The organism is Bacillus sp. FSL R9-9834 (genome assembly GCF_038006905.1).
GTDB classification, from domain to species: domain Bacteria; phylum Bacillota; class Bacilli; order Bacillales; family Bacillaceae_G; genus Bacillus_A; species Bacillus_A pacificus.
In genome coordinates, this window is record NZ_JBBOWD010000001.1 from 3226444 (window position 1) to 4149189 (window position 922746).

Here is a 922746-nt window from a genome sequence, read left to right on the forward strand (position 1 = left end):
TACCCTAACTGACGTTTAAATGCTTTACTAGCGAAAAAGTAAGAGATAATCATTATACCTATGCACCAAGTGAGCGCAATCCAAATATCGTTACCAACAGTTCCTTCATATAATAGAGCACGAATCGCATTCACAATTGAAGTGACAGGCTGGTTTTCAGCAAATGCACGAACAATTTTTGGCATCGTTTCGGTAGGTACGAAGGCCGAACTAATAAATGGAAGAAAAACGAGTGGGTACGAATATGCTGTCGCCCCTTCCATAGACTTCGCTTTCAGCCCTGGAATGATAGCTAGCCATGTGAGCGATAACGTAAACATTCCTAGTATCCCAGCTACTGCAAGCCAATCTAGCATATTCGCACTGGAACGAAAGCCCATTAAGAGTGCAACAAGAATAACCACCACGATAGTAAGTACATTAGCAACAAGAGAGGTTAATACGTGAGCCCACAATATCGATGAGCGCTTAATAGACATCGTAATGAAACGTGCCATTAGCCCACTCTTTACATCCGTAAATAGTCGCACGGAAGTGTAAGCTACACCGGATGCGATAGCCATTAGCAAAATTCCCGGCAATAAATAATTTACGTAGTTTTCCGTTCCTGTTTGTATTGCGCCACCAAACACGTAGACAAATAATAGCATCATCATAATCGGTGTAATCGCTACTGTAATAATTGTATCCGGACTACGCATAATATTACGCATTAAGCGCCCTAGTAATACCCCTGTTTTGCTTTTCATTTACATCTCCCCCTTTTTACCGATAATCGCAAGGAAAATTTCTTCCAATGTCGGCTGCTTCTCGATATACTCCACTTTTGCTGGCGGGAACATCTCTTTCAGTTCAGTAAGAGTACCTGTCGTAATAATTTTTCCGCCATGTAAAATAGCGATACGGTCAGCTAATTGTTCTGCTTCCTCTAAATACTGGGTTGTTAGTAAGATGGTTGTTCCTCCACCAGCAAGCTCTTTGACAGTATCCCACACTTCAATCCGTGCTTCCGGATCAAGCCCTGTCGTCGGTTCGTCAAGAAAAATAACTGCTGGCGCCCCAATCAAACTCATTGCGATATCAAGCCGGCGCTTCATCCCACCTGAATACTGATCTGCCCTCTGATTAGCTGCACCAGTCAAGCTAAATCTCTCAAGCAAATTGTCAGCGACTTGTGCAGGATTGGAAACTCCGCGTAACTTAGCAACCATTATCAAGTTTTCTCTCCCAGTGAGCATACCGTCTAAGGCTGCGAACTGCCCTGTCAAACTAATACTTTGACGAACATGATCTGGTTGGCGCTTAATATCAAATCCGCAAATACTTCCTTCACCGCCATCTTGTTTCAGTAGCGTCGAAAGGATGTTGACTATTGTCGTCTTTCCCGCTCCATTTGAGCCTAGCAGCGCGAAAATTTCTCCACGCTGCACCTCAAAATCCACTCCCTTTAAGACTTCTTTATCTCTAAAAGCTTTTTTTAACCCTTTTACAGAAATCGCTGCATTACTCATACTTTTTCCCCCTTATAAAATTAAATTACCTGCACCCTCTATTTAGTACCACTGATAATCTGTATTACTTAGTAGCGGTTTAAAAATATAACTGAATAGCGATGGCGTTAGTTCACATTTATGACCAGCTAATCAGTCGGTATTACTTGTTGCATTTATTTTTTTCTCAATTTCTTCATAATACTTTCATTCAAATCTTCACGATACTTAGAAACATATGTTTTAGCGTTTGCCACTAGTTCGTCAGCAAAGGATGCCACGTCTTCCCCAGTAATGTCTAGCACTTGTCTGCCTTCCGCTGCACCGGCTTCAAACAAATCGATTAATTCATACTGTATGTGCAGCATATCCATCCCGTTACCGGCTGAAAAATTCCACATGTAGTTTTGAATTTTCTTAAACACAAACTGATAGTCCTCTGGCAATGCTGCAACACGTGCCATCATCATTTTGTACTCTTTTTTATCACCAATTAATTTTTTGAACATTTCCAACATCTTATTTTCCTCCTTTTTTATAAAGCAGACAAGAAACTCTCCAAATATGAGCCGGAACATTTTATATTATGAAGCTAGTTTGACTTCAAGACGTTAATTTTTGACGATACAAAATCCCATTTTTTCCAAAACAATTCAAGTTCCTGACGTCCAGCTTCATTTAATGAATAAAACTTACGAGGTGGTCCCATATCTGATGGTTTCTTTTCAATATTCACAAGCTTTTTCTTCTCTAATCGTACGAGGATGGTATAGACCGTTCCTTCCACGACTTCAGTAAACCCAAGATCATTCAGGTGGCGAGTAATCTCATAACCATACGTTTCACGGCGGCTAATGATTTCCAGCACACACCCTTCCAGTGAACCTTTCAGCATTTCAGTTAAATTTTCCATGTTCTGATCCTCCTTTACCCCCTATTCTGTCTGACTTATATTCAGTATTACAGAGTACTAAGGCGAATTTTTTACTGAGTAGCTTTTTTGAATTCATACTATTCAGTATCACTTATTACATCTACATTGTATGACTAAGTAGCGATAGATGTCAACTAATTTTCAAATTTTTTCTAAAATCCGCAATTACCTATTGTCTACTGAAAATATTTTGAGAAACAACACTACTCAGTATTGCTTATTACAAGTATATTGTATGACTAGGTAGCGATGAATGTCAACTCGATTTTTATATTTTTTCTAAAATCAACTATTTCAGAATGCGTATAAATATTAATTCCTTTTCCTTCCGTTTGCTTTAATAGTTCTTCTAACGCAAATAAATTATGGCCTGTAACTACAATAGCTTTACCTTCTACATGGTTTTGTGTAATTTGAACAGGCTCTGGCACACCAAAATGATTCGTATGTGCCTCATCTAGCAACTCCATTACTCGTAAAGCCGATTTCCCAACTTTCATAGCCATATCAATATGTTCTTGTTTGTTAAAGTTAGAATTGGTTAATGTCATATACAGTGCTTCTTGCGTCGTAGCATCTACAAATGCATCCGTATATCCTAGCTGAGCAGCATGCGTACGATAAGCAGCAATTCCTTTTAATCCAAACAAAATCGTATCTTGCAAACTTGCAATTGTTTCATTTTTACCGCAAACACCTATTACTTTACATCCGCCTGTTGGCGTTTGTTCACATTGATAACAAAACATTATCATCCCACCCTCTCCCAATGATTACTTACAAACTAAGGATAATACCCATTGAGAAAAAAGGATGTGATATCAATCACAATAATATATAAGAATTTGTGACAGTTCCCATTGTTAACATAATATTATTACTGTACCCTAATATTCATACTCGCACATAATTTATTTGCATCATATGTAGGTGCACTTTTAAGGAATACAAATATCGTATCCATCTAACATTTCACAATTTTTTCCTTACTGATGGTACAATTATAGTTATGGAGGGACAATATGATGGTATATATGATGTTTTATTATGGGATACTGTTTCTTATACTCGGTATTGCAGTATTTCTGTTTATTATGGCTGGGTCACGAAAAATTAGAAATAAAAATCTTTCATTCGTATTGATCGCTTTAGGGATAAATATACTTGTAAGCCCAATGGCACTTTTTATAGGGGGGATGGCAACAGATTCTCCATATAGTACTGCACTTGATTTTTGGAAAGGATTTTTCTTTATTCAAGGAATACCTCTTTTCTTACTACTTATAGCTTTCGTTTGTTGGCTTATTCGCCCGCCAAAAGTAATAGTTCAAACGAGTATTGAAAAAGACCTTGAACAAAATAGTAAAAGTACTAAGAAAAAAAGAACACGAGGTCGTCCAATTACTGCCTTACGTATTGTAATTCCAATTATTTTAGTAGTAGGCTGTTTGTCTTACATTTTGTATTTACAAGACATTACACTTAAAAAAAGTCATTCTCCAAATAATAAAAATACGATTAAAGTAGTGAAAATAGATTCAGACTCTTCTCATGGTTCCTCTCCCGTCAGAATTAAATACGGCTTATGGGAACATTTTGACATAAGTATTGCAAATGAGGGAGAACGTCTCGATTCCTCAAACGTTTTCGTAGATTGGAAAAACGATTATGAAGCAACGATAACACTACGAGGAAAAGAATCCGTACCTGAAGTTGTGGAATTTAATGTATCAAATAAATCCAATGGTCCTGTTTTTAAGAAGGTACAAAAAGTGGTCAGTTCCTTTACCTTTCAAAAAAGTGAATCTCCAAATTTAATAAATATTATCGAGCTTAGAGAAACAATAAAATCAAAAGGACCAAGTCCTAGTTCAACTGTAAGAATCTATTATGGGAAAAGAGGTAGCATTTTAGAAAAATATAAAGAGGTCACTCTTAAGGAAATGTATACGACAGACAACTTCAATATCAATTGGAGAAACGATGAACAAGTACAAGTAGAAGTAATAGAGGAAAATGTAGTAACAGCTACCATCGTGATTGATTTGTCAAAATGAATTTATTTTTCACATGTTATAACTGTGTTCTATCCGGCACACGAGAGATACATAGCATTTATAAATGAATAGATTTACAGACATGGTGAACCGCCCCTTTCTTTACAATACATTTACATTATCTTAACATTGTTTACATTATTTATATGATATATTTATATAGAATCTACTTAATAAATTTCATGTACATTGTTATCTTTATAATCTCTGATTTAATTGATAAGAGATTATGTTATATTTTTATACCAGGGGTGAATGAGGATGACTGAAACTTTAAAAACGCTTATAATGCTTGATGCTACTTACGTTGTTATCGCAATTATGACGGTACTGGTATTTGTATACTTGGAATTAAAATCTCAGTAACGTATGCGGACTTCGCATTTAAATATAGTTAGAAGAAAGCGAGGAGAAAATTGTTTCTCCTCGCTTTTTTTATTTCAACAAATCCAATGTATGTAGAAGTAAATCTCTATCCCCTACTCCCCCATGACCAGGCACTACTGAATTGATGTTTCCATATCGCTTCAGCACATTCTCAATCGATATAGGCCATTCATTTACATAGGCATCTGCAACGTTTCCTAAATCTTTCGAGGACGCAGATTTAACTAAACAGCCTCCAGCTAAAATGTTATATTGCGGTAACCACACGACGATATTATCTTCTGTATGTCCTTTCCCTGGATAAAATGTTTCTACTTTCATATTTCCAAACTTTAAATTCGTAATGGTTTGTAAGTCTCCAAGCGGTTCTTCATATCCACCTTTCTTTGCTAGTTCCGCAGTTAGTACTGTACTATGCGCTTTAATGCCTCTTTCTTTCAATGTTTTCATTCCACCAATTCGATCAGCGTGTGCATGTGTAATAATGACATCTGTTACGCGCTTCTGAAATTTCTTTTCTACCATTTCTATTAGTTCCTTCGTTAATTTGTCATCCCAAGAAGAATCAACAAGTACTAACCCCTTTGAAGTAGTAAGAACTAAACCGTTCGAAGGAACTGCTTCTCCGTTAAAATAACCTAACTCCGTATGAACCCATACATTTTTGTTTAACTGAGAAATCGAAATAGTTCCTGCCTCATTTTTTATTACTTTTTGCTCTAGCTTTTGTTCCGCTTTCACAGAAGAAATTGTACTAACAAATTGAGTTGTTCCTAGTAAACTAACACATACCCCTACTTTTAATAATGTATTCTTTTTCATTTTCTCCACCCTTTCTTTCAAACGAAATAGTTATTACCTATAATAGACAATTTATCTCAAATGTTTGTTCCATCTTTTCTTACATATTTTTCATACCATTAATAAAAAGCGCACAAAATTTTGTGCGCTTTTTAACTTCCCTTTTACCATTCACGTTTTTTATTTATCATCATTTTTTCCTCAAACGCCTTCTCTAAATCAATTTCTAACTTGTTTGCTAAATCACATACATTCCAAATTACATCAAACATTTCTAAACCGATTTCTCTTTTTGCATCTTGTATTTTATCGCGCTTCAATATAACTTCCGCTAATTCCCCTAATTCTGCCATTGCATACATTGTACGCTCTTCAATTGTTGTATCTTGAAATCCTTTTTCTTCACTGAAATTTGATACATATCTCTGGAATTCCACAATATTCATACTTAATCCCCCTTCATGATACATACTCCATTTTCTATTACACTTATATTTTGTTAAATTATAACATTCATACTATAATTGATTTATAGCCCTTTAACGGAGGTGTTCTCAATGACTCTCTTCGCTTCCCCATCATTATTCATACTAGCAATCATTTCATTTGCACTAGCTTATTTCATCGGAGTAAAACAATACACTTGGCTCTTATCAGGATTCAATGAACGCCGCGTGCTTGATAAAGTGAAGTTATCAAAAATAGTTGGTCTTTATAATTTAACTGCTGGTGTTATCGCCACAATTGGTAGCGTCTTCCTTACCCCTAATGTAAAAATCGCATTTCCTATCATTATAATTGGCCACGTTATAATCGCTGCTTATGTAAATACACGCATGGTCCAATAAAAAAGACCATCCAAACGGATGATTTTTTTTATAATTTATCAACATATTGCTTCGCTTCTAGTAAAGAAAACCCAAAAGCCTCTCTTACTCTCTTAACTGCTGTAACTGTTTTTCCTTCTTCCATAAGTTGACGCAACTCTTTATTAATTTCAGGTTCTCTATCTATAATTCCCATTTCTTTCGAAATTAGCTGTAGTCTATCTTCCATCCTCTTTAAACACGCATCCGTTTTCTTTTCGATTTTATTTAATTTTTCAACGATATAAATAAACCCAAAGATCGCTATCGGTATGATCATCCAAAATTCCATGACTATCCCTCCTTATTAGCTTTCATTTGTTTTATTTCACTAGCTTATGTAAATTTTACCACAATAAGAATTTAATGTATAATAGTATTATACAACATCGTTGATAAACCTTTTATTTTAGGGGGACACTTTATGAAAAGATTTTTTAAGACGTTACTACAATTTGTAGTTCTTTCACTTGCACTACATTTATTATTTGATATCGTTGGCTGGCTTGTTTTCAATGCGCCAATTAAAAATAAACAAATCATTATTTCCTTACTAACAACTTCATGGCTTATGTACATGTACCGCGATAAATTTTTTAAAACATTCACTTCGAATTAACGAAAAAACTTCATCGATAACAGATGAAGTTTTTTCTTTTTCTCCCCATTTACTACTGTATAATAGAACTAACATTCTGTCTTTTTAAGAAAGGAGTCACTATGAACTTAAAAAGTAACAATATATACGAGAAAATGAAACAATATTCCGTTGCAGGTTTAAGCCTTGCCGTTATACGTGATGGTAAACTAGATGAAACAACTGTATTCGGAACACTTGAAACTGGAACAAATAAAACTGTCACTACGAATTCTATATTCAATTCTTGCTCAATTAGTAAATTCATCACTACAATGCTCGTACTAACGTTATTAGAACAAGAAATTGTGCATTTAGATGAAGACGTAAATGATAGACTCACATCTTGGAATATTCCTACCAATCTATTTACCTCACAGAAAAAAGTCACGTTGCGAAATTTATTAAGTCACCAATCTGGAATCATTGATCCTCCTAATAGCTTTGAACATTATACACTAGCTCAAGGGCAACCAAGCATGTCTAAACTCCTTGCCGGTAAAACATCCTATTGCTCCGTACCGATAGAAATAACTTATAAACCGGAAAGTGAATTTCACTACTCTGATGCAAACTTTTGTATTATCGAACTACTACTTGAAGATATAACTGGAAAATCATTTAACCTTTTACTAGAAGAATATATATTTCAACCACTGCAAATGAAGAATAGTACCATCTTCTCTCCTGAAGACATAGATAAAACCGATGCTTTTGCTTGCGGGCATAATAAAGATGGCACCGTTACAAATGAGAAGTATCCATTCTATCCATTCGCAGCTGCTTCAGGTATTTGGACAACACCAACTGACTTATCAACTTTATTAATTGAAATCATTCATTCCTTACAAGGAAAGGGTAAACTAAAACTTTCTCAAAAAACAGTTCAAGATATGATTTCTCCTCAAGGTTGCTCAAAATGGACTGGACTAGGTGTTTTTCTAGATGATTCTAACGAAGACTTACAAATGTATTCACTTGGATGGGGCGTTGGATTTCAATGTATGATGGTAAGCTACCCATACCGAGGGAATGGCGCTATTATAATGACGAACGCTGACTTAGGTGTTCATCAAACGGAAGGGATTATTGGCGATGTTTTAAAAACGTTATCCTTATAATGAAAAGAAAGAAGCTGTTCCTTTCAGCTTCTTTCTTATATAACATTTTTCGCAACAATTTTTATATGTTCTGGTGCAATAATCTCCGTTATACTTTCTTGGAAATCTTCCTGCAACATTTCTTCAATATGTTCTAGCTGCACTTCAACATGTGTGCATTCTAAATTATGTATATTTAAAAGTGCATAATGATCTTTTTTCTTTATTACTAAATATTGATTTTCCTCTGTTACAAGTACAGAACCTAATCGTACTCCTAGTAGGCGTTGATCATCAAACTTCACAACCATCCCCCCTTACTTTATATGTAATAAAATAACATTTTATGTAATCCGTTCTTTATAAACTATATCACAATTTATTAAAATATAAATATCATTTTGCTTTTTACTAAAAAACCCTTATTCTTTTATATATTTCGATACAAAAAACTTTCTCAACATAAAATTAGAATTTTCAGTTTTTATTCTTTTGAAAATCTATTATAATAAAGTTAATAAATGTTTGACCTCTCCTAATTCATGTACATATGGATGATCAGTAGTCGCTGCTACTGATCTATTTTTTTGATTTCAGAAAGTAAATACGCCGCATCCTTTCCTACACCACAAATAAGTGCAGAACCTCTTTGAGACTGCCATGGCAAGCCGATATAATACAATCCTCCTACTGGACTTATCCCCTTTACATGATTGGGAAGTCCATTCTCATTCACTGCCTTTTCAATTTCAATCCATTTATAATTCTGAATAAAGCCTGTTGACCATATAATACTTTCTGCACTATATGTTTCACCGTTCTGAAACATAATGTTATTTTTTGATGCACTTACTACTTTTTCCTGTAGTTGTATTGCTCCATTACGAATAAGTTCCTTACCTTCAAATCCAAAAATAGGATCTTTTCTCTTCTGAAACCATTTCCCCCTCTTGGTACTAACTTCAGCATACAATAAACCCAATTTTTCTAACCAATTAAAAATACTTTTTCTAAAAAAATGTAACGGTAAAAACGTTAAAGGATGACTGATAGACATCATAACTTCATGAGTTTTTGCAAGTTCTACTGCAATTTGCATTCCTGAATTCCCGCCACCTACTACGAGTACTTTCCCCTTAGGAATTTGTGGTGGTGATTTATATTGTGATGAATGTATTTGAAAAACATGTGATGATAGATTTGCTGAAACTGAGGGAATAAACGGTTGCTGAAAACCACCTGTTGCGATAATAACTTTTTTCGATTGTAAAACTTCTGTCGGAGTGTGCAATTCAAATATTTCTTCCTCCTTCCTTATTTTTAAAACTTCCGTTTGCAATTGTACCGGTAGTTGAAAATACTGTGCATATTCTTCTAAATACATTGCAATTTCATTTTTATGTGGAAATCCATTCCTTTCTCCTTTTAATATCATCCCTGGTAAACTACTATATTCCCTCGGTGTGAAGAGCTGTAAAGAATCATATCTATTCCTCCATGAATCACCAATTCGGTTTCCTGCCTCGAGTAGTAAAAAATTATATCCTTCTTGCTTCAAATAGTATCCCATTGTTAATCCAGCTTGACCCGCCCCAATAATAATTAGGTCTTTCATTCTAACCCCTCCTCTTTTTAAACATATGAATACTTGTTCACGTATTCATATGTTTCCATAATCATAACATTTAATTTTTATATGATTCAATATGTACTCAAAATAAAAAAGAGCAGCTTACCATAAAGTAAACTCCCCTTCATTCTATCTTCCCAGTCTTTAGCGCCTGTGCCCAATCATACCTTTCCTGTTGAACAGCCAATCCAGCTGCTTCTTCCCAATTATAAGAAACTGAAATTTGTTCAATTATCCATTCTCCCGAAACTTTTTCTATCACTACATATTTTGCATGCGGAGTTCCTGATTCCATTTTATGCACAATGGGTAATTCATCTTTGTACGCTGGAAGTCCTACACTCCCTGGATTTATTATGATTTTTCCATTTGCTAAATAAACAACTCTAGGAATATGTGTATGACCACATACTATTATTTTTTGTTCTATATTTTGGAGTTGATCCATTATATTTTTTTCACTCTTTAATACTGCACCATTCTCGTCCATCTCTTCTAGTAAATACACCTCATCTGAAGTTGGCGTACCATGACAAAATAAAATATCGTCTACAATATATTGTGAAGGATGTTGTTGTAACCAATCTATATGATTTTCTGTTAATTGATTTTGGACAAAAGTTAGTGTAGCAGACTGCCCTTGTATAGGTTCCCAAAGCATGCGATCACAGTTACCCTTAATATGTATCATCTCGTTCTTCATCAATATTTCAATTGTCCCTAAAGGATCTAACGGCCCATACAGACTATCCCCTAAGTTTATTATCATTTCAGCCTTGCGATGTTTAATATCTTCTAATACTGCTTTTAATGCATGACTGTTCCCGTGAACATCTGAAATTATAGCTATTTTCATCTAAATCCCCACTTTACTATATTATTTATAAACATCTGCCGCCAATTCTCTCAAAACATCCACATTCACTACTTCAAAGCATCCATCGTTCTTTTTTATAATCTCTTTATCACAAAAAATATTTAATGTGCGCAATAAATGCCGATAACTCGTTCCTAACAATTCCACTGTTTCCGTTAAATTCCCACTAAATACAATTCGATTCCCATGCTGCACCGCTCGTTCTCCGGCTGCTAACATGTAACTCGCAAGTCTATTTTCAAGCGGATACAATAAATTAATTGTACTATTTTTTGAAAGTCGATTTAACTTATGTGCTAACGATCCACAAATACATCGTAAAAATTTCGCATCATGAAATAGTTGATTTCTCACTTTTCCTAAAGGCAAACCAACACAATATGAATCTGCCATTACTTGTACGTTTGAAGCCGTCTTTTGAGAATGAATTAACTCCACATCTCCTAACAGCTGCAAACTATCATAAAAGCATAATAATACAGATTTCCCGTTACTTAATGTATTAAACGCTTTTGCTTTTCCTTCAACGAAGAAAAACAAATAATCTATCTCTTCATTTTCTCTACAAATAAACTCATTCTTTTTAAAAAATATAAGCTCCATATATGGTTTCATATCATTAGTAAAAAATGAATCAATGTTATTTTGTTTCATATACTCTGCTAATTTAATTGAATTACATATTTTCTTCATAGTCCCCCACCTTTACGACTCATCCCCATTGTAATCAAAATTTTCTTCCTCCACTATGACATATGTCATAGTAATACACAATTTCAGCATGATACAGTCATTACAAATATGAAATACAAAGGGGATATTACATTGTATAACTTTCTTTCTGTCTTTATTGGTGTGCTCATCGCCGTTATGCTTCCATTGAATGGGATTTTATCTGAGTTAATTGGCAAGTATACAGCAAGTGTTGTCATTCACTTTGTCGGTTTAATTGCAGTTATTTTCGTTTTAATCATAAACAAACATAAAATCCATTTTGATAAAAGTATTCCGCTTTTTTTATATAGCGCTGGAGCGATTGGAGTATTCACTGTTCTTTTTAACAATATAAGCTTCTCGGTCCTTGGTGCCTCTATTACGATCGCATTAAGTTTACTCGGTCAATCCATTGCTTCCATCGTTATTGATCATTTCGGTTTATTAGGAATGAAAGTTGCTAAATTTGAAAAGAAAAAACTAATTGGATTATGTTTCATCTCTTCTGGAATTATAATCATGACAATTTATTAATGGGGGCAAGAAAATGTTATATATTACGATCGCTATTTTAGCTGGTGTTTCTATCGTTGTTGCTAGAATTATTAACGCGAATTTAGCAAAGAAAATTGGGAATTGGGAAGGCACGTTTTTTAATTATATTACTGGCTTATTTTTCTCTATGTTATTTTTAATTTTCAGTTCAGATTCAATGTATATTCCAATGCATACGTTACAATCCATACCTATCGCTGTATATTTAGGGGGATTAGTAGGCGTTATCGTTATTTCATTATCGAACTATATCACTCCTAAAATATCAGCATTTTATTTAACGTTACTCATCTTTATCGGACAGTTATTTGCAGGGACTATCATTGATTTCTTCCTGACAAATGAACTCTCAACTGGAAAGATTATCGGCGGTGTTTTCGTATTAATTGGGCTTACTTACAATTTACTCGTTGATCGCCCTCTTAAAACTGTTAAGAATAGCCACGTTCAACTATAATACTTTACGCTTACCTATCATATATTAATAGAAAAGCTCTTCATACGAAGTAATAGAGAGGAGAATATTCTATTAAGAAAATTATTTTACTGATTTGTAGCACATTGATTATTTGTGGAATCGTATGGTTTATAAACTCTGGAAAATCTATTCAAGATCTCTATACAGCAAATAAGCCCAAGAAAAAAGCTACTATTATTTCCACTCAAAGGGATCCAAATGAGCCCCCTGTCTTTTTAGGAAAACAGGAAATAAAAGATATACATGTCGAATCCATTAAAACAAAAAAGGATCTCTTCCTCACAAAAACAGATGAATTAAAAACGTTTATTAATAGTATGGATACCGCAAAAAAAGGAAAATTAACATTAGATGAAGAAGGATCAGATTTAATAGATTGTGATATGTGGATTACTTTCGAAGATGGAACTTATAAAAAATATTTCATATGGGTAGTTGATCATCACAATAACGAAGTGATGATTGCTCAGCAAGATACTCCTGATGATGTAAACCTAACGTACTATCAATTAAATGAAGATAGTTCCAAAAAAGTTTATAACTTATTTAAAAAAATTATTTAAACGAAAAAGTCATGAGCACGTGAGCTCATGACTTTTTGCACTATACATATTCAGGAAACACTTTACAATCCTTTTCCTGTTCTATATCATGTCCAAAGAAAATAATTGGTTTCTCTTTTGTCACAACTTCTTTTAAACGTTTAATTGAAGATAAAGCTAATTCCGAATCAAATCCCGCAAACGGCACTTCATCTTCAAAATTCTCTTTCGTATAAGATGCATCAATCGTTAATAATACAGGACCGTTTTTTTCCGTCTCAATTAATAATGACTGATGTCCTGGAGAATGTCCTGGTGTATACAATAACCGAACACCAGGTACCACTTCATAATCACCTTCAATAATTTTGTAGTTTAAATTTGGCAGTATACACTCTTTCAAATATTCCTCTCTATACTGTGCCGCCTCATATTCAGCACGTTGTATAATGATTGGCGTATTCAAAAAAGCACCATTTCCTCCTGCATGATCAAAATGCAAGTGCGAACTAATAATATATAGGAGATCATCTGGCTCATACCCTGCACGTTTTAAAATAGTTACAATTCTATCTTCTTCAGTCATTTTCGGTAAAATCTGTCCTTCTGCAAATGTACCGTTAAAAAGCCCTTCATTATTAACTGCACTTTCTGGCATACCTGTGTCTACTAAAATAGGACCTTCTTCCGTCTCCAAAAGATAACACCAAACCGGCAAGTTTAATAGTTTTCCCGGTGTTAACGCACTGTTAACAGACGAATGATCCAACATACAACGACCTGCTGGGATGAAATAAAGTTTCTTTACTGTCATTATGTATCCACCTTTACATTTAGTTTTAGATAAAGTAACACAGTTAAAAATTCTTCTTTTTAGAAATAAACTCCTTCCACACTTTCATACCAGCATAAATAAAAAAGAGTGTACTTTTTTACATAATGACACTCCACCTACTATAATAAAAGAGTAAATGACTCTTACTTTAATGGAGGGAATATAAATGAAAGCAATTGGTTTACATGAATACTTACCTATTGAAGAAGAAAACAGTTTAATTGATCTAGAAGTTGAAAAACCTGTTGCCACAGGAAGAGATATACTCGTTAAAATTAACGCTATTTCCGTTAACCCAGTTGATACAAAAGTTCGCTCTCCGAAAGATAAAAAAGAAGATGTAGCGAAAATACTTGGCTGGGATGCTAGTGGTGTTGTCGTGCAAACTGGCGAAAGTTGTACGTTATTTAAAGAAGGCGATGAAGTGTTTTACGCTGGAAGCATTACGAGACAAGGTACATATAGTGAATACCACCTCGTTGATGAAAGAATCGTTGGTAAAAAACCTAAAACGTTAAGTGATGCTGAATCTGCAGCACTTCCGTTAACAGCTATTACAGCTTGGGAAGGTTTATTCGAACGTTTAGGTATTGATTATAATAAGAAAGATACGAACTCCTTTAAAAACATTTTAATTATAGGCGGTGCTGGTGGTGTAGGTTCAATTGCCATTCAACTTGCGAAATGGGCCGGACTAAATGTTATCACAACTGCATCCCGCAATGAAACGATACACTGGGTTGAAAAATTCGGTGCCGATTATATCATTAACCATCACCAACCTTTACAAGAACAAATATTAGAGTTTGGGCTAAAAGATGTAGATTATATTTTCTGCCTAAACAATACAGATCAACATTGGCAAGCAATATGTGACCTCATTAAACCGCAAGGAAAAATTTGCTCTATCGTAGAAAATGAGCACCCTCTTGAGATGGGCATTTTAAAAAGTAAAAGTGCTACACTCGTTTGGGAATTTATGTTCACAAAAGCGATGTATGAAACTGGAGACATGATTACGCAGCACGAACTATTAAATAAAGTAAGCGAACTACTAGATGAAGGCATTTTACAGACTACTTTAAATGAAACATTTACACCAATTAACGCTGAAAATGTAAAAAAAGCACATGCACTGCTTGAAAGCGGCAGTACAATTGGGAAGATCGTTTTAGAAAAGTTTTAATAACAAAAAGTCCGATTTCCAAATGAGAAATCGGACTTTTTTACTATCTTTATTTACTTGAAATCTCTTGATCATTTTGAACATCTAACGGAGGTCGTTTCCCTATTCCGAAAGCATAGAAACTAATTGTAACGATAGCTAAGAAAATGATACCTACAATTAATGAAATGCGCGTATCATCGTTAAACCACATTCCGATTAATACCATAATTAAAAAGGCAATTGTTAAATAGTTTGTAACAGGAGCAAATGGCATTTTGAAAGGATGATCTTTCATCTCTGCCCCTTTTTCTTTTCTAAAATTAATTTGACTAATTAGAATGACAAACCATGGTACCATACCAGGAAGTACACTCGCACTATATACATATACGAATAAATTTTTCGGTGCGATATAACTTAATACAACACCAATCGCTAAACCGATAATTACGCCAACTGTACCGAATAAAGGTACACCATTTCCAGAAAGTTTCGTGAAATATTTTGGTGCTTGTCCATTTACACCTAACGTATATAGCATACGACCCGCACTATAAATACCACTATTACAACCAGACATTGCCGCTGTAATAACTACGAAATTAATAAGTCCAGCTGCTGCCGTAATACCAACCTTCGCAAAAGTTGCTACGAACGGACTACCAATTGTACTTAATTGATCCCACGGATACACAGTTACAATAACGAAAATAGCACCGATGTAAAAAATTAAAATACGCCAAATTGTACTTTGAATCGCTCTTGTAAGTGTCTTCTTCGGATCCTTCGCTTCACCAGCAGTAATACCGATTAATTCTACACCTTGATATGCTCCAACTACAAGTGATAAAGCAAAGAAGAATCCTGAGAAACCACCTGTAAAGAAACCGCCATTTGACCAAAGATTTGATATACCAATCGCTTCTCCGCCGTTACCAATTCCAAAGAAAATAAGTCCAAATCCCGCAATAATCATTAATAGAATCGTAACAATTTTAATCATCGCAAACCAAAATTCAAATTCACCAAATGACTTAACAGAAATTAAGTTAGCTGCGCCAAGAATAACCATTGCAATTACACCTGGTATCCAAGCTGGTAAATCTGGGAACCAATATTGCATATACGCTCCAACCGCGATAATCTCTGACATCCCAACGATAACCCACTGGAACCAGTTACTCCACGCTGTCATATAACCAGCTAACGGGTGAATATACTTATGACCGAACGTTGCAAATGACCCTGTACTTGGCTCCATATACAACATTTCTCCCATTGCACGCATGATGAAGAAGATAAAAATACCTGCAATTGCATAAGCAAGCATAACCGACGGACCTGTCCATTTAATCGTGCTGGCTGACCCCATAAACAAACCAACACCAATTGTTCCGCCTAAAGCAATCATTTGAATATGCCGTGCTTCTAAACCTCTTTTCAATTCTTTGTTTGCCACTTCACTTCCCCCTCTTAGATGATTCATAGCCGCATTTTAAAACAAGATGCTTTCCCCTAATTCTTTTCGGCCTTGAAAATGATGAAGCAAACGTCATTTTACACTAGCTTTAAAGCTATCCTAAAATCGTTTTTATTGCTTCTTATAAAATTCTCAAAACCTTTCATCTTCCAATATTCTATAAATCTTAAAATTACTTACCTTATATTAATTCATTAATCTGAAAAATTCAATTATTTTTTCAATAAATTAATATGCATGATTACGTTTGAATTTCAACTGAATTAACAATAAAATACATCTATTCAATATGATTCCGGTATAAATATTATTACAGTATAAATAACCGAGGAGAGCATTTTCCCTCGGTTTCACATCTCATGTACTTCAATCATTATAGTTGATAACGTAATTTCCCACGCATCCGATTCATATACCAACCAGAAATTTAATATATTAATAAACTACTAACTTCTTTAATCTAATTTTGAGGCAGGAATCTTACTACCTCAAAACAGCGGGATAAAATATAAAAGAGTCTCATTTTTAATGAGACTCTTTTACCATTACATATTTAAATCGTTTTTGAAGTTTGTTTACCTAAAATAAACACTTTAGTAAAGACCATCATGATAACGACTATAGCCAGAAAATAAAGTGGCATCACGAGTAACGAGCCCGTATGCAGCTGACTCATCCCCAAAATTGTCATCGTTACAATTACATAGTACCCTAAGCTAAATAAAGCTCCGGCTGTACCAATAACATCTTGAAAATCTACTAATGCTAAACTTAAACAGTTAGGTAGCGCTACTCCGATTCCTAATAGCAATATAAACATCGCTATTAAAAATACAACCATATATATTACATTCGGATTTGATCCCACAAACGTAATAACAGATAAAAGGATAGCTCCTCCTGTCATTATGAGACAACCGAAATATATAATTTTCTCTGGTTTATAAGTAGCAAGTAAACGTTTTGAAACTTTCGCTCCAATAATAGAAGCAGACGCAACAACAATCCCTAAAAATCCATACATACTAGGCGATAACTGAAAGTATTCAATAAAGATAAACGGCGCTTCTGCATAGTAGCTAAATAAAACACCATTCGCTCCTCCAATTAATAACCCGTATGTTACTACTTTCGGATTTGTAATTAACCTCTTCAAGACTGAAAACACATTTATTTTATTCGTCACTGAGCCCGTTTTTGTTTCCGGAAGAGAAACAAACGTATACAGAAAAATACCGACACTCATAACTACTAAACTTAAAAATACGATTTTAAATCCAAACATTTGATCAAGAAAGCCACCAATTAACGGTCCTATCGCTGGTGTAAAAGCAATAACTGCCGAAATTTGAGCAAACATAACGTGGCGCTTATGCCCTTCTACACTTTCACGTAGAATCGTTTGTGTCACAACTGATCCTGCACTTGCTCCAAACGCTTGAATAAAACGACTTACTAATAAAACTTCAATGGAATTTGCAATAAAGCATAAGAAACTCCCAACGCCATATACGACAATTCCAAGTAACATTGCCGGGCGACGGCCAATTATATCTGATAACCATCCAATAAAAAATACACCTAAAGCAAATCCAGCAAAATACACACTAAGCGTTAACTGTACCTCATTATTACTTACATGTAACGCCTTTGAAATGTCCGGTAAAGACGGTGTGTAAATCGTTTCACTAATTTGCGGAAATGCGACAAGAATAATCATTAACAACAGTGATGGTACTGAGACTTTTTTCATTTTTCATACCCTCCTATAACTTTGAAAATCTCAGAAATAAAAAGACTTTCTTTAGCTACGGAACAGGAGGGGCCATTATAGAAATTCGATCATAAAACAACAAAGAAAACACCTCAATTACGTATGTTAATACTTATAGGAGGGTAATATTAACATCAATTTTTAAATATACTTTTTCAATTATATTACATATTGTATTTCTTTTTCTAGTGCTCAGCCTCGGAATATTTGTTAGAAGGATACCTTGATACCAACACCTTTTTATGGAATAATTAGGAATAGTTTGAATTGATAGATTGAATTATTAATTGAAGGTTCTTTTTCTCTTTCTAAATCTTTTATAACTACTTTAATCATTCTAGTAACTGTATCCATTCCTCTATTAATTTCTTTAGAAGAAAAGTATGCAGATGAAGAGTAATTCTTGCACCCATAGTGTGGAATTAGATGTCTATTCTTTTTTAACGGTATTACTAAAAAAATAACACAGGCATTGAATCGAAAATTACATAGAAATGAGGAACTACAATTGAGCATTGAACAACAATTATATGATGCAGTGAAACGTTTAATTGACCAAAGATATCCACATGGTTGGGGCGGAGCTGCAGCAATCCGTGTAGAAGATGGATCCATTTATACAAGTGTAGCACCTGACGTTATAAACGCTTCAACAGAACTTTGTATGGAAACAGGTGCAATTTTAGAAGCGCATAAATTTCAAAAGAAAGTTACACATTCTATTTGTCTTGCAAGAGAAAATGAGCATTCTGAATTAAAAGTATTATCACCTTGTGGTGTATGCCAAGAACGTTTATTTTACTGGGGGCCAGAAGTACTATGCGCCATTACAAATTCTAAACAGGATATCATTTTTAAGCCGTTAAAAGAATTGCAGCCCTACCATTGGAGCGAAGCATATTATGATGAATTCACAAAAGAATGGAGTTCGAGATAAAGATTATTCACTAAAAAAGCACCGTCACAAATGACGATGCTTTTTCTATGTAAGAGCTACTAGAAGATACCCTTCTAGCCTACTCCCATTTATAAGTCCAAAATTGTTCAAGTTGCAGCCATTTTAATGTTGCTGCATCTTTGTTTTTGATTTTCGCGTGTGTCTCTTCAAGCATCGCTTCTGTTTGCGAACGGTGCGCACCTAGTGCAGCTAATTTATGCTCGAATACTTCACTAATATTGTTTACAACATCTGGCTCACCGAGTACAGCTTCACGATTTTTCGTAATCGCAACCGCATGAATAACTGGACGTTCTTCTTTTGACATACGTGATACGGCGCGAACAACAGCGCGGCCAAATGCATCATGATCTGGATGTACGCCGTGCTCTGGATAAAATGTAATAATTCGAGATGGATTTACTTCTTGAATGATTGCTTCAATTTTGTCTGCAACGAAATCAACATCTTCAAATTCTAACGTTTTATCATGGAAACCAAGCATTCTTAAATCTTTGATTCCCATCGCTTCACATGCATCTTTTAATTCTTTTTCACGTATATTTGGAATCGTTTCACGGTTAGCAAACACGTTTTTCCCCATGTTACGTCCCATTTGTCCTAGCGTACCGCACGCATACGTTACAGGTACTCCTTGATCTGTTAATAAGCGAATTGTTCCTCCCGCCGCAAATGCTTCGTCATCTGGATGCGGAAATACAACAAGTACATGTCTCTCCATAAGTTTCCCTCCTTCTTACTTAAATGGCGTTAAGCTTAACTCAAGTGCAACTGCTAAGCGACCTTGATTATCGTGCCCTGCAAGTAATAAACGCTCTTTATCGTCTACTTCCCAGTGCGTAATACCTTCTGCATATACCCAGCCATGATCCATCTTTAGACCAACTCGGTATGGGTTTGTTCCAGTAATCTTTCCGCGCTCAAAGCGAATAATTGCATTTCGAATGAATGCACCAACCGTCATCATCTTTTCATTAAAGTGTGACGCATACGCTCCGTTCGTTGTTTCTAAATGAATATATACATCTTTATTTACAAAACGTTCAATTTCATTTTGAATAAGAGAACTATCTTTTACTATTTCCATCGGAATTCACCTCTTTAAACCATTTTACGCAAAAATAATGTAAATTGCTATCTCTATATTAGAGGACAACGCCCACTTTTCCTAATAATTTGCACTGTGTTTCTTTATTTTTTTATATCATATGTAAAATCATCATTTTTTCCTTCACTTTGTTAAATAGTTTTCTTTCTTTTTTGAATTTGCTACAATATATTTTATCCCGTATGAATACAGCGAGATACATTTTGACAATTAAATACATACTTTAAAGAAGGTGACATGATTGGAACAATCAGCACATGAAGTAGCAAATTGGCAATATTATTTTGCAATTGCCGTATTTTTAGTCACGTACGGATTTATTATTTCTGAGAAATTGAATCGTGCTGTAATCGCACTATTCGGTGCTGCTATTATGATTATTTTTGGAGTTGTTGAATTACATACTGCTTTCACATCTCATATTCAATGGGAAACGATTACCCTTTTAATTGGGATGATGATTCTCGTACATATTACGAGTCAATCAGGCGTATTTGAATTTGTGGCCATTAAAGCGGCAAAAGCAGCCGGCGGAAAACCAATCCGTATTTTATTATTGCTATCCTTATTAACTGCTGTCGGATCAGCATTTTTGGACAACGTAACAACCGTCTTATTAATCGTACCTGTTACGCTATCCATTACACGTATTTTAAAAGTTAATCCTGTTCCTTATTTGATTTCAGAAGTATTATTTTCAAATATAGGCGGAACAGCAACATTAATCGGTGATCCACCTAATATTATGATCGGATCAGCAAATAAGCATTTAGACTTCAATGCCTTTTTACTTAACTTAGCTCCTATCGTAATTATTATTTCTATCGTGACACTTGGCATTATTTACTTCATGTATCGTAACAAACTAAAGACAACACCTGAGCAAATCGAAAAATTAATGGCATTAAATGAAAAAGATTATATTAAAGATCAAAGCCTCCTTTTAAAATCCATTTCGATTTTAGGACTAACTATTTTAGGCTTTGTACTTCATTCGATTATTCATGTAGATGCTGCAGTTATCGCGATGACAGGTGCTACACTTCTTATGTTAATCGGTGTGAAAGAACATGATATTGAAGATGTATTTGCCCACGTTGAATGGGTAACCATTTTCTTCTTCGCCGGACTATTCGTTCTCGTTGGTGGTTTAATTGATATCGGACTTATTTCTTCACTCGCAAAAGAAGTAATTGACGTCACAAATGGCGATATCGGTTTCGCCGCTGTACTTATTTTATGGGTATCAGGTATCGCCTCTGCAACAATTGACAATATCCCATTTGTCGCAACGATGATACCACTTATTCAAGACTTAGCTACAGGACTCGGACTATCTGTTGATTCTCCGCAAATCGAAGTACTATGGTGGGCACTATCACTTGGGGCCTGCTTAGGAGGAAACGGAACGTTAATCGGAGCATCAGCAAACGTAGTCGTTGCTGGTATTGCAAAACGTGAAGGACATGCTTTCTCTTATATGGACTTCTTAAAAATTGGTTTGCCGTTAACAATCATTGCATTACTATTATCACATGCTTATATATATTTACGTTATTTAATGTAAAAGTTGTATTGCATGAAATTATATCGACGATTCGACAGAGAATATCGACTTACCGACAAATAACAACAACGAAAAAGGTATGCAGCGCTAAACTGCATACCTTTTTTCGTTCACCAAAATATACCGATAATTACTAATCCACCTAAAATCATACCACCAATTTGTCCAACGATTGTTGGTGATAGTTGAACACCTTTCCTCACTTCAACAACCGGTCTTTCGTGCCTTAGTTGCTGCACTTCGCTTTGAAGTTGATGTACACTTCCGTGTAATTCTTTAATTAGTTCCTTCAATTCAGCGACCTCTTCATTTACTGGTTTTGCTTTTTCTAAATTCATTTTGCATGACTCCTTATAAAGTGAAACTTTAATAAGTGGGGGGCATCCCCCACTTATTATTAGTTGAACCAATCGGACGTTTACGGACAGTTAACGCGGGATAAGTTCAATCAGTATATTGTAAAAATTCGCCAATTATCGTTATATCTCCTGCATTTTACACATATAAGAATGCATTTTTAATCTTGCAGCTCTATCCATTCATCCCGCAGTACCCCCATAATGATACGATCAAAACATTTCCCATCTCTTTGCACTGCTTCTCTCATACAGCCTTCCATCTGAAAACCCATCTTTTTATACAACTCAATAGCAGCTTTGTTATAAGAAATAACATCAAGACCAACGCGGTGTAAATTCAATTCATAGAAAGCATATTTTAAGATAAGATAAATCGCTTCTCTTCCATATCCCTTTCCTCTATCATTTGCATCTCCTATACCAATTGCTAATAACCCCGTTCTGTTATTCCACTCTATGCCATGAATTGCAACAAAACCAATTAAACGATCATCTTGAACTGTCCTCAACATGAAAGATACACTATTCGATCTCCGTCCCTTTAATAACCCATCACTTGCTATTTCTTGTAACGATTGTGGAAATGCTACATCTGTATCGACATTTCTTAAATACTCACTATCCTCTTGCCACATAGCCATTACTTCAGCATCTGCTTCTCTCATAGCTGTTAATTTAATCGTTTTATTTTGAAAAAGATTCATCGTCATTTCAAACTCCCCCTTTTTAATAACGGGGATAATTATTAGCCTATCTATCCCCTTGTTCCATAAACTGTTTCATAGACGGGATACTTACAATAAGCGCTGACATTGGCACATCTCCTCTACGTTAAATTAAATTCATTGTATAATTTTTCATTTATTCTAACAATAAAAAAAGACCCTCTAAATTTAGAGGATCTTCCTAACGACGAATCGATATTATTTCGTAAACATTTTTTCCGCTTCATCCATTGCCATTTTGTTTCCTAAAGCAGAATAATCAAGCCATGGTTGGTCATTGATAATGTATACGTGCTTGCCTTTAACAGCTTTTAAATCTTTCCAAATTGGTGTTTCTTGAAGTTGTTTAAATGCTGCTTTTGCTTTATCATCTCTATTTACAACAACAAATATAGCATCTGCATCAAAGTCAGGTAATACTTCTTGTGAAATGACTTCGAAAGGGCGGTTTCCATCAATTTTCTCTACACCATTTGCAGGTTGTAATCCTAAGTCTTGGAATAAAATTGGTCCCATCGGTCTTTTCGTACTAAATACACGTAATTCTTTTGCAGTAACGCGAATTGCCATTGCTTTTTCGTTATTACCCAGCTCTTTATCTATTAAACCTTTTACTCGTTTTGATTGTTCTTCGTAATCTTGAATATATGTATTCGCTTCTTTCTCACGGTTTACAAGTTTACCAACTTGTTTTAAATGGTCTCTCCACGTACCTTCATCTAAATTGAAAGTATGCGTTTTTGCAATTTTTTCGTATTTCGCTACATCTTTACCCGCATATTTTTCATCCACATAAATGTCAGTAGGTTTTAATTGAAGTAACGCTTCCATATTCGGATCAGTTACAACACCAAGTTTCTTCGTATCTTTCAGTTGTTCTTTTGCATGTGGTAAGAAATCTTTTAAATCTCCACCAATTACAGAACCTACTGGTGTAATTCCTAATGCAAGTAAATTATTTGTTAAGTGAATAGACATAGAAGCAATTTTTGGATCATTACTTTTTTCCGTTTTTTCCGTTTTTTTCGTTGTCTCTTCATTAGCTTTCGTTTGACCACATGCTGCTAATACTAAAATACACATGATGCTAAATAAAATAGTAAGTTTCTTTTTCATATGTTCTCCTCTTTGAAGTATTTATTTTGTTTTTGTAAGTAAATAAAGAAAATACGGTGCTCCTAATGCGGCCACTACTACACCAGCCGGAATAGCGTTTGGCTCAAATATAGAACGGCCTATCGTATCTGCTAGCACTAAAATAATCATTCCAATAATACCAGCTAAAGGAAGAAAGTGTTGATAGGTAGTACCTACTAACTTCCTTGCGATATGCGGAGCAACTAAACCGATAAAACCAATTCCTCCTGCCATCGATACACTTGCGCAAGATAATCCAACCGCTGTAGCTAAAAGTAATAACCGTTCTTTTTGAACAGAAACACCAAGTCCTGCTGCTACACTATCACCTAGTGACAATGCATTTAACGTTTTAGATTTTAGCCACGCATAAGGGGTTAGTATGAATATCCAAGGTAATAATGCAAAGACATGAATCCAATCCCTTCCCCACACGTTACCAACTAGCCATCTAGAAGCGAATGTATATGTCTCATCATTTAACTTAAGGGAGAAAAATAACGAAATTGCACTAAAGCCAGCTGAAACAGCAATACCAACGAGAATAAGTCTAATAGGAAGTAAACCTTTTGACCGATCACTCGCAAGTAAAATAATAAGAAATGCAGCTAATACTCCTCCGCCAAATGTAAATAACGGTATTAAAATCGATGCATTCTCATTAATAGAATGAAAGAAAGTAACGAATATAATTAGCCCGAAAGATGCACCGGAATGCAGTCCAAGAATACCAGGATCGGCCAACGCATTCCTTGATAACCCTTGCAAAATCGCACCGGAAATTCCAAGGCCAATACCAGCTAACATTGTGATTATAATTCTTGGCATACGATAATCGTATAGCACGGTTGCGCTCTCAAAATCACCATGACCGAAAAGCGTTTGAATTACTTTGAGCGGTGCAATGCTAAGTGTCCCCGTATTTAAACTAAGCAAAATAGCAGCGAGACCAATACAACCAAATATTGTAGTTACAGTAACGGCTCTCTTTTTATCCGTGTTTAAAATCTTCTTCACTTACAACTCCCTCCCAACTTTACGTGCTATATAGAGGAAGAACGGAACTCCAACAAGAGCCACCATAATTCCTATTGCAAGTTCTTTAGGAGGATTTACTGTTCTTGCCCCTAAGTCAGCTAAAACTAATAACATAGCTCCTAATAACGCCGACATAGGAATAATAAGTCGATAATTCACACCAACTAATTTTCTAGCAATATGCGGAATAACAAGTCCTACAAATCCGATAGAACCAACTGCTGAAACAGATACACCTGCAAGAATGACTACTATAATCATCCCTAGTATTCTCGTTCGGTTCGTTTTTACTCCTAAATTCGTAGCGACGTCATCCCCCATTGATATGAGTGAAATAGACCGCCCTATCACTGTTGCAAAAAGAATTGTTATGAGAATAATAGGAACTAAAAATTTCAAGTGTTCCCACTTAACACCTGCAACACCACCAGCGTACCAAAACGCTAAATCTTGACTTAAGTCATAATAAATCGCGACACCTGAACTTAACGAATGTAAAAGCGCAGCCATAACTGCCCCAGCGATCGTTAACCTCATCGGTGTTAATCCGCCTGATGTTGCTGATCCGATAATAAAAATGAGCACTGTACTTAAGACCGCTCCAATAAAGGAGACAATCATTAAATAGGAATACGGCATATGCGAGAAAAAGGCAAAACTAAGTGCTACTACAAACATCGCACCTGCATTTATGCCAAGCACACCTGCATCCGCTAAAGGATTTCGTGTTACTCCCTGCATAACAGCTCCAGCCACTGCAAAAGCCGCTCCTACAACTGCTGCACCAATTACCCTTGGAAGTCTTAATTCATAAATAATTTGGTGCTGCGTTAATTTCGGATTATAATCAAAAACCGCTGTCCATACGGTTTGCAAATGGATATCCTTTGCACCAAATGCAACAGCTAAAAATATAGAGCCGATTAAAGATAAAATTGTTAAGCTCATGAAACATATGAACTTAATATGTAGCCAGCGATTATTGCCAGCATATACAGCAGGCTTATGTAACATGTTTCATTTCATCCTTTATATTCAGTTGTTTTTTATAATTATTTTTTATTTGTAATTATTATTGATAATAATTATCATTTTCATTTAGATATTATATCGCCACTTTTTTTAAATAGCAAACTATTTTTTTACTTTGTTAAATATTAAAATACTTATTACGATTTCTATCCAAAACTTACAAATACATGCAAAATAGACTACTGGAATATTTTTTAAATTGTAGTATACTTAATCATTATTTTGAGTTTTCTAACAAAAAAATCGAAGGTGACACAATGTTCTATTTAAAACAACTACTATACTTCACTTACGAGCAAGCATTATCTTGCTTATTCCCAGTTGTTATTTTCTTAACACTAGCCCTATCAAAAATCATTTCTATCCCAGGATTCTACCGCTACGATTTCATACTCATCGTATGTCTTCTTATGCAGTGGATTATGTATAAGACTGGCCTTGAGACGAAAGACGAATTAAAAGTAATTACTGTCTTCCACCTCATCGGCCTTTTACTAGAAATATATAAAGTTCATTTCGGTTCATGGAGTTATCCGGAAGAGGCATATTCAAAGGTTTTTGGAGTTCCACTTTACAGCGGCTTTATGTATGCAAGTGTTGCAAGTTACATATGCCAAGCGTGGAGAAGATTGCATTTACAAATGTATCTCTGGCCGAGGGCTATTTTTGCCGTACCGCTAGGAGCAATGATTTACTTTAATTTTTTCACACATCATTTTCTATATGACTTTAGGTGGGTATTAACTTTACTATTATTCATTGTTTTCTTTCGGACATTTGTGGAATTTTCATTACGAGGCGTTACATATAAAATGCCACTCGTTCTCTCCTTTTTTCTTATCGGATTCTTTATTTGGATTGCCGAAAACATCGCAACATTTTTCGGAGCATGGCAATATCCAAATCAACGAGAAGTATGGAATCTCGTTCACTTAAGCAAAATTAGCTCATGGTTTTTACTCGTTGTTATTAGCATTATGATTGTTACACAACTTAAATATTTGAAGGCGTCGAAAAGATAACGCTGATTATGTAAAAACAGATAGCCCATCACTCATTAGAGAGTAATGGGCTTTTTTATTAATATTTTTTAAACCGTTCGTTATAAATTCATCATAATTTACAAGAGCATAAGCATTTGCACATTATGAACTACTACTAGCAGAAGAGGTTGCTGCAGATGAAGCGGCAATCGTTGCCATCATAGCTGCCTGTTGCGCTTGGATGAGGACTTCTATCATAGTTTGTAAACCTGTGTTGGTAGCTTTACTTTCCTCACCTTTCTGACTTACGAACAGTTGAATAGCAATAAGAATATTCGTATCTGTATGCCAACGGAATAATTTCTCTCCCTGCAATTTTTCAATCAACGCTTTAATAGAATGAATCTCTTTTTCTCCATCCTCTAGTAACGCTAATAGCCCGATTGCTGGGTAATGCATCTGTTTCACTTTTACCTTTTCTTGCTTTAACAAATTCCATATGTTTGTGCATGTTGCAACTAATATTTCTTCACGGACATCCTTCTTTAATGAAAGAATATGACTTAAAAATTGAAGATCATTCCCTTTACGTAAGCCAGCTTTCGCTAGTTTCTGATAAAGACGCTCCACTCGATCCATAAGTGTTTCTACATGCTCTGATTGTCCCGCTAATAAAACCGCGAGCGGATAATCATTTGTACCTGTTAGAAAAAGATGATCCTCTTTCATACGTTTATATACTTGCATCGAACGCTGAATGTGCGTGCCATGATGTTCATTATCTTCTGTTAAAAGCACAGCCGCTGCAAGATAAGTAAATATACTCCGGCTAAAACCACCAGCGACCAATTGTTCATATAAATCTAAAAACTTCCGAAAAGCTTTCTTGTAATCTGTAAAGTGAATATCTAATGTTGCGGCCACTACAAAACGATGATAAGACTTTAAGTATGAAAACATTCCTACCTCATTCTTAATATAACTACTAATTTCTAAAAAACGTTTGAGATCAAGCAATTTATCACTACTTGCATACATAGCAGCAATCATCATTCCTGTTCGAGAATCACTCGTTTTCCATTTTAGTTCTCCCTTTATCTGTGCATATGTATGTGTGTATTGCTCCAACTTTTGTTCTAATGTAATCATAGTATTCACCCCTATTTCTAGTTCTTCTCTATTATTATACGTATATTCCATATTTAGGAATACTATAATTAATAATCCATCATAAAAATAATAATTTTTTTATCCTTATATATTGTTTTTTTCGCCCTTCTTCATCAGCATCACGATGATAATCCCTAATCCTTCAAGAAGTTATACAAAAAAGGTAGATAATAATTTATCTACCTTTTTTGTATATATTATTTAACATTACACCTGTATTGCTTGTTATATGCAATTAAGACTAAAGAGCTTTAATAATACGTTCCATCGCCTTCATTTGCCCAATATGATCCGCTTCATGATAAAGCATCATGCCGTAAAGCTCCCCTACCGTTTCCAATCCTAGGAATGGCTCTGGCAGTTTATTCTCAAATGCTTCTGCTGGAATTTCGTTAATACGCTTTGCTTGTTCTTTTAATTGAGCCGTTAACACTTCTAACGTTGGTCCTTCTGTTTTCCATTTAGACGGTCTTGATCCGTATCCAAACATACCTGGATATTCCGTTGGTAATTGTTTGAATTCTTTTCCAAACATAAAAACTTCTGCTGCCGTTAAAACGTGACCGATATGCCAGCGGATTGTATTATTAAAACCATTCGGCTGCGTATCCGCAGTTTTATCGTCTAGCGTCTCCATAAATTTAAACAATTCCCCACGCGTTATTTCAAATTGTTTTAAACCAACTAATCTATTCATCTTATCGTTCTCCCTCTTGATGCACAATTTATTATGAACTAAGAATGTTCAACTTATTAAAGTTTCACCTTGTATAATCTATCAGAAACAATTAATAAATACACCTAATATGCTTAATAAAAAGGTTCACCCCTCGTAAATATAGAATTACTTACTGCACAAATATTTTAGTAAACAAAAAAGGAGTGTTAATTTCATGTTACATGTTTTAAAACAGCAATATCACCTTATTAGCTCTACAAGAGAAACTTTATTTTCGTTTTTGGAAGAAATCCCGCTAGAAAAATTACATAGCACTGTTCCCAATTTCGGAAACGGTAGTATTATAAAGACCCATATTCATGTAGCTGATTGCTACCGATACTGGCTTGGATCATTCGCATTTAAGCAAAAGCGAGCAGATTTTTCATTTGCTAGTGATGATGAAATTGAGCATGCAGATGTAGAGAAAGTCCGTGCTAGATTTAAGTTAGTAGATGAGACTGTACAACGGTTTTTAGAGGAATACAACGACCGTTGGCTCGAAAATATAGCAAATGAAGTAAAATGGCAAAAAGAGCCTTGGAGCATAACTCCGCTATGGCTTTTAACTCATACGGAGACGCATGAGTTTCACCATAAAGGACAAATTGTATCTATGGCTCGTCACCTTGGGTACACCCCTCCTAATACAGATCTTAATCTTAATTAATTCAATCGTTCAAACAAATGAATTACTATAACTATCGTTAGCAGTGTTTATATATATGGAAAGGCCCTTCATTCTTTTTGATGTTGTTTATAGTTTTGCAATTTTTTTGCGGCACAAACTTGTAATATATTTTAATTATGTTTGTGTCGTGTTCTTACTAACTAGTTTCATATCCATAAAAAATATATTAATATGTTTCCTTCTATAATTTCAGTTACCTAATCAATAAGAGGTTCTTTCTTTTTATTATGAATGTATACAAAACAAACACGAAAATTCCGAAAATAAAAGTTGAAAACGCTGGTAACACTTTATCATTTGGCACGTACACACTCCAAAAAGAATTAAGAAGCGCATGAAAAATTAGACACATAAAAATACTTTTAGTTGCGTTATAAATTGTAGTTAATAAGAACGATATGGCAATTGTCGTAATTATAAAAGCTATAAAATCCCTTTGAGTTTGATTCGTGCCCGGAATAAACCATAACGGCCAGTGCCAAATAGCCCATATAAAGCTCACAATAATCGTACTAAAAAATGCCGAAAATCTTTTCTGAAGGGCAGGCTGTAAGAATCCTCTCCATCCGATTTCTTCAAGACCACCACCAACGATCATTATTGGAAAACTAAGCAATGCCACGTATAATGGTTTTTGCATCGTTGCTCCACCAAATATCGTTGGAAGATAACAGCTTATAAAGGCTAGAATAATGATTAGAATATACCATGCAAAGTGATGTTTAGGATTTACAATATTTTTAATGAACCTTCTAAACTCCTCTTGTGATCCATATTTTTTCTTTAAACTAATCGCAATGATTGCCGGCATGATCCCACCGAAAACAAATAATATCATCGCAAGCGGTGTACCCAATGTCGTAATGTTTAATTTTATTAAGTTAATTAATAACCCCCAAAGTGTCCATGTACCTATAAAAGTACAAATTACATATCGTTTAATATCATTACTCATCTACTTGCCTCCTTTGCTTTAATTACAGCATAAATTTGGATAAAAGAAAATATTTAATGTTAAATTATCCCAAAAACTCCAAAGGATCATCCATACTAAATCAGGCTTTTATGAGTGAGCCCACTTCTACCTACCTACTTTGTTTCATTCGCAATTCGAATGTGGAATCTTACTATCCGTTAAGGGGGGATAAATAAAAAGAAAGGGCTTGTTTTGAAAAGCGATCAAAACATGCGCTTTTAAAGTGACGATAAAATAATTTAATTTTTGTTGAACTACGATGCAGTTTAGTGATACATGCTTATTTTTCAGCTTAAAATATCTATTAAAAACTCGTTAATACATTTTGTTGTGTATAAAACTTTTATCATTTGTTTTAGGTATACCATACCATCATAAAATACATGTAATATCAAATTAATAATCATATTTTTCAAACAATACACAAAATAAAACTCCCAAGAAGTTTTTATATAATTACTAACCTTAAGGAGAAAATTATAATGAGATTAGAGAGTGAAAGAATTTATTTAAGACCTCTTTGTCAGCTAGATGCACCCATTATATTAGAAAGTACAATGGATGATGAAATAAGATATATGACTGGAACCAAGTCTACTTTTTCATTGGAGCAAATTAAAACACATATAAATCACATAAATAATGATTCAAGTCGCTATGATTTCGCTATTTGTTTAAAAAGCACTAACGAAATGATTGGAGAGTTGTCGATTTTAGATATCGAAGAGGAGAACAAAAGAGCAGTATTCAGAATATCAATGCTTTCCATAGCATTAACAGGACAAGGTTATGGAACTGAAGCTATTAAAATCGTTTTAAGATTTGTTTTTGAACAACTATCATTAAATCGGTTACAGTTAGAAGTATTTAGCCATAATTTACGCGGAGTTAAAGCTTATGAAAAAGTTGGTTTTGTAAAAGAAGGAACCTTACGTCAATCTTTATTTTATAACGATACATACTCAGATGAAATTATTATGGCCATACTTAAAAGCGATTATATAGAGAAACCTTTGTAAAGAAATATACTTAATCTATTAGGGGTCACCATACATGCCCATCAACTTAAGAATTTTCACTACCCCTAAGTACAAAAAAATGTTATTCTTTCTAAACACTCTAAGAAAAAACACCTATAAATAAAATTTAATTAATTGGTATATACGTCTTGAAACCCTTACTTATGGTTCCATTGTATCCATTTTTAGTGAAGAATTTATGTGCTTTTATTCTAGTTGCACTACTTAATAAGATAATTCTTGTGGATCCCCTTGTAATTGATATCTCTTCTACATGTTTCAATAGCTTTTCCCCTATCCCATTACCTCGAAAATCTTCATTTACAATCACATACTCTAAAACAGTATATGGTCTAAATTGATATCCAGGATCAAGGCAAAACGTCATAAATATACTTCCTTTGACGTTACCACTTTCCTCATAGACAAACAAAAAATTATTAGAATCATCCCTTATCTGCTCAATTCTTTCTGGTAAAACTTTAATATTTTTGCTATGTGGTGCTAATTTTTTATATAGATTTTCAATTATATTACTGTCCTTTGGTTCAGCTTCACGAATCATATAATTACCTACCTTTTGCATTTAATATATCGATGACTTAAATTGTTTTAACATTCCGATTAAATTATATATTAAAACAAGAATTTTTTGGTATAATTTAGGTGAGGAGAGGATGAAAATGAAAAGAATTGGAATAATTGCAGCTTGGCAACCTGAACTGAATTATTTACACGAAGAATACCCGAGTAGAAAAGTTCGTAAAATTGCCGCATGGGAATTCCATTATCATAGTATTAACAATTTAGAGATTATATCTGTTATAAGTGGTGTTGGAAAAACAAACTGTTCTAGTTGTACACAATTACTTATATCAGAGTTTCGTCCTGATGAAATATATATGACAGGAATTTGTGGAAGTTTGTCAGATAGCATAAAGGGTGGCGAAATTGTCATTGCAAGACAAATGCTCCAACATGACGTTACGAATGCTGGAAAAGGCGATGATGTGTGGGACCTGTATACTGGTAGAACATCGATTATTGATGGCGATAATTCTATATTTAGTGATTTTCTTAATTTTGCTATCAATACTAGTGAACATAAAATCAACAACGGGATGTTTATATCGGGAGATCAGCGTATTAGAGAAGATGTTTTGAGATCATCATTAAGTAGTACTCATAATGCTATTGCTGTTGACCAAGAGATAGCATCTTTTTCATACGTTTCTTATGTTAATAAAATACCATTCCTATGTGTGAAGTCTGTATCCGACCAAGCAGATAATAAAACTATTGAAGACCAAAAAAGGTTTAAGCTTTTGGCATGTGAAAATTCATGTAAATTATTAATTGAATTTCTATTGAGATAGAATTTAATAAGATGATTGTTTGTTCAACTAACTGGTGCGTTATTTGTGAGAAATGTTTCTAACTAAAATTGAGAATGGTGAGCTTCTCTTGGAACTGAGGGATTACTTTTATAAAAAGTCTAAGTTGTCCAAGAAATCTTTTATAGAGAGACTGCCACTTCGCTATCAAGCTAACAAAAAATATCCCAAAGTGGAAAAATACGCTATCATTTTTGTAGAAATATACAGAAGGGATGGCGTTTTTTTATGAGTCTATCAATTCAAGATGAACTACAACCATTTGCGGAAGAATTACAACGATATGTTACTCCTATATTTTTAGAAAAACTTGCTAGAGAACTCGGATTTATAAAGCGAAAACGTAAGTTTTCTGGATCAGACTTAGCTGCTATTTGTATCTGGATTAGTCAACGGGTGGCAAGTGATCCATTAGTCCGATTATGTAGTAGGCTTCATGCAGCTACCGGTACTTTACTTAGCCCTGAGGGTTTAAATAAACGTTTAAATGCTAAAGCAGTTTTGTTGTTACAACATATTTTTTCTTTACTATTACAAAAAAAAGTATGTGAACAAACGAAAATTTCTAACCATCTCTTCTCTTATTTCAAACGAATTCGTATTCTAGATGCCACCGTATTTCAAGTGCCGAGTGCTTTAGAGAATGTATATCCAGGATCTGGAGGAAGTGCCCAAACAGCTGGAATCAAAATTCAATTAGAATATGATCTGCATAGCGGGGAATTTCTTAACTTTCAAGTTGGGCCAGGGAAAAATAATGATAAAACATTTGGTACGGAGTGCTTAGATACCTTACGACCAGGGGATTTATGTATTCGTGATTTGGGTTATTTTTCATTGGAAGACTTAGATCAAATGGATCAACGAGGTACATACTATATTTCTCGTTTAAAACTAAATACAAATGTATATATGAAAAATTCAAACCCAGAATACTTTAAAAATGGTGCAATTAAGAAACAATCGGAATACATACACATCGATATGAAACAGATTTTGAAACAACTACAACCCGGAGAAACATTTGAATTAAAACATGCTTATATTGGTGATAGGAAACAACTGTTTGCGCGCGTTATTTTTAATCGATTAACAGAAAAACAACTTCAAAAACGACGAGAAAGGATCGCAGAAAAAGAAAAATCCAAAAATAGAACGTACTCAGAGAAAAGTAAAATTGTAGCTGGATTAAACGTGTACGTGACGAATATAGCTTGGGAATGGGTTCCGATGGAACAGGTACATGAATTATATACTTTACGTTGGCAAATAGAGATTATCTTTAAAACGTGGAAATCACTTTTCAAAATAGACCATTATCGTCATGTAAAACAGGAACGATTAGAGTGCCAATTATATGGAAAGCTAATCGCTATCTTCCTGTGCTCCTCTACTATGTTCAAAATGCGTCAACTTCTTTTGAAAAAGAAGAAAAGAGAATTAAGTGAATATAAAGCGATTGGAATAATTCAAGATCACTTACACCTGTTGTATCAAGCTATACGACAAAGCACCATAGAAATGACAAAGATTCTAATTCGCCTATTCCACCTCTTAGAGAAGAATGGACGGAAATCTCATAGATATGAGAAAAAGACAGTCTTTGATATTATGAGTGTTGTCTATGAGTATAGTGAACTTGGAAAACAAAAGAAAATTGCATAATCAAAAAAGTGAAACCCGTTAGGGTTTATTTGGTATGTGCATTTTTAAGTATATACTTCTATTTTGAGAATGTTTTAATCCGGCTGAATGAAAGATCAGTTTTTTTCACTCTTAAGTTGATGGGCATGTATGGTGACCCCTATTAAACAATTTTAAAGAACCTTACCACAATAAAATGTAGTAAGGCTCTTTCTTTTTTATATCAAATAACAGCTCTTAACACATTTATAATCGTATTAATACCAAATCGTCTCAGCATAATTATATGCATCACTATTTGGTATAGCATGTTTCCCCTGCGCTTGCGCTTTTCTTGGATCTAAATCATATACCATTGGCGTATAACATGATGTTTGCCCTTTATTCACAACACCATTTCCTCCAGCACTCCCGCAAGTATATGCCTTTCCATCGGTTTTTCTGACGATCCTTGCATCAGCTTCGTTATTATAAACTGCCAGGCGGGTTACAGTAACTTTTGCCCACGCTGTTTTACACGTCGTGCTAAATTTTAATTCCACATATGAATTAGAATCAATCCACTTCTTTTCTTTCGTTACTGCTGATTGATCACAGCTATTGTAGTAAGGGCTTTTTCCATCATATGAATGGTCTTCTGCAAATGCTTTATCATTACTCGTCGTACTAAACATACTAGTTACAACGAGCAATGCCAGACAAAGACATGCGCTTACCTTTTTAAAAAGCTTCATAGAATTCCACTCCTTTATTAATAACGTCCAGTTTTCCCGTAGCCATTATTAATCGTCACCGCTTCAGCATCAGCTGTATAACCAAAATCAGCAGTTAAATCAAATACCATTCCTGTATAGGTGCTCGTTTGACCCGTTTTAATTGCTCCATTACCACTATTAGAGTCTACTGATTTTTGGAATACACCATTTTTATATTTATTAATAACAGCGTAAGCATATACTCCTCCAGAAACAGAAGGTGCTGGTTGATCTAAAACAAGCTTAGACCATGCCGCATGACATTTATTACTGTAACGTAAATAGACTGTTCCTACTTTTTTACTACCTTCGTACACTGCTGTAGACTTTGCATTAAATCCATCTGCATCACACGTTGTACTTCCTCCGTATACTTTCGTTGTTGCTGGATTTTTCCCGTCATAGTAACTACTTAAATCGGTAGCTGCAAATGTACTTTCTTGAAAACTAAATAATACCCCTACACTCACTACACTTAACGCACATACTTTCATTAGCTTTTTAAACATTTTCAATTTCCTCCCTCAAAATAAGTACGTATAATTAAGACAATCTATCCCCTATGTACGCCCCTCCTTTCATGCTTCCTAGAGCATCTTACAGAAACGAATAAATGTTGTAAATTCCCTTATGATTATTGGAATATACGAAGAAATTTACGTATCCGTCTAAGAAAAAAAGTTGAGAAATACACATTTTATAACATCCTTTATTTAAAACATAAAAGAACCGATACTCGTTTCATGCAAGCATCGGTTCTTAATACAAAATTGCCATTTTTACTATTATATAAAATAAATATTTCTCCACTTAATCCGTTGTAAAAAACTCCCTCGTTACATCAATAAATTGCTGTAGTGGCGCTGTCATCCATTTATCTTTATGCCAAGCAATTTGCGTGTAAATCGATGAAATTGCATTTTCTACATGTAACTCTTTTATCGTCCCCTCTCGTATATCTTTTTCTACTACTATCGCGGGTAAAATAGCTATTCCTAAATCTGCAATAACACATTGTTTAATCGCCTCGACACTAACGAACTCAATTTTATTTGCTGGATACACATCTTCTATGCGAAATAGCTCTTCAAATAAAGTTCGATACGAGCAACCGAGTTCTGTTAGCAACAGTGTCTCACTTTCTAAATCTTTTGTAGAAACGGAAGTTTGCCCGAGTAAATGATGCCCTGAAGCAGCTACTACTTTTAATTCTTCTTTCATCAGCGGCTCCACATGTAAAGCATCTTCTGTTTTACATTCGTCCAAAATAAATGCAAGATCGACTTTTCCCTCCATCAATTGTTCCTTCGCATCTTTATTGGAATGTGCTGGTTTAAATATAAGCTTTATTTGAGGAAATTGTGCTTTAAACCTCTTTAATATAGATGGTAGCCTATATGTACATTGACTCTCTTGCGCACCGATTATTAACGTACCTGCTATTTCCTCATCATCTTTCACAGCCATTTTCGCTTCGTTACTGAGTACAATCATCTTGTCGGCATATAATTGAAACTTTTTGCCTGCTTCAGTTAAAAAAAGACGTTTTCCTAATCTTTCAAATAACGGCGTACCTAACTCAGCTTCTAACGTTTTAATTTGCGCCGTTACGCTCGATTGAGCAAAGTTTAATTTCTTCGCAGTTTGCGTAAAATTCAAAGTGTCTGCCGCTACTTTAAATGTAATCAATTGTTTTATCTCCATTTATCATCCCTCTTTTCAATCGATATTTCCGATTGATTTCATCGAAATAATCCTCTTTGTCTATTGATATTTGTATTGTATGATAAAGAGCATCGACAAACAATACAAATGGAGGTATTCCATATGAAGGCACTTTGTTTCGAACAATTTGGAAGTCCCGATGTACTACAATATAAGGAAATACATGACCCAATCATACAACCAAATGAAATTCTTATCCGTACGAAAGCAATCGGTTTAAATTTCGCTGATATTTATAGACGCCGCGGCGATTATCATCTCGCTGGTAACCCGCCTTATATATTAGGTTATGAAGGCGCTGGTATTGTTGAAAAAGTAGGAGCTAATGTTACTACTATCAGCCCTGGAGACCGTATTGCATTTGCTGATGTTCCATTTGCAAATGCAGAACTAGTTGCCGTCCCATCAGAAAAAGTAATCCCACTACCAGATTCTATTTCTTTTGAAACAGCCGCTTCTGTCTTATTACAAGGATTAACAGCACATTATTTAACGAAAGATAGCTATCAAATAAAACAAAGTGATATAGCTCTAGTACATGCTGCGGCTGGCGGCGTTGGTCAACTTCTTATTCAAATGATAAAACTACTGGGCGGAAAAGTAATCGGCCTCACGTCATCAAACGAAAAAGCAAAGATAGCCACGTTAGCTGGTGCTGATCATGTATTTTTATATACGGAAGCATGGCCTGCGAAAGTACTTGAAACAACAAACGGTGCTGGAGTAAATGTTGTATATGAATCAGTAGGTTCTACATTAGAGGAAAGTTTTAGCGCTACTAAAACTGGTGGTACCGTCGTATTTTACGGAATGGCCGGCGGTAATCCTGCGCCCGTTGATCCACGTATGCTTATGGATACTTCGAAAACTTTAACTGGCGGAGACCTTTGGAACGTGCTTACATCTTATGAAGAGAGAAAAGAACGCTCCTCTCAATTATTCGAATGGATTATGGCCGAAAAAGTAAAAATCGCAATTCCTACTACATTTTCTTTACAAGACGGTGCCCGTGCCCATGAATTATTAGAGAGCAGAAAAAGTACAGGGAAGATTTTATTAATCCCTTAATCGTTACCACTTAAAAAAGGAAGCTAGATTCGATTTTATCAAGACCTAAATTGAAACAATTAATACATGAAAGGACATAACATATGTTATGTCCTTTCTTCTTCAAATAACGGGCACGTGTAAATTTAAAATAAATTTTGTACTCATTTGTAAATAAAACTACGTACTAATTTATGCTAAAAACGAGAATTCACTCCTATAACGACAGTAGCGTCTAGTTCCTCATCTCTAACCAATTTCGGAGTAAGCCCAGCATCAGCAAAAATTTCAAAGGTCTGAGTTGCCTGCATTTCACTCGTCTCTATTAAAAGATGACCTCCCGGTGCTAGCCAGAGAAACGCTTCTTTTGCTACTCTTCGCTGAATGTGAAGTCCATCCTCTCCCCCGTCAAGCGCTATCTTTGGTTCATGTAGGCGAGCTTCCTGTGGGAGCAGCTTTATTGCCTTGGTAGGAACATATGGTACGTTTGCAACTAAGATATTCACACGACCTTTAAGTGAATGAGGCAAGGCATTATACAAGTCACCTTCAAAAACATGTCCACCGAAATTTGTTACGTTGCGGCTTGCACATCGTACTGCGACAGGGTCAATATCAACAGAATACAATTCAACTCGTCCTAAAGCTTCCACCAGAGCTACACCCACAGCCCCTGACCCGCAACATAGATCAACGACGATATCATCAAAACATGACAGAGCTTTTGCCTGGTGAACAAGAAACTCTGTACGTTGACGAGGCACGAAAACACCTCGGTCCACTTCTATCCGCAATCCACAGAATGCTGCGTATCCAACAACATATTCAAGTGGTAAACCACTGGCTCGCATTTCCACCATTTTCTTTAGGTCCTCTGGTGTTTGTGCCTCTGACATAAGTAACTGGGCCTCATCTTCTGCAAAAACACACCCCGCGCTCTGAAGCTTGTTAATGATACATTTTTCCGTTTTATTTTCCAAAAAGAAATTAAATTCTCTCCCTATTTATCTCACCACTTTTTCTTATTTATAACCTTGTATTCGTTAAAAATTGAAGATATCCTTTTCAGCAAAATGACCTTATTCAAAAAGCTACACCCTTAAAATACCCCAACCTAATTTTATAAATAGAAATAAGAAAAGGAAGCTAGATTTTAATCTGTACCCTTTGTAAAGGACATTTTAAAAAAAGTTAGGCGGCATCAAGAAGATGGTTTCTGTATTCGACAGGAGTCATCTTCTTTAAATTCCACTGATATCTGTGCTGATTATAGTATTTCATATAGTCTTTAATTTCTTGTTTTAACTGTGTGAAAGATGTACAAGTTTTGATGTGTGCTTCATCTTTAAAGTGCCCGAAAAAAGATTCTTGTGGGGCATTATCCCAACAGTTTCCTCGCCTTGACATAGATTGTCCCAGCTTTAATTTTTTGACTAATTTTTGATAGGTAGGACTTGTGTAATGAGCACCTTGATCAGAATGAATATAGGCATCTTGCGTTAATCGTACCTTCTTATTCTTCTTTAGTTTGTGCAGCGTCGTCGTTGCGATATCTAAGGTAAGTCGTTCTGAAACATGATACGCCAAAACTTCATTCGTAGACCCGTCTAGAATAGTAGATAAATATCCTTTTTGATTCTTACCATAAAACAGGTATGTGATATCTGTAAGAAGTACCTTTCCCGGTACACCTTGCCTAAATTCGCGTTTTAATCGATTGGGTACCACGAAGTGTTCTTTCGTCGCTTTCAACATTTTTTTATAGGGATTTTCTCTACGAATAGGACAGATTATCCCATATTTTTTCATGATTCTACGGATGCGTTTCAAATTGTAGACAACTTGAAATTGACCCGCCAATGTCATTTTGATCTGACGAGCCCCCTTTTTTCGGTTTTTAAATCGAAATGCCTTTAATATAATCTCTTTCACTATTTCATCTTGATGTATTCTTTTCTCTCGCCGACTTTGAGAAATGGCTAAAAAATAATTATAGTATCCAGAACGTGAAACGCCTGCGACCTGACACAAATATCTCACCATATTTTTCAGGCGGTATTTTTCAATGATAGAACGAATTAATAGGTACTTTTGACTAGCGTGTAACGTTATTTCTTTCCCATCCTCCCTTCCATAAATTTGATCTTTTTTAACAGTTCATTTTCAGCTTTTAATAAGTTTCGTTCCGCTTCCAAACGTGCATATTTCTCCTCTAATGTAAGTTCTCTTTCTGACTTTCTTCCTGAGTTTTCCTTACGTGTGTCTCTTAAGCCCCATACACCGTTTTGCTTATAGGACGTACGCCATCTATTTCCTGATGACACAATACGTTGTAGACCGATGATATCTATATCAAAACCACATTCTTCAAAAATAATACGAGGTGGTTTACCCTGTTCATTTTCCTTAATAAAAATACGCTTGAATTCATCGGTATAGGTAATTCCTTTTTGGCTTACCGATTTTACGTATCGATTTTTTGATAATATTTGAATTTCCTTTTCTGTAAGCAATTTTTTCGTCATTTTGAAATTTCTCCGATTCTCATTTTTCTCTCATTATACAAGAAATACCCTATAGAATAGACTTTTTTTAAGTGTCTATTCTATAGGGTACAGTTTATTTCTCTATCTTCCTTTTCTTATTTTTATCCCGCTTTAATGGGCAGTAAGACCCCCACTGATTAAAGTTTCACTTTATATTTCCACACTTTCTGTCCCTTTTGCAACATAACTCATATCTCCAACCGACTCGACTGTGTATGTTCCATCTTGATATACAATCTTCGTTACACTAGCATTTTCCACTCCAAGTTTTGTTTTACTACTGTCTAACATTTCTATTAAGGTAGTAATCAACAACCCATGAACAACAACTAAAACGTTACCGCCACCATCTTTAGCAGCTTCTTCACTAATTTTATCTATCTCTGCTTTTATACGAGTAGAAAATAATTCCCAATCTTCCGCCTGTTTCGTAGGGTCTGCTGCTCTAATAAGATTAATTACTTCTTGAATAGAAAACTTCATAAGTTCTTCTGGTGATGCAACGCCCGCAGCTTTTCCAACCACATCCCACATATTTTCAAGCTTTTCACCTTCAAAAATACCGAAATTTAATTCTCGTAAATTTTTCCTTTGCTCAAGTTTCAATTTTGATTGCTCACTATATTTTAATACTAAATTAGCAGTTTCAATCGCTCGGCCGCTATCACTACTATACGCATTCATAAAATGAACATCTTTTAATCCCATTCCTAAATTCGTGGCAACTTCCACACCTTTTTCTACTAACGGAGAGTCTGCCCAACCTTGCGCGCGATGGTTCGTATTTAATATTGTTTTACCATGTCTTGTAACATATAACGTAACTACATTCTCATTGCTATTTGTTTCTCGCTTCTTCATTCAATTCTCTCCCTTTACATTTCTATATCAATTTTATCATCTTAATTATTCATTGAGCAAAATATACGTAAGTGCATTTGTTTAATAAAAAAGCTATCTTTCTGTATATCCCTACAAAAAGATAGCATCTTTTATGATTACATTTTTTTAAACAATACTCCTACTCAGCAAATGCACTCGAATATTGCACAACTCCTTCTATACCTTGCAGAGCGTTCTCACTTAGCTCAACCGCCATAAACGCTTCATCTGGCACTTCAAATGGTGCTTTTATATTCCACTCACTTGCTTTCTTAAAACCAAATTTCGGATAGTACTCTGAATGTCCTAATACTACAACTGATCCGTATCCAAGTTCTTTCGCTTTTTCTAACGCAGCTACTATAAGCTTTCCACCAATTCCTTTTTTCTGATAGCCCCTGGCAACTGATACTGGTGCAAGCGCTAATGAATCTACAGAAGCTCCATCTTGTTCTATCGTAATTTTAGATAACATAATATGCCCGACTATTTCTTCGTCTACCGCAACGATAGATAATTCAGGAATAAACGCGTCACATTCTCTAATACGCTTTACAAGTTCATGTTCCTTTTTATCACTAAATTCTTCATTCAAAAATGCTTGTTGTACAACTTCTTCCGTTTTTCTATAATCAGTTTGTTGTTCTTGTCTAATCGTTACCATTTTAATTTATCCTCTATTCTTCCTTATTTCTTTTTGGATTTTACGAAGCGCTTTTTTCGATCCACGCTCAATGTCGTGCTGCATTTTTCTTTCTTTATAATCGACAAATAGTGTATTTAAATCGTATCCCTCTGGGTATAATTCTTTTGCCGCTACTTCTAAATTAATGCGTTTTACATTTACTTCAACAAATTCGCCGTTATAATATACAACAACATTATAGAAATTATCTATTTCCTTATAGATAATACCAAAATCATCATAATCTAATAAATTTACACGATCACCGATTTTGTACTCGTAGTGATTTTCTCTTTTTTCTTGCACGAATTTCGGTTTTCTAATTTTACTTTCATTCACTTTTTCTAATGCATATTCTTTATTTCCCATGTACTCTTTCGCTCTTTTCAGTACATGTTCTCTTACGTTCATTTTATTTGCAATCCAAAGCGCATTACTTTCACCTGATTTACCGATCACTAATTTATAAAGCGGTTCTAGTGTCTCACTATTAAATTGCATTGCTGCGTTCATGAAATCATCATGCATTTCTGAGAAGCGTTTAATTTCACCGTAATGCGTACTCGCAACTGTAATACATCCAGCAAGATAAAACTCCTCTAAAATAGAAATTGCAAGTGCTGCTCCTTCATTCGGTTCAGTCCCGCTTCCTATTTCATCAAATAGTAGCAACGTATTATTATTTGACATCCTCATAATCTCAGATAAATTTTTCATATGTGATGAAAATGTACTTAATGCATTTTCGATACTTTGATTATCACCAATATCTACAAATACATTTTCAAAAATAGCAATTTCTGTTTCTTTATCCCCTGCAATATGAAGACCTGACATTGTCGCTAATGTTAACAATCCAATCGTTTTTAACACAATTGTCTTCCCGCCCGCATTCGGCCCTGTAATAATTAAACTACGATAGTTTTGACCGATTTCAAAGTTTAATGGTACTACTTTTCCACTTAAAAGCGGATGCTTACAATTTACTAAATGAACGTAGCCATGATCATTTAACTTCGGCTCTATTCCATCAATCGATTTACTAAACTTCGCTTTCGCAAACACCATATCATACTGACTAATCAATTCCATATTAATTTTTATATGATAAATATTTTCTACTACCATTCCTGATAAAGTCGCTAAAATTTGATATTCTTCCATCGCTTCTTCTGCTTTCAAACTTGCGAGTTCCACATTTAACTTTGTAACCGTATGCGGTTCTATAAATACAGTAGAACCTTTAGCGGAGGCTTCAACTATACTTCCCGCAACTTGATTTTTATAAGAAGATTTAATCGGAATCGTGTACCTATCGTCCTTTTTACTAATAAAGAATTCTTGAATATACTTCTTATTTGCACTACTATTTAAAAACTTCGTTAAACGTTCTTTTATTTTCCCATCTACCGAATCAATGTTATTTCGAATTCGTTTTAACTCTTTACTAGCGGCAGAATCAATACTATTACCTTTTATTGAAAAATTAATTTCCTCTTCAATACTTTTAAATTCAGTCATTGAATTTGCATAAGAAGCTAATACTGGCGCAAAAAATTCTTTATCTAACATAAACTTTTTAATCTTTCTACATCCACGTAAAAAGTCTGAAACACTTACTAATTCTTCTGGATCTAAAATCATCCCTTTTTCTAATTTTTGAATTGTACTAGCAATATTTGAAATACCGAAAAAAGGCACATGCCCTTCTGCATCTAATATAGCTCGTGCTTCCGTCGTTTCATTCAATCGATTCCTTACTACTTTTATACTTGCACTCGGCTCTAATTTATTTATTAATTCTTTTCCTAATCCACTTACACAATAAGATTTCACTATATCCTTTAATTCGTTATATTGTAACTTTTCAAAAGTCATCGTATTCATTTTGTTTCTCCTCACTATGATTGATTTCTATCATAAATGAAGATACCTACTCATTAGATTCCAATAAGCTCTACATGATTCAATTACCATTTTTAAACATTAAAAATATACACAAAAAAGCTGCGGGGATACCGCAGCTTTTACATTTACAAGGCATGAGTAATAACATATGGGGAAATAAACCATAAAAAACGGATGGCAATCCCCTTATTACACGCTTTATAAAGTATTGTAGGTATCTTCATAGGTATCGAAATAAATCCATGACAAAATTAGGGGTATGGTATACATAAAAATCCCCTGTTCTTATCCGATTTATTTCATTCAATTTTTCCTATTTAGTACCTACCGCACTCACAAAAAGCACCTCTCATTATTTTATATTATGGTCATTGAAATCTAATTTACTGAAATCATCATACTATATGTATAGCAAGAAGTAAAGGTGTCATACTTTAGTCGTACGCACATATGCAGATGTTTCCTCTTGCAATATTAGATACAATATATATAAATCGTTTAACGGAGGGATTTCCATGACAGACTTTCAAAAACAATTTTTCGCACGATTACATATAGAAAAAAAAGACAAAGTTTCATTTGAAGATTTACCTAACATTATGTACGCAATGGCACAAACTGTCCCTTTTGAAAACTTAAATATACTCGAAAACAACTTTACAGAAATATCAACAGAAAATCTAAAAGAAAAAATTTTAGTAAACAACCGCGGCGGTCTTTGTTATGAACTCAATCCTACTATGTATTACTTCCTTAAAGACGCTGGATTTGATGTTCATCTCGTTTCAGGAACAGTGTATAACGCTGCAAACTCCATATGGGCTGTTGATTCTGGCCATATCGCAACCGTTTTAAAATATCATAATGAGCTTTATCTAATTGAAGTTGGATTCGGATCATACTTACCTCTTGCACCTGTTCCTTTCTCAGGTGAAGTCATTCACTCCATTACAGGAGATTATCGTATTCGTAAAGAAATGACCGAAAAAGGAAACTACATGTTAGAGATGCGTAAAAACAATGAGTTTTTGGATCAATCTTCTACTGATGATTGGACGTTAGGCTATGCATTTTATATAGAAGAAGTGGATGAAGAAAAAGCAAATGCAGCACAAAAAATTATCGTTGAACATGAGGACTCACCATTTAACAAAGTACCTCTCATTGTAAAACTAACTGAAGATGGGCATGCATCTTTAACAAAGGATAGTCTCACAATAGCGAAAAACGGTAAAAAAATGAAAGAAAAAATTACAGATGTGCAATATAAAAATCTTTTACATGCAAAATTCGGAATTACATTATAATTTTTTAAGCCTTGCCATTTTAGCAAGGCTTTTCAATTTTCAGCAGGGATTTTTTGCAATTTGTTGTATTTCATAGTTATATAGGAATATAACTACATATTTAGAAAGGAAATGATTATGACAGAACTTAAAGATCGACTACAAGTAGCGGATAAAGAAAAATGGGATTTAACGGATATTTACGATACCATTGAAGATTTGGAAAGCGATTTTCATAAAATTGAAATATTAACGAAAGAATTACACGAGTTTAATGGAAATATTCACGATGGCAATAGTTTATTAGCCTATTTAACAAAGAGTGAAGAAATTTCTAGCATAATAACTTTAATGTTCGCTTATGCACGATTACAATCTGATCTTGATACACGCGATACTGACGCTCAATCTCTTGTCGATAAAGTAACACAATTACAAGTGAAAGTAAGTGCGGCTAAATCTTTCTTTTCCCCATTCTTACTTAGCATAGATGAAAACACATTACAATCTTACATAGAAGAAGCAGAGGGCTTACAATATTATAAAGAAGACTTATTTGAATTATATCGTTATAAAAAACACGTATTGAATAAAGACCAAGAAGAGATTTTATCACAAATGGGCGAAGCGCTCTCCTCTCCGCAACATACATATGGCATGTTAAATAATGCAGATATACTATTTGGTGAAGTGACTACTAATGATGGAGAAAAAGTTACTTTAACAAGAGGAATGTATGCAAAGTTAATAGAAGATGAGAACCGTGAAAAACGTAAAGAAGCCTACAAAGCTTATTACAAACCATACGTTCAATTAAAGAATTCTATCGCTTCTACTTTATCTGCAGCTATTAAAAATAATGTTACTGTTTCTAAGCTAAGAAACTATCCATCAGCTTTAGAAAAATCATTATTTGGCGATATGGTTCCGAAAGAAGTATATGAAAACCTAATTGATACAACGAAAAAAAACATTCATTCTTTACATACTTATAATAAACTTCGAAAAGAAAAATTAAATGTAGATGAACTACGCCAGTATGATTTAAGTGTTGATTTAGTATCTGGTGTAAAACAGGACATTCCATACGATAGAGCGTTTGACATCATGATTGAATCACTAGCCCCTTTAGGTGAAGAATATATTGAAACATTAAAGAGCTTTAAAGATAAACGTTATATCGATGTGAGAGAAACACCAGGAAAACGTTCCGGTGCTTATAACTTTGGTGTATACGGCGTTCATCCATTCATTCTTTTAAATCATCACGATGATTTAAATAGCCTTTTCACTCTTACTCATGAATGCGGGCACGGTATGCATACGCACTATTCACACGGATACCAACCAAGAATTTCTGCACACTATACTATTTTCGTCGCAGAAGTCGCTTCTACAGTAAATGAAGTGCTATTAATTCATCATTTATTAAAAGAAGCAAAAGATGCTGATGTACGTAACCATTTAGTAAATCACTTCATCGACAAATTTAAAGGCACTTTCTTTACACAAATCATGTTCGCTGAGTTTGAAAAAATCACACATGAAATGGCACAGCAAGGTAAACCATTAAATGCCCAAACCTTTAGCGAGGTTTACGAAAACTTGTTTAGAGAATATAATGGCGACTCCCTCGTATTTGACGAAGAAGTAAAATACGGATGGGCTAGAATACCGCATTTCTATCGTCCATTTTACGTGTACAAATATGCAACTGGATTCGCTTCTGCAATCCAAATTGCCGATAAGTTATTGAGCGGCGATCCAAATGCTCAAAAACATTATATTGAATTCCTTAAAGGCGGAAGTTCAGACTACCCATTAAACTTATTGAAAAAAGCTGGTGTTGATTTAACTACGCCAGAACCGATTGAAAGTGCATTAAATCGTTTTAGTGAACTTGTTGAAGAGTTTTCAGCATTATAAAACGCATGCAGAGTATATGCTCTGCATGCTTTCTCATTTGAATCACTTTATCCTCATGCTATTTTCGTAACTAAAAAACAAATTTGTGTCACATACTCTTCTACTAAACAATCACATTCAGACCCCTTTATATAAACTTCATATGGATGACCATCTATTGTATAACCGTTCTTTTCCACCCACTCTTCTAATGCCATATAAGCATAACCTATATAGTCATAACTACCATAATGCAAAGTAGTAACAATTTGATGTTGATGTATCTTTTTTATTTCGCATCCTTGCAATTCATTTTTATCGTCACCATCCATAATCGGAATTCGGAATTCAATATCACTGTGACCCGGCATAAACTCTTCATCATAAAAAACGGTAGAAGGAGAGCCTACTATTTGCAAATTATTTTTTTGTACTTCTTCATATAAGTCATAAAAATAATCATCCATATGATCTATATCTATTTGCAATCTTTGAGCAATTACTGTTATTTCATTTCTCATCCCAATTAATATATCGTAACTTCTATGACGAGCAATATTTAAAGCCGTATTCATATTTACCATCTCATTCATTTCAGAAATAACTTGTAAATTTTGTTTCACCTCATGAGACAACTCGATAATTTGCGCCTGCATATGGTGAATAAATGACTCTTGATCTGATGACTGCAGTATTACTTTAATTTTCGGCAAAGGAAACTTGTACTCCCTCAGCTTTTTAATTTTCAGTGCTATCTCTAGCTGCCCTTGCTCATAAAATCTATATCCATTTACCAGATTTACATATGCCGGTTTCAATATTTCCTCTTTATCATAATGCCTTAGCATCCGTGTACTCATTTTACAAATCCGAGAAAATTCAGTAATTGTATACATATACATACCCCTTGAATACATTTTCTTTTGTAAACTTTATTATTAAAACCAATCTAAAAACTTTCTAATTGAAGAACTTTCATTCTGATTGTTCAACCTTTTCATTTTTGAAGGTAACAAATGACTCGGACAATACCACGTTAAACAATTCATTGCGCCTCCCATGGTCGATATTTCTCCTACATGAATTTGAATAACTTGTTTCTCTGTATGTTGTTGAATATATCGTAAAACTTCTCTATCTTTGGCAAGCCCAAACTTAGGGACGTAAAGAGCATCACATGTTTCCAACATATTTATATATAATCCTTTTGCCGACGCTATTTCTTGATCATATTGCCCTTTCTCTGTATATGAGGAAGGAACAACTATAAATTCAGCTTCTGGCATTTGCTCTTGAATAATCTCTTGAACATGATATCTAAATTCATGATCCCCTAAAAAATCACTAATAAACATCGTATGTTCATCAATAAATTTAACCATTCCGTCTGCGTGTGCCAGTACATCTCCTTCTTCAGCAGGAATAATAATAACCCGGCTTACATCTAAATCCCACTCTAATTGCTCAATAATTTCCTCTTCTGTCCAATCATCATTATCATCAAATATGCGTTCTGTTACTATAATGGTATCTTTTTTATTCCAAATCAGATTACCACCATCTAATATTAACGGGGACTTCACATATTCAAAGTCATTCTTTTTCAACCATTTATTAAACTGTTGATCTAAATATCTCCCTTGATCACCTGGCAAATAATTTGGTCGATATTTAAATTTAACAAGATGATTCGTTACAACTGGTGCTACATCTCTTAGCCAAATATCATCATACTCAAAAAAGCTTGTATAAAAGTCTTGTTCTTCAACAGATAAAGAAATAAATTGATCTGTAGCTCCCTTTTTTTTATTTAAATTTTCATTAAAATAAATAATTTCTTCATAAAACGGTTCATAATATTCATTTGATTCATCTGATTCATCTGGTATCGCAGTAAAAATAATTCCCTTTTGTTTTTGTTCCATTTTCTTTCCCTCGCTTTTTTATAGTAATTAAGTAGCCCACTCTTCCTCAACATTTCTTGGGTGGATATAGTACGGTGAAATATTATATATACAAAACCTTAGTTAAGCGAAAGATCGACTATTGACAGGATTTTAAAATACAATATTAAGAATTCATATGAAAGTATGAAATTTAATAATAGAATCATAATCCCTATCATTATGAAGCTAGTTAAGATTATCTCTTTCAATACCGTTACTCCCTTTTTGCAAAAAATAAAACATGACAAAATAGGCAAAGATAATATTCCACCTATTTTGTCTATATAGCAGCATAACGAAATTCCAATCTATTACTTCAATGCAATCGGTTGTTGTTGTGTCACACAATGAATCATACCGCCATTTTTATAAAGCTCTCTCACATCAATACCGACTACTTTACGATCTGGATATAATTTCTGAATCGTATCGTTTGCGATTTTATCATTCGGATCATTATAATTAGGCACCAACACTACTGTATTTCCAATATAATAATTGATATATGACCCCTTATAATCGAGAGTTTTTCCATTTTCTAATACAACCTTTTCTTTACTAAGCGGTAAGTATTCATACTTATATTTTTTTCCTAAAGCATTTTTTGCATCTAACAATGTATCCATATCTTTATTAGATAAACCCCATTCGGCTAGGTCATCTTCTTTCATCGTTACAATGGTAGATTTATTATGGAATTTAGCAAACCCATCAATATGAAAATCAGTAATATCTAAATTAGGCACTCCGTCTAACCAAATAAAGTTTGTCACACCCAGGTCACTTATATATTTTTCAATTTCCTTTTCTGATAAATTAGGATTTCTATTTTTGTTCGTTACCGCACTTCGAGTTAATAAAGCAGTCCCATTGCTGTCTAATTCAATTGCGCCGCCTTCAAGGACAAATTCCCCCCAATCAATTCTTTCAATTCCTGCTTGTTTACTTACATTTTCACGTATACGAGCATCATTTTTGTACGGCGTTTTCTTTCCCCACCCATTAAATGCCGGGTCTAATATTTTCAAATTTTTATTATTGTCATAAACAAAGATTGGTCCACTATCTCGTGCCCATACATCATCAGTAGGAGCGATAAAGAAATCAATTTTATCCATATTCAGTCCTTTATCTATTAAAAGTTTATTGATTCGCTCTTTCTCCTCCTCATCGTATGCAACAATGTGGACTTTTTCCCCCTCAGTTAAAGCACTTGCCATCTTAATCCAAATCGGTTCAACTTCCTGCTTATACTCTTCACCATATGTGTATTCATGAGGCCATTGCAGCCATGTACCTTCATGTTTATCTTTTTCATCTGGCATCGTATATTTTCCGACGGTTTTCTGTATCTCTACTTTTTCTCCCTCTTTCCCCTTAGCATTTTCATTGTTCCCCTCAAAAGAGCATCCACTAACAATCGCTGTAGAGAGTGTAGCTATTAAACAAAACTTTATTGCTTTTTTCATTTTTCTAACCTCCTGTTTGTTACTTCAATAATGTAAAGCTTCACATAGTGTGAAGCTCAAGCTTTTTTACCGATGTAAAATTTACCAATTATTTTTCCACATAAATTCATTACGTATAGATGAACTTCACACATCAACTTTCCTATATTTAACATCCATATCATTTAACTTTCTATACAAAGTTATTCTAATATTCCCCTTTCCTCATTACTTCTTCAGCAAACTTAACATCTCCAAACAAAAAAATCGGTATTGATAATTACATATCAATACCGATTTTCAAATTATTATTTTCCTTCTATTAAATCATTCGCCATTTTCCTAAACTCTTGATTAAATGCATCATTCATACCATTTTGAACGTTAGAGAATAATATGACAAACGTTTTTTTATCCCAGTTAAAATTATTAAAAGTATTCCACCCCGCTAATACGCCGTGGTTATGATAATAATCTGGATACGTATAGAAACTAAATCCATATCTTCTTGCAGGTGATGCCGTAAACATATCTAATACACTTTGTTTAGATAACAGCTTTCCATCCATTATTGCCTCATCTAATCTTTTCATATCTTCAACAGTTGTATACATTTCACCACACCCATACAACCAGTTCATTTTTAAGCGGGGTGCAGCTATTAATTCATTATCTTTTCTCGTATAACCTTCTGCTAAAAAAATATCTTCTGGGAGAGTCGCCCCCATTCCAGATTCATGCATGCCAGCAGAAGTAAAAATATTTTCTTTGACGTATTCAGCGAGCGGTTTATTCGTAATTTTTTCTACAATATATGCAAGCACCATGTAATTATAGTCTGTATATTTCCAGCCTGTCCCTGCAGGAAACTGCAATTTTTGCGCTCCAATCCACGTTACTAACTTTAAACGTGACCCTGCATCCACCCTACCTTGTCCTTGATCTGGCAAGCCAGATGTGTGTGTTAATAGATTTCGTAACGTAATGTTTTTATCTGCTGGAAACGATGGAATATACTTATTTACATTGTCTTCAATGTTTAATTTCCCTTTTTCTTTTAGCTGCATAATAGATATTGCAACGACCGTTTTCGTAATAGAACCAATACGATATTTCGTTCTTGGCGTTGTTACTACTTTATCTTTCACATTTGCATACCCATAACCTTTTCGTAAAATCACATGATCTTTACTAGCTACAAGAACGCTCCCATTAAATCCTTTATCTTTTAAATATTGATCTAGTTTTCCAGCTACAGCTTCATAGCGTTTTTTCTCAGTTGCATCAACTTCTTGCATATCGTCCTTTTGCTTACTATTTAAATTAGAAAATGCCTTTATATCATATTTCTTACCTTTATTTGCATGTATTAGTGCAACGACACTCCCACAAAAAATAGCAAAAACAAAGAAAACGATTAACCATTTCTTTAGCATAATAGGAACCCTCTTTTATATAGTTTCACTTAACGTACATCCATTCTGTTCTATATCTTTTTATTTTCAAATATTTTATAATACTACCTATTATTCACCTAAATGAACTAGATTCCTTTTTCTCATATTCAGTTTTTAGCTACTCTCTATTGTATTTCTTTCTTGCAAAATTTCCACCTTACAATCGGATGCACCCTACTATAATTTCAACATCTTATGTAACATTTGTTACACATGATAAGAAACGGAGTTGTTACGATGAAAAATACTGACAAACGCAATCGCTTAAATGATAGGATGTTTCATTACAGGGTAACAAAAAATAACATAGTTTTAATTGAATATTACATAAAATAGATTATCGTATTAAAAGGAAATGACGCTGACAAATTTTTATACAAAATAAATCATGCACATAATGATACAGAAAAACAACTCATTATGGCTAAAGTAACAGGCAATTTCGAAAGAGGAAATGAGCATAACTGAAAACGAATCTCATTTACATTTTAATTATACAACATATAAAAAAGAAATGTCGCTCATTCGGCATTTCTTTAGACTTTCTTCATAAAAAATTTACATTGCTAACTTTCTTTTATTTTTTTGGTTTTTCTATATAAACTAACTGCTGAGATACATAGTAATACTACTATACACAACCACGCATACGTATACCCTTTCTTATCTACAATATAACCAAACAAAATAGGTGCAACAATAATAGCAATTTGATTGAATGTAAGTGCCAAACTAACTGTTATCCCAACAGAATCTTCCCTCGCCAACTCAGCAACTTCGGCTATAAAAAGACTAAACCATCCAATTGAAAAGAATCCTAACAATGCACTTACACCATACAATACTCCACTCGTTATTGTATGTATACTTATTACTAACAATAGAACCAAACCGATAGAAGCACAGACAGTTATAAATAAAGGTATGCGCCGATTTCCCTTATAAAACACATCACTAATAGCTGCTAATACAACACGGCCAATCATTCCAGAAAAGAACATAACTGAAAATACTGTTCCGGCTACAATAGATGTAATTGATTGTTCCCTTACTAAAAATTTCATGAAGTGTCCAACTAACACCATTTGTAAAGAAATCATGCAAATACCCGCCATATAAATTGGATACAACGCTTTTTTACATATCACTACTTTTAGCTTTGTCCAAAAGGAAATTTTAATATGTCCTTTCCTCGCTTCCTCCTTAACATATGGCTCTTTATAAAACATAAAAAATAATAGCCCTCCAATAATACAAATGCATGCAATACTATTTATCGCGTAAGTCACATTATATTGTATTGTAAGAAACGGGATTAGTACTCCCGCTAACGCGCCACCAATCGGTATACCAGCTTGCCTTATTCCCATCGCTAGCCCACGATTTTCTTTTGGGAACCATTTTAAAATCACTTTACTTCCTCCTGGCTGAGAAACACTATAAAACATTCCTATTAATAAAAGTACAAATAATAACCCATTAAATCCACTTACTATATTAGTTAGTAAAAGCGAACTCCCTAGAAAAAATGAACTGATAGAAATTAATATTTTTTCATTATATTGATCAAGTAGCCGACCGACAAAAAGCATACAAAATAACGGTCCAATATTTACAACACTTACTAACAATCCACTCTCCGTATTCGTAAGCGCATATTCTTCTTTCCAAAATAAAGCGAAAACCCCGACACCATACGTTATAAGTGTCGCTGTTGTTTGAGCAATCGTCGCAACAATTAACATAACCCATTTATAAGTACGATTCACCCTTTCTTCAATCAACATAATAATCCCTCCCCCCTTCCATTGTATGAAAGTTCTGATATCATATAAAATAAAGATTCATCATATAATCCATCAAAAAAATTGATACCTTTTCGGAGGGATGATACGTGGACATAAAAGATTTAACTGTATTTTACGAGGTCGCGAAGGAAAATAATATTTCTCACGCAGCGAAAAATTTGAACTACGTGCAATCAGGCGTAACAATGCGTATGAAACAACTAGAAAATGAATTAGGCGTGCCTTTATTTTACCGTAACGGAAAAGGTGTAACTTTAACTTCTAACGGTGAGATTTTATTAACGTACGCCAAACAAATTATCCACTTAATGGATCAATCTATAAAAGCGGTTCAAAGTAATGGAACTGATCCTAAAGGCACTTTGACAATCGGATGTACAGAATCTACAACTGCGGTAAGGCTTCCCTCTATATTAACGGCCTACTATGAGAGGTACCCAGAAGTCGAATTGATTTTGAAAACAAATACGACTGAACAACTAATTAAGCTTGTATTAGAGCGAAAACTAGACGGAGCGTTTATAGCTGGCTCTACTCAGCATACTGAACTCCATACAACTGTATTTCATGAAGAAGAATTGGTTCTCATTAGTAAAAAACCTTTGTCCTCTCTTACAGACATAGAAGATATGAATTTACTTGCTTTTAGTCACGGGTGCTATTATAGAAGTTTATTAGAAGACTGGCTTCAAGAAGAAGACATCTCACCTAAACGAGTTTTAGAATTCGGGACAATCGAAGCTATACTTGCATGTGTAAAATCAAGTATGGGCGTAGCGATTATGATGAAATCAATTTTAAAGGGGCATGAACATGACGTATCATTCAATCCTTTACCCAATAGCTTCAAAAAAGTTCCTACTACTTTCATTACTAGAAACGATATATTTCGCTCAGCTGCATTACAAAAATTTATGGAGATGACTCACAATGCATGAAAAGAAAATACGTGGTATGAAACGAAAAACAAACACTATGATTAAGCGCATTGAGGAACATACAAAAACGTTCCCTTCTACTTTCTATAACGATGAATATTGGTATATGCCTTTACCAGTTTCTCAAGCTTTTATCGAGTCTCATAAAACACCTAGAAAAGTAAAACGATTATGTATACAAACCTTAATAGATCGAGTAAATCATTTAATAAAAATAAAACCAAGTGATACACATACATATCGAGTTGTTACTATAATTTCTATAGAAAATTTATGGAGATCGCAAATTATCGTATTTAAAAACGATGACTACTTTCAAATTTTTTTCAATAGAAATAATGAATTTCAAACATGGATCCCTCTTTCAATTGAAATTAATTTTTGGGAAACTTGGGGAATTTCAATTTGCCCTACTGCCCAAATGTTGCACTTTCAAGAAGTCATTTATGATGAAGATGCAATCGATAAAAAAGAGATTTGGTTTATTGGAGAGTTATCTTAAAAGGGGTACTTTCAAATGAAAAGCTTCCCTTTTTTCACTTAATAAAATCGCTATATAATAAATTTATTATTTACTATATCGGAGGTTTTCAAATGGTAATACCTAAATATCCTGATGTCCCTACTCTTACGAAAAAACAAATCGATCAAATTACAGAAATCGTTTTTCTAAAAGAAATAACAACACAAAAATGTGATGCTATTTTCGTTTTCGGCGGTTCTCATCCCGGCAATTGGCAAGCTCCTCTAGAAGCTTACCGACAAGGTTTAGGAAATCAAATTATTGTTACAGGTGGTACTAGTTTGCATGGCATGAAACATCCGAGCTGGAATTACGGGGATTTGTCAGATGCAGAAGTAATTGTAAATAAATTAATTGAACATGGCGTACCAAAAGATGCTATCATGTTCGAGAAAAACTCCCTCCATTCTATCGCTAATGTAATAGAAGCGAAAAAGATTTTTGATTTTACAAAGATTAATCGCCTACTATTTGTTTGCAAAAGCTTAGGCGCTGGTCGGCAATACAGAGTATTAAAAAAACATTTACCTAAAACTATTACTTGTATCCCATATACATTTGATACAAGTTTCGATGGTGAGTTTATAATTAATAGATATAATTGGATGGAAAATGAGAAAAGCCGCTCTATGATTTTTGGAGAATACTTGAGAAATATTTGCTACGGTAGAAAAGGCGGCATTGAGCCACCTGAAAATGAGGTTGAAGGTTTAGAAGAATATGTATCCTACTACTATAATCTAGCATAATAGAAAAAGGTATACCAAAACGTCGGTATACCTTTTCTCCTATTTATTTTTCTTTTAACACACTATGTAATCGATCAGGATAATTTGTAAACATTCCTGTAGCACCCCATTTCATTAACAATCTCATATCTGGTTTCTCATTAATTGTATAAGGATGAATTAGCAGTCCATTATTTCTAGCCATTTTCATATATGACTCATCAATAATTAGTTCTCCGTTATCATTACGTAAGTTTGGTCCAATACCAACTGCATACTTTTTAATTTCTTGAAAATCTTCATTTGTTACACGTTTCGGTTCATGTGTAATACCAGACCATTCAACAATTTCATTGTTTTCATTTGGATAATACCAAAGTAGTTGAACTAACGGAATGTTTTTATTCATACTATGAATCTTTGTTAAACTATCTTTACTAAATGATTGAATCATAACACGACTAGAAGACATGTTTTGACCTACTAAATTATATTTATGTAACAACGCTAACAATTTCTCTTCCATTCCTGGATACACATCTGGTGATTTTGTTTCAATGTAATACTTCATGCTTCTTCCGTACTTTTGGAAAATTTCTTCAAGAGTCGGAACCTTTTGACCAACGTACTCTTGCTTAGCCTTTTCTGGATAAGCTTTATTGAACCAAGATCCTGCATCTAAGCTTTTTATTTCACTTAACGTTTTATCTCGTACTTCACCTGTTCCATTTGTAGTGCGATCAACTGCTGTATCATGCATTGCAATCAACTGGCCGTCCTTAGTTAACTGAATATCTAATTCCAAATAATCCGCTTTCATTTTTTTCACAAGATCATAAGAAGCAAAAGTATGCTCAGGTGCATGTCCACTTGCTCCGCGATGTGCAATATTTAAAAACTTATTCGTATTCCATTCATGCTTCCCTTCTGCTTTCGCATGAACAGCTCCCCCAGCAAAGATACTTCCCGTCATAAAGAAGATAACTAACACGCTAATAATTTTTCTCATCCTTCTAATCCTTCCTACGCTGCAAATTTCAACAAGTTAATGAGATTTACACGAAATAGAAGATATACTTTCATCATTTTTATAAGTTTATATTAAAATTCCAATCTTACAAATATAATTCCCCTATGTTATTACTATACTATTTATTTTCCATATCCCCCCTATTCACATGTAACTTCCTATTGATTACAGTTCATCAATAAAAAAAGCCATAAATTATTTAAAGGACACTTCTGTATCCCTAAATAAATTTATGGCTTATCTCACATATCTCCGGCCTCGATTAACTTGTCGAAATTAATCATACCAAACCTATTAATATTTGTGAATATTATTTAAATAGATATTTTCTATACTAAAGCAAACGGCGGCATTAACTGCGGACCCTTTCCCATACGTGCCAACACCCAATCATCGTAATACCACATTTCCGTTTGACGACGACTCATCATATAATCCCAGCGTACTTCACGCTCAAATTCGATGATTTGTCCGTCGCCTCCAATTGTCACCCAGTTAAAACTCCCATTATCATGCATCATTTTCACCCATAAAACAGGAAAAGTAACAATTTCTCCTTCACCTTTATACTGTCTCGTTTGTTTTTCTATACGAATTAAAGTTAAACCACTTGCATATTGTTGATCAACCTTTTCCATTACATCCATTGCTATTTGTTCAGCATCATCTTTACGAGGCAGTTTATTTGAGTATACCGGCATCATATTCGTATAACTTAACAAATACTTATCATTTTGAGTAGTAATGGTTGTAATATGAGCACCGCCATAATGTAACAACTCTTCTGCCTGATAGCGCTTGATGGAAACTTGTACACCGTCACGTAATTCTTCATGCTCCCGTACTAACTTTACATACTTCGGAAGTGGTAATAACATTGACACTTCTTTACTACAATTTTGAAAAGTATTATATTGATTCGCCATTTAACATCTCTCCCTTATATATAATTCTTCTGGAACATGTGTAAGAAATTCCGTTAGCTCCCCGGCATAATATACATATAATTCATGCATCGCCCTCGTACACGCTGTGTAAAATAAACTGCGTTCAGACTCCCTATAATAACTTTCATGAGAAGCATCAAATATAATAACAGCGTCAAATTCTATCCCTTTCGCCAAATAAGCAGGAATAACAACAACGCCTTTCTCATAAGTTGTATTCTCTTTTTTCATAAGATGGACGCGTAATGTATTCCCTATTAAATCCATCACTTTCATACATTCTTCATTTGTTTTACAAATAACTGCAATCGTTTTATGTCCTTTTTCTTCTAACTCTTTCACCTTAAAAATCATATTTTCTACATGCTCTCGTTCATCACTTACTTTTATATAAACGGGCTTCTTACCATCCCTGTTAAAAGCTTCAATATCATTTCCATTTGGAATCATACACTTTGTAAATTCAATGATTGGTTTTGTCGATCGATAACTACGGTTAAGCTTGACTGTTTCTACTTTACAATCTGCAAATAATGCGGAGATAAAATTGTTCTCTCTATTGTAATCATGAGAGAAAATATTTTGATTAAGATCACCAAGTAATGTCCATTTCGCCTTCGGAAATAGTCGTTTTAGAAATGCTAATTGAAAGGATGTATAATCCTGGACTTCATCGATAAATACAAATTTCACAAGATGATTCGTTTTAAAACCTTCAAGTAATTCTTTTAAAAACAAATACGGCGTAACATCTTCATTTGCTAACTGTTTATCCTTCAAACGCTTCACTGTCTGCTTACATATATCTTCCCAGCAATCTGGTACGAAAATATCTTTCTGCTTACTTTCAAATAACTGCTCAAAAATTGCAGGATGATTTACAAAAGCAAATTTTTTCACCTTTCTACGTAGCGAACGAAAATGTTTCTTCACTACATATTTCGTTAATAACTCATGTTCTTTCTCATAATAATCAAATTGATTATCTTTCTCTATTTTTTCATATATGCGATTGTAATCTTCTTTATTTAAATACTGAACTTCTCGTTCCACCCAATCTTTTTTCGCTTCTATCTTTTCAAAATCATTTAACTTCCGAAGAACCCATTCCATTGTAAGTTGCATTCGATTCGGTATAGCAATAGACATGCCTAGATTATAAAAATAATCACATATGGATTTTGCTTTTATAAGCACTTCACCTTTACATGTAACATCATGAAAGTGTAAACCTTTTTCCCCTAGACTTTTCGCGTATTTCTCAAGTAGTCCCATAAATTCAACCGAGGATTTATATTGAATTCCCTTCACTCTAGTTTCATACGTACTTTCATGCTTCTTCGTTAATACGTATTCTAACTGCGCAAATGAATCTTCTACAGTAAAGCTTTTTCCAATCACATGTTCCACATACGCTTGAAAAGTCGTTTGTTGCATATTCTCTTCCCCAAGCTCTGGCAAAACGTTTGCAATATAACTATTGAACAACTCATTCGGAGAAAACAGTAACATTTGATCCGCATGAACCGTGCCGCGGTAATGATACAATAAATAAGCAACGCGCTGCAGTGCCGCTGAAGTTTTCCCGCTCCCAGCAGTTCCTTGCACAATTAACACATCACTTTTATCATTTCGAATAATTTGATTTTGTTCTCTTTGTATTGTCGTTACAATGTTTTTCATTTGTTCACTTGCATTTCGTCCCAGTGCTTCTTGTAATAATTCATCACCTATCGTCACACCTGTATCAAACATACTTTGAATCGTTCCGTTTCGAATCATGTATTGACGTTTTAAAAGCAAATCACCTGAAATCGTACCTATTGGCGCTTTATACTGTGCCCTGCCTAAAGTGTAATCATAATAAAGACTCGAAATAGGTGCCCGCCAATCATATACTAAAAACTCATCATTTTCTTTATCATAAAAAGAGCCGATACCGATATACATTTCATCGGCATCCGCTTCATCATCTTCTTTAAAATCAATCCGGCCAAAATACGGCGTTTCTTTTATTTTCGTTAAAAGGTTATATTCATTTTTCGTATGACGATGTGTATGTTCTCTTTCAGCGAGAAGCTCTGCCTCTTGCCTAATACTCGCCGCCGTTTCAACCGCTTCTTTAATATTATCTATATTTACTTTTACATCTTCCCAAAAGTTTTTTCTAATACTAACAATTTCAGACTTCACCGATCCAACTCGGCCATCAAGCTCTTTCAGTTCTTCATCTACTTTTTCAATGACTATATTTACACGTTTTTTCTCTTTTTTATAATGATTCATATAATCTCCCCTTCTCATACTGTTTGAAAGCCTTATATGATACGTAACTTTTTACTTTCGAAAAATGCCACAGGCAACAATTTCCCATGACTTTTGGAACTCTTCGTTTATCCTCTCTTCTTTCCATCTCTCAGAAAAGGCAGGATGATAAAACACTGAAAGTAACCGAAATAGCGTATGCGCTAAAAACAAACTATCTTGTTTTTCAATCTCATTGCGCTCTATCCCGCGATTTATCACATTCTCCAGTTGTCCAACTAATCTTTCTTCATGCTTTTGAATTACCTTATTCTTTTGCTGCACTAATGAACTATTCAATGTAAACAACTCTTCGTTTTCCAGCAACTCTTTCTTTTTAAGCTGAAATAAACGAAAGAACCACTCTTGTAAAATGCTTTCCGTCTCTCCATCTTTTCCTGCAATTTTCTCAAGCTGATCCGAGTATTTGAACAGCCACCTTTCTAAAATAGCATCGCGCAGCGTGGCCTTACTCCGAAAATAAGAATATAAAGCTGCATGACTAACATCAAGTGACTTCGCAATACTAACAAGTGTCGTTCTGCTCCATCCATATGTCATTAACTCTTTTTCCGCTGCATCTAAAACAACATTTTTCGTTAACGCCTTATCTGTCATTTTTCTCACCGTCCATTTTATTTACATAACAATATCATTCCAAAAACAACTTACATTTTTTATTTTTTGTAAGCTAAGTGCAAAAAAATACTATTTCAATTAGGTTATAAGATTAACACATCCTCTTTCAACTTACAATATTTTTATTTTGTAAGTTGAAAGCATAATAGAAGAATTGCCTTATATAAGACAATTCTTCCTCGTTACTTAAAAATTACATAATAAATGATTCATTACTTCATTAAGTACTGCATCTGGATTTGCTACCTCTTTTTCCAAACGCCATCCTATAAAACCATCTGGTCTAATTAATACAGCTCCGCCATTCTCTATCCCATATAATTTACTAAAAATATCTTCTTGAGCAATAAAGTCTCCACTTCCCCCTACTCGATACAGTTTAATATTTATTCCTAATTTAGATGAAACATCAAATACAGCTTCAGCCCAAGAGCTATTGTCTACTCCAGTAAGTAATACAAAATTGTTACCAAATAAGTCTAATATAGAAGCTTCTTTCCCTTTATACATCCCCCAAAAGTGCGGTGCTCGTGTTCCAGGTCTTCCGTTCAACTCTACGCTATCCATTCTATGTGGAATGACTGAGTCATCTATAATCGCCTCTGAACAATACTGATATCCAACTGTAACAGCTAAACCGTCCATATTATTCAAACTGCCTTCCTCTCTATTCGCAGCACGAAACAGTAAACTACTCGCATAATCTGTCGTTAATTTTGCAACAGGATATCTCTCTTCATGATATGTTTCTAACAATTTTGGTTTTGCCTTGCCTTTTATAACAGCCGCTAATTTCCAAGCTAAATTGTGCGCATCTTGTATTCCTGTATTGGAACCAAACCCTCCAGTTGGCGGCATAATATGTGCAGAATCGCCAACTAAAAAAACGCGATTATCTTGAAATTTTGTAGCAGTACTTTCAGTCGCTTCCCACGGTAAAACACTTACTATTTCTGACTCAACATTTGTACTTCCAATTGCGGTTTGAATAATTTGTTTACAACGTTCTATAGTGAAATCCTCTGGTCTCTCTCCTTTTAATGGATCATAGGATACATGGTAAATCCATCTTTTTTCGTTATCGACTGGAATGAGCGCACCAAGAACTTCCGGATGAAGTACCATAGTAAAACCAAATGCATCTCCTTGTATAAACTCACTTAAATCCGCTTCAAAATAAATATTCATATAATAACCGCCAATGGTTCCACGACCCTCAGTTGTAATCCCTAATTCCTTACGTATTTTACTTTTTGCTCCATCTGCTGCAATTACATAATCACAATGAATAATACTTTCTTCTTCCGTTTCGCGATTCCGAATCGTTGCGATTACCCCTTGCTCATTTTGTTCATAAGAAACTAATTCATGATAAAAAGATAATTCTCCGCCTAATGTTCTCGCTTCTTGTAACATCATCTTTTCCAAAGTAATTTGATAACAAGCAGTTTGTTTTGATGGACTAATCTCTTCTATTTTCTGAAGTAACTTTTCATCATTTTCATACTGATTCGCCCTCATTTGTGCTAATTCTTCCTGATTCGCCTCAGCTATTGTATGAACCGCTATTCTTCCTCGGCAATTTTCTAACGCTTTACCCGCTGATCTAATTCTTTGTTCTAAACCTAATTCTCGAAATAACTCCATCGTACGAAAAGTAATTCCACCCGCTTTTGGATGAATTGCAGTAGACGGATGCCTTTCAATAAGTAAGTACTTAATGTTATGTTTTGCAAGGAATAACGCAGATGCTAATCCTGATAATCCCCCTCCAACAATTAAAACTGGTACATCATTCGATTTCATATATTTATCCTCCACATCATTGTTCTGAGCTCAGTGACATAAATATAATCAAAAAAACAACAAAAATATAGACTTATATTTCATTTTAAAGTATCATATAGATAGATTACGCCCCAAATTACTTTTACTCTTTCATATATCTATAATCCGCTTGTATTATGTATGTATGAAAGAGTAAAACGAAACAACTCACTTTAAAATAATCAAAACATGATAAGCGGTCGTAACCCTAAAAATTATACAGGGTTACGACCGCTTATCATGTTTTGTTCAATGGCTTAACTATCCTCATCTAGAAACAACGTATTATTAAATCATTTTCTATTTTAAAACTTTATCCATTCCAATATGTAATTCTTTTCTACCCCCTTTATCATTTTCAACATAAAAAATTCATTCGTCTCGATTTTCTTTCCCAATATTGCAGTTCATACAACAATCATGTAGCATTACGGTATCGAAATAATGGTCCATCATTTTAAACCTTTCGACTAATTTTTGGAGGTAAAGTGATTGAAATGAATAAACAAGAACAATTAAATGTTATAAAAAAAGATTTTATTGATTCTCAAAAAGTATTATTGGCAATTGGCGATGAAACACGTCAAGCTATTTTGTTAGTTCTCATGGAAACGGAATGTCAAACCGGATTACGTGTAGGAGAAATTACGAAACAAACACACCTTTCTCGGCCAGCGGTATCACATCACCTAAGGATTTTACGAGAAGCCGGTATTATTTTAATGCGTAAAGAAGGTACAAAAAACTTTTATTATATTGATATACGTACAAAATTAAGTTTATTAAAAAATCTTGTATTAGACATTGAAAAGCTATTGCACAACTTTTATCCCACTTTAACGGGCAGTAAGACCCCCACCTCAAAATTCAGCGAAAGCAAATAATTTAGATAGGGGATCAACTGCCCATAAAGGTCCGATTGGTGAGGGCTGATAATCAGTGGGGGATGAAGCCCCCCACAGTTTCATTTAATTGAAATTTGGAGGTATAAGAAATGAAAGCGATGATAATTGATAAATACGGAAAAGTCCCAATGCATATGACAGAGGTACCTACTCCTGAAATAAATGAGTATGAAGTGCTCGCAGAAATTCATGCAGCTAGCATTAACCCAATTGATTTTAAAATACGCGATGGAAAAGTAAAAATGTTACTGAAATATGAAATGCCGCTAATCCTTGGGAATGACTTTTCCGGTGTCATTACGAAGGTTGGATCAAAAGTAACTCGTTTTAAAGTCGGTGATGAAATATATGCTCGTCCAAGAAAAAATAAGATTGGTACTTTCGCGGAATATATAGCCATTCATGAAGATGATATAGCCTTAAAGCCGAAAAATTTAAGTTTTGAGGAAGCTGCGTCAATTCCACTCGTTGGCTTAACATCCTATCAAGCATTACATGACATTATGCACTTACAAAAAGGTCAAAAGATTTTAATTCACGCTGGATCTGGTGGTGTTGGTACTTTCGCAATTCAGTTAGCAAAAATAATGGGTGCTACTGTTACAACGACTGCTAGTGAAGCTGGTGCGAATTTAGTCAAGTCTCTTGGTGCAGATGAAATTATTAATTACAAAACAGAAAAATTTGAAGAAATACTAACAAATTATGATGCAGTATTTGATACAATTGGCGGTACAACACTTGAAAAATCATTCAACATTATAAAAAGCGGTGGCAACATTGTTTCCGTTTCAGGTACGCCGAATGCTCGATTCGGTAAAGAATTCGGTTCAGGATTTTTCAAAACACTCTTATTTTCATTAGCAAGCAAAAAACTTACTGCACTTGAAAAGAAGCATAATGCTCAATATTCATTTTTATTTATGAAGCCAAGCGGAGATCAACTACGTACTATTGCAAACTATATTGAAGCCGGAAAAATCAAACCGGTAATCGATCGAGTTTTTTCATTTGAAGATGCTCAAAAAGCAATGGAATATTCAGAGGCTGGCAGAGCAAAAGGAAAAATAATCGTAAAAATTAAGTAATAATAAAAACTCCATTTTTTAAAATGGAGTTTTTATATTTGCTGTTAAATAGACATAGTGCAGTGAAGTCCTTACAATAGATTGCAAGGGGAAATATCATATTATACTTTTAGCTAATTTTACAAAGAATACATACGTACACATACATAATAAAAAAATAAACAAGGAGGAGATACAATGACTAAAAATAATGAAGCAGGTTGGAATTTAGACAATAGTTATGCTACTTTACCACATTCATTTTATACAGAAATCCCCCCTACTCCCGTAAGTTCACCGGAGTTAGTTAAGCTAAACCATTCACTTGCGATATCTCTTGGCTTTAATCCGGAAGAACTGAAGAAAGAAACCGAAATTGCGATTTTCGCCGGTAATGCACTACCAGAAGGAGCTCATCCATTAGCTCAAGCGTATGCTGGTCATCAATTTGGACATTTTAATATGTTAGGCGACGGTCGTGCTCTTTTAATTGGTGAACAAATTACTCCTTCAGGTAAACGTTTTGACATTCAGCTGAAAGGTTCTGGCCCTACTCCTTATTCACGCCGTGGTGATGGTCGTGCTGCACTCGGTCCGATGCTACGTGAATATATTATTAGCGAAGCAATGTATGCACTTGATATCCCAACTACCCGCAGTTTAGCAGTTGTCACAACAGGTGAGCCAACCTATCGTGAAACAAAGTTACCTGGAGCTATTTTAACTAGAGTTGCAAGCAGCCATATACGCGTCGGCACATTTCAATATGCTGCAGCTCGCGGCTCAATCGAAGATCTTCAATCGCTAGCTGACTATACAATAAAAAGACATTACCCAGAAATTGAAGATCATGAAAACCAATATACTGCATTGCTACAAGAAGTCATAAAGAAACAAGCCAGCCTCATCGCTAAATGGCAACTTGTTGGATTTATTCACGGCGTAATGAATACTGACAATATAACGATTAGCGGTGAAACGATTGATTACGGCCCTTGTGCATTTATGGACAATTACGACCAAGGAACCATATTTAGCTCTATTGATACACAAGGTCGCTACGCATATGGAAATCAGCCATATATGGCCGCATGGGATCTCGCGCGACTAGCTGAATCTTTAATACCAATTCTGCACAAAGATGAAGAAAAAGCATTAAAAATTGCTCAAGATGAAATTTCAAAATTTAGTGTACAGTATGAAAAACAGTGGTTCATTGGAATGAAAAAGAAATTAGGACTATTTCGCAACGAAGAACAAGATCATTCACTTATTGAGCAACTTTTAAAAATGATGGAGAAATATAAAGCGGATTACACAAATACATTCCGTTCATTAACTCTTAATACGTTAGAAAATACCCCTCTATTCGATAGTTCTGAATTTAAAGAATGGTACAAACTGTGGCAATCTCGATTAGAAAGACAAGAAGAATTGAAAGAAAATGCCTACGAAATGATGAAAAATAATAACCCATCAATCATCCCTAGGAACCACCGTGTAGAAGAAGCATTAGAAGCAGCTGTCACAAATGGCGACTATAGCGTAATGGAAAAACTTCTTGAAGCTCTAGCAAATCCTTATGCGTATGCTACAGAGCAAGAAGAATACTGCGTTCCACCTGCGCCTACGAATCGTCCTTATCGAACTTTTTGTGGGACTTGATTGTTTAATATGTAAAAAGGTGTATTCATACAAATTGTGTGAACACACCTTTTTATATCCTCACCTCTCAACTAGAACTTTAAAATACCCCTCCCCGATTTCCTTTCTTTACTCCAAACCAAAATTAATACTATTCCAATCGGCTTACTGAAAAGCTTATTAAACAAATATTGAGAAATAAAAATCGTATTTCTAAATATTGTTATTTTTGATACTATATTTTATAAGAATATTCAAAAAGTGAGGGGATTTCATGAACGTTCAACTACAAGGTAATGAACAAGTTACAAAATTATTTAATGACTGGTATTTAGCTATGCTAAAACAAGATGTGTCCCAGGCGACAAACTTAAAGCATGAAATTGAAGAAAAGCAACTAAACATTACAGAAGATGAAAACTTAGCATTATACTATTCTCTACTAGATTTTCGTTTCAAAGTTTTAACTGATGGTTTAAGTATTACAAAAGACAGTTTCAATAAAATAGATTCTTACGCGATTTCACCTAATCACCAACTTTCTTACTACTATCATTTATTTAAAGCAATTCATGCTACTTTAACAACAAATTATAATTTAGCAGGTGAACATTATGAACATGCTGAAAAGCTATTAGTTAATGTTTCAGATAAACTAGAGGAAGCAGAATATAATTACCGATTCGCTATCTTTAATCAACATTTTTATAAACCGATTGATGCAATTCAGCAAGCAACAAAAGCCAGAAATATTTTCATGACTGAAAATGGGTTTGAGATCAAGTTAGCACTTTGCGACAATATAATAGGTTCCTCATGTGTATTTTTAAAGCAATATGAACAAGCAGAGGAAAAATTCAATTCTGCTCTTTCAATTTTACAAAAACTAAACGAAAAGGATTTAGTTTTAAGCGTTCGCAATAATCTAGGTTGGCTCTATGCAAGTCAAAACCTGTCTTCTCTAGCGATTCGACATTTATCAGAGGTAACAACCAAAGTGCCTACACACTTTAAAGCACTCTTTTTACAAGCCAGAGAGCATTATAAACTTGGTGAAATAAACATTGCTGAAGAACTTATTAAAAAAGGATTGGAAGTTTGTACAGAACTAAGCAATGTTGAATATATACTTCATTTTAAAATTTTACATTCCCTTAACAATAATGAGACAACTGAAGATTTAGAAAATATTATTCTTGAAGGAATTACGTATTTCGACAAAGAATCTTTATATAACTACACTCAAGAATATTCAGAGAAATTAGCAACTAAATTTTATGATGAAAATAATCATGTGAAAGCGAGTGAGTATTTTCATAAAGCGTTACAAGCAAAAGAAAAAACGTTTGAGAAAGGAGCTCTAAAATGATTAAAAAAATTTGTTCTGTCGTTCTAGGACTGTCTGTTATCGGTATTATTTCTATTGGCATAAATAGTTCTTTTACATATCAAGCAAGTCACGCCGATCTCCCTGCACCACAAAGACCTGACCTTGTTCAATCCGTTGACGCAAGTAAAGACTATAACCCAACAACAACTGAAAAGACACTTTAAAAAACGAAAGACCTTCAATTTAGAAGGTCTTTCGTTTTTTAAAGCGCTTATTTAGTTAATGTATTCGAATATTTTTTCATATCCAAATGGTAGTACCAATGACACTATACAGCCTATCATTATTGAAGCACTAGATAAAAGGATAAATTTCCGAAATGATATATCATTCCTCTTGTACCCAGTAAAAGAAGCTTTTATTATAACAAAAACTGTCATCATTATGATAATAGCTGAAAAAGCAGCTACTAAAAACACTTCCATTTTGTTTCCTCCTACAAAACATCCTAACTTTAATTTTACCATTAAATGAGAATAACATAAATAAACTCTTTATTCATACAAGTTTTTCCATATACCTCCGACGGGATTCGAACCCGCACTCCTTTCGTAAGCATAGGCTAAGGGGAACACGCTTCCCTACGGAATTTCACCGACAGGAATTCCACCTGTCTCAGCTTATTTGCTTTTCGGTGCTTCTGAAACCTTCGCCTTGCGACCCGGTGCGACATGTTTTCCGGCGCTCTTCCCTTCTAGAGCTACGGAGGCATTTTTCTTGCAAGTAAAATATATTTCTACAAAATCGGTAAATCACCTTTATTTTCCCAAACTCATTTTGTTTCTTTCATCAATTCCGCAATCCCCTTACTCCCCTCACTACCAACTTTCTCAAGTTTCTCCACAACTAATGCTCTTCTTTCCACAGAATGATTTTGACTTAACTTCGCTTTTCCTTCTATTTTACTAATCTTAATTTTAAAACCAACTATCCCCTTACTTAATCCCACCATATAATTTGGATCTACATCATCAAGTGAGTAGGCACTCTGTGGATCTTCATATGTATGTACTAAATCTTGAAGAGAATTTATTAATTCCTGTTCATCTTCAACAATTTCTAATTCACCATATACATGCACTGCAACGTAATTCCATGTTGGTACTGCATTGTTTGTTTCATACCATGACGGAGAGATGTAACTATGTGGTCCTTGAAATATAGCTAGTACTTGCTGAGTCCCAATATCTTTCCACTGTTCATTCGGCCGTGCGAAATGACCATGTAACGTGAGTGTTTCCCTATTTAACAACAATGGCAAATGTGTTGCATATGGTTCCCCGTTATGTTGAGAAAATAATGTCGCAAAGCTATTTTGTTCCATTATTTCATACTTCACCTCTTCATCTTGTATTGCAAAATATTTTGGTATGTACATAAGCTCCCTCTTTTCCGATCTTTTATTTCTCATTATATTTAAATCTCGTAGCATTCAACAGGGCCAGTTTATATTTGTTTTATAATGGCAGCGTTCTATTTCAAAAGAATAGGCAGCATGTATTCCATGCCGCCTTAGTTTATTTCTTCTAATATATTTGTAATAAATTCCGTCTTACCTTCACTATAGCCCGTTCTACTTTTTGACTCTCTTGCTAACTCTTCCTTTAGACGTCCATATTCAACAGCAACATCGTCATGTTCACGAAGGTAATCCCGAAACGCTATATGTTTTCTTAACTCTTCACTATTTTTATCACAAACATATAGATGATGTTCCATCCAAACTGTACTTTCTTCACTCCACGGAACGAAAGCGTCCTTTCTGCCGAACGCCTCTCTCCCTTTGTAGCTCCATTTTGCCTGATGATAGTATCCTATCGCTTCAAGCTTAGTTACTACTTTAGGAAAAAACCCATAATCTTCTATTACAATATCAATATCTAATACTGGTTTTGCTGCAAGTCCTTTAATAGATGTACTCCCAACATGTTCAATGGATAAAATGCTGTCTTCCATTACACCGTTAATGAGAGTTTGTAGCTTATTAAATTCACTTTCCCATTTGATGTTATATTCTTCGATAGTAATTCTTTGTTTCAATGTATCCCTCTCCTCAAAAGCAACTATAACCTCTGAATATGAGTATCCTTAAAATCTGTCTCATATTTCAATCCATATCCAAACATTCGATCCATTCCAATATGTGCTGTCCATATTAAACCAATCATTATAACCGTAGCTACCTTAAAATAGACTCCTATGATAGCTATTACTATCGATATAATATATGTGTGACATATATTATAAATCTTAGCACCTACATGATTATTTATACCATACGCTAACATTGATAAATCCGGAGCTAAAAGGAACAAAAAAAATATTATCCAACTAAATTCATATACTGAATACGCATAAATCGCAGCTATGAAAACAACTAGCCCTTCAAAATGTACAATGCGTTTTTGCATTCTTTATCATTCCTATTTTTCTATATTTACCGATAAAGTTTCATCACTGAAAGTATCCTTTGCATTTTTTGACCAGATGGTTGCTAAAATCGGTCCTGCAATGTTATGCCATACTGCTGCTAATACACTTGGAAGCGCAGCTGCTGGTCCAAAATGTGCTGTTGCTAGCGCAACACCTAAACCTGAATTTTGCATTCCTACTTCTATTGAAATAGCTCTTCTTGTCCCTTCGTCTAGTCTAAGTATGAATGCTGTTATATATCCGAGTAAAAAACCGAAAGCATTATGGAGCATAACGGCAATAAAGATAAGAAGGCCTGAAGAAGTAATACTACTTACATTTGCTGAAACTACCGCTGAAACAATAATGATAATTGCTAAAACTGATATGAAAGGGATAACGGTCATTCCTTTCGTAACAGTTTTAGGGAAAAACTTCTTCACTACTAATCCTAAAATAATCGGTATGATAATGACTTGTACGATAGAAAGAAACATAGACATAGGATTAACCGGCATCCATTGTCCTGCAAGCAATAGTAAAATAAGAGGTGTAGCAATTGGTGCTAGTAACGTTGATAATGATGTCATTGCAATAGACAACGCTAAGTTCCCTTTTGCTAAATAAACCATAACATTTGATGCAGTGCCACCCGGTACTGAACCGAGTAACACTAATCCAGCTGCTAATTCGGCTGGCAGATTCATAACGTAGGCTAGTACGTATGCGACAAGTGGCATAATAATAAACTGAGCACATACACCGATAATAACTGGCAATGGTTTTGTAGCAATGATTTTAAAATCAACAGCCTTTAACGTTAATCCCATCCCAAACATAACAACCCCAAGTAAAATCGTTATGTAACTAGTTAACCCTAGAAATGGAGCAGGAATAAAATACGCAATAGCTGCAATACAAATAACCCAAAATGCAAAATACTTTCCAGCTATATTACTTATCGCTTCTAGTACTTTCACCCAATCAGCCCCTATCCTTTAACTGAACAACTTTATTCGGATTCAAAATATTTTGCGGGTCAAGAGCTTTCTTTATTTTCTCCATTACGAGTAATGCCGCCCCATGTTCTTCTTCTTGATACTTCCGCTTTCCGATTCCAACGCCATGTTCTCCCGTACACGTTCCCCCTCGTTTAAGAGCATATAAAACGACACTTTCATTTATTTCGTCTGCCTTTTCCACTTCTTCTTTATCGTTAGGATCAACCATTAAAAGCACATGGAAATTCCCATCTCCTACATGACCAAGAATACCACCAACAAGACCAACCTTATCTAATGTCTCTCTCGCATGTTGAATTGCCCCAGCCAATTCTGAAATTGGTACACATACGTCTGTACTCATAAGCTTTTTACCAGGATAGCTATGGACGTAAGCGTATGCTAGATTATGCCGCGCATCCCATAATTTATTTCTCGCTGCCGTTTCCGTTTCAAAAGCAACTTCTTTACATTTATGATCAAAAACAATTTCTTTCGTAAACTCAATATCTTGCTTTAGCCCTGCTTCATTACCATGAAACTCTAAAAACAGCGTAGGCTCTTCTCTGTAACTTGTTTCACTATAATGATTGACTTGTTTCATAGATAGTTCATCAACGAGTTCAATTCTCGCAATCGGAATACCCGCTTGTAATATGTTAATAACAGCTTCTACTGCATCATTTATAGTTGGAAACGATGCTCTCGCGGCCATAACATGTTCTGGTATACCGTATATTTTTAGTGTTAATTCCGTAAAACATCCAAGCGTACCTTCTGATCCTACGAAAACACCATTTAAATGGTAACCTGATGACGACTTCGCAGCTAAATTCCCAGTATGTATTACTTCCCCATCAGCAAGAACGACTTCTAAATCACGAACTTGATCACGCATAACGCCATATTTCACGGCTGTCGTTCCACTCGCATTTGTAGCGGCCATTCCACCTAACGTTGCATCTGCCCCTGGATCTACGCTAAAAAACAAACCGTATTTCTTTAATTCTTTATTAAGCTGAGAGCGAGTCACTCCCGGCTGTACTTTTACTAGAAAATCTTTCTCTCTTATTTCGAGTATTTTATTCATAAGCGAAAAGTCCATTGTAATTCCTTTTTCATACGGAATAACATGTCCCTCTAAACTAGAACCTACCCCAAAAGGAACGACAGGTTTTTTATGCTCACTCGCTACTTTCATTAATCTACTAACCTCTTCAGTCGTTTTCGGAAAAACTACTACATCAGGTAAACTACTAGTATGATAAGATTCATCTTTACTATGTAACTCTCTTACTGTCGTATTTACAACTACTCGATCTTCGGGAAGCACATCCTTTAATTCATTTACTAAACGCTCTACTGTTATTTCCATCGTACACTCTCCTACTCTCTATAAATTTGAATTACAAAATATGTTAAGTGTTTTATACATAATAATCCGAAAAATTAAATAATTCAAGTTTTACATAAATGAAATTCGTTTCCTACTATCCAATAAACAAAAAGAACTTGCAATTAATTGAATATAGATTAAATAGTATAATAAAACCAGACCTTATATTTAGAGTTTTTGAGTTTGATTATATATAATCAAACTTTTTGTTTGTATGGGGTAGCACAAATAAAACGCGAATTTCGTACGCTAAGGATATCCAATATAAAAAATCCCAATCTCTCAGTGATATACATAAGAAATTGGGATTTAATTATTTAACAATTGCACTCAACTGTTAAATAATATCTATTTTTTCATACGCTTTACAAACCTATAACCTGTTATCTCGTAACCAAGGAATTTATATAGTTCGTGTGCCTTTATCCTCTGTTCACTTTTTCCACTTAGAAGATAAATAAAATTAGAACCCCTTTTCAAAGACCATTCTTCCACATATTTAATCAATGCTTTCGCAATACCTTGACCACGATATTCTTTCTTTGTAACTAGCGATGTTATTTGAATCTTTTCATCATTGTTTGTGTACGTTGTATGAATTGTTATTCCTATCATCCCTACTAAGTTATTATCATTTATTGCAACAAAGGTGTAGTAATTTGGATTGGATTCGATACGTTGCATTCTTACTTTCATTTCATCTAATGAACTGGGATAACCTAAATCTGGCATTAAATCTGTAAATTGTTTGATGTCATCAGAATTATATTTTCTTATCTCCACTAAGGAACCCCCCATATTTTTTCTCTAATTATATCATCTTTAATATTACAATATTTGTCTTAACGTACAGAATCCGCGTTATGTTGGTGTACCCCATGCCCATCACCTTAAGAATTTAGAACTTCCCCAAAAAATTATGAGTTTTTTGTTACAAGTTATCACAAAATTTTCGTTTTTTTGGTAGTTTTATTTTCTTAGCTTGATTGCGATGAGCGGCACCCCATAAAGGCCCCTAATACATAATTGATGTTCTGCCATTTGTAGAAAACAATTCACTTATACCATTTTAACAAGAAGAAATATCTCGTCCATGTTGTAATATTGGCTTACGTTAAGCTTGTGAAAAAAACATATTCATGTATAATACAATTGATGTATGATACATTAGTTGTAGGAGGGGGACCTTTTTGAAAAGAGAAGATGCCTTAAAACTAAGAACAGATATTAAGAAAATGATTATAATAACTGGGGTTTTTGAATCTCAAAATTTGCCCAATGGACCATTTGAAAAGCCTTTACCAACTTCTCAAATGATGGCGTTAGAAGAACTAGAGGTGGAAAAATTAACAGTTTGGCAACTATCCAATAAACTTAGATTAGAGACTTCAACTGTAAGTAGATTGGTAGATAAGTTAGTAAAAAAGGGGCTTATTTATCGTGAAGTAAATGAAAAAAATAGAAGAGAACTTTTTCTGCACCTCACAGAAAAAGGTCACATAACTGTTAATTGCTTAAGAGAGCAATCCATTACATTTTATCAAAGTATTCTCAATAATTTATCAGAGTCAGAACAAAAAATAGTTGTGGATGGTTTTGAATTATTTATTGATTCTATTTCTAAGTCTTTTGATTAGAATGAGGTAAATCATAACATTTGGAGGATAAAATGAGTTTGCATTTTGAACGTCCTATTATTGAATTAAAAGAGAAATTTGATGAATTAAAGAAAATTATGAAAGAAAATAATGTAGATTTATCGTCAGAAATTCATGAATTAGAAAAACGTTTAAATAAAATGCAAGATAAAATTTATTCTAATATTACACCTTTTCAACGAGTTCAAATTGCAAGGCTACGTAACCGACCCACGACATTGGACTATATACCTTTATTGTTTACAAACTTTCTCGAACTTCATGGTGATCGATTATATGGTGATGATAAAGCAATGATAGGTGGTATTGCAAAATTTAAAGGAATGCCCGTTACGGTTATTGGTCATCAAAGAGGTAGAAATACAAAGGAAAGTATAGAAAGAAATTTTGGAATGGCACATCCAGAAGGTTATAGAAAAGCGCTAAGACTTATGAAACAAGCTGATAAATTTAATCGCCCTATTATTACATTTATTGATACAATAGGCGCCTATCCAGGGATAGGGTCTGAAGAACGTGGAATTTCTGAAGCGATAGCTCGAAATCTATTTGAAATGACTACACTTAAAGTGCCAATTGTTTGTATTGTAATTGGAGAGGCATCAAGTGGTGGGGCTCTTGGCATTAGTGTCGGTAACCATATCCATATGTTAGAGTATTCATGGTACTCGGTAATTTCGCCAGAAGGAGCAGCATCTATCCTATGGAAGGACGCTAAGTATGCTCCAGAAGCTGCTGAACATATGAAAATTTCAGCAAAAGATTTAAAACATTTAGGAATTATTGATGAAATCATTCCCGAAATTAAAGGTGGTGCACAAAATGATATAAAATCACAGGCAAAAATGATTGAATCTGTAATCGAATCATCTCTAAAAAAATTGATACTATTATCCTCGGAAGAGCTTATACAACAGCGATATGAAAAGTATAGACAAATAGAGAATTATAAATGAAAGTATTTAAAGTCCATATTACATTTCGGAGGATTCTCGCGAAAAAAATTCTAAATATTTTGTAAGTAACCTCTTAAACCGGGATATGCTGACACTATTACTCTACAAAAGATGTGTGATCGGTATGGAAAAGGAAAATTTGTTCAAATGGAAGCATTATCACATACCCATCAACTTAAGAAATTGATTGTTCCCCAAAACGAAAAAATGAGCTAAATTCTCATAAATAACTGTAAAAAGGTGAAAATTTCGGTATGGGGGTATCTCAAAACTTAGGTTGATGGCAATGTGGCGTGACCCCTGTATGTAAAAATACATCCATTAAATAAATCTTTTTTGAGATAATGGATGTATTTTTTTATTTTTCATTTACCTACATTTTGATTATTATATTACATATAATACCGTAGATATTTAAATGTAACTACAATAAAAAAGGCACTACATCATTAAAATGTAATACCTTTTTAGTAGTTTGCTTATAAATATTTTACCCTAGATAACAATTATGGCAAGTTCTTTTCTATAAAGTGAAACTTTAATCAGTAGGGGTTTCATCCCCCACTGATTATTAGTTGAACCAATCGGGCTTTTACGAGCAGTCCGACCCCTACCTAACTTCTTTGCTTTCGTTGAAATATGAGATGGGGGTCTTACTGCCCGTTAATGCGGGATAAAACTATATTTTAAACGACTTCTTTATTAACAACATAAACCAAATTAAAGTAACTGCCATCAACGAATGAGAAAAACCAACAATATAAGTTAATCCTTTAAAGTCCGCTCCATTTAACTGAAGAAGCCCTCTTGCTGCTAGCGAACCTAACATTAAAATTAATGCGATATTATGTACAACAAACCACTTATTAAAACTTTTCGCTTCATGAAACGCGAATACTTTTGCTAATCCTAAAGTAATTAAAAAGAAGAAAAAGCCGAGTACAAGTGTATGTGTATGTAAAAGGTTTAACAAAGTAGATCCTACAATCCCTTTATACTTTCCATACTCCCTAGCGAAAATTCCTGATAATAAACCGATAATCAAATACGTAAACGATGCATTATATAATTTTTTCATTATGTACCTCCTTGAGTAGAATGTGTAGTGTGTCATATTTAGTAATAATGATAGTTATATAGTAAAAACTCCTAGTCACCTAGGAGTCATTGTATAAGCATCTCACTCTTTACAATCAATTCTAATTATAAAATATCCCTTTATACAAAACAAACGAACTTTATGTGAACAATCAGGACTCTATTAAAATATGTTGCGATTTTGTATTACACAATCCATACTAATGATTATAAATGTTAAAGGTGGTGCAGTAGCTTGATAGTTCTTGAAACGGAACGACTCGTTCTTCGCTGGTTTCATATAAAAGACGCTCCATTTATTCTTAAATTAGTAAACGATCCTGCATGGATTCAGTATATCGGTGATAAAAGGATTAAAAACTTAGAAGATGCAAAAAAATACATCTTAAACGGGCCCATCGATATGTATAATAAAATGGGCTTTGGCCTTTACTTAGTAGAACGAAAAAAAGATCTCACTTCAATTGGTATGTGCGGTCTTATTAAAAGAGATTCATTAGAAGATGTTGATATTGGCTTTGCCTTTTTAGAAGAATTCCGTTCAAAAGGATATGGCTACGAGTCAGCTTCTGCTGTAATAGAATACGGTGTACAGAACCTAGGTCTGAAACGAATTGTAGCAATTACTACTATAAATAACATCCATTCAGGAAAGCTTTTAGAAAAAGTAGGATTGCAGTTCGAAGAGATAATTTCAGACTCAGGAGAAGATTTAAAATTATTCGGGTATAACGCGTAAAAAAGATTTTGAAAGAAAAACCCTTGATTTGTCTACGCTAAGCAGAAAATCAAGGGCTTCATGTATGTTCTAAAGGGGCGTAATGATCGAATAGAATGGGAACTGTTAATATCGAATTTATATTGACCTAAGAAAAATTTATATGCTCCCAACCTAAAGGTGGAATATGGGCAAGTAAAGACTCCTGATGTTTTCCTACTTCCATCATATGCTCAATCGCTCGGGATAAATATACGGTATTCCAAATGCTAATTGCATTTATAATAAAATTTACTGCACTGGCACGCTGTAATTGGTCTTGCAGTGCACGCTCTCGAAGTTCACCATGTTTTCCAAAGAAAATAGCTCTTGCTAAGGCATTCATTGCTTCTCCTTTATTTAATCCCTTTTGAATGCGCCGGCGTAACGTTTCACTAGAAATATAGTCTAAAATAAATAAAGTTTTTTCAACTCGTCCCATTTCTCTTATCGCTTTTGCAAGACTATTCTGCCTAGAATACGAACCAATCTTCCCCATAATAAGAGACGCAGACGCTGTTCCTTCCCGAACGGAATGTGCTAACCTTAACACATCATCGTAATTCTCTTGAATGATTTTTTTATGAATCCTTCCGCGTAACAATTTCTCCATATCAGGATATTGTTCAGGCTTTTCAAATGTGTAGAGTTTCGAGTCCAAAATATCTCTTAATCTTGGGGCAAAGCGATACCCTAGCAAATGAGTAAAACCGAATACTTGATCTATGCTGTATCAGTATAATGCTCTTCAATATGTAAATCTGTTTCGTGATGTAGTAAACCATCAATGACATGAACGGCATCCCTAGCATTCGTATTAATCACTTTTGTATAAAAGCTAGAGAATTGATCACTCACAAAGCGATAAAGTGAAACTTTACCTGTTCCGTGATGTGGATTTTCGTCTGCATGTAAAGATGAAACCCAAATTTGCATGCACATCCCATCTGAAGACGAAGTGGTACCATCTCCCCAATAAGAAGCTAATTCTAGTTGGTGCTGGTAATTTACTAATGTTGCTTGTGCCTTATTCATTGAATCTTCACCACTCGTTTTTTATCGGACTTCTTTTTACTGTACTTTTATTTTCTTTATGAGTTATTAGAAAAATAATTGTCTATATAAGTCTTTATTTTTTCAAATTCCTTTTCCATAAATAAGATTGCTGGTACTTCAATTATTGGAAGATTATTTTCATTATCAAAAGGTGGACACGGTTTGGGAACTACCAAATAGTCAACTGAGTTTTTATCCCTAATATAATTAATCGAAACATCATAATACTTAGAAAAATATTCCTTCAAATCATCCTGATTCCTTAAAAATGGTAGAGAAAATATTGAACCATAATTTATACCAGCGTCGACAATTAATACAAAGCATATTTTTTTCATGATACACCCTCCTCGTATAATAAGTTTTAAGTTAATAACTGTTCCTTGAAAATTAAATAGTTTTTATCTTCAAGAGCTACATCAAAAAAATGATGTATGGGTAAAATTTAGTCTTGGATATCAGGGGATCCCACAGATAATGGAAGTACAGCGATGAATCCATCGGGAATATGCTTACTCCTCCTGTAGTTCGAACACGTTAAAAGACTGTGACCCAGACCAAAATGCACTGCATACGCACAAGCTGTATCGGTTTCCTTCACTTACCTCTCTAGTGGTGGGAGGGCAGCTTAGGTGAAGGCAATCATTGAATACTCATACGCGAGGTTGTGGCTATGTTTTGGACTCTAGGGAGATCCCACAGTATCCAAGCTCATTCCAAATACTATTCAAAGAAAGGAGCTCCTTTCTTTGAGATTATTCGTAGCTATTGATGTAAGCTCTGAAAAACTTGATGTATGTTTTCTTGACAGTCATGACACTTGTTTTCGTAATCCGAAATTAGCTTTAGCTTCTAGAAGAAACTATATGGCTAGCTCATATCCTATCGGTATCTTGAGTGTTGATTTTACATGGAACGACTTTACTTAGGCGAAAAAGCTAAACTTTTTTACGGATCTAATCGGCTTTATATTTGAGAGATATTGTCTTATCGTGTTTTTCATGACATTTAGTTGGTGGCCCCGTGGTGTAATTAGAAAAAGGTAACACTGATAAAAACAGGTTTCCTTTTTCTTTATATTCAATTAAATTATATCATTATTTTACATAAATTTACAGACTTTGTTTTTTTATTTTATTGGTAAACTTATGCTTAGCGTATAATTTACGCGTTTCGTCGGCAGGACCCCTTATATGGAATCTTGTACAATACCGTATTGAAATTAAATATGCCCAAATGGACTGCACATATGGTAGCTACGATACTTTCCCTTGGTAGTACCTATCAAGCTTTTGTAAATTTTATTTAATTTTTTGTATAACACGCAACAAAAAGGTCGCCACTCACGGCGACCTTTTTACTATTTCACTTCTACCGTATAATTCCCTGTTCCCCCGCTATACTGATACACATGTAAGTAATACTTTCCTGGATACGTGTAGTAACTTCCTACTAACTTATTCCCTTCTTGCTGTGCATACGTAACATAATTATTTAAATCTGCTTCCGAATAAAGAACCCAGTTCATTCCGATATTATTTTCATTCGTTACGTTAATTTGAAGGTTTTTAGCAGTATCCACATTAATTTCAAAGAAATCACTCGTATCGCCATTTCCTAAACTAGCACGTAAAATTTGATTTAGCTGCAGTTTATTTGCTGTTTGAAATGAGTTATTCGGCTCTTTTTCCACACTGTTATCTTCTTTCTTTTGAACCGTTACATTCGTTGTAGCAGTATTCGTTAATCCTTTGTCATCTGTTACTGTTAATTTCGCTGTATATGTTCCTTCTTTTGTATACACGTGAGTCGGATTTTGCTCATTACTTACTGCTCCATCACCAAACTCCCATTTATACGAAGTAATTTTCCCATCTTCATCTTTTGATCCATCGCTTTTAAACGAAATTGCTTCATTTACCTTTCCGCTATATGGACCATTTATAACCGCAACTGGCGCTTTATTCACAGCACCTTCTTCTGTATTAATACCATGGAATACAACATCATACTCAAATTGTCCTGCTGCATTCACACGATAGTTTACGAAGTATGCTGTTACTGTTTTATAGCCTGTCCATTCTTTCGCACTTAAACGTTTTAACGTATCATTCACGTTTTGTGTAATTGTCTTCCAGTCTTCATATTCTCCTTTTGCAGTAGTACCTGTGTATGTTCCTTGTAGTGTAAATGTATGAAAGAACTGTGATTTATTTTTCTTAACTGATACATTATTTAATTTTGCTTCTGCTGTAATTTCTGCCGCAATATCTGAAACTGGTTTCGGTGCGTGAGTTGCTAAATAATCATCTGATACTAACGGAACATTATATTTCTCACGGTTATCTACTAACATTTGCATATAATCTTGATATTCTTTATTTAAATTCGCATCTTTACTTAAAGCAGAGCGGTATGCATCATATGCTGTTACATCATTTTTCCTAATAAGATCATGAATTTTGTCAAACATATCATATCTCTTATTGTACATGTACGATTGTAAAGCGAAGGAATAATTATAGAAATCCCACGTTCCATATTTTGCGTTTAACGTTCTCTCTGCTGTATAACGTTCTGCTGGATTTGAAGATATTCCTCCTATAATGCTCTTTCTCGGTACAACATTATCTGTTCTCGTTGCCCCTGCAAAAAACTCCGCATTCCCTTCTTCAAACCAAGATAATCTCTCATTCTCATACATCTTCCCTTGTCCCCAAAGTCCTGGCACTTCATATCTACCTTGTAAGTAATGTGTGAACTCATGTCGGAACAATTCTTCTAAACTATAAATACTTTCTTCTGGCGTACGTTCATACGTAAAGAACGTACCTGTTCCTTCTATATAAAGACCGCCGTTATTCGTTTCATATCCGTATAATTGACGGTTAAATTGATATTCAGCTGGGCTATTATAAATAACCATTGTTAATACATCATCAGGATTGCCTTTTTCTAACGGCTGGTCACTTTCAACCGTACGATGGAATTGTGCCTTCACTTCTTTTGCCGCCCAATATAGACGTTTTACTTTTTCTTCTGTCACCTTATCTCCAGCTTTTAACACAATTGCTCCATCATCGAACGTATACGTTTTCGGTAAATATTTTTTCTTACCATCTTCTCTTATTTGATCTAGATCAACCACTTTACCATTCGCATCTTTCCCGCCATAATTCGTCGCAATTTGCTCAGCAGCTACGAAATATTGCTCTCCTAAATACGGATACATTTTCATTGCGTCCGTTACAACTTGCAACCCTTTCGTTCCTGTACTATGGAACGTACCAAGTCTACCTGTATAATAAATACCATTATTAATTAACCAACCATTTTTCGCTGTCACCGTTCCAATTAAGGCAAAACGACTTAATTCATTAATATAGCTATCAATTTTTTGATACCACATTGTATCTTTCGGTGCTTTTCTTGTATCGTATAAATACGATTGAATATCGTAATCAACACCTTGCATAATATCGTAAATCGCATTTCCAGCTGATAGATTGTCTACCAATGTAGAAAAATTATCGTTATATTGTTTAAAAATCTTTGCAGCTGATGTTATCGTTTCCACATCACTCGAAGCATTTCCTATTAATTTTCCGTATGATGAGACAACTCTATTTTGTTCTAACGTACCGAGTTTGAAATTCGGGTTATTCGCAATCGTTTTTAATGCAGGTAAGCATTTATCATGATAGCTTCGATCATTTAGTTTACTTAATTCTGTATGATAAAATCCTAAATAAAACCCTGAGCGTAATACCTCTACTAAAGTCTCAATCCCTTTTGAATCATCCTTCGTATAAGCTTGTCCTTGCTGCTTCAATTTATCAATAATTGCCTGCATTCTACTATCATTTTGATAGAATGCAAGACTATCCTTATTAAACTGAAATAGCCCAGTAATTTGCTCCCAATCAATTGTTACAAGTAAATCCACTAACTGCTGATTGCTCAATTGATTTAATTCAGCAATTGTATACGTTTTCGCTGCGGTTAATTGTTTACTTTTCTTTTTTACTTCTGGTGGTCTTTGCGATAAATCAGCAAGCTGTAGCCTTTTCTTAAAAGACTTGCTTTCAAGCACTTTTGATGAATGAGCTAATTCTTGCACTGGTAATTGTACACCAACTGGCTCCATTTTGAGAACGTTCCGATAAGAAACTTGCTCTCCCTTTGTACTTTCCGCCAATGCGCCCCCTTGAAAACTCCCTAACATGAAACTAGCAAAACTTACCCCTATTAACACTTTTTTTGAATAGCCTTTCATGCTCTCCCCTACCTTACATTTTTTAGTGTCCCTCACCATTATTTTACTATTTTTACTTTTTATACTGTATTGAGAAAAAATAAGGTAACGTTCACACATGTATCCACGCCGTGTAAAATTAACACTTGACTTTATGTGCATTTTATATCAAAAAAGATAGATGATAGCGAAATTCCCGCTACATCTATCCTCGTTTTCAGCGCTATGATTTTAACTTTATAAATGTTACTTCCGGTAATGTTTGCATATACTGAATAAACTCATTCTTTTCTTCTGACGATATATTTTTCAGCTGCATCCCTACCTTATAAACTATTTCTGTACCTTGCTGTGAAGTTTCCACTTCATATGAAAGTATTGGAATGCCTTTCATATGAAGTGTTTCTAATATTTGTTGTACTGCTTCACGTTTATTTATACACATTTGCACCATTATATTTTGCGGAAATAAAAATTGCACCTTAAAAATACGACTTACAATCTCTAAACCAATTAAAACAAGAATCGTCGCTCCAATTCCTACTACATACATACCAGCACCAATTGCTAATCCAATTCCTGCTGTAGCCCATAAACCAGCTGCTGTCGTTAATCCTTTCACCGCCTGCTTTTGAATAATAATTGTACCTGCACCTAAAAAACCTACTCCACTAACAACTTGCGCTGCAATACGACTCGGATCTAGTGCCATATGATCTTCATTCATAATATCTGAAAAAGCATATTTCGAAACGACCATTATTAAAGCACTTCCTACCGCTACTAGGAAATGTGTTTTTAAGCCCGCTTCTTTTGATCGAATTTCCCTTTCAATACCGATTATTGCTCCTAACAAACCAGCAACACCGATTCGTATAATGAAATCAATATTTACACTCACGAGCCCTTCCCCCTTTCATTCATTATAGATAGATAAAATAAAAATTATCACACACATCCATGTATCGATATGAAGGAATTTTACTAAAATACACTTAATACCTAGGCCATTTTATGTTAATATTTTAAATATTAACATAAAATAAATAACTTCTAATTTTAAACATCCACTCATTTTCTTGAAAAAACAAAGGTGGATAACATGAAATGAGGTTGAGAAAATTAAGAAAACGTTTTCATTTCATGTCGTGATTTTTTTATACATACTACATAAATAAAGGAGCTTACTCACAATGAACGTCTCTTTGCTTACACCTACTATCGATTTACAAGAAGAATACTTAGATTTTTATAACGAATGGAAAGATAGCGGTGAAACGATGATTCCGTGGGTTATTACAAAGGACCCTTCTAACTTCCCAGCTATGGTGCAAGAACTACACGATGCGCATAACGGAATAAACATTCCCCAATCTTGGGTACCAGACTCTACGTATTGGCTCGTTACAGATCATAATAGAATTGTAGGAGCTGTTAATATACGTCATAGTTTAACCGAACATTTATTTAACGCTGGCGGTCATATCGGTTATGGTATTCGCCCTTCTGAAAGAAGAAAAGGTTATGCTACGAAGTTATTAGAATTATCCCTAGAAAAAACTAAGAAATTAAACATCACGAGAGCACTTGTCGTTTGCGATGCAGTAAATACTGCTTCAGAAAAAACAATTTTACATAACGGCGGGGTTCGTGATGATGATTTCATTGAGGAAGATGGGAATGTAGTAAGAAGATTTTGGATTGAGCTATGAAGAAGTCCTCCAATGAAAATAACCTTGTTATAGAGAAGTATAGTAGAAGTAATGAGCTACAAGTAAAACAACTTATTGATTTATACAATGAAGAATCGTACGTATTTCACTTATTACGAGATAATAAAACAAAATGTGCGTATGTTGCCTACTATAAAAAAGATGTAGTAGGCATCTTTTTCACCTGGGGCAGTAACTTCCATCCATACTGCACATACTTTCGAATATATACGAATCCTTTCTATGCAGAGCTACACATTGAAGAATTTTTATTAAACGAGATTCAAAAGCGAGAAAACTTTAAACTCCCATTACAAACCTCTATATGGGAAACATCAGCTCATTTAAAAACGTTTTTTGAAGAACATAATTTTACGGAAATTCGAAGAACATATATGCCGATATTAGACTTACAAAAAATAGTTTCTATCGATATAGTCCCTAATTCAAATTATCATGGACAAACTTTATCGAACATCGTATCAAATAATAATTTATTAGAAAAACTAGCCTACTTAGTAAAAGAAAATTATGAGCAAACCCACCTAGCAAATCCCGTTGCCTCATTCCCACTACAAACTTGGCAAGAGATGATTTTAGCTGATGACGTACTACTAGATGGGAGCTTTCTCATTATAGATGAAGAGCATCAAATTATGGCATACTCTTTCCTCCATACATCAGAAAAGGATAATACGGTAGAACTAGGATGGTGTGGGACTCACACTATAGACGATATATCTTTACTGAAATTGCTCGTTTTCAAACAAGCTATGTATGCAAGTAAACACGGTTATTCCTTCATTCAAGGTGAATTCGATTCCACAAGTATATATGCAATGGAGATATTAAAATCCGTTCCTTTCAATCCTTGTGCTACCTGGATTACGTATCAAAAAGAAATCGGAAGGTAATTATACACCTTCCGACTTCTTTTATGCTGTTTCTATTTCAAACTGTACTGTAATACCACTCGGATCGACTACAGTAAATCCATTTGTAATTTCGTGTATTTCATGCTGTTTTTCTATTAATCTTTCTTTCACTTCATCTAACGCTTCTTTATGCGGTAATACAATCGTATATACCTTAAGTCCAGTTGCATGTGCTGGTGAATGCGGGTTATTTACTCCGTTCCACGTATTTGCGCCTATATGGTGATGATATCCTCCTGCAGAAATGAATAAGCAGTCATCTTCACGTTGCTGCACTTCAAAACCTACTGTATCTACATAAAAGTCATGTGACTCTTCTACATTAGCTATTCGTAAATGTACATGTCCAACGACAGTATTAGCAGGTAATCCATCGAACTCATAATCAACAAGCGTTGCTAGTTCTTTTAAATCCAGCGGGGTACTTCCTCCTGGCCCTTCTCCCCATTGATCGCGCGGACGATCCGCATAAATTTCAATACCATTTCCCTCTAAGTCTTGTAAATAAAACGCTTCGCTATACGTATGATCACTCGCGCTATTAAACCTTGAAATTGGTAAAATTTCATTTGAATATGTATAACGTCCCTCTTGCTCAGCCGGACTATCAATTACATTCTTATTACGAATCACACCAAATAATGCCGACGCAAAAGCCTCACGAGTCGGAACCAAAAAGGCTACATGATATATACCAGTCGTACGCGGCTCTTGCAGTACCCCGTCCTCTAACTTTTCAAGAACAAGTAATGTATTCTTTCCACCTTTTCCAGATAAATATGCTTTATTCCCCTCTTGCTTAATTACTTCTAAGCCTACAACATGCTCATAAAAGGCAATTTGACGTTCTAAATCTATCACCTTAAATTCAACATGACCAATACGTGTTTTCGGATGAATTTGTACCATGAATAACTTCCTCTCCAACTCTCTTTTATTTTTATATAAGTTGATGGACAATAGCCACATTCAACGAACATAACTTAATTTTGTTTTTTCGTAGCATCAACTTTCAGCCATTTTTTTGATATTTCGCTTAATGTGCCATCTTGTTCTAATTCTTTTAACGATTTATTTATATCTTCTAACTTTTCGCTCTTTTTCGCAAATGGAAATGCAATCTCTCCCCATTTAAGTGGACCAAATCCTACTTTCACATTATCTAAGTCCGCTTTTTTAATTGTTGTTTCTACTTGCACTTTATCATTATAGTAAGCATCTACACGGCCAAGTCCTACTTCGTTCAATTCTGCTGTTGGATCCTCTGAGAACGTTTTAATTGTAAAAGCATTATTTTTATTTAAAGCTTTTAATTCTTGTTCCCCAGCTGTACCAAGCCCCACACCTACAGTCTTTCCTTTTAGATCTTCTAACGATTTAATTGTATTATTATCTTTCTTCACCGCGAAAACAGATCCTGAATAAACATATGGAATTGAAAAGTCATATTTCTTTTTTCTTTCCGGAGAAACCGATAATTCATTTGCAATTGTATCAATACGACCCGAGTCTAATAAACCGAATAATCCTTCAAAATCAGAAACGTTCCATTCAACTTTATATCCAGCTTTTTTAGCAGCCGCTTCAATAATTTCAGCATCAAAGCCTTTTACTTTCTCACCCTCTTTAAAAATAAATGGACTACGACCTGCAGACGTCCCAACTTTCACTACTTTTTCATCTGTTTTTTTGCTCGCTGTATCTGAACCACAAGCAGATAAAAGCCCAACCGATACTGTTAATGCCAATGTTAGTAATAATGATGATTTCCTCATAATTTTTCCTCCTAAATAACGAAATGATTGCCTTCTTCTGAAGCATTCAATTGTCGTAAAAACTTTTTCGTACGCTCATTTTGTGGATTCCGAAAAATTTCTTCTGGCGTTCCCTGCTCTACAATAATGCCTTCAGCCATAAATATAATACGGTCCGCTACTTCTTTTGCGAAATTCATTTCATGTGTGACAATAACCATCGTTATATACTGCCTTGCCAAATCCTTAATGACTTGCAATACCTCGTTCACTAATTCTGGATCAAGTGCAGAAGTCGGTTCATCAAACAATAATACAGCGGGATTTAAAGCCATTGCCCTAGCAATACCTATTCTTTGTTGTTGCCCACCTGATAACATCGTTGGGTAGAAATTTTCTTTTTCAGCTAAACCTACTTGTTTTAATATTTCTCTTGCTATTCTTTTTGCTTCTTCTTCACTTTTTTTCTGTACAACTGTTAATGGCGTTGTAATATTTTGCAATGCTGTTTTATTTTTAAATAAATTATAGTTTTGAAAAACCATTGCTGTTTTTTGGCGTAATTTTATTATTTCCTTTTTATAAAGCTTCTTCACATGAATCTCTAAATCTTCAATTCTAATACTTCCACCCTCTGGTTGTTCTAATAAATTTAAACATCTTAATAGTGTCGATTTACCTGAACCAGAAGGTCCAATAATGACTACTACCTCCCCTTTACCGACAGTAAGTGAGATTCCTTTTAGTACTTCATTACTCTTATAAGATTTATACAAATCACTTATCTCAATCACACATATCACCTCATCCTTGTTACAAATACGGTGCATCAAGTTTCTTTTCTAACTTTTTCTGTCCCCAGCTAATTACGATTGTAATAATCCAATATACAATCGCTACCGCTAAGTAACTTTCCATATAACGATACGATTGTGCCGCTAACATTTTCGCTTGCGCTAAAATTTCAGCCACCCCAAGTGCAAAAGATAACGAAGATTCTTTTAACAATCCAACAAAATTATTTCCAAGTGACGGTACTGCAACCCGAATAGCTTGCGGAAAGATAATCTGTCGCATAGCTTGCGCCTTTGTCATTCCAACTGATAAACAAGCATCCATTTGTCCCGATTCGACAGCATTTAATGAACCTCGAATAATTTCTGACAAATACGCTGCATTATTTAAACTGAGACCAATTAAAGTCGCTTGCATCGCTGTAAGTACTGTAAAGGTTGGGAATATTTGCGGCAATCCGAAATACAACACGAACAATTGAACTAATAAAGGTGTTCCTCTAAAGAAAGATATATATACTCTTGCAATAGAATATAGAAATTTCGTTTTGTTTTTCGTTATGATCGCCAAACCTATCCCTATAACAAAAGAAATAATCATTGAAACTACAGTAATTCCTAAAGTTATGTATACATACTTAAATAATTGCGGAAAACTTTCTAAAAAATACGTTACATCAAACTTCACTCTATCCCCCCTCTCTAAATAAAAAACTCTTCTTACACATATAAGAAGAGTTGAATGTTAATCCATTTCCCCTCATCTTCCAAACGCTTCATACGTTTGCTGGACTTAGCACAGTACTTTTATAGCCTGTTGCTGAGATTTCATCGGGCCAGTCCCTCCATCTCTCTTGATAAGAAAACTAATAAATTTTTCCATTTATTTAGTTGTTATTATGAAGAATACAATTAATAACTAATAATGTCAATAGGAAAACTAAGAATTAAATTCGATAAAGTGAAACTTTAATCAGTGGGGTCTTACTGCCCATTAAAGCCGGATAAATTCCCAAACATCTTGTTCCTCACATTCACCTAGTCTTGAAATGTATCACTAATACTGGATAAACTACACAGAAAAAGCCATTATTTCTATTGTTAGTAGAAATAATGGCTTTTTCTAGATTATGATTCTTATCGCATTTTATGTACTTCAGCAACTAACTTTCCGCCCTGAATACCCATATAAAGCTTCACAGGTGCATCATTCGTGTTTTCAAACACTAAGTCTAAGTATGGATATGCAATTGTAGCATCTCTTCCTTGTGGAACGTAACCTACCGTTTTAGAATGTGTTGTTCTCTCTACCATTTTCAAACCAGCTTGATCTGCTGCATTGTATAATGTTGATGATGTTTGACAAACACCACCGCCATATCCATCTACTAATTTACCATCTACAATTTCTTTTCCTAATTGATATCCTTTATCTGGCGTTGTATCACCAATTAATGCATTGAAAGAGAAACGGTCTCCTTTTGCTAATACAACTCCATTTATGCTCGCTGCTGACAAACGAATATTTTCAATACGGCCACCTGTTGAGCCACCTAAATTCGTTTCATATCTACCAATTACCGTACCACTTCCTTGCGCATCACTTAATGTTGCAGTAGGCTTCTTCTCAACAATAGGTAATTGATAGGAAGAATCCCACATACCTACGTTTAATAATTTATCTACTAATTCTTTTTCCATTAATTCATAAGAAGGTTTCCCTTCTTGCCAACTTCCATCAGATCCTAGACGTGAAGGGACCATCTTTTTGTCAACATTTTTTCCAACTTCCCTAGCAACCTTCTCAACTGATTTTTTAAATTTCGCTTCATCTTCAAAATAACCTAGACTCGACAAATCTAGCTTTTTCACTTCCGTACCTGTACGACCATCTACTAAACTAATAGAATCCTGTACTTCTGCTTTAGCCTCTACCGTGTGGCCACCAATATCACTTACTAATGCAACATCACTTACTTTTGTACCACAGCCACTCACTACAGCTACACATAAAACCCCAACTAATATACCCTTTACTTTACGGAACAATATACTCTCCCCTTTTCCCCAATACTACTTTTATGTATTATTTCATTTTTATGTATGTTTTGTTACAATCATTTTACAATATATTTATAAATTGTTACAAGTTATTTTTTACTCTATATAAATTACTCTTTTCTTTTCCAAATGTCTATACATATTTACATAAAAGTTTGAGTTTGATAGAATTGTAACCTTTACGTAACCTCTCCCTATTATCCAGTATATACCATAAAACGAACGAAATACAAATGTAAAACTCCATATTCGTATTTATAAAAAAACATCCTGTGAACATAAATAGGTATTTGCCGTGCCACACTCCGCTTTTACACATACATTATGGTGAATTAACCTATTTTAAAGAAATGGAGGATGTTTTTATGTACCCCTACAATCCATACGATCCATATAACCAAACTGGTTATCAACCTCAATATGATTTACAAGCACAATACCAACAATATATAGATCCAGTAGAACAAGTTAATCCATATGATCAAACTCGACAATTCCAACTTCCAATCTCTTTTCCTGGTGCTGGAAACCGTCAATTAGAAAGACGAGTAAATGAGCTTGAACAAAGAGTACGTCAATTAGAAAACACGGTTGAGCGTCATACACGTAGATTAAACCGCTTAAACCAACGTTTACGTACAGTAGAAAACAGACTGAACATTCCATTTTCAGCATTAGAAGACGGATTTTAATTTCGAAAATAAAAAATATATGAAGGAAGGGGGGCTTCCCCTTCCTTATATAAATTGACGAAAGTTTTTTCCATCTCTATACTGATAAGAGTTAATGAAATGAAACAAGGTGATAAATATGGATTTTGAAATAAATTATCTTTCCTTTTATGTTGTACAAGTAGAAGGAAAAGGTGAAGCTGTTGATAAACGCTACAAACATTTTCAAACATTAGACGCTGAAGAGTATGAAGATAGCTCCTTAAAAGAATTTTTGAATGGAGAATTATTAAAAATTTCAAAGCGAAAAGTAGAACGTCATGCGAAAACAGAACAAGCTCCGACAAAGATTGGTCGCTTTATTGTAGAAGAAGGGCACGAACTTGATTCAAACCCTCATTACAACTTATTTAATCGCATCCGCTTTGCAGAAACGAAGGAAAACTTCAAAGATATGAGCGAACCTCTCGTTTATACATATCTTGATACAAGTGCTGTGCGCGGTGGTGTATTTTTAATTGCGCAAGCAAAACTACGCAAATACTTTGATGATCCATTCGTCTTCGTTATGAAATGTGACTTCGAGCCAAAAGTCGCTTCTATTTCCGATGAATCCACACTAATTCGTAACGTTGAAATGGCCATTACAACAAAAAATATGAAATCTATCCAATATCCGTACATGCCCGAAGAAGGTATGGTCGAAGTGGGCGAGCTAAAGATTCACCAAGCATCACACGCCCGTTACTTTGAAGACTTCTTAAAATTCGTCGAGTACGAACGCTCTATGCCTGAAATTATGAAAACACAAGTAATGGACATGGTATATGACCAAATTGAAGATGTATTTGAAGAAGGTACGGAAGAACGCGAACAATTCGACCAAGCAATGGAAGTATGGGCTGCCAGTCCGAAACGCGAAATTATGGAACAATTTTCAACCGAAGAAGTAATGGAGGCTACCGCTCAAATCGTCGAGCACGCGCCTGAAGTGGAATTAAAGCTAAAAGCAGACCATATCTCTGTAAAGGCCCTGCTTGCTGATTTCGGGGATCAAATACATATCGCAAAGGTAAATGACCGATACGTATTAATGATTGAGGCTGATACACTTACATTTGAGAAAGGTTTCTCTCCAATTGAGTTTCTGAAGCCAGACGAGTTGCAAGACGTAATTGAGCGGATTGAGAATAAGCAGCAGTATTCTTATGATCCGAACGGGATTGAATAAATTCTTCCATTTAACTGTTTTTACTGGACGCTTTTAATAAGCGCTCTTTTATTTGGGACATAGTTTTCATTTATATTAAAAACCGATTCCACTAAGAATCGGTTTTTCTGCTTTATAACAAAATATGTTTAAAAATAATTTTGATTCAGGATGACATTTGTTGCAGAATCAAGTCCATCCCTTTCTGATTATACAAACGTATTTCCATTAGAAATATTGGCTTCAATATTCCTAATAGACCAAATCCTTCTATAAGTTTTTGGTGTTTTTCCTTTTAGTCACTATGTATGTTCTCAAAATTAAAGTTTCATTTCACTACCTCAAACTTATTGTACTCGTAAAAAGATAACTGAAAACGATATTCCGGATGCTCTCTCACCCAATCGTAAGCTTCTTCTAAAATTTCCATTTTGTTTTGCAAGTCATTAAGTTCACTACATTCGTTCCTTTTCTGTTTGCACAGAGGACAAAATCCATTCACTATTTCAATACTCGTCGCCCTAATCGTTTTACTTTCTAAATTAACTACTAAACGAAGAAGAAAAGAATGCTCTTCTTTTGTAGTCACCGTCATTTCAGCAATCCCATCCTCATTCCAAAAGATTCCGTTTAATTCCATCTGTACGTTGACGTCTTTAATATCTAAGTCTATCACTATCACACCTCCCTTGTATAAAGCTCATCTTTTACTCTTCGATTTTAATCTTTAATACACCACGCTTTAAAGATATATTAAGCTTTTTCCAATTCTTCTTCTTTGCTATGAAAGGAAGTGTAATTACCGCTAATAGCGTGGTAAATATTATCCCAAAAACTAAAACTGTTACAATGTTAAAGATTGCTTCCATTCAACTTTACCCTCTTTCATTTCTATAGGCTCTAATTTTATGAATATATTAAAAAATTTCTTACCACACCTTAAATTTCAAAGTAGCACAGCAAATCAATTCCTATTTATATGAATACTTTATTCATCCATCAATACAATGACAGTAAATTTATGTAGCTAGAAATAGAGAAGAATGTCATTTAACCTCTGCATTCTTCTCCATCTCAGCCAAATACCTAATCTGCCTTTCCGCTTTTCTAACCGCCGTACGAAAATGTTTTTTCAGAAGTTCTATTGTAGGTTCACTTATATAATATCTTTCCGTTATACTTTCCCACGTGTCACTACTTTCAAATGTACTCCAAACGAAAGGACGCTCTGTATTTTTTCTCATTTCTTTAAATACCCATTTTCGCATCTTTTTTTTCGCTTTTTCTGTTAGTTTTCCGTTCTCTACAAGTTCAAGCTCTCCATGTCTTTTGTAACGTTTATAAATATCTCTCTCGCTATATACTTTAAGAAGTATTTTGGCTGTATTCTCAGCATCCGCTAAAGCACGGTGCTGCTTTCCTTCCCATGTTAAACCAAGTTGTTCTACTGCAGATTGTAAACTTGGTGTATGCTCAAATAAGTCTTCATACGCTTGGAAAACAAATTTTTGCAAATCCATTCTTCTTTCTTTGTCCATACGTGGGCATTCTACACTATGTAACGTACAATCATGAGATAGAAACCGATAATCTTCTTTTCCCCATGTAACAAATATAGAATCTTCTCCGATAAACTGAATAAATTTCTCTATAATTTGCGGAAATTTCTCTACACCCATTAAATCTTTCTTTGTAATTCCCGTTAATTTTGTCGTATGGCGAGTAAGCCTAGCACCCGGTTTTACTAATTCCGAAAATTCTCCAATTACCTTCATTGTACTCGCTTCTATTTTTACAGCCCCGATATCAACTATCTCTGACGGGTCGTCTGATTTATACGGCCTAAAATTTCTCTCTATATCAAACACAATAAAATGTGTAGTGTTTTTCAATTTTTTTACCTCTTTCTAAGTTCCTTTTCACACACATACTTTATTTTCAGTATTTATTTATTCATACACTTTATGCATGTAATACCTTGTCTAAAAAACAAATTCAATCTCATTACTATATGTACATAGGGGGTTATTCAGTAAAAACGCAAAAAAAAAGAAGGGCAAGCCCTTCTTTTTTCCACAATTACTTCTTGTTAACGTTAGTAGCTTGAGGTCCACGGTTACCTTGTTCTACTTCGAAAGTAACTTCTTGACCTTCTTCTAAAGTTTTGAAGCCTTCGCCTTGGATAGCTGAGAAATGTACGAATACGTCTTCTCCGCCTTCAACTTCGATGAATCCGAAACCTTTTTCTGAGTTAAACCATTTTACTTTACCGTTTTGCATGAAAAAAATCCTCCTACAATGTACCTATATGTACATATTCATTTTCAACCACTTTACAAAAATAAGTCAGACATTAAAAAAACTGCAACTCTGAGGAGATTTAACATTGCTATCCTCCTCGGAAGTTACAGCTCATTTAAATCTCTATATTATTAAAAGTAAAATGGTTTAAATATAATATATCATATCAATATAATAAAAGCAAAGTTTTTTTTACTATACAACTTTTTTCTTCCATTGCATTGCTTTTGATTCACCTGATCCAGCTACAACATAGCCTTCTTTTTCGTTCACGATGCGCCAACCATGCCCTTTAACTGAGTCACATACTGTAACAATTCCTTCTTCTAGAAGTACACGACAAACGGTACTAATCCCCGCCTTATTTTGCGTTGACGTTGTATATAGCACATGTTGATCTACACTTAAGTCTAAATAGCTACTTGCTTTTTGCTCACTTTGACATGTGTGCCAATATGTTTTTTCACTCTCTATACTTTCATCTATTTTACAAAAAGAAATATTACCGCTAATCCCCTTGCACGACCCACTGGCTGCTACTAAATAAGAATTGTGTAAAGTCAACGCTGAAATCATCTGATTCATTACGATTTTAATCCTCTTTAATTTACGTGTCTCCAAATTAAAGAGCCAAACACCACCATATTTAGTATGTATTTTCGTACCAATAAATAAGTAATGTTTATATAAAAACAACGATCGAATAGATGGTGCCCCGCCACCATACTCAAGAAATGGATGAATGGTTTCCCATGTCGAACCAAAATCATTCGAATGATACAACGTTTTATCTCCATGAGCAATGACAGTTCCTTCTATATTACTACACACATTCCAACTCGTTGCCTTTGTTGGAAAACGTTGAACCGTCCAATTCTCCCCACCATTCATACTACGAATAAAAATTCCTTCGTCACCTACACCATACACTACATTATCTTCGCTATGTAAATCCCTAATTCGTTTTTGAAAACCATGTAAAATTTGTTTCCATTCTCCGTCTTGTTCAATAAATAAACCATTATATGTAGTAGCTAACATAAGCTTTCCATCTCTTAACTTTGTAATAGCGGTCGCACTTAACATTGTCTCCACGTTGACACTCCCATTCTTAGAACTTCTCAGCAAATGCAATTGCAAAATTACTGCATTTTTCAACATCCTCTTCATCTTCTGGAGCTAGTTCGATTTTCAACCCTTCTTGTACAAGCTCTGCACCGCGCTCTACAAGTCTTTCTTCAAATATCGTTACCGCTTCACAAAATAGTTCATACGCCGTATCACCTGATCCGAATACCGCTGCTTTCTTCCCTGATAAATCTATATTTTCTAAGTCATCATGGAAATCTTCCGCTTCAAATGGCAATTCCCCATCTCCCCACGTATAAGACCCTAAAATGATTCCATCATAAGCTAATAACTCTTCAGCATCCATGCCTTCCATTTCTTGCAATACTACTTCATGATCAAAGGCATCTAAACTAACTTTAATTAAATCAGCAATACTCTCTGTATTTCCTGACATACTCGCATAAGCTATTAAAATTTTCGCCACTTCGGCATCCCCCTCTTACAATAAATGATTCTCATTCTCATTATATTAATAATGAGAATCAATTTCAATTATATTTTTTTATTTTTATTTATTCCATATAAAAAAGCACAGATGACTATACAATCATCTGTGCTTTTTATTACTTTTTAAAAATACCAAACGGCTTTCCAACTGGTAAAACAACTTTTCCAAAGTGTGTGTTTAACACTGCTGCTGCTGAACCATAGAAAGATAATAATGAAATAAGAAGTTCAGAATATGCTGCTAAATTATGCATTGCATGCGGCATAACACCTAAAGTACTTAATGAAAGACCAATAAATAAGAAATCAATAAGAACGAAAATCATAAATAATACTTTATGTGTTTCCATTGCACCAATTGTCATAAAGATTGTGAAAATCAAATATCCGATAAAGGCTACACCAAGCTGTTTTGAATCTGCAGCTTGTGCTAATTTTTCGCCGAATACTCCAAGTTGAATTAACCAAGTCATTCCAACGCCTAGCCAAAATAGACCGTACGCACCGAATGCTGTTGTACCGAATGTATTGTTATGCTTTGCATCATGAATGCACGCAAAGATTTGTGCAAATCCTCCTAAAAAGATTGCCCACGGTAATACGAGTGAAACGCCATCTGTTAAGCCTAACTTTTGAGATGATGCTACAAGTGTTACCATCGCTAATCCAAATAGACCGATTCCAGATGGATCTGCTGTTGTCATTTTCACATGATGTGTAGTTGTTTGATTGCTCATATAAACCTCCTGATTATAAACATACTCGAATACAATACTTAAATCAGAAGGCTATGTCAATGGTTTTTTTTGTATGTTGTCAGACTTTACTTTTTATAATGATTGAATATACTTCCGACCACTTCATACGGTTTTATATTCACTTTTTCCAACTCATATATCGGCAACCATAACGGAATATAAATCCCTCTATCTTTCATTTCGAATTCTTCAGCTTTACCACTTCCAAAAACTCCACCTATAATATCGGCATTAAAATAATACTCCGTACTCTTATACTCCACCTTTGCAATTAAATGCTCCACTTTTATATGTACCCCTAATTCTTCAAAAATTTCTCGCCTTGTTGCTTCTTCAGGTGTTTCTCCTTCTTCGATTCCTCCGCCTGGAAAAACATAGTACGTTTCATCTTCTCGAATACGTTTTATAAGAGCTATTTTTCCTTTCTGCACAATGATAGCCGCGCCGCGATTTCTTATCATTTTATTACCTCAATACCAATCGCAACTGTTCCCCACTTTTGTTCTTGTTCTTTCGTATATATTTTGTATGTACTTTCTAACATTTCCTCTAAACTATCATTTTCACAATCCAATAATTTTTTATCAATTTGTTCGTACATTGCTTGAAAGTTTTCGTATCGTTTTATCTCCGTTACTTTTACAGCCATCGTTGCTGCTGTCGTAAGGTTCGTAAATATAATATGATCGCCTTGTTTTATGAGTTGACGTTTTTTATCGTATAAGCGCACTTCATACACTTTTTTCCCTGATTGAATTGACTGAAAAGGTTTATTATATAATCCCATCTCATACCTCATACATTCCACTCCCATTTATTCATTTTACTTATTAACACTGGTCACCTTACTACACCTTGCATATAATATTCCACGCTTATTTCTTGATTGAGAAAGAAGGTTGAAGAATCATGTTATATTTAAATCAAAAACCTGAATATAGTAAGTATGATATCGGTGATTATACTTATAGTAAAGTAGGTCCAACTATTTTTTCTTGGAATGATGAAACGAAATTAAAAATAGGTAAGTTTTGTTCATTAGGAGAAGACGTTGTTTTCATACTTGGCGGAGAACATCGCGCGGACTGGATAACGACTTATCCATTTAACGCTCTTTTCAGCGAAGGAGCCCATATTACTGGTCACCCCTCTTCAAAAGGTGATATCGTAATCGGCAATGATGTATGGATTGGTTATCAATCCTGCATTTTATCTGGTGTTACAATTGGTAACGGTGCCATTATTGGTGCCAAAAGTGTTGTTACAAAAGACGTCCCTCCATATGCAATTGTGGCTGGTAATCCAGCAAAATTTATTCGATATCGTTTCCCGCAAGAAACAATTGACAAACTAGAGAATCTTGCATGGTGGGATTGGGACATTTCTGTTATAAAAAGAGCGATTCCATTACTACTCTCCGACAAAACCGATGAATTTTTCACCTCGCCCGAAAAAGAATCTACATGATTCATGCAGAAAGAGCATCCTTCTCTTACAGGATGCTCTTTCTGCATTTATTTTTTCTTTATTTGCAAGTGATCACACGGAGAACATTGAAAAGGAATTTTCCCTAAACAATTAAGATTCGTTTCACAAATTTGTTCTATCGTTGGAACGAACGGAATGACGACTATATTACTTTCTACTATTTGTGTAACAGGTGGCAATACTGTACCTACTTGATGTTCGAAACGAATACTCGCTTGATTAATATAATTTCCTGAACCACTTGGTGCGCTCTGCACTACTACTTGGAACGAAACGGTTCGCGCTTGACCAGGATTTAAACTTCCTATAAGAAATCCTGATACTGGGTTTACATTTGGCACTGACGTATTATCAACCGCTACAGTTCCAAGGACAAATTGAACACTACTATCTAACATATCTTGAAAACGAATATTTTGTATTGCTGTATCCCCCGTATTTGTAATAACTGTCGTAAACGTAATAACATCTCCAATCGTTGCTGCCTGTAAATCTGCTGTTTTTACGACTGTCGTTGAGACATTTTGAGAAATAAACGGGATAACAACTGTATTGCTATCACCTTCAACTACTACTGGCGGCTCATTCGGGTTTACAATTGCAAGCCCATTTGCTATAGCAGTATTTGTAACTAAATTATTTATTTGTCCTCCTGTTATTACAACTTGGAAATTAATAATTGCCGCATCATTTGGCTGAAAATCACCTAACGGGATACCAGTATTCGGATTGGCAAATGGGAGAGGTACATCATTTACCGTTACCGTGCCATTTATAAATAACGTATTCGGATCAATGATATCTGTTAAAATAATATTCGTCACAGGAACTGTACTGTCATTTATAACGGCGATTCCATAAGTGATAACATCTCCTACCATCGCTACTTCAAAGTTTGCTCCTTTTGCAACAAATAAGATTGCAGTATTTACCGTTACTATAACTGTATTGCTCGTATCCATCACTGTAACTGGCGGCTCTCCTGGTACTAAAATATATTCTGCCAACGCCCCTGCAACGTTCACTACTGTACCACCATCTGGAAAACTTGTAATCGTAGCTTTATATGTTACAAGTGCGGTCTCACCAACTGGAATATCTTGTATCGTAAATCCGAGCTGCGGATTTAACCCCGGTTGTGAAACTCCATTTATCGTTACACTATTTGCGACGAAATCGGCTTCTGGAGATAGCACATCTATAAATTGAACATTCATTGCATCAGCAGTACCAGTATTTAATATACGAACCGTATACGTTACCGTTTCTCCTACTCCAACAACTGAATGATCTACTTCTTTTAGCATATCTAAGCTGCCTCTATTTACTGGCGTAACCGTCGTATTACTTGAATTCGTAATTGTAAACGGAGGTTCTCCTGGAATCAATTCGAAATCACCCGTTACTCTCGCTGTATTCATAATGCTACTAGAAGGTGGAACCGCGATTACATTTACTTCAAATGTAATTAATACACTATCTCCTACTGCAAGATTCGGTAATGAAAAGCCTACAAATGGATCTAAGCCTACTTGCGGAATTCCATTTATTTGTACACTTCCAGGAACGAATTCTAAACTAGGTGATGGGACGTCAACAAACTGAACATTCGTCGCTGTTACCGTTCCCGTATTTGTAACTTGCACACTATACGTTAACGTATCTCCTACTCGCGTTGCTTGTTTATTTACTGTTTTTATTACATTGAAGCGCCCTCTATTCACCCTCGTTATTGTCGTATTACTTGGCTGATTTACTATAACTGGTGGCTCTCCTGGCACTAAAGTAAAGCTTCCTGTTATATTTGCAACGTTCGTAATTGTTCCTGATGACGGGATGTTTGTAACTGTCGCTTGAAACGTCACGATAACCGTTTCACCAACTGGTATATCTCCAACTCCAAATCCAGTAATCGGATTTAAGTTTGGTTGCGGGGCTCCATTTATCGTTACACTATTTGCTACAAATGACGCACCTGTTGAAATGGTATCAATAAACTGAACATTGTTAGCTGTTACTGTTCCTGTATTCGTTATTTGTACTGTATACGTCAATATATCTCCCACTAGAGTAGCGACTCTATTTACTTGTTTAATAGCATTAAAGCGTCCTCTATTTACAGTTGTGAGTGTTGTATTACTTGGCTGATTTACTATAACTGGTGGTTCTCCTGGTACTAATATAAAGCTTCCAGTAACATTTGCCGTATTGGCAATTGTTCCGTTTGACGGAACGCTAACAACTGTTACTTGGAATGTGACTTCTACACTTTCACCTGGATTTATATCTGGAAGCGTGAACCCATTATTCGGATTGAACCCAGGTTGTAACACACCGTTTATCGTTACACTGTTCGGTATGAATGTTATAGAGGAAGGTAATACATCACTATATTGAACATTCGTTGCTATCACGGTTCCCGTATTTTGAACTACTGTTGTATATGTGATTGTATCGCCTACCGCAACAACCGGCTGACTTACTGATTTTAATACATTTAAACCAGGCTCATTGATTTCTGTTAATGTCGTATTACTCGTCGTTGTTTCCGTAATAGGCGGCTCTGTTTCACTTACTGCAAATGTAGCTGTAACGTCTACAAAGTTAACAACTGTCCCACCTTCTGGTATGATTTTTACCTTCTCTTGATATGTGACACGTACAAAATCACCTACAGGTATATTTGGAACTGTAAAACCACTAAAAGGATCTAATCCTGGTGCCGGTACCCCATTTATGCTCACACTTCCTGGTACAAATTCTACACCCGCGGAAGTAGTATCGATAAATTGAACATTCGTCGCTGCCACTGTTCCAAAATTAAAGATAAATACATTATAAGTTAATATTTCTCCTACAGTTGCTACTTCTTTATCTACTAGTTTCAATGGAAAGATAAACGCTATATTAATTGTCGTAACGACTAAATTCGTTAATATCGTTTCCGTAATCGGTGGTTCTTGCGGATTTGGTTGTGAAGTAAATGTAACATCTGCATCATTTAATATGACTTCATTATCTGGAATTTCCGTAATCGTCACTTGGAACGTCACAGTAATATTTGCACCTGCATTTAATAACGGAGTAACTGTAAAGCCTACTTCTGGATTTAATCCAGGTTGCTGTATTCCACCTATCGTTACACTGTTCTCAACAAACGTCGTCCCTTCTGGAATGACATCCTGGAAGAGTACGTCTGTAACAGGGATAATTCCTACATTCGTTATTAACACTGTATACGTTAATACATCTCCAACAGCTCCGGCGGCAACATTTACTGTTTTTGTTGCTGTCACTTCGCCAGGAGGAGGTAATGGTATTGTAACTACCGTTGTATTACTTGAATTCGTTGTTGTTACAGGTGGTTGTAAAGGATTTAATAAGAAAGTGGCTGTAGCAGATGCTGTATTTAATACTGCTCCGCGTGTAGACGGTGCAATTACCGTAGCTTGGAACGTTACTGTCAACGATGTTCCAGACACAATATTAGGAAGCGTGAAACCTATATTCGGATCGAATCCAGGTTGAGGCGTTCCATTTATCGTTACACTATTTGCTACAAATGTCGTTTCTGGAGCAATTGGATCAATGAAAGAAACATTTGTTGCTGTTACTGTACCGTTATTTCGAATGACAACAGAATATGTGTAAGTTTCTCCAAGTGCTGCTTGTTGTACAGATGCAGATTTTTGTATATTTAATTGTGCTGTGTTTACTTGCGTCACTACAAAATTACTATTTGTAATAGTCGTTATTGGAGGGTTTGCTGGATTTATAAGAAAACTTGCAGTAACGTTCGATTGGTTTCGAACATTTCCACCGCTCGGAATACTCTTCACTGTAACTTGAAACGTAATCGTGGCCGTTTGTCCGACCGGAATATTTGGTACTGAGAATCCTGCCATAGGATCCGCGCCTTGCTGAACGACTCCGTTGATTGTTACACTATTTACTACAAACGCAGTACCGGAGGGAATTTGATCTTGAAAAATAATATTCGTCGCAGGAACAGTTCCTGTATTTTGAATAAGAATCGTATACGTTAACGTATCCCCTACTCCTGCTTGTGGTGTATTTACACTCTTCATTATATTAAGTGATCCTACATTCACTCGCGTCACAACAATATTACTAATCGTTACAATTGTAATTGGTGGCTGGAGAGGACTTACTTGGAAATCAGCAGTTACATTCGCATTATTCGGAAGAACTCTATTTGATGGTACACTTGTGATTGTCACTTGGAAAGTAACTGTTACCATCCCTCCTACCGGAATATTAGCAAGTGGAAATCCAGTTGTCGGGTTTAAACCTGGTTGAGGTGTTCCATTTATTGTTACACTGTTTGCTACAAACGTTGTTCCAGAAGGAATCGGATCAAGGAATGATACATTTGTCGCTGCTACTGTTCCACTATTTTGTATACGAACTGTATACGTTAACGTATCTCCTACACCGGCTTCAGTAGCACTTACACTTTTCATTACATTTAATCCTGAAGAATTCACGACCGTCATAACAGTATTACTTGGTACTGTTACAGTAATTGGTGGCTCTGTTGGATTCAGAAGGAAATCTCCAGTGACATTCGCATTATTTACAACATTATTTCCTTGGGGAATTTCATCAATTAATACTTCAAACGTAACAATTACATTCGCCCCAGTAGGCAAATCATTTAACGGGAATCCAAGTTCTGGATCTGCACCTTCTTGTAAAATACCATTAACCAATACACTGTTTTCAATAAATAATGTTCCTTGTGGAATTGAATCTTGGAAAAACACATTTGTAGCTGGTACACTACCTGCATTTATGATTTCAATTGTATATACTAAAACGTCCCCTACAGTTGCAACAGCAGTATTCACTGATTTCACAACTTCAAAGTTCCCTGATTGTACTGTTGTATTCACAATGTTACTTGGAACATTGATTGTTACGGGTGGTTCACTCGGATTCACTTGAAAACTTGCTGTTACATTCGCCTGATTTAAAATATCTTCATTTTCTGGATCCTGTACAATTAATACATCAAATGTAACTACGACTGTTTGAGCCGCAGGAATATTAGGAAGAGAAAATCCTGTATTCGGATTCAATCCACTTTGTGGTACTCCATTAATTGTTACAGAATTTGCAACAAATGAAACAGCAGAAGAAATAGGGTCTTGGAAAAATACATTTGTTAACAGAACGTTTCCTGTATTTTGGACGGCAATTGTGTATGTTAAAGTATCCCCTACCGCCGCTTGTGTTGTATTCACTTCTTTTATTACATTTAAACCGCCTGTATTAATTTGTGTTACCACTGTATTCGTCATTCTATTAATTGTAACTGGCGGCTGATTCGGATTAACAACAAAATTAGCAGATACACTCCCCCGATTCGCAATCGTACCTCCCGATGGTGTAGATGTAACTCGAACTTGAAATGTAACAGTCCTACTTCCGCCAGGAGATATATTAGCTACTGTAAACCCAGTCGCTGGATTTGCCCCAGGTTGTGAAACCCCGTCCACAGTCACACTATTTGCGATAAAAGTCGTTCCAACTGGAATCGGATCTTGAAAAATAACATTTGTCGCAAGTACATTTCCGATATTCTCAATAGTAATAGTGTACGTAAGAACGTCATTCACTGTCGCAAAAGCTCTATCTACTGTTTTTCTCGTTCTTATATCAGCTATATTAATAGTAGTCACTACAGTATTACTTGTCGCTTGCCCTGAAACTGGTTGTTGACCAGGCACTGGGGTAAAGGTAAATGTTGCACTCGCACGGTTCGGAATTGGATTGACAAGAGGATTAGATGTTACTCGAACTTGAAAGCGCACTACAGTCGTTTGTGAAGCATTAATACTTCCTAGATTAATACTACTTGCTGGATTCGCTCCTGGACGCGCTACTCCATTCACTGTAACACTATTTGGAACAAATGTTGTTCCAGCCGGGATGCTATCAACAAAAATCACATTGTTTGCAGCAACATTTCCATTATTTGTGACATTAACTGTGTACGTTAATACATCATTAAGTGTCGCAGTCTGTAGATCTACAGATTTTTGCATACTTATAGTTGCTTGGTTCACTGTCGTTTGTACAGTATTTGAAGAAGACATACTAGTAATAAGTGGACTACCGACGAAAGGACGGAATTGATACGATACCATTGCACGATTTAAAATAGGATTTGGATTCGGGAATGATGTTATTCGAACTTGAAATGTAACGATTCTTTGAGCATTATTTGGTATCGTTCCTAAATTAATTCCACTAGTTGGATTTGCACTTGGTTGTGTTACTCCACCTACCGTTACACTACCATCTATAAATGTTGTGCCGTTCGGAATACTATCTTGTAATACAACGTTGTCCGCACTTCCTGTTCCTGTATTCGGAACTGTAATCGTATAAGTGAGAATATCCCCTATACCTGCAACTGCTTTATCAACAGATTTGGCAGGATTTATAATCGGCCCCGTCGCATCAATTCGAACACCAAAACCAGCCGCAGCATAACCATCACCATTTGTAACGAACCGAACGGTTGCTGACGTTTGATTATTTACTAATGATGATGAAGCATCTACGTTTGTAATATCCCATCCTTGTCTTCGAACAGCCAAAGCTACCCCTAACGGCTGGTTTAAATCTCCAAATGTACCGCTCGTATCTAAATTTCCGCTGTCATTACAAATTTGAGACTGGAAGAAATTATTTGCAGGGTTTCTCGGCCCGAATAATGCAACTGTAGCATTTGGGTTTGGTCCAAAGCGAAGTTGATCTCCAGAAATGTTGGAATCTCCCTCTTGTGCAGTTACAAGTACCCTTCCTGTTACAGCTCCTGTAGCTGGCGTAGCAAATCCTGAAATAGTAGCATCAACTGGTGGTGATGAAGCATCAATAATTTCTTGACCTGCATATACTGACAAATTTCGAAGTGGTAAACTTGCATTTTGATACACAACCTCAAGCGTCCATCCCGCTGAACGGCTAATTGTTGGGTCAGCTGAAGTTCTTGCAGCTGGCACAGCACCCGTTGTATACGTGCCTGCCCCACCTGCACTAACAAGATTCGTTACATTGGCAGAGCGAGCATAATAAAACTGGTTTCCTACTGAACCTTGCTGCGCAGTAGCAGGATCTGGCGTAACAGAAAACGTTCCTGCTGGCGTTGTAAATGTAATGTTATCATTTAAAAATGGTAAAACATCTTCCGTATCAGTCCGGAAAGTACCAGCCCAAACTAATTCTGCATATAACACACTGCTTCCCGCTGGAAGATTTAAAATTGCACTTGAAGAATTCAATTGCCACTCATCTGTTGTCCCTGCTGGGAATCCTGGTACTTGCAGCGCTGTATTTACTGTCGTAAACACAGCAAGTGTACCAAAAATATTACCTGGTGCAGGTGATGTAGGGCTAAGTCCCAGCGTATTCCCAGTAAACGTGACGGCACCAGGTACTGTTGTCGTAAAACGATTTATAAAAGGCACACAATCATCTCATTTCAATTATAGTAAAAAGTGCTCTATACTATAAAATGTAGACAAACTATACAATGTACGTTGTCCAACAAAATTCCGCACATATGAGAGGAGTTTATAAAACTATGCGCTACGTTATCATAACAGGAACTTCACAAGGTTTAGGTGAGGCTATTGCCACACAATTGTTAGAAAAAAATACAACTGTCATCTCTATTTCTAGAAGAGAAAATAAAGAGCTTACGAAACTCGCAGAACAATATAATAGCAATTGTGTTTTCCACTCCTTAGATCTTCAAGATGTACATAATTTAGAAACGAACTTTAACAAAATCATTTCATCTATTCAAGAAGACAGTGTATCTTCTATTCATTTAATTAATAATGCGGGTACGGTTGCCCCTATGAAACCAATTGAAAAAGCAGAAAGTGAACTGCTCATTACGAACGTTCACATTAATTTACTTGCGCCAATGATCCTCACCTCCACTTTCATGAAACATACGAAAGAATGGAAAGTAGATAAACGTGTTATAAACATTTCATCTGGTGCAGGAAAAAATCCTTACTTCGGATGGGGCGCTTATTGTACAACGAAAGCTGGCGTAAATATGTTTACACAGTGCGTAGCAACCGAAGAAGCAGAAAAAGAATATCCAGTAAAAATCGTGGCTTTTGCACCTGGTGTTGTTGATACAAATATGCAAGCACAAATTCGGGAAACAAATAAAGAAGACTTCACAAACTTAGACCGCTTCATTACATTAAAAGAAGAAGGAAAGCTATTATCACCCGAATATGTTGCGAAAGCTATTCGGAATTTATTAGAAACCGAAGACTTCCCTCAAGGCGAGGTTATTAGAATTGACGAATAACAAAAAGGCGTGCTATTTTAGCACGCCTTTTTGTTCTACTTCTCTAAAAATATGAGTACAGACTCCGCAATTTGCTCATAACCGATTTCTTGATAAATTTTATTCGATGTCGGATTCGCTAGATCAGTATATAACGTAGTCGTCTTGTACCCTTCATCTAACATACGTTGACTAAGTGCCGCTACACAATTAGATGCGTATCCCTTTTTCCTTGCTTCTTTAGGTGTATATACGAAATTAACTGTTATATTATTTTTAGTTGGACGTGTTTTTGCTGCTACAGAAACAAGTTTCCCGTCTACTTCTAGACCAAATAAACGATGATTAGTAATTAATGTATGTGCCGTTTGTTTTGCTTCTTCTTTCGTAGTAGGAAGATTCACATCTTCACAAAATTGATATATCCACTCTTCTATTAATGTTAGTTCATCACTACTTACTTCTCGAAAAAACCCATCCTCGCTCGGTTTCTTCTTCACTTCTTTCAACTCATATACCCCTTGCTCCATTACAACATTCGTTTTCTTATTTTCTAACACCGCAATCTCTTCTGCTAAGTGCTGTACAACTTTCTTATCACCAATTAATCCAGGAATATCCGGATATATTTTCGTTAACTCTTTTGCAAGCTCCTTGATAGCTACTCCCGAAATTTCAGAAGTTGCAACAATAATTTGTTTCTTCTCTTCTGTTTGAAGAAATACAACTGCAATTTCTTCTCCTTGTTTCGCTATCCCCATAAATATCGGTTGGTGGACCATTTGTAATACGCCTAATATGAGATTATTTTCCTGTTCATTCTTTTCTAGAAATGGTGTAACCTCTTCTTTAAAATTAACAATCTCTTCATATACATGCAATTGAATCATCGACAATCTCTTCTCTCTATTTATAGTTTTATTAAGGTATTGGCGCTTAATTCACTAAATTCCTCTTTTACGATTCAATAATATTTGAAGCTAACGTATTCAAATCATTTTCAGCTTGTAAAATTCTCTGTTTTTCCTTTTCAAATACCTCTTCTTCTTGTCGAAATGACTCTTTTCGATTGTTAATCATGCGCTCCATTTCTTTTTTACTCGGCCCACCGTATACATTTCTTTTTTGTATAAAAGCTTCTGGCGATATAATTTCTTTCCACTCTTTTTCTAATAAAGTTATATTAAATTTTTCTTGTAAGTACATATTCACATCTTTCAAATGTAATTCATGAAGCTCCTTTTTCTGCTCCAATAACATATTTGCAATAGCACTCGCTGCATGATGCGCATGCCGAAATGGAATGTCATAGTTTTTTGTTAAAGCATCTGCGAAATCAGTTATCGTAATTGCATGTTTATAGGAACGATTTTTCAACGTTTCTTCCTCTACTTTCATCGTTCGAATAACTGCATTCATAATAGAAAAAACACGAATAGCCTTTTCAATCCCTTTATATAAATACGGCTGCAAGTCATCCTCTGTATCCACAATATCACCAAATGGTGTATTATGAATCATTTGAAATACTGTAAATGCTTCTCCTAAAGCACTACTCGTAATTGCACGGGCGTGTTCAATAGAAACTGGATTTCGCTTTTGCGGCATAATACTACTAATTTGCACATATGGCTTCGCCACAGTAATACCATCATATTCTTTCGTCGCTAATAGTAAGAAGTCATGGATCCATCTGCTCGTATTCGTCATCATTACCATAAGTAAAGAGCTAACTTCTAATAAATAATCCGCTCCAGCAACAGCATCATATGAGTTCTCAATTACATTTGTAAACCCAAGTAAATCGGCAACTCGCTCTCGTTTAATTTGGAAACTTGTTGTAGAAAGCGCAGCGGCTCCCATTGGCGACTGATTTAAAAGTTTGTACGTTTTTTTCATGCGTTCTAAATCTCTCTGCATCGTATCATAAATCGCTAACGTATAATGACCAAATGTCGTTGGCTGTGCTGGTTGTGTATGTGTATAAGCTGGCATAATCGTTTCCTTATGATCAGAAGCAAGTTGCAGCATACTTTCCTGCAATAACAAATGATGTTCCATTAATCGTAATACATACCGTCTTAAACTCATGCGATACATCGTTACACCCATATCATTTCTACTTCTACCAATATGCATATTACTTACAAAATCGCTTTTTGCTTCTTGAGAAATTAAATGTTCCACTAAAAAAAAGAGATCTTCATGCTGCTCTGTATAGAGCAATTGCTCTTCTGGCATTCCCTCGACCTTTTTTAATGCGTGTAATATAACTTTACCTTCTTCCTTTTTCATTAAATTTTCTTCCATCAGCATTGTAATATGCGCTTTATGCACTTGAAACATATCTTTCAATAAGTAATTTCGTTGAAAATTAAATACATGTTGTAATACACAATTCACATATGTTTTCCCAGGGAAATCAGCGCCTTCACTCTTTATAAACTCTTCTTTATTTTGTTTCATCACCTTTTCCCCTTTCACCTAAGTATTACTACCCATCATACCCAGATATAGCAAAAAAGTGCTTGTATATAAAAATAAACTCGGCGCCTCTGCACCGAGTTTACTTAATAAAAGTCGCATCATACTTATCACTTTGCAACACTTGGAAATGTAAGTTTGCTAAATGTTTCCGTATTTCTGCACTGTCGTCCTCATTTAAATTATTTGCTAAGAACACTATTTCTGTACAGTTCCCGCGTTTATCCATTGCATAAACTGCCTTTGTAACTGTCCATGGTGTATAACCATTTTTTTGGCCTGCATGTCTAAATGTTTTACGATATTTCTTAGCGCTCATATCTGTTTCAACGATATTCGCCCATACTTTTTCTTCAGCTTCTGTTAGGCCACCTTTATGATTTGCCTTTTGAAGCAGTACCATATAATCGTTTGCAGAAGCAGCTGGCAATCGATCTGACCAAATTTTATCGTAACGTTCCTCTAAATAAAGAGGAATTTCCTTCTGTAATAATGGCCCCTTCTTTTTTAAGCGTTCATGAATAATCATTGCATATTCACGATATTGCTCTTGAGACATTTCTTTTAACTTCTTCTCTATTTTATATTTCGGAACATGTAATTCTTTATGCAAATATCCTGGAATGTATAAAGATGAAACGATTGGAAATAGCGGCTGATGTGCTGGAAGCGATAAACTTTGTAAATTCCGATTAATATTATCTAATCCTAACACTTCCATTAAATATTCAGCATTCGCATTCGAACTAAACTTAACCATTCCTTTTGCCACTTCTTCTAAAGAAACCGCTCCTTCAGTTATCTTGCCTGTCTTCTCCAAATATCTTTGCCATCTATCTTGTGCACCACCATCTGTATTCGGTACATAATACCGATTCACGTCATTAATGGAAACAAAACTAGACGAATCAATTTTCCCTTCCGTAACTTGTTTCGTATATTCAAGCGCCACAATTAATTTCATTGTACTAGCAACTGGCAATACAACGTTAGGATTGACAGAATAAACAACTTTATCATTTCTCTTTACTAGAAGCGCACTATTTTTTTCATCTTTATGTTCTTCAATAAAGGATGCAATATACTGTGCATCATCATTATTTGAACTCCACACTTTTTTCACTAAAAAGTTACCCGATATTAGCAAAACGAAAATACCCACAATCACTGCGCATACTATAGTTTTTTTCAAATAAAATTCCTCTCTTATTGTGTAACTCTTCTCTATCTATCTCTTACAAACAAAATAATGGAGATGATTATTTTAGTAATCATCTCCATTATTTTAACTTGTATTCTCCCATTATGTCTACGTCATAATTTTAACGAAATCTTCGAGGAATTTTTTATAATGTAACGACCAACCAATTCGCACCCAATTCTTTAATGCTTTTGAGTCAGGTTGAGGCCGGAAATCAGCAATACTCTCTCCTTTTGCAATTCCAACTGTATCTACATCGACTCGGCGATATACATAATCCAAAAGGGACGGATTTGCCGCTACCATCATTGTAACGACATCATGTACTGGACTACCTGTTATTTTCGGGTTTAACTTTTTATATGCTTTATAATAATACGTAAATATCGGCTCGATCAACTTATTGAAACTCGTTTTAGAGTGTTTTGTAATATATTTTACCATTTCCGGCGTAATAATAGCTTCAGATGTAACGTTAAGTGGCACTAATGTCACATTCTTAGCATTTTGCATAACTAATTGTGACGCAATGGGATCACCATGAAAATTCGCCTCTGCGACTGGTGTCACATTTCCAGGCATTAAAAAAGCACCACCCATTATATAATATTCTTTCACAAACTTCATCATCGGCTTTTCTAAAATAAACGCTGTCGCTAGTGTCGTTGACCTACCTGCATCAACTATAATTAATTCTCCTTTATACTTTTCAAGAATATCAAAAAAAGAACAAAAAGGTTTTATATTTGGTGAAAAAGTTTTTGGAGGTTTAATTGGTCCTAAACCGTCTGCCCCATGAATTTCTGGATAATACGTTGTAACATCTCCGGATAAAGGGATTTTTGCACCATTAATAACAGGTATATCCTCTCGCCCTGCCATTTGCAATAAATATGCTGCATTACTCGTTGCCTTTTCCTGCGTTACATTTCCATATCCCGTTACAACACCAACAATATCAATATCAGGATGCATAATTCCATACATGATGGCTAAAGAGTCATCAATTCCCGGGTCTCCCAAAAATAACACTTTTTTCATCGACCTCAACTCCATCCCCTCAATTGTTATTAATTTATGAATAGTCATTGATATACAGAATAAAAAAGAACAAATTCATACGAAAAAACGCAGTCCTATAAGGACTACGTTTTTCATATAACCTATGCTGTTTTTTTCACAGCACTCATACTTCCAATGATGTAAGCGATAAACGCTAAGCAAATCGGGAAGACAACCGTATGTATACCGAACGGATTTGGGTAGAAAAGATGGATACACATATATGACCCTACTCCAACTACAATAGACGCAAGCGCTCCTGTTGCATTCCCTTTTCTCCAATATAACCCTAATACGATCGGCCAAATGAATGCTGCTTCTAATCCACCGAAAGAAAATAAATTTAACCATATTAAAAAATCTGGTGGTTTAATTGCTGCTGCATAAACGAGCAGCCCTACGATAGCAGTAATCCATAAACTTCCTTTTCTAATCGTACTATCTGCTGCATCTTTATTTATGTAATTCACGTATATATCTTTAATGATTGATGAACTTACAAGTAGCAATAACGAGTTTACTGTAGACATAATGGCTGCCATTGGTGCAGCTAAGAAAACCCCAGCTAGCCACGGTGGCAACACTTCCATCGCGAGTAGCGGCATTACTTTATCTGGTACTGTTATACCTGGAAGTACGACTCGTGCGAACACACCCGTTAAATGCATACCAATCATAATGGTACCCACAACAATCGTCCCAATTATTAACGCTTGATGCATCGCTTTTGAATTTTTATAAGACATGGCACGCACACTAATTTGCGGTAAACCAACAACGCCAATTCCAATTAAAATCCAAAATGATGTCACATATGATTTCGTTAAGCTTCCATCCGCTCCGAATGGTGTAATTAAATTCGGATTGATTTGAACAAGTTCCTGCATAATCTTTTCAATTCCACCACCGGCAACGACAGTAGCGATTAAAATGATTGTCGTCCCAACTAACATAATGATACCTAATAACGTATCTGATAAAGCAACTGCACGAAATCCACCAATTAATACGTACACAAGTACAGAAAAAGTAAATAAAAATAGTGCTGTTGTATAAGAAAGACCCGTTAGCGACTCAATTAATCGGCCACCGCCGACCCACTGAGCTACTGTTGCTGAAAATAAAAAGATAATAATACATAACGCAGAAAGTATGACAACTGCTTTATTATTATATCTTCCCTTTAAATAATCGATAAGAGTAATAGCTTCCATCTTCCTAGCAATAATGGCAAACTTTTTACCGATAACTGTTAAAACGATATACCCTGTTACAACTTGAATCGCAGATAACAATACCCATCCAAGCCCCATATTGTATGCTATACCAGGGCCACCAATAAAGCTACTAGCACTACCGTACGTAGCAATCATTGTCATTGCTAATAATAAACCACCGAGCTCACGCCCACCTAAAAAATATTCTTGCAAAAACTTATTATGGGCAGTCGCTTGTACACGTCTTGAAGCATATACACCAATTAAAAATACAACGATAAACGAAATTATCATTGGAATGATTACATACCAATTCATCTATTATTCCTCACTTTTTTCTTCCTCATCGAGTGAAATATCTTGAAATACAAAACGAACAACTAAACTAAGTAAAATAACCATAACGATAAAACCAACGATACAGCTATAAAAAAACCATGCTGGAAAACCAAATACATATGTATATTCACTTGGATTTTTACTACCAAGCCCATAAGCAAATCCGTACCATATTATAAAATTGATAATAGCAAGTCCAAGACCAATTAACGCTTCTCTATGGGCGATTCGAAAGCGTGGATCATCATGATAATTCTTCATTTTTCTCCCTCCTCTCACGATGTATTATTGTACCATTGTTCTTCTAGTTTTTCCTACTAGAAAGCAAAAACAAGCAGGATTTTTTATAATCATATAGAAGACTTTCTTACATTACATATTTTTTACAATTGTAACACAAATGAAATTTGAATTTTCAGTATTTGTTAATTATGATTTTAATTAGAGGCTTTCCATCTAGTTTCCACATCCTTGATTTCGGAATAAACGCCGTCTCGTACTGCGTTTACATTATATTTTCAAGGGGGTTATACAATGAGTCAACTAGCTGTAAATCTTCATGAAAAGGTAGAAAAGTTTCTTCAAGGTACAAAAAAGTTATATGTGAATGGATCCTTTATTGAAAGCGCTTCCGGTAAAACATTTAACACACCTAACCCAGCAACTGGCGAAACACTTGCCGTCGTTTCTGAAGCTGGTCGCGAAGATATTCATAAAGCTGTCGTTGCAGCTCGCATGGCTTTTGACGAAGGTCCTTGGTCTCGCATGAGCCCTGCTGAGCGAAGCCGGCTTATGTACAAGTTAGCTGATTTAATGGAAGAACATAAAGAAGAGCTTGCACAGCTTGAAACGCTAGATAACGGAAAGCCAATCCGTGAAACAATGGCAGCAGACATACCACTTGCAATTGAGCATATGCGCTATTATGCTGGCTGGGCGACGAAAATCGTTGGTCAAACAATCCCTGTTTCCGGTGATTACTTTAACTATACACGCCATGAAGCTGTTGGTGTCGTTGGTCAAATTATCCCTTGGAACTTCCCGCTTCTTATGGCAATGTGGAAAATGGGAGCAGCGCTTGCTACAGGATGTACAATCGTTTTAAAACCTGCAGAACAAACTCCACTATCTGCCTTATACTTAGCTGAATTAATTGAAGAAGCTGGATTCCCGAAAGGTGTTATTAATATCGTTCCTGGATTCGGTGAATCAGCTGGACAAGCTCTTGTTAATCATCCACTCGTTGATAAAATTGCATTTACTGGTTCTACTCCAGTCGGTAAGCAAATTATGCGCCAAGCATCTGAAACATTAAAGCGCGTTACACTTGAGTTAGGCGGTAAATCACCAAATATCATCCTGCCAGATGCTGATTTATCTCGCGCGATTCCTGGTGCACTTTCTGGTGTTATGTTTAACCAAGGACAAGTATGCTCTGCTGGATCACGTTTATTTGTTCCGAAGAAAATGTATGATAATGTCATGGCTGACCTTGTTCTTTACTCTAAAAAATTAAATCAAGGTGCTGGCTTAAGTCCAGAAACTACAATCGGTCCTCTCGTTTCTGAAGAACAACAAAAACGTGTAATGGGCTACATTGAAAAAGGAATTGAAGAAGGTGCTGAAGTACTATGCGGAGGAAGTAATCCATTCGATCAAGGATACTTCGTTTCCCCTACTGTATTCGCTGACGTTAATGATGAGATGACGATTGCAAAAGAAGAAATTTTCGGTCCAGTTATTTCTGCAATACCATTTAACGATATTGATGAAGTAATTGAACGTGCAAATAAATCACAATTCGGCTTAGCAGCTGGTGTGTGGACAGAAAATGTTAAAACAGCACACTACGTTGCAAGTAAAGTACGTGCTGGTACAGTATGGGTAAACTGTTATAACGTCTTTGATGCAGCATCTCCATTTGGAGGATTTAAACAATCCGGTCTTGGTCGTGAAATGGGATCTTATGCATTAAATAACTATACAGAAGTGAAGAGCGTTTGGCTTAACTTAAATTAAGGAGAAAGAACCTGACCTATCCGGTCAGGTTCTTTTCATTATGTATTCCTTTAAACTTGCAATCCTCCGCTCACATTTAATACTTCTCCTGTAATATAGGATGCGTATTCTGATGCTAAAAAGGCTGCTGCGTTCGCAATATCTTCTGGTGTTCCAATTCTACCAACTGGAATCGCACCAACCATCTTTTCTTTCACTTTATCTGGTATCGTTTTTGTCATATCTGTATCCATAAACCCTGGACAAATCGCATTACACGTAATACCGAAACTTCCAACTTCTTTCGCTGCCGTTTTCGTTAAACCTACAACGCCTGCCTTCGTAGCCGCATAATTTGCTTGACCTATGTTTCCTTCCCTACTAATTGAAGATATATTAATAATGCGTCCATACCCTTGTTGTCTCATGTAAAGAAGCGCTGGTTGCATACAATAAAAAACACCGGTTAAGTTCACTTGTAACACTTGTTCCCAAGCAGACTTCTCCATTTTATGTAACATTGCATCTCTTGTAATCCCAGCGTTATTCACCAAAATATGTAATGTACCGAATTTTTGAACCGCATATTCAATTAACGACTTCGCTTCATTTTGATTACTCACATCACATCGATATGAGCACACTTCATATCCTTCGTCCGATAACTCACGTGTCGTTTTTTGTAGCTTCTCTTCATTTACATCGCTAATTAATACTTTCGCCCCTAGTTTTGCATACACCCTTGCAATCTCTCTTCCAATTCCCTGTGCAGCTCCTGTTACAACAGCTGTTTTCCCATTTAAAAACTCCATTCCTATCCCCCATTTCTATTACTTATACTGTATATTTCGGCTTTTTACTTTCCAATTCCTCTTTGTATAAAAAAGTCTATTTGTGTCAAACTAACTTTGCAACGTCGCATAGAGTGCAAGGAGATTGTGTCGAATGAACAAAAAAAATTTCAAACAAAACAAAGCTACTGATGGCATTGATGTAGAGTTCTCTCGTGAACTTGCTGACCACAATGACTTAGAAGCAAATGCACGTGCAAATGCCGCTGATGCACGTCAAAAACGCCAGTCAACTGAAAAATAAGGAAAACACAACCTTATTCTTTTCAACAGGGACCTACTACCCAACAAAATAAACCGAGAGGTATCTCTCGGTTTATTTTCTATATTTTTTTATATAATGTGCCAAAGTAAGTAGTGGATATATATGGGCATAGCTATGGTAACGAATATAAAACCCACCTGGTAAACCTGTTCCAGTAGGATATTTTTCATTCACATAAGGATTCGCAAGCAAATATGAAATACCTTTTCGAATAATTGGCGTTTCTGTATCATAGTAAGAAATGAGAGCATCTAGCGCCCATGCCGTTTGGGATGGTGTACTAAATGGTAAAGTAACGAACCTTTTCTCCACACTACTGTGGCATGATTCTCCCCATCCACCGTCTTTATGCTGTATATGTTCAAGCCATAAAGCTGCACGTTTTAATGATGGATTGCTAGATGGAATTCCGAGTGACCGTAAACCTGTCATCACCGCCCACGTACCATATATATAACAAATCCCCCATTTCCCATACCATGATCCATTTTTCTCTTGTACATTCATTAACCAATTTATCGCTCTTTGTTTTTGTTTCTCTGGCAATTCATTTTGTGCATATGTTCCGAAAAGCTCTAACACTCTTCCTGTAATATCTGGTGTAGAAGGATCCGTAATCATGTCGCTTGCATTTTCGATTGGTAAATTTGCTAATAAATTGCTCGTCACACCTTGTTCAAATGCTCCCCAGCCACCATCATTATTTTGTAATCCTTTAACCCAAGTGACTCCTTTCTTCCAGGCATAATCTATATTTTCATTCCCTCTATTTTTTGCCAATGCTCTTAGCACAGCTGTTGTATCATCAACATCAGGGATTGTCGTATTCACATCCGAAAAACCCCAACCGCCTGGAGCAAGCGCCGGTGCATGTACGCTCCAATCAGCTTTTTTTGTATGCTGTTTTTTTAATAAATATGCTGTTGCATTTTGAAGCATTTTATTATCTTTCGGAACGTGGGCCTCTTGTAACGCATAGCTGAGTAAAGCTGTATCCCATACAGTTGAAGGAGAGTTTTGCAAATGATTACCGCTTTCCATCTTCCATATATAAGATGTTATCCCGGTTATAGCATTTTGAATTATTGATGATTGAAGAGAATGCCCTAACGCAAGTAAAGCATAAATCATATAAAACGAGGCAGTTGCGTAACTATATAACGTTCCATTTTCATCAATACGCTCTTTCATAAATCGTTCGACTTCCTCATACCCTTTATGATGTAACGAGAGTGGATACGAGATAATTTGTTTTACATCACTTACTAACGTTTGAAACAACGGAGACCGCTCCTCCCGAAACCATTCTCCGCCCCCGCCTGCAATGTGATTTAAATTTGGTAATAACTTTTTCCCTACTCGAAACCTTTTATTTAAACAGAGCATCATCGGAATTAAATGGATACGTGCTGAGCTACTCAATTCAAATATACTGAGGGGAGAATCATTCTGTAGAAACATGATTGGTGTTGGCAAATGAAAGAGTGAAGGATATTCATATTCTCCATGAACCGCTAATAAAAACTTCGTCATAAAATGAGCACGCGCTACCCCGCCACGTTCCTTAATAAACATTTCAGCTCGCTTCATATTCGCATCTTCTTTTGTATATTTTTTTGAAGCCAGTAAGGCAGCATAAGATTGAATTGTAGCAGATAAATTACCACCTACTTCATCTTCATACAATTTCCATGTTCCTTCATTTGTTTGAAGTGATGCTAATCTTTTTACAAACGGTTCTATCTCTTTATCTCTACCTAATAATTTTAACAAAAAAATCATATGGCAATCTGTTAACGGAGCTCCTTCAAAACAAAATCGCCACGTACCATCTTGCCATTGCATCGATTGAAGTGCAGTTGCTCTTCTCGCTATTTCTTCATGCGCTTTTTCATATAATAACAAGTTACTCACCCACCCTTTTGAAATCCGTATAACGATATTCAAGAAAGTAGCTGAATATGTATGAATACAAAGAAAAGCAGAACATATAAAATGTTCTGCTCATAAACAATATCCTACTCCGACAATAATCCCTAATAAAGCACCAACTACTACTTCATACGGTGTATGCCCGACAAGTTCATTTAACTTCTTATATTCTGTTTGTCTACCGTGAAAAAACTCATTCAATATTTTCGCTTGTTTACTTACCGCAAGCCTTACTCCTGAAGCATCATACATAACTATAATGGCAAAAATAGCAGCAATTGCAAATAAAGTACTTTCCACACCTTCTACAACGCCAACACCTGTCGCCAGTGCTGTAACAGTTGAAGCATGAGAACTTGGCATCCCACCTGAAGCGAAAAACTTTGCAAAATCAAATTCACCCGTTTTGACTAATTTAAAGACTACTTTCGTTAATTGTGCTAAAAACCATGAAATTACAGCGGCCATAAGCGGATCATTATGTAAAATTGTTTCCACGTTCTCAGCTCCCTACTAGCTATAATGGAAATCCTTTATAGTAACAGTATAAAGAAAAATGCGTAGAAAATACTACGCATTATGATACTTTTGCTGATTTATTTTTTATAAATTTCGGTTGTTTCTGCACCAAGAACTTTGTTTTCGCTACCGAGAATACAAATAATGCAACCCATATACAGAAAAATGCAATCATATGAGTAGATGTGAAATGTTCACCAAATACGAATACACCTAAAATCAAACTAATTGTTGGTGCAATATATTGTAAAAACCCTACCATATAAAGCGGAATAAGTTGGGCTCCTTTTGCAAAATAAAAAAGTGGCAATGCTGTAACAATGCCCGCCCCTATTAATAGTAATGTCGATAACATTGAAATCGAGCCAAATGAGCCGAAACCATGTACTCCTGTCATTACTAGATAAATAATCGCAAACGGCGTCACTAACATCGTTTCCATCGTAAGTCCAATTGTCGCATCATAGTTTAACAATTTTTTCGTTAATCCATATAATCCAAATGAAAGGGCAAGTGATAAAGAAACCCACGGGATAGCCCCGAAACGTACTGTTAAAATGATAACCCCTACCCCAGCCAAACCAACTGCAACGTATTGCCAAAAGTTTAACTTTTCCTTTAAAACCACTGTACCAAGTAAAATACTAATAAGTGGATTAATATAATAGCCAAGACTTGCTTCAATAACATGATTATGATTAACGGCCCATATGTAAACAAACCAGTTTCCGCTAATCAAGACAGAAGCTATTGTTAATGACATTAATAATTTAGGTCGTTTAAAAAGATTCACGAACTCCCCAATAAACTGACGAAATCTCTTCGTAACACCTAATACGATTAACATAAACACGAACGCCCAAACGATGCGGTGTGCTAATATTTCATCTGCTGGAACTTCCTCAACCCATTTCCAATAGATTGGTAGTATTCCCCACATCGTATACGCACCAGCCGCATATATAATCCCTTTTTTTTGCTCTGCTGTTTGACTCCCCATCTTCCTTTTTCTCCTCTTCTCATTTTTTCTCCATTATACGTTCCCACGTGCTCACTTTACCAATAATCAATCTGCATTTCTTTCGACATTTCTCATACAACGAATAATAAACATACCGTTATTACAACAAGTAACGGTATGCCGAAAACAAATTTCTTTTTATGAGTTTTATGATGAAACATATACATACCAATCCAAGCTCCAACTGCTCCCCCAGCTGCTGCTGATAAAAACAACGTACTTTCTGGCGTTCTCCACTGTTTCTTCTTCGCTTTTCGTTTATCAAGCCCCATAAGGCTAAAAGCTATAACGTTAATCATAATAAAATAAATCCATTTCATCGCTTTCTCTCCCTATGAAAAATTCGCTTAATGGTAACATGAAAAAACGATGGAAACAACTGAAGAACACTTTTTATTAATTTGTTACCTTCATATTTACATAGCCAATCAAAAGACTAATTATAGCTATTAAATAGAAAGATGTTATGGGCAAGATCCTTATATTTCATTCCCTTCACCCACTACCATAGCATCGAAAAAACTTCTCTCAATCACTTTTTCATCAAAGTGAAGAACTACAATTAGCCCTACATATAAAGAAACGAAATTTAAAAACCATTCCCCATTATCATCCTTATTAGCTAAACATTTAAATATCTCTTGAAATTGCATACGCTCGTCTATAGCAACAACCGGTCGCACACCAAAATATTTCAATACGAAATGTAAATCAAGCTGCACGGATAAGGATAAAATATATTTTAATAACTCCGTATAATGAGCAACATTTTTTTGACTATATAACTTCACGAGCTTTTGATGTAAATGAGTAATCGATAATTCTTCATCAGCCATTTTTGTTGCTTCTATCGTTTCAATCATCTTCTTCATATTCATTACATTTACCCCTCCTGTTACAAAACAAAAGCCAAAGCGTATTTATTTTATAATCAGCAATAATTGAGTATTTCTCGTCTCTCTTTCTTCTTCACTAACTAAGTCATACTTTTTTAGAAGATGAAAGACATCATTTAACATTTCTTGTGAGTGATTACCTTGTAAAAAATTTTTTAACCCTTTAAAAATCTCTTCAGATAAAAAACTCTTTTGACTTTCAAGTTTATTCCTTACATCTTCAATAGAATGATCGATATTACACGCCATAAAAAATTCCTCCTCTATCCTTTATAAATAATATCTTCTGCTAACGATGTAAACACTTCTCCAACAAGGGAATCTTCATCATATACAGATGAACCGCTGTTTTCTTCACGTTTTGCAAAAGGTACTTGTGCGATTACTTCTGTTTGCAATTGTTCTGCTAACATTTCCCCGCCGCCTTTTCCGAACAGATAATTTTTCGATCCATCTTGTTCTTCATAATAAGCCATGTTTTCCACAATACCTAAAATCTCGTGTTTCGTATGTTTTGCCATTACGCCTACTCTAGATGCTACGAATGAAGCTACATTATGTGGTGTTGTAACAATAATTTCTTTCGCCTGCGGAATCATTGCTGCAACATCAATGGCAACATCTCCTGTACCAGGTGGTAAATCAAGCAGTAAATAATCTAATTCTCCCCAGTGCGTATTCGCAAGGAAATTTTGAATCCATTTATTTAACATCGGTCCGCGCCACATAACCGGATTATTTCCTTCTGTAAAAAATCCCATCGACATGATTTTAACACCGTGACTAATAACTGGAATTGCTGTTTGATCAATCATCGTTGGTTTTTGATTCGTTTCCATCATAGCTGGAATGCTAAAACCATATATATCTGCATCTAATATCCCCACTTTTTTGCCCATACGAGCTAAAGCCGTTGCAAGATTAATTGTTACAGTTGATTTTCCGACTCCACCTTTTCCGCTCGTTACAGTAATAAATCGTACTCCTGAATCAGGACGAAGCATGCTCGGCATACCAGTTTCTGTTCTACTATTTTTCTTTAACTTTTCTGTTAGCGTAGCTCGTTCTTCTTGTGTCATAGAACCAAACGTCAAATCTACTTTAGATGCACCAATTGCCTGCAGAGACTCTTCTACATCTTGTTGAATTTTTGCTTTTAACGGACAACCTTGAATCGTTAGCACTACTTCAAGTTTAACCTCTGTTCCATTCATTTGTATATTTCTAACCATGTTTAACTCTACAATACTTTTGTGTAATTCTGGATCCTCTACATGTTTTAACGCATTCATTATTTGTTCTTGAGTAAGCATAGAACTCATCCCTTCTCGTATTCGAATTTATATATAGCATCTTCTTATCGTTTCAAGAAACGCTTATTATCCACCACTAACAGGCGGGATGAATGCGACAATATCTCCAGCTCGTATCATCTCTTCATTCGTTACAAACTCTTCATTAACAGCCACCATCACTCTATCAAGCGATTGTAAACTATAGTTTGCTTTGAGCCATTCTTTTAATTGCTGCACTGTCATTTCTTGTTTTTCTGAAATTACGAATCGATCTAATCCGACTTCCTCACGCAAATTTGCAAACAGTAAAATTGTAATCATTTTCTCATTCTTCCTTCTTCGGTTTTCCTGCTGGATATGGTGTATTTTCAAGTTGATCGCCAATCCACATCGTCCCATCTTCCCAAAATTCTTTTTTCCATATTGGGACGATTCGCTTTATACGTTCAATTGCGTATTCATTCGCTTCATAAGCTACTTTACGATGCGGTGATGAAACTGCAATGACTACCGCAATATCCATTATTTCTAGCCGGCCTACTCGGTGAGTAATTGCTACTTTTGCATCCGGCCATCTTTCACTAATTTCTTCACCAATTCTCATAAGTTGCTTTACTGCCATTGGTTTATATGCTTCATACTCTAAATGTAGCGTTCGTTTTCCTTTTGTTAATTCTCTCACTGTACCAATAAAAGTTGTAATCGCACCTGCGTCTCTTCTTGCAACCTTATTTGTTACTTCTTCAACTACAATCGGTATATCTACAATTTCAAATAGCACTTGTCCCATTAGAATCACCTCTCACTTTATAAAATGTCCAAGGCCATTCACTACCTTCGTTATCTTCCAACAAGAGAACATCTACGAACATATCTTTTTTATACCCTCTCGTACCACCTGGAAGTACAATAAATATATTTGTCTCTGCTAGAGAAGAAACTGAGCTAGATTTATCAAACCCTGACGGATAAGCGATTAACTGCCCTTCGTTATATGTTAGTTTTCCTCGTACAAATCTTGTAAATGGATTTGGCTTTAGAAAGTCTTCTCCTAATAACGCTTTTTCTCTTTTTACATGTGCTTTTTCACTAAACATATACGTCCGAATACAAGGTCTTACAAATAATTCAAACCCTACGTAACAAGCAGATGGATTTCCTGATAATCCAAATAATAACTTGCCATTTAATTGCGCTACAGTCGTAACACTTCCTGGCCTCATTGCAACTTTATTGAAAAGAACTGATGCACCTAATTTTTCATATATAGCTGGCAAATAATCGTAATCCCCTACTGATACACCACCTGTTGTAATGAGCATATCTACTTGGCTTAATGCTTCTTTTACAGCCGTAAAACACGTATAAAAATCATCGCTAAACTTCCCAAAATATTTTACTCTTCCGCCTGCTCTTCGGATTTGAGACAATATCATATACGTATTACTATTTCGGATTTTCCCTGGCTGTAATGAATCGTTTACATCCAGTAATTCACTGCCAGTCGCTAATAGTCCAACTACAGGCTTTCTCGCAACTGGCACCTCGCTATACCCGAACGTAGCAAGAAGAGCTGAAATACCTGGATTAATGTATGTTCCTTTCTTTGCAAGAACCGTTCCTTTACGAGCATCTTCACCTTGAAAAGAAATATTATCGCCCGTTTTGAATGACCGTTTCAATTCCATATACTTACTGCCAGCCTCCTCATATTGACGAGTCAGCTCTAGCATAACAACTGCATCACATCCACTCGGAATTTGCGCTCCTGTCATAATTCGAACTGCTTGAAACGGACCTACTTTCTCATCGAATAGCGATCCTGCACCAATTTCACCCACTACTTCAAATACAATTGGCGTTTCATAACTTGCTAAATCCGTATCTTTTGCTCTAATAGCAAACCCGTCATACGGTGAACGATTAAATGACGGCACATCATGGTCAGCTACTAAATCCTCTGCTAATATACGTCCGTAAGCTAATTCAATAGGTAGTAGCTCCTTTAAGCCGTTATGAGCAAATCCCATCACTTTACGAACAGCCTCTTCAACTGTGATTGGTACTCTTCTTTCCATTGTTGACAACCCTTTCTATTAGCCGAATACACGATAATATAGTTGTTTCGCTTTCGAAATATCATTTGTGCCATGAATAAAAATACGACCATCCCGAAAAACAACGATGCGGTACTCATCTAATTGGCAAGATAGTAAATACGGATTCCGATCTACTTCCCCCACTTTTTTTAATACTTTTTCTATATCATCAAAATTGTATTTTCTATTGTCTACTCGTCTAATTTGAACTGTATTTCTTCCGCATAAAGCAGCTACCTTCGTTTGATTTTCGTATAATAAATAAGGATAAATGCGATTCAAACCGCATGAAGAGCAATTGTCTGTCTTGATTTTCCCTAGTTTTATAAAATGGTTTTGATTACTCCATATATCAAATATGAAAAATGTTTTTCTAATTGCTGCAAAATCTTCTACTAAAATTTTGAGTGCTTCCGCCACTTGATATGCTGCGACGATTTGTACAGTCGGGCTAATAATTCCAGCTGTATCACACGTCACACCTGTAACTGGAACGTTCTTCAGCACACAATGTAAACACGGTGTCTCTTGCGGAATAATTGTACAACTCATACCGTACGAGCCAACGCAAGAACCATATACCCACGGGATATTATGTTTTTGTGATAAGTCATTTATTATAAATCGGATATCAAAATTATCTGTTGCATCAATGATTACATCGACATTTTCTAATAGCCCTTCTAAGTTTTCTACACACGCATCCATTACGAAAGCATGTATTTGTACTTCCGAATTAAGTTTTTCTAGCCGATTTTTAGCAGCGATTGCTTTTGGCAATTTCTCTCTTGCATCTTGTTCAGAGTACAATTGTTGCCTTTGTAAATTACTCCATTCAACGTAATCACGATCTATGATCGTCAACTTGCCAATACCTGCACGTACGAAACTTTCGGCACTTGCACTTCCTAATGCGCCTACTCCTACAATTAACACATGTTTATTTCGAATTTTTTCTTGCCCTCTATTCCCAATTGGTTTAAACAAATGTTGTCGTGAATACCGCTCAGCCATTACATACCCTTCCTCTCACGAACTCTATTTCATATTAGAATGTTGTTTTTGATAACAAGCAAAGTACGCAAATCCAACAAAACCAGCTCCGCCAATTACATTTCCGATAAAGACAGGAACAAAATTTTTAGCAAGATCCATCCATGTGAGATGACCTGCAAAAATAACTGCTGAGATGACAAACATATTTGCTACCACTTGCTGAAATCCAATCACTACAAATGCCATAATGGGAATCCAAATTCCGATTATTTTTCCGACAAAATCACTCGTCCCATAAGCGAGCCAAAGCGCCAAACAAACGAGCCAATTACACCCAATTGCTAAAATTAAAGTTCTTCCAAAAGATTCATGTAACTTGCCTTCTGCTATCGCTACCGTTTTATTTAAATAATCTCCCTCTGTTAATCCGCCAAGATGACCGAAACAATACGCTACGAAAATAGCTCCTACAAAATTCATAAAAGTAATCCAAATCCAGTTATTTAGCACACTAACCAATGTAATTTTCTTTGCATATAGCGCCATAGACAGTGACATCATATTTCCGGTAATTAATTCTCCTCCCGCTAATACAACGAGCATGAGTCCAACAGGAAAAACCGCTCCTCCTAAAATATTTACTAAACTCCCCCAGCGCTCAGGCAAATTACCTAAAACGCGAATGTTAAGTAAAAAACCTAGCGAAATAAACGCTCCTCCTAAAAAACCGAGAATAAGCATTGCTGGCAAGGTCTGACTTACTTTTTGAACACCGGCCTCAATGACAAGCTCAGCAATTTGTTCCGGTTTATGAAATGCCATTACTAATTCCTCCATTTTCTCCAAATAAAAAAGCAGCTTCAAAAAACCTCCTCAACATAAAGGTTTTTGAATGCTGCTTAATTTCTCTGCACATCTTTTACAGAGAGATCAACCATCACTTTTACTATAAAATAGAAAATCTACAACCGTTGCACATCTTCCATTTTGTATATACTTCATCATATTGTCACTTATATATATCAACCACCAATATGTGACATTTCAATTTTAGGTGCTCTTTTTTTACTTGTATGACTTAAGCGTTCATCTGAATAACGATCTTCTCGTTTGTTCCATATATCGCGTACGACATCTGTTATTTCCTCGTCAGTGTATTCTGATCGAAGCAGTTCTCTCAAATCATTTCCTTTAGAAGCGAACAAACAAGTATATAATTTTCCTTCTGCAGAAATACGAGCTCTCGTACATGAGGAGCAGAAGGAGTCTGTTACTGATGAAATAATACCTATTTCTTCATCACTTCCAATATAACGATAGCGAGTCGCAACCTCTCCTACATAATTCGCTTCTATTCGTTCTAATGGCATAACTTGATGAATCGTATCTACTATTTCTTGTTTAGAGACAACCTCTTTTAAATCCCAACCGTTATAATTTCCAACGTCCATATACTCAATAAAACGAATAATATGTTTATTTTCCTTAAAGTATTGCGCCATCTGCAAGATATCCTGTTCGTTTTTCCCCTTTTGAACGACCATGTTTATTTTAATTTTCATACCGACTTCAGCTGCAGCTTGTATTCCTTCCAGAACCCTTTGTACTTTGCTTCTATTACCATTCAAATAGAAAAACCGCTCTTCTTCTAAGGAATCTAAACTAACTGTCACACGTGATAAACCCGCCTTATATAAATCAGGAGCAAACTTTTTAAGTAACGATCCATTAGTTGTTAAACCGATATCCTCCACACCATCTATTTTATTCAGGCGCTCAATAAGCTGCGGAAGACCTCTTCGAAGTAACGGTTCTCCGCCTGTAATCCGTAATTTTCTAACACCTAAAGAAACGAAAATACGCGTTATCCTTTCAATTTCATCAAAAGATAAAATTTTATCATTAGACAAAAACGAGTAATCAGGACCAAATATTTCTTCTGGCATACAATATCGACAGCGAAAATTACAGCGATCAGTAACTGAAATACGTAAATCCTTTAACGGACGTTGTAGTTTGTCTAATGTGACAGATTTCATATTTATTGCCTCGCTTTTACTTATTTTATATTTAAAACACGCTCCGGATGCGTATATACATTTAAGGATTCATTCCGAATAAATCCTATCGTAGTAATACCTAATTCTTCAGCTAGCTGTAAAGCCAACTCAGTTGGAGCTGATTTTGACAGTATAATTTCACAACCAATTTTTGCAACTTTCAATAATATTTCCGAAGAAATACGACCGCTAAAAACAATGATTTTATCTCTTATAGAAATATTATTTTTTAAACAATAACCGTAAATTTTATCTAACGCATTATGCCTTCCGATATCCATTCGACTTAAAATAATACCATTCACATTGCACAAAGATGCATTATGAACGCCCCCTGTATGACGAAATGTCTCCGCAGATTGCTGCATTTCTTTCATTAATCGAAAACAGTCTTCTGCAGTAACCTGTACATGGACGCCATTCATTTTCTTTGCGCTTAGTGCATCATTTGCAAAAACAAATCCTTGTCTACTCATACCACAGCATGAAGTAATATACCGTTTATTTTGCATTTGTTCGTAATACGGATTTACTTTTGCCGTCGTGACATGTACAAATCCTTCTTTCTCTTGTACCCATATGTCATCAATATCTTCATACTTCCGAATGATTCCCTCAGATGCTAAGAAGCCTATTACCATATCTTCTATATATTCTGGAGTACTAACCATTGTAACAAACTCCTGTCCGTTCATTTTAATCGTGACTGGAAACTCTGTTACAATGCTGTCCTCTATATGTTTAAACGCCCCTTGTTCATAACGAAAGATTTCTCTTTCTACCTGTATCGGTTTCACGATCAGTATCCTTCTCTCACGTTATATTTTTATCAAAAACAAATACCGAAACTGCAATATCTTCTTCTACTTTCATATCTGAAAACAAATTCACTAATTTCGCTCCAACAAGTTCCTCCAAATGTTCACGGGAATTTGCAGCATACACTTCTTGAATCATTTTCGTTCTAGCCATATGAACCATTTCCGCACCGTCCATCGTACTTGAAATGAATTTTTCAGTAGGTGTTAAGTTTCCGTAAAGAGTCGCAATCGCCATATTTTCAGCGAAAACAGTATGAATTCGTTCTGGCCCTTTTCCGAAAAGTTCCTTTCGAAGTTTTCGAATCATATCATTAAATTCATGTACTTTTTTTGACATACCACTATACCTCCCAAAAGCCTCATTTTACTTTATTATATATTTTACCAAAATGAGCCTTCCGCCCAAACTATTTCGTACAAACATTTGGGCGAAAAGATTCACTTCGTGAAGGTTACTCGTCTTTTAACCCTTTACCCATACCTTTTAAGAAATGAAGCCCAAATCCGATAGCACGGTTAATGTCTGGATCTTTCAATACTTTCATAAGATCGAATACCCCTACTTTTTTATTACTCTCTAGATGTTCATTACCTTCTTCTAGCCCTACTAATAAGCTACCTATAAGCTTTTTCGTAAGTTCCGGATCAAGTTCTGTTAAAGCACCTGCAGCCCCCATCATATTATTAATTAAATTTGTAACAGGCTCACGAGTCACTTGGCCAAGAACAATTTTTGCGATTGGTTCTTTCGCCTTTAGCATAGAATTAGCTGCTTCTAACATGCCAATATCATTCAATTCCCCTACTATGTTAAACATTTGATTTAGAGCGTCTTCATTATTAGCTAGAAGCTCTTTTAAATCATCTAATTTTTTCTGTTTTATTTCTTCCTCAGTTAATTCTTGTTTTTGAATCATTTTTATAGGTGCAGCCATATTTTTCTCCTCCTACTTATCCGTTAAATGCACATACCCTGGACGTGCCCACTTACGATGTACCTCAATACCAGATTGAGGATGACGTTTTTTATTACGCGGATTCGCTTTTGGCATCGGATTTTCACCCTCAATTTCCAGCACTTCCATACGCACTTTCGTCTGTTTATAAGCAGGTGTGTTCGTACGCGTATCAACGGCAGGACCTGTTAAGAAATTAATTGCTGTTTCATTATCTGTAGAGTTCATCGGTAAATATAACTCATTCGCTTTTACACGATTTGTTACAAGTGCACGTAATTTTAACGCTCCAAACGGAGAGACAAGACGGACTAATGAACCAGTTTTTACTCCACGTTCTTTTGCAAGTGCTGGAGAAACTTCAACGAAAACGCCAGGCACTTTCGTTTGAATACCTGTTGATTTATTTGTCATATTCCCTTCATGGAAGTGCTCAAGCATACGACCATTGTTAATATGAAGGTCGAACTCAGCTGGGAATTCAGCTGGGCGCACCCAGTCAGCAATCGCAAAACGAGCTTTTTTATCTGGGAAGTTAAATCCATCTTGGAAAAGCAATGGTGTATTCGTGCCGTCAAAACTTCCCCAATGGAAACTATTCCATCCTTCCAGTACTTCATAGTTTGCTTGTGAGAATAGTGGTGATAAACTTGCCATTTCAGCAAAGATTTCACTTGGATGGCTATAATTCCAGTTTGCACCTAATTTATTCGCAACTTCCTGCACGATCCACCAGTCTGGCTTCGCATCTCCAAGCGTAGGAAGAACTTGATATAGTCTTTGAACACGACGCTCTGTATTTGTGAAAGTACCTTCTTTTTCAAGAGATGGCGCTGCTGGTAATACAACATCTGCATATTGAGCCGTTTTAGATAAGAAAACATCTTGCACAACGAAGAAATCAAGGCTTGATAATACTTCATGTACATGATTCGCATTAGAGTCTACAAGAGCCATGTCTTCTCCGACAAGATACATAGCTTTCATTTTCCCTTCGTCAATCGCGTGAAGCATTTCAATATTATTCAGACCTGGTTCACTATTAATTTTCACTCCGTAAGCCATTTCAAATTTCGCACGTTCCATATCGTTCGTAACGTGCTGATATCCAGGAAGCCATCCTGGTAAAGTACCCATATCACAAGCACCTTGTACGTTATTATGACCTCGAAGCGGATATGCACCAGCGCCTGGACGACGATAATTACCTGTTGCAAGTAGTAAGTTTGAAATCGCAGCGGAAGTATCAGATCCACCTGTATTTTGCGTTACCCCCATTCCCCAAAGGATACATGTACCATCTGCATCACGAATCATTTCAGCCATTTGAATCAGTGTTTCTTTTGAAATACCAGTCATTTCTTCTGCATATTCAAGTGTATATGCTGTAAGGCTCTCTTTGAAATCTTCAAAGAAATTTACATTCTCATCAATAAATCGTTGATCGTGCCAGCCTTGATCAATCATATATTTCGTAACAGCCATTAACCATACTTGATCTGTTCCTTGTTTTGGACTAATAAAGACATCTGAACGCTCTGCCATTTCTGTTTTACGAAGATCAGCCACAATTAATTTTTGTCCGTGTAATTTATGTGCACGTTTAATACGTGTAGCTAAAACAGGATGACCTTCTGTCGGATTACAACCTACAATAATAACAAGACCAGATTGTGCAATATCTTTAATCGTTCCAGCATCTCCGCCCATACCAATTGTCCGGAATAATCCGTCTGTCGCTGGTGATTGACAATAACGTGAGCAGTTATCAATATTATTCGTTTCAAATACTTGTCGAGCTAATTTTTGAATCACATAATTGTCTTCATTCGTAATTTTAGATGAAGAAATAAAACCGATAGCATCTTTTCCGTACTCTTCTTTAATCGCTCCTAATTTACTTGCAACTACATTCAATGCTTCTTCCCATGTAGATTCAACAAACGTTCCATTTTTACGAATTAAAGGTTTCGTAATTCGTTCTTTAGAATTTACGAAGTCCCAACCAAATTTTCCTTTTACACAAGTAGAAATTGCGTTAACTGGCGCATCAGAAGAAGGTTGTACTTTAAGAATTTTACGTCCTTTCGTCCACACTTCAAATGAACACCCTACACCACAAAATGTACATACTGTTTTCGTTTTCTTCGTGCGAGTATCACGCATGGCCGCTTCCACTTCTGATACCGCAAAAATACCGCTATATCCAGGCTCAACTTCTTTAATTAAATCTACCATTGGTTCAAGAATATCTGGTTTTAATCCCGTCATAAATCCAGCTTCACCAAGCATCGTTTTTTCCATTAAAGCGTTACAAGGGCAAATCGTTACACATTGACCACAGCTCACGCATGAAGAATCATTAATATTTACTCCTTCATCCCAAATCACTCGTGGTCGCTCCGCTTCCCAGTCTATCGATAACGTTTCATTTACTTGTAAGTTTTGACACACCTCAACGCATTGACCACATGCAATACATTGATTCGGGTCATAGCGATAAAACGGATGCGTCATATCAACTTCACTTACATCTACTTTCGGTTCATAAGGATATTTTTGATGTTCGATTTCCATTAATTCTGCTGTATTATGCAGTTTACAGTTCCCATTGTTGTTGTCACATACTGTACAGTATAATAAATGATTTTCTAATAACCGATCCATCGCCTCTGTTTGTGCTTCTTTCGCACGAGTAGAGTTACGTTCAATGTTCATACCTTCTGTCGCTACTGTCGAACAAGAGCGCATTAACTTTCCGTCAACTTCTACAATACAAGTGTCACATGTTTGAATAGGATCTACTTCTGGCACGTAACAAATTTGCGGATGTTCAATCCCGTTCTCATTTATAACACCCAATATCGTTGAACCGGGCTCCGCTGTATACTTTTTTCCGTCAATTGTAATATGAACCATGTTGTTATTCACGGTCTTTCCCCCTTTTTGAGAATAAAAAAACTCCACCACGAAAATATACGCACCACATTTCGGCACGTTATTATCATGGTGGAGTAGTTTATTAGCACATCTTGCTAAAATACCAATCCATTTATTCATAAATAAAACGATAGATTCATAACAGGTCATATCACGATTCCATCTTTAACACTATAATTATAGCGTTAAAGTTAAAAATATACAATATAAAATTTAAACTACGCATATGTGAGCTTGGAACTATCCATAATAACCCATATAAAGTGAAACTTTAATCAACCCTCACCAATCGGGATAAAACATAACAAGGAGTAAGCAAACAAATGGGGTCTTTTAATAAATGGATTCGTGGTGAAAAATCTTTTTCTACCCAAGAGCAAGCTGATCACACATTAAATAAATTTATCTCTTCTTCCCTTTCCCTTAATTTAAAGCACTTGTCCAAACTGTTTAGCGGTATTCCAGAATTAATAACACGCACTTTTCCATTAAAAAACGGACAGGAAGCTGCACTTATATATATGGAAGGACTTGTAGACAAAACTGTTATTAACGTAAACATCCTTCGTCCTCTCTTGTTTAAAGAGTGGAATGAAGACGATTTTTGGGAAGCCTCTGTTTCTATCGGAAATATTAAAAAAGTTCAACAGTGGACAGACATTGAACAATCTCTTTTACACGGCAAAAGTATTTTATTTATAAACGGGCAATTATCCGCTTTAGAGCTTGATACGCAAGCGGCACCAAAAAGGAGCATTGAAGAGCCTACAACAGAGAGCTCCATAAAAAGCTCACACGAAGGATTTAATGAAGTAGCGAGCGACAGCCTTGCACTTATTCGTCGATATATTCCAAATCGCGAATTGAAAGTAAAGGAATTCACTGTTGGTGAACGAGCTACTTCAAAAGTTTTTTTGCTGTACTTAGCAGACATTGCAAACGAAGATGTTGTACAAGAGATGGCCTGCCGCATCGAATCAATCAAAGTAGATGCCATTCTTACTACCGGAGAATTAGAAGGATTTGTTGAAGATAATTCCTATACTCTCTTTCCGCAATTATCAATAACTGAACGCCCTGACACAACAGCACATCATATTCTGGATGGGCGAATTGCTGTTGTTGTAGATCGTTCACCAGGCGTATTAATAGGACCAATGACTTTTTCAGCTTTTTTTCAGACGATAGATGATTACAGCTTCAGACCAATGATTCCATCTTTTATACGATTACTTCGTTTCACTGGATTATTTATTGCAATTTTTGCTCCTGCTCTTTATATTGCTATGATTTCCTTTCATTATGAAGTGATTCCCCTTAAATTATTGTTAACGATTGGAGAATCTCGAGCTAAAATTCCTTTTCCTCCTATATTAGAAGCACTTTTGATGGAATTAGTACTTGAAATGCTCCGCGAAGCTGCAGTTCGGCTTCCTGGACCCGTTGGACAAACCATTGGTGTCGTAGGAGGAATTGTTATTGGACAAGCTGCAGTTCAAGCAGGAATAGTAAGTAATGTTATGGTTATCGTCGTATCTATTACTGCAGTTGCTTCTTTCATCATCCCTAATCTAGAAATGTCTGCAGGAATTCGCCTTCTTCGATTCCCAATGATGATAATTGCCTCTTTATTTGGTGTCATTGGTATTATGGTTGGGATGGCAATCATTATTATTCATATACTTTCTATGGAATCTCTCGGTGTTCCTTATGGTAGTCCTTTTTCTCCGTTATTTGCTTCGGATTTAAAAGATATTCTTATACGTTTACCATGGAAAATAATGAAGAAGCGCCCGCTATCCCTTAACTTAAAACAAGAGAATCGACAACGCGATATAGAAGGAACGGAGGAAGAGAAGTGACAAAGCATGCAAAGAGGGAGATTAGTTTATTTCAATACATTTTAACGATTAGTGGTGTTCAAGTAGGATTCGGTGTCCTTACACTTCCTCGCGAAGTTGCACAAGGGGCGAATACAGATGGATGGATTTCTATCATTATTGGATGCGCTATTACTACTTTAGTCAGTCTGTCTATTGTAAAAATCATGGAAAAGCATCCTGGATATACTTTACTCGATGTGCTAACTCGTTATCTTGGGAAGTGGCTAGGAAGAGCAGGAATGATTTTTTGGATTTTATATGCTGTCCTTGCAGCTATTTCCTTAATTTTTTCCCTCTTATACGTTATTCACATTTGGATTTTACCTAGAACTCCAATGTTTTTAATTATGATTTTACTATCTATTCCCATGCTTATGCTCGCATGTAAAGGCGTTCTTATTATAAGTCGCTATGCTGTTTTCACTGTGTTTTTCACACTGTGGATGCCTTTACTATTGTTTATCCCTCTTAAAGATGGGCATTGGATATACCTTCTCCCTCTTCTTAAAGAGGGCTGGATACCAGTTTTAAACACCGTAAAATCAACTATTATTGCATTTCTTGGATTTGAGTTTGCATTTGTCCTTTATCCGTATTTGAATAACAAATCCTCTGCTAAAAAAGGGATTGTTATCGCAAATTTAATTACACTATTTCTTTATCTTCAAGTCACGTTCGTTTCTTTCGTTTATTTTAGTCCAGATGGTATAACAAAGTTTTTATGGCCCACCCTTTCTCTTGTTACACCATTTCACTTTTCGTTTCTTGAACGGTTTGAAATTATCTTTTTATCTTTTTATCTCTTCATTATTTTTGATTCTTGCATTCCTTACATATTTACTGCTTCAGATGGAATCAATCAATTACTTAACAAAAAAGGGAGTTCCTTACCTATTTGGTTTTTATTATTCGGGTGTATTGTTGTCTTATTCTTTTATATCCCTTCCTCTTACCAAATAAATGCGTTGCGAGACTTTTGGGGAACTGCCAGTTATTTTATCGCTTTTCTATTCCCAGTCGTATTTCTCTTATACATGACACTTTATCAGCATTGGAAAAGGAGAAGAGTTTAAATGAGGCGCTTTATTCATTTCACTATACTTTACTTTCTCATAACCTTTTTAACAGGCTGTGGAGATCGACTCGACTTAGAAAAACAATCGATTTCATTAATTTACGGCTTTGACGCAAAAGCAAAAGGAAAATTAATTGTGTACCACGTAAATCCTATTTTTAATGAAGATGTAGAAAAAAAGTACGAAACACATGAAGCGAAAGTACGTACACCTCGAGAAGCAAAAGCAACGTTTAATAGTTCAAGTGGCGGTTTAGTATCTACAGAAAAGTTACAGCTCATTTTATTTAGCACAAATTTTTTAAAACAAGAAGGGGCTATGCCTTACCTTGATGTTTGGTATCGTGATCCTAAAAACACTGGAAACATGCGTATGGTTGCAGTAGACGGTCCAATTTCTTCAGTTATATATAATAACTTTAAAGACAAGCCTGCCCTTCCCGAGTATTTAACAGATTTAATTAATACGAACAAACTGTACAATCGGACCGTTTTTACAACATTCCATGAATTTCACAGGCAAACGTTTAATAAAGGTATAACACCTGCTATTTCAGAAATAAAAAAAGGTAAAAAAGATGTTATCGTTACCGGTTCCGCGCTATTAACTTCTCGCGGAATTTATAAAATGTCATTAAATCGTTATGAAAGCGCCCTTCTTCTTTTGTTACAAAAGAAAGCGAATACACCGGTTTCGCTTACATTGAAAATCCCTTCTACTTCAGTTGAAAGTAATAGTGATTTAAAAGATACCGATGGCGGCGATTTCGTAACAATAAATGTTCTTAGCATGAATCGTGATATCCATACAGACTATAGCGATAACCGCTTCAAATTTAATGTTAAAATGAATTTAAAAATCGCTGTATCTGAACTTACATTCAATATGGATATAGACAAAGATAGAAAGAAATTAACTTCTCTTATTACAAAACAACTAAACAAAGATTTAAACGATTTAATCCACAACATTCAAAAACAGCAGCTTGATCCATTCGGATTTGGTGATTATGCGAGAGCGTTTCAATATGAAAAATGGAAAAGAGTTGAAGACGATTGGCCGAGTGCCTTTTCAAAAGCTAACGTAAAAGTAGCACCTACTATTAAAATTTTAGAAAATGGGATTATTAAATAGCAAAAACACGCTACTTGTTCTTATACGTTTAAAGAACAAGTAGCGTGTTATCATCTTTATTTTGAAGCTTCTTATACAGTTACACTTCTGTTTCTGGTTCTTCGTTTTCCACTTCTTCCAATCTTTGCTGCTCTGCAAGCTCAGCTGAAATCATTCCATAATAAATTTCTGGATACAATCCGAATATTTGATATACACTTCCTAAAAACGGCATCGGAATCCCTCTTTTCTAAAGTTGTATTGCCACTTTTAAGGATTCCCTTTTCATTCATTATACATTCGTTTTTGGCGTTTCTTCTTCATCATGAACGCTTAATAAATTTTGCCACTTTTTATAAGGAGCACTATTTGGATCTACATATCCTTTCGCGTACGAACGATCCCACAATTGTTTAATAAACATTTCTTTCTCTTTCTTGGCAACCATATCGGCACCTGTACCGTAATAGTTTTGGAAATATAACTCAATTTCATCAAGGAACAGTCTTAATAATTCATCAGAAGTTTCTTCTAACGTTGGATCATATTTCGCTTCACGGTCATACATTAAAATCATATCTAAAATATTATGGACATGCTCTTTACGTAGCCATCTAATATCTTGAGCACCTAATACAAATGGATGCGTATATAAATGTCCACCTTGTATCATCGCCTTTTCTTGTTCTTCTTCAAATCTGGACAAAATGTTTTCATAAATAAATGGATTATGAAGCAATGCTCTGTGTAATTTATAACTTTCACTTGAAATATTTTTACCCATCGACTGAATTAAGAAGCTACGTCCAACACCGTTATATTGATACACGAACTGACCATCAACAGCAACTAAACTTATCCAGCGATACATATACGCGTATAGAAGAGCTCGATTACATTTATCATAATCTAACTTCGTTTGCGTTGCATTTAAGTCTGGCATGAATGCTGGTAAGTGCCAATACTTATCTAAATGCGGTGTTAAACTAGATTTTTTACTATTCAACTTGTTTACACGGCGATAGTACGACTGAAAATAATCACCTTTATCATTCATAAATCCATTTGCAATATGTCCAGACGAAAGCTTAGGAAAGTCTTGTAGTGATAAACCGTAATGTGCACGATAACAAATGACTTCAAATGGCGAGAAAGCTTCATTTACTGTATCTTTTTCTTTAAACATTTCTTGCATTAATTCCTCTTGCAGTTCTTTCTTTAAAGATGGATGTATGCCCCAATATTGTAATTCCCTATGATGAGAAACTTTCGGCACGAATGGACTTGCTAAATGGAACAAGTCTTCAATTTTTTCACGAACATATTCATCACGATCACGATTCTTATAATCTGCCTCTTTTCGTAATGCCTCAACGATATTCAGCTCTAATTTATCGCGATAGCGTATTTGTAATTCGTCATAGCAATAGCTTAGTATGTGCTCACGATAAAAGTCTTCTACCTTTTTCGATTGAATCTCTTCTGTTTTCGCATCCCGGCAATATTCCCCGTATAAGCTCATATAAATTTCTGCTGATATATCTTTCGGTAATACACCTAAATTTAAATGTTGTTGCATATCTTGCCATATCTTTTCTTGTAACTTCTCTTCCGCTAATACGTATACATTCGTTGGGTTTGTTTTCCCTTCAAATTCTTTGCTTCGTTTTTGAATTTCGAACAATAAATTTTCACGTGTTTCATGTAAATTATCAAAAAACCTTTCCCAATATTGAATCATTTTATTAACCGCTTGATATAGCGATTGATAAACGAGTTCTAATAGCATTTCTTTACGGTATTCGTTTAATTTGTGTACGTACTGCGTTACAATATCTTCAAATTCCTTTTTAAATAAACGCTGCTGGTTATTAATCATTTTTCCGAACCAACCTTGTTGTTGCGCAATTTCTACTCGGCGTACAGCTGTTACCGTTCCATCAATGTTACTCACATTAAATTTCTTATCGTAGTTTTGAATTAAATTACGCTTTTGTTCATTATTTTCATGTAGTCGATTCATTTTTTCCACTAACTGCTTTCGAATTTCATACAACATAAAACGAGCTGCTACTGGATGAACTGGATCTGTTTTCTTTAAAAACCATGTATTTAATTGATATGACTGGCCTTCAGAACCACTCGGTGAAAAACGGTCTGATTCAATCATGTCATATAAAAGTGTCGTTACATGTTCATGTACACGGCTCGGAATCGCATACGCATATAAACGAACCGCATGATCGACCCTTGCTACTTCACCTTTCATTTGTTCCATCATTTTCAGTTTCGCAGCCGAAATTTTACACTCATGCTGCAGACGATTTAATTCCTCGTCTTTTTGTACCGTACGCTGTACATAGCTTTCTACAGCTTCTAAAAACAGTTTAGATTTCGCAACACCAACCTTACCGCCTTCTGCTCCTTCACGCGTTTCATTGTACATTTGTCTATAGAAAATATGAGCCTGCTCTGGACGAGTAGCAAGATGTTCTAAATCTTCTAAATAACTTTTCCCGCGCTCTGGCTTTTCACGCTGCATACCACGTTTTACATCTTGGTCATATCTATGCTTCTTCTCTTGAAACAATTGATCTAAATGAAGCCACGATTCATCTAAACCTTGCACGGCCCATTTTAAAGCACAATATTTTAACACATGCTCATATGGATAAATAATCTTTGCCGTTCCTGCTCCGCAATATCGTCCTTTCCCACTTGATTCTGCTAATTGCTGAATTTGATTATCTTCCTGTGCAAAATGATTTGCGGACATCGGACTAAATAACTGTAAATAAATCGTATTTGCCATTTGCTCCATATAATCTGATAAATTGTGCAGATGGTGTCCATGTAAATTTTCGTAATCATATAAGAAACAATAATTGTACGGTAAATGATGTTGTTTAATTGTATGATTCGTTCTTCCGTCCTCATCTACTTGATCCGGTCGATACTCTAATTCAATCGTAACCCCGCCGCGTTTTGATAACTCTCCAGTAGAACCGAGCGTAATGGCATGTAATTCTTTTAACGAGGCATAGCCATTTGCTTGCACCGTTTCAAACTCTTTCGCACTAACCGTTCTCGTCTTCACTAACACATCCGGCATTAGAAATGCACCGCGTATTAAAATGTTGTGATGCTGCAGTTTTTTCCGAAGCATTTCACGTAAATATAATGCAATTTGTAGAAACATTCCTGAACCTGTTCCGCCCGCTAGTGATGTTACGATAATGACACGCACTCCATATTCTGTTTGATCGCTCGTAACTGGAAAAATCTTCTCAATTTCTTGCCAAAAGGACGTGAGTTTATCTTCTTTCATCGCAGCACGTAACGCTAAACGGGAAATAACGCGTAACTGTCCTGCCCCTTCTGTCAGTGGTTTATCAAGTATAGTCGGGTCCATCGGAAACCATTCTGGAATCGTTGGATCTCCTGCAATATACTCCCTAGGCGTTTTGCTCGAACTCGTTTGCGTCTTAAACTTTCGAATATGATCAAATTTACTCAATGTATTCACATCTGTATCAAATACGTGCATTGCTACCTTTTTTCGACGCTCCTCAGGCAGTCTTTCATATATTTGATGTGTCACAGTACTACCGATTCCACCTAAACCAATTAATATCGTTGGAACTTGTAACGTCATGTGAACCACCTTCCTATTCTTGCTTGTTTGAAAAGAGGAGGGAAAGATAACATTCTCCTCTTCTCCCCACCTACTATTCACACTCGTATTTGTAAATCTCCTTACCATATCCTCTATCAATTACTAAAAGTTCATTTGGATATAGTGTCTTATGTTCCATTCCAACCTCATCCTCTGTTATAAACATCCCATCAATAATCATTCCTACTACTTGTGACTCTTTCGCTACAAATATCGATTTTGATCCTTTCTTCGCTATAAACGTAACGGATTGCACAGTCTTTCTTTCTGCCCTAAACGGAATACCAAAATAATGCTTCCACCATTTATTTTTCAGTAATTCTGGCTCAGATTGATATAACCAATCTTTCGCTACCTCTTGATCCCATTCGTAATACAATAGTGCTTTACGGTGAAATCTCGGACGGACAATCCATCCTAAAACGATTATTCCTACTATTAACAGTAATAAAGTGATAGGAATAACAAACTTAAAAATAAGCGCATACTTTTCATAAAACGGTGCATCTTGAATGTGGAGTTTTATGTTTTTCTTTACTTCTTGTAACTTTGAATCCTGCACTACGATGGTAGCTTCTACGGTGCCGGTATCTGTAAAATTGAACGTGTCGGAGTAATGAGGTCGAGGATAAATATAAATTTGATTACCATGTTGTTTTATTTCATAGTTGATGGATTGTTTAGATGTGACACCAGTAGATTTTAATAGTTTTTTTACAGCCTCTTCTGTCATCGGCTTATCATCTAACTGTGGTTGTATAATAAATGGTTTACTACTCTCTAAATTCGTTACTTTTTCTTCATAATCTTTCGTGACAGTTCGAAGAGATAATTCAGGCTTTTTCGTTGTTTCGATTTTAAATTCTTTCGTCTGTCTGTAAAATCCTTTTATGTTCATATGAACTTTCCCGCGTACTAATCCTTTAGTAAGCTTCGTTTCGTAATAAAATACATGTCTTTTATCGTCCCACTTCATCGCATATTGCTTTCCGCCTATTTCTACTTCTGCCTGAAAGTAAGAAGACTGAACTGGCAACTCAGTAGGTTTTGCTTCAATAACAGCTGTCACACCTTCATACATTTCCTCAACATTTTTTCTATCCTTATCCTCTTTGTCATAAGTAGAAACAGTATAATTAAGCGCCGGTTCGACTAGTACTTGTAACCCTTCTTTCTCAATATCTCGATCCACTTCTATCGTATACGTTCCTGGTTTAATAACTTCTTCATTTTCCGTACTGATATGAACTATATTTCCGAACAATTTCGCTTCACCTGGTGCATGTATGGAAAAAGAAGATTGTAATTGTAATGGTTTAGAAATTTGTGTGACCTGATAATTAGACAAAGAAGGCGATTGTCGCACAAGCGTCATACGTTTTAACGGAAATGGTGTTGTAATCTCTACTTTCTTTCCTACCACTTTCGTTTTCACAATCGATTCAACAGAGGAGAACGGATCACGATTTGCAACTAATGCCGCCACTTGATTGACGCTTTTTACAATACCATCCTCTCCACTAGATGGCATCGTAACTCCATTTATCTCTTTTTTCCATATTTCTTTAAACGTATTTAGTTGTGCCTTTTCTTGCTGTCCTAAATCCTCTTCCATCGTAATTAAAATTGGATGTAACGATATCTTTTTTGCATCCATTTCTTTCTTAAACTGTGCTAACTTTTGTGTAATTTGTTCTTTTCCGCCAATCTTATCTTTCTCTAAATCATTAAATGCCCCGTCAGTTAAGACAATAAGCCAAAATTCACGTTTCCCATCTATATCTGCTTCCTTTTTTATAGATTGCATCGCCGTTTCTACTGCGCTAAACGGAGTATTTAAATACGTTTTCCACGCTCCAATTCCCTCAATTTCCGTTTGTCTCTTATCCTTCGTTAACGAAATGTTTAATGGATCATTCGGCTTGCTCATTGGAACGTAAGAAAATGTATCTTTTTCATCTAATAGCGCAACTAAACTTTGCAAAGCATAATTGGCATATTTCCAGCGATCGTTATTTCTCATGCTGCCCGAATCATCATATACAAGTGAAACGACCCTTTCCTTTGCCTCCTCTCCTTTTGCAAAAGTCCAAAAAGGATGTAACCATATAAATAGAAACAACATGAATGTGGCACAAATTCGAATTTTCATGATGAGGCTTCGCCACCTTTGTAGACAAATTCCTATGTTTAAATTTATGAGAGGATACAAGATATATGACTTGTATTTTAGGACAACGAACACAGCATAACTTTATTATGTAAACAGTTATAAAAGCTGAATATGATTCCTTCTAGCGTTTTCTATCCGATACTATAAGTAAAAAAGCCTGTTTAAGCTCTACACTTAAAACAGACTTTTCCTACTTTTTATTTTAAAAACACATAACAAAAAGTTTGATTTATTGCTTCACATACACTTCAACAATCGGATTATCTTTATGATCCGCATGCAAGCGTATATTCTCCTCACTTGTACTATATATGCTAGCTAATAACATAATTGTTAACACGTTAGGAGTTTTTGCATCACTCCCATATTTCCTTTCCAGTGCTTCCTTATATTCAAAATCCAAATCCCCTTGCACATATGTATACACTTCAAAACCGTCTTCTAAATTGCAAACTACTGTATCAATAATATCTACCCCTACTTGTTTCTTTATTTCCTCTCGCAATGCTTCAATAAACTCTTCCCATGATACTTCGTATGTCTGAAACTGATCTGTAGATTTCATGCCTTTTCCTCCTTATATATCCTCTTCCTATATTTCCCCTTTCCTATAACAATTATGATAGATAGGGCATTCGTACAAGCCGCACTTGTCCCCTTTACATATCGTATTACTGTAATGCGGAAGGAGAAGAAACATGCATAGACAAAAATGTTATGATACGTGCCGACGTTATTTCGGTAAAGTTGTTCGAATTGAAGACATTGATGGTCGTATTCATTTAGGTAAAATAATCGATGTGACAAAAGATTCCGTATGGATTGAGCCCATGCAACAGCATTCATCTTTTGATACAGGATTCGGATACTATGACGCATATGCAAACGGTGGCTGTGACCTTTGCGGTGGCCTTAGTAGATGTGACAGCTGTGGATTCGGTTGCGGCGGTGGATTCAGTGGTTGCGGTTGTGGTGGTCGAGGTTGTGGTAATTGTGATGGCGGCGGTTGTGGCTGGGGCGGCGGTTGCGGCTGGGGTGTTGAACTCGGATTTGGTTTTATCTTCGGAATTACATTAGCTGCATTATTTTTCATTTAATATAAGTAAAGAGTTGACTATTTTTAGCCAACTCTTTTTCTTCATTTTTCACATATAAAAATACGATGCCCTAAAATGTGTTGGTACATAAGCCTTATATTTTCATGTTGCACCCATGCCTCATATAACTCATTCGGAATAAATTGTGATACATTCCATTCCGGCTCTTCTATATAAGCAGTGATTGTTTCTGCAATTGTACCACCGCCAGCAATAGTAACCCGCTTAAAATTTGCTTTCTGAAATAATTGTACCCACTCACTCTCAGTTAATAGCTCTTTCATCCCGTATAATTGAGCGATTTTCTCTTCCTCACCCTTATCAATATGCCTATCAATAATCATTTCAATGACAACAAGCTTACCGTCTTTCTGTAGTACACGATAGCACTCCGAAATAACCCTTTCTTTCTCTGTAAAAGCAAGTATCGATTCTCCGAGTACCAATTCAAATGAGTTATTCAAACACGGTAAATTCTCTACATTTTCTTCAATTAATTGTATATCTAATCCTTCAAACGACCATCTATCTTTCGCCTTTTGAATCATAATTTCATTCTTTTCCACCGCTGTTACTTTATATCCAAAATTTTTTGCCATATATGCTGCGGTTTTTCCCGTGCCGCAACCTATCTCTAGGACATTCGCTCCCTGTCTAAGGGGCAGTTGTGCTAGCAATTGTTTTGTTAACGTAAAACCACCTGGATGAGCACTCCCTATTCCGTAATAAGCTAAGAAATCGATGTATGTGTTTCGTTTCATGGGATTCTCCCTTTTTCATTTTATATATTCAAGGAAGAAATAAAAGTGCATAGAAAAAGCATTTTCAAGTGCTCTAATACCGCAACTTGAAAATGCTCTTATCTTTTTTATTTCTCTTCTACATACGCCCATTTGAAACTATATTCCGGACTAATATTATGTTTCACGATTCCCTTTATATTTGGTTTCATTACATATGATCTAGCATTTTGATATAATGGTACAAGCGCTACATCGTCTTCAAGTAATATTTTTTCAGCCTTCCCTAACTCTGTCCAACGTTTTTTTGCATCAGCCATCCATTCTGTCTTACTTTTATTAATAATGTCATCATATTTTGAATTTGAGTAGCTCATCTGGTTTTGCGAATTTTTTGTTTCAAACATATCAAGATATGTCATTGGATCCGCATAATCTGGATTCCAGCCACCATATGAAAAATCATAATCTTGGTCTGATTCTAATTTTAGTTTTTGCTTAAATGGTTGCAGTTTAATATTTACTGTCACGCCTTTTAGGTTTTTTTCAACTTGATCTTTTACATACTCCCCAACTTTTTTCGCATTACCAGTATCATAATTTAATAACTCTATCGTCACTTGATCTTTTCCTAGTTCTTTTTTCGCTTCTTCCCAGGCTGCCGCTGCCTTTTTGGAGTCTTGTTTTAAACCATTCTTGAACGTTTCTGCAAAATCTTTACCGTCTGGTCCACTCGCTAAACCTTTTGGTACTAAGTAATCCACTGGTTTTGAACCATCATTTAAAATAACATTCGTTAAAGCTTTCTTATCAATAGATAATGCAATTGCTTCACGTAGTTTTTTGCTCTTTAATGGTGTATCTTGCCCACCACGTTTTTGATTTAAACGTAAGTAAAACGTACTTGTTTCCGAATATGCGCCAAACTCTTCTTTATTATTTCTATACTTATCAACAAATTCACCTGATAGAAGCGCGAAGTCAATTGCACCTGTATCATATAAATTCACTCGAGTAGCCCCTTCTTTTACTACACTATAGTTAATTTCATCTAATTTTACAGTCTTTTTGTCCCAATACTGATCATTTTTCTTTAATTTCCAGCCTTGCTCATGTTTCCAATCAGTAAGCACAAATGGACCATTATAAAGCGTTGTATCAGACTCTAAACCAAATTTATTTCCTTTTTCCTTTACAAACTTTTCATTTAATGGATAGTATGAAGCAAATGCCATTAAATTCAAGAAATATGGTACAGGTCTTTCTAGTTCTACTTCAAGCGTATAATCATCTACCGCTTTTACACCTAATGTCGAAACTTCTGCTTTTCCTTGATTTATCGCTTCTGCATTTTTAAGATAGTATGCAATAAATGCATACTCAGCAGCTGTTTTTGGATCTACTAGACGTTGCCATGCAAATACGAAATCTTTCGCTGTTACAGGATCACCGTTTGACCATTTTGCATCTTTCCGTAATTTAAATGTATATTTTTTACCATCCTCGCTTTTTGTGCTAGATTCCGCTACAGCTGGGATTGGCTTATTATCTTTATCAAGGCGATATAAACCTTCCATTGTATTCCCTAAAATTTGTGAACCAAGTGTATCTGTATTTTTGGAAGTATCCATCGTCGGAATTTCATTCGTTTCTGTACGATTTAACACTTGCTTTGCCGCATATTTAATATCAGATTTCTTCTCTTCCCCACCATTATTAGACGTTGTAGTCGTTTTTTTCTCCCCACCAGAAGATCCAGAACATGCTGTTAAAGCCATACTCATCGCTAAAACTGGCGCTACAACCGACGTAAACTTTTTCATCTTTTTCTTCATTTTTGTACCCTCCCCAATTTATATGTACGAAACTAACTTTGAGAGATTTTTCTATGAACTTAGTTATTAATACCTTTTCACTAATTAACATCCTGTTAATTATCCTCATTTTTGAAGTTTCACTTATTTTATTTTTATAGTAACTAAGTATTTTACTATTACTACTATACGAATTCTCCCCCATCTACTATATGTCAGTACCACTTTTCTTATTCTTCTCTATTTAATTTAATAGAAAAAGAGCGTGTTAAAGGTAATTATCTTTTAACACGCTCCTTTTTATTATTTCCCTTCCGTTACATAAGCCCACTTAAAGCTATACTCTGGACTAATGTTATGTTTCACAATGCCTTTTACATTCGGTTTCATTACATATGCTCTACCTGTTTGATATAAAGGTACCATTCCTGCATCTTCTTCAAGTAATAATTTTTCTGCTTTCCCTAACGTTTCCCAACGCTTCTTCGCATCAGACATTAATTCATTCCCTGCTTTTTTCACCATTTCATCATATTTTGGATTCGAATAACTCATTTGGTTATATGGGCTCTTCGATTCGAACATATCAATAAATGTCATTGGATCCGCATAGTCCGGACTCCAACCAGCAAATGAAATTTCATAATCTTGTGCCGATTCTAATTTTAGTTTTTGTTTGAACGGCTGAATTTTCGTATTAACCGTTACACCTTTTAAGTTTTTCTCAATTTGATCTTTAAAGTAGTCAGCAATTTTTTTCGCTGTTCCATCATCATAGCTTAGTAATTCAATTGTAACTTGATCTTTACCAAGCTCTTTTTTCGCTTCTTCCCAAGCTGCTGCACCTTTTTTCGGGTTATATTTCAGACCATTTTTAAATGTATCTTGGTAATCTTTACCATCAGGTCCTGTCGCAAGCCCTTTTGGAACCAATTGATCTGTTGCTTTTGAACCGTTATTTAAAATAACGTTTGCTAAACCTTTTTTATCAATTGATAATGCGATTGCTTCCCGTAGTTTTTTACTCTTTAACGGTGTGTCTTGTCCATTACGTTTTTGATTTAAACGTAAGAAGAATGTACTTGCTTCTGAGTACTCACCATACTCTTCTTTGTTCGATTTATATTTATCAACAAATTCTCCTGATAATAGTGTGAAATCAATTGATCCTGTATCATATAAGTTTACTTTCGTCGCAACTTCTTTTACTACACTATAGTTAATTTCTTCTAATTTCACAGTCTTCTTATCCCAATACTTATCATTTTTCTTTAGCTGCCATCCTTGTTCATGTTTCCATGAAGCCATAACGAACGGTCCGTTATACAACGTTGTATCTGCTTCTAAACCGAATTTATCTCCTTTTTCTTTTACGAACTTTTCATTTAAAGGATAGTACGATGGGAATGCCATTAAATTCAAGAAATACGGCACCGGTTTTTCTAATTCTACTTCTAGCGTATAATCATCTACCGCTTTTGCCCCTAAATCTGTTAGTGGCTTTTCACCTTTATTAATTGCCTCTGCGTTTTTAATATAGTAAGCAATAAATGCGTATTCTGACGCTGTATTTTTATCCAGTAAGCGCTGCCATGCAAATACAAAATCTTTCGCTGTTACTGGATCACCATTTGACCATTTTGCATCTTTCCGTAATTTAAATGTATATTTTTTGCCATCCTCGCTCTTCGTACTAGATTCCGCTGCAGCTGGGATTGGCTTATTATCTTTATCAAGACGATATAATCCTTCCATTGTATTCCCTAAAATTTGTGACCCTAACGTATCAGTAGATTTAGACGTATCCATCGTCGGAATTTCTTGATTCTCTGTACGATTTAACACTTGTTTCGCTGCGTATTTAATTTCAGATTTTTTCTCTTCCCCACCACCACTAGACGTCGTAGTTGTTTTCTTCTCCCCACCAGATCCAGAACACGCTGTCAACGCCATACTCATCGCTAAAACTGGCGCTACAACCGCCGTGAACTTTTTCATCTTTTTCTTCATTTTTATACCCTCCCCAATTATATGTACGAAACTCATTTTGAGAGATTTTCTAATAATTAGTTATCAGAAAATTCTTATTAATTAATATTCTACTAATTTTTCTGGTTTTGTAAAGTTATTTTTAAAATATTCTAAAAATTATTTTTTTTAATAGTAAAAGACATTTTTCACAGTTGTTACTATACAAATTATCTATATCTATCGGTTCATTTACATTTAATCTCATAATAAAAGAGCATTCCAAAAGTCAATAGTCTACTTTTGGAATGCCCTATCATTTTATCTTTCTATTGTGAACAATGAGATTCACACTACAAAATAAGCTAAGAAACTTATATTTATAGTATCACTGTTTAAAATTATTTCCCATCAGTGATATATGTCCATTTGAAGCTATACTCCGGACTAATGTTATGGTGAACGATGCCCTTCACATTTTGTTTTTGAACGTATGCATCACCACGTTGGTATAAAGGCACAATTGCTACATCTTTCTCAAGAAGTAATTTCTCAGCTTTCCCTAGCTCTTCCCAACGTTTCTTCGCGTCACCCATTAATTCTCCACCAGCTTTTTTGATCATATCATCATACTTCGGATCAGAGAAACTCATTTGGTTATGAGAATGCTTAGACTCAAACATATCTAAGAATGTCATTGGATCCGCATAATCTGGATTCCAACCGCCATATGAAATATCATAATCTTGCTCTGTTTCTAATTTCAGTTTTTGCTTGAACGGTTGAAGTTTAATATTGACTGTTACACCTTTTAAATTCTTCTCGATTTGATCTTTAACATATTCTCCAACTTTTTTCGCATTACCAGTGTCATAGTTTAATAACTCAATTGTAACTTGGTCTTTTCCAAGCTCTTTTTTCGCTTCTTCCCATGCAGCTGCTGCTTTTTTCGCATCTGGTTTAATACCATTTTTAAATGTTTCTTGGAAGTCTTTACCGTCTGGTCCAGTTGCTAATCCTTTTGGTACTAAGAAGTCCGCAGGTTTAGATCCATCATTTAAAATAACATTTGCTAAATTCTTTTTATCGATTGAAAGCGCGATTGCTTCACGTAACTTTTGACTCTTTAATGGTGTATCTTGTCCGCCACGTTTTTGGTTCATACGAATAAAGTAAGTACTTACTTGTGAATAAGTCCCAAACTCTTCCTTATTATTTCTATATTTATCAACGAATTCTCCTGATAGAAGTGCAAAATCAATTGCATTTGTATCATATAAATTTACTCTTGTAGCTACTTCTTTTACTACACTATAGTTAATTTCATCTAGTTTTACAGTCTTTTTATCCCAATATTGATCGTTTTTCTTCAGTTTCCAGCCTTGTTCATGTTTCCAATCAGTAAGTACGAATGGTCCGTTATATACTGTTGTATCAGACTCTAAACCGTATTTATCCCCTTTTTCTTTTACGAATTTCTCATTTAACGGATAGTACGATGGGAATGCTACTAAGTTTAAGAAGTATGGTACTGCTTGTTCTAATTCAACTTCTAAAGTAAGGTCGTCTACTGCCTTTACTCCTAGTTCCGTTACAGGTTTTTCCCCTTTATTAACCGCTTCTGCATTTTTAATTGGGAATGCGATAAATGCATACTCAGCAGCTGTTTTTGGATCTAATAGACGTTGCCATGCAAATACGAAATCTTTCGCTGTTACAGGATCACCATTTGACCATTTTGCATCTTTACGTAATTTGAATGTATATTTTTTACCATCCTCACTCTTCGTGCTTGATTCTGCCGCAGCTGGGATTGGTTTGTTATCTTTATCTAATCGATATAAACCTTCCATCGTGTTCCCTAAAATTTGAGAACCTAATGTATCTGTATTTTTAGAAGTATCCATTGTTGGAATCTCATTTGTTTCAGTACGATTTAGTACTTGTTTCGCCGCTAATTTTTCTTCTGATTTGCTATCTCCGCCTGAGCTAGAATTTGTGCTTGTCTTCTTATCTCCACCTGATGTAGAACATGCTGTTAATGCCATACTCATTGCTAAAACTGGTGCTACAACTGCTGTTAGTTTTTTCATTTTTTTCTTTTTCACTTTCTGTACCCTCCCTAATTCTAAACGCTCTCATTTAAGAGTTTTCTGATAATTCTGTTTTTCTTTATATATTTATCAGAAGATTCTTATTAACTATTATTCTACTAATTTTTTGAGTTTTGTAAAGTGTTATTATTGAAAATTTTTAAAAAATTATTTTATTACAGTAATATTCATAAAAATTCCATAATCTTTCGAAACACTATATCTTATTGAATCTTATGTATTGATTTAATAGTCTTTATACCCTTCCACTATAAAACACCTGTAAATTATTGTTAATAAATAATGTATATCGTAACAAACCTCTTTTCTACAAAAATAAAAAAGTCAGCTTTGCTGACTTTTTTATCCGACCATTTTCTCTTTTTTCATTTCCTCTATTACTCTCGTATACTTCTCTTCATCAAATTCATTTTCACTTTTTGCAACAACTACAGTCGCAATACCGTTACCAATTAAATTGACGATAGCACGTGCTTCTGACATGAAACGATCTACACCAAGTAATAGCGCTAACCCTTCTAATGGAATAACATTCATCGCAGATAAAGTAGACGCTAGTACAATAAAGCCTCCACCTGTTACTGCGGCTGCTCCTTTAGATGTAACTAACAAAATAGCTATTATCGTTAATTGTTGACCTAGTGAAAGATCGACGTGAAAGACTTGTGCTAAAAATATAGTAGCCATCGATAAATAAATTGTCGTTCCATCTAAATTAAAAGAGTATCCCGTCGGAATGACTAAACCTACTACCGGCTTCGAACATCCGAAGTCTTCCATCTTTGTCATCATTCGCGGTAATACTGATTCTGATGATGATGTCCCAAGAACAATGAGTAATTCTTCTTTAATGTGAGCTAAATATTTCCACAAACTAAATTTGTACAGTTTACAAATAAAATTTAAAACAATAAAAACAAATAATGCCATTGTCGCATATACACAAATCATTAATTTACCAAGTGGAATAAGTGTACTTAAACCATATTTGCCAATTGTAAACGCCATCCCGCCGAATGCTCCAATCGGTGCTAATTTCATTACAATTGATAAAATGTTAAAAAATACTTTCAAAAAAATCGATTACCGGTTGTCCATTTTTCCCTAACATCGTTAACCCAGCACCGAATAAAATGGAGAAGAACAGCACTTGTAAAATATCACCTTTTGCAAATGCTTCAAACATGTTAGACGGTACAATATGTAAAAAGAAATCCACCCACTTCATTTCTTGCCCGCTTTGTACATATTGCGAAACATCTCCGCCCTTTAGCTTTGAGGGATCTAATCCATCTCCGGGACGTACAACATTCGCTATGATGATACCAATAATTAAAGCCGCAGTTGTAACAATTTCAAAATATAATAATGCCTTACCACCAACACGACCTACCTTTTTCATACTTCCCATGCTTGCAATACCAAGCACAATTGTTAAAAAGATAATCGGTGCAATAACCATTTTAATCATATTGATGAACGTTTCACCAATTGGCTTCATCTCTTGTCCAACACTCGGCCAAATAGCTCCTACTGCAATACCACAAATAATGGCCACAATAACTTGAAATGTTAAATTCTTTACGATTCTCATTTTTGATACTCCCCTGCTTCTTTCATTTCTCCCATACTTTTTCAATAATTGCTAATGATATATTCTATGTAATAGCCCCCCTGTTATGTAACTTAAACTACAATTTTATGTTACACTATTATCTTAAATTTGAAAATAGTATATAACATTAACGAATATAGTACATACTATTAAACGTAATAAAAAAGCAGACATTACATCTGCTTTAATTTTCCTCAATCTGTTTTTCACTTAATCCTAAATGTGTTCTAAGCGTATTACTCAAACTCTGCAAATCTTTTTTATTAGGATTATAATAATATACACGTTGCCCATTTGGACCATTAGGTAAGTATAAATCATCACCTGCTAATTGAATTTTTTCAATCGAACAATTTAAACCGTATTTATAAAAAGATAAAATATCATCCATTGCTAAATTTGTTTTAAAATCACCATCAACCGCCTCGACTATTTTTTCTAGCTTCGTAATTGATCCTACACTTTTTAATTTACTTAAAATCGCCTCAATAACAAGTTGTTGGCGCTGTCCTCTCATTGCATCACTATCAATATGGCGAGTTCTTGCTAAGGCAAGTGCTTCTTCCCCTGTTAATTTTTGTAGTCCTTTTTTCAAATGGATCGCGTCAGGTTCATCTTTACTATTTTGCTCCGTAAATTCAACTGGGACATCTACTTCAATCCCATCTAATCCATCAACAATTTTAGTAAATGAATTAAAATTAAACTTTACAAAATAATCAACAGGCACTTGTAATAACTTTTCTACCGCTTCCACTGAAGCTTGCGGCCCTCCATCTTTACCATTTTTAACGAAACCACTTCCATATGCATGCGTTATTTTATCTTTTTTCTTTTCAACCGGAACATATGTGTATGTATCACGTGGTATACTCGTTAATTTCACAGTCTTATCATCTTTATTAAAAGTAGCTAACAGTAGTGCATCTGTATGAAATGCACCATTATACTCCTTTTGTCGTTCTTGATTTTCATCAATTCCCATAATTAAAAGTGAAACATTATTCGTAATCGGTTTTACAGTTTCCTCACGTAAATTTGATTTTTCACCACGTGCTAAATTAACATTTGATTTTTGTACGAGATTAGAAGTTTTCATATATACGTAAGTACCATATCCAAATCCGCAAAATAGTAATATTGCTAACAATACACTTATTATCGTTGTCTTTTTATATTTTCGTTTATTTTTCTGTTCTCTTGAAGAAGAGGTATTCTCCATATCATTTCCTCCGTTTTCTATTCATCTAATATATTTTTCAATTTTTCATACTTAGAGCTATCCTTTTGAAATGCATTCTCTTTCAACCCTTTGTTTATTTGTATCCATTCAGTCGTAATCGAATATTGAATCATACCTTCGTGGAAACTAAGGAACTTTAGCATAATCCCCGTATTTTTCTCTACAACCATTTCAAATTTCCCTCTTAAATCTTCAGATGTACTTACAGGCATTTCTATATTTATTGTCCCTTCTATTTTGTAGCAATCCAGTCCAAGATACTTCGTTTCTTTATAATTCCAATCTTTATATCGAATTAATAGATCAGCAAATTCGGATTGAATACTATACTTCGCGAATCCTATATATTCATCATCATACCTTTTTTTCTCACCTGATTTTCTCAATAACCTTTCCGTAGGATTTAATTTTAATAGTTCATAGTTTCTTTCTTTCGGGCTCCATTTTGTTTCTTTGTACGTATACTTCTCGTCATCAAACTCTTTTTTCTTGCCCTCGTTATATATAATGGTTCGTTTTTTCACTAGTTTATCTTCTTTCGAAGAGATACCTCTTTGTTGCTCCGTATCAATCGCATATTTGTATGTTGTAGCAATTCTTGACGAACTAGAATATTCCTCAAATTGTCCTGAAATATTATTAAAATGATCAATGGAATCTAGCATCTTTTCATGAATCTTTTCTTTATCCGGATAATTTGCATTCGCCTTTATTTCCTCTTCATTTTCGTAATCAGAAAATGCCTTTTTCTTTACATATTCAAACACTCCGCCGTTTTGAGCAAAAATTTGATCAGAAAACTCCGACATAGACACAATTGAAAGTGCTAGAACCGCAGCACTTATAGCCATCATATAAACTCTGTAACCTTTCTTTTTTACCGGGAGATTATGTAGTGTACAATTGATCTTTTCATTTAACTCTGGTGGCACTATAACACTCTCTTCTTTTATTCTCTTTTTTAATTTCTCATCAAATATTTTTTCATTATCCATCCTTTGCACCCCCTATTCCATCTTTAATCGTTTCTGTAGTTGTTCCCTCGCACGTGCCAATCTCGATTTCACTGTTCCTTTTGGTACTTCTAAAAGCTTCGCTATACTCTCTTGATTCATATCTTCATAATAATAAAGCACCGTAACAGCTCTTAACTCTTCATGTAACGATTGAATCGCATTACACAAATCTATATCTTCATACTGATCGCACGCACTCATATTGTAATCATTCTCTTCTGTCACAATTATCTTTTTATACGTTCTAATAATGTTATTACATTCATTCATTAAAATTCGAATCAACCAAGTTTGAAAAAACTCTTCTTTCTTTAATTTTTTTATATTTTCATAGGCTTTTAAAATTGTTGTTTGTATCGCATCCTCTATATTTGTCTCATCACGTAACATAGCCTTTGCAATACGATACATCTTTACTTTTTCTGTATGTATAAGCCTCATAAATGCTTCATGATCACCTTTTTTCGCTAAAGAAACATCGGTTTCTTCTTTTACAATCATTTTATATAAAGGGATTACTTTCACAATTGCTCCTCCTGTTTCATCCTCACTTCAAATTTAACTTTACATGTATTAGACGGATAAGCCTAGAAAAAGGTTCATTTTTTTGAATATTTTCATAAAAAAAGGTAAACATTTTTCATGTTTACCTTTACTTAGATGTAATTCTAAGGAAATACCCATCTGGATCCACAATTTTAAATCCTCTCATCTCCCATGGATAAGTTTGAATTTCTTCTTGTATTGTGCACCGATTCTCTTTACAACGTTCATATACTTCTTCAATCCGATTGACAACAATAATTAGTTCAAAGCCATTCCCCTTCATCTCTTTTCGATTGTAAAAATAGTGATTTTCATTCAATCTTGAATCACTAACTAGTAATAAAGAAAACTGGTCGAAATTAAAACGTGCTGCATGCATATTTCGTTTATACAACTTTAAACCAATTACTTCTTCATAGAACAATAATGACTTTTCTATATCATTTACATATAGCTGCACCCGGAATAAATGATCCACTAGTTTCCTCCTCATCAAAAAAAGTCCACTCATATAGTGGACTTTCTACTCTATAACGGTAAATCCCTCTTTCTAAACACCACAATTGCTGCTATAAAAATACAAAGTGCTCCCGCAGTTAAACCTATACTTACCGGCCATATATTATACGTTCCCTCAGCAATTTCTTTTGGACGAAACAATGTAAATAATGATAGGTTTTTCATCCATTCTAACTTATCACTTAACTTCCCTACCATATCCAGCACGAAAAATAAGATCGTTAAACTTGCTGAATAACTTAATGCCTTTCTTTCGTCATTACATATACAAGAAAAGAAAAATGAATAAGCACTAACGACTAAAAATATGAGCCCTCCTACTATATTTATCTTCAAGAATAATTCTTTATTTAAGTTATTATCTTGTAAAAACCATTCCGCACCTACTATGCCCGCTACATACGTAACAACTACAATGATCGATAGTCCCAATATGAGAACAGCGGCTTGCGTGATTGCAATTCGTATTCTAGATACAGGCGTTGCCAGCAAGTATGCCATTGCTCCTTTATCTACATGCCGTGCAATTAAATGTGTTGCAACTGTTACACAAAAAATCGTTAAAATAATAATAAACAATAGACTATAATATTCGCCAGCTAAAAAATCCATTACGTTTTGAATCGGACTTTCCATACCAACGATTTTTTTCATACTATCAGGCATAGCACTTATTAATTCATTTAAACCTTTCGCTGATACCATTGAAGGAAATATCCAAATTAACAACCATAAATATAGAGCTGCACCAGTTGCGTAACTCAAAATACTTTTTTGCGTCTCTTTCAAACTAGCTAAAAACAATTGCTTATTCATGCTTTACCCCTTCTTTCTTATCGTAATAATGCATAAATAAATGTTCTAAATCCATCGCTCTCGTTTGAAGCGCTGTTACATTATAGTTTGAAAGTGTTTGTAAAACAATTTGATAGTTTCCTTGTACAATAATCGATGCCTCTCTACCTTTTACCGCTTCAAATTGTAAATTACATTGCGTAAGAGATTTAATCTCTTCCTCTGATGATACGGTTACATCTATCACTTGTCGTCTCATACTTTGTAAATCATGAATATTTTCAACCGTTACAAGGCGCCCATCTTTAATAATCGCTACTCGGTCACATGTACGCTCAATTTCAGTGAAAATATGTGAAGACATAAGAATTGTTTTTCCTCTTTGCTTTTCCTCTACTATTAAATCTATAAACACTTGCTGCATAAGTGGATCAAGTCCTGATGTCGGTTCATCTAAAATTAACACCTCTGGATCATGCATAAATGCAGCGACAATCCCTACTTTTTGCTTCATTCCTTTAGACATTTTTCGAATTGGTGTTTTCACATCAAATTGAAGACGTTCTATTAATTCATCTCGTCTTTTCGTATCCTTTAGCCCACGCATTCCTTGCATTAACTTCAAAAACTCTAATCCGTTCATTCCTTCAATAAAAGAGATTTCTCCTGGTAGATAGCCAACTTCTCTTTGAATTTTCGCTGCTTCATTCCAACAATCCAATCCAAAAATTGTCGCTTTACCATCTGTCGGTTTTATAAACCCCATTAAATTACGAATTGTTGTGGATTTCCCAGCACCATTTGGTCCTAAGTAACCGAATACTTCCCCTTCTTTCACTTCAAATGTGATATGAAACAAACCTTTTCCATTTGAAAATTTTTTTGTGACATTTTGAACTGAAATCATAATTCCACCTCATTTTTTGAAATATTTAATATATGATATTTCAAAATTATTGTACTCCTCATCTTTCATATTCGCAACAACTTTTTGAAATATTTATATGTCTATATTTCAAATATTATTGTTTTTCATTATTTTTTCTTGTATATTTTAATTGAGGTGATTGCATTGAACGGCTTTGAAAAAGTGAAAGAAAAGAAAAAACGTGCTATTAAAGAGGCAGCCTTCTTATTATTTTCAGAACGCGGATTTAATGAAGTGAAAATAGAACATATTGCAAAAGAAGCAAACGTTTCTCAAGTAACCATTTATAATCATTTCGGAAGTAAAGATGCGTTATTTCGAGAGCTTATACAAGAATTTATTATATCTGAATTTCAATATTATAAAGATCTTGCAGCGGAAAAATTACCTTTTCATGATATGATGCAAAAAATGATTGTAAGAAAAATGAATACTGGTGGGTTATTTCAGCCGGATATGTTACTACAAATGATGCAAAGAGATGAAGAGCTCCGAAAGTTTATTTATAGTTATCAAAACGAAAAAATTTTGCCTTGGTATTTAGAAATATTAGAACAAGCACAGCAAAAAAATGAAATTAATCCCCACCTTACTAAAGAAATGATGTTACTTTACATTCAAATGTTTACTAAATTAGGGGATGATTTCGGAGCACAACTTCTTGAAAGAGATCGTGAAAAACATATACAAGATATCGTTACGATGTTCTTTTATGGACTGTCCGTCCCAGAAAAATAATTGTATCTAAAGAACAAATAAAATCAACAAAAAGCCCTTTGATATTTAAATCTCAAGGGCTTTTTCATGTCAAATAAATGGCTAAAACTAACTTTACCTTAAAGAAGTGAAATGCTGCTTTATAGATAACACCTTATTATAGATTAACTCTTTTAGCATAACAGGCTGAATTGAGATAATCGTTTCACCGAAATTCAGAAAATAGTTCGAGATAAAATCAACTTCTTGTTTATTGAAATAGCCTGTTATAATATAATGTTCATTTTCTTTTTGTATCCTCATGGAAGGATAATTCTCTTTATCAAAAATGTCTTTTCCTCTTTGATTAACAATGACAATAAAATCAATTGCATCAGGTTTTCTGTGAAAAGTAGCAAGATAATTTAATAATTCCTCAAGATTTTTTGGCTTCGTATTACTTGTTTCCACAATAGAAAGAATTTTATCACATCTAATTATTTGAACATTATTTGTCTCAAAATTAAAGATTTTAGCATACCACTGGCCAAATTTAGATTCTATTCGAATAAATTGTGCAATCAAGGCTTTCTCCACATCTTTTTTTAAATATGTTAAATGATAAACTCGCTCAGCAAAAATCCCCTGCAAAATTTCTTTTAAGAACGGACTAAAATTACTATGATTTGTTACTTCAAAAGAAAGCGTTCGTTCCATAATTGCAATATTTTTACGCACATTATCAGGTAAGACATGTTTAAATTTATTTTCAAGCGCAATACTTTCTATATTGAATGGTTTTGTCTTGTATCCATTTAATGTAAGAATTGAAAAATATAATGCATACATTTCATCCACACTAAAATAAATTGGTGACAACACACTATTTTCTATAATTTTATAACTTCCATTTCTGCCTAGTTCAGAATATATTGGTACACCTATTTCTTCTAATGATTGAATATCTCGCAACGCGGTACTTTTAGAAATATCATATCTAACCATTAAATCTTTTAAATTAAAATATCTTTTATTATTTAAGAAAATAAGCATATCATTTATTCGTTCCGTTTTTTTCATATTTCCCTCCTCGAAAGGTGTCATGTATTGAAACCTTTTTAGTCTATATTATAATTATTAACTAATAAAGGAGTTATAAATTTATGACATTAGAAATAGCTATTTTTCTTTCAATGAATGGGCAAGCAAAGGAGGCAATTCATTTTTATATACGTAATTTAGAAGCCAAAAAGTTAATGGTTGTTACGTATGAAGAACTGGCGAAAAGAGATAGTTCTTTCAAAATTACAAGTGAAAATAAAGATCATATTGCTCACTCTGTTTTACAAATTGGGAATACAAAGCTAATGATAGCAGAAGATACAATGAATCCTAACGAAGGTTATAACATTGGAAATAACATGTCACTTTGCATTCAAAGCGCTAATTTAGAAGAAATACAAAGATTTTATAATAATTTAATTGCCGATAAAGATGTGAAGGTAATCTCTCCACTAGAAAAAAATATATTTAGTGAAGCATATGGTATTATTGAAGATCCTTACGGCATCCAAATCCAGTTAATGTATGATAAACGATTAAACTAAATAATTTGCCATATTCCTAATAAAAAAGACACGAAATTCGTGTCTTTTTATTTTACAGTGATAACTCTACCCGTTTCACTACTTTCAACCGCTAATTGAATCAGCTTAATTACTTCTAAACCTTCTTGCGCTGTTACAGGTAATTTCTCACCACTTATAATACTATCTCTTACACCTTTATAGTACATGTCATAACAGCCGACTTCTGTTGGAATACGTACTGACTCTTCTTCTGTTTCTAGAGTAGCAAAATTCTCTTCAATGTCTACTCCATAACCGTTATCGCCTGGCTTCATTCCATTTTTTAATTGTTCTTCCTGTGAATCCATACCGTATTTCACCATAGAACCTTTATCTCCATGCATTGTAAAGTGTGGACCTGCCTTTTTCACATAACTGCTACCACGTAAAATGACACGTTTAACTCCGTAGTGAAGTACTATGTGGAAATAATCATCCACCTCTGCACCTGGTCGCTGCTTCATTACATCTGCACTTATCGCATTTGGTTTCCCAAATAATGATAATGCTTGGTCAATTAAATGCGATCCTAAATCATATAATATTCCTGATCCTGGTAAGTTCTTTTCTCTCCAGCGATCACGTACATGTGGACGGAAGCGATCAAAATGCGCCTCATATGCGTATACATTTCCTATTCTATCCTCTTCTAATAATTTCTTTATCGTTAAGAAATCATTATCAAAACGGCGATTATGATATACACTTAATACCACATTATGTTTCTTTGCTAATGAAATAAGCTCTTCTCCTTCTTCAATTGAAACAACAAATGGTTTCTCTACAACAACATGCTTACCGTTTAATATTGCTTCTTTTACATATGGAAAATGAGTTGTATTTGGTGAAGTAATAACGACTAAGTCAATATCAGCTCGCTTCACCAATTCATCAATTGTACTCACGACGTTAGCATTCGGTAATGTTTCTTTTACTACCTCTTCTTTTGAAGATAATATGGCACGAATATCGTATTCTTCTATCGTTTGTAATAATGGGATATGAAATGTTGTACTAGAAAATCCAAATCCTACAATCCCTACACCTATTTTTTTCATGTTGCCCCTCCATTTATCCCGCTATTTGTGGGCAGTAAGACCCCACTGATTAAAGTCTCACTTCATGAGAACGATTTCATTCAGTTATTATAACAAGATTATTATTATTTACATAATAAATTGCCTAGAAAAAAGCATCTTGCCATTATTCATGGCAAGATGCTTTTTTTATTCCGGGCGTTTTTTCGTCCACGTTTCAATAACTTCACCAGTATCATTAACATCTAGTACTAAACTACCGTTACTATACCTGTCCTTATTTCGATACGCTTTCGGATCAATTTCTTCTACGATATGTTTCTCTGTCTTCATGTAAACTAGTTCATCGTCTCTAACGATTTCAATACCGACAATGCGGTATGGATTACGTTTTAACTCTTTGAAAATAACAAGACCTCGCTTCGCCCTCGTTGATTTCTCAATTTCTGATGCTTTTAGGCGTTTTACAGCACCACGCTGCGTTACGAGAATAAGTTGATCTTTGTCACCATTTAATGGCTTACCAGCAGCAACATAGTCATCTTCTTTTAAATTAATTGCTTTCACACCAGCGGCTCTTACACCGACTGGACTTACTTCATCTTCATGGAAAATAAGTGCATATGCACCGTGTGTAGCAAGAACGATATCACTCGTTCCATCTGTCGCAAATATATCAACAACTTCATCATCTTTTTTCAAGTTTACAGCAACGAACGCTCTTGAGTAACGCTGTACTTTATATTGGTTTAATTCTGTCTTCTTAATCATACCATTCTTTGTTACAAATACGATAAATCGCTTTTCTTCCTCAAAGTTCGGTACGACAGTTGCCCAAATAATGGTTTCATCCCGGTCGAGTGAAACGATATTAGCAACGTGCTGACCTAAATCTTTCCAACGAATATCTGGCATTTCGTATACTGGCAAATATATATAGTTTCCTTTATTCGTAAATAAGAGGACTGTCTCTGTCGTATTCGTATCGAATCGTTCAAGTAAGATGTCACCCTCTTTCATACCGAAGTCTTTGCCGTTTGAGGCATTATGTGAGCGCCATCCAGTACGTTTCACATATCCTTCTTTCGTTACAGTAACGATGACATCTTCTTGTGGGATCATCACTTCTACATCGATTTTAATTTCCTCGATTTGATCTTCAATAATCGCGCGTCGATCATCACTATATGTTTTCTTAACTCTCTTTAAATCTGTTTTAATTACTTGAAGTAATCTTTTTTCACTTTGTAAAATTGCCTGTAGCTCAATAATTTTCTTATTAAGCTCATCTGCCTCTTGTTGTAGTGCTGTAATATCTGTATTCGTTAAACGATATAATTGCAAGGATACAATTGCTTCCGCTTGCGCTTCTGTAAATCCAAATTTCGCACTTAAATTATCTTTTGCATTACGCTTATCTTTTGAAGCTCGAATCGTTTCAATAACTTGGTCTAAAATCGATAATGCTTTCTTTAAACCTTCTACAATATGTTGACGATTTTCTGCTTTTCTTAATTCATATTGTGAACGTCTCGTAACAACTTCTTTTTGATGCCCAATATATGCATCTAAAATTTTCGGTAATGTCATAAGCGTTGGACGACGATTATTAATCGCTACCATATTAAAGTTATATGGTATTTGCAAATCTGTATTTTTATATAAATAATTTAAAATACCTTCAGAATTTGCTTCTTTTTTTAATTCTACGACAATACGAAGACCTGTACGATCTGTCTCATCACGCACTTCAGCAATGCCATCTAATTTTTTATCTAGACGTAACTCATCCATTTTCTTAACAAGGTTTGCTTTATTTACTTCGTATGGAATTTCAGTAATTACGATTTGCTGTTTCCCACCACGAACCGTTTCAACTTCTGCTTTCCCGCGAATAATAATTTTACCTTTACCTGTTTCATACGCCTTTTTAATACCGTCAATCCCTTGAATAATACCACCTGTTGGGAAATCAGGTCCTTTCATAACTGTTAATAAATCATCAACAGTACTATTCGGTTTATCAATACGCATCATTGTAGCGTCAATAACTTCTCCAAGATGATGCGGAGGAATTTCTGTTGCATAACCAGCGGAAATCCCTGTAGATCCATTCACTAATAAGTTCGGGAACGCTGCTGGTAAAACAACCGGTTCTTCACTCGTATCATCAAAATTGGATACGAATTCTACTGTTTCTTTATCAAGATCACGTAATAACTCAGATGCAATTGGTGATAATCGGGCTTCCGTATAACGCATTGCTGCTGCTGGATCCCCGTCAACACTACCGTTATTACCATGCATCTCAACTAAAACATTACGTACTTTCCAAGTTTGGCTTAAACGTACCATCGCCTCATATACAGAGGAATCGCCATGCGGATGATAATTACCAATAACGTTACCGACTGTTTTAGCTGACTTACGGAATGCTTTATCGTGCACGTTTCCTTCTACATACATAGAATATAAAATACGTCTTTGTACCGGCTTTAAACCGTCACGCGCATCTGGAAGTGCGCGATCTTGAATAATATATTTACTATAACGTGCAAAGCGATCACCTAACACGTCTTCAAGCGGGAGGTCATGAAACTTCTCTGCTTGCATGTTATTCCACCTCCGTCTCCATAATCATTTCATTTTCTAAAATATTTCCTTCTTCTTGCATACCAAACTGTACATTGCGCTCAATCCATTTACGACGCGGTTCTACTTTATCACCCATTAATGTTGTAACGCGGCGCTCTGCCCTCGCTGCATCATCAATTTTCACGCGAATTAATGTACGCGTTTCAGGATTCATCGTTGTTTCCCATAATTGATCCGCATTCATTTCGCCAAGTCCTTTATAACGCTGTAACATGTAACCTTTTCCAACTTTTTTCGTTACTTCATCTAATTCATCATCTGACCATGCGTATTCAATTACTTCACTTTTTCCTTTTCCTTTACTTACTTTGTATAAAGGAGGAAGTGCGATAAACACTTTACCAGCTTCGATAAGTGGTTTCATATATCTGTAGAAGAATGTTAATAACAATACTTGAATATGCGCCCCGTCTGTATCAGCATCGGTCATAATGACAACTTTATCGTAGTTAATATCTTCCACATCGAATTCATTGCCTACACCGCCGCCAATTGCATAAATGATTGTATTAATCTCTTCATTTTTAAAGATATCAGCAAGCTTTGCTTTTTCTGTATTAATTACTTTACCACGTAATGGTAATACCGCTTGGAAACGTCGATCTCGTCCTTGTTTCGCAGAACCACCGGCAGAGTCACCCTCTACTAGGTACAGTTCATTTTTCTGCGGATTACGTGATTGTGCGGGTGTTAATTTACCACTTAATGTACCTTCTGATTTCTTTTTCTTTTTACCAGTACGCGCTTCTTCTCTCGCTTTACGAGCGGCTTCACGTGCTTGTGCTGCTTTAATTGCTTTTCTCACAAGAAGTGTAGCTACGTCCGGGTTTTCTTCTAAAAAGTAAGCTAAATGCTCTGATACAATGGCATCAATTGAAGAACGAGCTTCACTTGTACCTAGTTTCCCCTTCGTTTGTCCTTCAAACTGAAGTACTTCTTCTGGTACACGTACAGAAACAATAGCCGCTACACCTTCACGAATATCTGTACCTTCTAAGTTTTTATCTTTTTCTTTTAATAGCGAAACTTTACGAGCATACTCATTAAACACACGCGTCATTGCTGTCTTAAATCCAGCTTCATGTGTTCCACCATCTTTTGTACGTACGTTATTTACAAACGATAGAATATTTTCTGAGTAGCCATCGTTAAATTGAAATGCTAGCTCTGCCTCAATTCCATTTTGTTCACCAGAGAAATATACAACTGGATGAATCGAATCTTTCTCTTCGTTTAAGTATGAAACGAAAGCTTCAATTCCTGTTTCATAATGAAACACATCTTCTAAATCATTTCGTTCATCTTTTATTGAGATTTTCATCCCTTTTAATAAAAATGCAGATTCGCGTAATCTTTCACATAAAGTTTCATAGTTATAATTTGTTGTACTGAAAATTGTTGTATCTGGTTTAAAATGCATTGTCGTACCAGATTCTTTCGTCTTTCCGATTTTTTCAAGCGTCGTTACAGGAACACCACCATTTTCAAAGCGTTGTTCATAAATATTTCCGTCACGCTTAATCGTTACGACTAACCATTCTGATAAGGCGTTTACAACTGATGCCCCAACACCGTGTAAACCACCGCTTGTTTTATAGCCACCTTGACCAAACTTACCGCCTGCATGAAGTACAGTTAAAATAACTTCAGGTGTCGGTTTCCCAAGTTTATGCATTCCCGTAGGCATTCCTCGCCCTTTATCAATAACGCTAATACTATTATCTTTATGTATTACGACAGAAATTTCGTCGCCAAATCCCGCTAACGCTTCATCAACGGAGTTATCTACTATTTCGTATACTAAATGATGCAATCCACGGCTGTCCGTGCTCCCGATATACATACCCGGGCGTTTTCGAACGGCTTCAAGTCCTTCTAACACTTGAATCGCATCTTCATTATATTGGAACTGATGCTTCGCCAAACTCCTTGCCCCTTTCCTAATCCAAAATCAGAACATATGTTTCTATTATAGAATAACGCCTCGACTATAGTTTTGGCAAGTTATCTTATCTCTTTTATATACCATTTTCAATAGAAAAATCCTTGTTTTTTCACAAGGATTCCTCTAGGCTACTATTTCAGAAAAATAATCGTTTGTCAACGAGAAATGGATATGTATGCCAAGATTACATATTCCAAACCTTTATTATGATCCAAATGATCAAGATCCAAAACGGGATTACAAGTAACAATCCCCAAAAACAGCCTTTAAAAAATCTCATGATGAACACCTCGTTCATCGGCCCTACTTATCTATAATAAGGGCTGAAGCAATCTTTCTAACTTTACAATCTATACTATTTTGTCATTGCATGTTCTACTTTTATGCAACGATCCATTATTACAGTATAGTCTTTTTCTTTTAAAAGTTGATATGTATCTTCATCTTGTACTCCTAATTGTGCCCAAAAAACATCTGCATCAATCTCCACAAATTCTTTTGCAACATCCATTAAAAATTCTGAACGGCGGAATACATTTACAATGTCAACATGTTCCTTAATATCTTTTAGTGAAGCAACTGCCTTTTCTCCAAGCACTTCATCTACTGTTGGGTTTACTGGAATAATGCGATACCCAGCATCTTGCATTGCTTTTGACACCATATACGATGTACGTTCTGGCTTATCTGATAATCCAACAACCGCAATTGTTTTGCTTTTCTTTAATACTTCACCAATTTCCGTACGAGTTGGGTTTTCAATCATCATAATTAATCCCTCCTATTCCTTTAGTATAGCCGATAAAGAAAGTCTCTTTCAATATGAAAGAGACTTTCTTTTATTCCGATTATTGATTCTTTGTAGCTGAGTTATCTGCTAAAGTAGCTGTTTTCGTCATTTTTTGACCGTTACGATAGAATGTAACTTCCACTTTCTCGCCTACTTTTTTCTTTTCATATAAATATTTACGGAATTGAAGAGCATTCTCTACTTTTTGATTATCTAATGCTACTACAATATCATATTGCTCTAAACCAGCTTTTTCGGCCGGTGATATTGGGTAAATTTTACCTAATACAACGCCGTTTGTTACGTCTTTCGGTACTTTCAATTGATTTACTGCATAAGCTTGCACATCTTCTAATGAAACAACACCTACTCCAAGGGCTGGACGTTTCACTACTCCGTCTTTTTCAAGTGATTCAATAACTGGCTTTGCGATATTAATTGGAATAGCAAATCCAATTCCTTCAACTTCTTGTTGTGCAATTTTACTTGAATTAATCCCAATTATTTCACCGTTTTGGTTAAATAACGCACCACCACTATTACCTGGATTGATCGCTGCATCTGTTTGAATAACTTGTGCTTGCCAATCTGGACGTTTGTCCCCATCAATATCAACTGGAATTTCACGTTCTTTACTACTGATTATACCTTCCGTTACACTTCCATCAAACCCTAGTGGGTTACCGATCGCAATTGCTTTTTCACCCGCACGGATTTTACTTGAATCACCTAAAGTGGCAACTTTATTTACATTAGATCCATCAATTTCTACAACCGCTAAATCTAACCAAGGGTCTTTCCCTACAAGCTTTGCATCTACTTTTTTACCATCACTTAGTTTTACAGCAAGTTTATTTGCTCCATCTACTACGTGGTTGTTTGTTACAATATATGCTTTATTTCCTGCTTTTTTATAAATCACACCTGACCCTGAACCGGCTTGTTGTTCTTGACCTGTCGGTTGCATTGCAAATGGATCAATGCTTTGTTGCATATTAATAACACCTACAACAACATCTTTCGCGCCTTCAATCATCCCAGGTAAATCAGTCTCATTTTTTGCTTTATTGACAACAGGAACTACAGTACCTTCTACTTTCGAATCTGAACTAAATGATGATACCGCCGCTCCATTATTTTGAGCCCATGGCATATATGGTGCTGCAAAACTAATTGAAACAGCCCCAACTACAGCTCCGACTAAACCTGTGAAAAAATAGCCTTTTTTACTGCCCGATTTTCTCACTTCTCTCGTTTCACTATGCTCTTCATTTAAATTTGGTCCGTCGTAATATCCCATGTTTACTTCCCCTCTCTGGTGAATTCGTATTTTCAGTATAGTCACGTTTTGTGTCCTTCTTGTGAACTCATCGTGAAATCCAATTAAAAAAATACGCTTATTTAACATTGTAGACAAAAAAAGCATTTTTTGTACATTCTACCTGCAAAAGAGGATATAAAATTGTTATTTTCCTAGAGTGAAGCGCACAATACGTTCCGCGTTATTCTTCAAATTTATAACCAACACGAATAACAGTACCGATATGCTTCGCTTTATCTCCTAGCTTATTTCGTAGTTTTTTAATATGAGTATCAACCGTTCGGTCATCACCGTAATAGTCATATCCCCATAACTGATCTAATAAATGTTGACGTGACAACACAATTCCTTTGTTCTCCATTAAATAAACGAGAAGTTCAAATTCTTTATGTGTTAATATAATTTCTTCTCCATCTACTAAAACGGTTCTAGATAGACGATTCACTTCTATTCCAGCTAAAGACATAGCATTTTCTTCAGCTACTCCCACCACGCCATCCGCACGCTTCAATAAAGTCTTTGCTCGAGCTACTAACACTTTCGGGCTGAAAGGTTTCGTTACATACTCATCTGCACCTAATTCAAATCCTAGTAATGTATCATCCTCATCTGAACGTGCTGTGAGCATAATAATTGGCACTGCTGATTCTTTTCGAATTCGTCTACAAACAGACCATCCATCTATTTCTGGTAACATAATATCTAACATAATTAAATCGATTTCATGCTCTGCAAATAATTCTAGCGCTTTTTTTCCGTCTTCTGCTTCGATTACTTCAAAACCTTCATTACGAAAATAATCGCTAACAATTTCACGTAATCTTCTTTCATCTTCGACAAGTAATACTGTTTTATTCATATAATCTATCCCGCCTTTTTACTCTTTCAATCGAATAATACGTTGATTGGAGCTTCCGCGAAATGGAAGTGTTAAATCTTTTTTCTCGATTTCAAATCTTCCATCGACTAAAACATCCCCATAATGTAACAACTCTATCATATCATTATTTTGAGAACTCTGTATCTCTTCTAACGTATAACCTGTATACATCCATAAATTTTTTTTCAAATCTTTCACTGCTCTTGCTACTTGTTTCACTTCAGCAGCTTGAAAAAATGGATCTCCACCTGAAAATGTTACATCAGTTAATGGATTACTTGCAATCTCTTTCACAATTTCTTCTACTGTCATTTCAGTTCCATTACAAATATTCCACGATTTCGGATTATGGCAGCCGAAACAACGATGCGGACAGCCCGCAAAAAACACGACTGTCCGCAACCCTTCTCCATCTACTACACTATCATGAATGATGTTCATCACTTTCATTTATGCTTCACCCGATCCATCTCTTCACTACGTTTCGCACTATTCCACTTCGACATATCTCCTACAAGATAACCTGTTATACGGCGAATTCTTTCTATGTTAGCCTCATCTTCATTTCCGCAGCTCGGACATTCATTTCCAATAACTCCGTGATAACTACAGCACTTACAACGGTCAACAGGGTGATTAATTGAACCGTATCCAACGCCATTCTCTGCCATAGCTTGTACAATTTGTTTTAATGCCTTTTTGTTATGCATTGCTGCTCCATCTAGTTCAATATACGTAATATGTCCCCCGTTACATAGAGCGTGGAACGGGCCTTCTAAACGAATTTTATTTATCGCCTGAATGTTATAATAAACTGGAATATGGAATGAATTCGTATAATAATTATGGTTCGTTATACCGCTAATCACGCCAAATTCTTCTCTATCTTTTTTCACAAACTTCCCTGATAATCCTTCTGCTGGAGTTGCAATGACTGAGAAATTCAGTTCATGTTCTTCTGTCGCTTTATCCATTCTATCTCTCATAAAGGAAATAATTTCATATCCGAGTTTCCATGATTCTTCATCTTCTCCGTGATGCTTGCCTGTTAAAGCTACTAAACACTCCGCAAGACCGATAAAACCAAGACTTAACGTCCCTTGCTTTAAAATCGATGCTACAGAATCTTCAGGCTGTAACTTTTCTCCACCGCGCCATACACCTTGTGAATATAAAAATCGAAAATCTCTTGCTCGTTTCGTACATTGATACTCAAATCTCTCTAATAATTGCTGGATTCCTACATCTAAGTAATAATTTAACGCTTCAAAAAACGCTTCTTTTGAACCACTAATTAACGCTAATTTCACTAAATTAATAGATGTAAATGATAAATTCCCTCTTCCAATCGCCGTTTCTTCTCCATGTATGTTCGACATAACACGAGTACGACATCCCATGTAACATACTTCACTTTCCGGTCTTCCATCATAATGCACAGCATTAAATGGCGCATCTAAAAATGAAAAGTTAGGGAATAATCGTTCAGCCGTTGTCTCTAACGCTAATTCAAATAAATCATAGTTCGTATCGCTCTCTTCAAAATTCACACCCTTTTTCATTTTAAAAATTTGAATAGGAAAAATTGGTGTTTCCCCTTTACCAAGACCAGCTTGTGTCGCTTTTAAAAGTTGTTTAATTAAAAGTCTTCCTTCTTTCGATGTATCTGTTCCATAATTAATAGAAATAAACGGTACTTGCCCTCCGCCCCTACTATGCATACTATTTGAATTATGAATGAAAGCCTCACAAGCCTGATACGTATCATTTTCTGTTTCTTTCCACGCAAATTCTTCTATTTGTTCTTTCGTAAGCGGATATGAATGTAATCGTTTCTTATGTCTCTCTACTGTTTTTCTCACATATGGAGCTAAATCAACATCAAAGAGTGCAAACGATTGACCACCGTGCTGCATATTTTGATTCGCTTGAAAAATAATAGATGAAAGAGCTAATGCACTTTTAATGTCTTGCGGTTGTCTCATATGTCCATGTCCGGTATGAAAACCGTTCGCAAGCATTTGCGCTAACGGAATTTGCGAACAAGTTGTCGTTCCAGTCGCATAAAAATCTAAATCATGCGGATATAATATATTTTCATTTATCGCTTTTTTCACTGAATCTGACAATAAATTTTCAACAGCGTAATATTTCGCACTCTCAGATGCGAACGTTCCCATTACTCCCATCGGAGAGCGGCCGTCTACATTTGCATTTTCTTGCATTAAATCTTGTTCATTGCCGTGGACTATTGTCTCAAATATTCTCATTAATTCTTCTCCACGTGTATTTTTTTGTAACATTTATAACCCTCCACCAATATGTTGTTGTCTTTTGATTAAAATGTTACTACATATAGTCTTAGTGTTTCTGTGAGAAATGTAACATTCCTGTGAAATTTTTTGCACGAAATAATGAATTTTTCATTTACAAAAAAGAAATGTGCTCTTTACAAATGTATGGTACAATATACGGGAAAAACTCTTTTTACCCTTTATCAACACATTTGAATAAAGGAGACTGAACTTATGGTTACTACATATCTTTTATTTATCGTTGCCTACTTACTTGGCTCGATTCCATTTGCACTAGTCGTTGGAAAGATTGGTTATGGAATTGACATTCGTGAGCACGGAAGCGGTAATTTAGGCGGAACCAATACATTCCGCACACTAGGGAAAAAAGCAGGTTTTATCGTTACAATTGCTGACATTTTAAAAGGTACATTAGCAACGAGTCTACCGATTATTTTCGCGTTAGACATTCATCCACTATGGTTCGGATTAGCAGCTGTTCTTGGACATGTGTATCCGATTTTCGCGAAATTCCGTGGCGGTAAAGCAGTTGCAACTTCTGCTGGCGTGCTATTATGCTACTCACCAGTTGTTTTTGCAATTTTAGCTGTTGTCTTTTTCAGCCTTTTATTTACAACAAGATACGTATCACTTTCTTCTATGGTAACAGCTGTCGTTGCCGTTATCGCATCAATTGTTAGCGGGGATAAAATCTTCATTATTGCGATGTGTTTATTAGCAGGTATGGTTATTTATAAACACCGTGCAAATATTGGACGAATTATAAATAAAACTGAACCGAAAGCAAACTTTTCAAAAAAGCAAAAATAAGATCGTAACCCACATAACGCAAAAAGAAAACGTGAAGCATATTAATAGCGTCTTTTTGCGTTATTTTTTATACTAAAGAAAAAGCAACATAATTTGGAGGAACTATACATGAATCTTTCCGTAACAAAAGAAGCAGCACAATGGTATAAAAACGAATTAAACTTACAATCGGGTGAAACACTGCGCCTTTTCGTACAATATGGCGGTTGTAGTACTGTGCAAAAAGGACTTTCTTTAGGTATTCGTAAAGATGATCCTGCACATCCTGCTGTTCAAATTCAAGAAGAAGGTATTAACTTCTTTATTGAAAGCGATGATGAATGGTTCTTCGATGGACATAATTTATCTGTTACATTTAACGACGGTGATGATTTCCCGCAATTTAATTATGAAAAATAAAAAAACGTGGCTTCCGCCACGCTTTTTTATTTTTTCTTAATTTCCTCATATTTCGCATACCACTCTGGATAGAACTTTTTAAATGATACGGGCCTGAACCCTTCTTTTTTCGCACAAATATTTGTCGTACTTGCCGTAATACAAAGTTCACCTTCACCATTATATATTTCATATCCATATACAACGCGAAGCGGGCTCACTGTATCAACCCACGTTTTTACAATTGCTTTTTCCCCGTAACGCATTGCTTTACGATAAGAAATTTGCAAATCTAACACAGGAGAAATAATTCCTTCTTTCTCCATTTCAACATATGAAAACCCTAAATCTTGTATAAGTTTCGTGCGACCTAATTCAAGCCACACTAAATAGTTTGAATGGTAAACAACACCCATTTGATCTGTTTCCGCATAACGGATTTCAACTTCATGTTCTGCTACAAACATATATATTCGCCTTCTTTCACTTCTGCTACCTTGCATACATTTAATCATAATACAGCGGAATCAAAAATAAAATAAAAACAGTGAATCTTTTACCGAAAGGAGCAAGCATATGATTCAAATTGTAGCGGTGATAGCGTATATAGCTTGGCATCAAAATATGGATCAACACCTGACGAGATAGTAAAAGACAATGGATTAAATCCAGCTGAAACACTCGTTGTTGGTCAGGCTCTGATCGTGAATACGAAAGGGAATAATTATTATGTACAGCCTGGCGATAGCCTATATCGAATCTCTCAAACATATAACGTTCCTCTCGCTAGTTTAGCTAAAGTGAATAACTTATCTTTAAAATCCATTCTCCACGTTGGACAGCAATTATATATACCGAAAGGGACGAAACGTGCAGTAGAATCCATCGCTTATTTACAACCTTCCACTATACCTATTAAAGAAAGTTTAGTTAATGCTACACGTGCTATTAATCCATTTTTAACATACTTAGCTTACTTCAGCTTCGAGGCAAAAAGAGATGGTACGTTAAAAGAACCAACTGAAACAGCTAAAATCGCTAATATTGCAACGCAAGGTAATACCATCCCTATGCTCGTTATTACGAACATCGAAAACGGAAATTTCAGTGCCGATCTAACATCCGTTATTTTACGGGACGCAACAATCCAAAACAAATTTATTACAAATATTTTGCAAACTGCTGAGAAGTACGGTATGCGAGATATTCATTTCGATTTTGAGAGTGTTGCACCCGAAGATCGCGAAGCGTATAATCGTTTTTTACGAAATGTGAAAACACGCTTACCTAACGGATACACATTAAGTACAACGCTTGTACCGAAAACAAGTTCCAATCAAAAGGGAAAATTTTTCGAAGCTCACGATTATAAAGCACAAGGACAAATTGTTGATTTCGTCGTCATTATGACATATGACTGGGGATGGCAGGGCGGACCACCGATGGCAATCTCTCCTATCGGCCCTGTAAAAGAAGTACTTCAATACGCAAAATCTCAAATGCCTCCTCAAAAAATTATGATGGGGCAAAATTTATACGGATTCGATTGGAAACTTCCGTTCAAACAAGGAAACCCACCAGCAAAAGCAGTTAGCTCTGTTGCAGCTGTTGCACTCGCTCGTAAATACAATGTTCCTATCCGCTATGATTTCACAGCTCAAGCTCCACATTTCAATTACTTTGACGAAAACGGTGTACAACACGAAGTTTGGTTTGAAGATGCGAGATCTATTCAAAGTAAATTCAATTTAATGAAAGAACAAGGCATTGGCGGTATTAGTTATTGGAAGATTGGCTTGCCATTTCCACAAAATTGGCGTTTACTCGTTGAAAACTTTACAATTACGAAAAAGGGCTGACAAAAGTCAGCCCTTTTTGTACATTCTGTTAAGATTCATCTTTGATTTCACTTTTTAATGAGTCAATACTTTCTAAACGTCTTTGATTTTTTGCTTCAATAGCAGAACGGTCTTTTTCATTAGAAAGCTCCGCTGTTTCTTTTGCTTCATTAAAGTTATCAATTGTATTTTGCACCATTTCTTGTAACTTTTCAGCGTTATCACTTCGATTATCTGGATTTGGCATGTACTTTCCTCCTAATATTGTATATACACACCAGCTTAAATTACCTATCTTCCCTCAAATTTATACATAAAAAAGGAGAATACAATATTCTCCTTTTCTTTAACCGTTATCAACAATCGGTTGTTTGCCCGTTTGGTCTTGCATTTGCTTTCCTTTATTGCCACCAGCTTTTTTTGATTGTGTTCCAATATGATTCGGTGCAAAGTCTTTTGAATTCTTTTTCGGATTACCCATTACTATCGCCTCCTTAACAGTAGTATCGTACTAGTGTTAAGAATTATTCAGCTTGCTTAAAAAGTTTCATTTCATAACGTTTTTCAATACGCTCTTCAATGCGATCGATTGCATCGCGATCGCTTAATAATTGTTGTTTATTTTCTTTCACAAGCTCGTCAAACGATTTACGGCGACTTCTTCTCATGCTGTTCACCCTCTCTCCTTCGCTTTCTTATTACATAGTATGAGCAAAGGAAAAACTATTTAATCAGATTTGCAAGAAAATTTTATGTTTTAGTACTCCTAAAAAAACTCCGTGTACAGTAAAATGTACACGGAGTTTATTACACCATAATATTCAAATATTCTTTTAGTTTTTCATCTGCATTCATTTCACTTTGTTTATAATCATGCAGCGCTTGCAATACAAAATCATACTGTTCTAAAATATAACTTTCTAATTTCAGGACGTCCTCTAAGCTATTAAGCATAATTCTCGTGTTACCAACTTCACTTTTTAACGCCGGTTCACAGGCTAAACTCGTACATATTTCTTTCACATCATCTTCTAATATGTCTGTTAATACGTATTTCTTTCGCCCTTTTACCTTTAATCTCATAACTGGATAAAAAGCTTTTATATCTAAATAGCTTCCTACATTCATGCAACGAATCCATTCAATATCACGTTTATTTCGTACAAGTATCTCTTTTACCGCTTCATATACTGCTGTTTCATCAAGTACTTCTGTATTCGATTTCCTTTTCGCCTCTTCTTCAATAAAGGCACATTTTTGATAAACTGCTGCACAAGTAATACAATCATCAAATGCATTATGAGAACTTAAACGAATTCCAAGCATTCGCTTTAACGTTTCAAGTTTATGATTAGGCGCGTGCTTCATATATTTCTTTGCTAGAAACACAGTATCAATCACTTTATTTTGTGGTTCCGGTAAACCAAGCATATTCACATTACTTTTCAAAAAGCGCATATCAAAAGATGCATTATGAGCGACAATTACATTTGTATGTAAAAATGCTAAAAATAAAGGTAACACTTCTTCAATCGTCGGTGCATCCGAAACACGATAATTTGTAATACCTGTTAAACTCGTTATTCGGTCCGGAATTGGACGCTCCGGATTCACATAGGAAACAAATTGATCTACTAGTTCATGATTACGATATTTCACTGCTGCCACTTGAATGATCTTATCATTATAAGGATTAAATCCTGTTGTTTCAAAGTCAATTACAACATAATCTAACGGTAAGGATATATTCCCCACTCCAAATACACTCCTTTATCTTTCAACGTTTATATTTCTTTTATCATACCATGCAGTTATCACTACGTGAAAAAGAAAAGGCAGAAATGATTATATTTCATCTCTACCTTTTCACTGTTATTTTAATTTGGCAATCCGTTTCTCCATCTCTTTTTGCGTCATCGGCCCAATAAACTTATCTTGAATGACACCTTTTGTATCTATAAAATACGAAGTTGGGATCGTAATGACTTTATACGCTGTTGTTACATCAATGTTCTTATCCAATAAAATAGGAAAAGTAATTCCTTTTTCCTTAGCAAAATTACTTACCTTTTCTATCCCCCCGCCTTTTTCTGAAGGCGTATAATTTATTGCTAAAATTTCTACATTTTCTTTATGTTCTTTATAGAAAGCCTCCATATCTGGCATTTCTTGCTGGCAAGGCCCACACCACGTTGCCCAAAAGTTTAAAATCGCTTTCTTTCCTTTTAAATCTGATAACTTTACATTCGTTCCATCTAACTTCGTTAATTCAAAGTCTGGCGCACTCTTCCCTATTTCAATACCATTACTTGCAATCATTTCTTTCATAGCAGCTTCACTTTTTGTTTGCTCCCCTTGCACTACCTGATCGTTTTTACCAAACTGTTCATAAGCTGCATATCCCGCTAAACAAAGTAACACTACAATAATCGTAAGCTTCCTCCACATTTTATATCACCCTAACGTATTTATCTTCTTATAACTTAATCACTCAAATACTATATACCTTATTTTAGCTTATACGGACAAGCTTGGAAATATTCACAGTCTAAATAATTAGAATATTCTTATTTAAAGTGCATTTTTTTCCTTTTTATCATATAATTAGAAAAATAAATGCAGTGTTGTTTATTTTCTTATGGACCTATTCACCTTTTTACTTTCGTAGTTATATAAACTTCAACAAAAGGGGGATTTTTTATGAATTCATTCGAAAAAATAACATTATATATTCTTAGTTTTCTTTTATACCCAATCGGTATTATTACATGGATCATTTCACTCTTTAGTAACGATCTTGAAAAAAAGAAAGTAGGGCGTATTTGTCTCTACGTTTCTCTAGTCTCATTCGTCCTTTTCTTAATTCTTGGAATTGCCACTTTCCTTATGACTGCTACTTTTAACGTTGATCTAAATCACTCCGAATCTATCCAGTATCAACTAAATGACGGTGAATAAAGATTAGAGCATTGCTCTTATCTTTATTCACATCTCTTAAAAAATGAATGACTATTTATTAATTTTTCAGGACTTCCACATGCTACAATACTTCCTTCTTTCATGATGACAACGCGATCTGCTAGTATTACTTTCTCTACATCATGCGTAGCCACAATTCTCGTGACCTCGCCTCCCAGCCCTTCTATCATATTCCAAACAATTTCTTGATTGCTCGGATCTAATCCGGCAGTCGGTTCATCTAAAATAATAAGATTTGGATTTGAAACAATTGCTCGCAGTAATGCAAGACGTTTCCTTTCTCCTCCCGAAAACTCTTCACCACTTTTATGTAATACAGTTTGAATCCCTTCAGGCAAGTCCCTAATAATTGATGTTCCATTTACAAGTTCAATATTTTTTTCTAACTGGTGTTCTATATACTCTTCACCGAAATACATATTCTCTTTTACTGTCGTCCGAAAAAAACGTGGTTCTTGCCACACTGTAGTCAATCGAGCCTCATTTCCATAATAAGCAACGCTACCGTTAGATGGTTTATACAAGCCTGCCATTAATTTTAAAAGCGTTGTTTTTCCTGCACCACTTTCTCCTACAATCATAATGAGTTCACCAGGTTTAATTTGCAAATCAATATTATAAATTCTGCATTTCTCTTCATCATTCTCCTGAAATGAAACATTTGTTAATGTCATCCCCATCGCTCTTTCTACATTACTATTTGCCACTCGTTTATCTAAAAAGGAAAAAACTCTATTTGCCGAAGCAATTGCAACTTGTGTCATCATTAATAAATCGCCCACATAACGGACAGGGAAAAAGAGCATTTCAATTGTCGCTAACACTGCAACAAGTGAACCAACTTCTATTTCCCCCTTCATTATTTTTTGCACACCTACAATGAGAACAACGATATATGCTCCTGTTTCCATCACCGTTCCAACTACCCCAATGCAATGTTGCATCATCGTCTTCTTTACTTCTGTTTTATAAGATTGTGCTGTTACTCTCTTAAATAAGCGAATGGCCCATTTTTCTTTTTGTAAACTACGCAAATCTTGTACTCCTTTTACAAACTGTGACACCATCTCTACAACAGTTGACTGATTGTTTTGAGCAATACTTGCAATATTTCTTACCTTTTTCCCCATCAATATCGGAACCGTTGCACTTAAAAATAAAAACGGAGTTACCCACAATATAAACTGTATATCTATATGTTGTAGTGCTATGAACGCACCTATAAATTGTGCAATGGCATGTATATATTCTATTAATATAGAACCATATAATCTGACCCAGTTTGGAATATCAGACACAACTAACGTTTCTAACTCTCCTTGTTTGATTTTCTCACTCTCTTCAAATGGTAATAAGAAAAAATGGCGCAATACATCTATACGCTTCTTTTGCAATATTCGTTGACTTGCTTTTGAGCTTACATAATCAAATGAAAGATTGTTCACCCACATCAACAAGCGGCTAACTGTAAACAAAGTAATGTAAAAATACGCTCCCTTCAGCTCTCGTTGAATTAGGTTATCTACAATTAGTCCCATGAATAGCGGACGGGATAGATTTAAAATAGCTGCAAAAATCCCACTGCATACTGCTGCTATTACTAATATTTTTTCTTTCTGTAACGGTAACAAAATTCTTTTATATTCTTTCATAATATCCCCTCCATTTTTTATAGTAAAAAGAAAGGGATGAAACCAAATGGTTTCATCCCTTTCCATAAAGTGAAACTTTAATCAGTGGGGGTTTTCTTCATCCCCCACTGATTATCAGCCCTCACCAATCGGACTTTAATGGGCAGCCCGCCCCCCCACCTAACTTCTTTGCTTGCGCTGCATTTTGAGGTGGGGGTCTTACTGCCCATTAAAGTTGGATAAAATAAGGAAGCTAACAGTTGTTAGCTTCCTTATCATTCATTTCAATTGTTTAGTTCGACACTTTAGACTCTTCGATTTTCTCACGAAGAACCATTTGCAGAATACCACCGTGACGGTAGTAGTCAATTTCTACTTCACTATCGAAACGAGCTACTACTTCAAATTGTTTTTCGTTGCCATCTGCATCAGTTGCAACTACTTTTACAAGATCGCGTGGTTTAACTGTTTTGTCGATTTGAATTTCAAATGACTCGTTACCAACAAGACCTAATGTTTCAGCGCTTTCACCATCTTTAAATTGAAGCGGTAATACGCCCATTAACACTAAGTTACTGCGGTGAATACGCTCGAAGCTTTCTGCGATTACTGCTTTAATACCTAATAAGTTTGTACCTTTTGCAGCCCAGTCACGAGAACTTCCCATACCGTAATCTTTACCTGCAACAACTAGAAGGCCTGTGCCGTCTTCTTTATATTTCATAGCAGCATCATAGATTGATGTTACTTCACCAGTTGGCCAGTATGTTGTATATCCGCCTTCTGTGCCTGGTGCAATTTGGTTTTTAATACGGATGTTCGCGAATGTACCACGCATCATCACTTCATGGTTACCACGACGAGAACCGTAAGAGTTAAAGTCAACTGGTTGTACGCCGTTTTCTAATAAGTAGCGTCCAGCTGGTGTATGCTTACCGATTGAACCTGCTGGTGAAATATGGTCTGTCGTTACAGAGTCACCAAATTTACCAACTACGCGTAAGCCTGATAACGTTTCAACTTCACCTGGCTCTTTAGATAAACCTTCAAAGAATGGTGGATTTTGAATGTATGTTGAATCATTATCCCAAGTATATAAAGCTTCATTTGAAGTTTGGATTTCATTCCAACGCTCATTGCTATTAAATACTTGTGCATATTCTTTTTTGAATAGTTCAGATGTAACAACGCTTTGAACTACATCTTCAATTTCTTTAGCTGATGGCCAAATATCGTTGAAGTAAACAGCATTGCCATTTGCATCTTTACCGATTTCATCATTTTTCAGGTCAATATCAACAGTACCTGCAAGTGCATATGCCACAACAAGTGGTGGTGATGCTAAGTAGTTCGCTTTTACAAGTGGATGAATACGACCTTCAAAGTTACGGTTACCAGATAAAACAGATGTTACTAATAAGTCGTTTGCTGCGATTGCTTCTTCTAATTCTGGCGCTAATGGACCAGAGTTACCGATACAAGTCGTACAGCCGTAACCAACTGTTTGGAAACCTAATTGATCTAAATATGTTGTTAAACCAGACTTATCTAAGTACTCTGTAACAACTTTAGATCCTGGTGCTAATGATGTTTTTACGTATTCAGGTACTTTAAGTCCTTTTTCAATTGCTTTCTTCGCAACTAGACCTGCTCCAATTAATACGTACGGGTTTGATGTATTTGTACAGCTTGTAATTGCAGCGATTGCAATTGCACCTGTTTTCATCGTTACTTCTTTATCTTCTAATGTAACCTTCACCTCTTTATCGAACTCTTGCTCATTAAATCCAAGTCCTTGTGTTCCAACTGGTGCTACAACAGCTTTGTGGAACGCATCTTTCATATCTGAAAGTGGAATTAAATCTTGTGGGCGTTTCGGTCCAGAAAGGTTAGATTCAATTGTATTTAAATCAATTTCAACAAGATCAGTGTAAATTGGATCTTTGCTGTCTGCTGTATAGAATAAACCGTTTGCTTTACAGTATTCTTCAACAACTCGAATTTGCTCTTCATCTCTACCTGTTAAACGTAAGTATTCTAATGAAATATCATCGATTGGGAAGAATCCACAAGTTGCGCCGTATTCTGGTGCCATGTTTGAAATTGTTGCACGGTCAGCTAAAGGCATGCTCTTTAGTCCATTACCGAAGAACTCAACGAATTTACCAACTACACCTTTTTGACGTAATACTTGCGTTACTTTTAATGCAACGTCAGTTGCTGTAGTACCACTTGGAAGTGTACCAGTTAATTTCACACCGATTACTTCAGGTACTGGGAAGTATGAAGGCTGTCCAAGCATTCCTGCTTCTGCTTCAATACCACCAACGCCCCATCCAAGAACACCGATACCGTTAATCATTGTTGTATGTGAGTCTGTTCCAACTAATGAATCTGGATATGCAACTAAGTCACCTTCCGCATTTTTCACAGCATGAACAACTGGTGCTAAATATTCAAGGTTTACTTGGTGTACAATACCTGTAGCTGGTGGAACTGCACGATAGTTATCAAATGATTTTTGTGCCCAGCTTAAAAATTTATAACGTTCTTCATTACGTTTAAACTCTAAGTCCATGTTGAATGCAAGCGCGTCTGCCGTACCCGCTCTATCAACCTGTACAGAGTGATCAATTACAAGGTCTACAGTAATTTCTGGATTAATTTTATCAGGATCCCCACCCATGTCTGCCATTGCTTTACGAAGCGAAGCCAAATCAACAACAGCTGGAACACCAGTGAAATCTTGTAAAATTACACGAGATGGTTTAAATGGAACATCGATATCTTGCACATCTTTCGTTCCCCATTTCGCTAAATTTGTAACATGCTCTTCTGTAATTACACGTCCGTCTACTTGACGAAGTACTGATTCAAGTAAAACTTTCACGGAATATGGTAATTGAGATACGTTGCCAACCCCTGCGTTTTCAAGCGCTTTCAAATCATAATAATGATACGTTTTTCCATCTACTTCAAAAGTTGCGCGTGATTGAAATGGATTATGTTTGACCATTATGTTTCCCCCCTGTTAAACGTGACTAAGTTGTCTGAATATAAAATGTAGACAAACTTTTCAATACCTTACGATAATATCTTATTACAACTTTCTAAATAAGTAAATAATAAGAAACTTATAGATTATCATAAGTTTTCTTTATGTTTCTAAATTTGAATAGTGTTCATGCTCCTTATGAATACTATTACCATAAAGTAAAGTGCTCTATTAGCGCTTTACTTACAGTTCATACATACTATGAACTGCTCATCATTCAACTTACAAAAAAAGTTATAGAGGTGAAATAAAATGGGTAAAAGAAAAGCAAATCATACTATTTCAGGAATGAATGCGGCATCTGCACAAGGACAAGGTGCTGGTTATAACGAAGAGTTTGCAAATGAAAACTTAACTGCTGCAGAACGACAAAATAATAAGAAACGCAAAAAGAACCAGTAACGAAAAATCCCAAAAGGAACATTCACCTTTTGGGATTTTTTCTAATGTCTATAACGTAACAATTCCGAAACCTTTACAAATCGATAGCCTTGCTTTTGAAGCTCCGGTAAAATTTTTGCTAGCGCTGCTACTGTTTGACTACGATCATTTCCTCCATCATGTAACAATACAATATCTCCGCTTTTAGCATTTTTCACTACATGATTTACAATGGATTCAACACCTGGATTTGCCCAATCACGTGGGTCTTGGTGCCATGACCATAGTACAGTTTGATACCCAGCTTCTTTCGCTGTTTTAAATACAGCATCGTTAATATATCCACCAGGTGGACGGAATAACAAAGGTTCTTTTACCCATTTTTCAAAATATTTCTTTCCATCTAAAATATCTTTTTTTAATTTTTCATCTGATGAACTATTCGCATATAAATGATTCATCGTATGATTTCCAATTTCATGTCCCTCTTTCAACACTTGTTTTACTAAATATGGATTGCGCTGCACTCGAAATCCGATCATAAAAAATGTCGCTTCCGCTTTATATTGACGTAATAAATGTAAAACTTGTGTTGTATAAGTTGGATCTGGTCCATCATCAAATGTAATGGCAATAATCTTTTCATTATTAGGTACTTCCCACGTTACATAGCCAGTTGGTTCTAGCTCTTTTCTGAGCAACATTTTCGCTTCCACTTTTTCCACTTGAAATATATGTACTGCGCATAGTAAAGAAAAAATTACTAAAAAAACTTTCTGTTTTAGCATAATATTCATTAAAGTAAGAGATTGTCGAACACCAACAATCTCATTTACTTTTCTAATTGATCTACATTTCGCATAATGTTTTGGAGATTACTTTCATATTGCTCAAGTTGTGGACGTTGTGTTTCTGAAGCTACCTCTAGTGCATTTTGAATTTGTTCATATGCTTCCTGAACCTCTTGGCGTAATTCTTTTAAATCATGACCGTAGTTTGGATCATTTTTCACAATGTTGTTAAATGCATTTTCTGCTTGTGTAACGCCTTGCTGCGCTGCTTGAAAAGCTTGTTGCTTATCTTTATGATATGGCATTATACAATCCCCTTTCCATAATAGTTAGTCCCACTTATCTTTACCCTTTTTTCTAAAAACATTCTCGTATAAATTTGCAAACTTCTCTCATTCTAAAAAGAAAGAGGAGGTGTCACAGACAATGAGCAAAAACAATCGTGAAGCGAAAGAAAAAAAAGGACAACCCGAACCATTAAGCGGATCTCATAAAGTAAAAAACCGTAACCATTCACGCCAAAAACATCATGCACATCATGATATGTAAAACACAAAATGCACACTAGCTACCTTTTCCACATACAATGTTTATATTTTTCCATTTATTCTTCACCCCTACTTCATTCATGCATAACATAGTATGAATTGAGATTTTACGGAGGGTGTCTTACATGGGCAAGAAAAAGAAGGATTGTCTTTTTCATGTTGATGGTTTCGAAGAATGGATGGATCAGTTTTGTTCTGATTCTTGTAGCAACTTTAGTTTCCCAAATCAAATTCATATTGACCTTTGTGAAACGGAACAAGAATACATTTTGGAAACAGATGTACCAAATGTAAAAGAACAAAATGTAGTCATTAAAAAGATGAAGACAGGCCTAAACATTTGCATACTTCATAAAAATATTTCTTTGCAGAGAATCATTCCTTTACCCGATAATATTATTTATAAAAAGATGCTAGCCTGCTTAGAGAATGGATATTTAGCCATTCATATTTCCAAAAATGAAGTTGCTCATAAACATGAGGAAAAAGTTCTTTTTCAAATTGAGAATTAAAATAAAGTAAAACTTTAACCAACAGGAGTTTTACTGCCCGTTAATAGCGGGATGAATACAAAAATAAGCCCCAGTCGTCTACTGGGGCTTATTTTATTTCGCATGTACTTCCATATTAGAATTTCCATCATATCTTTTTTTCAATAAACTTTTCGTAACTAACAGCACTGGAAACGCTACAGTTGAAAATATAGCTAGCGCTGAAAATACTACAAACCCATTTTGGTACCCGTAATAATCGAGAAGTACGCCCCCAAACCACGGACCAATTACTGCTCCAATTCCCGAAAAGCCCATCGCCCCGAAGTATGTTCCTTTTAGATGCGCGACAGCAATATCATCAATAAATACATCCGTCATTGAAAACATTAAGACTTCTCCAATTGTAAAAATAATTGTGCAAATGGCAGCACCTAGCGTAGATTCTATTATTCCAAATCCAAACAATCCTCCGCTCACAAATAAAGTTCCAACCATAATGGATACTAACGGTGTATACTTTTTACATATTTGAATAACAGGGTATTGAATTACGACTACAACAATCGCATTTAAAGCTAACATATATGAAAATAATTTCACTCCATCCTGGAATATATGTGCATTTGCAAAATATTGAGATACCGTCGTCGTCAAATGTGAAAAACCACAATTACTCAAAATAATACCGACTAAAGCAACTAAAAATACTATATCTTTTCGCAATATACGCATTGCATTTAGCATTGTAACAGGTTTTTCTGTACTCACTTTCTTTTTTTCCATTGGATACTTCTTAAATTGGAACGCTAGTATAGCTGTATATAGAATATATACCCCAGCTGCTACTAAAAAAGGAATTGTTGATTTTGCACTTCCAATCTGTAGTCCAACAATTGGTCCAATTGCAACTCCAACATTTATTGCACCATATCGCAAGTTATAGACGAGTAACCGATACTCAGGCTTTGTTAAATCTGATAATAATGCTCTTGATGTTGGCTCAAAAAACGACCTACATAATCCATTTAAAGCGTTTAATAAAAAGAAACTTAAAACATGATCTGCAAGTGAAAAACCTATAAACACAAACATCCAAACAATCATGGACCAGAGCATAATCATTTTCCGGCCAAATCGATCTGATAAATTCCCTCCGATAAAACTAGCAAAAACACCAACAAGTGCACTCGTTCCAATAATAGCACCAGTCATTCCAGCTGATACACCTTTAATAGTCGTTAAATAAATCGCTAAAAAAGGGATACTCATTGACGTGGCGAACCTCGCAAATAAAGTCCCTATTATAATTGTCATTCCTAACGGATGAATATTTTGTAACTTCCCCTTCATCTTAAAAACCTACTCTCCCTGTTATCACATAAAAAAAGAAAGCAAAGTGGTCATCTCCCTGTCAAGTAGACAGTCATAAAAAGAGTATTATGCCACGGCCTTTTCCCGATATTCTATCGGGGAAAGGCCGTGAAGTTTTTCTTGGAACCTTTCTGTATTATAGAATTGAATGTATTCTTGAATTGTTTGATAAGCCATTTCATACGTTTTTGGACGCACTAAATACAACTTCTCTGTTTTTAAATGTGAGAAGAATGATTCAATACATGCATTATCAAAACAGTTTCCACGTCTAGAATGACTACCGATAAATCCTAATCTTTCTAACTGCTTTGCGTAAGACTTTGATGTATATTGAAACCCTTGATCTGAATGTAAAAGTGGCTTAGTAGATAAAGATTTCCCCTCTAGTTGTTGTAATGTAGTTAAAACCAAATTTAAATCATTTCTTCGAGACAACTTCCAAGCAACGATTTCATTGTTATATAGATCTAACACAGCTGACAAATACGCGAACTGATCTCCAATTCGTACATAAGTAATATCCGTCACATACTTTTGATTTTGTTTGTCCGCTTGAAATTCTCGATTCAAATGATTGTTAAATATCACCGATGTTTTTCTTCCGTAAAATGGACGTTTTTTCCGGATAATAGATTGAATGCCTAACTCCCTCATGAGACGACGAACACGTTTATGATTCATTACCATTCCTTCTCGAGCTAAAGCACGGGTCATACGTTTATATCCATAATAAGGGTGCTGACGATGAATAGATAAAATATGTTCTTTATGCCACATATCCCTTTTTTGATGTAAACGATGCACGTTATGATATTTTCGCCATTTATAGTATCCAGCCTTAGACACTTCTGCAATTTGAAATAACCATTTGAGTGGGTATGTTTGGCGTAGTGAATCGATAAGAGAAAATCGTTCTTTCTTTAAGACCATTCCTTCCCGTGTAGATTTGGATTGCGCTTTTTTAAATATTCAACCTGCGCCTTCAAATATGCATTTTCTTCTTCAAGACTATTAAAATTCTTACGATTCCAAGCACCACGTTGATCATCAAATGACTGCCCTTGTTGAGAGCGTTTTACCCATTCTATAATTTGTGCATCGCTCTTTATACCAAGGTGTTCACGAATTTCCCGTAATGATTTTCCTTCTTCTATTCGAAGACGAACTGCTTCTCGCTTTAGTTCTTCTGTATATTTTTGAAATGATTGTCCCTTTCTTGCCATAAAAAAATCCCCTCCAGATAAAACAGTATTGAGTCCATCATACCAGATGGACTCTTTTTTTACTGTCTACCTAAAGGGGATAATACCAAAGGATCTGCTCTCTTTTCCCTTTTTATACTTGAGTTGTTGATACCCGAGCTGTTCTCGTTATATCCATATCTATGCCATATGTAAACTGTAATTCTTTACAAACATCTTTAATTAAAATTGCGACATTATATTTCTCATTAAATTGTAAAACGATGTTTTCTACTTCTTCATATGTATACTTATATTCTCCTGTAATAACACTTTTTAGATCAAAGCATTCATTTATACAAAGTTGCACAAGCAGCTGGTCATATTTCTCGATTACATCTTCTTTCTTCCACAGTACCTCTTTTACATATAACCGATCAAACTTCACACTTTCTCGATTACAATCCGTTAAAATCCGGGTCATTTCATTTAATTCTCGATACAATTCAGAAATATTTTTGCTTAAACTAAGCAGTTTATCTACGCCGTTTTCATATAACATATTCATTCCACCCCCGCATTTTCTTTTTCTTATTATAGCAAGAAAATTCTAAAAAAAGTTTCTTTCTTCTGAAATATTAGGAAACTAATTTCGATTGCTTTACAATGAAACTAGTGAACACGAAAGGGGAAAGAAAATTGGAGCAAAAATTATATTACACTGACGCTTATAAACAAGACTTTACTACAAAAATTATAAAACAAAATTATGATAAAGACGGTAACTTATACGTTGTTTTAAACGAAACGGCATTTTATCCGACAGGTGGCGGGCAGCCCCATGACACTGGAACTTTAAATGGTATTGCTGTACTCGATGTTGAAGAAGTCGATGAAGAAATCCGCCACTTCATTACAGAACAATTACATACAGAAGAAGTAGAAGGTAAAATTAATTGGGAGCGTCGTTTTGATCATATGCAGCAACATGCGGCTCAACACATTTTATCTGCTGCTTTTTGGGATCATTTTAACATACCTACGATTGGGTTCCATCTTGGTAGAGAAATAGTAACAATTGATTTAGAAACAGAAAATCTGCATACAGAAACAGTTGAAAAAGCAGTACAAATTGCAAACAATATAGTTTTTGAAAACCATCCAATCCGTATAGAGTGGATGAACTTAGAAGCAGCAAAAACGTTACCCCTTCGTAAAGAACCGACTATGATTGAAAATATACGCGTTGTTATGATCGAAAACTTTGATTATAACGGCTGTGGCGGAACACACCCGAAACGTACTGGTGAAGTAGGTCCTATTCAAGTTCTTAGCTGGGAACGCAATAAAGGTGGCATACGACTAACGTTTATCGCTGGCTGGCGCACACTAAAACTTGTGGGGCAACAGCAACAAATTATGAAGGATGTTTCCAAACAATTAAACAGTAGCGAAAGTGATATTCCAGCAAAAGTAGCACAACTGCTTACTTCTCAAAAAGAAAACGAAAAAACAATACAAACAATGACTGAAAAATTATTATATGCAGAGGCAAACGAACTACTTCAACACCCTACCGAAATACATGCTGGCATACTTATTTCTAAAATGTTTACAAATCGTTCTATGCAAGAAGTCTCAAAGCTTTCTGCTATTATTACAGAACAACAAGAGCACGCCATTACATACTTTGTCATTGAAAATGATGACAAACTACAATGCATCCTTGCTTGCGGAAAAACAGTCACGCTCGATATGAATGCTCTGTTAAAAAAGGCACTTCCTACAATCGAAGGAAAAGGCGGCGGAAATAAAAAGAGTGCGCGCGGCGGCGGAAAAGCGGTTATGACTGGGGATGAGTTTTTAAATCAACTTGTTTCTTCTTTACAGTCAGCAGTGTAAAACATGTTTATGAAGGATAGCTAACGGCTATCCTTCAACTATATTTACAGGCCTACATTTTGTTTCAAGCCTTGATAACTCCCTGCATTTGCAAACCCTTCATTTACCAATTTTATAAAAGTTTCCGAAAAACCATAATGACTTAATTCGTTAATCGGTACCATTTGCACATCATGAATTGGATTATGATCAAACTCATTAGAAGGTAGCGTAATTTCTCCCTCAATCCTTTCAAGCAGAAACGTAATATGTAATAAAGATGGCCTAACATCTGGTTTATCACAAACATAGAGTAGCTTCTTAATTTTAACTTCTAACCCTGTTTCTTCTCTCATTCCTCGAATCATCGCTACTTCTAACGTTTCACTATTCTCTACCCTTCCCCCAGGTAAAGACCAATTTCGATTAGCCACTTTTTGCTTTACTAGCAATACCTTTTCATCTTCAATTAAAATTCCGGTTACACGAACTTGCATTACATTTTCCATATGTAATCTCCTCTTCCCGTTATATTTACAAATTAATCCTTCCACAAAAAGAACGTATGTTTTATAATTAAAGAAAATTATGGAAGAAAGAAGTTGTTACATTCATGCGTCCACCTTTAACAAAGTTTATATCACTTGAAGATTTCCAAAACTATTATTGGTTAAAAGCAGAACTCCAAACATTTTGTCGTGAGCATGGTTTGCCAGCTAGTGGCTCTAAGATTGAAATAACCGAGCGTATCTCCCATTATTTACATACTGGTAAAATATTAAAAAACAACTCTGTTCAAAAGGTGAGTAAAGCTTCCCTCTCTTATAAAGACCTTTCTCTTCAAACAATTATTACTAACAATCACCGCTGTAGCGAAGATGTTCGTGCTTTTTTCAAAGAAAAAATTGGAGCAAACTTCCGCTTTACAGTAGCTCTTCAAAAGTTTTTTAAAGAGAATGTTGGCAAAACATATGAAGACGCGATAACGTTTTGGTATGAAGAGAACGAACGAAAAAAAGATCCTACTTATAAAACAACTATCAGCCCGCAGTTTGAATACAATCGCTTTACTCGCGACTTTTTCGAAGATCCAAATAACAAAGGGAAATCAAAAGCTGATGCTATCGCTGCTTGGAATGAAATAAAAGCAAAGCCTGGTAGCAACGCTTATATTCCTCAAAGAGTAGAAAACTAGTAGCACTACTATCAAGGCCTAAATCTAAAAAACTTTAAAAGATAATTAAATATTGAATAGAAATTAGTTGTTATTCAAGTATGTAATCACCGATATTAAGCATTTATCTCTTAGTTTGAATTTATATTTGCATAAATAGGCAATTGAGAAATAGATCCCAATTGCCTATTCAATTATTTAACTATCTCTTTTTCTTTCAGGAATAAAACTAGAAAGGAAAATGGCAACAACTAATGCCAGACTGAAGTTTTCAGTAGTATCAACCTCTAAACCATTTTTCCATTGATATATAAAGGATATCAATAATAAAAGTATTGCAATTCCACCCGTATATCTTACTACTTTTCGCTTAGTTCCCGTTTCGTTGCTTTTCATATGTATCCCTCTTTCTTATTTATTAAGTAAAGTATGCTGCATTGTATCTTCAGTGCCATCAATTTTTTTGTTCATCTCATTTGCATTTGCTTAAATACTGTCTTTTTCATCCATTCTTTTTGTGATGTATGTTTCCGCTATGAGTGTTTATAAACATGATATGGCAATACTTCACGTTCATTTGAAAGGATTTTAAAATATTGATTATAACCTTTACTCTAATTCAAATGATAATTTATATTGTCTATCATATTTGTAGATCATTTTTTCTCTTGCATCAGAATAACTCCCTCCTTGCTGTTTGAGTTTCTGTACTTAAAATATACATGTTCATTTATGTTAATAACAATTAGTAAAATTCCATTAAAATTTTAGCGAATTATCAATTGTTTTAAACTTGATATTTTACCTTTTTGGAAATTTCAGAAGGATTTACTCCCCTAACTAGATATTTGACGAAAGTAATGTACTTGAATGGGAGCGTTATAAACATAGTAGTTTTACTAGTGTTAATTCCCTATTAGATCAATACATAAAAAAACCCACTTAAGCGTAGCTTAAGTGGGGAGTTGACTAGATATTTTCAAGTACTTTGCTGACATTTTATAAGCGCGATTATCATAAAAATAGTTTCCTAGTTCAGTAGCGAGTTCACGAACTAGAGGGTATTGCTTTTTTTCTAGACCCCTTTCAATAGCTTTTTGCATATTTTTCTCATATCCATGATTATCGCCCCTTAATTTGGATATTTTCCCCTTCAGTCCATATATTTCAACATATGCGTGTGGCATATCAGAAATTGATAACATTTCTAATGCATCATCCATCAGTTTATTAACAATTTTCCAGTCTTTAGATTCTATATAAATTTCTATTAAGTTTCTTACTGCGTATATTTTTTGAGCTTGATCTGGATAGAGATTGCTAGTCTGTAAACTTTTTTCATAGTATTTAATAGAATTGGTGTAATCTTTTAATCCTTGATATATTTTCCCATAATTATATGCAATCAAAGGTAAATACATGGGATTAGCACTAACCTCTGCTTTAATTTCTGCTTGTTTTAAAGATTCAAGAGCTTTCTCGGGTAGATTATCTTTTTGATATTGTAGTGCAATGATTATAAGAATGTTTATTACTTGATTTTCTACATTTAATTTTTCATACAATCTGTAGGCTTTTTTAGCATACAAACGACTAATCGTTTGATCTTTATAAAGACTTTGATTTGTTAGACTTAGATTATAATATATATCAGCGTGTAGCCTAGTTTCATCTAGACCAAGTAAACTCTCTGTCTGTATATAAATTTCATTTGCAGTCATATAGTCTTGTTTATTAGAAAAATAATAACCTCGAGCCATTAAATAATATATAAAGTCTTGAGTATACAGGGAGGCTACTTGATTTGGAAGTACTTGCGAAGCCTCATTTACAATCGTTGCTACATGTAATAAGTTATTATTTCGAGAATGGTAGTATATTAGAACACCATAGGCCTTTAATAATAAGAGAATAGAGTCTGTATCGCGAACATATAACTCTAAAGATGATAAGTCTTTAGAGTTTATAACATTATCATTTTTATACCTATTACATATTTCAAGAATCTTAGCTTCAATATCCTCATAATCTGCACCTACAAGAAAGTTGTAATCAATATCTAGATTTTTAGCGATTTTTTTTAAAACAGAATTTGAAGGTTTAATTTGTCCATTTTCAATTCTACTTAAATAAGTTATAGAACATACCCCTGATACTACTTCCCCTTGCGTGAATTCTTTATGTATACGTATTTGTCGAATCCGTTCACCAATGTTCATATTCCCATTCCTTTCTTCAAATAAACTGGTTTGATTATTTTAGAGCAATATAATAAGAATAACGCCTATATTATCTAGCATAATATGTGTATAGTTTTATGTTCAGAGAGAGAAATGTTATTAATACTTATCTGGATGCATATGAAATTTTTATGCTCAATTTACTAATATCAGCTTTTCCATCTCCCACCCATATTACAGATTTTCCGAATAGGAAAGCCCACTACGGTGCGATAGTACCCCCTTTAGGGGTGGGATGATAGTGAGGTCAAATGCGATGTACAGATAAAATACCGAAAGTATGTTCTGTACATCAAGTATTTGAAATGGTATAATTTTCATAACAGACAAGTAAAAGTCTCTAAAACAATCTTGTTCTCTGAAAACAGAATACATATGAGGTTGGAGTAACAAATTCTTCTGCTCCGTAAAATGTATTGAGTCGTCAAGTACAAGACGCTAAAACACATTTGAGAACTCACAATCTGACTCGTTTGGTAATAGAACGAGTGCCGTATCTGCTAGATGCACTGGATACGGAGTGGTGATGGCACACCGCAATCTTGCACGTCAGCGATACTAGAAATAGACGTCGCCTTTGGTAGCAAGAATCCCACTGACGTTAGTCAGCTTGCGGCTTTAGCCGTGGGAGTGTCAATACATTATACCAATAATCTGAGGATCAAGCTTACAAATTCAACCTCAGGTAACCCCAAAATATAGAATAATATTTGTTTGTTTTATAGTTACTAAGAGCGGATATTAACTCATATATTGAACTAATTATCCCCTATTAATCATAGTACAGTTAATACCTCGCTAATCTTCTACTTTCTCAAATAATAAAGCAAGCCCTATCCCGCCCCCTATTCCTAACGTCGTAATTCCATACTTCATATGCTCTCTTTGCGCTTGATAAAACAAACGTGTTACAAGCATAGCTCCAGATGCACCGTACGGATGACCGAGCGCAATTGCACCACCATTTACATTTAATTTCTCGTACGGAATTTGTAACGTCTTTGCACAAGCTACAACTTTTGAAGCAAATGCTTCATTTATTTCAAAATAATCGATATCCTCTACTTTCATATTCATTTCGTTTAGTAATTTGTTCACCGCAAATATTGGACCAGTCCCCGGAAGGTTGGGATCTACTCCAACTACAGCACTACAAACGAAACGAAGAACAGGCTTGTATCCTAATTTTCGAGCTTGCCGCTCTTCCATTACAAGAACTGCACATGCCCCATCATTTACACCACATGAATTCCCTGCCGTTACTGTACCATTTTGTAAAAATGCAGGTTTTGTTCTTTTAATCATTCGTTCATAATTCATTTCTAGCTTTATAGATTCATCTAATAATCCATTAAAAGACATTATTTCATCATGTATATATCCTTTTTCTAATGCTTGCAGTGTTCGTTTGTAACTGAGGCAAGCATACTCGTCTTGCATTTCTCTCGTGATATTATAACGTTCTGCAACATATTCAGCCGCTACTCCCATATCAGGATCACCTATTGTTTCTGGTGAAAATCGTGCTCTATTTTGAAAAGGTGATGTACTTGTACTCTCTACTCCTCCTGCAATATAACAATTACCTGCCCCGCCTTGAATGAAATAACATGCGGTGCGAATCGCTTCCAATCCGGCACCACATTGCCGATCAATTGTTACTCCCGGAATATGATAACCTAGTCCTGCTTCTAAAGCAGATAATCTTGCAATATTCCCTCCTGGTCCCACAACATTCCCTAATATAACATCGTCTATTTCTCTCTCAATCCCTTTACTTAAAAACGTAAGGAGTGGTGCTGCTAATTGCTGAACTTCATAATCTTTTAACATCCCATTCTCCTTGCCAATGGGTGTTCTTTTCGCCTCTACAATAACTGCCCTATTCATATATTTTCTCCCGTTTTTCAATCATACTTTTTGCTACCATACGAGCAATCTTTCCACTATTTGTATAAGGTATTTCATCTACAAAATGCCATTCTTTCGGTATTTTAAACGAGGATAATCGTTGTAAGCAAAAACTCTTTAATTGTTGCCTCGTAGCACTTCCTTTGACGATGGCGACAGGCTTTTCACCCCAATAACTATCATTCACACCAACTATAACTATTTCATCTACAGCTGGATGTTCATGTAATACACTTTCTATTTCTTCTGGAAAAATATTAATTCCTCCAAATAAAATCATATTCTTTTCTCTACCTACAATATATATAAAGCCTTCTTCATCTTCATAGCCTACATCTCGCACTGTCATCCAGCCATCTGCATTCAATTCTGGAACTACAATCCCATTTAATATGTAACCCATAAAAAACTGATCACTTTTCACATAAACAGTTCCTACCTCACCTTTCTGTACTTCTTCACCTGCTCCATTACATATTCGAACTTGCACATTGTGACAAGATTTCCCTACTGAATTTGGCCTTCTTTCACTCTCTTCATCAACTAATGCTGTTACAAAACTTAGTTCCGATGCACCGTAAAATTCATATTTTTGCGCATAAGGAAATATACTCTTTATTTTTTCTTTCGCCTCAGCTTCCCATTTCGCTCCTGACGAAATAATTTTCAATGTATTTTCTATTACTCTCTTTTCTTTATATAAAGATTCTAGCATTGTCGGAACTGTATACATGACCGAATTTTTTTCCGTTTCTAACTTATCCAACACTTGATTTGGAATAAACTTTCTCATAATATGCACCGTTTGTCCTATATATAATGCACTTATTGCCCCGTATAAAAAAAGAGAATGAACGAGCGTTCCAGCTATTAAAATAGAATCTTCTTCTTTCATATGAAAATCATGTATATTGCAATCGAAACTATGAACCCACGATTGTTGTTCACGTAAAAATGCTTTTGCTTTTCCAGTTGATCCTGATGTGAATCCGATGTAAAAAGGAGCATTTTGTACATTTTTTACGGACTGATATGTAGGAAGATAGTGCTCTATCATTCTTTTCCACTCATCAATTTCTATTACTCTTCCTTCTTCACCGGGTAGATCATTTACCTTATATCGCTCTGTCACAATCACATCCGGATCACTGATTGCAATCCTTTCTTTAAGCTCATGCTGTTTCCACCTTATATCGAATGGCACACAAACCCATCCGGCCATAGCAGCACCAGCAAATAGTTGTAAAAACTCGATACGATTTTCTAATACAATTGCTATCGTTTTATTCTTTGACTTTTTTTCATCCAACCAGCTTGCTACTTTACACACTGACTCAAACCACTCTTTATATGTTAAAACTCGATCATTTTCCTTTATTGCTATTTTATTCGGTTGTAAGGAAGCATGCTTTTTATATTCTTTTGTAATCCCCATATGAGACGTCCTTTCTCTTAAAAATAATAAAAAGAAACACGCAATGAACGTGTTTCTTCTCTTTTTTATCCCGCATTTGTATATTTCCCACTCTTTAAAGCAGGCGTAATAATATGTTTCAATGAACGGTGTAATTTTGTTACAAGAACTGCTGCAATAATTATTTTTATACAATCCCCTGGTAAGAACACAGCACTTACTTTCATCGTCTGCCATATAGAAATATCCATTACGAAAGCTTGTACAATAATACCCAATACATAAACTACGAAAATACCACCAATTATATTAATGCATAATACTTTTATTATAGAAACTTCACGTAAACGCTCAATTAAATAACCAATGACAAACGCTCCAACAATATAACCAAGTAAATATCCTGCACTTGGCCCAACAAATACACCAAAGCCACCACGTCCACCAGCAAGTAATGGTGCTCCAACTCCTACAATAAGTAAGAAAACAAGTTGACTTAATGCACCAAGACGTGATCCTAACAGTCCACCAGCAAGCATAACACCAAGTGATTGTAATGTAATTGGAACTGGTGTAATAGAAAGAGCAATTGGAGGAATTAATCCTAACACTCCCATAATAGAACTAAATAAAGCGACGAAAACTAAGTTTTTTGTATTCATATTTGCTTCTCCCATTTGTAAACTGAAAATAATTTTCGGATAACATATTATAGAAGTTATATTATATTTCTATCTAGAATTTGTCAACTTATTTTCATAATAGGTTTACAAATATGAATTCCATTATTCCCCTTTACGCAAATGCTCAAGTTCTTTCCGAAGCGCTTGTTTTAAAAACTTCCCAACAGATGTTTTCGGTATTTCTTCCATAAATACAATCTCGTCTGGCAACCACCACTTTGCAAACTGCGGTTTTAAAAACGCATATATTTCTTCTTTTGTTACTGTACTATTTTTCTTTTGAACAACGCAGGCAACTGGTCGCTCTTGCCACTGCGGATGAGGAACGGCAACGACAGCTGCTTCAAATATAGCATCATGTGCCATTAAAGCATTTTCAAGGTCCACTGAGGAAATCCATTCTCCCCCACTTTTAATAACATCTTTCGTACGGTCAACAATTTTCACGCAACCTTCCTCATCGACTGTGACAACATCTCCTGTATATAACCATCCATCACGAAAACCTTCGACAGTACGCTCATCGTTATAATAGCTTTCAGCGATCCATGGTGCTCGTAAACAAAGTTCTCCCATCTCTGTACCATCCCACTTCACTTCACCATTTGTACCGACTACTTTCATCTCTACACCAGGTACAAGATACCCTTGTTTTGATCGAATTTCTAATTGCTCTTCATACGATAATTCTGTTTCATAACTTTTTAAACGCGCAAGTGTTACGAGTGGGCTCGTTTCCGTCATACCATATGCATGGATGAAAGGAACATTATGTTTCTGTTCAAATGCTTTAATAACACTTTTCGGTGCAGCTGCACCACCACATAGTATTCTCGTCATACTAGATAAATCGTAACTATTATTTTCTAACTCTTGTAATACACCGAGCCAAATTGTCGGCACACCAGCAGCTAACGTCACTTTTTCAGATTGGATCATTTCTAATAAAATTTTTGGTGTAAACATCGGTCCTGGAAGAACTTGTTTTGATCCAAACCACGTAGCAGCGAAAGGAAGTCCCCAAGCATTCACATGGAACATCGGTACAATCGCCATTGCTGCATCACTTTCCGATAAAGCAGCTGTATCCGCTAAACCAAGTGCCATACAATGCAATACAGTACTACGATGCGTATATACAACACCTTTTGGATTTCCTGTAGTCGCCGACGTATAACACATACCAGCAGGTGTGTTTTCATCAATATCTTTTACAAATTGGAAATTTGGATCGCCTTCTTCTAATAGCTTTTCATAATGATATACAGGTTCTAGCGTAGTATTTGGAAGTTCATCTTTATCAGTCATAATAATGTAAGCTTGTACAGCTGATAGTTGTGATTGAATATTTTCAACGAGCGGTACGAGATCTTCATCTATAAGTAGAATGCGATCTTCTGCGTGCTGAATAATATATAAAATATGTTGAGGAGATAAACGAATATTAATTGTGTGCAAAACAGAAGCAATACCTGGAATAGCAAAATACGCTTCCACATGTCGATGATGATTCCACGCTAACGTTCCTATACGCTCGCCTTCCTTAATTCCTAACTTTTTTAACGCACTGGAAAGCCTTCTCGTCCTTTCACCTAACTGCTTATACGTTAACGTCGTAATTGTATCATGTGTCCGTGAAACAATTTCTTTCTTTGAAAACAATTTTTCTGCTCTTTCCATCATAGAACTAATTGTTAGCGGTACATTCATCATCATATTGGTTATATCCCCCTTTAAAGCGTTTTCATTTTTCGTTTATTATAACAGACTCTCGTAAATAATTACGACATTTTTCTGTATTTTCTGAATTATTCCTTTGGAAATAATTCAGAAAATACTAAGAGAAAATATACTAAAATTCCTTCTTACGATATATAAATACCGAAATAACAAAAGAAAAGATATATATGATAACGCCAAATATTGTATATAGAATTGAAACGTATACAGATAAATTTAAATTTGATATTGGAAATTGTCCTATTAAATAGCCAATTACACTTTGTAATCCAAAATAAATAACAAGTCCCCCACATGCGCCTCCAATTGTAATAGCATCAGATTTTTCTGCTCCAAAAATATAGAGGAGTGGATAGGCTATTGCTCCGGCATTAAGGATGATGAACGTCCCTAAAGAAACACTCTTAAATATATCATCATCAATTGGCGTATCTGAAACTGAAGCATGTACGTAAAATATGCTATACGATAATAAAGTACCAATAATTACAACTATAAAATAGAAAAGGTAGTGACTTTGCACAATGTTATTTCTAGTAACCGGTAAAGTAAGTACATATTTTTCATAACCCGACTTACTCTCATACTTAATAACTTCAAGTGCAGGAATTGCAGCAAATAAGATAATGAATGTAGCAATTAAACGGTACATTGAAGCATTACCAAAATAAAAAACAAATCCCGATCCTAATATCGCTATTCCCATGAACGTAAAGAAAGTTCGATACACTAGATAATAGTTTGTCAATAATAAACCTTTCATTTATTTTTCACTCCTTGTTAATAAAACACTTATTTCTTCTATCGAAATAGTTCTATGAGCAATCCCATTTGGTAGTTTATGCACATCTGATACAAGTACATTGAAATAAGAACCATTATTCCTTTTCACCACAACTATATCTTTGTTGATTAAAGTTAGTTGTTCCTCATCAACACCTACAATGGCATAATTGTCTAAAACCTTATCCTTTTCTTCATTCAATAAAATTTCTCCATCTTTTATCACAATAAGGTGACTAGCTATTTTTTCTACATCACTCATAATATGTGAAGAAAGTAATATACCACCATTACTTTTATTCACAAAACTTTTTAATTCCTCTAACACCTGCTCCCTAGATGAAGGATCAAGACCTCCCGTCGCTTCATCTAGAATTAATAATTTGGCATTATGTGATAATGCAACAGCTATAGATAGTTTCATCGACATTCCACGGGAAAACCTACCTACTTTTTCATAAGTAGGTAAAGAGAAAGAATGAACTAATCGGTAAAAATTTTCTCTATCCCAAGAGTCAAACATCTTTTCAAAAACCTTATTTATTTGTTTTATTGTAAGATGAGCCGGGAGATTCATAGCATCAAATACGACTCCAATCTTCCCCTTATTCTTGGCATCTTTATTTATATTTTCTTTACCAAATATTTTGACTGTACCACTATCTTTAGAAATTAATTGTAGTACTGTTTTAAAAGTTGTTGATTTCCCTGCCCCATTGTCACCAATGAATCCAACAATTGATCCAGACGGCACATTGAAAGAAACATCTCTTAAAACAACTTTGTTTCCAAATGATTTACTTAAATTTTCAATTTCTAGAAGATTTGACATCATTACACTCCTATCTTAACTTTTCATAAAAGTATGTTTTCTCCTATTAAAAATTATCCACTTTTTCTCTCACTTTCTTTTTCAGTTTAAAAATAAGACGATTACTATATTCTTTATTTTCTACTAAAATTCGATACACCTCTAATACTCCTAACACACGAACAAAAAGATAGACTCCAATTGCAATAAGTACAACACAGTAAGGGTAATACTGCACTAATTCTCCTGAAGTGATATGCTTTTTCTCAAACAAAAACGGTATTGCGCCTGCGGCTATAAAACAAAATCCAATGATCATTACTGCCGCATACTTTTTCTTAATAATCGCATATCTTTTTGTCAATTCTTTTAGAAAGTTTTGATCAAATAATAGTTCTTCTTTTTTCAATACATTGTATCGACTCTCTTCTATCGTTGCAGGTACCATCATTGCTCCAATTCCAAGAACAGCAATAATAATGACAAGGAATGTCGACATTGTTGCATTTTCTTTAAATAATAAATACGGTATTGTAGATAAAATGAGCAAACTAAATCCTAACGCAATATATTTAGAAATTTTTTGTCCATACACTACATACCCTTCTGCCATTTCCTGACTTACGTAATATCCATCTACATTTTCATTACTTTGCTCAGCAGTTTCCTTTAATAAATAATCCAATGATACTTCAAATACATTTCCAATCATTATTAACTTTTCAGTTTCAGGAAAACCTTGACCGTTTTCCCATTTACTAACCGCTTGCCTTGTTGTGTTTAATTTCTCGGCTAATGCTTCTTGAGAAAGACCTTTTTCTTTTCTTAATTTAAAAAGCTTCTCACCAAATCCCATATGTGTGTCCCCCTTTGTTTTCTTACCTAAATTGTATGTAAACATTGCACTTATCTCTATCTTCCTATGGTTGCACTTTGTCAACTTACGGTTGCGATTGTGTTATATAGCGGTTTTATATACGATTTAACTATTTTTCTTCTAAGATTGTGGCGTTAATAAATCACCCTCTCCTAATAACTAATTATAACAATTAAAGGTAATTATTGTTATAAAAAATAAAAACTCCCTTATTCATTTAAAGGAGTTTTTAATATGAAATATTTCATTTATCCATATATCTTTCTCGAGATATACAATATCTTTTCGTGCCACGATACTTACCTTTAATGAACATATCCTTTTGAATCGTGCACTCGTACTCCATATTCAAACGTTTCATTAATTTTTCAGATGCTTCATTTTCTGAATCACATCCCGCTTCAATACTATTAAGATGCAACTCATGAAAACCATAGTAGAAAAAAGCTAACACAGCCTCGGTAGCTAATCCTCTTCCCCAATATTTTCGAGATAAGGCGTATGCAATTTCTGCTGTATGTGCGGTCAAATCATATTTTATAAATCCACACGTTCCTATAAGTTTTTGCTTCTCTTTTAACACGATTCCAAGAGGCGCTACTTGTCCTTTATTATATTGACTCACAATTTCTTCTACATAGTTATATGTGTCACATAACGATTGATGAGCATCCCATACAGTATAAGTTGTCATCTCTTTATCTGCAGCATACTCATATATATGTAAACTATCACTCATATTAATTTCCCTTAATATAAGACGTTTCGTATACAATGTTGGATATGACCACTTCTCAATAATCATAACGGCTTCTGCTTAAACTTTTCATAATGTCGTACTTTTAATAAAAGGACATTCCCGCAATCTGTACAAATATAAGCATCTACTGGTGAAGATGTGAACATCGTCTCCTTTTTCCGTATTTGTGCATAACCGACAAACTCACCTTCTCCTATATTTTGAGAACCACAATTAGAGCATGTCTGCACGTCTTTCTGTTTCATGAGAGCACCACCTTTAATCTGTTTCTACTCCCTTCGACAGTTCACTTCCATTTCCCTTCCAAAAAACCTCTTATTCTCTTACATTTCAACAGGAATCTCAGAACAAACATCGTATATGTACTATGAAATATATTTATTGACGGAGGAACTTTATGAGTACGATTATGACGTTTAATACAGCTCAAGAAATTGAAAACGCAGAAATACATATGCTCTCTTCTAGATTAACGCTATTACAAGCAATAAACGGAAATCCAATGCAAGTACAAATGAAAAAGTTCGGTAGTGCCACTGCTTTTTCATCAAAAGTAATTGCTGGTCCGGCTTTTAATACGGTAAAAGGTATTACATTTACAAATACAGATGAGTTGGATGAAATTATCTCTTATTATCAATCACTACAAATCCCTTGTCGTTTTGAAATTACACCCGCTCAAGGTACAGCTGAACTATTTCATTACTTATCTGAAAAAGGTTTTTATCAATCTAGCTTCCATACCGCTTTATATAGTATACCGAGAGAAAACCCATCCCTCCTTCCTTCTAACATTTCAGTACGCCAACTAAAAGAAAATGAATTTCATATTTTTGCAGATATATATGTACGTGGTTTTAACATGCCACCCTTTACAAAAGATGGCGTGCGCCAAAATAACGAAATTCTTTACGATAAACCAGGATGGTATTTTTTCATAGCCGAAGTTCAAAATACTCCTGCAGGCATTGGTGTTCTGTACATAAATAATGGGATTGCTTCATTAGCTGCTTCTGCTACTTTGCCAGAATTTCAGCGTAAAGGCTGTCATACTGCCTTAATTCAAAAACGACTTGAGACAGCTATTGAATCCAATTGTCATTTAATAGTCGGACAAGCAAAATTCGGTAGCGGCAGTCAAAATAATATGGAACGTGCTCATATGAAAATCGCTTATACGAAATCAATATGGACTGCAAAAGACATATAATTAACATTCCTTCTCCTTGCATTACAATTTTATACATTCTATGACAATTCTTTTTCTATACCATTAATCATTTGAATATTCAAACTGTATTTGTTAAGCTATTACTAGATACATCATTCAACTTGCAATATGAAAAGAGAACTCTAATCAAACTACAAGGAGGAGAAATGTATGACTAAACATGATCATGGTTTAAAAGAAAAAGTAGAAGGTGCTATTGATAAAGTAAAAGGCGAAGTAAAAGAAGTTGTCGGGAAAGTAACTGACAATAAAAAATTACAAGCTGAAGGAAAATGGGATAAAGTAAAAGGCACTGCTAAAGATACGGTTGGCAATGTGAAAGAAAAAGTACATGAATATAAAGAGCATAAAAATGAGAAATAAAAAAGAGCCCAATGGCTCTTTTTTATTTCCCTTCATTCTTCTCTAACACATACAAATCTTCTTCAATATTAGATAATTTCTCTGTTACAAGCTTTCTAGCATCTCCAATTGCTTGATTGTATGCAAATGGTCCTACTAATTTAATCATTTCTTCTATTAAACGCTCTGCTTGGAAGCGTCCAATTTCATCTAAATCTTCTTCAACGAAAAATTGCTGAATTTGTGCTACTAGCTCTTCTTTTTTATCATTTGGTATTTTTATATTCATCATCATTTGTTACTCCTCTATATTTATGATAGTACGTTTCTTAACTCTACCATAGAAAAACGCTTTCCAGGACAAGTTTTTGTAACTCCTTCTAGCTCTCTATGACCGAGTATATTTTCTTTCTCTATAGCAAACTGCTTCATAAATATTTTACATAAAGAATATACTGCATTCATTTGTGCAGGGGTTGGATCATATTTATCAAAATTACCTGTCATACATATTCCAATTGTATCCCTATTATTATCTTTCGCATGTGCTCCAATATGTAAACCTCGTCCTTCAACTATGGTTCCATCTTCTTCAATAAAATAATTGTAACCAATCCCGCTCCATCCTCTTACTTTTTGATGAAACTCATGTGTTTGATATACATCCCATCCATCTTCGGATGTATGGTGGATAATCAGTTTATTCACTTTTTCTAAAGGAACTAATTCATCTTGAAAGGTTAAATTAACACATTTAATTTCCATTTGAACATCCTCCCTTAAAAATCAATCATCATCATTGTTTTATCATCTGGTCTTATTCTCTTTTCTCCTTCTAGCTTTTCGATAATTGCTACATATTCACTTATACTATTCTTTCTTATATATGCAACAGCTTGTTCGAGCGACCAATCTGGGTGGAATAATCCGTCTGAACAAATAAAAATGCCGCTCACTTCATCTATATGTAATTCACCATGCTGTAAATAATGTATCGCTTCTTTCATTCCGTTTGCAACGGAATACCCGCCCTGCATATTTGCAAGATAACGATTATATTTTAACTGTTCTCGCACATCTTGAAAAACATGTTCTTCTAGTACAGATAACCCTTGTTTACGATCTTCTTCTCTCTTCTTTTTTGCTCGTTTGCTAATTCCTTCAACTGTGTCTTTCGTTAATACTTGTATTGTTCCATTTCGAAGTATTGCGACAATCATACAGTCCCCTAACTGTGCGTATTCAATTTTCTCTCCACCTATTTGAACTGCCGCAATACATGTGCACCACAAATGCTCTTTTTTTCTCGTATCTACCCTATATTCTAACATTTTTCTTTGCAATGCTTCATTTGCTTTTGCAACTGCAACTGGTAAACTATGATTTTCACGTAATGAAGCAAAATAACTTGCAAATAAATGCGAAGCGATGTATGCTCCATTATGTCCCTGTTCATCACGAAACGGGACGAGAGGTGTTGCACCGTCACATACACCATACATCTTATTTTCTTCATTACAAAAATAAGAATCCTCACATTCTTGCTTCAACGGGCTTTTCTGTTGATATGTTTTTATCTTCACAACTGTATCCCCTTTCAAATGATAAAATACTCAAATTCTTTTGATTAATCAAATTTACCGAAATAAACTGTTTTTACCCAAAACTTTCAATATCATATATAATCTTGAAATAATATGAATTTTTTAGTGAAGGACGGGAAAGAGATGGTCAGATTTCTTGGTGTTATTATTGGTTCTATTATTATTGCGATTGCCTTTAATCTTTTCCTTATCCCCCACAAAATTTTAAGTAGTGGAATTGGCGGAATTGCTATTATTTTAGGGATTGTAACTCCTGTAAACACAGGTATTATTAACTTTGTATTAAACTTACCTATCCTTATTTTAGGATACATAGGCCTTGGAAAAAAAGTAATTTTTAACACGATTGTCTCTGTTATTGTATTATCTGTTGCATTATACTACGTTCCAGTAAAAGTCGTAGCAACAGATCCACTTTTATCTTCCATCTTTGGTGGTGTCATTGCCGGAGCTGGTATCGGTCTTGTTTTTAACTGTAATGGATCAACTGGTGGATTTGATATTATCGGTATGTTGTTGTCTCGCAAAAGAGACATTAAACTTGGTGGATTCCTTATTATTTTAAATGCAGTCGTTGTTATTATTGCAGGATTCTTCTTCACTTGGGATGTTGCCCTTACAAGCTTACTTTCCATTTATGTAACTGGTAAAGTTATCGATGCTATTCATACGAAACATCGCAAGGTTACACTTATGATTGTAACAAATGAAGCGGAAAAAATGAAAAAACAACTTCTTTCAACTGTTGTACGTGGCATTACATTACTTGATGGCGAAGGTGCTTATTCTAGCGAAAAGAAACGTGTACTTATGACCGTTGTTTCTCGAGAAGAATTAGCAAGTATGAAATTAACAATTTCTGAAATTGACCCTCATGCATTCGTTAACATTACCGAAACGGTTGAAGTATTAGGATTGTTTAGAAAAGGTTAAAAAACTAGGTGGATTTCCACCTAGTTTTTATTTTCCATAAATTCAATTCGATTTCCGAACGGATCTGATACGTAAAATCTAATTACATCTGGACGTGCATGGTCATCTATTACTTCCATACCTTGCTTTATTAACTCTTGTTTAAATTCATCAATTTTTAAAACATAAAAAGCTGGATGCGCCTTTTTTGTTGGATTGAAGTTTTGCTCAACTCCGATATGAATCTCTTGATTTCCACCCTTAAACCAACATCCACCACGTTTCTTTAATTCCTCTGGCTTCGGGATTTCCTCCATACCTATTTTTTCACCATAAAATTCTCGTGCTTCTTCTTCACACCTGCTAAACACCCTACAGGCGCAGCTACTTGTACATGATCGATCCCTTGAATATAATTTTTCATTTTCTCTCCCCCTCCTCTATCCTAATATTATAAGGAAAACCTACTCCTGTAACTTACAAAAGGTTTATAAAACAATATAAGCTCCCCTTATTACTACCCTACATTCACTTTGCGAAAAATAAAGAAAACAAAATTTATTCTATAACTTCCATTTTTTATAGAAATACACATTACATCTATATTATAGTTATGAATAGACAAATCTTTTTAGATGCTATTTGTACGGAGGAACTATTATGAGTCGTAAAAAATATTCATCAACTCAAAGAAAACGTCATCCGAACATTTCTAGACGTTTACACAACCATATACAAGATTGTTCATTAACAGAAATGTACGCATCTCTGTTCGAACACAACCCTGATGGTATTATTTCATTAAATTTAGAGGGAATTATTATACACACTAATCCTTCTGCCGAAAGAATACTAGGTTACACTTCTTCAGAGTTAGAGCGGAAAAGCATTACCTCGATTTTAGAAGCTCATATTTCTGAGCAAGTATTACAAAATATAAAGAATACGGAAGCGGATAATCAACAAGAGTATATTTTATCTATTTATCATAAAGATGGATTCTTATTAGATGTCGTGACAAAACTAGTTCCTATTTTTGTCCAAAATCGTCTAACTGGCGTATATGCCATTATGAAGCCTCTTGAAAAATCAGAAAGAATTGAGAAAAAGCTTAAAGAAAGTGAGAAGAGGTTACGTACATTAGTAAACTCCATGCCTGCGTTTGTTATATTTAAAGATCATGAAGGGCGCTGGCTTGAGGCAAATGACTACGCACTTTCTTGCTTCAATTTCCATCATGTACCTTACCACGGAAAAAAAGATAGTGAACTCATTCAATATAATGAAGCGTACCGAGAAGCTTTTTTACATTGTGAAGAAGTCGATGAATTAGCATGGCAACAAAGACAAATTCTTCATGGTGAAGAATTTATTATTCATAGAGATGATTTCGACCTAATCTTAAGTATATCGAAAGTTCCTCTCTATCACCCTGACGGCTCCCGTAAAGGTCTTATCGTAATGGGAAGAGATATTACTGAGCTAAAGGAAACGGAAAAGTTATTACGAAAATCTGAAAAGCTCGCAGTAGTCGGACAACTGACAGCTGGAATCGCTCATGAAATTCGAAATCCACTCACTTCTCTAAAAGGTTTTCTAACATTGCTACTCCCTGAAATAAATGAGGAGCAGAAGTGGTATATCGATGTTATGTTAAGTGAAATTTCACAGATGGAATCTATCACGAGTCAATTTATGGCGATGTCTAAACCACAAGTATTAGCAATCCAAACTTGTAACATACAAACTTTAATTGAAGAGGTAGTTACATTTATTTTACCAACCGCAATTATGCATAGCGTTCATATCATTATGGATCATTTTGATTACGTATATGACATTCAATGTGACGGTAACCAATTAAAACAAGTTTTTATAAATATATTAAAAAATGCGATTGAAGCAATGCCAAATGGCGGAAATATTTTCATCCAAACAAAACCATTAGAGGGGAATTTCATCTTAATACGGATTATCGATGAAGGTTGCGGTATCCCAGAAGATCGCATCTCCCGTTTAGGCGAACCGTTTTATAGTTTAAAAGAAAAAGGCACAGGGCTAGGATTAATGATGTGTTACAAAATAATTGAAGAACATCATGGTAAATTACACATTTCAAGTGAATTAAATAAAGGTACGGTCGTCGATATTCACCTACCACTTTCTTCACCCCACCTTGCAATCCAGTCTTAAATAATAAAAGAAGCATCTGCTAACGATTAGCAGATGCTTCTTTTATTATTTATACTTATAGAACTGTTTTTCCATACCATTCTTTTGCTTTTTCTACTTCACCCATCGTTAATTGATGTCCTCTATTTTCCCAATGCATTGTTACATTAGCGTTTGCATTTTCTAATAGTAGCTTCAATTCCTCTGACTCAGAAGATGAACAAATTGGATCATTTGTCCCAGCAGCAATAAACACGGATTTCCCAGCTAAATTAGGCAATTGTGTTCCTCTTCTAGGCACCATTGGGTGATGAAGCACAGCACCTTTTAACGCATTTTCGTAATGGAATAATAAGCTTGCCGCAATGTTTGCTCCATTTGAATACCCGATAGCTACAATGTTATTTCTATCAAATTCATATGCTTTTGCAGCTTCATCTAAAAAATCATTTAATTCCTTCGTACGGAAAATCAAATCTTCTTCATCAAAAATGCCTTCTGCCAATCTACGGAAGAAACGTGGCATGCCATTTTCTAATACATTTCCTCTAACACTTAATACAGATGCTTCCGGATCAACTATTTCTGCAAGTGGTAATAAATCTAATTCGTTTCCTCCTGTACCATGAAGTAATAACAACACTGGTTTTGACGTATCTTTTCCTTTTTGAAAAACATGTTTCATCATAATCCTTTTCCCCTTTCAATCACTTTAATCTAAATGTCTCACTTCAAACGGCAAAAGCGTTTGTTCAATCTGTTTTCTATGCTGTTCATATTGTTCCGGTAATTTTAATTCCTCACCCATCGTCTCCAACGATTCATCATGAGCGAAACCAGGAGGATCTGTTGCAATTTCAAATAAAATTTCACCGTGTTCTCTAAAATAAATTGCGTTAAAATAATTACGATCTTGTACAGGAGTTACGTGGTATCCAAAACGGGACACATGCTCTTTCCAGTCTAACTGATCAGCATCGTCACTCGCTCTCCAAGCAATATGATGCACTGTACCAACGCCCATTTGGCCACGACCGATTGTTGATAACCTCAAGTCGATAATATTTCCAATCTTAGCAGAAGAACGGAATCGAACGAATTCACCTTCTTCTCCAATTTTCTCAAGACCCATAATATGTTCTAACAGTTCAGCAGTTTTTTGAGGCTGTGCCGATAATAGAACCGCACCACCAAATCCTTTAATTGCTACTTCTGGCGTAACTTCTCCAAAAGTCCAATTATTTGATTCACCCTCTTCTCTTTCTACTAATTCTATATGCAAACCATGCGGATCATCAAATTCTAAATACTGCTCTCCAAATCGAGTCATTTTTGTATACGAAACATCGAATTTTTCTAATCGATTTTCCCAAAACTCCATTGCACCTTTTGGTACAACATAAGAAGTGATACCTACTTGACCGTCACCAATAACTCCTTGACGAGCACCTGCCCATGGGAAAAACGTAATAATTGTTCCAGGCTTTCCTCCTTCATTACCAAAATAAAGATGGTACGTACCCGGATCATCAAAATTTACTGTTTGTTTCACTAAACGTAAACCTAATACACCAGCATAAAAATCTACATTTTCTTGTGGATGTCCTACAATTGCTGTAATGTGATGTATCCCCATTGTTTTCTTTTCCATTTCGTCCACTCCTTTTTAATTCATTATAAAAATTGCTTTACATTAAAATTCATTATTCATTTTGTCCATACTAGAAAGTAAAATCCGTCATGATAATTTTATCTCGAATTCGAGATATTAATTGTAAAATTACACATTAACGTTTAACTTATCGAAATTATCTCGATTTCAAGATAGTTTCCAAAAAACATTTACTCACTTTAATACCATAATCAGTGGGGGTTTTACTGCCCATTAAAGTGGGATAAAACGTGATTTAGAATATCATTTACCTCAAACTTAACACTTATTATAAGTTACTTACTTTTCTTTGTCAACAAGTTACTTATTTCATTTAAAATGAAAAGGGAGTAAACGCTATTCACCGTTTACTCCCTTTTCAAATCATTTCGTTTCTTCTTCCAGCACTGCTTCCATCTCATTAAATTCACGATGAATTGCTTTAACTGGTTCTTTCGTTACTAAACTTACAACAATCACAGCTAATAAGCTACAGAAGAATCCAGGTACCATTTCATACATAGTCGCTTTTAAACTTGGAATTTGTACCCAAGTAATTACAACTACTGCACCAACAATCATCCCAGCAAGAACGCCCCATTTGTTCGTTCTTTTCCAATATAAACTTAATAAAATGGCAGGTCCGAATGCTGAACCAAATCCTGCCCAAGCATAACCGACGAGTGTTAAAATTGTATCACTTGGATGATACGCTAAAACAACTGCGATCATAGCTACTACTAAAACTGACAGTCTACCGATAAATACAAGTTCTTTATCACTTGCATTACGACGGAAAAATGTTTTATAGAAATCTTCCGTTACTGCACTTGAAATAACAAGTAATTGCGAGGAAATACTACTCATTATAGAAGCTAATATAGCTGACAATAAAAACCCGGTAATGTACGGATGGAATAAAATGTTTGAGAATGTTACAAAGACCATTTCTGGGTCTTGTAATGTCCCATTATTTTTAGCATAGTAGGCGATACCAACCAAGCCAGTAAGCATTGCACCTATAATGGAAATCGCCATCCAACCGATACCGATTCTACGAGAAGTTTTCAAATCTTTAATAGAGGTAATTGCCATAAAGCGGACAATAATATGTGGTTGACCAAAATACCCAAGACCCCATGCTAAAAAGGAAATAATACCAAGAATTGTGGTCCCTTTAAACATATCTAAATGCGATGCATCAACTTGCTTAATCGTATTGTATGTCTCTGTTACACCACCGACATCTGTAAAAGCAACAATTGGTACTAATACGAGAGCAATAAACATAATACAACCTTGCACAAAGTCGGTCCAACTTACTGCTAAAAAACCACCGAATAGTGTATAAGCAACTACGACACCGACAGTTACAAATAAACCAATTTTATAATCAAGGTTGAAAGAATTTTCAAACAAACGTCCACCTGATACTAAACCAGCCGACGCATAAAATGTGAAAAATACTAAAATGACGATAGCGGAGACAAAACGAAGTATTTTCGTACGATCTTTAAATCGATTCTCTAAAAAGTCTGGAATCGTAATTGAATCATTAGCCACTTCTGTATACGTTCGCAAACGCGGGGCAAGAATTAAATAGTTTGCATAAGCACCTATTAATAAACCTATCGCAATCCACACACTTGATAACCCTGTCGCATACATCGCACCAGGTAATCCCATTAGCATCCAACCACTCATGTCAGAAGCACCAGCCGATAAAGCTGTAACCGCTGGACCAAGTCCCCTTCCGCCTAACATATAATCTGATAAATCGGATGTCTTCTTATAAGACCAATAACCGATATACAACATACCTGCCATATAAATAGCAAGCGAAACCATAATCTCAATCTTCACCAAATCTCTCCCTTAGTTACATAAGCCATTCAAAATTTCGAAAAATGACTTTTTCTATTTTCTTGTTTTCGCTTATGGTTCCCTACCTTAACAAACATTTTTTGTTCTTTCAAGTGAACAGGTGTTTTTTACTACATATGAAAACCTTCATAAACGCCTTTATCCCAGTGGATTACCCGGGTTTCAAAAGAAATCAAAGTAAAAATATTCAGAAAATAAAACAGTGTATTTTTTCACATCTTATTTTTATTTTTCATCCGAAAAATTTTAAAAGAAAAAAGCCATACGAATGTATGACTTTCAGCTTATTGGCATCGCAAATTTTTCTTTCTCTATCTATACACCCAATATGCCAAAGTACTATATAATAAACCGCAGAAGTGTAGGAAAGAATACCGATTTACTTTGGATCTAAACCTTGTCAACTACCTCCACTGAGATAAAGCCTTTCAGTGGGGGCTTGAGTTCGAACGCTAGGTCTTTTCGTCTATCGCTAGACAGTTTGACGCTCTAGCATTCATGCTACCCCACAGTAACACCCCAAGTATGTTTTTGGTTGGTACTGACAACGAACGATTGTTTTCCCACTTGCACCACCCTTTCGAAAAAGAGCAGTTCTCCCTTGTGGAAGAGGCGAAAATCCGGCGTTTTCTACAAGCCCCCGACAAAGTCGCGTACACATGGATAGTTGACGCATCGACTAAGCTGTGCGCAAAGCAACAGCCTTACGTTTTTTGTACTTCTAATAGGATCGGCGTTTTCACTTTCAGATTGTCATCCAATTCTACAACTTTTGATTTTTTCAATATATTCAGCGCACTATTAATATCAGCGTGGATACATGTTCCTGTTTTACTTTGGTACAGACCACGCGTGATTCGTTTGCCACTAAAGCGATAGTGCGTTCTATCATCCTTAGACCAAACTGGAGCCGGATCTTCGTCTAGGAAACTGGCCTTTGAAGTATAGCTTTCTTCTTGTTTGAAAAATCGTATACCTTCTTTTACACACTTATTCTCAATTGCTGCAATCAGTTTATGAAATGGGATCTGGACAAATGTTTGATTATTCTTTTCCCCCATATGAGATTCTTGTTCCCAATCCATGTTATACCCTACAACAATCGTATCTATATCGAATTCTTTCACTTTTTTGAACAACAGGCCTACCGCTTGTGAAATGTAACCATTTATTTGTCGTTCTCGTTTATGCCAAAGTGCATCCATTTTATTCGTTACAACGCGTTTTGAAAGTCCATTCTCCATATTTTTCTGTTGTAGATTACGTATCGTTTTGTTGAAGTATTGATTTATAGATTTTAATTTTTTTCCATCGATTAAAAATGTATCACCTGTATTGGTTACACAACTTAATAATCTATCGACACCTAAATCGCAACTCAAAGCGTTACTAGTAGTCGTAGGTGGTTGCATAGTTTCTCTTTTCTTTTGTTTACGTAATACTTTCACTTCTTTCTTTCTAGCCATTGTTTTTACCACCTTTCTTAGAGGACTCATTAAAACTTTTTTAACAAATCCATATTGGGAACGAAATGAAACAACCTGCGATCATGTTCTTCATCGTAATTCCTTTTGGATCAAGTAGCGGAATGATAATCATTATCTAATTTCGTTGTCTTACAATCTATTCCCTCCTTATCTACGCAGACTATATCGTAAGACAAAAAAACAAACATTTGCACTGGAAAAATACTTTTAGGTTTGATTTGTTATAGGAAACAATTCCGAAAGAGGCACCACCCGTCCCACCTCATCTTTAAATAAAATATGCTCTCTCGTTAAATGACGTGGACTCTTTACTCCCGCTGCTGCTGCAAGTGAGAACAAACTATATCTCATACTTATTATATAATTCATGACTCGCCACTTCTTCTCATACGGATCTAGTGCTTTTTGATAGTGCGGATTCGTCGTGGCAACACCAGATGGACATTGGCCAGAATTACATTGCAGCGCCATAATACAACCGCTTGCCATCATAAAACCACGTGCCGAGTTTACAGCATCTGCACCAATCGCTAAAGCAATTGCCACTTTATCTGGTGTAATTAATTTCCCCGAGGCAAACACTTTGAATTTATCACGAACACCATAATGATTCGCTGTATCAATACATGTCAGTAACGCTGGAATAAGCGGCATCCCCATACTATCTGCCATCGATTTATATGTTGCTCCTGATCCACCTTCTGAACCGTCAATTGTAATAAAATCCGGATAGATATTTAACTCTTTCATCGTTTTAAATAAATCTTCCAACGGCTCCTGCTGTCCAATTACAATTTTCATACCGATTGGTTTCCCGCCCGTTTCTTGCAAACGCTGAATAAAATAAAGTGTATCTGCTGCATTGTTCAAAAATGAAAATCGATTCGGAGAATTAATCGTCTCTCCTACTCGTACATTCCGAACAGAAGCAATTTTCTCATTTACTTTTTGCCCCTCTAAATGACCACCACGTATTTTCGCACCTTGCCCAAATTTCAATTCAAATGCTTTAATATTACTTTCTTTCACTTTCTCCATAAATTTCTCCATTGAAAAATTCCCGTCCTCATCACGGTATCCAAATAGCCCTGGACCAATTTGCGCCACGATATTCGCCCCTGTATGTAAATGTTCTGGAATAACGCCACCTTCACCAGTATTAATCCACGATCCGCCTGCCATTTTCGCTCCAAAGCCGCTCGCTAAAATATAATTTTCACCAATCGCACCGTAAGAAGTTGCTGATGCCCCAAACATGCCATACAGTTTCCATGGATATTTACGATTTTCGCCGACGATAATTGCATCGTCTTCTTCGTATAACCAAAGATTCGTTGTATCCGCTGTCAATTTTTCTCTCCGTGAAAATAATCCTTCTTTATGAATCACATACTTTTTCCCTTCACGTTCTTGCGTTACGTTCACACTTAATTCTTCTGTTAATACCGGAAACAACGTATTAGCAATATAATAACCAGATGCTTCAAAATCTCGTTTCGACCCAAAACCAAGTATTTCAGAGCGATACTTCGCTAAAAACATAACACTTTGAAAATCGTAACGTGAAAAAGGTTTTCCATCTGTATCGTGATCAAACCAATATTGTCGGAATTCCGGCCCTATCTTTTCCAGTAAGTAACGCATTCTTCCTAAGTATGGATGTAATTTTAAAATAGAATGATGCGTCCGTTTTTTTATAAAAAATGTGATAATAAAAAAGACGATTAAAATCAACATTAATAATAGTAATATACTAATAATAACGAGTAGCGTTTCACTCATCTCGCTTCCCCCTATGAAATTCCATAATAAAAGGAGAACACTCCATGTGTTCTCCTTTTATCTTTATTCAAATTAATGTAGCAAGATGCTCTTTCGCGTCATATTCAACTAAACTTTCAGCATGTTTAATTCGATGAACAAAATTTGGATTAGCAATTAACGGTCTTCCGAATGCAGCTATGTCAATTGTTCCTTCTTGCAGTGCTTCTTCTGCCTCTTTCGGATTTAAATTACCAACCCCAACAATCGTACCATCCCAATATTTTCTTACTAATTGATGAAAATTCTTTCCGTCAGCAATCACTTGCGTATAATTCATCGTTGAAGGGTGAATCATCGTTAATCCAACTTCTTTAAACATATTTACGAATGTTTCAATCGCCAGCTCAGGGTTTTCCCACATATAAGTAGGATTATCCCCTTTAAAAGCAGAGAAACGAAGAAGTGTTTTATCAGCTCCAACTGCTTCTATTACAGCCTCTGTTACTTCTTTCATAAACGTTAACCTTTGCTTTAAGTCACCGCCATATTTATCAGTACGCTTATTAGCAAACTCATAAGTAAATTGATCAATTAAATATCCGTGTGCACCGTGAATTTCTACCCCATCAAATCCAGCTTCGATCGCGTTTTTCGCAGCTTGTGCGTATTGACTGATAACTTCTTGTATTTCTTCTAACGTCATTGCTTCTGGTGTATCAAATGGTTTACGAAAACGCGGAACATTCCCTTCTGCAGCGATTGCAGAAGGCGCTTGCGGCATTTGCCCACCAATTATTTCGTGATGACTCATACGTCCAACATGCCATATTTGAGCAATAATCGTTCCGCCTTCTTTATGTACTGCCTCTGTAACAGGTTTCCAAGAATCGATTTGTTCTTGCGTATAAATCCCTGGTACTCCTGGATTCCCTTTCGCTCTCGGACTAATGACAATTCCTTCTGTAATAATTAATCCAACTCCGTCAGCAGCACGTTTTCTGTAGTATTCCGCTACATCAGCACCAACTACTCCAGTTTCATTATCTGCAAAGCATCTTGTCATTGGCGCCATTGCTATGCGATTACGAAGAGACCAAGCTCCGACTTGAATCTGATCAAACAACTTCGTTTCTTCAATATTTTCAAAAGATCCCCAAGCGTTTACATTTGTTCCTTCATAAATACTTGCCGCTTTCTTGTTCGAACTTGTCATGTTTTTTCCCCCTAAAAAAATTCTTACTACAATCGCATCATACTTACTTTTAGATAGTAACGTCAATTTATACGCTCTTACCTAGTAATATTCGTATATAGAAAAACCTCTCTAATAAAATAGAGAGGTTTCTCCTTATATACGAATCTCTTTCCTGATCGTCTCCCTCGCCAAAAGAAAACTCATAATCACTTGCGCAGCTACTCGGCTCGTCATATCTCTGAAATCAAGAGTTGGATCAATTTCTACAATATCCATCCCTTGAACGAGAGGTTCTTTGCCAAGAAATTCAATCGCATCCAGTAAAGTCGCGCTATCCATTCCCCCAGGACCAATCGCTGGACAACCTGGCGCAAATGCTTGATCTAGTACATCCATATCAAGAGAAATATAAATAGAAGTCACGCCTTGCTTTCTTAATACTTCGATACTTTCCGTCATAATATCTTTTATTTCTCGCTCTCGTACATCTTTCATTGTATACACTGTCACGCCATGTTCTTTTGCATATTCATGGTACGCTCGTGCATTTGAAAAATTACGAATACCGATTTGAACGAGTTGTTTTCCTGTAATAACACCATTTTCTAGTAAACTACGGAACGGTGTACCATTTGACGGACCACCATCTTCTAAGTTGCGCAAATCATGATGGGCATCAAATTGAATAATACCGACCTTCCCTTTACTATTTGCAAATCCTGTTATACTCGGAAAACTAATCGAATGATCCCCACCAAGAACGATTGGTATCATGTTCGGATTTACTTTCGTTACATGACCAACTGTTTTCGCAATTCGGTTATGACTTTCTTTTATATCCGTCACATGCATCGTAATATCTCCGCAATCATATAAGACACTTTCTTTCATATCATGTTCTTCTGTAATTGCGTACGTGCTATATGCATCTAACATCGCACGAATTGTTTTTGGAGCAAAACTTGCTCCTGAATGACTAATAGATGGTTTAGAAAGGGGTGCTCCAATTAAGGCCGCACCGAATATTTCCACGCCTTCCTCCCAATCTTTAATCATTTCACTCCATTTTGTCACTTCACGATCGATAAACTTGGCATTTTTCTTTAAATAGTGGCCGTGCTCCATGATTGTTCACCTCTTGTATATGCGATATTACCATTCTTCCATACTGTATTTACATGACTTACGCCGTAATGATACGGTACGTAAGCATAATTGTAAGCATCCCATAGCACTAGATCTGCCTTGCGACCTACTCTAATTTTCCCAGCTACATCGCCACGATTAATTGCGTAAGAAGAGTTAACTGTTACCGCATTCCAAACTTCTTCTGGTGTCATTTTCAACTTCAGCATTGCGATGCTCATAATAAGCTGAATGTTTTCCGTTGGACAGCTGCCCGGGTTAAAGTCTGTAGCTAACGCAACTGCAACACCTTCATCAATCATTTTTCGGCCGCGTGCAAAGCTTTCTTTATTTAAATAGAAAGTTGTTCCTGGTAATAAAGTCGCTACTGTATTAGAGTTTGCAAGCATTTCAATTCCTTTATCAGAAGCACCAACTAAATGGTCCGCTGATGCTGCACCAATTTCAGCCGCTGCTTCCGCACCACCAAGAGGGTCAATTTCATCCGCATGAATTTTCACATCAAATCCAAGCTCTTTCGCTTTTAATAAAAACTCTTTTGACTCTTCAACAGAGAACACACCTGTTTCACAGAAAATATCAACGAATTCCGCTAATTGCTTCTCTTTCATTTCTGGTAATAAATCTAACATCCATTGTAAAAATTCTTTCGATCTACCTTTATACTCTTTTGGAACTGCATGAGCACCTAAAAATGTGGAAACTAAATCAATTGGATGCTCTTTTTGTAATTGTGCCGTTGCCTCTAATTGCTTCCATTCCGTCTCATCATCTAATCCGTAACCACTCTTCGCTTCTACAGTTGTAACTCCGAAAGATAGCATACGGTCTAAATGGAATTTCGCCTTTTGAACAAGCTCTTCTTTCGACGATTGTTTCGTTGCATTTACAGTTGAAAGAATACCTCCGCCTTGTTCTAAAATTTCTAAGTATGGAACTCCTTGTAATTTTAGCGCGATTTCATTTTCACGAGATCCACCAAATACAAGGTGGGTATGCGGATCAACAAGACCAGGAGAAACCATTTTCCCGCCACAATCAATAACTTCTTTTGCCTGAAGTCCTTTTGCTTCTTCTGCTGTCCCAACGAAAGTGATTACACCATTTTCAATTCCAACCGCACCGTTTTCGATAACAGGAAGCGTGTTCATCGCTTCCCGTCTTAACAAGCCATCTTCTTGATCCATTGTTAGTAATTGACCGATATTTATTAGTAAAGTGTCCAGCATGTTTTTCTCCTCCTTATTTCATCATTGGAATGTTAACGCCTTTTTCTTTCGCAGTTTCCACAGCTAAGTCATACCCTGCATCCACGTGACGAACAACACCCATACCAGGGTCAGAAGTTAATACGCGCTCAATACGTTTTGCTGCTGCTTCTGTTCCATCTGCAACGATAACCATTCCAGCGTGAAGTGAATAACCCATACCAACGCCGCCACCGTGGTGAACAGATACCCAGCTTGCACCGTTTACACTGTTAATTAATGCATTCAAAATTGGCCAGTCAGCTACTGCATCACTACCATCTTTCATCGCTTCTGTTTCACGGTTTGGAGATGCTACTGATCCGCAATCTAAATGGTCACGACCGATAACGATTGGTGCTGATAATTCACCATTTGCAACCATTTCATTAATAATGCGACCAAATTTCGCGCGCTCACCGTAACCAAGCCAACAAATACGTGACGGAAGACCTTGGAACTCAACTTGCTGACGAGCCATACGGATCCAGTTACATAAATGCTCATTATCAGCAAACTCACGTAAAATTACTTCGTCTGTTTTATAAATATCTTCTGGGTCACCAGAAAGTGCTACCCAGCGGAATGGTCCTTTTCCTTCGCAGAATAATGGACGGATAAATGCTGGAACGAATCCTGGGAAATCGAATGCATTTTTCAAACCTTCATCAAAAGCAACTTGGCGAATGTTATTTCCGTAATCAAATGTAATTGCGCCTTTTGCTTGCATAGCAAGCATGGCTTCTACATGTTTTGTCATGCTTTCTTTTGATAATTGTACGTAGCGCTCCGGATCTTCTTCACGAAGTTTTGCTGCTTCTTCTAACGTGTAACCTACTGGAATATAACCGTTTAATGGATCATGAGCAGATGTTTGATCTGTAACTAAATCTGGCGTAATATTACGCTTCACTAGCTCTGGTAAAATCTCTGCCGCATTTCCTAATAAACCAATAGAAATCGGTTCTTTCTTCTCTTTATACTCGTTCGCAACCGTTAATGCTTCTTCTAATGATTCTGTATACATATCACAGTATCTCTTTTCAATACGACGATCAATGCTGCGCTTATCAACATCAATAGCGATAACAACACCGCCATTCATCGTTACAGCAAGAGGTTGTGCACCGCCCATACCACCTAAACCAGCAGTAAGTGTTAATGTACCTTTTAATGAACCACCGAAATGTTGACGTGCCGCTTCACCAAACGTTTCATATGTTCCTTGTAAAATACCTTGTGTTCCAATGTAAATCCAGCTACCTGCTGTCATTTGTCCATACATCATAAGACCTTTTTTCTCTAGTTCACGGAAGTGATTCCAGTTCGCCCACTTCGGTACTAAGTTTGAGTTCGCTAAAAGAACGCGAGGTGCATCTTCATGTGATTTAAAGATTGCAACTGGTTTTCCTGATTGAACAAGTAATGTTTCATCGCTTTCTAACGTTTTTAATGAATCTACAATTGCATTGTAGCTTTCCCAGTTACGAGCTGCACGGCCGATTCCACCATATACAACTAATTCTTCTGGCTTTTCAGCAACTTCCGGATCTAAATTGTTCATTAACATACGAAGTGCAGCTTCTTGCACCCACCCTTTCGTTTGTAACTCCGTACCTCTTGGCGCGCGAATTGTTTGTTTAACTTTTTCCATTTCAATCTCTCCCTTTTCTCATTTTATAGTGCTGCGTTTACATCTAATCTTTCTTTGATCGAATAATTCGTTTTTAACCAATGCGCAATATTTTCAATATCCGTTGAGAATATACGGTCATTTGTAATAGAAGGCACTTGCTGACGACCTTGATGATAGAAACTTTTCGTCACTGTACTCATGTTTTCAATACCTCGATATTCTGCAGCTTGCATCGCACAAATCATCTCAATTGAAAGAACACGTCTTACGTTTTGAATAATTTGATGTGCATGGCGTGAAGCGATTGTTCCCATACTTACGTGATCTTCTTGGTTAGCTGATGACGGGATTGAATCAACACTCGCCGGATGTGCTAACGTTTTATTTTCAGAAACTAGTGACGCTGCAGCATATTGCATAATCATTGCACCAGACTGAAGTCCTGGTTCTGGACTTAAAAATGGTGGTAAATCGTTTAATTGCGGATTCACTAAACGCTCAATACGACGCTCTGAAATATTTGCAAGTTCTGCCATTCCTACTTTTAAGAAGTCCATCGCAAATGCAATTGGTTGACCGTGGAAATTACCACCTGAAATTACTTTTTCCCCGCCATCAAAGATTAGCGGATTATCCGTTGCTGCATTCATTTCAATTTCTAATTTTTCTTTCACATAATTTAAAACTTGCCAAGAAGCACCGTGTACTTGCGGAATACAACGAAGTGAATATGCATCCTGCACACGTAGTTCTCCTTGTTTTGTTGTTAATTTACTGTCATGAAGGATGTCACGAATTCTGCTCGCTACTTCCACTTGCTCTTTATAACCACGTGCTTTATGAACATTTTCATCAAATGCATCAATAATGCCTTGTAAACCTTCAATTGTCATAGATGCAATTAATTCAGCTTGATAAGCCGTTGCTTCTGCTTCTATATAAGAAAGAACTCCTTGCGCTGTCATCGCCTGCGTGCCATTAATTAACGCTAGACCTTCTTTCGCTTCAAGTTCAATTGGCTCAAGACCTTCTTCTGTAAGAGCGACCATTGCATGAACGCGTTTTCCTTTATAGAACACTTCACCTTCACCTAATAATACGAGCGCAAGATGAGATAAAGGTGCTAAATCGCCACTCGCACCAAGTGAGCCTTGTTGTGGAACAACTGGGTGAATTTTACGATTTACAAACTCAAGAAGCATATTTACAACGAGCGGTCTAACACCAGATACTCCTTTAAGCATCGTGTTTGCTCGTAAAATTAACATACCGCGTGATACTTCTTCAGGGAATGGCTCGCCTATCCCACATGCATGTGACTGAATTAAATTATGTTGAAGTGCCTTTACATCATCTTTTTGAATTAGCACATCACTAAACTTTCCAAATCCAGTTGTAATACCGTAAACGACTTTTCCGTCCTCTACAATTTTCTCAACTACTTCGCGGCACTCCGCCACCTTTTGCATACTAGTTGGACAAGCTGTTACATCTTCTCCTTCAAGTAACAACCTCTTCATTTCTTCAATTGTCAATGTGTGTCCTGTTAACGTAATCATTGTTTTTCCTCCTTAAAAAGGCAAAAGGGGACCTTATCTTTTTAAGACAGACTTCTGTCCTAAAAAAGTAAGGCCCCCTTCTAACTAATAGACTATGGGCAAATCATATGTGATTAATTCCTAAACCAATCGCCTCATGCTCAGATCCTTTTACAGGTGCACCAATCGTTCCATATAATGCAACAGCAACCCATTCGCCCTCTTTTTTTCCGTCGTATGGTGTACCGCGCACAATCGCAAAGCGAAGTCCTACTGTACGAAGAACGTCTGCTAACTGAATTTGACCTCTCGTCACTCCGTACAAAGCTTCCATAATTGCGTGATAAAGTGCATGTGTTTCTCTGTAAACGTCTGTTTCAATAACTTGGTTGCTCTTAGCCGCTGTTTCCATTGCTGCAACAACCTTTTGCGAATTCATCGAACCCACTTTCCCCGTACAATACTTCCAACCTTTTGGGATAGATAATACAGGGCTTTCATTCTCATCCGCAAGTGCCAACAGCATGGCCATACGACCAATTCGATGTGTTCCTTGAAGAAGCATGTGACTCTCTCATTTCTTTTAATTATTTGAATATTTCTTAATTTAAGAATATATGAAAACGGTTAAATCGTCAATAGTTTAAACTCACATTCAAACAATTTTTTCATCTCCTCCATTTGTGTACACAAATGATTTACACAAATTTTTCAGGCGTGTTATAGTCTCACTAACCGATACAAAGGGGAGAGATTTCAGTGACAAAGCGAAAAGATATTCATTTTCGAATTGAAGAAAAATTACTTGAAAGGTTTGAAGCTGCACTCCATTACGAAGGCTTAAAGAAAACCGACGTATTAACGCACGCAATTCAGCAATTTTGCACGAAGGTGGAATGCGAAAAGATGAATGATGTAAAACGCCAATACAACGTAAGCAACCATTTACAAACTCGTATCGATACGCATAAACATTATGAAGAAAAACATGTGAATTTAGATAAAGTCGTCATGGATCATTTACAACTTCAAGGAGACGAGAAAATATTAGAGGTTGGATGCGCTAACGGAAAATTTCTTTCCTTTTTGCAAGCGAATGGCCATAAAGGTCAATTAACAGGTTTTGATCAATCAGAAGCCATGCTCTCTGAAGCCACTAAAACGAATAATTTAATTGAATGGAGACTAGGTGACGCTGAAAAACTTCCTTTTGAAGCCAATTGCTACGACTGGATCGTCGCAAGACATATGTTATATCACATGAAAGATGTTGAAAAAACCATCCAAGGGTTCCATAAAGTAATACGTCCTGGCGGCTCACTTTTAGCTACAACAAATTCTGACGTTACATTACCTCGTATAGTTGAAATGTGTAACCGCATGTTAGACGCATTTGATTTACCGAAAACAACATCTTCAGTCACGCCATTTTGTTTGGAAAATGGTAAAGAGATATTACAGTCTGTTTTTCCAACTGTTGAAGAAGCAGTTATTCATAATGCTCTCGTTTTTCATCATGCTACTCCAATTGTAAACTATATTTCTAGCATGTTTCCGTCGCTAAATATACCTGATAATACACATCTTCACGCCGAAATGAAGGAATGGCTAAAAGAAGAAGTAAAAAATGAATTGTTACTTCATAACGGTATATGGCGCGATCCGAAAACGTTAGCCATTTATCGATGTCAAAAAGAAAAAAGCTAGCATTCGCTAGCTTTTACATATTTTTAAGTAAAAGCTCCTCCATCATCACATTCCCCTTACCGCTGTAAAAATTTATATTATGTTCGTTTGTTACCCCAAAATAAGAGGCAATCGCTATTCCAAATGGCACAAATGCATGCCCCTGTGCTGTAATAATATTTGAATGTTGCACAACTTCTTCATACACAAAATTTTCTACTGGAAAACAATCTAATTTTCTATAATCCATAGTTACTGTATACGAGTTTTCTTTGAATAAGCCTGCTTTTGCTAGCGCATACGGTCCAGCACAAATAGCAGCTACTAATTTTTCTTGTTCGTGAAATTGACGGATGACTGCAAAGAGTCCTGCCGCATCCTTCATATGTATCGCATCTCCGCCTGGAATAATAATTCCCTCATATTTTTCTACACGTACTTCTCTTAATTCTATATGTGGTTGCACTTGCAAACCCGTTTCACTTATAATCAATTCTTTTGTTAAACCTGCTGTAATGATTTCATATTTGTTTTTCAGCAATGCCGTTGCTACTGTTATTTCAAACTCCGCAAATGTTGGGTATACAAATAAAAGTATTTTTTTCATAGCCCTCTCTCCTTTAACCAATCCATAAAATATACCTCTAATTTTTCTGCTGTTAATCTATTCGTGTCCACATAAGTTACAGGAAATTGTTTATACCAGTCTTTTTCAGTTTCTACTAATTTAAATTGCTCCTCAAATGTACTTCGCTTTCTTGTTCTATCGTTATTTTTTCTATCATATACATTCTTTTTCGTCACATCTAAATAAAAAATATCATCTGAACGGCATTCTCTTAATTTATATAATTCATCTTTCAATTCAGTTTCTATATCCCATTCTTTCCCTATAATCATTGGATAAAAAAGTGTATAAAATTCAATATCTTCAGGTCCACGATCAAAAATAACGACTGAACCCTTCGCATTTTGAAACTCCTTTATTTTAGCTTCTATAAACATTTTTTGATTTACTATAAACCCTTCTTTTGAATTCATATCCAAATTTAATTGTTTTCGCTTTTCTACAATTGGATAAGGATTTTCATATATAACTGAAAGCCCGTATCGTTCTAATCTTTTAGCCAATGTCGTTTTTCCACTTGCCATCGGTCCTTGGAGTGAAATTACATATACCATTCCTCTCATTCCCTTGCACTTTAGTACATTCATAACATACAGAATTTTTAAAACCATCAACAAAATATATATCATCTTGTTTCTTATTCTTATGTAACTTATAATAAAAAATAGAGATTATGACGGACGCATCAATAATGTAAGCTTGGAAATCCAAGCTTACATTATTTTTTGCTTTCCCTTTTCTAATAAAAAGAGTATACTAGTTTAGAACGTATGTTCTTAATGATTACATACAGTAAGGAGATAAGACAATGGTATACGATACAAAAGCAATTTCTTGGAATGAGTCTTTAAAACAACTTCAACGCCGCTATACAAACAAACAAGTTGACCGAAAAGAATTTGAGGATATTGAACTGATGGAATTCTTCCGCGATAACGACTACATTTCTTTACCTACACATATAAGTGGCCTATCAACAGCACGTTTTACTTCTTACTCTATTTTCACAACTGAAGATAAAGATCGTAAAGTTGGCACATTAATCATTGAATATGTAGAAGATGATAATAATAATTTATGTGTGGAACAACTATACTTTGTTTAAATGATAACGCTTGGTCAAAATGACCAAGCGTTCTTGCTTTCTATGAATCTCACTGTTTATAATATGAATAATAGAAAACCGCAATCATTAAGGGGGGATATATTTGCTCGAAGGATGGTTCAGTTGGTTTATTGTGCTATGGACTGTTATTTTATTAGGGCTTATGTCTATCGGTGGATATTTTATGTTCAGAAAATTCCTGAAACGACTACCAAAAGAAGATGGTATGTCCATTTTAGATTGGGAAGAGCACTATATTAATAAAACTAGGCATTTGTGGGATGACGAACAAAAACAATTGTTAGAAGAGCTCGTAAGTCCTGTTCCAGAATTATTTCGCGATGTTGCTAAATCAAAAATTGCTGGCAAAATCGGAGAGCTTGCATTACAAGAAAAAGCCTCTCAAATTACACAAGATTTAATTATTAAAGGGTATATTATCGCTACACCGAAACGTGATCATAAATTTTTAGTAAAAAAACTACAAGAAAAAGAAATTGATTATTCTCATTATGAATCTTTACTGACAAAATCCTCCTCATAAAAGAAAGATTGCTAGCTTATAGCAATCTTTTTAACTTACAGTTACAGATTTTTCGGCTGTTAATCTAGCTTCTGCCAAATCTATTTGTAATCCAACCGCACTTGTATAAATCGTATCCCCTGTACCTGTAATATTTACTTGTGTAGATGTCGTATTTGGTGCAATAGAACCTGTTGCATTTACATTTGTAATATCAAATTCAGCTCTTGCATTTGCATTTGTAGTTGTTCCTGAAAAATTCCGATCCGCAAAACTACCAATTGTATTTAAATTTCCGTTAATATCATTCACTTGCCCTCTAAAAAAATTCCCTGATGGATTATTCGGTCCCGTTAATGTCACAGAATTCAACTGAAAATTATCACCCGTAAAGTTCGGATCACCATTTACTGCCATTACAAAGGCTCGCGCTGTCACTGTTCCTGTAGCTGGCGTAAAAAATCCTGAAATGGTTTGTGGTGTACCTGATAATAAAAAACCTGGAAATAAGCTTACATTTCTCATTGGATAGGAGGAATCACGATAAACTACAATTAAAGACCATCCAGCACCATAACCAACTGGCTGACGCGTAGGTAATCTCGTTACACTATATCTTCCTGCCGCTCGATTCGGTAAACCTTGCAGTAAAGATGTGACGTCTGCTGCTCGGTTATAAACATTGGCTATAAAAGGGAGATTTGTCCCTTCTGATGACCATGCTGAATTAATTGTCACTTGTGTACTCGTTCCATCAGGCGTAACTAAATTTGGAGGATTCGCATCAACAACAGCAGTTGTAACAGCCGTATCCAATCCACCTGACCAAACAAGTAACGCAAAATCTACAACCGCCGTAGCTGGAACGATAGTAGTTGATGGATTTAATTCAGCCCATGAGCCATCTAATGTCCAATCATTTGTTGTACCTCCAAATGTATTCGGATCCGTCGATGAAGGAACTCCTCCAAAAGTAGAATCTGTATTTAATGTTATAAGTGCATTGTAAGCAAAGTTTGTATTTGCAGTACCGCGCATTCCCATCGTATTACCCGTATGCATCATAAATAAGTTATCATTTTTACCGTAAGCTTGAACGAAAGCCAAAAGAATTCCTCCCTATTAATTTACGAGAATTTTTCTATCAATTTAACTTACAGTTACTGATTTTGTAGCAGTTAGACGTGCCTCTCCTAACTCTATTTGCAAACCTACAGCACCAGCATAAAGATAGTCAAATGTATTTGGGATATTCACTGTCGTAGAAGTTGATCCAGCTGTTAATACACCGTTCGCTGGGACATTCGTCACATCAAATTCAGCACGCCGATTCGTTGCAGCAGTTCCAATCGGCATATTTCTATCTGCAAAACTACCGATTGTATTTAAATTCCCTAAATAATTATTGACTTGCGAGGCAAAAAAGTTAGGATTTCTATTATTAGGCCCCGAAAGTGCTCTACCATTTAAAACAAATGTGTCCCCAGTCGCATCTGTATCACCGTTAATCGCCATTGTAAATACACGAGCATTAACCGGTGCTACAGTTGGAGTAATGAAATTTGAAATCGTCGCCGTCTCACCCAATGTAGAAATGAGTAAACCAGTATATAAACTAACATTCCTAACAGGATATGAATTATCACGATATACAACAACTAATGCCCACCCTACCCCTGTTCCTTGCAAAGGTGGATTTGCTGTTGGAACACGTTCTACAAAATAATCACCTACAGCACGATTAGGAAGTCCTTGAAGAATACTCGTCACATTAGCTGCACGTGTATAAATCGTACCTTGAAATGTCCCACTCGACCTTGTTTCTCCCCACGCAGGCGTACTTGTAATAGTGTGAGTCACATCATCCGGAGTTCTGAATGTTGGAGTATTCGCATTTACTACCTCTTCTGTAACAGTACCTCCCAATGTTCCTTGCCAAACTAACATCGCAAAATCTACAGTTGCTGTTGCTGGTACGTCTGTTAGTGAAGGATTTAACCTTGCCCATGAACCATTTAATGTCCAATCATTCGTCGTTCCTGCAAAGGTATCCGCATCTGTGGAAGACGGCACCCCAGCAAAACTCAAATTTGTATTTGTGGAAATTAATGCGTTATATTGATATGCAGTAGCTGTCGTAATACCGCGCATCCCTAACGTATTTCCTGTATGCACCATAAAAAGCGAATCTGTTTTTGTATATGTTTGTACAAAGGCCAACAACCTCACTTCCTTTCTATTAAAAGTAATATTTTCTCGCTATTTCATTTAATGCGAGCAAAACGAAAAAGTTCCATTTATATACGTACGAGCTAATTTAGGCAAAAAAAAAGCCTTTGCCTATTCCTATTCATTTATATTTGAATAGGATGCAATGACGAGCTCATTTTTCATATTTTTTTACAAATAGAACCAGCTTTCAATTTTAAATGGATACTATTTGTAAATGTCTAACTATTGATCGGATTTAAATTCATTTAGAAAGGACGAATCTAATGGCAATAGCAACAATAGGAAGTCGTTTAACCTATACAATCGTTGTCCAAAATACCGGAACACTACCTGCACAAAACGTTACATTTACAGACCCTATACCTGCTGGCACCACTTTCGTTCCAAACAGTGTAACTGTTAATGGTACTCCAACAGCCGGCAATCCTTCAACTGGAATTCCTATTAATAATATTCCGGCTGGTGGCTCTGTTACAATTACTTTCCAAGTAGATGTAACAAGTATTCCTACCCCACCTGTCGCCAGTAACGTAGCATCATTTGGATACGAATTTCAACCTGCACCTAACGCACCCACTATCACACGTACAACAACAAGCAATATAGTTAATACAGATATTTTCACAGCTAATGTCGCATTAACAAAAGCAGTAGATAAAACAATTGCTACTATCGGTGATACGATTACGTATACAATTACGGCCACAAATCAAGCCCCATTAGCTGCTAATAATGTTATCATTACAGACACACCTCCTGCCGGCACATCGTTCGTACCGGGTAGCGTTACAGTTAATGGTACTTCTACTACAGATAATCCTGCTACTGGAATAAATGTAGGAACGATTGCTGCAAACGGGAATGCTACAATTACGTTTCAAGTTCGAGTTAATACTCTCCCTACACCTAACCCTATTCCAAATAGTGCAACTTCAAGTTTTCAATATAATCCACCAAACCAACCACCAATTAACAGAAACTCTACAAGTAATATAGTTGAAACACAAATTAATGCTACTATCATTAATCCAACTAAAAGTGCAAACCAACAAATTGTAAATATTGGTGACATCATTACGTATACGATTACCATTCCAAATAACGGTAATATTTCAGCGACAAACGTTTCTATCACAGACCCTATCCCTACTGGCACTACTTTTATTCCCAACAGTGTTACAGTTAATGGAACGGCACAATCTGGCGTAACTCCAACAAATATTCCGCTAGGTACAATTCCTGCTGGCCAAACTACAACTGTCACATTTCAAGTCCAAGTCACTTCCCTTCCAGCTAACGGAACGATTACCAACGAAGCAAATGTAACATTTACGTCGCAACCGAATCCGGCTGAACCCCCAACAACCACTACGATAACACCACCTCCAACAACTACTTCTGTACGAACTGCAATTGTAAATCCAACAAAAACCGCTAGTCCACAAATTGCTGATATCGGTGATATTATTACGTATACGATTACTGTACCAAATACAGGAAACATCGCTGCAACGAACGTTATTGTAACTGATCCAATTCCAAGTAGCACTACATTTATTCCGAATAGCGTCACAATTAACGGTACTTCACAACCTGGCGTAAATCCTTCTGGTGGTATACAAATTGGTACAATCGCAGCTGGTAATACTGTCACTGTCACTTTCCAAGTTCAAGTTACCTCTCTCCCAGAGAATGGCCTAATCCGAAATATCGGAACCACAACATTTACGTATCAACCAGATCCTACAAAACCAGCTATTACAACAACAAACCCTACACCACCTACTACTACTCCTGTTAACACCGCTATTACAAACCCTGTTAAAACGGCGGATAAAACTACTGTTGATATTGGTGATGTTATTACGTATACGATTACTTTCACTAATGATGGTACGATCCCTGCTACAAATGTAGTTTTTACTGATACCATTCCTACTGGTACAACATTCATTCCGAATAGCGTAATCTTAAATAATGTACCGGTTCCAAATTCAAATCCCGCACTAGGAATCCCGGTTGGAACAATTAATCCCGGTGAAACCAAAACACTATCTTTCCAAGTTCTTGTTACACAAATTCCAGCTGGCGGTGTTATTACAAACGAAGCTTCAACGACATATACGTACCAGCCAGATCCAACAAGACCGCCGGTTACCACAACCGAACCGACAGCACCTACTACAGTCTCTGTTAATACCGCTACAGTTAACCCTACAAAATCTGCTAATCGTACTTTCGCTGATATTGGTGATGTTATTACGTATACAATTAGTTTACAAAATAACGGCACTGTTCCCTCAACAAATATTGTACTAACAGATCCAATTCCAAACGGTACAACATTTATTCCAAATAGCGTCACGATTGATGGTGTCTCACAACCTAACAGTAATCCTGAAAACGGTATATCAATCGGTACTTTAAATCCAAATCAAGCAAAAACAATTACATTCCAAGTTCAAGTTACAAGTGTCCCGCCAAATGGAATTATAGAAAACCAAGGCAGTGTATCATTTAATTATATTGTTAATCCAAATGAGCCTCCTGTTACAACAACTACCCCAACTCCTAAAACTGAAACTCAAGTTGGGACCGTTATTACAGCGCCTACAAAATCTGCCGACAAACAAGTTGCTGATTTAGGAGATACGATTACCTACACGGTCACATTTACAAATAACGGGACCGTTCCGGCTACAAATGTAGTCGTTACAGACCCTACACCTAACGGGACTATTTTCGTTCCAAATAGTGTTACAATCGATGGCATTACAACGCCAGGAGCAGCCCCATCACTTGGTATACCACTTGGTACCATTTCTGTCGGAGAAACGAAAACAATCACGTATCAAGTTGTCGTTACAAACTTACCACCTGATGGAATAATTAGAAACCAAGCATCCTTCACTTACCAATATCAACCGAACCCAAGTGAGCCTCCTGTTACAACAACTACTACCACTCCAAGTGTAAACATTCCAATTAATAATCCTAATCCAACGACTACAAAATCTGCTGATCGACAAGTTGCTGATATAGGGGATACGATTACTTTTACTGTAACATTCCAAAATAGAGGGACCGTCCCCTCTACAAATGTTATTATAAAAGATGCACTTCCATCTGGTGTTTCTTTCGTTCCAGGTAGCGTTGTCGTAAATGGCACATCACAACTTGGAGAAAACCCTGAAATTGGTATACCCGTCGGCACTGTAAATCCCGGTCAAAGTATTACAGTTACGTTCCAAGGTGTAGTAAATAGTATCCCGCCCGGAGGAGTTATTAGAAATCAAGCAAATATTACATTCACATACGAGCCAAATCCAAATGAACCTCCCGTTACGACAACTATTACAACTCCTGAAACAGAAACAGCAGTTAATACCGCTACACTAAATCCACAAAAAACAGCAGATCGCTCCTTCGTTGCATTAAATGATGTCATTACCTATACTCTCTCATTTCAAAACACCGGTACTGTTCCTGCTACGAATATAACAGTAATAGATTCTATCCCTGCCGGTACTGTATTTATTCCAGATAGTGTTACGATTAATGGGATTCCTCAAGCAGGAACAAATCCATCATCAGGAATTTCACTTGGAACTTTAGCGCCATCCGAACGCGCAACGATTACTTTCCAAGTACGAGTAATAAACATCCCTGCTAGCGGCGAAATCCGAAATCAAGGTAGTGCAACATTTAATTATCAACCGGATCCAAATTTACCTCCAGTCACAAAAACAGAAACAACTCCTGAAACAACGACTCCTATCCAAACTGTAGTCATAAGTCCAACAAAAACAGCAAACCTTACGTTTGCAGAAATTGACGATATTGTAACTTATACTGTCACATTTACAAACCAAGGAACTATACCTGCTACTGGTGTAACAATTACAGATTCTTTGCCACCGGGTACAACTTTTATTACGAATAGTGTTACTGTAAACAATGTCGCTCAACCCGGCGTAAGTCCAGTCACAGGAATTCCTGTTGGAACAGTTAATCCCGGCGAGACAGTTACTGTTACATTCCAGATTCAAATAAACGCTATTCCTCCTAATGGAAAAATAGAAAATACAGCAAGTGTTACCTACACTTCTCAGCCTAATCCAAGCGAACCTCCTATTACAACAACAGAAACGACTCCTACCGTAACTTTACCTGTTCGTACCGCTAACCCGAACCCGCAAAAAACAGTGGATCGTGAGTTTGCAAGTATTGGTGATACGCTCACTTATACAATTACCCTTCAAAATACCGGTAATATACCTGCAACTGATGTCATTATTACAGATTCTGTCCCTACTGGAACTACATTTATCCTTGGTAGCATTACGATTAATGGCATTCCACAACCTAATTTGACCCCTGAAACAGGAATCCCAGTTGGCACATTAAACCCTAGACAAATAGTGACTGTTACTTTAGAAGTACAAATAACAACTTTACCACCAAATGGCATTATCTCAAATGAAGCAAATGTCACTTACACATCTCAACCAGATCCGACACTCCCGCCTATTACAACAACCACACCGACTCCAATCGCAGAAACAATTGTACAAAATGCAGAATTAGAGTCAACAAAAACAGTAGATTTACCAATCGCTAACATTGGCGATGCACTCACTTATACAATCACCCTTGAAAACACTGGAAATATTCCTATGACAAATGTATCTGTCATTGATCAACCACCAGTAGGCACACAATTTATTGTAGATTCTGTTACAGTAAATGGCCTTTCACAACCAGGTGTTGATCCAAGCATTGGGATACTCATTGGTACAATACAACCAAATCAAATAATAACCATTACGTTCCAAGTAACGATTACGAATATACCTCCTAACGGGGTTGTTACAAATGTTGGTTCAGTCAACTTTACCTCTCAGCCTAATCCAAATGAACCTCCTATTACAGAAACAGAAGAAACACCACCAGTTAATACTGAAATCATTAACACCATTATTAATCCAGCAAAAACAGCTGATCGTAACAATGTTGATATAGGTGATATTATTACGTACACTGTTACATTCCAAAATTTACAAACAGTACAACTGACAGACATCGTCTTTACAGACCCAATCCCAACAGGAGCTACTTTCATTCCAAATAGCGTTACAATTAACGGCACTCCAACTAGTAATGTAGATCCAGCTCTTGGCATACCTCTTGGCACATTAAACCCTAGTGAATCGATCATTGTAACTTTCCAAGTTCGTGTTGTTTCAATACCCCCAAACGGAATTCTTATAAATGAAGCTACTATCACCTACACATTCCAGCCTAATCCTGGAGAACCCCCAGTAACAGTAACTACACCGACTCCACCTACTACTACAAATGTCAATACCGCAACAACGAACCCTACAAAATCCGCTGATAAAGCATTTGCTTTATTAGGTGACACAATCACCTATACAATCTCCTTACAAAATACAGGAACTGTCCCTGCAACAAATGTACTTGTAACCGATCCTATTCCAGCTGGTACTACTTTCATTCCGAATAGCGTTACGATAAACGGCATTCCACAACCAGGTATCGTTCCTAGTTCCGGAATTCTTATCGGTACATTAGAACCTAACACTTCAGCCGTCGTAACTTTCCAAGTTCAAGTAACTTCGATACCACCGACAGGTTTTATTGAAAATGAAGGGATCGTTTCATTCCAATATCAGCCAGACCCTACTAGACCACCTGTATCTGTTACTACACCTACACCTACTACAAAGACGCAAGTAAGTGAAGTTACTATTAATCCTAACAAACAAGCTAACCCTCAAGTTATTAATCTCGGTGATACTGTCACATATACAATTACGTTCCAAAATGTCGGGAATATTAATGCGACAGATGTTATTATTACAGACCCTACTCCATCTGGTACTACTTTCATTCCGAACAGCGTTACGATTAATGGCGTCACGCAACCCGGAACAAATCCAAATAATGGTGTAAACGTTGGGACTGTAACTCCAGGACAAATTGTTACATTAACTTATCAAGTTACTGTAACTGAACTCCCACCAGACGGTATTATTAAAAACACTGCAACTGTCACTTACACATTCCAGCCAAACCCTAGCGAACCCCCTATTACTATTACAGATCCTACTCCAACTGTTGAAGTAGCCGTTATTACACCTACACCTAACCCAAATAAACTAGCAGACAAACAAATTGTAGATATAAATGAAATCATAACGTATACTGTAACCTTCCAAAATCGCGGATCAGTCCCTGCAACTTCCGTTATCATTACTGATCCGTTAGCAAATGGGTTAACGTTTCTTCCAGGTACTGTTGTAATAAATGGCATTCCAGATCTTGGAGCAAATCCTGTTGTAGGTATACCTGTTGGAACAGTCAATCCAAACGATACAATTACTGTTCAATTCCAAGCAAGAGTCACAAGTGTACCACCTGGTGGTATTATTCGAAATCAAGCAACTGTTACTTTCACATATGAACCAGGTCCTGGTGAACCTCCTATTACAATTACAGACCCTACTCCAATTAACACAACGAATGTAAATACAGCTATATTAAATCCGAAAAAAACAGCCACGCCGGAAACAGTTACTTTAGGTGATATCATTAATTGTCGATAGGTAAGTCTTTGAGGTTATCTCCAACTTTTCCCCCGATCCGCACGGTACGTGCCACTTTCACGGCATACCGCGGTCCACCTATATTGTAGTTTTCTTTTCATCTAATAATGATAAGCTCTAAGCAAACAACGCTAGTTGTTCATGTTCCATATCCACTTCATTTTGTGATTACATACAGATTTCCTCATTTTTGACTAATTTCCGCAATTTATTAAGTTTGCCTAACTGTTCCTCGTTGAGTTTTAATTTATTGAGGAATTGGTTTATGGTTTCTATATTGGTCGCGTGTATTAGTGTATGGACACTTGGCTTGATGATGGTAAGATTTTTGTAGCTGTCATCCCTTGTTTCACTCCATAATCGCTTATGGTGACAGTGGATGTCCCAAGGCGAGAGTTTCTCACCTGTTACACTGCATCTTCCTTTTTGTGCAATATAAAGAGAAATTCGATTATCATTGTATTCTATGGTTGCCCGTTCATTTATAACTGGGTTTTCTCTTAACCATTTCAGTTCCGCTTCGGTTATTTCTGCCAAGTTTTTGTGTATAAGGGCTCGTCCTTCTGCGGTGTATCTGTTAATAGATTGCTTTTTCATCATCGGTTTTTTGTGTTGAATATAGGAGATTGGTAAAATAGGACATTTCATGAGAAATCTCATCGCTTTTGACTTTAGGTATGGTTTAATACCTCTGTCTTTCCCTTTATATTTCCCTATATTCGTGTATCCGTTTGTGTTGCTTTTTCCTCTAATTTTTGACTTTGGGAATCTGTTATACATCATGTGACCAAGACTATGGTTCATTTTACTGAAATCCAGGGAAGCATGCGTTGCTATTTTATAATAGTTGTGCTTACCAATGACCATGCTGTTGTATATACTGATTCTCTTAATTGTTTCATTAGAGTTTGGGGTTCTCTGTATCCTTTTCACTTGTTTTGCTAAATCTTGTTTTGTTTTTTCCAGTGCTTTTGGAGAGATGTGTGTTACTGCAATGTATCGTGTGTTACCGTTCTTCTTACCTTTCTTTACAGCCTTAAGAGTGAAACCTAAGAATTCACTCTGTTGCTTTTTCAGATTGGTTACTTTAGACTTTTCGGTTGAGATAGGCAGTTTTAGACGTTCTTCTAACCACATTTGAGTTGCTTCGAAAATTTTCTCCGCATTCCTACGTGTATTTGTAAAGATTTTAAAATCATCTGCGTATCTTACGATATACATTGGTTTCATCTTGGATGTTTTGGATAGACAATATGTTACAGTGTCATTACTCCAAATCCCATCTTTCAATCTCGGCTTTACCTTCTTGGCTTTGAAAGTTTCCCATTGATTACTAATCCACCAGTCAAATTCGTTAAGGTTAACATTGGCGAGTAGTGGACTAAGGATACCACCTTGCGGGGTACCTTTGGTCGGAAATATCGTTTTGCCGTTAGGCAGTTGCACTGGCGCTTTCAATATTTTCCGGATAATGACTAGTAGTTGTTTGTCACGAATACCCAGTGTCCATAGTTGGCGCATGAGTTTGACGTGACTTACTTCGTCAAAGAATCCCTGAATGTCTATATCCACCACATATGTAAGGTTTTGCTGATTTACCCGTTTTGTTGCGTCTGCTATAGCATTTTCAGCACTTCTGTTTGGGCGAAATCCATGACTTCGGTTACAGAAGTGTGCTTCACAGATAGGCTCCATTACTTGTAAGATGCATTGTTGGATAATCCTATCCCACATACTTGGTATTCCCAGAGGTCTGGTTTTCCCATTGGGTTTCGGTATTTCCTTGCGCCTTACTTTCTGCGGTTGGTAGTTTTGAAAGCGTCTTTTTACTTCGTTCAAGAAATAGCTTTGTTCCATTCTCTCAATATCCTTAATGTTTACATTGTCACAAGCTGCTGTTTTACTCCCTTTGTTTCCTTTAATATTACGAAACGCGAGGAGTATATTTTCATCTGATATAATGATAGGCATTAAATTTTTAAAAGAATTTTTCTTTGTTGCCTTCTGGTATAAGTTATCTAAGAAAGTTTGGATACCGTAGTATTCGTTGTGTCTTAGTTTCTTATTCTTTGGCGTGGACTTAGTTCTATCATTCATGGTCTATCACCTACTCTCATATTGATTTGGTGACCTTTTGAGTCTTACCAGAATCCATGCAAGATTAGATGAAATTTCAGTTCCTACAAATAGGCTTGTGGCTGTTCCTCCAATTCCATTACAGAATCTTCAACGGTCGTGCCACTACTCTCACCACTATTAAGAATACTTCCCTCGGTTACCCGTTTCGTATTCAACTATATCCGCCGATAGAGTCATAGACCCAACGTTAGTGGCTTTCGACGTTCCGTTCAGACTATCGTTGTTTTAAAGATCTTTCAATCTCCGATTTAGGTGCTTGCTTTACCCCGTGTCTAGCTCCGTTGCCTGTAACAACGTTAGGATTGGTCACTATGCGATGTTTCCAATCCATTAGACAAGTCTTATTTTCAGACTCCGAATCATTTCTGACCCGTAAACCTATCGAGGTGTACATTCGCAAGTTCGTCAGTGTTTACACATTCTCACCTTGTCGGTTGACAGCATACGGTACTTAGTTAGTTCCAGCCGGTTTATTATTCCTGCTGGCTTTCGGTTATCCATATAGACACTACGAACCGTAACCGCATGTTTTACCCTGCTTCCAACATCTCACTCTGCCGAGTGTATGCAGTTGGGAATCTCACTGGGAGAGTTTCGGGGCGTTACTCCTTCATTCCTCTCACTCGCCTGAACAGTTATCCTACTCTTTATTGTTTTCGATGTTTCTACAATTAAGAATAGTCCTCGTTGTCGCCTATGCTCCCGCATTACTTACTCGAGAACGTCTCGCACCGTATACGATTTCTCTCCAAAATACAGGTACCATTCCTGCTAATCATATACTTGTAACTGATACAATTCCTATCGGTACTTCGTTCATCCAAAATAGTGTAACAATTAACAACGTGCCGCAACCAACTGCAAATCCATCAGCAGGCATCCCAATTTCAACACTTGCTCCTTCTGAATCCGCAACGATTTCTTTCCGTGTCCTAGTTACTTCAATTCCACCAAGCGGAGAAATTCAAAACCAAGGTAACGTTTCCTTCCAGTACCAACCCGATCCTACTAAACCACCTGTATCCGTTACTACGCCTACACCTACTACAATTACTCCTGTAAACGTTGGGACTATTAATCCGATAAAAACCGCTGATAAATCCATCGTTTCAGTAGGTGATACGATTACATTTACTATCACATTCCAAAATGAAGGTACGATTCCTGTCACTGACATTTCTGTTACAGACTCACTTCCTGTCGGCACATCATTCGTTCCAAATAGTGTCACAATTAATAACATTCCCGTTCCAAACGCAAATCCATCCACAGGCATTCCAGTCGGAACTCTTAATCCAACAGCATCCGTAACTATTTCATTCCAAGTACAGGTTATTACACTTCCAGCTAATAGAATGATTACAAATATCGCATCCATTACGTATACTTCTCAACCCGACCCGACTAGACCACCTATCACAACAACGACTACAACACCACCAATTACGATAGAAGTAAACCCTAATGAGCCAAACACATTTATTAAGACCGCAAATGTAAATAGCGCCCATCTCGGTGATTTCATCACATATACACTTACCTTTACTAACAATGGCACCATCCCAGTAAATAACGTACTCATTACCGACCCACTTCCTCCTGAAGTTACTTTCTATCCAAATTCAGTAACTGTAAATGGAGTAGCACGTCCTGGAACTAACCCAACTATCGGTATTCTTATCAATACTGTTAATCCAAGTGAATCCGTTGTTGTTCGTTTTATCGTTCAAGTAACAGCAGAGCCACGAAATGGTCTCATTCGAAATACCGCCCGCATTCGCTATACACTCAGACCAGATCCTACTAAACCACCGATTTCCGTTGATGAAACTTCAGAGCCAAACATTATTCCGTTTATCGGTCCGTTCGTCTCACCAAATTTAAATTGTTTCTTTAATGGGGAACGTTTTATCCGGCGCGGTTGGAATAGAAGATGTTAGCAATATAAAATAAAAAGACAGCGCCTTTGACGCTGTCTTTTTATTTTATACATATACAGTTTTTAAGTTAATTTCATATCTTTTTCATTATAAAAACCATCTTCTTTTTCCATTTCCTTCTGTAATTTCGTAAAGGAACGGTACATTGCAATTCTCCATGACACAATCATCGCAAATGCCAGTAAGAAGAACATACCACTAAGTTGTCCTAAATCAAGAGATTGGCTTAAGTATGTTTTAAATACAATCCGCACGACAAGTAATCCAATTAATATAAAAACAAATGCTTTGGAACGCTTCAAATAAATCTCTTGTCCTCTAATCTCAAATTTAGATGTTTTAATAAGAAAAATAGAGAAAAACAAACCGACGCCAATTGCTTCTAACATTTCTGCTGGAGTTAATCGAAATTCAGGAAAAACATACATCAACGCTCCCGTACTCATAAAAAATGGTGGAAGTATAATTTTTTTCAATGTTGCAGGTTTCTTAGCTGCTTTTAAACGAATAAACATCGCACCAACAGCCATACAAACAGCAACGATACTGGATAAAACAACTATGTTCATATTTTCTCATCCTTTTTTGTGGCTATATGCAAAATATACTTTCATTATATGCTTTTCCGTTAGTATTTCCAACATTTTCACAGAATAATACTAAAAACCCGTAAAACCACCAAATAAACTTGAGAAATATACGATAATTTTTGTCATCCAGTTAAAATATAAGAAGATACCCATGATAATCATAATGTATCCCCCGATTTTCATGAACTTCATACTGTTTCTTTTAATCCAAGACATTTTCGTAATAAAGAATGATAGTACAAAGAACGGGATAGCAAATCCAAGTATGTATGCGATCATATAAATCATTGCTGATTCTGGATTTGTTGCTGCTAATCCAATAACCGATACTAAAATAGGTCCTGTACAAGGTGTCCATCCTGCCGCAAATGCCAATCCAATTAGAACAGATCCAAAATAACCACTCGGACGATTCTTAAATGTAAATTTACGGTCTTGCATTAAAAACTTCGGCTTAAATACACCGACAATAATGAAACCGAACACGATGATAAATATACCACCTAACTGTCTAATTAAATCTTTATAATTCGTAAAAATGCCCCCGATAAAGCTTGTACCAAATCCAATTGCAATAAATATAATTGAAAATCCAAGTAAGAAAAACGCTGTATGTATCATACTTCTTTTGCGAAGCATTGCATTTTCTTCTTTCAACTCAGAAACCGACATACCTGTTATGTACGATAAAAATGCCGGATAAAGCGGTAAGCAACATGGGGAAATAAATGATAAAAACCCAGCACCAAACGCTAAAAAAATACTAATATCTTGCATTATTCCACTCCTCTCCTTACATATTGTAGCAAAAACATATAAAAATACTATGAACAATTCGTGAAATCACTTTTCCAACGTGATAATAAGAAAAACTACCCTTTCACACTTTTTCTAAAAAAACGTTTTCATTTCCTTCTATTTATATAGAAAAATCTCAATTACACTACAAAACCTCTCTAATGTTATTAACATAACAAAGGTAATATAGTTTCTCAAATGATTAGCATGTTATTCGTACGTTTATATACATATTGATTAAAAAATATTTTTTTCAAATGCTGTCTTTATACAATACAAACTTGATTTTACAATACTTCTATTATTACTAATTTCAAGATTATGCATAAATATCATACTTTTATTATTATTCTATAAAATGTCACACTTTTCTTTTATTTGACCCTTCATTTTTAATTTTGTATACTTCCCTCTAGTTATATATGTCCGTTACGGAACTATTTCATATAGATAGGAGGACTATTTCATGCTTCGTTATTCTCTTTTAGTTTTATTAGGAGCGTGTAGTTATGGGATTTTAGCTATTTTCGTTAAACTTGCATATGCAGAAGGATTTTCACTTGGAGAGGTAATTGGCAGCCAATATTTGTTCGGTTGGATTATTTTGCTTGCTATTACACTTCTATTTTCTAGACATCGTGTTCCATTAAAACAAGCTTTAATTTTATTCGTTGCAGGTACATCTGCAAGTTTCACTGGAATTTTTTATTATGCTTCATTAAAAACTGTACCAGCATCTATCGCCATTATACTTTTATTCCAATTCGTTTGGGTCGGAATTATTATTGAAGCAGTCGCAACAAAAACTTTACCTTCACGAGAAAAAGTTATTTCTGTTATTTTCTTACTTGCAGGTACATTTTTATCAAGTGGTTTACTAGAAAAATCAGCAGGTGATTTCGATACGACTGGAATTATATTAGGCCTATTATCTGCTGTTACATTTGCAACATACATTTTCGTGAGCGGAAAAGTTGCTGTTGAAGTACCTTCATTACCACGCGGTGTTCTTTTAATGGCTGGTGCTTTAACTTTAGTAATGATCGTATTCCCTCCAACATTTATTTTTAACGGTGCAATTTCTGAAGGACTTTGGAAATACGGTTTAGGTTTAGGAACATTCAGTATCGTCATTCCTTCTATCGCCTTTACAATTGGTATTCCAAAGATTGGTTCTGGCTTAGCGACTATTCTTGGCGCTGCGGAACTACCAGTTACAACAATTATGTCTGTATTCGTTTTAAAAGAAGCTGTACTATCTTCACAATGGTTCGGTGTATCACTTATTTTAATCGGGATTGCAATCCCGCAAATTGCCTATGCAATGCGTGGACGTTATCGTAAACATCATACACACAAAAAGTTGGCAGCATAAACGAGAGAGGATTTTCATTTGAGAATCCTCTCTTTTATTATTGTATACTTATAGTAAATACTTTATTTAAGAAAGAGGGCATTATAAGTGGCATCAAATCTAGAACAGTTAACTGATCAACTTATTTCTATTCGTAGAAATTTACATGAGAATCCAGAATTATCCTACGAAGAATTCGAAACGACGAAAGCTATAAAGAATTGGTTAGAAGAAAAAAACATTACAATTATCAATTCTAGTTTAGAAACGGGCGTTATTGCTGAAATTTCGGGGAATAGTAACGGACCGCTTATAGCAATCCGTGCTGATATTGATGCCCTTCCTATTCAGGAAGAAACAAATTTATCCTACGCTTCAAAAATCCATGGAAAAATGCACGCTTGTGGGCATGATTTTCATACAGCTGCTATTATAGGTGCCGCTTATTTATTAAAAGAAAGAGAACCTTCCCTAAATGGAACTGTTCGCTTTATATTCCAGCCGGCTGAAGAGAGTAGTAATGGCGCTTGCAAAGTTATTGAAGCTGGGCATTTACATGGCGTACAAGCTATTTTCGGTATGCATAACAAACCTGATTTACCAGTAGGTACAATCGGTATTAAAGATGGTCCACTTATGGCCGGAGTTGATCGATTTGAAATTGAAATTCACGGAGTTGGTACACATGCAGCTGTACCAGATGCTGGGGTAGATCCAATTGTCGCATCCTCTCAAATTGTGATGGCACTACAAACTATTGTAAGCCGAAATATAAGTTCATCTCATAATGCAGTTGTTAGCGTCACAAACATCCATTCAGGAAATACGTGGAACGTTATTCCTGAAAAAGCAATATTAGAAGGTACTGTTCGTACTTTCCAAGCTGAAACACGCGAAAAAATTCCAGCCTTAATGGAACGTATCATTAAGGGCGTTTCTGATGCACTAGGTGTAAAAACAGAATTCCATTTTCATTCAGGTCCTCCTGCCGTCCATAATGATGAAAGTCTTACTCATTTATGTACACAAACTGCACAGGAAATGTCACTAGACGTGATTACCCCTACCCCTTCCATGGCTGGCGAAGATTTCTCTTTTTATCAACAACACATACCAGGATCATTCGTCTTTATGGGAACGAGTGGTACACATGAATGGCACCATCCCTCGTTCACTATCGATGAACAAGCATTGCCTATCAGCGCAAAATTTTTCGCTTTATTAGCCGAAAAAGCGCTTAAACAATTAACATAAAGAAAAGCCGTTAAGAGTGTGCTTAACGGCTTTTCTTTTAAGTTAAATCTCGTTTTAAAAATACAGTATAAGAAACCCCTAAAAATACGAATAAATAAAGTAGTAGCATACATGATGCAAACGGGAACGTTACTCCATCAATAAAGCTTCCATTCTTTGCAATACTATATAAATCTGTGTTTGCTGGCAATAAATATTTCGCCCAATCATATCTAGTTGCTGCTAGTAATGCGATGTTTCCTGATAAAGCGAGAAATAGTGAAATACCAATCGCGCCTCCGCTAGATCTTGTTAGCACAGAAATCATAAATGCAAACGCTGCATACACAATCGTTGGCAACCACGATAAAATATAATACTTACTAGCCTCTACAAAAATATTTTGTTTTATAATATTTCCATCTTGGAAAATAAATTCGCTCCATGCAGGCTGCTGGAATTTATAAATAACAAGCCCACATAAAATGGAAAAAATCATATTAAATATAAACAATAACGCTGCAAATATGACAATTGCTAAAAACTTAGCTGTCAAAATTTTAAAGCGACTCGCTGGTCGTATCGTTAAAAATTTATATGTTCCCCAGCTATATTCATTCGCAAAAATTGTACTTGCATACACGAGGATAAACGGAAGTAATATTGGAAATACGATAAAGCCTGTATCTCTCATGAAAGAAAGTGGAGAACTACTTGCCGGTGCTGTATCTGTATCTAAATGCTTCATCTTAAGCTGATATTCCTTTACAAGCTCATCCCCAGATCGTTCCGCTAAAATTGCTTCTTTTTCCATGCCTAGCTTTTTCTCAATTTCTACAGTTCGTTCTGTATAATCAGCTTTCCATCCTTTTGTTTCCGGCTCCAGATACTTTACAGTAACCCATCCTAATCCGATTATTAATACTGCAATAACTGCAAATGGAATAATCGTTCGCTTTCGCTTAAATATTTTATACAATTCGTTATACACTAAATTAAACAATATCTTTTCCCCCTGTTAATTCTAAAAATTGCTCTTCTAACGTTTTTCTTTCTTCATATACACGATACACTTGAATGTTTTTCTCAAGCAATGTACGAATAACATTTGGGATTTCTTCATCTTTTACATGAATAAGTAAATCATTACCTTTTATTAAAACATCTTGGTCTAACATTTCTGCCGCTTTATTCGCATCATCTACGCGTATACGGATTGTCTCCATCTCTTCACTTTGATTATGCTGAATATTTTGCGTCGCGACATATTCTCCGTGCTGAATAATGATAACTCTATCACACATTAATTCAACTTCTGAAAGTAAGTGACTAGATACAAGAACAGCTTTTCCTTGTTCATGTGCAATTTTCTTTATGTACATTCTCATTTCATGTATTCCACTAGGATCTAATCCATTCGTTGGTTCGTCTAATATTAATACATCTGGATCATGAATAAGCGCTTGAGCAATTCCTAAACGTTGTCTCATGCCGAGTGAATATGCTTTTACTTTGCGGTCAATTACTTGTCCCATTCCTAACAATTTCACTACTTCATCGATACGTTCTTCTGTCACGTTCCCATTCATTCGTCCGAAATATGTTAAATTTTCATAGCCACTCAAGAAAGGATAAAATTCCGGTGTCTCAATTACTGCTCCAATTTTCGAAGCAGTACTTTCAAATTGTTGTTTTACAGATTGACCATCAATCCAAACTTCGCCCTCTGTCATACGAATCATGCCGACCATCATTCTCATTAAAGTCGTTTTTCCAGCGCCATTTGGTCCGAGCAAACCAACTACTTCACCCTTTTTAACTTCAAAACTAATATTTTCTACAAGTGTCTTTGAACCGATTCGCTTCGTTAACCGCTCGACCTTTACAATTGATTGTTCATTTGTCATTCTATACAACCTTTCCTTCCCATTCTTTGTCAGGTCTTTACACTGTAACATGATTATTTTTCTGTGTAAAATAGAAAAAGGCATGATTCCTCATGCCTTTTCCTTGAAATGAAACGAACTTTTATCTTGTAAACTTTGAACAAATCGAAAACATTGCACCATCGATAATAGAAGGATAACGATCATAATTATACTAACGACTACGATTGCATATATTGTAATCGGTGCACTATCTATCCCTTGTATTCCTGCTATTTTCATACAGATAATCGTAAACAATTTTAAAAATAACATCCCATTAACTAACCCAAACACAAACGCTACTCCATAAATAAATAATTGCTCCTGACATAATAAACATAGTACATCATTTCTCTTCCCATTCTCTGCTACATAAGATTTAATTTCTTCTTTCCTCACTTGCAGAAGAGAATACGTCATTTTATATGTAATAAACATACATATGAAAATGACTACGATAAACAACGTGTAAAAACACATTTGAAATAAAAGTGTAGTCCCTAATTCCCCAACAACTACTTCATTAAATTGTAGCGATATCATAAAAAACAAAATCATAGTACTCATAGCAATCCACATAAATTGCTTCATCCTTTTGGCAGCAAATGTTCTTATATTTTTTCTCGCTAACCGACATAAAGACATAAAATTCTTCCCCTACCTTATTACATACGCATTCTATACTACTAGTGTATAAAAATATGACATTTTAAACATCGCACTACAATCGGAATTTCCTCTAAGTCTTTAGTCCTAGAACACAAAAACGAACATGTTTATCTCTTTAGTATAGAACTAAAAAAAGAACACTAAAGCGGAAAGGCAATACTATTGCCTTTCCGCTTTAGTGTTTAACGAGGTGTACTTTTTAATAACTTAATTAATCTCATCCTCAACTTCTATTCTTTTCTTCTCTCTTGCAATTTTTAAAAACTCTAAAAGCTCTGGATTGCTATTCATTTTTTTGTAAGCTACTGACATTTCTGCAACAAAATTAGAATCATATAGTTCTTTATATACAACTTCTGTTTTATATAATTTATTTGCCGATACGGGTATGACTGTAATTCCAATCCCTGCTGCTACAAGTCCCATAACTGTTTGATATTCCGTCGCTTCTTGTACGATACGCGGACTAAACCCGACGTCGCGGCAAAGTGATAAAATTGTATCGTATAACGCTGGCCATACTGGTCTCGTAATAAATACAAACGGTTCATCTCGTAAATCTTCTATATGTATTTCATCTTTCTCTGCAAGTGGATGAGCCTTCGGTAAACATAAAGTACACGATAGTTTTTGTATCGGCTCTAATTCTAATAATTGTGTTGGGATTGGTGGACGCAAAAATCCAATATCAATACGATTATCATGAAGTGCATGCACTTGATCTGGAGTAGATAATTCATGTAATGCAACAGACACCCTCGGAAATTTCTTTCTATACTCCCTTACGATAGATGGTAAAATATCATATATCGCCGCACCTACAAAACCAATTGAAAGTGAGCCCACTTCTCCCCTTTGGGCACTTTGTGCAATCTCTACCGCTTTTTCAATTTGTTCGAACGCTTTTTTTACTTCTTTCAAAAACATTTCTCCAGCTTCTGTTAATTCAACCTTTCTCTTCGTTCTTGAAAATAACATAACTCCCATTTCTTTTTCTAATTGCTGAATTTGTTGACTAAGCGGTGGTTGTGTCATTTGTAAACGAGCAGCCGCCCGTCCAAAGTGTAACTCCTCTGCCACTACAACAAAATATTGCAAATGCCGTAATTCCATTTTGGACACCCTTTTCCATTTCAATTAATACGTCTAATATATTAATAACATATAATTTATATATTAGACAAATTTTTTGAATGAACGTATAGTAGAATTTGTTAATTCTTTTTTACAATTTTTATGTAAAAAAAGAAAGAGGTGGTTACTGTATGAAATGGTGGAAATTAAGCGGACAAATTTTACTATTATTTTGTTTCGCTTGGACAGGTGAATGGATTGCAAAACAGGCACACCTCCCAGTTCCAGGAAGTATTATCGGTATTTTTTTATTGTTAATTTCATTAAAATTTAACCTAGTGAAAAAAGAGTGGATACAGGACGGTGCAGACTTTTTATTAAAAGAACTTATTTTATTTTTCATTCCTTCTGCAGTCGCTGTCATACGCTACAAAGATACACTATCACAATATGGAATCGATCTCATCTTAATTATTATGATTAGTACACTTTGTGTCACTCTCGTTACAGGACTCTTAACAGAATTGCTACTAAAGCGGAAAGGATCCGTGCAATGATCGGTTTTCTTTGTTTACTATTAACACTATTCACATATTGGATATCGAAGAAAATGTATAAACGCTGGAATTGGAGCTTACTTTCTCCTCTTCTCGTCTGTCCTATTATTTTAATCGCTTTATTACTCGGACTAGACACATCTTATGAAACGTATGAAACTGGAGGCCAATGGTTAACAGAATTATTAAAACCTGCAACAGTTGCTTTTGCATGGCCAATCTATAAATACTTTGATTTACTCAAGAAACATGGAATGGCTATTTTACTTAATGTCATTGTCGGTTCGTTTCTATCAGTTATTACTTCAGCACTACTAGCAAATTATTTTCAAATTGATTCATCGTTAGAACATAGTTTAGCACCTCATATTGTAACGACACCAATTGCAATGGCCATTTCAGAAATGATTGGTGGTATGTCACAATTAACAGCAGTATTTGTTGTTTTAACTGCGTTAACAGGAGCATTGCTCGGACCTTCTCTCATTCGTATATGCCGTATTAAAACAGCAATTGCAAAAGGTATTATGTTAGGAACGAGCGCAAATGGAACCGGCACATCAAAAGCATTCGAAATCGGTCCTGTAGAGGGAACGATCGCAAGTTTATCTATGCTTTTAACTGCAGGAGCTAGTTTAGTTATCGTTCCGCTTTTCTTATCGTGGATACATTGAAAAAGCAAGTGTTTACACACTCGCTTTTTTATTTATGTATTTGTTTAAAATCTCATAATCCTCCGGGAAAGATAGCGTTAATTCCTTCATTTCATCTATCCCCTTCCAAGCAATTTCATGTATTAACTCATCAGGATCTTGGATTTTCATACTACCGCCTATTCTTTTTACGATATAATAATGAACGTATACAGGAACCCCATATGTAATCGCTTCTTTTTCGTATATTTTACTTACAACTTCCACATTGTAGCCTGTTTCTTCCCAAACCTCTCGGATACAACATTCCTCTAATGTTTCTCCTTTTTCAAGTCCTCCACTTGGGACGGACCACCTTTTTTCTTCACCCTTTTGTCCTTGTAATACCATTAAAACTTCATTTCTTTCATTTACACATACTGCTGCACAGCCTATCCATCTTTCCATATACATCCCTCCCCTACTACTATTCGGTTCCTTTTTCCTTTTCTCCTTGAAAAAAGAGGAAAAAAGGAAAACGATGACGAAAATTTACATCAACTTCATAGGCAGTTCCTTCTTAGAAATTAAAAACGGAAGGATGAAAGCATGATTTCTAAATATGTTGTAGAATGTGTCTTTTGCGAAGAAAATCGAAAACCTCGCCAGGCTATCGTCACAGTTCCAGCTACTACTCAGCTACTAGCTATTGAAAAAGTGCGTGCAGAATGTAAACGTCGTTTCGGAAAAGCTTTATTATTACAAACTGAAATTAAAGAAGAAATAGTTTTTGAACAAAAAGAAAGCTGACCATAAATTGGTCAGCTTTCATATCCGATCATATTTTCACATGAAGATTAGGGGCATCCTCTTTAAGGATCGGGATTTTCCCATTATGTACGTTCCATAATGGTCATCGAACAATATATTTCTATACAATTAAATATTGAATAGAATAGGGCAAAACTTGTTCGCATTTTTAGAAAAGGGATAGGGATATAATTCAAGTAGTACTTCGAATACTCGAACTTTACACTCATTATATTAAAGCAAATCCTTTTATATGGGAAATATGAATTACTTACATAATTCATTCGTAAAACATATTAGTTTGCTATATTATTTTTATTCCATGAATAACATGCATCCAGCTAGAACTGGTGTCATAATCATTGAAAACTTCAAAAGCATACTTGGTGCATAATTTGTAAACTTCGCCCCAATATACGCTCCTAACATCGTCCCAATTAATACTTGCAATAATAATATATGATCTAGGTAGCCTTCTGAACTATATCCTAGCCCACCTCCAATCGCAATTGGCAATATAACCAGCATTGTTGTTCCTACAGATTGCTGGATCGTTAATCCTAATAGAAACATTAATCCAAGTTGAATAAATGGTGCAGAACCTATCCCGAATGAACCAGCCATCATTCCAGTGACTAATCCAAGACATATACATTTCATTATGTTCTCTTTCGAAAAATCTTTAATCTCTGCTAAAAGTAACTCTTCCCTATTTTGAAACTTAATTAATTTAATAAACATAAAAATTGCAGATAAAAATAACATCCCAGCTGTAAACCAATGAAGAAGATGTCCTGGTATAAGTGAACCAATTTTTGAACCGATATAAGAACCAAGCGCTCCACATCCCCCAACAATCCCGCCTATAGTAAGTACTACATTTCCTTCACGATAATGACTTATAACCCCAGATAATGTCGTAAATGCCATAGCAGTTAAAGACGTTGCAAGTGCAACGTGAATAGGAATATGGAATACTAAAGTGAGTATTGCGATAATAAACCCGGCTCCCCCAGCTCCAACAAACCCTAATAAAATCCCCATTACTAACATCGTTATAATAATTGCCACATACTCTCCCTCCAGTAAGGCAATTATCCACCATATTCTTTCTTCTACACAAATAAAAAGCATCCATCTAGGATACTTTTTATTTCAATACTATGTACTTAATCTTGATTAATCAAAATAACCGCGGGGCCAGCGACTACTACTCCAGCTACTTCGATTTTTTCAAATTCCTTTACTGTAATAGATATAACGCCTTCTCTTTCCATCAATTCTTTACTCAGGACATCAGTCGGTATAGCTTTCACCGTCTTACCTCCTTTTCATTTATACAATATGCCAAAAACAACTTAACGCATCTATATATATGCATCACCTCCGCTTTCATTCCTTATTCCCTTCAAAACCCTTCTCTCCCTTCCATAACGTATTGAAAAATAAAAAAGCACTCGCAATCGCGAATGCTTTTTCATTATTTACTTTCTATTACTTTTAACATTCTATTAATAAACATACAAAATACCCCTTAATATAACACTCAGAAAGCCCACCTCTTTTTAATTCATTATATAATTCATTCGATTAATGGTTTCTCGAAGTTTTTCCAACTCTTGACCTGTATATATTACTTTCCCCGTTAAGAATTCATTTCTGAAGAACGATACAATTTGCTCTCTATCTTTTAATCTCGGCGTTTTTTCTTCAGAAAGATCTAGCACTTCTTTCCCATTCTCATTATAAAAATATACAATCGGATTTATGTTTTCCTTTACAATATCAACTTGCATTTCTTTCAAACAATTGTATAGAATATGAGATAGTTTCTTCGCTCTATATACTGGGTTCCCTTCATTTTTCACTTGTATCGTTAATGAATCTTCACCTGTAATATATTCAAACGTCTCTTCTTTCTCTATCTCTTGTTGATACTTGCCAATTTCATCAATCATAAATGAATATGTACTAGCATTTTCTTTCGTTAAGCCATGAATTAATTTCCCTGTCCATTCTTTCGTTTCAAGTACATACATACCCGTTTTACTTAAAACAAGATGATGAATTCGGAAATCATTTCTTCCATGCTGATTCCTCATAAAAACATTCGGCATTATATGAAATTCATTATCTAGTATTATGCCTTGCTCTACGAAGCCACGCTTCATATATTGTAATGTTTCGTGTGTACTCACTTCGGCTCCATTTTTCGTATACTCTCGCAAATCTGCAATTAACTTTTGAAACATATGTATTTCGTTACTATGTTTTTCTTGCATTTCACTGCGTTCTTTACTATGTTGCACAGCTAATTGATTTTTCATCATACGCATATTTTCAAGTTCTCTCGCTGCACTTATTTGTAAATCATTGTATTTTTTCTGTTCCATATTTTTTAATGTATTTTGCTGCTCTTTATGTTCTGTAACCGTAGCTGCAATTTCATTTTCGTACGTTTCAATTGCTTGTTTCTTTTCAAATTCCGCTTGCTGGCTCTCTGATTCTAGCTGTTTATTTTTATAAAACAGCACGAATACTGCAGCTAATAATAATAAAATTACACCTATTAGCACATAATCCATATTTTTTCTCCTTTATTTCATTTTCAATTATTTTTTATAAATATATCTATTATAGTATACTATGATTTCGATATAAACCTTGTAAAAGCTGTATATTTTTAATAAAAGGCACCTCTGAAGAGATACCTTTTATTTCCACTCTATTGTACACCATACTGAATATAACTTGAATCGTAGTATACCCATTGATTTGTCCCTAAGCAAAGCCATCCATCTTGCTTACTCCATACTCGATACGATTCACCATGATGTAACTGTCTTATAACATTTCCATTTAATGATGGAGCATCACGTAGATTTACATTATCACCAGTAATAGTCGCCACATAATGTTTATACTGAATATAACTCGAATCATTATATACCCACTGATTTGTCCCTAAACAAAGCCAACCACCCTGTTCTCCCCAAACTTCATATGCTTCGCCACGATTCAATTGGCGAATTACACTAGACTGTATAGATGGTCCACTTCTCAAATTCACATTATCTCCATTAATTATAGCAACTCCGTACACTGGAGTTGCATTATTAAGCGGGGAAACATTACCTCCACCACTTGCTCCATTCCCTTGTAAAGCTTCTAATGAAACTGCAGCTGATACATCACAATTTCCTACGCCTGAGATTTGTCCAGAATCTGTGTACTGCCACGCTGTCCACTCTGTCCATCCACCAGCATCAGCAGGCGGTGTACTCGAGTATCTAGCAATCCAAAGCGGAATATCACTTAATCCGCTAATTCCGAACTCATTAATATACCAAACTCCTGTATATAACATTACATCTTTTCCAGTAGCCTGTTTCACATAATTTATGAAGCTTCTTGCCCAATTCGATATAGCGCTACCAGTTAAATTACTGTTGCTCGGATCTGTTGGTGATTCTAAATCCAGAACTGGCATTAAGTCTGTATGGTTACTTTGTAATATACTCACAAAATATTTTGCCTCTGAAATTGCATCATTTTGTTCTGGGCGTGCAAAATGGTATGCACCGATTAATACATTCGCATTCCGTGCTGCTTGTACATTCTTAGTAAAAGTAGGATCAATGTAATTTACACCTTCTGTCGCTTTTGCATACGCCGCTGAAATACCGGATCCCTTCACTGCATTCCAATCAATATTCCCTTCCCAATGAGACACATCAATAAACGTAATATTTGAACTAGATCTATCTTGCATATAAAAGCTCCTATCAATTTTTTCATTTCGTATACATACAATATGTACAACTTTATTAAAGGGTGACGACGTTTATACTATAGACATAAAGAGCAAACATATTTTATAACCAAAGTAAAAAAGCCTTGTAATTACAAGGCCTTTTGTAAACTTCCTTTATTTTGTAGTAAATACATATTATAATACAATCCTTGTTCACTCAGTAATTCTTGATGCGTCCCTCTTTCTACTATCTCTCCATCGTGCATAACAAAAATTTGATCTGCATCTTGTATGGTAGATAATCTGTGCGCAATCGCTATCGTAGTCCGTCCTTTTCGCATTTGCTGTAACGCTGTTTGGATTGCATCTTCCGTTTCTGTATCAATATTTGCTGTTGCTTCATCTAATACTAACACTTTCGGATTCGTTGCTATCGTTCTAGCGAAAGCAATTAATTGTCGTTGACCACTAGAAAATGCAGCTCCTCTTTCTACTACTTCCGTTTCATACTGCTCTGGTAATTTTTCAATAAACGTATTCGCTTGCACAAATTGTGCCGCTTCTTTTACTTCTTCATCCGTAATTTCTTCATTATACATACGAATATTTTGTTTTACATTTCCCGCAAATAAAAATGCATCTTGCAATACAAGTCCTATTTTCTTTCTAATTTCTTGTTCTTCAAATTTCTCTAACTCTACACCATCTATTACAATATTTCCGGAATTAATATTATAGAATCTCAGTAATAAATTCATAATAGTACTCTTTCCGCTGCCAGTGTGCCCAACGAAAGCAACCGTTTGCCCTTGTTTCACGTGAAAAGATACATTTTTTAAAACATCACGTTTTCCATCGTACGAAAAAGTAACATTTTTAAATTCAATATCTCCATTAATAACTTGAGTATTTCCATCCCCTTTTTGAACTGGCGCTAAATCTTTCTCATCCATTAAATGAAATACACGTGATGATGAAACCAGTGCCTGTTGGAAAAATGATAATTTCATCATCATCTCATTTACAGGCTGGAAAAAACGATGTATATAGTTAACAAACGCATATAAAACGCCTACTTCAACAGGACTCTTCAAAGCATCAATTCCAAATAAACCAAGTACTAACGCAATAGCTACAATATGAACTAAATCAGTTGCTGGACGTAAAAGCAATGCATCTAACTTTAATGTACGTCGCCCTGCACTATAATGTTTATTATTCACTTCTTCAAATTCTTTTCTCATGCGCTTTTCTTGTCTGAACACTTGAACAATATTCATCCCTTGAATGGACTCGTTTAACTTTGCATTTAACACACTTAATTGATTACGGACTTCTAAATAAAAAGCTGCACTTTTCCGGCGATATAGCACCATAATCGCAAACATGATCGGAATTAATACGAGAGAAAATAGCGCTAATTTTACATTTAATAAAAACATCGCTACTAAAATCCCTACTAAAAATACGATATTTTTAACAAATGTTGATAATACACTGACATAAAAATCTTTAATTGCTTCTGTATCATTCGTTATGCGCGATACGAGCGTACCAATCGGCGTACGATCAAAGAAACTTAATGACAACTTTTGAACATGCTCATATACTTCAACACGCATATCTTGAACAATTTTAAAAGCAATATTTTGAAAATATAACAAGTCTAAATAAGTAAATAATACTTTTAATAAGTGAGCAACAATATACACTACAAATAAAGTAACAAGTGCTGATTGATCAAAGTTACGTGGTACTAAGTGTTCATCAAGAAATTGTTTAATTAAAAAAGGACCCATCATTTCTGTTACAGTTGCACCAACTAGAAATAAAAATGCTAATGCTAACAGTCCTTTATATGGCCTCATATAAGACAGTAATCTTCTTAAATCGCTCTGTTTTTTCCCAGCCATCATACGCCTCCTTTCTCGACTAATGCTTCTAACTGCTGGCTTTCATACATTTCTTTATACCAACCATGTTCTTTCATTAGTTGTTCATGTGTACCTCGTTGTACAATTCTACCTTCATCCACAACAAGAATAAGATTGGCATGCTGAATTGCACTTAAACGATGGGCAGTAATAATTGTCGTTTTCCCAGCTCTTTCCCTCTTTAAAGCATTTAAAATTGTTTCTTCTGTTTTTGCATCTACTGCTGATAAACAATCATCTAAAATTAAAATTTCAGCATTCGTTAATAAAGCACGCGCAATAGAAATCCTCTGTTTTTGACCTCCAGATAACGAAACGCCTCTTTCTCCTACTACTGTTTCATATCCTTCTGAAAATTGGAGAATATCATTATGAATACAAGCAATCTCTGCGGCCCGAGTAATTTCATTATATGTAGCATCCGCCTTTCCAAAGGCAATATTCTCCCCAATACTTGCTGAAAATAAAAAATGATCTTGCGGCACGTATGAAATGGCAGAACGGACACCGTAAAGTGTTACATCGCGAATATCCCGCTCCCCAACTTTTAACTCACCATTAAAATGATCATACTCACGTATTAAACATTTTAATAAAGTCGTTTTCCCTGCACCTGTACGTCCTACAATCCCTAACGTTTCCCCCTTCTTCAAATCAAAGTGAATATCCGTTAAATGTAACAGTTCATTTTTCTTATACGAAAACGAATCGACCGCAAATGAAATATCACCGCTCGCTATTGTATGCACAGCATTTTCTCTATTTACTACATCTGATTTTTGTGAGAGGATTTTTTCTACACGGTCATACGAAGCACGCCCACGCTCCATAATATTAAACAGCCATCCAAACGCTAACATCGGCCAAACGAGAGTACCTAAATATGTCGTAAATGTAACGAGATCACCTACTGTTAATTCACCTCTCACAACTAATACTGACCCGTAACATACTGCAATTAAAAAAGAAAAACCTACGATAAGAGCGATTGTTGGATCAAATAACGAATCAATACGTGCAACTAACATATTTTTATGTACGACATCTTCTGATTTTTTTCGGAACGCTTGTAAATCTTCTTTTTCTTGTCCAAGCGATCGAATTACCTTCATCCCACTCATACTCTCTTGCACTTTATCATTGATTTCCGAAAACGATTGCTGTGCTTTATGAAACCTTTTATGTAATAAAGTGCCGTAATAATTTGTCGATATTGCTACAATCGGCATTGGAATTAAGCTTAACAATGTTAACTTCCAACTAATTGTAAAACCCATCGCTACGAGTACACACCCTCCAACAGCTAATGAATCAACAAGTGTTAAAACACCCGCCCCAGCAGTTTGCTGAATTGCTTGAATATCATTGGTCGCGTGCGCCATTAAATCACCTGTGCGATTTGACTGATAGAAAGATGGACTCATCTTTGTAAAATGTTCATACAAATTTTTCCGTAATTGGCGAGCTAACTTTAATGAAGACCCAAAAATCATAATGCGCCACACGTAACGTAATATGTACATCGTAATACCTACGAGTACTAAGAGTACAACCCATTTTAGTAACTTATCAGTCGTTAATGTTCCATCGTTAATTTCATCTACAACAATCCCAATCACTTTTGGTGCTACAAGTTCTAAAAGTGCGACGCCAAATAATAAAATAATTCCGGTTATGTACGCTCGTTTTTCTTGTTTAAAAAACCACGCTAAATTCATAAATACTTTCATATTTTTCCTCCTCCCTTAAAATGAGCGATGTTTTCAGTTTACCAAAAATACAGAATTTTTAAAAGTTTTAAACTCTGTCTATATCAAAAAGAAAAGACACTCTTAGCGAGTGTCTTTTAGCGCTTATTTCATTTGTTGCTTGTTCATCGCGCTCATCATTTGATTGATTTTCTTTTGGGAAGGTTTTTGTCCCATTTGCATCATCATCATTTTTAACATTTGTTCGTTAATTGGTGGATTTTTTTGTAAGTAATTCATCATGTATTTGCGGGCAATGAAAAATCCTAACGCCACGCCTGCTACTAGTGCTACTACGCCCACTAGAATACCTAACCAAATTGGCATATATTTTCCTCCTTCATGTTGTCTACCTTACAGTGTACTAAAACCTTTTCAATAAGACAAGATACAATTCGACATTTTTTACACATATGTTCGTACTTGTTTTAGAGGATTCAGCCATCCGTACTTTGTATTTTCATAATCCATAGCTAAAAATGTTAATTCACACTTCCGAAGCACCTCAAAGAAAGTCGTTTCCATAGAAACATTTCCAGAGGTATTCATGCGAATATAGTGTGGTTTCACCATTATTTCGCCATATTCTGCCCCTGTATAAAGTGTATGTGTATGATGTGTTCGATCATATTTACCAAGAACGCGCAAAGCTTGTTCTAATTTATGATGAATTTTCATTACTTGTAATGGCATCGTTATATACATCATTTGTTTATATAGCACTTTTTTCTCCGAAAGGGACCCAGATTCTGAAAATCGAGCAAATAAATCAAAAAACAAATATTCACGACCAAAGTAAGCTTTCGCAATATCCTCTTGAATTAAATACAATTCATACGTTTTCATCTTTCGCCTCCCAATCTGGACAACCTTTTCTCTTCATTATATAGAAGAAATTTTGCAATGATTGTCTGACTGCGGAGAGAGAAAAAACTTTTTCTGTCGAAAAAACTCATTTACATAGAAAAACCTCTCCATGCCGGAGAGATTTTTCTAAAATCATTAAAGCATTTCTTTTACTTTACGAACAACGTTCTCTACAGTAAATCCATACTCTTCCATAATCTTCTCACCAGGAGCAGAAGCACCGAATGTATCGATACCTAACACATCTCCTTCAAGACCTACGTAACGGTGCCATCCGAATGTAGCACCCATTTCGATTGCGAAACGTTTTGTTACTGCTTTTGGTAATACAGATTCTTTGTACTCAGCAGTTTGAGCTTCAAAGCGATCCATAGATGGCATGCTGACAACAGATGCGTCAACACCGTCTACTGCTAATGCTTTTTGAGCCTCAACAGCAAGACTTACTTCTGATCCAGTTGCAAGTAAGATTACATCAGCTGTTTCTTTCTTGCTTGCAGAAACTACATATGCACCTTTTGCTACTTTTTCATACGTATCGTCTTTTGCACCTTCTAATGTTGGAAGATCTTGACGAGTTAATACTAAAGCAGTTGGTTTGTTTGTAGATTCTAGAGCTAATCTCCAAGCCGCAACAGACTCGTTACCGTCAGCTGGACGAATAACAGATACATTTGGCATTGCACGTAGCGCCGCTAATTGCTCGATTGGTTCATGTGTTGGACCATCTTCACCAACAGCGATACTGTCGTGTGTGAATACATACGTTACTGGCAATTGCATTAATGCTGCAAGACGAATTGCTGGACGTAAGTAGTCAGAGAATACGAAGAACGTACCACCGTAAGTTTTTAAACCACCATGTAGTGCAATACCGTTCATTGCTGCACCCATTGCGAACTCACGTACACCGTACCAAATGTTCTTACCGCTGTAATCATCTCTTGTAAAGTCTTTTTCGTTATTCATGTATGTTTTGTTAGAACCAGCAAGGTCAGCTGATCCACCGAAGAATGATGGTACAGATTCTGCAATTGCATTAATTACAGCACCAGAAGAATTACGAGTTGCTGCTTTTGATCCTAATTCATAAGTTGGTAAGTTTTGCTCCCAACCTTCTGGAAGTTGACCGTTCATTGCTGCTTGGAATTCGTTTGCTAATTCTGGGTATGCTTGTGCATATTCACCTAGCATAGTGTTCCACTCTGCTTGCGCAGTTTCACCAACATCTTGTACTGTTTTACGGAAGTTGTCGTATACTTCTTCTGCTACGTGGAAGTCTTGCTCAGCAGTCCAAGCATATGCTTCTTTCGTTAATTTTGTTTCTTCTACACCTAGTGGAGAACCATGTGAAGCTGATTTTCCTGATTTGTTTGGAGAACCGAAACCAATTGTCGTTCTTACTTCAATTAGCGTTGGGCGTTTTTCGTCAGCTTTCGCTTCTTCGATTGCTTTTGCGATAGCTTCAATATCGTTTCCATCCTCAACACGGATTACTTGCCATCCGTATGCTTTGTAACGATCTTCTACACTTTCAGAGAATGAACGATTTAAATCGCCATCTAATGAAATATCGTTTGAATCGTAAAGCACAACAAGGCGACCTAATTGTAAATGAGCAGCTAATGAAGATGCTTCAGCAGAAACGCCTTCCATTAAATCTCCATCACCACAAATAGCGTATGTATAATGATCTACTACATTATACGCATCACGGTTATATTTAGCAGCTAAATGTCTTTCAGCCATTGCCATACCTACAGCAGTTGAAATACCTTGTCCAAGTGGACCAGTAGTTGCATCTACACCAGGTGTATGACCGTACTCAGGATGTCCTGGAGTTTTGCTTCCCCATTGACGGAAGTTCTTTAAGTCATCCATTGTTACATCATAACCAGATAGGTGAAGTAGGCTGTATAATAACATTGAACCATGACCTGCTGATAATACGAAACGATCACGGTTAAACCACGTTGGGTTATTTGGATTGTGTTTCATAAATTGAGTCCATAATGTATAAGCCATTGGTGCTGCACCCATTGGCATTCCTGGGTGACCAGAGTTTGCTTTTTCAATCGCATCGATGGATAATGTGCGAATCGTGTTGATAGAAAGTTGTTCGATTGAATGTGACATGCTATTCTTCCCTTCGCTTATATTAGTAAACGTTTTATACATTTATATGATAGCTTCCCACGCAAGATTATACAACATGTATCGACAAATATGTTGATGTTTTTTTGATTTTTTATAAAAAAATCAATGTTTCCGGGAATGTATGGGCATTCAATATGACATACTTTTTCATTATTTTTATTTTAAAAAGAAAGAGAATTATCTGTATATTTATACATATATACAAAACCCTTCTATACTAACTTTTTTAGCCCACCTTTAAAAATACAAAAAAGCATCTAAATTCGATGCTTTTCAAATCAGTTAAACAATCCGTTTCCGAATCGAACTTGAAATAAAATCAATGATAATAACCATTAAAATGATGCCTAATAAAATAATTCCTACACGAGACCAATTGCGTGAACTCAGCGCAAAAATTAGAGGTGTGCCAATTCCCCCTGCTCCAATAACACCTAAAATGGCAGCGGATCGCACATTAATTTCGAACCTGTATAACGTATAGGATAGAAAATCTGGTAATACTTGTGGCAATACTGCATACCAAAGTATTTGAAATCGATTCGCACCTGTTGCTATTAACGCTTCCTTCGGTCCTTTATCTATATTTTCAATTCCTTCTGAATATAATTTTCCTAACATTCCAATAGAGTGTAACCCTAAAGCTAGAACGCCGGCAAAAGAACCTGGTCCAACAGCTTTTATAAATAAAAGAGCCATAACTAATTCAGGAAATGTACGGACAAAACTAAGTACAAATTTCCCAGTTCCCGAAGTTAATTTTCCACTACTCATATTCGTCGCCGCCCAAAAAGCGAATGGAACAGATAAAAAGGCAGAAATAAATGTACCTAATATCGCAATTGCCAACGTATCAATTAAACCATGTAATAAATCTTCACCATCTGACAAAGATACATACGACCAATCTGGATTCAATACACCTGTCATAATTGCTTTTGTAATTTCTCCCGCCGTATCTTTGATTCCCTCTAGCGGTACTCCCGAAAAAGCCCATACATAAACAAATGTAAGTGCTATGAAAATAATCCAGCGATACATACTCGGTTTCTTCGGTTTTGGTACGATTAACGTCGTTTTACTCATTATAATTTCTCCCGCAACAATGTACTTACATAATCAATTAACAATACAACAACAAGGGTATAAATAATAATAGATGCAGTTTGTTCATATTGTAAAAATCCAAGTGTACGATCATAATATAATCCGATACCGCCAGCTCCTACTAAACCTAAAACAGCTGCTGCACGTACGTTTACCTCAAATGTATAAAGAACATAGGAGACAAAATGCGCTTTCACTTGCGGAATTACCCCATAAACAATCCATTGCACCTTATTTGCTCCTACTGCTGTCATTGCTTCTAATGGACCTGGATCAATCGATTCAATTGACTCATACAACAATTTCGCCACGAGCCCAATTGAGAAAAACGTAAGAGCTAAAATACCTGGAAGTGGTCCTATTCCAAAAATAGCTACGAAAATTGCCGCTAATAATAAATCTGGTACCGTTCGGATAAAATTTAAAATCAATCGAGCGGGACTGTACAAAAATGCACTCGTAAACACATTACTTGCCGCAAATAGTGCCAGTGGAATAGCTAATATCGCTCCTAAAGTCGTCCCGATAATCGCCATACGTATTGTATCTAACATTGCTGTTGTAATAACTTGAAAATAACTCCAATCTGGCGGCACCATCTCTTTTAACAAATCCATCATATTAGGAAAACCAACTACTAGTTTTGAAAATGATGCGTCGACCTGCATACTACTTCCCCACAACAGTAAAATGACTAGGATTAACGTTAACATATGTTTTAACTTACTCGGCGGCTTCGGTATCGATTTCGAATATATCGTCACGTCATTCATTTAACTGCCACCTCTAACAATTCGCTTTTCTGCGCTACGTCACCATAAATTTCAGCAAATTTTTCATCCGTTGCCTCTTCTACTAGGCCATCAAAAACAATTTCACCTGCATGTAATCCAATAATGCGTGTCGCATATTGCCTAGCTAAATCAATAGAATGTAAGTTTACAATTGTTGTAATTCCAAAATCTTCATTAATTTTTTTCAAATCATCTAATACTTGCTTTGTTGTTAGTGGATCTAACGACGCAACAGGTTCATCTGCTAATATGATTTTTGCTTCTTGCGCCAACGCTCTAGCAATGGACACACGTTGTTGTTGTCCTCCTGATAATTCATCAGCCCGCGCATATGCTTTTTCTAAAATATTTACCCTTTTTAACGATTGAAAGGCAAGGTCCAAATCTTCTTTCGGAAATAGGCCTAACGTTGTACGTAATGTCGAATGATACCCGACACGGCCAGCTAATACGTTCTTTAATACCGTTGATCGCTTTACAAGATTAAAACTTTGAAAAATCATACCAATATCCCGGCGCATGCGGCGTAATCCTTTTCCTTTTGCAGCAGTAATTGACTCACCTTCAATCATGATTTCGCCTTCTGTAATCTCATGAAGACGATTTACTGATCTTAAAAGTGTAGACTTTCCAGCTCCGGACAGCCCTACCATTACAACAAACTCCCCTTTTTGAATTTTCAAGTTTATATGATTCAATCCTTTTGTACCATTTGGATACACTTTGGAAACATTTCGAAACTCTATCACACATCTTACCTACCTTCTATGAATTCAAAACGGCAAACTAACTGAAAACATACCTTTCCAGTTAGCTTCCATTTCCATATGTATTATTGCGTTTTTACTTTCTTCCCATATTCACGAACGATATCAAATTTACTATCATCAGATTTAACATATCCTTCATGTGAATATACTTCTTTAATGATTTTGTGACCTTCCTCATTCTTTCCAATTTCAATGAAAGCATCCTGTAATTTCTTGCTCCACTCTTCATCTAAATCCGAACGTACCGAAATCGTATCGTTTGGAATTTTCTCCGTAAATTTCACTATTTTCGTTTGATCGAATATATTCGGATAATCTTTTTTTACAATATTACGAGCATCTTGGAATACAACAGCTGCGTCTACATCACCATTTAAAAGAGCAATAAGCGACTGATCGTGACCTTTTAATGTAACAGGTTTCACATCTTTTAACGGATCAACGCCCTCTTTTAATAGTACAGCCGCAGGCCACACATACCCCGCTGATGACGTTACATCTTGATAACCAATTTTTTTACCTTTTAAATCTTTTACACTATTAATATTTGAATCTTTCTTAACAACAAATTCAGACTTATAGAAGTCTACTAAATCCTTTGTAGGAGCTCCCGTTTCATCATCTACTCCAAAACGTTGTGCTTGTAAAATTACGTTTGCAGCCTTTTTCTCATGTGCTAGCACATACGCTGTTGGAGGTAAAAAACCTACATCTACTTGCTTAGATGCCATCGCTTCTACAATTGTATTGTAATTCGTCGAAATACTAACTTTTACTGGAATATTTAACTTATCACTTAATAGCTTCTCAAGTGGTTTTGCCTTCGCCTCTAACGTATCTGCATTTTGAGAAGGAACAAATTGAACATTTAAAGTCTTCGGTACATACCCTTTTTTCGTATCTTCATTTTTACTTGCGCTTGATTCCTTCGTTCCACAGCCACTTAATAAACCCGCTGCTAATACAACTGTTGTACTCATTGCAAAAACTTTTTTCAACATATTAATGCCTCCATTTTTGTTGTTATAAAATAACCTTCCGTAAACATGAAGAAATATATCACACAATTTCACGAATAATTGTTTATTTACAGAATCTTTACACATTCTATACACTCACATTAAAATTCTCTTCCTATATTTGATATGCTTAATTGGTAGATAACAATAGAAAAGGTGAATGATATTGAATCAAAATCAAATTGTAACTTTAAACATCTTATTAACAAGTGATATACATGGTACCGTTTATCCAATTCACTATCAAGATAACTCCAAAGCTGAAATTGGTTTAGCTAAAATTTCTACTCTTATAAAAAAAGAACGTTCCGAAAATAGAAACGTCCTATTAATTGATAATGGTGACTTCATACAAGGAACACCCTTTACTTATCATTACGCTACATATGAAAAAGATAAGAAAAACCCAATGTCATTAATAGCAAACTATTTACGTTATGACGCTGCAGTGATTGGGAATCATGAATTTAATTATGGACTGGACGTATTAAATCATGCTATTTCTACTGCCAACTTCCCGTATTTATCAGCAAATATTTTAGATAAAAACAGCAAAGAATCTTATTTCGGAAAACCATATATAATAAAACAGATTGAATCAAATATAAAAATTGCTATTTTAGGGATGACAACGCATTACATTCCAAATTGGGAACAACCCCATCACATTAAAGACTTACAATTTGAAGATGCGTTAGAAACAACAAAAAATTGGGTTTCTTACATTCGCGAACACGAGAAACCAGATTTACTGGTCGTAGCGTATCATGGGGGATTTGAACGCGATTTACAAACTGGAGAACCGACTGAAGTTTTAACAGGTGAAAACCAAGGGTATGCAATGTGTCATGAAATTGAAGGCATAGATATTTTATTAACAGGCCATCAGCACCGAAAAATTGCTCAAACAGTGGGTAATGATGTAACAATTTTACAGACTGGATGTAATGGACATTCAGTTGGAAAAGTAACTATAACATTTGAAAAAATGAAACAAGAGTGGGTAAAAAAAGAGAGTTATTCAGAACTATTGGCTGTGCAAGAAATCGAGGCAGATCCAAATGTTCTTTACTTGGTAGCCGATTATGAAGAGAAAACACAAAAATGGCTTGATCAACCTATTGGAATCATCCACGGTGACATGCAAATTTCAGATGCTATGCAAACTCGTTTGAAAGACCATCCTTTTATTGAATTCATAAATAAAATACAGATGGATATTGCTAATGTTTCCATTTCTTGTACAAGCCTATTCCATAATACATCTCCAGGTTTCCCGGAACATGTAACAATGCGTGACATCGTTTCTAATTATATTTATCCAAATACATTAAAAGTAATTAGAATAATTGGCTCAGATATAAAAGATGCTCTCGAACTCTCTGCTTCTTATTTCACATTAAAAGAAGATGGATCTATCATCGTAAACCCTACCTTTATAGAACCAAAGCCGCAACACTATAATTACGATATGTGGGAAGGAATTTCGTACGTATTAAACATTTCAAAACCAATTGGCGCAAGAGTAGAATCTTTACAACATAAAGGCACTCCTCTTAATATGAACGAAGAATATGACGTCGTTATGAATAATTATCGCGCAAGCGGCGGAGGGAACTTCTTTATGTTTCAAAATAAGCCCGTAATAAAAGACATCCCAACAAATATGTCTGAACTTATCGCTAACTATATATTGAAACATAAAAAGATAGAAGCAACCGTTAATAACAACTGGGAAGTTATTAAATAAATAAAAAAGATGGGCTTCGCCCATCTTTTAGTTTAATTTTGCATTATCTTGCTTTTTTAAAGCTTTTAATTTCGCCGGTGTAACATCAGTACCTTGTTCGTTAACAACTTTAATTCCTTTTAGTTCGTTTAACATATTTTGACGAAATCCTTTTAAATATTGTTCACGTAGCGATTGACGCTCACGTTGTTCTTCTTCAGTTAAACCTTCAGCTTTTGCTTTTTTCGCTAAGAAGTTAATGCGTTCAACGAGTTCGTGACTAAGCATCTCGAATCCCCCTTCTACTCAAAACTGATTATTATCATACAATAGTTACTCTTCTTTATCAAGCAATTGCTTTGTATACTCTACATATCTACGATGTACCGTCGCTTTTGAAACATTATGACCAAAGCCACGTAGTGTTGCTGCAATTTCTTCGAAAGTAAGTTCACTCTTACGCAAACGTACAATTTCCTCAATTGGCACTTCTTTCTTCTCTCGTCCTACACTTAAATGACGATTCTTTAAATTATTTTCTGGACGATAGCCTTTTTCTACTGCTCGTTGCATACCACGTTTAATTTTTAAATTATGAATCTTTCTTTGATACTCTTCAACAATACCAATAATATCTAATACCATTGAATCAGAATCCGACAATTGCAATTCACCATTATGTGTATGCGTATATACTTTTATTCCTTCTTTATGTAAACAGTGCATTAACGCAATCTTTGCATTCCCCCTACCAAGGCGCGTTTCATCTTGTATAAGTAGCACATCAATTTGTTCGTCTCGAATTGTATCTAGCACTTCTAATATGCCGTCACGTTCAATTGTATAGCCACTAGCCTGTTCCTCAATCACCTTAGTAACATTCATTTGATAGCGCTCCGCTAAATGCAATAATTCATCTTTTTGACGTAATAATGATGTTTCTTGTGCTTCTTTTGTTGTACTCACACGCGCATAAATAATTGCATTCATTATGAACCCCTCTTTCTCACTATAATTTCCCTTTAGTGTAACATAAATTCGCCTTTTGTTCGAACTTATGTTTGTAGAATGTTTTTTCACATGTTATACTTATTAATAAGAAAAATGAAAGAAAACGAGGTGTTAGAAAACATGGAAAAGTTAACGAAACGCCAGCAAGACATTCTCGACTTTATTAAGCTAAAAGTACAAGAAAAAGGATATCCACCTTCCGTACGTGAAATTGGTCAAGCAGTCGGCCTCGCTTCTAGTTCTACAGTGCACGGACATTTATCAAGATTAGAAGAAAAAGGATACATTCGACGCGATCCAACAAAACCACGCGCAATTGAAATTTTAGGTGAAGACCGAATGGATACAGAAACACAATCTGTTATTCAAGTTCCAATTGTCGGGAAAGTTACTGCTGGATTACCAATTACAGCAGTCGAAAGCGTTGAGGAACACTTCCCTCTTCCAGCTAGCATTGTCGCAGGAGCAGATCAAGTGTTTATGTTACGTATTTCTGGAGATAGTATGATTGAAGCTGGTATTTTCGATGGAGATTTAGTTGTTGTTCGCCAACAACAGTCTGCATATAATGGTGAAATTGTAGTCGCTTTAACAGAAGATAATGAAGCAACTGTTAAACGTTTCTATAAAGAAAAAGACCATTTCCGTCTACAACCGGAAAACTCTTCATTAGAACCTATCATTTTAAAGCAAGTGTCCGTTATCGGTAAAGTAATTGGCGTATATCGTGATTTACATTAAGAATATAAAAGAAGATAATTACCTTATTTATATACGGTAATTATCTTCTTTTTTGTATTTTGATAGATTTTCATACATTCTATTTCTTATGAACGCGTTTCAATCGTCACATCGCCCGCAGCTGTTTTACCGCTAATCTTTTTACTCCCATTACCAATCGTTACGTCTTTATTTTCTTCATTAAAAATTGTTACATCCCCGGCAGCACTTTGCCCAGTAATTACCGCATCTTTTGGTTTTTCCGATAAAGTAATATTTATATCTCCTGCAGTTGAACTTGCTTCTAGATTGTACTTAGAATCATGCTCTAGAATATTTATTTCCCCACTGGTCGTTTTTGCAGTCACTTTCCCTATTACTTTTTTAAAGTTTACTTCACCAGCTTTTGTAGATCCCTCCACATTCTTAGCCGTTACATGTTTCAAATCCACTTCTCCAGTAAGTGTTCTAGCACTTACACGGTCACTTTTCACATCACTTATTTCAATTTGTCCAGCAGATGAATTTACTTTTACATCTTGGTAAGAGCGTTCAGGCACAAGGAGAGTCAATGTAGACGTTTGAAACCTAAAATCGTAAAAAGAAAAATCAAATGAAGCATCTTTTTCTCTTTCCCCAATGATTTTTAATGTGTCACCATCTTCAGTAATACGAATCTCTTGTTTACGCGCATCTCCTGATTGCTTTACATAAAAAGAAGCGTCAGGAGATTTTCGGACAACAATATCCCCGACATCTAACTTAACTTCTATATTTTTTAGTGTTTCGTTTTTAATTTTATCTTCTTTGTTTCCTTCTTCTGCAGCTTGCACTGCTTTTTCATATGTTTGTGAAATCCCAATTACTCCAATAATGATACAAGCGATTGCTACTAACAAGATTTTTTTCATCATCTACTCCCCTTTTATCATTTTGAAGTTCCATATTACATAACGTACGCAAAGCTTTTTAAACCACTTCGTACTATAATAAGCGATTATACATAACAACAAACCTACTCCAACAAAAGTTATACTAACGAATAAATCTAACCATATAAAAGTACCCATAAATACTTTTCCAATTACGAAAAATGGCGTCACTACACTAGCAATCCCACCGACCCAAAAAGAAAATATAAAAGCAATAATTGCAACTAACGGGCCTAACACAATAACGAAATTAAACAAACTAAGTCCAATCGCCGCCATGACAGCTCTTGTCACATTTGAAGTTGATGGATCTTTTTTCATTTCATCGAAACGATACATCGCAAGCAATTCTTTTGCAATTACTTTCGGAGAGCCAAGCCCCTTTATTATTTCCGATTCAGTTTTTCCCTCTTCTATCCCAAACTGAAAATGCTCTTCATAATCAAATAAAATATCTTTTCTCTCTTCGTCCGGTAACTTTCTAAGGTGACTTGATAATTCCTTAAGAAACTGTTCTTTACTCATCCCATTCCACCCCTTCAATAATTTCTTGTACACCTTTCGCAAAATCACGCCACTCTGTTACTAACAAATTCAGTTGCGTTTCCCCTTGCTCAGTTAGTTGATAATATTTGCGAGGTGGTCCTTCCGTAGATTCTTTTAAATACGTTTGAAAATATCCTTCCTTCGTTAAACGGCGTAATAAAGGATATACTGACCCTTCCGATATTAAAAATTTATTTGAGATTTGCTGAACAAGTTCATAACCGTAACAATCCTTACGTTTCACAAGTGCCAGTACACACAGTTCTAACACACCTTTTTTAAACTGAACGTTCAAGTGCAATCCCCCTTTCTCATTTCAGTACTGTTCAATACACGGTACCTTCCTTATCCATAATATACCACTTAGTACTATTTATTGCAAGGTACTATATTTTTAAACACCCGAACTTTAGTATTAAACATATTCAATACCGAACACAACATATCATACAATTTTTTAAACCCATAGATATTACGCATGTTACTTTTACTTATCCACCCTTTTGGAACACAAAGTAATTCGAATTTCACCACGTTACATTAAAGATATGGAATAGAAATTCAAATACCGTCATATTTTTTCAGGCATCTATTCAATTCATTTCAACTAACACCTATATTATCGACAAATAAAAAAGCCCTGATACCGTAGTATCAGAGCTTCCTCACCTCTTAGTATAGAGACATATATTGATCGCGTTCCCATTGGTGAACTTGCGTACGGAATATATCCCACTCAATTTCTTTCGCTTCGATGAAGTGCTCAAGTAAGTGATCTCCTAATGCCTTACTAATTACTTCGTTAGATTGTAATGTAACTAGAGCTTGTGCTAATGTTGCTGGTAAATCAACGATACCTGCTTCTTCGCGCTCTTCTTTTGTCATTACGTAGATGTTACGATCTACTGCAGCTGGTGGAGTTAATTTGTTTTTAATTCCATCAAGACCTGCTGCTAATAATGTTGCCATTACTAAATATGGGTTTGCAGCTGGGTCAACACTACGTACTTCTACGCGTGTGCTAATACCACGAGATGCAGGGATACGTACTAATGGACTACGGTTTTGTGCAGACCATGCTACGTAACAAGGAGCTTCGTATCCAGGTACTAAACGCTTGTAAGAGTTTACAGTTGGGTTTGCTACCGCTGTAAATGCTGGTGCGTGTTTTAAAATACCTGCGATGAAGTGACGAGCGTCATCACTTAATTGTAAGTCACCGTTTTGATCATAGAATACGTTCTCACCATTTTTGAATAGTGATAAGTTACAGTGCATACCTGAACCGTTCACACCGTATAATGGTTTTGGCATAAATGTTGCGTGTAAACCGTGTTTACGAGCAATTGTTTTTACAACAAGTTTGAATGTTTGAATGTCATCACATGAACGAATTGCATTTGCATATTTGAAGTCAATTTCGTGTTGCCCTGGAGCAACCTCATGGTGAGACGCTTCAATTTCAAAGCCCATTTCTTCAAGTTCAAGAACGATATCACGACGACAGTTTTCCCCTAGATCCATCGGCGCAAGGTCGAAGTATCCACCGTTATCGTTTAATTCTAATGTCGGATTTCCTTTTTCATCTACTTTGAATAGGAAGAATTCTGGCTCTGGTCCAAGATTGAAATCTGAGAATCCTAAAGCTTCCATTTCTTTTAATACACGCTTTAAATTGTTACGTGGATCCCCTTCAAATGGAGTGCCATCTGCATTGTAAATATCACAGATTAATCGAGCTACTTTACCTTTTTCAGCTGTCCAAGGGAAAATCACCCAAGTATCTAAGTCTGGATATAAGTACATATCAGATTCTTCAATACGTACGAAACCTTCAATAGAAGATCCATCAAACATCATTTTGTTATCAAGAGCTTTTGTTAATTGGCTCACTGGAATTTCTACGTTTTTAATTACTCCTAAAAGGTCCGTAAATTGTAAACGGATATACTTTACATTCTCTTCTTTCGCCAAACGGAAAATATCTTCTTTTGTGTACCTAGCCATTATAAATTCCTCCTTAGTCCCTCTAAACACCTTCAGAATCAGTTCTCTTTAGTGAAAAAATCTTGAAATATCACCTTGTCGCAATGAAGTTCGATTAAATCTACCTGTATGTTGTAGTTCATCTCGAAGTATTTTGCGAAGCTCAGTTTTTGAAATTTCTTTCGTTTCTTCTTTTACTTTCACTGCTTCTGTTTGATTTTCTTTCATTAGTAACACTTGTTTAATACCAGCCATATTCAAGCCTTGATCTAATAAATCTTTAATCTCTAACAACTTATCTACATCGTTAAATGAGAATAATCTACGATTCCCCTTTGTACGGGTTGGAGAAACAAGATTATGCTCTTCATAGTAGCGAATTTGACGTGCAGATAATTGTGTTAAATCCATAACAATACCAATAGGAAACAGCGGGGCAGAACGTCTATCTTCTTTCATCGTTTCAGTTCCTCCTTCGCCTTAACTGCTTCTCATTTTATACCATGTTATGTTTAGTGTCAATAGATGTTAGCTTTTCTTACATGATTTTTTTAAAATTTTTTTCATTCTTTTTTCTAATGAAATAAATCATTACTTTCACGCAAAAAAAGCTGTCGAAATCGACAGCTTCCCTTTAAGAAATTGTTAATAATTCTTTTTCAATTAATGCATCAATTGCAGAACAAATCGCAATCTTCACATGCGAATAAGTTAGCCCACCTTGTACGTAAGCAACATAAGGCGGACGAATTGGACCATCAGCTGACAATTCAATACTTGCACCTTGAATAAACGTTCCCGCAGCCATAATTACATCATCTTCATACCCCGGCATATAATTGGCATATGGAGTGAAGTGAGAGTTAATCGGAGATGCATATTGAATTGCTTGGCAGAATGCAATCATGCGATCTTTGTCATCAAATTGAACAGATTGAATTAAATCCGTTCTTGGTGCATTCCACGCTGGTGATGTATTCATTCCTAACTTTTCTAAAAATGCAGCTGTAAAAATCGCACCTTTTAGCGCTTGTCCTGCTACATGCGGCGCTAAGAAGAAACCTTGATACATTTCTTGCAGACTGTATAAAGATGCCCCTGCTTCCGCACCGATTCCTGGAGATGTTAAACGATATGCACACGCTTCAACATACTGTTCTTTACCAACAATGTAACCACCAGTTTTAACAATTCCCCCACCCGGGTTTTTAATAAGCGAACCTGCCATTAAATCTGCACCAACATGACATGGCTCTTGCTCTTCAATAAACTCGCCATAACAGTTATCTACAAACACGACAACATCCGGTTTAATTTCCTTAACAAACGCTATCATCTCTTTAATTTGAGAAATAGTAAACGACGGACGAGTAGCATAACCTTTTGAACGTTGAATTCCAATCATCTTCGTATTACTATGAATGGCAGCTGCAACAGCTCTAAAATCAACTAGCCCCTCTTCAGTAAGCGGAACTGCATTATAACCAATATTATATTCTTTGAATGATCCTACACCTTTTCCACGTACACCAACAATTTCTTCTAACGTATCATACGGCTTACCCGTGATGTACAATAACTCATCTCCTGGACGTAAAATACCGAATAGCGCTGTTGAAATTGCGTGAGTACCTGAAATGATTTGCGGACGAACAAGACCAGCTTCCGCTCCAAATACATCTGCATACACTTTTTCTAACGTATCACGACCAATATCATCATAACCATAACCTGTCGTCGGAATAAAATGTGAATCACTAATTTTATGTTTACGGAAACTTTCTAACACACGAAACTGATTACTTTCAATTACTTCATCCGCACGTTTATGTACTTCTGTAATTTGACTCTCTACTTCTTTTACGATTGGAGCAATTTTTTCTCCATTTTTCAAACGATCAAACATTTTTATTTTCTCCTTCTTCCACTAAAAATCTCTTTAATTGTACATTAAGCGATGAATGAGCAAAAATATACCCCGCGCAATCATATACAAATTTCTCTTCCAAAAACTCCATTTTCGTTAATAGCGTCTCTGTCTTTAATAGAGTTAATAACTTACCTTCACTCGGAGGAATTTTCACTTGATAACAATTCATTTCTTCCTTCATTTTCGTTTCTATCGCTTCTTTTATATGTAATAGATCATTTTCTTCAAAAGCACTAGTCATTAAGAAGTCACTTTTCGGAAACGGAATAAAGTTTTGATGTAATTCATCTTTTTTATTATATAACGTAATAATAGGAATATGATTGATTTCGAGTTCTGACAATAATTGTTTTACTGTTTTCTCATGCCCTACATAATTCGGATCTGCAGAATCCACAACATGTAAAATAACATCCGCTTCACCAGCTTCTTCTAATGTCGAGCGGAATGCAGCAATTAATGATGTAGGTAAATCTTGTATAAAACCAACCGTATCAGTTAGTAATACTGTATAACCAGAAGGTAACGGCATCTTCCTTGTTGTCGGGTCTAGCGTTGCAAACAACAAGTTCTCTTCAAATGTATCAGCTTCCGTTAATCTATTAAACAACGTAGATTTCCCCGCATTTGTATATCCTATTAACGAAACTTGAAATACTTTATTATCTTTTCTTCTCTCACGATATCTTTTTCGATGTTCCACAACAACTGCAAGTTGTTTCTTTATTTCATCAATCCGTGATCGAATATGACGACGATCCGTCTCAAGTTTCGTTTCACCTGGCCCTCTCGTTCCAATACCACCACCAAGACGTGATAAAGACAACCCTTGCCCCATAAGACGCGGCATTGTATATTGCAACTGAGCTAATTCTACTTGAAGCTTCCCTTCTCTCGACTTCGCACGTTGCGCAAAAATATCTAATATAAGTTGCGTTCGATCAATTACCCTCGCATCTAATACTGAGGATAAATTCCGAATTTGACTCGGTGTTAATTCGTTATTAAATACGATAACATCCGGTTCTAATTCTTCAGTTAACATTGTAAGCTCTTCTAATTTACCTTTACCTATATAAGTCGCTGGATGAAACTTCGGTCGTTTTTGCGTTGTAGACACTAACAATTCTGCTCGTGCAGTTTTCGCTAATGATGCAAGTTCTTTCATGGAATGCATAAATTTTTCATCATCATCTTGCGGCAATTGACAGCCCACTAATATGACTTTCTCTTTTTCTTCCATCAAATATGTTCACTCATCCTTTTCGAAATTTAAACCTTCTAATATAATAGCAGAGGAAGCACATTTCATCTAGTTAGCGGGGGAGAAAATTCATGGCATGGGAGATTTTTAGCATCATAGGCACAATTGCTTTCGCATTAAGCGGGGCTATTGTTGCAATGGAAGAGGATTATGATATTTTCGGGGTGTATATTTTAGGAATGGCAACCGCATTTGGGGGAGGTGCCCTTCGTAATTTATTAATCGGTTATCCGATTGTCGCGTTTTGGCAACAAGACATGTTATTCCAAATCGCACTTTTATCAATGACGATTATTTTTCTTTTTCCAAATAAATTAATTAGACACTGGAAAAAGTGGGAAAACATCACTGATGCTATCGGCTTATCAGCATTTGCCGTACAAGGGGCATTATACGCTCAAAAATTAAATTTACCAATTAGTGCTACAATCGTAGCAGCCGTTTTAACTGGCATTGGAGGCGGTATTATCCGCGATCTTTTAGCCCGTAGAAAACCTCTCGTTCTTCGAGCTGATGTATATGCTTTTTGGACGATTCTGGCAGGTTTCTTAATTGGCGCTCAAATTATTGTTAGCGATTGGGCTCTATACACCTTATTCATTTTAATTGTTTGCTTCCGCATGGTTTCTATTCATTACAAATGGCATTTACCGCATAGACGCATCGACACAAACGAACGTTCAATGCATAAATAGCAATCCAACCTCTTTACAAATCGTAAAGGGGTTTTTCTTTTCTAATGAGTTTTTCTTTACAGAATGTTTATACTAATCCTCAAAGCGAGGTGAATACAAATGACAAACCATGTGAATAAAGGGGCTCAAAAAAGCTCAGTAGGTCAAATTGGACACGACCCTAATTCCGCACACGAAAAAAGTGCTAAAATGGAACGATTCCATAAATCTTATCAAGAAAAAGCAAAAAAATAATAGAAGCACTTATACAGAAAAACAGACGCACAGCTTACGTACTGTGCGTCTCCTCTTCAAGCATCAAATCACTGCTTGATATTCCAATCAAATCATATTTATCATATGCATCCTCTTGTAACAACCGCATAGCTTGTGTACGAATCGATTTTTCAACAATATTCCGGACATATCGTCCATTACTAAAGGATGTAATTTGCGATGAGTACTTTACAGCATGTAAATGATCTCTAAATTTCCATTCAGCCTCTTTCGATAACTGATATTCACGTTCTTCATACATCCTCTTCCCTATTTCTAACAACTGATTTACTGAGTAGTCCGCAAACTCAATTATAAATGGAAAACGAGATTGCAGTCCTGGATTCAATGAAAGAAAGTGATTCATCTCTCTTGAATATCCAGCTAAAATCAATACAAAACCGTGTTGTTTATCTTCCATATGTTTTACGAGCGTATCAATTGCTTCTTTTCCAAAATCTTTTTCTCCCCCTCGGGCTAATGAATACGCCTCATCAATAAACAAAATTCCTCCCATTGCTTTTTTTATTAAATCTCTTGTTTTTTGAGCTGTATGACCGATGTACTCTCCTACAAGATCCGCACGTTCAGCTTCAACTAAGTGCCCTTTCGATAGAATATTCATCTCAAATAATAATTTCCCTATCATTCTAGCAACAGTTGTCTTCCCTGTACCTGGATTCCCTTTAAATAACATATGAAGTACTTGTTTCTCAGACTTCAATCCTATTTCTTGTCTTTTTTTATTCACATATATCCAAGCATATATTTCTTTTATTATCTTTTTTATATCATCCATCCCAACGAGTTTTCCCATCTCTTCTTCAATTCTTTGCAGCATCTCATGTTTCGTAGTAGTTTCATTTGAAATTACTGTTTTATTTTCTGCAGCCGGTAAAGAAATTTTCTTTCGATGATTTAACACAATGTTAATTTGATTATTATTTTTCTTTCGCATCGATTGTTCCATACAATCACCTCATTTTATCCACTCACCAAATATTATTATTCTTGTCTCCTTTGCAAATGACTATTTTCAGAAAAGTTTGCTATAATAAAAGAAATAATGAAGGTGGTGGGACTATGGAGACAACGGAATTCCATGATACAATACAAGCCTTTTCTATTTTTTTATTGAATAAAGGCCGAAAACCTTCAACCATTAAACGTTATGTTTATGACATTGAAGATTTCGGACATTGGTTAGAAAAAAACAAAAAGCTCCCTTCCAGTAATATATGGGCTACACTTTGTACAAAAGACTACGAAGATTACTTTTCCGACTTAAAAAAGAATCGACATTACTCAGAGAAAACGATGCACCGTGTATTCATTGTATTAAATCGAATGCATCACTTTCTAAATATTCCTAACCCATTAAAGAACATGGAAATTTCTATTCAACCAGACCGCACACTCCGCAATGAAGATTTCATTTCATCTGATGAAGAAAAAAGATTAAAACATATAGTCACTTCATTAGAAGGACTTTCAGAAAAACAACGTCCTGTACGCCCTTTATTGATGGATCGTAATATCGCTATTTTAAATTTATTAATTGACTATGGATTATCCTTACAGGAACTTACAGCATTAACTATGCATCACGTCCACTTTGAAACTAACACGTTATCTATACCTGCAACCGCAGGAGTAGAAAGAACAATTACTTTAACTAGCGAAGACAAAAAACAACTATATACTTATTACAAAAGCATCCCTGAACCCGTTCGTCCAAAATATCATAGTAATGATCCATTATTTGTCGCATTCGATTTTAATCGCGGAACATACAGATGGGTATACGAAAATGATGCACCAAAGGGATTAACAGAAATCGCTATCCAAAAAATGATTCGCCTTGAAGTATCCAGAGCTAATTTACGCAAAGGAATCTCAGGACAACACTTTCGTAACACCTATATTTTAAACTTAATAAAAAAAGAAACTCCGGAGTCAGAAATTATAAAGCTAGCTGGCTTCAAGTCAAAGATTTCACTAAAACGATATTATCAATACGCAGAAAATAGAAAAAACGCCTTATCATAAGGCGTTTTTTCTATTTTTTCTTCAAACAAACGATTTTACTATGACCATTTAACTAATTTTTGCATCTACTATGATGAGTTTCGTTCATATCCTCATGAGAAAGGAGAGATTTAATGTCTCATTATAACGACAGTCAGAACAAATTCTCCAAACCATGCTTTCCAAGTAGCGCTGGACGAATTCCAAATACTCCATCAATCCCAGTTACTAAAGCACAACTTAGAACATTCCGCGCAATCATTATCGATTTAACAAAAATAATCCCAAAACTTTTCGCAAATCCATCTCCCCAAAATATTGAAGATCTAATTGATACATTGAACCTACTAAGTAAATTTATTTGTTCACTAGATGCTACTTCCTCCCTGAAAGCACAAGGGTTAGCTATTATTAAAAACTTAATAACTATATTAAAAAATCCAACTTTCGTAGCAAGCGCTGTATTTATCGAGCTTCAAAATCTAATTAATTATTTACTATCCATTACAAAACTATTCCGAATTGACCCTTGCACACTTCAAGAGCTTCTTAAATTAATCGCAGCATTACAAACCGCTCTAGTTAATTCTGCTTCATTCATTCAAGGACCTACTGGACCTACTGGGCCAGCAGGGGCTACCGGTGCTACTGGACCTCAAGGACCTCGGGGTAATACAGGCGCTACTGGCGCTACCGGATCTCAAGGACCAGCGGGGGCTACCGGTGCTACTGGACCTCAGGGGCCTCAAGGTAATACAGGCGCTACTGGCGCTACCGGATCTCAAGGACCAGCGGGGGCTACCGGTGCTACTGGACCTCAAGGGCCTCAAGGTAATACAGGCGCTACTGGCGCTACCGGATCTCAAGGACCGGCGGGCGCTACTGGTGCTACTGGGCCTCAAGGTGTTCAAGGTAACACGGGCGCTACTGGCGCTACTGGACCTCAAGGTATTCAAGGTAACACGGGCGCTACCGGTGCTACTGGACCTCAAGGTGTTCAAGGGAACACGGGCGCTACCGGACCTCAGGGGCCTCAAGGGAACACGGGCGCTACTGGTGCCACTGGTATAGGAGTTACCGGACCTACTGGACCTTCTGGTGGGCCTACTGGACCTACTGGGCCTCAAGGTAACACGGGCGCTACCGGCGCTACTGGACCTCAAGGTGCTCAAGGACCAGCGGGCGCTACTGGCGCTACTGGACCTCAAGGCGTTCAAGGACCAGCGGGCGCTACCGGTGCCACTGGACCTCAAGGCGTTCAAGGTAACACGGGTGCTACTGGACCTCAGGGTGCTCAAGGTAACACGGGTGCTACTGGTGCTACGGGACCTCAAGGTGCTCAAGGACCAGCGGGCGCTACCGGTGCTACGGGACCTCAAGGTGCTCAAGGACCAGCGGGCGCTACCGGCGCTACTGGACCTCAAGGTGCTCAAGGACCAGCAGGGGCTACTGGCGCTACTGGACCTCAAGGCGTTCAAGGTAACACGGGCGCTACTGGTGCCACTGGACCTCAAGGTGTTCAAGGTAACACAGGTAACACAGGTGCTACTGGTGCCACTGGACCTCAAGGCGTTCAAGGTAACACGGGTGCTGGTGCTACTGGACCTCAAGGTGCTCAAGGTAACACGGGTGCTACTGGTGCTACGGGACCTCAAGGTGCTCAAGGACCAGCGGGCGCTACCGGTGCTACGGGACCTCAAGGTGCTCAAGGACCAGCGACCTCAAGGCGCTACCGGCGCTACTGGACCTCAAGGTGCTCAAGGACCAGCAGGGGCTACTGGCGCTACTGGACCTCAAGGCGTTCAAGGTAACACGGGCGCTACTGGTGCCACTGGACCTCAAGGTATTCAAGGACCGGCGGGCGCTACTGGTGCCACTGGACCTCAAGGTATTCAAGGTAACACGGGTGCTACTGGTGCTACTGGACCTCAAGGTGCTGCTACCGGTGCTGGACCTCAAGGTGCTCAAGGACCAGCGGGCGCTAGACCTCAGGGTGCTCAAGGTAACACGGGTGCTACTGGTGGACCTCAAGGTGCTCAAGGACCAGCAGGTGCTACTGGTGTGCTCAGGGTGCTCAAGGACCAGCAGGTGCTACTGGTGCCACTGGACCTCAAGGTATTCAAGGACCGGCGGGCGCTACTGGTGCTACTGGACCTCAAGGTGTTCAAGGACCAGCAGGTGCTACTGGTGCTACTGGACCTCAGGGTGCTCAAGGACCAGCAGGGGCTACTGGTGCTACTGGACCTCAGGGTGCTCAAGGACCAGCAGGTGCTACTGGACCTCAAGGTGCTCAAGGACCAGCAGGGGCTACTGGCGCTACTGGACCTCAAGGTGCTCAAGGACCAGCAGGTGCTACTGGTGCTACTGGACCTCAGGGTGCTCAAGGACCAGCAGGTGCTACCGGTGCTACTGGACCTCAGGGTGCTCAAGGACCAGCAGGTGCTACTGGTGCCACTGGACCTCAAGGTATTCAAGGACCGGCGGGCGCTACTGGTGCCACTGGACCTCAAGGTGTTCAAGGACCAGCAGGTGCTACTGGTGCTCTGGACCTCAGGGTGCTCAAGGACCAGCAGGTGCTACTGGTGCTACTGGACCTCAGGGTGCTCAAGGACCAGCAGGTGCTACTGGTGCTACTGGACCTCAAGGTGCTCAAGGACCAGCAGGTGCTACTGGTGCTACTGGACCTCAAGGTGCTCAAGGACCAGCAGGTGCTACTGGTGCTACTGGACCTCAGGGTGCTCAAGGACCAGCAGGTGCTACTGGTGCTACTGGACCTCAAGGTGCTCAAGGACCAGCAGGTGCTACTGGTGCTACTGGACCTCAGGGTGCTCAAGGACCAGCAGGTGCTACTGGACCTCAAGGTATTCAAGGACCAGCAGGTGCTACTGGTGCCACTGGACCTCAAGGTATTCAAGGACCGGCGGGCGCTACTGGTGCCACTGGACCTCAAGGTATTCAAGGGCCAACGGGCGCTACTGGTATAGGAGTTACCGGACCTACTGGACCTTCTGGTGGGCCTCCTGGACCTACTGGACCTCAGGGACCTCAAGGTAATACAGGTGCTACTGGACCTCAAGGTATTCAAGGGCCAGCAGGTGCTACTGGGGCCACTGGACCTCAAGGTGCTCAAGGACCGGCGGGTGCTACTGGTGCTACTGGACCTCAAGGTGTTCAAGGGCCAACGGGCGCTACTGGTATAGGAGTTACAGGACCTACTGGGCCTACTGGACCTAGCTTCCCTATAGCAACAATTGTTGTAACAAACAACATTCAACAAACAGTACTACAATTTAATAACTTTATCTTCAGTACTGCAATTAACGTAAATAATATTATCTTTAATGGCACAGACACAGTTACAGTTATCAACGGCGGTATTTATGTAATTAGCGTATCCATCTCTACAACTGCACCAGGATGTGCGCCACTCGGAGTAGGAATTTCAATAAATGGAGCAGTTGCAACTGACAACTTCTCTTCAAATTTAATAGGCGACTCACTTTCATTTACTACAATCGAAACATTAGCTGCAGGAGCAAACATTTCTGTCCAATCTACTCTTAACGAGATTACGATCCCTGCAACAGGAAACACTAACATTCGTCTAACTGTATTTAGAATCGCTTAAATTTCACTATTTATTGTTTATGGCAAATAAAAAAAGAGCGAGAAACTCGCTCTTTTTTTGTTATGTACAATAATTTATTACTACTCTAATTCAATTGAAACATTTTTTTGTGGTACGAATGTAGAAATTGCATGTTTATAAATAAGCTGTTGCTTACCTTCTGTTTCCAGTAGGACTGTAAAATTATCAAATCCTTTAATTAACCCACGAAGCTGGAAACCATTTAATAAGTACAGCGTAACAAACGTATTCTCTTTACGGAGTTGATTTAAAAACTGATCTTGAATATTGATTGATTGCTTCATGTCGAATCCTCCTCTTTTTCTCTACTTACTATTATTCGACTTTAGTTGTAGCTTTCCTTCTATGTATCGTAAAATTTCTGACGTTTTTTCACCGTCTGTAACATCAAACCATGTGACATCCATCTTATTACGGAACCACGTTAATTGACGTTTTGCATAACGACGTGAATTCGTCTTTAATTGTGATACCGCTTCTTCTAAAGAGACACGATCCTCAAAATAATCATATATCTCTTTATACCCAATCGCTTGAATAGATTGACAATCTCGTATCCCTCGATTATACAACCCTTCTACTTCTTCTAATAAACCTTGGTCCATCATTATATCAACTCGTAAGTTAATGCGATCGTATAGCATTTCACGATCCATTGTCAAGCCAATTAAGGAAACATCGTATAATAACTCGTTTTCTTGTTTTTCAAGTTGATCACTCATTTTTTCACCCGTCGTGTGGAAAATTTCTAACGCCCTAATGACACGGCGTACATTATTTGCATGAATACGCTCAGCGCTTTCTGGGTCTACTTCCTGTAATTTCTTATGTACATATTCCACACCACGTTCTAATGCTAACTTTTCCATTTGTTCTCGGTATATAACATCACCAGCATCATCCGTAAACTGATAATCGAATAAAACAGATTGTATATACAGACCAGTTCCACCAACGATAATCGGCAATTTACCACGCTCTGTAATCTCGCGAATATGCTTACGAACACGTTCTTGAAATTCGGCAACCGAAAATGATTCTTCCGGATTTTTTATATCAACCATATAATGTGGAATTCCGTCCATCTCTTCTTTCGTCACCTTTGCGGTTCCAATATCCATCGTACGATAAATCTGCATGGAATCTCCACTTATAATTTCACCATTTAACGCTTTGGCAAGATCAATACTTAACTTCGTCTTCCCAACAGCAGTTGGTCCAATGATGACAGCAACTTTTTCACGTTGCACTTCTCCCATATCATTCAACTCTCTTTATGTAATGTACTCCATCTATTGATTATATCCAATCTTACCAATTTTAACGGCATGATTGCAAGTTCTTTCATTACGGTACATGAAATTATAAATAAAAAAGAACATAGTTTGTCCAATTCCGCATATACATGATTAAAAATACCTTCGAGAGGATGAGTTAACTATGAAACAATCCACTATCAATTTTTCATCTTTGACAAAAGACCTCATTTTAGCTACTGCTACAAAAGAACACAATTGTTCACAAGAAGAATTATACTTTGCCTTAAATTGTTTACTACGTTCTTTTCATTCTGCTCTCCAAGAAACAACATTACATCTAGAAAATAAAGATACAGAGTATATACAAAACCAATTTTGCAGTGCATATAAAATTATTACAGGTAAAACTATTTACCCTTTTCAATAATCCATAAAAGGCGGTTGCTTACATACTTTCAAGCAACCGCCTTTTATATTAATACATATACACTACTCTATCACTTTCACTTTTACAGATTTGCGCCCCCAGCTATTCGCACTACCATCTGAGCCAACTAAAACATCAATACGATTTCCTTTAATCGCCCCACCAGTATCTCCAGCAATCGCTTCTCCATATCCTTCTACCCATACTTTTGATCCAAGTGGAATTACTTTAGGATCAACAGCAATTACTTTCATATTTGGATTCGCTGTTAAATCATGCCCCATTGCAGTTAATACACGACCACCATACGAACCATTCTCACTCGGATCTGCTGTATATGCTGTCGCTTCTACCGTTATTTCACGTCCACCAGCCGGTGCACTTGTTTCATTAGATTTCGCAACTTGTTTCGTAGTTGACTGCTGTTTTGCCACAGGTTTACTTGATTCTACATTCTTAACAGATTCTTTACCCTTAACTACTTTATTACTTTTAACCGGCGTATTTACTCTTTCCGGCGCTTCTTCTTTCGTTGCAACTTCTTTCTTTTCAATCACTGGTGCCGTTCCTGTTAAAAATGGCACATGAACATATCCTGTTTTTCCATTATAGTCAAATTGCAACCATTCATTTTGAACTTGATTTGTCGTTTCAATTACATCATTTTTATTCAGTTTACCAAGAATTTCTGAGTCAGTATTCGCTCCAGCGCGAACATTTAACACACCCGCCGTCACATAATATGTACTTTTTGTAAATTCAGCACTTACAAACGCTTCTTGACCATTTAATTTAATTTTTGTCCATCCGTTTTCTGTATTTACAACATCTAATTTATTTCCACTTAACATTTTACCTACAAGCTTAGACTCTACAGTTGGGTTTTCTCTAACATTTAATACGTCTGTTGTTACAATCGTTTCTGCTTTCGCAGAACCTGCAAAAATCCCAAGACCAAAAACTGCCGCCGTTGCTATACCTAATAATCTTTTCATGAATAGCCTCCATTTGCTTTGTTTTCGTATTTTTATTATAGCAACAGATTTTTAGTATTTTTCGAAATCACACAATTACAAACCATTCGTAATATGCGATTAATGAGTTGTAACATAAATTTCCATATTAATGAATCCCATTTCTAATAGAATCTTCAATAGTTTTCATATACTTTCCACATACAAGCACCAGAATTTTTTTCCAGAAAAAATTACAGTATTACTTTTTTGTTACAAAAAAATCATATTTCATTACATCTTTTACCAAAATTCATCATTCTCCAATTATTAACCTCCTTTTTTGTAATAAAAAGGAGCAGCTAATAAAAGCTACTCCCTTTACACGTATTATTTAACTTTCTTTTTCCAAATTCCCATCATAAGAGCAGAAACAACTGCCCCTATCAATATCGAGAAAATATATAACACTGGTTTATTGACTAAAGCGATAACAAACAATCCACCATGCGGTGCTGGTAATGTAATTTGGAATAACATTGATAATGCACCTGCAATACTTGAACCGACAACACAACTGACAATTACCCGAACCGGATCTGCTGCTGCAAATGGAATCGCACCTTCTGTAATAAACGATGCCCCCATAATATAATTTGTTAAACCAGACTTACGTTCCGCTTCTGTAAACTTCGATTTAAAGAAGGTAGTTGCTAACGCAATTGCAAGCGGTGGCACCATACCACCGGCCATAACCGCTGAATGCACCCCAAAGTTCTTCGCTTCTATCGCAGCAATACCAAACGTAAATGCTGCTTTATTAATTGGACCACCCATATCAATTGCCATCATCGCACCTAAAATAAGACCTAGTAATATAGCATTTGTACCGTTCAAACCATTTAACCATCCTGTTAACATTTCATTCAATGCTACTACAGGCGGAATTACTACTTTTTGCATAACAACTCCTGTAATCAATAATCCAAAGACTGGATATAACAAAACAGGCTTAATTCCTTCTAACTGTACTGGTAACCCTGAAAATAATTTTTTCAATCCTAAAACAACATATCCGGCTAAGAAACCAGCAATTAATCCACCTAAAAATCCAGCATTCGCATGTGCCGCTAAAAATCCTCCGACAACACCAGGCATAAAACCAGGACGATCAGCAATAGAACTAGCAATAAATCCTGCTAAAATTGGTACAAGGAATAGAAATGCCCCTGTTCCCCCTCCTCCAATAGACATGAACAATTCAGCTAAAGGACCTTCTGCTTTTATACCACCAAACGAAAACGCTAGCGCAATTAAAATCCCGCCACCAACAACGAATGGAAGCATATTACTTACGCCGTTCATTAAATGCTTATAAATTCCTAATCCTTTTTCTTTCTCCGTATTTTCTACCTTTCCATCCTCTTTTACACCTTTAAAGATTGGTGCATCTTGTTTTACAGCCCGATTAAGAAGCGTCTCCGTTTTTCTAATCCCATCAGCGACTGGCACTTGAATAACATGTTTCCCAGCAAAACGGTTCATTTCTACTTGTTTATCTGCCGCAACAATTATAGCCGTTGCGCGTTCAATATCCTCTTTCGTTAAACCGTTTTTTATACCTGTTGATCCGTTCGTTTCAACTTTAATTGCAATTCCTAGCTCTTCTGCTTTTGCTTTCAAGCTATCTGCAGCCATATATGTGTGAGCGATTCCAGTCGGGCAAGCTGTAACAGCTAATACGTACGGTTCATTCCCTTCTGGTTTTGCAACTTCAACCTCTTCTTCTTTTTCATTTTCTTTTTCATCAAATAAACGAAGAAGTTCTTCTTCATCCTTCGCTTCTAACAATTGCTTACGAAACCCTTCATCCATTAATAGTGTAGATAGGCGTGATAACGTTTCTAAATGCGTATTATTCGCCCCTTCACTCGCAGCAATCATAAAGAATAAATGCGCTGGTTGTCCGTCAAGCGATTCATAGTTGATACCGCTTACACTTCTACCAAAACAAATCGCTGGTTGCTTAACAGCTTTTGTTTTCGCATGAGGTATAGCAATCCCTTCACCAATGCCGGTTGTACTTTGTGACTCCCGCTTTAAAATAGCTTCTTTAAATTCAGCTTTGCTATTTAAACGATTTGCCCCGTTTAATTTCTCAACTAACTCATCTATGACAGCTTCTTTATTTGAAGCTGTCAAATTCATAATAACTGTATCCCTTTTTAATAGTTCTGTAATTTTCATATGTTGCTTCCCCCTATCGCTTAGTTACAATTACTTGCGACAATAATTCTTCTACTTTTTCCTTTTCACATAAATCGGCTGAAAATGCTGTTGCACTCCCTGTTGCAACGCCATATTGAAATGCCTTTTCAATATCTTTTGTCTGTTCATATCTTCCTACAAATCCCGCAACGAGAGAATCTCCAGCCCCAACCGAATTAATTACAACACCTTTTGGAATAGTTGCTTCATATATACCTTCTGCCGTAAATAATAAAGCCCCATCTCCGGCCATTGATACGATAACATGCTCTACACCTTGTTCAACTAATTTTCTTCCATATGGTAAAACATCTTCTACTGTGGAAATCTCTACTCCGAATAACTCACCAAGTTCATGATGATTAGGCTTTATTAAAAATGGTTTATTTTTAACTACATGCTGCAAGGCACTACCACTTGCATCTACTACTACACGAATGCCTTTTTCAGCTCCGAACGCTGCGATTGATGCATAAAAAGTAGTTGGGATAGACGCTGGTACACTTCCAGCTAGTACAACACAATCTCCCTGCTCCATACTTTCAATTTGTTTCATTAATTGTTCAAATTGTTCCTTAGTCACACTAGGACCTTGTCCATTTAATTCTGTCTCTTCTCGTCCTTTTATTTTCACGTTAATTCGAGTATCTTCACTTACTTGGATGAAGTTTGTTATTACACCTTCTGTCTGTAATACATCTTTAATAAATCGACCGGTAAATCCACCAGTAAATCCAAGCGCTACATTTTCAACACCTAAACGATGAAGAACGCGAGAAACATTAATTCCTTTTCCTCCAGGAAACTTCATATCTTTCTCCGCTCGATTTACTGCGCCTAAATCTAAGGAATTAACTTGTACTACATAATCAATAGATGGATTTAAAGTTACTGTATAGATCATTGTTTATCAGCCTCAATTACATTGGTTTGTCTTTTATATTTTTCTAAATCAATTTCTAAATGGTTTGTAATAATATTTGCCTCTTCCACATTGGCAATTTTCGCAAACGCAACTTCCGAAAACTTACTTTCATCTATTAAGAAATATCCTTCATTTGCTAATGTTAATGCCATTTGCTTTAAAAGTGCCTCTTCTGGATCTGGTGTTGTAAAACCAAGCTGTTCATGTACACCATTCGCTCCTAAAAAACATTTATCAAAACGATACTTCTGCATACTTTCCTGCGCCATTGCACCGATTAAAGCTTTCGTCCTACTCTTCATCATTCCGCCTAGTAAATATGCACGAATATTATTTTCAACTAAAGCTTCAATATGCATAAGTCCATTCGTAACAACGGTAACATCTTTATTTATTAAAAATGGAATCATTTCAAATGTTGTACTTCCTGCATCTAAATAAATACAATCACCTTGTTCCACAACGTTAGCCGCATACTTCGCAATTTGTTGTTTTATTTGAATGTTTTTGGATGATTTTTCAACCATCGTTGGCTCCTGTCCTTTTCCCGTTAAAACAGCCGCACCACCATGAACTCTTTTTAATAACCTTTGCTTTTCCAATTGTGCTAAGTCACGACGAATTGTTGATTCAGAGCTTTCTGTTCTTTCCACTAATTGTTGTAATTTAACAACCTTCTGCTCTTTTACAAGTTGCAATATCATTTGATGACGTTCAGGAGTTAACATTTCATTCACCTCTTCTTTGATTACAGTATAATGAAAACGATCACAAAAATCAACCACAAACATTCACAAATAATCAAAATCAGTCACAAACAGTTATAAACAACAAAAAAGAAACCCATTGGATTGTTATATCAAATGGGTTCCTTTACTCGCTTCACTTATAGGGAAGCTTTATATATGCTTAAAACATCGTCTTTATTTAATTTTTTAAAGTTACCAAATTCGCCATAAGCCATCGCTTTATCCGCCATTACATCAATTTCATTTTCTCCAATAGCATAATCAGATAACGTTACTGGTGCCTCAATTGAAGTCCAAAATTGACGTAACGCCTCAATTCCTTCTAACGCAATTTCTCGATCAGTCTTTCCATCTGTTTCTACATCGAATACACGAATAGCGAATTGTTTAAAACGACTTACATTTTCATCTACAACATGCTTCATCCAGTTCGGGAATAAAATCGCAAGGCCACCTCCGTGTGGTATATCATGAACCGCAGAAACTGCGTGCTCAATATTGTGTGTTGCCCAGTCTCCTTTTACTCCCATCGCTAAAATACCGTTTAGCGCCATAGTACCGCAGTATAAAATAGTTTCTCTATGCTCATAACTTTCTAAATCACTTAAAAGCTTAGGGGCAGTTTCAATTACTGTTTTTAAAACAGACTCACAATAACGATCTTGTAATTCTGTATTTGTTCCGTGGTGGAAATATTGCTCTAATACGTGCGACATAATATCTACCATACCGTAAATTGTTTGATCCCTCGGTACAGACGCAGTATGAACGGGATCTAAAATTGAAAATTGCGGGAAAGTAACTGGACTACCCCAGCCATATTTTTCATTCGTTTCCCAGTTTGTAATGACAGAACCAGCATTCATTTCAGATCCTGTTGCTGCAAGCGTAAGTACAGTACCAAATGGTAATGCCTCACTAGCAAAAGCTTTTTTCGTTACAATATCCCACACATCTCCATCGTACTTACTACCAGCAGCAATTGCCTTCGTACAGTCAATTACACTTCCTCCACCAACTGCTAAAATAAATTCAACACCGTTATCTTTACAAATTTGAATTCCTTTCTTTACAGTTGATACACGTGGATTCGGTTCAACGCCTGTCAATTCAAACACTTCTGCATTTATATCTTTTAAAATAGAAATTACATTATCATAAATACCGTTTCTTTTAATACTACCTCCCCCGTATACGAGAAGAACTTTTTTACCAAACTGTGGAATTTCAGTTTTCAACTGTTCTAATTGCCCTTTACCGAAAATAAGTTTCGTTGGATTACGAAATACAAAATTTTGCATATCCCTTTACCATCCCTTCTATATGAAAAGTAACTATACTTTTGTATACCATATTTTTTTCATTTCACAAAAATATTTGCCTAACAAAAAAATCCCAGCCTATAGGCTGAGATTTTTTATTGATAATAAGGTGAGATCATTAAGTAAACAATAACACCAGATAAACTTACATATAACCAAATCGGCATCGTCCAACGTACAATTTTACGATGACGTGTTAATTGATTTGTAAAACCAAATACAAGTGCAAACAATGCAAGTGGTACAATAATTGCTGCCAGGATAATATGTGTAATTAAAATGATGAAATACACATATTTAATAAACCCTTCTCCGCCAAAATGTGTTGCCGGCGCTAAGTAATGATACGATAAATAAGAAACACAAAATAGCAACGTCGTCGTAAATGCTGCCAGGATGAAACCACGGTGCATTTTCACATTCTTCTTAATAATAGAGTATAGCGCTGCTAATAAGAATACGAACGTAAAGCTATTAAAAATTGCGTTTAACATTGGTAAAATCGTTACATCAAAATGTACTTCTCCTTCATAGCCAACAGGTCCAAAGAACAAAAATAAAATAATCGCATTTACAATTACAGAAAGCGTTATCACAATAGGAGCATAGCTTTTCTGATTTGTTGATTGATCCACCAAAATGGTCACTCCCTCTTCCTTCAAATATGTATACGTAACCTCACTATTTTAACATACTATTCACAGTGTAAATGTGACAATAGTTTGACACAGCAAGACAAAACAAAGAAAAAAACCCTTCTTAATAAAACTTCTTAAGAAGGATTTTATCGCTTTATTATTCAAATAGCAATGCGATTAGTTTTTGTTAAAAAATGTATCGCTATATGCTTGAAAAATTTCAGACACTTGATATCCCATTAAAGAAATTGCTGTTAATGAAAAGAAACCAATCATAAGAAATCGAAACCACATATAAATCTCCTCCTTGTATTTAGCTTAAAAAACATTCGCTATATTACAAGTTGAGTGGCACTCTTCATCGTCACTTTCCTTTTTCTTTACAATTGCTGTAATAAATCGAATCATAAAGAAAAATACAAAAGGAAATTGTTCGTAATTTACCTTGGCATAGTTCAGCAACGGCTCGCGTTGCATATCGAACGGGGATGAGAAGGAATAGAACATACCTTGCTCTTCCATATATACAATTACAATTTTCATACAAAATACGATTCCTAGAAACGAAACAATATCTTGCCATTCTGTCGTATATAACAGGTTATACAGCTCTAATACGTAATCTTCCATCGTCATCCCCCCTTCCTTTTTTACCATTCTGCTCGCCTTCGTATAAAAAGTCAAGAAAAAAGTTTATATTCACTATGACAATAGTAATTACTCATTTCTATGATTATATATGATTCTTTTATAGCAATGATTGGGTGTAACTCTCTTCGAAAACAAGAAATTAGAATCGAACAGATTCCTCATTCTTACTTGTAGTATTCGATACTGTACTATTTTTATTTCTATTAAAAATAAAATAAGAAAGTATTATAAGAACAGTAACAAGCATCGTCAAAAGTGCTTGTGAACGTAAAGATTCAATTGCAAGCATCGCAACTAAAACTGCTATAATAGCGGCAATTGTAACATACGTTACATACGGGAAAAACCACATTTTCACTTTCAAATTTTGTTGTTCTACTTTCCCCATTTTTTTACGGATCTTTAAATGCGAAACAGCTATAACGAGATAAACGAGCAACGCAATCCCGCCAGATGCATTCACTAAAAATAAAAAGACTTTATCTGGAGATATATAACTAAAAACAACTCCAATATAAGCGAAGAACGTTCCGAATAAAACTGCCCGAACTGGAACACCACTATTGTTCAATTTCAAAAACGCCTTTGGAGCATCTCCTCTTTCTGCCATCGAAAAAAGCATTCTTGAGTTCGTATATAAACCAGAATTTAAACAAGAAAGTACAGCTGTTAAAACGATAAAATTCATAATTTGTGCTGCCGCTGGTATCCCTATATGTTCCAGTACCGCTACAAACGGACTTTTTAGTATGTTCGCTGAATTCCATGGAAGAAGTGTAACAACTACAGCAATCGATCCAATGAAAAATACGAGAATACGCCAAATTACACTATTTGTTGCTGTTTTTACTGCTTTTACAGGTTCAGCAGATTCTCCAGCAGCTACTGCAACAATCTCAGATCCCATAAATGAAAATATAACGACAGTAATTCCAAGTAGCACCGAACTTATACCGTTTGGCATAAATCCTCCTTGTCCTACTAAATTCGAAGTCCCAGGTGCTTCCGTTCCTGGTACAAATCCTAAAATAACAGCTAGTCCAAGACAAAGGAACAAAACGATACTTATTACTTTAATAAAAGAAAACCAATATTCAAACTCTCCAAATGATTTCACCGAAAAAACATTCGTCAATGTTAATAAAATCGTTAATATTAGGCTTAATAACCAAAGTGGGATTTCTGGAATCCAGTATTGAATAATACCAGCACCTGCTGTGGCTTCTATTGCAATAACAATTACCCAGAAAAACCAATATAGCCACCCAATTGTATAACCGGCCCATGGACCAATTGCTTCTCTTGCATATGTTGCAAATGACCCACTTGTCGGGTTAATAGCTGCCATTTCTCCAAGCATTCTCATAACGAAAATAACTAGAAGTCCTGCTAATGCATATGAAATGATAGAACCTGGTCCGGCTGAATGTACAACCGCCCCACTTCCAACAAACAAACCAGCTCCTATTACGCCACCAATTGAAATCATTGTAATATGGCGTATTTTGAGGTCTTTCTTAAGATTTTTTTCCAACTCTTGTACATCCCCTTCCAAACGTAATTTTGAAATTTGCCCTGCATTAACGGTCAGTAAGACCCCCACCTCAAAATTCAGGGGAAGCAAAGAAGTTAGGTGGGAATCTACTCCCCGTAAATGCCCGATTGGTTCAACTTTATGTAAGAGTATTATGTGAAAAACCTTGGCCTACACTTTAAAATATATCAAAATATTCTGAATTTAACAATTGTAATGCAAGCTCCTATAAAAATTATTTCATTAAGTTTAACAATTTCCCATATACAATTGTTGAGAAAATTATAGTTACCTTACAAAAGAATGAATTTTCAGATATTATTAAATAAACAAGATTATACATCTAGACAACTTTTTGTATAGGAGTGTTGATATGTTAAACAAGTTCAAATTCATTTGTTGTACGTTAGTAATTTTTTTACTGTTACCACTATCCCCCTTTCAAGCACAAGCAGCAAACAATTTAGGATCAAAACTACTCGTTGGATACTGGCATAACTTTGATAACGGTACTGGCATTATTAAATTAAGAGACGTTTCACCAAAATGGGATGTAATCAATGTATCTTTTGGGGAAACTGGTGGTGATCGTTCTACTGTTGAATTTTCTCCTGTGTATGGTACAGATGCAGAATTCAAATCAGATATTTCTTATTTAAAAAGTAAAGGAAAGAAAGTAGTTCTTTCAATAGGTGGACAAAATGGGGTCGTTTTACTTCCTGACAATGCTGCTAAGCAACGTTTCATTAATTCCATACAATCTCTAATCGATAAATACGGTTTTGATGGAATAGATATTGACCTTGAATCAGGTATTTACTTAAACGGTAATGACACTAATTTCAAAAACCCAACTACTCCTCAAATCGTAAATCTTATTTCGGCTATTCGAACAATCTCAGATCATTACGGTCCCGACTTTCTATTAAGCATGGCTCCTGAAACAGCTTATGTTCAAGGCGGTTATAGCGCATACGGAAGCATCTGGGGCGCATATTTACCGATTATTTACGGAGTGAAAGATAAACTAACATACATTCACGTTCAACACTACAACGCTGGCAGTGGCATTGGAATGGACGGTAATAACTACAATCAAGGTACTGCAGACTACGAGGTCGCTATGGCAGATATGCTCTTACATGGTTTTCCTGTAGGTGGTAATGCAAATAACATGTTCCCAGCTCTTCGTTCGGATCAAGTCATGATTGGACTTCCTGCAGCACCAGCGGCCGCTCCAAGTGGTGGGTATATTTCTCCAACTGAAATGAAAAAAGCTTTAGATTATATCATTAAGGGAATTCCTTTCGGAGGAAAATATAAACTTTCAAATGAGAGTGGCTATCCTGCATTCCGCGGCCTAATGTCTTGGTCTATTAATTGGGATGCAAAAAACAACTTTGAATTCTCTAATAACTATAGAACATATTTTGATGCGATTTCCTTGCAAAAATAATAAAAAACAACAATAGGTTTTATATGACCTATTGTTGTTTTTTATTTACCATCAATTAACATCGCTCGTTCATCAAAATCAAATTAAGAATGATGATGTGGAATTGAATACATTAGTTACTATTTTGCTTCAATACAAATACTGAAAGTTCAGGTACACTCAAAAATCTAACAGGCATTCGAGTTGTCCCAATCCCACGATTTACGTATAAATGTAATGGCTTATTCCTTCCTTCTAATTCATACATACCTTCAACATGACTCTCAGCTAGTTTTGTCGTAATGAATGGACCGATAAAAGGGATTTGAACTTGTCCTCCGTGACTATGGCCTGACATTTGAAAATCAACTGGGTAACGTACTATTTTGTCTACAACATCCGGCTCATGTACTAATAACATATTGAAATCTTGTTGCCTTACATGTTTTAAAGTCGAGTCTATTTGCGGCTTACCTAATAAAAAATCATCCAAACCTGATATTGTAATATATTTGCCGTTTTCCGCTTTAATTTTCTGCACTTCATTGACTAACACAGCGAAACCAGCTTCCTCCATATATTTTTTATAAAATAAACTACCTCCGCCGCCCCTATCATGATTCCCAAACACTGCATATTTCCCTAAGGGCGCATGTATTTTTTGTAAAATCCCTTTCGCTTCTTCTCTTTCGGCTTTGTACGATCCAAACTTATCTATTAAATCCCCTGTGAAAACTACTACATCTGGACTTAATGCATTCATCTTCTCCACCAAATTTTCTAATTGTTTCAGTGTGAATTCTGGTCCTAAATGTACATCTGAGAACTGTAATATTTTTTTATTATGAAACTCTTTAGGAATTGTAGAAGCTTCTATTTCATTCCACGTAACTGTTACTAGTTTTCGTTCTATTTCTGTCGCATAGAAATACAAACTTATAGAAATCATTACTACACTTACGAAACTGATTATAGATATCTTGACGATTGATTTTTTTTGTTCTTCTTTTACGTGATACGTATTCATGTTCTCACCTCTAGAAGTACTTTAAAACCTTATTGTTACATTCATGTGACAACACGAACAATGTTAGTTATATTCAATTCCAGCCCTGCTCACTTTGACAAATTTATACAGAAGTCATAACATATTTTTTATAATACATAGATTCTTAAAAATGTTCCATTTATTCTTTTATCATTTTATTAAGGAGAGATTATTCATGTCTGTATTTACACCAGAAGAAATCACGGAACTTGCTGCTAATTCCGGAAGAAAAAAAGCTCATTTATCATTACTCCTTATGCTAATTCTCGGTTTTTTTGGCGGTGCTTTCATAGCATTAGGGTATTTACTCGATATTCATGTTATTGGAACAATGCCAAAAGCTTGGGGATCATTTACTAGTTTTCTAGGTGCCGCTGTATTCCCTATCGGTCTTATACTCGTTATTCTTGCAGGCGGTGAGTTAGTAACTGGCAATATGATGACCGTTTCAATGGCGTGGCTTCATAAAAAAATCGACTTATTTCACTTCATTCGAAATTTAGTTATTGTTACGTTTAGCAACTTCATAGGTGCTGTATTCGTTGCTTATTTTTTCGGTCATGTCGTCGGATTAACAGAGGGAGCTTTTTTAGCAAAAACAGTTTCTATTGCGCAAGCTAAACTACAAGATACACCACTACAAGCCTTCATTTCTGCCATCGGATGTAATTGGCTCGTTTGTTTAGCTGTTTGGCTTAGTATGGGAAGTAAAGAATTTATCGGAAAGATTATCGGCATTTGGTTCCCAGTTATGACTTTTGTTGCAATTGGATTTCAACACGTTGTAGCCAATATGTTTGTCATCCCAGCTGCAATTTTTGCTGGTCATTTAACATGGATTGAATATTTTCCAAACTTCATTTTTGTTTTCTTCGGAAACTTAGTGGGAGGTATGTTATTTGTGGCATTACCTTATTTCATATCTTATAATAAGAAACTACCTTCCAATAAAGAGCAAACCGAATTAAAGAAAAAATCTGTATCCGCTTAAATGAACCGTCTATATAGACGTATCTAAAAAATATTACAAATTCCATTTTTTTTACGAATATATGTGCGTACACTTGTTCTCGAATGTTTTATACGTTATAATAACAACTTAAATAGCATTATTTACATATGAGGTGAAAAACATGAACAAAACAGAATTAATTAAAAACGTAGCACAAAATGCTGAGATTTCTCAAAAAGAAGCTACTGTAGTTGTACAAACTGTAGTAGAATCAATCACTAACACTCTAGCTGCTGGTGAAAAAGTACAACTTATCGGATTCGGTACATTCGAAGTTCGCGAAAGAGCTGCTCGTACAGGCCGTAACCCACAAACTGGTGAAGAAATGCAAATCGCAGCTTCTAAAGTACCTGCTTTCAAAGCTGGTAAAGAACTAAAAGAAGCTGTAAAATAATGAAAAATAGCCTTCTCGTTTACGAGAGGGCTATTTTTTTCATTACATAATTAATAAAAATCTGACCATTATGCTGTTTCTTTTGTTCCTTTATGCACATAAAGCCTTTATTTTAACTTCACTCTTTGCAATCGTAATGCATTTAATACGACCGATACAGAACTAAATGCCATCGCTGCTCCTGCAACCCAAGGCGCTAAGAAGCCAAGCGCTGCAATCGGGATTCCTAAGCCATTATAAGCTAGTGCCCAGAATAAGTTTTGCTTAATATTTCTTATCGTCATCTTACTCATAAAGATTGCATCAGCAATACTATTTAAATCACCACGGATTAACGTAATATCTGCCGCTTCCATCGCTACATCCGTTCCTGTTCCAATCGCCATACCGATATCCGCCGTTGCAAGTGCTGGAGCATCATTTATTCCATCTCCAACCATTGCTACTTTTTTACCTTGCGCTTGAAGTTGTTTCACTTCTTCTGCTTTTCCTTCTGGTAATACTTCTGCAATTACGTGATCAATACCTACTTGCTTAGCGATTGCCTGAGCAGTTTGTGTATTATCTCCTGTAATCATAACAACGTCTAGACCCATTTTCTTAAGTCTTGCGATAGCTGCTTTTGACGTATCTTTTACAGTATCTGCAACGGCAACTATACCAGCATATTCTTTATTGATCGCAATAAGCATTGCTGTTTTTCCTTCTCGTTCTAACTCTTCCATTGATTTAGAAACTTCTTCAATATCAATATTGAATTTCTTCATTAATCGGCGTGTACCAATTAATAATTGTTTTCCTTCTACGACTGATTCAATACCAAATCCAGGAATCGCTTCAAATGTTTCTGAACTTGGAATATCAATTTTCTTTTCTTTAATTCCATCTACAATCGCTTCTGCAAGTGGGTGTTCAGAATTTTTTTCTGCCGCACCTACTAAACGTAGTATTTCTTCTTCATGGAATCCATCTGCTACAATTACATCTGTTAACACAGGCTTCCCGTTTGTCACAGTACCTGTTTTATCTAGAATAACTGTATCTAATCGATGCGTTGCTTCTAAATGCTCTCCGCCTTTAAATAAAATACCATACTCAGCTGATCTTCCTGATCCAGCCATAATAGATGTAGGCGTTGCAAGACCTAATGCACATGGGCAAGCGATAACAAGTACTGCTATCATTTTCTCAAGTGCTCCGCCAAAATCACCTGGTGTAACAAAGATCATCCACACTGCAAATGTAATAATCGCGATTCCAACTACAACTGGTACAAAAATACCAGAAATTTGATCAGCTACCCTTTGAATAGGAGCTTTTGAACCTTGTGCCTCTTCTACTACTTTAATAATTTGAGCTAATGCAGTATCTCTTCCTACCTTAGTTGCTTTCACTTTTAAAAATCCATTTTTATTCATTGTAGAACCGATTACTACATCCCCAATTGTTTTATCAACTGGAATACTTTCACCTGTTAACATCGATTCATCTATTGCTGACTTTCCTTCTACAATCTCACCATCTACTGGAATTTTTTCACCAGGCTTTACATAAACGATATCACCAGCTACTACTTCTTCGATTAAAATTTTCATTTCTGTTCCATCTCGCACAACTGTAGCTGTCTTTGCCTGTAAACCCATCAACTTTTTAATTGCCTCTGATGAACGTCCCTTTGCTTTTGCTTCAAATAATTTACCTAAAATAATTAGTGTAATAAGTACCGCGCTCGTTTCAAAATATAAATCTGTCATATGCTCCGAAGAACCGATAGATTGAATGCTTAAATATACACTATAGAAATAGGCAGCCGACGTTCCAAGTGCCACAAGAACATCCATGTTAGCACTTTTATTACGTAACGCTTTATAAGCTCCAACATAAAACTGTCCACCAATGATAAATTGAACTGGCGTTGCAAGAGCCATCTGCACCCAAGGGTTCATAAGCATATCAGGTAAATAAATAAACGATGTAAATGAGAAGTGACTTACCATTGCCCACAGTAACGGGAATGATAAAATAAACGAAACGATAAACTTCTTCTTTTGTCGCTCAATTTCTTGTAAGCGATGATCAGTTGATCCATCTTGCTCATCTGATTTCAATTCCAATTTATATCCTAATTTCGTAATTGCACTCTTCATTTCATTTACATTAATTTCATCAGGATTAAAATCTACTGTAGCCGATTCCAAAGCGAAATTTACTGTCGCTTCGTTCACGCCTTCTAACTTATTTAAACGCTTTTCTACTCTATTCGCACATGCTGCGCATGTCATTCCTGAAACAGTAAATTCAGCTTTATCACTTACAATTCCATATCCTAACGATTCAACTTTTTCCTTAAATTGTTGCGGATTTGTTTTTTGGGGATCATACATTATTTTTGTTTTTTCAAGTGCAAAATTTACATTTGCATCATGAACACCTTCTACTTTTTTTAGGCCTTTTTCAATTCTATTTGCACATGCGGCACATGTCATTCCTGATATTTGAAGATTGGCCTCTTTTTGTTCATTCATGTCTCTCACCTCTATATACCCTTATGAGGTATAATTATTAGCAAAATAAATCGTACTTTATAGAAAGTACGATTTATTTCCATATCTAAAAATAATTATTGAACATCGTATCCTTGATCTTCAATTACAGCAATGATATCTTTTAATGTTACAACTGACGAGTTGATAGTAACTTCAACAGTTCCTTCTGCTAATTGAACTTTTACTTGATCAACGCCATCTAGTTCTTTCACACTACTTTCAATAGCATTTACACAATGTCCACAAGACATACCTTCAACTTGTAATGTTAACTGTTCCATTTAAAATCCTCCTCTTGTTTCTTTATTGTTTGTTAATCACAATTACATATTACCATACCCCCCTAAGGTAATCAATAGTTTTGTATCATGATTTTTCAATTATTTTCTAAAAGTTTATTTTACATACACTTTTTCACATCAATACCCCGAAACCTTATATGAAAGTAAACAAAAAACAAGCCAGTTACGTACTAGCTTGTTTTTACGCTTTTGAAAAACGTTCAAATACTGTCATTAATTCTTCAATTGCTTCGTCACCATTACCATCTTTAATTGCACCTGAAACACAATGACTTGTATGGTTTTTTAATACACCCATTCCTACTTTTTTCATTGCTGCATTAATCGCTGAAATTTGCACTAAAATATCCACGCAATACCGATCATTTTCAATCATATTTTGAATACCCCGAACTTGCCCTTCAATTCTCTTCAATCTATTTATAATTTGCTCTTTTTCTTTTTCTGATCTATGTGTTACTGCTTCATGCTCTTTATGCCCCATATTATCACCTTCTTAAAGTTTCTCTTCATCCAATAAAACAATTACTTTTACGAGTATACCAATTATAGCATTAAATATCTATGCATGATACCCCATATGAGTATATTTCCACTTTATGATTATTTTTAATACATTGTTAGCTTCTCAGTCTCAATTTTCATTATACCCTTTCCTTTTTTCAAAAAACAATAATAAGCGGAGATTTTCCATCCCCGCTTATTATTCATTCCCAAATATAAAAGTCTCAATCTTCACACATGTAAATTGAGACTTTTTCTTCCTATATATAATTATTGCTGATCACATACTTTTGTATCATTCACTACTGAAGTTCCTTCAACGGTTACCGTATGAAAACAGTCATTTACACGAACTGTCACAACGTTATCTTGCCGATCAATGATATGATATTCATTAAAATTTTTATTCAGAGCACTGCGAATTTGTTCTCCTTCATAAATTGGAATGCCATGTGATAAAACCCAAATAAGCCCAGCGATAGCAAGAATAGTTTTCATACGATCTACCTCCTTGAGAATATAGTGAACTTTTCATCCGTGCTTTTTCAGCTCTACGAATCATAATTGGAATGAACCAAGCCTTTTCGGAAATAAGTTCATTTCGTCTATTTTATGTTTATGCTAATTGTGAACGAATTGTGACAACTTTTTGTCTCTTTAGACGAAAAGTTGAAACAAAACTTTCAAAAAGGACAATTCTACTTACGCAAACAAAAGGCTATGGAGAATTTCCCCATAGCCTTTTGTTTATATTTTATTAGACGATTACTTTATTAACTAACCTAAAAATGTGGATTCACTCAAATCACTAACCTTTTAATCGCTGGATACATGACTAACAAACCTCAATCCTTTACTTAAAGAAGTCGGCACAACAGATGCGTGATTCTCCCCTTCAGCTTCATAAAACGTAAATCTAAACTGATCGTGTTTCACTTGGAAAAGGCGCTCTGATAATTCCTTTGCCCCTACAACCATATGCTCTCGTTCTAGTGAACCCACTGTAAGAAATACTCCTGTTTTAACCTTTGCATTGTTTAATTCACTTATAAGATTCTCTTCTTTTTCAAGCACAGATTGGTTATTCCACCAAATCGACGGGCTACTTATAAAATAATTTTGAAAAGCATTTAGATTTGTAAAGAATATATGTAAAGCAAATAGACCACCTAAAGAATGCCCAAATAGTGTTTGCTTTCCTTTATCAATTTCAAAATTCTTTTCAATTTGCGGCTTTAATTCTTCTTCAATAAAAGTGAAAAAATGATGTGCTCCTCCTGTTTTAGGCCACGGTTTACCGTCTGGCTTTAATGGTGCATCATTTGAAATTACGCTAGGCGTAAAATCATAGCATCTTTCTTCACCTGAAAATGCCCCTTCAATTGGATAACCAATACCTACTATAATGGCTGGTGAAACACCTGTTTTTTCTGCTCTAACTGATTGTATTTTAACAGCTTCATGGAATGTTTGAAAAAAGGCATTGCCGTCTAATACGTATATAACAGGATACCCTGACTCGGGTGCTGGCTGCCTCGGCTTTGAAATATAAATTTGATATTCGTTACCTTCTAATTTTGAATACATGTTCCACTGTTCTGTATTAGATGTTTTAATCTGCTGTTTTTCAATAGTAGTATTCACCCTATATCCCCCCTTTTAACTTGTTACATATATTTCTACTTTTTCTTCTTGAGATACAACGCTATCATAACCGAAGCAAACAGGAGCCCCGTTATACGGATCGATCATGACACGCGCATCAATATGAAATACTTCTTTTAATACTTCATTTGTAATAATCTCTTCTGGACTACCAGTTGTAACAATTTCTCCTTCCTTCATTGCAATAATTTCATCTGAAAACCTTGCTGCATGGTTAATATCATGTAGTACCATAACAACCGTACAATTATGTTCTTTATTTAACTTCTCCACAATTTGTAATACATCTAATTGATGAGACATATCAAGGTATGTAGTTGGCTCATCTAATAACAACACTTCTGTCTCTTGTGCTAATGCCATCGCTAGCCATACCTTTTGCCGTTGACCACCAGATAGATTTGCTATTTGTCTTGTTCGAAATGCAGAAGTTTTCGTTATATCTAATGCCCAGTCAATCATCTCTTTATCTTTTGAAGTTAACTTATTTACATTATTTCGATGTGGATAACGTCCATAAGAAATTAATTCTTCTACTTTAAGCTCTCCTGGCGCAATTGGAGTTTGCGGGAGTAAAGCTAACTGCTTCGCAATTTCTTTCGTTGGAATTGTATTTAGATCTTGCCCTTGCAAATATACTTTACCGCTCTTTTGCTTTAAAATTCTTCCCATTGTTTTTAACAATGTTGATTTACCGCACCCGTTTGGCCCTATAATTGTCGTTACTTTTCCTTCTTGTATTTCCACATTTAAATCGCGAAACACTGTAAGCTTTTCATAACTCGTTTCTAAATTTTTTGCACTTAAAATACTCACTTTTATTCCTCCTCTTACGCTTTCGCCTTATAAAGTAAATATAAGAAATACGGTACACCGACAATAGAAATAACGATTCCAACTGGTAACTCTACAGGTGTGAAAACTGTTTTTGCAATAAAGTCTGAAGCAATTACAAGAAACATTCCGATTACTCCGCACGTAGGAATGATATGCTTATGCTGAATACCGACAAGTCTTTTCGCTATATGCGGTGCCATTAATCCAATAAAACCAATACTCCCTGAAACAGCAACACATGCGCTCACAAGTCCGATACTACTTAATAGTAAAATTGATTTCTCTCTTTCTAGCGAAACACCTAAACTTGTAATACTCGTTTCTTCCAACTGAAATAAATCTAATAAATAAGCTTTCTTTTGTATGAGAGGAATTAATATGATAAGCCACGGCAACATGGCAATAATGTACTTCCAGTTTGCACTATATATACTTCCAGACACCCATACTGCAGCCATTTCAAAATCAGTTGACTTCATTTTGAGTGATAAATACATTGAAAATGCCCCAAATCCTGATCCAATTGCAATCCCTGTTAATAAAAGTCGCTGCGAATCTAACTTACCGTTTTTCCAAGAAAACAGATAAATGATGATAGCTGCACCTAATCCACCTACTAAACCAAACATTGGCATCATCATAATAGAAACCCAGTCTGTGCTTTTTAATTGTCCTTGGAAGAAAAACATAAAAATGACGATTGCTGTTCCTGCTCCGGCATTAACCCCTAAAATACCTGGGTCTGCCAATCCATTTCTCGTAATCCCTTGAATAACAGCACCTGCAACACCGAGACCTAATCCTACTAATCCAGCAATTATGATGCGCGGGAGACGGAACTCAAAAATAACTAAATCATGGTCTGGTACTGGATCTATTCTAAAGAGTGTTTTAAATACATCTGTAATCGTAATATCAAACGTACCATTCGTTAAACTAATATAAATAGCACATAGTATTAAAAATATAAGTATCCCCATCGTCATTCCGAAACGTTGATTTGAGCTTTTAAGCATGTCTCTCTCCTCCTCTTGTCCGGATTAAATACAGGAAGAAAGGAATTCCAATTAAAGATGTTACGACTCCAATCGGCGTTTCAAATGGATAATTTACAAATCTACTTAAAACGTCACATAACGCTAGAAAAACGCCGCCAATAACGCCTGCACATGGTAAAATCCACTTATAATCTACTCCAATTATAAAGCGAGTAATGTGCGGAATAATTAAACCTACAAAACCTACTTTCCCCACTAAAGCAACTGCTGTTCCTGTTAAAAAGATTACTGATAAAATAGCCATTGCTTTAACTAGTTTTGTACGCTGCCCTAGGTTAATAGAAACTTCTTCTCCTAAAGAAAGAATCGTAATAGATTTTGATATTAACAGTGCTAAAACTATTCCAATTACCCCAAAAGGTATTGTGATTTTAATTATATTAGGATCAACTTGATCTAACTTTGCATTAAACCAAAAACTAACATTTTGAGAAATTTGGAAATATGAAGCCATCGCGGCCGATACACTACTTAAAAATGTTCCAATAACCGTTCCGATAATTGCCAACCTAACTGGCGATAAGCCATTTTGAAGGAGTGAACCAAAACCAAATACGATACCGGCTCCTAATGCAGAACCAATCATTGAACATACAACCATACCAATCGATGACATTCCTGGAAGAAAAATCATACAAAGTGTAATAACAAAAGCTGCCCCATCCGTCACACCCATAATAGAAGGGGATGCAAGATAGTTTCTTGTCATCCCCTGCATAAGTGCTCCTGATATGGCTAGAAATGCTCCAACTAAAAGAGCTGCAACTACCCTTGGTAAACGTGAAGTAATAATGATATTATGATTTACATCACTTGAATCAAAATGAAATAACGCGTTCCACACCGTTTCAGCATCAATACTTTTCGCCCCATACAAAATAGAAAGTATAACTGTAAATAAGATGAGTATGGGTGCTATACATAATATGGTTACTGGTACTGCATTTGTTTTCTGCATATCATTCAACGCACCTTACTTAAAATATTATTTAGATAAATTTTTCACTGCTTCTTTTAAGAATGCTGTTTTACTCCAAGCAGTACCACCTTGTGCCATTGGATCCACAACGTTTACAAATACTTTCTTTTCTTTCGCAGCATTCATACTTTGCCAAATTGGATTACTTTCAATTTCTTCTAGCACTTTCGGGTTTTTATTTTCAGTTGTTTCATATTGTAAGAAAATATAATCCGGGTTAAGTTCAGCAAGTTTTTCAAATGAAATCTTCTCTTGTGCTTTTACAGTTTTTAATTGTTCTGGAGCAGTTAGCCCAAGATCTTTATAAATTACAGGGTTGAAGTATACTCCTTCTGGATATAGGAATAATTCGTTTGCCCTTAGTCTAATAACAAGTACTTTTTTGTCTTTTAACTTATCTCCTAGTTTTGCTTTTGCTTTTTCAGCGTCCGCATTGTAATCTTTAATAATTTTTTCCGCTTTATCTTTTTTGCCAGTTAATTCTCCCATTAACTTTAAGTTATCTTCCCAATTTGTTGAAACATGTGATACCGGGAATGTAGGAGCTACTTTCGTAAATTTTTCAGCTGTTTCTGCTGGGAATTTCGTACTTGATGTAATAACATCTGGCTTTAATTGAAGTAATGTTTCGAAATTTGGTTCCATTTTCTCACCAACAGATTTTGCACCCTCTAAATCTTTCTCAAGATACTTCGGTAATTTACCACCAACAGTAATTGCACCTACTGGCTTAATACCAAGTACCGCCGCATCTTCCATTGACTCTAAACTAGCTGTCGCAATTTTATCTACTTTTGCTGGCACTGTATATTCTTTACCTAAATATGTAATTTTTCGTTTTTCGTCTTTTTTCGTCTCACTAGCCTTTGTCTGTTGTGTTTTTTCTCCTGAAGTTTTATCTGCACTATTACATGCTACTAGCCCTACGCTTAAAACTGTAACCATCCCTAATGTAAATAACTTCTTATTCATCTTTATACATCTCCTCTCGAATTTTCAAAACTATATTCTCAATAAAATTTAACTATATGAAACTTGTCTTACATATATTTCATTAGATTAATAATTCTATCCAGAACTCATTCGCGTTCACTTCCCCTAAGCTATAATTCTTTTATACCTCATCCATTGATAATTATTTTCATTGATAATGATTATCGTTACTAAGTATATATTTAATACGCAATTATTTCAAGAAAGATTTGAAAAATTTTAACAAAATGAATAAAAAAGAAGTATCCGCCTAATGTTAGGGGGATACTTCTTTTTTTAGAAATTTATATGTAATTCAACTGGGCCATGGTCTGATTCCATTACTTCACTATTAATTTTCGCCTCTGTTATTTTGTCTTTCATTCTTTCGGAAACAACAAAATAATCTAAACGCCATCCAATATTTTCACCTTTGTAATCTTGCTCTTACATTTGTGAATACATACATACGCACTTTATTCAGGTTATACTAATTTCAGAGGTGATGTTCTTTGTACAATGAAGGAGTTACGTTAACAAATGAGCATTGGCAAGCGATTATTCATAATGATTCTTCCTATGATAGCAAGTTCTTTTATGCTGTGAAATCAACCGGAATCTTTTGCAGGCCATCATGCAAATCAAGAATACCGAATAAAAACAATGTACGAATTTTTCATCATGCAGAGCAAGCGTTAAGTGAAAATTTTCGCCCGTGCAAACGTTGTAAACCAAATGGGCTCACTTTACCTAATGAAGAGTGGGTAGAACAAATTAAAAAGTATATCGAAAAACACTTTGATGAATTATTAACTCTCGACATACTTGCGGAAATGTGCCATGGTAGCTCATTTCATTTACAACGCACTTTCAAAAAAACGACAGGAATAAGTCCTATAGAATATATACAACAGTTCAGAATTGTTAAAGCGGCAGAACAACTATTACAAACAAATCAATCCATTAAAGAAATTAGTAATGCTGTTGGGATAGAAAACCCAGAATATTTCGCAACTTTATTCAAAAAGAAAACAGGATTTACGCCTACTGCATATCGAAAAAAGAATGAAATGAAAGAGGGTTACAATAATGAATTCCTACAAAAATGATTATATATATTGGACGCTACTTACACATGAAAATTGGCAATTTCATATTGCTGCAACTGAAAATGGACTATGTTTCATTGGATCACAAGATGAGACCTTTGAAGAATTAAATATATGGGCTAGAAAAAAGCTTCCCCAACATATATTGATCCATAGTCCAGATTACTTACAAGTATATACAAAAGAAATTATCGAGTATTTAGAAAACAAGCGAGAAACTTTTGCATTTCCTATCGATGCTTACGGAACTGAATTTCAATTATCTGTTTGGAATACAGTACGTGAAATTCCTTATGGGAAAACATATTCTTACACAGAAATTGCCGAAAGAATTCAAAAATCTAAAGCGGTGCGTGCCGTTGCTACTGCTATTGCAGCTAACCCACTTCTTATTACGATTCCTTGCCATCGTGTTATTGGAAAGAATGGGAAACTAACTGGCTTTAGAGGGGGATTAAAAATGAAGAAAGAATTGCTTACATTAGAAAAGTCGCAGGTAGAATTCTTATGACAGCAGAATATAGTAACGCATTAACTTTAGCAGTGCCAACAGAATTTAGTTTCCAAGAAAATTTACGCTATCTATCACGTTCTAACAATGAATGTATATTTCACATTGAAGACAACAAAATTTATAAAGTTATCTCTGTTCACGATGTAAATCCTTTAGTTGCAATTAGTATGAATACAGATGGGCATATTCAAATACGTTTTTTAGAAGAATTATATACATCTGAAGAATCGATACACGAAGCTGTAGCTAACTATGTGAAGGATTGGTTTGATTTAACTACTGATTTAGCTCCCTTTTATACATTGGCTAAACATGATGTACTCCTTCAAAGACCAATTGAACAATATTATGGACTTCGTACTTTAGGTATTCCAGACTTATTTGAAGCACTTTCCTGGGGAATTATCGGTCAGCAAATTAACCTCACATATGCTTATACGCTAAAAAGAAGATTAGTCGAACACTTTGGAAATTATGTAGAATGGAACGATAGAAAACATTGGATATTCCCTTCTCCTGAAACGATTGCCAATTTACATGTAGAGGATCTCAAAAACTTAAAAATGACGACTAGAAAATGTGAATATTTAATCGGTATTGCAAAGCTTATTACAGAAGGAAAACTATCAAAAGAATCTTTACTGCAAATACAAGATGTGAAACAAGCTGAAAAACAATTAACCGCTATACATGGTATAGGACCGTGGACTGCCAACTATGTTTTAATGCGCTGTTTACGCTTTCCTTCTGCCTTTCCAATTGACGATGTTGGCTTGCACAATGCAATTAAATATATAACAGGTTCCGAAAGTAAACCGACTAAACAGGAAATAAAAGATTTTGCGGCAAATTGGATGAACTGGGAGTCTTACGCAACTTTTTATTTGTGGCGAGTATTATACTAAAAAACCAAGTAGCACATCTGCACTACTTGGTTCTTTTTTAAGCTTGTTCTTCAAATCGTCTTGCAATCTCTACAATAACTTGAACAGCTTTTTCCATAACATCTACCGAAACATACTCGAATTTACCGTGATAGTTTTCACCACCTGTGAAAATATTCGGCGTTGGTAATCCCATATATGATAACTGTGATCCATCTGTCCCGCCGCGAATCGGATGAATGTTTGGTTCAATATTTAAACTTTTCATTGCCTCATATGCAATATCAACAATTTCTCTCACTGGTTCAATCTTTTCAAGCATGTTATAGTATTGATCATTCATTTCTAAAACGACTGCATCTTGTCCATACTTCTCTTGCATTTGCTTCACAATATTTTCAACGTTATGTTTACGCGCTTCAAAATTTTCACGATCAAAATCTCGAATAATATAATACGCTTTACTTTGCTCAACATCACCATTTAAAGAAAGTAAATGATAGAATCCTTCATAGCCCTCAGTATATTCCGGCGCCTCTTCTACTGGTAAATACCCATTAAACTCCATAGCAAGTTTAGTTGCGTTACGCATTTTATTTTTCGCTGTTCCAGGATGTGTATTCGTTCCGTTAAACGTTAACTTAGCACCTGCAGCATTAAAGCTTTCATATTCTAAACCACCTAATGGACCTCCATCCATCGTATAAGCGAATGATGCACCAAACGCTTCTACATCAAAATGTGCTGGGCCACGGCCAATTTCTTCATCCGGCGTAAATGCAACTCTTATTTTTCCATGCTTAATTTGTGGATTATGTACTAAATAGTTCATTGCAACCATAATTTCTGTCAAACCAGCTTTATCATCTGCTCCAAGAAGTGTCGTACCATCCGTTGTAATAATCGTATGACCTTTATAAGATGGTAACTCTGGGAATTGCTCTGGTGTTAACACAACATTTAGCTCTTCATTTAACGTAATTGCCTTCCCGTCAAAGTTTTCATGAATTTGTGGTTTTACATTTTTCCCTGTAAAATCTGTCGCCGTATCTAAATGTGCTAAAAAGCCAATTACAGGAACATCCTTATCCGTATTAGCAGGAAGTGTTGCCATTACATAACCGTTATCATCCATCGTCACTTCTGTTAACCCAATTTCTTTTAGCTCTTCCACTAATAACTTACCAAATTCAATTTGTCCAGGTGTTGTTGGCACTGTATGACTTTCTTCATTTGATTGCGTATCAATTTTTACATATCTCGTAAATCTTTCAATAAGTTCTTGTTTCAAACTCGTTCACTCCCTTTTATATTTCTTTCTCTATTATAATCCTTGAGACGAAATATTTTAACTTTTTTGACTGTGAATACATATATTTCATTTGCATTTTAGCTATTTTAAATACCAGCTGAAAAGTCGTAATATTTGTACATTAGAACTCTTACATGTAATATACATAATTATACAATATGGGAGGTTTTAAAAATGAGGCTAACTCTCTTTCGCTATTTTCTTTTTTTCTTAGGATTAATTTTTTTCGGCCTTGGAAATGCTCTTGCAGTAAAAGTTAAATTTCTCGGTTTACATCCTTGGGAAGTTTTAAACATGGCTCTCTACCAAAGGTTTGGATGGACTATTGGTACGTGGAGTGTCGTATGTGGATTATGTCTCGTTCTCATTTCTTTACTAGTAGATCGAAAATACATAAATGTAGGAACATTTTTAAATGCACTACTTATCGGTCCGATTATGGACTTTTTCTTACAATCAAATATTCTTCCAAACGCTAGTGATTATTTATGGTTAAACTTACTCATTTTATTTTCTGGCATTGCCATTACAGGTATCGGGGGAGGTATGTATGTTGCGGCTGGAATCGGCGCTGGACCTCGTGATGGATTCATGCTTACTATTTCCGACAAAACCGGTCTATCTATTAGCCGTGCTAGAATCATAGTAGAATGCGTTGTACTAGTTATTGGATTTATGCTCGGTGGCCCTGTTTTTGTCGTAACTTTTCTATACACTTTTATTCAAAGTCCAATCTTCCAGCAATCATTTAAAATGTTTCAAACACTCCTACATACTTTACAAAACAAAAACAAAGAGCAAATTAATGAAAATTTATAAAACACAACTTAATACAAATAAATTCACCCTATTTACGGCTCTCACCGCAAATAGGGTGTTTCTTTTTCATCTCACAATTTAAGAATATATGCTACTCATTCACAATAAAAGTATATACATCATTATAAATACAACCATTCACCCTAATAACATACTTCCCTGGTTTACTAAAACGAATTGTGTATTTGTTTAGCTGAATTGCTTCTTTATCTCCAGAAAGAACATCAATGCTTCTGCCACTTAATACATATAATTCATTTAGATTCATCGATACATCAATTGCATTGAAATTCTCCTCTTTCACTTGCTGTACTTCCGCAGCGCTTACACTTGGTTCTAAAAACAGTAGTCCACTTAATCCAATCGTCCCCGCTAAAGCAACTCCCGCAAACTTTTTAATTTGTTTCATTACAATGACCTCCTTATAGATTTTGCGTAAAGGTGATGTCTCCCCTTACACCACAAAGCCTATATGTAATGAAATAAAAAGTAAACGAGGACAGTAAGACAAAATTCTACATCTTTTTCTCCTATTGAATATAAATCCAACGTTTGGAGTTTTGTCACATTTAAAATTGTTTACTTAAACCAACTTTCAATTATATTATTCAGAAACTGAATAATTACTTATTGATTTAACATTCTAAAAATAGTTGATAAAAATACTTTCTATTCAAATAAGAAGATTTTGCTATAAAAGTAACTTTTACAATAAAGCCCATACAACCAATTTTATTCTGCTTTCCATAATCTCTCTACATTCATTAATTGTTCTTCTTTAAACTCCATCTTATATATATCTGGTTTTGACGTATTCATTAAAAATTCGAAACCATATTGCTTATCAAAATAATTCATCATGAGTGTCATGACAAGTCCATGTGTACCAATTATAATTTTTTGTCCTTGAAAATCCATTAAGATTTCTTTTAATACTTTCACTACCCTTCTTTGGCAATCCGCATATGACTCTCCTTCCGTTCGTGCAAAGTCCGGATTAGAGAACATCTTCTTTACAAGTGGATACACTTCTTTATCTGCTATAACTTGATCTCCACTGGAAAACATACACTCCTTAAGATTTTCATATATTAATATTTCTTTTTCATAGAAATCGGCTGTTTTTTCTATCGTTAATACCGCTCTCTTATACGGACTTGAAATGAAAGTATCGATTCCCTCTGTTTTTAATATCTCTGTTACTCTATGAGCGTCTAAACTTCCCTTTTCAGTTAATCCACGTGTTCTTTCACCCTCTTCTAATTTTGGTGATTCACCGTGCCTAACCATATAAATATATGTATTCATACTTCCTCCTCGAAAATATTAATTCATTCATATTTTATAAACTTTGCTGATTTGTCCGTTTAATCCATTCTCCTACTAAACTCTCGAACAATTCAGGTTGTTCAATTTGTAAATTATGCCCTGCCATATCTAACACCGCTAATGTCGCTCTTGGATAATCATCAATAATTTCTATAATATCTTGATAACCTACGGATATATCTTGTCTTCCAGCTAGTAAAAGAACAGGTTTCTCATATTTCATATGACGAAAATTCATAGTAAGAGAGTAATTTTTTTGCAACCTTTCAATAAACTCATAATTAGCAATATCTAGTCCCGGCTTAATCTCCTCTTTAAATCTCGTATATGTATATTCATTCGCGACCACTGCTAACTCGCAAAATTCTTCTCTATCAGTTGAAGTAAGCTTATTTAAAAACTCCTTATCTTGTACAATTACCTGTTTATTCGGGCGGATCCTTTTTTCTTGCTCCGCTACAACAACAGGACATACTAATAGTAATCCATTAACTCTTTCAAACAGCTTTGTGAGTATACCTCGAGCTAAATATCCGCCATAGGACTCCCCTACTAATAAAAAGTTTTTCGTTGGAATAATTTTTTCAATACATGCAATTAACAGTTCTAACATATGATCTGAACTATTTATCCAATCTGGAGCATTCGATTTCCCCATGCCAGGTAAATCAATATATATTCTTTGGTAACCTTTATATTTTTCGAATACTGATTCCATGCACCTCTGCATTAACCTATGATCAGGTGCACAGCCATGTATAATAATGGCAGGTTTTCCTTCGCCAATGATTTCATAATATATTTCTGCATCCTTAATCCGGCATATCATAAAAAAGTCCCCCTAGTGTTCTATTCATCTTTACAGGCACCCCTCTCACCCCCATAGGAATACACGTTCTTATTTTATAACTTTTCAGAATATAATTTCAAATTTTGTTTTTCAGATTCCAAATAAAAAAAGCCTTCCATGAGTGTATCTCCTCAAAAGAAAGCTCTCTTACGTATTTCCTCCTACTTGAACTTCAAGCATAATTACACATTATTCTTCTAATTTCATCAACACAATTCTCCAGCCATCTGGATCCTCTATCGTTATCCCCTTATCTTTCCAATATGGGTTCTCTGGTTCGACTTCATCATATCCCAATGCATGCAACCTTTTACTCACCTTTTTCATTTCACTATCTTCATGCATATAAAATACGAGTAAATTATCTTTTGTCGGAGCTGGACATGGGCTCCCATCTATATGTCTTGTAAATTCTAAATGATACTCTTCACCTGGGAGTCCAAACATGACCCCATCATAGCCTTCATGATTATAGAATTCACCTATACGTTTTAAGCCCAATCCTTTTTCATAGAATTCTATCACCTTTTCAAACTGATCAGTTGGACGTGCTATTCGAAACTTCACCCAATTCTTCATACTTTTCCTCCCATACTAAATGTTTTATATACGCTTACGTACTATTGTATATACGTAACATCTTTTTGAAATCCCTCATTCGTATGAGAATAGATGCATACAAAAGTTTAGTTTATACTTTATAACAAAAACATTTTCCATAAAGTGAAACTTTAATCAGTGAGGGGATTTTCTTCATCCCCCACTGATTATCAGCCCTCACCAATCGGACTTTTATGGGCAGCCCGACCCCCACCTAACTTCTTTGCTTTCGCTGAATTTTGAGGTGGGAGTCTTACTGCCCATTAAAATGGGATAAAATAGAAAGTAATATTTATGCAATTTTGCATATTTACTTGCAAAGCACTAAAAAACATTACAATTTTAAAAATGATTTAATATACAGCTTCCATTCAATTTTCATCAAACTATTTTGTGATATTTTCCCAATTACAAATTCATTACATTCTTCGTTACTTTACTCAGAAGCATGATTTTTCCTAATAAATCTGATACAATTTGCAAGTAATATTCTTACGTATGGATATTATGAATACAGTGTATACTTTAAGAAGGTGATTCTATTGCAGTTAAATAAAAATTTACAATTACGTATATTAACAATAACCACACTTTGCTATTCCAGCTATTGTCTTACATATTTCTTTTTGTTCCCTGTGCATTTTTCTGATTTCAATGTACGCTTCTCTTCTCTCATCGTTGAAGGCATCGCATTCATATCATTAATTTACTCTCTATATTCCAAAAAAGTTTGTACTGATTTCTTTTGGTTATGTATTACTTTCGCAATGGGCAGTTTTTTATTAGGAAAAATAATATATACGTTTCAACATGAATTTTTCCAATTCCCAGTACATCACTTTACTTTTTCAGATATATTTTACATGCTATTTCTATTCTTCTTCCTTATCGCTTTTTGCTATAAGATTTTAAAGGAATGTAATAAGTGGGAAAAAGCTTTCTTTATTTGCGATATATGTATAGTACTCGCTTCCATACTCACATTAGAATGGTATTTATTTAATCAACCAGATTTAAGTATTTTCTCTCTACCAATAGGGGAAATTTTCCTTTCATTTTTATATCCAATTGCAGACCTACTCTTTTTACTACTAGGTGCTAGTCTCATTTTTCGCCCAACTGCTTTTAAGTCGAAATGGAAAATATATATTTTTATTTTTGTATTAATAAGTTCTGCAGCTTTTAATTATATTTATTTTTATTTAAATACTCATTTATCGCATGACACTGTAGCATTATTACGACTTTTATATAGAATACCACTATTACTTGTTGCAATAGCTGCTTCTATTCCAAACGGTCTTACGAATAATACAAGCTATTTCATTGTAAACCCTATACTAGGAAAAAAAGTTTTAGTCGCGTTTCCATATCTTGCTGTTACATTTCTAATTGGCTTTACCCTTAAAGAACAAACATCTTCTTCCATTCTTATTACGGGAAACTGTATCACTTTTGTTTTCGTACTCATTCGCCATTCTATTGGAGGTATGCAAAACAAGAGTTTAACAGAACGTTTGCAACTCTTTAATGCACAATTAGAAGAAAAAGTTGCTGTACGAACTTCTGACTTAGTTCAAAAATCAGAAGCTTTATCTCAGAAACAACAAAAATTCGAATCATTATATGAATATCATCCCGATCCTATTTTTACTATTGATTTAAATGGCATTTTCTTAAATGCGAACAAAGCAGGAGGTATGCTACTTGGAGTCTCTACAAGTGAATTGCTTGGCAAGCCTTGTCTTTCTATTATCTTAAGCGAAGATAAACACAAATTATCATCCGCATTAGAAAAAGTAAAAGAGCAGGAGCCTACTTCTTTACAACTACGTTCTCAATACAATAATGGCTTTACTTATTTTTTATACGTTACCATCGTCCCTATCATGGTAGATGGACAAATTTTAGGAAGCTATATTATGGTAAAGGATATTACTGTATTCAAAAAACAACAAGAAGAAATAAAATATTTAGCATTCCATGATACTGTAACGAAAATTGGGAACCGTGCCTTTTTCCATAAGAAATTAAAAAGAATTATAAAAAATGCTAAAACGACAGAAAGCGAGTTTGCATTATTATATTTGGACTTAGATCGCTTTAAAGCAATTAACGATACACTTGGACATTCGGCAGGGGATTACATATTAGAAGAAGTAGCGAAGCGATTCCAATCCTGTCTTCCATCACATACTCATCTGTCAAGAATCGGTGGTGATGAGTTTACAGTCTTAATTGAAAACTATACTGATGAAGATTCTTTATTCGAGTTATGCAACCAGTTATTTGAATGCATGGAAAAATCGTTTGTCATACATGAACATACATTAAGTTTATCACTAAGTATTGGCATCGCTATTTATCCATATTCCGGAATCGATACCGCTACACTTCTGAAAAACGCTAATGTTGCAATGTATGATGCGAAAGCAAAAGAACTTAATTCTGTCTCTATTTATGATGACGTAATTGCAAACAAAATTGAAAGACGATTACGATTAGAAAAAGATTTACCAAATGCAATTCAAAATGAAGAATTGTTCCTTTTATATCAACCTCAAGTTGATAGCGAATCTAACGACATTATCGGTGCTGAAGCTTTAATCAGGTGGAATCATCCTGAATTAGGTATTATTTCTCCATACGAGTTTATTCCGATTGCAGAAGAAACACTACAAATCATTCCAATAGGAAAATGGACATTACAACAAGCATGTCAACAAATGAAACGTTGGCATACACTCGGATATTCTCATTTAAAAATAGGCGTAAATTTATCTGCTAAAGAATTTGAACAAGAAGATTTTGTAAAGTCTATTTCTGCTACATTAACAAATACAGGTTTACCAGCAAGTTCTCTTGATCTTGAATTAACAGAACGAATTGCAATGATGGATGAGCGAGAAACATTAATAAAACTGCGTACACTAAAGAGTTTAGGCGTTCACATTTCAATTGACGACTTTGGTACAGGTTATTCTTCGCTAGCTTATTTACCTTTATATCCAATCGATACGTTAAAAATCCCGAGAGAATTTATTACAATGTCTGAAACATGTGACGATGGAATGGAAATTATTAAAACGATCATCACATTAGCAAATACATTAGGAATGTCAGTTATCGCTGAAGGTGTAGAAACGAAAGAACACGTGCGTTTCCTTCAAAAAAATAATTGTCAATTTATTCAAGGTTACTACTACAGCAAGCCTATTCATGCTGATTCATTTTCTACTCTTCTCAAAAAAGGTGTTCATTCTCTGTAACGTAAATACATACAAGAAAAGGAAAGAAGAGACGGACTCATCTTTCCTTTTTTGTACTTTGCAACTTTTCATTTCCTTCACATATCATTTATGTAAGTAGTTACTAATATATTTATGATAACAGACTTGAATAGGAGGGAATTACATGCACCACGACAATCCAAATCATAAACTTTCCAAAAACATTCCTCTATCCCTCTTCTCAATAAAAAACGAGCTAAAACAAAAATGCATCAACGTAAATAACTTCCTTGCTCCCCTTTCGAACGAAGAAAAAGTATTCATACATACAATTAAAGAAAGAACAAAATTATTGAATCAAAATAATGTTACAAGAACTCGTGCTTACTATCAATTTTACAAAAGATATCCTGAAATACATTGGGCATTACTTGGGCATATGGTATCGCGGAACGGCGGTTGGAATATGACCGATTTAAAGGGGGATTTATATACGAAATTGTTATCTGATAACGATCAATTTACTTTCTTTTCTTTTTTAGAACGGGGTAATTGGCTTATCTTTCAAGATGTGTATCCACAATTTTTATTATATGAACAGAGTGTTAAAAAAAACAAAAATCTTTTTCATCTCCTCCCTCACCTCAATGTGTCAACATTTATGGAAACGATGTGGAACTTTTTTTGGAAAACTGGAAACAAACAAATATTAACGATTGCGACTATTATTAATGAACAAAACTACTTAGAAAAAAGAGTGATTCAAAATAAATACTTCAAAAAAAATGTACTAAATAGTATTGGATTTAAACTTTTTGATTTCTTTCAATTTAATCATATTCTCTTCCCTTTCTCTGAAGAAAATACTGTACAAAAAACAATATTAATTGGTGATACAATGAAACATTTCACTTCCTTACACGAACGAATTTTGCTCGGAAAACGATTATATACATTATTGTTTCATGATGAACACGTTTTAGCTCGTATACTACAATGGGCTGACACTCATCCACATACTGGATCACGAAAAGATTATTGGCCACATTTATTTTCAAGTGTGAATGAATCCTTTTCAAGAGAGTTTTATAAACGAAGAATAAAGAAATGCCAATTAAAAAGTGATGCCCACCGTATATATAGCCCTGCACTTATGTATGTATGGAAAAATATGAAACATGAAGAAACAGAACATGAAGATTGGTTTAACAACTGGCAAGTCATACATTATTTAACCGATAAGGAGGAAAGGATACATGGACAAATTACAGAAGACTACTGTAAAACACTCGAAAAAATTGAGTTGGCAATTCTTGCAAAGAAAAACGTCCTCCTTCGAGAAGAAGAATAACCTTTTCGCATTAGTTATTACAATCTTATTCTCTTCTATTATCGGAACTTGCTTAGATGCTTTCTTTGTTGCGAAACAAATGTATTCCTTTCCGGTTAGACCTTTCTCATCCATATTTTCAATTAACATTGGCTTTACTTTATTTGTACTACCGATTTTAACAACGATTTTCATACAAATTTCAAAAACATTATCTACAGTTTCTAGAATTCTATTTATTATTTCAATAGGTATTTGTGCTAGCATTTTTGAACAGATTTCTGAAAGATTCGGTTTCTTTATTCATAGTTTGGATTGGAATCATACATATTCTTTATTTGGCTATATGATTTTCTTTTCTTTTATCTGGAAAGTATATTATTTCATAATTAATAAAAAAGAGTACTAAAAGGCTAGCAAACCTTTTCGTACTCTTTTTTATTATGTTTCATATATTTATTACGCATATAATTCGGATAACTCAATTATTTTATTAACAATACTTTGTTCATCTATTTTTAAACATGTGGATGCATGACCCAATAATACTTCATGACTCCCAACACAAATGCTTTCCTTAGCGTGTAGAAACATTGATAAATCGTTCGAATCATTACCAAACACTACGAATTCTCTCTCTTTTATACCCAATCGTTGTAACCCTACCCATTTATCAATATTCTCAGGGCTTATATCCACAATCCCTTCATTATCATGTTCATAAATACGTATAGGAAGTTCTGTTAACATATTCATAATATATTCTTTTTGAACATGGTCAGGAAATAATACCACCTTCACTACTTCCTTAATTTCATCAATATGTACATTATTAGCCAATTGATTAGGATCTATGTTTTTGTAGATAGGATGATTCTCGCTTCCTGTATAAGAATAATTCCAATGACTATCTATCAAATATGAAAGGCTATGTTTCTTTATTATTGAATGTATAGCACTTACCGTTCCTGGATCAAAAGTTATAACTTCAATAGTCTCCTTTCCCTTTGCAATAAATGCCCCATTCCCACCAATCATTGAATAATGATGCATATGATTTGGTAGCACCGGTAATAAGTCCCTAATCGGTCTAGCTGATGCAAATATAACCTCATGCCCTTTACTTTGACATACGTCTAGCGCGTGAATTATCCCTTTCGTTACTGCGTTCCCTTTAAAACAAATAGTACCATCAATATCAAAAATAAATTTCATATACATCACTCCTTTCTTTTTAATGTATATGAATTATTTTATAATAGAAAGGACAGATGTCCCAAAAGGAGAAACATTATGCAAAATATTGTAGATAATACCTTATTATTAAGCTACTTAAATAACGAGTACATAAAAAAACTATTCCAACAATTCAATCATCCATTTAAGATCCTTAGATATGAAGCGAAAGAAACTGTACTACACGAAGGCGAAATGATTGATGGCCTATATATTCAAATGTCAGGTCGTACAAAAATAACTTCAAGTGTAATTACAGGTAAAGCATTATTACTAAGATTTTGTTCTGCCGTTTCTATCATGGGAGATATTGAATTAATTCAGTCCGTAAACATACAATCTCATGTAACCTCCGAACAACAGACGGATTTTCTTTTTATTGATAAAAATTATGTAACAAGTTACTTATTACAAGATGTAATCTTCCTTCAAGAACTCATTCATCACGTCACTTATAAACTACAAACCTGCACAACAGCTTCACGTATCAATTTACTAGCTTCTGTGGAAACACGCTTTGCTAGTTATTTATGTACAGCCCGAAATCCATCTAATTTATTTGGGCGCGAAATTCATACTAAAGATCATCATGAAATCGCCTCATTAATCGGGACAACTACCCGTCATCTTAATCGAGTCATTGAAAAACTAATAGCTAACAATATCATGCATAAAAATAATAAACAAATTGTTGTTGACGATTGGAAAGCTATTGATACCCTTTCAAATGGACTACGATATGAATAAAAATTTAATAATTATATAACCCGCTTTAATAAAGAGACCGTTTTTATAACGATCTCTTTTTAAGCATAATCTTCAGTTATTGCTAATGATGTAGGATTTTGAAGGCGTTTTGAACGCAAACGATAGGCAACGATTTTCTTTTTATATTGCTTTATTACATCAACATGTTCCTCATGACTATACAGAGAAAATCGAACCTCTTTATTCCCTTTCTTCGTGTTAATAACGATTGGTGTTCCTTCCCCGTGCGGCGGAAAATAATGTTTATCTAAAAATAGAGCTTCGTTAAATTCATGAATAACTTGTAGTTTCGTTTCCCCCTCTATATTTTTTCCGTCTATCAATATAGTGGTATTCTCTTCCTCAAGTTTTTGATGCAATTCAAATCTACTAATAATTGATTCTACAACAGAAGTCGGCATACTAGAAACTAGTACTTTAATCGCACCAAAAATAAATAATGTAACTATAAACCATGTTGTCATTTTCATCATCTCCATTACATTTTAAAATATAAATTTCGTTCCATACGGTATAATTATACTAATAAGTATTCCGGTTACAATCATCGTCACCGAACCGATCGTCGCTTCTTTCTCGCCTTCCTTCACAAGACGACTTACCCCGATAATATGTGATGAGCAGCCCATTCCCACTCCTTTTCCAATTGTACTCGTTATACGGAAAAACTTAAGTACTGTTGGTCCAATAATAGCACCTGTGATTCCTGCAACAACTACAAAACTAGAAGTCATAGACCAACTAAGCTAAATATATATATCACGCATACTTGAAGTAAAAGTGTCACGTACTTCATTTCTTCTCCTCTTTTCACTATCTCACATCCATGTTATGAAATCTCATTTAACGTATCAGCAAACCGTGCAATTCCAAGTTGAATTTGTTCTATATTCACTCTCCCAAAAGTAAAACGAATATATTCACTTTTAGTACCTAAAACACTTCCCGGAACAAACGCTACACCATTTCGTATAGATTCGCCTAATAAATGATATTCATCAAACGTTCCTTGCACTTTGCACCATAAATGTATTCCACCCTCTGGAACAAAAAATTCAACCTGATCCCCTAATATTTCTTTAAGCTTTCTAATTAACGCATCTCTTCTTTCTTTCAATTGTCCACGAAGCATTGTAATATGTGCATGAAAATCTTCTGATTCTAAAAATTGATTTGCCACCCACTGTGTAAATACACTATGGCCAAAATCAACTTGCTGCTTCGCATCCGCTAAACGCTCTATTACACGCGTAGGGCCAATTACCCAGCCAATACGTAATCCTGATGCAACAATTTTTGATAGTGAACTTATATAAAGAACATTCCCGTTTTGATCCATTGATTTTAATGTTGGATTCACTTCACCATTAAATGAAGTTAAACTATACGGATCATCTTCTACAATCGGTATGCCAAATTCAGAAGACAGTTCTAAAATCTTTTTACGTCTTGCCAATGAAAGCACGGTTCCAGTTGGATTTTGATAATCCGGATTTAAAAATACCATACGAATACGATGCTTTTTATGCAAATCAATTAAGTCATCTGGATTCATTCCATGCTGATCAACAGGTAAATGGAATATTTTTAAGCCAGCTGATTTAAATATCGGCAGTGAAAAACAATACGAAGGGTCCTCAATTGCAATCGCATCACCAGGTTTTAATAAGCATTGAACGATAAGATTAAGTGCCTGTTGTGCTCCAGATGTAATAAGGATAGAATTCGAATCTGCTTCAATTTGTTTATATTGCTGAACATGTGCTGCAATTGTTTTTCTCAACATTTCATTTCCAAGTGGATGGTCATAACCGAGGTTTTCCATAAATGTTTTCTCCGACAAAATCGTTCGGAATCTATCACTCGGAATTAATTCTGGTGACAATTCACCACTCGCTAAATTAATTAAGTCGTTTTTTTGTGTTTCCGTTCGAATTTGTTGAACGAGTGGTACATTAGGTAAGAATGACCCATCCTCGACGTACCTACCCCAGTTTGGTATTCGTTTATGCGAAACACCCCATATATCTGTATTCACCCGCGTTCCGCTTCCTTTTTGCCGTTCTACTACTCCAAGTGATTTTAATTCTTCATATGCAGCTACTATCGTACTCCTATTCACTTGTAATTCTTTTGCTAACATACGCTCAGAAGGTAACTTACTGTCAGAAGGAAACTCACCTGAAGAAATACCCCTTTCAATATAACCCGCTATTTGTTTATATACAGGCGTCTTATCTGCACGATTTGGTTTCCATTCCATATAGTTGCCTCCTTTCAAAACGAACTATCCTCAATTTATTACTAACAGTATTCACCGTAAAAATAGTATTAATTAGTCACATTTTCTCATCCAAAAATGGATATATTAAAATAGCTCCGTCTCTAATTACTCGATAGCTTCTGAAATTCCAGCTTCATGCTCTCGTTGCAGTTCGGTTACAAACTATCAAATTATTACCGCATACCATGTTACCCCTAGCAGTAGAACAAAAAGAAGGACAATATAGATGGCAGATAAATTTTTCACATTTCTCTTTGTGGACTTGCCGTAATTCTCCTCTACATTTCGTGCAACTAGCACGGTCCCAAACAGTGATACAATTACAATAATAACGACTAGTGAAATCGCAAAGCTCATTGTATTTTCACCTCTCTAAGGCCAGTCTATTTTTATTAAGAACTTCCTCTTTAAAACGTTGATAACATACTACCTTTCTTCTCTTATCATAATAGATGTTTGCAAAAAACGGACCAACCACTTTTATATTTTTTTGCTCATCCACTTTAAAAATAAAAAGCAACTGAACACTTATGATCAGTTGCTTTTTCCCAGGATTATTTATGCCAATTTTCATTTGAAATTAATTCGATTTAAAAGTTTAGTCTTTTCATAATGAAACATCGATTGAGATAACTCGAAAATTGTTCCATTTACAAGGTACACTGTATTTTCAATAAGAAGCGACGTATTTTATCGCTTCTTATCCTCATCATCTTTATTCTTTTATAAGTGACTTATTCGCTCTTATAACTTCTTGATACAGCAGTGGTGACCACTTTTCATTTATATAGTCTTGAATAATCCAGCCTACTCTTGTAGGGTTCTTTTGTTTTATATAGTTTGCAATTTCAGGATTTATATAAGAGCCATAGTAATATGGACTATTCCATGCTGTACCACCAGAAGACAAGCTTGTAAAATTAATATATAGATGATTTAAATCCTCGCTATCGTTCATCGTTTCATTTATCGTATCTTTAATAGATTTTACTTTCTCATCATAACTCACTTTATATTTATCTTGTACTGTTACATGTACATTTTGATTTACAGTTGTGGTAAACGTCTCATTATCTGGCCAATAGAAATTATTATATCCTCCAGATTCATTACTACCACCATATCTTTTTAGTAGTACAATTTTCCCACGAGCATCTCCCAATTTTATATTTCCTTCTGTTTTTAAAAAGATAGGATCCACAAAATAACTTTTTTCAAACGTATTACTAAAGGAACTTTCTGCTCCTTTCATATCCTCATACTCTTTTTTTAAAGACATAATAATCGTTTCGCTTGGGTTATCTTTTAAAAATTGTTTCGCTTCGTTTATGAATTCATGCAGTGTTACATAAAGATACAATGGCCCATGATGAAGGACTATCGTATTATCATCTGTTAAACGTCCTCTTATATCAAAAATACGAGCTCCATGATCCATTTGGTAACGAAAATCATATTCTTGCGTCATTCCCCATACTTGCTTTATTGGATTTTGTAATTTGAACGTCCCGCTATCATGTGTTCCTGGAATTGAAATTCGTGCTAATGGGATATTATCAGGTATAGGTTGCATCCACTTTGACCAATTTTCAAACTCATTAACAGAGCTTGTTGCAACTACTTGCTCATCATGTAAAGCAAATACAAATGTGATAAATATCGTACTACATATAAATAATTTCAAAATAAATTTCTTACTGCTCATTATCATTCCTCCTTTTTCTGTTTTATATCAAACTTATTGAATATAATATAATCTGGTGAGTAAAAAATAAATAACATTTCATAAATATGAAATATTACATAGAAGTAAAGTTAAAAAATCATTCACATATCCTAAATTAGAAAAATTTAAAGGAACTTCAATGTATTTTAATATGCAATATTTCATATTCGGACTCTACACTAAATAAATAAGAAACTTATAATGATTATTTATTTTATATGTGCTAATATACTTACATTAAAATATTATATGTAGACATTTTAAGCTACATTACTTAACCGTTTTACCTTATTTTTCCTAGGAGGATTTACAATGAAATTATTAAAAATAAAACATATAATCCCTTTATCTGCAGCTGCAATTACATTCGTATGTAGTCACAGTACAGCTGAAGCTTCTACCATTCATACAGTAAAAAAGAATGATACACTTTGGGGCATTAGTAAACAATACGGCGTTTCAATACAATCCATTAAACAGGCTAATAATAAAGGAAACGATCAAACTTTCATTGGCGAACAGTTACATATCCCGGGTTCCGTCAACTCAAATGAAATCACTGTTCGCCAAAACGCCAAGCCTGCGAACATTTCTGGACAAATTATTTATCAGGTACAACCGGGAGATTCATTAGAAACGATAGCAAAGCGTTACAATGTTACCGTTCAATCTATAAAACAAATGAACAACACAATCGAAAACAAGCTTTATACAGGACAACATTTAAAAATCAACTCAAGTATTTCAGAAAAAGAAAAAGACTTAATGGCACGCTTAGTTACCGCTGAAGCAGGTGGCGAATCATATAAAGGAAAAGTAGCAGTAGCTAAAGTTATACTAAACCGTGTAAACGCAAAAGGTTTTCCAAATACAATAACAGGCGTTATTTATGAACCTATTAAATACGGATATGCATTTACTCCTGTTACAGATGGAAGAATTAATCAGCCTGCAAGCGCAGAAGCAAAAATGGCTGTAGAAGAGGCTATCTCCACAAATGGAATACATTCTGATTGGCTTTATTTCTATAACCCGAAAACATCAACAGACAAGTGGATTACGACACGTCAAACAGTAGCAGTAATTGGTAACCACGTCTTCGCTAAATAACATTTAAAATCATTAACAGACCTCTTCACTTAAAAGGTCTGTTTTTTTGTATGTAAGAATTTATTTATCATGTGATATAGTGGTCTTTGAAAACTAATTCTTCTTGTAAATAAAGACACTTGTATTTACTTCATCACTCTAAGAAATTAAAAAAGCATCAAGTTCAAAAACTCCCCTTTATTAATAAAATTTATTTCTTACCTTCATAAAATTGTTATACACTAGAAAAATAAAAAACAAACTATTCGTTAGCAGGTGAAAGAATATGTATGATGTTACAATTATCGGCGCTGGAGTAAGTAGCATTTTTATGGCTTATTCACTAGTTAAAAGTAACAAAAAAGTTTTAATTGTGGATAAAACTCAATAATCATTTTGAAACGAGTATACATGGCCTATTTTTAGTTGGGGATTGTTCAGGCGTCACTCATTCATTATCTCAAGCTGCTGCAAGTGGGTTATATGTTGGAAAATATTTATCTCACATTTAATTCCCTTCATTCAGATTGCAATTAAATATTTTAACTTCCATAGTAATAGCTTACTATTTCCCCACAAAAAATCAGGGTTTTATGAGATACATATTTAACATAGCCATTGACATTCAATTCTCACAAATTGAATGTCAACAGTTTTAAAATCCTCTATTCATTTCCATTTTCATTTGTTCGATATTTTGTAACATCATCATAGTGTTTAATATGTTAGGATGTCTATAAGTATTTTTTACTACAACTATGACTTTTTCTGCTCTGTTCTAAGAAATAGATTTACGCTTTAAATTTCCTCATTGTACGTATGTGAATACTTTATATTATTACCTTTAGAAACCATTAGCTAAATGGTTCAGTATACTATAATAGTTATAAAAATATAATATATAACACAAGTTAAATAAATTACCAAAAGAAGGAGTAAAAATGAAAAATAAAATCAATTTACAAATGCAAAATATAAGCTTTGTTTTAATAATTGCTTTAGCAGTATGGTTAAAAACATATCTTATTACAAGATTCAGTTTTGATTTAAAAATTGAATCTTCTACACAAGAGCTTATTTTGTTTATTAGCCCGCTCGCTGCATCATTAGCTTTTGTCGGATTAGCATTATTTGCAACCGGTGAAAAAAGAAATTATATCGCGCTATGTATCAACTTCGTATTAACAATCGTACTCGTTGGAAATGTAATGTTCTATGATTTTTATAGCGATTTCGTTACGTTACCAGTACTTGGACAAACATCAAACTTCGGCCAATTAGGCGGCAGTATTATAGAAATATTGAACTACAAAATTATACTCGCATTCGTAGACATTATTTTCTTCTTTATTTTATTGAAGAAAAAATCAATAGTCTTCCAAACAGGACGTGTAACTCATCCGGCACGCTTGTTATATTTTCTTTTAACGATTGGTGTATTTTTTGCTAATCTACATCTTGCAGAAAAAGAGCGACCTGAACTATTAACAAGATCATTTGACCGAGTTATGCTTGTTAAAAATTTAGGACTATACACGCATCAAGTTTATGATTTAACACTGCAAGTAAAAGCAGGATCACAAAAGGCACTTGCTGATAGTAGCAAATTACAAGAAACTGAAAACTACGTGAAGGCAAACCAAAGTGAGCCGAACCCTAATATGTTTGGTGTAGCGAAAGGAAAAAACGTAATTGTTGTCACTCTTGAATCCCTGCAAACCTTTTTAATAGGAGCAACAGTTAACGGACAAGAAGTTACACCATTTTTGAATGAATTCATAAATGAAAGCTATTACTTTGATAACTTTTTCCACCAAACTGGGCAAGGAAAAACATCCGATTCTGAATTTCTAATCGATACGTCGTTATATCCATTAAATCGAGGAGCTGTATTCTTCACACATGGTAATAATGATTATACTGCGACTCCAGAAATTCTACGTCAGCAAGGTTATTTCACTTCTGTATTCCATGCGAATAACGCCACATTTTGGAATCGTAACATCATGTACTCTGCTCTCGGTTATGATCGTTACTATAATGAACTTGATTACAAAATTACGCCCAAAACAAATTTAAATTGGGGCTTAAAAGATATCGAATACTTTGATCAATCAGTAGATATATTAAAAACTGTTGATCAACCATTTTACGCTCGTTTTCTTACTTTAACGAACCATTATCCATTTACGTATGATGAAGATACACAATTCATTGAACCATATAACTCTGGTAATGGCGTATTTGATCGTTATATTGTAACAGCACGTTACTTAGACGAATCAATAAAAAAATTTATTGAGCGTTTAAAAGCCGAGGGAATGTATGATGATTCTATTATTGTTTTATATGGTGATCATTATGGCATTTCTGAAAAACATAATCGCGCGATGGCACAGTTTTTAGAAAAAGATCAAATAACAGAATTTGATACTTTAAATTTACAACGCACACCTTTATATATTCATATCCCTGGACAAACAGAAGGTCGAACGATTTCAAAGCCTACGGGACAAATCGATATGAAACCTACTATTCTCAATTTATTAGGAATTGATACTACAAACGATATTCGTTTTGGCCATGATATGTTTTCGGATGAATATGCCGGTTTTGTTGTTTTACGTGATGGTAGCTTCATTACAGACAAGTATGCATACAAAAACAATACTTTCTATGACCGCATAACAGGTGAAATTGTAGACTTACCAAAAGAAGAAGCAGAAGCACTCATTAAACGTGCACAAAATGAATTACGAATGTCTGACAAAATTATTGAAGGCGATTTATTACGTTTCTCAGAAAGTAATAAAATTAAAACTGGTGAAGTACAAACTAAAATTAAAGAGACTGAAAAATAATCTTAATATGAAAAGGGAGCAACTCGTTATAGTTGCTCCCTTTTATTCTCCTATAATACATGATGCAGTTTCATATATTTCATTTTTATTCTACGCTTGTCTCTAAACTTACATCTGTATAAGCATGATCATCACCTATATGTAAAATCACTTCACATTGACGTAATCTCAATTCAAAGAGCATGATGGAATCATGATAAACTTCAGGGTTTGATTTCATTTTATGTAACATCTCTTGTTTTTCTTGTATTTCTAATTGTATATTCTCTACAGCTTGTTTCAAGGAGTTAAATGGATTCCTAAAGAATATATGAATATCTCGCTCTTGTGTGTTTTCGAATAGCTCAAATTGCAAGAAAAATTTCTTCATAATAGAATCAGTTACCTCGGTATAATCTTCATTTTCTACATACTGTTTGTATTTGTTATATAGCATAGTTTTGTTTTTCGGAAGAACTCCAAATAATTTACCGGCACTTTTCAATAAAAATTGTGCTGGCGTAAATCGACGTAAAATATTTACTTCATCCATTTGTATTCTAGTCGTCATTCTGTCAGTATCTCTGCGCCAGTCATCAAGCACTTTAAAGTCACATTCTAACTGTATTCGATTTTCTCCAAATAAAGAATTAAGTCCTTCACTAAGTTCTTCTAAGTACGATTGACTTTGAAGGAGCTCATTATGAGAAGTGGCAATCCAATTTTGCATAGAAAGAGCAAGATTAGGTAATACAGTTTGTTCTAAATATTTATGCACTCTTTCGTTCATTGCTTTATTTAGTTCTGTATCCATGTGACCGAAATCACTGTCTTCACTCATTAAATCAGAACAACTCTGTAATATCTTCGGTATATTTTCAGTAAGATCGTTCGTAATTTCCATTTTCATTGTACGATATGACTGTGTAATGAAATGAATTTTTTCCCTCTCAAATGCAGTAAGGTTATTCATGCTACCGTTTAGTTTCACTAGCATATCTTCATTCCAATTAATAGCATCCACTAGATTATTTTCTTTCTCAACTCGTTTATCCAAAAGATATGTAATTGTTTTTCGAATGAAAAATAATAGCTTTTCAGTACGTTCTGCATCGATATTTTTATGATTAAAGTTAAAATGAATAAACTCTGTTAATTCATTCAATTGTTGATTACTTGTATATAACGAAGAGTAAGGGAAAATCCTCGCATGCGGGAAATATGTGTTTATTCTCGTTGCCGTATCATGTAGTACTCTTTTTACTTCTGCTTCACTATAAATGTTATCGATTTTATTTAATAAGAAATGCACTTGTAAATTTGGTGTATGCTCTTGAATGTTTAATAGAATATCACGCTCTTTATCAGTAAAAGGTGAATCTGCATTCAATACAAACAATAATTCATCTACAGAATTTAGATATTCAAATACCTCATCCCTAGTGTCGTTATTCCTATTAAAGCCGGGTGTAACTACAAATGTAAGTTTATTTTCACTTAAAAATCTGCATGGTAATTTAAATTCGACACATGCTCTATCTCTATATGTTTGATGGTGCTGAGACATCATATTATGGTAATCAGAGATATCTTCCGTTGTTGTAATTGCAGCGTCTGTTATGGCGTTAATTTCTGTATGAGCATCATTTTTTAAAACTACTACATTTGAAATTGATTTTTCTACTATATTTTCTCCTAATATAGAGTTAATAAATGTAGTTTTTCCGTTCCCTGAAGTTCCCGTTACTAAAATACGATTTGTTCTTAAATCCGCAAGTTCGTCAACTAACCATCTAAATCGGTGACCTATTTCTATATTTTGCTTTTGTGCCCACTGTGTAATAGATTCAAAAAGATGTAGACTGTACTCTAAAGCATTCACATGATTCATAGAATATGACAGTAGGTTTTCCGCATGTTTTATATTTGATGAATCTATTTGGGTAGGAAAAATTTCATCCCATGCCAATACAGCTGCTGATGGAAATACAGCATACGATGGATTAACTACTTTCAACCAATTTGTTAAAAGATTGGGAATGATATCGTGTAATTGTCTAAGCGTATATTTCCCTTGAATTAATGCAAAGTATGTTTCTTCGTAAAGAGAAGAAATTTTGTCCCATATATCGGAAGACTCTATTTCAATATGTAAGAAAAATTCATTTATTGTGTTAAGCCACAATAAGTAATTTTGTTCATTTTTATAACTGTTCCAAAGTGATGAAACCATTTGCGTAAATTGTACTTGATCTACATTATTTAATGTAACTAATGCATCATAAAAATAATCTGGTGAAATATGTTTAGTAAATCCTTTATCGATATATCCTTTTAACACCTCAAACCACGGATAAAATTCTGTTCGAATCAACTCATTCACAGCAAGCTCTACTGCACTATCAAAATCTTGTTGTTCCTCATAAAAGGAACGGGCAATTTTTGTAACATTCGGATAGTCTGGATTTAAAGAAACTGCTTCTTTAATAACAGCGAAAGCTGAATCAAAATTATTTTGCTCTATGTAAAGAGAAAGTAATTGTAATCTAATTTCAGTCATCAATATTTTATTATCAGTAGTAATGGAAGTGTATACATTTTCAGCAATTGATAATTGATTCAGTTCGAAATACGCATCCGCAATATTTTTTTGTGCCCACGGTGCTAATTCATTACTAACCTTCTCCCATTTAAAAATAGCTGCTTCAAAATCTTGATGGCGATAATAAAATTCACCTTGTGCAAAACGAATATAAGATCCATCAGAAACCTCATTTTTTTCTTCGTTTACATAAGCTTCTCCAAGTACGTCAAGAGGTGATTTTGTTACATTCTCCATTAGAAATGTTTCATAATACATCTTTTTTATTAATTGTTTTTCTATTCTCATCTTTTCCCCCACTATATCTTGAAAATACATTTTTAAGATATGTCAACACTTTATTTATGTATGCTTTTTATCTTAACAAAGAATATCTTTTGGAAAATTTCATTTTCCTTTCATTTTTCAAGTTAGATTGAATTTTTATGAGAAAAGTTTCAGTTTTTTTTCAATTCCCTTTCAGTTATGAAACAGCATTAAATGTTCCTAATAACATAATAACACTATAATATTCCGCATTATATTATCAGGAAAAACCTATATGAATCATATTATAAAAACAATTTATAACGAATATATATGCAAAATTCACTTCACCTAACATAAAAGAGTTCATCACATAGTGCTTGTTAGATAGACATATATACTAAGTCTCTTCAGAATTTCACATACACCATGATAATTTAAACAACAACAACAATAGCGAGCAGCTATTCATACAATATCTTTCTCGAATTGTTTTCCTTTAGAACACTTCAGTAGTTACGTAATTAAATTCCATTAACCTATATAAATAACTAGTCCAAAAAAAATCTATATGCATATCATGTTATAGTAAAGAATTCAGGAAATCCTAAAAGGAGGCTTTTTCATGTTTGAAGATAAATCTAAAATCAACTACCCATATGAATTTACAGAAACTACAACAATCCCTCTAAAGAATCCTATCAATAAAAATTTCAAAAACGGCTCTGGTACACATACTTTCCCAATTAAAAAACACTATAAGGAACAGGTGCTATATACGGAAAAAATTAATAATAATAAAAACAAATAACCTTATAGACCCTTATAGCAATGAATCAAATAATAACCTATATTAGGCCTTGTATAGTTAATAAATCTTTCTTATACAACTCATGTACTTTTAAAAAGTGCTGATATACAGCGCTTTTTTATACATAGATAATGGAAGAACAAAAAAGGTATGGATATTTTCCGCACCTTTTTTGTCCTTTACTATTTATAAATAAAGCCTACCAGCAAAATTTTACTTGTTGAAGTCATCGGAGAAAGGAGTAGATTTATGATGAATCACAAAGTTAAAGAAGCACCCATGAATTATATAGGCCATTATTGTTCTATTATATATATTTAAAAATTTACTAAACGTTGTTTCAAAGCAACTTAGTTTTCATAAAATATTTTTTGTTTCCGTTGGAACGGATAGGCTTTAATCTCATCTGTATCTAAATTTTCATGAAATAAATGAATGGCTATAATTTGTCTACAATCGTAAGTATGATAATAATATGTTCCGGACTCCATACACATTACACTTGTATATATGGTATTATCTAGTGCACCTTCTTCTGTTATTACTCCACCTTTAGGAACCTCGCAATTTGATAAGATATGAAAAAGAGCTGATACTCCCTCTTCTTCACTATCTATACCTTGAATGTTTTGTTTGCCATATGCTGCCCGCACAAATCTTGATGGTGGAGTGAAATCCCCTGGAAGTCCCATTGAGCCCGATCCCTGACCAAAAGCACTTAATGGTAAATTACTCCACTCTGTTGGCGCGAATGGCTGCGATTTAAGACCTATGTATTGTCTTAAATTTTGCAAATGCCAATTAAACTCCGGACTATTCGTCATCACTCCTAGTGGGTTGTCATACATTTTTAATCCTTCATTTGTCGGCTCCAGTACAGTACAATCTCCCCATTTATCTGCCAAAATCCAATGTAGTGGTGGCGTAAGTCCTAAATCCGGTAACGGTATGTCCAAAAAGGTAAGGCTATCTACAGATTTCTTTAACTCTTTGACAGAATTGAATTGTGTCAGACTCCAAGTCACAAAATCAAATGGAGCTAAATTCGTTTTGTTGTCATCTATGCTTTGACTATAAGTAGCGAATCCTGGAAAATAGAGTGTTGCACATGTCATACCTGCTTCATTTACTCCGTCCGCCATAATGATCCTTCCTTGATGATTAATTCCCATTCCGACCGCAGCATGTTTCGTATTAATGATTTCACCAGTTATATTATTCCACTGGTAATGCCGAGGAATGATTATTACTTCTTGATTCATATCTAATGTGAAGTCCATCGTTCTTGCAAAAAGATGCTGATCGTTTTTTGTCTGTAATGTCAAACTAGTACACATAGATAACACCCCATTTTATGATTTTATCTATACTTTACATAATTCTGATAAATCTGTAAAATAAAAACCTCTTTCCTTACAAACAAATTGAGAACGCACATATAAAGTATACATACGTTGAGGTTATCTCTAGTTTATAAATTTTTAAAATATAGTTGCAAAAGAATTATATGAAAAAGGAGCGAATTGTTACTATCGCTCCTTTTTATTTCTTTCTATATTTTATTAAAATAACCAGAGACCATTTTCTCTATGAACAGTATCCCTACATAACCCTCTTAAACATCTTTTCCAATTCATAAGTAGAATGATGCACAAGAATTGGTCTGCCGTGCGGGCATGTGTATGGGTTTGTTGTTGTACGAAGTTCTTCCAGTAAAGCAAATATTTGATCGTTCGTTAAATATTGATTTGCTTTAATTGAAGCTTTACAGCTCATCATGATGGCTGCTTCTTCACGTAGTTTTTTTATATCAACTTTTTTTAGTTTAACGACTTGTTCCATCATTTCATCGATAATTTCTGTTTCTTGTCCTTTCGGGAACCACGTTGGATGTGAGCGGACGATAAAGGATTGATGACCGAATTGCTCCAAAAATAGTCCAACTTTTTTTAGTTCTTCTAGTTGCTCTTCAACACGTAAAAATTCGGTAAGAGATAAATCGATACGGTATGGTACGAGTAGTTCTTGTACTTCTTGTGCTACTCGTCCTACTTTATCACGGTAGTATTCATAATTAATACGTTCCTGCGCGGCATGCTGGTCAATCATATATAAGCCTTTATCATTTTGAGCGAAAATATATGTTCCATGCATTTGTCCAATTGGATAAAGTGGCGGCAAATCATTACCGTTCATTTCAATCTCTTCTATTTCCTGAACTTCTTCTTCTAATTCCTCTAATTCAAAGTCTTCATCGTTACTGTCCCATGATTTCTCTTCTCGAATCGGTTCTTCCATTATCGGTTTAGTAGATGGTTGCCAACTTTGCTCTTCTCTTACGAGCGACTGTGGTGGTTGCCATTCTTGCTTCGGCGGTTGCCACAGTTGTGCTGGCTGCTTCACTGCCAGCGGTTCTTCTTGTTTTTCATCCATGCCTGTCGGTAAAATAATTTCCGGCATAGATGGCTCCTTCGGCTTCGCATGCTCAAACTTGAACTGTTCTTGCACACTTTCATCTTTTTCTTTTTTCTTCGTTGTCACACCCGCATCTGGAATGAGCTGTATTTTTTTGAATGCTGCTTGCAATGTTTCTTCGATAAGCTTTAGCAATTCTTGTTCTTTACTAAAACGAACTTCTAATTTCGCAGGATGTACGTTAACGTCAACTAGCATTGGATCCATTTCAATCGATAAGAAGCCGATTGGATATCGTCCGACTGGCAATAATGTATGGTATCCTTGCTGAATAGCTTTCATTAATACGAAATTTCGAACGTAACGACCATTTACAATCGTTGACATATAATTTCGAGATGCTCTCGTTACTTCTGGTAATGTTACATAGCCTTTAATTGTGAAATCTAAAGATTCCGCTTCAATTGGAACAAGCTTCTTTGCAACTTGAATGCTATAAATCGATGCAAGTACTTGTCTTACATCACCATTTCCTGATGTATGAAGCAATTTCTTTTCATTATGAAATAGCTTTAACGATACTTCTGGGTGTGACATTGCAATACGATATACGATATCTGTAATATTCCCAAGCTCTGTATGAATAGTTTTCATATATTTAAGACGCGCTGGTGTATTAAAGAATAAGTTTTGTACTGTAATATCTGTTCCTTTTCGGCTCGCTGTTTTCTCCTGCTTTATAATGTCTCCACCTTTAATAATAAGGTGCGTACCAGGTGCATCACCTGTGCTAGTGATTAATTCTAATTCACTAACTGAGGCAATACTCGGCAATGCCTCACCTCGGAAACCGAGTGTTCTTATGCGAAACAGATCGTTTTCATCTTTAATTTTGCTCGTCGCATGTCGTTCAAAAGCGACAATACAATCTTCTTCTGCAATACCATCACCGTTATCAATGATACGAATTTTCGATAACCCAGCTTCTTCTAAGTGGATTTCAATAGATGTACTATTCGCATCGATAGAATTTTCCACAAGTTCTTTTACAACTGAGGCCGGACGCTCTACTACTTCCCCTGCCGCAATTAAGTTTGAGAGTTGGTCATCGAGTTTGCGAATTTTCCCCATCTACTTACTCATCCTTTCTTTAACTTTTTCTGTAAGCGATACAGTTCATTCATCGCTTCTAAAGGTGTCATATCAAGTAAATCAATTTTTTTAATTTGCGCAAGTACTGCCGTTTCTTTTGTATCTAGAACTGGCTTGTCTTGTTTTTTCGGGGACTGTTCTCCACCAAAGAATGATAGTTGTGATTCTTCTTCATTCTCTACCTTTGTTTCTTCTATTTCTACTGGCGCTTCTTTTACAACTACAGGTTCTGGAATTACTTCTTGCTCTTGCATTTTCACTTCTACACGCTTTGGAATAATAATTTCTTCTTGTCCTTCTAATTGCGCTAACACTTCTTTCGCACGAGCAATTAAGCTATCTGGAAGCTCCGCAAGTTGCGCAACGTGAATTCCGTAACTTTTATCTGCTGCCCCGTCTTGAATTTTATGAAGGAATACTACTTTTCCGTTCTCTTCAATAGCTGAAACGTGTACATTCTTCAGTTGATCCAAACTTTCTTCTAGCACTGTCAATTCATGATAATGTGTAGAGAATAACGTTTTTGCACCAATTTGGTCGTGAATATGTTCAATGATCGCTTGTGCAAGTGCCATACCATCATACGTAGATGTACCGCGTCCAATTTCATCAAATAAAATTAAACTTCTTTCTGATGCGTTTGCAATTGCATTTTTCGCTTCTAACATTTCGACCATAAATGTACTTTGACCTGAAATTAAATCATCTGCTGCGCCAATTCTCGTAAAGATTTGGTCAAATACAGGTAATACTGCTTCTGTTGCTGGTACGAAACAACCGATTTGCGACATAACCGTTACAAGTGCTAATTGTCTCATATACGTACTTTTACCAGACATGTTCGGTCCTGTAATTAAAAATACATCCATATTCTCTGGCATAATACAATCATTCGGTACATACAATTTCCCGTTCAATACTTTTTCTACGACAGGATGACGACCATCTTTAATGAAAATTTCGCGCTTCGTTGTTAGTACAGGTTTTACAAACTGTTCCTCTTCACTCACTGTCGCAAAACTTTGCAGTACGTCTAATTCACTAATCACTTTCGCTAAATGCTGTAATTTCGGAATAAATACTTTTACTTCTTCACGAAGCGCTGTAAATAAATCGTATTCTAGTTGTACAATTTTTTCTTCAGCTTCTAAAATTAATGTTTCTTTTTCTTTTAGTTCATCTGTAATGAAACGTTCCGCATTAGCAAGCGTTTGTTTACGCTCATAACGGCCTTCTGGTAATGCTCCAAGGTTCGCTTTCGTTACTTCAATGTAGTAACCGAAAATACGGTTGTATCCGATTTTTAACGATTTAATTCCTGTAATATCACGCTCTCGTTTTTCAAGCTCAGCAATCCACGTTTTTCCGTTTTTACTCACGTAACGATATTGATCAAGCTTGTCATTATAACCATCTTTAATAATATCTCCATCTTTAATAGAAAGCGGTGGATTTTCTTGAATACTTCTTCCTAGTAATTCTGTTAAGCTCTCGCATGGATCTGCACCTTGAATTAATCTCGCTGCATACGCGTTATCTAACAAACTAATCGCTTCTAAAATAGCTGGTACTTGCAGTAAAGATCGTCTTAACTGTAATAAGTCCCTTGCATTTACATTACCGAATGCCACTTTCCCTGCTAAACGTTCTAAATCATATACTTCTTTTAACTTTTCTTTTAAATCTTCACGCAAGAAGTAATCATTTACAAACGTTTCAACCATTTCTAAACGCTCTTCAATTCGTTCTTTCTGTATAAGTGGACGTTCCATCCACTGTTTTAACATACGACCACCCATAGCAGTCTTCGTCTTATCTAATAGCCATAATAATGATCCTGTTTTTTCTTTCGTTCGAAGTGTTTCTGTCAGCTCTAAATTTCGCTTTGAATGCACATCAATCTTCATAAATTGATTCGTATAATAAATTTCCACAGGCTGCAAATGATCTAATGAACGTTTTTGCGTTCTTATTACATAGTTAAATAAGCGCCCAACTGCTTTAATTAACTTTGCTTGTGAAACATTTTTCACAAGATGTTCTAGCCCTTCAGGAATTGCCGTTGCATCTTCATATGAAATCGTCATTTTTAACGTTTCAGTTAACTTGTTTAGTTCATCTTTAGAAAAGGAAGAATCTACAACAATTTCTTTCGAACCAGTTGCATACACTTCTAATAAAATATCTTCTACTGAACCAGTCAATAACGTTACTGTATTTTGCCCAGTCGTTAAATCGTTACAAGCTAACGCATATGATCCATCTTCAAAATGTGTTAATGCGGCTAAAAAGTTATTTTCTTTCTCATCAATCGTACGCCCTTCCATCATCGTTCCTGGCGTAATTAATTGTACGACTTCACGGCGCACTACACCTTTAGCTGTTTTTGGGTCTTCTACTTGCTCACAAACCGCTACTTTATATCCTTTTTCAACAAGTTGTTCAATATAGTTTTTAGCCGCATGATACGGTACACCGCACATCGGTATACGTTCACTACTACCACCGTCTCGGCTCGTTAATGTAATTTCAAGTTCGTGGGCTGCTTTAACCGCATCCTCAAAGAACATTTCATAAAAATCACCTAAGCGGAAAAATAAAAAGGCATCTTGATAGTCTGCCTTAACTTTTAAATATTGCTGTATCATAGGCGTATATTGCGTCATACTTATCCTCCATAATTCTTACATAATAATCTATATTCATATATGTCACATTTCACGGACACTCTTATCTCCTAATTCAGGAGTCTTTCTTCATTATAGCACATTTCATTAGCAATCATGTTCATCTAAGCACCACTTATGTAAAGTAAAAAGCTAGGAAGAACTTCTCCCTAGCTTTCTATTACTCTTCTTCTGCATCAACGATAAAGTTCGGATCTAACTCTTCAAACTCATCATCTTCAATTTGGAAAGCATCATCTGATTCTACACAACCTTCAGGGTTTACACTTACACAAATTTTCGTTTCGCCAACTACTTCTGTTACAAATTCACGTTCTACCGTTACAACAATTTTATTACCATTTGGTGATACAAGAGCTTCTAAACAATTTGGTGGCTGAATGACACGAGCAATAATTTCTAAATCATCACCAGAAAAGTTTTTATCACGATATCCAATGCTTACTTCATCTGTGTAGTTTACACGTTCTGTTACAACTTCTGTCTTTGTATTGCCATCGAATGAATACCAAGTGTTCACATCGTAGAAACCTTCAATTTCCACATGTTTTCCATTCTTTCTTGCTTCGTACGAGTGGTTAATTACCCAGCACCCTAAAATACTTGTTGGCTCATTATTCGATTCACATGTATGCGTTGACTTTGTATACTTACGTCCTTTTCCAACCACTGCTTTTGTAATAATCTCTCTAAATTCGGACATTCGTAACCCTCCTCAATCACTATTCACTTAATCATATGCGTGACAATAGCGGAATGTGTCATTCTTTTTTTGAGAAGAACTTACGTTTAATTCACTAAAAAAAGAGATGTCAATTCGACATCTCTTTAACAACCACAATTTCCTTTTTTACTTTCTACCGCTGCGCCCGTTTCACCCTTCAATACATCGCCATTAGTTGAAATTAATATTTCATCTGTTACGTTGTTAGAAATCGTACTTGCAACTAGCTGTAGTAAGTCATTTACATATGTTTGTGAAGATTTAAATTCTTGTACAACTGGGATACTATCTAACTTATCTTGCAGGGCATCAATTTCAGCTTCTACTTTTTTCAAAGCTTCCCATTTCCCGTAATGTTGCAAGTTTACTGCTTGTTTTTGCAGTGCTTTAATTTCATCAATTGCGCGCTTCACATTTTCATTTTTATGAATTTGCGCCTCTGCTTTCTTAAAGAAATCAACTTCTTCTGTTTCAGAAATCATTTTTGCTAATTCTTTCGCTTGCTCAACAATTTCATCTTTCGAATATACTTTCATCTATTATTCCACCTCAATCGGCTCTTCAACTAATTCTCCGTTAAGAGACCAAGTTTTTGCATCCGTTACTTTTACTTTCACAAGCTGACCAATTAAAGACTTTGGAGCAACGAAATTTACAAGTTTATTCGTACGAGTATAACCTGCAAGTACTTCTGGATTATTTTTACTTTCCCCATCAACTAACACTTCTACAATTTGACCTTTATAACGATTATTCTTTTCAATTGCCAATTTATTTACTAATGCATTTAAGCGTTGCAGACGTTCTTTCTTTACTTCCATCGGTACATTGTCTTTCATTTTTGCAGCTGGTGTACCTTCACGCGGAGAATAAATAAAGGTAAAGGCAGTATCAAACCCTACTTCACGATATAACGACATCGTTTCTTCAAATTGCTCATCTGTTTCATTCGGGAAACCGACGATAATATCAGTTGTTAATACCGCATTTGGAATTGCTTCTTTAATTTTTCTTACAAGCTCTAAATAATGCTCACGTGAATATTTACGCGCCATAATTTTTAACATTTCTGTGCTTCCAGATTGAACTGGTAAGTGAATATGTTCTACTAAGTTGCCACCTTTTCCAAGCACTTCAATTAAGTGATCATCGAAATCGCGTGGATGGCTCGTTGTAAAACGAATACGGGCAATATCAACTTTACGGAGTTCGTCCATTAAATCGCCAAGACCGTATTCTATATCTTCAAAGTCTTTACCATATGCATTTACGTTCTGTCCAAGTAACGTAATTTCTTTATAACCATTCGCAGCTAAATGACGAATCTCTTGGATAATGTCTTCTGGACGTCTGCTTCGCTCTTTTCCGCGTGTATACGGTACGATACAATATGTACAGAACTTATCACAGCCATACATAATATTTACCCAAGCTTTAATATCACCACGACGTACTTTCGGAAGATTTTCAATTACGTCTCCTTCTTTGGACCAAACTTCAACTACCGTCTCCTTCGAGAACATTGCATCTTTTAGAATGTACGGTAATCTATGAATATTATGCGTTCCAAACACCATATCTACATGCTGATTTTTTTGCATAATTTTATTTACAACTGATTCCTCTTGGGACATACAACCACATACACCAATTAAAAGATCCGGATTTCTTCGTTTTAGTGCCTTTAAATGCCCTAGTTCACCGAACACTTTATTTTCAGCATTTTCACGAATAGCACAAGTATTTAATAATACTACATCTGCTTCTTCAGTTGAAAAGGTTGGTTCATATCCAAGTGCAGTGAAAATACCTGCCATTACTTCTGTATCATGCTCATTCATTTGACAACCATATGTACGAATATAGAACTTTCTTCCTGTACCGAAATTGCGAAACTCTTCAGGTAAGCCAAAATCCCGTTCAATTTTAACTTCTTCTTTCCCTCGTTTTTTCGCCTCTTTTAAGGAAGGTGGTTGGTATACACTTTCAAAGTATTTACTATAATCTTTCTCTTCTTTTTTCTTAGAGGAATTTGCTTGTTGACTTGCTAATCGTTGTTGCTCGTTCATCGGTAATCTCCTTTCACCCTTAACTATACACACTTTATAGTCCATTTTAATGCACTTAGACCCACCTCAAAAATGGTTAGATAGCTTAAGAGATAACTTGTCCTTTGAAACTTGAGTAACCAATCTAATCATCTATAAGAATGAAGTCTTCCCCACACAAATAGACATTCCCTTTTTATATTTCTTTTTGTCCTACTAAAAAGCATATTGCTTTATCCCTATAAACATTACCATAGTATGAAGCGTTTCGCCAATTTTAACAAAAAATTGGCGCTGTCTTATCTTACATTTTATTAGCAATGAACTTGCCATTTCCATACAACGATTTACATATTATTGTACCATTCTGAATTTTCTAAGTAAATAAGACTACCTTATTTTCACTCATAAAAAAAGGTTGCCAAATGGCAACCTCCTCTTCTTATATTACATAAATTCAGCAACAAGTTCATCAAACATTTTCTGATCCATATTTAAATCAGATTGCACTAAAGGCTTCTCACTATATCCTTTTACTAGTTCTTGGTATGAAGGTTGCGCTGTATTTTGATAAATTAAACCAGTTACCAATCCATTATTTTCCATTAATGTTTGCATAGCCATCATGCGATTAGACGGATCATATCCCTCTACTGTACTTAGTTTTGTTAAATTCTCTTTAAACCAATCGTAAGTATTTACTTTATTGTAAGTAACACATGGGCTAAACACGTTAATTAATGAAAATCCTTTATGATTAATACCAGCTTCAATAATTTGTGTTAATTCTTTTAAATCACTTGAAAAGCTTTGCGCCACAAATGTCGCACCAGCTGTTAAAGCCATTTCCATAACATTTAGTGACGGTTCGATTGAACCTTGTGGTGTACTTTTCGTTTTGAATCCAGCTTCACTACGTGGTGAAGTTTGCCCTTTTGTTAATCCGTAAATTTGGTTATCCATTACGATGTACGTAATATCAATGTTACGACGAATAGAATGGATCGTATGTCCCATACCAATCGCAAATCCATCACCGTCACCACCTGATGCGATAACTGTTAAATCACGGTTTGCCATTTTCACACCTTGCGCAATTGGAAGGGCACGACCATGAATACTATGCACACCATATGAATTAATATATCCTGAAATACGACCTGAACAGCCGATACCAGAAATAACAGCAAGTTCATCTGGATTTAGGCCAACGTTAGCTGCCGCACGTTGAATTGCAGCTTGCACTGAGAAGTCTCCGCAACCTGGGCACCAGTTTGGTTTTACACTGTTACGAAAGTCCTTAAATGTTGCCATTTAATACAACCCCTTTTTTGCATTCGTTGTAAATCTCTTTCGGTAAGAATGGGTTTCCATCATATTTTAAAAGACTAGAAATTTTCTCACCGTTACCAAGATTCATTTTCATAATGTTAGCAAGTTGACCTGTTGCATTGTTTTCTACCACTACAACACGCTTCGCATTTTTCACAAGTGGATCGATTTCAGCTGTTGGGAACGGATGAATTAAACGCACATGAGCATGGTTTACTTTCATACCCTCTTGTTCTAAGCGCTCCATTGCTTCTTCGATCGCACCACGAGTTGAGTTAAATCCAACAAGCAATACGTCTGCTTCTTCATGCTTAACATTTTTATAAACAGGGGTATTAAACTTCAAGTTCTCCATTTTACGGAAACGTTTGTCCATTTGATCTTTACGGTTTATAGCTGATTCAGATGGTTTACCCGTTTCATCATGTTCTACACCTGTAACATGGTGAACACCATTTTTCATACCAGGTAAAACACGTGGTGAAACGCCATCTTCTGTTACTTCATAACGCTTGAAGTATGCTTTATTTTCACGTTCTGGTAATTCCGCTTCTAAATCAAGCTTACCGCGACGAATTTCCACTTTATCTAACTTAAGTGGTTCTACTGTCTGTTTCCCTAAAGAAAGCTGTAAATCTGTTAAGAAAATAACAGGTACTTGATATTCTTCAGATAAGTTAAACGCTTCTACAATATCATAGAAAGCTTCTTCCACTGTACTTGGCGCCATTACGATTTTTGGAATTTCACCGTGCGTACCGTAAATCATTGCCATTAAATCAGACTGCTCTTGTTTCGTTGGTAATCCTGTACTTGGGCCACCGCGTTGTGTATCAACAATTACTAATGGCGTTTCTGTAATACCTGCTAAACCGATTGCTTCCATCATTAAGGATAGACCTGGACCAGCAGATGCAGTTAATGTACGAACACCAGCATAGTTTGCACCGATTGCCATTGTACAAGCTGCGATTTCATCCTCAGTTTGGATTACTGTTCCGCCGACTTTTGGCAATTTTTTAATTAAGTATTCCATAATTTCTGATGCAGGTGTAATTGGATATGCAGACATAAAGCGAGCACCACCAGCTACTGCACCAAATGCAATTGCATCGTTCCCAATCATAAACATGCGTTTCTGACCATCAGCTTTTTCAAGCTGCATCATGTTTACTTTTTCACCTAGTAACTCTTTCATATATTGAGAGCCGCGCTTAATTGCGTCCATGTTCTTTTGAACGACTTGCTCTCCTTTACGACCAAAGATCTCTTCAACAACATCTAAATAAGCTGTTTCATCTAATCCTAATACCGCACTTGATGCTCCAACAGCAACCATGTTTTTCATTAATGATGTGCCTAATTCTGAAGCAATATCTGTAAACGGTATCACATATAGATTTACATCTGTATTGTCAGGTATTGTCGGATTAAATTTCGCATCTGCAACTACAATCCCACCTGGACGTAATTCGTGGAAGTTAAAATCAATTGTTTCTTGATCAAAAGCAATTAAAATATCTAAATCATCTGAGATCGCGCGTACTTCTGTTGTACTTACACGAATTTTATTATTTGTATGGCCGCCTTTTATACGTGATGAGAAGTGGCGGTAACCGTATAGGTAATATCCTAATCGGTTTAATGCAATACAGAAGATTTCTCCTGTACTTTCAATTCCTTCACCTTGTTGGCCTCCAACTTTCCATGAAAGTTGACTAATCATCTCCTACACCCCTTTTGGCTGCATTCATTGTAGTGTATTTTTTTACAGTAATAGTTTAGCATTTTTTATGCAAATAAACTACAATGGACGCAAATTATGCCTCTTCTGATTTCCCTGAATCTTTAGTATAAAGCTATTTTGTTTTTCATTCTAGTATTAGGTCTTAAAAAAAGCAATAATATCAAATGAATTAATTCTAATTTTTCTGGATTTTTAAAACAAAAATTTTAAAAGCTTATACGTTCAACAAAATTATCATATAAAAATCGCTCTACAGTAGATGCAGCATAGTGTTTACAAAGCTCGTTAATTACATTTTCATAATCTCCATACGCTGATACATCTACAACCGTTTCTAATATCCCATCAAAATCCGAACCAAATCCTATATTGTTCTCTCCCCCCAACGAACAAATATATTCGATATGTCTTATTATATCTGTTATATTCGCTTGTTTTTCACTTGTTAGGAACTGTGGTACAAAAGTAACACCAATCACGCTATTTCGCTTTATAAGAACTTTAAGTTGTTCATCATTTAAATTACGTGGATGCTGACAAAGTTTCCTACAATTTGAGTGGGAGGCAATTGGATTTCTTGCAATTTCAATCACATCCCAAAAACTCCTTTCATTCAAATGAGAAACATCAGTCCATACATGTAATGTATTAAATTCTTGTACAACATGTTTACCAAAAGTCGTTAAACCCGCCCCACGCGTCTCTAGCGCACCATCAGCTAATAAATTGGCATAATTCCATGTTAGTCCAAAAGAACGTACTCCTAGGCGATAAAACAACCGTAATTTCATTTCATCTTTTCCAAGTGCTTCGCATCCTTCTAGTGTTAATATTGCTCCAATCTCGTCCTGTTTTAACATGTTCATATCATCTTTTGTCCGAATAAACTTTACACCCGGTAGTGATAAAATTTCATTATAAAAAATATCTACCATTTGTAATGCCACTTCAAATCTTTTTTCATACGCCACTGTTTCTGGAACATATATAGCAAAACATTGTATACTTCCTTTTCTTCTCTTTAACTGTTCAAACGTAATATGTAATTGCGAATCATGTTTAAAATCCTTTTTCCCCTTCGCATTCCATAACTGAAAGAGTACATCACAATGGGCATCAAATATTTTCATTTCCATTCCTCCATTATAAAAACAACCTGTTTGCATACCGCAAACAGGTTGTTTAAACTTAACGAGGTTCTACAATTAATTTTATTGCTGTACGCTCTTCCCCATCAATCATAATATCCGTAAACGCTGGGATACAAATCAGGTCCAAACCACTAGGCGCTACAAATCCTCTTGCAATTGCTACTGCCTTTACCGCTTGGTTCAATGCACCTGCACCAATGGCTTGAATTTCTGCTGTTCCGCGTTCGCGAATAACACCTGCAAGTGCACCAGCTACAGAATTAGGGACCGACGTTGCTTTAACTTTTAATATTTCCATTCCGCGTTTCCTCCTCGTTTCTATAAAAAGTATTAGCAATTATTTCACTTTAACTTATATTCACGAGGAATGACACGTATTCCTGCTAAATTTCTGTAATTTTTCTAAAAAATTAAAAAATAATAACTTATCTAAATTTTAATGGAAATTACTCAAAAAATGGCTGATCATCATTAATTAAGATACGCTCAATTTTCTTAGCTTTTCCTGTATTAGGATCCACATCAATTAGCACTGCACTTAATTGTGTTCTACCATTTGTCACTTCAAATCGTACTGGTAAGTTTGTTAAAAACTTCTTCAATACTGCTTCTCGGTCCATACCTAAAATTCCATCGTACGGCCCTGTCATACCAACATCTGTGATATATGCCGTTCCGCTTGGTAAAATGCGATTATCTGCTGTAGGAACATGCGTATGTGTACCTACTACCGCTGTAGCACGACCATCTACATACCAACCTAACGCTTGTTTTTCGCTTGTAGTTTCCGCATGGAAATCAACAAAAATAATATTCGTACGTTTTTTCGCAATGTTAATTAATTCATCCACTTTACGGAATGGACAATCAATTGGAGGAAGGAACGTACGTCCTTGTAAGTTAATAACTGCAACTTCTGTTCCATTACAGTTCACAAAAATAAGCCCTTTTCCTGGAGTTCCTTCTGGGAAGTTAGCTGGTCTCGCAAGATATTTTGCATCATCAATAAATTCAAATACTTCACGGTTATCCCAAGCGTGATTTCCAAGTGTAACCGCTTGTGCTCCGCATTCTAAAAAGTTTCGATATATTTTTTCCGTAATTCCACGTCCACCTGCTGCATTTTCTCCATTAATAATGGTTACTGTAGGTGTATATTTCTTCTTTAATGCCGGTACGTATTGTTGAATCATACCTCTACCAGGAGATCCTACTACATCCCCAACAAATAATATTCTCATATGTCTTACCCTTCCTATGTACTACATTTTTTATTACTATAGCTTCAAGTAATTATCTTACAATATATTTATTATAAGTTTGTTTCACTTGTATGCTAGGTATAACTAATTTCCTTTATTTTAACCAATTCCAACACAAAAAAATAAAGTGGTGTTTCACCACTTTATTTTGCGTATTCCACTGCACGTGTTTCACGAATAACAGTTACTTTAATATGCCCTGGGTAATCCAGTTCATTTTCAATGCGTTTTCGAATATCACGAGCTAAACGATGAGCTTCTAAATCATCAATTGTATCTGGTTTTACCAGAATACGAACTTCTCGTCCTGCTTGAATTGCGAAAGATTTTTCTACGCCTTCATAAGACTCTGAAATCTCTTCTAACTTTTCAAGACGACGAATATAGTTCTCAAGTGTTTCACTACGAGCTCCAGGTCTTGCAGCTGATAATGCATCTGCTGCTGCAACTAAAACTGCAATGATAGAAGTTGGTTCTGTGTCTCCGTGGTGAGATGCAATACTGTTTATAACTACAGGATGCTCTTTATATTTCGTTGCGAGTTCAACACCAATTTCAACGTGGCTACCTTCTACTTCATGGTCAATCGCTTTACCGATATCATGTAATAGACCAGCACGTCTTGCTAGTTTTTCATCCTCACCAAGCTCTGCTGCCATAAGTCCAGTTAAATATGCCACTTCCATAGAGTGTTTTAAGACGTTTTGCCCGTAACTTGTACGGTATTTTAAACGACCTAAAATCTTAATTAAATCTGGATGTAATCCGTGAACACCCACTTCAAATGTTGTTTGCTCTCCGACTTCGCGAATATACTCGTCCACTTCACGTCTTGATTTTTCGACCATCTCTTCAATACGCGCTGGGTGAATACGTCCGTCCTGTACTAGTTTATCAAGAGCGATACGAGCTGTTTCACGACGAATTGGGTCGAATCCAGATAGGATAACCGCTTCTGGTGTATCATCGATAATTAGGTCAATACCTGTTAACGTTTCTAACGTACGAATATTTCGACCTTCACGTCCGATAATACGTCCCTTCATTTCGTCATTTGGAAGATTTACAACCGAAACGGTTGTTTCAGCAACATGATCAGCTGCACATCTCTGCATTGCAAGAGATAAAATCTCTTTTGCTTTTTTATCCGCTTCTTCTTTCGCACGAACTTCACTTTCTTTTACCATTACGGCAATTTCATGAGAAACTTCACTTTCTACTTTACCAAGAATAATTGCTTTCGCTTGTTCGCGTGTCAGATTGGAAATGCGCTCTAATTCTGTTTGTTGCTTTTGAACTAACTCTCCCACTTTGCTTTCCAACTCTTCAATCTGTTGTTGTCTCGCTACAAGAGAATCCTCTTTCTTTTCTAACTGTTGCTCGCGTTTATCGAGCGTTTCGTCTTTACGATCAAGGTTCTCTTCTTTTTGCATTAAACGATTTTCTTGTTTTTGTAATTCGCTTCTACGGTCACGAATTTCTAATTCAGCTTCTGTACGAAGTGTATGAATTTCATCCTTTGCTTCTAAAAGCGCTTCTTTCTTAAGTGCTTCAGCCTCACGATTCGCTTCGTCTAGAATACGTTTCGCTTCATTGGCTGCACCATTAATCTTCGCTTCAGCAATAGACTTTCGAACAAAAAAGCCAACAACTGCACCGACTGTTGCAAGCAAAATGGAGATGAGTATCCAAACTGTACTACTCATGATTTCACCTCCCCTTGCTATGAATGAAAAAAGACTGTCGGCATGTACATTGAATACCAACATACAGCAAAGACCGTCGTCCCGCTTTTTTAAGGGACTTTCTTCATTTCACAATTAAAATGTCATATTATTATTTCGGCAAGATTTAAGTCTTACTCCGAATATTACTTCTCTTCTTGAGAAGAGTGTTTCGTATATAAGAAAAAATATACATTCTCATTGTATCTATCGCAATTTTCATTGTCAAGCGTTGTCTACTTTTACTTTCTTTACCTTCAGCTCTAATTTATATAGGAATTTAAAAAGCAGAGAGCATATTATCCTGGAAAACCTTAGTAAATTCCAGTTTATTCATGTAAAACACGCATATATCCCTCTGTACACATAATGTTTTAGATGGATTAAATATTTTATCTCCAACAATATACAACGCTTTCATAATGATACAAAAATAAAAGACACGAAGCCGTGTCTTTTATCCCACTTTAATCAAGAAGACTTGGATCTTCCATATCTTCAGCACCTGAATCTTCGCTAATTCCGTGATGCTCACGAATAAAGAAGGCAATTTCTTCTCTTAAATCCGTATTTTCTTTTAAGAACTGCTTCGAATTTTCACGACCTTGTCCTAAGCGTTCTTCATTATAAGAGTACCAAGCACCACTCTTTTGAACGATATCAAGTTCAGAAGCCATATCTAAGATTTCACCTTCTCTTGAAATACCTTCTCCGTACATAATATCAACTTCCGCAACACGGAATGGTGGTGCCACTTTATTTTTAACTACTTTTACTTTTGTTTTATTACCAACAATGTCGTTACCTTGTTTTAATTGCTCCGCACGACGTACTTCAAGACGAACAGTTGAATAGAATTTCAACGCACGACCACCTGGAGTTGTTTCTGGCACTATCTATAGATTTTCCATCTCTATAGTCCGGACTATCTCTTCATCTCTTTACAGAGAGCCTTGCACTTCCAGCAGTAGCCTATCATCTGCCGTACCCTACTCAGTTAACTAAAAGTCCTTTTCGGTAGTCTCTACACCTTCCCCATATCACTATGGAGCTTGGCACGGTATTACCCTAAATAATGGTGGGCTTCACCGTTAGCAACTATATGAATAGTTACACCCTTAGGCAATAAGGTTCACAAGGTTTTTTAACATGCTATCACTAGCAAGGGAAACCCATGGTAAACTCCTTAATCTTTACGATTAAGCAACTTGTAGTTGATTTCCGAACATAACCCCAACTTTTTCACGAATTTGGTTAATAAAGATTGCGATTGTTTTTGATTTATTGATTGCACCTGAAAGTTTACGAAGTGCTTGAGACATTAGACGAGCTTGTAAACCTACGTGTGAGTCACCCATGTCTCCTTCAATCTCAGCTTTTGGTACAAGAGCTGCTACAGAGTCAATTACGATAATATCAACCGCACCACTTCGTACAAGTGCCTCTGCGATTTCTAAACCTTGCTCCCCTGTATCAGGTTGTGATAATAGTAATTCATCGATGTTAACACCTAATTTTTGTGCATATACAGGATCCATTGCATGCTCAGCATCGATGAACGCCGCTTGTCCACCTTGGCGCTGTACTTCTGCAATTGCATGTAATGAAACTGTTGTTTTACCTGAACTTTCAGGTCCGTAAATTTCGATAATACGGCCACGTGGGTATCCGCCTACTCCTAGTGCCACATCTAGTGCTAAAGAACCACTAGAAACCGTAGAAACTTTACGCTCTGCTTGTTCTCCTAATTTCATAATTGAACCTTTACCGAATTGCTTCTCTATTTGTTTTAACGCCATATCTAACGCTGCTTGACGATCACTCATTCAAAATTCCTCCTTAACTGAATTGCTAATCTTATTATACCTATTTTCAATTCAATTTGCCAACAAAAATCGAACATTTATTCGATTTTTTTATTTTCCATTAAATATAACCGCATTTAACCATTAAAAAAAGCTAAAAGAGACTTATATCTCTTCTAGCTTTTTATACAAATGATAAAATCCATATTTTGCTGAGCGTTCCCTAATTTGTTGACGACTTCCGCTTAAATTTAGAGGAAAGACTACAGTTGGTTCATCTTTAATCGCCAATCCAACAAATACAGTTCCCGGCTCTTTATGTTCTGAAGCATCTGGTCCTGCTACCCCAGTGAAACTAATTCCGATATCCGCTTTTAATAATTCTTTAACATTTTCAGCAAGATAACGAGCACATTCTTTACTAACTGCACCGTCAGTAGACAACACTTCCTCAGGTACATGTAATACATGTTGCTTCACATCATTATGATAACAAATGACACCGCCTTTAAATACGGAAGATACACCAGCACTTTCTGTTACTTGATTACCGAAGAGACCACCTGTTAAACTTTCCGCACACGCTAAAGTTAATCCTTTTTTCTTCAATAACTCTATCGCCTTATAATGCAGAAACTCTTGGTCATACCCGTAGAAAAACTCTCCTACTCTTTCTAAAATCAAATCTTCCACATGCTGAATGAGTTTCTCTGCTTCATCAACATTTTGATGTTTAGCAGTTAAACGTAATGTCACTTCTCCATCATTGGCAAGCGGGGCAATTGTCGGATTCGTTTGTCCATCAATTAAATCTTGAACTTTCACCTCTAATTGAGATTCTCCAATTCCGAAGAAGCGAAGCACGCGAGAATAAATGTTTTCTCCTGTTGTAAAGTTACGTAAAAAAGGCTCTACATAACTTACATACATTGGCTTCATCTCTTTCGGTGGTCCTGGTAATAAAATATAAACTTTTCCGTTCTTATTTAACCCCATACCAGGTGCCATACCGTGATCATTTGCAAATACATTTGCCCCATTCAAAACGAGTGCCTGCTTTTTATTATTTTCAGTGAACTCACGACCTGTACGCTTAAAATAATCGCTTATTAATGCTAATGCATTTTCGTCATATACAAGCTCTTCCCCTAAGCTAGACGCAATTGTTTCCTTCGTCAAATCATCTTTTGTCGGGCCTAATCCACCTGTAAAAATAAGCATGTCCGCACGCTCTTCTGCAACTTCAATCGCCTGCTGTAATCGTTTGTTATTATCTCCAACTACAGTATGGTAGTACACATTAATGCCAATTGAAGCTAACTTTTCAGATAAAAACTGGGCGTTTGTATTTGCAATTTGTCCAAGTAATAATTCTGTTCCAACCGCAATAATTTCAGCGTTCATCCCAATTCCCCCCATAAACTTCTATTTTGAGTTTACAAAAGCAGCTCTATTTTTCCAGAAATAATCCCATCCTGAAATAACAGTAAAAATTAATGCAATCCATATAAAAATATCAGCAACTGGAATATGGATTAAATTTAAAGGCACATCGTGTAATAAATATGCCGCAATCGCGATGATTTGTGTCCACGTCTTAATTTTCCCTAGTTGATTTGCCGCAACTACTTCCCCTGTTCCAGCAAGTACAAGACGTAAACCAGTTACCGCAAACTCACGGCTTATAATGACAATAACGATCCAAGCAGGTACGTATTGCATCTCAACTAACGTGATAAGTGCCGCTGAAACAAGTAATTTATCAGCTAACGGGTCAAGGAACTTCCCTAAATTCGTTACAAGATTATACTTTCTTGCGTAATGTCCATCAATCCAATCTGTAGCCGAAGCAACAATAAAGATAAGCGCTCCTACTAAATGTTGAATTGGTAAATTAACATCACCAATTGTGTATGAACCCCAATCAAAGGGCGCTAACATAATTACCATAAAAATTGGAATTAAGCAGATTCTAGATATTGTAATTTTATTTGGTAAATTCACAGCTATTCCTCCATCATATCAAAAACATTTGTTCATTGAAAAAAGTCATCGAAGCGATGACTGTTATTGTGCAGGTTGCTCTATCCCTAGATTTTTAATCAAGAATTTTTGATGATAATTCTCTTCTGGATTCAACGGGAATGTAACGACTTGGCCATTTAATTTAAATTCAACATTCGGTGCACTTCCTATATTAAGGTTTACCACTTTCGCTGTTGATAAATCATATTTTTGAGTTTGACCTTCCTCTATTGTTCCACTAAAGATATCATTTCCTGCCTCATTTTTAATACCTACATAACTTGCGCCTTTTGTTGTAATTTCTAGTTCTAACGTTTTATTATTATGAATTTCCAAAGTGGATTCCTTACCAGTTGTCCCAATTACTTTGATTTCTTGTTGTCCCGTTTGTTGCGCTGGTTGTTCTTCTTTCTTTGGCTCTTCTTTTTTCGGTTCTTCTTTTTTCGGCTCTTCCGCTTTCACTTCATCTTTTTTCGTATCTAACGGAGAGTTTTCCGCTTTTTTAACTTCAATTTTCTCGCTTTGAGCATTCGGAACTTTCTCATCATCTTTTCCAGTCAACGCTTGGAAAACAAACCAAATTACTACTCCAATTGCAATAACTAACAGCGCAACTAAGATTTTTGGCATATGATCTGCAATTGGCCATGATGAAGACTTTTGCATTGTTTCTTGCGTTTTTTGTCCAGTTGATACTTGTGGAACGTCACGTTTTTCAGATTGCGGTATCGTACTCTGATATTCCACAAGCAGTTCTTCTCCATTTAATCCAACCGCATCTGCGTATTGTTTAATGAATGCACGCGCATAAAAAGCTCCTGGCAATACATCATAATTGCCTTCCTCAATCGCTACTAAATGGCGTTTTTGAATTTTTGTAATCTCATGCAGCTGATCAATAGACAAGCCTTTCGTTCCTCTTGCTTCTTTCAGCTTTTGTCCTAATTCTGTCACTACTAACACCTCAATATTTCTTTAAAAGTCAAACATAGAGAAATTATTTTGCGTACCTTGCTCAATTTCATCTACTAAATTATATTGAATCTCTTCATCATAATCGTTACGCAACTCGATAATATAATCAAAATCATCCAATGTGTATTCTGACTGACTCACAAATACGTCAGGATGTTCCACAACTTTCGTTGCAGGCAATCTCATAATTTCACGAACAAGCTGCCAATGCCTTTCGTTAGCACGCTTTGTTGACACGATTCCATCTAAGATGAAAATATTGTCGTCGCTATACTCATCTTCAATCAATTGACTACGAACAGTTTGCTTAATAAGAGTAGACGATACAAATAACCATCTTTTATTTGCACAAACACTTGCGGCAACAATGGATTCTGTTTTTCCAACACGAGGCATTCCTCGTATACCAATTAGCTTATGGCCTTCTTTTTTCATTATTTCAGCCATAAAGTCTACAAGTAACCCTAATTCATCACGCACAAACCGAAATGTCTTCTTATCATCTGCATCTCGTTGTATGTACCTACCATGTCTAACCGCTAGCTTATCTCTTAGCTTTGGCGGACGATATTTCGTTACCGTTATGTTATCCATCGTATTTAAAATTGATTCAAGTCTAGAGATTTGCTCTTGATTATCACACATAAGGAGTAATCCACGCCTTGCATTATCTACACCATTAATTGTGACAATATTAATGCCGAGCATACCGATTAACGAAGAAACGTCACCAAGCAAGCCAGGTCGGTTTTTATGTATTTCATATTCAAAATACCATTCAATCATCCAAGATCACTCCCCTTGCTTACTTTACACCTACGTACTATATTATATGATTTCACCTTAATAGGGAAGCTAAATGTATAATCTATCCCTTTCAATTATTATACAAAAAAAATAGAGAGGAGAATCTCCTCTCTATTTTTTACTTATGTTGTACAAACTTTACCATTAAGTTTGCGATTGTATGTTGCTCTTGTTCGTCAGCAACTTTCCAAAGCTCAGCTAATAGTTTCTCTTGATCGTTGCGTGCTTCTACTTCATTCGCTAAATAGTCACCAACACGAAATGCCATATCTGATACAGCACCACCATCAAGACCTTTTCCTTGCGCTTGCTCTAAACGTTCTCCTAAAAAGCTCTTCCATTGATCAAAATTATCTAAAACTGACATGTGTAAGCACCTCACTACTTAGTAATAGAATCATGCTTAATTTGTACAGTTTTTCATTTTTTATGTAAGAAATTTTTAACAATGCCAACCGCCGTTCACTCCGATAATTTGTCCCGTTATATAAGATGCACCTGGAGATACAAGAAACGACACTGTTTTTGCTACTTCTTCTGGCAATCCCAGCCTACCTAACGGAATCTCTTCTGCAATTTCATTCTTATCCTCTTCTGAAAATACGTTTAACATTTCCGTTTCAATTGCACCTGGCGCCACCGCGTTCACCCTTATTCCACTTAATGAAACTTCTTTTGCTAAAGCTTTCACATATGAATTTTGCGCACCTTTTACCATCGAGTAAAGCACTTCACATGATGCACCAATTTGTCCCCATATAGATGATACAAGTACAATATTACCGCTTCTCCGCTGAATCATTGAAGGCAGTGCCATTGATAATAATTTATAGATACTCTTCACTTGAAGTTCTACCATATCATTCAATTCATCGTTCGTTACATCTGTTACGAGTCCAAATATACTCTTCCCAGCTGCATATACGATAACATCAAGAGGATGTTCAATTTGTTTCCACAATTGCTCTGCCCCATCAGTAGAAGCTAAATTCGCTTGAACAGGAATTACTTCATCCCATTCTTTCTGCAACTCATTCACTTTCTCTTCACTGTTATTATAATGAACATATACTGTATATCCATCTTGAATTAATTGTTTCGAAATAGCAGAGCCAATCCCTCCGCTTCCTCCAGTTACTAATGCATACTTTTTCATACTATTCCTCTCTTATCTCAAAAAAATCTTTTCCCCACAAATAAATAATACCCTCATCTTACAATTTATCAATGATAAGATGAGGGTATTATTGTGAAACCTTTTATTTTTTCGGTAATACTTGACAAACGCTCATTTTTTCTTCTGATAATAATAATTTTGCTACTTCTTGTAAATCTTGAACCGTTAAACTTTCTAATACAGTCAATGCATCAAACAAACTCGATTCATTAAACGCATATCGTGTAAATTGATTTGCAATATATTCTGGTGAATTCAAGGAGCGTAAAAAGCCACCTATTTTCTTTTTCTTTACTCGTTCTAATGCCGCCTCATCTAATTGATCATAATTTGTATTTAATAAAATACCTTTCAAACGCTCTTCCAGCTCATCAGGTTGCTTCGTATCGCCGCCAACCATTGCAAAACCGAAGTTATTCTCTTCCGTATAATCATACGAGAACGAATCATCAATAAGCCCTTCATTATATAAAGATTCGTAATGAACAGAACTTTTCCCAAATAAATAATCTAAAAGTAGCGTAAGCGCAATTTCTTGTTTTAAAAGGGCTTCCCCTTTTTCTTTTAAGTTTGTCGCTTTAATACCAACTAAACATTTCGGTGTTTGTACAGGCATTGAAATAATTTTCTTCTTTTCATTTACCTCATCTGGTTCTTCTTCGAATGAACGGATTATTTCTGGTTGATTTTTATAATCTTTTTTCGCTTGATTTTCACGTATCAAATCCATCGTTTTCTCTGGATCAATTGCCCCTACAACAAACATTAACATATTGCTTGGATGATAAAACGTTTCATAACATTCATATAGTAGGTCTTTCGTAATTTTACTAATAGACTCGATCGTACCCGCAATATCAATTTTAATCGGGTGCTTTACAAACAAGCTATCAATTAACCCAAAATATAAGCGCCAATCTGGATTATCTTGATACATTTGAATTTCTTGCCCAATGATACCCTTCTCTTTTTCAACTGTTTTTTCAGAAAAGTAAGGCTCTTGTACGAAATTTAACAATGTATTTAAATTTTGTTCTACATTTGATGTACATGAAAAAAGGTAAGCTGTTCTTGTGAATGATGTGAAAGCATTTGCCGATGCCCCTTGTTTACTAAACAATTGGAAGGCATCGTGATCTTCTTTTTCAAATAGTTTATGCTCAAGAAAATGAGCAATCCCATCAGGCACACGAATCATCTCTTCTTTACCTAGTGGTACGAACGTATTATCCACAGAACCATATTTTGTCGTAAACGTTGCAAATGTTTTATTAAATCCTTGCTTCGGTAAAATATATACATCTAATCCATTAGGAAGTTTTTCATAATAGAGTGTCTCTTTTAATTGCTCATAAACAATCTTCTCCATTTATTCTCCCTCCGTTCCTTGTAAAAAGTAAATTGTATCTAATTCAATATTTTTAGCAACTTTCACAATCTCTTCTTTCGTCACACTTTCAATACCTGTAAGCCATTCTTCAACCGGACGGGTACGATCTGAAATAATACCATGATACAGCATTTCCACAAATCCGCGCGGTGTATCAATTGCTTCTAATATTTGATTTCGAATAACACTTTTCGTTTGATGCATCTCTTCTTCAGAAAAATCACCATTTTGCATTGCAAGCATTTGCTCTTTAATAATCTCAACCGCTTTTTCATAATTTTTCGCTTCGATTCCTGACATGACAAATAATAAACCTTTATGACTTTCAAAGCGAGATGCTGCATAGTACGCTAAACTATTTTTTTCACGAACATTAACGAATAACTTCGAATGAGAAAATCCTCCAAACAATCCATTGAACAATTGCAGTGCAAAATAATCTTCATCTTTATACGTAATAAACGTACGATAACCGATGTGTAATTTACTTTGTTTTAATTCTTGTTTTTCCACAACTTCTTTTTCTTCATTATTTCTCTTATGAAGAAGTACATTTCTTTCTCTCGCAGGACGCGCTGAAATAGAAAAATACTTACTTACAAGATCCACTGCGTTTTCTGAAATATCACCAATAATGTATAGATCCATTTCATCCTCTGCTAACACTTTTTGATAATATTGATACAAACTTTCATTTGTAATAGAAGAAACACTCTCTTTTTTCCCATTTACGCTTAAACGATACGGTTCTACTTTGCACATTTCTTCAATTAAACGCTCGTTTGCATAACGCATTTTATCATCATAAGTCGCTTCAATTCGTTGCAAGAGCGCTCTCTTTTCACTTTCCACGATAGAAGGTAGAAAACCATTCCCCTCTGTCGCTGGATGCAAAACGATATCAGATAACATAGAAAGCGCTTTTTCAAATAACGGTGGTGCATCATGTAAATATACTTCATTTGCAATGTCTACATAAATAGAGATGATATGGTCTTCTCCTTTTTTACTTACATCTACTGCCAAAGAAGATCCATATAATTCTTCTAAATATTGACGAAGACGAATTACAGAAGGAAGCTTTTCTGTCGCACTTTGCAATACGTATGGCAATAGGGCACGCTCTGTCACCGTCTCCTCATTTAAAGGTGCTTTCAAACGAAATACAAATGTATTTGTTTTATATTTATCAGTTGGAATAATATGTACTCGTAAACCACCTAGCTCATGTAACTGTTGTTCCATCAGTTTCATTTATAGCCCTCCTTTACGTATATAGGAATATTCCTCTTCAATATACAGTTTTTAGAAATAAAAAATCAACTTTTCTTCCTCACTATACTTACATTAGGCCCTTTCTAAAAACTGTAATATGTAAGGAACATAGTAAAATTCCGTATTAAATATAGTCTATGTAAAAAAGCCCGCACTAATGTGCGAGCTTTTTTTATACTTATCGTTTTCCTTTTTCATAAGGAGTTCCTAATGCTTTCGGAGCTTCAGAACGACCTACAAAACCAACAAGCGCTAATATTGTGAATACATACGGTAATATCGTTAAGAATACACTTGGAATTTCTTTTAGTACTGGAATTGTACCACCTGTTATTCCTAATGATTGAGCAAATCCGAAGAACAGAGCCGCTCCAAGAGCACCGAGTGGATTCCATTTACCGAAAATCATTGCTGCTAACGCTAAGAAACCTTGTCCAGTAATTGTAGCACCTGAGAAGTTACCAGAAATCGACATAGCGAAGACCGCTCCACCAACTCCTGCAAACATTCCAGATATAGCAACTGCAATATAACGCATTTTATATACGTTAATCCCCATCGTATCCGCTGCCATTGGATGCTCACCAACCGCACGAAGACGAAGACCGAACGGCGTTTTATAAATGATATACCAAACGACAAACGCTAAAATAATAGCAATATATGATGTTAACGGTACATTAGAGAAAAAGATTTTTCCGATTACCGGAATATCCGAAAGACCCGGAACATCGATTTTTTCAATGCGGTATTGAATGAAATCAGTTTGTCCTTTGCCAAAGATTTTCTTAATCGCAAATACTGTTAAACCAAGTGCTAAGAAGTTAATTGCTACTCCGCTTACTACTTGATCTGCACGGAATGTAATGGATGCTACTGCGTGAAGAAGTGCAAACAATCCACTACCAATTGCTGCAAATAATAATGCAATCCAAGGAGTCATCGACCCCCACGTATCACCCATTAATAACGTTGTAACAATACCAATAAATGCACCAAATAACATTAAACCTTCTAACGCTATATTTACAACTCCAGAACGTTCACTGAACACTCCACCTAACGCCGTAAAAATAAGTGGCGCTGCCGTATATAACGTACCCGTCACAAGAATGGCTAAAATATCTAAAAAGCTCATTTATTTCCCCTCCTTGCTCATGCGTGTAAGTGCCCAGCGTAAAACATAACTGCACGCTACAAAGAAAATAATACATGCAATAATAACGTTAATTAACTCCGAAGGTACATCTGCTTCGAAATTCATTTGTGGTGCTGCACTTTTCAAACCACCAAACAGTAAAGCTGCTAATAGTATACCAAATGGATTATTTCCGCCTAAAAGTGCTACCGCAATCCCATCAAATCCAATACCAGTAAACGAAGACATTGCTGTCATACTTTGGAATGTCCCTAATCCTTCCATAGCTCCACCAATTCCTGCAAAAGCACCAGCAATTGTCATTGATAATACAACATTACGCGATACTTTCATTCCTGCGTATTGAGAGGCATTTTGGTTAAAACCAACCGATTTTAATTCATACCCTAACGTTGTTCTATCTAATAAGAACCACATTACAATCGCAATGATAATAGCCACAACAATTCCCCAGTGTAAACGAGATCCATCTGTCAATGAAGATAACCAATCAGAAGCTAACGAAGCACTTGCTTGTACGTCATAAGATTTTTCATTACCTTCGTGGATAAAACGTTTAATAAGATCATACGTAACATAAAGTGCAATGTAGTTCATCATAATTGTAACAATTACTTCATTTACTTTAAGTTTCCCTTTTAAATATCCAGGTATAAACCCCCATAAACCGCCGACAATTGCTGCCACTAAAATAGATAACGGAATATGCAAAATTGCTGGTAACGACACTGCATATCCAAACCAAACAGCAGCAAGCCACCCAACTAATAATTGTCCTTCCACTCCAATATTGAAAAGACCTGTACGAAATGCAAATGCTACTGAAAGACCAGCTAATACAAGCGGAATCATTGTACGCAACGTCTCACCGATAGCTTGTGGATTGCCAACCATCCCTTCCCAAAGCGCGGCATATCCAACAATTGGATCATATCCACTAACTAACATTACAATGGCACCAACAAGTAAACCGAAAACTACGGATAACACAGGTACTAAAATATTAATTGTTCGTTCTGTTAAAAATTTTTTAGCCATTTGTGTTCACCTTCTCTTTCCCTGTCCCGCCGGCCATTAATAATCCAAGCTGTTGTTCATTTGTTTCTTTCGCATCGACAATCGCTACAATTTTCCCTTCATATATAACAGCCACTCGATCACTTACATTTAAAATTTCATCCAGCTCTAAAGATAAAAGTAATACTGCCTTACCATTATCTCTCTGCTCAATTAATTTTTTATGAATAAATTCAATCGCACCTACATCTAAACCACGTGTTGGCTGTGCTGCAATTAATAAATCTGGATTACGATCTACCTCACGTGCAATAATTGCCTTTTGTTGGTTTCCACCAGATAGAGCGCGAGCTAACGTTTGTTCACTAGGTGTACGTACATCAAACTGTTCAATAAGTGCTTTCGCTTTTTCTGTAATTTTACTAAAATTTAAAATCCCTTTCTTTGAAAATGGATTTTTATAGTATGTTTGTAAAACAATATTGTCCCGAACAGAAAAATCGAGAACAAGTCCGTGTTTATGACGGTCTTCAGGAATATGACCAATCCCCTCTTCTGTTATTCTTCGAACAGGCCAATTCGTTATTTCTTTTCCTTTAATTGCAATAGAACCTGACTCAACTTTTCGTAAACCAGTAATCGCCTCTATTAATTCACTTTGACCATTCCCATCAATCCCTGCAATCCCAACGATTTCTCCTGCACGAACAGTTAAGTCAAGGCCTTTTACAGCAGGTAACTTGCGCGTATCATGAACAATTAGGTTTGCAATAGATAGTACTTCTTCCATTGGTTTAGCTTCTATTTTTTCTGTTTTAAAATTCACTTGACGTCCGACCATTAACTCTGCAAGTTTATGCTCATCCGTTTCCGCTACATCAACAGTACCAATCCCCTTACCTTTACGAATAATTGTACAACGATCGCAAACTTCCATAATTTCTTTCAACTTATGTGTAATAAGGATAATAGATTTCCCCTCTTGCACAAGCTTTTTCATAATTTGAATCAACTCATGAATTTCTTGAGGAGTTAACACCGCGGTTGGCTCATCAAATATTAAAATCTCAGCACCACGATAAAGAGTCTTTAATATTTCAACCCTTTGCTGCATCCCAACAGAAATATCCTCAATTTTCGCATGTGGATCAACAGCCAAACCATACTGTTCAGATAATTGCTTAATTTCTTTTGCCGCCTCTTCAACAGCAATTTTCCCGTTTTTCTTCGGCTCATTTCCAAGAATAATATTCTCTGTAACTGTAAAATTATGAACAAGCATAAAATGCTGATGGACCATCCCAATACCAAGGTCATTTGCTATATTCGGATTTGTAATTTTTACAGGTTTTCCTTTAATTTTAATTTCACCTTGTTCTGGTTGGTACAAACCAAATAGTACATTCATCAATGTGGATTTCCCTGCACCATTTTCTCCAAGTAAAGCATGTATTTCTCCCTGTTTTACTTGCAGCGTAATATCATCATTCGCTACAATGCCTGGGAATACTTTTGTAATATTGTTCATCTCAATTACGTATTCCATTTTGTTCCTCCTTTTAGCAGGGAACACTCCCTAATTACACTCTATTAAAAGTATTTATATATATGCAAAGGTTAGTTCTACGAACTAACCTTTGCTATTTCTCTATTATTATTTCTTTAGAGAAGCTTCATATGTTTTATATTCTTCGTCAGTTGCAGGGACTTTAATTTCACCGTCAGTGATTTTCTTCTCAAACTCTTCTACTTTTGTTAAGATTTCTGGATTTACTTTTTTCACATTGTCAGTAGTTTTCGCAATACCAACACCGTCATCTTTTAATCCGAATTCTTCTACTTTACCGCCTTTTAATTTACCATCTTTCGCTTCTTGTGCTACTTTTGCTACTGCAATATCAACACGTTTTACCATTGATGTTAAAGTTACGTTTTCAGGCATACCTTCTTGATTTTGGTCACGGTCAACACCGATTACCCAAACGTTTTCACCTTTTTTCTTACGGTTTTTCGCTTCTGTGAATACACCGTTACCAGTTGCACCTGAAGCATGGTAAATTACGTCAACTCCACCACCGTACATTGCTGAAGCTAATACAGAGCCTTTTTCTGGTTTATCAAACGCATCAGCATATTGTGATACGATTTCGATATTTGGATTTACTGCTTTTGCACCAGCTTTAAAGCCTGATTCAAATTTTGTAATTAATGGGCTTTTTACACCACCAACAAACCCAACTTTATTTGATTTTGTCGTCATCGCTGCTACAGCACCAACTAGGAATGAACCTTCATGGTCTTTAAATGTAATACTTGTTACGTTCGGCTTCTCTACAACTGTATCTACAATCGCAAATTGCTCTTTTGGATATTGTTCAGCTACCTTTGCAATTGATTTTTCCATTAAGTAACCAATACCAAATGTTGTGTTATAATGATCTTTCGCAAATTTCGTTAAATTCGGGATATAATCCGCATCTTTACTAGATTGAAGATAACGATATCCTTCATTTTTCTTTAAGTCATTGTCTTTACCGAACTTCGTTAAACCTTCCCAAGCTGATTGGTTAAATGATTTGTCATCAACGCCCCCAACATCTGTAACCATACCAACTTTAAACTCTTTTTTGTCGCTACTCGCTTTATCCGAGTTACCACATGCACCTAACACCGCACTTGCTGCTAATGTTAATGATAATAAAAGACCTGTTTTTTTCTTCATACTAGAAACCCCTCCTGAAATGATTTGTCTATTTTTTTATACGCTGCTGTCCCTAACTTCTTGCTGTCACCTCCCTAAAAAGGAACTCACCTACATACGTTTTCTTAATACGTGGAAGCTAAACTTATCAGCTCTAAAATAATTGATAGAATATAAGATTGGCTCATCATTTTGATCATAGTGCATTTGTTTTAACACTAGCAGTGCCGTTTCCGGTTCACATTCCAAAATCGGTGAGATTTTCGGATGATAGCCAATCGGCTCAATGTGAGCAACTGCGTATGTGATACGTTTGTGCGTATTGTTATGTATCACTGTAAGCAATGATTCTTCGTTGTATCCCGATAAATCTGGCAATATCTCTTTTGCAAGTTTATCGATACAATATACAACAGGTTCCCCATCTGCTGTACGCACACGCTCAATCATCACTGCATTAAAACCATCTTCACTATTAAACTTCTCTTTTTCTTCCTCTGTTAAACTTGTTGTAGATGATGATAAAAAGATAGTTCCTGGTGTTTTCCCCACACTAGAAATCATATCTGTAATACTAGAAAGTTGTTCAATCCCAGAAGAAAATAACGGCTTTGCATTTACAAATGTTCCTACACCATGTCTGCGAATGACAACATTTTCTTCTTCTAAAATACGCAGCGCTTCCCTTAAAGTCGCTCTACTTACGCCAAGTTCTTTCGCTAAATCAAACTCTGATGGTAACTTTTGTCTTTCTTTGTAAGCCCCATCTTTAATTTTTTCTTTGATGTGATCAATCACCCGTAAATATAGGTGACGACTATCGGATTTTACTGACATAAGACTCCCCCGCATTTCAATTATTCGACCTCTGATGTAAGACTTCTTTTCTCTTTTTTCAACTTACAACATAATAAAAATTGCTAAATACTAAAAACAGGCATAATTGTCGAATAAATATTAATAATTTTTTAAGATGAAATTTTCACTCTTTACTGCATAAAAAAAACTTTGCACCACAAACATTCCTCATAGCGAGAAAAAGTTCGGCACAAAGATCTCTTACATCCTTTGTTACACACTTTTCCCCTCATAGTCTAGCAATTCATGGTTGCCAGGTAGAAACTTATGGACCTTATCTCCAAGATTATATGAGGCAGTGATTCTTTTCGAAGTAATCTTACCACTTGCTCCCATACGTGTCAACAAAATTTAACAATTTTCTACATTAAATATCGAACGTTCACAAAAAACCACACCAAAGTATTCGTATTCTAAAGAATCGCCTTAAATGTAAGCCCTTTCTTTATTGCTGAATATAGTATATAACAAAACCAGCATATAAAAAAGCCTAATTGTAAAAACAATTAGGCTTTTTTTATGAACTTTTTTCTTGTACATCATTAATGAGCACTTCACGTGGTTTACTACCTTCATACGGACCTACTACACCATTCATTTCCATTGCATCAATTAAACGGGCAGCACGTGTATAACCAACTCTAAACCTACGTTGTAACATAGAAACCGATGCTGTTTGCATTTCCACTACGAGCTGAACTGCTTCATCATATAATTCATCTTCTACTTCCTGCTTCGTATCAGGAACATCTTGCGGAATCATATCTTCTTGATATTGCGCTTTTTGTTGACCAATAACATATTCTACAACTCTCTCAACTTCATCATCTGATAAAAACGCACCTTGTACACGTACGGGCTTCGATGCACCAATTGGTATAAATAGCATATCTCCACGACCTAGCAGTTTCTCTGCACCACCGCCGTCAAGAATTGTACGAGAGTCTGTTTGAGAAGATACAGCGAATGCAATACGTGATGGAATATTTGCTTTAATAACTCCCGTAATGACATCAACTGACGGACGCTGCGTTGCAATAATTAAATGAATACCGGCAGCACGAGCCATTTGTGCTAGACGCATAATCGCATCCTCTACATCCGATGAAGCAACCATCATTAAATCTGCTAACTCGTCCACAATTACGACAATATAAGGTAATTCGGGTTGTTTCGCTTCTGATTGATTATTATGCTCTTTTATATAGTCATTATATCCTTCAATATTTCGCGTGCCACTATGAGCAAATAATTCATAACGGCGCTCCATTTCACTCACAACTTTTTTCAATGCTTGCGATGCCTTTTTCGGATCCGTTACAACTGGTGTTAACAAATGAGGCACACCGTTATATACATTTAACTCTACCATTTTCGGATCAATCATCATTAATTTTACTTCATGTGGTTTTGCACGCATTAAAATACTAACAATAATACCGTTAATACATACACTTTTCCCGCTACCTGTCGCACCTGCCACTAGCAAATGGGGCATTTTATTTAAACGGGCTAATACAGCTTCACCTGTAATATCTCGTCCAAGACCTATTAACAACTTCTCTTCCGGATGATTGTTAGCTTTAGAATCAAGAACTTCTCTAAGCGTTACCATAGAGACTTCTGAGTTCGGAACTTCAATTCCTACAGCTGATTTCCCGGGAATAGGCGCTTCAATACGAATGTCTTTCGCCGCTAACGCAAGTGCTAAATCATCACTTAAACCGACGATTTTGCTTACCTTTACTCCCATATCAGGATACACTTCATATTTTGTAACTGCAGGACCTCTATGTACTTTTGTTACTTTCGCTTTCACTCCAAAACTTTGGAAAGTACGTTCTAATTTACGAGCATTCTCATAAATTTCCGCATTTTCATTTGTAACTTGCTTATTCTTTGGAAATTTCAATATATCAAGCGCAGGAAGCTTGTAATCTTTATTTTCTACATTTGAAAATTGCATAGGAGGTGCTTGTGTTTCCCCCTCTAGCGATTCAACGATTTTTTCTCCACGCTTTTTCTTCGGCTCTTCAACTGGTGGAGCCTCTTCAATAAACGGTGAAGTGATTAACTCTTCTTCCTCTACTTCAATTCGTTTATCCTCTTCTTCATTTACAGGATAATTCTCAGTGAAATTCGAAATAATCGGAGGATCAATTGAGATTTCTTCCATCGGCTCAATAATTTCTTCATGTTCTGCAGCGCGTTTGCTCCTTGTGCTTCTTGTTGTTTTTTTCTTTTCTGTTTGTTCAGCCGTTCTTTTGGCTCTCCAATCTTTATAGTCCCCTTGCATCACTTGAAATTGACTTCTAAGAATTCTGCCAACTGGAGCTAACACTTCTCCAATATGCTTATTTGTTATACAAAGTATACCGAGAATAACTAAAATAATACCAATAATATAAGCTCCTACTTCGTCAAATAAGAAGTAACAAGTCGCGAACATAAGTGCACCAAACATGCCACCACCTAAATGAACGCTATCTGGCCCTTTTTTCATTTCAAGAAAGAAATTATCTTTCGTACTTACAATAACAGAAGTATTTTGCACTGCTCCATCTTTCGTAAGAAGGTTAAATAATGTAATATGACTAAACATTAATATCGCCAATACTATTAAATAAAAACCGATTAACCGTTTATTTAAAAGGTTCGGCCATCCACGTTTTATAACGAATGAAACGGATAAAGCTATTACACCTAACACACCAATTATGTACCACTCACCAAAGAAGAAGCGAAAAAATAACACAAACGATTTTCCTACAACGCCTAGCTGTAAAATCGTAATGATTGAAAGTGCAAAAAGAGTTAAACCGACGATTTCATAATACAAAGTTGGCTTTATCGTACGTCTTGTCTTTGCCTTCGTCCCTCTTTGCTTTTGTTTTGCCATTTCTTCACCTCGTGATCTACATATAAGTAAAACTTCCTAAAAAACTCTGCTTATATGTTTGTTTTCTCTATTTTTTCAGGTCTTTATATCTTCTATTTTTACACTTCTTGTAAAATGTTAAATAAACAGAAGAAAGCAGCCCTCTCATGGCTGCTCAACCGTCTTGTTTTTTATATTATACCATAGCTTCTAAACAAAATCCTTCTTTTTGCTAAAAGGTTATTTTCTGTCCCGGCTCAAACTCTAAGTAGTGAAGCGGATCCGTACTTAACACGCGTACAATAGAATAATACCCATGTTCTTCTTCTGAAACCATTAATTCAACACCATTTATATTTACGACTTTTTGACTTTCACATTGCGAATAATCGGCTGGATACACGAGTTGCTCTGGCATAATTGTATATAAAATCATTGTAACATTGTCCCTTCTGCATGATCATCCGCGCGACCATCTATTAATTCGTTTAATTTTCGAATCGCATTTCCGATACCACCGACATCATCTATAAGACCATACTTCACTGCATCTCCACCAATTACATTCGTACCAATATCTCGCGTCAAATTCCCTTTCGCAAACATAAGCTCTTTAAAACGATCTTCCGTTACTTTCGAATGCTTCGTCACAAAGCGAATGACTCTTTCTTGCATTTTATCTAAATACTCAAATGTTTGTGGCACACCTATAACAAGACCTGTTAGACGAATCGGATGAATTGTCATCGTCGCAGTTTCTGCAATAAATGAATAGTCTGTAGAAACGGCAATCGGTACACCGATAGAATGCCCTCCACCTAAAACTAAAGATACTGTCGGTTTTGAAAGTGAAGCGACCATCTCAGAAATTGCTAGCCCAGCTTCAACGTCACCTCCAACTGTATTTAACACTAAAAGCAAGCCTTCAATTTTCGGATTTTGTTCAATCGCAACAATTTGCGGAATAATATGCTCATATTTCGTTGTTTTATTTTGCGGTGGCAACTGAACATGACCTTCCACCTGTCCAACAATTGTTAAACAATGAATACGTGATTCATTCATTTGCGGTACATTCGTTTGTCCAAGCTGCTGAATTTTTTCCACTATTGAAGCTTCTTTTCCGGTTTCTTTCGGCTCAGCCTCTTTCTCTTCATTTGTATAACGATCACGTTCTGTCATATCGCATCCCCTTTCACTCGTATATAACTAGTATTTCTTAAGTTATAAATTTCATTCGATAGAGTGAAAAAGAAAAAAGATCACCCGTAAAGGTGATCTTTTTTATACTTCCATAATAATCGGTAAAATCATAGGTTTTCTCTTCGTCTCTTCGTACAAGAACTGTCCTAATAATTCACGAATATTTTGTTTTAACATAGACCATTCAATTGAATATTCTTTAATTGATTGCTCAACAATCATACGTACAATCTCTGTAGAACGGTCAATTAACGCTTCTGATTCACGTACATATACAAATCCACGTGAAATGATTTCTGGACCAGAGATAATTTTCTTTTCATCTTTACCCAGTGTTACAACAACTACTAATATTCCATCTTGAGATAACATTTTTCTATCTCGAAGAACGATATTACCAACATCACCTACACCTAATCCATCAATTAACACATTGCCAGCTTGCACTTTGCCAACTAAGTTCGCTTCATCGTCACCAAAACCAATTACATCGCCTTTTTCTACAATAAAGATATTTTCTCTTGCAATACCTACATCTTCAGCTAAGTATGCATGTGCTTTTTGCATACGGAACTCACCATGTACGGGTACAAAATATTTCGGTTTCATTAAATTTAACATTAATTTTAATTCTTCTTGGCTACCGTGACCTGAAACGTGAACTTTTCTTTCACCGTAATAAACAACTTCAGCTCCCGCTCTAAATAACAAATCAATAATTTTCGATACAGATATTTCATTACCTGGAATTGGAGATGCCGCGATAATAACCGTATCACCTTTACGAATTGAAATTTGTTTATGAGCTTGCTTTGCCATTCTAGAAAGGGCTGCCATCGGTTCACCTTGGCTACCTGTCGTTAAAATAGCTACCTTTTTCTCTGGGAAATTGTCTACTTCTTGTAGTGAAATAACCATACCTTCTGGAACATCTAAATAACCAAGACGTCTTGCGATATCTACCACTTTCACCATACTACGTCCTACAACCGCTACTTTTCGTCCTGTTTCAGCAGCTGCATCAAATACTTGTTGAATACGATGTACATTCGATGCAAATGAAGCAACGATAATACGTCCTTCTGCACCGTAGAACACTTTAGAAATTTCTACACCAACTTCTTTTTCAGAACCTGTATAGCCTGGACGCTCAGCATTTGTACTATCAGATAATAAGCATAGAACGCCTTCATTTCCGATTTGAGCCATTTTCCCAAGGTCTGCTCCACTATTTCCAATTGGAGTTTGATCGAATTTAAAGTCTCCCGTATATACGATTGCACCTTTTGATGTATGGAAACAAACACCAACAGAATCTGGAATACTATGTGTTGTTCCAAAGAACGACACCGTTGTAGTATTAAATTCTACTGTTGAATTTGAATCGATTGTTTTTAAATCTACACGGCCTAACATACCCGCTTCGCCAAGTTTTTCTTGTATAAGTCCTACCGTTAATTTCGTTGCATACACTGGAATTGATAATTTACGAAGTACGTAAACAATGCCACCAATATGATCTTCATGACCGTGAGTAATAAATAAACCTTTTACTCGCTCTTGGTTTTCTACTAAATATGTAATATCAGGAATAACGATATCAATTCCAAACATTTCATCTCCCGGGAACATTAACCCTGCATCTACAATAAAGATTTCAGAATCAATTTCAACACAGTACATGTTTTTCCCGATTTCACCTACTCCACCAAGAGCAAATACTTTAACAGACTCATTCTCTTTTCTCTTCATGTTGTTGCCTGGTTTAAAAATCTTTCAAACACTGATTTCACTAAAATTGCAGAGACACCAGGGGAAACTCTACAACCACCATATATTCACCGTCCAAGACGAATGTCCTTACCGTTATGCGATATCATGTCCTTGTTTATTTTTTAAACCAGGTTTCACCTCTCTTTCATTATATAAATCAAATATCTTATTCGATATGATATGAAAATGTAATCAAATTATAATTTTTACCAATTTTGCTAAGCATACCCGTACTAAGCTACTTAGCCATATTATACCTGATACAAGAAATAGAACACAAGTTAAATCGTGCGAAAGAAAAAGGAAAAGAACGCATTCCCAACAAACTTATCGAACTGATGTCCTTTATATTTACTCCGATTTCGTACCCCATATCGTTTTGAAGAAATAGCTATAAATACTCTAAATTCATTTCATAATATAGATTTTCAAGACTTATTTTTCTAGAATTGAACAAAAAACTTATAAAATGAAGTTTTTTTTATGAATTACGTCATATTTGAAGCAATTTATCCGAAAAATAGAATTGGTATTTTAATACGTTTATACAAGTGTTCATTCTATAATAACTATGACTTTTTAATTCTTTTAAAGGGTTACGATTATTTTCTTTTACATGTTGCAATATATAATGAAAAACCAGTTAATGATCTTATAAAAACATATATAGGTAAGATAAGAAAAGAGAGGAAAAGACTTTCATACAAATAAAAAATGACCTAGTTCTACACTAGGTCATTTTTATTAACGAGGGATAGATTGCATAACAGATTGTAACGTTACTCTTTCTTCTTCTGTTAACGGAAGAAGTGGTAAACGTACAGAACCTACATCTAATCCAACCATTTGTAATGCTGTTTTTACTGGTGTTGGGCTTGGCGCCATAAATAATGAATCCGTTACTCTTACAAGTAATTGATGTAATTTTTGCGCCTTCTTAAATTCACCTGCTTGGAACGCTGCAATCATTTCTTGCATTTCATTTCCGATAACATGAGATGCTACAGAAACGATACCTTTCGCTCCAACTGCCATAGCTGGTAACGTTAAACCGTCATCACCGCTGTATACTGCAAAGTCGTCCGCTGTTTTTTCAATGATTTCTGTCATTGTTAACACATCGCCGCCTGCATCTTTAATCGCAACAATGTTTTCTATTTCTGATAAACGAACAACTGTATCAACGGAGATTTGTACAATAGATCGTCCTGGAACGTTATATAGCATAACCGGAAGTGGCGTGCTTTCAGCAATTGCTTTAAAGTGCTGATACATTCCTTCTTGACTCGGTTTGTTATAATACGGTGCTACTAGCATTACTGCATCAACACCAACCTCTGTTGCTTTTTTCGTTAAGTCAATAGAAGCATGCGTATTATTGCTACCTGTTCCAGCGATTACGGGCACCCTTTTATCGACAACAGATACGACATGGCGATATAACGCTACTTTTTCTTCTGAAGTTAATGTAGGAGATTCTCCTGTCGTTCCTCCTACCACGATTGCTGTTGTACCGTTATCAATTAAATAATTTACCAATTTCGTTGTCTTTGCAAAATCGATATTGCCGTTTATATCAAACGGTGTTACCATCGCGGTTGCAATTGTCCCAAAATCTATCATGGTCTCACTCCTTATTGTTCCAGTTGCTTTTCTTTTGAAAGCTCAAACGCACTATGTAATGCATTTACAGCCTCCACTAAATCAGTTTCTTTTACAAGAACCCAAATTGTCGTATGGCTATCTGCTGATTGCAGAATTTGAATACCTTTTTCAGCTAAAGCTGTAACGATTTTCGCAGTAACCCCTGGGTATCCTGCCATTCCAGCTCCTACAATAGATACTTTCGCACAATGCTCTGTCACAATTGGCTCATATCCAAGGTTTTGTAATAGTTCAACTGCACGATTTGATACATTATCACTCACCGTATAAGCTACCCCAGTAGGTGAAATGTTAATTAAATCGACACTGATTCCTTCATTCGCCATTTCTTTAAACACATGCTGCTGCAAATCATATGCTGTTTCTTTTGCAAGTACTTTAATTTGCGTCACATTTGATACATGTGCAATACCTGTAACAGGACGTTCTTCTACATCACGGCCTTTTGTAGCGCCGTCAGATGCTGAAATAAGCGTACCTTCACTATCAGAGTACGTAGAACGTACACGAAGCGGTACTTTTGCATGCATCGCAATTTCAACTGCACGTGGATGAACGACTTTTGCACCTTGGTATGCCATGTTACAAATTTCGTTATACGTTACAGTTTGAAGGTGACGTGCATCTTTTACAATGCGAGGATCTGCAGTCATCACACCTTCTACATCTGTGAAGATATCGATATATTCAGCATGAAGCGCAACACCTAAAGCTGAAGCTGAAGTATCACTACCTCCGCGTCCAAGTGTTGTCGTATCACCTTTTTTCGTTTGTCCTTGGAATCCTGTCACAACGATTACATCTACATTTTCTAGCTCTTCGTGTATACGATCACAATTCATTTCAATAATCTTAGCATTTGTAAAATCATCATTTGTTACAAAACCAGCTTGTGCACCATTTAATGCCGCTGCTTTTATACCGTTCTCATTTAACATGTTAGAGAAAACGATTGCTGAGATTAATTCTCCGCATGATAATAATAAATCTTGCTCACGATTAGAAATGTGAGATTCCTCTTGATTTACAAGACTTAACAACGTATCAGTTGCATATGGTTCACCTTTACGACCCATAGCAGATACGACAGTCACTACTTTATAACCCGCATCTAGCGATTTTTTTATATGATGAAGCGCATGCTTACGTCCATTTTCATCACGTACAGATGTGCCACCAAATTTTTGAACAATAATTTTCATATTTTGCACCTTCTCTTAGCCGTTTACACTAATTGTAATTTTACTAAGCGCTCTGCAATTTGAACAGAATTCCATGCAGCGCCTTTTAATAAGTTATCAGATACGACCCAAAGATGGAATCCTTTATCGTTATTTAAATCTTTACGAATTCTTCCAACGAATACTTCGTTTTTACCTACTGCAGTAGCTGGCATTGGATATAATTGCTCTTCTGGGTTATCTTGCAGAACGATACCTTCCGCATTTGCAAGTAAGTTCTTTAATTCCTCTACTGTTACGCCTTCTTTTTCTACTTCAATGTAAACAGACTCAGAGTGACCTGATACAACTGGTAAACGTACACATGTTGCCGCTACTTCTAGCTCTGGCATATGCATAATTTTTTTCGTTTCATTAATCATTTTCATTTCTTCAAATGTAAATCCATTATCTTGGAACTTATCAATCTGTGGAATCGCGTTGAAAGCAATCGGGAAATGTTTCTTATCACCTGATACAGGTAAAACATTCGCCTTTACTTCTTCACCATTTAAGATTGCTTGTGATTGTTCATGAAGTTCTTCAATCGCTGCCGCACCAGCACCTGATACAGCTTGATATGTGGAAACGATTACTCGTTTTAAACCATATTGCTGACGAACTGGCTCAAGAGCTACTACCATTTGAATTGTAGAACAGTTTGGATTTGCAATAATACCGTTATGTTCTTTTAAGTCGTTTTCATTTACTTCAGGTACAACAAGTGGCACGTTTTCTGTCATACGGAATGCACTTGTATTATCAACAACAATCGCACCGCGCTTTGCTGCTTCTGGCGCTAATTGTTTTGATACAGATCCACCAGCACTAAATAGTGCGATATCTACTCCTTCAAAACTTTCAGGAGTTGCCTCTTGAACTGTAAATTCTTCGCCTTTAAATACAAGTTTCTTACCTGCAGATCGTTTAGATGAAAGTAACGTTAACTTCCCAATTGGAAATTCTCGTTTCTCTAAAGTATTTAACATTTGTTCACCAACTGCGCCGGTTGCTCCAACTACAGCGACATGAAAAGTTTTTTGCTTTTCCATCACTATGCCCCTTTCTAGATACCAATCCTTCTATAACTTAGAATGAGAAGGAGTATACAATACCCCTTCTAATCTTAATAACGTTAATTTTATCATATTCTACAGTAAGAATGATGGTTTCATCGAAAATTGTCCGTTTTTTTTCGTTTTTTAATTCATATATCTGAATTTTTCTACGACAACCGGTTGCAATTGCTTCCCTTGCAGCGCTTCTAATACTGTATCTTCCAGTAACTCCATGCGAGCTACCATTGAATTTGGTTTTTTCTCTGGTGCATCTTGACCGAATGGGACGAAGTAGATGTTTTTTGTAGCCATTAGGCGCATGAGATTTACCCCATTAAGCCCCAACGCATCATTCGTCGAAACAGCCAATACGACGGGCTTACCATTTCTTAGCGTCGCTTTCGCTGCCATTAATACCGGAGAATCTGTCATTGCATTAGCAAATTTACTCATAGAATTTCCTGTTAGTGGTGCAATTACCATACAATCTAGTGGAATTTTAGGTCCTAGCGGTTCTGCGCCAACGATTGAATTAATCGCTTTAAAACCTGTTACTTCTTCAATCTTTTTAATCCACTCTGCCCCTTCTCCAAATCTCGTATTTGTTGATTGAACAGTGTAAGAAACAACTGGACGCACTTCAGCTCCCTCAGCAATTAACTTTTCTAAATGAGGCATTACTTCTTCGTACGTACAATGTGAACCAGTAAAACCAAACCCTATTCTTTTCCCTTTTAAATTCATTCCCCATTCTCCTTTCTTGCGATTACATCTTCTGCTAATAACTGAGAAAGAACGTTCGCTAAAATTTGTCCTGCTGTTTTTGGAGCAACAATACCTGGTAATCCAGGTGCTAACAGCGCTTTAACTCCCCTTTTTTCCGCATATCTAAAGTCGGTACCACCTGGTTTAGAAGCTAAATCAATTACTAACGTATGAGCTGGCATTTTTGAAATGACATTCGCTGTCACAACGAGATGAGGAATTGTATTAATGACAATATCGATATCCCCTACTTCTTTCTCAATGTCCTGCATATGAAAAGGAGAAAACATCATTTCTGTAATACGTGCAATATGTTCTGATCGTCTTGCTCCAACTTTGACATGGGCTCCTAATGATTGAAATGCTCTGGCAACGCTCATCCCTGTTCTACCAAATCCTAAAACCATTACATTAGAACCATGAATTGTATAGTCGGTATGTTGAATTACCATCATTAATGTACCTTCTACAGTTGGTATAGAATTGTAGATTGCCACATCATCACGATCAAATAATTTAATTAGTTTACGGTTTGTAGTAGATACGAGATTTTCCAAGTAAGGCGTACCAATACCTGAATATATAGTAAAATGTTCTGGTGTATTTTCAATTTGTTCTTTCGTTATAGAAACTTTTTCATTTGAAAAAATAGTATCTACTTCTCCCTTGGCATTTGTACCTGCAACTGGCAAAATAATTGCATCTACAGAAGTGAAATCTAAATTTTGTATACTTTCTTTTGCTGCCCCTGTGAAGCCATGGTCTAACTGATCAAACCCTATCAATGAAAGTTTCGCATCCAATTCAACGAGCTTGCGAATTACTTCTAGCTGTCTTGCATCTCCTCCTATGACAGCAATATGCATCTCAGTCAACATTCCCTAATTCACCTTCTTTTTCTGTCATTTATAAGAAAAGTGCCTACTTTTTCTTTTTCCTCCACATCATATGTAATGTACGAGTTTTAGGTGATTGAAAAACAAAAAGCACCCATCATGTATCCCCCTATTTGTATGCAGGAAGGCCCCACCTCAAAATTCGGCGTAGGAAAAGACATTATGTTGGATTTTGCTCTGAGTAAAATGAACAAAAAAGATGACCAAAATGGCCATCTTTCACTTCGAATTTGAACGATTTGTAATATCGCAAAGAATCATATCATGACCCACTTTTTTTATTTGACTCCATGCGACTCTTATTTCTTGTGGTTCCTTTTTAAAACCTCCCCATTTCCCAGCAGGTATAATAAGAGCCTGTATTTGTCCATCCTTCTCATCAATCTCTAAATCCACATAGCCTAAAACCCCCATTTTTTCTGCTCTTTCTAAATTAACAATTTCTTTCCCACTTAGTTCACTTAATCGCATACTCTCTCCCCCTACCCAAATTATTCATTTAAGTTATCCATAATTAGTACCTATTCTATATACCCACAAAAAATAACCGTATCTCATTTAAAAGAGATACGGTTATTTTTAAATCATATATAGTAATTACAGTTTTATTCCTTTTGGAAGTTTTCCATCTGGACTAATTAATGCTGCAGAAAATTCATCTGTAAACATGTTACGAATTAACTCATCTACATTTTCTTTTGTTACCGTGTTTACACTTTCAATAATCTCATCAAGTGAACGGTGCTTACGAAGTAGCAATTCATTTTTACCATTACGGCTCATACGACTATTCGTACTTTCTAAACTTAACATTAAGTTTCCTTTTAATTGCTCTTTACTATTCATAAGCTCTTTTTCTGTAATACCTGTATTTTTTAATGTTTCTAATGTTTCTTGCATTGTTTCATACAGTGTATCTAATTGTTGGCTACCTGTTCCACCATACAGCGTTAACATACCTGTATCTTCATAAGAAGAATGGTAAGAGAATACTGAGTAAGCTAACCCGCGTTGCTCACGTACTTCTTGGAATAAACGGCTACTCATACTACCGCCTAAAACGTTATTTAATACAATTAAGTTATAAATATCTTCGTGTCCCATTTGTAAGCCTTTATATCCTAAACATAAATGAGCTTGTTCTGTTTCCTTTTTACGTGCTACCTTATTAAAATGGAAAATTGGGCTATGTACTTGTTCACGGTTTGTCGTTCCTTCATAACTACCGAAATATTGCTCTACTGTTTGTAAAAAGGCTTCATCAATATTTCCTGCAATTGATACAACTACATTTTCAGGTGTGTAATGATCCTTAATATATTGACGTAGCGTATCACCTGTAAACGTATTAAGCGTTTCTTCTGTTCCTAAAATAGGGTATCCAAGCGGATGCGTTTCATATGTTGCTTTCGTTAACATATCATGCACAATATCATCTGGAGCATCTTCGTACATTTTAATTTCTTCACATACGACATTCTTCTCTTTTTTCAGTTCTTCTTCATCAAATGTTGAATTAAAGAACATATCTGCTAATACATCTAGAGCATATTTAGCATGCTCATCTAGCACTTTTGCATAGTAACAAGTGTATTCTTTTGAAGTAAAAGCATTCACTTGTCCGCCAATGCTATCAAATGATTCTGCAATTTCACGTGCACTACGTGTTTCTGTTCCTTTAAAGAACATATGCTCTAAAAAGTGAGAAATCCCGTTATTTTTTTCATTTTCATTTCTTGATCCTGCATGGATCCAAATACCAATCGCAACCGATCTTACAGTTGGTATATTCTCCATAACTATTCTTACACCATTTTTACAAGTATATTTTTTAATCAAAAACTTTCCTCCTAATGCCAGTTTCTCTAAATAAGTGCTATTATTTAATGATAACAAGTTTAAGGATGAATGTCATGCAAATGTATTTAATCCACACGTTTTTCATCCAGTAATTCTGTTATATTCCCTACTTTATATCCTTGTTCCTTCAATTTTGTAATCATTGTATCTAATGCTTCTGTTGTGGACGAAGTAGGATGCATTAATACGATAGCACCTGGATGTATTTTTCTCATTACTCTCTGCAATAGTACACCTGGCTCAGGTCGCTTCCAATCAATTGTATCAACAGTCCACATAATCGTTCCCATTTGAAAATCATCTGCAATTTTCACCACTTCATCCCGAAAACTTCCACTCGGCGGTGCAAACCATCTTACCTTTTGATTCGTAGCTGCTTCGATCATTCGATTTGTTTTTTGTAACTGATCTCTTATTTCATCAGACGATAACGTTTTCATATTAGGGTGTGTGTAAGAATGATTTCCAACTTCTTGCTTTGCATCGACAATCATTTTTGCAAATCGTAAATTTTCTTTCACCCAACGTCCTTCTAAAAAGAAGGTCGCCTTCACATCATGTTTTTTCAATATTTCTAATATACGAGGCAAATACTCATTTCCCCATGCCACATTTATTGTTAACCCGACCATCTTTTTATCCGGATGACCTCTATAAATTGGTGCTGGTGATAAATCTTCTAAGTGGACACTCGGTGATACTTCCTTGAATTCAAGATGTTTTTGATCAAACTGCTTTAATTTCTTCATATTGTTATAGGATGCTTCCATATCAACTTGTCTTCCATTATATCCTGGTGTTGCTTTCCATATCTTATCAATCATCGCATTTTGCGGTGCAATCTCATATTGTTTTGCATGCTTTTGAATTTCTTCATATAAGTGATCCTGTGCAAAAACAGAATAAGAACCTGCACTGACATATAAAAAGAATATACATATGTATGCCAATATACGAGTTTTCATATAAACCCTCCCATTAACTATATAAAAAACCATTTTCCTTCTTATCTTTGTTAATTTGAGCGTTATAATGAAAACTATACCTATACTGACATAAAAATATATGCAAATCATATTTTTACATAACAAAAAAAGCCAGTTAAACTGGCTTTTACTTATTGCTGCTCTTGTTTGTTTTCTTCTTTAGCAGCTTCTTTTTCTTGCTCTTCTTTTAGCAATACTTTTCTAGATAAATTCACGCGACCTTGCTTGTCAATCTCGATAACTTTAACTGTAATTACATCACCGATTTTCACAACGTCTTCTACTTTACCTACACGCTCAAGTGCAAGTTCAGAAATGTGAACTAATCCATCTTTACCGCTGAATAATTCAACGAAAGCACCGAATTTCTCAACACGTTTCACTTTTCCTTCGTAGATTTCCCCTACTTGTACTTCGCGAACGATATCCTCGATAATTTTCTTAGCTTTGTCGTTCATTTCTTGATTTATTGAAGAAATGAATACTGTACCATCTTGCTCGATGTCAATTTTAACGCCAGTTTCTTCAATAATTTTATTGATTTGTTTACCGCTTGGTCCGATAACGTCACGGATTTTATCTGGGTTAATTGTCATTGTAATAATCTTTGGAGCGTACGCTGATAATTCAGTGCGTGGCTCTGCAATTACAGATAACATATGATCTAGAATGTGCATACGACCAACTTTCGCTTGTTGTAATGCCTCTTCTAAAATTTCACGAGATAGACCATCGATTTTAATGTCCATTTGTAGTGCAGTTACACCGTGTGCTGTACCTGCTACTTTAAAGTCCATATCACCTAAATGATCTTCCATACCTTGAATATCAGTTAAAATTGTGTAATGCTCACCTGATTTAACTAGGCCCATTGCAATACCTGCAACTGGAGCTTTAAGTGGAACACCAGCATCCATCATTGCTAAAGTACTACCACAAATACTCGCTTGTGAAGTAGAACCATTTGATTCTAATACTTCAGATACAAGACGGACTGTGTATGGGAAATCTTTTTCAGACGGAATTACAGGCTCAAGAGCACGTTCTCCTAGTGCACCGTGACCAATTTCACGACGACCTGGTCCACGCATTGGTCTTGTTTCACCAACACTAAATGATGGGAAATTGTAATGGTGCATAAAGCGTTTTGATTCTTCTACACCAAGGCCATCTAAAATTTGCACATCGCCTAATGCGCCTAATGTACAAATACTTAATGCTTGTGTTTGTCCACGTGTGAATAAACCAGAACCGTGTGTACGAGATAAAATGCCAACCTCTGATGCTAATGGACGGATTTCGTCACCTTTACGGCCATCTGGGCGGATTTTCTCAACTGTAATAAGACGACGTACTTCTTCTTTTACAATTTTATATAAAATCTCATTTACTTGTCCTAATGTATCAGCATCAGCTTCTTGCGCTTCGTAATGCTCAATTACACGCTTTTTCACTTCGTTAATTGCATCTTCACGTGCATGTTTCTCATGTACTTGAATTGCAGAATGCATATCCTTCTCAGCCATTTCACGTACAGATTGGTTAAGATCAGCGTCAACTTCATAAAGTTTCACTTCTGATTTCTCTTTACCTACAGCTTGTACAATCTCTTCTTGGAATGCAATTAGACGTTTAATTTCGTCATGACCAAACATAATTGCTTCTAACATTGTTTCCTCAGGCACTTGATCTGCTCCTGCTTCAACCATGTTAATTGCATCTTTCGTACCAGCTACAACAAGGTGAATATCACTTTGTTCTTGCTGTTCTACTGTTGGGTTGATAACGAATTCGCCGTTAATACGACCAACTGTTGCACCCGCGATCGGACCTTCAAATGGAATGTCTGAAATCGATAACGCTAATGAAGAACCAAGCATAGCTGCCATTTCAGAAGAACAATCTTGATCAACACTCATTACGATGCTGACAACTTGTACTTCGTTACGGAAACCATCTGCGAAAAGTGGACGAATTGGACGGTCGATTAAACGACTTGCCAAAATTGCTTTTTCACTTGGACGACCTTCACGTTTAATGAAACCGCCAGGAATTTTTCCGACTGCATATAAACGCTCTTCATAGTTTACTGTAAGTGGGAAGAAATCTACATTTTTTGCTTCTTTTGATGCAGTTGCTGTAGATAGAACCGCTGTATCGCCATATCTTACTAATACTGCTCCGTTCGCTTGCTTTGCAAGCTGACCTGTTTCAACTGTTAGCTGGCGACCAGCTAAATCTATCGAGAAGACTTGCTTTTCTTGACTCATTTAAGTACCCCTCTCAATTTAAAGTATTCAATTCTTCTATGTAAATGGATAGTATATCACAATATTCTACCTCTAGTATTACCGAAAATGAAGTAAGCTATAAAGAGTAGAAGATATATTTTTACCTAACAAAAAAGCGGGAATATTCCCGCTTCTTTGACTATCGACGTAAGCCAAGCTTTGTGATTAATTCACGGTAACGTGTGATATCGCTATTACGAAGGTAAGTTAGTAAGTTACGACGTTTACCAACCATCTTTAATAGACCACGACGTGAATGATGATCTTTCTTGTGAGTACGTAAGTGCTCGTTTAGAGTGTTAATTTGCTCCGTTAGGACAGCAATTTGAACCTCTGGAGAACCAGTATCAGTCTCATGAGTTCTAAATTGTGCAATGATTTCATTTTTACGCTCTTGTGTTAAAGCCATCCTATTTCACCTCCTATTAATTAAACCCCCGATTACCTAGCAAGCGTCGGTGAGTCGCAATGCCAAGCAATGGTTGTCATAAAGTACATAACATAGAATACTACTTTTCATTTGAAAAAGCAAGTATATTCTTTTCGTTCGCAAAATATTCTTGTGCTGTTTTCTTATCTTTAGCGATTTGTTCAACTAACTCATCGATGCCATTGAATTTCTTCTCTTCTCTTATACGCATATGCCACTCTACTGTAACATTTTGATCATATATGTCTTTGTTAAATTCAAATAAGTGCACTTCAATAGATAGTTGGCGCTCATCTTCTTTAAAGGTTGGTTTATATCCAATATTACATACACCATCGTACCATTCATCGTGAACTTTTAATCTCACTGCATAAACACCTACAGGTGGTAATAGATACTCATCACTTAAACCTACATTAGCTGTTGGGAAACCAATTTGACGTCCACGTTTATCACCGTGTACAACCGTTCCTCCTACTGTATATGCTCTACCTAAAATAGATGGAATTTGCTCCATTTCGCCATTTCGAATTAACTTTCGTAATGCCGTAGAACTTACTTTCTCTTCTTGAAATTCAACTTTTTCAATCACAGTCTGTGTAAACTCCCCTCTTGCATGAAATGGTAAAGTCTCCATCTTTCCTTTTCCTAAACGTCCATATGAATAATCAAATCCTGCTACTACATGTTTTACATTTAAACCAATAATATAATCATCTACAAATTGTTGTGGCAATAAGCCTGCAAATGATTCATCGAATTTAACAACATATAATATATCGATTCCTAAACTCTCGACTATTTTTTCTTTATCACACATTGGTGTAATATACTCCGCATGCGCTTCCTTTTTACCTAAAACAACAGATGGATGCGGATAAAATGTCATCACTGCACTTTTATATCCTCGTTCATCCGCTATTTGTTTCGCAGTTCGAATCACACATTGATGTCCTAAATGAATGCCATCAAAAAATCCTAATGCCATTACAGTAGGTGGTAATTCTAATTTATTTTGTTCATGTGGATGAGTTAAATGAATAAGTTTCACGCTTGAATTCACCTTTTTCTGTAATAATCCTTCCAATAATTCATTATAGCTTTAGTTCTTGATTATTCACAAGTACTTTCATCGGCTTTAGCATACCAGGGTGTTTTGGATGGTGCTCATAAATTGCAAGGCAACGATCGTTTTTATCAAACACTGTTATAAATGGCGCCGTTATTTGCAATTCATTTTTTAAGAACATACCATTTTTTATTTTTTCTGCTTGCTTTTCATCTACAACCATTTTCGGGAACTTACTTAACGCTTCATCAATTGAAATGAAGATAGACTCTACTGTTCCATTGTGCACGTTTTCTTCAATTTCTTCAAATGATATGCAATCTTCTAATACAAATTCACCTGAAGCCGTTCTTACAAGGTGAGACATATGTGATGGAAAACCAAGTTTTTCACCAATCATTACCGCTAATGTTCTTACATATGTGCCTTTACTACACGTTACACGGAAACGGAATGAAATATTTTCTCCTTCAAACACTTCACGGTCATCTAGTAATACAAATTCATGAATTGTAATTGTACGAACTGGACGTTCAACCTCTTGTCCTGCTCTTGCATATTCATATAATTTTTTCCCGTTAACTTTTACAGCCGAAAACATCGGAGGCATTTGCTCAATCGTACCTGTTAATGCGGCAAGAACCTCTTCCACTTCTTTACGAGTAATAACACGATCTACATGTTTCGTTTCCACAACTTCACCTGAAGCATCTTCAGTTGTTGTTGAAAACCCTAATGTTACTTCACCTTCATATGTTTTCGTTTCACTTGTTAAAAATTGTGCAATCTTCGTTGCTCGTCCAACACAAATAGGCAATACTCCTGTTACATCTGGATCTAATGTTCCTGTATGACCAATTCGTTTTTCACGCAATATCTTTCTTAATTTAAATACACAATCGTGTGATGTCATGCCTTTTGGCTTATGTAATAATACTACACCTTCCATATATGTTCACCTCATCGTAATTCTTTCATAATCATTACCTAAAACTTATTTTACATTGAAAAAATGGATAGACAAATGTCTATCCATTATTCTTCACGTTTACCTTCTTTATTAATTTCATGTAAAAGTGTATCAATTCGATGACCATATCCGATAGATTCATCAAATTCAAAGGAAATTTCAGGCGTTTTACGAAGACGAATACGTTGGCCAATTTCTGAACGAATGAAGCCTTTTGCCTTCGCTAAACCTTTTAATGTACTTTCTTTCTGTTCTTCATCACCTAAAACAGAAATATATACTGTAGCAATTTGTAAATCTCCACTCACTTGTACATCTGTTACAGTAACAAATCCGACACGTGGATCTTTAATTTTACGACTGATGATGTCGCCTAATTCTTTTTTCATTTGCTCGCCTACACGGTTTGCACGTAATTTCATAACTCTTCACCTCATTCAATACCATTCCAATTGTGTTATCGTACGTTCAATTTCAGGAAATGAATCGATATACTCAAGTACACGATTCATTTCTTTTTCACAAATAACACGATTTGAGGATACGGAAACAATCGCAATTTCTGTACGTTGCCATACATCTTGATGCCCTACTTCTGAAACAGCTACGTTATAACGCTGTTTCACACGAGTTAACACCCGTTGCAAAATTGCTCGTTTCTCTTTTAAAGAATGCACATCGTAAATCATACACTCGAATGAGAGAGAAGCGATAATCATCGCTTCACTTCTTCCATAATGTACGCTTCAATGATGTCCCCTTCTTTAAGATCGTTGTATTTCTCAATTGTAATACCACACTCATAGTTTTGAGCAACTTCTTTTACGTCGTCTTTGAAACGTTTTAACGTATCAAGTTGACCTTCATAGATTACCACACCATCACGGATAATACGCACGCCGCTATCACGTGTAATTTTACCATCTGTTACGTAACAACCTGCGATTGTTCCAACTTTTGTTACTTTAAACGTTTGACGTACTTCTGCTTGACCGATTACTTTTTCTTCAAATTCTGGATCTAGCATACCTTGCATCGCTGCTTCGATCTCTTCGATTACTTTATAAATAATGCGGTGTAAACGAATATCAACGTTCTCTAATTCAGCTGTACGCTTCGCATTTACATCTGGGCGTACGTTAAATCCAATTACAATTGCATTAGATGCAGAAGCTAAAATAATATCAGATTCTGTAATCGCACCTACGCCTGTATGGATAATTTTAACTTTAACACCTTCAACATCAATTTTACGTAGTGATGCTGCCATTGCTTCTACAGAACCTTGTACGTCCGCTTTCACAATTAAGTTAATTTCTTTTACATCGCCCTCTTGGATTTGTTGGAATAAATCTTCAAGGCTTAATTTAGATTTCTCACCACGTTGAGCAAGTAGCGCTTCTTGTGCACGTGATTCACCGATTTGACGAGCTTTCTTCTCATCAGCGAATGCCATGAAACGATCTCCTGCTTGTGGTACTTCGTTTAAACCTGTAATTTCAACAGGAGTTGATGGACCAGCAACTTTTACACGACGACCAATATCACTTACCATTGCACGAACACGACCGAATGTAGTTCCAACAACGATTGGATCTCCTACTCGAAGCGTACCGTTTTGAACAAGTAATGTCGCGATAGTTCCTTTACCTTTATCAAGTTGGGCTTCAATTACAGTACCAGTTGCATAGCGGTTTGGATTTGCTTTATACTCTTCTACTTCACTTACAAGAAGAATCATTTCTAGTAAATTGTCAATTCCTTCACCTTGAATCGCAGAAATTGGTACGAAAATTGTGTCTCCGCCCCATGCTTCTGGAACTAATTCATATTCTGTTAGTTCTTGCATTACGCGATCAGGGTTCGCAGCTGGTTTATCCATTTTATTCACAGCAACAATAATTGGTACTCCTGCTGCTTTCGCATGGTTAATTGCTTCAACTGTTTGTGGCATAACACCGTCATCAGCTGCAACAACAAGGATTGTAATATCCGTTACTTGTGCACCACGAGCACGCATCGTTGTAAACGCCGCGTGACCAGGTGTATCTAAGAATGTAATTTTCTTGTCATTTACTTCAACTTGGTATGCACCAATATGCTGAGTAATTCCACCCGCTTCACCAGCAGTTACTTTAGAGTTACGGATAGAGTCAAGCAATGTTGTTTTACCATGGTCAACGTGTCCCATGATTGTAACTACAGCTGGACGCTCTTTTAAGTTCTCTTCATCATCTTGCTCATCGATGAATGTTTCAAACTCAGTTTCGCTTACAATTACTTCTTCTTCTACTTCAATACCGTAGTCGTTAGCAATTAACTCAATTGTATCTTTATCTAAGTCTTGGTTAATTGTTGCCATAATTCCAAGCATGAAGAGCTTTTTAATAATTTCAGATGGCTCTTTACTTAATTTCTTAGCAAGATCACCTACTGTAAGACTTCCAGAGAAAGTAATTTTATCTGGTGTTTCTACAGTTTGTGTTTGTTGTCTTCCAGCAAAGTTCTCTTGACGCTTGTCTTCGTTTCCTTTGCCTTTTTTCTTTTTCTTATTGCTGTTCTTTTTACTACGAACAACTTTTTCTTCTACTTCAAACTCATCTGCAACAGAAGGTTTTTCAGTTTGATACTCATTATCTAATTTGTTTACTACTTCATCGTCTAACATTGTCATATGATTCGAAACCTCGATATTCATTTCTTTTAGTTTTGTCATAAGATCTTTACTTGAGATATTATGTTTTTTCGCATATTCATGCACTCGAATTTTACTCATACCTTCACCCCCGGTAATTTGTATCGAGCATGCTACGCAGCTTTTTCGCAAAGCCTTCATCTAACACAGCTACAACGACTCGCTCATCTCTCCCAATCGCATGCCCTAATTGTTGTCGATTTTCGACCTTTCTCATTGGTACGTTGTAGTACGTCGTTTTATCCGTAATACGCTTTGTAGTATTTACTGACGCATCTTCAGATAGCAACACAAGTTTTGCTTTGCCACTTCGTACTTCCTTTAAAACGAGTTCTTCACCCGAAATAATTTTTCGAGCCCGGTTTGCTAGTCCTAAAAACGATTTCCAATCGGACACTTATTTCGACTCCTTCTCAACAAGCTCAAGAAGTTCTTCATAAAGAGAACTGTCGATTTTCGCTTTTAGATGATGTTCCAAAACATTTTTCTTTTGAGCTTGAAGAATGCTTTCTTTATCTTTTGATAAATAAGCACCTCGTCCTGATTTCTTTCCAGTTAAATCAATAGACACTTCTCCCTCTTTGGAACGAACAATGCGAACGAGCTCTCGTTTTGATTTCATTTCTTGCGTTGCAACACATTTTCGTAACGGAACTTTTCGATTGCTCATACTCATCACCTCTACTCGATTTCGTCTTCAACTGAATCGAATCCGAATGCGACTACGCTATCTTCTTCTGTTACAATTCCAAGTTGTTTCGCATCAGACTCACTCTTAATATCAATTTTCCAACCTGTTAATTTAGCTGCAAGACGTGCATTTTGTCCACGTTTACCGATAGCTAATGACAGTTGGTGGTCTGGAACAACAACAGTTGTTGCTTTTTCTTCTTCATCTACAAGCACTTTAACAACTTGTGATGGGCTTAAAGCATTGGCAACATATTCTACTGGATCATTTGACCAGCGAACGATGTCAATCTTTTCACCTTTTAGTTCGTCTACAATGCGTTGTACACGTTGTCCTTTCGGTCCTACACAAGAACCTACTGGATCCACATCAATGTTCTCTGCATGTACAGAGATTTTAGAACGATCTCCTGCTTCACGTGCTACAGAACGAATTTCAACCGTTCCATCATAAATTTCAGGAACTTCCATTTCGAATAAACGTTTTAAAAGACCAGGATGTGTACGTGATACGTAAATTTGTGGTCCTTTTGTTGTTTTTTCTACTTTCGTAATGAATACGCGAATACGATCATGTGGTTTGTACTGTTCGTTCGGCATTTGCTCACTTACAGGTAATAAAGCTTCTACTTTCCCTAAGCTTACATAGATGAAACGAGCATCTTGACGTTGTACGATACCAACCATGATATCTTCTTCACGATCACTAAACTCAGAGTAAATAACACCACGCTCTGCTTCACGCACTCGTTGTGTTACAACTTGTTTTGCAGTTTGTGCTGCAATACGACCGAAATCTTTTGGCGTTACCTCAATTTCTAGTACGTCACCATCTTGATAGTTTGGATTAATTTGTCTTGCTTCTTCAACAGAAATTTCAAGACGTGGATCAAACACATTATCAACAACGTCTTTACGTGCTAAAACTTGGATTGTTCCCACTTGTGGGTTAAAGCTCACACGAACGTTTTGTGCTTGGTTAAAATTGCGTTTATAAGCAGAGATTAACGCTGCTTCAATCGCATCAATAATAATATCTTTACTAATTCCTTTTTCTGACTCTAATACGAGCAAGGCATCTAACAACTCAGTGCTCATGAAGATCCCCCTTCTAACTAAAACGTAACAGCAAGTCGCGCATTTGCAACTTTGTCCATTGGAATTTGGATTTCTTTTTTACGTGTTTTAATTGTTAATAATAGTGTAATTGTAGTACCATCGTAGGAAAGCATTTTTCCTTCAAACATCTTTTCACCATCAATCGGCTCATATGTTTTAATTGCCACTTGTTTTCCTACCGCTTGCTGGAAGTCTTTCTCTTTCTTTAATGGGCGTTCTGCTCCAGGAGATGACACATCCAAAAAGTAAAGATGAGGAATTGGATCCTCTTTATCTAAAGCTTCGCTTAAACGTTCACTCACCGCACCGCATTCTTCAATGTCGACTCCCTTTTCAGAATCGATGAATACGCGTAAGAACCAGTCTTGTCCTTCTTTCACATACTCTACATCTACAAGTTCAAGATTTAACTCTTCAACGATTGGCTGCGCAAATGCTTCTACAACTTCTGTGACTTTCTTATCCATAAACAGCCTCCTTCCTGCCGCCATGTACCATTTACAAGAAAAGACCCCGCCCATAGAACGGTCTATCTTATTCTTTCTCGTTAGCTAACAAAAGCCCCTGCCGTTAAGCAGGGAATATCTGTCTTAGTATTACCAAATTTAAGAAGTAAAACTTGTAACAAAATATGTATATACGACAGAAATTTCTTACCTCTCCACATCAATAAAATGTAGATAGTAACACGAAAGAGTGGGTTTCCCCACTCTTTTTTTCACACAATATACATGACATGGTTATCTCGGTTAATAGTATACCATAGCAAATGTTGATTTGCAAAGACTTTTCCTACCTATTAGAACAGTGATAACTGGTTTTGATCCGGCAAATCACCTAAACAACCTTGACTATCTAAATACTCAATAATTGTTTTCGAAACCTTACTACGCTGCTGCAAGTCTTCCTTTGATAAGAATTCTCCATTTTTACGAGCTTCCACAATACTTAAAGCTGCGTTCGTACCAAGACCAGGTACCGCATTAAATGGAGGAATTAATGAGTCTCCATCAATAATAAAGTCTGTTGCATGTGAACGATACAAATCAACCTTTTGGAATGAGTATCCACGCTCACACATTTCAAGTGTCATTTCTAGTACCGTTAATAAACTCTTCTCTTTCGGCGCTGCATCTAAACCTTTTTGCGCAATTTCATCAATTCTTGCGCGTATAGATGCTGAACCTTTCGCCATCGCTTCTACGTCAAAGTCATCTGCACGAACGGTAAAGTATGCCGCATAGAATAGAAGCGCGAAATGTACTTTAAAGTATGCAATACGCACGGCCATAAGTACGTATGCAGCCGCATGGGCTTTAGGGAACATGTACTTAATCTTCTTACATGAATCAATATACCAACCTGGTACATTATTATTTTTCATGTCCTCTTCCCATTCTTCTGGTACACCTTTACCTTTACGTACTGACTCCATGATTTTGAAGGCTAATGATGGGTCTAAACCTTGATAGATTAAATATACCATGATGTCATCACGACAACCGATAACTTCACTCAGCGTACATGTACCGTTATAAATTAATTCGTTTGCATTACCTAGCCATACGTCCGTACCATGTGATAATCCAGAAATTTGGACTAACTCTGAGAATGTCGTCGGTTTCGTCTCTTCTAACATCTGTCTTACGAATTTCGTACCAAACTCTGGTATACCAAGTGTACCTGTTTTACAGTTAATTTGTTCTTCCGTTACGCCTAACGATTCTGGCCCTGAGAAAATTTTCATTACTTCTGGATCATCCGTTGGGATTGTTTTCGGATCAATACCACTTAAATCTTGTAACATACGAATAACTGTCGGATCATCGTGTCCTAGTATATCAAGTTTCAATAAATTATCATGAATCGAGTGGAAGTCAAAGTGTGTCGTTCTCCACTCAGCCCCTATTGAATCTGCCGGATACTGTATCGGTGAGAAATCAAAAATGTCCATGTAATCTGGCACAACGATAATACCACCTGGATGCTGTCCTGTTGTACGTTTTACACCGGTACATCCTGCTACTAAGCGATCAATTTCTGCATTTCGAATCGTTAAGTTATGATCATTTGCATAACCTTTTACATATCCATAAGCAGTTTTTTCCGCAACTGTACCAATCGTTCCTGCACGATATACATAATCTTCACCGAACAGTACTTTCGTATAGTTATGGGCACGTGGTTGATATTCCCCGGAGAAATTCAAATCGATATCGGGTACCTTATCTCCTTTAAATCCAAGGAACGTTTCGAACGGAATATCATGTCCATCTTTTACGTATGGAACATTACATGTAGGACATTCTTTATCCGGTAAGTCGAAACCAGACCCTACAGAACCATCATTAAAGAATTCTGATTGCTTACACTTCGGACATACATAATGTGGTGGTAATGGGTTTACTTCTGTAATTTCCATCATCGTTGCAACGAATGATGAACCTACCGATCCACGCGAACCTACTAGATATCCGTCTACTAATGATTTTTTCACAAGTTTATGTGAAATTAAATAGATTACGGCGAATCCATGACCAATAATACTTTTTAATTCTTTTTCTAAACGGGCTTCTACTATTTCAGGTAACTCTTCACCATAAATGCTACGCGCCATTTTATAACTCATATCACGCGTTTCATCATCTGCACCTTCAATTTTCGGTGTATATAGATCATCTTTTACTGGATGAACATCACCAATTAATGATGCAATCTTTTGTGTATTCGTTACGACAATTTCTTTCGCTACGTCTTCACCTAAAAATGAGAAACACTCTAACATTTCATCCGTTGTACGGAAATGTACAGGTGGTAATGAATGTCGGTTTAACGGATTCGCTCCACCCTGTGAACTTACTAAAATTTTACGATACATTGCATCTTCTGGATCTAAATAATGTACGTTTCCGGTAGCAACAACTGGTTTATCTAACGTCTCACCTAGTTTTACTAAGTTAGAAATGATTGTTTTTAATTGTCCCTCATCTCGAACGAGTTCACGCTCTACTAAATGACGTAACACTTCTGGTGGCATTACTTCAATGTAATCGTAGAACTGCGCAATTTCTTCTACCTCTTCAGGAGCTTTTTGCATCATCGCCTCAAACACTTCACCTTTATCACAAGCCGTTCCTACTAAAATACCTTCACGATACTTTTTTAATAGTGATCTTGGTACTCGTGGTACACGGTAAAAGTAATTTAAATGAGAATATGAAACAAGTTTATATAAATTTTTCAATCCAACATCCGATGTAGCAAGTAATGTCATATGACTTGGACGCCCGCGTTTATATGCATCCCCTTGTCCCATACTATCGTTTAATTGATCGTGATATTCAAAACCTTTTTCAATTACCTCTTTTAACATTTTTACAAGTAAATATCCCGTTGCTTCTGTATCATAAATTGCACGGTGATGTTGCGTTAATTCGATATCCATCTTTTTACACAACGTATTTAAACGGTGATTTTTCATTTCTGGGAATAAGAATCGTGCAAGCTCTAACGTATCTATTACTGGATTTTTTGTTTTTTCTAAACCAGCTTTTTTAAATCCTACGTTAATAAAGCCCATATCGAAGCTTGCGTTATGAGCAACAAGTGTATGGTCGCCCATCCATTCTTCAAACTTTTTAAACACTTCGTCCACTTCTGGTGCGTCGGTTAACATATCATCTGTAATACCTGTTAATTCAATGATCGTTGCCGATAATGGTTGATGCGGATTTGCAAAAGATTCAAAGCGGTCAATAATTTCGCCACCTTTTACTTTTACAGCAGCTAACTCAATAACTGTATCGTATACAGCTGATAAACCTGTCGTCTCAACGTCAAAAACAACATACGTTTCCTCTGCAAGTAAACGATGCGCTTCGTTATACGCTATTGGTACACCGTCATTAACTAAATTCGCTTCTACACCGTATATAACTTTAACTCCAGCCTTTTTCCCCGCAGAATATGCCTCCGGGAACGACTGAGCCACAGCATGGTCTGTAATGGCAATAGCCTCATGCCCCCATTTACCTGCTTGAGCAACAAGCTTAGAAACTGGAGTAACAGCATCCATTTGACTCATTGGCGTGTGAAGATGCAGCTCTACACGTTTTTCGCCTTCTGGTGCTTTATCTTTACGAGACGGTCCTGTTATTTCATTAATATCATTTGCAATCATTACTAAATCTCGAACAAATGTATCATTTTGAACAGAACCACGAGCCTTCACCCACATTCCTTTTTTCAAGGATTGTAGCATTGGAATATCTTCTTTATCACGTGAGAACATTTTGATCATAATCGAATCTGTATAATCCGTTATTTTTAAAGTTAATAACGTACGTCCACTACGAAGCTCTTTCGTTTCCACATGGAAGACATATCCTTGAACTGTTTTTCTTCTTTCTTCATCTTGAATTTCTCGCATCGGTGTAATCTCTTCATCTGGCTTAATAAGATACCCGAGTGTGATCGGTCCTTCATGCACAACGCTACTTTCTTCAGCTTGCTTCTTCGCCATTTCTTCCATAGCTTGTATAACACGCTCGCGGTCCTCTTGCTGCGTTTGCTCACGAAACTTTTGCATTTCTTCTGTATTTTGCTGTATATGTGTGTCTAGCTGGAAACGCGGGAATCCAAAAGCCTCGTATTGATCCCCTACTGGTTTCGCAACGTTTTTCTTTAAAGCAGTAGATTCCAGCTCATTATTCACATTTATAAGTAACTTCACTCCATTAACCTGCGGAAGCTGCTTCTTTAAATAAGCAAACATAGGTGAAAATGTAATTCGTTCCGTACAAAGTGGCCAATACGCCCTCACTTCTTCTTCAGTAAATTGTTTGTTCTCTGTTTCTAATGCAAATGTTGTTCTTGCAATATGAGAAAATGATTGCTTAAGCTTTGTTTCTAGCAATTCATATAATTCTGTAGGCAAAATACGCGGCACTTGTAAGTCAAAATGCCAACTTTTATTCGCTTTATCAATAACTAGCTTTTCAATGCCACCGCCTTGTAAATATTGATTTATAAGGTCTTCTGGTATTTGCAACTGCTGGAGCAAAATTTGAAATCGCTCTTGTTGTTCATTTGTTAAAGACATAAGCACTCTCCTTCCATTTGCTATTATAAATTGAAACGTACTACAAAGAAAGATTTCTCCCTTCTTCTTTTACAAAATACGTTTACAAAGAAAGAGAAGGTACCTCGTTATGAGGTACCTCTTCTTATTTTAAAATATTAGCAATATATGTTTGAAGCTCTTCTACTTTCACTTCTTCAGACTCACCTGTAGCACGTACTTTCACTTCTACAATACCTTCGTCTGCTTTTTTACCAACTGTCACGCGAACTGGAAGGCCGAATAAATCAGCATCAGCAAATTTAACGCCTGCACGTTCTGCACGATCATCTAGTAATACTTCATATCCTTGCTCTTGTAATGAGTTATAGATGTTTTCACCCATTTCACGTTGTGCATCAGATTTCATATTTACTGGAATTACATGCACATGGAACGGTGCAACAGCTTTTGGCCAAACTAAACCGTTCTCATCATTAAACTGCTCTGCAATTGCTGCCACTGTACGAGACACACCAATGCCGTAACAACCCATAATAAGTGGTTGTGTTTTTCCGTTTTCATCTAGGAATGTTGCGTTCATTGCTTCACTATAACGAGTTCCTAATTTGAATACATGACCAACTTCAATTCCGCGTGCGAAAAGAATTGTTCCGTTTCCGTCTGGAGATTGATCTCCTTCTTGAATGAATCGTAAATCCGTATATTGACTTACTTTAAAGTCACGTTCTGGATTTACATTTACATAATGGAACCCTTCTTCGTTAGCTCCTGAACATCCGTTGACAATCGATGCTACAGCGTGATCAGCAATAATTTCAATATCACCTGTTACACCAATTGGACCTAATGAACCAACTTCACAATTTAATAATTCTTTTACTTCTTCATGAGAGGCAAGCTCAACAACGGAAGCACCGTATACATTTTTCACTTTTACATCGTTTACTTCATGATCACCACGAACAAGTACAACTACTAATTTCTCATCTACTTTAAATACCATAGACTTAATGCACTTTTCAGCTTCTATGTTTAAGAAGGCAGATACTTCTTCAATTGCTTTTTGGTCTGGTGTTGCTACTTTTTCAAGCGCTTTTTCTGCTTCGTCACTCTTCGTATACGTAGCTACAACAGGAGCCATTTCGATGTTCGCTGCATAATCAGATGTATCAGAGTATGCAATTGTATCTTCACCAACATCAGATAATACCATAAATTCATGTGTATCTTTTCCACCCATTGCTCCTGAATCAGCAATAACCGCACGGAAATTCAAGCCACAACGAGCGAAAATGTTAGAGTATGCTTTGTATAAGCGATCGTACACTTCATCTAAGCTCTCTTGTGTAGCATGGAAAGAGTATGCATCTTTCATTAGAAACTCTCTTCCACGTAATAAACCGAAACGAGGTCTTTGTTCATCACGGAATTTTGTTTGAATTTGATATAATGTTAACGGTAATTTTTTATATGATTTCACTTCATCACGTACAAGATCCGTAATTACTTCTTCATGTGTCGCTCCTAATGCAAATTCACGAGCATTACGATCTTTCATACGCATTAATTCAGATCCGTAAGAATACCAACGACCTGACTCTTGCCATAATTCTGCAGCTTGCATCGCTGGCATTAATAATTCTACAGCACCTGCGCGCTCCATTTCTTCTCGAACGATTCGTTCTACTTTGTGTAGCACTTTTAATCCAAATGGTAAAAAGCTATAAATACCAGAAGCATTTTGACGCATAAAACCTGCACGAAGTAATAACTGATGACTCTTAATTTCAGCATCAGCTGGAACTTCACGTAATGTAGGACTAAATACCATACTTTGTTTCATTTATTCGCACCTCTTCATTTTACTCTTATACGCAGGAAAACCCCTCACCTCGAGTTAGGTGAGGGATTTTATTCTACGAGCTCTATTTCATTATAAGTTTCACTTTATTTTACAAGAAAAACTTACGAATGTCATTCCAAGTTACTACTAACATAAGTAACATTAATAATGCAAAACCAATAAAGTGAACCATTCCTTCTTTTTGACGGTCAATTGGTTTCCCGCGTAACGCTTCAATTAAGAAGAAGAACAAACGTCCACCGTCTAAAGCAGGAACTGGTAGTAGGTTAAATAAACCAAGGTTAATACTTAAAACGGCTGCTAAACTTAATACACGCGTAAATCCATAATCTACAACTTGATCTGTTAGATTATAAATTCCTACTGGACCTGACAACTCATTAATAGAGAATTGGCCGGTTACTAATTTCACAAGAGACTCAAAAATTAGTTTCGTCCATTGGTATGTTTGTTCAAAACCTGATTTAATAGAACCCATCACTGTTTTTTCTACAGGAGAGTAAACACCGATTCTACCAACTTCTTCTTTACCTTCTTTATCAAGCGTTGGCGTTACTTTCACATTAAACTGTTCACTATCACGCTTTACTTGTAACGTAATTTCTTTATTCGGATTTTCACGTACAATGGTAACAACATCTTTCCATGTACTTGTGTTTTTCCCATCAATAGCTTGAATTGTATCATTTTCTTTTAATCCAGCTTGCTCTGCCGCACTATTCTCCATCACTTTTCCGACCATTGGTTTATCAACAGGAACACCTTGTACAAATCCAAGAATCACAAAAATAACAAACGCTAAAATGAAGTTCATTGCAGGACCCGCAAAGATCGTTAAAGCACGTTGACCTAATTTCTTAGAGCCAAACTGTCTATTATACGGAGCAATTTGAATTTCTTCACCGGCAGTAATAATACGAGCCTTTTCATTCACTCGGAATGTTTGAAGCTCTTCCTCGTACTCTTCATAACCCGAAATTGTTAAATTATGCTCTAAATCAGCTTGTTCCACTTCAATCACGCGAACATTTGGATACTTTTCATACCCATCAAAAACTAATTTTACAACTTCGTCTTTTTCGTTTAATACAAGGCCAACCTTTTTCCCAGGCTTTAACTCAACTGTATCTGCATCCTCGCCAGCCATTCTTACATAGCCACCAAGGGGCAATAATCGAATCGTATACACCGTTTCATTCTTTTCAAATGAGAATATTTTCGGACCAAAACCAATCGCAAACTCACGGCATAAAATACCTGCTCTTTTTGCGAAATATAGATGCCCTAGCTCATGGAAAAATACGAGTGCACCGAAAATTAATATAAAGGCAATCGCTGTATTCAATTCCATACCACCTTTGCTAAATTTGTTCCATCACAAACCGTCTTGTGGTTGCATCAATTTCCAGAATTTCCTCTAAGCTCGGACGTGCAATGACATTGTGATGGTTCATTGCTTTTTCAATGAGGTCTTCCACTGTTAAGAAACCAATTCTCTTTTGTAAAAAAGCTTCAACAGCTACTTCATTCGCTGCATTCATTACAGCCGGCATACTTCCACCTGTTTTTCCAGCTTCATACGCAAAGCGCAAGCAACGGAAACGTTCTTGGTTCATTTTCTCAAAATGCAATGTACCCATTTCCCATAAATTTAACTGCTTTGTGTCTGAAAGAGGCAATCGATCAGGATATGTAAGTGCGTATTGAATTGGTACTCGCATATCAGGTGAGCCAAGCTGTGCCATCACACTACGATCTTCAAATTCAACCATAGAATGAATAATACTTTCTTTATGTAAAACAACATCGATTTGCTCGTAAGGGATACCAAAAAGCCAATGTGCTTCAATTACTTCTAGCCCCTTATTCATCATTGTAGCAGAATCAATTGTAATTTTCGAACCCATTGACCAGTTTGGATGTCGAAGCGCATCTTCTACGGTCACATGATGCAATTCATCTCTCGTTTTATCACGGAAACTTCCACCAGAAGCCGTTATAATTAGTCGAGAAATTCTTTTTTCATTTTCACCATTCAAGCATTGAAAAATAGCTGAATGTTCACTGTCTACTGGAAGTAACGAAACATTATGTTTTCGCGCTGCTTCCATTACAAGATGCCCTGCAGTTACTAACGTTTCTTTGTTTGCAATTCCAATTGTTTTTTTCGCCTCAATTGCACGAAGTGTTGGTAACAACCCTACGCTACCTACAACAGCATTTACTACGATCTCCGCATCTGGATGTAATGCTACTTCTAAAAGTCCTTCACTACCATATACAATTTTTGTATTACCAGAGACAGCTTGTAATTTTAAAACATCTTCCTCTCTTTGCACAGAGACAATTTGCGGAGAAAATTCTTGAATGACTTTTACTGCGTAGTCAATATTTTTCCCTACAGAAAAAGCAACGAGACGGAATTGGTCTGGGTGCGAGCGTAATACATCTAAAGTTTGTGTACCAATTGATCCGCTTGCACCTAATAAACTAATGTTTTTCATGACTCCAACCCCTCGTTCATTTATTAATTGTATTGTAATAAGAAGTAGAGAATTGGTAAAACGAATAACCAACTATCTGTTCGATCTAATATACCACCATGTCCAGGTAAAATTGTACCTGAATCTTTTACGCCATAATGACGTTTAAATGCAGATTGTACTAAATCACCAATTTGTCCAAAAATAGAAATGATAATTGTCAGCACAATTAAAATTACTACATTCGATTCCACTGGGAAAAACATGTTGTAAACAAGCGCTACAATAATTCCACAAACGATGCCGCCTAATGAACCTTCAATCGTTTTATTTGGACTAATTTCTGGCCATAACTTTCTTTTTCCTAATGCTTTTCCTACGAAATATGCGCCTGAATCAGTAGCCCATATAACAAATAATGCGCAAAACACATATTTAATTCCTAAAATTCTCGTTTCATTCAAATATAAGAATCCCATTGCAACATATGTTGTTGCCATTAGTAAAAATGAAGCATTGTCAAAAGTAAATGTATTCTTAGAAAGGACTGTATATGATAAAAGTAATAAAACAATCACAAATGTGATTTCTAATTTACCTAATCCAATCCAAGTAAACAGTTCTGATGCACTACTTGGAATTAAAATAATCCATAATAATACTGCAGCTAAAACTGTTGGTACTGAAATAAGCGTAAGCTTATTCATACGAATTAATTCATATAAACCTATAGAAGCAAGTGCATACACTAAAACCGTAAAAGGCACGCCACCGTAAATTACGATGGGAATGAATAGCGCGGCAGCAACCACTCCAGTAATAATTCTCTGTTTCACTACCAAACCCTCTCTTTCTACACGCCTCCGAATCTGCGCCCTCTATGCTGAAAGTCTGTAATCGCATTTAGCAAATGTTCCTCGGTAAAATCTGGCCAATACACATCTGTAAACCAAAATTCCGAATATGCAATTTGCCATAACATGAAATTACTAATACGTAGCTCTCCGCTCGTACGGATTAACAACTCTGGGTCAGGTAAAGAACTCGTCATTAAGTAGGAAGAAAGCATTTCTTCACTTACATCTTCAACACGAACTTTTCCTTCCTCACGATCTTTCATCATATGTTGCACAGCAGAAACGATTTCATCTCGACTTCCATAGTTTAACGCGAAATTCAGAATTAATCCCGTATTCTCTTTCGTCTCTTCCATGGCCTTCTCCATCGCTCTGCGTGTATGCGTAGGAAGACGATCTTGTTGCCCTATTACACGGACTTGTACGTTCTCTTCAATCAATTCTGGTAAAAATGTACCTAAAAATTCTTCTGGAAGCTTCATTAAATAATCAACTTCCTTTTTCGGTCTTTTCCAGTTCTCAGTTGAAAAAGCATAAAGAGTTAATACTTTCACATTAAGTTTGCTTGCAAATTTTGTGATTTTCTTTACAACTTGCATGCCTTCATGATGTCCCGCAATACGAGGCATCGCTCTCCTCTTTGCCCACCTTCCATTACCATCCATAATGATGGCAATATGTTCTGGGATGTATCCTTTTTTCACTTCTTCAACGAGATGATCAAACGATGTGTCCTTTTTACCTTTAAAAAAAGGAAAGTTTTTAAACATCATTCATACCCTCCAACAAGCAGACGTATGCCTAAAAGTGTAAAAAGACCCCCTTAAGAAGAGGGTCATATTTGCGAAAGTATCGCTATTACACTTCCATGATTTCTTTTTCTTTGTTTTTTGCGATTTCGTCAACTTTTGCAATATATTTATCTGTTTCTTTTTGGATATCTTCAGTATATCCTCTTAAATCGTCTTCTGTAATCTCGCCAGCTTTTTCAAGCTTCTTAAGATCATCGTTACCGTCACGACGTACGTTACGAACAGCAACTTTTGCTTCTTCAGCATATTTTTTCACAACTTTTACAAGATCACGACGACGCTCTTCTGTTAATGCAGGGAATGCAATACGAATTACAGTTCCATCATTAGAAGGGTTTAAGCCTAAATCTGCTTTTAAAATTGCTTTTTCGATATCACCGATAGAAGTTTTATCATACGGTTGAATTACAAGTAAACGTGCTTCTGGAACTGTAATGTTCGCTAATTGCACAACTGGTGTTGGTGCACCATAGTAATCAACTTGTACTTTATCTAATACAGACGCGTTTGCACGACCAGCGCGAACTGTTGCTAATTCGCGTGAATAAGCAGCAACCGCTTTTTCCATTTTTTCATTTGCAGACTTCAATACTTGTTGTCCCATATTTATTTCCCCCTTACAACTGTTCCGATATTTTCGCCTAACACGGCACGTTTAATATTCCCTTTTTCCATAACTGAGAATACAATTAATGGAATATCATTATCCATACATAGAGAAGAAGCTGTAGAATCCATTACACCTAAACCTTCTTTTAATACATCTAAGTAAGTAAGTGTTTCGTATTTCGTAGCTGTTGGGTCAATAGATGGATCTGCATTATATACGCCATCCACATTGTTTTTCGCCATTAAAATTACGTCAGCTTCAATTTCCGCCGCACGTAATGCTGCCGTTGTATCTGTAGAGAAGTATGGGTTACCAGTACCTGCTGCGAAGATAACAACACGTTTTTTCTCTAAGTGACGAACTGCTTTACGACGAATGTAAGGCTCTGCCACTTGACGCATTTCAATTGAAGTTTGTACGCGAGTTTGAATTCCGATGTTCTCCAAGCTATCTTGAAGAGCTAATGAATTCATAACTGTCGCTAACATGCCCATGTAATCCGCTCCTGCACGATCCATGCCCATCTCACTTCCAATTTTTCCACGCCAAATGTTACCGCCGCCAACAACAACAGCAACCTCTACATCTAGTTCTGCAATTTCTTTCACTTGTTCCGCAACTGACTTAATAACAGCTGGGTTGATTCCAAATCCTTGCTCGCCAGCTAAAGCTTCTCCACTCAGCTTTAAAACGACACGATTATATTTCGGTTTACTCATAATGAACCTCCAATTGCTTACATCTTTATTTTAAAAAAGGGAACACAATGTGTTCCCTAATCTGTATTAGTTACTACCTTTTACTTGGTTCATTACTTCTTCAGCAAAGTTGTCTTCGCGTTTTTCGATACCTTCACCAACAGCGTAGCGAACGAATCCTTTTAATGTTGCGCCTTTAGACTCAACGAATTGACGAACTTTCATATCAGGGTTTTTAACGAATGCTTGGTCAAGTAAGCAAATCTCTTCGAAGAATTTGCCTAGACGGCCTTCAACCATTTTTGCAACGATTTTTTCAGGCTTGCCTTCGTTTAATGCTTGTTGTGTTAATACTTGACGCTCATGCTCAACTTCTTCAGCTGTTACAGCATCACGATCGATGTATTTAGGGTTAACTGCAGCGATGTGCATTGCTACGTCTTTAGCAGCCGCTTCATCAGTAGAACCTTCAAGAACTGTTAGAACACCAATGCGTCCACCCATGTGTAGGTAAGCACCGAATGCATCTGCATCAGTTTTTGATACGATTTCGAAACGACGAAGTGTAAGCTTTTCACCAATTTTAGCGATTGCTTCGTTGATGTGCTCTTCAACTTTTTTACCGTTTTCCATTGTTTGAGCCATAGCTTCTTCAACGTTAGCAGGTTTCTTAGCTAATAAGTGAGCAGCTAATTCTTTAATTAATGTTTGGAAACCTTCGTTTTTCGCAACGAAATCAGTTTCAGAGTTTAATTCTAAGATTAAACCGTCGTTACCGTTTGTTTCGATGAAAGTTAAACCTTCAGCAGCGATGCGGTCTGCTTTTTTAGCAGCTTTCGCGATACCTTTTTCACGTAAGAAGTCAATTGCCTTCTCCATGTCGCCGTTAGTTTCTGTTAAAGCTTTTTTGCAGTCCATCATACCTGCGCCAGTTTTTTCACGTAATTCTTTTACCATTTGTGCAGTGATTGCCATACTTTTCATCCTCCTAAAATATGTATTTATACCTTTTATAAAGGTGTTTATACCTTAAAAAAGGTGATAAAAGGCCGAACCCCTTATCACCTTTCCAACTTTGTTACGCAGTAACAGTTTCTTCACCTTGTTTTGCTTCAAGGATCGCGTCTGCCATTTTAGATGTAAGAAGTTTTACAGCACGAATTGCATCATCGTTCGCTGGGATAACGTGATCGATTTCGTCTGGATCACAGTTTGTATCAACGATACCGATGATTGGAATGTGTAATTTGCGTGCTTCAGCAACTGCAATACGCTCTTTACGAGGGTCTACTACGAATAATGCACTTGGAAGACCTTTCATATCTTTAATACCGCCTAAGAATTTCTCAAGACGCTCTAACTCTTTTTTAAGTTGAACAACTTCTTTCTTAGGTAGTACTTCGAAAGTACCATCTTCTTGCATTCTTTCGATGTCTTTAAGACGCTTGATACGCTTTTGGATTGTTTGGAAGTTAGTTAAAGTTCCACCTAACCAACGTTGGTTAACGAAGTACATACCAGCACGAGTTGCTTCTTCTTTAATAGCTTCTTGTGCTTGTTTTTTAGTACCTACGAATAAGATGTCTCCGCCTTCAGCAGCGATGTCACGCATAACTTTGAAAGCTTCCTCAACTTTTTTCACAGTTTTTTGTAAGTCGATGATGTAGATACCGTTACGCTCTGTGAAAATGTAACGCTTCATTTTTGGGTTCCAACGACGAGTTTGATGTCCGAAATGAACACCAGCTTCAAGCAATTGCTTCATAGAAATTACTGACATAATATAGTTCCTCCTAAATGGTTTTTGATATCCTCCGTTTACTTCATCTCTAAGCGAAACTACAAACGTAGCACCAACACTTAAATCAGTAAACGTGTGTACTTTGTACTGACACCACTGCTTACTATATCATACTGAAATATTACAATCAAGTCGAAAATGCGAACAATGTAAAACTTTCTTTGTTCATACTCGAATTCTAGTATTACCAACCTGCATTTCTTTTAAGCAAAAAGTGAAATGCAATTCATGGCTTTTCAAAAAAATGCGATTATGACGCTATGTACGAACAACATCAATCTGTTATACAAAAAAACTCTCCTCAAAAAATGAGAAGAGTTTTATAAATTAGTTTGTTTTTAATTTAGCAAGTTCATGTAAGAATTTGTCGTTTAATACTTTAATGTATGTTCCTTTCATACCTAAAGAACGCGACTCAATTACACCAGCACTTTCTAATTTACGAAGTGCATTTACGATTACCGAACGAGTGATTCCTACACGGTCAGCAATTTTACTTGCAACAAGTAAACCTTCTGTTCCGTTTAATTCTTCGAAGATGTGCTCGATTGCTTCTAACTCACTGTAAGATAATGAGCTGATCGCCATTTGAACAACAGCTTTGCTACGTGCTTCTTCTTCAATTTCTTCTGCTTTTTCACGTAAAATTTCCATACCTACAACAGTTGAGCTGTACTCAGCAAGAATTAAATCATCATCTAAGAACTCTTGACCAAGACGAGCTAAAACTAATGTACCTAGACGCTCACCGCCACCAACGATCGGTACGATTGTAGTTAAGCCTTGACCAAATAATTCTTTATTTTCTACTGGGAATGCTGTGTAAGCACTGTTTACATCTAAGTTTGAAGATGTTTCTGTAATGTTGAATAAGCTTTGTGTATACTCTTCTGGGAATTGACGCTCTGCAAGCATTTGTTTCATACGCTCATTCTCGATTTGTTGGTGAATTGCATAACCTAGTAATTTACCACGACGGCTTACTACGAATACGTTCGCTTCGATTACTTCACACATTGTGTCAGACATTTCTCTAAAGTTTACAGGCTTTCCTGCTGCGCTCTGTAATAACGCATTTAATTTTCTTGTTTTTGCTAATAATTCCATTTCAAAAGTTCCTCCTACATGTTACTCACATATTTTTTCATCACTTGGAAACTAGGGCGAGTCACCTGATGACACTATTACAAAATAAACTGGCTCACATCTTTATTTTTAGCAATCGTTGCTAATTTTTCCTCAACGTATTGAGGCGTTATCGTTATTTTCTCTAACGTAATTTCAGATGCTTCAAACGATAAATCTTCAAGGAGCTTCTCCATAATCGTATGAAGTCTTCTTGCTCCAATATTATCTGTATCCTGATTAACTTGATAAGCAATCTCAGCAATCTTACGAATAGCTTCGTCTGAAAATTCAATTTCTATACCTTCAGTCGCTAATAAAGCAATATATTGTTTAATTAACGCATTGTCAGGCTCGATTAATATTTTAACAAAATCATCCGTCGATAATTTTGTTAATTCTACTCGAATCGGAAATCTCCCTTGTAATTCCGGAATCAAATCTGACGGTTTAGACATATGAAACGCTCCAGCTGCAACGAATAAAATATAATCCGTTTTTACTGATCCGTATTTTGTCGCAACATTTGATCCTTCTACAATTGGTAAAATGTCACGTTGCACACCTTCACGTGATACATCTACACTATTCGACTGCTTACCAGCAATTTTGTCAATTTCATCGATAAAAATAATCCCGAGCTGTTCAGCACGATAAACAGCCTCTTGTGTAACTTCATCCATATCAATTAAGCGCTGTGCTTCCTCATTTGTCAAGACTTTTCTTGCTTCTTTTACAGAAAGTTTACGTTTTTTTGTTTTTTTCGGCATAAAACTTCCTAATGCATCTTGGAAATTCATCCCCATTTGTTCCATGCCAGTTCCTTGCAGCATATCGAACATGGAAGACTGTTGTTCAGTCACTTCAATCGATACAATTTCATCTTCAAGAAGTCCTGCAGCAAGCTTTCTTTCCACATCTTGACGTTTCTTTTCGATTTCAACATCTTCCTGTGAATCTGTTGTTTGATTCGAATTTTGAGCGCCACCAAATAGCATTTCTAATGGGTTTTTAAATCCAGATTGCTTCTCCGGACTCGGTACTAAAATTTCAACAAGACGTTGGTTCGCTTGTTCTTCTGCTTTGTCTTGTACTTTTACTACCATTTCTTCTTTCACAATGCGAACTGACGTTTCCACAAGGTCACGTACCATCGATTCTACATCTCTACCTACATATCCAACTTCTGTAAATTTCGTAGCTTCAACCTTAATAAAAGGTGCTCCAACGAGTTTCGCCATTCGTCGTGCTACCTCTGTTTTACCAACACCTGTCGGTCCAATCATTAAAATATTTTTAGGTGCAATTTCATCACGTAGATTTTCAGCTAATTTACTTCGGCGGTATCGATTTCTTAAAGCTACAGCAACCGCTTTCTTCGCATCTTTTTGACCGATAATGTATTGATCTAATTTTTCCACAATTTGACGCGGAGTAAAATGTAAATGCATATAAAATGCCTCCCTTACGATTCTACAATTCTTCCACAATTATATTGTGGTTTGTATACACACAAATATCGCCTGCAATGTCTAAACTCGCTTTCGCAATTTGCTTCGCTGTTAAATGTTCACTTGCATATTGTTTTAAAGCACGACCTGCTGAAAGCGCATAATTTCCGCCAGATCCAATTGCTAAAATACCATCATCCGGTTCAATCACTTCTCCCGTACCTGAAACAAGGAGCATAGTTGTTTTATCCATGACAATGAGCATCGCTTCTAGCTGACGTAACATTTTGTCACCGCGCCATTGCTTCGCCATCTCAACAGCAGCACGCTGCAAGTTTCCATTATACTCTTCTAATTTCCCTTCAAACATTTCAAAAAGAGTAAATGCATCAGCAACTGAACCTGCAAAACCAGCTAAAACTTTCCCTTGAAAAAGTTTACGAACCTTACGAGCTGTATGTTTCATTACAACAGCATTTCCCATTGTCACCTGGCCATCTCCAGCCATTGCACATTCTCCATTATGATGAACTGCAAATATCGTTGTAGCGTGGAAATTTCCCATAGAAAAAACTCCTTTATATGTTTTTATAGCTTTAAAAGCAATTTATGCCCGTGGGTGATGCTTCATGTAGACAGAACGCAATCTTTCTTTAGAGACATGCGTATAAATTTGTGTCGTAGACAAATTTTCATGACCGAGTAGCTCCTGTACAGTACGTAAATCTGCCCCTTCATCTAACATATGTGTAGCAAATGTATGCCTTAACATATGAGGACTTATACGCATTGTCAGTGAAGCTTTCTTAATGAGTTCATTTAATACATAGCGTACTCCTCGACTTGTCAGCGGCGTGCCTTTCGCATTTAAAAATACCATATGAGATTGTTCTTCAGTTTTCTTGGCTAACTGTTTTCTCCCGTTCTCTATATAAGTAATTAAAGCATCTTGTGCATAGCTCCCGAACGGAATATACCTTTGTTTTTTTCCTTTTCCCATTACTAAAATTGTCCCCACCGCAAAGTCAATATCGGTAAGTTGTAAATTGACACATTCACTCACACGGATCCCGGTCGCATACATCAACTCTAATAAAGCTTGATTCCTTTGACCTAACGGGGTTCCCGTATCAGAAACTTCAAATAATTCCTCTAATTCTTCAGCATATAAAAACTTTGGGATTGACAATTCTTTTTTGGGGAGTGACGCAAGTGCAAACGGATTATCTTTCCGATAACCTTCACGCATCAAAAAACGATATAAACTTCGTAAGCTTGATACTTTTCTTGCGACAGATTTACGGGCTAACTTTTCATCGTGCAACGTCGTTAAGTACAAACGAACATCCGCGTATGTAATATCTAAAAAAGAGGATATGCCTTCTCGCTCCATAAATTGCACAAAATGTTCTAAATCATTTTGATAACTTGCAATTGTATATTTTGAATAATTTCTTTCAATTTGTAAATATCCAACGAATAATTGTAACAATTTCTTCACATTCACACAATTCACCTCAATAAAGGCTACTAAATCGTATCACAACTTAGTAGCCTTTGCAAGAAATTTAACTAAATATTTACAAAATTTCGAATCGTTTCTAAAGCGCGTGTTGCATAGGCTTCATTACGTTCTGCTTTCTTTTTAATTTTCTTCTCTAACGGTGCAAACAGACCGAAGTTTGCATTCATCGGTTGGAAGTTTTTTGCATTTGTCGCAGTAATATAATTCGCCATACTTCCCATCGCAGTTACTGGTGGTAATACAACCGGCTCTTCACCTTTTACAAGTCGAGCAGCGTTGATACCTGCTAGCAATCCTGAAGCCGCTGATTCAACATATCCCTCCACTCCAGTCATTTGACCAGCGAAGAATAAATCATCACGTTGTTTATATTGGTATGTTGGACGAAGCAAGTTAGGTGAATTAATAAACGTATTACGATGCATTACACCATAACGTACAATCTCTGCGTTTTCCAGTCCTGGAATCAACTGTAACACTTCTTTTTGCGGTCCCCATTTTAAATGCGTTTGGAAACCTACGATATTGTATAACGTTCCCGCTGCATCATCTTGGCGTAACTGAACAACAGCATATGGCGTTTTCCCTGTTTTCGGATCTTCTAATCCAACAGGTTTCATCGGTCCAAATACTAGTGTTTGTCTTCCTCTACTTGCCATAACCTCTACTGGCATACAACCTTCAAAGAAAATTTCTTTTTCAAATTCTTTTAAAGGTACTGTTTCAGCAGCGATTAAAGCCTCGTAAAAACGGTCGAATTCCTCTTCCGTCATTGGACAGTTTAAATATGCCGCTTCACCTTTATCGTAACGAGATTTTAAATACACTTTATTCATATCAATGCTGTCTTTCTCAACAATCGGTGCTGCTGCATCATAGAAATAAAAGTAGTCTTCACCCGTTAATTCTTTTAATTGCGCAGAAAGATCAGGCGACGTAAGTGGACCTGTCGCGATAACAGTAGGACCTTCTGGAATTTCAGTAATTTCTTCATTCACCACAGTTACGTTCGGATGATTTTTCACATATTCCGTTACTTTTGCCGCAAATTCATGACGATCTACCGCTAAAGCCCCTCCTGCTGGTACAGAACACTCATCAGCTGCACGAATAATAACAGAATCCATTAAACGCATTTCTTCTTTAATAACACCAACAGCATTTGTTAATGTGTTTGCGCGAAGCGAGTTACTACATACTAATTCTGCAAATTTATCTGTGTGATGAGCTGGCGTTTGCCTTACCGGTCTCATTTCGTATAATCTTACTTGGACACCACGTTTTGCAATTTGGTAAGCTGCTTCACTTCCTGCAAGACCTGCGCCAATGACGTTTACTACTTGTGTTGTCATATATTTATCACCTTTCCTTTTCTTCCCGAAAAAAATGTGAGCAGTTACGCTCACATTTGTTGTTCTTCTTCATAATCACACGAAATACATTGTACTTGTACGCCTTTTTTCAACTTCTTCTCTACTAGCATACCTTCACACTTCGGACATTTACGGCCAATCGGCTTATCCCAAGATACAAAGTCACACTCTGGATACGTACCGCACCCATAGAAAAGACGTTTCTTTTTATTACTACGACGCTCAATAATTTGACCTTTATCACATTTCGGACAAGTAACACCGATTTCTTTCACAATCGGTTTTGTATTACGACAATCTGGGAAATTCGAGCAAGCCATAAATTTCCCGTATTTACCCATTTTAAAGACCATTGGGTGATTACATAATTCACAATCTTCCCCAGCTGGTTCATCTTTAATTTCCACTTCACGCATTTCTTTTTCCGCTTTTTCTAAACGCGGTTCAAATCCTACGTAGAAATCATCAACAATTTTTACCCAATTCGCATTTCCTTCTTCTACTTCATCGAGGCTTTGCTCCATGTTAGCAGTAAATTCAATGTTAATAATTTCTGGGAAAAACTCTAAAATAAGTTCAATTACTATTTCACCTAGTTCAGTTGGAACGAAGCGTTTATTATCCAAACCTACATATCCACGTTTTTGAATCGTTTCAAGTGTCGGTACGTAAGTCGACGGTCTTCCAATTCCAAGCTCTTCAAGTGTTCTTACTAAACGAGCCTCTGTATAGCGCGGCGGAGGTTGTGTAAAGTGTTGCTTCGGTTCTAAATCCTTCGAAAATACGGTTTCCCCTACTTCTAAAGGTGGCAACATCTTATCCTTTTCTTCAGCCCCATCATCTTTCGACTCTACATACACTTTCATAAATCCTGGGAACTTTACAACCGATCCACTTGCACGGAACTGAACATTATTATTAATGAGTCTCGCTGTCACAGTATCCATTATAGCAGACGCCATTTGACTTGCAACAAATCGCTCCCAAATCAATTTATACAATCGAAGTTGATCACGACTTAAGAAACTCTTTAGTTCCTCTGGCTTTCTCATTACCGAAGTAGGACGAATTGCCTCATGCGCATCTTGTGCGTTCGACTTCTTCGTTTCTTTCTTCTTTTCTGTTCCTATGTATTCCGTACCAAACGCCTCAGTAATGTACGTACGTGCCTCTGTTTGAGCTGTTTCTGAGATACGTGTTGAATCAGTTCTCATATACGTAATAAGACCTACAGTTCCTTGTTTTCCAAGATCAATTCCTTCATACAATTGCTGCGCAAGCATCATCGTTTTCTTTGCTCGCATGTTTAACTTACGCGCCGCCTCTTGTTGCAAGGAAGATGTTGTAAATGGTAATGCCGGATTACGTTTTCGCTCTTTTCTCGTTACATTTTCAACTGAGAACGCATTATCTTTCAGCCGTTCAATTATTTCATTCACTTGTGTTTCATTCGTTAATTGAACCTTTTCACCATCTACACCGTAAAAGCTTGCTTCAAATGTGTCTTTCCCTTTCACAAATTCTGTCTTAATTGTCCAGAATTCTTCAGGCTCGAAACTTTGAATTTCTCTTTCACGTTCGATAATTAAACGAACTGCTACAGATTGTACGCGTCCTGCACTTAATCCTTTTTTTACTTTCTTCCATAATAAAGGACTAATATTGTAACCAACAAGACGATCTAGTATACGTCTTGCTTGTTGTGCATCTACTAAATTCATGTTAATCGCGCGAGGATGTTTAAAGGATTCCTTTATTGCATCTTTTGTAATCTCATTAAACACAACTCGGCAATCTGATTCAACGTCCACATTTAACGTATTGGCTAAATGCCAAGCAATAGCTTCCCCTTCGCGGTCTGGATCGGCCGCGAGATAGACTTTCTTTGCTTTTTTTGCTGCTGATTTTAAGTCTTTTAAGACGGGACCTTTACCACGAATGGTAATATACTTCGGGGTGAAGTTGTTCTTTACTTCTATCCCCATTTGGCTTTTAGGTAAATCGCGAACGTGTCCCATAGACGCGACAACTTTGTATTTTTTCCCTAAATATTTCTCAATGGTCTTCGCCTTAGAAGGCGACTCCACGATTACGAGGTAATCTGACATGCTAGTGCCTCCTTAAGAGGTGGATTCAAGTCTTCATTAATCTTATTGATTTCTCTTGTTTTTGTCAATCAAGAATGAATATACCATACAGTGCCTATCTACCATTTGTCAATAATTGTTTAATAAAAACATAAAAATATAAGGTTAATTTAAAATCTCTTCCAGTATATCTTCTGCATTTCTTACTAGTTTCGCTCCTTGTTGAATGAGATGATTTGTTCCTGATGCACTATCTATAAATATAGGTCCAGGAAGTGCAAATACCTCTCTATTTTGCTCTAGAGCAAGGTCTGCGGTAATAAGTGTTCCACTTCTCGATTTCGCTTCTACAACTAAAACACCTTTACTTATGCCACTAATAATCCGATTCCTTTTTGGAAAATACCATTTTTTCGGTGCATAGTGCGGCGGATACTCTGTTAATAACAATATATATTCATTCCACACTTCATATAAATATCGATTCTCTCTTGGATATATATACGATAATCCATGTCCTAGTATCGCAATTGTTGGGCAATGCCGTCTTACTGTAATTTCATGAGACATCGCATCTATCCCTCTTGCAAATCCACTGACAACAAGCCATTCCTTTTCTAATAATGGATGTAAAATAAATTTCAAACTTTCATATCCATATAAAGTCGGTTCTCTCGTTCCAACAACCGCTAATTTATTCACTTTATTGAGAAAATCTTTTTCTCCTTTTCCATATAATACAAAGGGAGGATCTTGTATTTCACGTAATAATTTTGGATAATCTTCATCCCATATTGTCATATAAAAGAATCGATTTTTCTCTAAATAAGATATATATTGTGGGAGATTTGAACTTTGAAGAAAATTTACTAATTCTGAAGATTTTTTCGAGGATATTCCAGTGTAACATTCAATTTGTTTTGCATTAAAATTGTATATTTCCTTCAATTCTGGATCGACATGTAATAGCCTCTCTATCGCCTTCCAATGGTCTGCTAACAAGTAATGAAGATGTAATAATCGTTCTCTTTTCATCACAATTCTCCTTACCCATAATTTTTATTATGTTAACAAGAAGTTTGTAAAAAGACACCTTCAAGCAAGAAGGTGTCTTTCAACAGATTAGTAGTTTTTACAAGTCTCAAATAGACCTTTTTCTTTTAAGACAGAGATTAGCGTTTCACCCATAACTGCTGGAGTTTCCGCTACTTTAATACCACAAGCTTCCATCGTTTTAATCTTTTCTGCAGCAGTTCCTTTGCCGCCAGAAATGATTGCACCAGCATGACCCATACGTTTGCCAGCAGGCGCTGTTTGGCCGCCAATGAAGCCTACAACAGGTTTTGTCATATTAGCTTTTACCCATTCAGCTGCCTCTTCTTCCGCTGTACCACCGATTTCACCAATCATAATTACAGCGTGTGTTTCTTCATCTTCATTAAATGCTTTTAACGCGTCAATAAAGTCTGTACCGTTAACAGGGTCTCCGCCGATACCTACAGCCGTAGATTGACCAATACCTTCTTGTGTTAACTGATGTACAGCCTCATACGTTAATGTACCAGAGCGAGATACGATACCTACATGACCTTTTTTATGAATGTATCCTGGCATAATACCAATTTTACATTCATCAGGTGTGATAACACCTGGGCAGTTCGGTCCAAGTAAACGTGTATGTTTACCAGCCATATATCTCTTTACATTTACCATATCTAATACAGGAATTCCTTCAGTAATACATACTACTAAATCAATTTCTGCATCAACTGCTTCCATAATTGCATCAGCCGCAAAAGCGGGTGGAACGTATACAACTGAAGCGTTTGCGCCTGTTGCTTTCACTGCATCTTCTACAGTATCAAATACTGGTACACCTTCAATATCAGTGCCACCTTTACCTGGCGTTACACCACCGACAATTTTCGTACCGTATTCTATCATTTGCTTTGTGTGGAATAACCCTTGAGAACCTGTAATACCTTGAACAATAACTTTTGTATCTTTATTAACTAATACGCTCATTTTTCTCCCCCGCTTTCTATTAGCCCACTAGTGAAACAATTTTTTGTGCACCGTCTGCCATAGATTCTGCTGCAACAATATTTAAGCCAGACTCATTTAAAATTTTCTTACCTAACTCTACGTTTGTACCTTCAAGACGTACAACTAAAGGCAATTCAAGACCTACTTGTTTCGTTGCTTCAATAACACCTTCTGCAATAACATCACACTTCATAATGCCACCAAAAATGTTAACGAAGATACCTTTTACATTTTTGTCAGAAAGGATAATTTTGAATGCTTCTGTAACCTTTTCAGCTGTCGCACCGCCACCAACATCTAAAAAGTTAGCTGGATCTCCATGGTAATGTTTAATGATATCCATAGTAGCCATCGCTAAACCTGCACCATTAACCATACAACCGATATTTCCATCTAAAGGAATGTAGTTTAAGTCATATTTAGAAGCTTCGATTTCTTTTGCATCTTCTTCATCAAGGTCACGAAGTTCTAAAATGTCTTTATGGCGATATAAAGCATTAGAATCAAAGTTTAATTTCGCATCTAATGCCATAACTTTACCATCACCTGTTGTAACAAGTGGGTTAATCTCTGCGATAGAGCAATCTTTTTCGATAAAAGCACGGTATAAGCCCATCATAAACTTCACAGCTTGTCCTACAAGCTCTTTTGGAATATTGATGTTAAATGCAATTCGGCGTGCTTGGAAGCCTTGTAAGCCTACTGCTGGATCAATATATTCTTTAAAGATTTTTTCAGGTGTTTTTTCTGCTACTTCTTCAATTTCTGTTCCGCCTTCTTCAGAAGCCATTAAAACAACTTGAGAAGTTGCACGGTCTAAAACAAGACCTACATAATATTCTTTTTTAATATCGCAACCTTCTTCGATAAGTAAGCGTTTTACTTCCTTACCTTCAGGACCTGTTTGATGTGTCACAAGTGTAGTTCCTAAAATGCTCTCTGCATATGTACGAACTTCATCTAAATTTTTTGCAACTTTTACTCCGCCAGCTTTGCCGCGTCCACCAGCGTGAATTTGTGCTTTCACTACACATACATCCGTTCCTAATTCTTTCGCCGCTTCTACAGCTTCTTCTACTGTAAATGCAACCTTCCCGTTCGGAACGCTAACCCCATAGCTTCTAAGGACTGCCTTACCTTGGTACTCATGGATATTCATGGTCCCATCCTCCCCTGTTTTCCTGTTTTACTCGAAAAGTTTTTTAATGTTTAAAAAACATTACATTGCCATTGTATAAGATGATTGGCATGCTGTCTACAATAAAGTGTCAGAAAACTGAAATCGCTTTATTCTTTTTGGAAAATAGTAATGTTTATATGTCAAAATACAAAATAAGCTGCGTTTTCGCAGCTTATTTTTGAATCATATCTTTAATTGGCGCGAACGATTTTCGATGTTCTTCTAATATGCCATGCGCTTCAATCGCTTCTAAATGTTGTTTTGTGCCATATCCCATATGTTGTTCAAATCCATATGCAGGATACTTTTCTCCAAGCTCTTTCATCATACGATCTCTCGTTACTTTCGCAATAATGGATGCAGCTGAAATAGAAATACTTTTTGCATCACCTTTAATAATAGATGTTTGCGGAATTGGTGTAGGGAGTTTCATCGCATCAATTAATAAATATTGTGGTGTACAAGATAAATTCGCTACAGCATCTAACATCGCTTGTTTCGTCGCTTGATAAATATTTATTTCATCAATAACTTGCGGTGATACAATTCCAACTCCAATTGCAATTGCTTGCGCTTTAATTTCATCATAAAAACGCTCACGTTTCGCTTCACTCAACTTTTTCGAGTCATTTAACCCTGGAATATAAAAATCCTCAGGAAGAACGACAGCTGCCGTCACAACAGGCCCAGCTAACGGTCCACGACCTACTTCATCTATACCTGCGATATATGTGAGACCTTTTTCACGTAACGCATTTTCATACTTAGACATTTCTAGAAATTTTTCTTTTTCCTTTTGCGCTAACTCTTTTTGTTTATACCACTTAGAAATGAGCTTTTGTACCCCTTTACGTTCATCTTTTATTAATATTTGAAAGCGGTCGTCCTCTTCACTCATAATTTCTTGTAGTAGATGTTCCGCCTCTTGAATAGTCACTTTTTGCATTCATGCCACTCCCTTTATATACAAAAAAGAAAAGACGTACAAACGCACGTCTTATACTTCTTCTACTTTTTCTGCATCTTCTGTCTGCTCCGCAAACTCTTCTGGTGTTTCAAACGTCATTTTCCCAAGTTTGCCACCACGAAGCTCACGAAGTATAAGTTCAGATGTTTTATCATAATCAATCATTCCGCCGCCCATTAAACAGCCTCTATTTTTTCCAATCGCATCAAATAACTCCACGATGTCTTCTGGAATGTCATTTAAATTATAGCGCTCTTTTAATCGGTCTGGGTAATGTTTCTCCATAAAACGTAGCGCATAAACAGCTACGTCTTGTAGATTTAAAATAGAATCTTTAATTGCACCAGTCGTAGCTAGACGTAACCCAACTAATTGGTCTTCAAATTTAGGCCATAAAATACCTGGCGTATCTAACAGCTCCATTTCTTTCCCAACCTTAATCCATTGCTGAGCTGTTGTCACACCAGGACGATCCCCTGTTTTAGCAATATTTTTCTTCGCTAACTTATTAATCAACGTAGATTTACCAACATTCGGTATCCCTACAATTAATGCACGAATCGCTCTCGGTCTAATACCTTTTGCAACCATTTTATCGAATTTCTCTTTCACTAACACTTTACAAGCCGCCGCAATTTCCTTCATGCCTTGTCCAGCCTGTGCGTTAATTGAAATTGCCATATGGCCTTTTTCTTTAAAATATGCGATCCATTGCTTTGTTAAACGATCGTCTGCCATATCCGCTTTATTTAAAACAACAAGCCTCGGTTTATGTGTAATAATCTCATCGATCATCGGATTTCGAGAAGATAAAGGTAATCGAGCATCTACAAGCTCAATTACAACATCAATTAACTTTAATTTTTCTGTTACTTGGCGTCTAGCCTTTGCCATATGTCCCGGGAACCATTGAATTACCATGTTGCCACCTTCTTTTTCTTTTATTTCACAATACGAGCATCTTTTAACGGCCAATATAGTATATTTGCCTTTCCAATCACTTGGTCCATTGAAATTGTACCAATCGAACGGCTATCTTTACTAAAACGACGATTATCGCCTAAAACAAATAATTGACCTTCTGGAACAGTTTTCTTCCCTGTCATTTCTTCAAGAGTGAAATCATATGTAAGCGGTCCGTCAGCAATTTGTTTTTTCTGCTTGTCTAAATACGGCTCCTCATAAGCCTTTCCGTTAACATATAGTTTATCATTACGATACTCTATTTCATCGCCTGGTAGGCCGATAATACGCTTAATATAATCTTTATCTTCCGTTGCTCGGAATACAATAATATCAAATCGTTTCGGATCTCCTATGTGATAACCAATTTTATTAACAATCATTCGATCGCGATCATGTAATGTAGACGCCATCGATACTCCATCTACGAGAATTGGCGCAAAGAAAAACTGTCTAATAACACCTGCTAATACAACAGCTATCAAAATTGCCTTGATCCATTCCCAAAGTGAACTCTTTTCTTTCTTCATGCTTTTCCCCTCCACGATTATGTAAGCTGATCGTATTATATCAAAATTTTATATAGATTGGAAAAAGGGAGCTTGTGCATTTACAAGCTCCCATACATGTCTTATCGAATTTCTTTAATACGTGCTTTTTTACCGCGAAGGTTACGTAAGTAGTATAACTTAGCACGACGTACTTTACCACGGCGAAGTACTTCGATTTTCGCGATTCTTGGCGTGTGAACTGGGAATGTACGCTCTACACCTACACCGTAAGAAATCTTACGAACTGTGAATGTTTCACTGATTCCGCCACCACGACGTTTAATTACAACACCTTCGAAAAGCTGAATTCTTTCACGAGTTCCCTCAACTACTTTTACGTGTACACGTAAAGTGTCTCCAGGACGGAATGAAGGAAGGTCAGTTTTTAATTGGCCTTTTGTAATTTCTGCGATTAATTGTTGCATATTAAATTCTCTCCTTTAAACAGATGCTCTTATAAAGTCTAAATAAATTACAGCGGAACATCGTTAATACGGCTACTGATTTCAGCAGCACAAGTGTTATAATAGCATATTGCTAAGGCTGTTGCAATAGAAAATATATCAAGCACTTATTTGCCTTCTTTAATCTGTTCTAGCCACTTCTTTTCTTGCTTAGACAATTCTCGTTCTTCTAGTAAATCCGGTCTACGCGTGTACGTACGACGCAACGATTCTTTATGTCGCCATTCATCAATATTTTTATGATTTCCCGACATTAATACATCTGGCACTTTCATACCACGAAAATCAGCTGGACGTGTATAATGAGGATGCTCTAATAAACCTGTACTAAACGAATCCTCGACTTGTGAAGCATGATTTCCTAGTACTCCTGGAAGGAGACGTACGACACTATCAGTTATAACCATAGAGGCTAACTCTCCACCCGTTAATACATAGTCACCGATAGAAATCTCATCTGTTACGAGATGTTCACGAATTCGTTCGTCATATCCTTCATAATGCCCACATACAAAGATTACATGTTCTTCCTCTGCAAGCTCTTCCGCTTTCTTCTGAGTAAACCTTTCACCTTGCGGACACATTAAGACAACTCGCGGCTTCCGCTCCGTTTCTTTCGTTAAATCTTCTACAGCATCAAAAATAGGCTGAGGAGTTAATACCATCCCAGCGCCGCCACCATACGGATAATCATCCACACTATTATGCTTACTCGTTGTATAATCGCGGAAATTGACAACACGAAGCTCTACCGCTTCTTTTTCTTGTGCTTTCTTTAAAATTGAAGATCCAAACACACCTGTAAACATATCTGGAAACAAAGTTAAAATGTCAATTTTCATTATAGTAGCCCTTCCATTACATGAATGGTTACTAATTTATTCTCAATGTTAACTTGAAGTACAACATCATCAATATAAGGAATTAACAGATCTTGACCTTTTGGACGTTTAATTACCCAAACATCATTTGCACCAGGAGATAAAACTTCTTTTATTGTCCCTAACGCTTCTCCTTCTTCCGTTACAACGTTGCAACCAATAATTTCATGATAGTAGTATTCACCTTCAGCTAGTTCGCCTAATTGATCTTCAGGCACTTTTAAAAGAGAACCTTTAAACTGTTCTACTTCATTTACATTCCCGTATCCTTCGAATGTCAATAAATCAAATGTTTTATGTTGACGATGAGAAGTAATCTTTACTGGGAAAGGCTCTCCACCTTTTTCATTCGATATGTATAACGTATTCCCTACTTTATATCGCTCTTCTGGAAAATCAGTACGAGAAACCACGCGAATTTCTCCTTTTACGCCATGAGTATTTACAATTTTCCCTACGTTAAACCATTTTGTCATAAACAGTATGTCACCCCTGGTTTCTATATAAATTAAGCATCCCCATTTCACGTATGGAACATGCAACTTCTCTTTAAATGTTAAAAAAGGGAGAGGAAATAACTCCTCGCCCTTTTTACGTTTATTGAATTTCCAGTGTTACTTTTTCACTATTGTGATGTCCCACTGAATACAAGAGCATTCGAATTGCTTTCGCAACTTTCCCTTGTTTTCCAATGACTTTTCCAACATCCTCAGGATGTACAGTTAATCGATACTTTATCTCTCCGTTGTAAAGTTCCTGTGTAACTTTTACATCTTCAGGATGATCGACAAGAGGCTTGACAATCGTCTCGACTAACTTCTTCATAGTCATTGCCTCAATTACTTACCTTGTTTAGATAAGTGGAATTTCTCCATGATACCTTGGTTAGAGAATAAGTTACGAACTGTATCAGATGGTTTAGCACCATTTCCTAACCATTTTAATGCTGCTTCTTCGTTGATCTTAACTTCAGCTGGTTGAGCAACCGGATTGTAAGTACCGATTTCCTCAATGAAACGTCCGTCACGAGGAGAACGAGAATCTGCAACAACTACACGATAGAAAGGAGTTTTTTTAGCTCCCATACGTTTTAAACGAATTTTAACTGCCATTTATAAAGCACCTCCGAATTTATTTCACACAGATAATTATATTAGCAAAAAGACTATTGCTTTGTAAAGTATTTTTTCTTAACAGAGCCATCTTTTTTCCTTACATGAATGGAAACTTCAATCCACCTAGTCCTTTTTTCTTACCTTTTTGCATTCCAGTCATCGTTTTCATCATCTTTTTCATATCATCAAATTGCTTGATTAAACGATTGATTTCTTGTACCGTTGTACCGCTACCTTTGGCAATGCGTTTTTTGCGACTAGCATTGATTATTTCCGGTTGTTCTCGCTCTAATTTAGTCATAGAACGAATAATTGCCTCAATATGCCCAATTTGTTTTTCATCAACTTGTGCATTTTTCAGCCCTTTAATTTTATTTGCACCAGGAAGCATTCCTAACAATTCATCAAGTGGGCCAAGTTGACGCACTTGTCCAAGTTGTTCTAGGAAATCGTCAAGTGTAAACGAAAGCGTACGCATTTTTTGCTCAAGTTCTTTTGCTTTCTCTTCATCAACTGTAGCTTGCGCTTTTTCAATTAATGTTAAGACGTCTCCCATCCCTAAAATACGGGATGCCATACGTTCTGGATGGAACGCTTCAAGTGCATCTAGTTTTTCACCCATACCAGCAAATTTAATTGGCGTATTTGTAACAGCTTTAATAGACAATGCCGCACCACCGCGCGTATCACCATCCAGCTTCGTTAATACAACCCCTGTTAAACCTAACTGTTCATGGAAACTTTGTGCAACATTAACCGCGTCTTGTCCTGTCATCGCATCGACAACAAGGAAAATTTCATCCGGTTTCGCAACTTCTTTCACTTTCGCTAATTCATCCATTAGTTCTTCATCAATATGCAGGCGACCTGCTGTATCAATTAAAACATAATCATGATGATCTTCTTTCGCTTTTGCAATCGCTTGTTTCGCAATTTCAACAGGACTTACTTGATCTCCTAAAGAGAATACAGGCATGTCCAATTGCTTCCCTAATGTTTCAAGCTGTTTAATCGCTGCAGGACGGTAAATATCCGCCGCAACAAGCATTGGTTTACGATTATGCTTTTTACGAAGCAAATTCGCAAGCTTACCTGTCGTCGTTGTTTTACCTGCACCTTGCAGACCAACCATCATAATAACAGTCGGTGGCTTATTAGCAACAGCAATTTTGCTTTGCTCTCCGCCCATAAGTTCTGTAAGTTCTTCCTGTACAACTTTAATTACTTGTTGTCCAGGTGTCAAACTTTTCATTACATCTTGTCCGACAGCACGTTCAGATACACGCTTTACAAAATCTTTTACTACTTTAAAGTTAACGTCCGCTTCTAAAAGAGCTAGACGAACTTCTCTCATCATTTCTTTCACATCGGCTTCAGAAACTTTTCCTTTGCCGCGGATTTTTTGCATCGTCTGTTGAAGTCGGTCGGCTAATCCTTCAAATGCCATATTGCCGCCCTCCTAATCTAATTTTTCGATAGCTTCAACAACTTGTTTCATTTCTTCATTCACATGCTCTTCTTCGCTGATTAGCTGTTTTAGCTTTGCAACAAGTCGCTGTCGCTCTTGAAACTTTTGAAGTAATACTAATTTTTCTTCATATTCTTCAAGCATCGCTTCAGTCCGTTTAATGTTATCATACACGGCTTGGCGACTTACATCAAATTCTTCCGCAATTTCACCAAGAGATAAATCATCTAGATAATAAAGCGACATATAACTTCTTTGTTTTTGCGTTAACAACGATTGATAAAAATCAAATAAATAGTTCATTCTCGTTGTTTTTTCGAGCATGTTGGATCATCCTTTGTTAAGTGATTTCCCTTTACATGAATTAGTTTACATGGAGTACAAAAGAGTGTCAAGTTTTTTTCTTAACATCGCATATTTTTATAGAAAAAGAAGCGGAAAATACCGCTTCTTTCACTTATACTTCTTCTGTTTCTACTAAGTTCGCAAATAAACCATATACATATTGTTCTGGATCGAACTGTTGCAGATCATCCATTTGCTCTCCTAATCCAACGAATTTCACCGGTACATCCATTTCGTTACGAATTGCTAATACAATACCACCTTTAGCAGTTCCATCTAACTTCGTTAAAACAATACCAGTCACATTCGTTGCTTCACGGAATGTTTTCGCTTGACTTAAACCGTTTTGTCCTGTTGTTGCATCAATAACAAGTAATACTTCATGAGGAGCTCCTGGTACTTCACGCTCAATTACACGCTTTACCTTCTCTAACTCTTTCATTAAGTTTACTTTATTTTGTAAACGTCCTGCTGTATCACATAGTAATACATCTACTTTACGTGCTTTTGCAGCTTGTACAGCGTCATACATAACTGCTGCTGGATCAGACCCTGATCCTTGTTTAATCACTTCTACCCCAACGCGATCGCCCCATACTTCTAATTGTTCAATCGCTCCAGCACGGAATGTATCTCCTGCTGCTAATAAGACAGACTTACCTTCTGATTTAAACTTATGAGCCATCTTACCAATTGTTGTCGTTTTACCTACACCATTCACACCAACAAATAAAACAACTGTCAAGCCATCCTTTTGCACATTAATTTCATTAGTAAAATCGCTGTCACCTTTATAAATTTCTATTAATTTTTCCGAAATAACAGCTTGTACTTCTTTTGGATCTTGAATATTACGGCGTTGCACTTCTTCTTTCAGCTGGTCGATTAATTCCATCACTGTCGAAACGCCAACATCTGCACCGATTAAAATTTCTTCTAATTCTTCGAAGAAATCTTCATCTACTTTACGGTAACGAAAGACTAAATCATTTACTTTATCTGCAAACGAATTTCTCGTTTTTTCTAATCCTTGTTTAAACTTCTCTGTTACCGTATCTGTTTGTTTTGAAATTTTTTCTTTTAGTTTTTTAAAAAAGCTCATACTGTCCCATCCTTCCTATTTGCTTGCAACTAGTTCTTCTCCATCATCTAAACGAACCGAAACAAGTTTAGATACCCCTGACTCTTGCATTGTTACACCGTACAATACGTCAGACTCTTCCATTGTACCTTTTCTATGTGTAATTACAATAAACTGTGTCTCATCACTAAATTTCTTTAAATACTGAGCAAAACGGGCAACGTTTGCCTCATCAAGAGCAGCCTCTACCTCATCTAATACACAGAATGGGACTGGGCGCACTTTTAAAATACCAAATAGCAGCGCAATTGCCGTTAAAGCACGCTCTCCACCTGAAAGTAAACCTAAGTTTTGCAGTTTCTTCCCTGGCGGTTGCGCTACGATATCAATACCAGTATTTAATAAGTCCTCTGGATTCGTCATCACTAAATCCGCTCTACCGCCTCCAAATAATTCAGAGAACACCGATTGAAACTCCATTCGAATTCCTTCAAACGTAGTAGAAAAGCGTTTTTTCATTTCTTCATCCATTTCAGTAATAAGTTGGTGCAATGTCGTTTTTGCTTCTTCTAGATCATCTTTTTGCTCTAGTAAGAATGTATGACGCTCTGCCACACGTTCATACTCATCAATTGCTCCTAAGTTTACTGTGCCTAGCTCTTCAATGGAGAGTTTAATTAGTTTCACCTTTTTACGTGCATCCTCAGCAGGCATCACCATTGTATACTTCAGTTTTGCCGCTTCAAATGAAATCGTATATGTTTCACGTAAATGTTGTAATCTATTTTCTAACTCTACATCGAGTCGGTTTATTTTTACCTCTTGGTCTTTCAACATCTCAAGAATGTATTTATGTTTACCTGTTGTTTCTTTCAGGTTACGCTCTAACTGTTCTACTCTCTCTTGTAACGATATACGTTGCTCACGACGAGAGCGAATTAACTCTGAAGTTTGATTACGATCATATGCTTTTTTCTCAATCATATTCGTAATTTGTTCTTCACCACTTGAATTCGATGTCATTTCTTGTTTTAAGAATGCTAAATCCTCTTTCGTTTTAACAAGCGTTGCATCGGTTTCTTCTTTTTCCTTCGTCAATCGTTCTACTTTTTCTTTTTGATTAGATAAGCGTTGTTGCTTTTCAGCTGCTAACACTTTTAACTCAGTCATTTCTTTTTGAACTTTTTCTTTCGAAGAATGTTGCTCACTTTTTTGTTTTGTTAAAGCTGTGATTTTGCTATCTAATTCCGTAATCTCTGCCTGAAGAGTCGCCAAAATCTTTTCTAACTCTTCTTTACGGCCTTGCATTTTCACTTGGTCTTGCAAGAACCCTTCAATCTCTAAATCGTAAATAGATAAACGATCATTAATACGATGTTCTTCTAATTCTAAGCGACTAATTTCTTCTCTTAATTTCTGTTCATCTACACGCTCTGCTTCTACACTTTGCCTTAGTTCGCGTATTTGCACTTCTTTTTCTTGAATCTCTTGTTTGACTGCTTTAACAAAGTTTTCTAACTTCGTTGTTTTCTCTTCCATATCAGTTAACTTACTCGTCCACTCTTCTAGTTCACGTTGACGTCCTAATAAAGATGATTTCGCCTGTTTTACCGCTCCACCCGTCATAGAACCGCCAGGGTTTACTACATCGCCTTCGATTGTTACAATGCGATAACGGTATTGCAATTGTTTCGCCAACTCATTCGCTCCGCGTAAATCTTTTGCAACAATAACAGTACCTAATAAATTTGAAACTACATTTTCATATTTATTGTTATATTGCACGAGTTCTGCTGCCACACCTACAAACGATGGGTGCTGATTTACAATACGTAATTGCTCAAATGATAACGATCTACCTTTAATAACAGCTTGCGGTAAAAACGTTGCTCGTCCATGTTTATTTTGTTTTAAAAATGCAATTGCATTACGAGCATGTTCTTCTTTTTGTACAACTATATGCTGCATCGCTGCACCTAGAGCAATTTCCATTGCAATTTCATATTCTTTCGGTACCGTTAGCAGTTCTGCAACAGCACCCTCAATACCTTGCAACCTATTTTCTCTAGCTTTTAATACTTCACGTACCCCTTGATAGAAACCAGAGTAGTCCTCTTGCATCTCTTCTAGCATTTCTTTTCGAGATCGTGCCTGTTGTACAAATTGATACGCTTGATACAGTTTTGTTTCGTTTTCACTATACTGCGCCTTGCATTTCCCAAGTGCCGCTTCTGTCTTTTGTATATTCGAAAGAATTCCAGCTACTTTTTCTTTTGCTTGTTCATAACTTTCCACAAGTTTTGTCTTTTTCGCTGTAATTTCCATACGCATTTCTACATATTTCGCATTTTCTTCATCAAGGCGTTCATTTTTTGAGTTTTGTTGTTTAGATTGTTCTTCAATCATAGATAACTCATTACGATGACTAGCTTGTTGATTTAAAAGTTCAATATAGTCACCTTTTAAATTCTCAATTTGTTCCTCTAAATTGTCAGCAAACGTTGCAAGTAATTGCTCATTATCATGCAATTTCGTCTCCAACTCTTTTACATGATTTACAAATTGCATCAATACTTCTGTACTCGATTCAATTTCACCATCATAACTTGTAGCTTTCTCTGTTAATTCAACAATTAACTGTTCGAGTTGTGCACAATGCGTCGTTGCATTTTGCTTTCTCTCTTTTAATAGCTCACGCTGTCCTTCTAACTTTTCTAGCTCTTTACTAGAAAGTAACAGTACTTCTTGCAGGGAATCTACAGACTCATCTACTGCTTGTAATTGGCCTCGTAATTCCTCTAGCTCTTCTTCACCTTTTTGTAAATGCGTTGACATTTTAGCTTCTTCGTTTTTATTATGCCCAAACTGATTTCGAAGCGCTTCCCATTTCTCATGCAATTCTTCAATTTCATGTACAATAAGCGCCGCTTCTACTTTCTCTAACTCTTCTTTTTTCTCGAGATAATCTTTCGCAATAGAAGCTTGTCTTTCTAATGGTTCTACTTGACTACTTAATTCGTGAATTATATCTTGTACACGATTTAAGTTTTCTTGTGTATCTGCTAATTTTCCTTCAGCTTTCTTTTTACGAAGTTTGTATTTCAGCACTCCTGCTGCTTCTTCAAATACACCACGGCGTTCTTCTGATTTACTACTTAAAATCTCTTCAACTTTCCCCTGGCTAATAATCGAAAAAGCTTCTCTTCCCATACCAGAGTCCATAAATAAATCGATAATATCTTTCAATCTACATGATTGTTTATTAATATAAAAATCACTATCACCAGAACGAGACACACGACGCGTTACACATACCTCATTATATTCAATCGGTAAACGTTGATCCTCATTATTTAAAGTTATCGTTACTTCAGCAACATTAACTGCTCTTCTCGTATCACTGCCTGCAAAAATAATATCTTCCATCTTTGCACCACGTAATGATTTTGCCGATTGTTCACCAAGTACCCAGCGAATGGCATCAGTAATATTACTTTTCCCGCTTCCATTAGGTCCTACTACAGACGTTACACCTGGGACGAAATCAACAGATACACGCTCAGCAAAAGACTTAAATCCTGCTATTTCTAATCTTTTTAAAAACACGAAAGGCCTTCCTCCTATTCTCCGTTGCTATAAATGTTGTTTATACAAAAACAAACGATTATACGGATTTCATTTCCTTACATTTACAAACGAAAGGAAAGTTTCATTCTATGCACAAGGAATCCCCCTCATTCAAAGGGGGATTCCTTATAGTTGTTCTTTTAACTTTTTCAACGCTTCTGCAGCAGCTTGTTGCTCTGCTTCTTTTTTCGACTTGCCACTACCAAGTCCTAAAGCCACGTTATTTAACGTAACACGTGACACAAATTCTCGATTGTGGGCTGGGCCTTTTTCTTGCAAAATTTGATACTCAATATTGCCACTACCATCACGCTGAATCAACTCTTGTAATTGACTCTTATAATCCATCACATGAGAAAAAGCACCTTCATTAATTTTAGGGTATACAATTTCTTTTAAGAAGCCCCATACTGTTTCTAGCCCTTGATCAAGATAAAGGGCACCAATAAACGCTTCAAAGACATCCGCTAATAAAGCTGGTCGTTCACGTCCACCTGTCATTTCCTCACCTTTTCCTAATAAAACAAGGCTACCAAATGACAACTCATTTGCAAAACGAACAAGAGATGGTTCACATACAATAGCTGCACGTAGTTTTGTTAACTCTCCTTCGCTCATTGTCGGATATTTTTGAAACAGATACTGCGATACAGTAAGTTCCAATACTGCATCTCCAAGGAATTCGAGACGCTCATTGTCTTCATGCGGTTTTTTTCGATGCTCATTCACATACGATGAATGCGTAAATGCTTGAATCAATAATTTTTCATCTGTAAACGTAATACCTATCTTTTCTTGAAATACTTTAAACGCTTCACGATATTTTGTTTCGTATTTTTTTTCTCTATATTTACGGTACGGCATAGGTCCCTCCAGATATAAGCCGAGAAGCCCCGCTAAAAAACGGGACTTCATTCAAGCATTATAGATGACTCTCTATGTAAGTCACAGCATCGCCAACAGTAGCAATCTTTTCAGCATCTTCATCAGAAATTTCCATTTCGAATTCGTCTTCTAATTGCATTACAAGTTCTACTACATCTAGGGAGTCTGCTCCTAAATCTTCCTTGAAGCTCGCAGCTGGTACTACTTCTGTTTCTTCTACTCCTAAACGATCAACGATGATTTTTGTTACACGCTCTAAAACATCTGCCATTCCATTCACCTCCCCTCAAATATTATATTAAATATTGTCCAAAAAAACTAGCTGAAATCGATTCTTTTATTACATTACCATACCGCCATCAACATTTAACGTTTGACCTGTAATATATTTGCTTTGATCAGAAGCAAAAAACGTTACAGCATTCGCGATATCTTGTGCCTCACCAAACTGAGCTGCAGGAATTAATTTTAACATTTCAGCTTTTATATTTTCATCTAATACGTCTGTCATATCTGTCGCAATAAATCCAGGAGCAATTGCATTTACAGTAATATTACGGCTCGCTAACTCTTTTGCTGATGTTTTTGTTAATCCAATTACACCCGCTTTAGCAGCAACATAGTTTGCTTGGCCTGGGTTTCCCGTTACTCCGACAACAGAAGCGATATTTACAATACGTCCATGACGTTGACGCATCATATATCGAGATACTGCCTTTGTACATAAGAATACACCTTTTAGGTTTGTATTAATAACTGTATCCCATTCTTCTTCTTTCATACGCATTAATAAATTATCTTTTGTTACCCCTGCATTATTCACAAGAATATCAACTTGTCCAAATGCATCTACAGTTTGTTTCACCATAGTTGTAACGTCTTCAGCATTTGCAACATCTGCTCTTACTGCAATTGCATCCGAACCTAATTTCTTTATTTCATCAACTACTTCATTTGCCTTTTGCTCGTTACCAGCATAATTTACTACAACATTTGCCCCTTGTTTTGCTAAATCAATCGCAATTGCACGACCAATTCCACGTGAAGCACCCGTTACTAATGCTACTTTCCCTTTTAACATCAGTTTTCTCCTCTCAAATTCGAAATGGTATCTTGTAATGTCTCTTCATCGTATATCGCGTATGCTCTCACTGATGAATCAATTGACTTCATAAGTCCAGCAAGTACTTTCCCAGGTCCAATCTCAATAAATGTATCTACCCCTTGACTCACCATATATTCAATGGATGGGTACCATAAGACAGGCGAATAGAGCTGTTCGATTAGCTTTTCTTGAATATGCGCACCACTTGTAATAACGTCTGCTGTTACATTTGCGATTAACGGAATATTCGTATCTTGAATTGTAATTTCATTTAAGACACTTTGGAATTTCTCCGCCGCTGGCTTCATAAGCGCAGAGTGGAACGGTCCACTTACTTTAAGCGGAATTGCTCTCTTTGCACCATTTTCTTTCGCTCTTTGAGAAGCAATCTCGACTCCTTGCTTTGTTCCAGAAATCACAATTTGCTTCGTACTATTCATATTAGCAATTTGTACTGCATATCCTTCACTTGTTACTTCTTCTGTAACTTGTTTCAGCATATGTGGGTCAGCACCTAAAATAGCCGCCATTGCACCTTCTCCGCTAGGAACAGCTTCTTCCATATATTCCCCACGTTTCCTTACAGCATATACTGCATCCTCAAAAGTTAATGCACCTGCTGCTACAAGAGCGCTATACTCACCTAAACTATGCCCTGCGACAAAGTCTGGTGTAATATCATACTCTTTTAAAGCTGTCAAAATAGCAAAACTCGTTGTTAATAAAGCAGGTTGCGCATTTGTTGTTAACGTAAGCTTTTCCTGCGGCCCTTCAAAAATCACTTCTGAAAGTGAGTCTTGCAACACCTCATCTGCTTTTGCAAATACATTTGCAACCTCTTTATTATTCTCTGCTAACTGTTTACCCATTCCAACTGCCTGTGAACCTTGGCCCGGAAAAAGAAATGCTAGTTTTCCCATTTCAAATCCTCCTCTTATTGGAGTGGCTCTTTCTCCATTACGCTTGAAATAGTAGGAATAACTTCTTTCGCTACCATTTCTCTCGTCTGACGAATCGCACTAAATATCGATTGGTCATTGGAAGAACCGTGAGCCTTAATGACAGGAGCCTTCAATCCAAATAATGCCGCTCCTCCATACTCCGAATAATCCATTTTATCTTTTAATACCATAAGTTTTGGCTTTAATACCGCTGCTGCTAATTTGCTCGTAAACGAACTCATTAACTGTTCTTTTAACATAGAGAATAATGCAAGTGCTGTTCCTTCTAATGATTTCAGTGCTACATTCCCTGTAAAACCATCACATACAACAACATCTGCTACACCTTGCAATAAATCTCTTGATTCAACGTTCCCAACGAAATTAATTGGGGCATCTTTAAGCATTGCAAAGACTTGTTTTGAAAGCTCGTTACCTTTACCATCTTCTGTTCCAACGTTTAAAAGTCCAACGCGAGGATTTTTAATTCCTCTTACTTTCTCAGCATATACAGATCCCATTACTGCATATTGATATAAATGAATTGGTTTTGCATCAACGTTCGCTCCAACATCTAGCATAACAAAACCTTCTCCATCAACAGTTGGCATTGTAGGGGATAAAGCTGGACGCTCAATTCCCTCCATACGACCTACAACAAACAATCCAGCCGCCATTAAAGCTCCTGTACTACCAGCTGATATACAAGCATCCGCTACACCGTCTTTCACTTGCTGCGCCGCAAGTACCATTGAAGCTTGTTTTTTTCGACGAACCGCTCTTACTGGTTCATCTGTCGATTCGATTTTTTCATCTGTATGAAGTATAGTAATTCGTTCTTCACTCGTTAAGTATTGACGAATTTCCTCTTCTTTCCCCACTAACGTAATATGTAAATCAGAATATTCCTTAATAGCTTTCATTGCTCCTAGTACGACAGCCTTTGGAGCATGGTCGCCGCCCATTGCATCTATTGCGATTTTCATAAGTTGTTACCTTCCTCACTATAATTACTAGATCGATACATTTCAAAAGTGCCTGTGAAAACAAGTTCTTCTCCAACAAAGCTACGCACTTTGACAACCGTCCGCCCTTTATCATTCTCTACATCTTCCACGCGCGCTTTTGCAACAACACGCTCTCCTAATTTTACAGGACGAATGTATCGAATGGTAGACTTTGCAGTTAAAGCTAATTCTTCATCAATAACTGCAACAGCTAGTGAGTTTGCTTGTGCAAACAAATGATGCCCACGGGCAATTTGATTCCTTTTAAATACGTGTTCTACCTTCACTTCAAAGATAGAAATTGCATGTCTATCTAATTCTATATCAATAATTTCTCCGACAACCTCTTCTAACGGTAAAGATTTCACATCTTCTTCATGTTGCTTTGTAGCTACATGTTTAATTCTTTCTCTTAATTCAGGAATAGACAATTCCATACGATCAAGACGTACGGTTTGTATACTCACTTGAAATTTTTCTGCTAAATCTTCATCCGTAATAAAAGGATTCGTTTCTATCGTTTGTTGTAATAATTCTTGTCTTTCTTTTTTACTTCTTCTTTTTTTCATACCGCACCATCCATTTTTATGACTAGGTACTAACAGTAGTATATAATCATTAAAAGTAGAATGCAACAAAAACTTTTGTTGCCTCCCTTTAATCGAGCTTCTCTCCCTGGAACACACCTGTCCCGTCAAGATACGTACGCAACGACGCATATTGATCATTATGCCAAAACGCTTCTGAATCTACTAGTAACGCCGCATCTTGTCTAGCTGTTTCTAGCGCCCGATAATCATGTACCATATCAGCAACCTTGAATTCTGGTAAACCACTTTGCTTACTCCCAAAGAAATCTCCAGGACCTCTTAACTCTAAATCTTTTTCCGACAATACAAATCCATCATTCGTTTCGGTCATAATACGCATTCGTTCTTTTCCCGTTTCCGATTTTGGATCCGCTATTAATAAACAATACGATTGTTCACTACCACGCCCAACACGTCCTCTTAACTGATGAAGCTGTGATAAACCGAAACGCTCTGCATCATAAATAACCATTACAGTCGCATTCGGTACGTTCACACCTACTTCAACAACTGTTGTCGACACAAGAATTTGCACTTTATTTTCACTAAATTGCCCCATTATCTCTTCTTTTTCTTGAGATGATAATCTTCCATGCATTAATCCGACTTGACATTTCCCCTGATAATGATGAGTCAGCATACTATGTAAGTCAATTGCATTTTGTACATCAAGTTTCTCAGATTCTTCAATAAGGGGACAAATAACATATGCTTGTCTTCCTTTTTTTATCTCTTTCTCTACGAAACCGAGGACACGATCTAACATGTCATGTTTTGCCCAGTATGTTTCAATTACCTTTCTACCAGCTGGCATCTCATCGATTATAGAAACGTCCATCTCTCCAAATGCAGTAATTGCTAACGTACGTGGAATTGGTGTTGCTGTCATAAATAATACATCTGGACTTTCACCTTTCTCACGTAAAACTCGTCGCTGCGCTACACCAAATCGATGTTGTTCATCAGTAATCACGAGACCTAACCTATGAAAAATAACTTCATCTTGAATTAAAGCATGCGTTCCAACAAGGATATCTATTTCTCCTTGTTCTAATTTTGCCAAAATCTCTCGGCGTCTCACGCCTTTAACTGAACTTGTTAACAATTCAACCTTCATACCAAAGTGCGAGAACGTCTCTGCAAGCGATTGATAATGTTGTTCTGCTAAAATTTCTGTTGGAACCATTAAAGCACCTTGATAATGCGCTAATTTCGCTGCATAAAGACCAATTGCAGCAACCACAGTTTTACCAGAACCTACATCACCTTGCAACAGACGATTCATTCGATAAGGAGATGTCATATCTTTCATAATTTCATCTACAACTCGGCTTTGCGCACCAGTTAACGGAAACGGAAGTGCATCAATAAACTCTTGCAATTCTTCTGAAGGAATTTCTTTTTTCGTCCCTTTCGAATTTTCCCTCTCCATTTTTCGTAACGTTTGCATTTTTAACTGAAATAAGAAAAACTCCTCATATACAAAACGGCGACGCGCTTGCTTCAAGTCTTCCTGCCCCGCTGGAAAGTGCAAAGCCCGAAGCGCTTCATAACGTGGCAGTAATTTATACCGACTTAGCAATCCATCTGGTAACACTTCAACTATAGAGTCTCCATACTCCTTTAACGCTTGTGCAATAAAACGGCGCATCTGTTTTACTGTAAGTTTCCCTTTCACTGAGTACACAGGCTCCACTTCTTGTTGACGTACAACCGGTCCAAAATGAAGTTCTGATACCGCAATCGTTTGACGATGCTGGTCCCATTTACCAGTAATCGTTACCGTTTCATCTAAATTTAACTTCTGCTTATAGTACGGCCTATTAAAACATACAGCTGTAATTAAATAACGACCTACGAGGACACGAACCGCAAGACGCGACTTCTTCTTCCCATAATATTGCAGTAAAGGAGCACTATGAACTTTCCCCTCAACTGTTACACGTTCATCATGCTTTACTTCCGCAAGATCTTTCATCGCATAGTCTTCATAACGGTACGGAAAATGTTCTAATAGATGAGAAACTGTATAAATTCCCATCTCGTGTAGTAATTCAGATGTTTCTCCTCCGATTCCCTTTACATCCGTAACAGGAACTTGTACAACTTCATTCAAGATTCTCACGCTCCGTCACATTATTTTTTGATTCATTATCCATTAACATGATTGACATCTGTAATCGCTCTCTTTCACCCTATATATTCTATCATAGGCATTCTAAGAGAAACTACTCAAATCCCTCATAAACAACACGAAAGAAAAGAGCCTCACTATTAGCAGCAAGGCTCTTTTTTATCTTCAATATGCTAGCCTTTTGAATAAAAACTAGTAATAAACTTCATATTACTACTTATTATCCATTAGCAAGTAAGTAATCCATTTATTTTCAAAACGAATTTTTTTCTTATTCTACAGAGAAGATGAAAGAATACACCGGTTGGTTTCCAGCATGTACTTCTACTTCTGCATCTTCAAAATTCTCTTCTACAAACTCAACTAATTCAGCTACTTCTTCATCAGTTGCATCTTCACCTTGTAGAATCGTTACGATTTCAGAATCTTCATCAATTAGTGCTTCTAGTAATTGCTTCGCAGCTCCTACTTTTTCAGCATTTGTTGATACGATTTTTCCATCTGCGATACACATGAAATCATCTTTTTGAATTGCCACACCATCAATTTCCGTATCACGTACAGCATACGTAATTTGACCTGTTTTCACATGAGATAAAGCTTCTTTCATGTTTTCTTCATTTTCCTCTAGCGTTCCAACTGGATTAAATGCTAACATTGCAGCCATACCTTGAGGAACTGTTTTTGAACGAACTACAATCACTTCTTGATCCACAACTGACGCTGCTTGTTCTGCTGCCATTACGATATTCCCGTTGTTCGGTAAAATAATGATTTTTTCAGCGTTTGCTTCTTCAATCGCCTTCACGATATCCTCAGTACTTGGATTCATCGTTTGGCCACCTTCGATAACTTTCGTCGCGCCAATGCTTTCAAATAAAGTTTTAATACCAGATCCCATAGCTACAGTTACGATACCATATGGTTGTTTCTCTTTAGGCTGGCTAGTTGGCTCAGGCATCATAGCAGGCTCATCTAATAAAGCAGTATGCTGTTCACGCATATTCTCTACTTTAATCTTGATTAAACTACCGTAACGTTGTCCGTAGTTCATAGCGTCTCCAGGATGCTCTGCATGGATATGAACTTTTACAATTTCATCATCAGATACAACTAGTAGTGAATCACCATACACACTAATATCTTCACGGAATTTTTGTTCAGAGAAATTATGTTCTTTCACTTTATCAGCTTCTAATTTCACCATGAACTCCGTACAATATCCATACTTAATATCTTCTGTACTCAATTGGCTTTGTACACTACGGTGATGTTCTGCGCGTACCATTTCATTCATAGATGGTTGGGCAGGTGCATCAGAAGAAATCGTTTCTCCTTTTAAGTCAGCTAAAAACCCTTCGTAAACTACTACAAGACCTTTACCACCGCTATCTACAACGCCAACTTGTTTTAATACAGGTAATAAATCTGGCGTACGATTTAACGATGCATTTGCTTCTTTCACAACGTCTTCCATAAACAAAACAAAGTCGCGCTGTTTTTTCGCAACTGTTACTGCATATTTACCCGTTTCTCTTGCAACCGTTAAAATCGTTCCTTCAATCGGTTTCATAACCGCTTTGTAAGCCGCCTCTACTCCAGCTTCTAAAGCTGCAGCAAAATCAACTGTTGTTAATTCTTCTTTTTGTTCAATGGATTTCGAGAAACCACGGAACAACTGAGATAAAATAACTCCAGAGTTACCACGAGCTCCCATTAATAATCCTTTGGCTAAACTTACGCCGACTTTACCAGCATGTTGTGAAGGATTTGCTTTCACTTCACGTGCGCCTGAAGTCATAGATAAGTTCATGTTTGTACCGGTATCGCCATCTGGAACTGGAAATACGTTTAATGCATCAACAAGCTGAACATTATTTGTTAAATTATTCGCTCCTTGAATGATCATTTGTGATAAACGTTTTCCATCAATTTTTTGAATTGACACAGATTTTCCTCCTTAATGCACATTACAAGTTTATTACTTTAACTCCTTGTACGTAGATGTTTACAGAATCTACTGCTAGTCCTACAGTTTGATCTAATGTATATTTCACTTTCGTCTGCACGTTATGTGCTACTTCTGAAATTTTCGTACCATAGCTCACAATAATATACATATCAATATGTACTTCATCTTCATCTTTACGAACAATAACACCTCTAGTGAAATTTTCTTTTCGTAAAATGTCTGTTAATCCATCTTTTAACTGATTTTTTGATGCCATACCTACGATACCGTAGCAATCTACCGCGGCACCTCCAGCAATTGTTGCAATTACATCTGTACTAATATCAATTTGACCGTACTTCGTTTTAATTTCAATTGACATCTCGTTTTCCCCCTTCATAAATGGTGAAAGTGAGTTAGACTACTTTAGTTACTATCATATAATCTTTTTAAAGAAAATTCCATCGTTCTTTCTTTTTCACTCTCATATTTTATGTTGAAAACTACACTTTTTTATGATGAGCAAAATAGTCCATTGTTATTATACAACATGTATCACTATAATATGTCAAGCAATTTTTCTTGATTTCAACTTTTCTTCATTGACATATAGTGTCAAGTAATTTTTCTTGATTTCTTTTTTCTACAGTGTTGCATTCTCTTTTTAGTTGTGTTAAATTATAGTAGTGTTTTTAGCATCGCATAAAAGACTAACATTGAAAAATTACGTATGGTAAGGTATCAAGGGAGGGAAATATAAATGGCTCGTGTTTGTGCTATTACTGGAAGAAAAGCTCGTTCTGGTAACTCTCGTTCTCACGCAATGAACGCTACAAAACGTAAGTGGGGCGCTAACCTTCAAAAAGTTCGCGTACGCATCGACGGAAAAGTTCAACGTGTTTACGTTTCTGCTAGAGCATTAAAATCTGGCAAAATCGAACGTGTTTAATAATAAAAAAAAGAGCCGCTAGGCTCTTTTTTTACTATACCAATGGAAAAAGCACCGGTAATAGGTGCTTTTTTTAATCTTTTTTGAAGGTATTTAACATGGCACGAACAATTCCACCAAGAAATTTAGGTAACTTAATTGTATAAAATCTCATGGTTTCCCTCCTAATCCCCATTACTCCACTTGGTCACTATATGATGTAAGGAGCAAAATTGTTTCTTTAATCAGTGCTTCTTATCACCATTAATATGCCAGAAGTAAATGAAAAAGTACCTTTTTCCTCAACGAGTTCATTACTAATACAAAGTGTTGATCCCCACTCTATTTTTTTATTCGTTAGAGGATATTTAAAACCAAGTAATGTAATCCCTTCCACTATTTCAGTAACAGGCACAAAAGATACATAAGGGAAATTTTTATTTTCTTCAATTATATGTGTACCCACTCTTTTTACACTTATTTCATTTTGATTGTCTACAATACACATCTCTATTCCTACTTCTAATCCTTTTAAAAGCATTTGTATATTCGCTAAACCGTGATCAAGTCTTCCGCCAGTAGCACCAAAAATACGAATGAGTGCCGGCTTTTGTTCTAACGCCCAGTTAATCGCAATTTCTAAATCCGTTTGATCTTTTTCACGAGGAACAATATGTAAATCATTTGTTTGTTGCCCCATCCATGCTAATTCTTCTTCAGTAACCGAGTCATAATCTCCAAACGCAACAGCAGGAATAATACCTCTTTTTAATAAACGATATACTCCTCTATCAACTGCCGCCCACACTACTTTCTCATTTTCATATGGAGAAAAATCTGCACAATATTCCGCAGGTCCTCCCGCTAAAATATGAATAATCATGTTTCCTTCCCCTTCTATTGTAAAAAGGCAATCTGCCATTCGGTAGATTGCCTTTTTACATATTTTTTCTCTATCCTTTATAAATAGTGAAAACTTACTACACTAGAAGATTCACTGGGATAAAGACTCGTTCATTCATTATCCACGAATGACACGAATTGCTTCACCGCGGTCTTTTTGATTGTATACTGCTGACCCAGCTACAAGTACATTTGCTCCTGCTTCTACACAAAGTCTTGCTGTTTCAGCGTTTACACCACCATCAACTTCAATTTCTACTTCTAGATTGCGCTCTTTAACCATTTCTGCAACTTGTTTAATTTTCGGTAATACAGAATGGATAAATTTCTGCCCACCAAATCCAGGGTTTACTGTCATAAGTAATACCATATCAATATCTTCTAATACATGCTCAATCACTGAAACTGGCGTATGCGGATTTAATACAACTCCTGCTTTAATGCCATGAGATTTAATTAACTGAATTGTACGATGTAAATGAGGGCACGCCTCTACATGAACAGTAATAATATCCGCTCCCGCTTTTGCGAAAGTCGGGATATAGTTATCAGGATTTTCAATCATTAAATGTACATCTAACGGTAACGATGTGATCGGACGAATTGCTTCTACAATTAATGGTCCAATCGTAATATTTGGTACGAAATGTCCATCCATTACATCGACGTGAATGTAATCCGCTCCGCCTTTTTCTACATCTTTAATCTCTTCCCCTAATTTTGAAAAATCTGCTGATAAGATCGATGGTGCAATTTTAATCATAACTAATACCTCGGCTTTCTCTCTCTAATTTCTTCTACAAATTGTTTGTAATTCTTATAACGATATTCTGTAATCTTCCCCTCTTCAACCGCAGCCTTCACAGCGCATTTCGGTTCAGAAAGATGTGTACACCCTCTAAATTTACAGTATTGGCTCGCTTCTTTCAACTCTGGAAAACAATATGTAAGATCTTCTACCTCTATATCTATGAAATCGAGTGAACTAAAACCAGGTGTATCTGCAACTAGTCCGCTTCCAATCGCAATTAATTCTACGTGTCTTGTCGTATGTTTCCCGCGTCCTAAATGTGAGGAAATATCATTCGTTTTCAGTTCTAATTCTGGACGTAAGACGTTAAGCATAGAAGATTTTCCAACACCAGATTGTCCCGCAACAACGGAAACACAACCTTCTAAGAACGGTTTTAAAATATCAATACTTTCCGATGTATTTATAGAAGTAAATAATACATCATATCCCATCTCACGATAGTCATTTGCATAAGATTCAACAGTCTCTCTCATTTTTTCATCCACTAAATCCATCTTACTAATGCAAATAATCGGCTTAATGTTATGATATTCAATCAGCACTAAAAATCGATCTAACAGTCCCGGATTAAAATCTGGTTCTACTGCTGAAAAAACAAGAATTGCTTGATCAACATTAGCAATAGGAGGCCTGACAAGTTCATTTTTTCGATCAAATACTTCAAGCACGTATCCTTCACTTGGATTATCAGCCTGAAAAACAACTTGGTCTCCTACCAGTGGTGTAATTTTATTTTTTCTAAATACACCACGCCCGCGACATTGTGTAATCCCTTCTTCATGCTGCACATAATAAAATCCACTTAGAGCTTTTACAATTTTTCCTTCTGGCATATAATTCTCCTTTATTCTGTATAAAGTGAAGCTGTAATTCATATTGAATGGATTATCATTCTTTAAATAAAGATTTCAAAACCCGTCATATATACACATTAATATATTTAATCTACCATCAAATTTAAAATATTATTTATAACAGTATCACTTTTATATCTTTTTGAATCATATATTTTTGCCTGTTATACAGTCCACTATATGTAGACAGCATAACAGGCAGAAGTAATACATTCCATTCTCTCTAAAAAGAAAATGGAATTCATTATTATTGAGTTGGATATGGTACTTCTTTGTCAATAATCGTTACACCATCTCGTACAATTTTATAATGTCCTTTTGTACCTTCTTGAATTACAAATTCTAATGAAATAGTTGCCGACTCTGAAATTGTTCTAGTTTCAATTGGTCTATCCATTTTTTGTTGCATATCTTCTTTATAAATTTCTATCGTTTGCGGTTTTTTCTCACCTATTATAGAAGACTCATACGGAATAGAAATATTATCTACTTTCACTGTTTTCGTTACTTTCGGCTTAGGACCTTCTGAGATGACAATCGTCACTTTATCTCCTTCTTTTAACGGCGTTCCTGGTTTTGGAGATTGCGAAATTACAAGTCCTTTATCAACAGTATCAGAATACTCTCGTTTTATATCTGGAGTTAGTTTCCTCTCATTCAAATAACCATTGACACTATTTTCAGTCCATCCTGAAAAGTCACCTGGTCTAATTTGATATGGACCCTTACTTACCCAAATTTTCAAGTCTTGTTCCGCCTCTACTACCATTTGATCCGGCGTCGGAATTTGCTCAACGATTTCACCTTTTGGTCTATCATTTTCAATATAATTTATTGTAACTTGTTTATATTTTTCTTCTAATTCAGACCTTATGCTCTCAAAATCTTTTCCTGTGAGATCACTCATCTTATTTTTCTTTTTCCCACCCGATTGATAGATAGTAATTTTAGAGTTCTCTTTCACGACTCTTCCGGCCGCGGGGTCTGTTTTTAGAACACCACCGACCTCTACATCATCTGTATATACAATATTAGGTTCCGTAACCTCAAAACCCTTTTCAACTAATGTATTTACTGCAGTCGTATATTTCATACCAGACACATCAGGGACTTTTACATCTTTTGGAATAAAGAATCCTGGAATAACAGTAAGGGCTAACGTTATTCCGATCGCTAAAAGTAAAAATGTTGTAATTAAAATTTTGAGCCATTTATTACTTCGTTTTTTCTTCTTATTTAAATCCGTTTCTTCTTTTCTTGTCTGTTCATCCACTTTACTTCCTGTTAAAACAATTGTTTCATCAGTAACATTTTCGAATAATTGTTCTTGTTGAATAATCGGAATCGCTTTTGTCGCTTCCATATCTTCCGGTATGTAAAATGGCTGCTCATTTATCCTCTCTGGATATAGCGCAGTTTCAATATCTCGTTTCATCGCATTGGCAGATTGATATCGATGAAACGGATCTTTCGCAGTTGCCTTTAATATAATATTTTCGACACTTTGCGGAATATGTTCATTCCATCTTCTCGGAGACGGAATTTCACTTTGTAAATGTTTTAAAGCTATAGCAACAGCAGATTCACCAGAAAACGGTTGTCTTCCTGTTAACAACTCAAACATAACAATCCCTAGGGAATAAATATCTGATTGTTTATTTGCTATCCCGCCGCGCGCTTGTTCTGGTGATAAATAATGCACCGAACCGAGTACTGAATTTGTATGTGTAATTGTTGTTGCACTTGTAGCTGTCGCAATTCCAAAATCTGTTACTTTTATTACTCCATCAGCTCGAATTAAAATATTGTGCGGTTTAATATCGCGGTGCACAATTTCAAAATGATGGGCATGTGCCATGGCGGATGTTAACTGCTCCATAATATCAAGAGCTTCTCCTATCGGTAACATCCCTCTCTCAATTATGTATTGCTTCAATGTTTGTCCTGGTACATACTCCATTACAAGATAATATATACCATCTTCTTCTCCGACATCATACATATTCACAATATTTGGATGCGACAACGTTGTAACAGACTGCGCTTCTCGATGGAAACGTTTAATAAACTCTTCGTTATTTGAATAGTCGAGTCTTAATATTTTCACCGCTACATCTCGGCCTAGTATATCATCATGAGCTAAATACACATTGGCCATTCCACCGCCACCAATCATTTTCAGTAGCTTATAACGGTCATTTAAGCGTTTTCCAATCAGCACGTTGCACTTCACCTACTTTCGTTTGTCGAACCCGCATAATCAATGAGAACAAGGGTGATATTATCTTCCCCGCCACGATCATTCGCCAATTGAATGAGACGTTGTCCCTTAGTTTCTAGCTGTTCATTTAACTGTAAAACTTGTTGCATATCAGCAATAGAAACTTTGTTAGATAGTCCATCAGAGCAAAGAAGTAACTGATCATCTTCCTCTAGCACTAATGTTTTCACATCTAATCCGACTTTCTCTTCTGTTCCTAATGCCCTTAACAAAACATTCTTTTTCGGGTGATATTCTGCGTCTTCTTTTGAAATTTCACCATGTCTCACAAGTTCATTGACAAGTGAGTGATCTTCCGTTACAAGCGAGATTTCCCCCTCTGATACCATATAACAACGACTATCTCCTATATGACCTATCGTCACAAAATTTGGTGTACAAATCGCTATTATAAGTGTTGTTCCCATCCCGTTACATTCTACATGTTGCTTAGAGTATTCATATATACGCTCATTAATAATCCCAACGCTAGTATGTAACCACTCTTCTACTTTTTTTGGCTCGTTCATATTATGCGTTTGCTTCCAATAATCATGGAATAATTGAATGGTCATCGAGCTAGCTACATCACCAGCTCGATGACCTCCCATTCCATCTGCTACTACCGCTAAAATATTTCCATCTAAATTGTGAAAAACTCCTGCACTATCTTCATTATGTTGACGAACTTTTCCTTTATCTGATAGAAACACGGCTTTCATCTCGTCACCTCGTCTCTTCTTTGCGCTCCTTCGCACGCAACTGACCGCAGGCTGCATCAATATCATGACCTTGTTCACGGCGAATCGTTACATTTACTCCACGATCTTTTAACGTTTTTTCAAATAAGAAAATTTGTTCACGTGGCGTACGTACATAATCACGTTCAGGTACGTAGTTTACCGGAATTAAGTTCACATGACATTTTACACCTTTCAAGAGCGCAGCAAGCTCTTCAGCGTGCTCAACTTGGTCATTTTCGCCTCCAAATAGTCCATATTCAAAAGTAATACGACGCCCTGTTCTATTTACATAGTATTTAATAGCTTCCATCAAATCTGGTAGCTTATAAGCACGGTTAATCGGCATTAATTTTGAACGTAATTCTGAGTTTGGAGCATGCAGTGAAATCGCAAAATTAATTTGTAAATCTTCTTCAGCGAACTTATAAATTTTCGGGATGATTCCACTTGTCGAAACTGTCATATGTCTCGCACCAATATGAAGTCCTTTTTCATGGTTAATGATGCGTAAGAATCCCATTAAATTATCGTAGTTATCAAATGGTTCTCCAATTCCCATAACGACAAGAGAACTTACACGTTCTTCTGATTCATCAAGTGCACGTTGCACTTCTACTACTTGTGCTACAATTTCTCCAGCTTCTAAGTTTCGCTTTAAACCGCCAAGCGTTGAAGCACAGAACGTACACCCAATACGACAACCTACTTGTGTTGTTACACAAATGGAATTTCCATATTCATGTCGCATTAATACCGTTTCAATAGAATATCCATCATATAATTGGAATAAGAATTTAATTGTTCCATCCGAAGACGTTTGTTTTACTAACGTATTTAAAGTAGTAATATCAAAGGAATTCGACAATTTTTCACGCAATCCTTTAGAAAGGTTTGACATATCCTCATAATTTTTTACACGTTTTTTATATAACCAATCAAAAATTTGTCCAGCACGGAACTTTGGTTCTCCTTGCTCCTTTAACCAATCTTGCATTTCATGAAGTTGTAAAGAGTAAATTGATGGTTTTTTCGTTTCTAAATTTTTCTTTTGTTTTCTCACAGTCGTTTCCACGATGCTACACCTTCTTCCTTAAACAAGCAATATAAAAGCCATCTGTTGCAAAATAATGCGGTAAAATTTGTACTTGACCTTCATCAATATACGGACTTAGCTTTTCTGGCATACGCTCTTTTATCGTAGTATCCCACTCGAACTCAGGATGCTCTTGTAAAAATCGTTCTATTACTTGTTCATTTTCTATTTTCTCAATTGTACACGTACTATAAACAAGGCGACCACCTTGTTTTAATAACGGTGCGATTTTTTCTAGTATTGCAAGTTGAATCGTCGATAATCTTTCACTATCGCCTTTATCTTTACCTAACTTAATATCAGGCTTACGTCTAATTACACCAAATCCAGAACATGGGGCATCTACTAATATTTTATCAAACGTTTCATTTGCAAAGTGTTCTTGTACTTTTCTAGCATCTAATGCCTTTGTTTCGACATTTCCTAGACCAAGTCGCTCTGCTTGTTGTTTAATTAAACGTACTTTGTGCGCATGTAAATCAAGGGACATGACTTGACCAGTTCCTTTTAATCGCTCTGCAATATGCGTTGTTTTTCCACCTGGAGCAGCACAACTATCAAGAACTACATCTCCCTCATCTGGTTCTAAGGCACGTGCTACCAGCATAGAACTTTCATCTTGAATAGAAAGAAAACCTTTTTTAAACGCATCTGTGTGCGCTACATTTCCTTTTTCAATTTGAATTGCATCATCTGATAAATCGCCACGCTTCGCTTCTATACCTTCACTAGCTAATAATGTAATTGCTTCTTCTACTGTTATTTTATCAACATTTACACGCGCTGTTGGTACAGGCGGTAACATGTTCACTTCACACATTTTCTCAGCAGTTTCTAAACCATATTCTGAAGCCCATTCTTGGACAAGCCAAACTGGATGACTTGTTGCAATTGCCAAGCGTTCTACTGGATCTTTGATTTCATCTACAGAAGGTACACCTTCTCTTTGAATCGAACGTAATACACCGTTCACCATACCAGCAATTCCTTTATGCCCGCGACGCTTTGCAATCTCAACTGCTTCATGAATAGCCGCTCTTTCGGGCACTCGGTCTAAATAAATCATTTGATATAAAGATAAGCGAAGCAATACTCTTACCCACGCTTCAACCTTCTTTTTTAAAAAAGGCTGTAAATAATAATCTAATGTGTCACGACGTTGAATTGTTCCATATACAATTTCAGTTAATAAACCAATATCTTTTCTATCAATTGTACTTTTTTCAATTAGATTATTTAAAAGTAAGTTACTGTATGCACCACTTTTTTCTACTTGAATTAAACCATCAAGAGCTAATTCACGAACATTTTGTCTCATGCATTTTCTCCTAACTTCGTTCCAATTTCAGGTTTTGTGCCACGTAAAAATTGCGAACAACTCATACGCTTTTTACCAGAAGGTTGCAATTCTGTAACTTTAACACCCGTTTCATTACCAGTTGCTACAACGAAACCATCTTCTTCAATTGCAACAATCGTACCTGCTTCAGCTGATTTCGTTACAGGTACTTTTTCTCCCCACCATACTTTAACAACTTGTCCTGCTAAAGTTGTATAAGCAACTGGCCATGGATTCAATCCGCGAATGTGATTGTATACTTCTTCACCTGTTTTTGTCCAATCAATTTTCTCTTGCTCACGTTTTATATTATATGCAAACGTTACTTCTTCCTCGCTTTGTTTAATTGGTTCTAACTTACCTTGAATTAGTAAAGGTACTGTTTTAGATAAAAGATGTGCCCCTGCTTCACTTAACTTATCAAATAACGAGCCTGTCGTTTCACGCTCTTCAATTTCCACTTCTACTTGCGTTAAAATATCACCAGCATCCAATTTTTCTACCATATACATAATTGTAATACCTGTTTTTTCTTTCCCTTCCATAATTGCATAATGGATTGGTGCACCACCACGAAGTTCAGGAAGTAAAGAAGCGTGGACGTTAATACATCCATACTTCGGTGCTTCTAAAATTTCATTTGGTACAATTTGACCGAACGCAGCTGTTACAATTAAATCCGGCTCTAATGCCAGTACTTTTTCATATTCGTCTTTTTCACGAATTCTTAACGGTTGTAACACTGGAATACCATGTTTTTCTGCTTCCACTTTAACAGGTGTAGGTGTTAATACTTTCTTTCTGCCTACCGGACGATCTGGTTGCGTCACAACACCTATTACATCATAGCCATCTTCAATAAGACGACGAAGCACCGGCACTGAAAAGTCCGGTGTTCCCATAAATACTACTTTTATCATTTAAAAACCGCTCCTTTTAATACCTATTCTAATTCGTTTTCCTCATAATATCTTGTCACTTTCGATGTAAATAACACACCGTGTAAATGATCGATTTCATGTTGAATTGCACGCGCTAAAAACCCTTCTGCTTCTAATAAAAATACTTTACCTCTGCGATTTTGCGCACGCACTTTAATATAATCCGCACGTTCCACTTCACCATAAAGTCCCGGGAAGCTTAAACAGCCTTCGGGACCTACTTGTTCACCACGTTTTTCTAATATCGATGGATTGATTAACTCAATTTTCCCAGTATCATCACCGATATCAACTACCGCCACTTGCAAGCTTACCCCTACTTGAGGCGCAGCTAAACCAACTCCGTCCGCAATTAACATTGTTTCATGCATATCTTTCAACAATTTCACTAACTTTTTATCAAAGTTAATTACTCTTTCACACGGTGTTTCTAACACTTCATTTGGATGCTTTACTATTTCTAAAACTGCCATATTTCCCTCCGCTACATTAACATTGTTGGATTAAAATCAATTGAGATTTGTAGCTCTTTTTGCATTTCTGCTTGATAATGTTCATTTACCATTTTGAGCACGTTCTTTAAGTTTGGTTCCCGTTTGTATTTTATCATGCATTGATAACGATATCTATCTTTTATCCTTGGAATTGCTGAAGCAACCGGTCCTAACACCATTGTTTGCTGCGAACAGTGCGACCGTAAATGACCGACAATTTTTTCCGTCACTTGTACCGCCTTTAATAATTCCGGATGAGATACCGTCACAAGTACAACATAGTAATAAGGTGGATATTGTCTCGTTCGTCTCATTTGCATTTCTTGGTCAAAAAACACATCATATTGTTGGTTCTTTGCTAACTCTATACTGTAATGTTCTGGCGTATACGTTTGAATGATAACTTCCCCTGGCAATTCATGTCGGCCTGCTCGCCCACTTACTTGCGTCAATAACTGATAAGTCTTTTCACTCGCCCGAAAATCAGGTAAATGAAGCATCGTATCAGCAGTTAAAACACCAACAAGCGTTACTTTCGGAAAATCTAACCCTTTTGCAATCATTTGTGTTCCAAGTAATATATCTGCTTTTTCTTCCCCGAACGCCTTTAATAATTTCTCATGCATCCCTTTACGACTCGTCGTATCTACATCCATTCGAATGACTCGTGCCTCTGGAAATAGTTTTGTAATTTCTTCTTCTACCTTTTGCGTACCTGTACCAAAGAAACGAATGTATGTACTTTGACAAGCAGGACACGCAGTCGGCATATTTTCTTCATAACTGCAATAATGGCATTTTAAACGATGGTTCATTTTATGATATGTCAGCGAGATATCACAATGCGGACATTGTACAACGTACCCGCAATCACGGCACATAACAAATGTAGAATGCCCCCTTCTATTTAAAAAGAGCACCATTTGTTCTTTCTTTTCTAACCGATCTGCTATTTTTTCATGCAGCGCCTTTGAAAACATGGAGCGATTCCCGTCACGAAGTTCTTCACGCATATCAACAATCTCTACTGTCGGTAAAGCTTGTTCGTTCATACGTTTTTCCATCGTCAGTAATTCATACACCCCTTTTTTCGCTCTTGCAAACGATTCAAGCGTCGGTGTTGCACTACCAAGAACGATAGGACATTTATGATATTGTCCCCTCCATACAGCTACATCCCTTGCATGATACCTCGGATTATCTTCTTGCTTATAGCTCGATTCATGTTCCTCATCAATAATAATAATCCCTAAATTTTCAAAAGGAGCAAATACAGCTGAGCGTGCACCAACTACGACTTTCACTTCTTTTCTTAAAATCTTACGCCATTCATCATATTTTTCTCCAACAGACAGCGCACTATGAAGAACTGCAACTTGCGAGCCAAATCTACCTTTAAAACGATCTACCATCTGAGGCGTTAGTGCAATTTCAGGAACAAGTACAATAGCTTCTTTTCCTTTCTCGAGCACCGCTGCTATAGATTGTAAATATACTTCTGTTTTTCCGCTTCCTGTAACACCATATAGTAAAAATGGATTGTAAGTTTCATTTGTAATTGATGATAAAATTGGTGTAATAACTTGCTTTTGTTCCTCAGTAAGTGGGAATGGTTTCGTTTGTTCAAAATCGTCATCGTCATACGGATTTCGGTACACTTCCACATACTTTTCTGAGAGTAGCCCCTTTTTAACAAGTGCTTTAATTGGAGCATCTGTTATTTGCAACTCTTCTGTTATTACTTTCAACGGCACACTTTTATAATTTTCCACAAAATAATAGAGTACATCTTGTTGTTTTTTACTTTTCAGTTCAAATGCTGCTAATTCCAATTTATCTTCTGGCAACTCCGGTTGAACGATTCTTTGTTTCTTCTTTTGTACTTTATCTTTTACTTGATAAACAACTTCAATCGTGCCATGTTTAATTTCTTGTTGAATCGTGCGGTATAGATGTGGCTGCGTCTCAATCGCTTCCCAATCTATCGCTTCTTTGTCCTGAAATAAAAACAGTAGTTCAGGTGCTACTTCTTCTTGTTTGCGAAGCTGTAGACGTTTTTTATATGTTGCTTTTATCGCCGTTGGAAGCATAACTTGAAAAGCTGAAATCATATAACATAACGTTTCACTTGTAAGCCAATACCCTAGCTTTAACAACTCTTCATTTAAAACGGGTGTTACATCTAAAATTTCATGGATTGTCTTTAACTTCTTACTTTCTACTTCAACCGAATCTTTAATCCCAATAATAAAACCTTGCAATTTCCTTGGGCCAAACGGAACTACTACACGCATGCCTGTCTGGACAATATCTTCCCATTTTTTAGGGATAATATAATCAAATGGTCGATCTGTCTGACGTGCAGGTACATCAACAATTACACTTGCAAATTTCATAGACGATCATCTTCTAACATCATTTCAATTTGCTTTAATATTTCACGAGCAACCTCTTTCTTCGTTAAAAGTGGCAACTCTATAACTTCTCCATCTTTTCTATACATTGTTACAATGTTCGTATCTGTACCAAATCCAGCTCCTTGCGCCTTTACGTCGTTTGCAACAATCATATTCGCATTTTTCTCACGTAATTTTTTCGTTGCATATTCCTCTACGTTTGTCGTTTCAGCCGCAAAACCGATAAGTAACTGTTTGTCCTTCATCTCACCTAACGTTTTTAAAATATCTACTGTTCTCTCAAGTTCAATTACAGCATCGCCATTTTTCTTTTTCATTTTATTATCATGAACGTATTTCGGGCGATAATCTGCAACTGCTGCTGTTTTAATAACAACATCTACGTCTTCATAATGTTGAATAACCGCCTCTAACATATCTTGCGCAGATTCCACTTGCACCGTAGTTACATGTAATGGTGGATGTAATGCTGTCGGTCCCGAAACGAGTATGACGTCAGCACCTAAGTTCGCTGCCACTTCCGCAATCGCATATCCCATTTTTCCAGAAGAAAAATTGGTCATAAAACGAACTGGATCAATCTTTTCACGCGTTGGACCAGCAGTTATTAATATTCTTTTTCCATGTAATGGTTTTTGTTCTGAAAAAGCCTCTTCTAACCGTGCGATAATCGCTTCAGGTTCTTCTAATCTTCCTTTCGCTACATAACCACACGCTAAAAAACCTTCTCCGGGCTCAATAAATGTATACCCTAACGTTTTTAACGTCATCATATTTTTTTGAACAATTTTATTTTCATACATATGCACATTCATAGCAGGTGCAATCCACACTGGGGCTGTAGTAGCTAACAAAGTAGTTGTAATCATATCATCTGCAATACCGTTAGCTAACTTTCCAATACAATTGGCTGTAGCAGGTGCAACAAGTACAACATCTGCCCAATCTGCTAAATCGATATGAGCAATAACAGCTGAGTCTTTCTCATCGAATGTATCCGTATATACATCATGGCGAGAAAGCGCTTGGAATGTAAGAGGTGTAACAAATTTCATTGCCGACTCACTCATCATTACTTTTACAATAGCACCAGATTGTGTCAATTTACTCGTTAACGCAGCCGCTTTAAAGACCGCAATGCCTCCTGTTACACATAAAAGTATCTTTTTCCCTTTTAGCATATGGCTCGTCCTCTTTCTTTTTCAAACTTATCATACTGAAACAAGATTATCAGCTCATCAGTATCAATATTTCTTCCCTACCGTAAAAAAATAACAACCTACTTGTAAATAGGTTGTTACCGTTACATAGAAAATTATAAAGTCTATGTTTTAAATTGTCGAAGACAAAGTCTTATTCAGTTACTTTATCTTCACTTGGTACGTAGCTTAACGCTTCAATATCGATTTCTTCTAATGCTTTACCTACACATTTATGAGAAACTGGTTTTTCTACAACACAGTTATTAGCAAGTTGCATTTCGCGCGCACGTTTTGCAGCCACTGTTACAAGTGTATATTTAGAATCGATTTTTGTTAATAATGAATCAATTGATGGATTTAACATAATTATAGACCCTCCGTCATTTCTTTATAATATTTTGCTACTCTTTCGCGGCGGCAATGTTCGCCAACCACAATTGCTTTAATTCTTTCACAAGCTAGTTCAACTTGGTCGTTTTCTACAACGTAGTCGTAAGCGTCCATCATATCAATTTCTTCTTTCGCTACCGTTAAACGATTTTCAATAACATCTTCAGTTTCTGTACCACGACCGACAATTCGGTTCTTTAGTTCAGATAAACTTGGAGGTGCTAAGAAAATAAATACACCTTCTGGGAAAGCTTTCTTAACTTGAATTGCTCCTTGCACTTCAATTTCTAAGAATACATCTTTTCCTTCTTGTAATGTTTTTTCAACATAGTCAATTGGTGTTCCGTAATAATTACCTACGAACTCAGCCCACTCAAGTAATTTTTCATTACGAATCATTTCCTCAAATTCTTCTCTCTCTTTAAAGAAATAATCCACACCATCCACTTCACCTTCACGCGGCTTACGTGTCGTTACTGAAATGGAATACTGAAAACGTGTATCCTCATGACTAAACAGCTCTTTTCGAACCGTTCCTTTACCAACCCCAGAAGGTCCTGAAAGAACGATGAGCAATCCTCTTCTACTTCTCATAAATATGTAAAACCTACCCTTCCTCACTTAAATCTTCTTTATTATTCAAACGATGTGCAATCGTCTCTGGCTGAATTGGACTTAATACAACATGCCCATCATCCATAACAATAACCGCCCTTGTTTTTCTCCCATACGTAGCATCAAGCAAAGCATTATGTTCGCGTGCTTCCTGTACTGTTCGTTTAATAGGAGCTGACTCCGGACTTACAATAGCAATAATTCGATGAGCAGATACAATATTTCCGTATCCAATATTTAAAAACCGCATGGCCATAGTTTGCGCCTCCTAGTAAGTCTATCCGATTTCTCCACCACGTATAACTTTATATATTTTTTGAAAGCTACTCAATATTTTGTACTTGTTCACGAATTTTTTCAAGGTTATTTTTCATTTCTACAACATATTTTGAAATTGTTAAGTCATTTGCCTTAGAACCAATCGTATTAATTTCTCTATGCATCTCTTGCACGATGAAATCCATTTTCCTTCCAACAGGCTCTTCAATCTGCAGTGTTTCACGGAATTGTTCTAAATGACTTTGCAAACGAACTAACTCTTCGTGAATATCACAACGCTCAGCAAAGATTGCAACTTCTGTTAGCAATCTTTGTTCATCTAGATCTTGATTATGTAATTCCTTTAAGCGATTTTCTAATCGTTCACGATATTTTTGTGTAACAATTGGTGCATGCGGAATAATAGCATTTACACAATTGTGAATCTCTTGTAAGCGATACGCTATATCTTTATGTAATCGTTCTCCTTCGCCATCTCTCATCGTTTTTAACATATGAGCAGCTTGGCGAACAGCCTCATATAAACTGTTCTCAAATTGTTCATTTACGTTTTCTACCTCTTCAATCGCTGTTACTTCTGGCATTGCCATTAATTGCTCGAGTGTAATAGAATCTTGTAATTGAAATTTTCCTTTTATATCTTCCATAATTGATTGGTACTGCTCAAGAAGCGACCAATTCACACTTAATTTTCTTTCAACAAGCCCTTCACCCGCTATACTAATAGACACTTCAATACGTCCACGGCGAACTTGCTGTGCAATTATTTTACGAATTTTGTCTTCAAATACCATCATTTGCTTCGGTAGTCGAATACTCATCTCTAGAAAACGATGGTTCACCGATTTCATTTCTACTGTAATTTGAAAAGTATCACTCTCTACTTTCGACCTTCCAAATCCTGTCATACTACAAATCATTTTTTATCACATCCAAGCCATGAAATAACTCAATGAAAAAGGTAATAGAGACAAGGCTCTACTACCTTCTGTAAATTATATCACATTTTCATATCATTGACTATTTCAAGTTTAATCCCTTCTTATATAATATTGGCTTTTCCTTCTTCCCTTTTTTCCCTGTTAATAAAGAGCCTACTAATAAGAAGGTCGGAATTGACGATAAACCTCCAATTAACAACCAATCTCTCGCTTGTATTGGCATCGTGCTAAAAATCGGTTGTAACGGTGGATAATATATAACGACTAGCATGAGTAGTAATGAAATGATAACCGCTCCTACTAAATACACATTTCCAAACGGATTGCGGTGGAAAACAGAATGCTCACTTCGGCAATCAAATACATGAATCAGCTGAGCAAGTACCAATGTTGCAAACGCTACAGTTTGTGCATATTTCAGTTCATTTGGATGTTGATTATACGCAATAATAAATGCTACTAGCGTCACTGCCCCAATTAGAAAGCCACGACTTATAATTTTCCAGGCAAGCCCTCTAGCAAATACCCCTTCTTTCGGATGACGCGGCGTTCTCTTCATCACGTCTCCCTCGGCCTTATCCAAACCTAACGCCATCGCCGGTAAACCGTCAGTAACTAAATTCACCCATAAAATTTGAATTGGAACCATCGGCAGCGGTAGTGCAAGTAACATTGCAAATAACATGACCAAAATTTCTCCAACGTTCGATGCTAATAAATAACGAATAAACTTACGTATGTTCTCGTATATATTTCTACCTTCTTTAATTGCTGATTTTATCGTAGCGAAATTATCGTCCAGCAATACGAGAGAAGAAGCTTCTTTTGCAACATCTGTCCCTGTAATTCCCATCGCTATCCCAATATCCGCAGTTTTTATAGCCGGAGCATCGTTTACTCCATCACCTGTCATCGCCACTATATGTCCTTTATTTTGCAACGCCTTAACAATTTTTAATTTATGTTCTGGTGATACACGAGCAAATACATACGTATCTTCTACAACATTTTCTAATTCTTCTACATCCATAGTTGCGAGTTCTACCCCTTCAACAACGCGTCCACCTGGTGGTAAAATGCTTAATTGTTCTGCAATCGCCATTGCAGTCACTTTATGATCACCTGTAATCATCACCGTTCGAATACCAGCTTCTCTGCATTCTTTTACTGCCTGCTCTACTTCTGGTCTTGGCGGATCAATCATTCCTTGTATTCCAACTAACATAAAATCTTTTTCAACGTCTCTTTCATGTTCAATTGAGTCTGTTACTTTTAAAGGCTTAAAAGCAACTGCAATTGTTCGAAGTGCTTGACTACCTAAGCTATGAATAGCCGCCTGTACTTCTTTTCTATACAACTCACTTAATGGTTGCTGCTTATCCCCCCATAAAATCGTTTGACTCATTTGCAGAAGGACATCTGGTGCTCCCTTCGTAACGACAAACTTTTTACCCTCTCGATCTCGTACAATAACACTCATCATTTTTCGAGTTGAATCAAACGGAAATTCACGGATAATTTCAAATTTCCCTTTCAGCGCCTCACGCGTTATCCCCGCTTTCATTGCTGCAGCTACAAGCGCTCCCTCAGTTGGATCTCCATCTAATACATACGCCTTTTTCTTTTGAATAATATTTGCGTTATTGCATAACGAACCAAATGTAAGTAGTTGATAAAGTGATTTCGTCTTAGCTGGATTAATTTCTTTTTCACCTTTCATAAACGAGCCATTAGGTTCATATCCTTGGCCTGTCACTTTCCACAACTCTCCACCTGACCACATATGTGTTACCATCATTTTGTTTTGCGTCATCGTTCCTGTTTTATCAGAGCATATAACAGAAGCGCAACCTAATGTTTCTACTGCTGGTAACTTTCTTACAATTGCTCTCTTTTTTATCATACGCTGTACACCAAGTGATAAGGCTACTGTAACAATTGCTGGCAATCCTTCTGGAATAGCAGCAACAGCTAGCGACACACCCGCTAAAAACATATGATACACTTCATTCCCTTGATACACACCAGCTAACACGACAAGCGCTGTCAAAACAAGAGCCACAATAATTAATATTTTTCCGAGTTGCTCTAATCTTCTTTGCAGTGGTGTTTCCATCTGCTCTGCATTTTGTAACATATTTGCAATTTGTCCCATCGCTGTATTCATACCCGTTGCTACAACGACTCCTGTTCCAGACCCTCGTGTAATCATCGTACCCATAAAAGCCATATTTTTTTGATCACCAATTGAAACATCTTGCCCTTGCAATGCTTCTACTTTCTTCTGCACGGGTACTGACTCTCCTGTCAAAGCCGATTCTTCAATATATAAACTCGACGCCTCAACAAGACGTACATCAGCTCCAACACGATCGCCACTAGAAAATTTAATAATATCACCTAAAACGAGTGCTTTAGACGGTGCCTTTACCCACTTTCCATTTCGCAGTACAGTTACTTGCGGGGCGGCTAGCTCTTTTAAAGCTTCCAATGACTTTTCAGCCTTTCTTTCTTGAAAAAATCCGAGAATACCATTGATAATAACAATTGCCACAATCGCAATAGAATCAATGTATTCCCCTAAAAAAGCCGAAACGATTGTTGCACCAAACAAAACAAGCACCATAAAATCTTTAAATTGCGCCAAAAATACCATTAGTGCAGAAGGCCTTTTCGCTTCATCTAGTTCATTTGTACCAAATTTTTTTATTCGCCCTTCTGCTTCTTTCTCTGTAAGTCCAACCTTCACATTTGTATTCGTTCTTTCTTCCACTTCATGTGCACGCATTCCATACCAGTTCATCCTGCTATCGACCTCCTGATTCCAGACATACTCTATTGAAAGCTTATTCAGCCTCGTCCAAAAAAATGCTATAATTAACTTTTAGTTAGAAAGGAGTGTTCATTTATGGCATTCGATGGATTATTTACAAGAGCAATTACACATGAAATTGCAAATTCTCTTTACACAGGAAGAATTTCTAAGATATACCAACCTTCAAAATACGAGATTTTATTACATATTCGAGCAAACGGAAAAAATCAAAAACTGATTCTTTCCGCTCATCCGACATATGCACGTTTACACTTAACAAATCAAAATTATGATTCACCTGCACTTCCACCAATGTTCTGTATGCTTCTTCGTAAGCATTTAGAAGGTGGATTTATTGAAAAAATTGAACAAATTGATTTAGAGCGTATTATTCAAATTACCGTTCGTAGCAGAAATGAAATTGGTGATGAATCGCTAAAAACATTAGTAATTGAAATTATGGGACGACATAGTAACATCATTTTAGTAGATACAAAAACAAACAATATTTTAGATAGCTTAAAACACGTTTCCTTAGCAGTAAACCGACATCGAACTGTATACGCTGGAGCTGAATATATTGCACCACCGGCACAACATAAAATTAACCCACTTCAGATCGAAACAAATGATGAATTTATTAGACCGCTAGACTTTCTATCTGGAAACATGGATAAACAGCTAGTCGGAACCTTTACCGGAATATCACCATTATTCGCAAAAGAAGTAGTGAAAAAAGCAGGTATGGTAAATGAAAAAGCATTAGCTGACGCATTTTTCTCCATACAAAAACCATTATTAACTCATACATATTCACCAACAATGACTACTTCAAATGGGAAAGAATTCTTTTATCTTTTCCCTCTTGCGCACTTAGCTGGAGAAGACAAGACATTCTCATCTGTTAGTGAATTGCTAGACCGTTTCTTTTTTGGAAAAGCAGAGCGTGACCGTGTAAAACAACAAGCTCATGATTTAGAGCGCTTTATGCAAAACGAAAAAAATAAAAATGAGAAAAAACTCATTAAACTAGAAAAAACATTACAAGATGCTGGAAAAGCAGATAAATATCAACTATTTGGCGAACTACTTACAGCCAATATGTACGCTTTGAAAAAAGGCGATAAAGATATTGAAGTCGTTAACTATTATGATGAAAATGGCGGAACTGTAAAGATCGCATTAGATCCTTTAAAAACGCCATCTGAAAATGCACAACGCTATTTCCAAAAGTACCAAAAAGCGAAAAATTCAGTTGTTGTTGTAGAAGAACAAATCGAAAAAACAAAGGAAGAAATTCTTTATTTTGATAGCTTACTTCAACAAATGGAAGCTGCTTCTTCAAAAGATATTGAAGAAATTCGTGAGGAATTAGCTGAAGAAGGTTATATGCGCAATCGTAAAACGAAAAACGGAAAGAAAAAGCCTACTAAACCAGTATTAGATAAATATGTAGCAAGTGATGGCACAGAGATTTTCGTCGGTAAAAACAATAAGCAAAATGATTATTTAACAACGAAATTTGCCCGTCGTGATGAAATTTGGTTACATACGAAAGACATACCTGGTTCTCACGTTGTCATTCGTTCTTTAGAACCTGCTGAAGAAACTTTACTAGAAGCTGCCAAAATTGCTGCTTATTACAGTAAAGCAAAAGAGTCTAGTTCTGTACCTGTTGATTTCACCAAAATACGCCATGTGAAAAAACCGAGTGGTGCAAAACTTGGTTTTGTTACGTACGACAATCAGCAAACCGTATATGTTACACCGGATGCTGATACTGTAATGAAATTAAAAGCTTAAATATAAAAATGCGTTGCTCATAAGCAACGCATTTTTATATTCGTTCCAACTAGTTCATATACCCATTCACTAATTCATAACATCTTTCTTTTGTCATCTTGTATTTCTCTTCTGAAGCATCTATACGTCTCATCGTCCCGTTATTTGTATCAGTACCAATTGCTTTAACCTTACTTTCCTTTTCTTTAACCCACGCAATTTGTTTCGTTTTTAATGACTGAAATGCATCAGGGGACATCGTATTTTTTAATGTACTGTAAATTTCATTTAGTTTATTATCCCACAGTTCATAATTTCCTTCTATTTCATTTACTATGTCATTTGTTGACATGACATTTGTATGTTTTTCTTGGTTTTCTAGAGCCGCTAACTCATTTAAAACCTTACTTTTACCTACTGCTGACGAAGTTTCTTTTTTAGTCTGCTTCTCTTCTTTAGAAGTAGCATGCGTACTCATGTTATTTTCCTTAATGTTTTCGTGTTCTTGACTACTATTTTCTTTCGCTTCTTTTTCCTGCTTTTGCTCATCTAAATTATATGTAATAACCGATGTTTTTGCATCCACAGCTATTGATCTAGTATTTTCTTTAAAAATATATTTTTTGTCACCACTGTTTTCTTCTTTAACAAAATCGACATTCTTAAAGCCTCGAATTTTCAGAAACTCACTAGCTTCTTCCTTCGTAAGTTTTAAATCTCTCGGTGTATGCGATGACCATTTATCCATTAACCATTTTCCATCTTTATAAACGAAAATAAATTCCCATATCTCTGCTTCATTTCCCATATCATTTGAAGGTATAATCGTTTCAATCGTTAAATTTTTATCTTTCTGTGTATACGTTAATCTCATTTCTGGTTCAATATTAATAGGGAATGGCAACATATCTGTCTCTCTAGATCTATTAAATGTTTCAAGCGAATTAGGAAGCTGGTTCTCTACAAATTTTTCTGTAACTAATCCCTTAACTCCTTTTTTCGCTGTCGCCAAATCTCCAGGATTATTTCGACTCCATCCATTTTCTTTTTCCATCTCACTAAATGCATTTGCTATTGCATCTACACTCTTTCTTACAATCTTTTTCGCTTCTTTTTCTGTCACTTCTGGCGCTTCATCAAGCTGTTCAATCGTTTCATTTGCTTGAGCTTTGATTTCACTTTTTTCACACCCTGTTACAACTAGCATACTAGCAGCGAAGCAAAATGACATGACTTTACTTAATTTCTTCATATACTCACATTCCTTATTCCTATTTATTCGTTACGCACCTTTATCTACAAGAACACATAACGACCTCTTATTATACCAATTATCACCATTTATTTATACAAAAAATATAATATTAGAATTGAAAGATTATAATATGCAAGTTTACATTACTGTATAAATTTTTTACATCCTCATTTTATATTTGTCTAGTTTTTTTGACACAAAACTCCCTCTTCTCTTTTATTGTCAATAAGTATATTGGCACAATTTTTGCTTTATTAAATATAAAAAGGAGGCATTAAAATGAATATAAGAATAACTAATATCCAAAAACAACTACATAAGTATGGAATTGACGGGTTACTTATTACAAAAAAAGAAAATCGTCAATATGCAACAGGCTTTACAGGTAGTGCTGGCGTCGTCTTAATCTCTGCGGATCAAGCTGTTTTCATAACAGATTTCCGCTATGTAGATCAAGCAAAATCACAAATACAAGATGCTGAAATTGTTATGCATAAAGGAAATTTAGAAAAAGAGATTGCACATCAAGTATCGAAATTAAACATTCAAAAACTTGGAATTGAAGAAAACAACATGACATTGCAACAATATAAAAACTTGCAAAAATACGTACATACGGAAATGATTCAAGTGTGCGAAATTATCGAAAGTATTCGTATCATTAAAGACACGCCTGAAATAGAAACAATGAAAATTGCAGCTCATATTGCGGACGAAGCATTTCACCACATTCTTACGTTTCTAAAACCGGGAATAAGTGAAAATGATGTACGAGATGAGTTAGAATTTTTCATGCGAAAAAAAGGAGCTACATCTTCATCATTTCAAATTATTGTAGCTTCTGGTGTTCGTTCTTCTCTTCCTCATGGCGTTGCATCAAATAAAATAATCGAGCGGAGCGACATCGTTACATTAGATTTCGGTGCACTTTACGACGGATACTGTTCCGATATAACACGTACTGTAGCAATCGGGGAACCATCAGAAGAATTTAAAAAGATATACAATATTGTACGAGAAGCATTAAAACGCGGGACTGAAGCGATTAAACCTGGAGAAACTGCAAAACGTATCGATGATATAACGAGAAACTACATTACTGAGCATGGATACGGTCAATATTTTGGACATTCTACTGGTCATGGTCTTGGATTAGAAATTCATGAACCTCTCCGCCTATCCCAAGAAAGTAAGGCTACTTTAGAAGAGGGTATGGTCGTTACAGTTGAACCAGGTATTTACATACCTAACTGGGGCGGTTGTAGAATTGAAGATGATATTGTCATTACAAAAGACGGATATGAAGTTATTACAAAATCAAATAGAGAACTAATTGTAATCCCTTGTTAATATTTTGAAATTTTCAACAGGATTTTTTCTCTGCACATAGAATGCCTTCTCTGGAGTATTCGTTTAAAGAGGGGGAATTGTAATTGAACTTTGTAATAGATAAAATCGATGGTTTACATCCTGAATTTTCCAAACTAGTTTCCATGATGAATTACGCTCGCTATACAACAATGCAAGAGGTGGAAGATTTAACAATGGAAGAACTTGATTATTTATATAATGAGGAAGCAAATTCAATCGGCATGCTATTATATCACATGGCTGCTGTTGAATTTTATTACCAGATTCATACTTTTGAAGACCGCGAACCAACGGAGGCCGAACTAGAAAGATGGTTACCTGGCCTCGAGTTAGAAGCTCTTGGACGTGAGAAAATAAAAGGAAACTCTATAGAATTTTATATTGATACATTACAAGAAGTACGTTCCAAAACAATTGAAACATTCCAATCGTTACCTGATGAATGGCTGTTTAAAACGACAGACTTTTGGTATGACAAACAAGCAAATAACTATTTTAGGTGGTTTCACGTATTTGAAGATGAAATCAATCATCGCGGACAAATTCGTTTAATTAAAAAGATGCAAAAAGCTCATTCAATAAAATGAGAAAGTGCCACCGAATAAGGTGGCACTTTTTTTATTCATTAGCAAATAACTTTTCATTTACTTTTTTAGCGACTAGCGCTATCACTATTAAAACACACATTAAATATAGTAATTTTGCAATAAATAACCAGCCTTGAAACATTACAATCCCATCTATTATTTCATTTCCCTTCAGTAACAAAAATGGAATCGTGCTAATTATAATAACAAACTCGATGCTGAAAATAATTTTCTTTTTTCGGCTGTATGCTTTCCACTCGTCCCAGCGATACATAGGAGCAAAAACCAACACCCCTATACATAATATAACTGGCACCCATGCACTGTTAAGAAATTGTCCTGAAATAACTGATAATAGCAAACAAACGAGCACACCATAATACCCAATTTTTTTGTGCATAAGCCCTCCTTTAATTCCATTTTTAGGATTAATTGTATTGTAACATCTATTTTTTATTCTTACCATTACAGTACATGAAATTTTACTTTTTCTTTTTCCTATACTCACATACTTTCACCGCTTTCATACAATAAACTACACGAATGCCTAAAGGATGTGAATGTTATGGGAGTTGAATTAACGCTATTACACGCTCTCTATGTTATTTGTTTACTCACCATTATTACCTTTTTTATTTTCCGAAAGGATACGACGATTATTTGTATCGTTTTTATCTTTTTATTAGCATTAACAGCTACAAGTTCTATCCCTCTTGCCATTAGCGGTATTTTTCAAAGTTTCATTTACGCTATTACTGAACTTTTACCAACTATATTAATCATTTCCATTATCGTATCAATGAGCAATCTACTCGTTCATACCGGCATAAATGATACGATGATTTCACCATTTACAAAGATGATTCGTACCCCTACCCTCGCCTACTGGATTATCGGCCTTTTAATGATGACAATTTCTTTCTTCTTTTGGCCTTCTCCAGCTGTCGCCTTAATGGGGGCTATTTTATTACCCGTCGCTGTACGCGTTGGCCTTCCGCCAATTGGAGTTGCCATCGCTATGAACTTATTCGGACACGGCATCGCCTTATCTGGTGACTTCGTTATTCAAGGCGCACCAAAATTAACAGCGGACGCTGCTGGTCTTCCTGTTTCTAGCGTTGTTTCTGCCAGTGTTCCTCTCGTAATTGTTATGGGCATTGTGACAACTTCCGTCGCATTTTTCTTCTTACGAAAAGAATTTCATACAGGATTATCTTCTATACAAGAATCTATTCCATCAACTGCGTCTTCTAAAACGCTCACTTCATTATCTCCTCAGACAAAAAAATGGCTCGCTATTTGTATTCCGATCATATATGCCATCGATATCCTTTGCATGATTCAATTTAAACTACAAGGAAGCGACGCAACTGCACTTATCGGTGGGACCACTGTTATTATGATTATCATCATTTCTCTCATCGCTTACAAAGGAAATGGACTAAATAAAACGACCGATTATTTTATAGAAGGGCTCCAATTTGGCTTTAAAATCTTTGGTCCAGTTATTCCAATTGCTGCACTCTTTTATTTAGGAGATAGCGGTTTTGTAAAAATTATCGGAGACTATTTACCGAAAGGTTCACACGGAATCATTAACGACTTAGGAATCGCTTTGTCTCAAACTGTTCCTTTAAATCAATATGTATCGGCAGGGACATTAACTATCGTTGGTGTCATTACCGGCTTAGATGGATCTGGCTTTTCTGGTATATCACTTGCTGGTTCCATTGCCAATCTTTTCGGAACAGCACTTGGCCATGGAACAGCTACATTAACAGCCCTCGGGCAAATTGCAGCTATATGGACCGGGGGCGGGACGTTAATTCCTTGGGCACTTATTCCTGCCGCTGCGATTTGTAAAGTCGATCCATTTGAACTTGCACGTCGAAACTTTTTACCAGTTGGGATTGGCTTAATTGTCACCACGATCGTTGCGATGTTTATTCTATAGCGTAAGCAAGTTTTCTTTTGCTTACGCTTTTTGCTTGTAAAATTCATCATGAATTATCAGTTTTCAAGAGGGATTCGTTATTACTTAGCGAAATTATATTAGGAGAGTAATTATTTCAAAACGTTTACGAGAAACAGATTACTTCCATTAGAAAAGGGGACATAGCTATGAATGAATTGATTTTCGTCTTATTAATTTGTCCATTACTTATCTTTATCATTTCTATTGTTGGAACCTGCAAGACAAAAACGTATTACGTCATGCCGATTGTAACGTTTGCTAGTTTTTTAATAATAGGTGTTATCGCCTTTACTCCGAAGTTTTTCTTTTGGGTTGGCATGTATAGCATCTTCTCATTTATTGTTTCTTATATGACGCTATTGTTTGTGAGAGGGTATGAAGTTGTGGAAAACGCTAAATAGTTGCTAGCAAGGGGATCGTCATATGATTTTCTTTAATATTGATGGAACTTTACATTGAATTTATATAAAAAAGACGACCGCGTTCCCCCGCAGTCGTCTTTTTTCGTGTTACGCTGTGATCCAAGCTTCGTTAGCTGGATCTTTACGCCACTCTTGTAATTTTTTCGTTTCAGCTTGTCCGATCATACCTTTTTCTGCTGCAACTTCAGTTAATGCACTGTAGTCGCTTAAAGAATATGATGCTACGTTAGCTGCTTCTAGTTTTTCTTTTCCTGCTTCAAGCTCGTATGTGAAGATTGATACGATTCCTAATACTTCACAGCCAGCTTCGCGAAGTGCTTCTACACATGTAATTGCACTACCGCCAGTTGAAATTAAGTCTTCTACTACTACTACTTTTTGACCTTTTTCAGCTTTTCCTTCAATTTGGTTCCCTTTACCGTGACCTTTTGCTTTACTACGTACGTAGCACATTGGTAAATCCATACGATCACTTACCCATGCAGCGTGCGCAATACCAGCAGTTGCTGTTCCTGCAATAACTTCTACAGTTGGGAAGTGCTCTTTAATTAACTCTTCTAATCCAGCTGCAATTGCTTGACGTACTTTCGGATAAGATAAAGTTAAACGGTTATCACAATAAATTGGTGATTTCATACCTGAAGACCATGTGAATGGATCATTCGGTTGTAAAAATACTGCTCCAATTTCTAATAAATGCGATGCGATTTCTTTTTTCATACTGTTACACCTTCCCACTGTTGTTTTACTGTTTTATACGCTTCAAGCGGATTTTCTGCTTTTGTAATACTACGTCCAACTACGATATAGCTTGAGCCAAGTTCCCTCGCACGTTTCGGTGTTGCTACGCGCACCTGGTCATTTATATCATCGCTCGCAAGACGAATCCCCGGTGTTACTGTTACAAATTCATTTCCGCATACTTCACGTAGTTTTGGAACTTCAAGCGTTGAGCAAACAACGCCATCAAGTCCACTTTCTTTCGTTAGTTTTGCATAATGAGCAACCGCTTCTTCTAACGTTTTCTCAATGCCGATCTCTTTTTTCATCATAGCTTCCGAAGTGCTTGTTAGTTGTGTAACTGCAATACAAATCGGTCTCTCTTTTCCTTCTTGCTTACCTTCCTCTAATCCCTCAATCGCAGCTTTCATCATACTGCTTCCCCCAGCAGCATGAACATTTACCATATCAACATCTAGACTAGCTAGGCTACGCATAGCGCTTTTTACTGTATTTGGAATATCATGAAGTTTTAAATCTAGAAAAATCTTATGTCCTTTTTCTTTTAAGTACGTAATAATTGCAGGGCCTTCTTTGTAAAATAACTCCATACCAACTTTGACAAATAACTCTTCCCCTTCAAAGTGGCGCAAGAATTGTTCTACATCTTGTTTCCCTGGAAAATCTAGTGCAACGATTAACGACTGTGACATGTTTGCTTCCAGCTCCTTCCTTGACATTCCGAAATGTGATCAAATCCTAATTCATCTAGTAATGCTGGTAACTCTTCAATAATTGTCGGACATACGAACGGATCGATAAAGTTCGCTGTACCTACTGCAACTGCGCTTGCGCCAGCGTAGAAGAATTCGATTACATCTTCCGCTGTTTCAATGCCACCCATTCCGATAATTGGAATGTTAACCGCTTGGCTTACTTCATGTACCATACGAATTGCTACTGGCTTAATCGCAGGACCTGATAATCCGCCTGTACGGTTTGCTAAAATTGGTTTAGCTGTTTTTAAATCTAGACGCATACCAAGCAATGTATTAATCATCGTTAAACCATCTGCACCTGCATTTTCAATCGCTTTTGCAATTTCCACAATGTTTGCCACGTTCGGTGACAACTTCACGTATACAGGTACTTCAGAAACCTCTTTTACTCGCTTCGTTAAATCAGCAGCAATTTCAGGATTTGTACCAAAGGCGATACCACCTGTTTTTACGTTTGGACAAGAAATATTTAATTCCAGTGCATGGACATTAGGCGCTTTAGAAATTTCCTTTGCAACCGCTACGTAATCCTCAGCTTGTGAACCTGCAACGTTTGCAATGATTGGAAGGTCAAATTGTTCTAACCATGGTAATTCAGAATTCATTACTTTTTCTAATCCTGGGTTTTGAAGTCCGATTGCATTTAACATGCCGCCCGGTGTTTCAGCAACACGAGGCGTAGGATTTCCATAGCGTGGTTGTTCTGTCGTCGCTTTAATCATGATTGATCCTAGTACACTTAAATCGTAAAACTGTGCATATTCACGACCAAACCCAAAGCATCCAGATGCTGGTATAATTGGATTTTTTAATGATAATCCCGGTAATTCAACTTGCAATCTGTTCATAGTACAACCTCCCCGATTGGAAATACTGGTCCGTCGCTACACACCTTCTTGTAAGAATGTCCACTTGGATCTTCTTGTAAGTGGCATACACATGCGAAACAAGCTCCAATACCACAGCCCATACGTTCTTCTAATGAAATATAGGCTTTTTTCTCTTTGTAACGTCCTTCTAATGCACGAAGCATCGCTAACGGACCACATGAATAAAGAATATCAAAGTCAATTCCGTAATGATCAATTACATCTGTGACAAATCCTTTTGTACCGTGTGTACCGTCTACTGTCGCAACATACGTATCACCAAGTTCTGCAAATTTTTCTTCATAGAAAACTACATCTTTCGTTTGAAAACCTAAGATGTGAATCACACGTACACCTTTTGCAACGAGGCGCTGTGATAATTCATAAAGTGGTGGTACACCAATCCCCCCGCCTACTAGTAAAGCTGTTTGACCAGCTTCTGCTTCTTCTACAGGAAAACCGTGTCCTAATGGTCCTAATACATCTACCATTTCACCTTGTTTTCTAGTTGCTAATGTTTTTGTCCCTTGTCCTTCCGCACGATATAGCATTGTAAATTCGTTCTTCTCTTGATCTACATTACAAATACTAATTGGGCGGCGCAGAAGGGGCGCAATGCCCTCTGCTACCTTAATGTGTACAAACTGCCCTGGTTCGTTCATTTGCTGTACTAAAGTTCCTTGAAGCACTAATTCGTAAATGTTCTTTGCGATTTCTTTTTGATTAACGACGATCATATTTTGCTTTTGCATCATGCATGTACCACCTCGTGACGCTTTGTTTGCGTAATTTCTTTCATTGAATGAGCTGAGAATGTCATAGATTCTAATACTCGTAAGATTGCTCTCGTTGTATCAAGTGATGTTAAGCAAGCTACACCATTTTCTACTGATTCACGGCGAATGCGGAAACCATCACGCGCTGGTTGTTTGCCTTTTGTTAATGTATTGATTACAAACTGTGCTTTTCCTTGGCGGATAATATCTAGTAAGTTGTAGTCCTCAGAATCAATTTTGTTTACAACTTGTACTGGGATATTTTGCTCTGTTAATGATTGTGCTGTTCCAGCTGTTGCTAATAAGTTATAGCCGATTTCATGGAAACGTTTTGCAATTTCCATCGCCTCTTCTTTATCTTTATCCGCTACAGTAATGATTACTGATCCGTGCGTTGGGATGTTAATTCCAGAAGCAACTAATCCTTTATATAATGCTTTTTCAAGCGTTAAATCTTTACCCATTACTTCCCCTGTTGATTTCATTTCAGGTCCTAATGTTGTATCCACTGAGCGTAATTTCGCGAATGAGAATACCGGAGCTTTTACATATACTTCTTTCTCTTCTGGGTGATAGCCCGTTCCGTATCCTTGCTCTACTAGGTCTTGCCCTAGAATAACTTTCGTTGCAACGTTTGCCATTGGTACACCTGTAATTTTACTTAAGAATGGTACTGTACGGCTCGCACGTGGATTTACTTCAATTACGTACACTTGATTTTCGAATACGACAAACTGGATATTTAGTAATCCAACAATGTTTAATCCTTTTCCAAGTGCAATTGTATGTTCAATAATTTGTTCTTTTAATTTTTCAGATAAGCTTTGTGGTGGATATACTCCAATTGAGTCACCAGAGTGAACTCCAGCGCGTTCAATATGTTCCATAATACCTGGAATGAATACATTCTCACCGTCTGAAATTGCATCTACTTCAATTTCTTTACCGACCATGTAACGGTCGATTAATACTGGGTGATCTGCGTGAACTTTAACTGCATTTTTCATGTAGTGCAGTAGTTCTTCTTGACGATATACGATTTCCATCGCACGTCCACCTAGTACGTAAGATGGTCTTACTAATACTGGGTAACCAATTTCTTCTGCGATTGCTACCGCTTGTTCTACAGTCGTTGCTGTTTTACCAACTGGTTGTGGGATACCAAGTTTTGTTAAAGCAGCTTCGAATTTATCACGATCTTCTGCACGGTCTAAGTCTTCAAGTGATGTTCCTAAAATCTTCACACCATGTTCTTCTAATTTCGCCGCTAAGTTAATCGCCGTTTGTCCACCAAACTGAACGATAACACCTTCTGGCTTTTCTAAATCGATGATGTGCATTACATCTTCAATCGTTAATGGTTCAAAGTATAATTTGTCAGAAATACTGAAGTCTGTTGAAACAGTTTCTGGGTTATTGTTAATGATAATCGCTTCATATCCAGCTTCTTTAATTGCCCATACTGAGTGAACTGTTGCATAGTCAAACTCAACACCTTGACCAATGCGGATCGGACCAGATCCTAGAACTACTACACTCTTACGATCTGTTACAATTGATTCGTTCTCCTCAGCGTATGTGCTGTAGTAATACGGTGTTGCAGATTCAAACTCTGCCGCACAAGTATCTACCATTTTGAATACTGGCGTCATATTATTTTCTTTACGCATATCGTAAATTTCGCGCTCCGTTTTGTTCCAAGCTGCTGCGATGTAGTGATCGCTGAAGCCCATTTCTTTTGCGGTTTGTAGTACTTCCATATTTCCTACATTCGCTTTTACTTCGCGTTCCATATTTACGATATTTTCAACTTTTTGTAAGAAGAAGAAGTCCATTTCACACCATTCGTTAATCTCTTCTTTCGTTACACCTTGACGAATTGCTTCTGCTACGATAAACAGTCGCTCATCATCTGCTTTAATAATGCGTTTTTTCATTGTTTCTTTATCAAGTTCTTTTAAGTGGTCTAATTCTAAGTGATAAATGCCAAGCTCTAAAGAACGAACCGCTTTTAATAATGATTCTTCTAAGTTACGTCCGATTGACATAACCTCACCAGTTGCTTTCATCTGCGTTCCAAGTGTTCTGTTCGCTGATTCAAACTTATCAAATGGCCAGCGTGGAATTTTTGAAACAACATAGTCTAATGCTGGCTCGAAGCAAGCATAAGTTTTTTGTGTTACTGGGTTTACGATTTCATCTAATGTTAAGCCGACTGCAATTTTCGCTGCTAATTTCGCAATTGGATATCCAGTTGCTTTAGATGCTAATGCAGATGAACGACTTACACGTGGGTTTACTTCGATTACATAGTATTGGAAGCTATATGGATCTAGTGCAAGCTGAACGTTACATCCACCTTCAATTCCTAGTGCACGAATAATTCGTAATGAAGTATTACGTAACATTTGGTATTCACGGTCGCTTAGCGTTTGGCTCGGTGCTACAACGATAGAATCACCTGTATGAACACCAACTGGATCGATATTTTCCATGTTACATACTACAATCGCGTTATCATTTGAATCACGCATTACTTCATATTCAATTTCTTTACAACCAGCAATACTTTTCTCTAATAAACATTGTGTTACTGGGCTATGTTTTAAACCACTTGTTACGATTTCAATTAACTCTTCTTCGTTATGGCAAATTCCGCCGCCCGTTCCGCCTAATGTGAATGCTGGACGAACGATTACTGGATAACCAATTTCGTTTACAAAGCTATATGCTTCATCAAGGTTATGAATGATTTCACTTGGTGGTGTTGGTTCATTTAAATCTTGCATTAATGTACGGAACAAATCACGATCTTCCGCTTGCTCGATTGCTGACAATTTTGTTCCTAAAATTTCAACTCCGCACTCTTCAAGTACGCCTGATTTTGCAAGTTCAACAGCCATGTTTAAACCTGTTTGACCACCTAATGTTGGTAAGATTGCATCTGGACGTTCTTTACGAATGATTCGGCTTACGAATTCTAATGTTAAAGGCTCAATGTATACTTTATCTGCTGTTGCAGTATCGGTCATAATTGTTGCTGGGTTAGAGTTAACAAGGATTACTTTGTAACCTTCCTCTTTAAGAGATTGACAAGCTTGTGTACCAGAGTAGTCAAACTCCGCTGCTTGCCCAATTACAATTGGTCCTGATCCGATTACTAAAATTGTGTTAATGTCTAGGCGTTTTGGCATAACTCTTCCCCTTCTTTCTTGAAGTTTTCAATCATTGTTAAGAAATCTTCGAATAAATCATTTGCATCTTCTGGTCCCGCTGAAGCTTCTGGATGGTATTGTACTGTAAATGCTGGGAACTTCTTATGACGAAGACCTTCTACTGTTCCATCATTTAAAGCAACATGTGTAATTTCAAGTTCTGTATTTTCAACTGATTCTTCTTCTACTGCGTAACCATGGTTTTGAGATGTAATTGCTACTTTTCCAGTTGCAAGATTTTTTACTGGATGGTTTAACCCACGGTGGCCGAATTTTAACTTACTTGTATTCGCACCAGATGCTAGAGCGAACAATTGATGTCCTAGACAAATTCCGAATAAAGGAACTTTACCGATAATGTCTTTTAACATTTCAATTGCTTCTGGTACATCTTTTGGATCCCCAGGTCCGTTACTTAGCATAATCCCATCTGGGCTAAGGCGTAAAATTTCTTCAGCTGTTGTATTGTAAGGAACTACAATCACATCGCAATCACGTTTATTTAATTCTCTTAAAATACCATGTTTCATACCGAAGTCTACTAGTACAACGCGATGTCCGCGGCCTGGGCTTGGGTATGGATCTTTCGTTGATACGCGTTTCACATGATCTGTAAATACTGTCGCTTTTAATTGGCTCACGATGTATTCTACATCTGCATCCATATTACAAAGGCGTCCGCGTAATGTACCGTATTGACGAATTTTTCTCGTTAATTTTCTCGTATCAATCCCTGCTAATCCTGGAATGTTTCTTTCTTTTAAGTAGTCATTTAACGAAATTTCATTACGGAAGTTTGATGGGTGATCACAAATTTCGTTTACGATTAAACCATTTACAGATGGGTGAATCGATTCAAAATCGTCACGGTTGATGCCGTAGTTTCCGATTAATGGGTACGTGAATGTTACAATTTGACCGCAATATGATGGATCAGATAATGTTTCTTGATATCCAGTCATTCCTGTTGTAAATACAACCTCACCTGACTTTTCGATTTCTCCTCCGAAACCTGTTCCAATTAATACTGTTCCATCTTCTAAGATAAGTTGTCTTTTCATACTAATGCACTCTCCTTTTGCCATGCGATCTTACCACCAACGATTGTCATTACCGGCCATCCTTGGCATTTCCAACCTGCGAATGGTGTATTTTTTCCTTTTGATAAGAATGTTGTTGGGTCAATCTCTTCTTCTTGTTCTAAATCAATAATTGTAATATCAGCTGCTCTACCTTCTTTCAGGCGACCTGCTTCTAAGCCGAATGTATCAGCTGGCTTTTCTGTTAAGAATTGAATTAATTGTTCTAATGTAATAATTCCTTTTTTCACAAGGTTTGTGTATAAAAGCGGGAATGCTGTTTCAAAACCAGTAATTCCGAATGGTGCTCTTTCAATTCCTTGTGCTTTCTCTTCTGCTGTATGCGGTGCATGATCAGTTGCGATCATATCGATTGTTCCATCTAATAAACCTTCAATTAATGCTGCGTGATCTTCTTTTCCACGAAGCGGTGGGTTCATTTTAAAGTTAGGGTCAGCTGATGGGATATCATCTTCACATAACACTAGATGATGAGGTGTTACTTCTGCTGTTACTTTAATTCCAGCACGCTTTGCATCACGGATTACACGTACAGAGCCTTTCGTACTTACGTGACATACGTGATAGTGACAATCTGCCGCTTCAGCAAGCAGTATATCCCTTGCAATATGTACAGATTCACATACTGATGGGATACCGTTTAATCCGTGTTTCTCAGAAAACTTCCCTTCATGTACACAACCTTTATTAATAAGAGTATTCTCTTCACAGTGCGCAACTACTGCCATATTTAATTTCGCTGCACGTTTCATAGCAGCTAACATCATGCTAGCATCTTGTACGCCTACACCGTCATCAGTGAAAGCAAATGCTCCAAGTTCTTTTAACGTTTCGAAATCTGTCATTTCAGAACCCGCTTGACGTACTGTAATTGCTCCATATGGTAATACGTTAACATGCGCTTTTTCTTTAATACGATTTTGTAAGTCTTCCATATGTTCTCTGCAATCTGGTACTGGGCGTGTATTTGGCATTGCACAAATTGTAGTGAATCCACCTTTTGCCGCTGCTAGTGTACCTGTTTCAATTGTTTCTTTATGTTCACCACCTGGTTCACGAAGGTGTACGTGTACATCTACTAATCCAGGTGCGATTAACTTTCCGTTCACATCGATTACTTCAGCATTATCTGCCGTAATATTTTCTGCTACCTTAGCGATTTTACCGTCTTGTACGAGAAGATCCGTTGCTACGATTTTTCCTTCTTCATTCATATAACGACCATTTTTAAACAAGTAATTCATGTTTCATTCCTCCTAATACATTTGGTAAGGCGCGTTTTAGTACAGCCATTCTTACGTAAACTCCATTTTCCATTTGTTTAAATATGCGTGAACGCTCACACTCAACAAGTTCACTTGCAATTTCAACATCTCGGTTTACAGGAGCTGGATGCATAATAATGCTTCCTTCTTTCATACGCTGTTCTCTTTCCACTGTTAATCCGTGTTTCTCATGATACTCTTTCATAATGTCTGTTTCATAATGATCATGACGCTCATGTTGTACACGAAGTAACATCATTACATCCACTTCTGGAACAAGCTCATCTAATGGTTTGTATGTTCCAAATGTGTTGTCTTCATCTTTCCACTCTTCTGGACTTGCGAAGTAAATTGTTGCACCCAGTTTCGTTAATGCTTCTGCATTCGAACGTGCTACTCGGCTATGACGAACATCTCCTACTATCGCAATCTTCAATCCTTCAAATCTTCCAAACTCTTGTTTAATGGTAAGAAGGTCGAGTAAGCACTGCGTTGGGTGGTTCCCACATCCATCTCCAGCGTTTAAGATTGGAATATTCACCTGATCTTTTAGTTCATCGAAGTAGCGATCTTGCTCGTGGCGGATGACCACTGCTTTTGTTCCGATTGATTCTAGTGTTCTTATCGTATCGTATAATGTTTCTCCTTTTTGTACGCTAGATGCATCAGCTGAAAAGTTTAAAACATCAAGTCCTAATCTCTTCTCAGCAACTTCAAAGCTAAATCTTGTTCTCGTACTATTCTCAAAGAACAAGTTCGCAACAAAAGTTTGCTCTGTCGTTTTGCTTTCTTTCCCATTCGCAAAATCTTCTGCGTCTTTTAGGATTTCTGAAATTTCTACTTCCGATAATTCACTCATCGTTAACAAATGGCTCATCGTCATCCCTCATCTTTCTGATTTTTATGTTACCACTTTTGTATTTTTATAACAACCTCTGCATAAAAATACCCTAGTCTTGTGAGACTAGGGTGCAAGAAAGAAGCCACCCTTTTCGGTCTCACAGGACTGAATTAAAAGGTTATTATTATGAAGCAATCTGCTTAGATTGTTTTATTTGTTTCGTTTCCGGTAGTAGTAAATTTAGCAGTACACCTACAATTGCTGCTAGTGCCATTCCTTCTACTTGGAATGATTCTCCTACGTGAAGTACCGCTCCACCAATACCGATTACTAGTATTACTGATGCAATCATTAAGTTTCGTTTGTCACTTAAATCTGTTTTATCGTCTACCATCATACGTAATCCGCTTGATGCGATTACACCGAATAGTAAGATTGATACACCACCCATAACTGGTGTTGGTATCGAATGAATCAGTGCAGAAATCTTACCGACAAATCCGAACATGATTGCGAATACGGCTGAACCGATGAATAAGTATACACTGTACGCTCTTGTAATTGCTAGCACACCGATGTTTTCACCATACGTTGTATTCGGTGGTCCACCGATTAGTGATGCGATTAATGTTGCTACTCCATCACCGAAGATTGAACGGTGTAAACCAGGTTTTTCAATTAAATCTCTTTTAATAACATTTCCTAGTACAATTTGGTGTCCGATATGTTCTGAAATTGTTACTAGTGCAACTGGTACCATCAAGAATACGATCTTCCATGAAAACTCTGGTGTGTATGTTACAAATGGTACTGTGAAATCTGGTACAACAAACCATTTTGCCTCAGCTACCGGCTTTAAGTCTACTAGCCCTTGGAAGTAAGCGAAAATATATCCGCCGATAATGCCAAGTAACACTGGTATGATACTGAAAAATCCTCTTCCGAATATTGAGCATATAATTGTAATTGCTAATGTTACTAATGCTACTGAAAAGTGTGTAAAGCTATATTTGCCATCCGCACCATTCATCGCCATGTTAACTGCTGTATGTGCTAAAGCTAGACCGATTACCATTACTACTGGACCAACTACGATTGGTGGTAATAATTTCATAATCCACTTTGATCCTGATTTCTTAATTCCGATTGAGATTAAGATATACACAAGCCCTGCTAGCAACCCACCAAGCATTGCTGCTCCCGGTCCACCTGCCGTTTTCGCTGTTATAATCGGTGCGATAAAGGCGAATGATGATCCTAGATAGGCAGGTACTTGACCTTTCGTTATAAGAAGAAACGCTAACGTTCCTAATCCACTTGATATTAATGCTACTGACGGATTCAATCCTGTTAAAAACGGAACAAGCACTGTTGATCCAAACATCGCGAACAAATGTTGTATACTTAAAAATAACCATTTTCCCGGTTTCGGTACTTCATTAACGTCTAACACTGGCTTTTGTTCCATTGTTACATCCTCCTTCAGTTTAAATCTTTGCAATAAAAAAACTCTTTGTGCCTGTGCACAAAGAGTCCTACACTTTCGTATGCCAAATTTGACATATGAAAGCCAAGACCCTTTGGCAGCCTCACAGGACTACATTTAAAAGGGCTTTACTTATCGTATATGCTTACTCGATCTTGTTGATCTGTCTCTTGCAAATCAACTTCGATACGCTCTTCACTTGATGTTGGAATGTTCTTTCCTACATAATCAGCGCGAATTGGTAGTTCACGATGACCTCTATCAACAAGAACCGCCAATTGGATTTGTGATGGTCTACCTAAATCCATCAGAGCATCCATTGCTGCTCGAACTGTTCTGCCTGTATATAATACATCATCTACAAGGATAACTTTTTTCTTCGTAATATCTACAGGGATATCAGAACCTTTTACAAGTGGTTCTTTATTTTTCGATTGTAGCGTTAAATCATCACGATATAACGTAATGTCTAGCTCTCCAACTTCTATTTCTTTTCCTTCAATTTGACCAATTCGTTCTGCCAAACGTTGTGCAATAAAAATTCCACGAGTTTTAATTCCGACAAGAACACAATTATCGACACCTTTATTTCGTTCCACGATTTCATGACTAATTCGTGTTAAAGCGCGGCGAATCATTTGGTCATCTAAAACGACAGCTTTCTCTTGCATGCTCTACACCTCCAAGCTTTTTTCTTGCGTGAGAGTAATGGTATAAAAAAAGTCCTCTCAGCGTGTGCGAGAGGACTTTTGAAAAAGGGTATAGCATACCCTATGCATTTCAAACCGTTACCTTCTCAACCTCACGGGGCTGTGTTAAAGGATCATTATTTAACTGTTGTCAGTATCTCAGTTTTCTTATGATTTGTCAATACTATTTTCGTAAAATATTTAATGCGTCTTCAAACACTTCTGGAATCGGTGCCTCAAACTGAATATATTCACCAGTGCGAGGATGATCAAATCCTAAAATACCTGCATGAAGTGCTTGTCCGTTCATATCTAACGTTTTCTTTGGTCCATACTTTGGATCTCCTGCAAGTGGATAGCCAATATATTTCATATGAACACGAATTTGATGTGTACGCCCTGTTTCTAAGCGACATTCTACAAGTGTGAAATCTTTGAATCGCTCTAACACTTGGAAATGCGTAACAGCATGCTTACCATTTTCATCAACCGTCATACTTTGACGTTCTTTCTTATCACGAGCAATCGGAGCATCAATCGTTCCCTTATCGTGCGGAATAACACCGTGTACAATCGCTTTGTAACGTCTCGTTACTGTTTTTGCTACAAGTTGATTTACAAGTGATTCGTGTGCCATATCATTTTTAGCAACCATTAATAGGCCTGACGTATCCTTATCAATACGATGCACGATACCTGGACGCATCACGCCATTAATGCCTGATAAGTCTGTACAATGGTGCATAAGACCGTTCACAAGTGTACCACTTGTATGACCTGGTGCTGGATGTACAACCATACCACGCGGCTTATTAACAACAAGTACATCTGCATCTTCATAATAAATTTCTAAGTTCATATCTTCTGGCTGAATATCTAACTCTTCTGGCTCAGGAATCGTCACTGTAATTTCATCATTTTCTCTAACTTTATAATTCCCTTTTACAGCTTTTCCATTAACTGTAACAACGTCATCTTTAATCCATTGTTGTACTTGTGTACGTGACCATTCATTATTTATTCCTGCAACGAATTTATCAATTCGCTCATTTTTTTGTTCTTCTGCAACTGTTACTTGTACTACTTCACTCATTCAATTACTCCTTCGTTTTCTTGCCTTCTAATAATGTTTGAATAATAATTAATACAACACCAATACATAATGCTGAATCAGCGATATTGAATACTGGATAGTTGTACGAGAAAATATACACGTGAATGAAATCCACTACTTCTTGTCTAAATACACGATCAATAAAATTACCAATTGCTCCGCCTAAAATTAGACCTAATGAAATTCCTAGAAGCTTGTCTGTTTTTGCATATTTTTTCATATAAAATACGATAAATGCTACAAAAACGACTGTAATAATGTAGAAAAACCACATTTTATTTTCTAAAATGCCCCAAGCAGCTCCTCTATTTCGATGTGATGTTATGTATAATACATTATCGATAATCGGAATACTCGTACCCAATTCCATGTTCTTTACAATTAGCCATTTCGATATTTGATCGATGGCAATGACAAATAACGCCATTACATAATATATCATTTTCATTTCCCCCACAAAGACAGTGTACCTCAAAATTTTAGCATAGCTGCAACCTTTTCACAATGAACCTTTATAGAAGAATAAAATAAATAAAAAAAAGGTAATATAATATCGTTGTGCCCATTCATACATTTACTTTTTCATAGAAAAATTCATGAATGGTACGTGCAGTCGGCATCGTTTTCATTTGTTTTACCGACATTACTCTCCCTGTGTCTTCACAAATACCATACATATCTATTTCCATTTTAAATAATGCACGTTCTACATCTTTTAAATCCTCTTTTATATCATGTAATAATAGTTTTTTCTTTATCTCTTCCTTCATTTCATACCCAAGCTCTTCGCTAAACTCTGTATTATATTTGTACATAACCTCTTTAGCTAGCCTCTCTTGTAACTCTTTTCGCATCAATTGCAATTCTTCTTTGATTTCCATATACATTTCATTCACGTGTACATTCCTCCCAGTTGCAATGTACGATTAGTGTGTCCGAAATTTATATGCTTACCTCTCACACATTTTTCCTTCATAGGAAAGAGAGTGAAAGTTATTTCAATATACTGTTAACCAAAAAATGACTGCACTTTACGTGCAGTCACCCCTTATTATTTTACATAATTTTCTTTAACAACCGTTGCACAACGCTCACATAATGTTTCATGTTCAGCATCTTTACCAATTGTTTCTGAAACTACCCAACAGCGTTCACATGTTTCACCAGTTGCTTGAGCAACAACAACCGCTGTATGTTCATACTTCGGTGCATCTGCTGGCGCTTCTTCCATCATGCCACCAAGTTTGTACTCAGAAACGATGAATAATTGCTTTAAGTCTTCGTTAATAGACTCTAACATAGCTTTCATTTCTGCAGTTGGATATAGCGTAATGCTTGCATTTAATGACTTACCGATTACCTTTTCATTACGAGCCACTTCTAACGCTTTTAATACGTCATCACGCAATGTCATAAATGCATCCCATTTTGTTTTTAATGCTTCTGCACCATCTAATTGTACAGCTTCTGGCATATCAGTTAATTGTACACTTTCTTCTGTTACACCCGGAATGTATGGCCATACTTCATCAGCTGTATGCGGTAAGATTGGTGTTACAAGTTTCGTCAATGCAACAAGAACATCATATAATACAGTTTGAATTGCACGACGATCTTCATGGTTCGCACCTTCAATGTATAAAATGTCTTTTGCAAAGTCTAAGTAGAATGAACTTAAATCAATTGTACAGAAGTTATGAATTGCATGATATACAGCAGCGAAGTCGTATGTCTCATATGCTTCTTTTACTTTTGTAATTAAGTCATTTAATTTCACTAACATGTAACGATCTACTTCACGAAGTTCAGCTACAGCTACTGTATTTTCACTTGGCTTAAAGTCGTCTAAGTTTCCTAATAAGAAACGGAATGTGTTACGGATTTTACGATACACTTCTGCTACTTGTTTTAAAATATCATCCGAAATACGTACATCAGATTGATAGTCAACAGAAGATACCCATAATCGTAAAATATCTCCGCCTAATTGATCCATAATTTTCTTCGGTACGACGATGTTTCCAATCGACTTACTCATTTTACGTCCTTCACCATCTAATACGAAACCATGGCTTAGTACGCCTTTATATGGCGCTTTTCCTGTTACAGCAACTGCTGTCGATAATGAAGAGTTAAACCAACCACGATATTGGTCAGATCCTTCTAAATATAAATCTGCTGGACGTTGTAAGTCATCGCGCTCTTCTAATACCGCTTGGTGAGAAGAACCTGAGTCGAACCATACATCCATGATGTCTGTTTCTTTACGGAATTCACCATTTGGGCTACCTGGATGTGTAAATCCTTCTGGTAATAGATCTTTCGCTTCACGCTCAAACCATACGTTAGAACCGTGTTCACGGAATAAATCAGCTACATGGTTAATTGTTTCATCCGTAATGATTGGATCACCATTCTCAGCATAGAATACAGGAATTGGCACACCCCATGCACGTTGACGAGAAATACACCAGTCACCACGGTCACGAACCATGTTATGAAGACGAGTTTCGCCCCATGCTGGTACCCATTTTGTTTCCGCAACAGCTTCTAATAATTCTTTACGGAATGCTTCAATAGATGCAAACCACTGTGCTGTCGCACGGAAAATAATAGGTTTTTTCGTTCTCCAATCATGTGGATATGAATGCGTAATGAATGTTAGTTTCAGTAATGCGCCTACTTCTTCTAATTTTTCTGTAATTGGCTTGTTAGCTTTATCATAGAATAAGCCTTCAAATCCAGGTGCTTCCTCTGTTAATACGCCTTTATCATCAACTGGGCAAAGTACTTCTAAGCCATACTTTTTACCAACAATAAAGTCATCTTCCCCGTGTCCTGGTGCTGTATGAACACAACCTGTACCTGCATCTGTTGTTACGTGATCTCCTAGCATAACTAATGAATCACGATCGTAGAATGGATGCTTTGCAACTGTATACTCAAGCTCGCTACCTTTTACTGTTTTCACAACTTCAGCGTTTTCCCACTCTAACGTTTTTGCAACTGTCTCAAATAGTTCAGAAGCAATAATATATTTTTCATCATTTACTTTTACAATAGCGTATTCAAGTTCTGGGTGAACAGAAATACCTAAGTTTGCAGGCAACGTCCAAGGCGTTGTTGTCCAGATGATGTATTTCTCATCACCTTCTAATACGTTCTTTCCATCTTTTACAGGGAATGCTACGTAAATAGATGCAGATTTTTTATCTTGGTATTCAATTTCAGCTTCCGCTAAAGCTGATTCACTCGTTGGTGACCAATAAACTGGTTTTTGTCCTTTATAGATATAACCTTTTTTCGCCATATCACCAAACACTTTAATTTGTTGTGCTTCATAAGCTGGCTCTAAAGTAATGTATGGGTTATCCCAATCAGCACGTACACCTAAACGCTTAAATTGCTCACGCTGACGTTCTACTTGTTCATATGCATACTCTGCACATAACTTACGGAACTCAGCAACTGTCATTTCTTTACGCTTTACACCTTTATTTGTTAAAGCTTGTTCAATTGGTAAACCGTGTGTATCCCAACCTGGGACATATGGTGCACAGAAACCAGTCATTGATTTATAACGAACGATAAAGTCTTTTAATACTTTATTTAATGCATGTCCCATATGAATGTCACCATTCGCATATGGAGGTCCATCATGCAGTACAAATAAAGGACGACCTTTCGTATGTTCTTGTACCTTTTCATAAATATTCATTTCCGCCCACTTTTCTTGCATTGCAGGCTCACGTTTTGGTAAATTCCCACGCATCGGGAACTCTGTTTTTGGCATTAGTAATGTATTTTTGTACTCCATGCTCAATTCCTCCTTACATGTATAAAAGAAAGACCTAAAAAACGGAATAAAAAAGAGACTTTCTCATCCCAAAAAGGGACGAGAAAGTCTCCCGCGGTACCACCCTAGTAGATCCTATACGTATGTATACAATCCTCTTTATATTCTTAACGCGAATATACGCCTACGCTTACTCTATTTGTTCAGCGCGGAACTCCAGGGTGATATTCCCATTATCTCCTTATCCTGAGCTTACACCATCCTCAGTTCGCTATATAAGGTATGAAAAAGGTACTTATCCCTATCTTCGTTTTTCTTAATAAATATGTTGTTTAAAATTATATGTAATAATGAGAAAAACGTCAAGCTTACACTGTTTCTTCTTTTTTCAACAGCTCGTCTACTTCGTCTTCTAACTCAATTAGTTTATCCCAATCATCGTTGTTTAACATTTCAAGCTGTGTTTCTAATAACATACGGAAACGAGTGCGGAATACTTTCGCTTGTTTCTTTAGCTCTTCAATATCAAAAGCAACTTTTCTTGATTTTACTAAAGCTTCGTTAATAATACGGTCTGCATTCTTTTCAGCTTCACGTACAATTAATTTTGCTTCTTTTTGCGCATTACGTTTTACTTCTTCCGCTGCTTCTTGTGCAACAACGATAGATTTGTTTAACGTATCTTCAATATTAGAGAAATGATCTAACTTCCCTTCTAATTGCGCAACTTGTTCTTCTAAAGCTTTTTTCTCACGAATGACTAATTCATAATCTTTGATAATTTGATCAAGAAACTCATTTACTTGATCCTCATCATAGCCACGGAATCCGCGACCAAATTCTTTGTTATGAATATCTAATGGTGTTAACGGCACAACGCCACCTCCAAGTAGTTATCTAAATTTCCTCTTTCAATTATATCTTTTCTTCGACAAAATAGGAGGATTTCCTTCTAAAAAACCAATCATTTTAGTATACCATACAAAATTCTCCATTTGTCGCGCTTTGTTCTACCTTCTACAGAAAACAATTTACTGCGTCCATGTCCTCTCACTGAAAAAACATCTCCTGGATAACATTCATAAGAGGTTTGCTCCACTGTTTTCCAATTCACTTTTACTAAACCATTTTTTATGAAAGGTTGTACTTTTTGCCTAGATATATGTAACATTTCAGCTAACATAACATCTAAACGAAGTGAAGAAACTGTTCCGGATTTCTCCCCCCACGTTTCTTGTATCTGTAGAATTTTTTCCCCTTGCACTGGTGATAAGGAGACTTTCACTTTTCCTATAGATTGTAAGTTCATCTCAATATAAGATACAACTTCTTTCGCGACTACAATTTGGGCACGATCTTCTTGAAGCAAAATATCACCACATTTTTCTCTCGTTAAACCGAGAGACATAAATGTACCTAATATTTGCCTATGCTCTAGCGTATAAAACTTGGAAGGATAGTCAATTTCCAATACTTCTACTTGAAATTCCTCTTCATTTACTACTAGATAGTCCGGATAAATGAGTGCTCTTTTGCGCTCTGCTTGAGACGTTGCACCATCAAACTGTACAGCAACATCTCCTTGTCCTATTACCATAGTGACAATTTGTTGTTGTCTTGGATCAAGAAAGTCTGTTAACTTCACTTGATGGTACTCCGCTGCTCGCTTCCACTCTAACACTTTATCCACAAAGACCACTTCATCAGGTCTAAAATGCTCGTAGATGCTCATACATATAACCTCTTACTATAAGAAATAGCCGAATAAACTTACCAAGCCATTTGTCGCAAGTCTCAACGCAAAGATCGCAACGAGTGGCGAAATATCAATCATACCAAGCGGCGGAATAAATCTGCGAAATGGTTCTAAATATGGTTCACAAATACGCGCAAGAAACTCTCCGAAAGTTGATTCCTTTGCACCTGGGAACCATGATAGGAGAATGTAAATAATAAGTGCCCACGAGTAAATCTCGATAGCATAAACTAAAAGTCTTAAAACGGTTTCCATGGCGTATTACCACCTCTTTATATTTGTGTCTTCTTCTTCACCGAATAACTCTGAAATTGCACCAACTATATCTACATTTTCAGGCGTACACATAAATGTTTTCGGTCCTATTTTTTGAATGTCCCCGCCTATAGCGTATACAGTACCACTTAAAAAGTCAACGATACGTACAGCTTGATCCGTAGACATTCGTTGTAAATTAATTACAACAGCTCGTCTACCTTTTAAATGGTCCGCAATTCCTTGCGCTTCCGAATATGTGCGTGGTTCTAATAAAACAACTTTTGAGGATTGCTTCGCTGTTTCAATGCTCACAACATTTTGTTTCGTTTGCGCTTTTGGAAACGTAACATCTTGTTGTTCTGGCGGATCTTGCTGCTTCTTCATGTCCGTTTGCTCCTTTTCATAACTATATTGAGCTGCTTCTTTTTCTTCAGGTGTATCAAAAAAGAAGTATTTTACTTTTGACCAACTCATAATAAGATTCTCCTTCCTTTTACGCTTTTCCTACTAAAATCGTCCCCAAACGAATGTATGTAGCACCTTCTTCAATTGCAATGGTGTAATCATTAGACATTCCCATTGATAATTCTTTACATGGCGCATGTAATAATTCTAACTCCTGCACCTCTGTTTGTAGCATACGTAATGTCTTAAAACAGCGTCTGATTTCTTCCTCTTCTTCTGTAAACGGAGCCATTGTCATTAGTCCAACCACTTCAATCTTATCCAATTCTTGCAAACTTTGAATAAAAGAAACGGTTTCTTCTATTGCCAACCCTTGCTTTGATTCTTCAGATGATGTTTTCACTTGAATAAAACATTTCACTTTCTTATCCGCACGTTTTTGAATTTCTTTTGCAAGTGAAAGACGATCTAATGAATGTAAATAATCGATTTCATTAATGATTTCTTTTACTTTTCTCGTTTGTAATGATCCAATAAAATGCCAATTCACTTTTGAACCGAAATGTTCATACTTCTGTAAGAAACCTTCATTTCTATTTTCACCTAAATCGATAATTCCTGCTTCAATTACTTCGTTTGTTTTTTCAATTCCTACCGTTTTTGTAACCGCAACGAGTTTAATATCTTGCAACGAACGTCCTGCTCGTGCGCAAGATTGTTTAATTGATTCATTTACAGTTGTTAAATTTGTTTGTACTGTCACTTGCTTTCTTCCTCCTTAAAACCTATGAAACTCAACATTCTCCCCGTCTTACCTTGATCACGACGATGAGAGAAAAAGAGTTGCTCTTCACAGCTTGTACAAAGAGATGACATTACAATATTCTCTTCTTTTATGCCTACTTGTAAACATAGTATACGATTAATTTCTTTTAAATTAATTGCATACTGTCCGTCAGAAATTTTTTTATAAGGGACAGAACCGTTTACTACTTGCTCTGCTGCTGTTAGCACTCGATCATCAACAACGTAACAACAAGATCCAATTGCTGGTCCAATCGCAACATGAATTTCATCACTTGAAATCCCTTCTGCATTCCATTTTTGAATCATTTCTTTTGCAATCTCTTTTACAGTCCCTTTCCATCCAGCATGCGCAAGTCCTATCATACCATGTGATGGTGCATAAAAATAGAGTGGAACACAATCCGCGTAACAAGATGTTAGAAGAACATCATTATTAGTCGTATAAATGCCATCTGTTTTTGAAATGCCGTCTTCATATGAATAAACGCCACTTCCTTTTTCCTGTTCTCCTACTTTTTCAACATGATGATCATGAACTTGTTCAGAGCAAATCCAGTTTTCTAATGGTTTTTGTAACTTATTTGCTAAAATGCGTCTATTTTCATGAACGTTCTCCGCAATATCATTCACATGTAATCCTAAATTCATCGCATGAAAGGAGCCCGTACTTACCCCACCATCTTTTGTCGTAAATCCAGCAGTAATGTTCCCAAGTTCTTTCCACGCTTGTAAATACAGTATACCGTCCACATATTTAAATGGCTCTCTCATAATAGCGGCTCCTTTTAATTAAAATAACATAAAAAAGCATGGTACTTCCTGTCTATTTTACCATACTTTTATTTTTTCATAATCCTAACAGAAAAAAAAGAGGAATTTGTAATATTCTTTATGAAATTGTCGGTGTTTGTATTGATTCTGTTACAGAATTAACAGAATTTACTCTAACAAGTATGACATCTTCCCCAATTTTCACAATTTCTTTCCAAGGAATTACAATTTCTATATCTTTCCCAAAGATCCCTAACATACGTGCCTGTTTGGAAATAATAATAGACTCGATTTTTCCTGTGTTCATATCGATTTCGATATCTCCAATATTACCCAGCCTTTTTCCGTCTAAAACATTTATTATATCTTTCATCTGTAATTCCGAAATTCGTATCACTTTCATCCTCTCCCTTATATATGACGAATCGAAAAAACATTGTTTCTCAAATGAACAGGAAGCATCCTCTTGCCAACCTCATATTATTTTCATTATATGAACACAGCTCCCCTACTATGAACGCAAACAAACTATATGACATATAAAAAGGTCTCACCATAAATGGTGAAACCTTATCCTTGAATCGTCTTATTCATTTGTTTAATAGCTGATTTCTCTAAACGTGACACTTGCGCTTGAGAAATCCCAATTTCTTCTGCAACTTCCATTTGTGTTTTTCCTTGGAAGAAACGTTTTCGAATAATCATTTTCTCACGATCATTTAAACGCTTCATTCCTTCTTTTAGAGCTAACTCTTCAACCCACTGCTCGTCCTTTTGTTTTTCATCACTTAACTGATCCATAACAAAGATAGGATCTCCCCCATCGTTATAAATCGGCTCAAATAATGAAACTGGATCTTGAATTGCATCTAAAGCAAAAACAATTTCTTCATGAGTCACTTCAAGCACTTTTGCAATATCCATTGCTGTCGGTTCTTTTGAATTTTCTGCAATCAACTTTTCTCTTACTTGTAACGCTTTATACGCAATATCTCGTAAGGAGCGAGATACGCGAATCGGATTGTTATCACGCAAATATCTGCGTATTTCCCCAATAATCATCGGCACAGCATACGTTGAAAATTTTACATTTTGGCCTAAATCAAAGTTATCAATGGATTTCATAAGTCCGATACAACCAACTTGAAATAAATCGTCAACATATTCTCCTCTGTTATTAAATCTTTGGATGACGCTCAGTACAAGACGTAAGTTTCCATTCACTAATTTCTCTCTTGCGCTTATCTCTCCACTTTGCATTTCACGAAATAATTTACGCATTTCATCATTTTTTAGTACGGGAAGTTTAGCTGTATCAACACCGCAAATTTCTACTTTGTTTCTCGTCAAAGTGTTCCCTCCTATCGGGAGTTGCTGTACAGTGTAAAGTATTTCCTTTGAAGGGGATTTTATGCATGCGGTTTTCTCTTCATTTTTCATTTTAGTTGTCCTTCCTCATACAACTAAATAGAATAAGACCAGCCTAGATAACGGCTGGCCTTACTCTTTACACCATTTTATTAAATTCTTTTCGTAATCTTTTTATGATTCTTTTTTCTAAACGCGAAATGTATGACTGTGAAATCCCAAGCATATCCGCTACATCTTTTTGCGTCTTTTCCTCTCCTCCAGCAAGCCCAAACCGAAGTTCCATAATTTGTTTTTCACGATCATTTAATTGATGTAATGCTTTCATTAGAAGATGACGATCCACAGTCGCTTCTAAATCTTTTGTAATAATATCATCGTCTGTACCTAATACATCTGATAATAAAAGTTCGTTTCCATCCCAATCGATGTTAAGCGGTTCATCAAAAGAAACTTCTGAACGATTTTTATTATTCCTGCGCAAATGCATTAAAATTTCATTTTCGATACAACGTGAGGCATATGTTGCTAATTTTATTTTCTTTTCTGGATTAAATGTATTTACCGCTTTAATAAGACCAATTGTTCCAATGCTAATCAAATCTTCAATATTTATCCCTGTATTTTCAAATTTTCTTGCTATATATACGACTAGCCGTAAGTTGCGTTCAATCAGTAACGATCTTGCCGCCTGATCTCCTTTTGGCAATTTATTTAAAAGAACTTCCTCTTCTTCTTTCGTTAACGGCGGTGGTAACGCTTCACTTCCACCAATGTAATAAATTTCATCGGTCTTAATTCCTAATTTCAGCAATACTTTATACCAAAGGTATACTAAATAAAATTTTAATTTCATCATATTATCCCGCCTCCCATTATTAAGCAATTACCATTTTTTGCGAAATTAACATTTTCGGATGCACAATACATTGATACTCTCCATTGGTTGATAACTGTTGTGTATTTAATCCAATCAATACTTTGTTCACAACGATAGAACTTCCTTCATGATAAATTTGTACACTATCTGGCTTAATTGCCCATAAAAATTGACTTTCTACTCCCACTGCTCGGAAAGGAATTAAGCGTAATTTTGTCGCCCACCCAGAATCATTTTCTGGTATTTGAGGAATTTCTGTTTTGGAATAAATTTGTTCTGTTAACCAAGCTGGCAAACAATGTTCTAACGATGAAATATGCATAATCATAACAGGTGTTTTCGTTAACGGGTCGTAAAGTTGATTTCCACTATCAATTAAGCCTGCAAGTTCTAGCTCCTCTTCAGCTAATTGAACTTTCAATTTCACAATTTGATCATAGTGTATTTTTGTAACCTCTACGCTTTCAATACGCTTTTTAGAAAAATAATAAATGACTGGAAAACCAAAAATAACAAACAACCAGCTAATTGGGTCACCGTAAGAAATTGATTGAGATTGAACCAACCCATTTACCATTTCATTCGTTTGCAAAAAGAAATGAGTGCCCATTAACCCTCCGCCAACCATAAAGGTTACAAAGTAAAAAGTAAAAACAGTTTGTGCATAATTTCTAAATGTTGTAAACCCAAATGCTGTATACACAATAAGTAACGAGTACAGTAGTTTCATAATTGGATGTGTCATCACAGAAGCAAAAGGAGTAAAGGCAAAAATAACAATGGTTGAACCTATCAATGCCCCTAACACAAGCCTCCATCTTTTGATCTTCTTTTTTAACACGGTAGCTGTTAATAAAAGTAAAAGAAAATCAATGCAGGCGTTTAACAACCAAACAACGTCGGCGTAAACAACCAAACAATTCACCTCTTTTTTTAAGTTGAGACTAGTATAATGCATATCCAATAGGAAAGTGTGTCAATTTGCGGAGGTGTTTTTTTGTTATTTTGTGCTTTCTAGACATAATCTGTCGGTAAAAAATAAAAGTATATGTTTCATAGAATGCTATCTTTTTTTCAAACTTTAATCAGTGGGGGTTTTCTTCATCCCCCCACTGATTATTAGCCCTCACCAATTGGGCTACCCAGCAAAAAGCGGAATAAATTACAATAAAAAAAGACCTGCTTAGCAGATCTTTTCCCTGTATAAAACAAAAAAGGAGCATAAATGCTCCTTTTCTTTTATCGTCTACGACGATTACGTAAGAATGCTGGAATATCGATATCATCTGAATCTGAATGACGCTCATGTACAACCGGCTCTTCACGCTTCATTTCACGTTTTACTTCACGTTGTTTTGGTGGTTGAGCTACTGGCTGTTGCTGTTGTTGCGTGTGATTCACATTCGGACGGATAATTGGTTTTGGTGGTTGAGTTGCAATTGTATCATCAAAACCAGTTGCAATTACAGTTACAACGATATCATCTTTTAATCCTTCATTAATAACCGAACCGAAGATCATATTTACTTCTGGATCTGAAGCTGAAGCTACAATGTCTGCCGCTTCTTGTACTTCATATAAGCTTAAGTTAGCTCCACCCGTAATGTTCATGATAACACCTTGAGCTCCATCAATAGATGTTTCTAATAATGGACTAGAAATCGCTTTTTTCGCAGCTTCAGCAGCACGATTTTCTCCATTACCAGAACCAATACCCATTAAAGCAGAACCTCTATTAGACATAATTGTCTTTACGTCTGCGAAGTCTAAGTTAATTAAACCTGGTGTTGCAATTAAATCAGAAATACCTTGAACACCTTGACGTAATACGTTATCTGCTTCACGGAATGCCTCTAACATTGGCGTGTTTTTATCAACAATCTCTAATAAGCGATCGTTTGGAATTACAATAAGTGTATCTACATTTTCTTTAAATGCCGCAATACCAGATGCCGCTTGTGTTGCACGCTTACGTCCTTCAAATGTAAATGGTCGTGTTACAACACCAACTGTTAATGCACCTAATTCTTTTGCCACTTGAGCAACAACTGGAGCTGCACCAGTTCCAGTTCCGCCGCCCATACCAGCAGTTACGAATACCATATCAGCACCACGAAGTGCTTCTTGGATCTGTTCTTTACTTTCTTCTGCTGCTTTTTTCCCTACTTCAGGGTTTGCACCTGCACCAAGTCCACGTGTTAATTTTCCACCAATTTGCATTTTCGTTTCAGCTTTTGATAGATTTAATGCTTGTGCATCAGTATTTACAGCGATAAAGTCTACACCTTGTACACCGTGTTCAATCATACGGTTTACAGCATTGTTTCCGCCACCGCCGACACCGATAACTTTTATATTCGCTAATTGATCTTGAGTAGTATCAAACTCTAACATGTCGAAATCCCCCTAGAACCTCATTTTTCGTGTCCAATTTTAATCCCATAAATAACGGAATACACGTTTTACTTTTGACATCATACGGTCATCATTTTGATTATTATTGTTTTGATTACGCGTTTTTTGTTTCGCAGGTTGCTGTTGTACCGGCGTTGGAGCTGGTGCTGGTACTGGTTCAAAATGCTCTTGTTTTTCCTGCACATTTTTCCCACGCAACTTAGCTTTTTGATAAGAATGTTTAATTAATCCTACTCCACTTGTATATTGGGGCTCACGCACGCCAATATAATCAGGAGTTGCTATACGAACATTTTCATGTAAAATATCATATGCAAGATCAAGAACACCTGGCATAGAAGCAATTCCACCAGTTAGTACATAACCAGAAGCTACTTGCTTTACTCCTAACTTACGCACTTCATCTTGAACAAACATTAAAATTTCCTCTACACGAGCCTCTATTATATCCGATAATTCCAACTGAGAATATTGTTCTGTTTGATCGCTTCCCATAATAGGAACCGTAAACATCTCTTCTTCCGACGCTGTATCATAAAAAGCATGTCCATATTTCAACTTAATTTGATCTGCATTTTCTGTTGAAGTTTTCAACCCAATCGCAATATCTTTCGTTATATGGTCTCCACCTAATGGTAATACGCTCGTTGCTTGTAACTCTCCATCTTTAAAAATAGATAAAGTTGTAGATCCTCCCCCCATATCAACAAGGGCTACTCCTCTATTTTTTTCATCTGAAGATATAGCAACTGTTGCAGCCGCTAAAGGTTGAAGACAAATATCAACAATTTCAAGACCTGCTTTTTCTACACAACGAAGTAGGTTATGTAGTAAAGTTCTCGAGCCTGTAATAAGTGTACCTTCCATTTCTAATCTTACACCGATCATCCCGCGCGGATCGTTAATCTCGTCAAGACCGTCTACAATGAACTGTCGAGGTACCACATCAATAAACTCACGTTCTGGAGCAATTGACACAACTTGTGCTGCATCTAGAACGCGTAAGACATCTTCATTCCCGATTTCACGATCTTCATTTGAAACAGCGACTACTCCGTGACACGGAAGTAGCTGTACCTGGTTTGCATTGACACCTACTACAACTTGCTCAATGTGGATTCCCACCATGCGCTCAGCTTGTTCAATTGCTTTTTTAATTGATCGAACAGTCTCGTCTATATCAACTATCGATCCTTTCTTTAAACCATTTGATTTTACATTTCCAACACCAATAATGTTTAAGCTGTCATTAACCATTTCACCAATGATGACTTTAACATTGGATGTACCGATGTCAAGACTAACATATATTTCATTGCTGTTCATTCTTTGGCACCTCCTTCTTTATTTATACCATACAACTCAATATATGGAACAACAATCGCAACTTTACTATTTATAAGAAAAATATTCAACGTCTTTATACGTTTCCCTTTTTTAACCCTATATTTTTCTTATTTTTATTTAACATTCATTTAAGAATATTGCAGTAAACTGTGAATAACTGCTTATCTTGAAATAATTCTATTTCAAGTGTAAAGATTACCGCCAAGTATAAGTCTACACTAAGATGTACTCATAGAAAAGTGAAACTTGTACCAATCCTAGTATGAATCTAAGAATTTTTACATATTTTTCATCAAATGAACCATTCTTGTAAATTCCTATGCACCAAGCAGAACATTCGTTTCGTTTTTTCTACAATAACGTAGTGAAAACTATCATTCTATTCTTTTTTTTCTTCTGCTCCTAATTCTTTCGTATACGCCCCTACTTCTAAGTCAATTAATACCTTTTTACCTGGCTCAATTGTTTTTAAGATAAGTGGATAAGCTTCCATACGTTTTGCGAAATTTTGAATCGTAGTGCTCACTTCATACCCTTCATTCATATATAAAGTAAGGTGGTCTTCATTCGCATTTGTCGGTGAATAACGAATTTCAGAAATAGACCTTAAAATAGTTGGTGTTAATTTTTCAAGCTCAGCAATTAACTCCTTCATTTTCTCCTCTTTAAAAGGTTCAAAAATTGGCGCTGCAACAGGAAGTTTTCCGTTCGGGAGTACATCAAGTGTTTTCCCGTTCTCTAATAACGGTTGTAATTTCCCATCTTTGTTTATATAACCAATTGTTAAATATTCTTCAATATGAACGTCAATTTTATTTGGAAAACGCTTCTTTACATTTACTACTTTAATTTCTTTTCGTTTCGTTAAGTTTTCTTCTGCTTTATGTGCTGTCACTCGGAAATAACTTGTATCATATGTCACACCTGATTCCTTCATCACTTGTTCATCTGTCATATAATGATTTCCAAACACGCTTATCTTTTTTATATTGCTAAGCGGAGACCGAAAATAAATTAAAAAGAGCACTAATAAAAATAAAATTGATATGTATAGAATCAACCGATGATTAACATTTTTCTTGTTTTTTTTCTGTTGATTTTTTAACTTTGGTACACGATCCTGTAGTTTAATCACTTTACTATTTTTCATGTACGATCCCCCTACGTAACATAAAGAACGGCATGTTCCTCATGCCGTTCTTATCTTCTTATTATAACATAAATGATAATGAGCGGAACGAATAACCGTTATCTTCCAATGATTTCTACTTCTGTATGCATTTCTACGCTAAATTTATCCTTGATTGTTTGTTTTACTAATGCTATTAAAGATAATACATCTTGCGCGCTAGCTCCACCAGTGTTAATAATGAAGTTCCCATGCATTTCAGAAATTTGAGCTCCACCTATTTGATAACCACGAAGTCCCGCCTTCTCTATTAAATCTCCGGCAAAGTATGGAATTGGATTCCGAAACACACTTCCTGCACAAGGGTGATTCCATGGCTGTGTTTCACGGCGGTAATCTTTATTCTTTTGCATGACACTTACAATTCCCTCACGCTCTCCTATCTGTAATTGAAACTCAGCTTCCAAAACAATACCAGGGCGTTTCGTTTGCAATACAGATGTACGACAGGAAAACTCCATTTCTTCATGCGTTAACCAGTCAATTGTTCCATCTTCAAACAAAATAAGAGCTTTTGATAATATGTTTGATATATCCGATTTATGTGCTCCTGCATTCATATACACTGCACCGCCAACACTTCCTGGAATACCACTTGCGAACTCCAGACCCGCTAACCCTTGACGACTAAGTAAAGTTGATAATTTAATCAGGGGATACCCACCACCAACTCTTACTCTATGTTTTTCGACTTCTAAGTGGTCTAATCCTTCTCCTAAACGAATAACGACACCTTCTATACCTAGATCAGATACAAGAAGGTTCGAACCGCGACCAATTACAGTCCACTTTGTTTTATATTTCTTTACTAACTGCAACGTTTTTTCAATACCGGCAACATGCTTTGGCACAATTAAAATATCAGCTGGTCCACCTATTTTCATAGTTGTATAACGTGCTAACGGTTCATCCACTAACACACGACCAACATTTGCTTCTATAAGCTCATTTACTAATTGCTCCATAAACCAATCTCCCCCATACTAAGCATCCTTATTACAGTAGTATGCAGGGCGTTCACCTAACGTTATTTTTTTACAAGCTTATTCATTACTTCATACAACTTATTTGCTGCATCTGGAATACCTAATTGCCCAGCAGCAAGCTTCATATTTTGTAATGTTTGTGCATCTAATAAAATCTCGTCAATATCACGAATAAGTGTTTCAGCTGTTAAATCTTTTTCAAGCAACATTTTTGCTGCTCCTTTATCGACAACAGAACGTGCATTTTTTTCCTGATGGTTATTTGTTACATAAGGACTCGGAATTAACACACTTGGCTTACCTAACGCTGTTAATTCTGCAAGTGTTGTTGCTCCAGCCCTTGAGACAACCAGGTCTACACCGGTAAGTACTTCTGGCATATTATGAATGAAAGGTTTAATAATAACATTATTCGGATTCCCTTTTTGCTTCACTGCATCCATCACTTTGTCGTAATGAACTTCACCTGTTACATACAATATTTCGTAACTTTTATTTCCAAACTGTTCAATTGCTTCTACGAAAGCATCGTTAATTGGTCTAGCCCCACGGCTGCCACCAAAAATAAGCACGGATTTTTTAGGAAGAGATAAACCTACTGAACGTTTTCCCTTCATTCCATTTTGATCCATTACTTCTGACGCTCTTGGGTTTCCTGTCATGACCACTTTTGACTGCGGAAAATGTTCTGCAGCCGCTTCAAAACAAACTGCAACTTTATCAACATAGCGGCTTAAAAATTTATTCGTTACACCAGGTACACTATTTTGTTCATGTACAATAGTTGGAATACCTAATTTTGCCGCAGCATATACAACAGGTCCACATACATATCCACCTGTTCCAATTACAATATCTGGATTAAAACGACGAATATATCGTTTACTATCTTGTACACCTTTTAGGAAACGCATCACCGTTTTCACGTTATCTAACGATATTTTACGCTTAAATCCACTTATAACAATAGATTGAAACGGTATACCTGCTTTGGGCACGATTGTGCTCTCTAATCCATTCTCCGTACCAATATATAAAAACCTTGCTTCCGGATTTAATTTTTTTATTTCTCTTATTAAAGCAAGAGCCGGATAAATATGACCTCCAGTGCCCCCACCACTTACTAATACACGCACTACTAACTCCTCCGCTTCTCTTTTTCTTATTACAGTATTTATTTCTATATACATATTGTTTCTTCGTACACATACGAAAAACCCTGTCTGATAAAACAGGGTTTAGTAGCGAGAATGGCGACTTATATTTAATAATACACCTACTGCCATTAACATTAATGTCAAACTTGATCCACCATAACTTAAAAACGGCAAAGTAATACCCGTAACAGGCATCAATCCTGTTACAACACCAACATTAATCATTACTTGAATCGCAATCATCGCCACAATACCTACTGCTAAAAACGTACCATATAAATCTGGCGCTCCTAAAGCTATACGAATCCCACGCCATAATAATAGACTAAATAATAATAACACAAATGAACCACCAATAAAACCTAATTCCTCGGATAAGATTGCAAATATAAAGTCTGTTTGCGGTTCAGGTAAATAAAGAAACTTTTGTCTACTTTGTCCAAGTCCAAGCCCGAATAATCCACCTGGTCCAATTGCGAGTAACGATTGAATAATTTGAAATCCACTTCCAAGCGGATCTGACCACGGGTCTAAATATGATGTAATACGTTTCATCCGATACGGTGCTGATGCAATTAGCCCTACAAATCCTGCTACACCAAGCAAACCAAACATTGCAAAGTGAAAGACCCTTGCTCCTGAGATAAATATCATAATGATACATGTCCCAACCATTACCGTTCCTGTGCCAAGGTCCGGCTGTAACATAATCATTCCGAAAGCAAGAAATACAAAACCTAGAGCTGGTAGTAAACCACGTTTAAAAGAGGTAATTAATTTTTGTCGTTCCGCTAAAAATTTCGCTAAGAAAATAATCATCGCAAACTTCATAAATTCGGACGGTTGAATGGAAAATGCCCCGATTCCAATCCAACTTCGCGCTCCTCCTCGAACAAGACCTACTCCAGGAATAAGAACGAGAATAAGAAGAATGAAGCAAACTAGCAAAATTACTTTTGAATACGTACGCCACACCCAATAATCAATTTTCATAATAAAAAACATAGCCACTACACCAAGACCTGCGAATAGCAATTGCCTTTTTGCAAAAAAGAATGAGTCCCCCATTTTATAAGAGGCCCAAACCGCACTCGCACTATAAACCATAATCATTCCGATTGTTAACAACGCAAGTGTAACGATGATGAGAATAAAATCAGGCGTTTTCTTCATTACCCATAAACACCACCTCTTTAGGCAGAAACTTTTGCCCTATGTAACAAAACATCAGTAGGTGTTAGCCTACTGATGTTTTGATTTACTTTATATAAGTTTATGCACAGCTTGTATAAAAATGTCTCCTCTTTCTTCAAATGTTTTAAATTGATCCCAGCTTGCACATGCTGGAGAAAGAAGAATTACATCGCCATCTGTAGAATGAGCATATGCTTTCACTACAGCTTCATCTAAAGTATCGACACTTTCAATTGTATCTAATCCCGCTTTTTCTGCAGCTCTTACTAATTTTGGAGCTGTTTGTCCAAATGTTACAATCGCTTTAACATTTTTGAAATACGGAATTAAATCATCGAATTCATTTCCACGATCCAGCCCACCTGCTAATAACACAGTCGGTTGTGTAAACGCAGATAAAGCTTTCTCTGTCGCTAACATATTCGTTGCTTTTGAGTCATTATAAAACTTACGGTTGTTTATAGTTGTTACATATTCTAAACGATGTTTTACACCTGTAAAACGTTTTAAAACTGCCGTAATCGCTTCATTAGAAACACCCAATAATTTTGCGATACTCATCGCTGCTAAAATATTTTCTAAATTATGTTGACCAGGTAAAACGATATCACCTACTTCAACAACTTTTTCACCTTTAAAATAAAGAGCATTATCTTTTATGCACGCACCATCTTCAATTTCTTTCGTTGTTGAGAACAGTACTTTTTGACCTTTACTATAAGCAGATAAAGCCATCACATCTGCATCATCTGCATTTATTACACTATAATCATTTTCTGTTTGGTTTTTAAAAATATTTGCTTTTGCTAAGCCATATTCTTTTTTCGTCCCATGATAATCTAAATGGGCCTCAAATAAATTTAAAAACGCAGCAATTTTAGGTTGGAAGAATTCTACTCCCATCAATTGGAACGATGAAAGCTCTGTAACTACAACTTCATTTTCTTTTGCATCCTGTGCTACTTCACACGCAACAGTTCCAATGTTCCCTGCAATTACGGGATGCTTTTGTCCTTCTTTTAGCATTTCAAATGTAAGCATTGTCGTCGTCGTTTTACCGTTAGACCCCGTAATCCCAACAAATGGTGCTTCTGAAATACGATATGCTAATTCAACTTCCGTAACAATTGGAATTTGCTTTTCTTTCGCAGCAACTAATATTGGATTAGAATACGGGATTCCTGGATTTTTTACTACAAGAGAAATATTTCTCTCTAATAATTCTAAAGGATGACCACCGCATACAACATCCATTCCTTTTGCTTGTAATTCTGCAGCAAGTACATTCTCTGCTAAAGGCTTTCCGTCATTTACAATAACATTTGCCCCTAACTTTTGTAACAATGTAGCTGCTGCATAACCACTTTTTGCAATGCCTAATACAAGAATATTCTTATTTTGAAATTCAGTTACAGTTTTCAATTACATCCACACCCCGATATAAATTCCTAACACAGCTAATAAAAATCCTACAGACCAAAACGTCACAACAACACGCCATTCTGACCAACCACATAATTCATAATGATGGTGTAATGGACTCATTTTAAAGACACGTTTTCCTGTTGTTTTAAACGAAATAACCTGAATAATAACCGATAAAGTTTCCATTACGAATACTCCGCCAATGATTACAAGTAGCAATTCTTGTTTTAATAAAATTGCTACAGCTGCAATGGCTCCACCTAAAGCTAATGAACCTGTATCTCCCATAAACACTTTTGCTGGATTCGCATTGAATACTAAAAATCCAAGTACAGCTCCTACAACTGCCATACAGAATATCGCTACTCCAAATTGCTCTTGTGCCACAGCAATAATACTAAATGCTCCAAATGCAATAGCAGCTGTTCCTGATAATAAACCATCTAAACCGTCAGTTAAGTTAACTGCATTCGATCCACCAATAAGCATAAATAGTACAAGTACAAAATACGCCCAACCTAATTCAAACTTAACATCCGTTCCCGGAATCATGATGTATGTGTGGAACGCTTGCCCTTTTCCAATTAAAAAGAACGCAATAGCAATAACAAGCTGACCTACTAATTTTTGTTTTGATGTTAAACCAAGATTTCTCTTCTTAACTACCTTTATGTAGTCATCTAAAAATCCAATCAATCCGTAACCAAATGTCACTAATAGTAATAACGATACCTCTGCACCTAAATGATTAAACTTAATCGCCATAATAAGTGAAGTTACCATCATAGATACGTATATGACGATACCACCCATTGTCGGTGTCCCTGATTTTTTTTGATGTGATTTTGGTCCCTCATCACGAATACTCTGTCCGAACTTTAATTTTCTTAAAAATGGAATAAACAATGGCGAAAGGGCAACAGAAATTAAGAATGCTACCCCAGCCGTTACTAATAAACCTTGCTCAAGCACATGTAGTCCTCCTCTCACGTTGTTACTCTTCGTTGTTTAAACGCTCTGTAATTGCTTCTTTAGCGATTTCACGATCGTCAAAATGATGAACATCTTTACCAATAATTTGATATGTTTCATGACCCTTACCAGCAATAATGATGATATCTTCAGCTTTTGCGTTAGCAATTGCATGGTATATCGCTTCTTTTCTATCAATAATTACTTCATAATTATTTCCATTTGCACCATGTACCATATCATCTAAAATAGCTCCTGGCTCTTCACTTCTTGGATTATCTGAAGTGTAAATAGCGTGAGTTGCATATCGTGTTGCAACACTTGCCATGATTGGTCTCTTCGTTCTATCTCTATCACCGCCACAACCGACGATGCAATATACGTCACCTTTTGCAAACTGTTTTGCTGTTTTCAATACATTTTCTAAGCTATCTGGTGTATGTGCATAATCAACAATAACTGTATAATTTTGTCCACCATCAACCACTTCAAAACGTCCTGGAACTCCAGCTAGTTCCTTTATTACATCAATGATTGTTTCTAAACTTACACCAGAAACAAGTCCTGCCGCTGTCGCAGCTAGTACGTTATATACATTAAATTTCCCAATTAATTTCATCGTAACATTTACACTCTCATACGGTGTTACAAGCGTAAATGTAGTTCCACCACTTGTCATAACGATATCTTTGGCCATAACATCACTTGTTGTATCAATTCCATACGTTACAACAGTTGCTGCAGTACTTCTCATATATTCCGCTGTTACAGCATCATCGTTATTCAATACCGCGTATTTTTCACGATTATGATTATAACTATTGCCAAGTTGCGCAAATAGCAACCCTTTTGCATGTTTATATTCTTCCATCGTTTTATGATAGTCTAAATGATCTTGTGTTAAATTTGTAAACACTGCTACATCGTAATCACATCCGTGTACACGGCCAAGATCTAAAGCATGTGACGAAACTTCCATTACTGTGCTATCCACACCGTGTTCAACCATTTTTGCAAACGTCTGTTGAAGTGTTAGTGCATCTGGTGTTGTATTTTTCACCTCAAATGTTTCATCACCGATTTTCATATTAATCGTTCCAATTAGCCCCGTTTTATGACCATGTGCGCGCATAATCTCATCCATAATATGCGATGTTGTTGTCTTTCCATTTGTACCTGTAATACCGATTAAATGTAACTTGTGTGTTGGTTGACCATAAAAATAATCAGCTAAAACCGCTAACGAACGAAAAGTATTTTTCACAAGTACAACTGGAACGTCAACATCAATTGGTCTTTCCGCAACAATAGCAGCCGCTCCTTGTGCCGCTGCTTGCTTAGCAAAATCATGGCTATCAACCGTATATCCTTTCATACATACAAATAAGCTTCCTTCTTTCACTTTACGTGAATCAGCTTCTATAGATGTGATTTCTGGATTTTCTTTTGGAACAACTGGAAAATCATGCAAACATGATACAAGTGTATGCAACTTCATTTCACTAAACCCTCTCTACATTGTGTATTTATCTCTTTTATTAATAAGCAACACGTTACCTCCTAATTATGTAAAATAGGAGGTAAGTGCTACTCTGTCTAATAAATAGACCTATTTATAACCGAGACTCTTGCGGTCTCAAATTAAGTAACTCTTCTATAAAGAACTCACTTCCACCAATTGTACCATAAAACGTACTAGGTTACCTTTAATTCCCGAAGTAAATTCTAATTTTTGAGCCTTCTTTCACTTTAGCTCCTGCTTCTGGGGACTGTTTAATGACTTTCTCTCCATCTCCGCTTATATCAAGCTTCAAATCGACGAGTTGCGTCTGTAAGTCTTTCTTTTTCATACCAATTAAATTCGGAACTTCCACAGTTGGTGTATCGCCCCATTTATATTCTCTCTCAACTTGTTCTTTTCTCGGTTTCACTCCCATAACAGGAAGTGCATCCCGAAGAATATTCCCAACAATTGGAGCTGCTACTACTCCACCAAATTGCGTTACACCTTTCGGATTATCAACAGCAACATATACAACAATTTCTGGATCATCTGCTGGAGCAAAACCGATAAAAGATACAATATAATTATTCTCTAAATATTTACCATCTTTCACTTTTTGAGCCGTACCTGTTTTTCCACCTACACGATACCCATCAATGAAAGCACCTTTACCAGATCCCTTTGCTACAACATTCTCTAATGCATACCGAACTTTTTCTGAAGTTTCCTTGGAAATAACTTTTCTTTTTTCCACAGGTGTCTTTTTACTTACAACTTGATTGTTTTTCGGATCAATAAATTCTTTAGCTATATACGGTTGATACAATGTCCCACCATTTACAGCCGCTGCTACTGCCGCCACTTGTTGGATTGGCGTAACAGAAACACCTTGACCGAATGAAGTTGTTGCTTGCTCAACTGGACCGACTTTGTCTAAATTAAATAAAATCCCACTACCTTCACCTTGCAGGTCAATTCCGGTTTTTTGTCCAAAGCCAAAATTACGAATGTATTTAAATAATCGGTCTTTACCAAGGCGATCACCCAGTTCAATAAATCCTGGGTTACAAGAGTTTTGAACTACTTCTAAAAACGTTTGGCTACCATGGCCTCCTGCTTTCCAGCATTTCAATCTAGCTCCACCAACTTCAGCTGCTCCATCATCATAAAACGTATCTTTCTCTAAGTCTACTAAATTTTCATTCAAAGCTGCGGCTAACGTAATAATCTTAAATGTTGAACCAGGCTCATACGTACTCCATACTGGTAAATTTCTATTGTACACTTCTGGAGAAACACTTTGAAAATCTGCTGGATCAAAGCTCGGCCGACTCGACATACCTAAAATTTCACCATTTTTCGGATTCATCGCAATCGCAATCATACCATCTGGATTATATGTCGACTCTGCAATATTCATTTCTCTTTCCATAATTCTATTAATACGTGCATCAATTGTTAAGCCTAAATTCAAACCAGCTTCTGGTTTTTTGAAATCATCGCCAACATTAGGCATCCTTTGCCCTTTTGCATCTGCAAAAAAGCGCACATGACCTTCATCACCATTTAGTTCTTTATCATAATATTTTTCTAGTCCCATAAGACCTTGGTTATCACTACCTGCAAACCCTAATACGTGTGATAAAAAGTTGCCAAATGGATAGTACCGGATAGAGTCCTCTGCGATATAAACACCTTTCAAACTTAATCCTCTTACCTCTTTCGCTTTATCATGTGATATTTTCCTTCCGCCTTTATCTAACCTTACAATTGATTCTTTTTTTGTAATTCTCTTATAAATCTCATCTTTTTCCACACCTAATACTGCAGCTAACTTCTCTGCAGTCTCTGCTGGTTTTTCAATTTGCCTCGGTACAACAAAGACAGTTGGAGCACTTTTATTCGTAGCAAGTTCCACACCATTTCGGTCTAAAATCTTCCCACGTTCAGGTTCAAAAGTAATATTACGACTCCATGAATCTTTCGCACGATCCGTTAACATATTCCCAAGAAAAAATTGCACATATCCAAGACGAATATCGATGATAGTGAAAATAAGTATACCTGATATGAGTATAAAAATAAGTCGTTTTCTAACTGTTACATTTGATACACGCATATTGGAACAAGCCTCCCTTACGCCTAGCTTGTTCCAATATATGCTTGTACTTATTTAATTAGAACTTCTTCTCTTTTACCATTACGGCTTTTCTGCTTCTTGTTGTGGTTCAAGTGGCGGTACAAGTGTTACACCTAACTCTGTACCAGGTTGCAACAATGTTCCTTCTGGTACACTTTGTTCGGTTACATATCCGGTACCAGTAGGTTTTAGGTTAAGCTTTAATGTTTTTGCTAAATTCATAACATCACGAAGTGCCCAGCCTTGTATATTCGGCATTGTAGGTTGATCTCCCACTAAGAACACTCGATCACCCTTCAATGTTTGTTCGGTTGCTTTCGGTACTTGTTGCTGCACTTTCCCTTCACCTAATACGATTGGACGAAGTTTTGCTTTATCAATGGCTTTTTTCGCTTCTTCCATCGTTTTTCCCGTTACATCTGGAACAGCAGTTTGCTGCTCTTTCACATATTTCTTCGGATCTTTCACTTCATTAGGCTTAATCTTTAAATACTCTAAACTATTCTTCGTTACATATTTAAAAATATCAGCTAAAGGTTGTGCACCACTCTCATCATCTTTCAATTTTGGCTGTTTAACAGCTACATACACAACAAGTTGCGGATCATCCATAGGTGCCATACCTAAGAACGAGAATATATAATTCTCTCTTCCCGTCATATAGCCTCCTTTTCCATCCGGAATTTGCGCTGTTCCTGTTTTACCACCAACTGAATAGCCATCAACTTTATAAGCAGTTCCTGTTCCTTTCGGCGATGTAACAACGCGTTCTAATAACTGTCTTACTTGCGCTGCTGTCTCTTTTGTCACCGGTTTGCCCACTTCTTCTGGCTTATGTTCTAATTTTACTTCCCCTGTTATCGGATTTACAATTTTATCAATTGTATAAGGTTTCATCATTTTTCCATCGTTCGCAATAGCAGTTGCAGCTTGTACAAGCTGAATTGGTGTTACAGTGGAGCCTTGTCCAAAAGCTGTCGTTACTTGCTGTATTTGCTGATCGAATAAAATGGTATTTGAACCTTCACCAGGTAAATCAATATTCGTTTTTTCATCTAATCCGAAAGCATGGATATACTTTCTGAAACGGTCTGGACCAAGTTTTTGATCACCTAAAATAGCAAACGCTACGTTGGAAGAGCGCTCTACCCCTTCATCAAATGTGATAGATCCCCATCCAGCACCGCCATTATGATCTTTTATTTTGCGGTTCCCGACTTGATATGTACCAGACTGATAATAATCTTGTCCCTTATACACACCTTCATTTATAGCTGCTGCTAGCGTGAAAATTTTCATTGTTGATCCAGGTTCAAATGCATTTGCAATTGCATCATTATAATAATACTTATTATTTTCCTGGTTCGGATCATAACTAGGTTTACTAGACATCGCTAATATTTTCCCTGTTTTTGGATCCGCAACAATTCCTATTAAGCTTTCTGGTTCATAATGTTTACTCGCTTCTTTCATTGCGTCTTCTAGATAACTTTGAATACGTTGGTCAAGCGTTAAATAAACATTATCTCCATTTTTAGGTGCCTTTACATTCACTTTTCCACCGTCAAGAGATACTCCTCTACGGTCACCTGTATAAGCTACTTTTCCATTAGCAGCACCTAAATACTTATCCAAACTCTTTTCTAAACCAAATTGTCCTATAGCAATTCCTTTATCATCAGGTCTCGCATGACCTACAACATAAGATGCGAAATCACCATTTGGATACACTCTTGCATTTTCTGTAATAAAAGATATACCTGGCAATTTCAATGCTTCGATTTGTTCCTTCTGTTCTTTCGTCAAGCCTTTACCTAAATTCCCAAATTCTACTTGACTTCTACCTTCTTTATTTAACGTATCTAAAATCTTCTTTTCATCTTTTCCGAGTACGCCCGCAATTTTCTTGGCGGTATCCTCTTTATTCTCAACCGGCTTCGCACCTTTTAGTTCCGCTACAAGTTTATAAGAGTTTGCATCTTGCGCTAACACATGACCGTTTTGATCATAAATCGTCCCGCGATTTGCTTCGAGAACTCCTGTTTTACTATGTTTTTGCTGAGCGAGTTTATCCAAATCCTGATTATGCACTGTTCCTGTCGCTTGTATGTAAAAAAATCGGGCTAATAACAGCAAAAAGAGCAGGAGGAATAAAATCATAAAATACCCTGCTCCCTTATTGGTATGAAATTTAGTCATATCTCTCTTCATTTTCCCTTCACACCTATTGCCTTATTTGAGGCCTTTCACATTATTCGCATTAATTTCTAGCCCGTGTTTTTTTGCAACTTCAGCGATTCGTTCATAACGACTTAACTTCTCTACTTCAGCCTGTAATTCTTGATTTTCTTTTTGCTGCTGTACAATTTTTTGTTCTATTGTCGCAGCTTCTACATTAACTTGATAAAGGCCTGCTTTATTTCCAATAAACGCTACACAGGCATACAATAAAAAGCCAATAAACGCTACATACAACAGTTTTTCGATTCTTGTAATCTTCGCTTTAGCTTTTGGCTGAACCATCTGCTGTGGGGGCGTTTGAATCTGAACCTCTTCTTGCGCTTGTTGCTTGTACTTTACAGCTAAGTTACTCATACCTCTCTCCCCTTTTTATCGTTTTTCAGCGATTCTCAATTTCGCAGAACGCGCTCGATTATTTTCTTCTAACTCTATATCAGAAGGTAAAATCGGTTTTCTTGTAATAAGCTTTAATTTCGGCTTAAACTCATCAGGAATAATTGGTAATCCTGGTGGCAATTGTGGCGTTGTACTATTTCGCTTAAACGTCGTTTTACAAATACGGTCTTCTAAAGAATGGAATGTTATAACACTAACTCTTCCGCCTGGCTTGACCATCTCAATTGCAGATTCCAACGCTTCTTCAAATACTTTCAATTCATCATTTACCGCAATACGGATCGCTTGGAACACTCGCTTCGCAGGATGTCCACCCGTTCTACGAGCAGGAGCTGGAATACCCTCTTTAATTAGTTCTACTAATTCCCCTGTCGTTTCAATAGCTTTATTCTCACGATACGCTTCAATTTTTCTTGCTATTTGTTTTGAAAATTTCTCTTCGCCATACTGGAAGAAAATTCTTACAAGTTGTTCATATGACCAACTATTTACAACATCATAGGCTGTTAATGGGGCATCTTGATCCATTCGCATATCTAACGGTGCATCATGATGGTAACTAAAGCCACGCTCTGGTGTATCTAATTGCGGGGATGAAACACCTAAATCAAATAAAATACCGTCTACTTCTGTTATACCTAATTCCTGTAGTTTTTCAGATAGATAACGGAAATTACTCTTTACTGTTATGAACTGCTCACCGTATGAAGAGAATTTTTCTTTCGCATTTTGAATTGCTATCTCATCTTGATCAAACGCGATTAATCTTCCGCCTTCAGTTAATTGGGATAATAAATAAGAACTATGTCCTCCTCCCCCCAGTGTACAATCTACATATGTACCACCTGGCTTTATATCTAAGCCATCTACTGTTTCCTTCAAAAGCACTGTTACGTGATTAAACATTGTTGCACCTACTCTTTTTCCAATTAATTATGTTGAATGTATCTCCTCCTCTAAACGTATATTTCACGACTAGAGAACGAAATACTATGAAAGAACGACTCATTTAACTTGCCTACAAAGGCAGCATACTATACAAATCGCTATTTTCTTTTATTATATACTAAATTTTATCATCTTTTGCGGGAATTTAAATAAAAAACTGTCGAAAAAGATAATAATACGTTTACATTTTGTGCTATTTTGTCATATATTTAAGTATCCTGCATAATTACGATATTAGCTTTTTGAAAATTAATAATTCAGAAAAAAATCACTTCACAGTAAATTCAACGGGATAAAAATAAAATCCTGCTCCTAAGAGCAAGATTCTATAGTTTTATAACGTGATGTTTTCCATTCCAAGAAAACGGGTTTTCCATTACACGATCAACGAAATCCAAACCGAACTGATTTAAATAGTAACATACATTCCACACACGCTCTTGTGGCGCTCCCAATGGACGGATTGCAAATTGTATACGACGGAATTTATTTAGTTCCACTTCATGTTTTTTCTCAACATTTCTTTTCAACATTCTTTCCAACAGTTCAATTTGTTCATTAATTTTGAACTCATTTTTCTCCGCAAACGAACTTAATCCAGGATCTATTTTCTTCACAAACTGTTGTAATGACTTATGAATATCAATTATTTCTTTTTTCGCCTCTACAAATCGTTCATCTATCGGTTCCTCTATTTGATTAGATAACCAGTTTTCACGCAACTTATCTACGTTATTTAAAAACGGGTCACTCTCTTGCAATTGTAAATCATGTAAATCTGTCGCTATATCCCTCTCAATATAAGTGATTGTAATACGAGGAACGACAGGCGGCATCCGGAAACCGATAGTATGGAAGACTTGTTGTAATTCACTCCAGTAAGCTAATTCCCCTGGACCTCCAATAAACGCCAACGTAGGAAATACATACTCTTGCATAAGAGGGCGCGTTACAACATTATTACTAAAGCGCTCTGGGCTTCTTTCCATCTCTTCAATCAATTCCTCATATGAAAAGGAATACGTCCCATCCTTCCCAACAAACTTCCCTTGATTATCTTCAAGCAACACTCGCTCATTATCAATTTCCATGAATATATGTACTGCATTAGACTTTGTTTCAATAATTGGCTTATACCCTAATTCTTTAATTACTTCCTGTTGGTTATGAAGCCCCTCTTGCACTTCTTTATACTTACTTATAATTTGTTTAAAAAACGGCACTTCTAATTTTCTTAATTCAGGATGATGCGAATCGACAAGAATTAAACCAGAATTTATGAACATTTTCATAATAAGGTGACCAAAGAAATCTACATACGTATTCGATTCCCCTAAAGAATCATCAATAAATTGCAGTACATCCTTTGTAAAATTCGTTTCAGGGTATGTTTTAAAAATTTCTTCAATCCACTTTCTACAGTCTTCCAAAGAAAGCTCAGACTCTGAAGCACTCGCCTTTTTCGGATTACGATCATGAAAAATGGTCTTTTTTATTTTTTTATTCTTCGTTACAAAAGTATGATTAATTTCATCCATATCATGGTCTTCACCAGCAATCCAGAAAACAGGAACAACTTTAACGCCTAAACTTTCTTCCTTTTCCTTCGCAAGCTGTAAAACTGAAATAATTTTATGAATCGTATAAAGTGGTCCAGTTAATAACCCAGCTTGTTGTCCAGCTATAACAACATATGTATCTTCATCTCCAAGCGCTTTTACATTTTGAATTGTAGCTTCTCCCGCTTGTAATTTTGTATTATATTCTAATAAATGCGCTACTAAATCTTGGCGGAAAAACTCCCTCTCACGCAAATCTTGTACACGCTGTTTAAAAGCATCTTCTGTTAACATATAATCAAAACACGACTGTATCTCTTTTTTACCGTTCATATAGTCCGCTACAACACCTTGTTGCGGAACAGAGATTTCTTTTATCTCCATATAATTCTTCCTTTCGTATCCTGTTCTCTCACCAATCCACATTGTAGTCAATGTTTCACGTAAAAGCAAAGAATTACACTTATACTTTTACTTCTAACCCTTTTATTGCATCGAACAAAAATTGAAGTGTCGGAACGGATCGTTGCTGTTTCTTCGCTTCTTCTAATACATATCCAACAATCGCACCAATCTCTGTTTGTCTATTCGCCCTTACATCTGCCAACATAGATGATGTATTATGAGACGTTCTTTCACATACATGACGTACCATTTCCCATACCATTTCTTTTTCTTCTTTAACGAGAAAAACGACCTCCTGGAATACTTGCTCCATCATCTGATTAAAAAACGGGTTCGTAATCAATTCTCCGTTCTTGACCTGTAATAATGCCGTCAATGGATTGATACATACATTCACTACTAATTTTTTGTGCATAACACCCTTCCAATCATCTTCTATTCGAATTGGAAAATGTGGAAAAGGAAAGCAATTAAATATTTTTTCAAAATGTATAGACCGACCGAGCACGATTCCAAACTTCGTTACACCTATCCCTGTATGATAAACGGTATGTCTTTCTTCTTTTTTTGCACCATGCTCTACAATTCCAACTGCAATATTTTCATTCTCTATTTTCTGCATAGCATGAAGGTGTGACATTCCGTTTTGCAAAAAGACTACTGAGGATTTCCCTCGCACAAAAGGTAGTATGTCAGTTATATGATATTGCTTAACAGCAATAAATATATAATCTAGCTGCTGGTCTAGCATACTTTCTATTGGTAATACTGGCGGGAATACCGTTTCACGTTTCCCCTCCCTAATACAAGTTACACCCGTTATATTTAATTCGTCAGCCTGCTTAGCTGTCCTTGTAAACAACGTAACATCTTGATTACTTTTTTGTAAATAAAATGTATACAATAGACCAATAGCTCCTGGTCCCACAACTCCGATTTTCATTTTCACGTAAGGAACTCATCTGAACACGATACACAAGTCCCTTTTTCCCCTCCCCTTTTATTCCTCAAACACTCGATTCGATTCGTGTGGAATCATAATTAACTAAAGATGATCAAATGCCACCTCTTCTTTCAATATGTATATACTACTTATTACTATGCTTCTACTCTTAGTTTAGCAAATCCTCAAAAAAATAATAAAAGAAATACACTATCATCTTCATAAAAATAAAAAAATGAGTTATAATATTATTATAAATATTTTCACTTTTCTGCATTCAATGAGACAAAAAGGATGTGATGTTATGGGATTCCCAAAAGTTGAGCGCTTGCTCATCAATTATAAAACATTAGACGAGTTTAAAAAATTTAAAGGCTGCGGAGCTCAAGAACTATCCATGTTAGAAGAATTACAAGCAAACATTATTGAAAACAATAGCGAATCTCCATTTTACGGTATTTATTATGGTGGATCACTCATTGCACGTATGAGTCTATACATGAAAAGGAACGGCGGGGAACCATTCGAAATTACAGGTACTTACCTAGAACTTTATAAACTTGAAGTATTACCAACTTTCCAAAAACAAGGATTCGGAGAAATGCTTGTAAATTATGCGAAGGGACTACAGTTCCCAATTAAAACGATCGCACGTATCCATTCAGCTGGTTTTTGGGATAAATTAAATTTCCAACCTGTGTCAGTACCTGATGGTGATTTTTACGTTTGGCACCCAGAAACAAATTTGAATACGGTTACAAACGAAGAGTCTGCATAAGAAATAAAAAAACAGCTACATAGCAGCTGTTTTTTTATTTCTTTAACTTCTCTAATTTCCCATTCGAACGAGCGCTATTTCTTTCCGCTACCATTACACTTCTTTTTTGATCGATATAATCAAGCAATGTTCTATATTCTTCCTCATATACTGATAATCGCTCCAACAGGCTCTCTTTCTCTGTTTGTAACGATTCAATTTGCTGTTGCAACACCACTAAAGAGTTTTCATCTTTATAATTTTGCAAGAAATCAATAACATCATTCAATGTAATTGACGTAGGTTCTAATACCTTCGTCTCTTTCACTTCATAATTTTCCACTTTACGCAGTTGCTTCGCTTCTTCAATACGTTCTTTGTATTGCTTTCTAACGTAAGAATTCCATCTAAAGCCACATGCTGCTGGTGTACGAGATAAATGTCTTCCCACTTCTTTAAAGGCAGATAATTGCGTTCCACCTTCTCGAATATGCCGGAGTACTACTTCTGCCAGAAGCAAATCTTCATCATCAGTCCAAGCATCTTGTCTTGTTGTCGCCATCTCTCTAGTCCTCCCTATGCATTTTTTATTAAACATATGCAGTTACTAGAAAAGATAGAATACAACAAATGAAGAATAAGACAAAAAAATAAACGTAGAAGATATCTTCTACGTTTATTTTCCCGCAATTACTTGCTGATTACTTCTTTACCTTTGTAAGTACCGCATGCTTTACATACACGGTGAGCTAATTTCGCTTCACCACAGCTTGGGCACTCTACCATACCAGGTACTGATAATTTGAAATGCGTACGACGCTTTCTTTTTACTGTTTTAGAAGTTCTTCTAAAAGGTACAGCCATTCTTCCCACCTCCTTAAAAGAAATAGTTATTTTCATATGAAGGCCTGAACCAGTCTTCCGATTATTTGTCAAAAAACTTTGCAAGTCCTGCCAATCTTGGATCAACAGGCTTTTCTTTGTCTTCTTCCGAAATCACTTGCCAGTCTTGACCTTGCGTCGGTGCTCCACCAGAAACATCATCACTGAAAATTTGCATTGGAATCTCCAAAAGTATATTTTCCTTGATTACGGGCAGTAAGTCAAGTACTTCTCCTTCTAAACAATGAATTTCAGCTTCAGTTTCAAATTCTTCTTGTGAAGTTTGGAACACCTCAGTTGTTTTAATGTCAAATGGTAATGTCACATCTACTAAAGAGCGAGAACATGGTAAAACCATGCTTCCAGTTATATGTAGATGGAACGTAAACTTACCGGAGCCAAAATCAACTCTTCCTGTTACGTGAACAGGATTAATTTCACGAATATCTTTCTCGACCTCTTTTAGCTCACTTACATCTACCATCTCATCCAATGTCAATCCTTTATTTCTCAATTTATTCAATTGATGGATGGACCATTTCATATCATATCACCTCAAGGCAACAAACAAAATTATAGCTAGCCATTTTATATTTGTCAATGTTTTTTCTTTACACCTCTAAAGATGCATTGTGTCCATTATGTGATAAAACGTGTATTCTTGTCCAGCTATATTTTCTATTTTAGACAAAATGGACATAAAGTAAATAATAAATGTGGTACAAGTTGTGGTCAATGTGGTCTACGTGGTCAGAAGAGAGTGGTCGTTTTATGCACCGCTCTCTTCTTATATATATGCCCATAATTAATTTTGTGATTAAAATTCTTCTATTACATAAACCTTTAAAAAAATATCATATTTAGCTGCTAACTCTTCCAGTTTCTTTTCTCTGTATTTGGTAACTGTAAAAAAATGAATGATTGGTACTTTTCCGTTATATTTATTTTTATAATACATAGTAAATTCTCCATACCTTTTCAGCTTCTCACTATTTACATTCATCATCTGCGTCCGATCTATTTCTACAGCATTTAAAATCCCTTCTTCATCTCGGAATTTAACATCTGGAATAATCGTCTTCTTTTTATCATCTATTTTATAACGTATAGGTGTTTCTATCTGCCAGTCGTCGGGACAAAACAGGTAGAGCCACGCTTCATTTCTCATAAGGCTGTGTGCTAATCGAATTGTCGGTACTATTTTTTCTGTATCATCGAATAGCGCGCGCCCTTTTTTATTTAAGTAATATACATATTCTTTTTTATACACGGTGTTATTAACAAATGCACTTAAATCCTTTAATATACGGTTTGCATTTCTTATACCACCTAAATCATGGATAGCCATTAAATGCCTACGTGTAGCAAATTTCAGCTTTCTAATCGAGGTCAGAATCATCATCTGACGATTCAATTTGATGTGTGTTTGTATGTTCATGTTTCTCCACCTCGTATTGTTTTAGTACATTCCACATCGTTTCATTAGAAATATAAGGCACTTGAATTTCTGTTAACCTATCCGTTTTAAACAAAGCGCGTCCAGGTATACTTTTAATCGATTCTAACCCACATTCATCTATAACCACTTGAGAAGCCGTTTGTGTCGGCAATCTAAATCCAAGCTTTGCATCTGAATTTTGTTTAACTTGTCGAGGTAATGTATCTCCAGTCGGGTATTGTGTACAAAAAATCAACCTGAAGCCAAGTGCCCCACCAATCCTTGCTATATAAGAAAGCATTCTCTGACAAGCCACTAATAATTTTTGCTGCTCTTTCCCCATACTTTTATCAGGACAAAGTTCAGCCCCTTCATCAACTATAATGAAATGGCGTTCTTTTATATTTGTTTCTACAACGTTTGTATAATGTCTTTCCTTCATATAGAACATTTTCTCTTCCATTTTCTCAAGGATGGTATTTAAAACTTGAAATGCTTGAATTGGCTTTTCTGCTATCGACTCAACTTGTTGTAAATTTTGATATGGTCCGAATTCTAAACCGCCTTTTAAATCAACGATATATAAATGGGTATGATCTGGTTGTGCTGTAATTAGAGATGTCATTACATTCTTTAAAAATACGGTTTTCCCCATACGTGTTAAACCACCTAAAGTCATGTGTGGTGTTTTATCAAAATCATGATAAATTGTTTCTTCTAGGCTTTGCCCTATAGGTACAAGCCATTTTCCTTGTTCAACTAATGTTTTTGACCATCCCCACTTGTTAGGTATATCTTTATGAAATACTCGAATACTTAATTTATAGTTATCATAATGAATCCGAACCGGTTTGTTTAACCCCTCACTTACAACATCCTCGACCTTCTGAATAATTTTACTCGGCATACCTACAGGTAATGTGTAAACATATGTTGTGCTACGATCATCATTAACCTGATTTTGAAACTTGGGATAATGTAGCTTATCTTCTTTTTTAATTGCGATTCCACTCACCTCAAAAAAGACTTGGATTTTCTTTTTATCATCATCTTTTCTTTTGAACTTATCACTTACTAATGCGTATGTTAATGCTGCCGTAGGAACCATTAGTAACTCTAACATAAACATTTCCTCCTTAGATATCCTATAAGGATATCATTGCACTCTTTTGGAATACTACAGGACAAGTATTTTCTTATAGTCTTCTTACTGTCATGACCTTCTACATTGCATTCCTTCATAGAAACATAACTAGAACATAACGTAGAAGGTATAAGAACGAGCCTGTGAGCGTTGTGTACAAAGTTATTCGTGGAAGCCAATGAGGAACACTCTTCCCCATTTTTTCTACTGTCTTCATTGCAACTACTGACAAACCTGTTGCCGTCCAAATAACTACCGCTTCCCCTACAAGTGTCATGATTATTCCTCCTCTTCCTTTTCACGAAAGGCAATACCTTTTCTTGTAAGGACCACATCATAACAATCCATTAGAATTTCCCAGTTTAAAACATCTTCTTCCTCACCATATAGATCTTCTTCTAATACCTGCGACAAACTGAAATATCCTTTATATTCTTTTCGATCATAAACTTCATGGTTTTTCATGTGATTTAAAATTGATTCCGTCTCTGCTCTCGATCTTGATTCATTGTACATTGACCTTAATTCTTTTGAAGGATGTAAATATGAAGTTGTGTTTAAGTGATTATACTGCCAACGCATTTAACCCTCTCCCCACTTGATGTCCTTAGTTCCACTTGGTGTTCCTTGTGGTCTTGATATAGGTATATGACTTAGAAGTATTTATATTGCCTGTCCATTTAAACTTTTCTAAATGTTCGTTGATTAAATTAAAGGAGGACACATTTCCATATGCGAATTGTATATAATTAAAGAGGTGATATTGTGCGATTAAAATGTAAACTTCGTGTTATTTTTGCTGAAAGAGAAATACGTCAAAAGGAATTTTCAAATCTTATTGGAATTAGTCAAACTACAATGAGCTCACTTGTTAATAACACGACGCTCCCTAGTTTTCTTACAGCTTACAAAATTGCAAAAGAATTAAAATTGCACATGGAAGAAATTTGGATAGAGGAGGATAATGAAAATGTATAAAAAACTTATAAGTCTTTGTGTTGGAAGTACCCTATTTTTAGGTCTAACAGCTTGTGATTCTTCCAAAGAAAATGAATCAAGTGAAAAAACAAACGTCAAATCTCAACAAGAAAATAAAAAAGATTTAACATCTCAGGATGAATTAAATAAGAAGATAAAGCAAGATGCTGAAGAAGTTAGTTTTGTTAAAGCAAATGGAGATCAATATGAAAAAGGAAAAAGGCTTAAAGCTACGGGAACGGTAGATTTATTACTTAAATCTTCAGTGCTACCTTCTTTTGTCATAAGTACAAATGAAAATGACGGAAAAGGTATGTACACTATTCAAATTGCCCAAAGTGGTGTGCAATCAAATGAAAATGAAATAACACTCAAAAGTGGATTGAAAATATCTAAAGGTGCAACAGTAACGATTTATGGTGCCTACGATGAAAAAGATAAAACAGGAATGCCTAAAATTAGCGCAACAGTAATTGAATAATAAAAAAAGCCGTCATTTGGTCATCTCCCTGTCAAGTAGACAGTCATAAAAAGAGTATTATGCCACGGCCTTTTCCCGATATTCTATCGGGGAAAGGCCGTGAAGTTTTTCTTGGAACCTTTCTGTATTATAGAATTGAATGTATTCTTGAATTGTTTGATAAGCCATTTCATACGTTTTTGGACGCACTAAATACAACTTCTCTGTTTTTAAATGTGAGAAGAATGATTCAATACATGCATTATCAAAACAGTTTCCACGTCTAGAATGACTACCGATAAATCCTAATCTTTCTAACTGCTTTGCGTAAGACTTTGATGTATATTGAAACCCTTGATCTGAATGTAAAAGTGGCTTAGTAGATAAAGATTTCCCCTCTAGTTGTTGTAATGTAGTTAAAACCAAATCTAAATCATTTCTTCGAGACAACTTCCAAGCAACGATTTCATTGTTATATAGATCTAACACAGCTGACAAATACGCGAACTGATCTCCAATTCGTACATAAGTAATATCCGTCACATACTTTTGATTTTGTTTGTCCGCTTGAAATTCTCGATTCAAATGATTTTTAAATATCACCGATGTTTTTCTTCCGTAAAATGGACGTTTTTTCCGGATAATAGATTGAACGCCTAACTCCCTCATGAGACGACGAACACGTTTATGATTCATTACCATTCCTTCTCGAGCTAAAGCACGGGTCATACGTTTATATCCATAGTAAGGGTGCTGACGATGAATAGATAAAATATGTTCTTTATGCCACATATCCCTTTTTTGATGTAAACGATGCACGTTATGATATTTTCGCCATTTATAGTATCCAGCCTTAGACACTTCTGCAATTTGAAATAACCATTTGAGTGGGTATGTTTGGCGTAGTGAATCGATAAGAGAAAATCGTTCTTTCTTTAAGACCATTCCTTCCCGTGTAGATTTGGATTGCGCTTTTTTAAATATTCAACCTGCGCCTTCAAATATGCATTTTCTTCTTCAAGACTATTAAAATTCTTACGATTCCAAGCACCACGTTGATCATCAAATGACTGCCCTTGTTGAGAGCGTTTTACCCATTCTATAATTTGTGCATCGCTCTTTATACCAAGGTGTTCACGAATTTCCCGTAATGATTTTCCTTCTTCTATTCGAAGACGAACTGCTTCTCGCTTTAGTTCTTCTGTATATTTTTGAAATGATTGTCCCTTTCTTGCCATAAAAAAATCCCCTCCAGATAAAACAGTATTGAGTCCATCATACCAGATGGACTCTTTTTTTACTGTCTACCTAAAGGGGATAATACCAATTTGACGGCTCTTTTTTTGTTATTCAAACTATTCTTTTGTTTTATTTTTTAATGTACTCGTACCACCAGTTTCTTTCATCCATCCAAGCTGTAATCTTATCAAGCTCGCCATTAGGTAGTACTTCAGTTTGTAAGTAAGCTAAACCAGTTAATGGATCAGAGACAACCTTCCCTTTAGTTCCACGCTCATTCATAGCATTTACGACTTCCTGAACCAATGAAATACCAAAACCACCAGATTTAACGTATTGATAGCCAACATTTGAAACTGCTTGTTCTGGTCGTTCTTTTTCTGTAAACCAAGATAAAGGTTTACTTCCAATTAATTCATTCAAATCACATTTGCCGATACCAGGAACATTTCCTGTTTCAGTATATTGCCAAATATCGCATGGATATGCTGGTTTATTACCGCCATATCGTGGAATCCATACAAAATCAGCTTTTACATTCGCCATACCAAAAGGAGCGTACATATGATGGCCAACATATAAACCTACTTTTTTAGCTCCTAATCGGCGCAATTCATCGATAAACGCTTGTGTCCCTGCTCTCATATCATCCATTGTTTTTACTTCTACATCAGCCACCCAGACTGTTGCGCTCTTATCTCCACGGTTCCAGAAGTCACGAGCTTCTATACGCGCATCATTTTCAGAAACAAAACGACAGAATGCATAGTTACCAAAAGGGACACCATGTTGCTTCATAGCTTGTACATAACCTTTGTATAAAGGATCTACATAATTCGAACCATCTTGTACACGAGCAATAACAAAATCTAAGTATTGCTTTGCTACAGGCCAATTAATATTACCGTTCCATTTTGAAATATCTACAGTGTAACCCATTATTTATCGTCTCCTTCGCTATTTACATCATGATCAGACCAAATACCTAATGCAATACCAACTGACAGCAAATAAGGTGCTAATTCATCCAAAAAGCTCTTAGCTTCTGGAACACCAAACTTTGTAAACAAAAATCCAAGCAAAGAAAAAAACGCAACCCATGTTTTCCAGTTGCGGAATCGTTTTTTAATATTCTCTTTTGTCATAATTAATTTATCTCCTTTTCTAAAGTGTCAATGCGTTTGTGTGCTTGTTTAGAACTTTCCTCTACTCTTGTAATTCTTTCTCCAAATAAAATCATTTGTTTTTCACTTGCCTTTTGATCAATCCGAATATCATCAACTCCTTTCCTGATATACCCTAATTCTGCTCTCATTTCTGCACTTTCTTGTCCATCAGACTTTACAGACTTTGTTCTATTCAATGAATAGCCCAAATAGCTAACGGCAAGTGATAACACTGCAATAAGTAAACCAATTTCAATTGTCATTTCTTCACTCCTTTTTATGCTGCAAAGCAACTTGAATCCATTCCAAATATCTCAGCAATATCTTCTTCACTTCTGTCTTTCAAATAAGATTCAGTTGTAGAAATATCAGAATGGTTAGCCAGTGATTTTAATTTTTCTAGTGGAACACCTTGTACTTTCAAATTATCTAATCTGCTATGACGGAAACAATGAGGATTAATTTTAAATTCCTTCCCTTCTTTTTCGTACAGCATCTTAGCAAATATCTTGCACCAATAATTAAATACGCTCTTATTTAACGTTCTTCGTTCACCATTCTTATAAACTCTTACAAACAGATCTGGAATAGTATCTTTACCTCGTTGATTTATATATAAACGAATACATTTCTGTACTCGGGGATTATAATACAATCTGAATTTCTTACCTCGCTTACCACGTACTACATTCGTAAAATAACGTTCTGTTAGTTCTTCTTTTTGAACTTGGTAAACTTCATTCTTCCTTGCTGCACTGTAGTAAGAAAGTGCCAAATAAGTCGCTAATATATATTTTTCTTGTTTAAGCAATTCGTCGATTAACCACTCAATTTGTTCTTCACTAATAAAAGTAATTTCTCTGACTGGATTTTTAGGTAATCCGCGGACTCGTGAACCTACATTAAATTCATAATCATAGTCGTCATCATCCGCACAAAATTCTAATGTGGATCTTAACGCACTCATTAACCCATTTACACGAGCATTAGACATTTCCATCTCTTGAAAAATAATAGATAAATTCCGAATGTCTTTACGTGTTAGGTCAATAAGTTTTTTATTTTCGAAGTGTTGATGTATTAGAAACAAAATAATTCGTAAGTCCCAATGATATTGCTGTAAAGTGCTTGCCGCTTTTCCTTGTGCTTTCTTTTCGATTAGAAAATCTTTGACTAGGTTTTTATTTTCTTGGCTAACATGCTTTTCATAAATTACTTGGTCTACTATTCGCTTCACACTAATCATCTCCTCAAAATAAAAAGAGAAGCAAATTAATCAGCTTCTCTCATTCAAATAAACATATTTAATTATTTATTAAATTCATTTAATATTGAATATATCCCTCAAGGAAGGGGGTGCAAAACATGTCAGGTTCTTCAAAACCATCTGGACAACCTATCAAATTACCAGATAGTTCCGTAAAGAGACCAACCTTCGAGGCTCCTACTCCTCCCCCTCGCGATTAAATGGGATTTGTGGGTTTAAATGGTCTAACTCATTCACTATCATTCCAGATTTTACGTCTACATAACTTCGTTTGACTGGATATTGATAATACTCATGAGATTTTTTCCATTGCTCCGATTGGTCTAAAACAAGGGATCGTTCCGTCTCGTAAGGGCGGGACGTCCTTATTACTGCTCCATATATTTTTTCATCAGGTTTATCTATTTTATACATTTCTACAATTAGAGCCTGCTCTTCCTCTTTTTCTAAACTAATAAAAAACGCATCCCAAACACTGGTTTCCTCTGAAAGTACTGACACCTTACGTTGGACTCTCACTTTATTCACTAATTTTAAAACAACCATATTAAAGTATCTTCCCCACGCATACGCTGTTACAAAACTATAGAATACACTGAATAATACATAAAACAGTAAAAATGAAAGATTCATAGATAAAGCACTTATTTCATTAAGGTTTGTAATATAAATCTTAGGTGACGCAAATATAAAAACAGTTAAGTTATATGTTGCAAACGTTAATCCTGTAATAGGAACCCATAATAACGCAACAAGCCCCAGCATTTCAGTGGGAGTATGTTTCACAGTTGGATTCAATCCAAATAATTGTAACCAAAAATATGCTAAAATTCCTGGTAAAGAAAATATAATTATTGAAATAAACTGTTCCATATATTCACCTCATATATTTCATAAACTTCATAAATCGGATATTCTACTTCTATATTAAAGAAAAGGAGAGATGATGTCTCTCTTTTTCTCATCAAAGCCGTATTTTATTGAATTCTATCGTTCTCGTTTGTATTCAATCCATGCATTATTAAATACCTTTATCGTCACATCAATAAATGGTCTTAGAAAATAACCAATACCTATACCGATAATCAAATTCATATTTTTCAGCCCTCCAAGTTAAAAATAAAAAAGCCTGCTGCTGCACGCTTGTCTTTTCAATCTTTATTTTATTTATCCTAAATAAGCCGTTACTACGTTATCTACGATTAAATCAGCTCTGCCGTTGTCAGTTAGGTATTTATCAATACGCTCCTTGTACACTTTCATTTTGATAATAATAAACGTATACGTAAAAGCTCCATCGATAACACGTTGTGCCATGTATTCAGCCATTAGTTACTACCTCCTTCTAGTGTTTCTGGAGTATTAGAAATGATGAGATCATCAATCGCCGATTGCATAAGTATCAAACGTTTCTTTAACTCTGCTAATTCATCTGGAGTTGGATTTTGTATAATCATTTCATCCATCGCTTGCTGCATTAATTCCTGTTGCTTCTTAATTTTTTCTAATTCGGATGGTTCTGGTGGTTGTGGTTCTTCTGGCTTAGGTTCAACCGTTTTCACCCATTTACCATCCTTGAATATTGGAGCGTAAATTAAATCTGGGCAAATTTCTAAAGTACAGTTTTCAGGGATATCGGGTTCAAAACCTATAACAACATCTTCCTCGTATGGTACTTTAATAGGTTTATATTCCACGCTACGCATTACACAATCAGGACATTCGTATTTACTGATTGGTTCTTCCGCATTCTCTTGATCTGGCTCGTACGTACCGTCCACAATTGATTGATGTAACGCGCATAATTTCTCATCCGTTACGATTCCCTTTTGTTCTTCTCGGTAGAATGTTTGCTTCTCGTAAATCGGTTTCTCTTCAAGGGGAATCATTTCAGTGAATTTCCCGTTTTCGTCATAGCAATAGCCGTAGTATTTAGCCATTTAGATTCCTCCTTAGTTAACTACGTAAGTTTCTGAAATATACATATTCTTACCAGACGCGTCTATACGAATTCCACCATCGGGTTGTATCATCATATAGACGGGAGTGCCGTCCTCAGATAACACGTACCTATAAAAGTTATCTATCGGTCGCATATCTACTGGTAGAGTTGCTACTATATTTCCAGTAGAACCAACATTTCGAGTTACAGCTAAGTTCACAGTAACTGTATTTCCTCTACGAGTTGCCACGTTAGGGTATCCGATTGGATTAATGGCAGTAGCATCCGCCGTCAAGACTAAATTAGCACGTCCGTCTTTTGCCATCTTGATAGTGCCATCACCTTTAAACTCAATTCCTTTAGCCCAGTCCCACACACCACTATCGGGTGTAGTCTCAGGGGCAAAAAGTAAACTATCGCTATTAGGATGATGAAGCACCCACGCTCTCTTTCCTGAGTCTGACTTGTATACATTAGAGAAGGCATTCGTATAAGTAATTGTACCAGCCATCGATCCACCATTTCTAGAAAGGAGGTTGTCTGCTTGTACGATTGTTTCGCCGGTCTTGCTGTTAACGAACCACAAATACTTATTAGCAGGGGAATTCCAAGCGAAGTAAATTCCATCACCATCTATGGCTTGAGCAACTATAGATTTTCCTTCTCTCGTATGGAATTGTAACTCTTGGTTATTAAGGAATCTTAGCCAACCATCCATCGTACCGCCTGTTTTTTTAACTAGGTTTGTCCCTCCATTTACAATAAAGTTATCTGGTCTAAATTCAATTTGTTTATTCCAATCCCAATCACTACCATCAGCTAGTCTAGGAGCAATTATGAAACTATCTTGTGCCGAATTTCGATAGAACAGCCAATCTCGTTTACCTGTCTCGCCTTTAAACCTTAATAAGCTATTGCTATTCAATTCGAGAGGACCTGTCATCATACCGCCTGTTTTCGGTAATGCTCCCTGTGCTAATTCCCCTGCTGCAATAATTCCGTTAATATCTACACCTTCAAGTTTCTTCCCTGCTTCAATCGCTTTTTGAATTACTGGGAATTCATTTGTGGACTCGACTGCTTCATCGCTTGCCAACGAATCATTTACTATAAAAAAGAACTTTTGTGTATCAATGATTCTATCCTCTTCCTCAATATGGATCTGTGCGATTACAGTACCAACTGAAGTCAAAGTTTGAGTCTTTAATACGATTTGATATTTACCTTTCATTGCATTAATCGGTTGACAATCGTTTTGGAATACACGAGTTCCATCCGGCTTTTTAAATGACATCCGTACCGATTTTGCTTGGCTTAAATCAATTTCCGCACCTTTATTTGTTATTGTGACTAATAATTTAGCGGAGTTTCTATCATTTTGAGAAAAGCGGTTGGAATAAGTTGTAGATGTATCATTCACTAAATCCACGTTAATTTCATAGGTCTTAAATGTCATAGAATCACTCCTTTATGCAAAATAAAAAAGACCAGCCTTTGCTGCTCCCATCTGTTTTAATTAATTAAATTTTTTATTCAGGTACTGTCTGTTGTTTTTCTTGTGAAGCTTGTGTTATTCTGTCAAGACAAGTTTTACAGATTTCTTGGTTACCAACACTCGTAGTGTTAGTGTTAGTACCACAAATGCTACAAAATTTCTCAGCAGTCCTAATAAAAAGATTAGAAGTATCAGAAAATAATTCCACCTTTGAATTAGGCTTAATGCCTGCTGTGTGTAACATGTCTAATGGAACTTTAATTGTTCCATCTTCACCAACTTTTCCTAAGATACCTAAAAATTGACTCATTTAATTTCCTCCTTTCTGTTATGCCGAAGTAGATACAAATACCCATGCTCTTCCATCGTGTAGATAAGCTCCAAATCCTCTATAACCATGACCTACCCATAGAACACCTTGTTGAGATAAAGGGGTTTTTCCGAACGAGTTGAATACTATACCCGATGTTGAAACTGGGCATGTAAAGTTAGCTCTATTAGCTGTAAACCAAATACCATCTTGAGCCGTGACACCAATATTACCTGAATTTGTTAAACGAATATTACTTTCAGCACCGTTGTAATCTACATAACGGTAGTAAACACCGTCACCATCTTTATAGATACTTCCAAGGTTTCTACCAGTTCCGTCACCTTCACCAAGAATGATATATGGGTTACGCGTTTTGCTTTTCCGTTCGTTCTCAAAGCCTATTACCATTTTGTCTGAACCTTGGTTTACAAAACGTAGTACTTGGTTTTCCATATGCAAATATTCGTTTGTATTACTCGTTTTAATGGTCATACCCATTAACAAACCAGCCATTAACCACTCAGCTTTTACTTTGCCGACTAGATCAATTAGTTCTGACTTTATAAGTACGCTTTGTGGATTTATATTTAATTCAGAAGCGATGTCGTTTTTTCCAACCTTCGCCTTTATTTCTCTTGCATTCACTTCTAATGCGGATGATAATTTTTCCATCCGTGCATTAACTGCCTGTGCATTTAAAGCGATGGAATAATCGGTTTTTTCAAGGCTTGTTTTCATAGCAATTAATCTATCGTTAAAACCACTAGATGTATCTTCTAGTTGTTGTTCAAGTAGTTTCAGTGCCTCATTACTTGCTTTATCCCACAAAGAGTTACGGATTTTATTGTATAATTTTTGCATTTCTTCTCTCGTATCAATGACTTCTATATAATCACCAAATACATATTTGTTCGAAGAGGGATTTGTGAAGGATTCATCTCCACCTATTGCCCTAGCCACAAGGTATAATTTCGGTGTAAACCCTGTATCTTTAATCCGTATAATGTCACCTTCCGTGATTTCCTCGTGCTTCAATCCGAATACTTTATCGATGGCAAGTGCATCGACTTCGTACTGAACAGAAGAATTCACGCGCTTCTTTAACTCCATTTTCATAAGTGTCATTAGGCGTTCCGGTGTCATATTTTGTTCTTCAGTTTCTGGTGTATAAAAACCAAACTTATGCTGACCATTCTCGTTCCACCGTTGAAATGCTTCGTGATCAATAATATAAGGAAAACCGCCGTTAATACTCTCTACTGTAATTAATTTTTCTTCTTCTCCTCTTACAAATCCAACAAGAGCTGTACAAATATTTTGAGAGTTTTCTCTTCGTACAATACCGTTTAAATCTTTGCCTAATGTAACCTCTTTACCAGTATCCCTGCCTCGACTTTTTACCATATCTACATAGCGTGCCACGATTCGGGAACCAACAACTTCAGCTCGGTAAACAATTTCTAAATCAAAAAGTGAAGCGATGTCTTTAAGAAATTTAAGCGGGTCAATAAACTCATCAATAGTCATAGTGTGGAAACCAGCGTATTCCGTAACTCCACGCTTCCACCTTGTCCCGGCAAGCGCCATATCGATAAATTCATTCACAGTCTTGCTCTGAATTTTTTGGGGTTTAATAATCCCTTCCTTTTTCAACAACACCCATTCTCCTGAAGCATATACAGTCAATGAGCGACCATCAGAGCTTTTTTGAGTATCATCTATAACATAGGGTACGATACGTCCGTCCCTTACTTCTTTTAAAACTAAATTTTGCTGCATCAGTGTAGCTGCGTGATCTATTCCATCAAAGACAGTGAAATCAAGCATATCAATGTTATTTTTAATTTCCCAATGCCTTTTATCATCCCAATAATCTTTTGATTGAATCGCTGAGACAACCTGATTGGTTTTAAAATCAACAACATGAAGTGTTCCGCTTGGTCCTCTCATCGATATCTCTCCCTGAAACTAATTTTCGCTGTGACATCTGGCGGCATAATATCAATTCGATTATGTCCTCTTATAATAGTGGGGAACTCACTAAATATATCTTTAATATTAATAGCATTTTTCCCATTAATTGTAACTAGGCTTCTTTCTGTATCAATTACAACTTTGTCCCCGGTATCTACTAAATATGGCTTGCTTCCATCAGACACCTTATTAATCTTCCAAACCTTCAAATCATCAATTCTCATTAAGTTAGTAGGATCACTAGTCCCCCATCGTTGAATACCAATAGCTATTTGGGCAACCCTTCTACCTGTTACTGTCATTGGATTCTTTTCATCGTCTGTAAAGAATTCAACTGCCTTATAATCGTCTATCTCTGTTCCGTCTCTGAACCTGGCAAAGTAAACAGACCATCTCTTCCCGCGGCGAGCGATTGCCATACGACCGTAGAAATCATTGAAAGCTGTATTACCACTACCTCCAGAGTCAAATAACTTTCTTGTATTATTCGGTTGCGAAACGTCTCCAATGCGGGCAAAAGCGCGTGTTTGTTTAGCTGTCCAATAAAGATCATTCATGTTGACATCGGCTACTATATCGCCTTGTTCATCCAACAAGAACATACTAACTCGTCCCATTTCCCAGTAATTCTTAGCTATCAGAGTGACAAATACTTCAGCCTTAAAATCAGTAAGAGGACCGCCAGGTATCGACCGTTTCCATATAGGTCCTGTGAGTTCTGAATTCTTTTGATCTCCCCATTCACCAACTTCAAATGCGAATTTACCCTCATTAACTTTAAATCTACCAGTACTTTTCATATTTCCAATTTGTCCAGCGTCAGTCCAACCAACGATATTATTCATTTCGTTCCATAGGACACGTTCATCTTCTTGTACAGGATTATCATTGATAGACAAAGTAGATCCGATACGGAAATAATCACGACCGTTAGGATATTCACCGAACCATACATCTAAAAAAGTGCTTGGTTTTTTTACCGTAATTTCAATTATTGGAGGTGCTTCCACACTTCCTTTATTCTCTACGTATGCTGTTGTTTCAGTGGACCAGTTTTGAACAAATTCACTTGTTTTAGTGGCACCCAACTTGTATGGCATTGGGCAAAGAAAACTAATAACACCTCTCCCTTTATTAACTATCTCATCCAAATCTAAAGCTCCATCAATAAAAGCTAAGTACGTGCGATCTAATTCATCATCAAATATTAGTTCGGCTGGTGTTTCAGTATACAGCCAGTCAGCCAAGTCTTCTTTTAATCTTTGTAAATCAGCAATATCTTTTTTAGAACTAATAAAAATAGGAACATCGATACGACGTTCCTCAGTTTCTGTATTAATAAAATAAGCCCCTGGACGATGAGGGACTTTTAAAAGTTTTCGTTTAATCGGAGCCCATGTTGGACGTTTTCTTCCTACAAGCATTTGCACATAATCTTTTCTAACATTATTAAATGTAAAGCTTAGTTTCCCCACGTTGCCACCACCTTTAAAATTGAGATTTGCGTTTTTTATCACGTTCTTGCAAATTTGTCGTATACATATAAGTTCCACCTGCTAATTCTTTCCCGTCTAGAACATTAGTCATATTCAATGTGAGATTTAATTCTTTTTCTTCAGCTTGTCTATTCGGGAATATTCTTTTTGAAGTAGATGGTTTACTATCATAAGTATTAAACTGTGTATAATCTGCAAAGCCACTCACTAAACCATTTGGAACACTATATTGAGTAGTTCGGAATCCAAAATCAAATACGGATGGCATATTACCCATCTGTTTCTTGACGGTTCCAACTACATTCTTTGCTGCATCCACAACAAATCGTTTCCCCTTATCCATACCAACTCCAACACCTTCTGGAACTGCGCTACCGACTGGAATCATCACTTTAGATGGACTGTTAATTTCTAGTGCTCCGGAAATAGTTTTTTTAATATCGTTTGCAATTCCAGCAGCCTTACTAAATAGACCTCCTGAGGCATCATCTATTCCTTTTCCAAGCCCTTCTATAATTGATTTACCAATAGATCGTAAATTGATAGAACGGAAGAACTTTTCGACTGTATTCCATTTTTCTTCAATATCACTCTTTATTTCTTTCATTTTATCGACGACAGCTTTTTTCTTTTCTTCAAATTTTCTTGAAACTGTATTTTTTATTTCCTCTACCTTATTACTAGCTGAATTTTTCATATCTTCATATTTATTGGTAACATCCGACCACATTTCTTTCATTTTTCGGACAACATCATCTTTCATAACTTGATATTTCGATTTTACTTGGCCCGTTTCCCAATCTACCTGATTAGCATGTTCACCTGCTTGAGATTTTGCTTCACTTACAATTTCTCGATGTTTATCTTTTGCTGTAGAAACTGTACTGTCATACTGACGTTTAGCTTCCGCAATAATTGCATTAGCTTCTTCAGCTGTGATGGTTTTATTTTCATCCCTTTGTCGAATAGCTTCAGCAATTTTATCGTCACGTGTTTTCTTAGCATCTGCTATAACTTTATCTCTAGTATCGGCACTATTCTTAACAACTTCTGCCGCTTGTCTAGCTGAAATTTCACTAGCTTGCACACGCATATTTTCAAGAATAACCTTTTGTTCCATTTGGTTTTTAGACATATGTTCAACTGCAACTCTGTCCATTTCATCTTGTAATGCTTGCAAAGAGATACGTTCAGATGTTGTTAATTCTCTATTTTCTCTAGCTGCTGTTTGTAAAATTTCTTTAATTTTATTTTCCTTTTCTTGTGTTTTTAACTTTTCCTGTTCATAGTGCTGATTCAATTGTTCTATTCGCTTGTTTTCTTCTTCCGCCGTTAAAACATATGAATCAGCAAAAAACTTTTTGAGTCCTTCAATTTCTTTTTGTTGTCTCGCATTGGTTTTTTCAATGATTGTATTAGCTAGTTTGTCATATTGACCAATCAACTTCTGCGACTGTTCTTCTGTTATTACTTCATGATTCAATCTAATTTCAGTTAACTTTTGTCTAATACCATCAGACAGCTTGAAATACTCACCAAGAACCTTCTTTGTCGAGGAGCTTACTTTCCCTTCTGTATTTGTAGCAAAGCGATCTACTGAAGCAATACTGTCTTCAGTTGCTTTTTGATAACCCTTATACGCTAAGACACCAACACCAACGGCGGCGGCTACCACACCTAAAGCAATTGCTACTGGTCCTAACGCTGCGGCCAACAATCCTGCTACTCCACCTGCTATCCCTAAGGATGTTGCTAATGTACCCAATGCAACTCCTAAAGAACCGATTCCTGACACCACCATTCCAACTGCTGCTAGAACTACACCAATAACTGTTGCAATAGCCGTTAAAGCAAGAACAATCCCCCCTGTAATTGCAATAGCCTTTTGTACGGGCCCAGGTAACGCATTAAATCCATCCACAAGTTTCTGTAATCCAGCAACAAAAACACTAACCACAGGAGCTAGTGCATCACCAATTGTTTTTTTCATTGTAGAAAATGCTGAATCTAGTAATGTAAGACGTCCCTTTAACGTATCAATCTTTGTGGCTGCAACATCAGCCGCTGTAACTTTAGACATGGAATCCCACATTTCGTTGACACCTTTAGCGCCTTCTTTAAACAAGATAGTTGCGCCACGTACAGCATCAGAACCAAATAACGTTTCTAACGCCATACTTCGTTGTTGATCCGTTAAATCTTTCATAGACTCATGAAGTGTCCCTGAAATATTTTCTAGACTTTGAATATGCCCCTGTTGATCGTAGAACTTTGATGATAAAAATGCTGAACTTGTTGCTAATTCACGGAATGTTGTATCACATTTATCATTCCATTTCGTTACGCCTTCCGTTTTCATTACATATTTTTCTAAAGCTACCTCTATATCCCCTACATTTCTAGAGGCTGGTTGTATACCGTTTTTAACTAAAAAATCAAATCCAGCCTGAGCATTATATGTGATTAAACCTAAATCCTTCATCTTGTTGTACGCTTCTTTAGTTGATGGATTTAATCTCATAAGCATTGTTTTTAATGAAGTACCTGCATCAGAACCTTTTAAACCATTTTGCGCAAATACAGCTAGCGTTGTAGCTGTGTCTTTAAAAGTCATCCCAGCTCCTGCTGCTACTGCTGATGATGCCGCTAAACCATATTTCAACTCACGCACATCTGTTGCTGATGCATTTGCTGCACCTGATAATATGTTTGCTGCATCCGCTACCGAAAGATGATCAGCTTTAAAAGCATTTAAGGCTGTAGATGCAATTTCAGCCGCCTCGCCTAATTCTAGCTCTCCTGCTGTAGCCAAGTTCAGGGCACCTTCTAAACCGCCATTAATAATATCTGTTAAACTAACTCCAGCTTTTATTAATTCCTCTATACCTTGTCCCGCTTGAACACTGGAATATTTCGTTGTTTCACCCATATTAACGGCCAGTTCACTTAACTTTTTCATTTCTTCGCCAGTAGAACCAGATACCGCTTTAATGTTGGCCATCTGTTGTTCGAAGTTCATTGATTCAGTAACCGCTGCTTTTAAACCACGTCCTATAGCGTAGGTCATTCCACCAAACACCATACCAATTTGCATTCCTGCATTTTGCAAATGATTCCCCAGTGTTTCCATACGGTTCCCGAAATTAAGAAGACGATTACCTTGTTGTTCTAATTCATGATTTGACTGACGTAATTCAGTTTCAAATCGATTAAGTTCAGCGGTAGCCCGATGAATTTGTTCTGCGTAACGTTGTGCTGATTGACTAGCTTCTCCTTCTTCAGTTTTAGCGCGATTGTAAGCTGACTGAAGTTCCCTCATTTTCTCCTTTTGCTTATCTACCATACGGGATAGGACATCTATTTTTGCTCGCGTCTGTTCAGTTGCATTGGTATATCCATGCATTCCTGTTGTAACAGCTTGGAATTCAGCTTGTAAAGATTTCAATGCATTATTTAATTTATCCAGTGCCGTTTGTTGCGCCTGACGATTCACTTGTTTTAGCTCATTCTCGAATCTATTTAAATCAGCAACTGCTTTATTAACTTGCGAAGCATATCGTTGAGTTGCTGCATCATTTTCACCTAATTTAGCCTTATTTTGATCATAGGCTTGTCGTAATGCTTTAACTTTCTCTTTTTGCGCATCGATGAGCCTACTGAGTGTGTTCATTTTTGCTTGTGTTTGTTGACTAGCATTTGCGAATCCACCCATTCCTGTACTAATAGCCTTCAGCTCATTCTGCAATGTCCTTACTGCACGTCCCGAGTTGGTTATGCCTTGACGGAAATTCACATTATCAAGGGAAAGTCTAACTACTAAATTATTCATTTCATTTGCCAATGTCTCACCCCTTTGTTAGATAATGTTTTCTGCTGGAACTTCAATTTCATTTGAACTTTGACTTTCCCCATTTGAGTTACCTTGTTCACGATACTTTTGATTCAATCTTAAATAATGCCAAATATCCATTTCGTTATCGATATGATGATGTTTATATCCCTGACGTAATAAAGAGAGGTAAAGCTCGTCCATAAATTCACTGAACGTTAGCCCACCTCCCTCTACGCGTTTGGGTTTTCTGCTTCTCCAGATACAGGATTTCCACCAGCCGCTTCCACAGTTTCATTTATAATTGCATTGATTACATCTGAAGTTGTAGATAAGAATTTGCGGGCATCCACACCATCCCAATATTGATCTAATGTAAATTGACCATCATAAACTTTCACCACGAATTGCACCATTTTATCCATATCTTCTGGACCAGGATTGTTTGGGATTTCAGCAAGCTCAGGAGCCTGACGGATAAGGCGAGCCGGAATAAATTCTGGCATATTAAAAGTTTGTTTTTCTTTATTAATCATTAAAGTTAATTTCATAATTTTTCCCTCCTAAATTTAATAAAAAAGAGAGAGCTTTTGCTCCCTCATCTTACTTAACTGCTGTTTTTTCATATACCTTACTAAACCAAGTATCTCCTACAGTTTTTGTAAATGTAGGTTCATCAGCATCTGCTGTAAATTTTGGTCTATCATCAAAATCACGTTCAATGAATGAACCTTTAAGTTTTGTAGTTTGGAAGTTTGGTTTATCTTTCTTAGTTTCAGCTTCTTCTTCCTCTTGTGAAAGCTTCCCTTTGAGTAACCAAACATAACGATATTTACCATTAGCTTTTAAAAAGCGATAGCCAATTGCTAAATATGGCTTTTCTCCCAAGCGTTTCTCATCTAAAACGCCATCTTTAACTTCTGGATATCCTTCGATATCGGCTTTAGTGGATAGTGAAAGTCCCCTAACTTCAATTTCAACTTCAACTTCACCATCAGATTCAGCAATTTCTGATTTCTTGTTATCGCTCCACATAATCTCAGAAGCTACTTTTTTAGATGTTTTAACCTTTACAGCACCCTCCATCTTCTTTACTGTATCGTAATTAACACCAGTTGCATCATCTTTCAACAGTTTTGCGTAAACAAGATTATCGACACCGACAGTCGAACTAATTGTAATAATTTCTCCAGCCATCTATAATTCCACTCCTTTCGCGAATCGCATCGCGTAATGAAAAATTTGTGTATCATCTTCATATAAATCAGCAACCTTATAGCGTGAGAAACCAATACTTTTCATGACTTCATTCACTTTTTGATGGATTGCTGTTGTACTACCTTTTGACCAAATATCAATTTGGAAAGTAATTTCACTTTCACTTTCTTCATTATCTGCAAATCTATCTGGCCTATTATCTAATTCAAAGAATGTAATCCGCGGAAACTCTTCAGCATTTTTAGCTTTACGATAATAAACGCGTTTTCCACCTAATAAAGAAACAAGCTCCTGATTATTTTCAAGAGCTTGCAAAATTTCAGGGCGTAAATTCATCATAAATTTAACCTCATTTCATTCTTCAAAATGTCTGTCATAGCGCGAATTGCTGCTTCTTTTGAAGAATTAAAGCCCGGTTCTATAAATGGTTGAGCTGGCATTTTAGATGTTCCCCATTCTATGAACTTTCCATAGAAATATGGGGAACGATCCGCTTTATCTATCCCAATCTTGATAGTTTTTACGCCGCCTTCCATTTTTGCTTTTGTAACTCGTATATTATCAGCTAAATGTTGACCTGTACGCCACGGTTCGCTTTTTGTTGCCCTTTTAGGACTATCACTTCTTGGTGCTATTTCTGAAATAGCTTTTCGAATAGGCTCACCACCAGCTGCAAGAGCTTTATCTTCAATTTCCTCTCCACGTAACCCCATTTGATTTAATTCAGTAACTAAACGATCAAAACCTAACAAATCTACACCATCAGCCATTCATTCCACCACGCTTCCACATGATTGATAACGTGTGTTTTTCAGTTGGAATAACCGAAAGAATGTCATAAATCGTATTCTTATACTTAATTTTCATGTTAGCATTCACATCTGTGCGAAATCGGATTTCTGTTTCACCCTGCACTTCACTGTTAGCTGCGGCTGCTTCAAAGTATTTTCTTCCCTTTAAAAAAATAAAAGAGCCCCATACAGTAAAAGAATCCTTATATCCTTCTATTGGATCACCGTCTGTGTTCTTTGCATCCTCGTCTATTACTTGGAATGTAAGACGTTTATCTAATTTGCCTGGATTCATGTGGAATCACCTACACTATATTGCAACTGAATTAATATTGACTGTAAGCTAAATGATAGTTTTCCAGTCTTGCCAACCGGCTCACGATTTTCATACCAATGAGCAATTAAAATACGAGCTGCCAATTTAGCAAGCTCGTCATTCAAATTCACATCTTTACTTGTTGAGTTTTTAATATATTGTTCAGCTGCTGTTATTAAGGATGTAATGAGCATGTCCTCCTCATTCCCATCCACACGAAGATACTCTTTAGCCTCCTCTAATTTCAGTACCAAGGAGGACACCTCCTACTCTATTAAGCTCCTGTTTTAGGTGCAACCGTAATTTGTCCATATACAACCGCTTCTGTATCCCATAATGTAACGTCTTCACGTTCAATCGCACGGAATTCAGAAGTGTTTGTTCTCCAAGCGTTGCCACCTTCTTTTGTCATGTCAATGGATAATTGCTTTCTATCCCAAAGAACAATTGCTTCTTTTAGATCACCAACAATGAATGGCGCTTTTCCATCCTTATCTGTAGCAATCGTTTTATTTGATAAGACAATAACTGGCTTACCAGCAAACAATTTACGAGTTGGGTTTGTTGGATCTGGTTGAAGTAATGGTCGACCATTCTTATCTTCTAGTTGATCTAAGTAATTGAATCCATCTTGGTTTGTAATAATGTTAGCTGATGCTGCAAAGATTGGATCAAGCGTAACGTTTAGTGTTGTTTTAAGTCCGTTATAATCCTTTAAATCAACTTTTGTCAGCTTCTCGACTTCTTGTAAAATCAGATAGTTTCGAGTTGCAATTGATTTTTTCGCAATCCATTGACGTAGATAACTTTCTAGAGCTTGATCTGTATCATCTAATAAATCATTTGGTACTGGTAAAAATCCAGCGTAATCTTCAATAGCGTAGGATAAACGATCAAATTGTGGTGAAGCAATTTCTTGCATCGCATTTGGTTTCCCATACTCGGATAATGGAGCAAATGGTGTAGACGCTGCGCGCTTTTCTAATGTACGGGCCCCTTTATTTGTTGAAACAGGTTGTACATTTACATACTGTTCTAAGCTATCAACCGTTTGTTTTAACTGATTAATAGTTGTTGTAATATCTTCCGGAACAATATAACCGCCATCTTGACCTGTATTCTCAGATAATGCTGCTTTATATTCCTGCATAACGCTTGCTTCTTCATGAGTTAGATTTTGACCACGAATAGCTTTCATAAATACTTCTTTGTATGATGGATTTTCATTTTTAATTGAATCTGGAACCAATGCTCCTGTTTGTGAATTTACAGGATCAGGAACTTGAATTTGTTTCATCGCTAGATAGTTAGCTAGTTCATTTTTCGCGTTCTTCGCTTCCTCAATTTTAGCTTTTGCATCTTCATATTTACCACTGTTGTTAAACTCTTCAGCCTTAGCTTTTAAATCAGCAACTTTTTGACGTAATTCTTGTTCATGTTTATCCATTCGGTATTTCCTCCTTGTATTGGCACAAAAAATAGACCTATAGTTCTAACAGGTCTAGTGCATTTTGGATTTTTAATTGTTCATTATTATCCTTCTTTGGAATAGAAGGAGATTTTGCTACTACTTTACTAGGTGTTTTTTGGTATTTATCAAAGTAATCACTCATACATGCTGCAACTTCTTTTGCTTCCACAACTTCAATATTGAAGTATTTTTCAGCTTCCTCACCACTTAACCAGGTCTCGGCGTCTACTAATTGTTGAATTTCTTCGATTTCAATACCTTCTTTTAAGTTTTCTTTGTATACATTCATAATTCCTGACTCAATATTGTCTAAGTCCTCTGCCATTTTACGAAGGTCATTTGCATTACCTACACCAACGGTCCATGGCTTGTGAATCATTAAGAATGCATTGGAGGGAACAACAACGCGATCACCAGCTAAAGCAATAACTGAAGCAATAGATGCTGCAACGCCATCCACATAAACAGTTTTTTGCGCTTTATTTCGTTTCAGCATATTATAAATAGCCAAACCAGCAAACACAGAGCCGCCACCACTATTTACATAGATATTTAAGTTACTTTTATCATCCAACTGACCTAGAATATTTTTCACATCATCAGGCATAACGTCGGAATCGTCCCATTTCCATCCGGTATTATTTATGATGTCACCATAAATGAATAAATCCGCTGAATAATCTGTTTGATTTTTAATAGTAAACACATCTTTAATTGTCCTCACCCCCTTTCTGCTGTAAGTTCCCATTAGCTTTTGCTAATTGGTATTCATCCGCAATTTCAATGGATACATGGTTTAAATCTACACGATGTTTGTCACCATGTTCTCCGATTCCATCCATATCTTCTAGTTCTAGCACTTTATTAATTGAGAAAGCACCAGCATCCAACATAATTTTATAGAATTCTGCTCGTGATTTAGAATCAGCGCGAAGTAAACTTGTTAGATTAAACTTTAAATAATATTTTTTTTGCTCATTAAATGAAAAAGCTTTATAGGAAAATTCTTCTTCATACTGAATAAGAATTGGGCTCAATGTATTTTGAATAAAGTCCAATGCCTGTTGTTCAATGTTGGAGAAAGTAGCACGATCCAACTCATTAATCATGTGCAAAGGAATATTAAAGATGTTTGCAATCTCACCTTTATCGAACTTCATACCTTCAATAAATTGAGCATCTTTTAAAGGCATCCCAACCTTCTCAAATTCTAAACCAGCATCTAAAATGGCAATCCTTTGAGCATTATTTAATCCTGTATTTGCCTCTTCCCATGCATCACGAAGAACATCTTTCGCTTCTTTACCAAGTGCTTGTTGCGTTTTTAATATCCCACTATGCGCTGCACCGTTTGTAAAGAACTTACCTTTAAACTTTTGGGCCGCCTGCGAGCTACCTATAGACTCCCTTGCAATTTGAATAGGCGGTTTCCCCTTTAAACCATCAGTAGATAATGTAGTAAGATGAATAATGTCATCATCAGGTATTTTTATAGGTGTACCGTCTGGCAAACTAGTGAAATACCATAACTTATTAGTCTTTAGGTCCACAGTTGGCGTTGTAACAGCTGGATTCAGTACCCATAATTCTTTTGGTCTCCCATCCATACCCCAATGAATGTTGATGTAGGCATTTCCCCATGTATTACGGTGTGTTTCTATTAAATGTTTAAATTTGAATGGACTTTGATAAGGGTTTGGTCTTCTTTCTAGAACAAAAGACACTTGATGTGCCTTATCACGTTCCCTTCCCTTCGCTGTCTTTTTAAACGTTTGAAACGGAAGCATCGCAACACTATTTGCAAGGATGTTAATACACCGATAAACTGTCGGAACACCTAAAGAGGACTCAACCGTTACCTTTTCACCGCTTGCGGCTTGATATCCAAATAAACTTTTAAACCAAGGAGAAGGATTTTTTAAATCCGTCGTGTCCTGATTCCTAAATAAATGCCGAAAAATCAAAAGTTTCACCTCCTTTCTATCTTCTTATCATCACCACCCCCAACATTGTGAGAATAACACCTAGTAAATACCATCCGTATATTGGATTAATAAAAAAAGTCGTCCCTATAATAATGGACAACCCTGAAACAAATAAAATATCATCTAAAATACTAAAAAAGAATCTTAAAAACCGCATGTAATTCCTCCTAGAATGAGAAATTTTGACTTAAAATATATGAATTTAAATCCATCTCACCAGAATTGAGCATACAGCGAACGTGTGAGTTAATTACAGCCGCTATCGGGTCAATTCTTTCTGTTGCCTTTGACTTGTCCAACATAATGTTTTCGTTGGCATCTTGTTTAGTAACTGCATTTCCAATTGCCCAATTCAACACTGGATTGTTATTATGAATAATTTTCTTTTGATACACTTGCTCACGAAAGTCTTTTGTGGGTCCTGATAAAGTAGCCATACCTTGTCGGATTTCTACAACTACATACCCTTCCGCTTCCATGTCTTGCATAAATTGAGTTGCATTCCATGGATCAGCACATATTTCCTTTATTTTAAAATCATTATCTGATTCCATAGTTTTTATATATTCTTTGACAAAATTATAGTCCACTACTGAACCAGGTGTTACAGTAATCCAACCTTGCTGCGCCCAAATGTCATATGGTACTTTATCTGTTTTCATTTTTTCGGATAAAGTATCCTCCGGTATAAAACTATGACTAATTACAATGTATTTTTCATCTTTCTTAAATTCAAAATCCACACTAGTCAAGTCAATTTTTGCTGATAAATCAGCCCCTACTGTGCATTCCATACCTTTTAATTCAGATAGCTCTATTACTTCATCACACTTATTCCATTTGGACATATCCATATAACCATTCTCTTTCCTGTTAACCCATATATTCATACGTTTTGTTAGAAAAGAGCGCATTTTTTCAGGGTTATCAAGAGCGACTTTTAAATCACTTCGTAGCTTCTTCATCCCAGCTTCATAAGTTGCTACTATTGGATTAGCTTTTATCCAATTAGTTTCATCCTTGATATCATCATCTTTATCAAGTTCACAAATAACAACAAAATACTCATCATTTTCCACACCTAAATCGTTTGGATCTAATATCCTCGAACAGTATTTATACTCCTTGTAACAAGGGCCATTGATATTAAATCCCGCTGTGGTGATAATGAACATCAATGTATTCTCACGTGCACCCATTCCTGAATCAATTACATCATAAATCTCGCTAGTATCATGAGCATGATATTCATCAACGATACCAAGCGATGGATTTGTACCATCACCAGTCTTTTTTGCTTCTTTAGAAAGTGGTGTTATTGTTGAACCACTTTTTATATGCGTGATTTTCCCATAAGAGTCCTTATATTTTTTAGATAACATATCACAAGCGCCTAGTTGTTTTAAAATATCATTGTACACAAGGCTTGATTGTTGTCTATCCCAACCAGCTATATAACATTCTTCTTGTTGGTCAGATAAAAAAGTTATATAAGAAGCAATAAGGGCCAAGAATTGCGATTTTGCATTTTTTCGTGCAAGTTCAATAAATACACGTAGAAAACGTCTATTATTTGTAGTTTTAATAAGAAAACAAAATATATTAGCTGCTACGAATAACTGAAAATCGGTTAATTCAATATATTGCCCTGCTAATACACCTTTAAAATGTTTAAATTGCTTGCACCACTCATAAAAATCATATAGCTGTTCAATATCAAAATAGAATGGACACTCATCCTCTTGTGTACGTTCTAAATCTCTTAAAAAACGCTCACAAGCCCATTTATGTTTCTTACAAGCCAATATGTTACCGTCCGAAATATCATAAACATATTGCATTAGTCTTTCTTCTAACCTCATACCCTATCACCAAACCGCTTTTCTGCATTGGTTTTAGGTTTGTCGTCACCCTTAGGTTTTGCCAAAGATGCTCTGGAACTTGGTGTTAACCCAAATTCAATTGCTAACGACTTCATTTGCTCATGCAATTGTTTCTTTTTAGTTAATAAAGGGTGTGGCACTTTATTGGTTTCAGCTGCTTTATTTGTGTACTCTACCATTAACCCTTCTTCACTAATAATTTTTGTACATTCAACATAATCAGAGTAGGCATCACAATAAGCCGCCAAAGCATTAATATCTACATTTGTAATAAGATCTAATTCCATTAATTCTTTAGAAATACGATTGAATTCTTTTTTAGCTACTGCATTTAACCAAGTTGGAGCTTTTATTCTATTCGTTTTCGGTTGAATACTCTGCTCAGCCTTCACTCGTTGTTCTATTTCCTGTTTAGTTAATCTGTTTTTATTACCTTCAAGTATTTGCAAATGAATCGGTTTCGCTTTTCGTCCCATGTGAACCACCTCCTTTAGTTGAACCCCCTTTTATGAAATAAAACGAATTTTTTGCACGGAAAGCTAGGCGGCGGTCTCCAGGGATTCGCCTTTTGCTTTTTCATGGTGGGGGGTTGTTTGTAAATTTTTTCTTTCCAATCATTTTCTGTTTTTCTTCTCGTCTTCTTTTGTTTTTTTGTTATGGCAAGCATGACAGAGTGTTTGTAAGTTAGTTGGTTCTAATCGTTTTGACCAATCTACTCGAATAGGTATGATGTGATCGACTACATCACCTATCTTAATGATGTCATTACTTCTACATTGAACACATAAACCATGATCTCTACGATAAATAAGCTCACGCATATCCTTCCACAATCTTGAGTTGTAGAATGAACGTGAGCTTTTGTTTCGTATGTACTTGTCATAGTATCTTGTGTTCTCTTGTACTTTATCTTGGTGCTTAATACAATACTTATCCCGTGTCAGTTCATTGCAACCTAATGACTTACACGGCTTGAATGGTTTACTTGGCATGTGTACCACCTGACGCTTTAGGTATTGTTATACCATTACATTTAGAACAACGATTACCAGCGCCTGTTACTATATCTATTGTTGATTCATCACCGCAATTAAAACATTCACACTTCATTTGGTTTCTATTCTTCCATTTATAAAACAACTTCGCTATATTAAACCCAAGAAGAATAATCCAGAAAGGAGCGAGACAAATGGTAAATGCAATAGAAATGATAAATGTACTTACTATATATACACCGTCATGTTTCTTTCGTTGTCCAACGTTTCTCGCAACTGGATACATTGTAATGGAACTATAAAGTAAACCAATAATAAGATAGGTTAATATCATCATTTACTTCCCTCCATCTTCTTCCTCAATCGTTTCATTTCATCCCCGATGGCCATATTCTTTTTATTAATCCGCTCATGACACTTAGCTATATCCGCTTGATGTTTACGAATCTTATCGTTCACATATGCAGCAACATGCTCATGGCCACAATGAGGACAAATATAGAAACACTTCTCAATTCCTTTTGGAAGCTGTGCTACTTGTGGTTGCATATCGTAATCTTCATTGCAGTTAGAACAGTAGACTTGCATTTATCCTCACTCCTTATTCTTCTAATAAACCCTGAATAAGCTTATTTATTACACTTACACTAGATTCTCTCATCTCATTTATTGTTGTATTATTAGCGATGTGTTCAGTTATTTCAACGAATTGTTCTAATGAATGTTCACTCGTACACTTCTCAAGATAATTCCCAAACTCATCTTCACCTAATGCCACATTAAACATACTAATAGCGACAGCTATCTCAGTCTTAGTTAATTCCATTATCTTCACTCTCCTTTAAAAGAATATTCCGATTATATATTTACAAATAAATACAAATTGTTATAATAAAGTTAACATTGCCATCAGGAAAAGTGATTCGCCCCCATGCGAGTTGCTTTTCCTTTTTTGTGGCTATTGTTTTAAAAATTCATTTATTGTTTTATTGAGCAAACTAACCATTGCTTCTCTTCTTTGCTTTGGTGTTGTGTTATCTTCCATCTCATTAAAGATAGGAAGCACACTTTCTAATTTTTGTTTATCGATACGCTCATTTACAAGATCTGTTCCTAACATCGAAATGAATGTGCTGATTATAACCGCTTGTTCTTGTTTAGTTAGTTTCATTTATTATCACCTCAGGTTAAAACCTTTCCTTAATTTCGATAAGCTCACTAACTTTTTGAGCTATCGTTTTACCATTTAAAACAACAGGTACTTCTATAAATAAAGGATTTATTTCATTCGTAAATCTACCCATAACACTTCCCAACTTCTCGAATGCTTCCACACATTCATTAACCGCGGCAGTCAATTCCTTAACGTTCTCTTTCGCTTCTTTTGTATCAACTTCTACCTTCACTGATAATGCGCTCTTTTGTTCACTCATTTTTCATCCTCCTTTATTAGCAACACTTTTATACAATTTGTTCTAATTCAATTTTTCCTTCTAAATAATAAATTAGATTCAATAACAATAATGCTTCTCCACTCTCCACACCGAGTTTATATTCAACTTCCTTTATCTTATCGGCGCATCCACTCTTAATCGCTTCTTCTCTTTTTACCACTGCTTCATATAGTTCCTTATTGTTCTTTTTAAGAACTTCATGAAGTACTTCCACAGTTAGAACTCGTTTCTTAGCCATCTTTTTTCATCCTCCTTCAAAATAAAAAAGCACCCGAATGGATGCTTTATGATTAATTATTTGTTTACACTTCAATTACGGTAAATGAAGTTTTATTCTTCTCCCAATTACCTAATGTCGTTATATTCATCTGCTGCAGCAATATTAAGTAACTGGAAGAAGAGCAAAAGCCCTTCTCCGCTTGCATAACATAATTTACAGTTGGATGTGAAATCAAGAAACAACTATTCATCCCATCTGCAACCATCGCCACCGGTTATGACGATCCATTTTCAATTATCAGGAATTTTGTGAGCAATGTTTTCCGCCATTTCTCACAATACAAATATATCACGTGAATTCCAAAACAACCGGCACATTTACTGCCAAAAAGCGGTCACGACTCTGCCACTTATTTTTATATTCTTCTCTTATTAATTTTATCTTAATGAGTTACCCATATCTTATATTGTGTGTAACTGAGCCATAAGCCACAGCCCTTGCTATCATTGATTTCATTTCACTTTCTCTTTTGAGTTACACAGTACGAAAATTATGAGTAACTGTATAAATTTAAAAAGAAAAAAGCAATGATTAGATTTTAAACCTAGTCATTGCTTTATCCATTGCATCTTGGTTTACACCTATGTAACGTAACGTGACCTTCTCTGATGAGTGATTGAATATCTCCATGAGTAATGCTATGTTTTTCGTTTGCATGTACATATGATACCCGTACGTCTTTCTCAGTGTATGTGTTCCTATTTCATCTAATCCAAACTCTGCCGCTGCCTCACTTAATATCTTATATGCCATACTACGACCAATAGGACGATTCTTACCTTGTCTACTTTGTAACAAATACTCATCATCTTCTCTTTCTTCAATGAACCATTTAAACTCTCTTTTCAATGCTGCAGTGATTTGTATTCGTTTCTGTTTTCCTGTCTTCTTTTCTCTCATAGAGATATGACTACCTTTGACATCTCCTACCTTCAATTTCAAAATGTCCGAGATTCTTAAGCCTGTATTGATTCCCATAATGAAGAGAATGTAATTACGCAAGCTCTTCTCCTTAAAATAATCTTTTAGCTGCTGTATTTGCTCTGGATCACGTATTGGTTGAACGAAATTCATTATTCATTACCTCCCGTTTCTTCTGTCTCGTAAACTTCTAATCCAAGTGCAAAAGCAAGTTTATAAAACGCCTTAGACTTCCAACGTCGATAAGTACGCTCTGACATCCCTATTTCGTTATAAACCATGTAATCACATACATCCTCTTCTTCTAAATAACGTTTATAAATAATATCCCTTTGGATAATTCCTGCACGTCCATTTCCTAATCGATTTAGAAACTGATCAATACGTAATGACATTCTTTCAAGCCACTCTTCTCGTTTGCTTTGTTGAATATTTGCTATAGCAACATCTTCTAATGGCTTACCAACTGTATGTGTAGGACCATGCTCACGTATTTCATAAGAAGGAGTGACTTTCATTTCTTTACGCATCATCCCAAATTGTCTATGTATACGTACGCTTTCCAACACACCTTCTAATTCCTCTTGTGTCGCTGTTCTATCAATTTTTGGTAAGAAAGATAATTGTTTAGTCATGTAAGACCACTCCTTTTTATTTTTGAATTACTTTTGTCTTAAAGCTCCACGTCTACGTTCATAACGCGGACCATGGATTCCCATTAACCCTTCAATATCACGAGTGCTTAACTTCTCTTTTCGTTTCTTTTTAGCTTTCTTTTTCTCTTGATTCGATTGCTTTTTCCACTCACGTAACTGATCCTTTAACCCCTTCATTTCCCCATCTCCCTTTTCAAAATAAAAAGGACACCTATTCGTAAAACAGCCATAATTGCTGCTTTCATGAATTGGTGTCCTCTAGTTTTCTAGCCGGACTATATTCTGTTTGCATTCACTTTAAAATACCAGCTTGTACAAAAATATTTCTCCAAGCTTTATTCACTTGATACTTTTCCACATCTTTTGCACGACGAGCAATTGCTTTTCGAATTTTTCTTTTCTTCAAAGCTTTCATTCTCTCAGCCTCACTTTCTATTTCATTAGTTCTTTGCAACCTTCAAGAAAGTCAATAACTTCCTGAACATGCTCCTTTGTTGCCATACTTTCCAATACGTATCCTGCATCGTTATAAACATTAACCTTATTTCCTGTGAACTCCATTCCACACATTCCATCTGCACCTAATAGCTTTACGTTATCTTCCATTCTTTTAACCTCACTTTCTATCCAAAGGATTATTTTGTTCTAAATTTTCCGCCCTCGTTTTTCTCGAAGTAATTGGTAATTACGTATAATGACGCCCTTAACGTTATTTCTTTCCTCTATATCATTGGCGATTGCAAATATCATATTTCTGTTCATTTTCTTAGTGATCGTTATTGTAGCGCTACTCTCATACTCACTTTTGTCTTTTTCATCATAAAAAGTGTAATTAATAAAATACTCACAATATCTTGCTCTCATTTCCCTCTACCTCCTTTTTAGTATCGAAAAGAAATATAACTCGGATCTACCACACTAGTTACAAATGATTTGCTATAAAAATACTTTGATTTAACATGAAATGTTCTGCATAGTACTTGTATTTGATTAAACGATGGGATAATTCTTGACCGCTCTATCTCAATCAACTTATTAATATCAACCTCTAACAATTCAGCAACTTGTCCTTGAGTCATTCCGAATAAATGCCGAAGTTCCGTTAACTTCTCACCGTTAAAATTACTCACAATATTTCGGTCCCTTCTGAATAAAACTCAATATTTCGTTAACACTATAGGTGAGGAATTTTTACATACCCGTTAATTCCTCCCTTTTTTTAAGGGTTGGGCAGTTAGTTTCCGCTAGCTGTCCTTTATTCATTTGAATAATTAGCATAACTTTGTGCATACTATCTATAAGCTGCTTTCTTAACAGTGTTGGCAGCCCGGAATCTTTTGTCAAAAGGAGTAGTTAGCTTTTGCTAGCTGCTCTTTTATTTTTTTTACAACATCTTTTGGGCAAGCACGTAAAATGTATGGCAATTCTCCTGTTTTAGATAAACCAAAGTCCCCTAATCTCGATACCATTACCACGGTATATTCTTCTCCTTTATAGAAAACTTTTTCACCTTTTAAAATACCGTTATAACCAACTATCCTGTTGTATCCATACATTGTTACACCTTTTAATTTCTTATCAAGTTCAATCATTGCAATTGTCTTAATACCATCATTATTCTCTTCTGCTTCATGCCACTTTATATCTTCCAATCTTTATTCCCCCTTGAATAAAGCCCAAAATCTTGGCCATACTATAAATAACACTTAATGATTGAACTTTCTTCTTAACGTTTCTTTCGTAGAGCAGTTAGCCTTTGCTAGCTGCTCTTTTATATTCCTGTAATTCCTTCTCGAGTCTTTCAATATGTTCATCCCTTATTTGAACATCATCTTTTAAAAACTCAATTTCCTCTTTAAGTTTCATCCGTTCGTTAAACAATTGGCGATATTCGTGTATAGATGAATCACGACTTGCTCTAAGAAGCCCAATTTCTTTATTCCTCTGTTTAAGCTGCTTTACAGCATGATCGAAATCAGCTTTTAATAATTGATACTTTGTAGAGCCTTTCATCCTAGCACCTCATTTCTCTACAAAATGAAATTTTTATAATAAACCTTCAATCTTGGCTATCGCTTCAAATATCGGATAGATCTGTTGTGGCACCACCGCATTACCCAGAAACCTCAATCTATCTTCGTCCAATCTTGTGGCAGTCCCATCATCCATTCCACAAATTGAGGGTTGATTTTCTTCCCAATATGTTCTGGAAAGTGTTCCCCTATTGACCCCGGCAATGTTTTCCCGTGGCTGCCGTTTGCTTCTGAAGGGCACAACTCTCGGATCGGCTTGTAATTTTGACTTGTCGTTGGAGTGGCCAACAATAAATGTCCGGTATCTTTGATGTGGCGCCCCGACACTGACAGCCGGTAATACGAACGTCCTTGTCGAGTAGTTTTCTTCTTCCAAGTCGGAGAGCACGGTGTCCAAGCCCATTGTGACGTGTCCAGCAACATTTTCTCCAACAAACCAAGTGGGTCCGAGTTCTCTGATGAGTCGGAAGACTTCTGGCCATAACCATCTTTCGTCTTCTGCACCTTTTCTCTTTCCGGCCATGCTTTCTCCCTGACAGGGATATCCTGCTGAAATAACTCCAATTGAATCAACGTCAACACCTCCATCTAGTAATGATTGTTTCGTAAGTTTATATAAATCCGGGAAAATAGGAATGTTAGGATAGTTCTTTCTAAGTACTTTCTGATTGAACTCTTCTATTTCGCAAAAGGCTGCTGTATCAATCCCAGCCCAATCCGCTGCCATGCTTATTCCTGCAATTCCCGAACATAGATCTAACATTTTCATACCCTATTCCCCTTTGTTTTAAAATAGCGTTTTTATAAAAAACTTTTCACCTTTTCATCAGACAAGCATATATTATTGTGTAGGGCACTCCAGTCCATACGTTCAAACCTTTTAGTCTAGAAGCACACTTATATGTGTGCTCTTTTTTTATTTATTTTCAAATAACGATTTTGTTCACTTTTTCGTCACATATATAACGATCTCAATATGTTAGAATATAAAAGTCCTTTTTTTAGTATTATTCTCAAAAAAGTCCTAGTCCCCTAGGACCTTTTTTATTTTAAATAAAGATTTTATTTTAATTTTTTAAAATCCCGATTTGTGATAGAATAAGCCCATATCAATCTTTTTACTTTCACTTTAAAGATGATACTTCGCTTTTGGCCCTAGTTTGTAGGGCCTCTTTTTAACTAAACAAAGATTTTGTTAAAATCCCACTTGCCTCTTTTCTTTAATGACATGCTCCATAACTCCAAGTAAGGCATACAATATAAAAAATTACTCGTGAAAATCTGATTACGATTTTTTAGATTTTCTATATCTCATAAGACATTCACCTACCTTACTAAGGGTGCATATAAAAATGCACTCTTTTTATTTATTGTTAAATAAGGATTTTGTTTAAATTTCTTTAACCTTATTAATTCCTTTGCATAAAGTATTATCACAAGAAATTCAATAAGTGCTCCGGTCTAGTTACCTTGAATTTCTTGCAAACCTTGTGGGAAGAATCCGTTTATAACAAACGGATTCTTTTATTTATCCATCATAAAATAACTATTTTGTACTAATTAACTCCCAATCAAATGTTTCTAATATATTCAACAATCGTTCCACTTTTGGTGCTCTCCAAGCCGTCATAGCGTAAGTATGTGCTTTTGAAGTATAGTGGTAGTGATTTAGTTTAAGATGATTTTTCGCTTCTTCTTTTGTTAAAAACATTGTGTCAGGAACAATGAAACCTTCTTCTTTCATAAAAGCTGTATCAAAGTAACCATCATTATTTAAATTACTTTCTACATACTCCCATAACTCATCGAATCTCTCGCCTTCATCATACACAAGCACCCTTAATCCCTGGTCTTCATCAATTTCTACACTGTAATATTCCACCAAGAACTCTTTCAAATCACTAAACTTATGAAAAGTAACATGATCACCATCATTAAAGAATCGTTCATCTTCCCCACTGTCGTATTTTTCACTAGCTGGAACCATTCGATAATCTTTAATAACCCAAAACCGTGGCGATGCATTTCCGTCAGTTTCCTGTGTTTTTAATTCCTGCTGCAACTCTTTTAAAAATTGAATATCCTTGTTCATTTCCCATTCCCCTTTACGAATAATCTTTTTTACATTACACATACTATCCTCAAGCCAGTTACACTCTTTTAAAACGGAGACTTCCCCTCCGTACTGTTTAGGCACACGGCAGGTAACTTAGTCAACTACCTGCCATTTTCTATTCAAATAACGCTTTTGTTTAGTTTTTAAAAACCTATGCTAACGCAATCAAAACACCGATATAGAGGTCTATTTTTATATGTCCAATAATTTATTCCGTATAATTTACTGACATCCACCTTATTCCCGCAAATATCGCACTTTTTCACTTTTGTAAGTCTCCACCTTTGTTTCTTCATCCATAACTCCTCCGTTTTTATACAAAATTCAAATTTTATATTAATTTTTTATAAAGATTGATAAAATATATTCCCTTCACCCAAAAACCCTTATATACTAAAAGTGCAAATGTTATATTTGCCAACATTCCATTTTTTTGTACGACAACCTTTTGATTGAAGGCTAGGTGAAATCCTAGCCTTTTTTCATTTCACATCAACACGGTTTTGACTTGCTTCCCGACTAAATCCATCCGGATATCTTTTAGCTAGTTTTGCAATATTCATTTCAGCAATATCTTGTAACGTATATCCCAGTTCGTGCGCCATAATTGATACATAATACATAATGTCTCCAAGTTCTAAAGCTAATTTATAAGTGTTTCCATCCTCCTCTCCTGGACAATGCGATGGTTGGAAACCATGTCCATGATAAATTGCTTTTTTAACAATATCAGCAACTTCACCAGCTTCTCCTGTAAGCCCTAAAGCTGCATTTGAAACACGTCCTCCAAAATCAGTTTTGTTATTCCAAGTACGTAAAGTTGCTTCCTGATAATCGTTTAATTCACCGATTGATAAAATGCTTGCAATCTGTAAAACCGTAGCTTCTTTTATAACCTGTTCACCTTTTCTTGCTTCACTAATTAATTTAGTTGCTTCCAATACACCGTTTTCCATAACTTTCATTTTCATCTACTCCTCTTAACTAATATTTTTATTTTTGGACTTAGCTGGTGTTGTAGCTGCTTTTAACGGGTCCCATCCATAACTCAATCTAGATCTGAAAGTACTTACACTTATGCCATTGGATTCAGCAATCTTAACAAGTTCCTTCCTGTCCATTTGTTTACGCGTCGGAATACTTGCCGCATCTTTAGGATCCCAACCATTATTTACCCTGCTATAAAAAGTACTTGAATTAATTCCATTTTTTTCAGCTAACTTTAGCCATTTATTGTGTTTCCCCTCGCCCATATGCCAATATGTTCTTGGTGGTGTCGTTAATGCTTCTTGCAATTCCCAACCGTATCTGTACATCCTCATGTAAAGAACTCTTCTACTAATACCATTTGATTCAGCTTGTTTATATTCCTCATCAGTTAACCAACGATTGAAAGCCATCAATTTCCCCTCCTAATCGAGTGCCAAAAATTCGGCTCTGTTACGGTTCGAATAAGTTATCCTAATCTTCTGAATACCTTTCCCATGCTCTTCTATAGCTGCATTCCAAGCTTCAACTTCAGTCTTAGCATCAAAACAATCCATCTTTTGCCGTTCTTCTTTATCGTAAAAATGGACTTCATAGCTTGGATTCAAAAACTTTTCACTGGTACTTATCGCGTCATAGTTGAAACTACCCATAACATCATCAATAGTTAATTGCTTCATAATCGCATCCCCAGTTATTTTATTTTTTCCGTGATGGTAGTTGATACACGATCAACTTTCCCACCTTGCCAAGTGATTACTTGTTCCCCAAACCCTGTTACTGGAGGATTCAGTGGAGTAACTTCACCATTTTTAACCACATAAATTTTATTATCAGTAACATCGATTTCAACTTTCGTAGGCTTCATACGACTGAAATCCTCCTTTTTCTTGTTAGCTAACTTTTTGTTGCTGTTTACGTCGTAATTCTTGTTTCATTGATTCGAATTTTATTAACCATGCTTGCCAACGCCTATCATTTTCTGCTTGCTGTTGCTTTGCTACTTCACAATTACAACCGTTCGTTTCAATTACACCTGGATAAGTTTCTTTACGAATGATGCCTGTATTACGACATGATACACACATGCTTATTCCTCCTTTTATGCTTCTACAAATCTTTGTAAACGTTGCTTCGCTATCTCTCTTCTATAACTCGCAGCTTCATTTTTTACAGTTAGACTTGTTTCAACCATTCGGTCATATGAACGTTTACCAACTTGATGTTTCAATTCTTTTGGTTCTAAATTACTCGTATACAGAGTAGGAAGTTCTTTTCTGTACCGACCATCAATGATATTGAACAATTTTTCTTCTACCCACTCCGTAGTTTTTTCTGCCCCAATATCATCTAATATAAGTAAGTCGCATTCTAAAAGAGCTCTCATAATTTGTGTTTCATTTTCTTTGTTTTCACTATTGAATGTGCTGCGAATACGTTGTAATAATTCTGGAACGCTTTGAAATACAACAATGTATCCTTTTTTAGAAAGTTCATTTACTATCGCGGCTGCTAAATGTGTTTTACCATTACCAGGTTCTCCCCAAAGTAGTAACGATTCACCTTTCCACTCTTTAAACGTCTTCACGTATTTCACTGCAACTTTATAAGCTGTCTCTGATCCATTTCTATCTAGAAACGATTCAAACGTACTTTTGGAGAACCTTTCTCCTAAGTTACTGATGCTGAACAACTTTTCTATTTCTCGTTTTTTAGCAAAATTTTGAGCTTCACGTATTTTTGCTTCTTCACGTTCTACAACACACTCACATGTAGGAAGTATTTTATTTTTGATACGTAACTGCGGAACTTCTATAGTAATTGCTGCGATATATTTATTACAATGTTCACATGTATACCCTTCCGTTTCTTCACTACAAGCCGATGTATTCACTATCCGAGTCATCACTCTTCCGATTGATTCCGACACGCTTTTTCACTCCTTTTTTAGGTTGTTGATTTAAATACTCTTCAAATTTATTCCCAAATAGGGTGGAAGGTCTTAAGTATTGGTTGTATTCTTCATTTTCAATCCAATGTGAAGCTTTGATATTAATTACCTTTTTGAAATCATCTACATTAAAACCTTGGTTAAACCGAGCTTTAATCAAATCTCTCGTTTTCTTGGTTGATACTCGATACGAAGTATTACAAGTTTCGTTGAGATAGGTTACTATCTCGACAATATATTTATTAATATCTTTTTCTAATTCTAATTCTTTTTCTAATTCTTCTTCTTTGTCCGTTTCATTACCGTTACCTGTAACGTTACAATCGTTACCCCCGTTTAATAACGCTTGTTTTTTTCTTTCACGATGTGCCGCTACACGCTTTTTGGTATCTTCTCGAATCTTATCAAGGCCTGTTAAACTTTGATGTTTACCCCAATTTGATATGCTAATGAATTGGTTATCATCAATCTCAATCATCCCGAATTGTTTAAATGTTTGTAGAGCATATCTTACGGTTTGCAATGGTCTATTAAAAATAGTAGCTAGCATTTCTTCTGTATAAGGAATGTTTTCATTTAAAAAGATGTAACCATTAGCGTTTGTTTTTCCAGCTTGAGCGAGTAATTTAATCCAAATAATTAATAAAGTGTCTGCTTCAGGCATACTTTCAATTAATTTGATTTTTTCATCCTCAAACATGTTTGTAGTTAACTTGATCCATTTAACTTCCGACAACTTATTTACCTCCTTGTACAAACCGCCACATATGCTTGTCCCCTTTTGATAATTCGTTGAATTTCGTAATGCGGATAACCATTTTTGAAATACTGTTCGATCATCTTCTTTAGTTCACCCTTGCTCTCTGCTAAGTCCCAAAATTTATTAGGTAATAGCACTTGATATTCGATTAAATCCATGTACTATTTCCCTACTTTCCGTGATATACTTATAACAATTGTTTTTTCTTAAAGGACCCACTGCCATGGGTCTTTTTATTTTGTTCTACGTCACTCCAAGCCCATCGTTTTATTGGTTCGTAAGTAATGTAAAGCAACCATATACTGCATGCGATAAACATTGCGAATACTACTAACGATGTTGTATCTTCCACTAAATCACCTCCCTTATTTATCAAACGATAATTTTGTTACAAATCTGGAATTCTGTTTTAACTAGCATTTGTCCCCACCTTTTGTGCTTCTACCCATTTAAGAAAATCTTCCGCTTTAACGCGTTTGCTTTTTCCAATTACGATTGTTGGGAAATCCTCTCTCTTCATGAGTGCGTATGCGGCTGATCGAGAAATATTTAAGAACTCCTGTACATCATCTACTTTCAGTGAAAATGGTAGTTGTTTAATTTGGTACATGTTTTTTCACTCCAATCATTTTTTTAGTTTAAATATGGATACACTATCTTATAGCGTCGCCCTTATTTGTAGTCCATAGGGCGACTTGAGTTGTAAAAAAAATCTCTCTCACTTTATTAAATCACTAATCGATACACCATAAAGTTCCGAAAGTTTTTTTAATTTCTCTACCGATAATCCTGATTCTCCTTTTTCAACGTTATGATAAGAACGTTTGAATTTCAGACCTAAAGCCTTTGAAACGTATTCTAAAGAATAACCATTTTTTTGTCTTAGAGATTTAATTCGTTGTGTATTTAGCATTTTAAGTCACCACCTTCAACTTCTAAACTTAGTATAACCAAAAGTAGCCCTAAAGGCAACTTTTTATTTTAAAAAATTTATTTTTTTATTTTTACGTTGCCATTAGGGCTACTCATTGTTACATTTAAACTAGATACTTTTTTACAAGTAGCGCGAAAGGATGTTATAGATGAATATCATAGGGGAGAGAATATTCGAGTTAAGAAAAGAACGAAGACTAACACAAGAAAAAATAGGCGAAAATATCGGTGTCAGCAAGCAAACTATTTCCAAATATGAAAAAGGGACAAAAATCCCCTCACGCGAGAACATTGAAAAATTAGCTAATTTCTTCAATGTTCCCATTGATTACTTATTCGGGAAAAGCGATAATTCCATTAAAAGTAGCAATAACATAAAAGAAATATTTGAAAGTGATGAATTGCATTGGGATGGAAGAAAGCTGTCTCCTGAGGAGATCGAAAGCGTCAAAGCGCTTTTAGAAGTAGCTATCCAAAGAATGTTAAAACAAGAAAAAAAGGATTAGCATGAGGCTAGTCCTTTTTTTGGTTCCATTTGCTGCATGACTTCCCTTAATTCATTATCAGTAATGAATCCTTGTTTATGTATTTCTTTCAAAGCATGAAGAGTGTCATTTTCTGAGACTTTATCCCCTAATAAATATTTAATCATGGATTTTATTTTTTCTTCACCACTTACTAACAATACGAACTCCTCCATCCCAATAATTATGTGATTCTTTTAACAAACTGTGCATTTTTGTAACGTTTTTCAAAAATGCATACCCCTTAAAAAGCACTCAAGACGCTACTTAATAGTAGCGTCTTGAAAAATAATTTATAAATTTTTAATGAGTTCCTGGATCAACCATTAGATATGTAGTTTCTGCTTTACTTGAATGTGCTTGTGAAGTATCTTTGTTTTGTTCAACTGCTCCTAGTAGTCCTAAAACACATACCATTGTAAGAATAATTTTTTTCAACCTACTTCACTCCCTCTTTAATTAAAAGACGTGTTACCAAATTCGAATAGAATACATTCCCATTATTAGCGAATTTTTCTAAAGCCTCTTTGAGAACCATTATATCATTTCTATCTACAAAAAATAAATAATATAATTTAAATGCAGACAAAGTTTTTCCTTGTCTTTTTAAGTCTTCAAAATAAGCTCTAGCTTTAACTCCTGAACCAAATTTAGCATCAAAGAAAGCTTTTTCCGCTTCTCCTACAAAATCCCAATCTATTTTATCTACATTTATTCCATACTCAATTCGCAAAAAAGCTAATGTGCTATGAACTGCACGATACATTTTACTATAAGTAGTAATACCTAATTTTTTTATTAACTTTAGGCTTTCCAAAAAGTACGTTTCTGCCTGAAAAGGATTTTCAAATATAAATGACTCCCCTAAGCAACTCAACGCTTTAGCCTTTATAACTGAATCTTCCGGGGCAGATTTTATTATACTATTACAAATGTCCCTGCATTCTTTTGTTTTATTACTAAACAAATTAATATGAGACTTACGATCATCATGTTGCAAATCCAAATGTTTTTTTATAAATGCATTCTCTACTAATGGTAAGTTTTGATCGATCTTTTTAGAATACGGGACCATAGCCATGAAATTACTACTATCATACAGCGCAAACCCATGTAACATGTCTACTATTATTTGATAGTCAACATTTTTAGAGTATGGTAATTCATCTAATTTCCTTTTTAATTCTTCTCCTTCTAACTTGTTCAAATTTCTTTGATTGTATAAATCATACAAATGTAGATATTTGTTTATTTTCCCTTTTTTATCGCTGCTAATATGTTTTTTTATTAATTTTTTCATTAGTTGATACTCACCGACTGTTTGGCAGTAAGACAGTGCCTTTTTTATGTTTAAATCACTCTCGCAAAGCAATATAAATTCTCTAATTTTCTTTCTACGTTCTGTCCAATTTGGATACAAGTCGGGAGCAATTAATAAGAATGACTCTAACTTCATTTCTTTAATTTTCCCATTTAAAATCCTATTAAGATTAGTTCTATCAATCTCTGCTTTTTTTGCTAATGTACCAATATCCAACTTAAGATAATTGATATGCTCCTGTAAGTTCTTAATAAAGCTCTTCATTCTAAAATTCCCTCCCAAATCAGAACCCAAAACATATCCCTTTTTTCTCAATAGGAAAATGAATCATAATTTTCTTTATACTTATGAAGTATGCTATACTATGTACTGACTCATGGAAACTTTCCCTATCTAGGCTAGGGTTAAATGTTATAGTTGTGTGGCCTCACATCTATAACACCGTGGGTCTTTTTTTATTCATTCTTTCACTAAATTCAGTTTATCATAAGATTTAGAATGTTCGTTCTGATTGTGGTCAAATCATGTTGAGAAAGTTGTTTTCAAAAATTCTATTTTTCACTAAGAATATTTTACCATCAAAAGAACATTTGTTCTATATATTTTTACCGAAATGTCAATTTGTGTGATATTTATAATTATAAAGACAAAATCCGTGACATGTATAGTCTAAAAATTCTCATGTATTTATACTAAAACTATGAATACATTTGGAGAAAATTTAAAAAAGTTTCGATCAAGTCGTTCCCTTACTCAATCAGAGTTCGGTGAAAAAGTACAGTTAAGTCGTAGTCAAGTTGGTAATTTAGAAATTAACTATAATCAACCTGATCTCGACACTCTCGATCGCATTGCAACGTATTTAGGTATTTCTGTTGATGCGTTAATGGGTAGAACGAGTACACCACATGAAAAGAACATAGCAAATGCCCTCGATGAAATTCAAACGGTTTTCGCAGGCCTGGATGAATCTCAACGAGAACAATTCTGTAAACAACTCGTTTTATATGCAAAGTTCCTTAAAACTCATAACGAGCTGTTATGAGTCGATTGTAGTAGAAAACATTTCCAATCGCAACGGTAAAAATTAACAGATTTTTATCAACAAAAAAAGAGAGCACTTAGCTCTCTTTTTTATATTCCTGTGCCTGGATCTTTTATGTATCCTCCACCTACTCCAGGATCATATATACCCATTCCACCACCTGGATCTTTTCGATATCCTCCACCCGGATTGGAATCATACTTCAATTGACTTCCACCTAAACCACCTGGATCAAAGTTATCCCTTCTCATTTTCTTAAACCTCCTGGTTCTTTTCTCCATCCTCCACCTGGATCAGCTGTATACCCGCCACCAGGTCCTGGATCGAAAATCCCCGTTCCTGTACCTGGATCGGGAATCACCTTTGAACCACCTGGGTCTTTTATATAGCATTCCATAATCTCATTCTCCCCTTTCTTTTACACACCTGTCCCTGGACCAGAAATCAGTTTCCATCCTGTCCCAGGATCTTCATTGCATTTCAAACCACCACCGCCTGGTTCATTGTGCCAGCCTACACCTGGATCAGTAACTTTATGTCCACCAGGTTCTTTTGTGAACTCTCCCATTTTTTATCCCCCTTTCTTTTTGTGTATAAATATTGTAGCTCACTTCTTTTATATCTGTAAATTTCCTTTTACAGAAATTAGGCTTACATGCTATCATTTCTTATACCACTACCACATATCACAGCTTGTATCTAGAAAACGACTATGACGAGGTGAAAAATCATGGCATACTTTCGTAAACGTGGTGAGAAGTGGTCTTTTACCATGGATGTCGGCAAAGACCCTATCACAGGTAAACGGAAACAAATCACTAAAGGTGGTTTTAAAACAAAGAAAGCTGCTCAAGAAGAAGTGGCTAGGGTAACAAATGATTTAGCAAATGGAGATTATGAGAATAGTGATATTCGCTTTTCTCAGCTCGTTGAAATCTGGATGCAAGAGAAAGAATCATCATGTAGACCATCAACATTGTATCAGTACAAACGCATTCTACGCTCGCGTGTAATGCCTGAATTCGGCGAGAAGAGGTTATCAGATATAAAACCTCTAACCGTGCATAATTTTCATCAGAAGTTGCTTAAAGAGGGTCTAACTACAAAATACATTTCATCTGTTGATGTTATGTTAAAACAAATTCTTGATAAAGGCGTAGAATTAGAGATGATTAACTCTAATCCTGCTAAGAAAGCAAAACGTCCGAAAGTAAAAAAGAAAGCGCAAGCTAGTTGGACAGTTGAAGAAGCGATGAAGTTTATGGAGCATGCAAAAATACAAGGAAGCTACTATATTGCATTTGTTTTAGCTTTGCATACAGGCATGCGGATCGGAGAAGTATTAGCTTTACAGTGGGATGATATTAATTTCAAAAACAAGACTATTCATGTACAAAGAACATTAACGCTTGTTGATGGAAAGTATGAATTAGGTGAGACAAAAACTGAAGCATCTAATCGTATAATCCCGATGACAGAAGAATTAATGGGAGAGTTGTTAGAATATCAAAGTCATAAGAAGGAGAACTCTTTCGACTTGTTAATTTGCACAAGAAATAAAAAAATCGTGCATCCATATACGATACGCTACCAAATGAAAGCTTTGTGCGAAGCAATTGACGTACCGTATATTAGATTCCACGATATCCGAAGAACGTTTACAACTATTTTAATCGATTCTGGCGCAAATGCAAAGGTTGTTTCAAAATTGCTTGGTCATACAAATGTTTCTACAACTTTAAATATTTATACTGATGTTTATGAAGAACGTCAAATTGAAGTAACTGAAATGCTAGGAAATGTACTGAAAAGTGGTCGTAAATCAGATGCATAACTAGGATGTATAGTAAAAATATACATGGAGGTTCATGTTATGAAGAATCAGTTTAAACACAATGCAGACGGCTCAACAACAATTTATTATACTCATCCAAAGACCGGTGACTTATTCGAAACCATCATCGATACCGAGGATTTTGAAAAAATCAACAGTGTCAAAAACACTTGGGTATTTTATAAAAACGGCAAAAAAGTTAGAGTTAAATGTAGAATTGGTAACAAGCATCATTACCTTTATAGATATATCATGAATGCTGAAGATAGTATTGTAGTAGACCACATAGATGGTAATACATTAAACAATAGAAAATCTAACTTAAGATTAGTTTCACAAAAACATAACCTGCACAATCAGAAACAAAGAGGGAACTTACCTAGAAATGTTAATTACAATCCTTTGAGAAATAAGTATAGAGTTACATTCATGGTTGATGGTAAACGAAAAAGTTTTGGGCAATACGATACTGTCGAAGAGGCTGAAAAAGTAGCAATTGAAGCTCGTAGAAAATTCATGCCTGGTTCTATAAAATGATGATATGTGGGCAGTTTGTGGTCAATAAGGAAAAACAAGGTGGTCAAACCCCGCGGTATAAGTGATATAATGCATTTATAGTGTAAGTTTTTTCTTTACACTATAATGAAGTCATCATAGTAAATAATATATAGAGTATCACGTTTTTCAAAAAGATGCTACATCGAAAGGAGAGATTACCATAAAAGCCAGTGGTATTGTTGTTGAATATAACCCTTTTCATAACGGTCATGCTTATCATGTGCAACAAACAAAAAAGTTAACACACTCTGATATTACAATCGCTGTTATGAGTGGCCCTTTTTTACAACGTGGTGAGCCAGCACTCGTATCCAAATGGTATCGTACCAAAATGGCCTTAGCATGCGGTGTAGACCTCGTTGTAGAGCTTCCTTATGCCTTTTCAACGCAAAAGGCCGAAACCTTTGCAAATGGCGCTATTTCTATTTTAAACGCCCTACACGTTTCTGAAATTTGTTTCGGCAGTGAAGATGGACAAATCGAAAATTTTTATAACACCATCTCTGTGCAGAAAAATGAAGAAGAGACTTTTAATCGTCTTGTAAAGCAATTTATGAACGCAGGTAATAGTTACGCAAAAGCTACATCTGAAGCTTTCCTACACATTTTATCTTCTGAAAAAAATATAGACATGTCACAACCAAATAACATTTTAGGCTTCCAATACATAAAAGCAATTCTAATGCAAAATAGTTCTATGCAAGCACAAACGATAAAAAGGTTCGCATCTCATTATCATGATGAAACATTTAACGACCAACATATTGCAAGCGCAACAAGTATTCGCAAACAACTTTTTAGTGAAAATAGTTCCTTTACAGAAATTGAGCCTTTCATCCCAAAAGCGACTGCTTCTCTTTTAGCAAGTTATAAACAAAACTACGGGACATTACATAATTGGGAACAATACTTTTCATTTTTTAAATACAAACTTATGACAATGTCTCCAGAAGACTTACGACATATATATGAAATTGAGGAAGGGTTAGAGCATCGTATTTTATCAAAAATACAAACCAGTTCCTCCTTCCATTCATTCATGGAAGCGTTAAAAACGAAACGTTATACGTGGACTAGATTACAAAGAGCTTGTACACATATTTTAACAAATACAACAAAAGAAGAAATACATTGCGCAAATATAGAGCAACATGCACCATACATTCGTCTATTAGGCATGTCACAAAAAGGACAAACGTACCTTTCAAAAAACAAGAAAAAAATAGAGCTTCCAATCCTTACCCATACAAAAACATTTGACCATCCTACTTTACACATAGATCGAAAAGCCAATTCTGTATATTTCTCCATCATACAAGAACCATTACGAACACAACTACTAAAACAAGATGCAACACATCACCCAATTCGTTACGATGAAACAACTGCAAAATTCCTATAAAAAAATCTCTCTTTTCAGAGAGATTTTTTTATTTCTTCCCCATTTTTTCCAAATACATTAATGCATCATCCAACGTATCAACTGGCACAACTTTCATTTTCGTTTTAATATCTTTCGCAGCCTCAAGTGCATCTTTATAATTCGATTTCTCCGCACCTTTTTCATTTGGTGCAAAGAACACTTCAGCACCAGCATCACTTGCAGCAACCACTTTTTGCTGAATACCACCAATCGGGCCAACTTCTCCCTTTTCATTGATCGTCCCTGTTCCAGCTATTTCATGCCCTCTTGTTAAATCATCTTCCACCAGTTGATTATATATTTCTAATGTAAACATTAGGCCTGCCGATGGTCCGCCTATTTCATGAGAGTCAATTTTCACTTTCGGATCTACCACTAATTCTCTTTCCGTAACGATAGAAACACCTATACCAACACGTCCATTTCCATTCGGAATAGTCTTTACATTTAAATTTTCTTTTAACTGTTTCCCATCCCTCTTGTACTCAATATTTACTGTATCTCCTTCTTTTTTCCCTGTCATATATTCAATAAATTGTTCTGTCTTTTCAAATGTTTTTCCGTCGACGGCTATGATAACATCTCCAAGTTTAAGCTTTCCTTCTGAAGGCATCCCTTTCGCTACACCAGCAACCAACACACCTTTATTTTCAAAAGAAACAGTACGATTTGCACGTTTATAGGCATTATAAATCGCTGCATTTTGCGAATCTTTCATTGCATAATTTTGGCGAAATTGATATTCTTCATCACTTTCACCTTTTTGCAATATTTCTTCCGCTTTTGAAATATGTGTATATTTATTAAACTGTGCCGCTATTAAATTCACTACATTTGCCGGTCCCATTGAAACCGTAACAAGCATAAAATCACCAGATTCTTTTGTTCCCCCTTCAACTTGAACGTAAGGCTCTAATTTGGCAGCCATTCCTGGTTTCGTTACATAATACGGCAGGCGTACATAAACAAGTAACATTGCCAATATAACCCCTATTAAAATTGCATATATAAACCGAAAACGCTTAAACATTATGTTTCTCCTTCCACTGCTCAATTAATAAATGAATATTTGCAACATGCTTTTCCGCTTCTACCTCTCCAACTCGAATAATGTCTTCAATGTTTGTAAAAGCCCGGGAACTAAATTGTTCTACAGCTGGGCGCATCATTAAATCAGATGCAATTTGCCGATTTATCACAAGCTCATGTTGCATAATTTCAATACTCTGCATAATTACATCATAAATAGACGTAACCTCTCCATTTACTTTAATCGGGGATACATCAACAGCAATGACAATATCGGCACCTAACTCTTTCACAACCGATACTGGGATGCGATCAATCACTCCGCCATCTACCAATAATCGTCCATCTATTTTCTCTGGCACAAACACTCCAGGTACAGAAATACTCGCTCTCACCGCCTCTGCAACTGGACCACTTGTAAAAACAACTTTTTCCCCCTTTAAGATATCAGTAGCCACAACAGCCGTCGGGATATCTAATTCTTCTAAATTTTTATTATATGTAAACATTTTAATCATATCTTTGACACGTTTTCCAGAAATAAATCCCATTTTCGGAACCGTAAAATCTAAATAATATTTCCTCTTAAAAACATTTGCCAGTTTATACAGTCTTTCAACGTTTGAACTAGCGGCATAAAATGTACCTACTAAAGCCCCCATACTACTTCCTGCAATCATATGAATCGGTATATCATTTTCCCTTAAAACCTTTATAACACCAATATGAGCAAAACCTTTTGCGCCCCCAGATCCAAGAGCTAAGCCAATTTTCGGTTCTTTCACTTTTCTCACCCTTTAATTTTTTTCGTTCCTTTTTCATACTTATGGTCTAAATTCACTACGTATCCACGTATACTGAAATGAACGTTTTTTGGGACAAAGGGGGATTTACTTACATGTATGAAAAATGGAAAACGGCTTTCCTTACCATATCAACACTTTTTTTAACCTTTTCTCTTGTACTCCACCCCCAAGCTGCTTTACAAGCTTCCATTCGAGGGTTAAATATATGGTGGGAAGTTGTATTCCCTTCACTTTTACCGTTTTTCATCATTGCCGAACTTCTCATTAGTATTGGTGTTGTAAAATTTATAGGCGTTATATTAGAACCACTTATGCGACCACTTTTCCGCGTTCCAGGAATAGGCGGATTTGTTTGGGCAATGGGAATGGCTTCAGGCTTTCCCGCTGGCGCCAAATTAAGCGCTAGACTGCGCAAAAGCAATCAGCTAACACAAATTGAAGCAGAGCGCCTCGTATCTTTTACAAACTCATCCAATCCACTTTTTATTTTTGGCGCTGTTTCTATCGGTTTTTTCAATAATCCGAAATTAGGAATCGTATTAGCTGCTGCACATTATTTAAGTAATTTTGCTGTCGGGTTACTGATGCGTTTTTACGGCAATAACAACAGTTCCACGCATGATAAACATGTTACTAAAAAACACCCTTTTCAAAACCCTTTTTCAATTCTACACGAGACACGTATGCAAGAAAAAAGACCAATAGGAAAATTACTTGGGGACGCTATCGTTTCTTCTATTCAAACGCTACTTATGATTGGTGGATTTATTATTTTATTCTCTGTTTTAAATAAAATGATTACTGTATTTCATATTACAGCAGCCCTTTCTTTTATTATGCAACATATTTTATCATTCTTCCAACTAACTACTGAATTTAGTATCCCAATATTATCTGGCATGTTTGAAATGACACTTGGAAGCCAAATGATTAGTCAAATAACTGAAACACCCCTCCTGCAGCAAGCTATGGTAACAAGCTTTATTTTAGCATTTAGCGGCCTTTCTATTCAGGCACAAGTCGCTAGCATATTAGCTGAAACAGACATTAGATTTAAGCCCTATTTTTTCGCACGAATTATCCAAAGTATTCTTGCCCCTATTTTTACTTTTATATTTTGGAAACCATTTTATGAAAAAGTAAGCTCTTTTTCACCTATGCAAAAAGATATCCCTGTCTTTTTATCGAATCATTCTTCTATTCTGCATGAAATTTGGACATCTTTTATACACTACGGACCGATATTTACATTATTTTGTTTATATGTATATGTCATCTTATTATTTTTTCGGAGCAACAAAGAAAAACCCCGTTCACTTTAACGGGGTTTGAAACTTTTCTTTTAAAGCACGTTCTACAACAGGAGGTACAAGATCTACTACACTTCCTCCATATCTCGCAACTTCTTTCACAATGCTCGAACTTAAAAATGAGTATTGATTGTTTGTCATAATAAAAAAGGTTTCAATGTTTTCATCTAATTTTCGATTCATAGAAGTAATTTGCATCTCATATTCAAAATCAGAAACTGCTCGTAATCCACGTAAAATCGCGTTCGCATTACGCATTTTTGCATACTCAACTAGTAGTCCACTATGTGAATCTACTTTGACATTAGGAATATCCTTTGTTGCTTCTCGAATTAAATCTAAACGCTCTTCCACTGAAAAGAACGGTTTTTTTGACGAGTTGTTTAAAACTACTACGTATACCTCGTCAAATACTTTTGCTCCCCTTTTAATAATATCCAGATGCCCAAGGGTAATTGGATCAAAACTTCCCGAAGAAATAGCTATACTTGTCATTCCGTCCCCTCACCTTCATACTTATAAATCGATATCGCTGTAATGCCATAATTTTCAGCTCGCACCTTTACAAGTCTTCCTATAGACTCAGGTAAAACTACATCATTACCATGCTCCGCCATAATTAAACCATCGTTATGTAGCAATCCATGTTGATCCATTACACTAATTAAAGATACAATTTTTTGATCTTTATATGGAGGATCAATTAATATAAGATCAAATGACATTTCACGTTTTATAAGTGCTTTTATCGCACGTTCTGCATCATTCCGATATACTTCAGCTTGTTCCTGTATTCTACAACTTTCTAAATTTTGATGGATTACCTTTATCGCTTTATTGTCTCGATCAACAAAAATCGCTTTATCAATCCCTCTACTTATAGCTTCGATTCCAAGACCACCGCTACCACCAAATAAATCAAGAGCGACACCCCCATCAAAATAAGGGCCTATCATATTAAAAATGGATTCTTTTACTTTATCAGTCGTTGGACGTGTTGTATTACCTGGCACCGCTTTAAGTGGGTGTCCTTTACATTTTCCTGAAACTACTCTCATCTGTTGTCACTACCTTTATTTCAATCTATCGAGCAATTATAGAAAGCCCTTCTCCATTCGGTAACCGCTACCAAACTTTACGATTCCATTCATCTTCCAACGAAGACTAGAAGAACTTAGCTTAAAATAACCGCTCTGCATTTTTATGTATTCATCTCACCATTCGCTAACACGAACTATTCGTTTCACTTTATCTTTTTTATCCTATCATAAAATAAAAAAAAGAAAAATAAAAAGCCCAACATAAAATTTAATTTCATCATGTATATCTTCATTTAGATTGGACATAAATAACTATAACAACATCACCTTCGATGTTGTTGCCAACCGCGGAGAAGACTTACGTTTCCCCATAAGTTCTTCCTCCGGTTTCTCCTCTCCCTTTGCCTTCTTACTAGTACATGCTAGTATAAGAAGGGCCCTGCTTTGCAGGGTTTTTTTTCTTTGTCTACTTTTCATTTAAAAAGTGAGATGGTACAGTAAAAGAAAGAGGAGGAAAAGATATGATTCAACGCTTTATAGAACTCGGAGAGGGCTACTCTGATTTATATGAATTACTTGAAATTGCCAAAGCAAATCAAGAACGTATAACACATATGTTACAATTTGAAACAATTAAAAATGAAAAAAAAGTGTGCTCACTTGTTGTAATATTAAAACCAACTACTACTGGTGATTTCCAACCATTATACATATGTCGTGAAGGCATTCCTGTACTTGAAAATAAAAAAAGTAAACGCGTCATTTTATTTGAAGAAACGGCAGAACAACTTGGAAAAAAAGTGACTACCTTTACGGTAAAACCATCCACAACTTTCCCAGAAAAAGAACTGTTTTTCAATCATTTAATTGGTATTTTACGAATGAATAATTTTATTCCTCCAATGAAATAATGTGTTATTTCAAATAAAAAATCCCCTGTTAAAATTAGCAGGGGATTTTTTCTATTAGCTATAATCGTATTCTTTTGCCCGATCAGGACGTGAATTTTCAAATTCCGTTTTTAAATACGGGCGGTACGACTGTTCTATCTTTTTCACAAAAGGAAGTTTGTTCAACTTTTGCATCATATGCTCAATTTGTTCCATATCACAATATACTACTGCATATTTTAAACGTTTTGATATGTAATGTATGTTACCATATTTTCTTAAAATCTTGGCATGTTTCAATGAATGTAAATAAACAATCATACTTTGTCGTTGCCCGAACATAATCTTCTCCATCTTCTCCTTTTAAAAACATATATTTTATATTTTATGAAAACCAATCAGAAATTTATGACATTACAGGACAAACTCTGTATACGTTTTCTTCTATCTTCTAAAAAACGGGGTGATTTACCCCGTTTTTTTACAACCGCAACCTCCGCCGGTACCACAACCGCCACCACAGCCACCAGCATCAAAAAATGGATTTCCTGTTGGAACTTTGATGGAAGAGGACACCTCAGAACCGATTGCTACACTCACTTCATCTAACAACTTTTGTAAAGCCGTTTCTACTCGTTTAAAAGCTGCAATCTTATCATGTAAATCTACAGAACGCTTCAATTCCCTCATTTTCGTCGAAACGAAAGTATAGTCAGGATGATATTTACCGAAACGTTGCACTTCCTCATATCGTTCTTTCATCGCTGTAAATTGCTGAATTAACGTCTGAACTTCCATATCTTCATGCAAGTCTTTATAACATTTACGGTAATCTTCTGCTATATCTGAACAGATGATCGCTTTTGCAAGCTGCTCTGCCTTATCTAATATTAATACGCTTTCTAGCGTCGCTACAATCATGAGAGACACCTCCGAGTATTTATCATACCACATTTAGAATAGAACTACTAATTGAAGTGTCTCACTAAACAGAAAGATATCATTCTAACTATTTTTTAATAATTTCAGTACGCATTTATACATTAATATGTTCCGCAATGTTGTATTTAACAACATCCCACTTCCCACTATTTTCATTCACATAACTAATACATGCGTTTTTTAACGGTGTCTTAAACGAAATATCTTCCGGAGCAATTGCATGTAAAATTGCTTTTATCGCATGAGAATGGGCTACAATAATAATACGTTTGCCAGAATGAGTTTCTGCAACGTCTTTTACCGCAGAAAAACAACGAGCTACAATTTCTTCATCTTGCTCCATACCTTCTACTTTACCTTCTGCAATTAATTCCCTAACAGTCGCAACTGGCTTCCCAGAAGCTTCACCAAAATTACGTTCAACAAATCGCTCATCTAATAAAATTGATTGTAATCCAGTTGCCTCTGCAATTTCCTTAGCTGTTTCTTGCGCTCTAATTAATGGGCTACTTATAATTATATCCCATGCCTCCGCTTGCAAAGCAGCTGCACTTTGACTTGCTTGCTTCTTCCCCACTTCATTAAGCGGAATATCTTCACGTCCCTGAATAATCTCTTGAAAATTCCAATCAGTTTGTCCATGTCGTACTAAACAAATTTCCGTCATGCTCATGCTGCAACTCCTTTTTAAATAATCCGCTTCTATTGTATCAAAAGTTCTGCATGACGGACATAGTTTTCCCTTCCAATTATGTTGCATTTTGTTGCTTCATATACTGAAACATATCAATCATAATGGAAGCAACTGCCAATTGATTTTGAAATTTCTCAACTTTATCTGGTATCGTTTTTTTGAAATGTTGCATAGCTGCTAACTCAAATGCCTCTTTTTCTTCAGGGTTTCGCGTTAGTTTTCTATACCAGTAAGGTTGCTCCCTAATATAGCGAGATAAATCCTCATCAGCCTTTATAAACTCCATAATTTCTGCTCTCATCCGCTTTCCTCCTAATCCTTCTGAAAGAAAAATGGATTATTTTCGGAAGTACTCTCTTCTTGCTGCGTGCGTTTTCCTTGAAATTGTTGAAAAACTTGTTGCACACTACCAATCGCACTCGTCACATTGGCTAAATGATGTTGCATTTGTTCCACGTCTAACTTTTTAAAGAAAGAAAGCATTTGTCCCATCACATCAGCAGTTTTTTCCTCTTCAGTTCGAGTATCCTTTTCTTTTCCTTTTTCTTTTTTCTTTTCTTTTACCGAAGAAAAAGCAGGCGCTCCATCCGGTCTAAAAGTTGCCCATATTGGATCTTCTTCACCAAGTAAGTACCATTCCTCATAAAACTGTTGCCAAGTTTTATTACCACTTCGAACTTCATGAACCATTTTAGGGTGATGGTTTACAAACTCTTTAAACTGTTGAACCGATGGATGTAACGGTCCTTTTGTTGTCGGCATAATCCTCACCTCTTCATGTATATCTACTATATAATAAGAAAAAAAAGGCGCATGGTTCGCCTATTTTTAGACGATTCATGCACCTTTTTATCCTACTATTTGCATAGGGGAAGATTCCCATCCACAATTTACAGTTTCATTTTATTTCCGAATAAAATTTTGTGTATAAAACTTATCGTATACGCCAACACCTAATCCTGTAAATTGTTCATTCAATAAATTCTTTCGATGTCCCTCACTATTTAACCAACCTTGCAATGCCGCAACCCCATCACTATGTTGCGCCGCTATGTTCTCACCGGCAAGTTGAAATCCTACTTTCCCGCGCTGTAAACGATCTCCTAACGTACCTAATGTAGGTGAATCGTGTGAAAAGTAATTATTATCCTTCATATCTTTACTATGACCGATTGCCACCTCTGCCGTTTGTTGGTCCCACGCTAATAACGGTAAATTATGACGACTTCGAATAATATTTGTTAAATCAAAAATTTGTTGCATATTCCCATTCTCTATTTGTTTCATTTTATCTGGAGTTAATGGTTGTTCTGCTAATAATTCACCCGAATAAACGAGCTGATACGGTCTTTGACGCAATAACGTTTCGTCATCCATATAACGAACACCGACAAGCTCATGCGTAAAATGATCAAAATATAATTGTGCCCAACCATCTTCTACTGGTACTAATGGTTGTTCCATCACTTCGGTATCAGATAACTCAAATTGATAACTATTCTTTCCTCTTTTTAACGAAATCTCATGAGAAAGTGGATTCTTTTTATACACATCTTCATACTTTTCATTTATATAATAAGGTGGCACCTTAACTTGCTCACCAGCGACATACGCCGTTACAATTTTACGTTCAGCAACCCCAAATTGAACATACTGAGCTAAATCTTGATTGTATACCCACCATTCATATCCATAAGCAGATGGTTCTATTCGAGAAGGTTCGCCCCATTTTGCTAATAAATTTTCAGAGTCCCCACCAATCATATTTAAAACCGTATCGGAAGAGTCTTCATTTACTTGTTTTTTCTTTTTCACAATTTTATTTTCTTGCTTTGATTGAGATGGGGTTAATATATATTGTGAAACGAGTAATTTCCCGTATAAATCAACAGCTAAAATTAAAATTGTAATCATTACGATACGCAATAATTTCTTCAATCGATATACCTCCTGCACAAAACATAAAATTGAGATATACACAAATCCTTTTCTTTCCTTTTTTTGTGTGTACCGTACTCTTTTCACTATATCATATTTTTGCAAAAAAAGTCTGGATTATCCCTTTTCTCTCAATATGAATTGCACTTTCTTATTATTCATACTATTATAAAAATAATGGTGTAACATTAAAAAAGGAGGTATTTTATGCAATTTACAAATACGAAATTTAATGGGGCAGTCGTTGATTTAACACTATTAACAGAGATTATGGAAAAGAACCATTTTGTACTTGCTGGACAGTGGGATTATGAACGAGTTACATACGATTATAAATTCGAAATATTAAATGATGTTTATTATTTACGTGTACAAGGTTTAGCTGTTGAAGGTGACATTGGTAGTAGACACGCTGAAATAAAGCTACTTCCTCCCTTATTAGGTAAACACTATTATCCTCACGGCGTTGAATATGGTGATGGTGAAATTTTCCCAACGAATGTACTTCAAAAAAGCGAACAACTCCTACAAAATGTCGAAAAAGAGTTAAAAGAATTCCAAATCATTGAGTAAATAGAACAAGCGCATCAATATGATGCGCTTGTTCTATTTATCTTACTTAAGAATGAATCGTCTTTTTGACTGGATACCCATAAATAGTTCCATCCTTTACTTTAATCTCATCTTCCCAAGGAACCTTATATTTACCTTCAGCTAAATCTTTTACAAACGTATATGGGTTTTCTTTCACCCCACCAGGAGTCGCTACATATCCCCTTGAACCTAAATTATATATATTATTTTCGAGACCCCATCCTAATCTAGCTTGATCTGCTAGCTCTGGATATACTTCAGCAGTAACAATCTCCCAAGGATTTCGGTGTCCCTGCACTAAAGTAGTCCCATCAAAATTACATACTTGTCCTTCACCAAAATAATAAAATACACCATCATAACCGGCTAAGTTCACCGACAATGTATACATTAAATTTTGCCATGCATTCGAACGATTAGTTAACATCCATTGTTCACTAACTTGTGTGCTATATCCAGAAATACGAATCAAGACATTTGCACCTTTATAAGCTGCTTCACGAGCTACTTCAGGAAACATACCATCATGACAAATACAAACAGCTAATTTACTTCCTCCTGGTCCATCACAAACAGGTAAACCTAAATCTCCAGCCTTCCAAGGTTCAACTGGCACCCAAGGATTTAGCTTACGATACTTCAAAATCATTTATGATGATAGGTAAGGCTTTGATGTAATCTCCACCTTTTCCCCCACCTCACACCGTACGTGCTAGTTTCCTAGCATACGGCGTTCCATCGTTTCCAACTGACTTTAAAATCAAATTATGTTACTATCGGTTCATTTCCAGCTTTAGTTCTTAGCACATTCAGTTTATCCATTTGTTTCTTGTTAAGTTTAAAAGACCGAAGGTAATGTGTAATCTTATTAAGATTCGTCATGTGAATCAGTTTGTGTATAAACCAATCTACAATTACCAAGTTGTTGTACTTGTCATCCCCACCTTGTTTAATGGGAACAATGTGATGACAATGAACACGTTCAATACCAATTTCCTCACCAGTTACATAACACTTACCATATTGAGCAACGTATTTTGATATCCTATTATCGTTGTACTCAATACTTTTATTCTTCGAATAAGTCCTCATAACTTGGTTGAGAACATCCTTAGGTATTGCCTTAAGATTACTATGTACTTTATTACGCCCCGTTTCCGTATAGTTACAGATAACCTGCGAAAAATTCCACGGGTTTTTATGATGTATTCCTGTAACTGGTAAGAGTGGAGTGTTCTGTACAACGTAAATCTTAGTGTTAGGTTGTATTCCTTTGGTCTTCCTTTTAAAATTCACAGATGTTTCACAGAACTTCATGTGCTTCATATTGTTTCTAAGTCTGGTTCTTATGACTCTTCGCAGAGAGTAATTTACCTCCGTTAAATCCATGTAAATTGTAACCGCATATTTAAAGTAATTTTGTATACCAAGAAGGGTTGAATTAAATTGAGTAACTTTCTCTGAAGTGGGCTCCTTTTGAATTCCTTTGATTCGTTCTTTTAGTTGTCTTTTAGCTTTTGTAATAGCTTTGTCGGACATACTGGTTTTTGCAATATATCCAAATTTAGCTTTACCTTGTTTAACCACTTTGATTTTGAATCCAAGGAAAACTGACGAGTTTTTCTTGAGATTAACCACTTTGGACTTTTTGGGGTTAATTTCTAATCCCAAGCGGGATTTGAGAAAATCAACTGTCGCATGATAAAAGCGTTGTGCTTCATCATAAGTCCGACACATTATTTTGAAGTCATCCGCGTATCTCACTACATAACCACATTTTAGATTCGTGTACTTCCTAGCATATTGTCGAAACCCTAAATGCCGAGTAGAGATTCTGTGAGGTTTGTAGGTTTCCCATTGGCTACTTATCCACCAATCAAGTTCATTTAGAACAATGTTGGAAAGTAAAGGAGAAATAATTCCTCCTTGCGGAGTACCCTTATTGGGAATACCCTCTCCTTCTATCTCAGATTTAAGGATTTTTGAAATAACACATAGAAGTGATTTGTCTCTTATTCCCAGAGTCCACATTTGCCTTAATAGCTTTTTGTGGCATACATTATCAAAGAACCCCTTAATGTCAATATCAACACAGTAGTGTTGGTGACCTATGTTAATAAGACTTACAACTCTACTTAGTGCATGGTGTGTACTTCTGTTCGGTCTAAATCCATAACTATGGTTATGAAACTTAGCTTCACAAATAGGTTCCAATACTTGGAGGATAGATTGTTGTACTAATCTGTCCCAAATTGTTGGAATCCCCAGGGGTCGCTTCTTATCACTGCCCTCTTTTGGGATAAGGACTCTTTTAACTGCTTGTGGTTGATAGTTATTTAATCGTTTCCTAACTTCATGAATAATCTTTGTATCGTTTAGGTGCCAAATATCTTTAATGGTTAAATTGTCAACTCCAGCCGTGTTACTCCCCTTATTAGTTTTGATGTTGCGGTATGCTAATCTAATATTTTCTTCCGAACCGATAATATCAATTAATTTATAGAAATTGTTACCATTAAGGCTATTAGAATATAACTCATCATACTTTCTTTGCATGTCGTAATATTCACTGTGCCTTAGTTTAGTTTTCTTTAACATGGGCTGTAACCTCCCCTTATTTACTGGAGGTTTACATCTCTTTAGTCTTACTCGAAACCATGTCAACCATAAGTAACAGTCAGTTTTCAATCGACTAGTGGCTATCCCTCCACGTTCATTACACGTTTCATAGGTACTGTGCCACCACTTTCACTGTCATAAACCTAGGTTATACAATTTACAATTGTTTTCCCTAGAACCACTTCATCGGAAGCAAGCCCTCAGTGTTGACAGCTTACCACGTTCCGTCATTCCTATCTGTGCATATACCGTTAGGTTTCTCCTATGAGCCTGCTACCTTGATATTGCCTGTAACAATATATGGACTTTCATAAAGGCGAGTTTTACTCATCCACAGTAGCGACACTAATTGTGTCAGTAAGCCTTTCGACTTACTTCCGATATAGACCCGTACCATCAGAGATTCGTCCGCACATACCATACTCTATTGGTTCATAGTGCATACTAACCATAGGTAATTTATAGACTTCCGGTTTATAGGTTACACCACCCACCTCTGAGTGACTTTCGTATCCTATAGGATTACGGTAACTCTCAACCGACTTCACCGAGCTTCATACAGTTCAGTTCTTGCTAACTTCACTGCATGTCGGAGTATTAAAGGAAGCCCTTCAAGGCGTTACCCTATCATTTGACTTCTTGGAATGACAGTTCACTGTTGAACTGTAAGTTCGACAATGCCTAAGCTTTTCACTTAGGAACGTGTCGCACCACCTTGTGGATCAATAATTATTGCTGTATTATACGGTTCTCCACCATCAGGATTTCTTTCCATTATAGAAAAAACACCATATACTTCAGACTCTTTACATGCCTCAGCAAACAAGTCTGTTTCTGGCCCAGGGACCGTACATAAAAACTCTTCTGTAGTCCATTTTTTTGTATTAAGCCCTTGCGTACTATATTCTGGAAATACTATCAATTCCAATCCAGGATACCCTGCTTTAGTTGAATGAATTGTTTTTATGATCTGTTTAATTTGTTTATCAATGTCTGCACGTGACTCTACTACCGGTACTGGATATTGTATTAATGCTGCTAAAAAACCACTAATTGGCTTTACCATACTTCCACTACTACCCATTTAAATTCCCCCTTAAAATAGTCCTTGTTTTATTAAAGATAACAATATAAATTTGTAACTCTCTAAAAAACTTGTACTACACATGGAATTATTATGCATTAAAGCTAGTAGTAAATCTTATATCCACTTTTAGTACATGCCTACACTAACTTAACATAAATAATTAGAAAATTCAATCTATTAGAGTTTAGTAAAACTAAAAAAGTGTATGGAAACCCATACACTTTTTACTTCGTTTGTAAATACGGCGGCAATTGTTGTAACTGCTCTTTATCCTTTTCACGCTCTCGACGCGCCCATCGAAAGAAAACATAACCAATAATCGTACCGTACACTATTTCCTGGACAATTTTCATAATGATGCCGCCTGTTTGTTGGTCTTGTAAAACAGGCATCCAGTGTAAAAATTCTGGTCCAGTTATATTTAAATCAGATAAAGTTCCCGCTGGTACACATAATTCCATCGCCTTCATCCAAGCAGCTGGATCCGTATACGTTGCAAACAACGGTGCCGTCGCAAAAATAATTAACGCGCAAGCTGGCGTTAATAATATACCATTAGCAAACATATAACCAAGTTTCTTTATATCACTTAACGTTTGATATTCTGGTAATGGATTTAGCATCGGCCACCACATCATGATTGCCGTAAAGAACAATATAGCGAGACAAATAGGATGAGCAATTTGACTTTGTTTTACTGTATCAAAAACAACTGGTAAATGATAAAAAGAAAACAGGCCATTAAATACAAACAATGCGATAAGTGGCTTAGTAAATATCTTCAATATAATTTGAACGAACTTAAAAGAAGTAATATAACGATATAACCAAACTGGTATACCAAGCAACAATAACGGCGGAACGGCAATATACATAACTGCCATTTCAAACATATGTGCACTAAATATAATATGACCAATTAAATCAATAGGCCCTCCCTTTACAAAATACAAAAGAACAATCCCGGTCGTAAAATAAAAAACTTGCTTCTTACTTACCTTTGTCGCATGTTCAAATCGCATTCTATATGGCCCAATAATTAAAAAATACCCAATGAGGATCGAAAGCATAAATAATAAAAAGATTGGACTCCATAGCGCTTGAAAACCAAATATCCACAAGTTACTCATTGTCACACCTACCTTCTTCAGGTTATCTTTTCACATAATATGAAGAGGGAGCTGTGGCAACACAAGCTCCCTCTTCACTTTTCAAATCCACACGATTGTCATAAAAGCTAAAATTGTAATTAACCCGATTAGCAGACCAGAATAAAGAAAGAAACTCGCTGCTTCATGTCCTTTATGACTCATATGCATAAAATAGTACAATTGAAAAATTACTTGTACCACCGCTAATAGTAAAATAAATGGTACTGAGAAAATCGGACTGAAAGTTTTCGGATATGCTACTGCTACAAATGCAACTAATGTTAAAAATATCATTAATGCAAATGTAATAACTTGATGCTTCATTTCCTCCGCACTTTTCCTCTTCCGGTAAACGAGATCAACTTTAGGATTATTCGTTTGCTTTATCGCCATTGTTTATCCCACCATTCCCATTAAATATACTACAGTGAAAATAAACACCCAAACTACGTCAATAAAATGCCAATAAATTGATGCAACATAAAACTTCGGTGCATTGTATAAATTTAGACCTCTCTTCGCATTTCTAAAGATTAATGTTAAAATCCAACACAATCCAAACAATACGTGGAGTCCATGTGTACCAACAAGAGCATAAAACGCAGAACCAAATGCACTACTTCTCATAGTATGCTTAAATTCATGTGTATAATGGTAAAACTCATAGATCTCAAACCCTAAAAACCCTAATCCTAGCAGCACTGTTACCAGTAGCCAAAGTTGCATTTTCTTAAAATTAAAGTTTTTCATATGATACATCGCATATACGCTCGTTAAGCTACTCGTTAATAAAAGCATCGTCATAATGAAAACGAGTGGCATTTGGAACATCTCTTGAGATGTTGGTCCGCCATTTGTAGAATTCTTTAACGCTAAATATGTGCCAAATAAGGAAGCGAACAATACTGTTTCGCCTCCAAGAAATAACCAAAAACCGACAAACTTATTTTTCCCCTCAAGGGTTGCTTTTTCAGGCTCTGCTGGAAATGTTTCATTCGTTAATTTTTCATCTACATGCATTACGCCTTGCCCCCCTTATCTTCTAAATCTTCTTTATGAATATGATATCCATGATCATCAATTACTGAACGTAGGAACATTGTACCAAACGTAATAATTAAACCGATAATTGCTACTAATAACCAAAACTTATCTCTTCCACCCTGCATATACATTGCACCGAATGCCGCTATAAACAATCCTAAAGAAATGATAAATGGTGAAAATGATGGATTTGGCATATGAATATCACCCACTGGTTCCGCCGCTGTCATCTCTTTATTCCCTTCACGTTTTTCAATCCAAAACGGATCTAACCCGCGAACAAATGGTAATTGTTTAAAGTTATATTCTGGTGTAGGTGCTGGCATTGTCCATTCTAATGTACGTCCATCCCACGGATCACGACCAGCCTTTTCTTTTGATACTGTTGTTTTAATTACATTGAATAGAAGAACAATCGTTCCAAGAGCCATAAATACCGCTCCAATAGAACTAATCATATTGCCCATTTCCAACCCTTGACCTTCAAGATATGTGTAGTAACGACGTGGCATACCAATTAAGCCAAGGAAATGCTGAATGAAGAACGTTAAATGGAAACCGATAAAGAATAACCAAAATGTTATCTTTCCTAACGTTTCATTCAATACTTTATTAAACATCAGTGGCCAATAATAATGGGCTCCTGCAAGTAAACCAAATACAACACCACCGACAATTACATAATGAAAGTGAGCTACTACGAAATAGTTATCATGAAATTGATAATCAGCTGGTGCAGATGCTAGCATAACACCTGTAACTCCTCCCATTACGAATGATGGAATGAAGGCTACTGCCCACATCATCGGTGTCGTAAAACGAATACTTCCGCCCCACATTGTAAAGAGCCAGTTGAATATTTTAATACCGGTCGGAACCGCAATCGCCATTGTTGCAACTGAGAAAATAGCATTTGCAACTGGACCAAGCCCAACAGTAAACATATGATGCGCCCATACCATAAACCCTAAAAATCCAATTAATACTGTCGCAAACACCATCGACGAATAACCAAATAATCGTTTTTTCGAAAACGTCGCGAAGATTTCTGAGAATATTCCGAAAGCTGGGAGTATAAGAATGTATACTTCTGGATGACCGAAAATCCAGAATAAGTGCTCCCATATAATTGTATTCCCGCCCAGTGCTGGATTAAAGAAACTTGTTCCAAATAAGCGGTCTAACATTAAAAGTCCTAATCCTACAGTTAACGGCGGAAAAGCAAATAATATTAATGAAGATGTTACAAATGTCGTCCATGTAAACATCGGCATACGCATATACGTCATCCCTGGCGCACGCATATTAATAATGGTTACAAGGAAGTTAATACCTCCAATTAATGTACCTATACCGGAGATTTGCAAGCCAAGCACATAAAAATCAACACCATGGCCTTTAGAGGCTAAAGCTAAAGATGCATAAGATGTCCATCCTGCATCAGGTGCTCCACCTAAAAACCAACTTAAATTTAAAAATACTCCACCAAAGAAAAATAACCAAAATCCGAGTGAATTTAAAAACGGGAACGCTACATCACGTGCACCAATTTGAAGTGGTACAGCGGCGTTCATAAATGCAAACACGAGTGGCATAGCTGCGAGGAAAATCATTGTTGTACCGTGCATAGTTAATACTTGATTATAAGCATCCCCAACAAGAAAAGCGTTGTTAGGAATCGCTAATTGAAGGCGAATAAATAGAGCTTCTATTCCGCCTATTATAAAAAACAATCCACCTGCAATTAAATAGAGAATGGCAATCTTTTTATGGTCTACTGTCGTTAAATAATCCCATATGACAGCACCCATCCCCTGTTTTTTTGCTACAGAACTCACGTTTTCAACCTCCCCTTCGCGAATAATCCCTCTTTACTTTTCAACTTTTAACGTTTGTAAATATGCATTTAATGCATCAATTTGATCGTCTGTTAAGTTGCCATATTTACCAGTCATTTTATTTCCTGGTTTCATATTTTCAGGATCTTTCAGCCATTTTTTTAAGTTTTCTTCATTGTTTTCAGCAATGCCGGCAACTGTATCGCGATCCGCAAAGTTTGCTAAGTTTGGTGCGATACGAGCGGAAGGTGGTCTACTATCATTAGATCCAACTGCGTGACAACCAATACAGCTTTTATTAAATATTTCTTGGCCTTCTTGCGCCTTTGTTGAAGCTACTTCTTTCTTCCCATCAATTTTCTTCATATCAGCAAGCCACTTTTTGTACTCGCTTTCATCTAAAGCTTTCACTTTGAATTGCATTAAAGAATGTGATGGGCCGCAAAATTCTGTACAAAAACCATTATAAGTGCCCGATTTATCTGCCTTTAACCACATTTTGTTTACATTATCTGTATTTGTATCCATTTTCCCAGCTAAAGATGGAACCCAAAACGAATGTTTAATATCGGCACCCTTCAAATTCAAATACACTTTCTTACCTGTGGGGATGACTAAATCTTGAGAAGTTACTATCTTTTCTGATTTATAAGAAAATTCCCACCAATAAAGATTCGCTGTTACATCAACAACGATAGTATCTTTATCAATATTCTTTTTCTCCATCGCACTTACATCAGCAAGTTTGAATGTATATGTAACCGTCGGAACAGCTAAGATTAGCAAAAGAATAATCGGAATAACTGTCCATATAATTTCTAGTTTGTGATTCCCTTCAACTTGCTCCGGAATATAATCTTCCTGACCTTTCTTTTGTCGGAAACGCACAATTACATATAAGAAAATAATAGTAACTACTAGTACTACTCCTACCATGATCGCACTTGCTAGTAAGAGCAGATCGTATTGCATTTTTGCTACCTCTCCTTGCGGAATTAAAGTAGATTGAAAGGCTTTACCGCATCCCCCTAACAGTAAAGCCAGCAGTGAAACGAACGAAAGCAGTCGCCACTGTTTCTTCATACAAACAACCCCCACTTTCCTTGTGAATTAGATTGTACTTTATAGTTAAGTAAAGTAAATCTCAACGTAAAGAAATCCAATTATGTCGTTGTCTTAGAAGAATGTAACTACAATCATTGATACAAATAAGATTGTTAAATAATTTAGGGAATAAACAAACATTTGCACGGACCATTTGATGTCATCTTTCTTACGGAAGCCATAAAAACCTAAAACGATCCATCCGATGTTAAGCAGTGTTGCAATTACCATAAATGTTATCCCTAGTCCACTCATATAAAATGGTAGTGGTAATAAACATACTGTCCAAATCATAATTTGGCGTTTCGTAATTTCAAATCCATGAACTACAGGAAGCATTGGAATTCCTGCGTTTCGATATTCATCAACACGTTTCATTGCTAATGCAAGGAAATGTGGGATTTGCCAAATAAACATAATTAAAAATAACATCCAAGCAATTGGATGGCCTAAAGATGGATCGATTGCTGCCCATCCAATTAAAGGTGGAACTGCACCAGATATACTACCTACAACAGTATTTAGTGTATACTTTCTCTTTGTCCATAAACTATATAGAACAACATATGTGAAAGCACCAATAAATCCCATTAAGACTGCCATTGGTGTTGTTAATAATAAAAATACAAAACCAAGAAGTAATATAACTAGTCCAAATGTAAGTGCAAATCCTGGTTTATACTTTCCAGTAACCGTTGGACGGGTCTTTGTTCTTTCCATTAATGGATCGATGTCTCGATCAATGTAGTTGTTTAAACAACATACCCCTGCCATAACTAATCCAGAACCAACGATTGTAAAGAATAACTTATCCAGATTGTCCATTACACTTAATCCATTAAAGTGTAATGCCAACCAAAATCCTGTAAATACAGTAAGTGTATTTGAGTTTACAATCCCCATTTTAACGAGCGCTTTTAAATCTTGTAACCGAGTTGTTTCCGGTACGCTTGTAACAGCAGACTCATCATGCAGCTCACTTGTTGCATGGTTCATCACTTTAACCCCCTCTTAAAACTTTCATCTTTCTTTTTGCGCCTATTTCAAATTGAAATATTTCGCTTCTATATAGCAATATTATTACAGTAGAAACATTGTTAACCCATTCTACTACTAATCTACGCCCATACTCCAATATATTAAATCATATTTCCCGAACATTTTGTGAAGAAAACATGAACTTTTTGTGTCGAACATAAAAAACTTAATTGTTACTTATCCATATCATAACATGATGTTACCTTCTATAATAAACTTTTTTGTCATATTTAACACGTATTCTCCCCATTTCTTTTCAAAATAGCCTATTTTTCACCTAAAAATTTCCTTATAAACCTTATTTCCACACCCGTTTTCTCTTCCCTGTCTTCCCCCTCCATTTCTTTGCTATTTTATTATTTTTTATATATCATAGGAACTAGCGCGTTTTATTCTATACATAATGGAATGAAAATATTTCGCAATAACTTCATAGCAGAAAGATGGTGAAAGAGATTGCAACGCTTTATTAAATGGTTAGCAGTCATTACGAGTCTTGATTTATTAATAGTTTTATTAGGAGGCGCCTTAGTTACAAAAACAGGCTCTGGCCAAGGATGCGGTAAATCATGGCCACTTTGTAACGGTGAATTTGTTCCATCTAATTTATCAATGGAAACTATTATTGAACTAAGTCATCGCCTTACATCAGGATCAGCAGGAATTCTTGTCACTCTCCTTTGTATTTTGTCCTGGAAATATTATAAACATGTGCGCGAAACAAAAACGTTAGCAATTTTATCCTTCGTATTTTTAGTTGCACAAGCATTAATGGGAGCCGCAGCGGTTGTTTGGGGGCAAATGCCAGCTGTACTTGCTATCCATTTCGGTATTTCCTTAATTTCATTTGCTTCTGTCATTTTATTAACGTGTCTTATCTTTGAAATCGACCAAAAATTTGATGCACGTTCACTTATTATGGACAAAAAAATGAAATTTCATATTTATGGTGTAACAATTTACAGTTATATTGTCGTCTACACAGGGGCTTTAGTACGTCACGAACGAGCTAGCTTAGCCTGTCCAGACTTTCCTTTATGTAGCAAAAATAGACCTATGCCAACTCAATTACATGAATGGGTTCAAATGGGACATAGAGTTGCAGCAATGTTAATTTTCGCTTGGATACTATACGCAATGATTCTCGCTATCCGCCATTACAAACAGCAGCCTGTCGTATACTGGGGATGGATCATCTCATTTATCCTTGTTACACTTCAAGCTATCGTAGGAATTTTAGTCGTATTTACAAATGCTAGTTTATCAATGGCATTATTACATTCACTATTCATTTCTTGCTTGTTTGCTGTACTATGCTATTTAGTTATGTTAGGTACAAGAAGTAAAGTGAATGCAAAAGAAGCTGCATCAACTTCTAAACAAACAAAATAAATGAAAATACCTTGCCCGAATTGGCAAGGTATTTTTTCGTAATAAAAAAGAGCTGTGTTTCCACAACCCTTTTTTATTTTAATGATCTAATTCAATGAGTAAGTCACCCGTTTGAATTGCATCTCCATCGTTAACATATACTTTTTTCACTTTACCATTAAACGGCGCTTGAACTGTCGTTTCCATTTTCATCGCTTCTGTAATTGCCATAGAATCGCCTTTTTTCACTTCATCGCCTTCTTTTACAACTACTTTAATAACCGTTCCTGGCATTGTTGCGCTAATGTGGTTTGGATTTTCACGGTTTCCTTTCACACGTTGTGCAACTGTCGCTTTCACACTTTCGTCTTTCACAACAATCTCACGTGGTTGACCGTTAAACTCCAAGTAAAGAACACGATTTCCATCTGGCTGAGGCTCTCCAATTGATACTAGTTTAACCATCAATGTTTTACCTTGTTCAATTTCCACATCGATTTCTTCACCAAGTCTCATACCATAGAAGAATGTCGGTGTATCAAGCACAGATACATTTCCATAAATCTCAGCAACTTTTTCGTAATCCATAAATACTTTTGGATATAATGCATATGCAACTACATCAAACATCGTCACTTCGCGTCCAAGTTTATGGAATAGCTCTTCTTTTAACGCGTCGAAATCTACTGGTTCTAATAATTCACCTGGTCTTACTGTTAATGGTTCTTTCCCTTTTAAAATAATTTCTTGTAACTTTTTCGGGAAACCACCATATGGTTGTCCTAAATCTCCAGAGAACATTTCAACAACAGATCCTGGGAAGTCCATAGAATGTCCACGCTCTAAAACATCTTGTTCTGTTAAGTGATTTTGAACCATGAATAATGCCATATCACCGACAACTTTAGATGATGGCGTTACTTTAACAATATCACCAAACATGTCATTCACACGGCGGTACATTACTTTCACTTCATCGAAACGATCGCCTAAGCCAACCGCTTTCGCTTGTTGTTGTAAATTACTATACTGTCCGCCTGGCATTTCGTGCATATATACCTCTGTATGAGGAGCATTCATACCACTTTCAAACGGTGCGTAGTATTTACGTACATCTTCCCAGTAATGAGATAATTTTTCTAATGAATCTATATTAACATCTGGCTGTCTTTCGTTTCCACCTAACGCATAGTATAGCGTGTTCGCACTTGGTTGTGACGTTTGACCAGCCATAGAACTTACTGCTACATCGACAATGTCAACACCTGCTTCAATTGCTTTCGTATACGTTAATATACCATTTCCACTCGTATCGTGTGTGTGCAGGTGAATCGGAATCGATACCGTCTCTTTTAATGCTGAAACTAAATCATATGCTGCATTTGGTTTTAGTAAGCCCGCCATATCTTTAATACCTAAAATGTGAGCTCCTGATGCTTCTAATTCTTTTGCTAAATTTTTATAGTAATTTAAATCATATTTACTACGTAACGGATCATGAATATCCCCTGTGTAACACATAGTTGCTTCTGCAATTTTACCAGTATCTCGTACAGCATCAATCGCAACTCTCATACCTTCTACCCAGTTTAAGCTATCAAAAATACGGAACACATCAATTCCAGCTTGAGCAGAACACTCCACAAACTTTTGAATTAAATTATCCGGATAGTTTTTGTAACCAACCGCGTTTGAAGAACGAAGTAACATTTGGAATAAAACATTTGGCATTTTTTCACGAAGATCTAGTAATCGTTCCCACGGATCTTCTTTTAAGAAACGATATGCAACATCAAACGTCGCACCGCCCCACATTTCTGCTGAGAATAAGTTCGGTAACATTCTCGCTGTCGGCTCTGCAATTTGGTGTAAATCTTTTGTACGAATACGCGTTGCAAGTAATGACTGATGCGCATCACGGAATGTTGTATCCGTTAAAAGTACACGTTTTTGATCTTGTACCCATTTTACTAATCCGTCTGCTCCACGCTCATCCAAAATTTGTTTCGTTCCATTTTGGATTGGCTCTGAGTGTAATACATTCGGTATACGAGCATCTGGGAAAATTGGTTTCTCTTTTTTCCCTACTCCTGGGAAGCCATTTACTGTTACTGTCCCGATGTAATTTAACATTTTCGTTCCTCGGTCTTTACGTTTCGAGAACAAGAATAGTTCAGGTGACGCATCAATAAATGAAGTGTCATATTCCCCTGATAAGAAGTTTTTATGTTTTACTACATTCTCTAGGAATGGAATATTCGTTTTAATACCACGAATACGGAATTCTTTTAAGTTACGTTCCATTTTTGCAGCAGCTTGTTCAAAAGTAAGCGCCCATGTTGTAACTTTTACAAGTAAAGAATCATAGTACGGTGTAATAACAGCACCTTGGAAACTATTACCTGTATCAAGACGAACTCCAAAGCCACCACCTGATCGATATGCCATAATTTTTCCTGTATCCGGCATGAAATTATTTAGTGGATCCTCAGTCGTTACTCGAGATTGTATTGCAAATCCATGTACAACAACTTCCTCTTGCTTTGGAACACCTACCAATTTGCTATGTAATGCATGTCCATCAGCTATTAAAATTTGTGATTGAACGATATCGACTCCTGTAATCATTTCTGTAATTGTATGTTCTACTTGAACACGCGGATTTACTTCAATGAAATAGAAATTATCATCTTTTACAAGAAATTCAACTGTTCCTGCGTTTAAATAATTTACATTTTTCGTTAATTTCACAGCAGCATCACAAATACGCTGACGCAAATCATCTGAAAGCGACACACTAGGTGCAATTTCTACTACTTTTTGATGACGACGTTGTACAGAACAGTCTCGCTCGTATAAATGAACAACATTGCCCTCTTCATCTGCTAAAATTTGAACTTCTATATGTTTAGGTTTTTCAACGAATTTTTCTACGTATACTTCATCATTACCAAAGGCTGCTTTCGCTTCTGACTTTGCTCGATTATACGATTCTCTTAATTCTTCACTAGTACGTACAATACGCATACCACGACCGCCACCGCCAAGGGAAGCTTTAATAATAATCGGGTAATCATACTTTTCAGCAAATTCTTCGACTTCTTCTAATGAATCTACTGGCCCATCACTACCAGGAATAACTGGAATTTGTGCTAGCTGCGCTTGTGTTCTTGCTTTTACTTTATCTCCAAACATATCTAAATGCTTACTTTTTGGACCGATAAAGATAATCCCTTCTTCTTCACAACGTTTTGCGAATTGAATATTTTCTGACAAGAAACCATATCCAGGGTGGATTGCATCTACATGATTACTTTTCGCAATCTCAATAATGCCCTCAATATCTAGATAAGCATCAATTGGCTTTTTTCCTTCCCCAACTAAATAGGATTCATCGGCTTTATAACGATGATAAGAACCACTATCCTCTTTAGAATAGATTGCAACTGTTTTTAATCCCAGTTCCGAACAAGCTCGAAACACACGAATTGCAATCTCTCCACGGTTAGCTACCAATACTTTTTGAATACGTTGCAGCTTTGTCATGATTTTCCCCCTCTACTTTCCTACCACTCTAGAGATAAAATATATACACACCATAAAGAGCGTGAAGTTCTTCACTTTCTACATTATATTATACTTAGAAAGCTTCACTTTATTTTTATCCATCATACCTTATTTTTTAACAAATGATAAGTTTTCTGAGCAATTTGTCTCACAAAAATAGTATAGCATACCTCTTCCTTTTCTAACAACTTAATTGTATATCACTTTTGGATTAATGTGATATACCCTTTTACCTGAAAGAGAAATTAATACATCATATTTAAAAACTACTTAAAAATAAAAAAACACATCATGCTCTAAAGCACAATGTGTTTTATTTTACAACTACAAGACGTGGTCCATCTTGTTCTCTTTCTTTCATTTCCTCATTTTGCTGTTTCTCTTGTCGTTTCACATGACTAGCAATATTTAATAATATACCCATCGAGATCAGATTAGCCAACAAGGAACTACCGCCATAACTAATAAACGGTAAAGGTACTCCTGTAAGCGGTATTAATCCTGACATACCACCAACATTAACAAAAGTTTGTATGCCAATTAAACTTGCAATTCCGATTGCAATTAAACTTCCAAATGGATCTTTACATTTTTGTGCTACTCTAAACGAACGAATAATAATAAGTAATAAACAGATTAAAATGATAGCTACACCTATAAAACCTAGTTCTTCAGATATAATTGCCATAATGAAATCCGTTTGCGGCTCTGGTAAGTAGCCATACTTTTGTATACTATTCCCTAATCCTCTACCATTTAACCCACCTGAGGCAATTCCAATAAACGAATTAACTAATTGGAATCCATCATTTTGAGGATCGTTAAATGGATCAAGAAAAACTGAAAATCGAGCTTTTTGGTAAGCTTTCAATTTATAACTCCCAATAAAATACAATGCTGGAATCCATATGATAGAAGTTAAAAAGAATCTTTTTATCCACAAGTTAACATTAACTCCTGAGCAGAAGAACATAATTAACACTGTTCCACCTATTAATAGGTCAGTCCCTAAGTCCTTTTGTAATAAAATTAATACCATCGATCCACCGACAACAGCTATAGGGGGGATAATCCCTTGTAAAAAAGGAGTTTGCCTCTCTTGTTTCTTAGCAAAAAAACTTGCTAGCGTAATAATAACAGCTATTTTAGCAAACTCGGCAGGTTGTATACCCAGTATCCATCCTTTTGCACCATTGATTTCCTTACCGAAAAGATAGGCCGCTGCTAGTAAGACAAGACTCCCTAGCCCCATCGCAGCTAGAACCATTCCTTTCCTCCAAAATTTGTAAGGAATTATAACGACAATCACTAGTATTACCGTCCCAATAGCAAGGGCCAATAATTGTTTTTTAAAAAAGTAATCTGCTGGCCAGTTATATCTTGACGAAATCGCAACAATGGAACTAGAACTATATACCATTATAACTCCCAACACACATAAGATAACAAGAGGAAGTAATAATGAATAATCCATTGATTTCCATACTCTTTTCATTTCATTTCCTCTCTCTGTTTCAATTTAATTATTGTTGTATTCCATATGTACATTGATTCTTCCTGCTTTATTATACAAATAAAAAGCTCAAACTTTTTCAGTTTGAGCCCCCTTATTTGAACCCGTTATTGTTGTTTGTTTGTAAATGCTTCATGAAGTGCAGATAACTCACGTTCAAGCTCTCCTAACATTGCTTTCCCTTGTTCTTCTGAAATAAGACCAAGGCGAACTGCAAAATCGACTTCGCGGGATAGTCCAAACATTTGTGTGTCTAACACTTCTTCATATAATGGACATTGCGGCATTGTAAGATGGTCCATTTGCACCTTAATAAGTCTTAAAATCTTCTCCGCATCCGCTTGTAGAAGGGCTAGTGCCTTTTCCTGATGATTTGATACTGTCTCAGACGCCAAATTGATTCCCTCCGTTTCCGTCCTACTCTCTCCTATCTATTAATATTAGCGATAGTTTTAATAAATTGCAATAGAAACATTTTTTGTGACAATAGTGTCTAATACTATTATACTGAAAAGTGGGAGTATAACACAAATGAGGGAACAACAATGAGCGAAATTTTATTTATTAATGGAAAAGTTCGTTTTCCAATCACTATCGATCCAACCGTTTGGATCTTTGATGATCGAAAAGTAGATTTGACAACTTACTTTGATGAAACGAGAGAAAACACTTCAGAACTAGAAGCTTATTTAAAAAACACTTCGGAACATTGGGATCGCGAAATCCGTGATGGTGCTGCTTTCCCGCCGATACAACAAAGTGTAAAGAAATTTAAAAAAGAACAGCTAATTACTGGAACGTTCGGTATACCATTTCAACCTTTTCTTGCTAACGCCGAAATTTCAGATGACGCTACGCAAGTCGAGATCGAAACAGTAGATGATACAATAACGCTTCCATTAGAAACTGTCAAACATGCTATTCTTGGTTTTTCAAAAGAAGGAAAACCATTAAAAGAAGATGGACCTGTTCATTTATATTACAATGATGGATCTAATAGACAAAATCCAATCCGTAACATCCGCAAATTTACAATTATTTAAAGAAAAGGAGTGAGCTTCAGCTCACTCCTTTTTATAATAAATCTGCTGCTAGTTGAGCTAAATTAGATCGCTCCCCTTTTACAAATTTCACATGACCACTAATACGTTGCTCTTTAAATTTCTCTACAACATATGTTAAACCGTTATTATACTCATCCAAATACGGATGATCAATTTGCTGAGGATCTCCCATTAATACGATTTTACTTTTTTCTCCTACCCTCGTTAGTATCGTTTTCACTTCATGCTTCGTTAAATTTTGTGCTTCGTCAATTATAATGAATTGATCTGGAATACTTCTCCCGCGTATATACGTAAGAGCTTCTACTTCTATCGAACCCATTCCAGCTAAAATAGCATCTAACTCTCCTGGTTTTTTCGTATTAAATAAATACTCTAGATTATCAAAAATCGGTTGCATCCACGGTCTTAACTTTTCTTCTTTTTCTCCCGGTAAATAACCGATATCTTTCCCAACTGGAACAATTGGCCGTGCAACGAGTAGTTTTTTGTATAACCCTAAATCTTCCGTTTGCATGAGCCCCGAAGCTAAAGCTAGTAATGTCTTTCCTGTACCAGCTTTCCCTGTTAGCGTGACTAGCGGAATATCTTCACGAAGCAACAATTCTAATCCCATAATTTGCTGCACATTTCGTGGTCGTATTCCCCATACTTGTTCATTATGAAAAATAAGTTTCTTTACCTTCTTACCTAAATGATCCACAATACCTAGTGCTGAACTAGATCCACCTAACGCATCTTTCATTACTACAAACTGATTTGGATAAAAAGGATGATTTGCAATTTCGGATAAAGGCAATTCGCCTTTTTCATAAAAATAATCCAATTGTTCTTTTGATATATATCCTTCTAAAAATCCTGAATATATATTTTCCACTTCAATAACCCGATCACTTAAATAATCTTCCGCCTTTAAACCTATTGCATCTGCTTTTACCCTTACGAGCACGTCTTTACTTACTAAAATAACAGACTTCCCGTCCTCTTTTTCTTGTTCTTCTAAAGATAGATTTTTTGCTACAGCTAAAATTCGATTATCATTTGTTTTTTCTACAAAAATATCTTGTAGTTGGACAAACGAACGATGATTTAATTCAATACGAAATGTACCGCCGTTTTCTAGCGGAATACTTTCATGCAGTTTTCCTATTTCACGAAATTTGTCTATTAACTTAGATACATAACGAGCGTTTCGTCCTACTTCATCCATATAACGTTTTTTCGAATCAACCTCTTCTAATACAACTGCTGGAATCACTACTTCATTGGTTTCAAATGAAAAAATAGATAAAGGATCCTGCAAAAGTACATTCGTATCTAACACATAAATTTTATCCAACCTGTTACCCCCTGACTCCACTTTTAAATTTGTAGAACAAGGGTTTCATCCATAAAATATGGACGAACCATTGTTATAATTATATGTACCGTATAAACGAGGTAGAATCGAAATTTATAGCCATTAAACCTTTTATTTATTTTTTATTCATTTCTATTCAATATATTACTTTTAATTATAATTATTAACATAAAATCACAATAAGTAATTACAAAAGTTAATAACTGACTTTCTTATTTATCACATTTATAATTCTTTCATTCCTACTAACACCTGGTTATCGAGCTTTTTAGCTGCACGAAGATCATACGTTTTTTCATATGTTGGTTCAATTGCAAGTTTTGCACCATAAAACATAACATCACGTACTTCTTGTACATTTACTTCTATTACAGTCAATTTTAAAGGAATGCCTTCCATTCTATCAGTCAAAATTTCACCTGCACCACTTATGGAAAATACGGATTCATTCGCCATTATAGTCAATACCACTCCAGTACTATGTCTTATATTTTCCACAATACGTGAACGTTGATCTACTGCAAATCGAATACTAGTTTTACTCACTGCATACACCCAAGAAATAGCACTTACGTTAGGAACTTGTTTTTCAAAATCTGTTGTTGCTACCATAACAATACACTCTTTACGTAACGTTTGTACTAAATCATCCGTTAATGTGGGCTCTACTACATTCGCCATATTTCCACCTCCAAATATACTTCATATATCCTTATCATAACCTATTTTTTGAATTGCGAAAATATTATTTTTTCCCGCTATTATTCAAAAACATTACACTTCCATGATATACTTATACTGATAGAATTCGTATTGAGGTGACGAAATGAGAGTCAAATGTATGATTTGTGATAAAAAAGATATGTTAGATGATGAAAATCCTATGGCAAAAAAACTGCGTAATCGCCCTATTCATACATATATGTGCATGGAATGTTCGGAACGAATTGCTGAACGTACGATGGAACGTCATGCAAGTGGTAATTTTCGATTATATCGTGATAAAAAAGTCGAAGACGATTGGTAAAATATAAATAAGTCCTTTATCAATATGATAAAGGACTTATTTATATTTTTCAGGTTCGCGATTCATTTGATCCAAAAAACAATCAATAGCTTCTAATGGAAACCTTGCAGATTTTCTTTCTCCATTTATTTCATATGTAACTACATACATTTCCTCGTTCTTCTTAACTTCCACATTTCTCAATTTATGTTCTTCATATATCATATTTTGAAATAACAAATACGTTTCTTTTGCAGCACTATCATCCGGACGTGCTTCGGCAACTGTTTTAATTGTTAACCAATTATATAACGCATCTTGTACGGAACGCATAAAGCTTCCCCCCTCATCCTGCTTTTTGTTGTCTTGCTTGACGTAATCTCAACCTATAAATCCCAAGTACAATTGCTGCTACAACAAGCCCCTCTCCAACAGGTAAAAAAACTGCAAAGAAAGTTAACACTGTACACCCAATCGCTAACGATATATATATCACTATATTTTTTATTATAGATAGCTTTCTTGCAAAACCTAAATTATACACAAGTGCACTTAATATAATAATGACGCCATACAGTAACCACATCCCTAGTTCTGGATTTTCATCAACTTTACATAACTTCGCAAAAAACGACATTCTTTCTAACACTATTTATCCCCCTTCCTCATAAATCAAACCATTTTTCTTTATGTACTTAATACAAGAGTAACCTGTGAAAAAAATACTGTCCACAAAAAGAGTAAATATTCTAAAAAATAAACATAAAAAAACAGCTACCTTAATTAAAGGTAGCTGTTTTACTATTTTACGCTTCTACAGATTTCTTTTTCTTAGCAGCTCTTTCACGTTCGCTCTTATCAAGAATCTTTTTACGTAAACGAATGGATTCTGGAGTTACTTCACAGAACTCGTCATCGTTTAAGTACTCTAATGATTCTTCTAAAGTCATTAAGCGTGGTTTTTTCATTGTTGAAGTTTGATCTTTCGTCGCAGAACGAATGTTAGTTTGTTGTTTCATTTTCACAACGTTAACTGTTAAGTCATTCTCACGAGTGTGTTCTCCGACAATCATACCAGCATATACTTCTGTACCTGGTTCAACGAAGATTACACCACGGTCTTCAACTTGCATAATACCGTATTGTGATGCTTTTCCTGTTTCAAGTGAAACTAGAACACCTTGACGACGTCCACCAACTTGTCCAGCGTGTACTGGTTGGTAGCAATCGAATGTATGGTTTAAAATACCGTAACCACGAGTTAATGTTAAGAATTCTGTTGTGTAACCAATTAAACCACGTGCTGGAACCATGAAAGTAAGGCGAACTTGACCGTTTCCGTTATTCACCATATCTAACATTTCACCTTTACGTGCACCCATAGATTCCATAATAGAACCAGTGTATTCTTCAGGTACATCGATTTGTACACGCTCTACAGGCTCACATCTTACGCCATCAACTTCTTTAATAATTACTTCTGGCTTAGATACTTGTAGTTCATAACCTTCACGACGCATGTTTTCAATTAAGATAGATAAATGTAGTTCCCCACGTCCAGATACGATCCATGCATCAGGAGACTCTGTATTATCTACACGTAAACTTACATCTGTTTCTAATTGTGAACGAAGACGCTCTTCAATTTTACGAGATGTAATGTATTTACCTTCACGACCTGCAAATGGACTGTTATTTACAAGGAACGTCATTTGTAGTGTTGGCTCATCAATACGTAATAATGGTAACGCATCTTGATGTTCAACTGGGCATACTGTTTCACCAACGTTAATGTCTTCCATACCAGAAACAGCTACTAAGTCTCCAGCTTTTGCTTCTTCAATTTCTTGACGTTTTAATCCCATGTAACCAAATAATTTTGTTACGCGGAATTGTTTTACGCTTCCGTCTACTTTCATTAAAGCAACTTGTTGTCCAACCTTCATTGTACCGCGGAATACGCGTCCAACTCCAATACGTCCAACATAGTCGTTGTAATCAAGAAGTGCTACTTGGAATTGAAGTGGCTCTTCGCTGTTATCAATTGGTGCAGGAATATGTTCAATAATTGTATCAAATAATGATTTCATATTCTCTTCTTGATTTGCTGGGTTTGAATCTAAGCTTGCTGTTCCGTTCATTGCTGATGCAAATACAACTGGGAACTCTAATTGATCTTCGTTTGCACCAAGTTCGATGAATAAGTCAATTACTTCATCAACTACTTCATCAGGGCGAGCGAAGTCACGGTCAATTTTATTTACAACTACGATTGGAGTTAAGTTTTGCTCAAGAGCTTTCTTTAAAACAAATCGTGTTTGTGGCATACAACCTTCATATGCATCAACAACAAGTAAAACACCATCAACCATTTTCATAATACGTTCTACTTCTCCACCGAAGTCAGCGTGACCTGGTGTATCTAAAATGTTAATTCTTTTATCTTCATAGTGAATCGCAGTATTTTTCGCTAAAATTGTAATACCGCGCTCTCTTTCTAGATCATTTGAATCCATTGCGCGCTCTTCAACGTGTTCGTTCGCACGGAAAGTCCCCGCTTGACGTAATAACTGGTCAACAAGTGTTGTTTTACCATGGTCAACGTGGGCAATAATTGCTATATTACGTAAATCTTGTCGTTTTTTCAACATGTCCAACTCCTAATGTCTTTTTAATCCTTCTCTATTATAAGAGCGAAGGGGATACAATAGCAATTAAAATAAAATCAAGAATGAAAATATAGTTGTATTCTTACTTTTGTGAAAGTAAAATGAGATTGGAGGGTGAAGAAATGGAACACATTCAATATCGCTTTTTATTAACTGCAATTATCGGTGTTATTTTCTTAATCGGTATCGGCATTATGATTGCTGAAAATAGTCCAATCGGTATTATTATTTGCATTATCGGCACATTTGTTACAGTTGGATACGGTTTTGTAACAAAAAGAAAAATGCGTAAATCGCAATAACGTCAAAAAGTAAGAAGCCTGTATACAGCCTCTTACTTTTTTTGTTACTTGGATATAAACGATAACACTTCTTCATACACCCCTGGCTTCGCAACTAATACGCTACTCTTCTCTACGATAGAAAGTGGCGCTCCGGAGAATGTTGTTACCTTGCCTCCAACTTCCTCTACAATTATCTGTCCCCCACCAAAGTCCCATGGTGATAATCTAGGCGTTACATATGCATCGATTCTTCCAGTTGCAACGTATACCATCTCTAATGCTGCACAGCCATATGATCTCGTGCCTCTTGCTTTCTTAACAAGTGCCATCATACTTTCCATATTAAGCAATGGATTGTCGGTAAGCCATATCGCATTTAAAGCTACAATACCTTGCTCTACAGTACCTTTTTGTAATAAAGGTATTGGTACTTCATTACAAAATGCTCCAGCCCCTTTTAACGCATGATATAATTCATCATGAACTGGATCATAAATAAGTCCAATCTTTCCGATACCGTTCTCATAAATTCCAATTGAAATTGCAAAATTTCTTTTTTGGTGAACAAAGTTCATCGTGCCGTCAATTGGATCAATTAACCAAACAACCCCGTCAGAAGAAGTTACCTCGTCTCCATAGCCCTCTTCACCTAAAATATGATGATGTGGGAATGTTTCTTTAATTTTCCCAATTAAAAACTGCTCTATTTCTCGGTCCATATTTGTTACTAAATCAGCTGCATTTGATTTTGTTTCTATAATAAGTGCTTTTTTCATTGATGCCATTAAACGCTCTCCCGCATCCCGAATCCACTGTTTGGCGTGTGCATCGATGTCTTTCCATACTTCTTGCATGTTTAAACACTCCGATCTATACTGTTCACAGAAAAAACGAACCCTTTATAAGGTTCGCACCAACTAATTTTTTATACATATACTATTATTACGCTTCTAAACGAATCATTTCAAGTCTTAACACTTCTAACTTTTGTACACACTCTTCTTTTTTCTGTTTATCATTTTCCATCATCGCATCATATAAAGTCGCTAATTCATAATCTAGCTCCAAACGTAGCACCGGTATTCTCTTTTCAGCATCTGTTCTCTTTAACGCATTAATCACCTGTCTCATATTATTTGCCTCCTCCCAATATTCGTCTGCCCTCGGACTAGAATTGATTCAATTTTCTGATTTTTTGTTTTATACTATACTATGTTGGATAAATCATCTATGCAACAAAATTATATTTTTTTATTTAAATTTTTTTGTGCTGTTTTTTTTATGAATAGTACAAGCTATGCTAAAATAAAAGCAAAATAGGAGTTGGAGGAACAATCATGACACTACAAACATTCAAATCAACTGATTTTGAGGTCTTTACAGTTGATGGTCTCGAAGAACGAATGAGTGCAATTAAAACGAACATTCATCCTAAGCTAGAAGCTTTAGGGGAACAGTTTGCAGCGTATTTATCCAAACAAACTGATGAGAACTTTTTTTATCATGTAGCAAAACACGCACGTCGCAAAGTCAATCCACCAAACGATACTTGGGTTGCTTTTTCAACAAATAAACGCGGATATAAAATGCTACCACATTTCCAAATTGGATTATGGGGTACTCATGCCTTCATATACTTTGGTTTAATCTATGAGTGTCCACAAAAAGTGGAGACGGCTCACGCCTTCTTAGAACATATAAATGATTTAAAAACAAATATTCCAAATGACTTCGTTTGGTCCATTGACCATACTAAACCAAGTGTAAAATTACATAAAACACTTGAAACAAATGATTTACAAAAGATGATTGAACGTCTAGCTACTGTGAAAAAAGCAGAATTATTAGTTGGTATTCATATATCACCAGAGGAGTTTTCAGCAATGACCAACGAACAATTCCTTGCTAAGATTGAATCTACGATGCAATCACTCCTTCCTTTATATGCACTTTGTAATCGATAGTAGAAAACGGACAATTTATATTGTCCGTTTTTAGTTGTTATCACATTATATCACTTCAGTTTTTATTTTTCAAAATATTTTTTACATTTTCACAAGCTTTTCTTCTTCAATTTCTTTAGCCTTCTGAATCGCACGGTATATAGAATATCCACTTACTTCTTGAAACTCTTTATCAATTTTCTTTTCTTCTGCTTTCGATGGAACAATCTCTTTAAAACGACGATATAAACCCATTAATTCTTCTCTTACAATTCCTTTTTCATATGCTTTCTCAATCGCTTCATAAAACTTCACAATTGTAACCATTTCCTCATTTGACCAATCATAATCTAACGGATATTGATATTCCATTTCGCACCTCATTTATCATTTCTTCTTATTTCAATACGCTATCTTAAAGTGATTTTTTCTACTTCACTATAGCCACTTTGCATTATACACTATTTATTCATTTTAATGGAATTGCCTTCCACTAGAAGTTAGTAGGAAGCTACTATTTAACATACTCACCGTAAAAATATTTTTTGCTATACATCTATAATTATTGGTGATATAATGCTTTTGTTTTATAGAAAATAAAGTGAAGCTCCCATCTCAAAAAAGCTTTTGTGAATGGCAGAAAAACAAGTCTCATTCTAAAAAAGAACGTAACTTTTTTAGAACAAGATTATATAAAACAAACTCTAATAAATATTAAAAAAAGAAGGGGTGTATAGATTGTCCCAATACGAAACACCATTGTTTACCGCTTTAGTTGAGCACAGTAAGCGAAATCCAATTCAATTCCATATTCCAGGGCATAAAAAAGGACAGGGCATGGATCCTGAATTTCGCGAATTTATTGGGCATAATGCATTAGCAATTGATTTAATTAATATTGCGCCGCTCGATGATTTACATCATCCAAAAGGTATGATTAAAGAAGCACAGGATTTAGCAGCCGCTGCATTTGGTGCGGATCATACTTTCTTTTCTATTCAAGGTACAAGTGGCGCAATTATGACAATGGTGATGAGCGTTTGCGGTCCTGGTGACAAAATACTAGTACCACGAAACGTGCATAAATCAGTAATGTCAGCTATTATTTTCTCAGGTGCAAAACCTATTTTCATGCATCCTGAAATTGATCCAAAACTTGGTATTTCACATGGAATCACAATTCAATCTGTCAAAAAGGCACTTGAAGAGCACTCAGATGCGAAAGGCCTACTTGTTATTAACCCAACATACTTTGGCTTTGCTGCGGACTTAGAACAGATTGTACAATTAGCACATTCTTACGATATCCCTGTACTCGTTGATGAGGCTCATGGTGTTCATATTCATTTTCACGATGAACTGCCGATGTCAGCGATGCAAGCCGGTGCAGATATGGCAGCAACAAGTGTTCACAAATTAGGTGGATCTTTAACGCAAAGTTCTATTCTTAATGTAAAAGAAGGCCTTGTGAACGTAAAACATGTTCAATCTATTATTAGCATGCTTACGACTACATCAACGTCTTACATCTTGTTAGCCTCCCTAGATGTTGCTAGAAAACGTCTTGCTACAGAAGGAACGGCACTCATAGAACAAACAATACAATTAGCGGAACAAGTTCGTGATGCTATAAATGATATTGAACATCTTTACTGTCCAGGGAAAGAAATGCTAGGTACGGATGCTACTTTTAACTATGATCCTACAAAGATAATTGTATCTGTAAAAGATTTAGGTATTACAGGCCATCAGGCTGAAGTATGGCTTAGAGAGCAATATAACATTGAAGTAGAGCTCTCAGATTTATACAACATACTATGTCTTGTCACTTTTGGGGATACAGAAAGTGAGACAACTACACTTATTGCAGCATTACAAGATTTATCAGCAACATTTAAAAATAAAGCTGATAAAGGTGTTCAAGTGCAAGTAGAAATTCCAGAAATACCTGTTTTAGCACTTTCTCCTCGAGATGCTTTTTATTCGGAAACAGAAGTCATCCCATTTGAAAATGCAGCAGGTCGTATTATAGCTGATTTCGTTATGGTTTATCCGCCAGGGATTCCAATCTTTACTCCGGGGGAAATTATTACACAAGATAACTTAGAGTATATTCGTAAAAACTTAGAAGCAGGTTTACCTGTACAAGGTCCTGAAGATATGACATTACAAACATTACGCGTGATTAAAGAGTACAAGCCTATCAGTTGATAGGCTTTTCTTTCACCCTTTTGGCCTTTTCTCATACGATATTATGTAATGTAACGTATAGGTGGGGATACTATTATGATTGTAATAGGCCGTTCTATTGTACATCCTTATATCACAAATGAATATGAGCCATTTGCAAATGAGAAACAACAAATTTTATCTATAATGGCAGGAAATCAAGAAATCTATTCCTTCCGAACATCTGGTGAACTCAGCTTTGATCTAAATTTGCGTGTTCATATTATTACTTCTGCATTAGAACTTTTTCAAAGTGGTTTTCAGTTTCGCACATTTCAACAATCTTTTTGTAACCCTCAGTATTGGAAAAGAACATCTCTTGGAGGATTCGAGCTCCTTCCAAACATACCCCCTTCCATTGCCATACAAGATATTTTCAAAAACGGAAAACTATATGGAACTGAATGTGCCACCGCTATGATCATTATTTTTTACAAAGCTTTACTAGCATTATATGAGGAAGAAACCTTCAACCGTCTCTTTGCAAACCTTTTACTTTATACGTGGGACTACGATCAAGATTTAAAGCTCATAACAAAGACGGGTGGCGATCTTGTCCCAGGTGATCTCGTTTACTTTAAAAATCCACAAGTGAACCCAGCTACAATCGAGTGGCAAGGAGAAAATACAATCTATCTAGGAAATTTCTTTTTTTATGGGCATGGCGTAGGTGTAAAAACAAAAGAAGAAATTATATACGCGTTAAATGAGCGACGAGTCCCTTACGCTTTTATTTCCGCTTTCTTAACCGATACTATTACCCGTATCGATAGCCGTCTTATGAGCTACCACGCTTCTCCTAACACACCACAGACATCCATAGGATTTATTCCGATTAGAGATGATGCAATTGTTGCAACAGTTGGCAACACAACTACAGTTTATTAAAAAAAGCACCTACATATGTAGGCGCTTTTTTTATTTAAGCTTTTGAATGTTCTTTATGGTCACAGTCGCAATGAGATCCACATTTCCCGTATAGTACTGTTGATTTTTCATCTTCAAAATGTCCGATTGTTCCTTCACATACTTGGCATACGATTGTTCCCATTTTTCATTTCCCCCTGAGTTTTAATAGTAATCTATTTATTTATCATTAAGCTTTCGCATTATCTCTACTAGCACAGTCACAATTTGTTCCGCATTTTCCGTAAAGCACTGTCGTTTTTTCATCTTCAAAATGTCCGATTGTTCCTTCACATACTTGGCATACGATTGTTCCCATTTTTCATTTCCCCCTAAGTTTATGGTCCTAAAAACTTTCAGCTGTCCATTTCCTATCAATTATTGGGCTTTTGTATGCTCTGTGTGATCACATCCGCAAGATCCACATTTCCCGTAAAGTACCGTTACTTTCTCATCCTCGAAGTGTGCAATTGTACCTTCACAATCTTGACATACGATTGTTCCCATTTTTCATTTCCCCCTAAGTTTATAATCCCAAAAACTTTTTTGTAACCGCTTAACTTTCTGTCTTTATTTTAATATGTTATACTTTTTACGTCAATAGGTTTTTAGTATAACACATTAAATATTTTTATTTTAAATTAGTATGCGATATTCAAACAAAAAAACAGCCATATTTATACGTACGACTGTTTTACATTATTTATTCTTCGTATTCCGCATGCAAAGATGTAGATGGAACTAGAAATGAGAAAAACTGAGCTAACTCAGCTGCTTCCTCTTCTGAACCTAATTTGAACACTTCCTGCAAATGTTGAACATTCTCTACATCATCTCGTCCAAGTAAAGTAGACCTTCCTGTTTGCATGCAAACAATAAGTGGCTTTCCAAAAAACATATTTGTATAAATAACGCCAAAATCATAACGAGTATCATGTGTCATAAACCCCAAAAATCGTACCTTCACACTTTCATGCTCATCATACAATTTTTCAAACATCGGTTTCCACCTTTCTACATCACCTTTCATTAGTATATTAAACAAAAAAAGGAATACTCCTTTTAATTGTCAAAAAATTCAGTAGGATGTAGAATGAGAGTATTCTACTAAGTTAGGGGGAACTTATATGCAACATGCCTTTATTACGCTTGTACCTAAATCCAATCAACAATCTGTTTCAATAGATGATATAAAACAACTTTTTCATTATTATAAAACAGTTACTTCCAAAACTGGTGTTCAAATTAATTACGCTTATACAAATACCGCTTTTCCGTATGAAATTTTAGATACATCAGCAACAACATTCAAACTACAATCTACGCACGATCGATATGACTCCATTTATGTTGGTGTCGGTATAGAAAAGGAACAAACTTATATTCAAGTTTCTTTACCACCTAATGCAACATTTGGTGATAAAGGAAAAGCAAATGAATTTTGCCGTTTTCTAGCGAAGAAATTAGAAGGAGAGTTGAAATTATTTAATGGAAGAACAATGTATTTCTATAAACGTTAATTTAAAAAATAGAAAATATAATTAAGAAAAGTATGCAATTTGAACACGTAAGGAATAATGCCTGCTTTCTAATTTGCAATACAAAATATGCGATCACATATGCTAAATAAAGAAATACAAAAAATAGAATGACTTTATAATGCAACTTATCACCATTTGACAATGATAATACAACAGAAAAACCACTCCATAATAAAAAATGATAAAATATAACATGTAATATTTTCATGGAACCTTCTCCTTTGACATGCTCTATTTTATTAATATATGGTATTAAGTTTGAATCAATTACATATTACACGAAAGCATATATACGGCTTTTGGATTTATATATGTTTTAACGATTCAATTAAATTATTATATATTCATTCGACAAGTACGTATAAAGACCTTGCAAGCCACTTTTATTATAAAATAAAAAATAGCCCATCTCTTTAAATAAGAGATGGGCTATTTTCATTACTTAAATTATTTTACAATGTGAATTGGCATTCCAAGAGCAACTTCAGCTGCTTCCATTGTGATTTCACCTAATGTTGGGTGAGCGTGGATTGTTTGAGCGATATCTTCTGCTGTCATTCCAGCTTCGATAGCTAAACCAATCTCAGAAATAATATCAGAAGCGCCTGCACCTGCAACTTGAGCACCTACAAGAAGACCATCTTCTTTACGTGTTACAAGTTGTAAGAAACCGTCAGTGCTGTTTAATGATAATGCACGACCGTTAGCAGCGAATGGGAACTTAGATACAGTTACAGTCATTCCAGCTTCTTCAGCTTGTTTCTTAGTGTAACCAACAGATGCTAATTCTGGATCAGTGAAGCATACTGCAGGAATTCCGATGTAATCGATAGCTGACGCATGGCCACTAATTGCTTCTACAGCTACTTTACCTTCGTAAGAAGCTTTGTGAGCTAATGGTGGTCCAGGAACGATATCACCGATTGCATAGATGTTTGGTACATTTGTACGACATTGCTCATCGATTTCGATGATGCCGCGGTCAGTCATTTTAACTCCAACTTGCTCAAGACCGATTTCTTGAGTGTTTGGACGACGACCTACAGTTACTAATACGTAATCTGCTTCTACAGTTTGGATTTCACCTTTAACTTCGAAGCTAACTTTTACGCCAGTTTCTGTTTCTTCAACGCCTTTAGCCATAGCTTTTGTATGGATTGTTACGTTACCTTTTTTCTGTAGAGCACGTTTAACAACAGAGCTCATAGCTTTTTCGAAACCAGCTAAGATTTCGTCGCCAGCTTCTACTACAGTAACTTCTGTACCGAAGTTAGCATATGCAGTACCTAATTCCATACCGATGTAACCGCCGCCGATTACAACAAGTTTTTTAGGAATTTCAGGTAAGCTTAAAGCACCTGTAGAGTTGATAACACGTTTAGAGTATTTGAATCCTGGAATTTCGATTGGTGTAGAACCAGTTGCAAGAACAGCATTTTTAAACGTATAAGTTTGAGCTGCATCTTCAGTCATTACGCGTAATGTGTTAGCATCTACGAAGTAAGCTTCACCGCGAATGATTTCAACTTTGTTACCTTTAAGAAGGCCTTCAACACCGCCAGTTAATTTCTTAACTACGCCGTTTTTCCATTCTTGAACTTTTGTAAAGTCAACTTTTACGTTCTCTGCAGTGATACCCATGTCATCAGAATGCATTGCATTCTCATAACGATGACCTGCATTGATTAACGCTTTTGAAGGAATACATCCAACGTTTAAACATACGCCACCAAGGTTAGCTTTTTCAATGATTGCTACCTTTTGACCTAATTGTGCTGCACGAATTGCCGCAACGTATCCACCAGGACCTGCACCAACAACGACTGTATCTAATTCAATTGGGAAATCTCCTACTACCATTGTTATTACGCCTCCATTACTAATAATTGTGGGTCATTCAATAGACGTTTAATTTGGTTTAATGCTTTTTGAGCAGTTGCGCCGTCAATTAAACGATGGTCAAAGCTTAGAGATAATGCTAATACTGGAGCTGCAACGATCTCACCGTTTTTCACAACTGGTTTCTCAGCGATACGGCCGATACCAAGGATTGCTACTTCTGGGTGGTTGATAACTGGAGTGAACCATTGTCCACCTGCAGAACCAATGTTTGTAATTGTGCAAGAAGCGCCTTTCATTTCAGCAGGAGCTAAACGACCTTCACGTGCTTTACCAGCAAGATCATTGATCTCGTTAGAAATTGTGAAGATAGACTTGCGATCTGTATCTTTAACAACTGGTACTAATAGACCTTTGTCTGTATCAGCTGCGATACCGATGTTGAAGTAATGTTTATGAACTACTTCTTGAGAAGCATCATCTAAAGAAGTGTTTAACATTGGATATTCACGTAATGCAGATGTTAAAGCTTTAACAACGTATGGAAGGTAAGTTAATTTAATACCTTTGTCAGCTGCAACAGCTTTGAACTTCTTACGGTGAGCAACAAGTTCAGTTACATCTACTTCATCCATTAATGTTACGTGAGGAGCTGTATGTTTAGAGTTAACCATTGCTTTCGCAATTGCTTTACGGATACCACTCATTTTCTCACGAGTTTCTGGATATTCACCAGCTGGAATTGGTTGTGCTTTTGGTGCTTCTTCTTTCGCTGCTGCTGGAGTAGCTTCTACTGCTGCTGGAGCCTCAGTTGCTGCTACTGCTTGTCCACCATTTGCAAATGCATCGATGTCAGCTTTTACGATACGACCGTTCTTACCAGAACCAGCTACTTTATGAATGTCTACGCCGTTTTCACGAGCATATTTACGAACAGATGGCATAGCGATTACGCGCTCATTTACTACTTCTGCAGTTGCTGCTGGAGTAGCTTCAGCTTTAGGAGCTTCTTCTTTTGCTTCTTCAGCTTTAGGAGCTTCGTCATGATCGTCGCCTTTAAATTTAAGGTTTTCGTATCCAGGAGCATCAAATTTAATTAATGTATCTCCAACTACTGCAACCGTACCTTCTTCTACAAGTACTTCAAGTACTTTACCTTTAACAGGAGAAGGAATTTCTACTACTGCTTTATCATTTTGTACTTCAAGAAGTACGTCGTCTTCGTTTACTTCGTCGCCTGGTTTAATAAACCATTTTACGATTTCACCTTCGTGGATACCTTCACCGATATCTGGTAGTTTAAATTCAAATGCCACGGAATTCAGCCCCCTGATTCATTTCTTTATTATGGAATATGGCAAAAGAAATCAGCATGTGCTGATTTCTTTTGCACATGAATAAGTAAAAATTAGAAGTTCATTACTTTGTTAACAGCTTCAACAATATCTTTGTGGTTTGGTAACCATACGCTCTCAGCTTGAGAGAATGGGAATACTGTATCAGCAGCTGCAACACGTACAACTGGAGCTTCTAAGTTTAAGATTGCACGGTCGTTAATTTCCGCTACAACGTTAGCTGCAATACCAGCTTGTTTTTGAGCTTCTTGAACTACAACTACGCGGCCTGTTTTTTCAACAGAAGCGATGATTGTTTCGATATCTAATGGTTGAACTGTACGTAAGTCAACAACTTCTAAAGAGATACCTTCTTTTTCAAGTTCTTCAGCAGCTTTTAATGCAGCGTGAACCATAGCACCGTAAGCGATAACAGATACATCTGTACCTTCACGTTTGATGTCAGCTTTGCCTAAATCAATTGTGTATTCGCCTTCTGGTACATCTTGACGGAATGAACGGTATAATTTCATATGCTCTAAGTAGATAACTGGATCGTTGTCACGAATCGCAGAGATTAAAAGACCTTTTGCATCGTATGGAGTAGATGGAATAACAACTTTTAGACCAGGTTGTTGAGCCACTAAACCTTCTAAGCTATCAGCATGTAGTTCAGGAGTATGAACACCACCACCGAATGGAGAACGAACTGTTACTGGAGCAGTCCAACGTCCACCAGAACGGTAACGCATACGAGCTAATTGACCAGAAATTGAATCCATTACTTCATAAACGAAACCGAAGAATTGGATTTCTGGAACTGGACGGAATCCTTCAAGTGCAAGTCCAACTGCAAGTCCACCAATACCAGACTCTGCAAGTGGAGTATCCATTACACGGTCTTCACCGAATTCAGCTTGTAAACCTTCAGTAGCACGGAATACACCGCCGTTTACACCAACGTCTTCACCAAACACAAGTACGTTAGGGTCATTTTTCATTTCAACACGTAAAGCATCAGTGATTGCTTGAATCATTGTCATTTGAGCCATGGCTTACTTCGACTCCTTTTCTTTGTAAATTTCATATTGTTCAGCTAAGTTGTAAGGCATTTTTTCGTACATGATTTCCATTAAATCAGTAACTTTTTGTTTTGGAGCTTGGTCAGCCTTAGCAATTGCTTGTTTGATATCTTCTTTTGCTTCTTCGATTACTTTCTCTTCAACTTCTTGAGACCATAGGCCTTTGTTTTCTAAGAATGCACGGAAGCGTACGATTGGATCTTTTTGTTCCCATTCGTTCTCGATATCTTTTGTACGGTAACGAGTTGGGTCATCACCAGCCATTGTATGTGGACCGTAACGGAATGTTAAAGTCTCGATTAAAGTAGGACCTTCGCCATTTACTGCACGCTCACGAGCGAAAGCAGTTGCTGCGTATACAGCTAATGGATCCATACCGTCTACTTGAATTCCGTAAATACCTGCTGCTACTGCTTTTTGTGCTACAGTTTTAGCTGCAGATTGCTTTTCTACTGGAGTAGAGATTGCATAACGGTTGTTTTGTACAACGAAGATTGCTGGAGCTTTGAATGCGCCCGCAAAGTTCATACCTTCGTAGAAGTCACCTTGTGAAGCACCACCGTCACCAGTGTAAGTAATTGCAACAGATTTTTTACCACGTAATTTCATACCTAACGCAACACCAGCAGTTTGGATGATTTGCGCACCGATGATGATTTGTGGAGCAAGTGCATTTACGTTCTCAGGCATTTGGTTACCCATGAAATGTCCACGAGAGAATAAGAATGCTTGGTATAATGGTAAACCGTGCCATACTAATTGTGGCACATCACGATATCCTGGTAAGATGAAATCTTCTGCTTCAAGTGCGAAATGACTTGCTAATTGAGAAGCCTCTTGTCCAGCTGTTGGTGCGTAGAAACCTAAACGTCCTTGACGGTTTAAAGAAATAGAACGTTGATCTAGTACGCGAGTATACACCATACGGCGCATTAATTCTTTTAATTGATCATCAGATAATTCAGGCATAGCTGCTTCATTCACAACTTCGCCTTTTTCATTTAAAATTTGTAATGTTTCAAATTGAGCTGCGATAGCTTTCATTTGCTCATCAACATTAAATAGGGTCTTTTTTGTTTTAGTACCCATTCCGTTCACCTCTTCCTCTCTTGAACCATATTCTGAAACGCTTTCACTATCTATTAGCTAGATGGAAACCGCAACAATGTAAACCAACAAATTTATTTGTCGGTTGAGAATAATTTTGTGTACCTAACAATCTGTACTAATGTTTTTTCAGAAACATATTAATACAATCTTGATCACGTTTTTTAGTTTACAACTATTCTAATTACGATGTCAATTACTTTGAATACGTTTTTTTATAAATAATCTGCAGGTTTCTCCTACACAAACGTGTTTTTATTTTTCACATCTGTATTAGTAAGCATTAACCTACTGTTATATTATTCCCTTTTTAACTTGTTTTTTCTCTTAGAATAATATGTAAACGATTTAATTCCCTTTAGTTTTTCTCTCTTCTTAGCAAAAATATACAAACTCTTCTTCCTTTTATAGGTAATTACCCATACATTTCTACTCTTCCCTCCATACATTATAGTAACCGCAGTATTAGCGGGAAATGATAAAGGAGGTCATCTCATGTACGGATATTCATATTGCTATCCAACTTGTTCATATCCTTCCTACGGTTATGGCGGTTCTTGTGGTGGGTCTGGACGCGGCTTCGCCTTAATCGTTGTGTTGTTTATTCTTTTAATTATCGTTGGTGCTGCTTGCATTCGCTAATGTAAAATGAAACAACTATGGAAAGAAAGAGACGGCTCTGCCGTCTCTTTCTTTTTATTCCTACATAACCGATCTATCTTCCCCTTACTTGCCGATGACTTTTTCCATCTCCTTTGGTAGACTAAAAGGGAAAGGAGAGATTACATATGCTTACAATGAAAGATGTAATTCGCGAAGGAGATCCTATTTTGCGAAACGTTGCAGAAGAGGTAGTACTACCAGCGAGCGAAGAAGATACAAATACTCTTAAAGAAATGATTGAATTTGTAATAAATAGCCAAGATCCTGAAATGGCTGAAAAATATAGTTTACGCCCTGGAATCGGATTAGCGGCTCCGCAAATCGGTATTTCAAAAAGAATGATTGCGGTTCATGTAACAGATACGGACGGTACGTTATATAGTCATGCATTATTCAATCCAAAAATCATTAGCCATTCTGTTGAACGTACATATTTACAAAGTGGTGAAGGCTGTCTATCAGTAGACCGTGAAGTACCTGGTTATGTCCCTCGTTATACAAGAATTACAGTGAAAGCAACTTCTATTAACGGCGAAGAAGTAAAATTACGTTTAAAAGGGTTACCAGCAATTGTATTTCAACATGAAATTGACCATTTAAATGGTGTTATGTTCTATGACCACATTAATAAAGAAAATCCATTTGCCGCTCCTGACGATTCAAAACCTCTGGAGCGATAGTAAAAAAGGCGGAATACACTCTTCCGCCTTTTTACTATATGAAATAGATTCCATATTCACTTATAGCAATCCAGCCCATTTTAAACCGTGATATATACCGTCTTCACTAACATCCTTTGTCACATGATTCGCAAGTTTTTTCAAGTCTTCATGACCATTCCCCATCACAATACCTGTCCCAACTGCTTCAATCATTTCTAAATCATTTAAGCCATCCCCAAATGCATACACTTGTTCACGGTTAAATCCTAATTTTTCAATAAATTTCTCAATCCCTTTTGCCTTAGAACCACCATTTGGAATAATATCCATTGAATACGCATGCCAGCGAATAAAATGAAAGTCTGGGTATTGATTTATAAACTTTTCTTCTTCATTTACTTCACAGAAAAGAAGTGTTTGATAAATATTACGCTTCTCATAAAAATCAGGTTCATATGCCGGATGCTCAAAATGTAAACTGCCAAACCCTTCTTTCACATAATCATGATATTCCACTGATGCTCTCATTTCTTGATGATCAAGATATACAAGCGGATATCCTTCTTGTTTTGCAAACTGAGTAAACTTATGTAGAGCAGCTGGATGTAATGGGTTATTAAATACTACCTCATCTTCAAATACAACGTACTGTCCATTAAAGCTAACATAATTGTGGATATTCAGTTCCTTACGAATATCTTCAAACATAAATGGTGCACGTCCTGTCGCAATTGCTACATGCACGCCTTTTTCTTGTAACTGTCTTACTGCATCTCGTGTAGATTGCGGAATCTTCTTATCATGATCTAATAATGTTCCATCAATATCAAAAAAGACAATTTTATCATTCATTTGTCAAAATCCTTTCTGTTACTCTATATTCCTATTTTGATTATCGCTTTTCAAATGCTAAAAAAAAGTATAACATATTAAACATCTGTGAAGAAAGCGTTCACTTTCTGACCTTATTTATAAAACCTGCATATATATATTAGTAAAAAATGTGGATACTTGTTCGTATGAATTTTCTTTTCTATTCTTTCTCATACTATATCTATAACTAACGGCTACTAATCGTTACTATAGAATAACTTTCTCTGTATGAGAAAAGACAAGATTCAACATTCACTTTTGTCCTCTTTCTTATATCAGAGACGGCGTTTTCACTAGTAATATGCATGTTTAAAATAAGGAAAGGAAGGAGTAATCATGCTGAAGAAGCTGAAGAAAAAGCTGAAGCGTTATTTAAAAGATCTAGTCCGTAAAAAGACGATCGCTTAAATTGTGCCCATTTCGGGCTTTTTCTTCATTCTCATTCGAAAAAACATGAAAATCGTGACTGTTTGCTTTATAATAAGTAACAGATAATGCAAAACATAGACAAGGAGAGGTTTTCCAAATGATTTTTAAAGTATTTTATCAAGAAAAAATGACTGAGGTTCCAGTACGTGAAAATACAAAAGTTTTATATTTAGAGGCTACGTCTGAAAAGGATGTTCGTACAAAATTAAATAAGTTCGCATATAATATCGAATTCGTTCAGTCTGTGACTGGCAATCATCTTGAATATGAAAAAGAAAACGCTGATTTAACATTAGCGGAAATCGTATAGTCATATGAAATTTCTAAAGAATGATCAAGCAGCCGTTTTTGCTTTAGGTGGTCTTGGTGAAATCGGTAAAAATACATATGCTGTTCAATTTCAAGATGAAATTATTATAATTGACGCTGGAATTAAGTTTCCAGAAGACGAACTCCTCGGAATCGATTATGTAATACCAGATTACACTTATTTTGTGCGAAACGAAGATAAAATTAAAGGGTTATTCATTACACATGGTCACGAAGATCATATCGGTGGAATTCCTTACTTATTACGTCAAGTGAACATTCCGATTTATGGCGGAAAATTAGCAATTGCACTAATCAAAAACAAATTAGAAGAGCACGGATTACTTCGTAAAGCAAAGCTTTATGAAATTCAAGAAGATGATGTTATTAAATTTAAAAAGACATCTGTTTCCTTCTTCCGTACAACTCACAGTATCCCAGATTCATACGGAGTTGTTGTGAAAACACCTCAAGGACAAGTGGTTCATACTGGAGATTTCAAATTTGACTTCACACCGGTTGGTGAACCAGCGGACTTAACAAAAATGGCTGAAATCGGAAAAGACGGTGTACTTTGTCTCTTATCTGACAGTACAAACAGTGAAGTTCCAAACTTTACAATGTCTGAGCGCCGTGTTGGTGATAGTATTCAAGATATTTTCCGCAAAGTAGAAGGTCGTATTATCTTCGCAACCTTTGCATCAAATATCCATCGCTTGCAACAAGTCGTTGAAGCGGCTGTTGAAAACAATCGTAAAGTGGCTGTATTTGGCCGAAGTATGGAGGCAGCGATTGAAATCGGACAAAACCTCGGTTATATTCGCTGTCCGAAAGATACATTCATAGATGCATCTCAATTAAATCGTCTACCGGCTAATAAAGTTGTTATTTTATGTACAGGTAGTCAAGGGGAGCCAATGGCAGCACTTTCACGTATTGCTAATGGTACCCATCGTCAAATTCAAATTATTCCTGGCGACACAGTTGTGTTCTCTTCTTCACCAATCCCTGGTAATACAGTTAGTGTAAGCCGTACAATTAATATGTTGTACCGTGCTGGTGCTGATGTAATCCACGGAAAACTGTCAAACATTCATACGAGTGGACACGGTGGACAAGAAGAACAAAAACTAATGCTTCGTCTAATTAAACCGAAGTATTTCATGCCAATTCATGGTGAATATCGTATGCAACGTATGCATATGAAATTAGCAAATGATTGTGGTATTCCAGAAGAAAACTGTTTCATTATGGATAATGGTGATGTTCTTGCCTTACGTTCAGATGAAGCAAGTGTAGCTGGTAAAATACCATCTGGATCTGTTTATATTGACGGAAATGGTATTGGAGATATCGGTAATATCGTATTACGCGATCGTCGTATCCTTTCTGAAGAAGGACTTGTTATTGTCGTTGTAAGCATTGATATGAAAGAATTTAAAGTTGCAGCAGGGCCTGATATTATCTCACGTGGTTTCGTTTATATGCGCGAAAGTAGTGATTTAATTAATGATGCTCAAACATTAATTACAACTCATTTAGAAAAAGTAATGGAACGTAAAACAACGCAATGGTCTGAAATTAAAAATGAAATTACAGATACATTAGCACCATTCCTATATGAGAAAACGAAACGTCGCCCAATGATTTTACCAATCATTATGGAGATATAAGAAAAAAGGACAATACCTTTATGGTATTGTCCTTTTCTCTTATCTTAAAAAGTGCTTGAAACGATCTACTTCATCGTCATGACCAATTACAATTAATATATCTCCCGCTTGAATATTTTCCGTAGCTCGAGGGGATACAATAACTTCTTTACCACGTTTAATCGCTACAATATTCAATCCAAACTTCGCACGAATATCTAATTCGATTAAAGAATGACCATCAATTTTTTTATTTGCAATAATCTCTACAATGCTATGCTCATCTGAAAGCTCAAGATAGTCTAGCACATTACTTGATGCAATATTATTAGCAATCCTTTTTCCCATATCACGCTCTGGGTGCACAATGTGATCTGCTCCTATTTTACTTAATACTTTTTCATGGTAATCATTTTGAGCTTTTACAGTAATATTTTTTACACCTAACTCTTTCAGAATTAATGTTGTTAAAATACTTGAATTTAAATTGTCTCCAATCGCAACGACTACATGATCAAAATTACGAATACCAAGACTTTTTAATACCATCTCATCTGTTGAATCTGCAATTACAGCATGTGAAGCTATATTTGCAAACTCATTAATTTTATCCTCATCTGAGTCAATTGCCATTACTTCCATACCTAATTGAGCAAGTTCCCGACAAATACTTCCACCAAAACGCCCAAGCCCAATGACAGCAAATTCTTTCTCTTTTTCACCCACAGAAATTCCTCCAATAACATCGAATACTATGTATTTTTATTGTAACATACTTTAGATTTGCTACAAAAACCTGTATATCATTCTTTATTTTTGTTTTTGCATATAAAAATACTGTTGTAAATAAAATGCGATACTGAAAATTAACATACCAAATACAAATATGTTTCCAAATGAACTAAACGTTTCAAAAACGAATAATAACGTTTCTTGTCCGAAGAAAGCAAATAATAGTTGTGTGAATGCGAATAGCAATGCCAATATGTAATGGTGTTGATGGAATAAATAATGCGTTGCACCTAAAAAAGCGATAAACGAAAGAATGAAAATCCACCAATTTTCTAAAAACAGTTGCCAATTCGTAAATTGATACCCATTTACTAATATCGCAATAATTGCTATAACCGCCATCGTTGGCACACTCCATAACAATGCACGCCCTCTAAAGAAATGCGTACCTTTTACATCTCCCTTTTCATTTGCAATGTATGTTAGCACGACAGTACTTATATACAACACAGAGAGAATTGTTAAAACAATTATGAGCCAAAAATGCAACTGATAATATTCATGTTCTATATTCGTCACGATAGCAGCTAGCATACACGGTATTAGCATTCCCGTCCAACCATCTACTTTTCTCTCATTCCAAAATACCGTATTACCAATACGAATTCCTAATAGCATAAAAATAATGATACCTAGTACAAATAATGTAGTCTTATTTCCTACTAAGCTCGTTGAAAAAGCAATTAATCCAATAAATAAAAAAAGAACAAACCCATTCATAATTTCTAGTACAGGTGATAAATACCTTTTCACCCAGTTGTATGTCTCTTCATATTCATGATTATTCGCTAAACGGTAGGCATAAAAACTTATCCCAAAATAAACCGCCGCAATAATAACATATGTATATAAAACAAAACATAAAATCGCACTGCTAATCTGCACGTAATTCCCCACCCTTTTTTCTACGTTTCACCTTGATTTTACACACTCTCCACACGAATTGTAAACATATATAAGCTAGTTAACTAATCATCTTCTCAATAAGTGATAATGAATAATGAGCAGCGGCTCAAAACCACTGCTCATTATTTTATCCATTTGTATGCCGATGTGTATCCAGAACAGATATAAAAGATGTTTTCACCTTGGAACTAACGAATACCCACTTTAAATTGTTACAAAGTTGGCGAGCAAATTTACTTTCTAGTTCCCTTCCACTTTACATATTGATCTAAAAATACGATAGCTTTCTCAATAGCCTCTTCATCTGGCTTTAATTTTGCATGATGTAAACCATATTCTGAATTTACTCCAAGCCAAAACATAAATCCAGGAATCTCTTGAAGCATATAACCAAAATCTTCACCTGTCATTGCCTCAGTACATGTAATTACTTTCATATCAGTTTGTTCACTTACAAATTGCATAAACTCTCTCGTTAATGCTTCATGGTTGTATACTTGGTGATACATCGCTCCGTAGTCAATAACCGCTTCACATTGGAAGGAAGCTTCTATACCTGCAACAATTGCCTCAATCCTACTTTTAACACGACTCATTGATTCCACTGATAACGTTCGAATCGTTCCTTCTAATCGAGACTTTTCTGCTATGATATTTTGAACTGTACCGCCTGTTATTTTTCCGATTGTAATTACTGCACTATCAAGTGGGTTTACATTACGACTAATAACAGACTGAAGCTGTGTAACAAGGTGACTAGCTGCGACAATCATATCATTTGCAGTATGAGGATAAGCTGCATGTCCACCTTTCCCCTTTAAATCAACATATAACTCTGATGTATTTGCAAATAATAGCCCCTCTTTTGTAGCAATTGTTCCTACAGGGTATTCAGGTGCAATATGAAGGCCGAGAATAATATTCGGCTTCCATTCTTTTAACTCTTCACTCTCTAACATAGGAAGAGCCCCTCCAGGCCCTTCTTCAGCTGGTTGGAATAGAAATACAAGGTCATCATCTATTCTTTCTGTTACAGCTGCTGTTAGGAGGCCTAAACCGATTGTCGTATGTAAGTCATGTCCACATGCATGCATCATTCCTTCATGAACAGAAGCGAACTCATATCCAGTTTCCTCTGTAATTGGTAAACCGTCTATATCTGCGCGATAACCTATAACTTTTTCTGGATTTCTTCCCTTTACTTTAACAATGACACCTGTTCTCCATACTTTCACTTCCACATGTTCATTCGAAAGCGTTCCTATGTAATCTAAAATATACTGTTGTGTTTTCCACTCTTTAAATCCAATTTCCGGTATTTTGTGTAAGTCTCTACGAATTTGAACGAATTTGCTTACTACCATTTTTGCACCTCTATCTATAAAAAGCGTAAGAGCCTGTTTATGCTCTTACGCTTTTTTGTTTTTATTTCTCTGGGTTTAATTGACGAAGCTCTTGTTTAATTTCAGTTTTTGCTTTTGTCTTCTCATCAATCTCTTTAATTACACGTGCTGGAGTACCTGCTACAACTGTATATGGAGGTACATCTTCTGTTACAACAGCTCCTGCTGCTACAACTGCACCTTTACCTACTGTAACTCCCTCTAACACAACTACGTTAGCACCAATAACAACATCGTCTTCAACGATAACTGGTTTTGCTGAAGGTGGCTCAATAACACCTGCAAGTACTGCGCCTGCACCTACGTGACAGTTCTTACCAACAGTTGCACGTCCACCAAGTACCGCGTTCATGTCGATCATAGACCCTTCACCAATTACAGCACCGATATTAATTGTTGCATTCATCATAATAACAGCGTTGTCGCCGATTTCAACGTGGTCACGAATAATCGCACCTGGCTCAATACGAGCTTTAATACCTTTTAAATCAAGCATTGGAATTGCAGAATTACGACGGTCATTTTCAACAACGTAATCAACAATGTACTTGCTATTTTCATCTAGAATTGTCTTAATTTCAGACCATTCTCCAAATAATACACCAGACTTTTTATTTACAAATGCTTGTACCGTTTCAGGGAATGTTACTTCTTTTAAATCCCCTTTTATGTATACCTTTACAGGAGTTTTCTTTTCACTTTTTTGAATAAACGAAATAATTTCGTTAGCGTCCATCATTTTCATTCTTGTTGCCTCCTAAATCCATTTATAATGTTACTCTACCAAACGATAGGGCGAGTAGCAAGATAATAATCCTATTTTTCCATTTGAATTTCTTCTATAATTTCTAAAAATGCTTGTACTTGCTTCAATTGTCTAGCTGATTCACTCGTCAATAACCATGTTTCTCTCGTTAATTGGACAGGTGTTTTATACATATTTTCCTGTACTTCTTTTAAAACAGTAGAAGGTAAAAGAGCATAACCTATACCATTTAAAACGAGTTGTTTGCAAGTCTCAATTTGATCAACGACAATTGTTCTCTTAGGTGGATTAGAAAATAAACCATACCACCAATTTTGTATTTGTCCATAATAAGTCGAATCACTTTTAAATTGAATAAATGGTCTATTTGTTTCTTTTAACATCGAAATATCTTTTATTTCTTTATCCACTAAATAAAGTTCATCTTCAAATAATTGTTGCTTCTGGCCTTTATATTCTTGTGTTCCTCTCAATATAGCAACATGAACGTCTCCTTCATAAAATTGCTTTTGTACTTCACTACTCCAGCCAGTAAACAGCGATATTTTTACAGAAGGATATTTATGTACAAACTTCTTCAAAACAGGAGGAAGCCAATATTGACCAATAACTGATGCGACAGCTATTTTTAACGTCCCATGAGTTTCTGTTCTAAAAACAGCTAGCTCACTTTTAATATCCTCTTCCCTTTGTAGCATTTCTTTTGCGTAATTTGCGACTTTTTCCCCTTCAGGTGTAATTGTCAATCCTTTTTGCGAGCGAATAAAAAACTTCATTCCCCATTGTTTCTCCATAGATTGTAATCGTTGACTAAGCGCAGGTTGTGAAACAAATAAACGTTCCGCCGCTTTTCTCATATTTGATTCCTGTGCTAACACAACCATCATTTGAAAATCATCAATTTGCAACTTTCTCCCTCTTTCCTTAGCTTCCATACACCTTATCTCAATAAGCTTTTCATCCTTAATTTAACTACATACGCTTATATTTTTTATCTTTTTAAATATAATACATACACAACTGATATGCACGAAAAAAAAGTGACTTCTTCGGTTCTATGAAGTCACTTTTCTCACATTATCGATTATGTTGCCTTACTTTTTTATTCAACAATTTTAAAATCGCTCGACGTGTTAAAATCCCCTCAAAATACCCATCTTCATTGACAGCGCAAATAAATGGATGATCAATAGTCATTTCTAATGCTTTTGCAAATGAATCTTCTAACTTAAGAACCGGAATATCTTTCTTCATTACTTGCTCTACTTTCATTTCGTCAAGTCTTTCAAACTCAATGCGTTCTAGCCCTAACATACCGTCTAAAATCATAGCAGTACTAATTAACCCATGCAATTTGTACATCGGGTCCAAAACAGGTATCGCCGAATATCCAGATTTCACAAGTACGAGTAAAGCATGCTCTAAACCATTCCCTATTTGGACGTGTGCTACTTTTTCTGATGAAATCATTAAATCTTTTACAAAAATTTGTTGAAACTCGTCTTTTGGAATACTAATCATATTACATCCCCCATTTTCCCTTTTTCCTGCTTATAATTACCGGCTCTATTCACATTTTATGACAGCGTTTTCACATTATTATTTTGTCCTTACATTCTTTCAGTAAAAAACAAAATTACACAGCTATTTTAGCATATAACACAAAAAAAAGACTACCATTCCGGTAGCGCTTAATACCCTTTATTTTTTAATCTGTAAAATAACCTTGTGATTTTTTTATATTGCATCACGTCTGTCTTTTTTAAACCATTCTCGATATCTGTAAGTTCCACAGCTAAAATTTCACTCGCATAATTTTGCTGAAATAAAATATCTAGTAACAAACTTTCCTCTTCTTCCGTTAAAACAAATTCCCTTTTCATATACCCCTCTCCTTATACTCGCATCGTTACCATTATTATATAAAATTTTCAGCCTATTTAATAGATGTAATATTCAGTTTTTAGTGAAAGAAATATATAAATTGTTTTTATTTCGTATATCGATTTGCATAACTAAACGCCGCATAAGCATCTGGCTTAATTTTTGCAGTTAATCCCATCGCTTGAATTTTCGCTGTCATATCTAGAATAAATTCTTTTGTTAAACCATCATTTCCGATATCTAAGTGAATCTCCATTATAAAACCAGCACCATCTTGAGCATATGGATGCAATAAATCCCATATTGTTTGTATATGATTTGGAGTAAATAGGCATGCAATTTCTTGACTAAACTGCGTCTCTAAATATATTTTCTCACGTAAAGTTGCTGGCTTATCTTTTACTGATTGATGGTGTAAACACCCCCAGGCTCCTTTTCCAACGCGATGAATATGAATTGCCGTAATAAACCTCGTATCCTTTTGATGTGCTTGTGAGTCTGTCCCAATGGATAAACGATATAAATTTCGCGGATCCTTTTCAATGAAATTACAAATACGGGTAAAGACCATATCAAAATTTAAATGTCTCTCTGAAACATTATAAAATTTATGTTCACCGGCCACATAGTCACGTCCTTTCAATTAGACAGACTTTTCGTATTCTCATTGTATGGGACAAAAACAAAAATTATAACTCCCTACCCTTTATTCGTTTCAATATTCCGAATTACATAATGGCAAACTTGGCACGTATAAATTACGTTTTGATTCGATTGAGCCGTTAGTACATGAATAATCTCAGCAGAATTGTGACAATTAGGACAAATCACAACTGGTAAACGTTCCATATAACACACCTCCTCACTATTTTCATCCCGCTATTTACTATCCGTCCTCAATTGGTGATGGATAATAAGCTGTATAGGACGAAGAAACCCTACTAATTACACTTTCACTTTATTACCATTGTAGGAAAAATGAAAAATCCTTATACATATATACTAAAAGTAATAGAACTAAAAAAGGTGTTGCCCTATGGCAACACCTTTTTATATGTATCAAGAAATGATATCGTAAATCTCAATTGCAACCATGTCGATATTATCGAATTGATACACTTGAGGTTTTTCACCTTGTTGATACACTTCTAACTCATACATTTCACTTTTATCGAAAAATTTCACGCTACATTTGCGCTCACCGTTCACTTCAAAATAGCGTTGTGCTACTTCACCGCTTTCAGCTTGTTCTTGTAGACTAACAAGTCGAGTTAAAATTCCTTGGAGTAGAGACATGAAATCTCTCCTTTCTCTGATCTTCCTACCAATAGGTTTTACAGCTATACTCATTCTATCCGTCATAACAGAAAAAATGTTCCACACTCTAGGATAAAGGTTATTGGCCAGAAACTCAACTAAAAATTTGTCGAAATACGAAGGAAAAAACAGAAAGAACATCTTTTCCCTTCTTTATTGCGATTTTTATACTGGAAGAATATAATAAAAAACAGTAAAAAGGAGGAATTGCAATGAAAAAAATTGAGGTTTACACACAACCTGATTGTCCGCCATGTGTTATTGTGAAAGAATTTTTAAAGCATAATAACGTTGTATACGAAGAATTTGACGTAAAAAAAGACGCCGCTGCTCGCAATCGTCTTTTATATGACTATGATTCTTATTCAACTCCGACGGTTGTAATTGATGGAGAAGTTGTTGCTGGTTTTCAAATTGAAAAATTACAACAACTTCTTAATATAGAATAGGAATAGGTAAAGACCTATTCCTATTTTTATCCCGCTATATTTTGGAAGTATGCATCTGATTGTGGCAAGTTCATATTAAACAGGATATGCCCTGATTAAAGTTTCACTTTATAATTGTTGTAACCTTTTTATTTCAGTTAAAAGTTCTTGGCTTTCATGATATCCGGCCAATTTCCATTTCCCTTGATCTCTTTGCAATGTTACAATTTGATATTGTCCACTTTTCGCCCGCTCATAAACATATAAAATTTTATGCTCTTCATCATATGACATTTTCGTTTCTGAATTAAAAGAAAATGGCGCTTCTTTTGCTGGAAGTAAATATTCACCACTTTGTTTATCACTTCTACTATTTTCATCTGTAAATACTTGAAGGAAATTCTCTGTAAAATATGGTGATAACGTTTCTATCATCTTATTCATCGGCAAACGCTTCCCACGAATTGAAAATTGGCTTTCATAGCCTTTTTGTATCGTTACAAACACTTCTTTCCGATCGACTTTTACTTCCTCTTTTCCTAAAACAGTTGTAACACTATAACCAACTAGAAAGGCAACACATACAAATAGAACTAACCATATTCCATATTTCCTCATTTTTTCACCTTCCTTTTTAGAAAACTTGTCTTTGTAGTATTCATTGTAACAATGATTATGCAAAGAAAGGGCTGGTTTCGTTCGTAAAATCTTTACAACGATAGACAGCATTTTCGGCACCATTTTCACTATTACCAATTTATGATAAAAACAAACAAAAAATGCACGAATCTCTTCGTGCATTAAAATAAAACATCTTCTTCATATAAATATTCATACGATAAATCTATAAATAAAAAGTTTTCATCATCAATCGGGAAAGAAAATGTTCGTACCATCTCACCGGTTTCAATATCAGCATATAAATCTGAAAGCCTTGCCTTATTCTCAAAACGCATTTTCATAATATTCTCTAGAAAATACGGGCGCCAACTCCAGTTCTTCATGTAATACTCAGGCATCACAATCCATTCCCCATCTTTTTTCATAACGTTTCCTGATTGTTGGAAACCATCTTCGTTACAAATAAATATACGAAAACTACATTGTGATACACTTTGGCTAAATTGTAATAACCAATCATTTATATCTTCATTCTTTTTCTGTTTCGCTAAAACATCGCCAATTCGATCACGTAACATTTCTGTTAAATTATAAATCTTTTGTAGTTTTTTCTTCTCATGTTGAATAAATTGATGACACTCATTACCAAGTCGTTCTTTCAAAACGTTCGTTTCAATAAAATCAGGTAAGCATTCTTTCAAATAATTCCCTTGATAGTACCTACCACCGTTTTTCCATGCATATTGTAATTGATAAAAAGCATCTATTTCTTCATATAACAATGTCGCACCAATTCTTCTAGCAAGTAATGATAAAGAATATAAAATATCTTGATAAGATTGTAAAAGTGCAGTTTGCCTTAAATTTGTTAAATCTACTTTTAAAATATCAGGTGCTAACACGCTAATACGTTCTAAATTACTTGTACCTGTTCCGACTTTATTAATCGAAATTTGAATACCATATGTACGATAATACATAAGCAAATGATTAAATTGCTCTATATCTTCTTTACATTCATGTTCTGTAATTTCTAAAACAATGTTTTTCAAATTTAAACCTTGTTTTTCATACATCAATAAAAGTTGAAGCAAACTTTCATCATCATCGTTCATCAATACGTTAGCATTCCGATGTATAAATAATAATAGTTTTTGATCACTTTCTAAATAACGATTTAAAGCTTTTTCTACTATAATGTTATCCGCTTCTAGTTGAAACTCACTTGGAATAGAGTCATCATGAAAGAAAGAAGCTAAACTTTGTATGCCCTCTTCTGTTTGAATACGCCCTACTACTTCATATCCAATTACAGTATGTTCATCAGCACTAAAAATTGCTTGATAATAAGGAAGGACTTTATCCAAGTTACTCATTACATCTAATGCATCTATCAACGTGCTTCCCTCCCTTTACTTTTCAAAAATTATAACATGATATTTACGGAAAAATAATAAAAAATCCCTTCAGTTTTCCTGAAGGGATTAGAGGGGTAAAATGCTAAGGGGAATTAGCAATTCTACTATGAAGAAAAAAGAGGTCTTAAATATAACGTATATATGACCTCTTGTAAACACTTTTCTTTCATATGTCACAATTCCGTCACATTTTCCTTATCCCTTTTAAAATGGATATTGATGTAAATGTTGTCCTCCATCCATTGTCATACAAGTTCCATTTATGTACGCAGCTTCATCTGAACATAAATAATAAGCTAGACCTGCAATTTCTTCTGGCGTACCCAGTCTTCCAAGCGGAACACTTTGTATCGTACGCTTAGCCATTTCTTCTGAAATCCATAATTTATCAGCACCGCCCGTACGTTCAATTGGTCCTGGCGCAATAGCGTTAACTCGGATTCCATATTTACGTCCCCACTCAACAGCGAGTGTCTTCGTCATTGCTAATACTCCAGCCTTCGCTGCAGCCGAATGAATAACTCCCGGACCTGCATCCCACGCATATGTTGCTACCATGTTAATGATATTTCCTTTTATACCTTTTTCAATCCAATATTTTCCGACAGCCTGGCTACAGTAAAATGTACCGTTTAACACAATATTAATAACCGAATTCCAGCCGTTCACAGATAAATCTTCTGCTGGACAAATAAAGTTTCCAGCTGCATTATTGATTAAAATATCAATTCGTCCAAACTTCTCATCAATCTGTTCAATCATTTTCTGAATATCATCCGTATTTCTTACATCCATTTGTACCGGTAATATTTGTCCTGGAAATTGTTCAATTTCCAATTTTGTTTCCTCTAGTTTTTCCTTTGTACGTCCTGTAATAACAACTCGTGCCCCTTCTTTTGCAAAGCGAGTCGCCATTCCTTTTCCCATTCCGCTCGATCCACCTGTTACAATAACTACTTTTTCTTTCATATATATCCCCCTCCAAAAAATGAATACACATTCATTTTATCATTTTATTTAATAGAAATCTTTATATTTTTAAACTTTTCTGATATTTTAACGTAAAGAGATTTCTTTTTATTCACTTTTTCGTTATCTATACTACTTTTACATGATTTAAAATATATTTAAAAAAACGAAAGGAGATTTGAGTAACCTGTAAATGTAACGAACACATGTAATATAAGACAAATAGGTATACTCATATTTTTATGAAGAAAATTACGAGAAGAGATTTTTTAAAAACTGGAATGCGTACTTGCCTATATTCATTTATAACGACTAGTATCGGATACTATTACGCTAAATATATTGAGCCTCATCTGCTCTCTTTTACAGAACATACATTGAAATCACAACTCATACCAAAAAGCTTTCACGGTATGAAGATTCTTCAATTTAGTGATTTACATCTCGGATACTATTTCTCTCTCCAACATTTATCTCAAATCGTTTCTAAAATTAATGCTGTAAAACCCGACATTGTTCTCTTTACTGGTGATCTCATTGATAATTATCAAACATATACTGACACTCCTTTCGTTGCATCTATTTTAAAAAATATACAAGCACCCTTCGGTAAATTTTCTATTTATGGTAACCATGATCACGGCGGATATGGAACGGAATACTACGAACACATCATGCGTGAATCTGGATTTGAACTGTTACTAAACAGTGAAAAGAGAATCCGTCTACTGGATAATAGTGAAATTTCAATTTTCGGTCTTGATGATATACTATTAGGCAAACCAAAAATAAAGGAGACGCTACAGCGCGCTCGGAAAAACATTTATAACATTGTTCTTGTTCACGAACCAGATATTGCACCGCAAATTGCTACATATCCGGTTAACTTACAACTTTCTGGTCATAGCCATGGCGGACAAGTACAAATCCCTTTTTTAGGCGCTATTATTACCCCAGCACTTGCTAAAAATTATGTAGAAGGTTTCTATACGATCCAAGATTTAGCTCTCTATGTCAATCGCGGCCTTGGCAGAACACGTGTCCCATTCCGATTTATGGCAAAACCTGAGATAACAATTTTTACACTCCAACATTCGTAATCATTCGCCTATTTTCTTACATATCCTTTCTTGTACGCGCTCATCCATGTTTCATTTACCATATGATAAAAGTGAGTCCAATAAAGGAGGTTTGTTCATGTATCCATATTATCAACCAATCCCAGTCCGTTCAGCACCTATTGGTCCAGTAGGCGACTCACGCTTCTTTCCGTTTTTTGGCGTCCCATTTCTAGCTGGTATTGCTGGTGGACTGCTTGGCGGAGCATTGGCTTTCGGTCCTAGACCGTATTACCCACCATATCCACCACCTTTCCCACCGCCGACACCTTATCCTTGTTATGGCGGACCTTGTCAACAACCATTCTATTATTAATGTACCGCAACAATTCTACTAATGTTATTTCCTTTCTTAACCGATTCATAATCCATTAACATGCTTATAATAAAAAGTATTCTCTCTACGCATCCTTTATAATAAGTAGAGAACAAAGTAAAAAACCTCTTAAAAAAGAGGTTTTTTACTTTGTTCTCATTATTCAGCATCTGTGTTTTGATACGCCATCTTAAATAACTTCACTTGGCTATCAATCTCTTCTGCCCCATTATTAATAACATAATAATATTCACCGTCTTTATTTTGTTCACGTGTTTTCACATTATCAGCTAAAGTAAGCTGTAAAATCGCCTTAATTCGTGCCTTCATTTCAATATCTAATATCGGGAAAGATATTTCTACACGTTTCTCCATATTTCTTGTCATCCAGTCAGCTGAAGATAAATATATTTTCTCTTCTCCATTATGATGGAAATAATAAATACGGCTATGTTCTAAATATCTCCCGACAACACTAACTACCCGAATATTTTCACTTACATTTGGAATACCAGGTCGTAGGCAGCATGTTCCTCGAACGATGAGCTCTACCTTTACTCCAGCTTGTGATGCTTCATACATTTTTTTAATAAGTGGTTTATCAGTTAATGAATTCATTTTAGCAATGATATATCCATTTCCATATTGCCTATGATAACGAATTTCTTCATCTATTAAATCGATAAATTGCTCTCTTATATCAAATGGTGCAACCGATAAATGATGAAAATGCGGCTTTGTTGTATAACCACTCAAATAATTAAAGAAATTTGTTGCATCGACCCCAAAGTCTTTTCGTGATGTAATATAGCCAAAATCAGTATATAGCTTTGCGGTTGCATCATTGTAATTTCCGGTTCCAAGATGTACGAACCTTTCAATTTTTCCGTTTTTTCTTCTTACAACTAGCGTAATTTTACTATGTGTTTTCAAATGACTTACACCGTAAATCACATGACAACCCGCCTGTTCTAATTCTTTAGCCCAATGCACATTATTTTCTTCATCAAACCTTGCCTTTAACTCAACTAATACCGTCACTTGTTTCCCTTTTTCAGCCGCTACCTTTAGCGCCTGAATAATTGGAGAATCACCACTTACTCGATATAATGTTTGTTTGATCGCAAGTACATTCGGGTCGTCTGCTGCATCACGAACAAAATCAACTACTGGCTGAAACGATTCAAACGGATGATGTAATAAAATATCATGCTCAATTGCTTTTTCGAATACATCTTCCGCATCCCCTAAATCTTGAGGTCGTTGCGGAATAAGAGCCGGATATACTAAATGTTCATATAAAGGCGCTAGTTTTTTATATAAAGAAAATAGACATGTTAAATCTAACGGTCCATCCATTATATACACATCTTCATCTTTTACTTCCAACACTTCATATAATAAAGCTAATACTCTTTCATCAATGTGTTCTTTGCCAACTTCTAAACGTACAGCAGCTCCCCACTTACGCTTTTTTAATTCCTTTTCAATTACTTTTAATAAATCTCTCGCACCTTCTTCATGAATCGTTAAATCCGCATTGCGTGTAATACGGAAACGAGTAACAGATGATACTTTATATCCAGTGAATAATTTATGAGTAAAACCACTAATTACATCTTCTAATAAAATAAATTTATGCTTTTGCCCTTCACTCGGTAAAAATATGAAACGTTCAAGTAATGAAGGAACTTGTACAATTCCTAACTTCGTGCGGTTTTCTTCCTCCACTTGTTTCTCATCATATAAAAGAGTAGCTAAATTCAAACTTTTATTTAATAACATAGGAAATGGACGATACGCATCGATAGCTACAGGTGTTAAGACTGGGAAAATTTGCTCATCAAAATACTCTTCTATAAATTCTCTTTGTTCTTTCGTCAAATCATGGAATGTTAAACGCTCAATCCCCTCTAACTCCAACGCTGGCAACACATAATTTTTAAACGTATCATATTGTACAGTCATTAATTCATGGGCCTTTATCGCAATTTTATTTAATTGCTTTTTTGGTGTTAAGCCAGCCTTATTTTCTGGTTGGTTAAACCCAGCGCTCACTTGATCCTTCAATCCTGCTACACGTACCATAAAGAATTCATCTAAATTGGAGCTAAAAATGCTAATAAACTTTAATCTTTCTAAAAGCGGATTCATCTCATCCTGTGCTTCTTGTAGTACACGTTCATTAAATGCTAACCAACTTAGTTCTCTATTGTTGTAATAAGCTGTATCATTTAAATTGACTATATTCCCCTTCAACATTTCCATCCTCTTCACACTTCCCTTGAAACTTTTTTACTATAATTTAGTTACTTTCATTTTAACAAATTACAATATTCCAAAGTGTTAATTTTTTGTAAAGACATCCGTACAACTTAGTGTTTTGATTCGAAGAATAAGTTAATATTCGTTTTCAATACTCTTTCCAGCTGCTTTTTTTGCTTTTCAGCTTGCACTTTTTCCGCTAATGCCGATTGCTCACATACAATTTTAAATGTTAATCCTTCTTTACTTTCTGTTATAGATATCGATTCAACAAGCGATCTTTGTCTTATATTTAGAGCTGCTGAAAATTGTAAAACAGCCCCTAATAGGCGGATTTTTTTTTGTTCGTTTTTATCAAACCATCCTTCAAACGGAGACAGATGTTGTTTGAATAACATTTTTGATTTATAAGACGCAATAAGCGCTAATCTAACTCGCTCTTTATGCATCATACCATCAATTGTTTTATTTGCTAATAAATAAAACGTATGTAAGCGGCTCGCTTCTTCGTCTATATATTTGCCTATATTAAATACTTTCGCTGCTTGATGGAACACTTCCCAGTCTTTTACTGACATAGAAATCAGCCCTGTTTCTTCAAGCTGTTGACAAATTAATCTTCCATGTTTAATAAGCTGCATTACAAATTCCATGTCCATTTCATATTCATGTGATAATAAATACAAACTTTCTTCGACCACGTTCGGATAATATGAAATCCCCAAATCTTTTGTCAACTCTTCATAGAAAACACCTTCTCTTAATCCTTTTCTACTTAATACAAATGCTGGTGCCTCTATAACATTAACAAGCGTATGAAATACTTCGACTGCGGGAACAATTGTATCCGCTCGATCTTTTGCCAATCCTTCCAATTTTTGAAGTTCTATGAACGACAAGCCTTCCAATTCTTCTTTCACATTTTTAATATCTTCTTCTTTCATCTTGTATAAATGTACTCCTGCTATAGGATAACAAATTAAATTTTGATGAATTTTCACTAAGTTCCTCGCACTACCACCAATTGCAATAAGGGGTAATTTCTTATCAATTAACCATGGTAATGTTCGAAATTGATATTCTAGGTACGTTTGAAGCTTGTCCAACTCTTCTTCAGTAGGTATATCCTCTTTAATAAATTGTTGCTTTAAAGAAAGTGCCCCAAAAGGAAAGCTATGATACTCTAAAATCTCTCTATTTCGAAAGTATGTAACTTCCGTACTTCCTCCACCAATATCTACTGTAATCCCTTCCGAGAACGAAGTTGAATTCATAACCGCTAAATAGCCGTAACGTGCTTCTTCATATTCTGATAATACTCTAAGAGTAAAGTCTGTTTGTCCTTCAACAAGTTTTTTAATTTCCTCTTGATTCTCAGCCTGCCTAATTGTTGCTGTTGCAACACAAAGTACATGGCGCAACTGATGGAATCGTGTACTTTCTTGAAATTGAAATAATGTTTGTAACAATACCTCTATTCCTTCTTCAATCAACACACCATCGACTAAGTAATTCCTTAACCTTGCAACCACTTTCGTATTTTCAATCTCTTTATAAAAACCTCCGTTTTGCTTTTCATAAATAACTAAACGCATTGTATTAGATCCAATATCTATAATGGCATATTGCTGTTTTAATATTTCTTTCAAACTTCTCACTCTTTCATTATCAAATTTCTAAAACACATTCTATTACTATTATACAAAATAGTTGTTTTTTGTAACAATATTGCTTTAATATTGAAAATATATACAATCACTTTTTGCATATAATAAAAATCACTTTTACTTATGGTATAATAATGAAAAATTGAAAGGAGATTTAATATGAAACCTTCACAACCACAATCTCAATTACAAAACCAACATTCTATTAATCGACTAGCTCAATCTATTTTCGTTGTGAATCGTCATGCTAAAGCTGCAACTAATCCGAAGTATTTATACTGGTTAAAAAAGACAGCTTTAGAACGCTTAATTACTGAAAAAAAAGCTATTAAAGAAGGATTACATTTCTCTAGAAATCCACGTTTTAGCCAACAACAATCTGATGTTCTTATACGTTTAGGTGATTACTTTTTCCATATTCCTCCTACAAAAGAAGATTTTCGAATCCTACCACATCTCGGTCATCTTGAATCCTCCTATCGAAATCCGAAAACAACCTTATCTTTAACAGTAGCAAAAAAAACACTTCAAGATTATATTGGTCCTGAAGCGCTAAAACAAGAAAAAAAATTAAGTGAACCTGTCCCATGGTATAGTCGTACCTATACAAAAAAATAAAACAGTTTGGCCAATTGTAGGCCAAACTGTTTTATTTTTTCTCTTCTTTAATTTTAATATTTGCTTGTTTATAAAAAGCTATTTTTTCTGTATTATAAGATTTCGTAAATTCATTAAACTTGTCTTTTTCTGATTCAATATCTTTGTAAGACTGATTTACTACTTTTACTTTTTCACTAATATCTTTTAATTTTGTACCTTTATCTTGTAGCATTGTATACAATTCTTTTTCTTGTTTTAACGATTTATTATAGCTATCATACATTTTGTTAAATGAATCATGTCGTTTCTCATATGTGCTTTTCACTTTATCCGCTTGATCTTTCAATTTCTTATCTTCAATTTTCTTCACATATTTATCTGCCGATTTCACTTCTTCTTGTGCCTTATTTAAAGATTCTTTTTCTTTTTTAAGCACTTTTTCTCGTTCATCTGTATTTTTCACTGCTTGGTTTAGTTTTTCCTTAACAGTTTGATTATTATCTTTTCCTTCTTGAACAATCTGGTTATATAATTCTTGTCCCTCTTTCTCTAAAGTTTCAAGTTTTTTTGCATCTTCAAACATTGTTTTTTCTTGCTTTGCAGCATTTTCAAATGCAACATATAATTCCTCTTCTGGTTTCGGCCCGAAACACCCCGCTAGTAAAGTCATTGATAATGCAGTTACAATTGCTAATTTACTATATTTCAACATCTTTTTCCTCCTACTTATATACGATCATCGTGTAAAAAGCTATGAAATTATATAACCTTCTATAAACTCCACACTCGCACCTTTTTCACGAAAATCATTCATATTGTTTATAATGCTTGTACAAATTGTATTACTTGAAATTACATTTTCCATTTTTGAACTAAATAGCAGTTCCATATCCATCTTTTACTTGGCACTTTTTAAAACCTATTGATATTATGTATTACACAAAAGTACAACGGAATTCATCACAACCATACTAATTTGAAGAACAACAGTAATCATTCACCTGATAAAAGATGTTCGTTGTTCTCTCACGTCTATCATTCCCTTTCCCGCTTTCTATCAAATAATCTCTTTGTTCATTTTACACAGTATAATTGCTATCTTGCAACTATTCCCTAAAAAGGAAAAGTGTAGAGTATGCTTTCCTCTACACTTTTAAAGTGAAACACATTGTGCAAAATGCATTGACACATCCATCATAATTATATGCCTATTTCATATATTTTTAAAGACTTTTATTACAAAAAAAGTTCTTTTTGTAATAAAAGTCAAAAAAATGTTACAATCAAAACTTCTTCATATCATATTTCTTTACATCAAAGTTTTACTTATTTTCTTACGAATTTCTATGCTGGTACAATTGATTTTGTGCCTTTCTTAACAATTCTTCAAACGTTTTTCCTTCTATTGGATAACTAGCAGCCCCAAATAATAGAGTCATACTTAACAAGCCATTTTCTATTTCACTTTCAATATTTTTCATTAATCGGTTTGTTATTGTCGATTTTTCATGTCCGTTATCGATCGCCACAATAACATACTTATTTTCATCCCACTTCGTAACGACATCGCCTTTACGAATTGTCTTTACAATCGTACTCTCCAACTTTTGTACTAACACCTCCAATTTTTTTTCTTGCACTGTTTCTTTTAGTCCTTTCCATTCTTTCACAGAAAGAATGTACACTGTAATATTATGAGAATCTCGTTCTGATAAAGCAGCTACTTTCTCAAAAAAATCAACTACAAAATCATTACTTGCCATTCCTCCTACTTCCGTATCCATACGCCCACTCGCTCTTTTATCATACCAATGTCCAAAATAATAGCTGAGTATCATTTGCAATATATAAATAATAAAGACGGTATAAAATGATCGCGAATCCAGTTTTGTAATTACATCCTGAAGCGCAATCCATTCTGTAACTGCCACTGTATTCCCAAGTAATAATCCACTAATTTTCCCTTTATGTTTCATACTTCGCCTCCCTTCTATACCAATATATGTTTCTATAACAATTATGTTTTTCTACAAAATAAAAAATGTACATATTGAGTGTACATTTCCGCTTAAGCTTGTCTACCATTTCTATTCTATTTCATATATACCATACATCATTTTAGAAATATGGTGACCTACATGCTACAAAAGAAAAATCTATCAGATATTATACGTTTACTATCGGGGTTTCTGTTGTCGCTAAAATTACTATTTAATTCTTTCGGAGTAAACTTCATTACATATAATCAAATTGACGCTATTGTAAATATGGATCGAACAAAAAAGGGACTAAAAAAGGAACCTTTCATACAGGTTCCTTTTTATCATTGCCGTACAACAACTTCATTTGTTTGCAGCGGACCATATGATACTCCGTTATATTGAAATGTATATGTAGCCTGAAATAGTGTGTTTTTGAGTTCTTTATCTTTATTTGCTTTTATTTTACAAATTAATTCTACCTTCTCATTTGGTAATAAATTATCGATTCTCCACCTTACAAGCTGGAACAGAAACTCGCTCATTCCCTTATCAGCCTTTAATGAATTTGGAATATATGCAAAATAATCTCGAATCATATGACTTACTACAACTCGTGAAATCATTTTCATTCCTTTATTTTCAACTTCAATTCGAATAATAAGTATGTCGTTTACATCACAGGTCAGTTCATATGAAAATTTTTCTTTATACATACTACGGATTTGTAATGTAACTGCTACGTTAGGACATTCGTTTTCCTTTTTTGAGCCATCAATCCATAATACCGGTTGTAGCGGTATTGAACGCCTTCCTTGATCCGGAATTCGTTTCCATATTTTCATAATAATATTCACCCCATTTCAGATGCATCATATCCATACGACCTTATTCTGCCTCTCTACACAATATTAATAAAGCTCGTTACAAACGATATATAGTTATTACTCTTCCTTTTATCCTATTCGACAAAGTAAAGAAAAAACCATTTTTCATCTGTTAACAGCAGGTATTCTTACTGAAATATTTTTTTACAATTTCCTTCATTGACTTTTTACCAATACTAAGTATTACTCACTCTTTTGCTGTCCATACAACAGAATATTTTGACGGAAGAAAAAGTTTGCCTTTTAGTCAAATTTGACTATAATATTCTTTATGGCTTTGTCAGTGCACTTGTGTAAATTGATTTTAAAAAATATATTTATAATTTTTATGCGCTGCACTCAAAACTTAATATAGTTTACTTATTATTAAAGGAGGGTTATCTTTGGAATCTCAATTATCAAAAAAAGACTCCAGCAAGACAAAATTTGTTGTTGCGGGTTTACTACTTGGTATTTTAATGGCTGCAATGGATAATACAATCGTTGCAACAGCAATGGCAACAATCGTTGGAGACCTAGGAGGATTTGACAAGTTCGTTTGGGTCACGTCTGCATATATGGTAGCAACAATGGCAGGGATGCCTATCTTCGGAAAACTTTCTGATATGTATGGACGGAAACGCTTTTATATTGGTGGCCTTATTCTTTTCTTGTTCGGTTCTGCACTTTGCGGAACAGCATCTAGTATTGAGCAACTAAGTATTTATAGAGCAATTCAAGGAATTGGTGGCGGCGCTCTTATGCCTATCGCCTTCACTATTATGTACGACATATTCCCACCAGAAAAGCGCGGAAAAATGACAGGGCTATTCGGTGCTGTTTTCGGAACATCTAGTGTATTCGGCCCTTTATTAGGTGCTTATATTACAGACTATATAAGTTGGCACTGGGTCTTCTATATTAATATTCCATTAGGACTTATTTCCTTCTTCTTCATTACGAAATATTACAGTGAATCTCTAGAATTTAGAAAACAAAAAATTGATTGGGCTGGCGCTATTACACTTGTTATTAGTATCGTTTGCTTAATGTTCGCCTTAGAACTTGGTGGTAAAGAATACGCATGGAATTCCACTGTGATTATCGGCTTATTTACAACAGTTGTTATTATGCTTATTATTTTCTTCTTCGTAGAACGAAAAGCAACCGAGCCTATCATTTCTTTCCATCTATTTAAAAAACCTTTATTCGCAGCTAGCCAAGGTGTTGCCTTTTTCTATGGTGCCGCTTTTATCATCTGTACAGTTTATATCCCAATCTTCGTTCAAGGTGTTCTCGGTGGTTCAGCCTCAAATGCTGGGTTAATTTTAACACCTATGATGATTGGCTCTGTAATTGGAAGTCAAACGGGTGGACAGTTAGCTTCTCGAACAAGTTATCGTAACATTATGATGGCATCTGGAGTTTTCTTCGTTCTTGGCATTTATTTACTAAGCACTTTAACAATGGATACACCTCGCCTACTCGTAACACTATTTATGGTTCTCGCTGGACTTGGTGTTGGTTTCTCATTCTCAGTTTTAAGTATGTCTTCGATTCACAAATTAGAAATGAGAGACCGTGGTTCTGCTACATCAACAAACTCATTTTTCCGTTCACTCGGTATGACTCTTGGTGTAACAATTTTCGGTACAATTCAAAATCATATTTTTACAGATAAACTAAACACTCTCTTCCCACCTGAACTAGCAAAATTAGCACCAAAGGGTGGAGACACAAGTTTCTTATTATCACCAGGTGCTACCGATAAAATACCAGCTGAAATATTAACTGGTATTAAAGAAGCTCTAGCTACATCTATTGCCAGTACATTCTTCTGGGCACTGATCCCGGCTGTACTAAGTATTATTTGCATTTTACTTATGGGAAATGAGCGTCTTTTTACAGGACCAAAAACGAAACAAAAACAAAAGCAAGTAAGCTAATATAACGGCATATCCCTTTATGAAAACGGATATGCCGTTTATAATATGTATAAAGTTTATATATATAGGGGTTGAGACAGCATGAGCATGAAATTAGTCATTCTCGGCTTGCTACTCGAAGGGGATAAACATCCATATGAAGTGCAGCACATAATGAAAGAACGACAAATGGACTGTTATATTAAATATGCAAAAGGATCACTTTACTATGCCTTTGAGCAATTAGAAAAACAAGGGGCAATTCGTGTTACAACTATTGTTCGAGATACAAATAGACCAGATAAAACAATTTTTCATATAACAAACGAAGGTAAACGTTTATTTCACACATTACTATTAAAACAATTCGAGGCAAAAAATCAAATATATAAACCAATTTATTCGGCACTCTCTTTCGCTCATTTTGGTGATGATCAAGAGTTAATTCCTATTTTAGAAAAAAAGAAAAATGATACCGTTCAATATTTACATAACATGCAAACTATTTATGACTGTAGCAAAGGAAAAATCCCACGCGCACAACTATATATTTTGCAAAGCGTTATTGAACATATTACAGTTGAATTGCAATGGTTAAACACCCTTCTTGCAGATGCTATTGCCGGGCGACTTTCAGAAATTGATATAGATGCGGATTAAACTTTCAAAATAGAAACTGTAAAATGACAATATAGTTATTTTATTTCAAATTCTAAAACAAATATAACTCCATTCTAATTTAGGATGGGGTTATGCTTGTTTAATTTTCTATATAAGATAAACCAATTATTTAATAACATAACTGGCATCTTATGTATGTATAGGTACCCATTTCTTTATCAATTTAATCGCACTTTATTTCAATTCTCCTCATGTTTCTCCACTCTAAAAAATCAGAAAAATACAAATAATTAAAATAAAAAACTTTAGAATTTTCTTATTTCAAAACAGTAGACAAAATTCCAAAAATTGTGTTAGAATTTGTTTCAATATCATATCGCTTGTTAAATTCCTTTCAAAAGGAAAATGGGTACACGAACAGTTTGTTTCGTGTTTAAAAGGGAAGCTTGGTGAAACTCCAACACGGTCCCGCCACTGTAAATGCTGAGATTTCTTTTTAATGCCACTGTGAAAACGGGAAGGTGAAAGAAATCATATGAAGCATAAGTCAGGAGACCTGCCTGTTTTAACAACACTGATAGATTCACGGATGATGATGAGGTGTTAAAACAAAAAGGAAGGCTTATTTTCTATGCCTTTATGCTTTTTGTTATAGGTATTTCCTAGTAAACGGAAATGCTTACTTTCAATTGGGGAGGAATTTGAAATGGCAATTCAAACAAGTAACTTAGGTTATCCACGTATCGGACTACAACGAGAGTGGAAAAAAACATTGGAAGCTTTTTGGTCTAATAAAATTGATGAAGAACAATTTTTAACAACAATGAAAGAAATTCGTCTTCAACACGTTAAAGCACAGCAAGAAAAAGGGATTGAACTTATTCCAATTGGCGACTTTACATATTACGATCACGTTTTGGATACTGCTTATATGCTAGGATTTATCCCATCACGTTTTTCTGAGTTTACATCTTACCTTGATGTATATTTCGCAATGGCGCGTGGCTCTAAAGATCACGTAGCTTCCGAAATGACAAAATGGTTTAACACAAACTATCATTATATCGTTCCAGAATATGAAGAGGGATTACAAATCTCTTTAAAAGATAATCGTCCACTTCGCTTATACGAAGAGGCAAAACAAGAATTAGGAATAGATGGAAAACCTGTTATTTTAGGACCATATACTTTCTTGAAATTAGCTAAAGGCTATACACAAGAACAATTTGCTACTATTTTAAAACAGTTAGTTGCACCCTACGTACAACTGCTTTCAGAGCTACATGCAGCTGGTGCACAAATCATTCAAGTTGATGAACCGATTTTCGCTTCTTTAACGAAAGAAGAAGTTCAACAAGCAAAAGAAATTTATGAAGCTATTCGTAAAGAAGTTCCAAATGCGAATCTTCTTTTACAAACATATTTTGATAGTGTAGAAGAAAACTATGAAGAAATTATTACATTCCCAGTATCAAGTATTGGATTAGATTTCGTTCATGGTAAAGAAGGTAATCTACATGCTATTTCAAAATATGGATTCCCAGCTGATAAAACTTTAGCTGTTGGTTGTATAGATGGCCGTAACATTTGGAGAGCCGATCTTGATGAAGTTCTTACGTTATTTACAACGTTACAAAAACAAGTCCAAACGAAAGATTTCATCGTTCAGCCTTCTTGTAGCTTATTGCATACGCCAATCGATAAAACAGAAGAAACTCACTTATCGACTGAGCTATTTGATGCGTTGGCATTTGCAAATCAAAAATTAGAAGAGTTAGTTCTTATTCATTCCGCTCTAACTCAAGGTACAGAAAGCATTCATAATGAGCTGGAAACATATCGAAATGTACATCATACAATTCGTTCATCTGCTGCACGTAACCGAGAAGATGTCAAAGCAGCACGAACAGCATTAAAAGAAGAAGATTTTTCACGTCCTCTTCCATTTGAAAAACGATATGAATTACAACAAGTTGCCCTGAAGTTACCGTTGTTACCAACAACAACTATCGGTAGCTTCCCGCAAACAACTGAAGTTCGCCAAACGCGAAAAGAATGGCGTAACGGTGCTATTTCAAATGAACAATATGAACAATTTATTGAAAAAGAGACAGAAAAATGGATTCGTTACCAAGAAGAAATTGGTCTTGATGTTCTTGTACATGGTGAATTTGAAAGAACTGACATGGTCGAATATTTTGGTGAACGCCTTGCTGGTTTCTCATTCACTAAAAACGGTTGGGTGCAATCATACGGTTCCCGCTGCGTAAAACCACCTGTTATTTATGGTGATGTAGCCTTTATTAACGGAATGACTATTAAGGAAACTGTGTATGCACAAAGCTTAACAGAGAAAGTTGTAAAAGGAATGTTAACTGGACCTGTTACGATTTTAAATTGGTCCTTCGTTCGAAATGACATTCCAAGAAAAGAAGTTTCATATCAAATTGCATTAGCTCTTCGTCATGAAATTGAACTACTTGAATCTTCCGGAATTCGAGTAATTCAAGTCGATGAGCCAGCACTTCGTGAAGGAATGCCACTAAAAGAAAAAGATTGGGACGCTTATATTACATGGGCCGTACAATCCTTCCTTTTAGCAACTTCTTCTGTAGCAAATGAAACACAAATTCATACTCATATGTGTTACAGTAACTTCGAAGATATCGTTGATGCGATTCGCGCATTAGATGCAGATGTGATTTCTATCGAAACATCAAGAAGTCACGGTGAATTTATTGATACATTAAAACATACAACATATGAAAAAGGCATCGGTCTAGGTGTATATGATATTCATAGCCCACGTGTACCAAGTAAAGATGAAATGTATAAAATCGTAGAACAATCTTTAAAAGTATGCGATCCTAAATATTTCTGGATTAATCCTGATTGTGGTTTGAAAACGAGAAGAACAGAAGAAGTTATTCCAGCTTTAGAGCACATGGTGCAAGCGGCAAAAGACGCTCGTTCCTTGCTAAAAACAAACGCATAATAAAAATGGGGTATCCTTTTTGAGGATACCCCATTTTTTATTCTTTACTTTCAAAAAAGAATTCATATTGTATTTTATATAATTCATCATCCGTTGGTTCTTCAAGAGGTGTTGCTTGTAATACAACCGTATACTCACCATTTGGAATAGGAATTTGAAATTTATTTGAAAGAATACTTGCTACAACGATACATTCATTTTCAACTGTAAAAGGAACTTTAACCGTTCTAATTACTTCTTCTTTCTCAATATGTTTCCCTAGGGTCACTTTTACTTCACAAGTATAATCAGAAAGTGCTTCAAAAATAACAGTTCCATCTGCCTTCGCATAACCTCTTTCAAAATCTTCATCCGTCCAGTCAACGTAAGGCTGATCACCGTCATAGTTCATCAACATTAATTGCGAATACGAAATTGTTAACTCCATCGTTCCCTTCTCCTTCATTATGAAATATGCAACTACTACTTTACGTCAAATTTCACACGAGTACCATCTGGGTATTTATCTAACTTATTTCCTACCCAAGAGCCTGCTCCGCGGTTATCGGCTGGACTTATATATTCAATATGCGCTCCTTTTCCGCCTTCTTTACACATCGCCATTGGCCATTCATCACGATCATACCCTTTTTTTGATGGGTATGGAGCTAACGATAATTTTCTTCTATCCGCAGCACCACCACGGTCGATTGTACAAACTTCTGAATGTCCTTCTTTTATAGCATCCGTAATATGTTTCCCTGTCTCTGGATATCGATCTTTCGGAAATTCTAGAACTTGATCATACGCATTTGTTTTTTTAATACTTGTTTCCTCTGGAACAAGCACTTCATACACCGCTACTACAATAGAAAGAATTGCAATAATTGAAATGATAATACCTTTTAATTGTTTCATGTATACCTCCGTGATTCTACCTGTTTCTTTTCCTCAGTTATCACGCATTAACGAGCAGTAAGACCCCCACCTCAAAATTCAGCGAAATCAAAGAAGTTAGGTGGGGGATTAACTGTCCGTAAAAGCCCGATTGGTGAGGGCTGATAATCAGTGGTGGATGAACAAAACCCCCACTGATTAAAGTTTCACTTTATTATAACAAACTTATCCTGTATATGTTTTCAGACATTATTTTAGCTCTTCTTCGCCATTCCGCCAAAAACTCTCATTTTTCTTCATCTTTTCACTAATGCTGTAGAAAACTAATAGCCTTCCGACATTCTTTTTCAAAGGAAGTCCTCATAAAAGATTGAAATGATATATACGATACTTTTTGGGGAGGAAATATCATGGAAGCTACCTATAAAACGAAAGATGTGACGAATAAAACAGGCATCCCAAAACATATAGTCCGCAAATATAGTCAACTGTTAGAGGAACATGGTTATATAATTTCTAAAACAGCTGATGCTCGTATTTATAAACTTGATGATTTAAAACTATTGAAATCTATACATGAAAGAGCTGCTACATTGCAGGAAGATATTTCAGAAACGATACCAATTATTTTAAAAGAAAAAGAGGCCCCACCTGTACCAGTTATACAAGATACGCAAGAAATACAACCGAAAGAAAAAGAAGATGGGCGTAACTTCGAGGAGTTCATGTTAAAACTTGAAATGCTCGCTCAACTAAATGAAGCCATTATTCATCAAAATTCTACCCTTATTACCCAAAATCGTTTAAAAGATGAAAAGCTAGATGAGTTGATGCAACAAGTTTATGTAAAAGAAGGATCTCAAGAAAAAATGCTACAAGAGTTAGTGGATCATGCCGCTCAAACAGATGCTCTGCAAAAAGAAAAGATGGACTTATTAATGAATCATATGTATAAACGAGAATCTAAACAAGAAGAAAAAATGAATAAACTCGTAAATCAAATTTATAATAAAGATAGCAACCGTGATGCACAACTTATGCAAGTAATTCGCGAAATTCAAGAAACAAAAAGATTAGTCGCCGCCTCAAAAGAACAAAGCTTTTTCCAATCATTTAGAAGTTTATTTAGCCGAACAAAACAAGAAAAAACAACTGAATAGCATAATATATTTTTTCTAATATAAAATAAAAAGTTACCTTCTATCGGTAACTTTTATTCCTTATTTCTTACAGCTGGCAATATAATAATTGCTTCAGTCCCTTTCCCACTTTCGCTTTTATATTCCAGCGTACCATTATGCGCTTGTAAAATACTAAATGTTACCATTAGTCCTAATCCTGTCCCTTTTTCTTTTAAAGAATAATACGGTTGTCCGAGCCTTGCTAATTGTTCTTTCGTCATCCCAACACCACTATCTTTAACTCTTATTACAATCGTTTCATCTTTTTGCATAGCCGTTACTTTTAAATATCCTTTATTTCCTTGAATTGCTTCAATACCATTTTTAACAACATTCATAATAGCTTGCTTCAATTTCGTTTTATCACCGATCGTATAAAGACTTTCAGAAATCTCAACTTGCAAATATACACCTTGCATCGCTGCAAATGATGACATAAGAGTTGTCATTTCTATTAATTGAGCGGATAAGCAAATATGTTCTTTTTTCTCAATTTGTGGTCTTGCTAAATTTAAATAATCTGAAATAATTTGTTCTGCCCGGTCCAATTCAGCTAATACGAGACGCATATAATCCTTATTCTTCACATCTTCCGTACTTTCTAGCAATTGAATAAAACCACGAACAACAGTGAGTGGATTTCGAACCTCATGTGCAACACTTGCTGCTAACTCACTTACAATATTAAGTTTCTCTGACTTTTGCATCTCTGTACGTAGTATTGCATTTTCATTTAAATATTCTGTTAAGTACACCTGAAATACCATTGTCATAACCATAATAAGCGAAGCAAATATATATCCGCTATATAAGTGCGAAACATATGGTGTAAACCCCGTTTCTAATAGAACGTTAATCATACCAATCACTAAAGAAACAAGTACGTACAATGATGAAATCATAAATGCTAAAATTAGCTTCTTATCCCTTGAAAATAGAGACCATTTCTTTGATAAAAATAATGGAACTATCAATAGAAATATTACTTCTATGACTGGAAGAAGGTTTATGCCCTTTAGCGCCCATTCATAGACAACAAAAATAACGGCCGGGATTAAACCAACAATCCCACCATATAAAAAACCACTAACAATTGGGATTGGGTGAAAGTTATACCCACAAACGTCCCCAAAACAAATAGAGTATGTCATAGAGAGAACGAGTGTAATGCTAGATAAAAACATAATAAAGTAGCGGTTCGGCTTCGGAGGCATTTCTTGATAACGATTTAAACGAATCGCTTCGTATAAAAATAGTGGCAAAATAATGATGGCAATTTGGATCATTAAATCACGGATAAGCTCCATAGCCTCTCATCCCCTATATGTATTTTGATATGATTATATCATTTTACAGGTTTGTTTGTTTTAAAATTTTGATTTTTCTTAACATATTTGTTAATTCTTTGTTAACAACACATAATAATTGTTACAGATTTTCGAAATGAATGTAAACCCTGTACCAAATTTCTGCCCGGCAGTATACAATGAATACGGATTACAAAGAAAATAAAAAATACTTCATAAGACGGACAACTATAGCAAAATACAGCATATAATCCATACTATCTATGTTTACAAATAAGTGATCATTATTTTAGTAGGAGGAAGATAAATATGGCGGGTACTACGCTTGTTTTAAAAGAAGAAAATTTGGTCGTTCTAGAAAACGTTGAAAAATCAGTGTATGAAGAGTTACAGCATAAAACAGGAGAAGAAAATTGCACATGCGCTGTGAATGAATCAGTTGTTCACCTTGGCAAAGTATCCTCTGTACTTTGGAATGAAGATGAAATAGATTGGGAATACGGATATTAAAAAGTCGCTTACAGCGGCTTTTTTCTATTATCCCTCTCTTTCTACATACCATATACGCAAGCGAAATGATAGAAAATATGTTAAAATGAACTTAATTTTCAAACGGAAGAAAGGGAGATACAATGGAACAATTCATTAACCCTAGAGTAAAGGACATCCAAATTTCTGGAATCCGTCAATTCTCTAACATGATTCAAAACTATGATAATCTTATCTCTTTAACAATTGGACAACCTGATTTTCCTACACCTTCTCTCGTAAAAGAAGCGGCAAAACGGGCTATTACAGAAAATTATACAAGCTATACACATAACGCTGGTTTACTAGAATTACGCAAGGCAGCTTGTAACTTTGTAAAAGATAACTACGATTTACATTATTCACCTGAAAACGAAACCATCGTTACAATCGGTGCTAGTGAAGCAATTGATGTTGCATTTCGAACGATTTTAGAGCCAGGAACAGAAGTCATCTTACCTGCCCCTATTTATCCAGGCTACGAGCCGATTATTCGATTATGCGGTGCAACCCCTGTATTTATAGATGTTCGTGAAACTGGCTTCCGTTTAACAGCCGATGCACTAAAAAATGCCATTACAGAAAAAACAAGATGCGTCGTACTGCCGTATCCTTCTAATCCAACTGGTGTAACTTTATCAAAAGAAGAACTACAGGATATTGTAAATGTTTTAAAAGATAAAAATATTTTCGTCCTTTCTGATGAAATTTATAGCGAACTTGTATATGAACAAACACATACATCGATCGCTCATTTCCCAGAAATGCGCGAAAAGACTATCGTCATTAACGGTTTATCAAAATCACATTCTATGACTGGCTGGCGTATCGGTCTATTATTCGCACCAAACTATTTAGCCGGGCATATATTAAAAGTTCATCAATACAACGTAACGTGCGCTACTTCAATCGCTCAATATGCTGCAATTGAAGCATTAACAGCTGCTAAAGATGCACCAAAAATGATGCGTCATCAATACAAAAAACGCCGTGATTACGTATATAATAGACTCACTCAAATGGGCTTAACAGTTGAAAAACCAACAGGTGCATTTTACTTATTCCCATATGTTGGTCATTTAACATCTTCATCATTTGATTTTGCACTTGATCTTGTGAAAGAAGCTGGACTTGCCGTCGTTCCCGGAACAGCATTCTCTGAATATGGGGAAGGCTACCTTCGCTTGTCCTATGCGTATAGTATTGAAACTTTAAAAGAAGGCTGTGACCGTTTAGAAGCCTTTCTACAAAAAAAAGCTAAGAGTTAAACTCTTAGCTTTTTTTTGCATAACGATCGCAAGTTTGACGCTTCAATAATTTATGCGGAATAATGATACACTTTGCAGTAGACTCCGCATTCTCAACTTTATCAACTAAAGCTTTTGCTGCCTCATATCCTAGCTGGTATATATTCACATCAACTGTCGAAAGTGGCGGACTCGCAATTTCTGATAATAAAGCATTATTAAAGCTTACAATTGAAACATCCTTCGGTACAACGAATCCTTTTTTAGAAAGTGCACTTAGCACACCAAGTCCAATCAAGTCATCCGTTGCCATAATTGCTGTCGGTGGTTGCTTTAGCGCCATTAATTCCTCCACAGCTTGTTGACCACTCTCTCTTGAGAAATCAAAATGTAAAATATACTCTTTTGGTAATACAATATCTGCTAATTTTAAAGCATCACTCATACCAGCCAAACGATCTCTCGTTACAAGTAAATCTGATCCACCGCCGATGAACGCGATTTGTTTATGACCTAATGAAATCAAATATTCTGCTACTTCTCTTGCAGCTGTATAATTGTCATTATCTACATATGTAATTTCTTCTTTACGATCATATGGTTTCCCGATTAATACGAACGGGAAATTTTGTTTATGTAAATATTGAATAATCCGATCATTCTCTCTTGAATATAAAAGAATAATACCACCAATTTGGCGCCCCTGCACCATCTTTACAACACCATTAAAAATTTCATCTTCCGTTTCACCTGTCGACATATAAAGTGCATACCCTTCCACATGTGCAAACGAACTAATCCCTCTTATAACTTCTGGGAAAAACGGATTTTGAAAAGCTTTACTTGCAGAACTTGGCATAACAAGGCCAAGTGTTTTTGTTGTTTGGTTAGCTAGGTTTCTTGCGTTTAAATTAGGATGATACCCTAGTTCACTCATTACTTTCCGAACACGACGCTTTGTTTTTTCACTTATACTTGGATTATCAGCAATTACACGAGAAACGGTAGATGGTGCTACATTCGCTTTCTTCGCCACATCTTTAATTGTAACTGTCATAAAAATCCCCCTCCTTTCACTTCTCTGCCATTTTATATATTTTCATCTTGCACCCGTTGCAAGTAATAGGGGAAGTCATAAACTTTCATTGATTCTATCTTGTAAAACCTATCATATTCTCCCTCTTCATGTATTGTAAGGGATAGAGCTCTTTTTTCCTATACTATAATATACTATTTATTTCACTTCTTTTCATATGGGATGTCAAATCTCTTTTCATCTCCCAATAAAATGTTTTATAGGAAGATGAAAAGAAAAATGGGACATAATGTCCCATTTTTCATCCTTTCGTACCTCCAGCAGTTAAACCAGAGATAAAGTATTTTTGTAGTGATAGGAATAAAATTGAAATTGGGATTGCAATCAATACGGAACCCGCTGCGAACGTTGTAAATTCATTCCCAAATTTCTTCGCCACCATTTCATATAATCCAACTGCTAACGTATAATTTTCTGGTGTGCGCAAAATAATACTCGCTAAAATAAAATCTGTAAATGGGCCGATGAAAGTAAATAACGCTACAACCGCTACGATTGGCTTTGCAAGTGGCATAATGATTTGCCAAAAAATACGGAAATGTCCTGCTCCATCCATACGAGCTGACTCATCCAATTCTTTCGGGATCGTATCAAAATACCCTTTCATAAGCCATGTATTCATTGGAATTGCCCCGCCTACATAAATTAAAATTAATGCAAGGTGCGTATCAATTAATCCTGTTAACTGTGCTAATACGTATAAAGCGATTAACGCTGCAAAGTTTGGAATCATTTGCAAAATTAAAAATGTTAATAAACCATTTTTTCTTCCAACAAAACGGTATCTCGAAAATGCATAAGCAGTAAAACTAATTGCTAACACTGAAAAAATCATCGTTAAAACACTTACTTTTAATGTGTTTTTATACCATAGTAAATAATTACTATTCTCTAAATCTAATAACTTACGATAATGATCTAGCGTTGCATTTTGCGGAATAATACTTGATCCAGATAAACTATCACCCGGATTAAACGATGAGCCAATAATCCATAATAATGGATAGAAAATGATGGCACACATTACGAAAATAACGAGATAACTTAATGAGAGACGTAACATCTTTTGTCTTTTAATATTCATTTACATCATATCCTCTTCTTGGAATGATTTTGTTCTCTTAAATTGCCATAACGCAACTGTAATAACGATTAACGATAAGATCATTGTAAGAGCTGCTGCTTTTCCGTACTGTGCGGAAGTCATCGTTAACTTATAAATCCATGAAATTAAAATATCTGTTCCACCTGCGTCTTGTCCAGCTACAGCAGGACCTCCGCCGTTAAATAGATAGATGATACTAAAGTTATTAAAGTTAAACGTATATTGCGTAATTAATATTGGTGCTGTTGCATATAGAACAAGTGGCAATGTAATTTTACGAAACTGTTGCCAAGCTGTAGCTCCATCTACTGTAGCCGCTTCGTATAATTCTCCTGGAATCGATTGCAGTATACCTGTTGTCATTGCAAAGACGAACGGGAATCCAAGCCACGTTTGAATCATAATTAAAGCAATCTTCGCCCAAAATGGATCTGTCATCCAAGCAATCTTTTCAATTCCGAATAAAGCTAATACTTGATTGTTAATTGCTCCAAATGTTTCATTAAACATGCCAGAGAAAACAAGAATAGATACGAATGCTGGGACCGCCCACGGTAAAATGAAGATTGTTCGAATAATCGCCTTCCCTTTAATACCAGGCTGATTTACGATAATCGCTAAGAAAATACCAAGCGCAACTTGTAATGTCGTTGCAACGAATGTCCAGATGACAGTCCAAGAAAATACACTTAAAAACGTTTCTCTCCACATCGGTAATGTAAAGATATCAATAAAGTTTTTAAACCCTACCCAATCTACTAATTTAGCTGGAGGAGAATGATATAAATCATAGTTCGTAAATCCAATTAAAATTACGAAAATGATTGGAAATACAACGACAAAGATAAGTAATAAAAACCCTGGTGAAACCATTAAATACGGAAAACCTTGGTCTAGTAAATTACGGTATTGCTCTTTTACAGAGTTTAACGGTGTTCCTATATCCCGTTTCTTTCCATTTTGGTATGCATCATATAAATTAAATGCATATATTCCGAGTCCAAACACGATGACAATGAGTGCCAAGATTCCTTCTACTAATAGAAAGACAGAATGGTCACGTGGAACTTCTGTACCAAGCGTTACAATTCCCCATAATCCCATATTTAATAAATCAGCAAAGGCTACAATAAATGAACCTGTTAATACTAGAAAAATAAGACCTTTTACAAATTGTTTATTATACATTTGGCCCACGCCTGGAATAATTGATAACATGGTTGCCATTTTCCTATGTTTTGAACCGTTTAAGCCGTTTGCTGGTTCCATAGATGTTTGCATGTTCCTTCCCCCTTTTTTCTTGGGAGAGAATTCGTGCCCCTCATATTAGAGGCACGAATTTCACCTTATTTTTTCTTACTATGATTTGCCTCAATATTACCTTTAATTTGCTTCACTGCATTATCAAGTGCTGCTTTTGGTGCCTCTTTATCCGTAACAACTAATTGAAGCGCATCTCCAGCTGGTTTCCATACTTCTTGCATTTCTGGAATGTTTGGCATTGGAATTCCATTTTCAGATTGTGTTGCAACTGCTTTTGCAGCTTCGTTATCTTTAATAATTGGATCTTCCATTACTGCTTTTACTGGAGGAATTTCTTTCGTCTTCTCAAATCGAATTTTTGCGTTTTCTTCATTCGTTACCCATTCAGTGAACTTTGTAGCTAAATCATTTTGTTTAGAGAAACTTGTTACATGCCATCCTTTAACCCCAACAAACGTTTTCATTGGTTGACCATTTGGTAATTTCGGCATTGGAGCAACGCCATAATCAATTCCGTTCTTTTCCATTGCTTGGAACGCCCAAGGTCCGTTCATGATAGATGCTGCTTTTCCTTCATTAAATAGCCCATCAGCAGCAGGTCCACCAGATTCACCGATAATACCTTTCGGGAATAACTTTTCTTTGTACCATTTTTGAAGATACTCAGCACCTTGTACTGCTCCGCTATTATTTAATCCAACATCACTTGCATTTGGCTTTCCATCTTTTTCACCAAACACATAACCACCCATACCTGCCATGAATGCATTAGCAAAGTAGAAGTTATCTCCTAATGCTAAAAATCCGTACTTGCCATCTTTCGTAAATTCTTTTGAGAAGTTAAACAGCTCGTCCATCGTTTCTGGTGCTTTTGGCATTAGTTTTTTATTGTAAATAAAGACTGGTGTCTCAATTGCTTTTGGTAAACCATATAATTTTCCGTTATATGTCTGTGCTTCTATTGATGAATCAGTAAATTTACTCTTTATAGAATCATCAGCTTTCACTTCAGAAAGTAAACCTTCTGTTACTGCATTTCCGATTTGATCATGTGGCAATGTTACAACATCTGGTCCCGTCCCCGCTGGTCCATCAAGGCGTAACTTCTTCACTTGATCTGTCATTTGCATTTCAACAACTTTTACTTTTACTTTATATTTTTCCTCAAAGCTTTTCACTGCTGGTTCTAAACCAACACCTTTTTTATCATCTTCCCAAACGAGTAAATCGTAATCTTTTTTTGCTTTACTTTCTTCTTTTTTTCCTGAATCTTTCGGTCCACATGCAGATAACATACCAATTGATAATGCTGAAACCGTTAATAATGATAATGCTTTCTTCATCCCAAAAACCTCCCTGAATTGTATATGTACCTTACTGATTGAAAACGTTTGCATTTAATATTTTAATAGAAGCGCAAACAATATCTCAATCTATGAAAACGTTTGCGCTATTTGTCTATCATTATACATTCTTTTATTCATTTTGCAAATATTAATTTTAAAATATTATTACTACACTCTTTATACATTGACTTTATACGAAATGAATACTACTCTTATAAGCAATATTAAAGCTATGCAAAAAGCAATCGTTTGCAACATATGCTTTATTATTATACTTAAGGGAACAATATGCATAGAGATAGTAAAGGGGGATTTTTTATATGCTTAAAGACGCCATCTATCATAGGCCAAAAGATAATTACGCATACGCTTACGATGAAAAAACGATTCACATCCGAATACGTACGAAAAGAGACGATGTTCAAAGTACCACTCTTATTTATGGTGATCCTTATGAATGGACAGACGGGAAGTGGATTTCTTCAAGTGCACCGATGAAAAAAACCGGTTCTACTGCATTATTTGATTATTGGTCCATTTCCATCGAGCCAAAATTTAAGCGCTTACGTTACGGATTTGAATTAAAAGCGGAGACAGAAACGCTTATTTATGCAGAACGTGGATTTTTTTCCAGCATTCCAAATGATGACGTTGGTAACTTTTTCTGTTTTCCATTTATTCATGCAAATGATGTATTCAAAGCACCTTCCTGGATTAAAGATACTGTTTGGTATCAAATTTTCCCAGAACGGTTCGCTAATGGCGATCGTACGCTGAATCCAGAAAACACCCTTCCTTGGGGCAGCGCTGAACCAACTCCAACTAATTTTTTCGGCGGAGATTTTGCTGGTATTATTCAAAACCTCGATTACCTTGTTAAGCTTGGAATTTCGGGAATATATTTCACACCTATTTTCAAAGCACATTCAAATCATAAATATGACACAATTGACTACATGGAAATCGATCCGCAATTTGGCACAAAAGAAACATTCAAAGAACTCGTTCAAGCATGTCATACACATGGTATAAAAGTAATGCTCGATGCCGTATTCAATCACAGTGGATACTTTTTCGATAAATTTCAAGATGTACTAGAAAATGGTGAACAGTCAGCATATAAAGAATGGTTTCATATTCATGAGTTCCCAATTAAAACTGAGCCACTTCCGAACTATGATACTTTCGCGTTTACACCGTATATGCCGAAATTAAACACTGCACACCCGGATGTAAAAGAATACTTACTTGAAGTAGGGCGTTATTGGGTAAAAGAATTCAATATAGACGGGTGGCGCCTTGATGTAGCAAATGAAGTCGACCATAACTTTTGGAGAGAATTCCGAAGGGAGATAAAAGCATTAAATTCTGAAGTATATATTTTAGGAGAAATTTGGCACGATGCACTTCCTTGGCTACAAGGAGATCAATTTGATGCTGTAATGAGCTATCCGGTTACAAACGCTCTACTGTCTTACTTTGCTAACAATTCCATTAAGGCAAATGAATTTATGAAACAAATTATAGAATCTCTACATTCCTACTCTATGAATGTAAATGAAGCAGCATTTCATTTATTAGACAGCCATGATACACCAAGAATATTGACAACATGTAACGGAGATAAAAATAAATTAAAGTTACTTTATGTATTCCACCTTTCTTTCATCGGCTCTCCTTGTATTTATTATGGAGACGAAATTGGTATGGATGGCGGTATGGACCCTGATTGTCGCAAATGTATGGTTTGGGATACGAAAGAACAAGATCATCTATTATTTACACATGTACAAACATTAATTTCGTTACGAAAGCAATATAAAGCATTTGGAGGACATGGTACTTTCCAATTCATTGAAGCAAATGATGAACATAATTATATTTCTTATACAAAAACATATAAAGATGAAACTATCTTTTTCGTTTTAAATCCGACTAATAGTGATATTACAGCTTCACTGCCTCTCCATGTTACTGGAAAGAAAATCATTAATATTTATACAAACGAAGAATTTTCAGCGGAAGCAAGTGTATTACAAGTTACACTTCCTCCATATGGATTCTCCATATTAAAATGGTAACCAAAAAAATCCTTATACCAAAGTGGTATAAGGATTTTTCTTATTTCAATTTGAATACCATTGCTTCATACGGACGTAATGGTATGTTTTCTATCGGTCCATTCTCTACGTCGTAATTGTGTATAAATAACTCTGCTTCACTATAAGTAATGTCCTCAGGCAATTCAAATACACATTCTTCCGCAGTAAAGTTTGCAATAACAAGAAGTTTTTCTTCTCCATACGTTCTTACATATGCAAAAATAGATGGATTATTCTCCAATATTAAATCATATGATCCATACACAACTATTTCATTATTTTTGCGTAACTCAATTAATTTTTTATAATAATAAAAAATTGAATCTTTATTTTGGATCGCTTGTTTCACATTAATTTCTTTGTAGTTAGGGTTTACTGTAATCCAAGGTTCACCTGTTGTAAATCCAGCGTGATCTTTGTCATCCCACTGCATCGGAGTTCTAGCATTATCACGACCCTTTATATAAATAGATTCCATTACTTTTTCTATATCTTCACCACGGTCTATCACTTTTTCTTTATACATATTTAACGTTTCAATATCTCGATATTCATCAATCGACTCAAATCGGACGTTTGTCATTCCAATTTCTTCTCCTTGATAAATATACGGTGTTCCTTTCATCATATGAAGCACCGTCGCTAACATTTTCGCAGATTCAATGCGATACATTCCATCATTACCAAAACGAGATACAACGCGAGGCTGATCATGGTTATTCCAATACAGGCTATTCCAGCCTGTATGTTCTAATGCTTTTTGCCACTTCGTTAAATTCTCTTTTAAAGTAAGGAGTGAACATGGTTTTACATCCCATTTTCCGCCTTCTCCTGAGTCTAAATCCATATGTTCAAATTGGAATACCATCTGCAGTTCTTTTCGTTCTTCCCCGGTATACAATTTCGCTTCTTCTGTCGTTACACCAGGCATTTCACCAACCGTCATAATATCATAATGAAACAATACTTCTTCATTCATTTCATGTAAATATTTATGAATGTTTGGACCGTTCATAAAATGCTTATGACCTGAAACATACCCCTCTTCTTCTGTTTCAACAGCTGGTAATCCCTCTTCTTTAGAAATAAAATTAATAACATCCATACGGAAGCCATCAATTCCTTTTTCTAACCAAAACTTCATCATTTCATAAACATCTTGCCTTACCTTTTCATTATCCCAATTTAAATCTGGCTGTTTTTTAGAAAACAGATGTAAATAATATTCATCTGTCATTTCATCATACTGCCATGCAGATCCGCTAAACGCTGCTCCCCAGTTATTCGGCTCTTTTCCTTCTTTTCCAGGGCGCCATATATAGTAATCTCTATATTTATTATCTTTTGATTTACGTGATTCAATAAACCAATTATGTTCATCAGAAGTATGATTAACAACTAAGTCCATCATAAGTTTCATATTACGTTCATGCATTTCATGTAATAGCTCATCCCAATCTTCCATTGTTCCGAACTCATTCATAATTTTACAATAATCACTTATATCATAACCATTATCATCATTTGGAGATTCATAGACTGGTGATAACCAAATTACATCAATCCCTAATTCTTTTAAGTAATCTAACTTTGAAATAATACCGCGAAGATCCCCGATGCCATCACCGTTGCTATCCATAAAGCTACGAGGATAAATTTGATATACTACACTTTCTTTCCACCACTGTTTTTCCATTATGCTACCCCATTTCATTCATAATTCGATTTTCTCTTTTTAAGGCGCAAACGTTTTCATTAATGAATGATAACAGATTCTATCTTAATTTAAAATAGCGCTTACAACTTTTATTCTTATTTTTCTAAGAAAACATACGAAATTTACTAATATTCTTCCAATTTATGAAAACGTTTTATTTTTTTGTTTATTTTTTGAATCTATTCGTTTATAATGAACTCAAAGAAAACGTTTGCATAATTATTTCTAGGGGGAAATACCATGGCAGAACTGAAATTAGAAAACATTTATAAAATATATGATAATAACGTAACAGCTGTAACAGACTTCAATTTACACATTCAAGATAAAGAATTTATCGTATTTGTCGGTCCTTCTGGATGCGGAAAATCTACAACATTGCGAATGGTGGCTGGACTTGAAGACATTTCAAAAGGAGAGTTTTCAATTGATGGTAAGCTAATGAATGATGTCCCTCCAAAAGATCGCGATATCGCAATGGTCTTCCAAAACTATGCTCTATATCCACATATGAGTGTATATGATAATATGGCATTTGGATTAAAACTTAGAAAAATACCAAAAGATGAAATTGATCGTCGTGTGAAAGATGCAGCAAAAATTTTAGGACTGGAACAATATTTAGATAGAAAACCGAAAGCATTATCTGGTGGACAACGTCAACGTGTTGCGTTAGGGAGAGCAATCGTTCGAGACGCGAAAGTGTTCTTAATGGATGAGCCATTATCTAACTTAGACGCTAAATTACGTGTTGCAATGCGCTCAGAAATTTCTAAGTTACACCACCGCCTTGGAACAACAACAATTTATGTAACGCATGATCAAACTGAAGCGATGACAATGGCTTCTCGTCTTGTTGTTATGAAAGACGGAAAAATTCAACAAATCGGTACTCCAAAAGAAGTATATGAAACACCTGAAAACATTTTTGTTGGTGGATTTATCGGCTCTCCAGCGATGAATTTCTTCCGTGGTAAATTAACTGAAACCGATTTCGTTATAGACAATGCTGCAAAAATTAAAGTAACTGAAGGAAAAATGAAGATATTACGTGAACAAGGCTATGTAAATAAAGACATTGTTTTAGGTATTCGTCCTGAGGACATTCATGATGAACTATTATTTTTAGAAGCTTCACAATCTACTGCCTTCACAACAAAAATTGAAGTTGCTGAGTTATTAGGTGCTGAATCTATTTTATATATGAAACTTGGAAATCAAGATTTTGCAGCACGTGTTGATGCAAGACATACATTTTCACCTGGTGACCAAATTAAACTAGCATTTGATATGAATAAAGCGCATTTCTTTGATAGTCAAACCGAACAACGCATTCGTTAAAAAATAATTTTCATACAAAAAAACCGTCCACATATATTGAGGGCGGTTTTCACTATTATACGAGGGCTTCTACTGTATGAAATGATTGTCCTTTCGTGCTAATAATACCGAAAATCGGTAAGTCACTTAGCACCACTTCTTCTTGCTGTTTCATAAAAGATGACGTTAATTGTTTTATCTCTATCCATACGTCATTAATACAAAGTACATTGGAATCGTTCTCTTGTTGGCGTGAAAATATAGAATCTATTTTATATAAACCAGCATTTTGAAAAAGCATATCAATGCGACTGAATGCATTCAAAGTAATGCTGATTACCCGTTGCCAATCTCCTTGTTTTTCCATATCATAGGATACAAAAAGTGCTTCTCCGCCTAGATTCGTAATTTCCTCCACTGTTGCTTGTCCACTTTCTTGATCGATGTCCGTCACAATTACTTTTGCGCCTTGTTTAGCCAACAAAAGAGCTGTATTACGTCCAATACCGATGCCACCGCCAGTTACGATAGCAACTTTTCCTGCAAGCTTCATTTTCATTACCCCTTCTATAAGTCTTACCGTCATTCAGTATACTCCTTTATGAGATTAGTCTGCAAGCAAGAAAAGTTGCTTATTCATTTGTAAGCGGTTACTTTTTTACTCCTTCTTTTTTCTTACTATTACGCTGATCGAAAACTAAACCGATGAAAATTAAAATCCCCCAAAAGATTACGCTACCTCCAGTCATTTCAATTTCCCCCTTATTATATAAACATATTATTTTAATCATTATAACATTTTCTTAATTTTCAATCTATTAAATCCGAAAATGATATAGATTAACTTATTCCCTATTATATATCCATTAAAATATATTTGTATAACAAAAAGAGACCTTTTTATATAAAAAGGTCTCTTTTTGTTATACAAGACTTATCACTTTCGTTTTTGTAATTAAATCCTGAAAACCACAATTATCTTTGCGGAATAACATCATATATACGTTACATAATATCGGAATTCCAAGTAGTAATATGTTCGGTAATAACAATACAAAAAATCGAATCGTTAATGTTTGTAATGTTAACTTTTCACTCTTCAATGAAATTAATTTTATTCTCGTTACCTTTTTACCAAGTGTTACACCGTTCCAAATAAAGGGTAGCAAAATAAAATATATCGCCATTAATATAAAAACTACTGCAAGATCATATCTATAATCGCCAAAACTAATATTAAAGCGATTAAAAATAGCACTATAATTTCCAGTCATAACAGCTACTACTGCACCATACATAACCGAGATTAAAAACATGTCAATTAGGGAAGCACCTATGCGATTCATTACAAGCGCTGGACGATGCATCTTTAACTTCATTTTTATGTCGACTCCTTCATATCCTTCTTTACCCGTCTCATCGTACCACTTCTAAAAAACATTGTAAACTAGCGTTTCTCTTACTTTTCTTGTACAATGTGTTACAACAGCATTGTAAAGGAGGTTCCCATATTGAAAAAATGGATAATCCTATTCGTCGCATTCCTATTAGCCGGTTGTGCTGGAAATACAAATCATATAACATATACGATTAACGATGAATACGAACTCATACGTACTTCTGGAAATGCATTTGAACTTTTCCCCACGCAAGATGCTGTATACGCCACACAATACATTCCTGCAAAAATTACAGACATAGCCTGGGATGATAAATACATTATTGCAAAACAAACTGAGGAAAAGTCAGATCCGAATAATCCTGACGCAGCAATTGCAAATAAAAAAAGCGAGCATTATTGGATTATTGACGTAAAGCATAATAAACGTTTTGGCCCCTATAATGAAAAGCAATTTAATGAGCAAAAAGATGCGTTTAAAATTAAGGTGCCTTTTCAAAGTGTAGATTCATACATAAAAGAACAGAAAAAACAGTCAGCATAATAGTTTGAGCGCTGACTGTTTTTTCTTGCATATATTTAAAAACAACTTACTCAGAAAGTGAGATGTTAAAAGTTTGTGGCTCTTTTACAACATCTTGCGTTTCTGTATCTGCTGCGATTACATTATCTGTTGTAAATTTAATATCCTTTACCTTTTCTTTTCCATCATCAAGTATTAGGCCGATAATACCATCTCTTGTTTCACCAGGCTTATAGTCTTCCCTTGATACATTTTTGGTACCAACGAGCGTATCTTCATCATATAAAAAGTTTTGCGTTGCTACTTTAAAATGTTGTTTATCATTAATCGCAACATCATTCATAGAGAAAAATTGTATATTTTTATTCCCGCTATTTTCCACCTTATATGTAATTTCAACGTAACGAATCGTATCACTAATCTCTGTACCACTTAGCGATGCATATAACTCCGCATCTTCTTGACTGACTTTATCTCCTAATCTACGCTTTACTTCTTCAGGAGTTAATGCCGTATATACTTTTAATGTATTTTTTGCATCTTTACTCATCTGTGATAAAGAGATTACTTTCACATCTTGTACGTGAATTTTCATTGGTGCTACTTCAAATGTTTGATTCACAGAATGAATTTGTTCTAATTTAAAAGTACCCCATCCTGTTTCTTTCACTTTTTGTCCTACTTTTTTCAGCTCACGCCCACCATATTCTTTTGTTTCAGGAATAGATTCTTTCTTCTTCGGTTCAGCTTTCTTTTCTTCTTGATGGAAGCAACCACTTAACATAAGAAGAAAACTACATAAAACAAAAATACTTTTCCATGCTTTCATCATATAATTTCTCCTAACACTATCATTCATTAATATTAATTAGTCCTTTGCTTTGTAAACTATAGAAACAATGAGAAGTCCACAAAACGAACTTGTCAGTCCAGATACTATTATACCCCCTATTTGGAAAATATGAAAATAGGGATCTACGAACGCATGCACGATAAATATAATAGCTGCCACAACAAGTACCGAAATCCAATATTTTATTTTTTCCGAAGCTAAAATAAGGTCTTTACCCATTTCATTTCTACACGTCCATAAAACATATACTAATAACAGAAAACCAATACATGTACTCCCATGTTGCATATATTTATAAATAGAACTACCGTACCATCCTCTTTGCAATAATGGTATTTTCATAACAAAATAGCCTGTCTTATGAGTGAATGCATCCCAAACAACATGCGTTAACATACCGAATAATGCTGAATAACAAAATACAAAGAAATCTTTCCTTGTGTAAAGCCCCCACCTCTCATCTACTGCATATGTATAGTAGCCAGCAAATGGTTTAGGTAAATGCGTTATAAACGGCTTTTTTAAAATGTAATGATATATGTATGCTAATAAAAAGACAAGTGGTAAATTTAAATATAAGAACCCAAGCCATGTATGGCCAATAATACCATACGGTCTAAAGTGTAAAAAATATTCAAAATCAGGCGCCATACTCCCTAATATAAGAGCCGTTACTGAAATATGTTTAGAATGCTTTTTCACAAAAGGAAGAACTGCTGCTGGATGTGCAAATGTAAACGGCATGTTTTAGCTCCTTTTCAGAATTACAATAGATTACATACTATCATAACGACATGAATAATCTCCATGCAATATTTATTTTCACATTGGAATATGATAGTTTAAATGATATAATCCACATGAAATATTCAGAAAATAAGGAGGGGTTCATGTGTCATTAACACTTGTCTTTTTTCTTGTTCTCTTTATCTTGTTTTTAAGTACATACATTGGATTTTTTCTATGGAATCATTTAAAAATTATAAAATACACGCCCGCTTTCGTTGGCTTTATGAGCGTTCTTTTCATTTTTATATGGAAGAGGATGACTTTCGATTGGGAAGGTCTCGGTTTTGGCGCACTTCAGTATACAATTTTCGCCACAAGCTGTCTTACACTTGTATTTGCTGCTTTTTTAGAATCAAAATCCGTTATGAATTGAGGTTTCTATATTGATTGACGTACCTTTTTTAAAAAATGTCACATTAAAAAAAGAAAATATCCCTAGTTTTTCCGTATATCCTTACTGTTTACCCGCTATCCGAACATTACAATCACTAGCTTTCCACCCAAATGTAACATTCATTATTGGAGAAAACGGAACGGGTAAATCAACATTACTCGAAGCGATTGCAATTGCTTTAGGATTTAATGCAGAAGGTGGAACAAAAAACTTCCGCTTTAGCACAAACGATTCACATTCATCTTTACATGAATACCTTCGAATTTCCAAAAGTTTCAATACACCAAACGACGGTTTCTTTCTTCGCGCTGAATCGTTTTATAACGTTGCTTCTTATATTGATGAAATGGATGCCGATTCAGAAGCACGTGGAAATCCAATTATTGACTCATATGGTGGCACCTCACTACACGAACAATCACATGGTGAGTCATTCTTCTCCTTATTTATGAATCGTTTTTCAGGACAAGGTTTATACATTTTAGATGAGCCCGAGGCCGCTCTATCACCGATGAGACAACTTTCTATGCTCATTCGAATGCACGAACTAGCGGAACAAGGTTCACAATTTGTTATTGCGACGCATTCTCCTATTTTAATGGCTTATCCTGAATCCACTATATACTCTTTAACACAAGAAGGAATTCACGAATCCGCCTTAGAAGACACCGAGCATTACCAAACGACGAAACTTTTCTTTGAAAATCGCGATCGATTATTCCATCATCTATTTGAGTCGTAAAAAAAGAAGCAGCGATTGCTGCTTCTTTTTATAGTGCTTCTATAAATAATGCTACTCCAATACCGCCGCCGACGCATAGAGAGGCAATTCCTTTCTCTAATCCGCGTCTCTTTAATTCATGAATTAAACTTACTGTAATACGAGCTCCTGTACAACCGATTGGATGTCCAAGTCCTACACCACTACCGTTTACATTCACTTTTTCACGATCCAAACCTAATTCTTTCTCTACAGCTAAGTATTGCGCAGCGAAAGCTTCATTAATTTCCAGTAAATCTGCATCTTCTAATGACCAATCTACTTTTTCTAATCCTTTACGAATTGCTGGTGCTGGTCCAATACCCATAATTTTCGGATCTACTCCAGCTACTGAATACCCAACAATTCTAGCTAACGGTTGTAAGCCTTTTTCTTTCGCTTTTTCTTCGCTCATTAATACTAAAACCGCGCTTCCGTCATTCAGGCCAGATGCATTCCCTGCAGTTACTGAACCGTCTTTACGGAAAGCTGGTTTTAATCCAGCTAATTTTTCTGCTGTAATATCAGCACGTGGATGTTCATCTTTTGAAAATACTACTTCTTTTCTACGTTCTTTTATCGTAATAGGAACAATTTGATCGTCAAAGTATCCAGACTCAATTGCCTTTAGCGCCAATGTATGACTGCGAAGCGCAACTTCATCTTGTTCCTCTCTTGTAATTTCATATTGTTCAACTAAATTTTCCGCTGTTTCCCCCATCATAATATGGTGAATCGGATCTTCTAACACTTCCCACACCGTATCACGAATTTCTCCGTGTTGTAGACGTTGTCCCCAGCGGTGTTGTTTCAATGCATAAGGGCTTGAACTCATTGCTTCTACTCCACCTGCAACGACAACTTCACTTACACCTAATTGAATTTGCATTGCAGCCGACATAATTGCTTGCATACCTGAAGAACATTGGCGTTGGATTGTATAGCCCGTAACTGTGTCAGGAAATCCTGCCGCTAATGCAGCCGTTCTCGCCGTATTTGCTTCATCAGTTCTTTGAATACAATGACCTAAAATCACTTCATCAACTTCGTGTGGTTCTACCCCGCCTCGTTTTACAGCTTCCTGAAGTACAGGAACAGCTAATTCTACTGGCGTTACATTTTTTAGCGCTCCCCCAAAAGTTCCAATTGGCGAACGAACTGCAGCTGTAATAACAACATTATGCATTTTGCACTTGCCCCTCTCTTATGTACCCTAGTCAGTTTTTAGGTGAAATTCCATAAGATGTATGTCTACACCCATCATACTATAAACATACTAAAAAATCAAAATATTTAATATAATAAAAATAGAAGGAATTAACCTTCTATTCTGTTAATGCATATAGAAATTTCTGTAAAATCTTCTCTGTTGTTTTATTCAAATTCGGTAACTTATCTACCGGAAAATATTGAAGCTGTAATCCTTCATGGTCAAGCCTTAATTCTCCGCTCACATGATGCCCCTGATACAGATGTATGACATTAAAAATTTCATCTCCATTTGGATATTGGAAGTACACTTCTTTTCCCGAAAGAACCCCGATAAATTGCATAATTTTCGCATTTAGTCCCGTCTCTTCAAACAGTTCTCTGCGAGCAGTTTCTTCTGTCGTTTCTCCTAGCTCCATCGCCCCGCCAGGTACACCCCAATCATATGTATCTGAACGATATTGAAGCAATACTTCTTGATTATCATTTAAGATAATAATTGCTGACCCTACTAGAATAAGCGGCCTTGTACCAACGACTTTGCGTAACTCTTCAATATACCCCAATATGTAAACTCTCCTTTCCTCACCCTTCCTTATCATAACAAAATTTTTCTCCTTTTGTTGATGTAATTTTAAAGAAAAAAAGGAAGCTTTCGCCTCCTTTTTTCACCTTTATTTCTTAAAACTTTCATATTTTACAGCTTCAAAAGCTTCTTCAATTTCATCATTACGATAATGGACATATGTAAAACGTCCTAATTCTACTAATCTTGCTATTTCTTGTAACGCTTTCTGTTGCTCATATGTTTCTTCAAGCTTAATATGTACATAAAATTTCATTAATGGATGTTCATATAAAGGTTCTCCCACCTCTACATATACATCTTCTACCCCTTGCACAACTCTTACATAACTTGCAAATTGATAAAGAGCCTCTCTGTCTGAAACGATTTTTAATGTATACATATATTCTCCCCCTTTTCTTTACTATATCAAAAAGATGATCACACTACGTTATAGAACTATGAAATTTTTTCGACTTGTAATAAACAAGGCGGTTATCCATACATAGAGTCTTTTCCCAACATATATTATAGGAAGAATTTTTCAGTTGAGGTGTTCCTTATGGATCCATACGTCAATATATGTATTTGCATTACGCCAGGCGCCGATATTTCTAATGATCGTATCGCAAAAGATTTAGCAGTTGCAGAGTCAATTTGGCACCCGATTACATTTCAAATTAAAGAAGTAATTATTTTAAATGAACTTTTTCGTTTTTCTGACCGCGAAATTAGTTATAAAAATTCTATTCAAAGTCAGGAAAAATTAGCATCCTTTTTCCAAACATGTGTGAATGAAGCTCCTGAATGCGACCTTTATATTTGTTATATTGGCAGTGATTATTTCAAAGAAACAGCAGTCATTGCCTGTGCTTACTCTTTAGCGAAACAACAGCAACTTACTGGTTATATCGTTTTAACAAATTCAGCTGCCCCCATGAAAAATATATATACGCTCGCTCACGAAATCGGTCATATTTTATTTACAAGACGTGTTCACGGAAAACTTACTCACGCTGATCCTCATTCCCCAACTGGCTCGGAGCACCATCCTTCTCCAACAAATCTTATGTACCCTATCGTACCTCGTCCTGAAAATGTCCATATTCAATCCCTATTAACGAACGAACAAAAAGCACTCTCTTTACAAAGTTCTTTATTGCAAAGAAAAAAACAGTAACGCTCTTGTTACTGTTTAAAACAATATATTCCAATCAACAAACCAAATTCCGGCTGCAACGGATGCAAATATACAACTAAACATAAATACAATTACTCTAAAAATCTCTATATAATATTTCTTTGGAAATATTTTTTTGCATATCCAGAGCAGCCACTTTCCTATTAAACCGAAGAACAACATATATCATAATATTTACAATATGCAGTATAAATATAATTTACATATATGCTTATCCTTTTTATTTCTAGAGCTTCTCCTTAGAAATACACTCTTACTATTTGTTCAACCATAAATATCATAAAAATTGGGATTCCTAAAACAAGTAAACCAATCCAACCAAGAGACCGAACATTCACAATCGTTGTTATCAATAGCATAACTCCTCCAATTAAATATCTTCCTAATTGAGGGAGTTCATATAAAGGAAAACTGTACCAACCCTTTAAGAACATTATTAATATTGGTAAATAAGTGAGTATTACTGCTCCAAATAGCAGTAAGCCTTTTTTCAACATACTCCTTTGAAAACTAGCACCTCTTAAAAATAAAACCCCTCCCATAATCATTAACAGTAAGATAACCGGATATCCGATTAATCCTATTAAAGAAATGGTATAAGGTTCATTTAAGTTTCGAAATAAAAGATCTGGAATAGTCCAATAACATAATATACTCATAACAGCTGTAGCTAGCCATCCTAAATTCCGTTTATAATCAACTTGCATTTCTTTTACAAGTTGATTTGCATATTCCTTTGGTGAATCACCAAATATATCCTTTACACTCTTACCCCTTTTTTCCCCTTCAGTTAAATGTAATTTTGCATCTTCTAAAAAGGATTCAATATCTTTTTCGCTTATTCCCTTTGCAGTTAAATAAGTACCTGTATTTGCAAGGAAATCTCGTGACTCTTGAGAAAGCATCATATTCCCTCCTTCCAAATTACTAGTGCACACTTTTTCTCTCCTCATTTTTGAAAGACCATCGCATTAATACATATAAACTTCCGTACAGAAGTAACGACTCTAAGATTCCCCAGTATGGATTTTTCTCTCCCAATCCTTTAAATACAAACATAATGAATAGCGGGACAATAACAGTTAATATCCCAATCCAGCCAAGTATGTATGCTTCCCCAATTAACAGTACTAACAAGATAACTCCAGCTAGTATATAACTTTGTATAGTCGTTAATTGTAATACAGGTGTCCCATACCATTTATTCATAAACATCAATAATATTAGTAATAAAATCGGTAGCAATGCTGCTACATAAATAATGCTAAATTCTTTTATTTTACTCTTAAATGATGACATTTTAAAAGCAAATATAATTCCTACAATCGTAATCATTAAAACAATTGGGTATCCAATTAATTGTACATTCGTTAATGTAAATTCATGATTTGGGCTTTCAAATAAAATATTTGTAAGTAACCAATATCCCCCTATTCCAATTATCATTCCTAAAATAGTCTTTATACTCCCGCCTTTATCCCTCTCCATCTCTTTCGCTAATTCTTCTGCATACTCTTTTGGCGAATCACCAAATATATCACTTACTGTCTTTCCCTCCTTCTCACCTTCTATTAAATGAAGTTCTGCATCTTCTAGAAAAGCATCCACATCTTCTTCTTTAATCCCTTTTGTTATTAAATATACTTTCGTATCAATTAAAAACTTTTCCCCTTCTTTAGAAATCTTCATAATAATCCCTCCTTTATTAAACCGTCTCTCTTCTATTCGTCTTCATCATAATTTCAAGGAAAATTAAAATAAACAAACTTCCGTATAAACATATAATTTGAAATAACATCGGCACGAGATCTTCTGATGTAAATGTTTTAAACAGTAACATAATTGAAAGTGGAATGATTAAATATAAGTTTTTAAACCATCCATCAAAATATATATTTATCGCTACTGTAATAATAAAAATCCCACCAGCTAATATATAACTTTGCATTTGAGTGAATATAAACAGTTTTGTTGGATAGACCACATCTAATACCGTAACAACCCCCATTAAAAACATTGGCGCGATCATAACTAAAAACCACATAGAAAACCACGTTTTTGTAAAACTTGTTACGAAGGTCATTTTGCGAAGTAGAAAATTAGGACCTATAACAACTAAAATCAATGACAAACTATACCCCACGCACTGAATCAGTGACATCTGTAATAATCCGTTATTCACTATTAGGATAGAAGCAATAATCCAAAACGATACGATATTCATTACTGTAAAACCAATTTGCTTCCACGTTTCCTGTCTATCTCTTTCCATCACTTTTACAAGTTCATTTGCGTATTCTTTCGGTGAGCTTCCGAAAATTTCTTCTACGCTTTTCCCATCACTCTCACCTTCTATTAAATGAAGTTCTGCGTCTTCGATAAAGCTTTCAATATCACTTTCTTTCACACTCTTTGCAGTCAAAAACAATCTCATATCTAATAAAAACTTTCGCGCTTCATTTGATAGCATTATTTTCTTCTCCCCTTCCCTTCAAGTAGACGTTCCACACTACTTTGCATCGCTTCCCAGCGATCCATAAATTCATCTAGTGCATCTTCGCCATTTTCTGTTAACGTGTAATACTTCCGTTTTGGACCAGATGGGGATTCCTTCATTACACTTGTTATAAGTCCTTCCTTTTGCATTCGTATTAATAACGGATAAATACTGCCTTCACTTGCCATTGTAAAGCCATACTTTGCTAGCTTCTCACTCATTTCATAACCATATATTTCACCTTCAGAAATAATAGCAAGTAAGCATCCTTCTAAAATCCCTTTCAGCATTTGACTTGTCGACATAATTCAAATCCTCCCACTATCTTGTTTTACAAGATAGACAAGCGTAAGTATCTTGCTTTACAAAATAGTATAGCAGAGACTATTTTGCAAAACAAGATAGCTAACGATATTTTTCCAAATCTTTGCAGGATTTTTATTATCCACTCTCTAAATAGAGCAATAGGAGAACTTTATTACGAAGGGATGTTTTTCATCATGGTTACAAATCGAGTTGTTTTTTTAACAGGTGCTGCAAGTGGTATTGGTTATGAAATGGGAAACGCTTTTGCAAAAGAAGGTGCAAAAGTTGTTATTACCGATCGTCTTGAAGAACGTGCAAAAGAAGCTGCTGAACAACTACAAAAAGAGGGCTTTCAAGCTATCGGCTTAAAATGTGATGTTACATCCGAAGAAGAAATAGAAGCATCCATTTCCCAAACTGTTAATCATTTCGGTTCATTAGACATATTAATTAATAACGCAGGCATGCAACACGTTTCACCAATTGAAGAGTTTCCAACCGAAAAATTCGAGCTCCTCATTAAAATCATGCAAATCGCTCCATTTATCGCCATTAAACATGCCTTTCCGATTATGAAAAAGCAAAAGTATGGCCGAATTATTAATGTCGCTTCCATTAATGGCCTCGTTGGATTTGCAGGGAAATCCGCCTACAATAGCGCGAAACATGGTGTAATTGGATTAACAAAAGTTGCTGCTTTAGAAGGCGCTACGCATGGTATTACTGTAAATGCACTGTGTCCTGGTTATGTCGATACCCCTCTTGTACGTAATCAACTACAAGACTTAGCTACTACACGAAATGTACCACTTGAAAATGTTTTGGAGGAAGTCATTTATCCACTTGTACCGCAAAAACGCTTATTACAAGTACAAGAAATCGCTGATTATGCAATCTTTTTAGCGAGCGAAAAAGCGAAAGGTATAACCGGGCAAGCTGTCGTTATCGATGGTGGTTATACTGCTCAATAAAAAATAAAGTTTGCTCACGAAGAGCAAACTTTATTTTTTATCCCGGGGATCTTCCTACTTTAGTAATTGTTTAGGGAGTTTCTCGATTGCAACAATTACCCCATCTAATTTGCTTCCAATTCGATGGAGTAAATATAATGTTACAACAATCGGAAACCCTACATTACCTATCATCTTGATCCACTCTTCCATTCTTTTTCCCTCCTTTCATTATATAAATAAGAGAAAAGAACACATTTAGGCATAAAAAAACAAGCTATTATGTATTAGCTTGTTTTTTCAAATAATGATGCAATTTCTCGCTTATAATCTCCACGTATAATACCTCGCTCAGTAATAATGCCTGTAATTAATTCGTTTGGCGTTACATCAAATGCTGGATTATAAACAGTAGTTCCAACTGGCGTTACTTGTTTCCCAAAAATTTTCGTAACTTCTGTTTCATCTCTTTCTTCAATAACAATTTCAGCTCCTGTTTGTTTCGTAATATCAAATGTCGATAACGGAGCTGCAACGTAGAATGGGATACCGAAGTACTTTGCTAATATAGCTAAATTCATTGTTCCGATTTTATTTGCTGTATCTCCATTTGCGACAATCCGGTCCGCTCCTACAATAATTGCGTTGATTTCTTTCGTTTGAATAGCATGAGCTGCCGTATTATCTGTAATAAGCGTTACATCAATACCTGCCTGTTTTAATTCCCAAGTCGTTAAACGCCCGCCTTGTAAAACTGGTCTCGTTTCACATGCATATGCATGTAAATGTACACCTTTTTCTTTCCCAATATAAAACGGTGCTAGTGCAGTACCATATTTAGCAGTTGCAATACTGCCAGCGTTACAAATCGTTAAAATGTTATCACCATCTTGAAAACATGATAATGCATGTTCTCCAATACTCCTGCATACTGCTTCATCTTCTTGCTGAATGAGAAGCGCTTCTTCTTCTAATATTTTTTGTGCTTCTTTTATTGTAGTAATTTCTTGAATAGATTCTCTCATACGATCGATTGCCCAAAATAAATTGACTGCTGTCGGGCGTGACGTTCCCAAATAATTACAATCTCTATTAAACTTCTTTTGAAATTCTTCAATATGTAAAGTAGTATATTTTTTTGCTGCAAGCGCCAAGCCAAATGCAGCTACAATTCCAATTGCCGGTGCTCCTCGTACTTCTAGCATGACAATACTTTTCCATACCTCTTCAATCGTCGTTAATGTTTTATATTCTGTGCTATGCGGCAACTTTGTTTGATTTAATACTGCAATAGCATCCCCTTTCCAACTGACAGACCTCGGAATCGTAACAATTGTACTCATGCTTTTACCCCTCCAGAAACTGTCTGTTGAAATAATGTTCGGAACAGTTGAATATCAGCGTTTTTAGATTCATATTTTATTAGTTCTTTACCTAAGTATAAAGCTTGTTTCTTGGCTTGAATTCTCTTTTCTTTATTTGCTATTTCATCTAAATCAGCTACATGTGCTAAGCCAATTGTTCTTCGGATAAGCTCACATCCAGCAAATCCGACCACATCCGTAAAAATATTTTGCAAAATAATCGGCAACCATTGTTTCTCTTTCGTATATGCTTCTACACCTTCTCCAATCCATAACTTTGTAAAAGTGTCTACGAAATAGCTCCATGTTTTCTCAATATGGAAAAATAGCACACTTCTCTGTTCTTCCTCTCTAGATAGAGCATTTAATAATAGATTTGCAATAAATTGACCAAGATCAAATCCAAATGGGCCATAAGTTGCAAACTCCGGATCAATCACTTTCGTTTCAGAAGGTGATGAAAAAATACTACCAGTATGTAAATCACCATGAATAAGTGCTTCTTTTCTCGTTAAAAACTTATATTTATATTGTGCTACTTTTAATTTTAAAGTTTTATCACTCCACAATTCATCAACCGCTAGTTGTAATTCCGGCTCATAATCATTCGTATCGTAATGGCCAAACGGATCTGTAAACACTAAATCTTCTGTAATCTTGCAGAGATCTGGGTTTACAAATGTACCTTCTAGTCCCCTTTTCTCTTCTGACTGTAAACCGAAATCTGAAGTATAAAATAAAACATTTGCTAGAAAACGACCGATATGTTGGGATAAAAGTGGATATTCTTCTCCATCTATTAATCCTTTTCTTGTAATTGTTAGTCTTGATAAGTCTTCTATTACTGTTACTGCTAACTCTTCATCATGACTGTGCACTACCGGAACATAATCCGGTACATACTTCGCAAAAATTTTCAGTGCCTTGCTTTCAATTGTCGCTCTTTTTATAGATAACGGCCAGCTTTCACCAACTACTTTCGCATATGGCAGTGCCTGTTTTATTATAATAGACTTCTCTCCATCATCTAATTTGAACACGTAATTTAAATTTCCATCTCCAATTTCATGACAAACTACATTTGCTTTCTTTTCAAAATAACCGTGTTCTTTCGCATATTGTATAGCTGCTGTTTCAGTTAATGCATAATATCCCATCGTCTTCTCCCCCTTTTTTATATTCAGAGGTTTTTCTGACGTAGAAAAACCTCTTTCCACTAAGAAAGAGGTTTGAAGTTTATCTTCTCCCCTCTTATCTGCCAGAAAGTTTTACTTTCTGCTGGAATTAGCACCGTGCCTTTTGGCGTAAATAAACGCCCCATTTCACAATGGTATTACGGTCGGTTGCTGGGCTTCATCGGGCCAAATCCCTCCACCTGCTCTTGATAAGAGTTGTATAATTTTTTAGAATTTTTAACTTTATGTTGAAGACTATACCAAGAATAAAAATCACTTGTCAACATTTTATTTGTATAATTCTGGACGTCGATCCGCAAAAACTGGAATTCCTTTGCGTACTTCTTTAATTTTCTCGAATGTAAGCTCTCCAAATAGAATTGCTTCTTCTTCATTTGCTTCTACAACAACTTCGCCCCAAGGATCGACAATTAAAGAATGGCCAGCAAACTCATTATTTGGATCCTTCCCTGCCCTATTACATGCTACAACATAACACTGGTTTTCAACTGCTCTTGCTTGTAATAGCAAACGCCAATGTGCTAAACGAACTAATGGCCATTCAGCTACAACAAATAAAACTTTTGCACCTTTAGCAGTATGAACGCGCATCCACTCCGGAAAACGAATATCATAGCAAATTGTGCCAGCGCACTCTACATCATCTAACTTAAATTCACCAGTACGATTTCCAGCGATTAAATATTTATGTTCATCCATAAGCTGAAATAAATGCACTTTACTATATTCATGGACTAGTTCTCCTTTATTCGTTACAACATACATTGTATTTGTAACACCTTGCTCCGTTTGCTTTGCTATAGAACCACCAACAATATGTACACCATATTGTTTCGACCATTCTATCAACTTTTCTTTCGTTTCCAATCCATCCCTATCTGCAATTTCAGAGAGTCTCGTTAAATCATAACCTGTTGTCCATAGTTCTGGTAAGACGATAACATCTGGTCTTTCCTTCATCGCTTCGCTTATTTTATTTTTAGCATTCTCAATATTTTTTTCTACATCTCCAAAGACAATATCCATCTGAATACATGCGACTTTCATTTTTTCAGCCCCATTCTCATTTTTTTCTTTACAAAATACTGGAAAGATTATATCATTTGTCACTAGAATTGTAACAACTTTCAAAAGAGGTGGAAAGTATGAAATCATTTCAACCTTCTGAGATAGTAACATCATTGCCAACACAATTTTTCGCTTCACTTGTTGCAAAAGTTAACAAAGTCGTTGCAGCTGGTCACGATGTTATTAATCTAGGTCAAGGTAATCCAGATCAACCAACACCGCAGCATATCGTAAAAGCTTTGCAAGATGCTGCTGAAAAGACCATTCATCATAAATATCCGCCATTTCGCGGACACGAAAGCTTAAAAGAAGCTGTAGCAACATTCTATCAACGTGAATACGGCGTAGAATTAAATTCGAAAACTGAAGTTGCTATTCTGTTTGGTGGAAAGGCTGGATTAGTAGAATTACCAGTTTGCTTTACAAACCCTGGTGATACGATTCTCGTTCCCGATCCAGGTTATCCAGATTATTTATCAGGTGTCGCTTTAGCAAAAGCAAAATTTGAAACAATGCCACTTATTGCAGAAAATAACTTTTTACCAGATTATGCGAAAATTGATGATTCTATTGCCGAGCGTGCAAAATTAATGTTTTTAAACTATCCAAATAATCCTACAGGTGCTACTGCATCAAAAGATTTTTTTGATGAAACGATTCATTTTGCCAATAAACACAATATATTAGTTGTTCATGATTTTGCTTATGGTGCTATAGGATTCGACGGTCAAAAGCCAGTTAGTTTCTTACAAGCAGACGGTGCCAAAGATACAGGAATCGAAATTTACACATTATCGAAAACTTTTAATATGGCTGGCTGGCGCATCGCTTTTGCTGTAGGGAATGAAAGTGTGATTGAAACAATCAACCTATTACAAGATCATATGTATGTTAGCATCTTCGGTGCAGTTCAAGATGCCGCCCGCGAAGCACTATTAAGTTCACAGTCTTGCGTAATAGACCTTGTAAATAGTTACGAATCTCGACGAAACGCTCTTATTTCAGCTTGTCACTCAATTGGTTGGAATGTAAACATTCCAACAGGATCATTCTTTGCATGGCTTCCTGTTCCAAAAGGATATACTTCTGAGCAATTTTCTAATATTTTACTAGAAAAAGCACATGTCGCAGTTGCTCCTGGTGTTGGATTTGGTGAGCATGGCGAAGGGTATGTCCGTGTTGGTCTCTTACATACAGAAGATAGGTTAAGAGAAGCCATTCATCGAATTGATAAATTAAATTTTTTCAAAAAGTAATTGACAACATGAAAAATATCTGACAAAATTCAGTTATCTTAAAAATTTAAACATTTCTAAATACTTCTTATCAAGAGCAGGTGGAGGGACGAGCCCGACGAAACCCGGCAACCGATCTACAATTGTAGACACGGTGCTAATTCTCGCAGCATTACGCTGACAGATAAGGAGCTGGTTGTAAAAAAACCTCTCCTTAGCTGAGAGGTTTTTTTATTTAACTAGGAGGTTATAACAATGAGCGGAATTATAGCGACATATTTAATCCATGATGATTCACATAACTTAGAAAAAAAAGCTGAGCAAATTGCACTCGGTTTAACAATTGGCTCTTGGACTCATTTGCCACATTTATTGCAAGAACAATTAAAGCAGCATAAAGGCAACGTCATTCATGTTGAGGAATTAGCTGCACATGAACATACCAATTCGTATTTACGTAAAAAAGTGAAACGCGGAATTATTAAAATCGAATATCCGTTATTAAATTTCAGTCCAGATTTACCAGCAATTTTAACGACTACATTTGGAAAGCTATCACTTGATGGCGAAGTAAAATTAATTGACTTAACTTTTTCAGACGAATTAAAAAAACAGTTTCCTGGTCCAAAATTCGGGATAGATGGTATTCGAAATCTTTTACAAGTACATGATCGTCCTCTTTTAATGAGTATTTTTAAAGGAATGATTGGACGAAATATTGGGTATTTAAAAACGCAATTACGCGATCAAGCAATTGGTGGTGTAGATATCGTAAAAGATGATGAGATATTATTCGAAAATGCATTAACACCACTTACGAAACGCATCGTATCTGGAAAAGAAGTTTTACAATCCGTATATGAAACGTACGGACATAAAACGTTATATGCCGTAAATTTAACAGGACGAACTTTTGATTTAAAAGAAAATGCGAAACGTGCAGTGCAAGCTGGAGCTGATATTCTATTATTTAACGTATTCTCTTACGGACTAGATGTACTACAATCACTTGCAGAAGATGATGAAATCCCGCTTCCTATTATGGCACACCCTGCTGTAAGTGGTGCTTATTCCGCATCCAAGTTATATGGAGTTTCATCTCCATTATTACTCGGAAAGCTACTCCGTTATGCTGGGGCTGACTTTTCATTATTCCCATCTCCATACGGAAGTGTTGCGCTAGAAAAAGAGGAAGCTCTTGCTATCTCAAAATATTTAACTGAAGGCGATTCATTTTTCAAGAAGAGCTTTTCTGTTCCGTCTGCTGGTATTCACCCTGGTTTCGTTCCCTTTATTGTACGAGATTTCGGTAAAGATGTTGTTATTAATGCTGGTGGCGGAATACATGGACATCCAAATGGGGCGCAGGGCGGCGGTAAAGCTTTCCGTGCTGCAATTGATGCTACTTTGCAAAATAAACCACTCCATGAAGTAGATGACATAAATTTGCATAGCGCACTACAAATATGGGGAAATCCCTCTCATGAGGTGAAATTATGAGTATTCAAGTATTTTGTGATTTCGATGGCACGATTACAAATAATGATAACATTATGTCCATTATGGAAAAATTTGCACCACCAGAAGCTGAAGAAGTAAAGAATAGAATTTTATCACAAGAGCTATCTATTCAAGAAGGTGTTTCTCAATTATTTCAATTCATACCTACTAATCTGCACGATGAAATTATTCAATTTTTAATAGAGACTGCTGAAATCCGTAATGGTTTTCATGAATTTATACAATTTGTAAATAAAAATAATATTTCCTTTTATGTTATATCAGGTGGAATGGATTTCTTCGTCTATCCACTCTTACAAGGACTCATTCCGAAAGAGCAAATTTACTGTAATGAAACAGATTTTTCAAATGAATACATTACGGTGAATTGGCCTCATCCTTGTGATCATCATTGTCAAAATCATTGCGGATTATGTAAATCATCACTCATCCGTAAATTAAGTAATACAAATGACTTCCATATTGTAATCGGAGATTCAATTACTGATTTACAAGCTGCGAAACAAGCGGATAAAGTGTTCGCTCGTGACTTCCTTATTACAAAATGTGAAGAAAATCATATTTCTTATACACCATTTGAATCGTTTCACGATATTCAAAACGAATTAAAACATTTGTTGGAGGTGAAATTATGAAACAACTTTTTCGTCAATGGTATGACTTAAGCGAGATAAAAAAAGAATTAACAACACGAAATTGGTTTCCAGCAACGAGTGGTAATATTTCTATAAAGGTTAGTCATGAACCACTCACTTTTCTCATTACAGCAAGTGGTAAAGATAAAACAAAAACGACTCCAGATGATTTTCTATTAGTAGATCATCTAGGGGTTCCCGTATTAGAAACTGAATTACGTCCTTCAGCAGAAACAATCTTGCATACACATATTTATAACAATACGAATGCTGGATGCGTCCTTCATGTTCATACAATCGATAACAATGTTATCACAAATTTATATAGTGATGCAGTCACACTTCAAAATCAAGAAATTATTAAAGCTCTCGATATTTGGGAAGAAGGTGCAACAATAAACATTCCTATTATCGAAAACCATGCCCATATCCCAACGCTTGGAGAAAACTTCCGCAAGCATATACAAGGAGATTCGGGGGCAGTATTAATCCGTAACCATGGTATTACCGTATGGGGCCGAGATAGCTTTGATGCAAAGAAAAGATTAGAAGCTTATGAGTTTTTATTCCAATTTCATATAAAACTATTATCAATTCAAGGAGGCGTTTCTAATGGCGCAAATTCGTATTCATGAAATAAATACTCGCATTGAAAATGAAGTGGAAGTATCAAAATTTCTACAAGAGGAAGGCGTTTTATATGAGAAATGGAATATTTCCAAACTTCCTACTCATTTAAAAGAAAATTACTCATTAACAGATGAAAACAAAGCTGAAATATTAGCTGTGTTTTCAAAAGAAATTGCTGATGTTTCATCACGCCGAGGTTATAAAGCACATGATGTAATTTCACTTTCAAATAGCACACCTAACCTTGACGAACTATTAATTAATTTCCAAAAAGAACACCATCATACTGATGATGAAGTTCGCTTTATTGTTAGTGGTCATGGCATCTTTGCCATTGAAGGAAAAGATGGGACATTCTTTGACGTTGAACTTGAGCCAGGCGATCTCATATCTGTTCCTGAAAATGCAAGACATTATTTTACCTTGCAAGATGATCGTCAAGTTGTAGCTATTCGTATTTTTGTTACAACTGAAGGCTGGGTTCCAATCTATTAAGGTAGTTAGTTGAATAAAAGGCCTTGGACCCCCTTTTCCAACCTTTTATTCACTCTACATATATACATCCTCCTATGGAACAGGCTTATTTCATTTTGAAATAAGCCTGATTTTTTATGGTTCTAACCGTATTATTCCTTCTTTTCAGTACAATCTCTCCCTTCAATTTTTCAAGTATATTTATTAAGACTTTTTGAACATTTATTGAACTTTTTTTGAACTTTTTCTGAAAATTCTGTTTTATATATGATATACTACAATTAGCTAAGAAGGAAAAGAAAATCGCAAACAGAGGGGGATAATCATGAGTTTACTTATCGCACTTATACTAGGGGTTACGTGTGGAGCACTTCCTATTATTCTAGGAGCTATTATGGAAGAGTTAGAAGTTGGTGTTTTAGGTTTTGTTGCATCTTGTGTAAGCGCTTTACTTTTTGGTTTATTCGGTGCTATTCCTGTTTCAATTCTCTGTGCATTTTATATAGTACGCCATGCTCGTACAAAACAATTTGGTCCTAATCACATCGCGCAAGTGATTCCATTCCCAATCGAACGATGCCGCCGGGCTTCTAGCTTATAATTACAAAATTAAAAATAAAAGTCCTCAAATGAGGACTTTTATTTATTTTCTTCTAGAAATTGAAACAATTCTTGTAGATGCAAAGCGTCTTCACTATAGCTAACAGATACATGATATATACCATCAATCTCCGCTTCCATGTAAAGGTCAACTCCATCTCGATCATATTTCAATGCCAAATAAAATTCCATTTCTTCTAGCATCTTTTTTGAAGTTCGAATAACGTAATGCCCTTTCTCATCTCTTCCATATTCGAAATTCGGTTCAAAATCATATTTTTGTTTAAAAGCTTCTTTTTGTTTTTCATTAATTTGTATACATGTTGCTCTTTGTACAGTATCAATCATCTCATCAAATTTTTGAAGATCCATCTCATTTACCCCCTTACGTATTTTTTGTATAACACTTGTGTTCCGCTATTTTCTTCCCCATCTTTTATTAGCTCTTCATACAATTCCTTCGCCAAACTTAAACCTGGTACTTGTAATTGTAATCTTTCAGCCTCATCTAACGCGATCTTCATATCTTTCATAAAATGCTTTACATAAAAACCTGGTTCAAAATCTCCCTTTAACATTCGAGGAGCTAAATTACTTAATGACCAGCTACCTGCTGCTCCCGTTGAAATACTCTCCAATACTTTATCAGGATCTAATCCAGCCTTTTTCGCATAAGCAACAGCTTCACATACTCCAATCATGTTGGAAGCAATCGCAATTTGATTGCACATTTTTGTATGTTGTCCACTTCCAGCAGGCCCTTGCAACTGAATATTTGTTCCTAGTTTTTCAAATAACGGTAAACATCTATCATATATTTCTTTCTCTCCACCGACCATAATTGCGAGTCTTGCTTCTTTCGCACCAACGTCTCCTCCAGATACAGGTGCATCTAACGTATATACATTCTTACTTTTTCCAGTTTCATTAATACGTTTTGCCAATGTTGGTGTAGATGTCGTGAAATCAATTGCGATTGTGCCTTCATTTGCATTCTCCAAAATTCCATCTATCCCAAAGTACACTTCTTCTACATCATGTGGATACCCAACCATAGTCATTACAACATCAACTTGCTTTACTAACTCTTTCGGTGTATCACACCAATTTGCACCATCTTGCACTAAAGAGTCTGTTTTCGATTTTGTTCTATTATATACATATACTGTATGACCGTCTTGCATTAAATGACGCACCATACTTTTTCCCATTACACCAATACCAATGAAACCAATTGATACATTTTTATGTTTCATTTTCTCATCCCCTTTGTTCTAATAAATCACTTACCATCTTTCGGAAATCTTTATTAAAGTCATCATCCATACTATTTTTCACGTTTGAAAATAAAATAACAAAAGTCCCTTTTTCTTTATTAAAATTATTGAAAGTATTCCACCCAGATAGTACACCATGGTTATGAAAATAATCCGGATATATGTAAAAACTAAATGCATATTTTCGTTCTGTTGAAGGTGAAAACATCGCTTGTATACTTTGTTCAGAAAGAAGTTTCCCATTTATAATTGCTTCGTCTAATTTCTTCATATCTCCAACTGTCGTATACATCTCACCACAACCATATAGCCAATCCATGCCTACCTTCTGCGCTGGTACAAGCTCTTGATTTTTTTTCACATAACCCTTTGTGAAATTTTTATCTCCAGGTACCATATTTCCCATACCAGATTCATGCATATCTGCTTTTATAAATATATTTTCTTTTATGTAATCTCCTAAAGGTTTTTTCGATATATGTTCTATTATATAGGCAAGCACCATATAATTATAATCTGTATATCTCCAACCTGTTCCTGCAGGAAATTCTAAATTTTGACGTCCAATCCAATTCATTAACTGTAAACGGGAGGCAGCATTAACATTGCCTTTTGCGTGTTCAGGTAAACCAGAGGTATGCGTTAATAAATGATATAACGTAATATTTTTATTCTCCGGAAATGAAGGAATATATTTATTTACATTATCTTGAATATTTAGCTTCCCTTGATCCTGCAGTTGTAAAATAGATGTAGCCACAACTGTTTTCGTAATAGAACCGATACGATATTTTGTGTGAGGCGTATTTTCTATTTTATTTTGAACATCAGCATACCCATATCCTTTATTCAATATAACATGCTCTTTATCTGTTACCAAAACTGTTCCATTGAATTGCTTTCCGACTAAATATTGATCTAATTTTTGAGATATGCTAGCATAATCAATTTGCTTTTCTTTTTTTTCTTCTTCTATATTCTCTTGTACTTCTGATTCAACAGCAGGATTCACCTTAGTTGTTAATTCTTTACTTTCCTTTATATTAGGATTATAGAGAAAATAGTATACTCCTCCACAAACTACAGCACATATTGAAACTATCATCATTATTTTTTTCATCATATTGTTCCTCCATAATTCCTTCGTTCAAAATCCCCCCTACACTCTATTATCAAGTAATAAAAAAAAATCGCAACAATTTGTTGCGAAAAATCACTTTTTTTCTTTTCTATATACACACACTTGATTTTTCCCATTTTTTTTCGCTTCATATAATGCAATATCCGCTCGTTGCATTAATTCTTCTCTTGTAATCCCTTTTTCATATAATGCAACTCCAAAGCTCGCTGTTAATTTCGAAATTCCTGAGAATTGCTTTGTTTCAATGAAAAATCGTAATGATTCCGCAACTTGAAATGCTTCTTTTTCTACCGTATTCGTTACTAAAATAATAAATTCTTCTCCTCCCCACCTAGCAAATACATGTTGCTGCTCCACTTTAGATTTCATGAGCTCTGCAAGCTCAATTAATGCTAAGTCACCAAAATCATGGCCATACGTGTCATTTACTGCTTTAAAATTATCTATATCAAATAAAATAAGTGCTATGTTTTCATTATTACGCATCGCATTATCCCATTCTGCCTCGAGTATTTGTTGGAATTTCAAACGATTATAAATCTCTGTTAACGAATCTATCATAGCAAGTCTTTCTTGTTCTTGATAGATTTCATCTAATTCGGTAATCTCTGTACACTTCACAATAAATCTTGATAAATCTTCTGGCAATGGTGTCGCACGCAATAAAAAAGTTGATACTTCCCCTTCATAGTTGGACATCTTAATTCTTCTATCATATGATAATGTATCATCTAACCATGTTATATCATGAGTTGTTGAATAGTATCCATTTTCTCTAATAAGATGTTCAGCAAATACTAAATGTTGCTCACGATACGCAAACAAATTTTCATATCCGAAAAACTCTAAAAAATTTGTATTACAATCAACAATCTCATCGTCTTCTACTATAAATAATAGATCATTTCGAAAATCAAACATCGTTTGAAGTAGTTCTTGTTGCAAACTTACTTGCCGCACTAAAGAAAGCTGATATAAACTTTTATTTACTTCCTCTAACACCATTTGTGGAGTCACAGGGGCTATCACAATATTACGTATTCCTAACGTAAGCACCTCTGCAAACTCGCTTGTTATTTGTTGATCCCAAATGACAATAAATGTACTCTGTGGATTATACATATTCTTTATATATTTTATTTGAGAAAAATCTGTTACATACATAATTACAATATGTGGTTTAGTCCTCTGAAATAATACTTCGCCTTCTTCAAAACTATTTGCTATAAACATACATTTTGGATGGATATTTTCTATCGTTTGTTGATGCGTGCATCCATTTTCTATATAAAGGACATTTAACTGAAGATCTTGTAATACATTTTGGAAAACCGTATTTTCTAATAAAAAATGTAGTATGTTCATCACTAGTCTTCACTCACTTCATATATCTTGTTCTACAGAATTCCTCACAAACATTTTATAAAAAACTGTTCTCTAAAAACTTTAATGAGTGAGGGATACATGTTAACAAGCTAATTGAGAATGTTCTCTTCATTTTTCACTCTATAAATTCCTTTTTTAGTGTATGATTATAGGAATTGTATCGTTTGTATGAATGCCCTAGCTTCCGCTTTAAAACTTGACAATTAAAATAAAGATATTATATTCTTAAATTCGATAACTTACAAAATGTAAGTAGAATATATTACATTTGTTTTTTTCATAATTTGATATGTAATTTGGAGGATATATAATGACAAACGAAAACTTTTTTAATGTTCTATATGAACGCACATCTACACGTGCATTCAACCCAGAGAAAGAAATTTCATCTACAGAGTTACACGAGATTTTAAAGGGAGCTGCTCAAGCACCTTCTGCTTGGAACTTACAGCACTGGAAATTCCTCGTATTCCAAGGTGAAGATGTACAGAAACGATTACATCCAATTGCTTATAACCAACAACAAATTCTTGATGCTTCTGCTGTAGTCGCTATTTTAGGTGATTTAGAAGCTTATAAAAATGTTGAACAAGTTTATGGTCCAATTGTAGAACAAGGATTTATGAAAGAAGAAGCAAAAGAGCGCTTAGCTAAAAATATTGAGTCTGCATATGCACGTGAGCAATTCCCAAGAGATGCAGCCTTTTCAAATGCATCTTTAGCAGCAATGCAACTTATGCTTGCAGCTAAAGCAACTGGCTGGGATACTTGTGCGATTGGTGGTTTCAACCCACAAGCACTTACAGAAGAATTCAATGTTTCATCTCGCTACGTACCAATTATGCTTATTACAATTGGTGAATCAACTTTAAAAGGCCACCCTGCACCACGAATGAGCGTAGAACAAGTGAGTGAATGGGCAAAATAATAAAGTGAAACTTGAATCAATGTGAGGGTCTTACTGCCCTTTCATACGAATAAAAAAGAAACGAAGGTAATTTCATTACCTTCGTTTCTTTTTTATTCTGTCACACATCCGTAATACTAAAATGTATGATTCGACATCCGCACATAAAAACAGTAAATTTCATGCTATTCGCATACACATAAATGACGTTTTGTGTCGAATTTTGTTAAAGTATCGAAATATAACCGTGTGTTTTTGTTACAATTATGATACAATGATAACAAATAGATAACAAGAGAGGGATTTTCATTGAGTTCATACGGAAGCTTTATTGCACTTTTATGTTACATAGTAACTGTACTGCTTCTATATTTTATTGGCGATGCTGCAAACATTTCAGTTTTACAATTCCCAAAAGAAGAAGCATTCCACTTAGAATCAGAAAAACATACTGCACGATCCATTGTACCGCTACTGTTAGCTCTTCCTGTATATATCATCGTTTTATATAAAAGCAAAAAAGTGTAAAGGCTACCTATTTCATTCATTTCGGTGGTCTTTGCACTTTTTTGTGATATCTATCCTATTTTAAACATCATTCCGTAATAAACACCCAGCTAGTCTTTTAAAATGAGAAATTCCCCTAGAAAAAATTCCACTCTCTGTCCAGTCACTCACTACCGAACTTACATAGATTATAAGTGTGAAGGGGGTGATGAGGATTATGTTTGGATCATTTGGATGCTGTGATAACTTTAGAGACTGTCATCATCATGAAAGAGAGTGCAGACATCATGAGAAAGAGAAAGAGAGAGAAGTAGTTAGACCACAACAACCAGCTGTATGTAACGTACTTGCTAATATTTCAGTTGGAACAGAGCTTTCTCTTTTAAGCATTAGAGGTAATGGCACTTTCAACAATGTAATTTTTGAAGGTTTCGCTAACGGTGTTGCTCTTTTCTCTGCTTTAGCTCGTAATAACAAAGACAACAAAGATAACAATAAAGACGATAAGAACAATCAAAACCGTAATACTTTTACTGGTATTTTACGTGTATGCCCAACTGATATCGTTGCTATCGCTATCTAATTCTGTTCCTTATCCTCTATAGTAAAAAAATAAGATTTACTTTTCTCATAGAAAAAACCTGAGACCGATTTCAAATCGACTCAGGTTTTTTTATTGATTATATGCTTTTAACGAGTTCAACAACTTCTTCAGCAGTTGACATCATTAATGCTTTTTCTGCTAATGTTTCCATTTCTGCTTTTGACAACTTGCTTAGTTGTGTTCTTGCAGGAAGAATAGATGTTGCACTCATACTGAACTCATCTAAACCTAATCCTAATAATAATGGGATAGCAAGTGAATCGCCCGCCATCTCACCACACATACCAGCCCATTTGCCTTCTTTATGAGCAGCATCGATAACCATTTTTACAAGACGTAAAATAGATGGGTTATATGGTTGGTATAAGTAAGATACTTGTTCGTTCATACGGTCTGCAGCCATTGTGTATTGAATTAAGTCGTTTGTTCCGATAGAGAAGAAATCAACTTCTTTTGCGAATTGATCTGCTAATACTGCTGAAGCTGGAATTTCAACCATCATACCAACTTCAATAGAATCAGAAACAGTTGTACCCGCTTCTACAAGTTTTGCTTTTTCTTCTAATAAGATTGCTTTCGCTTGACGGAACTCATCAAGTGTTGCAATCATTGGGAACATAATTTTTAAGTTACCATATACGCTAGCACGAAGTAATGCACGAAGTTGTGTACGGAACACATCTTGCTCATCAAGACATAAGCGAATTGCACGGTATCCTAAGAATGGGTTCATTTCTTTTGGTAAATGTAAGTATGGAAGCTCTTTATCTCCACCGATGTCAAGTGTACGAACAACAACAGGTTGACCTTCTTTTACACCTTCAAGAACTGCTTTATATGCTTCGAACTGCTCTTCTTCTGTTGGAAGATTGTCACGGCCCATGTATAAGAATTCTGTACGGTATAAACCAACGCCTTCTCCGCCATTATCGATAATACCTTGTACATCATTTGGTGTTCCGATATTTGCAACAAGCTCAACGTGATGTCCATCACTTGTTACAGTAGCTTGGTCTTTTAATTTTGCCCATTCAGCTTTTTGCTCTTCAAATTTCGCTTTCTTTTCTTCAAACGAGCGAAGAGTTTCTTCTGATGGATTAACAATTACTTCTCCATCTAAACCATCGATGATTACGATATCGCCATTTTGGATTTTCTCCATAACAACTTTCGTACCAACAACAGCTGGAATTTCCATAGAGCGAGCCATAATCGCAGAGTGAGATGTACGACCACCGATATCAGTTGTAAAACCTTTTGCATACTTACGGTTTAACTGAGCCGTATCAGATGGTGTTAAATCTTCAGCAATAATGATTACTTCTTCAGAAATTGTACCAGGATTTGAGAAGTTAATGCCTAGTAAATGTGCAAGAACACGTTTTGTTACGTCACGAATGTCCGCAGCACGTTCTTTCATATATTCGTTATCCATGTTTTCAAACATAGAAATAAACATTGATGCAACTTCATCCATTGCAAATTCAGCATTTACTTTTTCACTATTTACTTTATCTTTTACTGGGTTTACTAGTTCTGGATCATTTAACACTAATAAATGTGCTTCAAAGATCGCAGCTTTGTCAGCACCTAGCTCAGCAAAAGCGTGGTCCTTAATAGCTTCTAATTCAGTTTTTGCTTTCTCAAGCGCAGCTTCTAAGCGTGCAATTTCTGCAGCTTCGTTTGTAATTGATTTCTTTTCGATGTTAAATTCAGGATTTTCAAGTCTGAAAGCCTTTGCAATAGCAATCCCACTTGATGCAGCGATCCCTTGAATGTTAAGAGTCATTATTCTCCTAATCCTTCGTTTTTCATAGTTTCTTCGATAGCTGCTAGTGCTTGAGCTGCATCATCACCATTTGCAGTGATTTTAATTTCCGCGCCTTGTTGAATACCTAAAGACATAACGCCCATGATTGATTTTAAGTTAACGTTCTTTCCGTTATACTCTAAGTTAATGTCAGAACCAAATTTGCTTGCAGTGTTTACAAGTAGAGTTGCTGGACGAGCATGAATTCCTGAGTCGCTAGTTACTTTAAAGATTTTTTCCATGATAATTTATCTCCTTTAAATTACAGTATTTTTTAGTTGTATAGACGTGAGCACTACATCATCTATTGTATATAATAGGCGATGTTCGGTCAACCACATCGCCTATTATAATTATAAACATTTTGCGTCAAATTCCTACTGAATGTCAATAATAGCGTTTTCGCCCTTCTTAACATTTCCATCTTTTTTCAATTCGACTTGTTGCCCTTGTTGTAAATTCGTAAATACAATTGGTGTAATGATAGATGGTGCATTTTCTTTTACAAATGCAAGATCTACTTTTAATAATGGTTGTCCTTGTTTCACTTTGTCACCTTGTGCTACAAGTGCTTCAAAACCTTCACCATTTAATTTTACAGTATCAATACCGAAGTGGATTAAAATTTCTTTTCCACCTTCAGATTGAATACCAATTGCATGCTTTGTAGGGAATACGTTGACAATTTCACCGTTAACTGGAGAAACTACTGTTCCTTCTGTTGGCTCAATTGCAAATCCATCTCCCATCATTTTTCCTGAAAATACTTGATCCGGCACTTCTGTAATTGGTAGGATTTTCCCTTCAATTGGTGAAACGATTGTTTCGTTTTCATCAACTTTTTGAGGAGCTTCTTCTACTTTTACAGGCTCTTCTTTTTCAACATGAGGTGTACGACCTGACATAATATCATGAATTTGTGATTTTAATGTGTCAGATTTCGGTCCAAAAATAGCTTGAATGTTATTTCCAACTTCAAGTACACCAGCTGCTCCAAGTTCTTTCAAGCGATCTTTATTTACATTCTTTTGTTCGTTAACCTGTACACGTAAACGAGTAATACAAGCGTCTAAAGAAGCAATGTTTTCTTTACCACCAAGTGCTACTAATACTTCACGAGGAAGTTCACCAGCTTCTGCTTTTCCTGCACCTTCATTCGCATTTGCAACTTCACGACCAGGTGTTTTTAAATCCCATTTACGGATTGCAAATCGGAATCCGAAGTAGTAAATAACCGCTAGTACAAGACCAACAATAATTACCCACCACCATGCCGTACGGCCTGGTAGTACACCGAATAATAGGAAGTCGATTAAACCACCAGAGAATGTCATACCAATTTTAACACCTAAAATTTGCATTGTCATAAATGATAGACCAGCGAATACAGCGTGAATTCCGAATAATACTGGTGCTACGAATAAGAATGAAAATTCAAGTGGCTCTGTAATACCTGTTAAGAAAGATGTTAATGCAGCAGAACCTAAAATACCAGCTGCTAATTTTTTGTTTTCTGGACGTGCTTCATGGTACATTGCTAAAGCTGCTGCTGGAAGACCGAACATCATGAACGGATACTTACCAGTTGTAAATGTACCTGCTGTTAATTCTACACCGTCTTTTAACTGTGCCATAAAGATTTTTTGGTCACCACGAATTAATTCGCCAGCCGCATTTGTATACTGACCGAATTCGAACCAGAACGGTGAATAGAAAATGTGATGTAATCCAAATGGAATTAATGAACGTTCAATTAAACCGAAAATAAATGCTGCTAACGTTCTATTTGCATCAATCATTTGATGTGAGAACGTGTTTAAGCCACCTTGAATGTATGGCCAAACGAAGCACATGATAATACCTACTATTAAAGAGAATGTTGCAGTTGCGATCGGTACGAAACGCTTACCTGCAAAGAAACCTAAGTATGATGGTAATTCAATGTTGAAGTATTTATTATAGCAATATGCCGCTACTATCCCGACGATAATACCACCAAACACTCCAGTTTGTAGCGTTGGAATTCCTAATACGTTTGCATACGCTGGATCTGCAAATCCAATTTTTACTGGGTCTGCTCCAGAACTTGTTACTTTCACTAGCTTATCTACTTCTAAGAACACACTCATCGTTTTGTTCATAATTAAGTAGCCAACGAATGCTGCTAAACCAGCTACTCCGTCTCCACCAGCTAAGCCAATTGCTACCCCAACTGCGAATAGTAATGCAAGGTTAGCGAAAATAATATCACCAGATTGTTCCATAATTTTTGCTACCATTACGAACCAATCTGCTTTTAAAGCAGGAATAACATTTGTTAACTGTGGATTTTGAAATGCATTACCAAATCCAAGTAAAATACCTGCTGCCGGTAAAATCGCTACTGGAAGCATAAGCGCTTTTCCGACTTTTTGAAGAACACCAAAGATCTTCTTAAACATGGAAACCCTTCCTCTCTTATCTATATTGATACCTTCCGACAAACGCCAAAAAGGCATGAGGAAAAAAAGATAGAACGATAGCTATACAAAGGGTAGTATATCCCTTTCTCTAGCTTACATTCCTTACTTTTCTCCACTCATGCCTGATCGAATCAGTAACACGTGTCAAAAATAGGTTTACGTATAAGTTCACTATAATTAAGGCAAACGTTTTCGTTTTATACCTTAATGTGTTTGTCGAAATTTGTATAACTTTGCAATAGTTATTATACATAACTATTGTAAGCGATTCAATGATTTTTTTTAACGTTTTCATTTTCGACAAAAATATATGTCTTTTTACACATGCTCTGCCTTCACTAAGCGCTGCAAGTGCATCGTTAAATATATACTCTCTGCTTCATAAACAGGAAGTTGCAATTCTTTTTGCATAACCTTAACTAGCTTCCAAGCTAAATTATAACAAACAGGATATTCCGCCTTTAATAAATCAGCAAAACTTTGCGATTCCTCTACTTTTTCTCCTTTTTTCACCCTCTCAATAGCATATTGAAGATGACGAATAAGGCGTAAATAGTGAATACTTTCTTGGTCTAATGTAATTTGTAAGTTCGTCTCAATTAAAGATACAAGCTGTGCAATGAGACGGGAGTTTTGATTAACTGAAGATAAATCTGAATTTGTAAGTGAACTGTAAATATGGAGTGCAATAAACCCAATTTCTCCTTCTGGCAATGTAATTTGCAAACGAGAATTTAAAAGGTTTACAACGCCTTCAGCAATTTTATATTCCTCTGGATAGAGCATTTTCGTTTCAACTAAAAAAGGATTATCAATTGTAAACCCTTGTTTTAAACGCTTAATCGCAAAAGAAATATGATCTGTTAAAGCGATATGAATATGTTCATTCAATGGCGATTTTGCTTTTTCTTGAATATAGAACATAATATCATTCATTAATTCAATTAATTTTTCACTCACATGTGGAACTAGCAGTTTGTATTGTTCACGATCACGTTCATTTTTTAGAACAAACATTTTTTCAATTTGTTCTTGCTCCAATACATCTTTCGCTTTTTTCCCAAATCCAATTCCTTTACCAATCACTACTACTTCCTCATGTTCAGGATGGCTAGCAATGATGACATTATTATTTAAAACTTTTTTAATTTCTAGATAATTACTCATATAACACCACCCTCGTACTTAAATAGCCTGCTTTTATGTTACAGAACATTCTTCTTTGTCGTCAATGTAAAACATCTACCATTTCATAAAAATTCATTTTTTAGACATGTTTATATATGATGCGTATAATGTAAGAGCAACTGTACATAGAAAGGAGATAGCAACATGATTAAAATGTTTGTAAGTGATATCGACGGTACAATGATGCAACACGGAGGTTTAATTGACGAACAGGATATTGTAGCGCTTCGTAGTCTTGCTGAACAAAATGTGATTCTTTGTTTCGCTTCTGGCCGACTTGATAATGAAATTGCAGACTTAATGAAAGCTGTAAATACAAATTTCCACCGCATCAGTGTTAATGGTGTTTTTGTATATACAAATGAAAATAAGCAGCTATTATCTGCAACTTTTGATTCCAGCATTCTTCCTGAGTTGTTACACATGACGAATGAAGATCCTTATTTCCGTTATGTTAGTGATGAACATAATTACTACATTGAAGAAAAAACACCGTTTATTCACGAACTTGAGCAACAAGTAACGATGACTTCTGTCGAAGAACCAAATTTATTACAGAAAATAGATGATACAATTTTCCCGAATAAAATTTCTGTCGGTGGAACAAAGGAGAGCTTACAACTTCTTCAGAAAAAAATTGATGAAAAATTTCACGGAAAAGTTAGTACGTTCATTTCAGCAGAACAATGCTTAGATGTAATGCCACCTAATATTAGTAAAGGTTCTGCTATTTCTGTTTTATTAAAAGAGTTTCAATTACAACCAGAGGAAGTTGCTTGCATAGGGGATTCTTATAATGATATTCCAATGTTTGCTTTAACTCCTCACAGTTTTGCTATGGCTCAAGCAGATGACGCAGTAAAAGAACACGCTCACTATGTAGTAAATACAGTTAAAGATGCTGTTAACCACGTAATTGCTCATAATAAAAATACGACTCACTCCTTGTAAGGATGAGTCGTATTTTTTCTTTACATGTTAAACAATTTGACATTTACTGTACTTCACAAACTGAAATATATTATTTGTTACGTGCGATGTTTGTAATAAACTTATAACGATCTCCACGATAAATACATTTCACATACTCTAACGGTACTTCACCTTCTGAATATGACCATTGACGCATGACAAGCACTGGCGCCTTTTTAGGAATATGCAGATGTTCCGCTTCATTATCCGTTGCAATTGAAGCTTCAATTGATTGAGTAGCGCTAACAAGTTTGAAGCCCAGTTTTTTCTCTAAATGTTCATATAAAGATTGTTGCAATATTTCTTCGTTAATATCTTTTACAAGAGCTGGCGACAAATATGTCGTCTCAAAAGCAATCGGTTCATCGTCAGCTAAGCGAATACGCCTCACTTCATAAACCGACTCTCCCTCCTGTATTCTCAGCCGGTCTGCTATTTTCGCAGTAGCTGGAACGAGGCGGAAACTTAATAATTGACTACTTGGGTTCATCCCACGAGAAATCATATCTTCTGTGAATCCTGTCATTCCTTGCAATTTTTGTTCCACTTTCGGAAGTTGGACAAACGTACCGATTCCACGTTTCCGATATAAATAACCTTGTTCCACTAAATTATTAATCGCCTGTCTGATTGTCATACGACTCACTTCGAACTTATCGCAAAGTTCATTCTCAGATGGGATTTTATCTCCCGGCTTCCATTCGCCGTCCTCAATTAGCTGTTTCACCCACTCTTGAATCTGATAATAGATCGGAAATGGTGAATACTTGTCGATGTTCATCAGCAATCGCCTCACTGCATAAAGATAGAGCTTCTTGATCAGCGATTACGGTTACATTCGGATGACGTTGTAAAACTGTAGCAGGACACGCTTCACTATATGCACCTTGCAATAATTCTTTAACAGCTTCTGCCTTTTTAGAACCCATAGCAACAAGTAGAATTTGTTTCGCTTTCATAATGCTTCCAATTCCCATTGTAATTGCATGAGTTGGCACATCTTCTTCTTTTTCGAAGAAGCGAAGGTTTGCTTGGCGTGTAGATTCTGTTAATTCAACAATGTTTGTTGGAGAATTAAACGGTGTTCCTGGTTCGTTAAATCCGATGTGACCGTTTTCACCGATTCCAAGAATCTGTAGGTCAACTGGGTTAGCAGCTAGAATGCCCTCGTAACGTTTGCACTCTTCCTCTAAATCACTTGCCATCCCGTTTGGTACATAAGTTTGTTTAAATGGAAGATGATCAAACAACTGTTCTTGCATGAAATAGTGATAGCTGTTTTTATCTTCATGTGGTAAATTTACGTACTCATCTAAGTTTACAGTGGTTACACGGCTTGTATCAAGTTTATTTTTTCGCATTTCTGCATAAATACCTAATGGAGAGCTTCCTGTAGCCATTCCTAATGTTGGATTTCCTTTTGTTTTTACAACTTCTTCAATTAATTTATAACCTGCTTCTGCTAGTTCTTCTGGCGTTTTTACAACAAGAATATTCATTTCATTACTTCCCTTCCTTCATATGAATTCCTAAACGAACCGTATCATATACATGTAAATCTTCATTCATCACAACAAAGTCTGCATCTTTTCCTACCGCTAATGCACCTTTATTATTTAATCCAAACTCTTCTGCTTGGTTCACTGATGTCATTAGTACTGCATCTTCGATTGAACAACCTGTAAATTCAATTACATTTCGGAAAGCTTGATCCATTTTTAGAATACTACCAGCTAACGTTCCATCTTCTAATCGAGCACTACCATCTTTTACATGTACTGGCTGTCCGCCAAGCTCATATAATCCATCTTCAAGACCTTTTGCACGCATTGCATCAGTAATAACACTTACTTTTTTCGGTCCTTTTAATTTATATGCTAATTTCACCATATCCGGGTGAATGTGAATACCATCTGTAATTACTTCAACCATTACATCTGGATTTAATAACACATGACCAACAACTCCTGGTTCACGGTGATGTAATCCACGCATTTGATTGTATAAATGCGTTGCATGTGTAATGTTTCTATTTTTTAGTTGCGCATCAATTGCATCGGTATGTCCCATTGTGCCAACAACACCAGTTTCAGCAAGATATTGCTCGAACTCTAACGCACCTTCTTCTTCAGGTGCATATGTTACTAATTTAATTAAATTTCCGCTTGCTTCCTGCCATTGTTTAAATTGTTCAATATTCGCAGGAACAATATGTTCAAGTGGTTGTGCACCTGCACGTTTCTTTGAAACATACGGTCCTTCTAAGTGAATATATTCGAAATGTGCTCCTTTTTCTTTCGCTTCCTTCGCAGCATGTAGTGCTGCTTCGATTGCTTCTGGAGCTTGTGTCATTGTTGTTGGAAAGTAAGTTGTAACTCCTTCTTTTAACATTTCTTTACCTAGAGTTACTAACCCATCGCTATTTGCATCCATCGCATCAATATCGTATCCACCATGAATATGAACATCAATCATACCTGGAATCACAATTTTCCCTGCCGCATCTAAAACCGCTTCATTTTCTTGTGATACATATTGAGCCATCAAACCAATTTCTTTAATTGTTTCTGTGTAACGAATAAATCCGTTTTCCACTACTTCTTGACCTGTATAAATTTTGGCATTGATGACAACTTGCGTTTTCATTTTCATCGATCCTTTCCCATGAAATACCTACTTGTTATTATTACCTTATTCGCCTAATTCCATCTTAATATATGCACGAGTAGTTGTCTATACATTCTAATGAAATTTCCTCTTTGTTTAACAAAAAGGAAGCTTAGTACGTCTCTCGCAATTATAATATATGTTATTCATTTTTTCCAAAAAGGAACAATATCATCTATCGTATGAATCACTTAAGTAATGGCATTAATCCGCTAGACCCAATTGTAATATGTTCGCCGTCTGTTTCCATTTCTACTGTACGCTTATTTGTTCCATACATCATTATACCACGCTGTTTTAATCGTCTCACTACACTTTGATGCGGATGTCCATACGGATTTCTGCTACCATAAGAAAGAATCGCGAACTGTGGTTCTACCTTCTTTATAAACCTTTCACTTGTTGAAGTATATGAGCCATGATGTCCCACCTTTAACACATCTGCATGTACATCAAATTGCTTTAATATTTCAGTTTCCGTTCGCACATCAGCATCACCCATTAGTAAAAAATCTGCCTTACCATACCGAATCTTTAATACAATTGAAGATTCATTATTTTCATCTTTGGACTTCCCGTTGTTTAATACTTGTATGGAAACATGCGGATCTAACGGTATGTATTGTCCCTCTTTTACTGAAATGAAAGGGATTCCCCTTTTCTTTATATGATTTCGATACGTATGATAAGTAAGAGAACTATATGTTTTTCCACTATCTAATATAAGTGATACCGGCATCTGCTCTACAATCGGAATGAGTCCTCCAATGTGATCCATATCTGGATGAGTACTGACGATAGCATCTAAATGGTTAATTCCTTTTTCAATTAGTTTTTGGATAACAACCTCACCAGCTTCATAAGGTCCTCCATCAATTAACATCGTTTGTCCATTTGGCAATATAATAAGTGTTGCATCACCTTGTCCAACTTTTAAGAAACTCACTTTCATTTTACCAAAATGTTGCCGCTGCATATGTAAAGGAGACGCGGTATGAATAGACATCATATACCTTTTGGCAGATGCACTATTTAAAGAAAAGCATAACAAAACAGAAACTAATAATAAAACACTTCGTATACCTCTCATAACTCGTCTCCTTTTTTCAATTAGTATGGCACGGTATATAATTGATATACAAAAAAGCTTAGCAAAATGCTAAGCTTTTATTTCGATATCTCTTGTAAAGAACCGAAGAATAAATCCGCTTCATTCATTTGTTCGTTTTCTTCAGAAAGCGGAGGTAAATCATCTAATGTTTTTAATCCAAATGTGTCTAAAAATTCTTTCGTCGTTCCATATAAAATCGGACGCCCAGGTCCTTCTGCTCTTCCCATTTCTTTTATAAGTAAGTGTGATACTAACGTTTGTAACGCCTTATCGGTTTTTACCCCTCTAATCTCTTCCATTTCAGTTCTTGTAATGGGTTGACGATATGCAACAATTGCTAACGTTTCTAGCGCAGCCTGAGAGAGTGAAGCAGCTGTTGGGATATCTATTAGTTTTTGATAGTACGACGCATGTTCTTTCTTTGTAGCAAAACGATATACTTTTGCATACTGTACAATTTGCAAACCTCGGTGTGCACCTTCACATTCTTTTTGCATTTCTTCTAAAATATCGATTACTTCGTTTCCTTCAATTTCAAGGACTTTTGCTATTTGTTCAGGAGAAATCCCTTCATCACCAGAAACAAATAAAAGCCCTTCAATGATTGATTTCTGTTCTGTTCTATCCATCTTACGAGCTCCTTCCTCCTATTTTCTCCATAAAAATACACATCAAAAAACCGAATCACAATCAATGCGTTCGGTTCAATATTTTTTCTCTTGTTCCAAACGATACATTCAAACCTAGCATGAGATATACTATTTCTATCCCATTTTCCATACTAACTCTATGCAGATTTAGTATAGCTTGATACGAAAATTTCATCAAAATTATGTTCTTGTTCAATTACGATTTGTTGATTTTTCATAAGCTCAAGAACCGCTAAAAATGTTACAACCATTATTTCCCGTTCATCATCAACAAACAAATCATAAAAACTTTGACGACCACCTTGTATTTCTAACTGCTTTAAAATATCCGTCATACGCTGTTCAATTGGTATTTCTTGACGAGTAATACGTGTTGTCACAGGTTTCTTTGCTTTTTTACGGCGCATTAATTTTTGAAATGCCGCTAGCATATCATATAACGTAACATCAAGAGGCAAGCTTGTCTCCTCTTCTTGTTGCAATGATGTAAAATCAATTGGCGGACGTGTATATAGCTGTGCTCTTTCTTGTTCTCTTTCTTTTAGTTCAGTAGCAACTTGCTTATATTTCTTATATTCAATTAACCTCTCCATCAATTCTTGACGAGGATCATCTATAAAGTCATCACCGTTATCAAGTACATCTTCTTCATGTTTCGGCAACAACATTTTACTTTTAATTTGTAATAACGTTGCAGCCATTACTAAATACTCACTTGCAACATCTAATTGTAGTTCTTTCATCGTATGAACATAAGATAAATATTGCTCTGTAATTTCCGCTACAGGAATATTATATATATCAATTTCATAACGATGTATTAAATGTAACAATAAATCTAAAGGCCCTTCAAAAGCCTCTACTTTAAAATTATACTGCACAAAGCATCCCACCACATTTTTTCTATAACAACATAAGTATAGAGCATACTCATGTTCTATCCAACCTTTTTAAGAAATTTAATTAAAAATAGACCTATGCCTATGGCATCATGCCCACCACTTCATATGATAACAGTGTAGTAAGAACAATGTAGGAGGTCAAAAAACTATGGGTCACGTTGATTGTGGTTTTAGCGGTGGGTTCGCATTACTTGTTGTATTGTTTATTTTGCTAATTATTGTAGGGGCAGCTTGCTTCTGCTAATATGAACAATAAACGACTAGGGAGAAATTCCCTAGTCGTTTATTGTTCATATTTCTATGATAAACTTATACTTATAACCGTTAGATAGGGGCGAAGAAAATGTATCCTACCGAATACATACAGTTTTTAATTCATTTTCACGGAGATTATGATTATTTTGAATGCCACGAAATACTGGAAGAGTATTGGAAAACAAAACCGAGAGGAAATCGGGATCATTATTTAGTCGGCCTCATTCAAATTGCAGTTTCTTTATACCATCACAGACGCTCTAACTGGAATGGCGCAGAGAAGATGATGAAAAGCGCCATAACGATTTTAGAAAAAAACAGTGCACATTTACTTCGTTTAGGAATAAATGAGGCACAACTCCTGTTCTTACTCAAAGATAAATTGCAATCTATCCAGAAAGAAGAAAGTTTTACACCGTTATTTTTACCATTGTCGGATACAACATTAGAAAAGTACTGCATAGAATTATGTCAGAAACAAAACCTTCCTTGGAAAGACGTGAATGCTACTTCTAATGAATTTATAATACATAAGCACACATTACGTGATCGAACAGAAGTCATCGCTGAACGAAACGAACAATTACAAAAAAGAAAGCAGAGATAATAAACTACTTATCTCTGCTTTCACGAATGTATATTTTGTTCAAGCCCTTTACACTTTTCGCAAAAACTTGCTGTTTGCTCATTTCCGCAAATTGTAAATTCAAGAAATTTACTCTTTAACTCTTGAACCATCTTCGTCCCAATACCCATATGACGGTGAGATGGGTTCACACTCAAATGCTGAATTTCCAAAACTTGATTCTCTTTTTTTACAATCCCCATTATCCCAACAAAATCTTCGTTTTGTTTCCACAAATACAATTGCCAATCATCCTTTGCTTCATAATCTTTCATAGTCAATTGTAATGTTTTCACATCTTTTTCAGTTGGCATAAATGAAAGAAGCCCCATTGCAATCTTTTCATAACTTTTTTTAAAACGAATTAACATAACCCTTATCCCTTCTTACAAAAGTTACAAACTATTAAATCCCCTCAATCACTCTTTTCATATCACATTCATTTTACAATATTTTCAACGGAGTGAGAAGAGCTTAAAACAACTTGATAATCATACAAAGCGAAAAGAAGAAAGTCAAATATACGTTTCATTACTATTTTTTCTAAGTAGATAAAAGAAGAAACGCTGTTATATGAAAGTGAAAAGAAACATCCACCGCTCATTATCACTTCACTATTCATCACCTTAGAGCAGATGAATTCTAGCAAAATGAATGTAATAAACAACTTTTATTGAAATGTGTAATCTAATAATGTATTCTATGTGATTTGTTAAAATTTTGTTCTCATAAGCGACATATTCTCACTACAATCACATTACTACTTGTATCATGTACCGTAAACGAAATCCCCATTCCTATTAAAAATAAAAAAGAGAGCAATAGCTCTCTTTTCTCATTCACTTATTCTTCCCAAACTTTAACTTCTTTCATTACATCACCTTGACGCATGTTTAATACTGTTTCAATACCGCTTGTTACTTTACCGAATACAGTATGTACACCATCTAAGTGTGGCTGTGGCTCATGAACGATAAAGAATTGGCTACCGCCTGTGTTACGGCCAGCATGAGCCATAGAAAGTGATCCTACAAGGTGTCTATGAGGATTTCCATCAGTTTCACATGGGATAGAGTAACCTGGGCCACCCGCACCTGTTCCTGTTGGATCTCCACCTTGGCTTACGAAGCCAGGAATAACGCGGTGGAATGTCACACCATCATAAAATCCTTGCTCTGCTAGTTTTTTAAAGTTTTCTACTGTTTTTGGTGCCTCTTCTGGGAAAAATTCCAAATCGATTTTTTCACCATTTTCCATTACTATGTATCCTAAAGTTTTCATACGTATATGTCTCCTTTCAACTATCTCAGCACTATATTACCACATTCATGACTAGAAACAAAAAGAATCCGACAATCTACATACTTCTTTTTTGAAATGTGGAAAAAGCTAGGTGACAAATAAGAAATATATACTATAATAACTGTGTTGCCCGAAAATTTTAGAAAGAGAAAGGGAGCGATTTTTCGTGAAAACGAAATTACTAGCTCTGCTATTAGCTGTAGCAGTATTTATTATGCCAACAGCTTCGTTTGCAGACATCATCGAAGGAGAATCAATTGTTACACTAGGAGAAAACTTGTCTGAACAACAAAAACAAGATCTGTTAAAAGAAATGAAAGCACCAAAAGATGCTACAATTATTACTGTGTCTAATGCGGAAGAACATAAATTTCTAGAAGGGATTGTTCCAAAAGCTCAAATTGGTACGAGAGCAATTTCCTCTTCTATGATCACATACACAAAGCCAGGTTCTGGTCTCATTGTACGTTCAAAAAACATTAATTCAATAACAGATGCAATGTACACAAACGCACTTATTACAGCAGGTGTGAAAGATGCTGAAATTCAAATTACTGCACCATTTAAAGTTTCTGGAACTGCTGCTTTAACTGGCTTAATGAAAGCCTATGAAACGACATCAAACAAAGCAATTCCTGAGGAAGTAAAAAAAGTAGCCAATGAAGAAATGGTGCAAACATCCCAGCTCGGCGATAAAATTGGTGAAGAAAAAGCAGTTCAACTTGTTGCGAAAATTAAAGAAGAAATTGCCAAAGAACAACCAAAAACAACTGAAGATTTACGTTCATTAATTAAAAAAATTGCGGATCAACTTGGTATTACATTAACGGATGAACAGTTAGATAACTTAGTTGCGCTATTTGATAAAATGAAAAATCTTAATATCGATTGGAATCAAGTTGGCAGTCAGTTAAATAAAGCAAAAGAACACGTTTCTGCCTTTTTAGGATCTGAAGAAGGGCAAAGTTTCCTAGATAAAGTGAAAGATTTCTTCTCAAGTATCATTGATTTTGTTAAATCTTTATTCAAGTAAAAAGAAGCTCGCTAGTAGCGAGCTTCTTTTTTTATACAAGTAACGGCAATTTCATAATAGCTTCTTCAACCGAACGAACTATATGATTTGCCTTCTCCTTCACATATGGATGAGCATGATGCAGAGTGAATGAATGCGGGGTTACTTCAAACATAGAAATATCATTGAAAGAATCTCCAATGCATGCAACTTCATTTGCTTCAATTTGCAAATGTTCCATTAGTCGTCTTAAAGCACTCCCTTTACTTACTCCCCTTGGCATAATGTCAACATAGCGTTTACCAGACATAAAAACTTCCGCTTCGTTCTGAAAGGTATCTCGTAATTCTTGATCTAATGCTTCAATTGTCTCTTCTTCCCCAAAAACAAACAATTTCGCAGGATGTACAGTTTTACCAAATTCCTCTTCTAATGCTTCTATTTCAGCAATATGCACGCCCATATACGTTTCAAAATTATGATGATGTTCATTTTTTCTTTTTGTATACCGTTGCTCATTTGCACAAACAATATCTGCTAGTCCCTTTTTATGGATATATCGATATATTTCCTGGGCAATCCCATCTTCAAAACTTGATTCATGAAATATTTTCCCATCCGGTAGTAACATCGTCGCTCCATTTAAACTCGTTGTGTAGTACGGGAATGCAAACCTATTTACGACTTCATCAATTCGATGAGTAAAGCGGCCTGAGGCAAAACAAATATTTGTCCCTTTTTCAGCTAACCAACAAATTGCACGTTCATCTTCTTTTTGTATATCATTCACATTGTAAACGAGCGTGTCATCTAAATCACTTACAAATAATTTAATCATGTCCTCTTCCCCTTCCATACACAATATCTACTCTAAGTGTACACAAAAAATGTTTGATTTTTGTTAAAAAACAATAAATTTTTGCTAAAAAAATAAACGGGTGTATAATCCCGTTTATTTTTGTCTTTTTACATTTTGAGGTCTTACAATACTTGGTCGTACTTTTAAACTAGACATCGTCGGACGGAGTAGAATTTTTGTTAATGCGCCCCAATCAAATGGTAAAAACGGCCATAAATAAGGTGTTTGCAAACTTTTTATAGACGTTAAAAATAAAATCAATATCGTCATACCAATTACAAAGCCCATCTCATGGAAGAGACCTGTTAAAATAATAACAAATAATTTTCCAACCTTATTCCCTAGCCCTAATTCATAACTCGGTGTTGCATAAGCACCGATCATAGAAACTGCTACATACAAAATAACTTCTGGTACAAACAAACCTACATCGATTGCTATTTGACCAATTAATATAGCGGAAATTAATCCTGCTGCAGACGATAACGGCGTTGGAGTATGAATGGCAGCCATCCTTAAAAACTCAAGCCCGACCTCTGCCATTAATACTTGTAATAAAATTGGTAAATGTGTCATCTTAGTCGGTCCAATAAAAGCAAGATTTTCTGGTAAAAGAGTTGGATCAAATACAAACACTAACCAAAATGGTAGTAAAAACAAGGAGAATAAAACACCTAAAAAACGTACCCAACGTAAAAATGTACCGACAGCTGGGTTTTGTCTAAACTCTTCTGCATGCTGTAAATGATGGAAATATGTTGTTGGCGTAATCATAGCACTCGGTGATGTATCAACAAGTACTAAAACGTGTCCTTCTAATAAATGATTGGCTGCTACATCCGGTCTTTCTGTATATCGAATAAGCGGGAATGGGTTATAGCTTTGCTTTACAACAAATTCTTCCACTGTTTTATCCGCCATCGTAATGCCATCAACATCAATGTTATTTAATTCTTGTTTTATAATCTTTACTAAATCTTGATTTGCAACATCTTGTACATATGTAATACAAATATCCGTTTGCGATCTATCCCCTACTCGAATAATTTCGTTTCGAAGACGCGGATCTCGAATTCTCCTACGAATTAACGCTGTATTTACAACGATATTTTCAACAAATCCATCTCTCGCACCGCGTACTACTTTTTCGGTATCCGGCTCTGTCGGTGTTCTTCCTGGATAGCTTCGAACATCTATCGCGAACGCTTCTGTTTCGCCTTCCACAAATATAATAATAAGCCCCGATAACGCTTGAACCATTACTTCATCCATCGTTTTCACTTTACTCACTTGCTGATGAATTAAACGATTCTCTAAAAGCTTTACTGTATCTTCTTCAACATCCCTTATTTCATTCGTATCCACAGCTTCTTCTAAAATAGGAATAATATAATTCGTATCACAAAGTCCATTTACGAATAACACAGCAATTTCTTTATTCAAAATTTGAAATTTACGAATACCAACATCAAATGTAACGCCTAATCCAACCGTTTGTTTTAAATAATTTTCATTGTCACTTATGAAAGTTGAAATAGGGATATCTATTTTTTTAGGCTTCGTCATAAAACCCACTCCTTTCCAAAATTAACTGAATTGCTTTTTTCGTAATTGGTGAGCCTCTCTCCCATTCATCATTTCCACACATCTTACCAATATCACCAATTCCAACAATGACAGGAACATTCAGATCATCTAGACAATAAATTGTATCTCCGCTAATTCTTCCAATTTCACCATCTGGGAGTCCAAACTTATCAACGCCATATTCCGTTAAATTCCCGTTTCGATCCACGCTTACATCTACACGTGCCCATTCCCAATGATGTGTATTAGACGCTACCGCCAAAATCCCAAGTACATCAATTTGTTTATGCGTGGCTACATATTTTAAAGCTTTTTCACCAGATCCTTCTCCAATAAATCCACTGTCATCAAACATGACAAATACAGGGTCATATGGCGTTTGCATAATAAGCTCAACAACTTTCTTCCCTGTCAATTTGGTTGGATTGCTTTGTGATGCTGAAATACACCTTCCCCCAAATTCCTTCGTTAAAAGCTCAATTGTTCGCTTTGCATATTCATCTCCATCTGTGACCAAAACAACCCTTCGTCTCATTTGATTTATCCTTTCGGTTTACATATAAGTGCTATAAAAAATGAAAATAATATCGCTGCAGAAATGCCTGCAGACGTTAAACTAAACATACCCATACCAATCCCTATATATCCGTGTTTCTCTGCAGCATGCATTGCCCCGTGTAATAAGGAATGTCCAAAACTTGTAATAGGAACTGTTGCCCCAGCACCAGCAAACTTTATAAGCTTATCGTACAATCCAAATCCATCTAAAACTGCTCCTATCACTACAAAGGTAGCCATTAAATGAGCTGGTGTTAACTTTGCAAAATCTAACAATACTTGTCCAACTAGACAAATAGCGCCTCCTACAAGAAATGCATATATAAAATCCACAATTCACTCTCCCTTCACTCTCTCAAATACGACACCATGTGCAATTGTTGGAATTGTTTCTTTCTGCTGCATCATCATCGGGCTTAATAACGCGCCAGTAGCAACGACAAAAATTCGTTGTAAATTCCCTTTTTGCATCTCGCTTAATAAATGACCATATGTGACAACAGCTGAACAAGCACAACCACTACCACCTGCAAATACTTCTTCTTGACCCGAATCATAAATCATTAATCCGCAATCATTATATATATGCCCAATATCATAACCTTCTTCCAGTAACAGTTGTTTCGCAATTGGTGTCCCAATAGCTGATAAATCACCGGTAACAATCACATCATAATCATTGGCACTTCTCTTCAAATCTTCAAAATGCTGCTGAATTGTATGAGCCGCAGCCGGTGCCATCGCCGATCCCATATCTAAAGGGTTCGCAATTCCTAAATCTTGCACTTTTCCAATCGTAGCCGACGTAATTTTAATGGCACTTTTTTCTTTACTAATTAATATGGATCCCGCACCTGTAACAGTGGAATTTGCTGTTCCTGGTTTTTGTCCCCCATACTCTGTTGGATAACGAAACTGTCTTTCAGCTGTTGCATTATGACTACTTACCGTCGCTAAAACACGATTTGCGAATCCACCGTCTATAAAGGCTGATCCGACCGCTAAAGTCTCCATCGAGGTTGCACAAGCACTAAACATGCCTAAAAAGGGAATTCCCCACTTACGCGCAACGTAATTTGCTGTTACTGTTTGATTTAATAAATCACCCGCTAAAAAGAAATCAATTTGTGATGTTTCTACATTTGCTTTTTGCATGACTTGTTGAATAGAATCTGACATTAATCTTCGTTCAGCAAGCTCCCAGTTTTCCTCTCCGCAATGTAAATCATCATATGAAATATCAAATTCCTTTCCAAGAGGGCCTTCAGCTTCTTTTGGACCGACGGCAGTACCGGTTGCATTCACATAAATATCATTTTGAAATACCCACGTTTGTTTTCCTGTCAACCTCATACTAGCCCCTCCTTTAAGACATAAAAATTTTAAAAGTATATCTTATTAACCCAATAATGTATGCCCCGACAACACCAAAAACGATTACACTTCCCGCTAGCTTAAACATGTTTGTAGCAACCCCAAGCACAATTCCTTCACTCTTATGCTCTAGCGCAGCACTTGCCATAGAATTCGCAAATCCCGTAACAGGTACGGCCGACCCTGCTCCAGCAAATTGACCGATTTTATCATATACACCACAACCTGTTAAAATCGCCGATAATAGTACAAGAGTTGCGACGGTTGGATTCCCTGCCTCTTGTTCACTAAAATGAAAATAATGTATATAAAATTTCATCAATACTTCTCCGATTGTACAAATGAGTCCACCTACAAAAAATGCCTTAACACAATTTATAAAATAATTTGGCTTCGGATGGTATTCCTTCACTTTATTTACGTAATCGTCCTTTAGTTTTCGCCCTGTCATTTATATATTGCCTCCTACTTTACGAAATAAATCCAGTGAAACAACGAGCCTATTACTTTTCCAAGTACAAGAGCAACGAGTAAAACAACAATCTTCCCCTCTACCCCTACTCGCTTCGCTAAAATAGGTAAAACATTTAACACTTCTGTTAATGCGGCAGCGAGCATTCCAATGAATGTGCCACAAAATATTCCTAATATAACAAGCCAATATTGCGACGTTTGAAATGTAATGTTTTTCAAACTACACCAAGCTCCTGTTAATGTACCTGCAATAACTGCCCACTCAAAATATTGAATGTGCTTTCCACTTCTCGTTAATTGAGCTAGACGAGGGATTATACCAAGCACAGCTAAAAATGCAACATATCCGCTACCTACAGCAATTCCTCCTGCTAAAGCAATTAAAATAACGAATCCAGACTCAATCATCGGTAAGTTGTTTCATATTATCCTTGTTTTCATGAACAATTACATATTGGTCAAGTGACTGCTGGTATTGGAACATCTCCACTTCTAACGGACTCGGCTCTTCATTAATACGCTTTTGAAATACATGATTAAAAAATAAAACCATACCTAACCCAAGACCTAATGAATAAGGAATTTGAAATAAAAGTGGTTGCGCCTTAAATTCTCCCGTAATCATGTAATATAACCGTTGGTGCACTTGTTGCATGCTTACATCTTCATGAAAATATATGATGGCAAGAGCTGCTCCAATGAAAAGTAACAACCATACAAGTCCGAAAAAAATCGGATGTACTTTCTTTTTTTCATATATAATTTCAACAAGAGTTTGTCCAGAACCGAGTAAATTAATTTGTATATGAGCAGCTTTTCGCCTAATAATCTCGATTATTTTCATAACATCAATTACAACATGCGTTTTATCACGCGCTGTAATTTTATAAATTACCTCATCCTGTAACGACTGAACTACTGCAGCATCTCCGGCAAGTTGAGCAACATCTCCCAGCTTTACTTCATACGTAGGAGAAACTTTTAATCGATTACGCATTTTAATATAAATTGTTTGTTCCAATTTCCATTCACCTCTTCACTCTTCCTCGTAGTTGTAGTATGGTTATTCAATTTTTTTCTAATACAATTTTTTCATAAAAAAACATCTGTACCATTTCGGTACAGATGTTTTTTAGTTTATGCTTTTTTCTTAAATAAATTTGCAATGCTTAATGCGAGCCCTCCCCAAATGACTACTATTCCAATAACCATCATCATAATCGCCGATCCACTCATTATGAAACACCTCGATCTTTCCATTCTTTTTCAAGCTTAGCAGAATCTGAATGTATTTGTGCATTCCATTTCTTTAAACTAATGATTAGCGCAATGATAAGGAACGCTGCTGCAATTGACCAACCATATGTTACGACAAACTCCGTTGGGTACCCTCCATAGTTCTTTTTAATATTTTGGATTGTACCATCAATTAACATGTACCCTAACATAAGCGGAGTAATAACGAGTAAACTCACCCTCCAAAACGTCCCTAACTTAATATCAGATACGAAGTTTGCGTGGTTTTGATAAACCGGTAAACGACGTAAAATGAGTCCTATCGTAACTACTTCCGCTAGAGCAATTGTAATTAATCCGAAGTTATTAGCGAAGTAATCCACAACATCTAGGAACATAAGCCCGCCACGTGTCGCAAAAACGAGAGAAACGAGTACGAGAAGCGTCCCCATAATTCCAATTGTTTTCTGGCGGCTTAAGCTAAACTTTTCAGATACGGCAGCAAAACATACTTCCGCAAGCGAGATGAGAGATGTAATTCCAGCAACCGTTAATGATAAGAAAAATAATACGCCAAATAAAGGTGACATCGGTAATTCATTAATAATTTGCGGGAATACTACGAAAGCAAGCCCTACACCAGCACTTGCTACTTTATCAACTGGTACTCCCATATTGTTTGCCATAAATCCAAGAGCCGCAAAGACCCCAATCCCTGCTAATAATTCAAATCCTGAGTTTGCAAACCCAGTAATAAAAGCGTTATTTGTTGTATCTGAGTTTTTCGGTAAATAACTAGAATACGTAATCATAATTCCAAATGCTAAAGATAAGCTAAAGAAGATTTGACCGTAAGCAGCAAGCCATACTTTTCCGTCAAAAATACGACTCCAATCTGGTTTAAAGAATGCATCTAATCCTTGCATCGCACCTTCCATCGTCACTGCACGAACTACGATAATAAGGAACATAACAACTAGTAAAGGGATGAAAATACGGTTCACAACTTCGATTCCTTTTTTAACTCCTTTAAAAGCAACACCAAGCACAATAATCCAAACGAGAGCTAGTGGAATTAATACTTCCGGTACGAGCCCTCCAAACTGTCCAGGTTTATCTGCAACATGTAAATACTCTTTAAATAAAAATGATTCCGTGTCTTTCCCCCATGCGCCAGTAATTGCAAAATACGTATAAGAAATAGACCAAGCAATAATTACTGCATAATATGTTGAAACGATAAACGTTACACACATTTGCCACCATCCGATGAATTCAGCACGCGGATGAATACGAAAGAACGTAAGTGGCGCTGAACCACGGTGACGATGCCCAAGAGCAAATTCAAACGCCAATAATGAAATCCCAGTCGTTAATAATGCGAATAAGTACGGTAAAAAGAATGCGCCTCCTCCATTTTCATACGCCGTATAAGGAAAACGCCATATGTTTCCTAATCCAACGGCAGAGCCGACCGCTGCAAAAATGAATCCAGCCCTCGTTCCCCATTGTTGCCTCGTTTCCATATTTCCTTCCCCCTTTGTGACAAGTTCATAATTGGATTATATTTTAAATTTACTAAATTATCAATAAATTCTGTTAATTTTTAAGAAAGTTTACAATCTCCTCCTATTAAAGTCATAAAAAAAGATCGAATAGATAGCTATTCATCTATTCGATCTTTCATCTGTTTTAATATTTTCTTTTCAAGTCTTGAAACTTGCACTTGCGAAATACCTATTCGCTCTGCTACTTCTGATTGAGTTTGGTCTTTATAATAGCGTAAATATACAATTAAACGCTCTCTCTCATCTAATTCTCTAATTGCTTCTTTTAAAGCAATTTTATCAAACCATTTCGTTTCAGATTGATCTGCAATTTGATCTAAAATAGTAATTGGATCTCCGTCGTTTTCATACACCGTTTCATGTATGGATGAAGGGGCACGACTCGCTTCTTGCGCCAGAACCACTTCCTCTGGCGTTAGTTCTAACGCTTCAGCTACTTCATTAATCGTTGGAGCCCTTCCGAATTCTTTCGAAAGCTCGTCTCTCATCTTTCGAATTTTGTTTCCTGTTTCTTTTAAAGACCTACTTACTTTCACTGATCCATCATCACGTAAAAATCGTTGTATTTCGCCAATAATCATGGGAACTGCATATGTTGAAAATTTCACGTCGAAAGATAAATCAAATTTATCTACCGATTTTAAGAGCCCAATACATCCAATTTGAAACAAATCATCTGGTTCGTATCCGCGATTAAGAAAACGCTGCACAACCGACCATACGAGACGCATATTACTTTGAACAATTGTATCTCTTGCTTGTTGATCTCCATCTTGACTTTTTTGAATTAACGCTTTTAGCTCGTGGTCCTTTAACTGAGGTTTCTTCTTCTCATTTTTGACCTCTATGTCCATAGGCTATTCTCCTTAATTGCATAGAGCGTTACTATTTGATAAGTATTTTGTCAAATGGATTGTTGTCCCGAAAGATTCGTTTGAAATAACTTCTACTTCATCCATAAAATTTTCCATGATAGTAAATCCCATTCCGGAACGCTCTAATTCAGGTTTAGTTGTAAAAAGGGGTTGTCTCGCTTCATCTAAATTAAAGATGCCAATCCCTTCATCTCGAATCGTGAGTTTCACCATTGCTTCTTCCAAAATTACAGAAATATAAACAACACCTTCTGCATTTCCTTCGTACCCATGAATAATTGCATTCGTAACCGCTTCTGACACAACTGTTTTAATCTCTGTAAGTTCTTCCATCGTAGGATCTAGTTGTGCAATGAAAGCAGCTACTGTAACGCGAGCGAACGATTCATTTTGACTTAATGCTGAAAATTGAAGGTTCATTTCATTTCTCATTTATGCCACCCCCAACGTCGCGAGCGCATGCGCTTCACTTTCTTCTAAGCGAACAATTTTAAATAAGCCCGACATTTCAAATAAACGTTTAACAGGCGGTGAAATTGCACAAACAACCATTTCTCCACCTAATCCCTTTACATGCTTATATCGGCCTAATATAACACCTAAACCAGAACTATCCATAAACGATAAGTTCTCTAGGCTCAAAACAATATGATGAACACCATGTGTCTCAATCATATCTGTTACTTTCGTTCGCAACTCTTCAGCAGTATGATGATCTAATTCACCCGCTAGCCTCACACATAGGACGTCACGTTTTACTTCTAATTGCATGGAAAGACTCACACGATTTCCTCCTTATGCTCAAACTTTACTCATTTACATACATAAAGATTTTCGTGATACAACATAAGAATCCTTCCTACTGACAAAAGAAGAACTATTTCGCCATAAAGTGAAACCATTCAGCAATTATTTACTTACATACGAATAGAAAAGCGGCAAAATGTTTGCCGCTATTTTGATGTTGAAAACATCCCAAAACTTCTTTTAAATAACTCCCACCAGCTCGCTGCAGCAACATCTTCTTTTGCTACAATTGTTTGTTTTAATAAAACATCTTTATCTTTTTTAATAACAAGTGTACCAAGTGCATCGCCCTTTTTAATCGGCGCTTTCACTTTCTTTTCAGCAATTACTTCTTGCTTTACCTTGTCCATGTTTTCGCCCTTCTTCATAAGAAGAGATACATTGTCTGATGCAACTAAATCTACTTTTTCTTTCTTCCCTTTTCCTACTTGGACAGTCTTAATTTTTTCGCCTCGTGTATACAATTTCTTTGTCATATATTGACCAAATGCGTAGTCAAGAAGCTTCGTTACTTGATTGTTCCGTTCTTTCGATGTAGGTGCTCCCATAACAACTGAAATAACACGCATCCCATTCTTTTCAGCCGATGCTGTTAAACAATATTTTGCTTCTGTCGTAAAGCCCGTTTTTACACCATCTACTCCAGGATAAAAACGCACTAACTTATTCGTATTAACGAGCCAAAACTTCTTATCCGTATCTTCACGTAAATAGTCTTCGTATTTTCCTGTGTATTTGCGAATAAGTGGGTACTTCATCAATTCTTTCGCCATGATAGCCATATCATTTGCTGTGGAATAATGATCTTTAGCCGGAAGACCTGTCGGATTTTGAAAATGAGTATTTTTCAGTCCTAAATCTTTCGCTTTTTTGTTCATCATATTTACAAAACCTTCTTCTGAACCAGCGATATGCTCCGCTACTGCAACAGACGCATCATTTCCAGATGCAATTGCAATACCCTTTAGCATTTCATTTACGGTCATCTCTTCTCCAGGCTCTAAAAAGATTTGTGATCCACCCATTGAAGCTGCATGCTCACTTGCTCTCACTTTATCGGTCAGTTTTAGTTTTCCTTTTTCAACTTGTTCCATAATTAATAGCATTGTCATAATCTTCGTCATACTAGCAGGTGGTAACTTCTCATTTGGATTTTTATCAAATAAAACTTTACCTGTATCTTGTTCAATTACAATTGCTGATGACGCTTGTTCCGCTAACTTCGGTGTTGTTTCTTCTGTTTTCTCCTGCTTCGTCTTCTCAGATTGTGCGAAACTAACTGAAGTACCAGAAAGCAATAACATGAAACAAACAAGTATTCCAAAAACTCGCTTCATGACTAACCCTCCATTCTATATCAAACCTATTTTTTCCAATTCACTGTTTTTTAATACCATATTTTTCTAACATTTTCAGTTGACAAACACATTCATCATCTATATTGTATTAAGTGTATTACACATAGTAGTACACTTAATACAAGTCAGAAAGGAGACATTGCTCTTGCATATTCAACTTGATCCAAGAAGCAACACTCCGATATGGGAACAAATTGTTCAAAATATAAAAGAACTCGTATTAAAGAACATGTTAGCTCCAAGTGACAAACTACCTTCTGTACGCGAACTCGCTTCTTTACTCGTTATAAATCCAAATACAGTGAGTAAAGCGTATCAAGAGTTAGAGCGACAAGGGATTATTGAAACATTACGAGGAAAAGGAACATTTGTATCCCAATCGATTACCCCAACATTAGACGAAAGGAAAATCGCTATGGTTGAAAAGCAATTTCATCAATTACTATTAGAAGCCTCTTATCTTGGTGTTACGAAAGATAAAATTCATGATTGGATAGATTCATACTATAAAGAGATTGGAGGAAATGCGGATGCTGAAAGTGACAAGCCTGAAGAAAACAATTGATAATCAAACGATTTTAGACGATGTTTCTTTCACATTGCAAAGAGGGAGTATCATCGGATTACTCGGAAGAAATGGTGCGGGGAAAACAACTTTATTACGAACGATGGTCGGCATTTTAGACCCTGATGCAGGGACTGTTACATATGAAGATACAAACATTCATCAGTGTCCTGAAATAAAGCAAAAAATCGTATATGTTCCGGATTCTACTAACATACTGAACGGCTATACGGTAAAAGAAATAGTAAAGTTTTATAAAGCAGTTTATGCCGCATTTGATGAAGCATATTTCTATGAACTGTTAGAACGTTTTAACTTACCAAACAAAAGAATTCGTAGTTATTCAAAAGGAATGAAAGCACTACTTGCCATCATTTTAGCCGTTTCTACAAAAGCAGAATATATTATTTTAGATGAACCGACAAACGGACTTGACCCTATCGTGAAAAGACAAATTTTACAGTTTCTCGTTGGAGAAGTTGCAGAACAAGAGATTACCATTTTCATCTCCACTCACCATTTAGATGAAGTGGAACAAATTGCAGATACAATTATTATATTAAAAGGCCATACTATAGCTTCTATTACATCACTAGACGATGCAAAATCACGATTTGCAAAAATACAAGTTGCTTACGAACGTTCATTACCTCAAAAACTAGAAAACTTAAGCAATATTAAAATATTAAATCAAACAGGAAAAGTATATACAATCTTAATTGAGGGAAATGTGGCTACAACACTGGAAAAGTTTTATAAAGAACAACCACTGCTCATTGAAGAATTAACAATGTCGCTTGAAGATATTTTTATCACTACATTTGAGGAGGATTCACATGTTTCATAAAGCTTTATGGATGAGGCAATGGAAGCAAGGAAAATATATAATTCTATTATTTTGGTTAACTAGTTTATATCAACTACCTTATAGATATTATCAAGAAGCACAAATGCAACTAAAACTATCAAAAATGAAGTTTGGTGACTATGCATATTACTACTCCTACTATTTTCAGACATCTGATGGTGCCATCTTCTTTCAAGGAGCTACTCTAATTGCACTCGCTTGTCTTTTAATTGGATGGGAACGTAATAATCAATCAGCTGATTTTCTATTCTCGATGCCTTTTAAACGAAAGGATATTTTTTTAACAAAATGGTGGCTTGGTGTTTTGAATATTATTACAGTACAAATTGTTTGCTTGATTAGCATGTACGGAATAAAAAACATGTCGTTTCACAATGAGTATCAAACCTTTGCTCCGTTCTATAGTTACTTTCTATATGCTACCGTTGTACTTATCGCTATTTATACATTCGCCTTATTTATAGGGACTCTTACTGGACATATATTTTCTCAAAGTATTTTAACTATCATTCTATTATTTTTACCATACGGTTTTGGATTGTTAATTTCCGGATTCATTTATTCACACACACAATGGTCTGTAGATGCAATGGGAGAAATAGAGCGCCATACTCATGAGTACTTACAACATATAGGTATCATTTCACCATTAGAATATTTTTCTATTACTTATGATTACCACCCGATAGAAACATTTGATGACTATGGCAATAAACTTCCCAGTGTATCACAGGACAATCCTACGGAGCGTATTTCTGTACCTTCTCCTTGGACACTATTAACACCATTTTCTTACATCATTACCTTTTTATCAATAGCAACCTTTCTATACACACGTACACCGAACGAACAAAGTGGAAAAATACTATTGTTTCCTAACTTGCAAAAATGGTTCATAATTTGCACTGTTCTATGCTTCGGACTACTTGGTGGTAGAATATTAGGCGGACGAGATGCACTTCTGTCTTATTATGTTGGATTTTTCCTATTCGCTACCATAAGTTACTTCATTTTTACACGTCTATTAAAATTGAAGTTTGCTTTTGCAGGGAAATAAATATGCCATGAATTATTTAACTGTTATATGAACCAAATAAAAAAAGGCATTGCACAAGAGCAATGCTTTTTTTATATCCCGATCTAAATAAAGAGGTTATTTCACATTCTCTCTTCTTTTCCCATATTCTTTTTCTTGCTTCGTTCCAAACCCGTCACCATTTGCCACGATTTGATCTGTTGGAGCAACTATGCTTTCAGCAATTCTCCATTCTCCGCCTTGTTGAATAAACACTTGCATAAAATAATTCATTCCATTTAACTGATATGGATTTTCTTTTTTCACTTCATAACGAGCTGCCACATAATACACTTGTACATTTTCAGCTTCAAACTTAGAAATATATTGTGATAATCTCGGGATGTATTGTGATGCTTTCTGAAGTGGAAGCTGTTTTACTTTTACAAGAGAAGACTTCTTTATATTACTGATCGTATCTTCGTGCCGAATGTTATCACTATGATGAAATAAAATCGCATTCTGCATTGAACGAATCCATAGTTTTGAATATAAAACAGGTTGCTTATTTGAAATATGTTGTAATTCTTTTTGAACGACTTGAAGGGGCGTAGCGGCATCTACGAATTGATGAAAGCCGAAAAAGCTTCCCATCATAATGAAAAGCATACAAATACGTTTCATAATTTTCCACTCCGATTCTTTTTAATTAAAGTATCGGAGTTTCAAAATATTTTTATTCAAAAGAAAAAGGATAGGAATGCTTTCGCTTCCTATCCCCATTTATTATAATACGCGGCCAAATAGCTCTAACACCATTTCGATTTCTTGGTCGCTCCAACCTTTAAATTTATCTTTATAATATTCTTTACGCACAGCTTCAAGTTTTTCAGTTACTTCTCTTCCGTGTTCTGTAATTTCTAAGTACACGATACGACGGTCAGAATTTGAACGCTTTCTTTCTACAAACCCTTTTCGTACGAGACGATCAGTAACAGCTGTAATATGACTGGAGGTTACGTTTACTTCACTCGCAATTTGCGAAGCCATCTGTGGACTTTTTAAAAATAATGCGCGTAATACAGAAAATTCATTGTATGGCATATGTTCTGCAAAACGTGTATTAATATCATTTTGTAATAAACGTATCATCTTTCTAAATGATCCGGATAACTCTAAAATCAATGTTTCTCTTTTTTCGTTCACTAGCCTCGTCCCTTTTTTATCATATTTACACATATTATAATCTATAAATACCCTCGTTGTATATGCTTTCTTTCTTTAACATTCCCATTTATGTAACTTTTTCATACAAATTTCTTTTTTGTTCACACATATACATATAAATAAGGATGGTGATGGAAGATGCAAAGTGGAATGAACCCTTATTTACACAACGTACGTACAGCAAATACTGGTAAAGAAGCTACCATTACGGTGCAAGGTGAAGGCGTTGTGAAAGCAAAACCAAATGTCGTTATATTAACAATCGGTATTCGTACAGATCATAAAAATGTAAAACAGGCACAAGAAGAAAATGCAGTGCAATCAAAACAATTATTAGATGCACTGAAACAACTAGGTATTGCTGAAAAAAATATAGAAACCATTTCATATACGATTACGCCTCAATATGAATATATAAATGATAAAGCATTACTACAAGGATATCGTGTGGAACATTTGTATGAAATTACCGTTTTAAATGTACAAAAAGCAGGGGAAGTATATGATATAGCTGTTTCAAATGGAGCAAATGTAGCAAAAGGTTTACGTTTTCGAATATCTCATCCAAATAAATATTACGAGCAAGCTCTCATTCAAGCTCTGCAACAAGCGGTAGAAAAAGCTCGTGCTATTGCGAGTACATACAATTTAAACATTAATCCTGTTCCACTCTCATTCGTTGAAGAATCTGCTCAATTACCACGGGAAGTTGCATCCTATGCTGCTTTACATGCACAAGCAGCTCCTCCCATTCAATCGGGAGAATTAGAGATCATTTCTACAATACGAGCGATTTTTACGTATTTATAAATAATTTCATTTATAAGTAAACGTTATCATTTTCCTTGTTGTAAAAACATGATGTTCTGATATAATAAAGGACGGTGAGCTCTTACAAAAGAGATATCACGGGTGGGAGAGGGATATGAAAAAGAAGGTTTAACATGAAAGGAATACTTGAAAGAACATTTAAATTAGGTTTACACGAAACATCACCAAAACAAGAAGTTTTAGCTGGAGTTACGTCATTTTTTACGATCGTATATATTATGATTGTAAATGCATCCATTTTATCCGATGCTGGCATTCCTCTTGAAGCTGGAATTTTAGCAACTGTTTTCAGTTCATTTGTCGGATGTCTGCTCATGGCATTTTGGGCAAATGCACCTGCTATTCTTGTCCCTGGTATGGGTGTAAATGCATTCTTCACGTACACTGCTGTGCATACGCTCGGATTAACTTGGCAGGAAGCATTAGCAGCTGTCTTCATCTCTGGTATTATTTTTGCAATTGCTGCGTTTACACCAATCGCTCGCGTGCTTTCAGTATCGATTCCAAAGTCACTAAAGGAAGCTATCACTGTCGGCATCGGATTATTTTTAGCATTTATCGGATTGCAAAAAGGTGGTTTAGTCGTTTCGAATCCAAATACTGCTGTTGCAATGGGTAAATTAAGTAGCCCTGTCGTTCTTGCGACCGTGCTTACTCTTATCGTTGCACTTGTACTATTTATTCGTAACGTACGTGGAAACTTTTTATGGACGATTGCAATAGGAACTGGTATTGCATGGCTATTTGGCCTTGTTGATACAAGTCAAATCGGAAATAGTTCATTCTCATTCGCGAGTTACGGCGATGTGTTTGGGGCTATGTCATTTGGCAAACTTTCTTCCTTACCGTTTTGGATTGCAACATTCTCCTTAAGCATGGTGCTTATTTTTGAGAACATGGGACTTCTGCACGGTTTATTAGAAGATGACCGTAAATTCCCACGTGCTTACCAAGCCAATGCAATTTCAGCAATGACATGTGGTCTATTTGGCACAAGCCCTACCGTATCAACAGTAGAGAGTGCCGCAGGTATTACTGCAGGCGGAAAGACAGGTCTGACGTCTATCGTTACAGGGTTGTTATTCTTTGCATCGCTGTTTGCACTTCCGTTTGTCAAACTAATTCCTGATAGTGCCATTGCACCAATCTTAATTATTATTGGCGGCCTGATGATTACAAGCATTCAACAAATTCCTCTGAACGATTTTTCAGAAGGATTTCCAGCGTTCTTAATTATCGTCATGATCCCGCTCACATATAGTATCGCTGATGGCATTGCGTTCGGATTTATTGCTTATCCTATCTTAAAAGTTGCTCTTGGAAAGCGTAAAGAAGTCGCACCGTCTATGTATATCATTACATGCTTATTCTTAGCCATGTTCGTATTACATGCTATTGGTTAAGTAAAAACACCGAGGAATTTTTGAAGTGACCCCCGAAAACGGGACACCAATCAAAACACCTAAACCACTTGTTCCCTAAATTCTTTAGGGGATAGGTGGTTTAATTTTTCTTGAATTCGCACACAATTGTAGTAATGAATGTATTCTAGCACAATCTTTCGCACAGTTGTGTTGGATACTTTTGTTATCTTTTGTGAATAGAAAGCTTCACTTTTTAAATGACCAAAGAAGCTTTCCATGACGGCATTATCATGGCAATTTCCTCTCCGGGACATGCTGGTGATCATGCCGTTTTCTTTGGCATACGCTTGAAATTCTTTTGCTGTATAAATACTTCCTTGATCTGAGTGAAGAAGGACATCTTTTACTTTTCGCCCTCTCATTGCTTGTTTTAATGTCTTCATCGCTAATGCCAGTGTTTGTGATTCGCTGATGACACAACTAATAATTTCACGATTAAAGGCATCCATAATCGTTGATAAATACAAAGTACGCTCTCCAAATAAGAGATACGTCACATCCGTAAACCATTTTTCATTTGGTCTGGATGCATCGAATTGGCGCTCCAATCGATGAGGGGCTACCATTGGCTCCGCACCATTGATATATTTCTTTTTCTTTCGACGTACTTTTGAAAGAATGTGATTTTGTCTCATGATTCGTAATACTTTTTTATGATTGACACACAGTCCCATTTTACGAAGAGTAGCGGTCACTCTTCGATATCCATACCGGAATTTATGCCTAAGACAAACGTCCTTTATTTTCTCTTCTATACCATCTTTCAAATCTTCCGTTCGTTGTAACCAACGATAAAATGTGGAACGGGGTAATTCTAATACGTTACACAATTCTTTTACCGTTATTTTTGTTTTTACATTTTCCCATAAAGTAACTACAGTTTCTGGTTTCAGCCCCTTTCGATTTCCAGATACTTTCCCCATACAAGTAATTTTGTTTTTAGATGTTTATTTTCTAAACGTAGCTGTTCTAATTCACTGAGCTCTTTTGGTCCTTTTCCATAAGAATATTGTTTTCCTACAGGTTGTTGAAAACAATACGTTTGATCTGTACGATACCATTTCATCCATGTCTTAATTTGGGAAACATTTTTAATTCCGAGTTTCTCCATAATTGTACGATTTGAATAGCCGTCTTTCTTCATTTCAATCACTTTCCACTTTGTTTCTTCTGGGTAATGAACTCTTGTCTTCAAACGAAAAACACCTCCATTGAATTTGCATACTTAGTATGCGAATTCAGGAGGTGTTTTTTTCATGTACCACTATTCGGGTTCACTTCATTTCCCTCGGTGTTTTTTATTTAAACCATCCTTTTTTATAAAACCAAGCCATCATGCCGCCGCCAATTAGTGCCATAATAAGTAAACAAATAAAATAACTATATTGTCCACCGAGCTCTGGCATATGCGTAAAGTTCATTCCATATACTCCCGCAATAAATGTTAATGGCATGAAAATAGTCGAGAATACAGTTAATGTTTTCATAATGTTATTCATATGATGCGAGTTTAATGAAAAATAGCTATCTCGAATATCTGCTGTTAACTCCCGGCTTGCTTCAATCATTTCGGTCAGTTTAAGCAAATGATCATGTATATCTTTAAAATAAATTTCATGATCACTTATACCGTAAAAACGAGTCGAATTTAAAATGCGATACAATAAATCACGCATCGGAATAATTGTACGTCTTAACTTCGATAAATCTGCACGTATATCAAATACTTCTTCTAGTACACTTCCTGCCGTTTCACCCGTTAAATTATCATCAATTGCATTTAAATGATCCTCAATGTAATATACAGGCGCAAAATAGTCATCTACAATTTGATCGATAATTGTATGCGCTACGTGTAAAGGACTATTTTTAATACGCTTCTTTTCTCCAAGCGTTTTCCATACTCTTTCAATTGCATTGTTATGAGAAAAGTGGAAAGAAACAATATAACGATCACTAATAAATAAATCAATCTCGTGCGGTTCTAATCCATCCTCACCAAATGCATGAAGAACTAAAAAGTTATATCCATCATAAAAATCAACTTTTGGCCTCTGTACATATTCTATGCAGTCTTCAATTGCAAGGGGATGGAACTTAAAATGATCTTGCAAAATGTATGTATACTCTTCTTTCGTTGGCTTATATAAATCTAGCCAATACCATACAATATGGTCTTTCTTTGTTTCCTCTAGCGAAACATCATATAATACTTCATCTGTTTTTGTTATTGCACAAATTCTAATCATATTTTCACCCATTATTATTATAAACAAAAAATAGTAAAAAAAGCCAAGGAGAAATACTCCCTGGCCCTTCTTTATTATTCAGTAACGATGCCGTGCACTAATGTTGGTGCATCTACATGCTCTTTAGAGATCTTCATGTTCTCATAAATTTTTGCTTTTACGTCTTCTACATTTTCACGGTTTGCGTAAATGGTAACAAGGGATTCACCTTTTTTCACGCTGTCCCCTACTTTTTTACGAAGCATTAAGCCAACAGCTAAATCAATTTCAGATTCCTTCGTCGCACGTCCTGCTCCTAAAAGCATTGCTGCTGTTCCGATTTCATCTGCAACGATTTCTGATACATAACCGTCTTCCTTCGCTTCCACTTCAATTTTAAATTGTGCTTGTGGTAATTTAGAAGGATCATCAACAACAGATGCATCGCCGCCTTGCGCTGATAAGAACGTTTTAAATGATTCTAGCGCCTTACCGTTGTTCATTACTTCAATTAATTTCTCACGTGCATCTTCTAGAGATGAAGCTTGTCCAGCAAGGTATACCATTTGACTTCCAAGCGTTAAACATAACTCTTCTAAATCTTTCGGTCCTTTACCTTGTAACGTATCAATTGCTTCTTGTACTTCAAGTGCGTTACCAATAGCCTCACCAAGTGGTTGACTCATATCAGAAATAACAGCCATCGTATTACGACCAACGTTATTACCAATGCGTACCATTGCTTCTGCTAAACGTTTTGCATCTTCATCTGTTTTCATAAATGCACCTGCTCCAGTTTTTACATCAAGAACAATTGCATCTGCACCAGCAGCAATTTTTTTACTCATAATTGAGCTTGCAATAAGCGGAATTGAGTTTACTGTTGCCGTTACATCACGAAGTGCATACAATTTTTTATCCGCAGGTGTTAAGTTTCCACTTTGACCAATAACTGCGATTTTATTTTCATTTACAAGACGCATGAATTCATCATTTTCGATTTCAACATGGAATCCTGGAACTGCTTCTAATTTATCAATTGTACCACCAGTATGTCCTAGACCACGTCCAGACATTTTTGCAACCGGTACACCTAAAGCGGCTACTAATGGACCTAATACAAGTGTTGTTGTATCACCAACGCCACCTGTGGAGTGCTTATCTACTTTTACTCCTTCAATAGCTGATAAGTCGATTGTATCACCGCTATTTACCATTGCCATCGTTAAATCTGCACGTTCTTGATCGTTCATATCTTGGAAGAAAATTGCCATTGCAAGTGAACTTACTTGATAATCAGGAATATCACCATTTGTATATCCTTCAACAATAAAGTTAATTTCTTCTGTCGTTAATGCATGTCCGTCACGTTTTTTTGCAATTAGGTCCACCATTCTCATTGTGAGGTCACCCCTTCATTTGTTTTACGATTGCTTTTACTAATGCTAAGAAGTTAGCTTTAACACGTTCTGTCGTTTCGATTACTTCATCGTGGTGAAGTGGCTGATCTAAAATACCAGCTGCCATATTTGAAATACAAGAAATACCAAGTACTTTCATACCAGCGTGACGCGCTACAATTACTTCAGGTACTGTTGACATACCAACTGCATCTCCGCCAAGTGTACGAAGCATACGAATTTCAGCAGGTGTTTCATATACAGGACCTGTCATTCCAACGTATACACCTTCTTGTACTTTAATATTTAAGTCTGCTGCAACTTGTTTCGCCATTTCGCGAAGCTCTACTGTATATGATGTAGACATATCAGGGAAACGTACACCCATTTCAGAATCATTTGGTCCGATTAATGGATTTGTACCCATGAAGTTAATGTGATCTGAAATTAACATAAGATCGCCTGGTTCGAATGATGTATTTACACCACCAGCTGCATTTGTTACAACAACTGTTTCTACCCCTAGTTCTTTCATAACACGAACTGGGAATGTTACTTTTTGCATATCGTATCCTTCATAGAAGTGGAAACGTCCTTGCATTGCTACTACCGTTACACCTTGAAGTGTACCGAATACTAGTTGACCTGCATGGCCTTCTACAGTTGAAACTGGGAATTCAGGGATTTCACTGTAAGGTACTGTTACTGCGTTCTCGATTTCATCTGCTAATACACCTAGTCCAGATCCAAGGATTAGTCCTACTTGTGGTGTCTCTTGAAATTTCTCTTTTAAGTATGAAGCTGATTTTGTAATAAGTTCACGATTCATTTGTTTATCCCCCTATTTCTTTAGCTCGTTTAAGAAGCTTGTTCCGTATTCTGGCATTTTCACACCGAAGTTTTCTGCTACAGTTGCACCAATATCAGCAAATGTTTGACGAAGTGGTAACTCTTTTCCGCCTTCTTTCATGCTTGGGCTATATGCTAATAACGGTACATATTCACGTGTATGATCAGTACCATGATGCACTGGGTCATTACCGTGGTCTGCTGTAATTAATAATAGATCATCTTCTTTTAGTTTTTCGAATACTTCTGGAAGACGTGCATCATATTCTTGCAGAGCTTCTCCGTATCCTTGTGGATCACGACGGTGACCGAATAATGCATCAAAGTCAACTAAGTTTAAGAAGCTAAGACCTGTAAAGTCCATATTTAATGTATCTACAAGCTTATCCATTCCATCCATGTTAGACTTCGTACGAAGTGATTCAGTTACCCCTTCACCATCATAGATGTCAGAGATTTTACCGATAGCAATCACATCATAATCACTATCTTTTAATTCATTCATTACTGTACGGCCGAATGGTTTTAATGCATAGTCATGACGGTTCGGTGTACGTGTAAAGTTTCCAGGCTCACCAACGAATGGACGAGCGATAACACGGCCTACCATGTACTTCTCATCTAACGTTAATTCACGTGCAATTTTACAAATTTTATATAACTCATCAAGCGGCACTACTTCTTCGTGTGCTGCGATTTGTAGTACGCTATCAGCAGAAGTGTAAACAATTAAAGAGCCTGTTTCCATTTGTTCTTGACCAAGTTCATCAAGAATTTCAGTTCCAGAAGCTGGTTTATTACCGATGATTTTACGGCCTGTTTTTTCTTCTAATTCATCAAGTAATTCTTTTGGGAATCCTTCTGGGAACACTTGGAATGGTGTATCAATGTAAAGACCCATAATTTCCCAATGACCTGTCATTGTATCTTTACCAGTAGATTTTTCTTGCATTTTTGTATAATATCCAAGTGGTTTTTCTACTTTAGAGATGCCTTTCATTTCACGAATGTTACCAAGACCTAATTTCACCATGTTAGGCATTTGTAACCCATTCATATGTTCAGCAATGTGACCAATTGTGTCAGATCCTAAATCACCAAATTGTTCAGCATCTGGTGCTTCACCGATTCCAACAGAGTCCATTACGACTAGGAATATACGTTTATATTTATTCATAACTGCGACCTCCTATAAGTTCAGTTCTACTTCTTGTAGTATGTTCAAAACGCTATAAAGTGAAACTGTTCTCCATAAGAATTATCTTTCGTTCTCATTATCAAACAGTACTTCTTTAAATCATTCTCTAACCTATTTCGTTTACCTTGAAACGACGCAAAAACATTTCTAGTTTTTTCTAAGTCAGATGTCAGACATCTGATACTGATATCATAACATGTTTACGCTTTCTTTTTAATACATTTTCGTAGAATTTCTCATTTTCTTCACACTTCTATTGTAATCCATTATGCAAAGAAGTGCTAATTATTTTATGATTTATTTCTTCATATAAAGTAAAATTTTAATCAGTGGCGGTTTTGTTCTTTCCCACTGATCATTTTTCGGGATAAAAATAAAAAAATAGCTCTAAAGAGCTACTTTTTTATTTTACTTCTACTGTTTCTTCTTTATGTTCATGCAATTCGCCTTTTTTAACATGAACTTTCACTTTGTAAGAACCGTTTTCTTTGAAAGTATGTTTCGTTTCATACTCCCCTTTATTTCCTTCTTTCGCTGGAATAAATTCGTGTTTTTCAACACCATCTTTCCAAATTTCAAGTTGGACTTCAGCACCAGTTAACGCTTCTTCTTTTTGTTTTAAGTGAACTTTCATTGTTGATTCAGCATTTGCTTTTATATCACCAGCCATAAGGTGGATCATTGTATCGCTTTTATGATCGCCATGTCCTGCACCATGATCACTATTTTCTTTTTTCGCATCTTCTACCTTCGCATTTCCTACAGCCACTTTTACTTCTGGCATAACATGCATTTCACGTGCATTTGTGTGAGCAATAATGTGGTATACTCCATCCGTTTCGAACGTTTTTTCTACAGCATAAACACCTTTTCCTTTATGCTTACCTTCTAGCATCTCGTGCTTTTCCTCGCCAGCTTTCCAAATTTCAAACTTTACATCATCAGCATCTGTTACCTTTTCTTTTCCTTGTGTAACAAGTGCTTGTACTTCTGTTTTTTCACCAGGTTTAATTTCTTTCGGATTTGTTTGAACTGCTACTTTTACAGCTTCTAGTTTCTGTTCTTTTTTCGGTTCTTCTTTGTTTGTATTACAGCCAGCCAATGCTAGCATCGCGATAAATAAAGTCATAATAAGTTTTTTCATCATCATTTCCTCCTTCATACTTTATTTAGTATAGAGGAAAAACATTGTAATATTCTAGTCTTCTGCTGAAAACAATGTACGAAATGTTTGTGAAGTTTCTGTGAAGTGCTATAGCCTTTTGAATCTATGAAAAAAGAGCATAGTATCTATGCTCTCGGATGAAACTGTTTATATACATCTTTTAATCTAGTTTTTGAAACATGCGTATAGATTTGTGTTGTTGAAATATCTGCATGTCCAAGCATTTCTTGCACAGCACGTAAGTCTGCACCATTTTCTAATAAATGCGTAGCAAAAGAATGACGCAACGTATGAGGTGTAAGCTCTTTTTCAATATTTGCTTCTTTCGCTAATCGTTTTAAAATTTTCCAAAATCCTTGTCTTGATAATCGATTTCCATGATGGTTTAAAAAGAGTGCATCTACTACTTTTTTCCCCATCAATTCTCTTCTTCCCTTTTCAATATACTTTTGAATCGCTTCCGTCGCTAAACTTCCTAGTGGAATAATTCTTTCTTTATTCCCTTTCCCTATGCATCGAACAAACCCCATCGTTAAATGTACATCTTCTAAATTTAATGCTATTAATTCTGAAACACGAAGTCCTGTTGCATATAATAACTCTAGCATCGCTTTATCACGAACCCCAAAAGCGCTCGTCATTTTTGGTGTCTGCAGTAACGCCTCTACTTCATCAACTGACAATACTTTCGGTAATTTCCGTTCTCCTTGCGGCGTTTCAATATGTACGGATGGATCGTGCTCTACCGCTCGTTCACGAAGTAAAAATTGGTGAAACGAACGAATCGATGCAATATGACGTGCTAATGTTTTCGAAGATTTTCCGTTTTCTTTTAAGTGCTGCAGAAAGTTAACAATGTGCAAGCGTGTCACTTCGTGAAAGCTTTTCGCTTGTTCTACATTTTGCAAATACTTTACATAACTTTTTAAATCACGTTCATAAGATACTACTGTATTTTTCGCTAGCCCTTTTTCAACAACCATATAATGAATAAAATCTTTTAATTGATCTTCCAATCTACACTACTCCCCATTTTCATAGAAAAACATCATTCTATTTACGAAAGCATCCTTTGCCGGCTCTTCATTCCCTGATACTTTTTCTACAGTCTCTTCTTTTGGCTTTTCATAACGATGATAGCTTTCATATTCTTCATTTATCCATAGTATAGCGAAATAAAACAAAATCGTACAACTTGTAAATAATAAAAATACTTTTATCCCATCAAAAGTTAATTTTAAAGCTCGACGCATTGTAAATTCCTCCAAAATATAAGTTATTACAACATATGCCAAGCTTTCACCAATTTATACCTTATTCAAATAAAAAACCTCTTCCTAGTTAAATAGGAAAAGGTTATTTTTCATCCGTTTCATTTTCTTGACAATTTTTACAAATCCCATGGAATGTTAAACGATGATCCTTCACCTTAAAGCTCCAGTCATGTTCTACTTTCCTTTCCACTTCACCAAGTAAATCTTCTTGTATTTCTTGTACAGCACCACATTGTGTACAAATCAAATGATGGTGGAAACGCTGCGCACCTTCTTGGCGTAAGTCATAGCGTGAAACACCGTCTCCGAAGTTAATCTTATCGACAACTTTTAACTCAGATAATAGTTCTAAAGTTCGATAGACGGTTGCTAATCCGATCTCTGGCGACTTTTCTTTTACAAGGAGGTAAACATCTTCTGCGCTTAAATGATCTTCTTCATTTTCTAGCAGCACACGAACTGTTGCTTCACGTTGCGGTGTTAATTTGTAGCTCGCTGCATGTAATTGCTTCTTAATTCGTTCAATTCTTTCTTCCATTCGGTACTACTCCCTCCTCGCCACTCTTACACCATTATATCAGAAGAAGGGCTTCTGTCAAAAGAAAAACAATAAAAACAAATTGATAATTATTCTCATAAAGTATTTATTGTTTATTAATAGCCTCAACGACTTCTTTCATTAAAACTGGTGATGCATAAGCTTCCACACTAGAAGCAAGAGCTAGCACCGCTCCAATTACAAGAAAGAAGCATGTATAACGGATCAATAATGGTAATAGCGGCTCAGTTATTTTTCGTATAAATTGATGCCTAATCATGCGTAAGGAAAAACTTGCGGCAATTGTTGTCATAACGAGAAATACTGGGATGATAATGAGATTTTGTGGCAATACAGAAACGAATGCTAATAATAATCCATTCCATCCATGCTGACTTACTAAGAAACCTACTGTAAATCCGACAACTACTCCTTTTGCAAATAATAAAATAAAAATGAGTGGCAATCCAATAATTGAAATCCCTAAAATCCAAATAAATCCAATGTATTTTAATTGTGAAAAGTAACTTTCTCGAAACATTTCGCCTGCAATAGCAAATTCTCCTTTAGAAACTTGTCCAAAAAAACGTTGCAAATAAAAAGATAAATCTTGTTTTTGATTTAATTGTAAACTATTTACAAGAATCGCTCCAAATATTACTCCCATCAATAACAAAACAGCGTTAAATATATATAATGAAGAGTTTTCCTGTATGTGAGACATTACACGGTCTTGCCAAGTTTTTCTCCACATTTTTCTTCCCTCCGTTCACACTCTTACTAAAAATGTATGAAAGAAAGAAAAAAGTATGACGAATTAACATTGAAATTCCGCTCTACTTTGCTAAACTAAAAAGTAGAGAATAGGAGGGATTTCTCTTGAAACCATTATTATTAGATTTTCCAACATTATTTCAAACTGAACGCTTACAGGTTCGTAAGCCATTTCCAGGTGATGGTGCAGAAGTGTATGAAGCAATACAAGCTTCTCTAGAAGACTTAGTACCGTGGATGCCAATTAACGCTGAAACAGAAGAAAGTGCTGAAGAAATCGTTCGTAACGCTCACGGACAGTTTTTACTTCGTGAAACACTTGATTTTCACTTATACGATAAAGTATCTGGTACATTCATCGGAGCTATAACGCTCAAGCCTGAAAACTGGGATATTCCAAAGTTTTCACTTCACTTCTGGCTACATAGCGCTTATACAAAACAAGGCTATATGACCGAAGCTGTGAAAGGTGCCATTCAATTTGCCTTTGATAAGCTAAGCGCTCGAAGAATTGAAATTCGTATTGATGCAACAAATACAAATGCATGTAACTTAGCAGAACGTTTAGAATTTATTCTAGAAGGTACAATGGAAAATGATTTCATAGCACCAGATGGTAGCTTACGTGATGCACGCGTATATGCAAAAATTAATTAAAAAACACTCGCCTTTGGCGAGTGTTTATTTTTGTAGTTGTAAATATTGTACTGCAAACATCGTCTTCGCATCATGAATACGAAGATCTTTCATAAGAGTAGTTGCTTCTTCTAATGATACTTCCATCAATTCCACAAATTCATCTTCATCTAACGCAGCTTTATTTTCTTTTTTCGTCAAACCTGTCGCTTTATATACATATAAAATTTCATCTGCAAATCCTGGAGATGTATAGAAAGAAGTAATAAGCTCCATATTTTCACATACATAACCTGTTTCCTCTTCTAATTCACGAACTGCTGTCACCTCAGGTTTTTCACCTGGTTCTAACTTGCCAGCCGGAATTTCTATAATCGCCTTTTCAAGCGCTTTACGATACTGCTCAACAAGCACAATTTTCCCCTCATCAGTAATAGCAATAATAGCAACTGCACCAGGGTGATTTACAATTTCACGTTTACTCATTGCTCCATTTGGTAATACTACATCATCAACACGAACTTTTATAACTCTACCATCAAAAATCGGCTCAGTTTTTACTGTTCTCTCTGCAAGATTACTCATACTACTTCATCTCCCTGTTCTATTTCCTATTCTTTCCTCATACATTTTACCACATTGAAAGGAGCGTGATAGAAATGAAAGTTTATATTTTACCAAATCGCGTCACTTTAGTCGGAAAAGCATGGCAAATTCGCCATAAGCTAAAACAATATGGCAAAGAGTATACAACTGTACAAGAGTGGATTACAGCAACTAAAAAGTAAACGTTTGTCAACCTCTTTTCCCTTGCGTACAATAAGAATAAGGAGAAGGAGGTTGACTTATGAAAAAACGTCAATTAGGAAACTCAGATTTATATGTGACAGAAATGGGACTTGGCTGTATGTCTCTCGGTACATCTGAAACAGAAGCCCTGCGTATTATCGATGAAGCAATCAATTTAGGAATCAATTTTTTTGATACAGCGGATTTATATGATTATGGATTAAACGAAGAATTTGTTGGAAAAGCCTTAAAAGGAAAACGAGACCAAATTGTCCTTACAACGAAGGTTGGAAATCGATGGACAGAAGAAAAAAATGGCTGGTCTTGGGATCCTTCTAAAAATTACATAAAGGCTGAAGTGAAAGAAAGTTTACGTAGACTTCAAACTGATTATATTGATCTTTATCAACTTCACGGCGGAACGATTGAAGATCCTATAGATGAAGTAATTGAAGCCTTTGAAGAATTAAAAAAAGAAGGTATCATTCGCCATTACGGTATTTCTTCTATACGTCCAAATGTCATCCGTGAGTATGCAAAGCGTTCAAATATCGTTAGTGTTCTAATGGAATATAGCCTTTTGAATCGTCGCCCTGAAGAATGGTTCCAGCTTCTTAATGAACATCAAATTAGCGTCATTGCTCGCGGACCACTTGCAAAAGGAATTTTAACTGACAATAATGCAAGAAAGATAGAAAGAGTAAAAGAAAAAGATTACCTTTCTTATTCTTACGATGAATTATATGCGACGCTTACGAATGTAAAAGAAATAATTGGAGAAAACGCCTTAACTGGAACAGCTATTCAATATTGCTTACATAACGAAACTGTTGCAGCTGTTATACCTGGTGCAAGCTCTATTCAACAATTACAAGAAAATGTACAGTCTAGTAAACAAACACAGTTAACAACAGCAGAATATACACAGCTTCAGCAAATTGTGAAATGTGATACGTACGCATTACACCGTTAAAAAGACGCTACCATACTGGTAGCGTCTTTTTATAACGTATCATATTTATCAGGATTCGTTCCTACATGTAAATTACGATTTAACGTATTAATTTGAGTCATCTCTTCTTCCGTTAGTGAAAAATCAAAGATAGAAAAATTCTCCTGAATGCGAGATGGTGTAACAGATTTAGGAATCGTCACAACCCCGCTTTGAATATCCCATCTTAATATAACTTGCGCAGGTGTTTTTTCATATTTAGTAGCAATAGCCTGAATAATTGGGTGCTGAAATACTTCTCCGCCTCTCATTAACGGACTCCATGCTTCCATTTGAATTTGCTCACCTTGACAGAAATTACGCAATTCAAATTGTGTTAACATTGGATGAAGTTCCACTTGGTTTACCATCGGCTTTACTTTGCAATTTGGTAATAGCAGTTCTAAATGATGTTTATGGAAATTAGAAACACCAATCGCGCGCACTTTACCTTCTTCATACAGTTTTTCTAACGCTCGGTACGTATCAACATACTTCCCTCTTATTGGCCAATGTATTAAATATAAATCTACATAGTCCATTTGTAATTTTTTTAAGCTTTTCTCAAAAGCCTCAAGTGTTTCCTCGTACCCTTGATCATCGTTCCAAACTTTTGTTGTAATAAAGATCTCTTCTCTCGGAATCCCTGATTCACGAACCGCTTCTCCGACACCGCTTTCATTTTCATATACAGTTGCTGTATCAATCGAACGGTATCCAACTTCTAACGCTGTTTTTACTGCTTGTTTTACTTCGTCGCCTTCTTTCGCTTTATAAACGCCTAAACCAATCATCGGCATTTTTACGCCATTATGAAGTGTAGTTGTTGGAATGTGCACAGTCGTCTCCCTTTCATTATTACATTTTTTTATAAGCCACCACTTTATTTGAACAAGATTCAACAAAAAAGTCAAAACATATGTACAGTTTACATAATAAACTTATATACTTTCTAAAATAATGCGAACTCATTCATTCACATTATTTTCTATCCATTTCTTCGCTTTTTCATCAACATTACGTACAAACTCAGTTTTCCCTTCCGAATATAACGCACCATCATATGTATACTTTTCAGCTAATTCTTTCTTTAAAGTTGCATATGCCTCAGCTTCTTCACAATGAGCCATCATATAATCACGAAATGCTAAATGCCTTACTATCTCAGGGTTTCCTTTTTCAAACACGTGTAAGTGATACGAGCGTTTTTCCTCCGTTCCATGAATAAAATAACGGCGTCTTGAAATACCATTCTCCCCTTTTACGATATAGCCAAGCTCTTCAAAACGTTCATTCCACCTATCTACTCTGTCGATACTCTCTACTTCCATAATCATATCTATAATTGGTTTCGCTGCCAGTCCTGGCACCGACGTACTTCCAATATGATGGACCTTCACCTTTTCTGGCATCGCCGCTTTTAATCTTTCAGCCTCCATTTGAAATTTTTCACCCCAATGATTTTCATGCGGAACAACTACAATTTTTCTCATTCTAACTCCCCTTTTCTTACAAGCTCGTCAAAAAAATGATCAGCGTTATTCACTGATCATTTTCGTTATTATTTAAAGTCTTTCCAAGTAAGGTTACTTTCACTTAACAGTTCTTCAAATGATTTATTCTTTTCACGTTCTTTTTGTTCTTGGCGCTTTCTTTCCTGTTCAGCTGCCTCTTTTTTCTCTTCTCTTCCTTGCAACTCTTTCTTCTTATTCTTTAATTGCTGCATGAGTGAATCATTTAATTGATCACCTAATGTAAGCGACTCTTTCTTTTGTTGATTCACTTGCGATTGTCTTTGCATTTGTCTTTGTTTCTTTTTCTTCATACTACTCACCTTTTACTTTTTTCTCCATTATAGTAGATACACAATGAACTCGACAATAAAAAAGGGTCTTTACTCTATTATTCATCTTTTGTAAATATGTTAATTTTTCGAAAAAACCAAATTTTTGTATAGATATAATCCTATGAATCTATTAAAATTATGTCGTATGATGTCAGATTATAAAAAAGGAGAATTATATTATGTGGAAAAAAATTATTCCTGCTGTTGCCGTTTTAAGCACCATTACTTTTTCAACCGTATTTGCCGCTCCCCCATCCCAGGCTCCAGCTGAACAAAACCGCTACATAGACGTACAAATACTTGGTATTAATGATTTCCATGGACAACTAGATACTGTTAAAAAAATTAATAACAAAGAAGCTGGTGGCGCTGATTACTTAGCTACTTATTTAAAAGAACGTAAAAAACAAAACCCGAATACACTTCTCGTACACGCTGGTGATATTGTCGGAGCTAGTCCACCAGTTTCAGCATTATTACAAGATGAACCAACGATTGAATTTTTAAATGATTTAAAATTTGATGTTGGTACAATCGGAAACCACGAATTTGATGAAGGTATCGATGAAATGAAACGTCTCATTTATGGTGGCCATCACGAAAAAACAGGAAATTTCAAAGGTGCTAATTTCCCTTATGTCGCTGCAAACTTCTATAATAAATCCACTGGCCGCTTATTTTTACCGCCATTTACTGTAAAAATGGTAAATGGTGTGCCTGTAGGATTCATTGGCGTAGTTACAACTGATACACCAAATGTGGTGATGCCTACTATGCTTAAAAATGTAGAAATCACTGACGAAGTAGAAGCAATTAATAAATCAACACAGCAATTAAAGCGTCTTGGCGTTAAATCCATTGTCGTCCTTGCTCATGTCGGCGGAACAACAGATGAGTCTGGTGTGACAAATGGAGACCTTACTCGAATTGCAAATGAAACAGATCCGGAAGTTGATGTTATTTTTGGTGGGCATAGTCACACGTATGTAAATGGTACTGTAAATAATAAACTAATCGTCCAAGCAAACTCTTACGGAATGGCTTTCTCAGATGTAGATGTAACAATTGATCGTAAAACAAAAGATATTGTAAAGAAAAAAGCTGAAGTTGTTACAACATACCATGAAGGTGTAGAACCTGATAAACAAGTAAAGAAAAAATTAGATCAATATAAAGAAAAAATTGCACCACTTGTAAATGAAGTTGTCGGAAAATCTACAGCACCTATCGACCGTAAACAAAATGATGCTGGTGAGTCCACTCTTGGAAATTTAGTTGCCGATGCCCAGCGGCAAACGATGCAAACTCAAATCGCACTTATGAATCCAGGTGGCATTCGTAATGACTTAGATGCTGGCGATATTACATGGGGCGAATTATATGGCATTCAGCCTTTTGGAAACCAATTAATTAAAGTAGATTTAACAGGCCAAGATATTCGTGACATTTTAAATCAACAATGGCAAAAAGGTACGACGAGAATGCTTCAAATTTCAGGTATTCAATATACGTGGGATGCAAATAAACCAAACGGTGAAAAAGTTACAAATATACGTTTAACAAACGGTGAAGAATTATCTCCATCTAAAACGTATAGCGTAGTGGCAAATGCCTTTTTAGCTTCTGGCGGTGATGGATTTGTATCATTTAAAAATGGTAAAAATGCAGAAACTGGTCCAAACGACTTTGAAGCGCTAGTCGATTACGTAAAACAATTAAAAGAACCTATTCAGCCAATTATCGATGGTAGAATTCAAAAAATAAATTAAGTACACTCATAATAAACAACCTTAATTTTTCATCGTAAAAGATACACATGGACCTTTTATTTTATCCGTCATATATGTGAAACCTAAAAAGGATACTCGTTCTGACAATGAACATAGTATCCTTTTCTTTAGTTATCAATATGTGATGTGTTATTAAAATCATATTGTTGTAAAAATTGTTGTAACGCCTCTTCTACAAGTTTAGATTTTTGAATTCCTTTCGATTCTGATATAACGTCTAGTTTTGCTAATATTTCTTTATTAATAGAAAAGGTACGTTTCTTTTTTTCTGTACTTATATTCATCATGGGCGCAATTACTTCTTCTTTCTTTCTTAATAACTCATAAATACTTTGTAATTGTTCATAAATTAATAGTTGATAATCCGTTTTCGCATATTGAAGGGCTGTCGCTTCTTGGAGTTGTAAGTGACGCGGTTCTTCTCCATCTCCTACAAAAATACGCTTTTTCTGTTCTCCATCATATTCGTATCCAATCAATCTTAATTTCTTCGATAATGTATACGGGCTTATTTCAAGACGTTTTGCTATAATAGCGATGGATTCACGCCTATTTAAACAATCGATAATTTCTCCAATCGTCACAATTTCCCTCCTCCCGTGTTGAAATGACACTAGTATGGTATGTTACAATGATTTTCTAACAGTATATGCAAAACGAATAGCCTGTGCGATTCATACGATTTTAGAAAAGGAGGTTTTCAATATGCTTTTTCGTAGCAATACCCCGCAGTTCTATAATAAAAATAAAAAACTCATGCCTAATAGTATCGCTACGATGGAAAGCGTTATGATTAACAACCGAAAACAAACTCTCCTTATGCGCGGGCAAAACGTAGAGCAGCCTATTTTATTATGCTGTCACGGTGGACCAGGCATGGCACAAATCGGATTTATTCGTCATTTTCAAAAAGAATTGGAGAAACACTTCATCGTAATTAATTGGGATCAGCGCGGGGCAGGTAAATCCTTTTCAATGAAAGATTTCGGAGCAAATTTTACAATCGAACAATTCATTTCCGATGCAAAAGAAGTGATTCAATATGTACTTAAAAAGTTCAATAAACAGAAACTATTTCTCGCTGGTCATTCTTGGGGAAGTATTATCGGGCTTAACATAGCACACCATTATCCACAATATATCGAGGCTTATATCGGTATTGGGCAAATTGTACATATGAAACAAAACGAAGAATTACTATATCAGCATTTAATTCGTTCTGCAAAAAAACATAATCATAAAAAAGCATTAGCGTCCCTTTTAAAATTAGGAAAACCGCCATTTTTAGATACGAGACGCCTTATTATTCAAAGAAAATGGCTTGGCACATTCGGAGGAGCAATCCAAAACGGATCTTCCTTTTCGTTCATACGAAAAGGCTTCTTTTCCCCTGAATATACGCTATTAGATTGGTTCAAGTTTCTCGCAGGGAATTTAAAATCTGGCGTTTTATGGGAAGAAATGTTGACAATCGATTTCTTTTCTTCTATTACGAGTTTATCTATTCCAGTTTATTTTTGTTCTGGTCGCTATGATTATCAAACTCCTTATGCACTCGTTCAGGAATATTGTGATGTAATAGAAGCACCGATAAAAAAGATGATTTGGTTCCCAAATTCAGCACATTCTCCCGATTTAGAAGAGCCAGAATTATTCGCTCGTTCTTTACAATCCATTAAACAAGAGCTAGCTTTTCACCATTAGTAACAAAAGGCTCTTTTACATTTCATAAAAAACAATTTATAATAATATGTCGCAACTATGTATAAATATAGCAAGGTGCTTCATATTTACTTACCTTAACACAATAAAATTTTGGGGAGATTACATTTATTATGAATGCTGTACTCGTTGCAGTAGCAGTTATGCTATTGCTTAGTTTATTACGTGTCCAGGTCATTGTCGCCATCATTGTTGGAGCTTTAACAGGCGGAATTATCGGCGGACTCGGTATTTCAGAAACGATTAACACTTTTACAACTGGTCTTGGAAACAGTGCTCCAATCGCTTTAAGTTATGCAATGCTTGGCGGTTTCGCTATTTCTCTTTCCAAAACAGGACTTCCAGATGCCATGATTCAAACGGCATTAAAATGGATTGGCAATGAACAAGACACGAAAAAACAAGTTTATTCTAAAATACTTATTCTATTCATCATTTTAACGATGGCTTGTTTCTCACAAAATGTGATTCCTGTTCATATCGCTTTCATCCCCATCTTAATTCCAGCACTTTTAAAAGTATTAAATGAGCTGAAAGTGGATCGCAGACTTGTTACATGTATTATTACATTCGGATTGATTACTCCTTATATGTGGATTCCAGCAGGGTTCGGAAAAATTTATCATGACGTATTGCAAACAAATGCTGCGCAAAGCGGTCTTACATTTGATGTCGCGCTTATTCCAAAAGCAATGACGATTCCAGCAATCGGTATGATTATCGGATTATGTGTAGCGGTGTTCATTACGTACCGAAAACCTCGTACGTATGAAACAGAACAAATTCATACTACCACAAATGAAATCGTTCCCTATACAAAACGTAGCATTACTTTCGGATTATTATCTATCATAGCCACATTAACTGTTCAATTAGCAACAGAATCAATGATTTTCGGTGCTTTAGCTGGGATTATCGTCTTATCAGTAAGTGGTAGTCTACCTCTTAAAGAAGCAGATGCGATATTAACAAGCGGAATGCGCATGATGTCCTTTATTGGTTTTGTTATGATTGCGGCCGCTGGATTCGGAGCTGTGCTTCGAAAAACAGGACATGTTGAATCTCTTGTGCAAACGAGTGCACATATAATTGGAAACAACAAACCACTCGCTGCATTTCTTATGCTTGTAATTGGACTTCTCGTTACGATGGGAATTGGTTCATCCTTTTCAACCATCCCTATTTTAACAACAATTTTTGTACCCCTTTGCATGCAGCTTGGATTTAGTCCAATGGCCACCATTGCCATTATCGGTACAGCCGGAGCGCTAGGAGATGCAGGATCTCCAGCATCAGATAGTACACTTGGACCAACATCTGGTTTAAACGCTGATGGTCAACACCATCATATATGGGATACATGTGTACCAACTTTTCTGCATTATAATATACCGTTACTTATATTCGGATTTATTGCCGCAATTACATTATAAAAGGTGCGTTTTATACGCACCTTTTACTTTTTTATTTTTCTCTTTAATTGTTGCAACGCTATTTTCCCATTTTCTTCGCTACAACTTTCCATTTGCATAAATGACGGACCTGCCCATTCACTGTCTATACTCCCGTTCAGTCCAATAATTTTCAATTTATCCGGTATACGGATATTTAATTTTTTTGCAGCTCGAATTAACTCAAAGGTAATCTTATCACTTGAAGTTACAATTCCATCGATATACGGATTGTTTTGCAATAACGTAACAAACTGTTTATTCGTATACCCTTGTACACATTCTTCTCGATAAGAGATTCCTTCCTCCCAAACAGCGTCTAAAAATCCTGATATGTACTCTTCCATTTCTTCACTATCTTCGCCCTCACCGAAATAAGCAAGAAAGTGACAACCTTTTTCTTTTAATAAAGAGACCGCTCTTTGGCCACTTTCATAATAATTTGCATGGGATTTTTTTTCATCAATCACAACAAACGGAAGTGGGATTTCTCCTATACTTTTAAAAACGGATCTTGTCAAAATAACACCTGCAACGTTATTTTCCTTCAACATATGTATGTATCTATCTTTATTCTCTATATTACAAACAATAATTTGATATCCTTCTTTATACGCTATTTCCTCAATCCAATGTAGCAAAGTGATGTTTGATGGGTCATATAGATTATCTACAAGTAATGCAATTATCGTTGTATTCTCTTTAAATAGTGGCTTTGCTGCACTATTTGGCCTATAACGTAATTCCTCAATTGCTTCCTTTACTTGTTTTACTGTGTCCTCATGAACGTATCCTTTTTCATTTATAACTCGTGAAACGGTTGCGACTGAAACACCTGCCAATTTTGCAACATCACGTATAGTTGCCACATCGTCACCCCTTAATATGGTAATAGATTACAATTTTACGGTAACCTAAATTACAATATTCGTCAAGGTTAATAACTTATATTTCTGAAAATTGTTACATCATTACACTAAACTATATTCTAATTGAATTTCATGTAAAATCGGGATATTATCATACCCAATACGCGGAATTTCTTTCTTTATTTTTCGTGCCTCTTCCACCGCATTTACATATAAATTCGTCATCAAAAAATTACGTTTTTGGTAAAAACGTAACGCATTCATATTATCATTTGTTGTTATAAGCCAAACCTGCCTGCACTGTTCTTCTTCTGCAACTCGTAATACACAATCCACAAGTTTTGTCCCTATTCCTTTTCTTTCTTCAAAGCTATCTAACGATACAATTTCGCACATATTTCCAATCAATTCATACGTTATAATTCCGATTATTCTGTCTTCTGAGAGCGCAACAAATCCTGGCAACTCTTCTAACTGATGTTCCTTACCACGTGAAACCATCAATGAACTCCCCCAGTTCTCACACATGAACATTCGGATTGTTTCTTTCATCGCTGGCGTAATTTTTTGTATATGCACCATTTCCTATTTCTCCCCTTTTCTATCCTTGTGATACAATATAAGTGTATCACATGTAACGGTATTTGGAGGATGAGGTAAAGTATGAAACGTTTTTTTGCAGCATTGTTTACTATACTAGGTGCGATAACTGCCCTTGGGATTTTCTTTACAAATAAGGTGATGTACTTAAAGAAAAAAACAGAGGAAGAAATACTCGAAAGAGAAACGAAAAAACATTTTCGTATAGAGGATTTTGATGCTCTTCATAAAGAAGAAATTCATATTCCTTCGCAATTCGGATATGATCTTCACGGATATTACATTCCTGCTGGTCATTCCAATAAGTTTATGATTTTCTGTCACGGCGTAACTGTAAATAAAATGAACTCTGTAAAATATGCAAGGTTATTTTTAAACAGAGGATATAATGTCGTTATTTATGATCATCGTCGTCATGGTAAAACTGGCGGAAAAACAACAAGCTATGGATACTATGAAAAGCATGATTTAAAATCTGTAGTTGACTGGCTAAAAGGTCGTTTTGGAACAAATATAACACTCGGTATTCATGGTGAATCGATGGGCGCTGCAACACTTCTTCAGTACGCAGGACTTGTAGAAGATGGTGCTGACTTCTATATTGCAGATTGTCCTTTCTCTGATTTCTACGGACAATTACAGCACCGTTTAAAGGTTGAATTCCATTTACCGAAATGGCCTTTATTACCTTTAGCAAATGCTTTCTTAAAAGTGCGTGACGGTTATACGATTCGTGAAGTTTCACCAATCGATTGTATAAAAAACATTAACAATCCCGTTCTCTTTATTCATAGTAAAGATGATGATTATATTTTAGCTGATATGACGAAAGCACTCTATGAAGCAAAAGAAAACAATAAACAACTTTATATTGCAGAAAACGGCGCACACGCTTGCTCTTATAACGAAAATAAAGAAGAGTATGAAGCAGCCATTGATCAATTTTTAAACTCATATGTAAAAGAAACAAAAAACAGGCTTGCATAAGCCTGTTTTTTTATTGCGCTAAAACGTCTGTAACTTGTTCCATATTTTCAGAAATCCACTTTATTGCATCATCTAACGTTGGAAATTCTGTCGTTTGAAATGTTACCTCATCTTGCAGTAACCAAACATCCTTTGACTCTTGTCCTACACCAGCAATGGACCAATGCAACAAACTATATGGATGATTATCATTCAAAAATGATGCCCACGTGCGCTCATTTGCAATATTTCGTAATGTACGTAATTGTTTATCCATCTTTCGTCACCTTACTCTAGTCAGTTATAAAAAACATTATAACACTCTCTTCTCTTCCAAAGAAAGTGCTCTTTTCATATTGTCAAGTACTTCTCTTGATTATATGATGAAATTAAGCGTTTGGGAAGGAGGGATAGCGTTGGCTAAAGTACAAATTAAAGTAAATGATAATGGCTCTTTTCGCGTTACAGGGGACGTGGAATTAGTTGATTCACAAGGGAATGTATTCCCAGCAAAACCGGCATTTTCTTTATGCCGTTGTGGTTTATCAAAAAATATGCCTTATTGCGATGCTTCGCATAAAGGAAAATTTGAATCTGTTGTTAGAGCACCAGAGGCAGAATAATTTCACATGTGACATGCACATTTTTTTGTGCATGTTTTTTCTTTTGATCAACTCCATTACATCCCTTCTCCTTACAACATTTCTAATACTTCTGTCTTCCTGACAGCATACATATATTTTCACACAATTCTTCACATTCGAACATTTTTTACTAGCCTTTTTTCTTTTTTGTGCTATAATTTGAGCAAACAACATCCTTCGGGGTCGGGTGAAATTCCCAACCGGCGGTGATGAAGTGCAAACTTCTAAGTCCGTGACCCGTTTTCAACTCGAAAACGGTGGATCTAGTGAAACTCTAGGGCCGACAGTATAGTCTGGATGGGAGAAGGATATGTTTTCTAGTAATTTTATATAGCGAATACACTTTTATTTCAGTATGCATATTTTTAAGTTTCATTTTGAATCTTTATATATGTTTTATTTTGTATACTTATGTTTCTATACTGGAATAAAAAGATACGACTAGCGTTTGAAAAATTCGATATTTTGCTAGGTTTTTTCCTTATGCCAAAATATCAATCATCGTTAGGTTTCTTTCCTATACTTTCGTATTCGAACTATATTTCTAGAAATCACGTCTCCCAAACCCCAAGGATATAAAATCCTTGGGGTTTTTTGATTTTTTCAGGAGAGGTGAAGAGAATGACAGATCAAGAATATATGAGGATTGCCCTGCAGTTAGCAGAAGGAACATCCGGACAAACAAGTCCAAATCCTATGGTTGGTGCTGTTGTTGTAAAAGATGGAAACATCGTCGGTATGGGAGCTCATTTACGTGCTGGTGAAGAACACGCAGAAGTCTATGCTCTTCATATGGCTGGTGAAAAAGCAAAAGGAGCTACCGTTTATGTAACACTTGAACCGTGTAGCCATTTTGGAAAAACACCACCCTGCTGTGAATTGCTCATCAAAAAAGGAGTCAAACGGGTTGTAATTGCTACTCTTGATTGTAATCCGCTCGTTTCTGGCAATGGAAAAAGGAAATTAGAAGAAGCTGGCATCGAAGTAACGACTGGTGTTCTTGAAGCAGAAGCAATTTTATTAAATCGCTACTTTTTTCACTACATGAAAACGAAACGTCCATTTGTAACAATAAAAACAGCAATGAGCCTAGATGGAAAAACAGCAACCGTAACCGGTGAAAGTAAGTGGATTACAGGTGAAGAATCACGAGCTGATGTTCATCAATACCGCCATACACATGATGCGATTCTCGTTGGAGTGAATACAGTTATAGCTGATAATCCGCATTTAACAACAAGAGTTCCTAACGGAGGGCAAAATCCTATACGCGTTATTTTAGATACCCATTTACGAACGCCACCATCTTCTCATGTCATAACAGATGGTTTAGCACCGACATGGATTTTGGTCGGTAATGGTGTAGATAAAAAGAAAATAGCTTCTTATGAATCTGAAAATATAGCTATATTCCAAATGAAAACGAAACAGATTGAAATACAGGATATTTTACACCTACTCGGCGAAAAACAAATTCTTTCTCTTTTCGTCGAAGGTGGTCAAACAGTTCATGCAAGTTTCTTACAAACAAAGTATTTTAATGAAATTGTAACTTATATAAGCCCAAAATTAATTGGTGGAAAAAATGCCCCTACTTTATTTGGCGGCAATGGTTTTTCAACATTACAAGATGCACTTTCCTTGGAAATTCAAGAGATAAAACAAATTGGCGATGATATAAAAATTGTTGCGCATGCCCGAAGTGAGGTGACGGAATGTTTACAGGAATTGTAGAAGAATTAGGAACGATTGCAAACATGCAACAAAGTGGCGAAGCGATGAAGTTAACGATTCATGCCAATAAAATTTTATCAGATGTTCACTTAGGTGATAGCATCGCGGTGAACGGTATTTGCTTGACTGTAACGAGTTTCACAACAACTTCATTCACAGTAGACGCAATGCCTGAAACGATGCAATCAACATCACTTCGCATGCTTAAACCGCAATGCAAAGTAAATTTAGAGCGTGCAATGGCTGCAAACGGACGATTCGGTGGACATTTCGTTTCAGGACATATCGATGGCATCGGAACGCTATTAAACAAAAAACAACACTATAATGCCGTCTATTACAAAATAGCTATTTCTGATGAATTGCTGCGCTATTGTTTGCATAAAGGGTCCATTGCTGTTGATGGAACGAGTTTAACAATATTTGATATAGACGAATCTTCCATTACCATTTCACTCATCCCGCACACAGTAAGTGAATCTGTTATCGGAGAGAAGAATGCCGGTGACATCGTAAATATTGAGTGTGACATGATTGGTAAATATATCGAACGCTTTATTTCTAAACCAGTAAAACGAACAGGTTCAATGACCGAAAGCTTTTTACAAGAAAACGGATTTCTATAAGGGGGAAGCATGATGTTTCATCGTATTGAAGAAGCTCTAGAAGATTTAAAACAAGGAAAAGTCGTGATCGTATGTGATGATGAAAACCGCGAAAATGAAGGCGACTTTATCGCTTTAGCAGAGTATATTACGCCAGAAACAATTAACTTTATGATTACACATGGGCGCGGCCTCGTTTGTGTACCAATTACAGAAGGATACGCAGAACGTCTACAATTAGAACCAATGGTAGCTCATAATACAGATTCGCATCATACTGCATTTACAGTGAGCATTGATCATGTTTCTACAACAACTGGGATTAGTGCCCACGAACGTGCAACTACGATACGAGAAATGTTAAATCCTGCATCAAAAGGTGCTGATTTCAATCGTCCTGGACATATCTTTCCATTAATTGCGAAAGAAGGTGGCGTCCTGCGCCGTGCTGGTCACACAGAAGCTGCTGTCGATTTAGCACAGCTTTGCGGAGCAGAACCAGCTGGCGTCATTTGCGAAATTATTAATGAGGACGGTACGATGGCACGCGTACCTGATTTACTACAGTGCGCAAAACAATTTGATATAAAAATGATTACAATAGAAGATTTAATTGCTTATCGTCGCCACCATGAAACATTAGTGACGCGAGAAGTGGAAATTACATTACCTACAGATTTCGGTACTTTCCATGCAATTGGCTATTCTAATTCATTAGATACGAAAGAACATATTGCACTCGTAAAAGGTGATATTTCAACAGGAGAGCCTGTACTTGTACGCGTTCATTCAGAGTGCTTAACAGGAGATGTATTTGGCTCGTGCCGCTGCGATTGCGGACCACAACTCCATGCTGCACTTGCTCAAATTGAGCGTGAAGGAAAGGGCGTTCTTCTTTATATGAGACAAGAAGGACGAGGCATTGGACTTCTTAATAAGCTTCGCGCTTATAAGTTACAAGAAGAAGGCTTCGATACTGTAGAAGCAAACGAAAAGCTTGGCTTCCCTGCTGATCTGCGTGATTACGGTATTGGCGCTCAAATATTAAAAGATTTAGGTTTACAACATTTACGGTTATTAACGAATAATCCTCGAAAAATTGCTGGCTTACAAGGTTACGATTTAGAAGTAATCGAGCGTGTACCGTTACAAATGCCAGCAAAAGAAGAGAATAAAACGTATTTACAAACGAAAGTAAACAAATTAGGACATTTACTAAACTTATAATTAAGGGAGAGATTTATTATGGTATTCGAAGGTCATTTAGTTGGTACAGGATTAAAAGTTGGAGTTGTTGTTGGACGTTTTAATGAATTTATTACAAGTAAATTACTTGGTGGTGCTTTAGACGGATTAAAGCGTCACGGTGTAGAAGAAGCTGATATCGATGTTGCTTGGGTTCCTGGTGCATTTGAAATTCCTTTAATCGCTAAAAAGATGGCGAATAGCGGGAAATATGATGCTGTTATTACGTTAGGCACTGTCATTCGTGGTGCTACAACACATTACGATTACGTTTGTAATGAAGTAGCAAAAGGTGTTGCATCTTTATCACTACAAACAGACATCCCAGTTATTTTCGGTGTATTAACGACTGAAACAATTGAGCAAGCGATTGAACGCGCAGGCACGAAAGCTGGTAATAAAGGCTATGAATCCGCCGTTGCTGCAATTGAAATGGCTCACTTATCAAAACAATGGGCATAAAAAAATAAAAAAGAGGCTGCGGCCTCTTTTTTATTTCTTCACTTTTTTCCGTACATCTTTTATTAATTCATCCATTGTTTTTCCTTCTGTTTGTATACGAAGCGTTTGTGCTGTTCTCCATACATTCTCTCTTTTCTTCGCTTCTTCTATAATAGTAATTTCTTTTCGTACTTCCTTTAAATCTTTCCCTTCTGTTTTCAATCCAAAATGTTCAGCTTTCGTTCGAAAATGTTGTTCAATTCGTTGTTGCATCTCTTTTTGTTCAGGATTTTCGGCGGCCTTAACTGGATCAGCACTTATCGCTTTTAGTAAAATGAGACAAGTCATAATCGCTAATATATATTTGTGCATGTAAAATCCTCCAACCCAATGTAAATTACATATTTACTATGTACAATTGGGGCTTGGAAAATTCGTCCACCAAAATTCTTTTTTTCGCTCAAAAGCCAATAGTATCAAGCGTTCACAATTATTTATTACATTTTATTTACAAAAAAAGCAAACTCTTTTACAAGTTTGCTTTTTTCTATCTTATAATGCACATTCCTCAATCTCAAATCCTAAATCTTCAATCATACCCCAGTCTGCAGTCGGTTCTTGTCCAGCTGTCGTTAAGTAGTCCCCAACAAAAATAGAGTTTGCTGCAAATAAACCGATTGGCTGTACAGAACGTAAATTAATTTCACGCCCTCCTGAAATACGAATTTCTTTCGTTGGGTTTACAAAGCGCATCATCGCCAGCACTTTTAAACATTCTACTGGTGTTAACTCCTTTTGTCCTTCAAGCGGCGTACCCTTTACAGCAACAAGGAAATTACATGGAATTGAATCTGCATCTATACGTTGTAATTCGAATGCAATTTCAGCTCGCTCTTCTATTGTCTCTCCCATTCCAAAGATCGCCCCAGAACATGGTGAAATACCGGCTTGTTTCGCTTTTTGAACTGTATCAACACGATCGTCATACGTATGAGTAGAGCAAATGCTTTCGTAATTATTCGCATGTGTATTTAAGTTGTGGTTATAACGATGTACACCCGCTTCGGCTAAACGTCCTGCTTGATCTTCGTTTAAGAACCCTAAACAACAACAAATCTTCAAGTCTGTCGTTTCACGAATCTCCTTAACTGCTCCAATTACGTGATTCACCTCTTTATCTGTCGGGCGACGACCAGATGCTACAATACAATATGTACCCGCTTTACGACGAATTGCTTCATGTGCCCCTTCTACAATCTTTTCCTGCGTTAGCCATGCATATTTATCAATCGGTGCTTCTGAAATAATAGACTGTGAACAATATCCGCAATCTTCAGGGCATAATCCAGACTTCGTATTAATAATCATATTTAATTTTACTTTCTTACCAAAGTGATGATGGCGAATGATATACGCAGCATTCATAATTTCTAAAATCTCTGTATCGTCAGCCTCTAATATCGCTATTGCATCTTCTTTCGTAATCACTTTCTCTTCTACTACGTCGTATGCAAGTTTTTTCCAATCCCTTTTTGTTTGTACTTGTTTCATTTCATCTCTTCCCCTCTTTTTTTATATGCACAAATAAAGCATGATACGTTGCCATTATCCCTTCATTTCCCGTGAAGTCTCTTTCGTATATGCGAAGCATCGCACGAAAGAGTGAGGGACTTTGACAATATGATTCTTCATTACTATTGGTCGCTCCTACTTTACGAATAGAATGTAGAAACTCCCTAACTTCTGTAAATCTCTCTATGTAACACGTTTCAGAAACATGTACATCCCCTGTTTCTATCTCACATATATGGCGCAACTGATTTTTCGAATAAAAACGTTGCCCAATCGATGTTTCATTTTGTATATTTTTTTCTTCTTTCGCCCGCTGGAACGAAGCATGCAATTCTTGAAATGTTTCCTGCCCAAATGTTGAAAAGAGTAATATCCCCTCTATAGATAAATGACGAAATAAATTTGTTATCACTTGTTTTAAATCATTTAGCCATTGAAATGTGGCATTTGAAATAATGACATCATACGTTTCTTCTAGTCGTAATCTTTCGATATCCTCACAATAAAATGTTACATTGTTTACATTTTGTCTAGTTTTCGCAACTGCAATCATACTTTCGGCAAAATCAATAGCTGTAATTTGTGCTTTCGGAAATAAGTTTGATAATTGCTCTGTAACATATCCTGTCCCGCATCCAAGTTCTAAAATACGTATCGATGAATTTGCACTATATCGCCGATTCAATGTAGAAAGTAATGAATGCGCCATCTTTTTTTGTACATTTGCATATTGATCGTAGGATACAGCTGCCACGTTAAATCGTTTTTGTAGTAACGTTTTGTTGATCATGTCGTATCCCCTCTACAAATTGAATGATTTCATTTGCGCAATATTCAAAATTCGTTACGCATAATGCATGTCCAGCCTCACTTACTACTTTTAACTTAGCATTCGCATTCTCTGCCATACTATGAGCTGCAGATAATGGACATATCACATCCTGTTCTCCATGAAGAAGTAACAGCGGGACTTTGACATCTATTAATTCGTTTCTCATATCTGTTTCTATTAAATAATCTAAGCCTAATTGTAATGACTGAATCGAGTCTCCTTTAAAATTCAGCGCAATCTCTTCAAAACTCGTATTCTCTTTCAGTTCATCTTTTGTAAACATATTTTCATAAAACCGCTTGAGCGTATCTTCTTTCTTTCTCGCCACATTCTTTTTCAGCCGCTCTACATGCAAAGCATTCCATCCACTCATATAGTCGCTCGAATTTGTAAATTTGGCAGTACCACCAATTAGTACAATACCTTTTGTCTGAATCTTTTTATGTGCTTGAACTGCCGCTAACGCCCCTAATGACCATCCAACTAAAATGACATTTTCATCCTTTGCTACATCTATTACTCGACCTGCAAATTCACTTTGTTCTTTCACATTACGCCAATTGATACATTGAACAGAATACTCTTTAAAATACGGCAGAACTAAAGTCCAAACACCTTCTTCCATTCCCCACCCAGGAATAAAAATAATCTTTAGCTCTTTCATACGAAAAACCCCTCTTCTTTACCAATGCGTATAATATGGTGAATAGCCCATTGCAAATCAGCTATTGTATGTTGGGACGTAACTGCAAAACGGACCCGTGAACTATTAACTGGAACCGTTGGTGGACGAATTGCAATTGCAGCAATCCCTACCTGTTGCAACCTTTTACTAAACCGTAAAGCTGTTTCATTTGAACCGACTACGATCGGTACAATGTGAGTTGAGCTATTTCCAATATCAAAACCAGCTTCTCGTAAATGGTTTCTGAAATATGCTCCATTCTCTATAAGTCTCTCTCTTCTTTCATTATCTTCTTTTACAATTTCAATTGCTTTTTGTACCGCTCCTAACGTTCCTGGCGGTAATGCAGTAGTAAAAATAAAACTTCTCATCATATTGTGTAAATACTCTATATAAATTGCATCGCCTGTCAAATACGCACCATAACACCCTAAAGCCTTACTAAACGTCCCCATATGTATATCTATTTTTTGAGCAAGATCTTCTTCTATATGAGATAATCCAGCTCCGCCACTTCCATATATTCCACTCGCATGTGCTTCATCAACTATAAGAATTGCCCCGTATTTCTCTTTCAGCTCTACTAACTCCCTTACATACGCAGTATCACCATCCATACTAAAAACAGTATCTGTTACGATTAATTTCCGCTGTTCAGGTGACGCTGTTTTCAATAACTTCTCTAAATGATCCAAATCATTATGACGATACCTTTTATGCTCTGCCCCACTTAATATAATTCCATCAACAATGCTTGCGTGATTTAATTTGTCACTAAACACAATATCGTGACGACTCACTAATGAAGAGATCACACCAATATTTGCGGTATATCCACTATTCACAACTAAGGCTTTTTCAGTGCCTTTCCAATCGCATATACTTCTCTCAACCTCTTCATACAGTGAATAGTTCCCTACCACGAGCCTTGATGCTGTCGCCCCAGTTCCATATTTTCTTGTACATGCGATAGCAGCTTCTTTTAACCTTTCATCTCCAGCTAACCCTAAATAATTATTTGACGCTAAATTTAGCATCCTTTTCTCATCTCGAATAAGCCATGTCTCTTCTGCTTGTTCTGTTACATGCAAATTACGATACTGCCCTCGCTCATGTAATTGTTGCAATTTAGATTGAAGATGTGTGCGCCACGTTTGATTCATTTCGGATAAGCTCCTCTAATTTTGAAATCATTATATATTCTTTAACAGATTCCAAGACTTCTTCTTTTGTAAACTCACCTGCAAAGAATGGTAATAAACCTAAAACTGGTACCCCACTTAGCTCTTCAATCATTTCTTTATTTTCTTGCACTCTTTCCATTTCGCATTCTTTGCAGCCAGATAAAATGACACCTGCTACTGTTAAACCATATGCCTTTGCATAAGCAATCGTTAAAACTGTATGATTTACTGTTCCTAATGTAGGGCGTGCTACTACAATAAGTGGAAGTTGTAATTCTTTTGCGAAATCAATTACTAAAGCGTCCTCTGTATATGGAACAGCTAATCCACCTGCTCCTTCTACAAGTAGACTATTAAAATCTTTCAATCGTTCATTATAGTGATGAATAATGTCTTTTAACGTTACTGTCCTTCCAGCTCTTTTCATGGCAAGTCTCGGGGCAAGCGGCTCTTCAATAGAGTAAGGGCAAATTTCCTCTTCTTTTGTCGGTACACCTGATAATGCTTTTAGCCTTGCTGCATCTCCTTCTGGATTTGATGCAACATGTCCACTTTGCAACGGTTTATATACCCCGATGTTATATCCCAGTTCTCTAAATACACCTGCTAATGCACCGGCGACAACAGTTTTCCCCACTTCAGTATCCGTTGCTGTTATAAAAAAACCGCTCATTATTCTCCCTCCGTAACATCCGAGATTGCTTTATACAAAATACGTAACATATCATCAATCTCATCAATTGTAGAAGCAAGAGGGGGCATAAATACAATCGTATTACCGAGCGGGCGCAAAATCATACCCAGCTCCCTTGAGCGTTTACATACTTGAACACCGACTCTCTCTGTCCATTCAAACGCTTCTTTCGTTTCCTTATTCTTCACAAGTTCAATTCCAACCATTAACCCGCATTGACGAATATCCCCTACATGTTTATATGCAAAGAGGTCTTCTAATTGCGTCGCCACATATTCTGTTTTACGTGCCACCTCTTCTATTAAATTTGTTTTTTCATATAGTTCTAGATTCGCAATTGCTACCGCACACCCTAATGGATTCCCTGTATAACTATGTCCGTGGAAAAATGTTTTTTGTTCTTCATAGCCTCCTAAAAAGGCATTATAAATTTCATCTGTCGTTACAGTAATTGCAACTGGTAAATATCCGCCTGTTAAACCTTTTCCGGCTGTCAAAATATCCGGCGTTACATTTTCATGTTCACATGCAAACATTTTTCCAGTACGCCCAAATCCAGTCGCTACCTCGTCTGTAATAAATAGAACATTATATTTTGTACATAAATTACGTAGCCCTTTTAAGTATCCTTTTGGCATTGTAATCATACCGCCAGCACCTTGCATTAAAGGTTCTACAATAATCGCCGCAATCTCTTCATGTTTATCTTTCAGCAGCTCTTCCATTTCTTCTAAATGCTTTTTTACAATTTCCTCCTTATTATTTCCATAAGGAGAACGATATGTATATGGATAAGGCATTTTAATCGCTTCGAATAAAAGCGAACTATACACTTGGTGAAACAAGTCTATTGCTCCCACTGAAACAGCTCCAATTGTGTCACCATGATACGCTTCTTTTAATGTAACAAATCTTTGTTTCTTCGGTTTTCCTTTATGCTGCCAATATTGAAAGGCCATCTTAATTGCAATTTCAACAGCGCTAGAACCGGAGTCTGAATAAAACACTTTCTTCAAACCTTCTGGTACAACTTCAATTATTTTTTCGGCTAATAAAATAGATGGAACGTTAGCAAGCCCTAACATAGTAGAATGGGAAATTTTATTTAATTGCTCACGAATTGCCTCATCTAGTTCTGGCACTTGATGTCCATGAACATTTAACCAAATAGACGAAACACCGTCCCAATATTCATTTCCATTTACATCGTATAGCTTTCTTCCCTCTCCCCGTTCAATAATGACAGGATCTTCTTCTAAATAATCCTTCATTTGTGTAAACGGATGCCATACATAGGCCTTATTTTTCTCCGATAACTCTTCATATGTATATGATGGTTTGTCAGTCGTACTCTTACTAAAAGTCACAATTGTCACCCCTAATGTTAACTAGTTTATAAATATAGTTAACATTAAAACTAAATGACTGTCAATTATTTTTAAATCAAGTAGTTCTTAAAAAAGAACAACTTATCATACGATAAGTTGTTCTACTTTCCATGTTGTATCTTTCCGATTTCTAAAATAATCTCTTCATCCTTTTTTCCTTCTGTATCAATTCCAAGTTGCTTCGCATGCTCAATTAATAAATCATGACGCTGCTCAAATCTAGCCTTATTTACTTCTTTCGTAATTTCTTCTTTTGTTTTTCCATCAGTAGAAACCCCTAGTTTCGTAGCTGCTTTCTCCATCGACTTCTTCTCTTCAGCTTCTTTCGCTTTCTTCACTTCTAACTGCTGTATTTGCTTTTGCTTCGCCTGCTCTGATTCAGCTGCAAAAGCTGTGTAAATGCCAGCACTTCCGCCAATGACTAGTAAAGTGGTAAAAAGAATTATTTTTTTCTTCACTCTTTCCTCCCCTTTCAAATTCATTATAACGCACATTTTCCCAGGATTAAAATCGTTCTCCTTTATTTCCCTAAAAAATCATTGAATATTTTTATTGACATGTGAGACGAATATATGATAAAAATTTAACTAACATCATATGAATCGGCATTGATAGGATTTAGTAATATTTCGATTTCTGCTTTCAGAGAGCTGGTGGTCGGTGCGAACCAGTACAGAGCGAATTATGAATTACCCCCTGGAGCTTCTTTTGCGAAACGTAAGGAGTAGTGAAAGACGGTTATAGACCGTTATATCTAAAGAGTGGTGAAACGACACTGTTTCACAATTTAGGGTGGTACCGCGAATTTTTCGTCCCTGCATATGTTGCAGGGGCGTTTTTATTTTATTAGCGCATATCATACGACCCTTTATTTTGTGATACATTCATTTCACAAGCTAGGGTGGTACCGCGATTTCTTCGTCCCTGCATAATTATATGCAGGGACGTTTTTTTATCCAATCATTTCCGTATCATATTAAAGAAACAACAATTACCGGTAATTTGTCACAAAATTCTAAAATTTAGAAGGAAATAAACAATATTGGCGAATTTTATATAAAAAAGAGCTATTTTAGATTACTTAGGAGGGGAAAACAATGGTTTCAAAAATTGAATCTGTTCTTTTAACAGTATTTATCTTTTTCTGCATTGGCTTTAGTGTTATCAAATTAGAAGTTTCACCACACATCCCAATTTTATTTGGTATCGTTCTTTTATTAGCATTTGGATTTATGAAAAAAATTGATTGGTCTACGATGGAAAAAGGAATGATAAGTAGTATTTCAGCTGGTATTCCATCTATTTTTATATTCTTACTTGTAGGCGTATTAATTAGTGTTTGGATCGCTGCTGGAACAATTCCAACTTTAATGGTATACGGCTTCCAGCTTGTATCTCCAAAAATTTTCATTCCAACTGTTTTTGTTGTTTGTGCAATTGTTGGAACAAGTATCGGTAGTGCCTTTACAACTGCCGCAACTGTAGGACTTGCCTTTATGGGCATGGGTAGCGCTCTCGGATACGATCCTGCTCTAATCGCTGGTGCAATTATTTCTGGTGCATTCTTTGGGGATAAAATGTCTCCTTTATCTGATACAACAAACCTAGCGCCAGCTGTAACGGGTGTAGATTTATTTGAGCATATTCGTAACATGCTTTGGACAACAGTTCCAGCTTTCATTATTGCTTTTATCGCATTTTTCATTTTAGGAAGCGGTACTAGTGGAGACGTTGACTTCACAAACTTCATTAGCGCATTAGAGAAAAATGCAACGATTTCTATCTTTACACTTATTCCAATTTTATTACTGTTCCTATTCGCATTTAAAAAAGTTCCAGCAGTTCCAACATTACTTGCTGGAATTATAGTAGGGATCATTATCCTCTTTATATTTAAACCTAGTACTTCTTTAACTGATTTAATGAAAATTATGCAAGACGGTTACGTTTCTAAAACTGGTATGAAAGATATTGATAGCTTATTATCTCGCGGTGGCCTGCAAAGTATGATGATGTCAATCGCTCTTATTTTCCTAGCTCTTTGTATGGGAGGATTATTACAAGGAATGGGTATTATTACGCAGCTAATGAATATCATCTCTAGCTTCGTAAAAACTAGCACACGCTTAATTATTTCTACTGCTTCAACTGCAATCGGTGTGAACTTCTTACTTGGTGAGCAGTACTTATCTATCGTTTTAACAGGACAAGCATTCGCTAATAAATATGATGAAGTCGGTTTAGAACGTCGTAATTTATCACGTGTATTAGAAGATGCAGGTACAGTTATTAACCCGCTCGTACCATGGGGAGTAAGTGGCGTGTTCTTATCGAACGTCCTTGGCGTTCCAACTTTTGATTACGTTCCATTCGCAATCTTCTGCTTAGCTTGTCCAGTTGTAACAATCATCGTCGGCTTTACTGGATTTGGCCTTTCATGGAAGAAGGAAAAAGCTGTAACACTTTCATAATATATTAAAAAGGATTACCTGAATCGGTAATCCTTTTTATATTTCTCCACTATCTATTTGCTTTCTTTCTTCTAAATAACAGAAGGAATCCTGCTCCAACAAACGCCAAACCTGCTCCAATTGTAGAAACAACACTTGTACCTGTTTTCGGTAAATCACGTTCTTCTTTCTTTTCACTTACAGTTGTTGTTTCTTTTGCGTTTTGATTATCCGTTGTAGTTTGTCCAGATCCTGTATTATTACCTTCATCTGTTGGTGGTGTCGTTGGATTTTCTCCATTATTTCCTTCACCTGTTGGTGGTGTTGTTGGATTTTCTCCATTATTTCCTTCACTTGTTGGTGGTGTCGTTGGATTTTCTCCATTATTTCCTTCACCTGTTGGCGGTGTTGTTGGATTCTCTCCACCAGTTTCTTTATCATCATCGTTCTTCTTCGTTATATCAATTGCATATTTAGCAAATTCATTTTCAGATGGTCCAACATATGATATTTTTCCATCTTTCTTTATATACTTTTGTGCATTTGGTGAAGAATCGAATGTTGTATGTAATTTATCGGCAACAATCGGTTTAAACGTCCAATTTTTATCTGCTGCTGGATCAATAACTGGCGTTTCTTGCATATACTTCACAATGATTTGACGCGTTTCATCTTGTGATTGGTATACAACCTCCCCTTTGCTTACACCCGGGAACGTTTGGCTGCTTCCGCGATAGTTATTTGTAGCGACGATGAATTCTTGATTGTCAGCTACTGGCTTCCCTTCATATGTCATATTTACAATACGATTCGTATTTGCATTTACAACTTTTCCATCTTTATCGTATTTCGCCGGTTGTGTTACATCAATTTCGTATTTTAAGCCATCTAAAATATCGAAGTTATATGTAGGATAACCTATATTTACTAACGGCTGTTCTTCTGTTTTCTTTGGATCAATTTGATTAAACTGACCTGCAGACATTTCAAGCCATTCTTTCACTTGTGCCCCATTTACTTTTACAGCATATAACGTATTTGGATATACATATAAATCTGCCACGTTTTTAATCGCTAACGTTCCAGCTGGAATGTCCGTATAATATGTAGCACCGTTTCGGCCACCTGCTTTAAATGGTGCACCCGCAGATAAAACTGGAATTCCTTTATATTTTTCGTACTCTGGTTTTTTAAATTCCTCTTCTACATACCATTTTTGTGCATTTGTCACAAGTTGTACAGAAGGATCATCCTGTACTAATGAGAAATAACTATTAATTGGCGCTGTCGTTTTTCCTACAGCAGTATTCACATAATCAATTGTCGCTTGATGATCATCTTTAATTTCATTAACTAAATTTTGATCAGATTGTACGAGTGGGTTTCCTTTACTATCAGCAATCGGACGAAGTTGCGGCTTCGATTGCTCTTTTTGTACTTCCCATTTTCCATTTACTTTTTTCAATTGCATATCAATAATACCTAAGTTACTTCCAAAGACACCAGGCATTACAACTGGAACACCATTAAATACGTCCTTCACTTCCGTATGTGAATGTCCCATTAATACTGCATCTACACCAGAAACTTCTGTTAAATAATACGATGCGTTTTCCATGCCAACGTTGTATCCACTCTTATCAACACCTGAATGCGCTAGTGCAACGATAACATCGGCACCTTCTGCCTTCATTTTTGGCACCATTTTTTTCGCTGTTTCAACTATATCTTTTGCTTTCACTTTTCCTTCTAGATTTGCTTTATCCCAGTTCATAACTTGAGGTGGAACAAATCCCATTACGCCAATTTTCACTTTTTGTTTTTGACCTGATTCATCTTCTACTTCTTTTTCAAAAACATGATATGGTTTAAAGTAGTTTTGATCATTCTCTTCATTATTATCTTTATCATCTTTATAGACGTTCGAGTTAATAACCGGGAATTCTGTTTTACTAATTACTTTGTTTAAATAATCTAAACCGTAGTTAAATTCATGATTCCCAAGAGAGATGACGTCATACTTCATTAAATTCATTAAACGATATAATGGGTGCGTATAACTAGGATCCACAGGCTTCTTCGGATCATTTATTTTATTCGCTACATAATCTCCAAGCGGTGTCCCTTGTAATGCATCCCCATCATCAAACAGGACAGAGTTTTTCGCTTCTTCACGTGCTTTATTCACAAGTGTTGCAGTTTGCACGAGACCTACTTTATTATCGGTTTTCGTTTGATAATAATCGTAATTCATTAAGTTAACGTGAATATCTGATGTTTCTAGAATTCGTAAGTTAACCGTACTCTCCCCAGTTTGCTCATCCGCATGAGCTGCTGCTGGCAATACTTGCGGCGCTATAACACCAATAGCAAGAGTTGCTCCAGCTAGCATTTTTTTTGACTTTTTCACAAAAAATCCCCCTTATACAATTACCAAAAATAATGAAATGAATCCATCTCTAATTACATACCTTTTTTCTTCTATTGGAGATAAGATTTTCATTTCATCCTGCGTTAATGAGTAGTCCTCTTAAACGCTCGATTGGTGAGATTTTACTCATCGGGAAATAAAGCCCTACTAATTAAAATTTCACCTTATCTGACATTATCATATATAATGTACTTTCATATCGTCAATATTTTTTGACATACTTCTACAAATTTTCTGTAAAGTTATTGTAAACTTTTCATAAACATATAATATGCCCTTACATTGTTAATACTGCTGAATATGATACAATTACCAATTACAAGGAGGATGAATTTATGAAAAAAGTCATCTTAACAATTGTTTGTCTCCTCCTTCTAATCATTTCTTATTCTTATTTTGAAAAGAACGATGAGACAAAACAAAATGAACCCGAAGAAAAAACAGAAAAAACATCTACTCCAAGTTGGATTGATAAGCAAACAAACGATTCCTTCTATCATCTCGTACTAGGTGATTCGCTCGCCAAAGGATATGGATCGACACAAGGTGGATTTGCTGAATTAGCCTCTAAACAAATAGAAGCACAAATTCATAAACCAATTACTGTAGAAAACCTTGGGATAAACGGTCTTACAACAGATCGTCTCGCTAAAAAGGTTGAATCAGAAGATGTAAAGCAAAAAATTAGAGCAGCCAATATTATTACAATTAATATTGGGGGAAATAATTTGTTTCGCTTAAATCGTGATGTCGGTGTTATAGACGGTATTAAAATGTTAAATAAAGAAAAAGCTCATTTTGAAGCGGATGTAAAAAATATTGTAAAGACAGTCCGAGATCAAAATCCGGATGCTTTACTCATTCTTTCTGAACTCTATAACCCGTTACAACTCGATGACTCCATCGCAAGTTATGCAGATATGTTTTTAGATGGCTGGAATGAATCTGTTTATTCCATTGCAAAAGCAAATCAACCATCTATCGTTTTACCAATTCGCAAATTAATATCAAATGATAAGAAAGAATTACTCTTTGACCAAGTACACCCTAACGATAAAGGCTATTCGATTATTGCCGATTCCTTTACAAAAAAAGTGTTGGTCTACAAATATTAAAATTCATATGAAACAATTCTATTTTTATAACATGTCTTTTTTGTTACAATGAGAGTGGAAGGGGGCCTTTATATGGAATCACGCGAGTGGGAACGTATTGTTGATCATCTTCTTTCGCTAGTGCCTCTTTTTTATCGCAAATTTATGCTTCCTGGAGAATTTTCTTCTCAAAGACATATGCCGCCATCACATACACAAGTATTACTGCTTCTGCATGAAAATGGCACATTAGCAGTTTCCGAAATCGGCAAGCGGCTAGCGATTTCACGGCCTAACATGACACCTCTATTAAACAAACTGATCCAAGAAGAACTAATAGAGCGTCATTATAGCGAAAAAGATCGACGGGTCATTTTAATTTCCCTGACAGCTGAAGGGAAATTGTTAGTAAATCAGTATCAACAATTCATTTTAGACAAATTAAAAGAAAATTTCCAAACGTTATCTGAGGAAGAACGTGAAAAACTCATTCACTCTCTTCAAACCATTCAAAATTTAATTTTGAAAACAAACGCATAAAGCTGCTTCTAAATAGAAGCAGCTTTATGATTCGTAATAATTACCATAATATACATTTGAATATGGCCATGTCGTTAAATACGGTTTATGTTCTTGCGTAGGCTGTTGTTGTGCTATTTGCTGAAATTGTTGCTGTTGATACACTCCAACTTGCTGCCTCATATCATTTACTGGATAATAATTTGTATATGGGTATACTTGAGGTACATAGTAATAATACATTCATTCTCTCCCCCTTTTTCTTAAACATATTCAAAGGAGAAAATGAATGTGCCATTCTTTATATTTGTACAAGTGGTTCTCTCACTTTTTTCTTTCTATTCTTCAAACGTAACTTACGGTTCTTTTCATACAAATAATGCACAACAAAATATGAAATTACCCCAAACACAACTCCTAAAATCGTCATTCCAATTAATACATACACTTCACTTTGTAATAACCCCTTTAATATCGTAAAAATATGACTCGAAAACAAGTCAGATATTGTAAAGGGTTCATGATGTATTTTTTTCACATGAAATGGATAAATCATTTTTCCTAACGCATAAGCAAATGGAAATAAAAATACCGGTAAAAATGATATTTTCCCGATAATATTGCCAATCACCGCAGCAGGAAAAGATCCCTTTGCTAACCTGACGATTGGATAAAATATTAAATAGACGAGCGATGCTGTATATATAACCAACATCTCTAAACCAAAACCAATCGCAAAACCTAACGATACTTTCTTCGCTCCTTCTGGTGATCGAAGCAACTTATAATATTGAAACTTTAATATTCTCCACATCCGCTGAAAAAACGAATATGTTTTCTTAGTTGTTTTCAAATTCATCATCTCTTTAACTATATTTTTTTATCTAGTATGTCCTTACATGATATGAAAAACAAATTTAGTTTACTCTTTTTATTATAAATGATATAAAGATGGTTAACCAAATATACATACGACATTTCAATATAAAAAAGCACACCTCCAGTTATTTATATCTAACAACTGAAGGTGTACATCCTTTAGGAAAGCTCTTCTACATTTTTAAATAAACTTACTAATAATGCTTTTTGCGCATGCAATCGATTACCGGCTTGCTCAAATACGATAGATTTTGGTCCATCTATAATTTCGCCTGTTACTTCTTCTTCACGATGGGCAGGTAAACAGTGTAAGAAACGATACGTTTGCTTCGCATGCTTAACAAGTTCTTTATTAATTTGGTATGGTTGAAATAAAGTATATTTCTCTTCTTCTCCCTCTTGCCCCATGCTCATCCAAACGTCAGTATAAATGAAATCTGCTTCACTCACCGCTAATTCAGGATTATGCAAAATTTCAATTTCCGCTCCTGTTTCTTCAGCAATCGCTAATGCTTTTTTTACGATTTCCTCATTCGGTTCATACCCTACAGGTGTTGCAACAGTCATATGCATTCCGACTTTTGCACTCGCTAACAACAATGAATGACATACATTATTTCCGTCACCGACGTAAGCCAATTTTATTCCTTTAAATGTATTTTTTTCTTCGTATATTGTCATTAAGTCTGCCAATGCTTGACAAGGATGATGATCGTCCGTTAAACCGTTAATTACTGGTATGCTCGATTCTTTCGCAAGCTCTTCTACATCAGCATGTGAGAATGTACGTATCATGATCCCGTCAATATACTGCGATAATACTTTCGCAGTATCTGAAACGCTCTCCCCTCTTCCAATTTGCATCTCTTTTCCACTTAAAAACATACCGTGTCCCCCGAGCTGTACCATTCCTGCTTCAAAAGATACGCGAGTACGAGTTGAATGTTTATCAAAGATAAGCCCTAATATTTTGCCTTGCAGTAAAGGCTCTTGCTTATTCTTTTTTAAATATATTGCGAACTCAATTAAAGAAATAATTTCTTCTTTCGTTAATTCTTCTAGTGTTAAAAGGTCTTTCGTATTTAATTTCGGTACTTGTACAGTTGACATGAAACTTCCCCCTTATATAATTGATACGTTTTTTGTACAAACTACTTTTTTTATCATATATACTGCCTGTTCTAATTCTTCATTCGTCACAATAAGTGGTGGTAATAGTCTTATAACAGTAGGCCCTGCTTGTAATACGAGAAGCCCTTCTTTTTCTAGTTGTTCTATAAAACTTGCAACTTCATGCGTACATTCAATTCCAACCATAAGCCCCTTACCACGTATATTTTGAATACATTCGACATGTCGTAATTCCTCTTGCAACTTCTGTAATACGTACTCGCCCTTTTCCTTTACTTCTTTTAAAAACGATGGTCTTTTACTTACTTGCAATACTTCTTTCGCTGCAGCCATTGCAACATAATTCCCGCCAAACGTTGAACCATGTGATCCTGCAGGAAACGATGTTCCAAGTTCTTTCCTACCAATCATTGCTCCGACAGGAATCCCGTTTCCAAGTGCCTTTGCGACGGTAACGATATCAGGTTTTATTCCCATTTGTTCGTAAGCAAATAATGTCCCTGTTCTTCCGATCCCTGTTTGGACTTCGTCTATAATAAATAAGGACCCGAACTTCTTACATAATGCTTCAATCGCTTTCAAAAAAGATAGATCAGCAAGTATGACTCCTCCCTCTCCTTGAACAACTTCTATCATTACTGCCGCAACTTCTTCATTCATTACTTCCTCTAATGCCTTTATATCGTTAAAAGGCGTATGTAAAAAAGAGGGAAGGAGCGGACCAAATCCTTCTTTCACTTTATTTTGCCCCGTCGCACTCATCGTTCCAAATGTTCTACCGTGAAAAGACTGCTCACACGTTACGACGAGAGATTTTCCAGTATGCTTACGGGCTAACTTCAAAGCTGCTTCATTCGCCTCTGCCCCGCTATTACAGAAGAACACATAATCTAATGCTATGTTTTCTGTTAATAATGACGCGACTTCTTCTTGTAAGCTGTTTGTAAACAGGTTAGATATATGCCATATTTCATGCAGTTGCTCTTGTACAGCTTTCATAACAGTAGGATGACAATGTCCTAAATTACATACACCGATTCCTGATGTGAAATCTAAATATTGCTTACCGTTATGATCAATAACTTTCGTTCCCTTTCCCTTTACAAACTCAATCCTTCTTCTTCCATACGTTTGAAAAAGATGACTTGTCATACAATACTCACACCCCTCGTTACCGTCGTTCCGATACACTCACCTGTAACCTCGGTAAAATCCTTCGTCCCATTTACGATACTAACCTTTTGCACTCCCATTTTTAATGATGCTAGTGCTGCCTGTACTTTCGGAATCATCCCACCGGTAATAACACCATTTTCTATTAAATTCACAATTTCAAATTCATCCGTTTTCTTTAGTAACTTTCCTTCATGTAATACCCCATCTACATCTGTAATAAAAATGAGCTCTTTTGCAGATAATGCAGCCGCAATTCCAGCTGCGGCGGTATCTGCATTTATGTTATAAATCTCATTATCATTTATGCCGACCGGAGCAATAACAGGAATATAATTCATATTTATTAATCCTTTTAGTAAGGCCGTTTCGACATACCTTACTTCTCCCACATATCCTATCTCCTCACTGAAAGGTTGAACTTGAAGTAACTTGCCATCACACCCTGAGCAACCTACCGCACGTAAATTATGCTTTTGTAAATTCATTACAAGTTTTTTATTCGTACTTCCGCATAGCACCATTTGAACAATATCCATAACTTCTTTTGGTGTTACCCGTAATCCATCTTTTTTTTCTACGTTGATGTTACAATCTTTTAATTTGGCATCAATTTCTGGGCCACCGCCATGGACAATCACTACTTTATACTTCTGTTGTAATTTCTTTATACAATCAAAAAACACATCATGTAATTGATCCAACATACTACCGCCGCATTTCACTACAATATAATCGCTCATCTTCCCTCTCCTTATGTACGATAACAAGCGTTTATTTTCACATATTCATAGCTTAAGTCACAGCCCCAAGCTGATCCGGTCCCTTCTCCTAAATGTAAATACACATCAATCATAATTTCATGTTCTTGTAACCTCATTTTCATTTCCTCTTCAGAAAACATTTGAGGTTCACTATTTTTCAGCACCGCAATAGATTGAAGAGTAATATCAATTGTATTTGGGTTAATCGCGACTTCACTTTGTCCAATGGTACTAATAATTCGCCCCCAGTTTGGATCTTCACCATGTATTGCTGTTTTCACAAGACTCGAACCGACTATTTGCTTTGCAATTTTCTTTGCCTCTTCATTCGTTCGAGCTCCTAACACATTTACTTCTATTAACTTCGTAGCGCCTTCACCATCTTGTGCGATTTTTTTCGCTAAATCTTCACATACCTTCTGTAAAGCAAATATGAAAGTTTCCCAATCTGCATGTTCCATATTGATTGGTTTCGTTTCTGATAATCCACTTGCCATAACGATGACCATATCATTCGTAGAAGTATCTCCATCTACCGTAATTTGATTGAATGTATGATTCGTGATTTGTGATAATGCTGTTTGTAATACGTCATGCTCTATATGAGCGTCTGTCGTAATAAAACTTAGCATCGTTGCCATATTTGGATGAATCATCCCTGAACCTTTCGCAACACCAGCAATCACCACCTTCTTCCCATCAATCACCATTTCATAGCAAGTTTCTTTCGTTATAAGATCCGTCGTTAAGATCGCTTCAGAAAAAGAATGAGCTTCCCTTTCTTCCTTCGCTGGGATAAGAGTAGCAATCCCATTTCGGATTATATCCATCGGCAGCGGAACACCAATTACACCTGTTGAAGCTACTGCAACATAATTTTCTTTCAATCCAAAATGTTCTGCTCCTAATGTACGCATCTCGTAAGCATCTTGTAATCCTTTCATTCCTGTACAAGCATTTGCATTTCCACTATTAACGATAATAGCTTGTAATTTCCCCTCAGTCGCTATACTATCCTTCGTTACTTGCAAGGGAGCTGCTTGTATTTGATTTGTTGTATAAACAGCAGCACATGATGCTGGTGTATCACAAACGATTGCCCCTAAATCCTTTTTCTCTTTTTTCAAACCAATTGCAGTGCCAATGGCCGAGAAACCTTTTGGAGTTACAATCGAACCATTTTCTACTTTTGTAATAGACGCTACTTTAATCATCATGTCCCCCCTTATAGATAAAGCGGCATATGTTGTAAACCTGTTGTTTCTTCTAGTCCCGCTATTATGTTTGCATTTTGAATTGCTTGCCCAGCCGCACCTTTCATCATATTGTCTATAACAGAAACGACTGTCACTCTTCCTGTTCTTTCATCGTAAGCTATCCCCATATCACAATAATTTGAGCCCCTCACTTCTTTCGGACTTGGAAACTCTCCTTGCGTACGAATTCGAACAAAAGCCGATTGTTCATACGTTTCTTCATATAATTTTTGAAGTTGTTCTATTTCCATTTCTCGCTTTACTTTCGCATAAAGTGTAACCATAATTCCACGTGATATCGGTATTAAATGTGTACTAAACGTGATTGGCTTCGTTTCCCTATTCCACTCCGCAAGCATTTGCTCAATCTCAGGAACGTGTTGATGCTCATTTACTTTATAAATACGCAAGTTATCGTATAACTCAGGAAAGTGAGTCATCGTTGTTGGCGTTTTTCCTGCTCCAGATACTCCTGATTTCGCATCAATAATAATGGAATCTTCTTCAATTATGCCGCTACGAACTAATGGCAATGTCGCTAATAATGCAGCTGTAGCAAAACATCCCGGATTTGCAATTAAATTTGCATTTTGAACCTCGGACCTTTTCCATTCACTTAGGCCATATACAGCTTTACTAAGAATTTCTTCTTTTGCAGCTGTCCTTTTATACCACTGTTCATATATGAAAGGATCTTTCATACGAAAGTCTCCAGATAGGTCAATTACTTTTAAACCTACTGCTAATAATTTTGGAGTTAACTCTGCTGATACTCCTGCCGGGGTTGCCAAAAATACAATTTCTGCTTCTTTCACTATTTCCTCCGCATCAATTTCTTGTAACGTATGAACAAGAACATTTTGAAAATGCGGATATACATTTGTTATACACTCGCCAACTTGTGAAAAAGAATGGAGAGATGCTATCGAAAAATATGGATGTTGTTCTAATAACCGAATTAACTCAATACCTCCATACCCAGTTGCTCCAATAATCGCGACTTTCATATGCTCCTCCTCATATCGATTCTTTAAATTAAGTATGATTATAATATTGTATATTTATAGAGTCAATTAAATATTTATAAATTTCATAAACTTAAAAAACTTAATTTTACTAGAAAAACAATATACACAACATAATTTTTATACAAAAATATTGCATAGTAGTTTTTTTATTTCACTTCAAGTACAATAAAACAATACATACGTACATACAGGCGGGGAAAACATGAATGAAAAATTAATTGAGAAAATGATTATAAAAAGTTTTCAGCAATATCAATGTAATCCTATGTCAAATGAGGATCAGGAAATGCTTATTAAACATATTCAAACGATCATTCATTCAAATACTGAAATTGATGTATACGAGGCGGTTGAGGATATCGTTTACGATTATGTGACTGGAAAATAAAGTGAAACTTTAATCAGCCCTCACCAATCGGACTTTTATGGGCAGCCCGCCCCCCACCTAACTTCTTTGCTTTCGCTGCATTTTGAGGTGGGGGTCTTACTGCCCATTAAAGCGGGATAAAAAAAATAGGAGATTCCCATATGGAAATCTCCTATTTTTTACTTAATGATTTGCCTGCTACGCGCTCAAATAAACCTGGGAATAAAGCATAAAGTTTTGGACCAATGCCCATCCATTTCGGTAAGTTTACTTCACGCTTTTTCGTTTGCATCGCTTTTACAATTTTCTCTGCTACATATGTTGGTTTTAACATGTATCGTCCCATATTTTTCACATATGTACCGGATTGATCAGCTATTTCAAAAAAGTTTGTATCTATCGGACCTGGATTAATCGCTGTTACGAAAATATTTGTACTAGATAACTCCATGCGTAAACTATTCGTAAAGCCTAGTACTGCATGTTTCGTCGCTGCATACGCACTCGATTTCGGAGTTGCAATTTTCCCAGCAAGTGAAGCAACATTAATAATATGTCCTTCGTTTCTTTTCACCATATAAGGTAGTACCGCTTTCGTACAAGCTACTAATCCAAATACATTTACTTGGAACATATCTTTCACTTCATCCATTGATGCATCTTCAAACGTTTTAAAAATACCAAATCCTGCATTGTTTACTAATATATCAATACGTCCTACCTCTTGTAATACTTTTGAAAAAACAGATTGTACTTCCGTCTCTTCACTTACATCTAATACATAATAATAGCAAGGCGTATTATAAGTTTCTTTAATTTTGTCTACTAACGCTTTTAATTTCTCTTCTGTTCTAGCCATTAATACTGGAGTCGCCCCCTGCTCTGCAACTTGCATTGCAACTTGCTCTCCAATTCCACTAGAAGCACCTGTAATGACGATTACTTTATTTTGTAAACGTCCCGTCATTGCTGTCACCTACTTTGCATAATAAATCAATTGTTGCGAAGATTCATCAATCATCACTTGTTGATTATATGCTAAAAAGTCTAATTGTCCAACCGTTTCTGAAATAGTAAGTGGCAATTGTTCCTTATACAATACCGGAAATAGTTTTACACATACTTCAAATGCTGTCATTGGTTTTTCCTTTAATAACTCAAGCACTTTAAATGCACGTGTTTCTTGCTTTTGTAATCTCGTTTCAATAAGTTGTTTCACATTTAGAACATCTTCTCCATGTCCTGATAAAATGCGTGAAATATTCATTTCACTTAAACGCTTTAACGTTTGATTATATTGTAATAACGGGCGCGCCCTTTCTGTTTGTCCTTCATATGGTGGTTCTAATATTGGATTCGAAGAAATATGACTAATGAGAGCATCCCCTCCAATTAGTATTCCATCAGATTCTCTATATAATGAAATATGAGTGGAAGCATGACCTGGTGTTTCAATTACTGTAAAACCAGGCATTGAATCAATACGATCTCCCTCTCTCACAGTATGCGTTAGCGATCTATTACAAGAATATTTCAGTGTCCTTGTCGTCAATAACGCCTCGTCTTTCAAAAATGCTGCTGGAACACCAAATTGTAAAGCCGTCTCTCTAAAAAACTCATGATATCGCTTTAAAAATTCTGGATTTTGCGTGATCCACGGCTCATTCCAAGGGTGTCCAATAATGTTCGTCTTCTCAGAAAATATATTTAAAAGCCCACAATGATCCGCATGATGATGCGTAATAACTACTGTTTTAATATCTTCTATCGTATATCCTAATGTACCTAACTGACTTTCTAACGCATTTCTTGCCTCTTCTGTATTCGTCCCTGTATCAATTAATGTTAATGTCTCCCCCTCAACTAAAAACACATTCACAGTTTCAACTGCAAATGGCACAGGAATCTCCATTCGGTGAATCGCCGTCATGCCTAGCCCCCCTGTCTCTTTCCGGTTCAAAAATGAATACTTCTTCAGTTTACAACTTCCTTATATATTTGTCATTATTTTCAGATAAAAAGAGGTGTTTCCTAGAAAAAAACGAATGTATGTACATTTATAAGAATTTCTAACCAAAATTAAAGGAGGAACATCATGTCTATTCAAAACATTTCCTTTCTCGGTGCAGGCTCTATTGCTGAAGCGATTATTGGTGGCTTGTTACATGCAAATGTTGTGAAAGGCGAACAAATTACTGTAAGTAATCGTTCTAATGAGACAAGGTTACAGGAGCTACATAACAAATACGGTGTCAAAGGTACACATAATAAAAAAGAACTACTTACTAATACAAATATTCTTTTTCTAGCAATGAAGCCAAAAGATGTTGCAGAAGCGCTTACCCCTTTTCAAGAAGACATACATAATAACCTGCTTATTATTTCGTTATTAGCAGGTGTTTCTACTCATTCAATTAGAAATCTACTTCAAAAAGACGTTCCGATTATTCGTGCCATGCCAAATACATCTGCAGCTATTTTAAAATCAGCTACTGCTATCTCACCTTCAAAACATGCAACAAAGGAACATATTCAAACTGCCATAGCTTTATTTGAAACGATCGGTCTCGTCTCTGTTGTAGAGGAAGAAGATATGCATGCTGTCACTGCATTATCCGGAAGCGGGCCTGCTTATATTTATTACGTAGTAGAAGCGATGGAAGAAGCTGCAAAAAAAATCGGTTTAAAAGAAGATGTTGCAAAGTCACTTATTCTCCAAACGATGATTGGTGCTGCTGAAATGCTAAAAGCAAGTGAAAAACACCCGTCTATTTTGCGAAAGGAAATTACCTCTCCTGGTGGAACGACCGAAGCGGGCATTGAAGTATTACAAGAACACCAATTTCAACAAGCGCTTATTTCTTGTATTACACAGGCAGCGCAACGATCACATAATCTTGGGAAAACGTTAGAACAATTAACAAAAGAAAAATAAAAAATGGAGCTCAATCTTACTTGAGCTCCATTTTTTATAAACATATATTTTTAGTTATTCGTCTTCCCAAAAATCTCTTCTTGCAGACGGCGACCAGTCGGCGTTGCTGCAAGTCCACCTTCAGCTGTTTCACGAAGTGCTACTGGCATCGTTTGTCCGATTCTAAACATCGCCTCAATTACTTCATCACATGGAATAGTACTCGTTACACCAGCTAATGCTAAATCAGCTGAAATCATCGCATTTGCAGCTCCTGCTGCATTACGTTTTACGCAAGGTACTTCTACAAGTCCTGCAACAGGATCGCATACTAAACCAAGCATGTTCTTTAATGAAATTGCCATCGCTGTAGCTGCTTGCTCTTGTGTTCCACCAGCCATTTCAACTGCAGCTGCAGCTGCCATTCCACTTGCTGAACCAACTTCAGCTTGGCATCCTCCCGCTGCACCAGAAATACAAGCGTTATTCGCAACAACCATACCGAAAGCTCCCGCTGTAAATAAGAATTCAATCATTTCTTCACGTGTAGGCTGCAATTTTTCTCTTAGTGCAAATAGTACACCTGGCACTGTTCCAGCAGACCCGGCTGTTGGTGTTGCACAAATAATTCCCATCGCTGCGTTTACTTCATTTGTTGCAACAGCTTTACTCACTGCGTCCAAAATCGTATCTCCAGATAAGCCTTTTCCACTCTTCATATACGCCTGAACTTTTACAGCATCTCCACCAGTTAAACCAGTTGGTGATTTCACTCCGCGAATACCACGTTCTACCGCTTGCTCCATCACGACTAAGTTCTTTTCCATACCAGCAATTACTTCTTCACGTGAAATACTTCTTGTTTCCATTTCACATTGAATCATAATTTCTGCGATTTTTACATTTTGTTCTTTAGCTTGCGCCACTAGTTCCGCTGCGTTCCGAAACATGGTGTGTCCCCCCTGCAATTATTCCATAATAGTTACTTGACAAATATTTTGTTGCGCTTTTATTTCTTCGATCACTTCATCTGCTAATATTTCATCTGTTTCGATGACCATAAGCGCTCTTCTTCCTTTTTCTTTACGAGAAACACTCATTGTACTAATGTTAATCTCGTGTTTCGCAAGGATTGAAGCTACTGCTGCAATAGCACCGAAGCGATCGTTATTTACAATAAGTAGTGCTGGACTCGTGCCTGATAATTGAAGATCGAATCCGTTTAATTCTACAACTTCAATTTTACCGCCACCAATTGAGCAAGCAACAACTTCAATTTCTTCTTCACCTTTATACAAACGAATTCTTGCTGTATTTGGGTGAGGTGCATTGGCATCCTCTTCAATGAATTCCACTTCAATTTCGCGCTCTTTTGCTATCTCTAGCGCCTCTGGAATACGTAAGTCATCTGTTTCAAACCCTAATATCCCACCTATTAGCGCTACATCTGTACCATGCCCACGATACGTCTTTGCAAATGATCCATATAATGAAATGCTTACTCTTTCTGGTTCATGACGAAACAGCTGGCGAGCAACTTGCCCCATTCGTGCTGCGCCTGCTGTATGTGAACTTGATGGACCAATCATAACTGGACCGATAATATCAAATACTGAGCGATACTTCATCATAACTCCCCCTAAACCTCTATGAAAAAATTTTTTACTATTCTATTAAGCTACCAAATCGGTTGCTTTTCCAGTTGTACTACGAATTTGTTCCGCTATACGAATTGGATCGTTTTTGAATAACAATGAAACAATCTATCCTGAAATAATACTAGTTGTCATAATAAATAAGAAACTTAGCATTACCTTCATTTAAAAATAATATAAGCTAATCCACAATAAAGTCTGGTAGCAATCCAAAGTTTAACACAGAACCACTTACAAGGATAGCATAAACAAGTGAAACTATAATCAGTGGGAGTTTTGTCCATTCCCAATAATTATTAGCCCACAACAATCGTGCTTTTACGAGCAGTTATCTCTCGCTCAAATTCCTCGCATTCGCGAATTTTGAGGTAGAGTCTTACTGCCCATTAAAGTGGGATAAATTATAATCTGCCCTCATTATAACTTGTTTTTAATAAAACGCTTACTTTTAATGAATTTTAAAAGTTCTGAATAAAAATCCATTTTTGCTATTTGTATCATTCGTATGTCGTCTGACTTATATAACAGTTTTTCTAAATAATCGATACTATGTATTTTTATCCTATATTTTCACATCATTAAAACTTTCTGTTTCATCTAATATAAGCATAAAATGATAACAGTTTTATTTTATTTTTTTTAGAAAAAAAAATGGCAACCTCTCGTCGCCATTTTTTCATATCATTATTATCTTTCTACTGGAAATGATTTTAAATCCGTAGCTATTTCTGTATTAGAAAATAGCTCTCTTGCCTCTTTCAATAATTCCTTATATGTATCCCCTTGATAACGAGAACTAATATGAGTCAATATTAATCGTTTTGCATTTGCCTGAAGTGCAATACTCGCAGCTTGCTTAGATGTGGAATGAAAATAATCATACGCTTGTTGTTCATCTTCTGCCGCAAAAGTTGCTTCATGAACTAGTACGTCAGCGTCTTGTGCCAGCTCTCTACTCGCTTCACAAAATCTTGTATCACCTAAAATGGTAATAATTCTTCCTTTTTGAGGTGGGCCGATAAAATCTTGTCCGTTTAGTATCGTACCATTTTCCAATTCAACCACTTCTCCATCTTTTAAACGCTTAAAGAGTGGACCTGGTTTCACACCCATCTCCAGCAATTTATCGACTAAAAGGGCGCCTTGTATATCTTTCTCTATAATACGATACCCAAAACATTCAATACCGTGTGACAATCTTTTCGTTTCCACATGAAATTCATTATCTTCAAACACGGTACCTTCTTCTGTTATCTCAACAATTTCAAGTGGGTATTTTACATGTGTCGTACTTACTGATAATGCTACTTCAATAAATTGTTTAATTCCTTTTGGTCCATACACTGTTAAAGGTGTAGTCCCTCCTTGAAACGAACGGCTTCCTAATAAACCAGGCAATCCAAAAATATGATCACCATGTAAATGCGTAATAAATATTTTTTCAATGCGGCGTGGACGTACTGATGTATGTAATATTTGATGTTGCGTCGCCTCGCCACAATCAAATAACCAAGTTTGTCCTCGTTCTTCTAACAATTGCAAAGCAATTGCTGAAACGTTCCTTCCTTTCGAAGGAACACCTGCACCAGTTCCTAAAAATACAAATTCCACTTTCTTTCCTCCAGCTCTTTATATAATCTACCTTTCATCTTACGGAATGTTATTTCAAATGGCAAATCGAATTTACATAACCAATCATCTAGACAACTATATATCACGAACATTATACTCAAAAAATTTGGATATCGTTCGTGTTTTATGTTAAAATGATTATACTACATTTTAAGGGAGCGTTTTATTATGAAAGAAGCATTTCGTTTACAAACTGATTTTTCATCTTCATTTGATCGCTGGGTAAGTTCTTTCGTGTCTGATCACCCAGCACAATTAGAATGGACGACTTTGAAAGAGTTAATCCATGAATATACAACAACACATACAAATGATTCGTTACCAACATATATTTCTTCAGCTTTAACATATTATGCACAACGCGTTTCAACTGCAAACAGTTCAGAGATTGTTATTTTTGAAAATGTTACAATCTCATAATCTATAACAAAAAGCACTGTGATCAGTGCTTTTTATTATGTTCATTACAATATTTATTTTCCAACCTTATTTCAAAAAAACTCCGCTTATTTCCTACTATATAGCCAAGATAAATCTATTTGAGTTTTCAAAAAATATGTTGACACTACAAAATTTCAGTGCTAACATTCAACATGTAATTGAATATGGTCTCTGTTAGGTGAGGCTCCTGTATAGAGAAACGCTGCTGCCCAAAAATGTCGAGAGACGCCAATGGGTCAACAAGAAAGGTCGGAATGAAGGCCTTTTTTAACGTAGCTGGTTTCAGTACCTATGCTATACAGTGCTAAAACTCAACGAGGGAGAGGTGCATGTATTTTGTCATACACAAAAACTGTTTTGATTTATGCTTACTAACAGTCTTTGTTGTGGACTCTTTTAACTGCGAATTCAGACCTTTACTCGTTTTGAGTAAAGGTCTTTTTACGTATATATGCACCTTACTATGAAACAAACATAGCATATTCAGAAACTACTAAATTGTACGGAGGTGAGGAACAGTTGGCAATTGATGATTCGGCCCAGATACCCATATGTTTTACGTTAATATTTCATCATGTAGGTAGGAAAGAAACTGTTCCTCCTAATTTTAAATAGTCGAGTAACAGCTTGTTTCCTCCTTCATGAAAAAGGAGGAACTACCGATGTTAAATTTACTAAGACAAGAAACGAAACATTCATACGATCAAGATTGTATGAAAACAAATCACAAATTATTAGTGGAAGTCGCAACGCAGGATGCAAACAAAGCGTTACGACTTTTAGAAACAACAGAAAATGGACTCTCTAAAGAAGAAGCGTCTCGTAGACTTTCTTTATATGGCCTTAATGAAATAGCTCATAATAAAACATCACCGTGGTACATTCAATTTCTGCTGGCATTTAAAAATCCATTTATTTTTGTTTTATTAGCTCTCGGCGCACTTTCTTTTTTCACAGATGACATACAAGGAACTATTGTCGTATCTGTAATGGTAATGCTAAGTGCAACGATTCGCTTTTTACAAGAATTTCGTTCTCAAAAAGCTGCGGATCAGTTAAAGGCTATGGTCCGAACAACGGCGAGTGTCTTTAGAATAGATGGATTTGTACACGAAACAAAAAATGTAAAAATTTTGAAGCGAACTGATCCAACGGAAATTCCAATTGAGGAACTTGTACCTGGCGATATTATTTCACTTTCAGCCGGAGACATTGTTCCAGCTGATGTGCGTATTTTATCGGCTAAAGATTTATTTGTGAACCAATCTTCTTTAACAGGAGAAGCACTTCCTGTAGAAAAATACGAAAACTGCTATCATACAGAAAATAAACATCTATTACCGAAAAGCACGAAAAAAAATTACAATCCACTCGATATGGAAAATCTTTGCTTCATGGGGACAAATATTGTAAGTGGTAGCGCAAGAGCGGTTGTCATCTCCACAAGTACCGATACGTATTTTGGCTCTTTAGCAAATAAAGTAATCGGTAAGCGCGTAGAAACAAGCTTTGATAAAGGTGTAAACAAAGTAAGCTGGCTTTTAATTACATTCATGCTTATTATGGCACCTATCGTTCTTCTCATTAACGGATTCACAAAAGGGGATTGGCAAGAAGCTTTCTTCTTCGCTATTGCAATCGCAGTTGGTCTAACACCTGAAATGTTACCAATGATTGTGACTGCTAATTTAGCTAAAGGTGCCGTTAACATGTCTAAACAGAAAGTAATTGTAAAACAGCTGAATTCTATTCAAAATTTAGGTGCTATGAACATTCTTTGTACCGATAAAACAGGAACTTTAACAGAAGATAAAGTTGTACTTGTTCGGCACTTAGATCCTAATGGTAATACATGTAATCGTGTATTACACTTTGCCTATTTAAATAGCTTCTATCAAACAGGATTGAAAAATTTAATAGATAAAGCTGTTATAAAACATACAGAAGAAATTCAAAAATTTGATCCATCCGTTTTTCAAAAACTAGATGAAATTCCATTTGACTTTGCTCGTCGGCGTATGTCCGTCATTGTAAAAAACAATTCAGGTGAACATACAATGGTCTGTAAAGGGGCTGTAGAAGAAATTTTATCTATTTGCAACTACACTGAAATAGATGGCAAAATTGCTTCTCTTACCGATGACATGCGCTTACATGTAAAACAACTAAGTGAGACTTTGAATAGTGAAGGTATGCGCGTTATTGCTGTAGCTTATAAAAAAAATAGACCAACAAATAATAAAGAGTACGCCGTACAAGATGAAAATGATATGATTCTCGCTGGATATATTGGCTTTTTAGATCCACCGAAACCATCTGCCGCTACTGCCATTCAAGCATTACAAAAACATGGTGTACAAGTAAAAATTTTAACTGGTGATAACGAAATCGTGACAAAAAAGGTATGTAAAGAAGTTGGATTAAATATTGGCGAGCCTATCCTTGGTTACGAAATCGATGCTTTACCTGATAAAGCATTAGCAAAGCTAGCCGAAGAAACAACTGTTTTTGCTAAACTAAATCCAATGCAAAAATCTCGCATTATACGAGTATTACAAGGAAACGGACACACTGTAGGTTATATGGGAGATGGCATTAACGACGCCGTAGCGTTACGGGAAGCTGACGTTGGCATATCTGTTGATACTGCAACTGATATTGCAAAAGAGTCTTCCGATATTATTCTACTTGAAAAAAGTTTAATGATATTAGAAGCAGGTATTTTAGAAGGACGCACTACATTCGGTAATATTTTGAAATACATTAAAATGACAGCGAGCTCTAACTTCGGAAATGTATTTAGTGTGTTAGTAGCAAGTGCCTTCATTCCTTTCTTGCCGATGCTTGCCATTCACCTTTTAATTCAAAACTTACTTTATGATATTTCACAACTGTCTATCCCCTGGGACAAAATGGATAAAGAGTTTTTAGAAAAACCAAGAAAATGGGATACTGCAAATTTACGGAACTTCATTATTTGCATCGGTCCCATTAGTTCCGTATTTGATATCATCACCTATGTGGTCATGTGGAACGTCTTCGGTGCAAATACAGCTAGCGAACAATCATTATTCCAATCTGGTTGGTTTGTCGTTGGATTGCTAACACAAACTTTAATTGTTCACATGATAAGAACACAGAAGATTCCGTTTATTCAAAGTACTGCATCAGTACCGGTTCTTTTATTAACCGCTTGTATTATGGTAATCGGAATTTATATTCCATTCTCGCCACTTGGAGCAGCCGTTGGATTACAAGCATTACCACTTAGCTATTTCCCTTGGTTAATAGGAATACTATTAGGCTATGCTTTCTTAACACAGTTCCTAAAAAAAATTTATATTAAAAAGTTTCATAGCTGGTTATAAAAATGAGAATGAGCGGGTGCTTCCCGCTCATTCTCAAAAACATAACTTGGACTTATATGTATGGAGGTGACCATGATGGTATGGTATGACATTGTACTAAGATTATTTATTGCAATTCTTGTAGGTGCTTGCATCGGAATGGAACGACAATGGAGACATAGGATGGCTGGGCTACGGACAAATGCTCTCGTATCACTTGGTGCCTGTATATTTGTTTTATTATCCGTCATGATTGATCACGATGCTAGCCCTTCACGTATTGCCGCTCAAGTCGTCAGTGGGATTGGTTTTTTAGGAGGCGGCGTTATTATCCGCGATGGTTTTAGTATTAGGGGGCTTAATACTGCGGCTACCCTATGGTGCGCAGCTGCTGTTGGTACTCTTACAGGCGCTGGTTTCCTCATTGCAGCTATATTAGGTGCAGCTGGTGTTTTACTAGCAAACATACTACTTCGCCCAATCGCTCTCTTTATGAATCAAAAATCAAAAGAAGAATCACCTGAACAAACGAACTACTTACTTTCTCTCACTTGTTCAGAAGAACATGAAGCCCATATTCGTTTTTTACTTATGCATATGGTAAGTTCTGAAGGCATTGGTTTAAAAGAATTGTATAGTGAAGACGTAGATTCTAATCAAAAAGTATGTATACAAGCGACATTACACTGCAACACAAATACAGCAGTCTTAATTGAAAAAATAGTGAGCAGAATGCTATTAGAATCTGGCGTTACTGCAGCTGGTTGGAAAACTTCATTAGATTTAGAAGCAAGTTGAACATAAAAGGTGTCATGATATTTACAGCTTCATGACACCTTCTACATAAACTTATTTTCTAATTTTTGCTGAAAAGACTTTTCTTGCTTACGTAATAATTGACTACCTCGTTGTAAAAGCGGCATTCCATACTTATCATTAATTTGATCAATGACAGCAAGTAGCGGCTCTTCTTTCGCATCTTCTTCAAATGAAAACAAATCTAATTGCTTCACCGATTCAGTCTTCCACTCTATTTCAGTAGCTGTAACACCTAATAAACGAACGGAATCGCCGTCCCAATGTTGCTTCCATAAACGAGAGGCCGCTTGAAAAATATCTCGTTCTTCCCAAATGGCATTTTTCAATTGCTTACTCCTCGTTACTGTCCGCCTATCATGATACTTAATCATAATCTGAATATTATAGCTGACAAGAGTTCGCTTTTGTAATCTTTTACTCACTGATTTTGATAGCCTTTCTAACATATCAAGTAATTCTTTTTCTTCATCCATATCCTTTGAAAAAGTCATCGAATTACCAACGCTTTTATGTTGTCCCATTTGACTCGGATCAACTTCTCTATCATCCACACCTTTTGCCCTTCTTTGTAAATCAACACCATGCTTTCCAATTTTAGCGCGAATGATATGTTCATTTCCTTTTGCTAACTGTTCAATTGTTTGTATATGAATATCTTTTAATTTCTCAGCTGTTTTTTCTCCAATTCCATGCATCGCTCCAACCGGAAGCGGCCAAATCATTTCTGGAATATCTCGTTTTCGGAGCACGGTAATACCGAGAGGCTTTTTCATATCAGAAGCTGTTTTTGCTAGGAAAAGGTTTGGAGCAATTCCGATGCTACACGGCAACTGTAACTCTGTTAATAACACTTGCTGAATCATCTTTGCTATTTCAAGAGGCGAACCGAGTGCGTAACAATCTGTAATATCTAAATATCCCTCATCTATTGATACTGGTTGTATTTTTTCCGTAAAACGGGAAAGGATTTGAAACATTTGAAATGAAGCTTCACGATATAATGTAAAATTAGGGCGCCTTACAACTAATTGTGGACATAACCTTTTTGCTTCCCAAAGTGGCATCGTTGTACGTATTCCATATTCTCTCGCCTCATAACTACATGTGATGATAATTCCTTTTCTTTCTTTTTCATTTCCAGCAACCGCTAACGGCTTCCCCTGTAATGATGGGTCATGAGCAATTTCAACAGATGCAAAAAAACAATTCATATCTACATGTAAAATAACACGGCCCTTTTTCGGATACATTTCTCGCATAGTACTCCCCCCAACTAGAACATTCGTTCTTTTATTATATCAAATTTTGCACAATAATTATAATAATTACTTGTTCTTTTCTATCATATTTATTGCTATAATTTAAACAAAGTGGATATATTTGTAATCAGGGGTGATTATTATGAAATCGACTGATAAACTCAATTATACGTTTCTCGTAATTATACTAATCGTCGCAATCAATTATTTACTTCTTCCTATTTTTGATATTAACATAGCTGGTTTTCTCCCTCGCCTAGTCCATGTAGTAACAACTTACATACTGCCATGGATTTTCTTGTATTGGCTTATCCGCCTTGTAAAAGCAATCGAATCAAAATAAAAAGCGTGTAAATCAGTTGTGATTTACACGCTTTTTCTATTACATTACTTCGCTACTTCTTCAATAATTGCAACAACTAATTCTGCTGTTTTCGCTAATTCTTCAACAGGAATCTTTTCATTTGTTGTATGAATTTCTTCATAACCAACTGCTAAGTTAACTGTTGGAATGCCGTGTCCTGCAATTACGTTTGCATCACTTCCGCCACCACTTTGGTGAAGAGAAGGTGTACGACCAATTTTTTCAGCTGCACGTTTTGCAACTTCTACAACGTGATCGCCATCAGCAAATTTAAATCCTGGATACATAACGTTTACTTCAACGTCTGCATGACCGCCCATTTCTTTTGCAGTTGTTTCAAATGCTTCTTTCATTTTCGCAACTTGCGCTTCCATTTTTTCATTGATTAAAGAACGCGCTTCTGCAAAGATTTGTACGTGATCGCAAACGATATTCGTTTGTGTACCACCTTCAAAACGTCCAATATTTGCAGTTGTTTCAGAATCAATACGGCCAAGTGGCATTTTCGCAATTGCTTTCGCTGCGATAGTAATTGCAGATACACCTTTTTCTGGTGCTACACCAGCATGAGCTGTTTTCCCGCGAATAATCGCATTCACTTTCGCTTGTGTTGGAGCTGCAACAACGATTTCACCAACTTTTCCATCGCTATCTAATGCATAACCGTATTTCGCAGTAATGCGCTCACGATCTAATGCTTTTGCACCAACAAGACCAGATTCTTCTCCAACTGTAATAATAAATTCAATTGTACCATGAGGGATATTTTTCTCTTTTAAAACACGGATTGCTTCGAACATGGATGCTAATCCTGCTTTATCATCTGCACCTAAAATCGTAGTACCATCTGATACGATATATCCATCTTTAATAGAAGGCTTAATTCCATTACCAGGAACTACTGTATCCATATGAGAAGTAAAGTAAATTGTATCAACACCATCTTTTGTTGCTGGTAATGTACAAATTAAGTTACCTGCACCATGCCCAGTAACAGCCATTGTGTCATCTTCAAATACTTCTACACCTAAATCTGTAAATTTCTTTGTTAATACTTTGCAAATTTCTGCTTCAAATTTCGTTTCAGAATCTACTTGTACTAACTCCATAAATTCATTTACTAAACGTTCTTGATTAATCATAAGACTGCGCCTCCTGCACTACCATTATGTATGTAACACTATTAATTATAACAGAATTTCGCAAAAGTTTCGAAATACAAGACAAAAAACAGACGGTTTATATGTCTAGATAACCATCTGCTTTCTATTACTCATTTAACAATACCCAGCGCATATGATCTTCCCACACTCCATTAACCATTAACATCTTCCTAGACACGCCCTCATACTGAAAACCTATCTTCGTCACGACTTGTATAGATGCTAAATTTCGTGGCATAATCGGTGCTTCTATACGATGTAATTGAAATTCCTCAAAAGCAACTTGAATCGCTTTTCTAAGCGCTTCTGTCGTATAACCTTTGTTTAACTCTTCCTTATCTAATTTATAGCCGAGTACACAAGATTGGTAAATTCCACGAACAATTAAATTAAATGAAATACATCCAATTATTTTCGTATCATCACCTTTTTTAAAAATCCAAAGCCTGATGATTTTACCTTCTGCGATCTCTTTTCTATCCTTTTGTAACTTTTTCTTTTGATAATCTAACGTAAAAAAATCATCCGGTCTATACTCTTCCCAGGCTTTTAAAAATTCACGATTTCTGTCGTAATATTGAAGAACTTTTTCAGCATACGACTCATCAATTTCCCTTAAATGTAAACGATTTGTTTCATATATTTTCATCATCGTATCTCCATTCTTCAGCTTGCATAACAAAAAACTTATACCCTATCATTCTTATATATTCTCTACGTACATACAAATTTCCTGTTATACTTTACACACACTTCTCGAATTTTGTCATTTCTCTCCCCCTTGTCCACAATATCATTTCTCGTTACAATGATATTGTACTGATTTGCAAGGAGGTTTAACGATGCATAAAAAAGCTCAAAAAGTTATGATTTATGTAATGCTAATTTCTATGCTTGTAACAACATTACTTGCTGGCGCAAGTATGTTTTGGTAAAAAGGACGATCTGTTCGTCCTTTTTTTACTTTTTACACATAATAAAATAAACCATCTCGAAATCGAGATGGTTTATTTTATGTAAAGCACAATCGCTACAATGCTAAAGGAAAATGACATTACAAGTGCTATCACAAAACTTGTATATTGTTTCTGCTGAAATGCCCCAATAACAAAAGTAAGATTAAGTAATGCCATACATACAATCGCTACAAGATAAGAACATATATTAAAAGTTGCCAATATGAATGTAATAATAAATAGAAATCCCATAAAAAACTGCATATACGAAAGTTTTGGATTCAAGTACATATGAGCAACTCCTTTATCTAATTTAATCTTTCTATACTCTCATTAACGCATGGTTATGTACACATGTCAAGACAACTTATTACAATAGAAAAAACCAACTTTTTCGTTGGCTTTTTCATATGCAATGGCTCCTTTTTCTTTTGCCAATTGCTGAAATGATTTTTTCGATTTTACAATCCACACCTTCGTTCCAATTGGAATACGATCAAATAAATACTCCACATCATTTTTCTTCATTCTTATACACCCTTGTGAAATATACTTTCCAATTGAACTCGGTTGGTTTGTTCCATGTATTCCATATTTACTCCCATCAGTTCCTCGTGCATTAAATCCCATCCACCTAGATCCAAGTGGATTTTTCGGTGATCCCCCTGGAATATCCTTTGCAATATAATACGGATCCTTTGCTTTCATTACAATATCAAAAGTTCCCTCTGGGGTTAATTCATTTGTTTTTCCTGTCGCGACTGGAAAAACCTTTTGAATCTTCCCATCGTCAATATAAGCTAGTTTATTCGTCGCTTTATTTACAATAATAAAAGGATCACCGGCACGTGGATTATCACCAAGGGGCCAAATAGGCGATAAAGAAAGACATAATAGGAAAGAGAGAAGATACGGCATAAATAATTCCTACCTTCTATATAAGTTCTTTTATATTATCCTTTCCCTTAAAACGACTTTTAATGAGTAAATATTGTTCCATTTCGTATACAAGTTGAACAAGTTTCGCACGTATCTCAAATTCTTCACGTGTAGCCGGCAATGGCATCTCTCTAAATAATTCTCTCATTTCTTGAAGCTGTCTTAAAGAAATAACCCCGGTACTCTGAGGGCTAATAGCATTACTAATGTTTTCAACCACATCGGCAATCATGTCAGCTTGTTCATATGTCCACGATAAAGAAGCTACTAACGGAATCATTCGCTCTAAAATTTCGAATTGTTGCATGCGCATATTAAAATAACGATAGTAATAGTCATCTTCTCGCATAAATGCATTCTCAAGTTTCTTAAACGATAAATCTCTAGCTTCATTTAGCATCTGTTCAGTTTCAATAAGTTCTGCCCCGCTCCAACTACTTTCTCGATTTCGTAAATACACAACCATTTCAAACAAAATCGTTTTAAAATTACTTTCTATTTTATCTTGATACTCTTTTAGTTTATTTTCACTACTTGGCATATACATATTCACTAAGAGAGCCACGCTAATCCCTATCGTTAATATCGCAATTTCATTTCCAACAATAAGCCATGTAATTTGTTTCAATGAATATAGATGCATCACAATAACTGAACTCGTGACAATACCTTCTTGAATTTTAAGCATAACTGCAGTCGGAATAAATGTAAGTAATAATACGCTAATTGCTAGTGGTGTATATCCAATTGTCTCAAAAATACAAAATGCGAACACCATTGATAATACACAAGCTAAAAAACGATGTAACGATACTTGAAGTGATTTACGTTTCGTATTTTGTACACATAATATAACTAAAATACCCGCTGAACTATAAAATTCTAATCCTAATAACTGAGCAATAAAAACGGCTGCGCCTGTCCCTATTGCTGTTTTTACTGTACGGTATCCAATTTTGAACATAGCATTGCTCCTATATGTATAAACGTATTTACAATCAGTATAAAAAAAGGATGACACAATGTCATCCTTTTCTACTTATTATTCACGTAACCGTTACATATTACAATATCTTTTGTAAAAATTGTTGCGCACGCTCACTTTTCGGTGCTGCAAAAAATTCTGCTGGCGCACTATCTTCTACAAGTTTTCCACCATCTAAAAAGAGAACGCGATCTGCTACTTCTTTTGCAAATCCCATTTCATGTGTAACAATTGCCATTGTCATTCCTGTCGTAACTAATGATTTCATAACTTCTAGCACTTCTTTTACCATCTCTGGATCTAGTGCTGATGTCGGTTCATCAAATAACATTACTTCTGGTTCCATTGCTAACGCTCTTGCAATTGCTACACGTTGCTTTTGTCCGCCAGAAAGACGATTCGGATACGTATCTTTTTTATCTAATAAGCCGACCTTTTCTAAAAGTTTTTCGGCTTTCTTTTCAGCTTCTTGTTTCGTTACTCCTTTTACATTGATAGGAGCATACGTAATATTTTCTAATACAGTCATATGAGGAAATAGGTGGAAATGCTGAAATACCATTCCGACATTTTCACGGACGTGCATAATATTCGTTTTCGGATTCGTTACTTCTTCCGTTCCAATCCAAATGTGACCATTTGTCGGTGCTTCTAACACATTCATACAACGTAAAAATGTTGATTTCCCTGATCCAGACGGTCCAATAATCGCTACTACTTCCCCTTTTCCAATCGTTGTTGTAATTCCTTTTAATACTTCGTTTTTTCCAAATGATTTATGAAGGTTTTCAATTTTAATCACTTTTCTTCATTCTCCCTTCAATTGCCTTCCCGACTAATGTAAGAATAATGACTAGCATATAATAAATGAGTCCAACAAAAAGTAATGGTTCAAGATATTTAAATGTCTCCCCGCCTACGATGTAAGCACGGCGCATTAAATCCGTTGCGCCTATTACTGTTACTACAGCCGATTCTTTCGTAAGTGTCGCAAACTCGTTTACAAGTGCCGGTAATATATTTTTTAAAGCTTGAGGAAAAATGATATTTCGCATCATTTTTCCGTATGGAATTCCTAAAGCCATCGCTGCTTCTGTTTGTCCTTTATCAACCGCTTGAATGCCCGCGCGGATTACTTCTGACATATATGCACCTGAATTTAAGCTAAATGCAAGTACAGCTGCTAAGAATGCCGGTATTTCATAACCAATTATTTGCGGGACACCGAAATAAATAATCATTAATTGCAATACAAGTGGTGTACCACGGAAAATTGATGTATAAAGATCTGCCGCTATATTTAATGCTCGTATTCTAGCAATTTTGCAAAGTGCTAATAACGTCCCTAAAAGAAACCCTGCTAAAGCTGATACTGCTACAATTTTCAAAGTAACTTCTAGACCTTTTAATATATACGGTATCGAAGGCGTAATCGCCGAAAAATCTAAGTTCATTCTTTTCATTCCCCTCACAGAAAAGTGAAAGGCAGCTTATTTTTCGCTGCCAAACCATTTCTTCACTAATTTATCCATTTCTCCATTTTCTTGCATTTTTTTAATTACTTTATTAAATTCAGCTGTTTTGTCACTGTTTTTCGGAAGGGCAATTGCTGCTCCTACTTCTTCTGGTGCTTCTTTAATTTCAATTCCTTGTAATTCTTTCATTTTTTCTAAATAATTTTTAGCAACTGTATCTTCTATAATTGCAGCGTCAAAACGACCAGCTTTAATTTCTTGTACGATTTCTGGTATACGGTCACGTCCCTCAACTTTGAAATCTACTTGTTTTTTAAATTCTGCTGCTTTCTCTTCTTGAATAGACCCTGTTTGTACCCCTACTTTTTTCCCTTTTAAATCCTCTACAGATTGAATGTTAGAGTCCTTTTTAGAAACAATCATGTTTTTCGCAACAAAGTAAATATCTGTGAAATCAACATTATTTTTACGCTCTGCAGTTGGCGTCATACCTGCCATTACGAAATCAACTTTTCCTGAGCTAAGAGATGCTAATAAACCACCAAAATCCATATCTTTCACTTTCACTTCATAACCAAGTTCTTTTCCGATATATTTAGCAACATCAACATCAAAGCCGATAATTTCATCACTTTTTGAAGCTTCTACGTATTCATATGGTTTATAATCTGCTGAAGTCCCCATAACCAGTACTTTTTTATTTTTTCCAGTAGCCTTTTCTTCCCCATTACTACAAGCACTGAACATACTTACAATTAAAATAAGTGCAAACGATATTGATAATAACTTCTTCATCTTTCTTCCCCCTAATAATGTATATTTAAAAGTTTAATAGAATATTTATTCGATGTTTGTATTGTATCAGTACTTTTATTTTTATGCAATATATAAAATAAAAATAAATATAAAACAAGTTAAAACACCGTTATTTATGTATAAAAAGATGCATAAAATAACAAAACTATGCATATCCCACAAATTTTAATACGAAATAAAAAAAGGCGGTACATCCACTTGAATGTGGACGTACCGCCTTTTCATTTATTTTTATAAGGACTTATAATCCGTTGGGATGAACCACCTCCACTGATTATAGTTCTTCGCAATTCTCTTCGAAATACGATTGTAGTTTTGCAATAACTTGCATCGGTTCATGACCTTCAATTTCATGACGCTCTACCATCGTTACAATTTTTCCATCTTTTAATAAAGCAAATGATGGAGAAGATGGTGGGTACCCTTCGAAATATTCACGAGCTCTTGCTGTCGCTTCTTTATCTTGACCTGCAAACACCGTTACAAGGTGGTTAGGACGTTTATCATAATGTACAGAATGCGCAGCAGCAGGACGAGCAATACCGCCTGCACAACCACATACAGAGTTTACCATTACAAGTGTTGTTCCATTTCTTTTAAACGCTTCGTCTACTGCTTCTGGCGTCGTCAATTCTGTATATCCAGCAGAGACAATCTCTTCACGCGCTTGGCGGACAACATCATTCATAAAAAAGTTAAAATTAATCAATCTTTTCCCTCCTCTAAAACTACCTATTTGTATCTTACCAGTTAATGTTTGTGAAATACAAGTAAGTTTACTTGTATTTCAGCATAGAAAAGGTGTTAGAGCTCTTGCTCTAACACCTTTTCTTAATGACCACGATGTTTTTGCTTTGCTTTTTGTACTTTGATTAAACGTCTTCTTTGTTTTTCAGCCTCTCGCTTCTCCTTAGATTGCACTTTCTTTTCTTGTTTATGCAGTTCATAAGATAAGCTAATTGCCTCTTGTGCCTTAGTAAAGCGGTTTACATTTACTTCTTTTGCTGCTTGTCGTATGATCCGCTTTATATTTTTGGGACGCTGTTTTTCTTTCACTTCCACGCCACATTTTGCAAAGTGCTGAAAATACGCTAACATTGAACCGTTCACAAATATAAGCACTTCTTCGTCTGAAGGTTCCGTTCCAAAAATATACCTCGCTCCATACAACTTCCCTTTTTCTTTACATGTAATGATTCCAACAAAAAATTGGCCATCGTGATATACTGTCAAATCCATTGACAGCCCCCCTAAAAAAATTAGAAATACGGGACATCCCGGAGGGGAAGGTTACTGACATGAAATCATGCGTCTGGACTACCAACCAGAACTGTGTTTTTGTATTTCTTTCACTATTATTATATCTTTTTTTCCATAATCTTCATATATTCACTAATCATTTTTTTATGCGACCCAACAATATAGTCAGGTAGTTCTGTTAGTGGGAAGAATTTAAGCTGAACCGCTTCTTCTTTGTTCATAACAAAATCTCCATCGTATTCGTCCGTATAATAAGCAGTCGTTACAGATTGAAATTCATCACCGTTTGCTAATTTTGTAAAATAGTTCGCTCCAGAAAACACATTGATTAATCGTAGGTTCTTCACCCTTATTCCTGTTTCTTCGTATACTTCACGAAAAGCAGTTTCTTCTGGGGATTCACTAAGCTCCATTAATCCGCCAGGCAGCCCCCATTTTCCGTAAGGCTCTGTTCTTTGTTGCAATAATACATATCTATTTTCATTTATAACGAGTACAACAGCACCAACTAAAATTAAAGGGCGATGACCAACTATTTTCCGTAATTCTTCTACATATCCCATCGTATCCCTCCTTTTTCGTTGTCCACACTATTGTATCATATGTATGAAACGACAAAATGCGTATATTTTTCATTTTTTTAACAAAATATTTATTTTATGTGCTTCATCTACTGTAGCTAACAAAATGGATTCAACTTCTGCGTTTTTCTCTAGAAATTCTCTCGCCCATTCTTCTGTTTTCCCTAATAAAGCAAGAACATCTTGCTGAATGCTCCCATCCTTTACTAATACAAACGAGACTGGAGATTTTTTTCCCGCCACTTTTAGATCAAGCCGGGAAGCTGCCTCATATTCTGGATACCGAAATATAGAAACGACACCGTTCGCTTCCCATAATGCTAATTTGATCGTTTGAATATCGCTCACATTTCGCATACGAAGTTCTGAAAATAAATATTCCACCGTAATTCTCGCTTTTTTCAAATTGCTAAAATCAATGGAGCCGTTGTGTATAAGAATGATAGGTGCTGGCTCTAAAAAGCGTCTCCATCTATCCCATTTCAACATTAAAACTGAACTTATAATATGAAGTACAACGAGTATAAACGTTGTAATCATCGAGCCCATTAATCCTACTTTTTCATCAGACAATGCGTTAGAAATATTCCCACCAAGCAATAACACTAATACAACATCTAAAAAACGAAGTTGCGCGATGGATCTTTGTCCCATTGCTTTCGCAACTAATATTAAAAATATGTATGCTATGATAGCCCGAATAACCCATTCACTATTAGAAAGATGCCGTGCTCCCTCAAAAATATGCATATGCATCACTTTGCACTCCTTACATCCCAAACTGCTAGTCCGTTTTAGTTTGCAACGTTTATGCGTATATATGTAAAAAAGCTGGTTCGTTTAAAAACGAACCAGCTTTTTTTACTTAACTGAAAACATATATTTTTTATACGTTTTCCGTACCGATAATATGAGCCCCATCATAATCATATTCGAGAATAAGGAACTTCCCCCATAAGATAAGAAAGGTAATGCAATCCCTTTTACAGGCATTAATCCAACGATCATACCGATGTTTTGGAATATTTGAACCGTTAATATCCCAATCGATCCAGCACATAATAATGTACCGAATAAATTATCAGCAGAATAACCGATAATAATTGTTCTATATAGTAGTAATAGGAACAAGAATACAACTAACGCTGCTACGATAAATCCACCTTCTTCGGCAATTGTAGCGAAAATAAAGTCTGTATGCTTCTCAGGGATATAAACGTTCCCTTCGCCAAACCCTTTCCCTTCCATACCGCCACTACCTACAGCTAAAATTGATTGCTGTGTTTGATAACCTTGATCTGTATGTTCAAATGGATCTAACCAACCTAAAATACGTGATTGTTGGTGCGGTTTTAGTAGCGTAACTAACTTATTAAAGAAGAAATCCTCATACCTTACGTAAATAAATATTAACGTAGATAGTATGGTGACTGGAATAACTGTACATAACGCTATCAATTTCTTCTGAATACCTGACATGAATAAAATACATGCAATGGCAGCAGCATATAAGAACACCATCCCTGTATCCGGTTGGCTATATACAACAGCAATAGGTGGGAGGGATACTAGTACAATTTTACCTACTAATTTTAAGTCCGTTTGGAATGTCCTTGCCATATACTGCGCATTATGTTTCACTGCTATACTTGCTACCACGAGAAGCAATGAAATTTTGAAAAACTCAGATGGTTGAATTTGTCCAACTAACGGAAATACAAACCATCTTTTTGCACCTAATTTTTCAGGTGTGAAAGTGGAAACCGGTAGTATTTTCAAAAGAATAAGTGAAGCAAATCCAACGATATAAAGTGGCCAAGACAATTTTTGTAATTGATCTAAGTCAATGCTTGCAACAAGCAATAACAATACAACCCCAATTATGTAGTTCAAACCCTGTTTCATTGCAAAGTTTGCCTCTCCATATTGGCCAGTTTGCTGACTGCTATATATAGCAGCTATACTCGTAACACATAATGCTAACAAAATTAATATTAATTTTACATCTAAACTTTTTAGAAACTCGGTACTTCTTTTCATGACATCCTCCTGAAACATTGTTACAGCAAAATAAAAAACCAGGAGTCAACATTCTTCATGTTTTGACGACTGATTACACATTATCTATAAAACACTTATATAGAATAACTCTCTTTTTCATACAATACAATATATTATACTACAGTTTCATCAGTAAGATTTGCCAAAAAAATTATTCTTTTCTTATTTTATATCCATATACCATATATCAGCAATGTATTTTCATAAATTCCTAATACATAATCGTTCATTGTAAGATTACTGGGAAAGGTATTATATATATAGTAGGATGTAGATGAAGAAATAGGATGATAAAAAGCTCGCATAAGCGAGCTTTTTATTTAATATACAGATGTATTATTTTCTGACGTATTTTCTAAAATTTCTTTTACACGTCCTAAGAACTTACCACAAATTAAGCCATCTAGTACACGGTGATCAAGTGATAAACATAAGTTAACCATGTCACGAGCACCAAACATGCCATTATCCATAATTACTGGGCGTTTTACAATTGATTCAACTTGTAAAATAGCCGCTTGTGGGTAATTAATAATACCCATAGATTGAACAGAACCGAATGATCCTGTGTTATTGATTGTAAATGTTCCGCCTTGCATTTCGTCCGCTTTTAACGATTTCGTACGTACTTTTCCTGCAAGTTCTGTAATTTCACGAGCAATGCCTTTAATTGTCTTCTCGTCCGCATGTTTAATTACTGGTACAAATAGTTCGTCCTCTGTTGCAACAGCGATAGAAAGGTTAATATCTTTCTTCTGAACGATTTTATCGCCAGCCCACATTGAATTAATTTGAGGGTATTCTTTTAACGCTTGTGCTACTGCTTTTACGAAGAAAGCAAAGAACGTTAAGTTAAAGCCTTCACGCTTTTTGAAATCACCTTTAATTGAATTACGGTATGACACAAGGTTTGTCACATCTACTTCAATCATCATCCAAGCGTGTGGCGCTTCGTGTTTACTACGTAACATGTTCGCTGCAATTGCTTTACGCACACCTGTTACTGGAATTTCGATATCGCCAGGCATTGTTGGTACAGAAACTGGTTTCGCAGATTCTACTTTTTGCGCTACTGGCGCTGCTTTTGGTGCTTCTGGACGCGCTTCTACTACTGCTGCTACCGCTTCCTCTTTCTTCGCCGCACCTGCTTGCGGAATATTTCCAGATTCCACTAGCTTTAAAATATCTTTACGAGTGATACGGCCGTTTGCCCCCGTACCTTCTACTTGATCTAAATCAACGTTATGCTCACCCGCAAGTTTTAACACAGCTGGTGAAAAACGAGGTTTTCCATCAGTTGGTTGTTTTGCTTTCGGTGCTTTTTCAGGCGTAGCTACTTCTGCCTTTGGTTCTTCTTTTGTTTTTTCCTCAACAGCTGTTGCCGCTACTTCATCTGCGCCTTCTACTTGAATTACACAAACTACTTCACCTACAGCTAACGTATCACCTTCACTAGCGATTAACTCTTTCACAATACCAGTGAAAGAAGATGGTACTTCAGCGTTTACTTTATCAGTCATTACTTCTGCAAGCGGATCATATTTGTTTACGTGATCGCCAACATTCACGAGCCATTTACTAATTGTACCCTCTGTAACGCTCTCCCCGAGCTGAGGCATTGTAATATTTTCTACAGCCATGTATAGTCCCCCCGATTAAAATTCCGCAAGTTCACGCATTGCTTTTTCAACTTTATCTGGATTTACCATAAAGAATTTTTCCATTGTTGGTGCATATGGCATTGCTGGAACGTCTGGACCTGCAAGACGTGCGATTGGTGCATCTAAATCAAACAGACAGTTTTCAGCAATAATTGCTGCCACTTCACTCATAATACTTCCTTCTTTATTGTCTTCTGTTACAAGAAGAACTTTACCTGTTTTAGAAGCTGCTTCAATGATTGCTTCTTTATCTAATGGATATACAGTACGTAAATCAAGAATGTGTGCAGAGATGCCATCTTGTGCTAACTTTTCAGCCGCTTGAAGAGCAAAATGAACACATAATCCGTATGTGATAACAGTAATATCATCGCCTTCACGTTTTACATCTGCTTTTCCGATTGGTAATACGTAATCATCTTCTGGCACTTCACCTTTAATTAAGCGATATGCACGTTTATGCTCAAAGAATAATACTGGATCTTCATCACGAATTGCAGCTTTTAGTAAGCCTTTTGCATCATATGGTGTAGAAGGGATAACAATTTTTAAACCCGGTTGGTTTGCAAACATCGCTTCTACAGATTGTGAATGATACAATGCACCGTGAACACCGCCGCCAAATGGCGCACGAACTGTAATTGGACAAGTCCAATCATTATTAGAACGGTAACGAATTTTTGCTGCCTCAGAAACAATTTGGTTTACTGCTGGCATGATGAAATCAGCAAACTGCATTTCAGCGATTGGACGCATTCCATACATTGCTGCACCAATTGCGACCCCAGCGATTGCAGATTCTGCAAGTGGTGTATCTAGCGCACGATCTTCACCAAATTGATCATATAATCCGTGTGTCGCTTTAAATACGCCACCTTTTTTACCAACATCTTCACCTAAAACGAATACTTTCTCATCGCGTTCCATTTCCTCGCGCATTGCTAATGTAATAGCATCAATATAAGACATTACAGCCATGAAACGTTCCCCCCTATTCTGCGTATACGTGCTTCAATGCATCTTCAGGTGCTGCATACGGAGCATTTTCTGCATATTCTGTTGCTTCGTTTACGATATGCATAATTTCGTCTAACATTTGTTTTTCAGATTCCTCAGTTAACACGCCAACCTCTTTTAAATAAGCAGCAAATGTTATAATTGAATCATTTTTCTTTGCTTCTTCTACTTCTTCTTTATCACGATAAACACGATCATCGTCGTCACTTGAATGTGCTGTTAAACGATATGATACTGTTTCAATTAAAGTTGGGCCTTCACCGCGTCGGCCACGGTCTGCTGCTTCTTTTACAGCTTTATATACTGCAAGCGGATCGTTTCCGTCTACTGTATATCCAGGCATACCGTATCCAATTGCACGATCTGATACATTTTTACAAGCTAATTGTTTTTCAACTGGAATAGAGATTGCGTATTTATTATTTTCACACATGAAAATAACAGGTAACTTGTGTACGCCAGCAAAGTTTGCACCTTCATGGAAATCACCTTGGTTAGAAGAACCTTCACCGAATGTAACAAACGTTACTAAATCTTTCTTTTCCATTTTTCCAGCTAATGCAATACCAACTGCATGTGGTACTTGCGTTGTTACTGGAGATGAACCTGTCACAATACGATTTTTCTTTTGGCCGAAGTGACCAGGCATTTGACGACCACCAGAGTTTGGATCTCCAGCTTTCGCGAAACCAGATAGCATCAGTTCTTTCGCTGTCATACCAAACGCTAATACAACACCCATATCACGGTAGTATGGTAATGCATAATCTTTCTCTCTATCAAGAGCGAATGCTGCTCCAACTTGTGCTGCCTCTTGTCCTTGACAAGAAATTACGAATGGAATTTTACCAGCACGGTTTAATAACCACATACGTTCGTCGATTTTACGTGCAAGTAACATCGTACGGAACATTTCTAATACTTGCTCATCACTTAAGCCAAGCTCTTCATGGCGCTTTTCTTTTACTTCTGCCATTTTTCATAACCTCCTAAATCCACATTTTTATGCGTGTAACGCTTTTCCATCTACAGCTAACGCTGCTTCACCAATCGCCTCAGATAATGATGGATGCGGATGAATTGTATGTGCTACTTCCCAAGGTGTTGCATCAAGTACTCTTGCAAGACCTGCTTCAGAAATCATATCTGTTACATGTGGTCCAATCATATGAACACCAAGAATGTCATTTGTTTCTTCATCAACTACAAGTTTTACGAAACCATCTGATTCGCCGTATACAAGCGCTTTCCCGATTGCACGGAATGAGAACTTACCTACTTTTAACTTATAGCCTTTTTCTTTCGCTTCTTGTTCTGTTAAACCGACAGAAGCAACTTCCGGACTGCTATATACGCATTTTGATACCATAGAATAATCAATTGGTGTAACTTCTTTACCAGCAATATGTTCTACTGCAGCTATTCCTTCATGAGAAGCAACGTGAGCAAGCTGTAAGCCACCGATTACATCACCGATTGCGTAAATATGAGATTCTTTCGTTTGATAAAACTCATTTGTTTGAATGTATCCTTTTTCCACAACGATATCCGTATTCTCTAAACCAATATTTTGCGTATTGGCTTGTCTTCCTACAGATACAAGCATTTTTTCTGCTTTAAATTCTTTATTCTCACCGTTATGTTCAGCTTGAATTGTTACTCCATTATCTTTTACCAATGTTTCTGGTAATACTTTTGCACCAGTTACCACTTTAATACCTTTTTTCTTGAATAGACGTTGCATTTCTTTTGAAACGTCTTGATCTTCTAGTGGTAGTATCGTTTTCGCATACTCTAATACTGTAACTTCTACACCGAAGTCAGCAAGCATAGATGCCCACTCAATACCAATTACACCGCCACCAACGATAATAATTGAACTAGGAAGCGTTTCCATTTTTAGGGCATGATCGGAAGACATTACGTACTCTCCGTCTAATTCTAAACCTGGTAATGAATTTGGACGAGAACCTGTTGCAATAAGTACATTTTTTGGAATTAACATTTCATTCTCTTCTCCACTTGCAAGTTCAACTGAAATTGTCCCTGGCATCGGAGAGAAAATAGATGGACCAAGAATACGGCCAATACCTTCAAACACATCAATTTTACCTTGTTTCATTAAGTGCTGAACACCTTTATGAAGTTGCGTTACAATCTTCTCTTTACGCTCTTGTACTTTTGCAAAGTTTAGTTCTACATTACTTGCAATAACCCCGAACTCTTCACTTTTCTTAGCAGTTGCGTATACTTCCGCACTACGTAAAAGGGCTTTACTAGGAATACATCCTTTGTGTAAACAAGTACCACCAAGATTTTCTTTTTCAACAAGTGCCGTTTTTAAACCTAGTTGTGATGCACGAATAGCAGCAACATATCCACCAGTACCGCCGCCAACGATGACTAAATCATATTCTTTTGCCATTATCTCAACCCCTAGCTACCGTTTCTTTTTCACGTACAATATATTCTTTTGGAGCTTCTTCTTCACGTAGTACACGAAGTGCCCCTTCTGCTAATGCTTGTAATTCATCTTCTCCTGGATGTACGATAACATCTGCAATCCAGTCTACTCGTTCTTTTATTTCATCAACAAGAATTTTACTGTAAGCAAGTCCACCAGTTAATACAATTGCATCGATTTTCCCGTGAAGTACAGCGCTAGCTCCACCAATTTCTTTTGCAACTTGATACGCCATTGCTTTATAAATAAGAGTTGCTTCAGGATCACCTTTTTCAACCATTTGTTCTACTTTAATCGCATCATTTGTACCAATAAGACTTACAAGTCCACCTTGTCCGACAAGTTTTTTAACCATTTCGTCTCGGTAATACTCACCAGAGAAACACATTTCAACTAGTTGTCCTACTGGTACTGTACCCGCACGCTCTGGGCTAAATGGTCCTTCTCCATTTAAACCATTATTCACATCGATAACTTTTCCTTTTTTATGAGCACCAACTGTAATACCGCCGCCCATATGTGTAACTAATAAATTTAAATCCTCATATTTGTGGTTTAATTCTTCAGCCACTTTGCGAGCGACTGCTTTTTGATTTAATGCATGGAAAATACTTTTACGTTCCATACCAGCGATACCACTTATACGAGCAACCGGCTCCATTTCATCTACAACGACAGGGTCTACAATGAATGCCGGAATATTTAATCCAGAAGCAATTTCATATGCTAAAATGCCCCCAAGGTTTGAAGCGTGATGACCGCTAAATCCATTTTTCAAATCTTCTAACATCGCATCGTTTACTGTGTATGTTCCACCCTCGATTGGACGAAGTAATCCCCCGCGTCCACAAACTGCGTTTAACTTTGAAATGTTAATACCGTGAGAATGTAGAACTTCTAAGATCGTTTCTTTACGAAACTCATATTGGTCAATAATTCGCTTATATTTTCCAATCTGTTCTTCGTCATGACGAATAGTTTCTTCTAAAACGGGTCTTTCATTATCAAAAACACCGATTTTTGTGGATGTACTACCCGGATTAATAACAAGAATTCGATTTAAAGACACTGTTGCTACCTCCACTAATAAATTCAAAAGGAGGTGGAAACCTCATAAGAGGTAACCACACCTTTTGTAAAAGTAATATATGAATGATTAGCGACGGCTAATAATGTCGTGACCGTTGCGTAAGTATGTGCTACGAGAGTTTTTCAAGCTTGCAATGCGCTCTTCAGCTAGACGATCAGCTGCTACATAAGTTGCAATGCCATCGCGTTTTGAAATTTCGATTACTTTTGCAATTGTGTCATAAATTGACTCAACGCGTTTTAATGCACGTTCTCTATTGTATCCATATAACTCGTCTGCTACGTTAATTACGCCACCTGCATTAATTACATAGTCTGGTGCGTATACGATACCCATTTCATGAATGATGTCGCCGTGACGATCTTCTTTTAATTGGTTATTCGCAGAACCAGCGATTACTTTTGCTTTAAGTTGTGGGATAGTTTCGTCATTAACTGTTGCGCCTAATGCACATGGTGCGTAAATATCACATTCAACACCGTAAATTTCATTTGGCTCAACTGCTGTTGCACCGAATTCTTCTACTGCACGTTGTACAGCTTCTTTATTAATATCTGTAACGATTAGTTTTGCTCCTTCAGCGTGTAAATGTTTGCATAGGTGATATGCTACGTTACCAACACCTTGAACAGCAATTACTTTTCCTTCTAAATTATCAGTACCGAAAGCTTCTTTCGCAGCAGCTTTCATACCACGATACACACCGTATGCAGTTACTGGAGATGGGTTACCAGAAGAACCGAATGATGGTGAAATACCTGTTACAAAGTCAGTTTCTTCGTGGATAATATCCATATCATCTACTGTTGTACCAACATCTTCAGCTGTAATGTAACGTCCGTTTAGTCCTTGAATGTAACGTCCTAATGCACGGAACATTGCTTCGCTCTTATCTTTACGTGGATCACCGATAATTACTGTTTTCGCACCACCTAAGTTTAAACCAGCTGCTGCGTTTTTGTATGTCATCCCTTTTGCAAGACGCAATGCATCTTCAATCGCCGCTTCTTCAGAATCATATGTCCACATTCTTGTTCCACCAAGAGCTGGTCCAAGTGTTGTATCATGAATTGCAATGATTGCTTTTAAACCAGATTCTTTATCTTGACAAAATACTACTTGCTCATAATCATATTTTTCTAAGTATTCGAAGATTTCTAATGTCATTGTCGTTTCCCCCTAATTGTTTTACCCTATTTGGTTTATTTTGAAGCAGTCGCAACTGCCAATGCTAATGAATATACTTTTGTTTCTGCTGAATCAGCACGAGATGTTAAAACAATCGGTGCTTTTGCGCCAGCAATCATTGCTCCTACTTTTGCATCCGCAAAGTATACGAGTGATTTATATAGCACATTTCCAGCTTCAATCGTTGGGACGAGTAAAATGTCTGCCTTACCTGCTACATCACTTACTATGCCTTTATGTTCTGCTGCAATTTGTGATACTGCATTATCTAAAGCAAGTGGTCCATCAACGACACAATTTTTAATTTGTCCGCGGCGATTCATTTGAGTTAACATCGCTGCATCAATTGTCGCTTGCATCGCAGGATTCACAACCTCTACCGCTGCAATTGGTGCTACCTTTGGCAAATCAATTCCTATTGCCCGGGCAACTTCTACAGTATTCTGTATAATAGCAGCTTTCTGTGTTACATCAGGTGCAATGTTCATCGCTGCATCTGTAACAAAAATGAGACGATCGTAATTTGGAACTTCAAATGCTGCAACGTGTGAAAGTACGCTACCTTTACGAAGTCCCCACTCTTTATTTAATACAGCTTTCAAAATATTTGCTGTTGGGATGTTTCCCTTCATGAGCACATCTGCTTCGCCGTTTCTTACAGCTTTCACAGAAAGTTCTGCAGCCTCAGCACTTGACTGTGCTGCAATCACTTCAATATGTTCTGAAGTTTGTAAATTATGTTCTTGTAACATCCCCATTATTTTTTCTTGGTTTCCATATAGACGAAATTGAGCTAGCTGTAATGTAATTGCTTTCGCTACAGCTTCAATTACTTCATGATCTTCAGCTACTGCTACAGCCACAGTTTTTTTAGGCTGGCCTGCTGCTTGATCAATTAAGTGTTCTAACTTCATATTTTGTAATCAACCCTTTCCGTCGTCCCTCGTCTTTTTATTAAGCAAATACCGTGCCAACTTTTTAAAGTGGTCTTACCAATAATGAAAACGCATTCAAAACACAGTAAAATCAATACTTTGGAAAATAACAAAAGATTCTGTCTTATTTTGTCACTTTTTGTATACCATGCAATAAATTGCACGGTACGCAATTTATTGCATGCTATTTTTTGCACACTCATACTTTTCTAGCTTGTAATATAAATTTCGAACCGAAATTCCTAACGCTCTTGCTGTTTGTGTTTTATTTCCACCAAACCTCTCTAAATATTCATGAATGATATTCCCTTCAAACTCCGTCACTAAATGCTCAAGTGGCTTTTCTTCTAACTCAGGTAATAAATGAGCTTGCTTTGACTCCACCTGCTCTTCGTTATGTAATGGCGGTAAATGTTGTACATCAATATAAGTCTCGTTATAATTCATAAAGATAATAGCTCTCCCCAAAATGTTTTCAAGTTCCCTCACATTCCCTGGCCATTCATATGATTGTAAATAGGAAATAGCAGAATTAGTGAGCCCCTCTATATTTCGGCCATAATCTTGGTTAATTTTTTGAATTAATCTGTCTGCGATTGCCGGTATATCCCCTTTACGCTGACGAAGGGATGGAATGTGAATTGGAATTTTATTTAATCGATAATATAAATCCTCCCTGAATTCTCCTTCTAAAATGGCTTTTTCTAAATTCACGTGCGTCGCTGCAATTACTCTGACATTAATAGGGATTGCTTTCGTTCCACCAACTTTTACAATTTCTTTCTCTTGCAAAACGCGAAGGAGTTTCGCTTGCGTATTGGCAGATAGTTCGCCTATTTCATCTAAAAAGATACTGCCGTTATTCGCTTCCTCAAAGAATCCACGTTTTCCGCCTCTTTTCGCGCCAGAAAACGCCCCTTCCTCATAACCAAATAATTCACTTTCTAACAAGGTCTCCGAAATAGCTGCACAGTTTACACGAACGAACTTATTATATTTTCGATTACTTCCATTATGGATAGCATGTGCAAACAATTCTTTACCTGTCCCTGACTCCCCGCGTAGCAATACTGTTGCTGGTGTATTCGCCCCCAGTTTTGCCTGCTCAATAGCAGCCGTTGTTTCATCTGAATTTCCGACAATGTCATCAAATGAATATTTCGCTTCTAACGTTCGAATAATTTGCCTTGCTCGATTCAATTCATTTGTTAACTTTTGAATTTCTGATACGTCACGAATTACACCAACGCTCCCTTTCAATATTCCATCTACAATGACTGGTGCTACGTTTACAATTACGTCTCGCTTTTTTTGTCCAATCTTCATATGTATTCCTCGTACTGCCCTACGCGTTCGAAGTACTTTCATATGCATACTTTCACCTTCTACAATATCAGTTGTAGCTGGCTTTCCAATAATGTCCTCTTCTGTTAAACCTGTTAATTTCGTATATGCAGGGTTAATTACTAACCCTCGTCCTTTTTCATCCACGACCGAAATGGCTTCCTCAGACGAGTTAATAATCGCCTCAAGTAACGTTTGAATCTCCTTTAAATCTGTAACTTCTTCCGCAAGATCTACAACCTCTGTTATATCTTTAAAAATCGCAAATGCCCCTTGCACTTCTCCTCCCTCTTTTAATATTGGAATACGGGTTGTAATAATTTTCTTTCCATTCTCAAGCGTCAGTTCATAATTTACTTCTATTTGTTTCGTACGTATAATACGAAGCAGCTTACTAGTCGGAATAACTTCTAAAATATATTTGCCTACCGCATCTTCTTTTTTATATCCGATAATACGTTCTGCACTTTTATTAAATAGGCGAACTTGTCCTTCTTTATCAATCACTATCATACCGTCATGCGTGGAGTTTAAAATTAAATCACCTTGCTGCGTTTGCTCTTCTAACTTTCCAATTAAATCTTCCTTCTCATGTGCTAATCTCGTAACAATCTTTGCAATATCACCTGGTATAAGAAGAGTATCTTTATGCTTTTTCTTTAATAAATCTTTATGTAAATCATCGTCACCTGTCATATCAAACATTACATCAATGTGCATAGAAAGAAACGGAGTCACACTCTCTCCAATCGCAATCCCGTATTCCTTTGCCATCTGTAACCCTTTTGCTATCGGATTTATATCAATAATCCCTATAATTTGAAATATATTCGAACTCTGTAACAGACGTAGCAGTGTACTACCACCTTCACCTGCACCAACAATTAAAACTTTTTGTTTCATATATTACACTTCCTCTCGAAGTATCTCTGCAAAATTTTTCACACCCTTATCTTACTCGTTCAGCCCCCTCTTGACAAACCCCCTTTTCATATAACATCATTAAAATAAACAAAATAATCTGAAAAGGAGAGTTTATATGCAGCGTTACCTTGCTCTATTATTAGCACTCATCCCTATTTCATTAGCTGTGTTTGGCATCAAATTAATGAGAGATACTGTATTCGGGATTCTATTTCCTCCACTCTCCATACTTTGGTTACAATTTTTAATTGGCGCTCTTTGCTTCGGACTAGGGTTTTATATTTTTGGTGGCTTCGTCTTACACCGAGACCGTAAACGAAATAAAGTACAAGCGCGCTTTAGAAGATAGGAAATTCCTACTACTTATCAATAAAAAAATGAGACCGTTACACGCGGTCTCATTTTTTTATTGGCAATAACGTTCTTGCCGTTTCAGGATAATCAGTAATAATCGCCGATATGTTCATATCAAAATATTTACGCATAAGTGTTTCTTCATTAATTGTATAGGGCCGAACTTCTACATCACTTTCCATCGTTAATTCAGCAATGGCATCTTGAAGGTAACGATAATTCGGATGCACCGCAGTAGCTCCCATCTTTTTTGCATATGCCCATGGGCTATGCAGGCCTTCGCGATATAAAATCGCTGTTTGAATATCAGGAGCCATCATATGACACCTTTTCATACTGTAGTGATTAAATGAAGAAAATATAACACGATTTTCTAAATTAAATTTGCGTACAAGCGTTATAACTTCTTCCTCTAAGCCTCTGTATGGAATTTTATTATTTTTAAGTTCAATATTGAGTAACAACCCTGTTTGTTCAATCCATTGTAACACTTCTTCTAAAAGAGGTATTTTACAAAAACCTACTTTATCACCAAATTTATAGCTCGCATCTAATTTACATAAATCCTCATATACATAATTTCGAACCGCACCTTTTCCATTTGTTGTCCGGTCCACTGTTTCATCATGAATGACGACAACCTTTCCGTCTTTCGTTAATTGAACATCAAGCTCAATTCCATCTGCCTTAAAAGATTCAGCTGCTTCAAATGAAATCATCGTATTTTCTGGGTACGTTCCCGCTGCACCACGATGTGCAAATATAAGAGTCATCCTCACTCCCCCAATCTTATGCTATACTATACGAAAAAGGAGGTACTTCTATGAGACCATTACAAATTTCTCCAGACACTGCAGTCCGCCTATCAAAAGCATTAGGTGTTCCACTTGAACAACTTATGCATATGCCGCAGCACATTTTAATTCAAAAGTTAGTTGAATTAGAAAAACAAAATAAAGACGAAGAATAATACAGTCCTGTTTCACAGGACTTTTTATTATTTTCTATTATATCACGGATGACTTGCTTGCTAAAATCCCTCATCGGATATACCGTGATTCAATTTAACCTTCACTTCGAACATGTACAATAAAAAGACCAACGAATTCTAACATTCATTGGTCTTTAATTAAAAAGTTCATTGGTTTTAAATTTACTATCAAGTATACATTTCAAGAATTATTAAAAACTTAAATCCCTTACTTCTTCTATTCTCAGCTAGCCTTATGTTCAAGTCTCAGCTTATCCGCAACCATTGCGATGAACTCGGAGTTCGTAGGTTTTGCTTTTGACATAGATACTGTATAACCGAATAAGGACGAAATAGAATCGATATTCCCGCGACTCCATGCTACCTCAATTGCGTGACGGATTGCACGCTCGACACGGCTTGCTGTTGTATTATATTTCTTCGCGATATCTGGATACAATACTTTCGTAATAGATCCAAGTAATTCGATGTCATTGTACACCATAGAAATTGCTTCCCTTAAGTACATGTACCCTTTAATATGAGCAGGCACACCAATTTCATGAATGATACTCGTAATGCTTGCATCTAAGTTTTTCGGTTTTCCATCTACTGTTGTTGCTGATCGGAAAGATGGCAGTGGACGTTTAATAGTAGCGTTCGCTTTACCGCTCACTTGACGAATATGACTCGTTAAATTCTCCATATCAAATGGTTTTAATATGAAATATGACGCACCTAAGTCAACTGCTTTTTTCGTCACATCTTCTTGTCCAAACGCTGTCAACATAATTACGCTAGGCTGTCTTAACCTTTCAATATGGCGCATTTTCTCTAGTACAGCTAACCCATCTAAATGTGGCATAATAATATCTAATACAAGTACATCCGGCTGCTTATCTTTTAATAAATTTAAACACTCTTGACCATTATAAGCAGTACCGATTACTTCCATATCCTCTTGAGCAGCTACATAACTCTCTAGCATTGATACTAATTCTTTATTATCATCCACAAGACATACTTTAATTTTCTCCACAGCTTTTCCTCCCTTACCGAATCGATTCTCCGACATGTGTATCCTTCTAGGCTACATGAATTGTTCGACAATTGTGTGAAAATTCCCTTTTAAAGTTTGTTACTTTCCGATAAAATCACAAAAAAATATGTTTATCGTTTATTTATTCCTTTTCGCAACACATTCCATCATAGAAAAACAACGAAACGTTCAACCCTTTCCTTTTATTTTACAACAAAAAACACCTCTTGCGGAGCTTTTACAAAATTTCAACGAATTTTTCAATAGAAAAACGAGCTAATTATTAATTAGCTCGCTTTTCTTTCTTGATCATAAATGTTAATTCCAGCCTCATGTAACATCCATTCAATATGAACACCATATCCTGATGTTGGATCATTTACAAATACATGTGTAACAGCGCCAATTACCTTTCCATTTTGTACAATTGGACTTCCGCTCATCCCCTGTACGATACCACCTGTTTTCGCTAATAAACGTTTATCTGTTACTTTTATTACCATGCCTTTTGTTGCCGGAAACTTTTGCGGTACTGTACTCACAACTTCAATATCAAACGCTTCCACTTTATCTTGATCAATAACCGTTAATATTTTTGCTGGTCCTTCTTTTACTTGATGAGATAGTGCAATAGGCATTGCTTTATCCATTACGCCATTTGTCATATTTGTATTCAATTTGCCAAAAATACCAAATGGACTATTGATTGTAATATTGCCAATCACTTCACGATCAGGTGAGAACCTCGCTAATTTCTCCCCTGGATTCCCATGACTACCTCTTTCAATTGATGTAACTGTCGAACGCATAATTTGTCCATCTTCGACTTGAATCGGCTTTTTCGTATCATTATCAGAAATGACATGACCAAGTGCCCCATATTTCATAGAATCAGGATGAACAAATGTCATTGTTCCGATTCCAGCTGCCGAATCACGAATATATAAACCAATGCGATAAGACGATTCTCCACTGTCTTTTTGTGGTGTTAATTTAGTGCGGATATGCTTTCCATCCCTTAACAAAACGAGATTAAGCGGTTCGCCTGTTTCCCCACTATTATGAATAAATGGTGCTACATCACTCATTCTTTCAATTGTTTTACCATTAATTTCAGTAATCATATCTCCAATTTGCACACCAGCTGTTTCACCAGGAGATACTTTCCCTTTTTCAGTTTGAATTAAATGATGGCCTACAACAAGTACCCCTTTTGTGTTTAACTTTACACCAATTGATTGTCCACCTGGAATAACTTTGAAATCTTTTAATACTCTCACATTTACTTTTTTCACTGGAAAACCAGCAAGCTGAAACACCATATCTGCTTCACCATTTTGATGAGAATTTACCATAAGTCCTTGTTTTTGTTCATTTGAACTTACTGTAAACACATGACGATCTGTAGATGAAGCTTTAAACACTGGTAATGAAGCTATTTCTGATTGTTGTCCTTCAAAAACAACAAGTTGCTTCGGAGATGAAATAAACGTCCGAAGCGGTTTAAAACACCCAATAAAAACTAAAGAAACAAGGAGAAAAATACCTATTATTTTGCGAAATCTTTCTAATTTCAATTTATTCACTCTCCTCGCTCCTACCCCACATTCAGCCTTTTGGCTTCACTTTTTAATCTCTCCTTGCAATGCTTTATTTATAACCGGAAGAATTAAGAAATCATCATTTGAGAAAAAAAGCTATCCATTACTGGATAGCCTCTGCTGTCTGTTTAAAACGATGCGCTTGCGTAAGTAATTCTTTCGCATGTTCTGTCGTTAAATCTGTAATTTCCACACCAGAAATCATTCGAGCTATTTCTGTTACTTTATCCTCCATAGTTAAAACGGTAACTGATGTAATTGTTCGATCATTTGCTACTTGTTTTCGAATAAATAAATGCGAATCCGCCATTGAAGCTACTTGAGGTAAGTGCGTAATACAAAGTACTTGTGAGTTTACTGATACTCGATAAATCTTTTCCGCAATAGCCTGTGCGACCCGGCCACTTACACCAGTATCCACTTCATCAAAAATAACAGATGCAACACCTTGATGCTTAGAAAAAATGCTTTTTAAAGCTAAAATAATACGGGATAACTCTCCGCCAGAAGCAACCTTTGAAAGTGGTTTTAGCGGCTCACCCGGATTTGTTGAAATATAAAATTCCACATGATCGTAACCATCCGCTGTAAGTCTTACCGGTGCTCCCTCCACGAGAGGCTCTTCTGCATTTCCTTCTCGCTTCATGATTCTCACTTCAAATTTTGTTTTTTCCATATATAATTCTTTTAATTCCTGATGAATGGCATTTGTAAGATGCTCTGCAAGTTCATGACGCATATTACTTAACAACGTTGCTTCTTTTAGAATAACACTTTCTAATTCCTTCAACTGTTTCTTCGTCGTTTCAATATGAACGTCTTTATTTTCAATCGTAAAAATTTCTTGTTCAATTTTATCAGCATACGCTAAAATCTCTTCTACAGTATTTCCATATTTTCTCTTTAGCATACGAATTTCATTTAAACGCGTTTCAATTTCGTCTAAGCGATTCGGATCATATTCCATCATATCGAGCTTTTCTCTTAGTTGATACGCAACTTCTTCTAATAAATAATAACTATTGGCAATGGAATCATGATTTTCTTGATACACTTCATCTAAATGTGTAATACTCTCCATCTGTCCCATTGCGCTTCGTACATTATCTAACCCTTGTCCGTCAGCACTTAACGAGCGATACGCGTCACCTAATGCTTTATAAATCTTTTCGAAATTAGAAATTTGCAATCGTTCTTCAGTTAAGTCATTTTCTTCATCCATCTTTAAATCAGCTTTACGGATTTCTTCATGCTGGAATTGAATTAAATCTAAGCGATGCGCCATTTGTTGTTCATTTTCACTTAACGATTTCAACTGTTTTTTTAATTTCTCATAGTCAGCATATACGTTTTGGTATATATCTAATTGTTTAACGATACGCTCTCCATCAAAATGATCGAGCATAAATAAATGACGTTCTTCATTCATTAAGTCTTGCGTTTCGTGTTGCCCATGAATATCAACAAGTGTTTTTCCAATTTCTTTTAATACACTAAGGGTAACTAGTTTTCCATTTACACGACATACACTTTTTCCATTTGCAGCGATATCACGCTTCAAAATAATCATGCCGTCTTCTATTTCTATATCCAACTCTTCTGCTTTTTCAATACATGGATGCTTATCATCTTCCACATAAAATAGCCCCTCTATCTCAGCTTTTTCTGTTCCGTATCGAACAAATTCTGCTGAACCACGGCCACCTACAAGTAAACTAATCGCATCAATAATAATCGATTTTCCGGCCCCTGTTTCACCACTTAAAACCGTTAATCCTTTTTGAAAAGAAATATTTAATGCCTCAATAATAGCAAAGTTTCTAATCGATAATTCCGATAACAATGCCCCATTCACCTCGTTATAAACTAATCCCCTATGAAGGGCTTTTCTCAGTTCTTTATTCAAATAGTCATACTATATGTTTGTATGTATAAATTACTTTTCTAACCGCTCCATTGTACCAAACATTTGTTTTACGGGTCAATCCACCTATTTCCTAATTTTATTCAAAGAAAATATTATATTACAATTAAGAATTCACGTTTTTAACCAATAAAAATATCCTGTTCACTTTCCACTTTACAGAGGAAAGCAAACAAGATTTTTTTGTTACAGCATATTTAAGAAACGATCAGAGACAACACCTGTATCTTCAGGTGTACGGCAAATAATTAAGCAAGTATCATCACCACAAATGGTTCCGATGATCTCATCCCACTCTAAATGATCAATAAGTGCTCCAAGTGAATGAGCGTTACCAGGCAATGTTTTTAGCACAAGCATATGTCCTGCCGTGTCTAATTTTACAAATGAATCCACTAGATTGCGTTTTAATTTTTGTAACGGGTTAAATCGTTGATCTGCTGGCAAGCTATATTTATAGCGACCATCATGTAATGGCACTTTCACTAAGTGCAATTCTTTAATATCGCGCGATACTGTCGCTTGCGTTACATTAAATCCCTCATTACGTAGAATATCAACTAATTCATCTTGTGTTTCAATTTCTTTGTTCGCAATAATTTCCCTGATTTTAATATGGCGCTGACCTTTATTCATACATTTGCACCTCACACTATCTCTTACCATAGTTTAAACATTGGTATACTTCACTTATTTATGTTAACTTATAATTCGTTACTTGTACACAATTGTTTTTACAATCATTATACAATTACAACAAAAAGAGGAACAACATATGTTATTCCCCTTTCCCTTTTTGTTTTAGGACATCATGTGCCTCTGTAACTACTTGCTCAACAGAAACTGGAGAATGATTTTCGCCATTCTCACGTTCACCATGCCATTTCAGATGAATTAAAAATTCAATGTTACCATCCCCGCCCGTAATCGGTGAGAATGTTAAACCTTCTACGTCGTATCCTTCTTTTATAGCAAAGTCTACAATCATTTCTACGACAGCCTCATGTACTTTTCGATCGCGAACGATACCCTTTTTACCAACTTGCTCTCTTCCAGCTTCAAACTGAGGTTTAATTAACGCTGCTACATCCCCATTCGGCATAAGCATTGTTTTTAAAACTGGTAATATAAGTTTTAATGATATAAACGAAACATCGATACTAGCAAATTGCGGTAAACCACGTTCTAAGTCTGCTGGTGTTACGTAACGGAAGTTCGTTCGTTCCATTACGACAACACGCTCATCTTGACGCAATTTCCACGCAAGTTGATTGTACCCTACATCTAATGCATAAGATAATTTCGCTCCATTTTGAAGCGCGCAATCGGTAAAGCCACCAGTTGATGAACCAATATCTATCATAACTTTATCTTGTAAATCAAGATGAAATGTCTCTAATGCCTTTTCAAGTTTATAACCACCACGGCTTACATACGGCATAACTTGCCCCTTCACCGTAATCTCTGTATCTTGTGGGATTTTCTCTCCTGGCTTATCCAATCTCATCTCATTCGCATATACAAGGCCGGCCATAATGGCGCGTTTTGCTTTCTCACGTGTTTCTATAAGCCCTCGCTCTACTAATAGTACATCTACTCTTTCTTTTTTCGCACTCATTTGTTACGCCCTTTTTTGTTTTGATGGAATCATTGTATGAATACGGTCTACAACAGCATCTGTCGTTAAACCGATTTCTTCTAATAATTTTGTTACACTACCGTGCTCTATGAAACGATCTGGAATACCCATTCGTTCAACTAACGCACTATGGTACCCGTTCTCAGACGCAAATTCAACTACTCCTGTTCCAAAACCACCAATTAAGCAAGCTTCTTCAATCGTTAAAATTGGTATATTTTTTCCTAAGAGATCATGTAAATATGCTTCATCCATTGGTTTAATGAAGCGAGCGTTCACTACTTTCACTGAAACTCCAGCCTTTTCAAGACGCTCAGCCGCTTCCATTGCCATTGGTATTGTCGTACCAAATGTTAAAATAGCTGCTTGTGTACCTTCTTTTAACGTTTCCCATGAACCGATTGGAATCGCCTTTAATTCTTCATCCATATGAACGCCAAGTCCATTCCCTCGCGCATAACGTAATGCGATTGGTCCATCTTCATATTGCATTGCCGTGTATACTAAATGTTGCCCTTCATTTTCATCTTTTGGCATCATAAGTACCATATTCGGCAAGTGGCGTAAGAATGAAATATCAAATACACCTTGATGCGTTTCACCATCTGCTCCTACTAAACCAGAGCGATCGATTCCGATGAAAACATTTAAATTTTGGCGGCATATATCATGAACAACTTGGTCATATGCTCTTTGTAAAAATGTTGAATAAATCGCTAAGAATGGTTTCATACCTTGCGTTGCCATACCCGCTGCCATTGTTGTAGCATGCTGTTCTGCAATACCTACATCAATCATACGATCTGGGAATTCTTTTTGGAATTTCTCAAGTTTCGATCCAACAGGCATTGCAGGTGTAATTGCAACGATACGCTCATCCGTTCTCGCTAACTTAAGTACTGTTTCACTAACAACAGCACTCCATGCTGGTGCAACTTCTTTCGGTTTAACGAAGTCACCTGATTCAATTTTATAAGGTCCTGTTCCATGCCAAGTGCCAATAACATCACTCTCTGCTGGTTTGTAACCTTTTCCTTTTTTCGTAATAACATGAACAAGCACTGGGCCTTTTGTTTTCTTTGCATATTGCAACGTTTCGAATAACTTTTCATAATCATGTCCATCGACTGGACCTAAATATGTAAAGCCTAACTCTTCGAAAAAGACACCGGATACTAGTAAATATTTAAGACTATCTTTTATTTTCTCTGCTGTCGCAGCAACTTTCCCACCGACAGCTGGGATTTTCTTCAAAATATACTCTAGCTCGTCTTTTACCCAATGGTATTTTCCTGCGGTACGCAGACGTCCAAGCACATTATGAAGCGCACCAACGTTTGGCGCAATTGACATTTCATTATCATTCAAAATAACAATCATGTCTGTTTTTTCATGTCCAATATGGTTCAATGCCTCTAAAGCCATTCCGCCCGTTAAAGCACCATCACCAATGATTGGTATAACATATTCTTTCGTTTTCTTTAAATCACGTGCTAGAGCCATTCCCATTGCAGCAGATAATGATGTCGAGCTATGGCCAGTTTCCCATACATCGTGCTCACTCTCACAACGTTTTGGGAAACCACATAGACCTTGATATTGCCTTAATGTGCCGAATTCTTTTGCACGTCCAGTTAAAATTTTATGTACATAGGATTGATGTCCTACATCCCATAAAAATTTATCTTTCGGACTATCAAATAATTTATGCAGAGCAATTGTGAGTTCTACTACACCTAAATTAGGCGCAATATGTCCACCTGTTTGAGAGAGCTCTTCAATTAAAAACTTACGAATATCCTCACTCAATCCCTCTAGTTCACTGATAGACATATCTTTCAAAAAACTAGGGTTTTGAATTTGCGTTAGATCCACATGGATCACTCACTTTCATTTCATAATCTGTCAACATGTCAAATATTATAAAAAAACATTTACACAAAACAAGAAATTCTCTTTTTTTATTTTTCACCTTGTCCTGCTATTAACCAGTCTATTGCGCCCTAATCTTATTATAAACCATATTTCTTTAGGCGATGAAAAAAATAGCCGCTAACACGAAGTGATAACGGCAATGTAATCTACATATATTTTTGCCAATAACAAGAAAAGAAAAACCTTTTCCTACATTTATATCATAAAATGATGAATGACTCAACAAATGAAAACGCTGTTATATTAGTTATTACGTTTTGCAATCAAATCGCAAATAGATAGTAAATATTCATCTTGTAATTGCAAGGAACTAATAGCATCTTTTGCTTTTGCAATCGTTTCTTCTAAAATATCCTTTGCTCTATCTACAGTAAATAACGTCGTATATGTGCTCTTTTCGTTGGAAACATCACTACCAATCGGTTTTCCAATCTCTTCTTCGGTTCCTTCCACATCTAAAATATCATCTCGAATTTGGAAAGCTAGGCCGATATATTTTGCAAACTCAAGTAATTTTTCTTCCTGTTCTTCTGTGGCATTAGAAAGTATCGACCCTGCAAGTACAGCGAATTCAAGTAGTTTCCCAGTCTTATGCTTATGAATATACTCTAGCTCATCGATCGTAAGCTGTTTCCCTTCCGCTTCCATATCTGCTACTTGTCCGCCAACCATTCCCTCTGGCCCTGCCGCCTTTGCAAGCTCAAGAACAAGTCTTACTTTTTTCTCAGCAGAGATTTCCTTTTGCTCATATGCCATAATAACTTGAAAAGCATATGTCAACAAACCATCTCCTGCTAAAACTGCCATCGCTTCACCAAATACTTTATGATTTGTGGGCTTCCCTCTTCTTAAATCATCATCATCCATACAAGGTAAATCATCATGAACTAACGAGTATGTATGTATCATTTCAAGAGCACAAGCTGCACCTACACCAAGATTTTTTTCTTTACCAAACGCTTGTAATGTTGCAAATAAAAGTAACGGGCGGAGACGCTTTCCACCCGCTTCCAAAGAATATGCCATCGCTTCACGAAGTACATTTGGACATTGTAATTCATTTGCATAGCTTACAAGCTTCTCTTCTACGAAAGTTTTACTTTCTTTCAAAAAAGTATCAAAAGCAATTGTCACTATGCTTCATCTCCTAAAGCAGTAAACGGTTCAAGCTCTCCATCTTCCCCAAGAATAACTGCCATTTGTTCTTGTACGTTCTTCAACTTCTCATCACAAAGCTTAGATAATTCCATACCCTCTTTAAAATAAGAAATTGCTTCTTCTAAAGGTACGTCACCTTGCTCTAACTTAGAAACGAGGTGCTCAAGTTGCGAAATTGCCTCTTCAAAGCTTAATTTATTTTCCATTATTCAATTCACGCTCCTCTATTCCTGATACGCTACAATCTAGTATTCCATCTTGTAATTGAACTGAAACAGCATCTCCAAGGCTAACATCTTTCACACTTTTTAACACTTGCTTCTCTTCATCATATACAAGCCCGTACCCTCTCATCATTACTTTAAGCGGACTTAGCGCTTCAAGTTTTTGAGCAGCTCTTACAAAGGCAAATTCTTTCGTTTGGAGTAACGTTTGCATTTCACGTTGCAATTGCTTTTGCAATGTTTCAACTGCTACCTTCGTTTGCATAATTTTTTGAGATGGGTGGTGCTTCTCTAAATAAAATGAAAGCTGTTTTAACTGATTTACCTTTTTATCAATATAGCGCTCTTTCGCTAACACAAGCTGTTCTAACGCTCTATCCAATTGCTCTTCTTTTTGCTCATATACTTGTCTTGGATAACGGAACGCATAAGATTTTTGCAATACTTGTAGTTTTTCTTCTTTTTTATGTACTAACTCTCTCATTGCTCTTTGCAACCTTAGAGTTCTTTGTAATACCTTTTCTTGTAACTCGATAATATTAGGCGCTGCCAGCTCAGCCGCTGCAGTTGGTGTTGGTGCTCTTAAATCGGCAACAAAATCCGCAATTGTAAAGTCTGTTTCATGGCCTACTGCTGAAATAATAGGGATCTCACTCTTGAAAATAGCTCTTGCAACCATTTCTTCGTTAAACGCCCACAATTCCTCAATAGAACCTCCACCGCGCCCAACGATTAGGACATCTATCCCTTCCATTTCATTCGCTGTACGAATCGCTTGTACAATTGAGGGAGCTGCTGACTCCCCCTGTACAAGTACTGGAAACACAATAACATTTCCAATTGGATAACGACGTTTAATCGTTGTTATAATATCACGAATCGCTGCTCCTGTTGGTGACGTAATCACACCTATTGTTTTCGCATAAGGAGGGATTGTTTTTTTATAAACTTGAGAAAACAATCCTTCTTCCTCTAAACGAACCTTTAATTGTTCGTAAGCTAAATGCAGGTTTCCGACTCCGTCAGGCTGCATGTCTTGAATATAAATTTGATAAGAACCACTCGCCTCGTAAACAGAAATTTTCCCTTTCACGAGTACCTTCATCCCATTTTCAGGTCTGAATTTAATATTACGATTATGACCCGCAAACATAACCGCTGCGATTCTTGCATTTTCATCTTTCAATGTAAAATACATGTGGCCACGGCTATGATTTTTAAAGTTGGAAATTTCACCTTTTAACCAAACAGACTGTAAATGCGGATCATATTCTATTTTTGTTTTTATATAGCGTGTTAACGCTGTAACGGTTAAATATTGTTTCTCCATTTCTCTCTCCTCATAGCCGACTCAAATTATTTACAAACGACACCTGCACGCTTAGCCGATTCAACAGTATTATGAAGAAGCATTGTGATCGTCATTGGACCAACACCCTTTGGAACAGGTGTAATGTAACCTGCAACATCTAACACGTTGTCAAAGTCAACATCACCACAAAGTTTTCCTGTTTCTAAACGGTTTACACCAACGTCAATTACAACCGCTCCTTCTTTCAGATAATCAGCTGTTACCATTTTAGGTCGTCCTACTGCTACGATTAAAATATCAGCTAGCTTCGTTAACTCTTTCATATTTTGCGTCTTTGAATGACAGTATGTGACAGTTGCATTTTCATTTAAGAACAATTGTCCCACTGGCTTGCCGACAATATTACTTCTTCCAATTACTACAACATGTTTTCCCGAGATATCAAGATTTGTTTCTTTTACTAACTCTACAATACCATGCGGTGTACATGGAAGGAATGTATCTTGTCCCGTCATCATACGTCCCACGCTGATTGGGTGAAATCCATCTACATCTTTTTCTGGTGAAATTCTTTCAATGATAGCTTTTTCTTCAATATGTTTTGGTAAAGGTAATTGCACTAATATGCCATTAATGCGGTCATCTCCATTTAAGCGATCGATTTCAGCAAGCAAACGCTCCTCCGTAATTGTTTCAGGAAATTCAATTAGCTCTGAATAGATTCCTACTTGTTCACAGCCCTTTTCTTTTCCTTTTACATAAGAACGAGATGCTGGATCTTCTCCAACTAAAATAACTGCTAATCCTGGTACAATCCCTTGCTCTTTCAACTTCACAACTTCTTCTGTTAATTGTGCTCGTTTTTTCTCCGCAACTTCATTTCCTTTGATGATTACTGCTACCATTTTAAGATTCCCCCTTAAAGAAATTACAGTGTATCTTTTATATTAGATAAAACGCCGTTAATAAAACGACGAGATTCCTCATCCCCAAATGTTTTAGCAATTTCAATTGCCTCGTTAATTGTTACGTTGTGCGGAATTTCTTCCATATATTTCATTTCATACACAGCTACACGTAAAATACTGCGATCAACAATACTAATACGCTCAAGCTTCCATTTTTTTAAGTTTTGACGAATTGCTTCATCAATTACTTCTTTATTTTCTACAAAACCTACTACAAGTGATTCTAGAAACTCATTTGTTTCTTCACCTTCATCTAGCGTGTTTTCCACCGCTACTTTCGGTTCTAATTCACCTGTAATATCCATTTGATATAATGCTTGCATAGCTCTTTCTCTAGCCGTCCTACGTTTCATTGTAACTCTCCTTTATGCTTCAAGTCTTTCCTTATGCTTTGTTATATTATTATAATTTATAAGCCGTCAATTCACTTACTCTTACAGTTTTCATTGATTTTCCAACCTTATAATACAATGATAATAACACAATTTATCGTTTCACACACGGGTTACAAGGCTGAAAAATAATAAAAAGATTAACTTCAAGTTCCATATCTTATCACAATGTACGTTTTTTGGTAAAACGAAACATTTTCTTTTTTATTTCTCATTTTTTGAAATAGTATAATAATTAGAGGGTTGTAATTTGTGAAGAAACGAAACGATAAAAAAGATGCCTATGTTACTAGGCACCTTTTTCATTCTTACACTGGTTCGATTTCTGTTTTTTGTGTTTCGAATGTTACGCCAACGATGTGAACATTCACTTCTTTTGGCTCAAGCCCTGTCATTGTAAAGAGTGCTTGGCGGATGTTGTCTTGAATCTTTTGTGCAACAACTGGAATTGCTACACCAAAATACATCACAACATAAAGGTCAACGATAATATCTTCGTTTGCTAATTCCACCTTTACACCTTTACCATGATTTTTCTTACCTAACTTCTCAACAACATCTGTAGCAAAATTACCACGCATTGCCGCTACGCCTTCTACCTCAGCAGCTGCAATACCTGCGATTACTTCAATTACTTCTGGTGCAATTTCTACTTTACCAAGAGTTGTATCTTGACCCATATCTAACATATGTTCAGCCATGAAAAAAACCTCCTTTAATGTATCACTGCGTCACAAGTTCATGCTCTTCCAAAAATTTCGTATTAAACTCACCTTTTACAAAATCAGGATGATCTAACAATTGCAAATGGAACGGGATTGTTGTATGTACGCCTTCAACGACAAACTCACTGAGTGCACGCTTCATTTTTGCAATTGCCTCTTCACGTGTTTTTCCGTGAACAATTAATTTAGCAACCATCGAATCATAGAAAGGTGGGATTGAATATCCCGGATATACAGCTGAATCGACGCGAATACCAAATCCGCCTGGTGGTAAGTACATTTCTACTTTACCTGGAGATGGCATAAATTTTTTGGCAGGGTTTTCCGCATTAATTCGGCATTCAATTGCCCAACCATTAAATTGTACTTCTTCTTGCTGTAACGATAACTTTTCTCCAGAAGCAACAAGAATTTGTTCTTTAATTAAGTCTACCCCTGTTACCATTTCAGTAACTGGATGCTCAACTTGGATTCTCGTATTCATCTCCATGAAATAAAAGCTTTTCGTTTTATATTCATAAATAAACTCAACCGTACCAGCACCTGTATAATCAACCGCTACCGCCGCTTTAACTGCCGCCTCACCCATCTGCTTACGCACATTTTCATCAAGTGCTGGTGATGGACTTTCTTCTAGTAGTTTTTGCAAGCGGCGCTGAATTGTACAATCACGCTCTCCTAAATGAATGGCATTTCCGTGTGTATCTGCCATTATTTGAATCTCAACATGGCGGAAATCTTCAACGTACTTTTCTAAGTATACACCAGGGTTCCCAAAAGCGGTACTAGCTTCTTGCTGTGTAATTTGAATTCCTTTTACAAGCTCTTCTTCATGGCGCGCAACACGAATACCTTTTCCGCCGCCACCTGCAGTCGCTTTAATAATAACAGGATATCCAATTTGATTCGCAAGTTCGATCGCTTCTTCGGTATTTTTAATAATTCCTTGTGAACCTGGTACAATCGGAACCCCTGCTTCTTTCATTGTATCACGAGCAACGTCTTTTGTGCCCATCTTTGAAATAGCTTCTGGACTTGGACCGATAAAAATTAAGTTACACTCACGGCATAATTCTGCAAAATCTGCATTCTCTGCTAAAAATCCGTATCCCGGATGAATTGCATCGCAGCCTGTTAACTTCGCAACACTAATAATGTTCGTCAAATTTAAATAGCTTTCTTTCGAAATCGTTGGTCCTACACAATACGCCTCATCAGCAATTTGTACGTGAAGTGACTCTTTATCTGCTTCTGAATAAATTGCGACTGTTTCAATATCCATTTCTTTACAAGCACGAATAATTCGTACAGCAATTTCCCCACGATTGGCTATTAATACTTTTTTTATCATCACAAAGACTCCCTTATTACGCTTTTACAAGAAATAGCGGTTGTCCATACTCAACAAGCTGTCCGTTATTAACAAGAATCTCAACAATTTCTCCATCTACATCTGCATCGATTTCGTTAAATAACTTCATAGCCTCGACAATACATACGATAGAATCTTTCGATACTCTATCCCCTACACTTACATATGGAGGCGTATCAGGAGAAGAAGAAGAATAGAATGTACCTACCATTGGTGATGTAATTTTATGTAGGTTTTCATTCTGAACAGCTTTTTTCTCTTCTTGTTTTGGCACTTCCACTTGCGCTGCCGCTACTGTTGTTTCAACTTCAACAGGTGCTACTGGTTGCACGGCTTGTTTTGCTACAGGTGCTTGCACCGCAACAACTTCATTACCACGCTTTTTCATTTTGATTGTCGTACCATCTTTTTTGTATTCAAATTCATCAATATTAGAGCTATCAATTAATTTAATTAATTCACGAACTTCTTGAATTTTAAACATGTAAAATCCACTCCCATACTCTTGTTTGTCCCGTTTTTACAGATTTCTCGTCACTAAAAACTAGATTGACTGTAAAAATACGATGCACTCTATTAGATCCTGCATTTCATTTACTAATAGAAATAGTTACTATTTCCATCTTACGATAAATTTTTTAAACATTCCAATTTATATTTCTTTATAATAAATCGAAATTCCTGTAAAAATGTTATCCCAATAAAAATTTAATACCTAGTAATAATACCAAGTTTCACATGAAATTGGCAAGACCACTTCCTAAAAAACATCCACTACTTATTCAAAACTGTACACAGTAACCCCCCACTCCCTCTCTACTCTTCGCCACATCTATAGTCAATAACGTATTTTTACCAAATATTATTTTTTTGTTTACACGTCGTTCATCATTCCTTCATATAAGAATAGTATGTTCAAAGTGTAGAAAATATATTGTATCGAGGTGTGGACATATGATATGGCTCATTCTCTTCTTACCTGCCGTAATGGTCTGGGCATTCGTTCTCTTCATCCACGTCAAATCTGGAAAAAGTAATCACCGCTACCATGAACCACTAATCTTTTACTCACAGCGTATTTCTCCGTTCCGAGTTGAACATAGTAAAAACAATTACAAAGACGAAACAGAAAAAAGCTATCGAAAATGATAGTTTTTTTCTATTATTATTTTTACCCCATGCCCATCAACTTAAGAATTTTCACTACCCCCAAGTGACAAAAAACGTTATTCTTTCTAAAAAGCTAGCTAGAAAGGGTGACATTTTTTATGAATCTTTCGATTCAAGATGAATTACAACTATTTTCTGAAGAACTGTATCGTCATTTAACCCCTTCTCTTTTGGAAGAACTCGCAAAAGAATTAGGTTTTGTAAAAAGAAAACGAAAGTTTTCTGGAAATGAATTAGCTACCATATGTATTTGGGTAAGTCAACGTACAGCGAGTGACTCGCTTGTTCGACTATGCAGTCAATTACATGCGGCCACAGGCACTCTTATGAGTCCAGAAGGACTCAATAAACGCTTTGATAAAAAAGCGGTTGAATTTTTGAAATATATTTTTTCGGCATTATGGAAAAGTAAAATCTGTGAAACATCGGCCATTTCAAGCGCGGCGCTCACGTATTTTCAACGAATTCGTATTTTAGATGCGACGATTTTCCAAGTACCAAAACATTTAGCCCATGTATATCCTGGATCAGGTGGTTGTGCACAAACAGCGGGTATCAAGATTCAATTAGAATATGACTTACATAGCGGACAGTTTCTAAACTTTCAGATAGGTCCAGGAAAAAATAATGATAAGACCTTTGGAACAGAATGCTTAGACACATTACGTCCAAGCGATTTATGTATCCGTGATTTAGGTTATTTTTCATTAGAAGACTTAGATCAAATGGATCAACGAGGTGCTTATTATATATCCAGATTAAAATTAAACCATACCGTGTATGTAAAAAATCCGTTTCCAGAATACTTTCGAAACGGAACCGTAAAAAAGCAATCACAGTATATCCAAGTTGATTTAGAACATATTATGAACAATTTAAAACCCGGTCAAACATACGAAATAAAAGAAGCTTACATTGGAAAGAATCAAAAACTATTCACACGTGTAATTATCTATCGTTTAACAGACAAACAGATACAGGAACGTAGAAAAAAACAAAGTTACACTGAAAGTAAAAAGGGTATTACATTTTCAGAAAAGAGTAAACGATTAACGGGTATCAACATATATGTCTCAAATACGCCTGAAGGAGTTGTTCCGATGGAACAAATACATGACTTTTACTCCCTTCGCTGGCAAATAGAAATTATTTTTAAAACGTGGAAATCCTTATTTCAAATTCATCATTGGCAAACTATCAAAAAAGAGCGATTAGAATGTCATGTGTATGGAAGACTTATTGCCATCTTTATCTGTTCTTCTACGATGTTTAAGATGCGTAAACTTCTTTTGCAAAAGAACAAAAGAGAATTAAGTGAATATAAAGCCATTGGGATGATTCAAGATCATGTATCGCTGTTATATCAAGCGATACAGAGAAACACCCAAAATCTAACAAAGATTTTAATCCGTTTGTTCGACCTCCTACAGAAGAATGGACGGAAATCTCATCGATATGAGAAGAAAACTATCTTTGATATTATGGGTGTTGTCTATGAGTATAATGGGTTTGGAAAACAAAAGAAAGCTGCATAATTTTTAAAATGAAACTCGTTAGAGTTTATTTGGTGTGTGTACTTTTCAATACCAAAAGTACATTACGTGTTTTTTAGTTTGTTTGAACGAAAGTTCATTTTGTTTTCGTTCTTAAGTTGATGGGCATGTATTTTTACCCCAATGATTAAAGTTTCACTTTATCTAACTATTTTCAAACAATCCGAGTCTTAAAAACGAATAATCCGCGGAGGATTTCCCCGCGGATTATTCGTTTTATTTTGTTGGTGGATCAAATTTTACACCTACATCTTTTGATCCGCCTTCACTTCTTACAAGTTGTATAATTTTATTCGCTTCTTTTTGTGAATGTTTTGCTGCTTTTACAGTCACTTTAATGTCAGTTCCATCAGCTCTTACAAGGGCATCCTTATATCCACCTTGAGATTTAATTACTGTCTCAAGTAATTCTTGCTTCGTTTCCATTGTCGTAATGGCATCAAAATTTTCTTTCGCTTTATTTTTTTCTGTTGCTGAAGCTTTTGTTGAACTCATCACTTCTTGTAATTTTGCTTTTTGTTCACTTCGCTGATCTTCCATTTGCATACGTAACGCTGTAAAATTCTCATCACTTGATTGAACTGTTACGTTAGCTTCTTTTTTACTTGTTTCTTTTGTAGCACTCTCTTTTTTATCTGTTTCTTTGTTTGTTTCTTTATTTGATGTTTCCTTGCTTGTATTCTCTTTTTTTGGCGTTTCTTTAGGTGCTTCATTTGTTACTGCTTTATCAGTACCTTGTTTTTCTTGTCCAATCTTTTCACCTGTTGTCGGCGATGCTGTATTCATTTTTTCTGGAGTTGTTACGTAATACACAGATAGTACAACAACTAAACTCAACATCGTTAATAGCCAAACCGTTTGTTTTTTTAACACTTTATTTCCTCCCTATCAATTTTTCGGTGATACTGAAACGCGATGGGCTGGTACATCTAGCAGCCGTATGACAGCTTCTTTTACCATCGCTTTAACTTGTATATTATCCACTCCCTTTGCTACAACAAGAACACCTCGCACTTTCGGTTTCTCTGTTCGTAAAACAACGGGAGTTTCTTTATCCCCTTCACGTATAATGACTGTCTTTTCATCAAGAGACTCATCTTCTACTTCCCTCTTGCCACCTGTTTTATCTGTTTCACCTGTTGTTTGTGAACGTTTCACTGTATTTTTTTCTAATATTTTTTCCTCTGATGAGTCTAAATTCACATTAATCGTTACATCTTTTACTCCTGCTATTTCTTCTAAGGCTGCTTTTAATTCTTGCTCATACGCTTTTTCATATTTTTCTACATTTGACATATTATCATTATTTTTTTGTCCAAAAGTTGGTACATCTTTTTCTTGGTTTTGAGTTTTTTGTTCTTTAAATACAGGTACTTCTTCTTTTTTACTTGAAAATAAACTACTAGAAAACATAAGCAACATTCCAAGTATGAGTAGGACAAGTAAGAACTTAGGTGTTACCTTTTTTCCCTTCTCATTACTTTCTTTTTCATCTCCATTCAATAAGTTTCGAAAAAATGAGAACTTCGAATTTTTATCTTTATTGTCCATTTACTCTACCTGTCCTCCCTTCCATTTGAACTTGGATTTGTTTATTCTCTAGTTGCCACCTGCTTGAAAAGAAGTCTTTCATTTCTCCATTCGTTTCCTCTACTTTTTTCGGTGGTTCTTTCGTGTTAATTTCAACTGGTTTTACTGTTTCGATTGCATCATTTTTACTACGCTCTTTTTCTTTCAACGTCACAACAACAGATTGAATATCTTTCGCTGACTTTACTTCCGCTGTGCTTTCCGCTGCGACTATTTGTATTTCAGAGACTGACATACCATACTGTTTCTCAAACTCTTTTCCTACTTCTTTTTTCATTTTGGTAGCCATCTCTTCTAAACTATATGCACGTGTTAGAGCTTGTATTTCTTTTTTCTTCGAATCTATTGAATTTTTTACGGATCCTTCTGCTACGTACTTCTCTTCATTAAAATTTGCGATTACTTCATTTACATCTGTTTGCAATAGTTTAAATAGAGGCGTTAAAATTAAAACAACTAATAATAGACTTACAACGAATTTAACGTACTTTTGCAAATTAGAATTTGGAAGAATAAGATGAAGCATTGTCGCTAAGAGCAAAAAAACGATAATATTTCGAATCCACTCTGTAACAAATTGCATACTCTTCACCTCCTACCGCATCATAAGTGTAATATTCCCCGCAGCAATAATAATTGTGATACTTAAAAAGAACATAAACGATACGATAGCTAAGCAAGCAAATACATAAATAATGCTCCGTCCAATGATATCTAAACATTGAATAATTGCTCCGCCGCCAACTGGTTGCAATACTGCTGCTGCGAACTTATAAATAAATGCTATGCAAAAAATTTGAATCGCTGGAAAAGCGACAATTAAACATAGAATGACGAGTCCGATAATTCCGACTGTGTTTTTTAATAATCCCGACGCACTAATAACTGTATCCGCCGCCTCTGTAAACATTCTTCCTACTACGGGAATAAAGTTTCCTGTTACAAATTTAGCTGTTTTCACAGCAATTCCATCAGCAACAGCTGTCGCTGTTCCTTGTACAGATAATACGCCTAAAAAAATCGTTAAAAAGATACCGATAATCCCGACGCTAACGTTTTGCAGAAGCTTGGACAATTTCGTAACTTTATATTGATCACTCATCGTACTTACAATACTTAATATCGTTGCAAGTAATAAAAGTGGTAGAACGATATAATTCATCAGAAGCCCACTCGTATTCATTAAAAAGATGATAATCGGATGAAAAAACGATACGGATACAACACCACCGCCTGTCGCTATAAGTGCAAGCAAGATTGGCAATAACGCTAATATGAAATCTACCATTGTTTGTATCGTTTCTCTTGCATATGTCATGACGACATAAAAGCTATTTAAAGCGAAAATAATTAGTACCATATATACAACCGCATCAGCAATTTTACTTACGCTACTCTTTGAAAATGCCGATTGCAGTGATTGCAATAATGCACTAAAAATTGTGAGCATAATGAGCGTTCCAAGTAGTTTCCCATTTGCAACAAGCTCGTGAAATAAGTACTTTAATAAACCTAGCATCCACTCTTTTATAGAAATTTCTTTTTCTCCCTTTACAAACTCCATAAAGCTACCTTTTTGACTCTCTGGTAAGTAACCTCCATATTTTGTAACAAGCCCGTCCCAAAATTGCTTCACATCTTCAATTCCGAGCTTATCCAATTGTTGATCAACGACGTTTGTCTCTACAGGAGAAGCTTGTACAACAACCGGTAAAGAAAAGAAAAGGAAGCAAGCAAATAGCAGCTTAGCTCCAAACCCCCTCAACATTCACTCCCCCTTATCCCGTCGGTAAAAATCCGAGAATAGTTTCAATTACAACCGTCAAAATAGGGATCGCCATAACGAGAATTAAAATCTTTCCAGCTAATTCAATTTTCGAAGCGATTGCCCCCTGCCCTGCATCCTTTGTAATTTGCGCTCCAAACTCAGCGATATAAGCAATCCCAATAATTTTCAGCAACGTTTCTACATATACGTTGCTAACTTTCGCTTCACTCGCTACTCTCTCAATCATTTGTAAAATAGCGTGAATTTGATCAATTAAAAGAAGGAACATTACGCTACCTACGAACACAATAAATAATGACGTAATGCTAGATTTATGCTGATTCAATACAGCTGCTAAAAACGTAGCAACGAGGCCTAATCCGACAATTTGTATAATTTCGATTCGAACCGCCCCCTTTACTGGAAGAGAAAGACACTTTTAATCTTGTCGAATAGTGTATTAATTAAAAATGCGACATGAAATAAAATAACGACAAAACCGACGAGGATAACCCAATTTGCAATATCCTCACGCTTTAATTCTTTTAGTACAGTATGAATGAAAGCTAAAACAATGCCGATTCCGGCGATTTGAAATATTAATCCAACATCAATGGACATCGCCTTTCTCCCCCCTATAGCAGTAAAATTACGATAAGTAGCCCCGCTAGTACTCCTAAGCTCTTAATCATCTTTTCATATTGCAGTTGTAATGCTTTCGCTTCTTCTTCTTCTCTCTCTAAATGTGTAATACATAAGCGAATATGTTTTTGTTGTGATTCACGATCATGTTGTCCGAGCGTTTCACCAAATTGCTGCAAAATCTCATACTCCGTTTGTTGAAATGCTGTTAGCTTCCAATTTTCTTTCAAACTATCTATCCAAGCTTCTCTAACTGTTTGTTCTCCACTTTCTAGCCTGCTAGCGAAACTTTGAAATATCCAATTTAACGGCTTCGGCATTTGTTTCACTAATCGCTCAGCGGCTTCAGACAACGGTGTATGCCCATACATAATTTCTGCCTCTAATGATTGCAGTGCCGCTTTTAATAATCTAAGTTGCCTCGGTCTCTCACTGTATCTTTTGGCGTATGAAAACCCGAAAAAGGTGCTGACCGCAACGATTAACACTGCACCAAATATTTTCACCATACGCCCTCAGCCTTTCTATGAGGTAATACCGGTTTTCCATATTTATCTTTCACTTGCATAACTGTTCCTGGCCCTCTTGCTTTTGACAATTCCACAAACCTATCAAAAATGCCGAGCTCTAGCACTGCCTTTAATGATGGGCGTTTCACAACATCATCATAGGAAAATCCATGTGCACTTATAAAAAGCTGAACCCCTGCATGTACAGCCTCCATAATTGCTTCACTATCTTCTTTACGGCCAATTTCATCCACAATTAATATATCTGGGCTCATAGAACGGATCATCATCATCATTCCTTCAGCTTTTGGACATGCATCTAACACATCTACTCGTGTGCCAAAGTCATATTGCGGGATGCCTTTCACACAGCCAGCAATTTCTGACCGTTCATCAACAATCCCGACTTTACAAGAAGGAATTTCCGAAGTACTTACACCTTGACTCATGCAACGCGCTACATCTCTTAAAAGTGTTGTTTTTCCCGTTTGTGGCGGGCCAATTACCATCGTGTTTAACCATCGTGATTCATACAAATACGGTAAAAGCGGTTCAGCAATGCCTATTTTTTGACGAGCAATACGAATATTAAAAGAAGAGACATCTCGAATCATTTTCACTGTGCTTTTTTCTGTAATGACTTTTCCTGCTAGGCCTATTCTATGCCCACCTCGAAGTGTCACATACCCACGCTTTAATTCTTCTTCCATCGTATAAATTGAGAAGTGACTTAACTTATTCAATAAGTAAATAGCATCATCTGCTGTAACGACATAGTCATAAAAAAACACTTCACCATGAGCAATACACTCTAGCGGTCTTCCAATTCGAACACGGATTTCCTCTAGAGCATCGTACTGCTTACAACTTTCCACTAACTGCTTCATCGTTTTCGGTAAAACTTCTAATACTTCTTTCATCAGCTTCGCCCCACTATACTCGACTTACTTATTTCAACAACGCGATAAAAATGCAGCCAATTCCAAGCGTTAAAAAAAAGAGTTTCAAGAAAGAAATCTCGCTTGCCACACTCGCTATACCTATTGTCATTGTTAAAATTAATACGGTCGGTCCAACAAACGCCAACATACTATTTATAAACAATGCTTTCTTTGCATCATTCACATAAAGCATAAGCAAAGCAGCAAATATTTCCGCACTACCTGAAAATAATCGAAGTGCTCCCATAACAAGCACGGATGTTTCCATTGCCGCTAGCCACTGTTTCATTCTCCCACCCTCTCCCATAACGGTTACTAGTGCGTATGCTAAAAAAGAATATATTTGTACAACCATATGCAGAGGTTGTCTATTTCAGAATTAAAAACATAATTTTTCTCTACCGCCTATAATAATTTGAATATTCTTAATAATTATGGTATTTTATGGTATATTTATTGAAAAGGAGGGAAAATGATGCAACGAGTTACTTTATTACCACTCGATTTCCGGTATGCAAATGTGATTTTCAAGCTATCAAGTGATCCACATGTAAAAAACGCATTAGGAATAAAAGTAGAAACAATCGAAGACACGAAAGCATTCCTTCTTTTCGCCATAGAAGAAGAACGCCAAAAGAAGTCTTTATCGAGAGTGATTGTAAATGAAGAGAATGAAATAATTGGTCTCACCACACTTAAACATATTAATTACGAGAAGAAACAATCTCACATTGGTAGTTGGCTCGGCTATCCGTACTGGGGAAAAGGATATAATGAGGCTGCTAAAAAAGAAATTTTTAAGATTGCTTTTTTAGACTTACAACTTTCCTACGTATTTGCTGGTGCTAAAACGAATAATATTCGCTCGTTAAAAGCACAAGAAAAACTCCCTTATATTTCATTGCATGTGGAAAACAAGTTTCCAGATGAACACGCTACGCTAGAGAAAGAAGTAAAGTCACCTTGCTCTCTACATGTCGTGTCACGTAAAAATTTTTTAAACTGGTTGGAATTACAAGGTGAGGAGGAAAAATATGAAGAGATTAAAAATTAGTTTAACAGTCGTAGTAGAAGTAGCTCTTATTTATCTTTTTTCATCATTGGTCGGCTGGTCATTCATGGAGGCCTTTTTTCTTGGTAGTTTAGCAATATTCGGGGCAATTTGGCTCATTGCTTTAAATATAAATCAAAATAACAACATTGATCACACTATATATAAAACAGGTACGGTAAAACCTTTTCAAATGACATGGGGTCCTTACACAACAGGTGCTGCTAGTCTTACAGCTTTCAGTTTTATAATAACTACTATTTATTATTTGCCCTATTTTCTATAAAAAAAGCACTCGTGATAATCACGAGTGCTTTTCTACTATGCACGAGAAACGTATTTACCTTCACCAGTGTTGATGATAAGTGTTTCGCCTTCGTTAATGAAGATTGGTACTTGTACAACAAGGCCAGTTTCTAATGTAGCTGGTTTTGTTACGTTAGAAGCAGTATCACCTTTAATACCTGGCTCTGTTTCTGTAACTTGTAATTCAACTGTGTTTGGAAGTTCAACACCAAGTACTTCGCCTTGGTAAGTCATAATAGATACTTCCATGTTTTCTTTTAGGAATTTAAGCTCGCGCTCGATTTGTTTTTCACCAAGTTCGATTTGCTCATAAGTTCCGTTATCCATAAATACGTGAGACTCACCGCTTGCGTATAAGTATTGCATACGACGGTTTTCGATGTGTGCTTTTTCCACTTTCTCACCAGCACGGAATGTTTTCTCTTGAACAGAACCTGTGCGAAGGTTACGTAGTTTAGAACGAACGAATGCAGCACCTTTACCTGGCTTTACGTGTTGGAAATCAAGTACTTGCCAAAGGCCATTATCCACTGCAATTGTTAAACCTGTACGAAAATCGTTTACTGAAATCATGTAAAAAAATCCTCCTGTGTATTACAAAATAATAAGTTCTTTTGGTGATTTCGTAATTACTTCATTACCTTCACTTGTCACAATGATATCATCTTCAATACGTACGCCGCCAATACCTGGAATATAAATACCTGGCTCTACTGTTACAGCCATACCTGGTTCAAGCACTGTATCAGAACGGAATGCTAAACCTGGTGCTTCATGGATTTCAAGACCGATTCCATGACCAGTAGAATGTCCGAAGTATTCACCGTATCCTTTTTCCGTTATGTAATCACGCGTTAACGCATCCGCTTCACGGCCAGTTAAACCAGCTTTAATACCGTTCACACCACGTAATTGTGCTTCTAAAACGATATTATAAATTTCTTTCAATTTATCAGATGGTTCACCAACTGCAATCGTACGAGTAATATCAGAGCAATATCCTTTGTAATAAGCGCCGAAGTCTAATGTAACGAAATCTCCTGTTTCTATCACTTTTTCAGATGCCACGCCGTGCGGTAATGCCGAACGAAGACCTGAAGCAACGATAATATCAAACGAAGAAGATGTTGCTCCTTGTTTTCTCATGAAAAATTCAAGTTCATTTGACACTTCAATTTCAGATACTCCCGGGCGAATGAATGATAGAATATGTTCAAAGGCAGCATCTGCAATCTGTGCAGCTTCCTTTAATATCTTAATCTCTGAATCAGTCTTTATCAAGCGTAACTTTTCTACAAGCCCAGAAGTTGGGACAAATTCAGCATCAATCGCTTCTTTATGAGCTGAATAAGAACTATATGTAAGAGTATCTTGCTCAAAGCCAAGCTTTTGAATTCCTAATTCTTTCACTTGCTTTGCAACTTCATCAATAATTAATCCTGCATGCTGTACAATTTCGTATCCAACCGCTTGTTTAGTAGCCTGCTCTACGTAACGGAAATCTGTAATAAATTGAGCGCGATTTTTCGAAATGAGTACAACACCAGCTGTTCCTGTGAAGTTAGCCATATATCTACGACTATGTTCATTTGTTAACAAAATACCGTCAATACCAGCCTCATCAAATGCACTTCTTAATCTTTCGATTTTCTCCATTACTTTATGCCTCCCTCAATTTCTCCATTAATGCAAATAACGCTAACTTATAGCCATAAAAACCAAATCCAACAATTTGTCCCGCACAAACAGCTGCCGTCACAGATTCGTGACGGAACGACTCACGCTGATGAATGTTAGAAATATGTACTTCAATAACAGGAATCGAAATGCTTGCAATTGCATCTCGAATCGCATAGCTATAATGCGTAAATGCTCCAGGATTTAAAATGATCCCTTCATATATATCTTCCGCCTCATGAATACGATCGATAATCGCACCTTCATGATTCGATTGGAAACATTCTAACTCCACTCCCATTGTTTCTGCTTCTTGCTTCATATCTGCTTCAAGTGTCGCTAGCGTGCCCTTTCCATATACATTTACCTCCCTGACACCGAGGCGATTTAGGTTAGGACCGTTTACGAGGAGTACCTTTTTCATATGTTTAAAACTCCTTAATATTAAATATCTATATAACATTTTAACATAGGAGTTACTTATTTGAATAGTTTGTCTTCTCTTCTCCTTCTCGCCCAGCTTTATTTGTATTTACTGCATAGGAAACAGAGTATGCTATAAACACACCATACAATATAAAAATGCATATCGTCGTCACAATTGTTTCTTTCGGTAAATGGAGTGCACTTTTAATAGCAGGCGCTATTAACCCCACTCCGAAAAATAGTAACGCCCACCAAAATAGACCATAAATCATCCCTGGAAGAACTCCTTCAAACTTTGCCAAAAACGCTTTATACAAAAAGGCAATTAAAATCGAAAGTAGTCCCATACAAACAATTCCTGACACATTTCCCCATACCCCTTCTTTCCAACTTCCAAAGGCAAATGGTAATAATAAATAGTTCGGTCCCGCTTCTGTAAATGAAAATATATGAAGGAAATACCATATCCCTCCCCAAAACAGTCCACCGAATAAACCAATTTGTACAAAATTCCTTGTTCCTAATTGTTCTTGACTCACATCGACACCTCCGCTCAATAGTATGCCCGAAACTATTTTGAACCATGTTTAAATACTGCGAAATTTGTCTATAAAAAGAATAAGAAATGTCCGACTCTCGTAACATTTTTCCTTGTCATCTACTTGTATTTGTCGATAAAATAAAGGAAACTCGGTGATTGTCTTATTTCAAAACGACAGAACCCAGTATGACAATTGCCTCTTTTTCTACATAAGAGAGAAACAAATACAGGTTGGTGTTAACATGGCAGAAGAGTCAAAACAAATATATGGCGGGCAAGCAGTCATAGAAGGAGTTATGTTTGGCGGTAGAGAATATACTGTTACAGCGGTTCGTCGTAAAGATAAATCGATTGAATTTTATCGATTACCACGCGTTCGTAATAAAGCATTATCTATCCTGAAAAAAATTCCATTTTTACGAGGGATTGCCGCTATTGTGGATGCAAGCGCGAACGGGGCAAAACATTTAAACTTTGCTTCAGAACGATTTGATGTTCACCCAGAAGAAGATGAACAAATTGCAAATAAAAAAGAAGAACAATCGAAGTTAACGATGGTATTAGGAGTTGCAGCAGTTGGCGTTTTATCTTTCATATTTGGTAAAGTCATTTTCACAGCAGTTCCTGCATTACTAGCTGAATTAACGAGACCGATTTTCCCATCTCATACAGGGCAAATCATTGTCGAAAGTGTCATTAAGCTCATGCTATTATTGAGCTATATATACTTTATTTCTTTAACGCCACTCATTAAGCGGGTATTTCAGTACCATGGTGCGGAGCATAAAGTCATTAATGCCTATGAGAATAATCTTTCATTGACTGTAGAAAATGTTCAAAAACAAACTCGCCTTCATTATCGTTGTGGCAGTAGCTTCATTATATTTACAGTCATTATTGGAATGTTTGTTTATTTCCTTGTCCCTACAGATCCACTTTGGGCCAGAGTGGTAAACCGAATTTTATTAATTCCAGTCGTTCTCGGTATTTCTTTTGAAGTGTTACAATTTACAAATCGATTACGCGATATTCCAGTATTACGCATACTTGGATATCCCGGATTATGGCTACAACTATTAACAACGAAAGAACCAACAGATGATCAAGTGGAAGTAGCCATTGCATCGTTTGAAGAATTATTACGTTTAGAAAACAAACAATAATTATTTAAAAATGGTGTTCAACTCCTTTCCTCATCGTTAATATACTAATTTTAATATATGTTTTTAGGAGGTGTTCCTTATGAACGGTCGTTCGTTTACTTTCGCTATATTTGTGCTTATTATCGGATTAGCAATATTCGGCCTTGTTTCATCTGTCATTACAGATCCAATGGGAGTGTTAAGAAATATTGGTATCATGTTGGCTGTCGTTGGTATCTTTTATTTACTCTACAAAATGTTTACAAACTCTAGCGGTTCAGCAAATTCGCAAAGCTCATATAAGCGTGCTGCAAAACAATCGAGCCGCAAACACGGGAAACAAAACGTAGCACCCCTAAGCAATTCTTTCTTTAAATCAAACGCTTCTAATGACAAAGGGAAAAAAGGGAATCTTTCTTCTTTAAAGCGAAAAAGAAAACAATCTCATTTAACTGTCATTGAAGGTAAAAAAAACAAAAAGAAAGACCGTGCTTCCTTTTAGGAAATACGGTCTTTCTTTATATTTTGCAGTACTTCTTTCAAGCTTTTATCTTTCATACTTTCAATTCGAAGATGATGATTTGCAAATGGTAAATTACGTGTCACATCATTAGGTACAACGACGCACGTTAACCCTGCTGCAATCGCTGCTTTCAATCCGTTTAACGAGTCTTCAAATACAACAGCCTCAGACGGATCAATCCCTAAATCTTCTATCGCAATTTGATAAAGTGCTGGATCTGGTTTTACCTTTTCAACATCTTCTCTCGTTTTAATAACTTCAAAATAATCTCGAATTTGTAGCTCTTCTAAAAAAGGAATCACCCATTCTCTAGATGAACTAGATGCTAACGCGATTTTTAATCCCATTTCTTTCGCTTCTTGTAAGTATTCTTTTACCCCGTCACGAGCTTCTGGTGTTTTCATTTTTTCTTTATGTAAAATTTTCACTTTTTCTTTTAATGCATGCTTGTTAAACTTCTCTTTTAATTGCTCATTTAAATATGCATACAGTACATCATCTGTCGTTCCAATACACTTTGCAAATTCTTCTAAAGGTAACTCCCCACCGTACTCACGAACGGCGTCTCTGAAAGAGTGAAACCATATTGTTTCTGTGTCCACAATTAATCCATCAAAATCAAAAATAATTGCTTTCATAATTCTCCCATCCTTTTCGATTGAAATAAAAAAGGAAACGACTTACGTTCCCCTTAATTACTTTTCTCTTCATTTGCTTTTTGAACGCCACGAAGTGTTTCCACTCGAACCTCATCTTGTTCAAAGTATTGCACTAAATCACCAATGCGATCAATTGCTTCCCAGCTTAAATGATGTTCAATTCCTTCTACATCATTGTAAATCTTACTTTCATCCACACCGATAATACGCATAAATTGCTCTAACAATTCATGACGATATACGAGACGTTCTCCGATTTTTTTACCTTTTGATGTTAATACAAGCCCTCTATATTTTTCATAAATTAGATATTCATCTTTGTCTAATTTTTGCACCATTTTTGTTACAGAGGATGGATGTACACTAAGCGCTTCAGCAATATCAGATACGCGGGCATAACCCTTTTCATCAATCAACAAATAAATTTGTTCAATATAATCTTCCATACTAGGGGTAGGCATCGGTTTCCTCCATCCAATTTCATTTTGCTCATTCCGTACGAAGCAATCAATAAAATGATACACCAGAAAGAATAACGTGACAAGTTGAAAACAAGCCTAAATATATAAAACAAAAAGAATCTGTATTTGCATACAGACTCCTCTTAAGTGAAGTATTGTATTTCTGCATCAGGAAAAAACTCATGTATATAACCTCTTATTGTTTCTTCTAATACTGCTGCGTCATCTTTTTTATATACGTATTTCCCAATGCCGTACCGTCCCCATTTATATTTTCGCTTCTCTTCATCCATTTCAAGCTTTGTATTCGGATAACGCTCTTGTATGACCTTTTTTGCAGGTTTTGTAAAGCGATGTTGAATTAATTCAAATGTTAAATTCGGTATCGACAAATCTTTTAATGCATTATACAGTCGCTCAAATAGTTCACGATATCCTTCTTCCCATCCTTCATGCATATAAAGCGGCGCAACTATAAAACCAAGCGGATAACCCGCGCCTGCTACTTTACGAGCCGCTTCAATTCGTTCTTCAAACGGTGACGTCCCTGGCTCAAAATTTTTAATTACATACCGTGAATTAATACTAAACCTGAAACGAGTTTTCCCGTTATGTTTTGCATCTAACAAATGATCAACGTGCGAATATTTCGTAACGAAACGTAAACGCCCATGCTCACTTTCTCCAATGAATTCAATCGCGCGCTTTAATGCATGTGTTAAATGATCGATCCCAACGATATCTGATGTACAAGCAGCTTCAAACCTTGTTATTTCAGGTGCTCTTTCATCCATATATTGCTGTGCCTTCTCAAATATTTCATCAAGATTCACATACACGCGAACGTAAGGCTTACTCCCAAGTGTCGTTTGCAAGTAACAATAATGACAATGTCCCATACATCCTGTTGCGAGCGGAATTGCATATTCAGCTGACGGCTTTGACGTATCAAACTTTAATGTCTTCCTCACCCCAACGACAAGCGTTGCCTTTGCATTACGATACTTTTGCAAATCATTTTCACCCGGCAAATTTCTAATTTGATTATGGGATGTCGTTTCACGAATCTCTAGTCCCATCTTCGTAAACTTCTCATACAGCTCTTTTCCAAGTGGATATTCCAGTGCCTTCGGTTCAAAGTAAACGAGTTTTGGCATAAATGGTTTCATATGCTTCCCTCCTCTCGTTAGTATGGGAAACGATGAAAAATTAACACGCATTAAAGTTTTCCACGTTTTAACAGCCCTTCAAAAGGCTGTTTTTCTTCTGTCTAATTTTACAAATTGAAAAATTTCATAAAGAAAATAAGAAAAATGCAAAATAATTAAAGTTAATTGTTGACGTGATGCTTTTATTATCGGTATCATAAATCTTCGTGAGCAATTATTTTTCGTTATACGATTTTTTTATTATTACTGAATTTTTGAGAGGAGAAATTAGATGTCAGTTAAGAAGAAAACGCAAGTACGCACCGGCAAAATGGTACGTGAACTAATGTTAGCAGACGAAGATGTAAGTGCTTCGCTAATTATGGTATATAGTGAAAACGGTGTAAACGCAGAAATTAAAATCGAGGGCTTAACGCCGAAATGTAACGAAGAATTATTTTTGAGCGGAAACGTGGATTGGAACAAGAGTGTTATTTATAAAATTGTTGATTTCACTGGAAACGCTGAAGTTGGTAAAGTTACATTAACAGCGATGAACAAAAATAATGTTTCTCTAGAAATAGAACGCGTTATGTGGAGTAAAGAAAATAAAGAGGCTGCTGAACAAGAAGAAACAGTTGTAGAAGCTACTCCGAAAAAAGAAGTAATTGTAGAAGCTCCAAAAGCAGTTACACCTGCTCCAAAGACTGTTACACGTGTGGAAACACCTGCTACAGCACCAACACCGAAGCCTACTCCGGCACCGACACCGAAGCCAGTAAGTGTAGAAGCAGCTGTAGAATTATCTACTCCAGCACCTGTGAAACGAGAAGTACCAACTCCGGTTACAAAGCAAGAGACAGCACCGGTCGCGCCTGCAAAACCGAAGCAACCTGCTTTGACTGAAACAAATTCAAAACTACAAGAAAATTATGTGAAACTCGTGAAAAAGACAATTGAAGTTTGTCAAGATTACGAGCTTGGCATCGACATAGATGATTCTATTGAAGGCTTAAAAGAAGAACTACAAAGCCAAGGTATTAGCGTTACATTTGACAAAGAAATTATGGACGTTGTCAATCGCCTTCGTTCTTTACAAGATAAAGGAATCAAAGTAGAAAAAGTACTTAATTTACTATAAAAAAATAAGAGGCGGCAATTGCCACCTCTTATTTTTTATAATTCCATTCTTTACTTTCATACTTTTCTTTTGCTAACGTTTGCACTTCATGTAATTGTTCTTCTGTTAATTCATACGGAACAAGCTCTACATCTAATCCTTTTTCAAACCCAACCTCAAACGCTTTAATTAACTGCTCGATTGTAAACGTACGGTCTGTTAATTCATTAATTGCTACCGCTTTAGAAGAGAACATACTCTTCATGCGTTCTTTCACACGTTCATTCGGGAATAAAAACAGATCATATAACTCATCTAAATCTATTTCTAATGGAATCGACCCGTGCTGTAAAATAACACCTTTTTGACGTGTTTGCGCACTACCTGCGATTTTTCTTCCTTCTACTACAATTTCATACCAAGACGGTGCATCAAAACATACGCCTGAGCGTGGATTTTTCAAATTTTCACGATCTGCTTCTGTTTTTGGAACTGCATAATACGCTTCTAACCCTAATGCTTTAAAACCATCTAATAAACCTTGCGAAATAACACGATACGCTTCTGTAACTGTTTTTGGCATATTTGGATGATCTTCAGACACAATAACACTGTACGTTAATTCTTTATCATGTAGTACACCCCTGCCGCCTGTTTGACGACGAACGAATCCATATTTCTTTTCGTTAACTACATCCATATTAATATCTTTTTCAACACGCTGGAAATATCCGACTGTTAATGTTGGTACTTCCCATTCATAAAAGCGAATAGTTGGTGGCATTTTCTTTTCACTTTGCCAATTTAATAAACATTCATCTAACGCCATATTAAATGCCGGTGAACATTGACCAGAGTTAATATAACACCATTTTTCTTTTCCCATCCTGCACCTCATATAACCAATTATTTTTCACATTCTCTAGTCTACCAAATTCGACAAAATTTGTGAAAGAATACGAAATTTCTTCTTATATACAAATGAATCTGTTGCATAAATACATATGGGCATTATAATATTGAAAGTAGGATAAGAAAAAAGGGAGCGATAGAATCGTGTCAACAACTTGGATTATTTTATTAGCCGTAATCGTAGCGTTCATCGGTTACACTGTATGGATGTATTTCTATCAGAAGAAATTAATTACAACACTTTCAGAAGAAGAGTTTCGCGCTGGCTACCGTAAAGCACAGCTTATCGATATTCGCGAAGCAGACGAATATACTGCAGGGCATATTTTAGGCGCACGTAACATTCCGTTATCACAAATTCGCCTTCGTCATAAAGAACTTCGTAAAGATCAACCAGTTTACTTATACTGCCAAAGCGGATTCCGTACTGGTCGTGCGGCTCAATACTTAAAGAAACAAGGCTACAAAGATTTCTACCAATTACAAGGTGGATTCAAAACGTGGACTGGAAAAATTAAAAAGAAATAATAACATACAAAAACTAGCTGAATGATTCAGCTAGTTTTTCATTTGAAAACTTTCCACGTTATTCTCACACATTTTGACAAAACTTCTTTTATAAACGCAAAAAAGACCCCTATCATTCTCACGCCCGAATAAAAAGGTTACGCGAATAACAGAAGTCCTATTTATAACATAGTTTGTGAAAAGCTTTTCAGGTCAAGATTTTTTCATTCTTATTATTTTCCCTTTATAATAAGGAGAGAGAGGTGATACATATGGCCAATATAAAACAAATTGCAAAAACCGCTGGTGTATCCATATCAACTGTTTCCCGCGTCCTAAATAATCACCCTTACGTAAAAGAAGAAAAACGTAAGCGTGTTCTAGATGCTGTTGAAGAATTGAACTATGCGAAAAATATAAATGCTATTCATTTAATAAAGGGAAAAACATATACGATCGGTGTTATGCTCCCTTTCATTAACCTTCCATACTTCAGTACCATTATTGAAGGTATCGGCAACGAAGCGTTAGCAGCTGGATATCACATTAATTTATGTCAAACGAATTACGATAGTATCGAAGAAATTCGTGTTCTTGAAATGATGAAAATGAAACAATTCGACGGGATGATTATTTGCTCTCGAACGAGTTCATGGGAACAAATTGAACCTTTCGCAAAATTTGCTCCTATTATTTCATGCGAAAAAATGAAGCACCCCCTTATTTCATCTGTCTACGTAGATCATTATGAAGGTTTCCGTCTCGGCACCGCCTATTTACTCAATAAAGGACATGAAAAAATCGGGATTTGTTTAGCAAGAAAAACAAGTGTAAATTCCATGGAACGTGAAAAAGCGTTTGCTGATACACTTCGTAACGAAGGCAAAACGTTACATCCCGAATGGATTTTTCATCAATGCTATACAATGCAAGACGGTGCACAAATACTCCATCGTATTTTAAACATGAAAAATCGTCCAACTGCTATTTTTACAGCGAACGATCAAGTTGCAGCTGGTTTATTAACAGAGGCTCGCAAGCAAGGTCTTCGAATACCCGAAGACCTTGCTATCCTCGGATTTGATAATCATGAAATTTCAAAGGCGTTAGAAATTTCAACAATTGAACATCCCGGTCTCGAAATGGGCTCACATGCGTTTTCTTTATTCCATAAGCAAATCCAAAGCGAGCAAATTATCGGGAACGCAAAAGAGCTTTCATTCCATTTAATCGAACGAGATACTGTCTAATAAGAGCGTTACCTATAGCGCTCTTTTTCAGCTCTTCACCTATTGACTTTATATTTTTACTTGCATATAATGAACCTAACGAACGGTAGGTAGGGGATGAAAATGACAGCAAACCGCATTAAAGCTGTAGCACTTTCTCATTTCGCACGCTACGGCTACGAAGGAACTTCATTAGCAAATATTGCTCAAGAAGTCGGGATTAAAAAACCATCAATTTACGCACACTTTAAAGGAAAAGAAGAGCTATATTTTATATGCTTAGAATCCGCTCTTCAAAAAGACTTACAGAGCTTCACAGGCGATATCGAAAAGTTTTCCAATTCGTCTACTGAAGAATTGCTCTTACAGCTACTAAAGGGCTATGCAAAACGATTTGGTGAAAGTGAAGAATCAATGTTTTGGTTACGCACTTCTTATTTTCCGCCTGATGCATTTCGCGAACAAATTATTAATAAAGCAAATGTACACATTGAAAACGTCGGAAAACTTTTATTCCCTGTATTTAAAAGAGCAAGCGAACAAGATGAGTTGCATAACATTGAAGTAAAAGACGCCTTAGAGGCTTTTCTATGCTTACTTGACGGTCTTATGGTTGAACTACTATACGCAGGTTTAAATCGTTTTGAGACACGTTTAGACGCTTCTTGGAAAGTATTTTGGCGTGGACTTTCAAACTGACGGATTGCTCCTTTGCAATGCGTCGTTTTTAAGCCCTTTACCTAACGACTGGTAGGAAGGAGAAATGACATATGGCATGGATTTATGTAATCTTAGCTGGTATTATTGAAATCTTTTGGGTAATTGGATTAAAACACGCGGAGGCTCCACTTGAATGGGCTGGTGTCGCGTTATTAATTACAATTAGTTTCGTCTTATTATTTAGAGCTTATAAAGATTTACCTGTTGGTACTGTATACGCAGTCTTCACTGGAATTGGAGCTGGTGGAATCGTTCTTACAGAAATTTTCGTTTTCGGAGAGCCATTCTCTATCGTAAAAGTATTATTAATTGGTTTAATCTTCTTCGGCGTAATTGGTTTAAAACGAGTAACAGAAGAAAAAGAAGCGAAGGAGGCCGCATAAAATGGCTTGGGTATTTTTAATTCTAGCTGGTATTTGTGAAATTATTGGTGTACTCTTTATGAAAGTAGCCACTGAAAAGAAAGGCTGGGCACCAAAAGTTATTTTAATCGCTAACTTCGGCGTAAGCTTCTTCTTCTTATCCCTAGCGATGAACACATTACCGATGGGAACTGCTTACGCGATTTGGACTGGAATCGGAACTGCCGGAAGTGCACTTCTAGGCATCCTTATTTTCCGCGAATCAGCGGATTGGCGTCGTCTTGCTTTCTTAAGCTGCATTCTATGCGGCGCTGTTGGCTTAAAACTATTAAGCTAACGTGAGGTGAATGTCATGTGGAAAGAAAAAGGGAAGCAACTGTTAGCATGGATCACGCTTAGTATCGTCGTTCTATTACAGATTTTCCGAATAGGAAAGCCCACTACGGTGCGATAGTACCCCCTTTAGGGGTGGGATGATAGTGAGGTCAAATGCGATGTACAGATAAAATACCGAAAGTATGTTCTGTACATCAAGTATTTGAAATGGTATAATTTTCATAACAGACAAGTAAAAGTCTCTAAAACAATCTTGTTCTCTGAAAACAGAATACATATGAGGTTGGAGTAACAAATTCTTCTGCTCCGTAAAATGTATTGAGTCGTCAAGTACAAGACGCTAAAACACATTTGAGAACTCACAATCTGACTCGTTTGGTAATAGAACGAGTGCCGTATCTGCTAGATGCACTGGATACGGAGTGGTGATGGCACACCGCAATCTTGCACGTCAGCGATACTAGAAATAGACGTCGCCTTTGGTAGCAAGAATCCCACTGACGTTAGTCAGCTTGCGGCTTTAGCCGTGGGAGTGTCAAAAATCAGTTTTCACATAATAGAATCATTGTTTCATAAAATAGTATCCATTCTCACATTCCTTCCTAACATGACACTTGAAATAATATCAATCGTTTGGTCCATTATTGCCTCCATTGCACTTGTCATTATATGGAGTATCGCCAAGCTATGGAATAAGTTATTTAAAAAGGACAGTTCTTCTGAAAAAGAGTAACTGTCCTTTTTTATATTCATTCAGACTTTCTGTAGAAGTTTGATGTGATAAGACAAAATAGACCAACTATGACAATACTTATACCAACCCCTTTATGCAAACTAGGAAATAACGGTGGTATATCTGAATAAACATTTGCTAATATGAGACCGATTGAAACGAAAAATACCCCTATTCTATATAATCATTTTCTTTTGTTCATCATTCTCCCCTCCTAAAATGTTTCATACACTCCTTTCTTTTGGACATACTACCTAAAAAAGGAGTGAATAATATGCAAAATTCCGTACATAAGCAGATCCTATTTTTATTTTTCCTCTTTCTCATTCTCGTTATCGTTTTCAGCTTTATATTACATACTCCGAAAGATGTTGTACCGAGTAATCTCTCTGTTTATAAACTTTTACTTTCCTATTGTCGTTATTGAAGAAGGTGCCTTTTATAGGGCACCTTTTAAAATTCTTTCTTCTCATACAATTTCACTGAAACGAAGATAGATACTATGAACATGCATATGGAACTAATGAATAACACGTTATTATATAGTTGAATTTGTTCCAAGTTGATTTGAAACAAAGCTTCTAAAACAACTATCGGTGCCATGAATATTACTATCGTAATAAAAATAGTTTTTTTATACCCTAATCTGAACGATATCGGTAGAACAAAACTTAAATATACTAAAATAAAGCTAATACTAGTAACCATTGTCGTTTCAATAAACTCAGATATATTAGTTCCATTTTTCATTACCATCGTAAAACAACCAATTGATACACTTATGAAAAGAATAATAATCGATACGACATATTTGGCAAATACAATTTCTTTTTTCACCATCGGTAAACTATTTACTATTACTTCACTCTCGTTTTTACCATCGGCTTCAAACGTTTTTATCGTCGCCATAACTGTAAAAATGACCGACATTATTATGAATATATTTCCCGTATCTTTTAAGGCCATATAAAAAAGAATAGGGTATAATATGTACCACATTAAAAACTTCCACTGAATAATAAAATCTTTTAAAATTAGTTGTTTCAAAACTACTCTACTCTCCCTTACAAATCACGCTCACTATACAAATGAATTGAGAGTAACATAGATATGATATATAAAAGAAGCAGCCCAGCTATAAAACAAACATTTACGACTAAACTCGTGCTCCAAGCATTCTCAACATCTAACCATACACTACTTACAATCACTCCACTTAATCCCCCAATTATAACTCCCATAAAATAAGCTGCCTGTTTCGAACTGCTATATTCTACCGAAAATTCAATCGGAAGTACGATCATGCTATAAACCAATCCTCCCGTTATTCCACTAAGAATCGCTTCCCACAGCATAAATCCAGTTATATTTTCATTTTGCAACTGAATTAGACCAATCAAAAGTGAGAAAATCACACCTAAAACAACTAAAATACTTATAAATATGTATTTTGCTATGACAATTTCCTTACGTTGAAGTGGTAAACTATTTAATATCTTTTCGCTCTTATTTCTAGCCTCATAACTCGTCGACCATATTGTTCCAAGGATAGGTATAGTTATACTAAGTGTCATAAGAAAATTGTCGCTACCAAAATCAATAATTGTAAGGAAAAGCAAACATATAAAACCAATAAATCCCAACTTTCTTTGCAACATCATATCCTTTAAAACTAGTTGCTTAATCATGTATTACACCTCACTAAACTCATTCCTTAACATCATTTATTCTTTTTTATATAAGACAAGCCATAAGTATTAAAGCTCTCTCTTTTTAAAACTCACAATAGCTATAAACATTGAAGCTACATAACTTACACACGCGCCTATACTTAAAATACTTATAACTAATAGCACATCTGAAGTTCGAAAAATCATTAACATAAGCCTTTCATCCGTAAATATATTGCACATAAATCCTAGTAAACCTATTATAGGAAAAAGCATAACTAATCCCAGCATAGTAACCGTTCGCTTATCCTCACTATATTTTATGGGAAGGATCATAACTGCATACAGAACAGAAAAGAAAATAGCTATAAATGCTGCATACCAAGGAATATTTATATTTTCTTTTAATACAAATACAGGTAGTACAAAGAAAACGAATGTAATGATTAAGCTGAATGCCATAAAAAATAATGTAGATATATATTTCGCAATGACAATATCTTTTCTAGTAAAAGGTAGACTTACTAATATTTTTTCCGTACTATTTTTATCTTCATTTGATAAAGAGATTGAAATCATCAAAAGACATATAGCAAAACAAACATACGCCATTTGAAATGGTTCTATAGAGTTTTGGAATGCTCCGTATATTGGTAAGATCAAATAGATAAGAAACATTTTTCTTTGTAAGAAAAACTCCTTCAAAATTAATTGCTGCATACAGTTCCCCCTACAAATCACGTGCTTCATAAATTTTAATTGTAAGAAACATAGAAGCGATATAAATACTGACTAATGCAATGAATCCAACTATAAATATACCAATATGCAGAGGATTCATAATCCAATCAAGGAATGAAGGTGCTACTTCCTTCAGTCCATCACTAATAAATATCCAAAGTATCCCGCTAACTATTATTGAAGCTGCTGCTATTATACTTATTACTGCCTTTGATTTTGTAACATAATAAATAGGAAAAAAAGTGACCATCCAAAATACGGCATAAACAATTCCATTTATTACTTCATACCATGAAATCTCAATATAAAGCTTAGGATAGTATGCACCGATATCACCAATAACAGCGATACACCTTATAAGAAAAACAACTAGCATAGTAGAAATCATGCCCCCTACAATGAATATTGCACAGGAAATATATCTAGCAATTATGATACCCTTTCTACTTAGCGGTAAACTATTAATCATAATGTCACTTGTATTCCGTTCATCTATTATGATTAATATAATAACTGAGGAAAGAGTTATAAATAAACAACTCATAGGAAACAGCATTCCCTCACCGGGTTCAAATAAAAAGAATATAAAGGGTATAATAAGATACACTGGCCATATCCCCCGAAAAAAGAACAAATCTTTATATACGAGCTGACGCATAGGCACCTCTCCCTTTCGCCGTGTAAACGATAATATCATCTAATGTAGGCTTTTCTAGTACAACCTCATTTCCAAACCAGTCTATAATTGCTTGTTTATCCTTCGCTAAACCTTCGAAACCAAATTTATTTTTTCGTAATCCAACAAACAGTTCTTTTCCTTCTCGATCTAATAAATCATTACTTCCTTTTACGATTACGTAGTTCTCCATTAAGTCTTCTTTTTCACCAGTAAATATAATTTCTCCATCGTTGATAAACGTAATATAATCTGCAATGCGCTCTAAATCTGTTGTAATGTGCGTTGAGAATAATACGGATACTTCATCTTCCATTACAATTTCTTGCAACATATCAAGTAATTCACTTCGAACAACTGGATCTAATCCTGCTGTTGGTTCATCCATGATGATAAATTCTGCGTGGTGCGAGAGCGCGATGGCAATCGCAAATTTCATTTTCATCCCTTTTGATAGTTCTTTAATTTTTTTATACTTTGGAACTTGCAATCTATGCATATACGATTGATACTGCTCTTCATCCCATTTTTTATATAACGGTGCAATAATACGCTTCATTTGTTCACACGTTAAATCTTCGTAATAATGATTTTCATCATATACAAAGCCGATATTTTGTTTTATTTCCTTTTCGGCTTTCTTATTGTCCTTGCCAAAAATTTTTATATCTCCACTATCTTTTCTAATTAAATTCATAATCATTTTAATCGTCGTACTTTTCCCGGCTCCATTCGGTCCGACAAATCCCATAATATATCCGCGTGGTAATGTAAAACTTATATTTTTCACTGCAAAATCTTCATAACTTTTACATACGTTTTTTAGCTCTAACACCCTTTATTCCCCCTCATATAAACACGCTATCATCTGCTGTAAATCTTCAAGTGAAAGCTGTAACGCTTTACTTTCATTCACAATCTCTTCCGCTTTACTTTCCAATAGGCGAAGCCGCTGTTCTTTTAATAGTTCATTATTTTTACGTGAAACATAAGTCCCCTTCCCAGCAACAGTTTCTATATATCCTTCTTTCTCAAGCTCCTCGTACGCACGCTTCGTTGTAATTACACTAATTTGCAATTCCTTCGCTAAGCTACGAATAGACGGTAATTGGTCTCCACCCTTTAAACCACCATTTAAAATAAGCTGGCTTAATTGTTTTCTTATTTGTACATAAATAGGGTCTTGGGAAGAATTCGAAATAATAATATTCATGTTTTCCTCCAGTGTATATATACTGTATATACCTTATATATACAGTATATACACACCATCCTATTTTTGGCAAGAAAAAAAGACCAACATTTTCCTGTTGGTCTTTCGTATATGTATCACTTTTCAAAGCGATCTAACATCTCATCTCTCATTCCGAAACTCACTACCGCAATTCCTACATACATAAACAGAAGGAACGCCGGATGAACTGTGTTGTACCAAGTGCTATCAACAATTAAATAAATCGTTAATGCCACAACAAGAACAAACGCTAAGATAAACATATAAAAGTGTCTTGTACTACCCATGATAAACTCCTCTCTTCTCACTTCACCATTCAACAGTATATTTTATCGAATAATTCGATATGACTCAAGGTTAACTTTCTGTTATGTAATCAAGTTCCACCTTTACAATGTCCTCACATGCTATTGAAATGATCGTTCCTTGCTTATCAATTGCCGTCACTTCTCTATTATCCATTACACGATGCGCTACTCTTTCTAACACTTTTCCTTGGTCTCGATAGCAAAATTCTTTTACATCTTTAATTGTTTCTCCATTTTCTAAATGGTATACCATTCTATAACATCGATATCCCACACTTTCACCCCCGTCTTGCTCGTTTTTTCACATATACATAAAAATGAGTAATTTTTGCCTCATCACATCTTCTTAATTTCAATAAAATTCTAACAAAAATAAATACTTTTATCAAACTGACTTTTTCAACAAAATCACCTATAAAACTGCTTCTTTACACCATTATGAAACAAAAAATATAAATTTTTAACATTTTCTGCACCACTTCTGCACAAATTCTCCATACAAAAAAGAACCCGCCGCAGCGAGTTCTTTTTTGTTATTCTAATCAAACTTGTACAGGAGCTGGCTTTTCATAACGTAAAACTGGTTTACGTGCAGCCATCGTTTCGTCTAAACGTTTAATGACTGTTGTATGAGGTGCTTCTTGTACAACTTCTGGATTTTCTTCTACTTCTTTAGCGATTTGAATCATCTTATCAATGAAACCGTCTAATGTTTCTTTTGATTCTGTTTCTGTCGGCTCAATCATAATACATTCTTCCACATTTAATGGGAAGTAAATTGTTGGTGGATGGTAACCGAAATCAAGCAGACGTTTTGCGATATCTAATGTACGTACACCAAGTTTCTTTTGACGACGACCTGATAATACAAACTCATGCTTACAATGTCTATCGAATGGAAGATCATAGAATGGTGCTAATCTTCTCATCATATAGTTCGCATTTAATACCGCATACTCCGTTACTGCACGCAAGCCATCTGGACCCATAGAACGAATGTATGTGTATGCACGAACGTTAATTCCGAAGTTACCGTAGAATGGTTTTACGCACCCAATTGCCTCTGGACGATCATAGTTAAAGCGATAGCCATCTTCCGTTTTCTCTAAAATTGGTTTTGGTAAGTACGGAATTAAATCAGCTTTCACACCTACTGGACCAGAACCTGGGCCACCGCCGCCGTGAGGACCTGTAAATGTTTTATGAAGGTTTAAATGCACAACGTCAAATCCCATATCTCCTGGGCGCGCTTGGCTTAATACTGCATTTAAGTTTGCACCATCATAGTATAATTTACCGCCTGCGTTATGGACGATTTCTGCCATTTCTAAAATATTTTCTTCGAATAAACCTAATGTATTAGGGTTTGTTAACATAAGTGCTGCTGTTTCTTCATTTACAACACGTTTTAAGTCTTCTAAGTCAACAAGACCATGTTCATTTGATTTTACCGTAATTGTTTCAAAACCAGCTACAGTTGCAGATGCTGGATTCGTTCCGTGAGCAGAGTCAGGAACAATTACTTTCGTACGGTTAAAGTCACCATTTGCTTCATGGTATGCACGAATTAACATTAAGCCTGTCCATTCTCCGTGTGCACCAGCTGCTGGTTGTAATGTAACAGTATCCATACCTGTAATTTCAATTAAATGCTCTTGTAAATCGTACATTAATTCCATTGCACCTTGTACTGTCTTTTCATCTTGCAACGGATGAATATTTGCAAATCCTGCGAAACGAGCTACACTCTCATTAATTTTCGGATTATATTTCATCGTACAAGATCCAAGTGGATAGAAACCAGAATCAACACCGTGGTTACGGTTTGAAAGTGCTGTATAGTGGCGCATAATATCAAGTTCAGATACTTCTGGTAGCTCTGCATCTTCTACTCGAATATAATCGCTCTCAAATACATCTTCTAGTTTCACTTCTTCTACATCTAATTTTGGTAGGCTATATCCTATGCGTCCTTCTTTACTTACTTCAAAGATAAGTGCTTGGTCTTGGTTCTTCATTGGATAGCCCCCATTTCGTTTACAAGTGTGTCAATTTCCTCTTTTGTACGAAGCTCAGTTACTGCTACAAGCATATGGTTCTCATGCTCTTTATAATCACGGCCTAGGTCGTAACCGCCGATAATATTCTTTTGTAATAATGCATCGTTTACTTCTTTCACTGGGCGCTTGCAATCTACAACGAACTCATTGAAGAATGGTCCAGCAAATGTAACTGTGAAGCCTTTCGCTTCAAATTGACGTTTTGCATATTGTGCTTTAGAAATGTTTTGACGTGCCATTTCTTTCACACCTTGTTTACCAAGTGCCGTCATTGCAACTGATGCTGCTAATGCATTTAACGCTTGGTTGGAACAAATGTTAGATGTCGCTTTGTCACGGCGAATATGCTGTTCACGTGCTTGTAACGTTAATACAAATCCACGTTTACCATCTGAATCTACAGTTTGTCCGACAAGACGTCCTGGAATTTTACGCATGAATGCTTTCGTCGTTGCAAAGTAACCACAGTGTGGTCCACCAAACTGCGTTGGGATACCAAATGGTTGTGCATCACCGATGACAATATCAGCACCAAATTTTCCTGGTGGTGTTAATGCGCCTAATGATAATGGATTTGAAGAAACGATAAATAATGATTTTTGTTGATGAACGATTTTTTCAATCTCAGCTAATTTTTCAACTTGTCCGAAGAAGTTTGGATATTGAACGATTACACAAGCAACTGTATCATCTACTTCACTTTGTAATACGTCTAAATCTGTTACACCATCTTTATGATTAATTTCAACAACTTCAAGGTGTTGACCTTTTGCATATGTTTCAAGTACAGCCCTTGATTCTGGATGAACTGCGCTAGATACAAGAATTTTCTTTTTACGAGTATGGCCAGCTGCTAGCATTGCCGCTTCAGCTAAAGCTGTACCTCCGTCGTACATAGAAGAGTTTGCTACATCCATTCCTGTTAATTCACAAATCATTGTTTGGAATTCAAAAATTGCTTGTAATTCCCCTTGTGAAATTTCCGGTTGGTATGGCGTGTAAGCTGTATAAAATTCTGAGCGAGAGATAACATGATCTACGATTACTGGAGCGTAATGGTCGTATACGCCTGCTCCTAAGAAAGAAGCGTACTCTTTTAAGTTAGCATTTTTACTAGCCATTTGAGATAACTCTTTTAAAAGCTCTGGCTCTGATTTTGCTTCTTTAATTTTTAAATCCCCTTTAAAACGAACACTCTCTGGAATATCAGAGAATAACTCATCGATCGTTTGAACGCCGATCGTTTGTAACATTTCTTTTTTGTCTTCTTCTGTCATTGGAAGATAACGATGCAACATGAAATCTACCCCTCTCCCCGTTACTTTGAACGTTTATAAAATGGTGTTGGAACAACTACTGCTTTGACGCGTTTATTACGAATTTCAATTTCTACTTCTGTATCAACTGCTGCGTATTTTACATCAATTAGTGCTAAACCAATGCTTTTCTTTAACGTTGGAGATTGTGTACCACTCGTTACTTCCCCGATTTTTTCTTCTCCAATAAATACAGGGTAATGCGTACGAGGAATTCCACGTTCGATTACTTCGATGCCGACTAACTTACGAGGCGCACCGTTTTCTTTTTGCTCTTTTAAAGTCGCTTTCCCAAAGAAGTCTGCTTCTTTATTTGGTTTTACCGCAAAGCCAATTCCAGCTTCAACCGGTGTAATATCTTTTGATAATTCTTGACCGTAAAGTGGTAATGTTGCTTCGAAACGAAGTGTATCACGAGCACCTAAACCACATGGTTTTAAGCCCTCTTCTGCTCCAACTTCAAGAAGTTTCTCCCAAAGTTTTGCAGCATCTTCACTCTTACAGTAAATTTCAAATCCATCTTCACCTGTATAACCTGTACGAGATACAAGTGCTGGAATTCCATCTACAAGAATATCGTTTTTAAATTTAAAGAACTTAATTTCTTTCAAATCTTCTGACACAACTTTTTGTAAAATGCCTTCTGCTTTTGGTCCTTGAATTGCAAGCTGTGCAACTTCACTAGAAACATTGACTACTGTCGCATCGCCAATTACATGGCTAGCTAACCATTCGTAATCTTTCTCGATATTTGATGCGTTGATAACTAATAAATAGTCTTCTTCACCACGTTTGTAGATTAATAAATCATCTACTGTACCACCATTTTCGTAGCACATAGCTGTATATTGTGCGCCCCCTACCTTTAAGGTAGATACGTCATTTGTAACAACACGTTGTAAAAATGCTAAACTATCTACACCTTTTACCTCAACTTCTCCCATATGAGACACATCGAACAAACCTGCCGCTGTACGTACAGCTTCATGTTCTTCTTTAATGCTTGAAAATTGAACTGGTAACTCCCAACCACCGAAGTCGATTGTTTTCCCACCATACTTCGCGTATACATCAAATAACGGTGTACGTTGTAATGTAATCATGCTCTCTCCCCCTTATGCTCTGACAAATCAATAAAAGTTGTTTCCCTTATCTAAACATTTTCACTCTGAAAAGATAGGATATACGGAATCTCATTATATTTTTTTTATGAAAGCGTAAATAAAAAATCACTTTCTTGGATAAAATACGAAAGATTCCACACATTTCACACCATTATCCTAACATTATTCGCTATATTTCATCAATATTCTAGCATAAAAAATAATTTAGAATTTTTTACGCTTAATCTTATTACATACAGTTTTTAAGATTTAGTCCTTTATCTTTACTTATTGTTTACCTTTCAGTAAGTGTAATAGCGCCTTTTTACAAGGCTTATATATTAAAGATTTTTTCATAATTACTTTAGTTTATAAAAGGTGGGAGAGTCGTAATGAATGTCGATATTTCCATAGATCGAACGTGGCAAAACAATTTTTTAAATAGAATTGATGAAGATGGTCCTTGGACAAACTGGGATTTATATCATTTAGCTTATGAAACAGAAAAATCATTACTTGTTCCTACTTTTGATGGATTACAAGCACCGAAACATTTATCCCATTTCACACCACTTCCTCATCAATTAGAAGTTGCTCAAAATGTTATTGAACAAATGAATGGTAAAGCGATTCTAGCAGATGAAGTAGGACTTGGAAAAACGATTGAAGCTGGACTTATTTTAAAAGAATATATGGTCCGCGGCCTTGTGAAAAAAGTACTTATACTCGTTCCAGCCTCTCTCGTATCACAATGGGCATACGAATTAAATACAAAGTTTTTTATTCCAGCTGTAGCTCAAAAGAAAAGCTACTCGTGGGAACAAGCCGATGTGATTGTATCATCAATTGATACTGCAAAACGTTCACCACATCGTGATATCGTTTTGAACTTAGAATATGACCTTATTATTATCGATGAAGCACATAAACTGAAAAATAATAAAACAAAAAACTATGAATTTGCACAGCGATTAAAAAAGAAATTTTGTTTATTATTAACCGCTACTCCTGTCCAAAATAAGATTGATGAAATTTTCAACCTCGTTTCTTTATTAAAACCAGGACACTTAGGCAATCAATCCAATTTTGAAGAATATTATGCTTCAAAAAATCGTTCAGCCGAATCTGATGAAGATTTAAAAGCTCTTATTAACAAAGTAATGGTCCGAAATCGGCGTCATAATACCGGGATTGATTGGCCAAAGAGACATGTACGTACAATTTTTGTTGAGTTTAATGAAGAAGAGCAAGCTCTATATAATGATATCGAAAATTGGCGAGGACAAGACGCCTTCACATCTGCTTTCTCATCATTAACTTTAAAACGGGAAGCGTGTAGTAGTCGCGAGGCCGTTTACTATTCATTAAAAAAACATGTAGAAAAACGACAGAAGGAAAATGAGAATTACGTAAAAGATCCGCATATTGATGTGCTAATGGACAAAATTAACCGTATTCCTTTTAACTCAAAAGCAAATAAAGCGCTAGAGCTTATAAAAGAAATTGACGATAAAGTCGTCATTTTCACAGAATACCGAGCGTCACAAATGTACTTACAATGGTTTTTACAACAGCACGGTATTTCTTCTGTCCCATTCCGCGGCGGATTTAAACGGGGAAAGAAAGATTGGATGAAGGAACTTTTCCAAAATCATGCGCAAGTGCTAATCGCAACGGAAGCTGGTGGTGAAGGAATTAACTTACAATTTTGTAGCCATATGATCAATTACGATTTACCATGGAACCCAATGCGCCTTGAACAAAGAATCGGACGTATTCACCGCCTTGGTCAAAAGAATGATGTTCATATTTATAACTTAGCTACAAAACACACTGTGGAAGAACATATTTTGAAACTGTTATATGAAAAAATTAATTTATTTGAGCGTGTGATCGGTGAACTTGATGAAATTTTAACGAGAATTAATATGAAAAACATCGACGCACACATTCAAGAAATATTTGCGCAATCAAAAAGCGAAGGAGAAATCCGAATTAAGATGGAAAACTTAACATCTATTATCGACTTTGCGAAACGAAATGAAGCTGAGGTGCAAGGCTATGCAGCAACATGAAATTCATAATTACTTATACAATTTTTTTGAGGCGAATAACTGTGAAATTTTAGAACGTTCTCCTCATTTATTAGATGTGCAGTTAACAATTGAAATGGATAAATTATTAATGAATCGCCCTTTTTATTGGCACTATCTTGAAAAAACAGGGGGCGTACCGAATCCGATGCGCCTTACTCTTATTACAAATCCAGAAAATGAAGAAAACGATGGCGAGCTTATCCACTACGGTTCCCCACGCCTGCATCAAATTTTTCAAACGACAAAAGAATTAGGTTCTTACATACGTTTATATGAAGAAGTACGGCATAGCGGAGCAACGCATACACCGCTCCATCCGTGGCTCGGTGTAAATATAAAAGTTTCCTATCAATGTGATCGAAAAAAAGATATTCTTCATTCGATTGGCATTCATCTTATTTCTGGCACAATGATTGCAAACTTTCATGAAACATTAACTAAAATTAAACTTACACCGAAAATACCTGACTTTTGTTTTACGCTCTCGCCTATTATTAAACCGCAAAGTGGTTTACAACGCATAGAGGATGCTTTAAAAAATATTATTGCAGAAGATGACCATACGTGGGCGAAAGAAGCAAGAGTGCGCTGGAATCACGATTTGGACCTTTTAAATCGTTTTTATGAAGAAAGTGATGAACTTCCTGAAAGCTATGAAATTGAAAAACAAGCACTGCAAGAACAATATGAACCCCGCATTACAGTACAAATTATTAACGGTGGACTCTTTTATGTTACCGCGAATCATTTTCTAACTTAAAAAGCCCCTTCATTTTTGAAGTGGCCCCCGAAAACGGAACATATATCAAAATACCTAAACCATCTATTCCCTAAATTCTTTAGAGGATAGGTGGTTTAATTTTTCTTTAATTCGCACACAATTGTAGTAATAAATTTATTCTAGCACACTCTTTCGCACAGTTATATTGGATACTTTTATTATCTCTTGCGAGTAGAAACTTCACTTTTCAAATGACCAAAGAAGCTTTACATGACGGCATTATCATGACAATTTCCTCTCCGGGACATGCTGGTGATAATGTCGTTTTCTTTGGTATACGCTTGAAATTTTTTCGCTGTATAAATATCAAGTGAAGAAGGATATCTTTTACTTTTCGGCCTCTCATTGCTTATTTTAATGTCTTCATCACTAATATCGGTGTTTATGATTCGCTGATGACATAACTAATGATTTCATGATTAAAGGCATCCATGATGGTTCATAAATACAAGGTACGCTCTCCGAGTTAAGAAATTTGAAGAAATAACTAAAAATAAAATAACAATATATATTTCTCATAGAATGGCTTCAACAAAAATTGCAGACCGAATTATAGTTTTTAAACAAGCAGAGATCATTGAAACAAGTATCCGTGATGAACTCATGATCTTAGAAAAGGAATATTATCGATTATATACAATGCAGTCTGATTAGTATAATTCAAAGAAAAATGAAAAATCATTGGTGTAGAAACATTCCTACATCAATGATTTTTCGGTTTAACCAGATGAGTTTCTTTTAAATTCTTTATATTTAAAATGTATATCATCCTTAACAAAGTCATCTACATGTCCTTTTATTCCTTTGTATGTACGTGTATTAAGTTTTCCAGTTTTCCATTGTTGGTGTAATTGCTTTAATACTTCCTTTTTCAAAAAAACAATCAATTCTTTTTCATGAATCCCTTGTTCTACGGCAATTTCACCTAATGACTTGCCATTCTGTATAGACTTACTATATTCTTCTTTAGGGATATTTAGGAACTTATATAATTTTTTATAATTATGTTTATAGCGAAAAGTACTATTATCCTCATGTGAGGTCATGTTACTTTTAGCCTCTACAAATACTACGGAAGAAAAGTTCAAACCTAAAAATGCCAAAATTATAATAAAACTTCTTAACATTATATTACCCCTTCCTATTTTTTAGTTCCGCTTATCATTTGACAATTTTTAACAATTTATATCTTTCAAAATACACCCTTATTTTCAGCTAGAGACACCATCCTTATACAAAAAAATAAGAGTAGCCAATGGCTACTCTTACTCACTCACATATTTTTGAAACATATCATGGATGCCTTTATTTACTAGGTTCGAGATCTGCTCGTCAGATTTATTCGGATAACGATCACGCAATCTGATAGATGCCTTCACCATTAAATTTTCTAATACAGAACGGCCGCCTTCTCCATAAATAATTTCAGCATATTCAACAAGCCTTCCATCCTCTACTGTTGCTGGATTATGATTGAAGAAAAATTTACTCATTGCCTCCACCTCTCTCTTTTGATAACGTTTACATTTATATAAATTATTTATGTTATTTATTTCACAATATTGTATGCATGTATATTTAATTAGTTTCATTATAAAGCAACATATCGATAGTAAATATGTGATTTTCCGTCCATTTTGTGAACAAAATAAAAAATGAAAGCGTTTCCTTTATTATATACTAAAAAAACTTACTACGCTAGGGGTATTTTTTTCAATCTACTAATCATATACTTTTTCTTTTTCCACTAAACCTTATACAATTTTCAGAAATTATATTATAAAATATATGTATGACTTAAGGAGGCTGTATATGAATCAAAATAAAAAAGCTATATTAGATCTTGTCTTTTATCTCGTAATCCCATTCCTCATTTGGAAATTTGCAAAACCTTATATCGATCCTTATTACGCAATGTTACTTTCCTCTGTTCCGGGGATTATTTATACACTGTATACCTTTAAAAAAGAAAAACAGTTTAACGTAACAGGGTTCTTTATTTTAATTACACTCATTTCTAATACAACGGTAGATCTATTATCTGGATCAGCTGAACGAATGTTGTGGAACGATGCGTATTATCACATCGTACTCGGTATTATCGTTATATGTACAATTTTTATAAAAAAACCACTTATGTTATATTTCGCAGCAGATATTGCTGCACTGCAAGGCCATGACCGTGATAAAAGTCGTGAACTGTATCGTGATAGTCGTATCTATCCAGCATTGCAATATTTAACGCTCTTTTTCGGTCTACAATTCATATTAAAAAGCTTCTTAAAAATTTATTTCATCTCTGTTTTCGGTGTAGATGGCTACGGTGAAATGAGAGCAATTATGACCGCTGTTGGATGGGGCATTTCCATTTGTATCGGAATTGGATTTGTCTGGGTCAACAATAAAATACATGCCGTTACAGAAGAAAAAGAGTCTATGCAGTAAATGAAAATCCCCTAGTAGTATGATGCTACTAGGGGATTTTCATTTTGCTACACATATTACGAAATCTTTAACTTGATTTTTTTCTTTTATTTTTTACGTTTTGATAAAACAAAGCAGCACTTAGCGGCATAACACCAAACCACTTATTCATAAATGGCTCTTTTTCAGCACGGCGTTGTTCTTTCTTTTGTTTACGATCTTCTTTTGGAGCATCCATATACGACACAAACTGCTGTGTCACAAAGCGAACATAATCATTAGTAGACATATTATCATCACCTCTACTTGATTAGTATGTCCACTTTTTTATTCATTAATCTTTTCTTTTAATTCATCCATAATTTGCTTTACAGACTTATTCGTCGTATCAATATGGATATGGGCCTCTTCATAATAAGCTCGGCGCAATTCGAATTTCATTACAAATGCATCTATATCTTTCTTCTGAAATAGTGGACGTGTCGTATCTTCACGAAGCCTTTCTGCAATTACATGTGGATCACAATATAAATACACAACAGTGCCATTTTCCTTCATCCACTTTCGGTTTTCCTCTCGCTCAATGATTCCGCCGCCAGTTGTAATGATTACATTTTCAACAGGTAGTGAACGTAACATCTCACTTTCATATTCCCGAAAAGCCATTTCGCCTTCTTCGGCAAAAATATCACGAATCTCCTTCTCTTGCTTCTCTTCAATTTTTTGATCTGTATCTATAACATCCATATAAAGTTCTTTACTTAATGCTTTTCCAATTGTTGTTTTCCCAGCTCCCATATAGCCGGTTATGTATATAGATTTCATTTTCGTTCCTCTCAATCGTCATGTATTACTTGTTATTATAACGAAAGATGCTACTTTATTTAATAAAAAAACGTTTTGTTCTTCTTATACACTGAAGAACAAAACGTAACATACTCGCTTTATCTATAAGTACCTCTTCTCATCCACTGCGTTGCAATCCATTTCTCACCTTTCGTTACAGGTGCCCCTCCGTGTAACGTAAGCTCATTTAGTGATTGATCTTGATAGAAATACTCAAAGTATACTGCCATTCCCTTTCTAGGATGCACAGAAAGATTTAATTTCGGAAAGAAAGTTTCTCCGCCTTCTTCTACATCATTTAAGTACATGACAAGCGTACTAATACGATTATTAGCAGCTGATCTACTATGTTCCGCAAAATAATCATAGTGTGCTTTATATTGTTGATCCACTTCATAATTTAAAATGTGTAATCCTTCTCCATGCGAAACAGGAACATTCATGATAGATGAAATTCGTTTTTCAATCTTCGCAGTAAGTTCATTATCATCTAAAAATGCACCACTACTCGTTCGAATATCATTTACATCACGTGATGAACCAACTTTAGAACGTGCTAATTTATTTTTAGACAATTCAATTAATTTATCACACTCTTCATCACTTAATACATTTCCTAACACGACAATAAGAGGTTCTTCGAATTTTGAAATAATTTGTATTTCCCTATCTTCTGTCATAATTGCATTTCCTTTATGATCAAAAATAGTTTGTTCCTTATTTTCACCTATTTGATTGTTGTTTGTCATTTCCCTATTCTCCCTAAAAATAATGATTGGATAGCATGAATATATCATATTCTTTCTACCTTTCTCTTTTTTGAGAAAATTTAAACTTTTAATTGTTTTATTTATCCATTTCCTTAAAAAACACAGCCTATTTTTAAATGAGAAATCATGGTTTTTTATCCATATATTTTACATACTATCCTTCTATCCAATCAAATATTTTCTCATCCTTTTTTCTATACCGAAAGCTTACTTTATAGAAAATTTCTTGTTTGATTTTGCACTGCAATGAAACGAGAATAACGTCGTTTTCAAATACGTAATTTCCACTCGCTTCACCCTTTTCATATGAAAAGAAAAAAGTACCTTCCTTTTCTTTTTGCTGTAAGTCTTTTTTTATATTTGTAATAGATCGATTTAGTATTTCCTCCAGTACAAACTTTTGCTCTATTTCAATATAAAATTTTTTATCTATAAGCAACATATTCGTTTCGTATATAAAGAACGAAGTTAATAATACAAGAAAAATAATTGTTCCTGGCATCGTAAACCCATCTTGTTTTCTCATGTATTTATTTCCATTTCACTATACCTAATAGCTACACCTTCATATATTTTCCCACTCCTATCTTTCACATTGATAAAGAGCAAATGAGGTGTTACTTCATACGAAACCATTTCAACATTTTGTAATATAACTTCTCTTCCGCGCATGTTCACTTTTCTTATAAGGTGATTATTCAATTTTTCATACGTCACTTCATCTCCAGTGCGAAGACGGAAGCGCAACATACTCTCTCTATTTTCAGGAACTATTTTTTCCACAAATGATACTTCACGAAACTCTAACTGTACTTGTCCTACAAACACATCCCATTCCCAATTATTTAACCCTTTTGATTGCTTGTTTTCTATTCCAATAAAGTTTAAACGTGGTAAGAGTAAAAAGAACAGTGATAACAGAAAAAAACATACGATCATTTCTATTAATGTAAATCCAACTTCTAATTCATTTTTTCTCCCGCATAAAAGCATTGTTCCATCATTTTTCCTTTCACATCTTTCCACATCGCACAAACTTCATTTCCTCCCCAATATGTGTAATATACATTTCCGTTTATGACTTTTTCTTTCTGTTGTTTTGCCTCATTCTCATACATATATAAAGCTGCTTCTTTTTTTAATAATACAAATGCCTTATAACGAATTTGTATGTTTTTTCGTTCTTGCATAATCAATACTGTTTGCGGAAGTAGTAAAGATACCATCATCATTACTATACTTAATGCTACAAGCATTTCAGCCATCACTGACCCTTTTTGACATTTCACGATACGTAAATCTCCCTCTTCCAAGCTGGAATACAATCTCATATTTATAACTTCGATACGAAAGTAAAATCGTGCCACCTCTATTAATATTTCCACTCGGATTATATGTCATCGGATTTGGAAAAGTATTCAAATCCAATTGTATATCGTTATCATATTCTCTTTTAATGATAGAAAGATCCGTACTCGATTCCCCTATATAATACATATGTCTATCTTTATGCCATCGTAATGTATAGTGTTTTTGACGGTTTATGGCTAATTGTTGCATATACAAAATATCATTTGAAAACTGTCTTAAAAATTGTTCAATTTTTTGTTTTTCATATAATGAATGTACATGAAAATACGTGACCATACTTAGTACAGAAATTGCAAATAAAACGAGTAGCATTTCTAAAAGTGTAAAACCTTTTTGCTTCACAGTTTCCCACTTGTTACTGTGCCATCATTAGAAATATGAATAGCTTCACCATTCGGACACTCATCCTTTGTAATATATTTCCCATCAATCAACTCTTTTAGCGAGGGAATTTTATTATGTTGTAGTTGATATACTTGTATTTGCGCTTCTATAGATTTCACATAGGCTTTACATCCTTTTCCTTCGACGGATGAACGTTGCGTAACGACATTCGGAATAATTAATAGTAATAATACAGTGATGACGACCATAACTAATAACATTTCTAAAAGGGTAAACCCTTCCTCATTCTGCATGTAAATGCCTCCTATATAGAATTCATCATTTGAAACATTGGCATAATCATCGCTAAATACATAAGAACGACTATTGCTCCAATACACGTAAATAAAATCGGTTGAATAATCACTAACATACGTTTAATTTTTTGCTCAATCTTTTCCATAATTAGATCACTATAGTCACCTAATTCAATCGCCAAATTACCGTTCGCTTGTCCATGTGTAATAATATAAGAAAGTTCTTCCTCATAATATCCGCTTTTAGCAATAATAGATTGCAACGGTTCTCCCGCAATTAATTGGTGTTTAACTCGGCCCGCTTCATACTGAAAGAACGGCTGATACTTTTGCTCCATCATTATTGTTAGAGCCTCAAGTACTGATAGTCCTCCGTGTAATAAGCCGCTCAATTGAGTAGCGAAATAATGCGAATGCTTTAAAATAAGAAATGTTTTTACGAGGGGGATACGAAGTATAATTTTTACTCGCTTCATATGCGGGAGTTTCCGAAAGTACAATATATATACACTACAACCCACCATAACAATAAAAATAGTGCTAAAAATAAGATAGGGTAGTAGCTTAATTGTATTTAATATTTGTTCTGTGAATAACGGTGCTGTAGAACCAAATGAACTATATACCATGTCAACCTGTGGTAATAAAATGCGGTTAAAAATCAAAATCATGATTATTAAAAAGAACGCCAAAAACATAGGATACTGCATTATTTTCATCATATCTTTCCTATACTTATCCTTTTTATAAAGAAGTGCACTCCCTTGTTGCAACGCAAAAGAAATATCACCATGTTGCTCGGCATAAAATAAATAGCTTAACATCTCCTGATGAAACTTTAATTGATGAAAAGAATCGTGTAGACTTTTTCCATTTTTTAATCCATCAATCATGTGCTGCAATTGTACTTTCTTTTCTAAAGGTAATTGAAACCGTAAAAATTCTAATGCCTGCAAAAGAGAGTATCCTTTTTCTAATAGTTCTCCTAATCGTTTCAGTAATATTACTTGATCACTTAAACTCCATATTTTCTTAAACATAAACATCCTCTTCTAAAAATCCTAAAGCGTATCCTTTTCGCAGCGAAGACTCTAATGTCTCATGTTTGTACGTGACACATTCCCCGTTTGCTTCTTTAATCGCTTGTTTTAACTCATATCCATATAACAACTCATAAATACTCGCTTGCCTTACTTGCCTCATTGATTTACATACAGTTGAGCACTTTCTTTTGCAAAACGGACACTTCAATTCAACAAGTCGCTGTGCAGCTATAGCCAATAAAGATTGTTCAATCTCTTGCCTCGTTATACCAAAATCCATGAACCGAAGTATTGCTCCTTTCGCATCATTCGTATGCAGTGTCGTCATTACTAAATGGCCAGTCAAACTTGCTCTTATAGCGATTTTTGCTGTTTCTTCATCACGAATTTCACCCACTAAAATAACATCTGGATCATGACGCAAAATAGCCTTTAGTCCAGCCTCATATGTGATACCTGCTTTTTCATTTATTTGAATTTGTAATACATCGTCATTTCTTTTTTCAACTGGATCTTCCAGCGTAACGATGCGACGTGTTTTCTTTTTTCTAATTACTTCTAATAATGCATACATTGTTGTTGTCTTTCCTGAACCAGTCGGTCCCGTAAAGACGAGTAATCCATGGGAATAATGTAAAAAAGAAAGTAGTTTCTTCGCTGTACTTGGAAATAACGAAAGATGAGATAACGGCTGAATAGACGCTTGTAAATGAAGACGAATAACGAGACTTTCTTGATATACGGTTGGAAGCGTGGAAAGGCGTAAATACACTTCTTGTCCATCTATTTGTATATATAATGAACCGTTTTGTGGTTTCCGCCTCTCTCCTATATCCATGGATGCTAAAAATTTAAAGTGTGAAACAAGTTTTTCTCCAAATTCCTTTTCAATGTATTGTTTCGTCATTAAATCCTTTCCTATGCGCAGTTGAACCACTACATCCTTCTGCCGGGGCACAATATGTAAGTCCGACGCTTGTACCCTGCACGCTTCTTTTAAAATCATATTCGCAAAGCTTTCAATTCCATTCATCATTTTTCCCTCCCCACTATGTATATAACATGAAGAAATCCATTTGAAAAATCGGTATTTTTGCATTTTCACTAGATGAAAAAGGAAAAATATGTTTGTGAAATTATGAACAATTTCCGAATTATTGTCTAAAATTACCTATACCCATGTTTATCTGTATTATAATGTTATTATCTTGGATAAAGTGATAAAGGTGGAGATCCTCATGGAACAAGCTTTAAAAATTACAGGTGTTTTAGCTGACCCAACTCGTTATTACATTTATAAATATATTTCTCAAAAACATAGTTACGTAACTGTACAAGAAATTGCAGATGAGTTTGACATTCATCCAAACGTAGCGCGTTTACATTTATCTAAATTAGAAGATGTTCATATGCTGAAATCTGAAACGAAGAAAACTGGAAAAGGCGGACGACCAAGCAGATTATATGTATTATCTGAAGATGTTATCCAATTACAATTCCCATTCCGTGACTATCAATTGTTAGCAAGAATCGCGTTTAATTCTTTACTTAGCCTTGGTGCTGCTGGTGAAAAAGCGCTCTACGAAACAGGGAAACAATTCGGGGCCGAATTAATGCAACAACATATGCAGCGTTTAAATGTGAGTGAAGATGCCTTAACAGTTGAACAAAAAATTCAAATTGCAAAAGAAGCCTTTTCGACAGCTGGCTTATCACCTGCATTTGAATTAAGTACAGATGGAACGAAAATTTTCTATGATGTACACAATTGTCCATTTAAAGAAGTTGCTGTCCATCACCCAACTGAAATTTGTAATATGCACGGAGATATGATGAAAGGGATTTTTGAAATCCTATTCCCTAACACGGAATTAACACGAAACGATAGTTTACTAGATGGATGTAAATCTTGTAATTATAAACTAACAATTTAATCTCTCATATAAAAAGAAGCCGATTATAATTGGCTTCTTTTTATATGAACGAATATTTACAATAGTAAGAAAAATAAACTATAATGAAGTGAGGTTTACTTTTTTTAGAAAAGGAGGGAGATGGCATGGAGCGCATGTTTCGCGTTCTCGGCTTTTGGACTGGAATTTTCTCGGTTATGTTTTACGTAGGAGATATGCATTCGACTGCACTACTATTTTTAGGACAAACAGGCTTCTTCGTACTTTTAAGCTATTTAAAATTAACAGAGCGTATGTATATATACGTATTCGGGGCATATTTAACTGTTTTCTTCATAGGATTTACATACTACACGACGTTTTTACTTGTGCCTGGCGCTGGACATTAAAAGATGGCATTTTGCCATCTTTTTTTTAATTCCGGAATTCCCTAGTTGACTTATAGGTTTTATTGACTTATATTCTATATAACAGATTGGAATTAGGGGGAATCAACATGAATACACTGCTTGTCGGAATTAACGTTGCAGTCATGCTCATTTTAGTTGGCGTATTATATTATATGCAACGTAAGCATGTATCTTTTAATAAACGCGTATTTACCGCTTTAGGAGTCGGAATTATCTTCGGTCTTATATTACAATTTATTTATGAGCCAACTTCTAAAGTAATTATTGAATCAAATACTTGGTTTGGCTTAATCGGTAACGGTTATGTGAAGTTACTTCAAATGATCGTTATGCCACTTATTTTAGTATCTATTATTTCAGCATTTACAAAATTACAGTTAACGAAAAACCTTGGTAAAATTAGTGGTCTTATTATCGGAATTTTAATTCTTACTACAGGAATTGCTGCAGCTGTCGGTATCGCTGCAAGTGCAGGATTTGATGTATCTGCAACTGGTCTGCAACAAGGTGATGCAGAATCTGCTCGTCTGAAGCTAGTTGAAGAAAGATTTACTTCTATTGAAAAAACAACAATTCCAGATAAATTATTAGAACTATTGCCTACAAATCCATTTCTTGATTTAACAGGCGCTCGTCCAACATCAACAATTTCTGTTGTAATATTTGCAGCCTTTATCGGCATCGCCTTTATAGGTGTAAAACGAAAATATCCAGAACAAGCAGAGCTATTTAAGAAAATGCTTGATGCTGTATATGCAATTGTAATGCGTATGGTAACATTAATTTTACGTCTTACTCCATACGGCGTATTAGCTCTTATGGCAAAAACAGTTGCTGGTAGCGACATAAATGCTATTTTAAAACTTGGTAACTTCGTGTTAGCGTCTTACGTAGCACTTATCGTAATGTTCGTTATCCACTTATTATTAATTGCTCTATCTGGTTTAAATCCAATTCAATATTTGAAAAAGGTGTTCCCTGTATTAACATTTGCATTCACATCTCGCTCTAGTGCTGGCGCAATGCCATTAAATATTGAAGCACAAAAAGAAAAGCTTGGTATTTCTGAAGGGATTGCAAACTTCGCAGCATCATTTGGAGTATCTATCGGACAAAACGGTTGCGCAGGTATTTATCCAGCGATGCTTGCAATGATGGTCGCTCCAACTGTAGGAATCGATCCATTACAACCACAATTTATTTTAACTTTAATCGCTGTCGTTGCGATTAGCTCATTCGGTGTTGCCGGTGTTGGTGGCGGTGCAACATTCGCAGCGTTAATCGTACTATCTACAATGAACTTACCAATCGGTATTGTCGCTCTTGTTATCTCAGTTGAACCATTAATCGATATGGGGCGTACAGCTCTTAACGTAAGTGGTTCTATGACAGCAGGTCTTATTTCTAGTAAATGGCTTGGTGAATTAGATCAAGATACGTACAATCAAGATGATACAAAAACTGGTGAAATTGCTTCATAATAAAAAGGACGCTAACAAAACTGTTAGCGTCCCTTTTTATTTCTTTTCATCTTCCTCTTTATCTTTTATACATAAGGCATAACATATTGTTTCAAACACTATGTATAAAGCTTTACCAATTACTTCAGCCATGGCAAAACACCACCTGTATATTAGAATAGATAATTATAAATAAATTATATATCTTTTCGAATCTTTATAAAAATTACACTTTTGTAAGGTTTTATAAAAACCGTGCTTTATACTTCTACTAAAAACTCTTCTAGTTGCTCTTTTAACTCCTCCTCAATCTCATCACAAGATTCATCAACTAGTTCCCCTACTTTCTTACTCCCAAAAATGTTTGATTGAATTGAAATTCCTAAAAAGATTCTTTCGCATTTCCAAATTGGAATATCGTGAAATTCAATCATCTCTTTTTCTTCATCTAATATAGCTATAGCAACTGATGAATAATAACCCACCTCAAAAGGATTCTCTTTCCCCCGCGCAAATTCCATATCTAACTCCATGTTTTTTTCTATGTATAAATACGAATACTCTTTATACAGTTTAAGTGATATTCTCTCTATTTCCTTCTCCATGCATTGAATGTTCTCTTTTAACTCCAATGTAAAATCTCGTTCTGTATACTTCATCTCAGTCTCCTTACACATAGAAAAAGAGAATACAATAACATATTCTCTTTCCTCACATATATTTCATTATCTCACAGCCCGTCCTTTTCACAAATAACCATTTTGTTCGCACCATTTATGAAATTGTCCTACGTCTACTCCAACTAACACGATATCCTTTAGCTCTACATCAATGATTTGTTCTCCAATTACAATAGCAAACTGCGATTCTAATTTTGTCTCGTTTTTCTTTACAATTCCAATTCGGTTCCGATGCGGTCCATCTTTTATATATGCTTTTTGTCCTACAATATCAAAGTTCAAGATCTTCACCTCTTTTACTGCGCTCAAATTGGAAATACGATCTCCACCTCGGAAAATTTCCTTTCATTGCACTATTTCTCTATATATATGACGAAACAATAAAAGAGTCCTTCCTTCTTTACAATTATTTTTTCTTTGTTTCATTTTTGTGATTGAAACGTAAAGTTTATAATAAAATACACTTGGAAGCGCTTTCTATGTAATTTTTTATGTTATAATGTATAAGTAGAACTTCGTAAAGAGGGTTAAAAAAATGAATACAAAAATGATAAAAAAAGTAATTGAAGCATTAAAAGTATATGGCTTTCAGAATGTATCATTCTGTGACAAAACGAAGCAATTTTTATTTCATAACGAAACCGATATTATGAGCGGCTATGCAGAAATAACATATAGTAGTCAATTTGAAAAATTCAGCGTACAAATTCATCCTATTGAAACGCATCACCAAGCAGAGTTACAAGAGGTTGAAAGACATATACAGGCCTGTATAAGAAAAGTGGAATATTTAAACGCACTTCTTAGCGGACAAACAAAACTAGATGATAAAATTATTATAATGTAAAAAAAGAACGTGATAGCCTCACGTTCTTTTTTTACATTATACGTTCATCTTTTCCTTCAGTTGTAATCCTGTAATAGACTCTAATACATCCATTGCTTCTCCAAATGTCATGTCAAAAATTGTTTTATCTTCTATGTATGGAAACTGTCTGAAACGCTTTTCTAACATTTTCACAGCATCCGACGTAAAGTGTGCACTATCAATGCTAAATTCTGTTTCAAGAAGAACGATCCAATCTAACACATGAAAACCTAATCCATTTACAAATGAAATAAGTTTTTCTTCTGGCTGTGAAGATAAAAATACGTGTCGTTCCATCTCACTAAAAAGTTCTTCTCCTAAAATATGCGCTAATTCATCATCATGTTCGCGATCAATGATTTCTTCATAACCATAATCATCAACAAGCTCTTCTACTTCTTCACTATCTGCAAAAAGTAATTGGTTAAGCTGCGCATCTTTCTTAAATTCACTATTTTGTACGACTTCTAAAAAACTCGTTTCCCATCCATTTTCTAATTTCATATTATGTACTCCTTTATATACATTTCTTATCATCACTGTACCCAAAAGATCACTTTTATAACCTTGTAGACAGTTACTATTATTTCACATGATTCATAACATAAGATGCAAATTCTGCTGCATCTCCTTCAAAAATATTTATTTCTGGCAAATGATAGAACGTTGTTTGGAGCAGATTTCCTTCATGATATACATATATATTTTTCTCTAGCGCAATCGCCATTCCAAACTCTGTGTGGCTGCCGTTTCCACCATCTAATATAAGTAAAAATACATCCGCTTCTTTAATAGCATTCTTTTCTGCCTGACCAATTTCTCTTAATTGTTCTTGATTCACTGCTCTTTCATTTCTTGTCCAATCATATGTATGGTGCCATCCTGCATGTTTCAGTTCATTTGCTATAGAACGTACAAGGTGTTTATTTTGGAATCCTGAGGCGATATAAAAATTCATTTATATACACTCCTTCATTATATAAGGGGGAAACTCCATTTTAGCGTTATTTGCTATAAATATAATAAAGAATAACTTCAAAAAAAATCCCCATCTTTAAAACTTATTTGCGTTTAAATGATGGGATGCCTCATGGTCTTCTTTTATTTTTTGTTTTTTATAACTTTCATCAGCTAACATTTCTAGTTCAGCTGTTATTTCTGATTTTTCAAGCTCTCTTTCTTGCGAAAACTTCCTTGAAATATAAACAATAACACTACCAACGTACAACACAAAGCATATAATAAGTGCAGTATTTTCATAGAGACTTAGCTCCAACACAGTCACTCCTAATCCATTCGTATTTTCACGCTTCTTTAATTGGAATTTCCCTACTAATCCATTTGCTATTGTAACATAAAAACACCGTTTCTTGGAATCTTTCACCCTATTAAAAGAGGCATGATTGTTTCATCATGCCTCTGAAATATGTTGAATAATTGTTTGAATTGCTTCTTTTCCATTATATTTTTTTAGAGCTGTTTTATACATTTCATTATTTTGATTTAATTCTTCGACATGCTTTATAAGAGATTTCACAGTCACATCTTCTTCATACAATACGGAAGCATATCCTTGTCTTTCAAAAGACTCTGCATTTAGTATTTGATCTCCACGACTTGCAAATTTCGATAGTGGAATTAAAACCATCGGCTTTTGCAATGTTAAAAACTCAAAAATGGCATTAGAGCCCGCACGTGAAATAACAAAATCTGTTATCGCTAATATGTCTGGCAGTTCTCCATGTACATATTCAAATTGTCTATATCCTTCTTTATTTTGTAAACTTTCATCAAGATTACCTTTTCCGCAAAGGTGAACAATTTGATATTTTTTCAGAAGTTCTGGTAACGCTTCTCGAACCGTTTCATTAATTTTCTTCGCGCCCAAACTTCCTCCCATAATTGTAATAACTGGCTTTTTACGTGAAAAACCTAAAAATGCTAAACCTTTTTCCCGATTTCCCTTTAGCACTTCTTCACGTACAGGAGAACCTGTATAGATTACTTTTTCTTTCGGCAAATGTTTCGCAGCTTCTTCAAATGTAACAAATATTTTCGAAGCAAAACGGAGCGCAATTTTGTTTGCTAGTCCTGGCGTCATATCAGATTCATGTAATAAAACAGGGACTCTATTTAGCCATCCTCCAATTACGACTGGTACAGATACGAAACCACCTTTTGAAAAAATCACATCCGGTTTTAGTTTTCGAATCCTTACATACGCTTCCATAACGCCCTTCATTACAAGAAATGGATCTTTTATATTTTTCAAATCAAAATAACGGCGTAGCTTTCCGCTCGCAATACTATAGTACGGAATGCCTTCCTTTTCTATAATTGTTTTCTCAATTCCTTGATGAGAACCAATATAAGAAATATCCCAATTTTGTTCTTGTAAATGCGGAATGATGGCTAAATTAGGTGTTACATGCCCTGCCGAACCGCCACCTGTAAAGACTATTTTCTTCATACGTCTCCCCCTTCTACACTATAATACACTAAAATATCTTGCCTCAGGGTGAGAAAATACCATAGCCGTTACAGATGCTTCTGGCTCCATCATAAATCCTTCCGTTAATGAAATGCCTATTTCTTCTGGATGAATAAGACGAAATAGCTTTTCTTGATCCGCGAGTTCTGGACATGCTGGATAACCGAAGGACACGCGTATCCCTCTATATTTCGTGCGAAAACGTTCTTCCATTGTCAGTTCTGGTGAATCTGGAATACCCCAACGGTCACGAATAAGCATATGTGTCTTTTCAGCAAGTCCTTCTGCTAGTTCGAGCGCTAACGATTGAATGGCATGACTGCGTAAATAATCACCTTTCGCTTTCCACTCTTCAGCAATGTCACGAACACCTTCTCCAACCGTAACAGATAGGAAAGCAACATAGTCCATCTCATCTCCAACTGGGCGTAAATAATCACCTAAAGTACGATATGGTGCTTTTCCTTGTCTTGGGAATGTGAAACGTTCTATAACACGCGTATGATCTTCTGGATCATATATTACAATATTCTGTCCGTCACTTTGCGCTGGGAAAAATTGATACACTGCTTTCGGTTTTAACCAAGATTGTCCTTCCTGCAATAATTCATCTATTAAATCATTTAATTCATGCGCTCTTTTATCTCCCTCTCGCAAAAGTTTCTTCACACTTCCCTTTAGGCCAAGGTGATGTCCAAGCAGCATTTGTCTATTTAGAAATGGCGCGAGATGTGAAACAGGAACATCTCTTAATACAATTCGTTTTGTTGAATCCGGCACGATAACCTCAGCCTTCGGTAATGGCTCAATTACTGCTGGAATTTCTACTTTCTTCTCTTCTTTTGTTACGATATGAAGATGACGTTCTTTTTTATCCTGCTTCATCTTCTCACGCTCTTCTTCTTTTTGAAGCTTATTAATAATATCCAGCCCCGTCATCGCATCACTTGCATAACATACGAGCCCTTTATAAGATGGCGAAATGCGATTATCTGTAAACTTTCTCGTTAACGCTGCCCCGCCTACAACAATTGGAATATCAATATCCGCCGCTTTTAAATCTTCAGCAGTCGTTACCATTTGTTGAGCCGATTTTACTAATAAACCAGAAAGACCTATAATATCAGGCTTCTTTTCTTGTACTTCTTGCACAATTCGATCCGAGCGAACATTAATTCCTAAATTAATAATCTCATATCCGTTATTTGCTAAAATAATTTCAACGAGATTTTTCCCAATATCATGCACATCACCTTTTACAGTTGCTAATAATACTTTCCCTTTTTTCGCACTATCGCTAGATTCCATATGTGGCTCTAAATAACTTACAGCAGCTTTCATACTTTCAGCACTTTGCAATACTTCAGCAACGATAAGCTCATTATTATTAAATAATCGTCCTACCTCATCCATTCCTGTCATAAGTGGGCCATTAATAATATCCAAAGGTTTTCTTCCTTCTGTAAGTGCGAGACTTAAATCTTCGTGTAAACCTTGTTTCGTACCTTCTACAATGTAATTTGCGAGCCTTTCATCAAGAGTTAATGTTTCTTGGACAACAACATCTTTCTTTTTTGCCACGCGATAGAAGTTTGTAAATTTTTCTAACGTCTCTTGCGTCGTTTCAAAAAGCAATGCATCTGCAAGGCGTTTTTCTTCATCAGGAATTGACGCATAGCGCTCTAATTTTTCCGTATTTACAATCGCGTAATCTAACCCTGCTTTCGTTGCATGATATAAAAAGACGGAATTTAACACTTCGCGGCCAGCTGGTGGTAAACCAAATGATATGTTACTTACACCTAAAATCGTTAAACACTCTGGTAATGCTTCTTTAATAAGGCGAATCCCTTCTATCGTCGCAGCCGCCGAGCCAATATACTCTTCATCACCTGTCCCTACAGGAAATACAAGTGCATCAAAAATAATATCTGATGGGCGTATACCATATTTCTTCGTCAATAACTCATAACTTCTTTTCGCAATTTCTAGTTTTCTTTCCGCACTTACTGCCATTCCATCTTCATCGATTGTTCCAACTACAATTGCAGCACCATATTTACGAAGAAGCGGTGTCACTTTTTTAAATCGCTCTTCTCCATCTTCTAAATTAATTGAATTAATAACAGCTTTCCCTTGAATATAAGTAAGAGCTCGCTCCATCACATGTTCATCTGTTGAGTCAATCATAATCGGTACTTTTAACACTTTCGTAACTTCTGCCAAGAAGTTTTCCATATCTTCTATTTCATCGCGGTCCGGGTCTGCCATACAAATATCAATAATATGAGCATTTTTCTTCACTTGCGCTCTAGCGATTTCAGCAGCCTCTTCAAATTTCCCTTCTGCTACTAATCGTTTAAATTTACGTGATCCAATAACATTTGTTCTTTCACCAACAAATAACGGTCTCATAGAGTCATCATATTGCAGTGCCTCTAATCCACTAACCCCATGTCCCTCTCTCTCTTGCTGTTCACGAGGTTTAAGAGACGTTAATGCAGATTTCATTGCTTTTATATGTTCTGGTGTTGTACCACAACAACCACCGATGATATTAACCCATCCTTCTTCGGCAAATCGCTTCACTTTCTCGGCAAGCGAGGATGGAGATTCATGATAATGTCCATCTTCATCAGGAAGACCTGCATTTGGATAACAAGAAATGTAACACTCCGATAAATCAGATAGAGAACGAATATGGTCTCTCATAAACTCCGGACCAGTCGCACAGTTTAATCCAACAGATAATGGCTTCATATGTTCTACCGATAAGTAAAAAGCCTCAATTGTTTGCCCAGCTAGAGTCGTTCCCATCGGTTCAATCGTTCCCGAAATCATGATAGGTACAATTGTATTTAGTTCATCAAAAGCCGCTTGAATTCCAATATAAGCAGCCTTCACGTTACGCATATCTTGACTCGTCTCAACGAGTAATACATCCACTTCTCCTTTCAACAATCCTCTTGCCTGCCGCGTATAGGCTTCAATTAATTCTTCAAACGTTACACCACCAGTAACACTAATCGCTTTCGTTGTCGGTCCCATTGCTCCCGCAACATATACTTCCTTCCCGCTTTCTTCGACTGCTTGCTTCGCTAAACGCGCTGCCTTCTCATTTAGCTCCTCGTCTAAATGAGATAACTCATAATCACTTAGTACAATATTGGTTGCCCCAAATGTATTTGTTTCAATAATATCCGCTCCAGCTTCAATATAAGCTTTATGAATCTTTAAAATAACATCTGGTCTTGTTTCTACTAAATACTCATTACACCCTTCGTACTCCTCTCCTCCGAAATCTTCCGCAGTTAAATCCTCTTGCTGGATCATCGTTCCCATTGCACCATCTAATATTAAGATGTTATTTTGTAATTTTTCTTCTATACATTTCATCAATTAATACCTTCTTTCACTTCTTGCTTTTCTCTCACATATTTAACAAGATGTTCTGTAATTTCATATTTTAGAAATGGTGTAATAAGATAAATGCCGTTAAAGTATTTCATCGCAGCATCGATCAATTCTTGAGAAATACGAATCCCTTCCTCAATTGCTGCCTCTTTCGTTTCATGTCCATCCATTCTCTCTCTTACTGCTTCAGGTAAAGTAATACCCGGCACCTCAAAATGAAGAAAATCTGCATTCCGTTTACTTATTAATGGCATAATCCCAATAAAAATAGGTTGTTCTAAATGCTTTGTCGCTTCATACACTTCTTCAATTAACGCGATATCATAGATTGGCTGCGTTAAGAAATATTCTGCTCCAGCATCTATTTTCCGTTCCATTCGCTTAACCGCTGCTTTTAAATGTCTTACATGCGGGTTAAATGCACCGCCCACAGAAAACCTTGTTGCCGGTCCAATGGATTTCCCTAAAACGGAACGCCCATCGTTCATTTCTTTAATCATTTTAATGAGCTCGATAGAGGACAAATCATATACAGAAGTGGCACCTGGAAAATCACCAACGCGTGCTGGATCTCCAGTTAAAGCTAACACTTCTTCCATCCCTAACGCTGATAATCCTAGTAAATGAGATTGTAGTCCGATGACGTTATGGTCTCTACATGTTAAGTGCGTCAATACCGGAATATCATGCTTCGTTAATAATGCTCCCATTGCCATATTCGAGATACGGGGCGATGCTAACGAATTATCTGCTAGAGTAATAGCATCTGCTCCAGCTCTTTTCAATGCTCTTGCGCCTTCAAAAAACCGCTGCGTATCTAACGTTTTTGGTGGATCTAATTCCACTACTACTGTCGTTTGTTTTTTTGCTTTCTCTGCTAAAGTGACATGAGCTTTTGAACGTTTCTCATGTGTATGAACTACTTTCGGTCTTTGAACCGTATCCTTTTCTATTACAGGCGTAACATTTAGAGTAGCACGTTTCATACTTTCAATATGTTCTGGAGTCGTGCCACAACAACCGCCCAATAACCGAATACCTTGCTCAATAAATTTCGGTGTCATCGCTTCAAAATAAGCTGGACTTCCCTCATATACGTAGCGTCCCTCCACATAATTTGGGAGACCTGCATTTGGATATGCTGACAAGTAACCATTTTTCGGAATCGATATCATTTTAAAAGCTTCCGTCATATGAAGTGGCCCTAGTTGGCAGTTCAATCCAACAACATTTGCACCGTAATCTAAAAGCTGTTTTAATATTTCATTTACATCATTTCCATTTTGAGTCGTACCCGCCTCATGTAACGCCAATTGCGCTACAATTGGAATATTTGTTTCTTTTCGTAACACCTGGACAGCATGAAGTAATTCAAACTCATCATAAAAAGTCTCTAATAGCAGTCCATCTACCTGTTCTTCTAATAATGCACTTGCCTGTTCCAGTAACATAAATTCTCGCTCCATATCAGTTGTCGTAACCGCCCCGATATGTTTCATACCACCAATTGTGCCTAAAATTGCATTTCTGTCTGTAACAGATGCTTTCGCCAGTTTTACTGCCGCTCTATTAATTTCAGTAACTTGATTTTCTAATCCATACATACGTAATTTCGCTTCATTTGCTCCGTACGTATTTGTTTGAATCACATCTGCCCCAGCCGCTACATATTGCTTATGAATCGATATAATTAAATCTGGATCAGATATATTCAATTCTTCAAAACTACTTTGTAAACCATGTGAATGTAATAACGTCCCAACCGCACCATCACCTATTACAATTCCTTTTGATAATAAATCTAGTAATTTCACAAATCTCCCTCATTTCTATCAATATAAAAACCCCCTCTTCACTTTGAAGAGGGGGACATAATCGATCCTCCTCTTATTATGCAAAACATTCGTTTTGCAGGTATTAGCACCGTTTCAAACATTTCGTTTGAAGGTTGCCGGGTTTCACAGGGCCTTTCCCTCCACCGCTCTCAATAAGAGTTTGTCTTTATTATTTTATTTATGTAGCTAAAAGGAAATGCGTTCCCCTTTTAACAATGTTTGTTAATTTTTTATAAATTTAGCACGCACAAATACAAAAGTCAATGACACTTGCGGAAAAATAAAAATTATTTAAAATAAAGTTGCAATTCAATTATCTTTTGTTGTAAAGTTAAAAACATAATAAAATTTCATACGAACATTCTTATCTAGAGAGGTAGAGGGACTGGCCCTATGACGCCTCAGCAACCATTAACATTTGTTAATAAGGTGCTAATTCCAGCAAATTGTGAAAGATTTGACAGATGAGAAGAAGACTCTATTCAAACCGAAAGCCTTCTTCTTAGAAGGCTTTTTTTATTTTATATTCAACTAATGGTTCAATTTAAAAAGGAGGAATTTTCACATGTCAACTATCGAAACAAAATTAGCGCAAATCGGAAACCGGAGTGAAACTACAACAGGAACTGTTAATCCACCTGTTTATTTTTCAACTGCTTATCGTCACGAAGGAATTGGTAAATCTACTGGATTTGATTATTCACGAACTGGAAATCCAACGCGCGGCCTATTAGAACAGGCAATCGCAGACTTAGAATGCGGCGAACAAGGTTATGCCTGTAGTTCAGGGATGGCAGCCGTTCTTCTTGTCCTTTCCCTATTCCGCTCTGGAGACGAACTTATTGTTTCCGAAGATTTATACGGTGGCACTTATCGATTATTTTCTGAGCACGAAAAAAAGTGGAACGTTCGATGTAGATACGTAAATACACAATCTATTAAACAAATTGAGCAAGCCATCACAACGAAAACGAAGGCTATTTTCATAGAAACTCCAACTAATCCATTAATGCAAGTTACCGATATTGCCGCTGTTGCAACTGTAGCGAAAAGACACGGACTACTTCTTATTGTAGACAACACATTCTACACACCTTATATACAGCAGCCATTAACAGAAGGTGCCGATATCGTACTTCATAGTGCAACGAAATATTTAGGTGGTCATAACGATGTACTAAGCGGACTTGTCGTTGCAAAAGGAAAGGAACTTTGTGAGGAAATCGCTCATTATCATAATGCCTCTGGTGCAGTCTTAAGTCCATTTGACTCATGGCTATTAATTCGTGGTATGAAAACGTTAGCGCTTCGCATGAGACAACATGAAGAAAATGCAAAAGCAGTTGTTGCTTATTTAAATGATGAGGATGGGGTGACAGATGTATTTTATCCTGGAAGAGGCGGCATGATCTCATTTCGTCTGAAAGATGAAACATGGATTAATCCATTCTTACAATCTTTATCCTTAATTACATTTGCCGAAAGTCTCGGTGGTGTTGAAAGTTTAATGACATATCCAGCAACGCAAACACACGCTGATATTCCTGAAGAAATTAGAACAGCAAACGGTGTATGTAATCGTCTTCTTCGATTTTCCGTTGGTATTGAAAATAGTAACGATTTAATTCAAGATTTACAGCAAGCCATTAAACTTGTAAAAGAAGGTGTAAGAATATGAGTTATTCTATAGATACACTCTTACTGCACAACCAATATAAACATGACTCGCAAACAGGAGCTGTTAACGTTCCCATCTATAACACATCAACATTTCACCAATTTGATGTAGATACGTTCGGGAAATATGACTATAGCAGGTCAGGAAATCCAACTCGTGAAGCTCTTGAAGACATCATTGCTTTATTAGAAGGCGGAACAAAAGGATTTGCCTTCGCATCAGGAATTGCAGCGATTTCTACTGCATTCCTCCTCCTTTCACAAGGTGATCACGTACTCATTTCAGAAGACGTATACGGAGGGACTTATCGAATGATAACTGAAGTTCTCTCCCGTTACGGTGTTTCACATACATTTGTTGATATGACCAATTTAGAAGAAATAAAACAAAACATTAAGCCAAATACAAAACTCTTTTATGTAGAAACACCTTCCAATCCACTTTTAAAAGTAACAGATATTCGTGCTGTTTCTAAACTTGCAAAATCTATTGGCGCCCTTACTTTTGTTGATAATACATTTTTGACACCACTATTCCAGAAACCACTTGACCTTGGCGCTGATGTCGTTCTTCATAGTGCCACAAAATTCATTGCCGGTCATAGTGATGTTACTGCCGGATTAGCAGTTGTAAAAGATGCCGATCTCGCTCAAAAACTTGGCTTTTTACAAAATTCATTCGGCGCTATTCTAGGCCCGCAAGATTGTTCTCTCGTACTTCGTGGTCTAAAAACATTGCATGTACGTCTTGAGCATTCAGCTGCTAATGCCAATAAAATTGCACACTATTTACAAGAGCACGCTAAAGTTCAAAATGTCTATTATCCAGGATTACAAACACATCTTGGATTTAACATTCAACAATCTCAAGCTACATCAGCAGGAGCTGTCCTATCTTTCACTTTACAATCAGAAGACGCACTCCGCCAATTTTTATCAAAAGTAAAATTACCTGTCTTTGCGGTTAGTTTAGGGGCTGTCGAATCGATCCTTTCCTACCCAGCTAAAATGTCACATGCAGCACTATCGCAAGAAGCTCGTGATGAAAGAGGGATTTCAAATTCATTACTTCGGCTATCCGTCGGTCTTGAAAATGTTGACGATTTAATATCCGATTTTGAAAATGCCCTTTCTTATGTAGAAGAACCTGTAAATGCATAGAGAGCAGAGAAGATATGAAATTAAATTATCATATCTTCTTTTTTACGCTGATAAGTATATTTGTCAACCCTTCGTATAATCCATAAAAAAATGACAGATCACTATCTATTTCCAAGTAATGAGTTAATTGATATATTAAGAAGTAAAAAAGGGGCAAAAATAATGGATACATGTGCAGATGTTTTAATCGTTATCGATTTACAAAATGGAGTATGTTATAGTGAGGAGCATTTATTTAATTTACAAAATTTACTTACAAAAGTAAATAAAAGAATTTCTTCATACAGAAAATCAAATAAACCAATTCTTTTCGTTCAACATTGTGATGATGATTTAGTACCTGAAAAAGAACTTTGGGCTATTCATTCAGATTTAGATGTTCAAAAACAAGATTTTTTTGTAAGAAAAACACATGCCAATTCTTTTTATAACACAAACTTGAAAGAGATTTTAGATCAATTATCTGTACATCGTATTGAATTTTGTGGTGCCCAAACAGAGTACTGTATGGATACCACGATTAAATTTGCCCATGGACTAGGGTACGAAAACTTCATGTTCCAGAAAGCAACCTCTACGTTAAATAATCCATTTATGTCCGCAAAAGAGACAATTGATTTTTATGAAAATATATGGAACCACAGATTTTTAAAATTGATGAAAGATGAAATCTAGAATACATAACTAACGTCTTGGTAATTCTAAGATTTATCAGCTATATTCAAACATTTCATTTTCACCATAAAGAAGCTGACTACATTCAGCTTCTTTTCTTTTAACCTGTTTTATATTCTATATATAACATTACAATTCCTTTGTCATATTATTTTAAAAATTTTGTATATTCATTTGAAAGAATAAGAAAATCATGATAAAATTGTGTTACAAATATATCTATATCTTTCAATTTTTAAAACGCATCGAAATTTTCACCCAAAAATGTCATTTTACAAAACCGTGCTAAATTATCTACTTTATTTACATCAGGGTCTCTTTTCTTACAATTTCTTTACTTTAGGAATGTTTTTCTGCAACAACTGTTTCCTTTTCTTTAATTTTTTGGTATGTATAATATGGTATAACAGCTCACACGGAGGTGGAAAAGAACATGTTAGAAACCTTTCAAAAAGAAATAGAACTATATGAAAGCAATGCAGAATTATTGAAAGTACTTGCTCATCCTGTTCGCTTATGTATTGTAAAAGGATTAATTGAACGTGGTCCAAGCAACGTTTCTACAATGTACACTGGCTTAAACATGCCACAATCTACAATTTCACAGCATTTAGCAAAGTTAAAAAGTGCTAAAATCGTTTCAAGTGAAAGAAAAGGATTGGAAATTTATTACAAAGTAGAAAACGAGACAATTATTCAACTCGTTCGCGTATTATTGGGTTAAGGACTCATAGACAGAGAAAAAGGACGTATTTTATATTTTTCATCTCATATCTTTAATATAAATATATATCATGAGAGGAAATATATGATGCTACATAAGTCGTATTAAAAAACAAGACACAGAACTATGCTGTGTCTTGTTTTTTTATATTTTCAAATACCGATCCAAGTGTAACTGTTGCATATGTTTCGTATGTATAACAACATCACATGCACTCCCTAATCCTCCACTCAAAATCATAGAATGAACTGCACGATTTTGTTTTTGAATTTCAGAAAAAGGATCCCTATCTTGATGATTCGTAAGTAGCTCTAGTATTCCTGCTGCTAACAAAAACTCAGATTGTTTCTTATGCCATACCATATTCATACCTTGCAGGCTAAACATTTCTTTCAGTTCGTCCCAATGAATATGAGTAGTAAGATCCATTTCACCTGGATGCGCTAAAGGATTACGAATTAACTTATGCTCGTAATATCCTCGTAAACTACCTTCTTGATGTGCAGGATGCATCCATTCTTCTTTTGTATATCCATAATCAACTGTAATACATACACCTCGTTGAAACCATTTCGCAATTTCTTTTATATATTCTTCCATCGCAATTGGCACTTCAAAACGCTGGCCTTCAGCAAGATGAATATTATATTTCAATAAGTATCGACCAATTCTTTTATGTAACGGCCTACATACTTCTGCAAGTTTCCCTTCCTCTGTGTACGTAACACGTACTTCATACAATATTCCATTTCTCTTCTCAATTACTTCAACAGGAAATGCATCAAATAACTCATTCGAAAAAAGAATCCCCTCGAACGATTCTCCCATTTCACTATGCGACGTATAATATGACACATTAGAAAACGAACAAAGAGTTTTTTGCTGCAATTTTCTATGAAAAGGGCTCATTTCAATTATCGAATAGTTTAAATCAATAAAGGTTTCCGGTGATAATTGCTTCCATTCTTGTAAAACATCATAGGCAAACCTTCCTGTCCCCCCACCAATCTCACAAATATGTGGAACAACTTCACCATTTTCAACAAGACGAATAAAAAACTTAGCAAAGGTTTTTGCAAACACAGAGGATACGTTGCTACTTGTAAAAAAGTCCCCTTGTCTTCCTATTTTTTCACGTTCTTTCATATAATATCCATGTTCCTCTGCGTATAATGCGAGGTTCATATATGTACTGTATGAAATTGAATAATCCTTTTCTTTTTCCATCCATTCTTTTAAAATGAGCTCCATCTCCATACTAGCTCCTTACTGTAAAAATGGATTATTTTCTTTTTCAAAACCAATGCTTGTTTCTGGACCATGTCCACATAACACCGCTGTTTCATCAGGTAATACAAATAATTTCTCTTCAATACTTCCAATCAATTCTGCAAAACTTCCACCAGGTAAATCTGTTCTTCCAATACTCATTTGGAACAATACATCTCCAGAAAATACAGCATTCGCCTCTTTACAGTAATAAGAAATACTGCCTGGAGAATGTCCTGGTGTCTCAAAAATTTCAAAGTTAAATGAACCAATTGCTAATGCACCTTCTGCATCAATAATATGATCTGCTGGTTTTGCTGTAATGCTGCGATTCATCATAAAGATTTGAGAACCATTTACAGTTGCATCGCCTAACCAATCTTTTTCTTCTTTATGTACGTACACAGGAATATGAAAAGCGTCTCTTACCGCATCAACAGCACCAATATGATCAAAGTGAGCATGTGTTAATAAAACAGCCAGTGGCTTTAATTGTTCTTCTTGTAAATATGTAACGAGCTTCTCTCCTTCGTGACCAGGATCAAAGATAATACACTCATTTTGCTCATTCGTTAAAATATAAGCATTTGTTTGTAATGGGCCTAACGGCATTTGTATCCATTTCATATGAAAATCTCCTCCAATTATTAAACTTACTTTCAATGATACAACATTTTTTTCTCTTAGGAAAAGAAAGGATGCTATCTCGACAATCATTTTTAAAACATGTACAATATAAAAGAGTAAATATTCCAAAAACTCATATTAAGGAATGGGTAGACAGAGGAGGATATTGTATGGGCCTTGTTATTATTTTTACGCTTGTCACTCTGTTAGCTGTATTTGCTACGCTTAGAACACTTCGCGAAAAGAATTTTCTCGCGGGCGGCTTTGCAATTGCAACTGTACTCGTTTTCGGATGGTTTACAATCATGACTGTTCTATATAACGGGTACCCACCAGCAGCTTAATTCATTTACATGCTCGTCTTCATCAAGATTTCGCACAAAAAGAGGAAGGGTTTCCCCTTCCTCTTTTCATACTTCACAACTTATATCATCTTCGCTTCGTATTTGTGCTTTTTTACAAGCCAAGCTCCTCCGATAACACCTGCATCATTACCAAGTGTTGCAATAGCTAACTTCGTGCTCTTTACAGCACGTGAGAAAGCATATTGCTCAAAATAGCGTTGAATTGGTTCTAAAAGTGCATCTCCAGCTTTAGAAACACCTCCGCCAATAACTATTTTCTCTGGGTTCAACGTGCTAGAAAGGTTTGCTACAGCTAATCCTAAATAAGAAGCTACCTTTTCTACTACTTCGCCTGCTAGTTCATCACCTTGTCCATGTGCTTCAAATACGTCTTTTGATGTGATACGTCCTTCTTCTGCTAACATAGAACGTAGAATACTTTCTTTATCAGTCTCTTGTATTTTTTGCATAGCAACACGCACAATACCTGTTGCAGATGCTACAGTTTCTAGGCAACCAGACTTCCCACAATTACATGGGAAAGCATTCTCTGTAACGACTGTAATGTGTCCGATTTCACCAGCAGCACCGCTTACGCCGTGTACAATCTCTCCATTGGCAATTACACCGCCGCCAACACCAGTGCCAAGCGTCATACAAATTAAATCTTTTGCTCCTTCACCAGCGCCTTTCCACATTTCACCAAGCGCTGCTAAGTTCGCATCATTATCAATAACCACAGGTAATCCTGTTTCTACTTCTAATAAATCTTTTAACGGATAGTTCTTCCATCCTAAGTTAACCGCTTCATAAATCATTCCAGACGCCACGTGTACAGGGCCAGGAGCTCCCATACCAATACCGATTAACTTACTTTTTAATTCGCCTAACTCTTCTAACTTTTTATCAATAGCTTTCGCTACATCAAGTGTAATATGTTTTCCTTGCTCATTTGTATTCGTAGGGATTTCCCACTTATGTAAAATTTCACCGTATACATTAATAAATGCTAATTTAATCGTTGTACCACCAAGGTCAACACCAACTAACCATTTCTCTTCCATGTTGCTTACCTACCTTTATCTAATTCTTATTTAGCTCTTTTTGAATTTCTTGCTTCAATAAAAATAAAGCTGTTTGATAGTCTTGTGGATCGATTAGCTGTGATTGATTTAATTCACGCAATTCATCTTGCATTAATTGTAAATCTGCAATTCGATCTCCCGTATAAATAATCGTACCAAATTTCTTTAGCAATTGCTGAATATCATATATAGATACCATTTCATCACCCTCTATGCTCACTTACTATAAAAAATTATAATAAGAAAACGTTCACATATTTTATTATAATCAAGAAGAAAAAGTCTCGTCAATTTTTATTTGTCTATACAAGCCCATTTTTAACCATTGTTCCTTTTTCTGTAATAATTTTTTCTACATTTTTATCAAACGGCTCTATTGGAATATGGTCTACCATTTGAAAACTATAAGCTAATGATAGCGTTTTCCCTTTATAATGCATGAGATAACGATCATAATAGCCACCACCATATCCAATCCGTTCTCCTCGCTCTGTATAAGCTACACCTGGTACAATTTGAAGGTCAATTTCATCTGCATTCACTTCTTCCGTAAGCGCTGGAATTGGCTCACGTAAATTCATATACACTGTTTCTAACTGATCAAAATTGCTAATTTTCCTAAAGGACATTGTTCTTGCTTCTTTATTACACTTCGGAACGACAACTTTCTTTCCTTCTTCCCAAGCTTTTTCGATAATAGGATATGTATTCACTTCATTTTCCATTGAGAGAGTGATTCCAATTGTTTTAGCTTCAGCCCACTCTTTTTGCTCATACAACGAAAATGCTATTTGCTCTGATAAAGTTGTATACCGTTCTTTTGATAAAGAATTCATGTGCTCTATTATTTGTTTACGTAAACGTAGTTTCTCTTCTCTCACACATTTCCCCCCTCACAGTGATACTTTGCTCTACGATGATAGTGTATCACTTTTAAGAGAGGAATCGAATAAAAAAAGAAACAGTAGGAAAATATTCCTACTGCTTACTTTGTTTCACGGTGTAACGTAGACTTCTTGTCACGCTTGCAATACTTTTTAAGCTCGATACGCTCAGCGTTGTTACGTTTGTTTTTCTTTGAGATATAGTTACGATCTCCGCATTCTGTACATGCTAGAGTAATATTCACACGCATTCTTATTTCCCTCCAGTACTAATAACTTAAATCAGACTATACTATAATACCACTTTTAAAATAAAAATTCTACACCTTTTGATATTGTCTAATTTTTTCTATAAGATTTTTCATGTTTTCCCTTGCTATTACTGGGTTTCTAGCATGTGAATACACTAAAAATTTCGGTTGTTTTGTGTCAGAAACGATATAAGACCACTCTTTTTCGGTATATTTGAACTGTACTCCTTCAAATATGCCTTCTTCCTTCCTTTCGATATCAGCCAATAATTTCCTCATCACTTTCCCTTTTTCATTCCATGAACATACAACTTCATCACAAAGTAAATAAAGCGGCGGTGATTGCTCTACTATGCTGAGAAAGGTTTTTCCCTGCAATGCTATTAACTCGAATAATTTTCCAATTCGATATAAAATATCTCGCTTCCATCTCGCTTGAAACGATTTTTTTTCATCCTGCGTATAAAATAGAAGATAACATTCTCCTAATTTCAAAGACATTGGGTAAATATTTCCTGCCGATTCCAGTAATAAATCTGGAATATCAATCTCTTCAAAATCCGTCCCTTGGTAAATATTACTATGATTATCATATAACTCGAAATAATTTCCTTGCTCTGAAAACATAAGCGCCATATTTGCTTTACTTGATTTCATCAAAGCTTTCACATGATCCTTTTGTTCGCCCGCATAAATCCACGTAACTGTGCATCCGAGCCTTTGCAAAAAGAGCATAAGCAAATGTTGTAACATATCATTTCTCTTATTAATAAGAAGATGAAACTTCTGTTTTTTTATTTTCTCAATATCAATACGCTCTAATACAGCCTCTATATAATTATGTAAAGAAACGTGTACTAGCTTATTCCGCCCCATTTCCTTCTCACATACGTAATAAAACGACTCAGACATATACGCTTGTTCTATCGCTTTTTGCTGCTTATACGTTAACTGTGCCCCATCCTTACCATACAACTTTATAACAATCTCTTTTTCTTTTTCCGCTTGAATGAAAACCCCGCCCGCACATTGCAAATCTTGAATGCTGTACTGAAAAAGTGATTCGTTCATTTCTTTGCATTCCATCGTATGAATCCCAATACCATGAATTGCATGAAGAAAAAGATTTTTATAAGAAGTCGTTTCTATATGTTCTTGACTCCCGATTAATATACTTTCCCCTTTTGTGAAAAGAGATCCGTACGCCATCGCAACCTTTACAATAAATTGAGGCGTAATCTCCACATTACCTCTTCCTACAATGCGGCTTTTTTGCAACCATCCTGCACTCTTCTCACTTTCTTGAACACCAGCCGATCCGACTACCGAATGACTATCAATCGCCTTATATGGCCATAGTTTTCCCTTTTGCTTAATTACCGTACTTTTCCCTATATGACAATGGTCCGCTACAATGCTTTTTTGAAACAATGTAACGTCATCTTCCACCATTGTATGTTCTCCTATTGTCGTTTCTAGTAACTCACAATATTTCCCAATGTGCGCATTTGCAAAAATAATACTCTTTTGAAGATGAGAATAACTTGAAACAACACTATTTTTCCCGATAATAGAGTATGGCTCAATTACAGATCCAGCACCAATTCTTGCTCCTTCACCAATAAAAGAAGGACCGTGAATTTTCGTTCCTTTTCCAATCGTTACCCCTTCTCCCATCCATACCATCGGTAATACTTCCGTATATGGAATAGGTACTTGCAATTTTTTCGTTAACAAATCAAATTGTGCTTGTCGATATTGATCAAATGTACCGATATCTAACCAGTAACCTTCTGACAAATATGCAAATAATGCGTTCTTATTTGCCAATAACGGAAACACATCTTGACTAAAATCAAAAAATTCTCGGGGCGGTATGTAAGAAAAAATTTCTGGCTCCATAATATATATACCTGTATTCACAATATTAGAGACTACTTCATTCCAACTCGGTTTTTCTATGTATCGTGTAACCTCTTGTTCTTTGTTCATTACAACTAAACCAAATGAGAGTGGATTTTCTACTTCCTTTACAAACATAGTTACCATTCTTTTCTTTTGTTCATGAAACGTAATTCCTTCTGATAATTGAAAATCAGTTAACGCATCCCCACTTATGACAACAAACGGTTCATCCAAAAATTTTTCCGCTTGTTTAATACTCCCTGCAGTTCCAAGCGGTGGAGAGTCTTCAAAGTAGTACAAGTTAACGCCCCATTTGCTACCGTCACCAAAATATTGCTTAATAGCCGTACTCATATACTGAACAGTAATTGCAATCTCACGTATACCATGCTGACGCAATAATTCAATGTTGTATTCTAAAACTGGCTTTTCTAATAATGGCAACATCGGCTTTGGAGTATTACATGTTAATGGTCTAAGGCGTCGTCCTTTTCCTCCAGCTAAAATAACCCCCTTCATATACTTCAGCCTCCACTTATATAATGTTCAGTAACTTCATATACGATATGTATATTATCTACCCAGCATTAACTAGCAGTATAAAATAAAGTGAAACTTTAATCAGTGGGGGTTTTCTTCATCCCCTACTAATTATTAGCCTTGACCAATCGGGCCGACAGGCAGTAAAGTTCCCCTTATATACATTCACCTTTCAACAACCGAAGAAAGCGCTTACTATTAACTTTTAAAATATTACTTAATAAGCGAATAACATATACGCCCTATTTTTTCCATTATATTATGATACATCTTATCATCATAAACTAAAGGAAACAACGAGCTTTTTTTGTCATGTTTTGACTAAAAAAAGCAGGTGATGTTTCACCTGCTTTTTTCTTTATTCATTTAATAAGTAATGCTTTCCCTTTACTAAATAAAAAACATTTTCAGCAATATTTGTAATATGGTCTGCTACACGTTCGATATATCTCGCTACAAAGGATAATTGTGTAATTTGTGTAATTGCTTCTGGTTGTTCTGGAACTGAAGATATAAATTCACGAATCGCTTTCCCATATATTTCATCAACAGAATCATCCATTTCGGCAATTTGCTTCGCAAAAGTTAAATTTTCTTGCTCATATGCATCTAGCGCTAACTGTAACATCTTATTTGCAATCGCAAACATCTCATCAAGATTGTGCAAACTAACAGACACGTCTTTTTCCCCGAGACGAATGGTTGATTTCGCAATATTAACAGCATGATCTGCAATACGTTCTAAATCTGTCGCTGTTTTAATTGAAATGAAAATCCTTCTTAAATCACTTGCTACAGGTTGCTGCTTCGTAATGAGCATAAGCGCAAGATCATTTATTTCCTCTTCTAAATTATCCATACGATAATCACCATCTATTACCTCTAACGCTTTCTCTACATCCTTTTTATGAAGCCCTTCCATAGCAAGCAATAAAGCTTCTCTCGCTAGTTCACCAAGCTCAATCACCTTTTGCTGTAACGTTTTTAAATCACATTGAAATTGTTCTCGTACCATTGTTTCTTCCCCCTCAATATTATGTGCCAATATATATAACTCTCCTACCTAGCCTACTTATATAAGCCTTAAGATAGGAGAAGTATTACTTCTCTAATTTAAATGAGGTAAAAATAAGAAATACCCTCTGTTAAGAGGGTATTTGCTCTTAGCCTTGCTAGCGACATCAACCGAATCGGCCTGTAATATAATCTTCTGTACGCTTATCTGAAGGTGTCGTAAATAATTTATTTGTATCTGTATACTCCACAACTTCTCCACTTAAGAAGAAAGCAGTTTTATCTGAAATACGCGCAGCTTGTTGCATGTTATGCGTTACGATAACGATACTAAAATCTTTCTTTAACTCTTGAATTAATTCTTCTACTTTTAATGTTGAAATTGGATCTAGTGCCGATGTTGGCTCATCCATTAAAATAACGTCTGGTTCAATCGCTAAACAACGTGCGATACATAGACGCTGTTGCTGTCCACCAGATAAACCGTATGCATTATCATGCAAACGATCTTTTAACTCATCCCAAATCGCTGCTCCACGTAAACTTTTTTCAACAATTTCATCTAACGTTTTCTTGTCGCTAATACCATGAATTTTCGGGCCGTATGCTACATTTTCATAAATAGATTTTGGAAATGGATTTGGTTTTTGGAACACCATTCCTACATGTGTTCGTAATTCTTCAACTGGATATGATTTATCAAATATATTGCGCTCTCTATATTCAATTACGCCTGTAGTTCGCACGATTGGTACTAACTCTACCATACGATTTAATGTTTTTAAGTACGTTGATTTACCACAACCACTTGGCCCGATAATTGCTGTAACTTCATTCTCATGAATACTTAAGTTAATATCTTTTAAAGCATGATCTTCTCCATACCATAAATTTAAGTTTTTCGTATCAAATACTACTTTCTTTGGCGCAGTCTCGATTTTCTCCTCGTTTTTCACCTGTACATTTACTACTGTTGCTACCATTTGAATTCCCCTTTCATCCATTTCCAACTTATTTTCGATTTCGTAACCATAGGACAACTATATTGATCAAGAGCAACAAACCTAACAAAACAATCATCCCAGCAGCTGCTACATACTGAAATTCTTCCTGTGGTCTACTCATCCAATTAAAAATTTGAATTGGTAAAACTGTAAATCTATCAAACATACTAAACGGAACATAATTTGCAAATGCAAGTGCCCCGATAACTAATAACGGTGCCGCTTCTCCAATCGCTCTTGATATCGCTAACGTACAACCTGTTATAATTCCTGGGAACGCATATGGCAATACAACTTGATACATCGTTTGCCACTTCGTAGCACCTAACCCGTAAGAAGCTTCTAATAATGACCTCGGTACAGATCGTATCGCTTCTTGACTCGCTACAACAACTGTCGGTAAGACGAGTAAGCTCATCGTCAGTGCCGCTGCAATAATACTCTCACCTAAATGAAGAGCGTATACAAAAATGGTTAAGCCGAGTAATCCAAATACGACGGAAGGTACTCCCGCTAACGTTTGATTATTAATTTCTATTACCTTTTTAAATATAGATTCCTTCGCATATTGCTCTAAATAAAGAGCAGTTCCGACCCCAAATATAAAGGAGAGTGGTATAACAATACTCATAAATAATATTGTTCCTGACAAAGCTGCAGCAATCCCAGCTTCTTTCGGATTACGCGAAGCGAAGTTTGTAAAGAAATCTAACGAAAGGTAACTGACACCTTTTTCAAAAATTTGAAAAAGTAAAATAAGCAGAATTACTATTGAAAACAAAATTGCCATATAAAATAACAATTTGTAAATTCGATCTTTTAAAAAACGTGATGCCATATTTTCTTGTATTTTTTTATGATTCAACATGCGCATATTATGTCACCCTCCTAAAGCGGCGCATAATAAACTGCGAAATGATGTTCATTATAAAAGTAAACAAGAATAACGTTGCGCCTACAGCGTACATGCTGTAATAAGTAAGTGTTCCATGCGGAGCATCACCTAAACTCACTTGCACAATATAAGCTGTTAACGTTTGAATAGAGTGTGTCGGATCGAGCGATACGTTCGGTGTGGACCCTGCTGCAATTACAACGATCATCGTTTCACCGATTGCTCTGGAAGCAGCTAATATAATTGCTGCCATAATCCCTGCGAAAGCTGAAGGAAACACGACTTGTTTTACCATCTCAAACCGAGTTGCTCCAAGTGCCAACGAAGCTTCTTTCGTTCCTTTTGCTACAGCTCTCATTGCATCTTCAGACAGAGATGCAATTGTAGGTATCATCATAAAGCCAATCACAATACCTGGACTAATCGCATTAAAAAACTGTAAATCAGGTATAATCCGTTGTAAAAGCGGTGTAACAACTGTTAATGCAAAAAAGCCATATACAATTGTCGGGATACCTGCTAATAGTTCTAACATCGGTTTTAATACTTTTCTCACACTGTTTGAAGCATATTCGCTTAAAAATACGGCACACGCTAAACCGATAGGAATTGCTACGAACATAGCGATTGCTGTTACAAGTACCGTTCCACATATAAGTGGTAATATACCGAATTTAGGATCTTCAAAAAAAGGTAACCATTCTTTTCCCGTCAAAAAGGAGTGTAATGGTATTTTTTGGAAAAACATTATTGTTTCATTAGAAAGCGTAAAAATAATTCCAAGTGTCGTCACAATCGACACGCTAGCAATTATTTTTAGTAATAATGGAACGATTCGATTGATTCGCTGCGTTTTTTTTCTATGTTTTGTATTTCTTTCAATCAAATGTTGTACAGAAAATGTAGTTTGACTTTTGTCATTATAAGCCAAAGATGAAAACCCCTTTCCACCCTGACATTACCTTTTTATTTCTGTTAACATCCGCAGCTGTTCATTGTATTTTTCTTTTGGTAATTTTACATATCCAACCTCTTCAGCAAGATTGCCAACATGCTGAATCATAAACTCAATATAATTTGCTACATTCATTTTATTTCGGATAGATGCATGATTCACATAAGCAAATAGCGACCTAGATAACGGCTTATACTCACCTGATTGAATCGTATCTTTCGTCGGAAGTACACCATTTACTTTTATTGCTCTCACCTTATCTCGATTGGCCATATAATAAGCATATCCTACAAAAGCAATGGCATTTTTATCATTCATTACCCCTTGCATAATAACTTGATCATCTTCAGACAAAGAGACTTTTTTTACAATGCGATTATTTTGTAAGATGACGTTTTGAAAATAATCATACGTGCCAGAGTCTACACCTGGCGCATAAAACTTTACCTGTTCACGTGGCCATGATGAATGAATTTGTGACCATCGCTTTTCACTTGCATCTTCACTCCATAATAGACGTAACTCGTCTACCGTCATATTGTCTACCCAAGTATTTTGGCGATTCACAACGATTGTAAGACCATCGTAGGCAACTTCAAACGGTGTAAACTGAATGGAGTTTTTCTTCATTTCATTTTCTTCCACTTGTTTCATTACCCTCGAAGCATTATTTATATCCACTTCTCCTTTACTGAAACGATTAAATCCTCCTCCTGTTCCAGAAACACTGATGGAAATTTTCACGTTCGGATGCACCTTTGTATATTCCTCCGCTACTGCTTCTATAATAGGAAAAACCGTTGAGGATCCATCAACTCTCACTTCTCCCATTTCATTCACAGCAAATGCAGTAGACGTGCCAACATAACAGAAACATGTCGACAGTATGAAAACTTTAATCGATGCACTTATCCATTTCACGTGTTCTTCCTCCTAGAAGTAACCGGAAATAACAGGATTACAGATATAAGAATACTGCTAAACTATTAATTCGGTTTTAATTGTTTGTAAAAGTTTTGTAAAGTTCCACAAGAATCAACATTAGGTAAATTATTAATCTGTAGCCACCGTTCATCTTCACTAAGGATTGGTCCATAACTCCCATAGTGAATGCATACGTATTATTTGCGAGGTCCCTTAAAATTCCGATATAATCTGCTTGTCCACTTTATTAAAACGTATGCATGAACCATAAAAAAAAGCACACTATCTTTTCAGATAGTGTGCTTTTTTTACAACTTTTTTATTCATCATCTTGCTTTTTATTTTTCTTATCTATTTCCTCTTGTGTAGCTTCGCCATTTTCTACCTTTTTCAAATCAAAGTACGCGTCCATAATGTCACGACTAATATAACCGTTAATACCTGATTTATCATCTACCCAAGGTACAACAACAGAAAATGCTACTTCAGGGTCTTCAAGTGGCGCATAACCTACTAATGTTAAGTTATATGTTTCTTTACGCTCACCGTTTGCTTTTCTACCAATCTCTTTATCTCCGCCATACACAGTTTGAGCTGTACCTGTTTTACCAGCAGCTTTATATGATGCGCCTGTAAAGTATTTCGCAGCTGTACCACCAGACTCATTAAATACTTGTCTAAATCCTTCCTGAACACGTTTAATTTGTGATTCAGGCATATCAATACGGTTTAGTACTTTCGGTTCCATTGAGTGAACGACTTTTCCAACTTCGCCTTGTTTCGCTTCCGGTTGACGAATTTCTTTTACAACTTGCGGCTGCATACGGTAACCACCATTTGCAATTGTTGAAACATACTGTGCTAATTGAAGTGGTGTGTACGTGTCATACTGCCCAATTGATAAATCTAATAAGAAACCTGGTTGATTTCCTCTACCTGTTTGACCCGCAGATTCATTTGGTAAATCGATACCTGTTTTTACACCAAGTCCAAACTGTCCGAAATAATAACGCATCGTATCAAATGCTTTTTGTGGTATATCTAACGTACCACCTCTTACATATTGAACACCTGCGATATTCATCGCTGTTTTAAACATATATACGTTAGAAGACATTTTTAATGCTGTTAAATCATTAATGTATCCCATCGTCTTCCAAGAAGATTTTTGTGGCGTTCCCTTTAATCTGATTGGTTCATCAAGTTGAACTGAACCTGGTTGAATGGCACCTGTCTGATACCCAGTAAGTACTGTCGCACCTTTTACAGTTGATCCCATCGGATAAGAACTTGTCATCGTTCCTAATGCGAAATCTTGCACTTTCGTCTCGCCATTTTCTTCTACTAACTGTTTCCCTGCCATAGATAAAACTTCACCATTTTTTGGATTCATCATTACAACGAATGCGCGATCTAAAAGAGGTTGTCCCCCTTTATATCTCAATAAATTTTTCGTGATAATTTCTTCTACACGCTTTTGTAATTCCATATCAATTGTTAAATTCAGATTGTTACCACTTTGCCCTTTTGATACATTAATCGTTTCTAAAATATTACCGTTTTTATCCGTAATATTTCTCACTTCCGCTTTATTACCGTGCAAACTATCTTCATATTGCTGCTCAAGATAGCTTTTCCCTACGCGGTCATTTCGATTATAATCACGAACAAGATAGTAATCTAGTCTTTCTCTCGGTAAACCTTCGTCAGAAGTTGTTACACCTCCAAGTACACTTCGGAACAAATCGCCATCATATGCATATTTTCGTTCCCAATCGACACTTGTATCTACTCCCGGCAATTGCGCTAAATTTTCACTAATAATCGCATATTCCTCATCTGTAGCATCCTTTTTAATGACTTGTGGCGTCATCGCATATCCGCCGTCCATTTTGCTTTTAATCGCTAGCACTTCTAAATCTTTTGCAGATAATTGATTCACTTCTTCTTCCGTCACGCGATTTCGTTGACGCTCATCTAATTCTTTATCGTCAATTTTTTTATCTTTAAACTCTTGACGATCCTTTTTCGTAATTTTTTCTTGCGCTTCTTCTTTATGAATAGCAAGCCAATAATCTTTTTTATCGCGATCTGTTAATTTATCTGTCGGTACTTCAATCAAATCTGCTAATTTTTTCGCTGTTTCTAAGCGAGCCTCTGCAGTTGATCCTTTCATTTTTGTAAATGTAATCGTACGTACAGCTGCATTATCTACTACAGGTCGCCCATAACGGTCAAATATTTTCCCACGTGGTACAGGATTACTTATCGTCGAGTTTTCTTTCCTCTCCACTTCATTCTTATATTCCTCACCGCGAACAATTTGTACATATCCAAGCCTTACAATAACCGCGGAGAACATTAAAAACACGCAGAAAAACAGCACGTTTAACCGAAAAGGAACGTGAGTCTTTTTCTTTTGTTGTTTCTGCTTCTTACCCATACAAACCCCCTCTACCAACAGCTATGTAATTTGAAAGGGACACCTTCATACAGGTGTCCTCACTGCTGTCTTACATCTTTTTCTATTCTAGCATAAAACAAACGATAAGTTAACCTTCTGGTTCTGTTTGATTCTGCGTGGTTCCTTGTGCTACAACACTTGTGTTCCCTGCATTTCCTTCATCATATTTGACATTTTTAACTGCAAAATAAATAAGAAAATGTCCAGCACCTAAAATACATAGTAAGAAAGGTAAACTCTTTTCAGGCGGAAAGAATAATACAGCACATAAAAAACTTAAAACTGAACAAATTCTCCCAGCATTTAACCATAATTCTCGGACAACAACATACTCTACACGCCACTCTCTCGCATTTTTCGCTCTACCAATTACATCATATGTCATCGATCCATATGGAACGAGTAAAATAGGGTATGCAATCGCAATGCATGCTGCATAAATAAGTAATTTTGTGTATGTAACATTGAATATAACTAAAAATACGACAGCATATAAAATAATGCCTCCAAGTAAAATTGCTTTTTTTCGCCACTCTTTCTTTAACATACGAGCAACTAAATAGTAACATACAAATGATACAGCAGAATTTACTAAGCTATATTTCCCTAATGCAAGCTCACTATCGGTTGCTAAGTACACGTATACTGAAATAACAAAAATGAATGTTCCCTCTCTCAATCCTTGGAAAAAATGAGCACGTGTAATTCTCCCCCAATTTTTATCAATCCGTCGCTCTTTCAAAACTTGTGTAACCTCATAACGACCTTCACATTCTCTCTTAGATACAAAAAAGCTTAAAACGACAGCAATTGCAAATAACAGTAACGAGAGGAAGAATACGACCGTATAACCACTCCACTTTTCCATACGTGAAATTGTGTATCCAGCTGCTATCGGTCCAATCATGCCAGAGAAGGATGTAAGAAGCCCAAGAAACCCGTTAAAGAAATCTCTTGTTTCTGGTTCTGTAATCTCAAATGTTAATAAATTAAACGCGAGCCAGTAAAAACCATATCCGACTCCTAAAAGAGCCCCCATTAATAAAATATAGTGAGAAGCGCTTTTTCCCGCTACTAAAACAACGATAAAAAAAATTGCTAACGTGCCTACGCCTATTCGTAACAAGATCGAGCGATCAATACGCTTCGCTAATTTCCCACCTATAAGAAATGTGAGGGGCTGCAATACAACGCTTGCCAAATTATACAAGCCGAGATTCACATAATTTTGTGTTTGTTTCCATAAATAAATGTTAACAAACGTATTCGATAAAGAAATTGCGAGCGTGTATAAACCTCCAATAAGGAGTAATAACACTAAATCCCGATTCACTTCAACATCACCAATTATATGTTTCCACTTCATACACAACTCTCCTTTACTTCATGTTCTAGTCTTCCAAAGACAAGCCCAATTATGTAAAAGGAAAGCATAGAAAAAAGCTAGGAGCATTCTCCTAGCTTTTTCTATCGTTATTACAATTATTTTGCTTCTTGGTAACGTTTTTCAGCAGCGTTCCAATCTACAACGTTCCAGAATGCACCGATGTAGTCTGGACGACGGTTTTGATAATTTAAGTAGTAAGCATGTTCCCAAACATCTAAACCGATAACTGGAGTTTTACCTTCAGTTAGAGGAGAATCTTGGTTTGGCGTGCTTGTTACTTCTAACTCACCATTATTTACTACTAACCAAGCCCAACCAGAACCGAAGCGAGTTGCGCCAGCTTTTGCGAATTCTTCTTTGAATGCATCGAAGCTACCGAATTTCGCTTCAATTGCAGTTGCAAGTTCGCCTACTGGTTGTCCACCGCCGTTTGGAGATAAGATCGTCCAGAAGAATGTGTGGTTAGCATGTCCGCCACCATTGTTACGTACTGCTGTACGAATTGCTTCTGGTACTTCGTTTAAGTTTGCAACTAATTCTTCTACGCTTTTGTCAGCTAATTCTGCATGACCTTCTAAAGCAGCGTTTAAGTTTGTGATGTACGTGTTATGGTGTTTTGTATGATGGATGTTCATTGTTTCTTTGTCAAAGTGAGGCTCTAAAGCATCATACGCATAAGGTAAATTTGGTAATTCGTGTTTTGCCATTGTTATATTCCTCCCAGTTTATGTATTGCCACTTAAGTGACATACAACTACATTCTACCCTAATTGCCATAGGGTGCAAACAAATAAATCACATTGTCTTGCTATCATTAAAGTAGCAAAATTCCCACTTCTTTTCAATTAAAATGCTCATATATTTCATAAAAAAAGCCCCCTTCTACAAGGAAGCTTCCTACTGACATAATAAACACGTGAAATGGATATGGACCCTGTAGGACTCGAACCTACGACCGGACGGTTATGAGCCGTCTGCTCTAACCAGCTGAGCTAAGGGTCCACAATTATGTATGTAACAATACATCAAATAAAGGAATTCCTATCGGATATATCCTTTAAGAAATGTAAGATAAATTTACCATATAGAAAAGAAAAGTGTCAATTGTATTTTTCTCATTTAAAAGAAGAAAATTAATAAAAAGAAATTTAGTTGTCTCTACTATATGTAAATATAATATATCTTGAGATTCCCTAGATTCCTACGTTACAATGATTTTATACATACATAAAGGAAGTGAATCTATGTCCATATTTACCCAATTAGTCAAAAGCGTATATTCGCCTAAAGATATGGCGCTATTCCGTTTTCAAAAAATCGGAAAAACCATTTTGTATATTATGCTACTTTGTCTAATCACTACTATTCCAAGAACATTCTTTTACGGTAGCTTTATCCAAGATAGTGTTACTATGGTAAATCAAGCAATTGAAAAAGATTTACCTGATTTTAAAATCGAAAATGGTGAACTAAAAGCTGATATTGAACAACCTATTCAAAAAGAAGAGGGAGATGCTCTTTTCGTATTTGATCCAAATACAACAGATATCGAAAAGTATCAAAATAAAACTGGTTTATTTATTTTAAAAGATAAAGTAGTTTCTATAGGAAATGGCCAGACGCAAACATACTCCTACAATGATTTATTAGGCACATCTCTTGAGAAAAAAGATTTGCAAGATTTCATTTCAGTATTCGATAGTATTTATCCAATTTTACTAGCTGTTATCGGCGTGTTAGTATATCTATTCCAATTGTTCATTACTTTCTTAGGAATTACTTTACTTGCGTTTATCGGTTCTGCTATGAGTGGTCAACGTAAATTATCTTATAAGCAAGTATGGACGTTAACTGCTTACAGCTACACAATTCCAACAATCTTCTTTATGATTATGGATTTATTCAAAATCGTTGTACCTGGTTCAACATTCATTTATATCGCAGTTGTTTTAATTGTTCTATACTTAACAATTAAAGAAATTCCAAAACCGAACGAAAAAAATGCCTAAATAGGCATTTTTTTTTTGGACAAGCATATATTCCTAGCAAAGGAGTGAAGAATATGAAGAGATTAGGTATATTCTTATTTGTGCTTGTTCTTGGTTATATATTTTATTACGATATAAAGATTGGCACTTTGCCGATGTTAAGTTCATATAAAAAGACAAATGCGGCCGAAACGATAAAACAAGAAAGTACAAATACAAAACAAAAAAAAGAAAACAAAGCGGAAAAAGAAACAGATGTCACTTATAAAACAATTGAAGTCAAAACAGGTGATACGGTTCTTTCCATTACAGAAGCGATCAATAAGAAAAAAATTCCTTCTATCGAAAAAGTAATTGATGATTTTAAACAATTAAATAAAAATACACCTGCTACAAAAATACAACTTGGAAAGTCTTATAAATTCCCGTTATATCAATAAGCAATCACTTAATCCTTGTCAATTACATAAAGGCGCTGATACAATAGTAAAAGTGAAACCGAGCACTTCGGTTTCTATAGCCCTGTATCACGTATACTATCATTGATATAAGGGACTAAATAAGAAACTTCTTTTATAAGGAGAGCGATCTATTCGTGAATGAAATGACTCATCGTACAAAAACACGTCCAGTTAAAGTCGGTAATTTAACAATTGGCGGTAATAATGAATTAATTATACAAAGTATGACAACAACAAAAACACATGATGTTGAAGCAACAGTTGCTGAAATTAAACGTTTAGAAGAAGCTGGCTGTCAAGTCGTGCGTGTTGCTGTTCCAGACGAACGCGCAGCAAATGCTATTGCTGATATTAAAAAACAAATCAACATTCCACTTGTTGCTGATATTCATTTTGATTATCGCCTTGCTTTAAAAGCAATTGAAGGCGGCATTGATAAAGTACGTATCAATCCAGGTAACATTGGTCGTCGCCATAAAGTAGAAGCTGTTGTAAATGCAGCAAAAGAACGTGGTATTCCAATCCGTATCGGTGTAAACGCAGGTTCATTAGAGCGTCACATTTTGGAAAAGTACGGATACCCAACTGCAGATGGTATGGTTGAGAGCGCCCTACATCACATTAAAATTTTAGAGGACTTAGATTTCCATGATATTATCGTATCTATGAAAGCCTCTGATGTTAACTTGGCAATTGAAGCATACGAAAAAGCTGCACGTGCTTTTGATTATCCACTACATTTAGGTATCACAGAATCTGGAACGTTATTTGCCGGAACTGTAAAAAGTGCCGCTGGTCTTGGAGCAATCTTAAGTAAAGGCATCGGAAATACACTACGTATTTCATTAAGTGCTGACCCAGTTGAAGAAGTAAAAGTTGCGCGTGAACTATTAAAGTCATTCGGCCTTGCATCTAATGCAGCAACACTTATTTCTTGTCCAACTTGCGGTCGTATTGAAATTGATTTAATTAGTATCGCTAACGAAGTGGAAGAGTATATTTCTACACTACAAGTACCAATTAAAGTTGCAGTACTTGGCTGCGCTGTAAATGGTCCTGGTGAAGCTCGTGAAGCTGATATCGGTATTGCCGGCGCGCGCGGAGAAGGACTATTATTCCGTAAAGGGCAAGTCGTTCGTAAAGTACCAGAAGAAATAATGGTAGAAGAACTGAAAAAAGAAATCGACGTAATTGCTGCTGAAATGGCTGCTGAACGAGAAAAAGAAAAAGAAACACAAGAACAATAAAATAAAAAGAAGGTTGCCCACAACATTTGTGAGCAACCTTCTTTTCTACGTAAAAAAGCTCGTCAGTTATAGAACTGACGAGCTTTTACTTTGCACATTTTGGACAACGGCCATATATTTCAAACTTATGACCAGTTACTTCATAACCGTTAAAATCTTTATTCATAAAATCCATCGGGCAAGAAGTAATCTCTTTCGTCCCTCCACAATCTAAACAAATAAAATGATGATGATGTTCCATAATAGAACATGTAAAACGAAAATGTTTTTCACCGTTTAATTCCGTTTGTTCTAAAACACCGATTTCAGCAAACACCGTTAAGTTACGATAAATCGTGTCAAAACTAAGACCTGGATAATCATCCTTCATATGCTCTAAAACGTCTTTCGCCGTTAAATAACGATTGTGAGCTGCAAATAACCTGAGCATTTCTTCCCTTTTCCCAGTATGTTTGTATCCTTTATCTTTCATTAGGCGTAAAGCTTCTGTTAGATTCATATCTATCCCTACTTTATGCAGTTTTTTTCTTTTTCCATAAAATCGCACCAATTAAAATAAGAACCGCTATCATAACAATTGTACCACCTGGTGCTAAATCAAGTTGATACGAAGCAAACATTCCACCAATTACTGCAATTTCACCAAATAAAATGGAGAAGAAAATTGTTTGTTTAAATCCATTCGCAATACGAATACTTGCTGCAACTGGTAACGTCATTAATGATGATACGAGAAGAACCCCTACTACACGCATTGATACCGCAATGACAAGCGCAACCAATATAATGAAAATAAAGTGAATCCACTTTGCACTCAAACCGGTTGATACAGCGTATTCCTCATCGAACGATAGTAAAAATAGCTCTTTGTATAATAAAGTAATCGTTACAATAACAACAATTGCTACAATGCCAATGATTATTAAATCCGTACTTGTTACAGCACTTACACTACCAAATAAATAACTAAATAAATCTGTGTTAAATCCATTTGCAAGTGAAATAAAAATAACGCCAATCCCCATTCCTGCTGAAAGAATAATTGGAATTGCTAATTCTTGATAATGTTTATATACAGTACGTAGTTTTTCAATAAGTAACGCCCCACCCATAGAAAAAATCATACCCATATATAACGGATTTAAAAATCCTCCTGTGAAAATTGTTTTTTCTAGTAATAAACTTGCAGCAATACCTGATAATGTCACGTGACTTAACGCATCTGCAATAAGCGACATACGACGAATGACAACAAATACACCGATAAGTGGCGCAACAAGTCCTATTAAAATCCCTGCATATAAAGAGTTACGTAAAAAGTCATATTGTAAAAAATCTTGTATCATTATATCCTCCCGTGATGCTCATGCTCGTGTTCTAAACGATGAACATGATGTCCATATAAGACGGACATTTCTGCATCTTCTAACTCTCGGAACTTTTCTACATTTCCATGGAAATGTAAATGTTGGTTTAAGCATGCAACATGTGTTACCTTCTCGGTAACAGCTCCCATATCATGCGTAACGAGAATTAATGTAATTCCTAGCCTTTTGTTTAAATCCTCTAATATCTCATAAAAACTTTCTACATTCTTCACATCGATTCCAACAGTGGGCTCGTCCAAAATAAGTAATTCAGGATCACTAACGAGCGCACGAGCAATAAATACGCGCTGTTGTTGTCCACCAGAAAGTTCTCCAATATTACGTCCTTGAAACTCACTCATTCCTACATCAGCAATCGCTTTTTCTACCTTTTTCTTATCGTTTTTCGTAAAAAAGCGAAACAACCCTTTTTTCGAAACGAGTCCCATTGACACAACTTCAAACACAGTTGCCGGAAAACCAGAATTAAAGCTATTTGCCTTTTGCGACACATAACCAACTTTGTTCCATTCTTTAAACTTCTTACTATCAACACCAAACAAACGAATGCTTCCCTGTTTTGGCTTTAAAACGCCTAATAAACATTTTAGCAAAGTTGATTTCCCTGAACCATTTGGCCCAACTAAACCTAAAAAAGCTCCCTTCGGAACTTGCAAATTTATATCTTCTAACACATTTCGATCTTCATATCGAAATGACAATCCTTCTATTTCTAATATATTATTCATAGCATCTCACCTATTTTAATTCAGAATGATTCCGATTTATATCTATTTGAATTATAGTACAGCTTATTATAGTTGTAAACCAATCTGCCTAAAATATATCTACTTTTTCAAGAAACCTTACTATTATAACAAAAAGCAGAGAAAAATTCTCTGCTTTCAAAAGATATTATAAATAATTTTTTAGTGAATGGCTGATTTAAACTTACCACCATTTGTCTCTTGTGTACTCATAATCGTAACAAACGCATTCGCATCAATTTCATACACAATTGATTTTAGCTTTGTCACTTCTAGACGTGTTACAACTGCATAAATCACTTCTTTTTCTTTATCCGTGTAACCGCCTTTCGCTACAAGCTTTGTAGTTCCACGACCAAGACGATGTAAAATCGCATTTGATACTTCCTCATATTGATCTGATACAATTAAAACAGCTTTCGTTTCATCTAAACCTTGAATGACTGTATCAATTGTTTTGAATGCAATGTAGTACGTCATAACAGAATACATCGCTTGTTCAACACCAAATACAAATGCTGCCCATGCAAAAATAAATAAGTTCACAAACATTACAAATTCGCCAACGGAGAAAGGTAATTTCTTCGTTAATAAAATACCCATAATTTCTGTTCCGTCCATTGATCCACCATGACGAATAACGAGCCCTACACCAAGACCTAAAATAAGACCACCAAACACTGTAGCTAAAATTGGCTCTGTTGTAAATGGCGGCACAGCATGTAACGTTGATTCAATAAACGCTAAAGCTACAATACCGAACGCCGAAGATAGCATGAACGTTTTTCCGATTTGCTTATAACCCGAATACATAAATGGGATATTGAGAATAACGACCAAAGTAGAAAAACTTAACCACCAAATATTAGGAGTAAGATAATCTAATATAAGAGAAATACCAATAATTCCACCGTCAATAATTTTATTTGGCATTAAAAATAATTCAATTGCTACTGCTGCGCATGCTGCCCCAAAAATAATCATAACTAAACGATAAATAAGATGGATAACACTTTCTTTTCGATGTTGCTTTTGCTCCATAAGTCCTCCCTATACTCTTTTTCTATAGTTTTGTCCTTATATTATAACATACGCTTCTTTTTCTCATGAAAAAAGAAACTCTATACGAATATGTACAAGCTACGTACTCATATATTTCGATAGAAGAACGTGTGAAGGAGGATAACTCGATGAACCTCATTAAACAACTTGTAAATAAAAAATTAAATCATATTTCTACAAAGGAATTATTGAAATATAGTAAAGAATATGACGTTCCAATTACGACTGCACAAGCTGATCAAATTGTTGGACTTATGAAAGGAAAGGATATTAACATTTACGATAATGACGAACGACTAGCGCTCTTAAAACAAATAGCTCAAGTAACCTCGCCCGCTACTGCCCAACAAGTAAATACTTTATTTCAGCAACTACTAAAATAAGGAGGGGATATTCCCCTCCTTATTGCTTATTGCGCTTTAATTTTCTCAAGAAGTCCTTCATCAAAAGTACCATTTTTCAGCATTTCGATTTCTAATTTATACGGTGGCTTCTTATCTTTTTTATCTTCACCTACATATGGCGTTTCCAGAATTTTTGGTACGTGCGTTAACTGCGGATGATGCACAATATGATGCAACGCTTTATAGCCAATATGACCGAAACCGATATTTTCATGACGGTCTTTTCCTGCGCCGCGTACATTTTTACTATCATTAATATGAAGTACTTGTAAACGATCGATACCAACAATCTTATCAAATTCGTTTAATACACCATCAAAGTCATTTACAATGTCATATCCTGCATCGTGCGTATGGCATGTATCAAAGCATACGGATAGTTTTTCATTATATTTTACACCATCAATAATTTTTGCAATTTCTTCAAAGCTACGGCCGCATTCTGTTCCTTTTCCTGCCATCGTTTCTAACGCAATGTTCACCGTCTGATCTGGCGTTAATACTTCATTCAGTCCTTTAATAATTTGTTGAATACCAGCGTCTGCCCCTGCACCAACGTGCGCACCTGGGTGAAGAACGATTTGTTTCGCCACACCTAATGCTGATGTCCTCTCAATTTCCATACGAAGGAAATCTACACCTAATTGGAATGTTTCTGGCTTCGTCGTATTTCCAACATTAATAATATATGGCGCATGTACGATAATCTCTTCGATACCGTTTTGTTCCATATGTTTTCTTCCTGCTTCTATGTTCAATTCTTCAATTGGTTTTCTTCTTGTATTTTGCGGTGCACCTGTATAAATCATAAACGTCGTTGCACCGTATGAAACAGCCTCTTCACTTGCTGCTAATAACATTTTCTTACCACTCATAGAAACATGAGATCCAATCTTTAACATACAATCACCTCTTCAATATACAATAGATATAATGATAGCATAATTTGTAGAAATATGTAGTGAATTGTTTTTTCCATTCTCCACTGATTATTATCCCCGTAAATAGCGGGATAAAAAAAGATAAGGGAAATCCCTTATCTTTTTTTATTGCTATATTTTCTTTTCACTTTGTCACGTTCTGTTGCAAGTTTACGTTTATAGTTTGGTTTTACTTTTTTCGGTTTTTTAACAACTTTCGTTGCCATAACATCAAGTTCATCATTTGGTTTTTTACGGCTCTTACGACGACGACGTTCACCTAAATCCACCCACTCATCTCCGCGTAAATCTACATGTTTAAACTCGATATGACGTTGTTTTTCTAAACTATCTAACGCTTCTTCGTTTGCTGGATCATAAATCGTCACTGCAATACCTGAATAGCCTGCGCGTGCTGTTCTTCCAACACGGTGAACGAAGAAATCTAAATCTGATGGAAGTTCATAATTAATAACATGACTAATTCCTTCAATATCAATACCACGTGCTGCTAAATCAGTTGCAACAATATATTGGAATTCAAGGTCACGAATTTGTTTCATCATTTTTTTACGATCACGAGGTGATAAATCTCCGTGAATTCGTCCAACTTTTAAGCCGCGTTCCGTTAATCCGTCAGCAACTTGATCTGCCATTTTCTTCGTATTCGTGAAAACAACTGCTAAATACGGTTTAAATTGTAGTAACATTCTTTTCACTAAATCGATTTTGTTACGATGTTTAGAAGGCACTAAATAATGCTCAATATTTCCAGCCGCAACTTGTTTTGGATTGATATGAATATGCTCTGGATTCTCCATGTATTTCTTCAGAAACGGTTTTAGTTTTTGAGGAATTGTTGCAGAGAAAACTAACATTTGCAAGTTTTTAGGCATGCGTGCTGCAATCTTGTCTACATCATGAATGAATCCCATATCAAGCATTAAGTCTGCTTCATCGACAATAATTGTATTTGCTTTATGAACAAACAGTGCTTGTTCTTCTACTAAGTCTTTAATACGTCCTGGCGTTCCAACTACAATATGAGGTTGTTTTTTCAACTTTTCAATTGATCGTTGTTTATCAGTTCCACCAATTAAACAACGTGCTGTAATCATTTGATCTTCCGCACAGAACTTTGTTAATTTCACGATTTCTTCGTAAATTTGTTGTGCTAACTCACGAGTAGGCGCTGTAATAACAAGTTGTACTTCTTCACGACCTGGGTTAATTCTGTTCAATGTAGGAAGTAAGTATGCATGTGTTTTCCCAGAACCTGTTTGGGATTGTCCAATTACACTTACACCTTTTTTCACGACCGGGAAAATTTTCTGTTGAATTCCTGTCGGCTCTGTAAAGCGTAGTTCACGAACTGCATCTATTAAAAATGGTTTAAAATCATACTGTGTAAAAGTTTGTTGTGTCATAAGTTACACCTTCTTTCTAAATTTCTACTGCGCGCACAAATCAGTCAAGTCTACATTATATCGAAATCTACAAGTAAAATCCATCTTTAGTTTAGGTTTTTACTTCAAAAACTAACCTTCTTCCCTCTTATTGCATATTGTATGTGTATATACCTAACTGAAGAAAGGAGGATTTCTCACATGTTTCCAAAATCCCCCATGAGACAAATGTATCCGAATCCAGGGCAGCAACCTTATACACCATATCCAATTCCACAACTACCACCGATGGCACAAAAAAAGAAAGGATTTCTTGCTAAACTCTTTAAAAAACACGATCCAACCGAACCTTACATGCAAATGGTTCCGCCTTATCGACAAATGGAAGGACCGCCAATGATGCACCAGCAACCGCCACCTCAATACCCGCAGCAATATCAGCAACAATACCAACACCAATACCCGCAGCAATATCAACAGCAATATCAACCATACATGCAGCAGCATCCCGAGCAAATGATCCCTCCTCAAATGTATGAATCAAACGACACGCGCGGCGGTGCAGCAACTACAGCCACATCAAGTAGCGGCATCGGTAGTTTTTTTTCGAATTTAATTTCGAATCCAACTACTATGATAAATAATATCGAAAAAGTATCACAAGTCGTTCAATCTGTAAGCCCTGTCGTCGAACAGTACGGTCCCATTATGCGTAACCTACCAAGCATTGTTAAAATTCTCACCTCTGGAAAAAGTACGGAAGAAAATCCAACCGAAGATCAAACTGAAGACGTAACAGAAAAGGTTGAGGTAGCAACTCCACATCCTCCATCCAAAAAAAGAAAAAGAAAAAAAATGGTGATTGAGCCAGTCATAGAAAAAGAAGTACGAGAGGAGCCTGTTCAAAAAATAGCAACAAAACCAAAACTATATGTGTAACAATCCTTTGTTTTCTATCCACTCCTCCTTTATAATGTAAAAGACTATGCACAAAAGTATCCCTTGTTTAGAAGGAGAGGATTACTCATATGAAAATTGTTAAAATTTCCCCTCGTGGTTATTGCTACGGTGTTGTGGACGCGATGGTTATTGCACGTAACGCCGCATTAGATACATCATTACCAAGACCTATTTATATTTTAGGTATGATTGTTCACAACAAACATGTAACAGATGCATTCGAAGAAGATGGCATCATCACATTAGATGGTCCAAGTCGATTAGACATTTTAGATAAAATCGATTCTGGTACTGTTATTTTCACTGCACACGGTGTTTCTCCAGAAGTTAAACAACGTGCAAAAGAAAAAGGTTTAACAACAATTGATGCCACTTGCCCAGATGTTACAAAAACACATGACCTTATTGAAGCAAAGAAAGCTGAAGGTTACCATGTCATTTATATCGGCAAAAAAAATCATCCAGAACCAGAAGGCGCAGTTGGTATCGCACCTGATATCGTTCATCTTATCGAAAGAGCCGATGATTTAAAGACATTAGAAATTCCAACGGATAAAATTTTAGTTACAAATCAAACAACGATGAGTCAATGGGATGTTCAACATTTAATGGAGGACATTCAGAAGAAATTCCCAACAGCAGAATTCCATAAGGAAATTTGTTTAGCAACTCAAGTTCGCCAAGAAGCGGTTGCCAAACAAGCTGATGTTGCAGACTTAACAATTGTTGTTGGTGATCCGAAAAGTAATAACTCAAACCGTTTAGCACAAGTATCACAAGAAATCGCTGGTACGAAAGCATACCGCGTTGCAGACGTAAGTGAAATCAAATTAGAATGGCTACAAGGTGTCGAGAACGTAGCTGTTACAGCAGGCGCTTCTACTCCAACACCAATTACAAAAGAGGTTATCGCTTTCTTAGAGCAGTATGACCCAATGAATCCTGCTACATGGGAAAGAGTTCGAAAAGTACCGTTACAAAAAATATTACCTCGTGTAAAAGTGAAAAAAGAACAATAATAAAAACCGTTGCCTATATGAGCAACGGTTTTTATTTTTCTTATACAAATGTAAATGGATCTGTATGTAATTGCGAAGCATGAATATGTACATTCAGTTTCTTTGCATCTGCTTTTTCTTGTAATTGCTTTTGTACACCTTGCTTCATTACCTTTTCAACGTTATGTCCTGGGTCGACGATATTTAAACCGAGCATCATCGCATCATGGGCAACATGATAATACATGTCACCTGTTACATATACATCCGCACCTTTAAATTTAGCTTGATTGATGTATTTGTTACCATCGCCACCAAGTACAGCTACTTTGCGCACTTTATCATCTAATTTCCCAACAACTCGCGCACCCTTTACATCTAACGATTGCTTTACATGTTCCGCAAACTGTCCAAGTGTCATTTCTTCTTGTAAATATCCTATTTTTCCAAGCCCTAACGTTTCACCTTTGTTATCAAGTGGATACACATCATAGGCTACTTCTTCATATGGATGTGCCATTACCATTGCTTTAATCACTTTTCGTTGTAGTGAAGCTGGAATAATCGTTTCGATTCGCACTTCTTCTACGCGCTCTAACTGTCCAGTTTCCCCGATATAAGGATTTGTCCCCTCTTGAGGTACAAACGTACCTATACCCTCGCTATTAAACGTACAGTGACTATAATTACCGATATAACCAGCACCTGCGTCTCCTAATGCTTTTCGTACTTCTTCTGCATGAGTTTCAGGCACAAACACAACAATTTTTTTCATTTCTTCTGCATATGTCGGTGCCAAAACTTCTGTATTTTGCAATCCTAACGCCTCAGCAAGTAAATCATTTACCCCGCCCTTAGCAACATCCACATTTGTATGTGCTGCATAGATTGCAATATCATTTTTCATACACTTTTCAATAATTTTCCCATACGCCTTATCTGTATGGATCGCTTTTAGCGGGTTAAAAATTAAAGGGTGATGCGCAATAATGACATTCGCTCCTAATTGAATTGCTTCATCCACAACTTCTTCCGTTACATCTAACGCAATTAATACGTGCTGCACGGGTTTATTAAGCGCTCCAATCTGCAGCCCAATCTTATCTCCTTCCATCGCCAAATGCTTCGGATACATACTTTCAAATAACGAAATAATTTCATGGCCATTTGGAATTTTACTCATGATAAAACCTCCCCTATCATTTTCATTTTCGCTTCTACTTCCGCACGCTTCGCTTTTGTTTCTTCAGAATCAGCCGCACGTTCTAACTGCTTTAAAATATTTTGGAAGTTTTTTAATTCTCCTTCCCACTTTTCAACGAAAGCTTCACTTTTTTCTTTCATTAAAAATGGTCCCATAAATAATTCAGCCTGTTTATTTTCAGAGTAAGGAACCGTGATATTTCCTCGCTCCCCTACTAAAATCTCGTAAATTTTTCCATCTTCTTTTACGATTTTTTCATGGATAAGCTCCCATCCATTCTCAATAAACCATTCACGAATGTGATGCGCTGCAATATTCGGCTGTAAAATTAAACGTGTTACACCTTCTAATTTTTCTTTACCACTTTCTAAAATATCACGAATTAACGCTCCGCCCATTCCGGCAACCGTAATTACATCTACTTCTCCTGGCGCGATAACAGCTAATCCATTCCCTTTACGCACATCTACTTTATCTTGTAAGCCACTTTCAGCTACAGTTGCCTGCGCAGAGCGAAATGGTCCATCTACAACCTCTCCAGCAACTGCTTTAGTAGCAATATTATTTATAATTGTATAACACGGTAAATAAGCATGATCCGATCCAATATCAGCAACTGTAGATCCTACTGGTATTTCACGCACAACTTCTTCTAATCGTTTTGAAAGCTTTACTTCATTCATGTATTTCCATTACTCCTTCTCTTGTCAGTCTGTCTCCATGATAATGAATTTATAGTAGTTGTTGCAAGCCTATAACAACAATTCACTTCTCTATCATTCATCGTATTTGAGAAAATATAGAAAAACAAGCCCTTTGCATAAGCAAAAGGCTTGTCATACGGAACTTTATTTTTTCTTTGATAACCAATCAGCTACTTTAGCGGCTTGATCAGCTGGAACTATATTGGCAGGCATATTGCCTTTTCCTTTCGAAAGAATTTCTTTAATTTCATCCTTTGAAAGTTTCCCACCAATTTTTTGTAAATTAGGTCCTACCGCCCCTTGTAACTGATCACCGTGGCAGCTCGTACAGCTTTGCTTCACAATATCCTCTGGCTTGGATGCTGTTTGTGCTGGTTTCCCGCCATTTTTTGCATCAGCTAACTCTTTAGATTTATTTAGCCCCTGAAATGAAAATACAAACATAACGATAATACCTAATGCTGCAATAAGAGCGAACGGAATCAGCGGATTACGTTTCATATCTCTTCTCCCCCCTCTATACCCCTAAATAGTTAGATGATTCAGTCATTTCCATTGTACTTGAAAACGCTCTATCAGAAAAGAGTAAACTACTAATCGTTAAAAATATTCCATAAATTCAGTTTATTGTTTTTTATTGTTATATCGCTTATTATTTCGATAATTATTAACGTTTCTCATCATATTTTTCACTTTTCTACATATATTTTTGTATAGAATAAACAAAATTAATCGAAAAATCGAAAAATGAGCATTTGCAAATCAAAAGACAATTCTGTAAAATAAATTACAAGAAATTGTAATCGTTGCTGACAGCTAAAGTTTAACAAAAATTAACAAAATAAAAAAGTTTACTTCACAAAAGTGAAGTAAACTTAAAGGTAGCCTATTCTAAGAAATCCTTAAGGCGCTTACTACGGCTTGGATGTCTCAATTTACGTAGTGCTTTTGCTTCAATTTGACGGATACGTTCTCTCGTTACGCCGAATACTTTCCCAACTTCTTCAAGCGTACGAGTTCGTCCATCATCTAAACCAAAACGAAGACGTAGAACATTTTCTTCACGATCTGTTAGTGTATCTAACACATCTTCTAATTGTTCTTTTAGCAATTCATACGCTGCATGGTCCGCAGGCGATGTTGCTTCTTGGTCTTCAATGAAATCACCTAAATGGGAGTCATCTTCTTCACCAATCGGTGTTTCAAGAGAAACTGGCTCCTGTGCAATTTTTAAGATTTCACGTACTTTTTCTGGAGCAAGATCCATTTCTTCACCAATCTCTTCAGGAGATGGTTCACGTCCTAAATCTTGTAATAATTGACGTTGTACACGAATTAACTTATTAATCGTTTCAACCATATGAACTGGGATACGAATTGTTCTTGCTTGGTCTGCAATCGCACGTGTAATTGCTTGGCGAATCCACCAAGTTGCATACGTACTAAATTTGAAACCTTTACGATAATCGAACTTTTCAACCGCTTTAATTAGACCCATATTCCCTTCTTGAATTAAGTCTAAGAAAAGCATACCACGGCCCACGTAGCGCTTTGCAATACTTACTACAAGACGTAAGTTTGCTTCTGCAAGACGACGTTTCGCTTCTTCATCGCCTTCTTCAATACGCGTTGCAAGTCGAATTTCTTCTTCTGCAGATAGTAAATCTACACGACCAATTTCTTTTAAATACATACGAACAGGATCGTTGATTTTAACCCCTGGTGGTACGCTTAAATCATTGAGGTCGAATTCTTCTTCCGATTTTGCTATTTGGCGATTATTAGGGCCTTCGTCGTTGTCATTGTCGCCAACTAAGTCGATCCCTTGTTCACCTAAATATTCATAGTATTCATCCATTTGATCGGATTCAATTTCAAATCCATTCATGCGTTCTGCAATCTCTTCATATGTAAGAACGCCACGTTTTTTTCCGAGCTCAGTGAGTTGTTCTTTCACTTGCTCAAGGGTCATTTCAGTTTCAATTTGTTTAGAACGAGCTGGTTTGTCAGCCATCTGTTCCCCTCCTTACGCGAGATACAAACATTCATTATACTAAAAATTTATCAAAAAAGCTATTTTCTCGCTTTTTGATTTTGTAAATATGCTACATAATATTTAGCAGCCTCTACAGGATCTGTCTTTTCCATTTGTTTTATCTTGAAGATGATTTCCATCTTTTCAAGTTTTTCTTGATGACGTCTAAGCGTCTCCAAATGGCCTTGTAACACTTCTTCTGTGTATTCTGGATTAATAAATTCATCCGTCGAAATATCAGTAATAATATTTTTCAACTTTTCATCAGAGAGCCAACTTAAAAATGTTCCGACTGAAGGTTCATTTCCCTTTTCATAATATGCGTATAGTTCATATAAAATCCCTTTATGTTCTTCTGTATGAAAATCTTCTATGTGGGATTCCATACGAACGGCCACTTCTGGACTTTGCAACATATGGTAAATAATTTCTCTTTCAGCCCTTTCAAAACCTGTTAACTTCGGTTTTGCTTGAACAATTTGAGACGGTTTAGAAACCTGCTTTACTTGTTTTTGTTGTACCTTTTGTTCTTTGCGATATTGGTGCAATTGATTCAAAAGTGTTTCCATTGAATACGAAAATTCTTGCGATAATGACTTCAAATATGATTCTGCCTGCATCGCATCCTGTAACAACGATAACTCTTTTAAAACACTTTTCACATACTCTTCTTTGCCCGACTCATCTTGCAAATTTTTCCCTAAACGCAAATGATTTATTTTAAAACCAACAAAACTTATACTTGATTTCACAAGATTTTCAAAAGCAGTTGTCCCATATTGTTGCACATATTCATCAGGATCAAGCTTATCTGGCAAGGATGTAACTTTCACTTGGCAACCAACTTGCAACAATAATTGCCCTGCTTTCATCGTCGCTTCTCGCCCTGCTTTATCACCATCATAGCAAAGAACAACAGTTTCAACGTTACGTCGCAGAAGTTTTGCTTGTTCTTCAGTTAAAGCTGTTCCCATTGTCGCAACAGCTTCTTCCACACCACTTTTTACCGCAGCTAGTACGTCGGCATACCCTTCAAAAAGGACCACTTGCCCACGTTTTCTAATAAACGGCCTTGCTTGATGGAAGTTATACAACAATTTACTTTTGTGAAAAATTGGTGTTTCTGGGCTATTTAAATATTTCGGAGTGTCATCTCCTAACGCCCTTCCACTAAACGCTATCACTTTACCTTGTAACGTATAGATTGGAAACATAACTCTTCCACGGAAGCGATCATAATGACTACCATCCTTCTCGCTTCTTATGAGAAGACCAGCTTGTTCCATACTAGACAACGATAAACCTCTTTTTTGTAAAATTTTCGTTGCTGCATCCCAAGCAGGTGACGCATAACCAATTTCAAACTTCTCAATCATCTCTTTTGTAATACCACGTTTTAACAAATACGAAAGTGCTTCATTTCCTTCTTCTGTATTTACTAATAAATGATGATAATACTTTTTTAAAAGTTCATGAGCCTGTTGCATGATGACAGTGTCATCAGATATGTCTTCTTGTTGTCCTTGCCCTGATGTATACTCTGCAACCGCAATTCCATTTCTTTCACCTAACTTTTGAACAGCTTCGGTAAAAGCCAGTCCTTCCATTTTCATTAGAAAGGAAAATACATTTCCACCTTCTCCACATCCGAAGCAATGAAAAATTTGCTTGTCAGATGAAACAGAGAATGAAGGAGAATTCTCACCATGAAACGGACAAAGGCCGAAATAGTTACGTCCCTGTTTTCTAAGTTGAACGTATTCACCAATCACTTCGACAATATCGGATGATGTCCGAATTTGTTCAACAACTTCTTCAGGAATTCTGTTCCCCATAACTCCATCTCCGTGTCGTATTTTGTATTCGATATAAATTAAAAAATTCCTTTATAATTCGACAATATTTTTTCTAAACTTATTAAAAAATGTTGTCGATCACGTTATCAAGCGATTTTGCAGACCCTTTTCTGCGTAACTTCGCAGATACGTACCTACTATATAAAATTGTATCCATTTGCTCATCTATTACAAATGTACCTCATGGAGACAATACATATGCACTTTTTCACAAGAAGACTAGCAAGCACCATATCCTATGTGATCACGAGATCTGTTTTTTGCATGTTGATACATATAAAGAAATCAACTTTTGCTTATTCAGTATCTACATAGATCCAAATTCCCTCGCTACTTCCTTAAACGATGAGCATACGATGTGACAAACAAAATTTTGACATGAAATTTCGTTCCAACTCGCACAATTGTCAGCCTTCACAGTATATGCATCTGCATCAACTCATACCATATTGATGTTTTGCATATTTCTGTATTCTACATCCCTTCTGCGAATCCTTCCATAATGTGCGTTTTCTTGTATAGATTTTGTCGATTTAACGTAATTACATGTCATTTCTTAAATCCTATCCCTAGTTTATTCTGAAAAATTAAAGTCTAAACGTAAAATATAGGTTTTTATCACAATTTTTTATTATAATATATTTTCTTCAACTACGCTACATATCCCTTTATTTTTTCATCTTCTATTTCAGGATAGCGAAACCCTACTTTTAACATAATAAAAAGACAGAAGAATATAAGTATAACCACTTCACTATCATCTATTACGAAATCAGTAGGCACTGTGTTTCTCACGAGCGAAAAAAGCACATTCACCTTTGGTAAATGTGCTAAAACATTTTTTGGTTTTGCACTGCATTCACAATAATGTTAGCTGTCTCTTCAATCGCTTTGTTCGATACATCAATTACTTGACAATTTATTTTACTAACTACATTCTCAAAGTGATCAATCTCTTCTTTAATACGATTAATATTGGCATATGTTGCTCCGTCACTTAGTCCAAGTGATTTCAATCGCTCTTTTCGAATATGATTTAACTTCTCTGGCGTAATTTTCAAACCGAAGCATTTTTCTTTAGCCACTTGATATAATTCTTCAGGCGGATCTACTTCTGGTACTAGTGGTACGTTGGCAACTTTCAAACGTTTGTTGTGAGCTAAATATTGAGAAAGTGGTGTTTTTGATGTGCGCGAAATCCCTATTAACACGATATCTGCTTTTAAAATACCACGTGCATCTCTACCATCATCATACTTCACAGCAAACTCAATCGCTTCAATCTTTTTAAAGTATTCTTCATCTAACCTACGAACAACACCAGGCTCATATCTAGGCACTTGCCCGGTAATTTCTTCAATTTGATCGATTAGAGGGCCAATAATATCATATGCCTCTACACCTTCTTTTGCAGCCTCTGTCACTAAATATTGGCGCATGTCAGGCTTTACTAACGTAAAACAAATAAGTGCTTGATTGCTCTTAGCAATCGAAATCACTTCTTTTAATGTCCCTGTATCTTCTACATACGGCACACGTCTAATATCAGGAGCAAATGGGAATTGCCCCATTGCTGCTCGAACAACCAAATCAGCCGTTTCTCCTACAGAGTCAGATACGACATATACGATTTTATTATCCATTACATTACCTCACTTTAAACAAATTACACTTATTCGTTATTTACTAAGTTTACAAACGCACGTGTAATATTTGTTTTTGTAATTCGTCCAACCACTTCTAAACCTTGTTTCGTATCTTTTACAACTGGCATCGCATCAATCTGTCTTTCTATTAATTCCATCGCAATATCATATAAAGAATCTTCTCTACGACACATCGCAATGTTTGGCATCCTTGTCATGATAATATTAACCGGAAGTGAGGTTAAATCCTGCTTCCCTAAGCTAGCTCGTAATAAATCTTTACGAGATACAACGCCTACTAATAGAGTCGATTGATCTACAACGAATAATGTACCTACATCCTCTAAAAACATAGTACAAATCGCATCGTATACCGATACATTTTTATCAATTACAACCGGTCTAGATTGATAATCTTGTACTTTAATTTTCTTAACAGCTTCAGATAATAACTGCCCCCCAGTTTTACCCGTATAAAAATAACCTACGCGTGGACGTGCTTCTAAATAACCAGCCATCGTTAAAATTGCTAAGTCTGGTCTTAGCGTTGCACGTGTTAATCCCAATTGCGCAGCAATTGACTCCCCTGTAATAGGACCGTGATCTTTTACAATCTGAATGATATGTTCTTGCCGTTTATTCAGCTCTATGATAATCACCACCTTTAATGCACAACGAAAAAAGTTATACTATCTCTTAAATATTATATACTAAATATGCTATTCGAAAAAGAAAGGATGTAAAAAGGACCGTATACGGCCCCAAATTATATTTGAAACTTATCAAGTTGTTCTAAGAAACGTCTTGATTTCAAATAAATCCCGCAATATTCATCATAATATGTATTCAATACTAAACGCATTTGTTTTTTTGTACTATCCTTCACTGATACATTGCCAAGTCTATGTAAATCGAAGTGGTAGAAAAGACGCAATAATTTATGAACGGCTTCCCCCACTGGTATACGATACTGATCTTGCTCAGCATGACGTGAGCACAGAAAACCGCCCTCCCTAACAGAGAAGGCGACAAAATCTGTTTCTTGATGACAAATCGCACATGTATCAAAGTACGGGCGCATCCCTAATACCGGAAGCATTTTCGTTTGATAAATTAATGATAATACTTCTGGATCAACACCCTCACACATATAATGCAACGTTTGATATAACATTTCAAATAAATATGGATTATGTTTTTTATCTTCTGTTGCTTTATCAGTTAACTCAACAATAAATGATGCATAAGCAGTTAAAAATATATCCTCGCGAATTTCTTTCATAGTTGAAATAATCTCGCCTTGTTGCAAAGTTCCAAGTCCAGATCCCATTTGAATAAGAAAATGACCATGTGTCATAAGTTGCGAAACAGATGCTAACCGGCTTTTCGGTTTTTTCGCTCCTCTTGCCATTGCACTTACCTTACCCAATTCTCTTGAGAATATTGTAACAATCTTGTTCGTTTCTCCGTAATCTGTCGTACGGATAACGATGCCCTCAACTTTTTGAAACATGTTCGTCACCATCCAAGGTTTGAACAAAACGGGTCAAGAAATTGGAGAGTCTAGATGCGCTAGCTCCTCTTCATGTTGATCCATCTCATCGTTTACGTCTTTTTCCATTTCTTTCAAAAGCAAATACGTCTCAATGCTTCCTGTTTTGGAGAAAAACTTCCAGGTAAAATCTAGCATAAGAATCCACCTTTCTCAATAAGCGTAGCCTATAAACCAATTTCCTTTGTTGTTATTAAATTGACCCATTTTGTCCATTTTCATGTGAGAAAAATTTTTCCTAATTTATCAAAACTCATAAAAACCAATAATCAGCGGATGAACAAAACATCCGCTGATTACAGCTTTACTCTATTTTAATACTCGTCTTCGCGGAAACCAAGGTCACGAAGCTGAGACATTTTATTTCGCCAATCTTTTTGCACTTTTACCCATACTTCTAAAAATACTTTAGAACCAAGTAATGCTTCAATATCAAAACGAGCTCGCTTACCGACTTCTTTTAACATCTTCCCTTGTTTTCCGATAATAATCCCTTTTTGCGACGGACGTTCAACAACAATCGTTGCATTGATATAAACTGCCCCGCCTTCGCGTTTTTGAATTGCATCGATAACAACAGCCACAGAATGCGGCACTTCTTCACGTGTTAAATGTAGTACTTTTTCACGAATAAGCTCTGCAATAATAAATCTCTCCGGATGATCCGTTACTTGATTATCCGGGTAGTATTGTGGTCCTTCCGGTAAATACTTTTTAATTGTTCCAATTAGAGCTTCCACATTATTACCGTCTAATGCAGAAATTGGTACGATTTCTGCAAAGTCATGTAATTTGCGATATTGATCAATTAGCTCTAATAATTGTTCTGGGTGAACTTGGTCAATTTTATTAATAACTAAAAATACTGGTTGTTTCGTTTCTTTTAACTTCTCGATGATGAATTCTTCACCACGACCAAAGCCTTCGACAGCATTCACCATAAACAGAACGATATCAACTTCTTTTAATGTCGTTTGCGCCATCTTCACCATGAAGTCGCCTAGTTTATGTTTAGGTTTATGTATTCCTGGTGTATCAATGAAAATTACTTGTGAATCATTTTCTGTATATACGCCTTGAATTTTATTACGAGTTGTTTGTGGCTTGTCACTCATAATAGCAATTTTTTGACCAATAATACGATTTAAAAATGTAGATTTCCCAACATTCGGTCTGCCAATAATAGAGACAAAACCTGATTTATAACCTTTTCTATTCATGTAAATCCTCCGCTAAAAATGCTCCTGGTAACAATTCTCCGACTGTTGTCTCTTGAACGTCACCATGTAAATTTGATAGGTATACTTTCGTATCCTGTTTACATAATTCTACCATAACTTGTCGACATGCTCCACAAGGAGGTACTGGACGCTTCGTATCCGCCACAATTGCGATAGCTACAAACTCTTTATCTCCTTCAGAAACCGCCTTAAATAAAGCTGTTCTTTCTGCACAGTTACATAAACCATATGATGCATTCTCAACATTACATCCACGATATACTTTTCCATCGCGCGTTAATAATGCTGCACCTACTTGAAATTTAGAATATGGTACGTACGCTTGTTTACGCGCTTCGATTGCTTCTTGAATTAATTGTTTACTATTCATATTCCCGCATCCTTCCTGTTCCCAGCTGTGAATAGATACACTCTCTTATTAAAGGCCTTTACGGCACCTTCAAAGCTTAATAAAAGCTTTGGAATGCAACTATACCACATACGGTAAAAAGATAATAGCACCAATTATAACGGCTATTATCGCAAACAATAAAACCGCTCCTGCTGCGACATCCTTTGCGACTTTCGCAAACGGATGTATATCAGCAGTCGCTAAATCTACTGTTTTTTCCACAGCCGTATTTACCATCTCTAAGCTCATTACAATTCCTATTACAATAAGTAATATCATCCACTCTACTTTCGTAATATGGAAATAAAAGCCGCAGCATATAACAATGACTGCGGCTACATAATGAATTTTCATATTTCGTTCATGACGAAGACAAAAGAATACACCTGCTATAGCATATCCAAAACTATCTATAAGTTTTCCTTTTTTCATCGTCCTAATCCAAATGCTTCTAAAATTTCTTTTTGTCTTCCAAACATTTCTTTTTCATCCTCTTCTGTCATGTGGTCATAACCAAGCAAATGTAAAAAGCCATGTAACGCTAAAAAGCCAAGTTCACGATCAAAAGAATGTCCATACTCTTCAGCTTGTTCTTTCGCTCTCGGAATAGAAATAATAAGGTCACCTAACATACGCGGCATTTCTGCGCCCACAATTTCCATTTCCCCTTCTCCCATTTCTTCCATGGCAAAGGAAATGACATCAGTAGGCTGATCTTTATCTCGGTAATCACGATTAATCTCGCGAATGCGTTCGTTATCTACAAATGTCACTGATAACTCCGCACCATCCTCTATTTTTTCCATTTGAGCTGCTTTTCCTAATATCTCACGAATTAAATTCACATATTCTTCTTTCACTTCTTCTGTTTCATCAATGAAATCAATTAATAAACTCATTCTTTCTCCTTTTCTTCCGGTGGTTCCGGATATGTAATACGCGAATGGAAAATACCATTTAACGTTTCACATAACGTTTTTCCAACGATTTGTAGTTCCTTAAATGTCAAATCACATTCACTAAATTGCCCATCTTGCAGGCGATCTTTAATAATACTTTGTACTAAATTATTAATTTGCTCTGGCGTTGGGTGATTCATAGAACGTACCGCCGCCTCAACACTATCCGCAATACCAACGATTGCCGATTCTTTAGAAGTTGCTTTTGATCCCGGATATCGGAACATCTCTTCTGTATATTTTTCTTTATCTTCTTTAATCGCCTTATAATAAAAATATTTAAGAAGCGTTGTACCATGGTGTTGCCCAGCAATATCAATAATTTCTTGCGGAATATGGTATTCTTCGAGCATCTTTACTCCATCGGTTACATGAGCAATGATAATATCTTTACTCGTCACAGGATCTAATTTATCATGTGGATTCTCAATTCCCATCTGGTTTTCAATAAAGAATTGCGGTTGTACTGTTTTTCCTACATCATGATAATACGCCCCTACACGCGCTAATACACCATTTGCTCCAACTGCTTCACAAGCTGCCTCAGAGAGATTCGCTACCATTACACTGTGATGATATGTTCCTGGCGCTTCTAATAAAATTCTACGCAAAAGCGGATGATTCGGACTTGATAATTCCATAAGCTTCATACTCGATACAATTCCAAGTCCACTTTCTAAATATGGTAATATCCCCATAGCCAAAACGGATGAGATAATTCCTGAAAGGGAAGCCATTAATAATTGCGTACCAATTTCAAGAGGTGAAAAATTCCCATTACGTAATAATAATAACGCCGCCAAGACGACTACATTTAAGATAGATACGAGTATACCAGCTTGTAAAATCATCGTACGACGATTTTTTTCTCTTAAGAAAATACTCACTGATAATGAACTTAATAACACATAAATACCCACACTATAATTTAGTGTACTTGTTACTCCTTCATTAAACATAATACTTCCGCACACAGAAAAAATCATACTTGTTAAAAATACAAATCGATCGCCAATCATTAGTTTTACAAGTATCGTTCCCATCGCAACTGGGACAACATACGCAATTCCTGCATATTCAAGCTTTTGAAACAAACTAATAATTTTCATTAAAACAATCGTGATAGACAAAATTGTAATATACGCTAAAATGTACGGTTTGTCTTCTCTTTTCCGCTGTAAAAATACTTCAAACTGCTTATGCATAAAGTATAGTAACACACCAATGAGCACAGCTAATCCAACATAAGGCTGAAAACTATTACCCTTCTCTAATAAACCGACTAATTTCAACTGATTATACATATCACTTGAAATTGTTTCACCTTCTCTAACAATAACTTGTCCTTGAAGAATATAAACAGGTGGAACTAAATCTTCTTCTGCTTTCTTCTTCTCTTTCGTTACAGCAGGATCATAGAAATAATTTGCTGTAATCGCATATGATCCTAGTGCATTCACAGCTTCTTTCAATCCGCTATTCACATTCAGGCTTTTCATTTCATTAACAAATCGCTCTTTCGCTGCCATTTCTTCGGACATTTTAATATTTCCACCCATGATAACGCTAACAGACGTTAAAGCCGCATTCTTTGCTAATTCTAATTGATCCGGTTCTGCATTAATAAAGTATAATAAATTCTCATCCGATAATTCCTTCGTTAAATTAGATGGCAACTTCTTCTTCAACTTTTCTAATTTATTCGCATCGGTCATCTTTTTTTGCTCTTCAGGTCCAGCAGCTTTCATCTCCTGAATTACTTCATTCACCTTAGCAAAAACATCATTTACAATATCTACTCTATTTTGTTTATATTCACTTCTATATGTATATTGATCCCCGACTTTTTGAGCGGCCTCTTGTTTTTTTCTTTCCGTTATAACCTTATCTTCAATTTTAATAGGAGAATGAATTGTTTTTTTCGCAATAGAATACATATCAACATCTAATTGCTCTGGTTTCACATTATTCATAAGTGCAAAAAATAGCACTGCCCCTAATAAAACGTAAGAAATCCAACTTAGTTTTTTCGAATGTTGTAAATTACGAAACCACTTAGAAATTTCTTGAGATCTTAACATGATTTCAATACCTTCTCCTCTCTAGAAATAAAGTGAAACTATTTATAGCTTTCATTTCTTCTAGCCAACGATACTTTTAGGTAACAATTTTATACACCAGTACCTATAGTTTATTTCTCTTATCTTTTATGATAGTAAAAAATATGCCGTTCGCCAACCTTAATACAAAAAGAAATGATCCTGACAAATAGGATCATTCCATTTTATCATATGCCTCAATAATACGTTGTACCAGTGGATGCCTTACAACGTCCGTTTGTTCTAACGTAATGAATGAAAGACCTGATACACCAGATAAAATGTTAGCAGCTAGCGTAAGCCCTGATTTTACCCCTTTTGGTAAGTCTACTTGTGAGGGATCCCCCGTAATAACCATTTTAGAACTAAAACCTAATCTTGTTAAAAACATTTTTATTTGTGCACCCGTTGTATTTTGCGCTTCATCTAAAATAACAAATGAATCATCGAGCGTACGTCCTCTCATATAAGCAAGAGGCGCGATTTCAATTACACCTCTCTCCATCATACGCTGCGTATATTCTTGTCCAAGAATATCGTGCAGAGCATCATACAATGGACGTAAGTACGGATCTACCTTCTCTTTCAAATCACCTGGTAAAAATCCTAAACTTTCTCCAGCTTCTACAGCCGGTCTTGTTAAAATGATTTTCTTTACATACCCTTGCTTTAAAGCTCTTACAGCCATTACTACAGCTAAGTATGTTTTCCCAGTCCCGGCAGGTCCTATTCCAAATACAATATCATTTTTCTTCATTGCATGAATATATCTTCTTTGTCCCATCGTTTTTACACGAATGGATTTACCTTTTGCCGTTTTAAAGATTTCTTCTTCATATAACTCTTCAAATTGAGCAATTTTCCCTTGTTGTGCGAGCTGAATTGCATACGCAACATCTCTTTCTGTAATTGACACACCTTTTCGAATAACAACAAGTAGTTGTTGTAAGATTTTTTCTACGAGTGTCACAGTTTCAACTGCTCCAGATGCACGAACAGTTTCACCTCTAGTTACGATTGATACATTCAGTTCCCGTTCAATTACTTTCAAATGAGCATCATTGACTCCAAAAAGAGCGATTGCTTCGTTAGTATTTTCCAATTGTTGGTTCATTTCTACTAATTGTTCTGCCATTACTCAGTCTCCTTGAATATCGGATTCGGATATTGGTTGTGGCTCTGCAATATTTTCAATCACAGTATAATGCAAAGTGACTTTTAGTTGATCCGCCTCAACCTCTTTACTCAAAATCTTATCACTTACAATCATAGCATGTTCATCCAATTTTTTCTTTAGTTCTTTTTCAGCCATTTCTTTCGCTACTTTCATTGCCTGTTTTTCTGTATATTCTCGGTTCGCCTCTTCCTCTTCTCGCACTACATCTTTTTCATATGCAATCGGCAGTGTAAAACCAAATAATTTCACATCATGTTTTACATTTTCCGTACGAGAACGTTTATACTTATCATGCTGAAATCCCCATATTTTTATTTTTGTACTCCCAAATGTAAGGTAATGCTCATTATACGTATTACCAGTATATACTTGAAATTGCGTCTTGAGTGGTACATTCACCTCAGATGTGTACCACGTTTCTCCATATACAATACCTTTCGCCGAAACAATCGTTGGACTCTCCTCATTACCGTATATCCCTGATACGAGAAGCTGACCTTTTTCTACATGATCATTTTTTAAAACGACTGGTTTTCCAACTTCAACAAATGTTTTTGTAACAATCGCTTCTTTTTTTGCCACTAAATTTTGCGGCCTTTGTTCTTTTTCTTTTTTCGGCTCATTTTTTTCAACAATTTTAAAATGGTACGTCGTTCCCCTTACTTCTAGTCCTGCCCAAGTAATCGCATTAATATTGTCCGTCAAATGACGTTGTACATCTTCTACACTAGGCATTTGGAATTGTAATTTTCCTTTTTTAATACCCATTTTGTCCAATTCTTTCATCAATATATATTCTGTTTCAGGTTTCGCTCCTGTAATTTCAATTTTCCAAACCATATTCGATAATGCAATCATGCCAAAGAAGAAAATTAAAAAACCAATTAAGAATCCACTATTTTTAATTAGACGTTTATTCCAAAAAGGAAAACCGTAACGCCCAATAAAATATAGTTTACACTCATTTTTTCTATAAATCGGCTTTATTTTTTTCACATCTCGTAATAGCATACAGAAGACTAACGTTTCATCGGCAATTTTCTTAACGTCCCAAACTAATAATTTCCTACGCACACATTCATTAACGAACCGTTCCGCTCCTCTACCTTCAATTCGTACCTTTACATATCCAAGCCACTTTATAAACCATTTATTTTTCATCTACTACCTTCACTACCTTTCCAAAAGTAGACACACTACTTTTCACTTTAATTAGCAAAATAGCTCGTACGAAAATGAAATAAAGAGTTTTATTTTCCATAAATAGCGGGATAAAGTGAGACTTTAATCAGCCCTCACCAATCGGACTTTAATGGACAGCCCGACCCCCACCTAACTTCTTTGCTTTCGCTGAATTTTGAGGCGTAGGCTTACTGCCCATGAAAGCGGGATAAACTAAATAGTAGGGGCAAATCATTAGAATAAAGAAGAAAAACTTCACATACGGAAGTTTCCCTTACTTCTCTTTCTGTTCGTCTTCTAAAAACGTCACTTGCTCAATTATCCCTTCAAGCAAAAGTTCTTCCGGAAGGATTGTTTTAATAACAAAGGACTGCCCCTTAATTAATAACTGACCATGCTTTAACAACAATCTTACTTCTTTATCTGAAAATACTAATAAACCTCGATGATTTTCTATATAGATATGCACTTGCCCAACAAGCGTGATCCGAGGTAGATCCATTAGCACATCCACTGGTAGGTCTATTTGCTTCGTTAACCAATTCTTCATTTGTTCTAATTTTTTCATCCCAAAAGACCCCCTCTCATCCCATATGTATGAAAAAAGAGCTTGTAATATCACGTCCAAACTGAAAAAAAGCATAAAAAAACGTCTCATAAGAAATGAGACGTTTTTTTATGCTAATAGCTGGATAACCAGCTTATTCACAAGCGATCCATCTGTTTTACCTTTTACTTTCGGCATAACAGCAGTCATCACCTTGCCCATATCCGCTTTAGAAGTCGCACCAACTTCAGAAATAACTTGCTTGATTATATCAACTAGCTCTTCTTCCGTTAATTGCTCCGGCAAATATGCGCTTAAAATCTGAATTTCACTTTGCAGTTTATTAACAAGGTCTTCACGACCAGCTTTTTTAAATTCAAGGAGGGAGTCCTTATGCTGTTTTACTTCACGAGCTAAAACTGTTAGTTCCTCTTCTTCAGTAAGAGTATGCTGTAGTTTAATACCTTCATTTTGTAAAGCAGCCTTAACCATACGAATGACGGTTAATTTTTCTTTTTGTTTATTCTTCATCGCTTGTTTCATATCATCGTTTAAACGACCGAGAAGACTCATAACTTACACCCTCTCTTAGAATTTACGCTTTCTTGCCGCTTCAGATTTCTTCTTACGTTTTACACTTGGTTTTTCATAAAACTCGCGCTTTCTTGCTTCAGCAAGTGTACCAGTTTTAGAAACCGATCTTTTAAAACGGCGAAGTGCATCCTCCAAAGACTCGTTTTTACGAACGACTGTTTTTGACATTCTCTTTCCCTCCCTCCGAAACATCACACTTACATACTAACTCCAGCATGCAAAAAGAAACACTTCTTCAGCATGTCTTTTACGATTATAATACATTTTATCACTTCAGGTCAACTATTTGGCAGAATAAAAGAAGAATAGATGCTCTTCCTTTTTCAAAAACTATGCAGATAGCTGTTATCCTTTCCCCTGAAGGCAACTATATTTTTATCATTACACCTTTTTTCATGCAGGAACGTACGAAACAACTACTCATTTCATACATTTTCAGTACTTAACTTCTCCACTAAAAAAGAAAGCATGCAAATCGTTTCCGTTTGCATGCTTTTTTATCCCGATTGGTCCGGGCTAATAATGAGCGGGGAATGAATCCCACGCTCATTAAAGTTTCACTTTATGCGCTTGCTGATTCCTTTTTCACATCATCTTCAAGGACACGAACAAATTGCGCTTCGTTATATGGATAACCAGCTTTTGTGATTTTTACTTTCACTAGTTTACCGATTAATTCTTCTGATCCTTCAAATACAATTTTCAAGTAGTTATCTGTATAACCTACATATAGGCCTTCACGGTCGCCCTCTTTAAATTGTTCTTCTGGAATAATTTCAAGTACTTCTCCTTCAAACTGTGATGCATACTCTTTCGCTAATTGATTAGATAGTTCAATTAAACGGTGAACACGATCATTCTTCACATCTTCAGGAACTTGATCTTCCATACGCGCTGCAGGTGTTCCTGTACGTTTTGAATACGGGAATACGTGCAACTCAGAGAAGCGATTCTCTTTAATGAAATTGTATGTTTCCATGAATTCTTCTTCTGTTTCACCTGGGAAACCAACGATTACGTCTGATGTAATCGCAAGACCTGGTAACGCTTCTTTCAAACGATCTAAGCGCTCTTGGAAAAATTCCATCGTATACTTACGACGCATACGCTTTAATACAGTATTAGATCCAGATTGCAACGGAATGTGTAAGTGACGTACAACTACTTCAGACTTATCTAACACTTCAATTACTTCATCTGAAATCTGACTCGCTTCAATAGAAGAAATACGAAGACGTTTTAATCCGTCTACTTCCGCTTCCATATCACGAAGTAATCCAGCTAAGTTATAATCTTTAATATCTTCACCGTATCCACCTGTATGAATACCTGTTAATACGATTTCCTTATAGCCTGCATCTACTAATTGCTGCGCTTGTTTAATAACTTCTTTCCCATCGCGAGAGCGCATTAAACCACGCGCCCAAGGAATAATACAGAATGTACAGAAGTTATTACAACCTTCTTGTATTTTTAAAGATGCACGTGTACGGTCCGTGAAGTAAGGTACATCAAGTTCTTCATATACACGTGTTTTCATAATGTTACGCACAGCATTAATTGGCTGACGCTCTTTACGGAATTCTTCGATGTATCCTAACATCTTTTCACGATCTTGTGTACCAACTACAATATCTACACCTGGAATCGCCATAATTTCCGCTGGAGATGTTTGTGCATAACATCCTGTTACACAAATAACCGCATCTGGGTTTTGACGAACAGCACGTCTAATAACTTGACGACTTTTCTTATCCCCCGTATTCGTTACTGTACATGTATTAATAACATATACATCAGCTTTTTTTTCATATTCAGTTCTTTCATATCCACCTTGTTTAAACAATTGCCAAATGGCTTCTGTTTCATAGTGGTTTACTTTACAACCTAACGTATGGAACGCAACAGTTGACATTGATCATCACCCCATCAATTCAAAATGATACGAAGCAGCACTTAACGCATATAACGGCGCCGTTTCTGTTCTTAAAATTCTTGGTCCTAAACTACATGGTACAAATTTATGTTCACGAAGCGCTGTAATCTCTTCCTCAGCCAAACCGCCTTCTGGGCCAAATACAATCAATAACTTTTGACCTGGTTTCATCATCGTTAAAGCTTTCGCAAAATTAGATTTCTCTCCTTGTTTCGCTTCCTCTTCGTAAGCAACAAGGCAAACATCATACTCACCACTCATTGACAGCAATTGTTTAAACGATGCTGGGGCGTGTACTTCTGGAATTTCACTTCTATGTGATTGTTCCGCAGCTTCTTTCACAATTTTTCTTAAACGCTCAACTTTTTTATCAGCTTTTTTTGCATCCCATTTTACGATAGAGCGAGATGCTTGAAATGGTAAGAATGCAGCTGCCCCAAGCTCAGTTCCTTTTTGAAAAATTAACTCTAGCTTGTCTCCTTTCGGCAGTCCACTTGCAATCGTCACGAAAACAGGAAGTTCACTTGACGCCTCTACCCATTCTACAATAGCCGTATTAATAAATTCACTGGTAATTTCATCAATTGAACATACGGCTGTTTTTCCGTTTACACAGCAATAAATGTGATCTCCAGCTGACATACGCATTACTCTTGCGATATGATGGACGTCATCACCTACAATGCGAATACTTGTCTCATTTACATATTTCTCTTCTACAAAATAACGTTGCATATAATCACCTTAGTAGAGTTTCGTTCCTTTCGTAAGCCAATACTTACGAAAAGAACGAAACGTTATCATTTTTCATATAACAAACGGCAAGTCCCTCACCTTATAGTGAGAGACTCCCCTTTTCATTATAGACTAAAATCTATATTACGCATTTCGTGCAATAATTGCTACCCAATCTTCCATTCGTAACACTTCTTCAATTGTAAATCCAGCTTTTTCTAACGCTTCAGAAATTACTTTTTCCTTCGCAGCAATAATGCCCGATGTAATAAATAATCCGCCTGACTTCACAACTCTCGCTGCATCTTCAGGGAATAATAGAATAATTTCTGCTAATAAGTTAGCTACGATTAAATCAACAGGACCTTCAATACCTTCTAAAAGACTATTTTGTCCAACAGATACAATATCATCTGTTTTATTTAAACGTACATTCATTTCTGCACTTTCAACCGCAACCGGATCTAAATCATATGCTTGAACAGAAGACGCACCTAATTTCGCTGCTGCAATACTCAGTACACCAGAACCTGTTCCTACATCAATGATCGTATCACCTTGCTGTACTGTTTTTTCTAAAGCACGGATACACATCGTTGTTGTCGGATGAGTTCCCGTTCCAAATGCCATACCTGGATCTAATTCAATAATTTTTTCTTCCGGAGAAGATGGTGTATATTCTTCCCAAGTCGGCACAATTGTGAATGTATCAGAAATTTGTACTGGATGGTAATATTTTTTCCAAGCAGTAGCCCAATCTTCTTCATTGACTTCGTTAACGGTAATATTTCCAGTACCAATTTCGATGTCGTAAGATGGAAGCACATCAATAGATGATTTTACACCTGCAATTGTTTCATGTAAAGAATCCGTTTGCGGGAAATATGCTTTTATTAATACACCTTCCGCCGGATACTCATCTGGGTTCAATGCATAAATTTCACCATATTGTTGCTCGCGCTCTTTCGTCAACTCTGCTGGATCCTCAATCGCAACTCCACTAGCACCAGCTTCATGTAAAATATGAGAGACAGCTTCTACTGCTTCTTCTGTTGTATGAATACTAATTTCTGACCATTTCACAATTTACCAACTCCAATTTTTATTTCCATTATTCCCCTTTGAAAGCACGTTTAAGCTTTCCGAATAAACTATCATCCTGCTCTTCTTGTCCTGCAAATTCACGCAATAAATCTTTTTGCTGTGAAGTTAATTTCGTCGGTACAACAACACGAACGACTACATATTGATCTCCTTGACCGTATCCACGTACGTTCGGAGCACCCTTTCCTTTTAGGCGGAATTCTGTTCCTGTTTGTGTTCCTGCTGGAATTTTCAGCTTCACTTTACCATGAACAGTAGGAACTTCTACTTCATCACCAAGTGCCATTTGCGCAAATGTTAATGGCATTTCGCAAATAATGTGATCTCCTTCGCGCTCAAAGAATTCATGATTTCTTACATGAACAACAACATATAAATCTCCTGCTGGGCCGCCATTTACGCCCGCTTCCCCTTTTCCAGATACGCGGATTTGTTGACCATTATCGATACCTGCTGGAATTTTTACATTGATTTTTTTACGTTTACGAACTTTACCAGAACCGTGGCATGTCGTACATTTTTCTTTAATGATTTGCCCAGTTCCTGAACAATGACCGCAAGCTTGACGGTTTACGATACGACCAAATGGTGTATTTTGTTCTACACTTACTTGCCCTGATCCTGAGCAATGTTTACATGTTTCTTTTGAAGTTCCTGGTTTTGCCCCGCTACCTTTACAAGTATCACATGGATCTTCTACTGGAATCTCAACATTTAACTCTTTACCAAAAATAGCTTCTTCAAAATCTAAAGTAACTTGATATTGTAAGTCAGCACCTTGACGCGGAGCGTTTGGATCACGACGTCTGCCGCCACCGCCGCCAAAGAATGAACTAAAGATATCTTCAAAACCGAAGCCACCGCCGAAGTCTCCTCCGCCGCCAAAGCCACCGAAGCCTTGATTAGCACCAGCATGACCAAATTGATCATATTGCGCACGCTTTTGATCGTCGCTTAATACTTCGTATGCTTCTTGCACTTCTTTAAACTTTTCAATTGCATTTTCTTCTTTACTTACGTCTGGATGGTATTTTTTAGCCAAACGACGATACGCTTTTTTTATTTCATCTTTTGAAGCACCCTTGCTAAGTCCAAGGACCTCATAATAATCTCGTTTACTCATAAATTTACAACCCCCGAATCTTTCACATAAACGTAATTTTAACACCGAAAGAAAGTGCTTTGCAACAAAGTTTCCTCACTTACAGTATGCAAAGTAAAAAACTTAAGACCCTCACACATTCCTTCTCATTCGTGAAAAAAGCCAAAGCCAAGGCACGCTTGACTTTGACTTTTTGTCATCTTACTTATTATGTTTACAGTTGAATTACTTGTCTTCTTTTACTTCTTCAAACTCAGCGTCTACTACATTGTCTTTCTTCGCGCCAGCATCTTGTGCTCCTTGTGCACCTTCTGCTTGCCCTGCAGCTGCTTGAGCTTGCTCATATAGTTTAACAGTTAGTTGTTGTACGATTTCTTGTAAAGCGTCTTTTTTCGCACGGATTTCCTCAAGCTCGTTCTTCTCAATCGCAGCTTGTAATGCTTCTTTCGCTTCTGTTGCTTTTGCAACTTCAGCTGCATCTACTTTACCTTCTAAATCTTTTACAACTTTATCTGTTTGGAATACAAGTTGGTCAGCTTCGTTACGAAGTTCAACTTCTTCCTTACGTTTTTGGTCAGCGTCAGCGTTTGCTTCTGCTTCTTTTACCATACGATCTACTTCTTCATCAGAAAGACCTGAAGAAGATTGGATTGTAATAGCTTGTTCTTTGCTTGTTCCTAAATCTTTTGCACGTACGTTAACGATACCGTTCGCATCAATATCGAATGTTACTTCGATTTGTGGAATACCACGTGGTGCTGGTGGGATATCCGTTAATTGGAAACGTCCTAACGTTTTGTTGTCAGCTGACATTGGACGCTCACCTTGTAATACGTGAATGTCTACTGCTGGTTGGTTATCAGCAGCTGTTGAGAATACTTGTGATTTACTTGTTGGAATTGTAGTGTTACGCTCGATTAGTTTCGTGAACACACCACCCATAGTTTCAATACCTAAAGAAAGTGGAGTTACATCTAATAATAGTACGCCTTCTACATCACCAGTAAGTACGCCACCTTGAACTGCAGCACCTAATGCTACAACTTCATCCGGGTTTACACCTTTATATGGTTCTTTACCAGTTTCACGTTTAATAGCTTCTTGTACAGCTGGGATACGAGTAGAACCACCTACAAGGATAACGCGATCTAATTCACTTGCAGATAGACCAGCATCTTTTAAAGCACGACGAGTTGGTTCTAATGTTCTTTCAACAAGGTTTGCTGAAAGCTCTTCGAATTTCGCTCTTGTTAATGTTAATTCTAAGTGTAATGGACCAGCAGCTCCAGCACTAATGAATGGCAATGAAATTTGTGTTTGTGTTACACCTGAAAGATCTTTTTTCGCTTTTTCAGCTGCATCTTTCAAACGTTGAAGTGCCATTTTATCTTGGCTTAAATCAATGTTATTTTCTTTTTTGAACTCAGCTACTAAGTGATCGATGATAACTTGGTCAAAGTCATCTCCACCAAGACGGTTGTCACCAGCAGTTGAAATAACTTCAAATGTTCCATCTGCTAACTCAAGGATAGATACGTCAAATGTACCGCCACCTAAGTCATATACTAAGATTTTTTGCTCTTCATCTTGTTTTTCTAAACCGTAAGCAAGCGCTGCTGCTGTTGGTTCGTTAATGATACGTTCAACTTCTAAACCAGCGATACGACCAGCATCTTTCGTTGCTTGACGCTCTGCATCGTTGAAGTATGCAGGTACTGTAATAACAGCTTTCGTTACTGTTTCACCTAAATATGCTTCAGCAGAAGCTTTTAAGTTTTGTAAAATGATTGCAGAAATTTCTTGAGGTGTATATTCTTTACCCTCGATTTCTACTTTGTAGTCTGTACCCATATGACGTTTAACAGACATGATTGTATTTGGGTTTGTAATTGCTTGACGCTTTGCTACTTCCCCAACTTGACGTTCTTCATTTTTGAAAGCTACAACAGAAGGTGTTGTACGGTTTCCTTCTGGATTTGGGATAACCTTTGGTTCTCCACCTTCCATAACAGCTACACAAGAGTTTGTTGTACCTAAGTCAATACCGATAATTTTACTCATGGCGAATCCTCCTACTTTTATGTAAATTATTGATTTACTTTTACCATCGATGGGCGAATTACACGGTCTTTTAATTTATAACCTTTTTGGAATTCTTCCACAACCGCATTTGATTCAAATTCGCTGTCTTCTACTTGCATAACAGCTTGGTGTTCATGAGGATCAAACTGTTTACCAACAGCTTCAATCGCTTCTACACCTTCTTTTGTCATCGCTTCTAACAATTGACGATATACCATTTCCATCCCTTGTAATAAGGACTTCATTTGCTCATCATTTGCTTCCACTTGCATCGCTCTTTCAAAATTATCAAGAGCTGGCAAAATATCTGAAACAAGACTTTGTGCTCTATATTTTTCAGCAGCCTGTTTATCCATTTGAACACGACGCTTATAATTTTCAAAATCAGCTTGTAGACGTAGCATACGGCCTTCCGTTTCCGTCAGTTTCGCTTGCAATTCATCTACTTTTTCTTGTAAAAGAGCAGCCTCACTTTTTTCTTCAACAGATTCTTCGCTGTCTTCAGATGTTACGGCTTCTTCAACTTGTGCTTCTTTTACTTCTTCTTTCACTTCTTCTACAACTTGTTCGTTACGCTCTTCCACAATTTTCACCTCCTTAAAAGGTATTAGGTATCATGCATAGCATGATTACCTAAGTATAGTTATATATTACACACAGTGATGTATTGCTTATCACTTGAGCGAATGTATTCTTCTTTATTCTTTATTTTTTATTTTTTTAGTCCGTCTGTAATTTGCCTTGTAAATAACTGCAACAAACTAATTACACGAGAGTATTGCATTCTCGTTGGACCTAAAATTGCAATTGTTCCAACCTGTTCTTCTCCGATTGAATATGTTGCAGAAATTAAACTGCAATCCTCCATAGCCGTTGAAGAGTTTTCCCTACCAATTTTCACTTGAATACCAACTTGTTTATGACGCAAAATATCATAAAACTCAGCTTCGTTATCAATCATGGTAAGTAAAGATCTAACTTTTTGAATGTCATGAAACTCTGGTTGCGAAAGCATATTTGCCTTCCCTCCAAAGTATATCTTTTCCGATAACGGAACTTGAAATGTACCATCCAATATTTTTATTGCACTATCGTAATTATGAACATACCCACGCAATACCGTAACAATCTCCTTAAAGATTTTATTATGGAGTTCCGACATTGGTACGCCCGATAGCTTTTCATTTAAAATATTAACCATTTTTTCTAAATCTGATAAATCAACAGATTCCGGAACGGTAATCGTTTTGCTTTGTACATGCCCTGTATCCGTTACAATAATAGCGACTGCAGTTTGACGATCAAGCGGAACAATTTGTACGTTTTTAAGTTTATTTGTGCTTAACTTCGGTCCAAGAACAATGGCCGTATAATTTGTAAGCTCTGATAAAATTTGAGCTGATTGTTGTGCAATCTTTTCCGCTTCAAAAATTCTTTCAGCAAATAAATCTTTAATTTGTACAATTTCATCGTTCGGTAAATTTTGCGGCGCTAAAAGATGGTCTACATAAAATCGATATCCTTTTTCAGAAGGAACACGTCCAGAAGAACTATGCGTTTTCTCAATAAATCCTAGTTCCTCTAAATCAGCCATTTCATTTCGTATAGTAGCTGAACTAAATGTAATTTCATCTTTTTTAGCCAACGTCCTTGACCCAACAGGTTGCGCTGATCCAATAAAGTCATCAATAATTGTTTGTAAAATTAAGAGCTGACGTTCCGTAAGCATCTCATCATCACCTCTGTTAGCACTCTTTGTCTTCGAGTGCTAAATCTATTAATAACTTACCAAAATTGACATTCAATTGTCAACGGAAACGTCACGAAATAATGAAACTTTTTCACGTTAATGGAACATTTAATTAGTCAATCAAAAATGATTGGAATACTTCATTCCCTAATAATTTTCCTTTTCGCGTTAAACGAACATATCCATCGCTCTCTTCAAGCAATCCTTGTTCTTGGTTGTTTTGTAACTGCTTCGCGAAAACTTGATCCATTTCCATATTAAATTTCTTTTGAAACGCTATTTTAGATACACCTTTTGTTTTTCGGAGTCCTAAGAACAACTCTTCTTCCATTTTTTCTTTCTCCGTCACCACATGAACATCTAAATACGGAAATCCGGTTTCATCGATCTTATTGAAATATTGCTTGAGCGGCCCTACATTTTGGATACGTTCTCCATTTACATAACTATGCGCTCCAGCTCCAAATCCATAATACTCTTCATTATTCCAGTATGTGAGATTATGTCTACTTTCATTATTACCTTTTGAAAAATTACTAATTTCATACTGGGTATAGCCATGTTTCTCCATTTCATCCATTACCATTTCGTACATTTTCGCTTCATGGTCTTCACCTGGAAGTCTTAATTTCCCTTTATTCATTAAGTTATAAAATACTGTTTTCGGTTCCACAATTAATGAATATGCCGAGAAATGTTGTACACCAAGCGTAAAAGCAATGTCTAATGTTTCTTTTACATCTTCTATCGTCTGTCCTGGCAGAGCATAAATAATATCTACATTTATATTTTTAAAGCCTACTTCCTGCGCTTCTCTAATTGCTACAAACGCATCTTCTCTCGTATGCTTACGTCCGATTTTCTCAAGCAATTCATCTCGAAATGTTTGCACCCCAAAACTAATTCGGTTCACTCCACCTTCTAGCAATACATTTAATTTCTCTTTCGGCAAATCACCTGGATTCGCTTCAAATGTTAATTCACAATTCGGGGCAAACGGACGTAAACGACGATTTATAATATCTAATAATTTCTTTGTCTGTTCCATATTTAATGCTGTCGGAGTTCCCCCGCCAACAAAAATCGTTTTCATACTATCAAACGGTACCTTTTGAACTGTATTTATTATTTCTTTCTCTAAATACTCTAAATATTGATCGACCGGCTGGCGTTCAATAAACACTTTATTAAAATCACAATAGTGACAAATATGCTGACAAAACGGAATATGAATATATGCAGCTTGCACCAAAAATAACTCCTACCTTTCTAAAAAGAAAACCTCCGCGCTCGGGAGGCTTCTTTTACTTCTCTAACGTATTACGAATTTGTTCCATTCGCATTTTTCCCCAATCATACATCATTTCAACGATTGGTAAAAGCGACATGCCTAATTCCGTCATATAATATTCCACTCGCGGAGGAATTTCTGGGTATACTGTTCGATCAACAATCCCATCTTCCATTAACTCTTTTAATTGGTTTGACAAAACTTTATGAGAAATGCTCGGAAATAATCGTTGTAATTCACTAAAACGATGAGGCCCTTCCACACCAAGATGCCATAATATTACAACTTTCCACTTTCCACTAATAATAGAAAGCGTCAATTCCTTTTCACAATTAAAATTGCCATTTTGTATTTTTTCTTGAATATCTTTTCGAATATTTTCGGACATTAACAAACTCCTAACTCTATATGAACTAAAAAGCTCTCTCACTATTGTAAATGAGAGCTACTCAGATGTCTAAAAAGTAATTATACGTAAAAAAGAAGTCGCATAAACGACTTCTTTTTTCATTCCAACTATTAGTTGTCATCCATTTTCAGTACAGCCATGAATGCTTCTTGCGGTACTTCTACAGAACCAACAGACTTCATACGTTTTTTACCTTCTTTTTGCTTATCAAGAAGTTTACGCTTACGAGAAATGTCACCACCGTAACATTTCGCAAGTACGTTTTTACGCATCGCCTTAATTGTAGAACGCGCTACAACTTTGTTTCCGATCGTCGCTTGAATTGGCACTTCGAACTGCTGTCTTGGAATTAATTCTTTTAATTTTTCTACGATTACTTTACCACGGTCATACGCTGAATCACGGTGTACGATAAATGATAGAGCATCGACTTGCTCAGAATTTAAAAGAATATCCATTTTCACAAGTTTAGATGGTTTGTAACCAATTAACTCATAATCAAATGATGCATATCCTTTCGTATTTGATTTCAACTGATCGAAGAAGTCATATACGATTTCTGATAATGGGATTTCATATGTCAATGTAACACGCGTTTCATCTAAATATTGCATATCAATAAACGTTCCGCGTTTACCTTGGCAAATTTCCATTACAGCTCCAACATAGTCATTCGGAACCATAATTGCCGCTTTAACAAATGGCTCTTCAACACGATCAATTGTCTGTGGATCCGGCATATTAGACGGGTTATCGACAATCATGTCTTCACCATTCGTTAAGAATACTTTATAAATAACACTTGGCGCTGTTGTAATTAAATCAATTTTAAATTCACGTTCAATACGCTCTTGAATGATTTCCATATGAAGAAGTCCTAAGAATCCACAACGGAAACCAAATCCTAGCGCTTGAGATGTTTCTGGCTCAAACTCAAGAGCAGAATCGTTTAATTCTAATTTCTCTAGCGCATCACGTAAGTCGTTGTAACGTGCAGAGTCAATCGGATACAGACCACAGAATACCATTGGATTTAATTTACGGTAACCAGGTAATGGCTCAGCTGCTGGACGTTTCGCATGTGTAATCGTATCACCAACGCGTGTGTCACCAACATTTTTAATCGATGCCGCTAAGAAACCTACATCACCTACTGTTAACTCATCACGTTGCGTAGTTTTCGGTGTAAACACACCTACTTCTGTTACTTCAAATTCTTTTCCAGTTGCCATCATACGTACTTTATCGCCAACTTTTACCGTTCCATTTACAACACGGATATACGCAATTACACCGCGGTATGGATCATATAAAGAGTCAAAGATCATACATTGTAACGGTTCTTCTGAATCACCTGTTGGTGCTGGCACTTTTTCAACGATTTGTTCTAGAATCTCTTCGATACCAATCCCAGCTTTTGCAGAAGCAAGTACAGCTTCTGATGCATCTAACCCAATTACATCTTCCACCTCTTGGCGTACACGCTCTGGGTCTGCACTTGGTAAGTCGATTTTATTAATAACCGGTAAAATTTCTAAATTGTTATCAAGCGCTAAGTATACGTTCGCTAACGTTTGCGCTTCAATACCTTGCGCTGCATCTACTACAAGAATTGCACCTTCACAAGCCGCTAAACTACGAGATACTTCGTACGTAAAGTCGACGTGTCCTGGTGTATCAATTAAGTGAAGAATATATTCTTCGCCGTCTTTTGCTTTATAGTTTAATTGTACTGCGTTTAATTTAATTGTAATACCACGCTCACGCTCTAAATCCATAGAGTCAAGCAACTGAGCTTTCATTTCACGTTGTGTTAACGCGTTTGTTTTCTCTAAAATACGGTCTGCTAACGTTGACTTTCCGTGGTCAATATGAGCAATGATAGAGAAATTACGAATTTTGGACTGTCTTTTTGCTCTTTCTTCTTTGTTCATCTATGTTCTCAACTCCTAATAGTCTCGCCAATATACACTAGCACTGATTATATCAATAGAGCAGCAAAGATTCAATGAAAACTCGTGCTGCTTACGATACAAATCATTCTATTTATATCTTATGCGAACAAACCATAAGAGACAAACCTTTTTCAAATTAAAGAACGGCTGTCTTACAAACCTGTAAAACAACCGTCCTCCGTTTGACTCTTAACTAAAAATCCCTTTTACTTTCCCAACAACTATATCTGTTCCAAACTTTGTTATTTCATAGGCAACGCTTGCTATCGCCATACCCATTCCTTCTACAATATTAAAACTTTTTAAGCTTTCTAATTGTTTTTGTTTTTCAGTAGCGGAAAACGAACTCTCCAAAGTTTCTGATTCAGTGGCCTCACCTTTTGTTCCTGTCATATGAGCGATTTGTTCATACGACATTTGCTGATAACCTTTCATACTTTTCAACCCATGATTTGCAAGTGCCACCCCTGCTATTACCATAAGTAAGCATATAGCCACACTACATATACATAAAAGCGAAAAGCGACTTACATGATTATCGTCACTTCCCATCAATGTGTATATGCTCCTGTATTATCTTGGTCAATTTGATGATGCAGCGCTGCATTTAAACCACTTGCTATTACATTTGCCATATCCTCTATGAAGGCATCTACTTCTTTCGGAGTCACCATTAAATTATGACCAAGAGGAGATAACACTTCATAAATTAATTTTCTCTTCTCTTCATCTCCCAGTGTACCTACAGCACCTAAAAACATATTCCGGCTCTTTTCATCCGGCATATCCTCTTCTGTTAATTTTTTCTTTTCTCCAAATGTAAAACCAGCCGGCAACAAAGATCGGGAAGGTTTATTTCCTTCTTTCATCTCCCGGCCAAAATGTTTCAAAATAAAATCAATTGTATCGCTTGTAATCGAAACGGCATCCACCACAGTCGGAACACCAATTGCGATAACAGGAATACCTAATGTTTCTTTACTGAGTTCCTTACGTTTATTCCCAACACCCGACCCAGGATGAATTCCTGTATCAGAAATTTGTATCGTACTATTTACCCTTTCAATAGAACGAGCAGCTAACGCATCAATTGCAATGACAAAGTCTGGTTTTGTCTTCTCAATGATTCCATAAATAACATCGCTCGTTTCAATCCCTGTAATCCCCATTACCCCCGGCCGAATTGCACTAACAGGCCTAAACCCTTCTTCTACACTTTCAGGCTGCAATTGAAACAAATGTCTCGTTACCAATACATTTTCTACAACTATCGGTCCAAGCGCATCCGGCGTTACATTCCAATTTCCAAGACCAACAATTAAACAACTCGCTTCTTTCGTAACGCCAACCTCTTCTAAGAAATAAGAAAATTCTTTTGCAAAAATACGCTCTACTTTTTGTTGCAGCTCCGTATCTTGTTGACGTATACCTTGTACTTCAAGCGTTAAATAATTTCCAGGTTTTTTACCCATCGAGTCAGAGGCAGCTTCATCAATTGTAACTTTTGTAACGGTAATACCTTCTTCTTCCCTCTCTTTTACAATAACGCCTTCTATCCCTTTTTGCTCTTCTTGACGCTCTTGCAGCATTTGATGCGCCTCTACAGCAAGGTCCGTTCTAACACTATATTTACTTAAATCTAATGGTTCTTTCATCGTATCTCCTCCGTCATTCATAGTAAATATCGTTAGATTTCCCAAAGTTATATAAGGTCATTCTTTCCTTTACGTGAAATTTCATAGATATACTATTGCAATTCTCTTCACCGTTTGATAGAATATCACTTGTTCTATGTTAAGAATCGAGTCATTCGATTGCACCAGGGAGGTGAAAAGTATGGCAAACATCAAATCTGCTATCAAACGCGCTAAACTTAGCGAAGAGCGTCGTGCACATAACGCTTCTATCAAGTCTGACATGCGTTCTGCTGTTAAAACTGTAGAAGCTTTAGTTACTAATAACGATCTTGAAAATGCTAAAGAAGCTTTCAAAACTGCTTCTAAAAAACTTGACAAAGCAGCTCGTAAAGGTCTTATCCACCAAAACGCTGCAGCTCGTCAAAAATCTCGCTTAGCGAAACAAGTAAACGCGTAAGGCGTTTAAAAAACGATCCATTCGGATCGTTTTTTTATATACAAAAAAGTTCACGCTCTTAGCACGTGAACTTTTTTTGTTTCATCACATATGATTTAACCGCATTAAGAAAAACTCGAGCACAAGTTTCTTATCCATTTTTCCCGTTTTCATACTATAATCAGCTTCCGCTAATTCCATTATCACTTTTTTTAATTCTTCAAAAGAGAAAAACTTCGTTTGATTCATCGCTAATTTTACACGATATGGATGCACACCAATATGAGACGCGATTTGATTTTGACCGTAACCACGCTGCTGTAACTCTTTCACTTGATGCAGTAAACGGAATTGACTTACTAATAACGCAAGCAATTTAATAGGTTCCTCCTGCTGCGTAAATAATCCATCCAAAATTTGCATCGCACCCGCGATATCTTTTTTTACCACTTTTTCTGTCAAAGCAAACACATTTTGTTCAACTGATTTTGGCACAAGCTCTGCAACGAGTTTCGGTGTAATATCTCCGCCCATACCGACATATAACGTTAACTTGTCCATTTCCTTCGCCAACATCGTTACATTACTTCCCACAAGCTCTAACAACAAACTAACAGCCGCATGATCAATATGCACATGCACTTCATCTGCCCGAGCAATAATCCACTTCTGAACATCCTGCACTTGCATTGCATTCGCTTCTACTACATCCGCTGTTTTCTTTAATAGTTTTGTAATTTTTTTTCGTTCATCCAGCTTTTCGTAAGGCGCAACAAAAACAAGAATAGAAAAGGGAGAAGGTTCCCCAATATATTCTTCTAAAATTTTTATATTTTGTTCTAACTTTTCTTTTTGTGAAGTTAAAAAGAGTGGTGATTTTATTAATAACACTTTACGTTCTCCGAAAAAAGGAAGTGTACGTGCATCCTCAACCACATCTTCTAAATATGCTTCTTCTAAATCATATGTCACAACATTAAACTCGCGATCTTCCTCTTCAAGCGCTTCTGTTGTAATAAGCTTTATCGTTTCATTTATAAAAAACGCTTCTGTTCCATATAGTAAATATAACGGAGCAAACTGCTTCTTTTTAATCTTTTTATGTATATCACTCATACTTTTTCCTACTCCCTAACTTGGCAATATATATTTATACTAATGCCCTAGCTTTTGTTTTACAAGTACAAAGGAACAGGCAATATAACCCGTCCCTTTATTTATATTAAACGCCACGCAATAAGCCCCGGGTTTCTTATTGGTGTGCGGTAATCACCTTCCCTTTATTATTCGCAATAAAAATTCGAGTATAAGTGCCAACTGTTAACATGCTTGGAAACAAAAATTCACATTACTTCATGATCTAAAAGTAGTAAAAACGCTATATTTCTCTTCATATGGAAATTGTAGATTTTTTTCTGACAATATTTTATACTAAAGTGGAATGTTGGGGAGGGATTCTAAATGAATGATTTTGAACAAAACGTTCAAAGTAAACGCAATGACGCTATTGATTCAGGGGTAGGATTTATCGTCTCATTTGGTTTTTTCGCAACACTTTTCATCATTGCAACTGTTATTAAATTTATCGGTTCTTAAAGACTGCTGCTTACTGGCAGTCTTTTTTATCTATTATGTGTTTCATCATATGTGATTTTGCTACGAAAGGTTCCGTTTTCCCCTTTAAAAACATAGGAGATAGCCCCTTGCTTATCCGTACGCCATATTTCAATCCCCCTCTTCTCAAAACGCTCTATAACATCCTTATGAGGGTGCCCATACCGATTACGCTCACCGACAGAAATAACCGCTATATTAGGCTGTACGACGCTCAGAAAAGGTGTTGTAGATGACGTATTACTTCCATGATGAGCAACCTTTAAAACATCCGCTCGCAACTCTGGATACGTAGCTACTAAAAACTTCTCGCCTTCTTCTTCTAAATCACCTGTAAACAACCACGTTAGTCCTCCTAATTTTGCCAACATTACAATTGAAGCGTTATTTTCACTGCTCTCCTTCCCTGTTGGCGCTAATACGAAAAATTCCGCTCCATTTATGCTCCAACTTTCTCCTTCTCTCACTTCTCTTATTTTCACTTTCTTTTCTAAAGCCTGTTTCTTTACTATTTTTTCTAATTCCGCATCTTGTTCCTTTCGGCCAAATACAACTTCTTTTACGGTTATATTTGATAATAACTGTTGCGCAGCACCTATATGATCCGCATCTCCATGCGTTATAATTAATTTATCGATCTTTTTAATACCTTCCTTTTGTAAATAAGGAATCAAAATATCATTTCCGACAGAAAATTCATGCTTTTTCCGTTGCCATTCTTCCTTATTTGGAAGAATTGTTCCACCAGTATCAATAAGGTAAATCTCTTGATCATACGGAAGGCGAATTAATATTGCATCTCCCTGTCCAACATCGAGAAAGGTAACACTCCCACTTTCTCGAAAATACGGATATACATAATGGCATGTACTAATAAAAAGAAATACGCCTGCAGATATAAACAGAATTCCCTTCGCCATTCGCCTTTCCCAAACCATCAATATACTAATAATACTCACGCAATATAAGGCCACAAGAAGTATAGGTGTTTGTCCGAAATTAAGACGGGTAAATGGTAAGTTTTCACAATAACTTAAAAAATCATTAGAAAGATTCAAACCTATTGATAGTACATTCGCAAGCCTTTTTGCAAGAAACGGGATGACCGGTATACATATCAAAATAACAATACTGCACGGCAATACAACGAGAGATAAAAACGGAACGTATAGGATATTTAAGAAAATACTATATGGAGAAAAATAACCGAAGTGATATAACAAAATCGGAGTACTAACGAGCTGTGAAATGAAAGAAATATAAATAGAATTTCGAATTACTCCATTACCACTCTCTAGTAAAAGCGGGGCAGATAAAAGTAAAGCAAAACTACCGACGAAAGAAAACTGAAAGCCAATATTAAACACGAGATATGGATCAAATATAAGCATACATATAGCTGTTATACTTAAAGCATCTAAGCTAGATAAACGAATAGAACACATAAAAGCAATTAACATAAAAACTCCTGTTATAGAAGCTCTTATAACAGATGGTGACGCTCCTGCTAAAATCATATACAGAGGAATACAGAAGATAAGACATACCGTTGCTCCCTCCCTTGTCACACCACTTCTTAGCAAAATAAAATACACGATTACCATTAACAATACGATATGCGATCCTGAAATCGCCAATAAATGCACGAGACCGAATTGTTGATATTGCTCTTCAACTTCAAATGTCATTTGTTGTCTATCACCAAATACTAATGCATTCATAAAAGCGCCTGATTGCTCTGGAAACATTTCTGCAATTTCTGAGATTGCTTGTTGCCTCAAGAGAAGAATCCATTGCACGAGTGACAACGATGTTTTATGGCATTCAGAAATATATGTAGCGTCCAATATGAAATGAATATTTTGCTTATATAAATAATCACGATAATTAAACCCATGGAAATTCCGAGCTATTTGCGGTTCTTTCCTCTCACCTTCGAATACACATGATACTCCTGCATGTAATTGTCGCATCTGTTTCTTTTCCAAGGCTGATTTCATTTTGTAACTTAACTGCACTATATTTTTATTCTGATCTTCAACTTGAAATGAGAGGCGATCTCCGTTAATAAGAGGTGTATTATGTATCACCCCTCTTGTAGCTTCGTAGGAATCTCCCAGAGGCTTGTTTTGCCCTTGAACATACGTGGTGTACATAGCGCCACTTAAACACGCTATCATACAATAAAAGAAGGTTTTACACGGAGTACGATACAAACAAAAGAAAACATTTAGAACGAGACAACAAGTCAGCCATACAACTGAAGAAGAGAAGGCAATTGCAATCCCTATTATAAATGAGATTGCAACATAGCCCCATTGTCCTTGCAACTCATACTCACTCCTTATAGCATCATTTTTGCTTTCGTGAATACATGCTGTAATTCTTCCATTGATAAGTTCTCTTTTTCTAAAGATGCAAATAGTTCTTTTAACTCCATATGACGCTTTTGATCCTCTAATGCTGCAATATCATATTCTAGCGGAACGTGTTTCACCGTTACATTCGCTTTTTCAAATAACTCTACGGCATACGGATGATTTTTATAATCCTGTGCATAATAAACTGCTGTAATACCGCTTTGAATAATCGCCTTACAACATTGTAAACAAGGAAAATGCGTAACATAAATTTCCGCTTCCTCCGTTTTCACGCCAAATTTTGCACACTGTAATAAAGCATTCATTTCTGCATGAATTGTACGAACACAATGATTATCAATAACGTAGCATCCATCATCTATACAATGTACGCCACCTTTAATTGAACCATTATATCCACCAGCAATAATTCGTTTATCACGAACAATTGTCGCTCCTACTGCAAGCCTTGTACATGTACTACGTAAAGATAACAAATGGCTTTGCGTCATAAAATATTGATCCCATGAAATTCGTTCCATATTCTTCACCTACTTTTTTGTCTACTTGTAGTGTAGCGAATGGAGAAAAACTTCGTCAATCTTTTACGGAATAATAATTTGATCTTTTATTTTCTCCAAAGACTTCACACCAATCCCATCAATCTCTAACAAATCTTCTATTTTTTGAAACGGACCATGTTCCTCTCGATATTTCAAAATACTTTCTGCTTTCCGAGAACCAATACCTGTAATTTTTTCAAGTTGTTCTTTAGAAGCTGCATTTATTTGAACTTTTCCCTCTCCCTTTGAAACAGCAGCTATTTCTTGCACTTGTTCGTTTTTATTCGGTACGTAAAGAATCATTTGGTCTTGTACCATTTGTGCTAAATTTACCTTCATCCTATCTGCCTCAGGCAAAAAACCACCTGCTTTTTCAATAGCATCCTTGACCCGGTCCCCTTCTTTCATTTCATACACCCCCTCTTTAACAACAGCCCCTTTCATATCAATTACAATTATTTTTTTCTGCTGCTTTGTATCCGATATTTTCGGTTTACTTTTCTTCTCTATATCTTTCTCTTGAACATCCGTTGCAATAACTGATCGCTCTGTATGCTCGTTCGTTTTCCAAAAAAGAAGAAAAAGCACAGTTCCAATAATAGCTGCTAATCCTAACCATTTCTTTGGAAAATCCCACATCATTTTTCACCTCTAATCATAAATTTATAACATCATTCATATTGTTTAGGAGAAAGCTGTTACGAAGGAGGGATGAAACATTGAACATAGGAATTATAGGGACAGGAAACATGGGGAATATACTAATCGATGCATTTTTAGAAACCCGTGCTGTCAAACCTTCGTGCCTTACGATTATTAATCGAACGCCCGCCAAAGCATATCATATAAAGGAAAAACACCCTTCTGTTCATATAGCCAAAACTATTGATGAGGTAATTGAACGATCACATCTTATTTTTATTTGCGTAAAGCCGATAGATATATACCCGATCTTGCAAAAATACGCTGAACATTTTTCTGATGAAAAGTGCTTAGTTTCTATCACAAGTCCAATATCTCCATCACAATTAGAGACACTTGTACCTTGCCATGTTGCTCGTATTATTCCGAGCATTACAAACCGCGCCCTATCCGGCGCATCACTATTTACATTTGGAAGTAACTGCTCTGAAGAATGGCAACAAAAACTATTTCGCTTATTCAAAAACATTTCTACTCCCCTTATAATAGAAGAAGATATAACGCGCGTTTCATCTGATATAGCAAGCTGCGGCCCCGCATTCTTTAGTTATTTATTACAATGTTTCATTAATGCTGCTGTAGATAAAACAAATATTACACATGAAGAAGCCACTACTTTAGTAAGTGAAATGGTCGTTGGAATGGGGAAACTACTCGAAAAAGGGATTTTCACATTGCCTACTTTACAAGAAAAAGTATGTGTGAAAGGCGGCGTTACAGGAGAAGGTATTCGGGTTTTAGAAGAACATGTTGGGGATATGTTTCATAAATTAATCGAGCGGACACACGAGAAATTTGATGAAGATTTAAAATGCGTTGATCAGCAATTCAATAAACACACATAATAAATACGTCATCGTCATTCCAAATCCTTTTTATAAATACTTAATTTTTCACATTACATTTTTACTTAAACTAGCACTTTCAAAATTCACGTATATCATCTTCTTATTATTCTACAACTAAAATTACAGCTTCTTCACAAAACAAAAGCAACCTTCTCGGTTGCTTTTGTTTTATCCGTTTTTCTTCGCCATGAAGAAAATACGCTCTGTTTGTTCTGTAACTTCAAGTCGCTCAAAGTCACCAGTTACACGAAGCACTGTAAAACCAGCTTCTTCAAGCCATTTCGTTAACTCTTCAACCGGATATGCACGTTGTACGTGACATTCGTCAAAACGATGGTACACATCTTCTTCTGGGTCTTGAACAAAGAATGTTAAATCATGTTCTACACTGTTTGAATCTTCACCAGGGAAGCAATTCCAAATAAGAGATATTTCTTCTCCATTCACTGTGTATGTTTCATTTTGAAATACATGATGTATTTTATATAAAGAATGTACATCAAATAAAAACAAACCATCTTGACGTAAATGATGAAACACTCTTCGGAATGTTTCTTGCACTCCATCTTCTTGCAATACATAGTTTAATGAATCACAAAAGATCGTTACACAGTCAAACTCACCTGGAACATCAAGCTCTCGCATGTCTTGTTGGTAAAAAGGAATAAAATATCCTGCCTCGCCTAGTTTTTGCTGTGCGACTGCTAACATTTCTTCCGAAAGATCGACACCGATTACATCGTAACCCTTTTGTACAAGCGGAAGCGTTACATTACCAGTACCGCATGCTACATCAAGAATCTTCGCCTCTTTCACATCCGCTTGCTGTAAGCTTTCCTCTGTGAATTCCACCCATTTATCATAGGGGACATCATTCATTAGTTCATCGTACAGCAACGCAAATTGCTCGTAGTTCATTGGCCTAACTCTTCTGTAATATCTTCACGTGGTACATCGCCCCATAGACGCTCTAAATTATAGTGATTACGCTCATCTTTATGGAATACATGAGCAACTACATCTCCAAGGTCAACTAATACCCAGCGAGCTTCGTCAAAACCTTCCATACGTTGTACGTCGATTTGGAACTCGTGTGCTTTCGCTTTAATTTCACGCGCAATTGCTTGCACTTGCTTATCTGAGTTACCGTGACAAATAATGAAATAATCTGCAATTGGTGAAATACCTTGCATATTTAGGACAACCATATCTTCCGCTCTCTTATCATCAGCTGCTTTTGCTGCTAATACTAATAAATCTTTATCTTTCATTTACTCATTTCCTCCTTGATAACTGCATTGTATGTTTGGAATGTTAATGGATAAATCGTTTGATCTTTTTCCATTAAAAATTGAATTGTTCTCTTTAGCGCAAATAATAAAGCTTGATCTATATCCGTATATGCGAGTTTACGAGCTTCCTCCACCCCTGGAAACTTTCGCCCAGGCTCAATGTAATCAGCTACATAAATTACTTTATCTAACATCGTCATTTTCTCATGACCACTTGTATGATATGTAATAGCTTGTAGGATTTCAGGATCTGTAATACCTACTTCTTTTTCTACTAAGTATGCCCCAACAGGTGCATGCCATAACTCTTTGTTATAACAAAGTAAATCTTTCGGCAAATCTTCACTTTTAATGATCTCTTCCATCTCTGAAATCGCTCTACACTTCGCATAATCATGAAATATAGCTGCAACTTCAGCTTTTTTTTCATCCACACCGTATAACTTAGCAAGTTCAATTGCTGTTTCCATTACACCAATTGTGTGTATATAACGTTTTTCATGCATTTGTTGTTTCACAATATGAAGTGCTTTCTCACGATTCATACAACCCATTCCTCTCGATATATACCTGTACTTTTTCAGGAAGTAAATATTTACATGTTTTCTTCTCTTTATATCTCTCACGTAATAAAGATGAAGAAACAGCAAACTCCGGAATTTCCACAGTGGTGATAGGATAAGGTGTATGCAATGTATACCCAGGTCTTGCAACCCCAACAAACGTTACAAGATTAAGTAACATTTCAATGTTATACCACTTCGGCAAATACTCAACCATATCTCCACCAATAATAAAATGAAACTGCACATCCGGATGCTTCTTCGTCAATTGTAGCATAGTGTCATACGTATAAGATGGGCCCTTCCTGCTTAGCTCTTCTAAACAAATAGAAAAATGTTCCTCTTCCTCAGTCGCAAGCTCTAACATTTGCAAACGACTTTCTACACTTGTAATATTCCGCCCTTGTTTATGCGGCGGAATTTGGTTCGGTAAGAACCATACTTCTTCTAAATTCAAAGCATGATATACTTCATTTGCAATGAGCAAATGTCCATAATGTGGCGGATCAAATGTACCGCCAATGATGCCAATTTTCCTCAAAAGAAACGCCCCTTCCTTTTACGTACAGCAACTCTCTTCATTCCTAACAGAAGAGAGTTGCTATTAATAAAAGTTCAATTGGTTTCGCTCTCTACATCATTACGCATCAACGATAAAAATAGCGCATGCTAATCTTTTTATCGAGGAAGCTTAATTTGTTTATTTTCTCTTGACTCTTTGTATAAAACGATTGTGCTTCCAATTACTTGAACGATTTCAGCACGTGCACCTTTTGCAAGTTCTTCTGCAACTTCACGGCGATCGAATTCACAGTTTTGTAGCACACTTACTTTAAATAGCTCACGAGCTTCTAAAGTATCTGCGATTTGTTTAATCATATTTTCATTTACTCCGCCTTTTCCTACTTGAAAAATTGGTGTTAAATGATGTGCCTGTGCACGTAAAAATCTTTTTTGTTTTCCTGTTAACATATATGTTAGCCTCCAAGCTTTCTTATAACTAATTGTTTCATTCGTTCGATATTTGGCGTACGCCCTGTCCACATTTCAAATGCAAGCGCTCCTTGATAAACAAACATATCAATACCATTTTGAATCATTGCACCTTGCTCTTTCGCCTCACATAAAATTTTCGTTTCAAATGGATTATAAATTATATCTGATACAATCGTTCCCTTATTCAACGAAGAAATTTGTAACGGCGTATGTTCGACGCGTGGATGCATACCTATTGTTGTCGTCTGAATGATAATATCATAATTCCCTTGTTCTTCTGTTGCTTTCTCTAGCGATAAAGCAACAGAATGGACAGTAGCCTTACATGCAGTAATAAGTTCCTTCGCCTTATCTACCGTACGATTCGCTACATCAATCTCTTTCACACCTACATCAGCAAGTGAAAAGTAAATAGCTCGACTAGCACCGCCTGCGCCAAGTAATAAAATACGTTTCTCTTGAAGTGGTTCACTACTAATGGATTGCAGTGCTCGGACAAAACCAATTCCATCTGTATTGTAGCCAATCAATTTCCCATCCTTATGAACCACCGTATTTACTGCACCAATTTGTTTTGCTAGCGGGTCAATCTCATCCAAATAATCCATAATCGCAACTTTGTGCGGAGTTGTTACATTAAATCCTGAAATACCTAACGCTTTTAAACCTCTTACTGCTTCCCCTAGCACTTCCTCTTTAACAAGAAAGGCATGATAATGGGCATCCATATTCAAGTGTTCAAATGCATCGTTATGCATAACGGGTGATAATGAATGTCCAATTGGATTTCCGATTACACCATATAATTGTTTCATAAATCCCTCTCCATATTAAATTAAAGATTTACGCAATGAAACACTTACTCCTTTTGGTACGTGTGCAACAATTTTTGCTCCCGGTTCGTTCACAGTAACCCATCCTAATCCAGAGAATACAACATCCGTTTTTGGTTCACGAATATTAAACTCGTATTTCACTAGCTCTGGCATATTTTCTAATTCTTCTGGTGTTGGCGGGCTTAGTAAATCCCCTGCATGATTTTTATACAATTCATCTGCTTTCTCAAGCTTTGTACGATGGATTGTTAAACGATTTGAGAAGTGACAAGTAAATGCGCGACGACCGCCACTTACGTAATCAAAACGTGCCAGTCCGCTAAAGAACAATGTTTGTTCTTCATTTAATTGGAATACCATCGGCTTAATTTCTTTTGTTGGTGTAATAAGCTTTAAGCTTTGTTTTCCAACATAATGAGCCATTTGATGGTGGTTAATAATACCTGGCGTATCATATAAAGAAGATTCTTCGTCTAACGGGATATCAATTAAATCAAGCGTTGTTCCTGGGAAATGAGATGTTGTAATTACATTTTCAGTCTCATCACTAAATTCTTTAATCATACGATTAATAAATGTTGATTTCCCTACATTTGTACATCCAACAACGTAAACATCTTTTCCGCCGCGGTAATACTCAATCGCATCTGCCAGCTCAGCAATCCCTTGTCCCTTTGCTGCACTAATTAAAAAGACATCTTCTGGCTTTAATCCTAGCTGCTTTGCACTATAGCGCATCCAATGCTTTACTTTATCATGTTTTACTGACTTAGGAATTAAATCAGCTTTATTCCCAACAAGTAATACTTTATTATTTCCCACGAAACGATGTAAGCCAGGTAACCAGCTACCATTAAAATCAAAAATATCTACAATCTTAACTACTAACGCATCTGATTTTCCAATACCGTTTAGAATACGTAGGAAATCATCATCTGTTAATGATACATCTTGAATTTCGTTATAATGTTTCAATCGAAAACAACGTTGACAAATGACTTGTTCTTTTTCTAAAGATGAGGCAGGAGCATATCCCACTTCATTTTTATCTTCTGTTTGAATTTCTACACCGCAACCAATACATTTAATTGTTTCAGTCAAACTTTATTCCTCCCAGTTAATTAAACCTTTTTTCTTCATGTTTCTCATGATTCTTCGTTCAATTTTTCGATTAAAGCGCGTTACTAATCCGTCCGTTTGTGCTACTGGTACAACTAAAATTGTATGAAGTCCAACTCGGTTTCCACCTAGCACATCCGTTAGTAATTGATCTCCAATTACTACAACTTCATCTGGCTGCAACTGCATGTCTTGTATCGCACGCTTAAACGCACGGACAAATGGCTTACGTGCACTATGAATAAATGGAATGCCTAATGGATCAGCAAAGTCTTTCACTCGTTGCTCATTATTATTTGAAACGACCGTTACTTGAATGCCTTGCTCTTTCATTTTCAAAAACCATTCTTCAAGTTGTGGCGTTGCATTTGGACGATCCCATTCAATTAAAGTGTTATCTAAATCAGTAATAACACCTTTAATTCCACGTTTTTTCAAATCTTCTGGTTGAACATGATATACATTTTTCACATATTCATTTGGTAAAAATAGTTTCAATTTCTTTCACCTCTTTGAGGAGTTTTCATAAAAATTTTTCGACAACATATTTCGATATATGGCCTGTGGATAAAATTGTACACATTTTCCACATTAATTTTTCAGTTAATTTGGAATTTACTAACAATCTATACACATTTTATCCACCTAGGTATGTGGATAACCACTCGTTTGTGACTGTCATATTTTTTTGGTACATTAAATGCAACAACGAATCAATCCTTATATTATTAGGAGGTGACTCACCTTGAAAACAAAACATATGGAACAGTTATCTACTGAGTTACTCACTGAGTCTTATTATAAAGCAAAAGAACTAAAATTAAATCCCGACTTCATTTTACTTATAAAACAAGAAATTATTAGACGCTCATTAGAGGACAAGCTCGTCAAATCGTCTTGATTACATATAAAGTGAAATTTTAAGTAACTAACTTGTAAAAAGAGCCATCCTGCGATGGCTCTCGAATAAACAAGTACTCCCATCTAGGGAATTTCATCATTACGCATCTTTGTCCATAAATCTTGCTTACAGTTATAAAATCTTTTTTACTTATGAGCCAATCGAGTAGCAATTTTTTCACCAAGGCGAAGTTCTTGTCCACTCTTCAATTCTTGCACTACTTCTATCATATCTTTTTCAAACAATAACACAACCGTTGAGCCGAATGTAAAGTATGCCATTTCTTCACCTTTTTGAACAGTGTCTCTTTCATGCAGCAGCTCAATACTATTTACAAACATAGCTCCTACTTTTACAAGCGCCATATGTTCACCGTCACTATTCACTTCTGTAACAGAACGATAATTTTTTGACAATGGTTCTTTCCCGTATTCCATACCAGCTGCATTTACCGGATATGATTTTCTACCGAGTACAAATCTTTCAGTCACAGAACCAGAAAGCGGACTATGAATACGATGATAATGACTTGGGCTTAAATAAATAACCATGTATGTACCACCTGCATATCGCTGTGCACGTTCTTCATTACCTAGCATATCCACAATCGAATAACGCTTGCCTTTAATATCAAATGTTTTTGTCTCCTCAATAGGACCGTGATCAGCAAAAACACCATCAACAGGACTAACAATACTCGATGCAGCTGTATCAATACTACGCTTTCCTTCTTTTAGCTTACGCGTAAATAATTCATGCAATGTTCTATATTCCTTCAAACCCTTTTCCATCTCATCTTGATTAATTTGAAACACTTTCGCATACGATGGAATAATGATAGAGCTTAAACGAGATTGTGCAAATTTACGTAATATATAAGAAGTAAAACGACCATTTGTAAGTTCGATCATAAGTCGATATAATGTACGTCGCAAATTGCGGAACCTCCTAATTAGTCTATAACTTTAGCTTTCCCTTCTTTTCCTCCTATATCATATGTAAAATTGGTTCTTATTCCCACATATCATATAGAACTGTTTCAGTATAGATGCAGAAAGCTAAGTATGGTATTATTCTTAAATTGTTTAGCACCTTCTAATATTACAGATAGAATCCGTCATTTTCAACAGTGAACATGGATTTCTTCTGAACACAACTCTTTTTCTTTCCTTATTTACAAAAAGAAAAGCAGCCCATTTTAAAATACGGCTGCTTGCAATGTACATTATTCTTTTGCTTTTTTCTCTTTCTCTGCTCTTACAAATTCATGGAACATTTTCATTAAAGCGCGCTTTTCAATTCTTGATACGTAGCTTCTGGAAATACCAAGCGCCTTTGCAATCTCTCGTTGTGTTTTCTCCTTATCAAGCCCCAGTCCAAAACGCTTCACGATAACTTCTTTCTCTCGTTCGTCTAAAATATCGATATACTCTTTAATCTTTTCTAACTCCATACTCAGCTGGATCATATCAATTACATCTTCAGACTCTGATTTTAATATATCAATAAGCGATATTTCATTCCCCTCTTTATCTTGCCCGATTGGGTCATGAAGTGAAACGTCCTTTTTCGTTTTCTTTAGTACACGTAAATGCATCAAAATTTCATTTTCAATACAGCGTGCTGCATATGTCGCAAGTTTTGTGCCTTTTCCTGCTGAATAGCTCTCGATTGCTTTAATGAGCCCGATTGTACCAATTGAAATTAAATCTTCTGCATCTTCCCCTGTGTTTTCAAATTTTTTAACGATATGAGCTACAAGCCGTAAATTATGTTCAATTAACAGATTCCTCGCTTGAGCATCACCTTGCTCCATTAACTCTAAGTACTTTCTCTCATCGTCTGATGATAACGGCTGCGGAAACGCATTGTTCTTCACATAAGAAACAAAAACAAACACTTCTCGAACCATATATCCAATTGCGGCGAATAGACTCAAACCTTTCACCTCCGCCAAAATAGTGGTCTTTACTAAGTGTATGTGGGCGTGGGGTTGTTTGTGTCTGTACGATATCATTCCCATATGTTTTTAAGCATAATAATTGTCTCATAAAGCTTCACTACGTATACTTAAACAAAAGATTGGAGAGTGGAATATGAAATATTTCATTTCCCTCTTGTACACGAGTAGCTTGTAAGAGATGAACTCCTTGTACGCTCTTGCAAGCTACTTGTACTACAAGGAGGGATTACAAACATGAAATTTGAAAGAACACGTGCTTATACAAGACACCAACGTCAACGTACAATGCGTCGAAAAATGAATATTGCAAAACACGCATGGGGATATACTCCTGAAATTGCCGGTATTTTTGCAAAAGGAAAAGTTCACTGTTCTTGTGGAATGTGTACAATAAAGTGGAGAACAGAAGGACCGCCTGCTAGTGTACAGAAATGGTTATATAAAATTGATACATACGAAGAATAATCGTTCTTTCTAAAAAAAGGTCTTCTCTCGAAGACCTTTTTCCCTATTTAAAAGTTTATTTACTCCAAAATTTCTCCCCAGTATGCGCATCAATATAACGAATTTCTCGACTACAGTCGAAGGATTCTTTATGATTTTCATCCGTTGTTTGTTTATACAGTAATACGTAATTCGTTTCCTCTACCTCATTTTCTAAAAACCATTCTAAATGAACTTGCATGGCCCCTCTGTATATTTCTAACGCTTTTTCCTTTGTTACTTTTGGTGTCGTTTCATATGTGAGCAATTCTTTTATAAAATTGCTAGACTCCCCAGAGTAGTGCATCACAGCACCATTCTCTGTATTAATATTAATCATAATATATTTTCTCTCTACTTGAATGTCATTTACATATATTGAAAAGGAAAATCTCTCAATTCCATCTTCTTTTTCATAATTATCCCAAAGTTGAACATAATTGGTTGCATCCGGAATAATATGCTCCAAAAATTGAAGTGCTTTGTCTAAACATTGGTCTCTAGATAAGAGCGTTTTCCTTTCTCGCTCATCCGTCCACATTAAACAGGAAAGTAATTGATTTGTTTCTTTATCTAAAGTAATTACAACGAAGTTATCATGTTTCAATATCGGGGAATACTTTCTATAGAATTCCTCCATTGAATATGCATCTTTCTCTTTTCTTTCTTTTTGTAATTCTTTCTCCAGTACAAATCTCATCTGAATTTCATACCTATCCTCTTTTTCATCTACTTTTATAAATTTTTCTTTATCCCAATCTAATAAATCGAGCACATCTTTTCTTTCACTGTTTTTTATCGCTTTAACAACTGGTACTGTAGAAGCTATTCTATAGTGGTCTGGCCCAAACAAATCTTTACCTGTACTTGCATCAATAAATGCATGACTTGGCTCTGGTTCATATACAAGACGGTACCCTTTTACTTCTTCTCCATTTTCATACTCACATGAAGAGTGTGTTAAATCTACAAATACAAGTCTCATATCTTGTCTAGCCTTCAAACTTTCTAAGACGACGTTCTCCTCAACAATGTCACTTGGCCATAACGGTTTTTTCTCGATAGCTTTTTGTCCATTATAATGAAAATGCATCACATCACCTAATGGATGTACTAGCACAACACACCCCGTATTCGGCAATGGATAGCCATTCACTTCTTGTATATAATTTACTTCTTTCCAACCGCGCCAATCATCCTTAACAGTTACATATGTATAAAATTCATATCCTTCTTTTGTATATTTTTTTAAGAATGTATTTGCAACCTCTCTTGCTTTATTCTCTTCTATCGCTTCCTTACCGTTCGAAAAATCTTTTTCATCCTCTATCCTAAAGTCAATTAAATTACCAGTATGTCTATTCAACGTAATCTGTATTGTTCTCTCCCCATCCTCTTTATGTTCCCACCATAATAGATGATATGGGTCATCCACACCTTCTTGATCATCTACAACAAGCCTATAATCATCTGGAATGTCAATAATATGAGCCACTTGCTCTTTTCTTTCTTTATCTTTTTGATTCATCATACCGCTCCCTTTATTACAATTTAAGGTAATTATAACAAACAAAAGAAATATAAAGTGAAACTTTAATCAGCCCTCACCAATCGGGATTTTACTGGCAGTAAGACCCCCACCTACCTTCTTTGCTTTCGCTGAATTTTGAGGTAAGAGTCTTACTGTCCGGCAAATAGCGGGATAAACGAAAAAAGACTAGAGATATCTCTAGTCTTCTACTTCGTTTCACGATGTAACGTTACTCGCTTTAATCGTGGACAATATTTTTTTAGTTCGATGCGCTCTGGATTGTTTCGTTTATTTTTTTTAGAAATATAATTACGATCACCGCACTCTGTACAAGCTAATGTAATATTTACACGCATATGTAATTCTCCTTTCTTTTAAAGATCGCAAACTAAAACGTAATGATTACGATTTAAATAATATATAACTTCATTCTATTTGTCAATTGCAAAACAAAAAGAGGCTGTCCCAAAAGGTGCTTTTTAGCCAAAATCGTATAAAAAGTGAAAGGCAGAAATGTTGATTTTATAACGTTTCTGCCTTTTCAATTTCATGTGATCTTACTTCGAAAGAGACTTATGGGACAGCCCCCTTTTATTTTTAGTACTTTATACTTTTTATTAAAATGTCTCATATGTAACAAACTCACTAATTGGTTTTCTATATCCTCGTGGACGAATTTTAGTAGTATCACTTTTTCCTATCGTAATCATTAAAACAGGTACTACATGCTCTGGCATATTCAATTCACTTTGTACTGCTTTTTCATCAAAACCGATCATTGGACACGTATCATATCCATAATATTTAGCTGCGTACATAAAAGTCATCGCACTTAACGAAGCATTTCTAATCGCTTCCTCTTCCATGAAGCGTTCTCCTTTTCCTTCATATAACCCTTTCGTTTGCCTAATTGTATCTTCATACTCACATTCATCAATCATCTTTAAAACCTTCATACCGAAATAAATATTTTCGACATTTTGGTATGCTCTCTTGTCACCACAAACAAGTATTACCGCAGATGCACTCGATACTTTATATTGCCTAAAAGCTAACTCTTTTAATCTTTCTTTGCGCTCTTGATCACGAATTACAACATAATGTGTATGTTGCAAATTGTAACAAGATGGAGAAAGCTTTGTTAGCTCAAATATTTTTTTAAAATCCTCATCTGGGATTTCTATTCCTTGTACAAATTTCATTGCAGAACGTCTAGCAATTGCTAATTCTTCAAAATTCACCGTATAGCCCCCTAATAACCATAAATTCAAATATACAATAATTTATACAATTGAATAAATCAAATGAAAACACTTTAAATTATGGATAATAATGATGATTTACAAAAAAAAGACAAAAAGCTGAAACAATTAGTTCATACGAAATTCACACGAATCTATTACTATAGAAATTGTACATAGTGAATTTATTAACAATCACGTTTATTCATATAGAATTTTATTTGAAAGGAGTTGAAAGTATGAAAACTAAATATCGCTTTATGATCTCATCATTTGCTGCTTGCGCTTATATGCTTTGGTATTTAGTATAATAACAACCTCACTTGTAAATAGGAAAAGGTGTGTATATAAATGGAATATAATCAATCAACAGTTAACTACTGGAAAGCTTTTGTACTACCATATACATTTGCTTTAGAAGAGTTAAAAACTAAATTTGAAATTATGAACCGGGAAGCCCAATTTTTAGAGGATTACAACCCGTTTGAACATATAAAAACAAGATTAAAACAACCTGAAAGTATTATTAAAAAGCTTGAACGTAAAAATTTATTACCGACAGTTGAAAATGCGCAAACGCATTTACAAGACATCATCGGCATTCGTATTACATGTTGCTTCGTAGAAGATATCTATCATTTGAAAGAAGTTATTCAAAAGCGTGAAGATATGGAAATCATAGAGGTAAAAGATTATATCGCTAATCCAAAACAAAATGGATATAAAAGTTTACACATGATTATTAAATATCCTTTATCACTGAATTCTGGTACAAAAGAAGTCTTTGCAGAAATTCAGTTACGTACGCTCGCAATGGACTTTTGGGCAAGTTTAGAACATAAACTTTATTATAAATATGAAGGGAAAATACCTGAGTATTTAAAAGATGAACTACATGATGCCGCAATGAAAGCTGAAGATCTTGATAATAAAATGGCAACCATTCGCCAAGATATTGATGATATCGAGGCATGCTCAGATCAAATTATGTTACCACTATAAAAAAAGGTTCTCGCCAATGAGAACCTTTTTTGCGCTATTTACGGAAAGTTTCACTTTATTTCTTCTCTATCGTGCGAACCTCTTCAATTTTCCAGCCATCCTCTTCTTTTCCAAGTGCATACTGTACTTTCTTCTGAATAGTGACCTCTCCTTCTATTTCCTTTTCTTTTGTTTCAACAACAACATATCCTGCTTTACTAGCTTTTATGTCTATATGTTCCAATTCAATTTTTTTATTTCCCTTTTGAAAAGCTGCTTCTTTTTGCGTTTTTAAGTCTTCAGCACTAGGCATGTTCTTTGAAAATAACTCCATATGTTCAGTAAGATTTTTTTCATTTGTCGTCCGTACAAATTTCTCTATCACACCTTGAATCGTTTTCTCTTCTTCTTTCGTTATTTGTACCTTTCCTTCAGCTTTTGTAGTAGTAGCTTTTTGTTCTATCTGATTCTCTTTGGATTGACATCCAACTAGCAATAATACACCTATTAGAAAGGATACTATCCCTATGAAAAAAGCTCTCATCTTCCCATCTCCTAAAAAGAAAAGTGAGGCATTTCGCCTCACTTTCGTTTATAATTAGCGTCTTCCTTTATTCGGATCGCCACCGCCAACAATATCAAAGACACGTTTAGCGATATTTGTATTCTCTTGAACGCCAGAGAACAAGTATTTACCAGGGCCAAATGCATATACGTTTACATCTTCTCCTGTATGTCCACCTGTTGTCCATCCTGTAACCGAACGCTTATTGAAAATATCTTCAATCGCATTATCAATCTTTGTTACATCTTTTGAAGGAGCAATATCATTTACCGCTTTAATTTCTTCTGGTGTTAATTGTAAATCAATATATTTTTTCAATGTTTCTTCTACATTTGCACCGTTTGCAATCTCATTTGCCATAAAGTCTGGTGTGCGTTTTGCAGCTTTAATTGGATCTACTTTAAAGTTATACTCACCATTTGCACCTAAAGATAATCCACCAGTAGCGTGGTCTGCCGTTGCAACGACTAACGTATTTTTATCTTTTTTCGCAAACTCAATCGCTGCTTTAAATGCTTTTTCAAAGTCTTCCATTTCACTCATTGCGCCAACGATATCATTATCATGTCCCGCCCAGTCAATTTGACTTCCTTCAACCATTAAGAAGAAACCTTTTTTATTTTTGTTCAAACGCTCAATTGCTGCATTTGTCATTTCTTCTAATGAAGGTGTCTTCTCATTACGGTCAATCATTTTATCTAAACCGCCTGGTGCAAATAAACCAAGGATTTGATCATTTTTATCATTTAACAATTGATCTCGATCTGTTACGTAGCTATAACCAGATTTCTTAAACTCTTCTGTAAGATTGCGATCTTTTCTAACAAAGTTTTTTACGCCGCCGCCAAGCATAACATCTACTTTATGCTTCCCTTTGATTTTCTCATCAAAATAATCATTTGCAATTGCGTCCATATTTTTACGACTAATGTCATGCGCACCGAAAGCAGCTGGTGTAGCATGTGTAATTTCAGAAGTAGCAACGAGTCCTGTCGATTTCCCCTTTTCTTTCGCTTGTTCAAGAACAGTTTTCACTTCTGCTTTATCATTATCAACTGCAATTGCCGCATTATATGTTTTAATTCCTGCTGACATAGCTGTTGCTGCAGATGCAGAGTCTGTGATATTTTCATGTTCATCTTCTGGATATGTCTTTTGTGTTCCTACAAGATGCTTATCAAACTCTGTAGATTCCATCTCAAAAGTTTTTGGATTATCTTTCATATAACGGTGAGCTGTCATATATGAAGGGCCCATACCATCCCCAATTAATACAATGACATTTTTAATCTTTGCATTGCTTCCGTTCTCATCTGCACTCACTTCATTAGAACGTGTAAAATTCCATGTTGCTACCGAAGTAACTGCTAATGATGCCACAACTGCAAATGGCCATGCTTTTTTCACAAACTTTTTCACTGTCTTGTCCCCCTAATTAGGTTATTCATTTCCCACTATCAAATTTAATAGAAGACTATTAAGAGAAAATTAGTTATATGTAAATTTTTTGTTAACTTATGTAAATATCAGTTATAATTTGTATAAGTTTGTCTTTTTATATCAACCATCTTCACCTTTACAATCAAAATATAAACAAGTTGGATTTCATTTAACGTAAATCTCTTATTTAACATTTTCCATCTACTTTTATAAAAATTAATAGAAATGTGGTGAGCATTTATGAAAACAATACAGCTAGATGAATCTTTTATTTTCGATCTACTCGACCTTTGTAAAGCTGTTGGATGGTTACAAGAGAAAACATTTATGAAAAAACAATTTGAAATGTACTTTTCTCTTGGCACACTTATCGGTTATATGCATGACAATAAGCTGATTGCAACTGGAGGAGTATTTCCTTTTAAAGATAGTTTTTCTACTATTGGCATGTTAATCGTCCATCCTGATTTTCAAGGCCAGGGCATCGGGCGAACATTGCTAAATCATTGCTTAGCACACACTCACCCAAAACAACCAATTGCACTTATTGCAACAAAAGCTGGTGAGCCTCTTTATACATCATGCGGATTTCAAACAGTAACGACGATTCATCGTTTTGAGAAACAAACTACTAAAACACATATTACTCATACGCAACAAGTAAAAGAAAAAGACATTATATCGCTTATTTCTCTCGATCAAAGTACAACTGGTGCCGATCGTTCTTTACTGTATTCATTACTATTACCAAGAACAAGTCACTCTTTTAAAATTGAGAGACATAACTGTATAGAAGCTTTTTCCTTATGCATACAAAAAGGTAATATATTATGTATCAATCCACTTATCGCCAAACGAGAAGAAGATGCTATTCAATTACTACAAAAGATATGTGAATGTTGGAATGGCACAGTAAGGATTGATGTCCCACATTCACAATTTTCATTTCGCAAATTGCTTCAAACAGAAAATTTCCAAGAAACGCTCCTTTCACCTCTTATGATCAAAAATGGTAGCCAACTTCCTGGAAATCGTAATATGCTATTTGCTATGATAGATACAGCGTTATGTTAGAAAGGGGACACCTAATTGAGGCGATTTAGCTATTTTATGGTAGGTTGTCTTACTCTTACACTATTAGTAGGATGTAGTGCAGCAGAAAAACCAGTAGAACAAGTAAAACAAGTTAAAAATACACTTACAGCAAAACTAGCTACCGAGGAAAAAATGATAGAAATAGATGGTCAAACCATTTACTTCAAAAAGATTGGTAATGAAAAACCACCTTTACTTATGATCCATGGATTTGGGGGATCATCAGATGGTTTTCAAAAGATTTACTCAGACTTAGCAAAAAATCATACAATTATTTCTGTAGATGCTTTAGGCTTCGGACGCTCATCAAAGCCAATGGATTTTTATTATTCTTTCCCAACCCATGCAAATTTGTATTATAAATTAATGAAAAAACTAGGTTACGATTCGTTTGCAATACTGGGCCACTCAATGGGTGGAGAAATTTCTCTTAATTTAACATATTTATATCCAGAAGCCGTTACCCACCTTATTTTAACTGATGCTACAGGCGGTCCTCATACACTCGTTAATAAACAAGGATCACCAAGACCACAGTTGTCGACTGATTTAAATACCGTTTCTGCTATTGCAGATTATGATGAGAGCAAAGTGAAATTTAAACGTAATGATGAAGAGCATTACAATAAAATGAAATTATGGCCGAGACGTCTTCAAATTAATGCAGATGAAATAAAACAGCCAACCTTAATTATATGGGGAAGAAATGATAGTAGCGTTTCTTGGAAAGAGGGAGAAACGTATCATCAATTTTTAAAAAATAGTACTTTCCATATTATCGAAAAAGGTTATCACGCACCATTTCGTCAGGAACCACAGGAGTTTGTAGGGTATGTGAAAGACTTCTTTGACAAAAACCCTATAATAGCTGAAAAATAAGCGGGTATCTCATTTTGAGATACCCGCTTTCATATATTAAGCAGCTTGCTTTTGGCGTTTTTGAGTTTTTGAACCTAATACTTTCGGAATAACGAAACCATCTATTCCAAATTTACCAGCATTCATACCAGAAACTAGAACGAACATTGATAAAATAACCATTTCAGGATTCACACCAATTGACCCACTAAACATATAGGAAAAGTTCATTACAAGACCGAAAAAGACCGCTGTTTTTGTTAAACATCCTACAATTAAACCAATTCCGACTAAAATTTCTCCCCACGTTACAAGTGTATTAAATAGATCAACGTTTGGAATTGCGAAATCTTGTAAAAATGATGCCCACCAAGATTGAACAGCCGGTTGTGCTCCTTTAGATTTTTCAATTGCACCTTGTAAATAACCAGTTGCATCGAATCCTTTTCCTTGTAGTTTACCGATTCCAGCCATTAACCATGTGTAACCAAGATACACTCGAAT

The 922746-nt window shown here is 35.9% G+C and carries 955 protein-coding genes, 1 tRNA gene, 26 pseudogenes, 9 riboswitches and 2 other annotated features (2 of these 993 cut by a window edge); of the genes and pseudogenes, 221 read left to right on the forward strand and 761 right to left on the reverse strand.

Features of this window, described 5'->3' with window-relative positions; all coding sequences use genetic code 11:
* The 5 genes and pseudogenes from MKY00_RS16765 to MKY00_RS16785 form a co-directional block, all read right to left on the reverse strand.
* Positions 1-749 carry the 5' portion of an ABC transporter permease gene (locus MKY00_RS16765; protein ID WP_016718120.1) on the reverse strand. It extends 1 nt beyond the left edge of the window, so the window shows 749 of its 750 coding nt (coding positions 1-749); its start codon is at positions 747-749; only part of the stop codon is in view: it crosses the left edge, with 2 bases visible at positions 1-2.
* Positions 750-1511: an ABC transporter ATP-binding protein gene (locus MKY00_RS16770; RefSeq protein WP_000063317.1), complete on the reverse strand. Its 762-nt coding sequence runs from the start codon at positions 1509-1511 to the stop codon at positions 750-752.
* Positions 1512-1666: 155 nt separating this feature from the next.
* Complete coding sequence (locus MKY00_RS16775) at positions 1667-2008, reverse strand: DUF1048 domain-containing protein (RefSeq protein WP_000891984.1); 342 nt, start codon at positions 2006-2008, stop codon at positions 1667-1669.
* Positions 2009-2082: 74 nt separating this feature from the next.
* Positions 2083-2403, reverse strand: coding sequence for a PadR family transcriptional regulator (locus MKY00_RS16780; RefSeq protein WP_000429483.1), 321 nt, complete (start codon positions 2401-2403; stop codon positions 2083-2085).
* Between the two features lie 308 nt (positions 2404-2711).
* A pseudogene (locus MKY00_RS16785) lies at positions 2712-3173 on the reverse strand (hydroxylamine reductase); the annotation flags it as partial.
* Between the two features lie 276 nt (positions 3174-3449).
* On the opposite strand from MKY00_RS16785, the gene MKY00_RS16790 reads away from it, so the two are divergent.
* Complete coding sequence (locus MKY00_RS16790; protein WP_029141167.1) at positions 3450-4481, forward strand: hypothetical protein; 1032 nt, start codon at positions 3450-3452, stop codon at positions 4479-4481.
* Positions 4482-4916: 435 nt separating this feature from the next.
* On the opposite strand, the gene bla2 is transcribed toward MKY00_RS16790, so the two are convergent.
* Complete coding sequence (gene bla2, locus MKY00_RS16795; RefSeq protein ID WP_016718123.1) at positions 4917-5690, reverse strand: BcII family subclass B1 metallo-beta-lactamase; 774 nt, start codon at positions 5688-5690, stop codon at positions 4917-4919.
* A 143-nt stretch (positions 5691-5833) separates the two neighbouring features.
* Complete coding sequence (locus tag MKY00_RS16800) at positions 5834-6115, reverse strand: MazG nucleotide pyrophosphohydrolase domain-containing protein (protein WP_001028123.1); 282 nt, start codon at positions 6113-6115, stop codon at positions 5834-5836.
* Positions 6116-6226: 111 nt separating this feature from the next.
* Here MKY00_RS16800 and MKY00_RS16805 point away from each other — a divergent pair, with 111 nt between their 5' ends.
* Complete coding sequence (locus MKY00_RS16805; protein WP_016718124.1) at positions 6227-6517, forward strand: DUF3784 domain-containing protein; 291 nt, start codon at positions 6227-6229, stop codon at positions 6515-6517.
* Positions 6518-6545: 28 nt separating this feature from the next.
* Here the strand turns inward: MKY00_RS16805 and MKY00_RS16810 are convergent, their stop codons facing one another.
* Positions 6546-6827, reverse strand: coding sequence for a hypothetical protein (locus MKY00_RS16810; protein ID WP_016718125.1), 282 nt, complete (start codon positions 6825-6827; stop codon positions 6546-6548).
* A gap of 132 nt (positions 6828-6959) precedes the next feature.
* On the opposite strand from MKY00_RS16810, the gene MKY00_RS16815 reads away from it, so the two are divergent.
* Positions 6960-7154, forward strand: coding sequence for a hypothetical protein (locus MKY00_RS16815; RefSeq protein WP_016718126.1), 195 nt, complete (start codon positions 6960-6962; stop codon positions 7152-7154).
* A gap of 101 nt (positions 7155-7255) precedes the next feature.
* On the forward strand, positions 7256-8293 hold the full coding sequence (locus MKY00_RS16820) for a serine hydrolase domain-containing protein (RefSeq protein ID WP_061182848.1): 1038 nt from the start codon (positions 7256-7258) through the stop codon (positions 8291-8293).
* 35 nt (positions 8294-8328) lie between these two features.
* On the opposite strand, the gene MKY00_RS16825 is transcribed toward MKY00_RS16820, so the two are convergent.
* The 4 genes from MKY00_RS16825 to MKY00_RS16840 form a co-directional block, all read right to left on the reverse strand.
* Positions 8329-8577 carry a hypothetical protein gene (locus tag MKY00_RS16825; RefSeq protein ID WP_000666946.1) on the reverse strand — a complete coding sequence of 83 codons (249 nt, stop codon included), beginning with the start codon at positions 8575-8577 and terminating at the stop codon, positions 8329-8331.
* A 266-nt stretch (positions 8578-8843) separates the two neighbouring features.
* A complete protein-coding gene (locus MKY00_RS16830; RefSeq protein WP_016718128.1) occupies positions 8844-9887 on the reverse strand; it encodes a flavin-containing monooxygenase in 1044 nt (347 codons plus the stop codon).
* A 139-nt stretch (positions 9888-10026) separates the two neighbouring features.
* Positions 10027-10758, reverse strand: a complete 732-nt coding sequence (locus MKY00_RS16835) for a metallophosphoesterase family protein (RefSeq protein WP_000684257.1) — start codon at positions 10756-10758, stop codon at positions 10027-10029.
* A gap of 21 nt (positions 10759-10779) precedes the next feature.
* Positions 10780-11472, reverse strand: a complete 693-nt coding sequence (locus MKY00_RS16840; RefSeq protein WP_016718129.1) for a cyclic nucleotide-binding domain-containing protein — start codon at positions 11470-11472, stop codon at positions 10780-10782.
* A gap of 108 nt (positions 11473-11580) precedes the next feature.
* On the opposite strand from MKY00_RS16840, the gene MKY00_RS16845 reads away from it, so the two are divergent.
* The 3 genes from MKY00_RS16845 to MKY00_RS16855 all read left to right on the forward strand — a co-directional run bounded on the left by MKY00_RS16845 (position 11581) and on the right by MKY00_RS16855 (position 13089).
* Positions 11581-12027 (forward strand): DMT family transporter, encoded by a 447-nt coding sequence (locus MKY00_RS16845; RefSeq protein ID WP_029141168.1) that lies wholly within the window; start codon positions 11581-11583, stop codon positions 12025-12027.
* 13 nt (positions 12028-12040) lie between these two features.
* Positions 12041-12505: a DMT family transporter gene (locus MKY00_RS16850; RefSeq protein ID WP_000965818.1), complete on the forward strand. Its 465-nt coding sequence runs from the start codon at positions 12041-12043 to the stop codon at positions 12503-12505.
* Positions 12506-12594: 89 nt separating this feature from the next.
* Positions 12595-13089: a hypothetical protein gene (locus MKY00_RS16855; RefSeq protein ID WP_061182845.1), complete on the forward strand. Its 495-nt coding sequence runs from the start codon at positions 12595-12597 to the stop codon at positions 13087-13089.
* Positions 13090-13129: 40 nt separating this feature from the next.
* Here the strand turns inward: MKY00_RS16855 and aiiA are convergent, their stop codons facing one another.
* Positions 13130-13882 carry a quorum-quenching N-acyl homoserine lactonase AiiA gene (gene aiiA, locus MKY00_RS16860; protein ID WP_000216576.1) on the reverse strand — a complete coding sequence of 251 codons (753 nt, stop codon included), beginning with the start codon at positions 13880-13882 and terminating at the stop codon, positions 13130-13132.
* Between the two features lie 187 nt (positions 13883-14069).
* Here aiiA and MKY00_RS16865 point away from each other — a divergent pair, with 187 nt between their 5' ends.
* Positions 14070-15089 carry a zinc-binding alcohol dehydrogenase family protein gene (locus MKY00_RS16865; RefSeq protein WP_016718130.1) on the forward strand — a complete coding sequence of 340 codons (1020 nt, stop codon included), beginning with the start codon at positions 14070-14072 and terminating at the stop codon, positions 15087-15089.
* 49 nt (positions 15090-15138) lie between these two features.
* Here MKY00_RS16865 and MKY00_RS16870 read toward each other — a convergent pair whose 3' ends face one another.
* Positions 15139-16530: an amino acid permease gene (locus MKY00_RS16870; protein ID WP_016718131.1), complete on the reverse strand. Its 1392-nt coding sequence runs from the start codon at positions 16528-16530 to the stop codon at positions 15139-15141.
* Positions 16531-17104: 574 nt separating this feature from the next.
* Positions 17105-18304, reverse strand: coding sequence for a multidrug effflux MFS transporter (locus MKY00_RS16875; RefSeq protein ID WP_016718132.1), 1200 nt, complete (start codon positions 18302-18304; stop codon positions 17105-17107).
* 304 nt (positions 18305-18608) lie between these two features.
* Here MKY00_RS16875 and MKY00_RS30215 point away from each other — a divergent pair.
* Together MKY00_RS30215 and MKY00_RS16880 are read left to right on the forward strand one after the other, a co-directional pair.
* Positions 18609-18725, forward strand: a pseudogene (locus MKY00_RS30215) (DUF5823 family protein); the annotation flags it as partial.
* A gap of 108 nt (positions 18726-18833) precedes the next feature.
* A complete protein-coding gene (locus MKY00_RS16880) occupies positions 18834-19262 on the forward strand; it encodes a cytidine deaminase (protein WP_016718133.1) in 429 nt (142 codons plus the stop codon).
* A gap of 79 nt (positions 19263-19341) precedes the next feature.
* On the opposite strand, the gene bshB2 is transcribed toward MKY00_RS16880, so the two are convergent.
* Both bshB2 and MKY00_RS16890 read right to left on the reverse strand, forming a co-directional pair.
* Positions 19342-20004: a bacillithiol biosynthesis deacetylase BshB2 gene (gene bshB2 / locus MKY00_RS16885; protein WP_000439461.1), complete on the reverse strand. Its 663-nt coding sequence runs from the start codon at positions 20002-20004 to the stop codon at positions 19342-19344.
* 15 nt (positions 20005-20019) lie between these two features.
* The gene (locus MKY00_RS16890; protein ID WP_000407039.1) at positions 20020-20370 is read right to left on the reverse strand and encodes a YojF family protein; all 351 of its coding nucleotides are present in this window, start codon (positions 20368-20370) and stop codon (positions 20020-20022) included.
* Between the two features lie 262 nt (positions 20371-20632).
* Between MKY00_RS16890 and MKY00_RS16895 the strand changes: the two genes are divergently transcribed.
* Positions 20633-21958: an ArsB/NhaD family transporter gene (locus MKY00_RS16895; protein ID WP_016718134.1), complete on the forward strand. Its 1326-nt coding sequence runs from the start codon at positions 20633-20635 to the stop codon at positions 21956-21958.
* A 110-nt stretch (positions 21959-22068) separates the two neighbouring features.
* On the opposite strand, the gene MKY00_RS16900 is transcribed toward MKY00_RS16895, so the two are convergent.
* The 5 genes from MKY00_RS16900 to MKY00_RS16920 form a co-directional block, all read right to left on the reverse strand.
* A complete protein-coding gene (locus tag MKY00_RS16900; RefSeq protein WP_016718135.1) occupies positions 22069-22296 on the reverse strand; it encodes a hypothetical protein in 228 nt (75 codons plus the stop codon).
* Between the two features lie 179 nt (positions 22297-22475).
* On the reverse strand, positions 22476-23027 hold the full coding sequence (locus MKY00_RS16905) for a GNAT family N-acetyltransferase (protein WP_016718136.1): 552 nt from the start codon (positions 23025-23027) through the stop codon (positions 22476-22478).
* 213 nt (positions 23028-23240) lie between these two features.
* Positions 23241-24158, reverse strand: a complete 918-nt coding sequence (locus MKY00_RS16910; RefSeq protein WP_016718137.1) for an iron-hydroxamate ABC transporter substrate-binding protein — start codon at positions 24156-24158, stop codon at positions 23241-23243.
* Between the two features lie 21 nt (positions 24159-24179).
* Positions 24180-25196: a FecCD family ABC transporter permease gene (locus tag MKY00_RS16915; protein ID WP_016718138.1), complete on the reverse strand. Its 1017-nt coding sequence runs from the start codon at positions 25194-25196 to the stop codon at positions 24180-24182.
* Positions 25197-26231 carry a FecCD family ABC transporter permease gene (locus MKY00_RS16920; RefSeq protein ID WP_016718139.1) on the reverse strand — a complete coding sequence of 345 codons (1035 nt, stop codon included), beginning with the start codon at positions 26229-26231 and terminating at the stop codon, positions 25197-25199.
* Between the two features lie 275 nt (positions 26232-26506).
* On the opposite strand from MKY00_RS16920, the gene MKY00_RS16925 reads away from it, so the two are divergent.
* A complete protein-coding gene (locus tag MKY00_RS16925; RefSeq protein WP_016718140.1) occupies positions 26507-27271 on the forward strand; it encodes a DUF817 domain-containing protein in 765 nt (254 codons plus the stop codon).
* A gap of 123 nt (positions 27272-27394) precedes the next feature.
* On the opposite strand, the gene MKY00_RS16930 is transcribed toward MKY00_RS16925, so the two are convergent.
* Positions 27395-28432: a DUF4003 domain-containing protein gene (locus MKY00_RS16930; protein WP_029141169.1), complete on the reverse strand. Its 1038-nt coding sequence runs from the start codon at positions 28430-28432 to the stop codon at positions 27395-27397.
* Positions 28433-28643: 211 nt separating this feature from the next.
* Complete coding sequence (locus MKY00_RS16935; RefSeq protein WP_001081131.1) at positions 28644-29099, reverse strand: DinB family protein; 456 nt, start codon at positions 29097-29099, stop codon at positions 28644-28646.
* A gap of 196 nt (positions 29100-29295) precedes the next feature.
* On the opposite strand from MKY00_RS16935, the gene MKY00_RS16940 reads away from it, so the two are divergent.
* Positions 29296-29790 carry a DinB family protein gene (locus MKY00_RS16940; protein WP_016718142.1) on the forward strand — a complete coding sequence of 165 codons (495 nt, stop codon included), beginning with the start codon at positions 29296-29298 and terminating at the stop codon, positions 29788-29790.
* Positions 29791-30004: 214 nt separating this feature from the next.
* Here the strand turns inward: MKY00_RS16940 and MKY00_RS16945 are convergent, their stop codons facing one another.
* Positions 30005-30766, reverse strand: a complete 762-nt coding sequence (locus MKY00_RS16945; RefSeq protein WP_016718143.1) for a CPBP family intramembrane glutamic endopeptidase — start codon at positions 30764-30766, stop codon at positions 30005-30007.
* Between the two features lie 503 nt (positions 30767-31269).
* On the opposite strand from MKY00_RS16945, the gene MKY00_RS16950 reads away from it, so the two are divergent.
* Positions 31270-31806 carry a GNAT family N-acetyltransferase gene (locus MKY00_RS16950; RefSeq protein WP_016718144.1) on the forward strand — a complete coding sequence of 179 codons (537 nt, stop codon included), beginning with the start codon at positions 31270-31272 and terminating at the stop codon, positions 31804-31806.
* A gap of 127 nt (positions 31807-31933) precedes the next feature.
* Here the strand turns inward: MKY00_RS16950 and MKY00_RS16955 are convergent, their stop codons facing one another.
* Positions 31934-32371, reverse strand: a complete 438-nt coding sequence (locus MKY00_RS16955; RefSeq protein WP_016718145.1) for a GNAT family N-acetyltransferase — start codon at positions 32369-32371, stop codon at positions 31934-31936.
* Between the two features lie 118 nt (positions 32372-32489).
* On the opposite strand from MKY00_RS16955, the gene mtnN reads away from it, so the two are divergent.
* Together mtnN and MKY00_RS16965 are read left to right on the forward strand one after the other, a co-directional pair.
* The gene (gene mtnN / locus MKY00_RS16960) at positions 32490-33182 is read left to right on the forward strand and encodes a 5'-methylthioadenosine/S-adenosylhomocysteine nucleosidase (RefSeq protein WP_000821100.1); all 693 of its coding nucleotides are present in this window, start codon (positions 32490-32492) and stop codon (positions 33180-33182) included.
* 246 nt (positions 33183-33428) lie between these two features.
* The gene (locus tag MKY00_RS16965; RefSeq protein WP_016718147.1) at positions 33429-34865 is read left to right on the forward strand and encodes an IS4 family transposase; all 1437 of its coding nucleotides are present in this window, start codon (positions 33429-33431) and stop codon (positions 34863-34865) included.
* A 236-nt stretch (positions 34866-35101) separates the two neighbouring features.
* Here MKY00_RS16965 and MKY00_RS16970 read toward each other — a convergent pair whose 3' ends face one another.
* From MKY00_RS16970 to MKY00_RS16980, 3 genes are all read right to left on the reverse strand, one after another.
* Complete coding sequence (locus MKY00_RS16970) at positions 35102-35578, reverse strand: DUF2690 domain-containing protein (RefSeq protein ID WP_016718148.1); 477 nt, start codon at positions 35576-35578, stop codon at positions 35102-35104.
* 17 nt (positions 35579-35595) lie between these two features.
* Complete coding sequence (locus MKY00_RS16975; protein WP_001969383.1) at positions 35596-36108, reverse strand: DUF2690 domain-containing protein; 513 nt, start codon at positions 36106-36108, stop codon at positions 35596-35598.
* 301 nt (positions 36109-36409) lie between these two features.
* On the reverse strand, positions 36410-37303 hold the full coding sequence (locus tag MKY00_RS16980) for a LysR family transcriptional regulator (RefSeq protein ID WP_016718149.1): 894 nt from the start codon (positions 37301-37303) through the stop codon (positions 36410-36412).
* A 123-nt stretch (positions 37304-37426) separates the two neighbouring features.
* Here MKY00_RS16980 and MKY00_RS16985 point away from each other — a divergent pair, with 123 nt between their 5' ends.
* Positions 37427-38392, forward strand: a complete 966-nt coding sequence (locus MKY00_RS16985) for a quinone oxidoreductase family protein (RefSeq protein WP_016718150.1) — start codon at positions 37427-37429, stop codon at positions 38390-38392.
* A 176-nt stretch (positions 38393-38568) separates the two neighbouring features.
* Here the strand turns inward: MKY00_RS16985 and MKY00_RS16990 are convergent, their stop codons facing one another.
* The 5 genes from MKY00_RS16990 to MKY00_RS17010 form a co-directional block, all read right to left on the reverse strand.
* Positions 38569-39351 carry a putative protein N(5)-glutamine methyltransferase gene (locus tag MKY00_RS16990; protein ID WP_016718151.1) on the reverse strand — a complete coding sequence of 261 codons (783 nt, stop codon included), beginning with the start codon at positions 39349-39351 and terminating at the stop codon, positions 38569-38571.
* A 211-nt stretch (positions 39352-39562) separates the two neighbouring features.
* Positions 39563-40896 (reverse strand): IS3 family transposase gene (locus MKY00_RS16995; protein WP_085966774.1). Its coding sequence is split into 2 segments (ribosomal slippage): positions 39563-40509 and positions 40509-40896, totalling 1335 coding nucleotides; the frame shifts between segments, so codons are not numbered across the junction.
* Positions 40897-41067: 171 nt separating this feature from the next.
* Positions 41068-41778 carry a histidine phosphatase family protein gene (locus MKY00_RS17000; protein WP_000745512.1) on the reverse strand — a complete coding sequence of 237 codons (711 nt, stop codon included), beginning with the start codon at positions 41776-41778 and terminating at the stop codon, positions 41068-41070.
* A gap of 160 nt (positions 41779-41938) precedes the next feature.
* Positions 41939-42463: a GNAT family N-acetyltransferase gene (locus MKY00_RS17005; protein WP_000256491.1), complete on the reverse strand. Its 525-nt coding sequence runs from the start codon at positions 42461-42463 to the stop codon at positions 41939-41941.
* Between the two features lie 6 nt (positions 42464-42469).
* Entirely contained in the window at positions 42470-44371 is a 1902-nt protein-coding gene (locus MKY00_RS17010; protein ID WP_016718152.1) for an endonuclease MutS2, read from the reverse strand.
* 536 nt (positions 44372-44907) lie between these two features.
* On the opposite strand from MKY00_RS17010, the gene MKY00_RS17015 reads away from it, so the two are divergent.
* Both MKY00_RS17015 and pepF read left to right on the forward strand, forming a co-directional pair.
* A complete protein-coding gene (locus MKY00_RS17015; protein ID WP_016718153.1) occupies positions 44908-45699 on the forward strand; it encodes an arylamine N-acetyltransferase family protein in 792 nt (263 codons plus the stop codon).
* Between the two features lie 117 nt (positions 45700-45816).
* Positions 45817-47604 carry an oligoendopeptidase F gene (gene pepF / locus MKY00_RS17020; protein ID WP_016718154.1) on the forward strand — a complete coding sequence of 596 codons (1788 nt, stop codon included), beginning with the start codon at positions 45817-45819 and terminating at the stop codon, positions 47602-47604.
* A gap of 53 nt (positions 47605-47657) precedes the next feature.
* Here pepF and MKY00_RS17025 read toward each other — a convergent pair whose 3' ends face one another.
* The 4 genes from MKY00_RS17025 to MKY00_RS17040 all read right to left on the reverse strand — a co-directional run bounded on the left by MKY00_RS17025 (position 47658) and on the right by MKY00_RS17040 (position 52413).
* Entirely contained in the window at positions 47658-48479 is an 822-nt protein-coding gene (locus tag MKY00_RS17025; protein ID WP_016718155.1) for a MerR family transcriptional regulator, read from the reverse strand.
* A 42-nt stretch (positions 48480-48521) separates the two neighbouring features.
* Positions 48522-49508 carry an agmatine deiminase family protein gene (locus MKY00_RS17030; RefSeq protein ID WP_016718156.1) on the reverse strand — a complete coding sequence of 329 codons (987 nt, stop codon included), beginning with the start codon at positions 49506-49508 and terminating at the stop codon, positions 48522-48524.
* A gap of 332 nt (positions 49509-49840) precedes the next feature.
* Positions 49841-50998, reverse strand: a complete 1158-nt coding sequence (locus MKY00_RS17035; RefSeq protein WP_016718157.1) for an agmatine deiminase family protein — start codon at positions 50996-50998, stop codon at positions 49841-49843.
* 287 nt (positions 50999-51285) lie between these two features.
* Complete coding sequence (locus MKY00_RS17040) at positions 51286-52413, reverse strand: serine hydrolase domain-containing protein (RefSeq protein WP_016718158.1); 1128 nt, start codon at positions 52411-52413, stop codon at positions 51286-51288.
* Between the two features lie 258 nt (positions 52414-52671).
* On the opposite strand from MKY00_RS17040, the pseudogene MKY00_RS17045 reads away from it, so the two are divergent.
* Positions 52672-52902: pseudogene (locus MKY00_RS17045) on the forward strand (hypothetical protein).
* 98 nt (positions 52903-53000) lie between these two features.
* Here MKY00_RS17045 and MKY00_RS17050 read toward each other — a convergent pair.
* Positions 53001-54221 carry an MFS transporter gene (locus MKY00_RS17050; RefSeq protein ID WP_016718159.1) on the reverse strand — a complete coding sequence of 407 codons (1221 nt, stop codon included), beginning with the start codon at positions 54219-54221 and terminating at the stop codon, positions 53001-53003.
* Positions 54222-54328: 107 nt separating this feature from the next.
* Between MKY00_RS17050 and MKY00_RS17055 the strand changes: the two genes are divergently transcribed.
* The 3 genes from MKY00_RS17055 to MKY00_RS17065 all read left to right on the forward strand — a co-directional run bounded on the left by MKY00_RS17055 (position 54329) and on the right by MKY00_RS17065 (position 56452).
* Complete coding sequence (locus MKY00_RS17055; RefSeq protein WP_016718160.1) at positions 54329-55180, forward strand: LysR family transcriptional regulator; 852 nt, start codon at positions 54329-54331, stop codon at positions 55178-55180.
* Entirely contained in the window at positions 55173-55682 is a 510-nt protein-coding gene (locus tag MKY00_RS17060; RefSeq protein ID WP_016718161.1) for a DUF3916 domain-containing protein, read from the forward strand. Before MKY00_RS17055 ends, MKY00_RS17060 begins: the two co-directional genes overlap by 8 nt.
* 92 nt (positions 55683-55774) lie before the next feature.
* Entirely contained in the window at positions 55775-56452 is a 678-nt protein-coding gene (locus tag MKY00_RS17065) for a YdcF family protein (protein ID WP_016718162.1), read from the forward strand.
* A 43-nt stretch (positions 56453-56495) separates the two neighbouring features.
* Here the strand turns inward: MKY00_RS17065 and MKY00_RS17070 are convergent, their stop codons facing one another.
* The 5 genes from MKY00_RS17070 to MKY00_RS17090 form a co-directional block, all read right to left on the reverse strand.
* The gene (locus MKY00_RS17070) at positions 56496-57440 is read right to left on the reverse strand and encodes a glycerophosphodiester phosphodiesterase (RefSeq protein WP_016718163.1); all 945 of its coding nucleotides are present in this window, start codon (positions 57438-57440) and stop codon (positions 56496-56498) included.
* 350 nt (positions 57441-57790) lie between these two features.
* Positions 57791-58387 (reverse strand): hypothetical protein, encoded by a 597-nt coding sequence (locus MKY00_RS17075; protein WP_016718164.1) that lies wholly within the window; start codon positions 58385-58387, stop codon positions 57791-57793.
* Complete coding sequence (gene helD / locus MKY00_RS17080; RefSeq protein ID WP_016718165.1) at positions 58388-60694, reverse strand: RNA polymerase recycling motor HelD; 2307 nt, start codon at positions 60692-60694, stop codon at positions 58388-58390.
* 51 nt (positions 60695-60745) lie between these two features.
* Positions 60746-61330 carry a TetR/AcrR family transcriptional regulator gene (locus tag MKY00_RS17085; RefSeq protein WP_016718166.1) on the reverse strand — a complete coding sequence of 195 codons (585 nt, stop codon included), beginning with the start codon at positions 61328-61330 and terminating at the stop codon, positions 60746-60748.
* A 207-nt stretch (positions 61331-61537) separates the two neighbouring features.
* Positions 61538-63157 (reverse strand): FAD-dependent oxidoreductase, encoded by a 1620-nt coding sequence (locus tag MKY00_RS17090; protein ID WP_016718167.1) that lies wholly within the window; start codon positions 63155-63157, stop codon positions 61538-61540.
* A gap of 509 nt (positions 63158-63666) precedes the next feature.
* On the opposite strand from MKY00_RS17090, the gene MKY00_RS17095 reads away from it, so the two are divergent.
* The 5 genes from MKY00_RS17095 (at position 63667) to MKY00_RS17115 (ending at position 68348) form a co-directional block, all read left to right on the forward strand.
* Positions 63667-64062 carry an ArsR/SmtB family transcription factor gene (locus MKY00_RS17095; RefSeq protein WP_000571883.1) on the forward strand — a complete coding sequence of 132 codons (396 nt, stop codon included), beginning with the start codon at positions 63667-63669 and terminating at the stop codon, positions 64060-64062.
* A 110-nt stretch (positions 64063-64172) separates the two neighbouring features.
* The gene (locus MKY00_RS17100) at positions 64173-65171 is read left to right on the forward strand and encodes an NADP-dependent oxidoreductase (protein ID WP_016718168.1); all 999 of its coding nucleotides are present in this window, start codon (positions 64173-64175) and stop codon (positions 65169-65171) included.
* Between the two features lie 177 nt (positions 65172-65348).
* The gene (locus MKY00_RS17105; protein WP_016718169.1) at positions 65349-66815 is read left to right on the forward strand and encodes a protein adenylyltransferase SelO; all 1467 of its coding nucleotides are present in this window, start codon (positions 65349-65351) and stop codon (positions 66813-66815) included.
* 253 nt (positions 66816-67068) lie between these two features.
* Positions 67069-68163 (forward strand): Rap family tetratricopeptide repeat protein, encoded by a 1095-nt coding sequence (locus MKY00_RS17110; RefSeq protein ID WP_016718170.1) that lies wholly within the window; start codon positions 67069-67071, stop codon positions 68161-68163.
* Complete coding sequence (locus MKY00_RS17115; RefSeq protein WP_061183452.1) at positions 68160-68348, forward strand: Phr family secreted Rap phosphatase inhibitor; 189 nt, start codon at positions 68160-68162, stop codon at positions 68346-68348. Before MKY00_RS17110 ends, MKY00_RS17115 begins: the two co-directional genes overlap by 4 nt.
* A 51-nt stretch (positions 68349-68399) precedes the next feature.
* On the opposite strand, the gene MKY00_RS17120 is transcribed toward MKY00_RS17115, so the two are convergent.
* The 7 genes from MKY00_RS17120 to MKY00_RS17150 form a co-directional block, all read right to left on the reverse strand.
* Positions 68400-68609 carry a hypothetical protein gene (locus MKY00_RS17120; RefSeq protein WP_061183451.1) on the reverse strand — a complete coding sequence of 70 codons (210 nt, stop codon included), beginning with the start codon at positions 68607-68609 and terminating at the stop codon, positions 68400-68402.
* A gap of 347 nt (positions 68610-68956) precedes the next feature.
* Positions 68957-69562 (reverse strand): FMN-binding negative transcriptional regulator, encoded by a 606-nt coding sequence (locus tag MKY00_RS17125; RefSeq protein ID WP_016718173.1) that lies wholly within the window; start codon positions 69560-69562, stop codon positions 68957-68959.
* A gap of 134 nt (positions 69563-69696) precedes the next feature.
* Positions 69697-70224, reverse strand: a complete 528-nt coding sequence (locus MKY00_RS17130) for a GrpB family protein (RefSeq protein WP_016718174.1) — start codon at positions 70222-70224, stop codon at positions 69697-69699.
* Between the two features lie 23 nt (positions 70225-70247).
* Positions 70248-70595 (reverse strand): DUF4260 domain-containing protein, encoded by a 348-nt coding sequence (locus tag MKY00_RS17135; protein WP_016718175.1) that lies wholly within the window; start codon positions 70593-70595, stop codon positions 70248-70250.
* Between the two features lie 12 nt (positions 70596-70607).
* Positions 70608-71576: a bile acid:sodium symporter family protein gene (locus tag MKY00_RS17140; protein ID WP_000865822.1), complete on the reverse strand. Its 969-nt coding sequence runs from the start codon at positions 71574-71576 to the stop codon at positions 70608-70610.
* Between the two features lie 4 nt (positions 71577-71580).
* Positions 71581-72972, reverse strand: coding sequence for an FAD-binding oxidoreductase (locus MKY00_RS17145; protein WP_016718176.1), 1392 nt, complete (start codon positions 72970-72972; stop codon positions 71581-71583).
* 369 nt (positions 72973-73341) lie between these two features.
* Positions 73342-73791, reverse strand: coding sequence for a GNAT family N-acetyltransferase (locus MKY00_RS17150; RefSeq protein ID WP_029141170.1), 450 nt, complete (start codon positions 73789-73791; stop codon positions 73342-73344).
* A 392-nt stretch (positions 73792-74183) separates the two neighbouring features.
* Here MKY00_RS17150 and MKY00_RS17155 point away from each other — a divergent pair, with 392 nt between their 5' ends.
* Both MKY00_RS17155 and MKY00_RS17160 read left to right on the forward strand, forming a co-directional pair.
* Positions 74184-74630 carry a MarR family winged helix-turn-helix transcriptional regulator gene (locus MKY00_RS17155; protein ID WP_016122572.1) on the forward strand — a complete coding sequence of 149 codons (447 nt, stop codon included), beginning with the start codon at positions 74184-74186 and terminating at the stop codon, positions 74628-74630.
* A gap of 32 nt (positions 74631-74662) precedes the next feature.
* Positions 74663-75607, forward strand: a complete 945-nt coding sequence (locus MKY00_RS17160; protein ID WP_000052085.1) for an acetyl-CoA carboxylase carboxyltransferase subunit alpha — start codon at positions 74663-74665, stop codon at positions 75605-75607.
* 679 nt (positions 75608-76286) lie between these two features.
* On the opposite strand, the gene MKY00_RS17165 is transcribed toward MKY00_RS17160, so the two are convergent.
* Complete coding sequence (locus MKY00_RS17165; protein WP_016718177.1) at positions 76287-76685, reverse strand: DUF2871 family protein; 399 nt, start codon at positions 76683-76685, stop codon at positions 76287-76289.
* A gap of 255 nt (positions 76686-76940) precedes the next feature.
* Here MKY00_RS17165 and MKY00_RS17170 point away from each other — a divergent pair, with 255 nt between their 5' ends.
* Positions 76941-77444, forward strand: coding sequence for a GNAT family N-acetyltransferase (locus MKY00_RS17170; RefSeq protein ID WP_016718178.1), 504 nt, complete (start codon positions 76941-76943; stop codon positions 77442-77444).
* 32 nt (positions 77445-77476) lie between these two features.
* Here MKY00_RS17170 and MKY00_RS17175 read toward each other — a convergent pair.
* The 4 genes and pseudogenes from MKY00_RS17175 to MKY00_RS17190 all read right to left on the reverse strand — a co-directional run.
* Positions 77477-78506, reverse strand: a pseudogene (locus MKY00_RS17175) (transposase); the annotation flags it as partial.
* Positions 78507-78553: 47 nt separating this feature from the next.
* Complete coding sequence (locus MKY00_RS17180) at positions 78554-78856, reverse strand: hypothetical protein (protein ID WP_016718179.1); 303 nt, start codon at positions 78854-78856, stop codon at positions 78554-78556.
* Positions 78857-79878: 1022 nt separating this feature from the next.
* Positions 79879-82794 carry a collagenase ColA gene (colA, locus tag MKY00_RS17185; RefSeq protein WP_016718181.1) on the reverse strand — a complete coding sequence of 972 codons (2916 nt, stop codon included), beginning with the start codon at positions 82792-82794 and terminating at the stop codon, positions 79879-79881.
* 202 nt (positions 82795-82996) lie between these two features.
* Positions 82997-83674: an MgtC/SapB family protein gene (locus MKY00_RS17190; RefSeq protein ID WP_016718182.1), complete on the reverse strand. Its 678-nt coding sequence runs from the start codon at positions 83672-83674 to the stop codon at positions 82997-82999.
* 292 nt (positions 83675-83966) lie between these two features.
* Between MKY00_RS17190 and MKY00_RS17195 the strand changes: the two genes are divergently transcribed.
* Both MKY00_RS17195 and MKY00_RS17200 read left to right on the forward strand, forming a co-directional pair.
* A complete protein-coding gene (locus MKY00_RS17195) occupies positions 83967-84485 on the forward strand; it encodes a GNAT family N-acetyltransferase (RefSeq protein WP_016718183.1) in 519 nt (172 codons plus the stop codon).
* Positions 84482-85399, forward strand: a complete 918-nt coding sequence (locus MKY00_RS17200; RefSeq protein ID WP_016718184.1) for a hypothetical protein — start codon at positions 84482-84484, stop codon at positions 85397-85399. The genes MKY00_RS17195 and MKY00_RS17200 overlap by 4 nt, the downstream gene beginning before the upstream one ends.
* A gap of 21 nt (positions 85400-85420) precedes the next feature.
* On the opposite strand, the gene MKY00_RS17205 is transcribed toward MKY00_RS17200, so the two are convergent.
* The 5 genes from MKY00_RS17205 to MKY00_RS17225 all read right to left on the reverse strand — a co-directional run bounded on the left by MKY00_RS17205 (position 85421) and on the right by MKY00_RS17225 (position 90017).
* Entirely contained in the window at positions 85421-86329 is a 909-nt protein-coding gene (locus MKY00_RS17205) for a VOC family protein (protein WP_016718185.1), read from the reverse strand.
* 74 nt (positions 86330-86403) lie between these two features.
* Complete coding sequence (locus MKY00_RS17210) at positions 86404-87195, reverse strand: amino acid ABC transporter substrate-binding protein (RefSeq protein ID WP_016718186.1); 792 nt, start codon at positions 87193-87195, stop codon at positions 86404-86406.
* 11 nt (positions 87196-87206) lie between these two features.
* Positions 87207-87968, reverse strand: coding sequence for an amino acid ABC transporter ATP-binding protein (locus MKY00_RS17215; protein ID WP_016718187.1), 762 nt, complete (start codon positions 87966-87968; stop codon positions 87207-87209).
* A 19-nt stretch (positions 87969-87987) separates the two neighbouring features.
* Positions 87988-88656, reverse strand: coding sequence for an amino acid ABC transporter permease (locus tag MKY00_RS17220; RefSeq protein ID WP_000667175.1), 669 nt, complete (start codon positions 88654-88656; stop codon positions 87988-87990).
* Positions 88657-88725: 69 nt separating this feature from the next.
* Positions 88726-88832: riboswitch (SAM riboswitch) on the reverse strand.
* 273 nt (positions 88833-89105) lie between these two features.
* On the reverse strand, positions 89106-90017 hold the full coding sequence (locus MKY00_RS17225) for a VanW family protein (protein ID WP_000488988.1): 912 nt from the start codon (positions 90015-90017) through the stop codon (positions 89106-89108).
* A gap of 362 nt (positions 90018-90379) precedes the next feature.
* Between MKY00_RS17225 and MKY00_RS17230 the strand changes: the two genes are divergently transcribed.
* Both MKY00_RS17230 and MKY00_RS17235 read left to right on the forward strand, forming a co-directional pair.
* Entirely contained in the window at positions 90380-90721 is a 342-nt protein-coding gene (locus MKY00_RS17230) for a hypothetical protein (RefSeq protein WP_001997954.1), read from the forward strand.
* Positions 90722-90839: 118 nt separating this feature from the next.
* On the forward strand, positions 90840-91931 hold the full coding sequence (locus MKY00_RS17235) for a DUF3900 domain-containing protein (RefSeq protein WP_000345047.1): 1092 nt from the start codon (positions 90840-90842) through the stop codon (positions 91929-91931).
* A gap of 307 nt (positions 91932-92238) precedes the next feature.
* On the opposite strand, the gene MKY00_RS17240 is transcribed toward MKY00_RS17235, so the two are convergent.
* From MKY00_RS17240 to MKY00_RS17280, 9 genes are all read right to left on the reverse strand, one after another.
* Positions 92239-92586, reverse strand: a complete 348-nt coding sequence (locus tag MKY00_RS17240) for a hypothetical protein (RefSeq protein ID WP_016718188.1) — start codon at positions 92584-92586, stop codon at positions 92239-92241.
* 31 nt (positions 92587-92617) lie between these two features.
* Positions 92618-92779, reverse strand: coding sequence for a hypothetical protein (locus MKY00_RS17245; protein WP_000387289.1), 162 nt, complete (start codon positions 92777-92779; stop codon positions 92618-92620).
* 177 nt (positions 92780-92956) lie between these two features.
* Positions 92957-93802 (reverse strand): exonuclease, encoded by an 846-nt coding sequence (locus MKY00_RS17250; protein ID WP_016718189.1) that lies wholly within the window; start codon positions 93800-93802, stop codon positions 92957-92959.
* A gap of 187 nt (positions 93803-93989) precedes the next feature.
* Positions 93990-94190 (reverse strand): cold shock-like protein CspB, encoded by a 201-nt coding sequence (gene cspB, locus MKY00_RS17255; RefSeq protein WP_001179150.1) that lies wholly within the window; start codon positions 94188-94190, stop codon positions 93990-93992.
* Positions 94191-94406: 216 nt separating this feature from the next.
* Positions 94407-95306 carry a WD40/YVTN/BNR-like repeat-containing protein gene (locus MKY00_RS17260; RefSeq protein WP_000449506.1) on the reverse strand — a complete coding sequence of 300 codons (900 nt, stop codon included), beginning with the start codon at positions 95304-95306 and terminating at the stop codon, positions 94407-94409.
* 16 nt (positions 95307-95322) lie between these two features.
* Entirely contained in the window at positions 95323-95766 is a 444-nt protein-coding gene (locus MKY00_RS17265; RefSeq protein WP_001062754.1) for a flavodoxin, read from the reverse strand.
* 139 nt (positions 95767-95905) lie between these two features.
* Positions 95906-96526 (reverse strand): acetate uptake transporter, encoded by a 621-nt coding sequence (locus MKY00_RS17270; RefSeq protein ID WP_000070938.1) that lies wholly within the window; start codon positions 96524-96526, stop codon positions 95906-95908.
* Positions 96527-96612: 86 nt separating this feature from the next.
* Positions 96613-97008 (reverse strand): NUDIX hydrolase, encoded by a 396-nt coding sequence (locus MKY00_RS17275; RefSeq protein WP_016718190.1) that lies wholly within the window; start codon positions 97006-97008, stop codon positions 96613-96615.
* Positions 97005-97346, reverse strand: a complete 342-nt coding sequence (locus MKY00_RS17280) for an ASCH domain-containing protein (protein WP_012644528.1) — start codon at positions 97344-97346, stop codon at positions 97005-97007. Before MKY00_RS17280 ends, MKY00_RS17275 begins: the two co-directional genes overlap by 4 nt.
* Before the next feature lie 110 nt (positions 97347-97456).
* Between MKY00_RS17280 and MKY00_RS17285 the strand changes: the two genes are divergently transcribed.
* A complete protein-coding gene (locus MKY00_RS17285; RefSeq protein WP_000966314.1) occupies positions 97457-98014 on the forward strand; it encodes a CatB-related O-acetyltransferase in 558 nt (185 codons plus the stop codon).
* A 47-nt stretch (positions 98015-98061) separates the two neighbouring features.
* On the opposite strand, the gene MKY00_RS17290 is transcribed toward MKY00_RS17285, so the two are convergent.
* Positions 98062-105534 (reverse strand): DUF7507 domain-containing protein, encoded by a 7473-nt coding sequence (locus tag MKY00_RS17290; RefSeq protein ID WP_016718191.1) that lies wholly within the window; start codon positions 105532-105534, stop codon positions 98062-98064.
* 116 nt (positions 105535-105650) lie between these two features.
* Between MKY00_RS17290 and MKY00_RS17295 the strand changes: the two genes are divergently transcribed.
* Positions 105651-106400, forward strand: coding sequence for a (S)-benzoin forming benzil reductase (locus tag MKY00_RS17295; protein WP_016718192.1), 750 nt, complete (start codon positions 105651-105653; stop codon positions 106398-106400).
* Between the two features lie 35 nt (positions 106401-106435).
* Here MKY00_RS17295 and MKY00_RS17300 read toward each other — a convergent pair whose 3' ends face one another.
* The 6 genes from MKY00_RS17300 to MKY00_RS17325 all read right to left on the reverse strand — a co-directional run bounded on the left by MKY00_RS17300 (position 106436) and on the right by MKY00_RS17325 (position 112943).
* Positions 106436-107269, reverse strand: coding sequence for a GNAT family N-acetyltransferase (locus MKY00_RS17300; protein ID WP_000615396.1), 834 nt, complete (start codon positions 107267-107269; stop codon positions 106436-106438).
* A gap of 67 nt (positions 107270-107336) precedes the next feature.
* The gene (argH, locus tag MKY00_RS17305) at positions 107337-108845 is read right to left on the reverse strand and encodes an argininosuccinate lyase (protein ID WP_016718194.1); all 1509 of its coding nucleotides are present in this window, start codon (positions 108843-108845) and stop codon (positions 107337-107339) included.
* Between the two features lie 100 nt (positions 108846-108945).
* Positions 108946-110055 carry a serine hydrolase gene (locus MKY00_RS17310; RefSeq protein ID WP_000751370.1) on the reverse strand — a complete coding sequence of 370 codons (1110 nt, stop codon included), beginning with the start codon at positions 110053-110055 and terminating at the stop codon, positions 108946-108948.
* A gap of 117 nt (positions 110056-110172) precedes the next feature.
* Entirely contained in the window at positions 110173-111105 is a 933-nt protein-coding gene (locus MKY00_RS17315) for a nucleoside hydrolase (protein WP_016718195.1), read from the reverse strand.
* A gap of 122 nt (positions 111106-111227) precedes the next feature.
* A complete protein-coding gene (gene panF / locus MKY00_RS17320; protein WP_016718196.1) occupies positions 111228-112661 on the reverse strand; it encodes a sodium/pantothenate symporter in 1434 nt (477 codons plus the stop codon).
* Positions 112662-112664: 3 nt separating this feature from the next.
* Positions 112665-112943 (reverse strand): YhdT family protein, encoded by a 279-nt coding sequence (locus MKY00_RS17325; protein ID WP_000800722.1) that lies wholly within the window; start codon positions 112941-112943, stop codon positions 112665-112667.
* 273 nt (positions 112944-113216) lie between these two features.
* On the opposite strand from MKY00_RS17325, the gene dhaS reads away from it, so the two are divergent.
* Positions 113217-114701: an aldehyde dehydrogenase DhaS gene (gene dhaS / locus MKY00_RS17330; protein ID WP_016718197.1), complete on the forward strand. Its 1485-nt coding sequence runs from the start codon at positions 113217-113219 to the stop codon at positions 114699-114701.
* A gap of 50 nt (positions 114702-114751) precedes the next feature.
* Here dhaS and fabG (MKY00_RS17335) read toward each other — a convergent pair whose 3' ends face one another.
* A complete protein-coding gene (gene fabG / locus MKY00_RS17335; protein ID WP_061183418.1) occupies positions 114752-115492 on the reverse strand; it encodes a 3-oxoacyl-ACP reductase FabG in 741 nt (246 codons plus the stop codon).
* 133 nt (positions 115493-115625) lie between these two features.
* Between fabG (MKY00_RS17335) and MKY00_RS17340 the strand changes: the two genes are divergently transcribed.
* Complete coding sequence (locus MKY00_RS17340) at positions 115626-115775, forward strand: YfhD family protein (protein WP_001035808.1); 150 nt, start codon at positions 115626-115628, stop codon at positions 115773-115775.
* A 72-nt stretch (positions 115776-115847) separates the two neighbouring features.
* Here MKY00_RS17340 and MKY00_RS17345 read toward each other — a convergent pair whose 3' ends face one another.
* The 17 genes from MKY00_RS17345 to fdhF all read right to left on the reverse strand — a co-directional run bounded on the left by MKY00_RS17345 (position 115848) and on the right by fdhF (position 131310).
* Complete coding sequence (locus MKY00_RS17345) at positions 115848-117701, reverse strand: terpene cyclase/mutase family protein (RefSeq protein ID WP_016718199.1); 1854 nt, start codon at positions 117699-117701, stop codon at positions 115848-115850.
* A 99-nt stretch (positions 117702-117800) separates the two neighbouring features.
* Positions 117801-118226, reverse strand: coding sequence for a divergent PAP2 family protein (locus MKY00_RS17350; protein WP_000447823.1), 426 nt, complete (start codon positions 118224-118226; stop codon positions 117801-117803).
* A 79-nt stretch (positions 118227-118305) separates the two neighbouring features.
* Complete coding sequence (rarD, locus tag MKY00_RS17355) at positions 118306-119247, reverse strand: EamA family transporter RarD (RefSeq protein ID WP_016718200.1); 942 nt, start codon at positions 119245-119247, stop codon at positions 118306-118308.
* Positions 119248-119339: 92 nt separating this feature from the next.
* Complete coding sequence (locus MKY00_RS17360; RefSeq protein ID WP_000871342.1) at positions 119340-119588, reverse strand: DUF1294 domain-containing protein; 249 nt, start codon at positions 119586-119588, stop codon at positions 119340-119342.
* A 159-nt stretch (positions 119589-119747) separates the two neighbouring features.
* Positions 119748-120146 (reverse strand): hypothetical protein, encoded by a 399-nt coding sequence (locus MKY00_RS17365; protein ID WP_016718201.1) that lies wholly within the window; start codon positions 120144-120146, stop codon positions 119748-119750.
* A 42-nt stretch (positions 120147-120188) separates the two neighbouring features.
* The gene (locus tag MKY00_RS17370; protein ID WP_016718202.1) at positions 120189-120413 is read right to left on the reverse strand and encodes a hypothetical protein; all 225 of its coding nucleotides are present in this window, start codon (positions 120411-120413) and stop codon (positions 120189-120191) included.
* A 14-nt stretch (positions 120414-120427) separates the two neighbouring features.
* Entirely contained in the window at positions 120428-121477 is a 1050-nt protein-coding gene (locus MKY00_RS17375; protein WP_016718203.1) for a P-loop NTPase, read from the reverse strand.
* A 66-nt stretch (positions 121478-121543) separates the two neighbouring features.
* The gene (gene moaD / locus MKY00_RS17380) at positions 121544-121780 is read right to left on the reverse strand and encodes a molybdopterin converting factor subunit 1 (RefSeq protein ID WP_000628477.1); all 237 of its coding nucleotides are present in this window, start codon (positions 121778-121780) and stop codon (positions 121544-121546) included.
* A gap of 4 nt (positions 121781-121784) precedes the next feature.
* Positions 121785-122249 (reverse strand): molybdopterin synthase catalytic subunit MoaE, encoded by a 465-nt coding sequence (gene moaE, locus MKY00_RS17385; protein WP_000531873.1) that lies wholly within the window; start codon positions 122247-122249, stop codon positions 121785-121787.
* On the reverse strand, positions 122230-123537 hold the full coding sequence (moeA, locus tag MKY00_RS17390; RefSeq protein ID WP_016718204.1) for a molybdopterin molybdotransferase MoeA: 1308 nt from the start codon (positions 123535-123537) through the stop codon (positions 122230-122232). The genes moaE and moeA overlap by 20 nt, the downstream gene beginning before the upstream one ends.
* An 18-nt stretch (positions 123538-123555) precedes the next feature.
* Complete coding sequence (locus tag MKY00_RS17395; protein WP_016718205.1) at positions 123556-124572, reverse strand: molybdopterin-synthase adenylyltransferase MoeB; 1017 nt, start codon at positions 124570-124572, stop codon at positions 123556-123558.
* A 24-nt stretch (positions 124573-124596) separates the two neighbouring features.
* Positions 124597-125376, reverse strand: a complete 780-nt coding sequence (locus MKY00_RS17400; RefSeq protein ID WP_029141173.1) for a formate/nitrite transporter family protein — start codon at positions 125374-125376, stop codon at positions 124597-124599.
* 200 nt (positions 125377-125576) lie between these two features.
* Positions 125577-126593 carry a GTP 3',8-cyclase MoaA gene (moaA, locus tag MKY00_RS17405; protein WP_016718207.1) on the reverse strand — a complete coding sequence of 339 codons (1017 nt, stop codon included), beginning with the start codon at positions 126591-126593 and terminating at the stop codon, positions 125577-125579.
* Between the two features lie 20 nt (positions 126594-126613).
* Positions 126614-127411 (reverse strand): formate dehydrogenase accessory sulfurtransferase FdhD, encoded by a 798-nt coding sequence (fdhD, locus tag MKY00_RS17410; protein ID WP_000802674.1) that lies wholly within the window; start codon positions 127409-127411, stop codon positions 126614-126616.
* A gap of 16 nt (positions 127412-127427) precedes the next feature.
* Positions 127428-127772, reverse strand: a complete 345-nt coding sequence (locus MKY00_RS17415; protein ID WP_000039582.1) for a DUF2294 domain-containing protein — start codon at positions 127770-127772, stop codon at positions 127428-127430.
* Between the two features lie 115 nt (positions 127773-127887).
* Positions 127888-128370: a DUF1641 domain-containing protein gene (locus tag MKY00_RS17420; RefSeq protein WP_000729887.1), complete on the reverse strand. Its 483-nt coding sequence runs from the start codon at positions 128368-128370 to the stop codon at positions 127888-127890.
* A 12-nt stretch (positions 128371-128382) separates the two neighbouring features.
* Complete coding sequence (gene fdhF / locus MKY00_RS17425) at positions 128383-131310, reverse strand: formate dehydrogenase subunit alpha (protein WP_162493027.1); 2928 nt, start codon at positions 131308-131310, stop codon at positions 128383-128385.
* Positions 131311-131654: 344 nt separating this feature from the next.
* Here fdhF and gerSA point away from each other — a divergent pair, with 344 nt between their 5' ends.
* From gerSA to gerSC, 3 genes are read left to right on the forward strand one after another with little or no spacing between them, the layout of a single operon-like run.
* The gene (gene gerSA / locus MKY00_RS17430; RefSeq protein ID WP_000534508.1) at positions 131655-133193 is read left to right on the forward strand and encodes a spore germination protein GerSA; all 1539 of its coding nucleotides are present in this window, start codon (positions 131655-131657) and stop codon (positions 133191-133193) included.
* On the forward strand, positions 133190-134287 hold the full coding sequence (locus MKY00_RS17435; protein WP_016718209.1) for an endospore germination permease: 1098 nt from the start codon (positions 133190-133192) through the stop codon (positions 134285-134287). The genes gerSA and MKY00_RS17435 overlap by 4 nt, the downstream gene beginning before the upstream one ends.
* A complete protein-coding gene (gene gerSC, locus MKY00_RS17440) occupies positions 134288-135424 on the forward strand; it encodes a spore germination protein GerSC (RefSeq protein ID WP_001252220.1) in 1137 nt (378 codons plus the stop codon).
* 79 nt (positions 135425-135503) lie between these two features.
* Here the strand turns inward: gerSC and MKY00_RS17445 are convergent, their stop codons facing one another.
* From MKY00_RS17445 to MKY00_RS17460, 4 genes are all read right to left on the reverse strand, one after another.
* Positions 135504-135638 carry a hypothetical protein gene (locus MKY00_RS17445; protein ID WP_001116176.1) on the reverse strand — a complete coding sequence of 45 codons (135 nt, stop codon included), beginning with the start codon at positions 135636-135638 and terminating at the stop codon, positions 135504-135506.
* Positions 135639-135695: 57 nt separating this feature from the next.
* The gene (locus MKY00_RS17450) at positions 135696-139058 is read right to left on the reverse strand and encodes a tubulin-like doman-containing protein (protein WP_000175139.1); all 3363 of its coding nucleotides are present in this window, start codon (positions 139056-139058) and stop codon (positions 135696-135698) included.
* Between the two features lie 73 nt (positions 139059-139131).
* Positions 139132-141231 carry a vWA domain-containing protein gene (locus MKY00_RS17455; RefSeq protein ID WP_016718210.1) on the reverse strand — a complete coding sequence of 700 codons (2100 nt, stop codon included), beginning with the start codon at positions 141229-141231 and terminating at the stop codon, positions 139132-139134.
* A gap of 250 nt (positions 141232-141481) precedes the next feature.
* Entirely contained in the window at positions 141482-141817 is a 336-nt protein-coding gene (locus MKY00_RS17460; RefSeq protein WP_016718211.1) for a hypothetical protein, read from the reverse strand.
* Positions 141818-141950: 133 nt separating this feature from the next.
* Between MKY00_RS17460 and MKY00_RS17465 the strand changes: the two genes are divergently transcribed.
* Positions 141951-142349 carry a hypothetical protein gene (locus MKY00_RS17465; protein WP_000554981.1) on the forward strand — a complete coding sequence of 133 codons (399 nt, stop codon included), beginning with the start codon at positions 141951-141953 and terminating at the stop codon, positions 142347-142349.
* A gap of 41 nt (positions 142350-142390) precedes the next feature.
* On the opposite strand, the gene MKY00_RS17470 is transcribed toward MKY00_RS17465, so the two are convergent.
* From MKY00_RS17470 to MKY00_RS17520, 11 genes and pseudogenes are all read right to left on the reverse strand, one after another.
* Entirely contained in the window at positions 142391-143110 is a 720-nt protein-coding gene (locus tag MKY00_RS17470; protein WP_000828280.1) for a class I SAM-dependent methyltransferase, read from the reverse strand.
* Positions 143111-143217: 107 nt separating this feature from the next.
* Positions 143218-144924, reverse strand: coding sequence for a peptide ABC transporter substrate-binding protein (locus tag MKY00_RS17475; protein ID WP_000728487.1), 1707 nt, complete (start codon positions 144922-144924; stop codon positions 143218-143220).
* A gap of 282 nt (positions 144925-145206) precedes the next feature.
* On the reverse strand, positions 145207-146913 hold the full coding sequence (locus MKY00_RS17480; protein ID WP_000728459.1) for a peptide ABC transporter substrate-binding protein: 1707 nt from the start codon (positions 146911-146913) through the stop codon (positions 145207-145209).
* A 359-nt stretch (positions 146914-147272) separates the two neighbouring features.
* Positions 147273-148979 carry a peptide ABC transporter substrate-binding protein gene (locus MKY00_RS17485; protein WP_000727516.1) on the reverse strand — a complete coding sequence of 569 codons (1707 nt, stop codon included), beginning with the start codon at positions 148977-148979 and terminating at the stop codon, positions 147273-147275.
* A 348-nt stretch (positions 148980-149327) separates the two neighbouring features.
* Positions 149328-150579, reverse strand: a pseudogene (locus tag MKY00_RS17490) (dicarboxylate/amino acid:cation symporter).
* A 205-nt stretch (positions 150580-150784) separates the two neighbouring features.
* Complete coding sequence (locus MKY00_RS17495) at positions 150785-151822, reverse strand: LCP family protein (protein WP_000432319.1); 1038 nt, start codon at positions 151820-151822, stop codon at positions 150785-150787.
* Positions 151823-151839: 17 nt separating this feature from the next.
* The gene (locus tag MKY00_RS17500; protein ID WP_016718212.1) at positions 151840-152838 is read right to left on the reverse strand and encodes a hypothetical protein; all 999 of its coding nucleotides are present in this window, start codon (positions 152836-152838) and stop codon (positions 151840-151842) included.
* 12 nt (positions 152839-152850) lie between these two features.
* Entirely contained in the window at positions 152851-153384 is a 534-nt protein-coding gene (locus tag MKY00_RS17505) for a sigma-70 family RNA polymerase sigma factor (RefSeq protein ID WP_000864742.1), read from the reverse strand.
* A gap of 127 nt (positions 153385-153511) precedes the next feature.
* A complete protein-coding gene (locus MKY00_RS17510; protein WP_016718213.1) occupies positions 153512-153883 on the reverse strand; it encodes a VOC family protein in 372 nt (123 codons plus the stop codon).
* Between the two features lie 50 nt (positions 153884-153933).
* A complete protein-coding gene (locus MKY00_RS17515; RefSeq protein WP_016718214.1) occupies positions 153934-154740 on the reverse strand; it encodes an ABC transporter permease subunit in 807 nt (268 codons plus the stop codon).
* Complete coding sequence (locus tag MKY00_RS17520; RefSeq protein WP_016718215.1) at positions 154733-155626, reverse strand: ABC transporter ATP-binding protein; 894 nt, start codon at positions 155624-155626, stop codon at positions 154733-154735. Before MKY00_RS17520 ends, MKY00_RS17515 begins: the two co-directional genes overlap by 8 nt.
* 138 nt (positions 155627-155764) lie before the next feature.
* Here MKY00_RS17520 and MKY00_RS17525 point away from each other — a divergent pair, with 138 nt between their 5' ends.
* Positions 155765-156385, forward strand: coding sequence for a TetR/AcrR family transcriptional regulator (locus MKY00_RS17525; protein ID WP_116733341.1), 621 nt, complete (start codon positions 155765-155767; stop codon positions 156383-156385).
* A gap of 93 nt (positions 156386-156478) precedes the next feature.
* Here the strand turns inward: MKY00_RS17525 and MKY00_RS17530 are convergent, their stop codons facing one another.
* Positions 156479-157447 carry a helix-turn-helix transcriptional regulator gene (locus MKY00_RS17530; RefSeq protein WP_029141175.1) on the reverse strand — a complete coding sequence of 323 codons (969 nt, stop codon included), beginning with the start codon at positions 157445-157447 and terminating at the stop codon, positions 156479-156481.
* Positions 157448-157506: 59 nt separating this feature from the next.
* Here MKY00_RS17530 and MKY00_RS17535 point away from each other — a divergent pair, with 59 nt between their 5' ends.
* On the forward strand, positions 157507-157950 hold the full coding sequence (locus MKY00_RS17535) for a VOC family protein (protein WP_016718218.1): 444 nt from the start codon (positions 157507-157509) through the stop codon (positions 157948-157950).
* Positions 157951-157997: 47 nt separating this feature from the next.
* Here MKY00_RS17535 and MKY00_RS17540 read toward each other — a convergent pair whose 3' ends face one another.
* The 8 genes from MKY00_RS17540 to MKY00_RS17575 form a co-directional block, all read right to left on the reverse strand.
* A complete protein-coding gene (locus MKY00_RS17540) occupies positions 157998-159029 on the reverse strand; it encodes an oxidoreductase (protein WP_016718219.1) in 1032 nt (343 codons plus the stop codon).
* A gap of 168 nt (positions 159030-159197) precedes the next feature.
* The gene (gene parC, locus MKY00_RS17545) at positions 159198-161621 is read right to left on the reverse strand and encodes a DNA topoisomerase IV subunit A (protein WP_001147473.1); all 2424 of its coding nucleotides are present in this window, start codon (positions 161619-161621) and stop codon (positions 159198-159200) included.
* Position 161622: 1 nt separating this feature from the next.
* A complete protein-coding gene (gene parE / locus MKY00_RS17550) occupies positions 161623-163587 on the reverse strand; it encodes a DNA topoisomerase IV subunit B (protein ID WP_001062200.1) in 1965 nt (654 codons plus the stop codon).
* A gap of 376 nt (positions 163588-163963) precedes the next feature.
* Positions 163964-164377, reverse strand: a complete 414-nt coding sequence (locus MKY00_RS17555; RefSeq protein ID WP_000972424.1) for a CoA-binding protein — start codon at positions 164375-164377, stop codon at positions 163964-163966.
* A 79-nt stretch (positions 164378-164456) separates the two neighbouring features.
* Positions 164457-165698 carry a S1C family serine protease gene (locus tag MKY00_RS17560; protein WP_000542636.1) on the reverse strand — a complete coding sequence of 414 codons (1242 nt, stop codon included), beginning with the start codon at positions 165696-165698 and terminating at the stop codon, positions 164457-164459.
* A 202-nt stretch (positions 165699-165900) separates the two neighbouring features.
* Entirely contained in the window at positions 165901-166578 is a 678-nt protein-coding gene (locus MKY00_RS17565; RefSeq protein ID WP_001044683.1) for a response regulator transcription factor, read from the reverse strand.
* An 18-nt stretch (positions 166579-166596) separates the two neighbouring features.
* Positions 166597-167049, reverse strand: a complete 453-nt coding sequence (gene nrdG, locus MKY00_RS17570; RefSeq protein WP_000867064.1) for an anaerobic ribonucleoside-triphosphate reductase activating protein — start codon at positions 167047-167049, stop codon at positions 166597-166599.
* Entirely contained in the window at positions 167046-168902 is a 1857-nt protein-coding gene (locus tag MKY00_RS17575; protein WP_016718220.1) for an anaerobic ribonucleoside triphosphate reductase, read from the reverse strand. The genes nrdG and MKY00_RS17575 overlap by 4 nt, the downstream gene beginning before the upstream one ends.
* A 225-nt stretch (positions 168903-169127) precedes the next feature.
* Here MKY00_RS17575 and plsY point away from each other — a divergent pair, with 225 nt between their 5' ends.
* Together plsY and MKY00_RS17585 are read left to right on the forward strand one after the other, a co-directional pair.
* Positions 169128-169724 (forward strand): glycerol-3-phosphate 1-O-acyltransferase PlsY, encoded by a 597-nt coding sequence (plsY, locus tag MKY00_RS17580; RefSeq protein WP_000258965.1) that lies wholly within the window; start codon positions 169128-169130, stop codon positions 169722-169724.
* Between the two features lie 108 nt (positions 169725-169832).
* Positions 169833-170123 carry a HesB/YadR/YfhF family protein gene (locus MKY00_RS17585; protein ID WP_001054446.1) on the forward strand — a complete coding sequence of 97 codons (291 nt, stop codon included), beginning with the start codon at positions 169833-169835 and terminating at the stop codon, positions 170121-170123.
* A 26-nt stretch (positions 170124-170149) separates the two neighbouring features.
* Here the strand turns inward: MKY00_RS17585 and MKY00_RS17590 are convergent, their stop codons facing one another.
* Positions 170150-170569 (reverse strand): acyl-CoA thioesterase, encoded by a 420-nt coding sequence (locus tag MKY00_RS17590; protein WP_000495815.1) that lies wholly within the window; start codon positions 170567-170569, stop codon positions 170150-170152.
* Positions 170570-170653: 84 nt separating this feature from the next.
* Between MKY00_RS17590 and MKY00_RS17595 the strand changes: the two genes are divergently transcribed.
* Positions 170654-171961 (forward strand): glycosyl hydrolase family 18 protein, encoded by a 1308-nt coding sequence (locus MKY00_RS17595; protein WP_050558053.1) that lies wholly within the window; start codon positions 170654-170656, stop codon positions 171959-171961.
* A gap of 28 nt (positions 171962-171989) precedes the next feature.
* On the opposite strand, the gene tlp is transcribed toward MKY00_RS17595, so the two are convergent.
* From tlp to MKY00_RS17620, 5 genes are all read right to left on the reverse strand, one after another.
* On the reverse strand, positions 171990-172187 hold the full coding sequence (gene tlp / locus MKY00_RS17600; protein ID WP_001133509.1) for a small acid-soluble spore protein Tlp: 198 nt from the start codon (positions 172185-172187) through the stop codon (positions 171990-171992).
* Between the two features lie 99 nt (positions 172188-172286).
* Positions 172287-172421 carry an acid-soluble spore protein SspN gene (sspN, locus tag MKY00_RS17605; protein WP_000527987.1) on the reverse strand — a complete coding sequence of 45 codons (135 nt, stop codon included), beginning with the start codon at positions 172419-172421 and terminating at the stop codon, positions 172287-172289.
* Between the two features lie 43 nt (positions 172422-172464).
* Positions 172465-172608, reverse strand: coding sequence for an FbpB family small basic protein (locus MKY00_RS17610; protein WP_001254697.1), 144 nt, complete (start codon positions 172606-172608; stop codon positions 172465-172467).
* Between the two features lie 139 nt (positions 172609-172747).
* A complete protein-coding gene (locus MKY00_RS17615; RefSeq protein WP_000526908.1) occupies positions 172748-173695 on the reverse strand; it encodes a 3'-5' exonuclease in 948 nt (315 codons plus the stop codon).
* Between the two features lie 117 nt (positions 173696-173812).
* Positions 173813-174388 (reverse strand): TlpA family protein disulfide reductase, encoded by a 576-nt coding sequence (locus tag MKY00_RS17620; protein ID WP_000269070.1) that lies wholly within the window; start codon positions 174386-174388, stop codon positions 173813-173815.
* A gap of 252 nt (positions 174389-174640) precedes the next feature.
* On the opposite strand from MKY00_RS17620, the gene MKY00_RS17625 reads away from it, so the two are divergent.
* Positions 174641-174898, forward strand: coding sequence for a hypothetical protein (locus MKY00_RS17625; RefSeq protein ID WP_016718222.1), 258 nt, complete (start codon positions 174641-174643; stop codon positions 174896-174898).
* Positions 174899-174921: 23 nt separating this feature from the next.
* Here the strand turns inward: MKY00_RS17625 and MKY00_RS17630 are convergent, their stop codons facing one another.
* Both MKY00_RS17630 and acnA read right to left on the reverse strand, forming a co-directional pair.
* Entirely contained in the window at positions 174922-176637 is a 1716-nt protein-coding gene (locus tag MKY00_RS17630) for an ABC transporter ATP-binding protein (protein ID WP_141114873.1), read from the reverse strand.
* A 205-nt stretch (positions 176638-176842) separates the two neighbouring features.
* Entirely contained in the window at positions 176843-179566 is a 2724-nt protein-coding gene (gene acnA / locus MKY00_RS17635) for an aconitate hydratase AcnA (protein WP_000238560.1), read from the reverse strand.
* A gap of 291 nt (positions 179567-179857) precedes the next feature.
* Between acnA and sspO the strand changes: the two genes are divergently transcribed.
* Complete coding sequence (gene sspO / locus MKY00_RS17640; RefSeq protein ID WP_000518051.1) at positions 179858-180007, forward strand: acid-soluble spore protein SspO; 150 nt, start codon at positions 179858-179860, stop codon at positions 180005-180007.
* Positions 180008-180048: 41 nt separating this feature from the next.
* Here the strand turns inward: sspO and pdaB are convergent, their stop codons facing one another.
* A complete protein-coding gene (pdaB, locus tag MKY00_RS17645; protein ID WP_141114874.1) occupies positions 180049-180774 on the reverse strand; it encodes a polysaccharide deacetylase family sporulation protein PdaB in 726 nt (241 codons plus the stop codon).
* 44 nt (positions 180775-180818) lie between these two features.
* A complete protein-coding gene (locus MKY00_RS17650; RefSeq protein WP_001146297.1) occupies positions 180819-181082 on the reverse strand; it encodes a hypothetical protein in 264 nt (87 codons plus the stop codon).
* Between the two features lie 121 nt (positions 181083-181203).
* Here MKY00_RS17650 and MKY00_RS17655 point away from each other — a divergent pair, with 121 nt between their 5' ends.
* Positions 181204-181326, forward strand: a complete 123-nt coding sequence (locus tag MKY00_RS17655) for a small acid-soluble spore protein P (RefSeq protein ID WP_000042141.1) — start codon at positions 181204-181206, stop codon at positions 181324-181326.
* A 124-nt stretch (positions 181327-181450) separates the two neighbouring features.
* Positions 181451-181837, forward strand: a complete 387-nt coding sequence (locus MKY00_RS17660; protein WP_000516732.1) for an Hsp20/alpha crystallin family protein — start codon at positions 181451-181453, stop codon at positions 181835-181837.
* A 93-nt stretch (positions 181838-181930) separates the two neighbouring features.
* Here MKY00_RS17660 and MKY00_RS17665 read toward each other — a convergent pair whose 3' ends face one another.
* The 3 genes from MKY00_RS17665 to MKY00_RS17675 all read right to left on the reverse strand — a co-directional run bounded on the left by MKY00_RS17665 (position 181931) and on the right by MKY00_RS17675 (position 184936).
* Positions 181931-183169, reverse strand: coding sequence for an MDR family MFS transporter (locus MKY00_RS17665; protein WP_016718224.1), 1239 nt, complete (start codon positions 183167-183169; stop codon positions 181931-181933).
* An 87-nt stretch (positions 183170-183256) separates the two neighbouring features.
* Positions 183257-184416 (reverse strand): IS3 family transposase gene (locus MKY00_RS17670; protein WP_153016966.1). Its coding sequence is split into 2 segments (ribosomal slippage): positions 183257-184158 and positions 184158-184416, totalling 1161 coding nucleotides; the frame shifts between segments, so codons are not numbered across the junction.
* A gap of 112 nt (positions 184417-184528) precedes the next feature.
* Positions 184529-184936: a hypothetical protein gene (locus tag MKY00_RS17675; protein WP_016718225.1), complete on the reverse strand. Its 408-nt coding sequence runs from the start codon at positions 184934-184936 to the stop codon at positions 184529-184531.
* A 137-nt stretch (positions 184937-185073) separates the two neighbouring features.
* On the opposite strand from MKY00_RS17675, the gene MKY00_RS17680 reads away from it, so the two are divergent.
* On the forward strand, positions 185074-186276 hold the full coding sequence (locus MKY00_RS17680) for a serine-tRNA(Ala) deacylase AlaX (RefSeq protein WP_016718226.1): 1203 nt from the start codon (positions 185074-185076) through the stop codon (positions 186274-186276).
* Between the two features lie 44 nt (positions 186277-186320).
* On the opposite strand, the gene MKY00_RS17685 is transcribed toward MKY00_RS17680, so the two are convergent.
* Complete coding sequence (locus MKY00_RS17685) at positions 186321-186764, reverse strand: NUDIX hydrolase (RefSeq protein ID WP_016718227.1); 444 nt, start codon at positions 186762-186764, stop codon at positions 186321-186323.
* A 104-nt stretch (positions 186765-186868) separates the two neighbouring features.
* Here MKY00_RS17685 and MKY00_RS17690 point away from each other — a divergent pair, with 104 nt between their 5' ends.
* Positions 186869-187450: a DUF6434 domain-containing protein gene (locus MKY00_RS17690; protein WP_001247723.1), complete on the forward strand. Its 582-nt coding sequence runs from the start codon at positions 186869-186871 to the stop codon at positions 187448-187450.
* Between the two features lie 177 nt (positions 187451-187627).
* Here MKY00_RS17690 and MKY00_RS17695 read toward each other — a convergent pair whose 3' ends face one another.
* The 11 genes from MKY00_RS17695 to MKY00_RS17745 form a co-directional block, all read right to left on the reverse strand.
* Entirely contained in the window at positions 187628-187825 is a 198-nt protein-coding gene (locus MKY00_RS17695) for a hypothetical protein (RefSeq protein ID WP_000840055.1), read from the reverse strand.
* Between the two features lie 557 nt (positions 187826-188382).
* Entirely contained in the window at positions 188383-189648 is a 1266-nt protein-coding gene (locus MKY00_RS17700; protein ID WP_016718228.1) for a helix-turn-helix domain-containing protein, read from the reverse strand.
* An 819-nt stretch (positions 189649-190467) separates the two neighbouring features.
* On the reverse strand, positions 190468-191559 hold the full coding sequence (locus MKY00_RS17705; RefSeq protein WP_016718229.1) for an acetyl-CoA C-acyltransferase: 1092 nt from the start codon (positions 191557-191559) through the stop codon (positions 190468-190470).
* A complete protein-coding gene (locus tag MKY00_RS17710) occupies positions 191552-193015 on the reverse strand; it encodes an acyl-CoA synthetase (protein ID WP_000513146.1) in 1464 nt (487 codons plus the stop codon). Before MKY00_RS17710 ends, MKY00_RS17705 begins: the two co-directional genes overlap by 8 nt.
* 65 nt (positions 193016-193080) lie before the next feature.
* Positions 193081-193656: a biotin transporter BioY gene (locus tag MKY00_RS17715; protein ID WP_001093342.1), complete on the reverse strand. Its 576-nt coding sequence runs from the start codon at positions 193654-193656 to the stop codon at positions 193081-193083.
* Between the two features lie 123 nt (positions 193657-193779).
* Entirely contained in the window at positions 193780-195393 is a 1614-nt protein-coding gene (locus tag MKY00_RS17720) for a long-chain fatty acid--CoA ligase (protein ID WP_000980169.1), read from the reverse strand.
* Positions 195394-195529: 136 nt separating this feature from the next.
* Complete coding sequence (locus tag MKY00_RS17725; protein ID WP_000677371.1) at positions 195530-196180, reverse strand: ABC-2 transporter permease; 651 nt, start codon at positions 196178-196180, stop codon at positions 195530-195532.
* Entirely contained in the window at positions 196181-197032 is an 852-nt protein-coding gene (locus MKY00_RS17730; RefSeq protein WP_016718230.1) for an ABC transporter ATP-binding protein, read from the reverse strand.
* Between the two features lie 46 nt (positions 197033-197078).
* Positions 197079-197867 carry a helix-turn-helix domain-containing protein gene (locus tag MKY00_RS17735; protein ID WP_016718231.1) on the reverse strand — a complete coding sequence of 263 codons (789 nt, stop codon included), beginning with the start codon at positions 197865-197867 and terminating at the stop codon, positions 197079-197081.
* Positions 197868-198132: 265 nt separating this feature from the next.
* Positions 198133-198693, reverse strand: a complete 561-nt coding sequence (locus MKY00_RS17740) for a GNAT family N-acetyltransferase (protein WP_016718232.1) — start codon at positions 198691-198693, stop codon at positions 198133-198135.
* A complete protein-coding gene (locus MKY00_RS17745) occupies positions 198690-198893 on the reverse strand; it encodes a hypothetical protein (RefSeq protein ID WP_000810212.1) in 204 nt (67 codons plus the stop codon). The genes MKY00_RS17740 and MKY00_RS17745 overlap by 4 nt, the downstream gene beginning before the upstream one ends.
* Before the next feature lie 152 nt (positions 198894-199045).
* Here MKY00_RS17745 and MKY00_RS17750 point away from each other — a divergent pair, with 152 nt between their 5' ends.
* Together MKY00_RS17750 and MKY00_RS17755 are read left to right on the forward strand one after the other, a co-directional pair.
* Positions 199046-199858 carry a GNAT family N-acetyltransferase gene (locus MKY00_RS17750; RefSeq protein ID WP_016718233.1) on the forward strand — a complete coding sequence of 271 codons (813 nt, stop codon included), beginning with the start codon at positions 199046-199048 and terminating at the stop codon, positions 199856-199858.
* A 171-nt stretch (positions 199859-200029) separates the two neighbouring features.
* Positions 200030-200242: a CsbD family protein gene (locus MKY00_RS17755; RefSeq protein ID WP_016718234.1), complete on the forward strand. Its 213-nt coding sequence runs from the start codon at positions 200030-200032 to the stop codon at positions 200240-200242.
* A 22-nt stretch (positions 200243-200264) separates the two neighbouring features.
* Here MKY00_RS17755 and MKY00_RS17760 read toward each other — a convergent pair whose 3' ends face one another.
* Genes MKY00_RS17760 through MKY00_RS17770 form a run of 3 tightly spaced genes read right to left on the reverse strand, consistent with a single transcriptional unit; the run spans position 200265 to position 201822 of the window.
* Positions 200265-200516: a DUF2164 domain-containing protein gene (locus MKY00_RS17760; protein ID WP_001994665.1), complete on the reverse strand. Its 252-nt coding sequence runs from the start codon at positions 200514-200516 to the stop codon at positions 200265-200267.
* Positions 200517-200533: 17 nt separating this feature from the next.
* The gene (locus tag MKY00_RS17765) at positions 200534-200986 is read right to left on the reverse strand and encodes a peptidoglycan recognition protein family protein (protein WP_016718236.1); all 453 of its coding nucleotides are present in this window, start codon (positions 200984-200986) and stop codon (positions 200534-200536) included.
* Positions 200987-201000: 14 nt separating this feature from the next.
* On the reverse strand, positions 201001-201822 hold the full coding sequence (locus MKY00_RS17770; protein WP_029141178.1) for a protein phosphatase 2C domain-containing protein: 822 nt from the start codon (positions 201820-201822) through the stop codon (positions 201001-201003).
* Between the two features lie 126 nt (positions 201823-201948).
* Between MKY00_RS17770 and MKY00_RS17775 the strand changes: the two genes are divergently transcribed.
* On the forward strand, positions 201949-202758 hold the full coding sequence (locus MKY00_RS17775; protein WP_000251336.1) for a YitT family protein: 810 nt from the start codon (positions 201949-201951) through the stop codon (positions 202756-202758).
* 20 nt (positions 202759-202778) lie between these two features.
* Here the strand turns inward: MKY00_RS17775 and MKY00_RS17780 are convergent.
* Positions 202779-203161: pseudogene (locus MKY00_RS17780) on the reverse strand (VOC family protein).
* A gap of 236 nt (positions 203162-203397) precedes the next feature.
* On the opposite strand from MKY00_RS17780, the gene MKY00_RS17785 reads away from it, so the two are divergent.
* The gene (locus MKY00_RS17785; protein ID WP_016718238.1) at positions 203398-204930 is read left to right on the forward strand and encodes a BA3702 family sensor histidine kinase; all 1533 of its coding nucleotides are present in this window, start codon (positions 203398-203400) and stop codon (positions 204928-204930) included.
* 55 nt (positions 204931-204985) lie between these two features.
* Here MKY00_RS17785 and MKY00_RS17790 read toward each other — a convergent pair whose 3' ends face one another.
* The 11 genes and pseudogenes from MKY00_RS17790 to hutP form a co-directional block, all read right to left on the reverse strand.
* Positions 204986-205597: an alpha/beta hydrolase gene (locus MKY00_RS17790; RefSeq protein WP_016718239.1), complete on the reverse strand. Its 612-nt coding sequence runs from the start codon at positions 205595-205597 to the stop codon at positions 204986-204988.
* A 24-nt stretch (positions 205598-205621) separates the two neighbouring features.
* Positions 205622-206560, reverse strand: a complete 939-nt coding sequence (locus tag MKY00_RS17795; RefSeq protein ID WP_016718240.1) for a ring-cleaving dioxygenase — start codon at positions 206558-206560, stop codon at positions 205622-205624.
* A 384-nt stretch (positions 206561-206944) separates the two neighbouring features.
* Positions 206945-208423 carry a sodium/proline symporter PutP gene (gene putP, locus MKY00_RS17800; RefSeq protein ID WP_000687613.1) on the reverse strand — a complete coding sequence of 493 codons (1479 nt, stop codon included), beginning with the start codon at positions 208421-208423 and terminating at the stop codon, positions 206945-206947.
* Between the two features lie 700 nt (positions 208424-209123).
* Positions 209124-209853 (reverse strand): annotated as a pseudogene (locus MKY00_RS17805) (RNA-guided endonuclease TnpB family protein); the annotation flags it as partial.
* Between the two features lie 285 nt (positions 209854-210138).
* Positions 210139-211713 carry an FMN-binding glutamate synthase family protein gene (locus tag MKY00_RS17810; protein WP_016718243.1) on the reverse strand — a complete coding sequence of 525 codons (1575 nt, stop codon included), beginning with the start codon at positions 211711-211713 and terminating at the stop codon, positions 210139-210141.
* Between the two features lie 67 nt (positions 211714-211780).
* Complete coding sequence (locus MKY00_RS17815) at positions 211781-212908, reverse strand: alkene reductase (protein WP_016718244.1); 1128 nt, start codon at positions 212906-212908, stop codon at positions 211781-211783.
* A 135-nt stretch (positions 212909-213043) separates the two neighbouring features.
* On the reverse strand, positions 213044-214015 hold the full coding sequence (gene hutG, locus MKY00_RS17820) for a formimidoylglutamase (protein ID WP_016718245.1): 972 nt from the start codon (positions 214013-214015) through the stop codon (positions 213044-213046).
* Positions 213994-215265, reverse strand: coding sequence for an imidazolonepropionase (gene hutI, locus MKY00_RS17825; RefSeq protein ID WP_000887535.1), 1272 nt, complete (start codon positions 215263-215265; stop codon positions 213994-213996). The genes hutG and hutI overlap by 22 nt, the downstream gene beginning before the upstream one ends.
* Before the next feature lie 13 nt (positions 215266-215278).
* Positions 215279-216937, reverse strand: a complete 1659-nt coding sequence (gene hutU / locus MKY00_RS17830) for a urocanate hydratase (RefSeq protein ID WP_000416709.1) — start codon at positions 216935-216937, stop codon at positions 215279-215281.
* Positions 216938-216960: 23 nt separating this feature from the next.
* Positions 216961-218478, reverse strand: a complete 1518-nt coding sequence (gene hutH / locus MKY00_RS17835; RefSeq protein WP_016718246.1) for a histidine ammonia-lyase — start codon at positions 218476-218478, stop codon at positions 216961-216963.
* Positions 218479-218581: 103 nt separating this feature from the next.
* Positions 218582-219022, reverse strand: coding sequence for a hut operon transcriptional regulator HutP (gene hutP / locus MKY00_RS17840; RefSeq protein WP_000926516.1), 441 nt, complete (start codon positions 219020-219022; stop codon positions 218582-218584).
* 194 nt (positions 219023-219216) lie between these two features.
* On the opposite strand from hutP, the gene MKY00_RS17845 reads away from it, so the two are divergent.
* Positions 219217-220164 (forward strand): class I SAM-dependent methyltransferase, encoded by a 948-nt coding sequence (locus MKY00_RS17845; protein ID WP_016718247.1) that lies wholly within the window; start codon positions 219217-219219, stop codon positions 220162-220164.
* 13 nt (positions 220165-220177) lie between these two features.
* Here the strand turns inward: MKY00_RS17845 and MKY00_RS17850 are convergent, their stop codons facing one another.
* A complete protein-coding gene (locus tag MKY00_RS17850) occupies positions 220178-220750 on the reverse strand; it encodes a DJ-1/PfpI family protein (protein WP_016718248.1) in 573 nt (190 codons plus the stop codon).
* Complete coding sequence (locus MKY00_RS17855; protein ID WP_016718249.1) at positions 220747-221325, reverse strand: AAA family ATPase; 579 nt, start codon at positions 221323-221325, stop codon at positions 220747-220749. The genes MKY00_RS17850 and MKY00_RS17855 overlap by 4 nt, the downstream gene beginning before the upstream one ends.
* 254 nt (positions 221326-221579) lie before the next feature.
* On the opposite strand from MKY00_RS17855, the gene MKY00_RS17860 reads away from it, so the two are divergent.
* Together MKY00_RS17860 and MKY00_RS17865 are read left to right on the forward strand one after the other, a co-directional pair.
* Positions 221580-221876, forward strand: a complete 297-nt coding sequence (locus tag MKY00_RS17860; RefSeq protein WP_000262403.1) for a hypothetical protein — start codon at positions 221580-221582, stop codon at positions 221874-221876.
* 103 nt (positions 221877-221979) lie between these two features.
* Positions 221980-222420, forward strand: a complete 441-nt coding sequence (locus MKY00_RS17865) for a DUF2621 domain-containing protein (protein WP_000889381.1) — start codon at positions 221980-221982, stop codon at positions 222418-222420.
* A 30-nt stretch (positions 222421-222450) separates the two neighbouring features.
* Here MKY00_RS17865 and MKY00_RS17870 read toward each other — a convergent pair whose 3' ends face one another.
* Both MKY00_RS17870 and MKY00_RS17875 read right to left on the reverse strand, forming a co-directional pair.
* The gene (locus MKY00_RS17870) at positions 222451-223506 is read right to left on the reverse strand and encodes a hypothetical protein (RefSeq protein WP_000896226.1); all 1056 of its coding nucleotides are present in this window, start codon (positions 223504-223506) and stop codon (positions 222451-222453) included.
* A gap of 42 nt (positions 223507-223548) precedes the next feature.
* Complete coding sequence (locus MKY00_RS17875; protein ID WP_016718250.1) at positions 223549-224619, reverse strand: hypothetical protein; 1071 nt, start codon at positions 224617-224619, stop codon at positions 223549-223551.
* 275 nt (positions 224620-224894) lie between these two features.
* On the opposite strand from MKY00_RS17875, the pseudogene MKY00_RS17880 reads away from it, so the two are divergent.
* Positions 224895-231248, forward strand: a pseudogene (locus MKY00_RS17880) (DUF7507 domain-containing protein); the annotation flags it as partial.
* A 180-nt stretch (positions 231249-231428) separates the two neighbouring features.
* On the opposite strand, the gene ltrA (MKY00_RS17885) reads toward MKY00_RS17880, so the two are convergent.
* Entirely contained in the window at positions 231429-233357 is a 1929-nt protein-coding gene (gene ltrA, locus MKY00_RS17885) for a group II intron reverse transcriptase/maturase (RefSeq protein WP_000999901.1), read from the reverse strand.
* 773 nt (positions 233358-234130) lie between these two features.
* Here ltrA (MKY00_RS17885) and MKY00_RS17890 point away from each other — a divergent pair.
* A pseudogene (locus MKY00_RS17890) lies at positions 234131-235339 on the forward strand (hypothetical protein); the annotation flags it as partial.
* Positions 235340-235401: 62 nt separating this feature from the next.
* On the opposite strand, the gene MKY00_RS17895 reads toward MKY00_RS17890, so the two are convergent.
* The 3 genes and pseudogenes from MKY00_RS17895 to MKY00_RS17905 form a co-directional block, all read right to left on the reverse strand.
* Positions 235402-235908 carry a CcdC family protein gene (locus MKY00_RS17895; RefSeq protein WP_001028639.1) on the reverse strand — a complete coding sequence of 169 codons (507 nt, stop codon included), beginning with the start codon at positions 235906-235908 and terminating at the stop codon, positions 235402-235404.
* A gap of 90 nt (positions 235909-235998) precedes the next feature.
* Positions 235999-236706 carry a cytochrome c-type biogenesis protein CcdA gene (gene ccdA / locus MKY00_RS17900; RefSeq protein ID WP_016718254.1) on the reverse strand — a complete coding sequence of 236 codons (708 nt, stop codon included), beginning with the start codon at positions 236704-236706 and terminating at the stop codon, positions 235999-236001.
* A gap of 16 nt (positions 236707-236722) precedes the next feature.
* Positions 236723-236867 (reverse strand): annotated as a pseudogene (locus MKY00_RS17905) (peptidase T).
* A gap of 326 nt (positions 236868-237193) precedes the next feature.
* Between MKY00_RS17905 and MKY00_RS17910 the strand changes: the two are divergent.
* Both MKY00_RS17910 and MKY00_RS17915 read left to right on the forward strand, forming a co-directional pair.
* A complete protein-coding gene (locus MKY00_RS17910) occupies positions 237194-238102 on the forward strand; it encodes an EamA family transporter (protein WP_000947030.1) in 909 nt (302 codons plus the stop codon).
* A gap of 87 nt (positions 238103-238189) precedes the next feature.
* The gene (locus MKY00_RS17915) at positions 238190-239335 is read left to right on the forward strand and encodes a M20 peptidase aminoacylase family protein (RefSeq protein ID WP_000157891.1); all 1146 of its coding nucleotides are present in this window, start codon (positions 238190-238192) and stop codon (positions 239333-239335) included.
* Positions 239336-239372: 37 nt separating this feature from the next.
* On the opposite strand, the gene MKY00_RS17920 is transcribed toward MKY00_RS17915, so the two are convergent.
* From MKY00_RS17920 to alsR, 4 genes are all read right to left on the reverse strand, one after another.
* A complete protein-coding gene (locus MKY00_RS17920) occupies positions 239373-240317 on the reverse strand; it encodes an ABC transporter permease (RefSeq protein ID WP_000482765.1) in 945 nt (314 codons plus the stop codon).
* Positions 240310-241221 (reverse strand): ABC transporter ATP-binding protein, encoded by a 912-nt coding sequence (locus MKY00_RS17925; RefSeq protein WP_000180642.1) that lies wholly within the window; start codon positions 241219-241221, stop codon positions 240310-240312. The genes MKY00_RS17920 and MKY00_RS17925 overlap by 8 nt, the downstream gene beginning before the upstream one ends.
* A gap of 90 nt (positions 241222-241311) precedes the next feature.
* On the reverse strand, positions 241312-241887 hold the full coding sequence (locus MKY00_RS17930; RefSeq protein ID WP_016718255.1) for an FtsX-like permease family protein: 576 nt from the start codon (positions 241885-241887) through the stop codon (positions 241312-241314).
* A 231-nt stretch (positions 241888-242118) separates the two neighbouring features.
* Positions 242119-243024: an acetoin biosynthesis transcriptional regulator AlsR gene (alsR, locus tag MKY00_RS17935; RefSeq protein ID WP_000423223.1), complete on the reverse strand. Its 906-nt coding sequence runs from the start codon at positions 243022-243024 to the stop codon at positions 242119-242121.
* Positions 243025-243176: 152 nt separating this feature from the next.
* Here alsR and MKY00_RS17940 point away from each other — a divergent pair, with 152 nt between their 5' ends.
* Both MKY00_RS17940 and MKY00_RS17945 read left to right on the forward strand, forming a co-directional pair.
* Positions 243177-243542, forward strand: coding sequence for a CidA/LrgA family holin-like protein (locus tag MKY00_RS17940; RefSeq protein WP_000872364.1), 366 nt, complete (start codon positions 243177-243179; stop codon positions 243540-243542).
* The gene (locus tag MKY00_RS17945) at positions 243539-244216 is read left to right on the forward strand and encodes an LrgB family protein (protein ID WP_000578951.1); all 678 of its coding nucleotides are present in this window, start codon (positions 243539-243541) and stop codon (positions 244214-244216) included. The genes MKY00_RS17940 and MKY00_RS17945 overlap by 4 nt, the downstream gene beginning before the upstream one ends.
* Before the next feature lie 12 nt (positions 244217-244228).
* Here MKY00_RS17945 and MKY00_RS17950 read toward each other — a convergent pair whose 3' ends face one another.
* Complete coding sequence (locus MKY00_RS17950) at positions 244229-244642, reverse strand: NUDIX hydrolase (protein WP_016718256.1); 414 nt, start codon at positions 244640-244642, stop codon at positions 244229-244231.
* A 141-nt stretch (positions 244643-244783) separates the two neighbouring features.
* Between MKY00_RS17950 and MKY00_RS17955 the strand changes: the two genes are divergently transcribed.
* Positions 244784-244984 carry a DUF3903 domain-containing protein gene (locus MKY00_RS17955; protein ID WP_000624205.1) on the forward strand — a complete coding sequence of 67 codons (201 nt, stop codon included), beginning with the start codon at positions 244784-244786 and terminating at the stop codon, positions 244982-244984.
* A gap of 315 nt (positions 244985-245299) precedes the next feature.
* Here the strand turns inward: MKY00_RS17955 and MKY00_RS17960 are convergent, their stop codons facing one another.
* The 13 genes from MKY00_RS17960 to MKY00_RS18020 form a co-directional block, all read right to left on the reverse strand.
* Positions 245300-246055 (reverse strand): sulfite exporter TauE/SafE family protein, encoded by a 756-nt coding sequence (locus MKY00_RS17960; RefSeq protein WP_000974645.1) that lies wholly within the window; start codon positions 246053-246055, stop codon positions 245300-245302.
* A 98-nt stretch (positions 246056-246153) separates the two neighbouring features.
* Positions 246154-246300 carry a BC1881 family protein gene (locus MKY00_RS17965; protein ID WP_000644411.1) on the reverse strand — a complete coding sequence of 49 codons (147 nt, stop codon included), beginning with the start codon at positions 246298-246300 and terminating at the stop codon, positions 246154-246156.
* Between the two features lie 249 nt (positions 246301-246549).
* Positions 246550-247569 (reverse strand): nuclease-related domain-containing protein, encoded by a 1020-nt coding sequence (locus MKY00_RS17970; RefSeq protein WP_000386802.1) that lies wholly within the window; start codon positions 247567-247569, stop codon positions 246550-246552.
* Between the two features lie 140 nt (positions 247570-247709).
* Positions 247710-248756, reverse strand: coding sequence for a GH25 family lysozyme (locus MKY00_RS17975; RefSeq protein ID WP_016718257.1), 1047 nt, complete (start codon positions 248754-248756; stop codon positions 247710-247712).
* A gap of 131 nt (positions 248757-248887) precedes the next feature.
* Complete coding sequence (locus MKY00_RS17980) at positions 248888-250651, reverse strand: ABC transporter ATP-binding protein (protein WP_229147431.1); 1764 nt, start codon at positions 250649-250651, stop codon at positions 248888-248890.
* Complete coding sequence (locus MKY00_RS17985; RefSeq protein WP_000862464.1) at positions 250651-252402, reverse strand: ABC transporter ATP-binding protein; 1752 nt, start codon at positions 252400-252402, stop codon at positions 250651-250653. Before MKY00_RS17985 ends, MKY00_RS17980 begins: the two co-directional genes overlap by 1 nt.
* 123 nt (positions 252403-252525) lie before the next feature.
* A complete protein-coding gene (locus MKY00_RS17990; RefSeq protein ID WP_001123317.1) occupies positions 252526-252747 on the reverse strand; it encodes a YneF family protein in 222 nt (73 codons plus the stop codon).
* A 78-nt stretch (positions 252748-252825) separates the two neighbouring features.
* Positions 252826-253266 (reverse strand): sporulation inhibitor of replication protein SirA, encoded by a 441-nt coding sequence (sirA, locus tag MKY00_RS17995; protein WP_000860645.1) that lies wholly within the window; start codon positions 253264-253266, stop codon positions 252826-252828.
* 156 nt (positions 253267-253422) lie between these two features.
* Positions 253423-255423 carry a transketolase gene (gene tkt, locus MKY00_RS18000; RefSeq protein WP_000019785.1) on the reverse strand — a complete coding sequence of 667 codons (2001 nt, stop codon included), beginning with the start codon at positions 255421-255423 and terminating at the stop codon, positions 253423-253425.
* Between the two features lie 303 nt (positions 255424-255726).
* Positions 255727-256530 carry a phosphonate ABC transporter, permease protein PhnE gene (phnE, locus tag MKY00_RS18005; RefSeq protein WP_016718259.1) on the reverse strand — a complete coding sequence of 268 codons (804 nt, stop codon included), beginning with the start codon at positions 256528-256530 and terminating at the stop codon, positions 255727-255729.
* Positions 256530-257324 (reverse strand): phosphonate ABC transporter, permease protein PhnE, encoded by a 795-nt coding sequence (gene phnE / locus MKY00_RS18010; RefSeq protein WP_001000768.1) that lies wholly within the window; start codon positions 257322-257324, stop codon positions 256530-256532. The genes phnE (MKY00_RS18005) and phnE (MKY00_RS18010) overlap by 1 nt, the downstream gene beginning before the upstream one ends.
* The gene (gene phnC / locus MKY00_RS18015; protein ID WP_016718260.1) at positions 257321-258094 is read right to left on the reverse strand and encodes a phosphonate ABC transporter ATP-binding protein; all 774 of its coding nucleotides are present in this window, start codon (positions 258092-258094) and stop codon (positions 257321-257323) included. The genes phnE (MKY00_RS18010) and phnC overlap by 4 nt, the downstream gene beginning before the upstream one ends.
* Before the next feature lie 83 nt (positions 258095-258177).
* Complete coding sequence (locus tag MKY00_RS18020; protein ID WP_000915052.1) at positions 258178-259116, reverse strand: phosphate/phosphite/phosphonate ABC transporter substrate-binding protein; 939 nt, start codon at positions 259114-259116, stop codon at positions 258178-258180.
* 184 nt (positions 259117-259300) lie between these two features.
* On the opposite strand from MKY00_RS18020, the gene MKY00_RS18025 reads away from it, so the two are divergent.
* Positions 259301-260884, forward strand: coding sequence for a bifunctional metallophosphatase/5'-nucleotidase (locus MKY00_RS18025; protein WP_016718261.1), 1584 nt, complete (start codon positions 259301-259303; stop codon positions 260882-260884).
* 27 nt (positions 260885-260911) lie between these two features.
* On the opposite strand, the gene MKY00_RS18030 is transcribed toward MKY00_RS18025, so the two are convergent.
* Both MKY00_RS18030 and MKY00_RS18035 read right to left on the reverse strand, forming a co-directional pair.
* On the reverse strand, positions 260912-261151 hold the full coding sequence (locus MKY00_RS18030; RefSeq protein WP_000948565.1) for a DUF896 domain-containing protein: 240 nt from the start codon (positions 261149-261151) through the stop codon (positions 260912-260914).
* 45 nt (positions 261152-261196) lie between these two features.
* Positions 261197-261853, reverse strand: coding sequence for a YneB family resolvase-like protein (locus MKY00_RS18035; protein ID WP_000991471.1), 657 nt, complete (start codon positions 261851-261853; stop codon positions 261197-261199).
* Positions 261854-261994: 141 nt separating this feature from the next.
* Here MKY00_RS18035 and lexA point away from each other — a divergent pair, with 141 nt between their 5' ends.
* The gene (gene lexA / locus MKY00_RS18040; protein ID WP_000413738.1) at positions 261995-262615 is read left to right on the forward strand and encodes a transcriptional repressor LexA; all 621 of its coding nucleotides are present in this window, start codon (positions 261995-261997) and stop codon (positions 262613-262615) included.
* Between the two features lie 86 nt (positions 262616-262701).
* On the opposite strand, the gene MKY00_RS18045 is transcribed toward lexA, so the two are convergent.
* The 7 genes from MKY00_RS18045 to hflX form a co-directional block, all read right to left on the reverse strand.
* Positions 262702-263508, reverse strand: coding sequence for a DUF4097 family beta strand repeat-containing protein (locus MKY00_RS18045; RefSeq protein ID WP_016718262.1), 807 nt, complete (start codon positions 263506-263508; stop codon positions 262702-262704).
* A complete protein-coding gene (locus MKY00_RS18050) occupies positions 263509-264051 on the reverse strand; it encodes a DUF1700 domain-containing protein (RefSeq protein ID WP_000032400.1) in 543 nt (180 codons plus the stop codon).
* The gene (locus tag MKY00_RS18055) at positions 264044-264367 is read right to left on the reverse strand and encodes a PadR family transcriptional regulator (RefSeq protein WP_001102620.1); all 324 of its coding nucleotides are present in this window, start codon (positions 264365-264367) and stop codon (positions 264044-264046) included. Before MKY00_RS18055 ends, MKY00_RS18050 begins: the two co-directional genes overlap by 8 nt.
* A gap of 377 nt (positions 264368-264744) precedes the next feature.
* Positions 264745-266079 (reverse strand): type I glutamate--ammonia ligase, encoded by a 1335-nt coding sequence (gene glnA / locus MKY00_RS18060; protein ID WP_016718263.1) that lies wholly within the window; start codon positions 266077-266079, stop codon positions 264745-264747.
* A gap of 48 nt (positions 266080-266127) precedes the next feature.
* Entirely contained in the window at positions 266128-266517 is a 390-nt protein-coding gene (gene glnR / locus MKY00_RS18065; protein WP_000656783.1) for a transcriptional repressor GlnR, read from the reverse strand.
* 175 nt (positions 266518-266692) lie between these two features.
* On the reverse strand, positions 266693-267964 hold the full coding sequence (locus tag MKY00_RS18070) for a methionine gamma-lyase family protein (protein WP_000460298.1): 1272 nt from the start codon (positions 267962-267964) through the stop codon (positions 266693-266695).
* Positions 267957-269231 (reverse strand): GTPase HflX, encoded by a 1275-nt coding sequence (gene hflX, locus MKY00_RS18075; RefSeq protein WP_016718264.1) that lies wholly within the window; start codon positions 269229-269231, stop codon positions 267957-267959. The genes MKY00_RS18070 and hflX overlap by 8 nt, the downstream gene beginning before the upstream one ends.
* A gap of 92 nt (positions 269232-269323) precedes the next feature.
* Here hflX and MKY00_RS18080 point away from each other — a divergent pair, with 92 nt between their 5' ends.
* Both MKY00_RS18080 and MKY00_RS18085 read left to right on the forward strand, forming a co-directional pair.
* Positions 269324-269947 (forward strand): trimeric intracellular cation channel family protein, encoded by a 624-nt coding sequence (locus tag MKY00_RS18080; RefSeq protein ID WP_000312265.1) that lies wholly within the window; start codon positions 269324-269326, stop codon positions 269945-269947.
* Between the two features lie 99 nt (positions 269948-270046).
* Positions 270047-270181, forward strand: coding sequence for a hypothetical protein (locus tag MKY00_RS18085; RefSeq protein ID WP_000181496.1), 135 nt, complete (start codon positions 270047-270049; stop codon positions 270179-270181).
* A gap of 34 nt (positions 270182-270215) precedes the next feature.
* Here MKY00_RS18085 and spoVK read toward each other — a convergent pair whose 3' ends face one another.
* Positions 270216-271172 carry a stage V sporulation protein K gene (gene spoVK, locus MKY00_RS18090; RefSeq protein ID WP_000438181.1) on the reverse strand — a complete coding sequence of 319 codons (957 nt, stop codon included), beginning with the start codon at positions 271170-271172 and terminating at the stop codon, positions 270216-270218.
* Between the two features lie 113 nt (positions 271173-271285).
* Between spoVK and MKY00_RS18095 the strand changes: the two genes are divergently transcribed.
* Positions 271286-272251, forward strand: a complete 966-nt coding sequence (locus MKY00_RS18095; RefSeq protein WP_016718265.1) for a tyrosine-type recombinase/integrase — start codon at positions 271286-271288, stop codon at positions 272249-272251.
* A gap of 113 nt (positions 272252-272364) precedes the next feature.
* Positions 272365-275858 (forward strand): annotated as a pseudogene (locus MKY00_RS30220) (Gly-Xaa-Xaa repeat protein).
* A gap of 80 nt (positions 275859-275938) precedes the next feature.
* Here MKY00_RS30220 and hfq read toward each other — a convergent pair.
* Both hfq and miaA read right to left on the reverse strand, forming a co-directional pair.
* On the reverse strand, positions 275939-276163 hold the full coding sequence (hfq, locus tag MKY00_RS18110; protein WP_000813896.1) for an RNA chaperone Hfq: 225 nt from the start codon (positions 276161-276163) through the stop codon (positions 275939-275941).
* Positions 276164-276184: 21 nt separating this feature from the next.
* Positions 276185-277138, reverse strand: coding sequence for a tRNA (adenosine(37)-N6)-dimethylallyltransferase MiaA (miaA, locus tag MKY00_RS18115; protein WP_016718266.1), 954 nt, complete (start codon positions 277136-277138; stop codon positions 276185-276187).
* 181 nt (positions 277139-277319) lie between these two features.
* On the opposite strand from miaA, the gene MKY00_RS18120 reads away from it, so the two are divergent.
* Positions 277320-277565: a hypothetical protein gene (locus tag MKY00_RS18120; protein ID WP_000814415.1), complete on the forward strand. Its 246-nt coding sequence runs from the start codon at positions 277320-277322 to the stop codon at positions 277563-277565.
* Positions 277566-277627: 62 nt separating this feature from the next.
* Here MKY00_RS18120 and entD read toward each other — a convergent pair whose 3' ends face one another.
* The 8 genes from entD to gabP all read right to left on the reverse strand — a co-directional run bounded on the left by entD (position 277628) and on the right by gabP (position 286605).
* Complete coding sequence (gene entD, locus MKY00_RS18125; RefSeq protein ID WP_016718267.1) at positions 277628-278560, reverse strand: cell wall-binding protein EntD; 933 nt, start codon at positions 278558-278560, stop codon at positions 277628-277630.
* Between the two features lie 348 nt (positions 278561-278908).
* Entirely contained in the window at positions 278909-280765 is a 1857-nt protein-coding gene (locus MKY00_RS18130) for a PTS fructose transporter subunit IIABC (protein WP_016718268.1), read from the reverse strand.
* Positions 280766-280778: 13 nt separating this feature from the next.
* Positions 280779-281690 (reverse strand): 1-phosphofructokinase, encoded by a 912-nt coding sequence (pfkB, locus tag MKY00_RS18135; protein WP_016718269.1) that lies wholly within the window; start codon positions 281688-281690, stop codon positions 280779-280781.
* Positions 281687-282439 (reverse strand): DeoR/GlpR family DNA-binding transcription regulator, encoded by a 753-nt coding sequence (locus MKY00_RS18140; RefSeq protein WP_000957276.1) that lies wholly within the window; start codon positions 282437-282439, stop codon positions 281687-281689. The genes pfkB and MKY00_RS18140 overlap by 4 nt, the downstream gene beginning before the upstream one ends.
* A gap of 158 nt (positions 282440-282597) precedes the next feature.
* Complete coding sequence (locus MKY00_RS18145) at positions 282598-283761, reverse strand: iron-containing alcohol dehydrogenase (protein WP_001179079.1); 1164 nt, start codon at positions 283759-283761, stop codon at positions 282598-282600.
* A gap of 116 nt (positions 283762-283877) precedes the next feature.
* Positions 283878-284420, reverse strand: coding sequence for a DUF420 domain-containing protein (locus MKY00_RS18150; RefSeq protein ID WP_000228316.1), 543 nt, complete (start codon positions 284418-284420; stop codon positions 283878-283880).
* 318 nt (positions 284421-284738) lie between these two features.
* Positions 284739-285077 (reverse strand): hypothetical protein, encoded by a 339-nt coding sequence (locus MKY00_RS18155; RefSeq protein ID WP_016718270.1) that lies wholly within the window; start codon positions 285075-285077, stop codon positions 284739-284741.
* Between the two features lie 133 nt (positions 285078-285210).
* Entirely contained in the window at positions 285211-286605 is a 1395-nt protein-coding gene (gabP, locus tag MKY00_RS18160; protein ID WP_016718271.1) for a GABA permease, read from the reverse strand.
* Between the two features lie 373 nt (positions 286606-286978).
* On the opposite strand from gabP, the gene MKY00_RS18165 reads away from it, so the two are divergent.
* Positions 286979-288061 (forward strand): chitinase, encoded by a 1083-nt coding sequence (locus MKY00_RS18165; RefSeq protein WP_000932466.1) that lies wholly within the window; start codon positions 286979-286981, stop codon positions 288059-288061.
* A gap of 112 nt (positions 288062-288173) precedes the next feature.
* On the opposite strand, the gene MKY00_RS18170 is transcribed toward MKY00_RS18165, so the two are convergent.
* Positions 288174-289067 carry a metallophosphoesterase gene (locus MKY00_RS18170; protein ID WP_016718272.1) on the reverse strand — a complete coding sequence of 298 codons (894 nt, stop codon included), beginning with the start codon at positions 289065-289067 and terminating at the stop codon, positions 288174-288176.
* Between the two features lie 196 nt (positions 289068-289263).
* On the opposite strand from MKY00_RS18170, the gene MKY00_RS18175 reads away from it, so the two are divergent.
* Both MKY00_RS18175 and MKY00_RS18180 read left to right on the forward strand, forming a co-directional pair.
* Entirely contained in the window at positions 289264-290079 is an 816-nt protein-coding gene (locus MKY00_RS18175) for a formate/nitrite transporter family protein (protein ID WP_016718273.1), read from the forward strand.
* 142 nt (positions 290080-290221) lie between these two features.
* Positions 290222-290494 carry an HU family DNA-binding protein gene (locus MKY00_RS18180; protein ID WP_001043904.1) on the forward strand — a complete coding sequence of 91 codons (273 nt, stop codon included), beginning with the start codon at positions 290222-290224 and terminating at the stop codon, positions 290492-290494.
* Positions 290495-290513: 19 nt separating this feature from the next.
* Here the strand turns inward: MKY00_RS18180 and MKY00_RS18185 are convergent.
* The 11 genes and pseudogenes from MKY00_RS18185 to MKY00_RS18235 all read right to left on the reverse strand — a co-directional run.
* Positions 290514-290606: pseudogene (locus tag MKY00_RS18185) on the reverse strand (GNAT family N-acetyltransferase); the annotation flags it as partial.
* Positions 290602-293019: a heavy metal translocating P-type ATPase gene (locus MKY00_RS18190; RefSeq protein WP_016718274.1), complete on the reverse strand. Its 2418-nt coding sequence runs from the start codon at positions 293017-293019 to the stop codon at positions 290602-290604. The gene MKY00_RS18190 and the pseudogene MKY00_RS18185, both read right to left, overlap by 5 nt.
* A 95-nt stretch (positions 293020-293114) precedes the next feature.
* The gene (copZ, locus tag MKY00_RS18195) at positions 293115-293321 is read right to left on the reverse strand and encodes a copper chaperone CopZ (RefSeq protein ID WP_016718275.1); all 207 of its coding nucleotides are present in this window, start codon (positions 293319-293321) and stop codon (positions 293115-293117) included.
* A gap of 202 nt (positions 293322-293523) precedes the next feature.
* Entirely contained in the window at positions 293524-293826 is a 303-nt protein-coding gene (locus MKY00_RS18200; RefSeq protein ID WP_000509876.1) for a metal-sensing transcriptional repressor, read from the reverse strand.
* A 290-nt stretch (positions 293827-294116) separates the two neighbouring features.
* Positions 294117-294344, reverse strand: coding sequence for a hypothetical protein (locus tag MKY00_RS18205; protein ID WP_000849103.1), 228 nt, complete (start codon positions 294342-294344; stop codon positions 294117-294119).
* Between the two features lie 318 nt (positions 294345-294662).
* The gene (locus MKY00_RS18210; protein ID WP_016718276.1) at positions 294663-295490 is read right to left on the reverse strand and encodes an alpha/beta hydrolase; all 828 of its coding nucleotides are present in this window, start codon (positions 295488-295490) and stop codon (positions 294663-294665) included.
* A 15-nt stretch (positions 295491-295505) separates the two neighbouring features.
* Entirely contained in the window at positions 295506-296327 is an 822-nt protein-coding gene (locus MKY00_RS18215) for an ABC transporter ATP-binding protein (protein ID WP_000025777.1), read from the reverse strand.
* Between the two features lie 14 nt (positions 296328-296341).
* Positions 296342-297364, reverse strand: coding sequence for a FecCD family ABC transporter permease (locus tag MKY00_RS18220; RefSeq protein ID WP_000920433.1), 1023 nt, complete (start codon positions 297362-297364; stop codon positions 296342-296344).
* A complete protein-coding gene (locus tag MKY00_RS18225; protein ID WP_001173062.1) occupies positions 297357-298364 on the reverse strand; it encodes a FecCD family ABC transporter permease in 1008 nt (335 codons plus the stop codon). Before MKY00_RS18225 ends, MKY00_RS18220 begins: the two co-directional genes overlap by 8 nt.
* Before the next feature lie 27 nt (positions 298365-298391).
* A complete protein-coding gene (locus MKY00_RS18230) occupies positions 298392-299357 on the reverse strand; it encodes an iron-hydroxamate ABC transporter substrate-binding protein (protein ID WP_001035516.1) in 966 nt (321 codons plus the stop codon).
* Between the two features lie 297 nt (positions 299358-299654).
* Positions 299655-299792, reverse strand: a pseudogene (locus MKY00_RS18235) (exodeoxyribonuclease III); the annotation flags it as partial.
* A gap of 77 nt (positions 299793-299869) precedes the next feature.
* Between MKY00_RS18235 and MKY00_RS18240 the strand changes: the two are divergent.
* The 3 genes from MKY00_RS18240 to MKY00_RS18250 are packed head-to-tail and all read left to right on the forward strand — an operon-like array spanning position 299870 to position 301885.
* Positions 299870-300466 (forward strand): bifunctional transcriptional activator/DNA repair enzyme AdaA, encoded by a 597-nt coding sequence (locus MKY00_RS18240; protein WP_000282156.1) that lies wholly within the window; start codon positions 299870-299872, stop codon positions 300464-300466.
* Entirely contained in the window at positions 300447-300977 is a 531-nt protein-coding gene (locus tag MKY00_RS18245) for a methylated-DNA--[protein]-cysteine S-methyltransferase (RefSeq protein WP_016718277.1), read from the forward strand. Before MKY00_RS18240 ends, MKY00_RS18245 begins: the two co-directional genes overlap by 20 nt.
* Complete coding sequence (locus MKY00_RS18250; protein WP_016718278.1) at positions 300974-301885, forward strand: DNA-3-methyladenine glycosylase family protein; 912 nt, start codon at positions 300974-300976, stop codon at positions 301883-301885. Before MKY00_RS18245 ends, MKY00_RS18250 begins: the two co-directional genes overlap by 4 nt.
* Before the next feature lie 37 nt (positions 301886-301922).
* On the opposite strand, the gene pepT is transcribed toward MKY00_RS18250, so the two are convergent.
* Positions 301923-303155 (reverse strand): peptidase T, encoded by a 1233-nt coding sequence (pepT, locus tag MKY00_RS18255; protein WP_016718279.1) that lies wholly within the window; start codon positions 303153-303155, stop codon positions 301923-301925.
* Between the two features lie 195 nt (positions 303156-303350).
* On the opposite strand from pepT, the gene MKY00_RS18260 reads away from it, so the two are divergent.
* Positions 303351-303995, forward strand: coding sequence for a YczE/YyaS/YitT family protein (locus tag MKY00_RS18260; protein WP_016718280.1), 645 nt, complete (start codon positions 303351-303353; stop codon positions 303993-303995).
* A gap of 91 nt (positions 303996-304086) precedes the next feature.
* Here the strand turns inward: MKY00_RS18260 and MKY00_RS18265 are convergent, their stop codons facing one another.
* From MKY00_RS18265 to MKY00_RS18280, 4 genes are all read right to left on the reverse strand, one after another.
* Positions 304087-304404 carry a hypothetical protein gene (locus MKY00_RS18265; RefSeq protein WP_016718281.1) on the reverse strand — a complete coding sequence of 106 codons (318 nt, stop codon included), beginning with the start codon at positions 304402-304404 and terminating at the stop codon, positions 304087-304089.
* 323 nt (positions 304405-304727) lie between these two features.
* A complete protein-coding gene (locus tag MKY00_RS18270) occupies positions 304728-305303 on the reverse strand; it encodes a histidine phosphatase family protein (protein ID WP_016718282.1) in 576 nt (191 codons plus the stop codon).
* A gap of 34 nt (positions 305304-305337) precedes the next feature.
* A complete protein-coding gene (locus tag MKY00_RS18275) occupies positions 305338-306153 on the reverse strand; it encodes an alpha/beta fold hydrolase (protein WP_016718283.1) in 816 nt (271 codons plus the stop codon).
* 210 nt (positions 306154-306363) lie between these two features.
* Positions 306364-306753 carry a VOC family protein gene (locus MKY00_RS18280; RefSeq protein ID WP_016718284.1) on the reverse strand — a complete coding sequence of 130 codons (390 nt, stop codon included), beginning with the start codon at positions 306751-306753 and terminating at the stop codon, positions 306364-306366.
* 563 nt (positions 306754-307316) lie between these two features.
* Between MKY00_RS18280 and MKY00_RS18285 the strand changes: the two genes are divergently transcribed.
* The 3 genes from MKY00_RS18285 (at position 307317) to MKY00_RS18295 (ending at position 311743) form a co-directional block, all read left to right on the forward strand.
* Positions 307317-310043 (forward strand): sensor domain-containing protein, encoded by a 2727-nt coding sequence (locus MKY00_RS18285; protein WP_016718285.1) that lies wholly within the window; start codon positions 307317-307319, stop codon positions 310041-310043.
* A 145-nt stretch (positions 310044-310188) separates the two neighbouring features.
* The gene (locus MKY00_RS18290) at positions 310189-311355 is read left to right on the forward strand and encodes a DUF2515 domain-containing protein (protein WP_016718286.1); all 1167 of its coding nucleotides are present in this window, start codon (positions 310189-310191) and stop codon (positions 311353-311355) included.
* Positions 311318-311743 (forward strand): CBO0543 family protein, encoded by a 426-nt coding sequence (locus MKY00_RS18295; protein ID WP_016718287.1) that lies wholly within the window; start codon positions 311318-311320, stop codon positions 311741-311743. The genes MKY00_RS18290 and MKY00_RS18295 overlap by 38 nt, the downstream gene beginning before the upstream one ends.
* Before the next feature lie 50 nt (positions 311744-311793).
* On the opposite strand, the gene MKY00_RS18300 is transcribed toward MKY00_RS18295, so the two are convergent.
* Positions 311794-312549 (reverse strand): HAD-IIB family hydrolase, encoded by a 756-nt coding sequence (locus MKY00_RS18300; RefSeq protein WP_000668601.1) that lies wholly within the window; start codon positions 312547-312549, stop codon positions 311794-311796.
* 78 nt (positions 312550-312627) lie between these two features.
* Between MKY00_RS18300 and MKY00_RS18305 the strand changes: the two genes are divergently transcribed.
* The gene (locus MKY00_RS18305) at positions 312628-313317 is read left to right on the forward strand and encodes a Crp/Fnr family transcriptional regulator (RefSeq protein WP_001179788.1); all 690 of its coding nucleotides are present in this window, start codon (positions 312628-312630) and stop codon (positions 313315-313317) included.
* A 59-nt stretch (positions 313318-313376) separates the two neighbouring features.
* On the opposite strand, the gene MKY00_RS18310 is transcribed toward MKY00_RS18305, so the two are convergent.
* The 6 genes and pseudogenes from MKY00_RS18310 to plcA all read right to left on the reverse strand — a co-directional run bounded on the left by MKY00_RS18310 (position 313377) and on the right by plcA (position 317327).
* On the reverse strand, positions 313377-313802 hold the full coding sequence (locus MKY00_RS18310) for a YfmQ family protein (RefSeq protein ID WP_000214612.1): 426 nt from the start codon (positions 313800-313802) through the stop codon (positions 313377-313379).
* Between the two features lie 21 nt (positions 313803-313823).
* Positions 313824-314075 (reverse strand): annotated as a pseudogene (locus tag MKY00_RS18315) (LrgB family protein); the annotation flags it as partial.
* A 92-nt stretch (positions 314076-314167) separates the two neighbouring features.
* Positions 314168-315601: a MocR-like pyridoxine biosynthesis transcription factor PdxR gene (pdxR, locus tag MKY00_RS18325; protein WP_000454988.1), complete on the reverse strand. Its 1434-nt coding sequence runs from the start codon at positions 315599-315601 to the stop codon at positions 314168-314170.
* A gap of 186 nt (positions 315602-315787) precedes the next feature.
* The gene (locus MKY00_RS18330) at positions 315788-315979 is read right to left on the reverse strand and encodes a hypothetical protein (protein ID WP_000006463.1); all 192 of its coding nucleotides are present in this window, start codon (positions 315977-315979) and stop codon (positions 315788-315790) included.
* A 213-nt stretch (positions 315980-316192) separates the two neighbouring features.
* Positions 316193-316306: pseudogene (locus MKY00_RS18335) on the reverse strand (GntR family transcriptional regulator); the annotation flags it as partial.
* A gap of 31 nt (positions 316307-316337) precedes the next feature.
* On the reverse strand, positions 316338-317327 hold the full coding sequence (gene plcA / locus MKY00_RS18340) for a phosphatidylinositol diacylglycerol-lyase (protein WP_016718288.1): 990 nt from the start codon (positions 317325-317327) through the stop codon (positions 316338-316340).
* Between the two features lie 333 nt (positions 317328-317660).
* Between plcA and MKY00_RS18345 the strand changes: the two genes are divergently transcribed.
* The 4 genes and pseudogenes from MKY00_RS18345 (at position 317661) to MKY00_RS18355 (ending at position 321298) form a co-directional block, all read left to right on the forward strand.
* Positions 317661-318458: a cell wall hydrolase gene (locus MKY00_RS18345; RefSeq protein ID WP_016718289.1), complete on the forward strand. Its 798-nt coding sequence runs from the start codon at positions 317661-317663 to the stop codon at positions 318456-318458.
* A 310-nt stretch (positions 318459-318768) separates the two neighbouring features.
* Complete coding sequence (locus MKY00_RS30225) at positions 318769-318828, forward strand: hypothetical protein (RefSeq protein WP_392387545.1); 60 nt, start codon at positions 318769-318771, stop codon at positions 318826-318828.
* Positions 318815-318949 (forward strand): annotated as a pseudogene (locus MKY00_RS18350) (NAD(FAD)-utilizing dehydrogenase); the annotation flags it as partial. The gene MKY00_RS30225 and the pseudogene MKY00_RS18350, both read left to right, overlap by 14 nt.
* Before the next feature lie 429 nt (positions 318950-319378).
* Entirely contained in the window at positions 319379-321298 is a 1920-nt protein-coding gene (locus tag MKY00_RS18355; protein WP_016718291.1) for an LTA synthase family protein, read from the forward strand.
* An 85-nt stretch (positions 321299-321383) separates the two neighbouring features.
* Here the strand turns inward: MKY00_RS18355 and MKY00_RS18360 are convergent, their stop codons facing one another.
* Positions 321384-324197, reverse strand: a complete 2814-nt coding sequence (locus MKY00_RS18360) for a dynamin family protein (protein WP_141114903.1) — start codon at positions 324195-324197, stop codon at positions 321384-321386.
* A gap of 553 nt (positions 324198-324750) precedes the next feature.
* Here MKY00_RS18360 and MKY00_RS18365 point away from each other — a divergent pair.
* Positions 324751-324936 carry a hypothetical protein gene (locus tag MKY00_RS18365; RefSeq protein ID WP_000461128.1) on the forward strand — a complete coding sequence of 62 codons (186 nt, stop codon included), beginning with the start codon at positions 324751-324753 and terminating at the stop codon, positions 324934-324936.
* A gap of 350 nt (positions 324937-325286) precedes the next feature.
* Here the strand turns inward: MKY00_RS18365 and MKY00_RS18370 are convergent, their stop codons facing one another.
* From MKY00_RS18370 to MKY00_RS18815, 90 genes and pseudogenes are all read right to left on the reverse strand, one after another.
* Entirely contained in the window at positions 325287-326273 is a 987-nt protein-coding gene (locus MKY00_RS18370; protein ID WP_016718293.1) for a choloylglycine hydrolase family protein, read from the reverse strand.
* 265 nt (positions 326274-326538) lie between these two features.
* Positions 326539-328482, reverse strand: a complete 1944-nt coding sequence (mutL, locus tag MKY00_RS18375; protein WP_016718294.1) for a DNA mismatch repair endonuclease MutL — start codon at positions 328480-328482, stop codon at positions 326539-326541.
* An 8-nt stretch (positions 328483-328490) separates the two neighbouring features.
* On the reverse strand, positions 328491-331169 hold the full coding sequence (mutS, locus tag MKY00_RS18380; protein WP_000196017.1) for a DNA mismatch repair protein MutS: 2679 nt from the start codon (positions 331167-331169) through the stop codon (positions 328491-328493).
* A 181-nt stretch (positions 331170-331350) separates the two neighbouring features.
* Entirely contained in the window at positions 331351-331893 is a 543-nt protein-coding gene (gene cotE, locus MKY00_RS18385; protein ID WP_001288798.1) for an outer spore coat protein CotE, read from the reverse strand.
* A 125-nt stretch (positions 331894-332018) separates the two neighbouring features.
* Positions 332019-332450 (reverse strand): RicAFT regulatory complex protein RicA family protein, encoded by a 432-nt coding sequence (locus MKY00_RS18390; protein ID WP_000870462.1) that lies wholly within the window; start codon positions 332448-332450, stop codon positions 332019-332021.
* A gap of 3 nt (positions 332451-332453) precedes the next feature.
* Positions 332454-333983 (reverse strand): tRNA (N6-isopentenyl adenosine(37)-C2)-methylthiotransferase MiaB, encoded by a 1530-nt coding sequence (gene miaB / locus MKY00_RS18395; RefSeq protein WP_001005374.1) that lies wholly within the window; start codon positions 333981-333983, stop codon positions 332454-332456.
* A gap of 426 nt (positions 333984-334409) precedes the next feature.
* Complete coding sequence (locus tag MKY00_RS18400) at positions 334410-335276, reverse strand: 2-oxoacid:ferredoxin oxidoreductase subunit beta (RefSeq protein ID WP_000190154.1); 867 nt, start codon at positions 335274-335276, stop codon at positions 334410-334412.
* On the reverse strand, positions 335263-337020 hold the full coding sequence (locus MKY00_RS18405; protein ID WP_000625421.1) for a 2-oxoacid:acceptor oxidoreductase subunit alpha: 1758 nt from the start codon (positions 337018-337020) through the stop codon (positions 335263-335265). The genes MKY00_RS18400 and MKY00_RS18405 overlap by 14 nt, the downstream gene beginning before the upstream one ends.
* 227 nt (positions 337021-337247) lie before the next feature.
* Positions 337248-338171, reverse strand: a complete 924-nt coding sequence (locus tag MKY00_RS18410) for a dipeptidase (protein ID WP_016718295.1) — start codon at positions 338169-338171, stop codon at positions 337248-337250.
* 58 nt (positions 338172-338229) lie between these two features.
* Entirely contained in the window at positions 338230-338490 is a 261-nt protein-coding gene (gene spoVS / locus MKY00_RS18415) for a stage V sporulation protein SpoVS (protein ID WP_000404341.1), read from the reverse strand.
* Positions 338491-338638: 148 nt separating this feature from the next.
* Complete coding sequence (locus tag MKY00_RS18420; protein ID WP_001221095.1) at positions 338639-339433, reverse strand: TIGR00282 family metallophosphoesterase; 795 nt, start codon at positions 339431-339433, stop codon at positions 338639-338641.
* 164 nt (positions 339434-339597) lie between these two features.
* Positions 339598-341160 carry a ribonuclease Y gene (rny, locus tag MKY00_RS18425; protein WP_000099774.1) on the reverse strand — a complete coding sequence of 521 codons (1563 nt, stop codon included), beginning with the start codon at positions 341158-341160 and terminating at the stop codon, positions 339598-339600.
* 485 nt (positions 341161-341645) lie between these two features.
* A pseudogene (locus MKY00_RS18430) lies at positions 341646-342068 on the reverse strand (recombinase RecA); the annotation flags it as partial.
* Between the two features lie 327 nt (positions 342069-342395).
* Positions 342396-343004 (reverse strand): annotated as a pseudogene (gene recA, locus MKY00_RS18435) (recombinase RecA); the annotation flags it as partial.
* A gap of 144 nt (positions 343005-343148) precedes the next feature.
* Entirely contained in the window at positions 343149-344387 is a 1239-nt protein-coding gene (cinA, locus tag MKY00_RS18440) for a competence/damage-inducible protein CinA (RefSeq protein ID WP_000990722.1), read from the reverse strand.
* Positions 344388-344408: 21 nt separating this feature from the next.
* Positions 344409-344987 (reverse strand): CDP-diacylglycerol--glycerol-3-phosphate 3-phosphatidyltransferase, encoded by a 579-nt coding sequence (gene pgsA / locus MKY00_RS18445; protein ID WP_016718296.1) that lies wholly within the window; start codon positions 344985-344987, stop codon positions 344409-344411.
* A 63-nt stretch (positions 344988-345050) separates the two neighbouring features.
* Positions 345051-345962, reverse strand: a complete 912-nt coding sequence (locus MKY00_RS18450) for a helix-turn-helix domain-containing protein (RefSeq protein ID WP_000137481.1) — start codon at positions 345960-345962, stop codon at positions 345051-345053.
* 21 nt (positions 345963-345983) lie between these two features.
* Complete coding sequence (locus MKY00_RS18455) at positions 345984-346769, reverse strand: DUF3388 domain-containing protein (protein ID WP_000574107.1); 786 nt, start codon at positions 346767-346769, stop codon at positions 345984-345986.
* Positions 346770-346908: 139 nt separating this feature from the next.
* Positions 346909-347157 (reverse strand): DUF3243 domain-containing protein, encoded by a 249-nt coding sequence (locus tag MKY00_RS18460; RefSeq protein ID WP_000114454.1) that lies wholly within the window; start codon positions 347155-347157, stop codon positions 346909-346911.
* Between the two features lie 75 nt (positions 347158-347232).
* Positions 347233-347946, reverse strand: coding sequence for an elongation factor P 5-aminopentanone reductase (gene ymfI, locus MKY00_RS18465; RefSeq protein WP_000759611.1), 714 nt, complete (start codon positions 347944-347946; stop codon positions 347233-347235).
* Positions 347947-348049: 103 nt separating this feature from the next.
* Complete coding sequence (gene yfmH / locus MKY00_RS18470) at positions 348050-349336, reverse strand: EF-P 5-aminopentanol modification-associated protein YfmH (RefSeq protein WP_016718297.1); 1287 nt, start codon at positions 349334-349336, stop codon at positions 348050-348052.
* Positions 349337-350611 carry an EF-P 5-aminopentanol modification-associated protein YfmF gene (gene yfmF / locus MKY00_RS18475; protein ID WP_016718298.1) on the reverse strand — a complete coding sequence of 425 codons (1275 nt, stop codon included), beginning with the start codon at positions 350609-350611 and terminating at the stop codon, positions 349337-349339.
* A 199-nt stretch (positions 350612-350810) separates the two neighbouring features.
* Positions 350811-351770, reverse strand: a complete 960-nt coding sequence (locus MKY00_RS18480; protein WP_000008842.1) for an ABC transporter permease — start codon at positions 351768-351770, stop codon at positions 350811-350813.
* Positions 351771-352829 carry an ABC transporter permease gene (locus tag MKY00_RS18485; RefSeq protein ID WP_001074499.1) on the reverse strand — a complete coding sequence of 353 codons (1059 nt, stop codon included), beginning with the start codon at positions 352827-352829 and terminating at the stop codon, positions 351771-351773.
* The gene (locus MKY00_RS18490) at positions 352822-354354 is read right to left on the reverse strand and encodes an ABC transporter ATP-binding protein (RefSeq protein WP_000456919.1); all 1533 of its coding nucleotides are present in this window, start codon (positions 354352-354354) and stop codon (positions 352822-352824) included. Before MKY00_RS18490 ends, MKY00_RS18485 begins: the two co-directional genes overlap by 8 nt.
* 108 nt (positions 354355-354462) lie before the next feature.
* Positions 354463-355530: a BMP family lipoprotein gene (locus MKY00_RS18495; protein WP_000730592.1), complete on the reverse strand. Its 1068-nt coding sequence runs from the start codon at positions 355528-355530 to the stop codon at positions 354463-354465.
* Positions 355531-355620: 90 nt separating this feature from the next.
* On the reverse strand, positions 355621-356346 hold the full coding sequence (locus tag MKY00_RS18500) for a GntR family transcriptional regulator (RefSeq protein ID WP_000114176.1): 726 nt from the start codon (positions 356344-356346) through the stop codon (positions 355621-355623).
* Between the two features lie 233 nt (positions 356347-356579).
* Positions 356580-356681, reverse strand: a riboswitch (purine riboswitch).
* Positions 356682-356884: 203 nt separating this feature from the next.
* Complete coding sequence (locus MKY00_RS18505; protein WP_001118800.1) at positions 356885-359266, reverse strand: DNA translocase FtsK; 2382 nt, start codon at positions 359264-359266, stop codon at positions 356885-356887.
* A gap of 211 nt (positions 359267-359477) precedes the next feature.
* Positions 359478-359681 carry a YlzJ-like family protein gene (locus MKY00_RS18510; RefSeq protein ID WP_000605027.1) on the reverse strand — a complete coding sequence of 68 codons (204 nt, stop codon included), beginning with the start codon at positions 359679-359681 and terminating at the stop codon, positions 359478-359480.
* Positions 359678-360427: a translocation-enhancing protein TepA gene (gene tepA / locus MKY00_RS18515; protein WP_000139814.1), complete on the reverse strand. Its 750-nt coding sequence runs from the start codon at positions 360425-360427 to the stop codon at positions 359678-359680. The genes MKY00_RS18510 and tepA overlap by 4 nt, the downstream gene beginning before the upstream one ends.
* Before the next feature lie 102 nt (positions 360428-360529).
* On the reverse strand, positions 360530-362200 hold the full coding sequence (locus MKY00_RS18520) for a ribonuclease J (protein WP_000823085.1): 1671 nt from the start codon (positions 362198-362200) through the stop codon (positions 360530-360532).
* 765 nt (positions 362201-362965) lie between these two features.
* Positions 362966-363844, reverse strand: a complete 879-nt coding sequence (dapA, locus tag MKY00_RS18525; RefSeq protein ID WP_000564761.1) for a 4-hydroxy-tetrahydrodipicolinate synthase — start codon at positions 363842-363844, stop codon at positions 362966-362968.
* Positions 363845-363855: 11 nt separating this feature from the next.
* A complete protein-coding gene (dapG, locus tag MKY00_RS18530) occupies positions 363856-365088 on the reverse strand; it encodes an aspartate kinase (protein ID WP_000692473.1) in 1233 nt (410 codons plus the stop codon).
* Between the two features lie 23 nt (positions 365089-365111).
* Positions 365112-366158, reverse strand: coding sequence for an aspartate-semialdehyde dehydrogenase (gene asd, locus MKY00_RS18535; RefSeq protein WP_000414848.1), 1047 nt, complete (start codon positions 366156-366158; stop codon positions 365112-365114).
* Between the two features lie 150 nt (positions 366159-366308).
* Positions 366309-366908, reverse strand: coding sequence for a dipicolinate synthase subunit B (gene dpaB / locus MKY00_RS18540; protein ID WP_001049480.1), 600 nt, complete (start codon positions 366906-366908; stop codon positions 366309-366311).
* Positions 366905-367807 (reverse strand): dipicolinic acid synthetase subunit A, encoded by a 903-nt coding sequence (gene dpaA, locus MKY00_RS18545; protein WP_000954733.1) that lies wholly within the window; start codon positions 367805-367807, stop codon positions 366905-366907. Before dpaA ends, dpaB begins: the two co-directional genes overlap by 4 nt.
* A gap of 237 nt (positions 367808-368044) precedes the next feature.
* Positions 368045-368296: a YlmC/YmxH family sporulation protein gene (locus MKY00_RS18550; protein WP_016718300.1), complete on the reverse strand. Its 252-nt coding sequence runs from the start codon at positions 368294-368296 to the stop codon at positions 368045-368047.
* A 126-nt stretch (positions 368297-368422) separates the two neighbouring features.
* Complete coding sequence (locus tag MKY00_RS18555; RefSeq protein ID WP_000592994.1) at positions 368423-369664, reverse strand: M16 family metallopeptidase; 1242 nt, start codon at positions 369662-369664, stop codon at positions 368423-368425.
* Positions 369665-369750: 86 nt separating this feature from the next.
* Positions 369751-370650, reverse strand: coding sequence for a polysaccharide deacetylase family protein (locus MKY00_RS18560; RefSeq protein WP_000857420.1), 900 nt, complete (start codon positions 370648-370650; stop codon positions 369751-369753).
* 152 nt (positions 370651-370802) lie between these two features.
* A complete protein-coding gene (gene pnp / locus MKY00_RS18565) occupies positions 370803-372941 on the reverse strand; it encodes a polyribonucleotide nucleotidyltransferase (protein ID WP_000076751.1) in 2139 nt (712 codons plus the stop codon).
* Positions 372942-373101: 160 nt separating this feature from the next.
* The gene (gene rpsO, locus MKY00_RS18570; RefSeq protein ID WP_001229392.1) at positions 373102-373371 is read right to left on the reverse strand and encodes a 30S ribosomal protein S15; all 270 of its coding nucleotides are present in this window, start codon (positions 373369-373371) and stop codon (positions 373102-373104) included.
* 100 nt (positions 373372-373471) lie between these two features.
* Positions 373472-374443 carry a bifunctional riboflavin kinase/FAD synthetase gene (gene ribF, locus MKY00_RS18575; RefSeq protein WP_000766721.1) on the reverse strand — a complete coding sequence of 324 codons (972 nt, stop codon included), beginning with the start codon at positions 374441-374443 and terminating at the stop codon, positions 373472-373474.
* Between the two features lie 43 nt (positions 374444-374486).
* Positions 374487-375410, reverse strand: coding sequence for a tRNA pseudouridine(55) synthase TruB (gene truB / locus MKY00_RS18580; RefSeq protein ID WP_341035170.1), 924 nt, complete (start codon positions 375408-375410; stop codon positions 374487-374489).
* An 86-nt stretch (positions 375411-375496) separates the two neighbouring features.
* The gene (gene rbfA / locus MKY00_RS18585) at positions 375497-375853 is read right to left on the reverse strand and encodes a 30S ribosome-binding factor RbfA (RefSeq protein ID WP_000776443.1); all 357 of its coding nucleotides are present in this window, start codon (positions 375851-375853) and stop codon (positions 375497-375499) included.
* A gap of 15 nt (positions 375854-375868) precedes the next feature.
* Entirely contained in the window at positions 375869-376150 is a 282-nt protein-coding gene (locus tag MKY00_RS18590; protein ID WP_000582364.1) for a DUF503 domain-containing protein, read from the reverse strand.
* On the reverse strand, positions 376147-378207 hold the full coding sequence (gene infB / locus MKY00_RS18595; protein ID WP_000036345.1) for a translation initiation factor IF-2: 2061 nt from the start codon (positions 378205-378207) through the stop codon (positions 376147-376149). Before infB ends, MKY00_RS18590 begins: the two co-directional genes overlap by 4 nt.
* Positions 378208-378211: 4 nt before the next feature.
* Positions 378212-378523 (reverse strand): YlxQ family RNA-binding protein, encoded by a 312-nt coding sequence (locus MKY00_RS18600; protein ID WP_001286523.1) that lies wholly within the window; start codon positions 378521-378523, stop codon positions 378212-378214.
* Positions 378524-378796, reverse strand: coding sequence for an RNase P modulator RnpM (gene rnpM / locus MKY00_RS18605; RefSeq protein ID WP_000071128.1), 273 nt, complete (start codon positions 378794-378796; stop codon positions 378524-378526).
* Positions 378797-378807: 11 nt separating this feature from the next.
* The gene (gene nusA, locus MKY00_RS18610) at positions 378808-379914 is read right to left on the reverse strand and encodes a transcription termination factor NusA (protein ID WP_000102609.1); all 1107 of its coding nucleotides are present in this window, start codon (positions 379912-379914) and stop codon (positions 378808-378810) included.
* Between the two features lie 17 nt (positions 379915-379931).
* Positions 379932-380402: a ribosome maturation factor RimP gene (gene rimP / locus MKY00_RS18615; protein ID WP_000359097.1), complete on the reverse strand. Its 471-nt coding sequence runs from the start codon at positions 380400-380402 to the stop codon at positions 379932-379934.
* 332 nt (positions 380403-380734) lie between these two features.
* The gene (locus tag MKY00_RS18620; protein ID WP_074585749.1) at positions 380735-385036 is read right to left on the reverse strand and encodes a PolC-type DNA polymerase III; all 4302 of its coding nucleotides are present in this window, start codon (positions 385034-385036) and stop codon (positions 380735-380737) included.
* Positions 385037-385160: 124 nt separating this feature from the next.
* Positions 385161-386861 carry a proline--tRNA ligase gene (locus MKY00_RS18625; RefSeq protein ID WP_000814305.1) on the reverse strand — a complete coding sequence of 567 codons (1701 nt, stop codon included), beginning with the start codon at positions 386859-386861 and terminating at the stop codon, positions 385161-385163.
* Between the two features lie 109 nt (positions 386862-386970).
* Complete coding sequence (rseP, locus tag MKY00_RS18630; protein WP_001090246.1) at positions 386971-388227, reverse strand: RIP metalloprotease RseP; 1257 nt, start codon at positions 388225-388227, stop codon at positions 386971-386973.
* A 16-nt stretch (positions 388228-388243) separates the two neighbouring features.
* Positions 388244-389386, reverse strand: coding sequence for a 1-deoxy-D-xylulose-5-phosphate reductoisomerase (dxr, locus tag MKY00_RS18635; RefSeq protein WP_000790363.1), 1143 nt, complete (start codon positions 389384-389386; stop codon positions 388244-388246).
* A gap of 23 nt (positions 389387-389409) precedes the next feature.
* Complete coding sequence (gene cdsA / locus MKY00_RS18640; protein ID WP_000813584.1) at positions 389410-390201, reverse strand: phosphatidate cytidylyltransferase; 792 nt, start codon at positions 390199-390201, stop codon at positions 389410-389412.
* A gap of 17 nt (positions 390202-390218) precedes the next feature.
* Positions 390219-390995, reverse strand: coding sequence for an isoprenyl transferase (gene uppS, locus MKY00_RS18645; protein ID WP_000971300.1), 777 nt, complete (start codon positions 390993-390995; stop codon positions 390219-390221).
* A gap of 85 nt (positions 390996-391080) precedes the next feature.
* Positions 391081-391638, reverse strand: coding sequence for a ribosome recycling factor (gene frr / locus MKY00_RS18650; RefSeq protein ID WP_000531500.1), 558 nt, complete (start codon positions 391636-391638; stop codon positions 391081-391083).
* Between the two features lie 2 nt (positions 391639-391640).
* Positions 391641-392363: a UMP kinase gene (pyrH, locus tag MKY00_RS18655; protein WP_000042663.1), complete on the reverse strand. Its 723-nt coding sequence runs from the start codon at positions 392361-392363 to the stop codon at positions 391641-391643.
* Between the two features lie 66 nt (positions 392364-392429).
* Positions 392430-393317: a translation elongation factor Ts gene (gene tsf / locus MKY00_RS18660; protein WP_001018580.1), complete on the reverse strand. Its 888-nt coding sequence runs from the start codon at positions 393315-393317 to the stop codon at positions 392430-392432.
* A gap of 103 nt (positions 393318-393420) precedes the next feature.
* Entirely contained in the window at positions 393421-394122 is a 702-nt protein-coding gene (rpsB, locus tag MKY00_RS18665) for a 30S ribosomal protein S2 (protein ID WP_000111483.1), read from the reverse strand.
* A 348-nt stretch (positions 394123-394470) separates the two neighbouring features.
* Entirely contained in the window at positions 394471-395250 is a 780-nt protein-coding gene (gene codY / locus MKY00_RS18670; protein ID WP_000421288.1) for a GTP-sensing pleiotropic transcriptional regulator CodY, read from the reverse strand.
* Positions 395251-395327: 77 nt separating this feature from the next.
* The gene (gene hslU / locus MKY00_RS18675; protein WP_000550081.1) at positions 395328-396719 is read right to left on the reverse strand and encodes an ATP-dependent protease ATPase subunit HslU; all 1392 of its coding nucleotides are present in this window, start codon (positions 396717-396719) and stop codon (positions 395328-395330) included.
* A gap of 22 nt (positions 396720-396741) precedes the next feature.
* Complete coding sequence (gene hslV, locus MKY00_RS18680; RefSeq protein ID WP_000526271.1) at positions 396742-397284, reverse strand: ATP-dependent protease proteolytic subunit HslV; 543 nt, start codon at positions 397282-397284, stop codon at positions 396742-396744.
* 42 nt (positions 397285-397326) lie between these two features.
* Entirely contained in the window at positions 397327-398226 is a 900-nt protein-coding gene (gene xerC / locus MKY00_RS18685) for a tyrosine recombinase XerC (protein ID WP_016718302.1), read from the reverse strand.
* 65 nt (positions 398227-398291) lie between these two features.
* Positions 398292-399596, reverse strand: coding sequence for an FADH(2)-oxidizing methylenetetrahydrofolate--tRNA-(uracil(54)-C(5))-methyltransferase TrmFO (gene trmFO / locus MKY00_RS18690; protein ID WP_002028254.1), 1305 nt, complete (start codon positions 399594-399596; stop codon positions 398292-398294).
* Between the two features lie 50 nt (positions 399597-399646).
* Positions 399647-401725, reverse strand: a complete 2079-nt coding sequence (gene topA, locus MKY00_RS18695) for a type I DNA topoisomerase (protein WP_001286972.1) — start codon at positions 401723-401725, stop codon at positions 399647-399649.
* A 144-nt stretch (positions 401726-401869) separates the two neighbouring features.
* Positions 401870-402739, reverse strand: a complete 870-nt coding sequence (gene dprA / locus MKY00_RS18700) for a DNA-processing protein DprA (RefSeq protein ID WP_016718303.1) — start codon at positions 402737-402739, stop codon at positions 401870-401872.
* Positions 402740-402826: 87 nt separating this feature from the next.
* The gene (gene sucD, locus MKY00_RS18705) at positions 402827-403729 is read right to left on the reverse strand and encodes a succinate--CoA ligase subunit alpha (RefSeq protein WP_000115178.1); all 903 of its coding nucleotides are present in this window, start codon (positions 403727-403729) and stop codon (positions 402827-402829) included.
* Positions 403730-403748: 19 nt separating this feature from the next.
* A complete protein-coding gene (sucC, locus tag MKY00_RS18710) occupies positions 403749-404909 on the reverse strand; it encodes an ADP-forming succinate--CoA ligase subunit beta (RefSeq protein ID WP_001020785.1) in 1161 nt (386 codons plus the stop codon).
* Positions 404910-405102: 193 nt separating this feature from the next.
* Positions 405103-405876, reverse strand: a complete 774-nt coding sequence (rnhB, locus tag MKY00_RS18715; RefSeq protein WP_001174724.1) for a ribonuclease HII — start codon at positions 405874-405876, stop codon at positions 405103-405105.
* 51 nt (positions 405877-405927) lie between these two features.
* The gene (gene ylqF / locus MKY00_RS18720) at positions 405928-406818 is read right to left on the reverse strand and encodes a ribosome biogenesis GTPase YlqF (protein ID WP_000236697.1); all 891 of its coding nucleotides are present in this window, start codon (positions 406816-406818) and stop codon (positions 405928-405930) included.
* Positions 406819-406838: 20 nt separating this feature from the next.
* Positions 406839-407390: a signal peptidase I gene (gene lepB, locus MKY00_RS18725; protein WP_000711857.1), complete on the reverse strand. Its 552-nt coding sequence runs from the start codon at positions 407388-407390 to the stop codon at positions 406839-406841.
* Positions 407391-407491: 101 nt separating this feature from the next.
* Positions 407492-407836 (reverse strand): 50S ribosomal protein L19, encoded by a 345-nt coding sequence (rplS, locus tag MKY00_RS18730; protein ID WP_001186516.1) that lies wholly within the window; start codon positions 407834-407836, stop codon positions 407492-407494.
* Between the two features lie 146 nt (positions 407837-407982).
* Positions 407983-408717, reverse strand: a complete 735-nt coding sequence (gene trmD, locus MKY00_RS18735; RefSeq protein ID WP_016718304.1) for a tRNA (guanosine(37)-N1)-methyltransferase TrmD — start codon at positions 408715-408717, stop codon at positions 407983-407985.
* Positions 408717-409232 carry a ribosome maturation factor RimM gene (gene rimM / locus MKY00_RS18740; protein ID WP_000170268.1) on the reverse strand — a complete coding sequence of 172 codons (516 nt, stop codon included), beginning with the start codon at positions 409230-409232 and terminating at the stop codon, positions 408717-408719. The genes trmD and rimM overlap by 1 nt, the downstream gene beginning before the upstream one ends.
* 121 nt (positions 409233-409353) lie before the next feature.
* A complete protein-coding gene (locus MKY00_RS18745; protein ID WP_000737398.1) occupies positions 409354-409581 on the reverse strand; it encodes a KH domain-containing protein in 228 nt (75 codons plus the stop codon).
* A 14-nt stretch (positions 409582-409595) separates the two neighbouring features.
* Complete coding sequence (gene rpsP / locus MKY00_RS18750; RefSeq protein ID WP_000268750.1) at positions 409596-409868, reverse strand: 30S ribosomal protein S16; 273 nt, start codon at positions 409866-409868, stop codon at positions 409596-409598.
* Between the two features lie 100 nt (positions 409869-409968).
* The gene (ffh, locus tag MKY00_RS18755) at positions 409969-411318 is read right to left on the reverse strand and encodes a signal recognition particle protein (protein WP_000863461.1); all 1350 of its coding nucleotides are present in this window, start codon (positions 411316-411318) and stop codon (positions 409969-409971) included.
* Between the two features lie 12 nt (positions 411319-411330).
* Positions 411331-411663, reverse strand: a complete 333-nt coding sequence (locus MKY00_RS18760) for a putative DNA-binding protein (protein ID WP_000891062.1) — start codon at positions 411661-411663, stop codon at positions 411331-411333.
* 133 nt (positions 411664-411796) lie between these two features.
* Positions 411797-412786: a signal recognition particle-docking protein FtsY gene (ftsY, locus tag MKY00_RS18765; protein WP_000007647.1), complete on the reverse strand. Its 990-nt coding sequence runs from the start codon at positions 412784-412786 to the stop codon at positions 411797-411799.
* Positions 412787-412801: 15 nt separating this feature from the next.
* Positions 412802-416371, reverse strand: coding sequence for a chromosome segregation protein SMC (smc, locus tag MKY00_RS18770; protein WP_016718305.1), 3570 nt, complete (start codon positions 416369-416371; stop codon positions 412802-412804).
* Between the two features lie 147 nt (positions 416372-416518).
* Positions 416519-417256 (reverse strand): ribonuclease III, encoded by a 738-nt coding sequence (gene rncS / locus MKY00_RS18775; RefSeq protein ID WP_001146876.1) that lies wholly within the window; start codon positions 417254-417256, stop codon positions 416519-416521.
* Positions 417257-417314: 58 nt separating this feature from the next.
* Complete coding sequence (gene acpP / locus MKY00_RS18780) at positions 417315-417548, reverse strand: acyl carrier protein (RefSeq protein WP_000786062.1); 234 nt, start codon at positions 417546-417548, stop codon at positions 417315-417317.
* 69 nt (positions 417549-417617) lie between these two features.
* Positions 417618-418358 (reverse strand): 3-oxoacyl-[acyl-carrier-protein] reductase, encoded by a 741-nt coding sequence (gene fabG, locus MKY00_RS18785; protein WP_016718306.1) that lies wholly within the window; start codon positions 418356-418358, stop codon positions 417618-417620.
* Positions 418358-419302 (reverse strand): ACP S-malonyltransferase, encoded by a 945-nt coding sequence (gene fabD, locus MKY00_RS18790; protein WP_016718307.1) that lies wholly within the window; start codon positions 419300-419302, stop codon positions 418358-418360. The genes fabG (MKY00_RS18785) and fabD overlap by 1 nt, the downstream gene beginning before the upstream one ends.
* A 14-nt stretch (positions 419303-419316) precedes the next feature.
* Entirely contained in the window at positions 419317-420309 is a 993-nt protein-coding gene (gene plsX / locus MKY00_RS18795) for a phosphate acyltransferase PlsX (protein WP_000684108.1), read from the reverse strand.
* The gene (fapR, locus tag MKY00_RS18800; RefSeq protein WP_000747352.1) at positions 420306-420899 is read right to left on the reverse strand and encodes a transcription factor FapR; all 594 of its coding nucleotides are present in this window, start codon (positions 420897-420899) and stop codon (positions 420306-420308) included. Before fapR ends, plsX begins: the two co-directional genes overlap by 4 nt.
* A gap of 88 nt (positions 420900-420987) precedes the next feature.
* The gene (gene recG / locus MKY00_RS18805) at positions 420988-423036 is read right to left on the reverse strand and encodes an ATP-dependent DNA helicase RecG (RefSeq protein WP_016718308.1); all 2049 of its coding nucleotides are present in this window, start codon (positions 423034-423036) and stop codon (positions 420988-420990) included.
* Between the two features lie 289 nt (positions 423037-423325).
* On the reverse strand, positions 423326-425002 hold the full coding sequence (locus tag MKY00_RS18810; protein ID WP_000027110.1) for a DAK2 domain-containing protein: 1677 nt from the start codon (positions 425000-425002) through the stop codon (positions 423326-423328).
* A gap of 22 nt (positions 425003-425024) precedes the next feature.
* Positions 425025-425387 (reverse strand): Asp23/Gls24 family envelope stress response protein, encoded by a 363-nt coding sequence (locus MKY00_RS18815; protein WP_000021109.1) that lies wholly within the window; start codon positions 425385-425387, stop codon positions 425025-425027.
* Positions 425388-425765: 378 nt separating this feature from the next.
* Here MKY00_RS18815 and rpmB point away from each other — a divergent pair, with 378 nt between their 5' ends.
* The gene (gene rpmB, locus MKY00_RS18820) at positions 425766-425954 is read left to right on the forward strand and encodes a 50S ribosomal protein L28 (RefSeq protein WP_000124776.1); all 189 of its coding nucleotides are present in this window, start codon (positions 425766-425768) and stop codon (positions 425952-425954) included.
* A gap of 73 nt (positions 425955-426027) precedes the next feature.
* Here rpmB and spoVM read toward each other — a convergent pair whose 3' ends face one another.
* The 17 genes from spoVM to MKY00_RS18905 form a co-directional block, all read right to left on the reverse strand.
* Positions 426028-426108, reverse strand: coding sequence for a stage V sporulation protein SpoVM (gene spoVM / locus MKY00_RS18825; RefSeq protein WP_001213599.1), 81 nt, complete (start codon positions 426106-426108; stop codon positions 426028-426030).
* Positions 426109-426174: 66 nt separating this feature from the next.
* Positions 426175-426855: a thiamine diphosphokinase gene (locus MKY00_RS18830; RefSeq protein WP_029141182.1), complete on the reverse strand. Its 681-nt coding sequence runs from the start codon at positions 426853-426855 to the stop codon at positions 426175-426177.
* Between the two features lie 99 nt (positions 426856-426954).
* Positions 426955-427599: a ribulose-phosphate 3-epimerase gene (gene rpe, locus MKY00_RS18835; RefSeq protein ID WP_000589966.1), complete on the reverse strand. Its 645-nt coding sequence runs from the start codon at positions 427597-427599 to the stop codon at positions 426955-426957.
* A gap of 2 nt (positions 427600-427601) precedes the next feature.
* Positions 427602-428483: a ribosome small subunit-dependent GTPase A gene (gene rsgA / locus MKY00_RS18840; RefSeq protein WP_001113936.1), complete on the reverse strand. Its 882-nt coding sequence runs from the start codon at positions 428481-428483 to the stop codon at positions 427602-427604.
* Between the two features lie 268 nt (positions 428484-428751).
* The gene (prkC, locus tag MKY00_RS18845) at positions 428752-430725 is read right to left on the reverse strand and encodes a serine/threonine protein kinase PrkC (RefSeq protein WP_016718309.1); all 1974 of its coding nucleotides are present in this window, start codon (positions 430723-430725) and stop codon (positions 428752-428754) included.
* An 8-nt stretch (positions 430726-430733) separates the two neighbouring features.
* Entirely contained in the window at positions 430734-431486 is a 753-nt protein-coding gene (locus MKY00_RS18850) for a Stp1/IreP family PP2C-type Ser/Thr phosphatase (RefSeq protein WP_000648696.1), read from the reverse strand.
* A gap of 4 nt (positions 431487-431490) precedes the next feature.
* The gene (rlmN, locus tag MKY00_RS18855) at positions 431491-432579 is read right to left on the reverse strand and encodes a 23S rRNA (adenine(2503)-C(2))-methyltransferase RlmN (RefSeq protein WP_000450543.1); all 1089 of its coding nucleotides are present in this window, start codon (positions 432577-432579) and stop codon (positions 431491-431493) included.
* Between the two features lie 4 nt (positions 432580-432583).
* Positions 432584-433918 carry a 16S rRNA (cytosine(967)-C(5))-methyltransferase RsmB gene (gene rsmB, locus MKY00_RS18860; protein WP_016718310.1) on the reverse strand — a complete coding sequence of 445 codons (1335 nt, stop codon included), beginning with the start codon at positions 433916-433918 and terminating at the stop codon, positions 432584-432586.
* Positions 433915-434859, reverse strand: a complete 945-nt coding sequence (gene fmt, locus MKY00_RS18865) for a methionyl-tRNA formyltransferase (RefSeq protein ID WP_016718311.1) — start codon at positions 434857-434859, stop codon at positions 433915-433917. Before fmt ends, rsmB begins: the two co-directional genes overlap by 4 nt.
* Before the next feature lie 23 nt (positions 434860-434882).
* Positions 434883-435353, reverse strand: a complete 471-nt coding sequence (gene def / locus MKY00_RS18870; protein ID WP_000279468.1) for a peptide deformylase — start codon at positions 435351-435353, stop codon at positions 434883-434885.
* A gap of 11 nt (positions 435354-435364) precedes the next feature.
* Entirely contained in the window at positions 435365-437770 is a 2406-nt protein-coding gene (priA, locus tag MKY00_RS18875) for a primosomal protein N' (protein ID WP_016718312.1), read from the reverse strand.
* Positions 437767-438972 (reverse strand): bifunctional phosphopantothenoylcysteine decarboxylase/phosphopantothenate--cysteine ligase CoaBC, encoded by a 1206-nt coding sequence (coaBC, locus tag MKY00_RS18880; protein ID WP_000911756.1) that lies wholly within the window; start codon positions 438970-438972, stop codon positions 437767-437769. Before coaBC ends, priA begins: the two co-directional genes overlap by 4 nt.
* 172 nt (positions 438973-439144) lie before the next feature.
* The gene (gene rpoZ / locus MKY00_RS18885; RefSeq protein WP_000933969.1) at positions 439145-439357 is read right to left on the reverse strand and encodes a DNA-directed RNA polymerase subunit omega; all 213 of its coding nucleotides are present in this window, start codon (positions 439355-439357) and stop codon (positions 439145-439147) included.
* Between the two features lie 2 nt (positions 439358-439359).
* Positions 439360-439977: a guanylate kinase gene (gene gmk, locus MKY00_RS18890; protein ID WP_001257738.1), complete on the reverse strand. Its 618-nt coding sequence runs from the start codon at positions 439975-439977 to the stop codon at positions 439360-439362.
* A 13-nt stretch (positions 439978-439990) separates the two neighbouring features.
* Positions 439991-440254 (reverse strand): extracellular matrix/biofilm regulator RemA, encoded by a 264-nt coding sequence (remA, locus tag MKY00_RS18895; RefSeq protein WP_001251456.1) that lies wholly within the window; start codon positions 440252-440254, stop codon positions 439991-439993.
* A gap of 67 nt (positions 440255-440321) precedes the next feature.
* Complete coding sequence (locus MKY00_RS18900; RefSeq protein ID WP_000564120.1) at positions 440322-441197, reverse strand: YicC/YloC family endoribonuclease; 876 nt, start codon at positions 441195-441197, stop codon at positions 440322-440324.
* A 100-nt stretch (positions 441198-441297) separates the two neighbouring features.
* Positions 441298-444021 carry a calcium-translocating P-type ATPase, SERCA-type gene (locus tag MKY00_RS18905; RefSeq protein WP_001104744.1) on the reverse strand — a complete coding sequence of 908 codons (2724 nt, stop codon included), beginning with the start codon at positions 444019-444021 and terminating at the stop codon, positions 441298-441300.
* A 105-nt stretch (positions 444022-444126) separates the two neighbouring features.
* Here MKY00_RS18905 and MKY00_RS18910 point away from each other — a divergent pair, with 105 nt between their 5' ends.
* Entirely contained in the window at positions 444127-445836 is a 1710-nt protein-coding gene (locus MKY00_RS18910) for an Rqc2 family fibronectin-binding protein (RefSeq protein ID WP_000863254.1), read from the forward strand.
* Between the two features lie 49 nt (positions 445837-445885).
* On the opposite strand, the gene MKY00_RS18915 is transcribed toward MKY00_RS18910, so the two are convergent.
* Positions 445886-447067, reverse strand: coding sequence for a lysozyme inhibitor LprI family protein (locus tag MKY00_RS18915; protein ID WP_073530830.1), 1182 nt, complete (start codon positions 447065-447067; stop codon positions 445886-445888).
* A gap of 282 nt (positions 447068-447349) precedes the next feature.
* Between MKY00_RS18915 and MKY00_RS18920 the strand changes: the two genes are divergently transcribed.
* Both MKY00_RS18920 and MKY00_RS18925 read left to right on the forward strand, forming a co-directional pair.
* Complete coding sequence (locus MKY00_RS18920; RefSeq protein ID WP_001026203.1) at positions 447350-448420, forward strand: M24 family metallopeptidase; 1071 nt, start codon at positions 447350-447352, stop codon at positions 448418-448420.
* Between the two features lie 83 nt (positions 448421-448503).
* Positions 448504-449028 (forward strand): DinB family protein, encoded by a 525-nt coding sequence (locus tag MKY00_RS18925; protein ID WP_016718314.1) that lies wholly within the window; start codon positions 448504-448506, stop codon positions 449026-449028.
* 31 nt (positions 449029-449059) lie between these two features.
* On the opposite strand, the gene MKY00_RS18930 is transcribed toward MKY00_RS18925, so the two are convergent.
* Positions 449060-449428, reverse strand: coding sequence for a YoqO family protein (locus MKY00_RS18930; RefSeq protein WP_074585748.1), 369 nt, complete (start codon positions 449426-449428; stop codon positions 449060-449062).
* Positions 449429-449593: 165 nt separating this feature from the next.
* On the opposite strand from MKY00_RS18930, the gene MKY00_RS18935 reads away from it, so the two are divergent.
* Entirely contained in the window at positions 449594-450982 is a 1389-nt protein-coding gene (locus MKY00_RS18935) for a membrane protein (RefSeq protein WP_016718315.1), read from the forward strand.
* 167 nt (positions 450983-451149) lie between these two features.
* Positions 451150-451404 (forward strand): YbeF family protein, encoded by a 255-nt coding sequence (locus tag MKY00_RS18940; protein ID WP_001003925.1) that lies wholly within the window; start codon positions 451150-451152, stop codon positions 451402-451404.
* 108 nt (positions 451405-451512) lie between these two features.
* On the opposite strand, the gene pyrE is transcribed toward MKY00_RS18940, so the two are convergent.
* The 39 genes from pyrE to panE form a co-directional block, all read right to left on the reverse strand.
* On the reverse strand, positions 451513-452145 hold the full coding sequence (gene pyrE, locus MKY00_RS18945) for an orotate phosphoribosyltransferase (protein WP_000711446.1): 633 nt from the start codon (positions 452143-452145) through the stop codon (positions 451513-451515).
* Positions 452142-452858, reverse strand: a complete 717-nt coding sequence (gene pyrF / locus MKY00_RS18950) for an orotidine-5'-phosphate decarboxylase (RefSeq protein WP_016718316.1) — start codon at positions 452856-452858, stop codon at positions 452142-452144. Before pyrF ends, pyrE begins: the two co-directional genes overlap by 4 nt.
* Entirely contained in the window at positions 452843-453772 is a 930-nt protein-coding gene (gene pyrD, locus MKY00_RS18955; protein ID WP_001081057.1) for a dihydroorotate oxidase B catalytic subunit, read from the reverse strand. The genes pyrF and pyrD overlap by 16 nt, the downstream gene beginning before the upstream one ends.
* Positions 453769-454548, reverse strand: coding sequence for a dihydroorotate oxidase B electron transfer subunit (pyrK, locus tag MKY00_RS18960; protein WP_000983358.1), 780 nt, complete (start codon positions 454546-454548; stop codon positions 453769-453771). The genes pyrD and pyrK overlap by 4 nt, the downstream gene beginning before the upstream one ends.
* Positions 454545-457763 (reverse strand): carbamoyl-phosphate synthase large subunit, encoded by a 3219-nt coding sequence (gene carB, locus MKY00_RS18965; RefSeq protein WP_001126114.1) that lies wholly within the window; start codon positions 457761-457763, stop codon positions 454545-454547. Before carB ends, pyrK begins: the two co-directional genes overlap by 4 nt.
* Complete coding sequence (locus MKY00_RS18970) at positions 457748-458845, reverse strand: carbamoyl phosphate synthase small subunit (RefSeq protein ID WP_000828682.1); 1098 nt, start codon at positions 458843-458845, stop codon at positions 457748-457750. Before MKY00_RS18970 ends, carB begins: the two co-directional genes overlap by 16 nt.
* Positions 458842-460128 (reverse strand): dihydroorotase, encoded by a 1287-nt coding sequence (pyrC, locus tag MKY00_RS18975; protein ID WP_001108372.1) that lies wholly within the window; start codon positions 460126-460128, stop codon positions 458842-458844. Before pyrC ends, MKY00_RS18970 begins: the two co-directional genes overlap by 4 nt.
* On the reverse strand, positions 460112-461026 hold the full coding sequence (gene pyrB / locus MKY00_RS18980; protein WP_000018853.1) for an aspartate carbamoyltransferase: 915 nt from the start codon (positions 461024-461026) through the stop codon (positions 460112-460114). The genes pyrC and pyrB overlap by 17 nt, the downstream gene beginning before the upstream one ends.
* Positions 461027-461174: 148 nt before the next feature.
* Entirely contained in the window at positions 461175-462458 is a 1284-nt protein-coding gene (gene uraA / locus MKY00_RS18985) for a uracil permease (RefSeq protein WP_016718317.1), read from the reverse strand.
* A gap of 146 nt (positions 462459-462604) precedes the next feature.
* On the reverse strand, positions 462605-463147 hold the full coding sequence (gene pyrR / locus MKY00_RS18990) for a bifunctional pyrimidine operon transcriptional regulator/uracil phosphoribosyltransferase (RefSeq protein WP_001156487.1): 543 nt from the start codon (positions 463145-463147) through the stop codon (positions 462605-462607).
* Between the two features lie 202 nt (positions 463148-463349).
* Entirely contained in the window at positions 463350-464258 is a 909-nt protein-coding gene (locus tag MKY00_RS18995; protein WP_000005838.1) for an RluA family pseudouridine synthase, read from the reverse strand.
* Between the two features lie 4 nt (positions 464259-464262).
* Complete coding sequence (gene lspA / locus MKY00_RS19000; RefSeq protein WP_341035172.1) at positions 464263-464721, reverse strand: lipoprotein signal peptidase LspA; 459 nt, start codon at positions 464719-464721, stop codon at positions 464263-464265.
* A 124-nt stretch (positions 464722-464845) separates the two neighbouring features.
* The gene (locus tag MKY00_RS19005) at positions 464846-465175 is read right to left on the reverse strand and encodes a molecular chaperone DnaK (RefSeq protein ID WP_001004666.1); all 330 of its coding nucleotides are present in this window, start codon (positions 465173-465175) and stop codon (positions 464846-464848) included.
* Positions 465176-465330: 155 nt separating this feature from the next.
* The gene (gene ileS2, locus MKY00_RS19010) at positions 465331-468096 is read right to left on the reverse strand and encodes an isoleucine--tRNA ligase (protein ID WP_000455925.1); all 2766 of its coding nucleotides are present in this window, start codon (positions 468094-468096) and stop codon (positions 465331-465333) included.
* 71 nt (positions 468097-468167) lie between these two features.
* Positions 468168-468392: a binding site (T-box leader), on the reverse strand.
* Positions 468393-468443: 51 nt separating this feature from the next.
* Positions 468444-468950, reverse strand: coding sequence for a septum site-determining protein DivIVA (gene divIVA / locus MKY00_RS19015; RefSeq protein WP_001131612.1), 507 nt, complete (start codon positions 468948-468950; stop codon positions 468444-468446).
* Between the two features lie 89 nt (positions 468951-469039).
* Entirely contained in the window at positions 469040-469807 is a 768-nt protein-coding gene (locus MKY00_RS19020) for a YlmH family RNA-binding protein (protein WP_000029727.1), read from the reverse strand.
* Positions 469808-469822: 15 nt separating this feature from the next.
* Complete coding sequence (locus MKY00_RS19025) at positions 469823-470086, reverse strand: YggT family protein (protein WP_000450921.1); 264 nt, start codon at positions 470084-470086, stop codon at positions 469823-469825.
* 6 nt (positions 470087-470092) lie between these two features.
* Positions 470093-470563, reverse strand: coding sequence for a cell division protein SepF (locus tag MKY00_RS19030; protein WP_000119138.1), 471 nt, complete (start codon positions 470561-470563; stop codon positions 470093-470095).
* 19 nt (positions 470564-470582) lie between these two features.
* The gene (locus MKY00_RS19035) at positions 470583-471257 is read right to left on the reverse strand and encodes a YggS family pyridoxal phosphate-dependent enzyme (protein ID WP_016718318.1); all 675 of its coding nucleotides are present in this window, start codon (positions 471255-471257) and stop codon (positions 470583-470585) included.
* The gene (pgeF, locus tag MKY00_RS19040) at positions 471254-472072 is read right to left on the reverse strand and encodes a peptidoglycan editing factor PgeF (RefSeq protein ID WP_001209018.1); all 819 of its coding nucleotides are present in this window, start codon (positions 472070-472072) and stop codon (positions 471254-471256) included. The genes MKY00_RS19035 and pgeF overlap by 4 nt, the downstream gene beginning before the upstream one ends.
* Positions 472073-472190: 118 nt before the next feature.
* On the reverse strand, positions 472191-472475 hold the full coding sequence (locus MKY00_RS19045) for a YlmC/YmxH family sporulation protein (RefSeq protein WP_033677969.1): 285 nt from the start codon (positions 472473-472475) through the stop codon (positions 472191-472193).
* A gap of 167 nt (positions 472476-472642) precedes the next feature.
* Positions 472643-473422, reverse strand: a complete 780-nt coding sequence (sigG, locus tag MKY00_RS19050; RefSeq protein WP_000197753.1) for an RNA polymerase sporulation sigma factor SigG — start codon at positions 473420-473422, stop codon at positions 472643-472645.
* A 157-nt stretch (positions 473423-473579) separates the two neighbouring features.
* Positions 473580-474299, reverse strand: coding sequence for an RNA polymerase sporulation sigma factor SigE (sigE, locus tag MKY00_RS19055; RefSeq protein ID WP_000976948.1), 720 nt, complete (start codon positions 474297-474299; stop codon positions 473580-473582).
* Positions 474300-474318: 19 nt separating this feature from the next.
* Positions 474319-475236 carry a sigma-E processing peptidase SpoIIGA gene (gene spoIIGA, locus MKY00_RS19060; protein WP_000261996.1) on the reverse strand — a complete coding sequence of 306 codons (918 nt, stop codon included), beginning with the start codon at positions 475234-475236 and terminating at the stop codon, positions 474319-474321.
* Positions 475237-475559: 323 nt separating this feature from the next.
* A complete protein-coding gene (gene ftsZ / locus MKY00_RS19065) occupies positions 475560-476714 on the reverse strand; it encodes a cell division protein FtsZ (protein WP_000888991.1) in 1155 nt (384 codons plus the stop codon).
* 39 nt (positions 476715-476753) lie between these two features.
* Positions 476754-478061, reverse strand: a complete 1308-nt coding sequence (ftsA, locus tag MKY00_RS19070; protein WP_001087553.1) for a cell division protein FtsA — start codon at positions 478059-478061, stop codon at positions 476754-476756.
* A gap of 400 nt (positions 478062-478461) precedes the next feature.
* Positions 478462-479232 carry a cell division protein DivIB gene (gene divIB / locus MKY00_RS19075; protein WP_016718321.1) on the reverse strand — a complete coding sequence of 257 codons (771 nt, stop codon included), beginning with the start codon at positions 479230-479232 and terminating at the stop codon, positions 478462-478464.
* A gap of 98 nt (positions 479233-479330) precedes the next feature.
* Positions 479331-480236 (reverse strand): UDP-N-acetylmuramate dehydrogenase, encoded by a 906-nt coding sequence (gene murB / locus MKY00_RS19080; RefSeq protein ID WP_341035173.1) that lies wholly within the window; start codon positions 480234-480236, stop codon positions 479331-479333.
* Positions 480237-480298: 62 nt separating this feature from the next.
* Positions 480299-481393, reverse strand: coding sequence for an undecaprenyldiphospho-muramoylpentapeptide beta-N-acetylglucosaminyltransferase (gene murG, locus MKY00_RS19085; protein WP_001265415.1), 1095 nt, complete (start codon positions 481391-481393; stop codon positions 480299-480301).
* Positions 481394-481495: 102 nt separating this feature from the next.
* Positions 481496-482587 carry a stage V sporulation protein E gene (gene spoVE, locus MKY00_RS19090; RefSeq protein WP_000753510.1) on the reverse strand — a complete coding sequence of 364 codons (1092 nt, stop codon included), beginning with the start codon at positions 482585-482587 and terminating at the stop codon, positions 481496-481498.
* Between the two features lie 90 nt (positions 482588-482677).
* A complete protein-coding gene (gene murD, locus MKY00_RS19095) occupies positions 482678-484030 on the reverse strand; it encodes a UDP-N-acetylmuramoyl-L-alanine--D-glutamate ligase (protein ID WP_016718322.1) in 1353 nt (450 codons plus the stop codon).
* A complete protein-coding gene (gene mraY / locus MKY00_RS19100) occupies positions 484031-485005 on the reverse strand; it encodes a phospho-N-acetylmuramoyl-pentapeptide-transferase (RefSeq protein ID WP_000893058.1) in 975 nt (324 codons plus the stop codon).
* 22 nt (positions 485006-485027) lie between these two features.
* Positions 485028-486503: a UDP-N-acetylmuramoyl-L-alanyl-D-glutamate--2,6-diaminopimelate ligase gene (murE, locus tag MKY00_RS19105; protein WP_000766300.1), complete on the reverse strand. Its 1476-nt coding sequence runs from the start codon at positions 486501-486503 to the stop codon at positions 485028-485030.
* Positions 486504-486711: 208 nt separating this feature from the next.
* Complete coding sequence (locus MKY00_RS19110) at positions 486712-488628, reverse strand: stage V sporulation protein D (RefSeq protein WP_001266227.1); 1917 nt, start codon at positions 488626-488628, stop codon at positions 486712-486714.
* Positions 488629-488709: 81 nt separating this feature from the next.
* A complete protein-coding gene (locus MKY00_RS19115) occupies positions 488710-490860 on the reverse strand; it encodes a penicillin-binding transpeptidase domain-containing protein (RefSeq protein ID WP_016718323.1) in 2151 nt (716 codons plus the stop codon).
* Positions 490861-490881: 21 nt separating this feature from the next.
* On the reverse strand, positions 490882-491244 hold the full coding sequence (gene ftsL, locus MKY00_RS19120; protein WP_000067081.1) for a cell division protein FtsL: 363 nt from the start codon (positions 491242-491244) through the stop codon (positions 490882-490884).
* A gap of 15 nt (positions 491245-491259) precedes the next feature.
* Positions 491260-492192: a 16S rRNA (cytosine(1402)-N(4))-methyltransferase RsmH gene (gene rsmH, locus MKY00_RS19125; RefSeq protein ID WP_000481789.1), complete on the reverse strand. Its 933-nt coding sequence runs from the start codon at positions 492190-492192 to the stop codon at positions 491260-491262.
* A gap of 368 nt (positions 492193-492560) precedes the next feature.
* On the reverse strand, positions 492561-494177 hold the full coding sequence (bshC, locus tag MKY00_RS19130; RefSeq protein ID WP_016718324.1) for a bacillithiol biosynthesis cysteine-adding enzyme BshC: 1617 nt from the start codon (positions 494175-494177) through the stop codon (positions 492561-492563).
* 79 nt (positions 494178-494256) lie between these two features.
* Complete coding sequence (gene panE, locus MKY00_RS19135) at positions 494257-495147, reverse strand: 2-dehydropantoate 2-reductase (RefSeq protein ID WP_016718325.1); 891 nt, start codon at positions 495145-495147, stop codon at positions 494257-494259.
* Positions 495148-495445: 298 nt separating this feature from the next.
* Here panE and MKY00_RS19140 point away from each other — a divergent pair, with 298 nt between their 5' ends.
* Positions 495446-495919, forward strand: a complete 474-nt coding sequence (locus MKY00_RS19140) for an N-acetyltransferase (protein ID WP_000506708.1) — start codon at positions 495446-495448, stop codon at positions 495917-495919.
* A 34-nt stretch (positions 495920-495953) separates the two neighbouring features.
* On the opposite strand, the gene MKY00_RS19145 is transcribed toward MKY00_RS19140, so the two are convergent.
* The 7 genes from MKY00_RS19145 to MKY00_RS19175 form a co-directional block, all read right to left on the reverse strand.
* The gene (locus MKY00_RS19145) at positions 495954-496460 is read right to left on the reverse strand and encodes an RsfA family transcriptional regulator (protein ID WP_000246478.1); all 507 of its coding nucleotides are present in this window, start codon (positions 496458-496460) and stop codon (positions 495954-495956) included.
* A 128-nt stretch (positions 496461-496588) separates the two neighbouring features.
* Complete coding sequence (gene rpmF, locus MKY00_RS19150; protein ID WP_001984764.1) at positions 496589-496762, reverse strand: 50S ribosomal protein L32; 174 nt, start codon at positions 496760-496762, stop codon at positions 496589-496591.
* Positions 496763-496823: 61 nt separating this feature from the next.
* Entirely contained in the window at positions 496824-497324 is a 501-nt protein-coding gene (locus MKY00_RS19155; protein WP_000872145.1) for a YceD family protein, read from the reverse strand.
* A 273-nt stretch (positions 497325-497597) separates the two neighbouring features.
* Positions 497598-498218, reverse strand: a complete 621-nt coding sequence (locus MKY00_RS19160) for a replication-relaxation family protein (RefSeq protein ID WP_016718326.1) — start codon at positions 498216-498218, stop codon at positions 497598-497600.
* Positions 498160-499341 carry an FtsK/SpoIIIE domain-containing protein gene (locus MKY00_RS19165; protein WP_016718327.1) on the reverse strand — a complete coding sequence of 394 codons (1182 nt, stop codon included), beginning with the start codon at positions 499339-499341 and terminating at the stop codon, positions 498160-498162. Before MKY00_RS19165 ends, MKY00_RS19160 begins: the two co-directional genes overlap by 59 nt.
* 115 nt (positions 499342-499456) lie before the next feature.
* Positions 499457-499639 (reverse strand): hypothetical protein, encoded by a 183-nt coding sequence (locus MKY00_RS19170; RefSeq protein WP_016718328.1) that lies wholly within the window; start codon positions 499637-499639, stop codon positions 499457-499459.
* A 2-nt stretch (positions 499640-499641) separates the two neighbouring features.
* Complete coding sequence (locus tag MKY00_RS19175; RefSeq protein ID WP_001267635.1) at positions 499642-499944, reverse strand: hypothetical protein; 303 nt, start codon at positions 499942-499944, stop codon at positions 499642-499644.
* A 183-nt stretch (positions 499945-500127) separates the two neighbouring features.
* Between MKY00_RS19175 and MKY00_RS19180 the strand changes: the two genes are divergently transcribed.
* Both MKY00_RS19180 and MKY00_RS19185 read left to right on the forward strand, forming a co-directional pair.
* Positions 500128-500340 (forward strand): helix-turn-helix transcriptional regulator, encoded by a 213-nt coding sequence (locus tag MKY00_RS19180; protein ID WP_001237240.1) that lies wholly within the window; start codon positions 500128-500130, stop codon positions 500338-500340.
* Complete coding sequence (locus tag MKY00_RS19185) at positions 500333-500821, forward strand: hypothetical protein (protein WP_016718329.1); 489 nt, start codon at positions 500333-500335, stop codon at positions 500819-500821. Before MKY00_RS19180 ends, MKY00_RS19185 begins: the two co-directional genes overlap by 8 nt.
* 57 nt (positions 500822-500878) lie before the next feature.
* Here MKY00_RS19185 and MKY00_RS19190 read toward each other — a convergent pair.
* From MKY00_RS19190 to MKY00_RS19460, 55 genes are all read right to left on the reverse strand, one after another.
* Positions 500879-502038, reverse strand: a protein-coding gene (locus MKY00_RS19190; RefSeq protein ID WP_341034438.1) for an IS3 family transposase whose coding sequence is annotated in 2 segments (ribosomal slippage) — positions 500879-501780 and positions 501780-502038 — 1161 coding nt in all. Because the reading frame shifts where the segments join, the coding sequence is not laid out codon by codon here.
* 130 nt (positions 502039-502168) lie between these two features.
* On the reverse strand, positions 502169-502978 hold the full coding sequence (locus tag MKY00_RS19195; protein WP_000542512.1) for a GH25 family lysozyme: 810 nt from the start codon (positions 502976-502978) through the stop codon (positions 502169-502171).
* Positions 502978-503184 (reverse strand): hypothetical protein, encoded by a 207-nt coding sequence (locus tag MKY00_RS19200; RefSeq protein WP_000159644.1) that lies wholly within the window; start codon positions 503182-503184, stop codon positions 502978-502980. Before MKY00_RS19200 ends, MKY00_RS19195 begins: the two co-directional genes overlap by 1 nt.
* Positions 503185-503186: 2 nt before the next feature.
* Positions 503187-503468, reverse strand: coding sequence for a hypothetical protein (locus MKY00_RS19205; protein WP_000151211.1), 282 nt, complete (start codon positions 503466-503468; stop codon positions 503187-503189).
* 14 nt (positions 503469-503482) lie between these two features.
* Positions 503483-504442, reverse strand: a complete 960-nt coding sequence (locus tag MKY00_RS19210) for a tyrosine-type recombinase/integrase (RefSeq protein WP_000822837.1) — start codon at positions 504440-504442, stop codon at positions 503483-503485.
* A gap of 207 nt (positions 504443-504649) precedes the next feature.
* On the reverse strand, positions 504650-505345 hold the full coding sequence (locus MKY00_RS19215; RefSeq protein WP_000434602.1) for a hypothetical protein: 696 nt from the start codon (positions 505343-505345) through the stop codon (positions 504650-504652).
* 294 nt (positions 505346-505639) lie between these two features.
* Complete coding sequence (locus MKY00_RS19220; RefSeq protein ID WP_016718331.1) at positions 505640-505801, reverse strand: hypothetical protein; 162 nt, start codon at positions 505799-505801, stop codon at positions 505640-505642.
* Positions 505801-506412 carry a hypothetical protein gene (locus MKY00_RS19225; protein ID WP_016718332.1) on the reverse strand — a complete coding sequence of 204 codons (612 nt, stop codon included), beginning with the start codon at positions 506410-506412 and terminating at the stop codon, positions 505801-505803. The genes MKY00_RS19220 and MKY00_RS19225 overlap by 1 nt, the downstream gene beginning before the upstream one ends.
* Positions 506413-506424: 12 nt before the next feature.
* Positions 506425-507870 (reverse strand): BppU family phage baseplate upper protein, encoded by a 1446-nt coding sequence (locus MKY00_RS19230; protein WP_341035178.1) that lies wholly within the window; start codon positions 507868-507870, stop codon positions 506425-506427.
* Between the two features lie 73 nt (positions 507871-507943).
* On the reverse strand, positions 507944-508219 hold the full coding sequence (locus tag MKY00_RS19235; protein WP_016718334.1) for a hypothetical protein: 276 nt from the start codon (positions 508217-508219) through the stop codon (positions 507944-507946).
* A gap of 18 nt (positions 508220-508237) precedes the next feature.
* Complete coding sequence (locus MKY00_RS19240; RefSeq protein WP_016718335.1) at positions 508238-510172, reverse strand: phage tail spike protein; 1935 nt, start codon at positions 510170-510172, stop codon at positions 508238-508240.
* A complete protein-coding gene (locus MKY00_RS19245) occupies positions 510169-511671 on the reverse strand; it encodes a distal tail protein Dit (protein ID WP_029141184.1) in 1503 nt (500 codons plus the stop codon). Before MKY00_RS19245 ends, MKY00_RS19240 begins: the two co-directional genes overlap by 4 nt.
* A 13-nt stretch (positions 511672-511684) precedes the next feature.
* Positions 511685-515533: a phage tail tape measure protein gene (locus MKY00_RS19250; protein ID WP_016718338.1), complete on the reverse strand. Its 3849-nt coding sequence runs from the start codon at positions 515531-515533 to the stop codon at positions 511685-511687.
* A 15-nt stretch (positions 515534-515548) separates the two neighbouring features.
* Positions 515549-515725: a hypothetical protein gene (locus MKY00_RS19255; RefSeq protein WP_016718339.1), complete on the reverse strand. Its 177-nt coding sequence runs from the start codon at positions 515723-515725 to the stop codon at positions 515549-515551.
* Between the two features lie 29 nt (positions 515726-515754).
* Entirely contained in the window at positions 515755-516072 is a 318-nt protein-coding gene (gpG, locus tag MKY00_RS19260; RefSeq protein WP_016718340.1) for a phage tail assembly chaperone G, read from the reverse strand.
* Positions 516073-516124: 52 nt separating this feature from the next.
* Positions 516125-516718, reverse strand: a complete 594-nt coding sequence (locus MKY00_RS19265; protein ID WP_016718341.1) for a major tail protein — start codon at positions 516716-516718, stop codon at positions 516125-516127.
* Positions 516719-517078, reverse strand: a complete 360-nt coding sequence (gene gp17, locus MKY00_RS19270) for a tail completion protein gp17 (RefSeq protein WP_016718342.1) — start codon at positions 517076-517078, stop codon at positions 516719-516721.
* On the reverse strand, positions 517075-517509 hold the full coding sequence (locus MKY00_RS19275) for an HK97-gp10 family putative phage morphogenesis protein (protein WP_016718343.1): 435 nt from the start codon (positions 517507-517509) through the stop codon (positions 517075-517077). Before MKY00_RS19275 ends, gp17 begins: the two co-directional genes overlap by 4 nt.
* Positions 517502-517825: a phage head closure protein gene (locus MKY00_RS19280; protein ID WP_016718344.1), complete on the reverse strand. Its 324-nt coding sequence runs from the start codon at positions 517823-517825 to the stop codon at positions 517502-517504. The genes MKY00_RS19275 and MKY00_RS19280 overlap by 8 nt, the downstream gene beginning before the upstream one ends.
* Positions 517822-518100 (reverse strand): head-tail connector protein, encoded by a 279-nt coding sequence (locus tag MKY00_RS19285; protein ID WP_016718345.1) that lies wholly within the window; start codon positions 518098-518100, stop codon positions 517822-517824. The genes MKY00_RS19280 and MKY00_RS19285 overlap by 4 nt, the downstream gene beginning before the upstream one ends.
* Positions 518101-518120: 20 nt before the next feature.
* Positions 518121-519293, reverse strand: a complete 1173-nt coding sequence (locus MKY00_RS19290; RefSeq protein ID WP_016718346.1) for a phage major capsid protein — start codon at positions 519291-519293, stop codon at positions 518121-518123.
* A 37-nt stretch (positions 519294-519330) separates the two neighbouring features.
* Complete coding sequence (locus MKY00_RS19295; protein ID WP_074585829.1) at positions 519331-520041, reverse strand: head maturation protease, ClpP-related; 711 nt, start codon at positions 520039-520041, stop codon at positions 519331-519333.
* Positions 520028-521281, reverse strand: coding sequence for a phage portal protein (locus MKY00_RS19300; protein ID WP_074585830.1), 1254 nt, complete (start codon positions 521279-521281; stop codon positions 520028-520030). Before MKY00_RS19300 ends, MKY00_RS19295 begins: the two co-directional genes overlap by 14 nt.
* A gap of 188 nt (positions 521282-521469) precedes the next feature.
* Positions 521470-523164, reverse strand: a complete 1695-nt coding sequence (locus MKY00_RS19305; protein ID WP_016718352.1) for a terminase large subunit — start codon at positions 523162-523164, stop codon at positions 521470-521472.
* Entirely contained in the window at positions 523161-523670 is a 510-nt protein-coding gene (locus MKY00_RS19310; RefSeq protein WP_029141185.1) for a phage terminase small subunit P27 family, read from the reverse strand. The genes MKY00_RS19305 and MKY00_RS19310 overlap by 4 nt, the downstream gene beginning before the upstream one ends.
* A gap of 129 nt (positions 523671-523799) precedes the next feature.
* Positions 523800-524177, reverse strand: a complete 378-nt coding sequence (locus tag MKY00_RS19315; RefSeq protein ID WP_074543762.1) for an HNH endonuclease — start codon at positions 524175-524177, stop codon at positions 523800-523802.
* The gene (locus MKY00_RS19320) at positions 524167-524517 is read right to left on the reverse strand and encodes a hypothetical protein (RefSeq protein ID WP_016718353.1); all 351 of its coding nucleotides are present in this window, start codon (positions 524515-524517) and stop codon (positions 524167-524169) included. Before MKY00_RS19320 ends, MKY00_RS19315 begins: the two co-directional genes overlap by 11 nt.
* Positions 524514-524768, reverse strand: coding sequence for a hypothetical protein (locus MKY00_RS19325; RefSeq protein ID WP_016718354.1), 255 nt, complete (start codon positions 524766-524768; stop codon positions 524514-524516). Before MKY00_RS19325 ends, MKY00_RS19320 begins: the two co-directional genes overlap by 4 nt.
* 13 nt (positions 524769-524781) lie before the next feature.
* Positions 524782-525006, reverse strand: coding sequence for a hypothetical protein (locus MKY00_RS19330; protein ID WP_016718355.1), 225 nt, complete (start codon positions 525004-525006; stop codon positions 524782-524784).
* A gap of 132 nt (positions 525007-525138) precedes the next feature.
* Complete coding sequence (locus MKY00_RS19335; RefSeq protein ID WP_016718356.1) at positions 525139-525351, reverse strand: hypothetical protein; 213 nt, start codon at positions 525349-525351, stop codon at positions 525139-525141.
* Between the two features lie 16 nt (positions 525352-525367).
* A complete protein-coding gene (locus MKY00_RS19340) occupies positions 525368-525613 on the reverse strand; it encodes a hypothetical protein (RefSeq protein WP_000003258.1) in 246 nt (81 codons plus the stop codon).
* A gap of 28 nt (positions 525614-525641) precedes the next feature.
* Complete coding sequence (locus tag MKY00_RS19345) at positions 525642-525872, reverse strand: hypothetical protein (protein ID WP_001085620.1); 231 nt, start codon at positions 525870-525872, stop codon at positions 525642-525644.
* Positions 525873-525936: 64 nt separating this feature from the next.
* The gene (locus MKY00_RS19350; protein WP_012580599.1) at positions 525937-526119 is read right to left on the reverse strand and encodes a hypothetical protein; all 183 of its coding nucleotides are present in this window, start codon (positions 526117-526119) and stop codon (positions 525937-525939) included.
* Positions 526120-526445: 326 nt separating this feature from the next.
* Positions 526446-526988 carry a site-specific integrase gene (locus MKY00_RS19355; protein WP_016718357.1) on the reverse strand — a complete coding sequence of 181 codons (543 nt, stop codon included), beginning with the start codon at positions 526986-526988 and terminating at the stop codon, positions 526446-526448.
* Positions 526988-527470, reverse strand: a complete 483-nt coding sequence (locus tag MKY00_RS19360; RefSeq protein ID WP_016718358.1) for an ArpU family phage packaging/lysis transcriptional regulator — start codon at positions 527468-527470, stop codon at positions 526988-526990. Before MKY00_RS19360 ends, MKY00_RS19355 begins: the two co-directional genes overlap by 1 nt.
* A gap of 27 nt (positions 527471-527497) precedes the next feature.
* On the reverse strand, positions 527498-527668 hold the full coding sequence (locus MKY00_RS19365) for a hypothetical protein (RefSeq protein WP_016718359.1): 171 nt from the start codon (positions 527666-527668) through the stop codon (positions 527498-527500).
* A gap of 115 nt (positions 527669-527783) precedes the next feature.
* Positions 527784-527906, reverse strand: coding sequence for a DUF3983 domain-containing protein (locus tag MKY00_RS19370; RefSeq protein ID WP_000645582.1), 123 nt, complete (start codon positions 527904-527906; stop codon positions 527784-527786).
* Between the two features lie 17 nt (positions 527907-527923).
* Positions 527924-528097: a hypothetical protein gene (locus MKY00_RS19375; RefSeq protein WP_016718360.1), complete on the reverse strand. Its 174-nt coding sequence runs from the start codon at positions 528095-528097 to the stop codon at positions 527924-527926.
* 39 nt (positions 528098-528136) lie between these two features.
* Positions 528137-528355: a hypothetical protein gene (locus MKY00_RS19380; protein ID WP_016718361.1), complete on the reverse strand. Its 219-nt coding sequence runs from the start codon at positions 528353-528355 to the stop codon at positions 528137-528139.
* Between the two features lie 17 nt (positions 528356-528372).
* Positions 528373-528621 (reverse strand): helix-turn-helix transcriptional regulator, encoded by a 249-nt coding sequence (locus MKY00_RS19385; protein ID WP_016718362.1) that lies wholly within the window; start codon positions 528619-528621, stop codon positions 528373-528375.
* A gap of 210 nt (positions 528622-528831) precedes the next feature.
* Positions 528832-529143 (reverse strand): hypothetical protein, encoded by a 312-nt coding sequence (locus tag MKY00_RS19390; protein ID WP_061182770.1) that lies wholly within the window; start codon positions 529141-529143, stop codon positions 528832-528834.
* A gap of 97 nt (positions 529144-529240) precedes the next feature.
* A complete protein-coding gene (locus MKY00_RS19395) occupies positions 529241-529504 on the reverse strand; it encodes a hypothetical protein (protein WP_016718364.1) in 264 nt (87 codons plus the stop codon).
* A 33-nt stretch (positions 529505-529537) separates the two neighbouring features.
* Positions 529538-530293, reverse strand: a complete 756-nt coding sequence (locus MKY00_RS19400; RefSeq protein WP_016718365.1) for a DNA cytosine methyltransferase — start codon at positions 530291-530293, stop codon at positions 529538-529540.
* 777 nt (positions 530294-531070) lie between these two features.
* Positions 531071-531616 carry a hypothetical protein gene (locus tag MKY00_RS19405; RefSeq protein ID WP_001030638.1) on the reverse strand — a complete coding sequence of 182 codons (546 nt, stop codon included), beginning with the start codon at positions 531614-531616 and terminating at the stop codon, positions 531071-531073.
* 506 nt (positions 531617-532122) lie between these two features.
* Positions 532123-532605, reverse strand: coding sequence for a nucleoside triphosphate pyrophosphohydrolase family protein (locus tag MKY00_RS19410; RefSeq protein WP_016718366.1), 483 nt, complete (start codon positions 532603-532605; stop codon positions 532123-532125).
* A gap of 15 nt (positions 532606-532620) precedes the next feature.
* The gene (locus MKY00_RS19415) at positions 532621-533040 is read right to left on the reverse strand and encodes a hypothetical protein (protein WP_016718367.1); all 420 of its coding nucleotides are present in this window, start codon (positions 533038-533040) and stop codon (positions 532621-532623) included.
* Positions 533041-533052: 12 nt separating this feature from the next.
* A complete protein-coding gene (locus tag MKY00_RS19420) occupies positions 533053-533307 on the reverse strand; it encodes a hypothetical protein (protein WP_016718368.1) in 255 nt (84 codons plus the stop codon).
* A gap of 14 nt (positions 533308-533321) precedes the next feature.
* Positions 533322-533495, reverse strand: a complete 174-nt coding sequence (locus MKY00_RS19425) for a DUF3954 domain-containing protein (RefSeq protein ID WP_000805174.1) — start codon at positions 533493-533495, stop codon at positions 533322-533324.
* A gap of 25 nt (positions 533496-533520) precedes the next feature.
* A complete protein-coding gene (locus MKY00_RS19430; protein WP_016718369.1) occupies positions 533521-533715 on the reverse strand; it encodes a hypothetical protein in 195 nt (64 codons plus the stop codon).
* A 14-nt stretch (positions 533716-533729) separates the two neighbouring features.
* Positions 533730-534533 carry an ATP-binding protein gene (locus MKY00_RS19435; RefSeq protein ID WP_029141186.1) on the reverse strand — a complete coding sequence of 268 codons (804 nt, stop codon included), beginning with the start codon at positions 534531-534533 and terminating at the stop codon, positions 533730-533732.
* Entirely contained in the window at positions 534502-535314 is an 813-nt protein-coding gene (locus tag MKY00_RS19440; RefSeq protein WP_016718371.1) for a phage replisome organizer N-terminal domain-containing protein, read from the reverse strand. Before MKY00_RS19440 ends, MKY00_RS19435 begins: the two co-directional genes overlap by 32 nt.
* 5 nt (positions 535315-535319) lie before the next feature.
* Positions 535320-535496, reverse strand: coding sequence for a hypothetical protein (locus MKY00_RS19445; RefSeq protein ID WP_016718372.1), 177 nt, complete (start codon positions 535494-535496; stop codon positions 535320-535322).
* Positions 535497-535525: 29 nt separating this feature from the next.
* On the reverse strand, positions 535526-535690 hold the full coding sequence (locus MKY00_RS19450; protein ID WP_016718373.1) for a hypothetical protein: 165 nt from the start codon (positions 535688-535690) through the stop codon (positions 535526-535528).
* A 57-nt stretch (positions 535691-535747) separates the two neighbouring features.
* Positions 535748-535948 carry a helix-turn-helix domain-containing protein gene (locus MKY00_RS19455; RefSeq protein WP_016718374.1) on the reverse strand — a complete coding sequence of 67 codons (201 nt, stop codon included), beginning with the start codon at positions 535946-535948 and terminating at the stop codon, positions 535748-535750.
* 108 nt (positions 535949-536056) lie between these two features.
* Positions 536057-536251 (reverse strand): helix-turn-helix domain-containing protein, encoded by a 195-nt coding sequence (locus tag MKY00_RS19460; RefSeq protein WP_000935436.1) that lies wholly within the window; start codon positions 536249-536251, stop codon positions 536057-536059.
* Positions 536252-536420: 169 nt separating this feature from the next.
* Between MKY00_RS19460 and MKY00_RS19465 the strand changes: the two genes are divergently transcribed.
* The gene (locus MKY00_RS19465; protein WP_016718375.1) at positions 536421-536777 is read left to right on the forward strand and encodes a helix-turn-helix domain-containing protein; all 357 of its coding nucleotides are present in this window, start codon (positions 536421-536423) and stop codon (positions 536775-536777) included.
* Here the strand turns inward: MKY00_RS19465 and MKY00_RS19470 are convergent.
* The 3 genes from MKY00_RS19470 to MKY00_RS19480 form a co-directional block, all read right to left on the reverse strand.
* Positions 536774-536956: a hypothetical protein gene (locus MKY00_RS19470; protein WP_016718376.1), complete on the reverse strand. Its 183-nt coding sequence runs from the start codon at positions 536954-536956 to the stop codon at positions 536774-536776. The two genes, MKY00_RS19465 and MKY00_RS19470, sit on opposite strands and share 4 nt — an antisense overlap.
* Before the next feature lie 142 nt (positions 536957-537098).
* Positions 537099-537233, reverse strand: a complete 135-nt coding sequence (locus MKY00_RS19475) for a hypothetical protein (protein ID WP_016718377.1) — start codon at positions 537231-537233, stop codon at positions 537099-537101.
* Between the two features lies 1 nt (position 537234).
* The gene (locus MKY00_RS19480; RefSeq protein WP_016718378.1) at positions 537235-538380 is read right to left on the reverse strand and encodes an AimR family lysis-lysogeny pheromone receptor; all 1146 of its coding nucleotides are present in this window, start codon (positions 538378-538380) and stop codon (positions 537235-537237) included.
* A 436-nt stretch (positions 538381-538816) separates the two neighbouring features.
* Here MKY00_RS19480 and MKY00_RS19485 point away from each other — a divergent pair, with 436 nt between their 5' ends.
* Entirely contained in the window at positions 538817-539161 is a 345-nt protein-coding gene (locus MKY00_RS19485) for a helix-turn-helix domain-containing protein (protein ID WP_016718379.1), read from the forward strand.
* Between the two features lie 89 nt (positions 539162-539250).
* Here the strand turns inward: MKY00_RS19485 and MKY00_RS19490 are convergent, their stop codons facing one another.
* Genes MKY00_RS19490 through MKY00_RS19500 form a run of 3 tightly spaced genes read right to left on the reverse strand, consistent with a single transcriptional unit; the run spans position 539251 to position 539729 of the window.
* Positions 539251-539412, reverse strand: a complete 162-nt coding sequence (locus MKY00_RS19490) for a hypothetical protein (protein WP_016718380.1) — start codon at positions 539410-539412, stop codon at positions 539251-539253.
* Entirely contained in the window at positions 539409-539558 is a 150-nt protein-coding gene (locus tag MKY00_RS19495) for a hypothetical protein (protein ID WP_175251407.1), read from the reverse strand. Before MKY00_RS19495 ends, MKY00_RS19490 begins: the two co-directional genes overlap by 4 nt.
* A gap of 21 nt (positions 539559-539579) precedes the next feature.
* The gene (locus MKY00_RS19500; protein ID WP_016718382.1) at positions 539580-539729 is read right to left on the reverse strand and encodes a hypothetical protein; all 150 of its coding nucleotides are present in this window, start codon (positions 539727-539729) and stop codon (positions 539580-539582) included.
* Between the two features lie 162 nt (positions 539730-539891).
* Between MKY00_RS19500 and MKY00_RS19505 the strand changes: the two genes are divergently transcribed.
* The 3 genes from MKY00_RS19505 (at position 539892) to MKY00_RS19515 (ending at position 542955) form a co-directional block, all read left to right on the forward strand.
* Positions 539892-540995: a site-specific integrase gene (locus MKY00_RS19505; protein WP_016718383.1), complete on the forward strand. Its 1104-nt coding sequence runs from the start codon at positions 539892-539894 to the stop codon at positions 540993-540995.
* A 39-nt stretch (positions 540996-541034) separates the two neighbouring features.
* Positions 541035-541532 carry an HNH endonuclease gene (locus MKY00_RS19510; RefSeq protein WP_016718384.1) on the forward strand — a complete coding sequence of 166 codons (498 nt, stop codon included), beginning with the start codon at positions 541035-541037 and terminating at the stop codon, positions 541530-541532.
* Positions 541533-541713: 181 nt separating this feature from the next.
* Entirely contained in the window at positions 541714-542955 is a 1242-nt protein-coding gene (locus MKY00_RS19515) for a nucleotidyltransferase (RefSeq protein ID WP_162837648.1), read from the forward strand.
* Positions 542956-542983: 28 nt separating this feature from the next.
* Here MKY00_RS19515 and MKY00_RS19520 read toward each other — a convergent pair whose 3' ends face one another.
* A complete protein-coding gene (locus tag MKY00_RS19520) occupies positions 542984-544006 on the reverse strand; it encodes a SepM family pheromone-processing serine protease (RefSeq protein ID WP_000476306.1) in 1023 nt (340 codons plus the stop codon).
* The gene (locus MKY00_RS19525) at positions 543999-544790 is read right to left on the reverse strand and encodes a patatin-like phospholipase family protein (RefSeq protein WP_000662598.1); all 792 of its coding nucleotides are present in this window, start codon (positions 544788-544790) and stop codon (positions 543999-544001) included. Before MKY00_RS19525 ends, MKY00_RS19520 begins: the two co-directional genes overlap by 8 nt.
* 113 nt (positions 544791-544903) lie before the next feature.
* Here MKY00_RS19525 and ylbJ point away from each other — a divergent pair, with 113 nt between their 5' ends.
* Positions 544904-546133, forward strand: a complete 1230-nt coding sequence (ylbJ, locus tag MKY00_RS19530; RefSeq protein ID WP_016718385.1) for a sporulation integral membrane protein YlbJ — start codon at positions 544904-544906, stop codon at positions 546131-546133.
* Here the strand turns inward: ylbJ and coaD are convergent.
* Both coaD and rsmD read right to left on the reverse strand, forming a co-directional pair.
* Positions 546125-546616: a pantetheine-phosphate adenylyltransferase gene (coaD, locus tag MKY00_RS19535; RefSeq protein ID WP_000200598.1), complete on the reverse strand. Its 492-nt coding sequence runs from the start codon at positions 546614-546616 to the stop codon at positions 546125-546127. The genes ylbJ and coaD overlap by 9 nt on opposite strands.
* The gene (rsmD, locus tag MKY00_RS19540; protein ID WP_001266989.1) at positions 546613-547179 is read right to left on the reverse strand and encodes a 16S rRNA (guanine(966)-N(2))-methyltransferase RsmD; all 567 of its coding nucleotides are present in this window, start codon (positions 547177-547179) and stop codon (positions 546613-546615) included. The genes coaD and rsmD overlap by 4 nt, the downstream gene beginning before the upstream one ends.
* Positions 547180-547682: 503 nt before the next feature.
* Between rsmD and MKY00_RS19545 the strand changes: the two genes are divergently transcribed.
* On the forward strand, positions 547683-548072 hold the full coding sequence (locus MKY00_RS19545; protein ID WP_000616011.1) for a DUF7147 family protein: 390 nt from the start codon (positions 547683-547685) through the stop codon (positions 548070-548072).
* 54 nt (positions 548073-548126) lie between these two features.
* On the opposite strand, the gene MKY00_RS19550 is transcribed toward MKY00_RS19545, so the two are convergent.
* The 6 genes from MKY00_RS19550 to MKY00_RS19575 form a co-directional block, all read right to left on the reverse strand.
* Positions 548127-548393: a YlbG family protein gene (locus tag MKY00_RS19550; RefSeq protein WP_002080814.1), complete on the reverse strand. Its 267-nt coding sequence runs from the start codon at positions 548391-548393 to the stop codon at positions 548127-548129.
* A 126-nt stretch (positions 548394-548519) separates the two neighbouring features.
* Complete coding sequence (locus MKY00_RS19555; RefSeq protein WP_000634351.1) at positions 548520-548972, reverse strand: YlbF family regulator; 453 nt, start codon at positions 548970-548972, stop codon at positions 548520-548522.
* Between the two features lie 115 nt (positions 548973-549087).
* Positions 549088-549660, reverse strand: a complete 573-nt coding sequence (locus MKY00_RS19560) for a histidine phosphatase family protein (protein ID WP_029141187.1) — start codon at positions 549658-549660, stop codon at positions 549088-549090.
* A gap of 82 nt (positions 549661-549742) precedes the next feature.
* Positions 549743-549988 (reverse strand): YlbE-like family protein, encoded by a 246-nt coding sequence (locus tag MKY00_RS19565; RefSeq protein ID WP_001200990.1) that lies wholly within the window; start codon positions 549986-549988, stop codon positions 549743-549745.
* A gap of 11 nt (positions 549989-549999) precedes the next feature.
* Positions 550000-550449, reverse strand: a complete 450-nt coding sequence (locus MKY00_RS19570; RefSeq protein ID WP_073530837.1) for a YlbD family protein — start codon at positions 550447-550449, stop codon at positions 550000-550002.
* A 141-nt stretch (positions 550450-550590) separates the two neighbouring features.
* Positions 550591-551625, reverse strand: a complete 1035-nt coding sequence (locus tag MKY00_RS19575) for a CAP domain-containing protein (RefSeq protein ID WP_000735391.1) — start codon at positions 551623-551625, stop codon at positions 550591-550593.
* 207 nt (positions 551626-551832) lie between these two features.
* Here MKY00_RS19575 and MKY00_RS19580 point away from each other — a divergent pair, with 207 nt between their 5' ends.
* On the forward strand, positions 551833-552198 hold the full coding sequence (locus MKY00_RS19580; RefSeq protein ID WP_001160939.1) for a YugN family protein: 366 nt from the start codon (positions 551833-551835) through the stop codon (positions 552196-552198).
* 46 nt (positions 552199-552244) lie between these two features.
* Here MKY00_RS19580 and MKY00_RS19585 read toward each other — a convergent pair.
* The 9 genes and pseudogenes from MKY00_RS19585 to ctaB all read right to left on the reverse strand — a co-directional run.
* Positions 552245-552868, reverse strand: a pseudogene (locus MKY00_RS19585) (formamidase); the annotation flags it as partial.
* A 116-nt stretch (positions 552869-552984) separates the two neighbouring features.
* Positions 552985-554817, reverse strand: coding sequence for a group II intron reverse transcriptase/maturase (ltrA, locus tag MKY00_RS19590; protein WP_000914978.1), 1833 nt, complete (start codon positions 554815-554817; stop codon positions 552985-552987).
* 733 nt (positions 554818-555550) lie between these two features.
* A pseudogene (locus MKY00_RS19595) lies at positions 555551-555922 on the reverse strand (nitrilase-related carbon-nitrogen hydrolase); the annotation flags it as partial.
* Positions 555923-556149: 227 nt separating this feature from the next.
* The gene (gene ctaG, locus MKY00_RS19600; protein ID WP_000069015.1) at positions 556150-557055 is read right to left on the reverse strand and encodes a cytochrome c oxidase assembly factor CtaG; all 906 of its coding nucleotides are present in this window, start codon (positions 557053-557055) and stop codon (positions 556150-556152) included.
* Between the two features lie 81 nt (positions 557056-557136).
* On the reverse strand, positions 557137-557469 hold the full coding sequence (gene ctaF / locus MKY00_RS19605; RefSeq protein WP_000985700.1) for a cytochrome c oxidase subunit IVB: 333 nt from the start codon (positions 557467-557469) through the stop codon (positions 557137-557139).
* A 3-nt stretch (positions 557470-557472) separates the two neighbouring features.
* Positions 557473-558096 (reverse strand): cytochrome c oxidase subunit III, encoded by a 624-nt coding sequence (gene ctaE, locus MKY00_RS19610; RefSeq protein WP_000557861.1) that lies wholly within the window; start codon positions 558094-558096, stop codon positions 557473-557475.
* Positions 558096-559931, reverse strand: coding sequence for a cytochrome c oxidase subunit I (gene ctaD, locus MKY00_RS19615; protein ID WP_175574685.1), 1836 nt, complete (start codon positions 559929-559931; stop codon positions 558096-558098). The genes ctaE and ctaD overlap by 1 nt, the downstream gene beginning before the upstream one ends.
* A gap of 60 nt (positions 559932-559991) precedes the next feature.
* On the reverse strand, positions 559992-561041 hold the full coding sequence (gene coxB / locus MKY00_RS19620) for a cytochrome c oxidase subunit II (protein ID WP_000745271.1): 1050 nt from the start codon (positions 561039-561041) through the stop codon (positions 559992-559994).
* A 93-nt stretch (positions 561042-561134) separates the two neighbouring features.
* Positions 561135-562058, reverse strand: a complete 924-nt coding sequence (gene ctaB, locus MKY00_RS19625) for a protoheme IX farnesyltransferase (protein WP_001015058.1) — start codon at positions 562056-562058, stop codon at positions 561135-561137.
* Positions 562059-562556: 498 nt separating this feature from the next.
* On the opposite strand from ctaB, the gene ctaA reads away from it, so the two are divergent.
* Positions 562557-563492, forward strand: a complete 936-nt coding sequence (gene ctaA / locus MKY00_RS19630) for a heme A synthase (RefSeq protein WP_001188737.1) — start codon at positions 562557-562559, stop codon at positions 563490-563492.
* Positions 563493-563570: 78 nt separating this feature from the next.
* Here the strand turns inward: ctaA and pyc are convergent, their stop codons facing one another.
* The 3 genes from pyc to MKY00_RS19645 all read right to left on the reverse strand — a co-directional run bounded on the left by pyc (position 563571) and on the right by MKY00_RS19645 (position 568946).
* Positions 563571-567017 (reverse strand): pyruvate carboxylase, encoded by a 3447-nt coding sequence (gene pyc, locus MKY00_RS19635; protein WP_000164051.1) that lies wholly within the window; start codon positions 567015-567017, stop codon positions 563571-563573.
* A 334-nt stretch (positions 567018-567351) separates the two neighbouring features.
* Complete coding sequence (ftsW, locus tag MKY00_RS19640; RefSeq protein WP_000832785.1) at positions 567352-568533, reverse strand: putative lipid II flippase FtsW; 1182 nt, start codon at positions 568531-568533, stop codon at positions 567352-567354.
* A gap of 125 nt (positions 568534-568658) precedes the next feature.
* Positions 568659-568946, reverse strand: coding sequence for a YlaN family protein (locus MKY00_RS19645; protein ID WP_000135697.1), 288 nt, complete (start codon positions 568944-568946; stop codon positions 568659-568661).
* Positions 568947-569096: 150 nt separating this feature from the next.
* Here MKY00_RS19645 and MKY00_RS19650 point away from each other — a divergent pair, with 150 nt between their 5' ends.
* A complete protein-coding gene (locus tag MKY00_RS19650) occupies positions 569097-569594 on the forward strand; it encodes a hypothetical protein (RefSeq protein WP_001289788.1) in 498 nt (165 codons plus the stop codon).
* A 31-nt stretch (positions 569595-569625) separates the two neighbouring features.
* Here MKY00_RS19650 and MKY00_RS19655 read toward each other — a convergent pair whose 3' ends face one another.
* Positions 569626-570954, reverse strand: coding sequence for a PhoH family protein (locus MKY00_RS19655; RefSeq protein WP_000358083.1), 1329 nt, complete (start codon positions 570952-570954; stop codon positions 569626-569628).
* 246 nt (positions 570955-571200) lie between these two features.
* On the reverse strand, positions 571201-571656 hold the full coding sequence (locus MKY00_RS19660) for a pyridoxamine 5'-phosphate oxidase family protein (RefSeq protein ID WP_016718389.1): 456 nt from the start codon (positions 571654-571656) through the stop codon (positions 571201-571203).
* A gap of 145 nt (positions 571657-571801) precedes the next feature.
* Here MKY00_RS19660 and MKY00_RS19665 point away from each other — a divergent pair, with 145 nt between their 5' ends.
* Complete coding sequence (locus MKY00_RS19665) at positions 571802-572002, forward strand: YlaI family protein (RefSeq protein WP_001995040.1); 201 nt, start codon at positions 571802-571804, stop codon at positions 572000-572002.
* A gap of 36 nt (positions 572003-572038) precedes the next feature.
* On the opposite strand, the gene MKY00_RS19670 is transcribed toward MKY00_RS19665, so the two are convergent.
* The 3 genes from MKY00_RS19670 to typA form a co-directional block, all read right to left on the reverse strand.
* The gene (locus MKY00_RS19670) at positions 572039-572314 is read right to left on the reverse strand and encodes a hypothetical protein (protein WP_001258149.1); all 276 of its coding nucleotides are present in this window, start codon (positions 572312-572314) and stop codon (positions 572039-572041) included.
* Positions 572315-572327: 13 nt separating this feature from the next.
* The gene (locus tag MKY00_RS19675; protein WP_000893666.1) at positions 572328-572630 is read right to left on the reverse strand and encodes a YlaH-like family protein; all 303 of its coding nucleotides are present in this window, start codon (positions 572628-572630) and stop codon (positions 572328-572330) included.
* A gap of 157 nt (positions 572631-572787) precedes the next feature.
* Positions 572788-574632 carry a translational GTPase TypA gene (gene typA, locus MKY00_RS19680; RefSeq protein ID WP_000914763.1) on the reverse strand — a complete coding sequence of 615 codons (1845 nt, stop codon included), beginning with the start codon at positions 574630-574632 and terminating at the stop codon, positions 572788-572790.
* A 140-nt stretch (positions 574633-574772) separates the two neighbouring features.
* Between typA and MKY00_RS19685 the strand changes: the two genes are divergently transcribed.
* Positions 574773-574952: a DUF5325 family protein gene (locus tag MKY00_RS19685; RefSeq protein ID WP_000400127.1), complete on the forward strand. Its 180-nt coding sequence runs from the start codon at positions 574773-574775 to the stop codon at positions 574950-574952.
* Positions 574953-574996: 44 nt separating this feature from the next.
* Here MKY00_RS19685 and MKY00_RS19690 read toward each other — a convergent pair whose 3' ends face one another.
* Both MKY00_RS19690 and MKY00_RS19695 read right to left on the reverse strand, forming a co-directional pair.
* Positions 574997-575788: an inositol monophosphatase family protein gene (locus MKY00_RS19690; protein WP_001158698.1), complete on the reverse strand. Its 792-nt coding sequence runs from the start codon at positions 575786-575788 to the stop codon at positions 574997-574999.
* Positions 575789-575876: 88 nt separating this feature from the next.
* Positions 575877-576065 (reverse strand): hypothetical protein, encoded by a 189-nt coding sequence (locus MKY00_RS19695; RefSeq protein ID WP_001250168.1) that lies wholly within the window; start codon positions 576063-576065, stop codon positions 575877-575879.
* 206 nt (positions 576066-576271) lie between these two features.
* Between MKY00_RS19695 and MKY00_RS19700 the strand changes: the two genes are divergently transcribed.
* Positions 576272-576898, forward strand: a complete 627-nt coding sequence (locus MKY00_RS19700) for a YktB family protein (protein WP_000175082.1) — start codon at positions 576272-576274, stop codon at positions 576896-576898.
* An 81-nt stretch (positions 576899-576979) separates the two neighbouring features.
* Here the strand turns inward: MKY00_RS19700 and MKY00_RS19705 are convergent, their stop codons facing one another.
* The gene (locus MKY00_RS19705; protein WP_000456556.1) at positions 576980-577249 is read right to left on the reverse strand and encodes a UPF0223 family protein; all 270 of its coding nucleotides are present in this window, start codon (positions 577247-577249) and stop codon (positions 576980-576982) included.
* A 366-nt stretch (positions 577250-577615) separates the two neighbouring features.
* On the opposite strand from MKY00_RS19705, the gene speA reads away from it, so the two are divergent.
* Both speA and MKY00_RS19715 read left to right on the forward strand, forming a co-directional pair.
* On the forward strand, positions 577616-579088 hold the full coding sequence (gene speA, locus MKY00_RS19710; protein WP_016718390.1) for an arginine decarboxylase: 1473 nt from the start codon (positions 577616-577618) through the stop codon (positions 579086-579088).
* A gap of 75 nt (positions 579089-579163) precedes the next feature.
* Positions 579164-579994 carry a protein-glutamine gamma-glutamyltransferase gene (locus MKY00_RS19715; RefSeq protein WP_000635350.1) on the forward strand — a complete coding sequence of 277 codons (831 nt, stop codon included), beginning with the start codon at positions 579164-579166 and terminating at the stop codon, positions 579992-579994.
* A gap of 34 nt (positions 579995-580028) precedes the next feature.
* Here the strand turns inward: MKY00_RS19715 and MKY00_RS19720 are convergent, their stop codons facing one another.
* The 4 genes from MKY00_RS19720 to MKY00_RS19735 all read right to left on the reverse strand — a co-directional run bounded on the left by MKY00_RS19720 (position 580029) and on the right by MKY00_RS19735 (position 581012).
* Positions 580029-580157: a GapA-binding peptide SR1P gene (locus MKY00_RS19720; RefSeq protein WP_000536793.1), complete on the reverse strand. Its 129-nt coding sequence runs from the start codon at positions 580155-580157 to the stop codon at positions 580029-580031.
* 45 nt (positions 580158-580202) lie between these two features.
* Positions 580203-580331: a GapA-binding peptide SR1P gene (locus tag MKY00_RS19725; protein ID WP_000536805.1), complete on the reverse strand. Its 129-nt coding sequence runs from the start codon at positions 580329-580331 to the stop codon at positions 580203-580205.
* Positions 580332-580390: 59 nt separating this feature from the next.
* Positions 580391-580519, reverse strand: a complete 129-nt coding sequence (locus tag MKY00_RS19730) for a GapA-binding peptide SR1P (RefSeq protein ID WP_000536778.1) — start codon at positions 580517-580519, stop codon at positions 580391-580393.
* 196 nt (positions 580520-580715) lie between these two features.
* Positions 580716-581012, reverse strand: a complete 297-nt coding sequence (locus MKY00_RS19735) for a DUF3055 domain-containing protein (protein WP_011040622.1) — start codon at positions 581010-581012, stop codon at positions 580716-580718.
* Positions 581013-581139: 127 nt separating this feature from the next.
* On the opposite strand from MKY00_RS19735, the gene MKY00_RS19740 reads away from it, so the two are divergent.
* Positions 581140-581532 (forward strand): DUF1885 family protein, encoded by a 393-nt coding sequence (locus MKY00_RS19740; protein ID WP_001163309.1) that lies wholly within the window; start codon positions 581140-581142, stop codon positions 581530-581532.
* A gap of 1 nt (position 581533) precedes the next feature.
* Here MKY00_RS19740 and MKY00_RS19745 read toward each other — a convergent pair whose 3' ends face one another.
* From MKY00_RS19745 to pdhA, 5 genes are all read right to left on the reverse strand, one after another.
* Positions 581534-581761 (reverse strand): hypothetical protein, encoded by a 228-nt coding sequence (locus tag MKY00_RS19745; protein WP_000697468.1) that lies wholly within the window; start codon positions 581759-581761, stop codon positions 581534-581536.
* Positions 581762-582000: 239 nt separating this feature from the next.
* Complete coding sequence (lpdA, locus tag MKY00_RS19750; RefSeq protein ID WP_000260111.1) at positions 582001-583413, reverse strand: dihydrolipoyl dehydrogenase; 1413 nt, start codon at positions 583411-583413, stop codon at positions 582001-582003.
* Between the two features lie 5 nt (positions 583414-583418).
* Complete coding sequence (gene pdhC, locus MKY00_RS19755; RefSeq protein WP_000863427.1) at positions 583419-584708, reverse strand: pyruvate dehydrogenase complex dihydrolipoyllysine-residue acetyltransferase; 1290 nt, start codon at positions 584706-584708, stop codon at positions 583419-583421.
* Between the two features lie 92 nt (positions 584709-584800).
* Complete coding sequence (gene pdhB / locus MKY00_RS19760) at positions 584801-585778, reverse strand: pyruvate dehydrogenase complex E1 component subunit beta (RefSeq protein ID WP_000068166.1); 978 nt, start codon at positions 585776-585778, stop codon at positions 584801-584803.
* A gap of 3 nt (positions 585779-585781) precedes the next feature.
* Positions 585782-586897 carry a pyruvate dehydrogenase E1 component subunit alpha gene (gene pdhA, locus MKY00_RS19765; protein WP_000536893.1) on the reverse strand — a complete coding sequence of 372 codons (1116 nt, stop codon included), beginning with the start codon at positions 586895-586897 and terminating at the stop codon, positions 585782-585784.
* Positions 586898-587410: 513 nt separating this feature from the next.
* On the opposite strand from pdhA, the gene MKY00_RS19770 reads away from it, so the two are divergent.
* Together MKY00_RS19770 and def (MKY00_RS19775) are read left to right on the forward strand one after the other, a co-directional pair.
* Complete coding sequence (locus tag MKY00_RS19770) at positions 587411-587557, forward strand: YjcZ family sporulation protein (RefSeq protein ID WP_000274562.1); 147 nt, start codon at positions 587411-587413, stop codon at positions 587555-587557.
* A gap of 146 nt (positions 587558-587703) precedes the next feature.
* Complete coding sequence (def, locus tag MKY00_RS19775; protein ID WP_000957059.1) at positions 587704-588258, forward strand: peptide deformylase; 555 nt, start codon at positions 587704-587706, stop codon at positions 588256-588258.
* A gap of 60 nt (positions 588259-588318) precedes the next feature.
* Here def (MKY00_RS19775) and MKY00_RS19780 read toward each other — a convergent pair whose 3' ends face one another.
* On the reverse strand, positions 588319-589092 hold the full coding sequence (locus MKY00_RS19780) for a Cof-type HAD-IIB family hydrolase (protein WP_000998288.1): 774 nt from the start codon (positions 589090-589092) through the stop codon (positions 588319-588321).
* A 547-nt stretch (positions 589093-589639) separates the two neighbouring features.
* Here MKY00_RS19780 and MKY00_RS19785 point away from each other — a divergent pair.
* Positions 589640-589852 carry a DNA-dependent RNA polymerase subunit epsilon gene (locus MKY00_RS19785; RefSeq protein WP_000576444.1) on the forward strand — a complete coding sequence of 71 codons (213 nt, stop codon included), beginning with the start codon at positions 589640-589642 and terminating at the stop codon, positions 589850-589852.
* Between the two features lie 4 nt (positions 589853-589856).
* Positions 589857-591524, forward strand: a complete 1668-nt coding sequence (rnjA, locus tag MKY00_RS19790) for a ribonuclease J1 (RefSeq protein ID WP_000670369.1) — start codon at positions 589857-589859, stop codon at positions 591522-591524.
* 39 nt (positions 591525-591563) lie between these two features.
* Here rnjA and MKY00_RS19795 read toward each other — a convergent pair whose 3' ends face one another.
* From MKY00_RS19795 to MKY00_RS19840, 10 genes are all read right to left on the reverse strand, one after another.
* Positions 591564-592229 (reverse strand): potassium channel family protein, encoded by a 666-nt coding sequence (locus MKY00_RS19795; protein ID WP_000504032.1) that lies wholly within the window; start codon positions 592227-592229, stop codon positions 591564-591566.
* An 84-nt stretch (positions 592230-592313) separates the two neighbouring features.
* Positions 592314-593180, reverse strand: a complete 867-nt coding sequence (locus tag MKY00_RS19800; RefSeq protein ID WP_001167328.1) for a hypothetical protein — start codon at positions 593178-593180, stop codon at positions 592314-592316.
* Between the two features lie 254 nt (positions 593181-593434).
* Entirely contained in the window at positions 593435-594565 is a 1131-nt protein-coding gene (locus MKY00_RS19805; protein ID WP_000261645.1) for an N-acetyldiaminopimelate deacetylase, read from the reverse strand.
* A gap of 61 nt (positions 594566-594626) precedes the next feature.
* Complete coding sequence (gene dapD, locus MKY00_RS19810) at positions 594627-595349, reverse strand: 2,3,4,5-tetrahydropyridine-2,6-dicarboxylate N-acetyltransferase (protein WP_000783248.1); 723 nt, start codon at positions 595347-595349, stop codon at positions 594627-594629.
* Positions 595350-595420: 71 nt separating this feature from the next.
* Positions 595421-596305 (reverse strand): LysR family transcriptional regulator, encoded by an 885-nt coding sequence (locus MKY00_RS19815; protein ID WP_001984809.1) that lies wholly within the window; start codon positions 596303-596305, stop codon positions 595421-595423.
* A gap of 142 nt (positions 596306-596447) precedes the next feature.
* Complete coding sequence (gene cbpB, locus MKY00_RS19820) at positions 596448-596891, reverse strand: cyclic-di-AMP-binding protein CbpB (protein WP_000623566.1); 444 nt, start codon at positions 596889-596891, stop codon at positions 596448-596450.
* A gap of 170 nt (positions 596892-597061) precedes the next feature.
* Positions 597062-597253: an antirepressor AbbA gene (abbA, locus tag MKY00_RS19825; RefSeq protein ID WP_000817794.1), complete on the reverse strand. Its 192-nt coding sequence runs from the start codon at positions 597251-597253 to the stop codon at positions 597062-597064.
* Positions 597254-597360: 107 nt separating this feature from the next.
* The gene (locus MKY00_RS19830) at positions 597361-597879 is read right to left on the reverse strand and encodes a ribonuclease H-like YkuK family protein (RefSeq protein ID WP_000896650.1); all 519 of its coding nucleotides are present in this window, start codon (positions 597877-597879) and stop codon (positions 597361-597363) included.
* A 74-nt stretch (positions 597880-597953) separates the two neighbouring features.
* Positions 597954-598103, reverse strand: a complete 150-nt coding sequence (locus MKY00_RS19835; RefSeq protein ID WP_000440537.1) for a hypothetical protein — start codon at positions 598101-598103, stop codon at positions 597954-597956.
* 210 nt (positions 598104-598313) lie between these two features.
* Positions 598314-598550 (reverse strand): YkuJ family protein, encoded by a 237-nt coding sequence (locus MKY00_RS19840; RefSeq protein WP_000055151.1) that lies wholly within the window; start codon positions 598548-598550, stop codon positions 598314-598316.
* A 233-nt stretch (positions 598551-598783) separates the two neighbouring features.
* On the opposite strand from MKY00_RS19840, the gene MKY00_RS19845 reads away from it, so the two are divergent.
* Entirely contained in the window at positions 598784-599020 is a 237-nt protein-coding gene (locus MKY00_RS19845; protein ID WP_000717880.1) for a glutaredoxin family protein, read from the forward strand.
* Positions 599021-599128: 108 nt separating this feature from the next.
* Here MKY00_RS19845 and MKY00_RS19850 read toward each other — a convergent pair whose 3' ends face one another.
* From MKY00_RS19850 to fadH, 3 genes are all read right to left on the reverse strand, one after another.
* On the reverse strand, positions 599129-599617 hold the full coding sequence (locus MKY00_RS19850) for a DUF3993 domain-containing protein (RefSeq protein ID WP_001233820.1): 489 nt from the start codon (positions 599615-599617) through the stop codon (positions 599129-599131).
* A gap of 182 nt (positions 599618-599799) precedes the next feature.
* Positions 599800-601017, reverse strand: a complete 1218-nt coding sequence (locus MKY00_RS19855) for an EAL domain-containing protein (RefSeq protein WP_000564304.1) — start codon at positions 601015-601017, stop codon at positions 599800-599802.
* A 225-nt stretch (positions 601018-601242) separates the two neighbouring features.
* Positions 601243-602007 carry a 2,4-dienoyl-CoA reductase gene (gene fadH / locus MKY00_RS19860; protein ID WP_000660918.1) on the reverse strand — a complete coding sequence of 255 codons (765 nt, stop codon included), beginning with the start codon at positions 602005-602007 and terminating at the stop codon, positions 601243-601245.
* Between the two features lie 242 nt (positions 602008-602249).
* On the opposite strand from fadH, the gene MKY00_RS19865 reads away from it, so the two are divergent.
* Together MKY00_RS19865 and MKY00_RS19870 are read left to right on the forward strand one after the other, a co-directional pair.
* Complete coding sequence (locus MKY00_RS19865) at positions 602250-603107, forward strand: metallophosphoesterase (RefSeq protein WP_000724516.1); 858 nt, start codon at positions 602250-602252, stop codon at positions 603105-603107.
* A gap of 97 nt (positions 603108-603204) precedes the next feature.
* Positions 603205-603441, forward strand: coding sequence for a hypothetical protein (locus tag MKY00_RS19870; RefSeq protein WP_000283744.1), 237 nt, complete (start codon positions 603205-603207; stop codon positions 603439-603441).
* Between the two features lie 159 nt (positions 603442-603600).
* On the opposite strand, the gene MKY00_RS19875 is transcribed toward MKY00_RS19870, so the two are convergent.
* On the reverse strand, positions 603601-605709 hold the full coding sequence (locus tag MKY00_RS19875; RefSeq protein ID WP_014893533.1) for a polyphosphate kinase: 2109 nt from the start codon (positions 605707-605709) through the stop codon (positions 603601-603603).
* A 107-nt stretch (positions 605710-605816) separates the two neighbouring features.
* Entirely contained in the window at positions 605817-607355 is a 1539-nt protein-coding gene (gene ppx / locus MKY00_RS19880) for an exopolyphosphatase (protein ID WP_000658869.1), read from the reverse strand.
* A gap of 177 nt (positions 607356-607532) precedes the next feature.
* Here ppx and MKY00_RS19885 point away from each other — a divergent pair, with 177 nt between their 5' ends.
* The gene (locus tag MKY00_RS19885; protein ID WP_000804868.1) at positions 607533-607991 is read left to right on the forward strand and encodes a YkyB family protein; all 459 of its coding nucleotides are present in this window, start codon (positions 607533-607535) and stop codon (positions 607989-607991) included.
* 31 nt (positions 607992-608022) lie between these two features.
* Here MKY00_RS19885 and MKY00_RS19890 read toward each other — a convergent pair whose 3' ends face one another.
* Complete coding sequence (locus tag MKY00_RS19890; RefSeq protein ID WP_000922491.1) at positions 608023-608685, reverse strand: YkyA family protein; 663 nt, start codon at positions 608683-608685, stop codon at positions 608023-608025.
* A gap of 622 nt (positions 608686-609307) precedes the next feature.
* Complete coding sequence (locus MKY00_RS19895; RefSeq protein ID WP_000680842.1) at positions 609308-609949, reverse strand: diguanylate cyclase domain-containing protein; 642 nt, start codon at positions 609947-609949, stop codon at positions 609308-609310.
* A gap of 162 nt (positions 609950-610111) precedes the next feature.
* Between MKY00_RS19895 and MKY00_RS30230 the strand changes: the two genes are divergently transcribed.
* Positions 610112-610357: a hypothetical protein gene (locus MKY00_RS30230; RefSeq protein WP_016718395.1), complete on the forward strand. Its 246-nt coding sequence runs from the start codon at positions 610112-610114 to the stop codon at positions 610355-610357.
* On the opposite strand, the gene MKY00_RS19900 is transcribed toward MKY00_RS30230, so the two are convergent.
* Positions 610297-610797, reverse strand: coding sequence for a hypothetical protein (locus tag MKY00_RS19900; RefSeq protein ID WP_000708167.1), 501 nt, complete (start codon positions 610795-610797; stop codon positions 610297-610299). The two genes, MKY00_RS30230 and MKY00_RS19900, sit on opposite strands and share 61 nt — an antisense overlap.
* Before the next feature lie 425 nt (positions 610798-611222).
* On the opposite strand from MKY00_RS19900, the gene MKY00_RS19905 reads away from it, so the two are divergent.
* The 3 genes from MKY00_RS19905 to metE all read left to right on the forward strand — a co-directional run bounded on the left by MKY00_RS19905 (position 611223) and on the right by metE (position 616359).
* On the forward strand, positions 611223-612764 hold the full coding sequence (locus MKY00_RS19905) for an MDR family MFS transporter (RefSeq protein ID WP_000445752.1): 1542 nt from the start codon (positions 611223-611225) through the stop codon (positions 612762-612764).
* 81 nt (positions 612765-612845) lie between these two features.
* Entirely contained in the window at positions 612846-613403 is a 558-nt protein-coding gene (locus MKY00_RS19910) for a PadR family transcriptional regulator (protein ID WP_016718396.1), read from the forward strand.
* A gap of 351 nt (positions 613404-613754) precedes the next feature.
* A riboswitch (cobalamin riboswitch) is annotated at positions 613755-613942 on the forward strand.
* A gap of 128 nt (positions 613943-614070) precedes the next feature.
* Complete coding sequence (gene metE, locus MKY00_RS19915) at positions 614071-616359, forward strand: 5-methyltetrahydropteroyltriglutamate--homocysteine S-methyltransferase (protein WP_001007593.1); 2289 nt, start codon at positions 614071-614073, stop codon at positions 616357-616359.
* 37 nt (positions 616360-616396) lie between these two features.
* On the opposite strand, the gene comJ is transcribed toward metE, so the two are convergent.
* Together comJ and nucA are read right to left on the reverse strand one after the other, a co-directional pair.
* Positions 616397-616786 (reverse strand): competence protein ComJ, encoded by a 390-nt coding sequence (gene comJ, locus MKY00_RS19920; protein ID WP_016718397.1) that lies wholly within the window; start codon positions 616784-616786, stop codon positions 616397-616399.
* Between the two features lie 35 nt (positions 616787-616821).
* Complete coding sequence (gene nucA / locus MKY00_RS19925) at positions 616822-617256, reverse strand: DNA-entry nuclease (protein ID WP_000811499.1); 435 nt, start codon at positions 617254-617256, stop codon at positions 616822-616824.
* A gap of 389 nt (positions 617257-617645) precedes the next feature.
* Between nucA and MKY00_RS19930 the strand changes: the two genes are divergently transcribed.
* Complete coding sequence (locus MKY00_RS19930; RefSeq protein WP_000388461.1) at positions 617646-618395, forward strand: DUF3967 domain-containing protein; 750 nt, start codon at positions 617646-617648, stop codon at positions 618393-618395.
* A gap of 53 nt (positions 618396-618448) precedes the next feature.
* On the opposite strand, the gene kinB is transcribed toward MKY00_RS19930, so the two are convergent.
* Complete coding sequence (gene kinB, locus MKY00_RS19935) at positions 618449-619723, reverse strand: sporulation sensor histidine kinase KinB (RefSeq protein ID WP_000420387.1); 1275 nt, start codon at positions 619721-619723, stop codon at positions 618449-618451.
* 309 nt (positions 619724-620032) lie between these two features.
* Here kinB and MKY00_RS19940 point away from each other — a divergent pair, with 309 nt between their 5' ends.
* Together MKY00_RS19940 and MKY00_RS19945 are read left to right on the forward strand one after the other, a co-directional pair.
* Positions 620033-620233 carry a hypothetical protein gene (locus MKY00_RS19940; protein WP_000929285.1) on the forward strand — a complete coding sequence of 67 codons (201 nt, stop codon included), beginning with the start codon at positions 620033-620035 and terminating at the stop codon, positions 620231-620233.
* 122 nt (positions 620234-620355) lie between these two features.
* Positions 620356-621519: an aminotransferase A gene (locus MKY00_RS19945; protein ID WP_073531194.1), complete on the forward strand. Its 1164-nt coding sequence runs from the start codon at positions 620356-620358 to the stop codon at positions 621517-621519.
* Positions 621520-621523: 4 nt separating this feature from the next.
* On the opposite strand, the gene malR is transcribed toward MKY00_RS19945, so the two are convergent.
* The 4 genes from malR to MKY00_RS19965 form a co-directional block, all read right to left on the reverse strand.
* Positions 621524-622555: a maltose operon transcriptional repressor MalR gene (gene malR / locus MKY00_RS19950; protein WP_074585584.1), complete on the reverse strand. Its 1032-nt coding sequence runs from the start codon at positions 622553-622555 to the stop codon at positions 621524-621526.
* Between the two features lie 280 nt (positions 622556-622835).
* Positions 622836-623678: a maltosaccharide ABC transporter permease MalD gene (malD, locus tag MKY00_RS19955; protein ID WP_001022608.1), complete on the reverse strand. Its 843-nt coding sequence runs from the start codon at positions 623676-623678 to the stop codon at positions 622836-622838.
* Positions 623679-624980: a maltosaccharide ABC transporter permease MalC gene (gene malC / locus MKY00_RS19960; RefSeq protein ID WP_001194989.1), complete on the reverse strand. Its 1302-nt coding sequence runs from the start codon at positions 624978-624980 to the stop codon at positions 623679-623681.
* 65 nt (positions 624981-625045) lie between these two features.
* Positions 625046-626305 carry an extracellular solute-binding protein gene (locus MKY00_RS19965; RefSeq protein ID WP_000709927.1) on the reverse strand — a complete coding sequence of 420 codons (1260 nt, stop codon included), beginning with the start codon at positions 626303-626305 and terminating at the stop codon, positions 625046-625048.
* Positions 626306-626628: 323 nt separating this feature from the next.
* On the opposite strand from MKY00_RS19965, the gene MKY00_RS19970 reads away from it, so the two are divergent.
* Positions 626629-628389 carry an alpha-glycosidase gene (locus MKY00_RS19970; RefSeq protein ID WP_016718400.1) on the forward strand — a complete coding sequence of 587 codons (1761 nt, stop codon included), beginning with the start codon at positions 626629-626631 and terminating at the stop codon, positions 628387-628389.
* Positions 628390-628429: 40 nt separating this feature from the next.
* On the opposite strand, the gene malL is transcribed toward MKY00_RS19970, so the two are convergent.
* Complete coding sequence (malL, locus tag MKY00_RS19975; RefSeq protein WP_016718401.1) at positions 628430-630106, reverse strand: oligo-1,6-glucosidase; 1677 nt, start codon at positions 630104-630106, stop codon at positions 628430-628432.
* A 261-nt stretch (positions 630107-630367) separates the two neighbouring features.
* Here malL and MKY00_RS19980 point away from each other — a divergent pair, with 261 nt between their 5' ends.
* Complete coding sequence (locus MKY00_RS19980; RefSeq protein ID WP_000818924.1) at positions 630368-631468, forward strand: ABC transporter ATP-binding protein; 1101 nt, start codon at positions 630368-630370, stop codon at positions 631466-631468.
* Between the two features lie 55 nt (positions 631469-631523).
* Here MKY00_RS19980 and MKY00_RS19985 read toward each other — a convergent pair whose 3' ends face one another.
* From MKY00_RS19985 to MKY00_RS19995, 3 genes are all read right to left on the reverse strand, one after another.
* The gene (locus MKY00_RS19985; protein WP_000218418.1) at positions 631524-632033 is read right to left on the reverse strand and encodes an SDR family NAD(P)-dependent oxidoreductase; all 510 of its coding nucleotides are present in this window, start codon (positions 632031-632033) and stop codon (positions 631524-631526) included.
* A gap of 64 nt (positions 632034-632097) precedes the next feature.
* On the reverse strand, positions 632098-632196 hold the full coding sequence (locus tag MKY00_RS19990) for a hypothetical protein (protein ID WP_000145657.1): 99 nt from the start codon (positions 632194-632196) through the stop codon (positions 632098-632100).
* A gap of 174 nt (positions 632197-632370) precedes the next feature.
* Positions 632371-632826: an RDD family protein gene (locus MKY00_RS19995; RefSeq protein WP_000769088.1), complete on the reverse strand. Its 456-nt coding sequence runs from the start codon at positions 632824-632826 to the stop codon at positions 632371-632373.
* Positions 632827-632958: 132 nt separating this feature from the next.
* On the opposite strand from MKY00_RS19995, the gene MKY00_RS20000 reads away from it, so the two are divergent.
* The gene (locus MKY00_RS20000; RefSeq protein WP_000758784.1) at positions 632959-633390 is read left to right on the forward strand and encodes a DUF3997 domain-containing protein; all 432 of its coding nucleotides are present in this window, start codon (positions 632959-632961) and stop codon (positions 633388-633390) included.
* Between the two features lie 46 nt (positions 633391-633436).
* Here the strand turns inward: MKY00_RS20000 and MKY00_RS20005 are convergent, their stop codons facing one another.
* Together MKY00_RS20005 and MKY00_RS20010 are read right to left on the reverse strand one after the other, a co-directional pair.
* Positions 633437-634201: a hypothetical protein gene (locus MKY00_RS20005; RefSeq protein ID WP_000973891.1), complete on the reverse strand. Its 765-nt coding sequence runs from the start codon at positions 634199-634201 to the stop codon at positions 633437-633439.
* A 36-nt stretch (positions 634202-634237) separates the two neighbouring features.
* Positions 634238-634966, reverse strand: a complete 729-nt coding sequence (locus MKY00_RS20010; protein WP_016718403.1) for a DUF4184 family protein — start codon at positions 634964-634966, stop codon at positions 634238-634240.
* A 148-nt stretch (positions 634967-635114) separates the two neighbouring features.
* Between MKY00_RS20010 and MKY00_RS20015 the strand changes: the two genes are divergently transcribed.
* Complete coding sequence (locus MKY00_RS20015; protein WP_016718404.1) at positions 635115-635384, forward strand: hypothetical protein; 270 nt, start codon at positions 635115-635117, stop codon at positions 635382-635384.
* Positions 635385-635394: 10 nt separating this feature from the next.
* Entirely contained in the window at positions 635395-636147 is a 753-nt protein-coding gene (locus MKY00_RS20020; protein ID WP_016718405.1) for an AAA family ATPase, read from the forward strand.
* Between the two features lie 28 nt (positions 636148-636175).
* Here MKY00_RS20020 and MKY00_RS20025 read toward each other — a convergent pair whose 3' ends face one another.
* The 3 genes from MKY00_RS20025 to MKY00_RS20035 all read right to left on the reverse strand — a co-directional run bounded on the left by MKY00_RS20025 (position 636176) and on the right by MKY00_RS20035 (position 638342).
* Positions 636176-637351 (reverse strand): acetyl-CoA C-acetyltransferase, encoded by a 1176-nt coding sequence (locus MKY00_RS20025; RefSeq protein WP_000552083.1) that lies wholly within the window; start codon positions 637349-637351, stop codon positions 636176-636178.
* Between the two features lie 139 nt (positions 637352-637490).
* Positions 637491-637940, reverse strand: a complete 450-nt coding sequence (locus tag MKY00_RS20030; RefSeq protein ID WP_000540524.1) for an NUDIX hydrolase — start codon at positions 637938-637940, stop codon at positions 637491-637493.
* 108 nt (positions 637941-638048) lie between these two features.
* Entirely contained in the window at positions 638049-638342 is a 294-nt protein-coding gene (locus MKY00_RS20035) for a DUF3928 family protein (RefSeq protein ID WP_000288328.1), read from the reverse strand.
* A gap of 159 nt (positions 638343-638501) precedes the next feature.
* Between MKY00_RS20035 and MKY00_RS20040 the strand changes: the two genes are divergently transcribed.
* Positions 638502-639119, forward strand: a complete 618-nt coding sequence (locus MKY00_RS20040) for an ImmA/IrrE family metallo-endopeptidase (protein ID WP_016718406.1) — start codon at positions 638502-638504, stop codon at positions 639117-639119.
* Between the two features lie 15 nt (positions 639120-639134).
* Here the strand turns inward: MKY00_RS20040 and MKY00_RS20045 are convergent.
* The 5 genes and pseudogenes from MKY00_RS20045 to MKY00_RS20065 form a co-directional block, all read right to left on the reverse strand.
* A pseudogene (locus tag MKY00_RS20045) lies at positions 639135-639305 on the reverse strand (DNA-binding protein); the annotation flags it as partial.
* Between the two features lie 74 nt (positions 639306-639379).
* Positions 639380-640045 carry a DUF1129 domain-containing protein gene (locus MKY00_RS20050; protein WP_016718407.1) on the reverse strand — a complete coding sequence of 222 codons (666 nt, stop codon included), beginning with the start codon at positions 640043-640045 and terminating at the stop codon, positions 639380-639382.
* A gap of 22 nt (positions 640046-640067) precedes the next feature.
* Positions 640068-640829: a DUF1129 domain-containing protein gene (locus MKY00_RS20055; RefSeq protein WP_016718408.1), complete on the reverse strand. Its 762-nt coding sequence runs from the start codon at positions 640827-640829 to the stop codon at positions 640068-640070.
* A gap of 16 nt (positions 640830-640845) precedes the next feature.
* Entirely contained in the window at positions 640846-641610 is a 765-nt protein-coding gene (locus MKY00_RS20060; protein ID WP_016718409.1) for a DUF1129 domain-containing protein, read from the reverse strand.
* The gene (locus MKY00_RS20065) at positions 641610-641942 is read right to left on the reverse strand and encodes a PadR family transcriptional regulator (protein ID WP_000107991.1); all 333 of its coding nucleotides are present in this window, start codon (positions 641940-641942) and stop codon (positions 641610-641612) included. Before MKY00_RS20065 ends, MKY00_RS20060 begins: the two co-directional genes overlap by 1 nt.
* A gap of 195 nt (positions 641943-642137) precedes the next feature.
* Between MKY00_RS20065 and MKY00_RS20070 the strand changes: the two genes are divergently transcribed.
* Positions 642138-642914, forward strand: coding sequence for a 3-hydroxybutyrate dehydrogenase (locus MKY00_RS20070; protein WP_061183914.1), 777 nt, complete (start codon positions 642138-642140; stop codon positions 642912-642914).
* A gap of 54 nt (positions 642915-642968) precedes the next feature.
* Here MKY00_RS20070 and MKY00_RS20075 read toward each other — a convergent pair whose 3' ends face one another.
* The 4 genes from MKY00_RS20075 to MKY00_RS20090 all read right to left on the reverse strand — a co-directional run bounded on the left by MKY00_RS20075 (position 642969) and on the right by MKY00_RS20090 (position 646584).
* Positions 642969-643106 carry a YvrJ family protein gene (locus MKY00_RS20075; RefSeq protein ID WP_341035198.1) on the reverse strand — a complete coding sequence of 46 codons (138 nt, stop codon included), beginning with the start codon at positions 643104-643106 and terminating at the stop codon, positions 642969-642971.
* A 74-nt stretch (positions 643107-643180) separates the two neighbouring features.
* Positions 643181-644236 (reverse strand): S-methyl-5-thioribose-1-phosphate isomerase, encoded by a 1056-nt coding sequence (mtnA, locus tag MKY00_RS20080; RefSeq protein ID WP_016718411.1) that lies wholly within the window; start codon positions 644234-644236, stop codon positions 643181-643183.
* Positions 644233-645414 carry an S-methyl-5-thioribose kinase gene (gene mtnK, locus MKY00_RS20085; RefSeq protein ID WP_016718412.1) on the reverse strand — a complete coding sequence of 394 codons (1182 nt, stop codon included), beginning with the start codon at positions 645412-645414 and terminating at the stop codon, positions 644233-644235. The genes mtnA and mtnK overlap by 4 nt, the downstream gene beginning before the upstream one ends.
* 91 nt (positions 645415-645505) lie before the next feature.
* Positions 645506-645648: riboswitch (SAM riboswitch) on the reverse strand.
* A 72-nt stretch (positions 645649-645720) separates the two neighbouring features.
* Positions 645721-646584, reverse strand: a complete 864-nt coding sequence (locus tag MKY00_RS20090) for a carbon-nitrogen family hydrolase (protein ID WP_029141189.1) — start codon at positions 646582-646584, stop codon at positions 645721-645723.
* A 14-nt stretch (positions 646585-646598) separates the two neighbouring features.
* On the opposite strand from MKY00_RS20090, the gene MKY00_RS20095 reads away from it, so the two are divergent.
* From MKY00_RS20095 to MKY00_RS20120, 6 genes are all read left to right on the forward strand, one after another.
* Positions 646599-647777, forward strand: a complete 1179-nt coding sequence (locus tag MKY00_RS20095; RefSeq protein ID WP_016718413.1) for a pyridoxal phosphate-dependent aminotransferase — start codon at positions 646599-646601, stop codon at positions 647775-647777.
* A 64-nt stretch (positions 647778-647841) separates the two neighbouring features.
* Positions 647842-647947, forward strand: a riboswitch (SAM riboswitch).
* A 64-nt stretch (positions 647948-648011) separates the two neighbouring features.
* Positions 648012-649256, forward strand: a complete 1245-nt coding sequence (mtnW, locus tag MKY00_RS20100; protein ID WP_000014177.1) for a 2,3-diketo-5-methylthiopentyl-1-phosphate enolase — start codon at positions 648012-648014, stop codon at positions 649254-649256.
* Positions 649253-649912, forward strand: a complete 660-nt coding sequence (gene mtnX, locus MKY00_RS20105; protein WP_000027469.1) for a 2-hydroxy-3-keto-5-methylthiopentenyl-1-phosphate phosphatase — start codon at positions 649253-649255, stop codon at positions 649910-649912. Before mtnW ends, mtnX begins: the two co-directional genes overlap by 4 nt.
* A complete protein-coding gene (locus MKY00_RS20110) occupies positions 649909-650547 on the forward strand; it encodes a methylthioribulose 1-phosphate dehydratase (RefSeq protein WP_016718414.1) in 639 nt (212 codons plus the stop codon). Before mtnX ends, MKY00_RS20110 begins: the two co-directional genes overlap by 4 nt.
* Positions 650525-651037 (forward strand): 1,2-dihydroxy-3-keto-5-methylthiopentene dioxygenase, encoded by a 513-nt coding sequence (locus MKY00_RS20115; RefSeq protein ID WP_000057307.1) that lies wholly within the window; start codon positions 650525-650527, stop codon positions 651035-651037. Before MKY00_RS20110 ends, MKY00_RS20115 begins: the two co-directional genes overlap by 23 nt.
* Before the next feature lie 304 nt (positions 651038-651341).
* Positions 651342-651617 (forward strand): hypothetical protein, encoded by a 276-nt coding sequence (locus tag MKY00_RS20120; protein WP_000054670.1) that lies wholly within the window; start codon positions 651342-651344, stop codon positions 651615-651617.
* 38 nt (positions 651618-651655) lie between these two features.
* Here the strand turns inward: MKY00_RS20120 and MKY00_RS20125 are convergent, their stop codons facing one another.
* From MKY00_RS20125 to MKY00_RS20140, 4 genes are all read right to left on the reverse strand, one after another.
* A complete protein-coding gene (locus tag MKY00_RS20125; RefSeq protein WP_000365614.1) occupies positions 651656-651988 on the reverse strand; it encodes a DUF3909 family protein in 333 nt (110 codons plus the stop codon).
* A gap of 5 nt (positions 651989-651993) precedes the next feature.
* Positions 651994-652872, reverse strand: a complete 879-nt coding sequence (locus tag MKY00_RS20130) for an NAD(P)-dependent oxidoreductase (protein WP_000681096.1) — start codon at positions 652870-652872, stop codon at positions 651994-651996.
* A gap of 4 nt (positions 652873-652876) precedes the next feature.
* A complete protein-coding gene (locus MKY00_RS20135; RefSeq protein WP_000976136.1) occupies positions 652877-654016 on the reverse strand; it encodes a serine hydrolase domain-containing protein in 1140 nt (379 codons plus the stop codon).
* Positions 654017-654106: 90 nt separating this feature from the next.
* On the reverse strand, positions 654107-655399 hold the full coding sequence (locus MKY00_RS20140; protein ID WP_001023204.1) for a GGDEF domain-containing protein: 1293 nt from the start codon (positions 655397-655399) through the stop codon (positions 654107-654109).
* A gap of 331 nt (positions 655400-655730) precedes the next feature.
* Between MKY00_RS20140 and MKY00_RS20145 the strand changes: the two genes are divergently transcribed.
* From MKY00_RS20145 to MKY00_RS20155, 3 genes are all read left to right on the forward strand, one after another.
* Positions 655731-656348 (forward strand): nitroreductase family protein, encoded by a 618-nt coding sequence (locus MKY00_RS20145; RefSeq protein WP_000180605.1) that lies wholly within the window; start codon positions 655731-655733, stop codon positions 656346-656348.
* A 288-nt stretch (positions 656349-656636) separates the two neighbouring features.
* The gene (locus MKY00_RS20150; protein WP_000100486.1) at positions 656637-656855 is read left to right on the forward strand and encodes a hypothetical protein; all 219 of its coding nucleotides are present in this window, start codon (positions 656637-656639) and stop codon (positions 656853-656855) included.
* Positions 656856-657051: 196 nt separating this feature from the next.
* The gene (locus MKY00_RS20155; RefSeq protein WP_000468015.1) at positions 657052-657417 is read left to right on the forward strand and encodes a DUF3915 domain-containing protein; all 366 of its coding nucleotides are present in this window, start codon (positions 657052-657054) and stop codon (positions 657415-657417) included.
* A gap of 97 nt (positions 657418-657514) precedes the next feature.
* Here the strand turns inward: MKY00_RS20155 and ptsP are convergent, their stop codons facing one another.
* The 4 genes from ptsP to glcT form a co-directional block, all read right to left on the reverse strand.
* A complete protein-coding gene (gene ptsP, locus MKY00_RS20160) occupies positions 657515-659227 on the reverse strand; it encodes a phosphoenolpyruvate--protein phosphotransferase (protein WP_000174221.1) in 1713 nt (570 codons plus the stop codon).
* On the reverse strand, positions 659227-659490 hold the full coding sequence (ptsH, locus tag MKY00_RS20165; RefSeq protein ID WP_000411079.1) for a phosphocarrier protein HPr: 264 nt from the start codon (positions 659488-659490) through the stop codon (positions 659227-659229). Before ptsH ends, ptsP begins: the two co-directional genes overlap by 1 nt.
* A 135-nt stretch (positions 659491-659625) precedes the next feature.
* On the reverse strand, positions 659626-661689 hold the full coding sequence (gene ptsG, locus MKY00_RS20170) for a PTS glucose transporter subunit IIABC (RefSeq protein WP_000473182.1): 2064 nt from the start codon (positions 661687-661689) through the stop codon (positions 659626-659628).
* Positions 661690-662028: 339 nt separating this feature from the next.
* The gene (gene glcT, locus MKY00_RS20175) at positions 662029-662877 is read right to left on the reverse strand and encodes a glucose PTS transporter transcription antiterminator GlcT (protein WP_000073863.1); all 849 of its coding nucleotides are present in this window, start codon (positions 662875-662877) and stop codon (positions 662029-662031) included.
* 165 nt (positions 662878-663042) lie between these two features.
* On the opposite strand from glcT, the gene MKY00_RS20180 reads away from it, so the two are divergent.
* Positions 663043-663849 (forward strand): Cof-type HAD-IIB family hydrolase, encoded by an 807-nt coding sequence (locus MKY00_RS20180; RefSeq protein ID WP_000594235.1) that lies wholly within the window; start codon positions 663043-663045, stop codon positions 663847-663849.
* A gap of 70 nt (positions 663850-663919) precedes the next feature.
* Here the strand turns inward: MKY00_RS20180 and phnF are convergent, their stop codons facing one another.
* The 6 genes from phnF to scpA form a co-directional block, all read right to left on the reverse strand.
* Positions 663920-664651: a phosphonate metabolism transcriptional regulator PhnF gene (gene phnF / locus MKY00_RS20185; RefSeq protein WP_002194085.1), complete on the reverse strand. Its 732-nt coding sequence runs from the start codon at positions 664649-664651 to the stop codon at positions 663920-663922.
* Positions 664581-665369, reverse strand: a complete 789-nt coding sequence (nagB, locus tag MKY00_RS20190) for a glucosamine-6-phosphate deaminase (protein WP_016718415.1) — start codon at positions 665367-665369, stop codon at positions 664581-664583. The genes phnF and nagB overlap by 71 nt, the downstream gene beginning before the upstream one ends.
* 4 nt (positions 665370-665373) lie before the next feature.
* A complete protein-coding gene (gene nagA / locus MKY00_RS20195) occupies positions 665374-666516 on the reverse strand; it encodes an N-acetylglucosamine-6-phosphate deacetylase (protein ID WP_014893528.1) in 1143 nt (380 codons plus the stop codon).
* Positions 666517-666724: 208 nt separating this feature from the next.
* Positions 666725-667627, reverse strand: coding sequence for a ComEC/Rec2 family competence protein (locus tag MKY00_RS20200; protein ID WP_001214101.1), 903 nt, complete (start codon positions 667625-667627; stop codon positions 666725-666727).
* Positions 667628-667704: 77 nt separating this feature from the next.
* Positions 667705-668277: a segregation/condensation protein ScpB gene (gene scpB, locus MKY00_RS20205; protein WP_000376222.1), complete on the reverse strand. Its 573-nt coding sequence runs from the start codon at positions 668275-668277 to the stop codon at positions 667705-667707.
* 158 nt (positions 668278-668435) lie between these two features.
* The gene (gene scpA, locus MKY00_RS20210; RefSeq protein ID WP_001199762.1) at positions 668436-669179 is read right to left on the reverse strand and encodes a segregation/condensation protein A; all 744 of its coding nucleotides are present in this window, start codon (positions 669177-669179) and stop codon (positions 668436-668438) included.
* A 169-nt stretch (positions 669180-669348) separates the two neighbouring features.
* Here scpA and MKY00_RS20215 point away from each other — a divergent pair, with 169 nt between their 5' ends.
* Complete coding sequence (locus MKY00_RS20215; RefSeq protein ID WP_000510194.1) at positions 669349-669444, forward strand: YjcZ family sporulation protein; 96 nt, start codon at positions 669349-669351, stop codon at positions 669442-669444.
* Positions 669445-669543: 99 nt separating this feature from the next.
* Positions 669544-670062: a DUF309 domain-containing protein gene (locus MKY00_RS20220; protein WP_000283585.1), complete on the forward strand. Its 519-nt coding sequence runs from the start codon at positions 669544-669546 to the stop codon at positions 670060-670062.
* Between the two features lie 20 nt (positions 670063-670082).
* Here the strand turns inward: MKY00_RS20220 and ribT are convergent, their stop codons facing one another.
* From ribT to MKY00_RS20235, 3 genes are all read right to left on the reverse strand, one after another.
* Positions 670083-670451: a GNAT family N-acetyltransferase RibT gene (gene ribT, locus MKY00_RS20225; protein WP_016718416.1), complete on the reverse strand. Its 369-nt coding sequence runs from the start codon at positions 670449-670451 to the stop codon at positions 670083-670085.
* Between the two features lie 68 nt (positions 670452-670519).
* Positions 670520-670702 (reverse strand): hypothetical protein, encoded by a 183-nt coding sequence (locus MKY00_RS20230; RefSeq protein WP_033677996.1) that lies wholly within the window; start codon positions 670700-670702, stop codon positions 670520-670522.
* Positions 670703-670923: 221 nt separating this feature from the next.
* Positions 670924-671361 (reverse strand): peptidylprolyl isomerase, encoded by a 438-nt coding sequence (locus tag MKY00_RS20235; RefSeq protein WP_000853792.1) that lies wholly within the window; start codon positions 671359-671361, stop codon positions 670924-670926.
* Positions 671362-671548: 187 nt separating this feature from the next.
* Between MKY00_RS20235 and MKY00_RS20240 the strand changes: the two genes are divergently transcribed.
* The gene (locus MKY00_RS20240) at positions 671549-672415 is read left to right on the forward strand and encodes a DUF1002 domain-containing protein (protein WP_000850502.1); all 867 of its coding nucleotides are present in this window, start codon (positions 671549-671551) and stop codon (positions 672413-672415) included.
* A 31-nt stretch (positions 672416-672446) separates the two neighbouring features.
* Here MKY00_RS20240 and MKY00_RS20245 read toward each other — a convergent pair whose 3' ends face one another.
* The 14 genes from MKY00_RS20245 to dacF all read right to left on the reverse strand — a co-directional run bounded on the left by MKY00_RS20245 (position 672447) and on the right by dacF (position 683069).
* Entirely contained in the window at positions 672447-673250 is an 804-nt protein-coding gene (locus tag MKY00_RS20245; protein ID WP_016718417.1) for a Cof-type HAD-IIB family hydrolase, read from the reverse strand.
* 96 nt (positions 673251-673346) lie between these two features.
* Positions 673347-674819: a spore germination protein SpoVAF gene (gene spoVAF, locus MKY00_RS20250; protein WP_000165588.1), complete on the reverse strand. Its 1473-nt coding sequence runs from the start codon at positions 674817-674819 to the stop codon at positions 673347-673349.
* On the reverse strand, positions 674806-675375 hold the full coding sequence (locus MKY00_RS20255) for a stage V sporulation protein AE (protein ID WP_001254414.1): 570 nt from the start codon (positions 675373-675375) through the stop codon (positions 674806-674808). The genes spoVAF and MKY00_RS20255 overlap by 14 nt, the downstream gene beginning before the upstream one ends.
* A gap of 5 nt (positions 675376-675380) precedes the next feature.
* Positions 675381-675731, reverse strand: coding sequence for a stage V sporulation protein AE (gene spoVAE / locus MKY00_RS20260; protein ID WP_000345905.1), 351 nt, complete (start codon positions 675729-675731; stop codon positions 675381-675383).
* Between the two features lie 3 nt (positions 675732-675734).
* On the reverse strand, positions 675735-676751 hold the full coding sequence (gene spoVAD / locus MKY00_RS20265) for a stage V sporulation protein AD (protein WP_001241152.1): 1017 nt from the start codon (positions 676749-676751) through the stop codon (positions 675735-675737).
* A gap of 13 nt (positions 676752-676764) precedes the next feature.
* A complete protein-coding gene (spoVAC, locus tag MKY00_RS20270; RefSeq protein ID WP_000147736.1) occupies positions 676765-677223 on the reverse strand; it encodes a stage V sporulation protein AC in 459 nt (152 codons plus the stop codon).
* A gap of 14 nt (positions 677224-677237) precedes the next feature.
* Entirely contained in the window at positions 677238-677654 is a 417-nt protein-coding gene (gene spoVAB / locus MKY00_RS20275; RefSeq protein WP_000572932.1) for a stage V sporulation protein SpoVAB, read from the reverse strand.
* Positions 677647-678267, reverse strand: coding sequence for a stage V sporulation protein SpoVAA (spoVAA, locus tag MKY00_RS20280; protein ID WP_000438354.1), 621 nt, complete (start codon positions 678265-678267; stop codon positions 677647-677649). The genes spoVAB and spoVAA overlap by 8 nt, the downstream gene beginning before the upstream one ends.
* Before the next feature lie 116 nt (positions 678268-678383).
* Positions 678384-678482: a methionine/alanine import family NSS transporter small subunit gene (locus MKY00_RS20285; RefSeq protein WP_000016826.1), complete on the reverse strand. Its 99-nt coding sequence runs from the start codon at positions 678480-678482 to the stop codon at positions 678384-678386.
* Complete coding sequence (locus tag MKY00_RS20290; RefSeq protein WP_000450064.1) at positions 678482-680008, reverse strand: sodium-dependent transporter; 1527 nt, start codon at positions 680006-680008, stop codon at positions 678482-678484. The genes MKY00_RS20285 and MKY00_RS20290 overlap by 1 nt, the downstream gene beginning before the upstream one ends.
* A gap of 137 nt (positions 680009-680145) precedes the next feature.
* A complete protein-coding gene (gene sigF, locus MKY00_RS20295) occupies positions 680146-680904 on the reverse strand; it encodes an RNA polymerase sporulation sigma factor SigF (protein WP_000350729.1) in 759 nt (252 codons plus the stop codon).
* Positions 680905-680916: 12 nt separating this feature from the next.
* Positions 680917-681357: an anti-sigma F factor gene (gene spoIIAB / locus MKY00_RS20300; RefSeq protein ID WP_001243400.1), complete on the reverse strand. Its 441-nt coding sequence runs from the start codon at positions 681355-681357 to the stop codon at positions 680917-680919.
* The gene (gene spoIIAA, locus MKY00_RS20305) at positions 681358-681708 is read right to left on the reverse strand and encodes an anti-sigma F factor antagonist (protein WP_000059133.1); all 351 of its coding nucleotides are present in this window, start codon (positions 681706-681708) and stop codon (positions 681358-681360) included.
* 170 nt (positions 681709-681878) lie between these two features.
* Positions 681879-683069, reverse strand: a complete 1191-nt coding sequence (gene dacF / locus MKY00_RS20310; RefSeq protein WP_000831992.1) for a serine-type D-Ala-D-Ala carboxypeptidase DacF — start codon at positions 683067-683069, stop codon at positions 681879-681881.
* 166 nt (positions 683070-683235) lie between these two features.
* Between dacF and MKY00_RS20315 the strand changes: the two genes are divergently transcribed.
* Genes MKY00_RS20315 through MKY00_RS20325 form a run of 3 tightly spaced genes read left to right on the forward strand, consistent with a single transcriptional unit; the run spans position 683236 to position 685580 of the window.
* Complete coding sequence (locus MKY00_RS20315; protein WP_000548034.1) at positions 683236-683655, forward strand: GntR family transcriptional regulator; 420 nt, start codon at positions 683236-683238, stop codon at positions 683653-683655.
* Complete coding sequence (locus MKY00_RS20320) at positions 683621-684502, forward strand: ABC transporter ATP-binding protein (RefSeq protein ID WP_016718418.1); 882 nt, start codon at positions 683621-683623, stop codon at positions 684500-684502. The genes MKY00_RS20315 and MKY00_RS20320 overlap by 35 nt, the downstream gene beginning before the upstream one ends.
* Positions 684492-685580, forward strand: a complete 1089-nt coding sequence (locus tag MKY00_RS20325; protein ID WP_016718419.1) for an ABC-2 transporter permease — start codon at positions 684492-684494, stop codon at positions 685578-685580. Before MKY00_RS20320 ends, MKY00_RS20325 begins: the two co-directional genes overlap by 11 nt.
* A gap of 96 nt (positions 685581-685676) precedes the next feature.
* Here MKY00_RS20325 and MKY00_RS20330 read toward each other — a convergent pair whose 3' ends face one another.
* Entirely contained in the window at positions 685677-686222 is a 546-nt protein-coding gene (locus MKY00_RS20330) for a hypothetical protein (RefSeq protein WP_016718420.1), read from the reverse strand.
* 102 nt (positions 686223-686324) lie between these two features.
* Positions 686325-686744, reverse strand: coding sequence for a MarR family winged helix-turn-helix transcriptional regulator (locus tag MKY00_RS20335; RefSeq protein ID WP_016718421.1), 420 nt, complete (start codon positions 686742-686744; stop codon positions 686325-686327).
* 159 nt (positions 686745-686903) lie between these two features.
* Between MKY00_RS20335 and MKY00_RS20340 the strand changes: the two genes are divergently transcribed.
* Positions 686904-687575, forward strand: a complete 672-nt coding sequence (locus MKY00_RS20340; protein WP_016718422.1) for an SIMPL domain-containing protein — start codon at positions 686904-686906, stop codon at positions 687573-687575.
* Positions 687576-687709: 134 nt separating this feature from the next.
* Positions 687710-688999: an NCS2 family permease gene (locus MKY00_RS20345; RefSeq protein ID WP_000676254.1), complete on the forward strand. Its 1290-nt coding sequence runs from the start codon at positions 687710-687712 to the stop codon at positions 688997-688999.
* A 59-nt stretch (positions 689000-689058) separates the two neighbouring features.
* On the opposite strand, the gene MKY00_RS20350 is transcribed toward MKY00_RS20345, so the two are convergent.
* The 10 genes from MKY00_RS20350 to spoIIM form a co-directional block, all read right to left on the reverse strand.
* Positions 689059-690215, reverse strand: a protein-coding gene (locus tag MKY00_RS20350; protein ID WP_085966780.1) for an IS3 family transposase whose coding sequence is annotated in 2 segments (ribosomal slippage) — positions 689059-689963 and positions 689963-690215 — 1158 coding nt in all. Because the reading frame shifts where the segments join, the coding sequence is not laid out codon by codon here.
* Between the two features lie 103 nt (positions 690216-690318).
* Complete coding sequence (gene corA / locus MKY00_RS20355) at positions 690319-691281, reverse strand: magnesium/cobalt transporter CorA (protein ID WP_001998197.1); 963 nt, start codon at positions 691279-691281, stop codon at positions 690319-690321.
* Positions 691282-691343: 62 nt separating this feature from the next.
* The gene (locus MKY00_RS20360; RefSeq protein ID WP_001243079.1) at positions 691344-692648 is read right to left on the reverse strand and encodes a pyrimidine-nucleoside phosphorylase; all 1305 of its coding nucleotides are present in this window, start codon (positions 692646-692648) and stop codon (positions 691344-691346) included.
* 7 nt (positions 692649-692655) lie between these two features.
* A complete protein-coding gene (locus MKY00_RS20365) occupies positions 692656-693477 on the reverse strand; it encodes a purine-nucleoside phosphorylase (protein ID WP_001078446.1) in 822 nt (273 codons plus the stop codon).
* Positions 693478-693489: 12 nt separating this feature from the next.
* Entirely contained in the window at positions 693490-694674 is a 1185-nt protein-coding gene (deoB, locus tag MKY00_RS20370) for a phosphopentomutase (protein ID WP_001046082.1), read from the reverse strand.
* Positions 694675-695098: 424 nt separating this feature from the next.
* A complete protein-coding gene (locus tag MKY00_RS20375; protein WP_016718425.1) occupies positions 695099-695842 on the reverse strand; it encodes a FixH family protein in 744 nt (247 codons plus the stop codon).
* 143 nt (positions 695843-695985) lie between these two features.
* Positions 695986-696876 carry a site-specific tyrosine recombinase XerD gene (gene xerD / locus MKY00_RS20380; protein ID WP_000390084.1) on the reverse strand — a complete coding sequence of 297 codons (891 nt, stop codon included), beginning with the start codon at positions 696874-696876 and terminating at the stop codon, positions 695986-695988.
* 6 nt (positions 696877-696882) lie between these two features.
* The gene (locus tag MKY00_RS20385) at positions 696883-697113 is read right to left on the reverse strand and encodes a YqzK family protein (protein WP_001250432.1); all 231 of its coding nucleotides are present in this window, start codon (positions 697111-697113) and stop codon (positions 696883-696885) included.
* Between the two features lie 103 nt (positions 697114-697216).
* A complete protein-coding gene (fur, locus tag MKY00_RS20390) occupies positions 697217-697672 on the reverse strand; it encodes a ferric iron uptake transcriptional regulator (RefSeq protein ID WP_000392655.1) in 456 nt (151 codons plus the stop codon).
* Positions 697673-697778: 106 nt separating this feature from the next.
* Positions 697779-698396 carry a stage II sporulation protein M gene (gene spoIIM, locus MKY00_RS20395; RefSeq protein WP_223290733.1) on the reverse strand — a complete coding sequence of 206 codons (618 nt, stop codon included), beginning with the start codon at positions 698394-698396 and terminating at the stop codon, positions 697779-697781.
* 155 nt (positions 698397-698551) lie between these two features.
* Between spoIIM and MKY00_RS20400 the strand changes: the two genes are divergently transcribed.
* On the forward strand, positions 698552-699103 hold the full coding sequence (locus MKY00_RS20400) for a GNAT family N-acetyltransferase (protein WP_000803491.1): 552 nt from the start codon (positions 698552-698554) through the stop codon (positions 699101-699103).
* A 24-nt stretch (positions 699104-699127) separates the two neighbouring features.
* On the opposite strand, the gene MKY00_RS20405 is transcribed toward MKY00_RS20400, so the two are convergent.
* On the reverse strand, positions 699128-699667 hold the full coding sequence (locus tag MKY00_RS20405; RefSeq protein ID WP_000067038.1) for an NUDIX hydrolase: 540 nt from the start codon (positions 699665-699667) through the stop codon (positions 699128-699130).
* 74 nt (positions 699668-699741) lie between these two features.
* Between MKY00_RS20405 and mciZ the strand changes: the two genes are divergently transcribed.
* Positions 699742-699870: a Z-ring formation inhibitor MciZ gene (gene mciZ / locus MKY00_RS20410; protein ID WP_000870299.1), complete on the forward strand. Its 129-nt coding sequence runs from the start codon at positions 699742-699744 to the stop codon at positions 699868-699870.
* A gap of 59 nt (positions 699871-699929) precedes the next feature.
* On the forward strand, positions 699930-700844 hold the full coding sequence (locus MKY00_RS20415; protein ID WP_016718426.1) for an aldo/keto reductase: 915 nt from the start codon (positions 699930-699932) through the stop codon (positions 700842-700844).
* Between the two features lie 29 nt (positions 700845-700873).
* Here MKY00_RS20415 and MKY00_RS20420 read toward each other — a convergent pair whose 3' ends face one another.
* The 3 genes from MKY00_RS20420 to MKY00_RS20430 form a co-directional block, all read right to left on the reverse strand.
* The gene (locus tag MKY00_RS20420; protein ID WP_000548011.1) at positions 700874-701701 is read right to left on the reverse strand and encodes an aldo/keto reductase; all 828 of its coding nucleotides are present in this window, start codon (positions 701699-701701) and stop codon (positions 700874-700876) included.
* Positions 701702-701830: 129 nt separating this feature from the next.
* Complete coding sequence (locus tag MKY00_RS20425; RefSeq protein ID WP_001227169.1) at positions 701831-702355, reverse strand: GrpB family protein; 525 nt, start codon at positions 702353-702355, stop codon at positions 701831-701833.
* 68 nt (positions 702356-702423) lie between these two features.
* A complete protein-coding gene (locus MKY00_RS20430; protein ID WP_016718427.1) occupies positions 702424-702687 on the reverse strand; it encodes a YqkE family protein in 264 nt (87 codons plus the stop codon).
* Between the two features lie 200 nt (positions 702688-702887).
* Between MKY00_RS20430 and MKY00_RS20435 the strand changes: the two genes are divergently transcribed.
* A complete protein-coding gene (locus MKY00_RS20435) occupies positions 702888-704477 on the forward strand; it encodes a bifunctional metallophosphatase/5'-nucleotidase (protein WP_016718428.1) in 1590 nt (529 codons plus the stop codon).
* A 128-nt stretch (positions 704478-704605) separates the two neighbouring features.
* On the opposite strand, the gene MKY00_RS20440 is transcribed toward MKY00_RS20435, so the two are convergent.
* Complete coding sequence (locus MKY00_RS20440) at positions 704606-705082, reverse strand: ribbon-helix-helix domain-containing protein (RefSeq protein WP_000151911.1); 477 nt, start codon at positions 705080-705082, stop codon at positions 704606-704608.
* A 121-nt stretch (positions 705083-705203) separates the two neighbouring features.
* On the opposite strand from MKY00_RS20440, the gene MKY00_RS20445 reads away from it, so the two are divergent.
* Positions 705204-706202 (forward strand): alpha/beta fold hydrolase, encoded by a 999-nt coding sequence (locus MKY00_RS20445; protein WP_000898955.1) that lies wholly within the window; start codon positions 705204-705206, stop codon positions 706200-706202.
* 131 nt (positions 706203-706333) lie between these two features.
* Positions 706334-707653, forward strand: coding sequence for a Na+/H+ antiporter family protein (locus MKY00_RS20450; RefSeq protein WP_016718429.1), 1320 nt, complete (start codon positions 706334-706336; stop codon positions 707651-707653).
* Between the two features lie 23 nt (positions 707654-707676).
* Here MKY00_RS20450 and MKY00_RS20455 read toward each other — a convergent pair whose 3' ends face one another.
* Both MKY00_RS20455 and MKY00_RS20460 read right to left on the reverse strand, forming a co-directional pair.
* Positions 707677-708540 carry a LacI family DNA-binding transcriptional regulator gene (locus MKY00_RS20455; protein ID WP_016718430.1) on the reverse strand — a complete coding sequence of 288 codons (864 nt, stop codon included), beginning with the start codon at positions 708538-708540 and terminating at the stop codon, positions 707677-707679.
* A gap of 102 nt (positions 708541-708642) precedes the next feature.
* Positions 708643-709122: a GNAT family N-acetyltransferase gene (locus MKY00_RS20460; RefSeq protein WP_016718431.1), complete on the reverse strand. Its 480-nt coding sequence runs from the start codon at positions 709120-709122 to the stop codon at positions 708643-708645.
* An 81-nt stretch (positions 709123-709203) separates the two neighbouring features.
* On the opposite strand from MKY00_RS20460, the gene MKY00_RS20465 reads away from it, so the two are divergent.
* The gene (locus MKY00_RS20465) at positions 709204-710127 is read left to right on the forward strand and encodes an alpha/beta hydrolase (RefSeq protein WP_016718432.1); all 924 of its coding nucleotides are present in this window, start codon (positions 709204-709206) and stop codon (positions 710125-710127) included.
* A gap of 10 nt (positions 710128-710137) precedes the next feature.
* On the opposite strand, the gene MKY00_RS20470 is transcribed toward MKY00_RS20465, so the two are convergent.
* Positions 710138-710383, reverse strand: coding sequence for a YqkC family protein (locus MKY00_RS20470; RefSeq protein WP_000360809.1), 246 nt, complete (start codon positions 710381-710383; stop codon positions 710138-710140).
* Between the two features lie 139 nt (positions 710384-710522).
* Between MKY00_RS20470 and MKY00_RS20475 the strand changes: the two genes are divergently transcribed.
* The 5 genes from MKY00_RS20475 (at position 710523) to ribH (ending at position 714796) form a co-directional block, all read left to right on the forward strand.
* On the forward strand, positions 710523-710729 hold the full coding sequence (locus MKY00_RS20475) for a CDGSH iron-sulfur domain-containing protein (RefSeq protein ID WP_001151582.1): 207 nt from the start codon (positions 710523-710525) through the stop codon (positions 710727-710729).
* A 190-nt stretch (positions 710730-710919) separates the two neighbouring features.
* Positions 710920-711063: riboswitch (FMN riboswitch) on the forward strand.
* 308 nt (positions 711064-711371) lie between these two features.
* Positions 711372-712484 (forward strand): bifunctional diaminohydroxyphosphoribosylaminopyrimidine deaminase/5-amino-6-(5-phosphoribosylamino)uracil reductase RibD, encoded by a 1113-nt coding sequence (gene ribD / locus MKY00_RS20480; protein ID WP_016718433.1) that lies wholly within the window; start codon positions 711372-711374, stop codon positions 712482-712484.
* Complete coding sequence (ribE, locus tag MKY00_RS20485; protein ID WP_016718434.1) at positions 712466-713110, forward strand: riboflavin synthase subunit alpha; 645 nt, start codon at positions 712466-712468, stop codon at positions 713108-713110. Before ribD ends, ribE begins: the two co-directional genes overlap by 19 nt.
* A 12-nt stretch (positions 713111-713122) precedes the next feature.
* Entirely contained in the window at positions 713123-714316 is a 1194-nt protein-coding gene (ribBA, locus tag MKY00_RS20490; protein ID WP_000468998.1) for a bifunctional 3,4-dihydroxy-2-butanone 4-phosphate synthase/GTP cyclohydrolase II, read from the forward strand.
* Between the two features lie 18 nt (positions 714317-714334).
* A complete protein-coding gene (gene ribH, locus MKY00_RS20495; protein WP_000230889.1) occupies positions 714335-714796 on the forward strand; it encodes a 6,7-dimethyl-8-ribityllumazine synthase in 462 nt (153 codons plus the stop codon).
* Positions 714797-714826: 30 nt separating this feature from the next.
* On the opposite strand, the gene MKY00_RS20500 is transcribed toward ribH, so the two are convergent.
* The 8 genes from MKY00_RS20500 to MKY00_RS20535 form a co-directional block, all read right to left on the reverse strand.
* A complete protein-coding gene (locus MKY00_RS20500; RefSeq protein WP_000549778.1) occupies positions 714827-715147 on the reverse strand; it encodes a hypothetical protein in 321 nt (106 codons plus the stop codon).
* A gap of 180 nt (positions 715148-715327) precedes the next feature.
* On the reverse strand, positions 715328-716326 hold the full coding sequence (gene bioB, locus MKY00_RS20505) for a biotin synthase (protein WP_000815866.1): 999 nt from the start codon (positions 716324-716326) through the stop codon (positions 715328-715330).
* Position 716327: 1 nt separating this feature from the next.
* A complete protein-coding gene (gene bioC, locus MKY00_RS20510) occupies positions 716328-717137 on the reverse strand; it encodes a malonyl-ACP O-methyltransferase BioC (RefSeq protein WP_016718435.1) in 810 nt (269 codons plus the stop codon).
* Positions 717103-717843: an alpha/beta fold hydrolase gene (locus MKY00_RS20515; RefSeq protein ID WP_016718436.1), complete on the reverse strand. Its 741-nt coding sequence runs from the start codon at positions 717841-717843 to the stop codon at positions 717103-717105. The genes bioC and MKY00_RS20515 overlap by 35 nt, the downstream gene beginning before the upstream one ends.
* Positions 717840-719027 (reverse strand): 8-amino-7-oxononanoate synthase, encoded by a 1188-nt coding sequence (gene bioF / locus MKY00_RS20520; RefSeq protein WP_001077311.1) that lies wholly within the window; start codon positions 719025-719027, stop codon positions 717840-717842. The genes MKY00_RS20515 and bioF overlap by 4 nt, the downstream gene beginning before the upstream one ends.
* Positions 718993-719721 (reverse strand): ATP-dependent dethiobiotin synthetase BioD, encoded by a 729-nt coding sequence (gene bioD / locus MKY00_RS20525; protein ID WP_016718437.1) that lies wholly within the window; start codon positions 719719-719721, stop codon positions 718993-718995. Before bioD ends, bioF begins: the two co-directional genes overlap by 35 nt.
* Positions 719721-721109 (reverse strand): adenosylmethionine--8-amino-7-oxononanoate transaminase, encoded by a 1389-nt coding sequence (gene bioA / locus MKY00_RS20530; RefSeq protein WP_000144318.1) that lies wholly within the window; start codon positions 721107-721109, stop codon positions 719721-719723. Before bioA ends, bioD begins: the two co-directional genes overlap by 1 nt.
* Before the next feature lie 122 nt (positions 721110-721231).
* Entirely contained in the window at positions 721232-721588 is a 357-nt protein-coding gene (locus tag MKY00_RS20535) for a hypothetical protein (RefSeq protein ID WP_016718438.1), read from the reverse strand.
* Positions 721589-721729: 141 nt separating this feature from the next.
* Positions 721730-721950: a binding site (T-box leader), on the forward strand.
* A gap of 277 nt (positions 721951-722227) precedes the next feature.
* Between MKY00_RS20535 and nhaC the strand changes: the two genes are divergently transcribed.
* On the forward strand, positions 722228-723601 hold the full coding sequence (gene nhaC / locus MKY00_RS20540) for a Na+/H+ antiporter NhaC (protein ID WP_000253747.1): 1374 nt from the start codon (positions 722228-722230) through the stop codon (positions 723599-723601).
* A 49-nt stretch (positions 723602-723650) separates the two neighbouring features.
* Here the strand turns inward: nhaC and cpdB are convergent, their stop codons facing one another.
* Positions 723651-725990: a bifunctional 2',3'-cyclic-nucleotide 2'-phosphodiesterase/3'-nucleotidase gene (gene cpdB / locus MKY00_RS20545; protein WP_016718439.1), complete on the reverse strand. Its 2340-nt coding sequence runs from the start codon at positions 725988-725990 to the stop codon at positions 723651-723653.
* Between the two features lie 356 nt (positions 725991-726346).
* Between cpdB and MKY00_RS20550 the strand changes: the two genes are divergently transcribed.
* Together MKY00_RS20550 and MKY00_RS20555 are read left to right on the forward strand one after the other, a co-directional pair.
* Positions 726347-727126: a GDSL-type esterase/lipase family protein gene (locus MKY00_RS20550; RefSeq protein WP_016718440.1), complete on the forward strand. Its 780-nt coding sequence runs from the start codon at positions 726347-726349 to the stop codon at positions 727124-727126.
* A gap of 72 nt (positions 727127-727198) precedes the next feature.
* A complete protein-coding gene (locus MKY00_RS20555) occupies positions 727199-727645 on the forward strand; it encodes a MarR family winged helix-turn-helix transcriptional regulator (protein WP_000445817.1) in 447 nt (148 codons plus the stop codon).
* Between the two features lie 24 nt (positions 727646-727669).
* On the opposite strand, the gene MKY00_RS20560 is transcribed toward MKY00_RS20555, so the two are convergent.
* The 7 genes from MKY00_RS20560 to argC form a co-directional block, all read right to left on the reverse strand.
* A complete protein-coding gene (locus MKY00_RS20560; protein ID WP_016718441.1) occupies positions 727670-727867 on the reverse strand; it encodes a hypothetical protein in 198 nt (65 codons plus the stop codon).
* Between the two features lie 58 nt (positions 727868-727925).
* On the reverse strand, positions 727926-728486 hold the full coding sequence (locus tag MKY00_RS20565; RefSeq protein ID WP_011040649.1) for a DUF2062 domain-containing protein: 561 nt from the start codon (positions 728484-728486) through the stop codon (positions 727926-727928).
* A gap of 176 nt (positions 728487-728662) precedes the next feature.
* The gene (argF, locus tag MKY00_RS20570) at positions 728663-729613 is read right to left on the reverse strand and encodes an ornithine carbamoyltransferase (protein ID WP_016718443.1); all 951 of its coding nucleotides are present in this window, start codon (positions 729611-729613) and stop codon (positions 728663-728665) included.
* A gap of 12 nt (positions 729614-729625) precedes the next feature.
* Positions 729626-730786, reverse strand: coding sequence for an acetylornithine transaminase (gene argD / locus MKY00_RS20575; protein WP_016718444.1), 1161 nt, complete (start codon positions 730784-730786; stop codon positions 729626-729628).
* Positions 730783-731550, reverse strand: coding sequence for an acetylglutamate kinase (gene argB, locus MKY00_RS20580; RefSeq protein WP_016718445.1), 768 nt, complete (start codon positions 731548-731550; stop codon positions 730783-730785). The genes argD and argB overlap by 4 nt, the downstream gene beginning before the upstream one ends.
* Before the next feature lie 11 nt (positions 731551-731561).
* Positions 731562-732785, reverse strand: a complete 1224-nt coding sequence (gene argJ, locus MKY00_RS20585; RefSeq protein WP_016718446.1) for a bifunctional glutamate N-acetyltransferase/amino-acid acetyltransferase ArgJ — start codon at positions 732783-732785, stop codon at positions 731562-731564.
* Between the two features lie 11 nt (positions 732786-732796).
* A complete protein-coding gene (argC, locus tag MKY00_RS20590; protein ID WP_016718447.1) occupies positions 732797-733834 on the reverse strand; it encodes an N-acetyl-gamma-glutamyl-phosphate reductase in 1038 nt (345 codons plus the stop codon).
* Between the two features lie 223 nt (positions 733835-734057).
* Between argC and MKY00_RS20595 the strand changes: the two genes are divergently transcribed.
* Complete coding sequence (locus tag MKY00_RS20595; RefSeq protein WP_001003210.1) at positions 734058-734243, forward strand: YqzH family protein; 186 nt, start codon at positions 734058-734060, stop codon at positions 734241-734243.
* Positions 734244-734394: 151 nt separating this feature from the next.
* Here the strand turns inward: MKY00_RS20595 and MKY00_RS20600 are convergent, their stop codons facing one another.
* Entirely contained in the window at positions 734395-735189 is a 795-nt protein-coding gene (locus MKY00_RS20600) for an SDR family oxidoreductase (RefSeq protein ID WP_016718448.1), read from the reverse strand.
* Between the two features lie 9 nt (positions 735190-735198).
* Complete coding sequence (locus tag MKY00_RS20605) at positions 735199-736152, reverse strand: MBL fold metallo-hydrolase (protein ID WP_000125139.1); 954 nt, start codon at positions 736150-736152, stop codon at positions 735199-735201.
* A 165-nt stretch (positions 736153-736317) separates the two neighbouring features.
* Here MKY00_RS20605 and proI point away from each other — a divergent pair, with 165 nt between their 5' ends.
* Complete coding sequence (proI, locus tag MKY00_RS20610) at positions 736318-737157, forward strand: pyrroline-5-carboxylate reductase ProI (RefSeq protein WP_000027269.1); 840 nt, start codon at positions 736318-736320, stop codon at positions 737155-737157.
* A 50-nt stretch (positions 737158-737207) separates the two neighbouring features.
* Here the strand turns inward: proI and sdaAA are convergent, their stop codons facing one another.
* The 4 genes and pseudogenes from sdaAA to rnz form a co-directional block, all read right to left on the reverse strand.
* Positions 737208-738086, reverse strand: a complete 879-nt coding sequence (sdaAA, locus tag MKY00_RS20615) for an L-serine ammonia-lyase, iron-sulfur-dependent, subunit alpha (RefSeq protein WP_000489463.1) — start codon at positions 738084-738086, stop codon at positions 737208-737210.
* 18 nt (positions 738087-738104) lie between these two features.
* The gene (sdaAB, locus tag MKY00_RS20620; protein WP_000877446.1) at positions 738105-738764 is read right to left on the reverse strand and encodes an L-serine ammonia-lyase, iron-sulfur-dependent subunit beta; all 660 of its coding nucleotides are present in this window, start codon (positions 738762-738764) and stop codon (positions 738105-738107) included.
* A 79-nt stretch (positions 738765-738843) separates the two neighbouring features.
* A pseudogene (locus tag MKY00_RS20625) lies at positions 738844-739101 on the reverse strand (hypothetical protein).
* Positions 739102-739478: 377 nt separating this feature from the next.
* Positions 739479-740402 (reverse strand): ribonuclease Z, encoded by a 924-nt coding sequence (rnz, locus tag MKY00_RS20630; RefSeq protein WP_000397447.1) that lies wholly within the window; start codon positions 740400-740402, stop codon positions 739479-739481.
* A 189-nt stretch (positions 740403-740591) separates the two neighbouring features.
* On the opposite strand from rnz, the gene MKY00_RS20635 reads away from it, so the two are divergent.
* The 3 genes from MKY00_RS20635 (at position 740592) to MKY00_RS20645 (ending at position 745009) form a co-directional block, all read left to right on the forward strand.
* Positions 740592-740843, forward strand: a complete 252-nt coding sequence (locus tag MKY00_RS20635; protein ID WP_014893524.1) for a DUF3932 family protein — start codon at positions 740592-740594, stop codon at positions 740841-740843.
* 184 nt (positions 740844-741027) lie between these two features.
* Positions 741028-741195: riboswitch (M-box (ykoK) riboswitch) on the forward strand.
* Positions 741196-741526: 331 nt separating this feature from the next.
* A complete protein-coding gene (gene mgtA, locus MKY00_RS20640; RefSeq protein ID WP_016718449.1) occupies positions 741527-744232 on the forward strand; it encodes a magnesium-translocating P-type ATPase in 2706 nt (901 codons plus the stop codon).
* A gap of 75 nt (positions 744233-744307) precedes the next feature.
* Entirely contained in the window at positions 744308-745009 is a 702-nt protein-coding gene (locus tag MKY00_RS20645) for an MgtC/SapB family protein (RefSeq protein WP_029141190.1), read from the forward strand.
* A gap of 41 nt (positions 745010-745050) precedes the next feature.
* Here MKY00_RS20645 and MKY00_RS20650 read toward each other — a convergent pair whose 3' ends face one another.
* Positions 745051-746289 (reverse strand): DNA polymerase IV, encoded by a 1239-nt coding sequence (locus MKY00_RS20650; RefSeq protein ID WP_016718451.1) that lies wholly within the window; start codon positions 746287-746289, stop codon positions 745051-745053.
* Positions 746290-746431: 142 nt separating this feature from the next.
* Between MKY00_RS20650 and MKY00_RS20655 the strand changes: the two genes are divergently transcribed.
* Complete coding sequence (locus MKY00_RS20655) at positions 746432-746632, forward strand: hypothetical protein (protein WP_016718452.1); 201 nt, start codon at positions 746432-746434, stop codon at positions 746630-746632.
* 44 nt (positions 746633-746676) lie between these two features.
* On the opposite strand, the gene MKY00_RS20660 is transcribed toward MKY00_RS20655, so the two are convergent.
* Positions 746677-747795, reverse strand: a complete 1119-nt coding sequence (locus MKY00_RS20660; protein WP_000609808.1) for a tripeptidase T — start codon at positions 747793-747795, stop codon at positions 746677-746679.
* A 127-nt stretch (positions 747796-747922) separates the two neighbouring features.
* Positions 747923-748468 (reverse strand): GNAT family N-acetyltransferase, encoded by a 546-nt coding sequence (locus MKY00_RS20665; RefSeq protein WP_001993297.1) that lies wholly within the window; start codon positions 748466-748468, stop codon positions 747923-747925.
* Positions 748469-748658: 190 nt separating this feature from the next.
* Between MKY00_RS20665 and prli42 the strand changes: the two genes are divergently transcribed.
* On the forward strand, positions 748659-748751 hold the full coding sequence (prli42, locus tag MKY00_RS20670) for a stressosome-associated protein Prli42 (protein ID WP_000549038.1): 93 nt from the start codon (positions 748659-748661) through the stop codon (positions 748749-748751).
* A gap of 72 nt (positions 748752-748823) precedes the next feature.
* Here the strand turns inward: prli42 and MKY00_RS20675 are convergent, their stop codons facing one another.
* The 19 genes from MKY00_RS20675 to MKY00_RS20765 all read right to left on the reverse strand — a co-directional run bounded on the left by MKY00_RS20675 (position 748824) and on the right by MKY00_RS20765 (position 767491).
* Positions 748824-749063 carry a DUF3894 domain-containing protein gene (locus tag MKY00_RS20675; RefSeq protein ID WP_000281165.1) on the reverse strand — a complete coding sequence of 80 codons (240 nt, stop codon included), beginning with the start codon at positions 749061-749063 and terminating at the stop codon, positions 748824-748826.
* A gap of 66 nt (positions 749064-749129) precedes the next feature.
* Positions 749130-749690, reverse strand: a complete 561-nt coding sequence (locus MKY00_RS20680; protein WP_001146556.1) for a L,D-transpeptidase — start codon at positions 749688-749690, stop codon at positions 749130-749132.
* 16 nt (positions 749691-749706) lie between these two features.
* On the reverse strand, positions 749707-750675 hold the full coding sequence (locus MKY00_RS20685) for an aromatic acid exporter family protein (RefSeq protein ID WP_016718453.1): 969 nt from the start codon (positions 750673-750675) through the stop codon (positions 749707-749709).
* Between the two features lie 100 nt (positions 750676-750775).
* Positions 750776-751498, reverse strand: a complete 723-nt coding sequence (locus MKY00_RS20690) for an amino acid ABC transporter ATP-binding protein (RefSeq protein ID WP_000590225.1) — start codon at positions 751496-751498, stop codon at positions 750776-750778.
* Positions 751491-752150: an amino acid ABC transporter permease gene (locus MKY00_RS20695; protein ID WP_001046921.1), complete on the reverse strand. Its 660-nt coding sequence runs from the start codon at positions 752148-752150 to the stop codon at positions 751491-751493. The genes MKY00_RS20690 and MKY00_RS20695 overlap by 8 nt, the downstream gene beginning before the upstream one ends.
* Before the next feature lie 36 nt (positions 752151-752186).
* Positions 752187-752966: a transporter substrate-binding domain-containing protein gene (locus MKY00_RS20700; RefSeq protein WP_016718454.1), complete on the reverse strand. Its 780-nt coding sequence runs from the start codon at positions 752964-752966 to the stop codon at positions 752187-752189.
* 295 nt (positions 752967-753261) lie between these two features.
* Complete coding sequence (locus MKY00_RS20705; RefSeq protein WP_001998211.1) at positions 753262-753675, reverse strand: BrxA/BrxB family bacilliredoxin; 414 nt, start codon at positions 753673-753675, stop codon at positions 753262-753264.
* A gap of 143 nt (positions 753676-753818) precedes the next feature.
* Positions 753819-754226, reverse strand: a complete 408-nt coding sequence (locus tag MKY00_RS20710; protein ID WP_000366594.1) for a YjdF family protein — start codon at positions 754224-754226, stop codon at positions 753819-753821.
* A gap of 119 nt (positions 754227-754345) precedes the next feature.
* The gene (locus tag MKY00_RS20715) at positions 754346-754810 is read right to left on the reverse strand and encodes an NUDIX hydrolase (protein WP_011040653.1); all 465 of its coding nucleotides are present in this window, start codon (positions 754808-754810) and stop codon (positions 754346-754348) included.
* Positions 754811-754879: 69 nt separating this feature from the next.
* On the reverse strand, positions 754880-755584 hold the full coding sequence (locus MKY00_RS20720; RefSeq protein ID WP_000550966.1) for a DUF421 domain-containing protein: 705 nt from the start codon (positions 755582-755584) through the stop codon (positions 754880-754882).
* Positions 755585-755689: 105 nt separating this feature from the next.
* Entirely contained in the window at positions 755690-756868 is a 1179-nt protein-coding gene (locus MKY00_RS20725; protein ID WP_016718455.1) for an FtsW/RodA/SpoVE family cell cycle protein, read from the reverse strand.
* 341 nt (positions 756869-757209) lie between these two features.
* Complete coding sequence (locus MKY00_RS20730) at positions 757210-758529, reverse strand: dihydrolipoamide acetyltransferase family protein (RefSeq protein ID WP_000257678.1); 1320 nt, start codon at positions 758527-758529, stop codon at positions 757210-757212.
* 15 nt (positions 758530-758544) lie between these two features.
* Entirely contained in the window at positions 758545-759528 is a 984-nt protein-coding gene (gene bfmBAB / locus MKY00_RS20735) for a 3-methyl-2-oxobutanoate dehydrogenase subunit beta (protein WP_000290076.1), read from the reverse strand.
* Positions 759529-759541: 13 nt separating this feature from the next.
* The gene (bfmBAA, locus tag MKY00_RS20740; RefSeq protein WP_000852554.1) at positions 759542-760543 is read right to left on the reverse strand and encodes a 3-methyl-2-oxobutanoate dehydrogenase subunit alpha; all 1002 of its coding nucleotides are present in this window, start codon (positions 760541-760543) and stop codon (positions 759542-759544) included.
* A 27-nt stretch (positions 760544-760570) separates the two neighbouring features.
* Positions 760571-761992, reverse strand: a complete 1422-nt coding sequence (lpdA, locus tag MKY00_RS20745; protein WP_001051288.1) for a dihydrolipoyl dehydrogenase — start codon at positions 761990-761992, stop codon at positions 760571-760573.
* Between the two features lie 4 nt (positions 761993-761996).
* Positions 761997-763100 (reverse strand): butyrate kinase, encoded by a 1104-nt coding sequence (buk, locus tag MKY00_RS20750; protein ID WP_000056191.1) that lies wholly within the window; start codon positions 763098-763100, stop codon positions 761997-761999.
* Positions 763101-763187: 87 nt separating this feature from the next.
* Positions 763188-764288, reverse strand: coding sequence for a leucine dehydrogenase (locus tag MKY00_RS20755; protein WP_000171362.1), 1101 nt, complete (start codon positions 764286-764288; stop codon positions 763188-763190).
* A gap of 35 nt (positions 764289-764323) precedes the next feature.
* Positions 764324-765223, reverse strand: a complete 900-nt coding sequence (gene yqiS, locus MKY00_RS20760) for a phosphate butyryltransferase (protein ID WP_000763072.1) — start codon at positions 765221-765223, stop codon at positions 764324-764326.
* Positions 765224-765418: 195 nt separating this feature from the next.
* On the reverse strand, positions 765419-767491 hold the full coding sequence (locus MKY00_RS20765; RefSeq protein WP_016718456.1) for a sigma-54 interaction domain-containing protein: 2073 nt from the start codon (positions 767489-767491) through the stop codon (positions 765419-765421).
* A gap of 136 nt (positions 767492-767627) precedes the next feature.
* Between MKY00_RS20765 and MKY00_RS20770 the strand changes: the two genes are divergently transcribed.
* Positions 767628-767861, forward strand: a complete 234-nt coding sequence (locus tag MKY00_RS20770) for a DUF2627 domain-containing protein (protein ID WP_001190188.1) — start codon at positions 767628-767630, stop codon at positions 767859-767861.
* A gap of 49 nt (positions 767862-767910) precedes the next feature.
* Here MKY00_RS20770 and MKY00_RS20775 read toward each other — a convergent pair whose 3' ends face one another.
* On the reverse strand, positions 767911-768639 hold the full coding sequence (locus MKY00_RS20775) for a glycerophosphodiester phosphodiesterase (RefSeq protein ID WP_000172557.1): 729 nt from the start codon (positions 768637-768639) through the stop codon (positions 767911-767913).
* A 50-nt stretch (positions 768640-768689) separates the two neighbouring features.
* On the opposite strand from MKY00_RS20775, the gene MKY00_RS20780 reads away from it, so the two are divergent.
* Positions 768690-768836: a YycC family protein gene (locus tag MKY00_RS20780; protein ID WP_001247671.1), complete on the forward strand. Its 147-nt coding sequence runs from the start codon at positions 768690-768692 to the stop codon at positions 768834-768836.
* Between the two features lie 244 nt (positions 768837-769080).
* Here the strand turns inward: MKY00_RS20780 and spo0A are convergent, their stop codons facing one another.
* From spo0A to accB, 14 genes are all read right to left on the reverse strand, one after another.
* Positions 769081-769875 (reverse strand): sporulation transcription factor Spo0A, encoded by a 795-nt coding sequence (gene spo0A / locus MKY00_RS20785; protein ID WP_014297988.1) that lies wholly within the window; start codon positions 769873-769875, stop codon positions 769081-769083.
* Between the two features lie 287 nt (positions 769876-770162).
* Positions 770163-771461, reverse strand: a complete 1299-nt coding sequence (spoIVB, locus tag MKY00_RS20790) for a SpoIVB peptidase (RefSeq protein ID WP_002028467.1) — start codon at positions 771459-771461, stop codon at positions 770163-770165.
* Between the two features lie 118 nt (positions 771462-771579).
* Positions 771580-773319, reverse strand: coding sequence for a DNA repair protein RecN (recN, locus tag MKY00_RS20795; protein ID WP_000947753.1), 1740 nt, complete (start codon positions 773317-773319; stop codon positions 771580-771582).
* Positions 773320-773586: 267 nt separating this feature from the next.
* On the reverse strand, positions 773587-774036 hold the full coding sequence (gene argR, locus MKY00_RS20800) for an arginine repressor ArgR (RefSeq protein WP_001032581.1): 450 nt from the start codon (positions 774034-774036) through the stop codon (positions 773587-773589).
* Positions 774037-774178: 142 nt separating this feature from the next.
* Positions 774179-775018 (reverse strand): TlyA family rRNA (cytidine-2'-O)-methyltransferase, encoded by an 840-nt coding sequence (locus MKY00_RS20805; protein WP_001274742.1) that lies wholly within the window; start codon positions 775016-775018, stop codon positions 774179-774181.
* A gap of 3 nt (positions 775019-775021) precedes the next feature.
* Positions 775022-776914 (reverse strand): 1-deoxy-D-xylulose-5-phosphate synthase, encoded by a 1893-nt coding sequence (gene dxs, locus MKY00_RS20810; RefSeq protein WP_000366448.1) that lies wholly within the window; start codon positions 776912-776914, stop codon positions 775022-775024.
* A gap of 303 nt (positions 776915-777217) precedes the next feature.
* On the reverse strand, positions 777218-778108 hold the full coding sequence (gene ispA, locus MKY00_RS20815) for a (2E,6E)-farnesyl diphosphate synthase (RefSeq protein WP_000150362.1): 891 nt from the start codon (positions 778106-778108) through the stop codon (positions 777218-777220).
* Entirely contained in the window at positions 778108-778338 is a 231-nt protein-coding gene (gene xseB, locus MKY00_RS20820) for an exodeoxyribonuclease VII small subunit (protein ID WP_000428423.1), read from the reverse strand. Before xseB ends, ispA begins: the two co-directional genes overlap by 1 nt.
* Positions 778328-779686, reverse strand: a complete 1359-nt coding sequence (gene xseA / locus MKY00_RS20825) for an exodeoxyribonuclease VII large subunit (RefSeq protein ID WP_000415266.1) — start codon at positions 779684-779686, stop codon at positions 778328-778330. Before xseA ends, xseB begins: the two co-directional genes overlap by 11 nt.
* A gap of 26 nt (positions 779687-779712) precedes the next feature.
* Positions 779713-780573, reverse strand: coding sequence for a bifunctional methylenetetrahydrofolate dehydrogenase/methenyltetrahydrofolate cyclohydrolase FolD (gene folD / locus MKY00_RS20830; protein WP_000226727.1), 861 nt, complete (start codon positions 780571-780573; stop codon positions 779713-779715).
* Between the two features lie 23 nt (positions 780574-780596).
* A complete protein-coding gene (nusB, locus tag MKY00_RS20835; protein WP_000830249.1) occupies positions 780597-780989 on the reverse strand; it encodes a N utilization substance protein NusB in 393 nt (130 codons plus the stop codon).
* Between the two features lie 347 nt (positions 780990-781336).
* Entirely contained in the window at positions 781337-781729 is a 393-nt protein-coding gene (locus MKY00_RS20840; protein ID WP_000807630.1) for an Asp23/Gls24 family envelope stress response protein, read from the reverse strand.
* Between the two features lie 22 nt (positions 781730-781751).
* Complete coding sequence (accC, locus tag MKY00_RS20845) at positions 781752-783104, reverse strand: acetyl-CoA carboxylase biotin carboxylase subunit (protein WP_000592876.1); 1353 nt, start codon at positions 783102-783104, stop codon at positions 781752-781754.
* Between the two features lie 16 nt (positions 783105-783120).
* Positions 783121-783609, reverse strand: a complete 489-nt coding sequence (gene accB, locus MKY00_RS20850) for an acetyl-CoA carboxylase biotin carboxyl carrier protein (protein ID WP_000472870.1) — start codon at positions 783607-783609, stop codon at positions 783121-783123.
* Positions 783610-784079: 470 nt separating this feature from the next.
* On the opposite strand from accB, the gene MKY00_RS20855 reads away from it, so the two are divergent.
* Complete coding sequence (locus MKY00_RS20855; RefSeq protein ID WP_033678013.1) at positions 784080-784274, forward strand: hypothetical protein; 195 nt, start codon at positions 784080-784082, stop codon at positions 784272-784274.
* 119 nt (positions 784275-784393) lie between these two features.
* Positions 784394-785830: an IS4 family transposase gene (locus MKY00_RS20860; protein ID WP_001053964.1), complete on the forward strand. Its 1437-nt coding sequence runs from the start codon at positions 784394-784396 to the stop codon at positions 785828-785830.
* A gap of 234 nt (positions 785831-786064) precedes the next feature.
* Here MKY00_RS20860 and MKY00_RS20865 read toward each other — a convergent pair whose 3' ends face one another.
* Genes MKY00_RS20865 through MKY00_RS20905 form a run of 9 tightly spaced genes read right to left on the reverse strand, consistent with a single transcriptional unit; the run spans position 786065 to position 791587 of the window.
* Entirely contained in the window at positions 786065-786721 is a 657-nt protein-coding gene (locus MKY00_RS20865; protein WP_000914730.1) for a SpoIIIAH-like family protein, read from the reverse strand.
* Positions 786722-786736: 15 nt separating this feature from the next.
* Positions 786737-787399, reverse strand: a complete 663-nt coding sequence (spoIIIAG, locus tag MKY00_RS20870) for a stage III sporulation protein AG (RefSeq protein ID WP_016718461.1) — start codon at positions 787397-787399, stop codon at positions 786737-786739.
* Positions 787389-788021, reverse strand: a complete 633-nt coding sequence (spoIIIAF, locus tag MKY00_RS20875) for a stage III sporulation protein AF (protein ID WP_001161050.1) — start codon at positions 788019-788021, stop codon at positions 787389-787391. The genes spoIIIAG and spoIIIAF overlap by 11 nt, the downstream gene beginning before the upstream one ends.
* Positions 788022-788033: 12 nt before the next feature.
* Positions 788034-789206, reverse strand: a complete 1173-nt coding sequence (gene spoIIIAE / locus MKY00_RS20880) for a stage III sporulation protein AE (RefSeq protein WP_000943695.1) — start codon at positions 789204-789206, stop codon at positions 788034-788036.
* Positions 789207-789216: 10 nt separating this feature from the next.
* Entirely contained in the window at positions 789217-789600 is a 384-nt protein-coding gene (gene spoIIIAD / locus MKY00_RS20885; RefSeq protein WP_077317075.1) for a stage III sporulation protein AD, read from the reverse strand.
* A gap of 23 nt (positions 789601-789623) precedes the next feature.
* Positions 789624-789827 carry a stage III sporulation protein AC gene (gene spoIIIAC / locus MKY00_RS20890; protein ID WP_000020914.1) on the reverse strand — a complete coding sequence of 68 codons (204 nt, stop codon included), beginning with the start codon at positions 789825-789827 and terminating at the stop codon, positions 789624-789626.
* A gap of 14 nt (positions 789828-789841) precedes the next feature.
* Positions 789842-790357 (reverse strand): stage III sporulation protein SpoIIIAB, encoded by a 516-nt coding sequence (gene spoIIIAB / locus MKY00_RS20895; RefSeq protein ID WP_000238697.1) that lies wholly within the window; start codon positions 790355-790357, stop codon positions 789842-789844.
* The gene (spoIIIAA, locus tag MKY00_RS20900) at positions 790351-791277 is read right to left on the reverse strand and encodes a stage III sporulation protein AA (RefSeq protein WP_016718462.1); all 927 of its coding nucleotides are present in this window, start codon (positions 791275-791277) and stop codon (positions 790351-790353) included. Before spoIIIAA ends, spoIIIAB begins: the two co-directional genes overlap by 7 nt.
* A 28-nt stretch (positions 791278-791305) precedes the next feature.
* Complete coding sequence (locus MKY00_RS20905; protein ID WP_000816052.1) at positions 791306-791587, reverse strand: YqhV family protein; 282 nt, start codon at positions 791585-791587, stop codon at positions 791306-791308.
* A gap of 186 nt (positions 791588-791773) precedes the next feature.
* On the opposite strand from MKY00_RS20905, the gene MKY00_RS20910 reads away from it, so the two are divergent.
* Positions 791774-792352: a GNAT family N-acetyltransferase gene (locus MKY00_RS20910; RefSeq protein ID WP_016718463.1), complete on the forward strand. Its 579-nt coding sequence runs from the start codon at positions 791774-791776 to the stop codon at positions 792350-792352.
* Entirely contained in the window at positions 792333-792635 is a 303-nt protein-coding gene (locus MKY00_RS20915) for a hypothetical protein (RefSeq protein ID WP_016718464.1), read from the forward strand. Before MKY00_RS20910 ends, MKY00_RS20915 begins: the two co-directional genes overlap by 20 nt.
* Positions 792636-792670: 35 nt before the next feature.
* Here MKY00_RS20915 and efp read toward each other — a convergent pair whose 3' ends face one another.
* The 4 genes from efp to MKY00_RS20935 are packed head-to-tail and all read right to left on the reverse strand — an operon-like array spanning position 792671 to position 795297.
* The gene (efp, locus tag MKY00_RS20920; protein ID WP_000626512.1) at positions 792671-793228 is read right to left on the reverse strand and encodes an elongation factor P; all 558 of its coding nucleotides are present in this window, start codon (positions 793226-793228) and stop codon (positions 792671-792673) included.
* A gap of 21 nt (positions 793229-793249) precedes the next feature.
* On the reverse strand, positions 793250-794311 hold the full coding sequence (pepQ, locus tag MKY00_RS20925) for a Xaa-Pro dipeptidase (protein ID WP_000411052.1): 1062 nt from the start codon (positions 794309-794311) through the stop codon (positions 793250-793252).
* Between the two features lie 4 nt (positions 794312-794315).
* Positions 794316-794756 carry a type II 3-dehydroquinate dehydratase gene (gene aroQ / locus MKY00_RS20930; protein WP_000757087.1) on the reverse strand — a complete coding sequence of 147 codons (441 nt, stop codon included), beginning with the start codon at positions 794754-794756 and terminating at the stop codon, positions 794316-794318.
* Positions 794757-794808: 52 nt separating this feature from the next.
* Positions 794809-795297 (reverse strand): YqhR family membrane protein, encoded by a 489-nt coding sequence (locus MKY00_RS20935; RefSeq protein ID WP_000076899.1) that lies wholly within the window; start codon positions 795295-795297, stop codon positions 794809-794811.
* 244 nt (positions 795298-795541) lie between these two features.
* Between MKY00_RS20935 and MKY00_RS20940 the strand changes: the two genes are divergently transcribed.
* Positions 795542-796462 carry a DUF1385 domain-containing protein gene (locus MKY00_RS20940; protein WP_000807112.1) on the forward strand — a complete coding sequence of 307 codons (921 nt, stop codon included), beginning with the start codon at positions 795542-795544 and terminating at the stop codon, positions 796460-796462.
* A gap of 79 nt (positions 796463-796541) precedes the next feature.
* A complete protein-coding gene (locus MKY00_RS20945) occupies positions 796542-796943 on the forward strand; it encodes an SA1362 family protein (protein ID WP_001014446.1) in 402 nt (133 codons plus the stop codon).
* On the opposite strand, the gene MKY00_RS20950 is transcribed toward MKY00_RS20945, so the two are convergent.
* The 3 genes from MKY00_RS20950 to splB form a co-directional block, all read right to left on the reverse strand.
* Entirely contained in the window at positions 796940-797602 is a 663-nt protein-coding gene (locus MKY00_RS20950) for an HAD family hydrolase (protein WP_000643921.1), read from the reverse strand. The genes MKY00_RS20945 and MKY00_RS20950 overlap by 4 nt on opposite strands.
* Positions 797603-797655: 53 nt before the next feature.
* On the reverse strand, positions 797656-798084 hold the full coding sequence (gene mntR / locus MKY00_RS20955; RefSeq protein ID WP_001143076.1) for a transcriptional regulator MntR: 429 nt from the start codon (positions 798082-798084) through the stop codon (positions 797656-797658).
* A gap of 143 nt (positions 798085-798227) precedes the next feature.
* Complete coding sequence (gene splB / locus MKY00_RS20960; protein WP_000802119.1) at positions 798228-799253, reverse strand: spore photoproduct lyase; 1026 nt, start codon at positions 799251-799253, stop codon at positions 798228-798230.
* A gap of 271 nt (positions 799254-799524) precedes the next feature.
* On the opposite strand from splB, the gene MKY00_RS20965 reads away from it, so the two are divergent.
* Positions 799525-800373, forward strand: coding sequence for a hypothetical protein (locus tag MKY00_RS20965; protein WP_000111937.1), 849 nt, complete (start codon positions 799525-799527; stop codon positions 800371-800373).
* A gap of 28 nt (positions 800374-800401) precedes the next feature.
* Here MKY00_RS20965 and MKY00_RS20970 read toward each other — a convergent pair whose 3' ends face one another.
* Positions 800402-801238: a lipoate--protein ligase family protein gene (locus tag MKY00_RS20970; protein WP_000514079.1), complete on the reverse strand. Its 837-nt coding sequence runs from the start codon at positions 801236-801238 to the stop codon at positions 800402-800404.
* Between the two features lie 170 nt (positions 801239-801408).
* On the opposite strand from MKY00_RS20970, the gene MKY00_RS20975 reads away from it, so the two are divergent.
* The 7 genes and pseudogenes from MKY00_RS20975 to MKY00_RS21005 all read left to right on the forward strand — a co-directional run.
* A complete protein-coding gene (locus tag MKY00_RS20975) occupies positions 801409-801792 on the forward strand; it encodes a rhodanese-like domain-containing protein (RefSeq protein ID WP_000108655.1) in 384 nt (127 codons plus the stop codon).
* Between the two features lie 251 nt (positions 801793-802043).
* Positions 802044-803021 carry a LacI family DNA-binding transcriptional regulator gene (locus tag MKY00_RS20980; RefSeq protein WP_001273961.1) on the forward strand — a complete coding sequence of 326 codons (978 nt, stop codon included), beginning with the start codon at positions 802044-802046 and terminating at the stop codon, positions 803019-803021.
* 96 nt (positions 803022-803117) lie between these two features.
* Positions 803118-803699 carry a TetR/AcrR family transcriptional regulator gene (locus tag MKY00_RS20985; protein WP_003267456.1) on the forward strand — a complete coding sequence of 194 codons (582 nt, stop codon included), beginning with the start codon at positions 803118-803120 and terminating at the stop codon, positions 803697-803699.
* Between the two features lie 71 nt (positions 803700-803770).
* Positions 803771-804103 carry a DMT family transporter gene (locus MKY00_RS20990; protein ID WP_000312349.1) on the forward strand — a complete coding sequence of 111 codons (333 nt, stop codon included), beginning with the start codon at positions 803771-803773 and terminating at the stop codon, positions 804101-804103.
* A 1-nt stretch (position 804104) separates the two neighbouring features.
* Positions 804105-804419, forward strand: a complete 315-nt coding sequence (locus tag MKY00_RS20995; RefSeq protein ID WP_000312623.1) for a DMT family transporter — start codon at positions 804105-804107, stop codon at positions 804417-804419.
* Positions 804420-804434: 15 nt separating this feature from the next.
* Positions 804435-804503 (forward strand): annotated as a pseudogene (locus tag MKY00_RS21000) (DUF3975 family protein); the annotation flags it as partial.
* 453 nt (positions 804504-804956) lie between these two features.
* Positions 804957-805151, forward strand: a pseudogene (locus MKY00_RS21005) (DUF3975 family protein); the annotation flags it as partial.
* A 453-nt stretch (positions 805152-805604) separates the two neighbouring features.
* On the opposite strand, the gene MKY00_RS21010 reads toward MKY00_RS21005, so the two are convergent.
* The 11 genes from MKY00_RS21010 to gcvT all read right to left on the reverse strand — a co-directional run bounded on the left by MKY00_RS21010 (position 805605) and on the right by gcvT (position 814259).
* Positions 805605-806198, reverse strand: coding sequence for an ABC-2 transporter permease (locus MKY00_RS21010; RefSeq protein WP_016718467.1), 594 nt, complete (start codon positions 806196-806198; stop codon positions 805605-805607).
* Between the two features lie 17 nt (positions 806199-806215).
* Positions 806216-806839, reverse strand: coding sequence for an ABC-2 transporter permease (locus tag MKY00_RS21015; protein WP_016718468.1), 624 nt, complete (start codon positions 806837-806839; stop codon positions 806216-806218).
* A gap of 69 nt (positions 806840-806908) precedes the next feature.
* A complete protein-coding gene (locus MKY00_RS21020; RefSeq protein WP_016718469.1) occupies positions 806909-807541 on the reverse strand; it encodes an ABC-2 transporter permease in 633 nt (210 codons plus the stop codon).
* A gap of 10 nt (positions 807542-807551) precedes the next feature.
* Positions 807552-808220 carry an ABC-2 transporter permease gene (locus MKY00_RS21025; protein WP_016718470.1) on the reverse strand — a complete coding sequence of 223 codons (669 nt, stop codon included), beginning with the start codon at positions 808218-808220 and terminating at the stop codon, positions 807552-807554.
* Positions 808201-809073: an ABC transporter ATP-binding protein gene (locus MKY00_RS21030; RefSeq protein ID WP_000891296.1), complete on the reverse strand. Its 873-nt coding sequence runs from the start codon at positions 809071-809073 to the stop codon at positions 808201-808203. Before MKY00_RS21030 ends, MKY00_RS21025 begins: the two co-directional genes overlap by 20 nt.
* Positions 809074-809076: 3 nt before the next feature.
* Positions 809077-809451 (reverse strand): GntR family transcriptional regulator, encoded by a 375-nt coding sequence (locus MKY00_RS21035; protein ID WP_001021351.1) that lies wholly within the window; start codon positions 809449-809451, stop codon positions 809077-809079.
* A 116-nt stretch (positions 809452-809567) separates the two neighbouring features.
* Positions 809568-809759, reverse strand: a complete 192-nt coding sequence (locus tag MKY00_RS21040; protein WP_000535935.1) for a hypothetical protein — start codon at positions 809757-809759, stop codon at positions 809568-809570.
* A 70-nt stretch (positions 809760-809829) separates the two neighbouring features.
* Positions 809830-810033, reverse strand: coding sequence for a DUF3929 family protein (locus MKY00_RS21045; protein WP_000262495.1), 204 nt, complete (start codon positions 810031-810033; stop codon positions 809830-809832).
* A gap of 289 nt (positions 810034-810322) precedes the next feature.
* Entirely contained in the window at positions 810323-811798 is a 1476-nt protein-coding gene (gene gcvPB, locus MKY00_RS21050; RefSeq protein ID WP_341035223.1) for an aminomethyl-transferring glycine dehydrogenase subunit 2, read from the reverse strand.
* Entirely contained in the window at positions 811795-813138 is a 1344-nt protein-coding gene (gene gcvPA, locus MKY00_RS21055; RefSeq protein ID WP_016718471.1) for an aminomethyl-transferring glycine dehydrogenase subunit 1, read from the reverse strand. Before gcvPA ends, gcvPB begins: the two co-directional genes overlap by 4 nt.
* 20 nt (positions 813139-813158) lie before the next feature.
* Positions 813159-814259: a glycine cleavage system aminomethyltransferase GcvT gene (gcvT, locus tag MKY00_RS21060; protein WP_000631772.1), complete on the reverse strand. Its 1101-nt coding sequence runs from the start codon at positions 814257-814259 to the stop codon at positions 813159-813161.
* 392 nt (positions 814260-814651) lie between these two features.
* Here gcvT and MKY00_RS21065 point away from each other — a divergent pair, with 392 nt between their 5' ends.
* Together MKY00_RS21065 and MKY00_RS21070 are read left to right on the forward strand one after the other, a co-directional pair.
* Complete coding sequence (locus MKY00_RS21065) at positions 814652-816334, forward strand: DEAD/DEAH box helicase (protein ID WP_001100019.1); 1683 nt, start codon at positions 814652-814654, stop codon at positions 816332-816334.
* The gene (locus MKY00_RS21070; protein ID WP_001183969.1) at positions 816321-817115 is read left to right on the forward strand and encodes a YqhG family protein; all 795 of its coding nucleotides are present in this window, start codon (positions 816321-816323) and stop codon (positions 817113-817115) included. Before MKY00_RS21065 ends, MKY00_RS21070 begins: the two co-directional genes overlap by 14 nt.
* Positions 817116-817178: 63 nt before the next feature.
* On the opposite strand, the pseudogene MKY00_RS30235 reads toward MKY00_RS21070, so the two are convergent.
* The 3 genes and pseudogenes from MKY00_RS30235 to MKY00_RS21085 form a co-directional block, all read right to left on the reverse strand.
* Positions 817179-817393 (reverse strand): annotated as a pseudogene (locus MKY00_RS30235) (IS3 family transposase); the annotation flags it as partial.
* A 462-nt stretch (positions 817394-817855) separates the two neighbouring features.
* Complete coding sequence (locus tag MKY00_RS21080) at positions 817856-818263, reverse strand: hypothetical protein (RefSeq protein WP_016718472.1); 408 nt, start codon at positions 818261-818263, stop codon at positions 817856-817858.
* 138 nt (positions 818264-818401) lie between these two features.
* Positions 818402-818629 carry a hypothetical protein gene (locus MKY00_RS21085; protein ID WP_000032699.1) on the reverse strand — a complete coding sequence of 76 codons (228 nt, stop codon included), beginning with the start codon at positions 818627-818629 and terminating at the stop codon, positions 818402-818404.
* Positions 818630-818702: 73 nt separating this feature from the next.
* On the opposite strand from MKY00_RS21085, the pseudogene MKY00_RS21090 reads away from it, so the two are divergent.
* Positions 818703-818820: pseudogene (locus MKY00_RS21090) on the forward strand (GTP pyrophosphokinase).
* A 128-nt stretch (positions 818821-818948) separates the two neighbouring features.
* Entirely contained in the window at positions 818949-819581 is a 633-nt protein-coding gene (locus tag MKY00_RS21095) for a VC0807 family protein (protein WP_001073109.1), read from the forward strand.
* Positions 819582-819648: 67 nt separating this feature from the next.
* Here the strand turns inward: MKY00_RS21095 and MKY00_RS21100 are convergent, their stop codons facing one another.
* The 10 genes from MKY00_RS21100 to comGA form a co-directional block, all read right to left on the reverse strand.
* Positions 819649-819849 carry a YqzE family protein gene (locus MKY00_RS21100; RefSeq protein WP_000106079.1) on the reverse strand — a complete coding sequence of 67 codons (201 nt, stop codon included), beginning with the start codon at positions 819847-819849 and terminating at the stop codon, positions 819649-819651.
* A gap of 38 nt (positions 819850-819887) precedes the next feature.
* Positions 819888-820385 carry a shikimate kinase gene (locus tag MKY00_RS21105; protein WP_016718473.1) on the reverse strand — a complete coding sequence of 166 codons (498 nt, stop codon included), beginning with the start codon at positions 820383-820385 and terminating at the stop codon, positions 819888-819890.
* A 119-nt stretch (positions 820386-820504) separates the two neighbouring features.
* Positions 820505-821155, reverse strand: a complete 651-nt coding sequence (locus tag MKY00_RS21110) for a 2OG-Fe(II) oxygenase (protein WP_016718474.1) — start codon at positions 821153-821155, stop codon at positions 820505-820507.
* 175 nt (positions 821156-821330) lie between these two features.
* Entirely contained in the window at positions 821331-821702 is a 372-nt protein-coding gene (comGG, locus tag MKY00_RS21115; RefSeq protein ID WP_061184063.1) for a competence type IV pilus minor pilin ComGG, read from the reverse strand.
* On the reverse strand, positions 821699-822169 hold the full coding sequence (comGF, locus tag MKY00_RS21120; RefSeq protein WP_000923056.1) for a competence type IV pilus minor pilin ComGF: 471 nt from the start codon (positions 822167-822169) through the stop codon (positions 821699-821701). Before comGF ends, comGG begins: the two co-directional genes overlap by 4 nt.
* Positions 822139-822441 carry a competence type IV pilus minor pilin ComGE gene (gene comGE / locus MKY00_RS21125; RefSeq protein ID WP_000829518.1) on the reverse strand — a complete coding sequence of 101 codons (303 nt, stop codon included), beginning with the start codon at positions 822439-822441 and terminating at the stop codon, positions 822139-822141. Before comGE ends, comGF begins: the two co-directional genes overlap by 31 nt.
* On the reverse strand, positions 822434-822889 hold the full coding sequence (gene comGD / locus MKY00_RS21130; protein ID WP_016718475.1) for a comG operon protein ComGD: 456 nt from the start codon (positions 822887-822889) through the stop codon (positions 822434-822436). The genes comGE and comGD overlap by 8 nt, the downstream gene beginning before the upstream one ends.
* Positions 822886-823185: a competence type IV pilus major pilin ComGC gene (comGC, locus tag MKY00_RS21135; RefSeq protein WP_001178694.1), complete on the reverse strand. Its 300-nt coding sequence runs from the start codon at positions 823183-823185 to the stop codon at positions 822886-822888. The genes comGD and comGC overlap by 4 nt, the downstream gene beginning before the upstream one ends.
* A gap of 11 nt (positions 823186-823196) precedes the next feature.
* Positions 823197-824228, reverse strand: a complete 1032-nt coding sequence (gene comGB / locus MKY00_RS21140) for a competence type IV pilus assembly protein ComGB (RefSeq protein WP_016718476.1) — start codon at positions 824226-824228, stop codon at positions 823197-823199.
* Entirely contained in the window at positions 824221-825264 is a 1044-nt protein-coding gene (gene comGA / locus MKY00_RS21145) for a competence protein ComGA (protein ID WP_001013195.1), read from the reverse strand. The genes comGB and comGA overlap by 8 nt, the downstream gene beginning before the upstream one ends.
* A gap of 205 nt (positions 825265-825469) precedes the next feature.
* Here comGA and MKY00_RS21150 point away from each other — a divergent pair, with 205 nt between their 5' ends.
* The 3 genes from MKY00_RS21150 to MKY00_RS21160 all read left to right on the forward strand — a co-directional run bounded on the left by MKY00_RS21150 (position 825470) and on the right by MKY00_RS21160 (position 828035).
* Positions 825470-826165, forward strand: coding sequence for a helix-turn-helix transcriptional regulator (locus MKY00_RS21150; protein WP_000434106.1), 696 nt, complete (start codon positions 825470-825472; stop codon positions 826163-826165).
* A 125-nt stretch (positions 826166-826290) separates the two neighbouring features.
* Positions 826291-826533, forward strand: a complete 243-nt coding sequence (locus MKY00_RS21155; protein WP_000440713.1) for a DUF2626 domain-containing protein — start codon at positions 826291-826293, stop codon at positions 826531-826533.
* A 107-nt stretch (positions 826534-826640) separates the two neighbouring features.
* Positions 826641-828035: an L-cystine transporter gene (locus MKY00_RS21160; RefSeq protein WP_001094339.1), complete on the forward strand. Its 1395-nt coding sequence runs from the start codon at positions 826641-826643 to the stop codon at positions 828033-828035.
* 239 nt (positions 828036-828274) lie between these two features.
* Here MKY00_RS21160 and MKY00_RS21165 read toward each other — a convergent pair whose 3' ends face one another.
* The gene (locus tag MKY00_RS21165; RefSeq protein ID WP_016718478.1) at positions 828275-828673 is read right to left on the reverse strand and encodes a hypothetical protein; all 399 of its coding nucleotides are present in this window, start codon (positions 828671-828673) and stop codon (positions 828275-828277) included.
* 87 nt (positions 828674-828760) lie between these two features.
* Positions 828761-828976, reverse strand: a complete 216-nt coding sequence (locus MKY00_RS21170; RefSeq protein WP_001008330.1) for a DUF3912 family protein — start codon at positions 828974-828976, stop codon at positions 828761-828763.
* 253 nt (positions 828977-829229) lie between these two features.
* Here MKY00_RS21170 and MKY00_RS21175 point away from each other — a divergent pair, with 253 nt between their 5' ends.
* Positions 829230-829541, forward strand: coding sequence for a hypothetical protein (locus MKY00_RS21175; protein ID WP_061184067.1), 312 nt, complete (start codon positions 829230-829232; stop codon positions 829539-829541).
* Between the two features lie 36 nt (positions 829542-829577).
* On the opposite strand, the gene MKY00_RS21180 is transcribed toward MKY00_RS21175, so the two are convergent.
* The 6 genes from MKY00_RS21180 to MKY00_RS21205 all read right to left on the reverse strand — a co-directional run bounded on the left by MKY00_RS21180 (position 829578) and on the right by MKY00_RS21205 (position 837281).
* Complete coding sequence (locus MKY00_RS21180; RefSeq protein WP_000764258.1) at positions 829578-830066, reverse strand: hypothetical protein; 489 nt, start codon at positions 830064-830066, stop codon at positions 829578-829580.
* A gap of 79 nt (positions 830067-830145) precedes the next feature.
* On the reverse strand, positions 830146-830520 hold the full coding sequence (locus MKY00_RS21185; RefSeq protein WP_001012337.1) for a nucleoside 2-deoxyribosyltransferase: 375 nt from the start codon (positions 830518-830520) through the stop codon (positions 830146-830148).
* Positions 830521-830616: 96 nt separating this feature from the next.
* Positions 830617-830910, reverse strand: coding sequence for a DUF3966 domain-containing protein (locus tag MKY00_RS21190; protein ID WP_046648288.1), 294 nt, complete (start codon positions 830908-830910; stop codon positions 830617-830619).
* A gap of 63 nt (positions 830911-830973) precedes the next feature.
* Positions 830974-832032: an undecaprenyldiphospho-muramoylpentapeptide beta-N-acetylglucosaminyltransferase gene (gene murG, locus MKY00_RS21195; RefSeq protein ID WP_016718480.1), complete on the reverse strand. Its 1059-nt coding sequence runs from the start codon at positions 832030-832032 to the stop codon at positions 830974-830976.
* Positions 832033-832050: 18 nt separating this feature from the next.
* A complete protein-coding gene (gene metH, locus MKY00_RS21200; RefSeq protein WP_016718481.1) occupies positions 832051-835449 on the reverse strand; it encodes a methionine synthase in 3399 nt (1132 codons plus the stop codon).
* On the reverse strand, positions 835449-837281 hold the full coding sequence (locus MKY00_RS21205) for a bifunctional homocysteine S-methyltransferase/methylenetetrahydrofolate reductase (RefSeq protein WP_000770334.1): 1833 nt from the start codon (positions 837279-837281) through the stop codon (positions 835449-835451). The genes metH and MKY00_RS21205 overlap by 1 nt, the downstream gene beginning before the upstream one ends.
* Positions 837282-837351: 70 nt before the next feature.
* A riboswitch (SAM riboswitch) is annotated at positions 837352-837461 on the reverse strand.
* A 202-nt stretch (positions 837462-837663) separates the two neighbouring features.
* A riboswitch (SAM riboswitch) is annotated at positions 837664-837773 on the forward strand.
* A 94-nt stretch (positions 837774-837867) separates the two neighbouring features.
* On the opposite strand from MKY00_RS21205, the gene metI reads away from it, so the two are divergent.
* The 4 genes from metI to MKY00_RS21225 all read left to right on the forward strand — a co-directional run bounded on the left by metI (position 837868) and on the right by MKY00_RS21225 (position 841539).
* Positions 837868-838980, forward strand: a complete 1113-nt coding sequence (gene metI, locus MKY00_RS21210; RefSeq protein WP_016718482.1) for a cystathionine gamma-synthase/O-acetylhomoserine thiolyase — start codon at positions 837868-837870, stop codon at positions 838978-838980.
* Positions 838977-840140, forward strand: coding sequence for a cystathionine beta-lyase (gene metC, locus MKY00_RS21215; RefSeq protein WP_016718483.1), 1164 nt, complete (start codon positions 838977-838979; stop codon positions 840138-840140). Before metI ends, metC begins: the two co-directional genes overlap by 4 nt.
* A 162-nt stretch (positions 840141-840302) precedes the next feature.
* Entirely contained in the window at positions 840303-840815 is a 513-nt protein-coding gene (locus MKY00_RS21220; RefSeq protein WP_016718484.1) for a cysteine hydrolase family protein, read from the forward strand.
* A gap of 433 nt (positions 840816-841248) precedes the next feature.
* Positions 841249-841539: an ArsR/SmtB family transcription factor gene (locus MKY00_RS21225; protein ID WP_000894375.1), complete on the forward strand. Its 291-nt coding sequence runs from the start codon at positions 841249-841251 to the stop codon at positions 841537-841539.
* A gap of 144 nt (positions 841540-841683) precedes the next feature.
* Here the strand turns inward: MKY00_RS21225 and MKY00_RS21230 are convergent, their stop codons facing one another.
* Entirely contained in the window at positions 841684-842796 is a 1113-nt protein-coding gene (locus MKY00_RS21230) for a class I SAM-dependent methyltransferase (protein WP_016718485.1), read from the reverse strand.
* Positions 842797-842805: 9 nt separating this feature from the next.
* Positions 842806-843435 (reverse strand): MBL fold metallo-hydrolase, encoded by a 630-nt coding sequence (locus MKY00_RS21235; RefSeq protein WP_016718486.1) that lies wholly within the window; start codon positions 843433-843435, stop codon positions 842806-842808.
* 170 nt (positions 843436-843605) lie between these two features.
* Between MKY00_RS21235 and MKY00_RS21240 the strand changes: the two genes are divergently transcribed.
* Positions 843606-843779: a DUF2759 domain-containing protein gene (locus MKY00_RS21240; protein WP_000524853.1), complete on the forward strand. Its 174-nt coding sequence runs from the start codon at positions 843606-843608 to the stop codon at positions 843777-843779.
* Between the two features lie 80 nt (positions 843780-843859).
* Here MKY00_RS21240 and glcK read toward each other — a convergent pair whose 3' ends face one another.
* The 14 genes from glcK to MKY00_RS21310 form a co-directional block, all read right to left on the reverse strand.
* On the reverse strand, positions 843860-844843 hold the full coding sequence (glcK, locus tag MKY00_RS21245; protein WP_000391706.1) for a glucokinase: 984 nt from the start codon (positions 844841-844843) through the stop codon (positions 843860-843862).
* A 19-nt stretch (positions 844844-844862) separates the two neighbouring features.
* Positions 844863-845063, reverse strand: a complete 201-nt coding sequence (locus MKY00_RS21250; protein ID WP_000253699.1) for a YqgQ family protein — start codon at positions 845061-845063, stop codon at positions 844863-844865.
* Between the two features lie 103 nt (positions 845064-845166).
* Positions 845167-845745 (reverse strand): 5-formyltetrahydrofolate cyclo-ligase, encoded by a 579-nt coding sequence (locus MKY00_RS21255; protein ID WP_001206422.1) that lies wholly within the window; start codon positions 845743-845745, stop codon positions 845167-845169.
* Positions 845746-845849: 104 nt separating this feature from the next.
* Positions 845850-845999, reverse strand: a complete 150-nt coding sequence (gene rpmG, locus MKY00_RS21260; protein ID WP_001265616.1) for a 50S ribosomal protein L33 — start codon at positions 845997-845999, stop codon at positions 845850-845852.
* A 69-nt stretch (positions 846000-846068) separates the two neighbouring features.
* Positions 846069-848423: a sugar phosphate nucleotidyltransferase gene (locus MKY00_RS21265; RefSeq protein ID WP_074585742.1), complete on the reverse strand. Its 2355-nt coding sequence runs from the start codon at positions 848421-848423 to the stop codon at positions 846069-846071.
* Positions 848424-848802: 379 nt separating this feature from the next.
* Positions 848803-849459, reverse strand: coding sequence for a phosphate signaling complex protein PhoU (gene phoU / locus MKY00_RS21270; RefSeq protein WP_000251231.1), 657 nt, complete (start codon positions 849457-849459; stop codon positions 848803-848805).
* A gap of 166 nt (positions 849460-849625) precedes the next feature.
* The gene (gene pstB / locus MKY00_RS21275; protein ID WP_000226683.1) at positions 849626-850441 is read right to left on the reverse strand and encodes a phosphate ABC transporter ATP-binding protein; all 816 of its coding nucleotides are present in this window, start codon (positions 850439-850441) and stop codon (positions 849626-849628) included.
* A 28-nt stretch (positions 850442-850469) separates the two neighbouring features.
* Positions 850470-851336: a phosphate ABC transporter permease PstA gene (pstA, locus tag MKY00_RS21280; protein ID WP_001242545.1), complete on the reverse strand. Its 867-nt coding sequence runs from the start codon at positions 851334-851336 to the stop codon at positions 850470-850472.
* Position 851337: 1 nt separating this feature from the next.
* Positions 851338-852288: a phosphate ABC transporter permease subunit PstC gene (pstC, locus tag MKY00_RS21285; RefSeq protein ID WP_016718488.1), complete on the reverse strand. Its 951-nt coding sequence runs from the start codon at positions 852286-852288 to the stop codon at positions 851338-851340.
* Between the two features lie 27 nt (positions 852289-852315).
* Complete coding sequence (gene phoX / locus MKY00_RS21290) at positions 852316-853233, reverse strand: phosphate ABC transporter substrate-binding protein PhoX (protein ID WP_016718489.1); 918 nt, start codon at positions 853231-853233, stop codon at positions 852316-852318.
* A gap of 322 nt (positions 853234-853555) precedes the next feature.
* Positions 853556-855679, reverse strand: a complete 2124-nt coding sequence (locus tag MKY00_RS21295; RefSeq protein WP_000516829.1) for a peptidoglycan D,D-transpeptidase FtsI family protein — start codon at positions 855677-855679, stop codon at positions 853556-853558.
* Positions 855680-855788: 109 nt separating this feature from the next.
* Positions 855789-857066 carry an MFS transporter gene (locus tag MKY00_RS21300; protein ID WP_016718490.1) on the reverse strand — a complete coding sequence of 426 codons (1278 nt, stop codon included), beginning with the start codon at positions 857064-857066 and terminating at the stop codon, positions 855789-855791.
* A gap of 116 nt (positions 857067-857182) precedes the next feature.
* Positions 857183-857794 (reverse strand): superoxide dismutase [Mn], encoded by a 612-nt coding sequence (gene sodA, locus MKY00_RS21305; protein ID WP_001052031.1) that lies wholly within the window; start codon positions 857792-857794, stop codon positions 857183-857185.
* A 221-nt stretch (positions 857795-858015) separates the two neighbouring features.
* Positions 858016-858089: transfer RNA gene (locus tag MKY00_RS21310), tRNA-Ile, on the reverse strand.
* A gap of 242 nt (positions 858090-858331) precedes the next feature.
* Here MKY00_RS21310 and MKY00_RS21315 point away from each other — a divergent pair.
* From MKY00_RS21315 to ispG, 3 genes are all read left to right on the forward strand, one after another.
* Positions 858332-859096 carry a DUF1189 domain-containing protein gene (locus MKY00_RS21315; RefSeq protein WP_016718491.1) on the forward strand — a complete coding sequence of 255 codons (765 nt, stop codon included), beginning with the start codon at positions 858332-858334 and terminating at the stop codon, positions 859094-859096.
* A 53-nt stretch (positions 859097-859149) separates the two neighbouring features.
* The gene (locus tag MKY00_RS21320) at positions 859150-859515 is read left to right on the forward strand and encodes a hypothetical protein (RefSeq protein ID WP_000825406.1); all 366 of its coding nucleotides are present in this window, start codon (positions 859150-859152) and stop codon (positions 859513-859515) included.
* Positions 859516-859679: 164 nt separating this feature from the next.
* Entirely contained in the window at positions 859680-860783 is a 1104-nt protein-coding gene (ispG, locus tag MKY00_RS21325; RefSeq protein WP_011040674.1) for a flavodoxin-dependent (E)-4-hydroxy-3-methylbut-2-enyl-diphosphate synthase, read from the forward strand.
* 85 nt (positions 860784-860868) lie between these two features.
* Here ispG and MKY00_RS21330 read toward each other — a convergent pair whose 3' ends face one another.
* The 4 genes from MKY00_RS21330 to MKY00_RS21345 all read right to left on the reverse strand — a co-directional run bounded on the left by MKY00_RS21330 (position 860869) and on the right by MKY00_RS21345 (position 863958).
* Positions 860869-861282, reverse strand: coding sequence for a Fur family transcriptional regulator (locus MKY00_RS21330; protein WP_001054512.1), 414 nt, complete (start codon positions 861280-861282; stop codon positions 860869-860871).
* Positions 861283-861295: 13 nt separating this feature from the next.
* Positions 861296-862129: a metal ABC transporter permease gene (locus MKY00_RS21335; RefSeq protein ID WP_000613827.1), complete on the reverse strand. Its 834-nt coding sequence runs from the start codon at positions 862127-862129 to the stop codon at positions 861296-861298.
* The gene (locus MKY00_RS21340; RefSeq protein ID WP_001059653.1) at positions 862129-862899 is read right to left on the reverse strand and encodes a metal ABC transporter ATP-binding protein; all 771 of its coding nucleotides are present in this window, start codon (positions 862897-862899) and stop codon (positions 862129-862131) included. The genes MKY00_RS21335 and MKY00_RS21340 overlap by 1 nt, the downstream gene beginning before the upstream one ends.
* 180 nt (positions 862900-863079) lie before the next feature.
* Positions 863080-863958 (reverse strand): YitT family protein, encoded by an 879-nt coding sequence (locus MKY00_RS21345; protein ID WP_000435958.1) that lies wholly within the window; start codon positions 863956-863958, stop codon positions 863080-863082.
* A 149-nt stretch (positions 863959-864107) separates the two neighbouring features.
* Between MKY00_RS21345 and MKY00_RS21350 the strand changes: the two genes are divergently transcribed.
* Positions 864108-864362, forward strand: a complete 255-nt coding sequence (locus MKY00_RS21350) for a DUF2624 domain-containing protein (protein WP_341035230.1) — start codon at positions 864108-864110, stop codon at positions 864360-864362.
* A gap of 26 nt (positions 864363-864388) precedes the next feature.
* On the opposite strand, the gene MKY00_RS21355 is transcribed toward MKY00_RS21350, so the two are convergent.
* Together MKY00_RS21355 and MKY00_RS21360 are read right to left on the reverse strand one after the other, a co-directional pair.
* Positions 864389-865285, reverse strand: a complete 897-nt coding sequence (locus MKY00_RS21355) for a deoxyribonuclease IV (protein WP_000912466.1) — start codon at positions 865283-865285, stop codon at positions 864389-864391.
* 134 nt (positions 865286-865419) lie between these two features.
* Positions 865420-866730 (reverse strand): DEAD/DEAH box helicase, encoded by a 1311-nt coding sequence (locus MKY00_RS21360; RefSeq protein ID WP_000194029.1) that lies wholly within the window; start codon positions 866728-866730, stop codon positions 865420-865422.
* 180 nt (positions 866731-866910) lie between these two features.
* Here MKY00_RS21360 and vrrA point away from each other — a divergent pair, with 180 nt between their 5' ends.
* Together vrrA and MKY00_RS21370 are read left to right on the forward strand one after the other, a co-directional pair.
* A complete protein-coding gene (gene vrrA, locus MKY00_RS21365) occupies positions 866911-867648 on the forward strand; it encodes a VrrA/YqfQ family protein (protein WP_016718493.1) in 738 nt (245 codons plus the stop codon).
* Between the two features lie 89 nt (positions 867649-867737).
* On the forward strand, positions 867738-868688 hold the full coding sequence (locus tag MKY00_RS21370; protein ID WP_000706669.1) for a 4-hydroxy-3-methylbut-2-enyl diphosphate reductase: 951 nt from the start codon (positions 867738-867740) through the stop codon (positions 868686-868688).
* Between the two features lie 40 nt (positions 868689-868728).
* On the opposite strand, the gene MKY00_RS21375 is transcribed toward MKY00_RS21370, so the two are convergent.
* The 31 genes from MKY00_RS21375 to gpr form a co-directional block, all read right to left on the reverse strand.
* A complete protein-coding gene (locus MKY00_RS21375; protein WP_016718494.1) occupies positions 868729-869850 on the reverse strand; it encodes a Nif3-like dinuclear metal center hexameric protein in 1122 nt (373 codons plus the stop codon).
* Positions 869847-870554, reverse strand: coding sequence for a tRNA (adenine(22)-N(1))-methyltransferase (locus MKY00_RS21380; RefSeq protein ID WP_001006540.1), 708 nt, complete (start codon positions 870552-870554; stop codon positions 869847-869849). The genes MKY00_RS21375 and MKY00_RS21380 overlap by 4 nt, the downstream gene beginning before the upstream one ends.
* Before the next feature lie 165 nt (positions 870555-870719).
* Positions 870720-871076, reverse strand: a complete 357-nt coding sequence (gene cccA, locus MKY00_RS21385; protein WP_000828141.1) for a cytochrome c550 — start codon at positions 871074-871076, stop codon at positions 870720-870722.
* Positions 871077-871461: 385 nt separating this feature from the next.
* Entirely contained in the window at positions 871462-872589 is a 1128-nt protein-coding gene (gene rpoD / locus MKY00_RS21390; protein WP_000764060.1) for an RNA polymerase sigma factor RpoD, read from the reverse strand.
* Between the two features lie 59 nt (positions 872590-872648).
* Positions 872649-874445, reverse strand: a complete 1797-nt coding sequence (dnaG, locus tag MKY00_RS21395; RefSeq protein ID WP_000528214.1) for a DNA primase — start codon at positions 874443-874445, stop codon at positions 872649-872651.
* Between the two features lie 851 nt (positions 874446-875296).
* Entirely contained in the window at positions 875297-876109 is an 813-nt protein-coding gene (locus tag MKY00_RS21400) for a pyruvate, water dikinase regulatory protein (protein ID WP_000368943.1), read from the reverse strand.
* A gap of 29 nt (positions 876110-876138) precedes the next feature.
* A complete protein-coding gene (locus MKY00_RS21405) occupies positions 876139-876771 on the reverse strand; it encodes a helix-turn-helix transcriptional regulator (RefSeq protein ID WP_000583759.1) in 633 nt (210 codons plus the stop codon).
* A 107-nt stretch (positions 876772-876878) separates the two neighbouring features.
* The gene (gene recO, locus MKY00_RS21410; RefSeq protein WP_000487010.1) at positions 876879-877625 is read right to left on the reverse strand and encodes a DNA repair protein RecO; all 747 of its coding nucleotides are present in this window, start codon (positions 877623-877625) and stop codon (positions 876879-876881) included.
* Positions 877626-877658: 33 nt separating this feature from the next.
* Positions 877659-877802 (reverse strand): YqzL family protein, encoded by a 144-nt coding sequence (locus MKY00_RS21415; protein WP_000883924.1) that lies wholly within the window; start codon positions 877800-877802, stop codon positions 877659-877661.
* A gap of 176 nt (positions 877803-877978) precedes the next feature.
* A complete protein-coding gene (gene era / locus MKY00_RS21420) occupies positions 877979-878884 on the reverse strand; it encodes a GTPase Era (RefSeq protein ID WP_001080241.1) in 906 nt (301 codons plus the stop codon).
* Positions 878877-879275, reverse strand: a complete 399-nt coding sequence (locus MKY00_RS21425; protein WP_001086296.1) for a cytidine deaminase — start codon at positions 879273-879275, stop codon at positions 878877-878879. Before MKY00_RS21425 ends, era begins: the two co-directional genes overlap by 8 nt.
* 99 nt (positions 879276-879374) lie before the next feature.
* Positions 879375-879728: a diacylglycerol kinase family protein gene (locus MKY00_RS21430; RefSeq protein ID WP_000715476.1), complete on the reverse strand. Its 354-nt coding sequence runs from the start codon at positions 879726-879728 to the stop codon at positions 879375-879377.
* On the reverse strand, positions 879725-880195 hold the full coding sequence (gene ybeY / locus MKY00_RS21435) for an rRNA maturation RNase YbeY (RefSeq protein ID WP_000054691.1): 471 nt from the start codon (positions 880193-880195) through the stop codon (positions 879725-879727). The genes MKY00_RS21430 and ybeY overlap by 4 nt, the downstream gene beginning before the upstream one ends.
* Complete coding sequence (locus tag MKY00_RS21440) at positions 880192-882336, reverse strand: HD family phosphohydrolase (RefSeq protein ID WP_016718495.1); 2145 nt, start codon at positions 882334-882336, stop codon at positions 880192-880194. Before MKY00_RS21440 ends, ybeY begins: the two co-directional genes overlap by 4 nt.
* Positions 882337-882529: 193 nt before the next feature.
* Positions 882530-883489 carry a PhoH family protein gene (locus tag MKY00_RS21445; protein WP_016718496.1) on the reverse strand — a complete coding sequence of 320 codons (960 nt, stop codon included), beginning with the start codon at positions 883487-883489 and terminating at the stop codon, positions 882530-882532.
* Positions 883490-883492: 3 nt separating this feature from the next.
* Positions 883493-884692, reverse strand: a complete 1200-nt coding sequence (yqfD, locus tag MKY00_RS21450) for a sporulation protein YqfD (protein ID WP_016718497.1) — start codon at positions 884690-884692, stop codon at positions 883493-883495.
* Positions 884693-884987: 295 nt separating this feature from the next.
* On the reverse strand, positions 884988-885281 hold the full coding sequence (gene yqfC / locus MKY00_RS21455) for a sporulation protein YqfC (RefSeq protein WP_000732266.1): 294 nt from the start codon (positions 885279-885281) through the stop codon (positions 884988-884990).
* A gap of 108 nt (positions 885282-885389) precedes the next feature.
* Positions 885390-885833: a GatB/YqeY domain-containing protein gene (locus MKY00_RS21460; RefSeq protein WP_000054571.1), complete on the reverse strand. Its 444-nt coding sequence runs from the start codon at positions 885831-885833 to the stop codon at positions 885390-885392.
* Between the two features lie 15 nt (positions 885834-885848).
* Positions 885849-886022 carry a 30S ribosomal protein S21 gene (rpsU, locus tag MKY00_RS21465; protein ID WP_000048061.1) on the reverse strand — a complete coding sequence of 58 codons (174 nt, stop codon included), beginning with the start codon at positions 886020-886022 and terminating at the stop codon, positions 885849-885851.
* A 394-nt stretch (positions 886023-886416) separates the two neighbouring features.
* Positions 886417-887769 carry a tRNA (N(6)-L-threonylcarbamoyladenosine(37)-C(2))-methylthiotransferase MtaB gene (gene mtaB, locus MKY00_RS21470; RefSeq protein WP_000108677.1) on the reverse strand — a complete coding sequence of 451 codons (1353 nt, stop codon included), beginning with the start codon at positions 887767-887769 and terminating at the stop codon, positions 886417-886419.
* Positions 887770-887775: 6 nt separating this feature from the next.
* A complete protein-coding gene (locus MKY00_RS21475; protein ID WP_001190157.1) occupies positions 887776-888525 on the reverse strand; it encodes a 16S rRNA (uracil(1498)-N(3))-methyltransferase in 750 nt (249 codons plus the stop codon).
* Between the two features lie 144 nt (positions 888526-888669).
* Complete coding sequence (gene prmA, locus MKY00_RS21480; RefSeq protein WP_000872110.1) at positions 888670-889608, reverse strand: 50S ribosomal protein L11 methyltransferase; 939 nt, start codon at positions 889606-889608, stop codon at positions 888670-888672.
* Positions 889609-889636: 28 nt separating this feature from the next.
* Positions 889637-890752 (reverse strand): chaperone protein DnaJ, encoded by a 1116-nt coding sequence (dnaJ, locus tag MKY00_RS21485; RefSeq protein ID WP_000043935.1) that lies wholly within the window; start codon positions 890750-890752, stop codon positions 889637-889639.
* Between the two features lie 204 nt (positions 890753-890956).
* Positions 890957-892792, reverse strand: coding sequence for a chaperone protein DnaK (dnaK, locus tag MKY00_RS21490; protein ID WP_000034690.1), 1836 nt, complete (start codon positions 892790-892792; stop codon positions 890957-890959).
* Between the two features lie 26 nt (positions 892793-892818).
* Positions 892819-893397 (reverse strand): nucleotide exchange factor GrpE, encoded by a 579-nt coding sequence (gene grpE, locus MKY00_RS21495; protein WP_000392719.1) that lies wholly within the window; start codon positions 893395-893397, stop codon positions 892819-892821.
* 128 nt (positions 893398-893525) lie between these two features.
* Complete coding sequence (hrcA, locus tag MKY00_RS21500; RefSeq protein ID WP_000954951.1) at positions 893526-894542, reverse strand: heat-inducible transcriptional repressor HrcA; 1017 nt, start codon at positions 894540-894542, stop codon at positions 893526-893528.
* Positions 894543-894675: 133 nt separating this feature from the next.
* Positions 894676-895815 carry a radical SAM family heme chaperone HemW gene (gene hemW, locus MKY00_RS21505; protein ID WP_016718498.1) on the reverse strand — a complete coding sequence of 380 codons (1140 nt, stop codon included), beginning with the start codon at positions 895813-895815 and terminating at the stop codon, positions 894676-894678.
* A 52-nt stretch (positions 895816-895867) separates the two neighbouring features.
* Complete coding sequence (locus tag MKY00_RS21510; protein ID WP_001293546.1) at positions 895868-896242, reverse strand: winged helix-turn-helix transcriptional regulator; 375 nt, start codon at positions 896240-896242, stop codon at positions 895868-895870.
* 131 nt (positions 896243-896373) lie between these two features.
* On the reverse strand, positions 896374-898197 hold the full coding sequence (gene lepA / locus MKY00_RS21515) for an elongation factor 4 (protein WP_001030957.1): 1824 nt from the start codon (positions 898195-898197) through the stop codon (positions 896374-896376).
* A gap of 210 nt (positions 898198-898407) precedes the next feature.
* The gene (locus MKY00_RS21520; RefSeq protein ID WP_016718499.1) at positions 898408-898770 is read right to left on the reverse strand and encodes a YqxA family protein; all 363 of its coding nucleotides are present in this window, start codon (positions 898768-898770) and stop codon (positions 898408-898410) included.
* Entirely contained in the window at positions 898770-899873 is a 1104-nt protein-coding gene (gene gpr / locus MKY00_RS21525; protein WP_000662630.1) for a GPR endopeptidase, read from the reverse strand. Before gpr ends, MKY00_RS21520 begins: the two co-directional genes overlap by 1 nt.
* A gap of 181 nt (positions 899874-900054) precedes the next feature.
* On the opposite strand from gpr, the gene rpsT reads away from it, so the two are divergent.
* Complete coding sequence (gene rpsT / locus MKY00_RS21530) at positions 900055-900312, forward strand: 30S ribosomal protein S20 (protein ID WP_001274011.1); 258 nt, start codon at positions 900055-900057, stop codon at positions 900310-900312.
* Positions 900313-900396: 84 nt separating this feature from the next.
* On the opposite strand, the gene holA is transcribed toward rpsT, so the two are convergent.
* Positions 900397-901407: a DNA polymerase III subunit delta gene (holA, locus tag MKY00_RS21535; RefSeq protein WP_016718500.1), complete on the reverse strand. Its 1011-nt coding sequence runs from the start codon at positions 901405-901407 to the stop codon at positions 900397-900399.
* A gap of 345 nt (positions 901408-901752) precedes the next feature.
* Between holA and MKY00_RS21540 the strand changes: the two genes are divergently transcribed.
* Entirely contained in the window at positions 901753-901887 is a 135-nt protein-coding gene (locus MKY00_RS21540; protein ID WP_000997609.1) for a YqzM family protein, read from the forward strand.
* 26 nt (positions 901888-901913) lie between these two features.
* On the opposite strand, the gene MKY00_RS21545 is transcribed toward MKY00_RS21540, so the two are convergent.
* From MKY00_RS21545 to MKY00_RS21555, 3 genes are all read right to left on the reverse strand, one after another.
* Positions 901914-904235: a DNA internalization-related competence protein ComEC/Rec2 gene (locus MKY00_RS21545; RefSeq protein WP_016718501.1), complete on the reverse strand. Its 2322-nt coding sequence runs from the start codon at positions 904233-904235 to the stop codon at positions 901914-901916.
* A gap of 14 nt (positions 904236-904249) precedes the next feature.
* Positions 904250-904807, reverse strand: coding sequence for a ComE operon protein 2 (locus MKY00_RS21550; protein ID WP_000439783.1), 558 nt, complete (start codon positions 904805-904807; stop codon positions 904250-904252).
* 63 nt (positions 904808-904870) lie between these two features.
* Positions 904871-905470: a helix-hairpin-helix domain-containing protein gene (locus MKY00_RS21555; RefSeq protein ID WP_029141195.1), complete on the reverse strand. Its 600-nt coding sequence runs from the start codon at positions 905468-905470 to the stop codon at positions 904871-904873.
* Positions 905471-905547: 77 nt separating this feature from the next.
* Between MKY00_RS21555 and comER the strand changes: the two genes are divergently transcribed.
* Complete coding sequence (gene comER, locus MKY00_RS21560) at positions 905548-906375, forward strand: late competence protein ComER (RefSeq protein ID WP_341035233.1); 828 nt, start codon at positions 905548-905550, stop codon at positions 906373-906375.
* 171 nt (positions 906376-906546) lie between these two features.
* On the opposite strand, the gene MKY00_RS21565 is transcribed toward comER, so the two are convergent.
* The 8 genes from MKY00_RS21565 to MKY00_RS21600 all read right to left on the reverse strand — a co-directional run bounded on the left by MKY00_RS21565 (position 906547) and on the right by MKY00_RS21600 (position 911682).
* On the reverse strand, positions 906547-907296 hold the full coding sequence (locus MKY00_RS21565; RefSeq protein ID WP_001105574.1) for a class I SAM-dependent DNA methyltransferase: 750 nt from the start codon (positions 907294-907296) through the stop codon (positions 906547-906549).
* Positions 907293-907649, reverse strand: a complete 357-nt coding sequence (rsfS, locus tag MKY00_RS21570) for a ribosome silencing factor (RefSeq protein WP_000653200.1) — start codon at positions 907647-907649, stop codon at positions 907293-907295. The genes MKY00_RS21565 and rsfS overlap by 4 nt, the downstream gene beginning before the upstream one ends.
* The gene (gene yqeK, locus MKY00_RS21575; protein WP_001078362.1) at positions 907646-908215 is read right to left on the reverse strand and encodes a bis(5'-nucleosyl)-tetraphosphatase (symmetrical) YqeK; all 570 of its coding nucleotides are present in this window, start codon (positions 908213-908215) and stop codon (positions 907646-907648) included. The genes rsfS and yqeK overlap by 4 nt, the downstream gene beginning before the upstream one ends.
* A complete protein-coding gene (gene nadD, locus MKY00_RS21580) occupies positions 908205-908774 on the reverse strand; it encodes a nicotinate-nucleotide adenylyltransferase (RefSeq protein WP_001226059.1) in 570 nt (189 codons plus the stop codon). Before nadD ends, yqeK begins: the two co-directional genes overlap by 11 nt.
* A gap of 137 nt (positions 908775-908911) precedes the next feature.
* Complete coding sequence (yhbY, locus tag MKY00_RS21585) at positions 908912-909205, reverse strand: ribosome assembly RNA-binding protein YhbY (protein WP_000955224.1); 294 nt, start codon at positions 909203-909205, stop codon at positions 908912-908914.
* A gap of 5 nt (positions 909206-909210) precedes the next feature.
* Positions 909211-910044, reverse strand: coding sequence for a shikimate dehydrogenase (gene aroE / locus MKY00_RS21590; protein ID WP_000812093.1), 834 nt, complete (start codon positions 910042-910044; stop codon positions 909211-909213).
* 15 nt (positions 910045-910059) lie between these two features.
* Complete coding sequence (yqeH, locus tag MKY00_RS21595; protein ID WP_000140795.1) at positions 910060-911166, reverse strand: ribosome biogenesis GTPase YqeH; 1107 nt, start codon at positions 911164-911166, stop codon at positions 910060-910062.
* 3 nt (positions 911167-911169) lie between these two features.
* Positions 911170-911682, reverse strand: a complete 513-nt coding sequence (locus MKY00_RS21600) for a YqeG family HAD IIIA-type phosphatase (RefSeq protein ID WP_000765306.1) — start codon at positions 911680-911682, stop codon at positions 911170-911172.
* Between the two features lie 247 nt (positions 911683-911929).
* Between MKY00_RS21600 and MKY00_RS21605 the strand changes: the two genes are divergently transcribed.
* On the forward strand, positions 911930-912085 hold the full coding sequence (locus MKY00_RS21605; protein WP_000850094.1) for a sporulation histidine kinase inhibitor Sda: 156 nt from the start codon (positions 911930-911932) through the stop codon (positions 912083-912085).
* 146 nt (positions 912086-912231) lie between these two features.
* On the opposite strand, the gene MKY00_RS21610 is transcribed toward MKY00_RS21605, so the two are convergent.
* Positions 912232-913020 carry a phosphatidylserine decarboxylase gene (locus MKY00_RS21610; protein WP_016718503.1) on the reverse strand — a complete coding sequence of 263 codons (789 nt, stop codon included), beginning with the start codon at positions 913018-913020 and terminating at the stop codon, positions 912232-912234.
* A 290-nt stretch (positions 913021-913310) separates the two neighbouring features.
* On the reverse strand, positions 913311-914024 hold the full coding sequence (gene sigK / locus MKY00_RS21615; RefSeq protein ID WP_000051382.1) for an RNA polymerase sporulation sigma factor SigK: 714 nt from the start codon (positions 914022-914024) through the stop codon (positions 913311-913313).
* A 258-nt stretch (positions 914025-914282) separates the two neighbouring features.
* Between sigK and MKY00_RS21620 the strand changes: the two genes are divergently transcribed.
* Positions 914283-914513 carry a hypothetical protein gene (locus MKY00_RS21620; RefSeq protein ID WP_000667453.1) on the forward strand — a complete coding sequence of 77 codons (231 nt, stop codon included), beginning with the start codon at positions 914283-914285 and terminating at the stop codon, positions 914511-914513.
* Between the two features lie 55 nt (positions 914514-914568).
* Here the strand turns inward: MKY00_RS21620 and MKY00_RS21625 are convergent, their stop codons facing one another.
* The 3 genes from MKY00_RS21625 to MKY00_RS21635 form a co-directional block, all read right to left on the reverse strand.
* Positions 914569-916062 carry a YcdB/YcdC domain-containing protein gene (locus tag MKY00_RS21625; protein WP_029141196.1) on the reverse strand — a complete coding sequence of 498 codons (1494 nt, stop codon included), beginning with the start codon at positions 916060-916062 and terminating at the stop codon, positions 914569-914571.
* Positions 916063-916268: 206 nt separating this feature from the next.
* Positions 916269-916418 carry a 50S ribosomal protein L33 gene (gene rpmG, locus MKY00_RS21630; RefSeq protein ID WP_001265617.1) on the reverse strand — a complete coding sequence of 50 codons (150 nt, stop codon included), beginning with the start codon at positions 916416-916418 and terminating at the stop codon, positions 916269-916271.
* Positions 916419-916679: 261 nt separating this feature from the next.
* Positions 916680-917303, reverse strand: coding sequence for a nitroreductase family protein (locus tag MKY00_RS21635; RefSeq protein ID WP_016718505.1), 624 nt, complete (start codon positions 917301-917303; stop codon positions 916680-916682).
* A 351-nt stretch (positions 917304-917654) separates the two neighbouring features.
* Here MKY00_RS21635 and MKY00_RS21640 point away from each other — a divergent pair, with 351 nt between their 5' ends.
* Complete coding sequence (locus tag MKY00_RS21640) at positions 917655-918305, forward strand: GTP pyrophosphokinase (RefSeq protein ID WP_000456217.1); 651 nt, start codon at positions 917655-917657, stop codon at positions 918303-918305.
* Between the two features lie 55 nt (positions 918306-918360).
* On the opposite strand, the gene MKY00_RS21645 is transcribed toward MKY00_RS21640, so the two are convergent.
* Positions 918361-918828: a hypothetical protein gene (locus tag MKY00_RS21645; protein ID WP_016718506.1), complete on the reverse strand. Its 468-nt coding sequence runs from the start codon at positions 918826-918828 to the stop codon at positions 918361-918363.
* Positions 918829-918882: 54 nt separating this feature from the next.
* Positions 918883-920268: an alkaline phosphatase gene (locus tag MKY00_RS21650; protein WP_016718507.1), complete on the reverse strand. Its 1386-nt coding sequence runs from the start codon at positions 920266-920268 to the stop codon at positions 918883-918885.
* 261 nt (positions 920269-920529) lie between these two features.
* Between MKY00_RS21650 and MKY00_RS21655 the strand changes: the two genes are divergently transcribed.
* Both MKY00_RS21655 and MKY00_RS21660 read left to right on the forward strand, forming a co-directional pair.
* Positions 920530-921363 carry a GNAT family N-acetyltransferase gene (locus MKY00_RS21655; protein WP_016718508.1) on the forward strand — a complete coding sequence of 278 codons (834 nt, stop codon included), beginning with the start codon at positions 920530-920532 and terminating at the stop codon, positions 921361-921363.
* Positions 921364-921378: 15 nt separating this feature from the next.
* On the forward strand, positions 921379-922263 hold the full coding sequence (locus tag MKY00_RS21660; RefSeq protein WP_016718509.1) for an alpha/beta fold hydrolase: 885 nt from the start codon (positions 921379-921381) through the stop codon (positions 922261-922263).
* Positions 922264-922299: 36 nt separating this feature from the next.
* Here MKY00_RS21660 and MKY00_RS21665 read toward each other — a convergent pair whose 3' ends face one another.
* A protein-coding gene (locus MKY00_RS21665) for a DoxX family protein (RefSeq protein WP_000236600.1) crosses the window boundary here: on the reverse strand, positions 922300-922746 show its 3' portion. Its footprint extends 54 nt past the window's final position; only the last 447 of its 501 coding nucleotides appear in the window; its start codon lies off the right edge, out of view — the gene reads right to left on this strand; its stop codon occupies positions 922300-922302.

Excerpts from the sequence above, each read along its gene's own strand:
- MKY00_RS19170 (WP_016718328.1), bottom strand. The coding sequence starts at position 499,639 with ATGACACTTGTAGGGGAAGCGGTAGTTATTTGGACGGCAACAGGTTTG.
- MKY00_RS20565 (WP_011040649.1), bottom strand. The coding sequence starts at position 728,486 with ATGATGAATTTGAAAACAACTAAGAAAACATATTCGTTTTTTCAGCGG.
- sodA (WP_001052031.1), bottom strand. The coding sequence starts at position 857,794 with ATGGCAAAACACGAATTACCAAATTTACCTTATGCGTATGATGCTTTA.
- sigE (WP_000976948.1), bottom strand. The coding sequence starts at position 474,299 with ATGATGAAATTAAAATTTTATTTAGTATACCTTTGGTATAAAGTATTG.
- MKY00_RS19705 (WP_000456556.1), bottom strand. The coding sequence starts at position 577,249 with ATGGAATATCAATATCCGTTAGATTATGATTGGTCAAATGAGGAAATG.
- pstB (WP_000226683.1), bottom strand. The coding sequence starts at position 850,441 with ATGGTAGCAACAGTAGTAAATGTACAGGTGAAAAACGAGGAGAAAATC.
- MKY00_RS17520 (WP_016718215.1), bottom strand. The coding sequence starts at position 155,626 with ATGATTTCAGTTCAAAATGTCACAAAAAAATTTTCAAATGGAAAAGGT.
- MKY00_RS20450 (WP_016718429.1), top strand. The coding sequence starts at position 706,334 with ATGAATGCTGTACTCGTTGCAGTAGCAGTTATGCTATTGCTTAGTTTA.
- MKY00_RS21250 (WP_000253699.1), bottom strand. The coding sequence starts at position 845,063 with ATGGTATCTATATATGATATTCAGCAATTGCTAAAGAAATTTGGTACG.
- MKY00_RS20765 (WP_016718456.1), bottom strand. The coding sequence starts at position 767,491 with ATGAAACAAAAAGTTTTAATTGTTGGTGCAGGTGAAGGTGGTAGTACA.
- yhbY (WP_000955224.1), bottom strand. The coding sequence starts at position 909,205 with ATGTTAACAGGAAAACAAAAAAGATTTTTACGTGCACAGGCACATCAT.
- MKY00_RS18080 (WP_000312265.1), top strand. The coding sequence starts at position 269,324 with ATGGCATGGGAGATTTTTAGCATCATAGGCACAATTGCTTTCGCATTA.
- MKY00_RS16925 (WP_016718140.1), top strand. The coding sequence starts at position 26,507 with ATGTTCTATTTAAAACAACTACTATACTTCACTTACGAGCAAGCATTA.
- MKY00_RS20855 (WP_033678013.1), top strand. The coding sequence starts at position 784,080 with ATGATATGGCTCATTCTCTTCTTACCTGCCGTAATGGTCTGGGCATTC.
- bla2 (WP_016718123.1), bottom strand. The coding sequence starts at position 5,690 with ATGAAAAAGAATACATTATTAAAAGTAGGGGTATGTGTTAGTTTACTA.
- MKY00_RS18155 (WP_016718270.1), bottom strand. The coding sequence starts at position 285,077 with ATGGTAAAAAAGGAAGGGGGGATGACGATGGAAGATTACGTATTAGAG.
- MKY00_RS19650 (WP_001289788.1), top strand. The coding sequence starts at position 569,097 with ATGAGCGAAATTTTATTTATTAATGGAAAAGTTCGTTTTCCAATCACT.
- MKY00_RS19255 (WP_016718339.1), bottom strand. The coding sequence starts at position 515,725 with ATGGACGAGCTTTACCTCTCTTTATTACGTCAGGGATATAAACATCAT.
- MKY00_RS19140 (WP_000506708.1), top strand. The coding sequence starts at position 495,446 with ATGGGATTCCCAAAAGTTGAGCGCTTGCTCATCAATTATAAAACATTA.
- MKY00_RS20970 (WP_000514079.1), bottom strand. The coding sequence starts at position 801,238 with ATGGGAAAAGAAAAATGGTGTTATATTAACTCTGGTCAATGTTCACCG.
- MKY00_RS19695 (WP_001250168.1), bottom strand. The coding sequence starts at position 576,065 with ATGAGACAGGTGATTAATGCGTTAAAGAGAACAGATGCTGAAAAGAGA.
- dapG (WP_000692473.1), bottom strand. The coding sequence starts at position 365,088 with ATGAAAATTATTGTTCAAAAATTTGGTGGCACATCTGTACGTGATGAA.
- MKY00_RS18265 (WP_016718281.1), bottom strand. The coding sequence starts at position 304,404 with ATGAAACAAATTAAAAAGTTTGCGGGAGTTGCTTTAGCGGGGACGATT.
- MKY00_RS20330 (WP_016718420.1), bottom strand. The coding sequence starts at position 686,222 with ATGAAACGTATTTGTATGCTTTTCATTATGATGGGAAGCTTTTTCGGC.
- MKY00_RS19200 (WP_000159644.1), bottom strand. The coding sequence starts at position 503,184 with ATGACAAAAGAGAATATTAAAAAACGATTCCGCAACTGGAAAACATGG.
- fmt (WP_016718311.1), bottom strand. The coding sequence starts at position 434,859 with ATGATAAAAGTAGTATTTATGGGAACACCGGACTTTTCAGTGCCGGTG.
- MKY00_RS20995 (WP_000312623.1), top strand. The coding sequence starts at position 804,105 with ATGGCTTGGGTATTTTTAATTCTAGCTGGTATTTGTGAAATTATTGGT.
- acnA (WP_000238560.1), bottom strand. The coding sequence starts at position 179,566 with ATGGTCAAACATAATCCATTTCAATCACGCGCAACTTTTGAAGTAGAT.
- hutG (WP_016718245.1), bottom strand. The coding sequence starts at position 214,015 with ATGGAGCACGGCCACTATTTAAAGAAAAATGCCAAGTTTATCGATCGT.
- MKY00_RS17470 (WP_000828280.1), bottom strand. The coding sequence starts at position 143,110 with ATGAAACGAAACACATACATCGATTTCTTAGCTTATTACGGAATAGGG.
- MKY00_RS21165 (WP_016718478.1), bottom strand. The coding sequence starts at position 828,673 with ATGAAGTATACAGAACGAGATTTTACATTGGAGTTAAAAGAGAACATT.
- MKY00_RS17895 (WP_001028639.1), bottom strand. The coding sequence starts at position 235,908 with ATGAACATAGTTGTTTTATCCAGTATCGTTGCTGTTTGTATGGCTGTT.
- MKY00_RS21340 (WP_001059653.1), bottom strand. The coding sequence starts at position 862,899 with ATGAATAATATATTAGAAATAGAAGGATTGTCATTTCGATATGAAGAT.
- MKY00_RS19230 (WP_341035178.1), bottom strand. The coding sequence starts at position 507,870 with ATGACATTTAAGACCTATGAAATTAACGTGGATTTAGTGAATGATACA.
- MKY00_RS17585 (WP_001054446.1), top strand. The coding sequence starts at position 169,833 with ATGAATCTTTCCGTAACAAAAGAAGCAGCACAATGGTATAAAAACGAA.
- rpoZ (WP_000933969.1), bottom strand. The coding sequence starts at position 439,357 with ATGTTAAATCCATCAATTGATTCATTATTAACAAAAATCGATTCTAAA.
- moaD (WP_000628477.1), bottom strand. The coding sequence starts at position 121,780 with ATGATTACAATTTTACTGTTTGCAAATTTGCGTGAGGAAGTCGGATTA.
- mtnK (WP_016718412.1), bottom strand. The coding sequence starts at position 645,414 with ATGGGATATTATGCATTAACTGAAACAGCAGCTATACAATATGCGAAA.
- MKY00_RS18970 (WP_000828682.1), bottom strand. The coding sequence starts at position 458,845 with ATGAAAAGACAACTTATCTTAGAAGATGGAACAGTATTAATTGGAACA.
- MKY00_RS19490 (WP_016718380.1), bottom strand. The coding sequence starts at position 539,412 with ATGAGAAGGGATAACTTTGATCCAGGTGGTTTAGGTGGAAGTCAATTG.
- MKY00_RS20235 (WP_000853792.1), bottom strand. The coding sequence starts at position 671,361 with ATGAAAACTTTAGGATACATAGTAATGGAAAATGGTGAAAAAATCGAT.
- MKY00_RS21510 (WP_001293546.1), bottom strand. The coding sequence starts at position 896,242 with ATGTCCGAAAATATTCGAAAAGATATTCAAGAAAAAATACAAAATGGC.
- MKY00_RS19375 (WP_016718360.1), bottom strand. The coding sequence starts at position 528,097 with ATGGAAGATAACGTAAAGCTATTAGGTGCAGATGGAATGTGTGGAATG.
- MKY00_RS16985 (WP_016718150.1), top strand. The coding sequence starts at position 37,427 with ATGAAGGCACTTTGTTTCGAACAATTTGGAAGTCCCGATGTACTACAA.
- MKY00_RS19885 (WP_000804868.1), top strand. The coding sequence starts at position 607,533 with ATGAAACCTTCACAACCACAATCTCAATTACAAAACCAACATTCTATT.
- MKY00_RS17665 (WP_016718224.1), bottom strand. The coding sequence starts at position 183,169 with ATGAAGGGGAAGTTACAAAATATTCATCCGTTAGGAATGACAATTATA.
- MKY00_RS18930 (WP_074585748.1), bottom strand. The coding sequence starts at position 449,428 with ATGCACAAAAAAATTGGGTATTATGGTGTGCTCGTTTGTTTGCTATTA.
- MKY00_RS18625 (WP_000814305.1), bottom strand. The coding sequence starts at position 386,861 with ATGAAACAAAGTATGGTATTTAGTCCTACATTACGTGAAGTTCCAGCT.
- MKY00_RS16945 (WP_016718143.1), bottom strand. The coding sequence starts at position 30,766 with ATGAGTAATGATATTAAACGATATGTAATTTGTACTTTTATAGGTACA.
- MKY00_RS19160 (WP_016718326.1), bottom strand. The coding sequence starts at position 498,218 with ATGAACATACAAACACACATCAAATTGAATCGTCAGATGATGATTCTG.
- MKY00_RS19995 (WP_000769088.1), bottom strand. The coding sequence starts at position 632,826 with ATGAAGTTAAAGATGCATCGTCCAGCGCTTGTAATGAATCGCATAGGT.
- MKY00_RS16930 (WP_029141169.1), bottom strand. The coding sequence starts at position 28,432 with ATGGAATATACGTATAATAATAGAGAAGAACTAGAAATAGGGGTGAAT.
- MKY00_RS17925 (WP_000180642.1), bottom strand. The coding sequence starts at position 241,221 with ATGACAAATGAACAATCAATTGTAAAGGTCGAGCGGTTAACGAAGCGA.
- MKY00_RS18305 (WP_001179788.1), top strand. The coding sequence starts at position 312,628 with ATGCAAAATATTGTAGATAATACCTTATTATTAAGCTACTTAAATAAC.
- MKY00_RS18145 (WP_001179079.1), bottom strand. The coding sequence starts at position 283,761 with ATGCAAAATTTTGTATTTCGTAATCCAACGAAACTTATTTTCGGTAAA.
- hflX (WP_016718264.1), bottom strand. The coding sequence starts at position 269,231 with ATGGAAGAAAAAGAGAAAGTCATATTAGTGGGCTGTCAATTGCCGCAA.
- hutP (WP_000926516.1), bottom strand. The coding sequence starts at position 219,022 with ATGCTTCTTCAAGGAACACATCGAATTGGTCGTATGGCCATGCTGTTG.
- MKY00_RS21350 (WP_341035230.1), top strand. The coding sequence starts at position 864,108 with ATGAACCTCATTAAACAACTTGTAAATAAAAAATTAAATCATATTTCT.
- MKY00_RS19455 (WP_016718374.1), bottom strand. The coding sequence starts at position 535,948 with ATGTACCAAATTAAACAACTACCATTTTCACTGAAAGTAGATGATGTA.
- MKY00_RS18400 (WP_000190154.1), bottom strand. The coding sequence starts at position 335,276 with ATGGCAACATTTAAGGACTTTCGTAACAGTGTAAAACCAAACTGGTGC.
- MKY00_RS16890 (WP_000407039.1), bottom strand. The coding sequence starts at position 20,370 with ATGGAAATAGTAAAAGATAGTTCTCTTATTCAAAATGAAATTGAACGT.
- cbpB (WP_000623566.1), bottom strand. The coding sequence starts at position 596,891 with ATGATTAGTATTCCAAAAGACGAGTTTCAACAAATTTTTGTAAAAGAT.
- MKY00_RS20755 (WP_000171362.1), bottom strand. The coding sequence starts at position 764,288 with ATGACATTAGAAATCTTCGAATACTTAGAAAAATATGATTATGAGCAA.
- argC (WP_016718447.1), bottom strand. The coding sequence starts at position 733,834 with ATGAAAGTCGCGATTATTGGAGCAACTGGGTATGGAGGTATTGAGTTA.
- parC (WP_001147473.1), bottom strand. The coding sequence starts at position 161,621 with ATGCAAGCAGAGAAGTTTCATGACCTCCCGCTTGAAGACGTGTTAGGT.
- splB (WP_000802119.1), bottom strand. The coding sequence starts at position 799,253 with ATGAAACCATTTATGCCAAAACTCGTTTACTTTGAACCGAAGGCACTG.
- dapD (WP_000783248.1), bottom strand. The coding sequence starts at position 595,349 with ATGAAAATGATGGACGCTAACGAAATTATTTCGTTTATTCAAAAAAGT.
- rsgA (WP_001113936.1), bottom strand. The coding sequence starts at position 428,483 with ATGCCAGAAGGAAAAATTGTAAAAGCTCTAAGTGGATTTTATTATGTG.
- MKY00_RS17050 (WP_016718159.1), bottom strand. The coding sequence starts at position 54,221 with ATGTTGATTGAAGAAAGGGTGAATCGTACTTATAAATGGGTTATGTTA.
- MKY00_RS19965 (WP_000709927.1), bottom strand. The coding sequence starts at position 626,305 with ATGAAGAAAGCATTATCATTATTAACGGTTTCAGCATTATCAATTGGT.
- MKY00_RS19465 (WP_016718375.1), top strand. The coding sequence starts at position 536,421 with ATGAATATCATAGGGGAGAGAATATTCGAGTTAAGAAAAGAACGAAGA.
- MKY00_RS17105 (WP_016718169.1), top strand. The coding sequence starts at position 65,349 with ATGACTAAAAATAATGAAGCAGGTTGGAATTTAGACAATAGTTATGCT.
- coxB (WP_000745271.1), bottom strand. The coding sequence starts at position 561,041 with ATGAAGAAACAGTGGCGACTGCTTTCGTTCGTTTCACTGCTGGCTTTA.
- spoIIIAG (WP_016718461.1), bottom strand. The coding sequence starts at position 787,399 with ATGGACAATAAAGATAAAAATTCGAAGTTCTCATTTTTTCGAAACTTA.
- MKY00_RS20680 (WP_001146556.1), bottom strand. The coding sequence starts at position 749,690 with ATGCCGTATCTTCTCTCTTTCCTATTATGTCTTTCTTTATCGCCTATT.
- dnaJ (WP_000043935.1), bottom strand. The coding sequence starts at position 890,752 with ATGAGTAAACGAGATTATTATGAGGTCCTTGGACTTAGCAAGGGTGCT.
- MKY00_RS17785 (WP_016718238.1), top strand. The coding sequence starts at position 203,398 with ATGAGTCGTAAAAAATATTCATCAACTCAAAGAAAACGTCATCCGAAC.
- MKY00_RS16830 (WP_016718128.1), bottom strand. The coding sequence starts at position 9,887 with ATGAAAGACCTAATTATTATTGGGGCGGGTCAAGCTGGATTAACAATG.
- MKY00_RS20465 (WP_016718432.1), top strand. The coding sequence starts at position 709,204 with ATGAAACGTTTTTTTGCAGCATTGTTTACTATACTAGGTGCGATAACT.
- MKY00_RS17090 (WP_016718167.1), bottom strand. The coding sequence starts at position 63,157 with ATGAAATCGAATGATGTACCAGTTTTAATTGTTGGAGGGGGATTATCA.
- ptsP (WP_000174221.1), bottom strand. The coding sequence starts at position 659,227 with ATGACTCTTAACATTCAAGGGATCGCTGCATCAAGTGGGATTGCTATT.
- aroE (WP_000812093.1), bottom strand. The coding sequence starts at position 910,044 with ATGAAACAATTATATGGTGTAATCGGAAATCCAATTGGACATTCATTA.
- MKY00_RS19900 (WP_000708167.1), bottom strand. The coding sequence starts at position 610,797 with ATGAAAATATGGAAACGAATTCCGGATCAAGGAAGGCGTTCAATACCG.
- MKY00_RS20780 (WP_001247671.1), top strand. The coding sequence starts at position 768,690 with ATGAGACCATTACAAATTTCTCCAGACACTGCAGTCCGCCTATCAAAA.
- nrdG (WP_000867064.1), bottom strand. The coding sequence starts at position 167,049 with ATGAAAGTGATGAACATCATTCATGATAGTGTAGTAGATGGAGAAGGG.
- MKY00_RS21555 (WP_029141195.1), bottom strand. The coding sequence starts at position 905,470 with ATGATGTGGGATTTTCCAAAGAAATGGTTAGGATTAGCAGCTATTATT.
- MKY00_RS21645 (WP_016718506.1), bottom strand. The coding sequence starts at position 918,828 with ATGAGAGCTTTTTTCATAGGGATAGTATCCTTTCTAATAGGTGTATTA.
- MKY00_RS18275 (WP_016718283.1), bottom strand. The coding sequence starts at position 306,153 with ATGATATGCCGGATTAAGGATGCAGAAATATATTATGAAATCATTGGC.
- MKY00_RS19545 (WP_000616011.1), top strand. The coding sequence starts at position 547,683 with ATGATTCAACGCTTTATAGAACTCGGAGAGGGCTACTCTGATTTATAT.
- MKY00_RS18360 (WP_141114903.1), bottom strand. The coding sequence starts at position 324,197 with ATGTATTTTCAAGATATAGTGGGGGAAAAGATGAGAATAGAAAAACAA.
- pyrK (WP_000983358.1), bottom strand. The coding sequence starts at position 454,548 with ATGATGCAAAAGCAAAATATGATCGTCGTTAATCAAAAAGAAATCGCA.
- MKY00_RS17565 (WP_001044683.1), bottom strand. The coding sequence starts at position 166,578 with ATGAATAAAACAGTATTACTTGTCGAAGATGAAAGAAGATTACGTGAA.
- asd (WP_000414848.1), bottom strand. The coding sequence starts at position 366,158 with ATGGAAAAGCAAAAAACTTTTCATGTCGCTGTAGTTGGAGCAACCGGC.
- ylbJ (WP_016718385.1), top strand. The coding sequence starts at position 544,904 with ATGTATGAAAAATGGAAAACGGCTTTCCTTACCATATCAACACTTTTT.
- MKY00_RS18390 (WP_000870462.1), bottom strand. The coding sequence starts at position 332,450 with ATGAAAGTATATTCGAAAGATGAAATTGTTGAGCAAGCGAAAGAATTA.
- nhaC (WP_000253747.1), top strand. The coding sequence starts at position 722,228 with ATGGTTTCAAAAATTGAATCTGTTCTTTTAACAGTATTTATCTTTTTC.
- MKY00_RS17040 (WP_016718158.1), bottom strand. The coding sequence starts at position 52,413 with ATGCTAAAGAAATGGTTAATCGTTTTCTTTGTTTTTGCTATTTTTTGT.
- MKY00_RS19395 (WP_016718364.1), bottom strand. The coding sequence starts at position 529,504 with ATGAAAGGCTCTACAAAGTATCAATTATTAAAAGCTGATTTCGATCAT.
- gp17 (WP_016718342.1), bottom strand. The coding sequence starts at position 517,078 with ATGATGAATTTACGCCCTGAAATTTTGCAAGCTCTTGAAAATAATCAG.
- MKY00_RS18310 (WP_000214612.1), bottom strand. The coding sequence starts at position 313,802 with ATGACAACATGGTTTATAGTTACATTATTTATTTTTGGTGCGATTAAA.
- MKY00_RS20135 (WP_000976136.1), bottom strand. The coding sequence starts at position 654,016 with ATGATGAAAAAAATAATGATGATAGTTTCAATATGTGCTGTAGTTTGT.
- argJ (WP_016718446.1), bottom strand. The coding sequence starts at position 732,785 with ATGATTAAAGTAGCGTCTATTACAAAAGTAGAAAATGGTTCGATTGTA.
- MKY00_RS20435 (WP_016718428.1), top strand. The coding sequence starts at position 702,888 with ATGTGGAAAAAAATTATTCCTGCTGTTGCCGTTTTAAGCACCATTACT.
- xseB (WP_000428423.1), bottom strand. The coding sequence starts at position 778,338 with ATGGAAAATAAATTAAGCTTTGAAGAGGCAATTTCGCAACTTGAGCAC.
- MKY00_RS20010 (WP_016718403.1), bottom strand. The coding sequence starts at position 634,966 with ATGCCGTTTACATTTGCACATCCAGCAGCAGTTCTTCCTTTTGTGAAA.
- MKY00_RS16875 (WP_016718132.1), bottom strand. The coding sequence starts at position 18,304 with ATGAAAAAAGTCTCAGTACCATCACTGTTGTTAATGATTATTCTTGTC.
- MKY00_RS17910 (WP_000947030.1), top strand. The coding sequence starts at position 237,194 with ATGCTTCGTTATTCTCTTTTAGTTTTATTAGGAGCGTGTAGTTATGGG.
- MKY00_RS21220 (WP_016718484.1), top strand. The coding sequence starts at position 840,303 with ATGGATACATGTGCAGATGTTTTAATCGTTATCGATTTACAAAATGGA.
- dacF (WP_000831992.1), bottom strand. The coding sequence starts at position 683,069 with ATGAAGCGAGTTTTTGGAATACTTGTTTGTTTCATGTTATTGCTTTCT.
- MKY00_RS17245 (WP_000387289.1), bottom strand. The coding sequence starts at position 92,779 with ATGGAAGCAATCTTTAACATTGTAACAGTTTTAGTTTTTGGGATAATA.
- rncS (WP_001146876.1), bottom strand. The coding sequence starts at position 417,256 with ATGCCGTACCGTAAATATAGAGAAAAAAAATACGAAACAAAATATCGT.
- MKY00_RS17400 (WP_029141173.1), bottom strand. The coding sequence starts at position 125,376 with ATGGCATTTCATAAACCGGAACAAATTGCTGAGCTTGTCATTGAGGCC.
- argR (WP_001032581.1), bottom strand. The coding sequence starts at position 774,036 with ATGAATAAAGGTCAGCGCCATATTAAAATCAGGGAAATTATTGCGAAC.
- MKY00_RS17315 (WP_016718195.1), bottom strand. The coding sequence starts at position 111,105 with ATGAAAAAAGTGTTATTTTTGGGAGACCCGGGAATTGATGACTCTTTA.
- MKY00_RS17735 (WP_016718231.1), bottom strand. The coding sequence starts at position 197,867 with ATGGGATTTGGTGAGAAGCTTTTTAAATTAAGAAAAGAAAAAGGTCTT.
- spoVS (WP_000404341.1), bottom strand. The coding sequence starts at position 338,490 with ATGGAAATATTAAAAGTTAAAGCAACGTCGGTCCCTAATTCTGTAGCT.
- MKY00_RS17860 (WP_000262403.1), top strand. The coding sequence starts at position 221,580 with ATGGTATACGATACAAAAGCAATTTCTTGGAATGAGTCTTTAAAACAA.
- mtnW (WP_000014177.1), top strand. The coding sequence starts at position 648,012 with ATGAGCGGAATTATAGCGACATATTTAATCCATGATGATTCACATAAC.
- lepA (WP_001030957.1), bottom strand. The coding sequence starts at position 898,197 with ATGAACAAAGAAGAAAGAGCAAAAAGACAGTCCAAAATTCGTAATTTC.
- MKY00_RS16850 (WP_000965818.1), top strand. The coding sequence starts at position 12,041 with ATGTTATATATTACGATCGCTATTTTAGCTGGTGTTTCTATCGTTGTT.
- MKY00_RS17285 (WP_000966314.1), top strand. The coding sequence starts at position 97,457 with ATGTTATATTTAAATCAAAAACCTGAATATAGTAAGTATGATATCGGT.
- MKY00_RS17160 (WP_000052085.1), top strand. The coding sequence starts at position 74,663 with ATGAGTTTGCATTTTGAACGTCCTATTATTGAATTAAAAGAGAAATTT.
- ribH (WP_000230889.1), top strand. The coding sequence starts at position 714,335 with ATGGTATTCGAAGGTCATTTAGTTGGTACAGGATTAAAAGTTGGAGTT.
- MKY00_RS20320 (WP_016718418.1), top strand. The coding sequence starts at position 683,621 with ATGCTGAAAGTGACAAGCCTGAAGAAAACAATTGATAATCAAACGATT.
- MKY00_RS17060 (WP_016718161.1), top strand. The coding sequence starts at position 55,173 with ATGCATGAAAAGAAAATACGTGGTATGAAACGAAAAACAAACACTATG.
- MKY00_RS19280 (WP_016718344.1), bottom strand. The coding sequence starts at position 517,825 with ATGAATCCAGGCAAATTAGATAAACGTCTTACATTCCAAGTAATAGAC.
- ftsZ (WP_000888991.1), bottom strand. The coding sequence starts at position 476,714 with ATGTTAGAGTTTGATACTACTCAAGATCAATTAGCGAATATAAAAGTT.
- gmk (WP_001257738.1), bottom strand. The coding sequence starts at position 439,977 with ATGAGAAGTAGAAGAGGATTGCTCATCGTTCTTTCAGGACCTTCTGGG.
- MKY00_RS17660 (WP_000516732.1), top strand. The coding sequence starts at position 181,451 with ATGGGCAAGAAAAAGAAGGATTGTCTTTTTCATGTTGATGGTTTCGAA.
- recO (WP_000487010.1), bottom strand. The coding sequence starts at position 877,625 with ATGTTTCAAAAAGTTGAGGGCATCGTTATCCGTACGACAGATTACGGA.
- MKY00_RS21315 (WP_016718491.1), top strand. The coding sequence starts at position 858,332 with ATGTCCATATTTACCCAATTAGTCAAAAGCGTATATTCGCCTAAAGAT.
- MKY00_RS20645 (WP_029141190.1), top strand. The coding sequence starts at position 744,308 with ATGGTATGGTATGACATTGTACTAAGATTATTTATTGCAATTCTTGTA.
- gcvPB (WP_341035223.1), bottom strand. The coding sequence starts at position 811,798 with ATGAAGAACCAAGACCAAGCACTTATCTTTGAAGTAAGTAAAGAAGGA.
- MKY00_RS17690 (WP_001247723.1), top strand. The coding sequence starts at position 186,869 with ATGCGTCCACCTTTAACAAAGTTTATATCACTTGAAGATTTCCAAAAC.
- ribT (WP_016718416.1), bottom strand. The coding sequence starts at position 670,451 with ATGTTAATTCGTTTTAAAAAAAGTTATGAAAAGATTGCAATGGGGCTT.
- bfmBAB (WP_000290076.1), bottom strand. The coding sequence starts at position 759,528 with ATGGCTGTAATGTCTTATATTGATGCTATTACATTAGCAATGCGCGAG.
- MKY00_RS19665 (WP_001995040.1), top strand. The coding sequence starts at position 571,802 with ATGAGAGTCAAATGTATGATTTGTGATAAAAAAGATATGTTAGATGAT.
- proI (WP_000027269.1), top strand. The coding sequence starts at position 736,318 with ATGTCTATTCAAAACATTTCCTTTCTCGGTGCAGGCTCTATTGCTGAA.
- mntR (WP_001143076.1), bottom strand. The coding sequence starts at position 798,084 with ATGCCTACCCCTAGTATGGAAGATTATATTGAACAAATTTATTTGTTG.
- MKY00_RS20405 (WP_000067038.1), bottom strand. The coding sequence starts at position 699,667 with ATGAGTAATCTTGCAGAGAGAACAGTAAAAACTGAGCCGATTTTTGAT.
- dnaG (WP_000528214.1), bottom strand. The coding sequence starts at position 874,445 with ATGGGGAACAGAATTCCTGAAGAAGTTGTTGAACAAATTCGGACATCA.
- MKY00_RS20990 (WP_000312349.1), top strand. The coding sequence starts at position 803,771 with ATGGCATGGATTTATGTAATCTTAGCTGGTATTATTGAAATCTTTTGG.
- MKY00_RS16950 (WP_016718144.1), top strand. The coding sequence starts at position 31,270 with ATGAGATTAGAGAGTGAAAGAATTTATTTAAGACCTCTTTGTCAGCTA.
- rnjA (WP_000670369.1), top strand. The coding sequence starts at position 589,857 with ATGAAATTTCTAAAGAATGATCAAGCAGCCGTTTTTGCTTTAGGTGGT.
- typA (WP_000914763.1), bottom strand. The coding sequence starts at position 574,632 with ATGTTGAAAAAACGACAAGATTTACGTAATATAGCAATTATTGCCCAC.
- codY (WP_000421288.1), bottom strand. The coding sequence starts at position 395,250 with ATGGAATTATTAGCAAAAACAAGAAAATTAAATGCGTTATTACAGAGC.
- MKY00_RS20695 (WP_001046921.1), bottom strand. The coding sequence starts at position 752,150 with ATGAACTTAGATTTTTCGGCGATTACGCCTTCGATACCGTATATATTA.
- MKY00_RS17610 (WP_001254697.1), bottom strand. The coding sequence starts at position 172,608 with ATGAGAAGAAGTCGCCGTAAATCGTTTGACGAGCTTGTGAAAGAAAAT.
- spoVAB (WP_000572932.1), bottom strand. The coding sequence starts at position 677,654 with ATGATTGAGTCTGGATTCGTTATTTTAATTGCTTTAGCAGGAGGAATT.
- MKY00_RS17180 (WP_016718179.1), bottom strand. The coding sequence starts at position 78,856 with ATGAAAAAAATATGCTTTGTATTAATTGTCGACGCTGGTATAAATTAT.
- MKY00_RS19145 (WP_000246478.1), bottom strand. The coding sequence starts at position 496,460 with ATGGCGACAACAAGACAAGATGCTTGGACTGATGATGAAGATTTGCTT.
- ispG (WP_011040674.1), top strand. The coding sequence starts at position 859,680 with ATGACTCATCGTACAAAAACACGTCCAGTTAAAGTCGGTAATTTAACA.
- spoIIIAA (WP_016718462.1), bottom strand. The coding sequence starts at position 791,277 with ATGAAAGAAGTATTAGAAGTTTTACCGAAAACGATGAAGCAGTTAGTG.
- MKY00_RS19345 (WP_001085620.1), bottom strand. The coding sequence starts at position 525,872 with ATGGCTAAGAAACGAGTTCTAACTGTGGAAGTACTTCATGAAGTTCTT.
- MKY00_RS19370 (WP_000645582.1), bottom strand. The coding sequence starts at position 527,906 with ATGAAAGCTTTGAAGAAAAGAAAAATTCGAAAAGCAATTGCTCGTCGT.
- MKY00_RS20940 (WP_000807112.1), top strand. The coding sequence starts at position 795,542 with ATGGCAGAAGAGTCAAAACAAATATATGGCGGGCAAGCAGTCATAGAA.
- mciZ (WP_000870299.1), top strand. The coding sequence starts at position 699,742 with ATGAAAGTTTATATTTTACCAAATCGCGTCACTTTAGTCGGAAAAGCA.
- MKY00_RS17675 (WP_016718225.1), bottom strand. The coding sequence starts at position 184,936 with ATGTTATATGAAAACGGCGTAGATAAACTGCTTAGTTTAAGCAAAAAT.
- MKY00_RS19315 (WP_074543762.1), bottom strand. The coding sequence starts at position 524,177 with ATGCCAAGTAAACCATTCAAGCCGTGTAAGTCATTAGGTTGCAATGAA.
- MKY00_RS18905 (WP_001104744.1), bottom strand. The coding sequence starts at position 444,021 with ATGAACTGGTATGGAATGCGTGCACATGAAGTGGAAGAAAGAACGAAT.
- MKY00_RS21300 (WP_016718490.1), bottom strand. The coding sequence starts at position 857,066 with ATGAAGTGGAAACATATAATTGGTGATGTTGAAGTGAATCGGGATTTA.
- metC (WP_016718483.1), top strand. The coding sequence starts at position 838,977 with ATGAGTTATTCTATAGATACACTCTTACTGCACAACCAATATAAACAT.
- bshB2 (WP_000439461.1), bottom strand. The coding sequence starts at position 20,004 with ATGGAGAGACATGTACTTGTTGTATTTCCGCATCCAGATGACGAAGCA.
- topA (WP_001286972.1), bottom strand. The coding sequence starts at position 401,725 with ATGTCAGATTACCTCGTAATCGTGGAGTCGCCTTCTAAGGCGAAGACC.
- MKY00_RS17275 (WP_016718190.1), bottom strand. The coding sequence starts at position 97,008 with ATGATAAGAAATCGCGGCGCGGCTATCATTGTGCAGAAAGGAAAAATA.
- MKY00_RS20075 (WP_341035198.1), bottom strand. The coding sequence starts at position 643,106 with ATGGAAGAGTGGATCAAGATGATAGGTAATGTAGGGTTTCCGATTGTT.
- sigF (WP_000350729.1), bottom strand. The coding sequence starts at position 680,904 with ATGGACATAGAGGTCAAAAATGAGAAGAAGAAACCTCAGTTAAAGGAC.
- MKY00_RS20700 (WP_016718454.1), bottom strand. The coding sequence starts at position 752,966 with ATGAAGAAGTTATTATCAATATCGTTTGCACTTATTTTAATTGTAAGT.
- phnE (WP_016718259.1), bottom strand. The coding sequence starts at position 256,530 with ATGAGTAAAACGACGTTAATCGTACCAAAACCGAAGAAACCGAGTATG.
- MKY00_RS18140 (WP_000957276.1), bottom strand. The coding sequence starts at position 282,439 with ATGTTAACTCCTGAACGTCATCAAATGATATTGCAACTTGTAAAAGAG.
- yqfC (WP_000732266.1), bottom strand. The coding sequence starts at position 885,281 with ATGAAAAAATTAGAACAAATGAAGAATTGGTTAACGAAGCAAATAGAC.
- MKY00_RS17455 (WP_016718210.1), bottom strand. The coding sequence starts at position 141,231 with ATGAAAATTCGAATTTGTGCCACATTCATGTTGTTTCTATTTATATGG.
- MKY00_RS17110 (WP_016718170.1), top strand. The coding sequence starts at position 67,069 with ATGAACGTTCAACTACAAGGTAATGAACAAGTTACAAAATTATTTAAT.
- MKY00_RS18505 (WP_001118800.1), bottom strand. The coding sequence starts at position 359,266 with ATGGCAAAACAAAAGCAAAGAGGGACGAAGGCAAAGACAAGACGTACG.
- MKY00_RS19360 (WP_016718358.1), bottom strand. The coding sequence starts at position 527,470 with ATGACTAAACAATTATCTTTCTTACCAAAAATTGATAGAACAGCGACA.
- MKY00_RS17755 (WP_016718234.1), top strand. The coding sequence starts at position 200,030 with ATGACTAAACATGATCATGGTTTAAAAGAAAAAGTAGAAGGTGCTATT.
- rnpM (WP_000071128.1), bottom strand. The coding sequence starts at position 378,796 with ATGAGCAATCGAAAAGTTCCGTTACGAAAATGTGTTGCAACGCAAGAA.
- MKY00_RS21565 (WP_001105574.1), bottom strand. The coding sequence starts at position 907,296 with ATGAACTACGAGCAATTTGCGTTGCTGTACGATGAACTAATGAATGAT.
- MKY00_RS19405 (WP_001030638.1), bottom strand. The coding sequence starts at position 531,616 with ATGAACAAGGATATTCAATTTTTAAAAGAGTTGCAGCAGGAATTAAAA.
- MKY00_RS21355 (WP_000912466.1), bottom strand. The coding sequence starts at position 865,285 with ATGTTAAAGATTGGATCTCATGTTTCTATGAGTGGTAAGAAAATGTTA.
- MKY00_RS20665 (WP_001993297.1), bottom strand. The coding sequence starts at position 748,468 with ATGATGAAAATATATGAAACAAATCGTTTACATTTAAGGGAAATTGAT.
- MKY00_RS21330 (WP_001054512.1), bottom strand. The coding sequence starts at position 861,282 with ATGAATCTAACAGAAGCTTTACGCCTAATGAAAGATAAAGGATACAAA.
- MKY00_RS19520 (WP_000476306.1), bottom strand. The coding sequence starts at position 544,006 with ATGTTTAAGCGTTTTCGGTTTATATATGCAATTTTAATAGGGGTTATA.
- MKY00_RS17855 (WP_016718249.1), bottom strand. The coding sequence starts at position 221,325 with ATGGTATATGTAATTTCACTCCAAGGACCGATGGCAAGTGGAAAAACG.
- mtnA (WP_016718411.1), bottom strand. The coding sequence starts at position 644,236 with ATGAGTACAATTGTTACGATTCCGAGGTCTGTCAGTTGGAAAGGGGAT.
- MKY00_RS19660 (WP_016718389.1), bottom strand. The coding sequence starts at position 571,656 with ATGGCGAATGTAGTAGAGCCCACATTAACGGATGATTTAGTACAAACG.
- trmFO (WP_002028254.1), bottom strand. The coding sequence starts at position 399,596 with ATGACAACACAAGTAGTAAACGTCATTGGCGCAGGTCTTGCAGGAAGT.
- MKY00_RS17125 (WP_016718173.1), bottom strand. The coding sequence starts at position 69,562 with ATGTACATACCAAAATATTTTGCAATACAAGATGAAGAGGTGAAGTAT.
- MKY00_RS19365 (WP_016718359.1), bottom strand. The coding sequence starts at position 527,668 with ATGAAGGGGTTAAAGGATCAGTTACGTGAGTGGAAAAAGCAATCGAAT.
- MKY00_RS18510 (WP_000605027.1), bottom strand. The coding sequence starts at position 359,681 with ATGATTTTATATACAATTATGCCAGAGCAACTCGTGTATCCAGCCGAT.
- MKY00_RS17415 (WP_000039582.1), bottom strand. The coding sequence starts at position 127,772 with ATGTCAAAAAAAGTACATGAATTTAATGATATGATTCGAAAACTTCGA.
- ftsA (WP_001087553.1), bottom strand. The coding sequence starts at position 478,061 with ATGAACAGCAATGAAATATATGTTAGTCTTGACATCGGTACATCCAAT.
- fabG (WP_016718306.1), bottom strand. The coding sequence starts at position 418,358 with ATGTTAAAAGGGAAAGTAGCATTAGTAACGGGTGCTTCACGTGGAATT.
- argH (WP_016718194.1), bottom strand. The coding sequence starts at position 108,845 with ATGAAACAAAATAAAGAAGAGTTTATAAAGAGTGAAGGCGCTGATTTC.
- MKY00_RS18225 (WP_001173062.1), bottom strand. The coding sequence starts at position 298,364 with ATGCAGAAAACAAATGCAGTACCAGTAACCATATTATGTATAGCACCC.
- spoIIAB (WP_001243400.1), bottom strand. The coding sequence starts at position 681,357 with ATGAGAAATGAAATGAACCTTCAATTTTCAGCATTAAGTCAAAATGAA.
- MKY00_RS17460 (WP_016718211.1), bottom strand. The coding sequence starts at position 141,817 with ATGAAATCTACAGATCAGTTTCAGACATACGAAGTATCATGGGAAGAG.
- aroQ (WP_000757087.1), bottom strand. The coding sequence starts at position 794,756 with ATGAAAAAGGTACTCCTCGTAAACGGTCCTAACCTAAATCGCCTCGGT.
- MKY00_RS19720 (WP_000536793.1), bottom strand. The coding sequence starts at position 580,157 with ATGGGAACAATCGTATGCCAAGTATGTGAAGGAACAATCGGACATTTT.
- MKY00_RS21230 (WP_016718485.1), bottom strand. The coding sequence starts at position 842,796 with ATGGAGATGGAGCTCATTTTAAAAGAATGGATGGAAAAAGAAAAGGAT.
- MKY00_RS21160 (WP_001094339.1), top strand. The coding sequence starts at position 826,641 with ATGAATACACTGCTTGTCGGAATTAACGTTGCAGTCATGCTCATTTTA.
- MKY00_RS19570 (WP_073530837.1), bottom strand. The coding sequence starts at position 550,449 with ATGCCGACAACAAAAGGACCGTTACATCCATCGGTTCAACAGTTTAAA.
- MKY00_RS18205 (WP_000849103.1), bottom strand. The coding sequence starts at position 294,344 with ATGAAAACTATTCTTGCTATCGCTGGGCTTATTTGGGTTTTATCACAT.
- comGA (WP_001013195.1), bottom strand. The coding sequence starts at position 825,264 with ATGAATGGAATTGAAAGCTTTGCGAATATGATTTTAAAAGAAGCGTGC.
- MKY00_RS16815 (WP_016718126.1), top strand. The coding sequence starts at position 6,960 with ATGAAAAGATTTTTTAAGACGTTACTACAATTTGTAGTTCTTTCACTT.
- holA (WP_016718500.1), bottom strand. The coding sequence starts at position 901,407 with ATGAGTGATATACATAAAAAGATTAAAAAGAAGCAGTTTGCTCCGTTA.
- MKY00_RS19020 (WP_000029727.1), bottom strand. The coding sequence starts at position 469,807 with ATGAGCATCTACGAGCATTTTAGACCTGATGAAGTGGTCTTTGTGGAT.
- MKY00_RS19785 (WP_000576444.1), top strand. The coding sequence starts at position 589,640 with ATGATTTTTAAAGTATTTTATCAAGAAAAAATGACTGAGGTTCCAGTA.
- MKY00_RS20245 (WP_016718417.1), bottom strand. The coding sequence starts at position 673,250 with ATGGAAGGGGAAGAGGACATGATTAAATTATTTGTAAGTGATTTAGAT.
- MKY00_RS21415 (WP_000883924.1), bottom strand. The coding sequence starts at position 877,802 with ATGCTAGATTTTACCTGGAAGTTTTTCTCCAAAACAGGAAGCATTGAG.
- MKY00_RS17740 (WP_016718232.1), bottom strand. The coding sequence starts at position 198,693 with ATGATTATTGAGAAGTGGTCATATCCAACATTGTATACGAAACGTCTT.
- MKY00_RS19030 (WP_000119138.1), bottom strand. The coding sequence starts at position 470,563 with ATGAGTTGGTCAAAAGTAAAATACTTCTTTTTTGATACACCTGAAGAA.
- MKY00_RS17625 (WP_016718222.1), top strand. The coding sequence starts at position 174,641 with ATGAATTCATTCGAAAAAATAACATTATATATTCTTAGTTTTCTTTTA.
- MKY00_RS19480 (WP_016718378.1), bottom strand. The coding sequence starts at position 538,380 with ATGAAGAGCTTTATTAAGAACTTACAGGAGCATATCAATTATCTTAAG.
- MKY00_RS16910 (WP_016718137.1), bottom strand. The coding sequence starts at position 24,158 with ATGAAAAAGAAACTTACTATTTTATTTAGCATCATGTGTATTTTAGTA.
- MKY00_RS17575 (WP_016718220.1), bottom strand. The coding sequence starts at position 168,902 with ATGTTACAAAAAAATACACGTGGAGAAGAATTAATGAGAATATTTGAG.
- MKY00_RS18355 (WP_016718291.1), top strand. The coding sequence starts at position 319,379 with ATGAAAAATAAAATCAATTTACAAATGCAAAATATAAGCTTTGTTTTA.
- MKY00_RS20070 (WP_061183914.1), top strand. The coding sequence starts at position 642,138 with ATGGTTACAAATCGAGTTGTTTTTTTAACAGGTGCTGCAAGTGGTATT.
- dapA (WP_000564761.1), bottom strand. The coding sequence starts at position 363,844 with ATGATAGATTTTGGGACAATTGCAACCGCGATGGTAACACCGTTTGAT.
- MKY00_RS19670 (WP_001258149.1), bottom strand. The coding sequence starts at position 572,314 with ATGCGTTCCGTACAAGATGCGTTATATAATTGGTTAACAATTAAAACA.
- MKY00_RS20770 (WP_001190188.1), top strand. The coding sequence starts at position 767,628 with ATGCAGCGTTACCTTGCTCTATTATTAGCACTCATCCCTATTTCATTA.
- MKY00_RS21185 (WP_001012337.1), bottom strand. The coding sequence starts at position 830,520 with ATGAATTTTTATATCGCCTCAGGATTCCAAAATAAACACCTTGTACGT.
- MKY00_RS17195 (WP_016718183.1), top strand. The coding sequence starts at position 83,967 with ATGAACGTCTCTTTGCTTACACCTACTATCGATTTACAAGAAGAATAC.
- ptsG (WP_000473182.1), bottom strand. The coding sequence starts at position 661,689 with ATGTTTAAGAAGATCTTTGGTGTTCTTCAAAAAGTCGGAAAAGCGCTT.
- MKY00_RS16975 (WP_001969383.1), bottom strand. The coding sequence starts at position 36,108 with ATGTTTAAAAAGCTAATGAAAGTATGTGCGTTAAGTGTAGTGAGTGTA.
- nagA (WP_014893528.1), bottom strand. The coding sequence starts at position 666,516 with ATGAAAACGCAAGTTGTCATCAATGCCAAAATTTATACAGGTCAAGAA.
- MKY00_RS17325 (WP_000800722.1), bottom strand. The coding sequence starts at position 112,943 with ATGAAGAATTATCATGATGATCCACGCTTTCGAATCGCCCATAGAGAA.
- MKY00_RS21445 (WP_016718496.1), bottom strand. The coding sequence starts at position 883,489 with ATGGCAGAACAATTAGTAGAAATGAACCAACAATTGGAAAATACTAAC.
- sucC (WP_001020785.1), bottom strand. The coding sequence starts at position 404,909 with ATGAATATCCATGAGTACCAAGGTAAGGCAGTCCTTAGAAGCTATGGG.
- MKY00_RS19350 (WP_012580599.1), bottom strand. The coding sequence starts at position 526,119 with ATGGTTGCAGATGGGATGAATAGTTGTTTCTTGATTTCACATCCAACT.
- MKY00_RS19400 (WP_016718365.1), bottom strand. The coding sequence starts at position 530,293 with ATGAAAATGTTAGATCTATGTTCGGGAATTGCAGGAATAAGCATGGCA.
- MKY00_RS20180 (WP_000594235.1), top strand. The coding sequence starts at position 663,043 with ATGATTAAAATGTTTGTAAGTGATATCGACGGTACAATGATGCAACAC.
- malL (WP_016718401.1), bottom strand. The coding sequence starts at position 630,106 with ATGGAAAAACAGTGGTGGAAAGAAAGTGTAGTATATCAAATTTATCCT.
- dnaK (WP_000034690.1), bottom strand. The coding sequence starts at position 892,792 with ATGAGTAAAATTATCGGTATTGACTTAGGTACAACAAACTCTTGTGTA.
- MKY00_RS20560 (WP_016718441.1), bottom strand. The coding sequence starts at position 727,867 with ATGTATTATTACTATGTACCTCAAGTATACCCATATACAAATTATTAT.
- MKY00_RS19410 (WP_016718366.1), bottom strand. The coding sequence starts at position 532,605 with ATGAAAGTTATGGAAAACGGTGTATTGGAAGCAACTAAATTAATTAGT.
- MKY00_RS19740 (WP_001163309.1), top strand. The coding sequence starts at position 581,140 with ATGCAACATGCCTTTATTACGCTTGTACCTAAATCCAATCAACAATCT.
- hutU (WP_000416709.1), bottom strand. The coding sequence starts at position 216,937 with ATGGAAAAAGTTAAACAAACAATTCGCGCGCCAAGAGGTACGGAGTTA.
- spoIIM (WP_223290733.1), bottom strand. The coding sequence starts at position 698,396 with ATGTCTCACATACAGGAAAACTCTTCATTATATATATTTAACGCTGTT.
- MKY00_RS18220 (WP_000920433.1), bottom strand. The coding sequence starts at position 297,364 with ATGCTTAAAAGCTCAAATCAACGTTTCGGAATGACGATGGGGATACTT.
- MKY00_RS20360 (WP_001243079.1), bottom strand. The coding sequence starts at position 692,648 with ATGAGAATGGTGGACCTAATTGCAAAAAAACGTGACGGACATGCATTA.
- bioD (WP_016718437.1), bottom strand. The coding sequence starts at position 719,721 with ATGAGCGGTTTTTTTATAACAGCAACGGATACTGAAGTGGGGAAAACT.
- MKY00_RS17295 (WP_016718192.1), top strand. The coding sequence starts at position 105,651 with ATGCGCTACGTTATCATAACAGGAACTTCACAAGGTTTAGGTGAGGCT.
- MKY00_RS19580 (WP_001160939.1), top strand. The coding sequence starts at position 551,833 with ATGCAATTTACAAATACGAAATTTAATGGGGCAGTCGTTGATTTAACA.
- MKY00_RS19715 (WP_000635350.1), top strand. The coding sequence starts at position 579,164 with ATGATTGTAATAGGCCGTTCTATTGTACATCCTTATATCACAAATGAA.
- MKY00_RS19845 (WP_000717880.1), top strand. The coding sequence starts at position 598,784 with ATGAAAAAAATTGAGGTTTACACACAACCTGATTGTCCGCCATGTGTT.
- MKY00_RS18460 (WP_000114454.1), bottom strand. The coding sequence starts at position 347,157 with ATGTCAGTTTTAGATAATTTTGATCAATGGAAGAGCTTTTTAGGAGAA.
- rsfS (WP_000653200.1), bottom strand. The coding sequence starts at position 907,649 with ATGAAAGATAAAGATTTATTAGTATTAGCAGCAAAAGCAGCTGATGAT.
- MKY00_RS18250 (WP_016718278.1), top strand. The coding sequence starts at position 300,974 with ATGACAGCAGAATATAGTAACGCATTAACTTTAGCAGTGCCAACAGAA.
- MKY00_RS18590 (WP_000582364.1), bottom strand. The coding sequence starts at position 376,150 with ATGATTATCGCTTCTCTCTCATTCGAGTGTATGATTTACGATGTGCAT.
- MKY00_RS17480 (WP_000728459.1), bottom strand. The coding sequence starts at position 146,913 with ATGAAGAAAAAGATGAAAAAGTTCACGGCGGTTGTAGCGCCAGTTTTA.
- MKY00_RS16800 (WP_001028123.1), bottom strand. The coding sequence starts at position 6,115 with ATGAATATTGTGGAATTCCAGAGATATGTATCAAATTTCAGTGAAGAA.
- MKY00_RS17530 (WP_029141175.1), bottom strand. The coding sequence starts at position 157,447 with ATGACACCTTTCGAGGAGGGAAATATGAAAAAAACGGAACGAATAAAT.
- MKY00_RS20120 (WP_000054670.1), top strand. The coding sequence starts at position 651,342 with ATGAGTTTACTTATCGCACTTATACTAGGGGTTACGTGTGGAGCACTT.
- MKY00_RS18300 (WP_000668601.1), bottom strand. The coding sequence starts at position 312,549 with ATGAAATTTATTTTTGATATTGATGGTACTATTTGTTTTAAAGGGAAC.
- MKY00_RS17370 (WP_016718202.1), bottom strand. The coding sequence starts at position 120,413 with ATGGCGTGTAATATCGATCATTCTATTGAAGATGTAAGGAATAAACTT.
- moaE (WP_000531873.1), bottom strand. The coding sequence starts at position 122,249 with ATGGGACAAGTGCTATTTGAAATTGTAGATATACCGATTGTAGTTGAA.
- ylqF (WP_000236697.1), bottom strand. The coding sequence starts at position 406,818 with ATGGTAATTCAATGGTTCCCGGGACATATGGCAAAGGCTAGACGCCAA.
- MKY00_RS21175 (WP_061184067.1), top strand. The coding sequence starts at position 829,230 with ATGAATACAAAAATGATAAAAAAAGTAATTGAAGCATTAAAAGTATAT.
- MKY00_RS16980 (WP_016718149.1), bottom strand. The coding sequence starts at position 37,303 with ATGGAGATAAAACAATTGATTACATTTAAAGTAGCGGCAGACACTTTG.
- MKY00_RS20605 (WP_000125139.1), bottom strand. The coding sequence starts at position 736,152 with ATGACGGCGATTCACCGAATGGAGATTCCTGTGCCATTTGCAGTTGAA.
- MKY00_RS20595 (WP_001003210.1), top strand. The coding sequence starts at position 734,058 with ATGAATGAAAAATTAATTGAGAAAATGATTATAAAAAGTTTTCAGCAA.
- sdaAA (WP_000489463.1), bottom strand. The coding sequence starts at position 738,086 with ATGTTTCGGAACGCAGCGGAACTAGTGGCGCAAGCTAAAGAACAAAAT.
- MKY00_RS20555 (WP_000445817.1), top strand. The coding sequence starts at position 727,199 with ATGGAATCACGCGAGTGGGAACGTATTGTTGATCATCTTCTTTCGCTA.
- MKY00_RS21065 (WP_001100019.1), top strand. The coding sequence starts at position 814,652 with ATGAATGTCGATATTTCCATAGATCGAACGTGGCAAAACAATTTTTTA.
- rpmB (WP_000124776.1), top strand. The coding sequence starts at position 425,766 with ATGGCTCGTGTTTGTGCTATTACTGGAAGAAAAGCTCGTTCTGGTAAC.
- lexA (WP_000413738.1), top strand. The coding sequence starts at position 261,995 with ATGGAAAAGTTAACGAAACGCCAGCAAGACATTCTCGACTTTATTAAG.
- nucA (WP_000811499.1), bottom strand. The coding sequence starts at position 617,256 with ATGAAACAATTAAAAGGTATTATCATTTCAATTATTGCAATTCTTTCT.
- kinB (WP_000420387.1), bottom strand. The coding sequence starts at position 619,723 with ATGGAGCTTATCCGTGATTTAATGATCCAAATTGCCATCATTATTTTG.
- dprA (WP_016718303.1), bottom strand. The coding sequence starts at position 402,739 with ATGAAAAGAGAACGATTATTACATCTTCATTACTTGTTAGCAGACCAT.
- MKY00_RS20290 (WP_000450064.1), bottom strand. The coding sequence starts at position 680,008 with ATGGAAACGAGGCAACAATGGGGAACGAGGGCTGGATTCATTTTTGCA.
- fapR (WP_000747352.1), bottom strand. The coding sequence starts at position 420,899 with ATGAAAAAAAGAAGAAGTAAAAAAGAAAGACAAGAATTATTACAACAA.
- comGE (WP_000829518.1), bottom strand. The coding sequence starts at position 822,441 with ATGGCTGAAATGCTTGTAGCATTAAGTATAGTAATGATGATGGTATCT.
- MKY00_RS21035 (WP_001021351.1), bottom strand. The coding sequence starts at position 809,451 with ATGAATATTATTATTTCGAATTCTTCCCAAGACCCTATTTATGTACAA.
- ffh (WP_000863461.1), bottom strand. The coding sequence starts at position 411,318 with ATGGCATTTGAAGGATTAGCCGACCGACTTCAACAGACGATGCAAAAA.
- divIB (WP_016718321.1), bottom strand. The coding sequence starts at position 479,232 with ATGAAAAATAGTAAAGTGATTAAACTACAGGATCGTGTACCAAAGTTA.
- rny (WP_000099774.1), bottom strand. The coding sequence starts at position 341,160 with ATGAGTAGTACAGTTTGGATACTCATCTCCATTTTGCTTGCAACAGTC.
- accC (WP_000592876.1), bottom strand. The coding sequence starts at position 783,104 with ATGATAAAAAAAGTATTAATAGCCAATCGTGGGGAAATTGCTGTACGA.
- MKY00_RS17775 (WP_000251336.1), top strand. The coding sequence starts at position 201,949 with ATGGTCAGATTTCTTGGTGTTATTATTGGTTCTATTATTATTGCGATT.
- MKY00_RS19985 (WP_000218418.1), bottom strand. The coding sequence starts at position 632,033 with ATGACGGTAAGACTTATAGAAGGGGTAATGAAAATGAAGCTTGCAGGA.
- comGG (WP_061184063.1), bottom strand. The coding sequence starts at position 821,702 with ATGAGAAAACAAGATGGGTTTACGATGCCAGGAACAATTATTTTTCTT.
- MKY00_RS18280 (WP_016718284.1), bottom strand. The coding sequence starts at position 306,753 with ATGAAGAATTGGGTGAAGTTTCGAATAGCACGTCCAACTGATCAGTTT.
- MKY00_RS16780 (WP_000429483.1), bottom strand. The coding sequence starts at position 2,403 with ATGGAAAATTTAACTGAAATGCTGAAAGGTTCACTGGAAGGGTGTGTG.
- yfmH (WP_016718297.1), bottom strand. The coding sequence starts at position 349,336 with ATGGAGAAGATTGTTTATGAGCAATTAAAAGAGACACTCTATTATGAA.
- sdaAB (WP_000877446.1), bottom strand. The coding sequence starts at position 738,764 with ATGAAGTATCGCTCAGTATTTGATATTATCGGTCCAGTTATGATTGGT.
- ctaD (WP_175574685.1), bottom strand. The coding sequence starts at position 559,931 with ATGGGTGCTGTCATATGGGATTATTTAACGACAGTAGACCATAAAAAG.
- scpB (WP_000376222.1), bottom strand. The coding sequence starts at position 668,277 with ATGGATAGAACAGAACAGAAATCAATCATTGAAGGGCTTTTATTTGTT.
- MKY00_RS18095 (WP_016718265.1), top strand. The coding sequence starts at position 271,286 with ATGGAGACAACGGAATTCCATGATACAATACAAGCCTTTTCTATTTTT.
- pdhA (WP_000536893.1), bottom strand. The coding sequence starts at position 586,897 with ATGGGTACTAAAACAAAAAAGACCCTATTTAATGTTGATGAGCAAATG.
- MKY00_RS16845 (WP_029141168.1), top strand. The coding sequence starts at position 11,581 with ATGAAATACAAAGGGGATATTACATTGTATAACTTTCTTTCTGTCTTT.
- MKY00_RS19895 (WP_000680842.1), bottom strand. The coding sequence starts at position 609,949 with ATGAAACATAAAGGGAAAATTAGTGGATTATTACTTGGGAATACAGTG.
- MKY00_RS17700 (WP_016718228.1), bottom strand. The coding sequence starts at position 189,648 with ATGAACATTGGTGAACGGATTCGACAAATACGTATACATAAAGAATTC.
- MKY00_RS19735 (WP_011040622.1), bottom strand. The coding sequence starts at position 581,012 with ATGTTTGAAAAATTGTATGATGAGCATGAAAGTGTGAAGGTACGATTT.
- pnp (WP_000076751.1), bottom strand. The coding sequence starts at position 372,941 with ATGAGTCAAGAAAAGCAAGTCTTCTCGATAGATTTAGCTGGTCGCCAG.
- cotE (WP_001288798.1), bottom strand. The coding sequence starts at position 331,893 with ATGTCCGAATTTAGAGAGATTATTACAAAAGCAGTGGTTGGAAAAGGA.
- MKY00_RS16905 (WP_016718136.1), bottom strand. The coding sequence starts at position 23,027 with ATGACGATGAATCTTTTTCAAAATAAAACGATTAAATTAACAGCTATG.
- MKY00_RS21380 (WP_001006540.1), bottom strand. The coding sequence starts at position 870,554 with ATGAATGAAGTAAAGCTTTCAAAACGATTAGAAGAAGTTGTGCGTGAA.
- MKY00_RS18175 (WP_016718273.1), top strand. The coding sequence starts at position 289,264 with ATGTCTGTATTTACACCAGAAGAAATCACGGAACTTGCTGCTAATTCC.
- MKY00_RS17705 (WP_016718229.1), bottom strand. The coding sequence starts at position 191,559 with ATGAATAGGGCAGTTATTGTAGAGGCGAAAAGAACACCCATTGGCAAG.
- MKY00_RS20950 (WP_000643921.1), bottom strand. The coding sequence starts at position 797,602 with ATGAAAGCAATTATTTTTGATTTTGATGGATTAATTGTGGACACAGAA.
- MKY00_RS16935 (WP_001081131.1), bottom strand. The coding sequence starts at position 29,099 with ATGAATAGATTAGTTGGTTTAAAACAATTTGAAATAACGCGTGGGGAA.
- MKY00_RS21020 (WP_016718469.1), bottom strand. The coding sequence starts at position 807,541 with ATGCAGCAATTAATTTTGAAGGAGTTTTTCTTACAAAGAAAAATGTTT.
- MKY00_RS18500 (WP_000114176.1), bottom strand. The coding sequence starts at position 356,346 with ATGTCAGTAAAATCCGATAGTCGTCACCTATATTTACGGGTGATTGAT.
- MKY00_RS21320 (WP_000825406.1), top strand. The coding sequence starts at position 859,150 with ATGAAGAGATTAGGTATATTCTTATTTGTGCTTGTTCTTGGTTATATA.
- MKY00_RS18900 (WP_000564120.1), bottom strand. The coding sequence starts at position 441,197 with ATGATTTGTAGTATGACAGGATTTGGAAGGTCGAAAGTAGAGAGTGAT.
- MKY00_RS21240 (WP_000524853.1), top strand. The coding sequence starts at position 843,606 with ATGGGCCTTGTTATTATTTTTACGCTTGTCACTCTGTTAGCTGTATTT.
- ccdA (WP_016718254.1), bottom strand. The coding sequence starts at position 236,706 with ATGCAAGATATTAGTATTTTTTTAGCGTTTGGTGCTGGGTTTTTATCA.
- MKY00_RS17300 (WP_000615396.1), bottom strand. The coding sequence starts at position 107,269 with ATGATTCAATTGCATGTATATGAAGAGATTGTTAATTTTAAAGAAGAG.
- hslV (WP_000526271.1), bottom strand. The coding sequence starts at position 397,284 with ATGGGAAATTTCCACGCTACAACGATATTTGCAGTTCATCATAATGGA.
- MKY00_RS20980 (WP_001273961.1), top strand. The coding sequence starts at position 802,044 with ATGGCCAATATAAAACAAATTGCAAAAACCGCTGGTGTATCCATATCA.
- ybeY (WP_000054691.1), bottom strand. The coding sequence starts at position 880,195 with ATGAGTTTATTAATTGATTTCATTGATGAAACAGAAGAAGTGAAAGAA.
- MKY00_RS17750 (WP_016718233.1), top strand. The coding sequence starts at position 199,046 with ATGAGTACGATTATGACGTTTAATACAGCTCAAGAAATTGAAAACGCA.
- MKY00_RS21475 (WP_001190157.1), bottom strand. The coding sequence starts at position 888,525 with ATGCAACGTTATTTTGTAGAAGAGAAATATGTAAATGAGACAAGTATT.
- MKY00_RS20345 (WP_000676254.1), top strand. The coding sequence starts at position 687,710 with ATGAAAGGAATACTTGAAAGAACATTTAAATTAGGTTTACACGAAACA.
- pgeF (WP_001209018.1), bottom strand. The coding sequence starts at position 472,072 with ATGAGAGAGCCATTTAAATATGTGGACGGTATACTGTATTTACAAGCG.
- MKY00_RS21425 (WP_001086296.1), bottom strand. The coding sequence starts at position 879,275 with ATGAATAGTAAACAATTAATTCAAGAAGCAATCGAAGCGCGTAAACAA.
- pyrD (WP_001081057.1), bottom strand. The coding sequence starts at position 453,772 with ATGAACAGATTGCAAGTTGAATTACCGGGATTATCATTAAAAAATCCA.
- MKY00_RS21105 (WP_016718473.1), bottom strand. The coding sequence starts at position 820,385 with ATGAAATCTATATACATAACCGGCTATATGGGAGCTGGGAAAACAACA.
- MKY00_RS20110 (WP_016718414.1), top strand. The coding sequence starts at position 649,909 with ATGAAACAACTTTTTCGTCAATGGTATGACTTAAGCGAGATAAAAAAA.
- MKY00_RS18130 (WP_016718268.1), bottom strand. The coding sequence starts at position 280,765 with ATGAAAATTACAGAACTATTAAAAAGGGATACAGTTATTATGAATTTG.
- MKY00_RS17795 (WP_016718240.1), bottom strand. The coding sequence starts at position 206,560 with ATGGAAAAGAAAACAATGGGGATACATCACATTACAGCAATTGTAGGA.
- spoVAF (WP_000165588.1), bottom strand. The coding sequence starts at position 674,819 with ATGACGAAGCCTAAAAAAATAGATATCCCTATTTCAACTTTCATAAGT.
- fabD (WP_016718307.1), bottom strand. The coding sequence starts at position 419,302 with ATGGGAAAACTAGCATTTCTTTTTCCGGGCCAAGGTTCACAGGCAGTT.
- MKY00_RS17655 (WP_000042141.1), top strand. The coding sequence starts at position 181,204 with ATGAGCAAAAACAATCGTGAAGCGAAAGAAAAAAAAGGACAACCCGAA.
- MKY00_RS18560 (WP_000857420.1), bottom strand. The coding sequence starts at position 370,650 with ATGAAAACTCGTATATTGGCATACATATGTATATTCTTTTTATATGTC.
- MKY00_RS17975 (WP_016718257.1), bottom strand. The coding sequence starts at position 248,756 with ATGCAAGATAGATCTAGTTCAAATATTACGTTTATTGATGTGTCTCAT.
- MKY00_RS17035 (WP_016718157.1), bottom strand. The coding sequence starts at position 50,998 with ATGAAAAAAGCAATAAAGTTTTGTTTAATAGCTACACTCTCTACAGCG.
- def (WP_000279468.1), bottom strand. The coding sequence starts at position 435,353 with ATGGCAGTTTTAGAAATAGTAAAGCATCCAAATGAAGTGTTAGAAACA.
- rsmB (WP_016718310.1), bottom strand. The coding sequence starts at position 433,918 with ATGAGACAAAATGTTCGTGAATTAGCTCTTGATGGTTTAATTCAAGTA.
- MKY00_RS18915 (WP_073530830.1), bottom strand. The coding sequence starts at position 447,067 with ATGAAGAAATTAAGTAAAGTCATGTCATTTTGCTTCGCTGCTAGTATG.
- MKY00_RS21045 (WP_000262495.1), bottom strand. The coding sequence starts at position 810,033 with ATGGTATACCATTTAGAAAATGGAGAAACAATTAAAGATGTAAAAGAA.
- MKY00_RS20340 (WP_016718422.1), top strand. The coding sequence starts at position 686,904 with ATGCAAAGTGGAATGAACCCTTATTTACACAACGTACGTACAGCAAAT.
- bioB (WP_000815866.1), bottom strand. The coding sequence starts at position 716,326 with ATGAAACAAGTACAAACAAAAAGGGATTGGAAAAAACTTGCATACGAC.
- MKY00_RS20705 (WP_001998211.1), bottom strand. The coding sequence starts at position 753,675 with ATGAATGATGTTGTCCGCCAAGCGCGTGAAGAGATTGTCTCTGCTGGA.
- metH (WP_016718481.1), bottom strand. The coding sequence starts at position 835,449 with ATGAAATGTATAGAAGAAAAATTACAAAATAACATCTTAATATTAGAT.
- spoVK (WP_000438181.1), bottom strand. The coding sequence starts at position 271,172 with ATGGAACAATCGATGCGAAAGAAAAATAATAATCAAATTAACATTGTG.
- corA (WP_001998197.1), bottom strand. The coding sequence starts at position 691,281 with ATGGGTGAAAATATGATTAGAATTTGTGCAATAACAAAAACAGATGAA.
- MKY00_RS17360 (WP_000871342.1), bottom strand. The coding sequence starts at position 119,588 with ATGAAATGGATTTATTTTATTATGATTAACGTTATAGCTTTTAGCCTT.
- MKY00_RS20905 (WP_000816052.1), bottom strand. The coding sequence starts at position 791,587 with ATGAAACAGTGGCTAGCGGCAATGGAAACATCCGTGCTTGTTATGGGA.
- MKY00_RS20325 (WP_016718419.1), top strand. The coding sequence starts at position 684,492 with ATGTTTCATAAAGCTTTATGGATGAGGCAATGGAAGCAAGGAAAATAT.
- yfmF (WP_016718298.1), bottom strand. The coding sequence starts at position 350,611 with ATGAAACTGATGGAACAACAGTTACATGAGCTAGGTGGTTTACGAGTA.
- MKY00_RS21100 (WP_000106079.1), bottom strand. The coding sequence starts at position 819,849 with ATGTCTACTAATGATTATGTTCGCTTTGTGACACAGCAGTTTGTGTCG.
- ptsH (WP_000411079.1), bottom strand. The coding sequence starts at position 659,490 with ATGGAAAAAATCTTTAAAGTAACTAGCGACTCAGGAATTCATGCTCGT.
- spoVAC (WP_000147736.1), bottom strand. The coding sequence starts at position 677,223 with ATGACAGGGCGAAAACTAAAGGACGATTACGTAAATAAAGTGAAGGAA.
- MKY00_RS17765 (WP_016718236.1), bottom strand. The coding sequence starts at position 200,986 with ATGGAAATTAAATGTGTTAATTTAACCTTTCAAGATGAATTAGTTCCT.
- tlp (WP_001133509.1), bottom strand. The coding sequence starts at position 172,187 with ATGCCAAATCCAGATAATCGAAGTGATAACGCTGAAAAGTTACAAGAA.
- MKY00_RS21460 (WP_000054571.1), bottom strand. The coding sequence starts at position 885,833 with ATGAGTCTTCTCGGTCGTTTAAACGATGATATGAAACAAGCGATGAAG.
- MKY00_RS20915 (WP_016718464.1), top strand. The coding sequence starts at position 792,333 with ATGAAGAGATTAAAAATTAGTTTAACAGTCGTAGTAGAAGTAGCTCTT.
- MKY00_RS18050 (WP_000032400.1), bottom strand. The coding sequence starts at position 264,051 with ATGAGTAAAGAACAGTTTCTTAAGGAATTATCAAGTCACCTTAGAAAG.
- MKY00_RS20230 (WP_033677996.1), bottom strand. The coding sequence starts at position 670,702 with ATGAATAGTGAAGTGATAATGAGCGGTGGATGTTTCTTTTCACTTTCA.
- MKY00_RS17970 (WP_000386802.1), bottom strand. The coding sequence starts at position 247,569 with ATGGATTATGTGCTAATAGGTGTAATTTTATTATTATTAGCTGCAGTA.
- MKY00_RS21180 (WP_000764258.1), bottom strand. The coding sequence starts at position 830,066 with ATGAAATTAGAAAATGGATGGGAAACGAGTTTTTTAGAAGTCGTACAA.
- MKY00_RS20500 (WP_000549778.1), bottom strand. The coding sequence starts at position 715,147 with ATGCACAAATATATATTAGCGATTATGACTTGTCTCATTTTACTAAAA.
- MKY00_RS16805 (WP_016718124.1), top strand. The coding sequence starts at position 6,227 with ATGACTCTCTTCGCTTCCCCATCATTATTCATACTAGCAATCATTTCA.
- MKY00_RS17535 (WP_016718218.1), top strand. The coding sequence starts at position 157,507 with ATGACATTAGAAATAGCTATTTTTCTTTCAATGAATGGGCAAGCAAAG.
- MKY00_RS20725 (WP_016718455.1), bottom strand. The coding sequence starts at position 756,868 with ATGAAAAGAAGTACCGAGTTTCTAAAAAGTTTAGATGTAAAATTAATA.
- MKY00_RS20685 (WP_016718453.1), bottom strand. The coding sequence starts at position 750,675 with ATGTTCAAAATTGGATACCGTACAGTAAAAACAGCAATAGGGACAGGC.
- MKY00_RS20710 (WP_000366594.1), bottom strand. The coding sequence starts at position 754,226 with ATGGATTTGACAGTATATCACGATGGCCAATTTTTTGTTGGAATCATT.
- MKY00_RS18490 (WP_000456919.1), bottom strand. The coding sequence starts at position 354,354 with ATGGAATACGTAATTGAGATGAACAATATTACAAAAGTATTCCCAGGC.
- MKY00_RS19025 (WP_000450921.1), bottom strand. The coding sequence starts at position 470,086 with ATGGAAACCGTTTTAAGACTTTTAGTTTATGCTATCGAGATTTACTCG.
- MKY00_RS18520 (WP_000823085.1), bottom strand. The coding sequence starts at position 362,200 with ATGAAGAGAAAAGAGAATGAGTCTGTTAAAGTATTTGCTCTTGGTGGA.
- trmD (WP_016718304.1), bottom strand. The coding sequence starts at position 408,717 with ATGAAAATTGACATTTTAACTTTGTTTCCAGATATGTTTACAGGTGTG.
- ileS2 (WP_000455925.1), bottom strand. The coding sequence starts at position 468,096 with ATGGAGTACAAAAATACATTACTAATGCCAAAAACAGAGTTCCCGATG.
- nusB (WP_000830249.1), bottom strand. The coding sequence starts at position 780,989 with ATGAAACGTAGGACGGCTAGAGAAAGAGCTATGCAAGCATTATATCAA.
- MKY00_RS18455 (WP_000574107.1), bottom strand. The coding sequence starts at position 346,769 with ATGATTGAATGGTATTTTGAATATGAAATACATAAAAACCGACCTGGC.
- MKY00_RS17280 (WP_012644528.1), bottom strand. The coding sequence starts at position 97,346 with ATGAGGTATGAGATGGGATTATATAATAAACCTTTTCAGTCAATTCAA.
- MKY00_RS18920 (WP_001026203.1), top strand. The coding sequence starts at position 447,350 with ATGAATATAAGAATAACTAATATCCAAAAACAACTACATAAGTATGGA.
- MKY00_RS19505 (WP_016718383.1), top strand. The coding sequence starts at position 539,892 with ATGGCATACTTTCGTAAACGTGGTGAGAAGTGGTCTTTTACCATGGAT.
- bshC (WP_016718324.1), bottom strand. The coding sequence starts at position 494,177 with ATGGAGATAAAAGAAATCTCTGTTCCGCAACAAGGTGTTGTAGCGGAC.
- MKY00_RS20805 (WP_001274742.1), bottom strand. The coding sequence starts at position 775,018 with ATGAGTGCGAAAAAAGAAAGAGTAGATGTACTATTAGTAGAGCGAGGG.
- ctaG (WP_000069015.1), bottom strand. The coding sequence starts at position 557,055 with ATGAGTAACTTGTGGATATTTGGTTTTCAAGCGCTATGGAGTCCAATC.
- MKY00_RS19690 (WP_001158698.1), bottom strand. The coding sequence starts at position 575,788 with ATGCAAGAAGTATGGAAAGACATCGATGCACACGCCAAACAGTGGATT.
- pepQ (WP_000411052.1), bottom strand. The coding sequence starts at position 794,311 with ATGGAGAAAATCGAAAGATTAAGAAGTGCATTTGATGAGGCTGGTATT.
- MKY00_RS20125 (WP_000365614.1), bottom strand. The coding sequence starts at position 651,988 with ATGGATCTTCAAAAATTTGATGAGATGATTGATACTGTACAAAGAGCA.
- MKY00_RS21080 (WP_016718472.1), bottom strand. The coding sequence starts at position 818,263 with ATGTTAAGAAGTTTTATTATAATTTTGGCATTTTTAGGTTTGAACTTT.
- MKY00_RS21370 (WP_000706669.1), top strand. The coding sequence starts at position 867,738 with ATGAAAATTGTTAAAATTTCCCCTCGTGGTTATTGCTACGGTGTTGTG.
- MKY00_RS17165 (WP_016718177.1), bottom strand. The coding sequence starts at position 76,685 with ATGAAAAAATTATATAATGCATCGTTTACGTATTTGATTATCGGTTTA.
- argF (WP_016718443.1), bottom strand. The coding sequence starts at position 729,613 with ATGTCAACTGTACAAGTACCGAAATTAAATACGAAAGACCTTTTAACA.
- MKY00_RS18045 (WP_016718262.1), bottom strand. The coding sequence starts at position 263,508 with ATGATGAAAAAAATCTTGTTAGTAGCAATCGCTTGTATCATTATTGGA.
- MKY00_RS17815 (WP_016718244.1), bottom strand. The coding sequence starts at position 212,908 with ATGACAAGTTCGAACAAGAAAGCGGCAAGTATTTATGAAGGAACAAAT.
- MKY00_RS18410 (WP_016718295.1), bottom strand. The coding sequence starts at position 338,171 with ATGAAAATATTTGATGCCCATTGTGATGTACTCTTTCAGTTATGGAAT.
- MKY00_RS20650 (WP_016718451.1), bottom strand. The coding sequence starts at position 746,289 with ATGCGAGAAATGTATCCGAAAAAGGGCCGTGTTATTTTACATGTAGAT.
- MKY00_RS20945 (WP_001014446.1), top strand. The coding sequence starts at position 796,542 with ATGAACGGTCGTTCGTTTACTTTCGCTATATTTGTGCTTATTATCGGA.
- MKY00_RS18230 (WP_001035516.1), bottom strand. The coding sequence starts at position 299,357 with ATGAATAAGAAGTTATTTACATTAGGGATGGTTACAGTTTTAAGCGTA.
- cinA (WP_000990722.1), bottom strand. The coding sequence starts at position 344,387 with ATGAACGCTGAAATTATTGCGGTTGGAACAGAATTATTACTTGGACAA.
- MKY00_RS17085 (WP_016718166.1), bottom strand. The coding sequence starts at position 61,330 with ATGACAGATAAGGCGTTAACGAAAAATGTTGTTTTAGATGCAGCGGAA.
- MKY00_RS21620 (WP_000667453.1), top strand. The coding sequence starts at position 914,283 with ATGAAATTTGAAAGAACACGTGCTTATACAAGACACCAACGTCAACGT.
- pdhB (WP_000068166.1), bottom strand. The coding sequence starts at position 585,778 with ATGGCTCAAATGACAATGATTCAAGCAATCACTGATGCTTTACGTGTT.
- accB (WP_000472870.1), bottom strand. The coding sequence starts at position 783,609 with ATGTTTAAAATTCAAGAAGTTCGTGAATTAATTAAATTAATTGATAGC.
- MKY00_RS19430 (WP_016718369.1), bottom strand. The coding sequence starts at position 533,715 with ATGTGTGTATCATGTCGTAATACAGGCATCATTCGTAAAGAAACTTAT.
- MKY00_RS17395 (WP_016718205.1), bottom strand. The coding sequence starts at position 124,572 with ATGGCTGAGCGGTATTCACGACAACATTTGTTTAAACCAATTGGGAAT.
- rsmD (WP_001266989.1), bottom strand. The coding sequence starts at position 547,179 with ATGAGAGTAGTTTCAGGAAAATGTAAAGGACACCCACTTAAAGCGGTG.
- spoIIIAB (WP_000238697.1), bottom strand. The coding sequence starts at position 790,357 with ATGGTGAAAATATTTGGTGCAGTGTTAATCGTTGCGGTCAGCACCTTT.
- glnA (WP_016718263.1), bottom strand. The coding sequence starts at position 266,079 with ATGGCTAGGTACACAAAAGAAGATATTTTCCGTTTGGCGAAAGAAGAG.
- MKY00_RS19215 (WP_000434602.1), bottom strand. The coding sequence starts at position 505,345 with ATGGAACAGTTTATTTCAATAATTATATTTTCTTTACCAGGAATTTTA.
- MKY00_RS20470 (WP_000360809.1), bottom strand. The coding sequence starts at position 710,383 with ATGGATAAACAATTACGTACATTACGAAATATTGCAAATGAGCGCACG.
- MKY00_RS17725 (WP_000677371.1), bottom strand. The coding sequence starts at position 196,180 with ATGAAAGGTTTATTATTGACAAACTATTATCTAGTGTATCGAACTTTC.
- ctaE (WP_000557861.1), bottom strand. The coding sequence starts at position 558,096 with ATGCATGTAGATGAAAAATTAACGAATGAAACATTTCCAGCAGAGCCT.
- MKY00_RS20200 (WP_001214101.1), bottom strand. The coding sequence starts at position 667,627 with ATGAGAGGTATACGAAGTGTTTTATTATTAGTTTCTGTTTTGTTATGC.
- MKY00_RS20255 (WP_001254414.1), bottom strand. The coding sequence starts at position 675,375 with ATGAGACGAAGGGTTGTTTTGGTCACAGATGGAGATGAATATGCAAAG.
- carB (WP_001126114.1), bottom strand. The coding sequence starts at position 457,763 with ATGCCAAAACGCCTAGACATTAACACAATTTTAGTAATCGGATCAGGA.
- MKY00_RS19945 (WP_073531194.1), top strand. The coding sequence starts at position 620,356 with ATGGAACAATTCATTAACCCTAGAGTAAAGGACATCCAAATTTCTGGA.
- bfmBAA (WP_000852554.1), bottom strand. The coding sequence starts at position 760,543 with ATGGCAGAAGTAAAAGAAAAGCGCCATGAAGAGCTTGGCTTAAGTGAT.
- rpsO (WP_001229392.1), bottom strand. The coding sequence starts at position 373,371 with ATGGCTTTAACACAAGAGCGTAAAAATGAAATCATTGCACAATTTAGA.
- MKY00_RS17210 (WP_016718186.1), bottom strand. The coding sequence starts at position 87,195 with ATGAGGAAATCATCATTATTACTAACATTGGCATTAACAGTATCGGTT.
- infB (WP_000036345.1), bottom strand. The coding sequence starts at position 378,207 with ATGAGTAAAATTCGAGTGCATGAATATGCGAAAAAACATAATATCTCA.
- MKY00_RS20115 (WP_000057307.1), top strand. The coding sequence starts at position 650,525 with ATGGCGCAAATTCGTATTCATGAAATAAATACTCGCATTGAAAATGAA.
- plcA (WP_016718288.1), bottom strand. The coding sequence starts at position 317,327 with ATGAGCAGTAAGAAATTTATTTTGAAATTATTTATATGTAGTACGATA.
- miaB (WP_001005374.1), bottom strand. The coding sequence starts at position 333,983 with ATGAACGAGCAACAACGATTAGCAAGTCAACAAGCAAATTCCTCTAAG.
- rimP (WP_000359097.1), bottom strand. The coding sequence starts at position 380,402 with ATGGATAAGAAAGTCACAGAAGTTGTAGAAGCATTTGCGCAGCCAATC.
- MKY00_RS20775 (WP_000172557.1), bottom strand. The coding sequence starts at position 768,639 with ATGACTCTTATATTTGCACATCGTGGTGCAGCGGGAACGTACCCAGAA.
- rpe (WP_000589966.1), bottom strand. The coding sequence starts at position 427,599 with ATGATTAAAATTGCACCATCGATCTTATCAGCAGATTTTTCAAAATTA.
- rsmH (WP_000481789.1), bottom strand. The coding sequence starts at position 492,192 with ATGTTTAATCACGTAACAGTGCTTTTGAAGGAAACAGTAGATGGCTTA.
- MKY00_RS17375 (WP_016718203.1), bottom strand. The coding sequence starts at position 121,477 with ATGCTTACTCAAGAACAAATAATGAATGCGTTAAAACATGTAGAGGAT.
- MKY00_RS17135 (WP_016718175.1), bottom strand. The coding sequence starts at position 70,595 with ATGCAAAAACGCATTGTACATTTTGAAGGGCTAGTTGTTTTCATAGCT.
- priA (WP_016718312.1), bottom strand. The coding sequence starts at position 437,770 with ATGAAATTTGCAAGTGTAATTGTTGATGTACCTGCACGTCAGACAGAT.
- spoVAD (WP_001241152.1), bottom strand. The coding sequence starts at position 676,751 with ATGAGGTTGACAGGAAAACAAACGTGGGTATTTCAAAATGATATTTAT.
- MKY00_RS19835 (WP_000440537.1), bottom strand. The coding sequence starts at position 598,103 with ATGGAACGTTTACCAGTTGTGATTTGTCCTAATTGTCACAATTCTGCT.
- MKY00_RS16840 (WP_016718129.1), bottom strand. The coding sequence starts at position 11,472 with ATGAAGAAAATATGTAATTCAATTAAATTAGCAGAGTATATGAAACAA.
- MKY00_RS16820 (WP_061182848.1), top strand. The coding sequence starts at position 7,256 with ATGAACTTAAAAAGTAACAATATATACGAGAAAATGAAACAATATTCC.
- MKY00_RS17540 (WP_016718219.1), bottom strand. The coding sequence starts at position 159,029 with ATGAAAAAAATAGGTGTAGGGATTGTAGGATTTGGATTTTCTAGTACA.
- pstA (WP_001242545.1), bottom strand. The coding sequence starts at position 851,336 with ATGCGCATGTTGAATCATAAAAAAATACAAGAAAATATGGCATCACGT.
- MKY00_RS20460 (WP_016718431.1), bottom strand. The coding sequence starts at position 709,122 with ATGGTGCATATACAAAAAATTACGCCAGCGATGAAAGAAACAATCCGA.
- glcK (WP_000391706.1), bottom strand. The coding sequence starts at position 844,843 with ATGGAAGAGAAATGGTTAGTTGGTGTTGACCTTGGTGGTACAACGATT.
- rimM (WP_000170268.1), bottom strand. The coding sequence starts at position 409,232 with ATGACAAAATGGTTTAACGTAGGGAAAATTGTAAATACTCATGGCGTA.
- tkt (WP_000019785.1), bottom strand. The coding sequence starts at position 255,423 with ATGTCACATTCAATCGAACAACTTTCTATCAACACGATTCGCACATTA.
- MKY00_RS17120 (WP_061183451.1), bottom strand. The coding sequence starts at position 68,609 with ATGGAAGTGTTTTTAGTAGCTGCTTTTTCAGCTATTATCATAATGATG.
- MKY00_RS17000 (WP_000745512.1), bottom strand. The coding sequence starts at position 41,778 with ATGAAGAAGCGAGAAACAAATAGCAATGAGAATGTAGTTACGTTATAT.
- MKY00_RS20655 (WP_016718452.1), top strand. The coding sequence starts at position 746,432 with ATGAAATCGACTGATAAACTCAATTATACGTTTCTCGTAATTATACTA.
- MKY00_RS18190 (WP_016718274.1), bottom strand. The coding sequence starts at position 293,019 with ATGAATGAACAAAAAGAGGCCAATCTTCAAATATCAGGAATGACATGT.
- spoIIIAE (WP_000943695.1), bottom strand. The coding sequence starts at position 789,206 with ATGTTGAGGGGGTTTGGAGCTAAGCTGCTATTTGCTTGCTTCCTTTTC.
- deoB (WP_001046082.1), bottom strand. The coding sequence starts at position 694,674 with ATGAATAAATATAAACGTATATTCCTAGTCGTAATGGACTCTGTTGGA.
- MKY00_RS18550 (WP_016718300.1), bottom strand. The coding sequence starts at position 368,296 with ATGCGATTAAGTGAACTAAGTGGGAAAGAAATTGTTAATTTAGAAAGA.
- MKY00_RS18420 (WP_001221095.1), bottom strand. The coding sequence starts at position 339,433 with ATGAGAATATTATTTGTTGGGGATGTAGTAGGATCTCCTGGTAGAGGT.
- MKY00_RS19445 (WP_016718372.1), bottom strand. The coding sequence starts at position 535,496 with ATGGATTTAATCGAATATCAAGTGCTATTACCTAATAAATTTTGGGAC.
- MKY00_RS17115 (WP_061183452.1), top strand. The coding sequence starts at position 68,160 with ATGATTAAAAAAATTTGTTCTGTCGTTCTAGGACTGTCTGTTATCGGT.
- MKY00_RS19195 (WP_000542512.1), bottom strand. The coding sequence starts at position 502,978 with ATGGGTTACACTGTAGATATTTCAAAATGGAACGGTAATATTAATTGG.
- MKY00_RS19320 (WP_016718353.1), bottom strand. The coding sequence starts at position 524,517 with ATGATGATATTAACCTATCTTATTATTGGTTTACTTTATAGTTCCATT.
- MKY00_RS19555 (WP_000634351.1), bottom strand. The coding sequence starts at position 548,972 with ATGATTGTAGCGACGCTAGAAAGCGTATTAATATTAGATAAGGCAGAG.
- MKY00_RS18815 (WP_000021109.1), bottom strand. The coding sequence starts at position 425,387 with ATGTCAATTGAAATTAAAACGAAGTACGGTCAAATTGATATTAGTACA.
- era (WP_001080241.1), bottom strand. The coding sequence starts at position 878,884 with ATGAATAGAAAAGGTTATAAATCAGGTTTTGTCTCTATTATTGGCAGA.
- MKY00_RS20140 (WP_001023204.1), bottom strand. The coding sequence starts at position 655,399 with ATGAACATACTACATTTTTTATTAGAAAATACGGTTTTCCAAAATGTA.
- MKY00_RS17075 (WP_016718164.1), bottom strand. The coding sequence starts at position 58,387 with ATGGCGAATCAATATAATACTTTTCAAAATTGTAGTAAAGAAGTGTCA.
- ctaF (WP_000985700.1), bottom strand. The coding sequence starts at position 557,469 with ATGGCGATAAAGCAAACGAATAATCCTAAAGTTGATCTCGTTTACCGG.
- lpdA (WP_001051288.1), bottom strand. The coding sequence starts at position 761,992 with ATGGCAAAAGAATATGATTTAGTCATCGTTGGCGGCGGTACTGGTGGA.
- gerSA (WP_000534508.1), top strand. The coding sequence starts at position 131,655 with ATGGGGTCTTTTAATAAATGGATTCGTGGTGAAAAATCTTTTTCTACC.
- MKY00_RS18940 (WP_001003925.1), top strand. The coding sequence starts at position 451,150 with ATGAATGAATTGATTTTCGTCTTATTAATTTGTCCATTACTTATCTTT.
- MKY00_RS17990 (WP_001123317.1), bottom strand. The coding sequence starts at position 252,747 with ATGCCAATTTGGTTAGGTATTCTAGTGGGCGTAGTAGCACTAGTAGCA.
- murB (WP_341035173.1), bottom strand. The coding sequence starts at position 480,236 with ATGGAGCAATTAGTAAATGAGCTTATAGAAGCAAATGTTGGTCGTGTG.
- MKY00_RS21295 (WP_000516829.1), bottom strand. The coding sequence starts at position 855,679 with ATGGGTAAGAAGCAGAAACAACAAAAGAAAAAGACTCACGTTCCTTTT.
- dpaA (WP_000954733.1), bottom strand. The coding sequence starts at position 367,807 with ATGTTGACTGAGATGCATATTGCTGTCATAGGAGGAGATGCAAGACAG.
- pyrF (WP_016718316.1), bottom strand. The coding sequence starts at position 452,858 with ATGTCACAGTCGTTAATCGTTGCACTAGATTTTCCAGGGAAACAAGAT.
- MKY00_RS18020 (WP_000915052.1), bottom strand. The coding sequence starts at position 259,116 with ATGTTGAAAAAAGTTTTTGCAATGAGTACAACAGTTGTATTAGCAGCG.
- MKY00_RS17650 (WP_001146297.1), bottom strand. The coding sequence starts at position 181,082 with ATGCCATATCATAAAGATAAGCAACAAGCTTTTCAAGCAGCGCAGCAA.
- bioF (WP_001077311.1), bottom strand. The coding sequence starts at position 719,027 with ATGAATCAAACGTGGCGCACACATCTTCAATCTAAATTGCAACAATTA.
- MKY00_RS17450 (WP_000175139.1), bottom strand. The coding sequence starts at position 139,058 with ATGACGTTACAAGTTCCAACGATATTAATTGGTTTAGGTGGAATCGGT.
- MKY00_RS17745 (WP_000810212.1), bottom strand. The coding sequence starts at position 198,893 with ATGAAACAGAAAGACGTGCAGACATGCTCTAATTGTGGTTCTCAAAAT.
- MKY00_RS17710 (WP_000513146.1), bottom strand. The coding sequence starts at position 193,015 with ATGGGGATTACAAAAGAATATAAAAAGCATGCTTCCTTACAACCGAAT.
- mtnX (WP_000027469.1), top strand. The coding sequence starts at position 649,253 with ATGAGTATTCAAGTATTTTGTGATTTCGATGGCACGATTACAAATAAT.
- abbA (WP_000817794.1), bottom strand. The coding sequence starts at position 597,253 with ATGAAAAGGGAATTTGTTTTAACGGAAGAAGAGGAAAGTTTGTTACTA.
- MKY00_RS19730 (WP_000536778.1), bottom strand. The coding sequence starts at position 580,519 with ATGGGAACAATCGTATGTCAAGATTGTGAAGGTACAATTGCACACTTC.
- comJ (WP_016718397.1), bottom strand. The coding sequence starts at position 616,786 with ATGGAGTTAACAATTTCGTATTCGCAATTAATGTTGATGAACTATGAC.
- MKY00_RS17985 (WP_000862464.1), bottom strand. The coding sequence starts at position 252,402 with ATGAAAGTATTTATGAATTTAGCGTGGTTTTTTAAACAAGAAAAACGA.
- MKY00_RS16865 (WP_016718130.1), top strand. The coding sequence starts at position 14,070 with ATGAAAGCAATTGGTTTACATGAATACTTACCTATTGAAGAAGAAAAC.
- MKY00_RS20550 (WP_016718440.1), top strand. The coding sequence starts at position 726,347 with ATGAAAAAAGTCATCTTAACAATTGTTTGTCTCCTCCTTCTAATCATT.
- ribBA (WP_000468998.1), top strand. The coding sequence starts at position 713,123 with ATGTTTCATCGTATTGAAGAAGCTCTAGAAGATTTAAAACAAGGAAAA.
- ctaB (WP_001015058.1), bottom strand. The coding sequence starts at position 562,058 with ATGAACCATGCAACAAGTGAGCTGCATGATGAGTCTGCTGTTACAAGC.
- aiiA (WP_000216576.1), bottom strand. The coding sequence starts at position 13,882 with ATGACAGTAAAGAAACTTTATTTCATCCCAGCAGGTCGTTGTATGTTG.
- MKY00_RS16790 (WP_029141167.1), top strand. The coding sequence starts at position 3,450 with ATGGTATATATGATGTTTTATTATGGGATACTGTTTCTTATACTCGGT.
- MKY00_RS19305 (WP_016718352.1), bottom strand. The coding sequence starts at position 523,164 with ATGAGGTTAGAAGAAAGACTAATGCAATATGTTTATGATATTTCGGAC.
- MKY00_RS17030 (WP_016718156.1), bottom strand. The coding sequence starts at position 49,508 with ATGGAACAAAAACAAAAGGGAATTATTTTTACTGCGATACCAGATGAA.
- yqeK (WP_001078362.1), bottom strand. The coding sequence starts at position 908,215 with ATGAATCGTGAGAAAGCACTTCATATTGTGAAACAACAAATGCATGAA.
- pyrC (WP_001108372.1), bottom strand. The coding sequence starts at position 460,128 with ATGAATTACTTGTTTAAAAATGGTCGTTATATGAATGAAGAAGGAAAA.
- MKY00_RS19725 (WP_000536805.1), bottom strand. The coding sequence starts at position 580,331 with ATGGGAACAATCGTATGCCAAGTATGTGAAGGAACAATCGGACATTTT.
- MKY00_RS19745 (WP_000697468.1), bottom strand. The coding sequence starts at position 581,761 with ATGAAAATATTACATGTTATATTTTATCATTTTTTATTATGGAGTGGT.
- helD (WP_016718165.1), bottom strand. The coding sequence starts at position 60,694 with ATGAATCATTATAAAAAAGAGAAAAAACGTGTAAATATAGTCATTGAA.
- MKY00_RS17945 (WP_000578951.1), top strand. The coding sequence starts at position 243,539 with ATGATCGGTTTTCTTTGTTTACTATTAACACTATTCACATATTGGATA.
- malD (WP_001022608.1), bottom strand. The coding sequence starts at position 623,678 with ATGAATATTAAAAGACAAAAGATGTTACGTCTCTCATTAAGTTATCTC.
- MKY00_RS20635 (WP_014893524.1), top strand. The coding sequence starts at position 740,592 with ATGAAAGAAGCATTTCGTTTACAAACTGATTTTTCATCTTCATTTGAT.
- comGC (WP_001178694.1), bottom strand. The coding sequence starts at position 823,185 with ATGCAGAATGAGGAAGGGTTTACCCTTTTAGAAATGTTATTAGTTATG.
- ltrA (WP_000999901.1), bottom strand. The coding sequence starts at position 233,357 with ATGAATGATAGAACTAAGTCCACGCCAAAGAATAAGAAACTAAGACAC.
- acpP (WP_000786062.1), bottom strand. The coding sequence starts at position 417,548 with ATGGCAGATGTTTTAGAGCGTGTAACAAAAATCATCGTTGATCGTTTA.
- MKY00_RS19990 (WP_000145657.1), bottom strand. The coding sequence starts at position 632,196 with ATGACTGGAGGTAGCGTAATCTTTTGGGGGATTTTAATTTTCATCGGT.
- copZ (WP_016718275.1), bottom strand. The coding sequence starts at position 293,321 with ATGGAACAGTTAACATTACAAGTTGAAGGTATGTCTTGTGGACATTGT.
- MKY00_RS19330 (WP_016718355.1), bottom strand. The coding sequence starts at position 525,006 with ATGGAATTAACTAAGACTGAGATAGCTGTCGCTATTAGTATGTTTAAT.
- MKY00_RS19380 (WP_016718361.1), bottom strand. The coding sequence starts at position 528,355 with ATGAGAGCAAGATATTGTGAGTATTTTATTAATTACACTTTTTATGAT.
- MKY00_RS21225 (WP_000894375.1), top strand. The coding sequence starts at position 841,249 with ATGTTAGAAACCTTTCAAAAAGAAATAGAACTATATGAAAGCAATGCA.
- MKY00_RS18200 (WP_000509876.1), bottom strand. The coding sequence starts at position 293,826 with ATGGGGCATAAAGAGCATGAAGCAGTAACACATAGATCAGAAAAAGAA.
- MKY00_RS19510 (WP_016718384.1), top strand. The coding sequence starts at position 541,035 with ATGAAGAATCAGTTTAAACACAATGCAGACGGCTCAACAACAATTTAT.
- MKY00_RS21335 (WP_000613827.1), bottom strand. The coding sequence starts at position 862,129 with ATGATACAAGATTTTTTACAATATGACTTTTTACGTAACTCTTTATAT.
- MKY00_RS18170 (WP_016718272.1), bottom strand. The coding sequence starts at position 289,067 with ATGAATACGTATCACGTAAAAGAAGAACAAAAAAAATCAATCGTCAAG.
- MKY00_RS20050 (WP_016718407.1), bottom strand. The coding sequence starts at position 640,045 with ATGCTTTCTCAAGAGTCACGAGATTTCCTTGCAAATACAGGTACTTAT.
- MKY00_RS17930 (WP_016718255.1), bottom strand. The coding sequence starts at position 241,887 with ATGTCTTTATGTCGGTTAGCGAGAAAAAATATAAGAACATTTGCTGCC.
- rpmG (WP_001265616.1), bottom strand. The coding sequence starts at position 845,999 with ATGCGTGTGAATATTACTCTAGCATGTACAGAATGCGGAGATCGTAAC.
- MKY00_RS21400 (WP_000368943.1), bottom strand. The coding sequence starts at position 876,109 with ATGGATAATAAAATCGTATATGTCGTATCTGACTCTGTAGGAGAAACG.
- MKY00_RS19205 (WP_000151211.1), bottom strand. The coding sequence starts at position 503,468 with ATGACAATTGAAATTGGTTTACTTATTGCAGTGTTATCACTTGCCGTT.
- MKY00_RS19840 (WP_000055151.1), bottom strand. The coding sequence starts at position 598,550 with ATGTCTCTACTCCAAGGAATTTTAACTCGACTTGTTAGTCTACAAGAA.
- sspO (WP_000518051.1), top strand. The coding sequence starts at position 179,858 with ATGGGTAAAAGAAAAGCAAATCATACTATTTCAGGAATGAATGCGGCA.
- MKY00_RS18180 (WP_001043904.1), top strand. The coding sequence starts at position 290,222 with ATGAACAAAACAGAATTAATTAAAAACGTAGCACAAAATGCTGAGATT.
- MKY00_RS21085 (WP_000032699.1), bottom strand. The coding sequence starts at position 818,629 with ATGAGTAAATTTTTCTTCAATCATAATCCAGCAACAGTAGAGGATGGA.
- MKY00_RS19770 (WP_000274562.1), top strand. The coding sequence starts at position 587,411 with ATGTACGGATATTCATATTGCTATCCAACTTGTTCATATCCTTCCTAC.
- rnhB (WP_001174724.1), bottom strand. The coding sequence starts at position 405,876 with ATGCAAAAAGTGACTATTCAAGAGGCGGAACATCTACTACAAGAAATT.
- MKY00_RS16810 (WP_016718125.1), bottom strand. The coding sequence starts at position 6,827 with ATGGAATTTTGGATGATCATACCGATAGCGATCTTTGGGTTTATTTAT.
- cccA (WP_000828141.1), bottom strand. The coding sequence starts at position 871,076 with ATGAAACGTAATCCGCTGATTCCGTTCGCTCTTATTGCAGCATTAGGT.
- MKY00_RS18850 (WP_000648696.1), bottom strand. The coding sequence starts at position 431,486 with ATGAAAGCCGTGTTTCTATCAGATAAAGGAAAAGTTCGTCAACATAAT.
- MKY00_RS17850 (WP_016718248.1), bottom strand. The coding sequence starts at position 220,750 with ATGAAAAAAATACTTTTATTTGTATACCCAACATTTGCGGAGTTTGAA.
- argD (WP_016718444.1), bottom strand. The coding sequence starts at position 730,786 with ATGACAAGTCATCTTTTTCAAACGTATGGAAGAAGAAGGATTGAGTTT.
- yqfD (WP_016718497.1), bottom strand. The coding sequence starts at position 884,692 with ATGAAAAATAAATGGTTTATAAAGTGGCTTGGATATGTAAAGGTACGA.
- hslU (WP_000550081.1), bottom strand. The coding sequence starts at position 396,719 with ATGCATTTACATTTTACTCCGCGTCAAATTGTGGAAAAATTAGATCAA.
- MKY00_RS19685 (WP_000400127.1), top strand. The coding sequence starts at position 574,773 with ATGGAACACATTCAATATCGCTTTTTATTAACTGCAATTATCGGTGTT.
- MKY00_RS19335 (WP_016718356.1), bottom strand. The coding sequence starts at position 525,351 with ATGAAACTAACTAAACAAGAACAAGCGGTTATAATCAGCACATTCATT.
- MKY00_RS21015 (WP_016718468.1), bottom strand. The coding sequence starts at position 806,839 with ATGATTAAGCAACTAGTTTTAAAGGATATGATGTTGCAAAGAAAGTTG.
- pyrE (WP_000711446.1), bottom strand. The coding sequence starts at position 452,145 with ATGAAAAAAGAAATCGCATCGCATTTATTAGAAATTGGAGCAGTATTT.
- MKY00_RS21070 (WP_001183969.1), top strand. The coding sequence starts at position 816,321 with ATGCAGCAACATGAAATTCATAATTACTTATACAATTTTTTTGAGGCG.
- MKY00_RS18935 (WP_016718315.1), top strand. The coding sequence starts at position 449,594 with ATGGGAGTTGAATTAACGCTATTACACGCTCTCTATGTTATTTGTTTA.
- rarD (WP_016718200.1), bottom strand. The coding sequence starts at position 119,247 with ATGGGGAGTCAAACAGCAGAGCAAAAAAAAGGGATTATATATGCGGCT.
- mtaB (WP_000108677.1), bottom strand. The coding sequence starts at position 887,769 with ATGTCAACTGTTGCGTTCCATACGTTAGGTTGTAAAGTAAACCACTAT.
- miaA (WP_016718266.1), bottom strand. The coding sequence starts at position 277,138 with ATGGGAGAAGTGCAACGTGAAAAAGTTGCTGTCATCATTGGACCAACT.
- MKY00_RS17555 (WP_000972424.1), bottom strand. The coding sequence starts at position 164,377 with ATGATGATTGAAAACCCAACTCGTACGGAAATTGGTGAAGTATTAAAG.
- MKY00_RS16920 (WP_016718139.1), bottom strand. The coding sequence starts at position 26,231 with ATGTTACATAAGCCTGCTGTATATGCTGGCAATAATCGCTGGCTACAT.
- uppS (WP_000971300.1), bottom strand. The coding sequence starts at position 390,995 with ATGATGTTTAAAAACTTTCCTTTTTTTAAAGGTAAAAAGGACACATCG.
- MKY00_RS19805 (WP_000261645.1), bottom strand. The coding sequence starts at position 594,565 with ATGGTAGTAAGCAAATTCGTTCAAATTCGTAGAGACTTACACAAAATA.
- MKY00_RS19550 (WP_002080814.1), bottom strand. The coding sequence starts at position 548,393 with ATGTTCGGGCAACGACAAAGTATGATTGTTTATTTACATTCATTGAAA.
- MKY00_RS18245 (WP_016718277.1), top strand. The coding sequence starts at position 300,447 with ATGAATTCCTACAAAAATGATTATATATATTGGACGCTACTTACACAT.
- MKY00_RS21110 (WP_016718474.1), bottom strand. The coding sequence starts at position 821,155 with ATGACAAACAACAATCAAATAGGTGAAAATAAGGAACAAACTATTTTT.
- phnF (WP_002194085.1), bottom strand. The coding sequence starts at position 664,651 with ATGAACATCGACAAGTATTCACCATTTCCGATCTATTATCAGATTCAA.
- MKY00_RS17205 (WP_016718185.1), bottom strand. The coding sequence starts at position 86,329 with ATGGTACAAATTCATCCGAAAACACGTATTGGTCATGTTGAATTTAAG.
- MKY00_RS17010 (WP_016718152.1), bottom strand. The coding sequence starts at position 44,371 with ATGAATACGATGACTTTTGAAAAGTTACAATATAACGAATTAAAGGAT.
- MKY00_RS18030 (WP_000948565.1), bottom strand. The coding sequence starts at position 261,151 with ATGCTTAGTCACGAACTCGTTGAACGCATTAACTTCTTAGCGAAAAAA.
- MKY00_RS19235 (WP_016718334.1), bottom strand. The coding sequence starts at position 508,219 with ATGAGTCAATTTTTAGGTATCTTAGGAAAAGTTGGTGAAGATGGAACA.
- MKY00_RS17720 (WP_000980169.1), bottom strand. The coding sequence starts at position 195,393 with ATGATGATGAATGTACCGCTAACAATTAGTTCTATGATGGAAAGAGCA.
- MKY00_RS17715 (WP_001093342.1), bottom strand. The coding sequence starts at position 193,656 with ATGAATACAAAAAACTTAGTTTTCGTCGCTTTATTTAGTTCTATTATG.
- rpmF (WP_001984764.1), bottom strand. The coding sequence starts at position 496,762 with ATGGCTGTACCTTTTAGAAGAACTTCTAAAACAGTAAAAAGAAAGCGT.
- MKY00_RS19940 (WP_000929285.1), top strand. The coding sequence starts at position 620,033 with ATGGCGGGTACTACGCTTGTTTTAAAAGAAGAAAATTTGGTCGTTCTA.
- MKY00_RS20130 (WP_000681096.1), bottom strand. The coding sequence starts at position 652,872 with ATGAAACATAAAAATGTATCAATTGGTTTCATTGGTATTGGTGTAATG.
- sucD (WP_000115178.1), bottom strand. The coding sequence starts at position 403,729 with ATGAGCGTATTAGTTAATAAAGATACAAAAGTTATTGTTCAAGGTATT.
- MKY00_RS19175 (WP_001267635.1), bottom strand. The coding sequence starts at position 499,944 with ATGCGTTGGCAGTATAATCACTTAAACACAACTTCATATTTACATCCT.
- dhaS (WP_016718197.1), top strand. The coding sequence starts at position 113,217 with ATGAGTCAACTAGCTGTAAATCTTCATGAAAAGGTAGAAAAGTTTCTT.
- MKY00_RS19115 (WP_016718323.1), bottom strand. The coding sequence starts at position 490,860 with ATGAAGAGAGATATGACTAAATTTCATACCAATAAGGGAGCAGGGTAT.
- rpmG (WP_001265617.1), bottom strand. The coding sequence starts at position 916,418 with ATGCGTGTAAATATTACATTAGCTTGTACAGAGTGCGGTGATCGTAAT.
- MKY00_RS19340 (WP_000003258.1), bottom strand. The coding sequence starts at position 525,613 with ATGAGTGAACAAAAGAGCGCATTATCAGTGAAGGTAGAAGTTGATACA.
- MKY00_RS19495 (WP_175251407.1), bottom strand. The coding sequence starts at position 539,558 with ATGGAATGCTATATAAAAGACCCAGGTGGTTCAAAGGTGATTCCCGAT.
- MKY00_RS18620 (WP_074585749.1), bottom strand. The coding sequence starts at position 385,036 with ATGTCTTTAACAAATGAACAACAAGAGCGATTTCAAATTTTGCTCCAG.
- tsf (WP_001018580.1), bottom strand. The coding sequence starts at position 393,317 with ATGGCAATCACTGCACAAATGGTAAAAGAATTACGTGAAAAAACTGGC.
- MKY00_RS17065 (WP_016718162.1), top strand. The coding sequence starts at position 55,775 with ATGGTAATACCTAAATATCCTGATGTCCCTACTCTTACGAAAAAACAA.
- MKY00_RS20720 (WP_000550966.1), bottom strand. The coding sequence starts at position 755,584 with ATGCATATGCATATTTTTGAGGGAGCACGGCATCTTTCTAATAGTGAA.
- nagB (WP_016718415.1), bottom strand. The coding sequence starts at position 665,369 with ATGAATATTCTTGTTGTAAAAACGCCAGAAGAACTAGCAGAAGCAGGT.
- MKY00_RS19110 (WP_001266227.1), bottom strand. The coding sequence starts at position 488,628 with ATGCGTGTATCAAATGTAACAGTTAGAAAACGACTTATTTTTATACTC.
- MKY00_RS18830 (WP_029141182.1), bottom strand. The coding sequence starts at position 426,855 with ATGGCAGATTGCCTTTTTACAATAGAAGGGGAAGGAAACATGATTATT.
- pyrR (WP_001156487.1), bottom strand. The coding sequence starts at position 463,147 with ATGCAAGAGAAAGCTGTCGTTTTAGATGACCAAATGATTCGCCGCGCT.
- yqiS (WP_000763072.1), bottom strand. The coding sequence starts at position 765,223 with ATGAAGTTAGAACACTTAATTGATCAAGCAGCAGGCCAGCCTAAAAAA.
- MKY00_RS17015 (WP_016718153.1), top strand. The coding sequence starts at position 44,908 with ATGACAGACTTTCAAAAACAATTTTTCGCACGATTACATATAGAAAAA.
- MKY00_RS17365 (WP_016718201.1), bottom strand. The coding sequence starts at position 120,146 with ATGAATATGAAGAAGATGATTGAAACGATAGAAGCAACAAAAATGGCT.
- MKY00_RS16965 (WP_016718147.1), top strand. The coding sequence starts at position 33,429 with ATGAGTCTATCAATTCAAGATGAACTACAACCATTTGCGGAAGAATTA.
- MKY00_RS21155 (WP_000440713.1), top strand. The coding sequence starts at position 826,291 with ATGGAGCGCATGTTTCGCGTTCTCGGCTTTTGGACTGGAATTTTCTCG.
- MKY00_RS20730 (WP_000257678.1), bottom strand. The coding sequence starts at position 758,529 with ATGGCTGTAGAAAATATTACAATGCCTCAGCTCGGGGAGAGCGTTACA.
- MKY00_RS19045 (WP_033677969.1), bottom strand. The coding sequence starts at position 472,475 with ATGAAAGTGATACGAATTTCGGAATTACAGATGAAAGATATAATAAAT.
- spoIIIAC (WP_000020914.1), bottom strand. The coding sequence starts at position 789,827 with ATGTCCATTGATGTTGGATTAATATTTCAAATCGCCGGAATCGGCATT.
- lpdA (WP_000260111.1), bottom strand. The coding sequence starts at position 583,413 with ATGGTAGTAGGAGATTTCCCAATTGAATTAGATACAGTCGTTGTTGGT.
- MKY00_RS20375 (WP_016718425.1), bottom strand. The coding sequence starts at position 695,842 with ATGATGAAAAAACTTATTATGACTTTATTTATCGCGATGCTAGCATTG.
- MKY00_RS20365 (WP_001078446.1), bottom strand. The coding sequence starts at position 693,477 with ATGAATCGTGAACTTATTACAAAATCAGCTTCATACTTAAAAGAGAAA.
- MKY00_RS19865 (WP_000724516.1), top strand. The coding sequence starts at position 602,250 with ATGAAGAAAATTACGAGAAGAGATTTTTTAAAAACTGGAATGCGTACT.
- MKY00_RS17980 (WP_229147431.1), bottom strand. The coding sequence starts at position 250,651 with ATGGCTGGGAAAAAACAGAGCGATTTAAGAAGATTACTGTCTTATATG.
- murE (WP_000766300.1), bottom strand. The coding sequence starts at position 486,503 with ATGAAGTTGCATACACTTGTATCATGTTTGCATGATTTTCCAGTTGTT.
- ftsY (WP_000007647.1), bottom strand. The coding sequence starts at position 412,786 with ATGAGCTTTTTTAAAAAACTAAAAGAAAAAATTTCAAAACAAACAGAT.
- moeA (WP_016718204.1), bottom strand. The coding sequence starts at position 123,537 with ATGGAAAGAAGAGTACCAATCACAGTTGAAGAGGCTGTTCGTAAAGTG.
- MKY00_RS19815 (WP_001984809.1), bottom strand. The coding sequence starts at position 596,305 with ATGGAAGCTAAGGAAAGAGGGAGAAAGTTGCAAATTGATGATTTTCAA.
- rbfA (WP_000776443.1), bottom strand. The coding sequence starts at position 375,853 with ATGAAATTACGTGCAAACCGTGTAGGCGAGCAAATGAAAAAAGAATTA.
- MKY00_RS17005 (WP_000256491.1), bottom strand. The coding sequence starts at position 42,463 with ATGGTAACGATTAGACAAGAACAACAAACTGATTATAGAAAAACGGAA.
- MKY00_RS19565 (WP_001200990.1), bottom strand. The coding sequence starts at position 549,988 with ATGAGAGCAGAAATTATGGAGTTTATAAAGGCTGATGAGGATTTATCT.
- gerSC (WP_001252220.1), top strand. The coding sequence starts at position 134,288 with ATGAGGCGCTTTATTCATTTCACTATACTTTACTTTCTCATAACCTTT.
- mtnN (WP_000821100.1), top strand. The coding sequence starts at position 32,490 with ATGAAAAGAATTGGAATAATTGCAGCTTGGCAACCTGAACTGAATTAT.
- MKY00_RS16970 (WP_016718148.1), bottom strand. The coding sequence starts at position 35,578 with ATGAAGCTTTTTAAAAAGGTAAGCGCATGTCTTTGTCTGGCATTGCTC.
- cspB (WP_001179150.1), bottom strand. The coding sequence starts at position 94,190 with ATGCAAAACGGTAAAGTAAAATGGTTTAACTCAGAAAAAGGTTTCGGA.
- MKY00_RS20860 (WP_001053964.1), top strand. The coding sequence starts at position 784,394 with ATGAATCTTTCGATTCAAGATGAATTACAACTATTTTCTGAAGAACTG.
- MKY00_RS17620 (WP_000269070.1), bottom strand. The coding sequence starts at position 174,388 with ATGTGGAGGAAGCTTACGATTATTGTAGTGTTACTTTGTTTAGCGGGA.
- MKY00_RS21440 (WP_016718495.1), bottom strand. The coding sequence starts at position 882,336 with ATGTTAAGATCTCAAGAAATTTCTAAGTGGTTTCGTAATTTACAACAT.
- MKY00_RS19910 (WP_016718396.1), top strand. The coding sequence starts at position 612,846 with ATGAGCATGAAATTAGTCATTCTCGGCTTGCTACTCGAAGGGGATAAA.
- MKY00_RS19780 (WP_000998288.1), bottom strand. The coding sequence starts at position 589,092 with ATGAATGATAAAATTGTCTTTTTTGATATTGATGGAACATTATTAGAT.
- MKY00_RS20060 (WP_016718409.1), bottom strand. The coding sequence starts at position 641,610 with ATGCTATCAAATGAAGCGCGAAAGTTTTTATTAGATATGAGATTGTTT.
- MKY00_RS17560 (WP_000542636.1), bottom strand. The coding sequence starts at position 165,698 with ATGGGATATTACGACGGACCAAATTTAAATGAAGAGCATAGTGAAACG.
- ltrA (WP_000914978.1), bottom strand. The coding sequence starts at position 554,817 with ATGTTAAAGAAAACTAAACTAAGGCACAGTGAATATTACGACATGCAA.
- colA (WP_016718181.1), bottom strand. The coding sequence starts at position 82,794 with ATGAAAGGCTATTCAAAAAAAGTGTTAATAGGGGTAAGTTTTGCTAGT.
- MKY00_RS21640 (WP_000456217.1), top strand. The coding sequence starts at position 917,655 with ATGGAATATAATCAATCAACAGTTAACTACTGGAAAGCTTTTGTACTA.
- MKY00_RS19155 (WP_000872145.1), bottom strand. The coding sequence starts at position 497,324 with ATGAAATGGTCCATCCATCAATTGAATAAATTGAGAAATAAAGGATTG.
- MKY00_RS19485 (WP_016718379.1), top strand. The coding sequence starts at position 538,817 with ATGAATACATTTGGAGAAAATTTAAAAAAGTTTCGATCAAGTCGTTCC.
- rpsU (WP_000048061.1), bottom strand. The coding sequence starts at position 886,022 with ATGTCAAAAACAGTCGTTCGTAAAAACGAGTCTTTGGAGGATGCACTT.
- MKY00_RS19500 (WP_016718382.1), bottom strand. The coding sequence starts at position 539,729 with ATGGGAGAGTTCACAAAAGAACCTGGTGGACATAAAGTTACTGATCCA.
- MKY00_RS19875 (WP_014893533.1), bottom strand. The coding sequence starts at position 605,709 with ATGGAAATGTTGAAGGGGAATATAGTCAATTTAAATGATACAGCTTAT.
- MKY00_RS21025 (WP_016718470.1), bottom strand. The coding sequence starts at position 808,220 with ATGCGTCAGCTCGTATATAAAGATTTGTTCTTTTTTCGGGGGATATGG.
- MKY00_RS17955 (WP_000624205.1), top strand. The coding sequence starts at position 244,784 with ATGATTTCTAAATATGTTGTAGAATGTGTCTTTTGCGAAGAAAATCGA.
- nusA (WP_000102609.1), bottom strand. The coding sequence starts at position 379,914 with ATGAGCACTGAGTTGTTAGATGCCTTGCTCGTATTAGAGTCAGAAAAA.
- MKY00_RS17270 (WP_000070938.1), bottom strand. The coding sequence starts at position 96,526 with ATGAGCAATCAAACAACTACACATCATGTGAAAATGACAACAGCAGAT.
- MKY00_RS17340 (WP_001035808.1), top strand. The coding sequence starts at position 115,626 with ATGAACAAAAAAAATTTCAAACAAAACAAAGCTACTGATGGCATTGAT.
- MKY00_RS20415 (WP_016718426.1), top strand. The coding sequence starts at position 699,930 with ATGAAAAAACGTCAATTAGGAAACTCAGATTTATATGTGACAGAAATG.
- MKY00_RS17070 (WP_016718163.1), bottom strand. The coding sequence starts at position 57,440 with ATGAGAAAAATTATTAGCGTGTTAGTTATCTTCTTTATGACGGGAAGT.
- ribD (WP_016718433.1), top strand. The coding sequence starts at position 711,372 with ATGACAGATCAAGAATATATGAGGATTGCCCTGCAGTTAGCAGAAGGA.
- plsX (WP_000684108.1), bottom strand. The coding sequence starts at position 420,309 with ATGAAAATCGCAATAGATGCAATGGGCGGCGACCATGCTCCAAAGGCT.
- hutI (WP_000887535.1), bottom strand. The coding sequence starts at position 215,265 with ATGCTGGACACTTTACTAATAAATATCGGTCAATTACTAACAATGGAT.
- MKY00_RS18290 (WP_016718286.1), top strand. The coding sequence starts at position 310,189 with ATGCACCACGACAATCCAAATCATAAACTTTCCAAAAACATTCCTCTA.
- ymfI (WP_000759611.1), bottom strand. The coding sequence starts at position 347,946 with ATGAAAAAGTATGCATTAGTAACTGGAGGAAGCGGAGGGATTGGCTCT.
- MKY00_RS18405 (WP_000625421.1), bottom strand. The coding sequence starts at position 337,020 with ATGATTAGTCAACTTTCATGGAAAGTTGGAGGCCAACAAGGTGAAGGA.
- mutL (WP_016718294.1), bottom strand. The coding sequence starts at position 328,482 with ATGGGGAAAATTCGCAAACTCGATGACCAACTCTCAAACTTAATTGCG.
- MKY00_RS19165 (WP_016718327.1), bottom strand. The coding sequence starts at position 499,341 with ATGTTAGAGTTACTAATGGTTCCTACGGCAGCATTAACATACGCATTA.
- MKY00_RS17790 (WP_016718239.1), bottom strand. The coding sequence starts at position 205,597 with ATGATGAAACATGTTTTTCAAAAAGGAAAAGATACGTCAAAACCAGTG.
- MKY00_RS19890 (WP_000922491.1), bottom strand. The coding sequence starts at position 608,685 with ATGTTGAAATATAGTAAATTAGCAATTGTAACTGCATTATCAATGACT.
- MKY00_RS17100 (WP_016718168.1), top strand. The coding sequence starts at position 64,173 with ATGAAAGCGATGATAATTGATAAATACGGAAAAGTCCCAATGCATATG.
- MKY00_RS17950 (WP_016718256.1), bottom strand. The coding sequence starts at position 244,642 with ATGGAAAGATGGATAGGCTGTGCAGCAGTATGTGTAAATGAAAGAAAT.
- malC (WP_001194989.1), bottom strand. The coding sequence starts at position 624,980 with ATGCAAACATCTATGGAACCAGCAAACGGCTTAAACGGTTCAAAACAT.
- MKY00_RS30230 (WP_016718395.1), top strand. The coding sequence starts at position 610,112 with ATGCTACAAAAGAAAAATCTATCAGATATTATACGTTTACTATCGGGG.
- pyrH (WP_000042663.1), bottom strand. The coding sequence starts at position 392,363 with ATGAGTAAACCGAAATATAATCGTGTCGTTTTAAAGCTGAGTGGAGAA.
- MKY00_RS21625 (WP_029141196.1), bottom strand. The coding sequence starts at position 916,062 with ATGATGAATCAAAAAGATAAAGAAAGAAAAGAGCAAGTGGCTCATATT.
- MKY00_RS19415 (WP_016718367.1), bottom strand. The coding sequence starts at position 533,040 with ATGGCTTTCAATCGTTGGTTAACTGATGAGGAATATAAACAAGCTGAA.
- MKY00_RS21040 (WP_000535935.1), bottom strand. The coding sequence starts at position 809,759 with ATGGGTAGTACAAGACACTTTTATATGTTTATCTTAGCGTTTGTTCTT.
- MKY00_RS17230 (WP_001997954.1), top strand. The coding sequence starts at position 90,380 with ATGGAGGATGTTTTTATGTACCCCTACAATCCATACGATCCATATAAC.
- MKY00_RS16940 (WP_016718142.1), top strand. The coding sequence starts at position 29,296 with ATGTTACATGTTTTAAAACAGCAATATCACCTTATTAGCTCTACAAGA.
- MKY00_RS17630 (WP_141114873.1), bottom strand. The coding sequence starts at position 176,637 with ATGGAAAGGGATGAAACCATTTGGTTTCATCCCTTTCTTTTTACTATA.
- frr (WP_000531500.1), bottom strand. The coding sequence starts at position 391,638 with ATGGGACAACAAGTATTGAAGTCTGCAAATGAAAAAATGGAAAAAGCG.
- MKY00_RS21550 (WP_000439783.1), bottom strand. The coding sequence starts at position 904,807 with ATGGAACGAATTTCATGGGATCAATATTTTATGACGCAAAGCCATTTG.
- MKY00_RS19290 (WP_016718346.1), bottom strand. The coding sequence starts at position 519,293 with ATGGATAAACATGAACAAGAATTACGTCAAAAAGTTGCTGATTTAAAA.
- gpG (WP_016718340.1), bottom strand. The coding sequence starts at position 516,072 with ATGAAATTAACTTTAATGATTAATAAAGAAAAACAAACTTTTAATATG.
- MKY00_RS20430 (WP_016718427.1), bottom strand. The coding sequence starts at position 702,687 with ATGAAGAAAAAGAAACAAAGACAAATGCAAAGACAATCGCAAGTGAAT.
- coaBC (WP_000911756.1), bottom strand. The coding sequence starts at position 438,972 with ATGCTAAAAGGGAAAAAGATACTTTTATGTGTAACAGGAGGCATTGCG.
- MKY00_RS20385 (WP_001250432.1), bottom strand. The coding sequence starts at position 697,113 with ATGCGTCGAGCTTTAAAATTAACTTTTGATGGGATAAAAGTATTTTTA.
- mutS (WP_000196017.1), bottom strand. The coding sequence starts at position 331,169 with ATGACGCAATATACGCCTATGATACAGCAATATTTAAAAGTTAAGGCA.
- MKY00_RS20065 (WP_000107991.1), bottom strand. The coding sequence starts at position 641,942 with ATGTCGACAAGTCAAATGCTGAAAGGGATTTTAGAAGGATGCTTACTT.
- MKY00_RS21095 (WP_001073109.1), top strand. The coding sequence starts at position 818,949 with ATGAATCAAAATAAAAAAGCTATATTAGATCTTGTCTTTTATCTCGTA.
- gpr (WP_000662630.1), bottom strand. The coding sequence starts at position 899,873 with ATGAAAGAACCATTAGATTTAAGTAAATATAGTGTTAGAACGGACCTT.
- MKY00_RS18345 (WP_016718289.1), top strand. The coding sequence starts at position 317,661 with ATGAAATTATTAAAAATAAAACATATAATCCCTTTATCTGCAGCTGCA.
- mgtA (WP_016718449.1), top strand. The coding sequence starts at position 741,527 with ATGTTAAATTTACTAAGACAAGAAACGAAACATTCATACGATCAAGAT.
- MKY00_RS19850 (WP_001233820.1), bottom strand. The coding sequence starts at position 599,617 with ATGAGGAAATATGGAATATGGTTAGTTCTATTTGTATGTGTTGCCTTT.
- MKY00_RS21540 (WP_000997609.1), top strand. The coding sequence starts at position 901,753 with ATGAATGATTTTGAACAAAACGTTCAAAGTAAACGCAATGACGCTATT.
- MKY00_RS19970 (WP_016718400.1), top strand. The coding sequence starts at position 626,629 with ATGCTTAAAGACGCCATCTATCATAGGCCAAAAGATAATTACGCATAC.
- truB (WP_341035170.1), bottom strand. The coding sequence starts at position 375,410 with ATGGAAGGTGTAGTATTATTACATAAGCCAAAAGGCATGACATCACAC.
- MKY00_RS17730 (WP_016718230.1), bottom strand. The coding sequence starts at position 197,032 with ATGTCAAATCTTCTAGAAATTGAAAATTTAAGTAAATCATTTGGAAAC.
- MKY00_RS17475 (WP_000728487.1), bottom strand. The coding sequence starts at position 144,924 with ATGAAGAAAAAGATGAAAAAGTTTACGTCGGTTGTAGCGCCAGTTTTA.
- fadH (WP_000660918.1), bottom strand. The coding sequence starts at position 602,007 with ATGAAAGAAAAAGTAGTTATTGTAACAGGTGGATCGAGCGGAATGGGA.
- MKY00_RS20055 (WP_016718408.1), bottom strand. The coding sequence starts at position 640,829 with ATGAAGATTTCTAAAGAAGGGGAAAAGTTTTTAATTGATACGAAAGTA.
- MKY00_RS20025 (WP_000552083.1), bottom strand. The coding sequence starts at position 637,351 with ATGCATAATGTTGTTATTACAGCTGCAGTTCGTTCGCCAATTGGAACT.
- MKY00_RS16900 (WP_016718135.1), bottom strand. The coding sequence starts at position 22,296 with ATGAATTTAGAAAAAGCAAAACCAGTAAATGAAGAGGTCGCTGAATTG.
- spoIIIAF (WP_001161050.1), bottom strand. The coding sequence starts at position 788,021 with ATGCAATTTGTTACAGAGTGGATTCGAAATATTATCGTTTTTTTGCTC.
- MKY00_RS20095 (WP_016718413.1), top strand. The coding sequence starts at position 646,599 with ATGAAATCATTTCAACCTTCTGAGATAGTAACATCATTGCCAACACAA.
- moaA (WP_016718207.1), bottom strand. The coding sequence starts at position 126,593 with ATGAAATCTGTCACATTAGACAAACTACAACGTCCGTTAAAGGATTTA.
- MKY00_RS19700 (WP_000175082.1), top strand. The coding sequence starts at position 576,272 with ATGACACTACAAACATTCAAATCAACTGATTTTGAGGTCTTTACAGTT.
- sirA (WP_000860645.1), bottom strand. The coding sequence starts at position 253,266 with ATGAAAACGTATGAATTGTATTTAATTCAAGAGGATATTGCGAAAGCT.
- rpsT (WP_001274011.1), top strand. The coding sequence starts at position 900,055 with ATGGCAAACATCAAATCTGCTATCAAACGCGCTAAACTTAGCGAAGAG.
- MKY00_RS17810 (WP_016718243.1), bottom strand. The coding sequence starts at position 211,713 with ATGAGTGAAACGCTACTCGTTATTATTAGTATATTACTATTATTAATG.
- MKY00_RS20965 (WP_000111937.1), top strand. The coding sequence starts at position 799,525 with ATGTCAGTTAAGAAGAAAACGCAAGTACGCACCGGCAAAATGGTACGT.
- spoVE (WP_000753510.1), bottom strand. The coding sequence starts at position 482,587 with ATGAAGAAAACGCCTGATTTTATTCTCATCATCGTTACACTTGCGTTG.
- MKY00_RS19185 (WP_016718329.1), top strand. The coding sequence starts at position 500,333 with ATGTATAAAAAACTTATAAGTCTTTGTGTTGGAAGTACCCTATTTTTA.
- prli42 (WP_000549038.1), top strand. The coding sequence starts at position 748,659 with ATGCATAAAAAAGCTCAAAAAGTTATGATTTATGTAATGCTAATTTCT.
- lspA (WP_341035172.1), bottom strand. The coding sequence starts at position 464,721 with ATGATATATTATGTAATGGCGTTATTTGTCATTGCCATCGATCAAATA.
- sspN (WP_000527987.1), bottom strand. The coding sequence starts at position 172,421 with ATGGGTAATCCGAAAAAGAATTCAAAAGACTTTGCACCGAATCATATT.
- MKY00_RS19870 (WP_000283744.1), top strand. The coding sequence starts at position 603,205 with ATGTATCCATATTATCAACCAATCCCAGTCCGTTCAGCACCTATTGGT.
- MKY00_RS18120 (WP_000814415.1), top strand. The coding sequence starts at position 277,320 with ATGAAACAATCCACTATCAATTTTTCATCTTTGACAAAAGACCTCATT.
- MKY00_RS17145 (WP_016718176.1), bottom strand. The coding sequence starts at position 72,972 with ATGGAAATAACAGTAGAGCGTTTAGTAAATGAATTAAAGGATGTGCTT.
- MKY00_RS18330 (WP_000006463.1), bottom strand. The coding sequence starts at position 315,979 with ATGAGCTTTGCGATTTCACTAGTCGTTATTATTGTAATTGTATCACTG.
- MKY00_RS21235 (WP_016718486.1), bottom strand. The coding sequence starts at position 843,435 with ATGAAATGGATACAAATGCCGTTAGGCCCATTACAAACAAATGCTTAT.
- MKY00_RS19930 (WP_000388461.1), top strand. The coding sequence starts at position 617,646 with ATGGAAGCTACCTATAAAACGAAAGATGTGACGAATAAAACAGGCATC.
- plsY (WP_000258965.1), top strand. The coding sequence starts at position 169,128 with ATGGTTACTACATATCTTTTATTTATCGTTGCCTACTTACTTGGCTCG.
- MKY00_RS18070 (WP_000460298.1), bottom strand. The coding sequence starts at position 267,964 with ATGTTTGATCGTTTGAAAAATGGAGAAAAAATTGCTCCAATCGTAAAA.
- uraA (WP_016718317.1), bottom strand. The coding sequence starts at position 462,458 with ATGGAACAAAAGCCAGTGTTAGACGTTAATGAAGTACCGAAACCGGGA.
- pepF (WP_016718154.1), top strand. The coding sequence starts at position 45,817 with ATGACAGAACTTAAAGATCGACTACAAGTAGCGGATAAAGAAAAATGG.
- ftsL (WP_000067081.1), bottom strand. The coding sequence starts at position 491,244 with ATGAGTAACTTAGCTGTAAAGTACAAGCAACAAGCGCAAGAAGAGGTT.
- MKY00_RS20145 (WP_000180605.1), top strand. The coding sequence starts at position 655,731 with ATGACAAACGAAAACTTTTTTAATGTTCTATATGAACGCACATCTACA.
- phoU (WP_000251231.1), bottom strand. The coding sequence starts at position 849,459 with ATGGTACGAGAACAATTTCAATGTGATTTAAAAACGTTACAGCAAAAG.
- fur (WP_000392655.1), bottom strand. The coding sequence starts at position 697,672 with ATGGAAGAAAGAATTGAACGAATTAAGAAGCAATTACATGCAGCGAGC.
- pyc (WP_000164051.1), bottom strand. The coding sequence starts at position 567,017 with ATGACAAAGCTGCAACGTATTCAAAAAGTATTGGTAGCTAACCGTGGA.
- efp (WP_000626512.1), bottom strand. The coding sequence starts at position 793,228 with ATGATTTCAGTAAACGATTTTCGTACAGGTTTAACAATTGCAGTGGAT.
- MKY00_RS18495 (WP_000730592.1), bottom strand. The coding sequence starts at position 355,530 with ATGAAGAAAAAAACAGGTCTTTTATTATCATTAACATTAGCAGCAAGT.
- dpaB (WP_001049480.1), bottom strand. The coding sequence starts at position 366,908 with ATGAATTTAAAAGGGAAAAGAATAGGGTTTGGTTTTACTGGTTCACAT.
- MKY00_RS19220 (WP_016718331.1), bottom strand. The coding sequence starts at position 505,801 with ATGGCTGAATACATGGCACAACGTGTTATCGATGGAGCTTTTACGTAT.
- metI (WP_016718482.1), top strand. The coding sequence starts at position 837,868 with ATGTCAACTATCGAAACAAAATTAGCGCAAATCGGAAACCGGAGTGAA.
- MKY00_RS21360 (WP_000194029.1), bottom strand. The coding sequence starts at position 866,730 with ATGACACAACAAACTTTTACACAGTATGATTTTAAACCATTTTTAATA.
- MKY00_RS20220 (WP_000283585.1), top strand. The coding sequence starts at position 669,544 with ATGTATCCTACCGAATACATACAGTTTTTAATTCATTTTCACGGAGAT.
- MKY00_RS19980 (WP_000818924.1), top strand. The coding sequence starts at position 630,368 with ATGGCAGAACTGAAATTAGAAAACATTTATAAAATATATGATAATAAC.
- MKY00_RS19325 (WP_016718354.1), bottom strand. The coding sequence starts at position 524,768 with ATGCAAGTCTACTGTTCTAACTGCAATGAAGATTACGATATGCAACCA.
- MKY00_RS19265 (WP_016718341.1), bottom strand. The coding sequence starts at position 516,718 with ATGGCTGGAGAAATTATTACAATTAGTTCGACTGTCGGTGTCGATAAT.
- MKY00_RS19225 (WP_016718332.1), bottom strand. The coding sequence starts at position 506,412 with ATGGCTAAATACTACGGCTATTGCTATGACGAAAACGGGAAATTCACT.
- MKY00_RS17500 (WP_016718212.1), bottom strand. The coding sequence starts at position 152,838 with ATGGATAATGAAAAAATATTTGATGAGAAATTAAAAAAGAGAATAAAA.
- remA (WP_001251456.1), bottom strand. The coding sequence starts at position 440,254 with ATGGCCATGCGGTTTTTAAATATTGGATACGGAAATATTGTATCTGCT.
- MKY00_RS17495 (WP_000432319.1), bottom strand. The coding sequence starts at position 151,822 with ATGGAGAATACCTCTTCTTCAAGAGAACAGAAAAATAAACGAAAATAT.
- tepA (WP_000139814.1), bottom strand. The coding sequence starts at position 360,427 with ATGACAGAACGTGATCGTTATACAAATGAAGAGAAAGAGGCTGAGCCG.
- MKY00_RS18085 (WP_000181496.1), top strand. The coding sequence starts at position 270,047 with ATGACAAACCATGTGAATAAAGGGGCTCAAAAAAGCTCAGTAGGTCAA.
- MKY00_RS16955 (WP_016718145.1), bottom strand. The coding sequence starts at position 32,371 with ATGATTCGTGAAGCTGAACCAAAGGACAGTAATATAATTGAAAATCTA.
- murG (WP_016718480.1), bottom strand. The coding sequence starts at position 832,032 with ATGAAGAAAATAGTCTTTACAGGTGGCGGTTCGGCAGGGCATGTAACA.
- MKY00_RS20660 (WP_000609808.1), bottom strand. The coding sequence starts at position 747,795 with ATGATTAATCAAGAACGTTTAGTAAATGAATTTATGGAGTTAGTACAA.
- rpsB (WP_000111483.1), bottom strand. The coding sequence starts at position 394,122 with ATGTCAGTAATTTCTATGAAGCAATTGCTTGAAGCTGGTGTTCATTTC.
- MKY00_RS18270 (WP_016718282.1), bottom strand. The coding sequence starts at position 305,303 with ATGAATACATATATTTATATGGTTAGGCACGGTGAATCACCAAAATTA.
- pdxR (WP_000454988.1), bottom strand. The coding sequence starts at position 315,601 with ATGGAATGGAAACCAAATCGTGCAGATAAGACGCCTGTATATAAACAA.
- MKY00_RS17940 (WP_000872364.1), top strand. The coding sequence starts at position 243,177 with ATGAAATGGTGGAAATTAAGCGGACAAATTTTACTATTATTTTGTTTC.
- MKY00_RS21375 (WP_016718494.1), bottom strand. The coding sequence starts at position 869,850 with ATGAGTAAAATTCCAAATGGCCATGAAATTATTTCGTTATTTGAAAGT.
- MKY00_RS20840 (WP_000807630.1), bottom strand. The coding sequence starts at position 781,729 with ATGGCTGAACATATGTTAGATATGGGTCAAGATACAACTCTTGGTAAA.
- glcT (WP_000073863.1), bottom strand. The coding sequence starts at position 662,877 with ATGAGTAATTATCTAGAAATTAAAAAAGTTTTAAATAATAATGTCATC.
- def (WP_000957059.1), top strand. The coding sequence starts at position 587,704 with ATGCTTACAATGAAAGATGTAATTCGCGAAGGAGATCCTATTTTGCGA.
- MKY00_RS21150 (WP_000434106.1), top strand. The coding sequence starts at position 825,470 with ATGGAACAAGCTTTAAAAATTACAGGTGTTTTAGCTGACCCAACTCGT.
- dxr (WP_000790363.1), bottom strand. The coding sequence starts at position 389,386 with ATGAAAAACATTAGTTTATTAGGTGCAAGCGGATCAATTGGTACACAA.
- MKY00_RS19355 (WP_016718357.1), bottom strand. The coding sequence starts at position 526,988 with ATGAATTTCGTTCAACCAATACGTGATCCAGAGCAAATACAGCAGCTA.
- MKY00_RS17150 (WP_029141170.1), bottom strand. The coding sequence starts at position 73,791 with ATGGGGGGTTCCTTAGTGGAGATAAGAAAATATAATTCTGATGACATC.
- MKY00_RS18260 (WP_016718280.1), top strand. The coding sequence starts at position 303,351 with ATGAGGCTAACTCTCTTTCGCTATTTTCTTTTTTTCTTAGGATTAATT.
- MKY00_RS20425 (WP_001227169.1), bottom strand. The coding sequence starts at position 702,355 with ATGAGAAAAATTGTAGTTGTTCCGCATGAAAATCATTGGGGTGAAAAA.
- spoVM (WP_001213599.1), bottom strand. The coding sequence starts at position 426,108 with ATGAGATTTTATACAATTAAGTTACCTAAATTTCTTGGTGGAATTGTT.
- rpoD (WP_000764060.1), bottom strand. The coding sequence starts at position 872,589 with ATGGCTGACAAACCAGCTCGTTCTAAACAAATTGAAACTGAAATGACC.
- entD (WP_016718267.1), bottom strand. The coding sequence starts at position 278,560 with ATGAAAAGATTATTAGGTATAGCAACGGCGGCAGTTTTTGGTCTTGGG.
- MKY00_RS18370 (WP_016718293.1), bottom strand. The coding sequence starts at position 326,273 with ATGTGTACTAGTTTGACATTACAGACAAAAAACGATCAGCATCTTTTT.
- MKY00_RS21345 (WP_000435958.1), bottom strand. The coding sequence starts at position 863,958 with ATGGAGCAAAAGCAACATCGAAAAGAAAGTGTTATCCATCTTATTTAT.
- MKY00_RS17695 (WP_000840055.1), bottom strand. The coding sequence starts at position 187,825 with ATGAAAAGCAACGAAACGGGAACTAAGCGAAAAGTAGTAAGATATACG.
- fdhF (WP_162493027.1), bottom strand. The coding sequence starts at position 131,310 with ATGGTTCATATTACAATTGACGGAAAAAAGTATACAGCGGAGCCCGGT.
- folD (WP_000226727.1), bottom strand. The coding sequence starts at position 780,573 with ATGGTAGCAGTAATCATCAAAGGAAATGAAGTTGCGGAGAAAAAACGA.
- MKY00_RS21520 (WP_016718499.1), bottom strand. The coding sequence starts at position 898,770 with ATGGGAAGTGACGATAATCATGTAAGTCGCTTTTCGCTTTTATGTATA.
- comGB (WP_016718476.1), bottom strand. The coding sequence starts at position 824,228 with ATGTTTAAGAAAATATGGAGTTTAAGTGATCAAGTAATATTACTGAAA.
- MKY00_RS18995 (WP_000005838.1), bottom strand. The coding sequence starts at position 464,258 with ATGAGTGAAGTAGTACAAGTAACAGTTGCAGAAGAACAAAAAAATGAG.
- MKY00_RS19435 (WP_029141186.1), bottom strand. The coding sequence starts at position 534,533 with ATGACTCGGATAGTGAATACATCGGCTTGTAGTGAAGAAACGGAAGGG.
- fabG (WP_061183418.1), bottom strand. The coding sequence starts at position 115,492 with ATGGAGTTTTTAAATGGGAAAACAGCTGTTGTAACAGGAGCTGCACAG.
- phnE (WP_001000768.1), bottom strand. The coding sequence starts at position 257,324 with ATGAATGACGTGACGATATATTCGAAATCGATACCGAAGCCGCCGAGT.
- MKY00_RS20910 (WP_016718463.1), top strand. The coding sequence starts at position 791,774 with ATGCAACGAGTTACTTTATTACCACTCGATTTCCGGTATGCAAATGTG.
- MKY00_RS18480 (WP_000008842.1), bottom strand. The coding sequence starts at position 351,770 with ATGAGCTTTTTAGATATTTTAGCCATTCTTGTGACGGGTACGTTATAT.
- pdaB (WP_141114874.1), bottom strand. The coding sequence starts at position 180,774 with ATGCTAAAACAGAAAGTTTTTTTAGTAATTTTTTCTTTACTATGCGCA.
- MKY00_RS20155 (WP_000468015.1), top strand. The coding sequence starts at position 657,052 with ATGTTTGGATCATTTGGATGCTGTGATAACTTTAGAGACTGTCATCAT.
- MKY00_RS17025 (WP_016718155.1), bottom strand. The coding sequence starts at position 48,479 with ATGTATACAATTACTGAATTTTCTCGGATTTGTAAAATGAGTACACGG.
- hfq (WP_000813896.1), bottom strand. The coding sequence starts at position 276,163 with ATGAAGCAATCAATCAATATTCAAGATCAGTTTTTAAATCAACTCCGT.
- MKY00_RS17200 (WP_016718184.1), top strand. The coding sequence starts at position 84,482 with ATGAAGAAGTCCTCCAATGAAAATAACCTTGTTATAGAGAAGTATAGT.
- pyrB (WP_000018853.1), bottom strand. The coding sequence starts at position 461,026 with ATGAGCCATTTGTTAACGATGAGTGAATTATCGGAAGTAGAAATTTCA.
- comGF (WP_000923056.1), bottom strand. The coding sequence starts at position 822,169 with ATGCTTTTATGCGGGAGAAAAAATGAATTAGAAGTTGGATTTACATTA.
- MKY00_RS20715 (WP_011040653.1), bottom strand. The coding sequence starts at position 754,810 with ATGGGATATGTAGAAGAATTACGGAAAATAGTTGGTCATCGCCCTTTA.
- MKY00_RS20600 (WP_016718448.1), bottom strand. The coding sequence starts at position 735,189 with ATGACGGGACGTTTACAAAATAAAGTAATCGTCATTACAGGTGCTTCT.
- malR (WP_074585584.1), bottom strand. The coding sequence starts at position 622,555 with ATGACAGTTACAATTAAAGATGTGGCGAAGAAAGCGAATGTAGCACCA.
- coaD (WP_000200598.1), bottom strand. The coding sequence starts at position 546,616 with ATGACAAGTATAGCTATTTCTTCGGGAAGTTTTGATCCAATTACCCTT.
- MKY00_RS20675 (WP_000281165.1), bottom strand. The coding sequence starts at position 749,063 with ATGTACTTGAATCCAAAACTTTCGTATATGCAGTTTTTTATGGGATTT.
- MKY00_RS21265 (WP_074585742.1), bottom strand. The coding sequence starts at position 848,423 with ATGAAGGGGGTTATTTTAGCTGGAGGAAAAGGACGACGCCTTAGACCA.
- alsR (WP_000423223.1), bottom strand. The coding sequence starts at position 243,024 with ATGGAATTACGGCATTTGCAATATTTTGTTGTAGTGGCAGAGGAGTTA.
- MKY00_RS17760 (WP_001994665.1), bottom strand. The coding sequence starts at position 200,516 with ATGATGATGAATATAAAAATACCAAATGATAAAAAAGAAGAGCTAGTA.
- MKY00_RS18485 (WP_001074499.1), bottom strand. The coding sequence starts at position 352,829 with ATGGCTAAAAAATTTTTAACAGAACGAACAATTAATATTTTAGTACCT.
- MKY00_RS20035 (WP_000288328.1), bottom strand. The coding sequence starts at position 638,342 with ATGTATACATTAAAAATCGTTTCAGACAGAGAGGCTCTTTATCAATTT.
- ftsW (WP_000832785.1), bottom strand. The coding sequence starts at position 568,533 with ATGAAAAGAGTATGGAAATCAATGGATTATTCATTATTACTTCCTCTT.
- MKY00_RS19425 (WP_000805174.1), bottom strand. The coding sequence starts at position 533,495 with ATGAAGCCTACGAAAGTTGAAATCGATGTTACTGATAATAAAATTTAT.
- lepB (WP_000711857.1), bottom strand. The coding sequence starts at position 407,390 with ATGAAGAAAGAAAAGAGTTCACTTTGGGAATGGATCAAGGCAATTTTG.
- MKY00_RS17515 (WP_016718214.1), bottom strand. The coding sequence starts at position 154,740 with ATGAATAAGCAATTGTTTTTAGCTAGTTTGAAAGAGACGCAAAAAAGT.
- MKY00_RS21430 (WP_000715476.1), bottom strand. The coding sequence starts at position 879,728 with ATGAAAAAAGGAAAACTTATAGATAGTTTTGGATATGCTATAGCAGGT.
- vrrA (WP_016718493.1), top strand. The coding sequence starts at position 866,911 with ATGTTTCCAAAATCCCCCATGAGACAAATGTATCCGAATCCAGGGCAG.
- MKY00_RS17445 (WP_001116176.1), bottom strand. The coding sequence starts at position 135,638 with ATGCCGTTTTTAGGAAGTGTATATCAAATATTCGGATTGTATCCAGAA.
- hutH (WP_016718246.1), bottom strand. The coding sequence starts at position 218,478 with ATGATTACGTTAACAGGACACACATTGACAATTGAAGAAATGAAGAGG.
- argB (WP_016718445.1), bottom strand. The coding sequence starts at position 731,550 with ATGAGCGATTATATTGTAGTGAAATGCGGCGGTAGTATGTTGGATCAA.
- MKY00_RS16770 (WP_000063317.1), bottom strand. The coding sequence starts at position 1,511 with ATGAGTAATGCAGCGATTTCTGTAAAAGGGTTAAAAAAAGCTTTTAGA.
- gcvT (WP_000631772.1), bottom strand. The coding sequence starts at position 814,259 with ATGATTACATTACAACGTACACCGTTATTTGATGTATACGCGAAGTAT.
- MKY00_RS17465 (WP_000554981.1), top strand. The coding sequence starts at position 141,951 with ATGCATAGACAAAAATGTTATGATACGTGCCGACGTTATTTCGGTAAA.
- MKY00_RS19560 (WP_029141187.1), bottom strand. The coding sequence starts at position 549,660 with ATGACGGAAATTTGTTTAGTACGACATGGACAAACTGATTGGAATTTT.
- MKY00_RS18745 (WP_000737398.1), bottom strand. The coding sequence starts at position 409,581 with ATGAAGAAGTTAGTCGAGACGATTGTCAAGCCTCTTGTCGATCATCCT.
- xseA (WP_000415266.1), bottom strand. The coding sequence starts at position 779,686 with ATGGAGAAACAATATTTAACCGTTACAGCGTTAACACGCTATATAAAA.
- panF (WP_016718196.1), bottom strand. The coding sequence starts at position 112,661 with ATGAATTGGTATGTAATCATTCCAATGATAATTTCGTTTATCGTTGTA.
- glnR (WP_000656783.1), bottom strand. The coding sequence starts at position 266,517 with ATGAAAGAAGATAGACGTTCTGCCCCGCTGTTTCCTATTGGTATTGTT.
- MKY00_RS18910 (WP_000863254.1), top strand. The coding sequence starts at position 444,127 with ATGGCATTCGATGGATTATTTACAAGAGCAATTACACATGAAATTGCA.
- MKY00_RS20985 (WP_003267456.1), top strand. The coding sequence starts at position 803,118 with ATGAAAATGACAGCAAACCGCATTAAAGCTGTAGCACTTTCTCATTTC.
- metE (WP_001007593.1), top strand. The coding sequence starts at position 614,071 with ATGGCAATTCAAACAAGTAACTTAGGTTATCCACGTATCGGACTACAA.
- MKY00_RS17685 (WP_016718227.1), bottom strand. The coding sequence starts at position 186,764 with ATGGAAAATGTAATGCAAGTTCGTGTAACCGGAATTTTAATTGAAGAT.
- MKY00_RS19240 (WP_016718335.1), bottom strand. The coding sequence starts at position 510,172 with ATGAGAGGACCAAGCGGAACACTTCATGTTGTTGATTTTAAAACCAAT.
- MKY00_RS21655 (WP_016718508.1), top strand. The coding sequence starts at position 920,530 with ATGAAAACAATACAGCTAGATGAATCTTTTATTTTCGATCTACTCGAC.
- MKY00_RS18365 (WP_000461128.1), top strand. The coding sequence starts at position 324,751 with ATGTTTGAAGATAAATCTAAAATCAACTACCCATATGAATTTACAGAA.
- MKY00_RS16775 (WP_000891984.1), bottom strand. The coding sequence starts at position 2,008 with ATGTTGGAAATGTTCAAAAAATTAATTGGTGATAAAAAAGAGTACAAA.
- MKY00_RS17235 (WP_000345047.1), top strand. The coding sequence starts at position 90,840 with ATGGATTTTGAAATAAATTATCTTTCCTTTTATGTTGTACAAGTAGAA.
- MKY00_RS19460 (WP_000935436.1), bottom strand. The coding sequence starts at position 536,251 with ATGCTAAATACACAACGAATTAAATCTCTAAGACAAAAAAATGGTTAT.
- MKY00_RS20005 (WP_000973891.1), bottom strand. The coding sequence starts at position 634,201 with ATGATGAAAGCATGGAAAAGTATTTTTGTTTTATGTAGTTTTCTTCTT.
- MKY00_RS19275 (WP_016718343.1), bottom strand. The coding sequence starts at position 517,509 with ATGGCTGATGGTGTAGATTTGTTAGGTTTTGATCGTTTAGTTACTGAA.
- pfkB (WP_016718269.1), bottom strand. The coding sequence starts at position 281,690 with ATGATCTATACAGTAACTTTAAATCCATCTATTGATTATGTAGTACAA.
- MKY00_RS20285 (WP_000016826.1), bottom strand. The coding sequence starts at position 678,482 with ATGAGTGGATCGGCGATTATGATGATGGTTATTGGAATAGTAGTCATT.
- MKY00_RS17420 (WP_000729887.1), bottom strand. The coding sequence starts at position 128,370 with ATGGCTGCACCTATAAAAATGATTCAAAAACAAGAATTAACTGAGGAA.
- MKY00_RS18165 (WP_000932466.1), top strand. The coding sequence starts at position 286,979 with ATGTTAAACAAGTTCAAATTCATTTGTTGTACGTTAGTAATTTTTTTA.
- hrcA (WP_000954951.1), bottom strand. The coding sequence starts at position 894,542 with ATGCTTACGGAACGTCAGCTCTTAATTTTACAAACAATTATTGATGAC.
- MKY00_RS20040 (WP_016718406.1), top strand. The coding sequence starts at position 638,502 with ATGGATCCATACGTCAATATATGTATTTGCATTACGCCAGGCGCCGAT.
- rplS (WP_001186516.1), bottom strand. The coding sequence starts at position 407,836 with ATGCAACAATTAATCGCAGAAATTACAAAAGGCCAATTAAAAACTGAC.
- MKY00_RS17590 (WP_000495815.1), bottom strand. The coding sequence starts at position 170,569 with ATGTTTGTAGCAGAACATGAAGTTGAAATCCGTTATGCGGAAACAGAT.
- gcvPA (WP_016718471.1), bottom strand. The coding sequence starts at position 813,138 with ATGTTGCATCGTTATCTTCCAATGACAGAAGAAGACAAAAAAGAAATG.
- MKY00_RS16835 (WP_000684257.1), bottom strand. The coding sequence starts at position 10,758 with ATGAAAATAGCTATAATTTCAGATGTTCACGGGAACAGTCATGCATTA.
- MKY00_RS18035 (WP_000991471.1), bottom strand. The coding sequence starts at position 261,853 with ATGAATGCAATTATTTATGCGCGTGTGAGTACAACAAAAGAAGCACAA.
- MKY00_RS19420 (WP_016718368.1), bottom strand. The coding sequence starts at position 533,307 with ATGAAGCAATTAACTATTGATGATGTTATGGGTAGTTTCAACTATGAC.
- MKY00_RS18760 (WP_000891062.1), bottom strand. The coding sequence starts at position 411,663 with ATGCTCGAAAAAACAACGAGAATGAACTATTTATTTGATTTTTATCAA.
- rpsP (WP_000268750.1), bottom strand. The coding sequence starts at position 409,868 with ATGGCAGTTAAAATTCGTTTAAAACGTATGGGAGCTAAAAAAACTCCT.
- ribE (WP_016718434.1), top strand. The coding sequence starts at position 712,466 with ATGTTTACAGGAATTGTAGAAGAATTAGGAACGATTGCAAACATGCAA.
- MKY00_RS20445 (WP_000898955.1), top strand. The coding sequence starts at position 705,204 with ATGCTTTTTCGTAGCAATACCCCGCAGTTCTATAATAAAAATAAAAAA.
- MKY00_RS20515 (WP_016718436.1), bottom strand. The coding sequence starts at position 717,843 with ATGAAAGAGCTAAAGATTATTTTTATTCCTGGGTGGGGAATGGAAGAA.
- MKY00_RS20215 (WP_000510194.1), top strand. The coding sequence starts at position 669,349 with ATGGGTCACGTTGATTGTGGTTTTAGCGGTGGGTTCGCATTACTTGTT.
- bioC (WP_016718435.1), bottom strand. The coding sequence starts at position 717,137 with ATGATCAACAAAACGTTACTACAAAAACGATTTAACGTGGCAGCTGTA.